The 922,746-nt window shown below is 49.4% G+C and carries 774 protein-coding genes, 26 tRNA genes, 25 rRNA genes, 2 other RNA genes, 8 pseudogenes and 7 riboswitches (2 of these 842 only partly in view); of the genes and pseudogenes, 431 read left to right on the forward strand and 404 right to left on the reverse strand.

From position 1 onward, the window contains the following. Positions 1-950, reverse strand: the 5' end (the start) of a protein-coding gene (locus AC1HDJ_RS00725) for a bifunctional 2',3'-cyclic-nucleotide 2'-phosphodiesterase/3'-nucleotidase (RefSeq protein ID WP_479536440.1). The gene continues 1,030 nt to the left of window position 1, outside the view; only the first 950 of its 1,980 coding nucleotides appear in the window; its start codon is at positions 948-950; the stop codon falls past the left edge of the window. A gap of 293 nt (positions 951-1,243) precedes the next feature. Here AC1HDJ_RS00725 and cysG point away from each other — a divergent pair, with 293 nt between their 5' ends. Genes cysG through cysQ (AC1HDJ_RS00750) form a run of 5 tightly spaced genes read left to right on the forward strand, consistent with a single transcriptional unit; the run spans position 1,244 to position 6,524 of the window. Next, complete coding sequence (gene cysG, locus AC1HDJ_RS00730; protein ID WP_479536442.1) at positions 1,244-2,746, forward strand: siroheme synthase CysG; 1,503 nt, start codon at positions 1,244-1,246, stop codon at positions 2,744-2,746. A gap of 9 nt (positions 2,747-2,755) precedes the next feature. After that, complete coding sequence (gene cysD / locus AC1HDJ_RS00735; RefSeq protein ID WP_479536444.1) at positions 2,756-3,664, forward strand: sulfate adenylyltransferase subunit CysD; 909 nt, start codon at positions 2,756-2,758, stop codon at positions 3,662-3,664. A gap of 11 nt (positions 3,665-3,675) precedes the next feature. Next, on the forward strand, positions 3,676-5,145 hold the full coding sequence (cysN, locus tag AC1HDJ_RS00740) for a sulfate adenylyltransferase subunit CysN (protein ID WP_479536446.1): 1,470 nt from the start codon (positions 3,676-3,678) through the stop codon (positions 5,143-5,145). Then, positions 5,135-5,755 carry an adenylyl-sulfate kinase gene (gene cysC / locus AC1HDJ_RS00745; RefSeq protein WP_479536448.1) on the forward strand — a complete coding sequence of 207 codons (621 nt, stop codon included), beginning with the start codon at positions 5,135-5,137 and terminating at the stop codon, positions 5,753-5,755. Before cysN ends, cysC begins: the two co-directional genes overlap by 11 nt. Before the next feature lie 13 nt (positions 5,756-5,768). Continuing rightward, on the forward strand, positions 5,769-6,524 hold the full coding sequence (gene cysQ, locus AC1HDJ_RS00750; RefSeq protein ID WP_479536450.1) for a 3'(2'),5'-bisphosphate nucleotidase CysQ: 756 nt from the start codon (positions 5,769-5,771) through the stop codon (positions 6,522-6,524). 183 nt (positions 6,525-6,707) lie between these two features. Here the strand turns inward: cysQ (AC1HDJ_RS00750) and AC1HDJ_RS00755 are convergent, their stop codons facing one another. The 8 genes from AC1HDJ_RS00755 to dusA all read right to left on the reverse strand — a co-directional run bounded on the left by AC1HDJ_RS00755 (position 6,708) and on the right by dusA (position 15,531). Beyond that, positions 6,708-7,628: a TIGR03899 family protein gene (locus tag AC1HDJ_RS00755; RefSeq protein ID WP_479536452.1), complete on the reverse strand. Its 921-nt coding sequence runs from the start codon at positions 7,626-7,628 to the stop codon at positions 6,708-6,710. A 581-nt stretch (positions 7,629-8,209) separates the two neighbouring features. Then, positions 8,210-8,953 carry a phosphoadenylyl-sulfate reductase gene (locus AC1HDJ_RS00760; RefSeq protein ID WP_479537174.1) on the reverse strand — a complete coding sequence of 248 codons (744 nt, stop codon included), beginning with the start codon at positions 8,951-8,953 and terminating at the stop codon, positions 8,210-8,212. A gap of 113 nt (positions 8,954-9,066) precedes the next feature. Then, positions 9,067-10,752, reverse strand: a complete 1,686-nt coding sequence (cysI, locus tag AC1HDJ_RS00765) for an assimilatory sulfite reductase (NADPH) hemoprotein subunit (protein WP_479536454.1) — start codon at positions 10,750-10,752, stop codon at positions 9,067-9,069. Continuing rightward, positions 10,752-12,593, reverse strand: coding sequence for an NADPH-dependent assimilatory sulfite reductase flavoprotein subunit (cysJ, locus tag AC1HDJ_RS00770; protein WP_479537176.1), 1,842 nt, complete (start codon positions 12,591-12,593; stop codon positions 10,752-10,754). Before cysJ ends, cysI begins: the two co-directional genes overlap by 1 nt. 151 nt (positions 12,594-12,744) lie before the next feature. Beyond that, the gene (locus tag AC1HDJ_RS00775; RefSeq protein WP_479536456.1) at positions 12,745-13,365 is read right to left on the reverse strand and encodes a TIGR04219 family outer membrane beta-barrel protein; all 621 of its coding nucleotides are present in this window, start codon (positions 13,363-13,365) and stop codon (positions 12,745-12,747) included. Positions 13,366-13,484: 119 nt separating this feature from the next. After that, positions 13,485-13,979 carry a copper chaperone PCu(A)C gene (locus AC1HDJ_RS00780; RefSeq protein ID WP_479536458.1) on the reverse strand — a complete coding sequence of 165 codons (495 nt, stop codon included), beginning with the start codon at positions 13,977-13,979 and terminating at the stop codon, positions 13,485-13,487. Positions 13,980-14,154: 175 nt separating this feature from the next. Beyond that, a complete protein-coding gene (gene pspG / locus AC1HDJ_RS00785) occupies positions 14,155-14,376 on the reverse strand; it encodes an envelope stress response protein PspG (RefSeq protein WP_479536460.1) in 222 nt (73 codons plus the stop codon). Between the two features lie 177 nt (positions 14,377-14,553). Further along, positions 14,554-15,531, reverse strand: a complete 978-nt coding sequence (gene dusA, locus AC1HDJ_RS00790) for a tRNA dihydrouridine(20/20a) synthase DusA (protein WP_479537178.1) — start codon at positions 15,529-15,531, stop codon at positions 14,554-14,556. A 115-nt stretch (positions 15,532-15,646) separates the two neighbouring features. Between dusA and zur the strand changes: the two genes are divergently transcribed. Continuing rightward, the gene (gene zur, locus AC1HDJ_RS00795; protein WP_479536462.1) at positions 15,647-16,105 is read left to right on the forward strand and encodes a zinc uptake transcriptional repressor Zur; all 459 of its coding nucleotides are present in this window, start codon (positions 15,647-15,649) and stop codon (positions 16,103-16,105) included. An 81-nt stretch (positions 16,106-16,186) separates the two neighbouring features. On the opposite strand, the gene pgi is transcribed toward zur, so the two are convergent. Continuing rightward, the gene (gene pgi / locus AC1HDJ_RS00800; RefSeq protein ID WP_479536464.1) at positions 16,187-17,836 is read right to left on the reverse strand and encodes a glucose-6-phosphate isomerase; all 1,650 of its coding nucleotides are present in this window, start codon (positions 17,834-17,836) and stop codon (positions 16,187-16,189) included. 227 nt (positions 17,837-18,063) lie between these two features. Here pgi and AC1HDJ_RS00805 point away from each other — a divergent pair, with 227 nt between their 5' ends. Beyond that, positions 18,064-18,756: an MOSC domain-containing protein gene (locus AC1HDJ_RS00805; protein WP_479536466.1), complete on the forward strand. Its 693-nt coding sequence runs from the start codon at positions 18,064-18,066 to the stop codon at positions 18,754-18,756. Positions 18,757-18,919: 163 nt separating this feature from the next. Here AC1HDJ_RS00805 and alr read toward each other — a convergent pair whose 3' ends face one another. From alr to nsrR, 9 genes are all read right to left on the reverse strand, one after another. Next, a complete protein-coding gene (gene alr / locus AC1HDJ_RS00810; protein ID WP_479536468.1) occupies positions 18,920-20,002 on the reverse strand; it encodes an alanine racemase in 1,083 nt (360 codons plus the stop codon). A 10-nt stretch (positions 20,003-20,012) separates the two neighbouring features. Beyond that, the gene (gene dnaB, locus AC1HDJ_RS00815; RefSeq protein WP_479537945.1) at positions 20,013-21,413 is read right to left on the reverse strand and encodes a replicative DNA helicase; all 1,401 of its coding nucleotides are present in this window, start codon (positions 21,411-21,413) and stop codon (positions 20,013-20,015) included. A 193-nt stretch (positions 21,414-21,606) separates the two neighbouring features. Continuing rightward, complete coding sequence (gene rplI / locus AC1HDJ_RS00820) at positions 21,607-22,059, reverse strand: 50S ribosomal protein L9 (RefSeq protein ID WP_479536472.1); 453 nt, start codon at positions 22,057-22,059, stop codon at positions 21,607-21,609. A 43-nt stretch (positions 22,060-22,102) separates the two neighbouring features. Further along, positions 22,103-22,330, reverse strand: a complete 228-nt coding sequence (gene rpsR / locus AC1HDJ_RS00825; protein ID WP_438622148.1) for a 30S ribosomal protein S18 — start codon at positions 22,328-22,330, stop codon at positions 22,103-22,105. Continuing rightward, entirely contained in the window at positions 22,305-22,652 is a 348-nt protein-coding gene (gene priB, locus AC1HDJ_RS00830; protein ID WP_438622149.1) for a primosomal replication protein N, read from the reverse strand. Before priB ends, rpsR begins: the two co-directional genes overlap by 26 nt. A gap of 8 nt (positions 22,653-22,660) precedes the next feature. Further along, positions 22,661-23,047, reverse strand: coding sequence for a 30S ribosomal protein S6 (gene rpsF, locus AC1HDJ_RS00835; RefSeq protein WP_438622150.1), 387 nt, complete (start codon positions 23,045-23,047; stop codon positions 22,661-22,663). A gap of 317 nt (positions 23,048-23,364) precedes the next feature. Then, positions 23,365-24,099, reverse strand: a complete 735-nt coding sequence (rlmB, locus tag AC1HDJ_RS00840; RefSeq protein ID WP_479536475.1) for a 23S rRNA (guanosine(2251)-2'-O)-methyltransferase RlmB — start codon at positions 24,097-24,099, stop codon at positions 23,365-23,367. A 3-nt stretch (positions 24,100-24,102) separates the two neighbouring features. Continuing rightward, entirely contained in the window at positions 24,103-26,511 is a 2,409-nt protein-coding gene (rnr, locus tag AC1HDJ_RS00845) for a ribonuclease R (RefSeq protein WP_479538087.1), read from the reverse strand. A 39-nt stretch (positions 26,512-26,550) separates the two neighbouring features. After that, a complete protein-coding gene (nsrR, locus tag AC1HDJ_RS00850) occupies positions 26,551-26,979 on the reverse strand; it encodes a nitric oxide-sensing transcriptional repressor NsrR (protein WP_479536477.1) in 429 nt (142 codons plus the stop codon). A gap of 213 nt (positions 26,980-27,192) precedes the next feature. Between nsrR and hmpA the strand changes: the two genes are divergently transcribed. Both hmpA and AC1HDJ_RS00860 read left to right on the forward strand, forming a co-directional pair. Then, entirely contained in the window at positions 27,193-28,383 is a 1,191-nt protein-coding gene (hmpA, locus tag AC1HDJ_RS00855; protein ID WP_479536480.1) for an NO-inducible flavohemoprotein, read from the forward strand. Positions 28,384-28,731: 348 nt separating this feature from the next. Next, a riboswitch (cyclic di-GMP riboswitch) is annotated at positions 28,732-28,858 on the forward strand. A gap of 259 nt (positions 28,859-29,117) precedes the next feature. Continuing rightward, positions 29,118-32,114: a YncE family protein gene (locus AC1HDJ_RS00860; protein ID WP_479536482.1), complete on the forward strand. Its 2,997-nt coding sequence runs from the start codon at positions 29,118-29,120 to the stop codon at positions 32,112-32,114. Between the two features lie 122 nt (positions 32,115-32,236). Here AC1HDJ_RS00860 and AC1HDJ_RS00865 read toward each other — a convergent pair whose 3' ends face one another. From AC1HDJ_RS00865 to tsaE, 9 genes are all read right to left on the reverse strand, one after another. Then, complete coding sequence (locus AC1HDJ_RS00865; protein ID WP_479536484.1) at positions 32,237-32,923, reverse strand: tetratricopeptide repeat protein; 687 nt, start codon at positions 32,921-32,923, stop codon at positions 32,237-32,239. A gap of 89 nt (positions 32,924-33,012) precedes the next feature. Beyond that, on the reverse strand, positions 33,013-33,918 hold the full coding sequence (hflC, locus tag AC1HDJ_RS00870) for a protease modulator HflC (protein ID WP_479536486.1): 906 nt from the start codon (positions 33,916-33,918) through the stop codon (positions 33,013-33,015). 2 nt (positions 33,919-33,920) lie between these two features. Next, positions 33,921-35,117, reverse strand: coding sequence for an FtsH protease activity modulator HflK (gene hflK / locus AC1HDJ_RS00875; RefSeq protein WP_479537180.1), 1,197 nt, complete (start codon positions 35,115-35,117; stop codon positions 33,921-33,923). A 57-nt stretch (positions 35,118-35,174) separates the two neighbouring features. Beyond that, entirely contained in the window at positions 35,175-36,458 is a 1,284-nt protein-coding gene (gene hflX / locus AC1HDJ_RS00880; RefSeq protein WP_479536488.1) for a ribosome rescue GTPase HflX, read from the reverse strand. Positions 36,459-36,481: 23 nt separating this feature from the next. Continuing rightward, positions 36,482-36,775 (reverse strand): RNA chaperone Hfq, encoded by a 294-nt coding sequence (gene hfq, locus AC1HDJ_RS00885; RefSeq protein ID WP_479536490.1) that lies wholly within the window; start codon positions 36,773-36,775, stop codon positions 36,482-36,484. A 94-nt stretch (positions 36,776-36,869) separates the two neighbouring features. Beyond that, the gene (gene miaA / locus AC1HDJ_RS00890) at positions 36,870-37,796 is read right to left on the reverse strand and encodes a tRNA (adenosine(37)-N6)-dimethylallyltransferase MiaA (protein WP_479536492.1); all 927 of its coding nucleotides are present in this window, start codon (positions 37,794-37,796) and stop codon (positions 36,870-36,872) included. After that, positions 37,789-39,870, reverse strand: coding sequence for a DNA mismatch repair endonuclease MutL (gene mutL / locus AC1HDJ_RS00895; RefSeq protein ID WP_479536494.1), 2,082 nt, complete (start codon positions 39,868-39,870; stop codon positions 37,789-37,791). Before mutL ends, miaA begins: the two co-directional genes overlap by 8 nt. A 14-nt stretch (positions 39,871-39,884) precedes the next feature. Continuing rightward, on the reverse strand, positions 39,885-42,047 hold the full coding sequence (locus tag AC1HDJ_RS00900) for a LysM peptidoglycan-binding domain-containing protein (RefSeq protein ID WP_479536496.1): 2,163 nt from the start codon (positions 42,045-42,047) through the stop codon (positions 39,885-39,887). 2 nt (positions 42,048-42,049) lie between these two features. After that, the gene (tsaE, locus tag AC1HDJ_RS00905) at positions 42,050-42,514 is read right to left on the reverse strand and encodes a tRNA (adenosine(37)-N6)-threonylcarbamoyltransferase complex ATPase subunit type 1 TsaE (RefSeq protein WP_479537182.1); all 465 of its coding nucleotides are present in this window, start codon (positions 42,512-42,514) and stop codon (positions 42,050-42,052) included. Positions 42,515-42,764: 250 nt separating this feature from the next. On the opposite strand from tsaE, the gene queG reads away from it, so the two are divergent. Further along, entirely contained in the window at positions 42,765-43,982 is a 1,218-nt protein-coding gene (queG, locus tag AC1HDJ_RS00910) for a tRNA epoxyqueuosine(34) reductase QueG (protein WP_479536498.1), read from the forward strand. A gap of 565 nt (positions 43,983-44,547) precedes the next feature. Here queG and AC1HDJ_RS00915 read toward each other — a convergent pair. The 6 genes from AC1HDJ_RS00915 to orn all read right to left on the reverse strand — a co-directional run bounded on the left by AC1HDJ_RS00915 (position 44,548) and on the right by orn (position 45,832). After that, a tRNA-Gly gene (locus AC1HDJ_RS00915) sits at positions 44,548-44,623 on the reverse strand. 37 nt (positions 44,624-44,660) lie between these two features. Further along, positions 44,661-44,736, reverse strand: a tRNA-Gly gene (locus AC1HDJ_RS00920). Positions 44,737-44,797: 61 nt separating this feature from the next. Next, a tRNA-Gly gene (locus tag AC1HDJ_RS00925) sits at positions 44,798-44,873 on the reverse strand. A 44-nt stretch (positions 44,874-44,917) separates the two neighbouring features. Then, positions 44,918-44,993: transfer RNA gene (locus tag AC1HDJ_RS00930), tRNA-Gly, on the reverse strand. Positions 44,994-45,028: 35 nt separating this feature from the next. Beyond that, positions 45,029-45,104 (reverse strand) — tRNA-Gly (locus AC1HDJ_RS00935). A 182-nt stretch (positions 45,105-45,286) separates the two neighbouring features. After that, positions 45,287-45,832 carry an oligoribonuclease gene (gene orn, locus AC1HDJ_RS00940; protein ID WP_479536500.1) on the reverse strand — a complete coding sequence of 182 codons (546 nt, stop codon included), beginning with the start codon at positions 45,830-45,832 and terminating at the stop codon, positions 45,287-45,289. Between the two features lie 86 nt (positions 45,833-45,918). Here orn and rsgA point away from each other — a divergent pair, with 86 nt between their 5' ends. The 3 genes from rsgA to mscM all read left to right on the forward strand — a co-directional run bounded on the left by rsgA (position 45,919) and on the right by mscM (position 51,514). Continuing rightward, a complete protein-coding gene (gene rsgA / locus AC1HDJ_RS00945; protein WP_479537184.1) occupies positions 45,919-46,962 on the forward strand; it encodes a small ribosomal subunit biogenesis GTPase RsgA in 1,044 nt (347 codons plus the stop codon). A 169-nt stretch (positions 46,963-47,131) separates the two neighbouring features. Then, positions 47,132-48,085, forward strand: a complete 954-nt coding sequence (asd, locus tag AC1HDJ_RS00950) for an archaetidylserine decarboxylase (RefSeq protein ID WP_479536502.1) — start codon at positions 47,132-47,134, stop codon at positions 48,083-48,085. Between the two features lie 105 nt (positions 48,086-48,190). Next, positions 48,191-51,514 (forward strand): miniconductance mechanosensitive channel MscM, encoded by a 3,324-nt coding sequence (mscM, locus tag AC1HDJ_RS00955; protein WP_479536504.1) that lies wholly within the window; start codon positions 48,191-48,193, stop codon positions 51,512-51,514. A gap of 397 nt (positions 51,515-51,911) precedes the next feature. Here the strand turns inward: mscM and epmA are convergent, their stop codons facing one another. Then, complete coding sequence (gene epmA / locus AC1HDJ_RS00960) at positions 51,912-52,886, reverse strand: elongation factor P--(R)-beta-lysine ligase (RefSeq protein WP_479536506.1); 975 nt, start codon at positions 52,884-52,886, stop codon at positions 51,912-51,914. A gap of 388 nt (positions 52,887-53,274) precedes the next feature. On the opposite strand from epmA, the gene frdA reads away from it, so the two are divergent. From frdA to AC1HDJ_RS00985, 5 genes are all read left to right on the forward strand, one after another. Continuing rightward, positions 53,275-55,068 (forward strand): fumarate reductase (quinol) flavoprotein subunit, encoded by a 1,794-nt coding sequence (gene frdA, locus AC1HDJ_RS00965; protein WP_479536508.1) that lies wholly within the window; start codon positions 53,275-53,277, stop codon positions 55,066-55,068. Continuing rightward, positions 55,068-55,802 (forward strand): succinate dehydrogenase/fumarate reductase iron-sulfur subunit, encoded by a 735-nt coding sequence (locus AC1HDJ_RS00970; protein ID WP_438622167.1) that lies wholly within the window; start codon positions 55,068-55,070, stop codon positions 55,800-55,802. Before frdA ends, AC1HDJ_RS00970 begins: the two co-directional genes overlap by 1 nt. A gap of 8 nt (positions 55,803-55,810) precedes the next feature. After that, entirely contained in the window at positions 55,811-56,209 is a 399-nt protein-coding gene (frdC, locus tag AC1HDJ_RS00975) for a fumarate reductase subunit FrdC (RefSeq protein ID WP_479536510.1), read from the forward strand. Between the two features lie 12 nt (positions 56,210-56,221). Continuing rightward, positions 56,222-56,581: a fumarate reductase subunit FrdD gene (frdD, locus tag AC1HDJ_RS00980; RefSeq protein WP_479536512.1), complete on the forward strand. Its 360-nt coding sequence runs from the start codon at positions 56,222-56,224 to the stop codon at positions 56,579-56,581. Between the two features lie 170 nt (positions 56,582-56,751). Then, a complete protein-coding gene (locus AC1HDJ_RS00985) occupies positions 56,752-57,297 on the forward strand; it encodes a lipocalin family protein (RefSeq protein ID WP_479536514.1) in 546 nt (181 codons plus the stop codon). A gap of 112 nt (positions 57,298-57,409) precedes the next feature. Here AC1HDJ_RS00985 and sugE read toward each other — a convergent pair whose 3' ends face one another. Next, positions 57,410-57,724 carry a quaternary ammonium compound efflux SMR transporter SugE gene (sugE, locus tag AC1HDJ_RS00990; RefSeq protein ID WP_479536516.1) on the reverse strand — a complete coding sequence of 105 codons (315 nt, stop codon included), beginning with the start codon at positions 57,722-57,724 and terminating at the stop codon, positions 57,410-57,412. A 226-nt stretch (positions 57,725-57,950) separates the two neighbouring features. Here sugE and AC1HDJ_RS00995 point away from each other — a divergent pair, with 226 nt between their 5' ends. Then, on the forward strand, positions 57,951-58,994 hold the full coding sequence (locus AC1HDJ_RS00995; protein ID WP_479536518.1) for a hypothetical protein: 1,044 nt from the start codon (positions 57,951-57,953) through the stop codon (positions 58,992-58,994). A 118-nt stretch (positions 58,995-59,112) separates the two neighbouring features. Here AC1HDJ_RS00995 and ppnP read toward each other — a convergent pair whose 3' ends face one another. Both ppnP and AC1HDJ_RS01005 read right to left on the reverse strand, forming a co-directional pair. Then, on the reverse strand, positions 59,113-59,394 hold the full coding sequence (ppnP, locus tag AC1HDJ_RS01000; protein ID WP_479536520.1) for a pyrimidine/purine nucleoside phosphorylase: 282 nt from the start codon (positions 59,392-59,394) through the stop codon (positions 59,113-59,115). 149 nt (positions 59,395-59,543) lie between these two features. After that, on the reverse strand, positions 59,544-59,675 hold the full coding sequence (locus AC1HDJ_RS01005; protein ID WP_479536522.1) for an entericidin A/B family lipoprotein: 132 nt from the start codon (positions 59,673-59,675) through the stop codon (positions 59,544-59,546). A 432-nt stretch (positions 59,676-60,107) separates the two neighbouring features. Between AC1HDJ_RS01005 and AC1HDJ_RS01010 the strand changes: the two genes are divergently transcribed. After that, on the forward strand, positions 60,108-60,464 hold the full coding sequence (locus AC1HDJ_RS01010; RefSeq protein WP_479536524.1) for a hypothetical protein: 357 nt from the start codon (positions 60,108-60,110) through the stop codon (positions 60,462-60,464). Between the two features lie 246 nt (positions 60,465-60,710). On the opposite strand, the gene groL is transcribed toward AC1HDJ_RS01010, so the two are convergent. The 3 genes from groL to AC1HDJ_RS01025 all read right to left on the reverse strand — a co-directional run bounded on the left by groL (position 60,711) and on the right by AC1HDJ_RS01025 (position 63,670). After that, positions 60,711-62,360, reverse strand: coding sequence for a chaperonin GroEL (groL, locus tag AC1HDJ_RS01015; RefSeq protein WP_479536526.1), 1,650 nt, complete (start codon positions 62,358-62,360; stop codon positions 60,711-60,713). Positions 62,361-62,423: 63 nt separating this feature from the next. Further along, positions 62,424-62,717, reverse strand: coding sequence for a co-chaperone GroES (locus AC1HDJ_RS01020; RefSeq protein ID WP_438622178.1), 294 nt, complete (start codon positions 62,715-62,717; stop codon positions 62,424-62,426). Positions 62,718-63,013: 296 nt separating this feature from the next. Further along, entirely contained in the window at positions 63,014-63,670 is a 657-nt protein-coding gene (locus AC1HDJ_RS01025; protein WP_479536529.1) for an FxsA family protein, read from the reverse strand. A 288-nt stretch (positions 63,671-63,958) separates the two neighbouring features. On the opposite strand from AC1HDJ_RS01025, the gene aspA reads away from it, so the two are divergent. Together aspA and AC1HDJ_RS01035 are read left to right on the forward strand one after the other, a co-directional pair. Beyond that, positions 63,959-65,392: an aspartate ammonia-lyase gene (gene aspA, locus AC1HDJ_RS01030; RefSeq protein WP_479536531.1), complete on the forward strand. Its 1,434-nt coding sequence runs from the start codon at positions 63,959-63,961 to the stop codon at positions 65,390-65,392. Positions 65,393-65,504: 112 nt separating this feature from the next. Then, on the forward strand, positions 65,505-66,803 hold the full coding sequence (locus AC1HDJ_RS01035; RefSeq protein WP_438622181.1) for an anaerobic C4-dicarboxylate transporter: 1,299 nt from the start codon (positions 65,505-65,507) through the stop codon (positions 66,801-66,803). A 133-nt stretch (positions 66,804-66,936) separates the two neighbouring features. Here AC1HDJ_RS01035 and AC1HDJ_RS01040 read toward each other — a convergent pair whose 3' ends face one another. Next, positions 66,937-68,400: a hypothetical protein gene (locus AC1HDJ_RS01040; protein WP_479536533.1), complete on the reverse strand. Its 1,464-nt coding sequence runs from the start codon at positions 68,398-68,400 to the stop codon at positions 66,937-66,939. Positions 68,401-68,807: 407 nt separating this feature from the next. Between AC1HDJ_RS01040 and cutA the strand changes: the two genes are divergently transcribed. The 8 genes from cutA (at position 68,808) to phaC (ending at position 78,494) form a co-directional block, all read left to right on the forward strand. Then, positions 68,808-69,152 carry a divalent-cation tolerance protein CutA gene (cutA, locus tag AC1HDJ_RS01045; RefSeq protein WP_479536535.1) on the forward strand — a complete coding sequence of 115 codons (345 nt, stop codon included), beginning with the start codon at positions 68,808-68,810 and terminating at the stop codon, positions 69,150-69,152. After that, positions 69,128-70,888 (forward strand): protein-disulfide reductase DsbD, encoded by a 1,761-nt coding sequence (locus tag AC1HDJ_RS01050; protein WP_479536537.1) that lies wholly within the window; start codon positions 69,128-69,130, stop codon positions 70,886-70,888. The genes cutA and AC1HDJ_RS01050 overlap by 25 nt, the downstream gene beginning before the upstream one ends. A 95-nt stretch (positions 70,889-70,983) precedes the next feature. Further along, the gene (locus AC1HDJ_RS01055) at positions 70,984-71,652 is read left to right on the forward strand and encodes a response regulator transcription factor (RefSeq protein WP_479536539.1); all 669 of its coding nucleotides are present in this window, start codon (positions 70,984-70,986) and stop codon (positions 71,650-71,652) included. Between the two features lie 31 nt (positions 71,653-71,683). Further along, positions 71,684-72,301 carry a MarC family protein gene (locus AC1HDJ_RS01060; protein ID WP_479536541.1) on the forward strand — a complete coding sequence of 206 codons (618 nt, stop codon included), beginning with the start codon at positions 71,684-71,686 and terminating at the stop codon, positions 72,299-72,301. A gap of 396 nt (positions 72,302-72,697) precedes the next feature. After that, complete coding sequence (gene purH / locus AC1HDJ_RS01065; protein WP_479536543.1) at positions 72,698-74,305, forward strand: bifunctional phosphoribosylaminoimidazolecarboxamide formyltransferase/IMP cyclohydrolase; 1,608 nt, start codon at positions 72,698-72,700, stop codon at positions 74,303-74,305. Between the two features lie 149 nt (positions 74,306-74,454). Continuing rightward, a complete protein-coding gene (gene purD / locus AC1HDJ_RS01070; RefSeq protein WP_479536545.1) occupies positions 74,455-75,756 on the forward strand; it encodes a phosphoribosylamine--glycine ligase in 1,302 nt (433 codons plus the stop codon). A gap of 457 nt (positions 75,757-76,213) precedes the next feature. Next, the gene (locus AC1HDJ_RS01075; RefSeq protein WP_479536547.1) at positions 76,214-76,570 is read left to right on the forward strand and encodes a phasin family protein; all 357 of its coding nucleotides are present in this window, start codon (positions 76,214-76,216) and stop codon (positions 76,568-76,570) included. Positions 76,571-76,634: 64 nt separating this feature from the next. Next, positions 76,635-78,494, forward strand: coding sequence for a class I poly(R)-hydroxyalkanoic acid synthase (gene phaC, locus AC1HDJ_RS01080; RefSeq protein ID WP_479536549.1), 1,860 nt, complete (start codon positions 76,635-76,637; stop codon positions 78,492-78,494). A gap of 110 nt (positions 78,495-78,604) precedes the next feature. Here phaC and hupA read toward each other — a convergent pair whose 3' ends face one another. The 4 genes from hupA to nudC all read right to left on the reverse strand — a co-directional run bounded on the left by hupA (position 78,605) and on the right by nudC (position 81,834). Beyond that, entirely contained in the window at positions 78,605-78,877 is a 273-nt protein-coding gene (gene hupA / locus AC1HDJ_RS01085; protein WP_438622190.1) for a nucleoid-associated protein HU-alpha, read from the reverse strand. A gap of 211 nt (positions 78,878-79,088) precedes the next feature. After that, positions 79,089-79,694 carry a YjaG family protein gene (locus AC1HDJ_RS01090; RefSeq protein WP_479536552.1) on the reverse strand — a complete coding sequence of 202 codons (606 nt, stop codon included), beginning with the start codon at positions 79,692-79,694 and terminating at the stop codon, positions 79,089-79,091. A 181-nt stretch (positions 79,695-79,875) separates the two neighbouring features. After that, on the reverse strand, positions 79,876-80,940 hold the full coding sequence (gene hemE / locus AC1HDJ_RS01095; protein ID WP_479536554.1) for a uroporphyrinogen decarboxylase: 1,065 nt from the start codon (positions 80,938-80,940) through the stop codon (positions 79,876-79,878). 81 nt (positions 80,941-81,021) lie between these two features. Then, positions 81,022-81,834, reverse strand: coding sequence for an NAD(+) diphosphatase (gene nudC, locus AC1HDJ_RS01100; RefSeq protein WP_479536556.1), 813 nt, complete (start codon positions 81,832-81,834; stop codon positions 81,022-81,024). A gap of 122 nt (positions 81,835-81,956) precedes the next feature. Here nudC and rsd point away from each other — a divergent pair, with 122 nt between their 5' ends. Beyond that, positions 81,957-82,439 carry a sigma D regulator gene (gene rsd, locus AC1HDJ_RS01105; RefSeq protein WP_479536558.1) on the forward strand — a complete coding sequence of 161 codons (483 nt, stop codon included), beginning with the start codon at positions 81,957-81,959 and terminating at the stop codon, positions 82,437-82,439. A 314-nt stretch (positions 82,440-82,753) separates the two neighbouring features. Here rsd and rpoC read toward each other — a convergent pair whose 3' ends face one another. The 13 genes from rpoC to AC1HDJ_RS01170 all read right to left on the reverse strand — a co-directional run bounded on the left by rpoC (position 82,754) and on the right by AC1HDJ_RS01170 (position 96,642). Continuing rightward, a complete protein-coding gene (rpoC, locus tag AC1HDJ_RS01110) occupies positions 82,754-86,971 on the reverse strand; it encodes a DNA-directed RNA polymerase subunit beta' (RefSeq protein WP_479536560.1) in 4,218 nt (1,405 codons plus the stop codon). Between the two features lie 96 nt (positions 86,972-87,067). Continuing rightward, positions 87,068-91,096, reverse strand: coding sequence for a DNA-directed RNA polymerase subunit beta (gene rpoB / locus AC1HDJ_RS01115; protein ID WP_438622196.1), 4,029 nt, complete (start codon positions 91,094-91,096; stop codon positions 87,068-87,070). Between the two features lie 324 nt (positions 91,097-91,420). Then, positions 91,421-91,786, reverse strand: coding sequence for a 50S ribosomal protein L7/L12 (gene rplL / locus AC1HDJ_RS01120; RefSeq protein WP_438622197.1), 366 nt, complete (start codon positions 91,784-91,786; stop codon positions 91,421-91,423). Positions 91,787-91,849: 63 nt separating this feature from the next. Continuing rightward, a complete protein-coding gene (gene rplJ / locus AC1HDJ_RS01125) occupies positions 91,850-92,347 on the reverse strand; it encodes a 50S ribosomal protein L10 (RefSeq protein ID WP_438622198.1) in 498 nt (165 codons plus the stop codon). A 261-nt stretch (positions 92,348-92,608) separates the two neighbouring features. Next, positions 92,609-93,310, reverse strand: coding sequence for a 50S ribosomal protein L1 (gene rplA, locus AC1HDJ_RS01130; RefSeq protein ID WP_438622199.1), 702 nt, complete (start codon positions 93,308-93,310; stop codon positions 92,609-92,611). Positions 93,311-93,314: 4 nt separating this feature from the next. After that, entirely contained in the window at positions 93,315-93,743 is a 429-nt protein-coding gene (gene rplK / locus AC1HDJ_RS01135; protein ID WP_438622200.1) for a 50S ribosomal protein L11, read from the reverse strand. A 115-nt stretch (positions 93,744-93,858) separates the two neighbouring features. Beyond that, the gene (gene nusG / locus AC1HDJ_RS01140) at positions 93,859-94,404 is read right to left on the reverse strand and encodes a transcription termination/antitermination protein NusG (RefSeq protein ID WP_438622201.1); all 546 of its coding nucleotides are present in this window, start codon (positions 94,402-94,404) and stop codon (positions 93,859-93,861) included. A 1-nt stretch (position 94,405) separates the two neighbouring features. Further along, positions 94,406-94,789: a preprotein translocase subunit SecE gene (secE, locus tag AC1HDJ_RS01145; RefSeq protein WP_438622202.1), complete on the reverse strand. Its 384-nt coding sequence runs from the start codon at positions 94,787-94,789 to the stop codon at positions 94,406-94,408. 195 nt (positions 94,790-94,984) lie between these two features. Further along, entirely contained in the window at positions 94,985-96,169 is a 1,185-nt protein-coding gene (gene tuf / locus AC1HDJ_RS01150) for an elongation factor Tu (protein ID WP_479533502.1), read from the reverse strand. A 111-nt stretch (positions 96,170-96,280) separates the two neighbouring features. Next, a tRNA-Thr gene (locus AC1HDJ_RS01155) sits at positions 96,281-96,356 on the reverse strand. A gap of 4 nt (positions 96,357-96,360) precedes the next feature. Further along, positions 96,361-96,435: transfer RNA gene (locus AC1HDJ_RS01160), tRNA-Gly, on the reverse strand. A 33-nt stretch (positions 96,436-96,468) separates the two neighbouring features. After that, positions 96,469-96,553 (reverse strand) — tRNA-Tyr (locus AC1HDJ_RS01165). Between the two features lie 13 nt (positions 96,554-96,566). Beyond that, positions 96,567-96,642: transfer RNA gene (locus AC1HDJ_RS01170), tRNA-Thr, on the reverse strand. A 207-nt stretch (positions 96,643-96,849) separates the two neighbouring features. Between AC1HDJ_RS01170 and coaA the strand changes: the two genes are divergently transcribed. Continuing rightward, on the forward strand, positions 96,850-97,797 hold the full coding sequence (gene coaA, locus AC1HDJ_RS01175) for a type I pantothenate kinase (RefSeq protein ID WP_479536565.1): 948 nt from the start codon (positions 96,850-96,852) through the stop codon (positions 97,795-97,797). Between the two features lie 94 nt (positions 97,798-97,891). Here coaA and AC1HDJ_RS01180 read toward each other — a convergent pair whose 3' ends face one another. The 15 genes from AC1HDJ_RS01180 to gspC all read right to left on the reverse strand — a co-directional run bounded on the left by AC1HDJ_RS01180 (position 97,892) and on the right by gspC (position 112,195). Beyond that, on the reverse strand, positions 97,892-98,842 hold the full coding sequence (locus AC1HDJ_RS01180; protein ID WP_479536567.1) for a patatin-like phospholipase family protein: 951 nt from the start codon (positions 98,840-98,842) through the stop codon (positions 97,892-97,894). Positions 98,843-98,930: 88 nt separating this feature from the next. After that, complete coding sequence (gene cysQ / locus AC1HDJ_RS01185) at positions 98,931-99,740, reverse strand: 3'(2'),5'-bisphosphate nucleotidase CysQ (protein WP_479536569.1); 810 nt, start codon at positions 99,738-99,740, stop codon at positions 98,931-98,933. 12 nt (positions 99,741-99,752) lie between these two features. Further along, positions 99,753-100,337 carry an ADP compounds hydrolase NudE gene (nudE, locus tag AC1HDJ_RS01190; RefSeq protein ID WP_479536571.1) on the reverse strand — a complete coding sequence of 195 codons (585 nt, stop codon included), beginning with the start codon at positions 100,335-100,337 and terminating at the stop codon, positions 99,753-99,755. 227 nt (positions 100,338-100,564) lie between these two features. Continuing rightward, positions 100,565-101,323, reverse strand: coding sequence for a type II secretion system protein N (locus AC1HDJ_RS01195; protein WP_479536573.1), 759 nt, complete (start codon positions 101,321-101,323; stop codon positions 100,565-100,567). Between the two features lie 2 nt (positions 101,324-101,325). Then, entirely contained in the window at positions 101,326-101,808 is a 483-nt protein-coding gene (locus AC1HDJ_RS01200) for a type II secretion system protein M (protein ID WP_479536575.1), read from the reverse strand. After that, positions 101,808-103,133 (reverse strand): type II secretion system protein GspL, encoded by a 1,326-nt coding sequence (gene gspL / locus AC1HDJ_RS01205; protein WP_479536577.1) that lies wholly within the window; start codon positions 103,131-103,133, stop codon positions 101,808-101,810. Before gspL ends, AC1HDJ_RS01200 begins: the two co-directional genes overlap by 1 nt. Next, positions 103,130-104,167 carry a type II secretion system minor pseudopilin GspK gene (gspK, locus tag AC1HDJ_RS01210; protein WP_479536579.1) on the reverse strand — a complete coding sequence of 346 codons (1,038 nt, stop codon included), beginning with the start codon at positions 104,165-104,167 and terminating at the stop codon, positions 103,130-103,132. Before gspK ends, gspL begins: the two co-directional genes overlap by 4 nt. After that, positions 104,167-104,817, reverse strand: a complete 651-nt coding sequence (gene gspJ / locus AC1HDJ_RS01215) for a type II secretion system minor pseudopilin GspJ (RefSeq protein WP_479536581.1) — start codon at positions 104,815-104,817, stop codon at positions 104,167-104,169. Before gspJ ends, gspK begins: the two co-directional genes overlap by 1 nt. Next, positions 104,814-105,194 (reverse strand): type II secretion system minor pseudopilin GspI, encoded by a 381-nt coding sequence (gene gspI, locus AC1HDJ_RS01220; RefSeq protein WP_479536583.1) that lies wholly within the window; start codon positions 105,192-105,194, stop codon positions 104,814-104,816. The genes gspJ and gspI overlap by 4 nt, the downstream gene beginning before the upstream one ends. Further along, complete coding sequence (gspH, locus tag AC1HDJ_RS01225) at positions 105,191-105,784, reverse strand: type II secretion system minor pseudopilin GspH (protein WP_479536585.1); 594 nt, start codon at positions 105,782-105,784, stop codon at positions 105,191-105,193. The genes gspI and gspH overlap by 4 nt, the downstream gene beginning before the upstream one ends. Then, a complete protein-coding gene (gene gspG / locus AC1HDJ_RS01230) occupies positions 105,784-106,254 on the reverse strand; it encodes a type II secretion system major pseudopilin GspG (protein WP_479537186.1) in 471 nt (156 codons plus the stop codon). The genes gspH and gspG overlap by 1 nt, the downstream gene beginning before the upstream one ends. 61 nt (positions 106,255-106,315) lie before the next feature. Next, positions 106,316-107,548 (reverse strand): type II secretion system inner membrane protein GspF, encoded by a 1,233-nt coding sequence (gene gspF, locus AC1HDJ_RS01235; protein ID WP_479536588.1) that lies wholly within the window; start codon positions 107,546-107,548, stop codon positions 106,316-106,318. Continuing rightward, positions 107,548-109,107 (reverse strand): type II secretion system ATPase GspE, encoded by a 1,560-nt coding sequence (gene gspE, locus AC1HDJ_RS01240; RefSeq protein ID WP_479536590.1) that lies wholly within the window; start codon positions 109,105-109,107, stop codon positions 107,548-107,550. Before gspE ends, gspF begins: the two co-directional genes overlap by 1 nt. Further along, positions 109,104-111,179, reverse strand: a complete 2,076-nt coding sequence (gspD, locus tag AC1HDJ_RS01245; RefSeq protein ID WP_479536592.1) for a type II secretion system secretin GspD — start codon at positions 111,177-111,179, stop codon at positions 109,104-109,106. The genes gspE and gspD overlap by 4 nt, the downstream gene beginning before the upstream one ends. Positions 111,180-111,214: 35 nt before the next feature. Then, positions 111,215-112,195: a type II secretion system protein GspC gene (gene gspC, locus AC1HDJ_RS01250; RefSeq protein ID WP_479536594.1), complete on the reverse strand. Its 981-nt coding sequence runs from the start codon at positions 112,193-112,195 to the stop codon at positions 111,215-111,217. Positions 112,196-112,671: 476 nt separating this feature from the next. On the opposite strand from gspC, the gene hslR reads away from it, so the two are divergent. The 3 genes from hslR (at position 112,672) to pckA (ending at position 115,836) form a co-directional block, all read left to right on the forward strand. Beyond that, positions 112,672-113,112 carry a ribosome-associated heat shock protein Hsp15 gene (gene hslR / locus AC1HDJ_RS01255; protein WP_479536596.1) on the forward strand — a complete coding sequence of 147 codons (441 nt, stop codon included), beginning with the start codon at positions 112,672-112,674 and terminating at the stop codon, positions 113,110-113,112. 36 nt (positions 113,113-113,148) lie between these two features. Further along, complete coding sequence (gene hslO / locus AC1HDJ_RS01260) at positions 113,149-114,060, forward strand: Hsp33 family molecular chaperone HslO (RefSeq protein ID WP_479536598.1); 912 nt, start codon at positions 113,149-113,151, stop codon at positions 114,058-114,060. Between the two features lie 147 nt (positions 114,061-114,207). Beyond that, positions 114,208-115,836: a phosphoenolpyruvate carboxykinase (ATP) gene (gene pckA, locus AC1HDJ_RS01265; RefSeq protein WP_479536600.1), complete on the forward strand. Its 1,629-nt coding sequence runs from the start codon at positions 114,208-114,210 to the stop codon at positions 115,834-115,836. A 614-nt stretch (positions 115,837-116,450) separates the two neighbouring features. Here pckA and AC1HDJ_RS01270 read toward each other — a convergent pair. Then, positions 116,451-118,850 (reverse strand): Tex family protein, encoded by a 2,400-nt coding sequence (locus AC1HDJ_RS01270; protein ID WP_479536603.1) that lies wholly within the window; start codon positions 118,848-118,850, stop codon positions 116,451-116,453. 132 nt (positions 118,851-118,982) lie between these two features. Here AC1HDJ_RS01270 and greB point away from each other — a divergent pair, with 132 nt between their 5' ends. The 3 genes from greB to envZ all read left to right on the forward strand — a co-directional run bounded on the left by greB (position 118,983) and on the right by envZ (position 121,905). Continuing rightward, positions 118,983-119,486, forward strand: coding sequence for a transcription elongation factor GreB (gene greB / locus AC1HDJ_RS01275; RefSeq protein WP_479536605.1), 504 nt, complete (start codon positions 118,983-118,985; stop codon positions 119,484-119,486). A 347-nt stretch (positions 119,487-119,833) separates the two neighbouring features. Further along, positions 119,834-120,553, forward strand: a complete 720-nt coding sequence (gene ompR / locus AC1HDJ_RS01280) for an osmolarity response regulator transcription factor OmpR (protein ID WP_479536607.1) — start codon at positions 119,834-119,836, stop codon at positions 120,551-120,553. Further along, a complete protein-coding gene (gene envZ / locus AC1HDJ_RS01285; protein ID WP_479536609.1) occupies positions 120,553-121,905 on the forward strand; it encodes a two-component system sensor histidine kinase EnvZ in 1,353 nt (450 codons plus the stop codon). The genes ompR and envZ overlap by 1 nt, the downstream gene beginning before the upstream one ends. A 108-nt stretch (positions 121,906-122,013) precedes the next feature. Here the strand turns inward: envZ and AC1HDJ_RS01290 are convergent, their stop codons facing one another. Both AC1HDJ_RS01290 and bioH read right to left on the reverse strand, forming a co-directional pair. Beyond that, positions 122,014-122,451 (reverse strand): hypothetical protein, encoded by a 438-nt coding sequence (locus AC1HDJ_RS01290; protein ID WP_479536611.1) that lies wholly within the window; start codon positions 122,449-122,451, stop codon positions 122,014-122,016. Positions 122,452-122,542: 91 nt separating this feature from the next. Beyond that, on the reverse strand, positions 122,543-123,367 hold the full coding sequence (gene bioH, locus AC1HDJ_RS01295; RefSeq protein WP_479536613.1) for a pimeloyl-ACP methyl ester esterase BioH: 825 nt from the start codon (positions 123,365-123,367) through the stop codon (positions 122,543-122,545). A 128-nt stretch (positions 123,368-123,495) separates the two neighbouring features. On the opposite strand from bioH, the gene AC1HDJ_RS01300 reads away from it, so the two are divergent. Both AC1HDJ_RS01300 and nfuA read left to right on the forward strand, forming a co-directional pair. After that, positions 123,496-124,227 carry a DNA utilization protein GntX gene (locus AC1HDJ_RS01300; RefSeq protein ID WP_479536615.1) on the forward strand — a complete coding sequence of 244 codons (732 nt, stop codon included), beginning with the start codon at positions 123,496-123,498 and terminating at the stop codon, positions 124,225-124,227. 98 nt (positions 124,228-124,325) lie between these two features. Further along, positions 124,326-124,901 (forward strand): Fe-S biogenesis protein NfuA, encoded by a 576-nt coding sequence (gene nfuA / locus AC1HDJ_RS01305; RefSeq protein WP_479536617.1) that lies wholly within the window; start codon positions 124,326-124,328, stop codon positions 124,899-124,901. A gap of 153 nt (positions 124,902-125,054) precedes the next feature. Here the strand turns inward: nfuA and dinF are convergent, their stop codons facing one another. The 3 genes from dinF to AC1HDJ_RS01320 all read right to left on the reverse strand — a co-directional run bounded on the left by dinF (position 125,055) and on the right by AC1HDJ_RS01320 (position 127,663). Further along, a complete protein-coding gene (dinF, locus tag AC1HDJ_RS01310) occupies positions 125,055-126,452 on the reverse strand; it encodes an MATE family efflux transporter DinF (RefSeq protein WP_479536619.1) in 1,398 nt (465 codons plus the stop codon). 152 nt (positions 126,453-126,604) lie between these two features. Then, positions 126,605-127,231, reverse strand: a complete 627-nt coding sequence (lexA, locus tag AC1HDJ_RS01315) for a transcriptional repressor LexA (RefSeq protein ID WP_438623812.1) — start codon at positions 127,229-127,231, stop codon at positions 126,605-126,607. Between the two features lie 75 nt (positions 127,232-127,306). Continuing rightward, positions 127,307-127,663 carry a diacylglycerol kinase gene (locus AC1HDJ_RS01320; RefSeq protein WP_479536622.1) on the reverse strand — a complete coding sequence of 119 codons (357 nt, stop codon included), beginning with the start codon at positions 127,661-127,663 and terminating at the stop codon, positions 127,307-127,309. A gap of 134 nt (positions 127,664-127,797) precedes the next feature. Here AC1HDJ_RS01320 and plsB point away from each other — a divergent pair, with 134 nt between their 5' ends. Next, on the forward strand, positions 127,798-130,239 hold the full coding sequence (gene plsB, locus AC1HDJ_RS01325; protein WP_479536624.1) for a glycerol-3-phosphate 1-O-acyltransferase PlsB: 2,442 nt from the start codon (positions 127,798-127,800) through the stop codon (positions 130,237-130,239). Between the two features lie 109 nt (positions 130,240-130,348). Here the strand turns inward: plsB and ubiA are convergent, their stop codons facing one another. Together ubiA and AC1HDJ_RS01335 are read right to left on the reverse strand one after the other, a co-directional pair. Continuing rightward, complete coding sequence (gene ubiA / locus AC1HDJ_RS01330; RefSeq protein WP_479536626.1) at positions 130,349-131,209, reverse strand: 4-hydroxybenzoate octaprenyltransferase; 861 nt, start codon at positions 131,207-131,209, stop codon at positions 130,349-130,351. Positions 131,210-131,224: 15 nt separating this feature from the next. After that, complete coding sequence (locus AC1HDJ_RS01335; RefSeq protein WP_479536628.1) at positions 131,225-131,962, reverse strand: chorismate--pyruvate lyase family protein; 738 nt, start codon at positions 131,960-131,962, stop codon at positions 131,225-131,227. 118 nt (positions 131,963-132,080) lie between these two features. Here AC1HDJ_RS01335 and AC1HDJ_RS01340 point away from each other — a divergent pair, with 118 nt between their 5' ends. Beyond that, a complete protein-coding gene (locus tag AC1HDJ_RS01340; protein WP_479536630.1) occupies positions 132,081-132,515 on the forward strand; it encodes a flagellar basal body-associated FliL family protein in 435 nt (144 codons plus the stop codon). A gap of 148 nt (positions 132,516-132,663) precedes the next feature. Here the strand turns inward: AC1HDJ_RS01340 and glpD are convergent, their stop codons facing one another. From glpD to panM, 3 genes are all read right to left on the reverse strand, one after another. Continuing rightward, the gene (gene glpD, locus AC1HDJ_RS01345) at positions 132,664-134,178 is read right to left on the reverse strand and encodes a glycerol-3-phosphate dehydrogenase (protein WP_479536633.1); all 1,515 of its coding nucleotides are present in this window, start codon (positions 134,176-134,178) and stop codon (positions 132,664-132,666) included. Between the two features lie 178 nt (positions 134,179-134,356). Further along, positions 134,357-135,115, reverse strand: a complete 759-nt coding sequence (locus tag AC1HDJ_RS01350; RefSeq protein WP_438623819.1) for a DeoR/GlpR family transcriptional regulator — start codon at positions 135,113-135,115, stop codon at positions 134,357-134,359. 56 nt (positions 135,116-135,171) lie between these two features. Next, entirely contained in the window at positions 135,172-135,651 is a 480-nt protein-coding gene (panM, locus tag AC1HDJ_RS01355) for an aspartate 1-decarboxylase autocleavage activator PanM (protein ID WP_479536635.1), read from the reverse strand. A gap of 610 nt (positions 135,652-136,261) precedes the next feature. Here panM and AC1HDJ_RS01360 point away from each other — a divergent pair. The 5 genes from AC1HDJ_RS01360 (at position 136,262) to AC1HDJ_RS01380 (ending at position 141,527) form a co-directional block, all read left to right on the forward strand. After that, positions 136,262-137,374 carry a branched-chain amino acid ABC transporter substrate-binding protein gene (locus AC1HDJ_RS01360; RefSeq protein WP_479537188.1) on the forward strand — a complete coding sequence of 371 codons (1,113 nt, stop codon included), beginning with the start codon at positions 136,262-136,264 and terminating at the stop codon, positions 137,372-137,374. A gap of 187 nt (positions 137,375-137,561) precedes the next feature. Further along, positions 137,562-138,482, forward strand: coding sequence for a high-affinity branched-chain amino acid ABC transporter permease LivH (gene livH / locus AC1HDJ_RS01365; RefSeq protein WP_479536638.1), 921 nt, complete (start codon positions 137,562-137,564; stop codon positions 138,480-138,482). Beyond that, positions 138,479-139,834 (forward strand): high-affinity branched-chain amino acid ABC transporter permease LivM, encoded by a 1,356-nt coding sequence (locus AC1HDJ_RS01370; RefSeq protein WP_479536640.1) that lies wholly within the window; start codon positions 138,479-138,481, stop codon positions 139,832-139,834. The genes livH and AC1HDJ_RS01370 overlap by 4 nt, the downstream gene beginning before the upstream one ends. 43 nt (positions 139,835-139,877) lie before the next feature. Beyond that, positions 139,878-140,642 carry a high-affinity branched-chain amino acid ABC transporter ATP-binding protein LivG gene (gene livG, locus AC1HDJ_RS01375; protein ID WP_479536642.1) on the forward strand — a complete coding sequence of 255 codons (765 nt, stop codon included), beginning with the start codon at positions 139,878-139,880 and terminating at the stop codon, positions 140,640-140,642. A 183-nt stretch (positions 140,643-140,825) separates the two neighbouring features. Continuing rightward, positions 140,826-141,527 carry an ATP-binding cassette domain-containing protein gene (locus tag AC1HDJ_RS01380; protein WP_479536644.1) on the forward strand — a complete coding sequence of 234 codons (702 nt, stop codon included), beginning with the start codon at positions 140,826-140,828 and terminating at the stop codon, positions 141,525-141,527. Here AC1HDJ_RS01380 and AC1HDJ_RS01385 read toward each other — a convergent pair. Next, positions 141,524-142,273, reverse strand: a complete 750-nt coding sequence (locus AC1HDJ_RS01385) for a YoaK family protein (protein ID WP_479536646.1) — start codon at positions 142,271-142,273, stop codon at positions 141,524-141,526. The two genes, AC1HDJ_RS01380 and AC1HDJ_RS01385, sit on opposite strands and share 4 nt — an antisense overlap. 319 nt (positions 142,274-142,592) lie before the next feature. On the opposite strand from AC1HDJ_RS01385, the gene glpE reads away from it, so the two are divergent. Both glpE and glpG read left to right on the forward strand, forming a co-directional pair. Further along, positions 142,593-142,916 carry a thiosulfate sulfurtransferase GlpE gene (glpE, locus tag AC1HDJ_RS01390; protein ID WP_479536648.1) on the forward strand — a complete coding sequence of 108 codons (324 nt, stop codon included), beginning with the start codon at positions 142,593-142,595 and terminating at the stop codon, positions 142,914-142,916. Between the two features lie 111 nt (positions 142,917-143,027). Continuing rightward, a complete protein-coding gene (glpG, locus tag AC1HDJ_RS01395) occupies positions 143,028-143,873 on the forward strand; it encodes a rhomboid family intramembrane serine protease GlpG (protein ID WP_479536650.1) in 846 nt (281 codons plus the stop codon). Between the two features lie 147 nt (positions 143,874-144,020). Here the strand turns inward: glpG and rpoH are convergent, their stop codons facing one another. The 4 genes from rpoH to ftsY all read right to left on the reverse strand — a co-directional run bounded on the left by rpoH (position 144,021) and on the right by ftsY (position 148,938). Next, on the reverse strand, positions 144,021-144,869 hold the full coding sequence (gene rpoH / locus AC1HDJ_RS01400) for an RNA polymerase sigma factor RpoH (RefSeq protein ID WP_479537716.1): 849 nt from the start codon (positions 144,867-144,869) through the stop codon (positions 144,021-144,023). A 681-nt stretch (positions 144,870-145,550) separates the two neighbouring features. After that, positions 145,551-146,522, reverse strand: coding sequence for a permease-like cell division protein FtsX (ftsX, locus tag AC1HDJ_RS01405; RefSeq protein ID WP_479536652.1), 972 nt, complete (start codon positions 146,520-146,522; stop codon positions 145,551-145,553). After that, positions 146,515-147,192 (reverse strand): cell division ATP-binding protein FtsE, encoded by a 678-nt coding sequence (gene ftsE, locus AC1HDJ_RS01410; RefSeq protein WP_438623828.1) that lies wholly within the window; start codon positions 147,190-147,192, stop codon positions 146,515-146,517. Before ftsE ends, ftsX begins: the two co-directional genes overlap by 8 nt. A gap of 3 nt (positions 147,193-147,195) precedes the next feature. Then, positions 147,196-148,938, reverse strand: a complete 1,743-nt coding sequence (gene ftsY, locus AC1HDJ_RS01415) for a signal recognition particle-docking protein FtsY (RefSeq protein WP_479536655.1) — start codon at positions 148,936-148,938, stop codon at positions 147,196-147,198. 83 nt (positions 148,939-149,021) lie between these two features. Between ftsY and rsmD the strand changes: the two genes are divergently transcribed. The 6 genes from rsmD (at position 149,022) to crcB (ending at position 155,051) form a co-directional block, all read left to right on the forward strand. Continuing rightward, positions 149,022-149,681 (forward strand): 16S rRNA (guanine(966)-N(2))-methyltransferase, encoded by a 660-nt coding sequence (rsmD, locus tag AC1HDJ_RS01420; protein WP_479536657.1) that lies wholly within the window; start codon positions 149,022-149,024, stop codon positions 149,679-149,681. Positions 149,682-150,057: 376 nt separating this feature from the next. Then, positions 150,058-151,170, forward strand: a complete 1,113-nt coding sequence (gene asd / locus AC1HDJ_RS01425) for an aspartate-semialdehyde dehydrogenase (RefSeq protein ID WP_479537193.1) — start codon at positions 150,058-150,060, stop codon at positions 151,168-151,170. A gap of 515 nt (positions 151,171-151,685) precedes the next feature. Continuing rightward, the gene (locus AC1HDJ_RS01430) at positions 151,686-152,243 is read left to right on the forward strand and encodes a hypothetical protein (RefSeq protein ID WP_479536659.1); all 558 of its coding nucleotides are present in this window, start codon (positions 151,686-151,688) and stop codon (positions 152,241-152,243) included. Positions 152,244-152,332: 89 nt separating this feature from the next. Then, entirely contained in the window at positions 152,333-153,466 is a 1,134-nt protein-coding gene (gene pldB, locus AC1HDJ_RS01435) for a lysophospholipase L2 (RefSeq protein ID WP_479536661.1), read from the forward strand. A gap of 132 nt (positions 153,467-153,598) precedes the next feature. Next, positions 153,599-154,399, forward strand: coding sequence for a sugar/pyridoxal phosphate phosphatase YigL (yigL, locus tag AC1HDJ_RS01440; protein ID WP_479536663.1), 801 nt, complete (start codon positions 153,599-153,601; stop codon positions 154,397-154,399). A gap of 271 nt (positions 154,400-154,670) precedes the next feature. Next, positions 154,671-155,051: a fluoride efflux transporter CrcB gene (crcB, locus tag AC1HDJ_RS01445; protein ID WP_479536665.1), complete on the forward strand. Its 381-nt coding sequence runs from the start codon at positions 154,671-154,673 to the stop codon at positions 155,049-155,051. A 106-nt stretch (positions 155,052-155,157) separates the two neighbouring features. On the opposite strand, the gene glpQ is transcribed toward crcB, so the two are convergent. Then, a complete protein-coding gene (gene glpQ, locus AC1HDJ_RS01450) occupies positions 155,158-156,267 on the reverse strand; it encodes a glycerophosphodiester phosphodiesterase (protein ID WP_479536667.1) in 1,110 nt (369 codons plus the stop codon). A 276-nt stretch (positions 156,268-156,543) separates the two neighbouring features. Beyond that, positions 156,544-157,890 carry a glycerol-3-phosphate transporter gene (gene glpT / locus AC1HDJ_RS01455; protein WP_479536669.1) on the reverse strand — a complete coding sequence of 449 codons (1,347 nt, stop codon included), beginning with the start codon at positions 157,888-157,890 and terminating at the stop codon, positions 156,544-156,546. Positions 157,891-158,553: 663 nt separating this feature from the next. Here glpT and glpA point away from each other — a divergent pair. The 3 genes from glpA to glpC are packed head-to-tail and all read left to right on the forward strand — an operon-like array spanning position 158,554 to position 162,759. Further along, positions 158,554-160,263, forward strand: a complete 1,710-nt coding sequence (glpA, locus tag AC1HDJ_RS01460) for an anaerobic glycerol-3-phosphate dehydrogenase subunit A (RefSeq protein WP_479536671.1) — start codon at positions 158,554-158,556, stop codon at positions 160,261-160,263. Beyond that, positions 160,253-161,560: an anaerobic glycerol-3-phosphate dehydrogenase subunit GlpB gene (gene glpB / locus AC1HDJ_RS01465; RefSeq protein WP_479536673.1), complete on the forward strand. Its 1,308-nt coding sequence runs from the start codon at positions 160,253-160,255 to the stop codon at positions 161,558-161,560. Before glpA ends, glpB begins: the two co-directional genes overlap by 11 nt. Beyond that, on the forward strand, positions 161,557-162,759 hold the full coding sequence (gene glpC / locus AC1HDJ_RS01470; protein WP_479536675.1) for an anaerobic glycerol-3-phosphate dehydrogenase subunit GlpC: 1,203 nt from the start codon (positions 161,557-161,559) through the stop codon (positions 162,757-162,759). The genes glpB and glpC overlap by 4 nt, the downstream gene beginning before the upstream one ends. Before the next feature lie 116 nt (positions 162,760-162,875). On the opposite strand, the gene AC1HDJ_RS01475 is transcribed toward glpC, so the two are convergent. Together AC1HDJ_RS01475 and AC1HDJ_RS01480 are read right to left on the reverse strand one after the other, a co-directional pair. Beyond that, a complete protein-coding gene (locus AC1HDJ_RS01475) occupies positions 162,876-163,544 on the reverse strand; it encodes a 7-cyano-7-deazaguanine/7-aminomethyl-7-deazaguanine transporter (protein ID WP_479536677.1) in 669 nt (222 codons plus the stop codon). Between the two features lie 146 nt (positions 163,545-163,690). Continuing rightward, the gene (locus AC1HDJ_RS01480) at positions 163,691-163,972 is read right to left on the reverse strand and encodes a DUF3630 family protein (RefSeq protein ID WP_479536679.1); all 282 of its coding nucleotides are present in this window, start codon (positions 163,970-163,972) and stop codon (positions 163,691-163,693) included. A 240-nt stretch (positions 163,973-164,212) separates the two neighbouring features. Here AC1HDJ_RS01480 and AC1HDJ_RS01485 point away from each other — a divergent pair, with 240 nt between their 5' ends. Both AC1HDJ_RS01485 and AC1HDJ_RS01490 read left to right on the forward strand, forming a co-directional pair. Further along, a complete protein-coding gene (locus AC1HDJ_RS01485) occupies positions 164,213-165,862 on the forward strand; it encodes a methyl-accepting chemotaxis protein (RefSeq protein WP_479536681.1) in 1,650 nt (549 codons plus the stop codon). Positions 165,863-166,213: 351 nt separating this feature from the next. Further along, a complete protein-coding gene (locus tag AC1HDJ_RS01490; protein WP_479536683.1) occupies positions 166,214-166,903 on the forward strand; it encodes a pirin family protein in 690 nt (229 codons plus the stop codon). Positions 166,904-166,935: 32 nt separating this feature from the next. On the opposite strand, the gene recQ is transcribed toward AC1HDJ_RS01490, so the two are convergent. Continuing rightward, positions 166,936-168,756: an ATP-dependent DNA helicase RecQ gene (recQ, locus tag AC1HDJ_RS01495; protein WP_479536685.1), complete on the reverse strand. Its 1,821-nt coding sequence runs from the start codon at positions 168,754-168,756 to the stop codon at positions 166,936-166,938. A gap of 185 nt (positions 168,757-168,941) precedes the next feature. Continuing rightward, entirely contained in the window at positions 168,942-169,892 is a 951-nt protein-coding gene (pldA, locus tag AC1HDJ_RS01500) for a phospholipase A (RefSeq protein ID WP_479536687.1), read from the reverse strand. Between the two features lie 341 nt (positions 169,893-170,233). Between pldA and AC1HDJ_RS01505 the strand changes: the two genes are divergently transcribed. Then, positions 170,234-170,716: a thioesterase family protein gene (locus AC1HDJ_RS01505; protein WP_479536689.1), complete on the forward strand. Its 483-nt coding sequence runs from the start codon at positions 170,234-170,236 to the stop codon at positions 170,714-170,716. 98 nt (positions 170,717-170,814) lie between these two features. Here AC1HDJ_RS01505 and AC1HDJ_RS01510 read toward each other — a convergent pair whose 3' ends face one another. The 5 genes from AC1HDJ_RS01510 to AC1HDJ_RS01530 form a co-directional block, all read right to left on the reverse strand. Next, complete coding sequence (locus tag AC1HDJ_RS01510) at positions 170,815-172,503, reverse strand: M16 family metallopeptidase (RefSeq protein ID WP_479536691.1); 1,689 nt, start codon at positions 172,501-172,503, stop codon at positions 170,815-170,817. Positions 172,504-172,785: 282 nt separating this feature from the next. Beyond that, complete coding sequence (locus AC1HDJ_RS01515; RefSeq protein ID WP_479536693.1) at positions 172,786-173,463, reverse strand: OmpA family protein; 678 nt, start codon at positions 173,461-173,463, stop codon at positions 172,786-172,788. A gap of 218 nt (positions 173,464-173,681) precedes the next feature. Continuing rightward, positions 173,682-174,785: an FUSC family protein gene (locus AC1HDJ_RS01520; protein ID WP_479536695.1), complete on the reverse strand. Its 1,104-nt coding sequence runs from the start codon at positions 174,783-174,785 to the stop codon at positions 173,682-173,684. A gap of 99 nt (positions 174,786-174,884) precedes the next feature. Beyond that, complete coding sequence (locus tag AC1HDJ_RS01525; RefSeq protein WP_479536697.1) at positions 174,885-176,264, reverse strand: DASS family sodium-coupled anion symporter; 1,380 nt, start codon at positions 176,262-176,264, stop codon at positions 174,885-174,887. A 372-nt stretch (positions 176,265-176,636) separates the two neighbouring features. Further along, a complete protein-coding gene (locus AC1HDJ_RS01530) occupies positions 176,637-177,926 on the reverse strand; it encodes a GGDEF domain-containing protein (RefSeq protein ID WP_479536699.1) in 1,290 nt (429 codons plus the stop codon). Between the two features lie 274 nt (positions 177,927-178,200). On the opposite strand from AC1HDJ_RS01530, the gene gpmM reads away from it, so the two are divergent. From gpmM to AC1HDJ_RS01545, 3 genes are read left to right on the forward strand one after another with little or no spacing between them, the layout of a single operon-like run. Next, entirely contained in the window at positions 178,201-179,745 is a 1,545-nt protein-coding gene (gene gpmM / locus AC1HDJ_RS01535; protein WP_479536702.1) for a 2,3-bisphosphoglycerate-independent phosphoglycerate mutase, read from the forward strand. Positions 179,746-179,752: 7 nt separating this feature from the next. Next, positions 179,753-181,000 (forward strand): murein hydrolase activator EnvC, encoded by a 1,248-nt coding sequence (gene envC, locus AC1HDJ_RS01540; protein WP_479536704.1) that lies wholly within the window; start codon positions 179,753-179,755, stop codon positions 180,998-181,000. A 22-nt stretch (positions 181,001-181,022) separates the two neighbouring features. After that, on the forward strand, positions 181,023-182,249 hold the full coding sequence (locus AC1HDJ_RS01545) for a divergent polysaccharide deacetylase family protein (RefSeq protein WP_479536706.1): 1,227 nt from the start codon (positions 181,023-181,025) through the stop codon (positions 182,247-182,249). Between the two features lie 113 nt (positions 182,250-182,362). On the opposite strand, the gene AC1HDJ_RS01550 is transcribed toward AC1HDJ_RS01545, so the two are convergent. Both AC1HDJ_RS01550 and rpmE read right to left on the reverse strand, forming a co-directional pair. Further along, positions 182,363-183,655 (reverse strand): malic enzyme-like NAD(P)-binding protein, encoded by a 1,293-nt coding sequence (locus AC1HDJ_RS01550; RefSeq protein ID WP_479536708.1) that lies wholly within the window; start codon positions 183,653-183,655, stop codon positions 182,363-182,365. A 221-nt stretch (positions 183,656-183,876) separates the two neighbouring features. After that, positions 183,877-184,089, reverse strand: a complete 213-nt coding sequence (rpmE, locus tag AC1HDJ_RS01555; RefSeq protein ID WP_438623860.1) for a 50S ribosomal protein L31 — start codon at positions 184,087-184,089, stop codon at positions 183,877-183,879. A 250-nt stretch (positions 184,090-184,339) separates the two neighbouring features. Here rpmE and priA point away from each other — a divergent pair, with 250 nt between their 5' ends. The 7 genes from priA (at position 184,340) to rraA (ending at position 192,705) form a co-directional block, all read left to right on the forward strand. Continuing rightward, positions 184,340-186,553 (forward strand): primosomal protein N', encoded by a 2,214-nt coding sequence (gene priA / locus AC1HDJ_RS01560; protein WP_479536710.1) that lies wholly within the window; start codon positions 184,340-184,342, stop codon positions 186,551-186,553. Between the two features lie 197 nt (positions 186,554-186,750). Continuing rightward, on the forward strand, positions 186,751-187,755 hold the full coding sequence (gene cytR / locus AC1HDJ_RS01565) for a DNA-binding transcriptional regulator CytR (RefSeq protein WP_479536712.1): 1,005 nt from the start codon (positions 186,751-186,753) through the stop codon (positions 187,753-187,755). A gap of 307 nt (positions 187,756-188,062) precedes the next feature. After that, positions 188,063-188,944, forward strand: a complete 882-nt coding sequence (ftsN, locus tag AC1HDJ_RS01570) for a cell division protein FtsN (RefSeq protein ID WP_479536714.1) — start codon at positions 188,063-188,065, stop codon at positions 188,942-188,944. An 85-nt stretch (positions 188,945-189,029) separates the two neighbouring features. Beyond that, positions 189,030-189,560, forward strand: coding sequence for an ATP-dependent protease subunit HslV (hslV, locus tag AC1HDJ_RS01575; protein WP_479536716.1), 531 nt, complete (start codon positions 189,030-189,032; stop codon positions 189,558-189,560). A 9-nt stretch (positions 189,561-189,569) separates the two neighbouring features. Next, complete coding sequence (hslU, locus tag AC1HDJ_RS01580; RefSeq protein WP_479536718.1) at positions 189,570-190,904, forward strand: HslU--HslV peptidase ATPase subunit; 1,335 nt, start codon at positions 189,570-189,572, stop codon at positions 190,902-190,904. 283 nt (positions 190,905-191,187) lie between these two features. Further along, entirely contained in the window at positions 191,188-192,090 is a 903-nt protein-coding gene (locus AC1HDJ_RS01585; RefSeq protein ID WP_479536720.1) for a 1,4-dihydroxy-2-naphthoate polyprenyltransferase, read from the forward strand. A 129-nt stretch (positions 192,091-192,219) separates the two neighbouring features. After that, positions 192,220-192,705: a ribonuclease E activity regulator RraA gene (gene rraA, locus AC1HDJ_RS01590; protein WP_479536722.1), complete on the forward strand. Its 486-nt coding sequence runs from the start codon at positions 192,220-192,222 to the stop codon at positions 192,703-192,705. 131 nt (positions 192,706-192,836) lie between these two features. Here rraA and zapB read toward each other — a convergent pair whose 3' ends face one another. Then, the gene (zapB, locus tag AC1HDJ_RS01595; protein ID WP_438623228.1) at positions 192,837-193,076 is read right to left on the reverse strand and encodes a cell division protein ZapB; all 240 of its coding nucleotides are present in this window, start codon (positions 193,074-193,076) and stop codon (positions 192,837-192,839) included. Between the two features lie 514 nt (positions 193,077-193,590). Here zapB and AC1HDJ_RS01600 point away from each other — a divergent pair. After that, on the forward strand, positions 193,591-194,436 hold the full coding sequence (locus tag AC1HDJ_RS01600; RefSeq protein ID WP_479536725.1) for an MIP/aquaporin family protein: 846 nt from the start codon (positions 193,591-193,593) through the stop codon (positions 194,434-194,436). A 150-nt stretch (positions 194,437-194,586) separates the two neighbouring features. Next, entirely contained in the window at positions 194,587-196,086 is a 1,500-nt protein-coding gene (gene glpK, locus AC1HDJ_RS01605) for a glycerol kinase GlpK (RefSeq protein ID WP_479536727.1), read from the forward strand. Positions 196,087-196,229: 143 nt separating this feature from the next. On the opposite strand, the gene pfkA is transcribed toward glpK, so the two are convergent. After that, a complete protein-coding gene (pfkA, locus tag AC1HDJ_RS01610) occupies positions 196,230-197,192 on the reverse strand; it encodes a 6-phosphofructokinase (protein WP_438623231.1) in 963 nt (320 codons plus the stop codon). A 298-nt stretch (positions 197,193-197,490) separates the two neighbouring features. Beyond that, positions 197,491-198,402 (reverse strand): CDF family cation-efflux transporter FieF, encoded by a 912-nt coding sequence (gene fieF / locus AC1HDJ_RS01615; RefSeq protein WP_479537195.1) that lies wholly within the window; start codon positions 198,400-198,402, stop codon positions 197,491-197,493. A gap of 223 nt (positions 198,403-198,625) precedes the next feature. On the opposite strand from fieF, the gene AC1HDJ_RS01620 reads away from it, so the two are divergent. Beyond that, on the forward strand, positions 198,626-199,255 hold the full coding sequence (locus tag AC1HDJ_RS01620; RefSeq protein WP_479536730.1) for a cysteine hydrolase family protein: 630 nt from the start codon (positions 198,626-198,628) through the stop codon (positions 199,253-199,255). Positions 199,256-199,419: 164 nt separating this feature from the next. Here the strand turns inward: AC1HDJ_RS01620 and tpiA are convergent, their stop codons facing one another. Beyond that, on the reverse strand, positions 199,420-200,184 hold the full coding sequence (gene tpiA / locus AC1HDJ_RS01625; protein WP_479536732.1) for a triose-phosphate isomerase: 765 nt from the start codon (positions 200,182-200,184) through the stop codon (positions 199,420-199,422). A gap of 384 nt (positions 200,185-200,568) precedes the next feature. Between tpiA and AC1HDJ_RS01630 the strand changes: the two genes are divergently transcribed. The 5 genes from AC1HDJ_RS01630 to cysE all read left to right on the forward strand — a co-directional run bounded on the left by AC1HDJ_RS01630 (position 200,569) and on the right by cysE (position 204,107). Beyond that, a tRNA-Pro gene (locus AC1HDJ_RS01630) sits at positions 200,569-200,645 on the forward strand. A gap of 522 nt (positions 200,646-201,167) precedes the next feature. Beyond that, complete coding sequence (locus AC1HDJ_RS01635; RefSeq protein ID WP_479536734.1) at positions 201,168-201,602, forward strand: rhodanese-like domain-containing protein; 435 nt, start codon at positions 201,168-201,170, stop codon at positions 201,600-201,602. Positions 201,603-201,731: 129 nt separating this feature from the next. Beyond that, positions 201,732-202,193 (forward strand): protein-export chaperone SecB, encoded by a 462-nt coding sequence (gene secB, locus AC1HDJ_RS01640; RefSeq protein WP_438623236.1) that lies wholly within the window; start codon positions 201,732-201,734, stop codon positions 202,191-202,193. Between the two features lie 48 nt (positions 202,194-202,241). Further along, positions 202,242-203,249 (forward strand): NAD(P)H-dependent glycerol-3-phosphate dehydrogenase, encoded by a 1,008-nt coding sequence (gpsA, locus tag AC1HDJ_RS01645; protein ID WP_479536736.1) that lies wholly within the window; start codon positions 202,242-202,244, stop codon positions 203,247-203,249. 36 nt (positions 203,250-203,285) lie between these two features. Further along, on the forward strand, positions 203,286-204,107 hold the full coding sequence (gene cysE, locus AC1HDJ_RS01650) for a serine O-acetyltransferase (protein WP_438623238.1): 822 nt from the start codon (positions 203,286-203,288) through the stop codon (positions 204,105-204,107). 66 nt (positions 204,108-204,173) lie between these two features. Here the strand turns inward: cysE and trmL are convergent, their stop codons facing one another. From trmL to cpxR, 3 genes are all read right to left on the reverse strand, one after another. Continuing rightward, entirely contained in the window at positions 204,174-204,638 is a 465-nt protein-coding gene (gene trmL / locus AC1HDJ_RS01655; RefSeq protein WP_479537197.1) for a tRNA (uridine(34)/cytosine(34)/5-carboxymethylaminomethyluridine(34)-2'-O)-methyltransferase TrmL, read from the reverse strand. A gap of 136 nt (positions 204,639-204,774) precedes the next feature. Further along, complete coding sequence (gene cpxA, locus AC1HDJ_RS01660) at positions 204,775-206,166, reverse strand: envelope stress sensor histidine kinase CpxA (protein WP_479536739.1); 1,392 nt, start codon at positions 206,164-206,166, stop codon at positions 204,775-204,777. Further along, entirely contained in the window at positions 206,163-206,855 is a 693-nt protein-coding gene (gene cpxR, locus AC1HDJ_RS01665) for an envelope stress response regulator transcription factor CpxR (protein WP_479536741.1), read from the reverse strand. The genes cpxA and cpxR overlap by 4 nt, the downstream gene beginning before the upstream one ends. A 166-nt stretch (positions 206,856-207,021) precedes the next feature. On the opposite strand from cpxR, the gene AC1HDJ_RS01670 reads away from it, so the two are divergent. Both AC1HDJ_RS01670 and glpX read left to right on the forward strand, forming a co-directional pair. Next, positions 207,022-207,546 (forward strand): Spy/CpxP family protein refolding chaperone, encoded by a 525-nt coding sequence (locus tag AC1HDJ_RS01670; protein WP_479536743.1) that lies wholly within the window; start codon positions 207,022-207,024, stop codon positions 207,544-207,546. A 265-nt stretch (positions 207,547-207,811) separates the two neighbouring features. Then, entirely contained in the window at positions 207,812-208,822 is a 1,011-nt protein-coding gene (gene glpX / locus AC1HDJ_RS01675; protein ID WP_479536745.1) for a class II fructose-bisphosphatase, read from the forward strand. A gap of 42 nt (positions 208,823-208,864) precedes the next feature. Here glpX and emrD read toward each other — a convergent pair whose 3' ends face one another. Further along, positions 208,865-210,073, reverse strand: a complete 1,209-nt coding sequence (gene emrD, locus AC1HDJ_RS01680) for a multidrug efflux MFS transporter EmrD (protein WP_479536747.1) — start codon at positions 210,071-210,073, stop codon at positions 208,865-208,867. A gap of 379 nt (positions 210,074-210,452) precedes the next feature. On the opposite strand from emrD, the gene AC1HDJ_RS01685 reads away from it, so the two are divergent. Next, positions 210,453-211,070, forward strand: a complete 618-nt coding sequence (locus AC1HDJ_RS01685) for a helix-turn-helix transcriptional regulator (protein ID WP_479536750.1) — start codon at positions 210,453-210,455, stop codon at positions 211,068-211,070. Positions 211,071-211,127: 57 nt separating this feature from the next. Next, positions 211,128-211,874, forward strand: coding sequence for an FAD-binding oxidoreductase (locus tag AC1HDJ_RS01690; RefSeq protein WP_479536752.1), 747 nt, complete (start codon positions 211,128-211,130; stop codon positions 211,872-211,874). A 149-nt stretch (positions 211,875-212,023) separates the two neighbouring features. Here the strand turns inward: AC1HDJ_RS01690 and AC1HDJ_RS01695 are convergent, their stop codons facing one another. Together AC1HDJ_RS01695 and AC1HDJ_RS01700 are read right to left on the reverse strand one after the other, a co-directional pair. Next, positions 212,024-212,437 carry a DUF805 domain-containing protein gene (locus AC1HDJ_RS01695; RefSeq protein WP_479536754.1) on the reverse strand — a complete coding sequence of 138 codons (414 nt, stop codon included), beginning with the start codon at positions 212,435-212,437 and terminating at the stop codon, positions 212,024-212,026. Positions 212,438-212,562: 125 nt separating this feature from the next. After that, the gene (locus AC1HDJ_RS01700; protein WP_479536756.1) at positions 212,563-212,694 is read right to left on the reverse strand and encodes a hypothetical protein; all 132 of its coding nucleotides are present in this window, start codon (positions 212,692-212,694) and stop codon (positions 212,563-212,565) included. A 33-nt stretch (positions 212,695-212,727) separates the two neighbouring features. On the opposite strand from AC1HDJ_RS01700, the gene gstA reads away from it, so the two are divergent. Then, a complete protein-coding gene (gene gstA / locus AC1HDJ_RS01705; protein ID WP_479536758.1) occupies positions 212,728-213,333 on the forward strand; it encodes a glutathione transferase GstA in 606 nt (201 codons plus the stop codon). Between the two features lie 198 nt (positions 213,334-213,531). On the opposite strand, the gene asnA is transcribed toward gstA, so the two are convergent. After that, a complete protein-coding gene (gene asnA, locus AC1HDJ_RS01710; RefSeq protein ID WP_479536760.1) occupies positions 213,532-214,524 on the reverse strand; it encodes an aspartate--ammonia ligase in 993 nt (330 codons plus the stop codon). Positions 214,525-214,750: 226 nt separating this feature from the next. Here asnA and asnC point away from each other — a divergent pair, with 226 nt between their 5' ends. Further along, a complete protein-coding gene (asnC, locus tag AC1HDJ_RS01715) occupies positions 214,751-215,212 on the forward strand; it encodes a transcriptional regulator AsnC (protein ID WP_479536762.1) in 462 nt (153 codons plus the stop codon). Between the two features lie 47 nt (positions 215,213-215,259). On the opposite strand, the gene AC1HDJ_RS01720 is transcribed toward asnC, so the two are convergent. Beyond that, positions 215,260-216,603: a GGDEF domain-containing protein gene (locus AC1HDJ_RS01720; protein ID WP_479536764.1), complete on the reverse strand. Its 1,344-nt coding sequence runs from the start codon at positions 216,601-216,603 to the stop codon at positions 215,260-215,262. A gap of 447 nt (positions 216,604-217,050) precedes the next feature. On the opposite strand from AC1HDJ_RS01720, the gene AC1HDJ_RS01725 reads away from it, so the two are divergent. Next, a complete protein-coding gene (locus tag AC1HDJ_RS01725; RefSeq protein WP_479536766.1) occupies positions 217,051-217,179 on the forward strand; it encodes a hypothetical protein in 129 nt (42 codons plus the stop codon). Between the two features lie 475 nt (positions 217,180-217,654). On the opposite strand, the gene AC1HDJ_RS01730 is transcribed toward AC1HDJ_RS01725, so the two are convergent. The 3 genes from AC1HDJ_RS01730 to AC1HDJ_RS01740 form a co-directional block, all read right to left on the reverse strand. Further along, the gene (locus tag AC1HDJ_RS01730; RefSeq protein WP_479536768.1) at positions 217,655-221,587 is read right to left on the reverse strand and encodes a DEAD/DEAH box helicase; all 3,933 of its coding nucleotides are present in this window, start codon (positions 221,585-221,587) and stop codon (positions 217,655-217,657) included. A 237-nt stretch (positions 221,588-221,824) separates the two neighbouring features. Further along, positions 221,825-223,264: an N-acetylglucosamine-binding protein GbpA gene (gene gbpA / locus AC1HDJ_RS01735; RefSeq protein WP_479536770.1), complete on the reverse strand. Its 1,440-nt coding sequence runs from the start codon at positions 223,262-223,264 to the stop codon at positions 221,825-221,827. 252 nt (positions 223,265-223,516) lie between these two features. After that, the gene (locus AC1HDJ_RS01740) at positions 223,517-224,188 is read right to left on the reverse strand and encodes an EAL domain-containing protein (protein WP_479536772.1); all 672 of its coding nucleotides are present in this window, start codon (positions 224,186-224,188) and stop codon (positions 223,517-223,519) included. A 1,407-nt stretch (positions 224,189-225,595) separates the two neighbouring features. Here AC1HDJ_RS01740 and potE (AC1HDJ_RS01745) point away from each other — a divergent pair. Beyond that, positions 225,596-226,963, forward strand: a complete 1,368-nt coding sequence (potE, locus tag AC1HDJ_RS01745; RefSeq protein WP_479536774.1) for a putrescine-ornithine antiporter — start codon at positions 225,596-225,598, stop codon at positions 226,961-226,963. Positions 226,964-227,288: 325 nt separating this feature from the next. Here potE (AC1HDJ_RS01745) and aqpZ read toward each other — a convergent pair whose 3' ends face one another. Next, positions 227,289-227,987, reverse strand: coding sequence for an aquaporin Z (gene aqpZ, locus AC1HDJ_RS01750; protein WP_479536776.1), 699 nt, complete (start codon positions 227,985-227,987; stop codon positions 227,289-227,291). Between the two features lie 407 nt (positions 227,988-228,394). Then, positions 228,395-228,502: riboswitch (TPP riboswitch) on the forward strand. An 82-nt stretch (positions 228,503-228,584) separates the two neighbouring features. Between aqpZ and thiD the strand changes: the two genes are divergently transcribed. Together thiD and gorA are read left to right on the forward strand one after the other, a co-directional pair. Next, positions 228,585-229,523 (forward strand): bifunctional hydroxymethylpyrimidine kinase/phosphomethylpyrimidine kinase, encoded by a 939-nt coding sequence (gene thiD, locus AC1HDJ_RS01755; RefSeq protein ID WP_479536778.1) that lies wholly within the window; start codon positions 228,585-228,587, stop codon positions 229,521-229,523. A gap of 327 nt (positions 229,524-229,850) precedes the next feature. After that, positions 229,851-231,203, forward strand: a complete 1,353-nt coding sequence (gene gorA / locus AC1HDJ_RS01760; protein ID WP_479536780.1) for a glutathione-disulfide reductase — start codon at positions 229,851-229,853, stop codon at positions 231,201-231,203. 125 nt (positions 231,204-231,328) lie between these two features. Here the strand turns inward: gorA and pepT are convergent, their stop codons facing one another. Beyond that, entirely contained in the window at positions 231,329-232,576 is a 1,248-nt protein-coding gene (gene pepT / locus AC1HDJ_RS01765; protein WP_479536782.1) for a peptidase T, read from the reverse strand. Between the two features lie 500 nt (positions 232,577-233,076). Here pepT and AC1HDJ_RS01770 point away from each other — a divergent pair, with 500 nt between their 5' ends. After that, entirely contained in the window at positions 233,077-233,664 is a 588-nt protein-coding gene (locus AC1HDJ_RS01770; protein WP_479536784.1) for a hypothetical protein, read from the forward strand. An 81-nt stretch (positions 233,665-233,745) separates the two neighbouring features. On the opposite strand, the gene corA is transcribed toward AC1HDJ_RS01770, so the two are convergent. The 8 genes and pseudogenes from corA to lptM all read right to left on the reverse strand — a co-directional run bounded on the left by corA (position 233,746) and on the right by lptM (position 242,567). Further along, positions 233,746-234,696: a magnesium/cobalt transporter CorA gene (gene corA / locus AC1HDJ_RS01775; RefSeq protein ID WP_438623260.1), complete on the reverse strand. Its 951-nt coding sequence runs from the start codon at positions 234,694-234,696 to the stop codon at positions 233,746-233,748. 549 nt (positions 234,697-235,245) lie between these two features. Continuing rightward, positions 235,246-237,420: a DNA helicase II gene (gene uvrD / locus AC1HDJ_RS01780; RefSeq protein ID WP_479536786.1), complete on the reverse strand. Its 2,175-nt coding sequence runs from the start codon at positions 237,418-237,420 to the stop codon at positions 235,246-235,248. Positions 237,421-237,457: 37 nt separating this feature from the next. After that, complete coding sequence (gene yigB / locus AC1HDJ_RS01785) at positions 237,458-238,174, reverse strand: 5-amino-6-(5-phospho-D-ribitylamino)uracil phosphatase YigB (protein WP_479536788.1); 717 nt, start codon at positions 238,172-238,174, stop codon at positions 237,458-237,460. 276 nt (positions 238,175-238,450) lie between these two features. Beyond that, positions 238,451-239,359 (reverse strand): annotated as a pseudogene (xerC, locus tag AC1HDJ_RS01790) (tyrosine recombinase XerC); the annotation flags it as partial. A gap of 115 nt (positions 239,360-239,474) precedes the next feature. Continuing rightward, positions 239,475-240,206, reverse strand: a complete 732-nt coding sequence (locus AC1HDJ_RS01795) for a DUF484 family protein (protein WP_479536790.1) — start codon at positions 240,204-240,206, stop codon at positions 239,475-239,477. Continuing rightward, complete coding sequence (gene dapF, locus AC1HDJ_RS01800) at positions 240,203-241,027, reverse strand: diaminopimelate epimerase (RefSeq protein ID WP_479536793.1); 825 nt, start codon at positions 241,025-241,027, stop codon at positions 240,203-240,205. The genes AC1HDJ_RS01795 and dapF overlap by 4 nt, the downstream gene beginning before the upstream one ends. 14 nt (positions 241,028-241,041) lie before the next feature. Beyond that, positions 241,042-242,295, reverse strand: a complete 1,254-nt coding sequence (lysA, locus tag AC1HDJ_RS01805; RefSeq protein ID WP_479536795.1) for a diaminopimelate decarboxylase — start codon at positions 242,293-242,295, stop codon at positions 241,042-241,044. An 86-nt stretch (positions 242,296-242,381) separates the two neighbouring features. Continuing rightward, on the reverse strand, positions 242,382-242,567 hold the full coding sequence (gene lptM, locus AC1HDJ_RS01810; RefSeq protein WP_438629334.1) for an LPS translocon maturation chaperone LptM: 186 nt from the start codon (positions 242,565-242,567) through the stop codon (positions 242,382-242,384). Between the two features lie 91 nt (positions 242,568-242,658). Between lptM and cyaY the strand changes: the two genes are divergently transcribed. Continuing rightward, positions 242,659-242,979, forward strand: coding sequence for an iron donor protein CyaY (gene cyaY, locus AC1HDJ_RS01815; RefSeq protein ID WP_479536797.1), 321 nt, complete (start codon positions 242,659-242,661; stop codon positions 242,977-242,979). Positions 242,980-243,152: 173 nt separating this feature from the next. On the opposite strand, the gene AC1HDJ_RS01820 is transcribed toward cyaY, so the two are convergent. Next, positions 243,153-245,726, reverse strand: coding sequence for a class I adenylate cyclase (locus AC1HDJ_RS01820; protein WP_479536799.1), 2,574 nt, complete (start codon positions 245,724-245,726; stop codon positions 243,153-243,155). A gap of 388 nt (positions 245,727-246,114) precedes the next feature. On the opposite strand from AC1HDJ_RS01820, the gene hemC reads away from it, so the two are divergent. From hemC to AC1HDJ_RS01840, 4 genes are read left to right on the forward strand one after another with little or no spacing between them, the layout of a single operon-like run. Beyond that, on the forward strand, positions 246,115-247,083 hold the full coding sequence (gene hemC / locus AC1HDJ_RS01825) for a hydroxymethylbilane synthase (RefSeq protein ID WP_479536801.1): 969 nt from the start codon (positions 246,115-246,117) through the stop codon (positions 247,081-247,083). Further along, positions 247,080-247,823, forward strand: coding sequence for a uroporphyrinogen-III synthase (locus AC1HDJ_RS01830; protein WP_479536803.1), 744 nt, complete (start codon positions 247,080-247,082; stop codon positions 247,821-247,823). The genes hemC and AC1HDJ_RS01830 overlap by 4 nt, the downstream gene beginning before the upstream one ends. Before the next feature lie 17 nt (positions 247,824-247,840). Beyond that, a complete protein-coding gene (hemX, locus tag AC1HDJ_RS01835; RefSeq protein ID WP_479536805.1) occupies positions 247,841-249,076 on the forward strand; it encodes a uroporphyrinogen-III C-methyltransferase in 1,236 nt (411 codons plus the stop codon). Positions 249,077-249,088: 12 nt separating this feature from the next. Next, positions 249,089-250,267 carry a heme biosynthesis HemY N-terminal domain-containing protein gene (locus AC1HDJ_RS01840; protein WP_479536807.1) on the forward strand — a complete coding sequence of 393 codons (1,179 nt, stop codon included), beginning with the start codon at positions 249,089-249,091 and terminating at the stop codon, positions 250,265-250,267. A 229-nt stretch (positions 250,268-250,496) separates the two neighbouring features. Here AC1HDJ_RS01840 and fre read toward each other — a convergent pair whose 3' ends face one another. The 3 genes from fre to udp all read right to left on the reverse strand — a co-directional run bounded on the left by fre (position 250,497) and on the right by udp (position 253,888). Continuing rightward, positions 250,497-251,213: an NAD(P)H-flavin reductase gene (fre, locus tag AC1HDJ_RS01845; RefSeq protein ID WP_479536809.1), complete on the reverse strand. Its 717-nt coding sequence runs from the start codon at positions 251,211-251,213 to the stop codon at positions 250,497-250,499. 134 nt (positions 251,214-251,347) lie between these two features. Continuing rightward, positions 251,348-252,844 carry a 4-hydroxy-3-polyprenylbenzoate decarboxylase gene (gene ubiD, locus AC1HDJ_RS01850; RefSeq protein WP_479536811.1) on the reverse strand — a complete coding sequence of 499 codons (1,497 nt, stop codon included), beginning with the start codon at positions 252,842-252,844 and terminating at the stop codon, positions 251,348-251,350. A gap of 279 nt (positions 252,845-253,123) precedes the next feature. Next, entirely contained in the window at positions 253,124-253,888 is a 765-nt protein-coding gene (udp, locus tag AC1HDJ_RS01855) for a uridine phosphorylase (protein ID WP_479536813.1), read from the reverse strand. Positions 253,889-254,326: 438 nt separating this feature from the next. Between udp and AC1HDJ_RS01860 the strand changes: the two genes are divergently transcribed. The 6 genes from AC1HDJ_RS01860 to AC1HDJ_RS01885 all read left to right on the forward strand — a co-directional run bounded on the left by AC1HDJ_RS01860 (position 254,327) and on the right by AC1HDJ_RS01885 (position 261,346). Next, positions 254,327-255,697, forward strand: coding sequence for a sodium-dependent transporter (locus AC1HDJ_RS01860; RefSeq protein WP_479536816.1), 1,371 nt, complete (start codon positions 254,327-254,329; stop codon positions 255,695-255,697). Between the two features lie 696 nt (positions 255,698-256,393). Next, complete coding sequence (locus AC1HDJ_RS01865) at positions 256,394-256,969, forward strand: hypothetical protein (protein ID WP_479536818.1); 576 nt, start codon at positions 256,394-256,396, stop codon at positions 256,967-256,969. A 22-nt stretch (positions 256,970-256,991) separates the two neighbouring features. Continuing rightward, the gene (locus AC1HDJ_RS01870; RefSeq protein WP_479536820.1) at positions 256,992-258,602 is read left to right on the forward strand and encodes an AMP-binding protein; all 1,611 of its coding nucleotides are present in this window, start codon (positions 256,992-256,994) and stop codon (positions 258,600-258,602) included. 66 nt (positions 258,603-258,668) lie between these two features. After that, positions 258,669-259,928: an aminotransferase class I/II-fold pyridoxal phosphate-dependent enzyme gene (locus AC1HDJ_RS01875; protein ID WP_479536822.1), complete on the forward strand. Its 1,260-nt coding sequence runs from the start codon at positions 258,669-258,671 to the stop codon at positions 259,926-259,928. 2 nt (positions 259,929-259,930) lie between these two features. Continuing rightward, on the forward strand, positions 259,931-260,359 hold the full coding sequence (locus AC1HDJ_RS01880) for a GNAT family N-acetyltransferase (RefSeq protein ID WP_479536824.1): 429 nt from the start codon (positions 259,931-259,933) through the stop codon (positions 260,357-260,359). A gap of 90 nt (positions 260,360-260,449) precedes the next feature. Next, positions 260,450-261,346 (forward strand): DMT family transporter, encoded by an 897-nt coding sequence (locus tag AC1HDJ_RS01885; RefSeq protein WP_479536826.1) that lies wholly within the window; start codon positions 260,450-260,452, stop codon positions 261,344-261,346. Between the two features lie 247 nt (positions 261,347-261,593). Here the strand turns inward: AC1HDJ_RS01885 and rrf (AC1HDJ_RS01890) are convergent. The 4 genes from rrf (AC1HDJ_RS01890) to AC1HDJ_RS01905 all read right to left on the reverse strand — a co-directional run bounded on the left by rrf (AC1HDJ_RS01890) (position 261,594) and on the right by AC1HDJ_RS01905 (position 266,555). Continuing rightward, positions 261,594-261,709, reverse strand: a 5S ribosomal RNA gene (rrf, locus tag AC1HDJ_RS01890). A gap of 142 nt (positions 261,710-261,851) precedes the next feature. Next, positions 261,852-264,758 (reverse strand): 23S ribosomal RNA (locus tag AC1HDJ_RS01895). 127 nt (positions 264,759-264,885) lie between these two features. Next, a tRNA-Glu gene (locus AC1HDJ_RS01900) sits at positions 264,886-264,961 on the reverse strand. A 51-nt stretch (positions 264,962-265,012) separates the two neighbouring features. After that, a 16S ribosomal RNA gene (locus tag AC1HDJ_RS01905) occupies positions 265,013-266,555 on the reverse strand. Positions 266,556-266,979: 424 nt separating this feature from the next. Between AC1HDJ_RS01905 and AC1HDJ_RS01910 the strand changes: the two genes are divergently transcribed. Then, positions 266,980-267,624 carry an isochorismatase family protein gene (locus AC1HDJ_RS01910; protein ID WP_479536828.1) on the forward strand — a complete coding sequence of 215 codons (645 nt, stop codon included), beginning with the start codon at positions 266,980-266,982 and terminating at the stop codon, positions 267,622-267,624. 214 nt (positions 267,625-267,838) lie between these two features. Here the strand turns inward: AC1HDJ_RS01910 and AC1HDJ_RS01915 are convergent. From AC1HDJ_RS01915 to trxA, 18 genes are all read right to left on the reverse strand, one after another. After that, positions 267,839-267,915: transfer RNA gene (locus AC1HDJ_RS01915), tRNA-Pro, on the reverse strand. Between the two features lie 29 nt (positions 267,916-267,944). Continuing rightward, positions 267,945-268,031 (reverse strand) — tRNA-Leu (locus tag AC1HDJ_RS01920). A 63-nt stretch (positions 268,032-268,094) separates the two neighbouring features. Further along, positions 268,095-268,170: transfer RNA gene (locus AC1HDJ_RS01925), tRNA-His, on the reverse strand. Between the two features lie 59 nt (positions 268,171-268,229). Further along, positions 268,230-268,306 (reverse strand) — tRNA-Arg (locus AC1HDJ_RS01930). A gap of 119 nt (positions 268,307-268,425) precedes the next feature. Next, a complete protein-coding gene (gene wecG / locus AC1HDJ_RS01935; protein ID WP_479536830.1) occupies positions 268,426-269,166 on the reverse strand; it encodes a lipopolysaccharide N-acetylmannosaminouronosyltransferase in 741 nt (246 codons plus the stop codon). Positions 269,167-269,168: 2 nt separating this feature from the next. After that, a complete protein-coding gene (wzyE, locus tag AC1HDJ_RS01940) occupies positions 269,169-270,491 on the reverse strand; it encodes an ECA oligosaccharide polymerase (protein WP_479536832.1) in 1,323 nt (440 codons plus the stop codon). After that, a complete protein-coding gene (locus AC1HDJ_RS01945; protein WP_479536834.1) occupies positions 270,488-271,597 on the reverse strand; it encodes a TDP-N-acetylfucosamine:lipid II N-acetylfucosaminyltransferase in 1,110 nt (369 codons plus the stop codon). The genes wzyE and AC1HDJ_RS01945 overlap by 4 nt, the downstream gene beginning before the upstream one ends. Then, a complete protein-coding gene (gene wzxE / locus AC1HDJ_RS01950; protein ID WP_479536836.1) occupies positions 271,594-272,844 on the reverse strand; it encodes a lipid III flippase WzxE in 1,251 nt (416 codons plus the stop codon). Before wzxE ends, AC1HDJ_RS01945 begins: the two co-directional genes overlap by 4 nt. A gap of 2 nt (positions 272,845-272,846) precedes the next feature. Continuing rightward, a complete protein-coding gene (gene rffA / locus AC1HDJ_RS01955; protein ID WP_479536838.1) occupies positions 272,847-273,977 on the reverse strand; it encodes a dTDP-4-amino-4,6-dideoxygalactose transaminase in 1,131 nt (376 codons plus the stop codon). A 5-nt stretch (positions 273,978-273,982) separates the two neighbouring features. Further along, complete coding sequence (rffC, locus tag AC1HDJ_RS01960; protein ID WP_479536840.1) at positions 273,983-274,693, reverse strand: dTDP-4-amino-4,6-dideoxy-D-galactose acyltransferase; 711 nt, start codon at positions 274,691-274,693, stop codon at positions 273,983-273,985. After that, positions 274,671-275,552 carry a glucose-1-phosphate thymidylyltransferase RfbA gene (gene rfbA / locus AC1HDJ_RS01965; protein ID WP_438622730.1) on the reverse strand — a complete coding sequence of 294 codons (882 nt, stop codon included), beginning with the start codon at positions 275,550-275,552 and terminating at the stop codon, positions 274,671-274,673. Before rfbA (AC1HDJ_RS01965) ends, rffC begins: the two co-directional genes overlap by 23 nt. Positions 275,553-275,555: 3 nt before the next feature. Continuing rightward, the gene (gene rffG / locus AC1HDJ_RS01970) at positions 275,556-276,623 is read right to left on the reverse strand and encodes a dTDP-glucose 4,6-dehydratase (RefSeq protein WP_479536843.1); all 1,068 of its coding nucleotides are present in this window, start codon (positions 276,621-276,623) and stop codon (positions 275,556-275,558) included. Then, positions 276,620-277,882: a UDP-N-acetyl-D-mannosamine dehydrogenase gene (gene wecC / locus AC1HDJ_RS01975; protein WP_479536845.1), complete on the reverse strand. Its 1,263-nt coding sequence runs from the start codon at positions 277,880-277,882 to the stop codon at positions 276,620-276,622. Before wecC ends, rffG begins: the two co-directional genes overlap by 4 nt. Next, the gene (gene wecB / locus AC1HDJ_RS01980; protein ID WP_479536847.1) at positions 277,872-279,011 is read right to left on the reverse strand and encodes a non-hydrolyzing UDP-N-acetylglucosamine 2-epimerase; all 1,140 of its coding nucleotides are present in this window, start codon (positions 279,009-279,011) and stop codon (positions 277,872-277,874) included. Before wecB ends, wecC begins: the two co-directional genes overlap by 11 nt. A gap of 89 nt (positions 279,012-279,100) precedes the next feature. Then, the gene (locus AC1HDJ_RS01985; protein WP_479536849.1) at positions 279,101-280,036 is read right to left on the reverse strand and encodes a Wzz/FepE/Etk N-terminal domain-containing protein; all 936 of its coding nucleotides are present in this window, start codon (positions 280,034-280,036) and stop codon (positions 279,101-279,103) included. A gap of 73 nt (positions 280,037-280,109) precedes the next feature. Continuing rightward, complete coding sequence (gene wecA, locus AC1HDJ_RS01990) at positions 280,110-281,186, reverse strand: UDP-N-acetylglucosamine--undecaprenyl-phosphate N-acetylglucosaminephosphotransferase (RefSeq protein ID WP_479537199.1); 1,077 nt, start codon at positions 281,184-281,186, stop codon at positions 280,110-280,112. 325 nt (positions 281,187-281,511) lie between these two features. Continuing rightward, positions 281,512-282,771, reverse strand: a complete 1,260-nt coding sequence (gene rho / locus AC1HDJ_RS01995) for a transcription termination factor Rho (protein ID WP_438622735.1) — start codon at positions 282,769-282,771, stop codon at positions 281,512-281,514. Between the two features lie 222 nt (positions 282,772-282,993). After that, the gene (gene trxA, locus AC1HDJ_RS02000; protein ID WP_479536852.1) at positions 282,994-283,320 is read right to left on the reverse strand and encodes a thioredoxin TrxA; all 327 of its coding nucleotides are present in this window, start codon (positions 283,318-283,320) and stop codon (positions 282,994-282,996) included. A 116-nt stretch (positions 283,321-283,436) separates the two neighbouring features. Between trxA and rhlB the strand changes: the two genes are divergently transcribed. Both rhlB and ppx read left to right on the forward strand, forming a co-directional pair. Beyond that, complete coding sequence (gene rhlB, locus AC1HDJ_RS02005; protein WP_479536854.1) at positions 283,437-284,723, forward strand: ATP-dependent RNA helicase RhlB; 1,287 nt, start codon at positions 283,437-283,439, stop codon at positions 284,721-284,723. Positions 284,724-284,726: 3 nt separating this feature from the next. Then, positions 284,727-286,241 carry an exopolyphosphatase gene (ppx, locus tag AC1HDJ_RS02010; protein ID WP_479536856.1) on the forward strand — a complete coding sequence of 505 codons (1,515 nt, stop codon included), beginning with the start codon at positions 284,727-284,729 and terminating at the stop codon, positions 286,239-286,241. A 188-nt stretch (positions 286,242-286,429) separates the two neighbouring features. Here ppx and hemB read toward each other — a convergent pair whose 3' ends face one another. The 9 genes from hemB to AC1HDJ_RS02055 all read right to left on the reverse strand — a co-directional run bounded on the left by hemB (position 286,430) and on the right by AC1HDJ_RS02055 (position 294,354). Beyond that, positions 286,430-287,449 (reverse strand): porphobilinogen synthase, encoded by a 1,020-nt coding sequence (hemB, locus tag AC1HDJ_RS02015; protein ID WP_479536858.1) that lies wholly within the window; start codon positions 287,447-287,449, stop codon positions 286,430-286,432. 72 nt (positions 287,450-287,521) lie between these two features. Further along, positions 287,522-288,298, reverse strand: coding sequence for a Sec-independent protein translocase subunit TatC (gene tatC, locus AC1HDJ_RS02020; protein ID WP_479536860.1), 777 nt, complete (start codon positions 288,296-288,298; stop codon positions 287,522-287,524). Beyond that, a complete protein-coding gene (gene tatB, locus AC1HDJ_RS02025) occupies positions 288,298-288,888 on the reverse strand; it encodes a Sec-independent protein translocase protein TatB (RefSeq protein WP_479536862.1) in 591 nt (196 codons plus the stop codon). Before tatB ends, tatC begins: the two co-directional genes overlap by 1 nt. A 3-nt stretch (positions 288,889-288,891) precedes the next feature. Then, positions 288,892-289,161 carry a Sec-independent protein translocase subunit TatA gene (gene tatA / locus AC1HDJ_RS02030; protein WP_479536864.1) on the reverse strand — a complete coding sequence of 90 codons (270 nt, stop codon included), beginning with the start codon at positions 289,159-289,161 and terminating at the stop codon, positions 288,892-288,894. A gap of 165 nt (positions 289,162-289,326) precedes the next feature. Continuing rightward, positions 289,327-290,964 carry a ubiquinone biosynthesis regulatory protein kinase UbiB gene (gene ubiB, locus AC1HDJ_RS02035; protein ID WP_479536866.1) on the reverse strand — a complete coding sequence of 546 codons (1,638 nt, stop codon included), beginning with the start codon at positions 290,962-290,964 and terminating at the stop codon, positions 289,327-289,329. After that, positions 290,961-291,566, reverse strand: coding sequence for a ubiquinone biosynthesis accessory factor UbiJ (locus AC1HDJ_RS02040; RefSeq protein WP_479536868.1), 606 nt, complete (start codon positions 291,564-291,566; stop codon positions 290,961-290,963). Before AC1HDJ_RS02040 ends, ubiB begins: the two co-directional genes overlap by 4 nt. 67 nt (positions 291,567-291,633) lie before the next feature. Continuing rightward, positions 291,634-292,389 carry a bifunctional demethylmenaquinone methyltransferase/2-methoxy-6-polyprenyl-1,4-benzoquinol methylase UbiE gene (ubiE, locus tag AC1HDJ_RS02045; protein WP_479536870.1) on the reverse strand — a complete coding sequence of 252 codons (756 nt, stop codon included), beginning with the start codon at positions 292,387-292,389 and terminating at the stop codon, positions 291,634-291,636. 293 nt (positions 292,390-292,682) lie between these two features. Next, a complete protein-coding gene (gene tsrA / locus AC1HDJ_RS02050) occupies positions 292,683-292,958 on the reverse strand; it encodes an H-NS-like global regulator TsrA (protein ID WP_438623217.1) in 276 nt (91 codons plus the stop codon). A 205-nt stretch (positions 292,959-293,163) separates the two neighbouring features. Beyond that, a complete protein-coding gene (locus AC1HDJ_RS02055) occupies positions 293,164-294,354 on the reverse strand; it encodes a multidrug effflux MFS transporter (RefSeq protein WP_479536873.1) in 1,191 nt (396 codons plus the stop codon). A gap of 94 nt (positions 294,355-294,448) precedes the next feature. Here AC1HDJ_RS02055 and AC1HDJ_RS02060 point away from each other — a divergent pair, with 94 nt between their 5' ends. Continuing rightward, a complete protein-coding gene (locus AC1HDJ_RS02060) occupies positions 294,449-295,405 on the forward strand; it encodes a LysR family transcriptional regulator (RefSeq protein WP_479536875.1) in 957 nt (318 codons plus the stop codon). Positions 295,406-295,566: 161 nt separating this feature from the next. Here AC1HDJ_RS02060 and AC1HDJ_RS02065 read toward each other — a convergent pair whose 3' ends face one another. The 21 genes from AC1HDJ_RS02065 to flgB form a co-directional block, all read right to left on the reverse strand. Continuing rightward, positions 295,567-296,949: an OmpA family protein gene (locus AC1HDJ_RS02065; protein WP_479536877.1), complete on the reverse strand. Its 1,383-nt coding sequence runs from the start codon at positions 296,947-296,949 to the stop codon at positions 295,567-295,569. Between the two features lie 2 nt (positions 296,950-296,951). Then, complete coding sequence (gene motA, locus AC1HDJ_RS02070) at positions 296,952-297,806, reverse strand: flagellar motor stator protein MotA (RefSeq protein WP_479536879.1); 855 nt, start codon at positions 297,804-297,806, stop codon at positions 296,952-296,954. A 10-nt stretch (positions 297,807-297,816) separates the two neighbouring features. Further along, the gene (locus AC1HDJ_RS02075; RefSeq protein ID WP_479536881.1) at positions 297,817-298,566 is read right to left on the reverse strand and encodes a FliA/WhiG family RNA polymerase sigma factor; all 750 of its coding nucleotides are present in this window, start codon (positions 298,564-298,566) and stop codon (positions 297,817-297,819) included. A 6-nt stretch (positions 298,567-298,572) separates the two neighbouring features. After that, a complete protein-coding gene (locus AC1HDJ_RS02080) occupies positions 298,573-299,046 on the reverse strand; it encodes a flagellar basal body-associated FliL family protein (protein WP_479536883.1) in 474 nt (157 codons plus the stop codon). A gap of 11 nt (positions 299,047-299,057) precedes the next feature. Next, positions 299,058-300,218, reverse strand: a complete 1,161-nt coding sequence (locus AC1HDJ_RS02085; protein ID WP_479536885.1) for a flagellar hook-length control protein FliK — start codon at positions 300,216-300,218, stop codon at positions 299,058-299,060. Between the two features lie 2 nt (positions 300,219-300,220). Next, a complete protein-coding gene (locus AC1HDJ_RS02090; RefSeq protein WP_479536887.1) occupies positions 300,221-300,523 on the reverse strand; it encodes a hypothetical protein in 303 nt (100 codons plus the stop codon). Beyond that, a complete protein-coding gene (fliS, locus tag AC1HDJ_RS02095; protein WP_479536889.1) occupies positions 300,520-300,915 on the reverse strand; it encodes a flagellar export chaperone FliS in 396 nt (131 codons plus the stop codon). The genes AC1HDJ_RS02090 and fliS overlap by 4 nt, the downstream gene beginning before the upstream one ends. Before the next feature lie 14 nt (positions 300,916-300,929). Then, positions 300,930-302,246: a flagellar filament capping protein FliD gene (gene fliD, locus AC1HDJ_RS02100; RefSeq protein ID WP_479536891.1), complete on the reverse strand. Its 1,317-nt coding sequence runs from the start codon at positions 302,244-302,246 to the stop codon at positions 300,930-300,932. A 219-nt stretch (positions 302,247-302,465) separates the two neighbouring features. Then, the gene (locus tag AC1HDJ_RS02105) at positions 302,466-303,293 is read right to left on the reverse strand and encodes a flagellin N-terminal helical domain-containing protein (RefSeq protein WP_479536893.1); all 828 of its coding nucleotides are present in this window, start codon (positions 303,291-303,293) and stop codon (positions 302,466-302,468) included. Positions 303,294-303,512: 219 nt separating this feature from the next. Further along, positions 303,513-304,562, reverse strand: coding sequence for a hypothetical protein (locus tag AC1HDJ_RS02110; protein ID WP_479536895.1), 1,050 nt, complete (start codon positions 304,560-304,562; stop codon positions 303,513-303,515). 93 nt (positions 304,563-304,655) lie between these two features. Continuing rightward, entirely contained in the window at positions 304,656-305,558 is a 903-nt protein-coding gene (gene flgL, locus AC1HDJ_RS02115) for a flagellar hook-associated protein FlgL (RefSeq protein ID WP_479536897.1), read from the reverse strand. Between the two features lie 13 nt (positions 305,559-305,571). Further along, positions 305,572-306,975, reverse strand: coding sequence for a flagellar hook-associated protein FlgK (flgK, locus tag AC1HDJ_RS02120; protein WP_479536899.1), 1,404 nt, complete (start codon positions 306,973-306,975; stop codon positions 305,572-305,574). A 141-nt stretch (positions 306,976-307,116) separates the two neighbouring features. Continuing rightward, positions 307,117-308,106, reverse strand: a complete 990-nt coding sequence (gene flgJ, locus AC1HDJ_RS02125; RefSeq protein ID WP_479536901.1) for a flagellar assembly peptidoglycan hydrolase FlgJ — start codon at positions 308,104-308,106, stop codon at positions 307,117-307,119. Then, positions 308,103-309,197, reverse strand: coding sequence for a flagellar basal body P-ring protein FlgI (locus tag AC1HDJ_RS02130; protein ID WP_479536903.1), 1,095 nt, complete (start codon positions 309,195-309,197; stop codon positions 308,103-308,105). The genes flgJ and AC1HDJ_RS02130 overlap by 4 nt, the downstream gene beginning before the upstream one ends. Positions 309,198-309,205: 8 nt before the next feature. After that, complete coding sequence (gene flgH / locus AC1HDJ_RS02135) at positions 309,206-309,868, reverse strand: flagellar basal body L-ring protein FlgH (RefSeq protein WP_479536905.1); 663 nt, start codon at positions 309,866-309,868, stop codon at positions 309,206-309,208. Between the two features lie 32 nt (positions 309,869-309,900). Then, complete coding sequence (gene flgG / locus AC1HDJ_RS02140) at positions 309,901-310,686, reverse strand: flagellar basal-body rod protein FlgG (RefSeq protein WP_479536907.1); 786 nt, start codon at positions 310,684-310,686, stop codon at positions 309,901-309,903. An 11-nt stretch (positions 310,687-310,697) separates the two neighbouring features. Further along, on the reverse strand, positions 310,698-311,423 hold the full coding sequence (gene flgF / locus AC1HDJ_RS02145) for a flagellar basal-body rod protein FlgF (RefSeq protein ID WP_479536909.1): 726 nt from the start codon (positions 311,421-311,423) through the stop codon (positions 310,698-310,700). 16 nt (positions 311,424-311,439) lie between these two features. Continuing rightward, positions 311,440-312,615 carry a flagellar hook protein FlgE gene (locus AC1HDJ_RS02150; RefSeq protein ID WP_479536911.1) on the reverse strand — a complete coding sequence of 392 codons (1,176 nt, stop codon included), beginning with the start codon at positions 312,613-312,615 and terminating at the stop codon, positions 311,440-311,442. A 25-nt stretch (positions 312,616-312,640) separates the two neighbouring features. After that, positions 312,641-313,375 (reverse strand): flagellar hook assembly protein FlgD, encoded by a 735-nt coding sequence (locus AC1HDJ_RS02155; protein ID WP_479536913.1) that lies wholly within the window; start codon positions 313,373-313,375, stop codon positions 312,641-312,643. 31 nt (positions 313,376-313,406) lie between these two features. Then, a complete protein-coding gene (flgC, locus tag AC1HDJ_RS02160; protein ID WP_479536915.1) occupies positions 313,407-313,829 on the reverse strand; it encodes a flagellar basal body rod protein FlgC in 423 nt (140 codons plus the stop codon). Positions 313,830-313,840: 11 nt separating this feature from the next. Continuing rightward, the gene (gene flgB / locus AC1HDJ_RS02165; protein WP_479536917.1) at positions 313,841-314,218 is read right to left on the reverse strand and encodes a flagellar basal body rod protein FlgB; all 378 of its coding nucleotides are present in this window, start codon (positions 314,216-314,218) and stop codon (positions 313,841-313,843) included. A gap of 156 nt (positions 314,219-314,374) precedes the next feature. Here flgB and flgA point away from each other — a divergent pair, with 156 nt between their 5' ends. The 3 genes from flgA (at position 314,375) to AC1HDJ_RS02180 (ending at position 316,014) form a co-directional block, all read left to right on the forward strand. Next, complete coding sequence (flgA, locus tag AC1HDJ_RS02170; protein WP_479536919.1) at positions 314,375-315,073, forward strand: flagellar basal body P-ring formation chaperone FlgA; 699 nt, start codon at positions 314,375-314,377, stop codon at positions 315,071-315,073. A 129-nt stretch (positions 315,074-315,202) separates the two neighbouring features. Beyond that, a complete protein-coding gene (gene flgM / locus AC1HDJ_RS02175) occupies positions 315,203-315,577 on the forward strand; it encodes a flagellar biosynthesis anti-sigma factor FlgM (RefSeq protein WP_479536922.1) in 375 nt (124 codons plus the stop codon). Between the two features lie 8 nt (positions 315,578-315,585). Then, positions 315,586-316,014 (forward strand): flagellar protein FlgN, encoded by a 429-nt coding sequence (locus AC1HDJ_RS02180; protein WP_479536924.1) that lies wholly within the window; start codon positions 315,586-315,588, stop codon positions 316,012-316,014. 24 nt (positions 316,015-316,038) lie between these two features. Here AC1HDJ_RS02180 and AC1HDJ_RS02185 read toward each other — a convergent pair whose 3' ends face one another. The 6 genes from AC1HDJ_RS02185 to fliE form a co-directional block, all read right to left on the reverse strand. Then, complete coding sequence (locus AC1HDJ_RS02185; protein WP_479536926.1) at positions 316,039-316,482, reverse strand: flagellar FliJ family protein; 444 nt, start codon at positions 316,480-316,482, stop codon at positions 316,039-316,041. Between the two features lie 90 nt (positions 316,483-316,572). After that, positions 316,573-317,904: a flagellar protein export ATPase FliI gene (gene fliI / locus AC1HDJ_RS02190; protein WP_479536928.1), complete on the reverse strand. Its 1,332-nt coding sequence runs from the start codon at positions 317,902-317,904 to the stop codon at positions 316,573-316,575. Then, positions 317,901-318,656 carry a flagellar assembly protein FliH gene (gene fliH, locus AC1HDJ_RS02195; RefSeq protein WP_479536930.1) on the reverse strand — a complete coding sequence of 252 codons (756 nt, stop codon included), beginning with the start codon at positions 318,654-318,656 and terminating at the stop codon, positions 317,901-317,903. The genes fliI and fliH overlap by 4 nt, the downstream gene beginning before the upstream one ends. A gap of 13 nt (positions 318,657-318,669) precedes the next feature. Continuing rightward, positions 318,670-319,683: a flagellar motor switch protein FliG gene (gene fliG / locus AC1HDJ_RS02200; RefSeq protein ID WP_479536932.1), complete on the reverse strand. Its 1,014-nt coding sequence runs from the start codon at positions 319,681-319,683 to the stop codon at positions 318,670-318,672. Continuing rightward, positions 319,670-321,379, reverse strand: coding sequence for a flagellar basal-body MS-ring/collar protein FliF (gene fliF, locus AC1HDJ_RS02205; protein WP_479536934.1), 1,710 nt, complete (start codon positions 321,377-321,379; stop codon positions 319,670-319,672). The genes fliG and fliF overlap by 14 nt, the downstream gene beginning before the upstream one ends. Before the next feature lie 13 nt (positions 321,380-321,392). Beyond that, entirely contained in the window at positions 321,393-321,740 is a 348-nt protein-coding gene (fliE, locus tag AC1HDJ_RS02210; protein ID WP_479536936.1) for a flagellar hook-basal body complex protein FliE, read from the reverse strand. Between the two features lie 336 nt (positions 321,741-322,076). On the opposite strand from fliE, the gene AC1HDJ_RS02215 reads away from it, so the two are divergent. The 7 genes from AC1HDJ_RS02215 to flhA all read left to right on the forward strand — a co-directional run bounded on the left by AC1HDJ_RS02215 (position 322,077) and on the right by flhA (position 328,488). After that, positions 322,077-322,979: a flagellar motor switch protein FliM gene (locus AC1HDJ_RS02215; RefSeq protein WP_479536938.1), complete on the forward strand. Its 903-nt coding sequence runs from the start codon at positions 322,077-322,079 to the stop codon at positions 322,977-322,979. A 120-nt stretch (positions 322,980-323,099) separates the two neighbouring features. Then, entirely contained in the window at positions 323,100-323,417 is a 318-nt protein-coding gene (gene fliN / locus AC1HDJ_RS02220) for a flagellar motor switch protein FliN (RefSeq protein WP_479537201.1), read from the forward strand. After that, the gene (gene fliP, locus AC1HDJ_RS02225; RefSeq protein WP_479536941.1) at positions 323,417-324,154 is read left to right on the forward strand and encodes a flagellar type III secretion system pore protein FliP; all 738 of its coding nucleotides are present in this window, start codon (positions 323,417-323,419) and stop codon (positions 324,152-324,154) included. The genes fliN and fliP overlap by 1 nt, the downstream gene beginning before the upstream one ends. Before the next feature lie 15 nt (positions 324,155-324,169). Next, on the forward strand, positions 324,170-324,439 hold the full coding sequence (locus AC1HDJ_RS02230; protein WP_479536943.1) for a flagellar biosynthetic protein FliQ: 270 nt from the start codon (positions 324,170-324,172) through the stop codon (positions 324,437-324,439). 24 nt (positions 324,440-324,463) lie between these two features. Further along, the gene (gene fliR, locus AC1HDJ_RS02235) at positions 324,464-325,255 is read left to right on the forward strand and encodes a flagellar biosynthetic protein FliR (RefSeq protein WP_479536946.1); all 792 of its coding nucleotides are present in this window, start codon (positions 324,464-324,466) and stop codon (positions 325,253-325,255) included. After that, complete coding sequence (gene flhB / locus AC1HDJ_RS02240) at positions 325,256-326,371, forward strand: flagellar biosynthesis protein FlhB (RefSeq protein ID WP_479536948.1); 1,116 nt, start codon at positions 325,256-325,258, stop codon at positions 326,369-326,371. An 11-nt stretch (positions 326,372-326,382) separates the two neighbouring features. Then, entirely contained in the window at positions 326,383-328,488 is a 2,106-nt protein-coding gene (gene flhA / locus AC1HDJ_RS02245; RefSeq protein ID WP_479537203.1) for a flagellar biosynthesis protein FlhA, read from the forward strand. 125 nt (positions 328,489-328,613) lie between these two features. Here flhA and thiH read toward each other — a convergent pair whose 3' ends face one another. From thiH to AC1HDJ_RS02315, 14 genes are all read right to left on the reverse strand, one after another. Next, a complete protein-coding gene (thiH, locus tag AC1HDJ_RS02250) occupies positions 328,614-329,744 on the reverse strand; it encodes a 2-iminoacetate synthase ThiH (RefSeq protein WP_479536950.1) in 1,131 nt (376 codons plus the stop codon). Continuing rightward, positions 329,741-330,523, reverse strand: a complete 783-nt coding sequence (locus tag AC1HDJ_RS02255; RefSeq protein ID WP_479536952.1) for a thiazole synthase — start codon at positions 330,521-330,523, stop codon at positions 329,741-329,743. Before AC1HDJ_RS02255 ends, thiH begins: the two co-directional genes overlap by 4 nt. A 16-nt stretch (positions 330,524-330,539) precedes the next feature. After that, entirely contained in the window at positions 330,540-330,797 is a 258-nt protein-coding gene (gene thiS / locus AC1HDJ_RS02260) for a sulfur carrier protein ThiS (RefSeq protein ID WP_479536954.1), read from the reverse strand. Next, a complete protein-coding gene (locus tag AC1HDJ_RS02265) occupies positions 330,794-331,552 on the reverse strand; it encodes a HesA/MoeB/ThiF family protein (RefSeq protein WP_479536956.1) in 759 nt (252 codons plus the stop codon). The genes thiS and AC1HDJ_RS02265 overlap by 4 nt, the downstream gene beginning before the upstream one ends. Then, on the reverse strand, positions 331,539-332,300 hold the full coding sequence (thiE, locus tag AC1HDJ_RS02270) for a thiamine phosphate synthase (protein WP_479537205.1): 762 nt from the start codon (positions 332,298-332,300) through the stop codon (positions 331,539-331,541). The genes AC1HDJ_RS02265 and thiE overlap by 14 nt, the downstream gene beginning before the upstream one ends. A 362-nt stretch (positions 332,301-332,662) precedes the next feature. Continuing rightward, complete coding sequence (gene thiC, locus AC1HDJ_RS02275; RefSeq protein ID WP_479536958.1) at positions 332,663-334,711, reverse strand: phosphomethylpyrimidine synthase ThiC; 2,049 nt, start codon at positions 334,709-334,711, stop codon at positions 332,663-332,665. Between the two features lie 267 nt (positions 334,712-334,978). Beyond that, positions 334,979-335,082, reverse strand: a riboswitch (TPP riboswitch). A 222-nt stretch (positions 335,083-335,304) separates the two neighbouring features. Then, positions 335,305-335,380 (reverse strand) — tRNA-Trp (locus tag AC1HDJ_RS02280). Positions 335,381-335,443: 63 nt separating this feature from the next. Beyond that, positions 335,444-336,699 (reverse strand): IS3 family transposase gene (locus AC1HDJ_RS02285; RefSeq protein WP_479536960.1). Its coding sequence is split into 2 segments (ribosomal slippage): positions 335,444-336,348 and positions 336,348-336,699, totalling 1,257 coding nucleotides; the frame shifts between segments, so codons are not numbered across the junction. A gap of 100 nt (positions 336,700-336,799) precedes the next feature. Then, positions 336,800-336,876, reverse strand: a tRNA-Asp gene (locus AC1HDJ_RS02290). Between the two features lie 45 nt (positions 336,877-336,921). Beyond that, positions 336,922-337,037: ribosomal RNA gene (gene rrf / locus AC1HDJ_RS02295) — 5S ribosomal RNA — on the reverse strand. Positions 337,038-337,171: 134 nt separating this feature from the next. After that, positions 337,172-340,078: ribosomal RNA gene (locus AC1HDJ_RS02300) — 23S ribosomal RNA — on the reverse strand. 192 nt (positions 340,079-340,270) lie between these two features. Further along, positions 340,271-341,813, reverse strand: a 16S ribosomal RNA gene (locus AC1HDJ_RS02305). A 472-nt stretch (positions 341,814-342,285) separates the two neighbouring features. After that, entirely contained in the window at positions 342,286-345,741 is a 3,456-nt protein-coding gene (locus AC1HDJ_RS02310) for a PAS domain-containing hybrid sensor histidine kinase/response regulator (RefSeq protein ID WP_479533021.1), read from the reverse strand. Between the two features lie 83 nt (positions 345,742-345,824). Next, positions 345,825-346,964 carry a 3-phenylpropionate MFS transporter gene (locus AC1HDJ_RS02315; RefSeq protein ID WP_479533023.1) on the reverse strand — a complete coding sequence of 380 codons (1,140 nt, stop codon included), beginning with the start codon at positions 346,962-346,964 and terminating at the stop codon, positions 345,825-345,827. Between the two features lie 196 nt (positions 346,965-347,160). Between AC1HDJ_RS02315 and acs the strand changes: the two genes are divergently transcribed. From acs to AC1HDJ_RS02330, 3 genes are read left to right on the forward strand one after another with little or no spacing between them, the layout of a single operon-like run. Then, on the forward strand, positions 347,161-349,125 hold the full coding sequence (gene acs / locus AC1HDJ_RS02320; protein WP_479533025.1) for an acetate--CoA ligase: 1,965 nt from the start codon (positions 347,161-347,163) through the stop codon (positions 349,123-349,125). A gap of 55 nt (positions 349,126-349,180) precedes the next feature. Further along, positions 349,181-349,492 (forward strand): DUF485 domain-containing protein, encoded by a 312-nt coding sequence (locus AC1HDJ_RS02325; protein ID WP_438623675.1) that lies wholly within the window; start codon positions 349,181-349,183, stop codon positions 349,490-349,492. After that, the gene (locus AC1HDJ_RS02330) at positions 349,489-351,150 is read left to right on the forward strand and encodes a cation acetate symporter (protein ID WP_479533028.1); all 1,662 of its coding nucleotides are present in this window, start codon (positions 349,489-349,491) and stop codon (positions 351,148-351,150) included. The genes AC1HDJ_RS02325 and AC1HDJ_RS02330 overlap by 4 nt, the downstream gene beginning before the upstream one ends. A 462-nt stretch (positions 351,151-351,612) precedes the next feature. Here the strand turns inward: AC1HDJ_RS02330 and rrf (AC1HDJ_RS02335) are convergent. From rrf (AC1HDJ_RS02335) to ssb, 6 genes are all read right to left on the reverse strand, one after another. Continuing rightward, a 5S ribosomal RNA gene (gene rrf / locus AC1HDJ_RS02335) occupies positions 351,613-351,728 on the reverse strand. A 135-nt stretch (positions 351,729-351,863) separates the two neighbouring features. After that, positions 351,864-354,770, reverse strand: a 23S ribosomal RNA gene (locus AC1HDJ_RS02340). 193 nt (positions 354,771-354,963) lie between these two features. Next, a tRNA-Ala gene (locus tag AC1HDJ_RS02345) sits at positions 354,964-355,039 on the reverse strand. Between the two features lie 43 nt (positions 355,040-355,082). Then, positions 355,083-355,159 (reverse strand) — tRNA-Ile (locus AC1HDJ_RS02350). A 71-nt stretch (positions 355,160-355,230) separates the two neighbouring features. Next, positions 355,231-356,773: ribosomal RNA gene (locus tag AC1HDJ_RS02355) — 16S ribosomal RNA — on the reverse strand. 631 nt (positions 356,774-357,404) lie between these two features. Continuing rightward, positions 357,405-357,980, reverse strand: a complete 576-nt coding sequence (gene ssb, locus AC1HDJ_RS02360; RefSeq protein ID WP_479533030.1) for a single-stranded DNA-binding protein — start codon at positions 357,978-357,980, stop codon at positions 357,405-357,407. Positions 357,981-358,222: 242 nt separating this feature from the next. Between ssb and uvrA the strand changes: the two genes are divergently transcribed. Next, on the forward strand, positions 358,223-361,051 hold the full coding sequence (gene uvrA / locus AC1HDJ_RS02365; protein ID WP_479533032.1) for an excinuclease ABC subunit UvrA: 2,829 nt from the start codon (positions 358,223-358,225) through the stop codon (positions 361,049-361,051). Between the two features lie 164 nt (positions 361,052-361,215). Here uvrA and AC1HDJ_RS02370 read toward each other — a convergent pair whose 3' ends face one another. Continuing rightward, on the reverse strand, positions 361,216-362,334 hold the full coding sequence (locus AC1HDJ_RS02370) for a pyridoxal-phosphate-dependent aminotransferase family protein (protein WP_479533033.1): 1,119 nt from the start codon (positions 362,332-362,334) through the stop codon (positions 361,216-361,218). Between the two features lie 168 nt (positions 362,335-362,502). Further along, positions 362,503-362,672, forward strand: a riboswitch (Lysine riboswitch). A 159-nt stretch (positions 362,673-362,831) separates the two neighbouring features. On the opposite strand from AC1HDJ_RS02370, the gene lysC reads away from it, so the two are divergent. Next, complete coding sequence (gene lysC / locus AC1HDJ_RS02375; RefSeq protein WP_479536962.1) at positions 362,832-364,184, forward strand: lysine-sensitive aspartokinase 3; 1,353 nt, start codon at positions 362,832-362,834, stop codon at positions 364,182-364,184. Between the two features lie 60 nt (positions 364,185-364,244). On the opposite strand, the gene metH is transcribed toward lysC, so the two are convergent. Continuing rightward, complete coding sequence (gene metH, locus AC1HDJ_RS02380; protein WP_479533035.1) at positions 364,245-367,937, reverse strand: methionine synthase; 3,693 nt, start codon at positions 367,935-367,937, stop codon at positions 364,245-364,247. Between the two features lie 217 nt (positions 367,938-368,154). On the opposite strand from metH, the gene AC1HDJ_RS02385 reads away from it, so the two are divergent. Beyond that, positions 368,155-369,468 (forward strand): cation:proton antiporter, encoded by a 1,314-nt coding sequence (locus AC1HDJ_RS02385; RefSeq protein WP_479533037.1) that lies wholly within the window; start codon positions 368,155-368,157, stop codon positions 369,466-369,468. 132 nt (positions 369,469-369,600) lie between these two features. On the opposite strand, the gene metA is transcribed toward AC1HDJ_RS02385, so the two are convergent. From metA to pepQ, 8 genes are all read right to left on the reverse strand, one after another. Further along, the gene (gene metA, locus AC1HDJ_RS02390; protein WP_479533039.1) at positions 369,601-370,530 is read right to left on the reverse strand and encodes a homoserine O-succinyltransferase MetA; all 930 of its coding nucleotides are present in this window, start codon (positions 370,528-370,530) and stop codon (positions 369,601-369,603) included. Between the two features lie 189 nt (positions 370,531-370,719). Then, positions 370,720-370,835 (reverse strand): 5S ribosomal RNA (rrf, locus tag AC1HDJ_RS02395). Between the two features lie 136 nt (positions 370,836-370,971). Beyond that, positions 370,972-373,878 (reverse strand): 23S ribosomal RNA (locus tag AC1HDJ_RS02400). 192 nt (positions 373,879-374,070) lie between these two features. Then, a 16S ribosomal RNA gene (locus tag AC1HDJ_RS02405) occupies positions 374,071-375,613 on the reverse strand. Between the two features lie 373 nt (positions 375,614-375,986). After that, a complete protein-coding gene (hemG, locus tag AC1HDJ_RS02410; RefSeq protein ID WP_479533042.1) occupies positions 375,987-376,523 on the reverse strand; it encodes a menaquinone-dependent protoporphyrinogen IX dehydrogenase in 537 nt (178 codons plus the stop codon). A 2-nt stretch (positions 376,524-376,525) separates the two neighbouring features. Continuing rightward, the gene (trkH, locus tag AC1HDJ_RS02415) at positions 376,526-377,980 is read right to left on the reverse strand and encodes a Trk system potassium transporter TrkH (protein WP_479533043.1); all 1,455 of its coding nucleotides are present in this window, start codon (positions 377,978-377,980) and stop codon (positions 376,526-376,528) included. 35 nt (positions 377,981-378,015) lie between these two features. Continuing rightward, entirely contained in the window at positions 378,016-378,630 is a 615-nt protein-coding gene (locus tag AC1HDJ_RS02420) for an IMPACT family protein (RefSeq protein WP_479533045.1), read from the reverse strand. Between the two features lie 36 nt (positions 378,631-378,666). Further along, the gene (gene pepQ / locus AC1HDJ_RS02425) at positions 378,667-379,977 is read right to left on the reverse strand and encodes a Xaa-Pro dipeptidase (protein WP_479533047.1); all 1,311 of its coding nucleotides are present in this window, start codon (positions 379,975-379,977) and stop codon (positions 378,667-378,669) included. A 270-nt stretch (positions 379,978-380,247) separates the two neighbouring features. Here pepQ and fadB point away from each other — a divergent pair, with 270 nt between their 5' ends. Continuing rightward, positions 380,248-382,419 carry a fatty acid oxidation complex subunit alpha FadB gene (fadB, locus tag AC1HDJ_RS02430; RefSeq protein ID WP_479533049.1) on the forward strand — a complete coding sequence of 724 codons (2,172 nt, stop codon included), beginning with the start codon at positions 380,248-380,250 and terminating at the stop codon, positions 382,417-382,419. 13 nt (positions 382,420-382,432) lie between these two features. Next, the gene (fadA, locus tag AC1HDJ_RS02435; protein ID WP_479533051.1) at positions 382,433-383,596 is read left to right on the forward strand and encodes an acetyl-CoA C-acyltransferase FadA; all 1,164 of its coding nucleotides are present in this window, start codon (positions 382,433-382,435) and stop codon (positions 383,594-383,596) included. A gap of 178 nt (positions 383,597-383,774) precedes the next feature. Here fadA and AC1HDJ_RS02440 read toward each other — a convergent pair whose 3' ends face one another. After that, positions 383,775-383,951: a hypothetical protein gene (locus AC1HDJ_RS02440; RefSeq protein WP_479533053.1), complete on the reverse strand. Its 177-nt coding sequence runs from the start codon at positions 383,949-383,951 to the stop codon at positions 383,775-383,777. 228 nt (positions 383,952-384,179) lie between these two features. Between AC1HDJ_RS02440 and tusA the strand changes: the two genes are divergently transcribed. Next, complete coding sequence (gene tusA / locus AC1HDJ_RS02445; RefSeq protein WP_479533055.1) at positions 384,180-384,437, forward strand: sulfurtransferase TusA; 258 nt, start codon at positions 384,180-384,182, stop codon at positions 384,435-384,437. 30 nt (positions 384,438-384,467) lie between these two features. Beyond that, entirely contained in the window at positions 384,468-384,818 is a 351-nt protein-coding gene (locus AC1HDJ_RS02450; protein WP_479533057.1) for a RidA family protein, read from the forward strand. Positions 384,819-384,891: 73 nt separating this feature from the next. Here the strand turns inward: AC1HDJ_RS02450 and AC1HDJ_RS02455 are convergent, their stop codons facing one another. Then, positions 384,892-385,557, reverse strand: a complete 666-nt coding sequence (locus AC1HDJ_RS02455) for an OmpA family lipoprotein (RefSeq protein ID WP_438621813.1) — start codon at positions 385,555-385,557, stop codon at positions 384,892-384,894. 208 nt (positions 385,558-385,765) lie between these two features. Next, a complete protein-coding gene (locus AC1HDJ_RS02460; protein ID WP_479533060.1) occupies positions 385,766-386,314 on the reverse strand; it encodes a TMEM165/GDT1 family protein in 549 nt (182 codons plus the stop codon). 16 nt (positions 386,315-386,330) lie between these two features. Beyond that, positions 386,331-386,533: riboswitch (yybP-ykoY riboswitch) on the reverse strand. A gap of 357 nt (positions 386,534-386,890) precedes the next feature. Here AC1HDJ_RS02460 and glyQ point away from each other — a divergent pair. Continuing rightward, positions 386,891-387,808 carry a glycine--tRNA ligase subunit alpha gene (glyQ, locus tag AC1HDJ_RS02465; protein WP_438621810.1) on the forward strand — a complete coding sequence of 306 codons (918 nt, stop codon included), beginning with the start codon at positions 386,891-386,893 and terminating at the stop codon, positions 387,806-387,808. Between the two features lie 2 nt (positions 387,809-387,810). Then, on the forward strand, positions 387,811-389,880 hold the full coding sequence (gene glyS / locus AC1HDJ_RS02470) for a glycine--tRNA ligase subunit beta (RefSeq protein WP_479533062.1): 2,070 nt from the start codon (positions 387,811-387,813) through the stop codon (positions 389,878-389,880). 215 nt (positions 389,881-390,095) lie between these two features. Here the strand turns inward: glyS and adiA are convergent, their stop codons facing one another. Continuing rightward, positions 390,096-392,363 carry an arginine decarboxylase gene (gene adiA / locus AC1HDJ_RS02475; protein ID WP_479533064.1) on the reverse strand — a complete coding sequence of 756 codons (2,268 nt, stop codon included), beginning with the start codon at positions 392,361-392,363 and terminating at the stop codon, positions 390,096-390,098. 1,261 nt (positions 392,364-393,624) lie between these two features. Between adiA and potE (AC1HDJ_RS02480) the strand changes: the two genes are divergently transcribed. Beyond that, on the forward strand, positions 393,625-394,944 hold the full coding sequence (potE, locus tag AC1HDJ_RS02480) for a putrescine-ornithine antiporter (RefSeq protein ID WP_479533066.1): 1,320 nt from the start codon (positions 393,625-393,627) through the stop codon (positions 394,942-394,944). Between the two features lie 347 nt (positions 394,945-395,291). On the opposite strand, the gene AC1HDJ_RS02485 is transcribed toward potE (AC1HDJ_RS02480), so the two are convergent. From AC1HDJ_RS02485 to rpmH, 17 genes are all read right to left on the reverse strand, one after another. Beyond that, the gene (locus tag AC1HDJ_RS02485; protein WP_438622537.1) at positions 395,292-395,717 is read right to left on the reverse strand and encodes a F0F1 ATP synthase subunit epsilon; all 426 of its coding nucleotides are present in this window, start codon (positions 395,715-395,717) and stop codon (positions 395,292-395,294) included. Positions 395,718-395,738: 21 nt separating this feature from the next. After that, a complete protein-coding gene (atpD, locus tag AC1HDJ_RS02490) occupies positions 395,739-397,115 on the reverse strand; it encodes a F0F1 ATP synthase subunit beta (RefSeq protein WP_479533069.1) in 1,377 nt (458 codons plus the stop codon). Between the two features lie 30 nt (positions 397,116-397,145). After that, the gene (gene atpG / locus AC1HDJ_RS02495) at positions 397,146-398,009 is read right to left on the reverse strand and encodes a F0F1 ATP synthase subunit gamma (protein ID WP_479533071.1); all 864 of its coding nucleotides are present in this window, start codon (positions 398,007-398,009) and stop codon (positions 397,146-397,148) included. Between the two features lie 51 nt (positions 398,010-398,060). Then, complete coding sequence (gene atpA, locus AC1HDJ_RS02500; RefSeq protein ID WP_479533073.1) at positions 398,061-399,602, reverse strand: F0F1 ATP synthase subunit alpha; 1,542 nt, start codon at positions 399,600-399,602, stop codon at positions 398,061-398,063. Between the two features lie 12 nt (positions 399,603-399,614). Then, positions 399,615-400,148 (reverse strand): F0F1 ATP synthase subunit delta, encoded by a 534-nt coding sequence (gene atpH / locus AC1HDJ_RS02505; protein WP_438622541.1) that lies wholly within the window; start codon positions 400,146-400,148, stop codon positions 399,615-399,617. Between the two features lie 16 nt (positions 400,149-400,164). Beyond that, the gene (gene atpF, locus AC1HDJ_RS02510) at positions 400,165-400,635 is read right to left on the reverse strand and encodes a F0F1 ATP synthase subunit B (RefSeq protein WP_479533075.1); all 471 of its coding nucleotides are present in this window, start codon (positions 400,633-400,635) and stop codon (positions 400,165-400,167) included. A gap of 37 nt (positions 400,636-400,672) precedes the next feature. Then, entirely contained in the window at positions 400,673-400,930 is a 258-nt protein-coding gene (gene atpE / locus AC1HDJ_RS02515; RefSeq protein ID WP_010863012.1) for a F0F1 ATP synthase subunit C, read from the reverse strand. Between the two features lie 56 nt (positions 400,931-400,986). Further along, positions 400,987-401,787, reverse strand: a complete 801-nt coding sequence (gene atpB / locus AC1HDJ_RS02520) for a F0F1 ATP synthase subunit A (protein WP_438622543.1) — start codon at positions 401,785-401,787, stop codon at positions 400,987-400,989. A gap of 8 nt (positions 401,788-401,795) precedes the next feature. Next, positions 401,796-402,176, reverse strand: a complete 381-nt coding sequence (locus AC1HDJ_RS02525; protein ID WP_479533078.1) for an ATP synthase subunit I — start codon at positions 402,174-402,176, stop codon at positions 401,796-401,798. Positions 402,177-402,777: 601 nt separating this feature from the next. After that, on the reverse strand, positions 402,778-403,410 hold the full coding sequence (gene rsmG, locus AC1HDJ_RS02530) for a 16S rRNA (guanine(527)-N(7))-methyltransferase RsmG (protein WP_479536964.1): 633 nt from the start codon (positions 403,408-403,410) through the stop codon (positions 402,778-402,780). Between the two features lie 20 nt (positions 403,411-403,430). Continuing rightward, on the reverse strand, positions 403,431-405,320 hold the full coding sequence (gene mnmG, locus AC1HDJ_RS02535) for a tRNA uridine-5-carboxymethylaminomethyl(34) synthesis enzyme MnmG (RefSeq protein WP_479533080.1): 1,890 nt from the start codon (positions 405,318-405,320) through the stop codon (positions 403,431-403,433). A gap of 396 nt (positions 405,321-405,716) precedes the next feature. Beyond that, positions 405,717-406,154 (reverse strand): FMN-binding protein MioC, encoded by a 438-nt coding sequence (mioC, locus tag AC1HDJ_RS02540; protein ID WP_479533082.1) that lies wholly within the window; start codon positions 406,152-406,154, stop codon positions 405,717-405,719. Between the two features lie 401 nt (positions 406,155-406,555). Continuing rightward, positions 406,556-407,962, reverse strand: a complete 1,407-nt coding sequence (gene mnmE / locus AC1HDJ_RS02545; protein WP_479533084.1) for a tRNA uridine-5-carboxymethylaminomethyl(34) synthesis GTPase MnmE — start codon at positions 407,960-407,962, stop codon at positions 406,556-406,558. 64 nt (positions 407,963-408,026) lie between these two features. After that, complete coding sequence (gene yidC, locus AC1HDJ_RS02550; RefSeq protein ID WP_479533086.1) at positions 408,027-409,649, reverse strand: membrane protein insertase YidC; 1,623 nt, start codon at positions 409,647-409,649, stop codon at positions 408,027-408,029. Between the two features lie 2 nt (positions 409,650-409,651). Then, on the reverse strand, positions 409,652-409,909 hold the full coding sequence (gene yidD, locus AC1HDJ_RS02555) for a membrane protein insertion efficiency factor YidD (RefSeq protein ID WP_479533088.1): 258 nt from the start codon (positions 409,907-409,909) through the stop codon (positions 409,652-409,654). Beyond that, the gene (rnpA, locus tag AC1HDJ_RS02560) at positions 409,876-410,232 is read right to left on the reverse strand and encodes a ribonuclease P protein component (RefSeq protein WP_438622550.1); all 357 of its coding nucleotides are present in this window, start codon (positions 410,230-410,232) and stop codon (positions 409,876-409,878) included. Before rnpA ends, yidD begins: the two co-directional genes overlap by 34 nt. A gap of 18 nt (positions 410,233-410,250) precedes the next feature. Then, positions 410,251-410,385 (reverse strand): 50S ribosomal protein L34, encoded by a 135-nt coding sequence (gene rpmH / locus AC1HDJ_RS02565; protein ID WP_438622551.1) that lies wholly within the window; start codon positions 410,383-410,385, stop codon positions 410,251-410,253. A 456-nt stretch (positions 410,386-410,841) separates the two neighbouring features. Here rpmH and dnaA point away from each other — a divergent pair, with 456 nt between their 5' ends. The 7 genes from dnaA to glmS all read left to right on the forward strand — a co-directional run bounded on the left by dnaA (position 410,842) and on the right by glmS (position 421,696). After that, entirely contained in the window at positions 410,842-412,224 is a 1,383-nt protein-coding gene (gene dnaA, locus AC1HDJ_RS02570; RefSeq protein ID WP_479533091.1) for a chromosomal replication initiator protein DnaA, read from the forward strand. 4 nt (positions 412,225-412,228) lie between these two features. Next, positions 412,229-413,329, forward strand: coding sequence for a DNA polymerase III subunit beta (gene dnaN / locus AC1HDJ_RS02575; protein ID WP_479533093.1), 1,101 nt, complete (start codon positions 412,229-412,231; stop codon positions 413,327-413,329). A 36-nt stretch (positions 413,330-413,365) separates the two neighbouring features. Beyond that, positions 413,366-414,442 carry a DNA replication/repair protein RecF gene (gene recF / locus AC1HDJ_RS02580; protein ID WP_479533095.1) on the forward strand — a complete coding sequence of 359 codons (1,077 nt, stop codon included), beginning with the start codon at positions 413,366-413,368 and terminating at the stop codon, positions 414,440-414,442. Between the two features lie 29 nt (positions 414,443-414,471). Next, positions 414,472-416,880: a DNA topoisomerase (ATP-hydrolyzing) subunit B gene (gene gyrB, locus AC1HDJ_RS02585; RefSeq protein WP_479533097.1), complete on the forward strand. Its 2,409-nt coding sequence runs from the start codon at positions 414,472-414,474 to the stop codon at positions 416,878-416,880. A 333-nt stretch (positions 416,881-417,213) separates the two neighbouring features. After that, positions 417,214-418,584, forward strand: coding sequence for a bifunctional UDP-N-acetylglucosamine diphosphorylase/glucosamine-1-phosphate N-acetyltransferase GlmU (gene glmU / locus AC1HDJ_RS02590; protein WP_479533099.1), 1,371 nt, complete (start codon positions 417,214-417,216; stop codon positions 418,582-418,584). Between the two features lie 403 nt (positions 418,585-418,987). Then, positions 418,988-419,764: a DeoR/GlpR family DNA-binding transcription regulator gene (locus AC1HDJ_RS02595; protein WP_479533101.1), complete on the forward strand. Its 777-nt coding sequence runs from the start codon at positions 418,988-418,990 to the stop codon at positions 419,762-419,764. 99 nt (positions 419,765-419,863) lie between these two features. Continuing rightward, positions 419,864-421,696, forward strand: a complete 1,833-nt coding sequence (gene glmS, locus AC1HDJ_RS02600) for a glutamine--fructose-6-phosphate transaminase (isomerizing) (protein WP_479533103.1) — start codon at positions 419,864-419,866, stop codon at positions 421,694-421,696. A 211-nt stretch (positions 421,697-421,907) separates the two neighbouring features. Here glmS and AC1HDJ_RS02605 read toward each other — a convergent pair whose 3' ends face one another. Beyond that, a complete protein-coding gene (locus AC1HDJ_RS02605) occupies positions 421,908-422,495 on the reverse strand; it encodes an NAD(P)H-dependent oxidoreductase (protein WP_479533105.1) in 588 nt (195 codons plus the stop codon). Positions 422,496-422,648: 153 nt separating this feature from the next. Between AC1HDJ_RS02605 and AC1HDJ_RS02610 the strand changes: the two genes are divergently transcribed. Both AC1HDJ_RS02610 and AC1HDJ_RS02615 read left to right on the forward strand, forming a co-directional pair. Then, complete coding sequence (locus AC1HDJ_RS02610; RefSeq protein WP_479533107.1) at positions 422,649-423,548, forward strand: LysR family transcriptional regulator; 900 nt, start codon at positions 422,649-422,651, stop codon at positions 423,546-423,548. 255 nt (positions 423,549-423,803) lie between these two features. Continuing rightward, positions 423,804-424,151, forward strand: a complete 348-nt coding sequence (locus AC1HDJ_RS02615; protein WP_479533109.1) for a hypothetical protein — start codon at positions 423,804-423,806, stop codon at positions 424,149-424,151. Between the two features lie 70 nt (positions 424,152-424,221). Here AC1HDJ_RS02615 and AC1HDJ_RS02620 read toward each other — a convergent pair whose 3' ends face one another. The 3 genes from AC1HDJ_RS02620 to AC1HDJ_RS02630 are packed head-to-tail and all read right to left on the reverse strand — an operon-like array spanning position 424,222 to position 427,429. Further along, positions 424,222-425,754 (reverse strand): DHA2 family efflux MFS transporter permease subunit, encoded by a 1,533-nt coding sequence (locus AC1HDJ_RS02620; RefSeq protein WP_479533111.1) that lies wholly within the window; start codon positions 425,752-425,754, stop codon positions 424,222-424,224. 9 nt (positions 425,755-425,763) lie between these two features. Next, positions 425,764-426,933 carry an EmrA/EmrK family multidrug efflux transporter periplasmic adaptor subunit gene (locus AC1HDJ_RS02625; RefSeq protein ID WP_479533113.1) on the reverse strand — a complete coding sequence of 390 codons (1,170 nt, stop codon included), beginning with the start codon at positions 426,931-426,933 and terminating at the stop codon, positions 425,764-425,766. Between the two features lie 7 nt (positions 426,934-426,940). After that, a complete protein-coding gene (locus AC1HDJ_RS02630; RefSeq protein WP_479533115.1) occupies positions 426,941-427,429 on the reverse strand; it encodes a MarR family transcriptional regulator in 489 nt (162 codons plus the stop codon). 251 nt (positions 427,430-427,680) lie between these two features. Here AC1HDJ_RS02630 and kup point away from each other — a divergent pair, with 251 nt between their 5' ends. The 8 genes from kup to AC1HDJ_RS02670 all read left to right on the forward strand — a co-directional run bounded on the left by kup (position 427,681) and on the right by AC1HDJ_RS02670 (position 436,497). Continuing rightward, positions 427,681-429,549 carry a low affinity potassium transporter Kup gene (gene kup, locus AC1HDJ_RS02635; RefSeq protein ID WP_479533118.1) on the forward strand — a complete coding sequence of 623 codons (1,869 nt, stop codon included), beginning with the start codon at positions 427,681-427,683 and terminating at the stop codon, positions 429,547-429,549. A gap of 53 nt (positions 429,550-429,602) precedes the next feature. Then, positions 429,603-430,340: a metallophosphoesterase family protein gene (locus AC1HDJ_RS02640; RefSeq protein WP_479533119.1), complete on the forward strand. Its 738-nt coding sequence runs from the start codon at positions 429,603-429,605 to the stop codon at positions 430,338-430,340. 198 nt (positions 430,341-430,538) lie between these two features. Then, positions 430,539-430,958 (forward strand): D-ribose pyranase, encoded by a 420-nt coding sequence (rbsD, locus tag AC1HDJ_RS02645; protein ID WP_479533121.1) that lies wholly within the window; start codon positions 430,539-430,541, stop codon positions 430,956-430,958. Between the two features lie 10 nt (positions 430,959-430,968). Next, on the forward strand, positions 430,969-432,474 hold the full coding sequence (rbsA, locus tag AC1HDJ_RS02650; protein WP_479533123.1) for a ribose ABC transporter ATP-binding protein RbsA: 1,506 nt from the start codon (positions 430,969-430,971) through the stop codon (positions 432,472-432,474). An 11-nt stretch (positions 432,475-432,485) separates the two neighbouring features. Continuing rightward, positions 432,486-433,454 (forward strand): ribose ABC transporter permease, encoded by a 969-nt coding sequence (gene rbsC, locus AC1HDJ_RS02655; RefSeq protein WP_479536966.1) that lies wholly within the window; start codon positions 432,486-432,488, stop codon positions 433,452-433,454. A gap of 69 nt (positions 433,455-433,523) precedes the next feature. Next, positions 433,524-434,411, forward strand: a complete 888-nt coding sequence (rbsB, locus tag AC1HDJ_RS02660) for a ribose ABC transporter substrate-binding protein RbsB (RefSeq protein ID WP_479533125.1) — start codon at positions 433,524-433,526, stop codon at positions 434,409-434,411. Between the two features lie 116 nt (positions 434,412-434,527). Then, on the forward strand, positions 434,528-435,481 hold the full coding sequence (rbsK, locus tag AC1HDJ_RS02665; RefSeq protein ID WP_479533127.1) for a ribokinase: 954 nt from the start codon (positions 434,528-434,530) through the stop codon (positions 435,479-435,481). 2 nt (positions 435,482-435,483) lie between these two features. Then, positions 435,484-436,497 carry a substrate-binding domain-containing protein gene (locus AC1HDJ_RS02670; protein WP_479533129.1) on the forward strand — a complete coding sequence of 338 codons (1,014 nt, stop codon included), beginning with the start codon at positions 435,484-435,486 and terminating at the stop codon, positions 436,495-436,497. Between the two features lie 79 nt (positions 436,498-436,576). Here AC1HDJ_RS02670 and bcsC read toward each other — a convergent pair whose 3' ends face one another. The 6 genes from bcsC to bcsR are packed head-to-tail and all read right to left on the reverse strand — an operon-like array spanning position 436,577 to position 447,452. Then, positions 436,577-440,239, reverse strand: a complete 3,663-nt coding sequence (gene bcsC, locus AC1HDJ_RS02675; protein WP_479533131.1) for a cellulose synthase complex outer membrane protein BcsC — start codon at positions 440,237-440,239, stop codon at positions 436,577-436,579. Continuing rightward, positions 440,227-441,363: a cellulose synthase complex periplasmic endoglucanase BcsZ gene (gene bcsZ / locus AC1HDJ_RS02680; RefSeq protein WP_479533133.1), complete on the reverse strand. Its 1,137-nt coding sequence runs from the start codon at positions 441,361-441,363 to the stop codon at positions 440,227-440,229. The genes bcsC and bcsZ overlap by 13 nt, the downstream gene beginning before the upstream one ends. 43 nt (positions 441,364-441,406) lie before the next feature. Beyond that, a complete protein-coding gene (bcsB, locus tag AC1HDJ_RS02685) occupies positions 441,407-443,773 on the reverse strand; it encodes a cellulose biosynthesis cyclic di-GMP-binding regulatory protein BcsB (protein WP_479533135.1) in 2,367 nt (788 codons plus the stop codon). Then, positions 443,770-446,412, reverse strand: a complete 2,643-nt coding sequence (gene bcsA / locus AC1HDJ_RS02690) for a UDP-forming cellulose synthase catalytic subunit (RefSeq protein WP_479533137.1) — start codon at positions 446,410-446,412, stop codon at positions 443,770-443,772. The genes bcsB and bcsA overlap by 4 nt, the downstream gene beginning before the upstream one ends. Continuing rightward, entirely contained in the window at positions 446,412-447,206 is a 795-nt protein-coding gene (bcsQ, locus tag AC1HDJ_RS02695) for a cellulose biosynthesis protein BcsQ (protein WP_479533139.1), read from the reverse strand. The genes bcsA and bcsQ overlap by 1 nt, the downstream gene beginning before the upstream one ends. Before the next feature lie 51 nt (positions 447,207-447,257). Then, entirely contained in the window at positions 447,258-447,452 is a 195-nt protein-coding gene (gene bcsR / locus AC1HDJ_RS02700) for a BcsR/BcsP family cellulose biosynthesis protein (RefSeq protein ID WP_479533141.1), read from the reverse strand. Positions 447,453-447,857: 405 nt separating this feature from the next. Between bcsR and bcsE the strand changes: the two genes are divergently transcribed. The 3 genes from bcsE (at position 447,858) to bcsG (ending at position 451,541) form a co-directional block, all read left to right on the forward strand. Further along, on the forward strand, positions 447,858-449,426 hold the full coding sequence (bcsE, locus tag AC1HDJ_RS02705; protein ID WP_479533143.1) for a cellulose biosynthesis protein BcsE: 1,569 nt from the start codon (positions 447,858-447,860) through the stop codon (positions 449,424-449,426). Next, positions 449,426-449,749 carry a hypothetical protein gene (locus tag AC1HDJ_RS02710; RefSeq protein ID WP_479533145.1) on the forward strand — a complete coding sequence of 108 codons (324 nt, stop codon included), beginning with the start codon at positions 449,426-449,428 and terminating at the stop codon, positions 449,747-449,749. Before bcsE ends, AC1HDJ_RS02710 begins: the two co-directional genes overlap by 1 nt. 85 nt (positions 449,750-449,834) lie before the next feature. Next, the gene (gene bcsG, locus AC1HDJ_RS02715) at positions 449,835-451,541 is read left to right on the forward strand and encodes a cellulose biosynthesis protein BcsG (RefSeq protein WP_479533147.1); all 1,707 of its coding nucleotides are present in this window, start codon (positions 449,835-449,837) and stop codon (positions 451,539-451,541) included. Positions 451,542-451,656: 115 nt separating this feature from the next. Here bcsG and AC1HDJ_RS02720 read toward each other — a convergent pair whose 3' ends face one another. The 5 genes from AC1HDJ_RS02720 to mobA form a co-directional block, all read right to left on the reverse strand. Next, complete coding sequence (locus AC1HDJ_RS02720; RefSeq protein ID WP_479533149.1) at positions 451,657-453,057, reverse strand: DHA2 family efflux MFS transporter permease subunit; 1,401 nt, start codon at positions 453,055-453,057, stop codon at positions 451,657-451,659. 112 nt (positions 453,058-453,169) lie between these two features. Then, on the reverse strand, positions 453,170-454,522 hold the full coding sequence (yegD, locus tag AC1HDJ_RS02725; RefSeq protein ID WP_479533151.1) for a molecular chaperone: 1,353 nt from the start codon (positions 454,520-454,522) through the stop codon (positions 453,170-453,172). 192 nt (positions 454,523-454,714) lie between these two features. Next, on the reverse strand, positions 454,715-455,404 hold the full coding sequence (locus tag AC1HDJ_RS02730) for a FadR/GntR family transcriptional regulator (protein ID WP_479533153.1): 690 nt from the start codon (positions 455,402-455,404) through the stop codon (positions 454,715-454,717). A 154-nt stretch (positions 455,405-455,558) separates the two neighbouring features. Continuing rightward, positions 455,559-456,086, reverse strand: coding sequence for a molybdopterin-guanine dinucleotide biosynthesis protein MobB (gene mobB, locus AC1HDJ_RS02735; RefSeq protein ID WP_479533155.1), 528 nt, complete (start codon positions 456,084-456,086; stop codon positions 455,559-455,561). Continuing rightward, positions 456,083-456,673, reverse strand: coding sequence for a molybdenum cofactor guanylyltransferase MobA (gene mobA / locus AC1HDJ_RS02740; protein ID WP_479533157.1), 591 nt, complete (start codon positions 456,671-456,673; stop codon positions 456,083-456,085). Before mobA ends, mobB begins: the two co-directional genes overlap by 4 nt. Before the next feature lie 259 nt (positions 456,674-456,932). Here mobA and AC1HDJ_RS02745 point away from each other — a divergent pair, with 259 nt between their 5' ends. From AC1HDJ_RS02745 to AC1HDJ_RS02770, 6 genes are all read left to right on the forward strand, one after another. Then, positions 456,933-457,202, forward strand: a complete 270-nt coding sequence (locus AC1HDJ_RS02745) for a YihD family protein (RefSeq protein ID WP_479533159.1) — start codon at positions 456,933-456,935, stop codon at positions 457,200-457,202. A gap of 322 nt (positions 457,203-457,524) precedes the next feature. Further along, entirely contained in the window at positions 457,525-458,958 is a 1,434-nt protein-coding gene (gene ccoG / locus AC1HDJ_RS02750) for a cytochrome c oxidase accessory protein CcoG (protein WP_479533161.1), read from the forward strand. 119 nt (positions 458,959-459,077) lie between these two features. After that, on the forward strand, positions 459,078-460,073 hold the full coding sequence (locus AC1HDJ_RS02755; protein WP_479536968.1) for a serine/threonine protein kinase: 996 nt from the start codon (positions 459,078-459,080) through the stop codon (positions 460,071-460,073). An 84-nt stretch (positions 460,074-460,157) separates the two neighbouring features. Next, positions 460,158-460,796, forward strand: coding sequence for a DsbA family protein (locus AC1HDJ_RS02760; RefSeq protein WP_479533163.1), 639 nt, complete (start codon positions 460,158-460,160; stop codon positions 460,794-460,796). Positions 460,797-461,099: 303 nt separating this feature from the next. Beyond that, on the forward strand, positions 461,100-461,738 hold the full coding sequence (locus AC1HDJ_RS02765; RefSeq protein WP_479533166.1) for a DsbA family protein: 639 nt from the start codon (positions 461,100-461,102) through the stop codon (positions 461,736-461,738). Positions 461,739-461,988: 250 nt separating this feature from the next. Then, a complete protein-coding gene (locus tag AC1HDJ_RS02770; RefSeq protein ID WP_479533168.1) occupies positions 461,989-463,482 on the forward strand; it encodes a PepSY-associated TM helix domain-containing protein in 1,494 nt (497 codons plus the stop codon). Positions 463,483-463,613: 131 nt separating this feature from the next. On the opposite strand, the gene hdfR is transcribed toward AC1HDJ_RS02770, so the two are convergent. Continuing rightward, entirely contained in the window at positions 463,614-464,468 is an 855-nt protein-coding gene (hdfR, locus tag AC1HDJ_RS02775) for an HTH-type transcriptional regulator HdfR (RefSeq protein WP_479533170.1), read from the reverse strand. Positions 464,469-464,591: 123 nt separating this feature from the next. Between hdfR and AC1HDJ_RS02780 the strand changes: the two genes are divergently transcribed. Next, the gene (locus AC1HDJ_RS02780) at positions 464,592-464,930 is read left to right on the forward strand and encodes a MaoP family protein (protein WP_479533172.1); all 339 of its coding nucleotides are present in this window, start codon (positions 464,592-464,594) and stop codon (positions 464,928-464,930) included. Between the two features lie 138 nt (positions 464,931-465,068). Here AC1HDJ_RS02780 and AC1HDJ_RS02785 read toward each other — a convergent pair whose 3' ends face one another. After that, positions 465,069-466,604: a YifB family Mg chelatase-like AAA ATPase gene (locus AC1HDJ_RS02785; protein WP_479533174.1), complete on the reverse strand. Its 1,536-nt coding sequence runs from the start codon at positions 466,602-466,604 to the stop codon at positions 465,069-465,071. Between the two features lie 340 nt (positions 466,605-466,944). Here AC1HDJ_RS02785 and AC1HDJ_RS02790 point away from each other — a divergent pair, with 340 nt between their 5' ends. From AC1HDJ_RS02790 to ilvA, 6 genes and pseudogenes are all read left to right on the forward strand, one after another. After that, the gene (locus AC1HDJ_RS02790) at positions 466,945-467,046 is read left to right on the forward strand and encodes an IlvGEDA operon leader peptide (protein WP_479536970.1); all 102 of its coding nucleotides are present in this window, start codon (positions 466,945-466,947) and stop codon (positions 467,044-467,046) included. A 364-nt stretch (positions 467,047-467,410) separates the two neighbouring features. Next, positions 467,411-469,168, forward strand: a pseudogene (ilvG, locus tag AC1HDJ_RS02795) (acetolactate synthase 2 catalytic subunit); the annotation flags it as partial. A gap of 95 nt (positions 469,169-469,263) precedes the next feature. After that, entirely contained in the window at positions 469,264-469,590 is a 327-nt protein-coding gene (gene ilvM, locus AC1HDJ_RS02800) for an acetolactate synthase 2 small subunit (protein WP_479536972.1), read from the forward strand. 21 nt (positions 469,591-469,611) lie between these two features. Then, positions 469,612-470,538 carry a branched-chain amino acid transaminase gene (locus AC1HDJ_RS02805; protein WP_438641689.1) on the forward strand — a complete coding sequence of 309 codons (927 nt, stop codon included), beginning with the start codon at positions 469,612-469,614 and terminating at the stop codon, positions 470,536-470,538. Positions 470,539-470,624: 86 nt separating this feature from the next. After that, entirely contained in the window at positions 470,625-472,481 is a 1,857-nt protein-coding gene (ilvD, locus tag AC1HDJ_RS02810; RefSeq protein WP_479533177.1) for a dihydroxy-acid dehydratase, read from the forward strand. Continuing rightward, positions 472,481-474,028, forward strand: coding sequence for a threonine ammonia-lyase, biosynthetic (ilvA, locus tag AC1HDJ_RS02815; protein WP_479533179.1), 1,548 nt, complete (start codon positions 472,481-472,483; stop codon positions 474,026-474,028). Before ilvD ends, ilvA begins: the two co-directional genes overlap by 1 nt. A 68-nt stretch (positions 474,029-474,096) precedes the next feature. Here the strand turns inward: ilvA and ilvY are convergent, their stop codons facing one another. Further along, complete coding sequence (gene ilvY / locus AC1HDJ_RS02820; protein WP_479533181.1) at positions 474,097-474,969, reverse strand: HTH-type transcriptional activator IlvY; 873 nt, start codon at positions 474,967-474,969, stop codon at positions 474,097-474,099. A gap of 198 nt (positions 474,970-475,167) precedes the next feature. Between ilvY and ilvC the strand changes: the two genes are divergently transcribed. Continuing rightward, entirely contained in the window at positions 475,168-476,646 is a 1,479-nt protein-coding gene (ilvC, locus tag AC1HDJ_RS02825) for a ketol-acid reductoisomerase (protein WP_479533183.1), read from the forward strand. Positions 476,647-476,856: 210 nt separating this feature from the next. Further along, a riboswitch (FMN riboswitch) is annotated at positions 476,857-477,047 on the forward strand. Between the two features lie 229 nt (positions 477,048-477,276). Next, complete coding sequence (gene ribB / locus AC1HDJ_RS02830) at positions 477,277-477,927, forward strand: 3,4-dihydroxy-2-butanone-4-phosphate synthase (RefSeq protein WP_479533185.1); 651 nt, start codon at positions 477,277-477,279, stop codon at positions 477,925-477,927. A 95-nt stretch (positions 477,928-478,022) separates the two neighbouring features. Here the strand turns inward: ribB and AC1HDJ_RS02835 are convergent, their stop codons facing one another. From AC1HDJ_RS02835 to AC1HDJ_RS02860, 6 genes are all read right to left on the reverse strand, one after another. Then, positions 478,023-480,980: an HD domain-containing phosphohydrolase gene (locus AC1HDJ_RS02835; RefSeq protein ID WP_479533187.1), complete on the reverse strand. Its 2,958-nt coding sequence runs from the start codon at positions 480,978-480,980 to the stop codon at positions 478,023-478,025. A gap of 217 nt (positions 480,981-481,197) precedes the next feature. Next, positions 481,198-481,965: a zinc transporter ZupT gene (gene zupT, locus AC1HDJ_RS02840; RefSeq protein WP_479533189.1), complete on the reverse strand. Its 768-nt coding sequence runs from the start codon at positions 481,963-481,965 to the stop codon at positions 481,198-481,200. A gap of 400 nt (positions 481,966-482,365) precedes the next feature. Next, positions 482,366-482,668 carry a ubiquinone biosynthesis accessory factor UbiK gene (ubiK, locus tag AC1HDJ_RS02845; RefSeq protein WP_479533191.1) on the reverse strand — a complete coding sequence of 101 codons (303 nt, stop codon included), beginning with the start codon at positions 482,666-482,668 and terminating at the stop codon, positions 482,366-482,368. 181 nt (positions 482,669-482,849) lie between these two features. Next, on the reverse strand, positions 482,850-485,987 hold the full coding sequence (locus AC1HDJ_RS02850) for a multidrug efflux RND transporter permease subunit (protein WP_479533193.1): 3,138 nt from the start codon (positions 485,985-485,987) through the stop codon (positions 482,850-482,852). Between the two features lie 12 nt (positions 485,988-485,999). Further along, entirely contained in the window at positions 486,000-487,106 is a 1,107-nt protein-coding gene (locus AC1HDJ_RS02855) for an efflux RND transporter periplasmic adaptor subunit (RefSeq protein WP_479533195.1), read from the reverse strand. 158 nt (positions 487,107-487,264) lie between these two features. After that, the gene (locus AC1HDJ_RS02860; RefSeq protein ID WP_479533197.1) at positions 487,265-487,879 is read right to left on the reverse strand and encodes a TetR/AcrR family transcriptional regulator; all 615 of its coding nucleotides are present in this window, start codon (positions 487,877-487,879) and stop codon (positions 487,265-487,267) included. A gap of 270 nt (positions 487,880-488,149) precedes the next feature. On the opposite strand from AC1HDJ_RS02860, the gene rep reads away from it, so the two are divergent. Beyond that, positions 488,150-490,186 (forward strand): DNA helicase Rep, encoded by a 2,037-nt coding sequence (gene rep, locus AC1HDJ_RS02865; protein WP_479533199.1) that lies wholly within the window; start codon positions 488,150-488,152, stop codon positions 490,184-490,186. A gap of 5 nt (positions 490,187-490,191) precedes the next feature. Here the strand turns inward: rep and rfaH are convergent, their stop codons facing one another. Both rfaH and AC1HDJ_RS02875 read right to left on the reverse strand, forming a co-directional pair. Then, positions 490,192-490,785 (reverse strand): transcription/translation regulatory transformer protein RfaH, encoded by a 594-nt coding sequence (gene rfaH, locus AC1HDJ_RS02870; RefSeq protein ID WP_479533201.1) that lies wholly within the window; start codon positions 490,783-490,785, stop codon positions 490,192-490,194. A 179-nt stretch (positions 490,786-490,964) separates the two neighbouring features. Then, on the reverse strand, positions 490,965-491,348 hold the full coding sequence (locus AC1HDJ_RS02875) for a c-type cytochrome (protein ID WP_479533203.1): 384 nt from the start codon (positions 491,346-491,348) through the stop codon (positions 490,965-490,967). Between the two features lie 594 nt (positions 491,349-491,942). On the opposite strand from AC1HDJ_RS02875, the gene rfbB reads away from it, so the two are divergent. From rfbB to AC1HDJ_RS02970, 19 genes are all read left to right on the forward strand, one after another. Then, positions 491,943-493,031, forward strand: coding sequence for a dTDP-glucose 4,6-dehydratase (gene rfbB / locus AC1HDJ_RS02880; protein WP_479533206.1), 1,089 nt, complete (start codon positions 491,943-491,945; stop codon positions 493,029-493,031). Further along, positions 493,032-493,922, forward strand: a complete 891-nt coding sequence (rfbD, locus tag AC1HDJ_RS02885; RefSeq protein WP_479533208.1) for a dTDP-4-dehydrorhamnose reductase — start codon at positions 493,032-493,034, stop codon at positions 493,920-493,922. Between the two features lie 5 nt (positions 493,923-493,927). Next, positions 493,928-494,806: a glucose-1-phosphate thymidylyltransferase RfbA gene (gene rfbA / locus AC1HDJ_RS02890; RefSeq protein WP_479533210.1), complete on the forward strand. Its 879-nt coding sequence runs from the start codon at positions 493,928-493,930 to the stop codon at positions 494,804-494,806. A gap of 5 nt (positions 494,807-494,811) precedes the next feature. Next, positions 494,812-495,360 (forward strand): dTDP-4-dehydrorhamnose 3,5-epimerase, encoded by a 549-nt coding sequence (rfbC, locus tag AC1HDJ_RS02895; protein WP_479533212.1) that lies wholly within the window; start codon positions 494,812-494,814, stop codon positions 495,358-495,360. A gap of 112 nt (positions 495,361-495,472) precedes the next feature. Continuing rightward, the gene (locus tag AC1HDJ_RS02900) at positions 495,473-496,222 is read left to right on the forward strand and encodes an ABC transporter permease (protein WP_479533214.1); all 750 of its coding nucleotides are present in this window, start codon (positions 495,473-495,475) and stop codon (positions 496,220-496,222) included. Further along, on the forward strand, positions 496,212-497,399 hold the full coding sequence (locus tag AC1HDJ_RS02905; RefSeq protein ID WP_479533216.1) for an ABC transporter ATP-binding protein: 1,188 nt from the start codon (positions 496,212-496,214) through the stop codon (positions 497,397-497,399). Before AC1HDJ_RS02900 ends, AC1HDJ_RS02905 begins: the two co-directional genes overlap by 11 nt. Positions 497,400-497,403: 4 nt before the next feature. Then, positions 497,404-498,768: a class I SAM-dependent methyltransferase gene (locus AC1HDJ_RS02910; RefSeq protein WP_479533218.1), complete on the forward strand. Its 1,365-nt coding sequence runs from the start codon at positions 497,404-497,406 to the stop codon at positions 498,766-498,768. Positions 498,769-498,844: 76 nt separating this feature from the next. After that, positions 498,845-500,761, forward strand: coding sequence for a glycosyltransferase family 2 protein (locus AC1HDJ_RS02915; protein ID WP_479533220.1), 1,917 nt, complete (start codon positions 498,845-498,847; stop codon positions 500,759-500,761). Positions 500,762-500,799: 38 nt separating this feature from the next. Beyond that, entirely contained in the window at positions 500,800-502,224 is a 1,425-nt protein-coding gene (locus tag AC1HDJ_RS02920) for a UbiA family prenyltransferase (RefSeq protein ID WP_479533222.1), read from the forward strand. Continuing rightward, positions 502,221-503,528: an FAD-binding protein gene (locus tag AC1HDJ_RS02925; RefSeq protein WP_479533224.1), complete on the forward strand. Its 1,308-nt coding sequence runs from the start codon at positions 502,221-502,223 to the stop codon at positions 503,526-503,528. The genes AC1HDJ_RS02920 and AC1HDJ_RS02925 overlap by 4 nt, the downstream gene beginning before the upstream one ends. Further along, the gene (locus AC1HDJ_RS02930; protein WP_479533226.1) at positions 503,525-504,265 is read left to right on the forward strand and encodes an SDR family oxidoreductase; all 741 of its coding nucleotides are present in this window, start codon (positions 503,525-503,527) and stop codon (positions 504,263-504,265) included. Before AC1HDJ_RS02925 ends, AC1HDJ_RS02930 begins: the two co-directional genes overlap by 4 nt. A 1-nt stretch (position 504,266) precedes the next feature. Further along, positions 504,267-505,952 carry a hypothetical protein gene (locus AC1HDJ_RS02935; protein WP_479533229.1) on the forward strand — a complete coding sequence of 562 codons (1,686 nt, stop codon included), beginning with the start codon at positions 504,267-504,269 and terminating at the stop codon, positions 505,950-505,952. 491 nt (positions 505,953-506,443) lie between these two features. Next, complete coding sequence (locus tag AC1HDJ_RS02940; RefSeq protein WP_479533231.1) at positions 506,444-507,769, forward strand: hypothetical protein; 1,326 nt, start codon at positions 506,444-506,446, stop codon at positions 507,767-507,769. A 27-nt stretch (positions 507,770-507,796) separates the two neighbouring features. After that, the gene (locus tag AC1HDJ_RS02945) at positions 507,797-508,726 is read left to right on the forward strand and encodes an NAD-dependent epimerase/dehydratase family protein (RefSeq protein WP_479533233.1); all 930 of its coding nucleotides are present in this window, start codon (positions 507,797-507,799) and stop codon (positions 508,724-508,726) included. Beyond that, complete coding sequence (locus AC1HDJ_RS02950; RefSeq protein WP_479533235.1) at positions 508,727-510,016, forward strand: NAD(P)/FAD-dependent oxidoreductase; 1,290 nt, start codon at positions 508,727-508,729, stop codon at positions 510,014-510,016. Continuing rightward, positions 510,017-510,409 (forward strand): GtrA family protein, encoded by a 393-nt coding sequence (locus tag AC1HDJ_RS02955; protein WP_479533237.1) that lies wholly within the window; start codon positions 510,017-510,019, stop codon positions 510,407-510,409. It begins immediately after the preceding gene. A gap of 34 nt (positions 510,410-510,443) precedes the next feature. After that, positions 510,444-511,367 carry a lysylphosphatidylglycerol synthase transmembrane domain-containing protein gene (locus tag AC1HDJ_RS02960; protein WP_479536974.1) on the forward strand — a complete coding sequence of 308 codons (924 nt, stop codon included), beginning with the start codon at positions 510,444-510,446 and terminating at the stop codon, positions 511,365-511,367. Positions 511,368-511,381: 14 nt separating this feature from the next. Beyond that, positions 511,382-512,296: a glycosyltransferase family 2 protein gene (locus tag AC1HDJ_RS02965; protein WP_479533239.1), complete on the forward strand. Its 915-nt coding sequence runs from the start codon at positions 511,382-511,384 to the stop codon at positions 512,294-512,296. Next, positions 512,280-513,419: a glycosyltransferase family 4 protein gene (locus AC1HDJ_RS02970; RefSeq protein WP_479533241.1), complete on the forward strand. Its 1,140-nt coding sequence runs from the start codon at positions 512,280-512,282 to the stop codon at positions 513,417-513,419. The genes AC1HDJ_RS02965 and AC1HDJ_RS02970 overlap by 17 nt, the downstream gene beginning before the upstream one ends. Before the next feature lie 54 nt (positions 513,420-513,473). On the opposite strand, the pseudogene AC1HDJ_RS02975 reads toward AC1HDJ_RS02970, so the two are convergent. After that, positions 513,474-514,145, reverse strand: a pseudogene (locus AC1HDJ_RS02975) (IS1 family transposase). A gap of 70 nt (positions 514,146-514,215) precedes the next feature. Between AC1HDJ_RS02975 and AC1HDJ_RS02980 the strand changes: the two are divergent. The 3 genes from AC1HDJ_RS02980 (at position 514,216) to AC1HDJ_RS02990 (ending at position 517,797) form a co-directional block, all read left to right on the forward strand. Continuing rightward, on the forward strand, positions 514,216-515,193 hold the full coding sequence (locus AC1HDJ_RS02980) for a UDP-glucose 4-epimerase family protein (RefSeq protein WP_479533243.1): 978 nt from the start codon (positions 514,216-514,218) through the stop codon (positions 515,191-515,193). Between the two features lie 8 nt (positions 515,194-515,201). After that, complete coding sequence (locus AC1HDJ_RS02985; protein WP_479533245.1) at positions 515,202-515,753, forward strand: sugar transferase; 552 nt, start codon at positions 515,202-515,204, stop codon at positions 515,751-515,753. Between the two features lie 103 nt (positions 515,754-515,856). Beyond that, positions 515,857-517,797, forward strand: a complete 1,941-nt coding sequence (locus AC1HDJ_RS02990) for a polysaccharide biosynthesis protein (RefSeq protein ID WP_479533247.1) — start codon at positions 515,857-515,859, stop codon at positions 517,795-517,797. Between the two features lie 131 nt (positions 517,798-517,928). Here AC1HDJ_RS02990 and AC1HDJ_RS02995 read toward each other — a convergent pair whose 3' ends face one another. The 3 genes from AC1HDJ_RS02995 to AC1HDJ_RS03005 all read right to left on the reverse strand — a co-directional run bounded on the left by AC1HDJ_RS02995 (position 517,929) and on the right by AC1HDJ_RS03005 (position 521,481). Further along, entirely contained in the window at positions 517,929-518,468 is a 540-nt protein-coding gene (locus AC1HDJ_RS02995) for a DUF3332 domain-containing protein (RefSeq protein WP_479533249.1), read from the reverse strand. Between the two features lie 209 nt (positions 518,469-518,677). Beyond that, a complete protein-coding gene (locus AC1HDJ_RS03000; RefSeq protein WP_479533251.1) occupies positions 518,678-520,243 on the reverse strand; it encodes an EAL domain-containing protein in 1,566 nt (521 codons plus the stop codon). 395 nt (positions 520,244-520,638) lie between these two features. Then, positions 520,639-521,481 carry a 23S rRNA (adenine(2030)-N(6))-methyltransferase RlmJ gene (locus AC1HDJ_RS03005; RefSeq protein ID WP_479533253.1) on the reverse strand — a complete coding sequence of 281 codons (843 nt, stop codon included), beginning with the start codon at positions 521,479-521,481 and terminating at the stop codon, positions 520,639-520,641. Between the two features lie 105 nt (positions 521,482-521,586). Here AC1HDJ_RS03005 and prlC point away from each other — a divergent pair, with 105 nt between their 5' ends. From prlC to AC1HDJ_RS03030, 5 genes are all read left to right on the forward strand, one after another. Further along, positions 521,587-523,668 (forward strand): oligopeptidase A, encoded by a 2,082-nt coding sequence (prlC, locus tag AC1HDJ_RS03010; RefSeq protein WP_479533255.1) that lies wholly within the window; start codon positions 521,587-521,589, stop codon positions 523,666-523,668. 267 nt (positions 523,669-523,935) lie between these two features. Next, positions 523,936-524,691, forward strand: a complete 756-nt coding sequence (gene rsmJ, locus AC1HDJ_RS03015; protein ID WP_479533257.1) for a 16S rRNA (guanine(1516)-N(2))-methyltransferase RsmJ — start codon at positions 523,936-523,938, stop codon at positions 524,689-524,691. A gap of 113 nt (positions 524,692-524,804) precedes the next feature. Continuing rightward, positions 524,805-525,257: an excisionase family DNA-binding protein gene (locus tag AC1HDJ_RS03020; RefSeq protein ID WP_479533259.1), complete on the forward strand. Its 453-nt coding sequence runs from the start codon at positions 524,805-524,807 to the stop codon at positions 525,255-525,257. Beyond that, complete coding sequence (locus AC1HDJ_RS03025; RefSeq protein ID WP_479533261.1) at positions 525,257-525,826, forward strand: PIN domain-containing protein; 570 nt, start codon at positions 525,257-525,259, stop codon at positions 525,824-525,826. The genes AC1HDJ_RS03020 and AC1HDJ_RS03025 overlap by 1 nt, the downstream gene beginning before the upstream one ends. Before the next feature lie 156 nt (positions 525,827-525,982). After that, a complete protein-coding gene (locus tag AC1HDJ_RS03030; protein ID WP_438622631.1) occupies positions 525,983-526,159 on the forward strand; it encodes a hypothetical protein in 177 nt (58 codons plus the stop codon). A 141-nt stretch (positions 526,160-526,300) separates the two neighbouring features. On the opposite strand, the gene uspA is transcribed toward AC1HDJ_RS03030, so the two are convergent. After that, positions 526,301-526,732 (reverse strand): universal stress protein UspA, encoded by a 432-nt coding sequence (gene uspA / locus AC1HDJ_RS03035; protein ID WP_479533263.1) that lies wholly within the window; start codon positions 526,730-526,732, stop codon positions 526,301-526,303. Between the two features lie 491 nt (positions 526,733-527,223). On the opposite strand from uspA, the gene fabG reads away from it, so the two are divergent. From fabG to uspB, 4 genes are all read left to right on the forward strand, one after another. After that, positions 527,224-527,955 carry a 3-oxoacyl-ACP reductase FabG gene (fabG, locus tag AC1HDJ_RS03040; RefSeq protein WP_479533265.1) on the forward strand — a complete coding sequence of 244 codons (732 nt, stop codon included), beginning with the start codon at positions 527,224-527,226 and terminating at the stop codon, positions 527,953-527,955. A gap of 214 nt (positions 527,956-528,169) precedes the next feature. Then, on the forward strand, positions 528,170-529,213 hold the full coding sequence (locus AC1HDJ_RS03045; protein WP_479533268.1) for an extracellular solute-binding protein: 1,044 nt from the start codon (positions 528,170-528,172) through the stop codon (positions 529,211-529,213). 104 nt (positions 529,214-529,317) lie between these two features. Further along, complete coding sequence (ftnA, locus tag AC1HDJ_RS03050; RefSeq protein ID WP_438622636.1) at positions 529,318-529,845, forward strand: non-heme ferritin; 528 nt, start codon at positions 529,318-529,320, stop codon at positions 529,843-529,845. 188 nt (positions 529,846-530,033) lie between these two features. Continuing rightward, a complete protein-coding gene (gene uspB / locus AC1HDJ_RS03055; protein ID WP_479533270.1) occupies positions 530,034-530,387 on the forward strand; it encodes a universal stress protein UspB in 354 nt (117 codons plus the stop codon). 79 nt (positions 530,388-530,466) lie between these two features. On the opposite strand, the gene AC1HDJ_RS03060 is transcribed toward uspB, so the two are convergent. Further along, complete coding sequence (locus tag AC1HDJ_RS03060; protein WP_479533272.1) at positions 530,467-531,948, reverse strand: inorganic phosphate transporter; 1,482 nt, start codon at positions 531,946-531,948, stop codon at positions 530,467-530,469. 677 nt (positions 531,949-532,625) lie between these two features. Here AC1HDJ_RS03060 and AC1HDJ_RS03065 point away from each other — a divergent pair. The 7 genes from AC1HDJ_RS03065 (at position 532,626) to hemN (ending at position 541,384) form a co-directional block, all read left to right on the forward strand. Then, the gene (locus AC1HDJ_RS03065; protein WP_479536976.1) at positions 532,626-533,762 is read left to right on the forward strand and encodes a BaiN/RdsA family NAD(P)/FAD-dependent oxidoreductase; all 1,137 of its coding nucleotides are present in this window, start codon (positions 532,626-532,628) and stop codon (positions 533,760-533,762) included. A gap of 890 nt (positions 533,763-534,652) precedes the next feature. Continuing rightward, on the forward strand, positions 534,653-537,478 hold the full coding sequence (gene polA, locus AC1HDJ_RS03070) for a DNA polymerase I (protein ID WP_479533274.1): 2,826 nt from the start codon (positions 534,653-534,655) through the stop codon (positions 537,476-537,478). A 211-nt stretch (positions 537,479-537,689) separates the two neighbouring features. Then, the gene (gene spfP / locus AC1HDJ_RS03075; protein WP_071892919.1) at positions 537,690-537,737 is read left to right on the forward strand and encodes a small protein SpfP; all 48 of its coding nucleotides are present in this window, start codon (positions 537,690-537,692) and stop codon (positions 537,735-537,737) included. A gap of 325 nt (positions 537,738-538,062) precedes the next feature. Then, on the forward strand, positions 538,063-538,197 hold the full coding sequence (locus AC1HDJ_RS03080) for a hypothetical protein (protein WP_479537914.1): 135 nt from the start codon (positions 538,063-538,065) through the stop codon (positions 538,195-538,197). Between the two features lie 748 nt (positions 538,198-538,945). Further along, on the forward strand, positions 538,946-539,506 hold the full coding sequence (gene yihI, locus AC1HDJ_RS03085) for a Der GTPase-activating protein YihI (protein ID WP_479533276.1): 561 nt from the start codon (positions 538,946-538,948) through the stop codon (positions 539,504-539,506). After that, complete coding sequence (locus AC1HDJ_RS03090; protein WP_479533278.1) at positions 539,506-539,964, forward strand: DUF2489 domain-containing protein; 459 nt, start codon at positions 539,506-539,508, stop codon at positions 539,962-539,964. The genes yihI and AC1HDJ_RS03090 overlap by 1 nt, the downstream gene beginning before the upstream one ends. A 37-nt stretch (positions 539,965-540,001) precedes the next feature. Then, positions 540,002-541,384 carry an oxygen-independent coproporphyrinogen III oxidase gene (hemN, locus tag AC1HDJ_RS03095; RefSeq protein WP_479533280.1) on the forward strand — a complete coding sequence of 461 codons (1,383 nt, stop codon included), beginning with the start codon at positions 540,002-540,004 and terminating at the stop codon, positions 541,382-541,384. An 83-nt stretch (positions 541,385-541,467) separates the two neighbouring features. Here the strand turns inward: hemN and yihA are convergent, their stop codons facing one another. Then, positions 541,468-542,112: a ribosome biogenesis GTP-binding protein YihA/YsxC gene (gene yihA, locus AC1HDJ_RS03100; RefSeq protein ID WP_479533282.1), complete on the reverse strand. Its 645-nt coding sequence runs from the start codon at positions 542,110-542,112 to the stop codon at positions 541,468-541,470. A 170-nt stretch (positions 542,113-542,282) separates the two neighbouring features. On the opposite strand from yihA, the gene AC1HDJ_RS03105 reads away from it, so the two are divergent. Continuing rightward, positions 542,283-542,909: a c-type cytochrome gene (locus tag AC1HDJ_RS03105; RefSeq protein WP_479533284.1), complete on the forward strand. Its 627-nt coding sequence runs from the start codon at positions 542,283-542,285 to the stop codon at positions 542,907-542,909. Positions 542,910-543,063: 154 nt separating this feature from the next. Here AC1HDJ_RS03105 and add read toward each other — a convergent pair whose 3' ends face one another. The 5 genes from add to glnA form a co-directional block, all read right to left on the reverse strand. Next, positions 543,064-544,071, reverse strand: a complete 1,008-nt coding sequence (gene add, locus AC1HDJ_RS03110) for an adenosine deaminase (RefSeq protein WP_479533286.1) — start codon at positions 544,069-544,071, stop codon at positions 543,064-543,066. A gap of 180 nt (positions 544,072-544,251) precedes the next feature. Then, positions 544,252-545,676 carry a nitrogen regulation protein NR(I) gene (gene glnG / locus AC1HDJ_RS03115; protein WP_479533288.1) on the reverse strand — a complete coding sequence of 475 codons (1,425 nt, stop codon included), beginning with the start codon at positions 545,674-545,676 and terminating at the stop codon, positions 544,252-544,254. Between the two features lie 34 nt (positions 545,677-545,710). After that, positions 545,711-546,769: a nitrogen regulation protein NR(II) gene (gene glnL / locus AC1HDJ_RS03120; RefSeq protein WP_479536978.1), complete on the reverse strand. Its 1,059-nt coding sequence runs from the start codon at positions 546,767-546,769 to the stop codon at positions 545,711-545,713. A gap of 221 nt (positions 546,770-546,990) precedes the next feature. After that, the gene (locus AC1HDJ_RS03125; protein ID WP_479533290.1) at positions 546,991-547,587 is read right to left on the reverse strand and encodes a hypothetical protein; all 597 of its coding nucleotides are present in this window, start codon (positions 547,585-547,587) and stop codon (positions 546,991-546,993) included. 244 nt (positions 547,588-547,831) lie between these two features. Further along, complete coding sequence (gene glnA, locus AC1HDJ_RS03130) at positions 547,832-549,241, reverse strand: glutamate--ammonia ligase (protein WP_479533292.1); 1,410 nt, start codon at positions 549,239-549,241, stop codon at positions 547,832-547,834. A 570-nt stretch (positions 549,242-549,811) separates the two neighbouring features. Between glnA and typA the strand changes: the two genes are divergently transcribed. The 5 genes from typA to fabY all read left to right on the forward strand — a co-directional run bounded on the left by typA (position 549,812) and on the right by fabY (position 555,208). Continuing rightward, entirely contained in the window at positions 549,812-551,623 is a 1,812-nt protein-coding gene (gene typA, locus AC1HDJ_RS03135) for a translational GTPase TypA (RefSeq protein WP_479533294.1), read from the forward strand. Positions 551,624-551,855: 232 nt separating this feature from the next. Continuing rightward, positions 551,856-552,740, forward strand: a complete 885-nt coding sequence (locus AC1HDJ_RS03140; RefSeq protein ID WP_479533296.1) for a virulence factor BrkB family protein — start codon at positions 551,856-551,858, stop codon at positions 552,738-552,740. A 47-nt stretch (positions 552,741-552,787) separates the two neighbouring features. Continuing rightward, on the forward strand, positions 552,788-553,747 hold the full coding sequence (gene pip / locus AC1HDJ_RS03145) for a prolyl aminopeptidase (protein ID WP_479533298.1): 960 nt from the start codon (positions 552,788-552,790) through the stop codon (positions 553,745-553,747). Between the two features lie 40 nt (positions 553,748-553,787). Continuing rightward, the gene (dtd, locus tag AC1HDJ_RS03150) at positions 553,788-554,222 is read left to right on the forward strand and encodes a D-aminoacyl-tRNA deacylase (protein WP_479533300.1); all 435 of its coding nucleotides are present in this window, start codon (positions 553,788-553,790) and stop codon (positions 554,220-554,222) included. Between the two features lie 47 nt (positions 554,223-554,269). Next, a complete protein-coding gene (gene fabY / locus AC1HDJ_RS03155; RefSeq protein WP_479533302.1) occupies positions 554,270-555,208 on the forward strand; it encodes a fatty acid biosynthesis protein FabY in 939 nt (312 codons plus the stop codon). Here fabY and AC1HDJ_RS03160 read toward each other — a convergent pair. The 7 genes from AC1HDJ_RS03160 to gmk form a co-directional block, all read right to left on the reverse strand. Then, positions 555,148-557,244: an AsmA family protein gene (locus tag AC1HDJ_RS03160; protein ID WP_479533304.1), complete on the reverse strand. Its 2,097-nt coding sequence runs from the start codon at positions 557,242-557,244 to the stop codon at positions 555,148-555,150. The two genes, fabY and AC1HDJ_RS03160, sit on opposite strands and share 61 nt — an antisense overlap. Positions 557,245-557,367: 123 nt before the next feature. Continuing rightward, positions 557,368-557,607 (reverse strand): hypothetical protein, encoded by a 240-nt coding sequence (locus tag AC1HDJ_RS03165; RefSeq protein WP_479533306.1) that lies wholly within the window; start codon positions 557,605-557,607, stop codon positions 557,368-557,370. Positions 557,608-557,826: 219 nt separating this feature from the next. Continuing rightward, positions 557,827-559,290 carry a uracil-xanthine permease family protein gene (locus tag AC1HDJ_RS03170; protein WP_479533308.1) on the reverse strand — a complete coding sequence of 488 codons (1,464 nt, stop codon included), beginning with the start codon at positions 559,288-559,290 and terminating at the stop codon, positions 557,827-557,829. A gap of 207 nt (positions 559,291-559,497) precedes the next feature. Continuing rightward, complete coding sequence (gene recG / locus AC1HDJ_RS03175) at positions 559,498-561,597, reverse strand: ATP-dependent DNA helicase RecG (RefSeq protein ID WP_479533310.1); 2,100 nt, start codon at positions 561,595-561,597, stop codon at positions 559,498-559,500. Continuing rightward, the gene (gene spoT / locus AC1HDJ_RS03180; RefSeq protein ID WP_479533313.1) at positions 561,597-563,723 is read right to left on the reverse strand and encodes a bifunctional GTP diphosphokinase/guanosine-3',5'-bis pyrophosphate 3'-pyrophosphohydrolase; all 2,127 of its coding nucleotides are present in this window, start codon (positions 563,721-563,723) and stop codon (positions 561,597-561,599) included. Before spoT ends, recG begins: the two co-directional genes overlap by 1 nt. Positions 563,724-563,748: 25 nt before the next feature. After that, positions 563,749-564,024 carry a DNA-directed RNA polymerase subunit omega gene (gene rpoZ / locus AC1HDJ_RS03185; protein ID WP_438622659.1) on the reverse strand — a complete coding sequence of 92 codons (276 nt, stop codon included), beginning with the start codon at positions 564,022-564,024 and terminating at the stop codon, positions 563,749-563,751. Between the two features lie 63 nt (positions 564,025-564,087). Beyond that, positions 564,088-564,711 (reverse strand): guanylate kinase, encoded by a 624-nt coding sequence (gene gmk, locus AC1HDJ_RS03190; RefSeq protein WP_438633845.1) that lies wholly within the window; start codon positions 564,709-564,711, stop codon positions 564,088-564,090. Positions 564,712-565,158: 447 nt separating this feature from the next. On the opposite strand from gmk, the gene AC1HDJ_RS03195 reads away from it, so the two are divergent. The 5 genes from AC1HDJ_RS03195 (at position 565,159) to AC1HDJ_RS03215 (ending at position 570,403) form a co-directional block, all read left to right on the forward strand. Next, positions 565,159-567,612 carry a DMSO/selenate family reductase complex A subunit gene (locus tag AC1HDJ_RS03195; protein WP_479533316.1) on the forward strand — a complete coding sequence of 818 codons (2,454 nt, stop codon included), beginning with the start codon at positions 565,159-565,161 and terminating at the stop codon, positions 567,610-567,612. A 13-nt stretch (positions 567,613-567,625) separates the two neighbouring features. Next, the gene (locus AC1HDJ_RS03200; RefSeq protein ID WP_479533318.1) at positions 567,626-568,243 is read left to right on the forward strand and encodes a DMSO/selenate family reductase complex B subunit; all 618 of its coding nucleotides are present in this window, start codon (positions 567,626-567,628) and stop codon (positions 568,241-568,243) included. Position 568,244: 1 nt separating this feature from the next. Then, positions 568,245-569,039 carry a dimethyl sulfoxide reductase anchor subunit family protein gene (locus tag AC1HDJ_RS03205; RefSeq protein ID WP_479533320.1) on the forward strand — a complete coding sequence of 265 codons (795 nt, stop codon included), beginning with the start codon at positions 568,245-568,247 and terminating at the stop codon, positions 569,037-569,039. 166 nt (positions 569,040-569,205) lie between these two features. Then, positions 569,206-569,793, forward strand: coding sequence for a TorD/DmsD family molecular chaperone (locus AC1HDJ_RS03210; protein ID WP_479533322.1), 588 nt, complete (start codon positions 569,206-569,208; stop codon positions 569,791-569,793). 49 nt (positions 569,794-569,842) lie between these two features. After that, positions 569,843-570,403, forward strand: coding sequence for a 4Fe-4S binding protein (locus AC1HDJ_RS03215; protein WP_479533324.1), 561 nt, complete (start codon positions 569,843-569,845; stop codon positions 570,401-570,403). A 36-nt stretch (positions 570,404-570,439) separates the two neighbouring features. Here AC1HDJ_RS03215 and AC1HDJ_RS03220 read toward each other — a convergent pair whose 3' ends face one another. From AC1HDJ_RS03220 to AC1HDJ_RS03240, 5 genes are all read right to left on the reverse strand, one after another. Then, on the reverse strand, positions 570,440-571,135 hold the full coding sequence (locus tag AC1HDJ_RS03220) for a DUF2931 family protein (RefSeq protein WP_479533326.1): 696 nt from the start codon (positions 571,133-571,135) through the stop codon (positions 570,440-570,442). Next, entirely contained in the window at positions 571,135-573,297 is a 2,163-nt protein-coding gene (locus AC1HDJ_RS03225; RefSeq protein ID WP_479533328.1) for a DUF4123 domain-containing protein, read from the reverse strand. Before AC1HDJ_RS03225 ends, AC1HDJ_RS03220 begins: the two co-directional genes overlap by 1 nt. Further along, complete coding sequence (locus tag AC1HDJ_RS03230; RefSeq protein WP_479533330.1) at positions 573,294-575,354, reverse strand: type VI secretion system Vgr family protein; 2,061 nt, start codon at positions 575,352-575,354, stop codon at positions 573,294-573,296. Before AC1HDJ_RS03230 ends, AC1HDJ_RS03225 begins: the two co-directional genes overlap by 4 nt. A 192-nt stretch (positions 575,355-575,546) precedes the next feature. After that, on the reverse strand, positions 575,547-576,065 hold the full coding sequence (hcp1, locus tag AC1HDJ_RS03235) for a type VI secretion system effector Hcp1 (protein WP_438622667.1): 519 nt from the start codon (positions 576,063-576,065) through the stop codon (positions 575,547-575,549). A gap of 395 nt (positions 576,066-576,460) precedes the next feature. Next, a complete protein-coding gene (locus tag AC1HDJ_RS03240; protein WP_479533333.1) occupies positions 576,461-577,324 on the reverse strand; it encodes a YicC/YloC family endoribonuclease in 864 nt (287 codons plus the stop codon). Positions 577,325-577,492: 168 nt separating this feature from the next. On the opposite strand from AC1HDJ_RS03240, the gene rph reads away from it, so the two are divergent. Beyond that, complete coding sequence (gene rph / locus AC1HDJ_RS03245; RefSeq protein ID WP_438643697.1) at positions 577,493-578,212, forward strand: ribonuclease PH; 720 nt, start codon at positions 577,493-577,495, stop codon at positions 578,210-578,212. 124 nt (positions 578,213-578,336) lie between these two features. Continuing rightward, positions 578,337-578,990, forward strand: coding sequence for an orotate phosphoribosyltransferase (gene pyrE, locus AC1HDJ_RS03250; protein WP_479533335.1), 654 nt, complete (start codon positions 578,337-578,339; stop codon positions 578,988-578,990). Here pyrE and AC1HDJ_RS03255 read toward each other — a convergent pair whose 3' ends face one another. The 4 genes from AC1HDJ_RS03255 to coaBC all read right to left on the reverse strand — a co-directional run bounded on the left by AC1HDJ_RS03255 (position 578,991) and on the right by coaBC (position 582,596). Then, on the reverse strand, positions 578,991-579,926 hold the full coding sequence (locus tag AC1HDJ_RS03255; protein WP_479533337.1) for an urea transporter: 936 nt from the start codon (positions 579,924-579,926) through the stop codon (positions 578,991-578,993). Between the two features lie 246 nt (positions 579,927-580,172). Beyond that, a complete protein-coding gene (slmA, locus tag AC1HDJ_RS03260) occupies positions 580,173-580,763 on the reverse strand; it encodes a nucleoid occlusion factor SlmA (protein WP_438622672.1) in 591 nt (196 codons plus the stop codon). A 128-nt stretch (positions 580,764-580,891) separates the two neighbouring features. After that, positions 580,892-581,350, reverse strand: coding sequence for a dUTP diphosphatase (gene dut / locus AC1HDJ_RS03265; RefSeq protein WP_479536980.1), 459 nt, complete (start codon positions 581,348-581,350; stop codon positions 580,892-580,894). Then, complete coding sequence (gene coaBC / locus AC1HDJ_RS03270) at positions 581,334-582,596, reverse strand: bifunctional phosphopantothenoylcysteine decarboxylase/phosphopantothenate--cysteine ligase CoaBC (protein WP_479533339.1); 1,263 nt, start codon at positions 582,594-582,596, stop codon at positions 581,334-581,336. Before coaBC ends, dut begins: the two co-directional genes overlap by 17 nt. 366 nt (positions 582,597-582,962) lie before the next feature. Between coaBC and radC the strand changes: the two genes are divergently transcribed. The 4 genes from radC to mutM all read left to right on the forward strand — a co-directional run bounded on the left by radC (position 582,963) and on the right by mutM (position 585,425). Beyond that, the gene (radC, locus tag AC1HDJ_RS03275) at positions 582,963-583,637 is read left to right on the forward strand and encodes a RadC family protein (protein WP_479533341.1); all 675 of its coding nucleotides are present in this window, start codon (positions 582,963-582,965) and stop codon (positions 583,635-583,637) included. 392 nt (positions 583,638-584,029) lie between these two features. Beyond that, complete coding sequence (rpmB, locus tag AC1HDJ_RS03280; protein ID WP_479533343.1) at positions 584,030-584,266, forward strand: 50S ribosomal protein L28; 237 nt, start codon at positions 584,030-584,032, stop codon at positions 584,264-584,266. 11 nt (positions 584,267-584,277) lie between these two features. After that, positions 584,278-584,445 (forward strand): 50S ribosomal protein L33, encoded by a 168-nt coding sequence (gene rpmG, locus AC1HDJ_RS03285; RefSeq protein ID WP_029093261.1) that lies wholly within the window; start codon positions 584,278-584,280, stop codon positions 584,443-584,445. Between the two features lie 128 nt (positions 584,446-584,573). Further along, positions 584,574-585,425 carry a bifunctional DNA-formamidopyrimidine glycosylase/DNA-(apurinic or apyrimidinic site) lyase gene (gene mutM, locus AC1HDJ_RS03290; RefSeq protein WP_479533346.1) on the forward strand — a complete coding sequence of 284 codons (852 nt, stop codon included), beginning with the start codon at positions 584,574-584,576 and terminating at the stop codon, positions 585,423-585,425. A 32-nt stretch (positions 585,426-585,457) separates the two neighbouring features. Here the strand turns inward: mutM and coaD are convergent, their stop codons facing one another. Continuing rightward, on the reverse strand, positions 585,458-585,949 hold the full coding sequence (gene coaD, locus AC1HDJ_RS03295) for a pantetheine-phosphate adenylyltransferase (RefSeq protein WP_479533348.1): 492 nt from the start codon (positions 585,947-585,949) through the stop codon (positions 585,458-585,460). 145 nt (positions 585,950-586,094) lie between these two features. Here coaD and AC1HDJ_RS03300 point away from each other — a divergent pair, with 145 nt between their 5' ends. Then, positions 586,095-587,129 carry a glycosyltransferase family 9 protein gene (locus AC1HDJ_RS03300; protein ID WP_479533350.1) on the forward strand — a complete coding sequence of 345 codons (1,035 nt, stop codon included), beginning with the start codon at positions 586,095-586,097 and terminating at the stop codon, positions 587,127-587,129. Here AC1HDJ_RS03300 and AC1HDJ_RS03305 read toward each other — a convergent pair. Together AC1HDJ_RS03305 and AC1HDJ_RS03310 are read right to left on the reverse strand one after the other, a co-directional pair. Next, positions 587,101-587,883, reverse strand: coding sequence for a glycosyltransferase family 2 protein (locus tag AC1HDJ_RS03305; RefSeq protein ID WP_479533352.1), 783 nt, complete (start codon positions 587,881-587,883; stop codon positions 587,101-587,103). The two genes, AC1HDJ_RS03300 and AC1HDJ_RS03305, sit on opposite strands and share 29 nt — an antisense overlap. Then, positions 587,883-588,968 carry a glycosyltransferase family 9 protein gene (locus AC1HDJ_RS03310; RefSeq protein WP_479533354.1) on the reverse strand — a complete coding sequence of 362 codons (1,086 nt, stop codon included), beginning with the start codon at positions 588,966-588,968 and terminating at the stop codon, positions 587,883-587,885. Before AC1HDJ_RS03310 ends, AC1HDJ_RS03305 begins: the two co-directional genes overlap by 1 nt. Before the next feature lie 132 nt (positions 588,969-589,100). Here AC1HDJ_RS03310 and AC1HDJ_RS03315 point away from each other — a divergent pair, with 132 nt between their 5' ends. Beyond that, positions 589,101-589,838 (forward strand): 3-deoxy-D-manno-octulosonic acid kinase, encoded by a 738-nt coding sequence (locus AC1HDJ_RS03315; protein WP_479533356.1) that lies wholly within the window; start codon positions 589,101-589,103, stop codon positions 589,836-589,838. A gap of 46 nt (positions 589,839-589,884) precedes the next feature. Here the strand turns inward: AC1HDJ_RS03315 and waaA are convergent, their stop codons facing one another. Next, entirely contained in the window at positions 589,885-591,153 is a 1,269-nt protein-coding gene (gene waaA / locus AC1HDJ_RS03320; RefSeq protein ID WP_479533358.1) for a lipid IV(A) 3-deoxy-D-manno-octulosonic acid transferase, read from the reverse strand. Positions 591,154-591,256: 103 nt separating this feature from the next. Here waaA and AC1HDJ_RS03325 point away from each other — a divergent pair, with 103 nt between their 5' ends. Next, positions 591,257-592,372, forward strand: a complete 1,116-nt coding sequence (locus AC1HDJ_RS03325; protein WP_479533360.1) for a glycosyltransferase family 9 protein — start codon at positions 591,257-591,259, stop codon at positions 592,370-592,372. Here the strand turns inward: AC1HDJ_RS03325 and waaF are convergent. Further along, the gene (gene waaF / locus AC1HDJ_RS03330; protein WP_479533362.1) at positions 592,347-593,387 is read right to left on the reverse strand and encodes a lipopolysaccharide heptosyltransferase II; all 1,041 of its coding nucleotides are present in this window, start codon (positions 593,385-593,387) and stop codon (positions 592,347-592,349) included. The two genes, AC1HDJ_RS03325 and waaF, sit on opposite strands and share 26 nt — an antisense overlap. A gap of 162 nt (positions 593,388-593,549) precedes the next feature. Here waaF and AC1HDJ_RS03335 point away from each other — a divergent pair, with 162 nt between their 5' ends. After that, the gene (locus tag AC1HDJ_RS03335; RefSeq protein ID WP_479533364.1) at positions 593,550-594,647 is read left to right on the forward strand and encodes a glycosyltransferase family 9 protein; all 1,098 of its coding nucleotides are present in this window, start codon (positions 593,550-593,552) and stop codon (positions 594,645-594,647) included. 14 nt (positions 594,648-594,661) lie between these two features. On the opposite strand, the gene AC1HDJ_RS03340 is transcribed toward AC1HDJ_RS03335, so the two are convergent. Next, positions 594,662-595,681 (reverse strand): glycosyltransferase family 9 protein, encoded by a 1,020-nt coding sequence (locus AC1HDJ_RS03340; protein ID WP_479533366.1) that lies wholly within the window; start codon positions 595,679-595,681, stop codon positions 594,662-594,664. Beyond that, positions 595,678-596,364 (reverse strand): glycosyltransferase family 25 protein, encoded by a 687-nt coding sequence (locus AC1HDJ_RS03345; protein ID WP_479533368.1) that lies wholly within the window; start codon positions 596,362-596,364, stop codon positions 595,678-595,680. Before AC1HDJ_RS03345 ends, AC1HDJ_RS03340 begins: the two co-directional genes overlap by 4 nt. Positions 596,365-596,619: 255 nt before the next feature. Between AC1HDJ_RS03345 and AC1HDJ_RS03350 the strand changes: the two genes are divergently transcribed. From AC1HDJ_RS03350 to AC1HDJ_RS03360, 3 genes are all read left to right on the forward strand, one after another. Continuing rightward, positions 596,620-596,910 (forward strand): hypothetical protein, encoded by a 291-nt coding sequence (locus AC1HDJ_RS03350; RefSeq protein WP_479540335.1) that lies wholly within the window; start codon positions 596,620-596,622, stop codon positions 596,908-596,910. Positions 596,911-597,064: 154 nt separating this feature from the next. Continuing rightward, positions 597,065-597,718, forward strand: a complete 654-nt coding sequence (locus tag AC1HDJ_RS03355; protein WP_479540336.1) for a glycosyltransferase — start codon at positions 597,065-597,067, stop codon at positions 597,716-597,718. Further along, positions 597,715-598,899, forward strand: a complete 1,185-nt coding sequence (locus tag AC1HDJ_RS03360) for an O-antigen ligase family protein (RefSeq protein WP_479533372.1) — start codon at positions 597,715-597,717, stop codon at positions 598,897-598,899. The genes AC1HDJ_RS03355 and AC1HDJ_RS03360 overlap by 4 nt, the downstream gene beginning before the upstream one ends. Positions 598,900-598,911: 12 nt before the next feature. On the opposite strand, the gene AC1HDJ_RS03365 is transcribed toward AC1HDJ_RS03360, so the two are convergent. Together AC1HDJ_RS03365 and rfaD are read right to left on the reverse strand one after the other, a co-directional pair. Further along, entirely contained in the window at positions 598,912-600,687 is a 1,776-nt protein-coding gene (locus AC1HDJ_RS03365; RefSeq protein WP_479533374.1) for a bifunctional glycosyltransferase family 4 protein/polysaccharide deacetylase, read from the reverse strand. A gap of 75 nt (positions 600,688-600,762) precedes the next feature. Then, positions 600,763-601,710: an ADP-glyceromanno-heptose 6-epimerase gene (rfaD, locus tag AC1HDJ_RS03370; RefSeq protein ID WP_479533376.1), complete on the reverse strand. Its 948-nt coding sequence runs from the start codon at positions 601,708-601,710 to the stop codon at positions 600,763-600,765. Positions 601,711-601,833: 123 nt separating this feature from the next. Between rfaD and AC1HDJ_RS03375 the strand changes: the two genes are divergently transcribed. The 3 genes and pseudogenes from AC1HDJ_RS03375 (at position 601,834) to tdh (ending at position 605,025) form a co-directional block, all read left to right on the forward strand. Then, a complete protein-coding gene (locus tag AC1HDJ_RS03375; protein ID WP_479533378.1) occupies positions 601,834-602,481 on the forward strand; it encodes a TetR/AcrR family transcriptional regulator in 648 nt (215 codons plus the stop codon). A 243-nt stretch (positions 602,482-602,724) separates the two neighbouring features. Beyond that, positions 602,725-603,918, forward strand: coding sequence for a glycine C-acetyltransferase (locus AC1HDJ_RS03380; RefSeq protein WP_479533380.1), 1,194 nt, complete (start codon positions 602,725-602,727; stop codon positions 603,916-603,918). 81 nt (positions 603,919-603,999) lie between these two features. Further along, positions 604,000-605,025 (forward strand): annotated as a pseudogene (tdh, locus tag AC1HDJ_RS03385) (L-threonine 3-dehydrogenase). A 154-nt stretch (positions 605,026-605,179) separates the two neighbouring features. On the opposite strand, the gene metJ reads toward tdh, so the two are convergent. Next, positions 605,180-605,497, reverse strand: a complete 318-nt coding sequence (gene metJ, locus AC1HDJ_RS03390; RefSeq protein ID WP_438622693.1) for a met regulon transcriptional regulator MetJ — start codon at positions 605,495-605,497, stop codon at positions 605,180-605,182. A gap of 309 nt (positions 605,498-605,806) precedes the next feature. Here metJ and metB point away from each other — a divergent pair, with 309 nt between their 5' ends. The 3 genes from metB to metF all read left to right on the forward strand — a co-directional run bounded on the left by metB (position 605,807) and on the right by metF (position 610,658). Next, the gene (gene metB / locus AC1HDJ_RS03395) at positions 605,807-606,958 is read left to right on the forward strand and encodes a cystathionine gamma-synthase (protein ID WP_479533383.1); all 1,152 of its coding nucleotides are present in this window, start codon (positions 605,807-605,809) and stop codon (positions 606,956-606,958) included. Between the two features lie 4 nt (positions 606,959-606,962). Beyond that, positions 606,963-609,389, forward strand: coding sequence for a bifunctional aspartate kinase/homoserine dehydrogenase II (locus tag AC1HDJ_RS03400; RefSeq protein ID WP_479533385.1), 2,427 nt, complete (start codon positions 606,963-606,965; stop codon positions 609,387-609,389). 372 nt (positions 609,390-609,761) lie between these two features. Continuing rightward, positions 609,762-610,658: a methylenetetrahydrofolate reductase gene (gene metF, locus AC1HDJ_RS03405; protein ID WP_479533387.1), complete on the forward strand. Its 897-nt coding sequence runs from the start codon at positions 609,762-609,764 to the stop codon at positions 610,656-610,658. 113 nt (positions 610,659-610,771) lie between these two features. Here the strand turns inward: metF and AC1HDJ_RS03410 are convergent, their stop codons facing one another. The 3 genes from AC1HDJ_RS03410 to argE form a co-directional block, all read right to left on the reverse strand. Then, complete coding sequence (locus AC1HDJ_RS03410; protein ID WP_479533389.1) at positions 610,772-611,362, reverse strand: PadR family transcriptional regulator; 591 nt, start codon at positions 611,360-611,362, stop codon at positions 610,772-610,774. A 1,097-nt stretch (positions 611,363-612,459) separates the two neighbouring features. After that, complete coding sequence (gene ppc, locus AC1HDJ_RS03415; RefSeq protein ID WP_479533391.1) at positions 612,460-615,090, reverse strand: phosphoenolpyruvate carboxylase; 2,631 nt, start codon at positions 615,088-615,090, stop codon at positions 612,460-612,462. Between the two features lie 164 nt (positions 615,091-615,254). Continuing rightward, a complete protein-coding gene (gene argE / locus AC1HDJ_RS03420) occupies positions 615,255-616,433 on the reverse strand; it encodes an acetylornithine deacetylase (RefSeq protein WP_479533393.1) in 1,179 nt (392 codons plus the stop codon). A gap of 464 nt (positions 616,434-616,897) precedes the next feature. On the opposite strand from argE, the gene argC reads away from it, so the two are divergent. The 4 genes from argC (at position 616,898) to argH (ending at position 621,496) form a co-directional block, all read left to right on the forward strand. Continuing rightward, positions 616,898-617,902, forward strand: a complete 1,005-nt coding sequence (gene argC, locus AC1HDJ_RS03425; protein WP_479533395.1) for an N-acetyl-gamma-glutamyl-phosphate reductase — start codon at positions 616,898-616,900, stop codon at positions 617,900-617,902. Between the two features lie 27 nt (positions 617,903-617,929). Beyond that, entirely contained in the window at positions 617,930-618,718 is a 789-nt protein-coding gene (argB, locus tag AC1HDJ_RS03430) for an acetylglutamate kinase (RefSeq protein WP_479533397.1), read from the forward strand. A 64-nt stretch (positions 618,719-618,782) separates the two neighbouring features. Next, entirely contained in the window at positions 618,783-619,994 is a 1,212-nt protein-coding gene (locus AC1HDJ_RS03435) for an argininosuccinate synthase (protein WP_479533399.1), read from the forward strand. A 113-nt stretch (positions 619,995-620,107) separates the two neighbouring features. Next, the gene (gene argH / locus AC1HDJ_RS03440; protein WP_479533401.1) at positions 620,108-621,496 is read left to right on the forward strand and encodes an argininosuccinate lyase; all 1,389 of its coding nucleotides are present in this window, start codon (positions 620,108-620,110) and stop codon (positions 621,494-621,496) included. 168 nt (positions 621,497-621,664) lie between these two features. Here argH and AC1HDJ_RS03445 read toward each other — a convergent pair whose 3' ends face one another. The 3 genes from AC1HDJ_RS03445 to AC1HDJ_RS03455 form a co-directional block, all read right to left on the reverse strand. Continuing rightward, positions 621,665-621,958, reverse strand: a complete 294-nt coding sequence (locus tag AC1HDJ_RS03445; RefSeq protein ID WP_438622704.1) for a hypothetical protein — start codon at positions 621,956-621,958, stop codon at positions 621,665-621,667. Positions 621,959-622,141: 183 nt separating this feature from the next. Further along, on the reverse strand, positions 622,142-623,590 hold the full coding sequence (locus tag AC1HDJ_RS03450) for a dihydrolipoyl dehydrogenase (protein ID WP_479533403.1): 1,449 nt from the start codon (positions 623,588-623,590) through the stop codon (positions 622,142-622,144). A 110-nt stretch (positions 623,591-623,700) separates the two neighbouring features. Continuing rightward, positions 623,701-624,432 (reverse strand): glutathione peroxidase, encoded by a 732-nt coding sequence (locus AC1HDJ_RS03455; RefSeq protein WP_479533405.1) that lies wholly within the window; start codon positions 624,430-624,432, stop codon positions 623,701-623,703. A gap of 169 nt (positions 624,433-624,601) precedes the next feature. Between AC1HDJ_RS03455 and oxyR the strand changes: the two genes are divergently transcribed. Continuing rightward, entirely contained in the window at positions 624,602-625,504 is a 903-nt protein-coding gene (gene oxyR / locus AC1HDJ_RS03460; RefSeq protein WP_479533407.1) for a DNA-binding transcriptional regulator OxyR, read from the forward strand. A gap of 36 nt (positions 625,505-625,540) precedes the next feature. Here the strand turns inward: oxyR and sthA are convergent, their stop codons facing one another. Continuing rightward, positions 625,541-626,956: a Si-specific NAD(P)(+) transhydrogenase gene (gene sthA / locus AC1HDJ_RS03465; RefSeq protein ID WP_479533409.1), complete on the reverse strand. Its 1,416-nt coding sequence runs from the start codon at positions 626,954-626,956 to the stop codon at positions 625,541-625,543. Positions 626,957-627,341: 385 nt separating this feature from the next. Here sthA and fabR point away from each other — a divergent pair, with 385 nt between their 5' ends. Next, entirely contained in the window at positions 627,342-627,968 is a 627-nt protein-coding gene (gene fabR, locus AC1HDJ_RS03470) for an HTH-type transcriptional repressor FabR (protein ID WP_479533411.1), read from the forward strand. Positions 627,969-628,189: 221 nt separating this feature from the next. Then, the gene (locus tag AC1HDJ_RS03475; RefSeq protein ID WP_479533413.1) at positions 628,190-628,552 is read left to right on the forward strand and encodes a YijD family membrane protein; all 363 of its coding nucleotides are present in this window, start codon (positions 628,190-628,192) and stop codon (positions 628,550-628,552) included. A 41-nt stretch (positions 628,553-628,593) separates the two neighbouring features. Here the strand turns inward: AC1HDJ_RS03475 and trmA are convergent, their stop codons facing one another. Next, positions 628,594-629,697, reverse strand: coding sequence for a tRNA (uridine(54)-C5)-methyltransferase TrmA (trmA, locus tag AC1HDJ_RS03480; protein ID WP_479533415.1), 1,104 nt, complete (start codon positions 629,695-629,697; stop codon positions 628,594-628,596). Between the two features lie 106 nt (positions 629,698-629,803). Continuing rightward, positions 629,804-630,034: riboswitch (cobalamin riboswitch) on the forward strand. 72 nt (positions 630,035-630,106) lie between these two features. Between trmA and AC1HDJ_RS03485 the strand changes: the two genes are divergently transcribed. The 15 genes from AC1HDJ_RS03485 to birA all read left to right on the forward strand — a co-directional run bounded on the left by AC1HDJ_RS03485 (position 630,107) and on the right by birA (position 646,099). Further along, complete coding sequence (locus AC1HDJ_RS03485) at positions 630,107-631,915, forward strand: TonB-dependent receptor domain-containing protein (RefSeq protein WP_479533417.1); 1,809 nt, start codon at positions 630,107-630,109, stop codon at positions 631,913-631,915. After that, positions 631,905-632,735: a glutamate racemase gene (gene murI, locus AC1HDJ_RS03490; protein ID WP_479533419.1), complete on the forward strand. Its 831-nt coding sequence runs from the start codon at positions 631,905-631,907 to the stop codon at positions 632,733-632,735. Before AC1HDJ_RS03485 ends, murI begins: the two co-directional genes overlap by 11 nt. 357 nt (positions 632,736-633,092) lie before the next feature. After that, a 16S ribosomal RNA gene (locus AC1HDJ_RS03495) occupies positions 633,093-634,635 on the forward strand. Between the two features lie 71 nt (positions 634,636-634,706). Beyond that, positions 634,707-634,783 (forward strand) — tRNA-Ile (locus AC1HDJ_RS03500). 43 nt (positions 634,784-634,826) lie between these two features. Further along, positions 634,827-634,902: transfer RNA gene (locus tag AC1HDJ_RS03505), tRNA-Ala, on the forward strand. 193 nt (positions 634,903-635,095) lie between these two features. Further along, positions 635,096-638,002: ribosomal RNA gene (locus tag AC1HDJ_RS03510) — 23S ribosomal RNA — on the forward strand. Positions 638,003-638,136: 134 nt separating this feature from the next. Continuing rightward, positions 638,137-638,252 (forward strand): 5S ribosomal RNA (gene rrf / locus AC1HDJ_RS03515). Between the two features lie 42 nt (positions 638,253-638,294). After that, a tRNA-Thr gene (locus AC1HDJ_RS03520) sits at positions 638,295-638,370 on the forward strand. 17 nt (positions 638,371-638,387) lie between these two features. After that, positions 638,388-638,503: ribosomal RNA gene (gene rrf / locus AC1HDJ_RS03525) — 5S ribosomal RNA — on the forward strand. A gap of 213 nt (positions 638,504-638,716) precedes the next feature. Continuing rightward, positions 638,717-640,259 (forward strand): 16S ribosomal RNA (locus tag AC1HDJ_RS03530). 51 nt (positions 640,260-640,310) lie between these two features. Further along, a tRNA-Glu gene (locus AC1HDJ_RS03535) sits at positions 640,311-640,386 on the forward strand. A gap of 127 nt (positions 640,387-640,513) precedes the next feature. Then, positions 640,514-643,420 (forward strand): 23S ribosomal RNA (locus tag AC1HDJ_RS03540). Between the two features lie 137 nt (positions 643,421-643,557). After that, positions 643,558-643,673, forward strand: a 5S ribosomal RNA gene (gene rrf / locus AC1HDJ_RS03545). A gap of 420 nt (positions 643,674-644,093) precedes the next feature. Continuing rightward, positions 644,094-645,140 carry a UDP-N-acetylmuramate dehydrogenase gene (gene murB / locus AC1HDJ_RS03550; RefSeq protein WP_479533421.1) on the forward strand — a complete coding sequence of 349 codons (1,047 nt, stop codon included), beginning with the start codon at positions 644,094-644,096 and terminating at the stop codon, positions 645,138-645,140. After that, positions 645,137-646,099 carry a bifunctional biotin--[acetyl-CoA-carboxylase] ligase/biotin operon repressor BirA gene (birA, locus tag AC1HDJ_RS03555; RefSeq protein WP_479533423.1) on the forward strand — a complete coding sequence of 321 codons (963 nt, stop codon included), beginning with the start codon at positions 645,137-645,139 and terminating at the stop codon, positions 646,097-646,099. The genes murB and birA overlap by 4 nt, the downstream gene beginning before the upstream one ends. Positions 646,100-646,209: 110 nt before the next feature. On the opposite strand, the gene mrcA is transcribed toward birA, so the two are convergent. Further along, positions 646,210-648,771, reverse strand: a complete 2,562-nt coding sequence (gene mrcA / locus AC1HDJ_RS03560; protein WP_479533425.1) for a peptidoglycan glycosyltransferase/peptidoglycan DD-transpeptidase MrcA — start codon at positions 648,769-648,771, stop codon at positions 646,210-646,212. Positions 648,772-648,946: 175 nt separating this feature from the next. Between mrcA and pilM the strand changes: the two genes are divergently transcribed. From pilM to AC1HDJ_RS03630, 14 genes are all read left to right on the forward strand, one after another. Then, positions 648,947-649,909 carry a type IV pilus biogenesis protein PilM gene (pilM, locus tag AC1HDJ_RS03565; RefSeq protein ID WP_479533427.1) on the forward strand — a complete coding sequence of 321 codons (963 nt, stop codon included), beginning with the start codon at positions 648,947-648,949 and terminating at the stop codon, positions 649,907-649,909. Beyond that, complete coding sequence (locus AC1HDJ_RS03570; RefSeq protein WP_479533429.1) at positions 649,909-650,478, forward strand: PilN domain-containing protein; 570 nt, start codon at positions 649,909-649,911, stop codon at positions 650,476-650,478. The genes pilM and AC1HDJ_RS03570 overlap by 1 nt, the downstream gene beginning before the upstream one ends. Beyond that, a complete protein-coding gene (locus AC1HDJ_RS03575; RefSeq protein WP_479533431.1) occupies positions 650,475-651,083 on the forward strand; it encodes a type IV pilus inner membrane component PilO in 609 nt (202 codons plus the stop codon). Before AC1HDJ_RS03570 ends, AC1HDJ_RS03575 begins: the two co-directional genes overlap by 4 nt. Then, positions 651,080-651,625, forward strand: coding sequence for a pilus assembly protein PilP (locus tag AC1HDJ_RS03580; RefSeq protein WP_479533433.1), 546 nt, complete (start codon positions 651,080-651,082; stop codon positions 651,623-651,625). Before AC1HDJ_RS03575 ends, AC1HDJ_RS03580 begins: the two co-directional genes overlap by 4 nt. A 28-nt stretch (positions 651,626-651,653) precedes the next feature. Further along, positions 651,654-653,708 (forward strand): type IV pilus secretin PilQ, encoded by a 2,055-nt coding sequence (locus AC1HDJ_RS03585; protein ID WP_479533435.1) that lies wholly within the window; start codon positions 651,654-651,656, stop codon positions 653,706-653,708. A gap of 214 nt (positions 653,709-653,922) precedes the next feature. After that, positions 653,923-654,444: a shikimate kinase AroK gene (gene aroK, locus AC1HDJ_RS03590; RefSeq protein WP_438622877.1), complete on the forward strand. Its 522-nt coding sequence runs from the start codon at positions 653,923-653,925 to the stop codon at positions 654,442-654,444. 35 nt (positions 654,445-654,479) lie between these two features. Next, on the forward strand, positions 654,480-655,565 hold the full coding sequence (gene aroB, locus AC1HDJ_RS03595) for a 3-dehydroquinate synthase (protein ID WP_479533438.1): 1,086 nt from the start codon (positions 654,480-654,482) through the stop codon (positions 655,563-655,565). A gap of 5 nt (positions 655,566-655,570) precedes the next feature. After that, positions 655,571-657,298: an AAA family ATPase gene (locus tag AC1HDJ_RS03600; protein WP_479533440.1), complete on the forward strand. Its 1,728-nt coding sequence runs from the start codon at positions 655,571-655,573 to the stop codon at positions 657,296-657,298. A 72-nt stretch (positions 657,299-657,370) separates the two neighbouring features. After that, positions 657,371-658,210: an adenine-specific DNA-methyltransferase gene (dam, locus tag AC1HDJ_RS03605; RefSeq protein WP_479533442.1), complete on the forward strand. Its 840-nt coding sequence runs from the start codon at positions 657,371-657,373 to the stop codon at positions 658,208-658,210. A 93-nt stretch (positions 658,211-658,303) separates the two neighbouring features. Then, positions 658,304-658,969 carry a ribulose-phosphate 3-epimerase gene (gene rpe / locus AC1HDJ_RS03610; protein ID WP_479533444.1) on the forward strand — a complete coding sequence of 222 codons (666 nt, stop codon included), beginning with the start codon at positions 658,304-658,306 and terminating at the stop codon, positions 658,967-658,969. Next, on the forward strand, positions 658,966-659,652 hold the full coding sequence (locus AC1HDJ_RS03615) for a phosphoglycolate phosphatase (RefSeq protein WP_479533446.1): 687 nt from the start codon (positions 658,966-658,968) through the stop codon (positions 659,650-659,652). Before rpe ends, AC1HDJ_RS03615 begins: the two co-directional genes overlap by 4 nt. Before the next feature lie 146 nt (positions 659,653-659,798). Next, entirely contained in the window at positions 659,799-660,824 is a 1,026-nt protein-coding gene (gene trpS / locus AC1HDJ_RS03620; RefSeq protein ID WP_479533448.1) for a tryptophan--tRNA ligase, read from the forward strand. Between the two features lie 218 nt (positions 660,825-661,042). Further along, on the forward strand, positions 661,043-662,341 hold the full coding sequence (codB, locus tag AC1HDJ_RS03625) for a cytosine permease (protein ID WP_479533450.1): 1,299 nt from the start codon (positions 661,043-661,045) through the stop codon (positions 662,339-662,341). A gap of 140 nt (positions 662,342-662,481) precedes the next feature. Next, positions 662,482-663,753, forward strand: coding sequence for a cytosine deaminase (locus AC1HDJ_RS03630; RefSeq protein ID WP_479533452.1), 1,272 nt, complete (start codon positions 662,482-662,484; stop codon positions 663,751-663,753). A gap of 32 nt (positions 663,754-663,785) precedes the next feature. Here AC1HDJ_RS03630 and AC1HDJ_RS03635 read toward each other — a convergent pair whose 3' ends face one another. After that, positions 663,786-664,085, reverse strand: a complete 300-nt coding sequence (locus AC1HDJ_RS03635; protein WP_479533454.1) for a hypothetical protein — start codon at positions 664,083-664,085, stop codon at positions 663,786-663,788. A 31-nt stretch (positions 664,086-664,116) separates the two neighbouring features. Here AC1HDJ_RS03635 and AC1HDJ_RS03640 point away from each other — a divergent pair, with 31 nt between their 5' ends. The 3 genes from AC1HDJ_RS03640 to AC1HDJ_RS03650 all read left to right on the forward strand — a co-directional run bounded on the left by AC1HDJ_RS03640 (position 664,117) and on the right by AC1HDJ_RS03650 (position 667,733). Further along, positions 664,117-665,748 (forward strand): AAA family ATPase, encoded by a 1,632-nt coding sequence (locus AC1HDJ_RS03640; protein ID WP_479533456.1) that lies wholly within the window; start codon positions 664,117-664,119, stop codon positions 665,746-665,748. After that, positions 665,735-667,198 (forward strand): VWA domain-containing protein, encoded by a 1,464-nt coding sequence (locus AC1HDJ_RS03645; RefSeq protein WP_479533458.1) that lies wholly within the window; start codon positions 665,735-665,737, stop codon positions 667,196-667,198. The genes AC1HDJ_RS03640 and AC1HDJ_RS03645 overlap by 14 nt, the downstream gene beginning before the upstream one ends. Positions 667,199-667,385: 187 nt before the next feature. Then, entirely contained in the window at positions 667,386-667,733 is a 348-nt protein-coding gene (locus AC1HDJ_RS03650) for a YegP family protein (RefSeq protein WP_479533460.1), read from the forward strand. 263 nt (positions 667,734-667,996) lie between these two features. Here the strand turns inward: AC1HDJ_RS03650 and tsgA are convergent, their stop codons facing one another. Then, the gene (gene tsgA, locus AC1HDJ_RS03655; protein ID WP_479533462.1) at positions 667,997-669,175 is read right to left on the reverse strand and encodes an MFS transporter TsgA; all 1,179 of its coding nucleotides are present in this window, start codon (positions 669,173-669,175) and stop codon (positions 667,997-667,999) included. Positions 669,176-669,453: 278 nt separating this feature from the next. Here tsgA and AC1HDJ_RS03660 point away from each other — a divergent pair, with 278 nt between their 5' ends. The 7 genes from AC1HDJ_RS03660 (at position 669,454) to AC1HDJ_RS03690 (ending at position 676,340) form a co-directional block, all read left to right on the forward strand. Then, positions 669,454-669,819, forward strand: coding sequence for a YMGG-like glycine zipper-containing protein (locus AC1HDJ_RS03660; protein ID WP_479533464.1), 366 nt, complete (start codon positions 669,454-669,456; stop codon positions 669,817-669,819). A gap of 61 nt (positions 669,820-669,880) precedes the next feature. Next, a complete protein-coding gene (locus tag AC1HDJ_RS03665; protein WP_479533466.1) occupies positions 669,881-670,204 on the forward strand; it encodes a YmgD family protein in 324 nt (107 codons plus the stop codon). 294 nt (positions 670,205-670,498) lie between these two features. Then, positions 670,499-671,074, forward strand: a complete 576-nt coding sequence (locus AC1HDJ_RS03670; protein ID WP_479533468.1) for an aminodeoxychorismate synthase component II — start codon at positions 670,499-670,501, stop codon at positions 671,072-671,074. Positions 671,075-671,344: 270 nt separating this feature from the next. Beyond that, complete coding sequence (locus AC1HDJ_RS03675; RefSeq protein WP_479536982.1) at positions 671,345-672,619, forward strand: aspartate aminotransferase family protein; 1,275 nt, start codon at positions 671,345-671,347, stop codon at positions 672,617-672,619. A gap of 83 nt (positions 672,620-672,702) precedes the next feature. Then, positions 672,703-673,722, forward strand: a complete 1,020-nt coding sequence (gene astA / locus AC1HDJ_RS03680) for an arginine N-succinyltransferase (protein WP_479533470.1) — start codon at positions 672,703-672,705, stop codon at positions 673,720-673,722. 41 nt (positions 673,723-673,763) lie between these two features. Further along, entirely contained in the window at positions 673,764-675,299 is a 1,536-nt protein-coding gene (gene astD / locus AC1HDJ_RS03685) for a succinylglutamate-semialdehyde dehydrogenase (RefSeq protein WP_479533472.1), read from the forward strand. 51 nt (positions 675,300-675,350) lie between these two features. Next, positions 675,351-676,340: a 2-oxoadipate dioxygenase/decarboxylase family protein gene (locus AC1HDJ_RS03690; protein WP_479533474.1), complete on the forward strand. Its 990-nt coding sequence runs from the start codon at positions 675,351-675,353 to the stop codon at positions 676,338-676,340. A gap of 50 nt (positions 676,341-676,390) precedes the next feature. Here AC1HDJ_RS03690 and AC1HDJ_RS03695 read toward each other — a convergent pair whose 3' ends face one another. From AC1HDJ_RS03695 to AC1HDJ_RS03715, 5 genes are all read right to left on the reverse strand, one after another. Then, positions 676,391-678,445, reverse strand: coding sequence for an FUSC family membrane protein (locus AC1HDJ_RS03695; protein WP_479533476.1), 2,055 nt, complete (start codon positions 678,443-678,445; stop codon positions 676,391-676,393). 104 nt (positions 678,446-678,549) lie between these two features. Next, entirely contained in the window at positions 678,550-679,182 is a 633-nt protein-coding gene (crp, locus tag AC1HDJ_RS03700; RefSeq protein WP_438622897.1) for a cAMP-activated global transcriptional regulator CRP, read from the reverse strand. A 312-nt stretch (positions 679,183-679,494) separates the two neighbouring features. Further along, positions 679,495-680,376 carry a phosphoribulokinase gene (locus AC1HDJ_RS03705; RefSeq protein ID WP_479533479.1) on the reverse strand — a complete coding sequence of 294 codons (882 nt, stop codon included), beginning with the start codon at positions 680,374-680,376 and terminating at the stop codon, positions 679,495-679,497. An 84-nt stretch (positions 680,377-680,460) separates the two neighbouring features. Continuing rightward, positions 680,461-680,688: a YheU family protein gene (locus AC1HDJ_RS03710; RefSeq protein WP_479533481.1), complete on the reverse strand. Its 228-nt coding sequence runs from the start codon at positions 680,686-680,688 to the stop codon at positions 680,461-680,463. A 169-nt stretch (positions 680,689-680,857) separates the two neighbouring features. After that, positions 680,858-682,810, reverse strand: coding sequence for an ABC transporter ATP-binding protein (locus tag AC1HDJ_RS03715; RefSeq protein WP_479533483.1), 1,953 nt, complete (start codon positions 682,808-682,810; stop codon positions 680,858-680,860). Positions 682,811-682,926: 116 nt separating this feature from the next. Between AC1HDJ_RS03715 and kefG the strand changes: the two are divergent. From kefG to slyD, 4 genes and pseudogenes are all read left to right on the forward strand, one after another. After that, positions 682,927-683,475 (forward strand): annotated as a pseudogene (kefG, locus tag AC1HDJ_RS03720) (glutathione-regulated potassium-efflux system ancillary protein KefG); the annotation flags it as partial. A 103-nt stretch (positions 683,476-683,578) separates the two neighbouring features. After that, a complete protein-coding gene (kefB, locus tag AC1HDJ_RS03725; protein ID WP_479533485.1) occupies positions 683,579-685,390 on the forward strand; it encodes a glutathione-regulated potassium-efflux system protein KefB in 1,812 nt (603 codons plus the stop codon). Continuing rightward, entirely contained in the window at positions 685,383-685,583 is a 201-nt protein-coding gene (locus tag AC1HDJ_RS03730; protein WP_438622902.1) for a YheV family putative zinc ribbon protein, read from the forward strand. Before kefB ends, AC1HDJ_RS03730 begins: the two co-directional genes overlap by 8 nt. Before the next feature lie 89 nt (positions 685,584-685,672). Continuing rightward, positions 685,673-686,293 (forward strand): peptidylprolyl isomerase, encoded by a 621-nt coding sequence (slyD, locus tag AC1HDJ_RS03735; protein ID WP_438622903.1) that lies wholly within the window; start codon positions 685,673-685,675, stop codon positions 686,291-686,293. Positions 686,294-686,418: 125 nt separating this feature from the next. Here the strand turns inward: slyD and AC1HDJ_RS03740 are convergent, their stop codons facing one another. Continuing rightward, entirely contained in the window at positions 686,419-686,640 is a 222-nt protein-coding gene (locus AC1HDJ_RS03740) for a SlyX family protein (RefSeq protein WP_438622904.1), read from the reverse strand. 476 nt (positions 686,641-687,116) lie between these two features. Here AC1HDJ_RS03740 and fkpA point away from each other — a divergent pair, with 476 nt between their 5' ends. The 38 genes and pseudogenes from fkpA to AC1HDJ_RS03930 all read left to right on the forward strand — a co-directional run. Next, a complete protein-coding gene (fkpA, locus tag AC1HDJ_RS03745) occupies positions 687,117-687,905 on the forward strand; it encodes an FKBP-type peptidyl-prolyl cis-trans isomerase (RefSeq protein WP_479533489.1) in 789 nt (262 codons plus the stop codon). A gap of 122 nt (positions 687,906-688,027) precedes the next feature. Further along, on the forward strand, positions 688,028-688,750 hold the full coding sequence (locus AC1HDJ_RS03750) for a helix-turn-helix transcriptional regulator (RefSeq protein WP_479536984.1): 723 nt from the start codon (positions 688,028-688,030) through the stop codon (positions 688,748-688,750). A 2-nt stretch (positions 688,751-688,752) separates the two neighbouring features. Continuing rightward, on the forward strand, positions 688,753-689,184 hold the full coding sequence (gene tusD, locus AC1HDJ_RS03755; protein WP_479533491.1) for a sulfurtransferase complex subunit TusD: 432 nt from the start codon (positions 688,753-688,755) through the stop codon (positions 689,182-689,184). 43 nt (positions 689,185-689,227) lie between these two features. Continuing rightward, positions 689,228-689,593, forward strand: coding sequence for a sulfurtransferase complex subunit TusC (gene tusC, locus AC1HDJ_RS03760; RefSeq protein ID WP_479533493.1), 366 nt, complete (start codon positions 689,228-689,230; stop codon positions 689,591-689,593). 189 nt (positions 689,594-689,782) lie between these two features. After that, positions 689,783-690,073, forward strand: coding sequence for a sulfurtransferase complex subunit TusB (tusB, locus tag AC1HDJ_RS03765; RefSeq protein ID WP_479533495.1), 291 nt, complete (start codon positions 689,783-689,785; stop codon positions 690,071-690,073). A 401-nt stretch (positions 690,074-690,474) separates the two neighbouring features. Next, entirely contained in the window at positions 690,475-690,849 is a 375-nt protein-coding gene (rpsL, locus tag AC1HDJ_RS03770) for a 30S ribosomal protein S12 (protein ID WP_010862737.1), read from the forward strand. A gap of 91 nt (positions 690,850-690,940) precedes the next feature. Further along, on the forward strand, positions 690,941-691,411 hold the full coding sequence (gene rpsG / locus AC1HDJ_RS03775; protein ID WP_479533498.1) for a 30S ribosomal protein S7: 471 nt from the start codon (positions 690,941-690,943) through the stop codon (positions 691,409-691,411). 82 nt (positions 691,412-691,493) lie between these two features. Continuing rightward, on the forward strand, positions 691,494-693,608 hold the full coding sequence (gene fusA, locus AC1HDJ_RS03780) for an elongation factor G (protein ID WP_479538093.1): 2,115 nt from the start codon (positions 691,494-691,496) through the stop codon (positions 693,606-693,608). 79 nt (positions 693,609-693,687) lie between these two features. After that, the gene (gene tuf / locus AC1HDJ_RS03785) at positions 693,688-694,872 is read left to right on the forward strand and encodes an elongation factor Tu (protein ID WP_479533502.1); all 1,185 of its coding nucleotides are present in this window, start codon (positions 693,688-693,690) and stop codon (positions 694,870-694,872) included. A gap of 430 nt (positions 694,873-695,302) precedes the next feature. Then, positions 695,303-695,614: a 30S ribosomal protein S10 gene (gene rpsJ, locus AC1HDJ_RS03790; RefSeq protein WP_001181005.1), complete on the forward strand. Its 312-nt coding sequence runs from the start codon at positions 695,303-695,305 to the stop codon at positions 695,612-695,614. Between the two features lie 31 nt (positions 695,615-695,645). Further along, a complete protein-coding gene (gene rplC / locus AC1HDJ_RS03795) occupies positions 695,646-696,275 on the forward strand; it encodes a 50S ribosomal protein L3 (protein ID WP_438623171.1) in 630 nt (209 codons plus the stop codon). 18 nt (positions 696,276-696,293) lie between these two features. Then, entirely contained in the window at positions 696,294-696,899 is a 606-nt protein-coding gene (rplD, locus tag AC1HDJ_RS03800; RefSeq protein ID WP_438623172.1) for a 50S ribosomal protein L4, read from the forward strand. Further along, entirely contained in the window at positions 696,896-697,198 is a 303-nt protein-coding gene (gene rplW / locus AC1HDJ_RS03805; RefSeq protein ID WP_438623173.1) for a 50S ribosomal protein L23, read from the forward strand. Before rplD ends, rplW begins: the two co-directional genes overlap by 4 nt. A 19-nt stretch (positions 697,199-697,217) precedes the next feature. Continuing rightward, positions 697,218-698,036 (forward strand): 50S ribosomal protein L2, encoded by an 819-nt coding sequence (gene rplB / locus AC1HDJ_RS03810; RefSeq protein WP_438623174.1) that lies wholly within the window; start codon positions 697,218-697,220, stop codon positions 698,034-698,036. 24 nt (positions 698,037-698,060) lie between these two features. Beyond that, a complete protein-coding gene (rpsS, locus tag AC1HDJ_RS03815) occupies positions 698,061-698,339 on the forward strand; it encodes a 30S ribosomal protein S19 (RefSeq protein ID WP_438633500.1) in 279 nt (92 codons plus the stop codon). A 10-nt stretch (positions 698,340-698,349) separates the two neighbouring features. Then, positions 698,350-698,682, forward strand: coding sequence for a 50S ribosomal protein L22 (gene rplV, locus AC1HDJ_RS03820; RefSeq protein WP_438623176.1), 333 nt, complete (start codon positions 698,350-698,352; stop codon positions 698,680-698,682). Between the two features lie 17 nt (positions 698,683-698,699). Further along, on the forward strand, positions 698,700-699,401 hold the full coding sequence (gene rpsC, locus AC1HDJ_RS03825; RefSeq protein ID WP_438623177.1) for a 30S ribosomal protein S3: 702 nt from the start codon (positions 698,700-698,702) through the stop codon (positions 699,399-699,401). Between the two features lie 11 nt (positions 699,402-699,412). Further along, positions 699,413-699,823 (forward strand): 50S ribosomal protein L16, encoded by a 411-nt coding sequence (rplP, locus tag AC1HDJ_RS03830; protein ID WP_438623178.1) that lies wholly within the window; start codon positions 699,413-699,415, stop codon positions 699,821-699,823. Continuing rightward, positions 699,823-700,014: a 50S ribosomal protein L29 gene (gene rpmC / locus AC1HDJ_RS03835; RefSeq protein ID WP_438623179.1), complete on the forward strand. Its 192-nt coding sequence runs from the start codon at positions 699,823-699,825 to the stop codon at positions 700,012-700,014. The genes rplP and rpmC overlap by 1 nt, the downstream gene beginning before the upstream one ends. Continuing rightward, on the forward strand, positions 700,014-700,268 hold the full coding sequence (gene rpsQ / locus AC1HDJ_RS03840) for a 30S ribosomal protein S17 (RefSeq protein ID WP_438623180.1): 255 nt from the start codon (positions 700,014-700,016) through the stop codon (positions 700,266-700,268). The genes rpmC and rpsQ overlap by 1 nt, the downstream gene beginning before the upstream one ends. A 193-nt stretch (positions 700,269-700,461) precedes the next feature. Further along, positions 700,462-700,833, forward strand: a complete 372-nt coding sequence (gene rplN, locus AC1HDJ_RS03845) for a 50S ribosomal protein L14 (protein ID WP_438623181.1) — start codon at positions 700,462-700,464, stop codon at positions 700,831-700,833. 11 nt (positions 700,834-700,844) lie between these two features. Then, positions 700,845-701,159: a 50S ribosomal protein L24 gene (gene rplX, locus AC1HDJ_RS03850; protein ID WP_438642543.1), complete on the forward strand. Its 315-nt coding sequence runs from the start codon at positions 700,845-700,847 to the stop codon at positions 701,157-701,159. A 15-nt stretch (positions 701,160-701,174) separates the two neighbouring features. Beyond that, positions 701,175-701,714 carry a 50S ribosomal protein L5 gene (gene rplE / locus AC1HDJ_RS03855; protein ID WP_479533509.1) on the forward strand — a complete coding sequence of 180 codons (540 nt, stop codon included), beginning with the start codon at positions 701,175-701,177 and terminating at the stop codon, positions 701,712-701,714. Positions 701,715-701,728: 14 nt separating this feature from the next. After that, a complete protein-coding gene (rpsN, locus tag AC1HDJ_RS03860) occupies positions 701,729-702,034 on the forward strand; it encodes a 30S ribosomal protein S14 (RefSeq protein WP_438623184.1) in 306 nt (101 codons plus the stop codon). Positions 702,035-702,068: 34 nt separating this feature from the next. Next, entirely contained in the window at positions 702,069-702,461 is a 393-nt protein-coding gene (rpsH, locus tag AC1HDJ_RS03865) for a 30S ribosomal protein S8 (protein ID WP_438623185.1), read from the forward strand. Between the two features lie 16 nt (positions 702,462-702,477). Next, a complete protein-coding gene (gene rplF / locus AC1HDJ_RS03870; protein ID WP_438623186.1) occupies positions 702,478-703,011 on the forward strand; it encodes a 50S ribosomal protein L6 in 534 nt (177 codons plus the stop codon). Positions 703,012-703,020: 9 nt separating this feature from the next. Continuing rightward, entirely contained in the window at positions 703,021-703,374 is a 354-nt protein-coding gene (rplR, locus tag AC1HDJ_RS03875; protein WP_479533512.1) for a 50S ribosomal protein L18, read from the forward strand. Between the two features lie 14 nt (positions 703,375-703,388). Further along, a complete protein-coding gene (rpsE, locus tag AC1HDJ_RS03880; RefSeq protein WP_438623188.1) occupies positions 703,389-703,889 on the forward strand; it encodes a 30S ribosomal protein S5 in 501 nt (166 codons plus the stop codon). A gap of 5 nt (positions 703,890-703,894) precedes the next feature. Then, positions 703,895-704,074: a 50S ribosomal protein L30 gene (gene rpmD / locus AC1HDJ_RS03885; protein WP_438623189.1), complete on the forward strand. Its 180-nt coding sequence runs from the start codon at positions 703,895-703,897 to the stop codon at positions 704,072-704,074. A gap of 3 nt (positions 704,075-704,077) precedes the next feature. Beyond that, positions 704,078-704,512 (forward strand): 50S ribosomal protein L15, encoded by a 435-nt coding sequence (gene rplO / locus AC1HDJ_RS03890; RefSeq protein ID WP_438623190.1) that lies wholly within the window; start codon positions 704,078-704,080, stop codon positions 704,510-704,512. A 7-nt stretch (positions 704,513-704,519) separates the two neighbouring features. Further along, entirely contained in the window at positions 704,520-705,845 is a 1,326-nt protein-coding gene (gene secY, locus AC1HDJ_RS03895; RefSeq protein WP_479533515.1) for a preprotein translocase subunit SecY, read from the forward strand. 34 nt (positions 705,846-705,879) lie between these two features. Further along, on the forward strand, positions 705,880-705,993 hold the full coding sequence (rpmJ, locus tag AC1HDJ_RS03900) for a 50S ribosomal protein L36 (protein WP_010862711.1): 114 nt from the start codon (positions 705,880-705,882) through the stop codon (positions 705,991-705,993). A 145-nt stretch (positions 705,994-706,138) separates the two neighbouring features. Then, positions 706,139-706,495 carry a 30S ribosomal protein S13 gene (gene rpsM, locus AC1HDJ_RS03905; RefSeq protein WP_438623192.1) on the forward strand — a complete coding sequence of 119 codons (357 nt, stop codon included), beginning with the start codon at positions 706,139-706,141 and terminating at the stop codon, positions 706,493-706,495. A gap of 14 nt (positions 706,496-706,509) precedes the next feature. Beyond that, positions 706,510-706,899: a 30S ribosomal protein S11 gene (gene rpsK, locus AC1HDJ_RS03910; RefSeq protein ID WP_479533518.1), complete on the forward strand. Its 390-nt coding sequence runs from the start codon at positions 706,510-706,512 to the stop codon at positions 706,897-706,899. Between the two features lie 34 nt (positions 706,900-706,933). Beyond that, the gene (gene rpsD, locus AC1HDJ_RS03915; RefSeq protein ID WP_479533521.1) at positions 706,934-707,554 is read left to right on the forward strand and encodes a 30S ribosomal protein S4; all 621 of its coding nucleotides are present in this window, start codon (positions 706,934-706,936) and stop codon (positions 707,552-707,554) included. 25 nt (positions 707,555-707,579) lie between these two features. After that, a complete protein-coding gene (locus AC1HDJ_RS03920; RefSeq protein WP_438623195.1) occupies positions 707,580-708,569 on the forward strand; it encodes a DNA-directed RNA polymerase subunit alpha in 990 nt (329 codons plus the stop codon). A 40-nt stretch (positions 708,570-708,609) separates the two neighbouring features. Beyond that, positions 708,610-708,996: a 50S ribosomal protein L17 gene (gene rplQ / locus AC1HDJ_RS03925; protein ID WP_438623196.1), complete on the forward strand. Its 387-nt coding sequence runs from the start codon at positions 708,610-708,612 to the stop codon at positions 708,994-708,996. 121 nt (positions 708,997-709,117) lie between these two features. After that, positions 709,118-709,333: pseudogene (locus AC1HDJ_RS03930) on the forward strand (integrase core domain-containing protein); the annotation flags it as partial. Between the two features lie 142 nt (positions 709,334-709,475). Here AC1HDJ_RS03930 and mscL read toward each other — a convergent pair. The 5 genes from mscL to def all read right to left on the reverse strand — a co-directional run bounded on the left by mscL (position 709,476) and on the right by def (position 714,258). Beyond that, positions 709,476-709,889 (reverse strand): large-conductance mechanosensitive channel protein MscL, encoded by a 414-nt coding sequence (gene mscL / locus AC1HDJ_RS03935; protein WP_479533524.1) that lies wholly within the window; start codon positions 709,887-709,889, stop codon positions 709,476-709,478. Between the two features lie 142 nt (positions 709,890-710,031). Beyond that, positions 710,032-711,408 carry a Trk system potassium transporter TrkA gene (gene trkA / locus AC1HDJ_RS03940; RefSeq protein WP_479533526.1) on the reverse strand — a complete coding sequence of 459 codons (1,377 nt, stop codon included), beginning with the start codon at positions 711,406-711,408 and terminating at the stop codon, positions 710,032-710,034. A gap of 24 nt (positions 711,409-711,432) precedes the next feature. Further along, complete coding sequence (rsmB, locus tag AC1HDJ_RS03945) at positions 711,433-712,722, reverse strand: 16S rRNA (cytosine(967)-C(5))-methyltransferase RsmB (RefSeq protein WP_479533528.1); 1,290 nt, start codon at positions 712,720-712,722, stop codon at positions 711,433-711,435. Positions 712,723-712,785: 63 nt separating this feature from the next. Further along, positions 712,786-713,733 (reverse strand): methionyl-tRNA formyltransferase, encoded by a 948-nt coding sequence (gene fmt, locus AC1HDJ_RS03950; RefSeq protein WP_479533530.1) that lies wholly within the window; start codon positions 713,731-713,733, stop codon positions 712,786-712,788. A gap of 12 nt (positions 713,734-713,745) precedes the next feature. Beyond that, the gene (gene def, locus AC1HDJ_RS03955) at positions 713,746-714,258 is read right to left on the reverse strand and encodes a peptide deformylase (RefSeq protein WP_479533532.1); all 513 of its coding nucleotides are present in this window, start codon (positions 714,256-714,258) and stop codon (positions 713,746-713,748) included. Positions 714,259-714,356: 98 nt separating this feature from the next. Here def and AC1HDJ_RS03960 point away from each other — a divergent pair, with 98 nt between their 5' ends. The 7 genes from AC1HDJ_RS03960 (at position 714,357) to AC1HDJ_RS03990 (ending at position 719,360) form a co-directional block, all read left to right on the forward strand. Next, the gene (locus AC1HDJ_RS03960; RefSeq protein ID WP_479533534.1) at positions 714,357-715,424 is read left to right on the forward strand and encodes a LysM peptidoglycan-binding domain-containing protein; all 1,068 of its coding nucleotides are present in this window, start codon (positions 714,357-714,359) and stop codon (positions 715,422-715,424) included. After that, positions 715,408-716,514 (forward strand): DNA-processing protein DprA, encoded by a 1,107-nt coding sequence (gene dprA / locus AC1HDJ_RS03965; RefSeq protein WP_479536986.1) that lies wholly within the window; start codon positions 715,408-715,410, stop codon positions 716,512-716,514. Before AC1HDJ_RS03960 ends, dprA begins: the two co-directional genes overlap by 17 nt. Continuing rightward, positions 716,507-716,980: a DUF494 family protein gene (locus AC1HDJ_RS03970; protein ID WP_438623203.1), complete on the forward strand. Its 474-nt coding sequence runs from the start codon at positions 716,507-716,509 to the stop codon at positions 716,978-716,980. The genes dprA and AC1HDJ_RS03970 overlap by 8 nt, the downstream gene beginning before the upstream one ends. Continuing rightward, positions 716,981-717,550, forward strand: a complete 570-nt coding sequence (locus AC1HDJ_RS03975; protein ID WP_479533537.1) for a DNA topoisomerase family protein — start codon at positions 716,981-716,983, stop codon at positions 717,548-717,550. 75 nt (positions 717,551-717,625) lie between these two features. Next, entirely contained in the window at positions 717,626-718,198 is a 573-nt protein-coding gene (tsaC, locus tag AC1HDJ_RS03980; RefSeq protein WP_479533539.1) for an L-threonylcarbamoyladenylate synthase type 1 TsaC, read from the forward strand. A gap of 71 nt (positions 718,199-718,269) precedes the next feature. Further along, entirely contained in the window at positions 718,270-719,103 is an 834-nt protein-coding gene (gene aroE, locus AC1HDJ_RS03985; protein WP_479533541.1) for a shikimate dehydrogenase, read from the forward strand. Continuing rightward, positions 719,100-719,360, forward strand: coding sequence for a DUF1488 family protein (locus AC1HDJ_RS03990; RefSeq protein ID WP_479533543.1), 261 nt, complete (start codon positions 719,100-719,102; stop codon positions 719,358-719,360). The genes aroE and AC1HDJ_RS03990 overlap by 4 nt, the downstream gene beginning before the upstream one ends. Before the next feature lie 12 nt (positions 719,361-719,372). Here the strand turns inward: AC1HDJ_RS03990 and AC1HDJ_RS03995 are convergent, their stop codons facing one another. Further along, positions 719,373-719,936: a gamma carbonic anhydrase family protein gene (locus AC1HDJ_RS03995; protein WP_479533545.1), complete on the reverse strand. Its 564-nt coding sequence runs from the start codon at positions 719,934-719,936 to the stop codon at positions 719,373-719,375. A 492-nt stretch (positions 719,937-720,428) separates the two neighbouring features. Here AC1HDJ_RS03995 and AC1HDJ_RS04000 point away from each other — a divergent pair. From AC1HDJ_RS04000 to AC1HDJ_RS04020, 5 genes are all read left to right on the forward strand, one after another. Beyond that, positions 720,429-721,971, forward strand: a 16S ribosomal RNA gene (locus AC1HDJ_RS04000). A gap of 192 nt (positions 721,972-722,163) precedes the next feature. Then, positions 722,164-725,070, forward strand: a 23S ribosomal RNA gene (locus AC1HDJ_RS04005). Positions 725,071-725,205: 135 nt separating this feature from the next. Further along, positions 725,206-725,321 (forward strand): 5S ribosomal RNA (gene rrf, locus AC1HDJ_RS04010). 45 nt (positions 725,322-725,366) lie between these two features. Beyond that, positions 725,367-725,443 (forward strand) — tRNA-Asp (locus AC1HDJ_RS04015). Positions 725,444-725,450: 7 nt separating this feature from the next. Continuing rightward, a tRNA-Trp gene (locus AC1HDJ_RS04020) sits at positions 725,451-725,526 on the forward strand. Between the two features lie 446 nt (positions 725,527-725,972). On the opposite strand, the gene AC1HDJ_RS04025 is transcribed toward AC1HDJ_RS04020, so the two are convergent. Both AC1HDJ_RS04025 and AC1HDJ_RS04030 read right to left on the reverse strand, forming a co-directional pair. Continuing rightward, positions 725,973-726,263 (reverse strand): RnfH family protein, encoded by a 291-nt coding sequence (locus AC1HDJ_RS04025; RefSeq protein WP_479533547.1) that lies wholly within the window; start codon positions 726,261-726,263, stop codon positions 725,973-725,975. Then, positions 726,256-726,690, reverse strand: coding sequence for a type II toxin-antitoxin system RatA family toxin (locus AC1HDJ_RS04030; protein WP_479533549.1), 435 nt, complete (start codon positions 726,688-726,690; stop codon positions 726,256-726,258). The genes AC1HDJ_RS04025 and AC1HDJ_RS04030 overlap by 8 nt, the downstream gene beginning before the upstream one ends. A 146-nt stretch (positions 726,691-726,836) precedes the next feature. On the opposite strand from AC1HDJ_RS04030, the gene smpB reads away from it, so the two are divergent. The 4 genes and pseudogenes from smpB to AC1HDJ_RS04050 all read left to right on the forward strand — a co-directional run. Continuing rightward, complete coding sequence (gene smpB, locus AC1HDJ_RS04035) at positions 726,837-727,322, forward strand: SsrA-binding protein SmpB (RefSeq protein ID WP_479533552.1); 486 nt, start codon at positions 726,837-726,839, stop codon at positions 727,320-727,322. 81 nt (positions 727,323-727,403) lie between these two features. Beyond that, positions 727,404-727,767, forward strand: a transfer-messenger RNA (tmRNA) gene (gene ssrA / locus AC1HDJ_RS04040). Between the two features lie 171 nt (positions 727,768-727,938). Beyond that, positions 727,939-729,195 carry an integrase domain-containing protein gene (locus AC1HDJ_RS04045; protein ID WP_479533554.1) on the forward strand — a complete coding sequence of 419 codons (1,257 nt, stop codon included), beginning with the start codon at positions 727,939-727,941 and terminating at the stop codon, positions 729,193-729,195. 426 nt (positions 729,196-729,621) lie between these two features. Beyond that, positions 729,622-732,222 (forward strand): annotated as a pseudogene (locus tag AC1HDJ_RS04050) (DUF927 domain-containing protein); the annotation flags it as partial. A 486-nt stretch (positions 732,223-732,708) separates the two neighbouring features. On the opposite strand, the gene AC1HDJ_RS04055 reads toward AC1HDJ_RS04050, so the two are convergent. The 6 genes from AC1HDJ_RS04055 to hsdR all read right to left on the reverse strand — a co-directional run bounded on the left by AC1HDJ_RS04055 (position 732,709) and on the right by hsdR (position 740,967). Beyond that, positions 732,709-733,536 carry a hypothetical protein gene (locus tag AC1HDJ_RS04055; RefSeq protein ID WP_479533556.1) on the reverse strand — a complete coding sequence of 276 codons (828 nt, stop codon included), beginning with the start codon at positions 733,534-733,536 and terminating at the stop codon, positions 732,709-732,711. Between the two features lie 393 nt (positions 733,537-733,929). Then, a complete protein-coding gene (locus AC1HDJ_RS04060; RefSeq protein ID WP_479540337.1) occupies positions 733,930-734,409 on the reverse strand; it encodes a hypothetical protein in 480 nt (159 codons plus the stop codon). Then, positions 734,409-735,116: a DUF3800 domain-containing protein gene (locus AC1HDJ_RS04065; RefSeq protein WP_479533560.1), complete on the reverse strand. Its 708-nt coding sequence runs from the start codon at positions 735,114-735,116 to the stop codon at positions 734,409-734,411. The genes AC1HDJ_RS04060 and AC1HDJ_RS04065 overlap by 1 nt, the downstream gene beginning before the upstream one ends. Then, positions 735,116-736,840 (reverse strand): restriction endonuclease subunit S, encoded by a 1,725-nt coding sequence (locus AC1HDJ_RS04070; protein ID WP_479536988.1) that lies wholly within the window; start codon positions 736,838-736,840, stop codon positions 735,116-735,118. Before AC1HDJ_RS04070 ends, AC1HDJ_RS04065 begins: the two co-directional genes overlap by 1 nt. A gap of 8 nt (positions 736,841-736,848) precedes the next feature. Then, positions 736,849-738,378 (reverse strand): N-6 DNA methylase, encoded by a 1,530-nt coding sequence (locus AC1HDJ_RS04075; protein ID WP_479533562.1) that lies wholly within the window; start codon positions 738,376-738,378, stop codon positions 736,849-736,851. 120 nt (positions 738,379-738,498) lie between these two features. After that, the gene (hsdR, locus tag AC1HDJ_RS04080) at positions 738,499-740,967 is read right to left on the reverse strand and encodes an EcoAI/FtnUII family type I restriction enzme subunit R (RefSeq protein ID WP_479533564.1); all 2,469 of its coding nucleotides are present in this window, start codon (positions 740,965-740,967) and stop codon (positions 738,499-738,501) included. Positions 740,968-741,285: 318 nt separating this feature from the next. Between hsdR and AC1HDJ_RS04085 the strand changes: the two genes are divergently transcribed. Beyond that, positions 741,286-741,447 carry an Arm DNA-binding domain-containing protein gene (locus tag AC1HDJ_RS04085; protein WP_479536990.1) on the forward strand — a complete coding sequence of 54 codons (162 nt, stop codon included), beginning with the start codon at positions 741,286-741,288 and terminating at the stop codon, positions 741,445-741,447. Here the strand turns inward: AC1HDJ_RS04085 and AC1HDJ_RS04090 are convergent. The 4 genes from AC1HDJ_RS04090 to nadK all read right to left on the reverse strand — a co-directional run bounded on the left by AC1HDJ_RS04090 (position 741,444) and on the right by nadK (position 744,918). Further along, positions 741,444-741,614 carry a hypothetical protein gene (locus AC1HDJ_RS04090; protein WP_479533566.1) on the reverse strand — a complete coding sequence of 57 codons (171 nt, stop codon included), beginning with the start codon at positions 741,612-741,614 and terminating at the stop codon, positions 741,444-741,446. The genes AC1HDJ_RS04085 and AC1HDJ_RS04090 overlap by 4 nt on opposite strands. A gap of 212 nt (positions 741,615-741,826) precedes the next feature. Then, positions 741,827-742,183 carry an outer membrane protein assembly factor BamE gene (gene bamE, locus AC1HDJ_RS04095; protein ID WP_479533568.1) on the reverse strand — a complete coding sequence of 119 codons (357 nt, stop codon included), beginning with the start codon at positions 742,181-742,183 and terminating at the stop codon, positions 741,827-741,829. A 91-nt stretch (positions 742,184-742,274) separates the two neighbouring features. Continuing rightward, positions 742,275-743,936: a DNA repair protein RecN gene (gene recN / locus AC1HDJ_RS04100; RefSeq protein ID WP_479533570.1), complete on the reverse strand. Its 1,662-nt coding sequence runs from the start codon at positions 743,934-743,936 to the stop codon at positions 742,275-742,277. 100 nt (positions 743,937-744,036) lie between these two features. After that, positions 744,037-744,918 (reverse strand): NAD(+) kinase, encoded by an 882-nt coding sequence (nadK, locus tag AC1HDJ_RS04105; protein WP_479533572.1) that lies wholly within the window; start codon positions 744,916-744,918, stop codon positions 744,037-744,039. Positions 744,919-745,039: 121 nt separating this feature from the next. On the opposite strand from nadK, the gene grpE reads away from it, so the two are divergent. The 12 genes from grpE to fdhD all read left to right on the forward strand — a co-directional run bounded on the left by grpE (position 745,040) and on the right by fdhD (position 760,648). Next, positions 745,040-745,624, forward strand: a complete 585-nt coding sequence (gene grpE, locus AC1HDJ_RS04110; RefSeq protein ID WP_479533574.1) for a nucleotide exchange factor GrpE — start codon at positions 745,040-745,042, stop codon at positions 745,622-745,624. Between the two features lie 977 nt (positions 745,625-746,601). Then, positions 746,602-748,020, forward strand: a complete 1,419-nt coding sequence (locus AC1HDJ_RS04115; protein ID WP_479533576.1) for a sensor histidine kinase — start codon at positions 746,602-746,604, stop codon at positions 748,018-748,020. Between the two features lie 16 nt (positions 748,021-748,036). Then, a complete protein-coding gene (locus AC1HDJ_RS04120) occupies positions 748,037-748,867 on the forward strand; it encodes a hypothetical protein (protein WP_479533578.1) in 831 nt (276 codons plus the stop codon). Further along, positions 748,827-750,170, forward strand: coding sequence for a two-component system response regulator GlrR (gene glrR, locus AC1HDJ_RS04125; RefSeq protein ID WP_438623909.1), 1,344 nt, complete (start codon positions 748,827-748,829; stop codon positions 750,168-750,170). The genes AC1HDJ_RS04120 and glrR overlap by 41 nt, the downstream gene beginning before the upstream one ends. 157 nt (positions 750,171-750,327) lie before the next feature. Next, a complete protein-coding gene (locus AC1HDJ_RS04130; protein WP_479533580.1) occupies positions 750,328-751,965 on the forward strand; it encodes an NAD+ synthase in 1,638 nt (545 codons plus the stop codon). Positions 751,966-751,974: 9 nt separating this feature from the next. Continuing rightward, complete coding sequence (gene glnB, locus AC1HDJ_RS04135) at positions 751,975-752,313, forward strand: nitrogen regulatory protein P-II (RefSeq protein ID WP_438623911.1); 339 nt, start codon at positions 751,975-751,977, stop codon at positions 752,311-752,313. A 233-nt stretch (positions 752,314-752,546) separates the two neighbouring features. Beyond that, the gene (glyA, locus tag AC1HDJ_RS04140; protein WP_479533583.1) at positions 752,547-753,800 is read left to right on the forward strand and encodes a serine hydroxymethyltransferase; all 1,254 of its coding nucleotides are present in this window, start codon (positions 752,547-752,549) and stop codon (positions 753,798-753,800) included. 640 nt (positions 753,801-754,440) lie between these two features. Next, positions 754,441-755,983, forward strand: a 16S ribosomal RNA gene (locus AC1HDJ_RS04145). A gap of 51 nt (positions 755,984-756,034) precedes the next feature. Next, positions 756,035-756,110: transfer RNA gene (locus AC1HDJ_RS04150), tRNA-Glu, on the forward strand. Between the two features lie 127 nt (positions 756,111-756,237). Next, positions 756,238-759,144 (forward strand): 23S ribosomal RNA (locus tag AC1HDJ_RS04155). Between the two features lie 137 nt (positions 759,145-759,281). Next, positions 759,282-759,397, forward strand: a 5S ribosomal RNA gene (gene rrf / locus AC1HDJ_RS04160). A gap of 426 nt (positions 759,398-759,823) precedes the next feature. Beyond that, entirely contained in the window at positions 759,824-760,648 is an 825-nt protein-coding gene (fdhD, locus tag AC1HDJ_RS04165) for a formate dehydrogenase accessory sulfurtransferase FdhD (RefSeq protein ID WP_479533585.1), read from the forward strand. Positions 760,649-760,750: 102 nt separating this feature from the next. Here fdhD and fis read toward each other — a convergent pair whose 3' ends face one another. Together fis and dusB are read right to left on the reverse strand one after the other, a co-directional pair. Beyond that, on the reverse strand, positions 760,751-761,047 hold the full coding sequence (gene fis / locus AC1HDJ_RS04170; RefSeq protein WP_010862690.1) for a DNA-binding transcriptional regulator Fis: 297 nt from the start codon (positions 761,045-761,047) through the stop codon (positions 760,751-760,753). Positions 761,048-761,071: 24 nt separating this feature from the next. Beyond that, positions 761,072-762,037 (reverse strand): tRNA dihydrouridine synthase DusB, encoded by a 966-nt coding sequence (gene dusB, locus AC1HDJ_RS04175; protein ID WP_479536992.1) that lies wholly within the window; start codon positions 762,035-762,037, stop codon positions 761,072-761,074. A gap of 246 nt (positions 762,038-762,283) precedes the next feature. Here dusB and AC1HDJ_RS04180 point away from each other — a divergent pair, with 246 nt between their 5' ends. From AC1HDJ_RS04180 to AC1HDJ_RS04195, 4 genes are read left to right on the forward strand one after another with little or no spacing between them, the layout of a single operon-like run. After that, positions 762,284-763,711, forward strand: coding sequence for a TolC family protein (locus AC1HDJ_RS04180; protein WP_479533588.1), 1,428 nt, complete (start codon positions 762,284-762,286; stop codon positions 763,709-763,711). Between the two features lie 33 nt (positions 763,712-763,744). After that, complete coding sequence (locus tag AC1HDJ_RS04185; protein WP_479533590.1) at positions 763,745-764,728, forward strand: HlyD family secretion protein; 984 nt, start codon at positions 763,745-763,747, stop codon at positions 764,726-764,728. Further along, a complete protein-coding gene (locus AC1HDJ_RS04190) occupies positions 764,725-765,888 on the forward strand; it encodes an ABC transporter permease (protein ID WP_479533592.1) in 1,164 nt (387 codons plus the stop codon). The genes AC1HDJ_RS04185 and AC1HDJ_RS04190 overlap by 4 nt, the downstream gene beginning before the upstream one ends. Then, positions 765,885-767,072 carry an ABC transporter permease gene (locus AC1HDJ_RS04195; protein WP_479533594.1) on the forward strand — a complete coding sequence of 396 codons (1,188 nt, stop codon included), beginning with the start codon at positions 765,885-765,887 and terminating at the stop codon, positions 767,070-767,072. Before AC1HDJ_RS04190 ends, AC1HDJ_RS04195 begins: the two co-directional genes overlap by 4 nt. Positions 767,073-767,246: 174 nt before the next feature. Here AC1HDJ_RS04195 and prmA read toward each other — a convergent pair whose 3' ends face one another. From prmA to acuI, 9 genes are all read right to left on the reverse strand, one after another. Continuing rightward, the gene (prmA, locus tag AC1HDJ_RS04200) at positions 767,247-768,134 is read right to left on the reverse strand and encodes a 50S ribosomal protein L11 methyltransferase (protein ID WP_479533596.1); all 888 of its coding nucleotides are present in this window, start codon (positions 768,132-768,134) and stop codon (positions 767,247-767,249) included. A 208-nt stretch (positions 768,135-768,342) separates the two neighbouring features. After that, the gene (panF, locus tag AC1HDJ_RS04205) at positions 768,343-769,803 is read right to left on the reverse strand and encodes a sodium/pantothenate symporter (RefSeq protein ID WP_479533598.1); all 1,461 of its coding nucleotides are present in this window, start codon (positions 769,801-769,803) and stop codon (positions 768,343-768,345) included. Beyond that, positions 769,793-770,038, reverse strand: a complete 246-nt coding sequence (locus tag AC1HDJ_RS04210) for a YhdT family protein (RefSeq protein ID WP_438622238.1) — start codon at positions 770,036-770,038, stop codon at positions 769,793-769,795. Before AC1HDJ_RS04210 ends, panF begins: the two co-directional genes overlap by 11 nt. 120 nt (positions 770,039-770,158) lie before the next feature. Beyond that, entirely contained in the window at positions 770,159-771,502 is a 1,344-nt protein-coding gene (accC, locus tag AC1HDJ_RS04215) for an acetyl-CoA carboxylase biotin carboxylase subunit (protein ID WP_438622239.1), read from the reverse strand. Positions 771,503-771,514: 12 nt separating this feature from the next. Further along, on the reverse strand, positions 771,515-771,964 hold the full coding sequence (gene accB / locus AC1HDJ_RS04220; protein ID WP_479533600.1) for an acetyl-CoA carboxylase biotin carboxyl carrier protein: 450 nt from the start codon (positions 771,962-771,964) through the stop codon (positions 771,515-771,517). A gap of 27 nt (positions 771,965-771,991) precedes the next feature. Next, positions 771,992-772,435: a type II 3-dehydroquinate dehydratase gene (gene aroQ / locus AC1HDJ_RS04225; RefSeq protein WP_479533602.1), complete on the reverse strand. Its 444-nt coding sequence runs from the start codon at positions 772,433-772,435 to the stop codon at positions 771,992-771,994. Between the two features lie 242 nt (positions 772,436-772,677). Continuing rightward, on the reverse strand, positions 772,678-773,301 hold the full coding sequence (locus AC1HDJ_RS04230; protein WP_479533604.1) for a protein-methionine-sulfoxide reductase heme-binding subunit MsrQ: 624 nt from the start codon (positions 773,299-773,301) through the stop codon (positions 772,678-772,680). Further along, complete coding sequence (msrP, locus tag AC1HDJ_RS04235; protein ID WP_479533607.1) at positions 773,301-774,320, reverse strand: protein-methionine-sulfoxide reductase catalytic subunit MsrP; 1,020 nt, start codon at positions 774,318-774,320, stop codon at positions 773,301-773,303. Before msrP ends, AC1HDJ_RS04230 begins: the two co-directional genes overlap by 1 nt. Positions 774,321-774,802: 482 nt before the next feature. Further along, entirely contained in the window at positions 774,803-775,807 is a 1,005-nt protein-coding gene (acuI, locus tag AC1HDJ_RS04240) for an acrylyl-CoA reductase (NADPH) (protein WP_479533609.1), read from the reverse strand. Between the two features lie 303 nt (positions 775,808-776,110). Here acuI and csrD point away from each other — a divergent pair, with 303 nt between their 5' ends. From csrD to tldD, 9 genes are all read left to right on the forward strand, one after another. Beyond that, positions 776,111-778,048, forward strand: coding sequence for an RNase E specificity factor CsrD (gene csrD, locus AC1HDJ_RS04245; protein ID WP_479533611.1), 1,938 nt, complete (start codon positions 776,111-776,113; stop codon positions 778,046-778,048). Positions 778,049-778,326: 278 nt separating this feature from the next. Next, positions 778,327-779,370, forward strand: coding sequence for a rod shape-determining protein MreB (gene mreB, locus AC1HDJ_RS04250; protein ID WP_438622246.1), 1,044 nt, complete (start codon positions 778,327-778,329; stop codon positions 779,368-779,370). Between the two features lie 62 nt (positions 779,371-779,432). Beyond that, positions 779,433-780,545, forward strand: a complete 1,113-nt coding sequence (gene mreC, locus AC1HDJ_RS04255; RefSeq protein ID WP_479533613.1) for a rod shape-determining protein MreC — start codon at positions 779,433-779,435, stop codon at positions 780,543-780,545. Continuing rightward, positions 780,542-781,030, forward strand: a complete 489-nt coding sequence (gene mreD, locus AC1HDJ_RS04260) for a rod shape-determining protein MreD (RefSeq protein ID WP_479533615.1) — start codon at positions 780,542-780,544, stop codon at positions 781,028-781,030. The genes mreC and mreD overlap by 4 nt, the downstream gene beginning before the upstream one ends. Before the next feature lie 8 nt (positions 781,031-781,038). Beyond that, positions 781,039-781,602 (forward strand): Maf family protein, encoded by a 564-nt coding sequence (locus AC1HDJ_RS04265; protein WP_479533617.1) that lies wholly within the window; start codon positions 781,039-781,041, stop codon positions 781,600-781,602. A 59-nt stretch (positions 781,603-781,661) separates the two neighbouring features. After that, a complete protein-coding gene (gene rng, locus AC1HDJ_RS04270; protein WP_479533619.1) occupies positions 781,662-783,131 on the forward strand; it encodes a ribonuclease G in 1,470 nt (489 codons plus the stop codon). A gap of 11 nt (positions 783,132-783,142) precedes the next feature. After that, the gene (locus AC1HDJ_RS04275) at positions 783,143-787,012 is read left to right on the forward strand and encodes a YhdP family protein (protein WP_479533621.1); all 3,870 of its coding nucleotides are present in this window, start codon (positions 783,143-783,145) and stop codon (positions 787,010-787,012) included. Between the two features lie 5 nt (positions 787,013-787,017). After that, complete coding sequence (locus AC1HDJ_RS04280) at positions 787,018-787,860, forward strand: carbon-nitrogen hydrolase family protein (RefSeq protein WP_479536994.1); 843 nt, start codon at positions 787,018-787,020, stop codon at positions 787,858-787,860. A 32-nt stretch (positions 787,861-787,892) separates the two neighbouring features. After that, positions 787,893-789,338 (forward strand): metalloprotease TldD, encoded by a 1,446-nt coding sequence (tldD, locus tag AC1HDJ_RS04285; RefSeq protein ID WP_479533623.1) that lies wholly within the window; start codon positions 787,893-787,895, stop codon positions 789,336-789,338. A gap of 215 nt (positions 789,339-789,553) precedes the next feature. Here the strand turns inward: tldD and yjgA are convergent, their stop codons facing one another. After that, on the reverse strand, positions 789,554-790,141 hold the full coding sequence (gene yjgA / locus AC1HDJ_RS04290; protein ID WP_479533625.1) for a ribosome biogenesis factor YjgA: 588 nt from the start codon (positions 790,139-790,141) through the stop codon (positions 789,554-789,556). A gap of 122 nt (positions 790,142-790,263) precedes the next feature. Between yjgA and pmbA the strand changes: the two genes are divergently transcribed. The 3 genes from pmbA (at position 790,264) to AC1HDJ_RS04305 (ending at position 792,911) form a co-directional block, all read left to right on the forward strand. Further along, entirely contained in the window at positions 790,264-791,604 is a 1,341-nt protein-coding gene (pmbA, locus tag AC1HDJ_RS04295; protein WP_479533627.1) for a metalloprotease PmbA, read from the forward strand. Between the two features lie 340 nt (positions 791,605-791,944). Continuing rightward, a complete protein-coding gene (locus AC1HDJ_RS04300; RefSeq protein ID WP_479533629.1) occupies positions 791,945-792,379 on the forward strand; it encodes a cytochrome b562 in 435 nt (144 codons plus the stop codon). Between the two features lies 1 nt (position 792,380). Beyond that, positions 792,381-792,911, forward strand: coding sequence for a cytochrome b/b6 domain-containing protein (locus AC1HDJ_RS04305; RefSeq protein ID WP_479533631.1), 531 nt, complete (start codon positions 792,381-792,383; stop codon positions 792,909-792,911). A gap of 306 nt (positions 792,912-793,217) precedes the next feature. On the opposite strand, the gene npr is transcribed toward AC1HDJ_RS04305, so the two are convergent. From npr to AC1HDJ_RS04360, 11 genes are all read right to left on the reverse strand, one after another. Beyond that, on the reverse strand, positions 793,218-793,487 hold the full coding sequence (gene npr, locus AC1HDJ_RS04310; protein ID WP_479533633.1) for a PTS phosphocarrier protein NPr: 270 nt from the start codon (positions 793,485-793,487) through the stop codon (positions 793,218-793,220). Beyond that, positions 793,468-794,340, reverse strand: coding sequence for an RNase adapter RapZ (gene rapZ, locus AC1HDJ_RS04315; RefSeq protein WP_438622259.1), 873 nt, complete (start codon positions 794,338-794,340; stop codon positions 793,468-793,470). The genes npr and rapZ overlap by 20 nt, the downstream gene beginning before the upstream one ends. A 13-nt stretch (positions 794,341-794,353) precedes the next feature. After that, entirely contained in the window at positions 794,354-794,800 is a 447-nt protein-coding gene (ptsN, locus tag AC1HDJ_RS04320; protein WP_479533635.1) for a PTS IIA-like nitrogen regulatory protein PtsN, read from the reverse strand. 2 nt (positions 794,801-794,802) lie between these two features. After that, positions 794,803-795,090: a ribosome hibernation promoting factor gene (gene hpf / locus AC1HDJ_RS04325; RefSeq protein ID WP_479533637.1), complete on the reverse strand. Its 288-nt coding sequence runs from the start codon at positions 795,088-795,090 to the stop codon at positions 794,803-794,805. 25 nt (positions 795,091-795,115) lie between these two features. Further along, complete coding sequence (locus tag AC1HDJ_RS04330; RefSeq protein WP_479533639.1) at positions 795,116-796,618, reverse strand: RNA polymerase factor sigma-54; 1,503 nt, start codon at positions 796,616-796,618, stop codon at positions 795,116-795,118. A 131-nt stretch (positions 796,619-796,749) separates the two neighbouring features. Continuing rightward, positions 796,750-797,475, reverse strand: coding sequence for an LPS export ABC transporter ATP-binding protein (gene lptB, locus AC1HDJ_RS04335; protein WP_479533641.1), 726 nt, complete (start codon positions 797,473-797,475; stop codon positions 796,750-796,752). After that, positions 797,476-798,000, reverse strand: coding sequence for a lipopolysaccharide ABC transporter substrate-binding protein LptA (gene lptA / locus AC1HDJ_RS04340; protein WP_479533643.1), 525 nt, complete (start codon positions 797,998-798,000; stop codon positions 797,476-797,478). Next, complete coding sequence (gene lptC, locus AC1HDJ_RS04345; protein ID WP_479533645.1) at positions 797,981-798,538, reverse strand: LPS export ABC transporter periplasmic protein LptC; 558 nt, start codon at positions 798,536-798,538, stop codon at positions 797,981-797,983. The genes lptA and lptC overlap by 20 nt, the downstream gene beginning before the upstream one ends. Then, the gene (gene kdsC, locus AC1HDJ_RS04350) at positions 798,535-799,086 is read right to left on the reverse strand and encodes a 3-deoxy-manno-octulosonate-8-phosphatase KdsC (RefSeq protein WP_479533647.1); all 552 of its coding nucleotides are present in this window, start codon (positions 799,084-799,086) and stop codon (positions 798,535-798,537) included. The genes lptC and kdsC overlap by 4 nt, the downstream gene beginning before the upstream one ends. Then, the gene (gene kdsD / locus AC1HDJ_RS04355) at positions 799,086-800,060 is read right to left on the reverse strand and encodes an arabinose-5-phosphate isomerase KdsD (protein WP_479533649.1); all 975 of its coding nucleotides are present in this window, start codon (positions 800,058-800,060) and stop codon (positions 799,086-799,088) included. Before kdsD ends, kdsC begins: the two co-directional genes overlap by 1 nt. A 72-nt stretch (positions 800,061-800,132) precedes the next feature. Beyond that, positions 800,133-801,089 carry a calcium/sodium antiporter gene (locus tag AC1HDJ_RS04360; protein WP_479533651.1) on the reverse strand — a complete coding sequence of 319 codons (957 nt, stop codon included), beginning with the start codon at positions 801,087-801,089 and terminating at the stop codon, positions 800,133-800,135. A 304-nt stretch (positions 801,090-801,393) separates the two neighbouring features. On the opposite strand from AC1HDJ_RS04360, the gene mlaF reads away from it, so the two are divergent. Genes mlaF through murA form a run of 7 tightly spaced genes read left to right on the forward strand, consistent with a single transcriptional unit; the run spans position 801,394 to position 806,076 of the window. Continuing rightward, entirely contained in the window at positions 801,394-802,197 is an 804-nt protein-coding gene (mlaF, locus tag AC1HDJ_RS04365; protein WP_438630244.1) for a phospholipid ABC transporter ATP-binding protein MlaF, read from the forward strand. Continuing rightward, positions 802,197-802,979, forward strand: coding sequence for a lipid asymmetry maintenance ABC transporter permease subunit MlaE (gene mlaE / locus AC1HDJ_RS04370; protein WP_479533654.1), 783 nt, complete (start codon positions 802,197-802,199; stop codon positions 802,977-802,979). Before mlaF ends, mlaE begins: the two co-directional genes overlap by 1 nt. Positions 802,980-802,984: 5 nt before the next feature. Beyond that, entirely contained in the window at positions 802,985-803,497 is a 513-nt protein-coding gene (gene mlaD, locus AC1HDJ_RS04375; RefSeq protein WP_479533656.1) for an outer membrane lipid asymmetry maintenance protein MlaD, read from the forward strand. Positions 803,498-803,523: 26 nt separating this feature from the next. After that, positions 803,524-804,150: a phospholipid-binding protein MlaC gene (gene mlaC / locus AC1HDJ_RS04380; protein WP_479533658.1), complete on the forward strand. Its 627-nt coding sequence runs from the start codon at positions 803,524-803,526 to the stop codon at positions 804,148-804,150. Further along, the gene (locus AC1HDJ_RS04385) at positions 804,150-804,491 is read left to right on the forward strand and encodes an STAS domain-containing protein (RefSeq protein ID WP_479533660.1); all 342 of its coding nucleotides are present in this window, start codon (positions 804,150-804,152) and stop codon (positions 804,489-804,491) included. The genes mlaC and AC1HDJ_RS04385 overlap by 1 nt, the downstream gene beginning before the upstream one ends. Positions 804,492-804,536: 45 nt before the next feature. After that, positions 804,537-804,794, forward strand: coding sequence for a BolA family iron metabolism protein IbaG (ibaG, locus tag AC1HDJ_RS04390; protein ID WP_479533662.1), 258 nt, complete (start codon positions 804,537-804,539; stop codon positions 804,792-804,794). A 19-nt stretch (positions 804,795-804,813) separates the two neighbouring features. Next, positions 804,814-806,076 carry a UDP-N-acetylglucosamine 1-carboxyvinyltransferase gene (murA, locus tag AC1HDJ_RS04395; protein WP_479533664.1) on the forward strand — a complete coding sequence of 421 codons (1,263 nt, stop codon included), beginning with the start codon at positions 804,814-804,816 and terminating at the stop codon, positions 806,074-806,076. A 230-nt stretch (positions 806,077-806,306) separates the two neighbouring features. Here the strand turns inward: murA and degS are convergent, their stop codons facing one another. The 3 genes from degS to zapG form a co-directional block, all read right to left on the reverse strand. Continuing rightward, positions 806,307-807,374, reverse strand: coding sequence for an outer membrane-stress sensor serine endopeptidase DegS (degS, locus tag AC1HDJ_RS04400; protein WP_479533666.1), 1,068 nt, complete (start codon positions 807,372-807,374; stop codon positions 806,307-806,309). Between the two features lie 138 nt (positions 807,375-807,512). Continuing rightward, entirely contained in the window at positions 807,513-808,877 is a 1,365-nt protein-coding gene (locus AC1HDJ_RS04405) for a Do family serine endopeptidase (RefSeq protein ID WP_479533668.1), read from the reverse strand. A gap of 133 nt (positions 808,878-809,010) precedes the next feature. Beyond that, positions 809,011-809,400 (reverse strand): Z-ring associated protein ZapG, encoded by a 390-nt coding sequence (gene zapG / locus AC1HDJ_RS04410; protein WP_479533670.1) that lies wholly within the window; start codon positions 809,398-809,400, stop codon positions 809,011-809,013. Between the two features lie 175 nt (positions 809,401-809,575). On the opposite strand from zapG, the gene zapE reads away from it, so the two are divergent. The 8 genes from zapE to sspB all read left to right on the forward strand — a co-directional run bounded on the left by zapE (position 809,576) and on the right by sspB (position 815,867). Next, the gene (gene zapE, locus AC1HDJ_RS04415; protein ID WP_479533672.1) at positions 809,576-810,769 is read left to right on the forward strand and encodes a cell division protein ZapE; all 1,194 of its coding nucleotides are present in this window, start codon (positions 809,576-809,578) and stop codon (positions 810,767-810,769) included. Between the two features lie 206 nt (positions 810,770-810,975). Then, entirely contained in the window at positions 810,976-811,404 is a 429-nt protein-coding gene (rplM, locus tag AC1HDJ_RS04420) for a 50S ribosomal protein L13 (RefSeq protein ID WP_438622280.1), read from the forward strand. Positions 811,405-811,419: 15 nt separating this feature from the next. Beyond that, the gene (gene rpsI, locus AC1HDJ_RS04425; RefSeq protein ID WP_438622281.1) at positions 811,420-811,812 is read left to right on the forward strand and encodes a 30S ribosomal protein S9; all 393 of its coding nucleotides are present in this window, start codon (positions 811,420-811,422) and stop codon (positions 811,810-811,812) included. Positions 811,813-812,080: 268 nt separating this feature from the next. Further along, a complete protein-coding gene (gene petA / locus AC1HDJ_RS04430) occupies positions 812,081-812,677 on the forward strand; it encodes a ubiquinol-cytochrome c reductase iron-sulfur subunit (protein ID WP_438631038.1) in 597 nt (198 codons plus the stop codon). Continuing rightward, entirely contained in the window at positions 812,678-813,892 is a 1,215-nt protein-coding gene (locus AC1HDJ_RS04435) for a cytochrome b (RefSeq protein ID WP_479533676.1), read from the forward strand. Next, positions 813,889-814,638: a cytochrome c1 gene (locus AC1HDJ_RS04440; RefSeq protein ID WP_479533678.1), complete on the forward strand. Its 750-nt coding sequence runs from the start codon at positions 813,889-813,891 to the stop codon at positions 814,636-814,638. The genes AC1HDJ_RS04435 and AC1HDJ_RS04440 overlap by 4 nt, the downstream gene beginning before the upstream one ends. A 99-nt stretch (positions 814,639-814,737) precedes the next feature. Continuing rightward, the gene (sspA, locus tag AC1HDJ_RS04445; protein WP_438622285.1) at positions 814,738-815,379 is read left to right on the forward strand and encodes a stringent starvation protein SspA; all 642 of its coding nucleotides are present in this window, start codon (positions 814,738-814,740) and stop codon (positions 815,377-815,379) included. Between the two features lie 2 nt (positions 815,380-815,381). Further along, positions 815,382-815,867, forward strand: a complete 486-nt coding sequence (gene sspB, locus AC1HDJ_RS04450; protein ID WP_479533680.1) for a ClpXP protease specificity-enhancing factor — start codon at positions 815,382-815,384, stop codon at positions 815,865-815,867. A 238-nt stretch (positions 815,868-816,105) separates the two neighbouring features. Here sspB and dolP read toward each other — a convergent pair whose 3' ends face one another. The 4 genes from dolP to AC1HDJ_RS04470 all read right to left on the reverse strand — a co-directional run bounded on the left by dolP (position 816,106) and on the right by AC1HDJ_RS04470 (position 819,657). Beyond that, on the reverse strand, positions 816,106-816,681 hold the full coding sequence (gene dolP / locus AC1HDJ_RS04455) for a division/outer membrane stress-associated lipid-binding lipoprotein (RefSeq protein ID WP_479533682.1): 576 nt from the start codon (positions 816,679-816,681) through the stop codon (positions 816,106-816,108). Between the two features lie 63 nt (positions 816,682-816,744). Continuing rightward, positions 816,745-817,335 carry a DnaA initiator-associating protein DiaA gene (gene diaA / locus AC1HDJ_RS04460; protein WP_438622288.1) on the reverse strand — a complete coding sequence of 197 codons (591 nt, stop codon included), beginning with the start codon at positions 817,333-817,335 and terminating at the stop codon, positions 816,745-816,747. Positions 817,336-817,343: 8 nt separating this feature from the next. After that, complete coding sequence (locus AC1HDJ_RS04465) at positions 817,344-817,721, reverse strand: YraN family protein (RefSeq protein WP_479533685.1); 378 nt, start codon at positions 817,719-817,721, stop codon at positions 817,344-817,346. Between the two features lie 7 nt (positions 817,722-817,728). Beyond that, on the reverse strand, positions 817,729-819,657 hold the full coding sequence (locus AC1HDJ_RS04470) for a penicillin-binding protein activator (RefSeq protein ID WP_479533687.1): 1,929 nt from the start codon (positions 819,655-819,657) through the stop codon (positions 817,729-817,731). Positions 819,658-819,706: 49 nt separating this feature from the next. Here AC1HDJ_RS04470 and rsmI point away from each other — a divergent pair, with 49 nt between their 5' ends. The 18 genes from rsmI to lpxC all read left to right on the forward strand — a co-directional run bounded on the left by rsmI (position 819,707) and on the right by lpxC (position 839,172). Next, complete coding sequence (gene rsmI, locus AC1HDJ_RS04475; protein ID WP_479533689.1) at positions 819,707-820,573, forward strand: 16S rRNA (cytidine(1402)-2'-O)-methyltransferase; 867 nt, start codon at positions 819,707-819,709, stop codon at positions 820,571-820,573. Positions 820,574-820,630: 57 nt separating this feature from the next. Beyond that, positions 820,631-821,002: RNase P RNA component class A (gene rnpB / locus AC1HDJ_RS04480), an RNA gene on the forward strand. 317 nt (positions 821,003-821,319) lie between these two features. Further along, the gene (gene mraZ, locus AC1HDJ_RS04485; protein WP_479533692.1) at positions 821,320-821,778 is read left to right on the forward strand and encodes a division/cell wall cluster transcriptional repressor MraZ; all 459 of its coding nucleotides are present in this window, start codon (positions 821,320-821,322) and stop codon (positions 821,776-821,778) included. Positions 821,779-821,780: 2 nt separating this feature from the next. After that, positions 821,781-822,722 carry a 16S rRNA (cytosine(1402)-N(4))-methyltransferase RsmH gene (rsmH, locus tag AC1HDJ_RS04490; protein ID WP_479533694.1) on the forward strand — a complete coding sequence of 314 codons (942 nt, stop codon included), beginning with the start codon at positions 821,781-821,783 and terminating at the stop codon, positions 822,720-822,722. Further along, positions 822,719-823,033 (forward strand): cell division protein FtsL, encoded by a 315-nt coding sequence (ftsL, locus tag AC1HDJ_RS04495; RefSeq protein WP_438622294.1) that lies wholly within the window; start codon positions 822,719-822,721, stop codon positions 823,031-823,033. Before rsmH ends, ftsL begins: the two co-directional genes overlap by 4 nt. Further along, entirely contained in the window at positions 823,033-824,793 is a 1,761-nt protein-coding gene (gene ftsI / locus AC1HDJ_RS04500; RefSeq protein WP_479533697.1) for a peptidoglycan glycosyltransferase FtsI, read from the forward strand. The genes ftsL and ftsI overlap by 1 nt, the downstream gene beginning before the upstream one ends. Beyond that, entirely contained in the window at positions 824,780-826,267 is a 1,488-nt protein-coding gene (gene murE, locus AC1HDJ_RS04505) for a UDP-N-acetylmuramoyl-L-alanyl-D-glutamate--2,6-diaminopimelate ligase (RefSeq protein ID WP_479533699.1), read from the forward strand. Before ftsI ends, murE begins: the two co-directional genes overlap by 14 nt. Continuing rightward, positions 826,264-827,652 (forward strand): UDP-N-acetylmuramoyl-tripeptide--D-alanyl-D-alanine ligase, encoded by a 1,389-nt coding sequence (murF, locus tag AC1HDJ_RS04510; protein ID WP_479533701.1) that lies wholly within the window; start codon positions 826,264-826,266, stop codon positions 827,650-827,652. The genes murE and murF overlap by 4 nt, the downstream gene beginning before the upstream one ends. After that, positions 827,646-828,728 carry a phospho-N-acetylmuramoyl-pentapeptide-transferase gene (gene mraY / locus AC1HDJ_RS04515; protein WP_479533703.1) on the forward strand — a complete coding sequence of 361 codons (1,083 nt, stop codon included), beginning with the start codon at positions 827,646-827,648 and terminating at the stop codon, positions 828,726-828,728. Before murF ends, mraY begins: the two co-directional genes overlap by 7 nt. A gap of 9 nt (positions 828,729-828,737) precedes the next feature. Further along, positions 828,738-830,081 carry a UDP-N-acetylmuramoyl-L-alanine--D-glutamate ligase gene (murD, locus tag AC1HDJ_RS04520; protein WP_479533705.1) on the forward strand — a complete coding sequence of 448 codons (1,344 nt, stop codon included), beginning with the start codon at positions 828,738-828,740 and terminating at the stop codon, positions 830,079-830,081. Beyond that, the gene (gene ftsW / locus AC1HDJ_RS04525) at positions 830,078-831,274 is read left to right on the forward strand and encodes a cell division protein FtsW (RefSeq protein WP_479533707.1); all 1,197 of its coding nucleotides are present in this window, start codon (positions 830,078-830,080) and stop codon (positions 831,272-831,274) included. The genes murD and ftsW overlap by 4 nt, the downstream gene beginning before the upstream one ends. Further along, the gene (gene murG / locus AC1HDJ_RS04530) at positions 831,271-832,383 is read left to right on the forward strand and encodes an undecaprenyldiphospho-muramoylpentapeptide beta-N-acetylglucosaminyltransferase (protein ID WP_479533709.1); all 1,113 of its coding nucleotides are present in this window, start codon (positions 831,271-831,273) and stop codon (positions 832,381-832,383) included. Before ftsW ends, murG begins: the two co-directional genes overlap by 4 nt. Then, positions 832,383-833,828, forward strand: a complete 1,446-nt coding sequence (murC, locus tag AC1HDJ_RS04535) for a UDP-N-acetylmuramate--L-alanine ligase (protein WP_479533711.1) — start codon at positions 832,383-832,385, stop codon at positions 833,826-833,828. The genes murG and murC overlap by 1 nt, the downstream gene beginning before the upstream one ends. Before the next feature lie 23 nt (positions 833,829-833,851). Continuing rightward, positions 833,852-834,763, forward strand: coding sequence for a D-alanine--D-alanine ligase (locus AC1HDJ_RS04540; protein WP_479533713.1), 912 nt, complete (start codon positions 833,852-833,854; stop codon positions 834,761-834,763). A 2-nt stretch (positions 834,764-834,765) separates the two neighbouring features. Then, positions 834,766-835,623: a cell division protein FtsQ/DivIB gene (locus AC1HDJ_RS04545; protein ID WP_479533715.1), complete on the forward strand. Its 858-nt coding sequence runs from the start codon at positions 834,766-834,768 to the stop codon at positions 835,621-835,623. 4 nt (positions 835,624-835,627) lie between these two features. Beyond that, positions 835,628-836,884 carry a cell division protein FtsA gene (gene ftsA / locus AC1HDJ_RS04550; RefSeq protein ID WP_438622304.1) on the forward strand — a complete coding sequence of 419 codons (1,257 nt, stop codon included), beginning with the start codon at positions 835,628-835,630 and terminating at the stop codon, positions 836,882-836,884. A gap of 39 nt (positions 836,885-836,923) precedes the next feature. Beyond that, complete coding sequence (ftsZ, locus tag AC1HDJ_RS04555; protein ID WP_438622305.1) at positions 836,924-838,072, forward strand: cell division protein FtsZ; 1,149 nt, start codon at positions 836,924-836,926, stop codon at positions 838,070-838,072. Positions 838,073-838,254: 182 nt separating this feature from the next. Continuing rightward, positions 838,255-839,172 carry a UDP-3-O-acyl-N-acetylglucosamine deacetylase gene (gene lpxC, locus AC1HDJ_RS04560; RefSeq protein ID WP_479533718.1) on the forward strand — a complete coding sequence of 306 codons (918 nt, stop codon included), beginning with the start codon at positions 838,255-838,257 and terminating at the stop codon, positions 839,170-839,172. 153 nt (positions 839,173-839,325) lie between these two features. Here lpxC and AC1HDJ_RS04565 read toward each other — a convergent pair whose 3' ends face one another. Then, entirely contained in the window at positions 839,326-839,835 is a 510-nt protein-coding gene (locus AC1HDJ_RS04565; RefSeq protein WP_479533720.1) for a DUF721 domain-containing protein, read from the reverse strand. Positions 839,836-840,120: 285 nt separating this feature from the next. Between AC1HDJ_RS04565 and AC1HDJ_RS04570 the strand changes: the two genes are divergently transcribed. From AC1HDJ_RS04570 to mutT, 3 genes are all read left to right on the forward strand, one after another. Further along, positions 840,121-840,723: a hypothetical protein gene (locus AC1HDJ_RS04570; RefSeq protein ID WP_479533722.1), complete on the forward strand. Its 603-nt coding sequence runs from the start codon at positions 840,121-840,123 to the stop codon at positions 840,721-840,723. Between the two features lie 117 nt (positions 840,724-840,840). Further along, the gene (gene secA / locus AC1HDJ_RS04575; RefSeq protein ID WP_479533724.1) at positions 840,841-843,561 is read left to right on the forward strand and encodes a preprotein translocase subunit SecA; all 2,721 of its coding nucleotides are present in this window, start codon (positions 840,841-840,843) and stop codon (positions 843,559-843,561) included. A gap of 238 nt (positions 843,562-843,799) precedes the next feature. Then, positions 843,800-844,204 (forward strand): 8-oxo-dGTP diphosphatase MutT, encoded by a 405-nt coding sequence (mutT, locus tag AC1HDJ_RS04580; protein ID WP_479533726.1) that lies wholly within the window; start codon positions 843,800-843,802, stop codon positions 844,202-844,204. A gap of 31 nt (positions 844,205-844,235) precedes the next feature. Here the strand turns inward: mutT and yacG are convergent, their stop codons facing one another. The 8 genes and pseudogenes from yacG to AC1HDJ_RS04620 all read right to left on the reverse strand — a co-directional run bounded on the left by yacG (position 844,236) and on the right by AC1HDJ_RS04620 (position 852,261). Next, positions 844,236-844,427, reverse strand: a complete 192-nt coding sequence (gene yacG / locus AC1HDJ_RS04585; RefSeq protein ID WP_438622312.1) for a DNA gyrase inhibitor YacG — start codon at positions 844,425-844,427, stop codon at positions 844,236-844,238. Between the two features lie 67 nt (positions 844,428-844,494). Then, positions 844,495-845,250, reverse strand: a complete 756-nt coding sequence (gene zapD / locus AC1HDJ_RS04590; protein WP_479533728.1) for a cell division protein ZapD — start codon at positions 845,248-845,250, stop codon at positions 844,495-844,497. A gap of 358 nt (positions 845,251-845,608) precedes the next feature. Beyond that, positions 845,609-846,133 (reverse strand): annotated as a pseudogene (coaE, locus tag AC1HDJ_RS04595) (dephospho-CoA kinase); the annotation flags it as partial. Between the two features lie 61 nt (positions 846,134-846,194). Beyond that, positions 846,195-847,025 (reverse strand): prepilin peptidase, encoded by an 831-nt coding sequence (locus AC1HDJ_RS04600; RefSeq protein WP_479533730.1) that lies wholly within the window; start codon positions 847,023-847,025, stop codon positions 846,195-846,197. Between the two features lie 225 nt (positions 847,026-847,250). Continuing rightward, positions 847,251-849,023 carry a PglL family O-oligosaccharyltransferase gene (locus tag AC1HDJ_RS04605; protein ID WP_479533732.1) on the reverse strand — a complete coding sequence of 591 codons (1,773 nt, stop codon included), beginning with the start codon at positions 849,021-849,023 and terminating at the stop codon, positions 847,251-847,253. A gap of 60 nt (positions 849,024-849,083) precedes the next feature. Further along, positions 849,084-850,319: a type II secretion system F family protein gene (locus tag AC1HDJ_RS04610; protein ID WP_479533734.1), complete on the reverse strand. Its 1,236-nt coding sequence runs from the start codon at positions 850,317-850,319 to the stop codon at positions 849,084-849,086. A gap of 2 nt (positions 850,320-850,321) precedes the next feature. Further along, positions 850,322-851,821: a type IV-A pilus assembly ATPase PilB gene (pilB, locus tag AC1HDJ_RS04615; RefSeq protein WP_479536996.1), complete on the reverse strand. Its 1,500-nt coding sequence runs from the start codon at positions 851,819-851,821 to the stop codon at positions 850,322-850,324. Between the two features lie 41 nt (positions 851,822-851,862). Then, positions 851,863-852,261, reverse strand: a complete 399-nt coding sequence (locus AC1HDJ_RS04620) for a pilin (protein WP_479533736.1) — start codon at positions 852,259-852,261, stop codon at positions 851,863-851,865. A 53-nt stretch (positions 852,262-852,314) separates the two neighbouring features. Here AC1HDJ_RS04620 and AC1HDJ_RS04625 point away from each other — a divergent pair, with 53 nt between their 5' ends. Further along, on the forward strand, positions 852,315-852,761 hold the full coding sequence (locus tag AC1HDJ_RS04625) for a hypothetical protein (RefSeq protein ID WP_479533738.1): 447 nt from the start codon (positions 852,315-852,317) through the stop codon (positions 852,759-852,761). A gap of 124 nt (positions 852,762-852,885) precedes the next feature. On the opposite strand, the gene nadC is transcribed toward AC1HDJ_RS04625, so the two are convergent. Together nadC and AC1HDJ_RS04635 are read right to left on the reverse strand one after the other, a co-directional pair. Beyond that, positions 852,886-853,854: a carboxylating nicotinate-nucleotide diphosphorylase gene (gene nadC, locus AC1HDJ_RS04630; protein WP_479533740.1), complete on the reverse strand. Its 969-nt coding sequence runs from the start codon at positions 853,852-853,854 to the stop codon at positions 852,886-852,888. A 147-nt stretch (positions 853,855-854,001) separates the two neighbouring features. After that, on the reverse strand, positions 854,002-854,367 hold the full coding sequence (locus AC1HDJ_RS04635; RefSeq protein ID WP_479533742.1) for a hypothetical protein: 366 nt from the start codon (positions 854,365-854,367) through the stop codon (positions 854,002-854,004). A gap of 306 nt (positions 854,368-854,673) precedes the next feature. On the opposite strand from AC1HDJ_RS04635, the gene ampD reads away from it, so the two are divergent. The 3 genes from ampD (at position 854,674) to AC1HDJ_RS04650 (ending at position 856,841) form a co-directional block, all read left to right on the forward strand. Next, on the forward strand, positions 854,674-855,255 hold the full coding sequence (gene ampD, locus AC1HDJ_RS04640; RefSeq protein WP_479533744.1) for a 1,6-anhydro-N-acetylmuramyl-L-alanine amidase AmpD: 582 nt from the start codon (positions 854,674-854,676) through the stop codon (positions 855,253-855,255). A gap of 89 nt (positions 855,256-855,344) precedes the next feature. Further along, entirely contained in the window at positions 855,345-856,187 is an 843-nt protein-coding gene (gene ampE / locus AC1HDJ_RS04645) for a beta-lactamase regulator AmpE (RefSeq protein WP_479533746.1), read from the forward strand. Positions 856,188-856,481: 294 nt separating this feature from the next. Further along, positions 856,482-856,841: a hypothetical protein gene (locus AC1HDJ_RS04650; protein ID WP_479533748.1), complete on the forward strand. Its 360-nt coding sequence runs from the start codon at positions 856,482-856,484 to the stop codon at positions 856,839-856,841. A gap of 88 nt (positions 856,842-856,929) precedes the next feature. Here AC1HDJ_RS04650 and AC1HDJ_RS04655 read toward each other — a convergent pair whose 3' ends face one another. Then, positions 856,930-857,838 (reverse strand): LysR family transcriptional regulator, encoded by a 909-nt coding sequence (locus AC1HDJ_RS04655; RefSeq protein ID WP_479533750.1) that lies wholly within the window; start codon positions 857,836-857,838, stop codon positions 856,930-856,932. A gap of 1,084 nt (positions 857,839-858,922) precedes the next feature. Between AC1HDJ_RS04655 and AC1HDJ_RS04660 the strand changes: the two genes are divergently transcribed. Next, on the forward strand, positions 858,923-862,975 hold the full coding sequence (locus tag AC1HDJ_RS04660; RefSeq protein WP_479533753.1) for an inverse autotransporter beta domain-containing protein: 4,053 nt from the start codon (positions 858,923-858,925) through the stop codon (positions 862,973-862,975). A 90-nt stretch (positions 862,976-863,065) separates the two neighbouring features. Here the strand turns inward: AC1HDJ_RS04660 and AC1HDJ_RS04665 are convergent, their stop codons facing one another. Beyond that, entirely contained in the window at positions 863,066-863,392 is a 327-nt protein-coding gene (locus AC1HDJ_RS04665) for a hypothetical protein (protein ID WP_479533754.1), read from the reverse strand. A gap of 468 nt (positions 863,393-863,860) precedes the next feature. On the opposite strand from AC1HDJ_RS04665, the gene pdhR reads away from it, so the two are divergent. From pdhR to lpdA, 4 genes are all read left to right on the forward strand, one after another. Then, positions 863,861-864,625, forward strand: a complete 765-nt coding sequence (gene pdhR / locus AC1HDJ_RS04670; protein WP_479533756.1) for a pyruvate dehydrogenase complex transcriptional repressor PdhR — start codon at positions 863,861-863,863, stop codon at positions 864,623-864,625. Positions 864,626-864,806: 181 nt separating this feature from the next. Continuing rightward, entirely contained in the window at positions 864,807-867,464 is a 2,658-nt protein-coding gene (gene aceE / locus AC1HDJ_RS04675) for a pyruvate dehydrogenase (acetyl-transferring), homodimeric type (RefSeq protein WP_479533758.1), read from the forward strand. A 12-nt stretch (positions 867,465-867,476) separates the two neighbouring features. Continuing rightward, a complete protein-coding gene (aceF, locus tag AC1HDJ_RS04680) occupies positions 867,477-869,351 on the forward strand; it encodes a pyruvate dehydrogenase complex dihydrolipoyllysine-residue acetyltransferase (RefSeq protein ID WP_479533760.1) in 1,875 nt (624 codons plus the stop codon). A 176-nt stretch (positions 869,352-869,527) separates the two neighbouring features. Continuing rightward, complete coding sequence (lpdA, locus tag AC1HDJ_RS04685; RefSeq protein ID WP_479533762.1) at positions 869,528-870,952, forward strand: dihydrolipoyl dehydrogenase; 1,425 nt, start codon at positions 869,528-869,530, stop codon at positions 870,950-870,952. Positions 870,953-871,084: 132 nt separating this feature from the next. Here lpdA and parC read toward each other — a convergent pair whose 3' ends face one another. From parC to nudF, 5 genes are all read right to left on the reverse strand, one after another. Beyond that, positions 871,085-873,379 carry a DNA topoisomerase IV subunit A gene (parC, locus tag AC1HDJ_RS04690; protein ID WP_479533764.1) on the reverse strand — a complete coding sequence of 765 codons (2,295 nt, stop codon included), beginning with the start codon at positions 873,377-873,379 and terminating at the stop codon, positions 871,085-871,087. Between the two features lie 21 nt (positions 873,380-873,400). Continuing rightward, the gene (parE, locus tag AC1HDJ_RS04695) at positions 873,401-875,293 is read right to left on the reverse strand and encodes a DNA topoisomerase IV subunit B (RefSeq protein ID WP_479533766.1); all 1,893 of its coding nucleotides are present in this window, start codon (positions 875,291-875,293) and stop codon (positions 873,401-873,403) included. A gap of 57 nt (positions 875,294-875,350) precedes the next feature. Next, positions 875,351-875,938: an esterase YqiA gene (gene yqiA, locus AC1HDJ_RS04700; protein WP_479533769.1), complete on the reverse strand. Its 588-nt coding sequence runs from the start codon at positions 875,936-875,938 to the stop codon at positions 875,351-875,353. Further along, a complete protein-coding gene (gene cpdA, locus AC1HDJ_RS04705) occupies positions 875,938-876,762 on the reverse strand; it encodes a 3',5'-cyclic-AMP phosphodiesterase (protein ID WP_479533771.1) in 825 nt (274 codons plus the stop codon). The genes yqiA and cpdA overlap by 1 nt, the downstream gene beginning before the upstream one ends. 265 nt (positions 876,763-877,027) lie before the next feature. Then, positions 877,028-877,633: an ADP-ribose diphosphatase gene (gene nudF / locus AC1HDJ_RS04710; protein WP_479536998.1), complete on the reverse strand. Its 606-nt coding sequence runs from the start codon at positions 877,631-877,633 to the stop codon at positions 877,028-877,030. Between the two features lie 263 nt (positions 877,634-877,896). Between nudF and tolC the strand changes: the two genes are divergently transcribed. The 8 genes from tolC (at position 877,897) to hpt (ending at position 889,634) form a co-directional block, all read left to right on the forward strand. Continuing rightward, a complete protein-coding gene (gene tolC, locus AC1HDJ_RS04715) occupies positions 877,897-879,231 on the forward strand; it encodes an outer membrane channel protein TolC (protein ID WP_479533773.1) in 1,335 nt (444 codons plus the stop codon). Between the two features lie 400 nt (positions 879,232-879,631). After that, entirely contained in the window at positions 879,632-882,229 is a 2,598-nt protein-coding gene (gene acnB, locus AC1HDJ_RS04720; RefSeq protein ID WP_479533775.1) for a bifunctional aconitate hydratase 2/2-methylisocitrate dehydratase, read from the forward strand. 209 nt (positions 882,230-882,438) lie between these two features. Beyond that, complete coding sequence (locus AC1HDJ_RS04725) at positions 882,439-882,804, forward strand: YacL family protein (RefSeq protein ID WP_479533777.1); 366 nt, start codon at positions 882,439-882,441, stop codon at positions 882,802-882,804. Between the two features lie 250 nt (positions 882,805-883,054). Continuing rightward, positions 883,055-884,821, forward strand: coding sequence for a multicopper oxidase CueO (cueO, locus tag AC1HDJ_RS04730; RefSeq protein ID WP_479533779.1), 1,767 nt, complete (start codon positions 883,055-883,057; stop codon positions 884,819-884,821). A gap of 210 nt (positions 884,822-885,031) precedes the next feature. Then, positions 885,032-886,051 carry a Fe(3+) ABC transporter substrate-binding protein gene (locus AC1HDJ_RS04735; RefSeq protein WP_438622337.1) on the forward strand — a complete coding sequence of 340 codons (1,020 nt, stop codon included), beginning with the start codon at positions 885,032-885,034 and terminating at the stop codon, positions 886,049-886,051. 218 nt (positions 886,052-886,269) lie between these two features. Continuing rightward, positions 886,270-887,904, forward strand: coding sequence for an ABC transporter permease (locus AC1HDJ_RS04740; RefSeq protein WP_479533782.1), 1,635 nt, complete (start codon positions 886,270-886,272; stop codon positions 887,902-887,904). Position 887,905: 1 nt separating this feature from the next. Continuing rightward, the gene (locus tag AC1HDJ_RS04745) at positions 887,906-888,940 is read left to right on the forward strand and encodes an ABC transporter ATP-binding protein (RefSeq protein ID WP_479533784.1); all 1,035 of its coding nucleotides are present in this window, start codon (positions 887,906-887,908) and stop codon (positions 888,938-888,940) included. Positions 888,941-889,103: 163 nt separating this feature from the next. Then, entirely contained in the window at positions 889,104-889,634 is a 531-nt protein-coding gene (hpt, locus tag AC1HDJ_RS04750; protein ID WP_479533786.1) for a hypoxanthine phosphoribosyltransferase, read from the forward strand. On the opposite strand, the gene can is transcribed toward hpt, so the two are convergent. Then, a complete protein-coding gene (gene can, locus AC1HDJ_RS04755; protein WP_479533788.1) occupies positions 889,635-890,309 on the reverse strand; it encodes a carbonate dehydratase in 675 nt (224 codons plus the stop codon). 141 nt (positions 890,310-890,450) lie between these two features. On the opposite strand from can, the gene AC1HDJ_RS04760 reads away from it, so the two are divergent. Then, positions 890,451-891,377: an ABC transporter ATP-binding protein gene (locus AC1HDJ_RS04760; RefSeq protein ID WP_479533790.1), complete on the forward strand. Its 927-nt coding sequence runs from the start codon at positions 890,451-890,453 to the stop codon at positions 891,375-891,377. After that, positions 891,374-892,144, forward strand: a complete 771-nt coding sequence (locus AC1HDJ_RS04765; protein ID WP_479533792.1) for an ABC transporter permease — start codon at positions 891,374-891,376, stop codon at positions 892,142-892,144. Before AC1HDJ_RS04760 ends, AC1HDJ_RS04765 begins: the two co-directional genes overlap by 4 nt. A gap of 268 nt (positions 892,145-892,412) precedes the next feature. On the opposite strand, the gene AC1HDJ_RS04770 is transcribed toward AC1HDJ_RS04765, so the two are convergent. From AC1HDJ_RS04770 to dksA, 9 genes are all read right to left on the reverse strand, one after another. Then, on the reverse strand, positions 892,413-892,880 hold the full coding sequence (locus tag AC1HDJ_RS04770; protein ID WP_479533794.1) for a hypothetical protein: 468 nt from the start codon (positions 892,878-892,880) through the stop codon (positions 892,413-892,415). An 88-nt stretch (positions 892,881-892,968) separates the two neighbouring features. Beyond that, positions 892,969-893,307, reverse strand: coding sequence for a hypothetical protein (locus tag AC1HDJ_RS04775; protein WP_479533796.1), 339 nt, complete (start codon positions 893,305-893,307; stop codon positions 892,969-892,971). A gap of 443 nt (positions 893,308-893,750) precedes the next feature. Then, entirely contained in the window at positions 893,751-894,131 is a 381-nt protein-coding gene (gene panD, locus AC1HDJ_RS04780; RefSeq protein ID WP_479537000.1) for an aspartate 1-decarboxylase, read from the reverse strand. Between the two features lie 95 nt (positions 894,132-894,226). Beyond that, positions 894,227-895,081, reverse strand: coding sequence for a pantoate--beta-alanine ligase (gene panC, locus AC1HDJ_RS04785; protein WP_479533798.1), 855 nt, complete (start codon positions 895,079-895,081; stop codon positions 894,227-894,229). Between the two features lie 192 nt (positions 895,082-895,273). Continuing rightward, a complete protein-coding gene (gene panB, locus AC1HDJ_RS04790; protein WP_479533800.1) occupies positions 895,274-896,068 on the reverse strand; it encodes a 3-methyl-2-oxobutanoate hydroxymethyltransferase in 795 nt (264 codons plus the stop codon). A 48-nt stretch (positions 896,069-896,116) separates the two neighbouring features. Beyond that, a complete protein-coding gene (gene folK, locus AC1HDJ_RS04795) occupies positions 896,117-896,605 on the reverse strand; it encodes a 2-amino-4-hydroxy-6-hydroxymethyldihydropteridine diphosphokinase (RefSeq protein WP_479533802.1) in 489 nt (162 codons plus the stop codon). After that, positions 896,602-898,035 carry a polynucleotide adenylyltransferase PcnB gene (gene pcnB / locus AC1HDJ_RS04800; protein ID WP_479537002.1) on the reverse strand — a complete coding sequence of 478 codons (1,434 nt, stop codon included), beginning with the start codon at positions 898,033-898,035 and terminating at the stop codon, positions 896,602-896,604. Before pcnB ends, folK (AC1HDJ_RS04795) begins: the two co-directional genes overlap by 4 nt. A gap of 183 nt (positions 898,036-898,218) precedes the next feature. Next, the gene (gene gluQRS / locus AC1HDJ_RS04805) at positions 898,219-899,118 is read right to left on the reverse strand and encodes a tRNA glutamyl-Q(34) synthetase GluQRS (RefSeq protein WP_479533804.1); all 900 of its coding nucleotides are present in this window, start codon (positions 899,116-899,118) and stop codon (positions 898,219-898,221) included. Positions 899,119-899,353: 235 nt separating this feature from the next. Continuing rightward, a complete protein-coding gene (dksA, locus tag AC1HDJ_RS04810) occupies positions 899,354-899,806 on the reverse strand; it encodes an RNA polymerase-binding protein DksA (protein WP_438622349.1) in 453 nt (150 codons plus the stop codon). 816 nt (positions 899,807-900,622) lie between these two features. Between dksA and AC1HDJ_RS04815 the strand changes: the two genes are divergently transcribed. From AC1HDJ_RS04815 to mrcB, 3 genes are all read left to right on the forward strand, one after another. Continuing rightward, entirely contained in the window at positions 900,623-900,793 is a 171-nt protein-coding gene (locus AC1HDJ_RS04815) for a hypothetical protein (RefSeq protein ID WP_479533807.1), read from the forward strand. 298 nt (positions 900,794-901,091) lie between these two features. Continuing rightward, positions 901,092-903,578, forward strand: a complete 2,487-nt coding sequence (gene hrpB / locus AC1HDJ_RS04820; RefSeq protein WP_479533809.1) for an ATP-dependent helicase HrpB — start codon at positions 901,092-901,094, stop codon at positions 903,576-903,578. Continuing rightward, a complete protein-coding gene (gene mrcB, locus AC1HDJ_RS04825) occupies positions 903,578-906,172 on the forward strand; it encodes a bifunctional glycosyl transferase/transpeptidase (protein ID WP_479533811.1) in 2,595 nt (864 codons plus the stop codon). The genes hrpB and mrcB overlap by 1 nt, the downstream gene beginning before the upstream one ends. A 189-nt stretch (positions 906,173-906,361) precedes the next feature. On the opposite strand, the gene hemL is transcribed toward mrcB, so the two are convergent. Beyond that, positions 906,362-907,648, reverse strand: coding sequence for a glutamate-1-semialdehyde 2,1-aminomutase (gene hemL / locus AC1HDJ_RS04830; RefSeq protein ID WP_479533813.1), 1,287 nt, complete (start codon positions 907,646-907,648; stop codon positions 906,362-906,364). A 261-nt stretch (positions 907,649-907,909) separates the two neighbouring features. Between hemL and clcA the strand changes: the two genes are divergently transcribed. The 3 genes from clcA to tyrS all read left to right on the forward strand — a co-directional run bounded on the left by clcA (position 907,910) and on the right by tyrS (position 911,329). Beyond that, positions 907,910-909,382, forward strand: a complete 1,473-nt coding sequence (clcA, locus tag AC1HDJ_RS04835) for a H(+)/Cl(-) exchange transporter ClcA (RefSeq protein ID WP_479533815.1) — start codon at positions 907,910-907,912, stop codon at positions 909,380-909,382. A gap of 157 nt (positions 909,383-909,539) precedes the next feature. Then, a complete protein-coding gene (erpA, locus tag AC1HDJ_RS04840; RefSeq protein ID WP_479533817.1) occupies positions 909,540-909,884 on the forward strand; it encodes an iron-sulfur cluster insertion protein ErpA in 345 nt (114 codons plus the stop codon). Between the two features lie 242 nt (positions 909,885-910,126). Next, entirely contained in the window at positions 910,127-911,329 is a 1,203-nt protein-coding gene (tyrS, locus tag AC1HDJ_RS04845) for a tyrosine--tRNA ligase (protein ID WP_479533819.1), read from the forward strand. Positions 911,330-911,519: 190 nt separating this feature from the next. On the opposite strand, the gene rpoD is transcribed toward tyrS, so the two are convergent. The 3 genes from rpoD to rpsU all read right to left on the reverse strand — a co-directional run bounded on the left by rpoD (position 911,520) and on the right by rpsU (position 915,809). After that, positions 911,520-913,367 (reverse strand): RNA polymerase sigma factor RpoD, encoded by a 1,848-nt coding sequence (gene rpoD / locus AC1HDJ_RS04850; protein WP_479533821.1) that lies wholly within the window; start codon positions 913,365-913,367, stop codon positions 911,520-911,522. 133 nt (positions 913,368-913,500) lie between these two features. After that, positions 913,501-915,249, reverse strand: a complete 1,749-nt coding sequence (dnaG, locus tag AC1HDJ_RS04855) for a DNA primase (protein ID WP_479533823.1) — start codon at positions 915,247-915,249, stop codon at positions 913,501-913,503. Between the two features lie 344 nt (positions 915,250-915,593). Continuing rightward, a complete protein-coding gene (gene rpsU / locus AC1HDJ_RS04860; RefSeq protein ID WP_010862554.1) occupies positions 915,594-915,809 on the reverse strand; it encodes a 30S ribosomal protein S21 in 216 nt (71 codons plus the stop codon). Between the two features lie 184 nt (positions 915,810-915,993). Between rpsU and tsaD the strand changes: the two genes are divergently transcribed. Then, positions 915,994-917,013, forward strand: a complete 1,020-nt coding sequence (gene tsaD, locus AC1HDJ_RS04865) for a tRNA (adenosine(37)-N6)-threonylcarbamoyltransferase complex transferase subunit TsaD (RefSeq protein ID WP_479533825.1) — start codon at positions 915,994-915,996, stop codon at positions 917,011-917,013. Between the two features lie 98 nt (positions 917,014-917,111). On the opposite strand, the gene plsY is transcribed toward tsaD, so the two are convergent. After that, positions 917,112-917,723 carry a glycerol-3-phosphate 1-O-acyltransferase PlsY gene (gene plsY, locus AC1HDJ_RS04870; protein WP_479533827.1) on the reverse strand — a complete coding sequence of 204 codons (612 nt, stop codon included), beginning with the start codon at positions 917,721-917,723 and terminating at the stop codon, positions 917,112-917,114. A gap of 142 nt (positions 917,724-917,865) precedes the next feature. Here plsY and folB point away from each other — a divergent pair, with 142 nt between their 5' ends. Genes folB through bacA form a run of 3 tightly spaced genes read left to right on the forward strand, consistent with a single transcriptional unit; the run spans position 917,866 to position 919,557 of the window. Next, complete coding sequence (folB, locus tag AC1HDJ_RS04875; RefSeq protein ID WP_479537004.1) at positions 917,866-918,222, forward strand: dihydroneopterin aldolase; 357 nt, start codon at positions 917,866-917,868, stop codon at positions 918,220-918,222. After that, positions 918,222-918,698 carry a 2-amino-4-hydroxy-6-hydroxymethyldihydropteridine diphosphokinase gene (folK, locus tag AC1HDJ_RS04880; RefSeq protein WP_479533829.1) on the forward strand — a complete coding sequence of 159 codons (477 nt, stop codon included), beginning with the start codon at positions 918,222-918,224 and terminating at the stop codon, positions 918,696-918,698. The genes folB and folK (AC1HDJ_RS04880) overlap by 1 nt, the downstream gene beginning before the upstream one ends. A 49-nt stretch (positions 918,699-918,747) precedes the next feature. Then, complete coding sequence (bacA, locus tag AC1HDJ_RS04885; protein ID WP_479533831.1) at positions 918,748-919,557, forward strand: undecaprenyl-diphosphate phosphatase; 810 nt, start codon at positions 918,748-918,750, stop codon at positions 919,555-919,557. A gap of 171 nt (positions 919,558-919,728) precedes the next feature. Here the strand turns inward: bacA and AC1HDJ_RS04890 are convergent, their stop codons facing one another. After that, entirely contained in the window at positions 919,729-920,964 is a 1,236-nt protein-coding gene (locus AC1HDJ_RS04890; RefSeq protein ID WP_479533833.1) for a multifunctional CCA addition/repair protein, read from the reverse strand. A gap of 261 nt (positions 920,965-921,225) precedes the next feature. Here AC1HDJ_RS04890 and AC1HDJ_RS04895 point away from each other — a divergent pair, with 261 nt between their 5' ends. After that, positions 921,226-922,746, forward strand: partial view of an ExeA family protein gene (locus AC1HDJ_RS04895; protein ID WP_479533836.1) — the 5' portion only. The gene runs 225 nt beyond the window's last position; the window shows 1,521 of its 1,746 coding nt (coding positions 1-1,521); the start codon lies at positions 921,226-921,228; the stop codon falls past the right edge of the window.

The raw sequence follows: 922,746 nt of genomic DNA on the forward strand, positions 1-922,746 counted from the left end.
GCAACCTGCCATTTACCGCTGTCATTGTTGAGCACAAAATCTACCACACCCAGATGATCGCCCCACTGCCCCGGCATCACCGCAGGCACGCCATTGAGTGTACCTTTTTCTATATTAGCGCCTGGAAGCGCTGCAAACTCTTTACTTGGGAAGATGCCGTGTGAATGGCCGAACATAATTGCATCAATGCCCTTCACCTCAGAGAGGTAATAAACAGAGTTTTCAGCCATCGCTTTATACGGGTCTGATGAAACCCCTGAGTGTGGGATCGCAATCACCAAATCTGCACCTTCGGCCCGCATTTTTGGCACTAACGCTTCGGCAGTCTGCTTAATGTCTTTCACCGTGACTTTACCGTCGAGATTAGCTTTATCCCAAATCAAAATCTGTGGCGGCACAAAACCGATATAGCCGATTTTCAATGTCTGCTTATTGCCTTCATTATCCACCACCTCAGTCTCTTTAATCAGATACTGCTGCAATAACGGTTTTCCGGTTTTGGCATCAAAAACGTTGGCGTTAATGTACGGGAATGCCGCACCTTCCAGCGCATTTTTCAGGTAGTCCAGCCCATAGTTAAACTCATGGTTACCCAGATTTCCCACCTGATAATCAAGCAAATTCATCGCCTTGTAGACTGGATGCACCTCGCCTTTTTTCAGCCCTTTGGCCGCCTGATAATCGCCCATCGGGCTGCCCTGAATCAGATCGCCGTTATCCACCAGCACGCTGTTTTTAGACTCTTTTCGTGCCGCATCAATCAAAGTTGCCGTACGGGTTAAACCAAATTTTTCGGTAGCACGATCTTTGTAATAGTCATAATCCATCATGTTACTGTGCAAATCAGTGGTTTCTAGCACACGTAGGGAAACGGTTGCGGCACTTGCCAGACCTGAGCAGAGCAAACCTGCGGCAATGGCCAGCGCCAGCGGAGTACGGGATAAAGACATAAAAATTCCTCGAACAAACAGTAGGGGTAAGAAATTCCCGACAAGGGTAGCAAATCTGAATGTATAACGAGTTTTTTACGTGACGCTCTGTGAACCTCATCCCGTTTAATTCGTTGCTTTCACTCCACCTATTTACCTGATCGCACAGCCCCTATTTACTGCCAAACATCTATGGCGAAAAAAGCATCGGAATTAGAACAAAACGGAATTTGAAATGCGAATTCAGCATTTATACGTCTATCAATAACGCTCTATAGTGCTTGCCAGAGAGGGAATTACTGCCGAGGGTTGTCATGGAATACTTACCCCTATTTGCCCAGATTAAAGGGCGTTCGGTTTTAGTTGTGGGTGGCGGCAGCGTGGCTGAACGCAAAATAGCCCTGCTACTAAGTGCCCAAGCCAATATTCATATTGTCAGTGCCAGCTTAACCGCCGCACTGCAACAGCACGTTGAACAGCAGCAGTTACAGTGGCTGAGTACTACCTTTAACCCCGCTCAGCTCGACGGCCAGTTTTTGGTGATTGCTGCAACCGATGACAACAGCCTCAATGCTAAAGTCAGTGCCGCCGCAGAGGCGCGCGGTATTTTTGTAAATGTGGTGGATAACAAAGCCCTGTGCTCGTTTATTGTGCCCGCAATTATTGACCGTTCGCCTATTGTGGTGGCCGTATCTTCCGGCGGAGCAGCCCCTGTGCTGGTTCGACTAATTCGTGAAAAACTCGAAGCGACCCTCCCTGCACACCTTGGCACAATGGCAACGCTGGCAGACAAGTGGCGTAGCAAAGTGAAAGCCGCGCTCCCCTCAGTGACGGCCCGCCGGCGTTTTTGGGAAGCCCTGTTTGGTGGCCGCTTCTCTAGCTTGGTGCAAAATGGGCAGCAGACACAGGCAGAAATGACCCTTGAGCAGGCTTTAGCTACTGTCATCAAGCAAACTGCCGCCGAGACACATCACCCTAAACAATCAACTCACCAACAGCCTGTGCATCAACACAGCGCAAATGATGACACTGCCACCGTTAACGCAGGCGAGGTTTTTCTGGTTGGGGCCGGCCCCGGTGATCCCGGCTTACTGACTCTGCGTGCATTGCAGGTTTTACAGCAGGCTGATGTCGTGCTGTACGACTATCTTGTTTCTGACGCTATTTTAGAGCTGATTCGGCGGGATGCAGAGCGCCTGTGTGTCGGCAAAAAAGCCGGTTTTCACTCTGTTCCGCAAGATGAGATCAACGCCACCCTGCTGGCACTGGCACAGGCCGGAAAACGGGTTGTGCGGCTAAAAGGTGGAGACCCGTTTATTTTTGGCCGTGGAGCAGAAGAGCTTGAAGCGCTGATACCCGCCGGTATTCCGTTTCAAGTCATCCCCGGGATCACCGCTGCCGCAGGCGCAACCGCCTATGCCGGTATTCCGCTGACACACCGCGATTATGCGCAAACAGCCATGTTTATTACCGGACACTGCCGCCCCGATGGCGATCAGCTCGACTGGTCAACACTCGCACGTGGCCGCCAGACACTGGCCATTTACATGGGAACGGTTAAAGCAGCCGAGATCCAGCAGCAACTGATCGCGCACGGGCGGGCAGCCTCCACACCGGTTGCCATTATTGCTAAAGGAACACGCCCTGATCAGCAAGTGCTGCGCGGTGAACTGCAACAACTCTCGACACTCGCCCAGCACGCTGACTCTCCGGCATTGATTATTGTCGGGGAAGTTGCAGCACTGGCCGACTCTCTGCACTGGTTTGGTGAACGGCCACACAGCCCACTTTGGCCTTCTGTTGTAAATTTGGTTTAAGGAAATCGCATGGACGTAAAACAACTGACCCATTTACAGCAACTTGAAGCCGAAAGTATCCATATTCTTCGGGAAGTTGCCGCTGAATTTACCAATCCGGTGATGATGTACTCGATCGGTAAAGACTCCTCGGTGATGCTGCATTTGGCCCGTAAAGCCTTCTATCCGGGAAAAATCCCCTTCCCGTTGCTGCATGTTGATACCGGCTGGAAATTCCGCGAAATGTATGAGTTTCGTGATCGCACCGCCAAAGAGTATGGCTTTGAGCTGCTGGTACACCGCAACCCCGACGGGCTGGCCATGAACATCAACCCATTTGTACACGGCAGTGCCAAACATACCGATATCATGAAAACCGAAGGGCTTAAGCAAGCTCTCAACCACTACAAATTTGATGCCGCCTTTGGCGGCGCGCGCCGTGATGAAGAGAAATCACGCGCCAAAGAGCGGATCTACTCATTTCGGGATCAAGCACACCGCTGGGATCCGAAAAATCAGCGCCCTGAGCTGTGGCACAACTATAACGGCCAGATCAACAAAGGTGAGAGTATCCGCGTCTTCCCGTTATCAAACTGGACCGAGCTAGATATCTGGCAATATATCTATCTGGAAGGGATCAATATAGTCCCTCTGTATCTGGCCAAAGAGCGCCCGGTATTAGAGCGCGATGGCATGCTCATGATGATTGATGATGATCGCATCGAATTACAGCCACACGAGCGCATTGAGCAGCGTAAAGTCCGTTTTCGTACACTCGGTTGCTGGCCGCTGACCGGTGCAATTGAATCTGATGCTGACAGCCTGACCGCTATTATCGAAGAGATGCTGTTATCAAGCAGCAGCGAACGGCAGGGGCGGCTGATCGATAAAGATCAGGCCGGATCAATGGAAATGAAAAAGCGTCAGGGATACTTCTAAGGAGCGGCATCATGAATAACTATATCGCACAACAAATTGCCGAACAGGGTGTGGAAGCCTACCTGCTGGCGCAACAACATAAAGGATTACTGCGGTTCTTAACCTGTGGCAGCGTTGACGACGGTAAAAGCACCTTGATCGGGCGTTTACTGCATGATACCCGCCAAATTTATGAAGATCAGCTCAGTTCGCTGCACGCTGATAGCCGCCGTATTGGAACGGCCGGAGAGAAACTCGATCTGGCCCTGTTGGTTGACGGGCTACAGGCCGAACGTGAGCAAGGCATCACCATTGATGTGGCCTACCGCTACTTCTCAACCGATAAACGTAAATTTATCATTGCTGATACCCCCGGCCATGAGCAGTACACCCGCAATATGGCCACCGGCGCATCCACCTGTGATGTAGCGATTTTACTGATCGACGCCCGCAAAGGCATGCTCGACCAAACTCGCCGCCACAGCTTCATTGCGAACTTGCTCGGTATCCGCCACTTTGTGGTTGCCGTTAATAAAATGGATTTAGTTGCTTACAGCGCCGAGATTTTTGCGCAAATCAAACAGGATTATTTGGCGTTTGCCGATCGTTTAAATCCCGAATTGAATATCACCATTTTACCGCTGTCGGCACTTGATGGTGATAACGTGGTACAGCGCACTGAAAACCTTAGCTGGTATCAGGGCCCGGCACTGTTGCAGGTGCTCGAAGAGATTGATGTTGTGCAATCGCGCACCGAGCAGGCTTTGCGCTTTCCGGTGCAGTATGTCAGCCGCCCTGACCGCGATTTTCGTGGTTATGCCGGCACACTGGCCTCAGGCACTGTCGCCGTTGGGCAAAAAATTAAAGTGTTACCCTCTGGGCTGGAGACCCAAGTCAGCCGCATTGTAACTTTTGATGGCGATTTACCCGTTGCCGTACCCGGGCAAGCCATTACGCTGGTGCTGGCCGATGAAATTGATATCAGCCGTGGCGATCTGCTGGTTGCCGCGGGCGATCTGCTACAAACCACCTCGCGCATTCTGGCCGATGTAGTATGGATGACAGAGCAGCCGTTGCTGGTAGGAAAAACCTACGACATCAAGCTGGCCGGAAAGAAAACACAAGCCCGCATCAGTGCGATACTGCACCAAACCGATGTTAATACCCACGCACAACATGCAACTGATGCACTGCCGCTCAATGGAATTGGCCGTGTAGAGATTGAATTTACCGAACCGCTGCCGCTCGATACCTACCGGCAAAGTGCTGAATGTGGCAGCTTTATCTTTATTGATCGCTTGAGCAATGTCACCGTCGGGGCCGGGCTTATCCACCAGCGTTTATCCGCACGTGGCAATACCGAAACCACATCGCAAGCCGATGTAATAGCCCCAAGTCTGCCCTACAGCGCATTTGAACTGGAACTCAATGCGCTGATCCGTAAACAGTATCCACACTGGGGTGCGCGCGATATCAGTACGGATGAATCTTATGCAGAATGATGCCAAAAACAGCATTGCCGACAACATTGTCTGGCATGCTCATCCGGTTGAGCGGGCTGCCCGCGAACAACTTCATCAGCACCGCGCCGCGGTGCTCTGGTTCACCGGATTATCCGGTGCGGGAAAATCGACACTGGCCGGTGCGCTCGAACACGCCCTGTTCCAACGCGGTATCCACACCTATCTGCTTGATGGGGATAACGTCCGCCACGGCTTATGCCGCGATCTGAGCTTTAGTGCGGCAGACCGCCGCGAAAACATTCGGCGGGTCGGTGAAGTCAGTAAACTGATGGTGGATGCAGGGCTGGTTGTACTTACTGCATTTATCTCTCCGCATCGTGATGAGCGCCGTTTGGTGCGTGAATTAGTCGAGCCAGATCAATTTATTGAGGTGTATGTCGATACGCCGCTCACGGAATGTGAACGCCGCGACGTAAAAGGGCTGTACAAAAAGGCGCGCGCGGGTGAAATTCAAGACTTTACGGGCATCGATGCCGTGTACGAAGCCCCACAAAATCCGGAAGTGCATCTTCACAGCAGTCAGCACTCTGTCAGTGAACTGGTCGATACATTACTGGAGGCGCTGAAAACACGTGGCATCATTAGGTAAGAGAGGTACACCTATGTTGCAGGCGTTAGAGAAGATCGCACGCGAAGCGGGAGCCGCCATCATGTCGGCCTATCAACGTGAAGTGACAATCGTACATAAAGCCGATGAGTCACCGTTGACCGAAGCCGATCTGGCTGCACATCACATTATTGTGAACGGGCTGACATCACTCACCGCAGGTATCCCGGTGTTATCGGAAGAGGCCGCTGCACTACCGTGGGAAACCCGCCGCCACTGGACACGATTCTGGCTGGTAGACCCGCTTGACGGCACAAAAGAGTTTATCAAGCGTAACGGTGAGTTTACCGTCAACATCGCGCTAATTGAACAGGGTGTTCCTATCATGGCTGTAGTATACGCCCCTGCACAAGATAAGCTCTATCTGGCCGAGGGTGGCAAGGCATGGCGTATTCATAACGGTCAGCGTGATAGCCTGCAAGTGCAGCAAGCGATGCCTCCAGTAGTGATTGCCAGCCGTTCACACCAAGACCCGCAGCTTAATCGCTATCTCAATGAACTTGGGCCGCACACATTGATGGCGGTCGGATCATCGCTCAAGTTTTGTTTAGTGGCCGAAGGCAGCGCCCAGCTCTATCCGCGCTTTGGTCGTACTATGGCGTGGGATACCGCTGCCGGACACTGCATTGCCCAAGCGGCAGGTGCCATCATTGAAACGCTCGATAACCAGCCTTTGCGTTATAACCAGAGCGAAGATCTGGCCAATCCAGCCTTTATGGTTAGAGTGCCTTGGCAGCGAGGTTGCTGCTAGAGGTTACTGCTAACGGTGCAAACATCACCAAACACATCTGGCGATAGCAGCACAAATATAGCGAAACCAACCTAAATGATACTGACTAGGTAACTTAAAAAGTAGCTTAAATAAGTGACTCAAACGCAACCACGAAAACTCCGCACTCTGTTGCGGAGTTTTTATTACTGCAGTTTATGGCATTCAGGCAGATGCAGTAATGGCTGTCTGACGTACAGACACCGCAACATGTGCACCAAACAACGCGCTGAGCAACTGCACATATTCGGGCAACACATTGCCGGTAAGCAGTTGCGACAACTCCTCACCCACCGGGCTAAACCGGTAGTAGGTTAAGCGGTGTCCAGCTTCTGCGGCAGTCAGGCTAAGATCTGCGCCGGAAAAGTGCAGGTGAAACGGTTTTCCGGCGATTAAGCTGCCCGACTCCAGCTCCCCGCCCAACAGTAGCCCCAGCTCTTGCAGCAACAGCAACGCACTGTAAGGCAGTTTAAATGTGCCCAGATTGAGCTGCTCAGGCAACGCCGCGCGAAAAAGTGCCTTAAGACCATTTTTTGCCGGCCGTAAACCGGTGATTATTCGCTTAGAGGCGCTGTCACTACTAAAACTGCATGACACTGCACAAGCACGCTGAAACAGCCGGGCTTCACGTTGCGTCATATCACGCAAGGTGCGCAGCGCTTTGATTGAAAAGCTACCCGGCTGCACAATTTCCTGTGCCAGAATTCGCCCCCACAACCGCTGCATGGCGCTACCGCGCGTCTCTTGTGCCAACTGTAAAAAGCTGCTGATCCAGTCAGGATCGGCCTCCACAGCCAACGTATCCTGACACAGGCTTGCGCCGATCCGCATAATGCTCTCTAAGTTTGCCTGCCGATCACGCTGCTCTTGCTGCAAGCGCTGCTGTAATCGCTGGGTCAGTGTCAGCGTCTGTTGCGGGTAGATTTTTCCGTCAATATGCCGTGCGGTAGCAATATCAATCGCTCGTTTACGGGCGCTAATCAGGCGCGGATTGGCGCTGTGGATCTCTTCTGTCGCTTTCGCATCAAAGGGTATGCTTCCGGCATCTAAATCATCACTGTCTATTTTTTGATCAGCCCGCGGCATTCCCTGCACTCCTTAAAAAAGCAACCCTGATGAGGATTGCAAAATCGAAAAATTAAACATATTGTTAACTTAATAATTACATGATGGAGGTAAAAAAATGCATATAATCATTAAAAAGCATATATGGGATTTTTTTATCGCCATTGGATATATATGTTCACTGCTATTTTTAGCGCAATATCTGGCAAGATAACGGGCAAAATGACGGCGCTGCCTGCTTGCTGTATCGGCTGAAATGTATTTTTGTAGAGTGATAAACCTATCTCTGCAATTAAATTAAATAGCGCTGTACGTAGCAACCACCATCAAAAATAGGCTAATTCAATATAGACCAGTCAAACAAAAAAATAAAAACAGAGAAAAGAGCCAAAATAAAGGAAAAGGAAAAGGAAAAGGAAAAGGAAAAGGAAAAGGAAAAGGAAAATCAGTGTGTGAATAGAAAAATAGACTGTAAATAAAAAACGATAAAAAAACAGCCGCTAGGGAAAATTTGCCCACAGTGCGCTATTTTCCCTGTTAATACGGCTATTCAATATCACTTAAAACAACACCTAATCTGCGATTAACCCAGTAGGTAATAGTCAGATACCGGAACCTTGATTTTCAGGTTCTTCATGCAAACCACACTCACGTTTCAAGCCAAAAAAACGGGTCTGCTCTTCGCTCATGCCCGGTTCCCATTTCTGAGTAGTATGAGTATCGCCCACCGATAGATAACCTTGCTCACGCAACGGATGATAAGGCAGTTGATGCTCGGTAAGGTACTGATAAATTTGGCGATCACTCCAATCAACAATTGGTAAAAACTTAAATACTCCGCGTTGTACCGCTAAAACCGGCAATGCAGCACGACTGTCTGACTGGCTGTGGCGTAAACCAGAAAACCAAGTTTGCGCTCCCAAACTTTGTAGCGCCCGCTGCATCGGCTCAACTTTATTGAGCTGGTTATATTGAGTTATCCCTTCAACGCCTTGCTCCCACAAACGGCCATAACGCGCCTCTTGCCATGCAGGAGAATGCTCGGCACGAAAGATCTGTAGATTGAGCTGTAGACGCTCGGTGAGCTCATCAATAAAACGGTAGGTTTCGGCAAACAGATAGCCGGTATCAGTCAGAATAACGGGGATCTGCGGTTGCTGAACACTCAGCAAATGCAGACAGACGGCGGCCTGAATACCAAAGCTTGATGAGAGCACATGCTGCGCGGGAAGTTGGGTGAGCGCCCATGTCACCCGTTGCACTGCACTGAGGCTTTGCAATACCTGATTAATCGGCGCTAATTGCTGTTGCTGTGCGGCTTTATCCAGCGTCAGTAGCTCTGACAGCGCAGGTACGCGCAGCGCCGTGGCCGCCAGCGGCAGCGATGAAGAACCCGATGATAAAGAGACCATAATAACCTCAAAGAATACCGCCAACCGGCGGTATCCGGTAGTCAGACTCAGTGGTAAAAATCACGTGCCGGATCTGTCACCGCACGAACAATGCCGCTGCGCAGGGTAAAATCACCAAACGGTTCATTATCAAGGCGTTCGGCTGACCAACGGCCAATCAGCTGATCTAGCTCGCTGAGAATTTCCGCTTCGCTGATGTTTTCACGATACAGCCGCGGAATGCGCTCACCAGTCAGGCTACCGCCCAGATGCAGGTTATAACGGCCAAGTGCTTTGCCCACCAACCCAACCTCTGCCAGCATAGCGCGGCCACACCCGTTCGGGCAGCCTGTTACACGTAAAATCAGGTGTTCATTGGCCAATTGATGCTTTTGCAATAACTGTTCAACATCTGTCACCAAGCCGGGCAAATAACGCTCGGCTTCGGCCATGGCCAATGGGCAGGTTGGCAGTGATACACAGGCCATGGAGTTTTGTCGCAGAGCACTGACGCCATCAGTCAGCAAGCCGTGCTGACGCGCCAACTTTTCAATCTGGGCTTTTTGCTCTAGTGGAACACCGGCAATGATCAGGTTTTGGTTGGCGGTTAAGCGAAAATCACCGCTATGCTGTTGTGCGATTTCCCGTAAGCCGGTTTTCAGTGTTTGTTCGGCCGTATCAATGATACGCCCGTTTTCAATGAACAAGGTGAGATGCCATTTACCATCAATGCCTTCAACCCAGCCAAACCGGTCACCTCGGCCAGTAAAGGCATACGGGCGAATCGGGGCAAACGTGACACCCGAGCGGCGCTCGACTTCGGCTTTGAAGGTATCAACCCCGATACGCTCTAGGGTATATTTGGTTTTTGAAGTGCGACGGTTACTCCGATCACCAAAATCGCGCTGTGTCGTCACCACCGCTTCAGCAATTTTAATCGCATCTTCTTTTGCGATATAACCAAATTCAGTGGCGGTACGCGGGAAGGTAGCCTGATCGCCATGAGTCATGCCCAAACCACCACCAACCAGTACGTTAAAACCCACTAGCTGGCCCTGATCGGCTATCGCAACAAAGTTCAGGTCATTAGCATGCAGATCAACATCATTTTGTGGCGGGATCACCACTGTCATTTTGAACTTACGCGGCAGATAGGTCGCGCCATAAATCGGTTCTTGCTCACCACCGGCTACTTTCTCTTCATCCAGCCAAATCTCGGCATAGCCTTTAGCATTCGGCATAAAGTGATCCGAGAGTGTTTTGGCATACTCATATGCCTGCGCATGCAGCACCGACTCTGCCGGATTTGATGTACACATAACATTCCGGTTAACATCACCGGCAGTGAAAATAGAGTCAATCCCGACTTTATCCAACCCCTGAAAAACCGATTTTAAGTTGGGTTTGAGAATGCCGTGATACTGAAATGTCTGCCGTGTAGTCAGGCGGATGCTGCCGTAGAGCGTCAGATCACTGGCATACTGGTCAATGGCCAGCCACTGCGCAGGTGAGACAACACCTCCGGCAATACGGGCGCGAAACAAAAAGTGGTGGCGCGGCTCTAATTTTTGCTCTGCACGCTCGGCGCGAATATCACGATCATCTTGCTGATACAGGCCGTGAAATTTAATCAGCTGAATACTGTCAGCGGAAAAACCGCCAGTCAGGCCGTCGTTAATCTCTTCTGCGATGTTGCCGCGTAAAAAGTTACTCTGACTTTTAATACGCTCATTATCCGATAATTTCTGGCTCATCAATACACATCCCTTTGATAGCGTTTCGTTTGGCGCAGTTCGCTAAGGTACTCATCAGCCTGTTCGGCAGAGTAGTGGCCATGCTGGGCGATAACCTCAAGGAGGGCACGTTGTACATCGTGTGCCATGCGGTTGGCATCACCACAGATATACAGGTGTGCGCCCTGCTGCAACCACTGCCAGAGCTGTGCGCCCTGCTCGCGAATTTTATCCTGCACGTACACTTTGTGCGCCTGATCGCGCGACCATGCCAGCGATATTTGCGTCACTAATCCTGATTTTACCCATTTTTGCCACTCAACCTGATACAAGAAGTCATCGGTAAAATGTGGGTTACCGAAAAATAACCAGTTTTTCCCTTCCGCACCAGAGGCTTCGCGTTGTTGCATAAAGGCACGGAATGGGGCAATACCGGTTCCCGGACCAATCATGACCACCGGCGTTGCAGGATTATCCGGCAGGCGGAAGTTATCATTCGGTTCAACAAACACTCGCAGAGCATCACCCGCTTGCAGACGATCGGCTAGAAAACCTGATGCCCCACCACTACGGGCCTGTGCATTCTCTTCATAGCGCACCACTCCGACTGTCAGGTGCACTTCATCGCCCACCTCTTCCTGTGCTGAGGCAATAGAGTACAGGCGCGGAGTTAAGCGGCGTAACATACCAATGAGTTGTTCGGCACTCAGCGGGCTAGGTGCTTGTTGTAGCATGGCAATGAGTGAGTGCTGCTGAGCATAGTGGCGCAGTGCAGCTTTATCCCCCGTTAAGATTTGTAGGTGCTCTGCGCCGCTAAAACCGGCATAAGCTTCAACCACTGAAGGGGCATTTTGGGTGATCTCATAGTGATGAATCAGAGCTTCACGCAGTGACAAACCAAGGTGGCTATCAACACTGACCGTTTCACTGCCCTGCAAACTGACATACCCGAGCAGCTCATCCACCAGCAAAGGATCATTGCTAAACCAGACACCGAGTGCATCACCAGCCTGATAGGTTAAGCCACTTTCGCCCAGATCAATTTCAATGTGGCGGACATCTTTTTCAGAGTCGCGGCCGGTAATTTTTTGCTGGGCAGCAAGCTGCACGGTGCACGGTGCATCTTTGCTGTAGTGCTGCTGTTTCTTAAGGGGGGATATAGCAACAGCAGACGTCACCGAGGAAGGCTCTGAGGAGGCTACCGCTAACTGTGGCGCAAGCTCAGCCACTAACGCAGCAGACCACTGGCCCACGGCGGCCTGATAATCAACATCGGCATCTACCCGCGCGAGTAAACGCCGAGCGCCCAAATCGGCAAGGCGCGAGTCAAAGTCTTTACCGGTTTGACAGAATTTTTCGTAGGAGGAATCCCCCAAGCCAAAAACGGCAAACTGGGCCGCAGAGAGATCAGGCGCTTTTTTACCGTACAGGAATTTATGCAGCTCAACGGCCTCTTCCGGCGGCTCACCTTCGCCATAGGTGGCGGCAATGACAATCAGGATTTGCACCTGAGCCAAACTTTTTAATTTTACATCTGCCGCTTTCAGGTAGTTTACCTGCCAGCCTTCGGTTTGCAGCGTATCACGCAAGCTTTCAGCCACGCGTTTGGCATTGCCGGTTTGTGAGGCAGAGATCAGGGTGATTACGGGTGCCAGAGACTGAGTGACCGTGCTGATAGCGGGTGTCTGGCTGCCAAGAGATGTGGTCAGTGTTGCGGTGCTGGCCTGATGACTCAGTGCCCAAAAATAGCCAGATAACCATGCCAGTTGTTGTACGGAGGGGTCACCCAGAGTCTGCTGTAAGCCGCTTAGCTGCGCGGCACTGATTGGCACAGAGGCCGCCAGTAAATCCTTGGCACTCATCATCACGACATTCCTTATGCTAGAGATGTGGCTAGATTACCTACAGTTCTAAATCAAGATAAAGAATGGATAGCAATGTTTAATAACTGAAAGAAATAAGAACGGGCACCGCAGTGCCCGTTGGGGGAGATAATCGAACAGATTGGATCAATTAGAAACCGAACGACAACCCGCCGTACCAGCCGTTGGTGTTCATGTCACTGGCATTGTTGTTATTTTCGTTGAAGTCCATTTTCGCCCACTGATAACCGGCTTTCAGGTTCAGTGCGCCGGCACGCCATGCCAGACCCAGTTGGCCATCGTAGCCCCATGTGTTGTCATAGAGTGGCATGTTCAGCTCTGCGGTAATCGACAACGGAGTGCTTGGAATACGCAGTTCACCGGCGGAATAAGCCAAGAACATCCCTTGCTCAACACTGTGATTACTCACGGTGTTGGTCTGTTGCCGCCAGCCAGCGCCCAGATCGATGTTGATCAGGCCGTTATCTAGCAGCTGGTAGTAGCCAATCATATCCCACTTTTCTTGTTCGATAACCTGACCGTTAGAGCTGCCATCCAGATTCTGGTAGCGGATCATAGCGTTCGGCAACAATGGGATCGGGTGCTCAAGTTGCAGACCGATACGGTAACCGCTGGCATTGTTATCACTAAAACCATGGCCTGCATCGAGTGTTGTACCGGCCAGAAACTCTGTACTTCCTTTAATTGATAACGCATCGGCCATCGCCGGAGACGCAGCAAACAAAACTAACAGCGCTAAGCTCTTTTTCATTATTAATATCCTTTACACAATCATCTAGTAACACTATCACCTGATCCCGCCCTGAAAGAAAAAACACAGCAGACGCTGTGTTGATTGCCAAAGCACCCGAACGGGAACATTCCAAAAAATTAATGCTGATGCTGTTTTGCAGGCGATACAGTTTTCGCCACCGCATCAATCTTGATCTGCTGGCCGTTATCAAACGTCAGCGTCAACGGCACAGTTGTGCCTTCAGGCAGTGCCTGATGCAAATTCAGCAACATAATGTGCAGACCACCTGGCTGTAAGATCACAGTGCCTTTGGCAGGAATCGCAATCTTTGCAACAGCTTGCATGCTCATCACCCCTTGCGCATTAGTGCTGCTTTGATGCATTTCTGTTTTATCGGCCAGTGGTGAGCTAACCGATACCAACTGCTGCTCATCACTTTCCGGATTAAATAAGGTCAGAAAGACGGCCGAGACACTCGCATTGGCAACGGTGGCTCGCGCGTATGGCTGAGCCGCCACAACTGCGGCCTGTACAGCGCTACTCAACAGGCTACTCAATAGTAAGCTGCTAAACAGCACACAACGACAGAATGCACCACCTAGTCGTAACAAGGAGAAAAGCCCTTTTTGCATGATGATATCCTTATCAGTAAGGGTAACAGCCGATAAATCAGGCGCTAACGATACCGATAAACCACCGAATCTTCTAGCGGGTAAAACGGCTAAATTCACGGTAATTTGAATAAATTCCGTACAAAGACAGCCTAATCACAAAAAAATATCTTCGAAAATGCGGTAACAAATAGATTTATCGCAGGTGACGGCGGCCATAATCGGTCTTGGTGCGGATAAACCAGACCACGATAACCGCCACAATCAGCCACGGTAATACTTTAAATGCGACCGCGAGCATACCGGCCAGTAGCATGAGTACAAAACCGGCGACCAGTGCGGCAATCGCACCGAGTAGCGATAATCCGGTCATCAGCAGCACAGCAAAAAAGCCTAAAACAAAAAACAGTTCCAACATGGCTGTATTCCCTTTGATTCAGGCCACTTGCCTGTAAGTTTGGTCAACCTAATGGCTAACGCGATGCTCAAAAATAGCACAAAATCCGAGCGGGGATTATCATAAGCCAATCACCGTATCGGTTCATGCTGCTTTTTACTGAGTTGCTGCTGACGACTCACGGCTAAGTCGGCCAGATTATCCGCGCTGCACCATGTTCAGTGCTGCCTGTAAGACTTCAATGCCCGCACCGGCTTTATGGGCATTTTCACTTAAATGCCGACGCCACTGGCGTGCGCCCGGGATACCCTGAAAAATGCCCAGCATATGTCGGGTGATATGGCCAAGGTATGTGCCCTGACTGAGTTCGCGCTCGATATACGGGTACATCGCCTCAACGGCGGCAATGCCATCAACTACCGGTGCATTAGAGTCAAACAGCTGCTGATCAACCTGTGTCAGCAGTGTCGGGTTTTGATAGGCTTCGCGCCCGACCATCACGCCATCGAGATGTGCAAGGTGGATTTTTGCCTCATCGAGCGTTTTAATTCCGCCGTTAATGGCAATGGTTAGCTGCGGAAAATCACGCTTGAGCTGATAGACACGCTCATAATCCAGTGGTGGGATCTCGCGGTTCTCTTTGGGGCTCAGGCCCGACAACCACGCTTTACGGGCGTGTACAATAAAGGTATCGCACTCGCCTTTTCCAGCCACAGTCTGAATAAAATCGACCAAAAATGGGTAGCTATCTTGATCATCAATTCCGATTCGGGTTTTCACAGTCACCGGAATGGAAACGACATCGCGCATGGCTTTGATGCTATCGGCAACCAGTGTGGCATTCCCCATCAGGCACGCGCCAAACATGCCGTTTTGTACGCGATCTGACGGGCAGCCCACGTTGAGGTTGATCTCATCATAACCGCGCTGTTCGGCCAGTTTCGCGCACTGCGCCAGATCAGCCGGGTTGCTGCCGCCAAGTTGTAATGCCAACGGATGCTCTTCATCGTTATAGGCCAGATAATCGCCTTTTCCATGAATGATCGCACCGGTAGTCACCATTTCAGTGTACAGCAGGGTTTGGCGTGTTAGTTGGCGGTGGAAATGGCGACAGTGGCGGTCGGTCCAGTCGAGCATCGGGGCAACAGAAAAACGTTGGCTTGGGTATTGGGTCATGCTGATCTCCTCATCGGGCGCGCATTCTAACAAACCCGCACCACTTTTCGCTATTTTTTGACCACTCATGCTAAACTCACGGCCTGAAAAGGCTCTTACTCTGCAGAATTTTGGCATGAATCAGCAAGCACTCCAGCGTTTACTTCAAAAAGCACAGATCTTATGCGAGCAGCGCGGCGTACGCCTGACAGCGCAACGTCAACAGGTGTTGCGTTTACTGGCAGAACATGCCGGTGCAATTAGCGCATATGATCTGCTCGATAAATTACGGCACAGCGAACCACAGGCAAAACCCCCAACGGTATATCGGGCGCTCGATTTTCTGCTAGAGCAGGGCTTTGTGCATAAGGTGGAATCGGTCAACAGTTTTGTACTGTGCAGCGGTTTTGAAGAGCATGTGCATCACACACAGCTTTTTATTTGTGATCAGTGCGGTTGTGTTAATGAGTGCCGTACCGAAGCTATCGATCACACGCTAGCGACGGTAGCTGCCGAGATTGGCTTTACCATTAAGCACCGGATTGTTGAGGTACACGGCACGTGTGCCTCGTGCTCTGCATCCCCCGTAAAGTAATATTTTTTAAAAAAAACGGGGCGTTATCGACGCCCCGAGGTCTGTTTTTACGCGGTTTAACACGTTAACAGCAAGGGCTAATTACTGACGCCACTGTTTAAAGCTGTTGATCAGGCCATTAGTTGAGCTGTCATGGCTTTGCACTGCTCGGCTATCTTGCAACTCAGGCAGAATGCGGTTTGCCAGTTGTTTACCCAGCTCTACGCCCCACTGATCAAAACTGAAAATATTCAGCATTGCGCCCTGTGCAAAGATTTTGTGCTCATATAAAGCAATCAGTGCGCCCAGACTGTACGGGGTGATTTCACGCAGTAAGATGGAGTTGGTCGGGCGGTTGCCTTCAAACACTTTGAACGGAACGATATGCTCAACCTCTGCAGCCGTTTTACCGGCCAAGACAAACTCCTCTTCCACTTCGGCGGCGGTTTTACCAAACGCCAGTGCTTCAGTTTGAGCAAAGAAATTCGACATCAATTTTGCATGATGATCGCCCAGCGGGTTATGGCTGTTGGCCGGTGCGATAAAGTCGCACGGGATCAGTTTTGTTCCCTGATGGATCAGCTGATAAAACGCATGCTGACCGTTGGTGCCCGGTTCACCCCAGATAATCGGGCCGGTCTGGTAGTTCACCGGATCACCGTTACGATCCACCGATTTACCATTCGATTCCATATTTCCCTGCTGGAAATAGGCGGCAAAACGGTGCATGTATTGGTCATACGGTAAAATGGCTTCGGTTTCAGCGCCGAAGAAGTTGTTGTACCACAAGCCAATCAGCGCCAGCAGAACCGGTAGGTTGTGCGACAGTTCGGTTTCAGCAAAGTGGCGGTCCATGGCGTGAGCACCGGACAGCAATTGCTCGAAATTATCAAAGCCAACCGACAGGGCAATTGACAGACCAATGGCTGACCAGAGTGAATAGCGCCCACCAACCCAATCCCAAAACTCAAACATATTGGCTGTATCAATACCGAATGCCGCAACTGCGCTGGCATTGGTTGATAACGCGGCAAAGTGTTTGGCAACATGCGCCTGATCACCTGCTGCGGCCAAGAACCATGCACGTGCAGAGAGCGCGTTGGTCATGGTTTCCTGTGTAGTGAAGGTTTTTGAGGCCACCAAAAAGAGTGTGGTTTCAGGGTTGAGGGTTTTGAGTGTTTCAGCAATATGCGTGCCGTCAACGTTAGAGACAAAATGCATATTCAGGTGGTTTTTATACGCTTTCAGCGCTTCGGTAACCATGTAAGGGCCAAGATCCGAACCGCCGATCCCGATATTTACCACATCAGTAATCGCTTTTCCGGTATAGCCTTCCCACTCACCGCCAATCACGCGATCACAAAATGCTTTCATTTTGGCCAGCACGGCGTTGACTTCCGGCATGACATCTCGGCCATCAACCATAATCGGGGTATTGCTGCGGTTGCGCAGTGCAATATGCAGTACCGCACGATCTTCGGTACGGTTAATTTTTTCGCCGCTGAACATTGATTTGATGGATGCAGGCAGATCAGTTTGTTCTGCCAATGCAAAAAGATGCGTCATAGTTGATTGATTAATCAAGTTTTTCGAATAATCTAACAAAAATTGATCTTCAAATTCAGCAGAATACGCGGTAAAACGATCCGCCTGATCGGCGAAAAGATCGCGCAGATGGGTATGACGCATGGTTTGATAGTGCTGTTCTAGCTGTTGCCAGGCCGCCGTTTGGGTCGGATTAATATTCTTCATTCTCATGTGTTCCTATAAATTGATCTGTTTTTAGAAAGCAGTTTTAAATTAAATAACTTAATTAAAGAACAGATTAGGGTTTTCAGGCACCAAATCAGTGCAAAGAAACCTTGTTTTACGGAAGTTTACTACTCTGAGCGTAATCAATAACGACAATGCCACCATAGAGAGATTAAGATCACAGTTTTAATGCTCTCTTCCTTTTAAATCAAGCAGACGAGGAAATCATGAACAGCAGTGAAATGCGCATTTTCCACGGGGCATGTAGTACACAGCTGCATGGTATTCACAGTGCCATCTACAAAAATGAGAGTAACAACGCGCTTTTTTTGAGTGAGCTGGGTTTTGAAGGCGATCAACAAGCCGATACCCGCTACCACGGTGGTACTGAACGCGCACTGCACTACTATCCGGCGGAACACTACGAGTACTGGAAGAGTATTTACCCTGATAATCCCAATTTTGTCCGCGGTGCGTTTGGTGAGAATCTGTCAGGATTTGGGCTGACCGAAGAGAATTGCCATGTCGGTGATCTGTTTCAGTTAGGCGAAGCGGTTGTACAAATCAGCCAGCCGCGCTCGCCCTGCTATAAACTAAACGTGCGTTTTGACGTTGAAAATCTGGCGATGACCATGCAAAACAGTGGCCGTACCGGCTGGTTGTTGCGGGTATTACAGGCAGGTACGGTAAAACCGGATGATACGTTAACACTACTAACCCACGGTGACTGCCCGCTCTCGGTCTATCACATGAACCATATCTTCTATACTGAACCCCTCAACCATGTCGGGCTTGTTGCAATGAATGACTGCCAGCAACTTTCGGTCAGCTGGAAAAATCAGGTGCAGGCGCGTTTGCACAGCGGCATGGTGGAAGACTGGAATAAGCGTCTGTACGGTAAAGCGCTGTGGGCTGAATAATGGTGAGCTGAATAGTCATTGTGAACACAATTGTGGTACACAGAATGTAACTTGAACCTGCTCTTTTGTATGCAGGCAATCATGACTTTACGCAGTCTGCCGATTGCCTGTCGTACAGTGTTATTAAACGGCACAAACGCTATGCCGTTGGCGCAATAATCGGTTAATCACCAACATACTGCATCTGCACCCGAGGGGTGAGTTTGGTCACCAGCTCATAAGCGATTGTTCCGGTATATTGCGCAACTTGCTCACACGGCAAACCTTCGCCCCATAAAATGGCCTCATCGCCGACTTTATCTTGCGTTTCCGGCCCTAGATCAACGGTGACCATATCCATAGATACCCGCCCGACCAGCGGAACAATACGGCCGTTAATCAGCACAGGCGTACCGGTTGCAGCATCACGCGGATAGCCGTCACCATAACCTATCGCCACCACGCCCAAGCGGGTGTCACGCTCACTCACCCAGCAGCCACCATAACCTACCGCTTCACCGGCCTTATGCTCACGTACAGCGATCAGGCTCGATTTCAGCGTCATCGCTGGGCGCAGCCCGTAGCAATCGGCAAACGAGTCATTAAACGGTGAGATACCGTATATAATAATGCCCGGGCGCACCCAGTCTCGGTGTGATTGCGGCCATAACAAAATACCGCCGGATGCGGCGATAGACTGCGCCCCCGGTTTGGTTGCCACAATCGAATCAAAACAGGCCAACTGATCGCGTGTTGTGCTCACTTCTGGCTCATCAGCACGGCTGAAATGGCTCATAAAGCGCACCGGCTGCACCACATTACGGCAAGTCTGCAAGCGCTGATAAAACGCCTCTGCATGCTCGGGGCGTACACCTAAACGGTGCATGCCGGTATCGAGTTTCATCCAGACCGTAATGGGCCTATCCAATACCGCCTGCTCAAGGGCTTCTAATTGCTCGATACTGTGTACTACGGTATCAATATTATTGGCGACCAGTACCGGTAAATCTTCGGCAGAGAAGAACCCTTCCAGCATAAGAATCGGTTTTACAATACCGCCGGAGCGTAAGGCCAGTGCCTCTTCAATGCGCGCGACCCCAAAACAATCGGCCTGTTCTTTGAGTGTGTGCGCTACTTCCACCAAACCATGACCGTAGCCATTGGCTTTAACGACGACGATAATCCGGCTGTCTGGTGCAAAATCCTTAACCCGTTGCAGATTATGTCGCAACGCGATGCGATCAATCACTGCGGTCGCTGCTTTCACGTGTTTGTCCTTAATACTCATCGTCATATGCGGGGCCGGCATAGTTATCAAACCGAGACCACTGTCCTTGGAACGCCAAGCGCACCGAACCTATCGGGCCGTTACGCTGCTTACCGATAATGATCTCGGCAACGCCTTTCTGATCACTATTTTCGTGATATACCTCATCACGATAAATAAACATAATCAAGTCAGCATCTTGCTCGATAGAGCCGGATTCACGCAAATCGGAGTTCACCGGCCGCTTATCGGCACGCTGCTCTAGGCTTCGGTTCAACTGCGACAACGCCACCACCGGCACTTGCAGCTCTTTGGCCAACGCTTTGAGTGAACGCGAGATCTCGGCAATTTCCAGTGTCCGGTTGTCAGACAGTGCCGGAACACGCATCAGTTGCAGGTAGTCGACCATGATCATACTCAGGCCGCCATGCTCACGGAAAATCCGTCGTGCACGGGCGCGCAGTTCGGTCGGTGTTAGCGCAGACGAGTCATCAATGTACATGTTGCGCTTTTCTAGCAACAAGCCCATGGTACTTGAGATCCGCGCCCAATCCTCATCATCGAGCTGACCGGTACGAATGCGGGTTTGATCAACACGGGAAAGTGAAGCCAGAATACGCATCATGATCTGTTCAGCCGGCATCTCAAGGCTGAAAATCAGTACCGGTTTATCCTGCATCATCGCCGCATTTTCACACAGGTTCATCGCGAAGGTGGTTTTACCCATAGATGGGCGCGCCGCCACGATAATCAGATCAGATGACTGCAAGCCGGCCGTTTTTTTATCCAAATCACCAAAACCGGTCGAGACACCGGTAACGCCATCGTGTGGGCGTTGATACAGCTGCTCAATACGCGAGACAGTATCTTCCAAAATGGTCTCGATACTTTTCGGGCCTTCATCTTTGCTGACCCGATTTTCGGCAATCTGGAAGACTTTAGATTCAGCCAGATCGAGTAAATCTTCACTGTTACGGCCCTGCGGATCGTAACCGGCATCGGCAATTTCATGCGCTACCGAAATCATGTCGCGTACCACCGCGCGCTCGCGCACTATCTCGGCATAAGCTGAGATATTGGCCGCGCTGGGGGTATTTTTCGATAATTCAGCTAAATAGGCAAAGCCACCAACATCATCCAAAATACCTTTTACTTCAAGAGATTCAGAGAGAGTAATCAGGTCAATCGGCTTACTGCGCTCTAATAAGCGGTGCATCTCTTCAAAAATCAGACGGTGCGGACGGCTGTAAAAATCACGGGCTACCACTTTTTCGGCCACGTTATCCCAGCGTTCGTTATCCAGCATTAAGCCGCCGAGAACAAACTGTTCAGCTTCTAATGAGTGTGGCGGCAGTTTAATGCCGTCAACCTGCGCATCTCTGCGTGTGGGTTTGGTTTGTTTAACCGCCATAGACATTCACTGCACTTGAGAGTATCACCCTAACGGATGATAGAAATGAGACTGAGCCGGCAAGTATACCTTGTGGCTACACGAGAGAGAATGCGTAATATGGGTTGTTTTAGCTGAAGTTGACTGAAGGGTCTGCAGAAACAAAAAACGCCGACAAAAGTCGGCGTTTTTCTTAAGCAAGAAAGCGAAACAATTATGCTTCAGCTTCTACGCTGATAACTACAGTAGCGAAAACTTCACCGTGCAGTTGGAAGCGAATGTCGTGCTCGCCAGTGGTGCGCAGAGCACCATTGTCCAGACGAACTTCGCTCTTACAAACTTCAACGCCTGCTGCGGTTACGGCATCAGCGATATCGCGAGTACCGATAGAACCGAACAGCTTGCCACCGTCACCCGCTTTAGAGGTGATAGTTACGCGCGCCAGTGCAGTCAGAGTCTCTGCACGTGCTGCGGCTGCAATCAGGGTTTCAGCCAGTTTGGCTTCTAATTCAGCGCGACGAGCTTCGAAGAACTCGATGTTCTTCTTAGTTGCCATCACTGCTTTAGCCTGAGGTACCAGATAGTTACGAGCGTAACCAGCCTTAACGTTTACCTTGTCACCAAGGCTACCCAGGTTTGCAACTTTATCAAGCAGAATAACTTCCATTACCGTGTCCTCTTTAGAGTCTTAAAATACAGACAGCAGCCTATTACTGATGACCATCAGTATACGGCAGCAGAGCTAGGTAACGTGAACGCTTGATAGCGCGTGCCAGCTGACGCTGGTACTTAGCACGAGTACCTGTGATACGGCTAGGAACAATCTTGCCGCTTTCGGTAATGTAGTTCTTCAGAGTGAAGGTATCTTTGTAGTCGATCTCTTGAACGCCTTCCGCTGTAAAACGGCAGAACTTACGACGACGGAAATAACGTGCCATGTGGCTTGTCTCCTGAATCTATAAATTCGATCTGCTCGGCATGCAACACTAATTGATTTAGTCCGTTGCGGGTCTGATGATGGGTAATAAAACCGGTAACCATCAGGTTGCTGCCAACCGCTAATCTGTGAGTATTGGCTTGTGACGCCTGCCCACTGACAACCACGACCATTCGGCACCAGGCTTGTCTGGAAAAACCGGCTTCCTGTTGTTCTGAGCGATGCTCAAGCACAAACTGGCAGTGCGGTATTCCGGCGGGGCTGACTGACCGCTTGGGTATCTTGCACACTGTGCCCGACAACACCAGACGATTAGCTGTCATAGCGATAATTACTCAGCAGCTTCCTCTGCGCTATCGTCAGCACCAGCGAATTCGTCACGACGATCACGACGTTCTTCACGCGCTTTAGCCATTGGTGACGCTTCGGTGACTGCATGCTTAGTACGCATAACCAGGTTACGGATTACAGCGTCGTTGTAGCGGAAGTTAGTTTCCAGCTCGTCAATCACTTCTTGCGTAGCTTCAACGTTCATCAGAACGTAGTGAGCTTTGTGCAATTTGTTGATTGGGTAAGCCAGTTGACGGCGGCCCCAGTCTTCCATACGGTGGATTGTGCCACCTACAGCTTGGATTGAGCCAGTGTAACGCTCGATCATGCCTGGAACCTGTTCGCTTTGGTCAGGATGAACCATAAATACGATTTCGTAATGACGCATCAATTGCTCCTTACGGATTATTCAGCCTCCGATCCGGGTCAGTCGTCAGCCCGCGGAAGCAAGGAACGATTTCAAAGTACGACTGAATTTAAGCCGCCGAAGTGTACTTAACCCCAGCAGGGAATACAAGAATATTCGCGTAAATCGCTGAATTAGACGGCGGCTTATCAGGCGTGCGGAACGGGAAAACTGTAAAGAAACGGCTAACAGTGGCGGTAATAGTTTACACCGCAGTATTTACATCAACGGTATTTACATCCACAGCCAGCCGTATTCGGTGTTACCGGCCAATGAGGGCCGGTAACCGTGAAGCGCTGTTACGCTTTGCGCTGACGCACGGCTTCAAACAGGCAGATGCCGGTTGCTACCGAAACGTTCAGTGAAGAGACAGTACCAGCCATCGGGATGCTAATGAGCTCATCACAATGTTCACGCGTTAGGCGGCGCATACCTTCGCCCTCTGCGCCCATCACCAGTGCCATCGGGCCGTTAAGCTTGCTCTGGTATAGGTCATGGGTAGCTTCACCGGCAGTACCGACCAACCAGATGCCACGCTCTTGCAGCGCACGCATAGTACGTGCCAAGTTAGTCACGCTGATCAGCGGAACATGCTCAGCAGCACCACAGGCCACTTTACGGGCAATCGAGTTCAGCTTGGCTGAGCGGTCACGCGGGGCAATCACGGCGTGTACTCCGGCAGCATCGGCGCTACGTAAACACGCGCCAAGGTTGTGCGGATCGGTGATACCATCGAGGATCAGTAAAAACGGGGTCGTGGTTTTATCCAGCAGATCGCTTAAGTCGTGCTCATCGTACTGCTTACCTTCGGTGACTCGCGCCACAATACCTTGGTGCACCGCACCTTCGGATTTGGCATCAAGCACCTGACGGTTAGCCAGCTGAATGCTCACACCAACGCGGCGCAGCTCATTGAGCAGCGGACGCATACGCTCGTCTTCACGGCCTTTGAGGATAAATACATCGATAAATCGCTCTGGATCTGATTCCAGCAACGATTTGACGGCATGAATGCCGAAAATCACATCACTCATGGATTATTGTTTCTTCTTTCGGTTCGGTTTCTTAGCGCCGCCAGCTTTTGGCTTGTCGGAGCGGTTAATTTTTGGTTTTTTCGGGCCACGACCCTCTGCATCTTTTGGCAGATTAAACACCGGTTTACCGGCATTTGAGCGCCCTGATTTTTTATTGCCGGTACGCTTTTCTCCGCCATTTTTCAGTGCGTTACGGGCTGTTTTTCCCGCACCACGTGGCTGACGATCGGTTTCCAGCAATTCAAAGTCAATTTTACGCTCATCGAGATGAACGGCGCTGACTTTGACTTTCACACCATCGCCTAAACGATAGATGTTGCCCATGTTCTCACCGATCAGGCGCTGACCTACCGCATCAAACTGGTAGTAATCGTTCGCCAGTGAAGAGACATGCACTAAGCCATCAATGAACAGCTCATCAAGCCGGACAAAAAAACCAAAGCCGGTAACAGCCGCAATCACGCCGCGGAACTCTTCGCCGACATGGTCTTGCATGTATTCACACTTGAGCCAGTCAGAGACATCACGCGTTGCATCATCGGCACGGCGCTCGCACATCGAGCAGTGCTCACCAAGCTGATCCATATCGCTGTCGAGATAGTGCCAGCCACCGCTGTTTGTCCAGCGCTCTTTCGATTCACCGGCTTGCTTGGCTAACAGATATTTAATGCCACGATGCAGTGACAGATCCGGATAGCGGCGAATCGGTGAGGTAAAGTGCGAGTAGGCTTCCAACGCCAAACCAAAGTGACCGCGGTTTTCTGGATCATAAATTGCCTGCTTCATCGAGCGCAGCAGCATGGTCTGGATCAGCTCTCGATCGGTACGTTCACTGATATCATCCATCAGTTTAGCGTAATCGGCCGGCTCTGGTTTTAATCCGCCGGTCAAACTTAGGCCTAACTCGCCCAAGAAGCTGCGAAAACCGGTTAGACGCTCTTCACCCGGCAGATCGTGCACGCGGTAAAGTGCCGGTTCTTGGTATTTCTCCATGAAACGGGCTGAAGAGATATTTGCTAAGATCATGCACTCTTCGATGATCTTGTGCGCATCATTGCGAACTAACGGTACAATTCGCTCAATACGGCGATCGGCATTGAAGATAAATTGTGTCTCTTGGGTTTCAAAATCAATCGCGCCGCGCTGCTCACGGTTTTTACGCAGCATTTTGTACAAGCCATACAGCTCTTCAAGATGCGGCACCAGTGGCGCGTAGTGTTCACGCAGCTCTTCATCGCCTTCCAGCATACGCCAGACTTTGTTGTAAGTCAGACGGGCATGAGAGTTCATTACCGCTTCATAGAAGGTGTAGGATGAGAGCTTACCGCGTGGTGAGATGGTCATTTCGCAGACCATACACAGGCGATCAACTTGCGGATTGAGTGAACATAATCCGTTCGAGAGCACTTCCGGCAGCATCGGGATGACTTGTGATGGGAAGTAAACTGATGTACCCCGATTACGGGCTTCGGTATCTAATGCAGTTTTCGGGCGAACATAGTAGCTCACATCGGCGATAGCAACCCATAGCCGCCAACCACCGGAGGCAATTTTTTCGCAATAAACAGCATCGTCAAAGTCACGGGCATCTTCGCCGTCAATGGTGACTAACGGTAGATCACGCAGGTCAATTCGACCGCGTTTAGCCTCTTCCGGCACTTGTTCTTTTAACTTGCTAACCTGCTTTTCAACGGCTTCCGGCCAAGTATGCGGAATATCATGGTTACGCAGGGCAATTTGAATCTCCATGCCCGGTGCCATGTTTTCACCCAGCACTTCGACCACGCGGCCAACGGCATTGATCCGCTTACCCGGGCGCTGAGTCAGCTCGACCACCACAACATGGCCCATGCGCGCACCATTGCTGTCGTCTGGCGGGATCATGATATCTTGGCTAATACGGTTATCATCGGGAACGACAAAGCCGAGCCCCTGATCCATAAAATAGCGGCCAACGATCTGGGCTTTACGCGGTTCGACAACCCGCACGATACGGGCTTCACGACGACCACGACGATCAAGCCCCATCGGTTGGGCTAGGATCACATCACCATGCAGGACTTGACGCATTTGATCGTTAGGCAAGAAAAGATCGTCTTTTTGCCCTTCAACACGCAAGAAACCATAACCATCGCGATGCCCGACCACGGTACCGCGCACCATATCAAGGCGCTCAGGCAGGGCATAACATTGGCGACGGGTGAAAACCAGTTGACCATCACGCTCCATGGCGCGTAGGCGACGACGCAGGCCTTCTAATGATTCTTCATCAGTCAGACCCAGTTCACGGCTCAACTCTTCACGGCTTGCAGGTGCATGGCGCTCGGCAAGGTGAGCCAGTATGAATTCTCGACTCGGGATCGGATGCTCGTATTTCTCGGCTTCTCTTTCCAGATATGGATCCTGCGACATAATAACTGTCCGGTTGAGGAGGGTAACCTCGAGTATACCCTATTCCGGCAAGTGTAACAGCTGACGTAACGGCAAGTTTTGGCTGATTAAATCGGCCAGTGTGTACTTATCCAACTCCGCCAAAAATGCCGCAGCGGCATCTGCCAGAATCTGCTTCAAACGGCAGGCCGGTGTAATGTGGCAAAATTCACTGCTACAGTTCACCAGTTGCATCGGCTCAAGGCCGCGCACCACATCCCCCACACAGATTTGCTCTGCCGGCCTGCCAAGCCGAATACCGCCATTTTTACCGCGCACCGCCTCAACCACCCCCATGTGACCGAGCTGATTGATAATCTTAACCATGTGGTTACGTGAAACACCGTATGCTTGGGTGACTTCACTGATATTTGTCAGTTTTCCTTCCGGTAATAAGGCCATATAAATCAGTGCTCTTAGGCCATAATCAGTAAAACTCGTTAATTGCACTCAAAGCTCTCCACCACGAAAAATACAGGGGCTATATCGATAATCAGGCGACTGCATTGCTCTATTATCGTTGTTTTTGTTCTGCACTGTGCCACAAATTAAGCTGTCAGATAGCGCTTATTTTTAACATTTCTGGTTGACTATAAAGGTGCATTTAATATACAACTTATAACAACAAGATGATAATCCCAATTTAAAGAGTGACAACTGACTATGTTAGATACCCAAACTATCGCCATTGTAAAAGCAACGGCTCCGCTACTGGCAGAGACAGGCCCGAAACTGACCGCACATTTTTATGATCGGATGTTTTCTCATCACCCTGAGCTGCAAGATATTTTTAACATGGCACATCAATCTAGCGGTCGTCAGCGTGAAGCTCTGTTTAATGCGATTGTTGCCTATGCCAATAACATCGAAAATCTGGCAGCCCTGCTGCCCGCAGTAGAAAAAATTGCGCAAAAGCATGCCAGCTTTAATATCCAACCGGCGCAATATCAGATTGTTGGCGAGCATTTGCTGGCCACTATCCGTGAACTGTTTAACCCAGGTCAGGAAGTGTTGGATGCTTGGGGTAAAGCGTATCAGGTGTTGGCTGATGTTTTTATCGGGCGCGAAGCGGCGATTTACCAAGAGCGTTCAACGCAAAACGGCGGCTGGGTCGGCACGCGTGCTTTTACACTGGTTGAGAAACGCCAAGAGAGCGATGTGATCACCAGTTTTGTTTTTGCGCCGGTTGACGGCCAACCTGTTGCTGATTATTTACCGGGCCAATATCTGGCGGTATATCTGCGCCCTGCCTCTTTTGAGTATCGTGAAATTCGCCAGTACTCTTTATCTGACGCGCCAAACGGCAAAACCTACCGCATTGCAGTAAAACGCGAAGAGGGCGGTAAGGTTTCACCGTATCTGCATAACGAAGCGCAAGTGGGTGATGTGGTTGAACTGGCCATGCCGTACGGTGATTTCTTCCTGCAAACCGAGGCGCATACCCCGGTCGCACTGATCTCCGGCGGTGTGGGTTTAACCCCAATGCTGAGTATGTTTAATACGCTGATTCAGCAGCAGCACAGCGCTGATATTCACTGGATCCACGCAGCTGAAAATGGCAAACATCACGCCTTTGCCGCGGATATTAACGCACAAGCAGCACAGCACAGCCATATCAGCCGCCATGTTTGGTATAACCAACCTACCGCGCAGGATCTACCGGGTGAAGATTACCAATATCAGGGTTTAGTTGATCTGCAAGCTCTGCGCAGCACGCTAGATACACGCGATATGCAGTACTACTTCTGTGGCCCGCTAGGCTTTATGCAGCATATTGGCCAAACACTACAAGGCTGGGGTGTTGATGCCAGCCGTATTCACTATGAGTGTTTTGGCCCACACAAAGTGCTTTAATTTTTCCCACTCTACTGCTTACAGCCATCAGAGCACTCATCGAGTGCTCTTTTTTTATCTCTATTTATGTTATGGCATTTTTGTGTAACCGCAAAAATGTGACGCCTTGATTTGAAATAAACGTAACACTATGTATACTTACTTGTGTGTATCGCTAGGTATCAACTGTACAGTGAATAAATCATACATTATTGTTAATCAATACATCGAAACTGTATTTATTACACAAAAGATCATTGTAAAGATAAGCGATGATTTATTGTCTGCTAATTACTGTATGCAGTACACCACACTTACTGATTAACACCACCTCTTCTATTTTTAGGTTTAGTTAATAAGTAACTTAATGATATGAAATGGCAAACTGTACTGAAAAGTCAGGACGCAAAGCTTCCGGTCTTCGGACAAAATACATCGCCTAAATAGAATAGGATAGATAGGTGTGTGTTAAGTCAAAGATAGCGGGGTTACCAAGAGAGATAAGTATGCTGATTACAAACTTTACCTGCCATAAGTATGAAACCCAATGCATTAGTGAATACGTGCGTATCTAACACGCACGTATTCACGCACGCTAACCTTATTAATAGAATCATTCTTACCTATATGAATGGTAGTCCGTTCTATTAATAGGGTTTCATCGATAAAAATAATATTCACCTATTATTCATCCCTTCAAGGTGCATGAAATAGATCTCTATATTTATTACTATTAATTTATGGATGATTATTCTATGAAGCTAAAAACATTACCACTTTTGATGAGTGCATTATTTGTCACCAGCCCTATACATGCAAAAGCCAATATCGTTAATGCAGAGCAACAACACTTTAAAACAACCTATGAAAGCATCTACACGCAAATCAATAATAAACTCGAAGAGATTAGACAGTTAGCATCAAACGAAAATAATATTTTACAAGAGAATGGAAAACGCTACATCAACGTTAATGGCTTGAAATATGAAGTCAATGCTAAAAACTTCCCTATTATTCCTATTCGTCACTGGAGTGATGAATCATACATGCGAAATATGTTTGATTTCATCTCTGATGATTGGGAGTTAACCATGTTCCAAGGCGGAATGGTTGCCGTTAATAAATTATTTGGCAACTATGACTACGGTAATGGCTGCCTTATTGAGTATTTCCCGAAGGGGACGTTAACCAATAATGGATTAGAACATCTAGTAATAGAAACAGCCTCTTGTTCAGTAAATAATTTTGATTCTGAACAACGAGTTTTTGAGAGAGTTAAAAAAATAAAACCAGAACAAGTTAACCTTTCTGAATTTTCAAGCAGTGCAGTTGAAGTGTATAAAGATAAAATTTATGTCAGCCAAGATACCAACCTAGGGTATATAAATGTTTTTGATGCCAACACATTAGAGCTGACTAATACAATTCAGGGTGCAATCCAAAATGGTGCAGTAAGCCCATACAATCGTATTACTGAAATCAGTAAATACAATAATTTCTTATACGTTTCATCATTATCATCAAACCGTGTTGATATTTTTGATATGGATAATAATGATAAATATGTGATGTCATTAGGCAATGGTTCATGGAGCGGACAAGGTGACTTAGTTCTTGTTCATGCACAAGCTGTTGCGGCTAACAATCAGTACATTGCTGTTAAAGATATTTCAGACAAGATATCCATCTATCTACAAGATGAGATTAAAACTGAAAATAGTTTTAATCTCAAAAAACATGCTTATTTGCAATTTGAAAGCCAAAATATTTATGCTTCAAATCAAATGCATATTATTGATGATTACCTAATAGTTAATACATCAAATAAAAATTATTATGTTTATGATCTGAAGAAGGTTGCTGTATCTGCTACTACCGGCGAACGACTACAGCCAGAGAAAATAGTTGCAAATAAAATATCAAAAATTGATTTAAACAACAATACCTTTGCTGTATATACCAATAATAAAATAAGTTATTATGATGCAAAAGATTTTATTGCTAATGACTTTATTTTTGAAAACGAGTTAAACGCTATTTCTGGATTAGATAAAGCAAACACCAACTTCAGAGATTTCAAACAAACTGATGACAAGCTAGTCACTTTAACCAAAGGTGATATCTCGGTTTATAACATCATTAACAATAAAGTTAAATTTTTAAAAGACCAAAAAGAAACTGTTAGCCATATAAAGTTTGATAGCCTGATGCCAACGTCAGTCTCTTATGTCTTGGGTAATAATGAGAGTTTTGAAACACTAACGAATCCAGAACTTCGTTCTGTAAACATCAACTCATTAGTTAAAACTGAAATTCTTGAAAACAATACAGTTCAAATTACTAATTATGCAGCAAAAGAGCTAAAAGATATTAATATTGAGCTTAAAGTTAATGGCATTGATAAGTGGTTTACATTAACCAATATTGATAAAATACCTGCCTACGCACAAATCAATATTTCATTGGATCAACTAGCTAAAAATGGCCGATTGAATAGTGTAAATAATGACGGTGTTTTTGATCTCTATGAGCTATTCAAAAGTGATGTTGATCTCAATGCACTCCTTTCACACCGCTTTAGTTCAGCAACAGATGAGTTCGCCAAAACATTATCACGCCTAAAACCAAGCTGGAAAGTTATTTTTGCAAAAAATAATGATGCTAAATGGGTAAAAATGAATCCCGTTTATGCTCGTGAGTGGTTAGCAATAATGACTAACTTCGCCTATATGGTTTCACAAGATGAATTCAAACATGTTTGGTTTAATTTTGAAAAAATATATGGCTACAATATGAATGGTGCAGCGGGAGCGGTAACCCAGCCTAATGGCTATTTCACACCAGAAGATTACCAATATTATTATGATGGGTTAATGAACCGAGATACTGTAAATCTTGGTGTGACTATTATAGGTGGAGGATTAGGTAATCAGCATATCACTGGTGTTGATACCTGGATGTTCTACACGCACTATTATGGTTCTTGGGGTATTATTGCGCATGAATTCGGGCACGGATTTGACGGTAAAAATACCTATCATCATGAGACTAGCTTTGCTAACGGTTCTAATGGATGGCAGCCATTAATTACCGCACTGGCTAATTATCACATCCGTAAAGGTGACTTACCGTATATGGATGATAATATTACTGCTATCCATAAAGAAGAGAATGCTAAATACCTTGCAGTAAATGTTGATCACAACAAACGTAAACATCGTAGTAATTTGCACATGAACAAACTCGATGAATACTTTATGACATTCTCTGATATGCCACAAGGCTGGTTTAAGCATACGCCAAGCTTCACACCTGAAGCACTGAATAACCAAGAACGAATGATGCTTTCGACATTGACTATCAATGATAAAGCAGAATATGTATGCCGCTTTAACTTTGTTGATGATACTCAGCAAACAACACTACACGGCTATGTTGAGCAAATCGATGATAATCAGTTCCGTTGTACTGGCGGTAAAGATATCAGTTATCGTAAAGCCGATGGTGAAAAAGTTAATTTCCAATCATCGATTAACCAATTTGAGTGGCTCTCTGCCTATAATGAAAAAAATAAGCAAGAACCAATAACAACCTATAATGGCAAAGCATTATGTAGCCTGACCAAGGCTAACTTTTACGGTGTCGGTTTTATAAATGAAAAAAATCAGTGTGTGCAGCAACCTGAAATATACTGGTCTAACGGCGTTCGCTGGATTTTCTCCAGCTCATGGGCTGATTACCGTACCCGTTAATCAAATCTAAAAGAGCAATAACCCTTAACTCTTGGCCTGCTATACAGCAGGCCAATTTATCACTGTACTTTTACTCTATCATCCACGTAACAACATCAAGACATTCACCCAACATTCAGGCATCACCAAAACCCACGCTGTTTGGTGGAACGCTGAATAATATTGCCCGGCATTTTGGCGGCTAGTTTTTGCCGTAAGCTAGCAATCACCTGATGCTGCGCTGTATCTGCAGTAATGCTTTCGGATAACCAGCGATAACTCGCTTCATAATCGAGCGGGCTACCCTGATTGGCCACCAGCATTTGTGCCAGCGCAATCCTGCTCGACACACTGCCTAAACTCGCCCCTTCACGCAGATAGCGTATCGCGCGTTCACTGTCTTGCTGCACAAATTGACCTTGCCGGTAAAACTGCCCTAAGCGTAAAAAGGCGGCAGGAAGTGCCTGCTCCGCGGATTTTTGCAGGTAATACAACCCTAATTCAGGGTTTTGTGGCACACAAACACCCTGAGTGAGCATATCCCCCCACAAAAACTGATACGCCGGATATTCCGCCTGACGCGCACGCAGCTCAATATCTTCAACCAGCTGACACTGATCGGCCTGAACCTGTTGTAAATGCTGCTCACTGACTATTTGCCGCAACAATTTCTCTTGATCATACACTTCAACCGGTGCGCCACCATCAGCCTGCACACTGCAAGCACTCAGCAACAACAGCGGGAACAATACGCCCCGTAAAAATGACACATAACACAACTGCACGGTTAGCCCCTTATACCCTTGGCTGTAGTGCTGTATCGGCGGCACAGCACTGATCTTTACCCATAAAAAAAGGCTCCGAAGAGCCTTTTCTAAATTCAGGATACAAACCTGTCAGTGTGAAATAACCACACTATTTATTTTTGCGCCTGAGGCTGTGCGGCTGGCGTTTTCATGTACTTAAAGAAATCGCTGTCTGGCTTTAACACCAACATATCTTGCTTACCGCGGAAGCTGTTTTCATACGCTTTTAAGCTGCGCATAAAGGCGTAGAACTCTGGATCTTTATTGTAAGCATCAGCATAGATCTTCGCGGCAGTAGCATCACCCTCACCACGCATACTGCGAGCTTTACTCTCCGCCTCTGCCTGCATCACCGTTACACGGCGATCCACATCAGCTTTAAGGATCTCAGCCTGCTCACGGCCCTGCGAACGGTGCTCACGCGCTACCGCATTACGTTCAGCACGCATACGCTGGTAGATAGAGTTAGAGACTTCCGCCGGAAGGTTAATCTGCTTAACCCGCACATCAACCACTTCGATACCCAGATCTGATGCGCTATCAGCGCCGGTATTGAGCGAGTTACGGGCATCATCCATTAGCTCGCCACGCGATCCGGAGACAATATCTTTGATCGTACGGCTACCAATCTCAGATCGCAGACGATCACTGATTTTCCGCTTCAACAAGGCTTCGGCTTGTTGCATGTTGCCGCCACCGGTTGATAAATAGTAACGGCCAAAGTCCTGAATCTTCCACTTTACGTAGGAATCAACAATCAAGTCTTTTTTCTCTGCGGTAACAAAACGATCAGCCTGATCGTCCATGGTCTGTACGCGAGCATCGAGCATTTTTACGCTGTCAAAAAACGGCGCTTTCAGGTGCAGACCCGGGTTATAAACCTGAACTACATCTTGGCTATCACGCTTTACTTTGCCAAAGCGCAGCATAATACCGCGTTCACCTTCAGGCACCACAAACAGTGATGAAGAACCGATCAGTACCGCGACAATCACCGCCGGGATCACAAACTTATTCATGCTTAGAATCTCCCCTGACGATCAAGTCCATTATCTACGCGGCTGTTCTGGCCATCCGTACTGGTCTGGTAAGTACCCGAGTTACGGCCAACATCATTGACTGATGGTAACGTTGTCACTGCCGCAGCAGCGGCAGCAGCCGTTGTTGCATCGGCGTTATTTTTCAGCATTTGATCGGTAGGCAACATCAATAGATTATTCCCGTTGGTATCCACCAGAATTTTATTGCTGTTACCCAGCACTTTTTCCATGGTGTCGAGATACATACGCTCACGGGTGACCTGTGGAGCGGCTTGATATTCAGGCAGCAGCTTGTTAAAGCGGGCAGCATCACCTTCTGATTCAAGGATCACGCGTTGCTTATAAGCTTGTGACTCTTCTTCAACACGCTTTACGTTACCACGCGCTTTCGGTTCAACTTCGCGAGCATAAGCTTCTGCTTCACGGATAAAGCGCTGTTCATCTTCTTGCGCAGCAATCGCATCGTCAAAGGCCTCTTTCACCTCTTCCGGCGGACGGGCAGACTGGAAGTTAACATCCATAATCTGTAGCCCCATGTTGTAAGGCGCTACAATTTGATCCAGTAAAACCCAGGTATCTTGACGAACCTTGGCACGCCCTTTGGTCAGCACATCATCCATTTTTGTGTGACCAATAACGTAACGTAAGGCGCTGTCAGTAGCCTGACGCAGGCTGTCATCCGGATTACGGACACTAAACAGATATTGCGCCGGATCAGACACTTTATACTGCACGTTCATCTCAACGCGCACCACGTTTTCATCTTGAGTCAACATAAAACCAGTCGCCGGAAGCTCGCGTACTGCACCAATATTGACCGGCGTAACCGATTCAATAAAGGTAGGCTTCCAATTCAGGCCAGGTTGAACCACACGGTTAAGTTTACCTAAACGGGTAACCACACCACGCTCGGCTTCCTTAATCGTATAGAAACCACTCACACCCCATACAATGACAACCGCAGCAACTGCTAGGCCAATCAAACGAGGGGAAAATGTCACCCGCTTGTTGTCGCCATTATTGTTTTGATCACCGCCACTCTTTTTCCCGCCACCGAACTTTTTGCCCAGTTTGCGAAAAACATCGTCCAGATCGGGTGGCCCTTGGTCACGTCCGCCACTGCGGTTACTCCAAGGGTCGCGGTCCTGACCGTTATTACCGGGCTGATTCCACGCCATCATCTACTCCATTAACAAAAAAACGTGCCACAGGCACAACAATTCAGGCGAGCAGGCTCACTGAACACTGCTTTCGAGTTCAGCCTCTTGCTTACATAAGCGATGCCAATCTACTGCTGGCATTCGAACCGTTAACCACAAGCTACCATCTTGCTCATCGACACGCTCATCCGTTAACGCATCCATCTGGTAGAAGCGGCTGCGCAATCGCCACAGGCGCGGAGGCAGATGCAGCTGGTGCTGCACAATATCCTGCGCCAAGCGTTCACTGATCGCCTGAAAAACTAACTCCATGCCAGCACCGGTTTGCGCCGATACCCATACATGGGTCGGTACGCCTTCATCGTTGCGGGCTATGCGCGGGGTAACATCCTCTAGCTGATCAATTTTATTCATGATCAGCAATACGGGGATCTCTCCGGCATCAATATCATGTAGCACTTGATTTACCGCATGAATATTCTCATCCATGCGTGGATCTGCTGCGTCGATCACATGCAGCAACAGTGTAGCTTCTTGTGTCTCTTGCAGCGTTGCTTTAAATGCGGAAACCAAATCATGCGGCAAATGGCGGATAAATCCGACCGTATCTGCCAGCACCACGGCGCCAACATCCGTAACATCAATCCGGCGTAAGGTCGGATCGAGTGTCGCAAACAACTGATCAGCGGCATACACACCGGCAGAGGTAATCGTATTAAACAGGCTCGATTTTCCGGCATTAGTGTAACCCACCAGCGATACGGTCGGGATCTCGGCACGATTACGTGCACGACGCCCTTGCTGACGCTGTTTGGCCACTTTATCCAACCGATTGATGATCAAACGGATCCTGTCTTTAATCAGACGGCGGTCAGTTTCCAGTTGTGTTTCACCCGGCCCACGCAGGCCGATCCCGCCTTTTTGCCGCTCAAGGTGTGTCCACCCTCGAACCAGACGCGTGGCAAGATGGCGCAACTGCGCTAATTCAACTTGAAGTTTACCTTCGTGCGTACGAGCACGCTGGGCGAAAATATCGAGAATAAGACCCGTACGGTCAATAACCCGACATTGACAAAGACGCTCAAGATTACGCTCTTGAGCCGAGGATAGGGTGTGATTAAACAGGATAACCGATGCACCGGTTGCTGCAACCGCAGCGGCGATCTCTTCGGCTTTACCTTCGCCGACGAAATATTTGGAGTGCGGCGTACGGCGGCTGCCGGTAATTACCTGCATCGCCGTAACACCCGCAGAGGACACCAGGTTTTCGAACTCCCGGAGATCCTCTACATCCCGATCTTGCGGGAAATTGATGTGCACCAATATTGCCTGTTCACCAGCTTCATAACGATCAAACAAGCTAATGGCTCCTAAAGCTGAAGTTATTCAGCGTCAGTGGAATCTTGCTGAATAGGGGTTGTGCCCGGCTGACCATGTGGTGCGCCAGTATGGCCACTGTTGCTGTGATGCGAAACAGGGCGAGCAGGAACAACAGTAGAAATCGCGTGCTTATAAACCATCTGGCTGACGGTGTTTTTAAGTAGGATAACAAACTGATCAAATGACTCAATTTGACCTTGTAGTTTAATACCGTTAACCAAATAGATAGAAACAGGAACGCGCTCGCGACGCAGTGCGTTCAAGAACGGGTCTTGCAGTGATTGCCCCTTAGCCATTTTATCTTTCCTTATTTGTTTGTTGTTGCAATTATTGATTTAATTAAATTAATAGTGCACATGGGAGCATAGAGGATTGTACACAAACCATCAGTTAACCTCTAATAGCTTTGATGACGATTTGTAACGCATCTTCCGGTTTATCACTATTTAGCCAGGTGATATCACCCCAGCTACGCAACCATGTCATTTGCCGTTTCGCCAGTTGGCGAGTGGCACAAATCCCACGGAACGCCATCTCTTGTGCATCGTAATCACCGCGCAAATATTCCCACATTTGACGATAACCGACACAGCGGATCGAAGGCAGATCCGGGTTAAGATCGCCGCGCTTGAACAGCTTCCCTACTTCTTGTTCAAACCCAGCTTCCAGCATTAGCTGAAAGCGTATGGCAATTTTCTCATGCAGTTGCTCACGCGTTGGCGGGGCAATTGCAAATTGCTGCACTTGATACGGGAGTGTATCCCCCTGAATCTGTGTCAGCTCTGTTAACGTTTTACCTGAAATTGCAAAAACTTCCAATGCCCGGCTCAAACGCTGTGGATCATTTGGATGGATCCGAGCAGCAGAAACCGGATCGATTCGCTGTAAATCAGCGTGCAATGCCTGCCAGCCGCGCATTTGCGCCGCTTTTTCTATCTCGGCCCGTACGTTAAGGTCTGCCGACGGTAACGGTGACAACCCCTCAAGCAGCGCTTTAAAATACAACATTGTGCCACCAACCAGTAATGGGATCTTACCAGCAGCGGTAATTTCAGCCATTTCACGCAGCGCATCGGCCCGAAAATCAGCCGCCGAATACGCCTGTGACGGATCGCGAATATCAATCAAACGGTGTGGCGCTTGCGCCAACTCTGCCGCCGACGGTTTTGCGGTGCCAATGTCCATACCAGTATAGATCAATGCTGAATCTACGCTGATCACTTCAACCGGCAAGTGCTGGCGTAACCGAATGGCCAAGTCGGTTTTACCCGATGCGGTCGGCCCCATTAAAAAGAGTGCTGGAGGTAATTTAGTCATGCTGTAATGCGGTGATGGCCGCCTCAAGTTCCACAGGTTTAATTAATAACGGGCTCTGCTGTCGCAGCTTTTCTGGGCATAACAGCTCCAAATCAGCCAACAATGTAACGGCTTGCGACAGTGTCCAATGTGCCTGCTCTTCCTTGAGTTGACCAACCAACCACTCTACCAATACGGGTATGGTTAACGTTGGGTCAGCCTGTAATTTATTCAATAGTAAGGGGATAATTTGTTGTAAGTTGTGATGCCGCAGCGGTAATGGTACGGCCAGTACGGTGATTTTCTTGCGCTCATTACAACGCAAATCAATACCGAGCTGCTGTAAAAGAGGTTGCTGTTGCTGTGCAGCTTGCAACTGCTCGGCATCTGCTTTCATCATTAACGGGATTAACAGCGGTTGCGCTTTTAACGGCTGACCATTCGGTAATAGCTGTGCCTGTTTACGCCATGCCGCAGCTCGGGGCAATGAAAGCAACCCGATGCCCTGTGCACGCTCAACCAGCAGATACTGCTCAGCCACAATAGCCAAAGCACGCCCGAGCGAGCTTGACGGAGCGCTGTATTGTGCTACCGGATAGGTGCTATCAGAGAGTGCGCGTTCCGTTACCGCGCCCGCTGCTCTTTGGGGGGTGTGAGTTGCCACCGTTTCCGGATCGGTGGACTGCGGCAAGTCTGCCTGCAACAAGCGGGCGTATACAGCAGACTCACGCCGCAGTGTATCAGGGTTTACCTGATGGTTCAGGGGCTTCTGCGGATGGCTGCTGTTTGGCTGGCGGCTAAACAAGCGCTCGACCGCCGGATTAGTGGCCTGATAACTGGCTGCTGCTTCCTGTAATTGCTGCGCGTTTTGCTCACTGCCATGAGAATCAAAAGGGACTCTGTGCGGCTGGCTGGCGCTCGTTTTCCCATCTTGTACCGCCGGTGCAAATTGGCTGCTGCCCGCCGCAATGCGCGGGGTTGCCAATGTCTGTGGCGGGTTTACCGATTGTGTTGAACTCAAAGCGTTATCAGATGATAAATCCGCACCGGATTGATTATCCCCGAAACCATGATGAATAACAGATCCCGCCTCATCAACGGTATGTTGCAGCGCAGTCAGCACCGCCTGATAGATAAAATCATGCACCAAACGGGCCTGATGAAAACGCACTTCATGCTTAGCTGGGTGTACATTAACATCAACCTGATTCGGCGCGAGTGTCAGATAGAGCACAAAGGCCGGATATTCGGCCTCTTGCAGCAGCGTCTGATAAGCCTGACGGATAGCATGATTAATCAGCTTATCGCGCATCATCCGGCCATTGACATAGCTGTAAGCCATATCATTTTGCTGCCTTGAGCCTTGTGCCGAGCAGACCCACCCCGAGATAGTCAACTCAGCATGCTGCCACTCAACGGCTACAGCATGCTGCAAAAAAGCCGGCCCGCAGATCCCCGCCAAACGCCGCTCTTTTTGCTCTTGCGTGGCGGCGGCACGGTACTGGCGAACCATTTTACCGTTATGACGCAGGGTAAAACTCACGTCAAAGCGGGCCAGCGCAATCCGCCGTACCACTTCGTCAATATGGGTAAATTCGGTTTTCTCAGTCCGCAGAAACTTACGGCGAGCGGGGGTATTGTAAAACAGGTCTCGCACTTCAAGGGTCGTACCGACCGGATGCGCGGCCGGTTTTACCGTGACCTGCATATCCCGCCCCTCTGCATAGGCCTGCCATGCTTCTGGCTGATCGGCTGTGCGCGAGGTCATCAGCAAACGTGAGACTGAGCTGATACTGGCCAGCGCTTCACCACGAAAACCGAGGCTGACAATCGCTTCCAGATCGTCGAGTGAGCTAATTTTACTGGTGGCATGGCGGGCCAGCGCCAGTGCTAGATCGGCTTTATTTATGCCACAGCCATCATCACGAATACGGATCAGCTGCGCCCCGCCTTTATCAATATCAATATCGATACGGGTAGCGCCAGCATCCAGACTGTTCTCCACCAGCTCTTTCACCACAGAGGAGGGGCGTTCAACCACTTCCCCTGCCGCGATCTGGTTCGCCAGTTGTGCGGGTAAAATCTGAATTGCCATTGCTGACCTCTGCCTTACTGTTGCGGAATTTTCAACGTTTGCCCGATCATCACCTGATCTGATTTTAGCTTGTTAAATTGGCGTAACCGAGACAATCCGACACCGTATTTTTCCGCAATCATGGAAAGAGACTCCCCAGACTTCACTTTATGCTGGGCTGGGCGTACTTCCGGCTTGGCCGATTCAGCTGTGGTTGTCGACACAACACCATCGAGCGGGATCTTAATTTTCTGGCCAACTTGCACCTGATTGCTGCGCAGATTATTGGCAAACTTCAGGGCGTCTATTGAGATTGAGTAACGGGCCGCAATTTTACCCAGTGAGTCGCCACGCTGTACGGTATAAACCTCGATACTGCCTTTTTTTGCCGTACTGTTTTTTATCGTAGCACTGCTATCACTTTGGGGGGCCGTTTTGGCTACATCGGCAACCGGCGCACCGCCCGCTGCAGGCACTTTCAGTTTCTGCCCAACATTAACCTGATCTCCGGTTAACTGGTTCAGAGAGCGCAGAGTCTGCATGCTGGTGTTATAGCGCTCAGCAATGCGTAACAAATTCTCGCCACGCTTGACCTCATGCCATTGCGTTCCGCCCGTTGCTACAGTAATCGGTTTTTCTGTCACCGGATCAGGCTGACTGATCACTGGAGGTAGCGGCTTACTGTTAACGGTATTGCCGCTCACCGGAACTTTAAGTTTTTGCCCAACCTGAACCTCACCCGAGCGCAGACGGTTCAACTCTTTCATCTCAGCCACCGTGCTACCGTACTGGCTAGCAATTCGAGTCAATGTTTCACCGCGTTTTACCGTATGCGTCTGGGTACGGGAAGTGGTTTTTTGGCTGTTATCGATAACCGGAGTAGACTCAACAATCGGCCCCGGCTGAGCAGGAACATGCTCGGTTTTCTGTACCGGTTTCTCTGCTGTTTTGTTCTCAACGGGCTTTGCCGCAGGTTTTCCCGCCACCGAACTGCTGCTTGAATTCGATTTACCCGCTACAGCACCCGGATTACTGACCCGCAGATTAGGGTGTTGACGGTAATAGGTTCTTATCCCGCGATAAACGGCGGTAGCAATTTTGGTCTGGTGCGCGCTACTGCCAAGCAAACGCTCTTCTGACAAATTAGAGATAAAGCCAGTTTCCACCAACAATGAAGGGATATCGGGCGATCGCAGCACACCTAGACTGGCATGTTCAGGCCGGCGTTTATGTAACGGGGATATTCTGCCCATCTCAGCGAGTACTTTTGATGCCACATCGTAACCTACGCGCTGTGAGTGGCCAAATTGCAAATCCAGCACCGTCTGGCTCAGATAGCGGTCGTTATTGCTACCTGAGAGCACCTCTCCGGCACCGCCCAGCAGTTCAGACTGCTTTTCATGATCTTCTAGCCAGCGGCCCATTTCAGAGTTGGCTCGGCGGTTCGACAGGACCCAGACCGAGGCGCCTTTTGCGCTACGGTTCGGCGCGGCATCGGCGTGGATAGAGATCAACAGTTGTGCATCTTTTTCACGCGCAATATCAGAACGACCACTGACCGAGATAAAATAGTCGCGCTCACGGGTCATCACCGCTTTAAAATTGCTGTCATTGTTCAGCATATCGCGCAGTTTTTGCGCAATCGCCAGTGTGACTTGTTTTTCACGCAGGCCATTTTTACCAACAGCCCCCGGATCTTGCCCGCCGTGACCAGGGTCAATCGCTATCACGATCGGCTCACTGCTACTGCGCGTGCTGCGCGATGTTGAGGTGGTCTGGGTACTGCGTGATGCGGCACTGCTGCCGCCAATTGGCGTGAGTGACAACACCACCTGATAACCACTTCCGCGCTTTTCGGTCACCGCCTTGGCGTTTACCCGCTGTGACAAATCCAGCACAAGCCGCAGTGTACCGCGCTGCGGGGCACTGCTAGTGCGAATGTTCTCCACCAGCTTCCCACGATAACGCTTGGGCAGGCTAACTTTCTGCGTGGTATCGCGTAAATCAACTACCACGCGATCAGGCTGGCTTAAATTAAAATAACCGTACGACGGTTTCCCGCTAAAACTCAGTACCAGCTCATTTTTTGAGCCGGTATCGCGCAGGCTAACATCGGTTAGCGTTGCCGCAAAGACCGGTAACCCACAACACAACAACAGCACACCCAGTAGCAGTTGCCCACGAGATTTAATCCACATCCCTATTCGTCACTCACTCGCGCCAGTAATTGTTGCCCGTTTAGCGTATTAGCCTGCAAAACCGCACTGCGTGCCTCGCCATCATAGTGCAGCGTCACAGTAACATCGGCAGGCGGTAAAAAGCCCTCTCCGCGCTGTGGCCACTCGACTAAGCAGAGTGAACGATCACCAAAATAGTCACGAATTCCCATAAATTCGAGCTCTTCGGGATCAGCCAAACGGTATAGATCAAAATGGCAAACTGTCCACTCAGGCAGCTGATACGGCTCAACTAGCGTATAGGTTGGGCTTTTCACATTGCCCGTGTGCCCCAGTGTTTGCACAAATCCACGGCACAAGGTTGTTTTCCCTGCCCCCAAATCACCATGCAAGTAGATCACTGTAGCACTCACACAACCCTGTGCCAGACGCTTTCCCAGTGCCACTGTGGCAGCTTCATCAGCCAAATGTAACGTTACAGATTTCATCATGATTCATTATTCGTTCTAATTAGAATGACTTAACGACTGATCAATGGGCAGATCATAGCACTGCTGGCAGTAAATATTGAAGTTACGCCAGTAATTACCCGCAATAGCCCGACTTTCCGCTAAAATAACCGAAATAGACTCGGTTAAATACCCGTCGTGTTCAAGAAGTTTACACACTTATGCGTAATGGCAACAATTCCATCACCTAAACCACAATCAAAAACCGGCATATAAAACTGATATTGGCATGATACCACCAACTGAAACACCTGCAGCACAACCCACACCGGCCACGCTGTCAGCAGCGGAACTGGAACAATTAGCCCTGTCAATCAAACAGTGGGGGCTAGAACTTGGCTTTCAGCAGACAGGTATCTGTGATATTGACCTGCAAGAGCATGAGCCGCTGCTGCAACAATGGCTGGATAACCACTATCACGGTGAAATGGGTTGGATGGCCAGCCACGGCATGATGCGGGCTCGCCCCGCCGAATTACACCCCGGAACATTGCGGGTGATCAGCGTGCGTATGAACTACCTGCCAACCCATGCCCGTTTTGCCAACGTACTCAAAGACCCGACTCTTGGCTATGTCAGCCGCTATGCGCTCGGGCGCGACTATCACAAACTGCTGCGCCAGCGTTTAAAGCAGCTGGGGGATAAAATCCAACAGCAAGTCGGGCTGCGTGGTTTTCGCCCGTTTGTTGACTCCGCACCGCTGCTAGAACGCCCACTGGCGGCAAAAGCCGGTATCGGCTGGATTGGTAAGCACTCACTGCTTTTAAACCGTGAAGCGGGATCTTGGTTTTTCCTCGGCGAACTGCTGGTTGATTTAGCCCTGCCGGTTGATCAGCCGCTGAACGCCGAATGTGGCCGCTGCGTTGCCTGTATCACCACCTGCCCGACTGGCGCAATTGTCGAGCCATATGTGGTAGATGCCCGCCGCTGCATTTCATACCTGACTATCGAGGCAGAAGGCGCAATCCCTCTGGCGCTGCGCCCAGCTATTGGCAACCGCATCTACGGCTGTGATGACTGCCAGTTAATCTGCCCGTGGAACCGTTTTTCACAGCTGACCGAAGAGCCTGATTTCAGCCCGCGCGCCCACCTGCATGCGCCACAGTTACTCACGCTTTTTTCGTGGGATGAAACCACGTTTTTAAAACAAACTGAAGGCTCGGCTATCCGCCGTATCGGGCATCGCCGTTGGCTGCGCAATATTGCCGTAGCGCTGGGTAATGCGCCCTATCAGGCCGCTATTTTACAAGCACTGCAACAGCGTTTGGGGGATGATGAGCTGGTCAATGAGCATATTCAGTGGGCTATCGGAGAACAGCAGCGCAAGCAGAACACGTTACAGGCATATTGTGGCGATGCGCCCCTCATTCCAATACAGCAAGACAGTACTGCTCAGCAGCGCAGGCTAGTGCGGGCAATTGAAAAAGGGCTGCCGCGCGATGCGTAAGGGGCTATTTCGTCGCCCGCAATTCGCAACTGAATATTCGCCGCTAAATATCGTCCCGAGTGCTGCGCAATATCCACACTAACCATGTAAACACAAAACAACAAAAGCACGACAGTCAGCGAAACAGATCACTAATTTTGCCGACAACAGTTGACGGCAGGCTAAGCGATTGTTCTTACACTGGGGATATGTGGATAACAATTAGCAGACACGCGAAATCAAGCACAGACCGGAATAAGGCTGCGTTGAATTGAAGCACAGAAAAAGCCCTTGAAAGCCCGTATATTCTGGGGATTTAGCCATAATCAAAGCATAAATCACTGCTTTTTTAGCCGTGTTAAATGTTCTGTTCACTGTGGATAACTCTGTTCACAAGGCACGCAAAGCCGCATCAACAGTGCGATGAGACAGAGAAAATAAACTCAACATCAGCAGTGTAAACGCAGCAGAATATAAACAGACAGTGATCAGTAACGACAAAAAAAGCCCGCTCTGGGCTTATTTCCCTACTCTGCAATAAGCAAAATACGGTGACGATCTAGAGATAGTATATTTATGGTTAGTTTGGAGCGGGAAACGAGACTCGAACTCGCGACCCCGACCTTGGCAAGGTCGTGCTCTACCAACTGAGCTATTCCCGCATAACTAAAACATAAACTCTGCTGTAATACGTAGAATTGGAGCGGGAAACGAGACTCGAACTCGCGACCCCGACCTTGGCAAGGTCGTGCTCTACCAACTGAGCTATTCCCGCTTGTATTACGGCAGCGGCGCATTCTACATCGGTAACACATGGTTGGATAGACATGTGCATTTGGAGCGGGAAACGAGACTCGAACTCGCGACCCCGACCTTGGCAAGGTCGTGCTCTACCAACTGAGCTATTCCCGCATACCTGTAGCATGCTGTTTAACGTCGTGAATATGCGCTGTGCTTGGAGCGGGAAACGAGACTCGAACTCGCGACCCCGACCTTGGCAAGGTCGTGCTCTACCAACTGAGCTATTCCCGCATCGCGGTAAGCATCATATCAAGACGGTGTAAGTTTGGAGCGGGAAACGAGACTCGAACTCGCGACCCCGACCTTGGCAAGGTCGTGCTCTACCAACTGAGCTATTCCCGCATCACATCCCCTATAGGGGCTTACACACGTAACAGCAAAAACCTCACTGCTACGGGCTGCGAATTATACGGAGATTCGCCTTTGGTGCAAGTCTAAAACGAAAAAAACTTGCACTAATTTGTTGGATTGCTGACAAATCATGCAGTTTGTTTACTTTGCCAGCAAGCCGGAAGAATAACAGGTTAAAGCTGAATAAAGTGCTCACGGTAATAGCACAATTCAGCAATAGATTCACGAATATCATCAAGTGCTAAATGGGTGCCCTGCTTTTGAAAACCGGCCAGAATTTCCGGCTTCCAGCGGCGTGCCAGCTCTTTAAGTGTGCTAACATCAAGATAGCGGTAGTGAAAATACTGCTCTAATTCTGGCATATGGCGGTATAAAAAGCGGCGATCTTGGCCAATGCTGTTACCGCAAATGGGTGAGCAACCTGCGGGTACCCACTCGGCTAAAAATGCCAGTGTTTGTGCCTGTGCTTGTGCTTCGGTGCACGTACTGCTGCGCACGCGATCAACCAATCCGCTTGCCGTATGGGTTCGGGTACACCACTCATCCATCTTCGCCAGCACATCGTCAGGCTGATGAATAGCCAGTACCGGCCCTTCAGCAAGAATATTGAGATCTTTATCGGTGACAATGGTAGCAATTTCCAGCACCTTATCGGTATCCGGCTCTAGCCCTGTCATCTCCATATCAATCCAGATTAGATGTTCTTTATTGTTTGTCATCACCACTCCTGCGTTTTTTCTCGCAAACTGCGTGTATGATACAGGGTTTAAACCCTCTGCGTGTAATTACCAACGGGCAAATTACTTTGAGTAAGAAAAAGCTAACTCTCGGCCAACAGCGCCGTGTCAATGCAAACCAGCAACGTCGGCTCAAGCAAAAAGATCGCACTGTCGAGTGGGATGATGCTCTGCTTGGCGAGGCACAAGAGGGCCTCGTGATCAGCCGCTTCGGCATGCATGCCGATATTGAATCAACCGATGGCAGCTTACACCGTTGTAATTTGCGCCGTGCCATCAAAAGTCTGGTCGCCGGTGATCAAGTGGTCTGGCGGCCGGGAAAAGAGCACCTGCAAGGCATCAGCGGTGTGGTTGAAGCGGTACACGAGCGCCACTCGGTGCTAACCCGCCCCGATTTTTACGACGGTGTAAAAGCGGTAGCCGCCAATATCGATCAGATTATTATTGTCTCATCTGTACTGCCTGAGCTCTCTACCGATATCATCGACCGCTATTTAGTGGCCTGTGAGCAGGTCAACATCACGCCTATTATAGTACTAAATAAAGTCGATTTGCTTAGTGATGCCGACCGTATTTGGGTGAACGAAACCCTGCAGCAGTATCAAGATATCGGCTACAAGATTTTGTGGGTCTCTTCCCATACCGGTGAGGGGATGGATCTGCTCAATGCGCAGCTGAGCGGACAGATCAATATTTTTGTCGGCCAGTCAGGGGTGGGAAAATCAAGCCTGATTAACTTCCTGCTGCCAGAGGCCAATGCCAGTACCGGTTTGGTTTCCGACAACTCAGGATTAGGTCAGCACACCACTACTGCAGCTCGGTTATATCATCTGTCGCAAGGCGGAAATCTGATTGATTCACCGGGTATTCGTGAGTTTGGTTTGTGGCACTTAGATTCCGAACAAGTGACCGAGTCTTTTATTGAGTTTCGTGACTATTTAGGTTCGTGCAAATTCCGTGACTGTAAGCATGATAATGACCCCGGCTGCGCGATTCGTGCCGCGGTTGATGCGGGTAAAATTAGTACCGCGCGCTATGACAGTTACCACCGGATCTTGGAAAGCATGCTGTTAGCCCGTGCGCGCCGCCACTTTCCACAACGTGAAAGCTAAGCGCACAACCGAAAAATGCAGGCTGACTGACAAACCCGACTATTACAGGTAAAATGCGCGCCTTTTATATGCCGTCACCGGCACGGTATTGTTGTTAAGGCACGGTACACATGAGTGTCTGGCACAATTTACAGACTCCGGCGTTAAAGGCGCACCAGAGAGGCATGACGTGTTAAACAAAATTAAAATTGCACTACAATATCTGCTGCCAAAACAGCTGCTCACTCAGTGTGCCGGTTGGGCTGCAGAAAAGCAGGCCGGCGTGATGACACGTACTGCCGTCAGCTTGTTTGCCCGCCATTACAATGTGAATATGCAAGAAGCGGTGAACAGCGATCTGGCTTCTTATCCCACATTTAATGCTTTTTTTACCCGCCCACTTAAGCAAAGTGCGCGCCCGATTAATTTTGAACACAACAGCCTCTGCCTGCCTGCTGACGGTATGATTAGCCAACTGGGTGCGCTGCGTGATGACCTGCTGCTGCAAGCAAAAGGCCACTACTATACGTTAGATGCGCTGCTCGGCGGTGAAACCGCACTGGCCAAACAGTTCCGCCACGGTGCGTTTGCTACTACTTACCTTTCTCCGCGTGATTATCACCGTGTACATATGCCGTGTGATGGTGTGCTACGCGAGATGATCTACGTGCCTGGTGAGCTGTTTTCGGTTAACCCGTTGACGGCTGAAAACATTCCAAGCCTGTTCGCCCGTAATGAGCGGGTGATTTGTCTGTTTGATACCGAGTTTGGCCCGATGGCACAAATTCTGGTTGGTGCAACCATTGTCGGCAGCATGGAAACCGTGTGGGAAGGTACGGTAACACCTCCGCGTAAAGGTGAATTGATGCGCTGGAACTACCCGGCCCGCGGTGAAACCGGCGCAGTTGAGTTAACTAAAGGGGCTGAAATGGGCCGCTTTAAACTCGGCTCTACTGTTATCAATATTTTCCCGCAAGACAGCATTATTTTCGACAACGGATTAGAGCATGGTACAGTAACCCGCATGGGTGAAAGCTTTGCTCAGCTTATGCACCCATCTGCACGCACGGTTGCGGTTACATCAGATGAAGAAAAATCAGAATTAAATGATAATAATCAAGGCGATAATACAATAAGCGAGTAAATTTAACCGCGCATTATCGTTTAAAAAGTAACCGACAATACGTGAATAAATAGTGAATACTCAGACCGTCGCTTACGGCGGTCTTTTGTTCTTATGAGGTCGCGCATGTCACGACAACCGCTTACTCGCCTGCCACTTTTTCTGTTCTTTTGCCTGTTTTTTCCCCTGATTGCCATGCGGCCGGCAGTAGCCGATGTGCTGCAATCTGCAGAAAAAATACAACAATCTATTGTAACTATTGAAGCCGGAAATCTGCCGGATAAAAAGTTACTGACTGATAATCTGCAAACTGCGCTGACATGGCTGAAAACCCGTGATGATGCCCAGAAACGGCGCAATGACTATCAATCAACCATTGATAATTATCCGGAGATGACTGCCGAGTTACGGCAGAAATTACTGGCGCTGCAACAGAGCAAAACCCCGCCATTACGCGCTGCAACCTCAGCCGAACTGGAACAACATCTGTTACAGGCCAACAGTAAATTGCTTTCGGCCACACGGGAGTTACAGCAAGAGAGCGAGCAGATTCAATCAATTATTGATTCCCTCAATGATATTCCCACACGGCAAAGCGAAGCGCGTAGCTCACTAGCACAGGCGGAACAACGTTTACAATCTCTGCCGCAAAACAGTACGCCAGCTAACCAGTCGCAAGAGCAGGCATTGCGGGCTGAAGTAGCGGCACGTAAAGCGCAGGTAGACACGCTCGAACTTGAGCAGCTTTCGGCCAACAACCGGTTAGAGCTGGCCCGTTTAGCACAAGAGATCTCGCGGATTGAGCGCGACAGGCTTGATGAGCAGCAGCAAGCCCTGCGTGCAGAGTTTAATGAAATGCGTCAAAAAGAGGCGCGCCAAGCACTCGATCAGAGCAATCAGCTGATTGAGAGCAGTACCGATTTACCGCAGTTTTTATCCGAGCTGGTCAACCAAAACCAGCAGCTGTCACAAGCGCTCAATCAACAAGCCCTGTTTTTAGAGCGAACCGCTGAAGCACAGCGCACCGCACAGGCCAATACTAATCAGGTCAAACTGGCGTTGAGCAGTATCCGTGAGCAAGCTCAGTGGTTGTCGGTATCCAATGCATTGGGCGAGAGTTTACGCTCACAGATCGCTAAACTGCCGAAAATGCCCAAGCCGCAGCAGCTCGATCGCGAAATGGCCGATATCCGCGCCAAACGCATTCAGTATGATGAGATGCAGACCACCGCATTAACCGATGAGCAAAAAGAGAACATCAAAGCCCTGCCAAAAAATCAGCAGCAAATCTGGGATAGTCAGTATCAGATCCAGCATGACTTGCTGACCTCCCTGATCACCGGCACTGATACCAGCATTTTGGAGTTGGCGAAGCTAAAAGTGGCCACCAACCAGCAGATTGATGCACTAAAAGAGATCAAAATTGCCACCAACCGTTATCTGTTCTGGCTGCCTGATCTCAATCCTATCGGCTTTAGTTTTCCGCTGGCCGTACTGAATGATATGCATCAAGTTGTCTCAATGGATGTTCTCGGGCAAATTGCGCAGGGCTTTGTTGAAAGCGTGCAAAGCGAAAGCGTTATCTGGATGATTGCGGCGCTCTGCTTGGTGATTGCCGCCCGCTACAGCCGTAACCGCTACCTCTGCTTTCTTGATATGGCCTCAAGCCGTGTTGGTAAAGTTACGCTCGACTCTTTTGGGCTGACCTTGCGTACCTTAATTTGGTCCACATGGTATGCAATGCCGGTACCGATTTTATTAGCTGCCGTGGGTAACGGCCTGCTCAATGCCTGGGCTTATCCGGCCGCAATCGCCTTTGGCGAAAGCCTGCTCAGCCTCGTACCGGTAATTAGCCTGTTTGTGCTAACCGCCAATTTTGCCCGCGCCAAGGGGCTATTTATCATCCATTTTGGTTGGGACAATCAGCAAGTCAGCCGTGCGATGCGCTATTACGCGGTTTCGCTGACCAGTTTTGTGCCACTGTGGTGCATTTCTGATGCACTCAATTCACTCAATGATCGCCAGTTCAACGATACGCTGGTCAGGCTTGCCTTTATCGGCCTGTGCGTGGTGCTGATGGTGCTAACCGCCAGCTTAAAACGCGCCAAAGTGCCGCTGTACCTGAACGCGCAGGGCTCGGGCCAGAACATGATTAACTACCTGCTGTGGGGTGTAGTGCTGGCAACCCCACCACTGGCGATTTTGTTCACCTGCTTAGGGTATCTCTCAACCTCACGGGTACTGCTGGCTCGGGTGGAAGTCTCTCTCGTCGTCTGGCTATTTTTGCTGTTGGTCTATTACCTCACCCGCCGCTGGATGCTGATCCAACGCCGTCGCATCGCCTTTGATCGTGCCAAGCATCGCCGCTCAGAGATCCTCGCCCAGCGTGCGCGTAACGATGATGACAGTAATACTAACAGCAGCAACGATACGGCACTCGATATGATCGAAGAACCGGTGATTGATCTGGATGTGATCAGCGCCAAATCACTGCAACTGATTCGCTCGATCATCTCACTAGCAGCACTTGGCTCACTGGTGTTGATCTGGTCAGAACTGCATTCGGCGTTTGCATTTTTAGATAATGTGAATTTGTGGAATGTCATCGATATCAGCAACGGGGTCGAAAACATCCAGCCGATTACCCTCGGTTCACTGCTGTTTGCCGGCCTTTCTCTGATGATCACCGCCAAGATTATCCGCAACCTGCCGGCACTGATGGAGCTAGCACTGCTGCAGCATTTAGACCTAACACCGGGCACCGGTTATGCCATCACCACACTCACTAAATATTCGATTATTATTCTGGGGATCATGATCACCGCTTCGATGATCGGCGTTGACTGGGCTAAATTACAATGGCTGGTCGCGGCACTGGGGGTCGGGCTGGGGTTTGGCCTGCAAGAGATCTTTGCCAACTTTATCTCCGGCCTGATTATTTTGTTTGAAAAACCGATCCGAATTGGCGATACCGTCACGATCCGCGATCTCACCGGTACGATCACCAAAATCAACACCCGCGCCACCACCATTGTGGATTGGGATCGCAAAGAGATCATTGTGCCGAACAAGGCCTTTATTACCGAGCAGTTTATCAACTGGTCACTGTCAGACCCGATCACCCGTATTGTATTGCGCATTCCCGCACCGCCTGACGCAGACAGTGAACTGGTTAGCCGCCTGATTGAACAGGCCGCGCGGCATACTACCAATGCACTGGAAACACCGGCACCTGAAGTCTATTTAGTGGATCTGCAACAAGGTATTCCGTTGTATGAAATTCGCCTGTACGCCGCCGAGATGGGGCATCGGATGCCAATTCGCAATGATCTACACAAAAATGTACTGGCCCTGTTCCGTGCACATCAGCTTGAACTGCCATATCCGCCAAGCCAGATCCGAGTTGAAACCATGAAGGCCGCACAAGTATTCAAAACAGGTGGATTGTAATGGTTGGAAACGGCGTATCCCGCTGAAAGGTTAAATGTTGACGGGATTAACCGAAACTCAAAATTGCGCACAAATGCGAATGATAATTTATTGCATTTAAATGCAGTCTGTTTTATGGTGGTAACTATGGTCTATAAGGTAAAAATCTGTAGCGTAAAAGCCTGTAAGGTAAAACCATCATCATCAGCATGACCTCTGAACCGGTTTCAGCAAAACGGCCACCTTGCAGGGTGGCCGTGATCGGTAGGTATATGATCGGTAGATATAACCCGATGACTCAAGATGATTAGATGATTTTGTGAGTACACCGTAATTCAAGTGATGATGAACAACGATAAACCACAATCCACGGCAATAAATCTTGCCACCACCAAAACGGCATACAGCACCTTCGCATTTAAGCAATATCAATCGGGAAGGCAATAACCTCGCTGATATGCTCTGCACCCACTGCAATCATCAGCAAACGCTCCACACCCAATGCCACACCAGAACAATCAGGAATCCCCGCTTCCACTGCCGCCATCAGACGCTCATCAATAGGGTAAGTTGCCAGCCCGCGTGACGCGCGTTTCAGGTTCTCTTGCTCTAAACGCTTGCGTAGCTCATCAATATCGGCCAGTTCATGAAAACCGTCGGCCAGCTCTAATCCCTTAAAATAGAGTTGAAAACGCTCGGCTACCCGGTGATCTTCAGAGCTAATTTGTGCCAGTTCTGCCTGATTGGCCGGAAAGTGATACACAAATGCCGGTTTTTCAGCGCCCAAATTCGGCACTACCGCGTGCTGAAACAGCACATGCAACAGGCAATCGCGATCTTCACAACTGATTTCAGCCACCAGCTCCTGCTGCTGCACTTGTTCTAACAATACGGCTTTATCGGCTGACAACGGGTCAATATTTAAGTGGCGCAAAAATGCCTGCTGATAGGTCAGGCTCTCTGCGGCTTCACAATCCAACACCTGCTGCACCAGATCATCCACTTCATTGATCAGGCGGTACATATCAAAACAGGGGCGATACCACTCTAAAATCGTAAATTCAGGATTATGCTGACGATCTGCATCCTTGTTACGGAAAGATTTGGCCAACTGAAAGATCGGCCCACTGCCAGCAGCCAGCAAACGCTTCATATGATATTCAGGGTTGGTGGTCAGGTAGAGTTTCTGACTTTCACAGGTATCACAGCCCTGATAATCCAGCTGAAAGGGGAATTGATAGACATCCGCTAGCGTGGTTTGGCTCATCGAAGGTGTGTCGACTTCCAGCACACCACGATCAGCAAAAAAACGACGAACATCTGCCAGCATCGCAGCGCGTTTGAGTAAGTTACTCATGGGTGCTGTGGGTTGCCAGCTTACCGATTCGCTCATGATTTCCTCTGATTTACCGATTCAATTGGTGCCGCAGTCTACGCGTGCTCGCCCTGACACACAAATCTGACAGATCATTCCCTTTTAGGGGATGATGCTAAAATGTAAAAATCTGTATTAAAGCGCATAAAAAGTGAAATATTCCACCTTAAATGTAAAAGCAATGGAGTTGTTTCTGCTTTTATGACTTTGTGCGATTTTTTGCGCTTGATCACGAATTCAGATCTTACTACCTCTTAACGGTGAGGAAAGTCTCAAAAGAGGTGACTACATCAAGTTTTGTTACAGATCACGGTTCTACAATAGCACTGCTGAAACCAAGGATTTTTCCCCTTAGTTCTTTTTATTAATCCCGATGACTATTTTGTCAACATTTCGGAGGAATGCTGTGCAGACCTTTACCGCAGACATCGCCATCATTGGTGCGGGTGGCGCGGGCTTGCGTGCCGCTATTGCCGCAGCTGAAGCGAACCCAAATCTTAAGATCGCGTTAGTATCCAAGGTATACCCTATGCGCAGTCACACTGTTGCAGCCGAAGGTGGCTCCGCAGCAGTAGCACTGGATCATGATAGCTACGATAACCACTTCAACGATACTGTATCGGGTGGTGACTGGCTGTGTGAACAAGACGTAGTTGAATACTTCGTTAAGAACTCCCCTAACGAGATGACCCAACTAGAACAGTGGGGTTGTCCGTGGAGCCGTCGTCCGGACGGTTCAGTCAACGTGCGCCGTTTTGGTGGCATGAAGATCGAGCGTACTTGGTTTGCCGCGGATAAATCCGGCTTCCACATGCTGCATACGCTGTTCCAAACCTCGATCAAATATCCGCAAATCCAGCGTTTTGACGAGCACTTCGTTCTAGACCTGCTGGTCGACAACGGCGAGGCCCGTGGTCTGGTTGCTATGAATATGATGGAAGGCACACTGGTTCAGATCCGCGCCAACAGCGTGATCTTGGCAACCGGCGGTGCAGGCCGTGTTTACCGCTACAACACCAATGGCGGCATTGTTACCGGTGATGGTATGGCAATGGCCTATCGCCACGGTGTACCACTGCGTGACATGGAATTCGTTCAGTACCACCCAACCGGTCTGCCAGGCTCAGGTATTCTGATGACCGAAGGCTGCCGTGGTGAAGGCGGTATTCTGGTGAACAAAGATGGCTACCGCTATCTGCAAGACTACGGCATGGGCCCAGAAACACCGGTCGGCCAGCCGAAGAACAAATACATGGAGCTGGGCCCGCGTGACAAAGTTTCACAGGCATTCTGGCACGAGTGGCGCGCAGGCCGCACTATCTCTACACCACTGGGAGATGCGGTACATCTTGACCTGCGTCATCTGGGTGAGAAGTACCTGAACGAGCGTCTGCCGTTTATCTGTGAACTGGCCAAGGCTTATGTCGGTGTCGACCCAGTGAAAGAGCCGATTCCGGTTCGTCCGGCGGTGCACTACACCATGGGCGGTATCGAAACCGATAACCAGTGCGAAACCCGCATCAAGGGCCTGTTCGCCGTGGGTGAGTGTTCATCTGTCGGCCTACACGGTGCTAACCGTTTGGGTTCTAACTCGCTGGCTGAGATCGTGGTATTTGGCCGTTTGGCCGGTGAAAACGCCGTTGCGCGTGCTGCCGAAATGGGCGAAGCCAACGATGCTGCACTGAACGCACAAGTCAAAGACATTGAAAACCGTCTGCACACTGTTCTGAACCAAGAAGGCAATGAGTCTTGGTCGAAGATCCGTGACGAGATGGGTCAGTCAATGGAAGAAGGCTGCGGTATCTATCGTACCGAAGATCTGATGCAAGCCACGGTTGATAAACTGGCAGAGCTGAAAGAACGTATCAAGAAAGTCTCCATTAAAGACCGCTCAAGCGTGTTTAACACTGACTTGCTGTACGCTATCGAAGTGGGTTACAGCTTGGATGTGGCCGATGCCATGGCAAACTCTGCGCTGGCACGTAAAGAGTCTCGTGGTGCGCACCAACGTCTGGATGAAGGCTACACCGAGCGTGATGATGTGAACTTCCTGAAGCACACATTAGCATTCCGCAGTGAAGATGGCGGCGCGCCGCGCTTGGAATACAGCGATGTCTGCATCACAACCTCTCAGCCTGCCAAGCGTGTATATGGCGCAGAAGCTGAAGACCAAGAAAAGCTGAAGAAGGAGCAGGCATAATGGCAAGCCGTACTCTAAAGATGGACGTGATGCGCTACAATCCTGAGCAGGATAACGAGCCATACTTCCAGACTTTTGATGTGCCTTACGACAACGCAACCTCGTTGCTTGATGCGCTAGGCTACATCAAAGACAACTTAGACAGCGACCTGTCTTACCGCTGGTCTTGCCGAATGGCGATTTGCGGCTCATGCGGCATGATGGTTAACAATGTGCCAAAACTGGCCTGTAAGACCTTCCTGCGTGACTATACCGAAGAGGGCATGCGCATTGAAGCGCTGGCCAACTTCCCAGTAGAGCGTGATTTAGTGGTCGATATGACCCACTTTATCGAAAGTCTTGAGTCTATCAAACCGTATGTGATCGGTAACGATCGCAAGGTTTCAGAAGGCCCGAACATCCAGACACCCGCACAAATGGAGAAATATAGCCAATTCTCTATGTGCATCAACTGTGGCCTGTGCTACGCAGCCTGCCCACAGTTTGGTCTGAACCCTGAGTTTGTTGGCCCAGGCGTACTGGCACTGGCACAGCGTTACAACACCGACAGCCGTGACCACGGTCAGGCCGAGCGTATGCCGGTACTGAATGGTAAAAACGGCGTGTGGAGCTGTACGTTTGTTGGATACTGTTCTGAAGTCTGTCCAAAGCACGTTGATCCGGCTGCTGCTATCCAGCAGGGCAAGGTAGAAAGTGCCAAAGACTTCATGATCGCCATGCTGAAGCCACAGTGAGGAATAAAATGAGCACTATGTCGAAGCGTAAACCTTATGTTCGTGGGATGAAAGCGAACTGGTGGCAGAAACTGGGCTTTTACAAGTTCTACATGATCCGTGAAGGCAGCGCTATCCCTACCGTTTGGTTTGGTCTGGTACTGTTATACGGCATGTTCGCCCTGCGTAGCGGTGCAGAAAGCTGGGGAACGTTTGTTGGTTTCCTGCAAAACCCTATCGTACTGGTACTAAACTTGATTGCTCTGGCCATGACCTTGCTGCACACCGCAACTTGGTTCAATCTAGCGCCAAAAGCACAGATGATCATCATTAACGGTGAAAAGCTGGCCGAGTCAAAGATTGTTAAAGCACTGTGGGCAGTGATGATAGCATTCACTGTATTTGCCTTAGCTATCGTACTGATTTAAGGAAGGAATACGATGAAATCATCCATCCCTCAGCGTTCTGACGAACCGATCTTCTGGGGTCTGTTTGGTGCAGGCGGTATGTGGAGCGCTATTGTTTCTCCGGTCATCATTCTGCTGGTTGGCGTTCTGCTGCCACTGGGTATGCTGCCGGCAGATGCCATGAGCTATGAGCGCGTACTGAGCTTTGCACAAAGCATCATTGGTCGCCTGTTCATGCTCGGTATGCTGATCCTGCCTATCTGGTGTGGTATGCACCGTATCCACCACGCAATGCACGATCTGAAAGTGCATGTGCCGGCTGGCAAGCTCGTATTCTACGGCCTGTCTGCAATCTATAGCCTGCTGGCGCTGATTGTGGTTTTCACGCTGTAATCCGGCGAGTGATACAGGCTTTTGAGTCATACGAAACCCTGAGATGCTCTCAGGGTTTTTTTTATCCCTTAAAAATCAGCTCTGTTCATAAAATATAATGTCGCAGCAGGCAGAAATAGACGTAGACTTACCGTTATCTGTCATATTTTCAGCATTACAAGGATGATCTCATGCGAATGACACTACTGCTGGCCGCATTAACCACGCTGCTGCTCGGCGGCTGCACACAAGCCCCCAAAGGCGTAACACCGATCACTGACTTTCAAACCCAGCAATATCTGGGCACTTGGTATGAAATTGCACGGCTAGACCACAGTTTTGAGCGCGGTTTAAGCCATGTGACTGCCAACTATTCACCGCGTGATGACGGGGGAATTAAGGTTATTAACCGTGGCTATGATGTACAAAAGAAGCAGTGGAAGGAGGCTGAAGGCAAGGCATATTTGCTGGATAAAGCCAATGTCGGCTCGTTGAAAGTTTCATTTTTTGGCCCGTTTTACGGCGGATACCACATCATGGCGTTGGATAAAGATTACCAATATGCCCTGATCAGTGGCCCGGATCTCGACTATTTGTGGATCTTATCCCGCACGCCAACACTGAGCCAACCCACACTCAATATGCTGATTAAAACCGCGCAACAAGCTGGATTTGATACGCAAAAGTTGCTCTTCCCGATGCAGCAAAATCGCCCACAAGAGACCACCAGCACATAACAGTATCGCCGGATTATCGTGCTATATGCGCTATCGATACAGGGCAGACAATACTCTGCCCTATCAGTTTACATGCCGCGTCAACACTGAAAGACCGTACAACGCATGCCAATTAGCTCGATAGCTTTAAGCCAAGAATACCCAGCATAATCAGCGCTAAACTGGCTATCCGCAACGCAGATGCCGATTCCCCCAGCAGCACAATGCCAACAATGGCCGTGCCCACCGCACCAATACCTGTCCAGATAGCATAAGCACTGCCGACCGGCAGATGCCGCATTGCCAGCGCCAGCAACACCATACTGCCGGTAATGGTAACGGCAAAAATTACATTCGGTAACGGCTTGGAAAAGCCCTCACTAGCTTTCAATGCCAGCGCCCAACACACTTCCAGTAACCCTGCAATAATCAGGTATACCCACGCCATAATCATAACCTTTGATGGCTGATGGGGTCGTCCCCGCGAACAAAATACGTCGGTCAGGTCGTCCTGATAACGTCAGATAAAAGAGAGCCTGAGCCACTCTATACAAGCGAGCCTTGCCAATCAACCTTGATACTCGCATGGTTAAGCGGGGATGCCCCACAGAGCATGACAATATGCTACCTTAAGACATTATTTGTAACTAAAACTATTGTGGCAGGGGATCTGTATGGCGAACTCGCAAGACCAAGAGGGGCTGATCGTTACGCCCCCGCTATTGCAACAGGCAGTGAGCGACGGTTTACTCACTGACTCCCAGCGCGCAGCGCTATGGCGCTACCTTGAACAGCATGCCGCGTCGGCCAGCCGATTCACCTTCTCGCACGTGCTCTATGTGCTTGGCGGGTTGTTGGCTATCGGCGCAATGACGCTTTTTATGCGCCTAAGCTGGAGTTACTACGGCCCGCTGACCTTCAGCAGTTTATCGGCACTGTATGTTGTCATTGCCGCCCTGATGACGGAATACCTGCACCGCCGCCAGCTCACCACACCGGCAGCACTGTGTGCGGTACTGGTGATGGTGACCGTTCCGATAGTCCTGTACGGCATTCAGGTTCATTTCGGCTGGTGGGATACAAAAATACCGTTACACCACCTGTTCATTGGTTTGATTGATCAGCGCTGGCTGAGTTTGGAGTTGAGCGTCGTACTCAGTGGCACTCTGCTGCTGTGGCGCTACCGATATCCGGTACTGATGCTACCACTGAGCCTTGCCGTATGGGGGATGCTGCTCGATGGCAGCCTAAATCTGCTTGATGGCTGGCAAACACCAGACCATCTTCAGTATAAAGTCTCACTGCTGATCGGGCTGGGTATGCTGTTGCTGGCATTCTGGCTCGATTTTCGTTACCGCCGTAACCCCGATTATGCCGGATGGTGGTACGTCACCGGTATGGCTGTCAGTTGGATCAGCCTAACACTGCTCGACAGCAACAGTGAACTGGGGCGCTTTCTCTATTTTCTGCTGAATTTAGCGGTGATGTTTAGCGGCCCGTGGTTTAACCGCCGTATTTTTACGCTGTTTGGCATGCTCGGTGTCACCGCCTATATCGGCTATCTGGCTTGGTCACTGTTTGCCGGCAGCATGGCCTTCCCTTTTATTTTATGTGGGATTGGTTTGCTGGTGATTATGCTGGGAGTCAAGTGGCAGCGGCATGAAACTGACATTGCCCGCTGGTTGCAGCAACGCTTACCGGCACACTGGCGGCCATAAACGCGTGGCATAACACTAACGGCTATCCGCAGCCAGAAGCTGTGTTATCCAGAAGCTATATTACCGAGATCGACCGAGTAACGGCCGATCTCGGTAAAAAAAGCCCGCCGAATCAAAATCAGCCAAATAAACACAGATAAGCAGAATCTTGCTCAACCACCAGATCAAACGCGCTGTTTCCTGCCACGGCAAATTGCTCACCGGCAGCAAAGGTGGCCCACTCAGTTTCACCGTCTAAACGCACGGTCAGTGCCCCACGGACAACCTGCATTATCTCAGGTGCGCCGGTCGTAAAGCGGTACTCACCGGAGCGCATCACCCCCACAGTGGCGGTTGACTCTCCGTCAGCAAAACCAATTGATTTTACGTTACCGGCAAAATACTCATTAACCTTCAGCATCAACTCTCTCCTTGTTGTTACTCTGCTTGTCTGCCGCAGTCGCAGACCTGCTCTACGGCTACGCCTGCAATATGCCTTGGCGCATATCCGGTGAAATGAGCATACCATGTGTCACAATTGTGTGGCCAGAATGAAACTTTCCTGCCAGTTTAATCTACCGCACGCTGAATAGAGCCGCCCAGCTTTTGCACATCACGGCCAAAGCCTTTGGTGGTTTCACAGCCGCTGGTCAACAGCGCGGCTAGCAAGGGTAACAACACCCATAATCCGCGTAATTTCATCTAATTCCCCTTCTTACCGCTTGGCGATATTCCACTTTTTATTATCGTACAGCCCACTGTTTTTTGTGGTGATCCGCCTGAAAAACAGCAGCCAATATCGTCGGTATTGTGCATGATCTTGCCGCGATTTTTCGAATAAATCCAGCCGATACAGATCAGCGTACAGTCTAAAAACCGTGATCCATTTAACACCTGTACCGATTTTTTACGCCACTGGTTTGCAATCAACCTATAGCTGTGACACCTTATATCGATATCTGAAATTACTGGATATGTATCGCAAAAAATAACGATCAATATGCCATTCATGCACTAATCTAAAACAGGTGCTTACGCACCTGATGGCGTATTGAACCCATGTGTTTTGTCACACATGGCAAGCCATACCCGTATGTTCACGATGAACTGCCGCGAAAGACAAGGATGCTTCATATGCTCGATAACCCCGATATGATCCTGCGCCGGATCCAACATCATCTTTGGCAAACACTCAATCAGGCCACCACGGTTGATGATTTTACCCTGCGCAAACCACGCCATCAGCGCGAAAAACTGCGCCCACGTTTTAGTCTGCCACAAGGGTTTAACAGCCGTAGCCAGCATTTTCGCCCGTATGTTGAAGAGCTGTTGTACGAGGTTGACTCTTTGCATATGCAGTCAGACAGCCCGCTGATTGATGTCAAAATTTCAGCGTTAGCGCATAAAGTTGAGCTGATCCGAAAAGAGATCCGCAGCCAACTCCGCGCGGCAATCGCCAGCACCACCCCAGCCGTAGAGATTAGCCATTAATCACATACAATCTCACGATAATGCGTAGTAAATCGTATACCGTGCGCATTATCTCTCTGGCTTTCTAAACATTTCCGACGATCCGGCAATAAAAAACCCCGCAATGCGGGGTTTTTTTGCTGTTTCGGTATTGGCTGCACAGGTATTACCAGTTTTAATATTACCCAGCACAAAAACGGTCGCGTAATCTGTGACCACACTGCGCCCTGTAGCTCAAAAGCCCAGACTCAGTGCGGTAAACAGAAATTACATCATACCGCCCATTCCACCCATACCGCCCATGCCACCCATACCGGCGCCCATGTCAGCTTTGTCATCTTTTGCCAGATCAGTCACCATGCACTCGGTGGTGATCATCAGACCGGCCACAGATGCTGCGTACTGCAGTGCAGAACGAGTCACTTTAGTTGGGTCAAGAATACCCATCTCCAGCATATCGCCGTACTCTTCGGTAGAAGCGTTATAACCGTAGTTACCTTCGCCGTTCTTCACGTTGTTCGCAATAACAGAACCTTCTTCACCGGCGTTAATCACGATCTGGCGCAAAGGCGCTTCCATCGCACGCAGAGCAACGCGGATACCCACGTTCTGGTCTTCATTCTGGCCACGCAGTGCGGTAATTTTGCTGGCAACACGAACCAGAGCAACACCACCACCGGCAACAACGCCCTCTTCAACAGCAGCACGTGTTGCATGCAGAGCATCTTCAACACGGGCTTTTTTCTCTTTCATTTCAACTTCAGTGGCTGCGCCAACTTTAATCACAGCAACACCGCCAGCCAGTTTCGCTACGCGCTCTTGCAGTTTTTCACGATCATAGTCAGAAGTTGCATCTTCAATTTGCTGACGAATTTGTGCAACACGGCCTTGAATTGCGGCTTCATCACCCACGCCATCAATAATGGTAGTGTTATCTTTAGTGATAACAACACGCTTAGCTTGGCCTAAGTCTTCCAGCGTCGCTTTTTCCAGCTCCATACCAATCTCTTCAGAGATCACAGTACCGTGAGTCAGGGTTGCGATATCCTGCAGCATCGCTTTACGGCGATCACCAAAACCTGGTGCTTTTACTGCCGCAACTTTCACAATGCCACGCATGGTGTTAACCACCAGTGTTGCCAGCGCTTCGCCTTCAACATCTTCAGCAATGATCATCAGTGGTTTGCCAGATTTTGCTACTGCTTCCAGAACCGGCAGCAATTCACGGATGTTAGAGATTTTCTTATCAACCAGCAAAATGAACGGGCTATCTAGCTCAACAGAACCGGTCTCCGGCTTATTGATGAAGTACGGAGACAGGTAGCCGCGATCAAACTGCATACCTTCAACCACATCCAACTCATCTTGCAGGCCAGTGCCGTCTTCTACGGTGATCACGCCTTCTTTACCTACGCGCTCCATCGCTTCTGCAATCAGCGTACCGACAGTTTCATCAGAGTTGGCAGAAATGGTACCCACCTGTGCAATAGCTTTGGTATCGGCGCAAGGTACAGACAGCTTTTTCAGCTCTTCTACTGCAGCAATTACTGCTTTATCAATACCGCGCTTTAGATCCATCGGGTTCATGCCCGCAGCAACCGCTTTCAGGCCTTCGTTAACGATAGATTGTGCCAGTACGGTTGCGGTGGTTGTGCCGTCGCCTGCTGCGTCATTCGCTTTAGAGGCCACTTCTTTCACCATTTGTGCGCCCATGTTCTCGAACTTGTCTTCCAGTTCGATTTCACGTGCCACAGAAACACCATCTTTAGTAATGATCGGTGCACCGAATGATTTATCCAGCACTACGTTACGGCCTTTCGGGCCCAGCGTAACTTTTACTGCATCAGCCAGAACGTTAACACCGCGCAGCATTTTTACGCGCGCATCATTACCAAATTTAACTTCTTTTGCTGCCATGACTCATTATTCCTTTAGACTTTAAAAATAGGGTGAAATTCTACGCAGAGCCGTAAACGGCAACTACGCTTCAACAATCGCCAGAATGTCACTTTCGGACATGATCAGCACTTCTTCGCCGTCAATTTTCTCGCTCTTCACGCCGTAACCATCGTTGAAAATAACGATATCACCTACTTTTACATCCAGCGGTTTCACTTCGCCGTTCTCAAGAATTCGGCCATGACCTACCGCTAAGATTTCACCACGGGTAGATTTACCTGCCGCAGATCCGGTCAATACAATGCCACCTGCAGACTTGGACTCAACTTCTTTACGTTTAATAATTACACGATCATGCAATGGACGAATTTTCATCGAGCTACTCTCCAAATAACAAGCTTTAAGCAGGTATTCCGTACCTGCTCTAGGTTGGTCAATTAGTTAAAGGTGGTGACAGCTTAGCGCTGTCACACTGTGTACTAAGAGATGGGGGTCAGATGGTCAGCTTCAAGGGGAAAGATGAACTTTTTTTTGCCTCATGCGTGATGACAGCTGAAAAAATGACCGGCATCACATATTTTATGCTTATTGTTTGTAACAGCCTCAGCTATCCGCAGACATGGTGTTCAAACACCCCACCATTTAGCGCTGCATCATCACCAGAATAATAGTTATTTATTCTGTGGCGCTCGCGGATTACCACTGTCAGAATCTGGCAAATCAGTAGACCCGTTATCTAAATCATTGACCTGATCGCCCGCCAGAGTCTCCCCGTTTTTTACCTCTGTTTCACCAGTAAGCTGTTCAGTTTCAATTACCGCCGCACGGTGCTCAATTTCAATGATCTGTGGTGATGCGGTTTTTACCGGCTTATCGGCCGACTCAAACTCACCCTCAAAGGTTCGGCTATCATTACGCTGTGCGCCAAACCCAAACGGGCTAAAACCTTGGCTACTGTTTGCGGCAGCAGAAAATACCTGCATGCGGGATAACAGCAACAGCCCGATCCCCTTTTGTACCCAAGGCAACAGCAGAATCAGTGCCACAAAATCGGTTAAAAAGCCGGGGATAATCAGTAAAATACCCGAGATAACCAGCAGGCAACCCTGCAGTAACTCTTGGGCCGGCATTTCGCCCTGAGCAAGTTTACGTTGCACATGGCGCAATGTTTGCACACCTTTACTGCGGATCAGTGAAACACCGAGTACCGAAGCCAGCAATGCCAGCGCTAATGTTGTCCAACCGCCAATTTGATCAGCAACTTGTATAAATAACGTGATCTCAATAAACGGTAAAAACAGAAACAGGAACAAGAAGAAAAGACGCACAATGGTGCTCCTTTGGAGTAAATGTCATCAATAAAGATGGGGGCTCGCGGATCTAGTTTCAAGATAGAGGATTTTTACCCCCCATTACACGTGAGTCAGATCACATTTATTAACTCTAATTAGGTAACATGCAACAAATAGTGATCTAGGTAAATTTTTTCCCTGCGTATAACAATAAGATCGTCGGCACTTTCAGGGAAGAACAGTAATTTTCTCTGCCGTTTTAGATAAAAACGACATACTATATTTTAACAATCTCATTACCCATACATTCAAGGCTTACCTATTATGGCTAACAACATTCGTATCGAAGAAGACCTGCTGGGTACCCGCGAAGTTTCTGCTGATGCTTACTACGGCATCCATACTCTGCGCGCTATCGAAAACTTCAACATCTCTAACACCACTATCTCTGATGTTCCAGAGTTTGTACGCGGCATGGTGATGGTGAAAAAAGCGACTGCACTGGCAAACCAAGAGCTGGGCGCAATTCCTGCTGATGTCGGTGATATGATTGTTAAAGCATGTGATCTGATCCTGACTACCGGTAAGTGCATGGATCAGTTCCCAACTGACGTGTACCAAGGCGGTGCGGGTACATCAGTCAACATGAATACCAACGAAGTCGTTGCAAACGTTGCACTTGAGCTAATGGGTCTGGAGAAAGGCCGTTATGATGTGATCAACCCATGTGATCATGTGAATGCCAGCCAGTCAACTAACGATGCATATCCAACCGGTTTCCGTATTGCTGTTTATAACAGTGTTATGCAACTGATCGAAAAAATCGAGTACCTGAAAACAGGCTTCGATCACAAAGCCACTGAGTTTGCTAAAGTGCTGAAAATGGGCCGCACCCAGCTGCAAGATGCTGTGCCGATGACCCTTGGCCAAGAGTTCCGTGCATTCTCTGTTCTGATGCAAGAAGAAGTGCGTAACCTTAAGCGTACTGCTGAACTGCTGCTGGAAGTTAACTTGGGCGCAACCGCAATCGGTACAGGCGTAAACACGCCAGAAGGTTACTCTGCAACTATTATTGGTCACCTGACCGCAGTAACCGGTTTGCCATGCCTGATCTCTGAAGATCTGATTGAAGCGACCTCTGACTGTGGTGCTTACGTGATGATGCACGGTGCACTCAAGCGTACTGCCGTGAAAATGTCTAAGATCTGTAATGACTTACGTCTGCTCTCTTCTGGCCCGCGTGCGGCACTTAAAGAGATCAATCTGCCAGAACTGCAGGCCGGTTCTTCTATCATGCCAGCAAAAGTAAACCCGGTAATCCCAGAAGTGGTGAACCAAGTTTGCTTTAAAGTGATTGGTAACGACACCACTGTTACTTTCGCTGCCGAAGCCGGTCAGCTACAGCTGAACGTGATGGAGCCGGTGATTGGTCAGGCAATGTTTGAATCCATTTCCATTCTGGCGAACGCCTGTGTGAACCTGCGTGATTTCTGTGTAGACGGCATCACTGCTAACCCTGAGCAGTGCGCAGCTTACGTATTCAACTCTATCGGTATCGTAACGTATCTGAACCCGTTCATTGGCCACCACAACGGTGACATCGTCGGTAAGATCTGTGCTGAAACCGGTAAAGGCGTACGTGAAGTGGTACTTGAGCGTGGTCTGCTGACTGAAGCTCAGCTCGATGACATTTTGTCTGTCGAGAACCTGATGAACCCGCAGTACAAAGCGAAACGCTTCACGGAAGAAAACGCGTAATCAACTCGAACGATGACTAAAGCCGGCTTTTGCCGGCTTTTTCTAGTTCAGTTGGTGTCGTGTTTACATGGAAGGATTTTTTGTTAATCGACACCCCTTGGAGAAAAATAACATGATGTGGATGGAACTTGCCGTTGTCCTTATCGGCATATTTATTGGTGCACGAATTGGTGGTATTGGGATCGGTTTTGCCGGTGGTTTAGGTGTTATCGCGCTGGCGCTGATGGGTGTAAAACCCGGCAATATCCCGTGGGATGTGATCCTGATTATTATGGCCGTTATTTCGGCTATCGCAGCAATGCAAGTGGCTGGCGGTATGGATTATCTGGTCAGTGAAGCAGAGAAAATTCTGCGCAAACACCCAAAACAAATTACGTTTCTCGCACCGCTGGTGACTTATTTTATGACGCTGTTGGCAGGTACTGGCCACACCGCGTTTTCCACCCTACCGGTTATCGCTGAAGTGGCGAAAGAGCAAGGTATTCGCCCGTCTCGCCCACTCTCTATCGCAGTGGTCTCATCACAAATTGCGATTACTGCGTCTCCCGTTTCTGCTGCGGTAGTGTTTTTCTCCGGCATCATGGAACCGCTGGGTGTTAGCTATCTGCAAATTCTGGGTATCTGTATCTCTACCACGCTGCTGGCAGTGATCTTAACCTCATTTGTCACTAACTTCCTCGGCTGCGAACTCAAAGATGACCCGGTTTATCAAGAGCGTTTAGCAAAAGGCCAGATTAAACTGCGTGGCTCACAAGCCATCACGCTGCTGCCAGGTGCTAAACTTTCTGTCGGTCTGTTCCTGCTGGCCATTATTGCGGTTATGGCCTATGCCACTGCCATTTCACCTACCGTTGGTCTGATTGAAAATCCGGTCATGCCGCGTAACGATGCGATCATTGCCTTTATGCTGACCGCCGCTACCGCGATTACTGTGCTGTGCAAAATTGACTCCAGCAAAATTGTCAATGCGGCAACCTTCAAATCCGGTATGTCAGCCTGTATCTGTGTGATGGGCGTAGCGTGGCTGGGTGATACATTTGTATCGGCTCACATTGAAGGCATCAAAGAGACAGCAAGTGCTATTCTGGCACAGTATCCGTGGATGCTAGCTGTTGTGCTGTTCTTTTCTGCTATGTTGCTGTACTCACAAGCCGCAACAGCCAAAGCACTGATCCCTGCTGCACTGATGTTAGGTGTTAGCCCAGTAACCGCAATTGCCTCTTTTGCCGCAGTATCTGCACTGTTTGTACTGCCAACCTACCCAACCCTGCTTGCCGCGGTTGAGATGGACGACACCGGTTCTACCCGTATCGGTAAAGCGGTATTTAACCACCCCTTCATCATCCCAGGCGTATTGTGTATCAGCCTGTCAGTGATGTTTGGTTTTATTATTGGCGGAATGGTTCTGTAATTTCAGAATCCGTTATTTTTAATAACAATTGCTGCTACACAATCAAGCACCTGAAAGGGTGCTTTTTTATTGCGGCAATATAACTTATTAGACATGTGTTTTTGTATAATTATCACTCTCCGCTCCACATTATTTATACAACACACAAGCCTTCAATCATTTCACATAACAACTGATTTTCTTTAACCATTTCTTTTATTTTTAATGATAAATCACAGCAAACACTTTTTGTCAGAAAAAAATCACTCTCTTTTTGATATTTCTGTTTATACCCGCCAATTTCATTCTGTAAACTGTTGATATCGGTATGTAGTTTGTCAAGCCTTACGCCTAACAGATCAACTTTAGATGAACGTATATCATTTTTAAGGTATTGATTATCGCAATAACTCTCAACCAACATTGGGTAAATAGTTTCTTTTATCCAGTCTACCTGCTCATAGAGTTCATTACCTAAAACAGACAGTGTATTTACATGTAAAGCACCATTATTGATATAATTATGATTTCTAATTCTACTCTCAGAGAAATAGTCAAAAACACCATATGAACTTGTAATTAAAGGATTCACCCTGTTACTAATAAATGCAGGGATAACACTATTTAAATGTACTGTCTCACAAAAAACACGTTCATCCGATGATAGAAAAACAGGAAGAGAGTCAATTAACTTACAATTTGTATTTTTGATAAACTGACCGACATTCATCTTATCATTTAAAGTGAAAACTAAAGACATATCATTGTCATGATATCCTAACTGGCCCTGTTGAATAAATTCATCTTTAATGATATCCAACATCTCTTTTTGTATCGGCTTGACTGCGCGGCAAACAGGCTGGCCGTTAACCAGTAATTCAGCACGATAAACTTCAGGTATTACTTGATGTCTAATAAAAGAATAGTCATTACTAAGATAGAACTTTAGTTGGCAACTTGATTTATTTTTCTTATAAAAATCGAGTAAAAAGGAAAAGATTGTATTTAATGGTTCTATATTCGTCTCAGCATAATAGTTGCGAATAGCCACCTTGCTATATTGCTTGCAATACTGCATAGAACCCTCTACTGCACCTTCTTTTTTTTTGTTATATACTCCTACTTGCCATAAAACCAAATTATTAATCTGATATTTCAGTTTTATTGAATGTTCATATAACGAAACCGCCCTTAATTTCCCATCCGCATTAAATATCTTATTGATCCTTTCATGTGTTACTGAATCGTCAGTTACTGTCATTATAAATAATGAATTCCCTTGATAACGGAAATCAAAATCCCCTGTATTATTAGATCGTTTAGTATAAACCAGGTTATAGTTTTCAATGTACTCATGCTTTGTCAACTGCATCAGCGTTAGGTAATTATCCAATTTTTCCAACTGCGTAACATCACTGTCATCGTCTGCATGAATATTTATCTTTTGATAGATATTTTCAAGTTCACTGTATGCAGTTTTATATTTCAGCAACTGGCTGAAATACGAAAAAAACCACTCAGCCCATGATTTTTCTGATAGAGGCCGCTCTCCATTTAATATGCTACTCACCTGATCACACGGTAATTTAACGCCTGATTGTGCCACTATCGTTGTCATTGCATTACCAATAAGAAACTCATGTTAAAAGATACAAAACAATGCCTAAGCAACCTTATTATCCATACTTTTAAAATATAGGATAAACTCTGAAAATATGTTACCAGTAAGAATACTTAGTTTTTAATAATGACAGATAGATAACCACTGAAAATTATTTACTATCAGGTTAACTACTCTTTTTATCCATTTCTATTAGTGCTATATCAATCTTTTAGTACAGATATAGGTCAGTATTACTCGTGTTATCCTACCGTTTCCCCAAGCCACCGCCTGCAGTACAATCAGCCCTTAACGTAGCGTTGTGCACATCGCAAAGGCACATATCCCGTATCGCAATTTGCTTAACGTGATGATACTCATAACCATAACATCACGCTTATTCACCATTTGAAGGGAAATAAAGCATGACAACCTCGGCACAAATAGTGCTCTGCACTGTTCCCAATAATCTGGGTTCTGATGATCAGGGGCAACAGACTGCACGCCATATAGCCCAAACACTGGTCAGCGAACGTTGGGCGGCATGTGTTAACCTGCTACCTGCTATGCAATCAGTGTATCGTTGGCAAGAAAATATCGAAGAGAGCAGCGAAATTCAGCTGCTGATAAAAACCGATCAAAGCCATCTCGATGGCCTGATGCAACGCCTTCGTGAACTGCACCCCTACCAAACGCCAGAAATACTGGTTCTCGATATCGCGCACGGTGACAAGGAGTACCTGACATGGCTCAGCGCCTGTTTACACTGATTTTACTGCTGTCACTTTGCAGCACCGCCAATGCAATCAACCTATTTGCACCGAAAAGTCAGGGGTTTGTACCGGTAGACAGCGCCTTCCCGTTTGATTTCAGTCAGAAAGGCGATCAACTCACGCTCAACTGGCAGGTCAAAGAGGGCTACTACCTCTATCGTCATCAATTTAAAGTCACCGCGCACAATGCAACCTTAGGCGAATTCACCCTACCGACAGGCAAAGCACACCGTGACGAGTTTTTTGGTGAAGTACAGATCTTCACCCAACCGCTGCAATTAACCCTGCCGATTTTGCAGGCAGGCAGTAACGCCACGCTTGATGTCAGCTATCAAGGGTGTGCCAGTGCCGGATTTTGCTATCCACCGGAAACCCGCAGTATCCCGCTACAAGCTGTGCTGGCATCGTCAGCCAAACCCAATCAAACCACACCACCAGCCTCTGTTGAACAACCCGAACAAGAGCGTTTAGCCGACCAATTGGCAACAAACCGCTGGACACCGCTGCTGTTTTTTATCCTCGGTATCGGCATGGCCTTTACACCCTGCGTACTGCCGATGTTCCCCCTGCTCTCAAGCGTGGTGCTTGGCGGAGGCCAGCGGCATTCGCATCGTCGGGCCTTTATTCTCGCTATGGCGTACGTACAGGGCATGGCTCTGACCTACACCCTGCTCGGGCTTGTCGTTGCCGCAGCCGGATTACAATTTCAGGCCGCCCTGCAGCACCCGTACGTACTGGTTGGTTTATCAATACTGTTTGGCCTACTGGCACTGTCAATGTTTGGCCTGTTCAGTCTGCAACTGCCAAGCAGCCTGCAAACCCGCCTCACGCTGCTCAGCGGGCAGCAACAAGGTGGCAATATTCCGGGCGTATTTCTGATGGGCGCAATTGCAGGCCTTATCTGTTCACCCTGCACCACCGCACCGCTGTCCGGCGCACTGCTGTATGTCGCCAACAGTGGCGATCTGCTGACCGGCGCTGTCACCCTCTACCTACTGGCATTCGGCATGGGCTTACCGCTGATTGGCATCGCCCTGTTCGGTAACCGCCTATTGCCAAAAAATGGCGCATGGATGACCCATGTCAAAACCGGATTTGGCTTCCTGCTGCTTGCCATGCCGATTGTTCTGCTCTCACGTTTACTGCCTGAACTCTGGGTCACACGCTTGTGGAGCATACTGGCTGTCAGCGGTGGCGGCTGGCTGCTGTTTATCATCCCCAGCCAGCGCACCGTACAAATATTGCTAAAAGCGGCTGTACTGCTGGCCGTCATTATCGGTGCCAAACCGTTGCAAGAGTGGGTCTATACCCCACAGCAAACCACCGCATCATCGGCATCCGATATCTCGTCAGCAAAAGCAATACCGCCAACCAAACCCTTTATTTTGGTAGATAGCCTACCGGCGCTCCAACAGGCTCTGGCCAACGCCAAAGGTAAACCGGTCATGCTCGATTTTTACGCCGACTGGTGTGTTGCCTGCAAAGAGTTCAGCAAATACACCTTCAGTGATCTGCAAGTACAACAACAGTTTGCGGATATGGTGCTGTTAAAAGCCGATGTCACCGCCAACAACCAAGCTGATAAACAGTTGCTAGAAAGCCTGCGGGTCATGGGGCTACCCACACTGCTGTTTTTTGATCGCGATGGAAACGAAATTCCACAAAGCCGCGTCACCGGATTCATGCCTGCCGTGCCATTTTTATCGCACCTGCAAAACATCACCTCACAGTAACTTTTTTGTCGCGTGCCGCACATTTAGGCACGCGACAATTTGCACTGCAGCATGCGCATTTGCTAACGTAAAAAAAACGTTAATAGAATGATGTTATGGATAATGACTGCACGCTGATAATTGCCGACGACCACCCACTTTTTCGCGCAGCCCTGCTGCAAGCGCTAACCCGCGGCGTGCCACAGGCCACACTACACGAAGCCGACTCACTGGCCGCACTGCTCGATTTACTAGAACACAACCCAGATCCCGACCTACTGCTGCTCGATCTCAAAATGCCCGGCAGTCACGGTTTTCACGGCCTGCAAACCCTACGTCAGCGCTACCCATTACTGCCGATTGTCGTCATCTCCGCCAGTGATGATCCCTGCATTATTCAGCAAATCCGCCACTACGGTGCGCTCGGGTTTATCCCCAAATCAGCACAACTGCCGGTTTTAGTGCATGATATTGAACGTGCGCTGGCCGGAGACAGCATCTTCCCACCAGATCTGGCCACCGATGACAGCACATGGCAACAACACGAACTGCACGCCAATGATCTGCAAACCCGGCTTAGCAGCCTCACCGCCCAACAGCACCGTGTACTGGATATGCTTAATGAGGGTCTACTGAATAAGCAAATCGCCTATGACCTCAATGTCTCCGAAGCTACTATAAAAGCGCACATGACCGCAATATTTCGTAAACTAGGTGTAAAAAACCGCACCCAAGCGGTGATCTTGCTGCAACAAATCGAGCTGAATTCACAAACAGGGTTATAATGGCCGCTTATCAGTAAACAAGGAAGCCTGTATGTTTGAATCACTGATTGTTCAGTTTGTTGTATTGTGGGCCGTGATCGACCCAATCGGATCTATCCCCGTCTACCTGTCAAAAACCTCAGCACTGTCCGCCCAAGACCGCCGCAAAGTGGCCAGCAAAGCCATCTTAGTCTCTACCGGTATCCTGCTGTTTTTCCTGATCGCCGGCCAGTTCTTGCTCGAAGCCATGCAAATCCCGCTCAGCGCCTTTCAAACTGCCGGTGGCTTGGTACTCCTACTGTTTGCACTGACCATGATTTTTGGCGAAGGAAAACCCGATCAAGAGATGCGGATGGATTACGACATCAGTGATCTGGCCGTTTTCCCGATTGCCGTTCCCTCGATAGCCTCACCCGGTGCCATGATGGCCGTCGTCATGCTGACCGACAACCACCGTTACGCCATGGGCGAACAGGCACTCACCGCACTAGTGATGCTCACCGTACTGGTTATCACCTACCTGTTGCTGCGCAGCGCATCTAGCATTCAGAAAGTGATCGGCCGCACCGGCGCTTCTGTTATCAGCCGCGTCATGGGCTTGATACTTGCCGCCGTTGCCGTCAATAACCTCTTGATTGGATTACGGGATTTTTTCGCCCCGCTAAGCTAACCATCCGTTATACAGCTTCCTGTTCGGGCTGCTTGCACTAAGTAGCCCCTATACCCCTAATCACCACATCAAACCGCCTCACGCTAAGTTAAACCAAAGCAATCTGCCTGTTTACTCCCACAGTATGATTCCCTTTGTGCAACCGCACATTTTTACTGTAACGCCCGCTCACTCAACACAACAAAAACTGTTTTGGGATAAAAAAAGATACCCATCACGCAAACGTTTTCGTTAGAATAGAACCATCCCAGCGCACAACAACGAGCAACCTTTACCTAGCAAAAACAGAACATACTGGCAAGGCAATGCCACAGCGATGAGTGCAGGCCGCTTACGCAAACCCGCTACGGTTTGCGTAAGCTACTTTCTGCTCACTCGAAGGGGATGTCATCAACCATGGAACAGCACCGTCCTGTACGCCGAGCACTGCTCAGCGTTTCTGATAAAACCGGCATTGTAGAGTTTGCCCGCGCACTGGCAGCTCGTCACATTGAACTGCTGTCAACCGGCGGAACAGCCCGCTTACTCAGCGATGCCGGATTACCGGTTACCGAAGTCTCTGATTACACCGGTTTTCCTGAAATGATGGACGGTCGGGTCAAAACACTGCATCCCAAAATTCACGGAGGCATTTTAGGCCGCCGCGACCACGACAGCGCCATCATGCAGCAGCACGACATCGCCCCGATAGACATGGTCGTCGTCAACCTCTACCCATTTGCCCAAACCATTGCCCGCGAAAACTGCACACTGGCCGATGCCGTCGAAAATATCGATATCGGTGGGCCAACAATGGTGCGATCAGCGGCAAAAAACCACAATGATGTCGCCATTATCGTCAACAGCCACGATTACGATCGCGTCCTCACCGAAATGGATGCCCAAAACGGCTCACTCAGCCAAACCACTCGTTTTGACTTAGCCATCGCCGCCTTTGAGCACACTGCTGCCTACGACAGCATGATAGCCAACTACTTTGGCAGTTTAGTACCCGCTTATCACCACGCCTTTGGCGAAACCCAACAACAGCCTGAACCGGCTGGCCGCTTCCCGCGTACCCTCAACCTTAACTTCATCAAAAAACAGGACATGCGCTACGGCGAAAACAGCCATCAGGGTGCCGCCTTCTATATTGAAAATACCGTGCCACAAGGATCGGTTGCTGCCGCAACCCAACTGCAAGGCAAAGCCCTCTCTTACAACAATATCGCCGATACCGATGCTGCACTCGAATGCGTCAAAGAGTTTGATGCTCCGGCCTGTGTCATTGTAAAGCACGCCAACCCGTGCGGTGTTGCACTTGGCGGCAACCTGCTAGAAGCCTATAACCGCGCGTTTCGTACCGACCCAACCTCCGCATTTGGCGGCATTATCGCCTTCAACCGCGAGCTCGATGCCGACACCGCACAAGCTATTATCGAACGCCAGTTTGTTGAAGTGATCATCGCCCCAAGCCTGACTGCACAAGCCGCCGTGATCCTCTCAAGCAAACAAAATATACGCGTACTGGTCTGCGGCGAATGGGAAACCCGCCAGCACGATCTCGACATGAAACGCATCAACGGCGGCCTACTGGTACAAGATCGCGATAACGGCAGCGTCACCGCCGCCGATCTGAGCATCGTAAGCACCCGCCAGCCCACTGCTGAAGAGCTGCGCGATGCCCTGTTCTGCTGGAAAGTGGCTAAATATGTCAAATCCAACGCCATCGTCTACGCCAAAGGCGACATGACTATCGGCGTTGGTGCCGGACAAATGAGCCGCGTCTACTCAGCCAAAATCGCCGGCATTAAAGCCGCTGATGAAGGCTTAGAAGTTCAAGGCTGCGTCATGGCATCCGATGCCTTTTTCCCATTCCGTGATGGCATTGATGCGGCAGCACAAGCCGGCGTTACCTGCGTGATCCAACCGGGCGGATCTATCCGTGATGATGAAGTGATCCAGGCCGCCAACGAACACGGCATGGCCATGATCTTCACCCACATGCGCCACTTCCGCCACTGATCCACCACCGTATCTATCCCCTTTTCGGGGGGCTTGCTCCCCGAAAAACAGGTACATAAACCCACACAACACCCGCGCCGTCAGATCCCGAAAATATGGCTGATCGCGCGTAATACCCAATTTATTGCCCATACGCTGGAGTCTCCCGCATGCAGATCCTGATTATCGGTAACGGTGGCCGTGAACATGCACTGGCATGGAAAGCCGTACAATCCCCGCTTGTTACCCGCGTATTTGTCGCCCCCGGCAATGCCGGCACCGCCCTCGAACCGGGCGTAGAAAACGTCGCTATCTCCGCCACCGACATTCACGCACTGGCCGAGTTTGCAAAGCAACAGCAAATTGCACTCACCATCGTCGGCCCCGAAGCCCCGCTGGTGAAAGGCGTAGTAGATCACTTCCGCGCCCACGATCTTCCTATTTTTGGCCCAACACAAGCTGCCGCACAGCTTGAAGGCTCGAAAGCCTTCACCAAAGACTTTTTGGCTCGCCATCAGATCCCAACTGCCGAATACCAAAACTTCACTGAATTAGCCCCAGCGCTAGCCTACATCCGTGAAAAAGGTGCGCCAATTGTCATCAAAGCCGACGGGCTGGCTGCCGGTAAAGGGGTTATTGTGGCCATGACACTGGCCGAAGCCGAAGCCGCCGCGCAAGATATGCTGGCCGGCAATGCCTTTGGCGATGCCGGACACCGCATCGTGGTCGAAGAGTTTTTAGATGGTGAAGAGGCCAGCTTTATTGTCATGGTCGATGGCCAGCATGTGTTGCCGATGGCCACTAGCCAAGATCATAAACGTATCGGGGATAACGACTCCGGCCCGAATACCGGCGGAATGGGGGCGTACTCACCGGCACCCGTGGTCACTGATGCCATTCATCAGCGCGTCATGGAAGAGGTTATTTGGCCAACCGTACGCGGCATGGCCGCAGAAGGTAACATCTACACCGGTTTTCTGTATGCCGGACTGATGATCATGGCTGATGGCACGCCGAAAGTGATTGAGTACAACTGCCGTTTTGGTGATCCAGAAACACAACCCATTATGATGCGCCTGCAATCTGATCTGGTCGCACTCTGTCTGGCTGCCGTCAACGGGAAACTCGATCAATGCCACTCTGAATGGGATCCCCGTCCGGCTCTCGGCGTAGTACTAGCAGCCGGTGGCTATCCGAATGATTACCGTCAGGGCGATGTGATCAGCGGCCTATCTGCCCCCCACTCGGCTGACAGTAAAGTCTTTCATGCTGGCACCACCCTAGACCAAAGCCGCCAACCGGCAACCGTACACACCCAAGGTGGGCGCGTACTCTGTGTTACTGCACTTGGCCACAGCGTCGCGCAGGCACAACAGCTTGCTTATCAGCATGTTCAGCACATTAGCTGGCCGGATATGTACTGCCGTAATGACATCGGCTACCGAGCCATTGCCCGTGAACAAAAGAGCTAGTCTGCAAAAAGTGGCTGTTGAAAATGATACAATAAAAAATCATGTTTTTAGATCGTATCAGCATATGGTTTTATCGCTGTAACAAAAAAAACGTTAACGTAAACGTAAACATTGTCATATTTAAACACCGTGGTCACCGAGTAATCTCCGCTTACCACACACCACAGATTGATGACATCAGATAAAAATCACCCAGTGATACCGGAATAACAACCGGTATCACTTCTTTCCTGAGAACGCACCAGATAACTCCAGTCTACATCGCTAAATTACAACAAGCTTAAAATAACGCTTACGTTAACGTAATGCTTGAAAACAGCCTAATCCATGCCATTATTTTTCAACAAAAGCTTCGTTACTCTGAAATAGAATGCACATATAAATCAAGTTACTGTGTGATGCGAAGCGATTTTCACATCATGAACAGAAGTGCGTTATTCACAAGGAGCTGAAAAATATGAGTACGGAAATTTTTAAAACTTTTGCAGACCAAGCACAGAACTTTTATGCACCGGTATACAAATACAACCAACTGTTCACCAGCAGCCTAGAGCAAATCAACAAGCTGCAACTGTCTGCAGCAAAAACTTACTCAGAGCTGAGCCTTGAGCAGATCAAAGCGGTTAGCGATATCAAAGATCCACAATCTCTGGTTGCGTTTGGCAACAAACAACTGGAAATGGTCAACAAACTCTCTAAACAAATGCTCGACGACACCCAAAAGCTGACCTCAATGAGCGAAGGCTTCAAAAAAGAGCTGGAAACCCTGAGCAAAGATAACTTGGCTAACTTGCAAGTTAACAACGCAAAATAAACCGGCAACTCGACACGCCTGCGGGCGTGTCATTCTTTGATGATGGTGTTACAGGGAGAAAGCCATGGCTTCTGCAAATCAGTTCAACGACGCGCTGGATGCGCTGGCTGATCTGAACCGTAAGCTGGTTGAGCTGTACCTGTCGCGTTCTACGGCTCAAGGCCCGCTCAATCAGGTATTGATGCAGACCAACATGAACGATGCAAATCGCTTCTTTGAGCACGCACTTGAACAGCCTAACTCGCTTTTAGAGCAGCAAATCAAGTGGTGGCAGCAACAACTTCAACTTTCACAACATGCCGTATTGCGCATGTTCGGTCAGCCAAGTGAACCTGTGATTACTCCCGATCGGAGTGATCGCCGCTTTACCTCCGAAGAGTGGCAGCAAAACGTGATGTTTGATTACCTCAAACAGTCCTACCTGCTGACCACAAAAAATGTTCTCGATAGCATCAACCAGCTTGAAACGCTTGATGAAGAGACCCGCAAGCGGCTTGAGTTTTTCACTCGCCAATACTTGTCTGCGGCCTCACCGAGCAACTATTTACTGAGCAATCCTGAGCTATTAAAAGCCACAATCGACGATAACGGCCAAAATCTGGTCAAAGGGATGACCCTGTTCGTTGAGGATATGGAAAAAAGCGCAGACACACTCAATATCCGTATGACGGATCAAAACTCATTCCGGCCGGGCGAAAATATTGCCGTGACTCCGGGTAAAGTTATTTTCCGCAACGCCCTGTTTGAGCTGATTCAATACACCCCAACCACCAGCGAAGTTCTGCAAAGACCGCTGCTGATTGTGCCGCCATTTATCAATAAATACTATATTCTGGATCTGCAAGCCCAGAACTCATTTGTACGCTGGGCCGTTGCACAAGGCCACACCGTATTTATGATGTCATGGGTCAACGCCACACCAGAACATAACCAGATTAACTTTGAAGATTACGTCGTCGATGGCGTGCTAGCAGCGCTTGATGCCATTGAAATCGCTACCGGTGAAAAAGAGGTCAACGGGATAGGTTACTGTATCGGCGGAACGCTGCTCAGTATCACCATGGCCTATCTGGCAACCCGCCGGATGAAGCAACGGATTCGAACCGGTACACTGTTCACCACACTGCTTGATTTTGCTAAACCGGGTGATATCGGCGTGTTCATCAATGAAGAGTCTGTCTCTGCATTGGAAACACAGAACAAAATCAAAGGCTATATGGATGGCCGCCAAATTGCTGCCTCATTTAGTCTGCTGCGTGAAAATTCCCTGTACTGGAACTACTTCGTCGACAATTACCTGAAAGGTAAAAGTCCGATGGCCTTTGATCTTCTGTACTGGAATTGCGATAGCACTAACGTTCCGGGCGCTTGCCACAGCTTCCTGCTGCGCGAATGCTACCTTGAGAACAAACTGATCACCCCAGGTGGCATCTCCATTCGTGGTACTGCCATTGACCTGAGTAAGATCAAACTGCCGCTGTATTTCCTTTCTGCTGCCGAAGATCATATCGCCTTGTGGGATGCGACCTACGATGGCGCAAAAACTATCGGCAAAGATAATAACCACGTGACCTTTGTACTGGGCGAATCCGGCCATATTGCCGGCGTTGTCAATCCGCCGGAAAAAGGGAAATATGGTTATTGGGTCAACAGTGATACCAGCTTCTTCCCAACCGAACATCAGGCATGGCTCAATGCCGCCGAGCATCACAAAGGCTCATGGTGGACACACTGGCAGCAGTGGATTGTCAGCCATATTCCTGAAGGCTCAAAATCGGTTGCCGCCCGTGAACCTGTCGCGCGCGATAACCAACCGCTGCTTGGAGATGCACCGGGTGAATACGTAAAAGTACGTATCAGTGATATTGACACACTCTGGAAAGAGGTTATCAACCCGACGCCTGCCGACATTGACGCAGCTTAACCCATTGCAATGGCGAACACGCTTTGCGTTGTAAGTTAGATTAGCGTTGCAAACAGTAAAAAAAACGGGGTGTCACACGACACCCCGTTTTTTATTACTGCGGTAAGACATTACTTTACTGAATCTTTCAGCGCTTTACCGGCAACAAACGCAGGCACATTAGCTTCTGCGATTTGGATCTCTTTACCCGTTTGCGGGTTACGGCCTGTACGCGCAGCACGGTGGTTCACTTTAAACGTACCGAAACCGACCAGCTGCACCGGATCACCCTCTTTTAGTGATTCAGTGATTGCAGTCAGCGTAGATTCCAATGCTGCTTTTGCCTGTACTTTAGACAGATCCGCTTTCTCTGCAATAGCATCGATCAGTTGAGTCTTGTTCATAGGTTGTCCTTACGTTTTATTTATCACGTTATGAGTAGTCATACAGGTTTATTTAACCCATCCTGATTACTTCGTTATGACAAGGCAGACAATATGCTCACCTTATCAACACTCTCTCGCCCCAGTATCCATTGGGCTGATGCAAATCCACCCAACTGTAGAACAATTCCACACAGATAGGGAAGCTACAAACCTGAAATCCGGCGGTAAATCACGCTTCTCGCGTACCGCCCACAACTTCCAGACCAATATTACTGGTTCCGGCTTCACGCAAATCAGCACGCAGCCCTTTAATCAGCTCGATATCGCGCTCTTCGCACTCAAGCAGCAGACGATAAATCTCCCACTGCACATCCAGCTCGGTCTGAATACTTGGCAGCTCTTTTAGCTCATCTTCCGACATGTCACGATCGGCATCATTCATCGCTAACATCGCCACGGTATTGATTGAAATCTGGCTAATGCTCAACGTGAACTCCAGCTCATCACCGCTCAACGCCGAGTGCAATAAATCACTCAGTGCCACACAAGCATCAATCGCCGGATATACACCGTACATATCAAAATCGTCAGCGGCAGGGATCTGCTCTTCAAACTTCTCTAACTGATTCTCAAAGTTAATCTTCGCACCTTTGACTGTCAGCACTTCCCATGACAAGTCTAAAATCGTGCGATACAGTTGAGGCTGACCAAATCCGGTTGCCAGCGAGAAGGCTTGATAGTTGGGATACATCCGCTCACACAGGCATACCATAAAAGTCTGTAGCTGCCATGGTGCAAATCGTTCTAATCGTTTATGAATTGGATTACGTAACATACCCATACCTCTTGCTGCGTCTGCCGTGGAGTGTAACTGATCTTAGGGAATAACCGATAGGCATATGCGGAGATCACCCCGCAGATTGCTCTGATTTCCAGCAATTTAGGTGATCTGCCGCATCCGATTGCTTAAAGCCTGTACAGGGTGTCACAACGGTATCCCGTTCTGCTTACCCCGTTTAGCGGTGATAAGCAGCAGACAGCTCATGTACCGCTTCAACAAACACACCCGCATGCTCCGGATTAACATCAGGATGAATGCCGTGGCCTAAGTTGAATACGTGGCCGTTACCCTGCCCATACCCCTGTAAGATGGTCGCAACCTCTTCACGGATGCGTGCCGCTGGCGCATATAGCATAGATGGGTCCATGTTGCCTTGCAGCGCAACACGCTGGCCGATCCGTGCACGGGCGTCGGCAATATCGGTTGTCCAATCAATGCCCACGGCATCACAACCGGTATCGGCAATCGCTTCCAACCACTGGCCACCGCCTTTGGTAAAGAGCGTTACCGGAACACGGCGGCCTTCATTTTCACGAATCAAGCCATCCACAATTTTATGCATATACTGTAACGAGAAGTCGCGATAATCACGGCCGGTCAGCGCACCGCCCCAGGTATCAAACACCATTACCGATTGTGCACCCGCTCGGATCTGGGCATTGAGATAACTGATCACACTGTCGGCCAGCTTATCCAGCAGCAAATGCAGTGTCTGCGGCTCGGCATACATCATCTTCTTAATTTTGGTAAATGCCTTACTGCTGCCACCTTCGACCATGTAAGTCGCCAGTGTCCACGGGCTGCCAGAGAAACCAATCAGCGGAACAGCCCCGGCCAAGCCTTTACGAATGGTGCGTACCGCATCCATCACATACCCAAGTTCCATTTCCGGATCAGGGATCCCTATCTTCTCAACATCTGCCCGACAACGAATGGGATGATGAAAACGTGGGCCTTCACCGGTTTCAAAATGCAGGCCTAAGCCCATCGCATCGGGAATGGTCAGAATATCAGAGAACAAAATCGCCGCATCCAGCGCAAAACGGCGTAGCGGTTGCAAAGTCACCTCGCACGCCAGCTCAGGATTTTTGCACAGTGACATAAAATCACCGGCCTCGGCACGGGTTGCACGATACTCAGGAAGATAACGTCCGGCCTGACGCATCATCCATACCGGTGTTACATCTACCGGCTGACGCAGCAGCGCGCGTAAATAGCGATCATTTTTTAACTCGGTCATGCAGTGATCCTCGGTTCATCCGCCAAGTAGAAGTGCCCGATTGTACCACCTCCCCCAACAGGAACGATTCCCTCATAAGGTTTAATCTTGTGCCGATCCCAGCTCTACAGCGTGATCCGCTGCACATAATAATAACGTTTGATCGATCAGCTCACGGGCCACGGTACCGGCTGGCGGTAATAGCGGCAACTGTTCAGCACTAAACCAGTTCGCATCAACCAGCTCGGTAGTATCAATACACAGTTCACCTTCAGCATAATCAGCAAGAAATGCCATCATCAGTGAATTGGGAAACGGCCATGGCTGTGACTTCACATAACGGATATTACAAATGGCAATACCCGCCTCTTCACGCACCTCCCGTTCAACCGCCTGCTCAAGTGTCTCACCAGCCTCTACAAAACCGGCCAATACCGTGTACATATTGCCCTGATGGCGCGGGTGCTGTGCCAATAAAATCTGCCGGTCTTTGCGCACCGCCATAATGACACAAGGCGCAATCACCGGATAATCGCACTGCTGACAGCCCGTGCAGCGCACCGACCACTCACCGGCGGGTTTGCGCATTGGCTGACCACACTGGCCGCAAAAACGGTGTGTACGCAAAAAATGTGTCAGTTGTACCGCTCGCCCGGCCAGTTGAAACAGTTCAACGGGGCTATCTAGTAGGCTACGTACCGAATGCCACTGCGCATCGGGTTTCTCTATCCCGATCACCAGCCAAACTGGGCTCTCCTGCCACGTACCCAGCCGGTAGTGCTGACCAGAGAGTAATCCTAAATCCTCTGCCATACCGTGCGGGATCTGCCCCTCAGGCAGCCACAACTGGCCGTTAAAACAGAGCATCCACCAACTTGCTACCCTACTTGGCTCGTTTTTTCGTTCATCGCACATAAATTGTTCTATTGCACTCCTTGCAGCTACGCAAATTTACTGGCATCTTTTATAACAAGCCTGTCACAATTTCACATTAGACAGGTAAACGTACCACCTTAATGTATCTGCGGAGACAGACCATGCTCACCCCTCTAGAGAGCCACCCTGCGCCCGTCAGGGTTAATGCAAAAATTATTGACCTGTGGCTGGCAGAACGCAAAGCCTTATTGATTGATTACTGCCGTCTTGCCGGTCTACCGCCTTTTCAGCACGAAAAGCAGTGTCTGCCGACTGCAGAATCTGTCTCGTTATTTTGCGCGCGTTTAATCGATTATCTCTCTGCCGGGCACTTTGAGATCTACGATCACATCATCTCAGAAGCCGAAACCTTACCACATAGCAATATCAGTCAGTTACACAGTAAAATTCACCCGTTGCTGAATGAAAATACCCAGCACATCCTTCATTTTAATGATCAATATGCCGAAATCAGTGAGGATGAAGAGAGCTTGTTGGATATCGATCAACATCTTTCTACACTGGGCGAGCAGCTCGAAGCCCGTTTTGCACTCGAAGATAAGCTGATTAAAAGTGTGGTACTCAGTACTGGGCAAAGTTTTTAACAGCACTTTTTGCTGTAAAATTAATGCATTGATTTTAAAGCAATAATAATTAAAAAATGATAATAAATTGGAAGATAACGAGCAGGATATCGGCATGATGGCAGGAAAAGGGATGCCTGAGTGGCAAAAAGCAGAAATTTTTTTACTGGTTGGATTTTCAAGTTACATATAAAAAGGGCATCTCGAAAGATGCCCTTTTTGTTACTGCAATGTTTATCACCGCAATACTGACCAGATTGCTGGCCACAGTGAATCTATTCGGTATGAATTGCCGTATCAGCCTCTTGGCCCATACGGCAATTCATCAGCAATGATTACTCTTCGCTGCTACCGAAAGCACTCAGCAGACCGGCCAAATTAGCCGATGCTTCTTCTGCGCTCACTTGTGGTGCAACCGGTGCATCACCTTTCTGGCGACGACGGGTACGATCTTGATGGTACGCATAACCGGTACCCGCTGGGATCAGACGACCGACGATCACGTTCTCTTTCAGACCGCGCAACTCATCACGCTTACCTGCTACTGCCGCTTCGGTCAGTACGCGGGTAGTTTCCTGGAAGGAAGCCGCAGAGATGAATGACTCAGTTGCCAGAGAAGCCTTGGTGATACCCAACAGCTCGCGCTCAAACGTTACCGGCTCTTTGCCTTGCGCTTCACGCTCACGGTTAGTGATCTTCACGCGGGCAACTTCAGCCTGCTCACCTTCCAAGAATTCGGAATCGTAAGCCTGAGAAATTGTACCCTTACGCAGCATCTGACGGATGATAACTTCGATATGCTTATCGTTAATCTTAACGCCTTGCAGACGGTAAACGTCTTGCACTTCGTTAACGATATAGTTAGTCACCGCATGCACGCCACGCAGACGCAAGATATCGTGTGGCGTTTCTGGACCATCGGAGATCACATCGCCACGCTGTACCAATTCGCCTTCAAATACGTTCAGTTGACGCCACTTAGGAATCATCTCTTCGTAGTGATCAGCACCATCAATCGGTGTAATTACCAGACGACGCTTACCTTTGGTCTCTTTACCGAAGGAAACGATACCGGTAATTTCCGCCAGAATCGCAGGCTCTTTCGGCTTACGCGCTTCGAACAAGTCAGCAACGCGTGGCAGACCACCGGTGATATCTTTAGTACCGCCAGACTCTTGTGGAATACGTGCTAACGCATCACCCGTACCGACCTGAGTACCATCGTCCAACTGAACGATAGCTTTACCCGGCAGGAAGTACTGCGCAGGCATATCAGTGCCAGGAACCAGAATGTCGTTACCGTTCGCATCAACCAGCTTCAGCGCAGGACGCAAGTCTTTACCACCGGCTGTACGCTCTGCAGCGTCCAGAACTACGATGGAAGACAGACCGGTCAGCTCATCGGTCTGACGAGTTACTGTCAGGCCATCAAGCATATCAACAAACTTGATGTAACCGCCCACTTCGGTAATAACCGGCATGGTATGCGGATCCCAGTTTGCGACGGTCTCACCCGCGTTCACATCCATGCCGTCACCTTTAGCCATAGTTGCACCGTAAGGTACTTTATAGCTCTCTTTGGTGCGACCGAACTCGTCGATCACGGTCATTTCAGTGTTACGTGAAGTGATAACCAGCTTCTTATCTGCATTGATAACGAATTTCGCGTTATGCAGCTTCAGGCTACCCTTGTTCTTCACTTGGATGCTGTTCTCGGCTGCCGCACGCGATGCCGCACCACCGATGTGGAACGTACGCATGGTCAGCTGAGTACCTGGCTCACCGATGGACTGTGCAGCGATAACACCGACAGCTTCACCTTTGTTGATCAGGTGTCCACGTGCCAGATCACGGCCGTAGCAGTTCGCACACACACCGAAATCGGTGTTACAGGTAACCACTGAACGAACCAGAATCGTATCAACCGATTTCTCTTCGATCAGATCACAGAGCTTCTCATCCAGCAGTGTATTACGCGGGATTAGGATATCTGCAGTACCTGGCGTCAGAATGTCTTCAGCCGCAACTCGGCCCAACACGCGCTCACGCAGTGGTTCTTTAACATCACCACCTTCGATCAGCGGCGTCATGATCACGCCTTCTAGCGTGCCACAGTCATCTTCGGTGATCACCAAATCTTGCGCTACGTCTACCAGACGACGAGTCAGGTAACCGGAGTTCGCTGTCTTCAGTGCGGTATCCGCCAGACCTTTACGCGCACCGTGTGTAGAGATGAAGTACTGGAGTACGTTCAGGCCTTCACGGAAGTTCGCGGTGATCGGGGTTTCGATGATCGAGCCATCAGGCTTGGCCATCAGACCACGCATACCGGCCAGCTGACGCATCTGCGCAGCAGAACCACGCGCACCGGAGTCGGCCATCATAAATACGCTGTTGAAGGAAGACTGCTTCTCTTCTTCGCCGTTACGATTAATCACGGTTTCAGTTGAGAGGTTTTCCATCATGGCTTTCGATACTTTATCGTTCGCCACAGCCCAGATATCGATAACTTTGTTGTAACGCTCGCCTGCGGTTACCAGACCAGACTGGAACTGCTCTTGAATGTCAGCAACTTCAGATTCTGCATCGGCCAGGATCTTCGCTTTCGCTTCCGGGATAACCATGTCGTCAATACCGACAGAGACACCCGAGCGGGCTGCATATGCAAAACCGGTGTACATGATCTGGTCAGCAAACACTACGGTCGCTTTCAGGCCCAGCACACGGTAGCAAGTGTTCAGCATGCGAGAGATCGCTTTTTTACCCAGCGCTTGGTTAACGATAGAGTAAGGCAGACCTTTCGGTACGATCATCCACAAAATAGCACGGCCAACCGTGGTATCGATCAGGCGAGTAGACACCTCGATCTCACCAGTATCGGTTTTCACATGCTCGGTGATACGCACTTTAACGCGTGCATGCAATTCTGCCTGACCTGAGCGATACAGACGTTCCGCTTCTTTCGGGCCAGTCAGCACCATGCCTTCGCCTTGGGCATTGATCTTGTCGCGGGTCATGTAGTACAGACCCAATACCACGTCCTGAGAAGGCACGATGATTGGCTCACCGGATGCCGGAGACAGGATGTTGTTGGTTGACATCATCAACGCACGCGCTTCCAACTGCGCTTCAAGCGTCAGTGGAACGTGAACCGCCATCTGGTCACCATCGAAGTCGGCGTTATAAGCCGCACACACCAGTGGGTGCAACTGCAGCGCTTTACCTTCGATCAGTACAGGTTCAAAAGCCTGAATACCCAGACGGTGCAACGTTGGTGCACGGTTCAGCAGGATTGGATGTTCACGGATGACTTCATCGAGAATATCCCAAACCACTGCTTCTTCGCGCTCTACCATTTTCTTGGCAGCTTTGATCGTTGTAGCCAGACCACGTGCTTCGAGTTTGCCGTAGATGAATGGCTTGAACAGCTCAAGACCCATTTTCTTCGGCAGACCGCACTGGTGCAGACGCAGGTATGGACCTACGGTGATTACAGAACGACCAGAGTAGTCAACACGCTTACCGAGCAGGTTCTGACGGAAACGACCCTGCTTACCTTTGATCATATCGGCCAAAGATTTCAGTGGGCGCTTGTTAGAACCGGTGATCGCACGACCGCGACGGCCGTTATCCAGCAATGCATCAACCGCTTCTTGCAACATACGCTTTTCGTTACGTACGATGATATCCGGCGCAGCCAGATCCAACAGACGCTTCAAACGGTTGTTACGGTTGATCACACGGCGGTACAGATCGTTCAGGTCAGACGTTGCAAAACGGCCACCATCAAGCGGTACCAACGGACGTAGATCTGGCGGCAGAACTGGCAGAACGGTCAGGATCATCCACTCAGGCTTGTTACCTGACTGAATAAAGGCTTCGAGTAGCTTGATGCGCTTAGTGATCTTTTTACGTTTTGTTTCTGAGTTAGTAACACCCAGCTCTTCACGCAACTGCTCACACTCAACCGGAAGATCCATCGCGCGCAGCAGTGCTTGCACCGCTTCAGCACCCATTTTGGCGTCAAATTCATCACCAAACTCTTCCAGTGCATCTAAATACTGCTCTTCAGTCAGCATTTGACCACGGTCAAGGTTGGTCATACCGCCTTCAACAACCACATAGGATTCGAAGTACAGTACACGCTCAATATCACGCAACGGCATATCTAATAATAGACCGATACGGGATGGCAGCGATTTTAGGAACCAGATATGCGCAGTTGGGCAAGCCAGTTCGATGTGGCCCATACGGTCACGACGAACTTTAGTCTGGGTCACTTCGACGCCACACTTCTCACAAATCACGCCACGATGCTTCAGGCGCTTGTACTTGCCACACAGACACTCGTAATCCTTCACTGGGCCAAAGATACGCGCACAGAATAAACCGTCGCGCTCTGGCTTGAAGGTACGGTAGTTAATGGTTTCCGGCTTTTTCACTTCGCCGAAAGACCAAGAACGGATCATGTCTGGAGACGCAAGACCGATTTTGATGGCATCAAACTCTTCGGTCTTAGTTTGCGCTTTCAGAAACTTTAGTAAGTCTTTCACGGATTGGCTCCCGTCGGAGTTAAACCAGTGGAGCGTGGCGGCGCCACGCTCCTATTTCCTGCTGCGATCTAATGTGAACCGCTATCGATAAGAAAACTATTCGTCTTCTAGTTCGATATTGATACCCAGAGAGCGGATCTCTTTCAACAATACGTTGAACGACTCTGGCATACCCGGTTCCATACGATGATCGCCATCCACGATGTTCTTATACATCTTGGTACGGCCATTCACGTCATCAGACTTAACAGTGAGCATTTCTTGCAGTGTATACGCAGCACCGTATGCTTCTAGCGCCCACACTTCCATCTCACCGAAACGCTGACCACCGAACTGCGCCTTACCACCCAGCGGCTGCTGAGTAACCAAGCTGTACGAACCGGTAGAACGCGCATGCATTTTGTCATCGACTAAGTGGTTCAGTTTCAGCATATACATGTAACCGACGGTTACTGAACGCTCAAACTTCTCCCCTGTACGGCCATCAAACAGTGTGATTTGACCAGAGCGTGGTAAACCACCTAACTCCAGCAAGTCTTTAATTTCAGACTCTTTCGCACCGTCAAATACCGGGGTCGCCAATGGCATACCTTTGCGCAGGTTCTCAGCTAAACGCAATACTTCGTCGTCGCTGAAGGTGTTCATATCGACTTTCTGACGGACATCACTGCCCAGATCGTACGCTTTTTGGATGAATTCACGCAGCTTAGCAACTTCTTGCTGCTGCTTGATCATCGCGTTGATCTTCTCACCAATGCCCTTCGCGGCCATGCCCAGATGCGTTTCCAGAATCTGACCAATGTTCATACGCGATGGAACACCCAGTGGGTTCAGTACGATATCAACCGGCACACCGTGTTCATCGTGTGGCATGTCTTCGATAGGGTTAATCTTAGAGATAACACCCTTGTTACCGTGACGGCCCGCCATCTTATCACCCGGTTGAATCTGACGTTTAACAGCCAGATAAACCTTCACGATCTTCAGCACACCTGGTGCCAAATCATCGCCTTGGGTGATCTTACGACGCTTGCCTTCCAGCTTCTTCTCGAACTCTGCCTTCAGCTCATCGTATTGCTCGCTCAGCTGCTCCAGCTGATGCTGCTTGTCTTCGTCATCCAGAGCCAGATCCAGCCACTTGTCGCGAGACAATTTAGCCAGTTTCTCAGCTTCCAGACCACCGCCAACCAGCAGATCGTGGATACGCGCAAACAAACCTGCTTCGAGGATTTTCAGCTCTTCAGTCAGGTCTTTTTTAACCTGCTTAAGCTGCATCTCTTCGATTTCTAATGCACGCTTGTCTTTATCTACACCATCACGGGTGAAGACTTGAACATCGATAATAGTACCGGATGTTCCGTTTGGTACGCGCAGCGAGGAGTCTTTAACATCCGACGCTTTTTCACCAAAGATTGCACGCAACAGCTTCTCTTCTGGTGTCAGTTGAGTTTCACCTTTTGGTGTTACTTTACCGACCAGAATGTCACCGCCTTTGACTTCAGCACCGATATACACGATACCGGACTCATCGAGCTTAGACAGCGCTGCTTCACCCACGTTAGGGATGTCTGCGGTGATCTCTTCAGATCCTAATTTTGTATCACGCGCTACACATGCCAATTCTTGGATGTGAATCGTAGTGAAACGGTCTTCTTGAACAACACGCTCGGAAACCAAGATGGAGTCTTCGAAGTTGTAACCGTTCCATGGCATAAATGCCACGCGCATATTCTGACCCAGTGCCAGTTCGCCTAAATCAGTAGACGGACCATCAGCCAATACATCACCGCGGTTCACCGGCTCGCCCAGCGCCACACATGGGATCTGGTTGATACAGGTGTTCTGGTTAGAACGGGTGTACTTGGTCAGGTTGTAGATATCAATGCCTGCTTCACCCGGGATGGTCTCGTCTTCGTTAACTTTGATAACGATACGAGAAGCATCAGCGTACTGAATCAGACCGCCACGCTTAGCCACTACGGTAACACCGGAGTCAACGGCAACAGCGCGTTCCATACCTGTACCAACCAGCGGCTTATCAGCACGCAAAGTAGGTACGGCTTGACGTTGCATGTTCGCACCCATCAGGGCGCGGTTAGCATCATCGTGCTCAAGGAATGGGATCAGTGACGCACCGACAGAAACAACCTGTTGGGTTGAAACGTCCATGTAGTCAACTTGATCTTTGCTGAACAAGCTAGATTCGCCTTTACTACGGCAAGTAACCAGTTCTTCTTCAAAACGGCCGTCTTCATCCAGGTTTGAGTTAGCCTGAGCGATAACGTAATTACCCTCTTCAATTGCAGAGAGGTAATGAATTTCGTCGGTCACTACACCATCTTTTACGCGACGGTACGGAGTCTCAAGGAAACCATACTCGTTAGTCTGTGCGTAAACAGACAGGGAGTTAATCAGACCGATGTTTGGACCTTCCGGCGTTTCGATTGGACATACGCGACCATAATGAGTCGGGTGTACGTCTCGCACTTCGAAGCCTGCACGTTCACGTGTCAGACCGCCCGGGCCCAGTGCAGAAATACGACGCTTATGCGTGATCTCTGACAACGGGTTGTTCTGATCCATAAACTGAGACAGCTGAGAAGAGCCAAAGAACTCTTTCACTGCCGCAGAAATTGGTTTGGCGTTAATCAGATCCTGTGGCATCAGGGTATCAAGATCGCCTAAAGACAGACGCTCTTTCACCGCACGCTCAACACGGACTAAACCAACACGGAATTGGTTCTCAGCCATTTCACCGACAGAACGGATACGACGGTTGCCCAGGTGATCGATATCATCGACTTCACCTTTACCGTTACGAATATCAATGAGTTTTTTCATCACTTCAATGATATCGTCGTTGCTCAGTGTACCGGCACCTTCGATCTCGTCACGTAGCAGAGAACGGTTAAACTTCATCCGGCCTACCGCAGACAAGTCATAGCGGTCAGCAGAGAAGAACAGGTTCTCGAACAACGCTTCGGCAGCATCACGTGTTGGCGGCTCACCAGGGCGCATCATGCGGTAGATTTCAACCAGCGCACTCAGACGATCTGTAGTGGAATCAACACGTAATGTCTCAGACATGTACGGACCGTGGTCTAGATCATTGGTGAACAGAACCTCGATACGCTTGTGTCCGCCTTGGCTCAGTTTAGCCAAAGTTTCCAGTGACAACTCCATGTTCGCGCCGCAAATCAGCTCGCCCGTAGAGGTATCAACATAATCTTTTGCAGAGACTTTACCGACAATGTACTCAATAGGTACATCGATACAGGTAATCTCATCTTTTTCTAGCTGACGAATATGGCGAGCCGTAATACGGCGGCCTTTTTCGATATAAACCTTGCCATTCGCTTCGATGTCGAAGGTCGCAGTTTCACCACGCAGACGCTCTGGAACCAGAGTCATCTCTAACTTACCGTGACGAACTTCAAATACGATCTTCTCAAAGAACAGATCAAGGATCTGCTCAGTCGTGTAGCGCAGCGCACGTAAAATAATGGTGGCTGGCAGTTTACGACGACGGTCAATACGAACAAACAAGTTGTCTTTCGGGTCAAACTCGAAATCCAACCAAGAACCACGGTAAGGAATGATACGTGCGTTATACAGCACCTTACCTGAGGAGTGGGTTTTACCCTTATCGCTGTCAAAGAACACACCCGGGCTACGATGCAGCTGGGATACGATAACTCGCTCGGTACCGTTAATAACGAAAGTACCGTTCTCGGTCATGAGCGGAATTTCGCCCATGTAAACTTCTTGCTCTTTGATGTCTTTTACTGTGCCTTCTGGCGCGTCTTTTTCATACAGCGTCATGCGCAGTTTAACACGCAGAGGTGCAGAATAAGTTACGCCGCGGATTTGGCACTCTTTCACATCAAAGACAGGCTCACCGAGACGATAGCTAACGTATTGCAGCTCTGAATTGCCGCTGTAGCTCTGAATCGGGAAAACGGAACGGAACGCCGCTTCCAGACCGTACTGCCCTTCCGGATCTTGCTCGATAAACTTTTGAAACGAGTCAAGCTGGATAGAGAGTAAGTAAGGCACGTCCAACACTTGGGGACGTTTGCCAAAATCCTTACGAATGCGTTTTTTCTCGGTATAGGAGTAAACCATAGGGTTCCTCAGCTCGCTGAATAGTCGACCCATTCTGTCCGTCCTGCTAGGACAGTTCGTGCAACACTATTTTTTTGTGACCGAAGGGCGATTGACCCTTCGCAATACCTGTTTCTATCACGCTTAAATCATTTCATTGTGCTTTACACAGAGCAGCGACTCTGGCGCAGTATATTAAGTCGTCAATAGAAAAAATATTGAGGATCACTTATGGCCAAACAGTGTGAAACACCACAAGCATCCTTTACAGCGCAAAAAGGCTGGTGACTAAAAAGTCACCAGCCATTAGCCTTTGCAAATCAGGCTACGAACTGGAAAGTCCGATTACTTGATTTCAACAGAAGCGCCAGCTGCTTCCAGATCAGCTTTCAGAGCGTCAGCTTCTGCTTTGCTGATACCTTCTTTCAGGTTAGCTGGTGCAGATTCTACCAGGTCTTTAGCTTCTTTCAGGCCCAGACCAGTTGCGCTACGTACTGCTTTGATTACAGCAACTTTGTTTGCGCCGATAGCAGACAGAACTACGTCGAATTCAGTCTTCTCTTCAGCAGCTTCAGCTGGACCTGCAGCAACAGCTACAGCTGCAGCAGCAGAAACGCCGAACTTCTCTTCCATAGCAGAGATCAGTTCAACAACTTCCATTACAGACATTGCTGCAACTGCATCAATGATTTGGTCTTTAGTGATAGACATAACAATTATTTCCTAAAATAAGAAGATGGTTATCTTGCAAACGAAAAGCGAAAGAGGGTGCTATTAAGCAGCTTCTTTTGCATCGCGAATAGCCGCGATAGTGCGAACCAGTTTGCCTGCAGAGGCTTCTTTCATGGTCGCCATCAAGCGTGCAATCGCTTCGTCGTAAGTTGGCAGAGTTGCCAAACGGTCAATGTTGTCCGCTTGAATGAACTCGCCTTCAAAGGCTGCGCCTTTAACTTCGAATTTGGCATTATCTTTAGCAAATGCTTTGAACAGACGAGCTGCAGCGCCCGGATGTTCGTTAGAGAATGCAACCAAAGTTGGACCAACAAACGCATCAGCCATACACTCATAAGAGGTACCAGCTACAGCACGACGCAGCAGAGTGTTACGTACTACACGTACGTACACACCAGCTTCACGGCTGATTTTGCGCAGTTCAGTCATTTTTGCTACAGAAACGCCACGTGCATCAGCGATTACTGCAGACAGCGCACCTTTGGCCACTTCGTTGACTTCAGCAACAATCGCTTGTTTGTCTTGAAGATTCAGTGCCATTGGCTTTTGCTCCTGGATTAGCCGAGCATAATTGCTCGGAACTCACACCACCCAAATACTCGGGCGTAATACACGGCGAGCAGAATCCAGTCAGAAAAAATTCTTTCGGTTCTGTCACCGTCTACGCAGGTTGATCAGATTAAGTGCTTTTCAGCACACCTGCGGTCTTGGACGGAGGCTTGGAAAAGGCCAAGCTCCAACCATAATCAAAGGCGTCAAATTGTATAGAAATCCAACGCCCTTGTAAAGCAGTGCTATTTATTAAACAGCAGCGCTCAGGGTATTCTGATCAAGAGCTACGCCTGCACCCATAGTGGTGGAGATGCTAACTTTCTTGATGAATACGCCTTTTGCAGAAGAAGGCTTCGCTTTCTTCAGTGCAACCAGCAGAGCTTCCAAGTTTTCTTTCAGTTGCTCAGTGGTGAAGTCTACCTTACCGATAGTAGAATGGATGATACCATTCTTGTCGTTACGGTAACGAACCTGACCTGCTTTAGCGTTGTTCACAGCTTCAGCAACGTTCGGGGTTACAGTACCCACTTTCGGGTTAGGCATCAGACCACGTGGGCCCAGGATTTGGCCCAGTTGACCTACAACGCGCATTGCATCAGGAGATGCGATAACTACGTCGAAGTTCATTTCGCCTTTTTTGATCTGGTCAGCCAGATCTTCCATACCTACCAGGTCTGCACCGGCTGCTTTAGCGGCTTCTGCGTTTGCACCTTGGGTGAACACAGCAACGCGAACAGTACGGCCAGTACCGTGTGGCAGTACAGTAGCGCCACGAACGTTTTGGTCTGATTTACGAGCGTCGATACCCAGATTTACTGCAACATCAACACTTTCTACAAATTTAGCAGTTGCCAGCTCTTTCAGTAGAGCAACGGCTTCGTTGATTTCGTACTGTTTAGTAGCATCAACTTTGTCACGGATCACGCGCATGCGCTTGGTCAGCTTAGCCATTGTCTTAGTCCTCTACAACCAGGCCCATGGAACGTGCAGTACCTTCAATGGAGCGCATCATCGCTTCCACATCAGCACCAGTCATGTCCGCCGCTTTAGTTTCGGCGATTTCGCGAACTTGAGCACGTGCAACTTTACCGCACTTCTCTTTGTTCGGCTTGCCAGAACCTGACTTGATACCAGCCGCTTTCTTCAGCAGAACTGCTGCTGGAGGCGTTTTGGTAACGAAAGTGAAAGAACGGTCAGCGTAAACAGTGATAACCACTGGAATCGGCAGGCCTTTTTCCATGCTCTCAGTGCGAGCATTGAATGCCTTACAGAATTCCATGATGTTAACACCTTGTTGACCCAGTGCTGGACCAACTGGTGGAGATGGGTTAGCCATACCCGCTGCAACTTGCAGCTTAACGTAGGCTTGTACTTTCTTAGCCATTAATATTTCCTCAGTTTGGGTTCGAGCGCCTCAGAATTAAGGCTCCCCGATAACAAAAAGGCGCGAAATTGTAGGTCAATTTCACGCCTTTTACAAGCATCAGATTAAAATATGATCACGCTTTTTCAACTTGGCTGAAGTCTAATTCAACCGGTGTTGCACGACCAAAAATAGATACTGATACTTTTAAGCGGCTCTTTTCATAATCCACTTCTTCGACCACACCGTTGAAGTCAGCAAATGGACCATCGCTAACGCGAACCATTTCACCCGGTTCAAACAAGGTTTTCGGACGTGGCTTATCACCCACTTGTTGCAGGCGATTCAAAATGGCATCAGCTTCTTTATCACTGATAGGCGCTGGGCGATCGGATGTACCACCGATGAAACCCATAACGCGTGGGATGCTACGCACTAAGTGCCAGCTTGCATCATCCATCACCATTTGTACTAATACATAGCCAGGGAAGAATTTACGCTCGCTTTTGCGGCGTTGTCCACCACGCATTTCAACGACTTCTTCAGTAGGTACGAGTACCTCACCGAACAGCTCTTCCATGTTATGCAGCTTGATATGCTCACGCAGCGATTGGGCTACGCGGCCCTCAAAACCAGAAAACGCTTGTACAACGTACCAACGTTTTTTAGGAGCTTCAGTCATGTTAGAACCTCAAGCCTGTAATAAATGACACTACGTTGACCAGAATGGTATCTAGCCCCCACAGTGCTAATGACATAACGACAGTAACAGCAGCCACAATCAGGGTTGTATGCAAGGTCTCTTGGCGGGTTGGCCACACGACTTTACGGACTTCCATACGGGATTCGCGGGCGAATTCCAAGAATGTCTTACCCTGGCGAGTAAATGCAGCAATACCCAACGCCGCCGCCACCATCAAAATAATCACCAAAGCGCGGAGCACGACGGCAACATCATTAAACACAGCGTTACCGACTACGGCTGCTGCTAAGATGACAAAAATGCCAACCCATTTAACGATGTTCAAGCTGCTTCCGTTGCCTTGGGTTTCGGTATTCGCATTCATACAACCCACCTGTTACTCTCGAACGAATAGAAATAAATTTGATAGAAACAATTCAACCTCGCAATGCGAGGTCTACAGTAAGGCGTATATTACCCTATATACGCTTATCAACCGAGACTTATTGTAGTCCCTGATTGATAAGCGTAGAAAAAGGGCATCATAAAGATGCCCTTTTTCGGTCTTGAAGGTCAAGACTTAAGCGATGATTTTAGCAACCACGCCCGCACCTACTGTACGGCCACCTTCACGGATAGCGAAGCGCAAGCCTTCGTCCATCGCGATTGGGGCAATCAGGTTTACAACCATTTGAATGTTGTCACCTGGCATTACCATCTCTACGCCTTCTGGCAGTTCGATGGTACCGGTCACGTCAGTTGTACGGAAGTAGAACTGTGGACGGTAGCCTTTGAAGAATGGAGTGTGACGACCACCTTCTTCTTTAGACAGAATATAAACTTCTGCTACGAAGTTGGTGTGTGGCTTGATTGAGCCTGGCTTAGCCAGTACTTGACCACGCTCTACGTCATCACGCTTGGTACCACGCAGAAGAACACCTACGTTCTCACCTGCACGGCCTTCGTCAAGCAGCTTACGGAACATTTCAACGCCGGTACAAGTTGTTTTAGTGGTATCTTTGATACCTACGATTTCAACTTCTTCACCCACTTTAACGATACCGCGCTCTACACGACCGGTTACTACTGTACCACGGCCAGAGATTGAGAATACGTCTTCGATTGGCAGCAGGAATGGCTTGTCGATTGCACGCTCTGGTTGTGGAATGTAGCTGTCCAGATGCTCTGCCAGTTCAACAATTTTCGCTTCCCACTCTGCGTCGCCTTCCAGTGCTTTCAGCGCTGAACCACGAACAACTGGGGTGTCGTCACCTGGGAAATCGTACTGAGACAGAAGCTCACGCACTTCCATTTCTACCAGTTCCAGCAGCTCTTCGTCATCAACCATGTCACACTTGTTCAGGAACACGATGATGTAAGGAACGCCTACTTGACGACCCAGCAGGATGTGCTCACGAGTCTGTGGCATTGGGCCATCAGTTGCAGCAACAACCAGGATCGCGCCGTCCATCTGAGCAGCACCGGTGATCATGTTCTTAACGTAGTCGGCGTGACCTGGGCAGTCAACGTGTGCGTAATGACGGCTTGGAGTGTCATACTCTACGTGAGAAGTGTTGATGGTGATACCACGAGCTTTTTCTTCTGGTGCGTTATCGATTTGATCGAATGCACGAGCTTGGCCACCGTATACTTTTGACAGTACGGTAGTGATTGCTGCAGTTAGGGTAGTTTTACCGTGGTCAACGTGGCCGATAGTACCAACGTTAACGTGCGGTTTAGTACGTTCGAATTTCTCTTTAGACATTGAATAGTCCCTCTAGACGCGGTTATCGGTGGTAATAGTTACCACATCAACCAAGCATGGCTTGTTGAATATAGAACAACGTTAGAATGGGATAGAAGAATTCAGGAAAGATGGTGCTGATACCCAGAGTCGAACTGGGGACCTCACCCTTACCAAGGGTGCGCTCTACCAACTGAGCCATATCAGCACATTGGAGCGGGCAGCGGGAGTCGAACCCGCGTCATCAGCTTGGAAGGCTGAGGTAATAGCCATTATACGATGCCCGCATCCTGAAACTCGGCTACCACATTCTGGTAATTTGGTGGAGGGAGAAGGATTCGAACCTTCGAAGGCTGAGCCGTCAGATTTACAGTCTGATCCCTTTGGCCGCTCGGGAATCCCTCCGGATTCTTTGTTATGGTGCCGACTACCGGAATCGAACTGGTGACCTACTGATTACAAGTCAGTTGCTCTACCTACTGAGCTAAGTCGGCGTACCACAAGTGCTGCGCATTTTATGGGTACTTGAGAGGTGATGCAACTGTTTTATCGCAAAAAAATCCACAAAATGGTTCAACTGCGTAGATTTTGTTCAGGGAATGTGTCTATTACGTTCTATACTATCGCCTTTGCCACAGGCACTATCTGTATTGTTCTCTTTTTTAGCGGTTAAATACGTTTGTTTAACCCCGGATTTGGCTATGACACAAAATCAAAACATTGCTACACCTTTCGTTTCCTTTGATCGACAAGCATGGGCAAATCTCCGTGATTCGATTCCGTTGACCTTAACGGAGTCTGACTTATCACGTTTAAAAGGGATTAATGACGAGCTTTCACTCGATGAGATTGTGGATATTTATTTGCCTCTCTCGCGTTTGCTAAATTTTTATATTCGTTCAAATCTGCGCCGGCAATCAGTGTTAGATCAGTTTTTAGGGCGAGAACGCCAGCGTATACCGTATGTGATAGGTATTGCAGGCAGTGTTGCAGTAGGAAAAAGTACTACGGCTCGGATTTTACAAGCGCTGTTAACCCGCTGGCCAGAGCACCGCAATGTAGAGTTGGTAACAACCGATGGTTTTTTGCATCCTAATAAAGTGCTTAATGAGCGCGATATCATGAAGAAAAAAGGGTTTCCTGAATCTTATGATATGAAAAGTCTGGTGCAATTTATCTCTGAAATTAAATCAGGCAAGCCGAATGTAGCAGCGCCGGTCTACTCACATTTAATTTACGATATTATGCCGGACACCAAAAAAGTGGTTGAACAGCCGGATATATTGTTACTTGAAGGTTTAAACGTGCTGCAAAGTGGGATGGATTACCCACATGATCCGCACCGTGTTTTTGTGTCTGATTTTGTTGATTTCTCTATTTATGTTGATGCGGATACAGCACTCTTAAAAAGCTGGTATATCGAGCGTTTTCTGAAATTCCGCCAAGGTGCATTTTCAAACCCTGACTCCTACTTTCACCATTATGCGCAGCTTCCTGAAACGGATGCGGTAGGCATTGCCAATCAAATTTGGGATGAAATTAACGGTCTGAACTTAGAGCAGAATATTTTGCCGACCAAAGAACGCGCCAGTCTGATTTTAACGAAGGGACCAGCTCATGCCATTGAGCGGGTGTCATTGCGTAAGTGAGCGGGTGTACTTGCATAAGTTGAGTCTATAAGTCGATGGCAAGGGCGCGGTGTAGAGATAAAACTCACCGCTTCCCTGAGTATGTTTTATGTTTTTATTTTGCGTGCGCTTGTAGCCACGGAGCTACGGCAGATAAAAAGTAGCGCCCGCAATGCCGCCCGACCCAGTAGTCGTGATCAAGCTCATTTTGCTTGCTGCCCAGAGTTTTACTGGCTAGGTTGTGTGGCGGATAGATCTCAATAATCCGTAAATTATCCGGCGGATTGAGTAAAAAGTGTTGGGCTTGCTGATAGCTCTGCTCATGGTGTTCGACCATTTTCGCCATATGGTTAAACTTGCTGTGTGACAGCCACTGACTAAACCGGCTGAGCCATTCAGAGGTGTAGTAAGGCTCAGAAGGAACAGTTCGGATCACCACCACGACATCGGCACCACGCCGATAAGCCTCTTCCACCGGTATTGCCGCGCTGACACCGCCATCCCAGTAACGCTCTCCGGCTACATCAACACCATTTCGGTATAAGCCCGGAATGGCGGATGAGGCTTTCATGCTGGCATGCCAGCTATCTGCATGCGCAGGAAAGTAGACCGGTTTGAAGTTGTCATAGCGTGAGGCGCACATCAGAAATTCACGGTTATGCAGGCGCTTTTCTGCACGTTCTAACGCTAATGGGTAGACCTGTGAAACGGAATCCATCAGCCAATCTAAGTTAAGCATGTGCCCGCCGGAGGCAAAGCTCATCGGGCTGAAAAAGCGTTTTTGGGTGGTAAAGCGGGTGATAACATTTCGTGCATAGCCGGTTTGGTTGAGGACGTAGGCGGATGCATTTTGTGCGCCTGCAGAAGTGCCCAGAATCAGACCAAACGGGTAGTATTCATCCCCTAAAAACTCATCTAATACGCCGGCGGTAAAGATGCCGCGCTGACCGCCGCCTTCACACACCAGTGCAAGTTTGTTATAGCGGATGGGATGGGCAATCGACAAAGGCTCAATTCGACCCAAGCTTAACGGCAGACGCTTACCCATAAACAGACCTTCAGACATCAATAAAACGTATCATAGAGTAAGTGAAGTGTAACCGCGAAACGAGAATTCGGTTCATTTCACTTACATCTAATTAGTAAGAATGCGTTTAATGGGTAAGAATAGTTTTCCACGGAAGTGCGGGATCACCCACGCTGATGAAATTCGGGTTTTCCAGCGTTTCACGCAGGTTGTAGCTCAGTGGCTGCAGATAGGTATCTGACAGATGACCACCAGCTTCATGCAAAATACACTGGGTTGCACCAGTATCCCACTCACCGGTAGGCCCTAAGCGCAGGTAACAATCAGCGATACCTTCGGCCACCATACAGCTTTTTAGTGAGCTTGAGCCATGTGGTAGCAGGGTGTAGTGCCAGTCCGAGTTGAGCTGTTCAGCCAGCATAGCTTCCGACTGACGGCGACTGACGGCAATGGTGATCTGCTTTGTCTGCACATCAACTTTACGGGTCTGTAAACGGGTAGTGACTCCGGTGGTATCACGTTTAAAAGCACCACCGCCATGGGTTGCGTAATAGCTGACTTTGCTGATAGGCGCATAAACGACACCAAGCACCGGCTGATTCTGTTCAATCAGGGCTATCATGGTGGTAAATTCACCGCTACCGTAGATAAACTCTTGTGTGCCATCAAGCGGGTCAACCAACCAGTAACGTGACCACTGGCTGCGGATGCTCAGCGGAATATCGCACTCCTCTTCAGAGAGTACGGGGATATCCGGCGTGAGTGCGCGCAGGCGTTCACTGATCAGGGCATGAGCGGCCAAGTCAGCGCTGGTTACCGGCGTATGATCTGATTTTATCTGCTGCTTAAAGTTGCCTTGTTGATAGATATCAGCAATCAACTGACCGGCCTCTTGGGCTATCGCCAATACCGGCGATAACAGCGCCTCAGGTGTCATGGAGTTCTCCGCTTAAGGTTGAGATGCCTGTTCGGCATGGTGTGCGGTCTGGTTATTCAGCCAATCACGTACCATAAACAGTGCTGTCATGGCCCGTGCTTCATTAAATTCAGGCAGTGCTAGCAGTGCGTCAATATCACTTAACGGCCAGCGAATGAGCGTGAGCGGTTCTGGCTCATCGCCTTCGAGCTTGCAGGGGTAGAGATCACGCGCCAACAGCAGTGTCATCCGGCTTGAGAAGTACGCCGGTGACATCATGACCGATTTTAAGACGGTCAGCTGATGAGCACCAAAACCGGCTTCCTCCATCAGTTCACGGTTGGCGGCAGCTAACACGCTCTCTCCGCGATCAACCAGCCCTTTGGGGAATCCGAGTTCATAACCCTCTACACCGACGGCATACTCGCTGATCAGCAGCAAGTCATTATCGATAATCGGGACAATCATCACCGATTCTCGCTGACTAGGGTGCATCCGCTCGTACACGCGCTCAACGCCGTTGCTAAAGCGTAAGTTTACCGATTCAATATGAAACAGGCGTGAACGAGCTGCGGTGGTTACCGAGAGTATGGTGGGTTTATGCAAAATTTTATCCATAGTGCGCCCTGTATTACCCCTGTGCTGATCATGTCGCGGCCCCTGCGACTACGCTAATATGACTCTGCTGATATTATCTTGTGATAGTACTGCTGAGAATGCCGTTTGACCATGTTAACGGCAGAATATGTATACAACGGGCTTTGTGAAGATATATGCCATTTGCATAAATAGCGGTATTCACACCACCCGCTGAACGGCCGAAAAGCTATAGTGACAAGAGCACACTACCACGGCTGTTTGAGTTGTAACGGGTAATTCCCTTGTGCATCCGGTGAGCCAAGCAGTGCAAGCCCTTGTTGGAGCATCGGGGCAAGGTCAGCTTTCGGTTGCAGTGAGCCTTGCAGATCCCAACCTGCGGTGGTCAGATTGGCTTTCGCATCAACCACAAATTGCGGCGATTGGGCTTTCAGGATCGCATGCAAGGTTTGTGGCTTCGGGCAGGAGAGGATTGCTCCCGCCGGTTTGGCTGTAAGCTCATTGCCCATCAACGTTGCACTGGCCTGATTCCATACCACAACGGCTTGCAGCTGTTCGCACCCTGCGGATGTGAACTGTGCTTCGGTGAGGTTCAAATCTATACGGCCACTTAATATCATCGGCAGTATCGGTACAAAGGTATTAACGCTGTTGGCCGGCAAGCTAACCCGCCACTCACGCAGTAGCCAGCCTGACCAAGTGCGGCGCACTTCACCATGACCTGCGATATGCAATTCACTGTTTTGGCCGAGTTTGAGTTCAACGGCCGGTTGCAGTTGCAGCAATGCCAGCCAATTAATCCGCCAACTGACTTCGCCTAAATCCCACTGTTGATAGCGTGTTTGAGCAGCACTGCCTTGCCACCAGTAACCGTTAAGGGTACCCAGTTTAAGCTCTGGTTGGATAACCGCCAGCAGCGGGCGCATCAGGTAAGCCGGAGCGTGCACCATCGCACTGATGCCCACCACGCCGGCCAATAACAGGGTACTTTTCCACACAGTTCGCATGTTTAAGGTTGCTCCAGTTGCAGACGTTCCACTTTCACCATGCCGGATTGTTCGGTAGGAAGCACATCGAGATACACCACTTCGATACCCTGTTCGAGCCGCAATTTCAGTAGCCAACTGAGTAGCTGGTTAAAGGGGAGATCGTCTATCCACAACTGTAGTGATCGCTCTTGCGGTTGCATACGGATCACTTTTAACCCGTTTTGACTGGCACTTAAACTGACTTGTTGCGACAGACTTTGGCTACTACTACCCGCTGGGCTGGTTTTGCCCTGTTGCTGTTGCCAGCTGCGGATGCTGTCCGCCGAGGTTTGTATCTGGGTCAGCAGTTGCTGGTTTTGGCGCAAGCGCAGCGCTTGTTGGGCAATGTTTTGATTTAGAGGTTGCCATATCCCCCAGAAAAAAATACCCAGCAACAAACAGAGCATGCCTGCTTGTAATAGGCGTTTCTCACGTAAGGAGAGCTGTTTCCACCATATCGGCATTAGGGTTTCTCCTTGATAGTGAGCGTACCGACGACTTGACCGGCTTCACGCGATAACTGGCCCTGTTCGACCGAAAACTGGTTACTGAGTGCCGAGCGCAGTTGCTCAAGCTGGGCAAAATCGGCCGCTTTGGCCTGAATGCGTAATGTTTGACGGTCGCGATCGTATTTCATACCCATAAAACGCACTGAGGTTGCGGTATTGGCTTGTTGCTCTTTTGTCACGGTTTCGGCCACTTTACGCAGGCGCGGAATGAGCCCCTGCATCACCGGTTGGCCGCGCATCTGGCGCAAAACGCCGTTGAGCTGTGCACGTAAATTCACCAGCCGCTTTTGCTGCGGGAACAACACCCGATAGGCGTTTTCCGCCTGCAACTGGGCCAGATCGGCCTGACGGGTCAGTTGCCACAGGTGCACACCGCGATCGATAAACACCAAACTGAGCAACACGCAGGCGGCAATAGCCACCGGTTTCCAGCGCTGCCACTGCTGCTGATAGGCGTGCTTCGGGGCAAAATCCCCGGTCAGTAAGTTGGCTTTTTGTGTCACGCCTGCCTGTTGAGCGCCTTGCGCCAACAGTTCCAACGCCGTTTGGCCGTGGGTGGGTGTGGTCACTTCCCACGCCAGTGGCAAGGTGGCCGCTAACGGCAAGAGGGCGTTTGGCAACGGGTTTAGACTCTGTACGTGCAGCCGATGGTCAGAGCCCGTGCTTTTTGCTGTTACCGCAAGCGCAGGTGCTTCTTCTACTTCAGCTATTTCAGCCTTATTTTGGGCCTGATGACTGAGCGCGCTAAACAGTGGCAGTAGCAGGGCCTCTTCGGCAGTAAAACCCAGCCACGGCTGCTGCCTAACCAGCCAGTCATCATGCAGTTGTAATGCGCTGATGGCATGAGTATGCAGCGGAAGTGCCAGCCAGTCGGGCAGCAGACGCTGGGCTTTCAGCCCTGCTGCCGACAGCCACGCCAGCCACTGCTCAATTTTTTTCCGCTGGATAACGGCAACATGCGCATAACTTCCGCTGCGATGCAGCAGGGCAAAGTGCAGATCATCAATATCTTCGGCCAGCTCATCTTCCAACAGTACCGGCAGTAAGTTTTCAGCCTGCTTGGCCGCACCTTTTGGTAGGGTACAGGCGCGAACACTGACCTGATGGCCAGGCACCAGTACCCAAAGTGGGTGCTGATGATAATCACTGAGCTGACTAAGCGCGTCTGTGCCAGTCAGTTCGCCACCAACAAGCTGTTTTTGTTGTTCTTTTGACCACAACAGCCAACTGACATTGCCTGTCGCCTCTGCGGGTAACCGAATAATGAGGACACCGTTCACTCAACTTCTCCTAACTGATGCCGCAGAACATAAAATGAGGACTCTTTTTTACCTTTTGCCAACCCGCTGCGCAGAGTGAGTTCTACCCGCCCTATCTGAGTGCGTGAGGTCAGCAGAAAATAGTGGCTGTTGACCGTCAGCATCGGCGTAACGGCCTGTTTAACTTTATCCTCTAATCCTGCAATTTCAGGCGCATTGAGGAAGGTTTGTACGTCAATCCAGCCATCTCGCGGGCGATCACTGATCAATCGTTGTGCTTGTTCGAGTGAAAGGTAGGGTGTAAACAGTGCTTGCAGCAACAGGGCTTTATCTTCGGTCAGCGTGTTGACGTTGACCTCCAGTTTTTTCTCGGGCAACGCGCACAGATACGGGGCGAGAGCCTGATATGTTGCGGCATCGATGCCGTTCACCGCCCGCAGTTCGCTGACATCGGCCAGCAATGTGTTTGGTGCAAGATACGGAACGGGTAAGCCAAGATAGTGGCTGTCTTCCACGCCGTATTGGGTTTCCACGGTGCTGTTGCTGTCAATAAACTCCCACAGACTGTCGGTGATCACTTCGGCCTGATAGCTGTCAATTGGCTTGTCATCAATTGTGATACCGCCGAGCAGAGCTAAAAACTGTTTTGCCAGCAGCGGCCGCTCAATGCTACCTTCCTGATGTTTTAAACCCGCCATGGCATTGAGATTAAAGCAAGACTGCATGTCGGTTAATTCGGTGGTGATGCTGCCCAGATCAAGCGGAAAAGTCTGCTTTCCAATTGCCCATGGCTGCCCTAAATGAACCCGTTTCTCATCACTTAATGAGGCATTTAATACGCTGATGGCCAGAGCTTCACTGCTCATGGCGTACCAGTAAGCCTGCGTGTAGAGCTGCTGGTTTTCGGCCCGCCGGATCTGCTGCTGCAAACGTACTGTCAGCTGACTGGCCAGCACGGTTAAAATTACCAGTAACATCAGCACCACAACCAGTGCCATACCGGAACGAGGGCGAGTTAGCATTCGGCGAGAGGCCAAAAAGGGAAGAGATCGCATCAGTTGCTGCCCTCTTCGTTATTTTGATCCGGTTGTGCGCTAATACCACTGCCAAGCAGCCAGATTCGCTCAATATCTCCGCGACCGGTCAGCGTTAATGTTAGGCGCATGGCTTGTGGCAGAGTGCTAGCTTCTGTCCAGCCATCTTGCCAACGCTCGCCGTTATAAAAGGCGAATTTCATATTTTCGACATCATTCAAAACCGTACGCACGGTTGGCTCGGTACGGCTCGGGGCATCAACCACCGGCCAAACTAGACGTTGAAGCTGCCGATCTTTTACCCGATATCCAACCCGTAATAGTTGGCTTCTAGGCAACTGCATTTGCGGGTTAACCAGCCCGCCACGTACCACTCGAATACCCATACTGTCAGAACCGAGCAAGCCATTTCCAACCAGCAGCGCCGGTTCAGGGTCGGCAAAGTCACTGCGCACTTGTCTGGCAAGCATCTGCCCCAAATCGCGCTGTAAATATTGCATGCTTTTTTGCAGCTCAATCAGACGGGCGCTATTTTCCCGGCTAATCACATCGGTGCGCCACACGCCGTCAACAACCTGATAAGCACTCATGGTCAAAAAGGCAAAAATGGCGATCGCGACCAATAACTCAAGCAGAGTAAAACCGGATGAGACTCTCATACGCCGCATCATGGGTTCTCTGCCGCACGATCATCACGACTAAAATAGCTGCGCAGTACTGCCGAGGTAGGTGACATGCTAGCCTGCGGGCTGACACTCAGATCAATAGCCTGCAATAGCGGGGTTTCGGTTTTCACCGGTTTACTGCGCCAATACCACATCTGGCCGCCGAGTTCGGTTTGGCCGCGCTGTTCTCGCACTCTTTCGGCTGCGGGCATTAACGCCAGCAACGCTTGCTGATTTTCAGCCACCCAACCGGCAAACAATTTCTCTTCCAGCAGGCTTAAACTGCGAATATGGCCACTGGCTGCCTGCATCACGGCCAAAGCGGCCACCGCAAAAACGGCCAGCGCCACCAGTACTTCCAACAGTGTAAAACCGCGCTTCATTTGCGGCCCTGCTCAGACGGTTCCATTATTTGTAACTCTCCGCTCTCTTCGCCCTCAACAACCCACTGTGAATTATTGTCCGCAGCAAGTTCAGCGGTTTTAAAGCGCAGGGTAAAGGGCAGAGAGTCACCGCCGGCATCGAGCCAAATTTGTGGCGGCTGCTGCTTGTCTTTATCCTGCCCATCATTAAGGGAGGTGCTTTCATCATGCAGGCTCAAGCGCGTACGGCTCAGCTCCAGATCGCTCTCTTGCGTATTTTGCCAGCGGTACTGGCCCAGCGTCAGATCAAGCGTCAGGCCCTGCGGCAGCGTCACTGCGGTGGTAAATTTTTGATCGCGCAGTGGCTGCCACTCTCCCTGTTCTAATTGCATCAATTGATAACCGTTTTTTTCAATACGAATACCGTATAAGCGACCGCCCAGTGTGGCCTCCTCTTGCACCAGCTGCGCCAGTGCCAGAAAGCGCTGCGCCTCCTCTTTGGCCTGATCTTGTTTACTGTCTGGTAGCATCATCATTACGCCACTACCGGTCAGGCCAATCAAAAAGATCACCAGCATCATCTCAAGCAGAGTAAAGCCACGGCGAATCACTATTTTTGGTACTCGTTGATGTTCCAGTTACCGATATCCACCGCACTGCCTTCACCGCCCTCTTGGCCATCAGAGCCTAATGAGTAGATATCGGTGCTGCCTTTTTCGCCCGGGCTAAGATACTGATACTCGTTGCCCCACGGATCTTGTGGCAGACGTTTGATATAGCCACCCTCACGGTAATTACGCGGCTCAGGTGTACCCGATGGTTTGCTAACCAGTGCCTGTAAACCCTGTTCGGTAGTCGGGTAGACGCTGTTATCAAGCTTGTACATATCCAAACTATTCTCCAGCGCGACAATATCGCTGACAACTTTTTGCTGATCGGCTTTCTCTTTGTTTCCCAGCAAATTAGGCACAACCAGACTGGCCAAAATGCCGAGAATAACAATCACCACCATCACTTCAAGCAAGGTAAAACCCTGCTTGGGGGATGTGTGCTGACGGCAAGAAACACGGTTTTTGGGCATAATTTTAATATCTGACATAGTTTAACTCCTGAAAATAGTACGCCGATCACCGGCCTGCGGTTTACATACCGACCATATTGTTAAGCTGCAGCATCGGCTGCAAAATAGAGATCACGATAAACAAAACAATGCCGGCCATACTGACAATCAGCACCGGTTCAAACACACCTAATGCAAGGCTGACTAAAGATTCAAACTCTCGGTCTTGGTTATCTGCAGCCCGTGTCAGCATCTGTTCAAGCTCGCCACTGCGCTCACCAGAGGCGATCATATGCAGCATCATCGGAGGGAACAGTTTGCTTTCATCCAGTGCGGCACGCAGGCTAGTACCTTCACGCACACGCTCTGATGCAGCAATCACCTGCTGCTCAACATAGCGGTTAGACGCGACACTGGCGGCAATTTGCATGCCCTCAAGCAAAGGCACGCTGCTGGATGACAAAATACTGAGCGTCCGGGCAAAACGGGCGGTATTGAGCCCACGGCTGACTTTGCCCACCAAAGGTACGCGTAAAATTCGCTGATCCCAGCGCAAGCGAACTGCCGGCCGCTGTAACAGCCGTTGCCACAACACCGAAATCACCACAAGGGCTATCACGATAAAAAGCCCGTATGCACGAACGCCATCACTGAGGATAATCAGTATCTGGGTCGAGGTGGGCAGTGCCTGCCCTAAATGCTCAAACTGTGAAACCACTTTCGGCACGACCGAGGCCAACAAAATACCGATAACCCCGATTGCAACCACGGTAAGTACCAGTGGATAGAGCATCGCTTGCAGCATTTTGCCTTTCATATGCTGGCGCTGTTCGGTGTAGTCGGCCAGCCGGTTCAGGACCGCATCCAGATGACCTGATTTTTCACCGGCCGCCACCATGGCGCAAAACAGCTCATCAAACACTTTATGGTGCGCGCGCAGGCTGTCGGCCAGCGTATAGCCTTCGAGTACCCGTGAGCGCACCGCAAACATCAGTGTTTTCAGGTGCGGTTTTTCGCACTGTTCACCCACGGCGCGTAAACACTCTTCGAGCGGCATCGAGGCCTGAACCAGCGTGGCTAATTGGCGAGTTATCAGGGCAAGATCGGCGGCACTCGCGCCACGCTGCCAACGTGGGGAAGCGGTTTTCACGCCATCAGAATCAACGGTTTGACGTGATGTGCTTTCGGCTAGCTCGGTTGGTAACAAGCCTTTATCGCGCAACATCTGGCGGGCCTGCCGTGCGGAATCAGCTTCTATCACCCCTTTTTCAGTTTTGCCACTGGCGCTCAGGGCGCGGTATTGATAGGCCGCCATTATCCCTCCCGCGTCACGCGCAACACTTCTTCAAGTGTTGTGATCCCAGCTAAGACTTTGCTCATGCCATTATCACGAATACTTGGGCTGTGCAGACGCGCGTAACGCTCGATCTGCTGCTCTCCAGCATCACTGTGGATCATTTCACGCACTGACTCATCAACAACCAGCAATTCATGGATCCCCGTACGCCCCCGATAGCCTTTCTGATTACACTTCGGGCAACCTTCGGCATGATAAAGCGTGACTGGATTGGTGTGGCTCACGCCGAGCGCTTTGCGCTCCTCATCGGTGGCTTCTGCCGGACGGCGACACTCAGTACATAAGGTGCGTACCAACCGCTGGGCCAGTACGCCTAACAAGCTTGAGGAGATCAAAAATGGCTCAATCCCCATATCGCGCAAACGGGTTACTGCACCCACTGCGGTATTGGTGTGTAGCGTCGAAAGTACTAGGTGGCCGGTTAATGAGGCTTGTACGGCAATTTGCGCGGTCTCTAGATCGCGGATTTCACCGATCATCACCACATCAGGGTCTTGACGCAAAATGGCGCGTAGCCCGCGGGCAAAGGTCATATCTACTTTGCTATTAACCTGCGTCTGCCCAATACCCTCAAGGGTGTACTCAATCGGGTCTTCCACTGTCAGGATGTTACGCTCTTGGCTGTTAAGCTCCTGTAAACCAGCGTATAAGGTGGTACTTTTTCCTGAACCCGTTGGGCCTGTCACCAGTAAAATACCGTGTGGTTTGAAAATCAGTGAGCGAAAAATGGCGCTCATTTGCGGCTGCATACCGAGATGGCTAAGGGTCAAACGCGCCTGATTTTTATCCAGCAAACGCAGTACTACCCGCTCACCGTGGTTCGACGGCATAGTCGAAACCCGAACATCCACCGCCCGACCGCCGAGTAACAGGGCAATACGGCCATCCTGTGGAATGCGCTTTTCAGCAATATCCAGCCGTGCCATAACTTTAATCCGCGAAACCAGCAGGGTGGCCAATTTACGGCTCGGGCGCAGTACTTCACGCAGTACGCCGTCAATCCGAAAACGGATCACCAGCACTTTTTCGAACGTTTCAATATGAATATCAGATGCGCCCTCTTTGATCGCCTCACCGAGCATGGCGTTGATCAACTTGATGATCGGAGCATCATCCTCGCTTTCGAGCAGATCTTCAGTCTGCGGTAGCTCTTCTGCTAGCGTGTAAAAATCGCCATCGGCGCTGATGTCTTCCATTAGCTGGCGCGCCTCGCTCGAATCACGCTGATAAGATTGGGTCAGCCGCTGCTCAAACTCAGCAGGGTCAAGCGCTTGCAAACGAAATATGCTACCAATCACCCGCCGCAGCTCAAGCAGCACTTCAAGGCTCAGCGGTTGTGCATGGTAGACACACACACGCTGAGCAGCATCAGAGAGCCCTTGCCCCTCTGATGCTGACACAGCCGTGGCCAAATCCGCGCGTTGAGGCTCGGATTCGGTATCGAGGATCACCCCGAAGCGGCGAGCAAAACTGAACGGCAAGCGGCGTGATGGCAGTTCAGCGGCCTGCTCACTCATGCCTTGATCCCCCGAGCATTCAGGAATGCTCGCACTTCTGCCGGCAGGTCTGCATCTTTACCGTATTCGGGTAAAATCGGCAGCGGTGTTTGCGGCATCAAGCTCATGCCTTTATCGTCACGATAGAGTTGCTCGGCACGAATATAGTTATATTTACGCTGGGAAACGCCATCGGCCGCCATGCCATCACGCAGGATAGTTGGGCGGATAAAGATCATCAGATTGCGCTTCTCTTTCTTGTTCGAGGTTGATTTAAACAGATGTCCTAAAATCGGAATATCGCCCAGTAACGGTACTTTCGCGACACTTTCACCGCTTTGATCATCAATCAAACCGCCCAGTACGATCAAATCGCCGTCATCGGCCAGCACGGTGGTTTTTAGCTTACGTTCGGCAAACACCACATCAAGGTTGGTTTGGCCTTCCACTTTTGAGACTTCTTGTTCAATGGTCAGCTGAACGGCATTCCCTTCGTTGATCTGCGGAGTCACTTTCAGCATGGTGCCGACTTTTTTACGCTCAACGGTATTAAACGGGTTTTTATTGTCTGAGCCGGTGGTTGAGCCGGTAAGCACCGGTACATCTTGCCCGACCATAAATGAGGCTTCTTGGTTATCGAGCGTGGTGATACTTGGGGTTGAGAGCACGTTTGAGTTTGAGTCAGTTTTAACAGCCTGCACTAAAGCGGCCCAATCGCCTTTAACTATACCCACCGCTGCGCCGCTGTAACTGCTTAACAGCTGGGTTAACGCTGAGATATCACCGGGCTTATCCGGGTTAATGGTGGTTGAGCCGTTATCATTGATAATGGTTGAACCCTGTTCGGGTCTGGCCTGATACAGCGCGCCGGCTAACGAGCCAATCGGGATCTGATTACCGTTGGCAAATTGCACTAAACCGGCATTCTTTGACCCCCACTGCACACCAAAATTGACGTTATTACCTTCGGCTATCTCTACAATCAGTGCTTCGACATGCACCTGTGCACGGCGGACATCCAGCTGGGAAATTACGCTTTGCAAAGACTGCATAATGTCTTGCGGAGCGGTGACCACCAGCGCATTGGTATTTTTATTCGCCGCGATAGAGACTAGCGCATTACCACCCGAACCCGCAGCTGCCTGCCCCTTCTGGGCATCTTTACTGGCTTTTAGTGTGCCGCTGACCTGATTAAGCACTTCCACCAAATCTTCGGCTTTACTGTATTTGAGATAAAACACCCGGCTGTTGCCAGTATTTTCAATTTCAGAATCAAGTTGCCGTACCAAGCGTTTGAGGCTTTCACGTACCGCCGGATCACCGCTGATCACAATGCTGTTAGTTCGCTCATCAGCAACCACTTGTGATTTTAAGGTAGCTGGCTGGTTCTGATCATTGGCTTTGTTCAGGCTATCAACCACCCGCACCATCTCTGAAGCAGATGCGTTACGCAAGGCGACCACTTCTGAGGCTTTGTTACCGGTTAAATCAACCCGATGAATAACCTCCGCCAAGCGGTTAACCACCGAGGCACGCCCAGTCAGCATGATTACATTCGACGGGTCATAGTTGACCACGTTGCCCGAACCTGCGCTGTCAATCAGCTGGCGCAATAATGGCGCAAGTTCCCGTACTGAAACATTACGCACCGGAACAACACGAGTGACCATTTCATCACCTTCAAAGCCCCCCGTACCATTACTGACAACCGGCAACGGCTCTGTTTTTGCATCACGTGATTTGACCACTTTGAGCACGCCGTTATCCATTGGGATTGCCGAATACCCGTTGGCCTGCAACACATTCAAAAACAGCTGGTAATATTGACGCTCGGTTAACAGCTCGGTACTGCGAACGTTAATGCGCCCTTGTATTGATGGGTCGGTAATGATGGTTTTATTTAAATTTCGACCGACCGTATCAATAAAGGTATTGAGATCAGTATCTTTGAAATTTGCCGAAAACTCGTTTGCCCAAGCCACCCCTTGTACCATCAGTAAAGAGGCGACCATTAGCGCTTTTAATGTGGGTTTTACCCGCTTACAGGCAAACCTGAACCGAGCTGAAGATTCGGGTGCGATGTTATTAATCATGGTTTGCCCTTGTATTACGCAAATATCCATCAAATTTAAGGCGTGATCAGAATGTCGTAGCGCATTCCTGCACGCTGTACGGTTAGGGTGATGCTTGGGACCGTCGCCAACTGTTGCATCACTTGCAGCGCTTGCTTATCGTCGGTTAAATCCAGCCCGTTAAGTGCCACTGCAATGTCTTGATCTTTTAAACCAAACGAATCAAACAGACTACGATTAGCCCCCGGTGAAACCCGGTAGCCGACTAATGTTTTCTCTTTACGCACTGGGCTTAAGCGAATGTAGTTCAGAACTTTTTGCGGATCTTGTGCGATTAAAGCGCGTACTTCCGCCAAATCAGCTTTCACGACAGAGCCTTCGGCAACCTCACTGTCAGCGGCGGGTGTATCGGCGACCGAAGCCTCTTGCGCTGGCGTATTGGCAGGCGGGCTGTTGCTGGCAGCGGGTGCTATCAGATTCCCACGTGCTAGGGAAGCAGAAGGCTCGGAAGCGGCCGGCTCACCCGGTAAACGTAAAACCTCATGCTGACCAGCGTTATCGAGCAACACTTGTAAAGGTTCAACCGCCAGCAGAGTGACATTTGAACCATCAATTTTTTCCCCCAGCATATAGCTTTGCTGTTTGCCCTGCGCCTCGATCACCGCAGCACTGCGTGTGGAATCTTGGCTTGGTGCTACCCCGCGCAACACAAAGTTGAGCTTGGTGGGCATAATCACTTTATTGATCGGCTCAGGCGCTGATTTTACGGGGGATAGTGAACCAAACCACTGTTGCTGAAAAACAATGCCAAGATCGGCTTCTGTCAATGAGTTGGCAGAGGGTACGGTTGCCTTTACCCGCGCAATCGGCGGTAGTAATGAAGGCTCAGGAGCTGGCAAGATTAACCAGACCAATTGGCCTATGCTCCATGCACAGGCCAGCCACAAGGCGCGTTGCAGCCAGCGTGCGCAACGTTCTTGCCATTGTGTTTGAGTGCATTGATGCAGCACTGCCAAAAATCGGGCAAACAAAACCACCGTTATTTCCCTATATTCTTAACCCGAAAACATGCTTGGGCCATCATAACTATGCAACGAATAATTAACATCACTGATCGTATTATTTTATTACTTTTATAGGCAGCACTCAGGCTAAACAGCAAGCCGACTGCAAAAGATAATCAGCCATCATTTAATAATGACATAATGGCATAAGACAACAGGGTGACAGATTACTGCAATAGTATGTAATAAATCATTACCCACTGAAATACGTTACAACTTATTTTTTGAATATTTCAATTAAAATCACACAAAAATCACTTGATAAGAAAACTAATTTAGCGTATCTGAAAATAGCATTTCTCAGCAAGATGCCACTTAATTGCTTTCACTATTTTCCACATATTCCCACTACGCCATATGCAATTTGTGCCCTTATTCACAACAGTAGGCTTCCAACCAGAGAAGTGAGATACTTTTCTCATATATAGTGAGTTATAGCAGGGTAGCCAATGCGCGGAAAAAGCCGCCTTGAAAAAGGCACGTTACTGCAAGGGGCTGATAGCCTCCCGGCAATACGGTTAGATAAATGGCTCTGGGCAGCACGCTTTTATAAAACGCGGGCTCTGGCACGTGAAATGGTGGAAGGCGGTAAAGTTCACTATAACGGTCAGCGCAGTAAGCCGAGTAAACTTATTGAACTCGGTGCAACCCTGACTTTGCGGCAAGGAAATGACACGCGTACCGTGATTATCTTGCTGGTTGCAGAACAGCGCCGCAGTGCGGTTGAAGCACAATTGATGTATCAAGAGACCGCAGAGAGCATTCAGCAGCGTGAGCAAGTCAGCCTGGCGCGTAAAATGAATGCGTTATCGATGCCGCATCCTGACCGGCGGCCGGATAAAAAAGAGCGCCGCGATCTGCTCCGTTTTAAATATAACGATGCCGAGTAACCGCTCGCCATCAAAAACGCTAATCGAGAGAACGTTATGCACAATCATGATCATACCTCCCCAAGCTTAAACACACACGACCAACTGCATCGCTATCTGTTTGATAAAGTGTCGGTGCGTGGTGAGATGGTGCGTCTAGCTGAGACTTATCAGCAGATGCTGAATAATCACGACTACCCGTTGCCGGTACAACGGCTGCTCGGTGAGATGCTCGTTGCCACCAGTTTGTTAACCGCAACCTTGAAGTTTGAAGGCACAATCACCGTGCAACTGCAAGGGGATGGCCCACTGCGCTTAGCGGTTATTAACGGCGATCATCAACAAAAACTACGTGGCGTAGCCCGTGTTCAGGGTGATATCAGCGATGAAATGACGCTACGCCAGATGATAGGTCAAGGGCATTTAGTGATAACCATCACCCCGAATCAGGGTGAGCGTTATCAGGGTATTGTTGGGCTAGAAGGCGAAACATTAGCTGAATGCTTAGAAGGCTATTTTGCTCAGTCTGAACAGTTACCAACCCGCCTGTTTTTGTTGACCGGCACCCATCAAGATCAGCCGGTTGCCGGCGGCTTCCTGCTGCAAGTGCTGCCCGATGAGCACGCTAATGGCGATGAGTTCGAGCATTTAAGCCAGCTGACATCCACCATGACCGCCGATGAGATGTTCGGGCTAGAGGCCGAAGAGGTGCTGTATCGCTTGTATCATCAAGAAGAGGTGACCATCTATCCGGCCCAAGCGGTCTGTTTTAGCTGTACCTGTTCACGTGAACGCTCTGGCGCAGCAATTTTGACTGTAGATCCGTTAGAAATAGAGCAGATTCTGTCGGAAAGCGGTGAAATTGATATGCATTGTGACTACTGCCAAGCCCATTACCGATTCGATGCGATAGATATTCAGGCACTTCGAAACGGATCACACACAAATTCATCAAATCAGCTACACTGATCACAAGGCGGGAACATTCCCGCCATTTCTTTGTGTTTCCCTTAAAAATAATAACCAAAGTTTGATGATGCTCGCTGTATCGATTAGGCACATCATTAGTATGGTTATTAGGAACAAGGAATTGTCCAATTACAAAGGAGCTGAAAGATGAGTGTATTAGAGGTAGAAAGCCCAATCGTCTTGGATCTGGCCAGTTACGGAATCAAAGACGTTAACGAGATCATCTACAATCCATCCTACGAACTGTTATTTCAAGAAGAAACCTGCAAAAACCTTTCCGGCTATGAACGTGGCGTTGTGACCAATATGGGCGCAGTGGCTGTTGATACCGGTATTTTTACCGGCCGCTCCCCGAAAGATAAATACATTGTCCGCGATGATACCACCCGTAATACCATCTGGTGGGCTGATCAGGGTAAGGGCAAAAACGATAATAAAGCGATCTCCCCTGAAGTCTGGCACGATCTAAAAGCGCTGGTTACCAAGCAACTTTCGCACAAGCGCCTGTTTGTGGTGGATGCATTCTGTGGTGCAAACCCAGATACCCGCCTGAAAGTGCGTGTGATTACCGAAGTAGCATGGCAAGCACACTTTGTGAAGAATATGTTCATTCGCCCAAGCGCGGAAGAGCTGCAACATTTCACCCCTGATTTTATCGTGATGAATGGCGCAAAATGCACCAATCCTCACTGGAAAGAGCAAGGCCTGAACTCTGAAAACTTTGTGGCATTTAACCTGACCGAGCGCATTCAGCTCATCGGCGGCACATGGTACGGCGGCGAGATGAAAAAAGGGATGTTCTCAGTGATGAACTACCTGCTGCCGCTACAGGGTATTGCCTCTATGCACTGCTCGGCCAACGTTGGTGAAAAAGAGGATGTTGCTGTCTTCTTTGGTCTATCTGGTACCGGTAAAACCACTCTGTCTACCGATCCAAAGCGTCGCTTAATTGGTGATGATGAACACGGTTGGGATGATGACGGTGTCTTCAACTTTGAAGGCGGCTGCTACGCGAAAACGATTAAGCTTTCGGAAGAAGCAGAGCCAGATATTTTCCATGCCATTAAGCGTGATGCGCTGCTGGAAAACGTGACCGTTCGGGCTGATGGTTCAATTGATTTTGATGATGGTTCAAAGACCGAAAATACCCGTGTCTCTTACCCTATCAACCATATTCAAAATATTGTTAAACCGGTATCAAAAGCTGGCCATGCCAATAAGGTCATTTTCCTCACCGCAGATGCGTTTGGTGTGCTGCCTCCGGTCTCGAAGCTGACCCCTGAGCAGACCAAGTATCACTTCCTGTCTGGTTTTACCGCTAAACTGGCCGGTACAGAGCGTGGGATCACCGAGCCAACCCCAACATTCTCTGCCTGTTTTGGCGCAGCCTTCCTAACGCTGCACCCGACACAGTATGCCGAGGTGCTGGTGAAGCGTATGGAAGCGGCCGGTGCTCAGGCCTATCTGGTCAATACTGGCTGGAACGGTACAGGCAAACGGATCTCCATCAAAGATACCCGTGCAATTATTGATGCGATTCTTGATGGTTCAATTGAAGAGATGCCAACAGCCACACTGCCAATTTTCGACCTTGAGATCCCGCTGACATTGCCTGGGGCAGATACCGGTATTCTTGACCCGCGCAATACCTACAGCGAACTGGCACAGTGGGAAGATAAAGCCAAAGATCTGGCGCAACGCTTTATCACCAACTTTGACAAATACACCGATACCCCTGAGGGTGCAGCGCTGGTGCAAGCAGGCCCACAGCTGTAATACGCCGAAAACACATCACGCGGTAAATCCACCGGTGATATTGTTGCATTCGCTATACAAAAGCTAAGCACAGGCCTTATCGGTCTGTGCTTTTTTTATACTTTTTATTCCTCTTTATTCTTCTTTTATTCCTATTTATTCCTGCTGACCGCCATCATGTTCATTTTTAATGAACGCAATATTCATTTTATTCAAATATCATGCATCAAAAGATTGACCTATGGTATGACCATTAACCATTCAGTCAGGCGGTGCAATATGCAAGATTTCATTATTGGCGTGATGCTGGCTGTTCCCTGGGCCTTGCTGTTTATTGTCGCATTCTGGTGTTTTAGCCGGATTGGCGACTGCGATATTAACGATCGCTCATAATTGTTACTGATTACTGATTACTGATTACTGATTACTGATTACTGATTACTGATTACTGATATAGTTGGACAATATCCGCTCACACATCTTTGTGCTGGGCGTTTTTTTTATCCTCCGTGTGATACAAAAAAAGACCAAAACAGCACACAGGGGATAAAAAAAGGGGAGCAACTGCCCCCCGTTATATGTGCGGTTATACGTGATGGTACTGTGATGCACCAAATAGATATGCGCAGTATCCGTTATTTGCTTTTACGCAGTGCTGCTGCGAGCGCATCACCCATCGCGCTGTTACCTTGGCTGCTGTCATTGCGGTTTGTGCTACGGCTTGCGTTTCTACCACCAGCATGACTCCCCTGACCTGCCGGAGTGCGATCAGTACGGTCTGATGGACGAGACATTGTGCTGTTATGCGCCGAATTTACGTTATTCCGCTCAACGCTTGAGCTATTTTTCGCCCCAGCGCTGGCCGATTGATCATCAAGACGCATGCTCAGAGCAATCCGCTTACGCGCAATATCCACTTCCAGCACTTTAACCTTGACGATATCACCGGCTTTCACCACTTTATGTGGATCATCAATAAATTTATCTGACAGCGATGAGATGTGTACCAAGCCATCCTGATGCACACCGATATCAACAAATGCGCCAAAATTGGTCACATTGGTCACTGTGCCTTCTAAAATCAGCCCCGCAGAGAGATCATCGAGGGTTTCCACCCCCTCAGCAAAAGTGGCCGTTTTAAATTCGGGGCGCGGATCGCGGCCGGGTTTTTCCAGCTCTTTTAGGATATCGGTGACCGTCGGTAAACCGAAGCGATCATCGGTAAACTCACTGGCTTTGACACTGCGTAGCAGCTCGCCGTTGCCCATGAGGTCACGCACGGTTTTGCCGGTGGCAGCCAGAATACGCTCAACAACCGGATAGGTTTCCGGATGTACCGTTGAGGCATCCAGCGGGTTTTTACCGTCATTGATGCGTAAAAATCCGGCACACTGCTCAAACGCCTTCGGGCCTAAACGCCCCACTTTCAGCAACTGCTGACGGCTATCGAAACGACCATGCTCATCACGGAAAGCCACCACATTCTGAGCCAGTGTTTTTGACAATCCAGCCACACGAGTCAGCAGCGCAACCGAGGCGGTATTCAGATCAACCCCCACGGCGTTCACACAGTCTTCCACCACGCCATCAAGACGGCGCGCCAGTTGTGACTGGGAAACATCGTGCTGATACTGACCCACCCCGATGGATTTTGGCTCAATTTTGACCAGTTCAGCCAGCGGATCTTGCAGACGACGGGCTATCGAAACCGCACCACGCAGTGAGACATCAAGGTCAGGGAACTCCAGCGCGGCCAGCTCCGAGGCTGAATACACCGAGGCCCCGGCCTCACTGACTGTCACTTTTTGTGCCTGAATATCGGGATACAGACGAAACATCTCGGCAGTAAAACGGTCGGTTTCACGTGATGCCGTGCCGTTGCCGATAGCAATCAGCGCAACCTGATGTTTTTGGCACAGCTGCGCGACCGTATGCAGCGCTTTATCCATCTGTCCGGTATGCGGGTAGACGGTAGCGGTATCAACCAGTTTTCCAGTAGCATCAACCACTGCCACTTTCACGCCGGTACGCAAACCGGGATCCAGCCCCATGGTCGCTTTTGCACCCGCCGGTGCAGCCATTAGCAAGTCACTCATATTACGGGCAAATACGTTAATCGCTTCGGCTTCGGCCTGTTCACGTACCGTGCCCATCAGCTCGGTTTCCATGTGCAGCAAAATTTTGATGCGCCATGCCCAGCTGATGACCGTTTTACGCCAGCTATCGGCCGGTGCGTTGTTCAGCATCACCTGATAATGCTCGGCAATCAGGGTTTCACAATAGCTGCTGCGAATGCTCTCTTCCTGTTCAGGATCGGCATTGAGTGAAAGGTTTAACACCCCCTCATTGCGGCCACGGAACATCGCCAGTGCGCGGTGCGACGGCACTTTTGCAATCGGCTCGTGGTGAGCAAAGTAATCACGAAACTTCGCCCCCTCTTCCTCTTTACCAGCCGCTACAGTTGACACTAATTGGGCATATTTCCACAAATAGGTACGGATTTTCTGCAATAACGGCGCGTCTTCGGCAAAACGTTCCATCAGAATATAGCGCGCGCCATCTAATGCGGCTTTACTGTCGGCAACCCCCTGATCGGCATTGATAAAGGTCGCGGCCAGCGTGTCTGGGTCTTGCTGCGGATTATTCCACAGGCTATCGGCCAGTGGCGCTAACCCAGCTTCAATGGCAATTTGACCGCGCGTGCGGCGTTTTGGCCGATACGGTAGATAGAGATCTTCAAGCTCTGTTTTATTGTCGGTGCTGAGTAACGCCTGTTGCAGCGCCTCGGTTAACTTGCCCTGCTCAGTGATTGATTTCAAAATCGTCTGACGGCGATCTTCCAATTCACGCAGATAAATTAAGCGCGTTTCCAGATTTCGCAGCTGGGTATCATCCAGCCCGCCGGTCGCTTCTTTACGGTAACGGGCAATAAAGGGGACGGTATTGCCCTCATCGAGCAAGTTAATGGCGGCGCTGACCTGATCGGCGCGGGCGGCAATTTCACTGGCAATAACACGGCTAAAATGATTATTCATAGGCTCAATTGGGGTTCATCAGAGAATTTTGAGTGATAACCGACTTTTATACGTTTCTGCGTGGCAAAATACCAGCCATCAGGCAGAAGGATATCTGTGAACGTGAAGCGCATTGAGTAAACCAAGGATAAAATGAGCACAACAAAAGCACACTACATCACCCGTGAAGGCTGGCTGGCTCTGGATAAAGAGCTGAAATATTTGTGGAAAATTGAACGTCCACAGGTAACACAAGCCGTTTCTGAAGCGGCAGCAATGGGCGACCGCTCAGAGAATGCCGAGTACATCTACGGTAAAAAACGCTTACGCGAAATCGACCGCAGAGTACGCTTTTTAAGCAAACGGTTGGATATTCTCAAAATCATTGATCCGAGCCCGCAGCAAGAGGGAAAAGTGTTTTTCGGTGCGTGGGTCACGCTGGAAAACGAACAAGGGATCGAGAGCTGCTACCGTATTGTCGGAGCCGATGAATTTGATCCGGCCAAAAACTGGATCTCGATTAACTCACCCGTCGCCCGCGCCCTGATTGGCAAAGTGGTTGATGATGAAATCGTAATCGAAACCCCTTCCGGCTGTGTCTGCTATCTAGTGCTCGGTATCCGTTATCAGCCGCTTAGCTCGGATAAACCGATGTGATTAAAGTGCCCAGCATCAATAGCGTGATGTTACGGACAAAAATCTAATGCAGTGCGGGATATCCGACACAACTTGTGCAATATTAATACTGTTGCACAGCAACAGCCATCACCGAAAACTGCATGACAAGCATTCACATTACTATAACAACACGTCATCTCAATCGTGTGATTTACGCCTTGTTACCATGCTTATCCCTCGGCTCAGTTTATAGATTAACTTTGTAACAATTTCCTGTGCAGTAGCTCGCGAATGTTGCATACAATAGACTCAATTACGGATGACATGCTCACTGCATCATCCTATTTTCGGTGTAAATGATTTCGCTTTTTTTTGGAGTAATGAACATGCAAGAGAATCACAAAATCCTCGTGGTCGACGATGATATGCGCCTGCGCGCACTGCTAGAGCGCTATCTGACAGAACAAGGCTTTGTGGTTCGCAGCGTTGCTAACGCCGAGCAGATGGACCGTCTGCTGGTGCGTGAAAGCTTCCATTTAATGGTGCTGGATCTGATGTTGCCGGGCGAAGATGGCCTATCAATCTGCCGCCGTCTGCGCAGCCAAGATAACAACATGCCGATCATTATGCTGACGGCAAAAGGCGATGAAATTGATCGTATCGTGGGTCTGGAAGTGGGTGCTGATGACTATCTGCCAAAACCGTTTAACCCACGTGAACTGCTAGCCCGTCTGCGCGCGATTTTACGCCGCCATATCACCGAACTGCCGGGCGCACCTTCACAAGAAGAAGCAATCATTGAATTTGGCCCATTCCGCCTGAATCTGGGTACCCGCGAAATGTTCCGCGGTGATGAAGCTATGCTACTGACCAGCGGTGAGTTCGCCGTACTCAAAGCGCTGATCACCCACCCGCGTGAACCACTATCTCGTGATAAGCTGATGAATCTGGCTCGTGGCCGCGAGTACAGTGCGATGGAGCGTGCAATTGACGTACAGATCTCCCGCCTGCGCCGTATGCTAGAAGAAGATCCGGCACGCCCGCGTTATATTCAAACCGTGTGGGGCTTAGGCTACGTATTTGTTCCGGATGATCACAAAGCATAATGACCAGCTGGCTTCCGCGCAGTACGTTTGCTCGTACCCTGCTCATGATGGTGGTGCTGCTGCTGATTTGCATGCTCACTACCTATATGGCGGTAATGAATTTTGCGATCCGGCCTACCGTATCGCAATTTAATCGCATGATTGCGTATGAAATTAAGCTAGCCGCCAAAATAGACAAACAAGCCTCGCCCAGTGTACGGCAAATTTTGCGCAATGAGCTGGCTTCTGATCTGGATATCCGCCTCTACAGCACGCAAGAGGCACTATTGCTCGGGCTGGCACAAGCTGAACATTATCCGTTTTTAGATCAAGAGTTTACTCGGCTGTTTGGCACTTATGTGGATGTCAGGTTAGAAACCGGCTCTGAGTTTTTTGTACTCTGGCTGCATGACCCGACGGATAAAGACAGTGACCTTTGGTCGCGCATTCCCTTAATCAAACTGCGCCAAGAGGCATTTGCGCCGCTGTTCCGCTATATTTTCGCCATCTTCATGCTCATTCTGGCCGGTGCCTGGGTGTTTATCCGCCTGCAAAACCGCCCGTTAATGGAGCTGGAAAAAGCGGCATTACGGGTTGGCCGCGGTGAGTACCCTGATCAACTGCCGGAACAGGGTGCATCAGAAGTTCGTTCGGTGATTCACTCTTTTAACGTGATGAGCAAAGGCATTAAAGCTCTGGCACAGGATAGAAACCTGATTCTGGCCGGTATCAGCCATGATTTGCGCACCCCACTGACGCGGATCAGGCTAGCAACCGAAATGATGTCGCAAGAAGACAGTTATCTGGCGGAATCCATCAATAAAGATATTGATGAATCCAACGATATTATCGGCCAGTTTATCGATTTTCTGCGCGCGCAAAACGGTGATATGCCAACCGAACAATATGATCTGAATATGCTGGTGAGTGAAGTCGCAACCGCAGAAAGCAACGAAGATCATATGATTAACGTTGAGCTGTTCCACGATGTTTTACTCTGCAATATTCACCCGTTATCAATCAAGCGGGCGATTGCCAACATCATTACCAATGCGATCCGCTACGGAAACGGCATGATCAGTGTCAGCAGCGGTATTGATGATACCGGTTATATTTGGGCACAAGTTGATGACAACGGGCCGGGTATTCCCGATGATCAGATTGAAAATCTGTTCCAGCCGTTTGTTCGGGGTGATGAGGCGCGCGGCAGCAGCGAAGGCTCAGGGTTAGGGCTGGCTATCTTGAAACGCATCATTGATGCGCATCACGGTAAAATCAACCTCAGCCGCAGTGCTACACTCGGCGGGCTGGCTATGCGGATCTCTTTGCCCATCAGCCGTGAAACCGATACTCAGGTTAAATCAGCCTCATAATACGTAGTCTGCAATATACTCTCGTTCTGCCGTGCAATAATACGGCAGAATGTTTTTTGCACGATGAGAATCTCAATCACAATATCCTGTACACCCCATCTTTGCTCATCAGGTTTTAGTACGAAAATCGGCTTTCGGGTGCGGGCGTACTGAGTACCAGTAACGGCAGGCGATCACTTTGCCGTGCAGTGCCATACGGTTATTTACTGCCGTCAATGCATTCGGAAACGGGGGATAATAGCGCGGGCAATCCTCTTTGCTGACCCACTCCCCTTCAATTACCGCCTCGGCAGACGTTGGCAGTAAATCAGGATCCGGCGTGTGTGGCTCTGCGCTCTCCTGCTCTTTTTCATCCTCATCGGTAGTCAGCCAGTCTCGGTCTTGCGGATGCGCATCAACTGCGCGCTTGCCCGGCGAGGCGATAACTTCCTCGGGTTGTACAATTCGCTCACGCACCTGATTATCATGCCGCGCCTGCTCGGTTGACGGATTCACCGAGGTCGGCAGCACCGATACTGCCTGATTGGTGGGGCTGACATTCATCATGTTGGTCTATTTCCCTGAGCAAATAACAGATCACAGCATGAACACAAGAAGCCGCCCGCAACATGGCAGAACAACGCTCACAATAGTGCGTTTATACCCACAGATAACGGTGACAAAATATGTCTATCATCTGGGCACAACGTGCCGGTTCAGCAATAAAAGGGGCGTGTGCGCCTTGGGCAATAATCTCAACGTGTGAGTCTGGCCAGCAGGCATTGACTTGCGCAATCACCTGATGCGGAACCAGCCCGTCTAACCGGCCATAAATACGCAGCGCCGGTAAAGTGAGTGCCGATACACGCTCCCTGAAATCTGTGTCGGCCAACAGATCCAGACCTTTAGCCAGAACTTCGGCAGTAGGGGCAGGAACAGACAGTACCGCCTGTTTCAGATAGCGGGTATCCTGCCGGGCGGTAGCTGTACCCAGTGTTTGCAGTGCCAAAAAACGCTCTACGGTACGGCTAAAATCGTGCTGCAATTGCAGGCGAAATTGGGCCAAGACCTCTGGCTTGATACCCGGCCAGTTATCTTGCATCACAAAACAGGGTGATGAGGCCAGCGTAATTAATCCGGCTATCGCCACACCTTGGCCAGATAATGCCGTTTCCACTGCCAGTGTATCGGCAGCCTGAGCCTGTAAAGCCGCTTCAGTTGCCACCAGCCCACCCAGTGACCACCCGATCCAAACAGCATTGGCCGGTGCTTGCTGTAACAAAATATGTGCCATTTCAGGCAGTGACAGTGCACCATAACCGCTGCTGCGCCCGTAACCGGGTAAATCAACCGTGTGTACCCGATAATGCGAACTTAATTCCGCCACCAGCGGTTGCCATACTTCGGCATTCAGCCCCCAACCGTGTAGCAGCACAATATCGCGTTCACCCTGCCCCTGTTGTTGCCAATACAGTTTGCTCATCCCCTATACTCTTTTGTTGTGATCTTTTTTTGCGATCTTTGGTTAAACAACCGGTTAGCCCCTTGCACGGTAACCTCAAACTTAAAGCGAAAACTAGAGCCAAAACCATATTGATAAGGGATAACCCAATGCCATGGTGGCCGTTACCGCGCTCATTTGCACTGCCGCGCCTGCTACAAGCAGATACACGCAGCCCCTGTTTGGTGTGCCAGCAACCACTCTATCACCGCCAGCACGGTATTTGCAGTGTCTGCAAAAGCCACTTTCCGCTGATAACCTTTCCTTGCCGCCGGTGCGGGATTAGCCGTTCAGGCCCGAATAGCCGCTGTATGTTCTGCCAAACCTCAGCTCCGCCATGGGACAGCCTGACGGCAATTGCCGACTACAGCGAGCCATTTACCTATTTGCTAGCAAAGTTGAAATACCGACAGCAATTTTGGCTGGCCGAAGCGCTGGCCCGCCAGTTGTTGCTGACGCTGCTGGCTGCGCGGCGCGAAAATCCCGCACCGTGGCCAGATCTGATTTTACCGGTACCGCTGCAACGCCAGCGCCAATGGTGGCGCGGATTTAACCAGAGTGAATATCTTGCCCGAGCCTTGTCACACTGGTTGCACATCCCGCTCGATCCTGACGCGCTGATCCGTTATAAGAGTAAACGTGCCCAACATACGCTACGCGCCAGTGAAAGACGGCTCAACCAGCTAAACACTTATTCGGTGACTAAACCGCTGCACGGTTTACGGATTGCGTTGCTCGATGATGTGGTGACGACCGGTTCAACGGTCAGCGTGATAAGCCATGCACTGCGCGAGCAAGGGGCAAGCCACATTCAGATCTGGTGCTTGTGTCGTACCCAGTAACGCAATCAACGTAAATGCGTGAACCCTGTACTACTCAGGCCTGATGAAAGGGTGTATGATGTTTAACCAAGTAAATCAGTCAACTATTGAGACGAGCCATGATCCGCATTTCTGATGCTGCACAAGCCCACTTCAGTAAGCTTTTGGCACAACAGGCCGAAGGCACTAACATCCGCGTTTTTGTTGTTAATCCCGGTACGCCAAATGCCGAGTGCGGTGTTTCCTACTGCCCTGCCGATGCGGTAGAAGATAAGGATACCGAGCTGAAATTTTACAACTTTTCTGCTTATGTCGATATCATGAGCGTGCCTTATCTGGAAGATGCGGACATTGATTTTACCACCGACGCACTCGGCTCACAGCTTACCCTCAAAGCGCCCAACGCAAAAATGCGTAAAGTGGCCGATGATGCACCGCTGGCCGAGCGCGTAGAGTATGCGCTGCAATCACAGGTTAACCCACAGTTAGCCGCACATGGTGGCCGAGTATCTCTGATGGAGATCACCGATGATGGCTATGCTATCGTGCAATTTGGTGGCGGCTGTAACGGCTGTTCAATGATTGATGTCACCCTGAAAGAGGGCATCGAGAAAGAGCTGCTGGCACAATTCCCTGAGCTAAAAGGGGTGAAGGATATTACCGAGCATCAGCGCGGCGATCACTCGTTTTACTAAGCACTCAATATAAGTACTTAATATAACTGCCTAATAACCACAATAGTGGATAGCAGCACAGTAATATTTAACATTGCTACCGCTGTGATAACCGACGCGCAATAGCGCGTCGGTTTTTGGTTTGTATCACCCTTTCCATTTAAGCCTAGCATGTTACTCGCACATTAAACGGGTGCGACGGTAATACTCCAGCGACACCCCGCGCAGAGCTAAAAACACCATGAGTGCCAGCCACAACACGTGATTTTGCCCACGGCCCAGCGTGAAACCAATCACCACCGTCAGTGCATAGCCGCATCCGGCTAGCAGCATGCTGTTACGCATTTCTCGGCCGCGGGTCGCCCCGATAAACAGGCCATCAAGCAAATAGCACCACACACCAATCAGCGGCAATGCCACCAGCCACGGCAGGTAAAGATTAGCCTGCTCTTGCAGTGCGGGAAGATGCGTTAGCAATGCGATAATCTGCTGACCCCACAACGCATAGGCAAATGAAAACAGGGCGGCCAACAGCAATGATTGTCGACAGGCTGCCCGCCATACGGTACGCAGAGTTCGCTGATCGCGCGCGCCGATAGCGTGGCCGGTCAGCGCTTCAATGGCATAGGCAAAACCGTCAAGCGCAAAGGCGGTAAAGGTCAGGAAATTTAGCAACAGTGCATTGGTGGCCACCGTATCACCGCCAATACGGGCACCAAGTACGGTAAAAGAGGCAAAACAGAGCTGTAAAACCAGCGATCGCAGAAAGATATCTCGGTTTAATGACAACAACCGCCCGCTGTTTTTCCGCCATGTGGTTCTATCACCCAGTAATGACCTGATCATACTGTGTGGCTTATCCACCGGATGCAGCCTCACCATCTGCGCCGCACGCACGGTGCGCCACACCAGCCACAACCCCATCAGCAATGTCACATATTCGGCACACACACTGGCAACAGCAACACCACGCACCTGCCAGTCGGCATGCAACACCAGCGCGATATCCAGCACAATGTTAGTGAGGTTTCCGCACACCAGTAGCAAGACCGGTGCTTTCATTTTTTGCATGCCCAACAGCCAGCCCAGCAGTACTAAATTTGCCAAGGTAGCCGGAATAGCCCAAAAGCGGATCTGCAAATAAAGCTCGGCATACTCACGCAGTACACCGGAAACGCCACTGATCGATAACCCCAGCTGGATCAGCGGTTGCTGTAACAGTAACAACAGCAGGCTCAATAACCCACTGAGCAGCAAAGGTTGGCCAAGCGCCTGCAACAGTGTTGCGGTGCTGTTTTGTAGATCGTTATCCTGCGCGCCCTTGGCCTGTGCGGTAATGCCGGTGGTACTCATGCGCAAAAAATTGAACATCATGGTTAAAAAAGCCAGCACCATGCCGCCAACGGCCACCGCCGACAGATACACCGCACTATCAAGATGGCCGATAACTGCGGTATCAACCAACCCCAGCAGCGGAATAGTGATGTTGGAAAAGATCATCGGCAGCGCCAGTTGCCACAAACGCCGGTCAGTCGGCGACCAACAGCGTCGGAACAGAGTTTGCGGCATCATCGGGGGGAGATCTCCTTTTTATCGTTTAATTGTCTTTATGTTTTGGTTACTTTCATCACAGCCATGCCGCGGGGTTTCGCGGTGGCAATAAAAAACCCGCTCATGGCATAACATGGCGGGTTTTAACAGCAACAGGTGCTAGTGTCGGCAGATTACATCCAGTTATTATTACGAATAACCCCAACCGCCAGCCCTTCAATGGTGAGTGATTGGCTGCGCAGATCAATCACTATCGGCGAAAACTCTTCATTTTCCGCATGCAAGAATACCTGATTACCGCGGCGCTCAAGGCGCTTTACAGTTACATCATCATCAACCCGAGCCACCACAACCTGCCCGTTGCGTACCTCTTGGGTTTTATGCACTGCCAGCAGATCACCATCAATAATACCGATATTTTTCATCGACATGCCATTAACCCGCAACAGGAAATCGGCACTCGGCTTAAACAGAGTTGGGTCAACCTGATAGTGCCCTTCAACATGCTGCTGCGCTAAAATAGGCTCTCCGGCAGCTACGCGGCCAATCAGTGGCAAGCCATCATTGGCGGCCTCTTCCGGCTCAACTTCCGCCAGCAAACGAATACCACGTGACGCACCGGCAACAATTTCGATCGCGCCTTTACGTGCCAACGCTTTCAGATGCTCTTCTGCAGCATTCGGTGAACGAAAACCGAGATCACGGGCAATTTCAGCACGGGTTGGCGGCATTCCGGTTTGCACGATGTGATCACGGATCAGATTGTAAACCTGTTGCTGTCTTTCGGTCAGTGGCTTCATCGTCTTATCCTGTTTTTTTATACAGCTATACTGGCAGTATATACAGGAGTTATCGCATTGAACACCCCGTAATCACTATGGCCAGAGAATAATTCCCCAGACCAGTGGTACAAGTGCCAACGCCACAAAAACCGCCGCCGACCCCATATCTTTCGCGCGGCCGGCTAACTCATGGTATTCACTACCAATACGGTCAACTACCGCCTCCACGGCACTGTTGAGCAGCTCGGTAATCAGCACCAATCCGATCACCATAATCATCAACACACGCTCAACGGCCGTAACATCAAAATAGAACGCTAGCGGAAGCATCACCAGTGTTAAAACTAGCTCTTGGCGGAATGCAGCTTCATACCGAAATGCGTGCTGAAAGCCTTGCCATGAGTAGATTGCGGCTTTATATACGCGGGTAAATCCGGTGTTTTTTTGCATGTTACTTCCTCGTTGTTTACATAATCTATGAAGCTGTACGGCCAAACGTTACTATGACTGTGCGGGTGAATCTGATCTTACCAGTTATTTCTGCTATTCTTGCCCGGTTTTGTTGGATGTTGAGGCCCCACACCATGTCTGGTTGGAAGCATATTTATCACAAATTTTTAGATCTGCCGCTGACATTGCTGGTTCGTAGCAAACTGATCCCCGCAGATCCAATTCGCGAGCTGAACATTGATCCGGCACGCCCGATCCTGTACGTCTTGCCTTATCAGTCAGAGACTGACCTATTAACACTGCGCCGCTACTGTTTAGCGCAGCATTTGCCTGATCCGCTGGCCAAGCTCAATATTCATGGCCGACAGTTGCCAAGCTACGTGTTTATTGATGAGCGCCCAACGGTGTTCAAAGACCGTGTGCCAAAGCCGGAGTCTATCACCCTTTTTCACGACTATCTGGATCTGCACCGCGAAGATGCGACGCTGGACGTACAGATGGTGCCCGTGACTGTGTTATGGGGTCGGGCACCCGGCCATGAAGGGCAATTGGTGTTACCCAAATTGCGCCTGCTCAACGGCATTCAAAAGTTGATGGCCGTACTCTGGCTGGGCCGCGACAGTTTTGTGCGCTTCTCTAACTGTGTATCGCTACGTTATATGGCCGATCAACACGGTACTGACCAGATTATCGCGCAAAAATTGGCGCGGGTGGCACGGATGCACTTTTCGCGTCAGCGTTTGGTCGCGGCAGGCCCGCGCCTGCCTGATCGTAAAGCGCTGTTTAACCAGCTGCTGCACTCAAAAGCAATTGAAAAAGCGGTAGCCGATGAAGTCACCGCCACCGGTGTATCTCCGGAAAAAGCGCGCCAAAAAGCCATTGGCATGATGGAAGAGATTGCGGCTAATTTTTCATATGAGCTGGTACGGATTGGTGATCGCTTTTTAGGCTGGTTGTGGAATCGGCTGTATCAGGGGATCAACGTGGGCCATGCCGAACGCGTACGCCAGCTGGCACAAGATGGCCACGAGATTGTGTATGTGCCTTGTCATCGCAGCCATATGGATTACCTGCTACTTTCGTACGTGCTCTATCATCAGGGGTTAGTGCCGCCGCATATTGCCGCCGGTATTAATTTAAACTTCTTTCCTGCTGGGCCAATCTTCCGTCGTGGCGGGGCGTTTTTTATCCGCCGCAGCTTTAAAGGCAATAAGCTGTACTCAACGGTATTTCGTGAATACATGGCCGAGCTGTTTACCCGCGGTTATTCGGTCGAGTATTTTATTGAAGGCGGGCGCTCACGCACCGGCCGTTTGCTTGATCCGAAAACCGGTACATTAAGTATGACCTTACAGGCGATGCTGCGCGGGTTACAACGCCCGATTTCAATTGTGCCGGTCTATATCGGCTATGAGCATGTCATGGAAGTTGGCACATACGCCAATGAACTGCGCGGGGCAGCCAAGCAAAAAGAGAGTGCAGGGCAAATTTTACGCACTCTGCGCAAGCTGCGCAATTTAGGTCAGGGCTATGTGAACTTCGGCGAGCCGATTCCGCTGGTGCCCTACCTGAACCAACATGTGCCCCAGTGGCGTGATGCGATAGATCCGATTGAGCCACAGCGCCCACAGTGGTTATCGCCCACCGTAAACGGTATCGCGCAGCAAATTATGGTACACATCAACAATGCGGCAGCAGCCAATGCGCTGAACCTGACGGCAACAGCGCTGCTCGCTTCCCGCCAGCGGGCACTGACGCGTGATCAATTGCTTGAGCAGCTTGATTGCTACCAGCAACTGCTGCAAAACGTACCCTATTCCGCTGACAGCACAGTACCAACCGATTCCGCCGCTACTCTGCTTGAGCATGTGATGACGCTCGATAAGCTGCAGGTCGAGAAAGATAGTCTGGGCGATATTATGTTGTTAGATCGCAAACAGGCGGTACTGATGACCTATTACCGCAACAACATTCAGCATATGCTGGCATTGCCTTCACTGATTGCCAGTGTGGTGATCTGCCAGCAGAGCATCAGTCTGGCGCAACTGCACACCACAGTGGCCGGTCTGTACCCGCTGATGCAAGCTGAGCTGTTTATGCGCTATACGCCTGAAGAGTTGGCGGGTGTTGTTGATCAACTGGTTGCAGAGTTGGCCCGTCAGGGGTTAATTGTGCAGCATGGTGAGCAGTTATTGCTAAACAATGACCGCATCCGCCCGCTGCAACTGCTGGCCGCTGGTGTGCGTGAAACGCTGCAACGCTACGCCATCACCTTAACACTGCTCAATACCGACACACCGATTAGCCGCGCAGAGCTGGAAAAAGAGAGCCAGATTATTGCGCAGCGCTTGTCGGTACTGCACGGGATCAATGCACCGGAGTTCTTTGATAAAGCAGTGTTTGCCTCTCTGGTCAGCACCCTACAAAGTGTCGGCTGTATTGATGAGAACGATAATGCGGTCACCGAAAAAGTGGTACAACTCAAAGCGCTACTCAGCCCGCAGTTATCACCCGAAATTCGCTTAACGATCTACAGCGCGCTACCCGCTCACCACGGTACACCGTTAGCAGAATAGTGTTGATAGAGATCGTAGAAATACACGAATAAAAAAATGCCCTGATAAGTGTCAGGGCATTTTTTTTATCCAAAAGGAAAGGATAACAACCGGTATAGCAACACAATAATCAATGCAGCAAATAGCTTCCCGCAATACCGATAAACAGCACCATTCCCACATAATTATTATTCAGAAATGCCTGAAAATAGGCGCTACGATCGCGCGCTTTCAATAGCTGTTGCTGGTAAATAAACAGCCCTGCGCTGAGCAAAATTGCACCGTAATAGAGCAGGCCAAGCTGACTCACCATACCCACTAACACCAGCAATACCAACGTCGCCAACTGCAACAGACCAATGATCAGGGTATCAAAACGGCCAAATAAAATGGCTGTCGATTTCACGCCAATCAGCAGATCGTCATCACGGTCAACCATCGCGTACTGGGTATCGTAGGCCACTGTCCAGCAGATATTGGCCAGTAGCAGTAACCAACAACTCGGCGGTAACACGTTAGTCTGAGCGGCGAATGCCATCGGAATTGACCAGCCAAACGCTACCCCCAATACCACTTGTGGCAGGTGGGTAAACCGCTTCATAAACGGGTAGATAAAGGCTAAGGCCAGAGCTGCCAGTGATAATAGAATCGTCAGGGAGTTGAGTGTCAGCACCAGCAGCAGGGCAACAAAAATCAGCCCGACAAACAGCCAGCGGGCCTCTTTAGGTTTAACCAGACCACTGGGCAGCGGGCGTGATGCCGTGCGCTTAACATGCCCGTCAACCTTACGATCAGCATAATCATTGATCACACAACCGGCCGCGCGCATCACTATCACCCCGAGCACAAAGACCAGCAAAATCGGCAGTGTGGGTTGCCCATCGGCTGCCAGCCACAGTGCCCACAAGGTTGGCCAGAGTAACAACAACGTGCCAATGGGGCGATCCATTCGCATCAGACGCCAGTAAGCGCTCAACTTCTCCCTAAACATGAGCCAAACTCCCTATCAATATACAGGCGCAAAAGGTAAAAAAACTTCGGTAACCAGCAGCGATTGTGCAGCCGTAACTAGCTGTGAACGGCGCGCCAGCAAAGGCTTATCATCGGCCAGATTCAGTGTCTGAGCCAGTGGTGGTGGCAAACAAAGGGTGGCTATCTCCAGCGCTTGCCGCTGCAAATTCGGATCAGCAAACAAGGTCTGGCCGATAGGCTCTGCCCCAATATCCGGCAGATGTTGCCACTGCTGTTGCAGCATCTGCTTAGGGATCAACGTGCGGGCAAAAATCCACGGCACACCATCGCAGTAGAGCAGTACATCACGCAGCCAGAGTGTTGCCGCATCATCAGCAATCTGTTGCATTACGCCTTGTTGCTGCACACTTTGCTGCGCCGGTTCTGGCGGCAACGCTGATGACAACACAGAGGGTTGCGATAAAGACGATGACGGTAAAGAAAGCCACTCGCAGGCCGCTAACTGGCTACGACTGACAAACCCTTCGTGGCCGACCCTAACGCGCAGCGTGCTACAAGATGCACGTAAACGCTCGGTCATCGAGCCAAGACTGCACAGCCATTCGGCCTGCAACGCCGTAAGTTTACAGGCGCTCGCGGGCTGCCAATGCGCATCTAAAGGCAGGATATCCCACCTCGGAGAAAAGTCAGTTTCAAGCACACTCATGATGATTTCGTAGGTACTATTTACCGTATTGCGGGCAGTAAAAGGCGATAATCCGATGATCAGCAAACATGTTTCCGTACTGCCTGCTGCATACCTAGGCCGCTGAACTGCCCCGTTAATTTTGTTCATTCTATCAGTTAACGGCCCAATTTCCGTTAACAGATTTACCCAGACAGGTCACGCTATGCTCAAATCTCTTTGCCGTGTTACTACCCTACTGCTGATTTTACTGCCACTGCCTGCTGCTTTTGCTCAGGATGGCAATGACAGTGCAAACACCACAGAAGCGGCCGTATCCCCCTACGAGTATTTACTATTGGGGGATGATATTGTGACAAATTACCAAACCAATGGCCGCCAGCTGGGGTTTTTACGGGTGAGCGTCAGCCTGATGGTGACCAATACCCCCCTGAAAGAGCAAATCGCGCAGCATGAGCCGCAAATAAGAGATGCATTGATCTGGATTTTAAGCGCGCAAAGTGAGCAGCAAGTTCGCTCACAGCAGCAGCGCGAGGCAATCCGCAAGCAATGCCTTGAGGCGGTAAATACCCTGCTGCAAAAAGAGTTGGGGCAAAAGCCGGTACTTGATGTGCTATTTACCACTTATATGTATCAGTAATTAGCTATTTGGGTGGGGAAACAGAGCAGAAAAAATCGAGTGGAAAAATAGTGTTATAAAAGGCAGCAAGGCTCAGCCAAATACTGACTGAGCCTTGCTGCATCCCCCTAAAATCGCCGAAAAGGGCGACTTGAGCGCATTATCTTGTTCAAGCTGTCATCATCGGCGCGTATTCAGCCGATACTGTTGAGCCAGCTAGATAGGCTGCCAGCTCAGCCTGCTCGCTGGCAGTCAAATACATGCCAAGTTTGGTGCGACGCCACAGGATATCCTCGGCGGTCAACGCCCATTCGTGGGTTTGCAGATAGTGCACTTCGGCCTGATAGCAGTCATGGCCAAAATGCTGCCCGAGCGCGGCCAGAGAGTTCGCTCCCGCTAAAATCACGCGGCTGCGGCTGCCGTAGGTATAGGCATAACGGCGCGCCATCGCCTCGGGTAACCACAGATACTGCTGCTGCAAATGCCGCGCATAGCTATCACGATCCATGCCAAAATCACCGCCCGGCAGCACACTTTGCGCTGTCCAGTCTGCGCCCATATTGGCAAAGTAGGGCTGCAATTTGTGCATCGCGGCCTGCCCGAGTTTGCGGTAGGTAGTCAGCTTACCGCCAAATATCGACAGCAACGGCGCGCTGCCCTGCTCATCAGAGAGCTCTAGCGTGTAATCCCGCGTAACTGCCTGTGCTGAGTCTGATTCATCATCACACAACGGGCGGACTCCCGAGTAAGTCCAGACCACATCATCACGTACCAGTTGATGCTTAAAATGCAGATTGTAGACCTTCAGCAGATAGTTGATCTCATCCTCATCAATGCTGACATCACGCGGTGAACCGTGGTATTCAACATCGGTTGTGCCGATAATCGAGAAATCCTGCATCCACGGGATCACAAACACAATCCGCTGATCTTCATTTTGCAGGATATACGCCTGTGGCTCACTGTGTACGCGCGGCACCACAATATGGCTGCCTTTAATCAGGCGGATACCGCGTGGTGAGGCCTCGTGCAGACTCTCATCAAAAAAGGTTTTCACCCACGGGCCGGCGGCATTGACCAGCGCGCGCGCATAATGGGTCTGGCGCTCACCGCTGATGCTGTGTTCGGTTTCTACCCGCCAAAGCGCGTTTTCGCGCATAGCCTGAATCACCTTGGTTCGGGTATGTACTGCACCGCCTTTTTCAACTACCTGCCCCGCATTCAATACCACTAAACGCGCATCATCTACCCAGCAATCTGAGTATTCAAATCCGCGCACCATTTGCGGTTTTAGTACTGAGTTTTCACCAAAACGTAAACCGCGACTTGCCGGCAAGGTAGTACGTTTACCCAGATGATCGTACAAAAACAGCCCGGCACGGATCATCCATGCGGGGCGCAAATGCGGGCGGTGTGGCAGGCGAAAGCGCATCGGAAAGGCGATATGCGGGGCCATTTTCAGCAGCACTTCTCGCTCGGCTAGCGCTTCACCCACCAGCCGAAATTCGTAATGTTCAAGATAACGCAAGCCACCATGAATAAGCTTTGAACTGGCTGATGAGGTGGCACTGGCCAAGTCATCGGCCTCAAACAATGCCACTGATAAACCACGTCCTGCTGCGTCAGCGGCAATGCCCGTGCCGTTGATGCCACCACCTACCACAATCAGATCTTTGATATCCATGCTCGCCCCGAAAATGTTCGTTATCAATCAAAAACGAGTGTAATCGAAAATAATGAAGCTATCCATCTCTTAACAAAAATAAAACATCCCTATAAATAATAGGGTTTTATGGGCAAAAAAAAGCGCCCGATATTCAAGCGCCTCTTTAGACGGTAATATTAGCCGAGCTCACCGGCAATCAACACAGCACCAAATTGACATCACTCGCTTCAATCACTTTCACCAACTGTGGTGGAGGTAGCTGATCGGTAAACAGGTAGTCGACCTTATCGATTCCCCCCAAATTCACCATGGCACTGCGGCCAAATTTGGAGTGGTCTGTCACTAAAATCACACAACGTGAGTTGGCGATAATCGCATTTTTGGTGCGCACTTCGTGATAATCAAACTCCAGCATTGAGCCATCAAGATCAACGCCGGAGATCCCCAAAATACCGAAATCGAGCCGAAACTGAGAGATAAAATCGAGCGTTGCCTCGCCGACAATACCGCCATCGCGGTTACGCACCTCACCACCGGCTAAAATAACGGTGAAATCCTCTTTAGTGGTCAGCAAAGTGGCCACATTTAAGTTATTGGTCACAATACGCAAATCACGGTGCGACAGCAGAGCGTGCGCTACCGCCTCCGGCGTGGTGCCGATATCAATAAACAGCGTTGCGCCATCGGGGATCAGTTCAGCGACCGACTGCGCAATACGCGCCTTTTCTGACGAGCACATGCCTTTGCGATCATGATAGGCGGTATTGACCGAGCTAGAGGGCAACGCTGCTCCACCATGATGTCGGCGGATCACATTGTCAGCAGCCAGATCATTGAGATCGCGCCGAATCGTTTGCGGGCTGACCGAAAAGTGCGCGACCAGATCTTCGGTACTCACGTAACCCTGCTCACGCACCAACTCGACTATCGCTTCATGCCTTAATGTCTGTTTCACGCTCTCTCCCGTTCTCTTATTTATCTTACTGATGCTTGTTGTTTTTATTAATCTTATTAGGAAGTCTGGCTGAAAGAAAAATACGCACCGTGCTGTTGCCAATCGCAGTGCTGCAAAAACAGCCTCAGCGTGGCGAGGTCTTCCCCTGTATTGTCAGACAGGGTCACCTTATCAACGCACGGCAGCGTGATCACCCAACGCTGATATTCCGGCATTAACAGTGGTAACTGCTGCAACAAATAACGGCCAACCCCACGCCGACGCGTTGCCGCGCGAACACACAAATCATGCAGTTCGGCGGTGCCAGGTTGCTGATCTGTATGTTGAGCATTTATCAACTCAAAAGCCGATAAATCAGGCAACGCACGCAATTTCACGCCTGCCAAAATGCGATCATTAAAACGCGCAATCAGCAGCCCGTTACCCGGCTGTATAGCTTGTTGCCACTCTCGGGTCTGATTGTGTGGCCAAAGTTTGGCTAAATCAGCCTGATCGGCAGATGTCAGTTCCGTTAACCGCTCAATAGTGAGTTTCATGCGATGCCTTCCCTATCCCAATCATCTGTTTTACTGTGGTTTTCTGTTGCTAGTTACCACACAAGCTTGCCGAGTTTACCGCAGTTATTAGCCACGGCGTGCCGATAAATTACCGCTTCTCGAAGGCAGATAACAGCTTGTCAAAGATTGTGGATTATCGTGCGTGCTACAACAAAGTTGAACGATGCATCTGTATTCACGCGGTTTGATATGCAATTGAGACAACACAGCTCAATTTAGCAACAGAAAAAACCGCATACCCGATTTTTTTGTTTCCGATAAATATACTGACTATTGGTCTCCTTACTGAAATTAAACTACCGTTTAAATGTCATATTCAGAGTAAAAAACCAGATTAATTGATTCAGTACAGACATATTGAAATCTTATGCTGTGTTAATGGTGGTTTTATGGAGAATAAATTCACTTGTTTCCTGATATAGAGTGATGTTAAAAGGTTGTTTAGTTAAGAATGTTATGGAATGGATGCAAGCAAGTTCGCAATTATGTGTGCAAGCACCACGCCCGACTCTCTTACCAACGTACCGAATGCTGTTCGACGATGCGTATGACCTTCTAGCCAACCAAGACAGGGATAATCATAATGGCGATGCTCACAGGGAAAAAAAGCCGATTGGCAATCGCGTTAGGCAGCGCACTGGTCTTACTTGGCCATGCTCAGGCAGCCGAGATAAAAATTGGGGTAGCAGGCCCACTTTCAGGGTCAGTGGCCCAGTACGGTGACATGCAATTTATCGGCACGCGTATTGCTGTTGAACAAATCAACCAAGCCGGCGGCATCAATGGCGACAAAATTGTGGCTATTGAATACGATGATGCCTGCGATCCAAAACAGGCGGTAGCTGTAGCAAACAAAGTGGTCAATGACGGCGTGAAATATGTTATCGGCCACCTCTGCTCTGCATCAACCCAGCCAGCCTCTGATGTGTATCAGGATGAGGGCGTGCTGATGATTACCCCAGCCTCAACCAGCCCGACGATTACCGAGCAAGGCTACAGCTTAGTGATGCGCACTATCGGTTTAGACTCCGATCAAGGGCCGACTGCCGCCAAATACATTATCAACAATGTCAAACCGCAGCGGGTAGCGGTGGTGCACGACAAGCAGCAATACGGTGAAGGCATCGCCTCAAGTGTAAAAAAATCACTCGAAGCGGCGGGTGTCAGTGTAGTGGCATTTGAAGGCATCACCTCGGGGGATAAAGATTTCTCGGCGCTGATCGCCAAACTGAAAAAAGATCAGGTCGATTTTGTCTACTACGGCGGCTATCACCCTGAATTGGGGCTGATCTTGCGTCAAGCGCGCTCGGCAGGCTTAAAAGCCACCTTTATGGGGCCGGAAGGGGTCGGTAACAAAGAGATCTCATCCATTGCCGGCTCAGCCTCTGAAGGCTTACTGGTCACACTGCCGAAAAAATATGATCAAGACCCGGCCAACCAACCGGTAGTCAACGCGCTGAAAGCGAAAAACCTCGACAGCACCGGCCCGTTTGTCTGGACCAGCTATGCTGCTACCCAAGCCATCGTGGAAGGGATCAAACGTGCAGGCAGTGATGATCCGGAAGCCATTGCCAAAGCACTGCGCGCTGCGCCGGTCAATACCGTGATGGGCCCGTTGCGCTGGAATGCCAAGGGGGATCTGGAAGGGTTTGAGTTCGGGGTGTTTGAGTGGCACGCCGACGGCTCTTCGAGTGTGAAATAAGTTTTCGGGCGGCAATAATACCCTGCCGCCCTTTCCCCCTATTGCTAGGCCCAACCGCACAGCACCACCATAAAGAATAAATATAAATATAAATATAAACCGGTCATTCACAAAAACCGGCCACCTGCACACAACGCAGAGCACATCAAAAGATAATGACCATTTTGGGGATGAGAAGGAATCTTGTATGCCCGAGCACTTTTTCTACTTTCTGCAACAACTGCTCAACGGACTAACTATCGGCAGCACCTATGCACTCATCGCCATCGGCTACACCATGGTGTACGGCATTATTGGTATGATCAACTTTGCCCACGGTGAGGTATACATGATCGGCAGCTATGTGGCGTTTTTAGCCATCGGCCTGCTGATGATGCTGGGTATCGATTCTAGCGTACTACTGATTGGCGGGGCATTTTTGGTGGCCATTGTGATCACCAGTGCCTATGGCTGGAGCATTGAACGGGTGGCCTATCGTCCGGTACGCAGCTCAAAACGGCTGATTGCCCTGATCTCTGCCATCGGCATGTCAATTTTCTTGCAGAACTATGTGCGGCTGGCGCAAGGCTCGCGCGATCTGGCAATTCCCCATCTGGCCGAAGGAGGCTGGCGTTTCGGGCCAGCGGGTGAAACCTCGGTCAGCTATATGCAGGTCACCATCTGGGTTGTCACCTTTATTGCCATGCTGGTGCTGACACTGTTTATCCGCCACTCGCGGATGGGCCGTGCCTGTCGTGCCTGCGCGGAAGACATCAAAATGGCCAATCTGCTGGGAATTAATACCCATCAGGTGATCTCACTAACCTTTGTGATTGGTGCAGCCATGGCGGCAGTAGCCGGTGTATTGCTCGGCACTTACTACGGGGTAGTAAACCCGTATGTCGGCTTTATCGCTGGCCTGAAAGCCTTTACTGCCGCGGTACTCGGCGGCATCGGCAGTATTCCCGGTGCAATGCTTGGCGGGCTGTTACTCGGTATTGTTGAAGCGCTGACTGCCGGTTATATCAGCTCTGAGTACAAAGACATTATGTCGTTTGCCCTACTGATTGGCGTACTGCTGTTTATGCCAACGGGGATCTTAGGCCGGCCAGAGGTGGAAAAAGTATGAATAAGCAGAGCTTCACCCATGCGCTGTTTTGTGCCGGCATGTTAATCGTACTGACCTTTATGCTAATGGGATTACGCCTGACATCTGAAGGGGCAAAACTGGTTGTCAGCGGCGCGTCTGACGGGCATCTTGAGCTGATTTTTGGCGGCGCACTGCTGCTGTTTATGGTGCAATTACTGCGCCCTGCACTCACGCGTGCGGTGCTTGCTGTTACAGCACGCCTACCAGCACAAAATCTCTCGTCATCCACTCGGCTGGCCTTGCCACAACAGATGCAAACACCCGCTGCTAAACGAGCGGTAGCCACATTCGCTGTAGTTGCTGCACTGCTGTTTCCGTTCATCGCCTCACGCGGGGCGGTAGATATTGCCACCTTAACCCTGATTTATGTGATGCTCGGTCTGGGGCTGAATGTGGTGGTCGGGCTGGCGGGGCTGCTGGATCTGGGCTATGTCGGTTTTTATGCGGTTGGCGCGTACACCTACGCCCTGCTGAACAGCTATTTCGGGTTCAGTTTTTGGCAGGCGCTGCCGCTGGCGGGCATGATGGCCGGTCTGTTTGGTTTTCTGCTCGGCTTTCCGGTGCTGCGCCTGCGCGGTGACTATTTAGCGATTGTTACCTTAGGTTTTGGCGAGATTATCCGTATCTTACTGCTCAACCAAACCAGCCTGACCGGTGGGCCAAACGGCATCAGCCAGATCCCCAAGCCCACCCTGTTTGGCCTTGAGTTCAACCGCACCGTTAAAGAGGGCGGCTGGGATACGTTCCACCACTTTTTTGGCCTGCCATACAGCGGCGATAACAAAGTGATTTTCCTGTATCTGATGGCACTGGCGCTGGTCTTTATCACCCTGCTGGTGATCTACCGCCTCCTGCGGATGCCACTAGGCCGAGCGTGGGAAGCGCTGCGTGAAGATGAAATCGCCTGCCGCTCGCTCGGCCTGAACCCGACTATCATCAAACTCACCGCCTTTACCATCGGCGCAACTTTTGCCGGATTTGCCGGCAGCTTTTTCGCCGCACGACAGGGCTTTATCAGCCCCGAATCGTTCACCTTTATCGAGTCGGCCATTATTCTGGCGATTGTAGTGCTCGGCGGGATGGGGTCACAAGTGGGTATTATTTTGGCCGCTATCGTAATGACGGTTCTGCCCGAGCTGGCACGTGAGTTTAATGAGTACCGGATGCTGCTGTTCGGGCTGATGATGGTTCTCATGATGCTATGGCGGCCACAAGGTCTGCTGCCGATGCAACGCCCACACCTGATACTGAAAACACCGGCAGACAAACAGACAGCCAAACACGCCTCTCACCGCACGCCGTCAGCAGCAGCTACGGAGTTGGGCCAATGAATGAACGCACAATCAATCAGCAACATTACCTACGGAGGCCGCCATGTCTGTACTACTACAAGTAAGCAATCTGACGATGCGCTTTGGCGGCCTACTGGCCGTCAACAAGGTGGCATTAGCGGTCAATTCCGGTGAGATTATCTCGGTGATCGGCCCCAACGGGGCGGGAAAAACCACCGTATTCAACTGCCTGACCGGATTTTACCGCCCGAGCGGCGGGCAAATTCTGTTTCAAGGAAAACCAACGCAACATCTGGCCGGTCATCAGATTGCTCGTTTGGGTATCGTTCGCACTTTCCAGCATGTGCGGCTGTTTAAAGAGATGACAGCGGTCGAAAATCTACTGGTTGCCCAGCACCGTCATTTGAATACCAATTTGTTCTCCGGTTTGCTGAAAACCGCCCATTTTCGTCAAGCTGAAGCGCGGGCGCTTGAGCAGGCGGCCTACTGGCTGGAAAAAATCGGCTTGTCAGCACATGCCAACCGTACCGCCGGAAATCTGGCTTACGGACAGCAACGCCTGCTGGAAATTGCCCGCTGTATGGTGACGCAGCCAAAAATTCTGATGCTCGATGAACCGGCAGCCGGCCTGAACCCGAAAGAGACCGAGGCCCTCAACAACCTGATTATGGACTTGCGCGCCAACTACGGCGTTTCGGTACTGCTAATTGAGCATGATATGAAGCTGGTGATGGGCATCTCTGATCGCATTTACGTGGTCAATCAAGGCACGCCACTGGCCAGCGGTACACCCGATCAGATCCGCCAGCACCCTGATGTTATTCGTGCCTATCTCGGTGAGGCATAAGGATCTGTTTTCACTCTATTGGTGGTAAGTAGGTAAGTGGGTATAAAGTGAGTGGGAAGCACGCACGATATGGCTCTGCATCCCCCAAATAAGCTTTATCAAGTTTACGGTTTATAACATTGTAAGCTGCTAAAGAGTCATCTCAGGAAACAGTCAAAATAAGAACGAAAACAGGGAGGTTGTATGCTTGAGCTGCACAATGTCTGCGCCCACTACGGTAAAATTCAGGCGCTACACAATATCAATATGCAAATTGGTCAGGGTGAAATTGTCAGCTTAATTGGTGCCAATGGTGCGGGGAAAACCACCTTACTGGGGGCGATTTGTGGTGATCCACAAGCCAGCAGCGGGCAAATTATTCTGAACGGGCACGATATTACCCACCTGCCAACAGCACAAATTATGCGTAAAGAGGTCGCCATTGTACCGGAAGGGCGACGGGTTTTTTCGCGCCTGACGGTTGAAGAGAACCTTGCGATGGGCGGGTTTTTCACCGAGAAAGCCGAATACCAGCGGATCATGGCACATGTCTACGCGCTGTTTCCTCGCCTGTCAGAGCGCAAAACCCAGCGTGCGGGGACGATGTCGGGCGGAGAGCAGCAGATGCTGGCGATTGGCCGCGCGCTGATGTCGCGCCCGCGCCTGCTATTTTTAGATGAGCCTTCACTCGGCCTTGCCCCGATCATCATCCAGCAAATTTTTAGCATTATTGCCCAGCTGCGTGATGAAGGGATGACCATTTTTCTGGTTGAGCAAAATGCGCATCAGGCTCTTAAGCTGTCAGATCGCGGTTATGTTCTGGAAAACGGTCATCTGGTGCTGGCCGGCAGCGGCGCTGATCTGCTGGCAAATCCGGCGGTGTGTGAGGCGTATTTGGGCGCTTAACGTGGCTCTTGATCGCCGCTCACAGCGGTATCCGTATCAGAACGATGACGGTTTAAGTGAGCAAAAGTGTACTCTTTGTAGCTTAAAAATAGCATCAATGCACAGGGCAGGATCAGTGCTAAAAACTGGTCCTGTTCAAAGCTATAAACGGCGACCGCAATGCCCACAACAAAACTGACTACCGACCAGAACAGGCTCACCAGCAATTTTCGCTCAGCGGCGCGCAGATCATCAGGCTGCTCAGCACGATCAGCAATATACTCGGTCAGGCGGATCGTCAACTGAATCAGGTTGCCGGTTGCGGTAGCCGTACCAATACGATTACGCAGCAGCAAGCGTGAAATGGCGGCATGAATACCCATGGCTACCACCCCGCACAGCGCAGTCAGCCCCAGAAAAAACTCGTTGAGCATGCCCGAGGCATCAAGACGGCTGCCAAATGCCATACAAAGCAGCAACAGCACACTCTCGGCCACATACCAGCGCGCTTTATAGAAAATACTGTGGCGGCTGTTACGGGTAAAACTGTACGCCACCAGCGCCATCGCAAAAATAAAGAAAGCTACGCTAAGCAGCGCAAACGTCAAGGTGATCGGCGCAGCAGAGCCGGCCACAATCAGGTTTTGGATGATGCTGGACATAAACAGACCGCCCAACCCCAGAAAACCTATTGTATCAATAAAACCACCAACCCATGACAGCACCACAGGTTCTAACAAAAAGGGCTCTTTATGGGGGAAATCCATAGAAGTACCTCAATACTCCACATCATCCCGCGGTCTGGATATCACGGTGATGTTATCTACAATACAGAAAGGAAAATAAGCTACCGATAGTATAAAACCGCGCTTTATCACTATCATTGCAGCACGGCAAGGCATCAAACAACTGCGTATATTCAGGCTATCTGCTCGGATAACCATAAACAGTGACTACAGTACCGTTTTTCATATGTGTAGGGGTTAAAACTTGTAATCAAACATGAGAGCCCGCACTGTTTGTCGGGTCTGTTTTTATCTCTTATCCGGTACAATTACCACTTTCCCGCTATCAGGTGTTTAACTCATGGAACAGTTTCAATTTATCTCGGTCAGTGATGCCAAAGCCAAACTCGATCACGGAAAAGCCGTACTGGTTGATATCCGTGATCCACAAAGTTTTCAGGCTAGCCATGCCGCAAATGCCTTTCATCTGACCAATCAGTCACTGGTGGAATTTATGCAGCAGACCGATTTTTCCACGCCAGTGATTGTGATCTGTTATCACGGCAACAGCAGTCAGGGCGCAGCCCAGTACCTGATTAATCAGGGGTTCGATGAAGTGTACAGCCTGAATGGCGGCTTTGAGGCGTGGCAACGTGCGTACCCTGCCGTTGATGAGTCGTCATGAAAAATACGCTGTAGCGGAAAACCGGCAGTAATCACCGCGGGCAGTAGCCGGGTAAACAATGGCAGGGTAAAGTAGTCACCAATATCACGACAACTTTTGTGAGAACCCGCCATGTTGCGTTTGATAAGCCTACCCAACCCGCGCCTTGCGCAAGCCTATATCGATTATATGGCGACCCGACAGGTCGCAGTCAGTATGCAGCCCGAGGCTGACGGCTATGTACTCTATTTGCATGATGAACAGCACACTGAGTTCGCCCAGCAGGCGCTGGCTGATTTTTTACAGCACCCTGATGCCGCCAAATATCAAGATGCCAGTTGGCAGCGGGCAGATACTGCGACAGCCAAACAGTTTCAGTACGGCCATTTTTCCTATTTGCAGGCACTGAAAGTTGGCGCAGGCCCGTTTACACTGGCGATCATGGCGGTCTGTGTGCTGGTCTATGTATTAAGCCTGTTTGTTGGTGAGACCGCGCTGTTTAGCTGGCTGGGTTTTCCGCAAAACGCAGAGCAGAGCTGGCAATTGTGGCGGCTGTTTTCCCACGCCTTTTTGCATTTCTCGATTTTACACATCAGCTTTAACCTGCTCTGGTGGTGGGATCTGGGCGGGCCATTAGAGAAAAAACTCGGCTCACCAAAACTGATCCAACTGTTTTTATTCTCGGCACTGTTTTCTGGGATCGGACAGGCATGGGTGAGCGGTATTTATTTCGGCGGGTTATCTGGCGTAGTGTATGCGTTGGTGGGATATTTACTGATCTGTGGCGAGCGCGCACCCGAGCGTGGTATCGCGATCCCCCGACCATTAGCGGCTTTTATGCTGGTCTGGCTGGTATTTGGTTGGTTTGACTTATTTGGTTTATCAATAGCCAATACCGCACATCTAATCGGCCTCATCACCGGTGCGCTGCTGGCTCTGTGGGATACGCGTAACGCCCAATCGGCCACACACCACTAAGTTACTCTGCGCTAAGTTACTCTGCGCTAAGTTGCTCTGTACTAAGTTGCTCTGCGACAAATACAACACAGGCGCACCCACACGTTTTTATGTGGTGTGCGCCTGTGCACTACGGGGTTAGCTTAACCCTAACCGTGCTGTTCTTTTTTACGCTTCAACCTCAATCGCCCCTTTGAGCTTTTTCAGCGCATTTTTTTCTAACTGGCGGATGCGCTCGGCTGAAACCTGATAGTGATCAGCCAGCTCTTGCAGGGTGGCTTTCGGCTCATCAAGCCAGCGGGCGCGCACAATATGCTGGCTGCGCTCATCAAGCATATTCATAGCTTCTGACAGCTGATCTGCCGCATGAGATTCCCAGTTATCCTCTTCAATGCCATTGGCAAAATCAGACGATTTATCTTCTAAAAACAGTACCGGTGCTTGCGGTGTTTCACGTGCTTCATCTTCCGGCCCTAAATCAAATGCCATATCCTGCGCCGACATGCGGGATTCCATTTCACGGACATCCTCAGCACTCACACCCAGCTCTTTGGCCACCATATCCACTTCATCAAGGTTGAACCAACCTAAACGCTGTTTGGTTTTGCGCAAATTAAAGAATAGCTTACGCTGCGCTTTGGTGGTGGCTACTTTCACGATCCGCCAGTTGCGCAGCACATATTCGTGAATTTCGGCTTTGATCCAGTGCACGGCAAACGAAACCAAGCGTACGCCCACTTCTGGATTAAAACGGCGCACCGCTTTCATCAGGCCAATGTTACCCTCTTGGATCAAATCGGCCTGCGGTAAACCGTATCCGGCATAGTTACGCGCAACATGAATCACAAAGCGCAGATGTGACAAAATCAGCCGTTTAGCTGCATGAATATCACCATGATAATGCAACCGCTCGGCCAGCTCTTTCTCTTCCTCTGCAGTTAGCATTGGGAAAGCATTAGCATTACGGATATAACTTTCCAGACTGCCCTGCGGCACTAAGAAAGTCATGGATTGCATATCTTGTTGCGTCATTAAATCCTCACGTTTTGGTCGTATATCGAAAAAACAGGAGTAACAAAACTGTGGCTAATCTAGCCCAATTTCCTTCAGGGGAAAAGGGCGAATATTAACCAATTGTATCAGGTATGTCTGGGTGATACCGCACAAAATCAGGTAAAGAGCACGATATCAATACGATACCACTTTATTGACTGCCACTGCGCGCAATAGTTCAGTGACAAGCGCACACATAAATCCACATTATGTCTTAATTTATATCGGGTTTATGGAGGAGTTATATTTTATTTATATGAAATAAAAAGAGTAACTCTCACATAAAATAACTATCGCCCTACGTAACAAATAATGTGCTGCAACAGATAATGTACTGCGTATTTTAGCCGACATATTGGCTTAATCTATCTACCCAATCTATTTACCCATGTAGTTACTGTATTCAGTAACTACATGGGTATTGGTTCACTAAAATAGCTTGCCTAATATAGGTTCAGGGATATAAACCAAACAGATTGGCTAAATAAGGCCGAACGGGAAAATACCGCTGGCCATTATCAATAACTCTTTTTATCGCTACAGCAGCACACTCTCAGTGCTATATCACCGCTCCATTAATGCAATGGAGCAGATGCAGATAATTTAATAAAATAGCGAGTGTAATAAAATAGATATCAGCACAAATTAATGGGGCAGAAAATCACGCAAATGACGCGCCGTTGCCAGCCATGCGGCACTCCAGCCAATCATGGTGGAAACTATTAACAGAATCAGCACTTCATCCGTCCTAAAACCATGCAAGGTAAACTGCGTGCCAAACACCTGCATGACCGAATTGACCTGAATTTGCAATCGCCATTCGATAACGGCATTCAGCAGCCATGCCAGCAGGCCACCTGACAGCCCCAGCAGTGCGCCGCCATACAAAAACGGACGCAGGATAAAGCCATCTGTTGCACCAATCAGCTTCATCACCTCAATGCTGTCACGGCGGTTAAAGATATTCAGCCGCACGCTGTTGCCGATAATCAGGAATACCGCGCACAACATCAAGATCGCTAGGATAAGGGCGACCTGTGCCACAAGTTCGGTCAATGCCGTCAACCGGTCAAGCCAGGTATTATCCAGTTTGGCCTCGCTAACCCCCTTCTCCGCAGCCAACACATCGCGCAAGCCGGCCAGTGCTGTGCCGTGTGAAAACTCCCCCTGTGGGCGGACAATGATCACAGCCGGCAGCGGGTTATCGTTTAGCATATCGAGTGCATCACTAAAGCCTGACCACTGGCGAAACTCGTTCAAGCTGTCGCTCCGCGAAAGGTAGGTCAACTTGCTGGCTCCCGGGATGGCGCGAATCGAATCGGCCACTGCCTGTGCTTGCGGGTCAGTCAGTGATTTTTGCAGATACACGGTAATTTCCGGCTCGGGATACCACTGGTCAGCCGCTAATGAGGCATTCTTCCAGCCCAGATAACACACCCCCGGCAGGGTCAATGCGATGGCGATAACAACCACGGTCAGCAGCGTGGCTACCGGCTGCAACAACATATCTTGCAAGCAGTTGTGCCATGCATGCCGCCACTGCTCACGTAATCCGCCGCGGGCACGGGTAGCACGCAGTTTCTCCGGACGGCTCTTTTTACTTGCGCCTTTAGCCACGGTCAGACTCCTTTCTGTGTGCGCTGATCCGCCCCTGCTCAAGGGTCAGTACCGGATATGACTTACTGGCGATCAGTTGGGTATCGTGTGTGGCCATCAATACGGTGACACCCACACGGTTAAACTCTTCAAACAGGCGTAAAATGCTGCCCGACAGCGCATCATCAAGATTACCGGTTGGTTCATCGGCCAGCAGCAGTGCCGGTTTGTTCACCACCGCACGAGCAATGCCCACCCGCTGCTGCTCGCCACCGGAAAGCTGAACGGGCAGGCAGCGGGCTTTATCCAGTAGCCCGACTTTATCAAGTGCCGCGCTGACGCGGCGCTTAATGTCATCGGCGGTGTTACCGGTGATCACCAGCGGTAACGCCACGTTTTCGTACACAGTGCGATCCATCAATAAGCGGTGATCTTGAAAAATCATCCCGATATGGCGGCGTAAAAACGGCACTTCACGGGTTTTTAGCCGTGAGATATCGTGCCCGTCAAACCAGATCTGGCCATCACTTGGCCGCTCAATCCCGCAGATCAGCTTTAATAACGTACTTTTCCCCGCCCCTGAATGGCCGGTTAGAAAGGCCATTTCGCCGGCATGCAGGTGAAAAGAGACCCCCTGCAATGCCTGACGGCCGCCCAGATAGGCTTTGCTGACCTGCTGGAAACGGATCATTTTTTACTCCTCACGGGCAAAAAGTGCCTCAATAAAGTCTTTGGCGTGGAACGGGCGCAAATCGTCAATCCCCTCTCCGACACCGATATAACGAATCGGAATGCTAAACTGATCAGCAATGGCAAAGATCACGCCGCCTTTGGCTGTACCGTCGAGTTTAGTCAGTGTAATACCGGTCAGCCCGACCGCTTCCTGAAACAGCTTGGCCTGGCTGATGGCATTCTGGCCAGTACCGGCATCGAGTGTCAGCATAATTTCGTGCGGGGCATTCTCATCAATCTTTTTCATCACCCGTACGATTTTCTTCAACTCTTCCATTAGGTGGCTCTTGTTTTGCAAACGCCCTGCGGTGTCGGCAATCAGTACATCCACTTTGCGGGCTTTGGCCGCCTGAATGGCGTCATAAATCACCGAGGCAGAATCCGCACCGGTATGCTGGGCAATCACCGGAATTTTGTTGCGCTGACCCCAAACCTGTAGCTGCTCTACGGCGGCGGCACGGAAGGTATCGCCGGCAGCCAGCATTACACTTTTGCCTTCAGCTTGGAACTGGCGCGCCAATTTACCGATGGTCGTGGTTTTACCCACACCGTTAACACCGACCATTAAAATGACATACGGGCTTTGACCTTCCACATTCAGCGGCGCTTCAACCGGTGTGAGGATCTCGGCCATCTCTTCTTTCAAAAGACCGTACAGCGCTTCAGCATCACGAAGCTGCTTACGGCTGGCGTGCTGGGTCAGTTTATCGATGATTTTACTGGTGGTGTTAACACCGACATCGGCAATCAGCAGTTGCTCTTCTAGCTCTTCAAACAGCTCATCATCAATTTTCTTGCCACGAAACAGGCTGAAAAATCCGGTACCAATATTCTGTTTGGTTTTCAGAAGGCTGCGCTTTAAGCGGGCAAAGAACCCCTCTTTCGTCGGGCGATCTTGTACTTCCGGCTGAATGTCATCCTCGTTGAGCGGCTCTTCATCCAACGTTTCAGCGATAACAGAGTTAGCAGTCTCGATAACCTCAGTCTCAATAATCTCGACGACCTCGGCGCTCTCTTCGACCACAATCTGCGCCTGTGGTTCAGAGGCAAGCTCAGAAGCCAGCGCAGCAACAGGTTCTGCATCCTGCAGACATTCCGGTTTTTGTTCTTGTTCTGGCTCGGATTCTTGTTTCTGCTCTGCTGTTAGCTCACGTTCTGGCGCTACGGTTGGTGCACCCGCTAAAACAGGTTCAGCCATTTCAGCAATCGGCTCAGGTTCAACAGCAACCAGCTCAGGCTCAATAGCAGCAATCTCTGCAATATGTTCCACAAGAGGTTCAGCAACAGGCTCTGCATCCTGCAGATATTCTGTTTTTTGTTCTTGTTCCGGCTCGGATTCTTGTTCTGGCTCTGCTGCTAGCTCACGTTCTGGCTCTGAAGTTGGAACAAGCACTAAAACAGGTTCAGCAATTTCAGCCACTGGCTCAGGCTCAGGCTCAGGCTCAGGTTCAACAGCCGTAATCTCTTCGACGTGTTCAATAGGCAGCTCGGCGGCTATTTCCGGCGCAGGGGTATGAGGCTCATCGGCAGGTACAACTGCCGATGGGGAGATTGCATCAATAACCGGTGTGATATCTGTATTTGTCTCGGTATGGCTGGTATCTACCTGCGGCGTTTCTGCTTCAACAGAAGGCACTTCAGGCTCGGCTTCTTTGCGCCCTAACCCCAACCAAGACCAAAATCCACGTTTCTTTTCTTTAGTCATTTCGCAATACGACCCTGCGCAATTAGAATGTCATCTTTAATGAACTGTAGAGTTTACCACTTTCCTTGCGGTCGAAAAATTGTATGGCGAAACGATCTTCGAATATGGCGAAAAAATCGTCCGGTCAAATCCGGATTATCAGCGGTCAATGGCGTGGGCGCAAATTGCCGGTGCCCGACAGCCCCGGTTTACGCCCAACCACCGATCGGGTGCGTGAAACGCTGTTTAACTGGCTAGCTCCGGTACTGCACGGCGCACGCTGCTTAGACTGTTTTGCCGGCAGCGGTGCGCTCGGGCTGGAGGCGCTATCGCGCTATGCTGACCATGTTGTGCTACTGGAATTTGAACGCCACGTGGCAGATACATTGCAAAAAAATGTCCGCGATTTGGGCAGTTCTCGTGCCGAGGTTGTGCATACTGACACACTTAATTATCTGAATAAAAACGGTAAACCCTTTGATGTGGTGTTTATTGACCCCCCGTTTCGGCGCGATATGCTGACCACCTGCTGCCAGTATCTTGAAAATAATCACTGGCTGGCAGCAGGTGCCTACATTTATGTGGAAGCGGAGGTCGATGCCGGTCATCTTGCCATGCCTGAGAGCTGGCGGCTGCACCGCGAAAAAGTTGCCGGACAAGTGGCGTACCGTTTGTATATCCGCAGTGGTGATGAAAATCAGCATGAAACAGGGAGTGAAAGTGAGTCGGATACCACCAATGCAGATATAAACGGGGATGATTAAGCGATCTTTTCATCAGCGTAATACAGTGTTTTATGGCTAATAATGGCGATAAAACAGTCAGAAAAACCGGTCTTATAGCGATTTTTTTGTATTATTCATTGAAGCGCGCAAAATTGCTCTTTCAGGGCTTGCACCTGCGCGCTCAATCAGTAAGGTGAGTAAGAGTAGGGTTAATCGCAATTCACTTATTTCCCATATGAAAAATAGGTTGCGTTAAGTTTCTTACTGATTGATTTATTTTTATTTTTTTATTTTGATTCTCTTAATTTGAGGGTATATCAGCCTCTTTTATTGGCGGGCGTAGATTGCGCACCGATGACGCAAGGTTGGATTTTACACTCAGGCTTTCACTCACTCAGCTTAGGATGAACGCGTGATGAAGAATGTAGGGCTTGTTGGATGGCGTGGCATGGTGGGTTCTGTGCTGATGCAGCGTATGCAGGAAGAGCATGATTTTGCTCAGATTAATCCGATCTTTTTTACAACGTCACAGGCAGGCCAAGCCGCGCCGGTGGTTGCGGGGAAGAGCGGTTTATTGCAAGACGCGTACGATATCGATGCACTAAAAGCACTGGATATTATTATTACCTGTCAGGGCGGCGACTATACCAGCGAGATCTACCCAGCATTACGCGCCAGCGGCTGGCAGGGCTACTGGATTGATGCGGCATCTACACTGCGCATGAACGATGACGCTATAATCATTCTTGACCCAGTCAACCAGCACGTGATCCACCAAGGGCTGGATAGAGGGATCAAAACCTTCGTGGGTGGAAACTGCACCGTCAGCCTGATGCTGATGGCCATCGGTGGGCTGTTTGCCAACAACTTGGTCGAATGGGTATCGGCGGCGACCTATCAGGCCGCTTCCGGTGGCGGAGCGCGCCATATGCGTGAGCTACTGACTCAGATGGGGATGTTGCAGCATGAGGTGGCCGCAGAGTTGGCAGATCCAGCCTCAGCCATTTTAGAGATCGAGCGCAAAGTTACCGCCAAAACCCGCAGTGGTACGCTACCAGTTGATAATTTTGGTGTACCGCTGGCCGGTAGCCTGATCCCATGGATTGATAAGCAGCTCGATAACGGTCAGAGCCGTGAAGAGTGGAAAGGTCAGGCGGAAACCAACAAAATTCTGGGCATTGACGGTAAGCCAATTCCGGTTGATGGCCTGTGCGTTCGGGTCGGGGCGCTGCGCTGCCACAGTCAGGCATTTACCCTGAAATTGAAGCAAGATGTCAGCCTTGAGAGCATTGAGCAAATGCTGGCCACCCATAATGATTGGGTCAGCGTGATCCCCAATCAGCGTGAAATTACTATGCAAGAGCTCACCCCCGCGCGCGTTACTGGCACGCTATCTGTACCAGTCGGCCGCCTGCGCAAGCTGAACATGGGGCCGGAGTATTTGTCGGCCTTCACCGTGGGTGATCAGCTGCTGTGGGGCGCGGCAGAGCCGCTGCGTCGCATGTTGCGGGTATTGCTAACAGCCTGATCCTGTTAGCTTATACGGCCTCATCAATAAATAAATGTATGAATATTTGTCGCGTGTGACTCCTCACGGCATTGTGCGCGGCATATCATCTGCAATTCCCCCAGAACATCAGATAAAAACAGCGTAAGTCAGTGCTCGCGCTGTTTTATCACCTTAAGAGCCTCTTTATTGGGGGATAAAGCTCATCTGTTTGGCAAAAAATCGATCACTCCCTCCCCGATGATTGAAAACATTTTATTAACATCATCAATTTGAGAGCAGGCTAACGTTACGGGCTGTTTCCTCGGTGTATATCCCATGGCTTTGTTACACTCACAAAAGAGGGTGAGCATCATAACGGCTGACTGCGCAATGAAAATCACCGTAAATAACGGTGATAACAGTGATAACGGTTATTCACAATGACAGAGATCTACCGTGATTGACCCTCATTGCGCAATACAGACCTGAATTAATCAGACCTGATAACAACATCATCACCCCGCCTCTGACTCTGAACAATGAGAAATAAACCCATGCAAATACCGTGGCAGGCCGCCGTAACCGCACTGATGCTTTCCAGCCTGAACCTGTTTACACCGGTTTTCGCTGCAAGCCTTGATTTTAAAGGGGCGCTCGCCACCCCCTTTTTTGGTCATGCGCGCGGTACAGCGTTCAGTGCTACGCTGTTCTACGATCAAAATGCCCCCAGTTTTGAAACCACCGAAGAGAAAGATCACTGGCAGCAGGAGAATTACCCGTTTCAGCAGGTCTCTATTGTCATTGACGATCAGCTGTATCAGGTCGGGGCGGTAGAACCGTCGAGTATGGATAACCGTATCCGACTGACGCACTGTGAAGTGGCATCCACCACCTGTGTGTACGATGAGATCAGTGTACACGCCAACGGTGAGGTGAACGGTACGCTGGATGCCCCGCGTATCCAGCTGATTTTACGCGGAAATGCCGGCTGGCTGACCAATGCTCAACTGCCCGATGCCATGAAACTGCGCGAACTGTTAGCCAGTGCCAATCAGGCCAGTATGACGCTGCAATCAAATCTTGCGTCATCCTCATTGCGTATTCAGCGCTGATCAGTGCATCATCTAAGACAGAGAATAAACGCTGACCTTGGCTAGAGATCTTCTGGCAGTGGTCAGCCTTGCTGAGGTGGCAGCCATCCATGATGATACAAACACTCACCACCGCGGCAAAAAAAACCGCGATCCTCGCATACCCTCTTTTTTTTAGCTTATGGTTACTGATGATGAGTGAACCCGTACAGGCAAATCAAACTTCCGGCAAGTTACCGGCAGATTTACTGGCTCGAGAGGCTGATTATCCGGCGTTTATGCAGCAGCAGGTTAGCCCGTTTTGGCAGCAAGGGGTGACATCGTCGATAACCGGAAAAGATAACATTCGCCTGAGCACTATTCGCTTTACCGCGCCGGATCACGATAAGGCGATACTGGTTGTTAATGGCCGCCTAGAGACTTACCTGAAGTATCAGGAGCTGGCCTACGACCTGTTCTTACAGGGCTATGATGTATTTTTGTTTGATCATCGCGGACAGGGGCTGTCAGACCGCTTGTTACCTGATCCACAAAAAGGGTATGTCCAGCATTTTAGCGATTATGTCAGTGATATGAAGACGGTCCGCGATCAGCTGTTCACGCAGGCAGAGCAGATGCGCGGCAAGCCATACCGCCAACGCAATCTACTCGCACACTCAATGGGCGGGGCAATTTCAAGCTTGTATCTGGCGCGCTATCCGCAGGATTTTACTGCCGCCGCACTGTCAGCACCGATGCACGGAATTGTGTTTCCGATGCCGATGTGGCAGGTTAAAACCCTGACTAGCGTAGCCAAATTATTCACCCGCTATGACCAAGGTTACGCGCCAAGCACTGGCCCTTATCAGGCCACACCGTTTGCTGGTAATGACCTAACCCACAGCCAACCGCGCTACCAGTGGTTTCGCGATCTGTACGCCGCACATCCGCAAGTACAACTCGGTGGCCCGACACTGCACTGGATTGGTGAAAGTGTAAAAGGTGCAGAACAGGCCATCGCTCAGGCCAGTGCCATTACGACCCCACTGCTGCTACTGCAAGGCAGTGAAGATACGGTAGTCGATAATCAGGCCCACCGCACATTTTGTCAGGCAATGCAGAGCGCTGAGCATCCGTGTGCTACAGGCACACCGGTAACCATTAGCGGTGCTCACCATGAGTTGCTGTTTGAGCAAGACCCACTGCGGGTAGAAGCATTACAGCGGATACTGAACTTTTTTGCCGCGCAGCCGGTGGCGCATTAATTCGCTGACTGGCAGCGAAAGTTTAGTGAGGCCGATCACCCTATCGAGTGAGAATTTGTCATATCAACAGACAGCCTCACACCAGCGGGTATACTGTAGGCCTCACTTTTTCGGTAACCAGAGTATGTAACTATGTATCGTGTTGTCGCCTCAGATCTGGACGGAACTTTACTGACACCGGATCACCGCGTATCTCCTTTTACTGCGGAAACTTTACATCTGCTGACCGAGCAGGGTGTACGTTTTATTTTTGCTACCGGCCGTCATCATGTTGATGTTGCCCGTATCCGCGATAATCTGGGCATCGATGCCTATATGGTCACCTCAAACGGTGCGCGGGTACACAACACCGCCGGAGAGCTGGTGTTCAAGCACGACTTGCCCGCTGAAATTGCCCGCGATCTAATGCTACTGGCGCACAATAATCCCGATATTATCACCAACCTCTATCAGGGTGATGAGTGGTGCATTGACCGTGATGTTGAGTGGCTGGCTGAGTTTCATGAAGAGACCGGTTTTTGCTGCCGTATTGTGGATATGGCCATGGTTGAAAGCCATCAAGATATCGCCAAAGTATTCTATCTTGGCAAACACGAGCAACTGCTGGCGCTGGAAGCGGCAATTAATGCCCGTTTTGGTGATCGCGTAAATGTTAGCTTTTCACTGCCTGAGTGCCTTGAAGTGATGGCCGGTGGTGTATCAAAAGGCCATGCGTTAGAGCAGATCCTGCCGCTTAAAGGGCTGACTCTGCAAGAGTGTATCGCGTTTGGTGATGGCATGAACGATGTTGAAATGCTGAGCATGGTCGGTAAAGGCTGTGTCATGCAAAATGCACATCAACGCCTGAAAGATACCCTGCCTGCGTGTGAGGTGATCGGTGAAAACAGTGATGAGGCCGTCGCGCACTATCTGCGTAAACTCTTTTTGAGCTAACAGCACTCAGACCACTTTATCTCAAGCGGCCTCTTATTTTTCAGTACCGTTTTTCGGTACAAATTCTCGGCACAAGATGTGCGCGTCCAAAAAAGCTGTTCTGTACTCACAGAGCAGCTTTCCACTGTGCTATTTGTTTTCTCTTTTCTCTGCGACAAAAAGTAACCGTTAAAATACCAATATCCCCTTTTTTTCAGCGATAATCAGGCAATAGCTATTCTGGTCTGTTTTTATTTGTTGTTATCGTATTTTAATTTGGGGGAATCGCCCGGTGTTCAGCTCATTACTGGCTGTCAGTGGCGGCGCTGCAATCGGCGCATCGCTTCGCTGGTGGATTGGAACAAAACTCAATCATCTTTTGCCGCATCTTCCGCCCGGAACACTGCTGGTTAACCTGCTGGGCGGCTTTCTGATCGGGTTAGCCATTGAGATATTTTTGCGCACACCGAATGTCTCGCCGCATCTGCGCCTGTTTATCATCACGGGCTTTCTTGGTGGCTTAACCACCTTTTCAAGTTTCTCAGCAGAGATGATTTCTAGCCTTGAAAAAGGGCAAACCTTATGGGTATTTGGCGGGATCATCATGCATTTAGGGGGCTCATTACTGATGACCTTTGCCGGCATGAGCCTCGTACGCTATTTTTGGCCTTAACTTAAAATCAGCAAACAACAAAAAGCCCAGCACTGCGGCTGGGCTTTGATCTGATTAGTATTTTTAACGTTATGGGTGTCATCACACCGGATTTACCAGTTTGCACTCACTGCTTGGCGGCCTTTTGGTTTTGTAAAAACTTTACCGCAACATCAGGAAAATCGGTAAACACACCGTCAACATCAGCGGTATTGTAGAAAATATCCAGCATATCATTCAGATCTTTTGCGTATGCCGGCACTTTGCCCGGATCTTTGCGGAAGGTGTATGGGTGCACCACCAAGCCGTTTTCATGGGCCTCTTTGACCATAATGGTGGTTTTAATATTGCCCGGAGTCGAACTCTCTTCCACCACCATCGGGTACCACGGGCCAACACCATCGGCATATTTAGCAATTTTGGCCATTGCACCTGGCTTAAACATCCAGTCGTAACTGTAGTTGGTTAATGAGCCATCTTTGTTAATGACCATCGTTTCTTGATCTTCAGTTGGCGTAATCAACTGCACCAGTCTGATATTCATACCCATTTTTGGCAGCAGCTCATCATGCACCCGCTGTAAATCTGGCGCATCAAAACTCTGGAAGAACACTTTATCTCCCTTCTGGGTATATCCGTACTTTTTCAGTGTCTCTAGCACCGCCACCGAAATGTCTTTGCCTTCGGTTTTATGAAACCACGGCGCTTTAGTCTCAACATAAATTCCAACATTATTGCCGGTAGAGTGGTTCATCCCCTGAATCATCTCGATCTCTTCGGCCAGAGTATGAATTCGGAAATCAGAAGCCCACATCGGGAAGCGGTTCGGGAATTTCTGGCTCATCTTGCCATCTTTATCCAGCACAAACTCTTCGGTAAAGCTTAGCTGGCGGATCTCAGGCAAGGTAAAATCTATTGCATAGAAACGGCCGTCTTTACGCGCCCTGTCGGGAAATTTCTTCGCTACATCGGTCACACGGTCAAGGTAGTGGTCATGCAGCACAATCAGCTGATTGTCTTTGGTCATTACCACATCTTGTTCCAGATAATCAGCACCCATCGCATAGGCCATCGCTTTTGCGGGCAAGGTGTGCTCAGGCAAGTAACCGCTCGCGCCACGGTGAGCAACCACAATTTTGCCTTCAGTTTTATCGGCTGTAGCTGCATTTTCAGCCAATGCAAACAACGGTGTAGCTAACAACGTTCCAGTCATAAGTGCCAGCAATGTTTTTTTCATCGTGAATGTGCTCTTAGTTTATGTGCGTTGCAGAGTAGGGTACAAAGGTAATGTGTTATTTTTATTAACAGAGAGATAATTTTTAATATAAAACAATTAATTAGGATTTTATTTATTGTCACTGATGATCAAAACGGGTGATGAAAGGGGCGATAAAAAACAATCGGCTTACCCCGCCCCCTCTGATCTCGCTGGATAATCATGACAGCCTAAGCTGCCATGATTTAATACCAGTGGAAGCGACAATTTCGACAGTAGTAAAACCTGTGGAATCAATTACCCGCGGGCTTTATCTTCCTGCGCTTTATTGTCATGGAACATGGTTAATGCCAGCAAGATCACCGCCATCACACATGAACCTATCAGCAGCATAAAGCCACCATCCCAGCCGAAGTGATCCACGGTGTAACCCACCACAGCATTGGCGGCAACCGATCCACCTAAGTAACCAAACAGACCGGTGAAACCAGCGGCCGTGCCTGCCGCTTTTTTCGGGGCCAGTTCAAGGGCATGTAAACCAATCAGCATCACCGGCCCGTAGATTAAAAAGCCAATCGCAACCAGTGCAGCCATATCTACAGTCGGGTTTCCGGCCGGATTTAACCAGTACACGGTAGTGGCAATGGCAACCAAAATCATAAAGAACACACCGGTTGCACCGCGGTTGCCTTTAAAGACTTTATCCGACATCCAACCACATACCAGCGTGCCCGGAATACCGGCCCACTCGTACAGGAAGTAAGCCCACGAGGATTTATCCACCGAAAAATGTTTTACTTCTTTAAGATAGGTCGGTGCCCAGTCAAGCACGCCGTAGCGCAGCAGATAGACGAATACGTTGGCAAAGGCGATATACCACAGCAGTTTGTTCGGCAGGATATATTTGGTGAAGATCTCTTTTGCCGTCAGCTCTATCTCATTTTTAGCGCTGTAATCTTCCGGATAGTCATTTTTGTACTCTTCAATCGGCGGTAAACCACATGACTGTGGCGTATCGCGCATTGTCAGGTAAGCAAAAATAGCCACGCCTACCGCAGCGGCAGCCGGAACATAGAAAGCAGAGCGCCAATCATTGAACCAACCCATGCCGAGAATAAACAGTGGCCCTATCATGCCGCCGCCCACGTTATGCGCACAGTTCCAGACCGAGACTATCTCGCCGCGCTCTTTTTGCGACCACCAGTGCACCATCGTCCGGCCACACGGCGGCCACCCCATACCCTGCACCCAACCGTTCAAAAACAGCAGCACAAACATGATGGTAATGCTGGAGGTTGCCCACGGCACAAAACCCATAAACAGAAAAATCGCCGCTGACATCAGCAAGCCGGCAGTTAAAAATACTCGGGGATTTGAGCGGTCAGACACCGCACCCATCAAGAACTTAGATAACCCGTAGGCAATCGCCACCCCAGACATCGCAAAACCCAAATCACCGCGCGAAAAGCCCTGTTCAACCAGATATGGCATTGCCAGTGAGAAGTTTTTACGCACCAAGTAGTAACCGGCATAACCAAAGAAAATACCGGCGAAAATTTGCCAACGCATGCGTTTATAGGTGCTGTCAATTTGCGCATCCGGCAAACGAGCACTGTGTGCTGCGGGTTGAAAAAAACGCAACATAATCGGATCCTCGATATGTTTTATGAGTGAGATGAGTGTCTTGTTGTAATAATGAGTGAATCATAATAATTAGCGAAATCGCACGCGATAAAGCCAAGATGCAACAAAAATAGAACAGATCACGATTAAATCTGTTCGAAATCGAACGCAATGATAGTGATAATATGAGCGCAATGGTGTGAGGGAAAACACACTTCGCCCGATCAATAATTAATTTTCCTTTTAAAATAAATCGCTTACCTGCTACTTATCGGTATAACCGCAACACAACACTGCGTAAAAATGCATACTGTTTTGCATTTTATTATCGGTACTCCGGATAGATTCCCTATCCAAAATATGATCTGCTATTCACACAACGCTTACAATTGAGCAATTAACGCACATTTACGTGATAAAAATCACAAATAACCACAAAAACAGTGCGCGATAACTTTCGTTTTTGCGCATTTATGGTTCATATCAAACATTTCATGGCAAAAAGTAGGGATACTCTCTGCCATAAAAGAATATGTCGCGGAAAACACGCGCAACGCAAACCACCGGATAACCAAGTGATAACAGAGTTTTCACGCGGATAACCGGATTGATGCCAAGCGTAGCAGCGATACATCTCTTCCCCTTTATTTGGTGTTCTACCGCTGACCTGTGAGAAGTGTGACCATGATGAACAGCGCAACCCGAATTGAAACCGATGTCGCTATTATTGGCGGCGGTGCAACCGGAGCCGGTGTCGCCCGAGATTGCGCCCTGCGCGGCCTGCGCTGCGTACTGCTTGAGCGTGATGATATTGCCACCGGCGCTACCGGACGCAATCATGGTCTGCTGCACAGCGGCGCACGTTACGCGGTGACCGATGAAGAGTCAGCCCGCGAATGCATCAGCGAGAACAAAATTCTTAAAAAAATTGCCCGCCACTGTGTCGAGCCGACCGGTGGCCTGTTTATTACGCTGCCGGAAGATGATCTCAATTTTCAAGCTGGATTTATCCGCGCCTGCCAGAGTGCCGGTATTGATGCTAATGCGATAACCCCGGCAGAGGCTCGCCGTTTAGAGCCTTCCGTGAACCCTGCGCTGATTGGTGCGGTCACCGTACCTGATGGCACGGTTGACCCGTTTCGCCTGACTGCCGCCAATATGCTAGATGCCCGCGAAAAGGGTACGCAAGTGCTCACTTACTGCGAAGTGGTCGGTTTGATTAGAGAAGGTGCAAAAGTCATTGGGGTACGTGCATTTAATCACCAGACCCATACGGTGGTTGAAGTGTATGCCCCGATTGTGGTGAATGCCGGTGGGATCTGGGGGCAACGGATTGCCGAATATGCCGACCTAACCATTCGGATGCTGCCCGCGAAAGGGGCGCTACTGATCATGGGCCACCGCATCAATAATCAGGTCATCAACCGTTGCCGCAAACCGGCGGATGCCGATATTTTAGTGCCGGGTGATACCATTTCGCTGATCGGTACAACCTCTAGCCGGATCCCGTATGACCGGATTGACGATATGCGGGTAACACCGGAAGAGGTTGATATTTTAATCCGTGAGGGAATTAAGCTGTCACCGATTATGGAGAAAACCCGGATTTTACGCGCCTACGCCGGAGTCCGGCCTCTGGTTGCCAGTGATGATGATCCTTCTGGACGCAACGTCAGCCGCGGTATTGTGCTGCTTGATCATGCCAAGCGCGACGGGCTAGACGGGCTGGTGACCATTACCGGCGGCAAGCTAATGACCTACCGCCTGATGGCCGAGTGGACTACCGATCTGGTGTGCGAAAAACTCAATCATAGCGCGCGCTGCACCACTGCCGAACAACCACTGCCCGGCTCAAACGAGCGTACCGAACAGACGCACGATAAAATTATCAGCCTGCCTGCGCCATTACGTGGTTCAGCGGTGTACCGCCACGGCGACCGCGCGCCGCGCTTTGTCAGTATCAACCGTTACGACAGCTCACTGGTATGTGAGTGCGAAGCGGTCACCGCTGCCGAAGTGCGCTATGCGGTGAACGAGCTTAAAGTAAATAACCTCATTGATCTGCGTCGCCGTACACGGGTCGGCATGGGGCCTTGTCAGGGTGAGCTGTGTGCCTGCCGTGCCGCCGGCGTTATGGCGCGTTTTGGCCAGACCACACCGCAACAATCAACCCAACAATTGCGCGAATTTCTAGAAGAGCGCTGGAAAGGCATTCGGCCAATTGCGTGGGGGGATGCGCTGCGCGAATCAGAATTTACCAACTGGATTTATCAGGGCTTATGCGGGCTTGATGATGTTCCGCCAGTTTCATTAAATACCGTCAATACACAGCAAAACACCACGGCAACCCCTACTACTCAAACCGTTCAACAGGAGAACACCAATGAAATTTGATGTGGCTATCATTGGTGCCGGTTTGGCAGGGCTAACCTGTGGGATCAGACTGGCACAGGCTGGGCAACGCTGTACCATTATCAGCGCAGGGCAGTGCGCGCTGAACTTCTCTTCCGGCTCACTCGATTTGCTCAGCCGCTTACCCAACGGGCACGCCGTAGCAACGCCACTGCAAGCACTTGATCAGCTGGCCACCCAAGCGCCACAGCATCCGTATACCCGTATCGGTTATCAGGCGATTACACAGGCCACCGCACAGTTCAGCCAGATACTGGCCGACAGCGGCATGCCGATGCACGGTTCGGCAACACAGAATCATCTGCGGATGACCCCGCTTGGTAGTTTGCGTAGCACTTGGCTAAGCCCAGAGTCAGTGCCGGTACATCCGTTATCTTCCCACGCAGAGCAAAGTGATGGTTCTGCTGCCACACACAGTAAAATTGCACTGATCGGCATCGAAGGCTTCCATGATTTCCAGCCTGAAATGGCTGCCGCAACACTGCGCGAGCACCCGTTGTACCGCCACTGCGATATCGTTACCGACCACCTAACCTTGCCGCAGCTTGACCTGCTGCGTGCAAATCCCAGTGAGTTTCGCTCAGTCAACATCGCCCGCGTGCTAGAGCAACTGACCGACCTTGCGCCTCTGGCCGCCGAGCTGCAACGGGCTGCGCAACAGGCGAAAACCGTGATTTTACCGGCCGTGCTGGGGCTTGAACAGCACGATCTGCTGGATCGTCTGCAAACACTGACCGGCTTAACACTGCTCGAACTGCCTACCCTGCCGCCATCAGTGCTCGGTATCCGGTTACAACAGGCACTTAAACGCCGCTTTCAACAGCTCGGCGGCCTGCTGATGAACGGCGATCAGGTGCGCAGTGCTACGCTTGAATCCGGCCGAGTGCAAGCACTGTATACCCGAAACCATGAGGATATTCCGGTACAAGCCGATTATGTGGTACTGGCCAGTGGCAGCTTTTTCAGTAACGGTCTCATCGCCGAATTTGGCCATATTCGTGAGCCTATCTTTGGGTTAGATGTGGTTGATACCGGTGAGCGCGCACAATGGAGCAACCCGCAGTTTCTGACCAGTCAGCCATTTTTACAGTTTGGTGCACAGGTTGATAACCAGTTGCGCGCGCGTAAAGCGGGGAAAACCATTGAGAATTTATATGTCATCGGCTCGGTGCTCGGTGGCTATGATCCTATCTATCTTGGCTGCGGTGCCGGCGTATCTGTCACCACCGCACTCACCGTAGCAGAACAGATCCTGCAACGTCAGGAGGCCCACGCATGAGCATCACCCCCGATTCAAGCTTTGAAAGCTGCATAAAATGTACCGCCTGCACCACGTTTTGTCCGGTATCGAAAGTCAACCCACTCTACCCCGGCCCCAAGCAGGCCGGCCCTGACGGTGAGCGCCTACGGCTTAAAAACCCTGATCTGTATGATGAAGCGCTAAAATACTGCACCAACTGCAAACGCTGCGAAGTGGCCTGCCCGTCTGATGTCAAAATTGGTGACATAATTCAGCGCGCCCGTGCCCAGTACAGCCAGAAAAAACCGACACTGCGCGATGCGATTTTAAGCCATACCGATCTGATGGGTTCACTCTCTACCCCCTTTGCCCCCATCATCAACCTAACAACCGGCCTCAAACCGGTACGCAAACTGCTCGACAGTACGCTGAAAGTGGATCACCGCCGTGAACTGCCCAAATATTCACACGGCACATTCCGCAACTGGTATCGCAAACACGCGGCAGAAAATCAGGCCAAGTATGCCGAGCAGGTGGCCTATTTTCACGGCTGCTATGTCAACTACAACCATCCGCAACTGGGTAAAGATCTGATCCGCGTATTCAATGCCATGGGGCTTGGTGTGCAGTTATTGGATAAAGAGAAGTGTTGTGGTGTACCGCTGATCGCCAATGGGTTTACAGAAAAAGCGAAAAAACAGGCCAGCTTCAATGTGAAGCACCTAGAAACCGCCGTGGAGCAAAAAGGGTTGCCGGTTGTGGCCACCTCTTCCACCTGCACCTTCACGCTGCGCGATGAGTACCCGCATATTTTGGGGATAGACAACAGCAAAGTGCGCAGCCACATCGATCTGGTCACCCGTTTTTTATACCGTGAGCTGAGCGCTGGCCGCACCTTACCGCTCAAACACACCCCATTGAAAGTGGCTTACCATACGCCATGCCATATGGAAAAAATGGGCTGGGTTCCGTATACCCTTGATTTACTGCAACGTATTCCGGGGATAGAGCTGATTATGCTCGACTCACAATGCTGTGGCATTGCCGGAACATACGGTTTTAAATCTGAGAATTACGACACGTCACAGGCTATCGGCTCACCGCTGTTCCGCCAGATTGAAGAGAGCGGCGTTGATTTTGTGGTGTCTGACTGTGAAACCTGCAAATGGCAGATTGAAATGTCGACCAGCAAACGCTGCGAACACCCAATCACTGTGCTGGCCCAAGCTCTGGCCTGATAACTTAACTAGCAATTAAGCTAACAGACCAAAACAAAAACGGGCATGCCCTCCGCTGCCCGTTTTTGTTGTTTATCCTGCTGATAATACTGCAGGTTTATACACTGACCACAGCGTTAGTTTTGCTGCACCCACACCGTTTTTTCCGGCGTATGAGTCAGGCGTTTGAGCAGAAAATTGAGCAACACGCCGTATGCCGGAACAAACAGCCCTAAACTGATAATCAGCTTGAAGGTGTAATCTACCAGCGCGATCTCTACCCAATGCTGGGCCATAAATAGATCTGGGCTTTTATAGAAGGCAATAAAGAAGAACGATGCAGTATCACTGATATTACCAAACAGCGTAGAAGCCATCGGCGCTAACCACCACGCCTTCATCTGACGTAAACGGTTAAAAACATTAATATCAAGGATTTGGCCGAGCAGATACGCCATAAAACTGGCAACCGCAATCCGCGCCACAAACAGATTAAATGTTGTCAGTGAAGCCACCCCCTGATAGCTTCCCGCCAAAAACAGCACAGAAACCACATACGAGATCAGTAACGAAGGCAACATCACAGCAAGAATTATTCGGCGCGCCATTGCCGCACCATAAATTCTGACCGTTAAATCAGTGGCTAAAAAGATAAACGGAAACGAGAATGCCCCCCACGTGGTATGAAAACCAAAAATCGTGATCGGCAACTGCACCAGATAGTTACTTGAAGCGATGATAAAAACATGAAACAAAACCAGCCAGACAAGCGCATGGCGCTGCTGGTCGCGGCTAAAGGATAGCATGACACGTCCACCTTTTTGTTAGTTGGGGTGAGGGAACCCAATACCAGAAATTCATCAGCCGCAGCCGGTTTTGTGTATGAAATACAAGCTCAACACCAGCGCAGACTGACCTACCGCGCAGAGTATACTCGCCTGTTGCGCAACTGTCAGCTATTGTCCAGCGCCGCAGCAAAAATCGCCTGCTGAGTCGTCAAAAACCGCAATACTGCCTCACCTTCGCTGCACAGAGCCTCTAGCCAGAGCATCTGGGTATAGTGATCACCGCGCAGCAGCAGCGGCGTACCTTCAAATTCCACCCGCCAAGTGTGCAGATCGGCATCACACTGGCGATCAAACACTTGCAACTCGGCCAACAACAATAACGGCTGCACTTTTTCGGCAAAATTATCAAAATCGAGCCCACGGCAGTAGATGCTTAGAATCGGCACTCTTCTTCACCTCTATCTCTTTTTCTGCACATATACATCCTATTTAGTAAAAAAATGTGATCAATGCTTCATTTTATTGACGCCCAGCCGCTAACAAACACAGTTGTAACCTGCACCACTGCACTTTGCTCCACACTGTTGGGCAAACTATGCGTTATTCCCTGCAGCGTTACCCCTCTTTTATGGTGCTCCTCCGCCTATGCGGTGGTCTTGCAACACATCCAGCAACAAGGTTATTTTATGTTATTACCCAGCTTCACCATTGGTAAAAAACTTACCACAGCGTTTTCGGTACTTTGCTTATTACTGATTGGGATAGGAATATTCTCACTAACCCAGTTCAAGCAAATGAACAACCGATCTATGGATCTGACCAATAGTGTTATTCCTAGTATCCGTACTGCAGCCGCTATCCGACAGACAGTGGCCGATTTTCGCCGCTATGAATTAGGTATGTTTCTCGTGATGAGAGATCCGGCACGTAAAGCACAGTATATACAGGCTCTCGGTGACTTAAGTACCGACATCAATACCACTCTTGATGACTATGCTAAGTTGATCACTGAAGAAGATGAAAAGAAAACATACGCCCAGATTAAAGCCAAATGGATTCAGTACATTAACACCAATCATCAATTATTAAATTTCGCAGAGAGCGAACAAATTGATCAGGCGCATAGCCTGTTGCTCGGTCAGAGCATGACAACTTACATCTCTATGCTTTCTGATGTCACCCAACTGATTGAGCTTAACGAAAAATACGCGATAGCCGCACACGCTACCGCCGAATCAGCCTACTCCTCGGCTAAAATCAATATTACTATCTGCATTGTGCTATCGATTGGCTTAGTCATAGTATTTGCAACCGTACTGACACGCCAGATCCGCGACCCACTGATTTTACTGGTAGATCAGGCACAGCAAATTGCCAATGGATATATTGGACGCAGCGCCTTGTGTGACTACATCGATGCTGGCAAATTATCGAATGATGAAATCGGCCAACTAGCCCACGCTATTCGTAAGATGAAAGAGGGGCTAAGCCAGATGGTCAACGAAATCAGTGCTTCAGTCTCACAGCTTAGTACCGCCGTTGAAGAGGTCAGTGCTATTGCAGAGCAGTCATCGCAAGGTATGCAACAACAGCAAAGTGAAGTGTCACAACTTGCAACGGCGATGAATGAGATGCAATCGACCGTGCAGGAAGTTTCGCGCAACACTACCGATGCGGCAACCGCAGCACATAAAGCGACCGATGCTTCAAACAGCGGCAGTAAAGTGGTGCACAGTTCAATCGGAAGTATTGAGCAAGTTGCACAGGAAATTGAGCGTGCCGGTAATGTGGTGCAACAACTTGAGCAAGACAGTGCCAGCATCAGTGTGGTGCTCGATGTCATTCGTAATATCGCCGACCAGACCAACCTGCTGGCGCTGAATGCGGCCATTGAAGCCGCGCGTGCCGGTGAGCAAGGGCGTGGTTTTGCGGTAGTAGCCGATGAAGTTCGTACACTGGCTCAGCGTACCCAAGACTCAACCGCCGAGATCAATAAAATTATCGATGTGCTGCAATCCCGTGCTGCAGAAGCCGGTCAGGCGATGCAAATCAGCCGCCAACAGATGCAAACCAGTGTTGAGCAGGCGCGCCATGCTGGACAAACCATTGGCCAAATCAACCAATCGGTTATTCAGATCTCGGATATGAACACCCAGATTGCCAGCGCGACAGAGCAACAAAACTCAGTGACTGAAGAGCTAAACCGCAGCATTGTGAATATCCATAACGCCTCTGATGAAGTGGCGCAAGGCGCTAACCAGACCGCACAAGCTTGTGTTGAGTTAAGCCAGCTAGCCGTTTCATTGCAGCAGATGACTAACCGCTTCTCTGTGTAATACGACCCGCCTTTTACGGTACACGGTATTTTTCACGTAATACCCGATAACGGAGCAGATTTTCTGCTCCGTTTTTTTATCGCCTACACCTTTACGCCTCTAGCGCTTTACGCTGCTGTTCCGCATTCAGGTTTGCCGCGTGATGTTCACGTTTCCTGAGCCGTTTTATCGTTAAACGCAACTCTGCTCTGCATCCCTACAGTAAATAAACACTAGCACGCCCCCGAATCGGCACGGTTTACCCGGTAATCATTCGTAAAAATTGATACATTCTGGTGATTTTTTGCCCTTTTTTTCTCTTTTCGAAAGACTACACTGCGTCTATTACATTGAGGATGAGAAGAGGTTTGTATGTTACATCTTCGTCAATCTGATCTGCGCGGGCACGATAATCATGGCTGGTTGCAGACTTGGCACAGTTTTTCGTTTGCTGACTATTTCGACCCCAACTACATGGGATTCTCCGCACTGCGGGTGATCAATGAAGATATTGTCGCGCCGCGCTCAGGCTTTCCGACCCACCCGCACAAAGACATGGAGATTCTGACCTATGTCCGGAAGGGGCGGATTGCACACAAAGACAGCATGGGAAATATCACCGAAGTGCAGGCCGGAGAGTTTCAGATAATGAGTGCCGGCACCGGCATTCGCCACTCGGAATACAACCCAAGCGACAGCACACCACTGCACTTATTTCAGATTTGGATTTTACCGCAACAAAATGGGCTTACACCGCGCTATGCACAGCACAGTTTCGCGCCGCAACAGGGTAAACAGCTAATTTTATCACCCGATGGGCACGGCGGTTCACTGCAGGTTTTTCAGGATATGACGCTATGGCGCTGGACACTAGTAGCACACGAACAGGCCCATTACCGTATCGCCGAACGGCGGCATGTCTGGATACAGCTGATCAATGGCGAAATTGAGGTCAATGGGCAGCGGTTACAGCACAGTGATGGTTTGGCCATCTGGGAAGAGCAGGAATTACAAATCAGTGCGCGCAGCAACAGTGAGTTTTTGCTGTTTGATTTAGCCTGAGATGTTCGGTGAATAACCCTGCCCAAAGGCGGTTATTCACCGTCAATATGATCACGGATCATCGCCAAAAACGGCGAGCCAAAACGGGTAAGCTTACGCTGGCCTACGCCGTTTACCGCCAGCATATCACGCGCGGTAACCGGCATTTGCTCGGCCATCTCTTGCAATGTGGCATCATTAAACACCACATACGGGGGAATGCCCTCTTCATCGGCAATGGATTTGCGCAGTTTACGTAACTTGGCAAACAGCTGTCGATCATAGTGGCTAAGCGCGGTTTTAATGCTGTTTTTCAGTGATGACAGCGACGTACGTGGTTCAGCCAACTGCAGGCTCACTTCACCGCGCAGCAACGGGCGAGCCGCTTCAGTGAGTTGCAAGGCCGAATGCTGCAAGATATTTTGGGTCAAAAACCCCAAATGGATCAGCTGGCGCAACACGCTTACCCAGTGCTCATGGCTCTGATCGCGCCCGACACTGTATACCGATAATTTTTCATGCCCGTGCTCGCGAATGCGTTGATTGAGCGAACCGCGCAACACTTCGACCACATAACCAATACCAAAACGCTGGCCCACCCGGTAGACACACGACAGCGCTTTTTGCGCATCTTGTAAACCATCATACCGTTTAGGGGGATCAAGACAGATATCGCAGTTCCCGCACGGCTGCTGACGGCCCTCACCAAAGTAGTTCAGCAACACCAAACGGCGGCAGGTTTGCGCTTCGGCAAATGCGCCCATCGCGTTCAGTTTATGGGTTTCAACATCACGCACCGGCCCGGGCTCTTTCTCTTCGAGCATTCGGCGCAACCAGACCATATCGGCAGGGTCAAAAAATAGCACCGCTTCTGCTGGCAGGCCATCGCGCCCCGCCCGACCGGTCTCTTGGTAGTAAGACTCAATATTACGCGGGATATCAAAGTGCACGACAAAGCGCACATTTGGCTTATTGATGCCCATGCCAAACGCCACTGTAGCCACCACAATCTGTACATCATCACGCTGGAACGCTTCTTGTACCTGATTGCGCCGTTCGGTTGGCAAACCGGCATGATAGGCCGCCACACTCAGCCCGCGGGTTTTCAAACGCTGGGCGGTATCCTCAACTTTGGTGCGGCTGTTACAGTAGATAATGCCGCTTTTTCCGCGCTGATCCTGCACATAACGCAGTAATTGTTCCGCAGGTTTGAATTTCTCCACCAGCGTGTAGCGGATATTTGGCCGGTCAAAACTGCCCAAATGCAGATAGTGATTGGGGATCGCCAAGTGGCGGACAATGTCTTGCCGGGTGGTTTCATCCGCAGTGGCAGTCAGCGCCATGACCGGTAAATGCGGAAAACGCTGTTTTATCTCGCCCAGGGCGCGGTACTCGGGCCTAAAATCATGCCCCCACTGTGAAATGCAGTGTGCCTCATCCACCGCCAGCATAGAAAGAGGCCAGTCGGCCAAGCGGTTGAGCAGCCCGCCAGCCAGCAGCCGTTCCGGTGAGATATACAGCAGTTTGATGCTGCCGTTTTTGACATCCAGCATCACTTGTTGCTGCTGTTCACGGCTTAAGGTGGAGTTCAGGCAGGCTGCGACAACGCCGTTAGCCCGCAGCTGATCGACCTGATCTTTCATCAGCGAGATCAGCGGAGAGATCACCAGCGTGACACCCGGCAACATCAGTGCCGGAACCTGATAGCAGAGCGATTTCCCGCCGCCAGTAGGCATAATCACTAGGCAATCGTTGCCGCTGAGCACCTGCTCGATAATCACCGCTTGTCCGGGGCGGAAGGCCTGATAGCCGAATACCTCGCGCAAAACATGCGCGGCAGCTGAAGGTTCTAAGGGAAGTTCCGCCAATGACACGCAGTGATCCTCGGGTAAACGATAAAATAACGGGCTAAAGAGCGGCTATTGTAGAAAGAGTGCCGCCGTTTGTCGCTATTTTGTTGCCCGCACAGACTTTGCGGGCTTGGTTGTCAGATTTCCATACGGTACAAATTTAGTGCAATACGCACTCGGCGCGCACTCAACCGTACAAATCAGTGCTGTTACATAATATCGTTCAGCATAAAGCCCATACCAAATGAGGTCTGGCGGAAGTTGTAATCAATCATGGTCTGGCCGTAACCGGTAAATAACTGGGTATAAAAACGAACGCTCGGGGTAATCGGGTAGCTCCAGCCTAACTGCGCACTGCCTTTATCCGAGTTCCAGTTATAGCGCCCTTCAAGGCTGTATACGCTGTCGCCGGCTTTATAGCCCACTTGCATACGGTAGTGCCCCAGATAATCGGTGATATCTGGATTATCATCGTTTTTGCTTGAATCAACCCGCACCCAAGGTTCGAGATCAACCATCCAGTTATTGCGCTGAGCCATCACCCGAGCATAAATACGGTTCCAGCTGCGTGAGGTGTCATGCTTTTCATTTTTCTCATCAAAATAGTCGTAACCACGGCCATTTGACTGGTGCACAAACCCCAGCTCCAGCTCTTTAAAGTGCCACCCCGCCAGCGTGTAGTCAGTGCTCCACGCGGTAAACAGGCGCGGTTCATAATTTGTTTCCAAAAAGGGGGCTGAAATGGCAAAGTTGGTGGCCTGCCAGAGTGATTTTTGGGTATAGGCGGCAGCCAAGACTGAGTTATTCCCGAGAATACCGCGCCAAATTGGGAAGGAAAAACTGAGCTGAAATTTGATGTTGTCTTTACGCAAATCATTGGCATCGTAACCACGGTTTGCATACATCGCTTTATTGATATTGCTGCTGTAAGAGTACAGCACATAGTTGGTATCGTACGGGATCAGTAAAAAAGGCGTGTTATGCTCTTCGAGCAAATTGGCAATACGCCCGGCATAATTGGGCTTTACGCTTTGTGCTTCAACCGGCACTGACGCAGCTTGCGCCTCGCTCTCCGGTGCGGTTTGCGCACCGACTGACTGGCTAACGGCTAATCCAGAGAGCAACACACTTGCACCCACAGCCCAACGGCGACCTAACATATATAACGTCTCCATGTGATAATTTTTCACTGCTGACAATTCACTGCTGACAACCTGACTACGCGCACGGCCTATCACCGCAAAATACTCGGTACAACCCCGCGCTATATGCCCACATCTGCCCACAGTAATACGGATGATCTTGCACATCTTAGCCACGAGGGCTGATGGCGCTGATCGACTGCATGCATCCTACCAAGCAATAGCGGATTCTGTTAGCGCATGCACGTCCTTTTCTGTGAGAAAAAAATACCGCAGTTCCGTGACGGTGATAACATTTTTTTAGGCGCGTTACTTTAAAGTAAAAACACTATTTAAACAATTTGATTACAAGGATGTGTATGCTATCACCCCAGCCCGATCTGATCCTTAGCTCTGCCGATGCACGCGACTTTATCGGCCAGTTATTTATGGAGCAGATGCCGTTTAACCGCTTAATCGGCATGACATTAACGCGCAACGAACCTGATATTGTTGAGGTACAGGTGACAATGCGTGATGAGCTGATAGGTAATGCGCACCACAAAATTTTGCATGGCGGAGTCACGGCGGCCATTTTAGATGTTGTCGGCTGTATTTTGGCGGCAACCTCAGCACTGACACAGGAAGAAGAGCAGACCTTGCAGCAATTGGGCAAACGCCTGACCAAGGTAGGAACGATTGATTTACGGATTGATTATCTGCGCCCTGGGCGCGGCCAGCAGTTAATTGCCACCGGCCACCTGATCCGTGCAGGTAATAAAGTGGCCGTTACCCGCATGGAGCTGCACAATGAAGAGGGAACGCACATTGCGTTTGGTACCGGTACCTATCTGGTCGGTTAACCGCTCAAGACCAAAGTGCACTTACCGATAGTACACTTACCCGTAACTGAGGGCTGAACATTATGTTGAGTTTGCCCCTTTACACTGAATAATGAATCTCAGTGTGGTACGCCAGCCGGCAACGCCGGTTTTGGCAGTGCTGCATCCGGTAAGAAACCGGCCGTGAGCTGGCCCGGCGCATTCAGATAGTGCAAAGTCAAATCACGCAGCATCTGTTCAGAAATCCCCGCCAGTAAGGTCGGCATCTGCATAATATCCTCTACCGGATACCCTGCCAGCCAGTAGACACTCAGCATTTGCGCACTGCGCTGCGGATCTTGCCAAAGACCATCAATTTGTCGTTTTATTTGTTGCCGAGCAGCTTCAATTTCCTGCGTGCTACAGCCATCAATCAACAGAGTATTGAGCTCTTTTTTCAGCACAACTTCCGCATCAACATAATGATCCGGTTGCACTTTCGCCCGAATTTGTAGCATGTTCATCTGCATATCAGAGGCCGGATAGGTCATATCCACTGTAACGCTGGCAGAAATACCCAGCGCAGTACGCAATTGCTGTGCCATGCGCTGTTGCAGGATATATTGCAGCATTTTATGTGCCAAACGGTGCTCTACATCATCAGTCATCGCCGGAACAGAGAGCCGGGTAACCACAACTAACGCTTGATCATCAGGGTTATGGGCATCAATCAGCGGTGCACTTTTTTTCAGTAAAAACGGATAGCCGTTCCAGTAGGGTTTGTCGCCCAAATCAAGACCGCCCAGATAGCGGCCAACCGCCGTTAACGCCTGCTGCGGATCAACATTCCCGACAATCACCAGTTCAGCACCCTGCAGTGCATTACGTAACTGTGTATGCACGGCGTTGAGCTGTTTTAAACTGACATTTTGCAAATCACGCGGTGAGCTAAAGCGTACATACGGGTTATTCGGAAACAGATACTGCTGCAAGTGTGATTGAAACAGCCCTTTTGGTGTCTGCAAATACTGGTTCATAGCACGCGCTTCTTGTGTCTGTATTTCATGCAAAATTTGCTCACTAAAAAGCGGGGCCTCCAGCATTTGGCGGGCAAGTGCCAGCCATGCATCAATGTGGGTCTTATCTACCGAGCCGTTAATACCGTGCTGACTAGCGGTGATTATCGGTTGCAGCTGAATACTGTTCTGCGTGGCAAAACTGTGCAAGGGGTTGCTCTGATATGGATCACGCTGGCGTGGGGAAATACTTGGTGAAGGGCTAACCCACAACGGCAATAATTTTGCGGCCGCCAATAATTCAGGTGGCAGAGATCGCATACCGCCGCGTGCGCGCAGCTGTATATAGACGCGATCTTGTGGCAAATTTTCCCGCTTAATCAGCACAGAAAGGCTGTTACTGAAAGTAGCCTGCGTGATATTCCAGGCCGGAAGTTGCTGCTGCTCTTCAATCGTACCGGTCTGTGCCGGAATGGCCATAATCTGGGCGTGACTTGCTTCTGCTGGCGCTTCAGAAAGTGTAGGTGCTATTTGCCACAATGAGAGGCTCGGTATCAGCGGCTTCGGCGTTTCATTGGGTAAAGAGGATTGATTGGCTGACAACGTAGCCGATAATAATGCAGGTTCAGGTATCAGCTGACGTGGCTGGCTCAGCTCACTGATCACTGGCGCAGCCTCTTGCGTTAGCGAATTCGGTGCATCTGCCGCACTCACTGTGCAGCTCAACAGCAGCATGCTGAACAGCGGTATGCCAAGCAACACCGAGCCACGGCGCAGGCGGTTCGCCCAGCGCGGAGTACATCCTTGCATCATGTTACGTCATCCTGAAAATTTAGCGTAAAGCCGGCTTGTGGCAGACTCTGAAATTATTGCGCATATTGCCACAGAAGCATCGACAATGCCGCACGCTCTAATACTGAACACACGATATACCGTGAATGATCATAGACAGATCACTTGCATACAGATCACCAATATACTGGCTGCTCATATACTGATTGCCAATACACGATGAGTGGTTATCACTACTGATATTGGGTCATCCATACAGGGTTGTTGATATCTGCCTGCTAGAGCCTCTTGCTAAATGGCGTTTCACGGCTCTTGCAGCACAAACTGTACCCGGCGGTTTTGAGATCGGCCTTCGGCACTGCCGTTGCTGGCAACCGGCGCTGACTCACCGGCACTGCGGATAAAACTGAGCTGAGCGGCGGGCGTACTTTGCTGCACCAGTGCCGCGGCAGTAGCCTGTGCACGGCGTAAACCGAGTGCCTGATTATACCCTGCCGCCCCAATACTATCGGTATTGCCGACCAAGCCAACCCGCAAGTCACTTTGCTGCATCACCCGCGCCAAACAATCGAGTACTCTCTGATCTGAAGCCGTAATCTGGCTGCGATTAAACGCAAAATAGACCGGCTGAACGGCCAGCACGTTATACTGATTGCTTGGCAGATAAGACTGGCACTCCGGCGGAACAACCTGCGCGGAGTAAGGGCCTGCTATCGGCATCTGGTATCCACGCGCGATCACCTCTTCCCGCACTGAAACCCTCGGCGTTTGGGCAGATTCGGCCAGATAATGTGGTGTACCGACTGATTCGGTATCGCTATAGAGCACCGGTACATCAGCCAGCGCCGTCATCGAGATCAATACTGTGCCCGCGATTACCGCGCTCAGTAACCGCCCTTTCGGCTGCCACTGTTTTTCGCACCATTTATTCGACATTACGTTATGCTGCGATGCCTTATGTTGCATTGCGTTATGTTGCATAGCGCCCTCCGTTGCTGTTTATTTTTATCCCGCCCGATGAGTGCCTGAGATGCTACAGCGTGAGTGTATTATCGCTATCAGGCCCACGTTCGGCAGGTTAAAACATCGTCTATCTACCTATTATGCGAGTGAATCTGACCGCTGAACAAACTCTATTTGGCATAAAACCAAAGAAATCGGTTACATTTTTCCCACTCGATACTCTGTGGTGAAAACGACTACTTTGCCTGATTTTCTACCGGTGATACCGATTCGGTTTTTGCTATTTTTTCGGCGGTAAATCGCTGGCCTTTTTTGACTTGCGGCTCGGCATCTTGCAATAACTGCTGTAAGCGCGTGAACTGGCGTGCCAGTTCACGGTTTAACCACAGGTAACCAAACGGGCTCAGCGGCAGACGATCATCAGTACGCTCCACAATAAAATCCGGCGGCACAAAAGTTTCAAACATACCGCTGTCAGGCCGGGAGGCCGGTAGACCACGCAGACGGCTAGCCTGAGCATTCATGGCGCGCGCCACCTGCATTTGCTCAGCTTTGAGTTTTGGCAACTCCCAGTGAATATGTGCATCAGAGTAAGATTTATGCGTGCCAACCAGCAACTCAAGGGTGCTGAGCATCAGCCGCAACAAACTTTGGATCTCATTGAGCGTATCTAAAGGAAGAAAATGCTCACGCGATGCCGGCGCCATCAGCGGGCGCATCGAAAGATGACGGGTATAAATAGTTTTGATGGCCTGCTCGCTGTCGAGTGCCTGCAACTGCTCGGCGGAACGGTGCACCTGATACAGTTGTGCCATCGCTTTGAGGTTATCGCTAAGCAGCAACTGCCAGCGGCGAGAGGCGCGTTGCGGCCACAGGCTGCTGAACAAAATCGCCAGCAGAGTGCCAATCAGCACATCTGCCGCACGCCACAAAGCTTCACTCTCTCCATCAACGCCGCCCCAGCCGATCATCGCCAGTGTGATCCCACATAACATCGCCACATATGGGCGTTTTCCAACACCATAATAGCCGCAGGCCGTGGCGACCACACTCATCCAGACCCAGCCTATCCACGGTGAAATTAGCTGCATCTCCAGCGCAATCAGCCCCGCTACTGCGCCAATCAGTGTGCCTAAAATACGGTGCCAGCCCTTTTGCCATACCCCGCCCATATACGGGATATTGCTCATCACCACCAGCAGGGTCACCAGTACCCACGGGCTGTGCCCGAGCGGGGCATAGTGCAGCAAAATCAGGGTTAACAAAAATGCCAGCCCCACCCGTAAGGCGTGATAAACACGGTAGTGGCGAAAAATAAACTCACGATCAACCAAACGCATAACGGTGATGCCATAAAAAAAGACAGAGCCTAAATCTTATCAGGCTCTGCCTTACAATGCAGAGAGCAATACCTTTCGCATCGACAAATCAGTTGAGATTTACATCCACACGAACCACGCGAACAGCGTCACAATACCAACACACATCAGGTTCAACCAGATCCCCACACGGACCATTTCACTTTGCTTGATATGGCCGGTACCAAAGACGATGGCATTCGGTGGCGTGGCAACCGGCAGCATAAAGGCACAAGATGCGCCCATACCAATCACCAGTGTCAGCAGGGCCGATGGCATACCGAGCGCATCAGCAACCGTGGCAAATACTGGCACCAGCAGTGCAGCACTGGCGGTATTTGAAGTGAATTCGGTCAGGAAAATAATAAAAGTGGCAACGGCCAGAATAATGATAAACCAGTGGCTAGCACCAAAAATATCGGCCATGCCGTTGGCCAGTACCACGCTAGCGCCCGACTCTTTAAGTACCGCGCTAAGGGTCAAACCACCGCCGAACAGCATCAGCACACCCCATTCAGTATTTTTCTGGATCTGCCCCCAACTGGCCGTACCGGTTGCACCAATGAGCACCGCGGCACTCAGCGCCACCAGCGAGTCAAACTGCTTCACCCCGCCCAGAGCTGCACTGATCTGGCTGCTGAAAATCCAGCACAGCACCGTCAGCGAAAAAATACCCAGTGTGACGATACGGTGCGGTGTCCAGGCCAGTGTTTCCGTTTTAATCGAAAATGTGTGCTTAAGATTTGGCTTTAACAGCATATACAACAGACCGATCATCAGCGGCATAGTCACCAGCATCACTGGAATACCAAACTTCATCCAACCGGCAAAATCCAGCCCCAATTGCGCGGCAGCAATGGCATTCGGCGGGCTACCAACCAGTGTACCCAACCCGCCAATACTGCAACTGTAAGCGATACCCAGCAGCACAAACACAAAAGTTTTATGATCACGCTCCTGATCGAGCTGGCTCAATACCCCCATCGCCAGTGGCAGCATCATCGCCGCCGTTGCCGTGTTGCTGATCCACATTGACAGCAAGGCCGACACACCAAACAGCATCATTGCCGCCACACCCATTCGGCCGCGAGCAGCCACCAACAACTGATTGGCAATCAGGCGATCAATCCCCTGAATATGCAGTGCCGTGGCCAGCGCAAACCCGCCAAAGAACAGGAAAATAATCGGGTCGGCAAACATTGACAGCGCCTTAGGCGCTTCGAGCAGCCCCAAACCCACTGCCACTATCGGGACCAGTAAGGCAGTCAGCGTGACATGCAGCGCCTCGGTCAGCCACAACACGCCGATAAATACCATCAGCGCCAAACCTTTATTCGCCGCCGGTTCAAACGGTAAAACATTCAGCAGCAAAACAAACAGGGCAATATCGGCGATTAAAATCAGCGGATTACGGCCAAACAGTGCCGATTGGGGCATTTGCGGTAACGAAGCATCACTCATATCAACAGTCCTTATCAGGGATCAATAACACCCCTTGTCACACCAAATATTCAGTCACAACACGGATTGATCTTCATCAATTTAACGCCACGATAACGACTTACTTACAGTGTGGGAATGTGTTTACAGCGCAATAACCTGATGGGATTGAGTTTCTGAGAGCTGAAGCGAGTCGCTTAGCCTGAAAGCAATGCACTTATCAGCATAAATTGCCAATAAGCAGCATGAAATCGTGACAATAATAATTACCGTGGTTAAAAAATCCACAGCATTAAAATAGAGGGGATAAAGACCAAAGAAAAAAAGCTTCGCTGTGAAATGAGCCCGAGTACCTTGTGTACATGTCAGCACCACACATCGGGCTTTAGCCGATTACCCCAACACCACACAATTTCGGCCTGAATGCTTGGCTTTATACAGCGCAATATCGGCACGACTTATGGTCTCGGCCATATTTTCATGTATCACCAGCTCTACTACACCAAATGATACCGTCACACTGATCCCCAGCGGCCACTGGGTAAGCACAAACTCCTGACGCAGCAATTCAGCCTGCTCTTGTGCCTGCTCACGATTAAAATCAGGACAAAGCAACATAAACTCCTCCCCGCCCCAGCGCACCAAGCGGCACCGCGGATTAATCAAGCTGCGACAACGGTGTGCCAGATGCTGTAAAACCTCATCGCCAACCAGATGGCCGTAGGTATCATTAATCCGTTTGAAGTGATCGATATCCAGCAAAATCATCGCCGACGGCTCGGTATGCTCAGTCTGGCGCAGCATCTCAAGCATCAAGGTTCGCGCACCATAACGGTTGAATGCACCGGTCAGCGGATCATATTTAGCCTGATACTCCACCTCTTCATTGCGCAGTTTCAGCATGGTATTCAGATCGGTCAACTGCTGCTGACGCTTGCGCGCGATTTTCAGCTCATGGCGCATCTGCAGCTGCATTCCCAGCAAATAACCGAACGTGCAGAGCACCCAAACCGCAATAATCAGCAGGTAATAGTACTCTTGCTCAATCCACGAACCGTGAAATTCAATGTAGTCAAACACCACATGATGCTCACCTTCCGGCATCAGCTCGCTTGAGGCCAGCTCAATCTGGAAAATCCGGTTAAACTGCGGCAGTGCGTGCATCACCGGTATTTTTTTATCATTCACCCACCAGCTGGCCACCTTAAAAGCACTCAGCGGCACATCCAGAAAATTACTGGTATCACTCGGCCGCACGATCAACTCATTGACCTTGTGCGAAAGCGGATCATCAGCGCGTGAATAGGCCCGGTCATAGTTGCGCAGATAGACCCGCCAAAACTGCGGGCCTACCCCCTCACTGCGAATAGGCATCTGAATACGATTAAAACCCGAAAGATCAAGCCCCTCTTCTGGCGTACTCAGCATCAGTGACACTTCACAATACGGCCAGCGATAGACATTTTTCAGCGTGCAGTACAGGTTAATACGGCCATTATTATCCACACTTACCCGCGCTTCGGTTGCCCCGCCGCGTACTCGATCATCCATCGGCTCGATTAGCTGCACGTTGCTCGCATCCACCCGGATCACCCGCGGAGCGATCACCGGATACACCACAACCGCAGTAACGGTGAAGATTAATAACAGCGTAAAAAGCGTGGCGGCGATGTGCTGACGCATAAAATTAGATATTCTCTGAGGTAGAACCTGAAGCAGGTTGTGCCAAATCTTATGGTGAGAATGGTAACACTTTAGGCGTAAGGTGACACATAATCACCTCACAGTAGCACGGGAATCTAGCATCAATTGTTAAAACAGGATAAAACCTTAACCACGATTCTCTTTGATTCTGTGATATTCAATAGCTGACACGAGTCAGTTATGTAGTAAAATTACCGAACTGATATGCTCAAGTATCACAGCACACTTTTGTATTCTCGACGAGAGGTCTCACATGGCTAACGTGAAGAAACCGATGGTTTTGGTCATCCTTGATGGCTACGGCTACCGCGAAGATAAGCAGGACAACGCAATTTTAAACGCTAATACACCGGTCATGGATAAGCTGTGGGCCGAGTGTCCGCACAGTTTAATCTCCGGCTCAGGTCTGGATGTTGGTCTGCCCGATGGCCAAATGGGTAACTCCGAAGTGGGCCACGTCAATCTAGGCGCTGGCCGTATTGTGTACCAAGATTTGACCCGTTTGGATAAAGAGATCAAAGACGGTGATTTCTTCCACAACCCAGTACTGACTGCTGCAGTTGATAAAGCAGTAGCTGCCGGTAAAGCCGTACACATCATGGGTCTGCTATCACCAGGTGGCGTACACAGCCACGAAGAGCATATTCTGGCAATGATCGATCTGGCCGCCCAGCGTGGCGCAGAAAAAATCTACCTGCACGCATTCCTCGATGGCCGCGATACTCCGCCACGTAGCGCAGAAGACAGCCTGACCCGTGTTGCGCACCACTTTGCAGAACTGGGCAAAGGCCGCGTAGCATCACTGGTTGGCCGCTACTACGCCATGGATCGCGATAACCGCTGGGATCGCGTACAACTGGCCTATGATCTGATGACCCAAGCCAAAGCTGAGTTCCACGCCAGCAATGTGCTCGATGGCCTGCAAGCGGCATATGCCCGCGGTGAAAACGATGAGTTCGTCAAACCTACCGTGCTGCAAGCCGACGGCGAAGCCGCTGCTGATATGAATGACGGCGATGCCCTGATTTTCATGAACTTCCGTGCTGACCGTGCGCGCCAGTTAACCCGCACCTTCATCAATGCTGATTTCAACGGATTTATCCGTGAAAAAGTGGTGAATTTCGGTGATTTCGTGATGCTGACCGAGTATGCGGCCGACATCAAAACAGTGTGTGCTTATCCGCCGGAAAATCTGGTCAATACCATGGGCGAGTGGCTGTCAAAGCACCAGAAAACCCAGCTGCGTATCTCAGAAACCGAAAAATATGCACACGTTACCTTCTTCTATAACGGCGGCGTCGAAGACCCGTTTGCTGGTGAAGACCGTATCCTGATCCAATCTCCGCAAGTAGCAACCTATGACCTGCAACCGGAGATGAGCTCGGCCGAACTGACCGAAAAACTGGTTGGCGCAATCGAAAGCGGTAAATACGATGCCATCATCTGTAACTACCCGAACGGCGACATGGTTGGCCATACCGGTATTTTTGATGCTGCAGTCAAAGCGGTTGAAACGCTGGATCACTGCATTGAGCAAGTGGTTGCTGCCGTACGTAAAGTTGATGGTCAACTGCTGATCACCGCAGACCACGGCAACGCCGAGCTGATGAAAGACCAAACTACCGGACAGCCATTTACCGCCCACACCAACCTGCCCGTGCCGCTGATTTATGTCGGCAAACCGGCAGAAACCGTACACGGCGGCAAGTTGTCTGACCTTGCACCGACCATGCTGAGCATGATGGGTATGGAAATTCCTGCAGAGATGACTGGCAAGCCGCTGTTTATCGTGAAATAATTTTCATATGCAGATAAAAAACGGCGTACTACTTAGAAAACAGCTTGTCGGCACACTCAGTGTCGGCCTGTTGCTGTGGTCGTCGTTCACCCTTGCCGCGCCGAAAACTAAAGAGGCGCTGCAAGGAGTGATGCAAGATATTGCTCAGCAAGAAACCAAAGTTGCCGCGCAAAAAGATCAGCGCGAACAACTGCAACAAGCGCTAAAACAACAAGATCAATCGATTGGCGCAGCCAGCAAAGTGCTAAGGCAGACCGAGCAACAACTTAGCCGTTTACAGCGCGATCTGAGCCATTTATCCGCCTCTATCGCCACGCTAGAAAAAACACAAGCACAGCACCAGCAGCGTTTATCCCAACAGCTTGATGCGGCCTTTCGCATCGGCAAACAGGGGCAACTGCAAGCCATTTTATCTTCGGATGATCCTGCCCGTTCAGAACGCCTACTGCACTACTACCGCGCCATTAATGATGAGCGCCGGGCGGTTATCGATGAACTCAGCGTAAACCGCCATGATCTTCAAGAGCAAAAAAACCAGCTCAGTGCGGCCCAAAAGCAGCAAAAAACCCTGCTAGGTACACAGCAGCAGCAACAGAGCAAACTGCAACAAACTCGCCTTGAGCGTAAGAAAACCCTAAGCGCGCTAGAATCTGATTTAAAACAAAATCAGCAGCAACTGGCCCAGCTAAAACTCAATGAACAACGCCTGCGCGATCAGATAGTTCGGGCCGAGCGGGAAGCCAAACTGCGTGCCGAACGTGAAGCCCGTGAGCTGGCCCGCAAACGCGCTAGCGAAGAGAAACGCACCGGCAAACCGTATGTGCCCAATGCCAACGAGCGTACCCTGATGGCACAAAGCGGCGGCTTAGGCCGGCCAGGTAGCCAGCACCGCTGGCCAGTCAATGGCGCAGTGTTACACCGTTTCGGTGATAGCCAAGAGGGTGAATTACGCTGGAAAGGAATGGTTATCTCTGCCAATGAAGGCAGCGAAGTGCGCGCCATTGCCGACGGCAAAGTGTTGCTGGCCGACTGGCTGCAAGGCTACGGGCTGGTGATGGTGATCGAGCACGGCAAAGGTGACATGAGCCTGTACGGGTACAATCAGACCGTACTGTTTAAACCCGGTGATAACGTCAAGGCCGGACAAGCCATCGCACTGGTGGGTGATAGCGGCGGTCAGGGAGTGCCCAGCCTCTATTTTGAAATCCGTCGGCAGGGTCAGGCGGTAAATCCGCGTCCTTGGCTGGGCGGTTAATACCGTTAACCGAGAATCTCCCATGCTGTTATGCCCGCAACACCCAGCACCACGCCGTTTTTCCCTCGTACGTCTGCTGCGTTTCGCCTTCTCACGATCACGTATCTTGCTGCTAATCGGCCTGTCGCTGTATGCGGCCAACGCCAGCGCCGGAAAACTGGTGATCGTCATTGATGATGTTGGTTATCGCGCCGAAGATCATAAAGTCATGCGTCTGCCGCTGCCGGTCACCGTTGCCGTACTGCCCAGTGCGCCACATGCCACCAACATGGCTAAACAGGCCGCACAGCAAAGGCGTGAAACCATTATTCACCTGCCCATGCAGCCGCGCGGCAACCAGCGGGTTGAGGCTGGCGCTCTGCATACCGGTATGGGTGCAGGTGAAGTTCAGCGTACCCTGCAGCAGGCCATGCGTATCGTGCCGAATGCCATTGGTTTGAATAACCATATGGGCAGTGCCGCCACCTCTGATCCAGCACTGATGAAACTGCTGATGCAGCAGCTAAAAACACAGCAACTGCTTTTTTTGGATAGCCGCACCATTAGCAGCTCGGTGGCCGAGTCTACCGCCCGTGAGCTGGGTGTGCCCGCCCTGCGGCGAACCGTGTTTTTAGATGATGATAACAGCCTTGCACGAGTACAGGCAGAGTTTCAACGTGCGGTTAAAATGGCGCAGAACAAAGGCTGGGCCGTGGCTATCGGCCATCCGCGCCCCAATACCATCAAAGTGTTGCAAGCAGGCCTCGCGAGTTTACCGCGCAATGTCCAGCTCGTGCCGCTCAGCACACTGGTGTATGCAAAATCAAATACATCACTGACACCGCCAGCCCAAAAACCACACAGCGAAAAACCGGCAGGCAACACATCCTCCGGCACAGCAAGCGGCCAAATTGTGACCAAACCAAGCACCTCAAATACAGGCAGCGGACTGCATCAGCCGGGGCCGATCATCGAACCGTCGGCCGATAAATCACCGGCTGGAAAATCGCCTACCGATATCGCCCCTGCCGAGAACAAGCCGCACGATCCTGCGCACGGCAACAGCGAACCAACACCGGCGGTTCCGCCTGCTGAATCAGAACAACGGCCAACACAGGCCACGCCACTCGCCCCAGAGCCAGAGATCACCCTTGAAATTTTAGGGATGAGTGAAAGCCCTGACATCAACCAGCTCGATTTACTGCCGGCCAGCACCTCAAAGCCGCCTTACATCAAACTGCCACTGATGCGTGGTCAGCGCGAAGACTGATGCTCTGGCGATAAAAAACGCCCGGCAAGTCAGTGGCCTGCGGGGCGTTTTAATGTCCGAAGCTCTAAGCCATAAACACTAAGGGCTAGATGCTAAGAGCTAGGCAACCAAAATTACAGATTAACCGGCTCTGTCGCCGTTACGCTTTTGGCCACATCCGCAGCCTGATTCCGTGGCGATTCAACCACATGTCCAGCCACTCCTGACGCAATAGCCGCTGCCGAAACAGCCTGCGGAACACGCTCAAGCAAACGTGGATCCATCGGTTTTGGAATGATGTAATCACGGCCAAACGCCAGCGCGCTAACACCGGCGGCATCCAGCACATCCTGCGGTACCGGCTCTTTTGCCAATTGGCGAATAGCCTCAACCGCAGCCAGTTTCATCTCATCATTAATCGCGCGCGCACGCACATCCAGCGCACCGCGGAACAAGAATGGGAAGCAGAGTACATTGTTAATTTGGTTCGGATAATCAGAGCGACCGGTTGCCATGATCAGATCACTGCGGGTGGCAAACGCCAGTGCCGGTTTAATCTCCGGATCAGGGTTAGCACAAGCAAACACCACCGGATTTTTCGCCATCAGCGCCAACGCTTCGGCAGGCAACAGATCAGGGCCGGAAACACCGATAAAGACATCGGCACCGGTCATCGCATCTTCCAACGTACGCTTGTCGGTTTTATTGGCAAACAGCGCCTTAAATTCGTTCAGATCACTGCGATCAGCGTGGATCACGCCCTTACGATCGAGCATATAGATATTTTCACGTGCCGCACCGCATTTGATCAGCATGTTCATGCAGGCCGTCGCCGCTGCACCCGCGCCTAGACAGACCACTTTGGCCTGCGGCAAGGTTTTGCCCTGAATTTCCAGCGCATTGAGCACACCGGCTGCCGTAACAATTGCCGTACCGTGCTGATCATCGTGGAAAACCGGAATACGGCAGCGCTCAATCAAACGCTGTTCAATCTCAAAACACTCAGGGGCTTTAATATCTTCCAGATTAATGCCGCCAAACGAATCTGCAATATTAGCTACCGTATCAATAAATTGCTCAACCGTATCGTGAGTGACCTCAATATCAACCGCATCAATGCCTGCAAAACGTTTGAATAACAGAGCCTTACCTTCCATAACCGGCTTAGAGGCCAGCGGGCCTAAATTGCCCAAGCCCAAAATTGCCGTGCCGTTTGAAATCACCGCCACTAAATTACCCTTACCGGTATAGCGGTAAGCATTTTCCGGATCACGCGCAATTTCACGTACCGGCTCTGCCACTCCGGGGCTGTAGGCTAGTGCCAGATCATGCGCTGTATCGGCAGGTTTGGTCAGAGCAATGGCAGTTTTTCCCGGAATTGGGTAAGCGTGGTAATCAAGAGCTTGTTGGCGAAAATCGGCAGACATCAGACATTCCTATCGTTATTAGTTTTTGTGTTACTGCACGTAACCGGCGTTGATGATAAGCAATATGAGGGGGGATTCCCAGCCGATACATCTGAAAAAACGTGTCAGCAAGAATATAAATCACTACGGAATGGCAGGTATTGCAGAGCAATATCGCAGGCATAAAAAAAGCACCCAAAGGTGCTTTTTCTGCTTTCGCAATACTGCTGGAGTAAGAAGAATTACTTCTTCGCAGACAGTGCGCCGAAACGCTTGTTGAAACGGTCAACACGGCCGCCGGTAGAAACTTCACGCTGCTTACCAGTGTAGAACGGGTGGCAGTTACCGCACACGTCTAGGTTTACGTCGTGGCCGGTAGAACCGATTTTGATGATGTTACCGCAAGAACAGTTTGCAGTAATTTCTTTGTATTCTGGGTGGATACCTTGCTTCATGGGAAACCTCAGTAAAGGCCGTGTCGCTATCTGGTCAACCTTACCCTGATTTACACGGTAATTTGCCAAACACCACACGAGGATTAATAACACAGTTATAAGGCGCAAAATAATACGGCATTCATCCCCACCTTTCAAGCAGGCTGCCGCCTTTTTCACCACTAATCATACCCTTTTTAATACAAAGGATCGATCTACTCTCTGCTTCCCCTTACACTGTATTCTCTGACCCAACGAGCCGCTTGCCCAAATGACTGAATCTGTAGCCCGAATTGCCCTGCCCGTTCCCCTGCCACGCCTGTTTGATTACCTGCTGCCTGCTGCGCAGATTGCGGGCCAACCGGTATTGCCGGGGATGCGGGTTAAAGTGCCGTTCGGGCGGCGCGAATTAATCGGGGTGATTGACAGCCTGACCGACAGCGCCGAGATCCCGCATGATCAGTGCAAAGCGATCATCGCACTGCTCGATCACGATCCTCTCTGGTCACCACAGATCTGGCGCTTATTGCACTGGGCGGCCGCCTATTATCAGCATCCGCTCGGTGATGTGCTAACCCAAGCCATGCCGGTATTACTGCGTCAAGGCCAGAGCACCGAGCAAGCTGCCGAGCAGTACTGGCAACTGACCGAACCGGGTAAAATCAGCCTGCAAACCCAGTTCAAACGTGCGCCTAAACAGTGGCAAATCATTCAGGCACTGCGTAACGGGCCACTTGATAAAACCGCGCTGCAAGAACAAGGCTGCAGTGATAGCGCATTTAATACCCTAAGGCAAAAAGGGTTTATCGATGTGCAGCTAAAAACCCCACAGCGCCACGACTGGCGGCCCACCTACCGCGCCAGCGAGCAGCGCCCGCGCCTGAATACCGAGCAAGCCACCGCCGTGGCCGCAATCAACAGCCGCAGCGATTTTGCCGTCTGGTTGCTCGAAGGGGTCACAGGTTCAGGCAAGACCGAAGTTTATCTCAGCGTGATAGAGCAGGCGCTGGCACAGGGTAAACAAGCACTGGTGCTGGTTCCCGAGATTGGCCTGACACCGCAAACCATCGCCCGTTTTCGTGAACGTTTTAATGTTCCGGTCGATGTTCTGCACTCAGCACTCAACGATAACCAACGGTTGGCGGTGTGGCGGCGCGCGCGCTCGGGTGAAAGTGCCATTGTAATTGGCACCCGATCAGCCCTGTTTACCCCGCTGGCCCGCCCCGGCGTGCTGGTGATTGATGAAGAGCACGACAGCTCATACAAACAGCAAGAGGGCTGGCGCTACCACGCACGCGATCTGGCGGTTATGCGCGGTTATGAAGAACACATTCCCGTGGTACTAGGCTCAGCCACGCCGGCGCTGGAAAGTTTGCACAACTGTCAGCAAGGAAAATACCACCACCTGCACTTGACCGTGCGGGCCGGAAATGCCAAACCGCCGAAGCAATATGTGCTGGATATGAAAGGCCAGCCGGTACAAGCAGGCCTTTCGGCTGAGTTACTGGTGCGTATGCGTCAACATCTGCAACAGGGCAATCAGGTGATGCTGTTTTTAAACCGGCGCGGATTCTCACCGGCTCTTTTGTGCCATGAGTGCGGCTGGGTTGCCCACTGCCCACGCTGTGAGCGCCCCTATACCTTTCATCAGTTTAGCCGCGATCTGCGCTGTCACCATTGCGATAATCAGTACCCCGTACCGCCACAATGTCCGCAGTGTGGATCAACCCAGCTGATACCAGTGGGTGTGGGAACAGAACAGCTAGAGCACACCCTCGGTGAGCTGATGCCGGAATTTAGCATCACCCGCATTGACCGCGACAGTACCCGCAGGAAAGGCTCACTTGAACAGCATTTAGAGGATATACAGCAAGGGCGCAGCCAGATTTTAATCGGCACCCAAATGCTGGCCAAAGGCCACCACTTCCCCAACGTGACTTTGGTGGCACTGCTCGATGTTGACGGCGCACTGTTCTCGGCCGATTTTCGCGCCGCCGAACGCTTTGCCCAGCTCTACACACAAGTAGCTGGGCGCGCCGGGCGTGCCGGAAAACAGGGTGAAGTGTTGCTGCAAACCCACCAGCCAGAACACCCACTGTTGCAGACATTGCTGACAGAGGGTTATCCAGCCTTCGCCGGTCAGGCACTGCTAGAGCGGCAGGCCGCATGGTTGCCGCCGTTTACCTACCATGTGCTGATTCGGGCAGAAGATAATCAAGGAGACCCAGCTTGCCAGTTGCTAACCCAAATCCGCACTATTTTGGATGCCAGCCCGCTGAAAACCGACGATTTATGGCTACTCGGCCCTGCTCCCTCGCTGCAAAGCAAACGTGCCGGACGCTACCGTTGGCAACTCCTTATCCAGCACCCCTCGCGCAAAGTGCTGCAAAATATTCTGACGTTGGCGCGGCCAGCCTGCGAAATGTTACCGCTAGCACGCAAAGTAAAATGGACACTTGATGTTGATCCTATCGATATGATTTAACGTGCCACATCGATCTTTGCGCTCAAAAAGCGAACTGCATCACGAAAAGAATGTAATTTCCGCAATGAAACGCATTCTTCCTACTGTCACAGCTGTTTACAATATTGTCGTTCAGCAGCATTTTCGTTTGGCTGCGAATTTAGCAGCCTGTTGCTGACAGGGAGAACACAACCCTCAGAAATGTAGGAGAATCGTATATGGCAACAATGAAGGACGTTGCCCAGCTTGCAGGCGTATCGACTGCCACGGTATCCCGTGCGCTGATGAACCCGGATAAGGTTTCAACAGCCACCCGCCAACGTGTCGAAAAAGCCGTGGTCGAGGTTGGCTACTCTCCAAACTCGCTTGCCCGCAATCTGCGCAGAAATGAATCAAAAACGATCGTCGTGATCGTGCCCGACATCAGTGATCCCTTTTTTGCGGATGTGATCCGTGGGATCGAAGAGGCGGCAACCGCACAAGGTTATCTGGTGCTGCTTGGTGATTGCGCACAGCAAAATGCCCGTGAACGCTCGTTTGTGAATCTGGTTTTCACCAAACAAGCCGATGGCATGCTACTGCTCAGCTCAAATCTGCCGTTTGATATCAGCAAACCGGAACAAAAAAACCTGCCACCGATTGTCATGGCCAATGAGTTCTCACCCGAACTTGAGCTGCCGACCGTGCATATCGACAACCTAACCGCCGCATTTGATGCCGTGCACTACCTGACCCAGCTCGGCCACAAGCGCATCGCCTGCGTTGCTGGGCCAAGTAGCATGCCGCTGTGCAGTTACCGAACTCAGGGCTATATTCAGGCGATGCGCCGTGTCGGGATTGCGGTGGAAGACCGTTACATGACCTACGGTAACTTCAGTTTTGATGCCGGCGCACAGGCCGTTTCACAACTGATGGCACAACCTTCGCCCCCAACAGCCATTTTTTGCCACAGTGATGTGATGGCCATTGGTGCGCTACAACAGGCGAAGAAGCTAGGGTTTCGGGTACCACAAGACTTATCGATCATTGGTTTTGACGATATCAAGTTCTCAGAGTATTGCGATCCGCCACTGACCACGGTGTCCCAGCCTCGCTATGAGATTGGCCGCCAGTCAATGGAGTTGCTGCTTGATATGCTCAGAGGCAAAGATATCGGTACCAGCTCACGGCTGCTCGATGCAAAACTGGTAGTTCGCGCCAGTACCGCCCCGCCGCGCCGCTAGTCTGTGGCCAGTTTGTTTGGCAATATCTGGCCAAACATCCGTGTGTTATTGGCCGGCGCGTGCGTCGGTCAAATTCAGCACTGCATTGATATTTTATCCGGACAATAACGGGCAAAATACAGGCGATATACGGGCTAATAATCAGCAATGACAGCGGCGATGAGCAAGAAAAGCCTGAGATGATTGATTTTAATGCATAATTTGATCGATAAATAACCCCCTTTTAGCATCCACAACTGGTCAAATCTGCTTCAGTTAAGTAGGATGTTTATCCTATTCCGTTAAACAGTCAGACTCGATATTCATTGTGGCACAACGAGACTATGTATCCCGCGGCAAACGCGCGGCGGCGGCAAAAGCAAAAGCGCGCCGGAACACAAAAAAAACACCTCGACCGTTGCCCATTATGGCTATCGGCCTTGCTGCTGTACTGATCGCCGGTATTGCGGGGGGAGTCTATTACGTCAAAAACCGTGACACCGATGCGGCACTCAACCTTCAGCAGCAAATTAAGCATAAAAATGGCCTGCCGGTAAAACCCGAAGAGCGCTGGAGCTATATTAAAGAGCTGGAAAATAAAGAGGTGGTGATCAGTGATCCGCATAACCCAATGCAAGATCGCACCGCGCCAACCCAGTTAACCGCAGAGCAGCAAGCCATTCTGACCCAGTTGCAAACCGAGATGCAGCAAGCGCCACAGGCTTTGCCGCGTACAGATCGCAACGGCAATATTGATGGTGAGACTCAAATTACGCAGAACAAGCCGGTCTACACCTCCCCAAACAGCAATAATCAGGGGCAGCCAACTGCAAAAATTGAACAAATTCCCCCTCGCCAAACCACAGCGGTAGCCAAAGAGAGCAAGCCAACACTGGTACAGCCGCCGCCAATTCCGCGCGGATCAGAAACAGCAAGAAGTGAAGCGGTAAAAGTTGAAACCGCCAAAAAAGTGGATGAAAAACCACAAAAATGGCTGGTTCAGTGTGGAGCATACCGCACCAGTTCGCAGGCCGAAGAGGTGCAAGCTACTCTGGCATTTCAAGGCATTGAGGCCAATTTACGTACCAGCAATAGCTGGCACCGTGTGGTTCTTGGCCCTTACAACAGCCGTGCGGCCGCTGACAAGCAGCAAAACCGTTTAAAAAGCAGCGGTATGTCGAGCTGTTTAATTCTTCCGGTTCAGGGTTGAAACTCCTTTCCCAAATCCCCATCTAAGCATTATGTGCCCTGACAATGATCAGGGCTTTGCGTAATTCTCCGATGAGGAACACACAGTGACAACAATCGTAAGTGTGCGCCGTAATGGTAAAGTCGTCATTGGCGGTGACGGACAGGTTTCTCTTGGCAACACTGTAATGAAAGGCAATGCGCGTAAAGTACGCACCTTGTATAACGGCCAAGTGATTGCCGGTTTTGCTGGCGGTACTGCCGATGCATTCACCCTGTTTGAGCGGTTTGAGCGTCAGTTAGAGATGCATCAGGGTAATTTAGTTAAAGCAGCCGTTGAGCTGGCCAAAGATTGGCGCTCTGACCGTGCTCTGCGTAAACTTGAAGCACTGCTGGCCGTTGCGGATGAAAATGCCTCTTTAATCATTACCGGTAACGGTGATGTGGTACAGCCGGAAAATGATCTGATTGCAATTGGCTCTGGTGGCCCGTTTGCCCAGTCTGCCGCACGTGCACTGCTGGAAAATACCGAGCTCTCTGCCCATGATATCGTGGAAAAAGCGCTGACCATTGCCGGTGATATTTGTGTGTATACCAACCAGCACAAAACCATCGAAGAACTTCCAAGCAAAATTTAAGGCCTGACCATGTCTGAAATGACCCCACGTGAAATTGTCCACGAGCTTGACCGTCATATCATCGGTCAGGATAAAGCCAAGCGTTCTGTTGCCATTGCACTGCGTAATCGCTGGCGTCGGATGCAGCTGCCTGAAGCGCTGCGCCATGAAGTGACACCCAAAAATATTCTGATGATCGGCCCAACCGGTGTTGGTAAAACTGAAATTGCCCGCCGTCTGGCAAAACTGGCCAATGCTCCGTTCATCAAAGTGGAAGCGACCAAGTTCACCGAAGTTGGCTATGTTGGTAAAGAAGTTGACTCGATTATCCGCGATCTGACAGATTCAGCCATCAAAATGGTGCGTTTGCAGTCTATCGAAAAGAATCGTGTGCGCGCCGAAGAGCTGGCAGAAGATCGTATTTTAGATGCGCTACTGCCACCACCGCGTGATAACTGGGGTCAGACTGAAAAAACTGACGAACAATCACATACCCGCCAGATTTTCCGTAAAAAACTGCGCGAAGGTCAGCTCGATGATAAAGAGATCGAGATTGAGACTTCGGCAGCCGGCAGTGCCGGTGTTGAAATCATGTCGCCTCCGGGCATGGAAGAGATGACTAACCAGTTGCAATCTATGTTCCAGAATCTGGCCGGTCAGCAAAAGAAAAAACGCAAACTCAAAGTGCCCGAAGCACTCAAAGCGCTGATTGAAGAGGAAGCCGCCAAGCTGGTCAATCCTGAAGAGCTCAAAGAGCAAGCCATTCACGCGGTTGAGCAAAACGGCATTGTCTTTATCGATGAGATAGACAAGATCTGTAAGCGTGGCGAAAGCTCCGGCCCTGATGTTTCACGCGAAGGTGTTCAGCGCGATCTGCTGCCACTCGTCGAAGGCTGCACCGTATCTACCAAGCACGGCATGGTGAATACCGATCACATCCTGTTCATCGCCTCGGGTGCATTTCAGGTTGCCCGCCCGTCTGATCTGCTGCCTGAACTACAAGGCCGCCTGCCGATTCGTGTTGAACTCGATGCCCTGACCAGTGCCGATTTTGAGCGCATTTTGTCAGAGCCAAGTGCCTCACTGACCGAGCAGTATAAAGCACTGCTGGCAACCGAAGGCCTGAATGTTGAATTCACGCCAGAAGGTATCCGCCGCCTAGCTGATGCTGCCTTTACCGTCAACGAGCGCACCGAAAATATTGGTGCACGCCGTCTGCATACCGTGATGGAGCGTCTGTTCGAAGAGGTCTCTTTTGATGCCAGCGAGCGCAGTGGTCAGCTAATCACTGTTGATGCCGATTACGTCAGCAAGTACTTGGCTGATGTGGTGGAAGACGAAGATCTCAGCCGTTTCATTCTGTAATCAGCCAAACGAAACGGTGGCAATCAGGGTGCATCATGCTTTGGCATATCACCCATAATAGGCTTGCCCCGCTTTCCGCTTATCAAAAACAGAGCGTGCTTGCGCTCTGTTTTTCCCTTTCCCGCACAAATTATGCTGTGAATTTAACCAAACAGTCATACCCGCACCCCAGCAAGATGCTGTAAACTACAGCGCTCAAATTTCTCGCACAGACTACTTGCGCTATCGCATGATTTGCTCTGCCGGCCATTTTTTAACCCTTAACTATGTTGAAGCCAAACCCATGAGTGACTCCAAATTTGCTATCTGGTTGGAAGCGACACGTCCGCGCACTTTACCGCTGGCCTTAGCCTCAATTATTACCGGAGCTGCAGTTGCTATGTGGCAAGGACGCTTCCAGGCAACCATTACTGTTCTTGCTCTGCTGACTGCCACATTGCTGCAGATTTTATCGAATCTGGCCAATGACTACGGTGATGCCGTCAAGGGCACCGATAAAGATCGGGTTGGCCCACGCCGCGCCGTACAAAGCGGCCTGATCTCGGCACAAAGCATGAAACGCGCGATGCTGATAACCCTGCTGCTCACCTTGGTCAGCGGCGGTACATTAATTTTGCTGGCCTGCCGTAAACCAGAAGACATTATCGGATTCCTGCTGATGGGCGTAGTCGCGATTATCGCGGCCATTACCTATACCGTGGGTAATAAGCCCTATGGTTACATGGGGTTGGGCGATATTTCCGTACTGACTTTCTTCGGTCTTCTGGGTGTTTGTGGCACTTACTATCTACAAACCGGCACATTTGAGGCGGCCCTACTGCTGCCAGCGCTCGGTTGTGGTTTACTGGCCACCGCAGTACTGAATTTAAACAATCTGCGTGATATCGAAACTGATCGGCTCTGTGGAAAACACACACTGGCCGTACGCATGGGCCCACTGTGGGGCAGACGCTATCACCTGATGCTGATTAGCGGCGCGCTGCTAAGTCTGGCCCTGTATGCCCTATTTACCGTGCAGACACGGGTGATCTGGCTATTTCTGCTGGCCAGCCCGCTGCTGATTAAACATGCCATTGCGGTCTGGCACGAGCCAAATGGTGCGGCACTGCGCCCGTTACTGGAACAAGTGGTCAAAGGGGCACTGCTGACCAATATCCTGTTTGCCATCGGGCTGGTACTTAGCTAAACCAGCCGCTAGCGCTTAGCTAAAACAGTAAAAACTGACTTTCGTTGTATTCCCCCCCCTCTGGTGGTTTTGCAATCACCCCCGGCGGGGTTATACTTTGGGCACACTCAATCACAAAGCTGATATCTTATGAAATATGATACTTCTGAACTGTGCGATATCTATTTAGATCAAGTTGATGTGGTTGAACCTATGTTCTCCAGCTTCGGCGGACGCAGTTCTTTTGGTGGAAAAATCACCACCATCAAGTGCTTTGAAGATAACCAACTGATCAGTGACGTGCTAGATGAAAACGGCCTCGGGCGCGTACTGCTGATTGACGGCGGTGGCTCGGTACGTCGGGCGCTGATTGATGCGGCATTGGCACGCAAAGCTTGTGATAATGAGTGGGAAGGCATCATCGTATACGGTGCAATTCGTCAGATAGATGAGCTTGAAGAGAGTGATATTGGTATTCAGGCGCTCGCGCCGATCCCCGTTGGTGCTGATAACCAAGGGCACGGTGAAGCCGATGTTCCGGTCAATTTTGGTGGTGTCACTTTCCTGCCAGAAGATCATGTCTACGCTGATAGTACCGGTATTATTTTATCGCCAGAGCCGCTCGATATTGAGTAACTTAACAATAACCCGGTGAATATACGCTCAATATTCAGTTTGTGTGATTCCGCGTTATCCCACCCATACTGCGCTGATACTGACTGAACGCCGGATAAAAAAACAGAGCATAAATGCTCTGTTTTTTTGTCTTACACTTCTTCCATCTTGCCAAGCAGAACGCGTAAACGCTCTTGCCAGCCATGATGCTCAGAACGCAGTTGCTCATTTTCACGCAGCAGCGCTTCGTGGGCAGATGCACCCTGTTGAACTTGTTGTGCCAAACCATGGTTCTGATCTTTTAGCTCTTCAATTTCCATCTGCAGCAGCTGGATGGTATCGACAGCTTGTTGAACTTTAGATTCCAGCTTCTCAAATACTTCAAAAGACATATAAATACTCCCTCAATCATCGCATTATCGCGACTGTACGTATTGCCGATTGTACCCCACTGCTCGCTTGTACCACAGCCCTATCCACGCAGCTTTTTACTCTCTTTGCATATATCTTGTGATTATTGGTCTTTATCCCCTGAAACATCAGGTTCGATAATGCGCATTTCGGTCTAAAAAATTGCGCCGGCGCAGTAAACACATAAAAACAACATTACACCATATTGCATTACATTCCACTGAATCTACGTGTCTTGGTCAATACCCGCCTGCTTAATTGATTCAGCTATCAGAAAACGCGTAAAGAGCAGATTTCGCTACTTATTGCTAAATTTTGAGCCTGTTCACTAAAAAATGCGCAAAAAATCAGAAATCTTGACCGATAGCGCACATTCTATCTTTCTCATTTTTCGTATTCGAACTTTAACGTTACATTTACACCACGGGCCAGCTATCTGGTCTAACCAGTTATTTTGCCAATTGCGGATTCCACAATAACAACAGGACTGCAGATATGAGCGCAACTCATCACCCTACGCTTACCGCACAATGTACCGCTGAATTTATCGGAACCGGACTTCTCATCTTCTTTGGCCTCGGCTGTGTGGCTGCAGCTAATTTAGCGGGCGCAACCATGAGCTTGTGGGAGATCAGTATTATCTGGGGGGTTGGTGTGGCGATGGCCATCTACCTAACCGCCGGCGTTTCCGGCGCACACCTTAATCCTGCCGTGACAATTGCCCTGTGGCTGTTTGCCTGTTTTGATCGTAAACGTGTCATTCCGTTTATCGTTGCACAAATTGCGGGTGCCTTTTGTGCCGCCGCGCTGATCTACTTCCTGTACGGAAATCTGTTTGCCAACTTTGAAGCGACTCACAACATCGTACGCGGCAGCGTAGAGAGCCTGCAAACTGCCGGCGTGTTCTCTACCTACCCACATGCGGCCATCAGTGTCGGCCACGCTTTTGTGGTTGAATTGGTGATCACCGCGGTTCTGATGGCACTGATTATGGCACTGACCGATGACGGTAACGGCCTGCCGCGCGGCCCGATGGCCCCGCTGCTGATTGGTTTGGTCATTGCAGTCATTGGCGGCGCAATGGGCCCGCTGACAGGCTTTGCAATGAATCCGGCACGTGATTTTGGCCCGAAACTGCTGGCGTTCCTTGCCGGCTGGGGTGATATAGCCCTAACCGGTGGCCGTGATATCCCGTATTTTATTATCCCAATACTGGCTCCGATTGTCGGCGCATGCTTGGGTGCTGCCGGTTACCGCGCCATGATTGGCCGTAACCTGCCCTGCAACAGCTGCAAAATAACCGATGACGATAATGCGGTGACTAAGATCATTCGTGATTAAGCGCGCATCGCCATACCGAACCCATGTGACTTGCCGTGTCTGCAGCATTTTAAAATACACGGCAGGCCGACAGAATAATCTTCTGAATCATCGCGCATTAGCGCGTAAAATTAAGAATAACTGACCTAGGATAGAACAATGGAGTCGACGATGACTGAAAAAAAATTCATGGTTGCGCTGGATCAAGGCACAACCAGTTCACGTGCGATTGTTCTTGATCACGATGCCAATGTTATCAGTGTTTCACAGCGCGAATTTACCCAGCACTACCCGCAAGCGGGCTGGGTTGAACATGATCCGATGGAAATTTGGGGTACGCAAAGTGCCGTACTGGTCGAAGTGCTGGCAAAAGCCGGTATCACCTCTGATCAAGTAGCCGGTATCGGTATCACCAACCAGCGTGAAACCACCATTGTGTGGGAAAAAGAGACCGGCAAGCCGATTTATAATGCCATTGTCTGGCAATGCCGCCGTACCGCGCCTATCTGTGAAGCGCTGAAAGAGCAGGGGCTGGAAGAGTACATCCGCCACAATACTGGTCTGGTAGTTGACCCCTACTTCTCGGGCACCAAAGTTAAGTGGATTTTGGATCACGTAGAAGGTGCACGTGAGCGTGCTAAGCGTGGAGAGCTGCTGTTTGGTACTGTTGATACTTGGCTGGTCTGGAAGATGACCCAAGGGCGCGCGCACGTTACCGACTACACCAACGCCTCGCGTACCATGATGTTTAACATCCATACGCTAGACTGGGATACCCGCATGCTCGAGGCGTTGGATATTCCGCGCGAAATGCTGCCAGCAGTACGCCCATCATCGGAAATTTACGGCCAAACCAACATTGGTGGTAAAGGTGGTACTCGTATCCCGATTGCTGGTATTGCCGGTGACCAGCAGGCCGCGCTGTTTGGTCAGATGTGCGTACATCCGGGCATGGCAAAAAATACTTACGGAACTGGCTGCTTCTTGCTGATGAACACCGGTAAAGAGGCGGTACGTTCGCACCACGGTTTGCTAACAACCATTGCATGCGGCCCGAAAGGTGAGCCAAACTATGCACTTGAAGGGGCTGTATTTATCGGTGGAGCCTCTATTCAGTGGCTGCGAGATGAGCTGCGCCTGCTGGGTGACTCGTTCGACTCTGAATACTTCGCCACCAAGGTTAAAGACAGCAACGGCGTGTATGTCGTGCCTGCCTTTACCGGTTTGGGCGCTCCCTACTGGGATCCGTACGCCCGTGGTGCGATTTTCGGCCTAACCCGTGGTGCAAACCGTGACCATCTGATCCGCGCCACGCTCGAATCAGTCGCCTATCAAACCCGTGATGTGCTTGATGCGATGCAAGCCGACTCCAGTACCCCGCTGACCGCCCTGCGAGTTGATGGTGGCGCGGTGCAAAACAACTTCCTGATGCAGTTCCAGTCTGACATTCTGGGTACTACCGTTGAACGCCCACAAGTGCGTGAAGTTACCGCACTGGGTGCGGCGTATCTGGCCGGTTTAGCCATTGGTTTTTGGAAAAATCTGGATGAACTGAAGTGCAAAGCGGCCATTGATCGGGTATTTGAACCGACCATGTCTGACGGTGAGCGCGCCCGCCTGTATAAGGGCTGGCAAAAAGCCGTCAGCCGAGCACAGCACTGGGAAGATTAATTTCAGCCGTTACGTTAAAAGTACAGAATATAAGCACAAAAAAGCCACCGCATGCGGTGGCTTTTACTTGAACGGCTTTAACGGCTTTTACTACCGTTATTACATGCGCTAAACAAAACTCACGAATATAGCGGCAATACCAATCAGAACAATTTTTTCGCCGTAGCCAGCCAATCAGCCTTAAATGGACGCTTCATATTCTCGATAGCATCGATAATATCGTGGTGAACCATTTTCTCATTTTGGATACCAACGCAACGGCCACCGTAGCCCTCTTGCAGCAGATCAACGGCATACGCACCCATGCGGGAGGCTAGAATGCGGTCATAAGCTACCGGAGCACCACCGCGCTGAATATGCCCCAAAATAGTGGCACGGGTTTCACGCTGGGTCTCTTTTTCGATAAAACGCGCCAGTTCATTCACATCACACATATGCTCGGTGATGGCAACAATCGCGTGTTTTTTACCCTTACTGATACCGGCACGAATTTCATCCACCAGCTCAGCACGGTTAAATTCAACTTCAGGGATAACGATAAACTCACAACCACCGGCAATCGCCGCGGCCAGAGTCAGATCACCGCAGTGACGGCCCATCACTTCAACAATCGAGATGCGCTGATGCGAAGAGGAGGTATCACGCAAGCGGTCAATTGCTTCGAGTACCGTTTCCAGCGCCGTAAAGTAACCGATTGTATAGTCGGTACCGGCTACGTCATTATCAATCGTGCCCGGCAAGCCGATACACGGGAAGCCCATTTCGGTCAGCTTTTTTGCACCCATGTAAGAGCCGTCACCGCCGATAACCACCAGCGCATCAATACCGTGCTGACGCAAATTCGCGATAGACTCTTCACGCACCTTCTCTTCACGAAACTCTGGAAAACGTGCCGAGCCTAAAAATGTACCACCACGGTTGATGACATCTGAAACACTCTGACGATCCAGCTGACGGATCCGGTTTTGATGCAGACCCAGATAACCATCTTGGATCCCGTACACTTCCAATCCTTCGCCCAATGCTGCACGCACAACACCGCGGATCGCGGCATTCATTCCCGGTGCATCACCACCGCTGGTCAATACGCCAATCTTTTTGATCATGACAACCCTCTGACTCTCGAAAGTTAATGACAGCTAAAGCCACACAGCACAACAGGCATCCCCCAATGTCACTGCCGCTCTGTCATTGTGGCTCAATAACCGGCACGCTACCCTAATTCACGCCCAGTAACGCTAACGGTAATAAAATTAAGTGATGAGTATTACAATTTTGAAAAAAAACTACGTTGACGCTCATCACAGTAACTCATCTCACCGAGCGAGCAGGCAAGATCGCTAAGCTTACTCCATTCAGCTTAGCATTTTATGTCTGAGCGGCGTCAATAGCCTACTTTTACCCCTAAACAGTTTGACCAAGCGCGCTGTTTTTCATCTCTTCGGGCACAGCCGATACCGGATCTTGGTGAATCAACACATCAGCACCGGGAAACATCTGCATCAGATCTTTTTCCAGCCCGTCGGCAATCCGGTGTGCATCCACCAGCGGCAAGGCATCTTGCAGTTCAAGGTGCAGTTGGATAAAGCGAGTAGGCCCTGCGCGGCGGGTACGCAATTGGTGCACCCCCATCACGCCGGCAGTCGAGCGCACTTTTTGTAGGATTTGCTCACGCTCTTCGGCAGGCAGCGCCTGATCCATCAAAGACTGTACCGCCTGATATGCCATGTAAAACGCACTGACCAAGATATAGCAGCCAATCCCTATCGCAAACAGCGCATCGGCTTTGCCCCAGCCCCACCAACTTAAACCCAGCGCCAGTAAAATTGCACCGTTCATCAGCAGATCGCTTTGATAGTGCAGCATGTCAGCCTTAATTGCCTGACTGTCGGTACGGCGCACCACATAGCGCTGAAAAATTAGCAGCAGCAACGTAACTAGCAAGGCAAACAGTGTGACGACAATCCCCAAACCGGGATCATCCATCGGCTGCGGCTTAATCAGGCGCTCTATCCCTTGTAATAGTAGGAAAAATGCCGACCCACAGATAAAGGCACTTTGCGCCAGCGCCGCCAGTGACTCAGCTTTTCCGTGGCCAAAACGGTGATCCTCATCTGGCGGCTGCAGTGAGTAGCGGATCACCAGCAGATTGGTCAATGACGCAGCAATATCCAGCAGTGAATCAACCACCGAGGCAAGTAAGCTAACCGCACCGGTTTTCCACCATGCCACAATTTTTACCAGCAGCAGTAAGGTTGCCACTAAGGTAGAACATAATGCTGCCAGTTTTACCCAGCGGCCATAATCCTGATTCATTGTGCTTACCACTCCTGACTCTGTTTTCATGCGCACCATCTTTTGCATGTCGCCCGTTAACTGATGTCAGTATAACGTTTTCCACGCTCAGCCGCCTATGCCGGCGCTGACGCAAATGTATACAAGATTGTCGAGCCGCTGGCTTGAAAAAAAGCAGCCAGCCGGCGCATACTTTTTCTCTCTCTTTTTCGCAGTATGTACGCACCCTACGCAAGGTAAACTTATGTCAGATTTTCTTATGGGGGATACAGCCGCATTACCTGAAACCGCCCCCAAAGTTGCACTGTTACTGCTTGATTTTATGAATGAAACCCTTGATCCACAGGGAAAGTCAGCCGCGCGCGGTTATACACAATTTGCCCAGCGCCACCACGTATTGCCGAACATTACCACCTTGCTACAGCATGCACGGGCACAGCACTGGCGCATTATCCATGTAAGAGTGGCTTTTTCTGCCGATTACCGTGAGGTCAGCCCACACTCACCGCTGTTTTCTGCGGCAGCAAAATCAGGGGCATTTCAAGATGGCAGTTGGGGTGGCGAGTTCTATCCGGCGTTTGCACCGCAAGCAGGGGAAGAGGTGATCACCAAACACCGAGTCAGCGCATGGTGTGGTACTGATTTAGCGTTACGGCTACGGGCAGCAGGCATCAACGAATTGGTTATGGCCGGTTGTGCCACTGATTTGGTGGTGCAAAGCACAGTACGCGAGGCGCACGATCAGGATTTTATCTGCACGGTGGTCGGTGACTGCTGTATCGCAGCCAGTGATGATGATCAAGAGGCAACCCTGCGGATGCTAGCCAAAGTAGCGCGGGTGCTGACCGTTGACTCTCTTATCGGCATAAAATAGAGCTCATCGGCATAAAAAAATCCGGTGCGTAATAGTACTGCATAGCACTTCATAGTACCGCATAGCACTGCACCGGATTTCTATCCTCAGCTCACCTACGTGAGCCGGCAAACACAGCAAAACCTGCGGGCAGTAAGATCACTGGCTGCCCGCAAGCAATATGATTATGCTTTTGCTTTCGCTGCTGCTTTAACGATAACCGCGAAGGCATCGGCTTTGAGTGAAGCACCGCCAACCAGCGCACCATCGATATCTGGCTGGGTGAACAGTTCAGCAGCATTAGCCGCGTTCACTGAACCGCCGTACTGGATGATCACTTGTTCTGCCACTGCCGCATCATGCTTGGCAATGTGACCACGGATAAACGCGTGAATCGCTTGTGCCTGTGCTGGAGTGGCTGATTTACCCGTACCGATAGCCCAGATAGGTTCATAAGCAATCACCGCACCCATCAGCGCCTGTGCACCTAGCGTAGTCAGTACTGCATCGAGTTGAGTTGCACATACAGCTTCAGTTTCACCGGCTTCATTTTGTGCGTCGGTTTCACCGATACACAGAACCGGAGTGAGGCCGGCTGTTTTCAGTGCAGCAAATTTTTGGGCGATGAAAGCATCGCTCTCATGGTGGTAAGTACGGCGCTCAGAGTGGCCAATAATAATATACTGCGCACCAAACTCTTTGAGCATCTCAGGAGAGATATCACCGGTAAATGCACCTGCCACGTTAACGTCAACATTTTGTGCACCCAATACGATGGCTGAACCTGCTAATGCACTCTGGGCTTCCGCCAGATACATCACCGGAGGGGCAATGGCTACGCCACAACCTTCAACACCGGCCAGTTCTGTGTTCAGACCTGCGATCAGATCTTGCACCATAGCTTTGTTACCGTTCAGCTTCCAGTTACCCATAACTAATGGACGACGCATGCTTGTACTCTCCAGTTCAACGATCTAATCAATAAAACGATCTAATCAATAAGGTGATAATCATTTGCCCGTGCTGTGTACGTAGTGTTTACGCGCAGGCCACGGCTTTTCTCAAACATAATCGGAAAAATATAACAGCTATTTGAATCGATTTATCTGAGAGCCATCATAGATTTTAGGATTGCATGATTTTTTCTGTTGCCTATTTACGAAACTCGCTTACATCTTTGCCGCTACTTTCCAGAAAGACGGTTGTATTTGTGCCGAGAAACAAGCCTCGCCTGCTGATAAATCACACAAATAGGGCAATAAAAACGCAGTCGCACGGCTTTAACTACAAAACAGTTGACGAGTTCGCCGGTGCTGATTAAGATGCGCGTCATTCGGTGAGTAGCGCAGCCCGGTAGCGCAACTGGTTTGGGACCAGTGGGTCGGAGGTTCGAATCCTCTCTCACCGACCATATTAAGAAAAGCCCGCTCTTTGAGCGGGCTTTTTGCATTCTGTCATCCCTGAATATTGAACTGCTTTTACAGTGCCCTCACTTTCTACAGTGCACTTAGCATGCTCGGTTTTTTACATGCGATTCGGCTAACAGGCTAGTTGGCCAAAATGCTGTTCTACCAACATGCTATTGTAGCAAAATAGAATAATGCTCCAGTGTGCCCTGTGCCCGAAGCATTAAGGCTCTCAATCTCTATCCCGCAAAATATAATGCTTTTTCTTTCTGGTTTTTCTTTTTGGCTTTTCCTGTTTGTGCTTTTACGCCTGCTTTGGCAGCGCAGTAGTACACCCGCTGTGTATATTTTAGCCAATGATGGAACAAAACCACACGGTTCTGACTCTGACAACCTGACGACAAGAATCGCTGAGTGCCAATGCGCCCACATATTGCAGTTATCAAAGGGCGGGAAAGCTGTAATTGCAGTTATAGGCAGGTATACTCAGACCTCTTTCACTCATTCACCCTTAATGGCGAAACACTATGCAGCAACAAGTCATGCAATTTATTCAGGGCCACACCGTTCTCAGTGTGGCATGGATTGGGCTATTTGTGGCCGTGATCGTAACCACGTATAAAAGCCGTTTTTCCCCCATTAAAACCGTAGATAATGCACGCGCTACGCAATTGCTGAACCGTGAAAATGCGATAGCGGTCGATATTCGTTCACCCGATGATTACCGCAAAGGCCATATCGTTGATAGCGTAAATATGCTGCCTTCAGCAATTAAAGATAATAATTTAGGTGAGCTGGAAAAACACAAAGCACAACCGGTGATTGTGGTCTGTGCCACCGGAATGACTGCGCGCAGTGCCGCTGAAAACTTGCATAAACTTGGCTTTACGCAAGTTAGCGTGCTGAGCGAAGGGATTTCCGGCTGGTCAGCAGCACACCTGCCACTGGCGCGTGGAAAGTAAGTTATTTGGTTTGCTATTACGCTTTGCTATGGTGTGCCGCACTGTCAGCGTTACAGATGTGCGTAGCGTCAATACCAGCAAAGCATCCTCTCCGTTTTCAAGGAAACGAAACTAGAAGGTATAAGTGTCATGTCTGAACAAAATATGAGTGAAACCCTGTTCCAAATTCAGCGTATCTACACCAAAGATGTCTCTTTTGAAGCGCCAAACTCGCCAACTATTTTCCAAAAAGAGTGGCAGCCGGATGTGAAACTGGATCTGGATACTGCGTCAAATGAGCTAGGTGATAACACCTATGAAGTGGTTCTGCGCCTGACTGTGACTGCAAACGTGGGCGAGCAAGTGGCTTTCCTGTGTGAAATTCAGCAAGCAGGTATCTTCTCTGTTGCCGGCCTTGATGCTTCACAAATGGCGCATTGCCTAGGTGCATACTGCCCGAACATTCTGTTCCCGTATGCACGTGAGTGTGTAACCAGCTTGGTAACGCGCGGTACATTCCCACAGCTGAACTTAGCCCCGGTTAACTTTGATGCACTGTTCATGAACTACTTGCAAGAACAAGCACAGCAAGGCCAAACTGAACAAGCATAATTGCAGCAATACATACTGTTTTGTTGCCGAAATAAAGAAGATAACACCATGATGAAACCAGATGTCGCCATGACAGTGATCGGTGCCGGTTCGTACGGTACGGCTCTCGCCCTCACCCTTGCTCGTAATCACCACCGTGTCATGCTGTGGGGACATAATCCACAGCACATGGCGAGTCTGGTCTCTTCGCGTGAAAACAGTGCCTTTTTGCCGGGTGTTCCCTTCCCGGCGGCACTGGAAATCGAACCTGATTTAGCCACTGCCGTGGCGGCCAGCCGTGATCTGCTGATTGTTGTACCGAGCCATGTGTTTGGTCAGGTGCTGGCCAATATCAAGCCTTACCTGCGCTCTGAGAGCCGGATTGTCTGGGCCACCAAAGGGCTGGAAGCTGATACCGGCCGCCTTTTGGAAGAGGTAGCGCGTGAGGTGCTAGGCGATACCATTCCACTGGCCGTTCTCTCTGGCCCGACATTTGCCAAAGAGATGGCTGCAGGCATGCCAACTGCCATTTCGGTTTCCGCAACCGACCCGCAATTTTCCGCCGATCTGCAAACCCTGTTTCACTGCGGAAAAAGTTTTCGCGTCTACAACAACCCCGACTTTGTCGGTGTGCAACTGGGCGGCGCGGTGAAAAACGTCATAGCCATTGGTGCAGGAATGTCTGACGGTATGGGGTTTGGCGCTAACGCACGCACTGCGCTGATCACCCGTGGTTTGGCCGAGATGAGCCGGTTAGGTGTGGCCCTTGGCGCAGAGGCTGCTACCTTTATGGGCATGGCCGGATTGGGCGATCTGGTGCTGACATGCACCGATAACCAATCGCGTAACCGCCGTTTTGGGCTGATGCTGGGGCAAGGCAACGGTGTGGATGCCGCGCAGCAGAGTATTGGTCAGGTGGTTGAAGGTTACCGTAACACCAAAGAGGTGCACATTTTGGCCCAGCGTCTGGGGGTTGAAATGCCGATTACCGAACAAATTTATCAGGTGCTTTATTGCGGGAAAGATGCGCGTGAAGCGGCTGTTGCGCTGCTGGCACGCGCCAGCAAAAACGAATAATACTTATGTATGTAGGTCATGGTGGAGTCGGTTGGCATGTATAAACCGGAGCTGGATCTGATCTGGCAAGAGATCAAACAAGAAGCGCGGCAACTGGTTGAGGGCGAGCCAATGCTGGCCAGCTTTTTTCACGCCACGATTTTAAAGCACAACCATCTGGGCAATGCGCTCAGCTATATTCTGGCCAATAAACTGGCTACCGCCACCATGCCGGCCATTTCAGTGCGGGAAATCATTGAAGAAGCGCACGAGCACGATTGCGGCATTATCGAAAGTGCCGCGCTGGATATCCGCGCAGTACGTGATCGCGATCCGGCCGTCAGTATGTGTACCACGCCGCTGCTGTATTTGAAGGGCATCCATGCGCTGCAAGGCTATCGGGTGGCAAACTGGCTGTGGCAGCAAAACCGCACTTCACTGGCCATTTATCTGCAAAACCAGATCTCGGTAGTGTTTGCGGTGGATATTCATCCGGCGGCCCGCATAGGCCACGGGATTATGCTCGACCATGCCACCGGTATTGTGATTGGTGAAACGGCGGTGGTCGAAAATGATGTGTCTATCCTGCAGAATGTCACGCTTGGCGGTACGGGCAAAGAGTCGGGCGATCGCCACCCGAAAATCCGTGAAGGGGTGATGATTGGCGCGGGTGCAAAAGTGCTGGGCAATATTGAAGTTGGGCGCGGGGCTAAGATTGGCGCAGGCTCAGTGGTTTTACAAGCTGTGCCGCCGCATACTACGGTAGCTGGCATTCCGGCGCGGATTGTCGGGCGGCCGGGCTGTGCAAAACCCTCGCTTGAGATGGATCAAGATTTTGACCTGCTGCGGCATCACTTCTCGCATGGCGACGGTATTTAACCGCCGCCATCAGGTTATCACTGGTTTACGAAAACCGGCAATTCCTCCCCTCGCAACGCACGTAAATTAGCGTGCGCCCGCATAACCTAACTGCCGCCACGACTCATACACGACAACGGCAACCGTATTCGACAGATTCATGCTGCGGCTCTCTGCACACATAGGTATGCGGATTTTCTGCTGCGGTGGCAGTGCATCTAAAATTTCGGCTGGCAGACCACGGGTTTCCGGGCCAAACAGCAGAAAATCCCCCGCCTGATAGCTAATTTCACTGTGATTTGGCGTGCCTTTGGTGGTCAGGGCAAACAGGCGATCCGGCTGTTCGCTGGCCAGAAAGGCAGCATAATCATGGTGGCGCTTGATAGAGGTAAACTCGTGGTAATCCAGCCCCGCACGACGCAGACGCTTATCATCCCAAGTAAACCCGAGCGGCTCGATCAGGTGCAACCGGTAGCCGGTATTGGCACATAAACGGATAATATTGCCGGTATTGGGCGGGATTTCGGGCTGATACAGAACGATATTCAGCATACTGATGGTTTCACTGATCACTGTTAATGGAATACCGGCAGGATACCCGATCAACTCACGGCGGTAAAATGCACAGAGACGCAGACCGGCGGGTAAACAACCGGTCTGCAAGCAGGTAATCAACCGCCATGTGGTATCAGTCGGCCAGCGGCAGGCTGATGGTAACACGCAATCCACCCTGCGGGCTGGTGCTGGCGCTGATCGTACCGCGATGCTGCCGAATAGCGTTATCAACAATTGCCAGCCCCAGCCCCGTTCCACCCGAGGTGCGGGTACGCGCCTCATCGGTACGGTAAAACGGGCGGAAAATTTTCTCGCGCTCTTCCGGCGGCACGCCTGGCCCATCATCATCAATAAAAATATGTAGCATACGCGGCGCATCACTGCTCATATCACACTGAAAACGCAAGCTGATGGTTTGATACGCGTAGCGCAAGGCATTGCGGATCACGTTCTCAAGCGCGCTTTCGAGCAGGGCACGGTTACCACTTAACGGCCACGGTTGCAGTACATCCTCAATCACCAGTGTTTTACCGCTCTGTTCTGCCTCAAAGGTGGCATCATCAAGCACCGGCTCCCACAGCTCATCAGCGTGCAGTGCCTCGCGTTCCAGATGGCTGTTGAGCTGTAAACGTGATAGAGCCAGCAGATCGCCAATCATGCCATCTAACCGCTGGGCTTCGGTCTCAATCCGTGCCAGCTCACTGCTCTCGCCCTGACGGCGGCGTACCAGTGCAGTCGCCAGTTGCAAACGGGTAAGCGGGGTGCGCAGCTCATGCGAGATATCCGACAATAGACGCTGTTGATTGCCAACCATTTGCTCAAGCACGCTGACCATTTGGTTAAAACTACGCCCGGCAGCACGAAACTCTTTCGAGCCGCGCTCAAGCAGCGGATCAAGGGTTAGCTCGCCACCAGCCACTTTATTCGCCGCCCGTTGCAAACGCCGCGCGGGGCGGGCTAGGCTCCAGGCCAGCCACAGCAAAAACGGGGTGCTACTCAACATGGTGACCGCCAGCAGGGTAATCGGATGATCAAGCAGATAGTTGATCAGCCCCTTGTTCGGATCGGTCGGGTGCGATAGGAACAGGCGATACATCTCCCCGTGGGCAAACACGATAAACGGCCCGATCACCATGCGCTGGTCATACCGTTTTTTGCGCGGATACTGTAAATCTTCCGACAGCGAGACAAAGTTGCTCATGTCGCGCGCCCCCATATGCCCCGAGCCAAGCAGCAGGCCGTCACCACGCTGAATAATCACCCGCACGCGCGAATGCTGGTTACTGTTGAGCGATAACCGAATCTGCCGATCGGTTGCATCAGCAGGCAGAGCTTGCAGTTGCCGCCCCAGCTGATTGGCCATCCGCTGGTAAGAGGCGTTTTCACGCGGCGAAAGTTCGGTGACATTACGGCTATCCCAGCGCGGTAGCATCAGCACCAGCAGCAACACCAATGCCAGCGTAAACCAGAAAATTGCAAATATCCGCGCAGTCAGGCTGTTCAGGGTTGTTAGTAACCCCATCATGCTGCCGCAACCAGCAGGTAACCACGCCCGCGCAGGGTTTTAAACCACGGCTGGCCATCACTACGCTCGGGCAGCTTTTTGCGCAGATTTGACATGTGCATGTCAATCGAACGGTCAAACGGTGAAAGGCGTTTACCCAGAATATCCAGACTCAGGGTTTCCCGTGAAATAATCTCACCGGGGTGCTGAATGAGCAGGTGCAACAGGGTAAATTCCGTACCGGTCAAATCAAGGGCTGCATCCTGATAGCGCACCTCTTGCCGCCCCGGATAGAGGGTTATCTGATCAAATTGTAGGCACTCCTGCCCCTTATCTTCGCTACTACTGACCCGCACAGTTCGGCGCAAAATAGCCCGAATCCGCGCTACCAGTTCACGATCATTAAAGGGCTTGGGCAGGTAGTCATCCGCGCCCAGCTCCAGCCCCAGCACTCTGTCTAGCTCACTGCCGCGCGCAGTCAGCATCAAAACCGGAGTCGTGAAGTTCAAGCGCAGTGCCTTGAGTGTCTCAAGCCCGTTACGTTTGGGCATCATGATATCGAGCAAGATCAGATCGATACTTTCATCCAATACGCTCAGTGCTTGATCGCCATCGTGGGCGATCAATACCGAAAAGCCTTCCATTTCGAGCAGTTCTGAGAGTAAATCGGTTAATTCGTGGTCATCATCCACAAGCAATAGTTTGGTCATACTGTCCCTCCGCCTGACATAAGGTATGCGATCCCCTGCCTGACAGCCATGTTCCTTTACATAGATTTACACCACCTGACACCACTTTGCATTGATGCGCCTACAATTACCCTCATTGATTGAACGGATAACATCCACCCCTGTTAACCAGTAAAAGGAAAAAACCATGCGAGTACTGAATAAAGTGATGATTGCTTCTGTGTTAGCGTTGACATCGGGTCTGGCTATGGCACAAACCACCGCAGTCACCACCTCGGCAGCGGACAACAGCGCACCGGCAGAGAGAACCGGTATGATGCAAAAGCATCACATGAAAAACGGCGATCATAAAAGTATGCGCTGCTCTGGTTTTACCACTAAAGGGCTGAACCTGAGCGAACAGCAGCAAGCACAGTTCAAAACGCTGTGCCAGCAACAAAAACGCGAACCGCGTATGGCCGATGAAATGCGCGCCGAAATGCACAAAATTATGACTGCAGCAAAATTTGATGAAACTGCGGCCCGCAATATGTTCGAGAAGATGAACGCACAGCGTGTTGACAGCCAGGTTGAGCGTGCCCGTACGCATAACCAGATGTATAACCTGCTGACACCAGAGCAACAAGCTAAGGTAAATCAGCGTTATCAGGCTCGCCAGCCGGTTGTCAAACCTGCAATGCCGGCAGCAGCCATTGCACCAACGGCAAACTAAGGTTTTAACTTTTAGCTTCCCGCTAAAATCGATCTTCACACTCCACCCGCTGGCACTGTGTCAGTGGGTGTTTTTGCTTTCATCCCCCCATATTTTTTAAGTGCTTTGCACTTCTTTCCTCTGAATAGGATTTTCCTTTTACGGCTACATTGCTGTTTTAAGGGGGATAGTCGTGATTTTTTAACACGCAAACGCAAACGGTTACGTCTGTTTTGTGCTAGACTCGGCGGCGTTTTTATTCATTCTCTCTTACAGGTTTGCCCTCATGAAACGTGAATTAGCGATCGAGTTTTCCCGTGTAACCGAAGCGGCGGCACTGGCCGGTTATAAATGGCTGGGGCGTGGCGATAAGAATATTGCCGATGATGCTGCGGTTCGCGCGATGCGCATTATGCTCAATCAAGTTGAGATCGCCGGTGAAATCGTGATCGGTGAAGGTGAAATTGATGAAGCGCCGATGCTATATATCGGTGAGAAAGTGGGTACCGGCCAAGGCTGTGCGGTAGATATCGCGGTTGACCCGATTGAAGGCACGCGGATGACTGCTATGGGGCAGGCCAATGCGCTGGCGGTGCTGGCAGTGGGCGAAAAAGGCACATTTTTACGCGCCCCGGATATGTATATGGAAAAACTGGCGGTCGGCCCAGCAGCAAAAGGGGTGATTGATCTTAATTTATCGCTAACGGAAAACCTGACCCGTGTGGCCGAAAAACTGAACAAACCGCTGCATGCGCTGACGGTTATCACGCTGGCCAAACCGCGCCACGACAGCGCCATTGCACAAATGCAGGCAATGGGCGTGAGGGTCTTTGCTATTCCTGATGGGGATGTTGCAGCCTCTATCCTGACTTGTATGCCAGAGAGTGAAGTGGATGTGCTGTACGGTATCGGCGGTGCGCCGGAGGGTGTTATCTCTGCGGCGGTGATCCGCGCGCTTGATGGCGATATGCAGGGCCGTTTGCTAGCACGTCATCATGTAAAAGGTGATAGCGAAGATAACCGTCGGTTAGGTGAAAGTGAGCTGGCTCGCTGCGCAGAGATGGGCATTGAGGCAGATAAAGTGCTGACGCTGTCAGATATGGCGCGTAACGATAACGTTATTTTCTCGGCCACCGGTATCACCAAAGGCGATCTGCTTGAGGGTATTCACCGTCAGGGCAATGTCGCAACCACCGAAACGCTGCTCATTCGCGGTAAATCGCGCACCATTCGCCGCATTAAATCTACCCATTATCTGGATCGTAAAGACCCAGAGATCTGCCAGATTATTCTGTGATAACAAAAACGGCACTCAATAGAGTGCCGTTTTGATTTGTATCTAACCGATACGGCGCGCAGAGAGATCCAATTTTTGCTGGCGCTGACGGTAAACAATCAGCAACCAAAACAAGCCTATCAGCAAGCCCATCACCAACATCAGCAAACCAAGTGTGGTTTGACCATGCATTGGCAAGCTGGCTGAGAGCCATGTGGTGATCCCTGAGCCCATGTTTTGTAATCCGCCAACCAGCGCACCGGCCGAACCTGCTAACAGCGGATAAGGGTTAAGTGCGCCAGTCGTCGCCAGCGGGAACAACATGCCACCGGCAAAAAAGAACATCGCGGCAGGGATCAGCAAGCTATACACGGTAAGAATACCCAGTGCGCCACACGCCCACATACTAAAACCAGCCAACACAGCAGCACTGACACCAATCCACATTAACTGATTGAGAGTAAAACGTTTTTGCGCAGCCAGCCACGAGCCTAAAAATGCCGCCGGTAACGGCAAAATAAACAAGAGGCTGACCATCACTTCGCTCAACCCCAACTCATTGCTCATCAATACGCCCGCGCTGGCCTCAAATACCGCAACACCCGATAAGGCGCACACCATAATCAGCACATAGCCAACAAAATCACCCTGTTGCAATAAGTGCTTATAGCCTTTGAGTAGGCTAGTTGCGTGATGTTTTGCTGCTTCTGGCCGAGTTTCCGGTAGCCAAAGTGCCATCGATATCCAGACAAACGCCCCCAGCCCAAGCAAAAATACAAAACAGGCTCGCCAGCCAAAATGGGCCGATAGCACGCCGCCCAGCACCGGAGCCAATAGCGGGCTGAATATCACCCCCATACTGATCAAGCTGTTGGCACGGCGCAACGGCGCACCATCAAACAAGTCGCGCGGCACGGTACGGATCATCACACCCGCAACCCCGGTTCCCAAGCCTTGAATCGCGCTACTGGCCACGAGTAGATCTAAATTCGGTGCTAAAATGGCTAATAACGTTCCGGCTACAAACACCAGTAAACCGGCCAGCACCACAGGGCGGCGGCCAATACGATCAGAGAGCGGGCCATAAATCAGTTGTGACAGGCCATACGTCAGTAAATAGGCGGCCATCACCGCCTGTACCGCACCAGGGCGAACCATTAATCCGGTTGCAATCTGCGTCATGGCGGGAACATAGATGGTTTGCGTCATCTGCCCAACAGCCACTAACAAAATCAGCAAAAGCAGCATTTTGTTTTCGTTTGTTTTATTCATGTTTAATTGGCTTCAATTCCACTGCACAACGCCACCGCAACCTTAGATTGCAGCGTTAGCAACGCAGAGTTTTATTCTGTGGATTAAGGGAAATAGTAGATAAAAAATGACTGGAAACAGTCATAGGTAATACGATAGCAAAGTGGTGAGCCAGCTCACAACCTTTATACGCTCGGAAGATTACGGCAGGCGTACAAATAACCGATCACGGCTGGAATAAAATATTTACACCGCCCGCAACAAGGCTCAACCGCCCTTGCTGTACGGCCATATTTCCCACAATCATTTCCTACAATAAGTAAACGCATTGCTTTATAAACTGTGCACGGCATAATAAACATTCTATTAACATGGCGGCGAAACCGGAGCAGATCCCATCATGAAAACGGCGGATATTATTCTGCACCGGCTGAAAAGTCAGGGTGCGCTCAGTGCAAAAATGCTCGCCGCAGATCTGGGCATGACCACTATGGGCATTCGCCAGCACATGCAGCTACTTGAGCAGCAACAACTGGTGCAGTTTGACGATCAACGGCTGAAAATCGGCCGCCCGACCCGTTTTTGGTCACTCACTGCGCAAGGGCATGCCACCTTTCCCGATCGCCACGCCGACCTTTCTGCCGGATTACTGATCAACATTCGTAAACTGTATGGCGAACCGATGCTTAGCCAACTGATGAATGAGCGCGAAGAGCAGCTGTATCAGCAGTATCACGGCGCACTCTTGCATGCCCATACGCTGGAAGCGCGCCTGAGCGCACTGGTACGGCTGCGCCAGCACGAGGGGTATATGGCCGAACTGCAACCCTATGACGGCGGATTTTTGCTGATTGAACAGCACTGCCCGATCTGTTCTGCCGCCAGTGCGTGTCAGGCCTTGTGCGCCAGTGAGCTACACTTATTTCAGCGTCTGCTCGGTGAACCTTATCAGGTTGAACGTATCGAACATATTGTTGGCGGAGACCGCCGTTGTGCCTATGCAATTTCAGCCCGCTGATACCACAACGGCCAGCGAGAACGTTTTTCATTCAGCGATACACAGAAGGTATACAGCATGACAGAGTGGGTTCAGGGCAGCGTCAGTAAAATCGAGCATTGGACTGATCGCCTGTTTTCGCTGCACGTCCGCGCAGCGGTTGCACCGTTTAAAGCCGGCCAGTTCGCCAAGCTGGCGCTGGATATTAACGGTGAACGGGTACAGCGCGCATACTCGTATGTAAATGCTCCCGACAGCGATGATCTGATTTTTTATGTCATTCAGGTGCCTGAAGGCAAACTCTCTGGCGCATTACAGCGGCTACAGGTGGGGGATAACGTCTGGCTGACGGTACAGGCCAACGGTTTTTTTGTGCTTGATGAGCTGCCGCCGACCCGTGATTTATGGATGATCGCCACTGGCACGGCCATCGGCCCCTATTTATCGATGTTAGCGCAACCTTCGCAGCTTACGCATATTCGCCACATCCGCTTGATCCATGCCGTGCGTCAGCAGTCAGATCTCAGCTACTGGCCACAGATGCAAGCGCTGGAAGCTGAGTACGCAGGTAAATTACGCTGCCTGAGTGTGGTGAGCCGTGAAGCGAACCCTGACGGACTGGAGGGGCGGATCCCTGCACTATTAACCTCGGGTGCATTAGAGCAAAAAGCAGAGCTGGCTATTGCGGCCGAACACTCACACATTATGCTGTGCGGAAATCCGCAAATGGTGCGCGATACCCAGCAAACGCTGATCAGCAGCTTTAACTTGCAAAAGCATCTGCGCCGTAAACCCGGCCAGATCACTAGTGAGCATTACTGGTAAGTAAAATCAGTACAACAGCCCACGTTATTAGTTCGATACAAATAGGCGGCGCGGTAACAACTCAATACCGAGCCGCACATGATGAGCAAAACATCATACTCTCGAACATAGCATGATCACGAAAACATCACGGTAAAATTGGCATTACACTAACGGCGAAAACGTACCGGTAACGGAACATCGCCATATTGATTACGGTCTGGTTGGCCACGAAACAGCCCGCAATCAAGGGCAAAAATCACCAGCACGAACAGTGGCATAAAGCGAGCTATTGCCCACTGCCACAGCGGCTCAGTTAAATACGGGCCAATCCCCGGAAAAAACACCGGAATAATCAGCAGTGCGGCAAACCAGCCGGGTTTGCCTCTGTCGTGTAGACGCTTAACCAATACCGCCAGCATTGGCCACAGCAGTACAATCACCACCGCACTGACCGCATTGGTGTAGCCATCAAGTAGCCAAGTTGCCAGCATCAGCAGCAGCAGACAAATCCCCATACCCTGCCAAAACCCCTGACGCTGTAACCGACCCCGAAAAGAAAATAACCATGCATAAAGCGACATAAACGCACCCTGTAGCGGCAGATTGATAACGGATATTATCCTGCATCCTTACTGATTACGCAGCAGTAAAATCCTTTTATATGAGGTCTGCACGAGTACTACACCACGTTTTAACCGTTATCCCCTTACAGGTTTAGCTGCATTGTCTTTCCCTCTAGCCGCTGGCGCGTCAGTGGCTTATATTGGTTAACGTTGGATGAGGCAACACGATGCATATCCGCCTGATCCCTTTTGCTGTTGAACAATGATTCCAGCATGGCATGAACTGTTATCCAATAAGGAAATTATCGATGAAACTGTTCTATACTCCGGGCGCTTGTTCCATGTCTCCGCATATCGTACTCAATGAGCTTGGCCTGCCACACAGCATAGAAAAAGTCGACTTGCGTTCGAAAAAAACCGAACATGGCAGTGACTTTTTGGCTATTAACCCAAAAGGGCAAATCCCTACGCTACTGCTCGATGACGGCTCTATACTGACCGAAGGGGTAGCCATTGTGCAGTATCTGGCCGATCAGTGCCCCAACAATACCCTGACACCGCCCGCTGGCAGCCGCGCCCACTACCACCTGCTTGAGAGTCTGAACTACGTGGCCACCGAGCTACACAAAACGTGGGGCAGCCTGTTCAATCCGGCAATGCCGGCCGAGTGGCGTGAAGTGGTATTAACCCGTATTCAAGGGCAACTGGCCTATTTAGATCAGCAGTTTTCCCAGCAAGAGTATGCCACCGGTGCAACCTTCTCGATTGCTGATGCCTATATGTTTACCGTACTCGGCTGGGCAACACCGCTGAAAATTGATTTTGCCCCGTATCCGCATATACAAGCTTATCTTGCCCGCATCAGCGCACGTCCGGCCGTACAGCAAACGCTGAAAGCCGAAGGGCTGATTTAACCAAGGTTAAGTGGCAGAGTACAGACAGAGCCACCACTCGCTGTATCACTAACGATATTGCTAGATATATCGTTGGCTGCAACTAACTTACGCTAACAAAACGCCCCTGAGCGGCCATGCTACTCAGGGGCGTTTTTATACCGAATTTTTATCTCAGCTTCTTATATCGAACGGTTCAAATAGATTTATTATGTAAGATCACAGCAGCCCGCTGATTTCATGCTGCAGCGCGCTCGGCCAGACACCACACTGCACCTGCCCAATATGCGGGCGTTGCAACAACAGCATGGTCAACCGTGATTGCCCGATACCACCGCCAATAGTTTGCGGCATCGCGCCCTGCAACAGGTTCTGATGCCACGCCTGACTCAAGCGCGCCTCATCTCCGGTCAGTGCTAGCTGATGTTGCAGTGCTGCGGCATCCACTCGAATACCCATTGATGACAGCTCAAGCACATCATCAAGCACCGGGTTCCATACCAGAATGTCACCGTTTAAACCGGCTAAGCCTTCAACCCCTGCAGAGCTCCAGTCATCATAATCGGGGGCACGGCAGTCGTGCGCATCACCGTTTGACAGCGCTCCGCCGATACCTATCAGAAACACGGCCCCCAACTCTTTGGCAATCGCTCGCTCGCGCTCTTTAGCGCTAAGCCCTGGATAACGCTGCAACAGTTGCTCACTGTGCATAAACTGGATCTCAGCAGGCAAGAACGGCGTTAACTCATACTCGGCACACACCGCACGTTCGGTCTGCTTAATTGCACGATAAATTTTCTGCACCGTTTGTTGCAGATAGGCAGGTGTACGCTCAGAATCGGGCATTACTCGCTCCCAATCCCACTGGTCAACATACACCGAGTGAATGGCCGACAGCCGATCTTCATCCGGGCGCAGCGCCTTCATGTGGGTGAAGATCCCCTCTCCGACCTGAAAACCGTAACGACCCAGAGTATGGCGCTTCCATTTTGCCAGTGAATGCACCACCTCAAACTGCGCCTGTGGCAGCGTTTTAACCTTCACTTGCACTGCCTGCTCACTGCCCGACAAGTTATCCTGAATGCCATCACCCACTTGGCTCAAAATTGGCCCCTGCACTTCCACAAGATCAAGCTGCTGTGCCAGTTGATCGGAAAAGTAGGTTTTTACAAAGCTAATTTGCTGCTGGCGCTGGATAAACTCTCTGCTCATGATACGGCTCTTCTTCTGTCATTGCCGGCCTGCTGACCAGTCAAAAAAGGGGAATATCGCGCTAACAGAGCCATGCATACCATTTGCTCCTGCGCCTCTCTGTTTTTGATTCTTCAACAAAAGCACCATACAATTCAATATTCATTAATAAAAATAACCATTACGCGCAATTTTCATTAAAAAAATAGCGTAATATTTAATGAATCAATAATTAAAGGCAGTAAAAATGGCTGAAAATTACCGAATCGATAATCTGGATAAATCGATACTGAGCGCATTAATGGATAACGCACGTACCTCATACGCCGAACTGGCCAAGCGCTTTGGCGTCAGTGCCGGCACAATTCATGTACGGGTTGAAAAGATGAAAGAGGCTGGCATTATTGAAGGTACACGGGTACAGGTCAGCGCTAAACGGCTAGGGTATGATGTCTGCTGTTTTATCGGTATTAATCTGAAAAGTGCCAAAGACTACCCCTCGGCACTGGGGAAACTGCGTGAGCTTGATGAGGTGGTCGAGGCCTACTACACCACCGGTAACTACAGTATTTTTATCAAAGTGATGACCCGCTCAATTGATGAATTACAGCATGTGCTGGTTAATAAAATTCAGAATATTGATGAAATTCAGTCAACTGAAACACTGATCTCACTGCAAAACCCAATTTTGCGTGATGTACAGCCGTAAAATAAACCCCATCCGGCAGAGGCTTATAGTCAACCAAAAACGCAGCATTAAAGAATATGAGTCAGTGTGACCTGATTTTTTCCACTGCGTTTAGAAACATACAAACAATCATCGGCAATGGTAAATACCGTATCAAACGGCTGATACCGAGCAATACAACCACCTACCGAGACTGTAATTCGCTTAACCTCTGCCGCTGGAGACATCTGTGCAATGGTGCTGCGGATCAGCTCTGCCCGATGCCGAATAATCTCTTCCCTATCGGTCATCATAACTAACAGGAACTCTTCGCCACCCCAGCGGGCGACCAGATCGGTGTCACGGGTCAGTTTTTGTAGCACTGATGAAATAGACATCAGCACCTGATCACCGACTGCATGCCCATAAAGATCATTTACCTGCTTAAAATCATCGACATCAATCACCAGCACGCTATAACAAGGGGGTAATTTTTTTAAATTATCATGCACATAGTGGCGATTATATAGCCCGGTCAGGCTATCTAAATAAATCTTAGTTCTGAAGGCAAGCAGATGGGAGGCCACCAACACACTCAGGGTAGAAATAACCAGAGCAATCAGTAAATCAGATACAGTTAATAAAGATAAATTACTGTAACTGATATTAAATTGCTGCGGCGAGCAGGGAATATTGTAATGTTCACTCGGGGTTACATCTGATAAATAGAATTTTGTGTCGTTGTCCTTGTTAAAATGGCGGATAAAATCAGGTATAATCGTTGATTTAATATCCGCAATAACTACCGCATCAAGTTTTCCCTTGTTATACAACGGCATAAGAATACTGAATATCGATAACCCAGAATTACTCTCTTGATAATGCTCAGTCAAATGAACAAAACAGCCACGAAAAGCAAATTGGTTATAGTTTTCACCAAATACATCCGCTTTTAAATTTTCACTTTGAAAAACACTTTGTAATGCAGAGTTATGTAGTGGCGAATGGTTATTATATTTCTGTGGAATAACCAGAGCATATTCACGGTTATATTTTACCAATGACAATGTAGATAAAAACCCTTGAGTGACGCCATCAAGGTTATCTTTTATCGCATTGATATCACTAAAAATATCCGGGACAGGTGATGCGGAATTTTTGTTATCAGAAGGCGCAATAAAAGCAATATTTGGAAATTGTTGGCTTTTAGCTTGCGCATCATCGAGTGGGATTTTCGGTGCATTATGGTAAGCCACCGCCATATTGCGCAACTGATAATAACTGTCGAGAAATAAAATATTGATTTCATCGAGCAAGATAGTTTTACGTAGTACATAGCGAGTCTGCGCGTTATTGAATAAAAACAACGTTACTAATACATTAATGAGGATAAATAGGTAGGGTAAACCTAGCTTTCGTTTGTTTTTTCGCATCGACTCATCGTTCAGTAGTTAACTATCAGGTACATTAGGATGGATTTATCCATCGCAGCGATCAACATGACTATCGGGTAAAACACAATGTCATCAACATAACATGCTAAATATAAACTGAAAGAGCCTGCCGCAAATCTTCTACTATCTTAAACTATATCTTGCTAATGATCTCTCCCCGATGCTTATTAATTTCCACCTTTTATATGATAGCCAGGAAACAAAAAACCAACACAGACACTCTGTTGCAACAGGCCAAATCAATTATCGTACATTTTAAAAAAAACATTTGTACAGGTAAAAAAAATCTTTGTGTTAAGACGATCACACTATTGCATAGCTGTATCGTTTCAGCTATTCTAGCTTTAACAGGAAATGAGACATCAGTCACACTACCTGTTGGTGTAAATTAGAATCCAAAACACTGTCACTTCAAGGAGCTTCATCATGACTTTATCTATCATCCGCCAGCGCGCTATTCAGGCTCAAAAGCAACAAGCAGCCATTAATTTAGTGTCTCGTGCCTTCAATAAAGCACGTGCTTACTGGCACATCCGTAACGCACAAAACTTTTAAGTCACAGAGTGTAACTCAACAATTTAGGTATTTATCGTGGCAGTCTTAGCGAAGATATCTTGTGATGGACTAAAACTAACGGTGTAATCGTATCGTCATTATACGGTGTTTAATGTAAACCATATTGCAACAACGTGTTGAATGTGACATCTGTTGCATAATAGATGGCCGTTTGAATAAAATATTTGAATAGAATAAATGTAGCATACGGATGTTTACCCGATCAGGGTAGAAAAGCGGTATGTTCTTATCTCACTACCAAAATTCAGCTTTTTATCTCTTCTTTTTATTTCCTATTCCTATCGTTTTTTATTATCTCTGTTGATTTTCTATCCCTACTAAATCGCCTCTAACACACTCCTCATGCCCTAGGTTTTGAAATCCCTATGCAGTATTTGTTTTTTTGCTGCTGGTGATCACCAGTATTAGCGCCAAACAGTATTCTGGAAAAGTACTGTTTGGCGATGATAAACCGCTACTGTTGCAACAGGTTAAACAGCTGCTCACTGTCAATTTTATCAACGTGTGATTGCCCGCTCAGTACTTTATCGGCAAGTTCACGCTTTTCACTGTGCAGAGCGACAATTTTCTCTTCTATTGTACCTTCAGCCACCAAGCGATATACGGTCACTGGCTGGGTTTGCCCCATGCGGTGCGCACGATCACTGGCCTGATCTTCAACCGCTGGGTTCCACCACGGGTCAAGGTGAATAACGGTGTCAGCCTCGGTTAAGTTCAGCCCAGTACCGCCCGCTTTCAGGCTGATTAAGAACAGCGGGTGATCTCCGGCTTTAAAACTGTTGATAGCTTGCTGGCGGGCGGTGCTAGAGCAACTGCCATCAAGATAGCTGTAGGTTAGTTTGCGCTGATCAAGCTGTTGACGCAGCAGGGTAAGTAGGCCGACAAACTGGCTGAAAATCAGCACTTTATGCTGGCCGCTCAGTGCCTCATCTATCAGCAATAGTGCCTCTTCGAGCTTACTGGCCGGCCCTTGATAATCGGTCATTGACAGGCGCGGGTGGCAACAGATTTGCCGTAAACGAGTGAGACCAGCCAGCAGGGTCATGCTGCCGCGTTGGTTACTGTCATCGCTGAGTTCGGTCAGTGTTTGCTGGCGAGCGGCTTCATACAGCGCCCACTCTTGTTCGGTTAGGCTGACGCTATGAGTAATTTCTGTTTTATCCGGCAGTTCGGTTAATACCTGTTTTTTGGTACGGCGCAGAATAAACGGTGAAACCAGTGCGCGTAGGCGTTGCAGGCTCTCATCATCACGCACGGCAGTTGCATATTGACGGGTAAATTTATTTTTACTGCCGAGTAACCCAGGATTGATGAAGGCAAACAGACTCCACAATTCGGTGAGATCATTTTCAACCGGCGTGCCACTGAGGGCAATACGGGCTTGCGCCTGCAATTTAAACAGTGAACGGGCGCGCTGAGTATTAGCATTTTTAATCTGCTGCGCTTCATCAAGCACCACAGTTGACCAAGCTTTTTCCAGTAACCACTCTTCACAGCGGGCGATCAGGCCATAACTGAGCAGTACAATATCGCTGGCCGCTGCACGGGTAAACATAGCCGCGCGATCGTCCGCCTGTTCGATATTGAGTACATTCAGTTCAGGGGCGAAACGGGCAATTTCGGCACTCCAGTTATGCAGCACTGATTTTGGAGCAACAACCAGTGCAGGGCCGCTATTTTGTCGAAAACGCAGCAGGGTGAGGGCTTGTAGGGTTTTACCCAGCCCCATGTCATCGGCCAGACAAGCACCAAAGCCGTGTTCACTTAAGTGCGCCAACCACTGCGTGCCTTCACGCTGATAGCTGCGCAGCAGGTGCAGCAAGGCTTCCGGCAGTGCGACCGGCTGCTGCCAGCGGGCGGTCAGTGCTTGCCACTGTTCATCACCTTCGAGCGCTTTTTGCCCCAGCAGTTGTTGCAGCGGGAACGCCAGTTGGCTGTTAAAGCTGTGATCATCATTGACCAGATTGCGCAGTGCGGCCAGATGTTGTTGCAGTTGTTCGGTTAACAGCAGGATCTGGCCATCCTCAAGGGTGATGTAGTCGCGTGACTCGCTGCTCAATAGCTGGCGCAGTGAGGCGACCACCACCTTATCAACGGTGATATCCCCTTCGAGGGAAAACCACTCGCTTTGATCGCTGACCCGCAGTTGCAGGTCGGCCACATCCACGGTATGTGCACGCTGACTTTGCTTACGCCACAAGACGTTAACCTTCCGCAGCAGCGGGCTGCGTTGCAATTGTTGCAACAAACCAATGGCAGCACTGCCCTGCCAGCGCCATTGGTATTGCTCCTCTTCCCCGCCGAGCAGTGCCTGCCACGGCTGGGCCTGTTCAAGCTCTTGTGCCAGATCACGCTGATACCAGTGCAGGGTATTTTGTGGATCAACGACCCACTCATCACCTTTTCCAGCCGGTAGCGGATGACGCCAGCTAGCCTGTGGCTGACTGAACAGTTGGATCTCTAATCCATCCCCCAGCCAGTTGAGCCATAGATAGAGTTTCGGCTGCCAGACCGTCAGTTCGATGTTCCCAGGCAGGGCCGGATGCTGGCTGTACCAGGGCTGCTGCGGCCAGCGCTGGATCATTTTTTGCAGCGAAGGCAGTGAGGTAGCCGGCAGTGCGCTCGGCGCGCGACGAAATGATCGTAACAACGGGGCTAGCTGTTGCGGTAGCTGATAGAACTGCCAGATATCGGTAGTGATTGGGCGCAGTGTGCCCGGGTCCATAGCCTGCCGCGGGGCTAAAATGCAGTTGACGCCATCGCTGTCGGGCTGCACTTCAAAGCGGATCAGCGGCTGAATCGGCAGTAAGGTAAGTGCTTCGCCTTCAGGTAAAAATACACGCGGATGCAGGCTAAGTGCCTGTAATAGTGGTTCATCGACCATCACATCCCGATAAAAATAGTGCTCTTGTGGGTTGGTGGCTCGGTAAACTTTCAAGTCATCTTCATCGAGCAAGCGCTCAGCTTCCAGACGCAGATTATAGATGCTAACCAGCCGGCCTTTAGTCCAACCTTTTTTCCCGCGTTTTTGAATTTTAGCCTGCAACTTCTTGGTTTTCGGCTCTAAAATCCAGATCACCCGCTCGCTGTTTTCTTGTGGTAACTCGGCCAGGGCTGCCAGTGATAATTCAGGCTCTGCAGATGGGTTCGGTTGTGCAACATCCGCCGGCGTGATGGTGGTTCGCTTAAAACCATCAGGGAAAAAACGGTTCAGTAACGGGTGGGTCACCGGATCGCCCGCCAGCGCATGAAAGATACCTTGGGTGAGGCTGATCAGCGGTGCACGCGGGGGATAGCGCATAATATGCTGATAAGTAAGCTGATTTTTTAACGCACTACCCAGCTGTTTGCCCTGAACCAGCAAAGCGAGCCCGATCAGCAGGGTATCCCCCCAATCAGGATGCTGTTGTTCGAGCGCCTGAATCTGGGTAAAGGCATCCGTATTGCTGCCAATGTTTACCAGTTGTGCAATCAGGCGCTGTAACCCCTGATTACCCTGTGCTGCCGCCCACTCAATACAGTGGCAAAACAGCTGATAGGATTCATGGCTGTGCTCGGTTGCACGAGGATCACGCGGGTAATGGTGGTCGGTATTGAGTAAGACTGCACCCAGCAGAGTCACAAAGCTCGGTGCTGTGCCACCGATGGCAGGGAAGCCCTGTTGCAGGGTGTGGCGCAGCGCCTTCAGCCCTTCCCGACTCCAGATCGAAAACCAGTGATCAGCGGGCAGCGTGCCGGAGTTGCATAGCTGGGCATCAACCTGCCATGCCTGTCGGGTGATGGTCTCGGGCAGTAAATCGGCAAACCGGTCGGCTTGCTGCCAAAAGTCGGGATCACACTCGCTGCGAATTTGGCTTAACAACGCATGCTGATAGAGGGTAGCGCGCCACTGATGCGGCAGATACGGTAATCCTGCCCACAATAACGGTGAGCCGGCCAGTAAATCTAACCAATAGCTGATCTCTGTAGCAGAACAGCCGAGTATCGGGTTAGCCAATAATGGTATGCATGGCGCGACATTATCATTATCACCGGCATCACCGGTAAGAGTGGCTGGTGATATCGCCCAACAAGCCAGTAGCTGATACAGGCTTGCCATTAGGCTGTCATCTTCGGCAGCTCGCAGCGGTTGCAGCAGTTTTCCGCACTGCCATAACCGCAAAACAACCCAGATACCCGATCCACTGAGCTGATAAGTTGCATCGGTCGGGTGTTGATCGAGCAGCCCGTAATCGAGCAGTTCATCAATAACCGGTTGCACAACTAAAGGGTGCGCTAATGACTGGGTAACCTGAACCCTCTGGCATACTTGCTCCACCGATAAGGTGTAGTGGCTTGTAGCCAGACATAGAAGTTCAATATGTAAAGGGTGAAGTTTCAAAGCCATCAGACATCCTGCGCAACACTAAACAAACATCGTTCAGCATGCCTCAGAGTTGGGGCGATGTTCAAGGAAAAAGAGGGAAAGAATTGCCAGACTTGTTACAAAAAAGGGATTTTTATTCGCAGAGTGGAATAATCGTGGTGAAAGCCCTGTTCTAATAGCAAAACCCCGCGCATTAGCACGGGGTCTGCTTGAGGCGTGAGTATTTAATCACCTTGCCACTATCACCGGAGAAAGCGTTTACTTCTTCTCAATCCAAGCGTCTTGCCAGTTTGCACCCACACCCGGCTCATAATGGGTAGCATTATTGTTCCACTGAACGCAATAACCACTGTATGGGAAAGGTTTACACTCATACACTTTACCGGTTTTTGGTTGCAGTACAGTCGTACCCGCCGTGTAAGTATTTAGTGATTGTGGGAAAGTAAAATCATGCTCGCCTGACGGCTCTTCTGGGCTGGTTGACTCCTCTTCCAGCATAAAGTCAGCACTCTTTTGAATGACTTTCTGATCTTTATTGCTAGCCTTAATCACCAAACGGTGGTGGCCAGCTTGGGCATTGTCGAGTTTCAACTCAACACTACGCACACTGTCTTTCAGATCAAAGGCACTGAACGCCTGCGCCACACCACTGTGGTTGTATACGGTTGCTTGCACGGCCAAATCACCAACTGCACGCACATCAAACGTTACGGTAGTGCTACCGTTAACCAGCTGATAGGTTTCTTGCAAACCGCCCATTTCAATATCAAGTGGCAAGCTGGTTTCCGCTTTAATAATCTGAATTTCAACGCGCTCTACGCCACTATTTTTCTTGGCATACACGGTATTTTGGCCATATACAGGGTTAATTTTATCCTGTGCATCTTTCTGGCCAGCCTGATACAGCGTTTGGCTACGGTTAATAGTTTCAGACAGCGCATACGCCCACTGGTTTTTCTCACCCAACTCGTCTGACTTGATAGTCAGCGTTGTGGCCAGATCATGGCGCTCACCTTGAGCATCAAACGCACGAGCTTTCACTTTATCGCCCGCTTGCAGATTCACGCTTGGGTAAATCGTTCCTACGCTGCTCCACTGAGCATCAGGTGTCTCTTCGCCACCATTGCCGTTTTCATCAAACATTACGTCAATTAGGTTATAGAAGCTGTTGGTCGTATCACCCACTTCCCACACCGCCATAATGACCTGATAACCGCTACGCTCTGGCACGACGATATCGTGGCTGAACTGCTTTGGTGGTTGCTCCATATTACCGCTCAGTACGGTAAACGGTGTTAACTCAAAGGAGTCACGCGTTAGAGGCGCATTTTGATCCCAATTTTGCTTGGTAATATAGTAGCGCCATTCGCGAGTAACGTGGTTAGCGGTAAAATTCCAACTAATTTTTTGCTTACCGCTGCTAATTGGCATTTTTGCCCAACGAGTGCTGGTTTGTGCATCTAATTCGCTAAACTGCACAACACCTGCGCTACCCAATTTGCCGTCTACAGGGCCAGCTAAGGGGAAGCCTGACGGCGCTTCAACGCTCTGTGGCTCCCACTGTACTGAACCGCACTCACTGTTCAGACCCGTTTTGCATGCGTAAGCACGTGACTGAGGTGCATCAACATAGCCATGCGCCCATACATTCGAACTCAGGGTTGCTAATGTTAACAATGCGATTTTTGATAATTTCACGCGTCTACCACTCTCTTAGTCTTATAATAAAAAGCAGATCTTTTTCTGCACCAAATTCATTCAAGCTCTGTGAACATAGCTCCAGAACATAGCCCCAAAACAGAAACCCAGAGCCTGAATATTTACCCCATAAGAGGAATATAAAAACCATGCACGCCAATTAAGCAGACAATTAACCGTTATTATTTATATACCATTTAGATATTATTTACTGACAAGCATTACTCTTTGCAATGTAGCGGCGGCTAATTACTATTTCTTAATATTATAGCGTGAGTACTCATCTGCCATGATATCTGACCATAAAAACCCCTGACCATAATAAGCACCCGATTTACGCGATATTTCACGATCAGAGATCAGTTCAATACCCTCAATAATCACCGAATCTGCAGAATTATGGCAAATCATCACCAGCTTCCTTAACAAATTAGCATTATCACGGTATATCCAAAAAACCTCTTTATCGATTTTAATACCATCCCATGGGATATCATTGAGCAGTTTAAAATTGATGTTATCGCGCCCAAAATCATCGAGCCATAGCTGATGGCCATGCTGTTTTATTTTATTAATTGCTGCCATAAAAAGATCCCGCGGCTCGGGGATATGCTCAATTTCAATAGCCAGTTTAATCTGTGATTCGGCCAGTAATACAGCAACAAACACAGGATCAAGCAAGGCTTCAGCATCTAGATTGATATGGAAAGTACAAGCCTGATTGAATAGACCGCTCACTTTTCTCAATTGTAATAAAAAAATCTCTTTTTTAGTAGATAACGTACAACTATTGAAGAAGTCTTCTATCTTGATATCACTCGGTGAGACAGTTAATACCTCTACCGCATTGAGCTGATGGGTGTTTAAATCAACAATAGGTTGTAACCGTAATGTAAGCCCGACATTGTTGCAGAAAATATTCATATAAAACCACGCTCATATATTTAATATGCATAGATGTTTATACTTATTCCTTCAGCGCTAAATGTATAACTGGCTAGCCACGCGCCACCAATACAAAACAAGAATGCAAATCAATTTAACAACTCACTAATATTATCTATACTAAGCCCATAACTTGATCTAAGTCACATATTATTTCATGCAGCGTATTTGATGCATTCAAAATGTAGCAAAATAAAAAAACACAACATAATGATATATATGGATAAATCAAAACTAAGATCATTTTTTAATCAAAACAATAAAGCACAAATAGCTAACCTAACACTTAGGAAATAAATCTTATAAATCAATTATTTAGTCACACATTAAATCAAAGGAAAGTATTCATAATTATGATATGATTTATATAATAATGATTAATTTATTAATTATCGCTTTTCAACACAACTTATATGTAACATATACTTGTCGGGTGAGAGGCTATTTAAAGTCATCCATACCATACTATGGTAATGAAACGCATTCATTTCACTGCCCCTGATTACCCGCATCTACGCCTACTCTTTTTAGTAGACACTAACACTGGTTTTAGCGTTGTTTTTCACTAGATACTTTTCTTTAAAATCCACATCGCCATTTACACTTTCATTAGATTCCGTATTAAAAATGTGATTACCTTCTCGGTTTACTGATAAGTTTTATTATCCCAGGAAAAATAGATTTCTCTTTACACCAAAAAACATCGTGAAAATAAAATAAGTTCATTAAATCACATCAATAAAATGTAAACCTATTTTTACGGCCAAAACCACATCAACACTAATGCAGCATATAAATATAGATCACTATCACAAAAATGATTTGCGTGTTTTTAATCCACTCTCAATTCATTACAATTCAATCACAATAGTTAGCATTAATAAGAAAGAACCGGAAAATATAAAAATACGCTCAATTACATATAACTTCAAAGATATACATTTAATAACAAATAGAATAGCAGGTAGAAACACATTCACAGACAAACGAGTCAGACTCCATCAGTCTGACATAAATATAAACACATTTAATATCCCTGCATTAATAAAAAACACCTGCTATTAATTGGAAAAGCAACGAAAATAAACACATGGCAACAACCAAAACACAACAAATAAAGCACATCTATTTTTATCGCTGACGCTTTGACATTATCACGCTAAGCAGACAAAAATAATATCACCTAAAAAAATGGCTATGGTTATTCCTATTCCATACAGCGCAAGCAGTACAGGGTTTATATCTTCACCGTATAACTGCATAGACACAGTTTTATCTTTTGTATTTATACGATGAAGATACACAGACGATATTACTTTCAGCGGTTATTCAGACTAAGCATGAAGGTAATGAAGATTAAGTTTATCGAATAAAGAGATAAATTTTATGGCATCTGCAGATGATAACAAAATGGGGCTGATGGGCCTCACGGTATTAGTCACAGTTAATATGATGGGGTCTGGCATTATTATGCTGCCGGCCAACCTTGCCGGCACTGGCGGTATTACCATGCTTTCATGGCTAGTTACCACCGTCGGGGCACTCTGTATTGCGTACACCTACGCCAAATGCGGCATGTTTTGCCACCGTGATGGCGGTATGTCAGCCTATTCACAAGAGGCGCATGGTAAATCATCGTTCTTTATGGCCTCGTACACCTACTACATTTGTCTGGTGATCAGTGCGGTGGCGATTGCCGTTTCAGCGGTCGGCTATATGAAGCCGTTTTTTCCGTGGCTGGCTGAATCAGGAGTCCACAGCTTTTGGGGTGTGGTTGCCGTATTAATTGTGACGATGGTGGCCAACTTCTGGGGGCCTAAGTATACCGGCCGGATCTCAAGTGTTACCGTTTGGGGAATTATCATTCCGGTTGTTGGGTTGTCAATTGTCGGCTGGTTCTGGTTTAAACCTGAATTGTTTGCCGCCGCATGGAACCCGCACGGCGTAACGACCATAAACGGTATATCTTCAGGTATTGCGCTGACATTGTGGGCATTTTTGGGTATTGAAACCGCCGGTGCAAACTCAGGAGCAGTACGTAATCCTGAAAAAACCGTACCACTGGCTGTGATGCTGGCTACCGTGTTTGTGGCTATTGTCTATATCGCCTCAACCTCGGTCATTCAAGGCATAGTGCCAAATGCTGAACTGGCAAAATCCAGTGCGCCTTTCGGGCTAGTATTTAGCATGATGTTTACCCCAATGATCGGCCAGATCATCTGTGCTCTGGCAATTATTGCCTGTATCGGTTCACTGCTGGCCTGGCAGTTCACCAATGCGCAAGTATCATGGGCTGCCGCGCAAATGCGCCTATTCCCAAGCATTTTTGCCAAAATGAACAAGCATAACGCGCCGATTGCCGGCATGCTCATCATGCTAGTGCTTGAGCTTATTTTAGCCACCATGAGCATCTCACCAAACACCGTGCAGCAATTTAACACCCTGCTTAACCTGTCGGTATTTATCAACATGGTGCCGTATGTACTATCACAAACCGGCTTGTTTGTGATGTTGCGTAAAAACCATGTTTCGGGCCATCAGTGGAAAATTGGGGCAGTGGTCGGCGCATTCGCGGCTATCTACAGTATTTACGGTGTGTATGCTTGCGGCCAAGAAGCGGTCTTCTACGGCTCCATTCTGACCCTGTTCGGATACATCTTCTACGGCTTCATTGCCGCCAATGATGTCCCTACCAGCTATAATGTCGCCGAAGAAAAAATGGAGCACGGTTATATCACCTATCCCTTTAAATAACAGCACAACATTTACCGCATGCTGATAACAGAAATAGACATATGGTAAATGTTCATAAACACACAGCCATACAGCAATAGTGAGGCAGTCAATCATGTTGCCTCACCTCTATACCTAAGATTACTTTTTTTTGATGTTGTTTTTGTGCGCTTTAGACTTTGTCACCGCAGTTATTGTGTAACACAATTATCTGTAGCCCGTTAGGCAGCCTTTGCTGCCTTTTTTATTTTCTTTTTTATGAGATGAAATACAAAAATAAAAAATCGCAATATAATATTGCGCTTTTCAGATTAATCTTAGTTATTGATAACCAGCATTCAAATTATTATGCTGACTTCTCACTTAATACAGTACGGTAAATTAAACCACCCACAATACCGCCTAGGGCTGGAATTAAACAGAACAGCCACAACTGATCAATTGCCCATGTGCCCTGAAATAGCGCAACACCGATACTGCGTGCCGGGTTAACCGATGTATTGGTTACCGGAATACTGATTAAGTGAATCAGGGTCAGAGTCAAACCAATCGCCAGCGGCGCAAAGCCTGCCGGTGCACGCTTGTCTGTAACACCATGAATAACAAGAACAAAAAAAGCAGAAAGCACAAACTCAATGGCGATAGCCGCTTGCATTGAGTAGCCTGCCGGTGAGTGTTCACCGTAGCCGTTTGAAGCAAAACCGCTGGTTGTTGCATCAAAACCGGCTTTACCGCTGGCAACAAAATAGAGCACTGCGGCAGCCGCAATACCACCAAGAACTTGGGCAACAATATAAGGAATCACATTTTTTGCCGGGAAACGACCACCTGCACACAGGCCTAATGTAATCGCCGGATTAAAATGCGCGCCGGAAATATGGCCGACTGCATATGCCATCGTGACAACGGTTAAACCAAATGCCAATGCAACACCCAAAAAGCCAATACCCAATCCAGGATATGCAGCTGAAATAACGGCACTACCACAGCCGCCCAGTACAAGCCAGAATGTTCCTAAAAACTCAGCACTTAATGGTTTAAACATATTTACGCTTCCTTCACATTATTTTAGGGGGGCGATTCTAACGCTCTATTTTAGGGATAAACAAGTTATTTTTTATCCCTAAAATAATATGGCATAGCCAAACAACATTTAATTACCGAATTAAATATCTACAAATAACCTAATGCCACAATTTTATTTCCATTTTATGTCGGTTTATTGATGAATAGATGAGATTAGTGAATCTGGCAATAAAACCACCGACTTTGCAATAGAACATTAACATCTATCGTTATGCACTATTTTATAAGTGGCTGATATTTATTTTAATAGTTAACATGTCACGCGTTACATTTTAATTACATTTTCGCGTTTAATATTTACGAACCCACCCATTTCATTAACCTAGCTTTCCGATACACCCTATCCTGCTGGCATGCTAACCTGTTGGTAGTGAGTCGGGGGGCCATCAGGCTGAGATCACGGCTGTTAGCAGCGTGGAACCCGTTGAACCTGATCCAGTTAACACTGGCGTAGGGAACTGACCGGCATACCGCTGACATCAGCCTCAACCACTGCTGTAGCCCTTTGCTGTGCCGCTGCCCCTGCGTACATGTATTCTTAATGAAGGAATGTTGTATGCAACGCTCTACCAATGCCAATACCCCCCCTTTTTTTGCACCCAGCCACGCAGGTTTACCCCGTGCAGAATCAACACAAATACAGCAATCTATTCCTGTGGTACTGACCATTGCCGGATCTGACAGCGGCGGAGGAGCCGGTATTCAGGCTGATATCAAAACCATCAGCACCACCGGCGGCTATGCCTGCTCAGTGATCACCGCCGTCACCGCGCAAAATACCTGTGGGGTACAGGGGGTATATCCGCTTTCTGCACAAGCGGTTAGCCAGCAACTGCACAGTATATTGAGTGATATCCGGGTGCAGGCCGTGAAAATTGGCATGCTGCATAATGTTGATATTATCCACGCTGTAGCCCAGGTATTACGCCAGTACAGGCCCGCGAGCATTGTGCTCGATCCCGTTATGGTTGCCACCAGCGGTGACACACTGTTAACCGACGATGCTGTCAGCGCTCTGCGCAGTGAACTACTGCCGCTTGCCACACTGGTTACCCCCAATCTGCCGGAAGCCGCTGTGCTGCTTGGCCAGCCGATCCCGACCTATATTGAGGATATCGAAGCGCTGCTACCGCAACTGCAACAACAGATAGCCACCCCCACACTGCTCAAGGGCGGGCATATTACCGATTCGGCATCCAGCACCGACTGGCTGCTGACGCCATCAACCGTTCACCGTTTTGATGCCGCAAGGATTAACACCCGCCACACGCACGGCACCGGCTGTACACTCTCAGCGGCGATTGCCTCTTTTCTCGCCCATGATGAACCTTTGATCAGTGCCATTTATCTAGCCAAACAGTATCTGACACAAGCACTGCTGGCCGCTGATAATCTACACATTGGCCACGGGCACGGGCCGGTCGATCATCTGTTTGCCCTGCGCCCGCCGCACAAGGCTCTCGCGGCGGCAGATGCAGCAGTGCAATACGGCTAATAACCGCGGTTGCCGCCACGCTCTGCTATCTAACCGATATTGAATATCAAACGAACAGGCGATTTTGCCCCTTTTTTGCGCTACTCTCAGCATATACAGAGGTAAGCAGCATCGTCATACCGCAGTGAGCAGGCAGACGTACACCGGTTGCTCTGAATGCGCGCATTATTGCTACCGATTATTGTGCAATATCCTGAGACTACGCTGGCAGATATCCCTGATAGGCCGGCACTTATCATGATAGAAAGTCACGATATTTGAGTAACCTTGCCACTGCCGCTAAAATCTCTTGATACCTATTTGGCTTCTGACAACGGATGACAACACATGACAAAACATTATGACTATCTGGCTATTGGCGGCGGCAGCGGCGGTATTGCCTCGATTAACCGTGCAGCCATGTACGGTAAAAAGTGTGCCCTGATTGAAGCCAAAGCGCTGGGCGGAACCTGTGTCAACGTGGGTTGTGTGCCGAAAAAAGTGATGTGGCACGGAGCGCAAATTGCGGAGGCCATGAATCTGTATGCCGCAGATTATGGTTTTGATGTAGATGTAAAACGCTTTAACTTCAGCAAACTGCTAGAGAACCGTGAAGCCTACATTGACCGAATTCATCAATCTTACGAGCGCGTTCTTGGCAACAATAAAGTTGATGTGATCAGCGGGTTTGCGCGTTTTATTGATGCGCACACCGTTGAGGTCAATGGCGAACAGATCACCGCCGATCACATCCTGATCGCGACCGGTGGTTTCCCCACCCGTCCGCCGATTGAAGGCGCTGAGCACGGCATTGACTCTGACGGCTTCTTCGCGCTGACTGAACTGCCAGAGCGTGTGGCGGTAGTAGGCGCAGGTTATATCGCGGTAGAAATTGCCGGAGTGATGCACGCACTTGGCGTGAAAACAGATCTGCTGGTACGCCAGCATGCGCCGCTGCGCAGCTTTGATCCGCTGATTATTGATACACTACTAGAAGTGATGCAAAACGAAGGCCCGACGCTGCACACGCAAGCTGTGCCAAAGCGAGTTGAAAAGCACGCCGACGGCAGCCTGACGCTGCATCTAGAAGATGGCCGCAGCATCACGGTGGATTGCCTGATTTGGGCAATTGGCCGTAAACCGGCCACCAGTAGCATCAACCTTGATGCTACCGGTGTAGAGCTCGATGATCGCGGCTATATCCGCGTAGATATGTACCAAAACACCAATGTTCCCGGCATTTATGCGGTAGGTGATAATACCGGCCGTATTGAGCTTACGCCTGTTGCGGTAGCCGCCGGCCGCCGTTTGTCAGAGCGCCTGTTCAACAACAAACCGAACGAGCACCTCAACTACGATAATGTGCCGACCGTGGTATTCAGCCATCCACCGATTGGTACTGTGGGCCTGACCGAGCCGCAAGCTATCGAGCAGTACGGCGAAGCGAATGTGAAGGTCTACACCTCATCATTTACTGCAATGTACACCGCCGTGACTTCGCACCGTCAGCCGTGCCGGATGAAGCTTGTGTGCGTTGGCGCAGAGCAGAAAGTGGTGGGTATTCACGGAATCGGTTTTGGTATGGATGAGATGCTGCAAGGCTTCGCCGTTGCGCTGAAAATGGGCGCAACCAAGCGTGATTTTGACAACACAGTGGCCATTCACCCAACCGCATCGGAAGAGTTTGTGACCATGCGCTAACGCGCTGAACAGTTATCGATACAATTTTAAAAAACCCCTTGTAAACACAAGGGGTTTTCTTTTTTTATCCCCAATACGGGAATAATCTACTGGATAACCGACGGTTCAATTAGCTTGCTAATCAATCACCTCGCTGGCGCAAAACGCTGCTCAGTGACCCGTACCACTTCAGTGATCACGCGGCTGGCTGCTTTTAATGAGTCAACCGGTAGATACTCATAAATCGAGTGGAAATTGTGCGCACCGGTAAAAATATTCGGGCATGGCAAACCGTTTTGCGACAGCACCGCACCGTCATAACCGCCGCGCATCGGCGTGACTTGCGGTTCAATGCCCTGATTACGATAGGCTTGCTCAACAATCTCAATTGGGAAAGCCGCCTCACCCTGCAAGCTGTTGAAGACATTGGCGTAGCGATCAGATAACGTGCACTCAACCGACCCTTCGCCCCACAATGCACTGCAACTTTGACTTAAGGTCTTTAAGAAGGCCATCCGCTTGGCATAACCATCTGCGGTAAAATCACGCACATCCATCTTCAGCACGGTTTTAGCACTGTTACCCTGCATGGTTTTCACCCAGTAGTAACCTTCGCGCCCTTCGGTATACTCCGGCGCTTCACCGGCGGGTAGCAGCGCAATAAATTTATGTGCCATCAGCAATGAATTCTTTAATTTTCCTTTGGCTGACATTGGGTGGGCAGATTGCCCGGTAAAGATAATTTCGGCATCACCGGCATTCCAGTTCTCGTACACCAGCTCGCCAATACCGCAGCAATCTAAAGTATAGGCGAAGTCAGCACCAAATCCGGCCACATCAAAGGCCTTTGCCCCACGCAGCCCCTGCTCTTCATCCGGCACAAAACCGACTTTCACCGGCCCGTGCTTAATCTGCGGGTTGGCTTGTAAAAATTGCAGCATATCCATAATCGCCGCCAGTGCCGCTTTATCATCCGCACCCAACAAGCTTGTGCCATCGGTTACGATAATATCCTGCCCAACATAGCGTGCCAGTTCAGGAAATTGCGCTTGCCGTAAATGGATATCCTGCGCAGCATTCAGGCAGATATCCCCCCCGCTATAACGCACTATTTGTGCATGGGTATCGGTATTAAGCTCGGCGCTGGTGTCCAGATGACCAAAAAAGGCCACCGTCGGTACGCTGTAGGCAACATTAGCCGGCAATGTAGCGGTGACAATGGCGCTATCGCGTACCTGCACATCAACCAACCCCAGAGCACTCAGCTCCGCACCGAGCTTATCGGCCAATACTTTCTGGTTGGGTGAGGAAGGCATAATGCCTGCCGCCCCTTTCTCACGATCAGTGGTGGTGTTTATTTGGGTATAAGCAATAAAGCGATCAACGATATTCATACGCATCCATCAATTTCAGAAAAAATCGCATACTATTTTTAGCCAGTTATCTGCAATATTTCGGTATTTAATTGAGCAGCTCTGGCAGAAAATATCAGGTAATACCCCCTAGCATGCGGATAAATGCGGCAACTTTCAGTAAAACAGCGCTGAATTTGTGAACTGAATATGTAATGTGACACGAATGCAACCAGCTTGCTACCAAGCTGTACAGCAGTGTGCGCCAAACACATCAACATCTGTGCATAGCAGATACCTATATAGCCTAACGCTCAGTGCGTTGCTATGTGGGGATAGAGCGAAATATTGGGATCGAGCAAAATTAATGCTGCGAACAAGCAAAGTTGCATTCAGTGCAAAAAAAACCATACCATTTGCCATAATAACGATCTCTAGCCATAACCGCATTTCGCACCATCAAGTGCTAAATAGCGCGCGGTTCTCTATCCAATTGCAGTAACCATGTTTATGGTAATGACTAATCAGACGACGAGAGCAACATGACCGATTTCACAGCCCTATTTCCGGCCTGTTTTACCCTGCTAGGTGAGGAAACCTTCACCGACATCCTGACCACTGCCCACCCCAACAGTGCCTGTGCATTGGTTGATGCGCTGCGTGAGTATGATAGCGAGAGCCCGTGGCTAGCTGATCTGGCCGAACTGGAGTGGGCGATTGAAACAGCGCTACAGGCAAAAGAAGCTGCACCGTTTGATCTGATGTCATTAAGCGCACTCAGTGAGGCTGAGTATGCCCATGTGGTCTTTACTCTGACTCCGGGGACAACGCTGTTACAGTCTGATTTTGCCATTACCGAGCTTTACCAGCAGGTGTTAAACCCGCAAATCACGGCCGCCATGCAGAGCCTGACGATTGAGCTCGAACAACCCTGCCAACTGGCGATATTCAAACGCCAGCAGCAGGTTGTGATGCTACCGCTGGATGATTTTGCGCTGGTGCTGCTGGCCCACTTTCAGCAAGGTGGATCACTTGGGCAAGTGCAGGCAATGGATCCGAGCCAGTTACTGCCAGCACTGATTGAGCAGGGGATCGTCTGCGGGTTTACGCTGGACAACGGCGCAGCGTAACGAATATAAAAAAAGACAGCGAGGCTATCGCTGTCTTTTTTACACGGTTGGCGTTACAACTAACTTGTTACAATCCGCCTGTTACAACCAACCTTTACGCTTAAAGTAGAGGTAGGGCGCTAAACCCGCCAGCACCATTAAGATTAAGGCATACGGGTAGCCCAGATCCCATTTCAACTCGGGCATAAACTCAAAGTTCATGCCGTAGCTCGATGCGACCAGTGTTGGCGGTAGGAAGATCACCGACACAACCGAGAAGATCTTAATGATCCGGTTTTGTTCGATATTGATAAAGCCCATCGCCGCATCCATCAGAAAGTTCACTTTCTGAAACAGCGATTCGTTATGCGGCTGCAAAGATTCAATATCGCGCAGTACTTCACGTGCCTGCTCAAGCTCTTGGGCCGGCAAGCGTGCTTTACGCACTAAAAAGCTCAGTGCCCGCTGGGTATCCATCAGACACAAGCGCACTTTCCAACCAGCATCTTCCTGCTCGGCCAATTTTGACAGTGCTTCATCAAAATTTTCGCCCTGTTTTCCTTCCAAAATAACCCGCCCAAGGGCTTCGAGTTCGCTGTAGATATTCTCTATCACATCAGCAAGTTGCTCTATTTTGGTTTCAAACAGATCGAGCAGCAGCTCGTAGGCATTGCCCTCTTGCAGATACTGCGTGCGTGCGCGCATACGGTAGAGCCGGAAGGCCGGCAGTTCACGTTCACGCAGGGTAAACAACCGCCCTTCGCGGATAGTAAACGCCACCGTGGCATTGCTGGCGTAATCTTCGTTATCTTCGTAATAGAAAAAGGAGTGAATATGCAGGCCGTCTTCGTCTTCAAAAAAACGCGCACTAGCCTCGATATCTTCCAATTCTGGGCGAGTTGCCAGACCTTGCCCCAATTCCTGTTGAACCCGTTCACGCTCTTCTTCATCGGGTTCGATTAAATCAACCCACAGGGCTGATGTCAGTTTATCCTGCTCGTCTAGCTCTAAACGCTGCAGACGGCGATCGTCAAGTTTGAATGCGCTCAGCATGTGTCATACCTCCCCTTGCGGTTACGATATGAACAGCGCTTTGAAGCACGGCCAGAAGCACTCGGCTTCTACCAATTCAAAACTGGGCAAATGAGATTTAATCAGAAACGGCGGGCATCAGTGTGGCGCGGTTGCTGACAGGCAAATACTGTCAACACCTAAACAGGAGAGGACAGTTTAGCAGGCAAAAATCTCATTCCAGCATCGACTGGGTGTGTCCAAGGCGGTGTCCTCTCAAATGATAGTGCGCGAATGTTACGCCGGAGTGGAAAAGACTGTCAACCAGCTAGCGGGTTTGAGATGAATAAATTTTGTACCTTTAGCCGAACAGGTTAACTCACAGATCAAGGTGTTGGTGAAAATAACTGCAGTTTTCAGCCCTGTTTATGCTCTTGTAGGCTCAATGGCGCATAATGCTAATTTACTCTGCCAGATTCACTGCGCTTTTTTCCTTACTCGCGGGATATAAAGCCCGCAACAGCAACCCCAAAGACGGTTAATGCTGCGGAGTTCATGCTAGAGGTTTAAGATGTTATGAGCTTACCGCGTTTAGATTTTTTCAAGATTAGCAAACGCGAGCACCAGCCATTTAACCCCTTCGCCTTTAAACGCAACTTGTACGCGCGCGCCTTCATCGCTGCCTTCCATATTGATAATCGTGCCTTCACCAAATTTGCTGTGCCGCACCCGCTGGCCTAGGCTATAACCGCTGCCATTGCCCAGCGCTGCCGAAGCGGAAGGTGCTGAAAAACGGGTTTGAGTCACCGGCCGCGAGATAGTCGCGCGCAGCCGTACCTCTTCAAGGCACTCATTGGGAAGCTCTTTGATAAAGCGAGATGGCCGGTGGAACTGCTCTTTACCATACACCCGCCGCGACTCAGCATAGGTCAGAGTCAGTTTTTGCATGGCACGGGTGATGCCGACATAGGCCAGACGGCGCTCTTCTTCCAAACGGCCGCTCTCTTCGGCTGACTGCTGGCTGGGGAACATGCCCTCTTCAACACCCACAATAAACACATTCAAAAACTCCAGCCCTTTGGCCGAATGCAGTGTCATGAGCTGTACCGCATCATCATAGGCATCGGCCTGACCTTCGCCAGCCTCAAGTGCAGCATGGGTCAAAAAGGCCTGTAACGGGGTCATGTCTTCGGCCTCTTCCGGCAATTCGTATTGCCGTGTTGCCGTAACCAACTCCTCGAGGTTTTCTATCCTCGCTTGCCCTTTTTCGCCTTTTTCCTGTTCATACATGCTCCATAAACCGGAGTTACGGATCACGCGGTCGGTCTGAATGTGTAGCGGCAGATCACAGGTTTCAATTTCCAGTGCGCCGATCAGCTCGACAAAACGCATCAGTGCCGAAGCAGCACGCCCAGCCAGCACTTTATGCTGTAATAAAAACTCAGCCGCCTGCCAGAGTGTTTGCTGATTATCACGCGCAGCATGGCGGATCTGCTCAAGGGTGCGATCACCAATGCCACGGGTTGGGGTGTTAATCACTCGCTCAAACGCGGCATCATCGTTGCGGTTGGCAATCAGGCGCAGGTAAGCGAGTGTATCTTTAATTTCCTGTCGCTCAAAAAAGCGCATCCCGCCATAAATACGGTATGGCATCCCCGCCTGCAACAGCGCCTCTTCAAGTACCCGAGACTGGGCATTGCTGCGGTATAAAATAGCGCAATCTGACAGTGCCGCGCCGTTATCCTGCCAAGCTTTGATCCGGCTGACCACAAAGCGCGATTCATCCAGCTCATTGAATGCGCAGTACAATGAGATGGGTTCGCCGCCCTGTCCGTCAGTCCAAAGGCTTTTTCCCATCCGCTCACTGTTGTTGGCGATCAGGGCATTGGCTGCCGCTAAAATATTGCCTGACGAGCGGTAGTTTTGCTCCAAACGAATGGTATCTGCGCCATTAAAATCGTGTAGGAATTGCTGGATATTCTCAACCCGCGCACCGCGCCAACCGTAGATTGACTGGTCATCATCACCCACGATCATGACATGGTTCTGATTGCCAGCTAGCATTCTGATCCAAGCATATTGAATGCGGTTGGTATCTTGGAACTCATCGACCAAAATATTGGTAAAACGCTGCTGATAGTGCGCCAGAATCGCCGGTTTATGCAGCCAAAGCTCGTGGGCGCGCAGCAACAGTTCGGCAAAATCAACCAGCCCTGCCCGATCGCAGGCTTCCTGATAAGCCTGATAAATTTTCAGCCAAGTTGCTTCGGTCAGGTTGCCGTAAGTTTCAATGTGCGAAGGGCGCAGGCCTTCATCTTTTTTCCCATTGATAAACCACGCCGCTTGGCGGGCCGGCCACTGTTTTTCATCCAAATTCATGGCTTTAATCAGGCGTTTTAGTAACCGCTGCTGATCATCAGAGTCAAGAATTTGGAAATCCTGTGGTAAACCGGCATCCAGATGATGCGCGCGCAACAGGCGGTGGGCGATGCCGTGGAACGTGCCAATCCACATGCCGCCTTGCATTGTGCCGATCAATTGTTCGATACGATGACGCATTTCAGCCGCGGCTTTGTTGGTAAAGGTCACGGCTAAAATGGAGTATGGCGAGCAGTGCTCCACCTGCATCAGCCAGGCAATGCGGTGTACCAGCACACGGGTTTTACCGCTGCCTGCACCGGCTAGCACCAAGAGATTGCGGCGCGGCGCGGCCACCACATCGCGTTGTTTATCATTCAGGCCATCGAGCAGGCGGGATACATCCATCGGGCACTCTTACTGTGTTTTTATACAATGATGGGGATTATAACAGCTCAAGCAGCGAGTCCAACCGGCGGATTTCCAGCGTCGGCAGCGCGCGGCTGTCACGGTCAAGGCGCAATTGGCGCTGTTTATCGTTGATCCAGCACGCCTGCGCTCCGGCATGGATTGCCCCTTGAATATCGGTTTCCAGATGATCGCCAACATGCAGTAAGGCCTGCGGCGTAATATTTAGCTCGGCAGCAGCACGGTGAAACATATCCGGATAGGGTTTTGCTCGGCCAGCCGGACCAGCACGCAGGATCAAGCTAAAATAGGGTGCTAAACCGATCACAGCCGGATCAGCATTACCGTTGGTAATCGCCACCAGCGGCCAGCGCTGAGCGAGTATTTGCAATACTTGATGGGTCTCTGCCGGTACTGCAATTCGGTTACGCAGACGAGCAAAATCGGCCATTCCCTGATAGGCGGCTTGCTGCGCTCGGTCGGCGCTGTATCCACGAATATGCAAAGTCTGGTAAATGGCTTGATGACGCAGCGCCGTCATATCATGGCGCAGCAGCGGCTGCTCGGTAGCCACCTGCTGGCGGATCAGCGCCCACTCGGGCGTACCCAAATCGGCCAGCAGTGTATGTTGCTGCCTAAGCGTCTCGGCCGCATCCTGCTCGCAGGCCAGCATGACCGGTTCGTTGTCATACAGGGTATCATCCAGATCAAAACTGATGGCCGCAATCGGGTGCAAGGGGCGGAAAAATCGCATGTGTGCTCTCCTGTGGGATGCGCGCACGGCAGTGCTTTTCAGTGTCGTGCGCGCATGACGCTAGCGGGATCGCGGCGTCAGGGGTAGCGAATCAGTAAACGCTGACTCTGATACCGTGAATGTGGGTGTGGCACTAACCGATACCGGTTCTGCGGTTTTTTCGGTAGTGAACGCTGACGCCGATTGCTCAACGGGTTCAGGCGCTGTTGGTACTGCCGCATTTAACGCCGGCAGCTCTGACTCGGTGGCTGCTAGCAGACGGTTCAAATCGGCCGGTAAACGGCTACGTTTGGCGCGCGGGTGTGCGGCATCATACACATTGGCCAGATGCTGGAAATCAAGGTGGGTATACACCTGTGTGGTCGAGAGGTTGGCATGTCCGAGCATCTCTTGCACGGCGCGTAAATCACCGCTCGATTCGAGCATATGGGTAGCAAATGAGTGCCGCAGTTTATGCGGATGCACATGGCTGTTCAGCCCCTGCTTGATCCCCCATTCGGCCATCCGTTTTTGTACGCTGCGAGTAGCAATCCGCGTGCCCAAGCGTGAGATAAACAGCGCCTCATCGGTCGGTGATAGCAACGGGCGCAGTGTCAGCCAGCGTTGCAGCCACTCGGCGGCAGTACGGCCAAACGGCACTTGTCGCTCTTTTGCGCCTTTACCGAAGACCCGCACCTGCCCTGACTCAATATCCAGCTCGCGATAGTTCAGCCCGACCAGCTCTGACAGACGCAACCCCGCGCCATACATCAGCTCCATGATAGCGCGATCACGTACGGCTAGCGGATCTTGCTCATCCACATTTAAGAGCTGGGCAACCTCATCCACATCCATATTTTTCGGCAATCGGCCGGGTGGTTTCGGGGCGGGAACGGCGCGCGCTGGGTTGGCATTCAGTATGCCTTGTAGCACCAGATAATCGAGAAAACCACGCAAGACCGACAAACGCAGCCCTATCGAGCGCTCTTGCAACCCCTCACGCTTGGCACGTGCCGAGAGTTGTCGCACCCATGCAGCATCAAGCTGTGCCCAGCTTTGCAACTGCATTGCCTGCATCTGCCCGAGCATGACACGCAGCTGGCGGGTGTAGTTCTCGAGCGTCTTCGGGCTGACCTGCCGCTCTACGCGCAGATACAGCAGAAACTGGCTGATAGGCTCAGCCAGTGCGGGCAAGGTATCACTGATAACCGCGTGATCAGTGTTATTAGCCGCAACAGGGTCTGGTGCTATGCTTTTCTGCTCTGCTCGCGCAGCCACTTTGCGACGAGTGGCACTCGCAGCAAATGTTGAGGTGATACGTTTACTCACGGCGCGCCACCCATTTCGGCATTGCTGATTCGACAATTTGCGCCACATACTGCAACAACTGCGTGCCCATACCGGGCTGAAAATGCTGTGGATCACGGCTGGCAAAAATCAGCAGCCCCAGTTCGGCATGCTGGCCGATTCGCTGCATGGCTACAGAACCAACCCGCACGATATCCGGCAGCAGCAAAAGTTGTTCTGAGGCATTGAGCGGCCCCAGATAGCAGTCATGCGGCCTAAACTGGCCGCCAAAGCGCTGAATGCGCAGCGGCGCAAATTGCTCAGGGCTGAGCGACAGCCCGTGTGCGGTACTCGGCGCGCCGAGTAACCAGCGATCACTGAACAGGTGCACGCGACAGGCCAGTAACCCCAGATGGCGCGTCCACTCGCGCAGGCACTGCATGCCCTCGCTCAGATCGGCGGCCATCAGCAGATCGTGCTGTAACGGCAACAGGCGCAAGAATAGCTGCTCATTAGCCGCCACCAGCGTCTGCTGTTCCCGCTGCTGCTGCTGATACTCGGCAACGGTGTGCCGCAGTTGCAGCAGTTGCCGCTCAATCAGTGATACCGCGCCGTGGCTGTGGTGCGGGATCTGCAGCGTGTTGAGCAAGGGGGCATGGCGGTTAAAAAAATCAGGGTGCTCTGCAAGGTAGCGAGAAATAGACTGCTCGGTGAGCAGATTAATCTCTGGCTCTGGCGCAGAAGGGGGTGGCAGATGATCACTCATAGCTGAATAAACCCATCATAAATATGGGCCGCCGGCCCGGTCATATATAAGGGTTGCCCCACACCTTCCCAGCGGATCTGTAACGAGCCACCGGGTAAATCAACTTGCACCTGATTTTCAAGTAACCCCTGCACGATACCCACGGCAACAGCGGCACACGCGCCGCTGCCACAGGCCTGCGTTTCGCCCGCCCCGCGCTCATAGACCCGTAAACGAATATGCTGCGGGCTAAGTGTCTGCATAAAGCCGACATTCACCCGTTCAGGAAAACGCTCGTGGCTCTCAAGCAGCGGGCCAAGGCTTTCAACCGCGGCGGTATCTACGTTATCCACCTGCAGCACACAGTGCGGATTTCCCATGGATACTGCGCCGTAAAACACGGTCTGCGCGTCAGTGCGCAGAATATAGGTTTTCTCTTCTTTAACCGCTCGGTGCGGGATCTGGCTCGGCTCAAAAATCGGCAGCCCCATGTTGACGGTGATCTGCTCATCATCCTGAATTTTCAAGATCATTTTGCCGACCTGCGTGCTCACACGGATCTCACGTTTATTAATCAGCCCTTTTTGGTACACAAAGGCGGCAAAGCACCGCGCCCCATTGCCACATTGCGCCACTTCGCTGCCATCAGCATTGAAGATACGGTAGTGAAAATCCAAATCTGGATCATACGGCGGTTCAACCACCAGCAGCTGATCAAAACCAACACCCCGATGCCGATCTGCCAAACGGCGGATCAGCTCCGGTGAAAAGAAGACATTTTGCGTCACGGCATCGACTACCATAAAGTCGTTGCCAAGCCCATGCATCTTGGAAAATTGCACGCGATTCTCCATCATCACGGCAGCAGGTGCTCCCCGCGCCATAAATCGCTTAATTGCTCTCGTTCGCGGATCAGATAAGCCTTATCACCATCAACCAGCACTTCAGCCGGACGCACCCGCGAATTATAATTTGAGCTCATACTAAAGCCGTACGCACCGGCAGAACGCACAGCCAGCAAATCGCCGGCAGCAATTGGCAACTCGCGCCCTTTGCCGAGAAAATCACTGGTTTCGCACACCGGCCCAACCACATCATACACTGCACTCGGGCGTACTAATCCGGCATTCACCGGAATGATTTTCATCCACGCCTGATACAGAGCCGGGCGCAGCAGATCATTCATACCCGCATCAACAATCGCAAACTGGCGATCGCCGGCCGCTTTCAGGTATTCAACCTGCGTAACCAATAAACCGGCATTGGCCATGATCACCCGACCCGGTTCAAACACCAGTTCAAGCTGTGGCCGATCAGCAAGCTTACTGAGCAACGCGGCGGCATAATCAGCAGGCGGTGGTGGCGTTTCATCGTTATAACGCACGCCCAAACCGCCGCCGACATCAACATGTTGCAGCACAATGCCATCTTCGGCCAGTGCATCAATCAGGTGCAACAAACGGTCAAGTGCATCCATAAACGGGGCTAGATCGGTCAACTGCGAACCGATATGGCAATCAATCCCCACCACTTTTAGGTGCGGCAGATCACGCGCCAAGCGGTAAATCCGCCGCGCATCTTGGTGATTAATACCAAATTTATTCTCTTTTAGGCCAGTTGAGATATAAGGGTGCGTTTTGGCATCCACATCAGGGTTAACTCGCAACGAAACGGGCGCAAGACACCCTTGCTCACCAGCCACCTGATTTAGACGTTGCAGTTCAGCTTCTGATTCAACATTAAAACAGCGAATGCCCAGCTCAAGCGCCCGAACCATATCCTCACGACTTTTTGCTACGCCGGAAAAGACCACTTTACGGGGATCACCACCGGCGGCCAGCACACGCTCAAGCTCGCCGCGCGAAACAATATCAAACCCCGAGCCTAAACGGGCTAGCAGGTTTAACAGCGCCAAATTGGAGTTGGCCTTTACCGCATAGCAAATCAGGTGCGGGTGCCCCGCCACCGCCTGATCAAAGGCGTGAAAATGGCGCTCTACGGTGGCACGTGAATAGACATACAACGGCGTTGAAAACTGTGCCGCCAGCTCCTCAACAGCAATGCCTTCGGCATATAACTGCTGGTTTCCCTGATAATTGAAGTGATCCAACCTAGCCTTCCTTGATTGATATAATCGTCTAAATGGCCGTCTCTATTGATGTCAGCTTACGTAACACAACATCATTTGATATGGAATTACGCCGCCGGTACTGCCGTATTTTCACTCACAGGCGCAGACTCGGTTGTCGTGTTGGACGCTGGCGCTTTCACCGGTGCACTCGGCTGTGCAGGTGCTGGCATATACAACGGCCCTTTTACGCCACAACCGGCCAGAGTAAACAAAGCACATAATGCTAGCGCACGACAAAGAGAATTTTTCATGGGATCGCCTGTTGTTAACGGTTATAAGTTATTTACGCTTGTAAGATCTCTATAATCGCAGCTCGATCATGAAAAGCAAGAGGACACCGACATGAATGACAGCCAATTCCACCAATATGCCGATCAGGTGTGGCAAACTCTCGAAGAAAAACTCGATGATATTGATACCGATATCGATTATGAAAATCAGGGCGGGGTGATGACGCTGACGTTTGAAGATGGCAGCAAAATCATTCTTAACCGCCAAGAGCCGCTACACCAAATCTGGGTTGCCACCAAGTTTGGCGGTTTCCATTTTGATTTTCGGGATGAAGAGTGGATCTGCAACCGCTCAGCGGCTGAGTTTTGGGAATTTTTATCGCTGGCATGCAGTACCCAGTCGGGCGAAGAGGTCTCGTTGCGCTTGTCTTAATTTTTTATTGGCGGTTTTTCGCTGGCCGTATTTTTATTTACCGTAGTCGGTCAGTATAAGCAGCAAAGCCGTATCACCCGCGATGTGATTTAGAACCATACTGTTCTATTCAGGGCACAGGCGGGTGATCTCTTTACGGTATATTTGCAGATATAGCACCGCTTACAGTGAGCTTAAGCCTGCGACTGATGCAGATTAAACAAAATTTCCGGTGGGAATGTCAGCGCTGGGTCTATTACCGCACCATCTCGTACCGCACCATCACGCAGTTCACCGCTGCGGTAAGGGTCTATCTGGGTACGGCCATCACGCTGCACCACCTGATAAAACTGCGGCAAATTGAAATTGATAATGCTGGCACCCACGGTCAGCTTATCGTGCGAGGCGGCATAGAAGCGGTTCACATCCTGCACCAGCTCGTCTTTATTGCCCTCACAGTTTTGATAGACTTCGATGCGGTTAGCTTCATCTAAAATATAGATGTTGAACCCGCGCTCGCTGTCTTCAAAGAAAAACTGAATTAGCCCTTCACTGGCATAAGCATCAACAATCGGTGGCAAGTGTGGTTCGGCCGTGCCGATCACCAGCGGGAAACCGTGCAGTTTGGTATTTGAGATACAGCCGTAAAAATCGACGCCATTCTCCAGCTTTTGTACCGATACGCCACGGCGCTCAAAGAACAGGCCCCACATCTGGCCGGCAATCCGCAGCGGTTTAAAGCGTTTTGGCTCAGGGCATTCGCTCGATAAACGCAAATCAATACACTCAGCAACCACCTGTGAAACACGGTTACGCAAAATGGCACGCAGATGACGGCTATAGCAAAACACATCCACTGCTTCGGGTAGCGCCGCATCCTGATGCATCTTGCCTAAAATGGTCTTAATGGCATCGAGCAGGCACTCTTCACCGCGAAAATGCAGGGTACGCACCTCATTCCACGAGTTGCGATACAGCAGATCAATGCTGCCGATTAAACTCTGCTGCTGCTGGCCGAAGCTAAATACATCGGTCTGGCTAAAATCAAACCGGACTTCGCTATTGTTAAAATCGGCGGTCGGGTCAACTTCTAGATTGATGATGATGCCCAAGTGCCTGATTTCACACGGGCTATACAGATCTTTTTGGCTCGGCATTGGGCGACGAATCGGGAAATGGCTGCGGATATCTTCCACCAACTGACGCAGCTTCGCGGTATCGCAAGCGCTACCAGAGCCCTGCACATGCAGACGGCTTTGCGGTGTCAGCAGGCCATTAAAATAGCTCCAGGCTACCAGTTTACTCAGGTAGCGGTTGTACTCTAAGTTAGGCCGGCCGGCTATCTCAAAAATCAGCGGGGCTTTGTTATACAGATACCAGCCTTTCGGGTTGGAACGCCCTTCTGGAACTTGAATAAAGGTCAGATCACGCTCTGACAGATCAGGCGAAATCTGCGGGTTAACCAGTGTGACTTTCCCCGGTAAAACCTCAAACGCCGCATACAGTTTACGGGTGAGTACCCCGATATCTTCTGGGCTGGCGCTGACACTGATATTGTGCCGCCGCGCAAAACGGATCAAATTGCGGTAGCTCTGCATCAGCGCTTCAAGCAGCTCATTATGCGCTTCACGCACCTGCTCTATTTTCCAGTTAGCACGATCATCGAGCTTGCGAAGTTTTGCCTCGCTCCAACCCCAATCAGCCACCAGTGTTTGCAGGATCTCGCGCCGCCAGCAGTTGCTGGTTGCCGGTTGCGAGAGCTTTTCGCACACTTTCAGATAAAAGCAGCGGCGTGCCAAATCAAGGCGGGTTTCATCACCCACCGATTGTAAATAGCGAGTTACACGGCCAAGCATCATGCTGTAGGCATCAAGGCCATAGCTGATGATATTGCCCTCGTGCATGCACTGCTTCATCTCTAGCGCCAGCAGCTGTGTTTCTGGGTACTCACAGGAGTACGCTTCCAGCAACAGGCTTTTTAATACGGCTTTGTAAGGGGAATCAATACTTTTGTAGAGCTGCCACAAGCTCGCGCCGTAGTACTCGGCTGCCGACAGCTTGCCAAGGCCGCCCAAATCCAGCCACTCATTGGCGTTCAGCGCACCCTGTGCATACAGTAAAAGCACGTACTCATCGTACTGCTCTTCCATCTCAACGGGCACCATGCTCCACAAAATACGCTTACCCGCCAAGCGTACGGCAGTGCGGTAGAACTCATCAAGCAGTAGCAAGTGCTGCATCGAGCCGCAGTTTTCGGTACTCAGGGTATCGTATTCGTTATGGCGAAAACGGTTTTCATCGATCAGAAAGAAGCTAATATCAACGCCGCGTGAACGTGCCCACTGCTCAAGCAGTAAACATTTATCCAGTAAACGCTGACGCTCATCGCGATCTAGCCATGATTGATGACAGATCCAGATATCCAGATCAGAATCACTGCTTTGGCCGACCGACGAGGTGCTGCCCATTGAATAGATGGCGGTAATCGGAAGTTCGCCGTCTTGCGGCTCTTGGATAGGAACGCCCCAGGCGCGCGAACAGTCGTCAATAAACTGCTGCTGCATTTCATCGGGCGTGAACAGGCAGACACCGCAGGGAACGGTATCATCAAGGTAGCCTGGCATCATAGGGTGATTGTAATTCAGCAAAACCGGCAATAAGCTGTAAACCTGATGAAAAGCAGGCCCCATCGCTGCCAGCGCGCGTTCAACACGCAGCTGATTCATGGCATCCATTCGCCGTTTGAGTGTTTCAATATACAGGTACAATACGCGTTGCCTGACATTTATACCGGAATTCCGGTAACCAACCCACCGACACCATACACATCCGTGTCTTACCCTTGCATTGTACTGTTGCTGCACTATGATGGCGGAAACGTGATCAATTTAACACTTTTCCGCATCACCGTAAAGATAGCAGGGTCTATCTCTACCCCGTATTTGCCTTCTCAGCGTACGATTATCCCCGCTCTTTGTATCGTTGAAAAAACGATTGCTTTCACATTTTTTTTACATCATTTATCGATAAATGCAATCTTTATCACAATTATTACGATTTTTCTCGCTGTAAAGCGCAAAGAGTGCGATCCGATGCGCTGACACCTGAGGGCTGCCAATGGTAGGATTAACCAATCTCAATCATACGGTTAATAGCATGTCTACTCCGCATCTCAGTCTGTCGCGCATTCGCATTGCCACCCGCCAAAGCCCGCTGGCGCTCTGGCAGGCCAATTATGTCAGTGCGCTGTTACGTCAGCATCACCCTGATTTAGAAGTCGAACTGGTGCCGATGGTAACAAAGGGCGATATTATTCTCGATACACCTCTGGCAAAAGTGGGCGGTAAGGGCCTGTTTGTCAAAGAGTTAGAGCTTGCGCTGCTAGAAGATCGCGCCGATATCGCCGTACACTCAATGAAAGATGTACCGGTCGATTTTCCTGCCGGACTGGGTTTGCACTGTATTTGTGAACGCGAAGACCCGCGTGATGCGTTTGTCTCGCATCACTATGCTAATCTTGATGCTCTGCCGCATGGCGCGGTCGTTGGCACATCAAGCTTACGTAGGCAGTGTCAGCTGCGCGCAGCACGCCCCGATTTACAGATAAAAGACTTGCGCGGTAATGTCGGCACCCGTTTGGGCAAATTAGACAACCATGAGTACGATGCCATTATCTTGGCGGCGGCCGGCTTAAAGCGCTTGGGGCTGGAAACGCGAATTCGCGCCTACCTAAGTGTTGAGCAATCACTGCCAGCCGTCGGTCAAGGTGCTGTCGGTATCGAGTGCCGTCAGCACGATGCGCGTGTACAAGCACTGCTTGCGCCGCTAAATCATCCGGAAACCGCACTGCGGGTAGCTGCTGAACGGGCGATGAACACCCGCTTGGAAGGCGGTTGCCAAGTGCCTATCGGCAGTTATGCGCTGCTAGAAGGCAATCAGATCTACCTGCGAGCGCTGGTCGGTGCGCCCGATGGATCTCAGATTATTCGCGGTGATATTCGCGGCCATGCCGATACTGCCGAACAGCTGGGCATTACACTGGCCGAACAGCTACTGACACAGGGTGCTGGCCGTATTCTGGCCGAGGTTTATGGCACATTTGGCCCCGCTGCCACTAACGCATGACAATTTTGGTCACACGACCGGGAGATCCTGGTCAGGCTTTAACCCAAGCACTCTCGGCCAGTGGCCGTGCGGCGATTCATGCGCCGCTTTTTGCCCTCAGTGCTGGGCGCGAGCTAAATACCTTATCGGCCGCGTTAAACCGCCTACAAGCCGGTGACTGGATCATTGCCGTTTCAGGTAATGCTGTGCGCTATGCACAGCAAACCTTGCAGCAGATTGGTGCGTCATGGCCTGCGGTGCAGTATGCTGCGGTAGGCCGAAGCACCGCCCATGCGCTGCAACTGGCTTGTGGTCAGCCGGTGCTGTTTCCGGCACAAGATGAAACCAGTGAGGGTCTGTTGCAGGTGATCACCGCACCGGCCATAGCGGGTCGTCAGGTGCTGATTTTACGCGGTAACGGCGGGCGGCCTTTGCTGGCCGACACCTTCACCACGTGGGGGGCAATGGTTACCCTGCACGAGTGTTATCAGCGGTTACCGATTGAACAGTGCGGTGAACAACTGACCGATATCTGGCAACGGGCCAATGTGAATATCCTGCTGATTACCAGCGGCGAGATATTGCAACAACTGGTTGCCTTAGTACCGAAAACTGAACATGATTGGCTGACATCTTGTCGATTAGTCGTCGTCAGTAAACGCATTGCCGCAATGGCGCAGGCGCTCGGGTGGGCTGAAATTGTGATTTCATCCCATGCCGATAACCTGTCTCTCATTGCCGCAGTTGAACAATTTGAATAACTTGGGATGAACCCTCAATGACGGATCACAAGCCCCAGTCGTCCCCTGCTGCGGATGAACAAGCGACTTCAACGTCAACACCTCATGCTGAATCAGCCGTCACTGCTGACAGCAGCAAGACTGCCGCACCGCAAGCGCCGGCAAAAACCGAAACCACCGCCAAAAGCGGGCAGACCCTCGGCGCTATCGCCATTGCACTGGTGATCGCCTTAGGCGGCGGGTTGTACTACCACGGCCACCAGCAGAACGTAACGCAAAGCGGTGAGCTGGCACAGATGCAGCAGAAGGTCGATACCCTGACTAGTGCCCTGACCGAATCACTGGCTAATCAGAAAAAACTAGCCAGCGAAATGAGCAGTGACATCAACCAAACTCTTGCGCGTGCCAAGCAGACACAGGCCGAACAAGAAGAGCAGATCCAGACCCTACAGCGTCAGCTGACCGAAGTAGCTGGCCGCCGCTCGAATGACTGGCTACTGGCGGAAGCTGACTATCTGGCCAAAAATGCCGGCCGTAAACTGTGGATGGAGCAAGACATCACCTCCGCGGGAGCACTGCTCAAGAGTGCCGACCTGAGTGTGGCTCAGATGAACGATCCTAGCCTGCTGCCGATTCGCCAAGCGCTGGCTGACGACATCTCAACCCTCTCTGGCATCACCAAAATCGATACCGATGGTTTAATTCTTAGCATCACTAGCCTTGCCAATCAGGTCGATAACCTGAAACTGGCCGATACCCAACTGCCACCAGCAGAGGGCGCTACTGATGATCTGGGCTTAAGCCACTCGATTCGTGATTGGAAATCCAACCTGATCAAGAGTTGGGATAGCTTTGTGGATGATTTCATCACCGTTCGCCGCCGCGACGGTGCAGTTGAGCCGCTGCTAGCCCCAAACCAAGACTACTATTTGCGTGAAAACATCCGCCAGCGTCTGCAAATGGCAGCGATGGCCATTCCGCGCCATCAAAACGAGCTGTATAAGCAATCACTGGAAAAAGTCGATACGTGGGTGCGCTCCTACTTTGATATGCAAGATAGCAGCACGCAGGCATTTTTAAATGAAATTGGCAGCCTGAGTGAAGAGTCTATTTATGTCGATCTACCGCAAAGCTTAAAGAGCCAGCCACTGATCGATGATGCCTTGCAAACGCGCGTACGCAACCTGCTGGCACAGCCTTCCGTAGGCCAGACTCCGGTAGCACCTGCCACCAGTGTCCCTGCCGCCGCACCGGCTGCACCGGTACTTAACTAACTGGGAGCCGTTATGACGCGGATATTTATACTGTTAGCCATTATTATCGGCGGCCTGATTATCGGGCCACAATTTGCCGGTCATCAGGGCTATGTTCTGATTGTTGCAGGCCCTTATACGGTTGAGATGAGCCTGACGAGCATGATCATTTTGGTGATTTTAACGCTCGCCGCCCTGTTTATCCTTGATTCTGTACTACGCCGTTTAGTGCGCTTTGGCTCATCCACACAAGGCTGGTTTGCACACCGCAAACGCAATCGCGCCCGCAAACAGACCATTGCCGGCCTGCTCAAGCTGACCGAAGGTGATTACCAGCAGGCTGAGCGCCTGATGGCAAAAAGTGCCGAACATGCCGATCAACCGGTCGTTAACCTGCTGATGGCAGCCGAGGCGGCACAGCAGCGCGGCGATAACCTCAACTGCAACCAGTATCTGCACCGCGCCGCCGAGCTGGCCGGCAGCGATACCCTACCAGTTGATATCACTCGCGTGCGCCTACAACTGGCACAAGGTGAAATCCACGCCGCCCGTCACGGTGTCGATAACCTGCTGGCGGTCGCTCCGCGTCATCCGCAGGTTTTGCGTTTAGCACAGCAGACCTATTCACAGGCCGGTGCACATGCCGCTCTGCTTGATCTGCTGCCACAGCTGACCAAATCTAACCTGTTCAGCGAAGATGAGCTGACGCACATTACCCTTGAGGCTGAAAATGGCCTGATGAGTAAAGCGATGCATGAAAACGGCAGTGAAGGGTTGATGGGCTGGCTGCGCAATCAGCCGCGTAAACGCCGAACTAACCCCGATACACTAGCATTGCTGGCTGGGCATTTGATTGAGTGTGATGATCACTACCATGCACAAGCCGTTATCCTCGACGGGCTGCATAAGCAAGCACACCCAGAGCTGCTGAAAATCATCAGCAAACTGCACCCGAGCGATCCGGCGGCAGTCGAAAAAGTGTTGCTGCACCTGCTGAAAAAACAGCCGGATGATGCTCTAATCAACCGAACTCTTGGCCATATTCAGGTTGCACAGGGTGAGTATCAGCAAGCGGAAGCCTCGCTGAAAAAAGCGCTGGCCGCTGAACCGGTAGCCGGTGATTATGCATTACTTGCCAATGTGATGGATAAGCTCGGCATGGCACAAGATGCCGGTGAAATGCGTCGTAAAGGTCTTGCTACCTTAGAGTAACCCTCTCAAATAGCACTAACCTGCGAATAAAAAAACCGTCCTCACTGTGAACTGAAGACGGTTTTTTTTGCGTAAAATTGCACGATATCATTAGGTACTGCAGTCACATGCTGTAAGCATACAGAGGAATCACACAGCAATCACACGATATACATTAAGCTCTCGCTTATGATGACTGATGCATGACTGATGTAACGTCCAACCTTTACAGTAAGCCCATCACCGCCGGTCAGATAAACGCAAACGCATCACCAAATAAACGCGCCGGATCAGCATCACGCTGCTCGCAGAACAAATCTCGTGCTACTTTCGCCATTTCAAAACGGCCAGCAATGTAGATATCGTGTGCCGCCAGTGATGAGAAATCCTGCATCACCGCGGCTAGCACCGTACCACAGCGCCCTTCCCAGCCCGCCTGCGGCTGCTCAATAACCGGGATCACCTGCACGTTCGGGTGCTGTTCTACCAGCTGATCCAGCTCATCGAGATCATACAGATGTTGCAGCTCACGCCCGCCCCAGTACAAGTGCACCTGACGCTGCGGCTGCTGACGCAGCAAATCGAGCAAAATTGAGCGAACATAGGAAAACCCCGTTCCCCCCGCAATCAAAATCACCGGACGCTCACTGTCAGGCTGATACGCGGCCTCACCAAACGGAATCTCGATCATCAGCGGCTCACCGGCTTTGATCTTATCCATCACCGCCATCGCATAAGGGTTGTGCTCAGACGCACCGATATGTAGCTCAAGTTCATCGGTATTATCCGGTGTCGAGGCGATCGAAAACGGGCGCTTATCACGCTCGCCCATCACTACCATCAAATACTGGCCGGCTAGAAAAGAGACCGGCTTTTCCGGCACAATACGTACGCGATAGACCGTCTCAGTCATCGGTTCAACCAAAGTGACTTTGCACAAAGTCACGTTACAGCCCAACGTTGTCATAACTCTCCCTCAGCCATTCTGATGGCCTGATTTTATTCTGTTTGTTGATATTTTATTTATCGATAGCGATAACCACACGGTAAACCGAGCCGCTATTGGCGGCAAGCAGCCATTGGCCAAAAGCGGCCGGCTGATCACAGCCCGCGCGGCACATGACCACTCGGTAACGGGATAGCCAGCGAATCCCAAATCTCATCAATACGGGCAACCACAGCCGGATCTTTGATAATCGGGCGGCCCCATTCGCGGTCGGTCTCCCCCGCCCATTTATTGGTGGCATCCATTCCCATCTTTGAGCCTAAACCTGAAACCGGCGAGGCAAAATCAAGGTAGTCAATCGGTGTATTCTCGATCAGCAAGGTATCGCGGGCGGGATCCATGCGGGTGGTAATCGCCCAAATCACATCATTCCAGTCGCGCGCATTGACATCGTCATCACACACAATCACAAATTTGGTGTACATAAACTGGCGTAAAAATGACCAGACGCCCATCATGACGCGCTTTGCATGCCCCGGATACTGCTTTTTCATTGTCACCACGGCCATACGGTAAGAGCACCCTTCCGGCGGCAGATAAAAATCAATAATTTCAGGAAATTGCTTTTGCAGCAGCGGGACAAAAACCTCATTGAGGGCCACGCCCAAAATGGCCGGTTCGTCGGGCGGGCGGCCGGTGTAGGTTGAGTGGTAGATAGGATCGCGGCGCATTGTCACTGTGGTCACGGTAAATACCGGAAAGCTATCCACCTCATTATAGTAACCGGTGTGATCGCCATACGGGCCTTCGGGCGCAACTTCACCCGCCTCAATATAGCCCTCAAGCACAATCTCGGCCGATGCCGGCACGTCGAGATCACTCGATAGGCAACCGACAACCTCGGTTTTGGTTCCGCGTAGTAATCCAGCAAACGCATATTCAGAGAGAGTATCGGGGATCGGAGTCACTGCCGCTAAAATAGTGGCCGGATCTGCGCCCAGCGCGACGGCAACCGGAAAACGCTCGCCCGGATGAGCCTGCTGCCACTCCTGAAAATCGAGCGCACCGCCACGATGCGATAACCAGCGCATAATCAGCTTATTTTTACCGATCAGCTGTTGACGATAAATACCCAAATTCTGCCGCTCACGGTGCGGGCCACGGGTTACTGTTAGCCCCCAAGTGACCAGCGGTGCAACATCATCTGGCCAGCAGCGCATGATCGGCAAACGGGTCAAGTCAACCTCGTCACCCTGCCACACCACTTCCTGACAAGGCGCGCCTGATAACCGCTTGGTTGGCATGTTCAGTACTTGACGAAATTTCGGCATTTTATCGAGCAAATCGCGAAAACCTTTCGGTGGCTCGGGCTCTTTCAAAAAGGCCAGCAGCTTACCCACATCACGCAGGGCGGCCACATCATCCTGACCCATTCCCAACGCAACCCGTTGTGGTGTGCCGAATAAGTTGCACAATACCGGCATGCTGTAACCGATCGGGTTTTCAAACAGCAGTGCCGGGCCTCCGGCGCGCAATGTCCGGTCGGCAATTTCGGTCATCTCCAGATCCGGTGATACCGGCTGGGTTATCCGAATCAACAACCCTTGTTGCTCAAGAAGCGCTATAAATTCACGTAAATCTTTATATTTCATCGGAGATCCTTTCAGGCGCGGCTACCAGCATTATAAAGAGTTGTGGCGGTAAAACCGAGTACATAACCCGCATAGGGTGAACAGTACACTTTTTCAGCGTAAGTTTCCTCGTTTCACCTTCCAGCCTTCGCCTTCTTAATCTTTGTCTCTGCTGTGTTTTTGCTCTGCATCCCCCAAACTGGTTTTATCTGTTTCCCTATCCAATATTTTCCCATAAAAAAAACGCGACCCCATAGGATCGCGCTCTTCAATTATGCGTATGCAAAAGTGTGGCGGCAATTATGCCAGCAGCAAACGCGCCGCTTCCACCACAATACCTACCGCATCACTTTCAGTGGCTTTCATGGTCTCAGCATTCGGGATCTCTTGCTGGGTACGGTTGACAATCACACCGGCAACCATACCAGCACGCCAGCCCTGACTTGCACACATGGTCAGTAAGGTGGCCGATTCCATTTCATAGTTCATCACGCCCATGGCCTGCCACTCTTTCATTGAGCCTTGGAAACGGCTGACCACACGGCCTGAAACGGTGTCATAGCGCTCCTGCCCCGGATAGAAGGTATCAGAAGAGGCCGTCACCCCGATGTGGGTTTTCGCGCCGCGCGCTTTTGCCGCCGCAACCAGCGCAGTGGTGCACTCAAAGTCGGCCACCGCAGGGAACTCCATCGGCGCAAAATGCAAGCTTGCACCGTCAAGGCGTACTGAGCCTGTAGTTACCAGCACATCACCTACTGCAATGTGCGGCTGAATTGCGCCGGTTGTGCCTACACGTAAAAAGGTATCCACACCCAGTTGGGCCAGCTCTTCAACAGCAATTGAGGTAGATGGGCCGCCGATACCGGTTGAACAAACCACCACCGGCTTACCGTCAAGCTCACCCAGCCATGAGGTAAATTCACGGTGGCTGGCCAAATGCACTGGATTGGCCATCAGCTGGGCAATTTTTTTTACCCGCTCAGGATCACCCGGAATAATGGCCAGTGTTGCGCCTTTTAAATCACTTTTGGTCAAACCAAGGTGAAATACATCTGACTTTGCCATGCAGTTGCTCCTTTTTACTGAATCGGATAAATAAATAGGGTAAGGAATAAGATAATCAATAAGGTAATGCACAAGCATGTATACAAAAAGAACATGCGCCGATCGAATACCCCGATCTCACACAAACGCTCTGTACTGTAACGAACAATACGTGTGTTATTTGTGATACATGCTAAACATAAAAGAATACGATACAACAAATTACCTTTTTTATGTGATGTATCTTTCATTTATTCAGACATATGCGCCCCTCTTCCTCCCACACATCTGTAACAATATAGGGCGATACACCGATAAATCTGAGAACCACAGAAACTGCTTGGCGATCGATCCAGAGAGTGGAACAATCTTTTCACGCAGTTCGGTGACAAAAAGCAGCATAGCCGATAACCGCACCGACATACCCATAACGAACCAATAACAGGAATGTTCTGATCTATGCGTACTGAGACTCCGACCATAAAAAAACGCGATGGCTTTACTAGCAGCTTTGGCGTTATTGCCGCTACCCTCGGCTCTGCCGTGGGGCTGGGTAATATCTGGAAATTCCCCTATCTGACCGGTGCCAATGGCGGTGCGGGTTTTTTACTGGTCTATTTGCTGGCCACGTTGTTGATTGGCCTACCGGTGATGATTGCCGAGCTGACACTTGGCCGAAAAGCCAAAGCCGATGCCATCACCACCTTTACTAGCCTTGCACCACGCGGCTTTCCCTGGTGGTTGATTGGCCTGTTCGGTGTGACCTGTGCGTTTTTGATCATGGGTTTTTACTCGGAAGTGTCGGCGTGGGTATTTGCGTATATCTTTAAATCCCTCGATGGCTCGCTGCTATCAAGTGATCCAAAAACCACTGGCCAAGCCTTTGCCGCACTGATCAGCAACCCATGGCAATCCCTGCTCTGGCAGTGGCTGGTGCTGGCAATGATCGGTGGTGTACTGATTATCGGGGTATCAAAAGGCATTGAGGCCGTCACCAAAAAGCTGATGCCAGTGCTGTTTGTGCTGCTGATTTTGATTGGTCTGCGCAGCCTGACCCTACCGGGTGCGGCAGAAGGGCTCAGTTTCCTGTTCAAACCCGACTTCTCTAAAATAGACAGCGCAGTCATCCTGACCGCGATGGGGCTGGCTTTTTTCAAGCTCTCTATCGGCATGGGCACTATGCTAACTTACGGTAGCTACTTCCGTGATGATCAGAACATTCCAACCACCGCAGTGCGCGTGATGGCCGCCGATCTGTTTGTCTCTATGCTAGCCGGTATTGCCATTTTCCCGGCCGTATTTAGCTTTGGTTTTACCCCATCTGCGGGGCCAGCACTGCTGTTTATCACCATTCCAGCGGTCTTCTCGCAAATGCCGTTTGGCCATTTACTGATGGTGGTCTTTTTTGTACTTTCCGCCATTGCCGCTACCGGCGCAATGCTCTCCATTCTGGAAGTGCCGGTTTCAGTACTCAGTGAGCGTTTCAAAATCAGCCGTGTTAAATCAGTCATCATTAACGTATTGCTGCTAGCCCTGATCGGCTCAACCTGCGCGCTATCAAATAGCGTACTGGCCGACTTTAAAATTGCCGGCTTCAACATGTTTGATTTGTTTGACGAGCTAAGCTCAAAAGTGCTGATGCCCGCCGGCGGGATCTTACTGTGCCTGTTTGTTGGCTGGGTCTGGGGGAAACAAAATCTTCAACAAGCACTGAGCAATCAAGGCACACTGCACAACCAAACGCTAGTGAACGGCCTGTTCTTTATCGTTCGTTTTGTCTCACCACCACTGATTTTACTGGTCATGCTCAAGGGGTTAAATATCTTTTAAAGGATAAAGAGCAAATAAAACCACCTCCACGAGGTGGTTTTATCATAATAGAGCACTAAGGAATTACATCTCTGGTTATTGAGTTTTTCTCTGGCGCAATCCAATATAATCAGAAAAAAATAACAATAAGGTTATGATCTGATATTTTTAATTTAATTAACGTTACTTACACCGAATTAAAACCTAATATAGGGTTTATTATTCACGCCAATAGCATCAAATAATAAAAACAAGATAAGTTTTTATATCGAAAAATAGAAATAACTCAGCCATACACCCCTTCAATCTTAAACCAAAGTTAAATGAAATAGAGAAATAAATATCCATCTTGATGTATCACATCACTCTCCCCCCACTCTAATTATCTTTGCGCATACTCCCTTACCTATTGAATTATAATAATAATTTTTACGCCCTATATTTTTTTAATCCATAACCCTGATGGTTTTCACCTTTTTTAAAACCTATCCATTCAACTTATCTCGTTCATTTTATATTGTTTACTAATAACTCATTATTGTAAGGTTTAGCTGTACGCAATTAAAAAAACATAAGCACGCTAATATGTTAGATAAATATAGAGTAAGAATACCTGAGATTAACAGCACTAATTAAAACACTTAATTAGTAATTAATAATTTAATTGTGTGAGTTTGAACTTATCAGATTGACTTATTCTATTCATGGAGAGGAATAGTGAAACAAGTTTACGAAAACATGTTAAAGCAAGATAGCACAATGATAGCCAAAGAATATTTGGAGAATGAATTACACTTTATCGAAAAGACTCTTTCTAAGGTTAAAGAAAGATCAACTGTCGTCGTCGTAGGTTGTAACAAAGAAATGTATTCTGATGTCATAAAAAAACATGGATTTTACTATGTAGGCATTGACCCTTATACAAATAATACAACCTCTACCGCTGTCTACAAGATGAAGTTTGAATCATATGCAAAAAAGCGAAGCATCATTCATCAGGAAAGCTGTGTGTTTATTTTTTGGTTTAACGTTCTGAGCCATATTGATATTAGCAAAATCCGTGATTGTTTTTTTGAAGGTGACATTATCATTAATTCCGTGTGGGGAAATAACAAACCTGATCTCTATATCAGGGATAAATACTACTCAACATTTAATGACAACTCCTTACAATATAAAGAAATAATACTATCAGCCAGAAAAACAAAAAGCCTGAACGATATTGGCATTCACTTCCAGTCGATTAGCTCTTACTCACAAAGCCCAAATCATTTTGAAGTAGCATATGTTTAAATACACAGATGAGATTCTCACTATGGATCACTTATTACATCACGCTTTTCACAACCGCGTGAAGGAAATGCCCGCAGCTCCTGCTCTTATCTCTGAACATGGAACTATAACAACCTATAACGAATTAAATAGAATGGCCAATCAATTCAGGCAGGCTATTTCATCAACAAGAGCAACCACATATGCAGGGCAAACATTCATTGGTGTTTTATCAAATGTGAATGCAGGAAGTGTTGCTGCATTATTAGGTATACTGAAAATGGGGAAATCTTATGTTCCTATTGATACCCTTTACTCACCTATTCAGCTTCAGCAAATAATCAAAGAAACCAAAATGGTTACGCTAGTTGCTGATAGGGTCATGGTAGAAAGATATCAACCCTATTTAATGAACTGCACACTGGAAACAATTATCATTTTTGATGAATCAGGCACTCCTGAATTATATACTTTAGAAGCAGGGGAAATGATACCCTGTTCTTATGATATTCATCATAATATCGATTGCCTAGAAACAAAAAACCAGCCGTCAGATAGCCTAGCCTACGTCCTTCATACTTCGGGATCAACAGGAACACCTAAAGGTATCATGCTTAGTCACAGAAACGCATTGACCTTTGTTCGTTGGATGCAAAAAGAATTTCAGTTAACAAAAGACGATAAGGTTATTTCACGAGCACCACTTAAATTCGATCTATCCGTATTTGATATATTCAACACATTAAGTGTTGGCGCTGCCATTATTTATTTCGATTGGAACCTGAGACGTGATAAAAACCTCAAACATAAAGATTATGTAAATTTACTGGAACGGGAAAACGCAACACTATTATACACCACGCCCTCAACATTGATTACTCTTATAGAGAAAGGGGGGCTATTTAATAAAAAAAATAATCTACGTACTATTATGTATGCCGGAGAGCCTTTCCCTATAGCGAAACTTAAAAAACTCTGTGAACTGACTACCGAAACAAAAATTGCAAATATTTATGGGCCAACAGAAACAAATATTATCACATTCCACTGGGTGCAAGAGAGTGATCTACTTAACGACAGTATCCCTCTTGGCTATGAAATCGATGATACAGAAATTCTTATTGTTACTGACAATGGTAACCATATTTGCAAAAGCAATGAAATAGGTGAAATTTGGTGTCGGGGCGGTACGGTAACACTGGGATATCTAAATCAACCTGAACTGACAAAAAAATGCCTCGTGACTAGCCCATTTCATCCCTATCCAACACAATTTTGGAGAACGGGTGATTATGGATATAAAGATGAAAAAGGAGTCATTCACTATAAAGGCAGGCGTGATCATATCTATAAAATCAATGGCTATAGAATTGAAATTGGAGAAATAGAGGAGGCAACAGCTAGGCTTCCACACATTCATGAATCCTGCGTAGTAATAAATAAAAGTGGAGAAAAAAGCTCGATTATATGTCACTACTCTTTAAATGACGGAGCCATTTTTAACCAAGAAAAAGCAGTTGAAATGATGAATGATCATCTACAAGCATACAAAATACCACAACATTTTATTCAGCATGATGAACTGCCTAAAACCTCATCAGGGAAAATTGATCGTGTACTTCTTCAGCATTACACCACGACACCAATTATTTAATAGATGTAACAATAGCGTAGTGAAACACAAATAACTTTATCAAAAAACCAAATCAAGGATGTATCTATGTATTCCGTGCTTAACAAAATGGGCGTTAACATTCAGTCTGGTGTGCGTAAAGATCTTTATCTACTTCTTAATGAAAGTGATCAATATGACGTCAGTATTTCTAGTTCAAAAAACAGGGTCTTTACAGATATAAATGGAAAAGAAATTATTGATTTTGCTTCAGGAAACTACCTAGGTTTTGACAAGAGACAAGAAGATTTATTACCCCAAGCACTTCAAGCCACAATGGATTACGGATTACATACAGGTAGAGCCAGACTTACTGGACATTATCGCATTTGTGCCGAACTAGAAGAGAGACTTGCTCACTTTGTCGGTTCAGAAGACGCTCTAATCACAACAAATACATTTTTAGGCTCTATTGGCATTATCCCAGCACTTATTGAGCATAATGATCTTGTCGTTATGGATAAGTCTGCTCACGCTATTATGTTTCATGGAGCACAACTAGCACGAGATAAAGGTGCAATACTGCAAAGTTATGAACATAATAATTTAAATCAGCTGGAAGATATTTTAAAGAAATACAAGCATGCCCGTCATAAACTAATTTGTCTTGATGGCGTATACAGTATTACCGGAAACTTCCTTGATCTAGCAAACTTACAAATGTTAGCTATAAAATATAACGCAATTCTATTTATTGATGATGCACATGGCTTTGGCATGGTTGGTGCGGAAAAAAATAGTACAAATCCGTATGGAAATGGGTCTGGAATTATTAATCATCTAAATAAATCTTATGAGAATATTCTCTACATTGCCGGAACTGCAAAAAATATGGGTGCCGCCATGGCATTTGCCGCCGTACCTCGTGCACTTAAGCGCACATTACTCGCATTCTCACGACCCCTTGACTATTCTCAACAGCCGATACCTTTTGCATTTGGAATTCTAAACGCAGGTATGGATATTTTGGAAAAAGAAGGCGACAGTATTAAAAAATATGTCCATCAGCTAACACGAGAACTTATTGATGGGTTAGAAAACTGTGGATTTGAAACATACAACAATAATGACTTCCCTATTATCTCTGTTCGTATTCCGAACACTGAGATGCTCATTGAGTTTTCAAAAATATTGTATCGAGAGTACGGTCTTTATGTAACATCATGTCCTTATCCAACGATGCCAAAAGGCGATGAATGCATCAGGATGACAGTGACAGCAAAACATGAATCATCACAGATCCAGCAAGCAATTAAAGCATTCTCTGATTATCGTGAATTATTGCTTAATAATAATGGAAACGTTTAATCATGCTAATCAATTATATTAATAGCATTTCTGCTAAAGACTACAATCAATTACGACAATCCGTAGGCTGGTCCGTTCCGGATGAACTCTCCTCACAGAACGCTCTGGATAATTCATTATACATCTGCTGTGCCACAGTCAATGGAATACCCATTGGGAGTGGTCGAGTTGTCGGAGACGGTGCTCTCGCATTCTGTATTCAGGATGTCATGGTACATCCTGAATTTCAGAGGCGCTTTGGTGTTGGTAAAAATATCATGCAAAATTTGCTTGCGTACATCAAGAGTACCGCAAAACCTCAGTCTGATATTTACTGCATGTCTGCTCAGGGATGCGAAACGTTTTATATGGCTGTAGGTTTTATCAAACGGCCGTCATCTAGTCTTGGTGCTGGCATGGTTTTACCTTTTGATGCACTGAAACACCACTGAAGACAGAATGTAAACTCATAATCAGCACACACATTAAGGTCAGATCAACTCTGACCCTAATGTGATTCAAATAATATCATTGGAACGCACATGCGCCTCTCAATTAATAACCCTCTTCCGGCAGCCCTTTCTCTTGTCACACTAACCCTAATATGGAGTTACAGTTGGATTGTAATGAAACAGGTGACTCAGTACATAGGTGCATTTGACTTTACCGCCCTGAGATGTATTTCTGGAGCCTGTATATTATTTATGATACAGCTTTTACGATGTCACTCTCTTCGCCCTACACCATTTTCCTTCACATTAGCCATTGCGCTATTTCAGTCTTGCGGGATGGTGGGGCTAGCGCAGTGGGCATTAATGAGCGGTGGTGCAGGGCAAACAGCCTTACTAAGTTATACGATGCCCTTCTGGGTGGTGATAATCACCGTTCTTCTATACAAAGATCGCATTGGCTGGTTGCGTGGTATTGCTGTCTTAGCCGCTTCTGCTGGGCTGATATTTATCCTGAAACCATGGGATTTATCTTCCATGAAAGGTATTTTACCGGCGCTCTTTTCTGGTATCAGCTGGGCTATCAGCGTACTCACTACCGAACGTATGTTTATCCGCTATCCTGCTACTGATCTAATCGCATTGACAGCCTGGCAAATGATATATGCCGCGATAATCATGAGTGTTATCGCCTTACTGATACCGCAAGGCCCAATCAACTGGCAACCTCCAGTTATTTTTGCACTGGGCTACAGTGCTGTATTTGCAACAGCACTAGCATGGTGTCTCTGGTTATTTATACTACGGAGTCTGCCAATGAGTACCGCCGGATTAACTACTTTGGGGGTTCCTGTGTGCGGAATATTTTTTTCTTGGTTATTCCTGGATGAGATCCCTGACAAGTCTGAGTGTATTGGAATGTCGCTGGTTGTATTATCACTGGTAATGCTCAGCATCTCCCCTGTCCAGAAAATTGTGGCTTCTGACTAAAAATGGCTGATACTGGTGGTGCTAAGTTTCAGAAACATGGCTGTTTTAATGCTGAAAGTGGTTTCTTGGCCACGATGTTACATAAAGCTACATGGCCGCTGGTAAGTCAATGCTCGAGCCAGACTAAGCAAATCACTCACGTGTGCCCATCAAAAATCCCCAATAAGTTTTAATAAACTTATTTAATAAATAAAGTGCAACAACGCAAAAAGCCCATCCTTTCGGATGGGCTTCTTACTTATTTGATGCCTGGCAGTTCCCTACTCTCGCATGGGGAGACCCCACACTACCATCGGCGCTACGGCGTTTCACTGCTGAGTTCGGCATGGGGTCAGGTGGGACCACCGCGCTATCGCCGCCAGGCAAATTCTTTTAATCTATTTACATAACCGCCAACACAACTGTGCTAGCCATTACGCTAAATCTGAAAACGCACTGATAAATTCTGTTTTTGTTCTCAAAAACACGTCTAATACTTCATCGTCCAACATAACTTTGGCGTTGTATGGTTAAGCCTCACGGGCAATTAGTACAGGTTAGCTCAACGTATCGCTACGCTTACACACCCTGCCTATCTACGTCGTAGTCTCCAACAACCCTTTAGGAGGCTCTAGGCCTCAGGGATGACTCATCTCGGGGCAAGTTTCGCGCTTAGATGCTTTCAGCGCTTATCTCTTCCGTATTTAGCTACCCGGCAATGCCACTGGCGTGACAACCGGAACACCAGAGATACGTCCACTCCGGTCCTCTCGTACTAGGAGCAGCCCCCCTCAATCATCCAACGCCCACGACAGATAGGGACCGAACTGTCTCACGACGTTCTAAACCCAGCTCGCGTACCACTTTAAATGGCGAACAGCCATACCCTTGGGACCAACTTCAGCCCCAGGATGTGATGAGCCGACATCGAGGTGCCAAACACCGCCGTCGATATGAACTCTTGGGCGGTATCAGCCTGTTATCCCCGGAGTACCTTTTATCCGTTGAGCGATGGCCCTTCCATACAGAACCACCGGATCACTATGACCTACTTTCGTATCTGCTCGACCTGTCCGTCTCGCAGTTAAGCTGGCTTATGCCATTGCACTAACCTCCTGATGTCCGACCAGGATTAGCCAACCTTCGTGCTCCTCCGTTACTCTTTAGGAGGAGACCGCCCCAGTCAAACTACCCACCAGACACTGTCCGCATCCCGGATTACGGGACCACGTTAGAACATCAAACATTAAAGGGTGGTATTTCAAGGTCGGCTCCACGCAAACTGGCGTTCACGTTTCAATGCCTCCCACCTATCCTACACATCAAGGCTCAATATTCAGTGTCAAGCTATAGTAAAGGTTCACGGGGTCTTTCCGTCTTGCCGCGGGTACACTGCATCTTCACAGCGATTTCAATTTCACTGAGTCTCGGGTGGAGACAGCCTGGCCATCATTACGCCATTCGTGCAGGTCGGAACTTACCCGACAAGGAATTTCGCTACCTTAGGACCGTTATAGTTACGGCCGCCGTTTACCGGGGCTTCGATCAAGAGCTTCGCTTGCGCTAACCCCATCAATTAACCTTCCGGCACCGGGCAGGCGTCACACCGTATACGTCCACTTTCGTGTTTGCACAGTGCTGTGTTTTTAATAAACAGTTGCAGCCAGCTGGTATCTTCGACTGACTTCAGCTCCATCCGCAAGGGACTTCACCTACCGTCAGCGTGCCTTCTCCCGAAGTTACGGCACCATTTTGCCTAGTTCCTTCACCCGAGTTCTCTCAAGCGCCTGAGTATTCTCTACCTGACCACCTGTGTCGGTTTGGGGTACGATTTCTGGTGACCTGATGCTTAGAGGCTTTTCCTGGAAGCGTAGTATCAGCTACTTCAGCACCGTAGTGCTTCGTCATCACGCCTCAGTGTTATTCAGAAAACCGGATTTACCTAGTCTTCCCACCTTCACGCTTAAACCGGGACAACCGTCGCCCGGATAGCCTAACTTTCTCCGTCCCCCCTTCGCAGTCACCACAAGTACGGGAATATTAACCCGTTTCCCATCGACTACGCTTTTCAGCCTCGCCTTAGGGGTCGACTCACCCTGCTCCGATTAACGTTGAACAGGAACCCTTGGTCTTCCGGCGGGGGAGTTTTTCACTCCCCTTATCGTTACTTATGTCAGCATTCGCACTTCTGATACGTCCAGCATGCCTCACAGCACACCTTCTACCGCTTACAGAACGCTCCCCTACCCAATAACGCCTAAACGTCATTGCCGCAGCTTCGGTGCATGGTTTAGCCCCGTTAAATCTTCCGCGCAGGCCGACTCGACTAGTGAGCTATTACGCTTTCTTTAAATGATGGCTGCTTCTAAGCCAACATCCTAGCTGTCTGAGCCTTCCCACATCGTTTCCCACTTAACCATGACTTTGGGACCTTAGCTGGCGGTCTGGGTTGTTTCCCTCTTCACGACGGACGTTAGCACCCGCCGTGTGTCTCCCGGATAGTACTCTACGGTATTCGGAGTTTGCATGGGGTTGGTAAGTCGGGATGACCCCCTAGCCCAAACAGTGCTCTACCCCCGTAGGTATTCGTCCGAGGCGCTACCTAAATAGCTTTCGGGGAGAACCAGCTATCTCCCGGTTTGATTGGCCTTTCACCCCCAGCCACAAGTCATCCGCTAATTTTTCAACATTAGTCGGTTCGGTCCTCCAGTTAGTGTTACCCAACCTTCAACCTGCCCATGGCTAGATCACCGGGTTTCGGGTCTATACCCTGCAACTAAAGCGCCCTATTAAGACTCGGTTTCCCTACGGCTCCCCTATTCGGTTAACCTTGCTACAGAATATAAGTCGCTGACCCATTATACAAAAGGTACGCAGTCACACCACGAAGGTGCTCCTACTGCTTGTACGTACACGGTTTCAGGTTCTATTTCACTCCCCTCACAGGGGTTCTTTTCGCCTTTCCCTCACGGTACTGGTTCGCTATCGGTCAGTCAGGAGTATTTAGCCTTGGAGGATGGTCCCCCCATCTTCAAACAGGATACCACGTGTCCCGTCTTACTCATCGAGCTCACAACCAGTGCACTTTCATGTACGGGGCTATCACCCTGTATCGCCGGCCTTTCCAGGCCGTTCCATTAACACACTGGCTGATGTTGACTCTGGGCTGCTCCGCGTTCGCTCGCCGCTACTAACGGAATCTCGGTTGATTTCTTTTCCTCGGGGTACTTAGATGTTTCAGTTCTCCCGGTTCGCCTCGTTAAGCTATGTATTCACTTAACGATACCTAAGTTATCTTAGGTGGGTTTCCCCATTCGGACATGGTTGGTTAATAGCGCTTCATCCCAGCTCACCAACCCTTTTCGCAGGGTAGCACGTCCTTCATCGCCTCTGACTGCCAAGGCATCCACCGTGTACGCTTAGTCACTTAACCATACAACCCAAAATTATTTCAGATTGATGAAAGTACTAAACTGGTCATATGCCAGTTTCTCAAGACGCTTGTTCTTAAGAACTTCAGTTATTTATCAGCTTGTTTCCAAATTTTTAAAGAGCAATTGTGGCGTCCCCTAGGGGGTTCGAACCCCTGTTACCGCCGTGAAAGGGCGGTGTCCTAGGCCTCTAGACGAAGGGGACGCAACTTCAAACAATCTGTGTGAGCACTCAGCCAAAGGCTGGTATCGCAGGTAAGGAGGTGATCCAACCGCAGGTTCCCCTACGGTTACCTTGTTACGACTTCACCCCAGTCATGAATCACAAAGTGGTAAGCGCCCCCCCGAAGGTTAAGCTACCTACTTCTTTTGCAACCCACTCCCATGGTGTGACGGGCGGTGTGTACAAGGCCCGGGAACGTATTCACCGTAGCATTCTGATCTACGATTACTAGCGATTCCGACTTCATGGAGTCGAGTTGCAGACTCCAATCCGGACTACGACATACTTTATGGGATTCGCTCACTATCGCTAGCTTGCCGCCCTTTGTATATGCCATTGTAGCACGTGTGTAGCCCTACTCGTAAGGGCCATGATGACTTGACGTCATCCCCACCTTCCTCCGGTTTATCACCGGCAGTCTCCTTTGAGTTCCCGCCATTACGCGCTGGCAACAAAGGATAAGGGTTGCGCTCGTTGCGGGACTTAACCCAACATTTCACAACACGAGCTGACGACAGCCATGCAGCACCTGTCTCAGAGCTCCCGAAGGCACTCCCATATCTCTACAGGATTCTCTGGATGTCAAGAGTAGGTAAGGTTCTTCGCGTTGCATCGAATTAAACCACATGCTCCACCGCTTGTGCGGGCCCCCGTCAATTCATTTGAGTTTTAACCTTGCGGCCGTACTCCCCAGGCGGTCGATTTAACGCGTTAGCTCCGGAAGCCACGCCTCAAGGGCACAACCTCCAAATCGACATCGTTTACAGCGTGGACTACCAGGGTATCTAATCCTGTTTGCTCCCCACGCTTTCGCACCTGAGCGTCAGTCTTTGTCCAGGGGGCCGCCTTCGCCACCGGTATTCCTCCAGATCTCTACGCATTTCACCGCTACACCTGGAATTCTACCCCCCTCTACAAGACTCTAGCTTGCCAGTTTCAAATGCAGTTCCCACGTTGAGCGCGGGGATTTCACATCTGACTTAACAAACCGCCTGCGTGCGCTTTACGCCCAGTAATTCCGATTAACGCTTGCACCCTCCGTATTACCGCGGCTGCTGGCACGGAGTTAGCCGGTGCTTCTTCTGCGAGTAACGTCATAGCAACAGCGTATTAAGCTGCTCCCTTTCCTCCTCGCTGAAAGTGCTTTACAACCCGAAGGCCTTCTTCACACACGCGGCATGGCTGCATCAGGGTTTCCCCCATTGTGCAATATTCCCCACTGCTGCCTCCCGTAGGAGTCTGGACCGTGTCTCAGTTCCAGTGTGACTGGTCATTCTCTCAAACCAGTTAGAGATCGTCGCCTTGGTGAGCCATTACCCCACCAACTAGCTAATCCCACCTGGGTTCATCCGATAGCATGAGGTCCGAAGAGCCCCCACTTTGGTCCGTAGACGTTATGCGGTATTAGCTACAGTTTCCCGTAGTTATCCCCCTCTATCGGGCAGATCCCCAGGCATTACTCACCCGTCCGCCGCTCGTCACCCAAGAAGCAAGCTTCTTTGTGCTACCGCTCGACTTGCATGTGTTAGGCCTGCCGCCAGCGTTCAATCTGAGCCATGATCAAACTCTTCAATTTAAAGTTTGTCGCTCGAAATAACTAGCAAATAAATTGTCAGTCACTCGTTTAACTAAGTATCTTTTGGATAGTCAGCGTCTTCAACGAGTGCCCACACAGATTGTCTGATTAATTTTTTAAAGAGCAGTGCCAGCGCTTTCACGTTGACAGGGCGCGCATTATTCCGCATTTCCCTTTGGCTGTCAAGGTCTGTTTTTCACATTCCTTAAAAGCGTTTTATTCTTTACTGCTTGGCTTTCAGTAGCTTGCGCCGCTGTTGCCGTGTCAGTGGGGTCGCATTATAGGGCGTTTTGAGTTTGGTGCAAGGGATAATCGAGGATAATTTGCATTTTTCTATCTGTTTGATGAAAATCCAATCAAGATGCCCATTTTTGCGAGTTATTTGTGCTGTTTTTACCTTTTTATGGCTTATATAACAGGAGAGATGATGAAAATTGCTACGCTTGAGGTTGATCCACAATGTACGTTTTCACCGTTATGCCCCGCAGAGCTACCGGTACAAGGGGGAGATCAGATTGCCGATGAGCTGAATCGGCAGGCGACGCTAGCAACGTTACGTATTCTGACTAAAGATGCGCACCCGGCCAATGCTGTGTGGGTTGTTCCCCAGCCAGATCAAATGCTACAGCCTTTAGACTACCCAAATGCAGATTTAACTTGGGTAGCGCATGCCGTGCCCGGAACACGCGGTTTTGAAACTATTCCTGGTTTACCGGCTATTACGGAGTACGATTTTGTAGTCTGGAAAGGAATTGAGGCGGATTTGCACCCTTATGGGGCCTGTTATCATGATCTGGGTGAAAAAATGAGTACCGGATTGATTGAATGGCTGCGTGTTAATGAGGTGAAGATTATTTTACTCGGCGGGCTGGCGACCGATTACTGTGTGAAAACTACCGCGCTGCAATTACATAAAACAGGGTTGTTTCAGGTGTGGGTGAATTTAGCGGCATGCCGTGGTATTGCTGCGGGGTCAACACAGGTAGCGTGTGGTGAGATGGAACAGGCTGGAATCCGGCTTTTTGCTAACACGACTCAAATGGCTGATGCGCTACGCGTACTCTCTTGATGCAACAGGCTTGATTGATACCGCCATCGATAGGGTTCGGTTGTGGCGGTTCTTTTTTTATATCCTGATATAGGATTATTTTTATCTCTACATCTCTAGGTATATAGAAAGGATATTTAAAGAAAGATGCTGGGAAAGGAATAAAGGGACATAGCTGAGGTGTGGCTACCGCTAGATAGCAAAAAGCCCGCTCATTGAGCGGGCTCTTCTAAGATGGTCGGTGAGAGAGGATTCGAACCTCCGACCCACTGGTCCCAAACCAGTTGCGCTACCGGGCTGCGCTACTCACCGAAATATCTTTTTATTACGCTAAGAAGTTGTGGTGCGAAGAGAGGGACTTGAACCCTCACGTCCGTTAAGACACTAACACCTGAAGCTAGCGCGTCTACCGATTCCGCCACCTTCGCATATCACTGTACTTCTTTTTGCTCTTTCTCAACACCGCATACTGTATGCCATGCTGTTTAATCTGGGGTGGCTGATGGGGCTCGAACCCACGACAACTGGAATCACAATCCAGGACTCTACCAACTGAGCTACAGCCACCATAGAATCATTTACTACATTTTATATCAGCTGTGTTTCCACAACGTCTGGCACTTAAATGGCGCGCCCGACAGGATTCGAACCTGAGACCTCTGCCTCCGGAGGGCAGCGCTCTATCCAGCTGAGCTACGGGCGCCCAACGCGCCGTTGCGGGGTCGCATATTACGGATTTCACCTACCCCTGTCTAGCCCTTTTCGTGTTTTTTTTCACAAAAAAGGCTGAATGGTCATGTTTTAGCCTAAATTGGGTGAAAATTACAGTTTCCCGCTGAAATGATACGCAACATACTTAAGTAGCTTCACTTGTCGACGCCAGCGTGTAGGTTGTGACAGTAAGCGATAAAGCCACTCAATGCCCAATTTTCGCCACACGGCTGGGGCGCGTTGAACATGGCCGGTAAATACATCGTATGTACCGCCAATTCCCATATACAAAGCATCAGGGTAGTGAGAACGGCAATCACGCATAAACAGCTCTTGTTTAGGCGAACCCATAGCGACAGTTACCAGTTTTGCACCGCTGGCGCGGATTTGCTCAAACAATTCAGGCCGCTGCTCAGCGCTAAAGTAGCCATTTTGACTGCCCACAATATTTACCTTCCACTGCTGGCGCAGTTTCTCTTCGGTTTCACTCAATACGGCTTGTGTTCCGCCTACCAGAAAAACCGGCAGCCCCTGTTTACCCGCCTGCTCCATTAACGCCTCCCACAGTTCACAACCGGGTATGCGCTCTAGGCGGTGGGTATTCGGATATTTACGCTGAATGGAGTTTACAATGCTGACACCATCAGCATATTTATACTCAGCATTCGCCAACAAGGTATTAAGTTCGGGTGACTCTTCGGCTGTCATCACTTTTTCGGCATTAATTGCAATGAGCGTACCGGTTTTCACGGCATTGGGCTCAAGCAAGTAGTCTACACACTGAGACATGTCGCTAAAGCCCCAGATCTCTATCCCACGTAATGTATATTTAGGAATATCAGTCGTCATCATTGTTATTTCGCCTTTATCTGCCGGATCAAGCCGCCACTTTCACACAGCCAGTACAGTAATTTAGCCAATAGCAAGCAGAGCCCGAATATAATCGAGAAAAATACTATCCGTGAGACAAACGAATCAAGCCCTTCACGGACTAAGACGATAATGGTGAAGACATTACCGAAACAGTAAGCTTGTAAAACTGCCGCTTTGTAGCGATTCGTTTCTGTTTTACCAGAACGATACAGCCAATCTAGCCATTTAATTAATAAACCAACTGCAACCGCGCCAAGAGGGATAAATAACACCCCCCCCATAATGACCAGCGAACCTATCAGTGTAGGTGAAATGGCCAATAAACCAGAAAAATACTCTAGAATATCCCATGTAAAATAGTTGGCGGTATTAATAACCAAACTCGGCCTATCAGGCCAGACAGAGGAAGGAATAAAAACATAAAAATCACGGATGATCGGAGCTAGCCCCTGAAAATCAATTTTATGGTAGTTTTCCAGTAACAACGCAAGATTTTGCCATGGCGAGAAAGTATCGCGGGTTAGATATAGGAAGGTATAAAATGCTTCTGACCCTGTCACATCCAAACTATAGCGTTTAAGTGCCAGCCAGAACATACCGACAATGCTACCAACACCGGCCACCAACAACATGCTAAGGGTGATATAACCGCGAATAATGCCGATAAACAAAAACAGGGCAAACGCGATAATAATATTGGCACGGGTGCCGCCGACAATCACGTAGGTCAGTATTCCAAAAGCCACCGTAGAAATTAAAAAGAAAATCCAGCCTTTAGTATCGGGTTTAAGAAAATAGACTACTAGCATAGCGGGAATAAAAAAGTAGAAGAACCGCTTTAATGCAACAGCTGATACTTCCTTTGAAAAGACTTGATTGTAACTTTGCAGTTTAAACAGTAAGAAGCCATTTTGCAGGAAGAAAACACCCACCGTAATGACGGCAACTAACATCAATAAAATCCATGTTAAATTTGCCTCTACACGATTCATACTAAGCCAGTTTCTTTGTGTCGCATGTTTTACTAAGCGTGTTTTATATACGACATAGTAGATCGCATAAAAACAAGTAGATGCCAGCATCGCATACATCAAAAACTCTGGCGGTTCAGTTTGCACATGAAACTGAAATGAGAGTAAACAGGTTAATGGAAAACCGAAATAAAAGGTCAGCAGATAGATCAGGGTAAAAAAGATATTGAAGTTAAAACGCTCACGGCGAAACTCCCGATAACCCAACGTCAGGATCAAGATAAGGGAGGCAACATAAACGACCAGCAGGCCGGAAAAATCCAACAGATTCATGCTTTTTCTCCTGACGAGAGTACCTGCTGCCCAGCGGCCAGCTGTAATGCCTGCTCCCAACCCTGAATATAGTTGGGGTTAAAAAAGCCGATATGCTGACGATCAAGTTCCCCTAATACGCTCTGTACTGTCTGTATCTGGGCAGAACTGATGGTTTCACCGCTAAATAATACCGGCACATGTTGCTCTTGCAGATCCTGTCCAAACGGGTTTTTACGGCTCAGCACAAAGGGAACACCGCTTTGAATCAGTAAGCACAGCGTGCCGATGCCTTGCTGACGCTCAAACAAAAAATAGCCCAGATCGCACTGCGCCAGTAGTTCAAGATAGGTGTTAAACGGGATTTGCTCAGTCAGCAGTGTGACCTGCCCGTTAGGGTAAAGGGTTTCCGCGCAGTGGCGAATTTCACTGATATAAGCCTCATTATTCGCCGGATAGCCTAGTGGGATCTGCACTCGAACCTGCTCGCCAAACTGCAGTTTAATCTCATGCAGTGCGTCAATGTGCCGGTTAGATCGGTCTCCTGAGTTACCAACCAGAATGTTCAGCGGTTCAGCAGGCATCCAGTGACGAACCCCACCCGTCAGAGCTGGATCCATTTTGGTAGGGAAATAGAGCAGTTGTTGCCCCACGTTAGGGTAACGCTGATGGTAGTAGTTTAAATCGCCTCGGGTAGCAAATACGCGCCCGACACGCCCCTGAGCAACTCGCCGCAAACGGTAGAATAACCGAAAACGCCAGTCGGTCGAGTCTTCATATAAATCAGCGCCCCAGATATGCCAACTCACCTGTTTTGGGCGAATAAACCCCACCAGCAGATAGAGCCACAGCAGAATATTAAACTGCCCGTGCAGGATAAAATGTGATTCCGGCTGACTATTAGCTTGCTGACGCAGCACCTGTGCAATCTGCTTTTTACTGGCAAAACAGCGGATATTCAGTTGAGGGAAGCGCTGTGTCAGCGCCGAATCACGGCTGACCACGTAAAACTCACGGGTCAGCTCGGGCGATGATAAACGTGGGCTGAGCACATCATTAAAGAAGCTCAGTACCGTTTGGTTATGGTGTGGGATATCTGATCCCAAAACATGGATTAAGGCTGTCATGCACGCTTTCGATAAATAAGAAAAGCCCCAACACAGAGGCAAAAATAGAGGATGTAAGTCAGCATATAAGCCTGAGCCGCACCCAGCGCGCCATGTATAGGTATGAGGATATAGGCCAATACGCTGAGCAACACAAACTGGCACACTTCCGCCAGTAAGTAGTAACGCAGTGCCGCTTTCGCCACGACCAAATAGCCAAATACATACGCGCCAACTTTAAAGACATCGCCGGTGAGCTGCCATGCAAACAGAGAGCGCATCGGGCGAAACTCTGCAGAAAACAGCAGCCAGATGGCAACATCGCGCAGTAAATAGACCGTCAGGCTGACGGCCGCAACAGCTGGCAACACAAACCGCAGCGAGCGGCCTATCTCGCGCACAATGGCATCTTTATCCTGTAAACGCGACAGCGTAGGCAGCAGATAAACCGAAAATGAAGCAGTGATAAATTGCAGATAGGCATCTGAAATTTTACTCACCCCTTGCCACATGCCTACGGCATCCCAACCATAACGGGCGGCCAGTAAATTTCGCAGCATCACATAAGCGGCAGGCAAAGTGACGGAGGTTATCAGCACCATCACGGTAAATTTCAGCAGATGGCTGGCAAAAAAACGATCCCATGTCGGGCGCAAATAGCCGAGCGGAATGGTTTTTCGTTTCAGCAATACCGTAGCTGCAGGGAGGACGGCAATGGCCGGCACAAGAGCGAGGCCAGCCAATGCCCCAGTATAGCCACCGAGCCAAAAACAGAGGCTGTAGGCCACTACGCCCAGTATGCTGCCACCAATGACTGCCAGCGCATTACCCATCGCATCACGCTGACCTTTGATGATGGCCAAAAATAAGTTGGCATAGGCAATGCCCATCTGAATAAGACCGACCGCCTGTACCACCGCCGTCATTTCACGGTGATCAAACAACAGTTGGCTGATAGGCCCAGCCGCACAAACAAAAATAACGGCCAGTAAAGTAGAAAATAGGGCAACAATGGCGGATGAGGTGCCAAGTAGCGCCCGTAAACGGACGCTGTCGTGTTGATACTCGGCCACATACTTGGTGACGCCATTAAAAATACCCGCACCAGAGAGCACCCCCAGTACGGTCACCATTGTCATAAAGTTACCGGCTTGCCCCACCCCTTGTGGGCCGAACGAGACCGCCAGTAACTTGACCACCAACAGCCCGACACCGATTTTTACCAGTGTAGAGGCGGCAGTCCAAACCGAAGCTTTAGCCAGTGACATAATCAGGCAAAAAAGTTCAGCAACGTTTGAATAACGGTGCGCTGTGTTAAATCATCCATGTTATAGAACAGGGGCAGACGCACTAAACGCTCGCTTTCAGCGGTGGTGAACTGATCTTGACCGTGGAACTGGCCAAATTTCTCTCCGGCAGGGCAAGCATGCAGAGGGATATAGTGGAAAACCGTCATGATTTCAGCCTCTTTCATGAAGCTGATAAAGGCACTACGATCATCCATATCACGCATTTTGATATAGAACATGTGTGCGTTGTGCGCGCAATCAGCCGGACAAGATGGCAGTGTAATACGGCCCGCATCCGCCAATGACTTGAGTGCGCTGTAGTAGGTATTCCATAACACCAAACGGCGCTGGTTGATCTGCTCAGCCGCCTCAAGTTGTGACCATAAATACGCAGCTTGCAGATCAGACATCAGATAGCTTGAACCGATATCCCGCCAAGTGTATTTATCCACTTGCCCACGGAAGAATTGGCTACGATTCGTGCCTTTTTCACGGATAACTTCAGCGCGATCGATCAGTGAAGGGTCATTAATCAGCGTCGCACCGCCCTCACCGCCTGCCGTGTAGTTTTTGGTTTCATGGAAGCTGTAACAACCGATATGGCCAATCGTACCCAGCGCGCGCCCTTTATAGGTCGACATAACACCCTGTGCGGCATCTTCAACCACCCACAGATCGTATTTGGCCGCCAGCGCCATGATGCTGTCCATTTCACAAGCCACACCGGCATAATGAACGGGAACAATCGCTTTGGTTTTCTCGGTTATCGCCGCTTCAATCTTGGTTTCATCAATATTCATGGTGTCAGGGCGCAAATCCACAAACACCACGGTTGCGCCACGCAGTACAAACGCATTTGCAGTAGAGACAAACGTGAAGCTTGGCATAATCACTTCATCGCCCGGCTGGATATCCAGCAAAATTGCAGCCATTTCCAATGATGCGGTGCAAGAAGGAGTCAGTAACACTTTGGCACTGCCAAAATGCTGCTCCATCCACTGCTGACAACGGCGGGTAAATGCGCCATCACCACACAGTTTTCCGCTGCCCATTGCAGCCTGCATATACTCCAATTCCGTGCCGACAACCGGCGGGGCATTAAACGGGATCATGGTTATCACCTGTAAAACCAGTAGGCAGTGTCCACAATGGTGGCACCGCTGCGAATATAAAGACGTAAAGCAGCCAGATTGCCAACTTGTGTTGCGATGCGCAAAGTCTGTATTCCGCGCGCCAAACACCAGTGCTGTGCTGCTAACATCAACTGCTGACCAACGCCACGCCCGCTGCAAGCAGGCATAGCGGCTAAAAGACCAATCCGAGCCTGCTGTTGGCCCAGATCACGCAACGTCACAAACCCTTCGATAACACCCTGTTGCTCTATCACCAAACAGGCATGGTCAAAACTGCCGCGCACACCGTTTTCTACCCAGCGAGCGTAAAAACGGCCACTGTCTTCCGGCTGATACCAAGGCGCACGAAAACGGCTGAGTGCAAAAGCCACCCGCGCCCCCCCTTGTAAGGCCGGAATATCGGCCTCACCGGCCAGCCGGTAGCGTGCACCCGCGGATACGGAATCAGCTAAATCCAGCGCCGGCAGAGGCATGGCTAAATCAACCTCACCTTCCACCAGCCGAAACCCCAGATCGGCAAGCCTATCAGCCAGATCAAGGCGATCTGCGGGGATCTTTGCCTGCGTCACCGCATAAGCGTGCAGAGCGTCGGTGCAAAGCGCAGGTGCCTGTTCAGAGAACTGCAACTTGGCGCTGGGTAAGCCGAAAAACGCCGACTCCCAGTCCAGAAACTCAATATTGGCGTGGACGGACATGAAGCAGTGTCTGCAAATACTGACCGTAACCGGTCTTGCTCAATTGTTGTGCAGTACGGGCGACTTGTTCATCCGTCATCCACCCGTTACGCCACGCAATCTCTTCTAAGCACGCCACTTTAAAACCTTGACGTTTCTCAACCGTTTGGACAAAAGTGCTCGCTTCAATCAGGCTATCGTGAGTACCGGTATCTAGCCATGCAAAACCGCGCCCTAGTAGCTCAACTTTTAGCTCGCCTTGTTGCAGATACATGTCGTTCAGGCTGGTTATCTCAAGCTCACCACGGGCGGAAGGTTTAACCTGCTTGGCCATTTCGACCACTCGGTTATCATAAAAATATAAGCCGGTCACCGCCCAGTTCGATTTGGGTTTCAGCGGTTTTTCTTCCACCGAGAGCGCATTGAAGTTGTCATCAAACTCCACCACACCAAAACGCTCAGGATCCATCACCTGATAACCAAATACGGTAGCTCCATTCGGGCGGGCAGCCACAGCTTTGAGCTTATCGCTGAAATACTGGCCAAAAAAGATGTTATCGCCCAATACCAAACATACGCTGTCATCACCGATAAACTCTTCACCAATGATAAACGCCTGCGCCAGCCCATCAGGGCTAGGCTGTACGGCATAACTCAGTTCAATACCAAAATCCTCACCATTACCCAGCAGACGCTCAAAGGCAGGCAGATCATCCGGTGTTGAGATAATCAAAATTTCGCGAATACCCGCCAGCATTAATACTGATAACGGATAGTAGATCATCGGTTTGTCATAAACCGGCAGCATCTGCTTAGAGACACCACGAGTAATCGGGTACAAACGCGTACCTGATCCGCCCGCCAGAATAATACCTTTCATCGGTTACTCCCCTAGGCCCAAACGCTCACCGGCATACGAGCCATCGAGTACTCGCTGCCACCAGTCAGTATTTGCCAGATACCACTGCACGGTTTTACGCATTCCGCTTTCAAAGGTCTCTTGCGGTAACCAGCCCAGTTCATCGGCAATCTTGCTAGCATCAATCGCGTAACGCAGATCGTGCCCCGGGCGATCTGCCACGTAGGTGATCAGATCGGTATATTTTTCTACACCGGTCGGTTTTTCTGGCACTAACTCTTCCAACAAGGCACACAAGGTCTGTACTACATCAATATTTTTGCGCTCATTGTGGCCGCCAATATTGTAGGTTTCACCGATCTGGCCTTGTGTTGCAACCAGCACCAGTGCGCGGGCATGATCTTCAACATACAGCCAATCTCGCACCTGATTTCCCTGCCCATATACCGGCAAAGGCTTGGCCGCCAGAGCATTCAAAATCATTAGGGGAATCAGTTTTTCAGGGAAGTGGTACGGCCCGTAGTTGTTTGAGCAGTTAGTGATAAGCGTTGGTAAACCATAGGTACGCAGCCACGCGCGCACCAGATGATCACTGGATGCTTTTGAAGCCGAGTACGGGCTGCTTGGCGCATACGGGGTCGTTTCTGTGAACAGATCATCACTGCCGTGCAGATCACCATAGACCTCATCGGTTGAGATATGGTGAAAACGAAACGCCGCTTTATTGGCAGGCTCAAGCGTATTCCAGTAACTTTTGGCCGCTTCGAGCATGTTATATGTGCCGATAATGTTGGTTTCAATAAAAGCTGCAGGGCCATCAATCGAACGATCAACATGGCTTTCTGCTGCCAAATGCATCACCACATCCGGCTGATAGGTGGCAAACACCCGATCAAGCTCACTGCGCTGACAAATATCGACCTGCTCAAAGGTATAACGGGCGTTATCCGCCACCAGCGCCAGTGATTCAAGATTTCCGGCATAGGTCAGCTTATCCAGATTAACGACCTGATAGTCAGTATCCTGAATAATGTGGCGCACCACGGCAGAGCCAATAAAACCGGCACCGCCAGTCACTAAAATTGTTTTCACCGCCAGACTCCTTTGGTATCAACCACCCAAGACTGCGCCACAGAATCGGCGGCAACGGCTTTAAACTGACGGTGATCAACCAGCAATACCAGTACATCAGCATCGGCCAGTGCTTGTTCAGTGCTGATAAGCTCCACCTGACCTTGCAGTTTTTTCGGCAAGGCTTCAACATTCGGCTCAACAGCCAACACACGGCCACTGTGCCACTGTGCAATCAGCTGGGTTATCTCAACCGCTGGGCTTTCGCGCAGATCATCAATATCTGGCTTAAACGCCAGACCCAGACAGGCGATACTGATATCTTGTGCCCGCTTACCGGTCGCGTTCAAGCATTCGGCCACTGCCAGCTTGGTTTTTTCGACCACCCAATGCGGTTTGCCATCGTTTACTTCACGGGCGGCACGGATTAAACGCGCCTCTTGTGGGTTTTGCGCCACAATAAACCACGGGTCAACCGCGATACAGTGGCCACCAACTCCGGGGCCTGGCTGCAAAATATTGACGCGCGGATGGCGGTTCGCCAAGCGGATTAGCTCCCACACGTTAATGTCTTGTTTATCACAGATAACTGACAGCTCATTGGCAAAGGCAATATTCACATCACGGAAGCTGTTTTCAGTCAACTTGCACATTTCGGCAGTCCGTGAGTTAGTGATTACACACTCACCTTGTACAAAGATCTTATACAGGCTGGCTGCGCGCTCAGAGCAGCGCGGAGTCATTCCGCCAATCACCCGATCATTTTGAATCAGCTCAACCATCACCTTGCCCGGCAGTACACGCTCAGGGCAGTAGGCAATGCTGATATCTGCCGCATCACCTGCTTGTGGCGGGAAGCTCAAGTCAGGGCGAGCAGCCATCAGCCACTGCGCCATTTGTTCTGTTGCGGTGACCGGTGAGGTGGACTCTAAAATAACCAGATCGCCTTTTTTCAGCACCGGAGCAATCGAGTTAGCCGCTGCTTCGACATACACCAGATCTGGCTCGTAATCGCCCTTAAACGGGGTAGGTACGGCAATTAAAAAGGCATCAGCCGCTTCCGGCGTGGTACTCGCACGCAAAAACTGCCCTTCGACCGCCTCTTTAACCACGCGGTCTAAATCAGGTTCGACAATGTGGATCTTGCCCTGATTAATGGTATCAACCGCATGCTGGTTAATATCGATACCGATTACTTTTTTCTTCGCAGACGCAAACGCTGCGGCTGTCGGTAGGCCAATATAGCCCAGACCTATCACAGAAATGGTTTCAAAGCTCATGGCGAGTCACCTGATTATTCATTAATGCATCAAGAATTCGTTGGCAGGCATGCCCGTCACCATACGGGTTATGGGCACGACTCATGCGATGGTATTCGTCGTTATCGCTCAGCAGACGTGAGACTTCAGCAACAATAGTCTCTACTTGTGTACCGACCAATCTGACCGTTCCGGCCGCAACCGCTTCAGGGCGCTCGGTGGTATCACGCAAGACTAAAACCGGTTTACCCAGTGAAGGGGCTTCTTCCTGAATACCGCCGGAGTCGGTCAGGATCAGGTAAGCACGGTGCATCAGGTAAACAAACGGCAGGTAGTCTTGTGGATCGATCAAAATCACATTATCGATACCGCTCAAAATACGGTTAACCGGTTCACGCACATTCGGGTTGAGGTGCATCGGGTAGACAATCTGTGCATCAGGGTGCTGACGGGCAATTTGCGCCAGCGCGGTACAGATCCGCTCAAAACCGTCACCAAAACTTTCCCGGCGGTGCCCGGTGACCAGAATCATCTTAGTATCTGCCCGTAAAAACGGATAGCGTGATTCAACACTGTGCAACAGTGCTGGGTCATTTAGCAGCTTATCTCGCACCCAAAACAGCGCATCAATCACGGTATTGCCGGTGACAAATATCTGCGGTTCAGGGATATGTTCTTGGCGTAAATTTTGGTGTGACGTTTCGGTTGGGGCGAAATGGTAGTGTGCCAGATGACCGGTCAGTTTACGGTTACCCTCTTCTGGCCACGGAGAGTAAAGGTTGCCGGTTCGCAGCCCCGCCTCAACATGTCCAACCGGAATTTGGTGGTAAAAGGCCGCTAAACTGGCTGCCATTGTGGTTGTTGTATCACCGTGAACCAGCACTACATCAGGCTGAAACTCATTGAGCACCGGCTTTAAGCCTTCGAGAATACGGCACGTAATCTCGGTTAACCCTTGGCCAGGACGCATGATATTCAGATCAAAATCGGGGGTGATCTCAAACAGCTTCAAGACCTGATCGAGCATCTCACGATGCTGCGCGGTGACACACACCTTCGCCTCAAATGCAGGATGCTCGGCCAAAGCATGAACTAGCGGTGCCATTTTAATGGCTTCAGGACGCGTACCGAAAACGGTCAACACTTTCACAGCAATACTCTTTATTTTGTTGTTTGGTCGCGCTATTTGACTAGCAGCACCTAAAAGTAGGGGGCAATATCATTGCCCCCAGCCCCGGTTTACTGGGCTGAAATACGACGAGCAATCACAATACCTGTTCCCGTCATAGCACCGATAAAGCCCCACAGGATAAATAAGAATACCCGGCGTGGTTTATCGCGCTTAACTGGCTCAACAGGGGTGCGCAAATAGCGGAATGTTTCGATGTTATTATCAAGTTTAGGTGTTATCGCCAAGCCTGCCAGCACCGCTTTATTCTGGGCATAATCCACATCAAAGTTGGCAGCCTGCAAGGTTTCGTTGGCCGTTTCATTTACCGCTTCGCTGTCAGCACGCTTGGCAGCATGGGTGTCAGCCGCAGCTTGCTTGCGCTGATATACCGCTTGTGCGACAGAGGTCTGACGCGCAACCAATGCTTTGACTGACTGCAAACGAGACTGCCAGCGGCCATCAAGGTTGGCGCGCAGAGCCACAATCGCCCGCGCATTTGCAAATGCAATATACTGCTTCAGCAATGTGCTGGCATCAGTGGCATTTTCAGCACTCAGACGAATGCTGTCGTAAGGGCTTTTTTTGTCGTCTTTGCCAGTAAAAATGATGTCGTCAATCAGATCATTGAGCAATTGACCATCAGCACTGGCATTTCCTTCCAAACGTGAGCGGTAATAGTCGGTTTGCAGCCAAAAATCGCGCCGTGTATCGTACGATCCGAGTTGCATACGCAGCTCTTCATACGCTTCATCTTGTACCGGCGGCAAAGTGACACTGGCGGTATCTTGGATATCCAGCCCGCGCAGATATTGCTGCAAAGAAAAATAGTTACCCAGCTGGCTGGTCAGCGGTTTGTCAGTGATTGCATTGGCGCTCCACTCCTGCTTAACCGCATAGGAATAAATCAGTGCCGCAGCCGCAAACAGGGCGGCAACACCAATAATCCATACTTTACCCAGCCACAATGTGCGGACTAATCCTCGGATATCGAGCTCATTATCCATGTTACTGCTCGTCTGTTCTGATACCTGCTTTATCACGGCGCTATAATCCTCAATGGCGCAAAAACCAGTAATCTTAAAAATGTCGTCCAAGCCATACTGTCAGCCGACGACGTACACGGCGAACAAACCGAGTGGCAACCCAAGCCCGGCTGATACAATATCCGTAAACCACAAAGGTCAGTAAAAACGCCAGTAGCATTACCCACTCGGGCCAGCGCATCCACTCACCAAAAATACCAAATCCTGCCAGTAACGCAGCAACACCGGTAATCACCAAAAATGCCTGACCAGAAGAGAAACCGGCACGCATCACCATGTGATGAATGTGCTGGCGATCAGGTGAAAATGGGCTGTGCCCTTTCTTTATCCGGCGATACGTAATGGTGATCATATCCATCAACGGGATCGCAATCACCCACAACGCGGTGACCGGATTGAGCGGGTGGTTCTGCCCTTGCGTACTTTGCAGCAGTAACCAGACCACGGTAAAACCAATCACCGTACTGCCTGCATCCCCCATAAAGACTTTAAATTTACGCCCCCACGGGATCCCCAGATTTAATAAAATATAGGGTAAGGTGGCGGCAATAATCGCAAAACACCACAGTGCCAGAGACCCTTGATTATCGAGTAAAAACAAAATCCCCAATGAACCAAAGGTGACACATGACAAACCACCCAGCAGACCGTCAATACCATCAACCATATTGAAGGCGTTAATGGCCGCCAATACCGCCAGTAACGTTAAGACATACCCCAGCGGGCCGAGCGTTAATTCCCAAGACCCCAGAATATTACCTAGGCTGTTAAGATGCAGCCCACCAATACTCATCATGATGATGGCAATTGCCGCCTGTACACAGGCCCGGATTTTTACGCTGACATCAAAACGATCATCAAGAATGCCGACAATCAATAAAATACCAGCACAAAATAAGTACAGACCCGGCTGGCTTAAATGCGACCAGTGCTGAATAAAGAAAAAAGCCATACCTGAAAATACTGATATACCGCCAACCAATGGAATAAAGCCATTGTGTAATTTGCGGTAATTCGGTTTATCCACCAGCCCAACTTTACGCGCCACTTTGCGCGCAATAAATAACGAGGCCAGTGAGAAAAGAAACACAAAAAGAAGATCACTACCCATCATGAGCACGTCACTGCGAAGAAGGTTCACCATCCATAGCCCTTGAATGAGGTGCTCACCTGCACCCTGTAAACTGGTATTAACGTATCAAGCTAACCTATAACCGAAACAGACTTGGCTGTGCAAGACAGTACCCATAATTACATCTATTACTGTTTGTGCCTGAGATCCGATACGGTCTGTAAATGCTTATCTACTGCCAGTAATCTTAACGCTATTTTTCAAATGAATAAACGCGTCGCCGATCAGCGACAAATTTATTGGCCTGAAAAAACAAAAGCGTCGCTAAATAGCGACGCTTTTAAGGTTATATCCAACAATATGCTTAAGAACGCTTCATCATGTCGAAGAATTCATCGTTGGTTTTGGTCATCGCCAATTTATTGATCAGGAACTCCATTGCATCAATTTCACCCATTGGGTGCAATATTTTGCGTAGGATCCACATTTTTTGCAGCTCTTCTGACGATGTCAGCAGCTCTTCACGGCGCGTACCAGAGCGATTGTAATCAATCGCAGGGAAAACACGCTTTTCGGCAATTTTGCGCGCAAGGTGCAGTTCCATGTTACCTGTACCTTTAAACTCTTCGTAGATCACTTCGTCCATCTTCGAGCCGGTATCAACCAGCGCGGTGGCAATAATGGTCAGGCTACCGCCCTCTTCTACGTTACGAGCCGCACCAAAGAAACGCTTTGGACGATGCAGGGCGTTAGCATCAACACCACCGGTCAACACTTTACCGGATGCCGGAACGACGGTGTTATACGCACGTGCCAGACGGGTAATCGAGTCAAGCAGGATAACCACATCTTTCTTATGTTCAACCAAACGCTTGGCCTTCTCGATCACCATTTCGGCAACCTGTACGTGGCGAGAAGCAGGCTCATCAAAGGTAGATGCCACCACTTCACCGTTTACCAGACGCTGCATCTCGGTCACTTCTTCCGGACGCTCGTCAATCAGCAGCACCATCAGCACACAATCAGGGTGATTTGCCGCAATGCTTTGGGCAATATTTTGCAGCAGCATGGTTTTACCCGCTTTTGGCGGAGCAACAATCAATGCACGCTGACCACAACCGATAGGTGATGCCAAATCAAGCACGCGCGCAGTCAGATCTTCGGTCGAACCGTTACCGCGTTCCATACGTAAACGACGATTAGCATGCAGTGGGGTTAAGTTTTCGAACAGGATCTTGTTGCGGGAGTTTTCTGGGCGGTCAAAGTTAACTTCGTTGACTTTCAGCAGGGCAAAATAGCGTTCACCCTCTTTTGGCGGTCGGATTTTACCTGCAATGGTATCACCGGTGCGTAAGTTGAAGCGACGAATTTGACTTGGAGAAACATAGATATCATCGGGGCCAGCAAGGTAAGAGCAATCAGCAGAACGGAGGAAACCAAACCCGTCTTGCAATATCTCTAGCACACCATCGCCAAAGATATCTTCGCCACTCTTGGCGTGCTGTTTCAAAATAGCAAAGATAATATCCTGCTTACGCATCCGAGCCATGTTTTCGAGGCCCATTGACTCACCAAGCGCTACAAGCTCGGAGACAGGTGTATTTTTCAGTTCGGTAAGATTCATAACGATGGGTTCTTGATAGTGAACTCGGGGATAAGCCAATCACGGGAATACTGGCTAACAGAACAGCCTGTTGGCATAGGCCAGCAATCAGTGGTAATTTAAGAAGAATTAGGTGCGTTTAAGCAGTAACAGTAAACTAGCATCAAATCAGAAATGCGTCTAGCAGTTGGTTAAATAAAATGCAGATTCCAACTGCTAGCCGCTATTTTAACTGAAATTTACTTAAATGTGTGCGTCTAAAAACTCTTTCAGTTGAGTTTTAGAGAGTGCGCCCACTTTCGTGGCTGCCACCGCACCATTTTTGAACAATAGCAGGGTTGGAATACCACGAATACCGTACTTTGGTGCGGTAGCCGCATTTTGATCAATGTTCAGTTTTGCGACTGTGACACGACCTTGGTATTCAGTCGCCACTTCATCCAAAATTGGGGCGATCATTTTGCACGGGCCACACCACTCAGCCCAGAAGTCTACCAGCACAGGGCCAGTGGCATTGATGACATCAGTTTCAAAGCTGCTATCGGTCAGTTGAACAATTTTATCGCTCATCTTTACTCCCAAATATTTATTGCTGTGTTGGTGTAACATTGACCAACCGTTGTTATTGACTTTATTTCAATGGATACGCTTTCGTAAAGCAAGAGTTAGCTGATATTCTACCCGCTATGAGCAAAACACACCTAACTGAACAGAAATTCGCCGATTTCGGGTTGCATCCGGATGTCCTGAGTGCTTTAGCACAACAAGGATTCCAGCACTGCACACCAATACAGGCGCTCGCACTGCCTTATTCTCTGGCAGGACGTGACATCGCCGGTCAAGCGCAAACAGGTACAGGGAAGACCCTCGCCTTTTTAACCTCGACTTTTCATCATCTACTGACTCATCCTGCCGGTGAGCAGCACCAACAGAATCAGCCGCGTGCGCTTATTATGGCACCAACGCGCGAACTGGCGGTGCAGATCCATGCTGATGCGCAGCTACTGGCACAAACCACTGGTTTGCGCCTCGGGTTAGCTTACGGTGGCGACGGCTACGATAAGCAACTCAAAGTACTGGAAGCAGGTGTCGATATTCTGATTGGTACAACCGGTCGAATTATTGACTACCAGAAGCAGAATATTATCAACATGGGTGCAATTCAGGTAATGGTTCTTGATGAAGCCGATCGGATGTTCGATCTTGGCTTTATCAAAGATATCCGTTATTTGCTGCGTCGCATGCCAAAACCGGATCAGCGTCTCAATATGCTGTTCTCGGCAACGCTCTCTTACCGTGTCCGCGAGCTGGCTTTCGAATATATGCATAATGCTGAATATGTCGAAGTAGAGCCAGAGCAGAAAACCGGCCACCGCATTAAAGAAGAGCTATTCTACCCTTCAAATGAAGAAAAAATGCGATTATTGCAGACTCTACTGGAAGAAGAGTGGCCAGATCGCAGTATTATTTTTGCCAACACAAAATATCGCTGTGAACAAATCTGGGGGCATTTAGCCGCTGATGGTCATCGGGTTGGATTACTGACCGGTGATGTAGCACAGAAAAAACGTCTGCGCATTTTAGATGACTTTACCAAAGGTAATCTGGATATTCTGGTTGCCACCGACGTGGCTGCCCGCGGCTTGCATATTCCTCTGGTAACGCATGTCTTTAACTATGACCTGCCAGATGACTGCGAAGATTACGTGCACCGTATTGGCCGTACCGGCCGTGCAGGGGAAAGCGGCCACTCTATCAGCTTTGCCTGTGAAGAGTACGCGCTAAATCTGCCGGGTATCGAGACCTACATCGAGCACAGTATTCCGGTAAGTAAATATGACAGCGAAGCCTTGCTGACCGAACTGCCTGCGCCGTTCCGTTTACAACGCCCGCGCCCGACATCGACAACGCGCCAAAATGGTCATCGTCGCCCCGGCGTTCGTAGCCCACGTAAGCGTAATCCGGCCGAATAACAGATGATAAACTCGGTATCCTCTTGCTATGCGGCAATTGATCTTGGCTCAAACAGCTTTCATATGCTGGTTGTGCGTCAGGTTGCCGGAAATATTCAGACCATTGCCCGCATCAAGCGCAAAGTGCGACTAGCTGCAGGTCTAGATGAGCAAAATAATCTCTCACAAGATGCCATTGAGCGTGGCTGGCAGTGCTTGGCGCTGTTTGCCGAGCGTTTACAGGATATTCCAGCTCAGCATGTGCGGGTCGTCGCCACCGCGGCACTGCGCAGTGCACGTAACGCGGCCGATTTCCTGCACACCGCACAGCGCATTTTAGGCCATCCGATTGAGGTGATTGCCGGAGAAGAGGAGGCTCGCCTGATCTATCAGGGGGTAGCCCACACCACCGGAGGGCCAGATCCCCGCTTGGTGGTGGATATTGGTGGAGCCAGTACCGAACTGATTATCGGCAAAGGGTCACAACCACAAGCCTTGGTTAGCCTGCATATGGGCTGTGTTACTTGGCTTGAGCGATACTTTGCCGATCGGCGTTTGTGTGAACATAACTTTGCCGCCGCCGAACAAGCTGCGCGTGATATTTTACAGCCGATTGTGGCCCAATTTACCTCACTCGGCTGGCAAGCCTGTGTCGGTGCATCGGGCACAGTGCAGGCGCTGCAAGAGATCATGCTGGCACAGGGGATGGATGAGCACATTACGCTGGCCAAACTGCGCCAGTTACGTGCACAGGCGATTCAATGCTACAAGCTAGAAGAGCTGGAAATTGAGGGCTTGACGCTCGATCGTGCGCTGGTTTTCCCAAGTGGTCTGTCGATTTTAATCGCTATTTTTGAAACACTGGCGATTGACGATATGACCCTATCAGGGGGCGCGCTGCGTGAAGGGCTGTTATATGGCATGCTGCATCCGCAACATGCTCAGGCACAAGGTGATATCCGCGGGCACACGATAGCCGCGTTGCAACGTCAGTATCATATTGATACCGAACAGGCGCTGCGGGTACGTAATACCGCATGGCAGCTATTTGATCATGTCGCCGGTGACTGGCATCTAAGTGCTCTTAGCCGTGAACTGCTCGGCTGGGTTTCTATGGTGCACGAGATAGGGTTGGGAATTGATTATAAACGTACGCATGAACATGCGGCGTATCTGCTCTCTAATTCCGCCATTCCCGGTTTTACACCCGCACAACGTAAGCTGCTGGCCGCGCTGCTGTATAATCAGCGTGAACAGCCGGATCTGAGCAAATTAGCGGCACAAAATGCTATTTCGGTGGCCGAAGCGTTAAAGCTATGCCGTTTGCTGCGTTTGGCCATTATTTTGGCCAGCCGCCGCCGTGATGATACGCTGCCACAGGTAACGCTTACCGGCGAAGGTGATCGCCTGCAACTGTGCTTGCCTGAAGGCTGGCTAGAGAGCCACCCACTACGGGCCGAAGATTTAGGGCAAGAGGCAAGGTGGCTGGGTAATCTGCACCTTCCGCTGACGCTTGGCTGCCAGACCGAATCTCCGTAACCGGAATATCATCAAGTTGATGGCTGATTGAGCCTCTACCAGATCTATCAAAATTCGGTGATCAGGTTCTGAAATAAAAAAAGCGGCATATTAGGCCGCTTTTTGTTTTTAGGTGTTCGTTAAATATCGCGTTTTAAGTGCCCCTATTTATCAGGGAATAAAGCAACTTATCGCGGGATAAAACAACCTTATCGCACTGAGGATTCATTGAGCCACTGTGCAACTTGCTTAGCAAAGTAGGTCAGAATACCGTCAGCACCGGCACGCTTAAAGCACAGCAGTGATTCCATAATGCACTCACGCTCTTTGAGCCAGCCGTTCTGAATGGCGGCCATGTGCATGGCGTATTCACCCGACACCTGATAAGCAAAGGTCGGTACACCAAACTCATCTTTAACGCGGCGAACGACATCCAGATACGGCATTCCCGGTTTTACCATGACCATATCCGCACCCTCTTGTAAGTCTTGCGCAACTTCCTGCAAGGCTTCATTGCTGTTGGCCGGATCCATCTGGTAATTTTTCTTATCGCCACCCTTCAGGTTACCCGATGATCCAACCGCATCACGGAACGGGCCGTAGTAACAAGAGGCATATTTTGCCGAGTAGGCCATGATCTGGGTATGGATAAAACCATTGGCTTCGAGTGCTTCACGGATAGCACCGATACGACCATCCATCATATCGCTCGGGGCAACTACGTCAGCACCCGCTTCGGCCTGTGAGAGTGCCTGCTGCACTAAAATCTCGGTGGTGATGTCATTTTGCACATAACCGGTGTCATCAATAATGCCATCTTGCCCGTGGACGGTGAACGGGTCGAGCGCCACATCGGTGATAACCCCTAGCTGTGGGTGGGCCGCTTTCAGTGCACGCACGGTACGCTGTACCAGACCTTGTGGGTTATAGGCTTCTTCGGCCAGTAAGGTCTTCTTCTCTTGCCCCACCACCGGGAATAAGGCAATAGCAGGAACCCCTAATGCCACCAGCTCTGCCGCTTCTTGCAGCAGCAAATCTATCGATAAACGCTCAATACCCGGCATTGAGGGGATCGCTTCGCGGCGGTTATCTCCTTCGAGTACAAATACCGGATAGATCAGATCGTTTACACTCAGCTGATGTTCAGCTACCAAGCGGCGGCTAAAGTCGTGCTTACGTACACGGCGTAAACGACGGCCAGGAAATGAGCCGGGAATATTCAGTGTCATGGTTTGTTCCTCATTAAATCCTATAAAAAAAGCCGTCAAACGACGGCCCTTTTATCTCCGTAAGCAGGGAATTTAGTGCCTTGCTTCGGTATCATCATCTTCGCTATCGCGCTGCATGTCGTCATCAACGGTTTCTCGCACGTAAAAGCGCGAACAGAAAACGCCCAGTTCAAACAGCAGGCACATAGGAATAGCCAGCAGTGTTTGTGAAAACACATCTGGCGGTGTCAGTAGCATGGCAACAACAAATACGGCCACAACGATATAAGGCCGCTTTTTACGCAGATCATCTGCATTGGTAACCCCACTCCAGCAGAGCAGGATAATCGCCACAGGGATCTCAAAGGCCAGCCCAAACGCTAAAAACAGCCCCATCACAAAATCAAGGTAGCTGTTAATATCGGTGGCAATGGTGACACCTTGTGGTGCGGTTTGGGTGAAAAAGCCAAAGATCAGCGGAAATACGATGTAGTAGGCAAACAGCATACCGAGATAAAACAGCGCCGAACTCGAAACCAGCAGCGGAATAATCAGGCGGCGTTCATGTTTGTACAACGCCGGCGCGACAAAAGCCCAGATCTGGTACAAGATCAGCGGAGCGGCAATAAATACCGAGACAATTAATGTCAGCTTGATCGGCGCAATAAAGGGCGATGCCACTTCGGTTGCAATCATACTCGCGCCCTGCGGCATACGCTCAACCAAGGGAGCAGAAACCCACGCGTAAATATCGTTTGAGAACCAAACGAGCGCGGTAAAGATCACTAAAATACTGATAATGGCGCGCAGTAAACGGGTACGCAGCTCAATTAGGTGCGAAATCAGGGGCTGGGTATCATCCACCGACATTATGGTTGCTCCCTTTTGAGGCTCTGTTCTGACGCTAAATACTGCGTAGCCTGTGGGGCTGCCTCCGCAACTGGATCAGGCTGATTTAACCCAGAAGCCGGCAAACCTTCGGCCAGATGAACAGGATGCTGATCATCGGCTTCATGCTCGTCTTCGGCTTGCTCGGCCAGCTCTGCCGGTGACGAGCCTTCCGGATAAACCGAGGTAATCGGCTGTGCAGCAGCTACCGTGGAGTTTTCGGCAGCATTTGCTGCGAATGAGACCTCAGTATTAACCTGTTGGGCACTCTCTGCTGATGGCGCATAAGGGCGCTGCACGGAGTCAGCCGCCTCTTTGAGCTCACGCAGTGAGGCATCAAGCTCAGGAGAGAGATCTTTTAAATTCATCTGCTCTGCTTTTTTGAGGTTATTTTGCATCTCTTGCAATTTAAGCTCTTGGTTTAGCTCATTTTGCACCGATGCGGCCATGGCGCGGATAGTTCTTACCCAATGCGCGACAGTGCGTACGGCAACCGGTAACCGTTCAGGCCCTAAGACAACCAAGCCGATAACGGCAATCAGTACCAGCTCCCAGAAACCGATATCAAACACGGGTTATACCTGCTCTTTATTTTGGCTCTTTTTAGCACTGTCATCAGTGCTGCTGTGTTCGGCTTTGCTCTGATCGACAATGTTCTGTGTAAAATCGGCATCGCCAAGATCATTTTTTTGCTGTGCCTTTGCTGCATCGTCATTGAGTGCTTTTTTAAAGTCACGCACGGCTCCGCCCAGATCGCCGCCGATATTGCGCAGTTTTTTGGTACCAAACAGCAGCACAACAATGACCGCAATGATAAGTAACTGCCAAATACTGATTCCGCCCATGTTATATCCCTCTGAAAGAAATTAGGTTGTCATCATGCCGCAACAAGATGGTTTGCATTAAAAGAGTAACTCAAAAATAGTGACTTAAAAATCGGGTTCAATACGATTATTGAATCGCCCATTTTGCGGCCTACTCTGCCGGATTATCAACATAAAAAAACAGTTTTACGCATCACGCTGCCGCGACCAGCCAATGCCCCAGCACACGATACCGGCCACCAGTAGGCCTATCGGCCACAGGGTGCGGGTACTGACCTGCAAAATCACTGATGACAAGACAAGGGTTGCACCGACAGTCAGTAAATAGCGCGCCTGCGCATCATTTTTCTGCCTAACAGCCAGCTGACCGTTAAGCTTGCGCATCTGTTCACTGAGCAGTTTTTGCTGGCGCAGTGAGTCGTACACCAGATCAGGCAGTTCAGGCAGTTTTTCCGCCCAAAACGGCGCTTTATCTTTTACAGCTTGAATCACGGCCTTAATGCCGATCTGCTCGCGCATCCAGCTTTCTAAAAAGGGTTTGGCGGTACTCCACAAATCAAGCTGGGGATAGAGCTGACGGCCAAGCCCTTCAACATACAGCAGCGTTTTTTGCAGCAGTACCAGCTGCGGCTGTACTTCCATATTAAAACGGCGCGCGGTATTAAACAGGTTCAGCAGCACATGGCCAAAAGAGATCTGATCGAGTGGTTTTTCAAAAATCGGCTCGCAAACGGTTCGGATGGCAAACTCAAACTCTTCAATATTGGTGTCTGCAGGAACCCAACCTGAATCCACATGCAATTCAGCCACTTTGCGGTAGTCACGGTTGAAAAAAGCGATAAAATTACCGGCCAGATAGCGTTTATCTTCACGGTTAAGTGAGCCGACAATGCCGCAGTCAATGCCGATATATTGCGGGTCTTCAGGGTGCTGATAGCTGACAAAAATGTTGCCGGGGTGCATGTCGGCATGGAAAAAGCTGTCGCGAAAAACCTGCGTGAAAAAGACCTGTACACCGCGTTCGGCCAGCAGCTTCATGTTGGTACCGTTGGCGTGCAACGCGCTGATGTCAGAAACTGGAATACCGTAAATGCGCTCCATCACCAACAGGCTTTCACGGCAATAATCAGTATATATTTCGGGAACATACAGCATCGGGCTGCTGGTAAAATTGCGCCGTAGCTGAATGGCATTAGCCGCTTCACGCATCAGGTTCAGCTCATCAAGCAGCGTTTTCTCATACTCGCGAACCACTTCAACGGGGCGCAAACGGCGGCCATCGGGTAAAAGGCGCGGCAGTGTGCGGGCCAAGCGATACATCAGCCTGACATCAGCTTTGATAATCGGCAGGATATCAGGGCGAATCACTTTCAGCACCACCTCTTGCCCGTTCGATTTCAAGCGCGCGGTATGCACTTGTGCGATAGAGGCTGAAGCCAGTGCTATCGGGTTAAAGTCATCAAACAGTGTCTCTAGCGGTACGCCAAGCGCAGCATCAATCTGCTGACGGGCCAGTTGACCATCAAAAGAGGCGACCTGATCTTGCAGCAAGGCCAGCTGATCGGCGATATGCGGCGGGAAAAGATCGCGTCGGGTCGAGAGCATCTGGCCAAACTTGATCCAGACCGGCCCTAAGCTTTGCAAGGCAAGGCGCAAGCGCATACCGAGCGGTTTTTCCGGATGCTGATTTTTGATCCAAAAAATACCTTTACGCGCGATGCGCAGCGGCAGTGTCAACCGCATATCGGGCAGCAGTTCATCTAAGCCGTAGCTTAAAAATACCTGTGTAATACGGTATAAACGGCGAAAATCACTCGGCATCATGGCTGTTTTTCCAAACGGGCTAACCGTTGTTCAATGCCGGCAAGTTGCACTGCCAAGGCATCAACTTGATCAGCAAAATAGGCCACTTCCAGCCCGCCAGGTGCAAGACGCCACTCTTCAGTCAGCACCTGTGCAGCATAGTGTTCGTTACGTTGATGCTGCTGTTGCACCGCCTGTAGCGTGCCACGTAATACACGGCTAACACCGTGCGCGACAATATCACCGGTATACGGTGCAAGCACCGTAGCGGGGTCAAGATCGAGCTGCTCAAACAGGGTTTGCACCGGTTGCAGCAGCTGGATATCACCCTGAATATCGAGTGCCTGTTCACGGATTAAGCGGGTGATCTGGCGGCGATCACGCAGTGCAGATAGGGTCAACAGATCGGTATGAATACGGCAATCCGCTTCACCTTCCCACGCGGCCAAAATATCAACCCGATCAGAGAACACCAGTGCCAAAGGCGCACTAAACTCACGCAACTGCAGCACCAGTACACGCCCTTTTAGCCGTAATAAGGCATTTTTAGCATCAGTATTTTGGCTGATCAGAGCATTAAGCGCCGTTTCTAATACACCAGTTACCAGCGGGAGTAAGGGCATAGTCATCCTTTACGTCACATACATCACAACAAGAGTCGGTTTAGCGGATTACCGTAACAGTAACGAACTAAAATTTATAACCGCGATGCAAAGCCACAATACCACCGGTTAAGTTGTAGTAGCTCACTTGGTCAAAGCCGGCCTGTTCCATCATCTCTTTGAGTGCATCTTGTGCCGGATGCATGCGGATAGATTCAGCCAAATAACGATAGCTTTCGCTGTCATTGGCCACCATTTCACCCACTTTCGGCAAAATATGGAATGAGTAGGTATCGTACACTTTGCCCAGCAGTTCAATGGTGGGTTTTGAGAACTCCAGCACCAGTAAACGGCCACCGGGTTTTAATACCCGAAACATAGAGCGTAGTGCCTGCTCTTTTTCAGTGACGTTACGTAAACCAAAACCAATGGTAATGCAGTCAAAATAGTTATCAGGGAAGGGAAGGGCTTCGGCATTGGCCTGCACATAACTGACATTGCCGACCACGCCCAGATCACGCAGCTTTGCGCGCCCGACTTTCAGCATGGAGTCATTAATATCAGCCAGTACCACCTCGCCGGTTTCACCGACAAGACGTGAGAATTTGGCGGTCAGATCACCGGTACCACCGGCTAAATCTAGCACACGCTGCCCGCGGCGCACGCCACTGCAGTCAATCGTGAAACGTTTCCACAAGCGGTGGATACCGAACGACATGAGATCGTTCATCAAATCGTATTTTGCTGCCACGGAGTGAAAAACATCAGCGACCATTCCGGCCTTCTCTTCCTTGGCGACTGTACGGAAACCAAAATGCGTTGTTTCCTGCGGCTGCTCTGCCATGTCTATTGCCTTTGCCTAAATGTATTTACGCCAGTTTACCCCAAGCGCAGTTCAGCCTCCATATATGAAGATTAATCACGGTTAATTAAGCATATTGCCACTGTACTGCTTGGTGATATGGGATACTGCTCGAGACATTTTTAATAAATGTACACGCGAATTAATACCGCTCCCCCTGCTTTAATACAAGGGTTTTCAAAAAAGCGTTTCAATACACGCCATTTCAATGTAAATAATTTTCAACCTAGATTGCTGGCAATAAATTAACCCGCAACATTAATGACTCGTCAAAATTACTCGCCGAGTAAATCTTGTGGGTCTATCCCTTCTGCGGCCATCGCACGTAAAATTTGCTCTTTACGCTCTTCACGTTTTTCACTGATCACCACTTGTAGCTGATGAACCAGATCGCGCAGCTCTTTAATTTCCACATGACGCGCAGCAGAGCGGATACGCTCAGGGCTTTGTGTGCACAGCTCTTTCAATACCCGACCAAACATCACTTTTTCTGGAGAGTCTTCCAGCTGATTCATGATTTTGGCCATTTCAAATGTAGTAAACGATGACATAGCGCTTCTTCTATACAATTAAGGTGTAGGAATGGAAAATCGCACAATCTACGAAATAGATTGCAGGATTTATTACACGTTGAGTGGCTGTGTAAGTGAACAATACACAGAGTATACCCTGTGAATATAATTTTATGCATTCTGACGAAAAAAAGCCCGCTTGAATAGCGGGCAAAGCCTCATTGTGCTCAGTTTTTTATTTATTTTATTCAGTAATTATTTCAGTAACGCATTTTCTGCAAATTTTTAGGCTGAATAACCAGATCGGTAAAGCCACCACGATCACACTCAGTGCCACCGCTAAACGAGCATCTAGCCCTATTTGCTGGATAATAAATGCGATCAGCGCCGCACCGCCCATCTGAATACATCCCAGCAGTGCAGAAGCCGTGCCCGCGCGGTCGGCAAACGGCATCAATGCCAGTGCCGAGGCCGGGCCAAGCATCAGCGCAAAACCGGTACACAGCAGCGCCATCGGCAACATATAGGCCGCCGCCGATAGCGGCAGAACCTGTGCGGAAAACAGCATCACAAAACCGGCGCTGACAAAAACTGTCAGCCCCAGCAATACGGCACGGCGCTCACCCAGTTTCAGCACTACTTTTGGTGCTAAAAAGAACGCCACAATATTGATTAACGCATTACCACCAAACCAAGCACTAAATTGCAGTTCACTCAGCTGTAACTGGCCCACCAGCACCATTGAGGCGTAAGTGACATAACTGAGAATGCCGGTCATTCCCGCCATACAGATAGCCGCGTAGTGTAAAAAAGTACGCGATTGCAAAATCGGCTGATAACGTGCCCAGTGGTACAAACGGCCACTGTGTACCGTGTTCTGCGGGCGGGTTTCCGGCATAAAACGCCAAGCTACCGCGCCCACTAGCACCGCAAACAGCAGCATAAACGCAAAGCAGGCACGCCAGCCAAACTGAATCGTCAATACCCCACCCAGCGCCGGCGCTAATGCTGGAATAATGCACAACGCACCATTCAGATAAGAGTACATTTTGGCGCTTTCGCGCGCATTAAAGCAGTCGCGCACCGCAGCAAAGGCCACGATAGAGGTGGAACAAGCACCTATCCCCTGACCTATCCGTGAAAGTTGCAACAGCCAATAGTGATCAGATAGCGTACCCAGCAACGCGGCTGCCGCATAGAGACTGATACCGGCCAGCAGCACCGGGCGGCGACCAAAACGATCAGTCAGCGGGCCGATAATAATCTGTCCTACGCCCAAACTGAGTAAAAACAGCCCCAGCGTCGATTGCACCTGCGCCGCGCTCATCTGCAAATCTTGCTGCATCAGCGGCATCGCCGGCAGATAAATATCAATCGCCAGCGGGCTAAACATCACCAGCAGCACCAATAAACCAATTAAGTTACGTGGATTCATATTGCACCTTGTGTTTTTTGCGCTACCCTACCCGACTGCTGATATGAAGTGAAATGGCTTTTTTTCCGATATCATTTTCCTTAATGGAATATCTATGAATCTTGATCGCCTGTCCCGTCTGGATCTTAACCTGCTAGTATGCCTGCATGTTCTGCTCGAAGAGCACAGTGTTTCTCGGGCTGCCCAGCGCCTGCATCTATCACAGTCGGCGGTCAGTAAAGCGCTTGCCCGCCTGCGTGAACAACTTGATGATCCGCTGTTTTTCCGCACCGCACACGGCTTAACCCCAACTTATCATGCCGAACAACTCGCACCGGCACTGGGGAATATCCTGCATGAACTGCACTTATTAACCCGCCCGCCGCAATTTGACCCCGCCAGCAGTGAACGCCACTTCAATATCGTGATGCTAGAAAGCGCTTATCAAACATTGATGCCGCGTTTCATTAACAGCCTGCTGCAAAGCGCGCCGCGCCTGCAACTGCACACCCATTTGTGGAGTGCACTCTCACTGCAAGGGCTTGCCGAAGGGCAGTTTGATCTGGCGTTCACCATTCGCGAACTGTACCCAAGCACAGACCAACAACTAACCCAACTGCCGGCAGGCCTCTGTTTTGAAACATTGCTGACAGACGAGCATGTTTGCCTGCTACGTGCAGAGCATCCGGTGCTGCAACAGCCGTGGGATCTGACACAATATCTGACTATGCAACATGTGCAGGCGCGCTGTGAAGGGCGGGAGTGGTGGTCACTGGATTATCTGCTGGCCAGCCGCGGCTTGCAGCGCAACATGCCTATCAGCGTTCCCGATTTTTTTGGCGCAGTGGCCATCTGTTGTCATACCGATCTGATTTTTACTGTGCCGCGCTGTTTTGCCGACCACGTTACCGCACACTATCCGCTGACTACCCTACCACTTCCACTGCAGCCGCCCACCGTCGCCTACCAAATGCTCTGGCATGAACGGCATGAACAAGATCCCGCACACCGCTGGTTGCGAACCTTTTTGTCAAACCGGCTGACCTTACCGGCCACCGCCGTTACGGCATAGCCGCACAGCAGCAACCTACAAAAGCCAATGCCTGTTGGGGGATGCAAAGCAAAGCTAAAAAAATGACTGCCCCAAACAGTTGAGCAGCCAGCTGAATCAGGTGTGGTTTTTTATCTCTTGATCGTGCTCAAATCGATACCTCAATGCCGCACCACAAAGGTTTAACCGTGTCCGACATTAACCGGTGCCATTACAACTGGCGTTACCAAAGTGGGTTCGATATGACTGGGTTCTGGCACAACTTTTAGTCGCATCGCGGACTCAGCACTGTCCGCCGCCGGTGTTGTATGGTCCGGAGTTAACGTAGCCATGCCGGGCAAAATCGGATCAACCCCGATACGCACCAGATTACCAGCCTGATCGGTCAACAATGGCGGTAAAGCTGCCGCTGATACAGTATTTTGCGCCGCTTTACCACTACGCTGCGCGCTGCGGTTAACGGCAGATGCCGTACTTACCGGAAGCGCGGTACTCGCGCCCCCTGCCGCCGACGGAGGAGTAACACCACTTGTTGGCGCAGCGCTCGGTGTTGTTATCGCCGCGGGTGCAGTGGCTGCTGCCCCTACACCCACTGCCGACGCTTCTGCCGGACGCGGTGCAGCATTAGGCGGCGTTGCGATATGCGGAGGTATAGGTTTGGCATTGGCACGGCCAAAAAGCTGGGCAATTTGTGCCGCAGCCTGTTCAGTCAGTACGGTGATCTCGATCCGCCGATTTTGCCCGCTCATCGGATCTTTAATATTGACCGGCATCTGTTCAGCCATCGCCACCAGTTGCAGAATTTGATCACGTTTCATGCCATTGGCGGTCATCACCCGACGCGCGGTCAACGCGCGCTCAGCAGAGAGATCCCAGTTGGTGTAATCCACGTTATTCGGATAACGGGTATTATCAGTGTGGCCGCTGATCATGATCCGATTCTGGATACTGCCCAGTACCGGTGAGATGTGATCCAAAATACCCTTAAAAAATGGCGTAATTCGAGTGCTACCGCGCTCGAACATATAATGTTCGTTATCATCTTGAATTAGCACCCGCAGCCCCTGCGGTACTACTTCCACCCTCACGTTGTTGGTGGCATCTAGACGAACAGCTACCGTATTCAGGGCTTCGGCCAACACTTCCATTTGCTGCTGAGTAAGATACTTACCCTGTAGTTTGCCTAAATCTTGGTTCTTATGCTGACCTGCCGTTTTGTTCTCCTGAAACAGTGCGCTACCTAGCTTATCATTACCATCAAAATCCGATTTAACTGGGTTTTCCAGTGGCGAAGCCTGTCCACCGAAGTCCACCGGAAACGGGCTATTAGTAATATCAAACACATTATCCATGTTATCGAACACACTGTAAGTGGCCATGTATTGCTGAACTTTCTGTCGTTCATCCTTGGAAGCCACTTCCATCACCCACAGCACCATGAAAAAGGCCATCATGGCGATGGCAAAGTCGGCAAACGCCACTTTCCATGCGCCGCCGTGCCCTTCATCGTGCTCGTCGTGCTGGACTTTCTTGATGATAATGGTGTGGTGTGAGTCTTTAGCCATAATCAGTTCTGCTCGGCAGTCAGCCAGCGTTCCATCTCGAAGAAGCTCGGTTTGTATTCGCTGATCAAAAGTTTACGGCCAGCATCCAGAGCCAGCAGGGTTGGACGGCCTTGCTGCTGTGCCACCAAAATGGCCATGACCATCTTCAGGCCCATTACCTCTTTTTTTACTAGGTTAGCCATCGCCGCAGAAAGCGGGTCAAACACCCCGTAGCTCAGCAATACACCGATAAACGTTCCCACCAGCGCGGCTGCCACTTTGGCGCCGATCAAGGCCAGATTGCCACCGATATTTTGCATGGTCACTACAATACCCAGTACCGCCGCAACGATACCAAAACCCGGCATCGCTTCACCGGTTTTACCCAGCGCTTTAGACGGCCGCAATAGGTCATTCTGGATGGTATGAATTTCAGTCTCGAGCAGCGCTTCTAAATCATGTGGCGCCATTTTACCCATCGCCATTAAACGCAGGTTATCGGTAATAAACGCCAGCAATACCGGCGAAGCTGTGACACTCGGGTATTTGGTAAACAGCGCACTAGAGTCTGGTTTCTCGATATGTTCATCGAGCTTTTTAATGCCGTCTTTACGCACGGTTTCCAAAAGCTCAAACATCAATTCGATAATGGCGCGGTAGTAATTCTGGGTATAGCCCTTTCCCATCAGGGTTTTCAGTTGTCCACCAATCCCCTTGAGTACTGCAATCGGATGCGCCACGACCATAGCGCCCATCGCTGCACCCACAATAATAATCATCTCTGCTGGCTGCCACAGAGCACCCAGATTACCTTTCGCTTCCAGATAGCCCAGAACGACACAGCCAAAAACAATAAAAAAACCAATTATCCGTTGCATATATCCCCCATTAGCCCGGCTGATTCCAGCCGTCTAACAGTCTGTTGAGCTGTTTCAGCGCTTTCTTATGTAACTGGCAGATCCGCGCTTCGGTAAGATCCAACACCAGAGCTATCTCTTTTAGATTCATCTCGTGCTCGTAATACAGACTCAAAATGGTCTGTTCCCGCACCGGTATTTGCTTTAGGGCACAGGATAAATCACGTTTGAAACGGACTGACTGGACTTCATCACTCGGCCAATACAGGCTAAAGTTCTCAAAACCATCCTCCTGTAGACTATCTAGGCTATCCACCTGCTCGGCCTGACAGGCCAGCAGACGCTCGCGCAGCTCTTCATCGCTAATTTGCAACGCTAGAGCCAACTCCTGACGGGTCGGCTTGCGCCCCAACTCCCGACTGAGGCTGCGGATACGGTCTTTAAGCTCATGGCTCTTTTGCCGTATACCACGTGAACGCCAGTCCAGACGGCGCAGTTCATCGAGCATAGCGCCGCGGATCCGCGGGCTGGCCATCACTTCCAGTGGCACATCACCATCCGGATCATAACGGCGGATTTCGCCCAGCAGCGCCAACATGCCAATCTGCTCTAAATCGTCACGGCCAATCACCGCACTGACCTGTGAAGTCAGATGGTAGGCTATTCGCCGCACTAGCGGTGCATGCTGCAGCAATAAGCGTTGCTCGCGGGCCTGATGCCCTAGTTTCTGACTGGCCTGATAGGCGTTTAGCCCATGCGCGTTATCCCCGGCTGTGCACATAGCGAGTTACTGCACCACCAGTTTGGTGATCAGCACCTTATCTACCGCATCTTCACCGGCCATCTTCTGTATGGTGGCACGAATGGCGGTAAGCAATTTTTCTTGCAACACCACCACCGCATCCGGATCAGTCAGCTTGGCAAAGTTTTCATGGCTCAGTTCAGTAACGACGCTATTGCGTACCAGCGGCATAAATTCCTGTACCTGAGTTTCAAAATGACTGTTGTAGGTCATCAACGACAGCTCCAACATCATGTAATGCAGACGGTCTTCCCCTTGCACGCTGATGACGAAACGATCCAGATTGATAAAAATCGGTTTTTTCACCACAGCGACTGTTGCCACTTCCTGAGGTTTCGCCGATACCGGCTTGTTGATGACAAAATGCCAATATCCCCAGCCCCCCCCACCCAGTAGGGCGAGCAGTAACAGCGCAATGATGGCCAGCAAAATGACTTTGGATTTATTTCCTTGCGACATGATGTTCTCTCTTAAACCAAACTGTCGAAGTCTGCACGATGACGTGACAGATTCAGAGCCGGAACACTGCTATGGTCAGCGGCACGGCGGATCACCGAATGACCACTGGCAAAACCGGTATCCTGCTGCGGATGATTCCCATGCTGCGGTTGTCCGCCCGATACTGAGACATCAATCAGGTTCATCTGGCTCTGACTGAAGTCATGCCGCAAACGGTCACTGCTCGCCAACAGGGCCTCTCGGAGTTGCGGATGTGCGGCGGTAAATTGTACGCTCAGTTTATCGCCTTCCATACGCAGGCTAATATCCAGTTTCCCCAGCTCTGGCGGGTCGAGCCGGATCTGGGCATGCTGCAACTTGTTACCGGCTTGCAGATGAATACGCTGGCGCAGCTGTTCAATCAGAGCATCACCCCACTGCGGTTTACTGATATCCACACTTAACGTGGGATTAGGGGTTGCCATATCAGCCGGTGCAGTGGTCGGTTGTCCGACGGTGGTGTCTTTGGCACTGGTGAGGGCATTCAGCCCATGCTGGCTCATGGCAACTACCGGCGCGGTGACGGTTTTATCCGCCAGAGCAGTGACCAGAGCACTAAGTTCGGGGTCGGCTGATAGGCTGCTGTGCGCCATCTCTTGGCTATTAACTTCTAGGTTGTCGGCCAGCGGTGTTAACGGCTGCTCGGCCAACGAAGACTCATACGAAAGATCGGTTGCCGACAGGCGATCGACATTGGCGATCCCCCCTTTAAGCCCGGCCTGCGGTAAATTGGCTAACATGGCACTCAGCTGCGCCGGATCGCCTGTCGCCCCTGCGGGCAGACCAAAGCCAGCCTGTAACGGTAACGGATTGACGGCCTGCTGGGTATGCAGCAGGTAGGCTATTTGCTGGGCCAGCTCGCGGTTCGACGAACTTACCGGTTCCGACTCAGTGCCCGGTTGCGCATGCGATGATTCAGCGCCTGCCGCCGCTTTTTTATCCACCTGACCGGGACGGTTTTTTCCCCCGGTCGGTGCCTCACTTGGGTGCGCGTCATGGCCATTTTTCGGACCATTCAATGACGAGCTAAATCGGTGATCGGTGGCTTTCCCAGGGGCCGGTTGTACGGTGCCGCGGGTGTTACCGGCGCTACCAGTGGTACTGGCCGAAGGCTGTGCTGCTGTCAGTTGCATAGTTATGAGTTCTGTATGTAGGCTTGTAAGCCCTGCTGCTGTGTAGGTTGCTGACAAATTTGCTGCCGGATCTGCGCCTGCTCAACCTGAGCGGCAGCAATCCAATGCGGATAGCGGGTGGCCAGCTGACGCAGGATGTCATGAGCATCGGCAGGGAGCGCCGCTGCTGGAAGCCGAGATAGCCCAGCCTGTAACTTCTGATCCAGTGTCGCTAGTAAGGCAAAATCCTTAGCCTGCACCGCCTGCTCCATAGCCTGATGCAAACGTTGCAGCCCGGTAACCAGACCGGTCACCGTGGCTGTCATTGTCCAGTCACTTTGCTCGGATGCAGAGCTAGCCAGCCTTCACGGATCTCACTGATCAGGCCACTGACTTCATCTACGATCGCCATGCTGTTCTGGGCATTAGCTTCAAACAAACGGCGACCACAATAGTCGTACAACCGGTACAGTTCGGTGGCAACGTCGCCGCCTTTTTCCATATCTAAAATAGCGCTTAGCCCTTGCAGAATATCCAGACACTTGGTGATCATCTGGCCCTTATTCTCGACTTGGCCACGCTCCATAAAACCGCGTGCTCGGGTCAAATTATCCAGCAAACCCTCGAGCAGCATCAGGATTAGCCGGTGTGGGCTCGCCGCGGCAGCCTGCGCTTGTGTTTTTGCCTGTTGGTAGGCGTTAAGTCCGTTATTCATCATTCATTCACTGTCAATTAACTCATCAACATGCCGTACAGCATGTTCTGGGTCTGCTGCATGCCACTGATCATTTTGTCCATATTGGCATAGTACTCGCGCAGAGATTGCTCACGTACTTTCAGCCGAGCATCCAGATCATCGCGCTCTTGGCTAATCTTTTTCTGCTCTTGCTCCAAGCGGTCAATCCGAGTGGTAAAGTTACCGCCAGAGGTTTTGTAATCTTTTAAGCTGGTGGTAATGCTCTGCATTAACCCACTCTTGCCATCAGCGCCAAGAAATACGGTGCCGATACTTTCCGGATCTTCGTTGATGGCTTTGGTCAGCTTCTCGTCATCAATTTCCAACTTGCCTTGGCGATCGGTTTTAATACCGAGCATCGACAAGGTCTTGCCGTCATACACCTGACCCAAACTGTTACGCAGCTGACTCATCATGCCGCGCGTCATGCTGTCTCCGCCTAGAGCGCCCGGCTTCTTGCGTTTTTTACCGTCGGCATCGGTCACATCGGTGGCTTTGGAGTGTTTGTCGATAGTATCGACCAGCTCGTTATAAGCGCTGACGAAGCTTTTTACGGCTTCTTTAGTGCCGTCATTATCTGGCTTGACACTGACCGTGGTTTTCCCAACCTGCTTTGCTTCTACCGAAATACCATCGATAATGTTGTCGAATTTATTATTTTTTGAGCTGAACGTCAGACCACCCATTTCTAATTTTGCATCTTGGGCGGTTTGTAATGTGCTGACTTTGGTCGTTGCCTCTGAGGACGTTACTGTGACAGCCCCCTCTTGGCCGGTATCTTTACCACTCACTACCAGTGAGTATTTATCCCCGTCTTCACGTACTACCGCCGCTTTTACACCCGGATTATTTTTATCACCGTTAATTTGTGCGGCGATATCTTCCAGCGAGCTGCCGGCGGCGACCGTGACATCAAACGCATCTTTACCGTAGCCGATGGTTAATGTTTGATCCTGCGCAGCATTATCATTACCGTCAAACACCACTTTTTCGCGGCCAATCTGGGCCATCTGAGTCACGTTGAACTCATAGTTGCCAGTGGCAGTAGTGCCATTGACGCTGGCCGACAAAATTTTGTCATCTCCGGCAACAACGGTAGTTTTGTTCAGCTCACGGGCGCTATCGAGTTTTTCTGCGGCGGTACGCAGTTTGTTCACAGAGGTTTGTGTTTCACGGTATGCGGCGATCAGTGCCGTATTCTGGCTCTCTTGACGCTGCCACTGAGTTTCTTTGGGCAGGCGCTCGGAGTACAGCTGCGCATAAATCAAATCTTCGATCGGCAGAGTACCGATACCACCAATAGTCATGCCCATAGTCAATCCTCTGTGTCTGGTCTGCCGCGATGCCCACGGCTTACAACTGGCATCGCGTCTACGCGAATATGCAAAAAAAATGCCATCTGGAAAGTTACTGTGTTTTGCCGGTCAAACCCGAACATCCCGCAGGGATGGCCGGCAAAACACAGTAAAAAGGGGCCTTGTGGCCCCTTTTTGTATCTACGTACCGTGGAGCAAGCCCACGGTCATCGGTCATTAACGCAGCAGACCCATGATCATCGATGGGGTCTGGTTGGCTTGAGAAAGCACCGAGATACCCGCTTGCATCATCATATTCTGCTTGGTCATGTTGGCAGATTCTTTGGCAATGTCAGCGTCCATGATGCGGCCTTTCGCCACGCTCACGTTCTCTTCGATGTTAGACAGATTGTTAATGGTGGATTGGAAACGGTTTTGTACCGCACCCAGTTGCGCCATAGCGCTGCCCATTCCGGCAATTGCTGTATCCAGACCAGAAACTACAGCACCGATAGTGCCAGCAGAGCCAGTGATTGCATTACTGGATTTGAATGCTGCAGAGGTATCAACCTTAACGGTGATCTTGTCAGCAGTCTTCATCTCAGCACCCACTTGGAAAGAGATACCGGACTTTAGGCCACCTGCAGAGGCGAACAGAGCCTTACCTGCGAAAGAGGTGGTTTTTTGAATACGCTTCAACTCTGCGTTCAACGCGGTAAACTCTTCATTCAGAGCTGTTTTATCCGCAGTAGTGTTAGTACCGTTAGCTGATTGCAGGGCCAGTTCACGCTGACGCTGCAAAATGTTAGACGCTTCTTTCATCGCGCCTTCTGCCGTTTGTGACAGAGAGATACCATCAGCAGCGTTACGCTGAGCAACAGACAGACCACGGGTCTGAGTTTCCATGCGGTTTGCAATTTGCAGACCGGCAGCATCGTCTTTAGCGCTGTTGATACGCAGACCGGTAGACAGGCGCTGTTGGGAAGTGTTCAGGCTCAGCTGAGTGCCGGTTAAAGAACGCTGTGCTGTCAGGGAAGGCTGGTTAGTATGAACGGATAATGACATGTGATATCTCCTATAATCCTAAAATAGAAACAGGTCTCAAACCTTGTTACTGGTATTAGGCGGAAGAGCACGGGCATTGCTTAAATCTTTTTTAAATAATCTTTTTTAAGACGGGTGGGCTTTAGGCAGTTATTAGGGAAGTGATAGGGAAATAACCTGCTCCGACTGCGCCCTTCCTGAAGGCGTGCGCCGGGCTGATCCGGCGCGCAGGTTCGAGGCTCAGCGGGTGAGCAGTGCCACCACGGTCTGGCGCGACACATCGGCCTGAGCCAGCAGGCTGGATAGTGGCTTATCAGCGATCCTATCGGCTATTCCACCGAGCTCCGCTTCGGGCATCTGGGCATAACGCCCTTGCAGCTGGCGCTCAATCTGCTGCTGATAGCGGGTCAGCTCTTGCAGTGAGCTACGGATCTGCTGCATCAGATGTTCAATATCGGCCAGTGACTGTCGGGTATCTTGGGTTTTACGAAAGCTCAATTTCTCAGCATCAATCATCTGCGGCTGACGTTGCTCTGGCTGCACCTTCACTGGGTTACCGGCCGGAAAAATTTGCCCGTTACCGGTCAGCCAAAACCCTTTTTCAATGTCTTGCCAGTTACCTTTGGCGGCTGAAAACTCCAGATCACCCCACTTGTCGACCTCGGTACGGATCCCACGTGCTGATAAACCACGGCTGAGTTTACGGGCAATGCCGACCATATCGTCATCAGGCTCAATCTGCACTTTGACCTGACGCGGCTTACCACCATCAAAGGCAAATTTTAGCACTTCTGATTGGCTGCGATCCCCTTGCAAACGTAATCCACGAATGGAAAAACGCTGTTGCTGGTTGCGGTTTAAGTGGCGTACAGAGAAATCCGCATTGAACAGCGGTTTGTCATCATAGGTCTGATGCACCTGCTGACTGAGTTGACGCTGCAAGGAGACCAGCTCCTGCGTCATCCGCTGACGACGCCCCTCGGACTGTTTCAAGCTGCGCTGTGCCTGCTGTTTACTTTGTTGCAAGATATCTTCGGCATTGTGCAAGGCCCGTAAGGCAGTCTGGGTTTTGGCCAGTTGGTCATGCGCCTTGGCAGTGATGCCAAGCAGACTACCACGCTGACCGTGGCGTAGGTGCTCGATCTCTTCGTTCGGCGTTCGGGCATCAACAGCCGCACCGGCAGAGGCAGAAACTGCCAAACCCGCTTTTTGCTGACTGACCACCGGTGAGCGATTCAGATCGGTCGTATGCTGAGTACCCAAACGGGTGCTGTTAACTTGGTTAACCAACGTGTGTTCTCTTTATCTGTTTGGTTCTGTGTAATGCGGTCTGCCGCATTCAACGCAGGCCAAAAGACCTGCACATGATGTAATAACGCGATGTTACCTAATGTAGTTAAACAGCGACATATCATTGATTTTTGAGTAGCTTAGCTGGGTTGCCGTCAGCGCCAGCTCATAGCCTTTGAGGCGCGATACTGCCTCTGGAATATCCAGATCCTTGATATCCCCAATCATCTTTTTGTTCATCAGGGTGTTGTCTTCGTGTGCGCCTTCCATGCGCTCGAGTGATTGCATCTGACTACCTAGGCTACCCCAAGCGCTGTTGAGCTGGGTTGAGGTAGAGGTCATCTGGCTATTAACATGTTGCATCTGCTTTTCCAGCTCACTCTGGGGCGTTGCTGGGTCACGCAGTGCCGCGGTCAGATCATCAATGGCTTTAAATACGGTGTCATTCCCGGAGCCAAAAATGGTATCAGCTGTCATATTAACCGGCAACGTCACCCCTTCTGCGGTACTCGAGGTTCGGCGTGCACTATCGCCTTGATAGACATAATCTGGCAGGCTGTATGGCTTATTTTTCAGCTTGTTACCGGCAAATTGGTAATCACCATCTGGGTTTTGGCTGTTTGCTACACTTAGCAGTTCATCACGGATAGACTCCAGCTCGTTCGCCATTGCCTGACGGTCATCCTGCGTCATAGCTCCGTTGCCAAGACCTAGCGTCAGCTCTTTACCACGCAATAAGATATCATTGCCATTACGCATTAGGGCTTCTTGCTGGGTGTACTCGTTCATCACATTTTTGATGTTCTTGCTGTACTGATCGGTGGCACTCTGCTGGTGCTGTAGCAGCATAATCTGCACCGAGCCAATCGGATCATCCGATGGAGTCAGTATTTTGGTCTGCTGCTGCATCTGCATCACGGTGGTGTTGTAGTTGCTGTTAGCAGTCTGCATCCCACCCATCATCATGCTGTTTAGCTGAAAGGTACTCATGCGCATGGTGGTGATTTCCTTAATTGAACATCGCTAAGGTGGTGTCAAACAACTGCTGCGCTGTACTGACAATTTTGGCACTGGATTGATACATCTGGGTATACTGCATCAGATTACCGGCCTCTTCATCTTTGGATACCCCGCAGAGGGATTCCCTATCGTTAAATGCCTGCTGATACAATGAGGTATTCGAGGTCAGCTCGGCCTTGATTTGTGCAGTCTGGATTGCCCAATCACCGCAAATACCGGTATAGGCCTTACTCAGGGTTTTACCATTCAAACCAGACACAGTTACGCCATAAGCAGCTTGATCCGCAGGGGATAAGGTAATCGCCAACGGGGTATCTTTCAGCGCAATCAGCTTAGTCAGGTTATTGCCGTTACCTGGGCCGATATCCACATCATCGCCCAACGCCAGATCGGCAGGGTCTTTAAGCGCCAGTGACAAACGGCTGGCCGCACCTTCGACACTGTCGGCACCGCTGAACATATCCTTACCGCTGAGGTTACCGTTGATGTCGTAACCCTGCTGGTGCACCGCATTGAACTGCTGAGCAAAACCATAAGCCATCACATCCAGCTCTTTTTGCTTTTCGACCAGATCTTGATCACGGAAGGTCATCAGGCCACCGATATTACCGCCAATATTACGCGGCATTGCGAAGGTGGCATCGCCACGTTTGATGCTGATCACGCCATCGCGCGCCATATCTAGCTGACTAGCGGTATTACCGCTAACTAACGGCTGGCCCTGATCCAGGTTGATATCCACCGTACCATCTGGCTTATACTGCACGTTGACATTCAGCTGTTCTGACAGCTGGCTAATCGCCCGATCTCGCGCATCCAATACATCGGTCATAGACTGGCCGCGGGCACCGGCTTCTTTGATCTGCTTGTTCATCTCGGCGATACTGGCCAGCGTCGAATTGGTCTGGCTGATGCTGGAGTCAAGCTGGCTATCGAGCTGCTTGCGCTGACTTTTCAGCTGTGCATCCATATTGTTAAAACGCTGGGTTACCGCATCGGCCTGCGACAAAATAGATTGACGCAGTGCCATATCTTGTGGGTTCACCGCCGCTTCACTGAGTGCTGAATAAAAGCGATCCATACCGACGTTGATGCTAGAGCTGTCCGCAGTCAGGATCTGTTCGGTCTTGCTCATGTAGCGATACTGGGTATTGCTCTGCTGCAACGCTGATGATTGACGCCACAAACTGGTATTCAAAAAGCCATCGGCCAGACGATCAATGCCGGTGACTCCAACACCAGCACCCACGCCACCTGGGCCAACCTGACTGGCCAGACCGATACGCTGGCGGGTATATCCAGGCGTGTTCATGTTCACCAGGTTGTGAGAAGTGGTGCTTAGGCCAGCATTGGCCGCACCCAGACCGGTTAAACCGATATTAATCAGACTCATGACAACGTCCTTACTCAGTGCAAAAACATCCGGCCTACTGGCCGAATGCTAGCAGGCAACAGCCTGCAGGGTTCTGAAAGTAATTAAGCGACCTACCGGGCAAGATGATTAAATTTACCCGCTATACCGAGGATCAATCGGCTATTCCAACATTTGCTGCACTTGCTGCCAAAGCCCTTGTAATTTACGGGCATACTGAGGGTCAGTGGCATAACCGGCTTGTTGTAAATGGTTAAAATAACGTTCTGGATTATCCGTATGCTGCAACGCCTTGGCGTAGCGACGATTACCCTGCAAAAAACGGGCATAATCATCAAACGATTCGGCAAAGCTCCGATATACCCGAAACGGTGATTGCTGATTGACAGTCTGACCGTCGATCACTTCCTCTGCCGATACGGTCACCTGTTCACCCTGCCAGCCAGGGCTGGCCTTGATATTGAACAGGTTATAGCTGCTCTTCTCACCGTGGCGTAATATCCCTTTACCCCAGCCCGTTTCCAGTGCCGCCTGCGCCAGCAATACTGCTGGGCTAGTTCCCAGTGCCCGAGCGGCGCGGATAGCATACGGAAACAGTTTCTTGATGAAGTTCTGTTTTTGCGGATCAGCCATCTGCGCATTCAATGCTGAATCAACAGCTTCGCTCCCAGCCCCTGCACCAAACAAGCGATCTAAGACTGTATCCGGCAGCCACGAGGCATGTAACGGTTTAGCTTGAGTCGGCTTAGCGTGCATGGTTACCGCAAAGCTTTCCGCCGCCCGCGCCGACTCGCTCGCAGTACCTGCTGGTTTATCTGCCGTTTTCGGCAGCGCAGCGCCCAGCTGTTTTACCAGCATCTCGGCGATCCCAATCCGGCTTTTCTTGCTCATCTCCACCGCCAACTGGCCATCGTAAAATGACTGGTAAAAATCTTGCTGGCGGCTGCTGAGTGGGGAGTCAGGATCACGCATTGCACTGCTAGCCTGCCGCATATGCTTGAGTACAGTCTGTAAAAATACCGCTTCAAACTGCTGTGAGACCTGCTGCAAAGCCTGCTGCTGATCGCGGTTGCCCTTGATGTTTTGCAGCTGATGCACATCGTTGTACAGGAACGAGGCTTGCGCCTCGTCTGGGGCAATTTCTATACTCATATCACGATCAGCTCGCCTTCTAGCGCACCGGCCTGTTTGAGTGCCTGTAAGATAGACATCAGATCACTCGGTGTTGCCCCTAAGCTGTTAATAGCGTCTACAATGGTTTTCAGCGAAGTTCCCGCCGGCCAGATAAAGGCTTTACCTCGCTCTTCATTCACGCTGACATCCGATTGTGGTGTCACCACAGTCTTGCCGTTAGACAATGCGTTCGGCTGACTGACTTGAGCGTTCTCAACAATATTCACCGTCAGCGAGCCGTGGCTGACAATCGCCGGACGCACACGGACGTTTTGCCCCATGACGATAGTACCGGTACGAGCATTGAAGATGATCCGCGCTGGGGTCGGGCCTTCGTTAACACTTAGCGTTTCCAGTGCAGCCATAAAACCAACGCGCTGGCTCGGGTCTTGCGGAGCACGCAGTACCACTTTGGTATTGTTCTGGGCATTCGCCACGCCCGGCCCCAACACGCGGTTGATCGCCATTTCGATATTGCGTGCGGTATTGAAGCCCGGCTGTTTCAAGCTCAGTACGATATTAGGATTGCTGAGGAACGAGGATGGAATTTCACGTTCAATCAAAGCACCGTTAGGAATTAACCCAGCAGTCGGAATATTAACGGTGATCCCGCTACCACTGGCGCCTTCGGCATTTAAACCGCCCACGACCAGATTACCCTGCGCCATAGCGTACACCTGCCCATCTACTCCGCGCAGCGGAGTGAGCAGCAGCGTACCGCCGCGCAGACTTTTGGCATCCCCCAATGACGACACCGTAATATCTAATGTCTGGCCTTTAGAGGCCAGCGCCGGCAACGTGGCACTAATGGCCACCGCGGCCACGTTTTTTAATTTTGGATCGGCATTCGGTGGTAACTGCACCCCAAACTGACTCAGCATGTTTTTAATCGACTGCGAGGTAAATTTGGTTTGGCTCTTGTCACCGGTGCCGCTTAAGCCGACCACCAAGCCGTAACCGACCAGCTGGTTTTCTCGGATCCCCTGTACATCCACCATATTCAACAATGGTGCTGCCACCGCGGATACACTGCCAAGCCACAGGCTCAGCAGTAAATAACGCATGCTCATCATCAACCTCAGATTGGGAAGAACGGACTATTAAAGAAGCGGGTCAGCCAGCCAGCGGAGTTGGAGTCTGATAGTGCACCGCGCCCCGAATAGGTGATCCGGGCATCAGCCAGACGCTGGGAAGGCACACGATTCGACCCATCAATATCATCAACGCGTACCAACCCGTTAAGGCGGATATACTCATCACCTTGATTGAGACGCAACCACTTCTCACCGCGCACCCGTAAAATGCCGTTAGGCATCACTTCGTATACCAGTACGGTGATGCTGCCTGATAGTGAGTTTTGCTGGGAACTGGTAGAGTTACCTTTGAAATCACGATCAGCCCCTAACGAGGATGCCGCCTTCGGGTACTCTGTGCCAAATAAGGTGGCCACCCCGACACTGGCATTACTTTCCTTGCCAAAACTGGTACCGGCTCTCTTACTAGAGCTTGTTTGCTCTTGCAATACCACCGTCAACACATCACCGACACGAAACGCGCGCCGATCCTGAAACAGTGCCATGTTGTAATCATTGCTGAACAAACTGCCGTCCTGATCCCGCTCCATGGCTGGTAGTTTCATCGGTGGAGGGGTAAAACTATCTTCACCGGGATAAGGGCCGATGGGCGGGTGCGCACACCCGGCCAGCAACAACAAGGTCATCATTACCAGAACGCGTTTCATGACTGCCTCAATCTTTTTCGTTACAACATTAATTACAGTGACTGGCTGACAAACTTCAGCATCTGATCGGCACTGGATACCACTTTGGCATTCATCTCATACGCGCGCTGGGTGGTGATCATGTTGACCATCTCTTCCACTACGCTGACGTTCGAACCTTCCAGTGAATATTGCTTAAGCTGACCTAAGCCATTTTCTCCGGCAACCCCTTCATTCGGCACGCCGCTAGCACCGGTTTCCTTGAACAGGTTGCTGCCGGCTGCTTCCAGACCACCAGGGTTAGTGAAGTTCACCAGCGAGATCTGACCTAGCTCTTGCGGCTGCGGATCATCGGGGCTGGTATAGGTCACGGTACCGTCCGTTCCCACCGAGAAGCTGGTGGCGTTTTCCGGAATTTCGATATTCGGGCTAAGTGGCAAGCCGTTGGCATTTACCAGCATGCCTTCGGCATTGCGGTGAAACTGACCGTTACGGGTGTACGCCGTAGTGCCATCGGCCATTTCAATCTGGAAAAAACCTTGGCCTTGAATCGACAAATCTGTTGGTACATCAGTTTGCTGGTAAGCGCCGGTTTTCATCAGCTTTTCGGTGCCAACAACCCGTACCCCGTTTCCCAGCATCAGGCCGCCGGGAGTTTCATTTTGCTGATCGGCCATCCCGCCCGGCTGCTTTTTGATCTGATAGAACAGATCTTCAAACGCGGCGCGGTCTTGCTTAAAACCGATGGTGTTCACGTTGGCCAAGTTGTTGGAGATCACCTGCATCTGTACGTCTTGTGCCGCCAGACCGGTTTTACTTACCCATAATGCTGCATTCATTCTGTTATGCCTTACTCACGGATCAGACGATTACCGGCAGTGGTCAGATCCTCTGCGGTTTTCATCATCTTGACCTGAAATTCAAAATTACGTGCCAGTGTCATGTTGCGGATCAGGGCATCGACCGCATTCACGTTGCTGGATTCCAGATAACCACTGGCAACTTGCACTCCGTCATCACTGGCAGCGCTAGAGCCATCACGTAAGCGGAACAAGCCATCTTCGCTTTTGCTGATCGCTTCCGGCGATGGGTTGACCAGCTTGAGCTGGCCAACTTCCTGCATTACGCCGCCATTGGGGGCTACGATCGACAAAGTGCCGTCTTTACCTACACTCAGTTGGCTGTATTCTGGCAGTACAATCGGGCCATCAGTGCCCAGCAATGGGTGGCCGTTCACACTCAACTCACCCGCATCGTTGGTGGAGAAGTTACCAGCTCGGGTATAAGCCTCACCTTGCGGAGTCTCAACAGCAAAAAAACCATCGCCCTGTACCGCCATATCCAGCGGCCGATCGGTGCGTTGCAAGGCGCCGCCGGAGAGATCCGAGCCTAAGGCTTGCTCCCCCACCAGCGCACGTGTCTGATAACCTGCGCCACGCAGCAGCTCAGTCGAGGCCTGCTCTAAATCGGCCCGAAAACCGGAAGTGTTTACGTTGGCCAGATTGTTGGCCTGCACCTGCTGCGACAGCAAAGTGCGGCGCGCGCCAGACAGGGCAGTAAACAGCAATTTATCCATAACTCAGACCCGGCCCTTACAAGGAGTTGAACAAGACTTTGGTCATCTCATTGGCAACCTGAATCGACTTGGCGTTGGCCTGATAGTTACTCTGCGCCCCCATCAATCCGACCATCTCATCGCTGATATTCACGTTAGAGTTTTCATAACGCCCAGTCAGAATGCTGCCCAACTGACCTTCACCGGCCACCCCAGCCATCGCCTGGCCCGAGGCAAACGTTTCGGTCCAACGATTACCACCAGCCGGCTGTAAGCCTTCGTTGTTGGTAAAGCGCGCCAGCTCTAGCTGACCTTGGCTCACTTTTTCACCATTGGTATAACGGGCTATCACAGTGCCATCCGGCTCGAATGACCAGTTGGCAAACTTGCCCGCAGCATAACCGTCAGAGCTAACGGTGTTGATGCTAAAACCACCGCCGTACTGGGTCATTCCACTCATATCCAGTGCCAGTGGCTGGCCGTTAGATAGGGTCAATGAAAGGCTCGCTGGGCTAGGCTTGGTCAGCTTACCGCTGTCATCAAACTCAACAGGGGTCGGGCCGCCAGGCAATAGCTTATTATCCATCGCCACGTGCATTTCCCACTTACCGTCGCCGGTTTTACGGTAGTACTGCGTCACCTGATGCTCGTTGCCCAGCGAGTCGTACGCCTTTACATTACTGGTTGAGTTGTAGGTTGACGGATCGTTGATATCAAATGGCTTGGCGGCATCGATCACTGGTGCACCGGCATCCAGATTCAGCCCCAGTGAACCTTTGGTGCTGGCCTTTGGCGCCTGATCAGCTTGGTCAATGGTGATCGGCTGACCGCCTTTGCCCAGTAGCAAAGAACCATCGGAACTGACCAGATTCAGCATGCTTGGGTTGTTCTTGTCCTGACGAGTATCAAAGATGCCGGCACGGGTATAAAACTTCTGGCCATTATTCTCTACCGCAAAAAAACCATCGCCGTTGATCGCCAAATCGGCATTACGGCCAGTGGTGGTCATACTGCCGGTGGCAAAGCTCTGCCGGATCCCAGATACGGCCACCCCGTTGGCCTGACCGCCGCCAAAAGTGGCGGAATACACATCCTGAAATTCAGTACGAGAGGATTTAAAGCCGGCGGTCGAGCCATTGGCAATGTTGTGGCTGATGGTATCCATCTGCTCACTGGTGGATTTCAGACCGCTCAGGCCGATATTAAAAGACATACAAATTCCTGAATAATCTAGGTGATCAAATGAGAGACAGTGGGAATGGCATCCGTGATGACTTGGCCATCACCGGCGCAGAATCAGACTCGGCAATTTCACGCATGTCATAGATAGACATCTTGCCAAGACCGGCTAGTTCGAGCTGGTTCGGGGTCATGCCATCGGTGCTGATGTGCACAGCCTGCACTTTGGCTGCCAGCAGCATGTTCTGACTCCAGGCATCACTACCGCTTTCAGCCAGGACTTCGAATTTGTATTTACCGGCCCCCAACTTGTCACCGTCGATATCGAATTTCACCAGACCCGCCGGTTGCGGACCCAGTTGTAAGGTATCGACCAGCTTGCCCTCTTCGTCGTACACCGCCACTTTGACGTTATCCGCCGCTTTATCCAGACGTACCCGACCGTCAAGTTTCTGGCCTTCTTTAACGTCCAGTGCGTTGCTGACTTCCATCAACACGCTCTTGCCAATCAGGTTGGTGCTCTGCAGCATCTCCATATTGCTCATACCAATATTGAGATTCATCATGCCCATCTTCACCCCTTCCAGACTTTCAACCGCTGACATCATTCCGAGCTGGGTTAAGTACTGAGTACCGTCCATCGGGTTTAGCGGATTCTGGTTGCGGATCTGGGCCACCATCATGGTCATGAAATCATTCTTGGTGGGGTTAACGCCGTTTTTGCTCACAGCGCCTGATGGCAAAGCATCATCGGTCGATGGCTGGTTCGCCGACTGTACTCGGGCAAGGCTCATGGTGATTCCTTAAGTCAGATAATCCGAAAAGTTACGCTGGGTTACCCAAGCGCAAGATCCCCTGCTGCATGCTGCGCACACGAGACAACACATCCACATTGGTTTCAAAGCTGCGCGATGCGGCCATCATGTCTGCCATCTCTTCGACGATGTTGACGTTGGAGACAAACACATAGCCCTCTTTATCCGCTTGTGGATTTTTCGGCTCATAACGGCGAGTCAGCGGGGATTGGCTCTCTTCGATACCAAGGATATTCACCTTGGCTGTTGCTAGACCACCGTGGGAAGTGTTCCCCATGATGGTGGAAAATACCGGCCGCCGAGCACGGTAACCCTCTGCCGCATTACCGGCAGTTACATCCACGTTCGCCATGTTACTGGCTACGGTGTTGAGTCTTACGGTTTGCGCAGTCATCGCCGAACCGGCAATGTCATAAATATCTCCGAATGACATCGGTCACCTCATTACTGTCCGGTAATTGCTTGCTTTAACCCGCTAAAGGTCATATTCATAAACGTCAGGCTGGTCTGAAAATCCATTGCGTTACGGGCAAACTGAGCCTGCTCAACACCTTGGTCAACGGTGTTACCGTCTTTAGACGGCTGATATGGATTACGGTACATCGCCACATAATTAGGATCAGAGGGCGCGGGATTAGCCTGTGGCCCCGCAGTGGTGGCGTGTTTAATCTGGCGCATCACATCGTTAAAGCTAAGATCGCGCGCCTTATAATTTGGGGTATCGACGTTGGCGAGGTTACCGGCCAGCACCTTGGCCCGTTCGGTACGAAAATCGAGCGTATGCGGGAACACTCCCAGCGCCTTATCAAAACTCAGTGACATGTTTTATCCCCTGCAACAACATGAATAAGCTCTGTCTCTTAGCAATTAACACGCCAATTTTTTAACCATCTGGATTACAATGCGTAAAACCAAGAGCTATTCCCTCGTTGCCATGCACAGAACACGCACCAGAAACTGCGCACCTAAGGAGGCGACATGCCTGCTCTCAGCCGATACCACTCTCTTTTGCTACCCCTGTTGCTTATCAGCTCGTCACTGCGGGCAGCGGATGTGACCCCCGTCGAACAAGTGACACAATTTATCCAACAAGACGTGACCTCTTTTGCAAAAGCACAAAAGAGTCAGCAGTTTGACGTTAAGTTGCGCAACATGCCGGATTTCCCAATTTGCGCCACTCAGCTGCAAATCCAGCGCCTAACTGAAGCCCCACCCGCCGGTAGAGTCAGTTACGACGTGCGCTGCACAACCCCAAAAACCTGGCATGTGAGCGTGAAAGCAGATGTCTCTATCTTCCTGCCGTTGATTTTTGCAAGCCGTAATTTGGAACGTGGGCAAGTGCTAAGTGCCGGCGATCTGAGCGTGAAAACCACTAATATTGCTTTTTTGCGCCAGGCCTATTTCACTGATCCACAAGCCCTGATTGGCCAGAACTTGCGGCGCAATCTACCGGCCGGTCGGCTAATTAACCGTAATATGCTGGCCGAGCCGGAACTCATTAAGCGGGGCGATGAGGTGGTGATCTTGGCGCAAAAAGAAGGAGTAAGAGCCTCGATGAAAGGGATTGCGCTGGAAGGTGGCAGTAAGGGCAAAAAAATCCGTGTCGAAAACACCCTTAGTGGTAAGGAGATTAGAGCCAAAGTCAGTGCAACGGGGCAAGTTATGACTGATTTTTAACCACCAGTGCCAAATTGCGCCGCTGCCGAGATCTAAAAAGAGCCACAGATAAAAAACTGACGAGAAAAAGGGATTACCGGATTTAAGTTAGGCAGCCTGCTGGTCGCCGTATATAATTAAGCAGTCAGAATGTGGCGCACAGTAAAACTCGCCCGTACTGACTTCACTGACGACGTAAAGGTATACAGCACCATGATGCCTACACAGCCTAATGCAAAAGGAGCAACCATGATTGGTAAAGTACAGCGTGACGTGGCAGTCAGTACCGTACAGACTCCGGCCAGCGGCAGCGCCCAAAAAAACCTGGCCACCCGCAGCAAACCGATCGAGTCGGTGGCGTTAAGCCGCGATCTGAAAATGCTGGATCAGGCCCAGCAAACGCCACGGCCAGCCGAAGTAGATCTGGATAAAGTTGCTAAGATGCGTACCTTGCTAGCAGACGGTGGGCTTAGTATCAACACCGATCGTCTGGCCGACAGCCTCTATCAATACTACAAAGGCTAAACGGCATTATGGATCATAAGTCACGGGTCAAAATCTTACTGCAAACACTGGCACAAGATGTGCGCGATTATCAGCATATACTGCCGCTATTACAGCAACAGTATGCACTGATGCAACAGCGGGATAGCCGTGGATTAAGTGATAGCAACGGCCAATTGCAACCGCTACTGCACACGCTACAACAGCGTGCCACCGAGCGTTGTCAGCATTTGCAAGCTATCGGTCTACCCGCTGATGATCAGGGAATACAAGCACTGTTTCGTGCGCTGCCAGATACCTTGAGGGCTTCCGCCCAGCAGCAATGGCAACAACTGCACCAGCTGATCCGTGACTGTCAGCAGCAAAACAACCGTAACGGCAAATTGCTGGCCCAGCAAAAACAGCTGGTAACCCAATTACTGCAACCGGATGCCGGGCTAACCTACGCCCCACGCTAAACCGAGCCCAGACTCGCCGCGTTATTACCGACAGCCCTGCTGACGGCGTAAGAAACGCTGACCAGACAACTCATCCAATACTCGCTGCTCATGCTTGGCTTCACGCTGTAGTTGCTGCTGTTGCAGTTTTTGTAGCAGGATATCGCCCTTTTTCAGGTTCAGATGTTGATGCAACACCCGCTCGCTAGCAGTACGAAGCTCCGCTTCTGCCAGAGCCAACTCTTGTTGTTGTAATTGAGTGATCAGAGAAAGCTGATTGCGAAAACGGCCAATACCTTTAACCAGCAGAGCGCTGGAATCGTTACCGTTGCCCAGTGCGTACTGGGTAGAGACCTGCTGTAACAGTGCCAATCGCTCGGCATGAGCCTGTTGTTGTTGTTGCCAGCTACCCTGTTCAGACTGCAACTGCTCAAAACACTGCTGCTGCTGCTGATACCAGGCGTGCAGTACGCCGTGCTGACGAAACATAACGAAAGACCGCTCCTCGAAAATTCAACATAAACACCCTCCCGCCAAAAAGCCGGTCGGCTGAGACTCAGCACCAGTCAGCTTCGCAGGTTAACGCAGTTGTAATAACTGCTCCGTACTGTCGGTAAGGGTTACTTTTTCCTGCATACCTTGCTGCAGATAAGCACAGATTGCCGGATAGCTGGCAATCGCCGTATCCAGCTGTGGATCTTTCCCCGGCTGGTAACCCCCCAATGCCAGCAGATCTTGCACCTGCCGGTAACGGGAATAGCGCTGTTTGACCAGCTGCGCTTGGCGCAAATGCTCGGCAGAGACAATCTGCGGCATGGCCCGACTGATCGACTGCTCAATATCAATAGCCGGATAATGACCACTTTCTGCCAATGTCCGGTTCAGCACGATATGACCATCCAAAATAGCACGCGCCGCATCGGCAATCGGATCTTGCTGGTCATCGCCCTCTGATAGTACGGTGTAAAAGGCGGTGATTGAGCCTTTACCGTGCGCGCCATTACCCGCACGCTCAACTAATTGCGGCAGCAAGCTGAAAACGGAGGGTGGATAGCCTTTGGTAGCCGGCGGCTCACCCACAGCCAACGCAATCTCGCGCTGTGCTTGAGCATAGCGGGTGAGGGAATCCATCAGCAGCAGTACATCATGGCCCCGATCGCGGAAAAACTCGGCGATACGATGACACAAGACCGAGGCACGCAAACGCAGCAGTGGCGGATCATCGGCCGGTGACGCTATCACCACCGCATTTTTCAGCCCTTCACTGCCCAGCGAATGTTCGATAAATTCGCGCACCTCACGGCCCCGCTCACCGATTAATCCGACGACCGTAATCTCAGCGGTGGTGTTGCGGGTCATCATGCCAAGTAGCACGCTTTTACCCACCCCACTACCCGCGAATAACCCAAGGCGCTGACCCTTACCGACACTCAGCATGCCGTTAATGGCGCGCACCCCAACATCCAGCTGCTCGCTGATTGGTTGGCGAATCAATGGGTTGATGCTTTCGCCTTGTAGGTGAATGCGCTGATCGGTCTGTAGTGGGCCACGGTCATCCAGTGGCTCACCAACCCCATTCAACACCCGACCCAACAAGCCGTAGCCAACGGCAATTTTACTATCACCTTGCAGCGGCAATACCCGGCAACCAGGACGCAAGCCCGAAGTATGACGAATTGGCATCAGAAAAGAAGACTCACGGTCAAAACCGACTACTTCGGCTTCCACCAGTGCGCCGCTGTCGGTCTCAATCATGCAACACTGACCGCTACTGAGACGACAACCCACCGCTTCCAGCGTCAAACCGGTCATGCGAATCAAGCGCCCATAAGTACGCGCAACAGGCAAATCCGGCAGTTGACGGCCCGCCTGCGCTAAGCGACGCGCTAAGGTTTGCTGCGGATTACTCATTCGGCATGTTCAGCTGCCGAGTCGGCCAGCAGAGTATCGTGTACCGCATCCATGCAAGCTTGCAGGCGCTCTTCGCTGTCAACAACAGCCTCTGAATCACGGGTCACCACTCGGCAACTGCCACTTTCCAGCGCACTGTCCATCTCTAGCTGCCATTTATTCACGACATCCGGCAACAACTGCTGCAGACGCTGGCAATCTTGCGGATTGAGGTAAACCGCAATCTGGCCTTCTTGCTCCGGCACTTGAGCCAAGGTCTCTTCAATCAGTGCGACCAGTTGCTGCGGGTGTAAGGTCAACTCACAGCGGATCACCTGTCGGGCAACTTTTTGTACCAGATCGCAGATCATTTCGTTCTGTTCACGCACTTGCTGATGGAACACCTGCTGAATCTGTTGCAACAAAGAATCCGTCGCCATGACCGAATCGGTTAATTGCTGACGGCCCTCTTGTAATCCCTGCTGCTGACCATCTTGGTAACCGGCCTGATAACCTTGTTGACGGCCACCTTCCAATCCTTGCTGCTGGCCTTGTAAAAAGCCTTCGTCGTAGCCTTTTTGCATGCCATCTTGAAAGCCGTTGTTAAACTCTTCCTGATACTGAGCCGCACCGCTGTCGTAGCCGCCATGACTATCATCAGAAAAATCATCAAACTCATCACCGCGTGACCGCTCTTCCACCAACGGCGGAAAACGATATGGTCGGAGCTGACCAGGTTGCGGGCGAAAAATGGCTCCGGGTTTGTCACTCATGGCTGCACTCCGCTTACTCAACCACATTTTCCGCGAACAGCGACAACTCGACTTCGCCGTCGTTAGCCAGCTGACGCAAAGTCTGCATGATCTCGGTTCGGGCTTCTTCCACCGCACTCATGCGTACCGCCCCCTTGGTCTCCATATCTTCACGCAAGTACTGAGCCGCACGTTTCGGCAGGCAGGCAAATACCTTGTTTTGCAAGGTATCCGACGCACCCTTCATCGCCAGAGCCAAACGCTCTTGTGGCACTTCTTCGATCATCCGGCTCAGGGTTGCCTCGCTTTGGCGTTCCAGAATGTCGAACTGGTACATACTCTCTTCGAGCTTCACCATCAGGCTCGGATCCATGTCGCGCAGCGATAGCATTATCTCAGGTGTTCGAGTGCCCATACGGTTGAGAATATCCACGGCCTTTTTAGTGCCGTCGACCTGTGAACTGGTGCGGTGTCCCACTTGTTGCAGGAATTTCTCCAGCAGAACATGCACTTCATCAATCATATCTGGATGGATCTCATCGAGATTGGCCAACCGGTACAGCAGGTCATCATGCGTTTCCGGTGGCAAACGGCTGAGCAACTGACTTGCCATGTCTGGCTCTAGGTAAGCCAGAAACACGGCCTGTAATTGTGGATGCTCACCAGCAATCAGCTCAACCAATTTGGAAGGCTCCAACCACTGAAGACGTTGCAAGCTGCTGCGCAGGGTATCGCCATAAATACTATTAATTAGCGGACGCGCCAAAGAGCGACCGAGAGCCTTATCCAGGGTGCGCTCCAGATAACCGCGCGAAGCGCCGGTGATCCCGGACTCAGCGCGGAAATCGGTGAAAAAACGCAGAAATACCGATTGCGCCTGATCTTTTTTCACACCCGGCAAGCTGGCCATCGCAACGGTCAGACGGCTAACTTCCTCACGACTGAGCTGTTTAAGGATGTTAGCCGCAGCCTCTTCCCCCATGCTCAGCAGCAAAATCGCCGCCTGTTGCAAACCGTCTTGCGGCTGCATTACCTCAGTTTCCGTCATGTTGCTCAACCTTTATCCACTGTTTAACCACCTGCGCAACCCGCTCCGGCTCCTGATTAACCAAGAGCTGGATACGCTCGAGCTGCACTTCCAGACCGGTTTCCGGTGATGGTAGTTCCAGCAGGCTTTCATTCAATGTCAGACTCGGACGTGATACTAGTGCCGTACTGCCCTCGGTATTCTGACTGCCGCTTTCCGACTGTATCTCACCGTCAGTCATATTCTCATCATCCAACCGAGTTGGCAGTGCCGAATCGTTGACCGGCAACGGTTTGGCCAGCTGACGCAGTATCGGACGAACTACCCCGAACAGCACCGCCAATACGACCACCGCCGCCAGTACATAGCGCAGCACATCTACCCAGAACGGATCTTTCCACCATGGTGCAACATCATCACTCAGTGAGTTATCACTTGCCACAAACGGGACGACATGCAAGCTAATCTGATCGCCATCAGCACCACGCAGACCCAAAGCATCTTGTAGCATAGTGGTCATCTGCTCCAACTCTGTCTTGGAATACTGCTCCGGCTTACCATTGATCAGTACCGACACACTCAAGTGCTGTAATTCACCCTGCTGATAACGAATATGACGCTGGGTTTTATCCAGTTGGAAATCTCGGTTCAACTCACTGGTATGATTTACCAGCTCGCTGCTATTAGATGAGTTTCCCTCAGAAGTCGCGGTGGTTTTTTTGTTGTTATTCGCTGGCTTATCTGCTCGTTTATCAGCAGGTTGGTTACTCAGTGCACCGGGTACACCTGCGCTTTGTTCTTTATTACTGCTATCTTCACGGCTGGATTCACGGGTCAACGCCCCTTGCGGGTTATAGAGCTCTTCGGTGGCTTCTTTACGATCAAAGTTCACCTTGGCCGCCACCTGCACCTCAAAATTTCCCATCCCCAATATCGGATCCAGCATACGGGTGGCACGGTCAATGTAGCTGCGCTCCAAGCGGTTTACGTATTCCAGATATTGCGTGTTGGTTTCACTGGCCTGTGTATCAGCATCATTAGTACTCAGCAGGCGGCCGGCCTGATCGACCACTGTGACATTTTCCGGCTTCAGATCGATAACACTGCCAGAGACCAGATTGACTATCGCCCGCACCTGTTCTGACTTCAACGTAACACCCGGTTCTAGAGAAACCGCAATCGAGGCCGATGGCAGCTCTGGATTGCCACGGATAAACAGGGTGCGTTTAGGAATGGCCAGATGCACACGCGCATTGGTAATACCATCGAGCGACATGATGGTACGGGCCAGTTCCCCCTCTAAACCATGCCGGTAACGTGCATCTTCGATAAACTGACTCGTACCAAGGCTATTGTCTTTCTCGAGGATCTCCAAACCGGTTGGTAGCTGCACTTTCACATCAGCCGCCGCCAGCGCCATACGCGCTTTACCCAGTTGATCGCGTGCCACCATCAGCTGGCCATTGTTACCATCGACATAAAAACTAAAACCCTGCTTGTCCAGCACTGACATGACCTGGCTCTGATCAAAGGTTTCGTTACGGCCATACAGTGGGCGATATTCGCTGTTACCCAGCCACAAAGCCAGCACCACAATTCCGGTCACCACCAGCGCTATTACCCCAAGCAGGGCGCTCAGGCGACGGCCTTTTACCTTGGCCAGCATCGCCGACGATGCCGGCAGCTGAGCCCATTTTTTCTGTAATAATTCGGTCACGTCTGGATCTCACTTATACCGGCATTTTCATGACATCGTCATAGGCAGTCATCAGCTTCTGCCGTACCTGCACCAAAGCAGTAAACGACAGGCTGGCTTTCTGGCTGGCGATCATCGCACCAACCAGATCCTGGCTAACGCCGGTATCTACTGCGGTCACCATATCTTTGGCGGTTTTACCCAGATTATCCACCCGGCTTACCGCTTGGGTCATCGCTGCCTGGAAACTCGGCCCCTGTGTACCAGTGGTGGTCAACGGGTTAGCGGCCACTATTTCAGTGCTGCTGCCAACGCTGATTTGTGACTTTACCGCCTCCATCTGGGCCAAGGTGTTCTGTATTCCCGGGGCTGTGTGATACATGACGCTGACTCTCCGACAGTTTTACGTGCTGTTAAAAAAGCAAGTAACGTGCCATTAATTAAGCAGCGTCACACGGCCTCACTGACCGTTCTTTGTCACTTGTCAATCAATACCCACCCAAACACATGAAATCATGTCATCCTTGAGACTTAAGTCAAAAATATGACACTTCAATTACAATTATTTATCACAAATAAGTCGACAGGATGCACATAAAGACGGGAATAGCCTTGTTCAAAAACTGGCAGAGAATTTGCATAAAAGTGACATTACTGATTACAGACTCCGAGTTTTGCGGTCGAGAAGACTCGGTAAGACGTTACCGAGTGAGCAGGAATGAAAACAACCAAACGAAAAATTATCTCTCCCAGCGAACAGGCGCATATCAAATCCTTTGATCTGGCAAACCCAGAACACCGGATTGGTATGCTACAGGCAACCCTTGATACCATTTGCCAACGCTTCGAACGCTCCGCTAAGCAGTTCTTCTTCGGTCTACTGCGCAAGCCGGTGAATTTTCACTTCGAACAGCAAGATACTCTAAAGCTCGGTGAATATTTGGCCTCTATCCCGAAGCCCAACAGCCAGCATGAGTTCCTCGTCGAGCCGCACGATATGTGTGGTCTGATTGCGATGGACAGTAACCTACTGTTTTTCATGGCCGATCTGTTCTTCGGCGGTAAAGGCATCAGCGTGCGCCGAAGCAGCGAAATGAGCGATACCGAGCAGCGCCTCGTTGAGCGGATTTTCCGGCAATTATTGGAATTATTTGATGAGTGCTGGTGCAGCCAGACCAGTTGGTGCAGCCAGATGACCCAACAGCAATCCCTGCACCTGAACAGCAGCATGGCGAATCAACCGCTATTTCAGATTTGCCGCTTCTCCATTCAGGTTGGTGAACATCAGGGTTGGCTAGAGATCGCCCTACCGTTTAACGGGCTGGAGTTCTTACGCACCCCAACAACCGAAGAAGCCAACGTAGAGCTAGATCCGACCCTGCAAGCCAAGGTGGAAGAGCGCCTACAACAAGTATCACTGCGCCTGAAAACTACTCTGTGCGAAAAATCGCTGACCTTGGGTGAAGTGATGGATTTACGGGTCGGTGACGTGATCTCGGTAGATATGCCATCGCAACTCACTGTACGCGCCGGTAATAGCCCGCTGTACAAAGCGCGTATTGCTGAGCGTAACGGTAATCTGGTGCTGCAAGTTGATGACGTGCTCGATACGCCAGTCTGAGCCATTTCACTGCCCGGCCGTAGCCGGGAATACTGATGATGTTCTGTTTTTTGTAACTGCAAGGAATCCCCGATGTCCGAAACCCTGAATGATTTAAATCTGGATCTAAATGATCTCGATATGGGCGATTTGGCCACAGACACACCGGCGACTGCACCGGAGGAAGCCAGCTTCCCGACTGACATGAAATTTATCCGCAACATCCCGGTGAAACTGACGTTGGAAGTTGGCAGCACTGAACTGATGATCGGCGATCTGATGAGTATCGGTCGCGGCACAGTCATCGAGCTAGACAAGCTCAACGGCGAGCCGATGGATGTCAAAGTCAACGGTACTCTGCTCGGCCATGCCGAAGTGGTGATCGTGAATAACAAATATGGCCTACGCCTAACCAACGTAGTGGAAAGTGGCGACATGCTCAAAGGGTTATCCCACTAATGCGCAAGATCGGGTTACTGGTGCTGCTATGCCTGCTGGCACACCCAGCCTTGGCAGCGAACGGAGATATTGGCCTACTGACAGTCACATCGCAGGCCGATGGCGCACAGGAGTACAGCGTCAAGCTGCAGATCTTGCTGCTGATGACAGCACTATCCTTCTTGCCAACCATGCTGCTGATGACCACCAGCTTTACCCGCATCATTATTGTGTTGGCTATTTTGCGTCAGGCGCTCGGCCTGCAGCAAAGCCCGCCCAACCGGATCTTAATAGGAATAGCCCTGACCCTGACCTTGTTCATCATGCGCCCGGAGTTCAATGACATTTATGTTAACGCCTTCGAGCCGTATCAGAACGATACATTGACCTTAAAACAGGCCTTCACTCAGGCGGAAAAACCGTTGCGTAAATTTATGCTGGCGCAAACGCGGGAAAGTGATCTACAGCAGCTGCTAGACATTGCTGGTGAATCACGTGCCACACCGCCAGAGAAAGTGGATTTTCTGATCCTGATGCCCGCCTTTGTACTCAGTGAGCTAAAAACCTCGTTCCAGATTGGCTTTATGATTTTCATCCCGTTTATGATTATCGACATGGTGGTATCGAGCGTGCTGATGGCCATGGGGATGATGATGCTCTCGCCACTGATCATCTCACTGCCTTTCAAGCTGATGATTTTCGTGCTAGTCGACGGCTGGGCGATGACTGTCGGCACTCTCAGTGCCAGTTTCGGCTGATCGAACAGGATATTTATGGATACCACCGCCATCTCCGTTATTTTTAGCCAAGCCCTGACTGTGATCGCGACTATGGTATGCATCTTAGTGTTACCGAGTCTGGTGGTCGGTCTGCTGGTTAGCATTTTTCAGGCGGCAACTCAAATCAACGAACAGACGCTATCATTCTTGCCACGCTTTTTGGTGATGCTAGCGATGATCGGGTTTACCGGCTCGTGGATGCTATCCACCTTGCATGATCTGTTTACCCAAATTTTCCACGACATTCCGACCCTAATCGGCTGATGAACCTCACCGGATGTTGACCTAATGTTAACCTTAAGCGCAGCGGATATTACCGCCTGGATGGGCATACTGTGGTGGCCATTTTTCCGCCTTACCGCCGCCTTTTTGGTGATGCCGCTATTTGGCAACCCGCAAATCCCGACTCAGGTTCGGATCGGGTTAGCGTTTCTGATCAGCGTGGTCGCTGCACCACTCATGCCGCCAATGCCGTTGGTTGACCCGTTCTCACCACTAGCAATTTTCTATGCCTTTCAACAGCTGATAATAGGTGCACTGCTCGGGCTAGTGATTGATATTCTGTTTGCCGTGTTCACCACCTTGGGGCAGCTGGTTTCCATGCAGATGGGCCTTGGCATGGCAATGATGAACGATCCGGTTAACGGCGTAAGCTCAGCGATACTCGGGGTGATGTACCAGATGTATGTCTCATTGCTGTTTTTAGCGTTAAACGGCCATCTGGTCGTGCTAGATATTCTGGTACGCAGCTTTAGTGCTATTCCGGTCGGCAGCATGCTATCAGATACCGTCCTACAGCAGATCATCCACATGTTTGGCTGGATGATAGGCGCTGCACTGCTGCTGGCTCTGCCAGCTATCGCCGCCATGCTGCTGGTCAACCTGACCTTCGGCATCATGACCCGCGCCGCGCCGCAGCTAAACATCTACTCGCTCGGTTTTCCGATGACCTTAATGTGCGGCGTACTGAGTGTTGGTCTAACTCTCTCTAGCGTGCCAGAAAACTTTACCCAGTTTAGCCGGGAAGTACTGAACCTGCTGGGCACCATCTACACCCCGTTACAGGCAGGGACACCATAAATGAGCGGGGATAAGAGCGAAAAGCCCACCGGCCGGCGGCTGGATAATGCACGTAAAGAGGGTAACCTGCCGCGCTCACGTGAACTGGTCACTGCCCTGCTGGTGCTCGGTGGCACCATCACGCTATCGGCATTTAGTGATACCTTAGGCCGCCTGTTAACCGACAGCATGCGCTACAACTTAACCTTAAGTAAGCAAGACGTATTCGACCCACAACTAGCATTCAAACATTTGGGCGAAAGTCTGTCAGCCATGGGCTGGGCGCTGCTCGCACCTCTGGGCTTGCTGATGCTGATAGCCTTAGTGGGTAACCTGCTGCGCGGCGGCTGGAATGTCAGCATAGAATCCCTACAACCCAAATTTTCCAAGCTCAACCCGATCAGCGGCATGGGGCGGATGTTCTCCTCGCAATCGTTAGCTGATCTGGTAAAAAGCGTGCTGAAAACTGCACTAATTTCCCTGACCCTGTGGAGTGTTGTAGGCGAAAAAATCCAGATGCTGCTGAGCCTGCAACACCGTGATATCGGCACGGCCATCACCCTGACCCTCGACCTTATCTGGTCGACAGTGTTGCTGTACGGGCTGGCACTGCTGCTCATTGCCCTAATTGATCTGCCCTATACCCACTGGCAATACATCAAAAAGCTAAAAATGAGCAAGCAGGAAGTCAAAGAAGAGCACAAAAACAGTGACGGAAACCCGCAGATAAAATCGCGCATTCGTAACCTGCAACGCCAGATGGCAATGCGCCGGATGCACAAAGTGATCCCACAGGCAGACGTCATTATCACCAACCCGACCCATTATGCAGTAGCGCTGAAATACGACCAGAACAAGGCCGAAGCGCCGTTTGTACTGGCCAAAGCGGTAGATGCCATGGCGTTACAAATGCAGCAATTGGCCCGCCAGCATAACTGCCCGATAGTGAATGTCCCGCCACTGACCCGGGCAGTGTACTACTCCACCAAAGAGTGGCAGGAGATCCCGGCAGGGCTGTATACCGCTGTAGCCCATATTTTGACCTATGTCTTCCATCTGGAAGAGTACCGACGCGGACGCGGCTCACCGCCACCACCGTTGCCTGATTTAACCATCCCGCCAGAACTGCGCCATTAAGCGGAGACATGATGCGAATTAAACTATCCAACTTCACCCGTTACCTGAGTCAAGGGCAGATCGGTATTCCACTGATGCTGCTGGTACTGCTCGCCATGGTAATTTTACCTATCCCGCCACTGCTGCTGGATATGTTCTTCACCTTCAACATTGTGCTGGCACTGCTGGTACTGCTGGTCAGCGTATACAGCCGGCGGCCGCTGGATTTCTCGGCGTTCCCAACCGTGCTACTGATCGCCACCTTACTGCGTCTGGGCCTCAACGTTGCCTCCACCCGCGTCGTTTTACTCAACGGTCATGAAGGCGGTGACGCTGCCGGTAAAGTGATCCAAGCTTTCGGTGAAGTGGTAATCGGCGGTAACTACGTAGTGGGGATCGTAGTGTTCGTCATCTTAATGATCATCAACTTCGTGGTGGTCACCAAAGGGGGCGAGCGGATCTCCGAAGTCGGTGCGCGCTTTACCCTCGATGCCATGCCGGGCAAACAGATGGCGATTGACGCCGATCTGAACGCCGGTTTAATCGATCACGAACAGGCGCGTAATCGTCGGGAAGATGTGGCGAACGAAGCCGACTTCTATGGCGCGATGGACGGTACCTCCAAGTTTGTGCGCGGCGATGCCGTAGCCGGTATGTTGATTTTGTTCATCAACATTATCGGCGGAGTCAGTATTGGCGTGTTCCAGTACGGCATGCCGTTTGGTAGCGCCTTCCAGACCTATGCTTTGCTGACCATTGGTGATGGCTTAGTCGCCCAAATCCCATCGTTACTGCTCTCCACCGCTGCCGCCATCCTCGTGACCCGAGTCACTGATCAGGACACCTTCTCACAGCAGATCAGCCGCCAGATGTTAGCCTCACCGGTGGTGCTGTTTGTCGTCGCCACCATCATGCTAATCTTGGGATTAGTGCCCGGTATGCCGCACCTTGCATTTTTCGCCTTTGCGGGTGTCATTGCACTGGCCGGCTGGAAGATGCGCCATCACCATGAAGACAACACTACCTCAGAAGATGAACTGCGCCGTGCAGAAGCACTGGTGCAGCCACCGGAGTTCGGCTCAGTACAAGAGATCAATAATGATGATATTCCGGCGGTATACGCCCTCAGCATTGCCGTCGGTTATCGCCTAGTACACCTGATCGATCAACGCCAAGGTGCTGAACTGCTCACCCGACTGACAGGGATCCGCAAAACCTTGTCAGAACAACGCGGTTTTCTGATCCCACAAATCCGAGTTCACGACGATCTCACACTGGCTCCGGATGAGTACCGCATCAGCTTACGTGAAGCGGTATTGATCAATGCCGAACTGGAAGATAACCACCTGCTGGCGATCAACCCAGGCGAAGTGTACGGCAATATTGATGGTATTTTGACTACCGATCCGGCCTACCAGATGGAAGCGGTCTGGATTAATCCAGACAACAAAGACCGCGCAGTCAACTACGGCTATACCGTAGTGGATCACGCCACTATCTTGTCTACTCACGTCAGCAAAATCATCAATGACTATATCGATGAAGTCATGGGGCCAGCCGAGGTACGCCAAATCATCGAACGCCTGCAGGCCAGCGATGCCAAAATGAGCGATGATCTGCAGCAACGTCTTAATCCACAGCAACTATTGCGGGTATTCCGCCAACTGGCAGCCGAAAACGTGTCACTGCGCGATATCGTCACCATCACCAACTCACTGCTAGAGTCAGCCGAGCTGACCAAAGACCCGATCCTGCTGTGCGCCGATATCCGCTGCGCCCTGCGCCGCCCACTACTGCACCAGTTAGTCGGCAACCGTAGCGACATACCGGTAATTACCTTGGCCATCGAACTGGAAAATATCTTGCTCGGCGCCCTAAGCCAAGCCCAACAAGCTGGCCACGTTCAGCTCGATGGCTTTGCGCTAGAGCCGGGTGTGATCGAAAAACTGCAGTACAGCCTGCCACAAGTGGTAGACAACATGCGCATGGCTGGGCATACCCCTTTGTTGATGGTAATGCCTCAACTGCGCCCACTACTGTCACGCTACGCCCGCGTCTGCGCTCCGGGCCTGAGCGTGCTTTCGTTCAATGAAATTCCCGATGACAAAAATGTGTCAGTGGTAGGCAATTTGGGCTAATACCTTTTCATGTAACAACCATCCCGAACCACATCGGGATATTCACTGCATAAAAAAACCGCGGATAACCGCGGTTTTTTTTATTTTGATATCACCAGTCACTCACACCATCATCAATGACTTCATCAGAGTAAATGCTCGCCATCTTTCCATACTGGCTGATAACCGCGCGCCAAAATAGCGGCCGCCACCTCAGCGGTAGTGCGGTTGTCATCAATACTGAACTGCTCTAAACGCACATCCTGTTCAGCATAGCCACCCGGCTGGGTAGATGACTCAGCACTCATCGCCGTGATCCCAAGAGGAAAGACTTGATCACGAAAACGCGCCGACTCACGGGTCGACAGGCTCAACTCAACCTGATCATTGAATAAACGATAGGCACAAATCAGTTGCACCAGCTCACGCTCACTCATCCCCGACTGCTGAGCCCCCTTTCCAGCACAAGGGCGCAAGCGGGGAAAAGAGATAGAGTAGCGGCTGCGCCAATACACCTGCTCCAGCAAGGTCAAATGCTGCGCAACAAAAAAGGCATCGGTACGCCAGTCAGACAAGCCAAACAGTGCACCAAGGCCAATTTTATTGATCCCCGCCCGACCGAGCCGATCCGGTGTCTCCAACCGCCAGTGAAAGTCTCTCTTCTTCCCACGTAGGTGATGCTGAGCATAACTGACCGGATGGTAGGTTTCCTGATACACCAACACCGCATCGAGCCCATGCTCAGCCAGCTCACGGTACTGAGCCTCATCCAGCGGCTGCACCTCCATTGATAAATGGGCAAAATGGGGGCGCAACAGATCCAATGCCTGCACAAAATAGGGCATCCCAACCTTAGTCTCTGCCTCACCGGAAACCAGCAACAGATGCTGATAACCACGGCTGCGAATCGCCTGTCCCTCACGTGCAATTTGTGCTGGATTGAGCGCCATCCGACGGATCGGCAAATTCATCGAAAACCCGCAATAACTGCACTCATTAGCACACAAATTTGAGAGATACAGGGGGATGTATAACTGTACCGCCCGCCCAAATCGCTGCAGTGTTTTCTGCTGTGCTCGCTGCGCCATTTGCTCAAGATAGGGTGCAGCAGCAGGAGAGATCAGTGCCTGAAAATCATCTAAATTAAGCTGGGAACGTGCCAGCGCCCGTTCAACATCAGCCGCCGTTTTGCTATAAAGGCGTAGCCGGATATCATCCCAATCCAGCGCTCTTAGTCTATCTGCCACCGGCGTTAATGATGCAAAAGATGTGCTCATAGCAAAAACCCAGTCAACGGGCTGCTAGCCTGTGCCTGCTGCGATGCCCCCGCCAGCCCAGCCAGATACCCCAGCCTTCCGGCCTGCACCGCCAGCGCAAACGCACGCGCCATCGCCACCGGATCGCGCGCCGCCGCAATAGCCGTATTCACCAATACCGCATCGGCCCCCAACTCCATCGCCTGCGCGGCATGCGCCGGAGAGCCAATACCGGCATCAACCACCACCGGCACCCGCGCCTGTTCGATGATAATCTGCAAAAACTCTGCCGTTTTTAGCCCCTGATTGCTGCCAATTGGCGCACCAAGCGGCATCACGGCCGCACATCCTACCTCCTCCAAGCGCTTACACAGCACCGGATCGGCATGACAATAGGGCAGCACGGTAAACCCCTCGGCCACTAGCGCTTCGGCGGCTTTGAGTGTTTCAATCGGATCGGGCAGTAAATACTTAGGGTCTGGGTGGATCTCTAATTTCAGCCAGTGTGTACCCAGCGCCTCTCGCGCTAAATGGGCGGCTAAAATGGCTTCGCGAGCATCACGCGCACCCGAGGTATTGGGCAACCAGTGCAGTGCAGGTAATGTATGCAGCGCACGTAAAATCGGTTCATCGGGCTGCTGTAAATCCACCCGTTTTAACGCCATCGTCACCAGCTCTGATCCCGATGCAGCCAGCGCCTGCTGCATCACAGTAGCCGAGGCAAACTTACCGCTGCCGGTCAGTAACCGAGAGGTAAACAGCCGATCAGCAATACGCAGCGGATCATCAGCCTTATCCATCTGATTATCCATTCTCTCAACCTCCGGCAATGGCTTGAAAAAGCATGACATCATCGCAATCATGCAACGGCGTGCTGTCCCACTGGCTGCGTGGCACAATCTGGCCGTTCAGTGCCAGCGCACACCCCTGCGGATTTACCGCTATCTGCTGCAACAGCGCACTGATACTCAGCCCTACTGCCACCTGCATTGGCCGATCATTGATTCGAACTGATACCAACACCTGTTCAATCGCCGGCTTACCGCTCGTTTCCCTGTCCTGATAGAGGCTCATTTTGCTGTTGCTCCACACACCACACAGGCCGGATCGGCAACAGGGTGAAGCGTCTGCCACTGCCCTTGCCAAGCGTTAATATTGACTAGCTGCGGCTGTAAATCCGGCGAGCCAGAAGCTTTATCTGCCAGCACAATCCGCAGCGCCTCAAGCGCCTGCCAGCTCCCCAGCATGGTTGCCAACGGGCTGATAACTCCCTGCGTCTGGCAATTTTGCAAGCGGTCTACAGCATCAGGAAACAGACAGTGATAGCAGCCTTGCTGTGGTAAAAAGCTCATCAACAGCCCTTGCCAGCCGGTGACTGCTGCACTAACCAACGGCTTTGCAGCCTGAACACAAGCGGCATTCACCGCTTGGCGCGTCAGCGCGTTATCACTGCAATCGAGCACCAGATCAGCCAGCGGGGTTTCCAACGCCAGAATATCTGCGGTAACCCGCCGTGAGATCGGGCGAATCAGTGCATTCGGCGCAAGCTGATGCAAAAAGGCCACCGCAACAGTCGCTTTATCACGCCCAACATCAGCATCACGGTACAGCAGTTGACGCGGTAAATTTGAATCATCAATCTGATCATCATCAGCCAGCACCAACTGCCCCACTCCGGCAGCCAACAGGGCTTGCGCCGCACTGCACCCCAGCCCACCAACGCCAATTAGTAATACGCGCAACTTTGCCAACCGCTGCTGCCCAGCTTCACCCACTTCGGGCAACATGATCTGGCGGCTGAAACGGATAAATTGCCTATCGGTTAACATTGGCAACCTCCGGATTTTGTACCGCTTGTCGCTCCGGCCTCAATGTAAGCCGTGGTGATGTAGAGCATGATGTAGACCATAGCGCCTGCCAACGAGCTACGGTCGCCGGAAGATCAGAGGCTTGCGTCACCGCCCGCACTACAGCCACGCTACCAACGCCGGTTGCCAATACATCTGTAACATTGCCCAGATCTATCCCACCAATGGCAACGGTTGGATAGTCATGTACCAGTTGCTGATAAGTGGCTAAACGCCCCACCCCTTGCGGCAATGAAGGCATCTGTTTGGTCGTGGTGGGGAAGATATGGCCAAGGGCAATGTAGCTTGGCTGCCAGCGGGATGCGCACAGCAACTCATAGTAACCGTGTGTTGAAATCCCCAAACGCAACCCTGCCTGCGCAATGGCCACCAGATCGGCCTGCAACAGATCCTCCTGCCCTAGATGAACACCATACGCGCCAGCAGCAATAGCCAACTGCCAGTGATCATTAATAAACAACCGCGCCCGATATTGATGGCCCAGAGTTACCGCTTCGGTAATAGTATTTTCAAGTGATTGATCAAGTGATAACACTGCTGATTGCTTGATCCGCAACTGCAGCGTAGTCACCCCCAGCGCCAGCAGTTGCCGCAGCAGCGGCACACTATCAACCACCGGATAAAAACCCAACTTGGTAGTTTCAGCGGGTAAAAAACAGCGGGGGAAATGAGGCGTTAACGGCGCAGAAACGGTGAAATCACTATCAATAATGCACGGAAAATCAGCACGTTGCACCGGCCAAACACACTGCTGCGTATTCGCAAACGCACCGGCAAGCACCAGTGCATCCAACCCGTAAAAACCAAGCTGTGGCATTACAGACAAGGCGGCCAGCAACCAATGTTCACTGCTCTCACTCGGTCGCCAGACAGAAACCTGTTGGCCATCAGGCAAAAAGCCAGAGTCAACCCAGCCTCCCTCTACTGGCTGATTTAATAACGCGCGAGTGGCCGACGCTTCTAGCTGCAACACATGTTCAGACCACACCGCCACATCAAATTCGGTATCAACCAGCCCACGCAGCAAGGCCTGCTGCCAGATCCCGCGCACAATAACTTCAGCGTTCGGTCTCATACCTGCTCCGAACTGGCTGATACTTGCGACACAACATCAGGTATTGCAGGGTGATACAATTCACTGCCAGAAGATCGAAATTGGGCCGACATTTGCTGCATTCCCTGCTCAAGTTCACCTTCAGCAAGAGGCTCTTGTTGTGTGCTTTTTAGAGCATTTAGCTGCAAATTTTCAGCATAATCGCGTACATCTTGCGATATCTTCATCGAGCAAAACTTCGGCCCACACATCGAACAAAAGTGTGCAACCTTGCCCGACTCTTGCGGCAAACTCTCATCATGGAATGCTCGTGCAGTCACCGGATCAAGTGATAAGTTAAACTGATCTTCCCAGCGAAATTCAAAGCGTGCTTTTGATAACGCATTATCACGCAACTGTGCACCCGGGTGTCCTTTTGCCAAATCAGCCGCATGTGCGGCCAATTTGTAAGTAATCAGCCCCGTTTTAACATCCTCTTTATTCGGTAATCCTAAATGCTCTTTCGGTGTGACATAACAGAGCATAGCGCAGCCATACCAGCCAATCATCGCCGCCCCAATACCTGAAGTAATATGGTCATAACCGGGCGCAATATCGGTAGTTAACGGGCCTAAAGTATAAAATGGCGCTTCATCGCAATGCTTTAGCTGCTCTTCCATATTGGCTTTAATCAGCTGCATTGGCACATGCCCCGGCCCTTCAATCATCACCTGCACATCATGTTGCCACGCAATTTTGGTCAGCTCGCCAAGCGTGCGTAATTCGGCAAATTGTGCCTCATCGTTGGCATCATGAATTGAGCCGGGGCGTAAACCATCTCCCAATGAAAGCGACACATCGTACGCCTGACAGATCTGACAAATCTCAGTAAAATGCTGATATAAAAAATTTTCTTTATGGTGGGATAAACACCACTTCGCCATAATCGAACCACCACGCGATACAATACCGGTCAGCCGCTTAGCCGTCATCGGTACATAACGCAGCAACACACCGGCATGAATCGTAAAATAATCCACCCCCTGCTCAGCCTGCTCAATCAAGGTATCGCGCATGACCTCCCAACTCAGATCCTCGGCTATTCCGTTAACTTTCTCTAATGCCTGATAAAGTGGAACCGTGCCAATCGGTACGGGGCTGTTACGTAAAATCCACTCGCGTGTTTCATGGATATAGCGCCCCGTTGACAGATCCATCACCGTATCAGCGCCCCAACGCGTTGCCCATACCAGCTTCTCCACCTCCTCCTCTACCGAAGAGCTGACGGATGAATTACCAATATTGGCGTTTACCTTCACCAGAAAATTTCGCCCGATAATCATTGGCTCAGCTTCGGGGTGGTTAATATTTGCTGGAATAATAGCCCGCCCAGCCGCCACCTCCTGACGAACGAACTCAGGTGTAATCTGCACCGGAAACGGCTGACCATCATGCACACCCGCATGCTGATGCGCCAAATGTGGGTTAGTATTACCTGCGCAAGCCATATTCTCGCGCAGCGCAATATACTCCATCTCAGGCGTGATGATGCCACAACGCGCATAATGCAGCTGAGTCACACAGCGGCCAGATTTTGCCTTACGCACCGCCGGCAATACCGGAAAACGCAAAGCAAAATAGTGCGAATCATCCAACCGCTCACGGGTAAACACAGAACTCACCTCAGGCAATACCTCGGTATCTACACGTTCATCAATCCACGCCGTACGCAAACAAGGTAAGCCAGATTGGATCTGAATATTCGCTTGCTGATCACTGTAATTGCCTGACGAGTCATACACTCTAACTGGCTGATTATCCTGATAAACAGGCTCACTCTTACTGCCCCCCACCAAACTCGGTGCCAGCGCAATCTCACGCATACCTACACGAATATCCGGGCGTGAGCCTTGTAAATACACTTTATGGGAATTGGGATAAGGATAGGCTTGTAGCGTATCAAGAAAGGTCTTTGCCGCCGCCCGACTAGCCTGACGTGTAGGCGCTTGCTGAGCTTGATCAGACGATTTGGCAGAAGAGACAATCACCACGGTACGTGATGAATCAAGAGATGATGTAGAAGACATAGCATTCCTTATTAATCCGTAGATAAGAGATGCTTGTCGAGAGTAGAGCGGTAAACCTCAGTAAATTTTAACCATCACAGCAACCAGCAGATATCAGTAATAACCGATATTCTGTACAGGTAGCTAACGATACTCTTGTGTAATTAATAATAATTAACTTTAAAATCAGTATGATAAATAAAAAATACCCTAGCTTGATGCCGTCTCCCAATAAGGGTGACTCACTAAAGCGTTATCATACACAACAAGATTCAACATATTCTGAGTTGTTTTCCAACCCTTGTTCCCTTCGCAGGTATTAACCTGATCAGGTTCAACGGATCCCGCGTTACAACAGCGGTCTCAGCCAAATGGCACTCCGACAAGAGCCTTGAGTATAACAAGCTTCAGTATGGAAACAAGCGCCGCCTATGTGCAGGATAAAAGATCACTGCTCCATCCTTCTATCCTGTTATCTGTTACCCACTTTACAGTGACGGGTCACAGCTATAAAAAAAGCCTAGCATTGCTGCTAGGCTTTTTTTATGAAATTTTTATCGAATCTGATCTTATACAGAGAACTACTTATAGCGAAAATCAGCATTCTTTCTTTTTGGCAGGGGCGGAGAGACTCGAACTCCCAACATTCGGTTTTGGAGACCGACGCTCTACCAATTGAACTACGCCCCTATAAGAAAAATTATATCAACAATCTGTACGCTATTCAATCTGCCAATTGAGCAAATTGCATGACTAGTCCTGATATAAGTTGACAGTTTTCTGTCTGTAAAATGCCTGATGAACATCATCGGGCGTTTTGTATTTTAGGGCCAGGTGTGGCCGCTCATGGTTATAAATTGCCACGGATTCTTTTACCATTTCCCGGGCTTGCGCTAGGTCTGCAGGACGCGAGAGTAAAAACTCATTTTTCAGGATCCCGTTTATTCGCTCAGCCAGTGCATTCTGGTAGCAGTCATAACCATCGGTCATTGAACAGGTTATCCCGTTTTTCTCATGGACTGACTGATAAAGCGCTGAACAGTATTGCAGCCCTCTGTCAGAGTGATGAACCAGGGGCCCCGTCGTTTTTCTTCGCCTCAGAGCCTGTTTAAACGCTTTTACCACATTTTCTGCTTGCAGGTTTTCCCCGACATGATAACCCATGATTTTTCTGGAGCAAGCATCTGTGACCAGACTCAGATAAGCTGTGCCACTGAGCAGTGGAAGGTACGTAATGTCGGCAACCCAGACCTGCTCTGGCTCAAGGGCGGTAACCTGTCCTGGGCCGGGTTTCAGCAGATTAGGATGCCGGTAAAAGCGATGGTGGCTGTTGGTGGTTTTGTGATACGCCCGTTTCACTGGCACCAGAAGCCGGTATTCATTCAGCAGGTTAAACAGACGGTCTCGTCCTATATTCAGCATGTTATCGGCCTGAGTGTTCAGCAGATAGTGCAGTTTACGCGTGCCGATTCGCGGCTGACGACACCTGACACGGGCAACAAACGCAAGAACCCGGGCATGATGCTCCTGGCGTTTTCTGCGCCTTGTGTTGTCCTGATACCACGCCTGTCTGCTGTGCCCCAGGAACTGGCATGCGCGCGTAACAGTTATTTTTGGGGCCGGACTTTGCGCGAGGACTTGCCGGGCCGCTTTTTTACGACATTTACCCCGTAATCATTTTTCAGGACATTGATAACCGACTCAAAAAACTCAGCTTTCTGGTTCGCCAGCTCAAGCTGTTCTTCAAGTTCCCTGATTCTTTGCTCGGGTGTAAGCGGGATAGTCGTCTGAGCCACAGGCCGTTTCCTCTTCACTAGGTCAGGAAATCCGGGACTCCAGTCAAGCCGGCCATATTTACGCAGCCAGACAAGAACGGTAGAGCGCCCCTGGATACCATACCGCTGCTGGGCCTGTTTATAGGTCATCTCGCCTTTTTCAACCTGCTCAACAACAGCTATTTTAAAGGATAGAGGATAATCACGTTGGGTGCGTTTGAACTCAATCATCATCACGTTCTCCAGATTTAAGTCAGGAACGTGTCAACGCTATTCAGGACGGGTCAGCAGACGAAAAAAAGCCCAGCGATTAAGCTGGGCTTATTTCAATCAGTGGCGGTGTGGACGGGACTCGAACCCGCGACCCCCGGCGTGACAGGCCGGTATTCTAACCAACTGAACTACCACACCACCGATTCTGTTGCTCACCTGCTTGTGCAGATGACTAAATTTGATGCCTGGCAGTTCCCTACTCTCGCATGGGGAGACCCCACACTACCATCGGCGCTACGGCGTTTCACTGCTGAGTTCGGCATGGGGTCAGGTGGGACCACCGCGCTATCGCCGCCAGGCAAATTCTTTTATTCTATTTACATAACCGCCATTTCATGGCCATTACGCTAAATCTGAAAACGCACTGATAAATTCTGTTTTGCTCTCAAAAACATCGTCTGAACTTCATCGTCCAACATAACTTTGGCGTTGTATGGTTAAGCCTCACGGGCAATTAGTACAGGTTAGCTCAACGTATCGCTACGCTTACACACCCTGCCTATCTACGTCGTAGTCTCCAACAACCCTTTAGGAGGCTCTAGGCCTCAGGGATGACTCATCTCGGGGCAAGTTTCGCGCTTAGATGCTTTCAGCGCTTATCTCTTCCGTATTTAGCTACCCGGCAATGCCACTGGCGTGACAACCGGAACACCAGAGATACGTCCACTCCGGTCCTCTCGTACTAGGAGCAGCCCCCCTCAATCATCCAACGCCCACGACAGATAGGGACCGAACTGTCTCACGACGTTCTAAACCCAGCTCGCGTACCACTTTAAATGGCGAACAGCCATACCCTTGGGACCAACTTCAGCCCCAGGATGTGATGAGCCGACATCGAGGTGCCAAACACCGCCGTCGATATGAACTCTTGGGCGGTATCAGCCTGTTATCCCCGGAGTACCTTTTATCCGTTGAGCGATGGCCCTTCCATGCAGAACCACCGGATCACTATGACCTACTTTCGTATCTGCTCGACCTGTCCGTCTCGCAGTTAAGCTGGCTTATGCCATTGCACTAACCTCCTGATGTCCGACCAGGATTAGCCAACCTTCGTGCTCCTCCGTTACTCTTTAGGAGGAGACCGCCCCAGTCAAACTACCCACCAGACACTGTCCGCATCCCGGATTACGGGACCACGTTAGAACATCAAACATTAAAGGGTGGTATTTCAAGGTCGGCTCCACGCAAACTGGCGTTCACGTTTCAATGCCTCCCACCTATCCTACACATCAAGGCTCAATATTCAGTGTCAAGCTATAGTAAAGGTTCACGGGGTCTTTCCGTCTTGCCGCGGGTACACTGCATCTTCACAGCGATTTCAATTTCACTGAGTCTCGGGTGGAGACAGCCTGGCCATCATTACGCCATTCGTGCAGGTCGGAACTTACCCGACAAGGAATTTCGCTACCTTAGGACCGTTATAGTTACGGCCGCCGTTTACCGGGGCTTCGATCAAGAGCTTCGCTTGCGCTAACCCCATCAATTAACCTTCCGGCACCGGGCAGGCGTCACACCGTATACGTCCACTTTCGTGTTTGCACAGTGCTGTGTTTTTAATAAACAGTTGCAGCCAGCTGGTATCTTCGACTGACTTCAGCTCCATCCGCAAGGGACTTCACCTACCGTCAGCGTGCCTTCTCCCGAAGTTACGGCACCATTTTGCCTAGTTCCTTCACCCGAGTTCTCTCAAGCGCCTGAGTATTCTCTACCTGACCACCTGTGTCGGTTTGGGGTACGATTTCTGGTGACCTGATGCTTAGAGGCTTTTCCTGGAAGCGTAGTATCAGCTACTTCAGCACCGTAGTGCTTCGTCATCACGCCTCAGTGTTATGCAGAAAACCGGATTTACCTAGTCTTCCCACCTTCACGCTTAAACCGGGACAACCGTCGCCCGGATAGCCTAACTTTCTCCGTCCCCCCTTCGCAGTCACCACAAGTACGGGAATATTAACCCGTTTCCCATCGACTACGCTTTTCAGCCTCGCCTTAGGGGTCGACTCACCCTGCTCCGATTAACGTTGAACAGGAACCCTTGGTCTTCCGGCGGGGGAGTTTTTCACTCCCCTTATCGTTACTTATGTCAGCATTCGCACTTCTGATACGTCCAGCATGCCTCACAGCACACCTTCTACCGCTTACAGAACGCTCCCCTACCCAATAACACCTAAATGTCATTGCCGCAGCTTCGGTGCATGGTTTAGCCCCGTTAAATCTTCCGCGCAGGCCGACTCGACTAGTGAGCTATTACGCTTTCTTTAAATGATGGCTGCTTCTAAGCCAACATCCTAGCTGTCTGAGCCTTCCCACATCGTTTCCCACTTAACCATGACTTTGGGACCTTAGCTGGCGGTCTGGGTTGTTTCCCTCTTCACGACGGACGTTAGCACCCGCCGTGTGTCTCCCGGATAGTACTCTACGGTATTCGGAGTTTGCATGGGGTTGGTAAGTCGGGATGACCCCCTAGCCCAAACAGTGCTCTACCCCCGTAGGTATTCGTCCGAGGCGCTACCTAAATAGCTTTCGGGGAGAACCAGCTATCTCCCGGTTTGATTGGCCTTTCACCCCCAGCCACAAGTCATCCGCTAATTTTTCAACATTAGTCGGTTCGGTCCTCCAGTTAGTGTTACCCAACCTTCAACCTGCCCATGGCTAGATCACCGGGTTTCGGGTCTATACCCTGCAACTAAATCGCCCAGTTAAGACTCGGTTTCCCTACGGCTCCCCTATTCGGTTAACCTTGCTACAGAATATAAGTCGCTGACCCATTATACAAAAGGTACGCAGTCACACCACGAAGGTGCTCCTACTGCTTGTACGTACACGGTTTCAGGTTCTATTTCACTCCCCTCACAGGGGTTCTTTTCGCCTTTCCCTCACGGTACTGGTTCGCTATCGGTCAGTCAGGAGTATTTAGCCTTGGAGGATGGTCCCCCCATCTTCAAACAGGATACCACGTGTCCCGTCTTACTCATCGAGCTCACAACCAGTGCACTTTCATGTACGGGGCTATCACCCTGTATCGCCGGCCTTTCCAGGCCGTTCCATTAACACACTGGCTGATGTTGACTCTGGGCTGCTCCGCGTTCGCTCGCCGCTACTAACGGAATCTCGGTTGATTTCTTTTCCTCGGGGTACTTAGATGTTTCAGTTCTCCCGGTTCGCCTCGTTAAGCTATGTATTCACTTAACGATACCTAAGTTATCTTAGGTGGGTTTCCCCATTCGGACATGGTTGGTTAATAGCGCTTCATCCCAGCTCACCAACCCTTTTCGCAGGGTAGCACGTCCTTCATCGCCTCTGACTGCCAAGGCATCCACCGTGTACGCTTAGTCACTTAACCATACAACCCAAAATTATTTCAGATTGATGAAAGTACTAAACTGGTCATATGCCAGTTTCTCAAGACGCTTGTTCTTAAGAACTTCAGTTATTTATCAGCTTGTTTCCAAATTTTTAAAGAGCTTTCTCTTCGCTTTCGCAAAGACAAACAAACAATCTGTGTGAGCACTCAGCCAAAGGCTGGTATCGCAGGTAAGGAGGTGATCCAACCGCAGGTTCCCCTACGGTTACCTTGTTACGACTTCACCCCAGTCATGAATCACAAAGTGGTAAGCGCCCCCCCGAAGGTTAAGCTACCTACTTCTTTTGCAACCCACTCCCATGGTGTGACGGGCGGTGTGTACAAGGCCCGGGAACGTATTCACCGTAGCATTCTGATCTACGATTACTAGCGATTCCGACTTCATGGAGTCGAGTTGCAGACTCCAATCCGGACTACGACATACTTTATGGGATTCGCTCACTATCGCTAGCTTGCCGCCCTTTGTATATGCCATTGTAGCACGTGTGTAGCCCTACTCGTAAGGGCCATGATGACTTGACGTCATCCCCACCTTCCTCCGGTTTATCACCGGCAGTCTCCTTTGAGTTCCCGCCATCACGCGCTGGCAACAAAGGATAAGGGTTGCGCTCGTTGCGGGACTTAACCCAACATTTCACAACACGAGCTGACGACAGCCATGCAGCACCTGTCTCAGAGCTCCCGAAGGCACTCCCATATCTCTACAGGATTCTCTGGATGTCAAGAGTAGGTAAGGTTCTTCGCGTTGCATCGAATTAAACCACATGCTCCACCGCTTGTGCGGGCCCCCGTCAATTCATTTGAGTTTTAACCTTGCGGCCGTACTCCCCAGGCGGTCGATTTAACGCGTTAGCTCCGGAAGCCACGCCTCAAGGGCACAACCTCCAAATCGACATCGTTTACAGCGTGGACTACCAGGGTATCTAATCCTGTTTGCTCCCCACGCTTTCGCACCTGAGCGTCAGTCTTTGTCCAGGGGGCCGCCTTCGCCACCGGTATTCCTCCAGATCTCTACGCATTTCACCGCTACACCTGGAATTCTACCCCCCTCTACAAGACTCTAGCTTGCCAGTTTCAAATGCAGTTCCCACGTTGAGCGCGGGGATTTCACATCTGACTTAACAAACCGCCTGCGTGCGCTTTACGCCCAGTAATTCCGATTAACGCTTGCACCCTCCGTATTACCGCGGCTGCTGGCACGGAGTTAGCCGGTGCTTCTTCTGCGAGTAACGTCATAGCAACAGCGTATTAAGCTGCTCCCTTTCCTCCTCGCTGAAAGTGCTTTACAACCCGAAGGCCTTCTTCACACACGCGGCATGGCTGCATCAGGGTTTCCCCCATTGTGCAATATTCCCCACTGCTGCCTCCCGTAGGAGTCTGGACCGTGTCTCAGTTCCAGTGTGACTGGTCATTCTCTCAAACCAGTTAGAGATCGTCGCCTTGGTGAGCCATTACCCCACCAACTAGCTAATCCCACCTGGGTTCATCCGATAGCATGAGGTCCGAAGAGCCCCCACTTTGGTCCGAAGACATTATGCGGTATTAGCTACAGTTTCCCGTAGTTATCCCCCTCTATCGGGCAGATCCCCAGGCATTACTCACCCGTCCGCCGCTCGTCACCCAAGAAGCAAGCTTCTTTGTGCTACCGCTCGACTTGCATGTGTTAGGCCTGCCGCCAGCGTTCAATCTGAGCCATGATCAAACTCTTCAATTTAAAGTTTGTCGCTCGAAATAACTAGCAAATAAATTGTCAGTCACTCGTTTAACTAAGTATCTTTTGGATAGTCAGCGTCTTCAACGAGTGCCCACACAGATTGTCTGATTGATTTTTTAAAGAGCAGCGCCAACGCTTTCACGTTGACAGGGCGCGCATTATTTCGCATTTCCCTTTGGCTGTCAAGGTCTGTTTTTCACATTCCTTAAAAGCGTTTTATTCTTTACTGCTTAGCTTTCAGTGATTTGCATCACAGTTGCCGTGTCAGTGGGGTCGCATTATAGGGCGTTTTGAGTTTGGCACAAGGGGAAATGTGCGTTTTTTTTCTGTTTGCTTAAATGCTGTACGAACAGGAGGAAATAACGGCAATTAAGGAGGGCGAATGGGTCTTTATCCCTAAAAAGTAAGGCTTTTGCTGTTATTTTTGCAGGCTCGTATAAATACGGATATTACTTATATAGGTGAACGATGTTTATAACGCGGTGTGAAGTAGGCTGTGAAGAAGCATTTTTAGCCGTGCCGGTTTGACGGGCTTGGCAAGGAAGTAGGCGGCGTGTTGTTGTACATGCTGTTGGATGTGTGTGGAGCGGTCGGCACTGAGGACGACGATCTTGGCCTGCGGGAGGTGGGTGTTAAGTGTGGTGGTGATGTCTAGACCGCAAATTCCGTCGGCCAGATGGTAGTCGGTGAGAATAATATGGGGTTGCCAGCCATTTTGCAGTTCGTGCAAGGCTTGTGTTTCGGTGGCGACGGTTCTGACTTCACACTCCCAGCGAGTCAGTAGGAGCTGGAGTGCATCTAGGATGTCAGGTTCGTTATCGATACAGAGTATTTTTAGCCCATACAGGTGGTTGCTGTGTGGTGCAGGATCAGTGGGTCGTTGAGTGCTGACAGAGGTATCGGCATGGCTTAAGGGAACGCTGACGCTGAATACTGAGCCTTTACCGAGCTGTGATTCAACAGTAATGGGGTGTTCGAGCATGTTGGCCATACCTTTGGCGATGGCAAGGCCTAACCCGAGACCATTTTCTTTGGCTGTACGCCCGTGATCAAGCCGAGAAAATTCATCAAAGATGATGCCAACCTTATCTTGCGGGATGCCAACACCGTTATCCCAGACTTGCAGGGTCAGTTGGTTGCACTGTCGCCGACAACCGAGCAGTACGCGACCATGCGGGGCGTAGCGAAAGGCGTTAGTGAGGAAGTTTTGCAGTATACGGCGCAGGAGTTTGCGATCACTGTCGACCCACTGGTGGCTTCGGATAACGGTAAGGTGCATATGCTGTGCTTGCGCCAGAACGCCAAACTCGGCGGCTAGATTGTCGAGGATCTCATTAATCGGGAAACGGGTTCGGCGAATATTGAGCTTTCCGCCTTCAATGCGTGACATATCGAGCAAGTCACTAATCAGCTCTTCTGCCGAGGTCATGGCATCTTCAACGCGACAAGCCAGTTCACGAGTCTGGCCTGCGGGCAGCATTTCTAATAAAGAGGCATTAAAGAGCTTGGCGGCGTTGAGCGGCTGCATGAGATCATGGCTGACAGCGGCTAAAAACCGACTTTTGGAATGCGCGGCCTGATGAGCAGTTTGTGTGGCACTGACCAGTTGTTGATTTAGTAAAGTCAGCTCTTGGGTACGCTCTTGTACCCGCGCTTCAAGGGTTTCATTGGCTTCAAGCAGGGCATTTTCAGCTTCAATAAAGGGGGTTATATCGGTGAAGCTCATGACAAATCCACCGCCCGGCATCGGGTTACCTTGAAGTTCAATAACCCGCCCATCGGGCCGCCGACGAGCAGAGCGGTGTGCACTGCCTTGTTGCATGTGTGCTACCCGCCGCCGGACTTGCTCTTCAATGCTGCCTCGGCCACATAACCCCTGCTGTGCGTTATAGCGAATGATCTCTTCAATCGGCCGCCCTACATGGATCAACCCAGCAGGGAAGTTAAACAGTTCAAGATAACGGCGATTCCATGCAACAAGCCGCAGTTGTTTATCAATAACACTCAGCCCTAGATCGATATGCTCAATGGATCCTTGCAGTAAGGTGCGCGAAAAATCAAATAGTTCAGAGGCTTCATCAACAATGGTAGCAACCTCTTCAAGCTGCATATCACGCCCCTGCAAAGCAGAAGAGAGAACCAGACGGGCTGAAGATGCACCAAACACACCAGCTAGTAAGCGCTCACTATGGCGAATAAGCTCAGCAGAGGCAAAGGAATTCGGTGTAAAGACTTGTTGGCGCTGATCGGCAAAGCGCATAAACGCACGGCGTGCGCGAAACTGCCCTAAAAAACGGGCAATTAACGTTTCAAGCTCTTCAAGGGTAACGCGAGTTTGGTACAGAGTATGGGTATCGCTCTCTTGAGTTGGCAGGCCAATAAAGCTGGCAGCTTGTAAGCGCTCACTAATTGATGCGCGGGTCATCAGTGAAACAACAATATAAAGCCCGGCATTAATCACTAAACTTAATAGCGCGCCCCAATCGGCCAGACTCAGTGAGGTGGTCAGTGCCCATGCCGGTGGAGTGATAATACGCAGTAAAATGTTGTTATCAGCCGTACCGGCCAGCAAATTTGTTTGCCCAACCAGCGCCAGTAACCAGAGTAAAAATCCGCTGATTAGCCCGACATACACACCTTTTCGGTTGCCTTGCCGCCAATATAATCCGCCGATCAGGGCCGGTAAAAATTGGGCTACGGCAGATAATGAGAGATAGCCGATATCTGCCAGTGCGGGGATCTGATCAATAGCCAAATAGCAGGCCCACGCCAACAGCAGCAATACGGCGATAGTAATTCGCCGAACATTCAATAATAGGCCGGAAAATTGGTGATAGGTTCGGTGTGAGAAACGCTGCTGACGCAGTAACAGCGGTAAAATCAGATCATTACTGACCATAATCGCCAGTGCAATGCTCGATACTATGACCATGCCCGCCGCCGCTGACGCACCGCCCAAAAAAGCCAGCATACTTAATGAGGGATAACCAAAGGCCAGTGGTAGGTTAATCACATAGGTATCTGGCAGCACTTCAGACGGCAATACTGCCGCACCAATCAGGGCAATGGGGATAACAAACAGGCTCATCAGCAGTAAGTAAAACGGAAATACCCAACGGGCGACATGTAAATCTTGCGGCTGAGAGCTTTCAACAACGGTGGTATGAAATTGACGCGGCAAACAGATCACTGCGCTCATGGCCAATAACAGGTGAATACTGAAGCTGCCGATATGGGTTGGTGTCATCGATATATTATCGGGGATCTGCCAGCTGATTTGCTGCTGGCTGGCCAACCAGACAATGCCGAACCCTACACCGAGAAAAGCCACTAGCTTGACCAGTGATTCAAACGCTATCGCTAAAACCACCCCACGATGATGCTCAGTCGCATCTATATTACGAGTACCAAACAGTATCGCAAAGATACTGAGCCCTACACCCACCAACAGTGCCAGCTGATTATTACTTAAGTGTGCAATCACTATCAGATCGGGAGCCAAAATGGTTAGCCCGGTGCTGATGGCTTTCATCTGCAGAGCAATATAAGGCAGTACACCCGCCACAGAAATCAAGGTAACCAACACGCCAATGGTTTGTGCTTTGCCATAACGGGCAGCAATAAAATCAGCAATCGAGGTAATGTGTTCACGCTTGGCAATTAGGATCATGCGGGCCAGCATCCGCCAGCCAAACAAAAAAACCAACATCGGGCCAAGGTAGATAGGGATAAATGAGAATATGTCGCGACTAGCTTGACCGACCGTGCCAAAAAAAGTCCACGAGGTGCAGTATACGGCAATCGAAAAGCTATAAATGAGCGGACGCCAAGCGGAGCTGCCGCGGTAATATCTATCACCTAGCCAGGCTACTAAAAATAGCAGCCCTAACCACGCGAGTATGACAGGAACAACAATCCATCCTTGCATTGCTTTTGCCTTATCCTTTGGCATTTACCGTATTGTATGCGTAATAACCGCATCCGAAAATGAGATTATTACGCATTAACTCGTTACGCAGTTGTATGTGAAGGGCGCAATAAAATCGCGGGAATCGCCAGTAATGCCATACACCAAAATACGTTGCTGCCTAAATAAGTATATAAATAGCCGGAAACAACCGTCATCACCGCAATACCACCGCCAGTTACCAGTGCCGCATAAATCGCTTGCAGGCGGATAGTGTGGCTCTCTGGTTGTTCACGGATAAACCGAATCGACGCCACATGGCATAGTGCAAAGGTCATCCCGTGCATCAACTGGACGACAATCAGCCCAGGCAGTATCTCCACTTCAGCTAATAATCCCCAGCGAACAAAAACACAAACCGCGCACAGTAATAAAATCCGGCGAATTGACCAACGGCCAAAAAAACGCCCCGAAAAAGCAAATACCGCAATTTCAGCAATCACCCCCACAGACCACAGCATACTGATAACTGCCGTGCTGTATCCTAAGCCCTTCCAATATAAGGTACTAAAAGCATAATAAGCAGCATGAGAACCTTGCAACAAGGTCACGCAAAGCAAAAACTTAACCACATCCGATGATCGCAATACATCGGCGAAACTAACCAACTGCTGCTGTTTAGTCACTTTTTCTGCGGGAAGGATTGTCGGCGTCTGCCACCAACAAAGGTTCATCACCGCCAAACCCACCAATAACCCCCACAGGGCGGCATGATAATCGGTATAACTGATAAGCCAACCAACCAGCGTTGAACCGGTAATAAAAGCAAATGAACCCCATAGCCGGGCACGGCCATAATCCAACCCAATCTGGCGTTGCCAGGTATTTGCCAGTGCATCACCCAGCGGAATCAACGGCCCGTTCATCAGGTTAAACAGCACCATAATGATAAATAGCCACCCGACATATTGCTGACCAACTAAAAAGCCTGCTGCACTGACTAAACTCAATCCACCAAGCAAACGCAGTGCATGAATCAATAATCCAGCATGTTTTACGCGCGGCGTAATAAATAAATTACCAACAAAACGGGCTGTCAGCCCAACACCCAGCAATAGGCCAATATTCTCTGCTGATTGCCCGGTTCCCGATAGCCATAAAGACCAAAAAGGTAAATAAATTCCATACGTTAGGAAATAGGTAAAAAAATACACCCCTAACCATAACGGTGATGACAGTGTCATCTGCGCACTCCTTGCACAAGCCAAAGCGGTACTCTGACAAAGCACCTGTACAGTTGCAACCGATCGCGCTGTTTTTTCTCTACTTTCCAAACTGCATCTACTTAACGTCTCTCATCCCAAAGTCTAATTGTGATCCCCTCCCTTTAAGTTCACATTTTATTAACACCTGAGATTGACCAATGCCAAGGAGAGCCTTATGAGTCATACGAATCTACATCCGGTAATGCCACAATTTTCAGCCAATGCGCTGATCAACCAACAGCAATATCAAGAGATGTATTGCCAGTCAGTGCAAAACCCAGACAATTTCTGGCGTGAACAAGGCAAGATTGTTGACTGGATCCGCCCTTACCAGAGCGTAAAAAATACCTCCTATGATTCTGGGCACGTCAGTATTCGTTGGTTTGAAGACGGTACACTCAATCTTTCTGCTAACTGTATCGACCGCCACCTTGCAACCCGTGGAGATGAAACCGCCATTATCTGGGAAGGGGACAACCCTGCTGAAGATAAAAAAATCACTTATCGACAACTGCATCAGCAAGTGTGCCAATTTGCCAACGCACTTAAAGCACAAGGCGTGCGTAAGGGTGATGTTGTTGCTATTTATATGCCGATGGTTGTAGAAGCAGCAGTTGCTATGTTGGCTTGTGCACGTATTGGTGCTATTCACTCGGTTGTGTTTGGTGGTTTCTCTCCTGAAGCACTTTCAGGACGGATCATAGACTGCAAAGCCAAGATAGTGATCACTGCCGATGAAGGTTTACGGGCAGGAAAGTGCGTACCGTTAAAGAAAAATGTTGATGAATCACTGACTAATCCAGAAGTAAAAACCGTTGAAAAAGTGATCGTCTATCAGCGCACCGGCAATCCGGTTGCATGGCATAGCCACCGCGACTGTTGGTGGCATGAGCTGACTGCTAATGCCTCCACTGACTGCCCACCTGAAGAGATGAACGCAGAAGATCCACTGTTTATTCTTTACACCTCAGGTTCAACCGGAAAACCTAAAGGGGTATTGCATACCACCGGCGGATATCTGGTCTATGCCACCATGACATTCAAATACATTTTTGATTACCACCATGATGATATTTACTGGTGTACCGCCGATGTAGGCTGGGTGACTGGGCACTCCTACCTGCTGTATGGACCATTGGCCAACGGCGCTACTACCTTAATGTTCGAAGGTGTACCTAATTATCCGAACGTTAACAGAATGGCCCAAGTTGTTGATAAACATCAGGTCAGTATCCTGTATACCGCCCCAACTGCAATTCGCGCATTAATGGCAAAAGGCAGTGCTGCCATTGAAGGCACATCGCGCCAAAGCTTGCGCCTACTCGGCTCAGTTGGTGAACCGATCAACCCAGAAGCTTGGGAGTGGTACTACCGCATGATAGGCGATAGCCAGTGCCCGATTGTTGATACCTGGTGGCAAACCGAAACCGGTGGCATTTTAATCACCCCACTGCCAGGAGCAACAGCGCTCAAACCCGGCTCAGCAACCCTACCATTTTTTGGCGTGCAACCGGCTATTGTCGACAATATGGGCAATATTCAAGACGGTGTCTGCGAAGGAAATCTGGTATTGGTTGACGCATGGCCAGGGCAAGCTCGTACTCTGTTTGGCGATCATGAACGCTTCGAACAAACCTATTTCTCAACCTTTAAAGGCATGTACTTTACTGGGGATGGAGCACGCCGTGATGAAGATGGCTACTACTGGATAACCGGCCGTGTTGACGATGTCCTCAATGTTTCCGGCCACCGTCTGGGAACAGCCGAAATAGAATCAGCCTTAGTTTCACATCCGAAAATCGCTGAAGCTGCGGTAGTTGGCGTTCCACATGATATCAAAGGCCAAGCAATCTACGCTTACATCACCCTCAATAGCGGCGAAATAGCCAGCGCAGCCCTGCATGCGGATGTGCGCGATTGGGTACGTAAAGAGATCGGCCCGATTGCCACTCCCGATGTATTGCACTGGACAGACGGTTTACCAAAAACCCGCTCTGGAAAAATAATGCGCCGTATTTTGCGCAAAATTGCTGCCGGAGAAACCAGCAACTTAGGTGATACCTCAACCCTTGCCGATCCAAGTGTTGTTGAACGCTTGATCGAACAGAAAAATCTATTACTCACAGAAGCGGCACAGTAATCCCTAACAATAAAACAAACCGATGTTCACCCTATGTTCAAAAAGGAAGAGCACCATGAACGAAAATGTCTATCAACGGATTGAACGTAATCCGCATTTTCAAGAGTTAGTTCGTAAGCGTCAACGCTTTGCCTGGACACTCTCTTTGATCATGCTGGCCTGCTATTTAGGTTTTATTCTGTTAATTGCCTTTGATCCAGCATGGCTAGGAACACCTATTAGCCCAGACTCAAGCATTACACGCGGCATTCCCGTTGGCGTTGGTATTATTTTTACCGCATTTATCTTAACGGGAATTTATGTTCAACGCGCCAATGGCGAATTTGATCAATTAAACCAAGAAATATTAAATGAGGTGAGCAAATGATACGCCGCAGCCTGCTCGGGATCAGCCTCTATAACCTATTATCACTGACAACAGCACATGCTGAAGCATTAACCGGTGAAGTACAAAAACAGCCGCTTAATCTTTCCGCCATCATCATGTTTCTTATCTTTGTTGGCGCAACATTGTGCATCACCTATTGGGCATCAAAACGTAACCGCTCAACCGCTGATTATTATGCCGCTGGCGGGCGTATCACCGGATTTCAAAATGGCTTAGCCATTGCCGGTGATTACATGTCAGCCGCCTCATTTTTAGGTATTTCGGCACTGGTATATACATCCGGCTACGACGGATTAATTTACTCTATCGGCTTTTTAGTTGGCTGGCCGCTGATTCTGTTTTTAATTGCAGAGCGCCTGCGTAACCTCGGTAAATATACCTTCGCCGATGTCGCCTCTTACCGATTAAAGCAAAAAGATGTGCGGATTTTATCGGCTTGTGGATCATTAGTGGTTGTTTCACTCTATCTGATCGCACAAATGGTAGGAGCCGGTAAACTGATAGAACTGCTATTTGGCCTAAATTACCATGTTGCTGTGATTATGGTGGGGATCTTAATGGTGTTGTACGTACTGTTTGGCGGCATGCTCGCCACAACGTGGGTACAAATCATTAAAGCCGTTATGCTACTTTCTGGCGCAAGCTTTATGGCAATCATGGTATTGAAACACGTAAACTTCGATATCTCTTCACTGTTCAATGAAGCCATTAAAGTTCATCCAAAAAGTACTGCCATCATGAGCCCCGGAGGTTTAGTTTCCGACCCCATCTCTGCAATATCATTAGGCCTCGCCTTAATGTTCGGAACTGCCGGTTTACCACACATTTTAATGCGCTTTTTTACCGTCAGTGATGCCAAAGAAGCCCGCAAGAGTGTCTTTTATGCCACCGGATTTATCGGCTACTTCTATATCCTGACTTTTATTATTGGTTTTGGCGCGATTTTATTAGTCAGCACTAACCCTGCATTTAAAGATGCAGCAGGTAGCCTAATTGGTGGTAATAACATGGCAGCTATTCATTTAGCTGATGCGGTAGGAGGAAGCCTGTTCTTAGGTTTTATCTCTGCGGTTGCCTTTGCCACAATATTGGCCGTTGTAGCAGGGCTAACGTTAGCTGGCGCTTCTGCAGTATCACACGATTTGTATGCCAGCGTAATCTGTAAAGGCAAAGCAAAAGAAGCCGATGAGCTAAAAGTATCTAAACTCACCACGTTGATACTCGGTCTTGTAGCTATTGGCTTAGGTATTTTGTTTGAAAAACAAAATATCGCCTTCATGGTCGGGTTAGCTTTCTCTATCGCAGCAAGCTGTAACTTCCCAGTACTGTTCTTATCCATGTACTGGTCAAAATTAACAACCCGTGGCGCAGTTATCGGTGGCTGGGCAGGATTAATTACCGCCGTAACACTGATGATTTTAGGGCCAACTATTTGGGTGAAAGTGCTCGGTCATGCAGAAGCGATTTTCCCGTACGAGTACCCAGCCCTATTTTCAATGCTGGTTGCATTTGTCGGTGTTTGGTTCTTCTCTATTACCGATAAATCAGCCGCAGCAACGGATGAACGCGCTAAATTCATGCCACAATTTGTTCGTTCACAAACTGGTGTTGGAGCATCGGGTGCTGTGTCTCATTAATACTCTGTATTGCCCAATATTGAAGATAACTAGCTTATCAATATGATTGTTATAACTAATAGCATTCATAACTGATAGGATTCAATTCTATCGATACTCACTAACCCCGTCTTTACGGGGTTTTTTATACATCAAAAACAGAGCCTAAAAGAAAACGCTTTTATGGGATACACAAACCAATCCAGCCCCATCCATACGCCATCAAAAGAACGGCTCAACTACCCATGTCCTAGTTACAGAGGACTACATAGATAGTTTCATAGGTAATTGGTAATTGGTAATTGGTAATTGGTAATTGGTAATTGGACAGTTAGGGCGTTGAGCTACTGATAAGTTCATTATCGTGTGAGCCTCAGCAAATCGCTCATGTGTGCCTGTCCAAAATCCCCAATAAGTTTTAATAAATAAAATACAACAACGCAAAAAGCCCATCCTTTCGGATGGGCTTCTTACTTATTTGATGCCTGGCAGTTCCCTACTCTCGCATGGGGAGACCCCACACTACCATCGGCGCTACGGCGTTTCACTGCTGAGTTCGGCATGGGGTCAGGTGGGACCACCGCGCTATCGCCGCCAGGCAAATTCTTCTATTCTATCTGCATAACCGCCATTTTATGGCCATTACGCTAAATCTGAAAACGCACTGATAAATTCTGTTTTTGTTCTCAAAAACATCGTCTGAACTTCATCGTCCAACATAACTTTGGCGTTGTATGGTTAAGCCTCACGGGCAATTAGTACAGGTTAGCTCAACGTATCGCTACGCTTACACACCCTGCCTATCTACGTCGTAGTCTCCAACAACCCTTTAGGAGGCTCTAGGCCTCAGGGATGACTCATCTCGGGGCAAGTTTCGCGCTTAGATGCTTTCAGCGCTTATCTCTTCCGTATTTAGCTACCCGGCAATGCCACTGGCGTGACAACCGGAACACCAGAGATACGTCCACTCCGGTCCTCTCGTACTAGGAGCAGCCCCCCTCAATCATCCAACGCCCACGACAGATAGGGACCGAACTGTCTCACGACGTTCTAAACCCAGCTCGCGTACCACTTTAAATGGCGAACAGCCATACCCTTGGGACCAACTTCAGCCCCAGGATGTGATGAGCCGACATCGAGGTGCCAAACACCGCCGTCGATATGAACTCTTGGGCGGTATCAGCCTGTTATCCCCGGAGTACCTTTTATCCGTTGAGCGATGGCCCTTCCATACAGAACCACCGGATCACTATGACCTACTTTCGTATCTGCTCGACCTGTCCGTCTCGCAGTTAAGCTGGCTTATGCCATTGCACTAACCTCCTGATGTCCGACCAGGATTAGCCAACCTTCGTGCTCCTCCGTTACTCTTTAGGAGGAGACCGCCCCAGTCAAACTACCCACCAGACACTGTCCGCATCCCAGATTATGGGACCACGTTAGAACATCAAACATTAAAGGGTGGTATTTCAAGGTCGGCTCCACGCAAACTGGCGTTCACGTTTCAATGCCTCCCACCTATCCTACACATCAAGGCTCAATATTCAGTGTCAAGCTATAGTAAAGGTTCACGGGGTCTTTCCGTCTTGCCGCGGGTACACTGCATCTTCACAGCGATTTCAATTTCACTGAGTCTCGGGTGGAGACAGCCTGGCCATCATTACGCCATTCGTGCAGGTCGGAACTTACCCGACAAGGAATTTCGCTACCTTAGGACCGTTATAGTTACGGCCGCCGTTTACCGGGGCTTCGATCAAGAGCTTCGCTTGCGCTAACCCCATCAATTAACCTTCCGGCACCGGGCAGGCGTCACACCGTATACGTCCACTTTCGTGTTTGCACAGTGCTGTGTTTTTAATAAACAGTTGCAGCCAGCTGGTATCTTCGACTGACTTCGGCTCCATCCGCAAGGGATTTCACCTACCGTCAGCGTGCCTTCTCCCGAAGTTACGGCACCATTTTGCCTAGTTCCTTCACCCGAGTTCTCTCAAGCGCCTGAGTATTCTCTACCTGACCACCTGTGTCGGTTTGGGGTACGATTTCTGGTGACCTGATGCTTAGAGGCTTTTCCTGGAAGCGTAGTATCAGCTACTTCAGCACCGTAGTGCTTCGTCATCACGCCTCAGTGTTATACAGAAAACCGGATTTACCTAGTCTTCCCACCTTCACGCTTAAACCGGGACAACCGTCGCCCGGATAGCCTAACTTTCTCCGTCCCCCCTTCGCAGTCACCACAAGTACGGGAATATTAACCCGTTTCCCATCGACTACGCTTTTCAGCCTCGCCTTAGGGGTCGACTCACCCTGCTCCGATTAACGTTGAACAGGAACCCTTGGTCTTCCGGCGGGGGAGTTTTTCACTCCCCTTATCGTTACTTATGTCAGCATTCGCACTTCTGATACGTCCAGCATGCCTCACAGCACACCTTCTACCGCTTACAGAACGCTCCCCTACCCAATAACGCCTAAACGTCATTGCCGCAGCTTCGGTGCATGGTTTAGCCCCGTTAAATCTTCCGCGCAGGCCGACTCGACTAGTGAGCTATTACGCTTTCTTTAAATGATGGCTGCTTCTAAGCCAACATCCTAGCTGTCTGAGCCTTCCCACATCGTTTCCCACTTAACCATGACTTTGGGACCTTAGCTGGCGGTCTGGGTTGTTTCCCTCTTCACGACGGACGTTAGCACCCGCCGTGTGTCTCCCGGATAGTACTCTACGGTATTCGGAGTTTGCATGGGGTTGGTAAGTCGGGATGACCCCCTAGCCCAAACAGTGCTCTACCCCCGTAGGTATTCGTCCGAGGCGCTACCTAAATAGCTTTCGGGGAGAACCAGCTATCTCCCGGTTTGATTGGCCTTTCACCCCCAGCCACAAGTCATCCGCTAATTTTTCAACATTAGTCGGTTCGGTCCTCCAGTTAGTGTTACCCAACCTTCAACCTGCCCATGGCTAGATCACCGGGTTTCGGGTCTATACCCTGCAACTAAAGCGCCCTATTAAGACTCGGTTTCCCTACGGCTCCCCTATTCGGTTAACCTTGCTACAGAATATAAGTCGCTGACCCATTATACAAAAGGTACGCAGTCACACCACGAAGGTGCTCCTACTGCTTGTACGTACACGGTTTCAGGTTCTATTTCACTCCCCTCACAGGGGTTCTTTTCGCCTTTCCCTCACGGTACTGGTTCGCTATCGGTCAGTCAGGAGTATTTAGCCTTGGAGGATGGTCCCCCCATCTTCAAACAGGATACCACGTGTCCCGTCTTACTCATCGAGCTCACAACCAGTGCACTTTCATGTACGGGGCTATCACCCTGTATCGCCGGCCTTTCCAGGCCGTTCCACTAACACACTGGCTGATGTTGACTCTGGGCTGCTCCGCGTTCGCTCGCCGCTACTAACGGAATCTCGGTTGATTTCTTTTCCTCGGGGTACTTAGATGTTTCAGTTCTCCCGGTTCGCCTCGTTAAGCTATGTATTCACTTAACGATACCTAAGTTATCTTAGGTGGGTTTCCCCATTCGGACATGGTTGGTTAATAGCGCTTCATCCCAGCTCACCAACCCTTTTCGCAGGGTAGCACGTCCTTCATCGCCTCTGACTGCCAAGGCATCCACCGTGTACGCTTAGTCACTTAACCATACAACCCAAAATTATTTCAGATTGATGAAAGTACTAAACTGGTCATATGCCAGTTTCTCAAGACGCTTGTTCTTAAGAACTTCAGTTATTTATCAGCTTGTTTCCAAATTTTTAAAGAGCAAGGTAGTTCACAGTGTTCTGCAAATACCATATGGCAAAGTGAACTGTTACGTTCAATTCGCTTTGCGATATGGTGGAGCTATGCGGGATCGAACCGCAGACCTCCTGCGTGCAAGGCAGGCGCTCTCCCAGCTGAGCTATAACCCCATACCGGTGTGACTTATCTTTCCACTTTCCTCTGAAAAGGAAGTGGTGGGTCTGAGTGGACTTGAACCACCGACCTCACCCTTATCAGGGGTGCGCTCTAACCACCTGAGCTACAGACCCAGATAAGTCTCTCTTCTTTCAATTAATCAAACAATCTGTGTGAGCACTCAGCCAAAGGCTGGTATCGCAGGTAAGGAGGTGATCCAACCGCAGGTTCCCCTACGGTTACCTTGTTACGACTTCACCCCAGTCATGAATCACAAAGTGGTAAGCGCCCCCCCGAAGGTTAAGCTACCTACTTCTTTTGCAACCCACTCCCATGGTGTGACGGGCGGTGTGTACAAGGCCCGGGAACGTATTCACCGTAGCATTCTGATCTACGATTACTAGCGATTCCGACTTCATGGAGTCGAGTTGCAGACTCCAATCCGGACTACGACATACTTTATGGGATTCGCTCACTATCGCTAGCTTGCCGCCCTTTGTATATGCCATTGTAGCACGTGTGTAGCCCTACTCGTAAGGGCCATGATGACTTGACGTCATCCCCACCTTCCTCCGGTTTATCACCGGCAGTCTCCTTTGAGTTCCCGCCATTACGCGCTGGCAACAAAGGATAAGGGTTGCGCTCGTTGCGGGACTTAACCCAACATTTCACAACACGAGCTGACGACAGCCATGCAGCACCTGTCTCAGAGCTCCCGAAGGCACTCCCGTATCTCTACAGGATTCTCTGGATGTCAAGAGTAGGTAAGGTTCTTCGCGTTGCATCGAATTAAACCACATGCTCCACCGCTTGTGCGGGCCCCCGTCAATTCATTTGAGTTTTAACCTTGCGGCCGTACTCCCCAGGCGGTCGATTTAACGCGTTAGCTCCGGAAGCCACGCCTCAAGGGCACAACCTCCAAATCGACATCGTTTACAGCGTGGACTACCAGGGTATCTAATCCTGTTTGCTCCCCACGCTTTCGCACCTGAGCGTCAGTCTTTGTCCAGGGGGCCGCCTTCGCCACCGGTATTCCTCCAGATCTCTACGCATTTCACCGCTACACCTGGAATTCTACCCCCCTCTACAAGACTCTAGCTTGCCAGTTTCAAATGCAGTTCCCACGTTGAGCGCGGGGATTTCACATCTGACTTAACAAACCGCCTGCGTGCGCTTTACGCCCAGTAATTCCGATTAACGCTTGCACCCTCCGTATTACCGCGGCTGCTGGCACGGAGTTAGCCGGTGCTTCTTCTGCGAGTAACGTCATAGCAACAGCGTATTAAGCTGCTCCCTTTCCTCCTCGCTGAAAGTGCTTTACAACCCGAAGGCCTTCTTCACACACGCGGCATGGCTGCATCAGGGTTTCCCCCATTGTGCAATATTCCCCACTGCTGCCTCCCGTAGGAGTCTGGACCGTGTCTCAGTTCCAGTGTGACTGGTCATTCTCTCAAACCAGTTAGAGATCGTCGCCTTGGTGAGCCATTACCCCACCAACTAGCTAATCCCACCTGGGTTCATCCGATAGCATGAGGTCCGAAGAGCCCCCACTTTGGTCCGTAGACGTTATGCGGTATTAGCTACAGTTTCCCGTAGTTATCCCCCTCTATCGGGCAGATCCCCAGGCATTACTCACCCGTCCGCCGCTCGTCACCCAAGAAGCAAGCTTCTTTGTGCTACCGCTCGACTTGCATGTGTTAGGCCTGCCGCCAGCGTTCAATCTGAGCCATGATCAAACTCTTCAATTTAAAGTTTGTCGCTCGAAATAACTAGCAAATAAATTGTCAGTCACTCGTTTAACTAAGTATCTTTTGGATAGTCAGCGTCTTCAACGAGTGCCCACACAGATTGTCTGATTAATTTTTTAAAGAGCAGTGCCAGCGCTTTCACGTTGACAGGGCGCGCATTATTCCGCATTTCCCTTTGGCTGTCAAGGTCTGTTTTTCACATTCCTTAAAAGCATTTTATTCTTTTACTGCTTGGCTTTCAGTAGCTTGCGCTGCTGTTGCCGTGTCAGTGGGGTCGCATTATAGGGCGTTTTGAGTTTGGCACAAGGGGAAATGTGCATTTTTTTTCTGTTTGCTTAAATGCTGTACGAACAGGAGGAAATAACGGCAATTAAGGAGGGCGAATGAGGCTTTATCCCTAAAAAGTAAGGCTTGTGCTGTTATTTTTGCTTTTAGGTTCTGATCTTAGGAGTGTCTTATCTATAGAGAGAGGAATATAAAGAGAAGAAAAAGGAGTTTGTGGGCTCGGTTGATGGTCAGTGGGTTGTTGTTTTGCATTATCTGTATAGAACTATATAGATAGAAATATGTAAAAACCGCCTTGAGATTGAACTGCAAGGCGGTTTTTAGGGTAGCAAGGTGCGTGGGTTTATCAGAACGGGATGTCGTCGTCAAAATCCATTGGCGGTTCAGCATTACCAAAACCGGCGTTGTTATTGGCCGGAGCAGGCGCTGCGTTATTGTTGTAATTGTTTTGTGCTGGGGCGTTGCTGTAGCCACCTTGTGGTGCAGCAGATTGCTGTGGCGCAAAGTTTTGGTTTTGCGGTTGCTGTGGTTGACCCCAACCACCTTGCTGTGACTGGCCACTTGGTGCGCCGTTCATGCCACCACGGGTATCAAGCATTTGCAGTTCATCTGCCTGAATTTCGGTGGTGTAACGCTCTTGGCCGCTCTGATCCTGCCATTTACGGGTACGCAGTTTGCCTTCAATGTAAACTTTTGCGCCCTTTTTCAGGTATTCACCGGCAACTTCAGCCAGTCGGCGGTACAGGACAACACGGTGCCATTCGGTAAGCTCTTTTTGCTCGCCGGTGTTCTTATCGCGCCAGCTTTCAGAGGTCGCGATGCTGATGTTGGCAACAGCATTGCCATTCGGCATGTAACGCACTTCAGGGTCTTGCCCTAAATTACCGATCAGTATGACTTTGTTAATGCCACCTCTGGCCATAACTCTCTCCGCTTGGTTGGGTTGTGGTATTGATTCAATTTCTAACCGCTGAGTGTAACACGGTCAACCTGAATGTTGACGAGATTTACCAAAAGAACTTGGGGAAGAGAAAAGATCGGGAAGTCAGTTCGCAGCAGACATGCTTGCACATAGATTCATACGGTGTGAATTACTGGATATCTATTCAGTTTTTTATCTTTTATGCGATACTGAAACCATTCCCGTCTGCCTGAAGTGACTGTATGAATAAGATCGAAGTCAGGGGTGCGCGTACCCATAATCTGAAAAATATCAATCTGATCATTCCGCGTGATAAGTTAATTGTGATCACGGGGCTTTCTGGTTCCGGAAAGTCATCTTTGGCTTTTGATACGCTGTATGCCGAAGGGCAGCGGCGCTATGTCGAGTCACTTTCAGCGTATGCGCGCCAGTTTTTATCGTTAATGGAAAAACCGGATGTTGACCATATCGAGGGGTTATCACCGGCGATTTCTATTGAGCAAAAATCAACCTCTCATAATCCGCGCTCGACCGTTGGGACTATCACTGAGATCCATGACTATTTGCGTTTGCTGTTTGCCCGGGTAGGTGAGCCACGCTGCCCTACGCATGATGCGCCATTAGCGGCGCAGACGGTTAGCCAGATGGTGGACAATGTGCTGAGTCTGCCTGAGGGCAGTAAGCTGATGCTGCTAGCGCCAATTATTAAAGAGCGTAAAGGTGAGCACAGTAAGACGCTAGAGAGCCTAGCGGCCCAAGGGTACATTCGCGCTCGGATTGATGGTGAGGTGTGTGATCTGTCTGATCCGCCAGCGCTTGAGCTGCATAAGAAGCATACGATTGAGGTTGTGGTTGACCGCTTTAAGGTACGGGCTGATTTAGCACAGCGGTTGGCCGAGAGTTTTGAGACGGCGCTGGCGCTGTCAGGCGGTACGGTGACTATTGCGGATATGGATAATCCGCAAACGGCATTGCAGGTGTTCTCTTCTAACTTTGCCTGTCCGCAATGCGGCTACAGTATGCATGAGTTAGAGCCGCGATTGTTTTCGTTTAATAATCCGGCCGGTGCATGCCCAACGTGTGACGGTTTAGGGGTGCAGCAGTATTTTGACCCTGATCGGGTGGTACAAAATCCAGATCTCTCTTTAGCTGGCGGGGCGATTAAAGGGTGGGATCGGCGTAATTTCTACTATTTCCAGATGTTGAAATCATTGGCTGAGCACTATGATTTTGATATTGAAGCGCCGTTTAGTTCGCTATCAGCTCGGGTACAAAAAGCAGTATTGTCGGGCTCTGGCCGTGAGAATATTGAGTTTAAGTACATCAATGATCGTGGAGATACGACGGTACGCCACCACCCTTTTGAAGGGGTGTTGCACAATATGGAACGCCGCTATAAAGAGACGGAGTCAATGGCGGTACGCGAGGAGCTGGCAAAGTATATCAATAACCGCTCGTGCGCCAGTTGCCATGGTTCGCGCTTACGTGAAGAGGCGCGGCATGTGTTTGTGGCAGAAACTACGCTGCCAGATATCACGCAAATGAGTATTGGTGATGCGCTGACGTTCTTCCACCAGCTACAGTTTGTCGGGCAAAAAGCGCAGATTGCGGAAAAGGTGCTAAAAGAGATTCAGGATCGGCTGCTGTTTTTGGTCAATGTGGGCCTGAACTATCTGACACTGGCGCGTTCGGCGGAAACCTTGTCAGGCGGAGAAGCACAGCGGATCCGATTGGCCAGCCAGATTGGTGCAGGGCTGGTCGGGGTGATGTATGTGCTGGATGAGCCTTCTATTGGCTTACATCAGCGGGATAATGAGCGGTTACTGCAAACGCTGGTGCATCTGCGCGATCAGGGAAATACCGTGATCGTTGTTGAGCATGATGAAGATGCGATTTTGGCCGCAGATCATATTATTGATATTGGCCCGGGTGCTGGGGTACACGGGGGTGAGGTGGTTGCCGAGGGAACTGCTGCACAGATTATGGCAAATCCGGCCTCGTTGACTGGCCAATATCTTTCCGGCACTCGGGCAATTGAGATCCCAAAAGTGCGAACACTGGCTGATCCGGCCAAGGTGTTGCGGCTGATTGGGGCGACCGGCAATAATTTGAAGAATGTCACGCTGTCGATTCCAGTTGGGCTGTTTACCTGTGTGACCGGTGTGTCGGGCTCGGGAAAATCCACGCTGATTAACGATACACTGTTTCGTATTGCCCACCGTGCGCTCAATGGTGCTACGGCGGATGAGCCTGCGCCATACCGTGATATTCAGGGGCTGGAGCATTTCGACAAGGTGATCGATATTGACCAAAGCCCGATTGGTCGAACACCGCGTTCAAATCCGGCAACCTATACCGGTATTTTCACACCGATTCGTGAGTTGTTTTCCGGCGTACCGGAATCTCGTACCCGCGGTTACACACCGGGGCGTTTTAGCTTTAACGTGCGGGGTGGCCGCTGTGAGGCATGTCAGGGCGATGGCATGATTAAAGTGGAGATGCACTTTTTGCCTGATGTGTATGTGCCGTGCGATCAGTGCAAAGGTAAACGCTATAACCGTGAAACGCTAGAGATCAAGTACAAGGGCAAGAGCATTCACGAGGTACTGGATATGACCGTTGAAGATGCACGCGCATTTTTTGATGCAGTTCCGGCACTGGCGCGTAAGCTGCAAACACTGATAGATGTTGGGCTGTCATATATTCGATTAGGGCAGTCAGCCACTACGTTGTCAGGCGGTGAGGCGCAGCGGGTGAAGCTGGCACGTGAGTTGTCAAAGCGTGATACCGGTAAAACGCTGTATATTCTGGATGAACCAACCACCGGCCTACATTTTGCTGATATTCAGCAATTACTGACCGTACTGCATAAGCTGCGCGATCACGGCAACAGTATTGTAGTGATTGAGCATAATTTGGATGTCATAAAAACGGCCGACTGGGTGGTCGATTTAGGCCCAGAAGGGGGCAGTGGTGGCGGTGAAATTCTGGTGGCCGGCACACCGGAAACTGTCGCGCAGTCAACCACCTCACACACGGCGCGTTTTTTAAAACCAATATTGCAGCATTAATCATCTATCAGCAGTAATTGACGATAACACCAAAAGGGGCAAACGCCCTTTTTGGTTTGTATCAGATTCGGTTGATATCCAGTAACACACCATCTCCATCAAGCAAGATACGGTTACCGGATATCACAGTTGCGTTATCTACGTTATAAATGAAGGCCGAGCCTCTAACGCAGGACATCCTGCAAAGCCTTGAGACATAGCGCCACATTTTCACGGCGAGCAGCATAGCCCATCAGCCCAATCCGCCACGCTTTTCCGGCCAGTGCACCCAATCCGGCACCTATCTCAAGATTGTATTCGCTGAGTAAACGCGATCGGATCTGTGCATCATCAACACCTGCGGGAATATAAACGGTATTTAACTGCGGCAAACGGTGTGCTTCATCTACCACAAACTGCAACCCTAGCGCCTGTAAACCCTCTTTTAGTTCGGTGTGCATCTGGCGGTGTCTGGCCCACGCATTTTCCAGCCCCTCTTGCTGCAACAGCAACAACGACTCATGCAAGGCATATAGTGTATTCACCGGCGCGGTATGGTGATAACTGCGCTTACTGCCGCCGCTCCAGTATCCCAACACTAAGGTTTGATCTAAAAACCAGCTGGGCACTTTGGTTTTGCGCGCTTGTATTTTTGCTAGCGCACGGGCAGAGAACGACAGCGGCGATAAACCAGGAACACAGGATAAACACTTCTGGCTGCCGGAGTAGACCGCATCAATACCCCATTTATCAACATACAGCGGTACTCCGCCGAGTGAAGTCACCGCATCCACAATCGTCAAACAACCATGCTCACGGGCCAACTGACACAGTGCTTGTGCATCTGAGCACGCGCCGGTTGAGGTTTCGGCATGCACAAAGGCCACGATTTTAATGTCAGGATCAGCTTGCAGCGCGGCGGCCACTTTATCCACCGAAACTGGTGCGCCCCATGCATCATCCACCAGCACCACTTGGCCACCTACCCGCTCAACATTTTCGGCCATTCGTGCGCCAAACACACCATTGCGACATACCAGCACTTTATCGCCTGGCTCAACAATGTTGACAAAACACGCTTCCATGCCCGCCGAACCGGGCGCAGAGACCGCAATGGTAAACGGATTTTCAGTTTGAAACGCGTACTGTAACAGCGCTTTTAGCTCATCCATCATCTGAATAAACAGCGGGTCAAGATGGCCAATAGTTGGCCGCGACAGTGCCTGTAACACTTGTGGGCTAACATCTGACGGGCCAGGGCCCATTAAAATTCGCCGTGGCGGCATAAATGAATGTAAAGGCATCGGAACACTCCTTGTTGGCTAACCAGAAAAATACACACAGTTTAGTATCGGAAGGCTTGGCCATAATCGCAATAATCACATTGATTAACAATTTGATTGACAGCTTAAAAATAAACCGATATTTCTGGTGTCAACCTTGCTTGCCACCGTATATGGATTGAGGGTAAGCAGGCCAGAAGAGGTGCATCATTCAGGTAACGGGTAACAGACGCCGCAGTCAATGAGTATCCGCAAGGGGAGTGTATGCCGAGATTGTGTTGCTGCGGATGCAACATGATCGGCTACGGGGGCTGAATCCTCCGGGCTGTCACCGTTATCGGTGGAGCGCTTCTGGGTGCAGGAATTTTCATCGGTATTTGGGTATCTTACTCCCCGGATTTTTGGCTAAATTCCGTTCGCATTTGCGACTCCCGCTGCTTGCTTTACCCCTTCTCGGTTCTGCGGGCTACGTGCCAAGAACGTAAGGACTATTTTCGAGGTCACGAGGAATTTTCATGATGTCTTATCTGACTGTTGCCAAATTTGGCGGAACGAGTGTCGCCAACCATCCGGCCATGTGCCGCTGTGCCGATATAGTTTTAGATGATCGACAAACTAAAGTTGTCGTGCTTTCTGCCTCGGCAGGTGTCACCAATTTACTGGTCGCGCTAGCCAATGGCTGTGATGCTGACCAACGGGTTGATTACCTCAATGAAGTTCGCCAAATTCAGCACGCCATTTTACGTGATTTAGGTAATCCGCCGGCAACGGTCAACGCCATTCATCATATGCTTGAAAGCATCAGCGCACTGGCAGAGGCGGCCAGCCTTGCGACATCACCCGCACTGACCGATCAGTTAATTAGTCACGGTGAACTGATGTCAACGCTACTGTTTACTGAGCTGCTGACTCAGCGTGGTATCAAGGCGATATGGGTGGATATCCGCAAAGTGCTGCGCACCGACAGCCACTTTGGCCGCGCAACACCGAACATTGCCGAAACTGCACGCCTGAGTGAGCAGCTTATCATGCCGCATCTGGCCGATAGCATTATCATCACCCAAGGGTTTATCGGCGCTGATGCGCACAATAAAACCACCACCCTTGGCCGTGGCGGCAGTGATTACAGTGCAGCACTGCTGGCCGAGGCTCTGCGCGCAGATAGCCTGATTATCTGGACTGATGTTGACGGTATCTACACCACCGATCCGCGGATAGTGCAGCAAGCCACTCGTATTGATGAAATCAGTTTTTCTGAAGCCTCGGAAATGGCCACCTTTGGCGCTAAAATTTTGCATCCAGCCACGCTACTTCCGGCCGTGCGCAGTGATATTCCAGTATTTGTCGGCTCAAGCAAAGATCCAAAAGCCGGTGGCACGTGGGTTACGCGTAATGCCAAACAAAAACCGCTGTTTCGGGCGCTGGCCGTACGCCGCGATCAGATCCTACTGACACTACACAGCCTGAGTATGCTGCATGCGCAGGGTTTTTTAGCCGAAGTCTTCAATATTCTAGCTCAGCACAAAATATCAGTTGATCTGATCACCACCTCGGAAGTCAGTATAGCCCTCACGTTGGATAAAACCGGCTCGGCCTCTTCCGGCGCAAGTTTACTGACCGACTCACTGCTCGAGGCCTTAAGCCAATTGTGCCGTGTGGAGGTAGAACACGATTTAGCACTGGTCGCGCTAATCGGCAATCAGATGAGCCAAACCGCGGGTGCCGGTAAGCAGATTTTTGATGCGCTGAGTAACGTGAATATCCGCATGATCAGTTATGGTGCAAGCGCCCACAATTTATGCCTGTTAACGCGAGGTTCTGATGCCGACCGCGTGGTGCAAATACTGCACCAGCGGTTATTAGAGCAGTGATAGTCGGCATGACCACCGCCTTGCGGGTGCAACAACACAGCACCCGCAGCAAATCTCACCTTAATCTTCCGGATCGTAACCCAAATTAGGCGTCAGCCAGCGTTCTGTTTCCGCCACCGACATACCTTTACGGGCTGCATAGTCCTGGATCTGATCACGCTGTACCTGCGCCACCGCAAAATATTTACTGTCAGGATGACTAAAATACCAGCCCGATACCGAAGCCCCAGGCCACATGGCATAGGATTCCGTTAGACGCATTCCAATACGTTCCTCAACCTGTAACAATGACCAGATAGCGGATTTTTCGGTGTGCTCAGGGCAGGCCGCATAGCCCGGTGCAGGCCTGATCCCCTGATAGTTTTCACGGATCAGCTCATCATTGCTGAGCTGCTCATCAGGCGCATACCCCCAGAAAGATTGGCGCACCTGCTGATGTAAATATTCAGCAAACGCCTCTGCTAACCGATCGGCTATCGCCTTCACCATAATTTTATTGTAATCATCTTGCTTTACATCAAACGCATCAGCCAAATCATGCTCTTCTAGCCCCCCAGTGACGGCAAATGCGCCGTAATAGTCCGCTTTTCCGCTGGATTTTGGTGCGATAAAATCACTCAAACAGTAATTGGGAAACTCGCTTTTTTCGGTCTGCTGGCGCAGATGGTGGCTAACTGCTAGTACTTGTTGACGGCTATCATCGGCATAAATAACCACATCATCATCAATACTGTTAGCAGCAAACAGCCCCATCACACCACGCGGTTGCAAGGTCCGATCTGCGGCCAACTGATCGAGCATTGCGTTGGCATCGTCAAACACATTTTGTGCGGCCTCACCCACCACCTCATCCTGCAAAATCTGCGGATACTTTCCGGCCAAAGACCAGGTCATGAAAAACGGAGTCCAATCAATATATTCGCGCAACGTGCTGATATCTGCAGCCACTTCACGTACACCTAGCTGTTTTGGCACCGGTGGCTGGTAATTTTCCCAATCGATTTTTACCGCATTGGCACGCGCTTGTACCAAAGTAATCGGCGGTGTACGCGGCTTTTTACGGGCAAACTGTGCCCGTACCTGCTCGTATTCACGGCGAGTGCGCGCAACAAAATCCTCTTTTTGTGTTTCAGACAACAGTGCAGAGCAGACCCCGACCGTACGTGAAGCATTTTGTACATAGGTTGTTGGGCCGCTGTAGTTTTGCTCAATTTTTACCGCAGTATGGGCTTTTGAAGTGGTCGCCCCGCCAATCAGTAGCGGCACGGTAAAGCCCTGACGCTGCATCTCTTTGGCAACATGCACCATTTCATCGAGCGAAGGGGTGATTAATCCAGACAGGCCAATAATATCTACATTCTGTTCACGGGCGGTTTTGAGGATTTTCTCACACGAGACCATCACACCTAAATCTATGATTTCATAGTTATTACACTGTAAAACCACCCCGACAATATTCTTGCCGATATCATGCACATCCCCCTTTACGGTCGCCAGTAAGATTTTACCCGCCGAAGACCCCTGCTGTTTTGAGGCTTGAATATAGGGTTCTAAATAGGCCACCGCCTGCTTCATCACCCGCGCAGATTTAACCACCTGCGGCAAAAACATTTTGCCTTCCCCGAACAGATCACCCACTACGTTCATGCCGGCCATTAGTGGGCCTTCAATCACATGCAGTGGTTTTTCAGCCTCTTGCCGGGCCGCTTCAGTATCTTGCTCAATAAACTCGGTGACACCTTTCACCAGCGCATACTCAAGCCGCTTACTCACTGACCAACTGCGCCACTCTGCGGCCTGCTTATCCTCAACTTCCCCATTTTTTGCAGCACGGTATTTTTCCGCCAACGTCAGCAAATTATCGGTACTGTCAGCGCGGCGATTGAGCACCACATCTTCCACCGCATCGCGCAGTTCACGCGGTAAATCATCATAAATAGCCAACTGACCGGCATTTACAATGCCCATATCCATGCCATTACGAATAGCGTAATACAAGAACACCGCATGAATGGCTTCACGCACCGCATCATTGCCACGAAACGAAAACGACACATTCGATACACCGCCGGAGATTAACGCATGCGGCAAATGCTGTTTGATATCGGCGCAAGCCTCAATAAAATCAACCGCATAGTTATTGTGCTCTTCAATACCGGTGGCAATAGCAAAAATGTTCGGGTCAAAAATAATATCTTCAGGTGGAAAGCCAATCTGCTCAGTGAGCAACTGATAAGCACGCTGGCAAATCTCAAATTTACGGGCACGGGTATCGGCTTGTCCGGCTTCATCAAACGCCATCACCACCACCGCCGCACCATAACGGCGCACCAAACGCGCCTGCGCCAGAAATTTCTCCTCGCCCTCTTTCATCGAAATTGAGTTAACAATCCCTTTTCCCTGAACACATTTTAATCCGGCCTCAATCACCTCCCACTTTGACGAATCAATCATCACTGGAACACGGGCAATATCAGGTTCAGAAGCGATCAGATTCAAAAAACGCACCATGGCTTTTTCAGCATCGAGCATGCCTTCATCCATGTTGATATCGATGATCTGGGCTCCGCTCTCAACCTGTTGGCGGGCCACATCTAACGCTTCATCATATTTTTCATCTTTAATCAGGCGCTTAAATTTTGCTGAACCAGTAACATTCGTGCGTTCACCCACATTCACAAAGAGTGTTTTTGGATCAATAGCATAAGGCTCTAAACCCGATAAACGGCAGGCCACCGGCAAAACAGGTAGTGGGCGAGGTGCAAGCCCTTCAACGGCTAAAACCATGGCAGCAATATGGGCGGGCGTTGTACCACAACAGCCCCCCACCATATTCAAAAAACCACTTTGAGCCCATTCACGAATATGCTCAGCCATCTCCGTTGGGCCTAAATCATACTCGCCAAACGCATTTGGCAGGCCAGCATTCGGGTGCGCTGAAACATAACATTCAGAAATTCTTGATAGTTCAGCCACATACTGGCGAAGCTCATCCGGCCCGAGCGCACAGTTAAGCCCAAACGAGAGCGGCTGCACATGGCGCATGGCATTATAAAATGCCTCCGTTGTCTGCCCTGACAGCGTTCGGCCTGACGCATCGGTGATCGTACCCGAAATCATAATCGGTAAACGGTAACCCACCTCATCAAATACTGACTCAACGGCAAATGCGGCCGCTTTTGCATTCAAAGTATCAAAAATGGTTTCGATCATAATCAGATCAACACCGCCTCGTAGCAACGCACGAGTCGCCTCTTGATAGGAGACAACCAATTGATCAAACGAGGTATTACGAAAGCCAGGATCATTAACATCTGGCGAGATAGACGCGGTGCGGTTCGTTGGCCCTAAAACACCGGCCACATACCGTGGTTTCTCTGGAGTTTTGGAACTCCACGCATCGGCAGAGGCCCGTGCTAATTTTGCACCAACATAGTTCATCTCAGCCGCCAGTGATTCCATCTGGTAATCGGCCATCGCAATCGACGTTGAGTTGAAGGTATTGGTCTCTAAAATATCCGCACCGGCCTCAAGATAGGCATCGTGGATGGCTGAAATCACACTCGGATTGGTTAATACCAGCAGATCATTGTTGCCTTTCAGATCACTAGGCCAATCAGCAAACCGTGCTCCGCGATAATCGGCCTCTTGTAACCGATACTGCTGGATCATGGTGCCCATACCACCATCAATAATCAAAATTCGCTTGGCTAACTGCTGTTCTAAGCTGCTTAATACGCGTGGCTCTACCATGATTCCCTCTTGCATTCCTTGCTACGGCTTCACAACATCCTACCATAATTACAACAATTAGAAATCTAGATGGCTAAAGTCACCGAGCTATTTATCCACGTTTAACATTCATATAAAAATAATCCATTACCTAAACCTCATATCATAGGATAATTACCCACAGTAACCGCACCTATAACGAGCAAATTATCTATCGAACACATATTTTGAGGGTTTTATGAGTGTTTATTACACCTTGTGCTTTCTAGCCGCTATCGCGATTATGATTGCCTATTTAAATCAATTCATCAGTAAAGTTCAGACAACTATCGCCATTACTGCGGGCGCGCTACTCTGCTCGTTAATCCTGATTATTGCCGGACATTTTGGCTGGTTTAATCTTGAAAGCATTGCGCAAGGCATTGTAGAAAAGATCGATTTCCAAAACTTCCTACTAAAAGGGATTTTAGGCTTCTTGCTCTTTGCTGGCGCTCTGGGTATAAAACTTCCAGTACTTAAAGACCAAAAGTGGGAAATCACCGTACTGGCGCTCTTTTCAACCCTGTTTTCGACCTTTCTGATCGGGTTTGCCACTTATGGCATCACCCATCTGATTGGTATCAACATGGCATTTATCCACTGTTTGCTGTTTGGTGCATTAATTTCCCCTACCGACCCTATCGCTGTTTTAGCGATCATCAAAAAACTCAATGCACCGCGCCGAGTTTCCATGCAAGTGGAAGGGGAATCGCTGTTTAATGACGGGGTTGGGTTGGTTATTTTTGTCACCATTTTCGCCGTTTCATTTGGCGGGCGCTCGCCAACATTCTTTGATGTTTCTGAAGTATTTTTACACGAAGCACTTGGCGGGATAGTATACGGCTTGGTGATTGGCTATATCGCACACCTGCTGATCTGCGCTACTGATGATGGTAGCCTAGAGCAATTAATTACCCTACTCGTTCCTACTGCTGGCTTTGCGCTAGCTAATATGCTCGGTGTTTCGGGCGCGCTGGCCATGGTTGTTGCCGGTATCATGGTCGGTAACTGGACACGTTATCAGGGGTTTTCCGAGCAAAGTTCCCGTTATATGGACCACTTCTGGGAGATGATCGACCACTTTCTTAATGCGCTGTTGTTCCTGCTGATTGGCCTGTGTTTACTGCTGATCGATTTAACCCCACAAGGTATGTTATTGATGCTGCTGGCTATTCCGGTCTGTCTGCTTGCGCGTTACATCAGCGTTGCTGTACCTTTTATCGCCTTCCGCCGGTTTCGCACTTACAACCCATACACCCTGAAAATATTGACTTGGGGCGGCCTACGCGGTGGTTTGGCTCTTGCCATGGCCCTATCCATTCCGGCAGGAACGGCCTTTGTCGCCGGAACTCACACTGATGTCCGTGATCTCATTTTGGTGATGACCTATGCCGTGGTTCTATTCTCGATTTTAATTCAAGGCTCATCCATTGAGCGTATGATCATTAAATCAAAAAGTGTTGAGCCTTCCAAAAAAGAGCACAAACACCCAAATATAGAACCTCATCACTAAGCAATTGATCGCCACATTCTATGCATTCATTACAAAACTAAGGGCTCTAAGAGCCCTTTTTTTATAAGATATTTATTGTAGGATATCAGCCAAATAACCATTCAGACGCACTAATCCCCTCGGTACTAACCCTTACTCCAGTGTCGGTTTCATCACACGCAAATCATACGGCGTAATTTGGTACACACAGTAATTGAGCCAGTTACTGAACAACAAATGACCATGACTACGCCAGGTCGCCATCGGGCGATTCATCGGATTATTATCAGGAAAGTAATTCACTGGGATCTTTGGCGATAAGCCCTCAGCCAAATCACGCTGATACTCACCCGCCAGAGTCAACGTATCATATTCAGCATGCCCAGTTACAAATACCTGCCGCCGATCATGGCTTGCCAACAGATAAGCCCCTGCCTGCTCAGAGCGGGATAACAGATGTAAATCAGTATATTGACGAATTATTTGCTCAGGAAAATCAGCATAGCGCGAGTGTGGTGCTAAAAAAAACTCATCAAATCCACGTGTTAAAGGCGCGAGTGGATCAAGCACCTCATGCTGATATACACCCGACAACTTCTCTTCACGCGTAATCTTCGGTAATCCAAACAGCACGTTCAACGCAGCCTGAACCGCCCAACAAACAAACAATGTGGATGTAACATGGGTTTTTGACCACTCAATCAATGTTCGAATTTGATCCCAATACGCCACATCAGCAAATTCAACTCGTCCCAGCGGAGCGCCGGTAACAATTAAGCCATCATAATTTTTATCCGCAATCTGGCTAAAACTACGGTAAAACAGATCTAAATGCTCATGCGGTGTGTTATGGCTAGGACGATGATCAATGCGTAGTAGCTCAATATTTAGCTGCAGAGAGGAGTTAGAGAGTAAACGTAAAAACTGGTTTTCTGTCTCAATTTTCTTAGGCATTAAATTGAGGATCAATACATTCAGTGGCCGAATATCTTGATGCACAGCACGCGATTCAGGCATGACAAAGATATTTTCCTGACGTAACACCTGAGCTGCAGGTAACTCATCGGGAATACGGATAGGCATTCAATCGACCTCTCGTTATATCCATATAAACGTTTAGACATCTAGAAATCCATAATAATGCGCTTTTTATTCAAGATCCAGCCAAAAACTGTCCTTTATCCAAATACCCAACTTACCAGCCGACTAAAATCCCCAAACACAACAACGCAAAAAGCCCATCCTTTCGGATGGGCTTTTTACTTATTTGATGCCTGGCAGTTCCCTACTCTCGCATGGGGAGACCCCACACTACCATCGGCGCTACGGCGTTTCACTGCTGAGTTCGGCATGGGGTCAGGTGGGACCACCGCGCTATCGCCGCCAGGCAAATTCTTGTATTCTATTTACATAACCGCCATCTCATGGCCATTACGCTAAATCTGAAAACGCACTGATAAATTCTGTTTTGCTCTCAAAAACATCGTCTCGGACTTTCATCGTCCAACATAACTTTGGCGTTGTATGGTTAAGCCTCACGGGCAATTAGTACAGGTTAGCTCAACGTATCGCTACGCTTACACACCCTGCCTATCTACGTCGTAGTCTCCAACAACCCTTTAGGAGGCTCTAGGCCTCAGGGATGACTCATCTCGGGGCAAGTTTCGCGCTTAGATGCTTTCAGCGCTTATCTCTTCCGTATTTAGCTACCCGGCAATGCCACTGGCGTGACAACCGGAACACCAGAGATACGTCCACTCCGGTCCTCTCGTACTAGGAGCAGCCCCCCTCAATCATCCAACGCCCACGACAGATAGGGACCGAACTGTCTCACGACGTTCTAAACCCAGCTCGCGTACCACTTTAAATGGCGAACAGCCATACCCTTGGGACCAACTTCAGCCCCAGGATGTGATGAGCCGACATCGAGGTGCCAAACACCGCCGTCGATATGAACTCTTGGGCGGTATCAGCCTGTTATCCCCGGAGTACCTTTTATCCGTTGAGCGATGGCCCTTCCATGCAGAACCACCGGATCACTATGACCTACTTTCGTATCTGCTCGACCTGTCCGTCTCGCAGTTAAGCTGGCTTATGCCATTGCACTAACCTCCTGATGTCCGACCAGGATTAGCCAACCTTCGTGCTCCTCCGTTACTCTTTAGGAGGAGACCGCCCCAGTCAAACTACCCACCAGACACTGTCCGCATCCCGGATTACGGGACCACGTTAGAACATCAAACATTAAAGGGTGGTATTTCAAGGTCGGCTCCACGCAAACTGGCGTTCACGTTTCAATGCCTCCCACCTATCCTACACATCAAGGCTCAATATTCAGTGTCAAGCTATAGTAAAGGTTCACGGGGTCTTTCCGTCTTGCCGCGGGTACACTGCATCTTCACAGCGATTTCAATTTCACTGAGTCTCGGGTGGAGACAGCCTGGCCATCATTACGCCATTCGTGCAGGTCGGAACTTACCCGACAAGGAATTTCGCTACCTTAGGACCGTTATAGTTACGGCCGCCGTTTACCGGGGCTTCGATCAAGAGCTTCGCTTGCGCTAACCCCATCAATTAACCTTCCGGCACCGGGCAGGCGTCACACCGTATACGTCCACTTTCGTGTTTGCACAGTGCTGTGTTTTTAATAAACAGTTGCAGCCAGCTGGTATCTTCGACTAACTTCAGCTCCATCCGCAAGGGACTTCACCTACCGTCAGCGTGCCTTCTCCCGAAGTTACGGCACCATTTTGCCTAGTTCCTTCACCCGAGTTCTCTCAAGCGCCTGAGTATTCTCTACCTGACCACCTGTGTCGGTTTGGGGTACGATTTCTGGTGACCTGATGCTTAGAGGCTTTTCCTGGAAGCGTAGTATCAGCTACTTCAGCACCGTAGTGCTTCGTCATCACGCCTCAGTGTTATGCAGAAAACCGGATTTACCTAGTCTTCCCACCTTCACGCTTAAACCGGGACAACCGTCGCCCGGATAGCCTAACTTTCTCCGTCCCCCCTTCGCAGTCACCACAAGTACGGGAATATTAACCCGTTTCCCATCGACTACGCTTTTCAGCCTCGCCTTAGGGGTCGACTCACCCTGCTCCGATTAACGTTGAACAGGAACCCTTGGTCTTCCGGCGGGGGAGTTTTTCACTCCCCTTATCGTTACTTATGTCAGCATTCGCACTTCTGATACGTCCAGCATGCCTCACAGCACACCTTCTACCGCTTACAGAACGCTCCCCTACCCAATAACGCCTAAACGTCATTGCCGCAGCTTCGGTGCATGGTTTAGCCCCGTTAAATCTTCCGCGCAGGCCGACTCGACTAGTGAGCTATTACGCTTTCTTTAAATGATGGCTGCTTCTAAGCCAACATCCTAGCTGTCTGAGCCTTCCCACATCGTTTCCCACTTAACCATGACTTTGGGACCTTAGCTGGCGGTCTGGGTTGTTTCCCTCTTCACGACGGACGTTAGCACCCGCCGTGTGTCTCCCGGATAGTACTCTACGGTATTCGGAGTTTGCATGGGGTTGGTAAGTCGGGATGACCCCCTAGCCCAAACAGTGCTCTACCCCCGTAGGTATTCGTCCGAGGCGCTACCTAAATAGCTTTCGGGGAGAACCAGCTATCTCCCGGTTTGATTGGCCTTTCACCCCCAGCCACAAGTCATCCGCTAATTTTTCAACATTAGTCGGTTCGGTCCTCCAGTTAGTGTTACCCAACCTTCAACCTGCCCATGGCTAGATCACCGGGTTTCGGGTCTATACCCTGCAACTAAAGCGCCCTATTAAGACTCGGTTTCCCTACGGCTCCCCTATTCGGTTAACCTTGCTACAGAATATAAGTCGCTGACCCATTATACAAAAGGTACGCAGTCACACCACGAAGGTGCTCCTACTGCTTGTACGTACACGGTTTCAGGTTCTATTTCACTCCCCTCACAGGGGTTCTTTTCGCCTTTCCCTCACGGTACTGGTTCGCTATCGGTCAGTCAGGAGTATTTAGCCTTGGAGGATGGTCCCCCCATCTTCAAACAGGATACCACGTGTCCCGTCTTACTCATCGAGCTCACAACCAGTGCACTTTCATGTACGGGGCTATCACCCTGTATCGCCGGCCTTTCCAGGCCGTTCCATTAACACACTGGCTGATGTTGACTCTGGGCTGCTCCGCGTTCGCTCGCCGCTACTAACGGAATCTCGGTTGATTTCTTTTCCTCGGGGTACTTAGATGTTTCAGTTCTCCCGGTTCGCCTCGTTAAGCTATGTATTCACTTAACGATACCTAAGTTATCTTAGGTGGGTTTCCCCATTCGGACATGGTTGGTTAATAGCGCTTCATCCCAGCTCACCAACCCTTTTCGCAGGGTAGCACGTCCTTCATCGCCTCTGACTGCCAAGGCATCCACCGTGTACGCTTAGTCACTTAACCATACAACCCAAAATTATTTCAGATTGATGAAAGTACTAAACTGGTCATATGCCAGTTTCTCAAGACGCTTGTTCTTAAGAACTTCAGTTATTTATCAGCTTGTTTCCAAATTTTTAAAGAGCTTTCTCTTCGCTTTCGCAAAGACAAACAAACAATCTGTGTGAGCACTCAGCCAAAGGCTGGTATCGCAGGTAAGGAGGTGATCCAACCGCAGGTTCCCCTACGGTTACCTTGTTACGACTTCACCCCAGTCATGAATCACAAAGTGGTAAGCGCCCCCCCGAAGGTTAAGCTACCTACTTCTTTTGCAACCCACTCCCATGGTGTGACGGGCGGTGTGTACAAGGCCCGGGAACGTATTCACCGTAGCATTCTGATCTACGATTACTAGCGATTCCGACTTCATGGAGTCGAGTTGCAGACTCCAATCCGGACTACGACATACTTTATGGGATTCGCTCACTATCGCTAGCTTGCCGCCCTTTGTATATGCCATTGTAGCACGTGTGTAGCCCTACTCGTAAGGGCCATGATGACTTGACGTCATCCCCACCTTCCTCCGGTTTATCACCGGCAGTCTCCTTTGAGTTCCCGCCATTACGCGCTGGCAACAAAGGATAAGGGTTGCGCTCGTTGCGGGACTTAACCCAACATTTCACAACACGAGCTGACGACAGCCATGCAGCACCTGTCTCAGAGCTCCCGAAGGCACTCCCGCATCTCTGCAGGATTCTCTGGATGTCAAGAGTAGGTAAGGTTCTTCGCGTTGCATCGAATTAAACCACATGCTCCACCGCTTGTGCGGGCCCCCGTCAATTCATTTGAGTTTTAACCTTGCGGCCGTACTCCCCAGGCGGTCGATTTAACGCGTTAGCTCCGGAAGCCACGCCTCAAGGGCACAACCTCCAAATCGACATCGTTTACAGCGTGGACTACCAGGGTATCTAATCCTGTTTGCTCCCCACGCTTTCGCACCTGAGCGTCAGTCTTTGTCCAGGGGGCCGCCTTCGCCACCGGTATTCCTCCAGATCTCTACGCATTTCACCGCTACACCTGGAATTCTACCCCCCTCTACAAGACTCTAGCTTGCCAGTTTCAAATGCAGTTCCCACGTTGAGCGCGGGGATTTCACATCTGACTTAACAAACCGCCTGCGTGCGCTTTACGCCCAGTAATTCCGATTAACGCTTGCACCCTCCGTATTACCGCGGCTGCTGGCACGGAGTTAGCCGGTGCTTCTTCTGCGAGTAACGTCATAGCAACAGCGTATTAAGCTGCTCCCTTTCCTCCTCGCTGAAAGTGCTTTACAACCCGAAGGCCTTCTTCACACACGCGGCATGGCTGCATCAGGGTTTCCCCCATTGTGCAATATTCCCCACTGCTGCCTCCCGTAGGAGTCTGGACCGTGTCTCAGTTCCAGTGTGACTGGTCATTCTCTCAAACCAGTTAGAGATCGTCGCCTTGGTGAGCCATTACCCCACCAACTAGCTAATCCCACCTGGGTTCATCCGATAGCATGAGGTCCGAAGAGCCCCCACTTTGGTCCGTAGACGTTATGCGGTATTAGCTACAGTTTCCCGTAGTTATCCCCCTCTATCGGGCAGATCCCCAGGCATTACTCACCCGTCCGCCGCTCGTCACCCAAGAAGCAAGCTTCTTTGTGCTACCGCTCGACTTGCATGTGTTAGGCCTGCCGCCAGCGTTCAATCTGAGCCATGATCAAACTCTTCAATTTAAAGTTTGTCGCTCGAAATAACTAGCAAATAAATTGTCAGTCACTCGTTTAACTAAGTATCTTTTGGATAGTCAGCGTCTTCAACGAGTGCCCACACAGATTGTCTGATTAATTTTTTAAAGAGCAGTGCCAGCGCTTTCACGTTGACAGGGCGCGCATTATTCCGCATTTCCCTTTGGCTGTCAAGGTCTGTTTTTCACATTCCTTAAAAGCATTTTATTCTTTACTGCTTGGCTTTCAGTGATTTGCATCACAGTTGCCGTGTCAGTGGGGTCGCATTATAGGGCGTTTTGAGTTGGGTGCAAGGGATAATATGAAAAAATAACGCGTTCGCGTTATTTTTAACCACTTCCCGTAAAAAAAGGCTGTTTTGCTATTTTAAGCGTGCTAATTCGCTGAATTGTTGAGCGAATTCTTTCACTTTATCCCAATTAGTGTATTCAATTTCTTTGCTGGTATCAGTTTCACCACCGGTAATGCGCATGATGAGTTGGATCATGATGCGGTCGAACCATTTATAACGTGGGTAGTAGAGTGCGCCGGCAAAAACGGCGGCAAGTTTCGGTTTCCACGGGGAGCGTTGTAGGAACTTCTTTATATAGGCATTGGTTTCTGGTGTATTTTTTCCCTCTTTACGGGCTGTGAGGTTTACACCAAAAAAAGCGCTGGGCCGGGAGTTGAGTGTTTGCTGGTGCTGCCCGATAAATTGTTCGACTGCGGGGTTGAAATGCCCGTAACGGATGGAGGCACCAATTAGAACGGCGCGGTAGTTATCCCATTGCGGTGTGAAGGGTTGCTGTATATCACGCAGCTCTACCGATGCGGGGCTGAGTGTGGCAGCAATATTCGCCATGATGCGCTGGGTTTGTCCGTCAGTACTGGAGTACAGCAGTAACAAGGTATCGGCCATGATCAGTTTTTCCAGAAAGTAGGAGTAAATAGAACCAGTAAGGTGAAGACTTCTAGTCGACCAAATAACATGGCGACAATCAATATCCATTTGGCGCTGGCATTCAAATCGGCAAAGTGCGGGGCAACGAGCCCAAGCCCGGGGCCAAGGTTGTTAAGGCTGGCCACGACGGCGGAAAAGGCGGTGAGTTCATCAACACCGGTGGCGATAACGGCAATCATGCAAACAATAAAGACCAGTGTATAGGCAGAAAAGAACCCCCACACACCTTCTATAATGCGCTCAGGCAGCGCGCGACGGCTGAGTTTGATGGCATATACAGCGTTAGGGTGCACCAGCCGTTTCAGTTCTCGATTCCCTTGTAAGTAAAGAAGCAAAATACGGATAACTTTTAAGCCGCCACCGGTTGATCCGGCACAACCACCTATAAAGGAGGAGAACAGCAGTAAAATTGGCAGGAAAGAGGGCCAGTCAGCAAAGCTGGCAGTAGAAAAACCGGCGGTGGTGCTGATGGAGACCGCTTGAAAGAAGGCGTTATCCAGTGCCAGCCATGCGTTGTCGTATACGTTGCGATCAAATAACACCCAAAAGCAGATCAGGGTTAGGCTGAGCTGTACAAACAGGAAAAAACGGCATTCCGGATCTCGCCAGTAGTGACGCCACGGGGTGCGACTCGTCAGGGCGGAGAAGTGCAGGGCAAAGTTACAACCGGCGATAATCAGGAAAACGGCGGTAATAATGTTGATCAGCGGGCTGTTAAAGTAGCCAATGCTGGCATCGTGGGTAGAGAAGCCGCCAATGGCGATGGTAGCAAAGCTGTGGCTGATGGCATCAAAGACACTCATTCCCGCCCCCCAGAATGCAAGGGCACAAGCGATGGTGAGTGATACATAGATAAACCAGAGTGTTTTGGCTGTTTCCGCGATGCGGGGGCGCATTTTATGATCTTTTTGTGGCCCGGGCATTTCGGCGCGATACAGCTGCATGCCGCCTATCCCTAATAAAGGAAGAATGGCAACGGCAAGGACGATAATCCCCATGCCGCCAAGCCATTGCAGCATTTGCCGATAAAACAGCAGGGCTTTGGGCAGGTTATCTAGACCAACAATGACGGTTGCACCGGTGGTCGTCAGGCCGGAGAAGGATTCAAAGAAGGCATCGGTCAGTGAGATGGGCAGTTCATTGGCAAAAATAAAGGGCAGAGCCCCGACACTGCCAAGCACTGTCCAGAATAAGACGACAATAATGAAGCCATCACGTGATTTAAGATCGTGTTTATCATGGCGATTTGGAAACCACAACAGTGCGCCAATGACCAGTGCAGCAATAAACGTTTTGGTAAACGCGGTGCCTGCGCCATCGCGATAGAGCAGCGCCACCAGTGCCGGAACAAACATGGTGACGGAAAATAGCATGATCAGCATGCCAACAATACGGGTGATAGAGCGAAACTGCATGTAACAGCAATCCTTCGAGCTAAACTAAACGGTGATTATTCAGGCAATGCCTGCAGGATAACGCTACCGCGAGAGCGATCTTTAAGCGTAGCGGAAAAAGCCGCTACGCTCTCAATCGGTAAGGCGAGTGTTAATGTCACCTGTTCGGTAAACTCACTCTCTATTTTTTCACCCTGATAGTCGGGTAGCATATTTTCAATGGTGCTAAGCAGTGTGTAATCACACACCAGACGGTAGTGTTTACGTTCAATTTTCTCTTGCGTTACTAACAGTTTTAGCGCTTGCTGAGGGCCATTGCCGTATGCCCGCACTAGCCCCCCTGTTCCCAACCTTATCCCACCGTAATAGCGCACTACAATGGCGGTGATCTCACCAACGCCGCTGCCGAGTAGACAGCTTAAGATCGGTTTGCCGGCCGTACCGGCAGGCTCTCCGTCATCGGAGAAGCCCAGTTGTTGTGAGTCATGCGGGCTGCCGGCAACAAAGGCCCAGCAGTGATGCCGGGCCTGCGGATGTTCGGCTTTCACTTGATTCACAAATTGCTTGGCCGCATCAACGCCTGCGGTATGTGCCAGCAGGGTGATGAAGCGACTTTTTTTGATCTCCTCTTCAAACACGGTGGTTTGAGTGGGAATAGGGTAATGCGCCATAAAAACGGTGCGCCATCTATAAAAAATAAAATACGGTTAATTGAGTGCCAGATCACGGGTGAGGTTTTCAACACCCTGTTCGGTAATCACGATGTTGTCTTCAATCCGAATTCCCCCAAATGGGCGCAATTGATCAATTTTCGCCCAGTTAAAATTGGCGGCCAGCGGGTGCTGTTTCCATGGTTCGAGCAGTGAGTCAATAAAGTAGAGGCCCGGCTCAATGGTCAGTACCATGCGCGGCTCAAGCTGCCGAGTACAGCGCAAGGCTGGATACTCTGCCGGTGCAACAAGGTGTGTACCCTGCTCATCTTGCATAAATCCGGCAACATCGTGCACTTGCAGACCAAGGAAGTGACCTAAACCGTGTGGCAGGAAGGGGCGGGTGACGCCTTCGGCCATCATGGTGTCTTCGCTCATACGGACAATGTCGTGCTGACGCAGCATTCCGGCGATGCGCTGATGCATCTGAATATGCAGATCAATATAGTGCATGCCCGGCTGAATGCTGGCGATCAGTGCTTGCTGTTGCTGGTGCATATCACTAATCAGGGCAGCAAAATCATTTTGCTCGCGCGCATAGGTGCGGGTGATGTCGGCGGCATAGCCGTTATACGATGCGCCGGCATCGAGTAAAAAGCTGTCTGAACGTGCCGGTGCTTTTTGTGCCAAGCTGGTGTAATGCAGCACAGCACTGTTTTGATTTAGCGCCACGATATTGTTGTACGGCACATCGCTATCGCTCTGACCGGTGGCTGCCAGATACGCAAGGTTTATATCGAACTCGCTCATGTTGGCCATGAAAGCATCGTAGGCAGCACGGTGTCCGGTAACGGCAATTTTCTGCGCTTCCCGCATACAGTGCAGTTCATAATCGGTTTTGAAGGCACGCTGATAGTGAAAGAAGTTCAAAATCGCGGTCGGGTTGATATGCCCAATCCCCATATCGGCCGCTTTTTGCTCGCTGGCACCAATATAGGCTAAGTGGCTGCGCTCTTGTGGCAGATATTGCAGGATATCTTCTGGCTGGCGCAGGGCGATAAGCTCTACTTCTTCTGTCCAGAAGGCGGTTGGCAACGGTTCAACGCTGTGCCAGTAATCTACCGGTGCGTAAAAGAACAGTTGCGGTTTGTTGTCACCGTCAACCAGTAGCCAGCTGTGCGTGACATTGGTCACCGGTACCCACGCTTTAAAGTGCGGGTTAACGCGAAACGGATAAGTGTTGTCATCCAAAAAGGCATAAATGGGTTCGCCAGAGTGGATAAGAAGCCCTCGCAGCTGATGACGCTCCAATACTGTTCGGGTACGTGCTTGCAGTTCTGCAATATGCGCGCGGTAAGCCTGTTCCATAGAATGCCCCTTCGTTATTCATCAATGACTAGACGCTGCATAGTATCACAGCCCCTGAATTTGTGGCCGTTCCTGCATTCACCGCCCTCTTTCCACTAAAAATGCGACCTGAATCGCTTCATGCACTTGTTAAGATAAAATTAAACAAATGTTTTAAATGAGTGTTGAAATGTTGTTAAATTGCCAGCACACTGCTTTACAGAGGACGACGACTCGTCATCAACCACCCTAATACCACCGGATATCACACCGGCTCAGGAGAGTAGAACCATGCTTTATCAAAGCCCAACCCTGACCCTTCGCTGGCTAAGCGAAGGTATTGCTGAGTTGCAGTTTGCCGCACAATCCGGGCCAGTGAATAAATTCGACCGCCATACACTCAATAGTCTCAGTGAGGCGATGGAGATCCTACATTCACTGCCGACCCTACGCGGGCTATTGCTGACCTCGGCAAAAGAGGCATTTATTGTCGGGGCCGATATCACGGAGTTTTTGGGATTATTCACACTGAGTGCGGATGAGCTGCACGGGTGGCTTGATCGTGCCAATGCAATTTTCAATCAGCTAGAAGACCTGCCGGTGCCGACTGTGTGTGCAGTCAACGGGTTTGCGCTGGGCGGTGGGTTTGAGTGCGTGCTGGCAACCGATTTGCGGATTGGCGACAGTAATGCGCGCGTGGGTCTGCCGGAAACAAAACTGGGGATCATGCCCGGCTTTGGCGGTTCAGTGCGCTTGCCGCGCTTAATTGGTGCAGACAGTGCACTTGAGCTTATCACCGCAGGTAAAGAGTTGCGGGCCGAAGAAGCACTGAAAATCGGTATGCTTGATGCGGTAGTTGCACCGGAAAAACTGCATGCCGCGGCGCTGAGTATGCTGCAAGAGGCTATCAGTGGCCGACTCGACTGGCAGGCCAGACGCGCGGTGAAGTTACAGCCGTTACCGCTTAATCGCACCGAAGCTGCGATGAGCTTTAGCACCGCCAAAGCAGTGGTTGCTCAAGTTGCCGGTAAACACTATCCGGCGCCGATGGCTGCGGTGTGTGCGGTAGAAGCGGCAGCCCGCTGTACCCGTGCCGAGGCGCTGCAAATTGAAACCCGCCACTTTATTCCGTTAGCGCACTCTGAAGTAGCTAAATCACTGGTCGGGCTATTTTTAAGCGAACAACAGATCAAAGGGCTGGCCCGCAAAGCAGCCAAATCCGGTAAGCCTACGGAACATGCAGCAGTATTGGGCGCAGGTATTATGGGCGGTGGTATTGCCTATCAGTCGGCGCTGAAAGGCGTTCCGGTACTGATGAAGGATATCAGCGAAAAATCACTTGAGCTGGGCATGAACGAAGCGGCGAAGTTGCTGGATAAGCAGCTTGAGCGTGGAAAAATCAGTGGCCTAAGCATGGCCAAAACGCTGGCATCGATTACGCCGAGCCTGCGTTATGACGGTATTGACCGCAGCGATATTATTGTCGAGGCCGTGGTTGAAAATCCAAAAATCAAACAAGCGGTACTGTGCGAGGTGGAGTCTTTAATCAGTGAAGAGGCCATTTTAGCGTCAAATACCTCGACTATTCCGATTAATACCTTGGCTGCCGCCCTGCAACGCCCGCAAAACTTTTGTGGGATGCACTTTTTTAATCCGGTTCACCGTATGCCGCTGGTTGAAATTATTCGTGGCACAAAAACCTCGGATGACACCATCAACCGAGTGGTGGCGTATGCCGCCAAAATGGGCAAATCCCCGATTGTGGTCAATGACTGCCCGGGATTTTTTGTTAACCGCGTCCTGTTCCCGTATTTTGCCGGATTTAGCCTGCTGCTGCGCGATGGCGCTGATTTCCAGCAAATCGATAAGGTGATGGAAAAACAGTTCGGGTGGCCAATGGGCCCAGCTTATCTGCTCGATGTGGTGGGTATGGATACTGCACACCACGCTCAAGCGGTGATGGCCGCCGGTTTCCCACAGCGCATGAGTAAAGATTATCGGGATGCCGTTGATGTAATGTTTACCGAACAGCGTTTCGGGCAAAAAAGCGGTAAAGGCTTTTACTTATACAGCCAAGATGCCAAGGGTAAACCGAAAAAAGTGGCCGATACGGAAACCAATGCACTGCTGGCTCCAGTGTGCGCACAAAAGTGTGATTTTACCGCTGACCAGATTATCGCCCGACTGATGATCCCAATGATCAATGAGGTGATCCGTTGCTTGGAAGAGGGAATTATCGCCAGCCCTGCCGAAGCGGACATGGCTCTGGTTTATGGTTTAGGTTTCCCTCCGTTCCGTGGCGGGGCATGCCGTTACCTCGACAGCCTCGGTAGTCGCAATTATGTGGCACTGGCCGACTCACTGGCTGAACTCGGTGCGCTGTATCAAGTACCTGCAGGTCTGCGCGAGAAAGCGGCCACCAATGACACTTACTATCCACGCCACAGCCTGCCGCAGGCCTAACGGAGAAAAACTCATGAACAACGTTGTTATTGTTGACTGCCTGCGTACCCCAATGGGCCGTTCAAAAGGCGGGGCATTTCGTCATGTGCGTGCCGAAGATCTCTCGGCACATTTAATGCACAGCCTACTAGCGCGTAATCCGCAGCTAAATCCAAGCAGTATCGAAGATATCTACTGGGGCTGTGTGCAGCAAACGCTGGAACAAGGGTTCAATATTGCCCGTAATGCCGCGCTGCTGGCCGGTATTCCGCATTCCGTTGGGGCGGTTACCGTTAACCGCTTGTGCGGATCATCGATGCAGGCGATTCACGATGCCGCGCGTGCCATCATGGTGGGTGATGGTGAGGTGTTTTTAATTGGCGGCGTTGAGCATATGGGCCATGTTCCGATGTCGCACGGGGTTGATTTCCATCCGGGGCTTTCAAAGTCAGTTGCTAAAGCGGCTGGCATGATGGGGTTAACCGCCGAGATGCTCGGGAAAATTCACGGTATCAGCCGTGAGATGCAAGATGAATTTGCCGCCCGATCACACCAATTGGCGCATCAGGCGACATTAGAAGGGCGCTTTAAGGCGGAGATTGCACCGCTGGCCGGCCACGATGCCGACGGGGTGATGAAGCTGTTCGATTACGATGAGGTTATCCGGCCAGAAACCACGGTCCAATCGCTGGCGGCACTGCGTCCGGCCTTTGATCCGGTTAACGGCACGGTGACGGCCGGTTCATCCTCGGCACTGTCAGACGGCGCTGCAGCGATGCTGATGATGAGCGAAAGCAAGGCCCGTGAGCTAGGCTTGCCGATCCGTGCCCGCGTGAAGGCGATGGCGGTGGCAGGTTGTGATCCCTCAATTATGGGATATGGCCCAGTACCGGCAACCCAAAAGGCGCTACAGCGTGCGAGGCTGCACATCCGTGATATGGGTGTGATTGAGCTAAATGAGGCATTTGCCGCCCAAAGCCTACCATGCGCCAAAGATTTGGGGCTGCTAGAGGTGATGGACGATAAAGTAAACCTAAACGGCGGTGCGATAGCGCTTGGCCATCCGCTCGGGTGCTCGGGGGCACGAATCTCAACGACGCTGATCAATATAATGGAAGCCAAAGATGCGCAATTTGGGCTTGCCACTATGTGTATCGGTTTAGGTCAGGGAATTGCGACGGTATTTGAACGGGTTTAATTTGCCTTAACAGCGTGCGGATATCTCGCCGTTTCTATCCCACCGTCTCTATCCCACAAAAAAACCGCTGTTGATCTGCAATAGCGGTTTTTTATTACCCACTGATTACCCACTATATTTATCAAATAACGGGTTACTCAGATAATGCATAATTCAGGAGATGCGTAGCGCAGCAAATTTACTGAATATTCCAACGACGCACTTGCTCTAATCCCACACCAATAACTGGCAATGCCAACGCCGCAAGTGAGAGCAGTTGAAACTGGTTTTCCACCAGTTGCAGTAAGAGAGTGCAGCCGGCAATAAACCCGAGTGCGCCATACAGAGCCAGCCGATCATGATAGGTAAACATCATCCACGCCCTCTTTTTTACCGTTGGTCACTTTACCCTAGCGGGTATTGCCGTTTATGCAATTGCACAGCTAACAGTTTGCGGATTTTTTTCGATCAACGGTTGGAGAGTGCGAAATTCATCATTAAACTAGTTTGTCTGAACAGGCGGTATACCCGCGCGGTGTGACGACTCCCGCACTATGATGACCGTACACAATGACTGTTAATGATGGCTGTATAAAGAGGCGGTATGACAACCCCAAGCTCCAATGCTGAGCACCCCGATAACACGCTCGATGCCTTAGGTTTACGCTGCCCTGAACCTGTGATGATGGTGCGAAAAACAATCCGTACCATGCAGGCTGGGCAAACACTGCTGATTATTGCTGATGATCCGGCAACAACCCGCGATATTCCTAGCTTTTGCCGTTTTATGGATCACCAGTTATTACAGGCCGATACCGATGTACTGCCGTACCGGTATTTAATCCGTAAGCAAGGCGAATAGACTTTTTTATCACCGAAGGCTGAACAGAGTATGAGTACTATTGAACGTATTGGCACCACCACCCGCTGGTCAGATCTTGTGATCCACAATGGCACTGTGTATGTCGTTGAAGTGCCCTCTACGCTGGATGCTGATATCCACCAGCAGAGCATTGAGGTGCTAAACAGCCTTGAGTTGTTGCTGCAAAAAGCGGGCTCAAGCAAGGCACATATTCTGATGGCGACCATTTACCTGCAAGATATCCAAGATATCGCCGCATTTAATGCGGTGTGGGATCAGTGGCTGCCCAATGGCTGTGCACCAGTACGAGCCTGTGTACAGGCGCGTTTGGCACATGCTGAGTATAAAGTTGAGATCCAGCTAACTGCCGCAACGTGCTAAAAATCTGCCTTTGCACAATAAAAAATGCCGACAAAATATGTCGGCATTTTTTTACTCACTCAAACCGGATAACTTAGTTAATCGGGCTAAGGGTAATCTCTACACGGCGGTTTTGTGCACGGCCGCTTTCGCTGCTGTTTGAGGCAACAGGGCTGTCTGGGCCTGCACCGTAAGTACGCAGACGCGCACCAGAAACACCTTGGGTGATCAGGCTTGATGCAACAGATTGTGCACGACGCTCAGATAGCTGCATGTTGTATGCACGCTTACCGGTGCTGTCGGTATAACCCACCACGTTAACCAGTGTTTTTTCATACTCTTTAAGGATCATCGCCACGCCGCTCAGGGTGTTGATGCCCGCAGGCTTTAAGCTGGTGCTGTTGGTATCAAACGTCACATTGTTTGGCATGTTCAGCACAATGTTGTTACCGTCACGCGTTACGCTCACCCCTGTGCCTTGCAGTTGCTGACGCAACTTCGCTTCTTGCACATCCATGTAGTAACCGATACCGCCACCCAGCGCTGCACCAGCCGCTGCACCAATCAACGCACCTTTACCGCGATCTTTTTTCGAGGAAGAGGCCACACCAATCAGTGCACCCGCAGCCGCTCCCAGTAAAGAACCGGTAGTGCCCTTGGCGGTTTGCTGCTCATTGGTATACGGGTTTACCGTAGTACAACCCGACAACGCAACTGAAATACACAGCGCGCCGATTAAACTCGTTACACGTTTGTTCATATTAAAATACCTAAAAAATCCATTAACCGCGCCAATCATTGCGCAGAACAAAAGCAACACCGACGCCTAAGAATCACGCCCCTGCCTCATCGTGCGTATTGCAGCAATTCACCCCGCATTTCGCAACTTATTTAATGCAAGAAACCCCATCAACATGGTGTTTGACAGGGTTTAGGCATACTCGAGACTTAATTTCTGACTGGGCAGCTTACAAAACCAGCAATGAAGCCAATCCCAAGCCGGCAAAAACCAGTGCCGCAGCGCGGTGTCCCCAAGCTGATTTCATGTACGGGCTTAACCGCTCGCCAAACCACAACATCGGCGCATTCGCCGCCACCATACCCAGCGTTGAACCGATTAAGACCAGTGTAACACTGTCATAACGAGCGCTCAGTAATGTCGTAGCAATCTGGGTTTTATCCCCGATCTCGGCAATAAAAAAGATCACCAGTGAAGTCCAGAACGGGTGCCCACCCTTGACCTCGCCGTTGTCTTTATCAGGAATTAAGATCCAACCGGCCATCAGTAAAAACCCGATGCCCACCACCCAGCGCATAATATCAGGGGTGATATAACTGGCCAGCTCAACCCCAATCCATGCAGCCACAAAGTGGTTCAGCAATGTTGCCGTTACAATAGCAGCAAGAATAGCCCACGGTTTATGGAAACGTGCCACCAGTAATAACGTCAGCAGTTGGGTTCTATCGCCCATTTCAGCCAGCGCCACGGAGGCAAAAGAAGTAGCAATTATCGACACGACATACTCACAAGGGGCGAGGACCAACGTAAACATATGGCATAACGCTGCCCCCGCCCCTGCGGTTACAGTCGTTAGCCATAGGTCTCGTCAACCTCAGTGGAGCGAGGCTGCTGCCGCCATGCCCTTCGGGCAAGCTTGTTGACGACAGCTCTGTATCAAAACGGCGCACTCAAACAAGTACTAAGATACAAAAGACTACTCCCCCATGACAGAAGGAGCTTCATGCGGGGAGATCCTCCCACATGAAAACAGGCGAATTCTACTCACTTCATACAACAGAAACAAGTGTGTAAACTTACCCTGTAATCAGAATATCCGTGTGGTATAGCATTGGTATAATATTGATACTGATAAACCGACTTTCCAATCAAAGCTAGCCACAGATTAATTTAACGTAATACGGTTTTAGCACTGACCCACTCATAACGTTGCATCGCAACTCCTTGGTTGATGTCCAGCCTATCGCACTTTTACCCGCAGCCGGTTTGTTTCCATATCAGTGCTTTCTATATCGGGTGTGCAAACGCTATACTAAACGCCTTTATCCTAACAAGACCGAATTTGCAATCCATTATGCAGAAGTTCGATACTAAAACCTTTCAAGGCCTGATCCTGACACTGCAGGATTACTGGGCACAGCAAGGCTGCACTATCGTGCAACCTTTAGATATGGAAGTGGGCGCCGGTACATCGCATCCGATGACCTGCCTACGCGCACTCGGTCCTGAACCGATTGCCGCCGCTTACGTGCAGCCTTCACGCCGCCCGACCGATGGTCGTTACGGTGAGAACCCGAACCGTCTACAACACTACTACCAGTTTCAGGTCATCATCAAGCCATCACCTGAGAATATTCAAGAGCTCTATTTAGGCTCGCTCAAGGCACTCGGCCTTGATCCTCTGGTGCATGATATCCGCTTTGTAGAAGACAACTGGGAAAACCCGACACTCGGTGCATGGGGTTTGGGCTGGGAAATCTGGCTCAACGGTATGGAAGTCACCCAGTTCACCTACTTCCAGCAAGTTGGCGGCATGGAGTGTAAACCGGTTACCGGTGAAATTACCTACGGTCTAGAGCGCCTCGCTATGTACATTCAGGGCGTAGACAGCGTCTACGATCTGGTCTGGAGCGATGGCCCGCTGGGTAAAACCACCTACGGTGACGTTTTCCACCAGAATGAAGTTGAGCAATCTACCTACAACTTCGAACACGCCGATGTTGATTTCCTGTTCACCTGCTTTGAACAGTATGAGAAAGAAGCACTGCATCTGCTGAATCTGGAAAAACCGCTACCTCTGCCAGCCTATGAGCGCATCCTCAAAGCGGCGCACACCTTCAACCTGCTTGATGCCCGCAAAGCTATTTCAGTGACAGAGCGCCAGCGCTATATCCTGCGCATTCGTACACTGACCAAAGCCGTGGCAGAAGCCTATTACGCATCCCGCGAAGCCCTCGGTTTCCCGATGTGTCACCGTGAAGGGGCGAAATAATCATGAGCCAAGCAACATTTTTAGTTGAAATCGGTACCGAAGAGTTACCACCGAAATCGTTGCGTGCACTGGCACAAGCCTTTGCTGATAACTTCACCGCCGAGCTGGATAAAGCCAACTTAGGCCACGGTACGGTCAGCTGGTTTGCCGCCCCACGCCGTTTAGCTCTGAAAGTGGCTGACCTGCAAAAAGCGCAGCCCGATCAGTCAATTGAAAAACGTGGCCCAGCCATTGCTCAAGCCTTTGATACCGAAGGCCAGCCAACCAAAGCGGCCCAAGGCTGGGCGCGTGGCTGCGGGATCACCGTTGAACAAGCCGAGCGCATGGTCACCGATAAAGGCGAATGGTTATTACACCGCGCCGTTGTCGCCGGCCGCCCAGCTAAAGAACTTTTGTGCGAAATGGTCGCCAGCGCACTGGCCAAGCTGCCAATGCCAAAACCAATGCGCTGGGCAGATAAGAGTATCTCTTTTATCCGCCCTGTTCACACTGTTACCCTACTTTTGGGTGATGAGCTGGTGGCAGGTGAAATTTTAGGCGTAGCCTCTGGCCGCACAGTACGTGGTCACCGCTTCATGGGCGAGGCTCAATTCACGCTGGAAAATGCCGATCAGTACCCGCAAGTGCTCGAAACCCGCGGAAAAGTGATTGCTGATTACCAAACCCGTAAAGCGATGATTTTGGCCGATGCGCAAAAAGCGGCCGCACAACTCGGTGGTATTGCAGATCTCTCTGACAGCCTAGTGGAAGAGGTGACATCACTGGTCGAGTGGCCGGTAGTACTGACCGCCACATTTGAAGAGAAATTCCTTGCCGTTCCGGCTGAAGCACTGGTTTACACCATGAAAGGTGACCAGAAATACTTCCCGGTCTACAGCAAAGAGGGCAAATTACTGCCGCACTTCATTTTTGTGACCAATATTGAATCGAAAGACCCACAACAGATCATCAGTGGTAACGAGAAAGTTGTTCGTCCGCGGCTGTCTGATGCTGAGTTCTTCTTCAAAACTGACCTCAAACATACGCTTGCTGATCGCCTGCCGCGCCTGCAAACCGTGTTGTTCCAGCAACAACTTGGCACGCTGCGCGATAAAACCGATCGTATTGAGCAAATGGCCGGCTTTATCGCCGACCAAATCGGTGCTAACACCGAACATGCCCGCCGTGCCGGTCTGCTGTCAAAGTGCGATCTGATGACCAACATGGTGTTTGAATTTACCGACACCCAAGGTGTGATGGGCATGCACTACGCCCGTCACGATGGTGAAGCTGAAGATGTTGCCGTTGCCTTAAACGAGCAGTATATGCCGCGCTTTGCCGGTGATGCCCTGCCATCGTCTCTGGTTGCCTGTGCTGTTGCGCTGGCCGACAAAATGGATACGCTGGCCGGTATTTTCGGTATCGGACAACATCCAAAAGGCGATAAAGACCCGTTCGCGCTGCGCCGCGCGGCCTTGGGCGCACTGCGGATCATCGTTGAAAAGCAACTGCCACTTGATCTGCAAACACTGACCGAAGAGGCTGTCCGCCTGTACGGAGACAAAATCAGCAACGCCAATACCGTCAACGATGTGGTCGATTTTATGCTTGGCCGTTTCCGTGCGTGGTATCAAGATGAAGGTTTTGGCGTCGATGTGATTCAAGCAGTACTGGCTCGCCGCCCGACCCGTCCGGCAGATTTTGATGCACGGGTAAAAGCGGTATCCCACTTCCGTAGCCTTGATGCAGCCATTGCGCTGGCCGCTGCGAATAAGCGGGTATCCAACATTCTGGCCAAAGTTGATGGCGAACTGCCAAAAGCTATCAATAGCGCACTGCTGACCGAACCGGCTGAAAAAGCACTGGCCGAGCAGGTAATTGCGCTATCAGCTGCACTGCAACCGCTGTTTGCAGAAGGCCGTTATCAGGAGGCCCTGACCGAGCTAGCCGCACTGCGTGAGCCGGTTGATGCATTCTTTGATACCGTGATGGTAATGGCCGATGATACCGCACTGCGTAACAATCGCCTGACCCTGCTCAGCACGCTGCGCAACCTGTTCCTGCAAATTGCGGATATCTCTGTACTGCAATAACGGTTATCGCATCGCGTAAAATAAAACCGAAAGCCCCGTCACGGATACCCTGACGGGGCTTTTTTTTATCCCACACCGTTTGATTGTTTTTCTTCTCTTTTCCCTGCTTATTTTTTACGCTTTTGTATTGGTTTTTTGTTCCTGATTTGGGATAAAAAAAATCCCCAGCACATGGCCGGGGATCGCTTATCTTACGGGTTTACAGTGTGTCTAACTTATTGTTTTACACACATTACGTGGTATACACCGTCTTCTTTCTCAGCACCTTCAGTTTCGTGTTCGAAACCAGGGAAAGTCTCATCCCATGCTTGTAGTGCCTTCATATAACCAATTTGCGGGCTATTTTCGTCACCGAAGTTTTCGCCAGACATCAGCATTGGGATACCTGGTGGATACGGGATAACAGAGTTCGCAGTCGTACGGCCTTTCAGGTTGGTGATAGAGACCATCTCAACATTATCAGTCACCAATTGAGAGAACGCCTGACCTGGCAACATATCAATTTGTGGCAGTGTTGAATACGCTTGGTTCAGTTTCACACTTGGGTTATGGGTTTTTAAGAAACCGATCATCTTATCGCCCAGATCACGCATACCCAAATCACCGTAAACACTTGGCGCTACCGCAACCAAATCTGGCAGCACTTCGGTCAGCGGAGTGTTGGCATCGTAGTGCTTTTTGAACGCCATCAGGCTGTTCATCAACGTCACCCACTTACCTTTAGTCACGCCCATAGAGAACAAGAACATGATTTGGAAGTCAGTAGTACGGGTTGGCACAATACCAATGCTAGACAGGTAAGCTGTAACCAATGCTGCAGGAACGCCAGTTGGTTGCAAAGAACCGTCAATGTTCAGGCCTGGAGCCAAAATGCTGACTTTAACTGGATCAAGCATTACCCAGTCATCTTCCATTTCAGCAAAACCGTGCCACTCTTCACCTGGGCGCAGTTTCCAGCAAGATTGCTCACTGCTCAGCAACTCAACCGGTGCATCTTCAAAGCGGAAAGTCTCGCCGGTACGCGGGTCAGTCACCACTTCTGGGTTCCATGGTTTGAAGAACCAGTCATCACCCTCGTTGCACTCTTTGTGCATACGCGCTACGGCCTGACGGAAATCAACCGCTTCTTCAATCACTTCAGCGATCAGATGCTCGCCTTGCTTACCTTCCATCATCGCCGCGGCAACATCGTTTGATGCAGCAATAGAGTACAGCGGAGAGGTAGTCGCGTGCAGCATATACGCTTGGCTGAACTGCGCTTCTTTAATGTTACGACGGCCTTCACGCATATGAATGAATGAACCCTGAGACAGCGCATTCAACAGTTTATGTGTAGAGTGAGTCGCAAAAATGGTTGGATCATTTTCACTGTGCTCAGACTTATCACCGCGCATTGCGTGATAGCCTTTGTACATTGGGTGGAAATGAGAGTAACCAAACCAAGCTTCATCGTAATGAATACGGTCAACACTCTCACCCAGCAGTTTCTGGATGGTGTCACCGTTATAAATCAGACCATCATAAGTACAGTTAGTCACAACACTGTAAGAAGCTTTCGCCGCCTTATTGGTGATCAAATCGTTTTCAGCAATCTTCTTCTGGATAGAAGCCGCTTGCATTTGCGCTTTCGGGATTGGGCCGATAATGCCGTATGCGTTACGAGTTGGGGTCATATAAACCGGGTTAACACCGGTCAGGATCAGACCCTGTTCGATAGATTTATGGCTGTTACGGTCACACAGAACAGTATCACCTGCCGCACAACATGCTTGCATGATGGTACGGTTAGAACCAGAAGTACCACCTACCAGTGAGTAGCTGCGGTCTGCACCGAATACGCGGGCAACATATTTCTCACTGTCACCGAATGCGCCGGTGTGGTCTAGCATAGAACCTAACGCAGCACGTTCAATACCCATATCGGTACGGAACAGGTTTTCACCGTAGAAATCAAAGAATTTACGGCCAACAGGCGTTTTACAAAAACCGATACCACCTTGGTGGCCTGGCGCTGACCATGAGTACTCTTTAACTTTCGCGTAATCCATCATCGCCGCCATCAAAGGAGGCATGATAGCTTTCTCATAACGCGCTACCGCAGCTTGCAAACGGCCCACGATAAAGTCAGTAGTATCATCTAAAATCAGGAAGGTTTCAGTCACCAGCTCCATCAGCTCAGAGGTCACAGCTTTATTATCACTGTGTGAGCTCACCAGCAGGAATACCGGTGCTTTTTCGTGGCGAATGCGCAGTTGCTTCAAAAAGCTAATAATGTTTTGAGCTTCAGCAGGAACCCACTCAGCCATCACACAATCTACTGCCGCATTTGAGGTTGCGTAGTTAGTTGCATTCTCGTAAGAGTGTGCAAACTGAATCACTTCGCCTTTACTGCTCAGAGAAGAAACAATACGCTCAATCGCCTCTTCTAAAGGAATATTGGTAACAGCGCTGTTTCCTACGATCAGGTATTTTTTATCACACATAGATAAACCCATCATTAAAATGTACGCCACACAGCTTATCGTGTTGTAGATAGCAACAGCTTAAGTTGCTGCGGCAAGATACGGTCATAAACTGCAAATTAAAGTTTTATAATGTATTCAGGTTGAATCAGTCTAAAAAAACAGAGCCAACCAGAATACATTTAAAAACCAATAACAAATGAGGTGGAAATAATCACGCATTAAAAAATTATTAAAAAAGCCAGACGACTCAGTATTTACTTATTGAGCTATTTACTTAATGAAACTGCGAAGATGGAATATTTAAAACGCCCAATTTCAAAACAGCGTTGCCTAACTGATTTAGATATTAAAACTAAAATGTATTTATTGCTATTAACTAGTATTTCAAAACATTACAAAAACAAAAACAGAGAATACTAAAACAAAAACAATACATAACTATTCAAAAAAACCACAAAACCACGAGACAATCAGCACTAACTAGTGAATAATAATAAAATAAACACTCAACATTTACTAAATAACACCATCCATTTATCGAATAACATTATTTCCATAGTCTAAAAACCAGAGCTAACGCAATCTAATGGCCACTTATATTAATTGACGCACATCACATTTAATTAATTTAATTCACCACGGAAACAAACTGAAATAAACTAAAACATCTCAATACGGCAAGCATTAAATGCAAACAACAAGAACAATAAAATCACATTTAACGCAGATTATTCATACATCCAAACATCTGAAACATACCTGGCAATCAATATATACACACAACCAAAAATCCGCCAACTCAATACCCATTAAATTCAATTAGTTATAGAATAAACCTGAAATTATTATGGAAATACAAGGTTACGTATTGCCAACGTTTTTTATTGAACTCAAATTGACGTTTATCTCTAACTGCCATAATGTTTATAGCGTAAAGCTAAGATATAGCGCACTCATTAGTCATTGTATTATTTATTCCATTTCGTTTATGCATAACAAGCATTGGGTAAATAAAATCTATCTGCGGCAGTTATTACATAAGCATACTGGAAATAAAAGTGTATCTGCATACTCACTGTAAGCTAAAGGTAATCCTTATTGATAATGACTACCTTTACAGATTGAAACCTATTTATAGGAAGAAAACCAATCAATACAGATCCAGTAAAACAGAGAAGTGAAGGCAAATATGCTTTTATTTCCAGTTAGCATATAACAATGTCTAATTAATCATATTTTTAAAAATTAAAAGAATAATCCCTTATCGGAGATACAATTCATGGCTACAGAATCGAAAAAAATGGGGCTAATCGGTTTAACCGTATTAGTTGCCGTTAATATGATGGGTTCAGGTATCATCATGTTACCGGCCAGCTTGGCACAAACCGGTGCTATATCGCTGCTTTCATGGGTAGTTACCGCTATTGGTGCAATGTGTATTGCTTATACTTTTGCAAAATGCGGTGCATTTTGTAAGCGTGATGGCGGTATGTCTGCTTATTCTGAAGAAGCACACGGTAAATCTTCATTCTTTATTGCCTCTTACACCTACTATGTTTGCCTGGTAATCAGTGCGGTGGCTATCGCCGTATCTTGCGTAGGTTACCTGAAACCTTTCTTCCCATGGCTTGGCCTGACCCCGATCCACACCTTTGTGGGTGTCGTTGCCATTTTGATTGTGACGATGGTCGCTAACTTTGCCGGCCCGAAAATCACCGGTCAAATCTCTGGCTTTACCGTTTGGGGGATTATCATTCCGGTAGCAGGCCTGTCAATCATTGGCTGGTTCTGGTTTGAACCAAAGATCTTTATGGCCGCATGGAACCCGCATGCAGACAGCACAGTTCATGCCGTATCTTCTGGTATCGCGCTGACTTTGTGGGCATTCTTGGGTATTGAATCTGCGGGTGCAAACTCCGGCGCAGTAGAAAACCCAGAGCGTAACGTACCACTCGCTTGCTTGTTCGGTACTGCATTTGCTGCTGTTGTTTATATTGCATCAACATCAGTTATCCAAGGTATCGTACCTAACGAAATTCTAGCCACATCAGATGCACCGTTCGGCCTAGTCTTCTCTATGATGTTCAGCCCGCTAGTAGGCCAAATTGTTACCGCACTGGCTGTTATCGCCTGTATCGGTTCTCTGCTTGGCTGGCAGTTCACCAACGCCCAAGTATCTAAAGCCGCAGCAGACTCTAAACTGTTCCCGCAAATCTTCAGCAAAATTAATGCTGCAGGTGCACCGGTTGCCGGTATGCTGATTATGCTGGTACTTGAGCTGATCTTAGCGTGTATGACCATCTCTCCAAACCTTATCAGCCAGTTCAACGCACTGTTAAACCTTGCCGTATTCATCAACATGGTACCGTACATCCTCTCGATGACCGGTCTGGAAGTGCTACTGCGTAAAAACAAAGTCAGCAAAAGCCAGTACAAAATCGGTGCAACTGTCGGTACTATCGCGGTGGTTTACAGCATCTACGGTGTTTATGCATGTGGTGCTGATGCAGTATTCGGTGGTTCAATCATCACCCTGTTCGGTTACATCTTCTACGGCTTCATCGCAGCACGTGATGTTCCGGTAAACCAAGTAAAATAAACATCCACTCAGTGAGTGCTACTGGTAATAACAGGTAGCATCCACTAGATAAAAAAGCCTTATCTTAATTAAGATAAGGCTTTTTTTTGCACCAGTGTTGGGCACATCAGCACATCAGCACATCAGCACATCAGCACATCAGCACATCAGCACATCAGCACATCAGCACATCAGCACATCAGCACATCAGCACATCAGCACATCAGCACATCAGCACATCAGCACATCAGCACATCAGCACAAGCAAAACATCTATTAATTTAAAACCAACCATTGCCTGATAAACAGACAAAAAAAAGCGGCTCTGAATCAGAGCCGCTTCATTAACAGTGGGCGTTACTTACAACTTAACGTCTTGCCTTATTGGTCAATTCGATAACTCGTAGTTTTGCCAACGCTTTTGCCAGTTCAGCAGAGGCCTGAGCATAATCGATATCGCCATGAGAGCTCTTAATCAGCTCTTCTGCACGGCGTTTAGCCTCTTGTGCACGAGCCAGATCCAGATCCTCGCCACGAATAGCGGTATCGACCAGAACCGTCACCGAGTTAGGCTGAACTTCAAGCAGACCACCGGAAAGATAAATCACTTCCTCTTTCCCGTGCTGTTTTACTATCCGTACCATACCCGGTTTAATGGCAGTCAGCAGAGGTGTATGGCCGGATAAAATACCCAGCTCACCTTCACTGCCTGTCACTTGAACGGTTTCAACCAGACCCGAGAAAATACGCTTCTCAGCACTGACAACATCCAGCTGAAAGGTTATTGCAGCCATATTGCCCTCCTCAACGAAGCATTAATACTTCTTGGCTTTCTCAACCACTTCGTCGATGCCACCTACCATGTAGAAAGCTTGTTCTGGCAGATGATCAAAATCACCTTCCAAAATGCCTTTAAAGCCACGGATAGTCTCTTGCAGCGGAACATACTTACCCGGAGAACCGGTAAATACTTCAGCTACGAAGAACGGCTGAGACAAGTAACGCTCAATTTTACGCGCACGTGATACGGTCAGCTTGTCGGTTTCAGACAGCTCATCCATACCCAAAATCGCGATAATATCTTTCAGCTCTTTATAACGCTGTAATACCGACTGAACATTACGTGCAACATCATAGTGCTCTTGACCCACAACTAGCGGATCAAGCTGACGTGATGTGGAGTCGAGTGGATCTACCGCTGGGTAAATACCCAGAGATGCGATCTGACGGCTCAGTACCACGGTCGCATCTAAGTGCGCAAACGTTGTTGCCGGAGACGGGTCAGTCAAGTCATCCGCAGGAACGTAAACTGCCTGTACAGATGTGATAGAACCGGTGCGGGTAGAGGTAATACGCTCTTGTAGCACACCCATCTCTTCGGCCAGAGTTGGCTGATAACCTACTGCCGATGGCATACGGCCAAGCAGTGCCGATACTTCGGTTCCTGCCAGGGTATAACGGTAGATGTTATCGATAAACAGCAGAACATCACGGCCTTCATCACGGAATTTTTCCGCCATGGTCAGGCCGGTCAGTGCTACACGCAGGCGGTTGCCTGGTGGCTCGTTCATCTGACCATACACCAGCGATACTTTATCCAGTACGTTGGAGTCTTTCATTTCGTGGTAGAAGTCGTTTCCTTCACGGGTACGCTCACCTACACCAGCAAATACCGAGTAACCTGAGTGCTCAATCGCGATATTACGGATCAGCTCCATCATGTTTACGGTTTTACCTACACCGGCACCACCAAACAAGCCAACCTTACCACCTTTAGCAAACGGGCAGACAAGGTCAATAACCTTGATACCGGTTTCCAGCAGTTCAGTGCTGTTTGCTTGATCTTCATAGCTTGGTGCTTCACGGTGGATAACCCAACGATCTTGCTCGCCGATAGGACCTTTCTGGTCAATCGGGTTGCCCAGCACATCCATGATACGGCCCAGTGTTTCAACCCCAACAGGAACAGTAATCGGTGCGCCAGTATTGGTTGTTTTCAGACCGCGCTTAAGGCCATCAGATGCCCCCATCGCGATACAACGTACAATACCACCGCCCAGTTGTTGCTGAACTTCCAGCACCAACTCAACACCTTCAACTATCAGTGCATCGTAAACCTGAGGTACAGCGTCCTGCGGGAACTCCACGTCCACCACGGCGCCGATGATCTGGACGACGTTTCCAGTAGCCATCTTGAATCCTCTAAAGTAATTCGTTTGCCCTTAAACCGCCGCAGCGCCGGACACAATTTCGCTCAGTTCCTGAGTAATGCTGGTCTGACGGGCTTTGTTATACACCAGTTTCAGATCATCAATCAGGTTACCGGCATTGTCGGTCGCCGCCTTCATGGCCACCATCCGCGCCGCTTGCTCACAAGCGAGGTTTTCTACCACACCCTGATACACCTGCGACTCAATAAAACGCGCAAGCAGTGTATCTAGCAATGGCTTAGGATCAGGCTCATATAAGTAATCCCACTTATGGGTTGGGATCTCTTGTTTTTCCGGTTTAGGTAAGGGCAGAAGCTGATCGATCTTAGGCACTTGCGACATGGTGTTTACAAACTTGTTGTACACCACGTACAACTGATCTAAGCGGCCTTCATCGTAGGCTTGCAACATCACCTTCACAGGCCCAATCAAATCAGACAGGGTAGGTGTATCGCCAAGACCGTTGGTCTGAGCAACGACTTTTGCTCCGGCTGAGCTAAAAAAGCCAGTTGCTTTTGAACCGATAAGTGCAACTTCAACGGCAACGCCCTGATCACTCCACGTTTTCATGCTGCCGAGGGTCTTTTTGAACAGGTTAATGTTCAAACCACCACACAGGCCGCGATCGGTAGAAATAACCAGATAGCCGACACGCTTGATCTCTCGTTGTTCTAGGTACGGATGTTTGTACTCCAGATTACCAAGCGCGATATGACCGATCACCTTACGCATAGTTTCGGCATACGGGCGACTAGCAGCCATGCGTTCTTGCGTTTTACGCATTTTAGACGCAGCCACCATCTCCATAGCCTTGGTGATCTTCTGTGTGCTTTGCACACTAGCGATCTTTGTTCGTATCTCTTTTGCGCTGGCCATCTCTGCCTCTCCGTCATTACGGGGTGGCTGCTCACACAGCCACCCGACAGGTTACCAGGTCTGGGTTGCCTTGAAGGTTTCAAGAATAGACTTAAAGCCATTCTCAATCTCTTCGTTATAAGCACCAGTTTGGTTGATCTGCGTGATGAGCTCAGCATTTTCACGCTGGGCATAGGAAAGCAGAGCCGCTTCGAAATCACCGATCTTATTCAGTTCGACGTCATCGAGATAACCACGCTCAGCAGCAAACAGTACTAAAGCCTGTGCCGCAACTGACATTGGTGCGTACTGCTTTTGCTTGAGCAATTCAGTCACTTTCTGACCGTGTGCCAGTTGTTTACGGGTAGCATCATCCAGATCAGAGGCAAACTGGGCAAATGCGGCCAGTTCACGATACTGTGCCAGAGCGGTACGGATACCACCGGACAGTTTCTTGATAATCTTAGTCTGTGCTGCACCACCCACACGGGATACTGAGATCCCCGGGTTAACCGCAGGGCGGATACCGGCGTTGAACAGGTTAGATTCCAAGAAGATCTGACCATCGGTGATAGAGATCACGTTGGTCGGAACGAATGCAGAAACGTCACCCGCTTGGGTCTCGATAATTGGCAACGCAGTCAGTGAACCAGTCTGGCCTTTTACCGCACCATTGGTAAAGCGCTCAACGTAATCAACGTTAACACGCGCAGCACGCTCAAGCAGACGGGAGTGCAAATAGAATACATCCCCTGGATACGCTTCACGGCCAGGCGGACGGCGCAGCAGCAAAGAGATCTGACGGTAAGCCACAGCTTGCTTAGACAGATCATCATAAACGATCAGTGCATCTTCGCCGCGGTCACGGAAATATTCACCCATTGCGCAACCAGAGTATGGCGCAAGGTATTGCAAAGCCGCTGATTCAGAGGCTGATGCAACCACAACAATGGTATTTGCTAGAGCGCCATGCTCATCAAGTTTGCGTACTACGTTAGCAATGGTCGATGCTTTCTGACCGATAGCTACATACACACACTTAATGCCGGAATCACGCTGATTGATGATCGCATCAATCGCCATCGCGGTTTTACCGGTCTGACGGTCACCGATAATCAGCTCACGCTGACCACGGCCGATAGGGATCATAGCATCAACAGATTTATAGCCGGTTTGTACTGGCTGATCGACCGATTGACGATCGATAACACCTGGCGCGATCATCTCAACAGGTGAGAAACCGTCGTGCTCAAGTGCACCTTTACCGTCAATTGGCTGACCCAGTGTGTTAACCACACGGCCAAGCAAACCACGACCAACCGGAACTTCGAGGATACGGCCGGTACAAGATACTTTCATGCCTTCTGCCAGATCGGCATACGGGCCCATTACTACTGCACCCACAGAGTCGCGCTCGAGGTTCAGTGCAATGGCATAACGACTACCTGGCAGTGCGATCATCTCACCCTGCATCACATCGGCTAGGCCGTGGATGCGAATAATCCCGTCACTGACCGAAACGATAGTCCCTTCGTTGCGAGCGGTGCTCACAACATTGAACTGAGCAATACGTTGCTTGATCAGTTCACTAATTTCGGTGGAATTAAGTTGCATGCTCCAGTCCCCTTAAGACTGCAACGATTCTGTTAAACGGGTGAGGCGTCCGCGAATTGAGCCGTCGATCACCAGATCGCCGGCACGGATCACTATGCCACCCATTACAGAACTCTCAATGTTGCAATTCAGCTTCACTTTGCGTGCCAAACGTTTTTCCATGGCCGTAATAATCTTATCTTGCTGCTCTTGGCTTAACGGCGTAGCAGATGTCACATCGACCTCTACTGTCGCTTCATAAGCGGTTCGCAGTTCAATGAACTGCAACAGAACATCGGATAACACAGCCAATCGTCGATTTTCTGCCATCACCCGAATCAGGTTTTGGCCATACTCATCGAGTTGTTCAGCGCAGATGGCAATCAGTAAATCAGACAGCGCTTCGGGTGCTAAAGCACCGTCTAATAGCGAAGCAATCTCTTCATTACGCGCAACTTCCGCCGCAAACCCCAGCATATCCTGCCAGTGTGTGATGGCATTCTGCTCGACTGCAAAGTCAAACGCTGCTTTGGCGTAGGGACGGGCAACCGTAGTCATTGTAGACATAAGCCCTACCCTCCTTTTACAGTTCAGCGACTAATTTATCGACGATATCGCTGTTTGCAGCTTCATCGACGGAACGTTCGAGGATGCGTTCTGCACCGGCAATCGCCAATACAGCAACCTGCTTACGCAGCTCCTCACGCGCACGCTTACGTTCAGCGTCAATTTCGGCACGGCCTTGCTCAATGATCTTCTGACGTTCAAGGTCAGCTTCATTGCGCGCTTCGTCCAAAATCATTGCTTTACGCTTATTTGCTTGTTCAATAATGGCCGCTGCCTGAACTTTGGCATCTTTAAGTTGATCAGCTGATTTCGCTTTCACCAACTCTAAATCTTTGGTTGCACGATCTGACGCTGCCAGACCATCTGCAATTTTGTTCTGACGCTCTTCAATGGCTGCAATCAATGGCGGCCAAACGAGTTTCATGCAGAACCAGACAAACAAGATAAATGAAATTGCCTGGCCCAGCAGGGTTGCGTTGATATTCACAACAGCACCTCTCTAACAGTTAAGTGGCCGCTGATCATTAACCCTGCAACAGACCCACAAACGGGTTAGCGAAGACGAAGAACAGTGCAATACCGACAGCAATCATGGAGATCGCATCAAGCAGACCAGCAACGATAAACATTTTAACTTGCAGAGCCGGTGCCATTTCAGGCTGACGAGCAGAAGCTTCGAGGAATTTGCCGCCCAAAATAGCAAAGCCGATAGCAGTACCCAGCGCAGCCAGACCGATCATGATAGCAACACCGATGATAGTAATGCTAATTACAGTTTCCATGGTTATCTCCAATTTATGTTTATAAACAGCTAGTTATTAAGGTTAGGGGGTTACTTTTAATGATCTGAATCCGTATGCGCCATGCTCAGGTACACCACGGTCAGCATCATGAAAATAAATGCTTGTAAGGTAATAACCAGAATATGGAAGATGGCCCAGCCTAGCTGCAAGAACGTGGCGATAAAGCCAGAACCTAAGCCTGCGGTGTACATCACTGCAATCAGGATAAAAATTAACTCGCCTGCATACATGTTACCGAACAGACGCAAAGACAATGAAATTGGCTTTGCAATCAGGGTGACCAGTTCCAGAACTAAGTTAAATGGGATCATTAGCGGGTGGTTAAATGGGTGCAGAGTGAGTTCTTTAATGAACCCTTTTGGCCCTTTAACCTTAATGCTATAAAAAATGATAAGGAAGAACACGCCAATGGACAGTGCAAAGGTGGTGTTCAGATCCGTTGTTGGCACAACACGCATATAGGGAATACCCAAATGCTGTGCAGCCACTGGCAGGAAGTCAACCGGGATCAAGTCCATGGTATTCATCAAAAATACCCAGACAAAGATGGTCAGTGCTAATGGTGCTATCGTGTTATTACGGCTTTGAAAGGTGTCTCGGACTGTCTGATCAACAAACTCAACCAGCATCTCAACGGCACACTGCAACTTACCCGGAACACCGGAGGTTGCTTGTACCGCGACACGACGAAAAACCCATAAAAACAGGCAGCCGATAGCAAAACCAAAAAATAGCGTATCTAGATGAAATGTCCAAAAACCCTGCCCCACTGATAAGTTAGTCAGATGGTGCTGAATATAACCGGACGGTGTGAGAGCTTCACCCGATGCAGACATGATGCTTCCTACTCGTTGTTGTTAAAAATTACGGGTGCTAATAGGTTAACTATCAACACGGCCAAATAGGTCAAGCACAAGGGAATGAGTAACACATCCATGTACCTGTAAACGAAAACAAATAGCGCTAATGTTAAACCAATTTTTGCCACTTCACCGACAAAAAAAGAGCGCATAACCAAGCTAGATTGGCGAGCCCCTGAATAGCGAAACACGCACCAGGCAAAAACCGCATTGGGTAAAAGAGTTATCAACCCAGAAGCCAGTGCCGACCATGCCCACGCTCGGCTATACCCGGTAAATGCCAGTGCACACACCAATACCACAGCCGCTTGGCTAAACCACAACTGGCAAGCCAGTTTTCGCCCTTGAGCGGTTAATGATGACATACCACCCTTCTTGCTGACTATTAATCTGTGGTTATTACTGCACACCATCATATACAACAGCGGTTATTGTTACTGAAAATAACGTTAGTATCTAAAATTACCGCTATCGACACTAAAGTAATGGAAATTATACGGAGTCAGTAATGCAATGCAATCAGTTCGCAGCAAAAACAAGTCAAATCATTTACATTTTGTAAACTTTATGCGTCTGTTTTGTATGATGTTTGAGTCGAATTGTAACTAAAATGCCACCCTTCCCGCATTTATTGTTAATGTTTTTAATTTAACCTTACGGATTACCTGCAATTGCAGCATAAACGCGCAACGCTAATATAAACATCAACAAGCCTTGAACCGTAAAATATTGCGTAAAAGATGTTACCAGCTCACAAGATTAATTATTCCATTTTGTTGCTAAGATTAAGGCTATTAAATGTCAGAAATATCGAGCTACTGACAAAATAATGGAATACACGCCTTTATTTTGCGATTTATTTCACAGAATAAAGCCTAAATACGCGTTGCATATTAATTTGCTTAATCGATACAACAAAAATAAATAATAAAAAAGCCCACGTTAAATTTGGTGGGCTTTAGAATACTACTGAGTCTTTTTTTTACCGATCAGCACTAGATGCCTTTCTGCATTGAGTTCAGGAACACAAAGTGGGATCACCGATTTAACATCACACCATGTCGGTAATTCTTCAGTTTCATGCTGCGGGTGTTGCCCTTTTAGTGCATAAAACAGCCCGTTCTCTGCGGCAGGAAGATGCTGACACCAGTGCAGCATATCGTTCAGTGAAGCAAATGCTCGGCTTAACACGCCATCTAGCGGTTGCTCAGGCTGGTACTCTTCAACCCGGCTCTGTACCGCGGTGATATTGGTCAAGCCTAGTTCGTGTTGAACCTGACGAATAAAGCGAATTCGCTTACCCAAGCTATCGAGCAGCACAAAGTGCTTGTCTGGGTTCATGATAGCCAGCGGGATCCCGGGTAAACCGGGACCTGTACCAACATCAATAAAGTGCGTTCCCTGTAAGTGAGGGCTAACAACAATACTGTCCAAAATATGCTTAATCAGCATCTCTTGCGGATCACGTACTGAAGTCAGATTATACGCTTTATTCCATTTATCGAGCAGTTGCACAAAGCTGAGCAACTGCTGTTTTTGCTGTTCAGAAACACTTAACTCTGTTTGTGCCAGCAACTGATTTAATTTTTCAGCTAACATCATGCGTCCTTTAGGATCGTTTACGCGGTTCGACGCAGCAAGCCCTGCTTTTTTAACCAGATCAGCAAAATCGAAATTGCCGCCGGTGTAATGCCGGAAATACGTGAAGCTTGTCCGATACTAGTTGGACGGTGATCATTGAGTTTTGCGATCACTTCATTTGACAGACCGTTAACCTGCTGATAATCAATATCCTCAGGCAGCAACGTATTTTCATTACGCAGTTGCTTGGCAACTTCCTCTTTTTGCCGCGAGATATAACCGTCATATTTAACCTGAATTTCAACCTGCTCTGCAGCTTGTTGATCAGCTAATGGCGGCATAAATGCGCTTAGCTTAGTCAAAGTGACGTAATCCATCTCAGGTCGGCGCAGCAGATCTTCACCGCTAGCTTCACGTGATAGCGGTGCTGACAAGGTTGCATTGACTTCGTCAATTTGCTCAGTTTTTGGGTTTACCCATGTTTGACGCAGACGCTGACGCTCTTGCTCAATGCTTTCCAGTTTTTGGTTAAAACGCGCCCAACGCAGATCATCCACTAGACCAAGCTCACGCCCTTTGGCGGTGAGGCGCAAATCGGCGTTATCTTCACGCAGTAACAAACGGTACTCTGCACGTGAGGTAAACATACGATATGGTTCTTGTGTACCAAGGGTGCAGAGATCATCAACCAATACGCCCATATACGCTTGATCGCGGCGTGGGAACCAACCCTCTTTTTCCTGCGCATACAGACCCGCATTCATGCCTGCCAGTAGGCCTTGTGCTGCCGCTTCTTCGTAACCGGTTGTACCGTTTATCTGACCGGCAAAGAACAGCCCGCGGATCACTTTACTTTCAAGAGTCTGCTTGAGATCGCGAGGATCAAAGAAATCGTACTCGATCGCGTAACCTGGACGGACGATATTGACATTTTCCATACCGTGGATCGAACGTACGATCGCCATTTGTACATCAAACGGTAAGCTTGTTGAGATACCATTTGGGTAGATTTCGTGGCTGGTTAAACCTTCAGGCTCTAAAAAGACCTGATGGCCGTTACGATCGCCAAAACGCATGACTTTGTCTTCAATTGACGGACAGTAACGCGGGCCGATCCCTTCGATGATCCCGGCATACATCGGGCTGCGATCCAAATTTGCACGGATCACATCGTGAGTGCGCTCATTGGTATGCGTGATGTAACAAGGCATCTGTTCAGGATGATCTTCAGCGCGCCCCATGAAGGAGAATACTGGCGCTGTATTATCTCCCCACTGCTGCTGAAGTGCAGAGAAATCAATGGTTCTGGCATCAAGACGTGGTGGTGTACCGGTTTTTAAGCGGTTAACCCGTAAAGGTAATTCACGTAATCGGTGTGACAGGGCGATAGCCGGAGGATCGCCGGCACGGCCACCACTGTAATTTTCAAGCCCGATATGGATCTTGCCATCAAGAAACGTACCGACGGTCAATACCACGGCTTTGGCGCGAAACTTTAAGCCCATCTGGGTTACTGCACCAACAACTTGATCGTTTTCAACGATCAGATCCTCAACGGCTTGCTGGAAGATCTGCAGGTTTGGCTGATTCTCCAGTGCTGTTCGGATAGCTTGACGGTACAGAACACGGTCTGCTTGTGCACGGGTAGCCCGTACTGCTGGGCCTTTACTGGCATTTAAAATACGAAATTGGATACCGGCTTTATCGGTGGCTAGGGCCATCAGGCCGCCAAGAGCATCAAGTTCTTTCACCAGATGCCCTTTACCGATACCGCCTATCGCTGGGTTGCAAGACATGTGCCCCAATGTATCGACATTGTGGGTCAACAGGAGTGTCCGCAATCCCATGCGGGCAGATGCCATCGCGGCTTCGGTTCCGGCGTGTCCGCCACCGATCACGATGATGTCGAAGGGATCTGGGTAAAACATGATCGCCACACCTCGGTTTGTGCGTTAAGAAGATCAACGGGGGGATGATTGTCACAGAGGGTGAATTCTACTGAAGTTTAGCGCTGAGGGAAACTGTGATCTGATCCGTAGTTAAATAAAATAAAGATCTTTTATATAGAGATCCTTTATTGGATCTTTTATTAAGATCGCCAGATCGTGTGGATAAGCGTTAATTGATCAATAAGATCATCTGGTTAGAAAGGATCATTTGCTGTGGAAGATCCGTGATCCTAGCGAGGATAAGCTGGGATCTAAATAGGTGTTTATCCACAGGTGGCGATCTTGGTAAGAGTTATTAATGGAATAACTACCGGTTATACCCCCGTTTGATCCAAGCTTATCCACAGAGTTTCGGTGAAAATAAATAAAAAAAATTTATATCTGAGTTATCCACTGTGGCAGCCAGGCTTCTGCACTCTCTTCGGGGATAACTCCACTGCTGACATCGATCTCAAGCGGTGATCCGATCCGTTGTGCTCCACGCTGTTGTAGAGCATGATCGAGTGTGTGAGCGGCCTGACAGAAGGTATCGTAATCACGGCTACCAAGCCCGATGATCCCGTATTGCAGTGCGCTCAGATCGTTTTGTTGTTCGAGCTGCTGCAAGAAAGGTTGCAAATTATCAGGTAACTCTCCGGCTCCGTGTGTTGAGCAGATCAGCAGCCAGAGCCCGTGTGACGGGACTTCATGCCATTGCGGGCCATGATAAACCTGTGCGGTGATGGATTGCTGTGCAAGTAGTGTTTCAAGATGTTCGGCGACATATTCGGCACCACCAAGGGTACTGCCGGTGATCAGGCTGATGTTTTTCATTGGGGGCTGTGGGTGTCCGTTATTGGGCGAATGCGTTGATTGTACCGCGCGGTGATCGGCTTGCCCAGATCTGACTAAGATCTTGTGGATAAGTGACAAATTGATCGGGATGACGGGTAAAAACAGAATCAGAGGTAGGAGATCGTTTTATCGGTGATCATCGGATCGCTAGGTGATTATTATCGATTCTGAAGACGATCTTCATGTTGAAAGGATCGGGTTTGGTTGCAGATCCTATTTTTTTGTCACCCATATTGCCGGTAAGATGATGGTACAGGGGCCGACATTTTGATGAAAACCGCGAGTATTAGCTGATTTTTGCGTGAAAAAATGCACAAAAAAACGCGTAATCGGGTAATAAATACCCGATTACGCGTATGAGTCGGCAGGATAACTCGTGTTTATTTCCCAATACAGAAGCTGGTAAATATACGCCCAAGCAGATCATCTGAACTGAATTCGCCGGTGATCTCACCAAGTGATTGCTGGGCTAAACGTAGCTCTTCAGCCAGCAGTTCTCCGGCGTTGTAGCCAACCAGTTGTGCTAACCCGAGTTGCAGATGTTGGTCTGCCGTTTCAAGTGCCTGTAGGTGGCGGCGGCGGGCTAAAAAGCCACCTTCCGGTGCGCTTTCAAAGCCCATAGACTGCTTTAAGTGCTGACGCAGTAACTCAACCCCTTCACCGGTGTGGGCTGACAGGCGTTGCAGTGTGTAGCCGGCATGCTCGCTCAGACCGAGTGCTTCACCGGTTAGATCGGCTTTATTGCGAATCACGGTAATCGGGATATTTTCCGGCAAACGGGCCACAAATTCCGGCCAGATGTGCTGTGGTTCAACGGCCTCGGTAGTGGTGCCATCAACCATAAACAGCACCCGATCAGCTTGTGCTATTTCGCTCCATGCCCGCTCAATGCCGATACGTTCAACTTCGTCAGTGGCTTCGCGCAAACCTGCGGTATCAATGATATGCAAAGGCATTCCATCGATATGGATATGCTCACGCAGCACGTCTCGGGTTGTACCGGCGATATCAGTGACGATGGCGGCATCGCGCCCAGCCAGTGCGTTGAGCAGGCTAGATTTTCCGGCATTCGGGCGGCCGGCAATCACCACTTTCATCCCTTCACGCAGTAGGCTGCCTTGGCGTGCTTCTGCCCGAACTTGCTGCAGCTCGGTCATTATGGCATTGAGATCACCGAGCACTTTACCGTCGGAGAGAAAATCTATCTCTTCATCGGGAAAATCAATGGCGGCCTCGACATAAATACGCAGATGGATCAGTGACTCTACCAGCTGGTGAATGTGCTTGGAGAACACCCCTTGCAGCGAATTTACCGCCGAACGGGCGGCTTGTTCTGAGCTGGCATCAATCAGATCGGCTATCGCTTCGGCCTGGGCAAGGTCGAGCTTATCGTTCATAAAGGCACGTTCAGAGAACTCACCCGGACGGGCAACCCGCAGACCTGGGAAGTTGAGAATACGCTTCATCAGCAAATCGAGGATCACCGGCCCGCCGTGGCCTTGCAACTCCAGAACATCTTCACCGGTAAAAGAGTGTGGAGCCTTAAAATACAGGGCAATACCCTGATCGAGCACGGTATCATCAGCATCTTTAAACGGCAGATAGTCGGCATAGCGTGGTTTTGGGCAGCGCCCTAGCACGGCATGGGCTACTGCAACCGCTTGTGGCCCAGAAACGCGCAGAATGCCTACGCCGCCACGTCCGGGCGGTGTGGCTTGGGCAATAATTGTATCTTGGCTGCCTGCGTTGGCGATATCAGCAGATTGGGTGTCATTCAAAGGGGTCATGACGCCTCCTGAAAAAAAGGCGACCGAGAGGCCGCCTATGCTTAAAATTGAGGTCAGTTCGCGCTTATTTTTTATCGCGCGAGTGCAGCCCTTTGTGTTCAAGGCTGCGGTAGATAATTTGTTGCTGGATAATGGTCACACAGTTAGAGACCAACCAGTACAGTACCAGACCTGATGGGAACCACAGGAAGAATACAGTAAACATAACCGGCATAAAGTTCATCACTTTTTGCTGGATAGGGTCGGTTACCGCACTTGGTGATAACTTCTGCAGGAAGAACATCGATACACCCATCAGCAGTGGCAGGATGTAATACGGGTCTGGCGCAGACAGATCGTGGATCCACAAAATAAACGGTGCATGACGCAGCTCTACCGACTCCATCAGCGTCCAGTATAGGGCGATGAAGATTGGCATTTGCAAGATCAGAGGTAAGCAGCCACCCAGCGGGTTAACTTTCTCTTTCTTGTATAGCTCCATCATCTCTTGGCTCATGCGCTGGCGGTCATCGCCCAAACGCTCGCGCATCGCTTGCAGTTTTGGCTGCAACATGCGCATTTTGGCCATTGAGGTGTACTGTGCTTTGGTCAGCGGGTACAAAATTCCTTTCACGATAAAGGTGATCAGAATAATGGCAACGCCCCAGTTACCGACAATACCGTGCAGGAATTGCAGCAGTTGGAACATCGGTTTGGCAATAAACCATAACCAACCGTAATCGATAGTCAGATCAAGGTTAGGGGCCACTTTTTCCATCGCATCTTGCAGTTTTGGACCAATCCACAGCACGCTGTCGAGATCTTTGGTCTGCCCTGCGGCAACTACGGTTTCCGGACCACGAAAGCCCATAAAGCCGATACCGTTACTGTCACGGCTGTACAGTTGATTGGTTTCATCTGCTGGCGGAACCCATGCGGTTGCGAAGTAGTGTTGCATCATAGCAACCCAGCCGCCTTGCGTTGAGATGGCAAGATTTTTCTCTTCCATCTCTTTGAAGCTGTACTTCTTATAACGGGTTTCAGCCGAAGAGTACGCGCCACCTTGGTAGGTTGGCATGGTCAGGCTGCCACCTTTTTCGGTAACAGTTTGCTTCATCTGGCCATACAGCTGTACGGTAACCGGCTTATCGCTCTGGTTGTTGATGCCGTAGTTCACATCAATGGCGTAGCTGTCAGGTTTTAAAACGAAGGTTTTGGTGTAAGTGACCCCGTTTTTAACCACTGTCAGAGGAACACGCAGTTCAGACTGATTTTGGCCCAACGTAAAGCTATCACCCTCAATCTGGTACTGCGCACGGCCAGCGGTCGTATCGATACCATCTGCACCAATTAAACCACTCTGAGCAACATAGATATGCTTGGCAGAGTCATTTAACAATACCAGCGGTTGCGTTGAGTTGAGTGATTCTGGGTATTTTAACAGCTCAGCTTTAACCACATCACCACCTAAGGTGTCGATAGTCAGGCTAAGCACGTTGCTTTGCACAGTAATCAGACGGCCTTGAGTGCTGCTATCAAGGGTTTGCGCGCTGTCAGCATGCGCAGGTACGTCACCTGCTGCTTTCGCTTCAACCTGTTGTGTGACTTCTGCGGCGGGTTGTTGACCGAAGTCAGTATTCCACTGCTGGTACACCAGGAAGGAGACAAAAAGCAGAGCGATGAGAAGGAGGTTACGTTGGGAATCCATCGTCAATGTTCTCTGTTATCGTCAGATTTGGGGGGAACAGGATCGTACCCACCTATGTTCAAAGGGTGGCATTTTAATACGCGTTTGATTGTCAACCAACTACCTTTTACTGCTCCAAACCGGCGCAATGCCTCAATTCCGTAATGTGAACAGGTAGGTTGAAAGCGACAACGGGGGCCTATCAGCGGGCTGATTACCCACTGATAGACTTTGATGAATAATATCATCAACCACGCGAGAGGCGAGAATGGCGACGCCATAATTTACTCAAAAGCTCCGTCAACTCATGGTTACTGAGTTCGCCAATGCCTTTTTTAGCTATCACCACGAAGTCTACCGAAGGCAGTTCATGCTGATTAAGGCGAAAGCTTTCTCGAACCAGACGTTTAATGCGATTGCGATCATGAGCACGTTTTAAATGTTTCTTCGCGACCGTAAGACCAAGACGAGCATGGTCTAGATTGTTCGCACGCGCAAGAATTGTGAGTTGGGGAGAGCCTGCCCGTTGAGGCTGCTGGAAGACGACGCTGAATTGAGCGGGAGTTAACAAACGTAACTCCCGAGGAAAAGCTAGCTTAACCACACTATGTTCAGTGTTCAGTTAAGCTGACAGGCTGGAGCGACCTTTTGCACGACGACGACCCAATACTGCACGACCACCTTTAGTGGCCATACGAGCACGGAAGCCGTGAGCACGGGAACGCTTCAGAACTGACGGTTGGAAAGTGCGTTTCATAGCGATTTCTACCTAAATCTGTATTACTGATCAGTAACGCATTACGTAGTAAATACGTAAGACGGCGAGCGCTTGTTCGGCTGACTTATTCTAACGAATAGGACAGTTTTGAACAAAATGGCGCCTCAAAAGAGGCAGAATTGTAGTGATTGTACAATCCTGAGTCAATCGGCATCTGTTCAATAAACATAAGTTTCGCGCTGGTCGGGAATTATACGCAAGCTATACATAAGTACAAGGATCAGAATGATCCTTCTGCAAACAAAGGGCTTTTAGCCTGATTGGGTGATCATGCTGGGGATCGGATCGCGATTTTTCTGTGGATAACAGAAGATCTTGGCAGGGCTTTAGGCTATGATCATCGGTCCTCAGATCCTGATCTGATTCATGATCGGGGCATCATCGGGTACCCTGTGTTTCCCCTTTTTTATAGGTATTGTTCGAGTGGAGTCCGCCGTGTCATCTTCGCTTTGGCAGCAGTGTCTTGCCCAGTTGCAAGAAGAGCTACAAGCCACCGAATTCAGCATGTGGATCCGTCCTTTACAGGCGGAGCTACGCGACAATACGTTGACGTTATATGCGCCAAACCGTTTTGTATTGGATTGGGTTCGCGATAAGTATTTAAACAGTATTAACCGTTTGCTGAATGATTATTGTGGTACTCAAACCCCTGAGTTGCGTTTTGAAGTGGGCAGTAAGCCCGTTAGTGTAGTGCTTCCTGAGTCTACACCGGTACGCCACCAGCCGGTTTCGGCATCACCTAAGCCTGCGCCATCGCGCAGTTGGGATTCTGCGCCGGTACGGCCAGATATTCAGCACCGTTCGAACGTAAACCCAAAGCACTGCTTTGATAACTTTGTGGAAGGTAAATCAAACCAGCTTGGCCGCGCTGCCGCGCGTCAGGTGGCTGACAACCCCGGTGGGGCGTATAATCCGCTGTTTTTGTATGGCGGCACCGGCCTTGGAAAAACCCACTTGTTGCATGCGGTAGGTAACGGGATTATTGCCCGGAAACCCAATGCCAAAGTGGTGTATATGCACTCTGAGCGGTTTGTGCAGGATATGGTCAAAGCCCTGCAAAATAACGCAATTGAAGAGTTTAAGCGTTATTACCGTTCGGTGGATGCACTGCTGATTGATGATATCCAGTTTTTTGCCAACAAAGAGCGCTCTCAGGAGGAGTTCTTCCATACCTTTAATGCGTTGTTAGAGGGTAATCAGCAGATTATTCTGACCTCTGACCGTTATCCCAAAGAGATTAACGGGGTGGAAGATCGGCTTAAATCGCGTTTTGGCTGGGGTTTAACGGTGGCGATTGAGCCGCCGGAGCTAGAGACGCGGGTGGCGATTTTGATGAAAAAGGCGGATGAAAATAATATCCGTTTGCCTGATGAAGTGGCCTTTTTTATCGCTAAACGCTTGCGCTCGAATGTGCGAGAATTAGAGGGCGCATTGAACCGCGTGATTGCCAATGCCAACTTTACCGGACGGGCGATTACCATTGATTTTGTGCGTGAAGCACTGCGCGATCTTCTGGCATTACAAGAAAAACTGGTCACTATCGACAATATTCAGAAGACTGTCGCCGAGTATTACAAGATTAAAGTGGCAGATCTGTTGTCAAAACGCCGCTCACGATCGGTTGCGCGCCCGCGCCAGATGGCGATGGCGTTGGCCAAAGAGCTAACCAATCACAGTTTACCTGAAATTGGTGATGCGTTTGGTGGGCGAGACCATACCACGGTGCTGCACGCTTGCCGTAAGATCGAGCAGCTGCGTGAAGAGAGCCATGATATCAAAGAAGATTACTCTAACTTAATTCGGACATTGTCATCATAACGCCATGAAATTTATCGTAGAACGTGAACGCCTGCTAAAACCGTTGCAGCAGGTCTGCGGCGCCCTGGGTGGGCGGCCGTCCTTACCGATTTTAGGCAACCTGTTGTTACAGGTGGTGGAAGGCTGCCTGCTGATTACCGGTACTGATCTGGAAGTTGAGATGGTTGTTCGCATCACGTTGCTGGGTGAACAGCAAAATGGTGCGGTGACTGTGCCTGCGCGCAAGTTTCTTGATATTTGCCGTGGTCTGCCTGACGGTGCTGAAATTACCGTGCTGCTGGATGGCGATCGGGCGCTGCTGCGCTCTGGTCGCAGCCGTTTTTCACTTTCGACCCTGCCGGCTGCCGATTTCCCTAATTTGGATGATTGGCAAAGTGAGGTTGAATTTACGCTGCCACAGGCTACGTTGCGCCGCTTGATTGATGCAACTCAGTTTTCAATGGCGCACCAAGATGTGCGTTATTACCTAAACGGTATGCTGTTTGAAACCGAAGGTGAAACGCTGCGTACGGTGGCAACTGACGGCCACCGCTTGGCGGTGTGCAATATGCCTATCGGGCAGGATTTACCGCAGCATTCGGTGATTGTGCCACGTAAAGGGGTACTGGAGCTGGTTCGGCTACTTGATGGCGGTGAGACACCGCTATTATTGAAGATCGGGCGCGGTAATTTACGGGCGATGGTCGGTGATTTTACCTTTACCTCAAAGCTGGTAGATGGCCGTTTTCCAGACTACCGCCGGGTACTGCCGAAAAATCCGGATAAATCATTAGAAGCCGGTTGTGATGAGCTTAAACAAGCCTTTTCACGCGCTGCGATTTTATCCAATGAAAAATTTCGGGGCGTTCGTCTGCACATTGCGCCGGGTTTGCTGAAAATCACCGCGAATAACCCTGAGCAAGAGGAAGCAGAAGAGATCCTCGATGTAGATTATCAGGGGCAGGAGCTTGAGATCGGGTTTAATGTCAGCTACGTGCTGGATGTATTAAATACTCTGAAATGTGATCGTGTTCGCCTACTGTTGAACGATTCGGTATCGAGTGCACAGATTGAAGATTGTGCCAGTGATTCCGCGGCTTATGTCGTGATGCCGATGCGTTTGTAGTGGCCAGCATTGTGACTCGCGGCAGTTTTTTTTAGCATGGCGATTACCCGCCTGTTATTGCAGGATTTTCGTAATATTTCCGATGCGGATTTGACCTTTGACAGCGGATTTAATTTTCTGGTCGGGGCTAACGGCAGCGGGAAAACCAGTGTGCTTGAGGCGATTTATTACCTTGGGCATGCGCGTTCGTTTAAAAGTCAGTTGACCAGCCGTGTTATCCAGCATGAAAAGCCGCACTTTGTGCTGCATGGTCGGGTACAAGATGGTCAGCATACTGCGTCACTGGGGCTACAAAAAACGCGCCAGGGTGATACCACTGTCCGTATTGACGGGCAGGATGGGCATAAGGTGGCAGAATTAGCCCAATTATTGCCAATGCAATTGATCACGCCAGAGGGGTTTACGCTGTTAAATGGTGGCCCGAAGTACCGGCGTGCATTTCTTGATTGGGGGTTATTCCATGATGAAGCCGCTTTTTATCCCGCATGGAGTAATCTTAAACGTCTGCTCAAACAGCGGAATGCCGCGTTAAAATCGGCACGGCGTTATGCAGAGCTACGCCCTTGGGACCGTGAGCTGGTACAATTAGCAGACAGTGTCAGTGCATGGCGTAGTGCGTATGCCGAGGCTATTGCGCTGGAGATCCAGCAGACTTGCGCGCTGTTTTTACCTGAGTTGCCTATTAGCGTCAGTTTTCACCGAGGCTGGGAGAAAGGCGCTGAGTATGCCGCGTTGCTGGAGCGTGATTTTGAGCGCGATCGCGCGCTCACCTATACCGCGGTAGGCCCGCACAAGGCGGATTTTCGTTTTCGTGTGGCGGGTGCGCCGGTAGAAGATGTGTTGTCCCGCGGACAGCTCAAATTGTTGATGTGTGCATTGCGTTTGGCACAAGGGCAATACCTGACCCAACGCAGTGCACGCCAATGTATTTATTTGATTGATGATTTTGCCTCTGAGCTCGACAGTGAACGGCGACAGTTGTTGGCTGACAAACTCAAACAGACCGGGGCGCAAGTATTTGTAAGCGCCATCAGCCCTGAACAGATCAGTGATATGACTGGCGAGCAGGGCAAGATGTTCCGTGTGGAACAGGGCAAAATAAGCGCACAATGACAGTGCAGGATAGAAGGCGAGATATTCTAATGTCGAACACCTATGACTCCTCAAGTATCAAGGTTCTGAAAGGGCTAGACGCCGTACGTAAGCGTCCTGGCATGTATATCGGTGATACCGATGATGGCACCGGTTTGCACCACATGGTGTTCGAAGTGGTGGATAACGCAATCGACGAAGCCCTCGCCGGACACTGTAAAGATATCACCGTGACCATTCATGCGGATAATTCAGTTTCCGTACAAGATGATGGCCGCGGTATTCCGACCGGTATTCACCCTGAAGAGGGCGTCTCTGCGGCGGAAGTGATCATGACCGTGCTGCATGCCGGCGGTAAGTTTGATGATAACTCGTATAAAGTTTCCGGTGGCCTGCACGGTGTGGGTATTTCGGTGGTTAACGCGTTGTCAGATAAATTGGAACTGACGATTCGCCGTGAAGGTAAAGTGCACGAGCAGGTTTACCGTTTAGGTGAACCACAAGCACCACTGGCGGTAGTCGGTGATACTACGGCAACCGGTACGCGTGTCCGTTTCTGGCCAAGCCCAAACACCTTTACCAATATTGAATTTCAGTACGAAATTCTGGCAAAGCGCTTGCGTGAACTCTCATTTTTGAATTCAGGTGTCTCAATTATGCTGCAAGATAAACGCAGTGATAAGAGTGACCACTTCAAATATGAGGGCGGAATTCAGGCTTTTGTTGAGTATCTAAACCGCAATAAAACCCCGATTCACGATAAAGTCTGCTATTTCTCGTCAGAAAAAGACGGGATCGGTGTGGAAGTGGCGTTGCAGTGGAATGATGGTTTCCAAGAGAACCTGTACTGCTTTACCAATAACATTCCACAGCGTGACGGTGGCTCGCATCTGGCAGGATTTCGTGCGGCAATGACCCGTAGCCTGAATGCCTATATCGAGAAAGAGGGTTTTGCGAAAAAGGCCAAAATCAACATGACCGGTGATGACTCGCGTGAAGGGTTAACCGCGGTTGTATCGGTAAAAGTGCCTGATCCTAAGTTCTCTTCCCAGACCAAAGACAAGCTGGTCTCTTCAGAAGTGAAGCCGGCGGTTGAGTCTTTAATGGGTGAAAAGATGCAGGAGTTCCTGCTCGAAAACCCAGCGGATGCGCGGATTGTGGTCGGTAAGATCATTGATGCGGCACGTGCACGTGAAGCGGCACGTAAGGCCCGTGAGATGACGCGCCGTAAAGGTGCGCTCGACTTAGGCGGTTTGCCGGGTAAGCTGGCTGACTGTCAGGAACGAGATCCAGCGCTGTCTGAACTCTACATTGTGGAAGGGGACTCTGCGGGCGGTTCAGCCAAGCAGGGGCGCAACCGTAAAAATCAGGCGATTTTGCCGCTAAAAGGTAAGATCCTGAACGTAGAGAAAGCCCGTTTTGACAAAATGCTCTCTTCCCAAGAGGTGGTCACCCTGATCACTGCTCTGGGTTGCGGCATTGGTCGTGACGAGTACAATCCGGACAAATTGCGTTACCACAGCATTATCATCATGACCGATGCTGATGTGGATGGATCGCACATTCGTACACTGCTGCTGACTTTCTTCTATCGCCAGATGCCGGAAATCATCGAGCGGGGCTATGTCTATATTGCCCAGCCGCCGCTGTATAAGGTGAAAAAAGGCAAGCAAGAGCAGTACATCAAAGATGATGATGCGATGGATCAGTACCAGATTTCACTGGCATTAGACGGTGCGAATCTGTTTGTGAATGAGCATGCACCGGCAATGTCTGGCATGGCGCTGGAGAGTCTGGTGAAAGAGTATAACGCCGTGATCAAACTGATCCGTCGTTTGGCGCGCCGTTACCCTGAAGCGCTGCTCAAAGAGCTGATTTATCATCCGACGCTGGATGAGAGTGCGTTAAATGATCGTGATGTTCTGACCGCATGGGCCGATTCGCTGGTGGCAAAACTGGCGGCGAGTGAAACCTCGGGCAGCAGCTACAGCTTTAGCGTGCGTGAAAACCAAGAGCGCCATCTGTTTGAGGTGGTGGTGACAGTACGTACACACGGTATTGATACTGATTATCTGCTGGACTTTGATTTTATTCATGGCGGCGAATACCACCGTATCTGTACGCTCGGTGAGCAGTTACGTGAGCTGCTGGATGAGACTGCATTTGTTGAGCGTGGCGAACGTCGTCAGCCGGTAGGCAGTTTCGAGCAGGCGCTTGAGTGGCTGGTGAAAGAGTCACGCCGAGGTTTCTCATTGCAGCGTTACAAAGGTCTGGGTGAAATGAACCCTGATCAGCTGTGGGAAACGACGATGGATCCGAACAGCCGCCGTATGTTGCAGGTAACCATTAAAGATGCGATTGCCGCTGATCAGCTGTTTACCACGCTGATGGGTGATGAAGTTGAGCCGCGCCGTGCTTTTATTGAGCTGAACGCGCTGAACGCAAATCTTGATATCTAGTTATCGTATTTAAGGCCTGAGCGCTGATCTTTGAGTGATGATATTTAAGCGCGCTTGCGTATAAAAAAACACCAAAAAAAGAGAGGGAAACCTCTCTTTTTTTATGCCTGCTGTTTTTACCCCTATAAATAATGGCTTTAATTACAAGTTGTTATGAAGGGTGTCGGTGATCGGCGACAGCTTTTCTTTATTTATTATTAGGTTACACTTCAACCCATCATTAAAAAATAGAGTGTATGGCAAGGAAGTGCCACCCGCGTTGTGCTGTCGTTGGCTGCTATCCCCCGTACATCATCTCTGTTTTCCCCTACTTCTTACAAATCAGGTTTCAGCATGACAATTAAACGTTTCAGTGTGGTCATTCTGGCAGCAGGCAAAGGCACGCGGATGCACTCCGACCTGCCAAAAGTATTACATCCGATCGCCGGAAAGCCGATGGTTTCGCACGTTATTGATACTGCCCGTAGTATTGGTGCCGAGAACATTCATCTGATCTACGGCCACGGTGGTGATCAGCTGCAAGCACGTTTGAGCGGCGATGACCTAAACTGGGTGATCCAAGCTGAGCAGCTCGGTACCGGCCATGCAATGCAGCAGGCTGCACCACACTTTGCCGATGATGAAGTGATCCTGATGCTGTACGGTGATGTGCCGCTGATCTCTGCTAACACCTTGAAGCGTTTGTTACAGGCAAAACCGGTTGATGGCATTGGTTTGCTCACCGCAAAATTGGATAACCCGGCCGGTTACGGGCGTATTTTGCGTGAAAACGGTAAGGTTTCCGGCATTATTGAGCATAAAGATGCCAGTGCCGAGCAGCTGAGCATCCGTGAAGTAAACACCGGTATTCTGGTGGCCGATGGTAAAAACCTCAAACACTGGTTAAGCCAGCTCAACAATGATAACGCCAAGGGCGAGTATTACATGACCGACGTGATCGCGATGGCGCACGTTGAGCAGCATGAAATAGTGGCCGTTCATCCTACTCACTTCTATGAAGTTGAGGGTGTCAACAATCGCCAGCAGTTGTCACGTTTAGAGCGTATTTATCAGCGTGAGCAGAGTGATCGCCTGTTGCTTGAAGGGGTTATGCTGCTTGATCCGGAGCGTTTTGACTTGCGTGGTACGCTTGAGTGCGGCCGTGATGTGGTGATCGACACCAACGTTATCCTCGAAGGGCGCGTGGTTTTGGGTAACCGCGTGCGAGTGGGTACCGGTTGTGTGCTCAAAGATTGCGTAATTGGTGATGATACTGACATTAAGCCCTACAGCCTGATTGATGATTCAACGGTAGGGGCTGGTTGTTCTGTCGGCCCTTACGGCCGTTTACGTCCGGGCTCTGTTATGCAAGATGATGCGCATCTTGGCAATTTTGTTGAGATGAAAAAATCAACGCTCGGTAAAGGCTCGAAAGCTAACCACCTGACCTATTTGGGGGATGCGGTGATCGGTGAGCGCGTGAATATCGGGGCGGGGACTATCACCTGTAATTATGATGGTGTGAATAAGTTCCAGACTGTGATCGGTAATGATGTGTTTGTCGGCTCGGATACGCAGCTAGTTGCACCTGTAACGGTAGCTGATGGCGCAACGATTGGCGCGGGTTCAACCGTGACTAAAAATATCGCCGAAAATGAGCTGGTGATCAGCCGTGTGGCTCAGCGCCATATTCAGGGCTGGCAGCGTCCGGTAAAAAAAGCGTAATTTTTCATCAGGATATCCTCAGTGTAAAGCGGCGAGTTTTAGGCTGAGATGTAAGACAATACGATAAGATGTGGTGATAACACATCAATAAAATAGTGCGAAATAGTGACATCAGGGCTGAGTTTTCTCAGCCCTTTTTTTATCGGTATACACTGGCCGGTACTCGTGCTGTCTGCACGGTATGTCTGTTCTATCTTCCTGTTTTATCTGCACATACCAATATTTCCCGTGCTTATGGCTTTATCGTCTAAAAATCCCCCCGTATGTTTTGATCTCTTCTTGTGTTTTTTCTTTTACTTGTGCTGTTGAGCTATGCGGTTTTACAGTTGATCTTTCGTTTCGTAAGAATATAATGCGATTTATATTCCGAAAAATGCTTTATCGAAACTTTTGGTGGCAGTGCATGAGTAAACGCAATACCCAGCAGCGGCGACATACGATTGTTAATTTACTGCGTGAGCAGGGTGAAGTGAGCGTTGATACGCTTGCCCGCCGCTTTGAAACCTCTGAAGTGACCATTCGCAAAGATTTGGCTGAGTTAGAGCGTAACGGTTTGCTGTTACGCCGCTACGGTGGTGCGGTGCTGATCCCTCAGGAGCTGGTGAGCGAGCCGGAAGAGGATAAAGTTTCGTTGCAAAAATTAGCGATAGCGGCGCTGGCTGCAACGCTGATCCGTGATCATAACCGGCTGATTATTGATTCGGGCAGCACTACAACAGCGGTGATCCCGCATTTGGCCGGTTACCGTGGTTTGGTGGTGATGACCAATGCAATGAGTGTGGCGGCAGCTTTGCAGGAACTGGAGATCGAGCCTACTATTTTAATGACCGGCGGAACATGGGATCCGCATTCCGAGTCATTTCAGGGACAGGTGGCTGAACAGGTGTTGCGCTCGTATGACTTTGACCAGCTTTTTGTCGGCGCGGCAGGCATTGACCCTGAGCGCGGCACAACCACCTTTAATGAGCTGCTCGGGTTATCACGGGTGATGGCCGAGGTTGCGCGTGAGGTTATTGTGTTGGCGGAGTCGCACAAGGTTGGGCGCAAAATCCCCAATTTAGAGCTGCCGTGGTCGCAGATCACCTATTTAGTGACCGATCAGGGCATTAACCCAGACATTAGATTACACATTGAACAACAGGGTGTGCAGGTTCTTTGCGCACAAGTGCCGAGCCTATAACGGCCGGCCAGCGCTCATGATTGTTAGCGTTAACCATTGTCAGTGCCGGATGTTGTAGTGATAGACAGGCAGTGATCATTTATCAAGGAATTGAATACGATGTGTGGAATTGTTGGCGCAGTAGCGCAGCGGGATGTTGCAGAGATTTTGCTCGAAGGGTTGCGCCGTTTGGAGTACCGCGGCTATGACTCAGCGGGTGTGGCAGTGGTCAATGCACAAGGTGATCTACAGCGTGTTCGCCGTTTGGGTAAAGTGCAGGTGCTGGCTGAGGCGATTGAGCAGCAGCCGATTGTCGGGGGTACTGGTATTGCGCATACCCGCTGGGCCACGCACGGCGAACCTTCTGAAGCGAACGCCCACCCCCATACGTCTGAATTTATTGCGGTGGTGCATAACGGCATTATCGAAAACTATGAGTCACTGCGCGCGCAACTGCGTGATCGGGGTTATGTGTTTAGTTCACAAACTGATACCGAAGTTATCGCGCATTTAACGCACTGGGAGCTGACCGAGCACGGTGGCAGCCTATTTGCCGCAGTGCAGCGGATGTTGCGCCAGCTCAGTGGTGCATACGGCACTGTGGTGATGGATTGCCGTGATCCGAGCCGCGTGGTGGTGGCACGTTCTGGCAGCCCGCTGGTGATTGGTTTGGGTTTGGGTGAGAACTTTATTGCCTCTGATCAGCTGGCACTGCTACCGGTAACCCGCCGTTTTATCTTTTTGGAAGAGGGGGATGTTGCCGAGGTTACGCGCCGCGAGGTGAATATTGTTGACGTGCAGGGGCAAGCGGTTGAACGTGCGATTATTGAGTCAAGTGTGCAGCATGATGCCGGTGATAAAGGCCAGTTCCGGCACTATATGCAAAAAGAGATTTATGAGCAGCCGGTGGCGATAAAAAATACCCTTGAGGGGCGGATCAGCCACGGGTTAGTAGATTTAAGTGAGCTGGGTGAAGAGGCTGATCGCTTACTTTCAGCGGTACAGCATGTGCAGATTGTGGCCTGTGGCACGTCGTATCATGCCGGTGCTGTGGCGCGTTACTGGTTTGAGAGCATCGCTGGCGTGGCCTGCAATGTGGAGATTGCGTCTGAGTTTCGCTATCGCAAATCGGTGCTGCGCCCCGGCAGTTTGCTGATTACTTTATCTCAGTCGGGCGAAACCGCCGATACTCTTGCGGCGCTGCGTTTATCGAAAGAGTTGGGCTATTTGGGCTCGCTGGCGGTGTGTAATGTGCCGGGCTCGTCATTAGTGCGTGAGTCAGATTTATCGCTGATGACCCGCGCCGGGGCTGAGATTGGTGTGGCCTCGACCAAGGCATTTACTACCCAATTGGCGGCGTTACTGCTGCTGGTGGGGCGAATTGGCCGTTTACATAAGATGAGTGATGCACGCGAGCGTACGCTGGTGCAGGCGTTACAGGCGCTGCCAAGCCGGATTGAGCAGATGTTGTCGCTTGATAAGGTGATCGAAAAGCTGGCGATGGATTTTAACGAGAAGCAACATGCGCTATTTTTAGGGCGTGGTGATCAGTACCCGATTGCGATGGAAGGGGCGCTGAAACTCAAAGAGATCTCTTACATTCATGCTGAAGCTTATGCTGCCGGTGAGCTAAAACACGGCCCGCTGGCGCTGATTGATGCTGATATGCCAGTGATTGTGGTTGCGCCGAACAATGAGCTGCTAGAAAAACTTAAATCGAATATTGAAGAGGTGCGCGCGCGCGGCGGCCAACTGTATGTCTTTACCGCGCAGGATACCGATTTTACTGCCGCCGAGGGGATGAACATTATTCCGCTGCCGCCAGTAGAAGATGATGTTGCGCCGATTTTCTACACCATTCCGCTGCAACTGTTGTCGTACCATGTTGCCGTAAATAAGGGTACAGATGTTGATCAGCCGCGAAACTTGGCTAAGTCGGTAACGGTGGAGTAATTAAGGTTTAATTATTTTCTCATACCGTACCAAGGGTCTTTCCGGTACGGTATGAGGCTATTTTCCTGTCATGTTTACTGTATGATTTTTAACGGTTATCTCCTGCATCTTTCTCTTATCATGCTGTTTTTATTTCTGTATCTGCATGACCATTTCGATACCGCATTTCACTATCACATAGCTTATTAAATAACAGCATCAAATAAGAGTATTAAACCAGAGCATTGATTTTCTGCTGTAGGCGTTCGGCATGGTGATACGCACGAGCGTCTACTGCCTCTTGTGTATGATGCACATTCGGAACATAGGCCATGTTATGGCTATAAACTGGTTTGCGGTAAACCATTTGGGTGAGATAAGCCGTTTGCTCTAGCGGGCGCAGCATTTGTTCAATGCTAAAGTGATTATATCCCAGCGCACTATAAGCTTCTTCAGGCGCACCGACAGTAAATGAGAGGATCAGATCTTTCCCTTTCAGTTTGTCGCCTTTAGAGCCATAGGCAAAGTTAAAGGTAAAGACCTCATCAATCCATTTTTTCAGCAGTGCGGGTATGGAATACCAGTAAAATGGAAATTGCAGTACCACAATATCGGCTGCAAGTAAGGCTTGCTGTTCACGCTCAATATCAATGTTAAAGTCGGGATAGAGGCTATCTAAACGGCGAACCTGAACCTGTACTGTATTTTGTTCTAGTTGTTCGAGGATCAGGCGGTTAGTGTACGAGGTTGCCAGATTCGGATGGCCGGAGATAACCAGCACCTGACGGGCGCGCTGAGTGTGGTGTGTAGATGTTGTCATTGTTCTGCCTCGGCTAATCTGCAGGGAGTGGTGATAGTGTTACCAGAGCAGAGAGCTTAGCGTGAAGCGGGTGTGCGCTGTAGGGGCGTTTGACCCACTTCATTATTAGGTTTTAGCTACTAATAATTAAAATACCGGTAGATAACTATGTTTATGAAGGGTGTTACGGCAAACCAGTTGTGGGTATTTCAAACCATTGTGCAGCAGAGCAGTATTCGCGCGGCGGCGGGTAAGCTAGGCATTGCTCCACCGTCAGTGAGTCAGGCACTGAAGCAACTTGAAACCGTGCTGGGCTTATCACTGTTTACCCGTAATACCCGCCGTATGGAGCTAACCGCTGCCGGATTACAGCTGTATCAACGCACGAAGCCTTTGTTAGCTGAGCTGGCTGATGCGGTCGACAGCTTGCAGGAGCTACGTGATCAGCCAATCGGCCATGTCAGTATTACCCTGCCGCGTTTTGTGTATCAGTTCTTTTTCCGCCCGATCTATGCTGAGTTTTGTTTGCGCTACCCACAGATCCAGCTTGAGATCTCTATCTCGGATGCAACGGTAGATATTCTGCGTCAGGGTATTGATATGGGGATACGGTTTGGTGATCGTTTGGAAGAGGATATGGTAGCCCACCGTTTAACGCCGCCGATGCACGATGCACTGTTTGCAACGGCTGATTACCTAAAGCGCTATGGCACTCCTACAACGCCACAGGCGTTGCGGCAGCATAAATTGGTGCAGTACCGTTTTATTACCTCAAATCAATTTGCGCCGGTGCGCCTGTGGTATGAAGATCAGTCATTGGTGGTGGATATACCGGCCAGCATTGTGGTAAATGATACCGATGCGGTGGTGGATGCCGCACTAAAAGGCCTTGGTGTCGGGCGAATTATGCAGCCAATCGTGGCCGATTTGCTGGCCGAAGGGCGTTTGCAACCGGTGTTGGAGGCCCATTGGCACCCTTATCCTGGGTTGTACGTTTACTTTCCACAGCACAGCCAAAAAACACGACGGGTACGGGTTCTGATTGATTTTTTGTTGGAAAAAAGCGTGCGCTAATTACGGCGCTGCATACTGGGAAGGTAGCTATACCGATTTAAGTAGAAATAAGGTAAGACGGATCTGCCCAACGTTTACATGCCATTTAGTTTTACAAAGTACAAGCATCCCTTCGGTAATGATTTATCCGCCAGAGGGTTGTAAAATCACAGGGTTGTTACTGATGCTTTTTTGTACGAGTAAAGTGTTGTTTAAATTAAGGATAATACATTGATATATAATCATAAATTAACAGCGTTAATGATGGTCTGTATTATGGCTACTCTGGTCAGTGGGTGTGTCAAAACGGGGGCTGAACAAGCGGGAAAACCCCTTAAAGGGAACTCTCCGATTCAGGTTGCTTTCGACTCAATGGGCAATGATTTTCAGGATAGTGTCACTAATTTAAGTGTGATACAGCGTGTTAATAGCGGGGAGTCGCCTGATAAAGCGGTGGTTACTATCGAAGAGTCGGGATTACAAGATGACTCTATTTTCGCCGAAAAAACTATTTTTTCCTTGAGCTACCAAGACGGTAAATGGCAAATAATTAATCGGGTAAAAACGCAACAATGCCGGCCTGAACGAGGTCATCAGAACTTTTCTGAGCAGCCATGCCATTAGATATCGATGTATTAAGATACCCGTTTACTTGTACATCACTGCGTTAAGATTAACGCAGTGATGTACAATTTTAGTGCGCGCCGCTGTTGCCGCCTCCGGCATTAAACGGCGGTTTGGCGAACCAGATCAGCACCAGTAAGCCGATAAACAGTGCTCCACACAGGGTAAAAATGGTGTTGGCCGACAAAATATAACTTTGTTGCGTGATCTGGTTCGCCAGCATGCCGGCCGATTGTTGGGCGCTTAATCCGGCACTTTGCAGCCCGTGCAGGGCCTGCTGCGCCGCTGGATTGTAAGGGTTCACATGCTCAGTTAGGTAATTTTGGTTTACCGCTTCGCCGTTATCCCACAACGTTGTGGTGATGGATGTACCAATAGAACCTGCCAGTGTACGCATAAAATTCGACAAGCTGGTGGCGTTGGCCAGCTGATTGGCCGGTAATCCTGATAGGGTAATGGTTGTCAGCGGCATAAAGAAGCAGGCCACCGCAATACCCTGTACAAACTGCGGCCAGACAATCCACTCAAAGCTGATATCGGTGGTAAACAGCGTTGCGCGCCAGAAAAAGCAGCCGGAATAGACCAGAAAACTGATGCTGACCAGCACCCGCATATCGATTTTATTCGCGTATTTACCGATAAGCGGCGATAAAAATAGCGGAATAAACCCGACCGGTGCCGAAGCCCATCCTGCCCACGATGCGGTATAACCGAGGTTGGTCTGCATCATCAGCGGTAGCAGCACAATCACCCCGAAGTAGATCATATAACCTAGGCTGGTACAGATCACCGCAATGGTAAAGTTGCGGTAGCCAAACAGCGATAAATCGATAACCGGATTATCGTCGGTCAGCTCCCAGATGATGAAAAATGAGAGTGCTACGGCGGCAGTTACGGCCAAGATCAGTATCTCATTGGAGTTAAACCAGCCGAGCTCACGCCCCTGATCGAGCATGATTTGCAGGCTACCTACCCCGATAACCATCAGGCCCAGCCCGACCATATCCATCGGTTTATATTCACGTTCAGTTTCGCGCCCTGCTAGCACTTTACGGGTTAACAACACCACAAAAATGCCGACCGGGACGTTGATAAAGAATATCCATGCCCAGTGGAAATTATCACTGATATAACCGCCAAGCACCGGCCCACAAATCGGGGCGACGATTACCGTCATCGACCAGAGTGCTAGTGCAATAGCCCGTTTTGCTGGCGGATAGTTTGACAGCAGAAGGCTCTGTGACAGCGGGATCATTGGGCCAGAGACTAGCCCTTGCATCACTCGGAAAAAAATCAGCATTTCGAGTGAGGATGAAACGCCGCACAGCCACGAGAACAGGGTGAACAAAATCGTTGAGGCGATAAACAGCTTCACCTCGCCAAAACGTTTGGCAAACCAGCCCGTTAGCGGCAGTGAAATAGCATTGGCTACACCAAATGAGGTGATAACCCATGTGCCCTGTGTGGTTGATGCCCCTAAACTGCCGGAGATCGTCGGAATGGCCACGTTGGCAATTGAGGAGTCAAGCACCTGCATAAAGGTCGCCAGTGACAGCGCCAGCGTTGCCCAGACCAGTGCTTTGCCCTCTAATGGCTTTTGCATACTGGCCTCTTATCCCTGATTTTGGGCAAGGATAGCGGCAATATTCTGCTCTATCGGTGCCATATTGATATCCAGTGCCTGTGTACTGGCGGTGGCGGTTTGTTGCGGTTTTTCTGCCAGCTCTGCACCGGAGTGATCAAGGGTGTTGACGTTGACAGTCATTGACAAGCCAACCCGTAACGGGTGCGTAGTCAGCTCTGTGGCATCAAGCTGAATGCGTACCGGCAGGCGCTGCACCACTTTGATCCAGTTACCGGTTGCATTTTGCGGTGGTAGCAGGGAGAACGCACTGCCCGTACCGGCTGATAAGCCCTGTACCGTGCCGTGATAAACGGTGTTGTCACCGTAAAAATCGGAGATCAGTGTTACTGGCTGCCCGATTCGCATGTTTTGCAGTTGTGTCTCTTTGAAGTTGGCATTTACCCAGACATTTTGCAGCGGGATTACTGCCATCAGCGGGTTACCCGGAGCAATGTAGCTGCCTACTTGTACCGAGCGTTTCGCTACATAACCTTCGCTCGGGCTGACAATGGTGGTGCGTTGCAGATTAATCCACGCCTGCTTCACCCCTTCTACCGCATGTTTTACTGCAGGTTGGGCGGCCAGCGGGGTATTGAGCACCAGTGCCTGAGTGGCATTTAGCTGCTGCTGGGCAGCGGTCAGCTCTGCTTGTGCCTGACGCACGGCATTTTGGGCATGTTGCAAATCTTGCTGCGAAATAGCATCACTGCGGCCAAGTGTGCTGAACCGTTTTAAATCAGACATTGCCTGAGACAAGATCACTGCGCGGGCTTCCACGTTGGCCTGTAACTGGCGGACATCGAGCATCAGTTTGTGGGTATTGCGCACGGTTTCAGCCAATTGTGTTTTCGCCTGTTCCAGCGCCAGCGTTGCATCGGTACTATCGAGCGTAACCAGTGGCTGTCCGGCTAGCACTTTGTCGTTATCGTCGGCAAAAATAGCAGTAACGCTGCCGGTTATCTGGGTATTGATTGGAATGATATTACCGGCCACATATGCATCATCGGTCTGCTGATAGTGGCGCAGCTCCAGATACCAGTAAGCAAAATAGGCGGCGGCGGCCAGAATAAACAGCGCCGATACCGCGAGCATGGCACGTTTACGGATGGTTTTTTTGGCGCTGATCGGCGGCGTGCTTGGCGCTGTCATGGTGTTCATGTCCTTCTTAGATCTGTAACAAAAGTTTGTGGAGTAGATGTTCAAATTGTGCCCGCTCATCGGCGGTGAACGGCGACCAAAGAGCACACAACCGCTCACGCTCTGGCGGCAAAATAGCGTGCATAAAATCAAGCCCCTGCGCGGTTAATGTCAGTTGAAAGCAGCGCCGATCATCGGCTACTAGCTGGCGTGAAATCCATCCGCGCGCTTCCATTTCATCGGCAATGCGTGTTGCGCTGGTGCGTGATGTATTTAGCAGTGTACTCAGATCTGAGGGTTGCAAAGTGTAACCTTCACTGGTGTACAGCAGTATCAGCGCGGTAAAAAGTGAATCATTAATCTGGTACTGCTTGAGTGCTTCATTGTGCTGACTGAGCAACTGGTTGTGCGTGTGTTGCAGTAAACGGCACAGAATAATCGCTTGCCGCGCATCGGAATGGTCTAGCTGCCTTGCGCGTTCTAACAAGGTTTCAATCGGAAGTTTGGGTTTTGGCATGATAGGCAGTAATCTACATACAAAGTTGAGTTTTTATCAGACAAATGCGGCTGATACTGAAAATAGTAACGTCTGAAATTACTTTCTGCAATTTTCCAGTGCCATTATTTGGCCACTAATTCGTTACAAATTACTAAATAGGAAGTGTCGTCAGCGATAACGGCCCTGCGGCAGAGTCTGCTACCATTGCGCAACATAGGCCGGTACAGATTACGGATCATTAAAAAATCAGACAGTGACTGGATTTAACAATGCAAACTGAGCATAAGAAAAACATGCCGGCACTGACGCTGGCCGCCATTGGCGTGGTGTATGGGGATATCGGCACCAGCCCGTTATACACCCTACGGGAGTGTATTTTGTCGATGGCCGGATTGGGCGTTACCCAATCGGTGATCTATGGCTTTCTTTCCACCATTTTCTGGGTGTTGATGCTGGTAGTCTCGGTCAAATATATCTGCTTTGTGATGCGAGCCGATAATGCCGGCGAGGGCGGTATTCTGACGCTGATGTCACTGGCCGGTCGGCGAACTCAGCCGCGGACTACTGCCATTATTTTGGTTCTGGGGCTAATTGGCGCTGGCTTTTTCTACGGTGATGGTATTATCACCCCCGCTATTTCAGTGCTTTCCGCGATGGAAGGATTAGAGCTGATTACTCCGGCATTTGACCCCTATATCCTGCCGATTGGCATTGCCGTATTAACCGGCCTATTTATGATCCAGCGCCACGGCACCAGTTTGGTCGGCAAGGTGTTTGGCCCAGTAATGCTGCTCTGGTTTAGCGTGCTGGCGCTGATGGGGGTTCGCGGAATAGCCATGCATCCGGAAGTGTTACAGGCGCTCGATCCGCGCTGGGCCCTCGATTTTTTCTGGGCGCACAAAATACTGGCCTTTTTTGCACTCGGCTCGGTGGTATTGGCCGTTACTGGTGCAGAAGCCTTGTATGCCGATATGGGGCACTTTGGCACCAAACCTATCCGCTTGGCATGGTTTATTCTGGTGATCCCATCACTGGTGCTGAACTATTTTGGGCAGGGCGCGCTGCTGCTGAGTAATCCAGCCGCAGTGAAAAATCCGTTCTTTATGCTAGCCCCCGAATGGGCGTTGTTTCCGCTAGTGATTTTAGCCACATTCGCCACGGTTATTGCCTCGCAAGCGGTGATTTCTGGCGCATTCTCTCTGACACGACAGGCCGTTCGCCTAGGCTATCTTCCCCCGATGACCATTTTGCACACCTCAGAAGAGGAAGCGGGTCAGATTTATGTTCCACTGGTCAACTGGCTGCTGTTTATTGCCGTGGTGCTGGTGGTGCTGACATTCCGCCACTCGAGCAATCTGGCCTCGGCTTACGGCATTGTGGTAACAGGAACGATGGTGCTCACTTCGATTCTGTTGTCAGTGGTGGCACTGCGTAACTGGCGCTGGCCATTACCGCTGGTGTTGCTGATGCTGACGCTGATGCTAATGATAGACTTGCCGTTGTTTGCCTCAAACCTGATTAAGCTTGAGTCTGGCGGCTGGTTCCCGGTGCTGATTGGCTGCACCATGGTCGGCATTATGATGACATGGAAAAGTGAACGTTTTCATCTGGTTCGCCGTTTATGTGAAAACAACGGCGCACTCGATACGATGATCAATGCGCTGGAAAAGAACCCGCCAACCCGCGTGCCGGGAACGGCTATCTTCTTATCGCGCGCGCCCAATGCCGTGCCGTATGCCCTGCTGCATAACCTAAAGCACAATAAAGTGCTGCATGAGCGCGTGGTATTGATGACCATTCGTACCGAAGATGTGCCGTATGTGGCCGCCGACCAGCACATTGAAATAGAGCCGTTATCACCGAGTTTTGTACGGGTGATCGCCACCTATGGTTTTAAAGAGACCCCTGATGTAGAAGAGGTTTTCCGCCGCTGCTGTATGAAAGGCATGATGTTTAGCCTGATGGATACCTCGTTTTTCTTATCACGGGAAACTCTGATCATGGGGAAACGCTCACTGTTTGGGCAGGTTCGTGGTCTGATTTTCATGTGGCTGAGCAAAAATGCGTTACGTTCTACCGACTTTTTCCATATTCCACCGAATCGAGTGGTAGAGTTAGGGGCACAGGTAGAAATATAATTCTGTTAGGTTACAGTGAAGACCAACAGATAACGCAGACGTGAGGTGAGGAAGTGATTTGGTTTGCAGGCGATCCTCACGGCTCTTTGGCCTACTTATTGCCTTTGGTGCAGGCAGAAAAGCCCGATGCGCTGGTCATTTTGGGTGATTTGGCCTTGCAATCGTCGGCTGATTTGCAGGCGCTGGAAGAGGTCACCGAGGTTTGGTTTATTCCCGGCAACCATGACAGCCTTTCGGTGGCCGCCTATGAAGCGCTGTTCAGTGGCGCGTTTGGCGGGCGCAATCTGCACGGGCGGGTGGTCGAGATTGCCGGAGTGCGGGTTGCCGGTCTAGGTGGCGTGTTTCGCGGCCAGATCTGGATGCCGCCTTACAAGCCGATGTTTTTTGACCCTATCCACTACTGTCAGCATTTAGAGCAGGGCCAGTTATGGCGCGGCGGCCTGCCCCTGCGCCACCGCACCACGCTCTTTCCCTCAGATCTAGAAGGGTTAAGCCAACAGCAGGCTGATATTTTAGTCACCCACGAAGCACCGGCGGCCCATCCGCGCGGTTTTCAGGTGATCGACAACGTTGCACGCTCACTTGGCGTGCGACAACTGTTTCACGGTCATCACCACATTAACCGTGAGTATGATCCAGCCGTAGGTTTTCAGGCTGTTGCGGTGGGTTATCGGGCGGTATGCGATCAGCATTTACGCTGGATAAGCCTGGGTGAAGAGGTTGCTCCGCACCATCAACCGCGGCAATCCCGCAATACTGCAGGTGGTGATGCACCCACTTCCCGTCGCTAATACTCACCGCTGTTTTCATCTGAATGCAGACTTTTACCCTTCTGCTTAACCGATCCGGCTAAAAGTTTTGGCATAAAGTTTATCGTTTGCGTCACATTTTATCTGATCCTGATTGTCGTTTTGCTGCAATGTGTTTTAATAACTGCATATCGAAACGTTTCGATGCCTGTTTTTAGCCTTTTGCTGCGAGTAACGGCCATGAAGAAAAGTTTTCTGTTAAATGCCGAATTATCCCACCTGATTGCCCGCCTTGGGCATACCGATGGCCTGACGTTGTGCGATGCCGGTCTGCCGATTCCCGCTGATCCGCAGCGTATTGATCTGGCGGTTTCAGCCGGCGTGCCCTCGTTTATGCAGGTGATGACGGCCATCACCCATGAAATGCAGGTTGAAGCGGTGCTGATGGCCGAAGAGTTTATCAGCGTCAACCCGCAGCTGCATACGCAAGTGGTCGAGCATTTGACCCAGCTTGGCGTGCAGCAGGGGAATACCATTCGCATTGAGTATGTGCCGCACGAAGCCTTCAAAGCGCGCACCCGCAGCAGCCGTGGTGTGGTGCGCAGTGGTGAGTGTACGGCGTATGCCAACGTGATTTTCTACTCCGGCGTGGTGTTCTGAGGAAACGGTTATGTCTGACACTCTGTTACTGCAGTTAAGTGGTATTGATAAAGCCTTTCCTGGCGTGAAGGCGCTCTCTGGCGCGAGCCTGTCAGTGTATGGCGGCCGCGTGATGGCACTGATGGGCGAAAACGGGGCGGGAAAATCGACCCTGATGAAAGTGTTGACTGGGATCTACCAAAAAGATGCCGGTACGCTGAACTACCTCGGGCAGGCTGCCAGTTTTAGCGGCCCGAAAGCCTCGCAGGAAGCGGGTATCAGCATCATCCACCAAGAACTGAATCTGATCCCGCAGCTGACTATTGCCGAAAATATCTTTTTAGGCCGCGAATTTCTTGGCCGTTTTGGTCAGATAGACTGGCCAACCATGTATGCAAAAGCCGATCAACTGCTGGCGCGGCTGAATGTGCGCCACAGCAGCCGCCAGTTATTGGCCGATCTCTCTATCGGTGAGCAGCAGATGGTTGAAATTGCCAAAGCCATCAGTTTTGAGTCACGCGTGATCATCATGGATGAGCCGACTGATGCGCTGACCGATACCGAAACTGAGGCACTGTTTGCGGTGATCCGCGAACTGAAAGCTGAAGGGCGCGGTATCGTGTATATCTCGCATCGCTTAAAAGAGATCTTTGCCATTTGTGATGATGTCACCGTGCTGCGTGATGGTCAGTTTATCGGCGAATGTACCGTGGCCAGTCTAAATGAAGACCGCCTGATAGAGATGATGGTCGGGCGCAAGCTTGATGAGCAGTACCCGCGCCTGATTCAGCCGTGTGGCCCACTGCGTTTACAAGCTGAAAATATCAGTGGTGCGGGTGTCAGTAATGTCAGTTTCAACCTGTATCAGGGCGAGATCCTCGGAATTTCCGGCCTGATGGGGGCTGGGCGAACCGAGCTAATGAAAGTGCTGTATGGCGCACTGCCACGGCAGCAAGGCACGCTGCAACTCGACGGCAAAACGGTGCAAATCCGCTCACCTGAACAGGGTTTGCAGCAGGGAATTGTCTATATTTCAGAAGATCGTAAAGGTGATGGTCTGGTGCTTGGCATGTCGGTCAAAGAGAACATGACGCTGACAGCACTGAACTATTTCAGCTCGGCATGGGCACTGCGTCAGCGCGAAGAGCAGCAGGCGGTGGGCGATTTTATCCGCTTATTTGCGATTAAAACCCCCAGCATGGAGCAGCCGATTGGCCTACTGTCAGGTGGAAACCAGCAGAAGGTGGCGATTGCGCGCGGGCTGATGACGCGCCCGAAAGTACTGATTTTGGATGAGCCTACCCGTGGGGTGGATGTTGGCGCGAAAAAAGAGATTTATCAGCTAATTAACCAGTTTAAGCGTGACGGACTGAGCATCATCTTGGTCTCTTCCGAAATGCCTGAGGTGCTGGGAATGAGCGATCGTGTATTGGTGATGCACGAAGGGCGGATTAGCGGCGAATTTACCCGCGAAACCGCAACCCAAGAGACGCTGATGGCCGCTGCCGTTGGCAAACCCGCAGGACAAGCAGCATGAGTGTGCAGAGTATGAAAAGCAACGATCCCACCCCGTCGCGTTATATCAGTAAAGCGTGGCTGTTAGAGCAAAAATCCTTAATCGCACTGCTGGTGTTGATTGTGGTGGTCTCTTTCCTTAATCCGAATTTTTTTGCCGTTGATAACCTGCTGAATATTCTGCGCCAGACCTCGGTCAACGCCATTATTGCCGTCGGGATGACGCTGGTGATTTTGACTGCCGGCATTGATCTGTCGGTCGGCTCGGTCTTGGCGTTATGTGGCGCGGTGGCCGCTACGCTAGTGGGGCTAGAGCTGCCGATTTGGGTTGTGATCCCCGCAGCATTAGGGCTTGGCGCACTGCTTGGCGGTGCAACAGGTGTGGTGATAGCCAAAGGTAAAGTGCAGGCGTTTATCGCCACCTTAGTGACCATGACTTTACTGCGCGGCGCTACGCTGGTTTATACCGAAGGCCGACCAGTTAGCACCGGGTTTTCTGACTCTGCCGATGCTTTTGCATGGTTAGGCACAGGCTATCTGTTTGGTATTCCAGTACCGATTTGGCTGATGGCGCTGGTGTTCGCTGGTGCGTGGTACATGCTCAACCATACCCGTATGGGGCGCTATATCTATGCACTTGGTGGCAATGAGTCGGCAACCCGTTTGTCGGGCATCAATGTTGATCGGGTAAAAATTGCGGTCTATGCCCTGTGCGGCATGCTGGCGGCACTGGCTGGTTTGATTGTTACCTCCCGCCTCTCTTCTGCCCAGCCAACTGCGGGTACTGGCTATGAGCTTGATGCAATTGCGGCGGTAGTCTTGGGGGGCACCAGTTTAGCCGGTGGTAAAGGCCGGATTATGGGAACGCTGGTCGGTGCGCTGATTATCGGCTTTTTGAACAACGCGTTGAATCTGTTAGATGTCTCCTCTTATTACCAGATGATAGCAAAAGCTGTGGTGATTTTGCTGGCTGTTCTGGTGGATAACAAAAGCGGTAAATAGTGCTGCAGTACCGCCTGTTTAACCCACGTTTTTACGTTACCTCTGATAATAATGATAAGGAATATAGTGATGAACATCAAAAAGTTAGCAACCTTCGTTTCTGCTGCTGTACTGAGTGCCACCTTGAGCGCGAATGCGCTGGCTGCCGATACCATTGCCATGGTGGTTTCGACACTAAATAACCCCTTTTTTGTGACGATGAAAGAGGGGGCAGAGAAAAAAGCCAAGGCGCTGGGTTACAACATTATTGTGCTCGACTCGCAAAATGACCCGGCAAAAGAGCTGGCGAATGTGGAAGATTTGACCGTGCGTGGCGTGAAAGTATTACTGATTAACCCGACGGATTCAGCCGCTGTCGCTAATGCCGTTGCCATGGCAAACCGCAGCAATATTCCGGTGATCACTCTCGACCGTGGCGCGGAGAAGGGCAAAGTGGTTAGCCACATTGCTTCTGACAACGTAGCAGGCGGCAAAATGGCCGGTGACTTTATCGCACAAAAAGTGGGCAAACAGGCAAAAGTGATTGAATTAGAAGGTATTGCCGGTACATCTGCTGCCCGTGATCGTGGTCAGGGCTTTAAGCAGGCGGTGGCAGAGCATCAGCTTAATTTACTGGCTGCTCAACCGGCAGATTTTGATCGCACCAAGGGCCTGAATGTGATGGAAAACCTGTTAGCGGCTCAGCCAACCGTACAGGCCGTATTTGCACAAAATGATGAAATGGCACTTGGTGCGCTGCGTGCTTTGCAAGCGGCGGGTAAAGAGCAGGTGCTGGTGGTCGGGTTTGATGGCACAGAGGATGGGATCAAAGCCGTATCACGTGGTAAGTTAGGCGCAACTATTGCCCAGCAGCCTGAGCTGATCGGTGAGATTGGGGTGGAAACAGCAGATAAAGTCCTGAAAGGCCAGCCGGTTGATGCAAACATCCCTGTTGCCCTGAAAGTGGTTTCCCAGTAATCCTTGCTGCTGCGGATAGCGTCGTCATCGATTGACTATTCGCAGCACTTTTTCCCCGTCGTCAAATCGTGATAGGTTCAGGCCACGCAGGCACGATCCAACCAGAGAGTCATTGTATGAATAGCCGAAAATTAGTGGTCTTAGGCAGCGTGAATGCCGACCATATTTTGTCAGTAAACCATTTTCCACGTCCGGGCGAAACACTGACTGGCCGCCATTACCAGATTGTGTATGGCGGGAAAGGGGCGAATCAGGCCGTGGCTGCCGGGCGTTTAGGTGCTCAGGTTGGCTTTATTGCCTGTGTGGGCGATGATGACATTGGTCTGCGGATGCGCGAGCAATTTGTGCGTGATGGTATTGATGTGCAGGGTGTCAGCGCTATTCCGGGTATGAATACCGGTGTGGCGATGATCTTTGTCACTGAGCTGGGCGAAAACAGCATAGGTATTGCAGCGGAAGCCAACGCCGCGCTAACCCCCGATCGCCTACAGCCGCATCTACCACTGATTGAAGATGCCGATGCGTTGCTGATGCAACTGGAAACGCCGCTGGAGGCGATTATCAGCGCTGCCCGTTGCGCCAAATCTGCCGGTACTCAGGTGATCTTAAACCCTGCTCCGGCGCGCCCGTTGCCCGATGAGCTGCTGGCGCTGGTGGATATTATCACCCCGAATGAAACCGAAGCGGAGTGCTTAACCGGCATTAAAGTTGACGCTGATGCCGATGCCGCGCGAGCTGCCCAACTGCTGCATGCTAAAGGTATTGCAACTGTGCTGATTACCCTCGGTGCACGCGGTGTTTGGGTTAGCCAACAGGGGCAGGCCGGAGAAGTGATCCCCGGATTTAGGGTACAGGCGTTCGATACCACCGCCGCTGGAGATACCTTTAATGGCGCACTGGTCACTGCGATGCTTGAGCAAAAAACGCTGCCTGAAGCGATCCGCTTTGCCCATGCGGCGGCAGCCATTTCTGTTACCCGTTTTGGCGCGCAGCCCTCAATTCCGTGGCGACATGAAACCGATCATTTTTTATTGCAGCAGCATCCGAATTACCAGCCGGTAGCCGATTAATTATGGCAACCATGAAAGATGTCGCCCGCTTAGCGGGTGTTTCTACCTCTACCGTATCGCATGTAATTAACGATAGCCGCTTTGTCAGCGATGAAATTCGCGCGCGCATCATCAATGCCGTTGAGACGCTCAACTACTCGCCGTCGGCGCTGGCCCGCAGCCTGAAAGTTAACCAAACTCATACTATTGGTATGTTGGTGACGACCAGTAATAACCCGTTTTTTGCCGAAGTGGTGCGTGGCGTGGAGCAGAGCTGCTATGAGCGTGGCTATCAGTTAGTGCTTTGCAATACCGCCGGTGATCCGCAGCGGATGAGCCACAGTCTGGATACGTTGCTGCAAAAGCGGGTTGATGGCATTTTGATGATGTGCAGTGAATCGCACGCCGATATCAGCAGCCTGTTCCGCCGGCATCCGAAAATTCCTCTGGTGATGATGGATTGGGGGCCGTTGGGCGGGCAGGCTGATCTGATCCGTGATAACTCTGAATATGGCGGTTATCTGGCAACCTGCCACTTGCTGGATCAGGGCCATCGACAGATTGCGATTATCACCGGCCCGCTCGATAAACACCCTTCTCAGGGGCGTTTGCAGGGGTACTTACGTGCGCTGAATGAGGCAGGGATTACGCCTGATCCTGCTTACCAAGTTGAGGGCGATTTTGATTTCTCTGGCGGGCTGTGTGGGATGACACAGCTGTTATCGTGTAACCCAAGGCCTACTGCCGTATTTTGTGGTAATGATGTGATGGCGGTGGGGGCGTATCAGGTGCTGCACTACGCCGGATTACAAGTACCGGAAGATATGTCGGTGATGGGGTATGACGATATTGAGCTGGCCCGTTACCTTTCACCGCCGCTGACTAGCGTGCATCAGCCCAAAGAGGATCTTGGGCAGCTGGCGGTTGATGCACTGCTGGCACGCCTGCATGATCGCAACCGTGATCCGGTGGTGATTATGCTTGAGCCAAGTTTGGTCCGGCGTGCCTCGGTCGCCCCACATCAGCCGCTGGCCTGATGCATCCGTTCTGTCTCTGTTTGATTATTTCCCATTCATGATTAACTATTTGGTCATTCATCAATGGGGGTGTTAGCTATCAGTCAAAATCGGCATACGGCGTTAGCGGTTCTGGTGGTAGCAGTAGATCGCCATTCCAGCCATTAAAGCTATAACGTAGATACAATAACCCATGGCTTGGCGTGTAGGTGTCTGATTTTTCAAGATCAAATGCTGCACCGACAAACCAATGCGGTGTTAGGCGGTGCTCGGCCAGCAAGCGTGCCCGATAGCCGATTCCCGGCGTTCCGCCGCTGCTGTAAAACGGTGAGATCGAGGTTTCATCGACAATATTCTGAGCCTGTTGCTGCAGATCTGGTCTAGTCGGGTAATACGCACCACCGTTTGATTTTGGCCATGAGTAGCCGACCGAGGCTTCCATGTGCAAAGACCAGTCTTCCCAGCGCTGGCTGTAGCTGACGGGCAGTGAAACTGAAACGTAGCGTTGTGGGCTGTAGTAACCACCTTGACCGAAGGTGTAGCCACTGAGATCTTTGTCAAATGTCCAGTACATGGCATTCGTGCCGATCCGCAAACGGCGGTGTGGCTCATCAATCAGCCGGTGGTATACGCCGCTCATTAAGCGTAAACGGGTATTGTCTTCTACATTTTGACCGCTCAAAAGATGGTATTGCAGGCTTGACCATACACCGTATGGCCCGCCCTGATCCCAGCTTAACCCCAGTTTTCCGCCAGTAGCACGTACCCCCCCCCAGACTTCGCCGGTATTTGGATCAATCGTTCCAGCGTAGGCGAGTAGTGAGTTGCTCAGTGGCCGACGCGAGAGCACAGCTGACCACCCGAGCTGGCCGATATCACCTTTCGTGCTGATACCACCCACCCAGTCGGTGACTTCAAAACCCAGCGGTGTGGTACCGATATCGGCCTGCCAGCGCTCTCCGCGCCAGCCGACTGCCAGTGCTGTACCCTGCGCCCGCTGGCTGCTGCTGCCAAACTGACAGCGTTTTTCAGGATGGAGCTCGGTCGGGGCACATAATAAGGCGCTGCCAAAGTCTGCCGCATTATCAACATTCAGCAGATCGGCCTTACCGGCATTCATGCTGACCTGATCGGCTCGGAAAAACAGGCGACCATCCTGATAGGGTATCGCCGCTTCTAGCATCAGGTTACCGGCGCTGAGATCTGATGTTCCGGCTGTGCCCTTGCTGCCCCAGCGGTCATATTCGAGCGTAACGGTCGGGTCTTGCTGGCGGTACAAATCCTCGGCATCACTGCGGATGCTGCGTTTTAGCCAGTCATCTTGCGGATTAATCCGTGTCTGGCGGGTGGCATCAAGGTGCTGTTGCTCTGTGACATTCGGTACAGTGTCATCGGTTTTGGTACCGGCTTTCACCGCGCTTGCGGCTTGGGGTTTTACAGCGGTGCTGGCTGGTTGATCAATGGGCTGATCAATCAGCTGTAAGGCGCGTTCAAAATCACGGGTTGCCTGCTGCGGGTTGCCGGTTAAGCGCTCTACCCGCCCTGCATCCCGAAAAAGCAGTGGATCTTTAGTTTCTGCGGTCAGTAATGGGCTCAGCAGTGAGCGGGCTTGTTGCGGATTGCCCAGTTGTACCCATATATTGGCCGCCCGGCGCTGCATATCTGGCGTAACAACGGCTTCACTGTTTTGCTTTTGTGCGGTAGGGGTAGTAGAAGCGGCCTTTAATGTTAGATGTTCGGCGGTGAAGGTGTTTAAAGCTTGCTGTGCGGCCTGTTTATGGCCCTGAGCAACATCAATTTCAATGAGGCTAAGGGTAGCATCGGCATTATTGGGTTCGAGTTTCAATGCCTGCTGATAATAACTGCGTGCCGCTGACCACTGAGCTGCTTGCTGTGCCCAGTCACCGAGTGTCAGTGGAATGGCGGCCCGCTCAGGATAGGTTTTTTGCTGCATCTGTAGATAAGCGATGGCGGTTTTATTTTGCCCACGGTTATACATAGCACGGGCATTATCCATGATACTGCCAAACTCCAGCCGGCTGGCCAGTTCGTGCATTCGGGTATCCCACTGGGTTTCTGGCAATGTTCTTAGACTACTGATGGCCTGTTTTTCCTGCCCCTGTCCGGCTAAAAACAGACTGTAGGCATAACGTAATTCGGGATCGGTTGGTTTTTTAGTTAATTGGGCAGAGAAGGTTTCTGCGGCATTTTGCTGGCCAAGCTGGGCGCGCAATTTAGCTAAATTATAGGCCAGCCAAACATCATCAGGCTGTAAGCGTAGTGCTTGGCTGTATTTGCCTTCTGCGCCGAGCAGTTGCTGCTGGCCGATCATCTGTTCGGCCTCTTTTTGCAATTGTGTAGCTTCAATCCGGTTTAAGTCACTGGCAAAGCTTTTACGTTGCGCTGGCGATAGGGTCGCCAGTAAGCGGCGGGCTTTGGCCGGGTCTTTTTCCAAATACAAATTAACTCGCCCGCGCAGAGCGCTGCTGTTGTCGGGCTGTTGGCGCAGAGCCTGCTGATACAGTTGATCGGCTTTGGCTGTATCGCCCCGTTTGGCGGCAACGCTGGCCAGCCCAATATTGGCGTACGGATCAGTGGGTTCAATCGGCAAGGCTCGGCGGTAAGCATTTTCCGCCTGACTTAGCTGCCCATTCTCAAGGGCTTTATCCCCCAAATTAATCTGCTGCCAGTAACGGGCTGTACTCACTAGCGCCGACCACTTGCTCGCATTATCTGCCGAAGTATTCAGCTTTTGTGCCCGTTCAAACAGATTGATGGCATCAGTGTGTCGCCCTTGTCGCAGGCGTAACCGACCTAGCTCACCAATCAGCTCTGGATCATTGGGGTATCCGCGCAGGGCTTTTTGCAGCTCTTGTTCGATCAGTGCGTAGTTGGTTGAATTGGTGTCTAACTGGCGGTAAGCACGGCTTTTTGCTTGGAATGCTGGATTTTTCAGTAGCGCGGTCAGCTCGGTATACCCGCTTTTAGCCTCTGGGCTAGCGTCGGGATAAAGGCTGAGATAGCGCTGCCAAAGGTCAGCGGTAGACTGCTGTTGTGGCAGCCGTTGCAGTTGGTTATACCAAAGCTGTGAGGCATCATTGCGCTCAATCGGGTTATCAGCCAGCTTGCCAAGCAGGGCAAATGCCGCCGCAGAGTCAGGGGTTTTATCCAGCAATAATCGGGTATATGCCAGTTGCACAGCGCCGTTATTGGGATACAGAGCATTGAGCTGTTGCAGTGCTTGTTGTGCTTGCTCGGTTTGCCCATTTCGGGCGGCGGTATCCCAGTATTCAAGTGCCAGTATTGGGGTCGGGAATACGCCGTGAAACAGATCCTGATACAGTGTTAACGCTTGTTCGTAGCGGCCGGCACGGGCAAATAGGCGGGCCTGTTGCAGTTTAGCTTTTTGCTGTGGCTGCGTCAGGTTGTAGTTTATTTGTGCCGTTTTATAGGCTAGCGAGTCAGGGGCTATCTGTTGTAACTTTGCCAGCGTAGCGGCTGCCGCAGAGAGATTATTTTGCCGCAGATCAAGGCGTAACTGGGCACTTAAGCCATCAGGATTATTCGGTTCAATGCTGAACAGGCGGTGCAGTGAGTCTTGTACCAAATCATCACGAAAGCGCGATTCGCCCAGCTGGATCTGGCTGAGTAACCAATTGACCGGTGAGACCTCAGCAGGTGGCTGTGTGGCACTGACCTGTGGAATGGCCTGACTGAGGCTGACAGCCAATAGCGAATAGATCAGTGGTTTTAATCCTGACATGCGGTACGACCTTGTAAAATCAGCTCACCTTGTGGTGAAAATGAGTAGCGGTTTTCCAGCCAACCCAGCCCGAACAGTGTCAGAGCACTGTTGTAATAAGCATCAGCCGCCAGCGGGTTATCTGCAATTCTCTGGCGCTGTTCGGCCAGTGCTTGGTCTGCTTTTGACTGTTTTAGCAGCGGTAACAGCGCGGCTGAAAAGCCAACCGGCGGGTTTCCGCTGACCTGTAATGATTGTATGTCTATTTTTTCAGGCGGCTGTTGATGCTCATTGACATAGCTGACCATTGGCTGAAAACGGGCAATCAGGGGGGTAAAATCGGGTGCATCGGGGTTTAGCATGCCAACCCACAGATAAACACGAATAGCATCGTAACTGCCAAGCCAAGGTGCATCAGCTTTAGGCTGCCACTGTTGTTGTTTGGTCCAGTTAATCCAGTTCGGTGCAAAACCGTGCGGAGCACTCTCTAGTAGTAGGGTACGTGCCGCTTGGCGAATAGTCGGCCAGCGGCTGCGCGGGTAGCTGGCTGCCAGATTATCGAGGATAAACGGCGGCAGATAGCTTGGGTTGAGTGTCCAGTAATCGGGTTTGATAAACCCCTGATTTCCGGGTAATAACATCGGGCCAAGTTGTGGCAAATCACTGACTTCTTGTTGCAGGATCTTTTGTAACAGCAGGGCCGACTGGCTTTGATAATCACGGATTTTCCATAATCGCCCCGCTTCTTTTAGGCTATAGGCTATCCATAAATCAGAGTCAGAGGCTGAATTAGCATCAAGTATTTGCATGTTGCCCTGATCATCACGCCCCCATAACCAAGCGGGAAGGTTTTCGCTTAAATCACCTTGTGCCAGATGGGTTTCTGTCCAGCGTAATATCTGGCGAAATGCGGTTTTATCTCCAGCAACAAGCGCAAAAAACAGCCCGTAAGATTGCCCTTCCGAGGTGGTTATCTGGCGCGGATCGCTGCGATCAATAATTCGGCCAGATTCATCTAAAAAGCGCTGTTTAAACAGCGCCCAGTCAGGCCATTGGCAGGATGCAGCCTGCAGCACAGGGCTGACCGTCAGCATGACGGTCAGCAGGAGTGTGATCAGGGGCTTGTTCACGGTTATCCCTTTCATGTGATGCGTTACTCTTTCCCTGCTGATTCAAGTTAATGATGACTTAACGGCGGTCATCATCCAAGCGGCGACGGGTAACCCAGCGCAGGGTGTTCCACAGTGCAATCGCCACCAAGACAACCGACAGCGCTGCAACCAGTGCCAGCACCACCGGATAGTGCGACAGGTGATACCACAGCAGCATCCACCACGGTAATTGGCCGACATAGTACATTTCACCGACACGATCACTGTGCAGCTGACCATCTCGGAACACCACCACCGAGCCGTTCATAGCGGCCACTTTGCCAGAGTCATTCAGGCTGTGGGTGATCAGGTCAAAATTGTTTGCATCTGAAGCCATCATCGCAACAACGCTGCGTTGTGTGCCGTACGGTGATTCAAAGCCAACCATAGCAGCAATATTCCCCTCTGATTGTGTGTCAACATGGCTGGCAGCTTGCAGGCTGGGGTTTGGCTCTTGTGATGGTGTTAGTTGCAGATCACTGATCTGGCGCATTGGCTGGTTGAGCCATGCGCGGCTCTGTTTGATTAACCCGCTGTGATCTTTGCTTAGCAGCAGCTCATCTGAAGGTAGTTGGCCAATCAGTAACAGATCTTTATCCGCAGTTTTTGCCTGTTGCCAGTTATCGGTCAGGCTGACATTAATCACCGGATAACCGGTTGATGCGCCCATACGCCCCATCAGGCTAAACAGCAGATCCAGCTCTGCGTTGTCGGGTTTTTCTGGCATTAAGACCAGTGTTTGTGATAAATCGGCCAGACGGGTAAACGGGAAACCTACGTTGGCAAAGGCGCGCAGATCAGGCATCGCGATATAGTGGTGATAACCACTAAAGTCGATGGTTGAGCTGGGTTCGATAGCAGCCTGTACATTGGGAGTAATGTTGGTCACACACGTGCCTTTTGGCCCGCCGTTAACATACGAACCAAACGAGAAATCAAAACGCAGCTGGTTACGAGCACCAATTTTTAGGGCTGGAATCATCACGTTATTGTCGTTGGTGAACATGTTGGTCAGTACCGGTAAACGTACTCGCTCAGAGCTACCGCCTTGTCCGGAATCGCGCAGTAAAAAGGCCTGTACGAACTGATCGTTAATGCTCACATTCAGCCGTGAGCTGTCGGTGGTGACCGGCGGTGTATAACGGTACTGTAAATTGAGCGGAATTCCCGAGCTGCGCCAGGTGAACAGATCTGGCGGTACATTCATATTTAGGGTGATGGGGCTTGGTGTTAGGCCAGAGACCTGCAACTGTTGCGGATACTCCATCAGTTCGCTAAACGGAATCGGGCGGTCGGTACGGATCCAATTTGGCGCATCGTAGGGTTTACGTTTGGCCAGTAAGTCGACCTGATTAATGGTGGTTGATTGCCCGCGCAGCAGGGTATTTCCCAGCGCAATGCCCTGACTGGCGGTCAGCAAATCATCATCATTACGGCCAAGGATCAGCAGCAGCTTAATATACGGGTTATTTGGGTGGCTGATCATCTCAACGGTGGGCGCATCTACCGGCGGATAATCTTTTAAAAAGTCAGGCCGATTGGTGTTGGTAGCGAAGATGATCGCATTACGCTCAGGCAACTGATTAAACAGCACTGGAAATTGCTGCCCACGCCATGCGGCTTTAATCCCGAACCAAGAGGCCAGTGTTGATGCCGCTTTTTGGGTGATCAGTGACGGAGTCTGCTGGAAGACAAACGGTAAGGTTAAGGTGTTGATATCCCGCGGGTCAAAAAACGGCTCAGGGAACATCGCCAGATTATTTTTCAGTGCTAAAGATTGCACCGTTAAATCAAGGGTACTTTTACGGCTGAGATCGGCCCACAGTGCGTTATTCAGCGGATCTTCACAGTCGGCTTCATAGTGACCGATTAACTCAAAGCGCAGTGTATTGAAATCTTTAATGAATTTAGATTCAAGTGGGATGGTTTGATTGATCTCTTTACCCATTTGGCTCTGTTCAATGGCAATGACCTGCATCAGCTCATCATTCATATACACTTTGAGCTGTGACATCACCGGGATCATGGCCGGAGAGGGGGTAAACACCAGATGCAGATTGGCATTGGTGATCACCTGATCACTACGAACACCAAAATCGAGTTTGATGGTTTTTAATGCGTTGCGCAGCTCTAAAACACCAGAAGGTAGCAGCTGATTAAACGTCAGCTGTTCGTTTTTAACCGGTGGTGTATCTGCCGAGCTCATTTCGGTGGTGGTGGTTGAGGCTGCCGGTGTCAGTTGTGGCGCAGTACTGGTTTGTACGCTAGCGGGCATGGCTGCCAGCGGCATGGCCGTTTGTGTCTGAGCCAGATTACCGATTACCGCCTCGGCCTGTACCAGTGCCGGAGTGACCCCGATCAGGGAGAGCGCGATCAACATGATTTTTTTTGATAATTCAGTCATGATTTAGCTTCTTGCTTCGAGTTAACAGGGTCCGCAACTGGGCTCATTGTCGGCGTATGAGGCATAAATGTTCCGATCCATTCGGTGATCCACACAAGGGCATTAATCAGCCAGCGAACAGAAGCCGGAGCTTGTTTGGCCATTTGCTTATAACCACGCAGCCCGACCGCGAAAATATCGCGGATGCTGCGCATTGGTTGATCAACTTGGTAGCTCTCTTGCCACATTGCCCAGGTGTCGGCACGGGCAAAGGTACACTGTACAAAGTGGATATGAGACTGCAAATCCATATGCTCCAGCTGTATTCCCAAAAAAGTATTGCGCTGATTACAGACGCGGGCTTTAAACAAAAACTCTTGTGTGCCGCGTTTGAGCATCAGTTGCACGGTTTCACCGGCATCAAATTTTTGCACCTGCGGCATCTCGATACCCACACCGCCATCAGAGTAATCAACCATGGTACAAGGGTAGGCATGCCCGTTGTTGCGGTAAATCACGGCCGGCAGAGTAATTTGCACGCGGTGCGTGCGCCGTACCTGTTTAACCTCTGAGGCCACAGCTACCGCGCCACCGAGTAGCAGTAGGTTATAAAATGTCCACAACAGGCTGACAAACACGGTGATCATTTCATCACCCGGCCCCCAGATAAAACGGTAACTGGCAAATCCAACCCCGATCAGGTTGAGCATTGCCAGTACTAAAAAGGGGCGCGAAATATCCCAATCAAAATACTGATCATCAATCAGGCCACCTTTGGCGGTGACATTGAACTTCCCTTTACGCGGGTTGATCAGTGCTACTGTGGTTGGCCTTGCAATATACCAAGAGAGTACGGTTTCGTAGATCTCACTCCAGAAAGAGTAGCGGTATTTTCCCTGAATGCGCGAGTTGGTTAAGCTGGCGTGCACCATGTGCGGAACAACGTACAGCAAAATCATGACTGCTGGGGCGTAGATGATATAGGCATGGAAGATTAAAAATGCCAGTGGGGCAGTCAGATACACTAAGCGGGGAACACCCGATAAAAAGTGCAGCATCGCATTGCTGTAACAGATGCGTTGTGCCCATGATAACCCTTTTCCAAACAATGGGTTATCTAGCCGGAATATTTGTACCATGCCGCGTGCCCAGCGGATTCGTTGCCCGACATGCGCCGAGAGGCTTTCGGTAGCCAGCCCTGCGGCCTGCGGGATTCGGATATAGGCAGAGCGGTAGCCGTGGCGGTGCAGCCGCAGCGAGGTATGTGCATCTTCGGTGACGGTTTCTACCGCAAAACCGCCAATCTCTTCTAGCGCTGAGCGGCGGATTACCGCGCATGAGCCGCAGAAAAAGGTGGCATCCCAGGTGTCATTACCGTCTTGCACTAAACCGTAAAACAGGGTGTTTTCATTGGGTGTTTTACGAAAGTTACCCAAGTTGCGCTCAAACGGGTCGGGTGAAAAAAAGTGGTGCGGTGTCTGCATCACCCCGAGTTTGTCATCTTTAACAAACCAACCGAGTGTCATTTGTAGGAATGAGCGGGTGGGAATATGGTCACAGTCAAAAACTGCAATAAATTCGCCGTTGGTGATTTTCATCGCCGCATTTAGGTTACCGGCTTTGGCGTGGAAATTGTTATCCCGAATCAGATAATGCACCCCCACTTCGGCTGCAAAATCAGCTAAATAGCTCCGCTTCCCATCATCCAAAATGTAGATGTTGAGTTTTTCTTGCGGCCAGTCTAAGCCGAGTGCCGCGTATACGGTCGGGCGGATAACCGATAAATCCTCATTATATGTAGGGATATAGATATCAACCGAGGGCCAGTTATCCATATTGGCCGGCAGCGGGTAGGGGGTTCGTTGCAGTGGCCAGATGGTCTGGAAGTAACCCAGCATCAGCACCAGCCATGAGTAAGTTTCGGCGGCCAACAGGCCAAGGCCGAAGAAGAGATCGACGCCATTATCCCAGTTTAAGGTTGCGGTATAGCGCCACCACAGGTAGCGGCAGGAGATAACCACCGAGAGCACGATCATCATCATGCTGGAAAACCGACCGGGAATATTGCGGATCAGCAGCGCCATCACCCACAAGATGATCACAAACGTCAGCTGGGCCAGCAGGCCAAAAGGTTCGGTAATACAGAGCACCGCCAGCAGTAGTGCAATCACCAGATAACTCCAGCGCAGTGCAGCGGTCAGCCAGTTATTGGTTTGGTACCACGGGCCTTTTTCGCTCAGTGAGCGCAACAGCGGTGAGTTGTAGTACTGGAATGTATTGATCTTGTGGTATAGCCGTTGTTTGAGTACTGAAAGATGACCAAACAGCGCAGCTGATAACCCGCTGATTTTTTGTGCAACATTGGTCTTATGGCTATAGGCCCCGCGCAGTAATAACCAAGCGGTTTGTATTAATAAACGCAGCGGATCGGCAAATTGCCGCTTGGGTTGGCGCAGTAATGGGTAGAGTGTCTGTTTGTTCTGGCTCAGCCACTGGCAGGCGGGTGATTCAAGGCGCAATACCGACCATATGAGCAGCCACAGCACCACGCCACACAGAGCAATCGGGCTGCGCCAATGGCGGTGATAACGCTGATAGCGTGCCTGTATGCTGGCAGTAAATTCGGGGGTAAAAACCCAGCCTAATACTGAACCGAACATCAAGACTGCTCCAATAGCGCTTTACACCAAGTTGCTAGTGACAGGAAATCCTGCATGGCCAGCGATCCGGGGGCAGAGCGGGTGATCAACTGTTTTTTTGCTAGTGCTTCACGCAGTGCTTCATCCTGATGAATGGCACTGGGGATCAGCCACTGTCCCAGCGTAGTGTGCCACAGTTGCCAGATATCACGCGAAAGCAAGGTGGCGGTATGATAGCGGTTTACCAGCCAGTAACGTTGCAGTGCTGTACTTTGCGCATCATCCTGATGTGTTTGATTTTGTTGTTTATTTTCATCAGGTTGAGGCATGTTTTGCTGGGTTGGCAAACGGTTTTGCATCAGCGCATGGCAGGCCGGATCAGCTTCTGTCACTTGCAGCCAGATATCTGCCGCCTGTTCAGCTTGTTGGCTGAGAAAGTGCGGATACAAGGGGGTATCAAGGATCACCCAGCTGTTACGCGGTAAGTCTAAACGGGTTAGTGCATTGCTCAGCCAGTCAGCAGGCAGTGAATTGAGCGCCTGAATGTTGTTGATAAGGCCAAAGGGTAATAACTGAAGACCGGCATGTTCGGTGGTAAATGCGGCATGGTGCCAGGGCTGCTCTTGTGTCATCGCATTGGCCCAGCCGGTGGCTTCGCTAAAAGGTAGCCCAAGATGCTGGCCAAGCAGATTATTGGGGCTTAAATCCCACAGCAATACCGGATAGTTTAAGCTCTGAAGTGCGGCTGCCAGCCCTGCGGCGACGGTTGTTGCACCGCATCCTCCGCGAATCCCTTGAATAGCAATCACTGGCATAGCGCATATCCTTTGTGTGGTCGGTTGACGGTGTTTATTCCGGCATTATGCTCAACTTTTTTGTGCTGTTGATGGTTGCGTTATCGCTTCATCAACAGATTCTGCGAGCAGCGGCCAGCGCTGTGTTATCTGTTTGATTGCCTGAATATCTTTTACTTCAAGATACTGCATTTGATTCATACTGTAGCAGTGGATCAGGTTAGCCACATCATCACCGACGACATATTGTTTTGTTATCTTACCCATTGCTCATTCCTCAGATGCTTACGGACTTCCTGTAAATTCAACACCCAAATGCCGCATATGAATGGAACAAGAATAGGTTAACGGTGCGTCGGCAATATATGACAGCTTGGAATAGATCGATTAAATGCCGTCATTGTAAGAATAACGTTAGTTGCAGATTATACATAACCTAAGGTAAATGTAGACTTTATGGAACTGTTAGTCTATTTGTTTTGCATGTGTGTTATGTTTAAAAGTAACGCATTTTTAGCAAAAAAATACAAAATAAGCCCAATGTTTTATTATTATTGATATGAGAGTACAACGCACCGTTATATTTCATTTGTTAAACGGCATTTTTGTGACAAATGATTGTTTAATAAGGTTGTATTGTAGATAAGCCATATGCATTGAGAACTCAATATAATGAATGATACGTTCCAATTAGCCATTGATGGGTTACCTACCAGCTTCACTGAACTGCGTGAAGGCGGTGTGTATTGGGTGACAGCAGATCATCCTTCCATTGCCGAGCTGTTAATTGTCACGTTTTTACAGCGTTTTGAGCCCAATACGCGCTACTATTTTTCCACCGCATTGCCGCTCGGAGAGCCGTATCAGGTGGTGTTAAAAAATGAGCAGCTAGTTGGTGATATATTTCAATTAGAGCAAGATAACCAGGGTAAATGGCTGAGCCGTTTACCGGATGAAATGCGCTGGTTTGGGCTCAAGCGGTTAGACATCATTATTGTGCAGTATCAGGCAGCAGCCTTAGAGAGCAGTGAAGCGGCACGCTTACAAAAAGATGTGCAGGTGCTTTCGCGCTGGGCGGAAGATAAAGCACTAACTGTACTGATGGTGGGCGTAGGGGCAAATGTTCAGCAACAGCGGCAAGGGTTGAATCAGTGTAATCCGTGGTTAGCCGGTTGTGTGCATCTGAGCCGCCAAGCTGAGTTGATTGAGTATGATTTAGCATACTGGCGCAATGTGCTAGGGGTGTCGGCTGGCGTAAGCGTGAAACTCTCTGTTCAGCAAAATCGGCTGGCGCTGCATACATCTGGGAATGATCTGGTACTGGGTTCGTTGGCCGATGAAGATCAAATTTTAGCTATACAGAGTGTGCTGGCCGGAACAATAGCACCTTCCCGTCATTGGAAACTGTTTGTGGATAGACCTTCGCTATTGGCAGCCGCGCGGCAGGCAGTCAATGCTACCGTGATTTTTGCAATTACCGAAACGGCACAAACTGATGGCCTTGCGCGCGATATTTATCAGCTGCGCAGTGAACGCGGTGCGCGATTAAAAATTGTGGTGCGTGAAACGGCAAACTGCCTGCGTAATCTCGATGATAGCCTGTTTTTGTCGGCAGGCGCTAACATGGTGATGCCATTCTCTTGCCATGTGTCACGTTTTATCGGCTTGCTGCAAATGGTACAGGGGGTGATTTTTCCGCATATGCTGCGCCCGAGCATTGATAGCCTGCTCGCCTCTTCACAGCCGCTGCATCTAAAAGGTTACATTCCGGCGCGCGATTTTTATCCGTTATTGCAAGATGAAATTGATCGCAGCTTAACTGCCGAAACGCGCGGATTATTGATTATCTTACAGCCTGCGCCGAGTCTGGGGTTGGTTGATATACTGGCGCAGTGCGAAATGCGCCGTCAGGGTGATGTGATCACCGTGGCTGACGATCAGATTTATGTGTTCTTTTTTGCCTGTCGGCCAAATGATGCAGACCGTGCGCTGCAAAATACGTTTCATCTTCCCATCAATACACTATTTACTGAATCACAAGTTATTAACGGGCAGGATGCACTGCAAACTGAGTTAAAACGCCTGTCGTGGTTGCCAGAACCGAAAGATTATACTGATGATCTGCTGGCGCAACTGGGCGTGCGAGATACCCAGATCCAAGAGCAACAAAAATTGGATATTGCCTCGCTGGAACGCCGTCATGCAGGCGTGACACCTACCGTGCTGCCATTGAAGGTGTGATGATGGATTTACAATCGTTTGGTCAGGTTGTGTTGATCACAGCCATTATTGCGGGCCTGATAGGGTTTTATACCCGTCCGATTTTTGTCTGGGGAAAAAAGAGGGTGTTGCGTGCGCTGATCCGCCCGCAGCATCAAAAACGCATTATGAGAGTGTCACTGGGTAAAATAGAGCGGGTGGCTGAATTTTATCAAAAGCAAAACCCGCAAAAACAGGGTGCGCAAAAACAAGAGCCGCAAAAATCAGATCAACAAAAACCAGATACCCAGAAAAAAGCGGCTGAGAAAAAGGGTGCTGCCCCACAGGAAAATCAGCCAAAATAATAAGATACAGCAATCACACCGCGTAAGGTAATCAACAGGGTAACAGGCCGATCATGACCAATATAATGCACAATAAGGGATTAGTATGAATGACGTGACGCTATCGCCGTTACCTGCTGCTTTACGCCACTGGCGCGGCTTAGGTCTATGGAATTTTTACTTTATCACCAAATTTGCACTGTTCGGATTTGGGCTGATCAATTTTCACCCGCTGTACAATTTGGCGTTGGCTGCTTTTTTACTTTTTCCGCTGCCTCCGGTTTGGTTGCATAGGTTACGGCATCTGCTGGCCATTCCGGCCGGTGTGGCGCTGTATTACTATGATTCATGGCTGCCGCCGTTTAGCCGTTTGATTGCCCAGTCGTCGGCGGTAGAGTCATTTTCTGCCGATTATATGCTGGAGTTGGCCGGCCGCTTTATTAACTGGAACTGGCTGGCCATCGGTCTGGTGATTTTGCTCAGTTACCTGTTTTTGAGCCAGTTCATCCGTTTTTCAGCACTGATTTTTGCTTATCTGCTGTATGTTGCAGTAAGCCCTTACTTACCGATGTTAATTAGCCACTCAGCTAAAGCAGTGGCTGATGATCGTATTGCTCCGCAAACTGCGCTGCGGCCGACAACAACCGCAAATAGTGCTAGTACAGAGACAGACAGTGCGGTTGCATCACAACCACAACTGACCAGTGTGCCGGATGATCAGGTGCTAAACAGTGCGTTGGCTGCATTTTATCAGCAGCAGAGTCAGCAGGTGACCACCTTCTCACCTATCCCGCCGGAAAATACGCCATTTGATGTATTGATCCTCAATATTTGCTCATTGAGCTGGTCAGACATGGAGACCGTTGGGCTGCGTGATCATCCGTTGTGGAATTCGATGGATGTGGTGTTTGATGAGTTTAACTCAGCCTCAACGTACAGCGGGCCGGCGATGATCCGGCTACTGCGCGCTAGTTGCGGGCAGGAGTCAAATGCCGGCTTGTTTAAGCCGGCCGATCCGCGCTGTTATCTGTTTGATAACCTAAAGAAAATCGGTTTTAACGAATCATGGGCAATGAACCATGATGGCCATTTTGGCGATTTTGTTCAGGAAGCGCGCACGCTGGGGAATTTACAAACTACGCCAATGCCGTTTACCGGTTTAACGCCGGCGATGACCTCGTTTGATGGTTCACCTATCTATCGTGATATTTCGGTACTGGATACTTGGTGGAAAAACCGGGTTAAATCGGGTTCTGCGCGCGAGGCGCTGTATTACAACACTATTAGCCTGCACGATGGCAACCGGATGATTAACGCACAAACCGGTAAAACTGCCCGTGCAGATTACAAGCAGAGTCTGCGGACGTTGTTTGATGATTTAAATACTTTCTTGCAGCAGCTTGAGAAGTCTGGTCGCCCTGTGATGGTGGTGATTGTGCCAGAGCACGGGGCTGCACTGAAGGGCGATATGATGCAGATCTCGGGGATGCGCGAGATCCCAAGCCCTTCTATTGTGCATGTGCCGGTGGGGGTGAAGTTTATCAATGCTAAATCAGTGCTGGCAGAGCATCCGATGCACATTACCAAGCCAAGCAGCTATCTGGCGATTTCCCAACTGGTGGCTAGTATGGTAGGGAGCGAGGCTTATTCGCGGGATAATGTCGATCTGGCGGCAATGGTTAATGCACTGCCAGAGACAACACCGGTGGTGGCGGCTAACGAGGGTAGCGTGATGCTGCGCTACAACAACAAAGAGTATTTGAGTTTGGATATGAAGAGCTGGTTGCCGTATCCGGCAACATCACAGTTATAGTATAGCTTATCGATGTTGTCGCTATTGTTGCTGCCAGAAAGCGTTAATAGAGTACTGATCCAACATAACCCTTCTGATCTAGTAGTGCGGCAGTATTGCCGCACTACTGTTTTTGCTACTCATCCACCAACGGATTGCTTTTAGGTGCGTGCATATTGGCCCCGTCATGCGGCTTCATCAGCATAAAGATCACGCCCGATAATAAGGTTATTCCCGCTACTGTTAGGAAGGTGTGGTGAAACGCCAGATTCAGGGTGAACCCCTGCGCTTTATACAGGCTCAGTATTGAGGCGCTGCCGGCTATCCCGAAACTTATTGCCAGTTGTTGGGCCACACTCAGTACCGCGTTACCGCCACTGGCATTGTGTTCAGACAAACCACTGAGTGCGAGGGTGTTCATTGAGGTCAGTTGTATCGACATCAGCATACCAAACATCAGCAGCAGTGGGATCAGTACCCAGATAGGATAGGATGCGCGATAAAGGCCAAATCCGGCGATGCAAGCGGCGGTGAGTACTGTGGTCAGCAGCAGTGTGGTGCGATAGCTCAGCCGTTTTAGCAATTGGGTGATAAAGGGTTTGGATAAAATGGCGGCCACCGCAATCGGAGCCATCATCCAGCCAGAGATTTCGGCACTATAGCCTAGCCCGACTTGTAACATCAGCGGTAATAAAAACGGTATGCCGCCGGTACCTAAGCGTGAAAACATATTGCCGGCAATGCCGATACTGAATGTGCGGATACGAAACAATTTCAGATCAATCAGCGGATTGGGGTAGTGGGTGGCATGCCAGCCATAACTGAGCAGCAGCAAAATACCGCTTCCCAAGGTGGCATACGCAATACCGCGCCCAAGTGAGTGCTCGCCAAACAGCTCCATACCTAGTGTGATCAGCACCAACCCCAGCCCGAAAAAGAGAAATCCGCGCCAGTCTAAACGGTGGGTCGGCATGCGGATATCCGGCATGCAACGCTTTGCATACCAGAGGCCAAGCAGACCGATGGGCAAATTGATCAGAAAAATCCAGTGCCACGAGGTATAGGTCACCAGCCATCCGCCGAGTAACGGGCCAAGCACCGGCCCAACCAGCCCCGGCATGGTGACAAAGTTCAGTACTGGCAGTAGTTGTTCGCGCGGATAGGCGCGGATCAGCGCCAGCCGTGCAACCGGCATCATCATGGCGCCGCCGACACCTTGTAAGATGCGCGAGCCTATCAGCATACCCAGATTGCTTGAAACGGCGCAGCTCAGTGAGCCGAGAATAAACAGTGAAACGGCGGTCAGAAAGACCCGTTTGGTGCCAAAACGATCAGCCATCCAGCCGCTGATGGGGATTAACAGCGCTACGGTCAGGGTGTAACTGATGATGGCCGATTGCATGGCAATCGGTGAACGTTGCAGACTGGCGGCCATGGCAGGCAGCGCGGTGTTTAAGATGGTGGCATCCAGTGTCTGCATGAAAAGTGCCATGGCGGCAATCCATGGCAGACCAGCCATACTGCGTGGCGGTGTCATGCGGTAAACCTCAATTGTCACATGTACCCATCAGGATAAAGCCTGATTGAAGCCCTGATTTTACCTGAAACAGGGCGTCTGGGTAGCTTTTTGCCGTGAAGCTGAGGGCTAATTAACGAAACAAAATATCAGCCCAGCGGGTTAAGCCGGCGGTAACTGAGCCAAAATCATCGCCACCGACCAGCGGGATCCCCGGTAATTGCTGTTGCAATGCGTGGCGTAACAGCGGCGATCGGGCACTGCCGCCGGTGATGTAGATAACATCTGGCTGGCGATTGCTTGTTGCTAAGGCTTCCGAAACCAGCGCCTGAATTTTTTGCAGCGGCTGCTCAATGGCCTGTGCCAGTGCTGTTTCGGTAATCTGATGCTGTAAGCCTGTGCTGATAAAGCTCAGATCAAGCGCGGTTTGTGCTTGCAGGGAAAGGGCGATTTTACTCTCTTCGGCTGCCCGTACTAAGCGATAACCGAGCCGCTGACGGTACACTTTGACCAAGCGAGCAAAGGTTATCGGGTCTTCGGCATCACGCAGCAGGGCTTGTAGTACTTTGCCGTTGGCACTGCCGTAGAAATCGGCTTGTGCGGGAACATTATTAATGGCGATGGCATTCCAGTATGGCAGTGTCGGCAGAGCTGTGCCTTTTTCGGTGTTTCCTCCCATGCCCAGCAGTGGCATCAGTTGATGAAAGGTCAGGGCAATATCCAGATCATTACCACCGACTCGACACCCGCTGTGTCCGAGCAGGCTGTGCTGACGATCAGTTTGCGCGTGCCACTGTGGGCCCATCAGCAGCAATGAGCAGTCGGTTGTTCCCCCGCCGATATCGACAACCAGTACCACCTGCTCTTTTTGCAAGGTGGCCTCAAAATCAAGCCCGGCAGCGACGGGTTCGAATTGAAACTCAATATCCTCAAATCCGGCGCGTTGTGCAGCGCGCAGCAAGATCCCCTGCGCCTGCAGGTTGGCCTCTTCACCACCGGTACCTTGAAAGTTAATCGGGCGACCGATCACCGTTTGGGTGATAGTGCTGTTGAGCTGAGACTCAGCTTGCTGTTTGATGTGGTGCATCATGCCGCAAACCAGATCTTCAAACAGGGCAATCTGCAGGCTTTTTAGCCCGTTTGCGCCCAAAAATGATTTGGGTGATTTTACAAAATAGACTTCATCCGGCTCTTGCATATAGTGTTGCAGCGCATGCAAACCAAAGCGCAGGCAGTCGGTGCTGACCTGAATATCCTCATCACGGTTGGTGTTCATTGCGGTGCGCAGCAGTTGTTGGCTGGCTTTATCGGTAGCTGGAAGTTGCCAGTGGCGGTGCAGGTATTCGCTGACAGCCTCACGGGTAGGGGCGCAGATCATTGACGGGAGGTAGGGCGAGTCTTGCTCTAAGGTCAGCAGTTGTGGCCCGTGAGCTGCCATATGGCCGACAGAACAGTTGGCTGTGCCGTAATCAAATCCGATATACATCTGTAAAATCCCCGTGAGTACGCGGCAAAAGTGGGTGACTTTACCTGAGTGAATGCGTTTCGCCAAGCCAATCGATAGGCGTATGAAAAGTAGGCTACAGGCATAATAAGACCTTGATATCCGATAGATGACCGGATACCAAGGTTGAGCAGCTATCAGCGAGTTATCCGCGAAATAGTGCGGTGAAGAGGGTTAATCCTGATCGTTAATCAGTGACTCTACCGCAGCGGCGGCGGCATCAGGGTCTGAGCGTAAAATCGCATCAATAATCGCCTGATGGCACTCTAAGCGCACCACCGAATCACGGGTGACAGTGCGAAAGTAGACCTGAAACACGGCTTTAAACAGGTTACCAAACGGAGTCAGGAATGGGTTTCCGCTGGAGAAATAGATCATCTGATGGAATTGGGTATCCACCTCAATCCAGCGCTCTTTATCAAACTGTTCGTCAAGGGCGCGCATCTCGCCCATCAGCAGTGACAACTGATGCCGATCTTCTGGTGAGGCGTGCATAGCGGCCATTGAGGCAGCTTTCGGTTCAAGCATTTCACGCATCACATGAAATTCAGCAACCAGTTTTTGTTTATCATCCTGCTCGGCCCACCAAGTCAGTAGGTCTTGATCAAGAAAATTCCAGTTACGGCGCGGCATTACACGGGTACCAATGCGCGGGCGAGGCAATAACATCCCCTTGGCTGCCAGCATTTTTACTGCTTCTCGCACGGCGGTGCGGCTCACGCCGTACATTTCGCCCAGCTCCATTTCGCCCGGTAAAATCGAACCCGGTTCTATTTGGCCGTTTAGCATCTGGCGGCCAATACTCTCTGCCAACTGATACGACAGATTACGCTGAGCCGCTTTTTGATGGTGGTGGTGATTCATGTGTCCTCCCAACCGAATGCGGTGGTGTCATGGTGCAATTATTATGTCGTTATAGGTTTTGCTGTTGTGTTGCAATGCGCGTATCAGCCCATGATCTGGCACACTTTGTTGTATGCTGGCCTATCGAGCACAGTACGCCGATCTGTGATGCAGGTCAGGCGTGCAGCTTCAGCCAGGTTTGAATGAAATCGGCAAATTGCGCTGGTTGATTGATATCCAGTATCGGAACTGAAAGTGTACAAGGCAGTACATCCGGGGTATCCGTACCCAGTGCGATCAGTTGTGAATCGAGCGAGGCTAGCAGGCTAGCCAGCGGTTTTTTTACTGCTTCACGGTACAGCATGATTTTAGGGATCGGCTCATGCTTAAACCCCTCTACCAGTACCAGATCAAGCGTGGCTGAATCGAGCTGATGACACAGCGCAGCCAGTGAAGCCGGTGTGCGCGGTGTTTCAGTCATCAGTGCCCAGCGCTGATCACACACCACGATAGTTTGGTCGGCACCGGCTTTACGCAGCTCAAAGCTGTCTTTACCCGGTGTATCGACATCAACATCATGGTGAGTGTGTTTTATCAGTGCTGGTCGGATGCCTCGCTGACGCAGCAGAGGTAATAGCATTTTGAGCAGCGTGGTCTTGCCGCTGCCGCTATAGCCGACAATACCCAGCATTGGCAGTATCATGTATGGCTCCCTAATAGTGACTCTATCATCATACAATTATCGGGAGTGTTTACATTACAAAAAGCGGCTGCTTGATCAGAGAAATCAACCGTTACGCAATGTTGCTGAGCAAAAAATAGCATAAGCTTGTGCTCATCTCTCTGCAAAAAGTGCTGTAATGTGGGGATCAGCTTGCGGTGCAGCAGTGCAAAAACCGGATGCGTCCGCTCACCGTCTGTCACTATTGCACAGTCGGCAGTGCCAACGGCGTTTAACAAGCGAGTGGCTAAATCATGGGGTAATAGAGGGCTGTCACACGGCACACACACTACCCAATCGGTTTGTGCATGCTGTAATGCGGTGAGCATACCAGCTAGCGGGCCTTGGTATCCGGCCAGAGAGTCAGTATGTACCGGATAACCGCTGCGGCGGTATTCGGTAAGATGTCGGTTGGCATTTATCAGCAGTTGGCTGACTTGTGGCGCTAAACGTTGTGCGACATGCTGATACAGCGGGTTGCCGGCAACAACGATCAATCCTTTGTCTTTTCCTCCCATGCGCCTTGCTTTTCCACCGGCTAAAATCACACCGGTAATCGGCTCTCTCACTGCGGGCTCCTCTGTACTTACTGCTGTTATTCTACGCATAACCAGTATAATTGAAATGTTTTCATACAAAATAATGGTGATAAGCCCATTGCGTAGTACCTAATTCTGTACTGTTGGTCTGTGAAAGAGAAATATCACATACTGATGTTCAGTGCCGCTAAATCTTGCTACCTTTTGCGGCCGATAGTACTAGCCATAAATAAACGATATTTATGGCTAGTATCTGCGCCATTTAATGAGATGTAAGGAGTTTGATAAGATGAAATCTCACCGTGTCAATGAGCTGATTGAACTGTTACACCCGGCATGGCAGAAAGACCCGGATCTGAATCTGATCGCATTTTTGCAAAAATTAGCACAAGAAGCCGGATTTCAGGGCGAGTTGAGCGATCTGACCGACGATATACTGATTTACCACCTGAAAATGCGTGAGTCAGAAAAAACAGCACCGATTCCGGGGCTGGCTAAAGACTATGAAGATGATTTTAAAACCGCCCTGTTACGCGCGCGCGGTATCATCAAAGACTGATTTGTGTGGCAGCGTGTTTGCGTAAAAAACGCCATCCCAAAAAGATAATTTTTGCTCTGTTTTTTTGTTCTTTTGAGATAGAAAAATAGGCAAGGGAAGGGCTGCACAGTAAACACGGGGTTTTCAAGAATAGTTTTTGTGCCGCTGGGGGGATGGCTGCCAGCGGTACTCTGCTTTCTATTTCTATTCCCATTTCTGCTGCGATTATCGATGTCGCGCACATGCTGCTAAAAAGTTAGCAAAATGTTTGTCTGTTTTGGTTTTGCACGCCGTATAATCAAGATTATCAGCTAAATGCCTGTCTGAGCAGGGAGCGCTTTTGATGCGGCCAGATCCCCATATCCATGTAAAAAATATTCCTACTAAACCCGAACCGTTTGACCCGACCCAGCGGGTGTATGTTCGTGCCGTTAGCGGTGCTTATCAACGTTTGCGCCGCAATATGGGCTGGCTGTTGATGCTGCTATTTTTTGGTCTGCCATGGCTGAATTTTCACGGGCAGCAGGCGGTACTGTTTGATTTGGCTCAGCAGCGGTTCACCTTTTTTGGCACCAGTTTATTCCCGCAGGATTTAACTCTGCTGGCGTGGTTGTTGATTATTGCGGCATTTGCGCTGTTTTTTATCACCACCTTTTTGGGGCGGGTGTGGTGCGGTTTTATCTGCCCGCAGACGGTCTGGACCTTTATTTTTATCTGGTTTGAGGCGCGTTTTGAAGGCAGCGCCAATCAGCGGCGTAAATTGGATCAGCGGGCATGGGATCGTGATAAGTTTCTGAGGAAAACCGCCAAACATCTGTGCTGGCTGGCATTTTCGTTGCTCACTGCGCTGGCATTTGTCAGCTATTTTATCCCCGCATCGCAGTTGTTTCGCGAGTTTTTTAGCGGTACAAGCAGTGGTTGGGTGGTGTTTTGGGTGCTGTTTTTTATGCTCTGCACCTACGGGAATGCCGGTTGGATGCGGGCTATTATGTGTACCCATATCTGCCCGTATGCCCGTTTTCAGTCGGCGATGTTTGATCGTGATACTTATATTGTCGGCTACGATGCCGCGCGCGGTGAAACGCGTGGGCCGCGCAGCCGCAAAGCGGATCCGAAAACACTCGGGCTGGGCGATTGTATTGATTGTGCGCTCTGTGTACAGGTGTGTCCGACCGGTATTGATATCCGCCATGGGCTGCAATATGAGTGTATTAACTGTGGTGCCTGTGTGGATGCTTGTGACGATACCATGCAAAAAATGGGCTATGCCACCGGTTTAATCAGCTATACCACTGAGCATAAGCTGGCCGAAAAATCAGCCGAAAATCAGCAGCAGATACGCCCTAAATCACGTTTACTGCGGCCAAAATTACTCGGATACGGCTTAGTACTACTGGTCATGGTGGGGCTGTTTACTGTTAATTTGCTCAGTTTAAGCAGTGTGAATCTTGATGTGCTGCGTGATCGCAATCAGCTCTATCGCATCAATAATGAGGGTGATGTAGAGAACACCTTTATTCTCAAAGTGCAGAATAAGACCCAGCAGAGCGCGCAGTACCGCTTAAATGTGGTTGGTTTGCCAGCGGGTATACAGTGGTACGGCCCGCAGACTATTGACGTTGCGGCGGGGGAGATTTATACCCAACCGGTGAGTGTGGCAATCGCCCCTGAGAGCCTGAGTAAAGCCGTCACCGATATTGTTTTTACTGTCAGCCTTGCCGATGATGCTGACGATATTGAAGCGCGCGCCGAAAGCCGTTTCTTTACCGAGCGTTAATGCTTGCTGAAAACCAGTTGGAAATCAGCGCCGTACTGGGCGGTTACTCGGTGCGGCGTTTTTTGTCATGCCCGACTCTGCTATGCTGCATCAATGAATCCTCATCAGAGCCGATCATTATGACCAGCCACTCCGGCAGTGCTTTTGCTTTTCAGACTCTCTCGCCCGATCTCATTATGGATGCTCTTGAAGCGGTAGGTTTGCGGGTAGACTCCGGTCTGCTGGCACTCAATAGCTATGAAAATCGGGTATATCAATTTTTGGATGAAGATCGCCGTCGCTATGTGGTGAAGTTTTACCGCCCAGGGCGCTGGAGTGAGGCGCAGATCCTCGAAGAGCACCAGTTCGCACAAGAGCTGGCCGATGCCGAAATTCCGGTGGTGGCCGCGCTGGCGTTAAACGGTCAGACACTGCATCGGTATCAGGATTTTCTGTTTGCGGTCTTCCCAAGTGTCGGCGGTCGTCAGTACGAAGTCGACAACCTTGAACAGCTTGAGTGGGTGGGGCGTTTTATGGGGCGTTTGCACCAGCAGGGGCGCAAACAGCGTTTTGCCAAGCGCCCGACCATGGGGCTAGATGAATATCTGTATCAGCCGCGTGATTTTTTGCAGCAGTCAGGGTTTATTCCCGATGGTCTGCGTAAGGTATTTTTCTCTGATCTCAACTTGTTGATCAGCGAGATAGAGCAACGCTGGTATACCGACTGGCAGCCACTGCGTTTGCACGGTGATTGTCATCCGGGCAATATTTTGTGGCGCGATGGCCCGCTGTTTGTTGATTTGGACGATGCTCGTAACGGCCCTGCGATGCAAGATTTATGGATGCTGCTCAATGGCGATCGTAATGAACGGCTAATGCAACTAGATCTGTTGATTGAAAGTTACAGCGAATTTAGTGATTTTACTGCCCGTGAAGTGCAACTGATCGAACCATTACGTGGTCTGAGGATGGTGCATTATATGGCATGGCTGGCACGCCGCTGGGAAGACCCTGCGTTTCCGCGTAGTTTTCCGTGGTTTGCCGAACCGCGCTACTGGGAGCAGCAAATATTGGCCTGTAAAGAGCAAATTGCTGCACTGCGTGAACCGCCACTGCAATTAATGCCGATGTATTGAGAGTAGCGGCGCGGTACGAATTATCCCTATAATGCTGATAAAAATAACTTGTTGTCACTTTAATAATTGAAAGGATTATTTTACATGAAAAAAATTTGGCTTACGTTGGCCTTGCTGGTGCTGGCTACCAATGTCTCTGCGGCGCAGCTTGCTAAGAAGCAGTTTAAAGAGGGAAAAGAGTACACTGCGCTTAATCGTCCAGCCTCAATACAACCGGAGGCAGTTGAGTTCTTCTCATTTTACTGTCCGGCCTGTTTTGCTTTTGAAAGTACCTATCACATTCCGCAAACTGTACGCAGTGAAGTGCCAAGAGACGGCAGTTTCAAGCAGTATCATGTCGATTTTATGGGGCCACTGGCAAAAGATTTGAGCCGCGCATGGGCGGTTGCTAATGTGCTGGGTGTGGAAGAGAAAGTTGCGCCGGTACTGTTTGAAGGCATTCAAAAATCACGCAGCATTAAAACACCGGCGGATATTCGCGCAGTGTTTGAGAAAATCGGGGTGAAGGGTAAGGAGTATGATGCTGCGTTGAACAGCTTTATGGTCAGCTCATTTGTGGCGCAGCAAAGCAAAGCGGCACAAGATTTTCAGGTTGAAGGTGTGCCGGCTTTCTACATTAATGGCAAATTCCGTATTGAAGCTCGCGGAATTGATGCGAAAAGTAATGAAGATTTCACCAAGCAATTTGGTGAAATTGTAAAATTTTTGCTGACCCAAAAATAATTTTTAAGTTGTTAGTGTCGATTGGGGTGAATTTTACCTGAATCGGCCCGATTGACTGTTTGCAGCCTGTGTGTAGCAGGCTGCAGCGGTTTTTGGTGAACGGCTCTCTATCCCCCCTAACGTTTTTTTTGACTATGGAACAGATTGCGCAATTTTACGCAGAGGTTTTGGCTGTTTCATGTTACCCAATCTTTACAAAACTTTATCATTAACGCTATTGCTGGATCAGTAACCCTTGCCTTAAAGTAGCCGCCGATACGATTTAAAAACTATTATTTGAAAATAATGATATCGGGGTTATACATGAAAAAAATAGGAACATTGCTGATAGGCCTGCTGTTAAGCACGCCTCTTTTTGCTGCGTCTGTTATCAAAGATACCTTTACTGATGGCAAGCAGTACACCACCTTTGATAAACCGGCCACCGCAGCACCGCAAGCGCTGGAGTTTTTCTCGTTTTATTGCCCGCACTGCTATGACTTTGAATTCTCATACCATCTTCCGGCACAGATTAAAAAAGCGGTACCGGAAGGCGGTGAGTTTTTGCAGTATCACGTGGATTTTCTTGGCCCATTAGGTAAAGATCTGACCCGTGCTTGGGCTGTGGCTATGGTGATGGGGGTTGAGGCAAAAGTGCAGCCGGTGCTGTTTGAAGGCATTCAAAAGACACAAAGCATTAAAAGCGCTCAGGATATTCGTGCCGCGTTTGAGAGTATTGGTGTCAATGGCACTGAATATGATGCCGCCTTGAACAGCTTTATGGTCAACTCACTGGTTGCCAAGCAAGAGATGGCCGTACAAACCTATGAAATTCGTGGTGTGCCGGCAGTGATCATTAACGGTAAGTACCAGATTAATATGGGTGGAATTGAAGCCAAAGACACGGCTGATTTTACCCAGCAATATGATGGTTTGGTGAAGTTCTTGCTTCAGCAGCGTTAAGTTAAGTAACAGACAGGCCATATTGCAGGCTTGTCTGTTTTCTCTTTGTTCTTAGTGGCATGCGAAAATACGCTATACATCAGCACACCGTGAAATGGATTATTTGGTCTAAAATAATTTTACTGGGATAAAAAAAGAGAAATTATCGCGAAAAAAGAGGCTTTTTGCTGCTTATTTGAGCCGATTGTTGATTTTTGAAGCATGATATACATTCAGGTGAATTTCTACATTCACTTGGATTAGCGCAACAATGTCTGAACGTTCTTCTGCTTTACCGATAACAGAGCGCCGCCAGCAAGCGGCGACTACCCGCAGTTGGTTTGTTCCCCTGTTAATGCGTTTACATTTCTATGTTGGCATGTTTGTTGGCCCTTTTATGCTGGTTGCCGCACTTAGCGGGATCTTATATGCCCTTACCCCGCAAATTGAATCACGCCTGTATGCTGGCTTTTTGTACAACAGCAGTCAGGGTGAGGTGTTGCCGCTACGACAGCAAGTTGAGGCGGCAAAAAAATTCGCACCTGTAGAGGCTCAGTTGTCTGCGGTGCGCCCTTCACCTGCGGAGGGAGACAACACGCGGGTGCTGTTTAATGTCGAGGGGTTAAACCCGTCTGAGCGTTTGGCGGTGTTTGTTGATCCAGTCACGGCGAAAACTCACGGTGCGCTGGTGGCTTACGGTACCAGTGGCGTATTACCGCTGCGTACTTGGATTGATCAGTTGCATGTCAACTTGCAGCTAGGTGATATCGGCCGCTACTACAGTGAGCTGGCCGCTTCTTGGCTATGGGTGGCGGCGTTAGGCGGGTTGCTGTTATGGGCATACCGTCAGCACAAACCGAGCAACCGCGTGGCAGCGACCTCTGCACCATCCACAGCAACATCAGCAGTTTCGGCTGTACCCAAAAAGCGGGGTCTGCGTACTTTACATCAGAAACTGGGGCTGTTTTTGTTACTGGGCTTGCTGTTTTTCTCGGCAACTGGCCTGACATGGTCACGCTGGGCAGGCGATAATATCGGTATTTTACGTCAGCAGTTTGGCTGGACTACGCCATCTCTTTCAACCTCACTTTCTGAGGCAAGCACTTCAGCTACCGCAGTGAATCCGCATGCCGGTCATCATGATCACACTACGGGCTCGGACGATCACATTGAAGTTCCCACACCACAGAATGCTACGCTGTACGATGCGGTATTAGCCGTAGCACGTCAGGCCGGTATTAATGCGGCCAAAGTTGAAATCAAGCAGCCGCCGAAGGCCGATCAGGCATGGAGTGTGGTCGAGCTTGACCGCCACTGGCCGACACAGGCAGATGCTGTTGCTGTTAATCCTGTCACGCTGGCGGTTACCGATCAGGTGCGCTTTGAGCAGTACCCGTTAGCCGCCAAATTAACCCGTTGGGGCATTGATATGCACATGGGGCTGCTGTTTGGTGTGGCCAATGAACTGGCTTTGGTTGTTGTTGCCGTAGGGCTGATGACGATGGTTATTATGGGATACCAAATGTGGTGGCGAGGCCGGCCAACCGGCCGTCAAACTCGAACACTGCGATCACCGTTTGCACTGCTTAGTAAAGCGCCCAAGCTGCCACAGGTCATGATTATTGTCATAACACTGGTTGTGGGTTTTAGTTTGCCGGTGATGGGTGTCAGTTTACTGGCCTTTTTGCTGTATGACTGGCTGCGCTATCTCTGGTTGTGTCAGCGTCAGCGCTCAGATCTTCAGCCTAAAAGAGGCCGGTCTTAACTAAGCAACCGGTAAGAAACCTGAAGATCGGTTATATCCGATCTTCAGGTTCGGATATCTAGGTGTGGGTATTGAGGTTCGGTCTTTAGGCGCAAGTATTTAGGTGCAGGTATTCAGTTACAGATTTTCAGTCATAGAGCTGCGGGTAACAGTGAAAGCAGGCTACGGATCAGCGCATCGTGCGAGCTGTTTTGTGGCCAGATAGCGTACAGGGTCAATGGCAATGGCGGGATCTTGTCAACCGCCGTTAACCCGCGTGAACCGAGCTCTGCGTGCATATTGGCGGGTAAAAATGCACACCCTTTGCTCTGATTCAGTTGATGCAAAACCTGGCGCATCGAATGGCTGTACAGTCGCGGGGGGATATCGGGTGTAAACCATGCACTCTGTTGCTGCATAAAACCGCTGCCCCACTCAATTAAGTGGTAGTGTTCAGCTAAGTAGTTATGTTCAGCATGGTTTTTCTGCGTTTGTGTGGTGCTACAGGCAAACAATTGTAACGAGATCTCTGCGCAAGGCTGCGCGGTAAATTCATCACTGCGCGGCTGATCAAAACTAAAACCCAGATCCACACTCTGCTCAAGCAGTTGGCGCAGTAATGTGCGCGGCGGGCCGTACTCAGTACGCAGCGGCAGCGCCGGATACTGCTGGCTTACCTGATGCAAAAAATCACCCAGCACTGACTCCCAAATACAGGGTGCTGCCATTATCCGTAATGGTGCGATTTGATGCGATTGGCTGACATCTTGCTGAGCTTGTTGCCAAGTTTGCAACAAATTGCTGGCATAGGGCACTAACCGCTCACCAGCCGGTGTTAGCTGAATATTGTTACGATGGCGGTTGAATAGCGTTACGTTTAGTTGTGTTTCTAGCTGGCGAATTCGGAAGCTGACTGCCGATTGGGTCAGAAACAGAGATTCAGCTGCTTTACCGAAGTGGCGGGTTTTACTGACCACGATAAAGGTTTTCAGTAATTCGGTATCCACTGCACATCTCCAAAAAAACTTATCATCACGATTAAAATAATTTGTTTTACATCAGCGTCAAGGCTCAATAATACTCCGCGCCATAGACCCTTCGACCATGATAGTTTAGGAGCTTGTCTCAATATGGCGGAAAGCTTTGTCACAACACGTCGTTTCTTCGATAACAAGCATTATCCGCGTGGTTTCGCCCGTCACGGCGATTTCACCATCAAAGAGGCTCAACTTCTTGAGCAGTTTGGCTGTGCGTTTGATGAGTTAGACTCAGGAAAGCGACAGGCTGCTACTGAAGAAGAGCAGCTCTTTGTGGCAGCGTGCCAGAATGAGCGTCAGCCGGTAACTGATCACGAAAAAGTCTGGATTAAGTACCGTGATCGTACGCGTCGTCCGAAACGTTTTCACACCTTATCCGGCGGTAAACCGCAGGCAGATGCGGTGGAAGACTACACCGACAACGACGAGTAAAACAAGACGAGTAAGACAACAGGAGCCGCTGGCTCCTGTTTTTTTTGGGGGATAACCTCATCGTTAGGTCAATTTTGTATTCAGGTGTGTACACCACATTTTATATTCACAATCAGCATTCATCATCAGCTCTTACAATCAAGCTTGCTGAGTCAGGCGTTGCAAAAGCCGGTCCATTGCGCGGTAACCGAGTGCTTCGGCCAAGTGTACGCGCTGAATTTTATCGTCGGCGGCCAAATCAGCAATAGTACGTGCCACTTTTAAGATCCGGTGATAGGCCCGTACCGACAGGCCCAGCCGGTTGAGTGTCTGCTCAAGAAAATCACTGTCAGCACTGTTGAGCCGACAATCTTGCTCCACTTCACGGCTGCTGAGCATCGCATTGAGCTTGCCGCGCCGCTGTTTTTGCCGTTGCTGCGCTTGTAATACCCGCTCACGGACTTGCTGGCTGCTGTCGCCGCGTTGTGGGTTTTGTGTCAGGCTGCCCTGCGGCAGTAAAGGCACTTCAATTGACAGGTCAAAACGGTCTAAAAACGGGCCGGATAAGCGGCTTAAATAGCGCAACACCTGCTGAGGATTGCTGCGGTTGTGTACCCCTTGATAGTGTCCGGTCGGGCTGGGGTTCATTGCTGCAATCAGTTGAAAGCGGGCCGGAAAACAGACCTTGGCTTGAGCACGTGAAATCACAATCTCCCCTGACTCTAACGGTTCGCGCAGCGCATCGAGCACTTTACGCTCAAACTCTGGCAACTCATCTAAAAACAAAATGCCGTTATGGGATAGCGAAATTTCACCGGGGCGCGGCATACTGCCGCCACCCACCAGTGCCGCGGTTGATGCACTGTGATGCGGGGTGCGAAATGGCCGCTGTTTCCAGTTTCCGCGATGAATATCCTGATGCACTAAACTGCCGATAGCCGCGGTCTCGAGCGCCTCCTGATCGCTCATTACCGGCAGCAGATCACGCAGGCGGCTGGCCAGCATGGTTTTTCCTGTTCCCGGTGGGCCGAGCAACAGCAGATGATGCTGCCCACTGGCCGCAATCTCCAGTGCTCGCTTGGCCTGTTGCTGGCCAATAATATCCTGTAAATCTAGCCCTGATCCGCTCTGATAGCCGTTTACTGCACTCTCTGCATCCTGAGTTTGCGGCATATCGAGCGCCGCCTTACCGTTGAGGTAGTCACACACCGCCTGTAACGAGCAGGCAGAGAGCGGATCGGCATGGGTCACCAGTTGCGCCTGTTCGGCGTTGGTGGTGGCAAGGATTAAACGCCGCTGCACCTGATGTGCCGAGAGTGCGGCGGGGATCACCCCGGTGACCGCGCGTAGCTCACCCGACAGTGCCAACTCCCCGATAAATTCGTGCATTGGCAGCTTATCGGCGGCGATCTGCCCAGAGGCAGCCAAAATCCCCAGTGCTATTGGTAAATCAAAACGGCCACCCTCTTTGGGAAGATCGGCCGGTGCAAGGTTAACGGTTATTCGCCGTGCCGGAAATTCAAACCCACTGTTGAGCAGCGCACTGCGTACCCGATCCCGCGCCTCTTTGACTGAGGTTTCGGCTAACCCGACTAATGTTAACCCCGGTAGGCCCTGACTGAGATGCACCTCAATGGTAACGGCAGGGGCTTGTACGCCAATGCTGGCGCGGCTGTGAATAATGGCCAATGACATAGCAGGTTTCCGACATAAGGAAAAAACGCTGTATCGGCCACATTGAATAAACATGCGGGCTGTATCCGTGGCCGACAGTTCGGTAAAAATCTGCAGTACAAAAAAGTGCAGTAAAACCGGCTTTAGTTTTACCCTTTAAAATCAGTTTGTTATTTGGGATGAATTCAAAAGCGGGAAGATTTTCGCAAAAAAACGTTGTCAAAAAGTAAACAGCTATGGTAACTCTTTTACTGTGTAAAGCATGACCAAAGCATTGAACGCGCTGCGTGGTAACACCCGCCGCACCGGTTCTGGGCATTGAGATAATAAAAACAACACAACAAAAAGAATTCATAACATGATGCTATTCGGCCAAGTTCTGACCCTCATTCTTCTACTCGTGGTGGTGATTATTCACGCTCCATGCGGGGTCGTATTTGGAAAACGAAGGCTGAACAGATAGAGAAGCCGGAAACGAAAAAGCCCCCGCACCGAAAGGTTCGGGGGCTTTTTTATCGGCGTTCACACAAAAATTAACCTTATCAAGGGATGTGAGCCGGATGTTGTTGTACAGGCTTTTAGCTGAAATAGCAGGATCAACAATAGCGGGATTAACGATAGCCACCCACGGTATCACCGGTATAGCAACAGGAGTGCAGCAATGAATCGACCACAACCCGATCGGATGCCAACCGCCCGATCATACCGTTATCCGCCCTGTTCGTTGTGGGCTTTTTGCAGACAGGCGGGGTAACGCTATGACAGACACACACCCGCATGCAGGCATGCCGCAACAGGTGTTGATGCACCTAGACACAGATGTGCCGATGCACGTGAGCACCGATGAGCCGGTTAGCGTGAGTAAAACCGGCGCGCAATGGGTGGTGGAGATGCTGCGTCAGCATGCGGTGACCACGGTATTTGGTTATCCGGGCGGCGCGATTATGCCGGTGTACGATGCCCTGTACGATGGCGGAGTGGAACATCTGCTGTGCCGCCATGAGCAGGGAGCGGCGATGGCCGCGATAGGTTATGCCCGTGCCAGCGGCGGAGTGGGTGTGTGTCTGGCAACGTCTGGGCCGGGGGCAACAAACTTGATCACTGGTTTAGCGGATGCCCTGCTCGACTCGGTTCCGGTGGTGGCGATTACCGGACAAGTGGCACGCCCGTTAATCGGTACGGATGCGTTTCAAGAAATTGATGTACTCGGTATGTCTTTATCCTGCACCAAGCACAGCTTTTTGGTACGTGAGCCCGAAGAGTTGTTGACGGTTCTTACCGAGGCGTTTGCGCTGGCCCAAGAGGGCCGCCCGGGGCCGGTGTTAGTGGACATCCCCAAAGATATTCAGATGATGGCGATTAGTGCCATACGTGGAAATGATACCGAAGCAGGCTTTTTGGGGTCAGATGATGAGCGATTACTGGCAACATCACTGCTGAATGAAGATATCGAGGGTGATCAGACATGGCTGCCGACAGAAACGTTGATGCAATTGCGTAAAGCTCAGCACCTGCTGCAACAGGCACAGCGGCCGATGTTGTATATCGGCGGTGGTGTCGCGCTGGCAAAAGCGACCGAGCATTTACGGGCATTTAGCCACCGCACCGGTATGCCGAGTGTTGCCACGTTAAAAGGGCTGGGAGCGCTCGCACCGGATGATGTCGGTTATCTGGGTATGTTGGGGATGCATGGCACAAAAGCAGCGAATCTGGCAGTACAGCAGTGTGATCTGCTGGTGGTAGTCGGTGCGCGCTTTGATGATCGGGTGACCGGTAAACTCGATACTTTTGCCGCTGGCGCACGGGTCATTCATCTGGATATTGATGCGGCTGAGCTGGGTAAACTGCGCACGCCTGATGCGGCGCTGTGCGGGCATCTGGCACAACTGCTGCCCGCGTTAACCGCTGGGCTGCCTGTATTGCCCGATACCTCCGCATGGCGCGAACAGATTGCTGCGCTGAAAGCCGAGCACGGTTGGCGTTATGATCACCCCGGTGAGCCGATTTATGCCCCGTTGTTGCTGCAACAGTTGTCGGCACGTAAGCCTGCCAACACGGTGGTGACGACCGATGTCGGTCAGCATCAGATGTGGGTGGCGCAGCATATGCAGTTTCAGCAGCCCGAAGATCTGCTGACCTCAGCAGGCCTTGGCACGATGGGTTTTGGCCTACCTGCGGCAATCGGCGCTCAGGTGGCGCGGCCGCAGGATACGGTGATCTGTATCTCAGGTGATGGCTCTTTTATGATGAATATCCAAGAGCTAGGCACGATAAAACGCAAGCGGCTGCCGGTAAAAATTGTGCTGATTGATAACCAGCGTCTTGGTATGGTACGGCAGTGGCAAACCCTGTTTTTTGATGGCCGTTATAGCGAAACCGATTTGTCAGATAACCCTGATTTTCTGGCTCTGGCCGCGGCATTTGGTATTACTGGTCAGCGCATTGAGACAAAAGCACAGGTTATTCCGGCGATTGACGCTCTGCTTGCCAGTGAAGGCCCGTATCTGCTGCATGTCCGTATTGATGAGGCGGAAAATGTCTGGCCGTTAGTGCCGCCGGGGGCTAGCAATGCTGCCATGATTGAGGCGCTGCCGACATTGTTATCGAACCACACGGCAGAAGCCGTGCAGGAAAACAGCACCGGCATGGCCGGTAAACGGCAGGAGGCCGCACAATGACAATGCCGCATGACAGTGATTCTCACACTCCCCGTTACCGCCTGACGATTGAGGCGCGTTTTCGCCCTGAAGTGCTCGAGCGTGTACTCCGTGTAACGCGGCATCGCGGATTTCAGGTCTGTGCCATGAATATGGTGCTGGAAGATGCTACAGATCGTGTCAATATTGAGCTAATAGTATCCAGCCTGCGCCCCGTGCAGCAGCTATTTTTGCAACTGACTAAATTAATTGATGTGGTGAATGTGCATCAGCCGAGCGTAGTACCGCATGTGACGATACCGCCCACGCTGCAAGTTCATACCTTCACCCAACCGCTAATCCGTGCATAGTGCGCGACAAGGATGACGAAAATGACAAAGAAAGCTGATTTTATCTGGTTTAACGGCGAAATGACCGCATGGGCAGAGGCAAAAGTACACGTAATGTCGCATGCACTGCACTATGGCACATCGGTTTTTGAGGGAATTCGCTGCTATGACACCCCACGCGGGCCGGTGGTTTTCCGCCACCGCGAGCATATGCAACGGCTGCTAGACTCTGCCAAAATTTACCGCTTCCCCATTCCCTATTCATTAGAAGGCTTAATGGAAGCCTGCCGTGAAACCCTGCGCGTGAATAAGCTGACCAGTGCGTATATCCGCCCGCTGGCATTTATTGGTGATGTGGGCTTGGGCGTAAACCCTCCTCCGGGTTATCAGTGTGATTTGATCATTGCCGCGTTTCCGTGGGGCGCATATCTGGGCGAAGAGGCCCTGAAAAACGGGGTGGATGCAATGGTTTCTTCATGGAATCGCGTTGCGCCAAACACCATTCCGACCGCTGCAAAAGCTGGGGGGAACTACCTTTCATCTCTGCTGGTGGGCAGTGAAGCACGCCGCCACGGTTATGCCGAAGGTATTGCGCTGGATGTGCGTGGCTATGTCTCTGAAGGGGCGGGTGAAAACCTGTTTGTGATTAAAAATGGCGTGATTTTTACGCCGCCATCAACCTGCGCCTCATTGCCGGGGATCACCCGAGATGCGGTCAGCACACTGGCTAAAGATCTCGGCTATGAGGTGCGCGAAGAGGTGTTGGCTCGTGAAGCTTTGTATCTGGCCGATGAGGTATTTATGACTGGTACGGCGGCAGAGATCACCCCAGTACGCAGCATTGATGGTATTGAAATCGGCGCCGGTTGCCGTGGCCCGATTACCGAGCGGGTACAGCAAGCATTCTTTGGCCTGTTTAACGGTGAAACGCAAGACAAATGGGGCTGGTTAGATCCGGTTAACGCCTAAATTTAGGTTTGTTCGCAACATCGGTGTACCGTGCCGCTCACGGTAACACCAATCGCCACACACAATTGAACACAGGGATGAGAGTCATGGCAAAGTACCGTTCAGCAACCACCACGCACGGGCGTAATATGGCTGGCGCCCGCGCCTTATGGCGGGCGACAGGGATGCAAGAGAGTGATTTTGGGAAACCGATTATTGCGGTTGTGAACTCGTTTACCCAGTTTGTACCCGGCCATGTTCATTTGCGTGATATGGGCGCGCTGGTGGCCACTGAAATTGAAGCGGCCGGTGGTGTGGCAAAAGAGTTCAACACCATTGCCGTGGATGACGGTATTGCCATGGGGCACGGCGGCATGCTGTATTCACTGCCCTCACGCGAGCTGATTGCCGACTCGGTCGAGTACATGGTTAATGCGCATTGTGCCGATGCGATGGTCTGCATCTCGAACTGCGATAAGATCACCCCCGGCATGCTGATGGCCGCATTGCGGCTGAATATTCCGGTGATTTTTGTCTCCGGCGGGCCGATGGAAGCAGGGAAAACCAAGCTCTCGGATCAGATTATCAAGCTTGATCTGGTCGATGCGATGATTCAGGGTGCTGATCCCAAAGTGTCTGACGAGCAAAGCTTGCAAGTCGAACGCTCGGCTTGCCCAACCTGCGGCTCGTGCTCGGGCATGTTTACCGCCAACTCAATGAACTGCCTGACCGAAGCGCTGGGGCTGAGTTTACCGGGCAACGGTTCACTACTGGCAACCCATCTTGATCGTAAACAGCTATTTTTGGAAGCCGGACGCCGGATAGTGGCGCTGACCAAACGCTACTATGAGCAAGATGATCTCAGCGCCCTGCCGCGTAATATCGCCAGCAAAGCTGCCTTTGAAAACGCCATGGTGCTGGATATCGCCATGGGTGGTTCAACCAATACCGTATTGCACCTGCTGGCCGCCGCGCAGGAAGCCGAAATTGATTTCACGATGGCCGATATTGACCGCTTATCACGCCATGTTCCGCACCTGTGTAAAGTTGCGCCAAGCAGCCAGAAATACCACATGGAAGATGTACATCGTGCCGGTGGCGTGCATGGCATTTTAGGCGAACTCGATCGTGCTGAGCTGCTCAACCGTGATGTTCGCAATGTGCTCGGGTTGGATCTCACTGAAACACTGGCGCAGTACGACATTATGCAGACCGAGGATCAGGCGGTGCATACCCGCTACCGCGCCGGCCCTGCGGGCATTCGTACTACCCACGCGTTCTCACAAGAGTGCCGCTGGCCACTGCTCGATCAAGACCGTGAGCACGGCTGTATCCGAGCCATTGCGCATGCTTATAGTCAGGATGGCGGTCTGGCGGTGTTGTCGGGCAATTTGGCAGAAAACGGTAGTATAGTGAAAACCGCCGGTGTGGATGCCGATAACCTGCTGTTCCGCGGCCCTGCGCGCGTTTTTGAGAGCCAAGACAGCGCGGTAGACGCGATTTTGGGTGGAACAGTGCACGCTGGTGATGTAGTGGTGATCCGCTATGAAGGCCCTAAAGGCGGGCCGGGCATGCAAGAGATGCTCTATCCCACCACCTATTTAAAATCAATGGGGCTGGGAAAAGCCTGTGCCCTGATTACCGATGGCCGTTTTTCCGGCGGCACATCGGGCCTGTCGATTGGCCATGTTTCACCGGAAGCGGCCAGTGGCGGCACGATTGCACTGGTGGAAGAGGGCGATTTGATTGCCATTAATATTCCCCAGCGCAGTATGGTGCTGGAGGTAAGTGATGCCGAGCTGAACGCTCGTCGTAGTGCGATGCAGGCGCGCGGCGCACAGGCGTGGAAGCCGCTCGATCGCCAGCGTCCGGTCTCGATGGCGCTACGTGCCTATGCCAGCCTTGCCACCAGCGCTGATCGCGGCGCGGTACGTGATCGCAGCAAACTCGAGGATATGTTCTGATGTCTGACTCAGCGCCCCTTAGCGGGCAACCCTGTGCTGCCGAATATTTACGTGCGGTGCTGCGCGCCCCGGTTTATGAAGTGGCACAGGTCACGCCACTGCAACCGATGAGCAAATTGTCAGCCCGCCTTGGCAATACCGTGCTGGTAAAGCGCGAAGATCGCCAGCCGGTACACAGTTTTAAACTGCGCGGTGCTCACGCCATGATTGCAGGGTTAACGGTAGAGCAAAAAGCGGCGGGTGTAGTGGCCGCTTCTGCTGGCAATCATGCGCAGGGGGTGGCACTGTCTGCCAGCAAACAGGGGGTGAAATCTCTGATTGTGATGCCGCGTACCACCCCTGAGATAAAAGTGGATGCTGTGCGCGGGTTTGGCGGTGAAGTGCTGCTGCACGGCGCAAACTTTGATGAAGCCAAAACCCGAGCCATTGAACTGGCCGAGCAGCAGGGGCTGACGTTTATCCCACCGTTTGATCACCCCGCAGTGATTGCCGGACAAGGCACGTTGGCACTTGAGTTATTACAGCAAGATGCCCACCTCGATCGGATTTTTGTACCGGTTGGCGGCGGCGGTTTGGCCGCTGGTGTGGCGGTGCTGATTAAACAACTGATGCCGCAGATTAAAGTGATTGGTGTTGAGGCGGAAGATTCTGCCTGCCTGCATGCCGCATTGCAGGCCGGTCAGCCGGTTGATCTGGCGCGGGTTGGCATGTTTGCTGATGGCGTAGCGGTAAAGCGCATTGGTGATGAAACCTTCCGGCTGTGTCAGCAATATCTGGATGATGTGATTACCGTTGATACCGATGCAATTTGTGCGGCAGTCAAAGACTTGTTTGAGGATGTGCGGGCGGTGGCCGAACCCTCGGGGGCGCTGGCGCTGGCGGGGCTAAAAAAATATGCCCAGCAGCATCAGTTACAGGGCGAGCGTTTGGCACATGTGCTGTCGGGGGCAAACCTCAATTTTCATGGCCTGCGGTATGTCTCCGAGCGTTGCGAGCTAGGTGAGCAGCGTGAAGCGCTGTTGGCAGTGACTATTCCCGAGCGTAAAGGCAGTTTTTTGCAGTTCTGCCAGCTGCTGGGCGGGCGTTCAGTGACCGAATTTAACTACCGCTATGCTGATCCGGATCGGGCAGCGATTTTTGTCGGAGTGCGGTTAACCCGTGGTCTGGCTGAGCGTGAAGAGATCGTGCAAGAGCTGCGGGCTGGCGGCTATGACACCGTTGATCTTTCCGATGATGAAGTTGCCAAACTGCACGTACGCTATATGGTCGGCGGTCGTCCGGCACAGCCGTTAACCGAGCGGTTGTACAGTGTGGAGTTTCCTGAGTGTCCGGGGGCGCTGATTAAGTTTTTGCAGATGCTCGGTACGCGCTGGAATATCTCACTGTTTCACTATCGCAATCACGGTGCAGATTATGGCCGAGTGCTGACCGCATTTGAGCTGAAACCTGACGATCAGAGCGCGTTTGATCAGCATCTGAACGAGCTAGGCTATGTGGCACACGATGAAACCGATAATCCGGCATTCCGCTATTTTCTTGCTCGTTAGTTTCAGTAGTACAACTCAGCCGCTTACTCTGCAATGGTTCTGGCGGGGTTTTCCCCGCATTATTGCGGTTACAGCATCTGCCAGAATGCGGCAATCAGCGGCTCATGCAGCCGCTTTTTCTGGGTACAGACTCCCAGATCAAGTGGCGCAAAGCCGCTGATCTCCAGCCGCTCTATCCGATCACGTACAGGGCTATTATCGACCACCACCGTCGGCATCGCGGCTACGCCACACCCGAGTGCTACCATTGAGACAATCGCCTCGTGCCCAGAAACTGTCGCATAAATGTGCGGATGTGAGATTTGCTGAGCGCGCAACCACTGCTCAATTCGGCGTCTGGCCGGCCCGTGTTCGGGCAGGATAAACGGGATCTGCGCCCACTCAGGCGGTGTCTGACAGGCCATTTCACGTACCCGACAGGGAATGGTCGGAATAATCAACGCCAGTGCTATCTCCCCTAAAGAGGCAAAAGCTGCAGATGCCGGCAGTGGCTCAGGGCGCGCCGCGATTGCCAGATCGGCTTCATCCCCCAAAACTTTGCTTATTGCATCGGCGGCATCACCAGTGGTCAGCTTAATATCTACTTTCGGGTAGCGGGCGCGAAAACGGTCGAGGATCTGCGGCAGATGGCTGTATGCGGCAGTGACCGAACAGAACAGCCGCAGCTCACCCAGCAGATCATCGGCCTGCGGGTGGACACTGGCGTGCAGTTGTTGCCACTGCTGCAGAGTTTGTTCGGCAAAACTGCGCATTTTTAGCCCGGCATCGGTTAGCGTGACGCTGCGGTTATCCCGCACAAACAGCGGTTGCCCCAGCTCTTCTTCTAAGCGCTGGATCTGGCGGGATAAGGTTGATGGGCTGACATGGCAAGCCTGTGCGCTGCGGCCAAAATGGCAGCTATTGGCAAGGTGTAAAAATAGCTTTAAATCGCGTAAATCCATGCGCGGCCTCGTGGTCAGATTTCCTTCTGATACAGGCAAACTGCGGTGCAGTTCATGTTTCATATCCTGCAATATGGTCTTGTTAATATATCAATTTAAGCAATGCTCGTCTTAGCCTACTATCAAAAAAAGCAGGTTGGAAATAACAGCCTAAACCATCTTCAACGGAATAATTGGTCAGAGTAAAGGGAGCAACACATGACAAACTACTTTAATACCTTGAATTTACGCCAGCAGTTGGCACAGCTGGGCAAGTGTCGTTTTATGCATCGCAGTGAATTTGCCGAAGGCGTCAGCTATCTGCAAGGCAAAAAAGTGGTGATTGTCGGGTGTGGCGCTCAAGGGCTAAATCAGGGCCTGAATATGCGTGATTCAGGGCTGGATGTGGCCTATGCACTGCGTGATGAGGCGATTGTCGAGCAACGTGCATCGTGGAAACAAGCTACCGAGAACGGTTTTACCGTTGGCACGTATGCGCAGTTGATCCCACAGGCAGATTTGGTGGTTAACTTAACGCCAGATAAGCAGCACTCGGCGGTGGTACAGGCAGTGATGCCGCTGATGAAACAAGGCGCAGCACTGGGTTATTCACACGGCTTTAATATTGTCGAAGTGGGCGAGAAAATCCGTGCTGATCTGACTGTAGTGATGGTTGCACCAAAATGTCCGGGCACTGAAGTGCGTGAAGAGTATAAGCGCGGTTTTGGCGTGCCGACCCTGATTGCTGTACATCCAGAAAATGATCCACGTGGCGATGGCTTGGCGATTGCAAAAGCGTGGGCGGCGGCTACGGGTGGTGATCGCGCTGGCGTGCTGGAATCCTCTTTCGTGGCAGAAGTTAAATCTGACTTGATGGGCGAGCAGACTATTTTGTGCGGCATGTTACAGGCCGGTTCACTGATCTGTTTTGATAAGCTGGTGGCCGAAGGTACTGATCCGGCGTATGCCGGAAAGCTGATTCAGTTTGGCTGGGAAACCATCACCGAAGCCTTAAAACAGGGCGGGATCACCCTGATGATGGATCGCCTGTCAAATCCGGCTAAGTTGCGCGCTTTTGAGCTGTCTGAAAGCATGAAGCAGAGCCTACGCCCGCTGTTTGAAAAGCATATGGACGATATTATCTGTGGTGAGTTCTCTGCCGGAATGATGGCGGATTGGGCAGAAGATGATATTAAACTGCTGACATGGCGTGCTGAAACCGGTTTGAGCGCATTTGAAAATTCGCCACAATTTAGCGGGAAAATTGAAGAGCAGACCTATTTTGATCAAGGTACGTTAATGGTTGCCATGGTGAAAGCGGGTGTAGAGCTGGCGTTTGAAACCATGGTGGCATCGGGTATTTATGATGAGTCAGCGTATTATGAATCACTGCATGAGTTGCCGCTGATTGCCAACACCATTGCCCGTAAGCGTTTGTATGAAATGAACGTAGTGATCTCAGATACCGCCGAGTACGGTAACTACCTGTTCGCCAATGCTGCCGTGCCTTTACTGCAAGCAACCTTGCTGCCGCAGTTACGTGCCGGTGATTTGGGGCAAGCCGTTCCGGCCTGTGCGGTAGATAATGCGCGTTTGCGTGATGTGAATGATGCTATTCGCCAGCACCCGATTGAAACTATTGGTCAGACATTGCGTGGCTACATGACAGACATGAAGCGCATTGCAGTAGCTGGTTAATTTTCTGGGATACCAAATTTTTACAGACAAGATTTTGCATACAAGACTTGCGTACAATCTTTTGCATAAAAGACAACCCAGTGTTCGCGCTGGGTTTTTTTATGCTATTTGGCTAGCAGGTGGATGGCAATGGCGAGTTTTCCGTGATCCAGCGCTCTTCTTGTCGGCCAGCAATTGCCGTTGTGCTCGGTTGGCGGTATGCTCAGAGTGTTAAATTCTCAGGGCGGGGTGTAAGTCCCCACCGGCGGTATCTGTAGACAGCACTGGCTGGATTACAGCAGCCCGCGAGCGCTTGTCACGGTAGTGATTGTGATTAACCACATGATTATACCGCGGCAAGGTCAGCAGATCCGGTGAGATGCCGGGGCCGACGGTTATAGTCCGGATAGAAGAGAGTAACGACACTGACGGGTTATTCGGATAAAAATCGCTGGCGGATGTCAGGCTGACTTTTTATCGGGAAACCGTACCCAGCTGTTCGGCTGCCATCGGGTATCGCCTCAGACAGAACGTTGCTGTGCTGCAACGTATCTCTTGTTTGAGCGTAGATTACCTGTTTGTTGCAGTAACTCCTCTTGTTGTGCCCTGATTCTGGTAATCCATTAAAGTGTATTAAGGACGTTTTTTACCATGAATCAGTCACTGCTTAGTGCTTATGGCTCCCCCATTGAACGTGTTGAACGCGGTTTAGCAGCATTGCGTGCCGGTAATGGTGTGTTGGTGTTAGATGATGAAGATCGTGAAAATGAAGGCGATCTGATTTTTTCTGCCGAGACCATTACCCCTGCGCAAATGGCGCTGACTATTCGTCATGGTAGCGGCATTGTGTGCCTGTGCATTACCGAAGAGCGTCGTCAGCGGTTAGAGCTGCCGATGATGGTTGAGGTCAATTCAAGTCAAAATCAGACCGCATTTACGGTGACGATTGAAGCGGCTACCGGCGTGACTACCGGTGTTTCTGCACAAGACCGCGTGACAACTATTCGTGCAGCGATTGCTGATGATGCGCAGCCACAGGATATCCATCGCCCGGGGCATGTATTCCCACTGCGTGCGCACAGTGGTGGCGTATTGGCCCGTCGTGGCCATACTGAAGCGACGATTGATTTGATGCAGTTGTCCGGTTTTAAACCCTACGGTGTGTTATGTGAACTGACCAATGATGACGGGACTATGTCGCGTGCACCTGAGGTGATTGAGTTCGCTAAACAACATGATATGCCGGTGCTAACGATTGAAGATCTGGTGGCTTATCGTTTGGCGCAGCAAATCGAAGCATAATTTTGCCGCGGCACTCACCGCTAAGCTGGCCGCGCAGAACTCACTGCGCGGTCAGTTGTTTTTATACTCTTAATGTTAATGGTATTTTTCGCGAATCAGCTCGGATTCGGCTCTGTTTTTGCCGGTAAAAAACGCACAATATCAACCTCATCAATCTGCTCTGGGCGCATGTAGCGCTCGGCGTAATCTCGCCAGATCCCGCTCTGTAAAAATAGGGTAAACAGCTCGGTATCCAAGTGCTGGCCTTTAACCATTCCAGCCATAATACCCAAGGATTCGGTCAGTGTTTTCCCTTTTTTATAGGGGCGATCAACGGCTGTGAGCGCCTCAAACACATCGGCAATTGCCATCATTCTGGCCGTCAGGCTCATCTGCTCTTTTTTCAGGCGGCAAGGGTAGCCGTTGCCATCAAGACGCTCGTGGTGGCCGCCGGCGATCTCAGGTACGTGCGACATGGTGCGTGGGAATGGCAGCGTTTTGAGCATCACAATGGTTTGGACAATGTGTTCGTTGATCTTATAGCGCTCTTCATCGGTCAGTGTGCCGCGGCGGATTGACAGGTTGTAGATCTCCCCACGGTTATACAGATATTGCGGTTCTTGCATCTGGAAGCCGTGGCCCTCTGGCAGGCGATCACGTGCTTCGCGGTAGAAAATGTGATCTTCGCGGTCGGCCAGCAGATGCTCCCATACCGGCAATGGCGGTTGTTCAACCCGTGCTTTACGCTGTTGCTCTTCGTGCGATAAACCAATTCGATCATCAAGCGTTCGTAACCAGCGGCGTTCGGCAATTTTGTTGATACGTGCCAGACGCTCATCAGACATAAATTCACCGCCGACGTTTGATTCGGCCAGAAACAGAAAATCATCATCGAGTTCGCTGATCTGTTGCTGATATAACGCCTCAGTTTGCTCATTCGGGATGCCACCGAGTTGCTGCTCCAGAGCGCTGATTTTGGCATCACGCTTGAGCACTTCAATGCGCATTCTGATTTCATTGAGGCGGTCGTACATTGTTTCGAGCTTGGTGGCTTTATCCACCACAAACTCAGGGGTGGTGACTTTACCGCAGTCGTGCAGCCAACTGGCGATATGCAGCTCTTCACGCTCTTCATCGCTCAAGGTAAAGTTGGCAAAGGGCCCGCTTTGTGTTTGAACAGCGGCTTCGGCCAGCATTTCGGTAATTTCCGGTACGCGCTGACAGTGGCCGCCGGTGTAGGCACTTTTTGCATCAATTGCGCCGGCCATCAGTTGGATAAAGGCATTCAGTAGATTTTTTTGTTCCTGTAACAGCCGCTGTGTTTCCACCGAAACCGACAAGCTGCCAGCAAGGGCTTCAACCAGTTTGAGTTTGGCCGGTTCAATGGCGGCTTGGCTTGGATTGTGCGGGTTCAGCAGTACCAATAGGCCAATAAGTTGATTGTCTCGGTTACGCATGGCAACCATGACTGCGTCTAAATCCCCTAACTTTTTAGTAAATGCTGACAGTGTTGCGATGGCGCTGTGCTGACTTAGGTGGTGATAAACCACATGCCCTTGCAGTGCTTGTTGCAGGGCTGAGTGGGTGATACTTGGAATGTGAATGGTGGGAACATCTTGCAGCGGTTGTGGCTGGCCTTGCCATTGCCATAGCGCGGGTGTCAGGGTGATGCTATCACGATCGGGTAGGTAGATAATTCCGCCTTCCATATCGACCAGTTGGGTTGTTTCATGCATTAAGCGTGAAAGCAGAGTGGTAAAATCACGCTCTGCGGCCAGCGAATTACCAATGTTCAAAAACTGCTGAATAGTACTGCGCATCTGGCTCATGGTTCGCGCCAGTTCATCAATTTCCAGCACAATCGAGTTGGTAGGCTTAGGCTGTTCAAAATTAAAGCGGCGTATTTGCTCGGCATCTTGTTGCAGTTGACGTAGTGGACTTGAGATTCGGTAAGCTATCCACCAGACAATCGGCAGGGCGGTGAACAGCACCAGTATGGCAATCAGGGTTGATTGATTACGAATTTCAATTGAGCTGGCCAGCAGCACATCAGAGGGTGTGGCGATGGCTAAACGAAAAGTGCCTTGTGAGTTTTTGATCGGCAATACCGAGCCAAACCACATCTGCCCCATACTTTTAAATTCAAGGTTATAGCTATTGGTATACGGCTTTCCTTCAACCTGACGTAATAGTTGGGAAAGTGCAGGATTGGGGAAGGTATCAACGGAAGACATGCTGATTTTACGGTCGGCATCCATACGAAATACTTCACGTGGATCTAAACTGGCAACCACTTTATTTTGCGGGTTAATCAGCGCCATTTTACTGCCGGCCGGCAGTTGTTGCTCTTTAAGCAGATCACTGAAAGTTTTCAGTGAGATATCAATACCAATAACACCTTGGTGATTTTGTGCTTTACGGCTGATGGTGGTGCCGATTTCACGCGATGCAGCAAACACATACATCGGTGCCATTTGCAGCCCCGGTTTTGCCATTGACAGCTTATACCACGGGCGTACACGCGGGTCGTACTGGAAATCAGGCCGATCACTGTTACCTAGCAACTTAAGGTTGTAGTCAAAGTAGAGGTAGTTTTGCCGTACGGTATCGCCTTCATGGTCAACACTTTGCACGACCCATGCCGTGCCCTCCGGTGCATCCCATTCACTGAGTGCATGTTTTGCAACTCGGCGCATCAGGAACATATCGCCGTCGGCATAACCGCAATAAACAGCATTGGCATACGGGCTGCTGAGCAGAATTTCACGCAGGCGTGGCAGTGAGTCAAAACGCTGCTCAAGGGTTGAGAAGGTGGTGATAGGCATAGTGGTCAGCAGATTCACCGCGACGCCGAGCGAGCGACTGTTCAGCTCAAGCTGTGAGGCCGCGTTATCGCCAATATAGCTGTATAGCGCATGCGTATTTTCAATATTGAGCTTATTGGTACGGTAGTAATTAAACCCTATCAGCAATATCCCTATCAGAAATAACAGCAGACTAAATAAGCTGGCTATCTGGATCTGCAGCGGATAGCGCTTGTTACGCCAAGTCAAGGCCATAGTCTTCATTCTCATTATCATCTCTATCGGAAAATACGGTGGGCAGCCACCCTGTTATCTGTGGCTGCCTTATTAGAAAATGTAGTCACGAATTGCGGTTTTCGCTGCAACATTTTACCGATAGGCATGTAATGAGCTGATACGACATCACATATTTTAGTTTTTAAATAATCATTTAGTTTTTAAATAATCAGTTACTGTTGATAAGCCGCTGTAATTGACCTTCTGACCATTACAGCAGGGCTAAGCTGATCCCCATGACAGCCATGCCGCACAGAACGCCGTGGCTTGGGTTGGTTTTCGGATCGATCTCTTTTGCCAGCGGCATCAGCTCATCGACAGACAGCGCTACCATAATGCCGGCTACCACCGCCATAATCATCGCCATGCTAACGGGGCTGAGGCTATCACCAAACACAAAGGCGGCCAGTAACCCGCCGACAATTTCGGCCACTCCTGATAAGCCTGCCCAAAGTAGCGCTTTTTGCTTTGAACCGGTGGCGGCATACACTGGCGCAGCAACCGCCAGCCCTTCAGGAATATTATGAATGGCTACTGCCAGTGCAATGCCAAGGCCCAGCTCAAGGTTGGTGCTGGCGGTCACATAGGTGGCAATGCCTTCGGGAAAGTTGTGCAGGCTGATACCCAAGGTCAGCAAAATAGCCGCGCGCTTAATGTCTTTGGGCGGGCGCGGTGTGCTGGCATCATGGTTGTTGAGCATCAGATCATGGGCGTGATCGTGCGGTAATAAGCGGTCGAGTGCAAAATAGCCAAGTAACCCGACAATAAATGCTCCGTAGCCGGTCAGCGCGCTAACACCGGGGGTCGCCAGTGTTGCCGGTAGCATCTCCATTAATGCGATTAACAGCATAATGCCCGCCGCAAAGCCAAGTGAAAAACTTAAAACGCGGTTTGATGGTTTACGCCCGATAACACCGCCGATTGCACCGATAAAGGTCGCGCTACCGGCCAGAACTGTCAGTATCAGTGCAGTCGACATAATGATATTTCCTTACTATTAATTGATAATAATTCTCAGTTGCATTAATTGTAACGGCTTTTAACGGAAAATAAAGCCCGCATTGCAGATATAATTAATAGGAATTAACAATCAATAATGAAAATAGCATCGTTTTATTTTTATCACATTATCGCAAAACAGTTTTGTAGGGAGATGGTCGGGCAACGCAGTGCCGATAAGCGGTGCCGATAAATAGTGCAGATAAATAGCCAGAGAAATGAAAAAATAGAGATGGCTTAACACCGAGATAAAACAGTTTCGGGGGATACATAGCAAAAGCAGAGTGCTACGGAAAATGAAATTCCCACGCGGAAAATAAAAACAGCGCATACCGACATATTGTCTGCGCTGTTTTAATACTGTAGCCGGATCACTGGCGTTATTCGCTTTTATCGCTCTGATCTTGGCTGAATGGTGCGGTGCTAGCAGATGATTGTGCCGCCAGACGCGCTTCGAGTTCGGCTAAACGCGCTTCGAACTGAACCAGTTTTTCACGGGTACGCAATAGTACCTGAGTTTGCACATCAAACTCTTCACGGCTGACCAAATCTAAGCGGCCTAGCTGGGCTTGCAGTGTTTGGCGGATTTTCTTTTCGGCTTCTTCACCGAACTCACGGATGCCTTTTGGCATGGATTCGTGAACTTGGCGGGCTAGTTGCTCAATTTTTTTTGGATCAATCATCAGGGTTATCCTCCGAAAGGTGCTGTAAGCATTGTACGGCAAGCGCCGCTGATAGGTAATAAAAAAGGCCAGCGACAATGCGCTGGCCTGTGTGAGCAATAACACAGTTACAGAAGGTTAACCCTTACTGTTCACTGTATATGAGCCATTTACTGTTGCTCATGTTTGCTGTTGATCATATTTACTGTGAATCACGGTTTTCACGGTTTTGCAAGATAGCAGCACGGGCTTCATCAGCGCGTTGTAGCTTTTCCAGATCTTTATCTTCCACAAAGACCGGCAGCGGTTTGTGCTGGCTGGCAAGGAAAGTGTAGATAACTGGCAGTACAAATAGGGTAAACAGCGTACCGATAGCCAGACCTGCTACGATAACAATCGCCATACTAAAACGTGCTGCTGCACCTGGCCCTGAGGCATACAGCAGTGGGATTAGACCGGCAATCATCGCCGCAGTGGTCATCAGAATCGGGCGTAGACGCACTTTGGCGGCGGCCATCACGGCATCCATACGGTTACGGCCGTGCATTAGCTGCTCTTCTTTGGCCACTTCACAGATCAAGATACCGTGCTTGGTGATCAAGCCGACCAGGGTGATTAAGCCCACCTGTGAGTAGATGTTCATGGTGGCAAAGCCCCATGCCAGCCCGATCAGCGCACCACAAATAGCCAGCGGTACGGAAACCATGATGACTAACGGGTCGCGCAGTGATTCAAACTGAATTGACAATACCAAGAAGATCACCGCCAGTGCCAAACCGAACGTCCCGAGCAGAGCGTTACCTTCGCTGACAAACTGACGAGATTCACCGGTAAAGTTATAGCTATAACCTTGCGGCAACTTCTCGGCGGCTTGGGCTTCAATCCAGCTAACAGCATCACCCATTGCCACACCCGGCGCTAGAACTGCACTCAGCGTTGCGGAGTTCATCTGGTTGAAGTGTGATAGTGATGGTGGTGCTGACTGAACAGTCATCTTCACAAAGTTGCTTAGCGGCACTGACTTACCGTCAGCGGCACGCACGTACAACTGGTTCAGTAGATCAGGGTTCAGACGATACTTACGCTCAAGCTGCGGGATCACTTCATACGAGCGGCCATACAGGTCAATCCGGTTGACATAGCCATCGGCCAGCATGGTTGAGAGCGTATTACCGATACTCTGCATTGTCACACCGTATGCACCGGCTTTGTCTTTATCGATCTGGATATTGACGGTGGCCGAGTTGAAGTTCAGATCCATTGATGAGTAGACGAACATACCGTTACTCTTGATCTGACCCAACATATCCGTTGCAATTTGGAATAGGCTTTCGAAGCTATTTGGTGTGGTGAGAACAAACTGGAATGGCAGGCCGCTCGATGCACCCGGTAGGGATGGCATCTGGAATGCGGTGACTGACATCGCCGGTAAGTCTTTCACTAAGCCCGTTACCCGGTTGGCCACTTCCTGCTGAGAGGCGGTACGCTCACTCCACGGTTTTAATGTGGCCAGACCAAAGGCCTGATTCGCAGTTGGAATCCCCGAGAAAATCTGTGAGAACTGTACTTCTGGTTGTTCAGACAGGATTTTGTTGATTGGCGCCATGCTCTGCTGGATGTAATCCAAGTTGGCATTTGACGGCGCTGTACCCATCAGAACCACCACGCCGTTATCTTCATTCGGCGCAAGTTCGCTTGGAATGAATTTAAACAGCAGAGGCAGTGACATAAAGACCAGTACCGCAAAGGCAATCACGACAGCACGATGCTGCATAATGGCGTGCATTATGCGGTCGTAACGTTCGGTCAGATTATCCAGCGCCGTGTGTACGGTCAGCTCGAACTTGCTCGGTTTGTCGTGCGCTTTGAGGATATGCGCGCACATCATCGGCGACAGTGTCAGAGCGATAATACCGGAAACCAGTACCGCACCGGCTAGCGTTAGCGCAAACTCTTTGAACAGAGAACCGGTCAGGCCGCCCATCAGGGCAATCGGTGCGTATACCGCGCCGAGTGTCAGGGTCATGGCGATAACCGGAACGGCGATTTCACGCGTACCAATAATTGCCGCGCGGAACGGAGACTCACCCTCTTTGATATGCCGATCGACGTTTTCGAGAACCACGATCGCATCATCGACCACCAGACCGATCGCCAGCACCATCGCGAGCAGTGTCATCAGGTTTAGGGTAAACCCAAAGAACTGCATCATCATCGCCACACCAATCAGCGATAGCGGGATGGTAACAACTGGGATCAGTACCGCACGGAAAGAGCCGAGGAACAGCGTGATCACCACCAGTACAATCACACCCGCCTCGACAATGGTTTTCACCACTTCATCGATAGAGTCATTGATTGCAATAGTCGAGTCATACATCACGTTCATCTGAATCGTGCTTGGCATGTTACGGGTCATGTCCGGTAACAGTTTCAGCACGTTGGCCGCTACGGTGATCGGGTTAGCAGATGGTGCGCCGTTAATTGCCGCAACCACCGCTTCTCGGCCGTTGGCAGAGGCACGGTACAAGTCATGGCTTTTCGCCATAGAGACTTTTGCGATATCGCCTAAACGAATCACCTGACCGCTTTTGTTGCTGCTGATGACCAGATTTTCCATGTCAGAGACATCGTTAACCTGCGTATCGGCATTACCGTTGTAGAACACGAAATCGCCGTTTACCTGACCGGTTGCTGACTGGTAGTTATTGGCGGTCATCACCTGTACTAAATCGGTTGAGGTAATACCAAATGCCGCCATTTTGGCCGGATCAGGCCAGACGCGCATCGCATACTTTTCACCGCCGTACAGGTCAACTTTCGCAACCCCGTCAACGGTAAACAGCATCGGTTTTACTACCCGATCAAGGTAGTCAGCAATCTGGCTGGAGTTCAACTCTTGGCTGGTAAAGCCTAAGTAGAGAATACCTGTACTTGAACCGGTTGAACTGGTAATCGTCGGGTCTTGCGCCTCTTTTGGGATCTGAGAACGCACCGAGTTTACCTTCGCCAGAATATCCGACATCGCGGCATTTGGGTCAGTATTGAGCTTCATGTAAACCGTAATGGTAGAAGAACCCATCAGGCTGCTTGAGGTCATGAAGTCAATGTTATCCGCCTGTGCAATAGCCTGTTCAAGCGGGGTAGTGATAAAGCCCTGAATCAGGTCAGCACTGGCACCGTAGTAACTGGTGCTGACCGTGATCACGGTGTTGGTCATGTCAGGATACTGACGTACCTGCATTTTTAACAAAGCTTGCAGGCCGAGCAATGCGATCAGAAAACTGATCGAAATCGCAAGTACCGGCCGCCGTATAAATATATCGGTAAAGCGCATCATTACACTCCGGTCTTATAGCATCGGTGGCTGTGCTGGCGTGACCAGCGGATCATCATTCACGACATGCACTTTGCTGCCGTTACTCAGACGAACCTGACCTGTAGTAACCAAACGATCGCCGGCTTTTAAGCCCTCAAGCACGTGCACGCTGTCGCCTTTACGATCACCGGCTTTCACCGTGATTTGTTCAGCGCGCAGTACACCCTCTTTCTCTTGCAGGACATACGCAGTTTCACCGTACAGCGTAAAAGTGATTGCTGTTTGTGGGATCACAATCTGATCGGCAAGCGTAGGCAGAATAATCTTCGCCTGTGCAAACATACCAGAACGCAGGCGGCCATCATTGTTTGGAATATCTGCTTGAATTTCAATCAAACCACTTTGTGCAGTTACCGCAGGTTCAATCGCTGTTACTTGACCTTTGAACGGCACTTGTGGGTAAGCATCAACATAAATGTCGATTGGCTGGCCGGTGTGTACGCGCGAGATTTCCGTTTGCGGGATAGTGAAGCGCAGCTTCATCACCGAGACCTCTTCTAAACGCACAATATTAGTACCCGGCTGCAGGTATTGGCCTAAGTTGATATTGCGGATCCCGACAATACCGCTAAATGGTGCGCGGATTTTGTAGTGATCGATAGTCGCCTTCAGGCTCTCAATCTGGGCCAGCAGGGAAGCGTAGTTAGCCTGCGCTTCATCGAGGCTTGATTTAGAGACAAACTTGGTTTTTGACAGCTCTAAATAGCGCTGATAAGTGGCTTTTACCGACGGTAATTTTGCCTGTGCCGCCTGTAAATTGGCTCGCTCAACCTGATCATCAAGCTGAACCAGTACCGTTCCTGCAGTAACTTGATCGCCGGAGTTAAAATTGATCTGTTTTACGATACCGGGGGTTTGTGTTGATACAAACACACCCTGATTTGGCTCGATAAAACCGATCGCTTCAATCGTCGGGATCCAGTTGGTAGCCTTAATGGTCATTTCCGTTACCGGATAATCCGGCTCGGGGCGGTTCGCCAGTGCGTTGGCGATCATATGCTCTTTGAATATGTTAAACCCGATGACGCTGCCAAGAAGGACAACCACCAGCAATAACATCCCTGCGACCCATTTTTTCATCTTGATCTGATGCTCCGTATTAAAAATATCGCTCTGTTAATATGTTCGCGTTCCGTGTGTTTATCCCTTGCTGGGCTGGTTTCACAGACTTATGGTGCGAATACTGATTTATCGGGTTTATGCAATAAAGCACATCTATCCCGCGTATAATCTCTTTATTATCCCTTATCGGGCCGTAAAATAGCGCGCCAGCTGGCCTCAATAGTTTGTTCTATTATCTGCGGGCTGAAAGTGGTGGTATCACCGTGAATACTCATGCGCCGAAAAAGCCCCTGCGCAGTTTCCAAACTTAAAGTAGATAACACCTGCTGCGGCAAATCAATTAACTCACCGCTGGCTACCCCCTCTTCCAGCACTTTAAACCAAACCGCATAACGCTCACGCTGTTCGGCCCATAACGGGCGGCTAAAACCGGGCACGTTATCGTACTGGTATTGGTTATTAATCTGGTTGGGGTTTTCACAACAAAACTGCCATAAATTCAACCACAACTGGCGATAACGGGCATACAAAGGCCCTTCTGTTGCCACATCGGCACAGATCTGATTGGCAATACGGGTACGAATGGCTGCCGCCAGTTGAATCAGCAGGTCGTGTTTATCTTTAAAATGGCAATAGATAGTACCGGCCGCAATACCCGCCTGCTGAGCCACTTTCTGCATAGAAAGACCCTGAAAACCGTGGGTGGCCAAGACAATTTCAGTTGCCGCAAGGATCTGTTCTCGGGTATCGAGCATGGTTAATTCAGATATTCCTGAAGGGTTATCGATCATCACACAGCACAGTGGTTGGTACCCGACTCGGGTAAAATAGCACCAATTCTGAATGAACGTTCAGTTCACATTATTGTAAGCGTTATTTGCGTTTGTGCAAACAAAACCCAATGTTGCCGCATAAAATCACATTACTGCTCAGCACGAATGTTACTCACTGTTTCAGGGATAACCAATCAAACAGGTTATCGATTGGCTTTTTAGCCCGTTTGGGCGCATGAAGTGCTAAAATCAGCGCGGTATTTGGCAGTGAATTTTCGGAGAAGTGGTATGCGTTTAAACCCCCGTCAGCAGGAAGCGGTAGAGAGTGTTAGCGGCCCCTGCCTTGTTTTAGCCGGTGCAGGTTCGGGTAAAACACGGGTGATCACCACCAAAATTGCGCACCTGATCCGCGTTTGTGGTTATCAGGCCCGCCACATTGTTGCCGTAACGTTTACTAACAAAGCCGCGCGTGAAATGAAAGAGCGTGTTAGCCAGACACTCACTCGCCCTGAAACCAAGGGGCTGCTGGTTTCCACCTTTCACTCACTCGGGTTGGAAATTCTAAAACGTGAACACAAAGCCATTGGTCTCAAGAGCGGTTTTTCACTGTTTGATGCTCAAGACCAAATGGCACTGCTCAAAGAGCTGACAGAGACTCAACTTCAGGGGGATAAAGATCTGCTCAGCCAGTTGGTAAACCAAATTTCCAGCTGGAAAAATGATCTGATTTTACCCGAGCGCGCCAAAGTGATTGCGCAAGGTGAGCAAGGTTTTCTGTTCGCCTACTGCTACGAGCAGTACGACAAACAACTGCGCGCCTGTAATGTGCTCGATTTTGATGACCTGATTTTGCTGCCCACACTGCTGCTACGCAACAACCAAGAGGTGCGTGAACGCTGGCAGCAGCGGGTACGCTACCTGTTGGTGGATGAGTATCAAGATACCAACACCAGCCAGTATGAACTGGTGAAGCTCTTGGTGGGAAGCCGCGCCCGTTTTACCGTAGTGGGGGATGATGACCAGTCAATCTACTCATGGCGTGGCGCTCGCCCGCAAAACCTGACTCTGCTGAAACAGGATTTTCCGGCTCTGCAAGTGATTAAACTTGAGCAGAACTACCGATCATCTGAGCGGATCTTAAAATCGGCGAATATTCTGATTGCCAACAACCCGCATGAATTTGAAAAACGGCTGTTCTCTGAACTGGGCTATGGCGAACCGTTACGCGTACTGCAAGCCAACAACGAAGAGCACGAATCAGAGCGGGTGGTCGGTGAGATTATTGCCCACCGTTTCCTGAATAAAACCCAGTACAGTGATTACGCCATTTTATACCGCGGTAACCACCAGTCACGCACACTGGAAAAGTTGCTGATGCAAAACCGCATCCCGTACAAAATCTCGGGTGGCACCTCATTTTTTGCCCGCGCCGAGATAAAAGATATCATGGCGTATCTGCGTCTGCTGACTAACCCTGACGATGACACCGCCTTTTTGCGCGTGGTGAACACCCCGCGCCGCGAGATTGGCCCGGCTACGCTTGAGAAACTCGGCACGTGGGCGCACACCCGCAATAAAAGCTTGTTTGCCGCCAGCTTTGATCTGGGGTTAGAGCAACACCTGCAAGGCCGCGGTTTGGATGCCCTGCGCCAGTTCACCCGCTGGATAGTTGAGATTGGCGATCGCGCCCAGCGTGGCGATCCGGTTGCCGCCCTGCGCGATTTGATCCACGGTATTCACTATGAAGCGTGGCTGAACGAAACCTCACCAAGCCCGAAAGCCGCCGAGATGCGGATGCGTAACGTATCCACCCTGTTTGGCTGGATCACCAATATGCTCGAAGGCGATCAGCACAGCGATAATGAACCGATGACCCTGCCGCAGGTAGTACAACGCCTGACTCTGCGCGATATGCTCGAGCGCGGCGAGAGTGATGAAGATGCCGATCAAGTGCAACTGATGACCCTGCACGCCTCAAAAGGGCTGGAGTTTCCGCATGTGTTTTTAATCGGCATGGAAGAGGGCATTTTGCCGCATCAAAGCAGCATGGATGAGGATAATGTGGATGAAGAGCGCCGGCTGGCCTACGTGGGCATTACCCGCGCGCAGAAAACCCTGACCTTTAGCCTATGCAAAGAGCGCCGCCAGTACGGTGAACTGATCCGCCCCGAGCCAAGCCGCTTTTTACTCGAGTTGCCGCAAGATGATCTGAACTGGGAGCTGCGTAAAGCCCCCGCCAGCGCCGAGCAGCGTATGCAGACCGGCCGCGCCGGTGTAGCCGGATTGCGCGATATGCTGGCAAAAGCGAAAAACAAGCCTGACTAATTATACTAACGGCCTGATTTACGGGTTTGCAGATAACGGGTATTGAGCAGATTCACCAGCAGTAACGAGCGCTTTTCGCCATCTGGCTCAAGGTAGATGGCGGATAACCCCTCTAACCACACTGTTTCTGGGTCAGCAGAATCTGCTGATTTTTTCGCATTTCCTGAACTATCACACGGGTGATAAGGGGGCTTGTGTGGTTTATTCGTGTTGGGCTTTTCAGTACCCGGTATTTGCGCAGGCTTTGTGGTTGAGGCCTGCTCTGCGATGGTATCCACAAAGCCCGGATCAAAGCTGCCATACGAGCGCTCAAGCCCACGGACAACCGCATCGGGCACTTTTGCCAGATCATCACCAAAGCGCACCATCCGCGCCACACCACGGGTGGCATGCACCTTGGTTACACTGAACACATCAGGGTCAAAGTGTACAAATAAGTAGTTGGGAAACAGCGCTTCTTGCTCTTCGCGCCAGTGCCCGCGGCGCAACTTTTTCACGGTCAGTACCGGGCAAAAATGGCGGATAGCCTGCATATCTAAATGCTGCACTGCCCGCGATTGCTGCCCGCGTTTACAATAAAGAAGATACCAAGCGTTCATAAGTGTTTGAGCACATTAAATTAATACCGTATTGGTAACAATTATGTCATAAATAACCGAATGCTAATAAGAGGAATACACTGAAATTCAGCGTACCCCCGCTATAATATGTAATAAGAGTTGTACTCGGCTCTCTGCACCGCCGATTTGTGCCTGCCCACGGCTCTCTGCGTGATAAATTACAGCCCTTGTGTCATATACACGATGGCCGCTTTGATCTCATCATCACTACAGTCGGTACAAGTTCCACGCGGTGGCATCTGGTTTATCCCGTTGATGGCGTGTTTTTGCAGCGTATCAATACCCTGTTTCAGGCGTGGCCCCCAGAATGCGGCATCACGAAACTTCGGCGAACCGAGCACACCTGAACCATGGCAAGCAACACAAGCCCCGTTATACACCTGCTCACCGGTACGCGGGCCGGCAGGCTTGGCCGCTGCCGCTTTATCTTCAAGGTACACGCCGCCCACCGGTTTGATCCGCTCATTAATGGCATCGTGCGACATATCCGCCGCCCACACCGCAGAGGAAAGGCTTACTAGCAGCACTGCAAGGGTCTTCACTGACCGAGTTATCCGTGTCTTCACCGTATTGCTCCCAAGATAAATACGTTTATATGTTTGTGCTTGCTTGTTTTTTGCGCGATATTACCTTGGTTGCTGATCGGTAACGGGTTGCAGAGCCTATGTGCCGGCTGTACAGAACGCGCACTTTGTTGCGCGATTATAAGTTAACTGTAAATAAAATGAAGTGAATAATAATTTGATTTAGTGTCACGTTTATAGCTAAAGTGCGAGGTTCACAGCAGGTTTACAGACTGATACTGACTATTTCAGCGTTGTATTTGGCGCAGCTCGCACATTCCCTTATAATCAGCGCGCAAAATTTTTCGGAATAGATCACACTAATACTGAGTAAATTAAGCGGGATACTGACAAGGGCTGTGACCCAAGGACGAGTATTTTTATGGAAATTTCCTGCGCTTATCAAAAGGTTACACATCATTTCCACATCAAACTCAGCACTTTAGGAGCTGCAACCTAAGGGCGGTAGCGTGTATTTTTCATACAGTGAGTGCTTAACCTCATATCTTGTATTTCACTGTATAAAGCTTAATTCCTTCATCTTTTTACTCAATACATAGAAGTTATCTACTTATGCAAGCTAAAACTATTCTCGTTACTGGCGGCGCTGGCTTCATTGGTTCTGCTGTTATCCGACATATTATTCAAAATACGCAAGACAGTGTTATCAATGTGGATAAGCTTACCTATGCCGGTAATCTTGAGTCATTAGAGTGTATTGCAGAAAGCCCACGTTATGCATTTGAACAGGTTGATATTTGTGACCGAGCTGCACTTGATCGTGTATTTACTGAACATAAACCTGATGCTGTAATGCATTTAGCCGCAGAAAGCCATGTGGACCGTTCAATTACCGGCCCAGCTACATTTATTGAAACCAATATTATTGGCACTTATACATTACTAGAAGCTGCTCGCCAGTATTGGAATGCATTAGATTCAGCGCGTAAGTCTGCATTTCGTTTTCATCATATATCTACTGATGAAGTCTATGGAGACTTACCACACCCAGATGAAATATCTGGCACATTATCTCTATTTACTGAAGAGACAGCCTACGCACCAAGTAGCCCGTATTCAGCCTCAAAGGCTTCGAGTGATCACCTTGTTCGGGCTTGGCTACGCACTTATGGCCTTCCAACAATGATCACTAATTGCTCTAATAACTATGGGCCACACCATTTTCCTGAAAAACTGATCCCATTAGTGATTTTAAATGCACTGGAAAATAAACCGCTGCCTATATATGGCAAAGGCGATCAAATTCGTGACTGGTTATATGTTGATGACCATGCTCGAGCTTTATATAAAGTGGTTACCGAAGGAGAAGTGGGTGAAACCTATAATATCGGTGGCCATAATGAAAAACAAAATTTAGACGTGGTGCATACCATTTGTGATCTGCTTGATGAAATAGTGCCAAAAGCTAACTCTTACCGTGAGCAGATTACTTATGTGGCAGACCGCCCAGGCCATGATCGCCGTTATGCGATTGATGCAACTAAAATGAGTGCAGAGCTAAACTGGCAACCACAAGAAACATTTGAATCGGGCATTCGTAAAACGGTGCAGTGGTATTTAGAAAATACTGTATGGGTGAATAATGTGCGTAGTGGTTCGTATCAAAATTGGATTACACAACAGTACGGAGATCAACGTTAAATGCGGATCTTGCTATTAGGTAAAAATGGGCAAGTTGGCTGGGAGTTACAACGTGCCTTGGCTCCGCTTGGTGATATTATTGCAGTTGATTTTGACTCTACTGATTATTGTGGTGATTTTAGCCAGTCTGACGGTATTGCCGCTACCGTACGCAGTGTAAAGCCTGATGTGATTGTAAATGCTGCAGCGCACACTGCGGTTGATAAAGCGGAAAGTGAAGTTGATTTTGCACGTTTATTAAATGCGACTACGGTTGCTGTATTGGCAAAAGAGGCTGCAGCGCTTGGAGCATGGCTGATTCATTACTCTACCGACTATGTATTTGATGGTAATGGTGATACGCCTTGGCTAGAAACTGATAGTCCAGCACCGCTTAATGTGTATGGTCAAACTAAATTAGAAGGTGAACAGGCGATACAGGCTGTGTGCCATAAACACCTGATTTTTCGTACTAGCTGGGTTTATGCTGCACGTGGCAATAATTTTGCTAAAACCATGCTGCGTTTTGGTAAAGAGCGCACCGCAATGTCAGTGATTAATGACCAATTTGGTGCACCAACCAGTGCTGAGTTACTGGCTGACTGTACAGCTCATGCTATTCGTGTAGCATTTGCTAAACCTGAGGTTGCAGGGTTATATCACCTTATTGCATCAGGCACTACCACGTGGTTTGACTATGCTGAGCTAGTATTTGCAGAAGCACGCAAACAAGGTGTTGAATTGGCGGTTACGCAGTTAAATGCCGTGCCTACCCATGAATTCCCTACACCCGCTAAGCGCCCGCACAATTCACGTTTAAATACCACTCATTTTCAACAGGCCTTTGGGCTGGTACTGCCACAGTGGCAAGACGGTGTAAAACGTATGTTAACTGAAATTTTAGGTAAATAATTAAAATGAACAACCGTAAAGGTATTATTTTAGCCGGTGGATCTGGCACACGTCTTTACCCTGTGACTATGGCTGTGAGTAAGCAACTGTTGCCTATTTATGATAAGCCGATGATCTATTACCCGCTGAGCACTCTGATGCTGGCAGGGATCCGCGATATTCTGATTATCAGTACCCCACAAGATACCCCACGCTTTAAACAACTGCTGGGTGATGGCAGCCAGTGGGGATTAAACTTACAGTATAAAGTTCAACCAAGCCCAGATGGTTTGGCGCAAGCTTTTATTATTGGTGAAGAGTTTATTGGTAATGACCCTTGTGCGCTGGTGCTGGGCGACAATATTTTCTACGGCCACAGCCTGCAAAAGCAGTTGGCCGAAGCGAACCAACAAACATCAGGCGCAACCGTATTTGCTTATCACGTGCATGACCCCGAGCGTTATGGTGTGGTCGAGTTTGATAAAGCTGGTACAGCTATTTCACTGGAAGAAAAACCGGTTGAACCAAAAAGTAATTATGCGGTAACTGGCCTCTATTTTTATGATAACCGCGTTGTCGAGTTGGCAAAAAATTTAAAACCGTCTGCCCGTGGTGAGCTTGAAATTACCGATATTAACCGTTTGTATATGCAGCAAGGTGATCTTTCAGTTGCCATGATGGGGCGCGGTTATGCATGGCTTGATACCGGTACCCATGAAAGCTTGATTGAAGCGAGTAATTTTATTCAAACTATTGAAACTCGGCAAGGATTGAAAGTGGCTTGCCCAGAAGAGATTGCTTACCGCATGAAATTTATTGATGCAGAGCAAGTTAAAATATTGGCTCAACCATTGGCAAAAAATGCGTATGGGCAATACCTGTTAAATATGATTAAAGGCCAATAATAACCATGAATATTATTAAAACTGACATTCCCGATGTGTTAATTATTGAGCCAAAAGTTTTTGGTGATGAGCGAGGCTTCTTTTTTGAAAGTTTTAATCAAAAACAGTTTGAAGAAGTGGTAGGTTATCCCGCGCATTTTGTACAAGATAATCACTCAAAATCAAAAAAAGGGATCTTGCGTGGATTACATTATCAAAAAGAGAATGCGCAAGGTAAATTAGTTCGTGTTGTTCACGGTGAAGTATTTGATGTTGCTGTTGATATAAGAAAAAATTCATCAACATTTGGACAGTGGGTAGGAGTTTATCTTTCTGCAGAGAATAAGCGACAATTATGGATTCCTAAAGGATTTGCGCATGGATTCTATGTGACAAGTGAAGAAGCTGAGTTTGTTTATAAGTGTACCGATTACTATAACCCGAACGCCGAGATTTCTATCGTTTGGAGTGATAGTGAAATTGGAATTGAATGGCCTATTTTGGTCGATTCAGCTCCTAAGTTGTCGGCGAAGGATTCGCAAGGTTTGATTTTTCTCAATGCTCCTTACCTATGAAAATTAATTATGCAATTATGCGTTTGGTATTTTTATGAATAGTAATTCCAATTCTATATCCCCAATGAATATGTTTAACAGTTTATGGAGGTATAGAGGTTTAATAAGTTCGATGGCCTATCGAGAGATTATAGGAAGATATAAAGGTTCAACTATTGGACTGGCATGGTCTTTTTTTAATCCACTATTGATGCTTGCGGTGTATACATTCGTGTTTTCAATAGTATTTAAAGCCAAATGGAATGGCAATTTAGGTGGTGGGCAGGGTGAGTTCGCTGTTATTCTTTTTACTGGGATGATAGTGTTTAATATATTCGCAGAATGTTTCAATCGAGCTCCAACTTTAATACTATCAAATGTGAGCTATGTAAAAAAAATAGTATTTCCTATTGAAGTACTTCCATGGGTTGTTTTAGGTAATGCTATTTTTCATGGTGTAATAAGTCTAATTGTATTGTTTATCGCACAGCTGATTGTTTTTAAAACAATACCATTAACATTTCTATTTTTGCCAATAATAATGATTCCATTTTTTTTGGGGTTGATGGGTGTTTGTTGGGTACTGTCAGCTGTTGGTGTGTACATAAGAGATTTAAGTCAGCTTGTTAGTGTTTTTACATCGGTATTGATGTTTACATCACCGCTATTTTTCCCATTATCTGCTCTACCGAGAAGCCTTCAACCTTTCTTAATGTTAAACCCTCTTGCATATTTTATTGAAGCTTCAAGAATAGTCATTATTTTTGGAGGCTATCCTTCGTGGAGTAGTATAATTGTAGCCTACGCAGTATCTTTGTTAATAGCTTTTATTGGCTTTGCATTTTTCCAAAAAACAAGGAAAGGGTTTGCTGATGTCATCTAATATAGCAATTCAAGTTAAAGATCTGACCAAATCTTATCAGATCTATGCGAACCCCAAACATCGACTTTTGCAAATGTTATTTCGCGGTAAAAGGCAGTACTACAAAGTCTTTTCTGCACTTAATAATGTCACATTTGATGTCGAAAAAGGTGATTCTATAGGGATTCTTGGTCACAACGGAGCGGGGAAGTCCACGCTATTACAGCTATTGACGGGCACTTTAACCCCAACATCAGGGAGTATCAAAACTAATGGTAGAATCGCTGCATTGTTAGAGCTTGGCGCTGGTTTTAACCCTGAATTTACAGGCAAAGAAAACGTCTATATGAATGCGACGATTCTAGGGCTAAGTAAAAAAGAAATTGATGAAAAGTATGATGACATACTAAAGTTTGCTGATGTTGGCGAATTTATTCATCAACCAGTGAAAACTTACTCATCAGGTATGTACGTTCGCCTTGCATTTTCTGTAGCGGTGCATATTGAACCTGAAATTCTTATAATTGATGAAGCATTGGCCGTCGGTGATATTCGCTTTCAGATGAAGTGTTTACAGCATATGGAAGGTATGAAATCGAAAGGGACAACAATTATTTTTGTGTCTCATTCTCCTGAACAAATAAAACGCTTCTGTAATAAGGCCGTGTGGCTAAATCAGGGAAAAGTTAAGGCTCTTGGTTATGCAAATGAAATCTGTGATAAATACCGAGATTACATGGCAATAGGATCAGAACCTAATGAGACTGAAGTTATTATAAAGGATAAAAATGGAGCACTTCCTGCTAGATTAGTTTCTACTAGTTTAGAAAAAACAATATTGAAAGTTGGACAGGATATTAAACTAAAAATTATCTACGAAGTTTTTGATGACATCGTTGATGGTCTACTTATCGGTGCCGCTGTATACAGACCTAACAGGGAATATATTTTTGGAGCCAATACATATTTGGATGGTTTCGAAATTCCAAATACTAAAGGGATACATGAACTAACTTATAAATTGGAAAGCCCTCCACTGTTACCTGCATCTTTTGAATTCGATGTCGGCTTGTTTACAGACAAGAGTATGGTCAATATAGATTATTTTACTGGAGTGGAAAAGTTTGAAGTTGTGGATGAATATAAATCTGAAGGTTTAGTTTATATTAATCACCATTGGAAAATTAATTTACAGTAATAATATGAGTAGATATGGTAGAGAAGTTAATCAAAAAAAAGATTCGCTGTTTTTTGTATCCAATGCTATAAAACCAAATAGTAAAGTTTTGGATTTGGGATGTTGGGAGGGCGCTTTAGGTGATTTTTTAATTAAAAATAAAAATTGTATAGTTGATGGTATTGAATTAAATAAGTTAGTAGCAGGTAAAGCTAGGGAAATATACCGAAATGTTTTCGAATCTGACTTAGAGTTAACTGAGTTTGATGATAATCATGAGAAATATGACTATATAGTTTGTGCAGATGTTTTGGAGCATCTAAGGAATCCAGAGTTCTTATTAGCGAATTTAAGAAAAATCTTGAATGAGTCTGGGGAAGTTATAATATCAATACCAAATATTAGTTACGGTGGTGTAATTGCTGAGATTGTAAACAACCACTTTTATTATAGGCCAACAGGGATATTAGACTCTACTCACTATAGGTTTTTCACTTACGTTACTCTTACAGAAATGATTAATCAATGTGGCTATAATATAAGCAATGTTGATTATGTTGTTGCGCATATGTTTGAAAGCGAATTTGCAAACAACTTTGAAGGGGAAGACAGGTTTAATTTAGCCACCTTGCTTTCTAATGTAGAGAATTCAGGTGTGTATCAATTTGTTGTCACATGTAAACCTAACCACGGAAACCTAATACCGTTTATTCCAAGTCAGCATTCTAAAAACACTTTGCGATTTCGGACTCAAGTATATTGGGCTGATGATCCTCACTGCTTTAGTGAAGAAAGCTCTATAATTTCGTTATCAAAGCTAAATAAAGCTAACAAGCTAACAATAAATATACCACAACAGAAAGATAGTTGTTTTATTCGAGTTGATATCGCGGATTTTTATGGTGCTTTCTCTATAAAAAGTATCATTGTTAGTGATGCTTCTGAAAAAAAATTATATGAATTATCTTCTGAAACATTTGATAGGTGTGACTTTAGAGTAAATGGCGGGGAGCTCTATCTATCAAATGTAAGTGACGAATCGATTGTTTTCTTTAGCGAGAGTAATGATTCAAACATTATCTTATATGTTGATAGCACATCTTTTAAAAAGAGTGGTGATTGGCGTGTTAATATAGATTTTGAATATTTAGACTCAGTTGTTAATTACAGAAGACTAATCGAAGTGAATCTTAAAATTGACAAGATAAATAAAATTAAATGTGAAGTTGAACATGCTTTAGAACTAACAAAAAATGAGTTAATTTGTAAATTAAATGACGCCGATAACTATAAAAAGTCATCGGGGTTAATTCAATGCTCAACTTGGTGGAAATTAACCAAGATAAAAATGATATTCAAAAATCTATTGTGTGGTAACAAGAAAAAATAAAAAATATATTGCGGATGCATTGCAATATTTTTTAATCTTAGATTGAACGCAAAAATAAATTTGGTTGTGATTGGAAATGAATTATTTAAATAAAATTGTGCTATTACCTGGTTTGCTAATCAAATCTATAAAGATAAAAGGTGGTCTAATACGGGCAATCTCGAAGTTTTTTGAGCTATATAAAAAAGGTGGGCTTCAAGGACTTAGAGTTGGTCTAGTAAAAGTCTATTTGCATGGAAAACCTGGTACATTTATCCAAAGTAGTCCCGTCGCTAACTCTGATAGCCATGATAGAAATGATTATCCCTATTGGAATAAAAAGTATAATAGTTTTAGTCTTGAGGAGTATGAAGCACAGAAGGTATCCGCGAATAGTTTTGATAATAAGCCATTAATTTCAATTGTTATGCCTGTATATAACCCTAAGCCGGAGTGGTTAGAGGAGGTTATCAATTCAATAACAGAACAGACTTATCAAAACTGGCAACTTTGTATTGCAGACGATTGTTCGACCGACAGCAGAGTTAAGGAAGTTCTACGTAGCAAGGCAATTTCTGATGCTCGTATTGACGTAGTTTTTAGGGAGAAAAATGGACATATATCTAACGCTTCAAATAGTGCGCTAGAAATTGCAAATGGTAAGTGGATAGCATTGGTTGACCATGATGATTTACTACCTAAGCATGCTCTTTATGAGGTTGTTAAATCAATTAATGAAAATCCACAGGGTAAACTATTTTATTCAGATGAAGACAAGGTGAATGAAGATGGTGTTTACTTTGAACCTTATTTCAAAACTGATTGGAACAGAACCCTATTCTACTCACATAATATGATTTGTCACTTGGGTGTGTATTTAAAAGAAATTGTAGATGATATATCTGGCTTTAGAATTGGTTTAGAAGGTGCTCAAGATTATGACTTGGCCCTTAGATACATTGAGAAGATTGAAGATAACCAAATAATCCATATTCCTAAGGTACTCTACCATTGGCGATCTCATAAGAATAGTACAGCAAGTGCGACTAGCGATGCTAAACCTTACGCTATGGTTGCAGGTGAAAAGGCATTGAATGAACATTTTGTTCGTATTGGGTTAAATGCAAAAGCTGAGTTAACGAATTTTAGTAACTATAGAATTAAATATGGCCTGCCGGACATCGAACCATTAGTTTCTATCATTATTCCAACAAGGAATGGAAAAGATTTGGTTCAGAAATGTATTAATAGCATTGAAACTAAAACGACTTATAGTAATTATGAAATCATTCTTATAGATAATGGTTCCGATGATAAAGAATCTTTGGAGTATTTTAACTATTTAGATGAAAAGAATAATATAAGAGTTGTTAGGGATAATAGTCCTTTCAATTATTCTAAGTTGAATAATAAAGCGGTTAAATTATCGAGTGGTGAGTTTATCTGTTTATTAAATAATGATGTTGAGGTTATCTCTGAAGATTGGTTAACTGAACTTTTGTCTAGAACTACTCTTCCAAATGTTGGGGTTGTTGGAGCTAAACTGTATTATCCAAATGATACTATTCAACATGCTGGTGTTATATTGGGGGTTGGAGGGGTTGCTGGTCATGCCTTCAAATGCTTCCCTAAAAACAACTTGGGATATATGGGGCGCGCAAGTATTGATAGCGAGTATACAGCAGTAACAGCAGCTTGTTTTGTCGTTAAAAAGTCTATATTTGAACAGGTTGGTGGCCTAAATGAAATAGATTTATCTGTAGCTTTTAACGACGTAGATTTTTGTTTGAAAGTGTATAATGCGGGGTACCGAAATATTTTGACGCCGCATGCTGAGCTATACCATCATGAATCAATTACTCGTGGTTACGAAGATACACCCGAGAAGATAGCTCGTTTTGGAAAAGAGGTAGCTTATATGAAATATACTTGGGGAAAACTCTTAGCCAATGATCCAGCATATAATCCTAATTTAAGTTTAGAATGTGAAGATTTTAGCTTGAAGTGGAAGTAGTATTATATATATTTTTGTTTTGTGTCTAGGTAAATATAATGAGTAAAATCAATTATTTAGTTGTTGATTTGGATGGTACATTAATAAAGACAGATATTTTTGTTGAGACCTTGTTAAAGTACCTTAAGTTAAATTTCGCTAATTTTTTTTATTTTGTTAAGTTTTTAATTAAAGGAAAAAGTGTTCTCAAGTACGAAATATCAAAGAAGATAGATATCGATGCATCTTTGCTCCCTTATAACCTAGAAGTTATCGAGTTTATTGAGAAAGAAAAGAGAACAGGTAGTACGGTTGTTTTGGCAACAGCAACCAATGTTAAGTATGCTGAACAAATCTCTGCCTACATCGGTCTTTTTGATGATGTCATTGCAAGTGATTATAACAATAACCTAGCTTCAACAAAGAAGGCAGATGAACTTGCCAAACGCTACGGGGAGCGTGGTTTTGATTATGTTGGTAACTCAAAGGCAGACTTGAAAGTTTGGGCAAGAGCCAAAAATGCGATTGTAGTGAATCCTGATCGAGGGGTGTTAGCTAAAGCCAAGTCTCAAGGTAATGTCACTGAAGTTATTGAGAGTAGGCCGAACTTTGTCAAAACGTTATTAAAAGCACTTCGCATCCATCAATACGCAAAAAATGCGTTAATTTTTGTTCCGCTTGCCGCTTCTCATAAGCTATTCGATATTTCAAATATCACCACAGTGCTGACTGCATTCTGCATGTTTAGTTTGTGTGCTTCTACGGTTTATTTGCTTAATGACCTACTAGACTTAGAAGACGATAGACATCATAAAACAAAATGTCGCCGACCTTTCGCTAGTGGTGCTTTGGATGTACGTATTGGAGTTGTGCTTTGCCCTGCAATTTTGAGTGTTGTCATTATCCTATCACTTCTCTTACTTCCAATTGAGTTTTTTGCTGTCCTCGTCGTCTATTACGTCGCGACACTCCTTTACTCATTTAAATTAAAGAGAATGGTAATGGTTGATGTCATTACGCTTGCCACTCTTTATACCGTGAGAATTGTTGCGGGTTCCGCTGCATTAGGCTTGAAGTTGTCGTTTTGGTTGCTGGCATTCTCTATGTTTATTTTCCTCAGTCTCGCACTCGTTAAACGTTACGCTGAGCTCAGTGAACTTAAACTTTCTGGGAAAAAGAAAGCAAGAGGCAGGGGCTATCATCCATCAGATTTAGCGTTACTTTCTTCACTTGGGGCTTCATCAGGTTATCTTTCTGTGCTTGTTTTAGCACTCTATATTAATGATGAAAATACCGCAGCGCTCTACAACGATCCTATCTACATATGGCTAGCCTGCCCGCTATTGCTTTATTGGATTAGCCGTACTTGGATGATTACTCACCGTGGATATATGCACGATGATCCTGTTGTGTTTGCTTTGAAAGACCGAGTGAGTCAAGTTGTTGGGTGCTTATTTATTCTTGTATTTTGGTTGGCTATATGAAAACAATAAAATCATGGGGACGCTATCCTAATTATCCTCAAACGGTGAAAGCATTCAATTGGATGAAAGATATCGAATCCCAAGTGAACGCTCTTTCTGATAATTTTTTGCCGTTTGGCAACGGCCGCAGCTATGGTGACAGCTGCTTATCCGCCAACGATTTGGCACTAGGTTTAAGAACGCTCAATCGATTTATCTCGGCTGACTGGTCTACCGGTATTGTGAGAGCTGAGGCTGGTGTTTTACTCAGTGAAGTGTTAGATGTTGCCGTTCCGCGCGGATGGTTTTTATCGTCAACACCTGGAACAAAGTTGATTACGCTGGGGGGTGCTACTGCAAATGATGTACATGGTAAGAACCACCATGTCGCAGGTACATTTGGTAAACACGTCAGAAAATTTGCTTTATACCGAACTGATATGGGTTTACTCGAGTGCTCTCCTGAGGAAAATAGTGATCTCTACCATGCAACCATTGCTGGTTTAGGCTTAACCGGCGTTATTTTATGGGTTGAGATACAGTTACGACCGATACAGACAAGCTTGATTGATAGCCAAAACATTAAGTTTTCAAATCTCGATGAATTCTTTGACCTTTCAAGGGAAATTGATAAAGACTTTGACTACACGGTAGCTTGGATTGATTGTGTATCTACAGGCTCTAAGTTAGGTCGTGGAATTTATATGGTCGGTAATCATGCAGAGAAAGGAGCTCTTGAACTTCCTCGCAGTAGTAAACTGATAGTTCCAGTAGATTTGCCATTTTCCATGGTTAACCCATTAACATTAAAAGCATTTAACACGCTTTATTATGGTAAGCAAATCTCTAAACAGGTTGCTAAAACGATTAGCTATGAGCCATTTTTCTATCCACTTGATGCCATACTTGAATGGAATCGGATCTATGGAAAATCTGGTTTTCAACAATATCAGTGTGTGCTACCGGAAGATAATGCACAAGTAGCAATGAAAGAGATATTGACCATAATATCAAGTAAAAAGATGGGGTCATTCCTCGCAGTGCTAAAAAGATGTGGTGATATTGAATCTCCGGGCTTACTTTCATTTCCTATGAAAGGCGCTACCTTAGCGTTAGATTTCCCTCATATAGATGGAAAAACGAACAAATTGTTTGATCAATTAGATACTATCGTAATGCAAGCGGGCGGACGCTTATATCCTGCTAAGGATGCGCATATGAGTGCTGAGTTTTTCCAAAAATCTTATCCTGAATGGGAGACACTGGAAAATATCCGCGATCCCCAAATAATGTCAAGATTCTGGAAAAGAGTAACTGAAAAATGAAAAAAGTAGTTATCATTGGTGCAACATCAGCAATGGCAGCAGCAGTTGCAAAAATATATGCCGATCAAAGTAGTAGGCTCTTTTTAGTTGGGAGAAATACTGAAAAACTGACTTCGATTTTGAATGACCTAAAAGTAAGAGGCGCTGATAAAGTTGGTATGTTTGAGCTGGATATTAATGATATTTCACAACATAAGTCAATGTTAGTTGAAGCGGAACAATGTCTAGAAGGTATCGACATTGTTTTAATTGCGCATGGAACGCTACCCGACCAGAGGCTTTGTGAGCAGAATGTGCCAATAGCGTTGGTAGAGTTCAATACGAATGCTGTGAATACCATCGCATTACTTACAGAAATAGCTAATAGCTTTGAAGAAAAGAAATCTGGCGTTATTGCTGTCATCACTTCAGTAGCTGGAGATAGAGGTAGACCATCAAATTATCTATATGGTTCAGCTAAAGCGGCAGTGAGTACTTTCTTGGAAGGTCTACGAGCTAGAATGTTTAAAGTGGGAGTTCATGTATTAGATATTCGACCAGGATTTGTTGCAACACCTATGACCCAAGATCTCGATTTACCGAAGTTACTAACAGTAGAGCCAGAAATTGTCGCTAATTCTATTGTCAAAGCGATAGGTAAGGAAAAATATATTATTTACACTCCATTTTTTTGGAAGTATATACTATTTGTTATAAAAAACATCCCTAGATGTATTTTTAAGAGAATGAGTCTGTAGAATGTTGTTGTCACGACTTTTAAAAAAGAAAGTGGAAATTTTATTTTTAATACTTGCTGCTTATTTTGTGTTCGCGACTATTTTCGGTGTGGTTGCTAATTACTCACCAGTCCCCTATTGGGATATGTGGAATGGCTATTTAGAGTTTTATTCTAAAATAGTAAATGGTGATTATAGTATATGGCTAGCACAACATAACGAGCATAGGATATTCTTATCTAGAATATTATTCTATATTGATATCAAGTATTTTAATGGAACAATTAAGTTTTTAATAACCAGCAATGTTATTTTACTGTCGCTTATAACATTGACTCTTTGCAAAATGCTTCAGGCTAGTAGAGGAAAGGATCTTTGTTGGAGATATCTACTAATCATTTCGTTTATGTTTTTCTGGTGTCAGCATGAAAATTTAACGTGGGGGTTTCAATCGCAGTTCTTTCTAGCCTATCTTATTCCCCTAGTATCATTTTATTTTTTATTTAAATATGAATTGTCAAGTAAGCGTTTATATTTTTGGCTGTCTATTTCTTTTGGATTCTTATCTATATGGACGATGGCAAATGGTGCATTAGCTATGCCCTTGTTGATTACCCTATCAATTCTTCTAGGTTTGAATAGATGTGATGTGTTTAAAATAATTGTACTGGCTTTGCTTTCATTTATATGTTTCTTTTACAATTATAACTCAATTGAAGTGGCTGGGCACACATCTCTATCTGAGGCTATATCAACTTATCCAGTTGAAATGATGATGTATTTTTTCTCATATATAGGCTCACCATTTCATTACGCATTTATTTATTCAAAGCATGCAATTGCTTTGTCAATTGCATGTGGGATTGTTCTGTGTGTAGTTTCTTTATTGATTGTAATGAATACAATTATAAGAAAAAAATATGACGCTTATTTTTGGATGGTGTTGATTGGCGCACTTTATATATTGGGATCTGCTTTTGTTACTGCGTCTGGACGCGTTACTCTTGGTTTAGAGCAAGCCTTATCAAGTCGGTACACAACACCTGCGTTAGTTCTATGGGGATTATTCTTTATATTTATTTCATCACGGCGTTACGAGTTTGGTGAGAAAGTAAATAACATAATAAAGATGATTCTTCTTTCTTTGATTATATCCATGTCATTTTATCAGTATTCAGCATTTAAAAATCAAGATGATACTGGTTTTAACGCACGACTAGCTGCGTTACAAGTTGCTTTAGGAATAAAAGATGATAATCAGATTCGGTTTACATTTCCATCGGCAGATTGGGCGGCTTCTATTTTTTCAAAAAATGAAGTAAATAAAGTTTCAATTTTTATTCAACATCCATACGTTGATGTAATAAATGATCTTTACTCTTATGAAAGTAAGCTCTCTATTCCTGCAAAGAATGAGTGTGATGGTAACCTAGATTCGACAACATATGTAGATTCGGGTAAGTATTACAGATATGTAGGCTGGGCGTTAAATAAAAAATTTAGTGAGCCACCGCGGTATGGTCTAATATTAAACGATAAAAAAAATCTTATCGGTGCGGTTTTGAATGGTTTTACTCGTGGTGATGTTAGTAATATATATGGTGAGCGCTATAAATCATCAGGGTTCGTAGGTTATACAAAATCAAAAATGCACAATGGATATATATATTTCCCGGATGTCGATTGTACCATTGTAATTAAATATTAGAGTATTAGCGAAGAAATTTATTTATAAGTAAGCTGTGTGCTTTGTTATTTTAAGGATCGCAAGCAGGCAGTACTATGACCATGGTGTTTAAATTGTATATATGTTAAGCATAATATTTACTTGATGTGGTTTACATGCGGCTATAGCAATAGGACGATTATTGTGATGATTAAAGGGTTCAGGGTCTTTGTTAGTTTAATATTGGTTTTAGCAATTATATATATACGAAGGCCTGATCAGATTTTGCATCCTTATATTTGGAACGAAGATGCTATTTTTATATTGAGAGATTTTTTAGATCATGGAATATGGTCAGTTTTCCTGCCTGTTCAAGGATATCTTGTTTTATCATCGAAGCTAATAAATTTTATATCATTTAAGTTGAGCATTAATTATTATCCAGAGATAGCGGCTTATTTATCAGTGGTTTTTATGTTTTTGATATTTATGGCCATATGGAGATCGCCAACCACATTAAAATATAAGTTTCTATGTGCTTTTTTGATTTTTTTCAGCCGTTTAATCCAGAGGCTTTTTCAGTAGCACTATATTCATTTTGGTGGGCTGGGTTGTTATTAATATTGGCTTTGCTCTGGAGCGATAATTCAAAGCTCTTTTGGTTAAGAATTGTATATGTGATATTTGGAGGGCTTTCGTCACCATTAATAGTTGGTTTTATGCCTATTTTTATCCTTAGACTATATTTTAATAAAACCAGAAGAGAGTTATTAATTGTATTCTTAGCAGCTATTATTTGTTTTGTACAGTTGAGTTTTATATTAACTACAGGGGCGGCTAAGAGTCAAGTAGTAAGTTTATATGAACTCGTTTGTGGTTTTGATGTTATTGCAATAAAGTTTTTTAAGAACTATGTTTTTTACTCTTCTAACGATGGTGGAAGTATATTTGGCTTAGGTTTTTTTCTTTTTTTGTGTTGCGGCGTGTTAGCTAGGTGGAAATCGTATAACCTATTAGCTTTAATGTCTGTGCTAATATGTACGATACTAATGTCTATCTATCGAGTCCCTATTTATATGATAGACTCTGTATCTAATGGGCCAAGATATTTCTTTTATCCTTATATTGTCACAACATGGTTAACACTATATATTTCTGGTACTTATCATGGATGGTGGAGGTATATTGGGTTTTCAATTATTGCTTTTGCCTGTGTTAATACTGTCACAAGCGGGGCCTTATCTCGTAGACATGAGCCAATTGATTGGAAAGAGAGTATTTCAAATTGTCTTAATTTCGAAACATATGATTTTCCTGTTCACTACAATGGAAATATTAGTGAGTTATGGGCTTTGAAATTAAATAAACAAGAATGTGCTAATCTTAAGAATATTCCGATACTAAACTTTCAATTGCCTATAAATGATATAAATTATCGATTTGGCACATTTTATGGTGATGAAGTTAAAAGCAATATCGATTTTATAAAGCCTCAGGTTAATGGTTGGCAGAGTGATGCAATATATCCCGGTGGGGTTATAACACCATTTTCCGAACATAAAGTAATCGGCTCATTTATTAATTCTGATTTGTTTATTGGTGCTCAAGATTTGTTTGTTACTGATGATGATTCAGTGAGTATAATATATACCACGGGGCCTAGTGTGCGCGGGCAATATATCGAAGTGTATAAAGTTAATAGCAACAGTAATCAATTGATAAAAAAAATCCCTTTGAGAATGTCGCAGGGTAAATGGTCCTTACTTGATATACATTCTAACATTAATGGTAAGCTGCTATATAGAATAAATGATTCATCAAGTGAATGGGGTGAATGGTCTGCTTATGTCATTAATTAGTTTGTGCATAAAATTTAAAGAGGTTGTATGAAAGTTGTTTTACCCGGTGGCGCTGGTCTAGTTGGCCAAAATTTAGTTGTTAGATTGAAGGCTAAAGGTTTTACAGACTTAGTGGTTCTTGACAAGCATAAATCTAACATAGAGATACTGAAAAGAACGCATCCTGATATTACCGTTGTATACGCAGACTTAGCAGAAGATGGTGACTGGAAGCAGTACTTCGATGGGGCAGATAGCGTTGTTATGCTTCAAGCTCAGATTGGTGCTAAAGAAACAGAATTGTTTGTTAGAAATAATATCACTGCAACTAAGCACGTGCTCGATGCCATAAAAAAACATGATATTAAACACACTGTTCACATCAGCTCATCAGTCGTCGAATCTGTTGCAGATGACGATTATACCAATACCAAAAAAGAGCAAGAGAAAATCGTTCTCGATAGCGGTATTGAGTGTGTCGTACTAAGACCTACTCTTATGTTCGGTTGGTTTGATCGTAAGCATCTAGGCTGGCTATCGCGCTTTATGACTAAGGTACCAGTGTTCCCGATTCCCGGGGATGGTAAATATATGCGTCAGCCGTTGTATGTAGGTGATTTCGCAAACATAATTATTAGTTGTATTGAAAGCCGTCGAGTAGGGGGTGTGTTCAACATTTCTGGCCTAGAGATGGTTGACTATATTGATATCATTCGTGAAATTAAGCGTGCGATTAAATCTAAAACGCTAATCATTAATATACCGTTCAAGCTTTTTTGGGTTTTATTAAAAATATGGGCGATTTTTGATCGTAATCCACCGTTTACCGCTGATCAGCTTGATGCTTTAGTTGCATCTGACGAATTCGAAGTTATAGATTGGGAAGGAGAATTTAATGTAACCGCAACTTGTTTTAAGGATGCGATTCATGAAACGTTCTGTGATCCAGTATATAGCAAAATCGAGTTGGAGTTTTAAGTGAAAAAAAATATTGCTGTTTTAGGTGCTGGGCCTATGGGGCTGACGGTAGCCTACGAACTAGTGAAAAAAGGCCACAGTGTTACTGTCTATGAGGCTGATGATCGCGTTGGTGGCATGACTGCTTCTTTTGACTTTGATGGTTTATCTATTGAACGTTACTACCATTTTATCTGTGCTAATGATCAACCACATTTTGATATGATCAAAGAAATTGGACTGAGTAGTAAGCTAAAGTGGACGAAGACAAAAATGGGATATTACTACCAAGGTGAGCTATTTCCTTGGGGAAATCCAATTGCACTTCTTAAGTTTCCTAAGTTGAGCTTTATCTCCAAACTTCGCTATGGGGCTCATGCATTTCTCTCCACTAAACGATCTAATTGGTCTAAGTTAGATAAAGTTGAAGCATCTGTCTGGATTAAAAAATGGATTGGTGAACAAGCCTATAATGTAATGTGGCGCAGTTTATTTGATCTAAAGTTCTACAATTATGCAAATAATCTTTCTGCGGCTTGGATATGGACTCGCATTAAGCGAATTGGTAATTCCCGTTATAGCATGATGGAAGAGAAATTAGGTTATCTGGAAGGTGGTTCAGAGATCTTACTTATTGCGATGAAGAACAAAATCGAAGATATAGGCGGTATTGTTAAGTTATCTTCACCTGCAGAACAAGTAGTGATTGAAAGTGGCAAAATCTGTGGTGTTAAAGTAAATGGTGAAATTCACCAGCATGATTTCGTGGTAAGTACTATCCCTGCACCATATATCCCTTCTATCATTCCAGACTTACCACAAGTAGAATTAAATAAGTTTAAATCCTTAAAGAATATTGCGGTTGTTTGTTTAATTGTCAAATTGCGCAAAGCGGTAACAGAAAATTTTTGGTTAAATATCAATGATAAACGTATGGATATACCGGGTATTGTTGAATATAGCAACTTGAACCCTTTGGAAGATAACATTGTATATGTTCCTTACTATATGCCAGAAGAACATCCAAAATACGCAGAATCTAACGATGTGTTTATTGGTAAAGTGAAATCATATCTTAAAATGATTAATCCTAAGTTGAACGATAATGATTTTATAGATATTCATGTGAGCAGATACAGATATGCACAGCCGATCTGCGAGCCGGGTTTTCTAGACACTCTACCGCCAGTTGATTTACCTATCGACGGGCTTTATGTCGCGGATACATCATATTACTATCCAGAAGATCGTGGGGTTTCTGAAGGTATTCGTTTTGGTAAAGAGATTGCGAATAAGGTGGATAAAAATTAAATGATTTCTCGCCAGTTTTTGATGTTTTTATGTACTGGTGGTGTGGCGGCAGCTGTCAATTTTGGCAGCTGCATCATTTTAAACCAGGTGATGACTTTTTCTAGTGCTATTATTGTTGCCTATCTGTTTGGTATGTGTACTGCTTTTATATTAGCTAAATTATTTGTTTTTAAAAAGAGTACTCATTCTACACTAAAATCAGCGTTTTACTTCGTCATTGTTAATGGCTTTGCAATATTTCAGACTTGGTCAATTACGCTCGTATTAGCGTACTATGTTCTTCCAGCTATAGGTGTGAGTAATTACGTTGATGAAATGTCTCATTTTGTTGGCGTTGTATTTCCTGTGTTTACGAGCTTTGCTGGTCATAAGTATTTTTCATTTAGGGAGTAATATGTTCAATGCGCGAATCCGTAGTCGAACAGCAATGTTGTTTTTTTTGTTATTGACATCGGTTTACGTTTTTACAGCATTCAAGCTCGATGATAGTTTGGCTCTTGATATGTTAGGTCATCTATCGTTAGAAAATATAATTACAATTATATTTATTTTCTCTTTAAGCCTCTTACTTAGGTATGCTCGATGGATTATATTGATGCGTCACCATCAGGTAAAGCAGAGCTTATTCTCTGGATTGTTGTTTTACATTTCAGGTTTTGCTTATTCTGCCACGCCAGGAAAGGTTGGCGAGTTATCTAGAGTAATCCATTATAATGCGATCGGGGTTCCGTCTTATGTTGTCGTTTCATGCTTTATCATTGAAAGGCTTTTTGATCTTGTTGCAGTTCTTATTTTATCGACAATTATGTTCGCAAATATTGATGGCTTAGAGTTCGTGGCCGCATTGGTTATTTTAATGATTAGTGTTGTGATTTTTTTTGTCTTAAATAAAAATGTAATTAAAGCTCTGTGCAAATTGATGTTTCGGTTTAAATTAAAAAAAACACTAAGGGTGATGCTGTTATTTTATCTCGCAATTAATAGTGTTAGAAATAACTTAAGTTACAAGCGAGGAGTTGTAGTATTTGTTTTGGCTCTGATGGCTTGGAGCATGGTATCTTTAGTTTTTGTGTATACTTGCTGGTTGTTTCACTTGGATATTGAAGTGTCTAATTTATACTCAATTTATCCTGTAGCTATGCTGTCTGGTGCTGTGTCTTTTATTCCGGGTGGTGTAGGTGCTACAGAAGGGGTTATGATTTTACTTTTGAACCAATTTGGTACTCCTGTGGCTGTAGCTACAATGATTGCAATTATAGTTAGAATTTCAACTTTATGGCTTGCTATATTATTAGGTTTTATTTGTACAGTAAAGCTGAGCTTATCTTCAAATTATAAACTTCATGAGTAGCTAGTAAACTCTATTTGGCAGCAAAAAATATGTATCGAAATTTGGCAGCAATTATTGTGACATTTAACCCAGAGATAGATGGGTTGACTCAGTTAATTGATTTAATCCGTGATCAAGTTGGGAGAGTATTCATTATAGATAATGGATCGGAAATCAGTATTCTACCATATATAAATAAGGCGTGTGAATTAATCGAGCTTGATGATAATTTCGGCATTGCAAAGGCTCAAAATATAGGTCTACTTAAAGCCATAAATAACGGTTATACTGATTTTATATTCTTTGATCAGGATAGCATGCCAGAATCAAGCATGATCGAAAAAATGCTCATGATGCGTAAATTAGCTGAAGAGTCAGGCATTAATATAGCTGCAGTTGGGCCATTACATATTGATAAATGTAATGGAAAGGAATGTACATATATTGACACTAGTACTGATAAATTACGTAAAATAACCCCGTCTAAGCTAAAATCTCTTGGGATTAATTTCACTCAGTGTGATTTTCTTATTGCTTCAGGCTGTTTGTTTTCCAAAAAATCGTTAGAATTAGTTGGTTTTATGGAAGATGAACTTTTTATCGATTGTGTTGATATAGAGTGGGGTTATCGGGCATTAGATTTAGGTTTATCTTGTGTTGTTACGTTTGATGCAATAATGCATCATAAAATCGGTGATGACTCTTTACACCTTTTTGGCAGAAACCTAACAACTCACTCTCCTATCCGACATTATTATTTCTATCGAAATTTTTATACTTTACTTAAACGTAGCTATATCCCATCTTGTTGGAAGCGTCATACTTTATTGAAGTCTTCAATTCAGGCTGTTATATTTTCATCATTTTTGCCTCCGAGGTTTGAGCAGTTTAAATATATTGTCAAAGGTGTATTCCACGGGGTGATTGGGAAAAATGGAAAGTTTAAATAAAAAAATTGCTTTTGTTATTAATGTTGATTGGTATTTCAAGTTACATTGGATAGAGAGGGCGGACTACTTTAAGTCATCGGGATATTCAATCCATGTTATCAGTAGTTTTCAAGATGAGAAGATAAAAAATCATTTGTTGTCGCGTGGTTACTATTGTCATGATTTTATAATTAAACGTAAGAGCGTCAATCCTTTTAGAGAATTCACAAGCATTGCTCATTTATATCGACTTATAAAGAAAATTAATCCAGATTTAATTCATAGCGTTACAATTAAGCCAAATATCTATGCGGGCCTTTTAAATTTGGTGCTTATTAATAAGCCGATTGTTTTTGGAATTACAGGTCTTGGGGCTGTTTTTAGTTCGTCAACGTATAAATTCGCCTGTATAAAACACATTATTTCTACATGTTATAAATTAATATCTAATTCTAGAACTCATTTTATTTTTGAGAATGGTGACGATTTTGCTTTGTTTAAAAGATTAGGCGTAATAAAAAATGATAATGGAACTTTAATTAAAGGGGCTGGAATAGATTTAAATCGTTTCAAGCCTACTACCTTATTAGCTACTGATAGTGTCCTGTTTGCCGCACGCTTGTTAGAGGACAAGGGGCTTGCATGTTTAATTGAAGCAAAAAGAATTTTGCAGAAGCAAGGCTATAATTTCAAGCTTAATGTTGCTGGTATCATTGATAATGATGTTTCTAATGCTATACCATTTAGCCAAATCGAGGATTGGGATAGAAATGGTGATATTAATTGGCTTGGTAGCGTTATAGATATGCCAAATTTAATCAATAATAATGCTATTATTTGCTTACCGACTACATATGGTGAAGGTGTGCCAAGAATTTTAATTGAAGCTGCGGCATGTCAGAGGGCTATTGTTGCTACTAATGTTAGTGGTTGTCGGGAAATAGTCAGTCATGGCTATAATGGCTATTTAGTAGAACCAAATAGTCCTGAGTTATTGGCAGGTTATTTAAAATTGTTGCTTGAGGATAATCTTAAGCTAGTAAGTTTTGGTGAAAACGGACGTTATAAAGTAGAGTCTGAGTTTTCACAAGAAATTGTATTTGAGAAAACTCAGAGAGTATATCGTCAGGTTTTAGGGTTATAGCTTGTAGGAGAAGAAATTAAGATTTATGGTTGTATGTCAAAATGGTGATTAACATTAGGCGTAATGCACACATTTGATAAACGTACTAATGACCTTGTCATGTATTCCAGTCGATTTTGAGTACCTCAGTATCTTACGGTTTGGCCGTTTCAGCCTGTTGCGAAAGTTCAGATTTTCACGTTCAATACGTTGTGTGTAAAGTTACCCGTGATGTATTTTTCATTCGGTAAGAGGCCATAAACATTGATATTGTCCGTACACCAGAAAGCTACATTAAAACCTGAAAATAATCCCAGTAACTTACGCAGCGTGTTGCCAAAAGAGTCAGCAATAATACGCTTGAGGCCACCCATATGTACTACAGCCAGTGTTGCTGCTTTCTATTGCTGATAAATGGCCATATTTTATTAACTTTGTAAATGATCTGAATTTACCGATTATCCAGCGGAAAAGAGATTCCTTTTTTCGGTGAGAGTTTTTTAGAGTACGCCAACAGTATTAATGCTGATGTACAATATGCGAGTGGTGTTTCTGGCCCGTTATTATTCATGGCAAGGTTGAAAATTTGAGTATTCACTCACTCCCTATTAGTCGGCAGTGAGTGAATACTCAAGTGAAGGTTTCGGTGGTATGACTGACAGTGATAAAATTAGATTCCCAGCCATATTTTTTCACCGAATCTGTTTGCTTGCAAAATGAGCATTTTACATCAACCTTAGCCGTGATGATCTCTTTGATAAAAAGAAGTCGAGTATCTGATTATACTCCGGATTAAATATGCAACCAAAGATATAATATGATAAAATTAGAAAACAAGATGGTATTAAAAATATTAGTCACCGGAGCATCAGGATTCCTTGGTAGCCGGATACTGGTCTTGGCACATAAGCGAGGTGAGTTACTAGTTGCGCAATCACGTAGTAAACAAAACAGTGCATTTGAGCAAGTGCAGCTTGATATTACAGCTGAAACAGACTGGCGAAAATCTTTAGTGGGTGTTGATTGTGTGATTCATTGTGCTGCTAAAGTACATCAAATGCAGGATAGTGGTATTGATATATTAAGTGAATATAGAGCTGTTAATACAGAGGGAACACTTAATTTAGCTCGTCAAGCTGTAGCCGCCGGAGTTAGTCGCTTTATTTTTCTAAGTTCAATTAAAGTTAACGGCGAAGAAACTAAAAGTCAGGAACCTTTTCGATTTGATGATTGTATACAGCCTGTAGATCCTTATGCGTTGAGTAAATTTGAAGCAGAACAACGATTATTGTCTTTATCAAGGCAGACAGGATTGGAAGTTGTCATTATTCGCCCTCCATTGGTATATGGTGAGGGGGTTAAGGCAAACTTTCTGTCTATGATGAGATGGATGAAAAAATGCATTCCTTTACCTTTTGGGGCAATCAATAATCGAAGAAGTTTAGTTTATGTTGATAATCTTGTTGATCTGATCCTTTTGTGTTGTCGGCATCCCAATGCGGCGGGTAAAGTTTTTTTGGTTTCAGATGATCATGATGTATCGCTAACACAGCTGCTTAAAGAGATAGCTGTCCAGATGCAGATAAAGAGTAGATTAATACCTATACCTCAACCATTGTTGCAAGGTCTATTTTCTATGGTTCGTATGAAAGGTATTAGCCAGCGTTTATGTGGTAACTTAGTATTAGATATTACAGAGACAAAAAAAATATTAGGCTGGCATCCTCCAGTTACGTTTGAACAAGGTATTAAACGTACCGTTGATGACTATTTATTACAGCAGGCTAAACGATAATGCATTCTATGCTAAGAGTATTCGATTTTACTTTTTCTTTATTAGGGTTGTTTTTTTTATGGCCTTTGTTGATTTTAATTTATATCATCGGTTATTTTGATACTGGATCACCTATTTTTTTTCAGCAGCGGGTTGGCCGTGAACAAAACCCCTTTACCTTAATTAAGTTTCGTACTATGCCAGTACATACCGCTTCGGTTGCAACACATTTAGTCAGTGCTGCTGAAATTACCTCTTTAGGTCGGTTTTTACGAAAGACTAAACTTGATGAGTTGCCCCAGTTAATTAATGTAATTAAAGGTGATATGAGCTTGGTTGGCCCTCGCCCATGCTTATTTAATCAGCATGAGTTGATTTTTGAACGTCAATCAAGAGGTGTGTTTGGTGTATTGCCAGGAATCACGGGTTTAGCACAAATCAATAATATTGATATGTCTACCCCAATAAAACTAGCTGAGTTTGATCAGAAAATGATAAAAACAATGAGTTTAAAAAACTATATCGGCTACATTGTTAAAACAGTATTGGGAAATGGAAGTGGTGACAGGATAAAGCCCTGACTTTTTTTAACCGCAAAGGATACTTTAATGTATAGGTAGGTAATAGCTAGTGATTAAAAGTGTGTTTTTTATACTAAATATCTATTGAATGATGAGAAAGATCATGAGTCTCTCGAGTGGTAATTATTTACTTGGTTTTTTAGGTACCCTTTCTCGTACAAGTAAAAGACTTATCTCTGTATGCACTGATAGTATTCTGATTACATTAACCTTTTGGGGGGCATATTGGATTCGGTTAGAAGATGAGTGGCCAATAGATAGCCTGCACCACTGGTTATTATTAGCTGCATTGGTGTTTTTTAGTATTACTATTTTTGCTCGTTTAGGTTTATATCGTGCAGTGCTGCGTTATGTAAGCTTTCGCGTGTTATGGACTATTTTACTTGGGGCCTCGCTTTCTACCAGTTTTTTTGTTGTTACCGCATTTTACTTTAATGTTTTTTTACCTCGAACAGTATCCGTAATTTTTTTAACCTTTTTAGTACTTTCTATTGGTGGTGTTCGTTTATTTTTCCGTGCGTTATTGAATACTACAAAACTAGCACGAGCGCAGGTTATTATTTATGGTGCAGGGTCATCTGGTCGTCAGTTACAAGTTGCGTTATTGCAGGGGAGTGATTTTTATCCTGTTGCGTTTGTAGATGATGATCCGGTTAAGCAAGGTTGCACCATCCAAAACTGTTCAGTATTCCCAAGCACTCAACTGCCAATATTAATTAATCATCATGGTGTCAGTAAAATTCTATTGGCAATGCCGAGTAGTTCTAAACAACGCCGCTTAGAGGTGATTAATAGTCTAGAGGCATTCCCTTGTGAAGTACTTTCTATTCCGGGAATGGTAGATTTAGTTGAAGGCCATGCAAAAATCAGTAATCTAAAAAAAGTATCTATTGATGATTTATTAGGTCGAGACTCTGTAGCACCCAATGCAAAACTTTTAGCAGAGAATATAGCAGGTAAAGCGGTTATGGTTACCGGAGCAGGGGGGTCAATTGGCTCTGAACTATGCCGACAAATTATACGGCAAAAACCTGCTAAGTTAGTACTATTTGAGTTATCTGAATATGCTTTATATGCTATTGAAAAAGAGCTATCAGAACTATGCAATAAAGAAAGGCTTGATATTAAAATAGCCCCGCTATTAGGCTCTGTACAGCGGCAAAACCGTTTACAAGCAGTAATGAAATCTTTTGGCGTGCAAACAGTCTACCATGCTGCGGCATATAAGCATGTGCCATTAGTTGAGCACAATGTGGTAGAAGGTGTACGCAATAATGTGTTTGGTACACTATATTGCGCGCAATCAGCCATTGCTTCCGGTGTAGAAACCTTTGTTCTTATTTCAACAGATAAAGCAGTTCGCCCAACTAATACTATGGGTACAACAAAGCGTTTAGCCGAGTTAGTGTTGCAGGCCTTATCTGCTGAGCAGCCTAAAACCCGCTTTTGTATGGTACGTTTTGGTAATGTGCTGGGTTCATCAGGTTCAGTTGTACCTCTGTTTGAGCGGCAAATTAGCCAAGGTGGGCCAGTTACGCTCACCCACCGCGATATTATCCGTTACTTTATGACGATTCCAGAAGCTTCTCAGCTGGTTATCCAAGCTGGGGCAATGGGTAAAGGAGGCGATGTTTTTGTATTGGATATGGGCGATCCGGTAAAAATTTACGATCTGGCAAAACGGATGATCCGTTTAAGTGGCTTAACCGTCCGTAATGAAAATAACCCAGAGGGCGATATTGCCATTGAGGTGACGGGTTTACGCCCAGGTGAAAAATTGTATGAAGAGCTGCTAATTGGTGATTCAGTAAAGGGTACAACGCACCCACGTATCATGACAGCCAATGAAGTTATGCTGAATTGGGCTGAGCTTTCAGTACTGCTTAAGCAATTAGATGAGGCTTGCCATGATTTTGATCACGAGCGAATTCGGCAATTGCTGTTAAAAGCTCCCGCGGCTTTCCAGCCAACAGATGGTATTTGTGATTTGGTGTGGCAGGCAAAACAAGAGTCTGGTGCATTGAGTAACGTGGTGCATTTGTAATTTACAGCAACACACCGATCGCGTTATCGCCCCACGGCCGGCATGTTCAGTGCTTAATTGCGATAAAATTAAACGCTATGGTGGTGTTCCCTCACCGTGGCCACAGCGTTTAGCGCAGGTGGTGGCGGCGCTTAACTCTGCATCTGTTGCTGGTGATACTGCTGCAGCTCTGCCACGCTAACGCGAGAAATAAACTCATCGTTTAAATAAAAATCCACGTTTTCGTCTACTTTTTTACCGCGCAGTGTATGTTGTGCGCCATTCGTATAGGTGACATGCATATCAAGCGTGTTGTCATCTACCGGCATAATGTTTGCGTGCTTAATCTGGTTATTGGCCAGAGGTGCGCGGGTTAGTGAACGGTCAAGTTTTGGGTTAACCTTGATCACTGCGCCCATTTTCTCATCAACCAATGCAGGTGCGCGTTGGGTGATTGGGTTTTTACCCGTCCAGAACTCAATACTGTTGAAAATAAACAGATCAGCTGTAGCGGTGATGCCGTACACCGGGCTTAACAGTACATACAACCCCGCACGACCATAGCGGTTATCAATGGCGGATAAGTTGGCTTGGGTCAGCATTTTAGATGCGCCCATCTGCCCCATACAACCACTCAATGTAGTCGCAATTAACAGTACGCCGAGGCTTTTGAGCATAAATTGTGTTTTCACGTGTAAATAACCGATTAAAAATGGGGCGGCAATTTTAAAAGAAAACCGTATTCAGGTCGATAAACTGCGTATAAGCCTGCAGTAAAAGCGCACAATTAGATTATAAGCGCGAGTAAAACAACAAAAGATAAACCCGTGTTAGCGGCTAGCTGATCGTTAAGCACCTAAAATGTTAAGCACCTAAAATACAGCGTTGATCTGCTCTCATTTTAGAGGGAAGGCGTGCTTTCCAACCACTCCCCCAACTCCTCAATCTGCATCGGTTTAGCAAACAGAAAACCTTGCAGAGTCTGTACACCTTTCGCTTGCAGATAAGCGGCTTGGTGCTCGCTTTCAACCCCTTCGGCAACAATAGAGATTTGCAGGCGGTGCGCCAGGCTGATAATGCTGTCGAGTACCGCGGTCTCAATGTCAGGGTCATCAATGCTGCGGGTAAAGCGCTTGTCGATTTTCAGATATTGCGGTTTGAGGCGGTGCAGGTAGCTCAAAGAGCAGTGGCCAGTACCAAAATCATCCAGCGCCAGCGTAACGCCACCAATATCGAGCAGTGCACTGAACAGCTTTTGTTGTGGCTGGCCGAAGGAAAGCGGTGAGCTTTCAGTGATCTCAAGCACCAGCTGTATTCTTTCCGGTAAATGCTTGCGCAGTTTACGGGTATGCGCCAGCAGGGCTCGGTTATTAAAGTGATCAGCCGAGATATTGACCGACATCCGAAAGCTGTCTGCTAACCGCTCAATCGGCAGTTGCTGGGCATCTTCTGCGATAAGTTTCATCAGATGATGAGTTAGGCGCGGCATCAGCCGGTGCTGCTCTATCAGCGGAATAAAAATCTCAGGCGAAAGCAGTTCTGTGGCGCTGTAGTGCCAGCGCAGCAGCGCTTCCACCCCGACACAACCGCCAGTGTGGCTATCGATCAGCGGTTGATAGTACATCTGTAGCCGTTGCTGGCGAATTGCCGCACTGAGATCAAAGCTAACATGCTGGCGTAGGCTGTAGAGCCGGAACGCCAGCATCGCACCGCACAGGCCAAGCAGCAGGGCTATCTGTAGCGGTATACCAAGCAGTAACGGCAGCAGTTGTATACCGCTTGGGCCATACAGGTGCAGGCGAAACTCATGGTTCTGATCCTGCCAGCTAAAACGTGGCGGCGGTAGCTTGCCTATCTCCATTAACCGGCCGCTCTCACCTACGGCAGCCATAGAGCCAATCTGCAGTGAAAGGTAATCAACAAACGGCGGGCGCGGTTGCAGCAGCTGATGGGTCAGCGCATAAATATCGTGGATAGAGAGCACGCCCTGATCGGTTTTGCCGGGCGAAAGTTGCCAGTGCACAATCAGCGGGTAGCCCCCCAGCAGATCATAGCTGAACATCAGGCCGTGTGAGTGTTGCAGTAACTGGGGCAAGATAGGGGCAACCACCTGACTCTCATCCTCAAGGCTGGCAGAGGCGCAGTAGATTTTCCCCGCGCGGATCAGCAGATAACTGCGCACCTCGCGATCGCGCGTGGCGGCTTGCTGTAAATCAGTGCGAATGTTGTCACACGGCTGGCCAATCTGCGCACGCAAAGATTGATGCCAGCGTTTGTTAAACAGCCGCTGGCTGAGAATATCATCACTGATTTGGCTTAAGGTCAGTTGCTGCTGCTGACGGGCTTGTTCCTGCAATTGCAAAAAACTACTCAGTAGGGATAACAGCACGCACAGCAAACCGGCCAACAGTGCAATGCTCAGGCGGCGCAGGGTATAGCGTTTATGCAGTGCTGAGTAATAAGCCATGAAACTGAGTCAGTATCCTTAATAATTAACTGCTTTTGCTGTGCAGCTTGCCGGTAAACGGCTGTTTATGAGTCTAACAAATCGGCCCGATAACCTGAACCGCAGGTTATATTCTGTCGAGGCAGCGCCGGTTTTGCCGCAATAGATACCCGCAGCAGTACCGAGTATGCAACGGTTGCAAGCCAATAGCGGTTGATATGCATCAAGGTGAGCTGAAACAGAGTAGTGTTTTTTTACCGGAAGCGGGTAGTGAGATTGTGCGAAGTGGTGAGCGGTACAGTATTGTTGAACAAGATAATATTGTTGTACAAGATAAAGATCAACGGCTGATGGGGGATACACACCAGCCGTTTGCCGTTTTCAGCGTAATGATTCCGGTTCGTTATTCGGTCTTCTTACTCAGGGACAACCCAGTTTACGCTGAAATGGCCGGTGCCTTCTGGTGTCATGGCTTCGGTTATCCACGGCAGCAGGGTTTGCATCTGGCTTTCGAGCTGCCACGGCGGGTTGATCACTATCATGCCGGAAGCTGTCATGCCGCGATGATCGGAATCGGGCTTGATGCCTAACTCAATTTGCATAATTCGGCGGATACCGGTCTCTTCTAGCTGGCGCAGCATACGCTTGATGCTCTGGCGCAACACCACCGGATACCAGATGGCATACACACCGGTGGCAAAACGCTTATGCCCTTCAACAATTGCCTCAACTACGCGCTGATAATCCTCTTTCAGCTCGTAAGGTGGGTCAATCAGCACCAGTGCGCGGCGCTCTTTCGGCGGCAGTTGTGATTTTAGCTGTGGATAACCGTCGGTGCGTTTGGTAGTAGCACGCTCATCACGCGAAAACTCATTGCGCAGCAGCGGAAAATCGCTCGGGTGTAGCTCGGTCAGCAGCATACGATCTTGCGCCCGCAGCAAGTGCTGGGCAATCAGCGGCGAACCCGGGTAGTGGAACAGTTGCGGGCCGCGGTTGACCGCTTTTACCGCCGAAATATACGGGGCCAGCAGCTCAGGAATATCATCACGCTGCCAGATACGCGCAATGCCCTCAAGGTACTCACCGGTTTTGGTGGCATGGTCACTTTTCAGGTAGTAACGGCCCGCACCCGAGTGGGTATCAAGATACAAAAATGGCTTATCTTTCTGCTTGAGCGCTTCAATAATCAGCGATTGAACGCTGTGCTTGAGAACATCGGCATAATTGCCGGCGTGAAAACTGTGTCGATAGCTGAGCATGATAACCTCTCTCTTTGATCGCACATTATGCCTGAGTCACCATTGAATTTCGCCTGTTGTGTCGCCATCTTATAGAGAGATAATTTATTTTAAGGATAACTGACCATGAGCAACCCGCTGCTGAGCTTCAACGGATTACCGCCGTTTTCCCAGATCAAACCGGAGCAGGTTGTTCCGGCGGTCGAGCAGGCCATTACCGAATGCCGCGCTGAAGTTGACCGCGTACTGGCGCACGGCGCGCCTTTTACGTGGGAAAACTTGTGCGAGCCGCTCGCCGAGGTCAATGATCGTCTCAGCCGCTTGTGGTCACCGGTCGGCCATTTGAACTCGGTTAAAAACAGCCCCGAACTGCGCGATGCCTACCAGCAGTGCCTGCCGTTACTGTCAGAATATGGCACGTGGATGGGGCAACATGCCGGCTTATACCAAGCTTATAAAAACCTACACGATAGCGCAGCGTTCAGCCAGCTGACCGGCGCGCAGCGCAAAGCGGTGGAAAATAGCCTGCGTGATTTTGAGCTCTCGGGTATCGCCTTAAACCCTGAACAGCAACAGCGTTACGGGGAAATTATGGCGCGATTATCCGCGCTGTCGAATCAGTTTAGCAACCATGTGCTCGATGCCACCATGGGCTGGAGCAAGCTAGTCACTGATGTTGCTGATCTCAGCGGCATGCCAGAAAGTGCTCTGCTGGCGGCACAGGCTGCAGCCGAGGCCAAACAGCAGCAGGGCTATCTGCTCACGCTCGATATTCCAAGCTACCTGCCGGTGATGACCTATTGCGACAATCGTGCCCTGCGCCAAGAGCTGTATCAGGCTTTCAATACCCGCGCCTCAGATCAGGGCCCGCATGCCGGTCAGTGGGATAACACGCCGCTGATTGAAGAGATCCTCGCCCTGCGCCACGAGCTGGCACAACTGCTTGGCTTCCCGACCTATGCCGATAAATCACTGGCCACCAAAATGGCCGAAAACCCGCAGCAGGTGCTCGACTTTTTAAATAATCTGGCCACCCGCGCCCGCACACAGGGGCAAAAAGAGCTAGCCGAGTTGCAAGATTTTGCCCGCCAGCACTGTCAGGCCGAACAGCTTGATGTGTGGGATGTGGCCTATTACAGCGAAAAACAAAAACAGCACCTGTTCTCGATCAGTGATGAAGAGCTGCGCCCCTATTTTCCAGAAAACCGCGTGATCAGCGGGCTGTTTGAAGTCTTGCAGCGCGTGTTCGGTATTCAGGCCCGTGAACGTGCCACACACACCCGCGATACCGCCGCTAACGCTGCAGAAAACAGCATTGATGTGTGGGATAACAGCGTCCGCTTCTTTGAACTGGTTGATGCACAAGGCCAGTTGCGCGGCAGCTTCTACCTTGACCTGTATGCCCGCGAGCATAAACGTGGCGGCGCATGGATGGATGACTGTATCGGCCGCAACCGCCGTTTAGATGGCACACTGCAAAAACCGGTCGCCTATCTCACCTGTAACTTCAACAAACCGGTCGGCGGCAAACCGGCACTGTTTACCCATGATGAAGTGACCACCCTGTTCCACGAATTTGGCCACGGCATTCACCATATGCTGACCGAAGTGGATACCGGCGCAGTCTCCGGCATTAACGGTGTACCGTGGGATGCCGTTGAGTTGCCGAGCCAGTTTATGGAAAACTGGTGTTGGGAAGCCGAAGCACTGGCCTTTATCTCGGGCCATTACGAGAGCGGTGAACCGTTACCGGCCGATAAACTGCAAAAACTGCTCGATGCAAAAAACTATCAGGCTGCTATGTTTGTGCTGCGTCAGCTTGAATTTGCTCTGTTTGATTTCCGCCTGCACCACGAATACCAGCCCGAACAGGGCGCACGCGTACTCGAGATGCTGTTTGATGTGAAAGATAAAGTTGCAGTTATTGAAGCCCCGCGCTGGCAGCGTTTCCCGCACAGCTTTAGCCATATCTTTGCCGGTGGCTATGCAGCCGGTTACTACAGCTACCTGTGGGCCGAAGTGCTGTCGGCTGATGCTTTTGCTCGTTTTGAGGAAGAGGGCATTTTTAACCCACAAATCGGGCAAGATTTCTTGCACAGCATTCTTGAGCGTGGCGGCTCGGAAGCGCCAATGGCACTGTTTAAGCGTTTTCGTGGTCGTGAACCACAGCTTGATGCCCTGCTACGCCACAAAGGTATTGCCGGTTAAATGTTGCTTGGCTCAATAACCGCAGGTTAAATCTAAAGCAACAACACGTTTTGGCGGGATATAAGCCGATACCGTATACCGCCACAGACTAGGTTTTGATCACAGGCACGCTATAATAGCGTGCTTTTTTTTGGCCTTTTAGTTTTTGGTCTTTTGGTTTTGTTGTGGCGTTGTCAGTGGCTGCCGAATTCGGTGATGCTCTGCCCGCCTATTTATCGCTGATGCAGCCTCCCGCAGGCGCGCCGCGCCGATGTTCAGGAGTCTGCTTTGTACCCAATCCAGCTTATTTGCCAATCCCCCACTGATACCGCGCGGCTGGCCGAACTCGCTGCCCGCTGGCAGCTCGTCAACACCCCGGATGCCCCGTTCGCTCTGGTGCTAACGGAAAACCGCCTTGAGCTACAAAAGTGTGACGAACCCAAACTTGGCGCAATTTACGTCGATTTTGTGGCCGGTACTCAGGCACACCGGCGCAAGTTTGGCGGCGGGCGCGGTGAGGCGGTGGCTAAAGCTATCGGCATCAAAAAAGGCTACCTGCCCGACGTGGTCGATGCCACCGCAGGCTTGGGGCGCGATGGTTTTGTGCTCGCCAGCCTTGGCTGCAAAGTCCGGCTGCTTGAGCGCCATCCGGTGGTGGCCGCCTTGCTCGATGATGGCCTGCAGCGCGCATATGCCGATTCGGAGATCGGTGGCTGGATGCAGCAGCGGATGACACTGCTGCACGCCTCAAGCATTGATGCGCTGCATAACCTCACGCCACCGCCCGATGTGGTATATCTCGACCCTATGTATCCGCACAAAACCAAATCGGCGCTAGTGAAAAAAGAGATGCGGGTGTTTCAGTCATTAGTGGGGGCTGATTTGGATGCCGACTCCCTGCTAGCACCGGCATTGCAACTGGCCACCCGCCGAGTGGTGGTAAAACGCCCTGATTACGCCCCACCGCTCGCTGGGCAAAAAGCCAGTGCCGCCGTGCCGACCAAAAGCCACCGTTTTGATCTGTATGTAAAAAGTGCGATGTAGCCGTGGGTATTAGGCCTTCACCTCTCATCTTTTCGAATATTTCGAAAGTTGACTAAATTTCGAATATTTCGTATAATTTAGCCGATATACTGAGGATTTAAAGAGGGAATGAGATGAATATCACTACGGTGTTACCAAGTGCAGAAGAGATTGCATTAGCAAAATTAGGTAGCCAAGAGCTATCTGCTGTTATCGAAACTAACGGAGAAGCCCAATTAATCAATATTGTTGATAAATTAGGTAAATTTCATGCGGTGACTGTACCAGCTAGTGCACTTAAATTGATGATAGAAGTGCTGACTCAGTTAGGTGAAGGTAACTCAGTGAGTATTACGCCCATTCATGCAGAGTTAACAACTCAAGAGGGGGCTGATATGTTAAATATGTCACGTCCAACATTTATTAAGTTACTCGATGCTGGGGAAATATCATTTAGCAGAACAGGAAATCGCCGTAAAGTTCCGTTTTCTGCTGTTATTGAGTACAAAAATAAACTTGAAAGCCAGAGACTAGAAGCGCTTTCTACCCTGTCTGAATTGGATCAAGAAATGGGTATGGGGTATTAATGGCAACATATACGGTAATTCTTGATGCATGTGTTATGTATCCCGCACCGCTTCGTAGTTATTTAATGTATCTGGCAAATACCGGGTTATTTAGGGCCAGATGGACCGAACAAATCCATGAAGAGTGGATACGTAACCTGTTAAAAAACAATCCTAATCTTGATATCGAAAAAATAGAACGTACCAAAGCACTCATGAATAGCCATGTGCCAGATTGTTTAGTTGAAGGGTATGAACCACTGATTCCTGGCATATTGTTGCCTGATGATGATGACCGACATGTTGTTGCTGCTGCAATCAAAGGGCAAGCGGAGTCTATTATTACGTTTAATATGAAGGATTTCCCTGCCGATAGATTAGAGGCTTTAGGTCTATCAGCAATACACCCTGATGAGTTTCTATGTGACATGTTTGAGTTAAATGCTAGTGCCTGTGTTAAAGCAGCACAACAGCAGCGTAATAGTTTAAAAAAGCCGCCTATGGCAGTGAATGAATTTTTAGCCTGTTTGCAAAAGCAAAAATTACCAAGATTTGTCTCTAAGCTAAAAATGTATGAAATTATTTTATAATAGATTCTGATGTTTGTAGCTTGTGCATACTGTTTGTCGTGATCGCACCTGTACCACAGCAGTCAATCTGCCCACACACCCGATAAGCACTTGCTGATTTTCTCAATTACGGGTATTACTCGTACAAGAAGCAACCCGTTTGCACGATAAATAATAATGAAATCAGAGGGTGTTATGGAGATTCGTCGGCTCTGTAAGTGGGGAAGAGATGAGTACAGTGAGCATTTTAGTTTGCTGTGTGAAATTACCCGTAAACCAAAATTTAGCTGTATTCGCTGCGGGCGTAGTGCGCGTAAAAAACGTTATTTATGTAAGCCACAAAAGCGTGAGTAATCTGTTGTTGAGGTGGTTTAACTCAATTTAACTGAATACAGATTAACTAAATCAAACCCAATATTGCGCCGTCATTGCGCGGCGCAATATGTAAACGCATGATTATCGAATCACCGCCGATCGTCGAATCCGAGTGTATAGTTACTCATCATCGCGCAGCGGGACAATCAGCATATCAATCGGGATATTGTTCATCAGCTGGCGTGCCGATGACATCAGCTTACTCCAGAAATCCTGATGATGGCCGCAGACCAGCAGATCCACATCATACTGCTTGATAGCATCAATCAGTACCTGCCCTAAATCACCGGTGCCGCTCAGGGTTTCGCGGATAGGATAACCGCCGCTCAGTGCCAGTTCACGCAGTGCCGCATGTGTCTCTTCCGTGATCTTCTGCTTCATATCCCCCAAGTTGACATCAATCAGCCCGGTATACAGATCCGAATAGTTGACATCGACATGGATCAACGAAACTTTGGCTGCGTTACGTTTGGCAATACCGATCGCTTTTTTCACCAAGTAGTGGCTTTCCGGTGACAGGTCAACGGCCACTAAAATGTGTTGATAGGCCATGATGATGCTCCTTTTTCATTCATGTATTTGATGACTCTGATGGTAGCACCGGCTTGCGGTGCAAAATGCCTTACCGATCACAGGCTGCTATCGAGTTCGGTACCGAGTTCGCTAACAAAACCGGTTTGCTGCTTGGAGGGTATAACCATTCTGGCAGTGAATGGTGTGATTAAGTGCGGCGCGTTATAACCCTTGTGACAGACTCTTTTACCGAATGAAACGCTGAAAACACGATAAATAAAAAAAATTAAACACTATGTTTTATCTTGTTATGTGGTTATTTAATCGGCATATTGGTTAAAGTGTAGCCTGTCGGTCTGGTTTCTATCCCAGAAATAAACAGATCTTTTGTTTTTCTAATTTGGGTGAAATTTGCCGCGATGGATTTCCGGTGTCATTGATAACGGTATCAAGTGATACACGACAGAACGTGATCAGGCTTACAAACTTATTTATTACGATCAACGCAGAACAGGTGCAGGAGTGATGCAATGAAAAATAAAATCTGTGTAGTAACCGGTGGTGGTCGTGGCATTGGCCGGCAAATTGTGAATACCTTGGCCGATGCAGGTGCAGCAATGGTAATTGCCTGCGACCTTGATCCGGCAGCATTGGAAGAGACTGCCAGCGGGCGGGCCAATGTGCGCGGTTATGTGCTAAATGTGACCGACCGCAGTGCGATTCCGGCATTTATTGAATCGGTGGTCAAAGAGTTCGGCCAGATTGATGTGCTGGTCAATAATGCTGGTGTCACGCGTGATAACCTGATCCAGAAGATGACCGAGCAAGAGTGGGATCTGGTGCTGGATATCAACCTCAAAGGGGTCTTTAACCTGACACAAGCGGTTGCTCCGGTGATGATGGAGCAGGGCAGTGGTGCGGTGGTCAGCCTCTCTTCGGTGGTAGGAATCGACGGTAATATTGGTCAGAGTAACTATGCGGCCAGTAAAGGTGGGGTGATTGCGATGACTAAAACCTGGGCTAAAGAGTTTACCCGCAAGGGGGCGAAGATCAGGGTCAATGCAGTCGCACCGGGCTTTATCCGCACGCCAATGACGGCGGTTGTGCCAGATAAGGTGATTGATTATATGGTCAGTAAAACGCCGCTCGGGCGAATGGGTGAAGCGGATGATATTGCGCAGGCGGTGCTGTTTCTAGTTAGCGATCAGTCGGCCTTTATCACCGGACAGGTATTGCGCGTTGACGGCGGGCTGACGGTTTAACCGTTGGTTTAACGGGAATTTAACCCGATATTGGGTACGAAGACCCTGCCCCAATATCAGGGCCAGACCACAATGCAGTGGCTTGAGTAAACATAATAATAACAATCCGTGTATGATTGCCCCGCATTGCGGGGCTTTTTTTTGCCCGTGCATGCGTGTGAATTTGTGAATGGAAATTGATACCCAGAGGGTATCCTTGGAGGATTGAACCATAATGATAAACAAAGGGTGGGTTTTCGGCCTGATTATCGGCGCATCAGTTGGCTTCAGCACACAGGCTGTTGCGAAAGAGAAATTGTACGTCTATAACTGGACAGATTATATTCCAGCCGCGCTGTTAGAGCAGTTCACTAAAGAGACGGGTATCGATGTTATTTACTCAACCTTTGAGAGTAACGAAGAGATGTACTCGAAACTGAAACTAACGCAAGGGGCCGGGTATGATTTGGTTGTTCCCTCAACGTACTACATCAGCAAAATGGCCCGCGAGGGTATGCTGCAAACGCTGGATCACCGCCAGCTGAAAAATTTTGCTAACCTCGACCCGAGTTTATTATCCCAAGAGTTCGATCCTAAAAATCAGTTTTCAGTACCCTATGTCTGGGGTGCGACCGGCATTGCGGTTAATCGCGCGGAAATTGACCCGACTACAGTGAACAGTTGGCAGGATTTGTGGAAGCCGGCATTTAAAGATCATCTGCTGCTGACGAATGATTCACGTGAAGTTTTCCACATGGCGCTGCTGGTGAAGGGGTTTTCCCCCAATACCACCAATCCAGATGAGATCCGCCAAGCATATGAATTTTTGCGCCAGCTGATGCCAAATGTTCGGGTATTTAACTCTGATGCGCCAGATGTACCCTATCTGCAAGATGAGGTGTCGGTCGGAATGATCTGGAATGGCCCAGCATGGCGTGCTGCGCAAGAGAACCACGATATTCAGTTTATCTACCCCAAAGAGGGGGCGATTTTCTGGATGGACAGCATGGCGATTCCTGCACAAGCTAAAAATCCGCAGGCCGCTTACCAGTTTATCGATTTTTTGTTGCGCCCAGAGAGTGCGGTGGCGATTATAAAAGAGTTAGGTTATTCAGTGCCAAACCGTGCGGCTATTCCGTTACTAGATAAAGCGATGGCCGAGAATACGACCTTGTTCCCGCCAGCAGCGGCGATGCAAAAAGGCCAGTTTCAGCGTGATGTGGGGGATGCCATTACACTGTACGAAACCTACTGGAATCAGTTACGCTCGGGGAAATAAGCGGATATGTTCAGCAGTAACCTGTTTGGGTTGCTGTATTTTAGCGCTGACGATGACAATGTCAGCGTAAGCAGAATTTCTATTCTCAATATCAAGGAGTTTTTATGCTGGCACAAGCCATGATTGATAAATTAAATGAGCAGTTGAATCTGGAATTCTTCTCATCCAACTTGTATCTGCAAATGAGCGCATGGTGTGATCACCACGGGTTTGACGGTGCGGCGCTGTTTTTACGTCAGCACGCAACGGAAGAGATGCAGCATATGCAGCGTTTGTTCAACTATGTCAGCGAAACCGGCGCATTGCCGCTGATTGGTGCTATTGCAGCGCCAGATACCGAGTACCGCTCGCTGTCTGACGTGTTTGATAAAACCTATGAGCATGAGCAGCTGATCACCCGCCAAATCAATGAGCTGGTGCATGTAGCGTTCAGTACACAAGATTACTCTACGTTCAGCTTCCTACAATGGTATGTGGCCGAGCAGCACGAAGAAGAGAAGCTGTTTAAAAGCATTCTGGATAAGATTGAGCTGGTGGGTGAAGATGGCAAAGCATTGTTCTTTATCGATAAAGACCTAAAAGCTTTAGCGCAAACCGGTAATGCCAATGCGGTAGCCAGCAGCGCGGAATAATCTGCGTGACAGCTTGAGCGAAACCGAAGTAAGAAATAGCGCCGTGCAGGATAGATCCCTGACCTGAACTGCGCTATATCTATTTCGTGGCACGATATCTATTTTGCACTAAATGTGTTTGCACTGAATATGGCACCACCAAAATTAACACAGCACACCGTAAACGGAATACGGAAGAGAGTAGGTAGATGGATTTACACCTGATTGTTTGGGTTTTACTGCTGATCAGCGTCGTGAATATTGCGCGCTATATTTCCAGCCTAAAAGTGCTGCTGCTTATTATGCGGGAAAGTGACCCATACCTGTATTTACAGGTTGATGGGCGAGGTTTTTTTCGTGCAACAGGGGTGCTGTCAAAGCAGATCCGGTTGTTTCACTATCTGCGTGAACAGCGTTATGTATCCCACCATGATCCGCTATTTATCGAAAAATGCGCCAAAGTCAGGCAGTTGTTTGTCTTTACCAGCAGCTTATTGTTGCTGATGCTGGCCACACTATTGCTGAGTATTTTCTTGCCGGAAGCGGCGGTATTGGCTGAGTAGTGCTAAAACAACATCGGCAACCCGAGGGCTGCCGATGTTGTAATCGTTCTGATTATCTGATGACGGAAAAAGTGTACGGTCAGAGGATAATGTAGCTTGCGATCCAAAAGAGTGCACAAGAGAGCAGCATCGTGGCCGGTAAGGTGAAAACCCACGCCATGAGAATGCTTTTCACTGTGCCTGATTGCAGGCGGTTTTTGTTGGCTAACATCGATCCCGCAACAGCGGAAGAGAGTACGTGCGTAGTCGATACCGGCATGCCGGTAATACTGGCGATCCCGATAGCAGAGGCCGCAGTGATCTGCGCTGCCATGCCCTGAGAATAGCCCATTCCGCGCTCGCCAATTTTTTCACCCACAGTGACCACAATACGACGCCAGCCGACCAGTGTACCCAGACCCAGTGCCAGTGCGACAGCTACAATCACCCACGTTGGTGCATATTCGGTGGTCTGATTCAGATCGCCACGTAAGGTATTGAGGTTGCTGGAGTCAGACTTCGATAACCCCGGCTGTGATGCCACTTTCTTCGCGGTATCATCAATACACAGGATCAAACGGCGCGTCATCCGGCGTTGCTCGGTATCCAGATCGCTGTAACTGTTTACGCCCTGCAGCAGATCCCCTAGCTTATCCAAAGACTCACGCGTCTGCGCTGGATTGCAGTGGAATTTGCCCTGTGGAATGGCATTATCTTCAGTGCTAACCGGATGGCTGGCAATAAAGGCGTCTAATACCCCCGTGTTGCTGGCATAAATGCTGGCAATGTGTTCTGCCGCATCGGCAGTTTTGGCGATTTCGTACTTGCTGGCATCCATGTTGACCACGAACTGCGACGGTGCGATACCGATCAAAACCAGCATCAGCAAACCAATCCCTTTCTGGCCATCATTCGAACCGTGTGCAAAGCTGACACCAAATGAGGAGAGGATCAGCATAGTACGCGGCCAAAATGGCGGATGCTTCTTTCCATCAAGCAGTTGACGCTCTTCTGGATTAAGATGCATGTGCGATGTTGGGTAGAGCCGTTTTAGCGTTAGCAGCACCACACCGGCAACCGCAAGGCCAACCAGTGGCGAGACGATCAGCGAAAGCATCACATCCAGCGCTTTTTTGAGGTTCACTCCATCACTGATCGAGGTGTGTGTCATCAATGCATTGGCCACGCCGACACCCAAAATCGAACCGATTAAGGTGTGCGAACTTGAGGCCGGTAGCCCCAGATACCATGTGCCAAAATTCCACACAATGGCGGTCAATAGCATTGAGAAGACCATGATCAAGCCATGTGTCGAGCTGATATTGACCAACAGATCAATCGGCAGCAGGTGCACAATGGCATAGGCGACACTCAGTCCTCCTAACAACACCCCGAAGAAATTAAAAAATCCCGACAGTACAACTGCAAGTTGTGCCGGCATTGCTTTGGTGTAGATAACCGTTGCTACCGCATTGGCAGTGTCGTGAAATCCGTTAATAAACTCGTAAGCCAAAACAAATAACAGCGCCAGCCCAAGAAGAATGGCGATATGAGTATCAAGACCGGTAAATATATCAAACATAAAATAAGCCATAAAACCGTCATCAGACTGGCGCATTATCAATATAAATAGCGTCGCTACAAAGCGAAAATTCGAGTTATTTTTAAAAGCGCCGCAAAAAAGGCAGAAATAATTGCACGCTGTTACGCGTAACCTTAAGTGATTGTTGTAATTAACAAATTGATTTATAAGTAAATTAATACTTAATTACATTTATATCTGCTTTTTCAATGAACCCTGCATATAAATCCGTGGTTAAGATTGCATTTTGCGATGATTGTGCCGCTTTATGACACAATTTAGCGTTTTTATGCTTTCTCCTACCTAATTCATATCTTGAAGATTATTTCAATGCGGCCTTTCGCTGTTATGTTGATATTTGTCCTTCATGATTTTTTATTTTCTCTTATCCTGTTTTACGTTATGTCGTGTTTTTCGCTTTATTTTATCTTTTCTGTTTAGAATAGATTTAAGACCCTCTTTTTATTCTGTTTCCCCGAGCTATTGCTTCTTTATTGTTCTTAAGGCGCTGACGATATCTGGTGGTTAGCCGGAAAGCCCATTACAATCCGCCGATGATTTGGTGGCAGCCGGTGAACGTAGGGCTGCGACAACAAGGTGAACTAGAGGCGAGTGTGAAGACTGAATTTGATGTAGTGATTATCGGTGCAGGGGCGGCAGGGTTACTGTGTGCGGCGATGGCTGCCGAGCGCGGGCGGCGCGTGCTGGTGGTGGATAACGGTAAAAAAGCTGGACGTAAAATTCTGATGTCGGGCGGTGGCCGTTGTAATTTCACCAATTTGTATATTGAACCGGCTGCCTATCTGTCTGAAAATCCGCATTTTTGTAAGTCAGCACTCTCACGCTATACCCAGTGGGATTTCATTGCGCTGGTGGCTAAACACAATATTGCCTATCACGAGAAAACCCTCGGTCAGCTGTTTTGCGATGATTCTGCCGAGCAGATCGTGGCTATGTTGTTAGCCGAATGTGCCGAGCACGGCGCACAAATTCGCCTGCGGTGTGATGTCAGTGCGGTTGAGCGGGTTGCTGACAGCGCCGATGCACCGTATCTGGTGCAGACCAGCAGCGGGGCAATTTGTTGCCAGTCGGTGGTGGTGGCCTGTGGCGGGTTATCGATGCCGGGGCTGGGTGCAACCCCGCTCGGTTACCGGATTGCCGAGCAGTTCGCGCTGCCGGTGATCCCCACCCGTGCCGGATTAGTGCCGTTTACGCTGCACAAAGCCGAGCTAGATGCTCAGCAATCACTGGCGGGGATTGCTATTCCGGTCAGCGTAGAGTCACAGCAGGGGGTGGTGTTCCGTGAAAACCTGCTATTTACTCACCGCGGGTTATCGGGTCCGGCGATTTTGCAGATCTCCAGTTACTGGAAAGCCGGGGAAACGGTCAGTGTGAATCTGCTGCCTGATCTTGATTTGCTGGCAGAGCTAGAACAGTTGCGGCAGGCACAGCCAAATCTTAGCCTAAAAAATGCACTGTCGCGCTGGTTACCAAAACGTTTTGTCGAGTGCTGGATTGAGCAGCAGCGGTTGCCAAATCCGGTGTTGTCACAGCTAAGTAATGCGCAAAAAGCGGCGCTGGTCAGTGCGTTGCAGCAGTGGGCTGTGCAGCCAAACAGCACCGAAGGTTACCGTACTGCTGAGGTCACGCTCGGCGGTGTTGATACACGGGTGTTGTCATCGAAAACTATGCAGGCGAACGATATTCCCGGTCTCTATTTTATTGGCGAAGTGGTGGATGTGACCGGTTGGCTGGGAGGATACAACTTCCAATGGGCATGGAGTTCTGCCTACGCTTGTGCTCAGGCGTTATAAATGAGGTATTGATAAGCACAAAAGCACTCGATACTGGACGATGACAGTTGATCACACGATGATAGGAAAGTAGATGATAGACAAGTAAATGCAGGAAGCAGATCGCAGCCTCGTTGTACCCACAGCAGGTTTGCTCAGGTAAATACCTTGTTTGTCACAATTGCAGCAGATTTACCGCTGCTACCGTTTACAATGCTAATGATAATCGTTATCATTAAGTTGTGTTGATGAGGTTGTGACACGACAGCTGCATTAACGCACGACATTGCTCACATATTGCTTCCAAAATGCACTTCGGCCAGCTTAAATCCCATAAGCTGGCCATTTTTTTATCTGTGTCTTTTTCTTTATCCCAACACGGCTAATCTCTTGCGCAATTTCCATACAAATTTTGTCTGGGTAGCCCCTTAATGACAAAAATGGGTGATAAAATCAGCATGCCCTGATTTTGTGTTCTGCGCGCCATCACTTATCTGCTCTGGGCTTGATAAAAGTCAAGGACAAAAACAGTATCCACAGCAGATGATCATATTAAGATCAAGTATTGATCAGCATTAATTTTATTAACTGCATGATTAATAAAGATGTTTATCAGGTTTTTCCTCTAGATCACAATGATGATCACAAAATCGCGTTTTATTGTTCACAAACTTATCCACAGATCAGCAATCATCAAAAAACCGCCTCTAGCCCTTGCTGGTGATCATGGGGTGTGCGGGAATTTTGTACAGAAAGCCGCTTTATTCAGCATATTGCGCTCTGCTGCTGATCTGGCGGGTGATAACCGGTTTTCTGTTGGGAAAGATGAGCAACATGCTGTGCTGTGATTCGCTTCTGTGCGCAGGTGTGGCATCCTTTAGGGCATTGATGACTGACCGGATACCTTTATTATGGCTGAGATTGCGCCCAATCCGTTGATCCTCGTGGATGGATCATCTTACCTCTACCGTGCCTACCATGCTTTTCCACCGCTGACCAATGCACATGGAGAGCCGACCGGTGCAATGTACGGTGTGCTGAACATGCTGAAAAGCCTGTTAAATCAGTATGCACCCAGCCAGATGGCGGTGGTATTCGATGCCAAGGGCAAAACCTTCCGTGACGAGATGTTCGCCGAATATAAGGCTCACCGCCCACCGATGCCCGATGATCTGCGCAGCCAGATAGCGCCGCTGCACGAAATGGTGCAGGCGATGGGGTTGCCGTTGCTGGTCGTCAGCGGAGTGGAAGCGGATGATGTCATTGGTACGCTGGCTACTCAGGCAGCTGCCGACGGGCGTGATGTGCTGATCAGCACCGGTGATAAAGACATGGCGCAGCTGGTGAACCCGCGGATCACCCTGATTAACACCATGAACAATACCGTGTTAGGCCCGCAGGAAGTACAAGAGAAGTACGGTGTTGGCCCCGAGCTGATTATCGATTTTCTGGCACTGATGGGGGATTCCTCCGATAATATTCCAGGCGTTCCGGGTGTAGGCGAAAAGACCGCGCTGGCCCTGCTGAACGGAATCGGCAGTATCAAGCAGATTTACACGCAGCTGGATGCGATCCCAGCGCTCGGTTTTCGTGGGGCAAAAACGCTGCCGGCAAAACTAGAGTTGCACAAAGCCAATGCCGACCTTTCGTACGCACTGGCAACAATCAAAACCGATGTGCCGTTAGAGCAAGATCATCTGTCGCTCGATATTCAGCCTGCCGATACAGACAGCCTGATCCGCCTGTTTGGTCGCTTTGAGTTCAAGCGTTGGCTGGCTGATTTGCTCGACGGTAAAGACATCAGCGCGCCCGTACCGCTGGCGGCTTCTCGCCGTACCGGAACCGGCTCAGGCAGTGAAAACAGTGTTAGCTCATCAGCAGCGGCACAAGCGGCGGTAGCAGGGGTAACGGCGATTACCGTTGATCGCAGTGCGTATGACACCATTCTGACACAGGCGCAGCTTGATCTGTGGTTGCAAAAACTGCAAGCAGCCGATCTGTTTGCCTTTGATACCGAAACCGACGGGCTGGACTATATGACAGCCAATCTGGTCGGTGTCTCTTTTGCCTGCGCAGCAGGTGAAGCGGCCTATCTGCCACTGGCCCATGACTACTTGGATGCGCCAGATCAGCTTGATCTAACCGCTGTGCTGGCACAGCTCAAGCCGCTACTGGAAGATGCGCAGCGGCAGAAAGTTGGGCAAAACCTGAAGTTTGATCAGAGTATTCTGGCGCGTTACGGCATTGAACTGCGCGGTATCGCCTATGACACTATGCTTGAATCTTATGTGCTCAACAGCGTAGCCGGTCGTCATGATATGGATAGCCTTGCCGAACGCCATCTGGCGCACCAGACCATCAGCTTTGAAGAGGTGGCCGGTAAGGGAAAGAATCAGCTAACCTTTAACCAAATTGCCCTTGAGCAGGCCGCGCCGTATGCCGCGGAAGATGCTGATATCACCCTGCGTTTGCATCAGGCACTGTGGCCACAGCTACAGGCCCAGCCGAGTCTGGAAAAGGTTTTTCGTGAGATAGAGATCCCGCTCGTGCCGGTATTGTCACGCATTGAGCGCACTGGCGTATTAATTGAGCCGATGCTGCTCAATCAGCAATCATCTGAGTTGGCACAGCGTTTGGCCGAACTGGAAACGGAAGCGCACACCTTAGCGGGTGAGCCGTTTAATCTGGCTTCACCTAAGCAATTGCAGGCGATTTTGTTCGATAAACTCGGTTTACCGGTGTTGAAAAAAACACCCGGTGGCGCACCATCTACCAATGAAGAGGTGTTGGCGGAATTGGCACTCGATTACCCGTTACCGGCTATTTTGCTTGAGTACCGTGGTCTGGCAAAACTCAAATCAACCTATACCGATAAACTGCCGCAGATGATTAATCCGCAGACTGGCCGTTTGCATACCTCGTATCATCAGGCGGTAACCGCGACCGGCCGTTTATCCTCAACCGACCCGAACTTGCAAAATATTCCGGTACGTAATGAAGAGGGCCGCCGTATCCGGCAGGCGTTTATCGCCGATACCGGCTGTAAAATTGTGGCAGCTGACTATTCGCAAATTGAGTTGCGGATCATGGCGCATCTCTCTGGCGATCAGGGGCTGCTGAAGGCGTTCAGTGAAGGGGTAGATATTCACCGAGCCACTGCTGCCGAGGTGTTTGGGTTAGATCGCGATCAAGTCAGCGCCGATCAGCGTCGCAGCGCCAAAGCAATTAACTTTGGCCTAATCTATGGCATGAGTGCCTTTGGTCTGGCGCGTCAGCTTGGCATTGGCCGTAATGAAGCCCAGCGCTATATGGATCTCTATTTCGAACGTTATCCCGGCGTACTTGATTATATGGAGAGTACGCGCACGCAGGCTACGGCACAGGGGTATGTTGAAACCCTATTTGGCCGCCGCTTACAGTTGCCGGATATTAATGCGCGCAATGGTATCCGCCGCAAGGCCGCTGAGCGAGCTGCAATCAACGCCCCTATGCAGGGTACGGCGGCCGATATCATCAAAAAAGCGATGCTGGCCGTTGATCAGTGGTTGCGTGAAACCCCTGAGCTAGGTGTTCGCTTGCTGATGCAGGTACACGATGAACTGGTGTTTGAAATTCCACAGCAGCATGTTGAGCACTGTACTGCACAAATTAAGCAGATTATGGAGCAGTGTGCCGCGCTGAGTGTGCCGCTGGTGGTGGATGTTGGTGTGGGTGATAACTGGGATCAGGCGCATTAATAGTCATACACATCTATCAGCGGCCAGTGTTGCTGTGTTGAGCAACCATATTGTTGGAGTGAGAAAGTAATTTCATAGTAAAAAATAACTTTCTGATTAATGTTATTTTTTGTGATGAAGTGCAACAAAAAAGTGAAAGTAAACTACAGAAAGCACTTTACCTGCGCCGTTGAATTGCTGTACAGTTTACCACGTAGGGTACAGAGGTAAGATGTTCTATCTTTCAGACCTTTTACTTCACGTAATCGGATTTGGCTGAATTTTTAGCCGCCCCAGTCGTTATGACTGGGGCGTTCTTTTATCCGGAATACTTCAAAATAAAACGCTGTTTTTTTCTCTTTTTTTCCCCTTTTTTGTACTGCTTTTATTTGATACCCGCATTTACCGTCCTAACTGACTTTTCCGGATAACTCTGCTTATTTGCCGTTTTCCGGCCTTGTTATTGTTTTTTCTTCCTGTATTGCGAGTTTTTCACCTTAACTTACTCTTTTAAAAGATAAACAATGATAATTGTGCGATGTGGTTCACTGATTTTCGCGTTTAAATTAGAGTAATTACTTTAATTTAAGGAGAGAGTCGATATAATGAGCAGGCTCTTCTTATTTATCTTAATTGTGCTGTGTTTGCCTTGGTTGTATGCAGGGAAAACAGACAATGACTCTACTGTATTTTCAGGCCAGCGTTTGCTGGCTTTTTTTATGGTTTTTTTCGGCCAGTGATCGGGAAAAACGTCTGTTTTTTAGCGATTTCTACGCTGTTTTTTCTTGTTGTTATTGCCTAAACCGTTATGCAGTAACGGGCGTATATGTTGTTATAAAAAAACAACATTGTCTGACTTATTTATTTCTGCGAAACTAATTATTAATGACAAAGTGAAATGTTAATCCAGCGTTATTTGATAACCCATTGAGCCGATTAAAATTAAAACCTTAGAGCTAGCGCAACTTGTATGATGTAGTGCCTGATCTTGCATAAATATCTTGCGAAACCACGCAGGATCGAAGATCCTAAACTCATAACGATAAAAATCTCCTATTTCTCTCCCGTTGCCCCATCGTACGATGGGGACTTTGTTTCCATCTGCTATTAATCTCTGCATGTAAATGCCCGCCCGTGTTCGCACACTTTTTTGCCAACTTTTTGTGTCAATTTTTTTGTCAATCATCCCTAATATTTCTGCTCTGTTTTGGCACATAAAAGCACAACATAGAGAGCGACCTAGCAATATGTGATACAGAATATAGCCGCAGGATACTGCCACAGCGGTAGGTTATCGGGTGCGCTATACTGGTTGAAAATCGGTTTTTTGGCGGCTAAATGTGCTACAGAGCGGCTATAAATGTGTTAACCGGTGCGATTTTCCCGCTTTTTGTTCATTTGCAGGGCCGAAAGCCTAGAATGTTCTATTTCTGAACGTAAACACTGGCATAATATGGCCTACTGATCCCGCATCACAATGGTGTTGATATGACCCGCGAAAAGAAAACCCGTAAAGCGCCAGGTGGCGTTAAACTTGATTCATCAAAACCGAAAAAAAGCCGTGCTGAACTTGATCAAATGTCACGTGATCAAAAACGTCTGAAAAAGCGTAAAGGTTTGACCTCAGGCGCACGTCAGAATCCAGAAGGGGCTTCACGTCAGGCAGATAAACGTGCGGATAAAGACCCGCGTATCGGCAGTAAAAAGCCGGTGCCACTGATGGTTGAATTTGTAAACCGCCAGCCGAAAAAAGCGGCCGCTGTTAAGCCGGTAGAAAAAGAGACGCTGGCTCCAGAACTTGAACTGGCACAGTTAGAAGCCGATGAGCGTCTGCACCTGTTGTTAGACCGTGTAGATAGCGGTGAAAGCGTCAGCGAAGAAGAGCAAAACTACATCGACAGCAGCCTTGATCGTGTTGATGAGTTGATGCAACTGCTTGGCTTGTCTGATGAAGAAGAGGAAGAATCTGAAACGCCTGCACCGGTAAAAAGCAGTGATCCGGAAGATTTGTGGGAGCGTTTTAACAACAGTGATCCGAAGTCATTCTGATGCTGTGGCAACAGGGATTAGTATTGGCAGCAGTGATGATGCTGCTGCCATTGGCCTTATACGCGGGCTGGTTACTGGGCAAGCTGTGGCAACAGCGGCAAGCACAGCACCATCGGCAACAGCAACGTAATAAGACACTGGCCGACAGTATTCAGACCATCGCATTGGCAATGCAGTCTGGGCAGTGTAATTTATCGGAAGGCGTGTTGCGCCTGCACCCTCTGCTTGAGGCGGTTAATCAGGCAGATACCCCGCAATTATCTACCCATTTTCCGGCAATGCAGGCTCTGTTTGAGGCTGTCGCTGCCATGCCAACACATGAAGCCCGCAAAAATTACAAACGCAATCAAATTATGAAATGGGATCTGGAACGCGAGCTGGCGGAGAGCCGCCTGCAAACAGAGATCGAAGATGAGCTTCCCACTCTGCTTGCGTGGTGTTCTGCATTACCGAAATAAAAGCAGTTTAAGCTGCGGTGAATTGGAAGGAATGAGCATGTCTGTGATCGTGAATAACCCCACCGAGTGGGATCTGGCGTTAATCCAGAAGTATAACTACTCTGGCCCGCGGTATACGTCGTATCCTACGGCGCTTGAATTTCATGAAGGTTATCAAGAGAGCGATTTCAGGCAAGCGGTGGCTCGTTACCCTGAGCGCCCGTTATCACTGTATATCCACATTCCTTTTTGCCACAAGCTCTGCTATTTCTGTGGTTGTAATAAAGTGATCACCCGCCATGTGCACAAGGCAGATCACTACCTTGATGTGCTGGAACAAGAGATTATTCAGCGCGCTGCCCTGTTTACGGATCGTCAGGTTTCACAGATTCACTGGGGCGGCGGCACGCCGACATTTCTGAGCAAAACCCAAGTCAGCCGTTTGATTCATCTGCTGCGTACCCATTTTAATGTGCGTGCCGATGCCGAGATCAGCATTGAACTTGATCCGCGTGAAATTGAGCTAGATATGCTCGATCACCTGCGTGCCGAAGGCTTTAATCGCATGAGCATGGGGGTGCAGGATTTCAACAAAGAAGTTCAGCAGTTGGTTAATCGTGAACAGGATGAAGATTTTATCTTTGCTCTGATTGCCCGCGCCCGCCAGCTTGGGTTTGCCTCAACCAATATTGACTTGATTTACGGCCTGCCAAAGCAGACACCGGAAAGCTTTGCGTTTACCCTGCAAAAGGTCATTGAGTTGAATCCTGATCGCCTGAGTGTGTTTAATTATGCGCACCTGCCTTCACGTTTTCCGGCCCAGCGTAAAATCCGTGATGAAGATTTGCCTGCCCCAGCGCAGAAATTGGCCATCTTGCAAGAGACGATTGAAACGCTCTGTGGGGCGGGTTATCAGTTTATCGGCATGGACCACTTTGCCCGTCCGCAAGATGAGCTGGCCGTTGCCCAGCGTCAGGGCCAGTTGCACCGTAATTTTCAGGGGTACACCACGCAAGCAGAGTGCGATCTGCTCGGCATGGGCGTATCGGCCATCAGCATGATTGGCGATCACTATGCACAAAATCAGCGTGAGCTTAAACACTACTATGCTCAAGTTACCGAACAGGGAAATGCGCTGAATAAAGGCTTGCGGATGAGCGATGAAGACTGCTTGCGCCGCGATGTGATCAAAGCGCTGATCTGTAATTTCCAGCTTTCGTTTGCCGAGATAGAAGCGCAGTACCCGATTGATTTTAAAAAGCACTTTGCAGAAGATTTGGCACTGCTTGCCCCGTTAGCCGCCGATGGGTTAGTGGCTCTGAGCGATGAGGGCATTACCGTGATGCCGCGTGGTCATTTGCTGATCCGCAACATCTGCATGTGTTTTGATACTTACCTGCGTCAGCAGGCGCGTCGTCAGCAGTTCTCGCGGGTGATTTAACAGATAAAAAAATGCCGCCGTGATGCACTTGCATCCGGCGGCATTTTTACGTTATTTAACACTCACAAAAACGCGTGTGAAGATTACTCTTCGTCTGCTGCTGCAAGTTGTGCGTTTAACGCATCAATTTCATGGGTAAACCAGCTATCAAGCTTAATGCGTAGCAGGTCAACACCGAATTTTTTCAGTGATGAGAACGCTTCAACCTGAATATCACCACCAAAAGAGACAACCGCATCACGCACCATTTTTACCTGGTTTTTACGTGCGCCACTGGCCAGTTTGTCGGCTTTGGTCAGCAAAATGAGCACAGGTTTTCCCGCTTCAACGGCCCACTGCACCATTTGCTGATCCAGATCTTTGAGTGGATGACGGATATCCATTAGCACCACTAGACCACGCAAACATTCGCGTTTTTGCAGATATTCACCCAGCGCCCGCTGCCACTTCAGCTTCATCTCTTCAGGCACTTGTGCATAACCGTAACCGGGTAAATCGACTAAACGCGCTTGTTCTGCCACTTCGAACAAGTTGATCAGTTGGGTACGGCCTGGCGTTTTACTGGTACGAGCCAGACTTTTTTGATTGGTTAATGTATTTAGCGCGCTGGATTTTCCGGCGTTTGAGCGGCCAGCAAAGGCAACTTCAATTGCATTATCCATCGGAAGGTGACGGATATCCGGAGCACTGGTGACAAAATGTGTAACATGATAATTAAATTGAGCCACGGAACGATCTCCACCCTAGTCAAATGTGGTGCACTGATTTCTTTTATGTGAAAATGTGTAAAATATCTGTTGTAATAATTCAGGGGCTAGCGTGAAATTATCCCCTTACTGTAACGGACAGGATTATCCGTTATCGGCATAACAACAATCATATAGCTAAATGGAACGCCATGAAAAAATTTGCGCTCGTGATGTCAATGATGCTAGGTGTTAGCGGTATGGCGCAGGCACAGGGAGATGCGGAAGCGGGTAAAAAAATTGCTTCTGCGGCTTGTGTTGCTTGCCACAATGCCGATGGGAATAGCACCATCACTGCCAACCCTAAATTGGCCGGACAACATAACAAATATCTGCTCAAGCAGCTAAAAGAATTCCAGTTAGCTGCGCATACTAATGCTCAGCAGGGGCGTGCTAACCCGATTATGCAGGGGCAAGTAGCCACACTGTCAGAGCAAGATCTGGAAAATTTGGCTGCATGGTTCTCACAGCAGACCTCTGCACCCGCTTATACCCGTAAAGACAGCGTAGAGCTCGGTAAGCAGCTGTATATGGCAGGTGATAAACAACGCGGCATTCCGGCGTGTGTTGCCTGCCATGGTCCACGGGGTAATGGTACCGATCTTTCGGGCTTCCCGAAAATATCGGGCCAACATGCTGATTACATTATCGCACAACTTAACGCGTTTCGTGCCGGACAGCGGCAAAATGACCCAAATAGCATGATGCGTCAGATTGCGGCATCGCTGACAGACAAAGAGATCAGTGCGTTAGCCGGTTATTTGGGTGGTTTACACTGAGTTTTTTGGCGTGATAGTCGGCAGCACGGTGGCCTGTTTACAGGCCACACAGTGAGTATGTTGATGCATTGCTACGTGCTTATATACCGGTTTACTTGTGTTCGTGTTTGCTAATATTTAGGAGCATGAGTACGTTAAGTACCCATCAGATAAATTACATGCTGCGCGCCCGCGCGCTAGCACGCAATGCGGCTTTATCCCCTGCGCTTAAAAAGGCTTGTGTCATACCATTTTCTTGTGCTTGGCGGATTTGTGCTGGTGAAAGGCCTGCTGCTGGTGCTGCAACATTGTATTCGTGGCGAATTTCAATGCCTTCAACGGCCGGATCATCGGTATTTATGCTGGCCAGAATACCGTGTTCCAAAAACGTTTTCAGCGGATGCGTGCTAAGTGCACTGACTGTGGTGGTTTGCACGTTTGAGGTTAGCGCCGACTCAATGCCAATTTGATGTTCGGCCAGATAATTCATCAGTCGCGGGTCTTCAATGGCTTTTACTCCGTGCCCGATACGCTCGGCACCGAGTTCATGAATTGCCTGCCACATACTGGCCGCGCCAGCCGCTTCACCGGCATGTACGGTGACATGCAATCCTGCATCACGCACCTGACGAAAATGCGGAACAAACAGCTCACCGGGCTGGCCAAGTTCATCACCGGCCAGATCAATGGCAACCAGATCCTGATGACAAGCCAGCAGTGCGCCCAGCTCTTGTTGACAAGCTACCGTGCCGAATGTACGGCTCAAAATACCGATTAAGTTAGCCTGTACGGTAAAATCTTTGCGGCCAAGCGCAATACCGTCGGCCACCGCCTCAACCACCCCTTGCAGCGGCAGATTGTGCTTCATCGCCATGTAATACGGCGAAAAACGCAGTTCGGTGTAGTCTAATCCGGCATTGTCGGCATCTTGCATATTTTCATACGCCACGCGGCGGCAAGCATCCAGATCGGCAAGTACTGCAACACCCCAATCGAGCTTTTGCAGGAAGCTGACTAGTGTCGGGGCATTATCGGTAATTCTGACATGGGGTAACAGTGCGCTGAGATTGTCTGCGGGTAGCGCGATACCGTGCTGCTGACCTAATGCCAAGATAGTTTCAGGGCGGATATTGCCATCAAGGTGGCGGTGTAAATCGGTCAACGGTAAATCACGTGCGATCATGCTGCATTCCCCATAATAATATGGTGTGAGAGTATAGGCATCGGGCTGTAAATTACCTAGTTTTGTTGCTTTTTTTATGTGACAAAAATCACATCAAAATATAAAAGTACCATTCTGTTTTAGGCAGTTGGAGTGCGTGCACCGCCAAATTTTGTTTGGCTGTACGTGGCCACTGCTATGTTAGTAATCGGAATCTAGATCAAACTCTTTGAGTTTACGGGTCAGCGTATTACGCCCCCATCCTAGCAGACGTGCGGCTTCCTGCTTATGCCCTTGGGTGTGCTGTAACGCGGTGAGCAGTAAGGTGCGTTCAAACTCAGGCTGCGCATGGGTCAGTAGTGCCTGCTCGCCCTGCTGTAGGCGTTGCATTGCCCAGCGTTGCAGTTGTTGTTGCCACTCAATAGCGTGGCCGGATGCTTGCAGGTCAGGTGCTGGAGCACGCAACTCCTCAGGTAAATCTGCTACCAAGATCTCTTTTCCCGCCGCCATGACGGTTAGGCCTCGGCAGATATTCTCTAGCTGGCGCACATTACCCGGCCAGCGAAAAGCGCCCATGATTTGCAGCGCCGCAGGGTGCAATGTTTTCACCTCTACACCCAGTTCACGGGCCGCCAGCTGCAAAAAATGCTGTGCTAATACCGCAATATCTTGTATTCGTTCACGCAGGGCCGGTAGCAAAATTTTAATCACATTCAGGCGGTGATACAGATCTTCCCGAAACAGCCCTTGCTGCACATGCCGTTCCAGATTCTGGTGGGTGGCAGCAATAATACGTACATCAACGTTAACCGCCTGATGCCCGCCAACCCGGTAAAATTGCCCTTCAGCCAGAACGCGCAGCAGGCGGGTTTGTACATCAACCGGCATATCACCTATCTCATCTAAAAACAGTGTGCCGCCATTGGCCTGCTCAAAGCGCCCCTGACGCACTGTATTGGCACCGGTAAATGCCCCTTTTTCATGCCCGAACAGCTCTGATTCAATCAGATCTTTGGGGATGGCCGCCATATTGAGGGCGATAAATGGCGCACCTGCACGCGGGCTGTGCCTGTGCAGGGCGTGGGCAATCAGCTCTTTGCCGGTGCCCGACTCACCATTAATTAGCACGCTGATAGAGGAGCGCGACAGCCTGCCTATAGCACGAAAGACCTCCTGCATGGCAGGCGCTTCACCAATAATCGCCGGGCTTTGCGGATCGGGGGGCGGGGCAATATCGGGTTGTGTCCGGCGCAGCTCGCGGCTGTGTAAAATGGCCCGTTCGGTTAGATTGACCGCATCATCAATATCAAACGGTTTGGGCAGATAGTCAAACGCGCCGCGCTGATAGGCGCTGACTGCTGCATCTAAATCGGAATGTGCGGTCATAATGATGACCGGAAGGTCAGGCTGTTGCGTGTGCAGTTGGCTGAGCAGTGTCAGGCCGTCGATCCCCGGCATCCGGATGTCAGAGATCAGCACATCAGGGCGGCGAGTGGTGAGGGCGTGCAGCACTTGCTGCGCATCATCGAAGGTTTCACAGCTGATCCCGCTGCCTGAGAGCGCTTTATCCAACACCCAGCGGATGGCACTGTCATCATCTACAACCCAGACGCGTCCTTTACTCATGTTTTGCCTCATCAACCTAGCCTGAATTTACCGATTACTTGCGCAGCGGCAGATACACCGAGAATTCGGTGTGTCCGGGCCAGCTGCTGCACTCTATTTTACCCTGATGCTGATCGATCAAATTGCGCGCAATAGACAGCCCCAGCCCAGTACCGCCCTCACGTCCGCTGACCATCGGGTAAAAGAGCGTATCTTGCAGATGGGCCGGAATACCTGATCCGGTATCAATAATATCGAGCCGCACTACCAGCCGGTAGCGTTCACCGTGCAGCATCTGCTGAAATGCGGTGCGGGTGCGTAGAGTAATGCTGCCAGCCTGCTCACCGAGTGCCTGCAGCGCGTTGCGTACAATATTTAAGATAGCCTGTTCGAGTTGTTCGGCATCATGTTCAAACTCAGGCAGGCTCGGGTCATAGTCACGGATCAGGCGAATTTGTTCCGGTTTTTCTAGCTCGACTAACTGCCGGACTCGCTCAAGCACCACATGCAGGTTTTGTTCCATGCGCACGCCGGGCCGTTGCGGCCCGAGCAGACGATCGACCAAATTTCGTAGCCGATCGGCCTGTGCGATGATTATCTGGGTGTATTCGGTAAGCTCGGGGTTGGGCAGCGCTTTTTCCAGCAGTTGAGCTGCACCGCGTAATCCGCCCAGCGGGTTTTTGATCTCGTGCGCTAGCCCGCGCACCAAATCGCGCGCGGCAATTTGCTGTGCCTGATGCAGCTGCTCTTGGCTGATTTTCCGGTGGGTATCGAGTGGGTGTAGCTCAACCAAAATTGTCGAACTCTCGGGTGTGATCAGCGGTTGGGCAGTCAGGGCCAGCGTGTGGGCACGCCCGTCAATCACCAGCATCACTTCGTTGTCGGTAAAACTTTGCTGGCTGTCGAGCGTGTGCTGCATCAGCGTCAGATCAAGCGAGATATGGCTAAACAGTGATGCCAGCGGTAGGCCATTGAGCTTGCGGGTGCTGTGCGCCAGCAGCTGTTCGGCGGCCAAATTGGCAAACTGAATGGTTAAATCATCATCAAGCAGCAGGACACTGGTTTTAAGATTATTAAGCAGCAGGTGGGAATAGTGCAGCATACCGCGCCTTATCGTAATACGTCCGACAGCAAATAAAGCCAGTGTACACGCACCTTCTAGTAGGCGGATACCCCTTTTGCACCAAAAAAGTGCGCACGGTTATTGGGTGCTATGAACCCACCTTCGGTGCGCGAAAGCCCACGATTACGCGGGTGGTGACATTGTGCGAAAGGTGATACTGAACCACCCGCTATATACTACATGGGCAATGATATCTAACCGATCACCGGCCATTATTTCGGTGCAATCGGCGGATTCAGCGCTTCACGGTTGAGAATGCTGGCACGGTGCAGATAAAGAGTTACCGCTGGTGCGGTGGCCACTACTTGGCCCTTATCAAGCAGCTGTGCGCTGACCTGATGTGATCCACGGTCAATATTTTTCAGCTGTTGTTGGATACTGCGGGTTGGTGAGCCGCTCGGGCTACCATCAAGCAGCAGCTGTACCGTCTGGCTTTCGGTTAATTTTGGTACCACCATCACGGTGACATCAATATCGCCGCTGTTATTGCGCACGGTCTGCTCATCAATTGGCGATAAAATCGCAATCTGGGTGGTTAAGTTGCTGACGGCCTGTGGGCGTGCGCGTGGCACACTGGCTGCGCTGCTGCTGGCTATTGAGGCTCGGTTGGGCAGTTTATCGCTCGGCAGTTTACCGGAGTCATATTTTATCGGCGCACTTGGTGAGATCTCTTTGCAGGTCGCCCCTTTGGTTTTGGTGGTGCTAAAGTGCGTAGTACCACGGGCGTCGGTCCACGAACAGATCAATCGGGCTTCACTGGCCAGCACCGGTGCGCTTAATAGCAGCAATGTCAGACAAAACAGGCGCATGACAAGTTCTCCGCAAATCAAAAAAGGGTGTTTTAGATTACCGCACTTAGTGACTATGCTAAACGCTAAGCCACATAGTGTCATCACTTCCCGCCAGTCACCGCAAGCGTAAAAAAGCCCGCTTGTGAGGCGGGCTGAAAGTTTCCACGGCAACAAAAGGAGTTGTTACACGCATGAGCGGTGAAATTTCCGCCAGTGTTGGGTTTTTCGATAGGCTAAACGTAAGTTTAGCGGCAAGAAAAACTTAAACGCTGTAGTACATTTCAAATTCAACCGGATGCGGCATCATGCGCACACGGTCGATATCCGCGCGTTTCAACTCAATATAAGAATCGATAAATTCGTCGGTAAATACACCACCACGGGTTAAGAACTCGCGGTTTTCGTTCAGAGCCTGCATTGCTTCTTCCAGTGAACCGGCAACAGTTGGGATCTCAGCGGCTTCTTCTGGTGGCAGATCGTACAGGTTCTTGTCCATGGCATCGCCAGGGTGAATTTTGTTGATGATGCCATCAAGGCCAGCCATCAGCTGGGCAGCAAATGCCAAGTATGGGTTAGCTGCTGGATCTGGGAAGCGCACTTCAATACGGCGTGCTTTCGGGCTGGCAACCACCGGAATACGGATAGAAGCCGAGCGGTTACGGGCAGAGTAAGCCAGCATGACCGGTGCTTCATAACCCGGCACCAAACGCTTGTAGGAGTTGGTGGTTGGGTTAGCAAAGGCGTTGATAGCTTTCGCGTGCTTGATGATACCGCCGATGTAGTACAGTGCCATTTCAGACAGGCCAGCATACTTATCACCTGAGAACAGGTTTACGCCATTTTTTGCCAGAGACTGGTGGCAGTGCATACCTGAACCGTTATCACCGAACAGTGGTTTTGGCATGAAAGTTGCGGTTTTATTGTAAGCATGCGCAACGTTGTGAACCACATACTTATAAATTTGGGTTTCATCTGCTTTAATGGTCATGGTGTTGAAGCGGGTTGCCACTTCGTTTTGGCCTGCAGTGGCCACTTCGTGGTGGTGTGCTTCAACCACTAAGCCCATCTCTTCCATCACCAGACACATTGCAGAGCGCAGGTTTTGTGATGAATCAACCGGTGCAACCGGGAAGTAACCGCCTTTGACCGCCGGACGATGGCCTTTGTTGCCGCCTTCGTACTCAGTGCCGGTATTCCATGCCGCTTCGATATCATCAAGCTTAAAGAAAGAGCCGGAAATGCCGGTGCTAAAGCGCACATCATCAAACACAAAGAATTCAGGCTCTGGCCCGAACAGAACCGTGTCAGCAATGCCGGTAGAGCGCAGAAAATCCTCTGCACGCTTAGAGATAGAGCGCGGATCGCGGTCATAGCCTTGCATTGTACCCGGCTCGAGGATGTCGCAACGTACAATCAGCGTGCTGTCATCAGTGAATGGATCCATAACTGCGGTAGTCGGATCAGGCATCAGAACCATGTCTGATTCGTTAATGCCTTTCCAGCCTTCGATAGAAGAGCCATCAAACATTTTGCCTTCTTCAAAGAAGTCAGCATTCACTTGATGTGCTGGAATTGATACGTGCTGTTCCTTGCCCTTGGTGTCAGTAAAGCGCAGATCAACGAATTTCACTTCGTGTTCTTGCAGCAGTGCTAATACGTGTTCAGCTGACATGGTGTAACCTCCGATGTTGTCGCAATCATGGTGTTGTCGTGGATTTTTAGTGTACGCATTCAAATTTGTATGGGTTGCGTACCGCTAATGTATACCTGATTTGTTGCTCATTTATATCTGAAACCTAGGCCGCTTCGTGCCTTCGATATCTACTAAGCGAGAAGCATGCCAACTTTTATGGTTCGTGATATTCCCTGTGAAACAGCAGCATGCCATGTCAAACTGTGGTGTTCAAGCTTGCATTAATGCACTAACATGGTGAATGATTGCACTATTTTGGTGCAAGGAAGGAATTAATATCCTTCTATATTAAGTTGGTTGTATAATTGATCAGCAAAATAAGCAGAGAATTCGTCCAGCATGCCGCAAAGATCATATTGAGATCGATATGTGGCAGCAAAATTGCGATTCTTCTGTAATAATGTTCACACTTTAATTGTGTACCTTGTGAAGTGGCTCACGCCCGCAGGCAGGTAAACTTGCCAGCAATGTTTTGCTGTGATCGGTTTAGTCTTTTGCTCAACCTGTGTACAATAGCCGCTAATTTGTTAACCCCCAGAGACCACATCTGTGATTGAGAATCTGCGTAATATCGCCATCATTGCCCACGTTGACCACGGTAAAACCACCCTGGTTGATAAGCTGCTGCAACAATCCGGCACCCTCGGAGAGCGTAATGACGCGACCGAACGTGTAATGGACTCCAACGATCTGGAAAAAGAGCGTGGAATTACCATTCTGGCTAAAAACACCGCCATCGAGTGGAACGGATACCGCATTAACATCGTTGACACCCCGGGTCACGCCGACTTCGGTGGTGAAGTAGAGCGTGTGATGTCGATGGTAGATTCCGTACTGTTGCTGGTAGATGCAATGGACGGCCCGATGCCACAAACTCGTTTCGTAACCCAAAAAGCGTTTGCTTACGGTTTACGTCCGATCGTGGTTATCAACAAGGTTGACCGCCCAGGTTCACGCCCTGATTGGGTTGTTGATCAGGTATTTGACCTGTTCGTTAACCTGGGTGCGACCGATGAACAACTGGACTTCCCAATTGTTTATGCTTCAGCACTGAACGGTATCGCCGGTCTGGAAACTGACGAAATGGCTGACAACATGACGCCATTGTTCGAAACCATCGTTAAGCACGTACAGCCACCACAAGTTGAGATGGAAGCACCTTTCCAGATGCAAATCTCTCAGCTCGATTACAACAACTATGTTGGTGTTATCGGTATCGGCCGTATCAAGCGTGGTTCTGTGAAGCCGAACCAGCAGATCGTTATTGTTGATAGCGAAGGCAACCGTCGTAACGGTAAAGTCGGTAAAGTTCTGGGCCATATGGGCCTGCAACGTATCGAAGCTGAAGTGTGTGAAGCGGGCGATATCATCGCTATCACCGGTTTAGGCGAGCTGAATATCTCTGATACTCTGTGTGACCCTACTGCCGTTGAAGCACTGCCAGCACTGACTGTTGATGAACCAACCGTTACCATGTTCTTCTGTGTAAACACCTCGCCATTCTGTGGCCGCGAAGGTAAGTTTGTGACTTCACGTCAGATTCTTGACCGTCTGCGTAAAGAGCTGGTACACAACGTTGCACTGCGCGTTGAAGAGACAGAAGATCCAGATGCATTCCGTGTATCAGGCCGTGGTGAATTGCACCTGTCTGTTTTGATCGAAAACATGCGTCGTGAAGGTTACGAGCTGGCGGTATCCCGTCCGAAAGTAATTTTCCGTGATATCGATGGCCGTAAACAAGAGCCATTCGAGCAAGTGACTCTGGACATCGAAGAGCAGAACCAAGGTTCTGTGATGGAAGCGATGGGTCTGCGTAAGGGTGAAATGCGCGACATGATCCCTGATGGCAAGGGCCGTATCCGTTTGGATTACATCATCCCTAGCCGTGGCCTGATCGGTTTCCGTACTGATTTCATGACCATGACTTCTGGTACTGGCCTGCTGTACTCTAGCTTCAGCCACTATGATGACGTGCGTCCGGGCGAAATTGGTCAGCGCATCAACGGTGTTCTGATCTCTAACGGTACTGGTAAAGCACTGGCTTACGCGCTGTACAGTCTGCAAGATCGTGGTCGCCTGTTCTTGGGTCACGGTACTGAAGTTTACGAAGGCCAGATCATCGGTATTCACAGCCGTTCTAATGACCTGACTGTAAACTGTCTGCAAGGTAAGAAGCTGACTAACATGCGTGCTTCTGGTACAGACGAAGCAACAACGCTGGTTAGCCCTATCAAGATGACCCTGGAGCAAGCTCTGGAGTTCATCGATGATGACGAACTGGTAGAAGTAACGCCACAAAGCGTTCGTATTCGTAAGAAACACCTGACTGAAAACGACCGTAAGCGTGCACACCGTAAGTAATCCCTACGGATTAGTTATTGCGTGTTCTGCATCCTAAAATGTAGTTATTATGTTTTGGGTGATGAGAAAGAGGATGCCTACGGGTGTCCTCTTTTTTTTATCTAGACTAAACACGGTAAAGCATGTGATTGACTGCATGGTGTGATTAGATGATGTGATTAGATGGCACTGATGAGTGCATCTGATAACAGCATGTGAACAAATAAAACTGCAACAGATGAGGAAAAGAGCGATGTATAAAGGGTTACAGCCGACCACATGGTGGCAGAATCGGGGCTTTTTCCGTCTATTATTGAGCCGCAGTGGCGAGAGCCGTTTGACGATCACGGCCGGTTATCTTGCCTATGTGACGCTGCTTTCACTGGTTCCTCTGGTGACGGTGATTTTTTCGGTGTTTACTGCTTTTCCGGTCTTTGTTGGGATCACCGATCAGGTAAAACATTTTGTGTTCAGTAATTTTGTACCGGCGACCGGTGATGTGGTACAAAATTATCTCGATCAGTTTGTTTCAAATTCCAGCAACATGAGTGCGGTGGGCATTATTGCGCTGGTGGTGACTTCGTTACTGCTAATTTCTGCGGTAGATAAAGCATTAAATGCTATCTGGCGCAGTAAACACCGTCGTCCGGCGATGGTTTCATTTGCCGTGTACTGGATGATTTTGACGTTAGGCCCGCTGCTGGCGGGGGCCAGTTTAGTGACCAGTTCGTATCTGTTATCGCTTAAATTACTGAGTGATACCGGCATTAATGGGGTGCTGGATAACCTGCTGGTGCTGTTGCCGATGATCTTGTCTGCGCTGTCATTTTGGTTGTTGTACGGTGTAGTACCGACCGAGCGGGTACCAACATGGCATGCGTTCAGTGGTGCGCTGTTTGCGGCGTTGCTGTTTGAGGTAAGTAAAAAAATCTTTACGCTGTATATTGCCTTTTTCCCATCGTATCAGTTGATTTACGGTGCGCTGGCGGTGATCCCTATCTTATTTGTTTGGGTTTATCTGAGCTGGTGTATTGTGTTGTTGGGCGCTGAGGTAACGGCAACATTGGGTGAATGGCAGCTACAAAAGCAGATAGCAGATTCAGACTCAGACCCACAAGCTGGGGCGGGGAACGCGTAACACAAAGTGTGTTCATCACGGTGTTTTCCATGGTATAGGGAGTTGTTATGTTCCATTTGTATCCACCTATTCACCCGTTTGCAAGCGGCTTCATTCGCCGTGGAGAACACCAGATTTATGTTGAGCAGGCTGGTAATCCGCAGGGTATTCCGGTGCTGTTTGTGCACGGTGGCCCTGGGGCGGGTTGCAGTGAACAGAGCCGGCGTTTTTTTGATCCCACCCGTTTTCATATTATTTTATTTGATCAGCGCGGCTGTGGCCGTTCACTGCCGTACGGCAGTTTGCAGGATAATCATCCGCAGGCGCTGATTGATGATATGGAAGCGATTCGTGAATCGCTCGATTTAGCGCAGTGGATGCTGTTTGGCGGGTCATGGGGCAGTACGTTAAGTTTATTGTATGCGATTGCCCACCCGCAGCGTGTTAGTGCGATGGTACTGCGCGGTATTTTCCTTTCCCGCCAACAAGATTTTGATTGGCTCTACAGCCCGCAGGGCGGTGCTAGTCAGGTTTTTCCTGAGCATTACCAGCAGTTTATTGCGCCGCTTGGTGGCGTTACCGATAGTGAGCAGGTGCTGGAAGGTTACTGGCAACGTCTGAGTTCGGATAATGAGTTAGAGCGCAGTGCTGCGGCAAAAAGCTGGGCGTTGTGGGAGGCGCATTTGATGCAACTGTTGCCAGACCCGACAGTGTGGGAGCAGATGAGTAATTTGCAGCATGCCGTAGCGCTGGCACGGTTGGAGTGCCACTATTTTCGCGCGGCGACACGTTTGCCTGAGAATTTTATTGTGCAGAATGCGGCGGTATTGCAGGGAATACCAGTGCGTATTGTGCATGGCCGTTACGATATGATCTGCCCGTTTGAGAATGCGTGGCAGTTGTGTCAGGCCTTGCCACAGGCGGCATTGCAGGTAGTGCCAAATGCCGGCCACAGCAGTATGGAGCCGGGGATCACCGATGGGTTGATTCGCGCACTGCTTGAGCTGACCGAGGCATACCCGTTGTAGTTGCCAATTTGGGTATTTTTAGAAAAAGAGAGTGATTAGGATGATTGGATTGATTCAGCGTGTGCGTGAAGCACGGGTCGAGGTTGACGGGCACGTGGTGGGTGAGATTGGCCACGGGCTGCTGATTTTGCTGGGCGTAGAAAAAGAGGATGATGAGGCGAAAGCGCGTCGTCTGGTTGATCGGGTGTTGGGCTACCGCATTTTTGATGATGCTGATGGCAAGATGAACCTGAATGTACAGCAGGCCGGCGGCAGTGTGCTGGTGGTTTCCCAATTTACGCTGGCAGCCGATACTGGCAAGGGGATGCGCCCGAGCTTCTCATCAGCGGCTTCGCCGCAACAGGCTGAGGCGTTATACGACTATTTCAGTGCTTGTTGCCGTGAAAAAATCAGTACCGCACAGGGGCAGTTTGCTGCTGATATGCAGGTGAGCCTGCAAAATGATGGCCCAGTGACTTTCTGGTTGCAGGTGTAGCCGGTATCCGGCAGATGGTTTCTCTATTGTAAAAGAGGGCGACAAGGATGTATCGCTTAAGTACTCCGCTGACTGAAGAGGCGCTGCAGCGCTATTACCATTTTCGCTGGCAGATGCTACGTGAGCCGTTACGCCAGCCGGTAGGATCAGAGCGCGATGGCTATGATGCTTGTGCGCATCATCAAATGGTGGTGGATGATCAGGATAATCCGGTCGCAATTGGGCGGGTCTATATCAATGCCGATGATGAGGCGGCGATCCGCTTTATGGCGGTAGATGCGAGTTTTCGCGGGCGGGGTTTAGGCACGCTGGTGGCGATGGCGCTAGAGTCGGTTGCCCGCCAAGAGGGGGCGAAGAGGGTGGTATGCAGTGCCCGCGAGGAGGCTGTGCCTTTTTTTATCCAGCTGGGCTATCAGAATCAGGGTGAGATTCAGGCAGGGCTGACAACGCCGGTGCGACACTTTCTGATGATAAAGCCGCTGCCGGATATGGATGCTATCTTACACCGGCCTGACTGGTGTCATCAGTTACAGCAGGCGTGGTATCAGTCGATTCCGATCAGCGAAAAAATGGGGGTGAAGATTGTGCAGTACACCGGACAGCGTTTCGAAACAGCGCTGCCGCTGAATGCGAATTTGAACCCGCATGATTCGGTGTTTGCCGGCAGTCTGTTTTCACTGGCAACGCTAACGGGTTGGGGGCTGATCTGGCTGCTGTTGCGTGAGCGTAATCTGGGCGGTGAGATTATTCTGGTAGATGCACATATTCGTTATCCGCAGGCGGTGCGTAACCGTCCACGAGCGGTGGCGGATCTGAATGATTTAGGCGGCGATCTGGATCGTCTGGCACGCGGACGCAAAGCCCGCGTGCAGATCAAGGTGCGCCTGTTGACCGATGAATCGCAAGGCGCGGTATTTGTCGGGACTTATATGGTACTGCCAGCCGGAACACATTCGGGTACGCCGCTGACTGAGCTGCTGCTCTGATCGGGCCCATGATCCGCTGTTGTATCAGAATCATTAACCGTATTTTGTGCCGTTGCTGATGGCGCAATGCGGGTTAGCGGGGTACGCCAGATACGGGTAAGCCGTTGGCAGTTGATGCGGTTATCGAGCTGCAGTTGCAGACGGTACGGTTCGGCTGTTGGGCTGACCGGCGGTTGTGCCAGCGAATAACTGCCGCTGATCCACCCTTGTAGCTGATCGCCACTAAAGGCGGCATTTTGTACCTGTATCTGCCCCTTTTCTGCCCGCAGATGCAGCTGCAGATTTCTCAGCAAGGTCTGTTGCCCTTCAAGCGTTGACTGCGCAATCCACTGATCGGGTATCGGTGAGCGTTGGGCTTGTGACCACAGGCTCGGGGCATTAATCCCGCGCAGCAGTGCTTGATCGGCGGTCAGTTGTAGCTCTCCGCTAAGCGATTGTCGTGCGCTGTCAGCCGTGAGCAAATTAGCCTGCAAATTGAGGTTCAGGTTGCCGACACCGCGCAGCGGCAGGGTGTGCCAGCCCCACTGTTGTAGGCTGTCGAGCGCTATTTGCTGGCCGCTCAGTTGTAGGCTGGCTGGCCAGTTATCCCGTTGCAGTAGTGTGCCATTTCCTTCCAGTAACCCTTTTCCGGTAAAGGCGCTGAAATCACGCAGAGTCACTGCGCCGTTATCGGCTTGCAGATCAGCGGCGACATTGCGCATATCTACTTTATTGACCGTTGCCGCGCGGGCGCTGGCACGTAAGCTGCCGCGCCACAATCCCCAGCGCTGATGCTGTGCCAGTTGCAGGTTGCTGCCGTTGGCGTTAAGTGCGGTGAACTGAAAAGGCCGCAGTGGGTTTATATCCACCAATAAGTTGTTGTTTAGCTCTAGCTTTAATACGTTGATTTGGCTGAATGCGGCAGGCAGCGGGCGGGTCAGCCACTGTGCCCATGTGGCCGGAATACTGTATTCAATGCCGGTAATGTTGAGTTGATCCCACTGCAACGTTTGGTCGGCAGCGCGCCAACTGCCGTAGCCGTTGATCAGGCCATTTTCAAAGCGGGTACTAAAATCATCAATGGTGATGCCGTCGGCGGTAAAACTCAGGCGCAGCGCTGGTTCACGCAGGTGCAGATTGCCGCGCACTAGATCAAGTGTGTTGATGCTCAGTTGGCCGTCGTGCGATGACCATTTGCCTTGGCCGATTTGCAGGTTACTGAGGCTAAGATCAAGATCGTTGACTGACCAGTCATTGCCCTCTACCCGTGCGCCGACAATATCGGCCCGTTGCAGGGTGATATTGGGCAGAGTGTGCCAGTAGCGAGCCAGCAGCGCGGGCAGGCGGTTATCTTGCAGGCGTAGGCGGGTCAGGCGCAGATCATTGATCTTCCATGCCCCTTGTATGCTGCGTTCGGCGGTGGCGGTGATTTGCCCCTGCAGTGCATCGGCACCAAAATCATCAATGCGCAGTTTTCCCTGCTGCCAGTGGCCTTGTAAAAAGAGGTTATTTAGGGTCAACTCGCCCAGATCAAGTTGGGGGGATGAGAGCTCAAAGCGGGCATTTTCCCCCAAAAAGCTCTGTTGATCTGGGCTGAATGGGGTGATACCACCGTTAACCGGATGGGCGGTTAGCGGCATATCGGCCACACGGCTACTGATAGCCATGTTGTCGAGCTGCAGTTGTTGTGCGGACAAAAACGGGCCGCTCGCCGGTTTTAGCAGGGCGGGCAGGCGCAGTTCACCCTCTTGCAGCAGAATTTTTTGCCAATGCAGCGGGTGCAGTAGAGTGCGTAAATTCAGGGTCAGCGTGACCTGCCGAGCATCGAGCAGTGCGCTGCCTTGCTGGGCTAAGCGCACCTCTGTCAGGCGAATTTGGCGCGGTGACAGCGGGCTGTGTTGAATGCCGGTCAGTGAGAGCTGATACGGTGTGTAGGCTGAAATCCAGCGGCTGACCCGTTCTGCACCCAGTGGCGTTTGCAGCAGTGCATACGCCAGTATGATGGCCAGCAGGAACAGGATCAGCAGTGTGGCCAGAAATTTTGTCAGTATCTTCATAATGGGCAGTTGATGATAAGCCAAGGGGTTATACGCCTGCAGATAACAGGCACGTTTTCTGTCTACTCTTCCGTGTTTGCTCTTTATTGCTGTTGTGTTTTTGGTGATGGCTTTGGCGAGTAATCACTGTGTGCTCAGTTCCGCCTGATGCCGGTTCAGTGGCGACATTCCCGCCTGTGCGTAGGCGCGTGCTAGACGTAAATTGAGCTGCGGTGATCCGCCCGACTGCTGGTATACGTGCTCAAGACAGCGGATCGCTAAGTGTAGCAAGTCTTGCTTGAGCAGCAGATCAGACAAAAACAGGAGCTCTTCCGGTGCGCGCTCTTTGAGTATCTGGTTGAGTAGGGTGAAATTATCGGACATCAATCCTCCGTGAGTGCACCTTGACGTGTGCATGGCTCTTCCGTAAGTCAGGTATGCTGATTTTATCAACAGTCTGCCTGTTTCTGCCGAGAGTTACTAGCCTTGTTGCATGTTGTTGTTGGTTATGCGGGATGGACGCAAATCGCGCTAAAGTTGATTGACTCACCACCAACGGCGGTGAGTCAAAAGTAGTAAGCAAAGGGGAAAGGGTGCGGATTTCTATTGCTGATCTATAGAGCGGGCAGTGAGGGTACTTTTTACGGTCTGAGGCTGTTCAGTGAAACCCTTTTCAGGCAACTCTTGCGGCAGAATTAAATTCAGTGCGATGGCGGTAAAGCCGCCAGCCGCCAAACCGGATGAGAGCACCGAGCGCAGCCAGTCAGGGGCAAATTGCAGGATTTGTGGCTGCTGGGCCACACCTAAGCCCATCGCCAGTGAAATGGCAATGATCAGTACGGCACGGCGGTCGAGCTGTTCACGTGCGATAATCCGTACACCGGCGGCAGCAATGGAGCCAAACATCACAATGGTTGCACCGCCCAGTACGGGCTCTGGAATGCTCAGTACCCAGTTGGCGATGGAAGGGAACAAACCAAGCAGTGCCAACATTGCGGCTACCGCATAACCGACATAGCGGCTGGCAACGCCAGTCATTTGGATCACGCCGTTGTTCTGGCTAAATGTTGAGTTAGGAAAGCTGTTGAAAACACCGGCCAGTGCCGAGTTAATGCCATCAGCCAGCACTCCGCCTTTGATGCGGCGGATGTACACCGGCCCGCTGACCGGTTGTTCAGAGACCTCTGACGTGGCGGTAATATCACCAATCGCCTCGAGCGAGGTGACTAAAAATACCAGCACCAGCGGCAGCAGTAAGCTCCAGTTAACACTCAGACCGTAGTAGAGTGGGGTTGGCAGCATCAGTAGTGGGGCATCGTGCGGAACTGTTGGCAGCATGTTCAATGCCCATGCCACCAGATAACCGGCCCCCATGGCGATCACCAGTGAGGCAACCCGCAAATAGGGGTTGCGCTGGCGGTTAAGCAGCACAATCAGCCCGATAACCACTCCGGCCAGCAGCAGATTTTTCGGGCTACCGAAACTGCCATCACTGAGCGCACCAAAGCCTCCGCCAATCGAGACTAAACCAACCTGAATCAGGGTCAGACCAATTAAGGTCACGACAATGCCCGAAACCAGCGGGGTAATCACTCTTTGTGCTAGATGCAGAATTCGTGATAGCAGCACCTCACTGAATGAGGCCAGAATGATCGTGCCAAATAGCGCCGCCATCATGGTCGGGATATCTGCACCGCCCTGTTTTAATGCCAGCCCTCCGGCAATAATTGGGCCTAAAAAGTTGAAACTGGTACCCTGAATTGAGAGTAAACCCGAGCCCATCGGCCCAACAGTGCGAATAGTCAGAAAAGAGGCTAACCCTGAAACAAACAGTGACATGCTGATGATGCGCTGGGTATCAGCTACCGGCAGCCCAAGAGCCTGACAAATCAGCAATGGCGGCGTGATAACCGCCACAAACATTGCCAGTAAATGCTGACCAGCGGCAAACAGGGTTTGTGGCAACGGCGGGCGATCGTCAAGGCGATAAACCAGATCGGGGTTATGTCGGGCGGCAGGTGCAGGAGTGGTATCGATGTGTTCCGGTTCGATAGCTTGTGAGCTCATGCTAGATTCCAGTGATCATGAAAGTAAGAAAACAGTGTGATGTATGAAGACCACAATGGTGGATTGTGGTGAGTGCATTAACGTAGGTATTGTTGGATATGGCGCGCATTTTAACGTGATCACCACAAAAAGCAAACGTTTGCCTGTGATCTTGGCGAGATTATCGGTTAGAAAATAGGATTACAAAAGCGGAATAACGCGGGAAAATTAGGCGTTGGAGTAGTCGGTACTGTGTGCCAACCAACGGTCAATAATCGCCTGACTGTGTTGCGGATAGTGCTGATGTAGGTAGCGCGCCAGTTTTTGTATATCGGGGATCAGGTGCTGATCGCGCAGCAGATCGGCAATCCGAAAGCTCATCATGCCGGTCTGTTTAGTACCAAGCAGCTCACCCGGCCCGCGAATATCAAGATCGCGCTGGGCGATAATAAAGCCATCGTTGCTGTCGCGCAGCACTGAGAGCCGTTGCTGGGCGGTTTTACTCAGCGGCGTTTTATACAGCAGTACACAGTGTGAGGCGACAGCGCCACGGCCAACCCTCCCACGCAGTTGGTGCAGTTGTGCTAGCCCCAGACGCTCGGGGTTTTCGATAATCATCAGGCTGGCATTGGGTACATCTACCCCGACTTCAATCACGGTGGTGGCGACCAGTAAGTTGAGTGTGCCGGCTTTAAACTCTGCCATCACCGCCTGTTTTTCAGCCGCTTTCATGCGCCCGTGTACCAAACCGATGTGCAGGTGTGGCAGCTGTAAACGCAAGTCAGCGGCAGTCTCTTCTGCTGCCTGTGCTTCGAGCATGTCTGATTCATCAATCAGAGTGCAGACCCAGTATGCCTGCCGCTGCTCATTGTGACAGGCCTCGTTAACGCGGCGGATGATATCCGCCCGGCGTGTATCGGGGATCGCAACGGTAGTTACCGGCGTGCGGCCGGGTGGTAGCTCATCGATTACCGAGGTATCTAGATCTGCGTAGGCCGTCATCGCCAGTGTGCGCGGAATGGGGGTGGCGGTCATGATCAGTTGGTGCGGAGCGTAGCCGTGAATACTGCCCTTTTCCCGCAGCGTCAGCCGCTGGTGCACACCAAAACGGTGCTGCTCATCAATAATAATCAGTGCCAGATCAGAGAACGCAACACTCTGCTGAAACAGCGCATGAGTGCCGATAATCATCGCTACCTCACCCGATGCAATGGCCTGCTCTTGTGCCGCGCGCGCTTTGCCTTTTTGCTTTCCGGCCAGCCAGCCTACCTGAATACCGAGCGGGGTAAACCACTGGCGAAAGGTATTGGCGTGCTGTTCGGCTAGCAGCTCGGTTGGGGCCATCAGCGCCACTTGCTTACCGTGGCTGATGGCACGCAAGGCCGCCAGCGCTGCGACCAGTGTTTTACCCGACCCCACATCACCCTGTACTAGTCGCATCATCGGAAATGGGTTGGCCAGATCAGATTCAATTTCACTGACGACCCGCTGCTGTGCGCCGGTAGGTGAAAACGGCAACGCCTGCAGGAATGCCTGTTTGAGCGGAACTTCCTGATTGTGTGGCAAGATTTCGGGCAATGCGTAAGCAGGATGCGCCTGCGCACAGGTGCGGGCATGCAGCATGCTGAGGTTATGCGCCAGTAACTCTTCTAAAATCAGCCGTTGTTGTGCCGGATGTTTGCCCTGTTCAAGTTCGCTAAGTGCGATATCGGGCGTTGGGCGATGCAGCAGGTGCAAGGCCTGCTGGATGCTGATCTGGCGGTGATTGAGCTGTGAAGGAAGCAGTTCAGGAATGGCCAATTTATCGAGCATGGCCAGCGCCTGATCGGTCAGTTTACGCAAGCTGGCCTGTTTTAAGCCTTCAGTGGTTGGATAGACCGGTGTGAGTGTCTCTTCGGTGACAGCCTGATCGTGCTGCCCGATGGCACGGTACTCGGGGTGAATGATCTCCGGCCCGTGGACACCGGGTTTCACCTCGCCGAATACCTTGATGCGCTTGCCTTCGGTCAGGCCATTTTTCATGGCCGCCGTGAAGTGAAAAAAGCGCAGTGTTAGCGTGCCGGTACCGTCACTGATGCGGCAGGTCAGCATTCGCCGCCGACCCGCGCTGATTTCGGTTCGCAGCACCGCGCCTTCGGCGCTAGCGTGTAAACGCGGTAACAGCTGGGCAATCGGCGTGATGCGGGTACGATCTTCGTAACGCAGCGGCAGGTGAAACAGCAAATCTTGCACGCTATGCAAACCGAGTTTGTTTAAGCGTGCGGCAATACTGCTGCCGACTCCGGACAGTGCCGTTAATGGCTGACTATCAAGCTGCGAGATCCCCATCAGTTACGGTTACGGCTCACCTTGATAACATCCGGCATCACACGAATCTTACGCATAATATTGGCCAGATGTACCCGATCACGGGCGCTCAGGCGAATGAAAATATTGTACAACCGACCATCGCGCTCTTCGGTGGTCAGGTTATAAATATTGGCTTCAGCCGTGGCGATAACGGCGGTTAAATCAGCCAGTGCACCGTGGTGGTTGACCATCTCGACTTTAATTTCGGTGATAAATTCCTGTTCGAGAACGGTTTTATCCCACTCGACTGCCATGAATTTTTCCGGCTCTTTTTGGTAGCCGCGAATATTCCGACAAGACTCATGGTGGATAACCAAGCCTTTGCCGGGGCTGACATGCGCAATAATCGGATCACCCGGAATTGGTCGGCAGCATTTGGCAAAGGTGAGCAAAATACCGTCGGCCCCGCGGATCGGCAGCTTTTTATGCGTGTTTGGTTTTTCGCTACTTTCGGCAACCGGTTGAGGTTCGGTGGCTTTTTGCTGTAACCGGCGCGCAATGACCACGCTCATGGCATTGCCTAAACCGACTTCAGCAAGCAGATCATCGAGCGTATGCAGTTTCAGATCATCGAGCACGCGCTGGGTATTTTCACGGGTAATATCGGCCAGTTTTACGCCACCTAATGCGTGGTTGAGCAGACGACGGCCAAGGATCACCGAGTCATCCCGCTTGAGATTTTTTAGCATCTGGCGGATTTTGGAGCGCGCTTTTGAGCTGACGACAAAGTTGAGCCATGCCGCGTTCGGGCGGGTACCCGGTGCGGTAATAATTTCAACGGTTTGGCCGGAGCTTAGCGCCTGAGAGAGCGGGAACGGCAGGCGATCAACCCGTGAGCCGACACAGGTGTGACCAATATCGGTATGCACGGCGTAGGCAAAATCGACCGGTGTTGAGCCGGCAGGCAGCTCGACAATTCGCCCTTCTGGGGTGAAGACGTAGATCTCATCAGGGAACAGATCAGATTTTACGTTTTCAATAAATTCAAATGAGTTACCGGCACTCTGTTGCAGCTCAAGCAGGCTTTTCATCCAGCGCTGTGCCCGCAGTTGTGCGGTGCTAACGGGTTCGCCCTGTTGCTTGTAAGCCCAGTGTGCGGCAACCCCCATTTCAGCCATTTGATCCATATAATCGGTACGGATCTGCACTTCAACGGGCACGCCGTGCGGCCCGATCATTGAGGTGTGCAGTGACTGATAGCCGTTGGCTTTGGGGATGGCAATATAATCTTTTACCCGACCCGGACGCGGTTTGTACAGGCTGTGCATCTGCCCAAGCACGCGGTAACAACTGTCGACATCTTTGACTATCACGCGAAAGGCGTAGATATCCATAATGCTGTGAAATCGTTGCTCTTTGAGCCGCATTTTGTTGTAGATGGAGTACAGATGTTTTTCGCGTCCGCTGACTTTTGCAGGTAGCCCGACCTCTTTCAGACGACCATCAATTTCAGACAGGATTTTCTGGATCATCTCTTTACGGTTGCCGCGTGCGGATTTTACCACTTCTTTGAGTACACGAAAGCGGTTGGGATATAGCGCTTCAAAGCCAAGCTCTTCAAGCTCAGTTTTCAAGTGATGAATACCAAGGCGGTGTGCTAGCGGGCTGTAAATTTCGAGGGTTTCACGCGCGATACGGCGGCGTTTATCGGGGCGCAGAGAACCGAGTGTGCGCATGTTGTGCGTACGGTCGGCCAGCTTGATCAAGATGACGCGGATGTCTTGCACCATCGCCATGATCATTTTGCGGAAATTCTCGGCTTGCGCCTCTTTTTTATCGCGAAATTTGAGTTTATCGAGTTTTGATACCCCTTCAACCAGCTCGGCCACGCTTTTTCCAAAGCGCTCTTGCAGGTCTTGGTGGGTTATCTCGGTATCTTCAATAACATCATGCAGCAGCGCAGCCATAAGCGTTTCGTGGTCGAGATGCATCTCGCCCAGAATACAGGCCACAGCGACCGGATGGGTGATGTAAGGCTCTCCGCTGGAGCGGGTTTGGCCTTCGTGTGCATCACGCGCGATAATAAACGCCTGCCTGAGGCGTTCGATCTGATCCTCAGGCAGGTAGCGCTGTGCAACTTGGTACAGGCTTTCAAATAAGTACAAGGTCTAGGGCGCACTCAACAGAGAATTAACGACGGCCTTCTGCAATAGCGGCAACCGCTTGCAGTTCTGCTGCTTCTTGCTCTTGCTGCTCCTGACGCGCACGCGCATCAAGGATATCAGCATTGATCAAACCATCTTCGATCTCGCGCAGGGCGATCACGGTGTACTTGTCGTTCTCTTCTGGTACTAAAGGATCTTTACCTTGAGTTTGCATCTGACGCGCACGACGTGCAGCGACCAGTACCAGGTCAAAACGGTTACCAACTTTCTCAACGGCGTCTTGTACGGTTACGCGGGCCATGAATGACTCCAATGGATCCAATAGGGAAAAGACAAATGACTAGAAATAATACTCAATCCGAGCTTACTCTGCCAACAATTTGCTGATCATCGCAGAATGACGCAGGGTTTGTCGCTCCTGCTTTAGGCGTTCAGCGCGAATAATGTTCTTTAAATCAACCAGTGCTTGATCGAAATCGTCATTAATAATTAAGTAATCATACTCATTATAGTGTGACATTTCGCTGACTGCTTTTGCCATGCGTTTGGCAATGACATCACTGCTGTCTTGGCCGCGGCCACACAGGCGGCGCTCTAACTCTTCACGCGAAGGCGGAAGAATAAAGATGCTGCGTGCATGTGGCATCAGCTGGCGCACTTGTGCCGCACCTTGCCAGTCGATATCTAAAAAAACATCAATCCCCTGATTGAGCACTTTCTCAATCGTTGGGCGTGATGTGCCGTAGTAGTTTCCGAACACTTCGGCGTACTCTAAAAATGCACTTTCACCAATCAGCGCGGTAAATTCAGCCACAGTCACAAAGTGGTAGTGTTCGCCGTTGTTTTCACCCGGACGCGGATCGCGGGTGGTATGCGAAACAGAAACCTGCATGTCATAGGTAGGGTGAGTTTTCAGTAATGCATTGATTAAACTAGATTTACCCGCACCGCTGGGTGCAGAGATAATATAGAGTGTACCTTTTGGCATAGTGTTGTTATCCGGTTACTGGCTGTGCGGCTGCCTGTAAATGGGCAAGAGATCATCGTTATGGCTGGGCGTTTTATCTGCGCGATGGCGATCTTGCGAGATAGCGCCTTCGTATCGGTAAAACGGTGCTTTTGTTTTACGGCTGTTTACTACTGGCTGTTTTACCACAGTGAACAGGTAAACGATCATTTTAGCTGATTTTATTTGCGCTGTCGTTAACGGCGGCGCAATGCGTTAGGTAATCTGGTCAGCCATGCGGCGGTGTGGGCGGCGATGCTGCTTTGCATCCCCCAATAAAAAGGTATTTTTGGATAACGAAAATATGTAACTGAATGTTGTGTGTGTAAAACAGAAGTAACAAAGAGTGTGCGTAGCTTGATGGAGATCATGGGCATCTACTACTAAGTAGTTAACACTTGCTTGCATCATAATAATGCGAGCAATGTCATGACCCTTAAAAAATCGATAATTTCGCGCTTGATGAGCCGCCGAACCTTTGTACAGGGGTCTGCGGCAGTCACCGGTGCTGCTGCCGTTGCCAGCGCAATGAGTCTGCCGTTTCGTGCTCAGGCGGCGACCGAAAATTCCCCCGCAGCGGCAACCGCCGCTGATGAAGTAATTCGCTACAGTGCTTGTTTGGTGAACTGCGGCAGCCGTTGCCCATTAAAGGTGCATGTGAAAGACGGTGTGGCGGTTAAAATTTCCCCCGAAGACGGTATTGATGAGGCGGTGTTTGGCCAACATCAGATCCGCCCTTGTCTGCGTGGCCGCTCCGCGCGCTGGCGCACCTATAACCCAGACCGTTTAAAGTACCCAATGTTGCGTGTTGGCAAGCGCGGAGAGGGAAAATTTAAGCGCATTAGTTGGGATGAAGCCACCACGATTGTGGCCAACCAACTTACTCGTGTTATTGAAACGTACGGTAATGAAGCAATTTATTATCAATATGGTTCGGGTACTACGGGGGCCAATTTACAGGGGCGCAATACCTGTAAGCGGTTACTCAGTGCAGCCGGTGGCTTTTTGGATATGCACGGCACGTATTCTGAGTGCCAAATTAACAGTATTCAGCCGTATGTGTTTGGGCAGGCGGGGAATATCTACGGAACAGAGCAGCAAACGCTGTTTTCAGAGATCAAAAATTCTGATCTGGTGGTGATGTTCGGGCAGAATTTGGCCGAAACCCGCATGTCTGGCGGTGGCCAGATTGCTGAGATTTACCATGCAATAGCGCAGAGCAATCCGAGGGTGATTATTATTGATCCGCGCCGCACTGACAGTATTACGGCATTTGATGCTGAGTGGATCCCGATTCGCCCGGGTACGGATGCGGCGTTGGTGGCGGGCATGGTGCATACGTTAATCACTGAAAAGCTGATTGATGAGGCGATGCTGGCCAAATATACCTTGGGTTGGGATGATGCTTCACTGCCGGCATCGGCTGAGCCAAACGGTTCGTATAAATCCTATATTTTGGGATTAGGAGCAGATAAAACCGCGAAAACACCGGCATGGGCCAGTGAGCTGACCGGTATTCCTGCCACAAGAATTAAGCAGTTAGCCCGTGAAATTGCCGGTGCGAATGCTGCGTGGATTTCACAAGGCTGGGGTGTGCAGCGCTCACACAATGGCGAGCATGCTGCACGGGCGATTATGATGCTGCCGGTGCTGACGGGGCAGTTTGGTCGTCCGGGAACTAACATCGGAACATGGGGCGGCAGTGTGACGTATCCTGTTCCGGGCTTGGCGTTAGCAAATCCGGTAAAAGTATCGATTCCGTGCTTTTTGTGGACAGATGCGATTGTGCGCGGCACAGAGATGACGGCGATCCATGATTTTGTGAAAGGCCGTGATCAGCTAAAAACCAACATTAAGTTTTTGTGGAATTACGCCAGTAATGTCACGGCGAATCAGCACTCTGATTTGAATACTACGCAGAAGATTTTACAAGATGAGTCGCTGTGCGAGTTTATTCTGGTGTGGGATAACCACATGACACCGACTGCAAAATTTGCAGATTTGCTGCTGCCGGATGTTTCGACATTAGAGTCAGATGATTTAATCAATAATTCATATCAGTCGGGTGCTTATCACTATGTGGTTCGGTTGCAGCAGGCTATTGAACCGATGTGGGAGAACCGTGCTACCTATGATGTGCTGGCTGAAATTGCCGCTAAAATGGGGCTAAAACAGCAGTTTACGGAAGGGAAAACCTACCAAGACTGGATTAAATCCTCTTACAACAAAATGCGCGAAACCGAGACACATTTGCCACCGTTTGAACAAACTGACGGTATGGGCATTATTGACCGCCGAGTGGCAAAAAGTGAAGAGCACATCGCGTTAAAAGATTTCCGCACTGATCCACTGGCGAACCCGCTCAAAACACCGTCGGGCAAAATTGAGATCTATTCGGCAGCGCTTGATGCACTGGCGAAAACCCGCCCGTTGCCACAAGGTGACAAGATTATTCCGCTGCCTGAGTACTATCCGGCCGTTGAGGGGATACAAGATACCCAAACACTGGCTCAGTACCCGATTCAGTTGATCGGTTTTCATACCAAAGGGCATTGTCATTCGACCTATCCTTCCGTGTTACAACTGCGCGAAGCCGTACCCGATGAATTGTGGATGAATCCGCTGGATGCTGCAGCTCGTGGTCTGGCTTCCGGTGATGTGGCTGAGGTGTACAACAGCCGCGGTAAAATGCGGATGCCGGTGAAGGTGACGGCACGAATTATGCCGGGTGTTGCCGCTGCGCCGGAAGGGGCGTGGTCGGTGACCGATAAGCAGGGCGTGGATGTTGGCGGGTGTATCAACCGTTTAACCTCGTTGCGCCCGACTGCATTGGGCAAAGGCAACCCGCAGCACACCAATCTTGTTGAAATTAAGCCGGTATAAGGGGCGTTAACTCATGACTCAATATGGATTCTATGTCAACTCCGCAAAATGCACCGGCTGTAAAACCTGCCAAGTGAGCTGTAAAGATGAGAAAGATCTGGGTATCGGCCCAAAATTTCGCCGGGTGTATGAGTACGGCGGCGGTAGCTGGGTAAAACAGGGTTCGGCGTGGAAACCGGATGTGTTCAATTACTATCTGTCGATTGCTTGCAACCACTGCTCTGAGCCTACCTGTGTGGCGGGTTGCCCAACGGGGGCGATGCACAAGCGGGCGGAAGATGGTTTGGTGGTGGTGAATCAGGATGTCTGTGTCGGTTGCCGCTATTGCGAGATGCGCTGCCCGTACGGTGCACCACAGTTTGATGCGCAAAAAAAGGTGATGAGCAAGTGTGATGGCTGTTATCAACGGGTTGCGCAAGGGCTGATGCCAGTTTGTGTGGGATCATGCCCGCAGCGGGCGCTCGATTTTGGTGATATTGAGCTGCTGCGCCAGAAGTACGGCACGCAAAATGCGATTGCGCCGTTGCCTGATCCTATGCTGACCAAGCCTAATCTGATTATTAAACCTCATCCTGATGCGCGCCCATCAGGGGATACCACCGGTGCTGTGCAGAATAAGGGAGAGGTTTAAAATGCATGAACTTCCGTTAGTTTTTTTTACCGTATTTGGCCAAACGGCAGCCGGTTTACTGTTGTGCCTGTTTATTAGTGTTGCTTTGGGGCTGACATCAGCAGCACAGGCAGCGCATGCCCGTATTGGTGCACTGGTGTTGTTGGTCATTGGGTCAGCAATTGGTGGTTTGCATATGGGGCAACCACTGCGCGCGCTGAACCTGCTGGCCGGTGCGGTTCGCTCACCGATGAGTAATGAGATTATTTTGAGCGGCTTCTTTTTAGGTGCGGCAGCACTGAGTGTGCTGCTTGACTGGCGCGGTGTGGGGCAACAGCTGTTCGGCAAGCTGGTACATACGGCGGCTGTGCTGCTGGGGCTGATGTTTGTCGGGTCAATTCCGCAGGTGTATCAGCTGGATACTATCAGCGCATGGGCCAGCCCGTATACCTCACTGCATATGTTGCTGACTGTGCTGGCCGCTGGGGGGATCTGTGCAGCGCTGCTCGGTGCTCGCCGTGTGGGGGCGCTGGCTTGCTTGACCGGAGTGGCAGGAACTGTGCTGAGTAAAACCGGCTATATCGGTTTTCTGACCGCGACATCGCCGCTGCTGGCTGCGCAACAACACAGCTGGTGGATGGGGCAGAGTGCGGCGCTGCTGATTGGTGGCGGGATCTGTCTGGTACTGCTGTGCCAGCCCAAAGCTGCACTGACATCGCGTTCAACTCCGCTGTTGGCTGCGGGCGCGCTGATTATGCTTGCGGGCGAACTGGCTGGCCGCATCGCCTTCTATAATCTGTGGGCGATTGGCATGTAAGTATGGGTGAGTAAATGCGGGTAGTCGAGCCTGTATGTAAGTATTGTTATGTAAGTATCGTGATGTAAGTATCGTGATGTAAGTTGTGTGATGCGTATGCCGGGGTAGGTCAGTGCTGCCCCGGTATGGCTCTGCATCCCCCATAAGTTTATTTTTTTCAGGATAGATGATGATTGCTGTGGTTTCCCGCATTTTAGGTGGCTTGCTTTATTACCCGCCTGATTCAGAACAGGCTGCGCCATTGCTGGCTGCGTTGCCAGAGCTTCCGACCCTGTTTAGCTGGCCAGAGCCTGCGCAGATTGGAGCGTGGTGCGCCCAGCTTGCGGTTGCCGAGCCAGATTTGCGCTACCACTTTTCGGTGCTGTTTGAAGGGCAGGGTGAGATGCCAGCACCGCCGTGGGGCTCGGTGTATCAGGATCAGGATAATCTGCTACTGGCAGAGTCAGCACAGCGTTACCGTGCCTTTTTAGCCCAGCAGAATATCTGTTTTGACAGCGGGTTAAATGAGCCGGAAGACCAGATTGGCCTGATGTTACTGGCTCTGGCCTATTTGCTGGAGCAGGGCCATGACAGTGCGGTAATAACACTGCTTGAAGAGCATTTATTGCCGTGGAGCGCGCGTTATGTGCAACGGTTGAGTGCGGCTGAATATGGCCATTTTTACCCGACGCTGGGTAGGGTATTAGGCTGTTTTTTACAGACTTTAACCGCAGAACTGGAGCTGACTCCGCTTAGTGTTCGCCTGCATTGTTAACCCTTGCATACTGTTGAAATATCAAAAGAAGAGTACAACAAAATCTGTTATGAGAGATGCGCGTTACTATCAGGCTTATATGGAGCACCGCACGGTCAGCCGCCGTGGTCTGCTGCGCGGGCTGTTTTCCGGTATCAAGCAGGCTGGTGAACCGCGCGCCGAAATACAGGCTACCGCGTTGCCGGCAAAGGTGATCCGCCCGCCGTATGCGCGTGAGGAAGCCTTGTTTGTGATGTTGTGCTCAACAGAGTGCAATGCCTGTCAGTCGGCTTGCCCTGAGGGGTTGATTCAGTCTGAACAAGGGCTGCCGGTACTTGATTTTACCGCTACATGTTGCAGCCGTTGTCAGCAGTGCGCCAAGGCTTGCCCGAGTGGTGCACTGGCGCTGTTACAACCTCATTCGCCATTGAATATACAGGCTAAACCTGTGTTGCAGCATACCTGCCACAATACCCTCAGCACTTGCCAGCAGTGTGCTGATAGCTGCACGGTTGATGCGCTTATCTGGCAGGCGGGTCTACCGCCACAGATTAACCATCAGCAGTGTGATGGGTGCGGTGCTTGTGCGTTCGCTTGCCATGTGAATGCATTGCAGATGTTGGTCTGCTAGCGTTTTATGCTGTTACTGCTTGGTAGAAGATAAGTATCATCTAATCGGCTCTTGGTCAGTTCTGGGCTGCTTGGCACGATAGGCATCCATGATAGGGGCCCATTGCATACCGAGTGGGATGGGGTGTTGGCGATAGATTTCGTTGTAATCTTTGTCGTATCTGGCCCAAGCATTTTTAAATTGGCTGGAGAGTGGAAATCGTTGATCAAAGGGATCATCCATGACTTCTTTTGCCAACCCTCTGGCTAATAGGATATCTGGTTTGACATAGGCATCTCTGAGTAAAACCTCTACATACCCTCCGGTAGCTAAACCTAGGCCGATCGTTCGACGCGGCTCTTCTCGCCATTGATTACCCACTTTTAAACGATAGTGCTGAGTCATTTGAGTGGCTAAGTTTTTGGGTAGATCTAGCGTAATGCTATAGCGCTTCTTGTCATGAAATGAAATCCATTCAATTTCGACTTGATCAGGTATGGGATGATTGTATAACCCTCGTCCAGCACCTAGACGCCAACGATAGTCTTTTGTTTTTAAAGCATTAGGCCCGACAAAACCGGTCGAGCCATTAGATGAACTATGTATTGGCCTACTTTCGCGATAGAAACAAGCTTTGGTATGCCAAATTTCATCAGCATTTGAGCCTACGGTATAGCGCCAATCTATTGTCTGAGGGGATGATTGACATGCTGTTATTACAGGTAATAACAGCAATAAAAGAAGCCTGTGCATTAATAACCTCCTTGTTGATTGCTTGTGAACTGGCGCACCTCTTTACCGTCCACGGTGTTGGGTGTATTAACTAACCCGGTATCGGCGCTATAGTGCAAATAAGCTAACCGTAGTTTTTGATACAGATTAGAAGGTAGGGTTTGAGCAAGATTAACGACTTCCTTACGGCGTTTTGCTGCATGTACCCACTGCTTGTCGAGTGCAGCGAGATCTACCTCGGGATAGGAAATGGCGCTATTGAACATTAAATCTCGCCGACTTGAATCCCATTCAATAAATGGCACTCCCATATCCCGTGCAGCTTCTACCATCATGTGTAGCGGTATGCGTGAATACTGGCCCTCAACAACCCGATGCAGCACTACATCCACTGTCATTTTCTGCTCTGATGCATCTTTACCTATGGTGGAAAGACGACGAGGACGTACATTTAGATATCCAGATACTGTAGGATTATTATGCGTTTGGAGTAACTTGATGCCCTTAGCCCATCCCTGTTCTGCGCGCATTAGAGCATAGGTTGTGGCAGCACTATATGCTTGCGAATGAGATATTTTGCTGTGAATCGACTCATCGGAGCGAAAAGTGGCGATCACGGTATTTTCGGTAATCACGGGTGACGCATAGTTAGGGTCGCGTAGGCTCCAGCGGCTGTAGTAACCACCACCAATATCGGAGTGAGCACCAGGAATAATCACTTCGGTAAAATTGGCGGGAAGATCGATATTATTATCTTTGATTCGGGTCAGAGCAAAATGTTTACGCCATTCATCGGCAGCGATAATATGTACTACCCGCTCAGCACAATTGGATGTCAGAGTCACATTACGCTTACCCCATACTTTGGAGCTGACTACAGTATCAAGCAGGCCGATAAACTGAAAACGCACATCGGTGTGACTGGCCCAGTTAAAATCAGTTTTGAGCCGGATAGAAGGATCATTGGCTATTGCTGTCACCAGAGGATGATCCGCTTTTTGATCTATACGATTGATAAACTGGCGAGCGGCAGAAGCCCCTCGGCTAAAGCCAAAGACATCAAACTCGATCTTCTGAATATACTCAATACTTGGCAATAAATCATTCAGTTGCTCTTGGAGTGCCTCAACAATACGGAATTTACACACCTCCTCTACACGAGCCTCACTAGACGTATCTCCTTTATCAAATCCTAACCCTATAGTTGTGTCCTCTTGCCCGCGTGTAGTGCCAATTCCATCAACATATACTTTAGTTATCAGTTCATTTTCTGTTGGCAATCGATATAAGTCATAGGCTTTGCCAATGTTGGTGATATCATTTTTCTCGCTATTGTTTAATGTTTTTGGTAATTCCCCGTTGAGACATTGCTCAATCAATTTATCCTGTTCTTGCTGATTATCACATTGAGCAAGAAATGCCTCTATTGAGGTTTTTCCCACTAAATGCATAAAGGTATTATTCCCCGTTCCATCAAAAAATACCCCAATACGCAGAGTACCCAGCTGATAGCCTTTTACCTCAATGACATAAGAGTTATTAGTGATAAAACGGGGTACTTGAGCTTCTCCGGCGTTGTGCCCTTTAGGTAGCGCTTGTTCAGGTTGAGAAAGGCAGAGATCGCCTGTGGTAACTTTACAATGCTCGCGCTTGATGCCGGTGTACCCTGATAATCGGTTAGTGTAGGCAGGAACTTGGCTGGTTTGTCCTTCTTTTAATATTTCGCGCGATTGTGCAGCTTTTAGCCATGATTGCGTCTCTAACTTGACAGTTACAGGCCCAACTGCAAACCCTCGTACCAGTATAGGGCGGTCTGTTAGTGTTACCGTTTTTGGAAAGAGCCGTGGGTCGGCATAACGTAGCCACATCACCTCACCGTCTCGGGCGACTTCAATCAGACTTTGCCAGTGCTGACATACCGTTTCTACCGTTGCATTGCTGGTGACATAAAAACCACTGAGCGGCAAAGCGTTATCAACAAAATCGGCAGAGGGAAAGGGTAACAGCCAAGGGCCTTGCTCTGCGTGATCAGCAAACTCGGTGGTGGCGAACAGCGGGTAGGCATCTTCCCCGCCGGTATCGTAAAAACGTGCGATAGCCGTGGTATCAAGTGTGGCATCAATAATTGCAAATAACTTGCCTTGTAGCAGATTGCGCCATGAATCAAAAGTATCAACAGTCATGCTTTACTCCTTTTAGGAGCTTGTGAGCATGGTTTAACCAGTGGAGCGATTGACTCCATGCTCTTTTGCATCGCCGGTGCTGGGATAGTGGCAGGAGGTAATGTTGGCATGGCCACGTTGCCGGGTAGTGTCGGCATTTGGCCAGACCAACCAGAACCCACACCGGCATGGCCGCCGGAGTTCATCTTGATGGTTGGACCGCTAATGGTGACACCCTCGGCATCAATTTTGACAAAACTTCCGCCGACTTTGACGGTGATCTCTGAACCGGCTTCCAGCACGATTTTGGCACCGGATTTAATGTGCACTTCGTGTCCGGCCTGCATCAGCAGTGATTGCCCGAGTTTCTGATGCATTGTTTTATCCACCGTCAGTGAATAATCAGCCTTGATGTGCTCACGTTTTTCACTGTTAATGGTCAGATGATCACTGGCTTTGATACGGGTGAATCGCGAGTTATCAATATCAGTGTGTTGATCGTGTTTGATGTGCCATGCAGCATCGTGCTGGATCAGTAAGTTCAGATCTTTTTGCCCGTGAAGGTAAATCTCCTCTTGGCCGGCCTGATCGTCAAAACGCAGCTCATTAAAGCCTTGCCCCTGATGGGTTTCCGTGCGCAGCACTGTTCGGGTTTTGTGGGCAGGCAGATCATAAGGCGGGCGGTTGGTGGCGTGATAAGTGCGCCCGGTGACCACAGGCTGGTCGGGGTCACCTTCCAGAAAACTGACAATAACCTCATGGCCCACCCGCGGAACGGTGATCATGCCGTATTGTCCGCCAGCCCAGCCTTGTGATACCCGTATCCAGCATGAACTTTGATCATTGCTTGCGCCGTATCTATCCCACGGGAATTGCAGTTTTACCCGCCCGTGCTCATCGCAGTAAATCTCTTCCCCTTGTGGCCCGACAACGGTGGCAATTTGTGGGCCATCGACTTTCGGTTTATACGGCATTAATGCGCGCCACGGTGTTTGCGCTTTTATCACATGAAAGGTGTTGTAATACACCGTTGGGCCGCTGCCGCCTTCCTCTTCTAACGCTTGCGGCTGTTTACCGGTATGGGTAATGCGCACCACTTGCCAATCAGTATTTAGGTTACGGCTTGGGTGTTCGCTTAAGGTAAATATCAGCCCCGGCATTAACTCAGGCGCATTGGCCTGACCTTCAGCGGTTGCTGCATCAGCACGCAATGCATCAAGACGATAGGCGGTGAAGGCTTGGCCGCTTGGGTTTTGTTTAAATCGACCCGGAAAATCAAAATGCTGATAGTTATTGTTTGGATAGTTATTGTTCGAATAGTTATCGCGCTGATGTTGCAATATTGGGCTTTGTTTGCTGTGTGATAGAGCGTAATTCGGTGTTTTAAAACTGTAATCTTTCAGTGTAACGTCGGCAGTACGAACACTTTCGGCATAGCTAAAACGGCGAACAAAAGGGCCATGCTGTAGGCTTTGATTAGCAGGATTAAAAAACAGATCCGGCCCTTGTTGTAACGCCGTTGTATTGTCAGAAAATACAACGCGGTGTGTATTTTTTTCAAATTCGTGATAATAGAAGATGCCCTCTTCGGCAGCCAGACGCTGAATAAAAGCAAGGTCACTCTCACGATACTGTACACAGTACTCTCGCTGTGCATGCTGATCTTTTAGCGCAAAGGCATAATCAGTAATCCCAGCTTCTTGCAGCAAAATGCTGATAATCTGCTGTGGCGTTTGCTGCTGAAAAATCCGGGCATTGTGGCGTAAAGAGAGCCGCCACAGTGCAGGTTGTACTTGCAGCGAGTAACGGGTACGCCGAAAGCCGGTTTCCCCTTGTGAGAATTGGTTGGCAATGCCACTGATACGGCGTTGCAGAGCACCATTAAACCAAATCAGCAGCTCACAGGGCTTTTCGAGTACTGCTGCAAAATCAATATCGGGCTGTAAACTTGCCAGCTCAAGATTGAGTATAAATAGGCTACTCAGCGCTTCATGCAGTGAAAACTCGGCCACTGCAAATGTGCTTTCCGGCAGTGCGCCAACAGTCAGGGTAAACTGTAGCCCCGTTTGATTAGCCATTCATCTCTCCTTGATGATGCTTTGCCATACTTCCGGCCGTGCCGTTACATCGCAACGTAAAAAGCTCCAGTCGCCAGCAGCGGCCGAAGCGATGTTGTGACAACCGATAGCGGTTGCCCGTAATAACGCATTTCTGAGGCAACATATCCCTATATGCTGGGGGATGAGAGCCACGGTGTTGAATGGATGTGATTAGGCTTCGATAGGTGCACGCCAGTCATCAGCACCGGATGTTCCGGCTACGGTATGTTCCCAGTCAATTTTACGGTAGGCCATTGAGACCTGAATCAGCTGGGTAAAATCAGACTTAATTGGGTCTTGGCAGTGCGGCATCTGGCAGTCAATATCAACGATGGTGGCATCAGTCAGCAAAGTAGAGAAGAAATGTTCTTGCTTGCCTTCTACCGAGGTGCGATACCATTTTAAGGTCACTTTCGGCAGCATTTCGCCTGATGCCAGCGCGTTATACATCAGCGGAACGGCTTTATTGAGCGCCACGGTGAACTGAAATGGTTTGTGGACACGTTGCCCTGCCGGCTGGCCTGATTGTGGATCTGTCGGCACAGTAACAATGTGTTTGAACTCTTGTACCAGCATTTCGTCTTCGTGCCCTTGCACGAAAATATTACCGACCGAGTCAGCCGTAAAAGCACCGGCGGTGATGTTGCCCTGCGTTTTTCCATCGATAGAGATATAACATGGGGTTGGCATGGGTGGTTCTCCTGTTATAAAAGGGGTTCATTCCAACAAGAGAGGGCAACTTTGATGCCAACCTGTAATTTCTTTATAAATCAGGTTGTTATGATTTGTATGGCTTGCTCATGTGGCTTTTTTCAGCAAGAGTTTGCGTAAACAGTGCAGATCAACCTGCAAAAGTTGCGTATACAGTGATATGTGCTAAAAAATGAGCAAAACTCTGCGTGGGTAGGGGGTTGTGTGGTTTTTAAAGTAAGACTGTTTAGAGGATTATGCAGAGGCCTAGTCACCACGTTAGTCACCATTTATCACCAAACTATAGCAACAGCCACCGAACCACATAAAACAAAAATCCCCACAAATGTGAGGATTTTCAATAAGTTTAAAGCAGTACTAAACCGTGTAAAACATCATTCAATATTCTGAATCTGCTCACGCATTTGTTCAATCAGCACTTTCAGTTCAATACCGCTGGCGGTGACCTCTGCATTGATTGATTTTGATGCTAGCGTGTTTGCTTCACGGTTAAACTCTTGCATCATAAAATCTAAACGGCGGCCAACGGCTTCGTTCTTTTTCAAAATGGCGTGTGTCTCTTTGACGTGCGCGCCCAGACGATCGAGCTCTTCGGCCACGTCTAAACGCTGTGCCAGCAAGACCAGCTCTTGTTCAAGGCGGTTGCTGTCAACTTGCACCTGTGCCTCTTCCATTTTGGCGATCAGCTTGTCGCGCTGCCACTGTAAAATCTCTGGCATGTGAAGTTTTACTTTTTCAGCTTGCTCCTGCACGCCCTGCAAACGCTGTTCAATCAGCACTTTCAGTGCAGCACCTTCGCGTTCACGGGCGGCCACAAACTCGTTCATCGCCAGCTCAAAGCCCTGCATCAACTCTGTAGAGATAGCATCTAAGTCTTGCTCGGCGGCGGCAATCACCCCCGGCCAGCGTAGCACTTCCAGCGGGTTAATCTCGCCTTCGCCGCTGGTCTGTTTTACCCACTGAGCCGCAGCTAACAACTGGCGCGCCAGATCTTCATTCACACTCAGCGTACTTTGTGCCGTTGGGTTGGCTTCAAAACGCAGCGCGCATTCAACTTTACCGCGGGTTAAACGGTGACGAATACGCTCACGCAGTACCGGCTCAAGTGAGCGGAACTGCTCGGGTAAGCGCAGGTAAGTCTCGAGATAACGTTGGTTAACTGAACGGATTTCCCAAGCGGCGGTGCCCCAATCGCCCTTAATTTCTTGGCGGGCGAAAGCTGTCATACTACGGATCATGCGCGTGCGTCTCGTAATGAGTATTAATGTGAGACGATTATAACGCAGCTGAGTGTCTCTAGTCAGTGCAATCTCGGGTTGGAATTAGGAATTGTCCGGTGAAATCCGTATAATGCGCGGTCAATTGTTCCCGTAAACCGTGCCTTAATCCCGATCCAGGAGAACGTTATGCGCCCCGCAAACCGATTAGCTTCGCAAGTTCGCCCCATTACGATGACCCGTAATTACACTAAACATGCAGAAGGTTCTGTGTTGGTTGCGTTTGGCGATACCAAGGTGCTGTGTACTGCCACCATTGAAGAGGGCGTACCGCGCTTTTTGAAAGGTAAAGGTCAGGGCTGGATCACCGCAGAATATGGCATGCTGCCGCGCTCAACGCATACCCGTAACCAGCGTGAAGCGGCCAAAGGCAAACAAAGTGGCCGGACGATGGAGATCCAACGCCTGATTGCTCGTGCACTGCGTGCAGCGGTTGATCTAAAAGTGCTGGGCGAATTCACCATCATTCTTGATTGCGATGTGATTCAGGCTGATGGCGGCACGCGTACCGCGTCTATTTCGGGCGCGTGTGTGGCGCTGATGGATGCTATCAATGCGCTGATGGCCAAAGGCACACTGAAAGTGAACCCGATGAAAGGGCGTGTGGCGGCGGTGTCAGTCGGCATTGTGAATGGCGAAGCGCTGTGCGATTTAGAGTATGTGGAAGACTCCGCTGCTGAAACCGATATGAATGTGGTGATGATGGAAGATGGCCGCATGATTGAAGTGCAGGGCACAGCCGAAGGTGAGCCATTCTCGCATGAAGAGTTATTGAGCTTGTTGGCTCTGGCACGTGGCGGTATCGATGAGATCCTCGCGGCGCAGCAAGCGGCATTGCAAAACGGATGAGTGAAAGCGGCATTGAAGCCGCTTTTTTTATATCCCCTGTCAGTATATAACGCTATGGCATGAAATTGCGGGCAGGCTGACAGAGGTGTTTTGGTGGTTGATCATTTTAGAACGGATACAGCAGATGAAAGCATATCAGCGAGAGTTTATTGAATTTGCCTTGAGCAAGCAGGTCCTCAAATTCGGTGAGTTCACCTTAAAATCTGGGCGGCGCAGCCCCTACTTTTTTAACGCCGGCCTGTTTAATACCGGCCGTGATTTGGCGTTGTTGGGGCGCTTTTATGCTGCCGCCTTGGTTGATTCAGGTGTAGAGTTTGATCTGCTGTTTGGCCCTGCATATAAGGGCATTCCGATTGCCACCACTGCGGCGGTTGCGCTGGCAGAGCACCATGACTGTGATGTGCCGTACTGCTTTAACCGTAAAGAGGCCAAAACGCACGGTGAGGGCGGAAACTTGGTCGGCAGCCCGTTGCAGGGCCGGGTGATGCTGGTTGATGATGTGATCACCGCCGGCACGGCAATCCGTGAATCGATGGAGATTATCGCCGCACAACAGGCTACGCTGGCTGGGGTGATGATTGCACTTAACCGCATGGAGCGCGGTAACGGTGAGTTGTCGGCGATTCAGGAAGTTGAGCGTGATTACGGCTGTCAGGTGATCTCTATCATCAATCTGCATGATCTGATCACTTACCTGCAACAGCAGGTAAGCAGCCAGCCTGAACTGGCCGAGCATCTAGCCGCCGTTCAGGCATACCGTGCTGAGTTCGGCGTTTAATTAGGCTTTAGTGGTGTTAATGATCTGCAGTGCTGGCCGCGCCAGCATAAAAATCCCCAAAGTGAGCAGATAAGCCGCCGTTAATGTCGGCAAGCCTAGCGGGGTAAACAGGCGGTTGAGTGCCGCCTGTACAATAACTGTCACAAAGGTGGCTAGCATAGCCAGCCAGATACGCGAATGTGTGGGGGAATAAAATACTCGCCCGATCGCCAGCGCACTCAATACCGGTGAAAAACCGTATAAACCGGTCAGAATAGAGTAGGTATCTGCCCCAAACAGCTGCGCCAGTGTGGTGGCTAACAATGCCCCGCCAAGAGTAGTCAGCGCCATCGCCCGCGAATGTACCGCAAGCCCCGCCAAAATCAGCAGCCCACTGGTGGTATTGTTCAGTAAAAACACCTGTGCAATATTACGAATACTGGCCTGAAACAGCATCCATAAACTGACCGCCCCGTGCGAGCTAGGGATAATGGCGGCATCAAGCACATGCAAATGCACGCCCGATAAATTATAGCCAGCCAACAACAGCATCCAGCTAATCAGCACAAAGGGTGCGGTTGAACCTGGCACGCCCCAGCTGCGGGTCATTGATTCAGCAATCGCACACTCCACAATCGGGCAGAGTATTGCGCCTAAAATCAGCAATACCCACATCAGTGGGGAGGGAATAAAAAAGGTGGTCACCGTGATCCCGACCAAAATACCGTTAAACCCGTGCAGACCCTGATCAATATCGGCTGTTTTTAAGCGCAATAGCTTGGCGGAAAATGTGGCAATGACCAACCCAACTACCGCGCCGATGGCGGTATAGGCTTGCCCGCTGCTGGCGGCGGCATAAAAAATAGCCAGCAGAAAAAAGCTGCCAGTCAGAGGGTTGTCACAAAAAAACACTTGGCCTGCGCCGCGCAGGGCCGCAGAAAAGATCGGTTTTGGCATGATGATCAATCAACACAATAAAGGGAAAGAGGCTGTATTTAGGAAAGTACACAGCCGTCATGCCGACAGGTTCGGCATGCGGTAGGCCCGCAGTCAGATTATTGATGGTTTTGTGCCCGCTGGCGAAGCACAAAGTGTTTCGTAACGTGGCTGGCAGTAAGCAAATGCGACAAGCGGTAAGTTCACCAGAATCAGGCCACAGAGGTGGCCGATCGGGTGCGGTAGGGTGTGGTATGTGCGGTTGTGTTAAAACAGCTCTGCAGTCAGCAGTTGCCAGCGCACATCAAAATCTGTGGTCGGCAGATTACGGAATTCAGAGCGCACAAAGCGCAGCATCAGCCCTTCACAAAATGCCAGCAGTTGCACCGCCAACAGGCTCTCATCATGGCTGAAACCCTTGCCTTCACGCAACTTACGCTCACGCATAACCTGCCGCAGCTGCGCTTCAATGCGCTCAAACAGTTGGTTGATGCGGCTTTGTAGGCGATCTTGTTCAAACATCAGCGCATGGCCGGTCAGAATACGGGTCAGGCCGGGGTTTTTTTCCGCAAAACCAAGCAGTAGCTGAATGATTAAACGCAGACGCAGCAGTGTATCTTTCTCGTCAGTTAAAATCAGGTTAATCCGTGACATCAGGCTGTCTTCAATAAACTCAATTAGCCCCTCGAACATTTTGGCTTTGCTCGGAAAGTGGCGGTATAGCGCCGCTTCTGATACGCCGACCGTGGTAGCTAAACGCGCGGTGGTGATCCGCTGAGACCCTTCGCTCGACTCCAGCATTTGCGCCAGCGCCTGCAGGATCTCTTCCCGACGGTTTTTCTTATTATTTCCTGCCATTACCTACGATTCCCTATAAGGCTAAAAACTGCGTTGTAACCGCAGTTAACATCAACGCGCCAACGTTGTACGCAGTCGGTAGGCGCACAAACGCCTACCGAAATGAGCGGTTCTGAGGCTGTTGAGTCTTATTTACGCCCAGTATGACCAAAACCGCCTTCGCCACGCTCGCTCTGATCAAACTCAGTTACCAGATTAAACGCCGCCTGCACCACAGGCACAAAGACCATTTGTGCCATACGCTCGCCCGGTTCAATCACGAAGGTTTCGTGGCCACGGTTCCAGACAGACACTTTCAGCTCACCCTGATAATCAGAATCAATCAGCCCGACCAAGTTGCCCAGCACCACACCGTGCTTGTGCCCCAGCCCTGAGCGCGGCAGGATCACCGCCGCCAGCGATGCATCAGCAATGTGAATCGCCAAACCGGTTGGCACCAGTACGGTTTGTCCGGCTTCCAGCGTGATTGGCGCATCCAGACAGGCACGCAGATCAAGGCCGGCCGACCCGTCGGTTGCATAGGTTGGCAGCGGGAATTGCTGGCCAATACGGGGGTCGAGAATTTTTAGGTCAATTTTTTTCATCAGAGAGTGCCGCTTGCTTATATGAGTAGAGAGAGAGGATTTCATCGATCAGCTGTTGCCCCAACAGCGCTTTATTGCAGCACGGAAGCGCTTTATCTCCGTGCGGCCAATACAGATGCAACGCATTCTGATCAGCATTAAAGCCCTGCTCTGGCGATGAAACATTATTAGCGCAGATCAGATCCAGATTTTTCCGCGTCAGCTTATCGCGGGCATATTTTTCCACATCTTGGGTTTCTGCTGCAAACCCGACCACAAAAGGTCGGGCAACCGTCAGAGCGGCAACACCCGCCACAATGTCGGGGTTTTTTACCAAGTGCAGCATTATCGCATGATCCGTGCCGTCGGCTGTTTTTTTGATTTTTTCCGGTGCAATTTCTGCTGCGCGGTAATCGGCTACTGCCGCACAGGCGATAAAAATATCGTGCTCCGCCGTGCGCTGCATCACCGCTGCCTGCATTTGCAGCGCCGTTTCAACGTCCACACAGGTCACATTATCGGGGGCTGATAGCGAAACTGGCCCGCTTACCAGAGTGACCAGCGCACCGCGCTTAGCAGCGGCTTGCGCTATTGCGTAGCCCATCTTCCCTGAACTGTGGTTACTGATAAAACGCACCGGGTCAAGCGCTTCTCGCGTTGGGCCCGCGGTAATTAACACCCGCAGCCCTTGCATATCCTGCACAGTATGAGTGGTCGTTGTTTCCCTAAAAAACTGTTGTACTTTTTCGCACAACTCGGCAGGCTCAAGCATTCTTCCCGGCCCTACATCTCCACAAGCTTGTGCCCCGTCGGCAGGCCCCCACAGTAAATAACCGCGCTGCTGTAACCGCTGTAAATTTTCTTGCGTAATTGCTGCCTGATACATCTGCTGATTCATGGCCGGCGCGGCGGCCACCGGCGCTGCCGTTGCTAAGCACAGCGTGGTCAGCAAATCATTGCCCATACCCGCAGTGATCCGTGCCAGCAGATCGGCAGTGGCCGGCGCAAGCAGCACCAAATCAGCCCATTTTGCCAGCTGAATATGGCCCATTGATGACTCTGCGGCCGGATCAAGCAGATCATCGGCCACTGGGTGGCCCGATACTGCCTGTAATGTCAGTGGCGTGATAAACGCTTTCGCTGCTGCCGTCATCACTACTCTGACTTCGGCCCCCTGTTCACGTAGGCGGCGTACCAGCTCAACGCACTTATAGGCCGCTATCCCGCCACTAATACCGAGCAGGATTTGTTTACCGGCTAATTCATTCATTTAGGAAATCAGCTCTTCAGCAGAAACACAGATGCGGCACACTTTATCACACTCTTTTTCCGCTTTTTACCTTCACAATCGCGCCAGCCTGTGCGGTTGGTGCGTGCATACCTGCGGTTCAGGTTTTTACCTAGCCGGTTCAAGGCTATATCAACCGGCCAATACTGACCTTGCGTCCGCGCGCATTGTGGCGGGGGAATCATTAAGTTGCGGCCAGTTTCGCAGCAAAATGGCACAGTGATCGCCGCTGGCGGCAACTTCTCTTACAACTGTTTTTTCTATTGCCCTTTTTTATCTTCCCTCAATAAAAAATCACAAAAATTCTTTTTTGCAGGATACAGAGCACAGTAAGGAGAGCTGCCCGATATGTCGATAAAAGCACTGCCCGCTGCCGAACGGCCGCGTGAAAAATTACTGCAGCAGGGCGCTCAGCGGTTGAGCGATGCCGAGTTACTGGCGATATTTTTGCGCACCGGCATTAAAGGCTGTAATGCCATTGAACTGGCGCAGCGCTTGTTGTCCGAATTTGGATCTTTGCGGGCGCTGCTGGCCGCCAGCCAACATGAGTTTTGTCAGCACCACGGTTTGGGTGAAGCCAAATATGTACAGTTACAGGCCAGTGTTGAAATGTCGCGCCGTTATCTGGCTGAGCGTTTACAGCGCGAAAGCGTACTTACCAGCGCTGATGCCACCAAAGCCTACTTGCAGACCTGCCTGAGTGCGCGTGAAAGAGAGATTTTTTTAGTGCTGTTTTTGGATAACCAACACCGCGTTATCAAACAAGAAGAGATGTTTGCCGGCACATTTAACAGCGCTACCGTACACCCGCGTGAAATAATCAAAACTGCGCTGGCCTGTAATGCCGCCGCCCTTATTTTATCGCATAACCACCCCTCTGGTGTCGCAGAGCCTAGCCGTGCCGACCGCAGTATCACCCAAAATATTCAACAAGCGTGCGGATTGGTGGATATTCGGGTGCTTGATCATATTGTCGTTGGGATAGGTGAAACCGTCTCTTTTGCTGAACGGGGCTGGATTTAGGCCTAAAGCGAGCAGATTTCCACCTTGGGATACTAAAAATTGCACATATTTAGCGCAATTGGTGGTTTTTAAATTTAACTTGCGGCGTGAAAGCTGTATCCTTACGGCCAGCCCCAGTAACGCAACTCCACATGCTGTTATCTCTTGAGTGCCAAGTGCCTAGATTTATCCGCAATGTGGGAGCACCGTTGGTGGTTTTAGATATTTGTCGAGTTATCTAGCCCCTGCGATTTAAGATCCTTTAATTGATCCTAGAGGTGACTGCCTCTTGAGCAATCGCCAGATATCTTGTACAATCCCCGACCTTTGAGAATCACGGGTAAGGCGTGTTACCTGACGAGGTAGCCTTAACCTAACGACGCTCGAGCTGATTTGATTTTTGGAGAATTGACATGTCCCGAGTATGCCAAGTAACTGGCAAGCGTCCGGCAGTCGGTAATAACCGCTCTCATGCGATGAATGCGACCCGTCGTCGCTTCCTGCCGAACCTGCACACTCATCGCTTCTGGGTAGAAGGTGAGAAACGTTTCGTATCCCTGCGTGTTACCACCAAGGGTATGCGAATCATCGACAAGAAGGGTATCGAAGTTGTTCTTTCTGAACTTCGTGCCCGCGGTGAGAAGGTGTAAGGAGCTGACTCATGGCTAAAGGTATTCGTGAAAAGATCAAGCTGGTTTCTTCTGCTGGCACTGGTCACTATTACACAACCACTAAAAACAAGCGCACTAAGCCTGAAAAATTGGAACTGAAGAAATTCGATCCAGTTGTTCGCCAGCACGTGCTGTACAAAGAAGCGAAAATTAAATAATTTTCCTTTCTACGTAAACTTGTTAAAAACCCAGCCTCTTGGCTGGGTTTTTTTATGCGCGGCGTTTAGGTTTTGAGTGAGACTTATGTTTGCTAAGATAACTGCACATTTTTTCTCGGGTGGATATCATGCCAGAGCTTCCAGAAGTTGAAACAAGCCGCCGGGGGATAGAGCCGTACTTACTTGGCGAAACCATTACCAACATGACGGTGCGCCGCCCGGCATTGCGCTGGCCTATCCCACAGGAGATCATCACCTTGCATAATGTGGTGGTCCGCGCCGTCAGACGGCGGGCAAAATACCTGCTCATTGATGTGGCAGGTAAGGGCGATGATGCCGACAACGGGCACCAGACTGGCACGCTGCTGATTCATTTAGGGATGTCGGGCAGCCTGCGTATTGTCGATGCCAGCGTGCCTGTCACCTTGCACGATCATATTGATATGCAGCTGAGCAATGGCAAAATATTACGGTATAACGATCCGCGCCGTTTTGGTTGCTGGCTGTGGCATGCCTCGGCAGAGACGCACCCGTTATTGGCACAGCTCGGCCCCGAGCCACTGACCGACGCATTTAACGCCGACTATTTTTATGCCCGTAGCCAGCAACGTAAAACTGCGATTAAAGCATGGCTGATGGAGAATAAATTTGTTGTCGGGGTCGGCAATATTTATGCCAATGAAGTGCTGTTTCAGTGCGAGATTCACCCGCTAACACCCGCCGGAACGCTGACTTACGCCCAATGCACACAGCTGACCGACAGCATTAAACAGATCTTGGCACGTGCCATTGAGCAGGGCGGCACAACGTTGCGTGATTTCACCCAGCCTGACGGTAAGCCCGGTTATTTTGCCCAGACACTGCACGTGTATGGCCGTGCCGGTGAACCGTGCGACCGCTGTGCAACCCCTATTGAGAGCCTGCGTATCGGGCAGCGGAACAGTTTTTTCTGCCCGAATTGCCAACGGTTGGTAGGATAATGAGCACGCTATTGTCCGTCCGCAGATAGGTTTTACTCTGCTGTGCGGGGGTGTTTTTGCTGCAATGCCGTGAGTACCGAAGCCGGTACAAAGGTTGATACATCGCCCCCATGCAGGGAAACTTCACGCACAATAGTAGAAGAGATACAGGCCCACTGTTCAGTTGGGGTAAGCAGTAATGTCTCTAATTTTGGTGACAAGCGGCGGTTAACATTGGCAAGTTGCTGCTCATAGTCGAAATCATTCACGCCGCGAACACCGCGCAGTAAAATATTCGTCTGTTGTTGATGTGCAAGATCAACCAATAATCCGCTAAAACCAATAACGTCGACGTTATTGAATTCACGAGTACACTCTTTGAGTAGTGCAACGCGCTCAGATAAATCAAACAGTGCTTTTTTGGTTGGATTGGCCGCAACGGCAATAATAACCCGATCAAATAATGCAGCGGCACGGCGGATTAAATCAAGATGCCCGTATGTGACCGGATCAAATGTACCGGGATAAAGTATGCGTCGAACCATGCTGTTGAGTACCTGTAAATATCAAAACGGTGGGTTATCATTAACGGTTAGCCGGTATTCATAGCATAATATGCAGAAAGAGTGCAGCATCAGGGCCGCCTTTTTTGTATCATGCCCACTCTGTTTATTGAGATGAGAGAGTAAAATGAAACGCATTCTGGTTGTGCGGAATGACAAAATTGGTGATTTTATGCTGGCGTGGCCGAGCTTTGCCATGTTGAAAGCGTCACACCCAGATGCACAGATAATTGCTCTTGTTCCTCATTATACCGCACCATTAGCGGCGCTGTGCCCGTGGATTGATCAGGTGATGATTGACCCCGGTCAGCATGCCGATGCCAGCCAGCAAGCACTCTTGCAGCAGGCTATCCGCACAGCGCAGTGTGATGCCGCTATTTGCCTGTATTCGACCAGCCGTATTGCGTGGATGCTATGGCGTGCCGGTATTCCCTACCGTTTAGCACCGGCGACAAAATGGGCGCAGATATTTTTTAATCACCGTGTCCGCCAGCGCCGCTCACGCTCTGAAAAACCCGAATATGCCTATAATCTGGATATCATCCGTTATTTCTTACGTTCGCAGCAGCGGGAAATTGTTGAGCCGAGCGCGCCTTATTTGCGTTTATCTGCAGCGGAAGTCAGCAAGCAGCGTGAACAATTAATTCAGCATTTTGGCCTGAATCCGGCATTAAAATGGGGTTTTATTCATGCAGGAAGTGGCGGGTCTGCACGTAATTTGAGTTTGCAGCAATATGCTGATTTTGCATTTGAAGTACAAAATGCACATAAAATTCAATGGATACTCACTGCTGGGCCAAACGAGCGCGATATTGCCGATGAGCTTGAGCAGCTGATTATACGTGAAGGGGGTGATGTGGTGCTGCTTGATAGTGATGCTGATTTACAACAGTTTGTGCATATATTGGCTTGTGCTGACGTGTTTATTGCCGGATCTACTGGCCCGCTACACATTGCTGGAGCGCTAGATGTGCCGACGGTGGGTTTTTTCCCCAGCCGCCGCTCTGCAACCCCACTACGCTGGCAAACACTCAATACTGGCGGGCGGCATTTAGCCTTTTCTCCGCCAGAAGGTGAGGCATCACAAGACAATATGGCGCTGATTAATACCCGTGATGCGGCTCAAAAAACCATTACTTGGATGAATTCGCTTGGGTTTTAATCCATAAATCTGCGTATTTTACAAACGTAGAGTGCGCAGAAAGCAGTGAGAGCAGCAGCCCTTGCTTTCCATCTAGAAAACCGGCTTTTAAGAGATACATCTTCAAAAAACACCCGATACCGTGCAGCAGACCAGAGGTAATACTGGCCTGCTTACCTGCGCGCTGGCGTTGTTCTGACCATGCGCTTGCATAACCTGCGGATTTAACCAGATAGTGTTCAAGGTCTCGGTAGGTGTAATGCAGTAAATCACCGGATAAAACTACCGTTTTTGCAGCGGCTGGTAGTATGACTTTTTCGTGTACCAAGGCATCATTGTAGGTGGTTAATGTACGCGGGTAGAACCGAACAACATGATCAGGATACCAACCGCAGTGGCGGATAAAGCGCCCAAATACCCAGCTAAGGCGCGAGATTTTGTACAAGGTATTTGGCGCAATCGGCTGTTGTAGCACACGCTGAATATTGGTTTGCAGCTCAGGTGTCATGCGCTCATCGGCATCTAACCACAAAACATAGTCACAGGTGGCATGTGCTTGGGCAATTTGCCGCTGACGGCCAAATCCCGGCCACGGTGTATTGATATAAAATTTATCGGTAAAGTGGCGTGCTACATCTTCAGTACCGTCTTGGCTTCCGCTGTCGAGTACAATAATTTCATCAGCCAACTCGCGTACACTTTCCAAACAGAGCCTTAAGTTTTCAGCCTCGTTTTTCACAATCAAAATAACACTCAGTGTTGCATGCTGGCTCATTATGTATTTCTCGATAGAAGGTATGTACTGACCATATGGTCAAAGGCTGTAATAACCAGTTCGGGGGATAGCAGTGTCATGGCATCAGGGTCTTTTAACCGCGTTCGCCACGCTAATTCATGCAGAGCTTTACCGCTTTGTTGCGTGATGTGGGTTGCATAGTGGCTAACCACTTCATGCTGCCAGCCATAGGGGCCGGTTCGGGCGGGGTTGTGGTGTGCATATAACCCGAGTACTGGCGTTCCGATAGCGGCCGCCATATGAGCTGGGCCGCTGTCAGGTGAACAGACGATATCGGCCTGTTGTAACAGCGCGAGCATCTGCAGCAGTGTTGTTTTCCCTGTTAAGTTATGCAGGCTGTTTGTGGGCATAGCTTGTTCAATAGCACTGGCCAGTTGCATGTCTATACTGCCTGGTCCGCCCGCAAGAATAACGGAAAAACCCTGTTGTAGGGCATGTTTTGCTAGCGCTGTGTATCCTGACACTGTCCAGTTTTTATATATTTTGCTGCTTGCAGGAGCAATAACCAGTAGCGGAGATGCGGTTTTTTGCGTTTTTGCCCATTGAATATCGGTGGGGGATAGCGTGAATTCCCAGTGTGGCGTAAGGTTGGTAACGCCCAATGTTCCAGCAAACTGCATAAAACCATCAAGAACATGGGGTGAATCTGGTGAGGTAACTCTTTGGTTGATAAACCAGTGTTGTTTATCGGCACTGCGAATGGCATCAAACCCTAAACGCAACGGTGCGCGTACCAGCAGGCTGGCAATACTGGCGCGTAGGGCGGTTTGCATGTGCAACAAGGCATCAAAATCTCGCCCACGCAGTGCCCGATAGAGTGCACGGTAGCCCCGCCAGCCCTGTTTTTTATCCAGCACCAGTATTTCTACACCGCCAATTGCCTGCAGCAGCCCTGCTTCAGCTTTACCTACAATCCAGGTTATTTTGGTCTCGGGCCACTGGCGTTGCAGTGCCTGTACGGTGGCAATGGCATTACAGACATCACCAATAGCGGATAGACGCAAAATACACAAAGAGCGGGGCGGCGAAGTAAAAGGCAGTGTAGCGGATGACCGGCCAAACATAGGCTTTCATTCTCATTTCATCATGAATCACTTATTATCGCGGCAACCATTTATCTCGACAACCGCAGATAGCGTAAAATATCGTCGGTAAGTGGTGTCTGCCGTCAACAAACTGAGTGTCACAGGAATTTTATGGCCGAGCTTAAACAGGAACAGCAATACCTTCTTTTTGATGAGCAGTGGTTAGCTGAACCACCGTTAACCTGTTGTGATCCTGAATATTGGCAGCAAGAAGGTAAAGTCATCGGCCATGCAAAAGGAAGAGGGATCTCATGGTTTGTGGCTGGCCAGCACATGGAGATGGTGCTCAGGCACTATTATCGCGGTGGTTTATGGGGTAAATGGGTAAAAGATCGCTATTGGTTTAACGGTTTGGCAAATACGCGCAGTGTCGCCGAGTTTCATTTGTTGCAGTTGCTGCGCCAACAAGGTGTTCCTGTTCCGCGCCCTGTTGCTGCGCGTGTTCAGCGCTGCGGGCTATTTTATCGTGCCGACATTCTGGTTGAGAAAATTATCGGTTCACACGATATGGTGGCTGTACTTAAAGAGGCATCATTACCCGCAGAAGTCTGGCTGCATGTGGGGGCTGTTATCCGTAAAATGCATGATGCAGGAGTTTGTCATACTGATCTTAACGCGCATAACATTTTGCTTGATGCCGAGCAGCAAGCTTGGTTAATTGATTTTGATAAGTGCCAGCAGCGCTCTGGTGATATGTGGAAACGCAGTAATTTAGAACGATTACTGCGCTCGTTACATAAAGAAGCCCGGCGCTGCCAAATCTGCTGGAGTGAAGCCGATTGGCAGCTACTGTTATCAGGCTATCAGGGTTCAGGTAATAACCTTGAAAATAGGGCTGAGCCTGTTTAGTTTAGCGTTTTAGGTTAGCGATTTACCACGCTAACCTTTCAAAACCTCACTTCAGGTAATGTTCAACAGTATTTAGCATGTTATTGACGGCGCCCCGATTTTCCATCACCAGATTTTGGCCCGCCAGCCCCTGTTGTTGGCACAATGTGGGCTGTTGTAATGCCTGAATAACCGCCGAGGCAAGGCTATTTGAGTCTTGGCAGATCTGCGTTGCGCCACAGGCTAATAGGCGCTGGGTAATATCGGTAAAGTTGAAGTAGTGCGGCCCAGTAATGCTTGGAATGCCTACTGCTGCCGGTTCGAGTAGATTATGCCCACCAACAGGCACTAAACTGCCACCAATAAAGGCAATCTGTGCAACAGCAAGTAGCATCAGCAGCTCCCCCATGGTATCCCCTAAATAGATATCCGTAGAGGCGGGTGATGTCTGCATGCTGCGGCGGCTAATCTGCCACCCGCGCTGTTGGCAAAGTGTGGCAACATCGTCAAAACGTTGTGGATGTCGGGGAACTAGAATTAAACGGCTTTCTGGCACGGCTTGGCGTATGCGCGTAAAGGCATCTAACACTTGTTCATCTTCCCCTTTGTGGGTACTGGCCGCTATCCAAATCAGTGCATTGGTTGGGAACTCAGCACGTAATGAGGCGGCATTTTGTGCAATATTTTCTGGCAGAGTCAGATCAAACTTTACCGACCCACTGACACTCAGCTTATTTGCGACAACCCCAAGACGAGCAAAACGCGCTGCATCCTCTTGATACTGGCAAACGAGCTGCGATATCGGTGAGCTCAGCATCTCAAAGAGTGCTGGGATACGACCATAACGCTGACAAGAGCGTTCAGAAAGGCGCGCATTGAGGATCAAAACCGGAATATTGGCTTTTTTTGCGGCGTGCAGTGTATTCGGCCACAGCTCGGTTTCCATAATCAGCAACAGCTGAGGATTGAGTTGATGTATAAACCGCTGGATTGCCCACGGATAATCCAGTGGCATATAACGGTGATGTACCTTATCACCGAGTTTTTCAGCCTGCTCTGCACCCGTACGGGTAGTGGTGGTGAGTATAATTGGGATTGTGGGGTATGCTGTTTTTAATTTTTCAATCAAAGGAATACTGGCGAGCACCTCACCGACAGAGACTGCATGTAACCAAATTGGCTTCAATGTGGTATCGGCAAGAGGTGGTGTAAAACCAAAGTGCTCTTTCCAGCGCTTACCGAAGTGAGCTTTACCCGGCTGAGGGCGATAAAGCATGATGGCTATCACAGGAAAGAACATGATCAGCAACAGAGTGTAGAGAGTACGGTACAACATGCGTTGCCCTTCAATTCGTTATCATTTAAATTCGCCCACAGTATAACCTTCCTTAATGCCATCAGCATGTTTTGTCATGGCGTATTTGACCGCAGAGGAATGCATGAAATTTCTGGTAGTGCAAACCAAAGAGATTGGCGATGTGCTGGTTTCTACCGCATTGTGTAATACCCTCAAAAAGAACTATCCACAGGCTCAAGTGGATTATTTAGTGATGGATTACTGTGCTCCCGTAGCAGAATGTAACCCGTTTATTGATAATTTGATTAAAATAGAGCGGGCACGCCGTAAAGAGTGGCGTTACATGCGAGAGTTACTCATCAGTATTCGTCGCACCGGTTACAATGTGGTGATTAACAGCCAAGGGCAAAATATAGGGCTATTAACCTGTCTTTTTTCTTCCGCGAACATTCGTATTGGGTTTGATTCACTTCCGTGGCGCTTGTTGCATAATCGCGTCGTGCGATTTCGTACCGATACCGAGGATCAAGGTAACAGTAATATGGTTGATGACCGATTTGCGTTGTTAAAACCGCTACAGTTACCTCTAGAGGATCGGTCTTACCATTTATGGCTGACTGATGCTGAGCAACAAGAGGCACATTCACGTTTGCTGACAGCAGGGTTCAGTTTTGAGAGGCCAAGAGTTGTCTTGGGCGTTAACTCAAAAGGGGCTTATAAATGCTGGCCGGTTGACTATTTTGCTGTGGTAGCTCAGTGGCTAATCACCACTTACCATGCGCAGATTTTGATCTACTGCGGCCCCGGTGAAGAAGAGCATAATCGTCAAGTTCGTCAGTTATTGCCAGAGTCATTGCGAGCCGATGTATTCGATCAGATACAAACACGATCTATTCGAGATTTGGCTGCATTGATGAGCCAAATGCATCTTTTTGTCGGGAATGATACTGGGCCACGACATATCTCACAGGCATTGAACATCCCCTCATTGGCCATTACTGCCCCTTCAGGTGATAAGCGAATTGGTTGCCCACTAAATCATCCGCGTTTTCGAGCTATAGATGTAAAAGATGCACTGCAATGGCAGGGGCATGACCTCTCTACACCGGTATGGCAGCAACGACTTGCTGAGCAAAGCCAGCGAGGGGATCAGGAGCAATCTTTATTTCGTGAGCTGACCCCAGAGTTTGTATGCAGTCAGCTAGCGAAATTAATTGATGAGCAGCGAGTATTTATGCCTGCACCGGATGAGCAATAAGCGCGTGTAGTGCATCCAACACTTTTTGTGGCTCTAGCTCTGTCAAACAGCGCAAATGGTTGTAACGGCAGGTTTTTTTAAAACAAGGCCGGCATTCAATATCGGTGTGCAAGGTTTTTACGTGCCGAGCAAGTGGAGGGGTGTAGCGTGGTGAACTTGAGCCATAAAGGGCAACAATTGGGGTATCCACTGCAGCGGCTACATGCATTAAACCGGTATCATTGGTGATAATTGCTTGGCAACTGGCAAGTAAATCAATGGCTTCAGTCAGTGATGTTAAACCACACAAAATAATACATTGCAGTTGGTCATCAGCGGATAACTGATTGCGAATAGCATTTGCAATATCGAGATCTTTGGCTGAGCCAAAGATCCATATCCGCTTGCCTTCGGCAATACAGGTCTGAGCCACATGTGCATAATGCTCGGTTGGCCAGCGTTTTGCTGGGCCAAATTCAGCACCCGGACATAAGCCGATAATTGGCCTATCGGTACTCAATTGTAAACGCGTAATGGCGGTAGCTTTTTGTTCAGGTGTTGAGAGCAGATGTGGCCAGAGTAATGAGTCAATCTCGGCCTGAATATGCTGATCACCTACAGGGTAGGCTAGTGCCGCGTAGCGCTGCACCATAAACGGCAACTGCTTCATATCCTTTCGTAAGTCATTTAGCAGCCCATAGCGCATTTCACCTTTCCAGCCACGACGCTGAGCTATGCCTGCAAAAAGAGGAATAAGAGCTGATTTCGCGGAGTTTGGCAATACGATAGCCTGATCATACTGATGTTTTAGTGCTCGGCCCAGATCCCAGCGGGTTTTGAGATCAAACTGACCATGGCCTAATGGCATAACCAGAGCTTGCCTAACTTCGGGCATTCGCTGTAAGAGTGGCTGACACCATTGCGGTGCTAAAACATCAATATTTGCATCAGGATGTACGGTTTTTAGCGTGCGGTAAAGACTTTGCGACATGACCATGTCGCCGATCCAAGAGGGACCGATGATGAGAATGTTCATGGATAATGAGAATCTCTTATATGCTGATAGGTAAGTCGTGCCGCCGAGTATAGCGGATCTTGAACGCTGACTTTATGGTACAGGCTTATCGCATAATTTGGTATGATACATTAAGCCTATTCAACACTATCAGCTGCCATATACCGGTAGGGATCTCTTATTATGCTGAAAGAAAAACTGACATCGTTAAAATCATCGATTCAGCAGGGTCGTGATCAGATCAGACGAGCATTAGGAAAGCTATTGTTTGATCAGCATAAAATAGATGATGGTGTTGTACGCAATAAACTGGTTTTAGTCCGTTGGGATGCAAAATTGGGTGATGCAATTGTTTCTTCATGGTTTATTCGTGAGGTAAAAGCGTATTATCCTGAAATGGATATTTGTGTTATTACTACTCCACAAATGGCACCATTATTCCGCGATTATTTTTTTGCAGATACTGTGTATGAAATACCTAAAAGAGCAAAATACACACAACTTGCTAAGCTTGCGAAAACTATCGGGTCTGTTGATTACTTAGTGCATTTAAGTAAAACAATGAAAATGAAAGACATCTATTTTATCCGAAAAATGTCTAGCCGATTTATTATTGGTATGGATGATGAGTTAGCTTGCATTAATATTAAAATAGGTAAAAAAAGTAAAGGGATGCACTTTGCAGATAAATTTGAGTTAATTGCTGAGCAAATGGGAATTCAGTCACCAAATAAGCAATATGTAGTACCTTGTATTCATGATGATGAGCAAAAAGTTAATCGCTGGTGGCCCAATGATACACTGCCGATTATCTGTTTTAATCCGTATGGCAGTGGTGGTGCAAGACGATTAAACCCAGATAATATTATAAGTATTACTAATTTAATCCTTGGCTCTTCAGAGGTTTCAGTGTGTTTGCTTTATCCTCCTGATATGGAGTCAACAATAAAAAGCATTGTTTTACAGGTGAGTAATCCGGAGCGAGTACTTATCTCACCTGACTCTCCATCTATAGGAGGCATGATAGCTCAAATCCGGCGTTGCACCGGATTGGTTTCGGTAGACACTGCAACTATACATATTGCAACGGGATTAGGTATCCCGACAGTTGGATTATATAATCCTGATACACAAGTGGGCGATGATAACTTTTCTGAGTGGCATCCGAATAATAATAAATCTTTAGTTGTTTTCTCAGAAAAAACAAAAAATAGCAATGTGAATTCTATTAATCATGAAAAGGTAATTGAGTCGCTTAAAGAAATTCTGAAAAGTGACTAAAAAGTCTTTTATTTTCAATTGGTTAATAGCTGATTTATCGATGATTTTATCTTTTTAATATCAATTGAGTTTATATCATCATCAGTTGAACGTAATTCAATGAATTTCCCATATAATGGAGAAAATTGGTCTCGCCAAGATTCATTGTTTCTTAGTACTAAAAATGGTTTGTGCAATGCTACGGATATATGTTCTATTGATGTATCCGTTGTAACGATTAAGTCAGCGTTTTTTATAATTGATGCTGCATGTAAAATGGTTTTTGGTGAAATATAAAAAACATCATCATTTACTGAGTTGTTTTTTGAAAAAACGTATATTTTCTTGCCTGTTTCTTTTAATGTTAATTTTATTTTTTCGCTAAACTCTACTGATAGAGAGTTACCTTTTTGACTGCCATTTGGAGTGAAAATAATATATCCTCTCTCATCTTTCCATGGGTGATCATGGTTTGCTGGCATATCATATTCAATTTTTTCAAATGATCTGTTTGGTATTATACTCAACATACGCTGGGTAAAATGCAGGTGATTATTTAAGGGTGTATAATATTTTGATACGCACTTATTAAATAAAGGAATAACTCTTTGTTGCTCTTTGTTTTTATTTCTAATTGGCAGTGATGTTAATTTCCCATTAGAAATGAATGCGATTTTGGCTAAAGCAATTTCATCTGCTTCATCAAATAAATTTATGATTAAGTCAAAATGTGCATTTTTTACGTGTAGAATTTTTTGCCACATTTCTATTGAAAATAGTTTTGTATTGAGTGTTATTGCGATGTGATTTTCTATATAATCTAAGTTTTTAGCAATGATTTCATTTCTATCGCTGCAAAGCAATGTTATTTCTGAATCAGGATAGAGCCTGGTTATTTCTTTAAATACAGGCGTAGATAAAATAAAATCACCAATCGCATCATAGGTAATGATCAATATTTTTTTTGGTGTTGGACTTAACTGACTACTTTTGTTTTTAGTGAGATTAAAAATAAACTGAGAAATTAAAGATCGGAAAATATTACTGATTCTCATTGTTTTTCCTTACCTGCTTGTTTTTCTATATGGGTGCCGTAGTTACGTTGTTCAATACTATCAATTTCAGAGGCAAAATCTGCGGGCCATATACAGCAAGGTTCAATACCGTACGCATTTATTCTATTGTGTTGGATGTATCCAGTGAGATAATCTGCTGGCATTCTCACCGGATGTGCGATAGACAATAATTTTTTAGCACCTTGGTTGGTAATTAAATACCCTAAAGCACTTAAAATTGCGCGTTTAGATGATTGTGATGGATAGCGATAGCGTACTAACTTATAAGTTGATGTTATTTTTTTAGATAATGGCCAATGTTTTGCCTTGCCGTGATGTAAGAAGATGATTTCTTTACGAGATGGCGTAATATTTATTATTTGAGTTATTACATGTAAAAAATCATCACAAAACTGAAAGTCATCTTCTAAAATTATGCACTCATCAAGGTTATTTTCAATAATATACTCATAGCATTTTATGTGGCTAAGAGCACAACCAACTTCACCTGCTGTAAGTGGATGGCCACAATGGTTAATGGCTAAATCATTATCATAATTCACTACTGTATTAGTGATGTTAATACCATCAATGAACTCAAAACTGAAACCAAAACGGTTCATTTGTTGAGTCACATGTGGTCTTCTGGATGAATTGACCAAACTAATAACAAGAAAATGCATTTTTTAAAAATTCTAAGTATTTAATCTATTACTAGTTTAGCATGGGTAGTATTTTTTTGCTATATACCTAAGTTTGTCTTTGTGGTTACTTCACTAAATAGATATTTAGTTTATATTTTTTATTTATAAAAGTATTTGTGTATTTTTTCCTTCTGGTTGTAGTTCGTGAAATTTTAAAAATATGATTTAATTATGGATTATATAGACAATCTTGTTATTATATGCCACAGGTGTTTTTTAATGGCTTAAAAATCAATGAAAAAGCTAGTTTTTTTTATAAACTCCCTTGGTATGGGGGGCGCTGAAAAAGTACTTTTGGCATATGTGCGAAGTTTAGTGACTGAGTATGGGTATCAAGTTACAGTTGTCACTAATGAAAACTCAGAGAACTGCTATTTATGTGATGAAATAAAAAAATATGCGGATTATTATTACTTTGAGCATCCTAGGAAGTTTAATATCCCAGTTTTTTCAAAATTATTTTTTTCTTTAATGAACGCGGCATTGCTTTTAAATTTAATAAGAAGCAATGATATTTCTGATTGATTTTCTTGATGGGGATTTTTACAAGAAGATCAGGTTTTTTAATAAGAGAAAAATAACATGGTTACACTCTAGCTTTATTAATTTAAATGAAAGAAAACGGAATATGGCGTATCGTTGCAAATGTTATGATGACATAATAATGATCTGTAATGACATGAGAGATGAAATTAGTGAATTAAACCCAGATTGGCTTGATAATGTGAGTGTGATATATAATCCATTTGATTTTAAATTTATTCATAAGAAATCTCTTGATGATAGTGATGTGTTAGAGAATGAAAGGCTAATAATTTCCTCTGATTTTATTTTAACTGTGTGTCGTCTAGATGAGCAAACAAAAGATGTTACTGGATTACTCAAAGCATATGCATTAGCTTTAAGTAATGGGTTGAAATATAAGCTTGTGATTATTGGTGATGGTGTTGATAAGTCTATTTTAGAGGAAAAGGCAAAAGAGTTAAGTATTTCTGATAAGGTTTTTTTTCTTGGATTAAAAAGTAATCCTTATATTTGGATGCGACATGCTAAAAGTTTTGTTTTCAGCTCTAAAGGTGAAGGTTTTGGGCTTGTTTTAGTTGAGGCATTGTATTTGACTGGCTCTGTTATTTCAACAGATTGCCCTGTTGGCCCGAGTGAGATTTTAGAACGTGGTAATTTGGGTGCACTATATCCGCTTGGTGATTATCATAAATTATCGCAGCTATTACTATCACCGCCAGAAAAAACAAAAAATATAGATTTGTTAAAATATTCAAAAGAGAACTCAGTAAAATCTTTAGTCGGCTTAATTGAGAATCCTACTTCATGAAGTATATTTTATTAATACCGTATGTTTCACTGTTTATGCTAATGCCTATGTTTAACATGGGGGCATACTATCAATCGAAAATAGTGATTGTTTGTGCAATATTAAACTATCTATTTTTATCTCATCGTTATGGATTTAAATACTGTTTGAATAAAAGTAAGTCAGAATGGGTGTTTTTATTCTCTATTTTACTCTATATTATTATTTCTGGTTTATCGTATTTGCTACATGGCGATGACATGGGAACAATAAGAGCTTTTTTACATGCGCTTATTTTTGTTTTCACAATAAAACTTCCTGAAAAAATCAATGACAACCTGATCGCCTCAGTGATCGGTCTGGGTGGGATATTATTAGGCATACCCGCTATGTATGAATACCTTCAAGGGTATAGTCGGGTAGGAGCTTATTTAAATCAGGTTATTTTTGCACAAGTGGCGATTGTTGTATTTTGCATTAGCGTATTTTATCTTTTTAAAAAAAATATCAGTGGTGTGGTACGCGGGGTTGTTTTTCTTGCCACATTAGTTACCTTTTTATGTGTGATTTTTTCTGGAACGCGCGGGGCATGGTTATCGCTACCAATTATATTGATAGGTTTAGTGCTCTCTATTCGTAAAGAAGGCTATTTTAGTCGAAAACATACTGTTATCTCCGCTGTTATTGCAAGTATTGCTCTGGCCTTTACTTATCCAGTAATTGTTGAACGTTACGATCAAGCTGTAAATGATATAAAACTGTACGATAAAAATAACCCTAATTCTTCGGTCGGTGGGCGGTTATATATCTGGGAAGCCTCTTGGTTGATGATAAAACAACATCCTATTGTGGGTGTGGGCACTAATGAATTTAAAGATAAAATAAATTCTTACGTAAATTCAGGTATGATTGAATGGCAATCACAAGATTTACTACATTCACATAATGAATATATTTATGCATTTGCTATTAAAGGGATATTTGGGTTATGTGCTTATTTATTTTTAATTTTAAATCCGTTAATCAGTGGGTGTAAATTTTCATCAACCGATTTTTTTAACAGAATATTACTCTCTACTATTATTGTAGTGTATCTGATATTGGCTGTTTCTGATGTTCCATTAAAGTATTCTGTAAATATTTATATGTATACTTTAGTTGTTTTTTGGCTTATTTCCCGATTATCTCTTAAAAAAGTGTAACAACAAGGCATCTTAAGATGCCTTGTTTGCCTTCCTAAAATTATAATTCCCTTTGATTTTCCGCCAAAAGCCAAAAGTATCTGTGCGTGGGAATATAGCAATGCGCCTAATTTGATATAAATCTTCATGCAGTGCTAGTGGGCCACTATTGGTTGCTACAGCAAAATCAAAGTCTAGTTTTTTGGTGATCTCTTTACTCTCCTCATTATGAATACCATAAGGGTAAGCAAAAGAGGTTAATCTGCTATTAAGTAGAGCTTCAAGTTGTTGCTTGTTTTCGCTAATTTCATACTGTTGATGAGTATAATCAAGCGTATTAAGTTTTGGGTGAGTGAGTGTATGCCCACCAATCTCAATATATCCTGAGTTAGCCAGTTCACTGAGCTCTGACAGTGTCATTAAACTCACTTTTTTCTCAGGATTATTCGAGTTTTCAACATCCCAACGATTAAAGTTTTCACCCGTTACTGCATATACTGTGGCTTTGAAATTATATTTTTTCAGCAAAGGAAGCAGTAACGTTAAGTTATCTTTATATCCATCATCAACTGTGATCATGAAATATTTTTTACCAAATTCAAAACGGCTTATTGTGCCTTTTTCTTTAAGTTCACTGAATGTGAGTGTTTCATAACCCAGTTTTTTTAATAAGCGAAAATGTTTATCCAACATGTCAATGTGCAGATAAGTACCATGTACGCCTTTTTCACTATCATCAGTAATAAAACGGTGATACATAATCACAGGAATTTCATGTTTACGCGTATAAACATACTCACTTTGATAGCGATACTCGAGTTGATCAACCACAGGGTGGATATTATAACTTTCAGCAACAAGACGGCTGACATCTTCATCTGTATATTGTGTTTTAAGTGCTGCACTGATTTCAGTTTTCAAACGGCCAAAATCAATATCTAGATCTTTTGGGCCAATATCGCCAAAATTGCTCTCCATCGCGGCGCGGATATTGTGCGGTGTAATAAGGCCAATAGCATTCGCTTCTCCGACCGCAACGGTTGGGCGGCCCATTAGCAGCGCTTCAATGGCAACTCGACCTGCACCGATAACCACATTACTTTCAGCAATGACTTGCTCAATATCATCTCGGTAACCGGCAAAATTAACTTGTGTAGCAAAACGGGTAAAACGATCGGGCACTTTACTGCCGGTATAAATACGGATATCCCACTGATCTAAATCGAGCACTTCATCCAATAAACGGTAGCATAACTCACCCTTAGGGCCAGTGAGCCGACCAATTATCGTAATCACGGGGCGAGTATGCAACGGCGCGCTGACACGCTGATAGCGCTTAATATCAATACCGTTACGGCCGATACTTACCGCATGTTCAGCCATACCAAGCTCATTAATCAGCTGAGTTGCGACTGCTTCACAAACTGCAATGGCATGGCTGCCCATCGCCAAAAAAGCTTTGCGTGAGGCATGTACCGGCTGGCGGCCATGTACGGTTGTTACCATAGGTGTGCCAGTTAGCTTGCAAGCAATATGGCAACTCCAGCTTGATGCGCGCGAATGTGCATGAACCAACTGGATATTATGCTTACGAATTAAATAGATTAAATAAGCAACATGCCAAAAACGGCGCGGTATGCTTCGCTTATTAAAGCGCAACGAGAAATACTGGCCGATGACCGGCTTGGTCAGTGTATCAGAGACATAGTAAACCGAGTGTCCACGGCGAGTGAGCTCATTTCCTACCGTAGTGGCATACACTTCTGCACCGGTTACTTCTAATTGTGAAAGTGCCATTAAGATATTCATGTCAACTACGCGCCTCTGAGACAGAAAAACGGGCTAAAAAAGCCCGTAAGTTTACTATGTAATAAAGCGTACAAACTACCGCTTATTCAACCATACCATATATTCCGCAACCCCTTCGGCCACGGTTTTAAATGGCGCGGTATAACCGGCTGCACGCACTTTGGTTAAATCAGCTTGCGTGAATGCCTGATAACGGCCTTTTAAATGCTCGGGGAATGGAATGTATTCCACGCTGCCTTGCTGATGATGCGCAATGACTGCATCGGCCACAACCTGAAATGACTCAGCATTACCCGTGCCGCAGTTAAAGATACCGGAAACACCGTTCTCTAAAAACCACAAATTCATGGCAGATACATCACCAACATACACAAAATCACGCTGGAACTGCTCACTACCAGCAAATAATTTCGGGTTCTCACCCTTATTGATTTGGGTATTTAGATGAAATGCCACACTCGCCATGCTGCCTTTATGGCCTTCACGCGGGCCATACACATTGAAATAGCGAAAACCGGTGATCTGCGATAGTGTTTCACCGTGCTGCTTGGCATCTTGCCATAAACGGCGCACGTAGTTATCAAACAGCTGCTTTGAATAACCGTAAACGTTCAACGCACCTTCATATTCACGCTCTTCAATAAAATCGTGATCACGGCCACCGTAGGTTGCGGCAGAAGAGGCATACAGGAACGGGATTTCACGCTCTAAACAAAAATGCAGCAGCTCTTTAGAGTACTCATAGTTGTTTAGCATAACGTACTTGCCATCCCACTCTGTGGTAGCAGAACATGCGCCTTCGTGGAATACTGCCTCAATATCACCGAAATCATCACCCGCCATAATTTGGGCGATAAAATCTTCTTTATCCATATAATCGGCGATATCAAGATCCACTAAATTGACGAATTTTGTCCCGTCTTTCAAGTTATCGACCACCAGAATATCGGTGCGTCCGCTATCATTGAGCGCCTTGATGATGTTGCTGCCGATCATGCCGGCGCCGCCTGTGACGATAATCATGGATCGAATACCTCTTTATAACCTGATAGATAATGCGGCTGATAACGCAGGAGACGGTTTGCCCAGTCAGCGCAGTCAGCTATGATGAACGCAAGCAAAGCCGTGTTAAGGAGTGCTGAGCAGATGAAAACCCGTGATCGCATCATTCACGCCAGCGTAGAGCTGTTCAATGAACGCGGTGAACGTAATGTCACCACCAACCATATAGCGGCTCATCTGGGGATCAGCCCAGGCAACCTGTATTATCATTTTCGCAATAAAGAAGACATTATACACGCCATTTTAAGCGAGTATGCAGCACATTTGGCGCTAGCATTTCAGCCAAAACAGCCATCCGACTTTAGTTTAGATGTACTGATGGGCTACCTTGATGCCATTTTTTATACCATGTGGCGCTACCGTTTTTTCTATGCGAATCTGGCTGATTTACTCAACCGTGACAGCCGTTTACAGCAACAATACCTGACTGCCCAGACCGATCTTGACCAAAAACTGATCGCCATTATGGGGAGTATGCAGGCCAACCATTTACTCGATATATCGGCCGACGCACTGCCCGAATTTGTGCACACAATGAAACTTATTGTTACTTGTTGGATCCCTTATCAGAGCGCACAAGCGCCCGGCAGCCAGATTACCCGTCAGGTTGTCTATCAAGGGGTACTCAGTATGCTCAATTTAATGCGCCCGATGATGACACCGGCGGGTAAAGAGCGGATCGCCCGTCTGACCGAGCACTACCATGCGCAATTGGCCCGCGAACTAAAATAATAGCACATCGTCATATTATTTAGGGAAAGCAGCCACAGAGTGTGTGTTAACGCACAGTTTGTCGGTACCCAATTCTCTTCTATAAAGCAGGCTATCGGTCTGCTTTGCCATTTTTTGATAGATTCCGCTGCACAAGCTCTCAATTCTGGTGTCAAACACTCTGAAAATGGCCGATTCTCAGTAACATAAGCAGCAACTTTGCTGGCTGTTACAGCCATGACCTCATAAGGGAGAGACGCCACAATGTCTGCCGATTTTTATCAACAAATTCGCGATCAAATAACACAAACCCATGCTGACGGGTTGTACAAAGCAGAGCGCATCATCACCACCGCGCAGCAGGCCGATATTGCTGTTGCCAGTGGCCGTGAAGTCGTCAATTTTTGTGCTAATAACTATCTGGGTTTAGCCAACCATCCGGCACTGATTGCGGCAGCCAAAGCGGGCATGGATAGCCACGGTTTCGGTATGGCCTCGGTGCGCTTTATCTGCGGCACGCAAGACAGCCATAAACAGCTTGAAGAACGTTTAGCCCACTTTTTGGGGATGGAAGACAGCATCCTGTACTCCTCGTGCTTTGATGCTAACGGCGGCCTGTTTGAAACGCTACTTGGCAGCGAAGATGCCATTATTTCCGATGCGCTAAACCACGCGTCGATCATTGATGGTGTGCGCCTATCCAAAGCAAAACGCTACCGATATGCCAACAACAATATGGCTGACCTTGAAGCACAACTGCAACAGGCTAAAGCCGACGGTGCGCGCCATATCATGATTGCCACCGATGGCGTGTTTTCGATGGATGGCGTGATTGCTGATCTGAAATCGGTCTGCGATCTGGCTGACTGCTATAACGCACTGGTGATGGTGGATGACTCACACGCAGTGGGCTTTGTTGGCGAAAACGGGCGCGGTACGCACGAGTATTGCGAGGTGATGTCGCGCGTTGACATTATCACCGGCACGCTCGGCAAAGCCTTGGGCGGCGCTTCCGGCGGTTATACCGCGGGGAAAAAAGAGGTGATTGAGTGGCTGCGCCAGCGTTCACGCCCTTATCTGTTCTCAAACTCACTGGCTCCGGCGATTGTCTCAGCCTCAATGACCGTACTCGATTTACTCGAACAGGGCGCAGCTTTGCGCGCACAACTGTGGGAGAACGCCAACTACTTCCGTCAGCAGATGAGTTCGGCCGGTTTTACGCTGGGCGGCGCAGATCACGCGATTATCCCGGTCATGATTGGTGATGCCAAACAAGCGGCTGATTTTGCCGATGCACTGCTGGCCGAAGGTATTTACGTGATTGGCTTTTCATTCCCCGTTGTACCCAAAGGGCAGGCACGTATCCGCACCCAGATCTCGGCTGCGCACACTCGCGCACAGCTTGATCATGCCATTGAAGCTTTTACCCGCGTGGGTAAACAGCTCGGCATTATCTGATGTTAAATACCGAACTCAATCTGGTCGCTTGTGCCGCAGGCAATCAGGTTGGGTTTTGACAAAGTCATGGGGATCATCGCAATGAAAGCACTGGCTAAACTCAAACCGGAAGTCGGCATTTGGATCACCGACGTGCCACAGCCACAGATGGGGCATAATGATCTGCTGATTAAAATCCGCAAAACCGCCATTTGTGGTACAGACGTACATATTTATAACTGGGATGACTGGTCACAACGCACTATTCCCGTGCCGATGGTTGTCGGCCATGAGTATGTCGGTGAAGTGGTGGCAATGGGGCAAGAGGTGCGCGGTTTTCAGGTCGGCGATCGGGTTTCCGGTGAAGGGCATATCACCTGCGGCCATTGCCGTAACTGCCGTGCTGGCCGTACCCATTTATGCCGCAATACCACCGGTGTCGGTGTTAACCGTGATGGCGCATTTGCCGAATATCTGGTGATCCCGGCGTTTAACGCCTTTAAAATTCCCGACAATATCTCTGATGATCTGGCGGCGATTTTTGACCCATTCGGTAACGCGGTGCATACCGCATTATCGTTTGATCTGGTAGGGGAAGATGTGCTGATCACCGGCGCAGGCCCTATCGGGATCATGGCTGCAGCAGTGTGTCGCCATGTGGGTGCTCGCCATGTGGTGATCACGGATGTGAATGAGTACCGCTTGAGTTTGGCCCGGAAAATGGGTGTGACTCGTGCGGTCAATGTGGCACAAGAGAGCCTGAGCGATGTGATGCAGCAACTGGGCATGACCGAAGGGTTTGATGTGGGGTTAGAGATGTCGGGCGTGCCGAGTGCTTTCCAGAGCATGCTCGCTGCCATGAACCATGGCGGTAAAGTGGCCATGTTGGGTATTCCGCCAAGCGATATGGGGATTGACTGGACACAGGTGATCTTCAAGGGGCTGTTGATCAAAGGTATTTATGGCCGTGAGATGTTTGAAACTTGGTACAAAATGGCGGCACTGTTGTAATCAGGCCTCGATCTTAGCCCTATCATTACGCACCGTTATGCGATTGATGATTTTCAGCAGGGCTTTGATGCCATGCGTTCAGGCCAGTCGGGTAAAGTGGTACTAAGCTGGGATTAATGGCTCGGGCGCACGGTGCAGGCTTGTTTTTTCGGGATACAGAGCGTGTGTTCTGTGCTGACTGAGATAACCCAAAGCGCTTAATTGAGATAACAAAAAGCCTAACTGCACGAGCATGTTAGGCTTTTTTATTGGGATGAGTTTTTTACTGGGATTAATACTCCCAGCTATCAGGGTCAATTCCCATTTGGCGCATAATCTCTTTTGCCTCGACCGGGATCTCATCGTGGCGCTCTTTGCCTAGATCGTCATCGGTTGGCAGCGGCTGACCGGTAAATGCGTGCAAAAAGGCTTCACACAGCAGCTCGCTGTTGGTGGCATGACGCAAGTTATTCACTTGGCGACGAGTACGTTCATCAGTCAGAATTTTAAGCACTTTCAGCGGGATAGAGACAGTGATCTTTTTGACTTGCTCACTTTTTTTACCATGTTCCGCATAAGGGCTAATGTATTCGCCATTCCACTTTGCCATAAAACACCTTGCAACGCGTCATCATCACACTGTGTGATGTTCCGTAATCAGATAAGGAAATAAGAATAAGGGTACAATTCTAGCGGTTAATCCGGAAGCTGACAATCTAAACGCAAAGATGTTTAGACATCTAGATGTGTTGACGTCTAGTATGAAATGCCGTTACTCTATTTCCAGCAAAGGCGATATACAAAATCCAATGAGTAAAACTGAAAACCAGAGATGGTAACTAAGAGCGGCTAAACACCAAATGATGAACGGCAGCAGGCTGTTCATCCCCCAATACCGTAGCTAGGGAAAGCGAAGCGTATGACATATAAACAGGCAACCTCGGCCATTCGCAGTGGTTTGAACAATGACGACCAGTTTGGCTGCGTTGTTCCCCCCATTCACCTCTCATCCACCTACAATTTTACCGAATTTAATCAGCCACGGGTACACGATTATTCGCGTCGCGGTAATCCGAGCCGTGATGTGGTGCAACACGCGTTGGCTGAACTTGAAGGCGGTGCTGGCGCGGTGATGACTGCCAGTGGTATGGCGGCAATTCATCTGGTCTGTACCGTTTTCCTGCAATCTGGCGATCTGCTGGTTGCCCCACACGATTGCTACGGCGGCAGCTATCGCTTATTTGATAGCCTGAGTAAGCGCGGCGCATATCGGGTGATTTTTGTTGATCAATCTGATCCGCAGGCATTGGCTGCGGCGCTGGCCGAACAGCCCAAACTGGTGTTAATCGAAACGCCGAATAACCCGCTGCTTAGAGTGGTTGATATTGCCGCCATTACCGAACAGGCCCATCAAGTTGGCGCGAAAGTGGTGGTTGATAACACCTTCATGACACCGCTGTTGCAACAGCCGCTGGCGTTGGGGGCGGATCTGGTGGTGCATTCGTGCACTAAATACCTCAATGGCCATTCCGATGTGGTTGCTGGTTGTGTGATTGCCGCCGATCCGGCACTGGTGACTGAGCTAGCATGGTGGGGTAACAATATCGGGGTTACCGGTTCGGCGTTTGACAGCTATCTGCTGCTGCGCGGCTTGCGAACGCTCGGGCCACGCATGCGGCAGCATCAGGAAAATGCGCTGGCCATTGTCGATTATCTGCGTCAGCAGCCATTAGTGGGGAAGTTATATCACCCTTCACTGCCTGATCATGCCGGCCATGCTATTGCCTGCCGCCAGCAAAAAGGCTTTGGGGCGATGATAAGCTTTGAACTGAACGCCGATGTGGCCAAATTTGTGGCACAATTACAGCTGTTTACACTGGCAGAATCGCTCGGTGGTGTAGAGAGCTTGATTTCACACGCAGCCACCATGACACACGCAGGAATGACCGCCGCCGCGCGTGCAACCGCAGGCATTAGTGAGAATTTACTGCGGATCTCTGTCGGTATTGAAGATGTAGAAGATTTAATTGCTGATCTGGAGCGTGCCTTCCAGACAGTCGCGGAGAGGTAACTTGATGAGCGTACAAAGCGGAGCCAAGATCCGTCAATTGCATAAATTTGGCGGCAGCAGTCTGGCCGACCCAAGCTGTTATCAGCGGGTTGCCAAGATCATGGCCGAGCACAGCCAGCCTGATGATCTGATGGTTGTTTCTGCTGCGGGCAGCACCACTAACCAGCTGATTGCATGGCTCAAATTGGCCTATACCGATCCTCTGGCGGCTCATCAGGCACAGCAAGCGCTGCGCCGCTATCAACTGGGCTTGATTGAATCCTTACTCTGCTCTGAGGTCGTCGCAGAATTAAGCACGCTGTTTTTGGCAGATATCGAGCGGTTAGCACTCTTAATGCAGTCAGATCACAGTGATGTCTTATATGCCGAAGTGGTCGGGCATGGCGAGATTTGGTCAGCCCGCTTGATGGCTGCATATTTACGTCATCAGGATATACCGGCCGTGTGGTTGGATGCCCGCCAGTTTTTGCGGGCTGAACGTGCAGCGCAGCCGCAGGTTGATGAAGGCCGATCATGGCCGCTATTGCAGACTCTGCTGGCACAGCATCCGAATCAGCGCATTGTCGTCACCGGATTTATCTGCCGCAATGATAGCGGTGAAACCGTATTACTGGGGCGTAACGGCTCTGATTACTCCGCCACACAAATTGGTGCGCTGGCCGGTGTTCAGCGGGTGACGATTTGGAGTGATGTTGCCGGTGTCTACAGCGCTGACCCGCGTAAAGTCAGCGATGCCTGCTTGCTGCCCCTATTGCGACTAGATGAAGCGAGCGAGCTAGCACGTTTGGCTGCACCCGTGTTGCATGCCCGTACACTGCAACCGGTCTCTGGCAGTGAGTTAGACCTGCAACTACGCTGTAGCTATCAGCCCGATCAAGGCTCGACCAAAATCGAGCGGGTGCTGGCCAGCGGCACTGGAGCCAAGATTGTCACCGGGCATGATGATGTTTGCCTGATAGAGCTGAGCGTGACGCAAGCTGATCGTTTTAATGCAGTGCGCGAAGAGGCGCTGCGTTTGCTTAACCGCGCACATGTAAAACCGATTGCTAGCTTTGCCCATCTTGATCGCCACTTGTTGCAACTGTGCTATACCGCTGAAGTGGTCAACAGTGCATTTCAACTGCTGCAAGAGGCGACCTTACCGGCTGAGTTACGTTTGCGTGAAGGGCTAGCAATGGTGGCACTGGTAGGCGCGGGGGTGTGCAATAATCCGCTGCACAGCCACCGTTTTTACCAGCAGATTAAAGATCAGCCGGTTGAGTTTGTTTGCCCGTCGGAAGAGGGCATCAGCCTGATGGCCGTGTTGCGTCACGGCCCGACTGCACACCTGATTCAGGGGCTGCATCGTAGTCTGTTTCAAGCCCACAAGCGGGTGGGCTTGGTGCTATTTGGTAAGGGTAATATCGGTTCACGCTGGCTGGAGTTATTTGCGCGTGAACAGCGCAGTTTTTCGGCACGTACTGGGCTTGATTTTGTGCTGGCCGGGGTGGTCGACAGCAGCCGTAGCTGGCTCGATTATCAGGGGCTGGATGCTAGCCGTGCACTGGCCTTTTTCCACGATGAAGCCTCAGAGCACAGCGAGCAACAACTGGCCGAATGGATGAGTCAGCACCCGTTTGATGATCTGGTGGTGCTCGATGTGACGGCCAGCGCTCAGGTTGCTCAGCAGTATTTGCGTTTTGCCGAGCATGGTTTCCATGTTATTAGCGCTAATAAACTGGCCGGTGCTGCCAGCGCCATGCAGTATCGCACCATCCGCGATGCGTTCCAGAAGACGGGCCGCCACTGGCTGTACAACGCCACGGTCGGGGCCGGTTTGCCAATTAACCATACCGTGCGTGATCTGCGCGAAAGTGGTGATAGCATACTGGCGATCAGTGGTATTTTCTCTGGCACACTGTCATGGCTGTTTTTGCAGTACGATGGCAGTCAGCCGTTTACCACACTGGTCGAACAGGCATGGCAACAGGGGCTGACCGAGCCTGATCCGCGTGATGATCTCTCGGGGCAGGATGTCATGCGCAAACTGGTGATTCTGGCACGCGAAGCGGGCTACGATATTGAACCCGAACAGGTGCGGGTTGAGTCACTCGTGCCGAGCGCGCTTGAGCAGGTGTCTCTTGATCACTTCTTTGAGCAGAACCTCAAGCTCAACGAATCGATGGCGCAGCGGGTTGCCGCCGCGCAAGAGGCTGGTTTAGTGCTGCGCTATGTCGCCCGCTTTGATGGCAACGGCAAAGCGCGGGTGGGTATTGAAGCACTGCGCCCTGATCATGCGTTGGCATTTTTACTGCCGTGCGACAATATTTTTGCGATAGAGAGCCGTTGGTATCGTGATAACCCGTTGGTGATCCGCGGGCCGGGTGCTGGGCGCGATGTAACGGCTGGCGCGATCCAGTCAGATCTGAACCGTCTTGCTCAATTGTTATAATAGGGTTATCGCTGATTGCGAGTTGCAATTAACGGCTCTTGTTTGGCAGTTTAGTCTCAATAAAAAAACCAGAACGTCAGTTCTGGTTTTTTTATGCCGAAAAAGTGATAAAAATGATCATTGACAGTCAGCACGAGTTACGTCATCTTAACATCCACTGCTTGCATCTAGACGTCTAAACGTATAGATGTCAAAAATGGATATGATATAAATTTACACGGGTTACTGCTCAGGCTTTTATTCGGACTTTGATTGAGAATCCGAATAAAAGTCTGAGTAAAGGAATAATGCACAGGCCGGATGCCACAGCACAGCTAAACCAAATGCGCGTTGCTGTATGCCATCGGGCTTGTATTAACGGAAGGATCCGCGATGAGTTACCACGCCAACCAACTTGATGCACTTAACCAGAGTGTGGCCGAACTGCACGGTCAGATTAATGTCTCGTTTGAGTTTTTTCCGCCGCGAACCGAAGAGATGGAGGCCACCTTATGGCACTCTATCCAGCGCCTAAGCTCACTACAGCCGAAGTTTGTGTCGGTCACCTATGGCGCAAACTCTGGTGAGCGTGATCGTACCCATTCGATTATCAAAGCGATTAAAGATCAAACCGGTTTGGCTGCTGCGCCGCACTTAACGTGTGTGGATGCCACCGAGCAGGAGCTGCGCTGTATTGCGCGTGATTACTGGAACAACGGTATCCGCCAAATTGTGGCGTTGCGGGGGGATTTGCCGGCCGGACACGGAAAACCGGCCCTGTATGCCAATGATCTGGTCGCGCTGCTCAAAGATGTGGCCGATTTTGATATCTCAGTAGCCGCTTACCCGGAAGTGCATCCTGAGGCGAAAAGTGCGCAAGCTGATCTGTTGCATCTGAAGCGTAAAATAGAGGCGGGTGCGAACCGTGCTATTACCCAGTTCTTTTTTGATGTCGACAGCTATCTGCGCTTTCGTGATCGCTGTGCAGCAATCGGCATTGATGTTGAAATTATCCCCGGTATCTTACCGGTATCCAACTTCAAACAGTTAACCAAATTTGCCACCATGACCAATGTGCGGGTACCGCAATGGATGCACCGCATGTATGCAGGGTTAGATGATGATCCGGCAACCCGAAATTTGGTCGGGGCCAGTATCGCGATGGATATGGTGAAAGTGTTGTCACGTGAAGGGGTGAAAGATTTTCATTTTTACACCCTCAACCGTGCCGAGCTCAGTTATGCCATTTGCCATACCCTTGGTGTACGCCCTGTAGCGCTGGCCAAGTAGTTTGTTTATCGGCATTAAATACCAGCATCAAGCTACACAACGCTGACGGTAAAGCCTGATCGATCAGCGTTGTTGTGCCAAGCCCAAGATGGCAAATTACCCAAGGCGACAACTTAGTAGCAGCTCGCTTCCAGCTCTTTTTCTACACGCGCACGGTTGGCATTCATTTCAAGCTCTGCCAGCAGATTCTGTGCCTCTTCCGCCCAGATTAGCCAAGCCTGCTCTTGTAAGATCCCGCGGCGCAGCGTCAGATAAGTCAGCTTATCTTCCAGACTTAACTGATCGGGTGAGGTAAATTTTTCGCTAGACACTTTCTGATACTGGCGCAGTTGCTCATTGTGCTGCTGCGTTTGCTTAATCAACGCCTGACGAACCGGTGTAATATCATAATGGCTGCATGCCAGCAGACGAACTAGCAGTTCATCACGTAGCGGGCGCTCATCAACCGGCGTACTGAGCCAGTTTTGCAGACAGGTTCGGCCGGAATCGGTAATGCTGTAAACTTTGCGATCCGGTTTCCCTTCTTGAGGGATCAGCTGGCTGAGCACCATGCCCTGATCAGCAAGGCGGCTGAGTTCGCGGTATACCTGTTGGTGGCTGGCCGTCCAGACTAAACCAACCATCCGGCTGAATTCTTTGGTAATGTCATAACCACTCGCGTCCTGACGGCTTAATAATGTCAGAATTACCTGAGAGAGCGCCATAATATCCTCATTTGCTTTTATTGCTTCCCTGTTGCGAATCCGCAACTTACACCATGATAGCTTCCACCCTATCCTTGGTGCGGAAGAAACGGGAACACTCCCGTTGGACTAAAAGTCATATAAATAGTGCCGTAACCACAGACGGTAAATAATGCGTTAACCGCGTGCAGGGTTTTACCTTCACGATGAACGAATTAGATTGAAAAATACTGAGGTATGGGCAGTGGTGATAAGAATGACATACAACCGCGTATTGAGTCTTAGCAATTAGTGTCATATGCATCATTCGTAGCACTTTGTTTTGATCAGTGAGCAGGTTATTCTATATTTATCTATAGACAATATTTTCTATAGCAAAATGAGAAGGTGTCGACAAATTATTATCAGATCACAGGGTAATGGCAAAAAACAGCGTGATTACGCCTGATAGCGCCTCATGTAAAGCGCCAAATAAACGGCACATTGACCGTGTCGCACAAAAAAATAAGGTGCTATTTAAGGGGAAATCGTCATACCATATTATTAAGGTTCACGTTTTTAATCAAAAAAGATAGAGAATAAAAAAAACCATAAAATAAAGTTATTGAGTTTAAACAGTATATTCCAATGCAGTATTTCTATGATGATATGTTTTGGTTCGGCTATTTGTCATTAAATATGATTTAACTTTGCTACTCTATTTCTCTATCCCCGTAATAATTGATCTTCCACAATAAATACAAATTCTACAACACTCCTCCTGTGATTAACAAAATAATGGCTATTTCTATTCCCATAAATTGTTGTGAATGGGGTGTTATTCCAAAAAATAGAAATTAAATAGTGTCTGTACTCTGGTGATCTTCACATCACACATACGCTTGTTGATGGCGGCAGGCCTGTTTTACTTAACAGAATTTTTTATGGGGGATGAAAAGAGAAAATACAGAGCTGAATGTGGGAAAGGGAAAGGAAAGAAAAAAATCCTGATATTACCGCATATTAAATGCCATGATGAGAATCACTAAGGGCACACCAGAGTAACCAGCGCAGTTGTCAGTGCGGTACAGTAAAAAGTACCGCAAAGCCATAACCTGCGCTGGTGTTTGGCTGGCCGGTTAACCGGTGTTACGCATACCGGCGGCAATACCAGCAATGGTCACCATCAGTGCCTGTTCCACCTGCGGATCGGGCTCGGTTAGCTGGCGTGAACGGTGCAATAATTCAGCTTGCAGAACATTGAGCGGGTCAGTATAGACATTGCGCAAACTGATCGACTCTTGTAGCCACGGCTGATCGGCCATGCCATGCCCTTCGTTGGCAATCGCCAGCACCGCTCCGATATCATGCTTTAGCATGCTGCGCAGCTGTGTGCCCAGTGGCCACAAGGTTGTATCCACCAAGCGTTGATCATAATACTCGGTTAACCATAAGTCGGTTTTACTGAACACCATCTCCAGCATACCGATGCGGGTTGAGAAGAATGGCCAATCTCGGCACATCTCTTCGAGTACTGGCTGATTACCCAGATCAATCACCTTTTGCAGCGCATCACCCGCGCCCAACCATGCTGGCAGCATCAGGCGGTTTTGGGTCCAGGCAAAGATCCACGGAATGGCGCGCAAACTTTCGACTCCGCCGTTCGGGCGGCGTTTTGATGGCCGAGAGCCGAGCGGCAATTTCGCCAGCTCACCTTCCGGCGTCGCCGCACGAAAATAGGGCACAAAGTCCGGATTTTCACGCACAATACTGCGGTACACGGCACAAGATGCATCAGACAGCACATCCATGGTATCGCGCCAGCCTTGCTGTGGCTGCGGTGGTGGCAGCAGATTCGCCTGCAATACGGCACTGGTATAGAGTGATAAACTGTTTACTGCAATTTCCGGCAGGCCGAGCTTAAAGCGGATCATCTCGCCTTGCTCGGTGACACGCAGCCCGCCCTTAAGCGAACCCGGTGGTTGTGACAGCAGTGCCGCATGTGCTGGCGCGCCGCCGCGACCAATAGTACCGCCGCGACCGTGGAACAGTGTCAGCTCAATACCGGCCTCTTCACAGGTTTTGATCAGTGCTTCTTGCGCGCGGTACTGTGCCCATGCAGCAGCCATTACACCAGCATCTTTGGCCGAGTCGGAGTAGCCAATCATGACCATCTGGCGGCCCTGAATAAAACCGCGATACCAGCCGATATTCAGCAAGTCGCGGATCACATCATCGGCACGGTTCAGATCATCGAGCGTTTCAAATAGCGGCGCGACCGGCAGATGCTGCTGGCAACCGGCCTCTTTTTGCAGCAGATGTACGGCCAGCACATCAGAAGGCTGGCGTGCCATTGAGATCACATATGAAGCCAGTGCGCCGGCCGGTTGTTCGGCAATCGCGCGGCAGGTTTCGATCACCTCGGCTGTCTCTTCACTCGGCTGCCAGTTGAGCGGCAGCAATGGGCGCTTCGAGGTCAGCTCTTTGACCAAAAATGCCTGTTTATCTGCTTCGCTCCACTGGGCGTAATCACCAAGCCCCAGATAGCGGGTGATCTCGGCCACCGCATCAGAGTGGCGGGTGCTCTCTTGGCGGATATCAAGCTGCACCAGATGAATACCAAAGCAGCGGATCCGGCGCAGTGTATCGAGCAGCAATCCGTCAGCAATAATGGTCATTCCGCTGGCTTTGAGTGACTCATAGCACAGATGCAGCGGTGTCCAGAGCTGCTGGTTGCTATCGATAATATCGACAGGTGTGGCATTTTGCCCTTTCAGGCGCGCATCAAGATATTCGAGCGTGTTTAGCAGTTGCTTGCGCAGTTGTTTGAGCAGCACGCGGTAAGGCTCGGCCACTTCACCCACTAGCGCCTGAATATCTTCACTGCATTCACTCATCGACAGCTCAGAGATCAGCTCATTGATATCACGCAGGAACAGATCGGCAGCTTTCCAGCGGCTCAGCAGCATCGCTTTGCGGGTAATGCTGGCGGTAACAAACGGGTTGCCATCGCGATCACCGCCCATCCATGAGCTAAAGCGAATGGGGGTTGCATCAATCGGTAAGCTGGTGTTCAAAGACTCTTTCAGGCGGCTGTCGAACTCGCGCAAAAACTCCGGAACACCCTGCCACAGGCTGTTTTCAACTACCGCATAGCCCCACTTAGCTTCATCGAGTGGGGTCGGGCGCTCTTTACGGATCTCATCGGTGTACCACGCTTGTGCAATTAACTGCATCAGGCGCTGGTGAATTTTACGCCGCTCTGCGTCCGGCAGATCGTCATGCTCGAGCTTATCGAGGCAGCGGTTAATCTGCACATGCTTGTGGATCAGCGTGCGACGGGTGATTTCAGTAGGGTGCGCGGTTAGCACCAATTCAATAGAGAGTTGGCTAACGGCCTCACGGATCTTCTCTTCGCTGATCCCTTTTTGTTTGAGATTTTCAAACAACGTATCGAAGGTATCTGGGCGGAAAATATGGGCATCGCTGTTACGCGAAATAGTATGGTATTGCTCAGCAATATTGGTCAGATTTAAAAACTGACTGAACGCACGCGCCACCGGCAACAACTCATGGTTGGACAGGTTTTGCAGTGTATCGAGCAGCATCCGGCGGTCATTTTCATTACCCGCACGTGATGATTTGGATAACTTACGGATTGTTTCAACCCGCTCTAACAGAGGCTCACCTCCGGCATCGCGGATTGTCTCCCCCAACAACTTGCCCAGCATACTCACGTTGCTGCGCATGGCGGCATAATGTGCGTTCATGGCTCTCCATCCATTTAGTAAATTTACTACATCCGTTACGCTAAATAGCGTTTCTGCTATCTAGCCATGAACTTAACTGTTCGTCAAATGGCCAATGGCCCTGCTCAACCTTACAAGATTGTGCTAAATCAAAACAAGGTGAAATTAAATAACATTCTGCGGTTTTATCCCCCAATTTGGCTTTGGTGGTGGGCAGAATTTGTGCCACAAAACTCGGTGATTAAACGTGTCAGCAGCAGGGTTGTCGGCAAAATAAAGTCGGTGGAAAGAAACTCATCCGGCTGGTGTGCCTGTTCAATCGAGCCAGGCCCAAGTACCAGTGTCGGGCAGACCGATTGAATAAATGGCGCTTCGGTGCAGTAGTTAACGGTGGCACAAGGCTCGCCCAGCAGTTTCTCTACCACTCGTACAATTTCGGCATCCGGCGGGCACTCATAGCCGGGGATCGGATCATGCAGGGTGTGAATGGATAACCGCCCCGGCCAGCGCTGTTGCACCGGCGCAAGGGCATTGTGCAGCATCTCATCGAGATCACGCAGGGTTAACCCCGGCAGCGGGCGGATATCCATGTGCAATTCGCAGCAGCCACAGATACGGTTGGCGGCATCACCGCCGTGAATATGGCCCAAATTTAAGGTGGGATAGGGAATGGTAAAGCCGGCATGGTGATAGCGTTCGCGCAGCTGGTTGCGCAGCAGCATTAACTGTGTGGTCGCTTCATGCATCAGCTCGATAGCATTTACCCCCCGATCTGGATCACTAGAGTGACCCGACTGCCCCAGAATCCGGATGGCATTCGACAGATGCCCTTTATGCGCGCGGATCGGCTGTAGTGATGTCGGCTCGCCAATCACCGCATAGTCAGGTTTTACCGTGGCGGTGGCGGCAAAGAGCTGCGCTCCGGCCATTGAGGTCTCTTCATCGGCGGTGGCCAGTACGCGCAAAGGCTTGGTCAGCGTGTTGCTATCTAACTGGCGAACCGCTTCAAGAATAAAGGCAAAAAAGCCTTTCATATCCGCCGTACCCAGCCCATAAAAGCGGCCATTCTCTTCAGTTAGGGTGAATGGGTCTTTGGTCCAACGCCCCTCATCAAACGGTACTGTGTCTGTATGTCCGGCCAACAGTAACCCGCCAGGGCCGCTGCCGAGCGTGGCCAGCAGGTTGTATTTATCGCGGGTATTTGGCACGGGCTGTATCTCAACCGTAAAGCCTAAATGCTCAAACCAGCCGGCCAGCAGGTCAATCAGCGCGCGGTTACTTTGGTCGTGCGCCGCATCGGTTGCACTGATCGAGGGGGTTGCGATCAGGCTGCGGTAGGTATCGATAAACTGAGGAAATTTCATACAGAGATTGACAGTCCTTTGATTGAATGGTATCGATATAATAATGCAATTTCAGTGAATAAAAATACACTTAATTTTGTGGGTGATTGAAATAATGACAAGGACTGTTTTGACTGCGTTATCCCCTGCCATACCCCTTCTGCTCCGACGATGAGTCAGCCCATAGTTACGCTTGCCCAACCGGCGGTGTAGCGGGCAACGGCTCAGGTTACACCCGTTGTTATCACATGCGTTAGAACATATCCGTTAACATATATCGCTGTTTTACTGCCGCACTGTTGGGGCTTCTTTTTTAGCACAGTGACTGCAATCATGCGCTGTAGCGCATAGGTTGTGGGTTATGTGCAGTACGGTATTTAACACCACAGTAGTAATGTTTTACCGCGCCAGCGCAGCGGGTGCAAAGAGAGATTGATGTTCTCACGGCTGAAATTTTTTTATTCCCGTAACAGGAAAGGATTCTGATGTTAAAGACCCTGATTATTGGTGCTAGTGGATACACAGGCGCTGAACTGGCCGCGATAGTGGCTCGTCATCCGCAATTAACGTTGGCTGGCCTCTATGTATCGGCGGGTAGCCATGATGCAGGTCGCCTGTTATCTGATTTGCACCCACAATTTAAGGGCGTGCTGGATATTCCGCTACAGCCATTGCATGAGGTCAATCTGCTGGCACAGCAGGCTGATGTCGTGCTTTTGGCTACGGCACATGAAGTGAGCCACGATTTAGCCCCGCAGTTTCTGGAAGCCGGTTGTGTGGTGCTGGATTTATCCGGTGCATTTCGGGTGAACTCTGCTGAATTTTATACCCAGTATTACGGGTTTACCCACCAGCACCCGCAGTGGCTGGATCGCGCCGTTTACGGGCTGGCTGAGTGGCAGGCTGAAGCGATTGCCCATGCCCAACTGATTGCCGTACCGGGCTGTTACCCAACCGCTTCACAACTGGGGCTAAAACCGCTGATTGAAGCGCAGTTACTCGATACTGCTCATTGGCCGGTGATCAATGCTGTCAGCGGTGTTAGCGGTGCTGGGCGTAAAGCCAGTTTAACCAGCAGCCTGTGTGAGGTGAGTCTGCAGCCATACGGGGTGTTTACCCATCGTCATCAACCGGAAATTGCCGCTCACTTAGGCGTACCGGTTATTTTCACCCCACATCTAGGGAATTTTCCACGCGGCATTTTAGCCACCATGACGGCCAAACTGCGTGTTGGGGTAACGGCTGCGCAGATCCAGCAAGCGTATACGGCGGCGTACGCAGCTCAACCGTTGGTGCGTATCTACTCTTCAGGCTGGCCATCGATTCGTGCGGTTGCCGGAACGCCGTATTGTGATATTGGTTTTGCTTTGCAGGGCGAACATGTGATTGTGGTCGCAGCGGAAGACAATTTACTCAAAGGCGCTGCGGCACAAGCCATGCAGTGCCTTAATTTACGTTATGGCTTTGCGCAGACCTGCGCGCTGATTTAACCCGTATCTGTTTGAAGGAGCAAACTTATGACTGCAGCGCTTTCCCGCCCACTGGTCATCAAATTAGGTGGCATACTGCTCGACAGTGATGAAGCACTGGAGAAACTGTTTTCAGCGCTGGTGGCCTATCATCAGCAAAACCCGCGCCCACTGGTTATCGTACACGGCGGTGGTTATCTGGTTGATTCTCTGATGAAAAAACTGGCCTTGCCGGTGATTAAAAAACAGGGTTTGCGGGTTACTCCGGCTGATCAAATTGACATTATCACCGGCGCTCTAGCCGGCACAGCGAATAAAACCTTGCTGGCATGGGCGATAAAAAAACAGATTGCGGCGGTTGGGCTGAGTCTGGCTGATGGCGGGATCACACAAGTGATACAGCGTGATCCCGAGCTGGGCTTTGTCGGGGATGCCACCGCAGGCAACCCGACACTGCTCACCTTGCTGCTCAGTAACGGGTATCTGCCGATTATCAGCTCGATTGGCATTGACGTGCAGGGTCAGCTGATGAATGTGAATGCCGATCAGGCCGCCACTGCGATTGCCGAAACCTTACAGGCCGATTTAGTGATGCTATCTGATGTCAGCGGTATTTTAGACGGGAAAGGCCAGCGGATTGCCCAGCTTCCAAGCAAAAAAGCGCAAGAGCTGATTACGCAAGGGATCATCACTGACGGCATGATAGTTAAAGTTAATGCTGCGTTGGCTGCTGCGCACACATTGGGGCGGCCAGTGGATATTGCCAGTTGGCGTTATCCAGAATTGCTACCGGCACTGTTCAACGGTGAGGCGATCGGCACTCGTATTACGTTGTAAATGCGCCGACTCCATATCAGGCCGACTCAAATAATCAGATCATTTAACGTTTAAGGAAAAACAGATGACGAACACCAATGGCAAGAGCAAAATCGTACTGGCATACTCCGGCGGGCTAGATACCTCGGCAATTATTCCGTGGCTGAAAGAGCATTATGATTGCGAAGTGATCGCATTTGTTGCCGATGTTGGGCAAGAGCGTGAAGATTTGATCGGGATAGAAGAAAAAGCCCTGAAATCAGGTGCTTCAGCCTGTTATATCAAAGATTTACGCGAAGAGTTCGTTAAGCATTACGTCTACCCGACACTGCAAACCGGTGCGCTGTATGAGGGCACTTATCTGCTGGGTACATCAATGGCTCGCCCAATTATTGCCAAAGCGCAGGTTGAGCTGGCGCTGGAGATTGGTGCCGATGCGTTGTCGCATGGCTGTACTGGCAAAGGTAATGATCAGGTGCGTTTTGAAACCACCTTTGCCGCACTTGCTCCACAGTTGAACGTGATTGCCCCGTGGCGGGAGTGGGATCTGCGCTCGCGTGAAGCGCTGCTCGACTATCTGGCCGAGCGCAATATCCCGACCACCGCGTCACTGACCAAAATTTATAGCCGCGATGCCAACGCTTGGCACATCTCCACCGAAGGCGGAGTGCTAGAAAGCACCTGGAATGCGTCGAACCAAGATTGCTGGGTCTGGACAACCGATCCTGAGCAAGCGCCGGAAAAGCCTGAATATGTCACCGTACAGGTGGCCAATGGTGAAGTTGTGGCGGTGGATGGCAAAGCCATGAGCCCTTACCAGTGCTTAACCTACCTGAACGATAAAGGTGCGCCGCACGGTATCGGTCGGGTTGATATTGTCGAAAACCGTCTGGTTGGCATGAAATCACGCGGCTGCTATGAAACACCGGGCGGCACTATCATGGTCACCGCGCTGCGCGCCATTGAGCAACTGGTGCTCAACAAAGATAGCTTCAAGTGGCGCGAACAGCTGGGGCTAGAGATGTCGCATGTGGTCTATGATGGCCGCTGGTTTACCCCGCTGTGTGCCTCGCTGGTGGCGGCTGCACAATCACTGGCTGCCGATGTGAACGGTGAGGTGGTGATCAAGTTGTATAAAGGAAACTGTACCGCCATCCAGAAACGCTCGCCGAATAGCCTGTACTCGGAAGACTACGCCACCTTTGGTGCTGATCAAGTGTATGACCACAGTGATGCCGGTGGATATATCCGCCTGTATTCACTCTCTGCCCGTATTCGCGCACTGAGCCGTCAGTAAACTCTGATTCTCATCGCTGGCTGCACGGTATCGGCAGATATTGCTGATACCGGTGTCGATTTTAGTTTTATCACAATTTAATGATAACAACCCCCGTGATAACAGGAGTAGAGATGGCTCAGGCAGGTGCACTGTGGGGCGGACGGTTCAGCGAAGCAGCCGATCTGCGCTTTAAACAATTTAATGATTCACTGCGGTTTGATTACCGTTTGGCCGAGCAGGATATTGATGGCTCGGTTGCATGGTCACACGCACTGGTCAGCGTGGGAGTGCTGACCGAACGTGAGCAACAACAACTGGAGGCGGCACTGCTGGCGCTCAAACTGCGGGTTCAGGCTGATCCGCAACAGGTCCTGCGTTCTGATGCAGAAGATATCCACAGTTGGGTGGAAGGTGAACTGATTCAGGCGGTCGGCGATTTAGGGAAAAAACTGCACACCGGCCGTAGCCGTAACGATCAGGTCGCCACCGATCTGAAACTGTGGTGCAAACAGCAAACGCTGGTATTACAACAGGCTATCCGCCACTTTCAGCAGGCATTAGTACACACTGCCGAGGCACATCAGCAGGCAGTGATGCCGGGTTACACCCATCTGCAACGCGCCCAACCGGTTACTTTTGCCCACTGGTGTCTGGCCTATTTTGAGATGCTAGAGCGCGATCACTCTCGCCTTAGTGATGCGCTGACTCGCATGAATACCAGCCCGCTCGGTTGCGGCGCGCTGGCAGGCACGGCATATCCGATTGATCGTGATCTACTGGCTAAATCGCTCGGGTTTGCTAGCGCCACGCGCAACAGCCTCGATACCGTTGCCGATCGCGATCATGTGGTTGAGCTGATTTCAGCGGCGGCACTGAGTATGAGCCATCTGTCGCGTTTTGCCGAAGATCTGATTTTCTTCAACAGCGGTGAGGCCGGTTTTGTTGAGCTGGCGGATAAAGTCACATCCGGATCATCGCTGATGCCACAAAAGAAAAACCCTGATGCTCTTGAGCTGATCCGCGGCAAAACTGGGCGGGTCACCGGTGCACTAAGTGGCCTTTTGATCACCCTCAAAGGTTTGCCTTTGGCCTACAACAAAGATATGCAAGAGGATAAAGAGGGGCTGTTTGATGCGCTCGATACTTGGCTGATGTGTCTGGATATGGCCGCGTTAGTCCTTGAAGGCATTCAGGTGCGCACGCAGCGCACGGCAGAGGCCGCGCAGCAAGGGTATTCGAATGCCACTGAGCTGGCCGATTATCTGGTGGCAAAAGGTGTTGCGTTCCGCGAGGCTCACCATATTGTCGGTGAGGTGGTGGTGGCTGCCATTGCTGCTGGAAAAGCACTCGAAGCGTTATCGCTCAGTGAGTTACAGCGGTTTAGTGCGGTGATTGCGGCAGATGTCTATCCGATATTGTCACTGGAGTCTTGTCTGGCCAAACGCAGTGCCAAAGGTGGCGTTGCACCCGAGCAGGTTGCTTTTGCCATTGCGCAGGCAAAACAGCAGTTAGCCGGATAAATCACAGAGCAGAGTCAATGTGTGGCGCATTCGGTGTGGTTAAATTTCGGGATAGTCAAATATTGACCGAAACACCCTGCGCGACAGTGCTGCTGTGGAGGTTGCTACAGCAGCACGCGGTGAATGACAAATCGGTGAGCCTCATAACGGGCAGAGCGGAGCAGAGGTTTACAGCGCGAAAGCCATCTGCGGATCAGCGGCGGTAAACTTCACATGCAGCTTGTTGCTGCGTGGAAACTCGCGCGCGATCACCGGTTTTAAGATCGTACGTAATTGTGAAAAATCACAGTGCAGCGTTTGATCGACAAAACCAAACACACTGATGCGATAGGCATCTGCTGCTGTTTTTTCTACCCAGTAACCGCGATCTTTTTTGAATGAAAAAACACCCAAGCGATCGCCAGTATGAAATGAACGGCTGCGTTGCAAAGAGTAGGTCAATGCGTGAGCGGCGGGGATCATAAGTGTTCTCCTCATCCTGACTTTTTGTCTATTATGACAAACTCATTGCATATCATCCATTCAGAATTATTGACTCTTTCGTTCAGCGTGGCTGAATCGATACCAATTAAAAGGCCACTTCAGCAGTGAAGTGGCCTTTTTTTATCGTTAATAACAGGATATTGCGGGATAAAATATCAGCGCTTACTCACCCGGACAAACCTGACAATGGGCAACCATCTCTGGCCCCAGCTTGAGTTTAGCCTGCAAGTCACGCAGTGCAGTGCGCAGACCCTCTTCGATCACCGGATGATAAAATGGCATATCCAGCATCTGGCCTACTGTCATCTGTTGCTGATGTGCCCAAGCCAGCAGGTGCGCGATGTGCTCAACATTTGGCCCCATCATCTCAGCACCGAGGAAACGCCCCGTTCCCTGCTCGCCATACACATGCAAAATACCCTTGTTGCGCAGCATCACCCGTGAGCGGCCCTGATTTTCAAAAGAGACCTCGCCGGTGGCAAAGCAGCCGCACGAACCGTATTTCTCACTGAGTTCGCGGTGAGTCGAACCAACCATGGCAATTTGCGGATCAGAGAACACCACCGAGATCGCGCTGCGGCGCAAGCCAGCACGGATATCTGGAAAACGGCCAGCATTATCACCAGCAATTTTGGCCTGATCAGCCGCTTCATGCAGCAGAGGAAGTTGGTTGCTGGCATCACCGGCGATAAAAATATGCGGCACACTGGTTTGCAACGTGTAGCGATCAGCCTGCGGAATACCGCGATCATTGACCGCTACCGTGGTGTTTTCCAGCCCAATTTTATCGACATTAGCTCTGCGGCCGGTAGCCGCCAGCACGTAATCGACCAGAATCTCTTGGCTTTGCCCCTGCTTATCCTGATAACGGATAAACACCTGATCACCCTCGCGCTGCATCAGCTCAACCTTGGCATCGGCATCAAGGTAGAACTCATCATTGAGGGTTTTCGCTGCGTAATCACGTACTGCGCTGTCGGTCAGTGGGCCGACCAAGCCGCCCATACCGAACATTACAACCTTTACACCTAAGCGGTGCAGTGCTTGTCCTAGCTCCAGACCAATGACACCTGGGCCAAACACTGCCACTGACTGCGGTAAATCATCCCAGTTAAATACATCATCATTAATGATTAAGCGATCACCGAGTGAGTTCCACGGCGCAGGCCAGCTTGGGCGTGAACCGGTCGCAATCACAATGCGCTTAGCGGTAATCTGAGTGTGTTGATCAACTTGCAACGTATGCTCATCAAGAAAGCGAGCATAACCGAGAATTTTATCTTCGGCCGGAATGCTATCAACGCCCTCCATCACAAAGCCAACAAAGCGATCACGTTCGCGTTTAACGCGATCCATCACTTCACGGCCATTGATCAGCGTTTCGCCTTGTGGATGAACACCAAAACCGGGGGCTTTTTCAATTTGATGTACTGCTTCTGCTGCGGCAATCAGCAGCTTAGACGGCATACAACCTACCCGTGCACAGGTTGTACCAAACGGGCCACCTTCAATCATCACCACACTGTTGGTATGTGCTTTTGCCGCACGATACGCACCTAAACCGGCTGTACCACCACCAATAACTGCAACATCAACCTGTAACTGCTTCATTTGTTTATCCTTACTTTCTGGATTTTGCACATCCAACTTGCAAAAAAAAGGCGGGGAGGGGGCTCCCCGCCAAATGCTTTACGTTGGTTTTCTTATTGATAATGCGAGAGTTATGCGTGCAAATAGGTCTCTAAGTCATCACTGCCGCCAATGTGCTTACCGCCGATAAACACTTGTGGCACGGTAGTGCGGCCGGAAATGGCACGCAGACTGACGGTGGTAGCATCTTTACCCAGAATAATCTCTTCAAATGCAATGTGGCGATCCATCAGCATTTGCTTGGCTTTTGCACAGTACGGGCAGCCAGGTTTGGTGATGATAGAGACTGACTCTTGTACCTGATAATCAGGAGACAGATACTTCAGCATGGTATCTGCATCAGAAACTTTGAACGGATCGCCCGGCTCTTCAGCTTCGATAAACATCTTCTCTACCACGCCGTTACGTACCAGCATGGAGTAACGCCATGAACGTTGACCAAAGCCCAGATCTTCTTTCTCTACCAGCATACCCATGCCGCGAGAGAACTCACCGTTACCATCAGGAATGAAGGTAATACGGTCGGCTTTCTGATCATCTTTCCATGCGTTCATGACGAAAGTATCGTTCACTGACACACACAAAATTGCATCCACACCCAGTTTGGCGAAAACCGGTGCTAGCTCGTTATAACGCGGCAGGTGGCTGGATGAACACGTTGGTGTAAATGCGCCCGGCAGTGAGAATACGATCACTGTTTTATCTTTAAACAGGGTATCTGTGGTCAGATCAACCCACTGATCAGCCTGACGAGTGCGGAACGTAACCTGTGGAACCGCTTGACCTTCATGACTCTTCAACATATTCGTTATCCCTAATTTTATGAATGCAGTGAATTAACAATTCATCGTAATCGTATTTCCTGACGGGCTGTCCGTCATCTCTTGTAACCAATTATGTGATCTGACGATTGATAGTTCTAATCGCTTATCGCTATTCTATCGATAGGTTCTCACTATCAAATGGTGTGTTATGAATATCCGCGACCTTGAATATCTGGTGGCACTGGCCGAACACAAGCATTTTCGCAAAGCAGCGGAAGCCTGTTACGTTAGTCAGCCGACGTTAAGCGGGCAGATCCGTAAGCTAGAAGATGAGTTGGGCGTGATGTTGCTTGAGCGCACTAGCCGTAAAGTGCTGTTCACGGAGTCGGGCATGCGCTTGGTTGATCAGGCGCGTGAAGTGCTGCGGCAGGTCAAAATTCTCAAAGAGATGGCCAGCGTACAGGGTGATGAGATGTCAGGCCCGCTGCACATTGGCGTGATCCCCACCACTGGTCCGTATCTGTTGCCGCACATTATCCCGTTATTGCGCCAGCGTTTTCCGCAGTTAGAAATGTATCTCCACGAGGCACAGACCCATCAGTTACTGGCGCAACTCGATGCCGGTCAGATTGACTGCGCGCTGCTGGCGTTGGTCAAAGAGACTGAACCATTTATCGAGATCCCGCTGTTCGATGAGCCGATGCTGCTGGCCGTATGCAGTGATCACCCGTGGGCCAGCCGGACAGAGATCCGCCTGCCGGAGCTGGCCGGGGAGCACGTACTTATGCTAGAAGACGGGCACTGTCTGCGCGATCAGGCGATGGGCTTTTGCTTTGCCGCCGGAGCCGACGAAGATACCCATTTTCGCGCCACCAGTTTAGAAACACTGCGCAACATGGTCGCCGCCGGTGCGGGGATGACACTGTTGCCGCAGTTGGCCGTGCCGCAACAGCGCACGCGCGATGGCGTGAGTTACCTGCCTTGCCATGATCCGCAGCCGCTGCGCACCATCGGGCTGGTCTACCGGCCAGGCTCTCCGCTCAAAGCGCGCTATGAGCAACTGGCCGAAGCGATTCGCCAGCAGATGCTGCCGTTACTGACTCAGCGCTGATTTTCACCGCCGCAGCGCGCACAATAAAAAAACGGCTTAAAACAATCGGTTTAAGCCGTTCAGTGCCGCCACCCGATATGCCTCAGCCATGGTTGGGTAATTGAAGGTTGTATTGACAAAATACTCTATCGTATTCGCACTGCCACTCTGTTCCATAATTGCTTGCCCGATATGGATAATCTCTGCCGCCCGCTCACCAAAGCAGTGAATGCCCAAAATCGCCTTGGTTTCGCGATGAAACAAAATCTTCAGGCTGCCGACATTCATCCCTGCAATCTGCGCTCTGGCCAGATGTTTGAACTGAGCGCGACCCACCTCATACGGCACATTGAGCGCGGTCAGCTCCTGCTCGGTTTTCCCGACCGAACTTATCTCAGGAATAGTGTAAATACCGGTTGGGATATGCTCAATCAGCTTACTGCGCACACTCTGCTGGGCAATTGCCTGCGCCACAATCCGCCCTTGATCATACGCCGCTGATGCTAGACTCGGATAACCAATCACATCCCCGACCGCATAAATATTCTCTGCGCAGGTTTGGTAATGGTCATTTACCTGCAATTGTCCGCGCATATCGGCAGACAGGCCGATATTCTCGAGTTGCAGTAAATCGGTATTGCCGGTGCGCCCGTTGGCATACAGCAGGCAATCAGCCTTCATTTTTTTACCTGACTTGAGATGCAAGATCACCCCGTGATCAGTGCCCTCTATCTGTGCGCACTCCTCATGGTGGCGGATCACCACCCCACTGTTCCAAAAATGGTATGACAGCGAATCAGAGATCTCCTGATCTAAAAATGACAGCAGACGATCCCGCGTGTTAATCAGATCAACTTTCACCCCCAGCCCGCGAAAAATAGAGGCATATTCACAGCCAATCACCCCAGCGCCATAAATGATCACGTGGCGTGGATCATGCTGGAGCGACAAAATTGAATCGCTGTCATACACACGCGGGTGTGAGAAATCCACCCCTTGCGGGTGATACGGGCGCGATCCGGTGGCAATCACCACATAACGGGCACGCAGCACCGTTTGTGCTTGTTCCGCATCAGTGATAGTCAGCGTATGTGCATCAATAAAATGGGCCGTACCAAAAAAAAGCTGACACTGATTGCGATCATAAAACCCTTTACGCATGCGGGTTTGCTGCCCGATAACATGCTGGGCATGTGCCAGTATTTTGGGAAAGGTACTACGCAGGGTGACGGAATTATCGCAATACAGCGGGTTGTGGTTGAACTCAATAATCCGGCTTACCGCATGGCGCAATGCCTTTGACGGGATAGTACCCCAATGTGTACAACCCCCACCAACACTGGGGTGTCGTTCAACCATAGCAACGCGAAAACCCTGTTTTACCAGCCCCATTGCCGCCCCTTCACCACCGGGGCCTGAGCCAATCACTATTACATCAAAATCGAATTCATTATCAACAGTAGGGGTATGCATGTCAGATCCAGCACGTTATTATTATTCAACACAAATGTAACATTTCACGTTGCCAGCCCCAATCTGATTATCATTAGTGATATAAAAGCGTGATGCAGGCAGCACCTTATCGAGCCGTATTCACCTGCTGAGTGGTTGTAGAAAAATATCGTAGGTGATTACAAATACAAAGCGTCTTTAAAGCAGAAGATTATGCTGGAAGGGGTGATCGAATGCGTAAACGGTATTCGCGTTTTAAACAGTTCGCGTTAGACTGAACAACACAACTGATATGTGATGCTTATTCATCCTCAATACTGGTCGATTATCACAGCATAATTCGGGCTATATTGAGTGTTAAATCGGCATTTAATACACCGTTAACCCAGAGTAGATAGACCAGTATATGGGTGTTCGAGCCGAACAAAAAGAGCGTACACGCCGTGCATTAATTGATGCCGCTTTCAGCCAGCTCAGTGTTGAGCGCAGTTTTTCTAGCCTAAGTTTGCGGGAAGTGGCACGGGAAGCTGGCATAGCCCCTACCTCGTTTTATCGCCATTTCCGCGATATGGACGAGCTTGGGCTTACCATGGTTGATGAAAGTGGCCTGATGCTGCGCCAACTGATGCGGCAGGCTCGCCAGCGTATTGCCACCGGCGGCAGTGTTGTGCGCACCTCAGTAGAAACATTCATGGAGTTTATCTGCGATAACCCCAATGTTTTCCGCCTACTATTGCGTGAGCGCTCTGGCACTTCTGCCGCATTTCGTGCTGCTGTTGCGCGTGAAATTCAGCATTTTATTGCGGAGTTATCTGAGTACATCGTGCAGAACAATAAAATGCCAATGCCTTTTGCCGCCGCACAAGCTGAAGCGATGGTCACACTGGTTTTTACCGCGGGTGCTGATGCGCTGGATATGGATCAACACAGCCGTAATTTGCTGGAAGAGCGGTTAGTGCTGCAATTGCGGATGATCGCAAAAGGTGCATACTGGTATCGTAAAGAGCAGGAAAAACGTGCAATAGCGCAATAATTCCATCTTGTCATGACCGTCATGTATAACGTTTATGCTACAAAGGTTATGCACCGGATTACTGGCAGACAGAACTGAGCCCTAGCTTATGCACTGACAGGTATAATCAGCGTGATCAATATAATAAACGCGATGAACGTACTGAATGCAATTAGCCTATAAAAACATCGTTCAGAAAAGTTAAGACAGAGCCCATTGATAAGTAAAATTAGGAAAGAATAATGAATCAAACCACACAGAGAAAAGAGTTGAAACCACTCCTGTTGGCACTGCTGGTTGGCTTTTGTGGTAATGCGACCGTCGCAACCCTGTTCAATAGCCACGTCACTTTCAGCCTGTTTCCGGTGATTGCACTGGTGCTGTCGGTATACTGCCTGTATCAGCGCTATGTCAGCGCACCACTGCAAAATGATTCTCCGCTGCTGACCGGTCTGAGCTTCATTTTTGGAGTGCTTGCTTACTCGGTTTTTGTCCGCGTTGAGCATCCGGAGATTGGCTCTAATTTTATCCCGCTGATGCTTTGCATGGCTTTGCTATTCTGGATTTTAAGTAAACTGGGTTTACTGAGTAAAAAAAGCGCCTAAAACCAAACAGCCCGCTTGAATGAGCGGGCTGCTGTGTTTATTTATGCTTTGCGTTCAAGCAGCACACCACTTTCCATATGGTGGGTATACGGGAATTGGTCAAATAGCGCTAACTTCTTAATTTCGTGGGTTTCACTTAACACCAGCAAATTGTCGCGCAGTGTTTCAGGGTTGCATGAAATATAAAGAATACGCTCATATCCCTGCACCAGTTTTACCGTGTCGGCATCTAGACCACTGCGTGGTGGATCGACAAAAATGGTATTGCACTGATAACTTTTCAGATCAATACCCTTTAGGCGATTAAACTCACGAACACCGTTCATTGCCTGTGTAAAATCTTCCGCTGACATACGAATAATTTGCACGTTTTCCAGCTTATTCACCGCAATATTATACTGCGCCGATTCAACGGAAGGCTTGGCAATCTCAGTCGCCAGCACGCGGTTAAAATTGCGTGCCAGTGCCAATGAAAAATTACCGTTACCGCAATAGAGCTCTAACAGATCGCCCGTTGCATGTTGCGTGGCATCCACTGCCCAATCCAGCATGTGCATGTTGACCACCGCATTGGGCTGAGTAAAGCTGTTTTCTACTTGGCGATAGATCATCTCTTTGCCTTTCACAAACAAACTTTCATCAACATAATCATGATCTAACATGATTTTTTGCTTGGTTGCGCGGCCAATCAACTGCAGATTAAACCCCTCACAACGCAGTGCATCTCGCAAATGGCGCGCTTCATGCTGCCACTGCTCATCGAGTTTTTTGTGATACAGCAGCGAAACAATTACTTGATTACTTAACGTAGACAGATAATCAATCTGGAACAACTTGTTGCGCAGCAGCGGGTTATGGCGCAGCTGATCCAGCAGCGCCGTCATCAAACGGTTGATCAACTTACTGGCTGCAGGAAACTGATCCACACGAAGCCGCGCTTTTGTCTCTTTATCAAACACAATGTGATAAAGATCTTCACCCTCATGCCAGATTCGAAACTCTGCCCGCATCCGGTAGTGCTGATGTTCCGAGGCAAAAACCTCTGGTGCCGGCGCATCAAACTGCGCCATCAGCGTCTGTAAACGAGCCGTTTTTTCCGCTAACTGGGCATCGTACTGATCAATAGGCAAACTACCAGGGGTCATCACTTTTCTCCGCAAACATCGCTATATAAGAAGGGAATTGTAGGCAAACCGAGAGGGAAGTCCAGCTTATAGAAGGTTTAGCAATCTAGACATCTAAATCGACAGTTAGTAATATACCGTCTCCGGTCTCTACCAAGAGCGAAAAGGGAATCTGGTGAAAATCCAGAACTGACGCGCAGCGGTAAAGGGGAACGAAAGTAACAGGCAGCACACACTGCCGACACTGTTGCTTCTGTATTGCACAATAAATACCAATGTAAATACAGAAGAATGGGAAGTTCGTTACCGTAGGTTCATTGCCCCAAGTCCGAAGACCTGCCGGAAACACGGGTCTGCTGTTATCAGGTACGTCGCGGGATGCGGCCTGCTGACAGTGGCAAATGCTCGATTTGTAAGGCATCGATAATTAATGAATAACACCAATCCAACGCTATTAGCGGGGGCCATTGCGGCTGCCCTTTTTTCGGGAACCACCGTTGCTGAAAACCGCACCACCGAAGATGGCTCACCCATCATCGTCATCACCAGCGCCAACCGCTTTGCCCAGCCAGTATCATCGGTTCTTGCACCGGTAGAAGTGGTTACCCAACAAGAGATGTCTCGTTGGCAGGTCACCTCTGTCACCGAAGCACTGCGTCGTCTGCCGGGAGTTCAGATCTCACAAAGTGGTGGTTTGGGGCAATTGTCGACAGTATTTATTCGCGGTAATGAGTCTCGGCATGTTTTAGTCTTAATTGACGGTATCCGCGTTGCACAGTCAGCCAGTGGTACAGGTTCAGTTGATTTTAATCAGTTACCACTCGCGCTAGTTGAACGTATTGAATATATCCGTGGCCCACGCTCATCAACTTATGGTGCAGATGCGATTGGCGGTGTGATTAATATTATTACCGGAAGGGAAACTGATGGCGGTAATTTACAAGCCTCTGCGGGCAGTCTGCATTACCAAAATTATCAGGGTAGTGTACGTCGAAAGCTTGATGACAATACGACGGTATCAATAGCTGGGCAATTTGCTGATACCCGTGGTTATGATGTTGTAGCGGGTACTAACGAACCTGATCGCGATGGATTTAGAAGCCGTTTTGGGTGGGGATCTATTGAGCATAAATTTTCAGATTCAATAGAGGGTTTTTTGCGTATTCATGGATTTGCAAATCAACGTGAATATGATGGTTCGTCTTCTACATCAAGTAATCAAGGGCGAACGTACTCTCGTCAATATGATTCTGGGCTAAAATTTCAGCAGAATGAGTATTCTAGCCAATTGATCGCAAGCTATCAGAATGTGGATAGTGATACATTTAATAAAAACAATACATCTGCACACGATGAATACAATCAGCGCACGTTACAGTGGATGAATAACTACCAAGTTGGATCAGGTCAAATTGGTGCGGGTGTTGATTGGAATCGGAATCAGGCTTTTATTGGCAGTGCGCCTAAGCAGAGAGATAATACCGGTGTTTACATTACTGCTCAGCAGGTATTAGATAAATGGACTGTGGAAGGTGCTATTCGCCAAGATCATAACCAAGATTATGGTGATAATTTCACATGGCAAAGTGGTCTTGGTTGGCAATTTATTGACAACATGCAAGTGGTACTTTCATATGGAACAGCATTTAAAGCCCCAACATTGAGTCAGCAATATGGTTCACAATACAGTAAACCAAGTCCAAATTTAGAAGCAGAAACGTCAAAAAATTTGGAACTGGCATTAAATGGGCAGATGAATGCTCTGAGTTGGCGTGTCGCCGGTTATCGTAATGATATTGATAACTTAATAACTCAACCCGAATATAAAGGACCGTATGTCAATATCAAAAAGGCACAAATTAAGGGCATTGAGGGACAAGTATCCTACTCTAGCTCTCTAGCTACGCATACCTTATCCGCTGATTATACGAACCCAAGAGATCAGGAAGATAAACTGTTAACTAAGCGAGCTCAGCATACTTACAAATATATGTTGGATTTTGAAGTTATGCGTACACAGTTTAATATTGCATATCAATATATAGGTAAGCGATATGATTGGGATTATAGAGAACTCCCAAGCTACAGCCTGTGGGATCTTGCCGCCTCATATCCTATAACGCAAAGCTTCACCGCCCGTGGTAGAATCGCAAACCTGTTTGATAAAAAGTACGAAACCGCGTACGGCTATCCAGCGGCAGAGCGCGCCTACTACCTGACCTTGAGCTATGATTTCTGACAGAAAAAAACAGCAACCTACAGTCCTCGTCTTTGACTCCGGCGTAGGCGGCCTCTCTATATACCAAGAAATCCGGCAGCGATTGCCGGATTTACACTACCTCTATGCCTTCGATAACGCCTGCTTCCCCTATGGTGAACAACCCGAAACCCTTATTATTGAACGCGTACTCGCCATTGTCAGCGCCATTGCCCGCCAGCACCCGCTCGACATGGTCATCATCGCCTGCAATACCGCCAGCACCATCACACTGCCCGCACTACGAGCCCGTTTTGCCATCCCCATTGTTGGTGTCGTACCCGCCATCAAACCGGCTGCAGAGCGTACCCGCAACGGCATTATTGGCCTGCTCGCCACCCGAGCCACCGTCAAACGCCCCTACACCCATCAACTCATCAGCCAATTTGCCAGCCAGCACCACGTCAAACTGCTCGGCTCAGCCGAACTCGTGCAACTTGCCGAGCAAAAAATGCAAGGGCAGCCCATTGCCCCACACGCCCTGCGCCACATCCTTGCTCCTTGGCTTACCCAAACCTGCGCGCCTGACACCATCGTACTGGCCTGCACCCACTTTCCCCTATTAAAAGAAGAACTGCAGCAAATCCTCCCCCCCCATACACAACTTATAGACTCCGGCAGCGCCGTAGCCAAACGCGTCGAATACCTGCTCACCCAGCAAAACGGCCTATCCACTACCGTAAACAGCACTCAACAGCCAAAAAACCAGAGCTATTGCACTTTATGGGATACACACGCAGAGCAACTACAACCCCTGTTTACCCACGAAAACCTCGGAAAACTGCAAAAACTGGTGCTTTAAACCCCAAATAGACCGATCTTTGAACAAACAGAAAAAAAATGCACATTTCCCCTTGTGCCAAACTCAAAACGCCCTATAATGCGACCCCACTGACACGGCAACTGTGATGCAAATCACTGAAAGCAAAGCAGTAAAGAATAAAATGCTTTTAAGGAATGTGAAAAACAGACCTTGACAGCCAAAGGGAAATGCGGAATAATGCGCGCCCTGTCAACGTGAAAGCGCTGACACTGCTCTTTAAAAAATTAATCAGACAATCTGTGTGGGCACTCGTTGAAGACGCTGACTATCCAAAAGATACTTAGTTAAACGAGTGACTGACAATTTATTTGCTAGTTATTTCGAGCGACAAACTTTAAATTGAAGAGTTTGATCATGGCTCAGATTGAACGCTGGCGGCAGGCCTAACACATGCAAGTCGAGCGGTAGCACAAAGAAGCTTGCTTCTTGGGTGACGAGCGGCGGACGGGTGAGTAATGCCTGGGGATCTGCCCGATAGAGGGGGATAACTACGGGAAACTGTAGCTAATACCGCATAATGTCTACGGACCAAAGTGGGGGCTCTTCGGACCTCATGCTATCGGATGAACCCAGGTGGGATTAGCTAGTTGGTGGGGTAATGGCTCACCAAGGCGACGATCTCTAACTGGTTTGAGAGAATGACCAGTCACACTGGAACTGAGACACGGTCCAGACTCCTACGGGAGGCAGCAGTGGGGAATATTGCACAATGGGGGAAACCCTGATGCAGCCATGCCGCGTGTGTGAAGAAGGCCTTCGGGTTGTAAAGCACTTTCAGCGAGGAGGAAAGGGAGCAGCTTAATACGCTGTTGCTATGACGTTACTCGCAGAAGAAGCACCGGCTAACTCCGTGCCAGCAGCCGCGGTAATACGGAGGGTGCAAGCGTTAATCGGAATTACTGGGCGTAAAGCGCACGCAGGCGGTTTGTTAAGTCAGATGTGAAATCCCCGCGCTCAACGTGGGAACTGCATTTGAAACTGGCAAGCTAGAGTCTTGTAGAGGGGGGTAGAATTCCAGGTGTAGCGGTGAAATGCGTAGAGATCTGGAGGAATACCGGTGGCGAAGGCGGCCCCCTGGACAAAGACTGACGCTCAGGTGCGAAAGCGTGGGGAGCAAACAGGATTAGATACCCTGGTAGTCCACGCTGTAAACGATGTCGATTTGGAGGTTGTGCCCTTGAGGCGTGGCTTCCGGAGCTAACGCGTTAAATCGACCGCCTGGGGAGTACGGCCGCAAGGTTAAAACTCAAATGAATTGACGGGGGCCCGCACAAGCGGTGGAGCATGTGGTTTAATTCGATGCAACGCGAAGAACCTTACCTACTCTTGACATCCAGAGAATCCTGTAGAGATACGGGAGTGCCTTCGGGAGCTCTGAGACAGGTGCTGCATGGCTGTCGTCAGCTCGTGTTGTGAAATGTTGGGTTAAGTCCCGCAACGAGCGCAACCCTTATCCTTTGTTGCCAGCGCGTAATGGCGGGAACTCAAAGGAGACTGCCGGTGATAAACCGGAGGAAGGTGGGGATGACGTCAAGTCATCATGGCCCTTACGAGTAGGGCTACACACGTGCTACAATGGCATATACAAAGGGCGGCAAGCTAGCGATAGTGAGCGAATCCCATAAAGTATGTCGTAGTCCGGATTGGAGTCTGCAACTCGACTCCATGAAGTCGGAATCGCTAGTAATCGTAGATCAGAATGCTACGGTGAATACGTTCCCGGGCCTTGTACACACCGCCCGTCACACCATGGGAGTGGGTTGCAAAAGAAGTAGGTAGCTTAACCTTCGGGGGGGCGCTTACCACTTTGTGATTCATGACTGGGGTGAAGTCGTAACAAGGTAACCGTAGGGGAACCTGCGGTTGGATCACCTCCTTACCTGCGATACCAGCCTTTGGCTGAGTGCTCACACAGATTGTTTGATTAATTGAAAGAAGAGAGACTTATCTGGGTCTGTAGCTCAGGTGGTTAGAGCGCACCCCTGATAAGGGTGAGGTCGGTGGTTCAAGTCCACTCAGACCCACCACTTCCTTTTCAGAGGAAAGTGGAAAGATAAGTCACACCGGTATGGGGTTATAGCTCAGCTGGGAGAGCGCCTGCCTTGCACGCAGGAGGTCTGCGGTTCGATCCCGCATAGCTCCACCATATCGCAAAGCGAATTGAACGTAACAGTTCACTTTGCCATATGGTATTTGCAGAACACTGTGAACTACCTTGCTCTTTAAAAATTTGGAAACAAGCTGATAAATAACTGAAGTTCTTAAGAACAAGCGTCTTGAGAAACTGGCATATGACCAGTTTAGTACTTTCATCAATCTGAAATAATTTTGGGTTGTATGGTTAAGTGACTAAGCGTACACGGTGGATGCCTTGGCAGTCAGAGGCGATGAAGGACGTGCTACCCTGCGAAAAGGGTTGGTGAGCTGGGATGAAGCGCTATTAACCAACCATGTCCGAATGGGGAAACCCACCTAAGATAACTTAGGTATCGTTAAGTGAATACATAGCTTAACGAGGCGAACCGGGAGAACTGAAACATCTAAGTACCCCGAGGAAAAGAAATCAACCGAGATTCCGTTAGTAGCGGCGAGCGAACGCGGAGCAGCCCAGAGTCAACATCAGCCAGTGTATTAATGGAACGGCCTGGAAAGGCCGGCGATACAGGGTGATAGCCCCGTACATGAAAGTGCACTGGTTGTGAGCTCGATGAGTAAGACGGGACACGTGGTATCCTGTTTGAAGATGGGGGGACCATCCTCCAAGGCTAAATACTCCTGACTGACCGATAGCGAACCAGTACCGTGAGGGAAAGGCGAAAAGAACCCCTGTGAGGGGAGTGAAATAGAACCTGAAACCGTGTACGTACAAGCAGTAGGAGCACCTTCGTGGTGTGACTGCGTACCTTTTGTATAATGGGTCAGCGACTTATATTCTGTAGCAAGGTTAACCGAATAGGGGAGCCGTAGGGAAACCGAGTCTTAATAGGGCGCTTTAGTTGCAGGGTATAGACCCGAAACCCGGTGATCTAGCCATGGGCAGGTTGAAGGTTGGGTAACACTAACTGGAGGACCGAACCGACTAATGTTGAAAAATTAGCGGATGACTTGTGGCTGGGGGTGAAAGGCCAATCAAACCGGGAGATAGCTGGTTCTCCCCGAAAGCTATTTAGGTAGCGCCTCGGACGAATACCTACGGGGGTAGAGCACTGTTTGGGCTAGGGGGTCATCCCGACTTACCAACCCCATGCAAACTCCGAATACCGTAGAGTACTATCCGGGAGACACACGGCGGGTGCTAACGTCCGTCGTGAAGAGGGAAACAACCCAGACCGCCAGCTAAGGTCCCAAAGTCATGGTTAAGTGGGAAACGATGTGGGAAGGCTCAGACAGCTAGGATGTTGGCTTAGAAGCAGCCATCATTTAAAGAAAGCGTAATAGCTCACTAGTCGAGTCGGCCTGCGCGGAAGATTTAACGGGGCTAAACCATGCACCGAAGCTGCGGCAATGACGTTTAGGCGTTATTGGGTAGGGGAGCGTTCTGTAAGCGGTAGAAGGTGTGCTGTGAGGCATGCTGGACGTATCAGAAGTGCGAATGCTGACATAAGTAACGATAAGGGGAGTGAAAAACTCCCCCGCCGGAAGACCAAGGGTTCCTGTTCAACGTTAATCGGAGCAGGGTGAGTCGACCCCTAAGGCGAGGCTGAAAAGCGTAGTCGATGGGAAACGGGTTAATATTCCCGTACTTGTGGTGACTGCGAAGGGGGGACGGAGAAAGTTAGGCTATCCGGGCGACGGTTGTCCCGGTTTAAGCGTGAAGGTGGGAAGACTAGGTAAATCCGGTTTTCTGCATAACACTGAGGCGTGATGACGAAGCACTACGGTGCTGAAGTAGCTGATACTACGCTTCCAGGAAAAGCCTCTAAGCATCAGGTCACCAGAAATCGTACCCCAAACCGACACAGGTGGTCAGGTAGAGAATACTCAGGCGCTTGAGAGAACTCGGGTGAAGGAACTAGGCAAAATGGTGCCGTAACTTCGGGAGAAGGCACGCTGACGGTAGGTGAAGTCCCTTGCGGATGGAGCTGAAGTCAGTCGAAGATACCAGCTGGCTGCAACTGTTTATTAAAAACACAGCACTGTGCAAACACGAAAGTGGACGTATACGGTGTGACGCCTGCCCGGTGCCGGAAGGTTAATTGATGGGGTTAGCGCAAGCGAAGCTCTTGATCGAAGCCCCGGTAAACGGCGGCCGTAACTATAACGGTCCTAAGGTAGCGAAATTCCTTGTCGGGTAAGTTCCGACCTGCACGAATGGCGTAATGATGGCCAGGCTGTCTCCACCCGAGACTCAGTGAAATTGAAATCGCTGTGAAGATGCAGTGTACCCGCGGCAAGACGGAAAGACCCCGTGAACCTTTACTATAGCTTGACACTGAATATTGAGCCTTGATGTATAGGATAGGTGGGAGGCATTGAAACGTGAACGCCAGTTTGCGTGGAGCCGACCTTGAAATACCACCCTTTAATGTTTGATGTTCTAACGTGGTCCCGTAATCCGGGATGCGGACAGTGTCTGGTGGGTAGTTTGACTGGGGCGGTCTCCTCCTAAAGAGTAACGGAGGAGCACGAAGGTTGGCTAATCCTGGTCGGACATCAGGAGGTTAGTGCAATGGCATAAGCCAGCTTAACTGCGAGACGGACAGGTCGAGCAGATACGAAAGTAGGTCATAGTGATCCGGTGGTTCTGTATGGAAGGGCCATCGCTCAACGGATAAAAGGTACTCCGGGGATAACAGGCTGATACCGCCCAAGAGTTCATATCGACGGCGGTGTTTGGCACCTCGATGTCGGCTCATCACATCCTGGGGCTGAAGTTGGTCCCAAGGGTATGGCTGTTCGCCATTTAAAGTGGTACGCGAGCTGGGTTTAGAACGTCGTGAGACAGTTCGGTCCCTATCTGTCGTGGGCGTTGGATGATTGAGGGGGGCTGCTCCTAGTACGAGAGGACCGGAGTGGACGTATCTCTGGTGTTCCGGTTGTCACGCCAGTGGCATTGCCGGGTAGCTAAATACGGAAGAGATAAGCGCTGAAAGCATCTAAGCGCGAAACTTGCCCCGAGATGAGTCATCCCTGAGGCCTAGAGCCTCCTAAAGGGTTGTTGGAGACTACGACGTAGATAGGCAGGGTGTGTAAGCGTAGCGATACGTTGAGCTAACCTGTACTAATTGCCCGTGAGGCTTAACCATACAACGCCAAAGTTATGTTGGACGATGAAGTTCAGACGATGTTTTTGAGAGCAAAATAGAATTTATCAGTGCGTTTTCAGATTTAGCGTAATGGCCATAAGATGGCGGTTATGTAAATAGAATACAAGAATTTGCCTGGCGGCGATAGCGCGGTGGTCCCACCTGACCCCATGCCGAACTCAGCAGTGAAACGCCGTAGCGCCGATGGTAGTGTGGGGTCTCCCCATGCGAGAGTAGGGAACTGCCAGGCATCAAATTCTCTTAGATGGTATAAGTTTTAATAAATAAAGTTGCTGATATGGCTCAGTTGGTAGAGCGCACCCTTGGTAAGGGTGAGGTCCCCAGTTCGACTCTGGGTATCAGCACCATTATTTATTAAAATTTTCCCGGCAGCAATAGCACGATGGCCCCACCTGATCCCATGCCGAACTCAGTAGTGAAACGTCGTAGCGCCGATGGTAGTGTAGGGTTTCCCTATGTGAGAGTAGGACACTGCCGGGATTCAAAATTAAAGTGTCACTTTTACATTGACACAATATAGGGAAATGCGAAATAATGCGCGCCCTGTCAACGTGAAAGCGCTGGCGCTGCTCTTTAAAAAATTAATCAGACAATCTGTGTGGGCACTCGTTGAAGACGCTGACTATCCAAAAGATACTTAGTTAAACGAGTGACTGACAATTTATTTGCTAGTTATTTCGAGCGACAAACTTTAAATTGAAGAGTTTGATCATGGCTCAGATTGAACGCTGGCGGCAGGCCTAACACATGCAAGTCGAGCGGTAGCACAAAGAAGCTTGCTTCTTGGGTGACGAGCGGCGGACGGGTGAGTAATGCCTGGGGATCTGCCCGATAGAGGGGGATAACTACGGGAAACTGTAGCTAATACCGCATAATGTCTACGGACCAAAGTGGGGGCTCTTCGGACCTCATGCTATCGGATGAACCCAGGTGGGATTAGCTAGTTGGTGGGGTAATGGCTCACCAAGGCGACGATCTCTAACTGGTTTGAGAGAATGACCAGTCACACTGGAACTGAGACACGGTCCAGACTCCTACGGGAGGCAGCAGTGGGGAATATTGCACAATGGGGGAAACCCTGATGCAGCCATGCCGCGTGTGTGAAGAAGGCCTTCGGGTTGTAAAGCACTTTCAGCGAGGAGGAAAGGGAGCAGCTTAATACGCTGCTGCTATGACGTTACTCGCAGAAGAAGCACCGGCTAACTCCGTGCCAGCAGCCGCGGTAATACGGAGGGTGCAAGCGTTAATCGGAATTACTGGGCGTAAAGCGCACGCAGGCGGTTTGTTAAGTCAGATGTGAAATCCCCGCGCTCAACGTGGGAACTGCATTTGAAACTGGCAAGCTAGAGTCTTGTAGAGGGGGGTAGAATTCCAGGTGTAGCGGTGAAATGCGTAGAGATCTGGAGGAATACCGGTGGCGAAGGCGGCCCCCTGGACAAAGACTGACGCTCAGGTGCGAAAGCGTGGGGAGCAAACAGGATTAGATACCCTGGTAGTCCACGCTGTAAACGATGTCGATTTGGAGGTTGTGCCCTTGAGGCGTGGCTTCCGGAGCTAACGCGTTAAATCGACCGCCTGGGGAGTACGGCCGCAAGGTTAAAACTCAAATGAATTGACGGGGGCCCGCACAAGCGGTGGAGCATGTGGTTTAATTCGATGCAACGCGAAGAACCTTACCTACTCTTGACATCCACAGAACTTTCCAGAGATGGATTGGTGCCTTCGGGAACTGTGAGACAGGTGCTGCATGGCTGTCGTCAGCTCGTGTTGTGAAATGTTGGGTTAAGTCCCGCAACGAGCGCAACCCTTATCCTTTGTTGCCAGCGCGTGATGGCGGGAACTCAAAGGAGACTGCCGGTGATAAACCGGAGGAAGGTGGGGATGACGTCAAGTCATCATGGCCCTTACGAGTAGGGCTACACACGTGCTACAATGGCATATACAAAGGGCGGCAAGCTAGCGATAGTGAGCGAATCCCATAAAGTATGTCGTAGTCCGGATTGGAGTCTGCAACTCGACTCCATGAAGTCGGAATCGCTAGTAATCGTAGATCAGAATGCTACGGTGAATACGTTCCCGGGCCTTGTACACACCGCCCGTCACACCATGGGAGTGGGTTGCAAAAGAAGTAGGTAGCTTAACCTTCGGGGGGGCGCTTACCACTTTGTGATTCATGACTGGGGTGAAGTCGTAACAAGGTAACCGTAGGGGAACCTGCGGTTGGATCACCTCCTTACCTGCGATACCAGCCTTTGGCTGAGTGCTCACACAGATTGTTTGAAGTTGCGTCCCCTTCGTCTAGAGGCCTAGGACACCGCCCTTTCACGGCGGTAACAGGGGTTCGAACCCCCTAGGGGACGCCACAATTGCTCTTTAAAAATTTGGAAACAAGCTGATAAATAACTGAAGTTCTTAAGAACAAGCGTCTTGAGAAACTGGCATATGACCAGTTTAGTGCTTTCATCAATCTGAAATAATTTTGGGTTGTATGGTTAAGTGACTAAGCGTACACGGTGGATGCCTTGGCAGTCAGAGGCGATGAAGGACGTGCTACCCTGCGAAAAGGGTTGGTGAGCTGGGATGAAGCGCTATTAACCAACCATGTCCGAATGGGGAAACCCACCTAAGATAACTTAGGTATCGTTAAGTGAATACATAGCTTAACGAGGCGAACCGGGAGAACTGAAACATCTAAGTACCCCGAGGAAAAGAAATCAACCGAGATTCCGTTAGTAGCGGCGAGCGAACGCGGAGCAGCCCAGAGTCAACATCAGCCAGTGTATTAATGGAACGGCCTGGAAAGGCCGGCGATACAGGGTGATAGCCCCGTACATGAAAGTGCACTGGTTGTGAGCTCGATGAGTAAGACGGGACACGTGGTATCCTGTTTGAAGATGGGGGGACCATCCTCCAAGGCTAAATACTCCTGACTGACCGATAGCGAACCAGTACCGTGAGGGAAAGGCGAAAAGAACCCCTGTGAGGGGAGTGAAATAGAACCTGAAACCGTGTACGTACAAGCAGTAGGAGCACCTTCGTGGTGTGACTGCGTACCTTTTGTATAATGGGTCAGCGACTTATATTCTGTAGCAAGGTTAACCGAATAGGGGAGCCGTAGGGAAACCGAGTCTTAACTGGGCGATTTAGTTGCAGGGTATAGACCCGAAACCCGGTGATCTAGCCATGGGCAGGTTGAAGGTTGGGTAACACTAACTGGAGGACCGAACCGACTAATGTTGAAAAATTAGCGGATGACTTGTGGCTGGGGGTGAAAGGCCAATCAAACCGGGAGATAGCTGGTTCTCCCCGAAAGCTATTTAGGTAGCGCCTCGGACGAATACCTACGGGGGTAGAGCACTGTTTGGGCTAGGGGGTCATCCCGACTTACCAACCCCATGCAAACTCCGAATACCGTAGAGTACTATCCGGGAGACACACGGCGGGTGCTAACGTCCGTCGTGAAGAGGGAAACAACCCAGACCGCCAGCTAAGGTCCCAAAGTCATGGTTAAGTGGGAAACGATGTGGGAAGGCTCAGACAGCTAGGATGTTGGCTTAGAAGCAGCCATCATTTAAAGAAAGCGTAATAGCTCACTAGTCGAGTCGGCCTGCGCGGAAGATTTAACGGGGCTAAACCATGCACCGAAGCTGCGGCAATGACGTTTAGGCGTTATTGGGTAGGGGAGCGTTCTGTAAGCGGTAGAAGGTGTGCTGTGAGGCATGCTGGACGTATCAGAAGTGCGAATGCTGACATAAGTAACGATAAGGGGAGTGAAAAACTCCCCCGCCGGAAGACCAAGGGTTCCTGTTCAACGTTAATCGGAGCAGGGTGAGTCGACCCCTAAGGCGAGGCTGAAAAGCGTAGTCGATGGGAAACGGGTTAATATTCCCGTACTTGTGGTGACTGCGAAGGGGGGACGGAGAAAGTTAGGCTATCCGGGCGACGGTTGTCCCGGTTTAAGCGTGAAGGTGGGAAGACTAGGTAAATCCGGTTTTCTGCATAACACTGAGGCGTGATGACGAAGCACTACGGTGCTGAAGTAGCTGATACTACGCTTCCAGGAAAAGCCTCTAAGCATCAGGTCACCAGAAATCGTACCCCAAACCGACACAGGTGGTCAGGTAGAGAATACTCAGGCGCTTGAGAGAACTCGGGTGAAGGAACTAGGCAAAATGGTGCCGTAACTTCGGGAGAAGGCACGCTGACGGTAGGTGAAGTCCCTTGCGGATGGAGCTGAAGTCAGTCGAAGATACCAGCTGGCTGCAACTGTTTATTAAAAACACAGCACTGTGCAAACACGAAAGTGGACGTATACGGTGTGACGCCTGCCCGGTGCCGGAAGGTTAATTGATGGGGTTAGCGCAAGCGAAGCTCTTGATCGAAGCCCCGGTAAACGGCGGCCGTAACTATAACGGTCCTAAGGTAGCGAAATTCCTTGTCGGGTAAGTTCCGACCTGCACGAATGGCGTAATGATGGCCAGGCTGTCTCCACCCGAGACTCAGTGAAATTGAAATCGCTGTGAAGATGCAGTGTACCCGCGGCAAGACGGAAAGACCCCGTGAACCTTTACTATAGCTTGACACTGAATATTGAGCCTTGATGTGTAGGATAGGTGGGAGGCATTGAAACGTGAACGCCAGTTTGCGTGGAGCCGACCTTGAAATACCACCCTTTAATGTTTGATGTTCTAACGTGGTCCCGTAATCCGGGATGCGGACAGTGTCTGGTGGGTAGTTTGACTGGGGCGGTCTCCTCCTAAAGAGTAACGGAGGAGCACGAAGGTTGGCTAATCCTGGTCGGACATCAGGAGGTTAGTGCAATGGCATAAGCCAGCTTAACTGCGAGACGGACAGGTCGAGCAGATACGAAAGTAGGTCATAGTGATCCGGTGGTTCTGTATGGAAGGGCCATCGCTCAACGGATAAAAGGTACTCCGGGGATAACAGGCTGATACCGCCCAAGAGTTCATATCGACGGCGGTGTTTGGCACCTCGATGTCGGCTCATCACATCCTGGGGCTGAAGTTGGTCCCAAGGGTATGGCTGTTCGCCATTTAAAGTGGTACGCGAGCTGGGTTTAGAACGTCGTGAGACAGTTCGGTCCCTATCTGTCGTGGGCGTTGGATGATTGAGGGGGGCTGCTCCTAGTACGAGAGGACCGGAGTGGACGTATCTCTGGTGTTCCGGTTGTCACGCCAGTGGCATTGCCGGGTAGCTAAATACGGAAGAGATAAGCGCTGAAAGCATCTAAGCGCGAAACTTGCCCCGAGATGAGTCATCCCTGAGGCCTAGAGCCTCCTAAAGGGTTGTTGGAGACTACGACGTAGATAGGCAGGGTGTGTAAGCGTAGCGATACGTTGAGCTAACCTGTACTAATTGCCCGTGAGGCTTAACCATACAACGCCAAAGTTATGTTGGACGATGAAAGTTCGAGACGATGTTTTTGAGAACAAAAACAGAATTTATCAGTGCGTTTTCAGATTTAGCGTAATGGCCATGAAATGGCGGTTATGTAGATAGAATAAAAGAATTTGCCTGGCGGCGATAGCGCGGTGGTCCCACCTGACCCCATGCCGAACTCAGCAGTGAAACGCCGTAGCGCCGATGGTAGTGTGGGGTCTCCCCATGCGAGAGTAGGGAACTGCCAGGCATCAAATAAGTAAGAAGCCCATCCGAAAGGATGGGCTTTTTGCGTTGTTGTATTTTATTTATTAAAACTTATTGGGGATTTTGGACAGGCACGCGTGAGCGATTTGCTGAGGCTCACACGATAATGAACTTATCAGTAGCTCAACGCCCTAACTGTCCAATTATCAATTATCAATTATCAATTATCAATTATCAATTACCTATGAAACTATCTATGTAGCCCTCTGTAACTAGAAAATGGGCAGTTGAGCCGTTCTTTTGATGGCGCATGGATGGGGCTGGATTGGTTTGTGTATCCCACAAAAGCATTTTCTTTTAGGCTCTGTTTTTGATGCATAAAAAACCCCATAAGACGGGGTTAGTTCTTCTGGTTGCGATCACGTAGAATAACCGCATTATTTTCTTCTGAGCCCGATTACGCATGTCATTACCTGAATGGTCTTCACTACAGCCTCATCACACTTTTGGATTACCTGCCAAAGCTCGCTGGATTAAAACTGTGACACAAGTGAGCGATTTGCTGAGTATCACACGATCATCTGCTTATCAGGGGTTACCTTTCTTGGTTTTAGGTGAGGGCAGTAATGTACTGTTTACCGATGATTTTGATGGTGTCGTGATCCTTAATCAGCTTAAGGGTATTGATATTCAAGAGGATGACTCTGCATGGCATCTACACGTTGCGGCAGGCGAGTCATGGCATGAGTTGGTGACATTCACGCTTGAGCAGGGGATTGCTGGGATGGAAAACCTGGCACTGATCCCTGGCTGTTGTGGTTCTGCGCCGATTCAGAATATCGGTGCGTATGGCATTGAATTTGAACAATTATGTGCGTATGTCGATGTGCTTCAGTTAAGCTCAGGTGTTTCACTGCGGTTAAGTAAAGATGAGTGCCAGTTTGGCTATCGTGACAGCATTTTTAAACATCAGTATCAGCACGGTTATGTTATTACCGCGGTAGGTTTACGTTTGCCAAAAGAGTGGCAGCCTATTGCGCATTATGGTGAGTTGGCCAAACTGACAGGCGATGATCTTACCCCGATGGCTATCTTTACGATGGTTTGTGATATGCGCAAAAGAAAACTGCCTGATCCCAAACAGGAAGGTAATGCGGGTAGTTTCTTTAAAAACCCACTCATTAGTACTTCACAGGCAGAAAAGTTACTGGCAGATTTCCCACATGCGCCGCTGTATTTACAACACTCTGGTGAGTATAAAGTGGCAGCAGGATGGCTGATTGATCAATGTGGCTTAAAAGGCTATCAAATTGGTCAGGCTCGTGTTCATCCACATCAGGCCTTAGTCTTGGTTAATATCGGTAATGCCAACGCACAGGATGTTTTGTGCCTTGCTCAGCATGTACGCCAGTCGGTATTTGCCCGTTTTTCAGTCTGGCTCGATCCTGAAGTGCGTTTTATCAGCCGTTCTGGTGAGGTGAATGCCGTGCAGTTACTGGAGTGCATATGAAAAGTACAGATACGCCTTTGCAAATTATACAGTGGCTGGCAGATGGGCAGTTCCACTCAGGCGAGCAACTCGGAAAGCGTTTAGGTATTTCGCGCGCAGCAATTAGCAAACATATTCGAACGTTGCAAGATTGGGGGTTGGATCTCTTTAGTATCCCGGGAAAAGGGTACTGTTTGGCTGAACCTATTGAATTGTTAACTGCTGATGCGATTAGATCTATTACGCCCTCTAGCCAGTTTGAGTTGATCCCTATTATCGGTTCAACCAACCAGTATTTACTCGACAGAATTGGCCAATTTCCTTCCGGTTATGCGTGCATTGCCGAGTATCAGCAGGCTGGACGCGGGCGGCGTGGCCGGCCTTGGGTCTCATTGTTTGGTGCTAATCTCTATTTATCAATGTACTGGCGTTTAGAACAAGGCCCGGCAGCAGCGGTTGGCTTAAGCTTGGCTATTGGCGTGATTGTCGCTGAAGTATTACAGCAGCTAGGGACTGATGCTATTCGGCTAAAATGGCCGAATGATCTCTATCTAAATGATAAAAAAGTAGCCGGTATTTTGGTTGAGTTAACCGGACAAACCGGTGATGCTGCACATATTGTGATGGGAATGGGGATTAATGTCTCGCTTCCAGCTTCAGTTCGCAGCCGTATTGACCAGCCGATTTCGTGTTTAAAAGATGTGTGTCCGACACTTCCGCGTAATCAGCTTGCTGGGCGCTTATTAAAAGCGCTGGAAGAGAATCTTCCGCTGTATGAACAGCAGGGGTTATCGGCATTCTATGAGCGCTGGAATGCGCTGGATAACTTTACCGGCAGACCGGTGCGGTTGTTGATGGGTGATCAGCAAATTGAAGGTGTTGCTTGCGGTATTGACTCACATGGTGCTCTGCGCTTGCGCTTGGCTAGTGGGGAGTTAAAAAGTTTTGTCGGTGGCGAGATCTCACTGCGTCCTCTCTAATAAACCTGCTGTTTCAGCGCTCATCGTAGTGAACAAAATGAAAGGCCGCAGCATAATATTTGCTGCGGCCTTTTTAATTATCAATGCTAAACAAGGTCTTGATAATTAAATCAGAACAACTCTTGCTGAGAGCCCGAGCTATCGATAATGGTCGTTCCTACTTCGTGCGTTGGCTTTTCAGTTGGCTCAGTTCCCGGAATAAAGTACTCAACCCGTGATCGGCCAGAGCCATCGGCTAATTTGCCGGTTCTCATATCAATTGGGATACTTAAAATACCCTCAGGGACTTGCTTAGGTTGCTCGGGGATCCCGCTAAGCGCGGCTTGCATAAATGCGTTCCATGCTGGCTGGGCTGATTTTGCGCCCCCTTCGTAACCTGAAATAACCTGACCACTTAAGTTTGGATTTTGTGTTGATCGACCTAATTCGCGGCGGTGATCGTCAAACCCAACCCATACGGTGGTTACCGTGCTTGGACCGTATCCGGAGTACCACGCATCTTTTGAGTTGTTGGTTGTACCGGTTTTCCCGCCGATATCGTGCCGTTTGAGCAGTTTTGCTGCTCGCCAGCCGGTGCCTTGCCAGCCTGCTCCCGGCTCACCCCAAATAGCTGACTCCAGCCCATCACGAATTAAAAATGCCAGTTGTGTGCTGATCACATGGGGAGCATAACCCTCACTGGTTTCCGTTTGCGTAAGTAGGCTTGTATCAACATGCTCAATTTGTGGCATTGGCACAGCACCATCTTGTGCAGGAAGATCTTCGGTTAATGCATTACCCAGTACTGGCGCTTTTGCTGTTGGGCCGTATACCACCGGGATATTGCAGCTTCCTGTACAGGCAATTAGTGGTTTGGCTTCTTCCAGCAATTTACCGTTTGAATCTTCAATTTTGCTGATGAAATAAGGTGTGATTAGATAGCCACCATTAGCAAAGACCGAGTAACCGCGTGCGATAGACAATGGGGTAAAATCAGCCGCGCCTAGCGCCAAAGACTCATAACGGGAGATATTTGCGGGATTAAAGCCAAAGCGTTCAAGGAAATCGGCCGCAAAATTCACACCAATTGCCCGTAATGCTCGAACCATCATCACGTTTTTTGACAGACCTAACCCTTCACGTAACCGCAGTGGGCCATCATAAACGGCTGGTGAGTTCTTCGGCCGCCAGTTGCTGCCAGCACCCGAATCCCAACGGGTAATCGGTGCATCATTGAGAATGGTAGCCAGAGATAACCCTTTTTCTAACGCCGCGGCGTAGATAAACGGTTTGATGTTGGAGCCGACTTGGCGAATTGACTGCGTTACACGGTTAAATTTACTTTGGTTATAACTAAAACCACCCACCAGTGCTTTTACTGCGCCATTTTCTGGATTAAGCGAAACCAGTGCTGAATTAACATCCGGCACTTGGCCCAGCCACCAGACATCATTGAGTGAGCGAACCCAAATCTGCTCACCGGCATTGAGTACTGTGCGGGCGTTTTTAGGTGATGCACCCTGACGGGTATCGCTGATAAACGGGCGAGCCCACTTAATGCCATCCCAGTTTAGCGTAATGTTCTCACCGTTACCGAGCAGTGCGGTGGCACTCTTGTCTTGTACTGAAGTAACTACAGCTGCCTGAAATGGGCCATACGTTGGTAAATTTTTCAGGCTACTGACAATTTTACTGCTATCCCAGGCCGGCTGGCCATTTTGCCATAGCTGGTTGGCAGGCCCTCGGTAACCGTGGCGCATATCATAACCGATAACATTATCTTGCAACGCATTGTCGGCTGCTGTTTGTACGCTAGAGTCAACCGTGGTGTAGACCTTAAAACCATCAGTATAGGCATCTTCACCGTAGCGGCTGAACATCTCTTGGCGCACCATTTCGGCCAAGTATGGGGCATTTAGCTCAATTTCAGCACCGTGATAACTGGCAATAATCGGTTGTTTAATCGCCTCTTGATACTGGCTTTGAGTGATGTAGTTCTCTTCCCGCATCCGGGAAAGTACCACATTGCGGCGATTTTCTGAGCGGGTCAGTGAATAGAGTGGGTTCAGAGTTGAGGGCGCTTTCGGCAGCCCAGCAATGACCGCCATTTCACTCAGTGTTAGCTGATCAATATCCTTACCAAAGTAAACACGTGCGGCCGCACCGACACCATAGGCGCGGTAGCCTAAGTAAATTTTATTCAGATAGAGGTCGAGAATTTCGTTTTTTGTCAGTAACTGTTCAATGCGCAGCGCCAAAAAAACCTCTTTGACTTTACGCATGATGGTTTTTTCAGGGCTGAGGAAAAAGTTACGAGCTAACTGTTGGGTGATGGTACTTGCACCCTGTTTTGCATGCCCGGCGGTCAAAGAAACCAAGGCAGCTCGCAAAATTCCAATTGGATCAATACCATCATGTTGATAGAAGCGGCTATCTTCTGTTGCAATAAAGGCATTCACCAGTTGTGGTGGAATTTGTTCTAGTGTCAGGGGGATACGGCGCTTCTCCCCAAACTGAGAAATCAGTTTGCCATCGGCACTGTAAACCTGCATAGGGGTTTGCAATCGGACATCACGCAACGTTGCTACATCGGGCAACTGAGGCTTGACGTAAACATATAAGCCGTACACTGAAGCGCCTCCCAGAAGGATGCAACTAAGTGTAACGACAAAAAAATACTTTATGAGCTTCACCTGAGAATTCCCGCGATTAAAGCAGCTAACGGTTCATTAACAATAAGTGCGTAGTATAAAGGCATGGCGTAAAAGGGTAACCCCTTAGCTGTTTTTTTCTTCGCACTTTCGTCAGTTTGCTTAGTTTTTTTTGATCTTTCGTCAGAAGCACATCAATAAGATGTATGGGAGAGTCATGTTTGCACGCTCTGTCAGTGTAGGCTTGGACATTGCCAGTGATGCCGTTCGGGTTGTGTGGTGCCGTTCGCGTCGACAAGGCTGGGAGCTGTTGGGGTGGCATAGTATTGCCCTACCAACCGGCACATTTCAAGGCGACCGTTTAGTGCAACCTGAGCTGCTTAAGGGTGTATTACTTCAGGTGCAAAAAATGCTACCGCGTCGTCTGGCCCGGCTGAGTATTGCACTGCCCGGCTCAGCGGTTATGCAAAAAACCTTAATGGTGGATGCCTTTTTAACCGAACAAGAGCGTTTATTTCGGGTGGAAGCTGAACTTCCGGCCCTATTTCCGCTACCTCCGCATGAATTAGCGTTTGATTTTCGCGCCGAAGGCGTACCTACGGCCAATGGCCGTATTAAGCTCGTTGTTACGGCTGCGCGCCGTGAGCTAATGAATGAGTACCTTTCGATGTTGACACAAGGCGGGTTAACAGCGGATGTGGTGGATATTAGCCCGTTGGCATTAAGGCGTGCCGTTGATCTTGCCCGCAGTGCGCTGCCGGCCGGTATTGAGTTTGGGCAACAACTGTTAGTGCATTTATCATCACGCAACATTTTGGTCTCTTCCGTGCCAGATGCGCCGCTGTTTTTCCGCGATCAACCTTTGAATATCCCACAGCAAGATGATTCAACGCCTTTTATCCCCGAAAACTTACTGCAAGAGCAGTGGCTCAACGAGGTGGCCCGCCAGATTGGCCTGATCCGTCAGATGTATCACTCAACCGGTCGTCAATCCAACGGCCTGCTGGTTAGCGGGAAAATCAATGAAAGTGAAGCACGTTTGTTGAGTGCCCAGCTTTCGATTCCGGTACAGGGCTGGTCACCGTTTGCCGGGCTCTCTTTAACAGTGAGCACGCCACAGCAAGAAGATGCATGGCCGTTTACGTTAGCCTGTGGTTTAGCTGTGTGGGAGGCTAGTTGATGAAAGGCATCAATTTACTGCCGTGGCGAGAGCTGGAACGGCATCAAAAACAACAGTTGTTTTTACGGCAGGTTTCGGCATGGGCCGGTGTCTGGTTTTTGCTATTGGCGGCGGTGTGGCTGAGTATTTCACAGCTCAATGATACTCAGCAAAACCGCTTGGCGCGGCTGCAATCGGAGATCACCACTCTTGATATCAAACTGGCAGAGTTACGGGATATTAAAGCAAAAGAGGAGCTGGTTAATAAGCGGATAGCGGCGGTATCGGCACTGCAGCGTCAGCGCGATCAAGTCACTCGCCTATTTAATTTGTTACCGCTAGTTGTTCCGACCGGTGTGTATATCGACAAAATCACCCTAAATGGTGAGCGGGTTGAAATTACTGGCCGCAGTGAGTCTAACGTACGTCTCTCCTCGATGGTACGGCAGGTTGAATCCTCTTACTGGCTCGATGCGGTATCCATTGACGCGATTGTGGCCAATAAAGATGGCGCCAATTTTGATGAGTTCAAAATGCGTTTTCAGCTGTTATCGGAAATGAAGCAAAAGCTTGGAGAGATCAAAGGATGAGCCAGTGGAGTGAACTCGACCTCGATCAGATAGCCTACTGGCCACGCAAAATGCAGTGGATATTTATCACACTCGTGACAGTTATTGTCTGTGCAGTGGTTGCATGGTTTATCTTGCTGCCTGACTGGCAGGATTATCAGGATGCACAAACTAAAGAGCAAGAGATGCTGCTGCAAATTCGCAGTAAAGCTAATCTGGCCGCACAATTGCCGATTGCCCGTGAGCGGTATCGATTATTGACCAACCAGCTGGCACTGCTTAGCCGCCAGCTGCCTTCGCAAGATGAGCTGGCCTCGTTACTTGATTCTATCACCATGGTGGGAACGCGTAACGGTATGCAATTTGATCGTATCAACTGGATGGCGCCACAGCCACAAGGGCTGTTACAGGCGCTGCCGTTGCAACTAGAGCTAAAAGGTTCTTTCTCAGAGCTGGGGCAGTTTTCAAGTGATATTGCCCTGTTACCGCGCATTATTACCCTCAGTGACCTGACATTAGAGCGCAAGCAAGAAGAGAATCTTGGTTTTTCGGTACGAGCAACAACATTTCGCTTGTTGAGTGCCGATGAGCTCAAAGCACTGCAACCTGCCGAGGTGAAACCATGATGAGCAATCAACAGGGGGTTCGGTGTCTGGCACTACTTAGCATCAGTCTGTTGCTGGCAGGGTGCGGTGACAGTGATCAGCAGGATTTGGATCTTGTATTGCAAGATATCTACAGCGGTGTACCGTTTGAAAAAATGACCCCGCCGAAGGCGCTCGAGCGTACCGGACGTTTGCTGTTTGTTGCTGCGCCGTTGCGTAACCCGTTTATGACACCACAAATGGAAGTGGCAGGCGATCGTGGATTTGACTGCGCACAGCCTAATACAGAGCGCAAGAAAACCGCTTTAGAGCAGTACGGTCTGGAAAAACTTAAATTTCGTGGTGTGATTGGCGATAAAGCCCAGTTGTGGGCCTTGATCGAGACTCCTGATGCAGAGCTTGTCCGCATTGGTACCGGTGATCATATCGGGCTGAATTGGGGCAGCATCAATAAAGTGAGTGCATCAGCAATTGAGCTAAATGAAATGATCAGTGATGGCCGTGGCTGCTGGCAGCAACGGCAAGTCGCGTTGGCGCTGGATACATCGCCTTTTGGTAGCTGATAAGTTACACAGAATATAGGATAAAATAATGATGAAGGGAGCAGTTCTCAGTATCGGGTATTGGCTAATGGCCGGTGCCTGTTTCAGCATCAGCGCTAGCGCATGGGCCGCCACACTCGAAGACATTAAGCTGCGTCAGGAAGGAGACCGCCTAGCGGTAAGCATGGTGTTTGACCAGCCGGTTGCTACCCCCGCGCAGCAGCTAGATATGCTGGCCAATACGCTGGCACTGACATTTTCCGGTGTTGATAAAAGCCGCGTTGGGAATACGGTTCGGGTCAATAACCCGCTGCTGCGTGCTATTGGGGTTAAGCCTGCAAGTAATGGTACTCAACTGGCTTTTGACCTAGGCCGTCAAGCGCCCTATGAGATCAGAGCTGAGGGTAAAAGTTATGTTTTGCTGCTTGGTAAACCGGCCGGTAATGCAGCTCAATCTTTGCAGAATAATCCGGTGCTAAAACCGACGGGCAGTACGCTGCTGTCAATGGATTTTGTGCCGCGCGGTGATGGTCAAGCTGAGCTGAATCTGAGTTTTGTACAGCCGCCGGCTGATCTGGCTATTCGGCAGAGCAGTGGCCGTTTAGTGATTGATTTGCCCCGTACCCAGCTCTCCGGTGACCCGTATAAAATGGATGTCAGCCGTCGGGGTACTGCCGTGAAAAATATCCGCAGTGAGAGTACCGGCCAGAGTACGCGGCTGGTATTGGATCTGAAAGGGCCGGTGGATTACGATCAGCAGCGCATCGGTCAGCAGGTTAAAGTGCAGATCCGGCGGGCCAACTCTGCGCGCGCGCAGACCAGTAATCCGGCGCAATACAGCAAACCTATCTCATTGAATTTCCAAAATGTACCGATTCGTACGGTGCTGCAGGTAATTGCCGATTATAACCAGTTCAACTTGGTAACCACTGACAGCGTACAGGGCGAGATCACCTTGCGTTTGGATAACGTTCCTTGGCAGCAGGCGTTGGATATTATCTTACGTGCCAAAGGGTTAGATAAGCGTATTGATGGCAATGTGTTACTGGTGGCTCCGAGCGATGTCTTAATTGATCGCGAGCGGCGTGAGATGGAAGCCGATGTACAAGTTAATGATCTAAAACCGCTACTTACTGAATATATTGATATTAACTTCGCCAAAGCCTCTGATATTGCAGCAATGTTAACCGCTGCCAATGGTCGGATGCTCTCTAGCCGTGGCTCTGTTTCCGTAGATGAGCGCACCAACACCTTGCTGGTACGTGATATTGATAACGTGCTTGATACCGTTCGCCAGATGGTTGCATCACTGGATAGGCCGGTCAGTCAGGTGCAAATCGAAGCGCGTATTGTGACGATTAACGATGAAAGTTTGGATGAACTTGGCGTTCGTTGGGGCATGCTTGCGCCACAAGGTCAGGGGGATGTAGGGGCATCACTCGAAGGGTTATCTGACTCTACAACGCCGTTAACCACCGAAAATTTTCTGAACGTAAATATGCCTGCTTCGGCAGGTGCTGCCTCTATTGCCTTCCAAATTGCCAAAATTAACGGCAAATTGCTGGATTTAGAGCTGTCAGCGTTAGAGCGTGAAAATAATGTGGAAGTGGTTGCCAGCCCGCGATTACTGACTGCCAATAAAAAGCAGGCCAGCATCAAACAGGGTACTGAACTGCCGTATGAAGTGGCCAGTTCGAGCGGTGCATCGACCATTGAATTTAAAGATGCGGTGCTCGGCTTAGATGTTACACCGCAGATTACGCCTAATGGCCAAATTATTTTAGATCTGAAAGTTAGCCAAAACTCACCAGGTAAAGTATATAAGATAGGGAGAGGAGAGGCAGTTTCAGTGGATAAGCAAGAGGTTGAAACACAAGTTCTGGTTGATGATGGCGAAACAGTTGTACTTGGCGGCGTATTCCAGCACACTACTATCAAAGGTGTAGATAAGGTACCGGTACTGGGTGATATTCCTGTCATGGGGCGTCTATTTAGACGTGATATGGATAAATCTGGCAAACGTGAGTTAGTGATTTTTGTTACGCCACGTGTCGTTCAAGGTAACATGAATCGTCCGGTAAGCACTGATCCTATCAGTGGTTAAACCTCTCTCCTTGATGATTGCTTTCGGAGATTGCAGCCGCAGTTTTCGAAAGCATGCCTTTATGCTGTTGCCAAACTAGCCCCACTCTTGAGATAATTTTCAGTCTGATCTCGTACTACGTTCTTATTGAGGATTCAGGTCATGTCTCGTCGTGGTGTTTTTTTTGACGGGGCGAGGTGTATTTAAACGTTGTTTTAAGCAAAAACCGAAAAACATGGCAGAGAAACGTAATATTTTCCTAATCGGCCCTATGGGTGCCGGTAAAAGTACTATCGGCAGATACCTTGCGCAGATGCTGAATATGGAATTCTTCGACTCCGATCAAGAAATTGAACGTCGTACCGGTGCAGATATTAGCTGGGTATTCGATGTTGAAGGTGAAGAAGGCTTTCGTGTTCGTGAAGAGAAAGTGATCAATGATCTGACTGAAAAGCAGGGCATTGTACTGGCGACTGGGGGTGGTTCTATCCAATCCCGTGAAACCCGTAACCGTCTTTCTGCGCGTGGTGTTGTTGTCTATTTAGAAACCACGATTGAAAAGCAATTAGCGCGGACACAACGCGATAAAAAGCGCCCGCTGTTGCAAGGTGATGTTGAGCCGCGTGAAGTGCTAGTTGATCTAGCGTCTGTACGTAATCCTCAGTACGAGGAAATTGCTGACATTACCATCCGCACCGATGATCAAGGCGCAAAAGTTGTTGCGACACAGATCATTGATATGTTGGAAAAGCAGTAAGTCATCAGGCAATAAACCATCAGGAAAGTTATGCCATGGAAAGGATTACCGTAGAACTCGCGGAGCGTAGCTACCCTATCACGATTCAAGCCGGACTGCTTACGCACCCGGCTTCTTTTCATCCGTTGTCCTCCGGTGACAAGGTGATGGTCGTGACGAATGAGACACTCGCTCCGCTGTACCTGAGCTGCGTCACTTCAACATTAAAAACGTTGGGGTGTCAGGTCGATACGCTGATACTGGCCGACGGTGAGCAATATAAATCACTGACGGTACTGGATCAGGTGTTTTCGGCACTGCTGCAGCACAATCATGGTCGGGATACGACCTTGATTGCGCTGGGAGGAGGAGTGATCGGTGACCTGACAGGCTTTGCCGCTGCCTGCTATCAGCGTGGTGTGGATTTTATTCAAATCCCCACCACACTGTTGGCGCAAGTTGATTCGTCAGTAGGCGGTAAAACAGCGGTGAACCATCCGCTGGGCAAAAATATGATTGGTGCCTTTCATCAGCCCATCTCAGTGATTATTGATATTGAGAGTTTGCAAACCCTGCCGGAGAGAGAGTTTGCAGCCGGGCTGGCGGAAGTGATCAAGTACGGTGTCATTATTGATGCTGCATTTTTTCAGTGGCTTGAGTTGAACCTAGAGCGGGTTCAAGCGCTTGAGCCACAAGCAATAACCTACTGTATTCAGCGCTGCTGTGAGCTTAAAGCTCAAGTTGTAGCCGCTGATGAGACAGAGCAAGGGCAACGCGCATTGCTCAACCTAGGCCACACCTTTGGCCATGCCATTGAGGCTGAAATGGGCTACGGTGTTTGGCTACACGGTGAAGCGGTGGCCGCCGGAATGATGATGGCAGCCCTGACCGCAGTGAGGTTGGGTCAGTGTTCGGCCAGTGATGTTGCACGCTTACGCGCGTTATTATTGCGCGCAAAACTGCCGGTCAGTGGCCCTGCAAATATGCCACCGGAGCGCTATATCCCCCATATGATGCGGGATAAAAAAGTACTGGCCGGCACATTACGGCTGGTGTTGCCACAAGGTATTGGACAAGCCAATGTGGTCAGCGGTACCGAACTGCACCACGTATTGGCAGCAATTGGCGAATGCCGAGGTTAACAGACATGGAACATACGCCTTCCCGTTTTTGGGTTGAGCTTGATTCACAAACTCAGGTGCTTTCACGCACACGTTTTCTGAGCCGCTTTGGTTCGCCTTTTATTCATATTAGTGCTCCGCAGGGTGCCGGAAAAAGCTTTCTGGCCCAGCAGTTACTCGATGAACAAGATGCAGAGCGGGTACGTACGGCGTTATTAGTGGGCCGACAGGGGCAATCTGATGCACTGGTGCGTTCGTTGTTGGTGCACCAGTTGGTGGATAAAGCCGCGTATGATGATGCCATGTTGTTGGCTGATTTTTTACCTGAGTTGGCGCGCGCCGATCGCCGAGATCTGCTGATTATTGTTGATAATGCCGAGTTGCTGTCTGATTCGATGCTGATGGAGTTATGGCATCTGGCTGGTACCAGTAAACAGCCGGATAATCGCCGTTGTGCCGTTATTTTGTTCGCGTCGGCAGAAGGATTGGCTGAGCAAATTAAAGTGCTGCCAGTGCAAGTGGGTGTTGTACCCATGACTATTGATATTCCTTCACTATCACGAGCAGAAGCACTGACATTGCTGAAAGCCGCGTTGGTGCGTGCCGACCGTTCGGCACAAGAGGCGGTGGCGCTGCTCGGAACGGTATTACGCCCAGCGGCAATTTTGGCGAGTGCCGAAAAACCGGCTGTTCCGGCGCTTGATGATGAACCTTTAGCAGTGCCGGTAGCGCGTCGTCATGATGAATCGCGTACGGCTTGGGGCCTGATTTCACTGGGCGTGCTTGTTGCGCTGGCAGTGGCGGCAGGCGGCTGGGTATGGTGGTCTGAACATTCAGCGCCCGCCTCGGCAGGTTTTGTTGCCGGAGATCGTGCACCATCAGTTAGCAGTGATACAGGCAAGGATACCGCTGATCATGCGGGCGCAGTGACACTGCCGCAGGTTGAAGGCACGGCATTAAACCCGATCCCCGATGTTCAGGGGCGCTTGGGCCGTGGTGATGTTGCTCCGATTCAGGCCGATGAAAAATTTCGTCTAAATGAACACAGCACGGTGACGCAGTTATCCGCACCGTCCACCGCCGGTACTACCACGCAAGCCACCATTTTGCCGGAAAGCAGCAAACGTGTGGTATTGCCGGGTAATGTAGTTGATGCTCTGCTGGCTGTTGAAAAAGCTGAAAATACGGCGCAGCCAAATCCAAACAGTGCCGAGAGCCCGAGCGCGACATCGTCTGTGCCGACAGAATTATTGCCAACCGCATTGCCACCGCAGACCCGTGCCGTGGTATCTGATACAGATAAAGCCAAAGCCGCGAAAAACAGTGCCTCTACTGCACATAAAACACCTGCGAAATCAGGGGCTACCAGTGGTAAAAGTGTAAATACGGCAGACAAAAAAGCATCCGTAGCACATCTGCCGACAGCAAAAAACAGTAAGGTGGCTTCTGGTAAAGTGTCGGATAAAACCGAGATTGAGAAAATCTCACCGAAGCATTACACGGTACAATTATCTGGCTCACACTCGTTTAGTGAGGCCTGGAAATTGGTGGAGAAAAGTGGCCGAGCATCTACGCTGACAGTCTACGAGACTCGCCGTAACAATAAACCGTGGTACGTGATTATCACTGGCAATTATGCCAATGTAAGCGCAGCAAAAAAGGCCATCGCGGCCTTACCGGCAGTGCTTAAAAAAGAGCAACCGTGGGTAAAATCATACCGCTTGGTTCAAGCTGAATTGAAACTAGCGCAATAAGACACTGAAGCGGCGCGGTAATCCGAGTACAATGCGCCGCTTTAACGCAGACTATAAGTGGCAAAAAACAGCATGAAGAAGTATCGCGCTTTCCTCAAATGGGCCGGTGGAAAATACAGCCTGGTTGACGAGATCCGCCGCCACTTGCCGTCAGGACAGAGACTGATCGAGCCTTTTGTAGGGGCTGGTTCTGTTTTTTTGAATACTGATTTTGACGAGTATTTGCTGGCCGATATTAATAGCGATCTGATTAATCTCTACAATCTGGTTAAACAGGATGTGGAGCGTTTTATTATTGATGCGCGGGTGCTGTTTACGCCTGAGTACAATAATGCGCTGGCCTACTACGCGTTACGTGAAGAGTTTAATCGCACCGTTGATCCTTATCGCCGCGCGGTGATTTTTTTGTACATGAATCGCCACGGGTTTAATGGTTTATGCCGTTATAACCTGAAAGGGGGGTTCAATGTGCCTTTTGGTTCCTACAAAAAGCCCTATTTTCCGGAAGATGAGTTGCGCTATTTTGCCGAGAAAGCAAAACGTGCCACCTTTGTTTGTGAAAGTTATACCGACACCTTGGCCAGAATCACCCCAACTTGTGTGGTGTATTGTGATCCGCCTTATGCGCCGCTCTCTACCACCGCCAATTTTACCACCTACCACAGTAATGGGTTTTCGCTAGACGATCAGGCAACCTTGGCTGAGCTGGCCGACCGTGCCGCGGCGATTCACCGCATTCCGGTCTTGATCTCCAACCATGATACCGCACTGACCCGCCGTTTATATCAGGGGGCTCAGCTGAATGTGGTACAGGTTAAACGAACAATCAGCCGGAACGGTGGCTCACGTAACAAGGTGGATGAATTATTGGCACTGTTTCTGCCTGCAAAACATAAACGTAATAACAAATAATTTTATAACCCTCAGTTATTGATGGTTCGCCTGAATGGTTGACTGTTGATAACAGACACTGAGTTTCCCTGTATCTTGCTGGAGAGTGACATCATGAAGGATTACGTAATTGCGCCATCGATTTTATCGGCTGATTTTGCCCGCTTGGGGGATGATGTTGCTAAGGTACTTGCGGCAGGTGCTGATGTGGTGCATTTTGATGTGATGGATAACCACTATGTGCCCAACCTAACGATGGGCCCGATGGTTTGTCAGGCACTGCGTGATTACGGAATTACCGCACCGATTGATGTGCACCTGATGGTTAAACCGGTTGACCGGATTATTCCTGATTTTGCCAAAGCAGGTGCTAGCTTTATCACGTTCCACCCAGAGGCCTCTGAGCATATCGACCGGACCTTACAGCTGATTAAAGATCACGGTTGTAAAGCCGGTTTGGTTTTTAATCCGGCAACGCCACTGCACTATCTTGATTATGTGATGGATAAGCTGGATGTAATTTTGCTGATGTCGGTCAATCCGGGTTTTGGCGGGCAGAAGTTTATTCCGGGAACGCTGGATAAACTGCGCGAAGCGCGCCGTCGTATCGATCAAAGTGGCCGTGAGATTCGGTTGGAAATTGATGGCGGCGTAACGGTAGACAACATTCGCCAGATTGCTGATGCTGGTGCTGATATGTTTGTCGCCGGATCCGCCATTTTTAATCAGCCTGACTACCGCGCGGTGATCGAACAGATGCGCGCGGAGCTGGCACGATGAGTTATTTTACCGGCATTCGCGGTATCGCGTTTGATCTTGATGGCACGCTGGTTGATAGCGTACCGGATCTGGCGCTGGCGATAGATTTAATGCTGCAGGATTTACAGTATCCGCATGCCGGTGAAACGCGTGTCCGTGAATGGGTCGGCAATGGCGCAGATTCGCTGGTCAAGCGTGCATTGACTTGGGCGCAAGAGGGTTTTGTGCCTGACGTAGTGAAAGTGCGGGAAGCCCGCGCCCGTTTTGATCAGCACTATGCGACTCACCTGTGTGTCAGCAGTCGCACTTATCCCGGCGTAATGGATACGCTGTTTAGCCTTAAAGAGCAGGGTTTGCCGTTGGCCATTGTAACCAATAAACCGACGGCTTTTGTTGCGCCGCTGCTTAAAGCGTTGAATCTTGATCTCTATTTTGCCCCGACGATTGGTGGCGATGATGTTGCGGTACGCAAACCGCACCCAGCAGGTCTGTATTTGGTATTAGGGACGCTTGGCTTGCGCCCGCATGAACTGCTGGTGGTTGGTGATTCAGAGAATGATATTAAAGCGGCAAAAGCGGCCGGCTGCCCGAGTGTCGGGCTAACATATGGTTATAACTATGATGAGCCGATTGCGCAGAGTGAGCCTGATCTGGTTTTAGATCACTTCTCTGGCTTGTTGGGTGCGCTGGGTATTGTACGCTGATTGCCGTAGGTAGATCTTGCTGACGATGGGTTTTGCAGGTTCTCACTCTTTTTGAGTATCAGCTATTTTTGAACACTTGCCATTTCGGACGCTTATTTTTTGCGCAGAATGCCAAGTGATTATCTACATTTTTAGGAAACGTTGTGATGAGTGAACCCACTGTAAGCAAAAAACCGGTTGTCTTTAGCGGAGTACAGCCGTCTGGTGAACTGAGCATTGGTAACTACATGGGAGCTTTGCGCCAGTGGGTGAAGATGCAAGATGAGTACGAGTGCCTGTTTTGCATCGTTGATTTGCACGCAATTACCGTACGTCAAGATCCGGCTACACTGTATAAAGCAACACTCGATACGCTGGCACTGTATTTGGCTTGTGGTATTGATCCGGCTAAAAGTACTATTTTTGTGCAGTCACACGTACCGGAGCACACCCAGCTGGGTTGGGTACTGAACTGCTATGCCTATTTTGGTGAGCTTAGCCGCATGACACAGTTTAAAGACAAATCATCGCGCTATGCAGAAAACATTACTGCCGGATTGTTTGATTACCCTGCGCTGATGGCTGCCGATATTTTGTTGTATCAGACCGCACAAGTGCCGGTCGGGGAAGACCAAAAGCAGCATCTGGAGCTGACACGTGATGTGGCGCATCGCTTTAATGCGCTGTACGGTGATATTTTCCGTATTCCAGAGCCGTTTATTCCGAAAGTTGGCGCGCGCGTAATGTCTTTGCTTGAGCCGACCAAGAAAATGTCGAAATCTGATGACAACCGTAATAATGTGATTGGTTTGCTTGAAGATCCAAAATCAGTCACTAAAAAGATTAAGCGCGCGATGACTGACTCGGCTGAGCCACCTGTGGTGCGTTATGATGTGGCCGAAAAGCCGGGTGTTTCGAATTTGCTGGATATTTTGTCTGGTGTTACCGGCAAGAGCATTAGCGAGCTGGAAGCTGAGTTTGAAGGGAAAATGTACGGCCATCTGAAAGGCGCCGTGGCGGATGCGGTTTCCGGTATGCTGACAGAGCTGCAACAGCGCTTTGCAACATTTCGTGCTGATGAAGCCTACCTTGAGCAGGTGATGCGTGAAGGCGCAGAAAAAGCCTCAGTGCGTGCACAAGAAACCCTACGCAGCGTTTACCAAGCGGTTGGATTTGTGGCTCGCCCGAAATAAGCGCGGATAAATACCGCGATTTAACGCATTAATATTTAAAAACCACCGCTATGCTGACCTGCTGCGATGGTTTTTTTATGTAATACACTGAGTTAGCGTTATTGTCTGGTTTTTACTGCTATTTGTCTGATGTAAAAACCAAACGAAAACGTTTGCATTTTATCCTTAACGCTATAATATGCGGCAGATTTTTTTGGCCGGATGATGCGGGAGGGGTAATGGCAAGTGATAACAATTACAGTCTGGGGGTCGTTCCTCAGTCGGCGCGTAAAGGGGTCATGTCATTAACATTCGTTATGTTGGGGCTGACCTTTTTTTCTGCCAGTATGTGGACGGGCGGCACGCTCGGCACCGGATTAGCTTTCAACGATTTCTTCCTCGCAGTACTCATCGGTAATCTTCTTCTCGGCATTTATACTTCTTTTCTCGGCTACATCGGTGCAGACACCGGCCTTTCGACTCATCTTCTTGCACGTTACTCATTTGGCATTAAAGGTTCATGGCTGCCTTCGGCGCTGCTTGGAGGTACACAGGTTGGCTGGTTTGGTGTTGGCGTAGCAATGTTTGCCATTCCGGTGGGCAAAGCAACCGGGTGGGATGTGAATCTGCTGATTGTGCTCTCCGGCCTGCTGATGACCGCCACCGTGATGTTCGGTATTTCAGCGCTGATGATCTTGTCGGTCATTGCCGTGCCTGCAATTGCTATTTTGGGCAGTTACTCGGTGTGGCTGGCCGTCAATGGGGCTGGCGGGCTTGCGGCGGTACAGGCAATTGTGCCGACTGAGCCGCTCTCATTTTCCACTGCACTGGCGTTAGTGGTGGGGTCATTTATCAGTGCGGGAAGTTTAACTGCTGATTTTGTCCGCTTCGGGCGCAGTGCAAAATCAGCCGTTTGGATCACCATGATTGCCTTTTTCATCGGCAACACCCTGATGTTTGTATTTGGTGCGGCGGGCGCGGCAGTGCTGGGTAAAGCCGATATTTCGGATGTGATGTTGGCACAGGGCTTGTTAATTCCGGCAATTATTGTGCTGGGGCTTAATATCTGGACTACCAATGACAATGCTCTGTATGCCTCGGGTCTGGGGTTTGCCAATATCACTGGTTGGTCGAGTAAAAAGTTAGCCATTGTTAACGGGCTGATTGGCACGCTGTGCGCACTCTGGCTGTATAACAACTTTGTCGGTTGGCTGACCTTTTTATCGGCGGCCATTCCGCCGATTGGCGGTGTGATTATTACCGATTACCTGTTGCGCCGTAAGCACTATCAGGATTTTGCCAAGGCACATTTCCTGCAGGTGAACTGGGCGGCGATTGCGGCGGTAGCCCTTGGTGTTGCAGCCGGCCATCTGTTGCCGGGTATTGTTCCGGTTAATGCGGTATTGGGCGGTGCACTGAGCTATTTGGTGCTGAACCCGTTAGTCAACCGCCTGCCGCTTGCGTTGCAAAACAGCCTACGTAATACCGTGTGTCATCGTGAAGGTACGCAGACTAAAATCAGTACTCCGGTAAGATAATAGGATATCGGGATAGCGGGTTTAACTCCTACAAACGGTGGCAGGCGGCATTGGCAACAGGCCAGATTGCCACCGTATCTGCTTGTGATAGGCGATTATTCGCTGTAAAAAAACAGAACATCCCTAATTTGAGGCTAACCATGTTTATTCAGAATGCACGTCTCACTGACCGCGAAGGCTTGTGGCAGTTGGCAATTCATCAGCAAAAATTTCAGCATATTGTGCCGATGGAACAGGCAGCGCCGATCCCTGAAGGGGCTGAGGTGATTGATGCTGAAGGCGGATTAGCCTGTGCACCGTTTATCGAACCCCATATTCACTTAGATACTACCCAAACAGCCGGTGTTCCACGCTGGAATGACTCAGGCACGTTGTTTGAGGGAATTGAGTGCTGGGCAGAGCGCAAAGCCTTCCTGACGCATGAAGATGTTAAGCAGCGTGCATGGCAGACACTGAAATGGCAGATAGCCAACGGTATTCAGCATGTGCGTACCCATGTGGATGTCTCTGATCAGCAGCTGACCGCGCTCAAAGCCATGCTGGAAGTAAAACAGGAAGTGGCTGATTGGGTTGATTTGCAAATTGTGGCATTCCCGCAAGAGGGCATTCTCTCTTACCCGAACGGTGAGGCTCTGCTGGAAGAGGCATTGCGTTTGGGGGCTGATGTGGTCGGTGCGATTCCGCACTTTGAGTTTACCCGTGAGTATGGCGTTGAATCACTGCATAAAATGATGACGCTGGCGGCCAAGTATGACCGCTTGGTGGATGTGCACTGCGATGAAATTGATGATGAGCAGTCACGCTTTGTTGAAACGCTGGCGGCACTGGCGCACCGCGAGGGGATGGGCGAGCGGGTGACTGCCAGCCATACCACGGCAATGCATTCGTACAATGGCGCGTATGCTTCACGCTTGTTCCGGTTATTGCGCATATCGGGCATTAACTTTGTTGCCAATCCGCTGGTGAATATTCACCTGCAGGGGCGTTTTGATACTTACCCTAAGCGCCGTGGTGTTACGCGCGTGAAAGAGATGCTCGAGTCGGGTATTAATGTCTGTTTCGGGCATGATGATGTGTTTGACCCTTGGTATCCGCTTGGTACGGCTAATATGTTGCAGGTGCTGCATATGGGCATGCACGTGTGTCAGTTGATGGGCTATGGCCAGCTTAATGATGGCCTGAAACTGATTTCTGACTACAGCGCGCGTACTTTGAATTTGCAAGATTATGGCCTTGAAGTGGGTAAGCGCGGTAGTGTGCTTATTCTTCCGGCCGAAAATGGTTTTGATGCTCTGCGCCGCCAAGTGCCGGTTCGTTATTCGGTGCGTGATGGTAAGGTGATCGCAACAACTCAACCGGCGCAAACACATATTTATCTACCTGAAGCAGAAAAAGTAACATTTTCCCGCTAGTGTGGCTTTTTTCGCCAACTGATCACATCTGATTAACCGAGTACGGTATTTGCGCCAGACAGTGCAGTACTGGCTCGGTTTTTTATTGTGCGGTGAACTTCAAGAATAATGTTAATCGATTTTGGTGATTGTGTTGTATTGTGATTGAGTGTGACAATTTGTATCAAAGCTTGGTGTTCTGAACAATTGACATGGCCTTGCCGTGGCAAGTAAGTTGATGCGCGACGTTGTATTGTGTTGTGAGTCAGGTTATCCCCTAAATATTCTGCTGCTGCACGTTGTAATAGATGGATTCTGCCGTATGTACCACCGATTTTAGGGTGTTGTACCAAATACGGCAGATGCTCAGAGGAAGTGCGCTTAATGTTCTCTTTACAACAAGGCGAACGGTTGAACAGCCGCGTCAGCCGCCTGAATCATCATTTGTGCGAAGGCGTATACGAACGCCAAAATGCCTTTAAACTCAGCTTACTGGCGGCGTTATCCGGCGAGAGTGTTTTTTTACTTGGGCCACCGGGTATTGGTAAAAGCCTGATCGCAAAGCGTTTAATGTATGCGTTCAATGAAGCGAGTACCTTTGAATATCTGATGACCCGCTTTTCGACACCGGAAGAGGTATTTGGCCCGCTCTCTATTTTGGCGCTCAAAGAGCAGGGTTTGTATGTGCGCTTGACCGAAGGCTATCTTCCGGCAGCTCACATTGTTTTTTTGGATGAGATCTGGAAAGCCAGCCCCGCTATCCTAAATACTCTGCTGACTGTATTGAACGAAAAGCTGTTTCGTAACGGCACACAGATGCTTAAGCTGCCGATGCGTTTACTGATCACCGCCTCAAATGAGTTGCCCGATCCGCACGGCGGGCTTGATCCGTTTTATGATCGCATGCTGCTGCGGGTGTATGTGGGTAAAGTGGAGCAGAAAGATAATTTTCGCTCTATGGTGGTGGCAGCTGATGATGTCTACCGTGATCCTGTACCGGCTGATCTGAAAATTTCAGAGCAGGAGTATCTGGCATGGCAGCAGCAGATCCCGCTGGTGAGCCTGCCCGACAGCTGTTTTGAAAAAATCTACTACATTAAAACGCAGCTGGAAGAGAAACAGCAGCAAGACCCAGAGATTGATCTGTATATCTCGGATCGGCGCTGGAAAAAATCTATTCACCTGCTGCGAGCATGTGCGTTTTTTAACGGCCGTGCGCAGATTACCCCGACTGATCTGCTGATTTTGGTTAACTGCCTGTGGCGTGATCTGCCAACCCGTGAATTTGTTCGCACATTGATCAGTGATTATGCGGAAAACATGGCCTATGATCAGCGCGAATTTCGCGAGCAAATCGCTCATCTGCATGATCAAATTGTGCATCAGCTAGCAACCCGTATGGCAGCGGTTCGGCCTTTACTGATCAAAAGCAATGGTCTACGTGGTGAGCGTTATCAGCTGGATCTGAGTCAGGCCGCTGAGTTTCGCCATATGGCACACAAGGGGTTGATTCGCCTGATCCCGCTGGTGGCCGATCCGGTCTTAACCCGTGCCAGCCCAGAACCAGCTTATCAGCTGTTACTTGACCCGACTGAACTACAAAAGCTGCTGGCTAAAGGGCAGGGCACGGTAGCTGTTTTTATCAATACCCAGACCAGTTCGCAGCATGTCAGCTTTGCGCTGGATAGCCAGATGCAGCTAGTCGTGCGTGACAGCGCTAACCACGATGTACCTCTTGGGATCTCCGGTATCTGGCCGGTGAGTGCGCAGACTGAGCAGCAATGGCAAACCGCCTTAACCGCCCTTGAGCAACAACAGCAAATACTCATGCAACGCCTACAGGTGCAGCGCGATCAGTTCCTGAAATCGGTGCCGCACCATTTTGCCGATCAGCTGTTTATTGATCAGATCCAGCAGAGCTTAGATCAGTTACTTAGCGATTTGGCACAGGTGAAAGACGGTATTCAAGGAATAGATACGACCTATCAGCGGATCAAACACCATGCCGGTGCGTGATCCTACCTTGCTCAACGCTGCGCTAAAACATGTCGAGCGGGTGGTTGAACAGGCCGGAAAACAGCTGCTGCAATCGCCCCAGTTACAGGAGCATACAACGCGGCAGCCGTGGTTAAAAGGGCTGTTACAGCGTGAGGCCGATCGCTGGAAAGCACGGATGAGCGTGGTGATTTTGCACCAGAATCTGTCGCAGGCGGCCATTCATACGCTCGGGCTATTTCATAGCTATGAGACGATGGAGATGGGCGAGTTTCTGACTCATCTTGAAGCCTTACGGCTGCAAATCAAAGGTGTTGCCCCGCTTGAAAGCGCGATAAAACCGCTGATTAATGCCTACAAATCACACCGTTCCGAGAAAGAGTTAACCGAGCTGCGCAGCGAGTTTATGGTGCGCTGGGAGCGTTATCTTGATCAGGATGTGCTTGCCGAACAGATTGTCTGGCTGGATAAGGCCCGCGCGGTGCAGCTAGAGGCTCTGTATCAGCGGATGCAGAGTACTGAGCAGCTCACGCAGCTTGTGCCTGCGGGGGATAGCGAGCAGTCAGGCCGACTCTGGGATATGGCCGATGCCACACTCAGCCGCCGAGAGATGACCGAGTTGGCGGCACTGGCTCAGTGGCTGAGCCGCCAATCGGCATTGAAAACCATTGCCGCTGAACTTGGCCGTAAAGCGGCAGAGGCGATGGCTGCGCAGCAACGCCAGCGCACTGCGCCACAACGGGCGGCTCAGAAAGTGCCGCAACCGGAAGAGGTGGCGGGTATTCGTTTTGGCCGTGATCTGGAGCGGTTACTGACCAGTTCGGCAATTATGCTGTCGGTTGATGAGCTTGAGTTTTTGTTCTACAAACAGCTGGCCGAGGGGCAGTTGCTCAGCTATCAGCTCGATGGCAGTGATCAGGTGATCCAGCCACAGCACCGCAGTGCCCAGCAACAGCCACAACCGGCCGGGCTTGAGCGTGGCGGGCCGTTTATTATTTGTGTAGATACATCCGGTTCAATGGCCGGTTATCCGGAGCGCTGCGCAAAAGGGATGTGTCTGGCACTGATGCAGCAGGCTATCGCACAGGGGCGCAGCTGCTATGTGCTGATTTTTTCCACCAATGTAGTCTGTTTTGAGCTAAACGGCGCACAGGGCATGAGCCATGCCAAAGCCTTTTTATCGTACCGTTTTCTGGGCGGAACAGATTTAAATGCCTGTATTGAGCGGGCACTGCTGTTACAAAAAGAGTCGGCCTACCGTAATGCGGATCTGATTGTTCTGTCTGATTTTATCACCAACCGTTTATCTGACTCGCTTATCAGTCAACTTGCTGATGTGCATCAGGCGGGTAACCGCCTGCACGCGATCAGCCTTTCTACGCAGGGAAATCCGAGTGTGATGCAGCACTTTGATTATCAGTGGCAAATTGATGCTTCGCTTTCCGGACGGGTGCTGCAGCGTATTCGTTAATATGCTGGCTGACAGCGGTTACGGCTGAAAATAAATTCTACGGGCTGGCATTTCACGAACTACTTTTATTAGTAGAACCTGTTACGGTTGCGCGGGGAAATATACCGTGCCATCTAAGCGAAAATGGGTCATCGGGGCTGTGTATCCACAGTGGTAGACAAAACAGAAATGAGAATAAGGTTGGAGCATGATCGGGCATTTTGAACTGAAAAAAGCCTCTGACGGGCAGTTCGTGTTTAATTTAAAGGCCAGTAACGGCGAGATTATTCTGAGCAGTGAGCGCTATACATCAAAGGCGGCGGCCCTAAATGGCATTGAATCGGTACAAAAAAATGCGCCGGATGAGGCGCATTTTGAGTTAAAGCATTCTAGCTCAAATAAGCCCTATTTTGTGCTCAAAGCGCGTAATCACCAGATTATCGGTCAGAGCCAGATGTATGCTTCGGAAGCCTCCGCCCAGCACGGTATTCAGTCGGTAATGAAAAACGGGTTGAGCACGGATATCCGTGATTTAACCCTACATGATAAGGGTTAACGGTTTACTCCTGACGGGGGGATCGGTGATTCGTTTATCAATGATTATTTGATGGGTAATTATTGTATCTATTGTATCTATTGTATCTATTGTATCTATTGTATCTATTGTATCAGTGCTTACCTTATCGGTACTTATCGGTACTTATCGGTACTTATCGGTAATTGGTGCGTTATACCGCGATATTCAGGTTATATCGCACCAATTATCGAATTAATCTTCAAGCCATTTTCAATGCGTTTTCAATCAATTAACGCGTCAAATCAGACATGCCCGTGTGTACGGTGCTGGGTAAATGCACCGAGCAACAAGGTAAACACAAATACGGCAAAGTAGAGCCCGTTTGCCACCCAAAGCGCAGTTTTGGTCCCGAACTGGTGAATAATTGGGCTGCTGACCACGAAAGTGAGCATAGTGCCGACTGTGCCGCAGGTCAGAATAAAGTTAACCAACCTTGGCGATGCGGTTTTGGTTTGCTGTGATCCCAGTGTAATCAGTGAGGTGTAAATAGCACTGGAGACAAAACCAAGCGCAATAATTGAGACATGCAGATATTGGGCATGTGTATCGCCGATAAAGGCATACATGGCTGCTGCGGCCAGAATGGTCAGCACCAGCACCAGACGATACAGCTCAAAAGCCCGCACTAACAGACTGAAAATCCACATGCCAATCATGTAAGCCATCCAGAAACTGCCCACGAGCGTACCGGCTTTTTCAACGCTCATCGCAAAACTGTTTTCGACATAATCAGGCAGCCAAGAGATAAAAATCATCTGCCCGAGGATATAGCACAGTGCGGCACAGGCAATCAGATACACACCGGTTCCCCAGCGCTCTGTTGGTGCAGGTTGGCTGTTTTGCTTTTTTTCCAGATGCAGTGGTGGAAATTCAGAGGTCAGCGTCAGAATGAAAATTGCCAGATAAATCACCGCAATCAGTGCATACACCCAATACCATGCACAATGGGTTGCCAAAATATAGCCAGCCGCAACCGGAAAAATCATCCCCGCCATACTGAAAAAAGAGTCAGTAATCAGCAGCATAGAACCACGCTGGCGGCCATGATATAGATGAGCAATTAAGTAAGTGCCGATTGACATAGTAATGCCGCTGACAATACCCAGAACAAACATGCTCAGTGAAAATAACCCTAGCCCGTGGCTGAACATCAGCCCCAACACGCTTAACAGCATCAGCACAAAGCCAAAACTTAACTGCCGTTTGAGGGAGATTATATCGACCAACCACGCATTCAAAAATATCGCGACCAGAATACCGGTATTCAGAAAGGTGAAAGTATTACCCATGTCGGCCAGCGGAATTTGAAAGAAGTCGGCCACCGAGTTCATGACTATCCCTGTAACAACAATCAGGGCGCCGGTCAGGCCAAATGACAGGAAGCTAATCCAGGTTAATCGGATTCGGTTCATTGTGCTCATCGCAAGTTACCGTATTTGGAGTGAGAAAATAAAAGCGCGCAGTCTATGTAAAACGTTTGCGTAGCTTTGTGCGTCAGATCACTAAAGTGTAACTTTAGGTCATACAAAATTGTATGGAAATGTGACCTGCGTAGATATTTTTTCGCTTTTATCGGGGGATAAAAAGGGTAAATGCCACGAAATGTTAAAACATACGCTTACACACCTTGTATTGTGTGCGGCAGTTAAGCAGTGCATTACTGCTCATAGATATCGCATACAAAGTGGGAGAAAAGCGCATGGTAGCCAAATTAGGTGTTCGTGTACCGCGTTTACTGATCGTACTGCTGACATCAGCATCATTACTGACCGCACCTGCGGCATTTTCCGCTAACCGTATGACCAAAGGGGCAATGGTTGGCGCAGCAGTGGGTTTAGTTTCCGGTAACGGCATTAACGGCGTACTCAAAGGCGCGGCGTTAGGTGCAGGAGCAGGTGCGCTGACCGACAAAGGTAGAAAAGGCCGTGATTCACGCAAAGGCGCAAAAGTGGGTGCTGCTGTCGGCGTCGCTGCGGGTCTGCTGTCTGGTAACGGCATTGAAGGCGCAATTAAAGGTGCTGTGGTGGGTGGTGCTAGTGGCGCAATCATCGGGCGCATTAAGTAATTAGCCGCCTGCCTGACCTTTTGTTTTTATACAGATTAATTTGCTTTAACGGGATGAGAAAATGAAAAAGATTGCATTGTTTGCTTTGGCACTGACGGCAACTCCTGCGGTATGGGCTGCTGGTTTACCGGCTGAAATGTACATGACTTGTGCTGATGCCGGTGAGATGGCCAAAGAGAACAGTCAAGATGTAGCCGAGCTGGTTGCTCTGATGGGTAATGCCAGTGTTGAGACCCGTGGTCTGAAGATCGAAAAATCAGCCGACGTTGATGGAAAAGTGATTGCTAACCTGAACGCATTCTGTGCAAAAGATCCACAAATGCTGCTGGTTACGGCAATGGATAACGCCATGCGTGAACTCTCTGGCGAAAAAATCGCAAAATAAGTTACCACGCTAGCGTGTTATCCGGCATTCGGTAGCTGCATTATTGCAAGCCATGCGATTGCAAGCTATGTGCCGTAAAAAGCCGCCCAGTCTGAACCTCCCCCTGTTTTATGGGGTCAGTTCACACTGAGCGGCTTTTTATTTTACGAGCAGGCGAGCATGCTCTCAGATAGTGTTTCCGCAGAGAGCACTCCTTGATATTCCAGCCTGATCTGGGTATAACGCAGCACATATTTTGTCGCTTGCAGGCTTCTGGCTGTATAGCGGTTACGGTTATATTTTCCTGAGTTTTTTATGCTGCTGCTGATCGACAATTACGACTCTTTTACCTATAACCTGTACCAGTATTTTTGTGAACTGGGGGTTGAGGTGTGCGTGCGGCGTAATGATAGCCTGACATTGGCGGATATCGAGCAGCTTGCCCCGCGCTATCTGGTGATATCCCCCGGCCCTTGTACACCCAATGAAGCCGGTATTTCGCTGGCGGCGATCCGCCATTTTGCGGATCGGCTGCCGATCCTCGGTGTTTGTTTGGGCCATCAGGCGATGGCGCAGGCATTTGGTGCTGATGTAGTCAGAGCCAGACAGGTGATGCACGGTAAAGTTTCGGCAATCAGGCATACTGGTCAGGGGGTGTTTGAGGGGCTGAATAATCCGCTGAAAGTCACCCGTTATCACTCGCTGGTGGTTGATCATACCAGCCTACCTGCGGAATTTGAGATCACCGCATGGAGTGAGCACGAAGGCCAGTTTGATGAGATTATGGGCATTCGCCACCGCACACTGCCGTTGCACGGCGTGCAGTTTCATCCGGAAAGTATTCTCAGTGAACAGGGGCATGCACTGCTGGCAAATTTTATTGCCGGATAATTTATTTCTCCATTTATCCATCGCGCGTATCTGGCCTTATTGCATAAACGCGCAGTAAAGCGTGTGCGTACAGGCTGCCACTAGAAGCGCCAATCCATGCCAACTGCTTTTTTATGATAGCGTAGTGCGTAAAAAAGCAGCAACCCCTCGCGCTGGGCAGTTTTTCGCCGCATGTACAAAACCGGAAAACTCGTGTTAACTTATTGTTAACATCTGGTGCAAGGCAGCATCAGTCGGTTTTGCGGAGATCACGCTATGCATGAACATGATATGCATGAACACAGCCAACCCGAACAGGCCTCTGTTCCGTTCAACTCTTTTCCTGCATCGCCTTTGCCGGTGCGTCGCCAGTGTTTTGATCAGGTGATGGTGCCTAACTACGCACCAGCGGCTTTTATTCCGGTTCGTGGCAAAGGCTCGCGGGTGTGGGATCAGCAGGGCCGCGAGTACATCGATTTTACCGGTGGTATTGCGGTAAATGCGCTCGGGCACTGTCATCCTGCATTAGTAGAGACCTTGCAACGTCAGGGGGAAACTCTCTGGCACTTGAGCAATGTATTTACCAACGAACCGGCTCTGCGTTTAGCGCAGCGGCTAGTGACCAACACCTTTGCCGGTAAAGTCTTTTTTGCCAACTCAGGCGCAGAAGCCAATGAGGCCGCGCTGAAACTGGCACGCCGTTATGCTGCTGACCATCACTCCCCGTATAAAACCCAGATTATCGCTTTTCAGCGCGCCTTTCATGGCCGCACTTTTTTTACCGTTTCAGCCGGCGGGCAGCATAAATACTCTGACGGATTTGGCCCCAAACCGGCCGATATCGTGCATGTTCCCTTTAATGATCTCGCTGCCGTGCGCGCGGTGATGAGTAGCCAGACCTGTGCGGTGATTGTTGAACCTGTGCAGGGGGAAGGCGGCATTATTCCGGCCGATCCTGTATTTTTACAGGGCTTGCGGGCTTTGTGTGATCAGCATGATGCCCTGCTTATTTTTGATGAAGTACAAACTGGGGTTGGCCGAAGTGGTCATCTGTATGCCTACATGCACTATGACGTTATCCCCGATATCCTGACCACCGCCAAAGCCCTTGGTGGCGGTTTTCCTATCGGCGCGATGCTGACGACCAGCGAATTTGCCGGCAGTTTGAGTGTGGGTACACACGGCTCAACCTATGGTGGCAACCCGCTGGCCTGCGCAGTTGCTGATACTGTGCTCGGTATTGTTAACACACCTGAGGTGCTAGCTGGCGTGCAGACCCGTGCTGCACTGTTCCGGCAGCATTTAGCCGAGATAAACCAGCAGTATGCACTGTTTTCCGATATCCGCGGGCTAGGGTTACTGATCGGGGCAGAACTGAATGCCGAGTATGCAGGACAGGCGAAAACGTTCCTCAATGCCGCAGCAGAAGAGGGGTTAATGCTGCTGATGGCCGGCCCCGATGTACTGCGCCTTGCACCTTCGTTGCTGATTGAAGAGCAGGATATTGCTTTGGGAATGGCACGTTTGCAGGCGGCAATTTTAAAAGTGGTTGGCCGTACTGACTAATTGCATACGCAGTGTGCTTCGTAATATGCAGTGTGCTTTGTAAATAGTGTGCCCCGTAAATCGTGCAGGATTAAGGAGCATTTATGCTGATTGTCCGCCCTGTTTGTTCAGATGATTTGGCTGCGCTGATGCATTGCGCACAAGCCTCTGGGTTTGGCTTTACCTCGTTACCGGCTGATGAAATACGGTTGTCGGCCCGAATTGCCCATGCCGAACGCTCTTTTGCTGCCGAGCCGACATCCCCCGGTGATTATGATTTTTTATTTGTTGCCCAAGAATCTGATACTGGGCAGATTATCGGTACAACCGCCATTGAATCTTGTGTGGGATTAGAACACCCCTTTTACAGCTACCACCGCGCTAAAGCCGTCCATGTTTCGAAAGAGATCAACGTCTATAAAACTGTTGAAACCCTGACCTTGAGCAATGATTACACGGCTTCGAGTGAGCTGTGCACCCTGTTTTTATTGCCGGAATACCGTAAAGGTTTGTATGGAAAGCTGCTCTCTAAATGCCGTTTACTGTTTATTGCTGAATTTGCTGACTGTTTTGCCGAAACAGTGATCGCCGAAATGCGCGGCGTTTCAGATGAGAGCGGTCATTCGCCCTTTTTTCAGTGGCTACGAACCCATTTTTTTGATATCGATTTTTCAACTGCAGACCGTCTTACTGGCACCGGCAATAAACGCTTTATTGCCGAACTGATGCCGCGCCACCCTATCTACATCAACTTATTGAGCGCAGAGGCGCAGGCAGTGATCGGGCAGGTGCATACCCAGACCCGACCGGCACTGCAATTGCTGCTCGAAGAGGGGTTTCACCACCGTAATTATGTGGATATTTTTGACGCCGGCCCGACCGTTGAGTGCGCAAAAAATGAGATCCGCGCGGTGCGCCAGAGCCGCCGGATGAAATCGAGCATTATCGAAGACAGCACGCACGGCAGTTTGCACCTGATTACCTCAACCCGTTTTGGCCATTTTCGAGCCTGTTTGGGGATGGTGTCGGTGGATGAAGAGCTGCACGAAGCCCATATCAACGCCAGCGTTGCGCATGCACTTGAGATCAGCGATGGCGACCGTATCCGCATTCTGCCGCTGTAGCTTTTAGGCTTTAGGCTTGGCGGCACCATTAAGGAGGCATCATGCCCGTTTCTGCATTGTTTAGCGTATCTGCATTCAGCGTATCAGGCCCCGATTATGCGAAAAGGGCACAATTGCCCTTATTGTGGATTAACGGCCACTGGTTGGCCGGAGAAGGCGAACCCTTGCAGAGCCTCAATCCGGCCACGGCACAAATTATCTGGCAGGGTAAGTCGGCCAGTGCCGCCCAAATTGAGGTGGCACTGTTGGCGGCGCGTCAGGCATTGCCAGCATGGATGGCGCTGACACTGCAACAGAGGATCACGGTGTTGATGCGTTTTACCGAGCTATTGCGCCAACATCAGGAGGCGCTTGCTCTGACCATCACGCAGGAGACCGGTAAACCACTGTGGGAAAGCCGGACAGAAGTCACGGCGATGCAGGGAAAAACTGAGATTGCAATCCGCGCGTATCTTGAGCGTAGCGGCGAGCACGAGTCGGCACTCCCGCAGGGGCGGGCGGTGGTGCGCCATCGGGCACATGGGGTGATGGCGGTATTTGGCCCCTATAATTTTCCCGGCCACCTGCCTAACGGGCACATTATTCCGGCGCTGCTGGCCGGAAATACGGTGGTATTTAAACCCTCGGAGCAGACACCGCTGGTGGCCGCACATGTGGCGGTACTCTGGCAGCAAAGCGGTCTTCCGGCCGGTGTACTGAATCTGGTGCAGGGTGGGCGTGATGTCGGCAAAGCGCTGGCGGCTTCCCCCGAACTCGATGGCCTGTTGTTTACCGGCAGTTCGGCTACCGGATTGCAATTGGCGCGCGAGTCACTGGCATTTCCGCAGCGGATTGTGGCGCTGGAGATGGGCGGCAATAACCCGCTGATTGTACAAAGCGTTAGTGATATGCGGGCTGCGGTACACGATATTGTGCATTCGGCATTTTTATCGGCTGGACAGCGCTGTACCAGCGCCCGCCGGTTACTGTTGCCAGAGGGCGCTGAGGGCGATCAGCTGCTTGCGATATTACTGCGGGTCAGCGAGCAATTAGAGGTGGGAATGCCGCAATCTGATCCGCAACCCTTTATCGGCAGCATGATCAGTGCCGAGGTTGCCGAGCAGTTATGCCGAACCGAACAGCAGTTGCTTGCGCTGGGCGCACGCTCTTTACTGCCACTGCGCCGCTCTGCGTTGGGATCGGCATTTTTGCATCCGGCTATTATCGATGTGTCTGATATACCAGCATTACCAGATGAAGAGTATTTTGGCCCTTTGTTGCAGGTGCAGCGTTACCGTGATTTTAGCCATGCGCTGATGTTGGCAAATCAAACCCGCTACGGGCTTTCAGCCGGATTACTCAGTGATGACGCCGATTTGTATCAGCAGTTTTACTGCCAAATCCGCGCCGGTATTGTGAACTGGAATCGGCCGTTAACTGGCGCGTCGAGTGCCGCGCCGTTTGGCGGATGTGGCGCATCGGGCAACCATCACCCTTCGGCATTTTATGCCGCCGATTATTGTGCTTATCCGGTGGCCTCGATCGAGCAACCGCGGGTGACGCTGCCTACCCAGCTCAGCCCAGGTCTGCATTTATAGCGTTATGCGCTGTTATTGCGTTTTGCCGTTATTGCGTAAGGGGAACCGAGTATGCCAACAGATTCTCATTTTTCTCAGGTATTGCCTGACCCTGATGCCGCGAAAAGTGCGGCCTGTTCGCATAAGTCTCAGTTTCCGCCAGATCTAGCTCTATCCCAGAATAAGGGCTTTGAAAATAGCGGTGTTGATAATCAAAGTGGTGGTAATAAACAGAGCGAAAATACGCGGCATACTGATGACCCGTTAACACAGTGGTTTGCTAGGTTATGGCAAGATTATGTGCAGCATACGCCGAGCGCTCGCCAGATCCACACGCTGCTGGGCGGAGATGAGGCGATTGTTAATGATCATATTGCACTGCGGACGTTTAACCGCCCGAGCGTGGGGCTGGGAGTACAAATTCCGCTGCTAGAGCAGTGGGGCTATCGGGTAGCGGGGCAGTACCAGTTCACGCAAAAACAGCTTGATGCGGTGCACCTTGAGCATGTTGATCCGCGGATACCGAAGATTTTCATGTCAGAGTTACGGGTAGATGGGTTGTCTGCCGCAGCAGTGCGTTTAATTGACCGTTTGATTGATGAGTTGCCAGCGGGGATGTTCGACAGTGCGGCGGCTTTATATGCGGGGCGTATCTGGGGGTTATCTTGGGGTGAGTACCAGAGTTTGCGGGCGGAAAGTGAGTATGCGGGATGGCTGGCCGCGTTGGGTTTTCGTGCTAATCACTTTACGGTGTCGGTTAATCAATTAACGGCGTTTCACAGCCTTGCGGCCTTAAATCAGCAGATAAAAAACAGCGGGATAGTGCTCAATAGCATAGGGGGTGAGATTAAAGGCTCGGCGGATGTGTATCTTGAGCAATCGGCAACGCTGGCCGACCCTGTGGAGGTGGCGTTTAGTGATCAGCGTGCAACTATTCCCGGTTGCTTTTATGAATTCGCACTGCGCTATCGGCAAGCCGATGGTGTGCTGTTTCAGGGGTTTGTTGAGTCATCGGCGGATAAAATTTTTAGTAGTACGAATTTTCGTGGGTCGGGAGCGTAGAAAAAATAGCCCCACTGCTTGGGGCTATGTGTGTTGAGCCATATTGTGTGTTATAGCCCTCGAGAGGTGACGGCTAACCCCGACAGCGCATACATCTCATTGAGATGAGAGATGATCCGATAGAAGTGGTGATCAAGTGCGCTGCGCTCTTCTGGCAGTGGCGGCATTGGAAGGGCTAGCAAACTGCTGTTGGTAATCGGTGTACGGTGAGTGAGTTGTTGCTGGCATGCCTGAATGGCAAACTCAATGGCTGCACGATACTGTTGCAGCGCCTCTTCCGGTAAGTTCGCTCCCTCACGGATCTCGACAGTCATGCTGTTGATATGCTCAACAACCTGCTGGCTGTGTGATTGCCACAGTAAGATCTCCTTCAGATACAAACTGTTATATCCAGGCTCTTGCAGTGCCTGCGTATAGGCGTTGTTCATATCCATTTGCGCCTGATTCATGGTGATACGGGAAAGACTGAGTTCACCCGAGTTCACTGCCTGCCGTTCGAGCATATGAATTAAGCGGTTTACATGCTGCCAGACAGTGCCAAGCAGTGTATCGGCATAGCCAAGTAAGCGGGTACTCTGCCATTGCGGCCACAGCAGCATGGTGCTAAGAAAGGCCAGCACACACCCCAGTAAGGTATCTTCTAGCCGGGCAACCAAGAATGCTGCGCTGTCATGGGTCAGCAGTTGTAGCAGGCAAACCACCATTACGGTCAGTAATACCACCGCCCAGCCATAGTGATTGTGTACTAGCGAAAAGCCAATCAGCGTACCAAAAAACATAAACGCAAGCAGCCAGGCTACCGGAAGGTTGAGCATTAAAACTCCCGTGCCGATCATCAGCCCCAGTAATGTGCCGTATGCCCGATGCTGAATACGCACTTTAGTGGCGTTATAACCGCTTTGCATTACCAGCACAATGGTCAGCAGTACCCAGTAAGCGCGCGGCAGTGAGAGTAGCGCACCGATTTCCGCGCCAATCGCCAGCGTTAGCCCGCTGCGAGCCGCCATTCGCAATGAGGCGGATTGCCAGTTCAGATAGTTGCGAAGTGCGGTAAACAGCGGCGGGCTGGGAATACTCGGACACAGTTCGCGCTGATACAGCGGGCACAGCGCATTGAGGAGTTGCGCGATCCGGCTGAAATGGTAGTGGCAGAATGTCAGTACCTCGCTGTCTGGCGAGGCTTTTTGCAGCGTGGTCAGCTCATCAAGCGTGGCCTGCATGGTAAAAGGTGGAATAGTTTCGCTATACAAAATGGCATCGGCGATTTGGCGCAAGCGTTGCACCATCAGCGCCACATTCCCCAGAATCACCGCATCGGCCTGATAGGTGCGGATCTCCTCTTGTACCCGTGCCGGCTGGTTTAAGCTGCTGGTGATGTGCTCTTGCAGATCAAGCGCGGTCTGGAACAGTTGCAGCATTTGTTGCCCGCCGCGCCAGTTTTGGGCATCGAGCTGCTGCAACATCTGGCTGCTTTGTGACAGAAGCTCCATCAGGGTTTGTTGCTTACTGAGCAGGTGTAGGCTGGCCTGTTCCGGGTTATCGGCGCTGACTAAAATCTGGTATTTGGTATCAAGGTAGTCAGCCAGCGCATTGAAGGTTTTGTGCAGGCTGTCGCGTAGCGGAACAAACTTCCACAGGTGGATCCAGCAAAAGGTGAACAGCCCAAACCAGAGTACGCCGATAAAAAATACACAAGCGGCACTCCAGAACGGGAATACCTTCAGCAGCGCAAGGGTTAAGATCCCGGCAGCTAAGCAAGCTGGCATTAAACGGGTATTTTGGCTGCTAATTTCACGCACCACACCGAACAGCAGTGCCAGCAGTAGTAAGATTAGCGGCTCAGGAACATGCAGAGTGGTGAGTATCCCGACACACAAGCTGGCACCTGAAAAGGTCAGTGCAATGCGCAGTACGCGTTGTAGGTAGTTTTGTTGCGGCGCATCAAGGCCTGCTACTGTGCAGCAGGGTACTGCCATAAACAGTAATAGCCCCAGCTCCATATGATTAAACGCTAAGGCGATTAATACCGGAATGGCAACAATCAGTGTCTGGCGCAGGCCAAAATTAAATTCAGGGTGTAGCAACAGGCGTTTTAGTGATCTCATGAATACTTCTCGGCATAGCGGTTATGCAGGTCGGTAGCCAAAGATCAAAACACAAAAGGCGCTAAAAAGCGCCTTAAAACTGTGGGGGGAAACGTAACCAGTAATTAACGGGTGCCGTAGACCACAATGGTTTTACCGTGTGCAGAGATCAGGTTCTGATCTTCAAGCATTTTCAGAATACGGCCAACGGTTTCACGTGAACAACCGACAATCTGACCAATTTCCTGACGGGTAATTTTAATTTGCATACCATCAGGGTGAGTCATCGCATCAGGCTGTTTTGCCAGATTCAGCAATGTCTGCGCAATACGACCAGTAACATCTAAGAAGGCCAAGTTGCCCACTTTTTGTGAGGTAGTTTGTAGACGAGAGGCCATTTGAGCCGATAAACGCATCAGGATATCAGGGTTAACCTGAATCAACTGGCGGAATTTTTTATATGAAATCTCAGCCACTTCACAGGCTGCTTTTGCACGAACCCATGCAGTACGCTCTTGATCTTCTTCAAAAAGACCCAATTCACCGATGAAGTCACCTTGGTTTAGGTAAGAGAGGATCATCTCTTTACCTTCTTCATCTTTAATCAAAACAGCAACGGAGCCTTTTACAATGTAGTACAGCGTCTCTGCTTTTTCGCCTGCATGGATCAGCGTGCTCTTGGAAGGGTATTTATGAATATGACAATGAGACAAGAACCACTCAAGGGTAGGATCTGTTTGCGGTTTACCAAGAACCATTTCTTTTTCCTCTACATAGTCGCTTGATACGACAGGACTAGCAAAATTCCCTGTGTAACGCAGCCCAACATGTGTGCAGCTTCATTTTTGAGCCCTTCAAGGGTTGTTATCTGAGCATAATAAGGCAAGGGCTCTGCTGCAAGGCTAACTCTAACGCGTTAGCATTCTAGCTTGCTTATTTAATGATGCTTTGATTTTGCCCCAGCCTGTGGCGCACCGCACGTTTTTTGTGTCTATTTCATAATAAAGGCGCTGAATCTTGCATCTATAGTATGAAATTGCTGAATAATTGCCTGCAAATGTGTGCTCATATCACGTTAGCTTATCTGGCGCGCTGCGTTTTTGCAGCAGGGTTTCCACGGCAGGAGTCAAAATTAAATCCATCGCCAGCTCCATTTTTCCGCCGGGCACCACCAGAGTATTCATGCGCGAGATAAACGAGCCTTGGATCATAGTCAGTAAATAGGGGAAATCAATCTGCACAGCGCCCCGAAAATGGATCACCACAAAGCTCTCATCCATACTCGGAATGCTGGTGGCGGAAAATGGGTTTGAGGTATCAACGGTAGGCACGCGCTGAAAGTTAATGTGGGTACGCGAAAATTGCGGGGTGATAAAATTAATATAGTCATCCATTGAGCGCACAATCGAGTGCATCACCGCCTCGCGTGAATGGCCGCGCTGGTTGGTATCGCGCACCAGTTTTTGAATCCACTCTAAATTGACAATGGGTACCATGCCAATCAGCAGGTCAACATGCTGTGCTACATTGTTGTGCTCTGTCACCACACCACCGTGCAGCCCCTCATAAAACAGCAAGTCAGTATTAGCAGGCAGGGCTTGCCAGTCGGTAAACGTACCGGGCAGTTGGTTGTAGGGCACGGCTTCATCAAAGGTGTGCAGGTATTTACGAAACTCACCATCGCCATGCTCGGCATAACGTGAAAAGCAGTTTTCTAGCAGCGGGAAATCATTCGCTTCAGGGCCAAAATAACTGATATGCCGCCCTTGCTCGCGAGCGCGCCGAATTGCAGTATCCATTTCTGGGCGGGTGTAACGGTGGAAGCTGTCGCCCTCAACAAATGCGGCATTTAGTCGCATTTTTTTAAACATTTGGCGGAAGACTAAGCTGGTGGTAGAGGTTCCCGCACCGCTTGAACCGGTCACGGCAATAATTGGGTGAGACACAGACATGGGCACTCCTTGCTGGGTGTCTGAAATATCGATGAGTGAAGCGCAGGTTCGCCCATCGGTCAACCGTTATTCTGCAGTTTTGGCTTACTCAGCATCGCCGTTGAAATCGCGCTTGAGCATAATATTCAGGCTCTCATGCAACTCAGACCACACCAGAACGATAATACCGCTCTCAAGCTGGCGCTGAATCTGGGCGGTTTTTTCGGCCAAAGAGCACTCTTCTGCGCCGTAATCGGTGCCTTCGCGCAAAATAAATGCTTCAATCAGATTATTCAGTGTTTCGGGGTTAATTTGCTGCCAAGGGATAATCATAAGTGTGTTTTGCCTTTTAAAGTGGCTAGCTACTTAATTGGCTAGCGACTTGAGTTGGTCAACTACATGGGCCAACTACGGCACAATAGGGCGTTGTGCCGTAATGGATAAGAGTCAGTTAATGTGCACAGCACTGATGTACATCAGGAGTACACATCAACATTACTTGTTATTCTAAGCTTGAGGCATTATTTAAGGCTTGTGTCAGCACTTCGAGCTCTTCTTGTGCATCCATCCAGCCCATTTCAACATCACCGAGCTCAGACTTGGTTTTGATCTGAGCTGCCAACAGCTCACTAAGCTTGGCTTTCTGGTTGGCATCGTATAGCGCCGAATCACTTAGCTGTGTTTCAATGCTGCTTAGCGCGTCGGTCAGTTTTTCTAGCTGCGTTTCCAGTTGAGTGATTTTTTTACGTAGCGGCTGAGTTTGTTGGCGGAACTCGGCATCGCGCCGTTTTTGATCTTTACGGGCTTGTGCGCTATTGGTCGACTCTTTTTCTGGCGAATCTTCACCACCGCTATTGCCGTTTTGAGCTTCCTGCTGCTCACGGCGCTGCTGATCACTTAACCAGCGTTGATAATCATCCAGATCACCGCGGAACAGCTCGACTTTACCATCGTGCACCAGATACAGATCATCGGTGGTTGAGCGCAACAAGTGCCGATCGTGGGAAACCACCACCATTGCACCTTCAAAGTCGATCAGCGCTTCGGTCAGCGCTTGGCGCATATCCAAATCAAGGTGGTTGGTCGGTTCATCGAGCAGTAACAGATTCGGGCGCTGCCAGACCACCAACGCCAGTACCAAACGGGCTTTTTCACCGCCCGAGAACGGCGCGACCGGATCGGTCACTTTATCCCCGCGAAAACCAAATCCGCCCAGATAATCACGTAATTGCTGTTCGGTTTCGCGCGGTGCAAGGCGGGCAAGATGCACTAATGCGCTCTCTTCCGGATGCAGTGTTTCCAGCTGATGCTGGGCAAAATAACCAAGTTTAATCCCGCGTGATAACTCGATCACGCCATGCAGCGGCTGCATCTCACCAGCTAGCAGCTTAATCAGCGTAGATTTACCCGCCCCGTTGCGCCCGAGCAAACCAATGCGTGAACCGGGCACTAAATTCAGCTTAATCGAACCTAAAATGGTTTTATCGCCGTAACCGGCACTGACTTTTTCCATACTCAGCAGCGGATTTGGCAAACTTTCCGGTTCACGAAAGCTGAAACGGAACGGGTTATCAACGTGCGCCGGTGCTATCAGCTCCATACGCTCAAGCGCTTTCACCCGGCTTTGTGCCTGCTTGGCTTTGGATGCTTTTGCTTTAAACCGGTCAATAAAAGATTGTAGATGTGCCACACGAGTCTGCTGGCTCTCATACATTGATTGCTGCTGTGAAAGCTTGGTCACCCGCTGCACTTCAAATGAGCTGTAATTACCGGTGTACTCGTCAATCCGTTGTTGTTCGATATGCAGAATTTTATCCACAATCGGATCAAGAAAATCGCGGTCATGCGAAATAAGCACCAGTGTACCGCGGTAACTGTTGAGCCACTTCTCCAGCCAGATCACCGCGTCCAAATCCAAGTGGTTGGTCGGTTCATCCAGTAGCAGTAAATCAGAGCGGCACAGCAAAGCTTGTGCCAGATTTAGCCGCATCCGCCAACCACCGGAAAAACTTTTTACCGCCAGCGTAGTTTGTTCTGCCGAAAAGCCCAGCCCGTACAGTAAACTGGCGGCACGGGCACGGATTGACCACGCCCCAATAGCATCAAGCTTGCCATGCAGCTCGGCAATTTTATTGCCGTCGTTCGCTTGATTGGCCATTTCCAGTGATTGTTCAAGTTGACGATACTCACGATCGCCATCTATGACATACTCAATAGCAGGCATATCAAGTGCGGGGGTCTCTTGGTTAACCCAAGCCATCGCCCAGTGGTGTGGTACGGAAATTGCACCAGCATCTGTACTGAGCTCGCCTTTAATCAGGGCGATCAGCGTTGACTTACCGCACCCATTTTTCCCGACAAGGCCCACTTTTTGCCCTGGGTTGATGGTGGCGCTGGCGTTATCCAGCAACATCTGATTGCCGCGGATTAACTGAATATTGGAAAATACAATCATTGCAGGCTGCCTTTGAACACAAAACGGGCCGAAAAACCCGCTAAAAATATGCGCTGCATGGTAACGGAAATTCAGGTCACTGACGACCTTCCGCTGATTTTACGCAGGAGTAATAGATGGCAGAGCGGATAATCCCCCCAGCTCCCCCAAAAGTTTTATTGATTGTGGCACACCCTGAACCACAAGAGTCGGTTGCTAATCAGGCATTGCTTACACAAATTGGTGCGCTTGGTAATGTCACCGTGCATGATTTATATGCAAAATACCCTGATTTCTTTATCGATGTGAAGCAAGAGCAAGCGTTATTGAGGGAATACGAGCTGATCGTCTTTCAGCACCCGCTCTATATGTATAGCTGTCCGGCGCTGCTCAAAGAGTGGATTGATCGCGTGCTGATCAAAGGCTTTGCACATGGTAAGGAAGGCGATGCGCTGATTGGAAAACACTGGTGTTCAGTGATCACCGTTGGCGGGCCTGAGCGTGCTTACTGCCGTACCGGATATAATCGCTATGCTATCGAAGAGATTTTACGCCCGTTTGAACTGACCGCCGCTCTCTGCCGCATGCAGTGGATAGCACCGAAAATTATCTACTGGGCACGCCACCTGCAACCGCATATTTTACAGGCGCAGGTTGAGTTGTATCACCGCTGGCTGGCCAGCCCACCAGAGCTACAACCGGAACGGCCAGATATCGAACATCACGCACGCACACAGCGAACCGCTGATCATACCGCTCCTGCGGCACAGCCGAATACGAGGTCACGTAATGTCTGAAGCCAATACTATGCATGATGTGATTTTGTTCCTGTCAGCCGCCGTGATCGCGGTACCACTGGCGCGCAAAGCCGGAATCGGTGCGGTACTGGGCTACCTGTTGGCCGGTATGGCGATTGGCCCGTGGGGGCTAAAACTGATCAGTGATGTCGATGCCGTGCTGCATTTTTCCGAACTGGGCGTCGTGTTGCTGCTGTTTATTATCGGTCTAGAATTGAACCCCGGAAAACTCTGGCAGATGCGGCGACCTATTTTCGGGCTGGGTTCACTGCAAGTGATGCTGACCGCTGGTTTGCTGATGTTGCTGCTGCTCAAACTTGGGTTTAACTGGCAAAGTGCGCTGATCAGCGGCTTGGGGCTGGCAATGTCCTCGACCGCCATGGGCTTACAGCTGATGCGAGAATACGGCATGACTCGTAACGACGGCGGGCAGTCCGGTTTTGCGATTTTGCTGTTTCAGGATATGGCCGTCGTTCCCGTACTGGCTCTGATCCCGTTGCTTACCGCCGGTGCGGCCGAGACCACCGATTGGTCAGTGATTGCCATTCGCGTGGGCGGTGTTGCCTTACTGCTGCTCGGTGGTAAATTTTTACTCCGCCCACTGTTTCGCCTGATTGCCAACACCGGCGTGCGCGAAGTATTCACCGCCGCCGCCTTACTGGTCGTGCTCGGCACCGCGTTCCTCATGCAGGCTATCGGCCTCTCGATGGCGCTCGGCACATTCATTGCGGGCGTATTACTGGCAGAAAGTGAATACCGGCATGAGCTGGAAATTGCCATTGAACCGTTCAAGGGGCTACTGCTTGGCTTGTTCTTCATCTCGGTCGGCATGGCCGTCAATCTGGGGATTTTGCTGACAGACCCACTGTGGGTTGCTCTGATTGTCACCGCACTGGTCAGCATCAAAGCGGGTGTACTGTTTTTTGTCAGCTACCTGTTTAAACTGCGCCGAACCAGCCGTTTGCAGCTCTCAGTCGTACTTAGTCAGGGCGGTGAGTTTGCCTTCGTTCTGTTCTCTGCCGCCGCCGCCAGTCAGGTGATCAATCAAAATCAGCTGGCGTTGCTACTGGTTAGCGTCAGCTTATCGATGATGACTACACCGCTATTGATGAAACTGATCGACCGCTGGATCAGCGTACAACTCAACAGCCAATTGCAAAGCGAAGAGCAACAGCACGTTGAGGATGATGAACCACAAGTTATCATCGTCGGTTTCGGGCGTTTTGGTCAAATCGTCGGGCGTTTACTGTACGCTAATAAAGTGCGGGTTACCGTACTCGAACGCGATCCAAACCAAGTCTCGTTCTTGCGCCGTTATGGCTACAAAGTCTATTACGGTGATGCCACCCAGCTTGAACTGCTGCGCGCGGCCGGTGCGGAAAAAGCCGAATCGATAGTCATCGCCTCTGACAATGCCGAAGAGAACATGCAGATCGTGCACCTTTGCCAGCAGCACTTCCCGCAACTGCAAATTTTAGCCCGCGCCCGTGGCCGGGTTGAAGCGCATGCGCTACTCAGTGCTGGCGTCACCCTGTTCAGCCGTGAAACTTTCTCAAGCGCACTGGAATTGGGGAAAAAAGCGCTGGTCAGCACCGGTATGCACCCGCACCGTGCTTTTCGTGCCCAACAGCATTTTAAACGGCTCGATATGCACATGCTGCGCGAACTGATGCCAGAACATCAGGCCGATGTTACCGAGATCTCACGGGTGAAAGAAGCCCGGCGTGAACTGGATGATATTTTCGAGCGCGAGATGCAAAATGAGAGCCTACGTTATCAGGGATGGGATACCGACGATGAGTAAGCGCCGCCGCTTCATTGCTGCAGCCGAATGTCCGCAGTGCCACGCTATCGATACCCTCGCACTTTACCTGCAAGATCAGGTTGAAGTGGTCGAATGCGTGCAGTGTGGTCACCGTCAAACACAGGCACAGCAACATATCGAAAAAGAAAAACGGCCAAACGAGCAGGTAATTGGGGTATTTCGCCCCGATTAGTGCATCACAAATTTCCGCCTTGCGCTGATTTCCGCTACAATCAGCGCGCAATTTTAAAATCTTATTTTCTACCAACGGCAGGAGTTGCCATGAAAATCACTAAAAACGCGGTAGTAAGCCTAGCCTACCAAGTGCGTACAGAAGATGGTGTGCTGGTTGATGAATCACCAGTTACCGCACCACTTGATTACCTGCATGGTAACAACAACCTGATCACTGGTCTGGAAAATGCACTGGAAGGCCGTGAAGCAGGCGAAAGCTTTGAAATCAACATCCCTTCTGCTGAAGCCTACGGTGACTACGACGACAATCTGGTACAGCGCGTACCAAAAGATGTGTTCTTAGGCGTAGACGAAATTGAAGTCGGCATGCGTTTTCTGGCAGATACCGATCAAGGCCCAGTACCAGTTGAGATCACCGAAGTTGACGGCGACCATGTTGTTGTTGATGGTAACCATATGCTGGCAGGCCAAGCACTGCACTTTGCTGTTGAAGTTGTTGCCGTACGTGAAGCAACCGCGGAAGAGCTTGAGCACGGCCATGTTCACGGTGAGCACGCTCACGGTGAAGAGGGTGGTTGCTGCGGTGGCCACGGTCACGGTGATAGCGAAGGCGGTTGCTGCGGCGGTCAAGGCCATGATCACGATCATGACCATGCGCACGAGCACGGCCACGGTGGTTGCGGTGGTCACGGCGGCTGCAAGCACTAATCCTTTCGGGCGCATTATGTGTCATGACAGGAAAGCGCAACAAAAACAAAAGGGCGATTTCGCCCTTTTGTTTTAACCTGCATATAGCTTAAAACATATGCAGAAGATACAAAAAGATCATCTTGTTAATAGTGCGGAGGAGGCGTCTCTTCTGACTGAGCCGCAACCGGCGATGCTTCAACTTCACGTAATTTAGTCACAGCAAAACGAACCTGAGTACGCAACTTCTCAATCTCAATTTGCTGCTGCACAATCACCTTATTGAGCTCCTCAATGCTCACTTCCTGAAAAGCCTGACGACTCTCTAATGTCTCTAATCTGGCCAATACAACAGACAGCTCACTCATTGCCAGCTCCTCATCAGTTAATTTCAGTTATTACCACTGCCATTACAGCCTTGTTTACCCGTATTATGAGCGCTGTATAGCTTACCTGCACTAGCTTAACGGATAATCCACCAAATACGATCTGCAGATTAAACCTGATTTACACGGAATTATCTGATTTCCGCATGGTCAAATTGCGTAAGGTTAAATGTAGCCGTGATAAACTAGACAGCAAGTAATGAAAATAGCCGTTATTTATACAAGTCGTTTATATAAAGAAGCCTCACTATTAATGTGTAGCCTCTTTGCAAAATAACTCTCTATAATAGTTACTGTAACGTTATGGTATTGAAGACGTTGTTGTACTGAATTCTCTCTGTTTCATTATTCAGTCACTGTGCAGTCAAAATGAACACGAGTATATTGGCACTACGCCATTCACAATAACTTATGCGCGTAGGTCTATAGCGGGAGATAACCCGCACCATGGAGGAAGAATGAAACCAGCATTTAAAGCATCGTTTTTAGCTATTACTCTTGCGTTATCTTTAGGCAGTGGCGCTATCATGGCTGCTGAACAAGCGAAAGCAAAAACCGAAGTTGTCGCACCAAAATCATCTGCATTTGCAAATGAAAATCAGCAGGCAGCTTATGCCATTGGTGCATCAATGGCCCGTTACATCAGCGCTAATCTTGATGCACAAAAAGAGATGGGCCTGAATCTGAGCCGTGAAGAGGTGATGACAGGTATTCAAGACGCCTTTGCTGGTAAGTCAAAACTCGATGACACCCAAATCCAGCAAACCCTGCAAGCGCTTGATGCTCGTATCGGTAAAATGGCACAAGAAAAATTAGCTAAAGAAGCGACAGCAAACGAAGCTGCTGGCAAAGCATTCCGTGATGCCTTCGCTAAAGAAAAAGGCGTGAAAAGCCTGAAAGATGGCCTGCTATACCTCGTGCAAAAAGAGGGTACTGGCCCAGTACCGAAAGCGACCGATACCGTTGTTGTTCACTATGTCGGTACGCTGATCAACGGCACCAAGTTTGACAGCTCTTACGACCGTAAAGAGCCGGCAACATTCCCGCTGAACCGCGTGATCCCAGGTTGGACAGAAGGCCTGCAACAAGTGAAAGCGGGCGGAAAAATCAAACTGGTTATTCCACCGGCACTGGCATATGGTGAGCAAGGCGCACCAGGCATTCCACCTAACTCAACACTCGTGTTTGAAGTTGAACTGGTTAAAATTGAACAACCAGCAGCAGCACCGGCTCCGGCCACCAAATAAGAACCTTAAAAAGCCGACGTTAAGTCGGCTTTTATTTTCTGCCACCTACCGACCTTTCAGTTATCACTTTCTGTTACAATCTTGGCAAAATAACCGCTAACATCCATGCATGCGAGATGGAAATGTCGAATGAGCTTCTTTGTAACGAACTGCCCACGGAGCACGATTTATTGGATCACCGCCCGTTTACCACACTAGATCATGACATATTGCGCTCTTATGAAGCCGTAGTAGATGGCCTTGCTGCCTTAATTGGCACCCATTGTGAAATAGTGCTGCATTCGCTTGAAGATCTGAATCATTCCGCTGTTCGTATCGCTAATGGTGATATTACCGGCCGAACTATTGGCTCACCGATTACCGATCTTGCACTGCGCATGCTGCACGATATGGAAGATGCCAGCGTTTCACGCGCATACTTCACCCGCGCCAAAGGCGGCGGCGCGCTGATGAAATCGATCACCATCGCCATTCGCAATCGAGATAACCGTGTCATCGGCCTGCTGTGCATCAACATCAACCTTGATGCCCCGTTCTCGCAAGTACTCAAAGCCTTCATGCCCGAAGAGGCACGTGAATCGCCTTCAAATGTCAATTTCGCCAGCTCAGTCGATGAATTAGTCGCACAAACACTCGAATACACCATAGAAGAAGTCAATGCCGACCGTGGCGTATCTAACAACGCTAAAAACCGGCAAATTGTGCTCGCACTCTATGAAAAAGGCATCTTCGATATCAAAGATGCCATCAATCAGGTTGCCGACAGACTGAACATCTCCAAACATACCGTCTACCTTTATATCAGGCAGTTTAAAAACGATGATATTCTGGCGGGAAGCGAATAATCATGAGTGAATCAGTAAATACGCCTTTGCAGCCAAACTGCAGCATACTCACCTATGCATTGCTAGTCACGGGGCCTGCATACGGCACACAAACCGCCAGCAGCGCCTATCAATTTGCTCAAGCTGTGTTGGCGCGCGGCCATACCTTAAGCCAAATCTTCTTTTATCGGGAAGGTGTCACCAATGCCAACGCATTAACCGCACCGGCCAGTGATGAACACCACCTTGTTACGGCTTGGGCCCAACTGTCGGCTCAACATCAGATCCCGCTAAACGTCTGTGTTGCCGCGGCCCTGCGCCGTGGCATCGTCGATGCAGAGCAAGCTAAACAAGAACAACTGGTAAGCTGCAACCTGCATCCGGCGTTTACCCTATCAGGGCTAGGTGAACTTGCACAAGCGGCCCTCACCTATGATCGTATCGTACAGTTTTAACCGTACATCTTACCCATTTGACAACCCACCCCGAGCCGAGTTTATGAGTATCAAACGCATCGCTTTTATCTTTACCCAGCCACCCCATGGCAATGCCGCTGGCCGTGAAGGATTAGATGCCTTACTGGCCACCTCAGCCTACAGTGATAATCTGGGCGTGTTCTTTATCGGTGATGGTGTCTTACAACTGCTGGCCGAACAACAACCTGAAGTCATCTTAGCACGCAACTATATCGCCACCTTTAAACTGCTGCCGTTGTATGACATTGAAAATATCTACGTTAACACTGAAAGCCTGCAACAGCGGGGCATTACACAACAACAACCCTTAATATTGGATGCAGAGCCACTGAGCTATCCTCAATTACAACAAAAACTGACAGAATACGACACCGTACTGACCTTCTAGCATTATAGCCATGTCAGCCTTATTTTGATTTTGGGAAGTTTTATCCCGCATACCCTTTGGTTGTACCGTTATCGCTCTGCATCTTGTTCTTAATGATATAGAGCTGGACATTACCCCAAATGATCATAGCTTAGTCTATATTTACCCCTGATTAGCCTACACTCTTTCGGTTATCCTCAAGGTACTCGCATGCTTTACACAGTTTCCCATTCGCCCTATCAGCAAAATATTCTCCCACTGCTGCAAGAACTGGTATTGGAAAATGATGCCATTTTACTTTGGGCGGATGGTGTTATTACCGGTTTAGCCGGAACGGAAAGTGCGGAACAACTTCTACAAAGTGGTGTCAAAATTTATGCATTGCAGAGTGATTGTCTGGCAAGAGGCATTGCCGCACGTTTACACGCAATGATCGAGCTGATCAGCTATGAAGCATGGGTTCAACTCACTGAACAGCATCCAACACAATATGCTTTTTAACCGTATTCTCATGTAAATACAGCGCCGATCATAACGCCAAAGAGCATTCAAGCAGAGCAAGTGTAGGAAAATGCACCATCACTATAAACAGCACATACTGGCATTAGAGAAGAGCATGTGAAAGAAGCCGCACACAAACGAACAACAATCGCCTCAACATACCATCAACAAAACGATGTATGTTAATTAGCAAATCGTGCGTTAATTGCTGTTAACGCCTACACTCGAGCCAAGCTCAGGGATGACGATCATCAAAAACTGCAGTATACTAATACATTGCCTTGAGTGCATATGTTGTATATTTCTTGACACCCTCAAGGCACGATCCTAGAATGCTGCGTCCCCATACTCTGGGGAGGATTTTTCACGTGTTTACGAAGTAAAACCAGGAGCTATATTTAATGGCAACTATTAACCAGCTGGTACGCAAACCGCGTACCCAGAACGTTGAGAAGAGCAACGTTCCAGCGCTGCAAGCTTGTCCGCAAAAGCGTGGCGTATGTACTCGTGTATATACTACCACTCCAAAGAAGCCAAACTCCGCTCTGCGTAAAGTTTGTCGTGTACGTTTAACTAACGGTTTTGAAGTTACCTCCTACATCGGCGGTGAAGGTCACAACCTGCAAGAGCACTCCGTTGTGTTGATCCGTGGCGGTCGTGTTAAAGACTTGCCAGGTGTGCGTTACCACACCGTTCGCGGCGCACTCGACTGTGCTGGCGTTAAAGACCGTAAGCAATCTCGTTCCAAGTACGGTGTAAAACGTCCTAAGTCTTAATGGTTCTCCGTTAAGTAAGGCCAAACACCCATATACAAATCAAAAACTCTTTGAGTTTTGGATAACCTGAAGTTTTAAACGGAGAATTCCTATGCCACGTCGTCGCGTGATTGGTCAACGTAAAATTCTGCCGGACCCAAAGTTCGGATCTGAGCTGTTGGCTAAATTCATCAACGTTGTGATGGTAGACGGTAAGAAGTCTACTGCTGAAGCAATCGTATACACAGCGCTGGAAATCCTGGCCCAGCGTTCTGGTAAAGATCACCTGGTTGCTTTCGAAACTGCACTGGACAACATCCGTCCAACAGTGGAAGTTAAAGCACGCCGTGTTGGTGGCTCTACTTACCAAGTACCAGTTGAAGTGCGTCCTGTGCGTCGTAACGCACTGGGTATGCGCTGGCTGGTCGATGCCGCTCGTAAGCGCGGTGAAAAATCCATGGCACAGCGCCTAGCGAATGAACTGTCTGATGCTGCAGACAACAAAGGTACTGCAGTTAAGAAACGTGAAGACGTTCACCGCATGGCCGAAGCCAACAAGGCGTTCGCTCACTACCGCTGGTAATACCGAAAAGTGCAGACTCCGTTGGGGTCTGCACTTACTTATTTCCGAACGAAGAACGCCCTAGTTCATAGAGGAAGACATCGTGGCTCGTACTACTCCTATCGAGCGCTACCGTAATATCGGTATTAGTGCTCACATCGACGCCGGTAAAACTACTACCACCGAGCGTATTCTGTTCTATACCGGTGTAAACCACAAAATCGGTGAAGTTCATGACGGCGCAGCCACCATGGACTGGATGGAACAGGAACAAGAGCGTGGTATTACCATCACCTCCGCAGCGACTACTGCATTCTGGTCAGGTATGGCTAAGCAGTATGAACCGCATCGCGTAAACATCATCGACACCCCAGGGCACGTTGACTTCACCATCGAAGTAGAACGTTCTATGCGTGTGTTGGACGGTGCGGTAATGGTTTACTGTGCTGTAGGTGGCGTTCAGCCACAGTCTGAGACTGTATGGCGTCAGGCTAACAAATATAAAGTACCTCGTATCGCGTTCGTTAACAAAATGGACCGTATGGGTGCTAACTTCCTGAAAGTTGTTGGTCAGATCAAAAGCCGTCTGGGCGCGAACCCTGTTCCGCTGCAGCTGGCAATTGGTGCTGAAGATGGCTTCACCGGCGTTATCGACCTGGTGAAAATGAAAGCCATCAACTGGAACGATGCAGACCAGGGCGTTACCTTCGAATACGAAGATATCCCAGCTGACATGCAAGACCTGGCTGATGAATGGCACCAGAACCTGATCGAATCAGCAGCAGAAGCTTCTGAAGAGCTGATGGATAAATACCTGGGTGGTGAAGAACTGACTGAAGAAGAGATCAAAAAAGCTCTGCGTCAGCGCGTTCTGAACAACGAAATCATCCTGGTAACCTGTGGTTCTGCGTTCAAGAACAAAGGTGTTCAGGCGATGCTGGATGTGGTAGTTGACTACCTGCCATCCCCGGTTGACGTTCCTGCGATCAACGGCATGCTGGACGACGGTAAAGATACTCCGGCAGAGCGTCACGCAAGTGACAAAGAGCCATTCGCTGCACTGGCGTTCAAAATTGCTACCGACCCATTCGTGGGTAACCTGACCTTCTTCCGCGTTTACTCTGGTGTGGTTAACTCCGGTGACACCATCCTGAACTCCGTGAAGTCGGCGCGTGAGCGTTTTGGCCGTATCGTACAGATGCACGCTAACAAGCGTGAAGAGATCAAAGAAGTTCGTGCGGGCGATATCGCTGCAGCGATCGGTCTGAAAGACGTGACCACTGGTGACACCCTGTGTGACCCAGCTCACCCAATCATTCTGGAGCGTATGGAATTCCCTGAGCCGGTAATCTCCATCGCAGTTGAGCCAAAAACCAAAGCTGACCAAGAAAAAATGGGTCTGGCTCTGGGCCGTCTGGCGAAAGAAGACCCGTCGTTCCGCGTATGGACTGACGAAGAGTCTGGCCAGACCATCATCGCCGGTATGGGTGAACTGCACCTTGACATCATCGTTGACCGTATGAAGCGTGAATTCAACGTTGAAGCGAACGTGGGTAAACCTCAGGTTGCTTACCGCGAAGCGATTCGTGCGAAAGTTACCGATGTTGAAGGTAAACACGCTAAGCAGTCTGGTGGTCGCGGTCAGTACGGTCACGTTGTGATCGACATGTACCCACTGGAGCCGGGCTCTAACCCTAAAGGTTACGAGTTCATCAACGACATCAAAGGTGGTGTAATTCCTGGCGAATACATCCCTGCCGTTGATAAAGGCATCCAGGAACAGCTGAAAGTGGGCCCTCTGGCTGGCTATCCGGTTGTTGACATGGGTATCCGTCTGCACTTCGGTTCTTACCACGACGTTGACTCCTCTGAACTGGCGTTTAAACTGGCTGCGTCTCTTGCCTTTAAAGAAGGCTTTAAGAGAGCAACCCCAGTTCTGCTTGAACCAATCATGAAGGTTGAAGTAGAAACTCCGGAAGAGAACACCGGTGACGTTATCGGTGACTTGAGCCGTCGTCGCGGTTTGCTGCGTGGTCAGGAATCCGATGTAACTGGCGTTAAGATCCATGCTGAAGTTCCATTGTTTGAAATGTTCGGATATGCAACTCAGCTGCGTTCTCTGACCAAAGGTCGTGCATCATACACTATGGAATTCCTGAAGTATGATGATGCGCCTAACAACGTTGCTCAGGCCGTTATTGAAGCCCGTGGTAAGTAATCCACAGGATTAAAACCCAGGATTAAACCTAAGTCCCGTGCTCTCCCAAGGGGAGAGCACTATAGTAAGGAATATAGCCGTGTCTAAAGAAAAATTTGAACGTACTAAACCGCACGTTAACGTTGGTACTATCGGCCACGTTGACCACGGTAAAACTACTCTGACTGCAGCAATCACTACCGTACTGTCAAAAGTATACGGTGGCCAAGCTCGTGCATTCGATCAAATCGATAACGCACCAGAAGAAAAAGCTCGTGGTATCACCATCAACACTTCTCACGTAGAGTATGACACTCCAAGCCGTCATTACGCACACGTTGACTGCCCAGGTCACGCCGACTACGTTAAGAACATGATCACCGGTGCTGCTCAGATGGACGGCGCGATCCTAGTTGTTGCTGCAACTGATGGCCCAATGCCACAGACTCGTGAGCACATCCTGCTGGGTCGTCAAGTAGGCGTTCCTTACATCATCGTGTTCCTGAACAAGTGTGACATGGTTGATGACGAAGAGCTGCTGGAACTGGTAGAAATGGAAGTGCGTGAGCTTCTGTCTCAGTACGATTTCCCAGGTGACGACACCCCAGTTGTTCGTGGTTCAGCGCTGAAAGCACTGGAAGGCGACGCAGAGTGGGAAGCGAAAATTGTTGAACTGGCAGAGCATCTGGACAGCTACATTCCACAACCAGAGCGTGCAATCGACAAGCCATTCCTGCTGCCAATCGAAGACGTATTCTCAATCTCTGGCCGTGGTACAGTAGTAACCGGTCGTGTAGAGCGCGGTATCGTTAAAGTGGGTGAAGAAGTTGAAATCGTAGGTATCAAAGATACCACTAAAACAACTTGTACCGGCGTTGAAATGTTCCGTAAGCTGCTTGACGAAGGCCGTGCAGGTGAGAACGTAGGTGTTCTTCTGCGTGGTACCAAGCGTGATGACGTAGAGCGTGGTCAAGTACTGGCTAAGCCAGGCTCAATCAAGCCACACACCAACTTCGTAGCAGAAGTTTATATTCTGTCTAAAGAAGAAGGTGGTCGTCACACTCCATTCTTCAAAGGCTACCGTCCACAGTTCTACTTCCGTACAACTGACGTGACCGGTACCATCGAACTGCCAGAAGGCGTAGAGATGGTAATGCCAGGTGACAACATTCAAATGGTTGTAAACCTGATTGCCCCAATCGCGATGGACGAAGGCTTGCGCTTCGCTATCCGTGAAGGTGGCCGTACAGTAGGTGCGGGCGTGGTTGCTAAAATCATCGCTTAAGTCTCTTGTATGACTGATAAAAGGGCGCAATAGCGCCCTTTTGTTACACCCTAGGTAGCATGAGTACTTATTGCTCTTTGGGGGAAATACCGCATCATCATAGGCGTTCACGGCTATTTTCAACTTGAAAATCTGGCCACCAATGAGCACCTGATGTGCGTAATTTTAGCCTGCAAAACAGTGTCAGCAAATTTAGTGTGATCAAAAATCCACCGAGGGGTTGCACTTGGGCTCAGATTGCGTATAATGCGCTGGCTTATCCGATATGGCTAAGCTGAGCTTTTAAAGCTCATTATCGATTTTTGTTTTGATCGATAACACAACGTTCCCGATATGGGGACTACGGAAAAGAAGCGAATCGCACTTCCTCGTAGAAAACGAGTGATAGTGGGGTTTTTATGTGCCTTAAGATTGTTGGAGCTCTGGTCTCATGCAGAACCAAAGAATCCGTATCCGCCTGAAAGCTTTCGATCACCGTTTGATCGATCAGTCAACCGCGGAAATCGTCGAGACTGCTAAGCGCACTGGCGCTCAGGTTCGTGGCCCGATTCCACTGCCGACCCGCAAAGAGCGTTTTACCGTACTGATTTCTCCGCACGTCAACAAAGACGCGCGTGACCAGTACGAAATCCGCACTCACAAGCGCCTGGTCGACATCGTCGAGCCAACTGAAAAAACCGTTGATGCTCTGATGCGTCTAGATCTGGCTGCCGGCGTTGACGTGCAGATCAGCCTGGGCTAATCAGGTCTTCGTACGATAAGAGGTTGATACAATGATTGGTTTAGTCGGACGTAAAGTGGGTATGACCCGCGTCTTCACAGAAGACGGCGTGTCCATCCCAGTTACCGTTATCGAAATCGAAGCCAACCGCGTTACCCAGGTTAAGACCCTGGAAAATGACGGCTACAGCGCGATTCAAGTTACTACTGGTAGCAAAAAAGCAAACCGTGTAACTAAGCCTGAAGCAGGTCATTTTGCTAAAGCTGGCGTAGAAGCTGGCCGCGGTAAGTGGGAGTTCCGTCTGGAAAATGGTGTTGAGTTCACCGTTGGCCAGGAAATTAACGTAGACATCTTCACTGACGTGAAGAAAGTCGACGTTACCGGTTCTTCTAAAGGTAAAGGCTTCGCAGGTGGTGTTAAACGTTGGAACTTCCGCACACAAGATGCGACTCACGGTAACTCTTTGTCACACCGTGTTTTAGGTTCTATCGGTCAAAACCAAACTCCTGGTCGCGTGTTCAAAGGTAAGAAAATGACCGGTCACCTAGGTGACGAACGCGTAACAGTGCAGTCACTGGAAGTTGTACGTGTTGACGCTGAGCGTAATCTGCTGCTGGTTAAAGGCGCAGTACCAGGCGCAACTAATGGCGATCTGATCGTGAAACCGGCAGTTAAGGCGTAACGGCGGAGGAGTATAGGAATGGAATTGGTATTGAAAGACGCGCAAAGCGCGCTGACTGTTTCCGAGACTACCTTCGGTCGTGATTTCAACGAAGCCCTGGTTCACCAGGTTGTTGTTGCTTACGCTGCAGGTGCTCGTCAAGGTACCCGTGCTCAGAAAACTCGTGCTGAAGTTTCTGGCTCAGGCAAAAAACCATGGCGTCAAAAGGGTACAGGTCGTGCTCGTTCTGGTGACATCAAGAGCCCAATCTGGCGCTCTGGTGGAGTGACTTTTGCTGCTAAGCCGCAAGATCACAGCCAGAAAGTAAACAAAAAAATGTACCGTGGTGCGATGAAGAGCATCCTGTCCGAACTAGTTCGTCAGGAACGTCTGATCGTGGTTGAGAGCTTCTCTGTAGAAGCACCAAAAACCAAACTGCTGGCACAAAAGCTGAAAGAGATGGCTCTGGAAGATGTGTTGATCATTACTGCTGAAGTTGATGAGAACCTATTCCTGGCAGCTCGCAACCTGTTTAAGGTTGACGTTCGCGACGTAACTGGCCTCGACCCAGTAAGCCTGATCGCGTTCGATAAGGTTGTAATGACCGCTGACGCTGTTAAGCAAGTTGAGGAGATGCTGGCATGATCCGTGAAGAACGTCTGCTGAAAGTATTGCGTGCTCCGCACATCTCTGAAAAAGCGACTATGGCTGCTGAAACACGTAACACTATCGTGTTTAAAGTAGCAAAAGACGCCACCAAAGCTGAAATTAAAGCCGCTGTAGAACAGCTGTTTGAAGTTGAAGTTAAAGATGTTCGTACTTTGATCCTGAAAGGCAAAGTAAAGCGTCACGGTGCTCGCGTTGGTCGTCGTAGCGACTTGAAGAAAGCTTACGTCACCCTGAAAGAAGGCCAGAATCTGGACTTCGTTGGCGGCGCTGAGTAATTCGGAGGAGTAAAGAACAATGGCTATCGTTAAATGTAAGCCGACATCCCCGGGTCGTCGCCATGTAGTGAAAGTGGTAAACACCGAACTGCACAAGGGTAAACCTTTTGCAGCTCTGTTGGATACCAAGTCTAAGACTGGTGGTCGTAATAACAACGGCCGCATCACTACTCGTCACATCGGTGGTGGTCATAAGCAACATTATCGTCTGGTTGACTTTAAGCGTAACAAAGATGGCATTCCAGCCACTATTGAACGCCTAGAGTACGATCCGAACCGCTCTGCGAATATCGCACTGGTTCTGTATAAAGACGGTGAGCGTCGTTACATTCTGGCTCCAAAAGGCCTGAAAGCTGGCGACCAAATCCAATCTGGTGCTGATGCTGCAATCAAGGTAGGTAACTGCCTGCCAATGCGCAACATCCCAGTTGGTGCTACTGTTCACAACGTAGAAATGAAGCCGGGTAAAGGCGGCCAAATGGCTCGCTCCGCAGGTACTTACGTGCAGCTGATTGCTCGCGATGGTGCTTACGTGACTCTGCGTCTGCGTTCTGGCGAAATGCGCAAAGTTCTGGCTGATTGCCGTGCAACTATCGGTGAAGTTGGTAACTCTGAGCATATGCTGCGTGTACTGGGTAAAGCCGGTGCCGCTCGCTGGCGTGGTATTCGTCCTACCGTTCGCGGTACTGCGATGAACCCAGTAGATCACCCACACGGTGGTGGTGAGGGTCGTAACTTTGGTAAGCACCCAGTAACTCCTTGGGGCGTTCCTACCAAAGGTAAGAAGACTCGCAGCAACAAGCGTACTGATAAATATATCGTACGTCGCCGTAAGTAATTGACACGATTTAGAGGATAAGCCATGCCACGTTCTCTCAAGAAAGGTCCATTTATCGACCTGCACTTGCTGAAGAAGGTAGAGAAAGCGGTGGAAAGCGGGGATAAAAAGCCAATTAAAACTTGGTCCCGTCGTTCAATGATCATTCCTACAATGATCAACTTGACCATCGCGGTCCATAATGGTCGTCAGCACGTTCCAGTTTACGTTTCCGATGAAATGGTCGGTCACAAGCTGGGCGAATTCGCTCCGACTCGTACTTATCGCGGCCACGCTGCCGATAAAAAGGCTAAGAAGCGTTAAGAGGTAAGAGATGGAAGCTATTGCTAAACACCGTTATGCTCGTACTTCCGCGCAGAAAGCTCGTCTGGTAGCTGACTTAGTTCGCGGTAAGAAAGTCGCTCTTGCGCTTGAAGTATTAACTTACAGCAACAAAAAAGCTGCTGATCTGGTTAAGAAAGTGCTGGAGTCTGCCATTGCTAACGCCGAGCACAACGAAGGCGCTGATGTGGATGATCTGAAAATCTCCAAGATCTTCGTAGACGAAGGTCCAAGCATGAAGCGCATCATGCCACGTGCTAAAGGTCGTGCAGATCGCATCCTGAAGCGCACCAGCCACATCACTGTGGTTGTGTCTGATCGCTAAGATTCTGGAGAGTAGCAATGGGTCAGAAAGTACATCCTAATGGTATTCGCCTGGGTATTGTTAAACCTTGGAACTCTACTTGGTACGCGAATACCAAAGATTTCGCTGACAACTTAGATGGCGATTTCAAAGTGCGTCAGTACCTGACAAAGGAACTGGCGAAAGCGTCTGTATCTCGCATTGTTATCGAGCGCCCAGCGAAGAGCATCCGTGTGACTATTCACACTGCTCGTCCTGGTGTTGTTATCGGTAAGAAAGGCGAAGATGTTGAAAAACTGCGTAACGTTGTCGCGAATATCGCGGGCGTTCCAGCTCAAATCAACATTGCTGAAGTTCGCAAGCCTGAACTGGATGCGAAATTGGTTGCAGAAAGCATCACTTCCCAGCTCGAGCGCCGTGTAATGTTCCGTCGTGCTATGAAGCGTGCGGTGCAAAATGCAATGCGTTTGGGTGCTAAAGGCATCAAAGTTGAAGTTAGTGGCCGTCTTGGCGGTGCAGAAATCGCGCGTACTGAATGGTACCGTGAAGGCCGTGTGCCATTGCACACTCTGCGTGCTGACATCGACTATAACACTGCTGAAGCTCACACTACTTACGGCGTAATCGGCGTGAAAGTGTGGATCTTCAAAGGTGAGATCCTGGGCGGTATGGCTGCTGTGCAACAACCGGAAAAACCGGCTGCACAACCTAAAAAGCAGCAGCGCAAAGCTCGTAAGTAAGGAGAATTGTGATGTTGCAACCAAAGCGTACCAAGTTCCGTAAGATGATGAAAGGCCGTAACCGCGGTCTGGCTGCGGGCACTGATGTAAGCTTCGGCACCTTCGGTCTGAAGGCTGTTGGTCGTGGTCGTCTGACTGCTCGTCAAATCGAAGCAGCCCGTCGTGCAATGACTCGTGCTATTAAGCGTCAAGGTAAAATCTGGATTCGTGTGTTCCCAGACAAACCAATCACTGAGAAGCCGCTTGAAGTTCGTATGGGTAAGGGTAAAGGTAACGTTGAGTACTGGGTAGCCCTAATCCAACCTGGTAAGGTTTTGTACGAAATGGATGGCGTTTCTGAAGAGCTGGCTCGTGAAGCATTTAAGCTGGCCGCGGCCAAGCTGCCAATCAAGACCACCTTTGTAACTAAGACGGTGATGTGATGAAAGCACAAGAACTGCGTGAAAAGAGCGTTGAAGAGCTGAACACTGAGCTGCTCAACCTGCTGCGTGAACAGTTCAACCTGCGCATGCAAGCAGCCACCGGTCAGCTGCAGCAGAGTCATCTGCTGAAACAAGTGCGCCGTAATGTCGCGCGTGTTAAAACTGTTCTGACTGAGAAGGCGGGTGTGTAATGACTGATAAAATCCGTACTTTGCAAGGTCGTGTAGTAAGCGACAAGATGGACAAGTCCATCGTTGTAGCAATTGAGCGTATGGTGAAACATCCGATGTACGGTAAGTTCATCAAGCGCACAACTAAGCTGCACGTGCATGACGAGAACAACGAAAGCGGTACTGGCGATCTCGTAGAGATCCGCGAGTGTCGTCCATTGTCAAAGACTAAGTCTTGGACTCTGGTACGCGTTGTAGAAAAAGCTGTACTGTAATCTTTACGATTTTACAGATAGCACAAAGAACTGGGTAAGCGGCCCATGGGGGTCGTTTACTTTTTGTCTACCCATGCTCAGTAAGCGGTGCTATAATGCGTCGCCCTAGTAATGGGAAATCCTGACCCGAGATGGGTCCATGACAGCTCACATATTTAGAGCTGTTAGTAGTTGACTTTAGCGGAGCACTAACATGATCCAAGAACAGACTATGCTGGACGTAGCCGACAACTCCGGTGCGCGCAGCGTAATGTGTATCAAGGTTCTGGGTGGCTCGCACCGTCGCTACGCTGGTGTCGGTGATGTCATCAAGATCACTGTGAAGGAAGCAATTCCTCGCGGTAAGGTCAAAAAAGGTGATGTCCTGAAGGCGGTGGTGGTGCGCACCAAGAAGGGTGTTCGTCGCCAGGACGGATCTGTCGTTCGCTTCGACCGTAACGCTTGCGTTCTGTTGAACAACAACAGTGAGCAGCCTATCGGTACACGTATTTTCGGTCCAGTAACTCGTGAACTGCGTTCTGAAAAGTTCATGAAGATCATTTCTCTGGCACCCGAAGTACTGTAAGGAGCTGAATCATGGCTGCAAAAATCCGTCGTAACGATGAAGTTATCGTGCTGACTGGCAAAGATAAAGGTAAGCGCGGTAAAGTAACCAAGGTTTTGTCTACTGGCAAGCTGGTTGTTGAGGGTATTAACCTGGTTAAAAAACACCAGAAGCCGGTTCCGGCGACAGGTGTTGCAGGTGGCATCGTTGAAAAAGAAGCTGCAATTCAAGCTTCTAACGTTGCACTCTTTAACGCAGCTACCGGCAAGGCTGACCGTGTAGGCTTCCGATTCGAAGAAGGCAAAAAAGTGCGTTTCTTCAAATCTAATGGCGAAACAATTAAGTAATTCTGGAGTAGTACGATGGCGAAACTGCATGATTACTACAAAGAGCAGGTAGTTGCGAAGCTGCAAGAGCAGTTCGGCTACAAATCTGTCATGCAAGTCCCACGAGTCGAAAAGATTACCCTGAACATGGGTGTCGGTGAAGCTCTGGCTGATAAGAAGTTGTTAGATAATGCTGCGGCAGATCTAGCTGCTATTTCTGGCCAGAAGCCACTGATCACTAAAGCTCGCAACTCTGTTGCTGGCTTTAAAATCCGTCAGGGCTATCCAATCGGCTGCAAAGTAACCCTGCGCGGTGAACGTATGTGGGAATTCTTTGAGCGTTTGATCAGCATTGCTGTTCCACGTATCCGTGATTTCCGTGGTTTGAACCCGAAATCATTCGATGGTCGTGGTAACTACAGCATGGGTGTTCGTGAGCAAATCATCTTCCCTGAAATCGACTATGATAAAGTCGATCGTGTACGTGGTATGGATATTACCATTACCACTACTGCGAAGACAGATGATGAAGGCCGTGAACTGCTGGCTGCGTTTGACTTCCCATTCCGTAAGTAAGGTAGGGTTACTATATGGCTAAGGAATCAATGATTGCACGCGAAGCAAAGCGTGCAGAGTTGGTTGAGAAGTTCTTCGCTAAGCGTCAAGAACTGAAGGCAATCATCTCCGATGTAAATGCCTCTGACGAAGATCGTTGGGCTGCTGTGCTTAAACTGCAACAGCTGCCACGTGATTCAAGTCCGATCCGTAAGCGTAACCGTTGTCGCCAAACTGGCCGTCCACACGGTTTCCTGCGTAAATTCGGTCTGAGCCGTATTAAGGTCCGTGAAACCGCTATGCGCGGTGAAATTCCGGGTCTGAAAAAGGCTAGCTGGTAATTTACCACTATTTGAATCACGGGAGTAAAGACAGATGAGCATGCAAGATCCGATCGCGGATATGCTGACCCGTATCCGTAACGGTCAGGCAGCGAAGAAATTTGCGGTCACAATGCCTTCTTCCAAGCTGAAAGTGGCAATTGCCAACGTGCTGAAAGAAGAAGGCTACATCGAAGATTTCAATGTTGTTGGCGACGCTAAGCCAGAACTAGAAGTTACCTTGCGTTATTTCCAAGGTAATTCAGTTGTGGAAAGCATTCAGCGTGTAAGCCGCCCTGGTCTGCGTATCTATAAGAAAAAAGATGTGCTGCCAAAAGTTATGGGTGGTTTAGGTATCGCTGTTATTTCAACGTCTAAAGGTGTGATGACTGACCGAGCTGCGCGTAAAGCGGGCCTTGGCGGTGAGATCATCTGCTACGTAGCCTAATAAAGGGGTAGGAAGAATGTCTCGTGTTGCTAAAGCACCAGTGGTCATTCCTGCCGGCGTAGAGGTGAAACTCAACGATCAGGTTATCATCCTGAAAGGCAAGAATGGCGAGCTGACTCGTACTATTCATCATGGCGTAGAAGTTAACTTTGCTGACAATGCAATCACTTTCGCTCCACGCGAAGGCGTTGCAGGTGCAGACGCGCAGGCTGGTACTGCACGTTCACTGGTTAACAATATGCTGATCGGTGTTACCGAAGGCTTCCAGAAGAAGCTGCAACTGGTAGGTGTTGGTTACCGTGCGGCTCTGAAAGGCAACGCAGTTGCCCTGAGCTTAGGTTACTCACACCCAATTGAGCACCAACTGCCTGCTGGCATCACTGCTGAATGTCCTACTCAGACCGAAATCGTTCTGAAAGGTTCTGACAAGCAGTTGATTGGTCAAGTTGCAGCTGACCTGCGTGCTTACCGCCGTCCTGAGCCTTACAAAGGTAAAGGTGTACGTTACGCTGACGAAGTCGTGCGTATCAAAGAGGCTAAGAAGAAGTAAGGTAACACTATGGATAAGAAAGCAGCTCGTATCCGTCGTGCGACCCGCGCACGTCGCAATATTAAAGAACTGGGTGCGACCCGCCTGGTGGTTCACCGTACTCCGCGTCACATTTACGCACAAGTTATTGCAGCAAATGGTTCAGAAGTTCTGGCCGCTGCATCAACTGTAGAAAAAGTGATTGCTGGGCAAGTGAAGTCTACCGGTAATAAAGATGCCGCAGCCGTTGTCGGTAAAGCTGTTGCTGAACGCGCTCTTGAAAAAGGCGTTAAAGCAGTTGCTTTTGACCGCTCTGGTTTCAAGTATCACGGCCGTGTCCAAGCGTTGGCAGATGCTGCCCGCGAAGCTGGCCTTCAGTTCTAAGGTAGAGGTGTAAGATGGCTAACATCGAAAAACAAGCTGGTGAACTGCAGGAAAAGCTGATCGCGGTAAACCGTGTATCTAAGACCGTTAAAGGTGGTCGTATTTTCTCTTTCACCGCACTAACAGTAGTCGGTGATGGTAACGGCCGCGTTGGTTTTGGTTACGGCAAAGCGCGTGAAGTTCCAGCAGCGATCCAAAAAGCGATGGAACAAGCTCGTCGCAGTCTGGTTAACGTTGCTCTGAACAACGGAACTCTGCAGCATCCAGTTAAGGGTGCTCACACAGGTTCGCGTGTATTCATGCAACCAGCATCTGAAGGTACCGGTATCATTGCTGGCGGTGCTATGCGTGCTGTACTGGAAGTAGCAGGCGTTCATAACGTTCTGTCAAAAGCGTACGGCTCTACTAACCCGATCAACGTGGTACGCGCTACCATCGACGCTCTGGCGAATATGAAGTCTCCTGAGATGGTCGCTGCTAAACGTGGCAAATCCGTTGAAGAAATTCTGGGGTAATGACCATGGCTAAGACTATCAAAGTAACTCAAACTCGTAGCTCTATCGGTCGTCTGCCGAAGCACAAAGCTACTCTGCGTGGTTTGGGTTTGCGTCGTATAAATCATACTGTTGAACTGATCGATACTCCGGCAGTTCGCGGCATGGTTAATCAAGTATCCTACATGATCAAGGTTGAGGAGTAACAGATGCGTTTGAATACTCTTTCTCCGGCTGAAGGCGCTAAGCAATCAGCTAAGCGTGTAGGTCGTGGTATCGGTTCTGGTTTAGGTAAAACTGCCGGCCGTGGTCACAAAGGTCAGAAATCTCGTTCTGGCGGTGGTGTGCGTCGCGGTTTCGAAGGCGGTCAAATGCCTTTGTATCGTCGTTTACCTAAATTTGGTTTTACCTCTATGAAAGCTGCTGTAACAGCCGAAGTTCGTCTGTCAGAGCTAGCTCAAGTAGAAGGCGATCAAATTGATTTGAACGCGCTAAAAGCAGCGAACATCATCACTAAAGATATGGAATTCGCTAAGATTGTTCTGTCTGGTGATGTAACTCGCGCTGTAACCGTTCGTGGCCTTCGTGTCACCAAAGGTGCGCGTGCAGCTATTGAAGCCGCTGGCGGTAAAATCGAGGAATAATTAACAGATGGCTAAACAACCAGGATTTGATTTTCGAGGTGCTCAGGGTGGGCTGACAGAGCTAAAGCGTCGCTTACTGTTTCTGTTAGGTGCGATTATCGTATTCCGCGCTGGCTCCTACGTGCCAATTCCTGGTATTGATGCCTCTGTTCTTGCGACCTTGTTCGAACAGCAGAAGGGCACCATCATCGAGATGTTTAATATGTTCTCCGGTGGTGCTCTTCAGCGTGCGTCTATCTTTGCTTTGGGTATTATGCCGTATATTTCGGCCTCTATTATTGTCCAACTGTTAACTGTAGTTCATCCTGCGTTAGCTGAGTTAAAGAAAGAAGGGGAAGCGGGGCGTCGCAAGATTAGCCACTATACCCGTTATGGCACGTTAGTATTAGGTACATTCCAAGCAATCGGTATAGCAACAGGTTTGCCGAGTATGGTTCCAGGTCTGGTCGATAATCCAGGCTTTGGTTTCTACTTTACAGCTGTTGTGAGCTTAGTTACGGGAACAATGTTCCTTATGTGGCTAGGTGAACAAATTACTGAGCGCGGTATCGGTAACGGTATCTCCATGATTATCTTTGCAGGTATCGTGGCCGGATTGCCTACAGCTATCGGACATACGTTTGAACAGGCGCGTCAAGGCGAACTGCATGTACTTCTGCTGTTGTTGATTGCGGCTATTGTCTTTGCAGTTACGTATTTTGTTGTATTTGTTGAGCGCGGACAGCGTAGAATTGTAGTAAACTACGCCAAGCGTCAGCAAGGTCGTCGAGTATTCGCGGCACAAAGTACACATCTGCCACTGAAAGTGAATATGGCTGGCGTTATTCCTGCTATTTTTGCTTCCAGTATCATCCTTTTCCCCGCTACGCTTGCGCAGTGGTTTGGACAAGGATCTGGTATGACATGGCTGTCTGACATTGCATTAGCGTTGCAACCGGGTCAACCGTTGCATGCTATGTTATATGCAGCTGCAATCATCTTCTTCTGCTTCTTCTATACCGCGTTGGTGTTTAACCCGCGTGAGACAGCAGATAATCTGAAGAAGTCAGGTGCGTTCGTGCCAGGGATCCGTCCGGGTGAACAAACCGCGAAGTACATTGATAAAGTGATGACACGCTTGACATTAGCAGGTGCGTTATATATCACCTTTATCTGCTTGATACCTGAATTTATGATGGTAGCATGGAATGTTAGATTCTACTTCGGTGGCACATCGTTGCTGATCGTTGTTGTTGTCATTATGGATTTTATGGCTCAAGTACAGACCCATCTGATGTCTCATCAGTATGAGTCCGCTCTGAAGAAAGCAAACCTGAAAGGGTATAGCCGTTAATTCAGAGAACCACCAAAGGTTGCGGAGAGTAGAAATGAAAGTTCGTGCTTCCGTTAAGAAGCTGTGCCGTAACTGCAAAATTATCAAGCGCAACGGTGTTGTGCGTGTAATTTGCAGCGAGCCAAAGCATAAACAGCGTCAAGGCTGATTTACTGCATATTTTTCTTGCAAAGTGACGGCCGGCTGGCTAAATTAGCCAGCCGACCTTTTGTGTGAAGTTGGTATGTCATTTGGGTATCCTGAAAACGGGCTTTTCAGACTGGCATCACCATAAATAAAACTTAGGAGTGCATATGGCCCGTATTGCAGGCATTAACATTCCTGATCATAAGCATGCTGTAATCGCATTAACTGCGATCTATGGCGTTGGTAAAACTCGTTCTCAAGCTATTCTAGCTGCAGCGGGTATTACTGAAAGCACTAAGATCAGTGAGTTGTCTGAAGAACAAATCGATAAGCTGCGTGACGAAGTTGCCAAGTACACCGTAGAAGGTGACCTGCGTCGTGAAGTGACCCTTAGCATTAAGCGTCTTATGGACCTTGGCTGCTACCGTGGTCTGCGTCATCGTCGTGGTCTACCAGTTCGCGGTCAGCGTACTAAGACCAACGCGCGTACCCGTAAGGGCCCGCGTAAACCGATCAAAAAATAATCGGGGTTTAGAAAATGGCTAAAGCTCCAATTCGTGCACGTAAGCGTGTAAAAAAGCAAGTTTCTGACGGTGTGGCTCATGTCCATGCGTCTTTCAACAACACCATTGTGACTATTACTGATCGTCAAGGCAATGCTCTTGGTTGGGCTACTGCTGGCGGTTCAGGTTTCCGTGGTTCTCGTAAATCTACTCCATTTGCTGCTCAGGTTGCTGCAGAGCGCTGTGCTGAAATGGTTAAAGATTACGGTCTAAAGAACCTGGAAGTAATGGTCAAGGGCCCAGGCCCAGGTCGTGAGTCTTCCATTCGCGCGTTAAACGCGGCTGGTTTCCGCATCACTAACATTACTGATGTGACTCCGATTCCTCACAACGGTTGTCGTCCGCCGAAGAAACGCCGCGTATAACTCGACGTTTCTATAGGATTGTTGGAGAAAGAAAATGGCAAGATATCTGGGCCCTAAGCTCAAACTGAGCCGTCGTGAAGGTACTGACCTGTTTTTGAAATCAGGTGTACGCGCGATTGACTCTAAGTGTAAAATTGACACCGCTCCAGGTCAACACGGTGCGCGCAAGCCTCGCCTGTCTGACTACGGTGTTCAGTTGCGTGAAAAGCAAAAAGTACGTCGTATTTACGGTGTCTTAGAGCGTCAATTCCGTAACTATTACAAAACCGCAGCTCGCCTCAAGGGTAACACTGGTGCAAACCTGCTGGTACTGTTGGAAGGCCGTTTAGATAACGTAGTTTACCGTATGGGTTTTGGTGCTACTCGCGCTGAAGCACGTCAACTGGTAAGCCACAAAGCGATCATGGTTAACGGTAAAGTCGTTAACGTAGCTTCTTTCCAAGTTTCTGTGAATGATGTTATCAGCATTCGTGAGAAATCTAAAAAGCAGGCTCGTATCAAGGCAGCGATGGAGCTGGCTGAGCAGCGCGAAAAGTCAGTATGGCTGGAAGTAGATGCTGCTAAGATGGAAGGTGTGTTCAAGCGCATTCCTGAGCGCTCCGATCTGTCTGCGGACATTAACGAACACCTGATCGTCGAGCTTTACTCCAAGTAAGGCTTAGCAGCAAAGAGAGGACACAATGCAGGGTTCTGTGACAGAGTTTCTTAAACCGCGCCTGGTAGATATCGAGCAAATCAGTTCGACGCATGCCAAGGTCACCCTTGAACCACTTGAGCGTGGCTTTGGCCATACTCTGGGTAACGCACTGCGCCGCATTCTGCTTTCGTCTATGCCGGGTTGCGCGGTGACTGAGGTTGAAATTGATGGTGTACTGCACGAGTACAGCACCAAAGAAGGTGTACAGGAAGATATCCTGGAGATCTTGCTCAACCTGAAAGGGCTCGCGGTCAAGGTTCAGGGTAAAGATGAAGTCATTCTGACTCTGAATAAATCTGGTATCGGCCCTGTAACCGCAGCCGACATCATCCATGACGGTGATGTTGAGATCGTGAATCCGCAGCATGTAATTTGCCATCTGACTGATGATAACGCAGCAATTAGCATGCGTATCAAGGTTCAGCGTGGTCGTGGTTATGTGCCGGCTTCAGCTCGTATTCATACAGAAGAAGACGAGCGTCCGATCGGTCGTCTACTCGTCGATGCCTGTTTTAGCCCGGTAGAGCGCATTGCATACAATGTTGAAGCTGCCCGTGTAGAACAGCGTACCGATCTGGACAAGCTGGTTATCGAGATGGAAACCAACGGCACAATTGATCCTGAAGAAGCGATCCGTCGTGCCGCGACCGTTCTGGCTGAACAGCTGGAAGCTTTCGTTGACTTACGTGATGTTCGTCAGCCGGAAGTGAAGGAAGAGAAGCCGGAGTTCGATCCGATTCTGCTGCGTCCTGTCGACGATCTGGAATTGACTGTCCGCTCTGCTAACTGCCTTAAGGCAGAAGCTATCCACTACATCGGTGATTTGGTACAGCGTACAGAAGTTGAACTATTGAAGACTCCAAACCTTGGTAAGAAGTCTCTGACTGAAATCAAAGACGTTTTGGCATCTCGTGGTTTGTCTCTGGGTATGCGCCTGGAAAACTGGCCTCCAGCAAGTATTGCTGACGAGTAACCAGATCACAGGTTAAGGTTTTTCTGAGAAGGATAAGGTCATGCGCCATCGTAAGAGTGGTCGTCAACTGAACCGTAACAGCAGCCATCGTCAGGCTATGTTCCGCAACATGGCCAGCTCTCTGGTTCGTCATGAAGTAATTAAGACGACCCTGCCTAAGGCAAAAGAGCTGCGTCGTGTGGTTGAGCCGCTGATCACGCTAGCTAAGATTGACAGTGTTGCTAACCGTCGTCTGGCATTCGCACGTACTCGTGATAACGAGATCGTTGCAAAATTGTTTAATGAACTGGGCCCACGTTTTGTAAATCGTGCTGGCGGATACACTCGTATCCTGAAGTGCGGTTTCCGTGCGGGTGACAAAGCTCCGATGGCTTACATCGAGCTGGTTGACCGTGCTGAGTCTGTTGCAGAAGCAGCAGCTGAGTAATCGCCCCTAATAAAAAAGCCGGGTTTATCCCGGCTTTTTTATATCTTGTGACCCGTCCTGAATAGCGTTGACACGTTCCTGACTTAAATCTGGAGAACGTGATGATGATTGAGTTCAAACGCACCCAAATGCACTGGCTGAGCGAATAAACGGGATCCTGAAAAATGAGTTTTTACTCTCGCGTCCTGCAGACCTAGCGCAAGCCCGGGAAATGGTAAAAGAATCCGTGGCAATTTATAACCATGAGCGGCCACACCTGGCCCTGAAATACAAAACGCCCGATGATGTTCATCAGGCGCTTTACAGACAGAAAACTGTCAACTTATATCAGGACTAGTCATTGCATTTGGTGCTACTACTTTTCTTGTGTTTTTAAATCCCACCTTTATTTTTTTATCCTGTTTTATCCTGTTTTATCCTCTCTAATCTCTAATCTCTAATCTCTAATCTCTAATCTCTAATCTCTAATCTCTAATCTCTTATTTTTGTTGTTGTTTGAGTAAATCTCTGATTTCAATGAGTAGTTTTTCTTGTGTGCTTGGTTCTGCTACTGCTGGTTTTTCTTCTTGTGCATCTTCTTTGCGTTTTAAGCGGTTAAGCGCTTTGATTGCAATAAAAATAGCAAAGGCGACGATGGTAAAATCAAACAGTTGTTGTAAAAACATGCCGTAGTTGAGCATCACGGCGGGAGCACCGCCAGCGGCTTCACGTAAAACGAGATGGAACTGTTTAAAGTCAATACCACCTATCAGTAATCCAAGTGGTGGCATGATGATATCGGCGACGAGCGATGAGACTATTTTACCAAATGCTGCACCGATGATGACACCGACGGCAAGATCAACCACGTTGCCACGCATGGCAAATTCACGAAATTCTTTTAAAAAGCTCATAGTGTTTCCTATCAATTAAGGTGAATATGGGTATTGATAGTATGTGATGCATTGTGTCTTTTTTGTAGTGTTGTTTGTTGTCATGGGTAATAAAAAAGCAGAGATAGCTCTGCTTTTTTAGTTATTGGGGGGGGGAGGAACGTTACAAAAAGAACGGGCTTGGCTGGAACAGGCGTTCAACATCAGGGATGTGTTTTTTGTCAGTCAGGAACATGATGACGTGATCACCCTGCTCAATTGTTGTGTCATCGTGTGCGATAAAGACTTCTTCACCACGGACTACTGCACCAATGGTGGTGCCTGGAGGTAGTCGTATTTCAGACACTGTACGGCCGACAACTTTGGACGTAGTTTCATCACCATGTGCAATGGCTTCAATGGCTTCTGCAGCCCCGCGCCGCAAGGAAGAGACGCTGACGATATCGGCTTTTCTGACGTGAGTAAGTAAGGCTGAAATAGTGGCTTGTTGAGGTGATATGGCGATATCAATAACGCCGCCTTGTACCAAATCCACGTAAGCAGTACGTTGGATAAGTACCATGGCTTTTTTTGCGCCGAGTCTTTTCGCTAACATAGCTGACATTATGTTCGCTTCATCGTCATTGGTGATGGCAATAAAGACATCAATTTGTTCGATGTGCTCTTCGGATAAAAGTTCTTGGTCGGAGGCATCACCACAAAAAACGATGGTGTCGTGTAGCATTTCGGCTAATTCTGCCGCGCGCTCAGGGTTTCGTTCGATAAGTTTTATACTGTAGGTTTGTTCAAGGCTTTTTGCTAATCCAGCTCCTATGTTACCCCCCCCGACAATCATCAGGCGTTTATACGGTTTTTCTAACCGTTGCAATTCACTCATTACGGCACGGATATGGTGCGTGGCGGCAACAAAGAAAACTTCGTCATCAGCTTCTATGATGGTGGTGCCTTGAGGACGAATGGGGTGATCTTGGCGGAAAATAGCGGCAACGCGGGTGTCAATGTGTGGCATGTGTTCACGTAAGGCGGAGAGTGCGTTACCGACCAGTGGCCCGCCATAGTAGGCTTTAACTGCAACTAAACTGACTTTATCCTCTGCAAAATTAACAACTTGCAGTGCACCAGGGTATTCAATCAGTTTACGGATATAGTCAGTAACCAGTTGTTCTGGTGAGATTAAATAGTCAATAGGTACAGCTTCGTTACTAAATAAGCGGCTTTGCTCTTTTATGTATTCGGGGGCGCGGATCCGTGCAATACGGTTTGGAGTATTGAAGAGTGAGTAGGCGACTTGGCACGCAATCATGTTGGTTTCGTCAGAGTTAGTAACGGCAACCAACATATCTGTGTCTTGTGCGCCAGCCTCACGTAATACGCGTGGGTGCGCACCGTGGCCGAGTACAACTCGGAGATCGAATTTATCCTGCAGTTGACGTAAACGTTCAGGATCTTTATCGACTATGGTGATGTCGTTATTTTCACCGACTAAGTTCTCAGCCAATGTACCACCGACTTGACCTGCACCGAGGATAATGATTTTCATGAAGTTTTTTCCATGTCTTTGCGGTTAGATACTTTTCTTCAGTTTGGCATAGAAGAAGCCATCACCACTGAGCGTGTCGGGAAGAAGCTGCCAGTATGGGGCAGTTTCGGTATCCAGATCTATGCGCTGAGCATCAGGTGTACGTTGAAGAAAATCATCAATTTGCAGTGCGTTTTCTTCCGGCAATATTGAGCAGGTTGCGTAAACTAGAGTGCCACCAGGTTTGAGTTGTTGCCAGTTAGCATCAAGAATTTCGCGCTGTAATGCGGTCAAGGTTGCAATATCATCATCACGGCGCAGCCATTTAATGTCAGGATGACGGCGAATTACGCCGGTTGCTGAGCAAGGTGCATCAAGCAAGATCCGGTCAAACTGTTCACCTTGCCACCACGCTTGTGGTGTTCTGCCATCTCCACAAATTAGAGTTGCTTGTTGCTGTAGGCGATTGAGGTTCTCTTGTACCCGATTGAGACGATTTTGTTCGACATCAACGGCAATCACGCGTGCTTGTGGTGCGGCTTCGAGTATGTGAGTGGTTTTTCCGCCCGGTGCGGCGCAAACATCGAGGATCAACTCATGATTTTGTGGCGCAAGCAGATCTACGGCGTGTTGAGCGGAAACATCTTGTACGGTGATCCAGCCAAGATCAAAACCTGGTAGGGCAGTGACAGCGCTAGGCGTGGTCAGGAAAATTGCATCGGCTTGCAGCGGGTGGGCAGTTGCTTCAATTTCTTGTTGCTGCAACAGGGCAAGGTATTGATCTCGGGTGTTGTGCTGGCGGTTTACACGCAGCCACATCGGGGGCTTTTGATTGTTATTGTGTAAAATATCGGCCCATTTTTCTGGATATGCTGCCCGTAAGCGCTTTACAAACCACTGTGGATGTAAGCAATTATCAGCAGTTTTTTGATCGCTGATACGCAATATTTCATCACTTTCACGCTGAAAACGGCGTAGCACACCATTTACTAATCCGCGTAATGCCGGCCGTTTTAAGCTAACAACAGCGTTAACACATTCGCCAACGGCAGCATGAGGGGGAATGCGGGTATAAATTTGTTGATATAGCCCGAGTATCAATAGGTGGTGAACAACCCGCTGTTTGCCGGTGAGTGGTTTATCCATCAACTGTTTTAAACAGCTCTCTAACCGAGGTAAGACGCGTAGTGTACCAAAGCAGAGCTCTTGTAATAAAGCATGGTCGCGTTCAGCAATCTGTTGCTGTGCTTTGGGTAACACGCTGCTAAGAGAAAGCCCGCGATCAAGTACTTGGTGGATCACTTCGGCCGCTGCCGCACGTAAATTTGTTTTCATAGCAACCCAGTCAGAGTCATTAAACGGTGATCAAAAAAAGCCGGCAATGCCGGCTATCGATAATTAGGCGAGGATATTTCCGGGGGTAAACCACTCACGGCGTGAGTTCAGGAGGTCCTGAATGGCCATGGGTTTTTTCCCTGGTGGTTGCAGTGTGATCAGGTTCAGGATGCCGGTGCCGGTAGCCACATAAATACCGTGCTTATCGGCTTGTAATATTGTGCCGGGTTGTGTGTTGTGGGAGGTATTGATGACTTCCACATTCCAGACTTTAATATTTTGATCGGCAACAGAAAAATAACTCATCGGCCATGGATTAAACGCTCTGACACAGCGAGCGAGAAAATCTGCCGGTTGTTGCCAATCAAGTTTGGCCTCTTCCTTGGAGAGTTTTTCTGCATAGGTCACATCAGCCTCATTTTGTACCTGAGGTTGCGCTTTTCCGTCAGCGAGTTGCGTCAAGGTATCCACTAGGGCTTCTGGCCCCATATCGGCTAATTTCTGGTAGAGCGATGCACTGGTCTCGGTTGGTTCTATCGCACAAGAGACTTTGTGCAGCATATCGCCGGTATCAAGGCCGATATCCATTTGCATGATGGTGATCCCCGTGTGGGTATCACCAGCCCAGATAGAACGTTGGATTGGCGCTGCACCACGCCAGCGCGGAAGCAGAGAACCATGCACGTTAATGCAGCCTAAGCGCGGCATATCGAGTACGGCTTGTGGTAAAATTAAGCCATAGGCAACGACCACTAAAATATCAGCATTTAACGCTGCCAGTGGTGTTTGATGCTCTTCTTTACGCAGTGTTGGCGGTTGAAATACTGGAATAGCATGTTGCTGAGCCAGCACTTTTACCGGGCTTGCGGTGAGTTTTTTCCCGCGCCCTGCTGGGCGATCCGGTTGAGTATACACGCCAACAATCTGATGCTGTGAGGCTAATAAAGCCTCAAGGTGGCGCGCAGCAAAGTCAGGTGTACCGGCAAAAACGATCCGTAGTGATTGGCTCAAAACGTAGCTCCGTTAAGACTGTCGACGAGATTGCTTATCCATCTTCTCGATTTTCTGGCGGATACGTTGACGTTTCAGTGGGGATAAATAGTCAACAAACAAAGTGCCTTCGAGGTGATCCATTTCATGTTGGATACAGATGGCGAGCAGATCATCCGCTTCAAGCTCGAAAGGCTGACCTTCGTAATTTAATGCCCGAATTTTAACGTTTTCGGCACGTGCAACGAGTGCGCGTGAACCGGGAACGGAAAGGCAGCCCTCTTCGATACCGGTATCGCCAGATTTTTCGATCAATTCAGGGTTGATTAGAACAAGGCGTTCATTTCTTTCTTCTGAAAGATCAATCACGACAATACGTTGATGAATATTGACCTGCGTAGCAGCAAGCCCAATACCCTCTTCTTCGTACATGGTATCGAACATATCATCAACAATACGTTGAATTTCGGGTGTTACGTCAACGACAGGCGCTGCTTTAGTGCGCAGACGTTCGTCGGGAAAATGTAATACTTGCAATATCGCCATAAGAGTCTTGGAACTGCACCTTGATTTTTAAACCGATAATCAGTCTCATTCTAGACATTTTAACCCTTGATTGACAGCATTTGGTGGTTAACCATTTTATGGAAGGATTAAATGCCGTGAAGTTTCGCTGGCTATATCTATTTTTGTTGTTGCCGTGGCTGAGTATAAGTGCTCCTCAGTTAAAAGATCATTATCCTTCTGAATATATTGTTAAGCGGGGGGATACGCTGTGGGATATCGCTGGGCGGTTTTTAACTCAGCCGTGGCGTTGGCCTGAAATTTGGCAAACGAATCAGCAAATTACCGATCCGCACTGGATCTATCCTGGTGATCACCTGTTTTTACGTTGGATAAACGGCAAGCCGGTGCTGACTAAAGATCCTCGTGTGCAAAGTGCGTATTCCGGCTTAACGCCGGTACCGGTGCTCGATGTGGGCCGTTTACTGACATATGTGAATCAGCAGCAAGTTATTGACCAAAAAGCGTTGTCAGATCTTCCCAGAGTTATTGGTAATAATGATGGTCAGCGCCGTATGACGGGCGGTCGCCCGTTGTATGTTGATGGCCTGCTGATTGCCGGGCAGCGTTATGCGGTATTCCGTGCTCAGTTACCGGTAAAAAATCAGGATAACAAACTGCTCGGGGTCAGAATGTCGAGAGTTGCCACTATTGAAGCAGTTGATAGTGGTGTGGTCAGTGGCGCGCTCGTGATCGGTGATCCGCTGCTTGAGATCATTGCCGGAGATGTTGTATTGCCAGAAGCTGATGCCGAAGCCTATTCAACCAATATGGCTTTACGGGCGGCAACGTTGACACAAGCGAGTGTGTTGGAGAACTCAAATCAAAGTGAGTGGATGACACCCCGCGATATAGTGGTGTTAGATGCGGGTACTGAGCAAGGTGTAAAGGCGGGGGATGTATTTTTGATTCGACACCCTGGTCTGGCAACGGTTTCAACGCGTGAAGGGCGTAAACTTGCGCAGGATGCAAGTGTCGGCCAGCGCTGGGCTGATCGTAAAGATGAGCGTTTGCCGGGTGAGTTTGTTGGGCAACTGGTGGTATTTCAAGTCACCGATAAACTCAGCCTTGGCTTGATTATGTCGTTACAAGAGCCAACTCGGGTTGGTGCTGAGCTTGTTAGCCCTCGCTATGCCGAATCTTCTTGATACTTGGCTGCGCTTATACAGCGTGCCGGGTATGGGCCCGGTGCGCATTCAGCAGCTTCTTTCCCGTTATTCTATTGCTGATTTTCCCCTATTCGATCAGCTTGCATGGCAGAATATTGGTTGGAGTGATAGCCAAATTCAGCACTGGTTCAAACAATCTTTGGCTATTGCTGAAAGTTGTAAGCTCTGGGCTGATAACCCTGACTGCCATATTATTACCTTTGACTCACCGTTTTATCCCTCACTGTTGAAAGAGATTTCAGCACCACCTCCGGTATTGTTTGTGCGGGGGGATCCCGATGTATTAATGCGCCCACAATTGGCAATGGTAGGAAGCCGCCACTGCACGGCTTACGGCCAGCAATGGGCTAGTTATTTTTCCAGTGAGTTTGCTCGTGCCGGTATTGTGGTGACCAGTGGATTAGCATTGGGTATTGATGCGTATTGCCATAAAGCAGTATTGGAAGCGAATGGTTCTACCGTTGCGGTGCTTGGGTCAGGGCTACAGAAGCTCTATCCTGCCCAGCATGCTTCTCTTGCTGCGCGTATTTGCGCGCAAGGCGGGGCAGTGATTTCTGAGTTTTTCCCCCAGCAGGCAGCAAAACCGGAATATTTTCCGCGGCGTAACCGTATTATCAGTGGGTTATCGGTCGGATTATTGGTGGTTGAGGCAACAGAGTCGAGTGGATCGCTGATTTCAGCGCGTTACGCATTAGAGCAGGGGCGCGAGGTTTTTGCATTACCGGGGGCTGTGGGGCACGGAGCGAGTAAAGGGTGTCATCAACTCATCAAGCAAGGGGCTTGGTTGGTGGAAACACCCAGTGATGTTTTAGAACAGCTGAGCAACCTAATTTGTTGGGTAAATGAACAGCAGCAAGAATTAAATGATGATCCCGTAGTTGAGCAATTGCCATTTGCTGAGGTGTTAGCTACCGTAACGGAAGAAGTTACACCTGTAGATGTTGTCGCTGAACGTACCGGTCAGTCTGTTTCTGATGTTTTGGTAAAGTTACTAGAGCTTGAGTTAACGGGCTGGATCACAGCAGTACCTGGCGGCTATGTCCGAATTAGGAGGACAGGCCATGTTTGATGTATTGATGTACTTATTTGAAACCTACGTGCATACCGAACAAGAAATGCGCGTTGATCAGGATATCTTAACTGATGAGCTCTCAAGAGCCGGTTTTCATCAGGATGATATAAATAAAGCCCTTATCTGGTTGGAGAAACTGGCCGAACTGCAAGAGAGTGATATTAAGCCTTATTTGCTGGCTCCTGCACCTAATACCGTACGTATTTATACACAAGAAGAAGAGAATAAAATCTCGTTAACCTGCCGGGGATTTTTACTGTTTCTTGAACAGATCCAAGTGCTCGATTCAGATACCCGAGAAATGGTGATTGATAGGGTCATGGAGATCGAGTCAGACGAGCTGGATTTGGAAGATGTAAAATGGGTTATCCTGATGGTGCTGTTTAATGTTCCCGGACATGAAAGTGCATATGAAAAGATGGAAGAGCTTCTTTTCGACGCTAATGAAGGATTGCAGCACTAAATGACTCGTAAAGATACAGTGTTTCCGGTGAAAGATATCGTAGATTGCTGCCCAGAATGTGGAGCACTCTTGCAAATTAAACAAGGCAAGCGTGGGCTGTTTCTTGGTTGTAGCGCTTATCCTGTGTGCCACTATTTGCAGCCTGTACAGGCACGCGAAAGTGTTATTGTAAAAAGTCTTGATAGCGTGTTATGTGCCGAATGCGGCCAGACAATGGTGTTGCGCCAAGGAAGATTCGGCATGTTTATCAGCTGTTCAGCTTACCCGGTTTGTGAGTACACACAATCTCTGGAAGAACCCGCAGACATGGATATTACTTGCCCGCAGTGTATGAAAGGGCATTTGGTGCAACGGCGATCGCGCTACGGCAAAACATTTTATGGGTGTAATCATTACCCAAACTGCCAGTTTATTATCAATTTTAAACCCGTACAGGGGGAGTGCCAGCAATGTCACTACCCTTTATTGCAAGAGCGAAAAACAGCACAGGGAATAAAGCAGCAATGTGCCAGCAAATGTTGTGCGGCATGGGTTGCCTTGGTGGATGACAAAAATCATACGGCTGACTGAACAGTGCGGTCTATTTTTATGTCATATGTTAAAAAAAGATAATAACCAACTCTTATCACTGATGATTGTGAACTTATGACCGTCAACTCAACAACTGCACTTTCAGAACTTGTTATTGCCCTGCAGCAGGGGCATGTCGTGGCTTATCCTACCGAGGCTGTATTTGGTGTGGGTTGCGATCCTGATAACCCAGAGGCCATTGCGGCACTGCTGGCTTTAAAGCAGCGGCCCGTAGAAAAAGGGCTGATTTTAATTGCCGCAGAATATCGGCAACTGCAACCTTATATAGATGAAACACAATTAACACCTGAGCGTTTAATTGATATTCAGCATACCTGGCCTGGGCCCGTTACGTGGGTTATGCCGGCAAAGCAGGGAGTCTCAACTTGGCTGACCGGTCAATTTAGCTCTATTGCCGTGCGCGTTTCCGCCCACCCTGACGTGCAGCGCCTATGTCAGGCATTTGGTAAACCGATTACCTCTACCAGCGCAAACTTATCTGGCTTGCCGCCTTGTAAAACGGTCGAACAGATTAGATCTCAATTTGCCGCGTCACCGTTGCTATTAATGGAAGGTGTTGTTGGTGGCCGTGAAAACCCCTCAGAGATCCGAGATGCATTAACCGGAAGCGTATTTCGGCAGGGGTAAATGTGCCTATTACGCTTGATTAAAGTGAAAAGTGAACTTCATTTTTGTATTGTGCACACGAAGGAACGGTTATGGATCGTTATGCTGTTATAGGCCACCCGATATCCCACAGTAAATCCCCCATCATCCATCAGCAGTTTGCACAGCAAACACAGCAAAATATGGAGTACTCAGCATTACTTGGGTCGTTAGAGGGTATTGATGATTATTTAACCCAGTTTTTTCTTCAGGGAGGAAAAGGCTGTAATGTTACCGTTCCTTTTAAAGAGGCGGCTTTCTCATTTGCACAAACACTCACTACTAGAGCAGCCCTTGCAGGTGCAGTGAACACATTAAAAATCACTGAGCAGGGGGCTATTATCGGTGACAACACTGATGGAGCAGGCTTAGTTGATGATCTGCAACGCTTGAACTTTCCACTCCATAATGCCCGTATTTTACTGCTTGGTGCAGGTGGCGCTGCGCGTGGTGCATTACACCCTTTGCTTGAACAAAACCCACAAAGCCTGACGATTGCAAACCGCACTTACAGCCGCGCACAAGCACTGCAATTACTTTGCCAGCAGTCAGGTTTTCAGCATGTACAGGCAGCGCATTATCAAGATTTAAATCACAGTGAATTTGATCTCATTATCAATGCCACCGCTAGTGGTTTGAAAGGTGATATTCCGCCACTCGCGTCAGAACTTATAAGTGAAAAAACGGCCTGTTATGACATGTTCTATGCATCAAAGTTGACGCCTTTCCTTTCATGGGCGAAAGCACAAGGTGCTCGACAATATGCAGATGGTTTAGGCATGTTAGTTGCGCAAGCTGCCCATGCATTTATGTACTGGCGTGGCGTTATGCCGCAAATTACTCCCGTTATTCAATACTTACAGCAGCAGAACGGTAATAAGTCATGAATCAAGCTATCTTATTTCCTGAATTAGAAGTCTGGAACAATGAACAGCAGCAAATTGAATTCCCTGCTATTGTTCAAGGAATGCGAATTCAGTGCTGCGTTGGGCTAGATTCACTCTCAGCGTGGGCTAACGCGCCGGTTAGCCCTGAAAATGCATTGCTGATATTTCAACAATATCGTTGGGATATAGAAGAAGGGGCTGAACATGCCATTAACCAACAACAATTTGATGATGAAGGTTATGTGCACATCGAATAAATAATTACCTGATTATGCCTCAAGTCTTTCTGCTAAATACTCATCCTTTAAAAGAACATAATTATCAGCGGAGATTTGTAACATAGCCCGCTCTTCAGCAGTCAGTAACCTAGCTTGGCGCACAGGGTTTCCTAAATAAAGATAACCACTCTCTAAATGTTTGCCGGGCGGAACCAAACCACCGGCACCAATCATCACCTCATCATCAATCTTTGCATCATCAAGAATAATAGCGCCCATCCCAACTAGTACGCGATTACCAATAGTGCAGCCATGTAAAACAGCTTTATGACCAATCGTCACATCCTCGCCAATCATCAGCGGTAAACCTTCCGGTAACCCTACACTTTTACGCGTAACATGCAAAACACTGCCATCTTGAATATTAGAACGTAGACCAATAGAGATATGGTTGACATCACCACGCATGACCACAGTAGGCCAAATGCTCACATCATCAGCTAATACAACATCACCAATAACCACAGCACTACCATCAACCATCACGCGTTGACCCAATGTTGGATAAGTCCCTTTATATGTACGCAGTGCAGCACTATTAAACGTTGCCATCATGCCAGCCTTCTTTTATTTATCAGTTAAAAAGGATAAAAATCTGCATGTCAGTCTAAGACTTACACCTCTAAGCGCAACATTTGCCCCTTAAAAACCATGGAAATGGGGGATTACAGCATGAAATTGATTATAAAATGTCGGTTTCGCTGTAAAAAACAGCACTTGAAATATAAATGTATTTTTACGCTTGCACCAAACTCAAAACTCCCTATAATGCGACCCCACTGACACGGCAACAGCGGCGCAAGCTACTGAAAGCCAAGCAGTAAAGAATAAAACGCTTTTAAGGAATGTGAAAAACAGACCTTGACAGCCAAAGGGAAATGCGGAATAATGCGCGCCCTGTCAACGCGAAAGCGCTGACACTGCTCTTTAAAAAATTAATCAGACAATCTGTGTGGGCACTCGTTGAAGACGCTGACTATCCAAAAGATACTTAGTTAAACGAGTGACTGACAATTTATTTGCTAGTTATTTCGAGCGACAAACTTTAAATTGAAGAGTTTGATCATGGCTCAGATTGAACGCTGGCGGCAGGCCTAACACATGCAAGTCGAGCGGTAGCACAAAGAAGCTTGCTTCTTGGGTGACGAGCGGCGGACGGGTGAGTAATGCCTGGGGATCTGCCCGATAGAGGGGGATAACTACGGGAAACTGTAGCTAATACCGCATAATGTCTACGGACCAAAGTGGGGGCTCTTCGGACCTCATGCTATCGGATGAACCCAGGTGGGATTAGCTAGTTGGTGGGGTAATGGCTCACCAAGGCGACGATCTCTAACTGGTTTGAGAGAATGACCAGTCACACTGGAACTGAGACACGGTCCAGACTCCTACGGGAGGCAGCAGTGGGGAATATTGCACAATGGGGGAAACCCTGATGCAGCCATGCCGCGTGTGTGAAGAAGGCCTTCGGGTTGTAAAGCACTTTCAGCGAGGAGGAAAGGGAGCAGCTTAATACGCTGTTGCTATGACGTTACTCGCAGAAGAAGCACCGGCTAACTCCGTGCCAGCAGCCGCGGTAATACGGAGGGTGCAAGCGTTAATCGGAATTACTGGGCGTAAAGCGCACGCAGGCGGTTTGTTAAGTCAGATGTGAAATCCCCGCGCTCAACGTGGGAACTGCATTTGAAACTGGCAAGCTAGAGTCTTGTAGAGGGGGGTAGAATTCCAGGTGTAGCGGTGAAATGCGTAGAGATCTGGAGGAATACCGGTGGCGAAGGCGGCCCCCTGGACAAAGACTGACGCTCAGGTGCGAAAGCGTGGGGAGCAAACAGGATTAGATACCCTGGTAGTCCACGCTGTAAACGATGTCGATTTGGAGGTTGTGCCCTTGAGGCGTGGCTTCCGGAGCTAACGCGTTAAATCGACCGCCTGGGGAGTACGGCCGCAAGGTTAAAACTCAAATGAATTGACGGGGGCCCGCACAAGCGGTGGAGCATGTGGTTTAATTCGATGCAACGCGAAGAACCTTACCTACTCTTGACATCCACAGAACTTTCCAGAGATGGATTGGTGCCTTCGGGAACTGTGAGACAGGTGCTGCATGGCTGTCGTCAGCTCGTGTTGTGAAATGTTGGGTTAAGTCCCGCAACGAGCGCAACCCTTATCCTTTGTTGCCAGCGCGTAATGGCGGGAACTCAAAGGAGACTGCCGGTGATAAACCGGAGGAAGGTGGGGATGACGTCAAGTCATCATGGCCCTTACGAGTAGGGCTACACACGTGCTACAATGGCATATACAAAGGGCGGCAAGCTAGCGATAGTGAGCGAATCCCATAAAGTATGTCGTAGTCCGGATTGGAGTCTGCAACTCGACTCCATGAAGTCGGAATCGCTAGTAATCGTAGATCAGAATGCTACGGTGAATACGTTCCCGGGCCTTGTACACACCGCCCGTCACACCATGGGAGTGGGTTGCAAAAGAAGTAGGTAGCTTAACCTTCGGGGGGGCGCTTACCACTTTGTGATTCATGACTGGGGTGAAGTCGTAACAAGGTAACCGTAGGGGAACCTGCGGTTGGATCACCTCCTTACCTGCGATACCAGCCTTTGGCTGAGTGCTCACACAGATTGTTTGTTTGTCTTTGCGAAAGCGAAGAGAAAGCTCTTTAAAAATTTGGAAACAAGCTGATAAATAACTGAAGTTCTTAAGAACAAGCGTCTTGAGAAACTGGCATATGACCAGTTTAGTACTTTCATCAATCTGAAATAATTTTGGGTTGTATGGTTAAGTGACTAAGCGTACACGGTGGATGCCTTGGCAGTCAGAGGCGATGAAGGACGTGCTACCCTGCGAAAAGGGTTGGTGAGCTGGGATGAAGCGCTATTAACCAACCATGTCCGAATGGGGAAACCCACCTAAGATAACTTAGGTATCGTTAAGTGAATACATAGCTTAACGAGGCGAACCGGGAGAACTGAAACATCTAAGTACCCCGAGGAAAAGAAATCAACCGAGATTCCGTTAGTAGCGGCGAGCGAACGCGGAGCAGCCCAGAGTCAACATCAGCCAGTGTGTTAGTGGAACGGCCTGGAAAGGCCGGCGATACAGGGTGATAGCCCCGTACATGAAAGTGCACTGGTTGTGAGCTCGATGAGTAAGACGGGACACGTGGTATCCTGTTTGAAGATGGGGGGACCATCCTCCAAGGCTAAATACTCCTGACTGACCGATAGCGAACCAGTACCGTGAGGGAAAGGCGAAAAGAACCCCTGTGAGGGGAGTGAAATAGAACCTGAAACCGTGTACGTACAAGCAGTAGGAGCACCTTCGTGGTGTGACTGCGTACCTTTTGTATAATGGGTCAGCGACTTATATTCTGTAGCAAGGTTAACCGAATAGGGGAGCCGTAGGGAAACCGAGTCTTAATAGGGCGCTTTAGTTGCAGGGTATAGACCCGAAACCCGGTGATCTAGCCATGGGCAGGTTGAAGGTTGGGTAACACTAACTGGAGGACCGAACCGACTAATGTTGAAAAATTAGCGGATGACTTGTGGCTGGGGGTGAAAGGCCAATCAAACCGGGAGATAGCTGGTTCTCCCCGAAAGCTATTTAGGTAGCGCCTCGGACGAATACCTACGGGGGTAGAGCACTGTTTGGGCTAGGGGGTCATCCCGACTTACCAACCCCATGCAAACTCCGAATACCGTAGAGTACTATCCGGGAGACACACGGCGGGTGCTAACGTCCGTCGTGAAGAGGGAAACAACCCAGACCGCCAGCTAAGGTCCCAAAGTCATGGTTAAGTGGGAAACGATGTGGGAAGGCTCAGACAGCTAGGATGTTGGCTTAGAAGCAGCCATCATTTAAAGAAAGCGTAATAGCTCACTAGTCGAGTCGGCCTGCGCGGAAGATTTAACGGGGCTAAACCATGTACCGAAGCTGCGGCAATGACGTTTAGGCGTTATTGGGTAGGGGAGCGTTCTGTAAGCGGTAGAAGGTGTGCTGTGAGGCATGCTGGACGTATCAGAAGTGCGAATGCTGACATAAGTAACGATAAGGGGAGTGAAAAACTCCCCCGCCGGAAGACCAAGGGTTCCTGTTCAACGTTAATCGGAGCAGGGTGAGTCGACCCCTAAGGCGAGGCTGAAAAGCGTAGTCGATGGGAAACGGGTTAATATTCCCGTACTTGTGGTGACTGCGAAGGGGGGACGGAGAAAGTTAGGCTATCCGGGCGACGGTTGTCCCGGTTTAAGCGTGAAGGTGGGAAGACTAGGTAAATCCGGTTTTCTGTATAACACTGAGGCGTGATGACGAAGCACTACGGTGCTGAAGTAGCTGATACTACGCTTCCAGGAAAAGCCTCTAAGCATCAGGTCACCAGAAATCGTACCCCAAACCGACACAGGTGGTCAGGTAGAGAATACTCAGGCGCTTGAGAGAACTCGGGTGAAGGAACTAGGCAAAATGGTGCCGTAACTTCGGGAGAAGGCACGCTGACGGTAGGTGAAATCCCTTGCGGATGGAGCCGAAGTCAGTCGAAGATACCAGCTGGCTGCAACTGTTTATTAAAAACACAGCACTGTGCAAACACGAAAGTGGACGTATACGGTGTGACGCCTGCCCGGTGCCGGAAGGTTAATTGATGGGGTTAGCGCAAGCGAAGCTCTTGATCGAAGCCCCGGTAAACGGCGGCCGTAACTATAACGGTCCTAAGGTAGCGAAATTCCTTGTCGGGTAAGTTCCGACCTGCACGAATGGCGTAATGATGGCCAGGCTGTCTCCACCCGAGACTCAGTGAAATTGAAATCGCTGTGAAGATGCAGTGTACCCGCGGCAAGACGGAAAGACCCCGTGAACCTTTACTATAGCTTGACACTGAATATTGAGCCTTGATGTGTAGGATAGGTGGGAGGCATTGAAACGTGAACGCCAGTTTGCGTGGAGCCGACCTTGAAATACCACCCTTTAATGTTTGATGTTCTAACGTGGTCCCATAATCTGGGATGCGGACAGTGTCTGGTGGGTAGTTTGACTGGGGCGGTCTCCTCCTAAAGAGTAACGGAGGAGCACGAAGGTTGGCTAATCCTGGTCGGACATCAGGAGGTTAGTGCAATGGCATAAGCCAGCTTAACTGCGAGACGGACAGGTCGAGCAGATACGAAAGTAGGTCATAGTGATCCGGTGGTTCTGTATGGAAGGGCCATCGCTCAACGGATAAAAGGTACTCCGGGGATAACAGGCTGATACCGCCCAAGAGTTCATATCGACGGCGGTGTTTGGCACCTCGATGTCGGCTCATCACATCCTGGGGCTGAAGTTGGTCCCAAGGGTATGGCTGTTCGCCATTTAAAGTGGTACGCGAGCTGGGTTTAGAACGTCGTGAGACAGTTCGGTCCCTATCTGTCGTGGGCGTTGGATGATTGAGGGGGGCTGCTCCTAGTACGAGAGGACCGGAGTGGACGTATCTCTGGTGTTCCGGTTGTCACGCCAGTGGCATTGCCGGGTAGCTAAATACGGAAGAGATAAGCGCTGAAAGCATCTAAGCGCGAAACTTGCCCCGAGATGAGTCATCCCTGAGGCCTAGAGCCTCCTAAAGGGTTGTTGGAGACTACGACGTAGATAGGCAGGGTGTGTAAGCGTAGCGATACGTTGAGCTAACCTGTACTAATTGCCCGTGAGGCTTAACCATACAACGCCAAAGTTATGTTGGACGATGAAGTTCAGACGATGTTTTTGAGAACAAAAACAGAATTTATCAGTGCGTTTTCAGATTTAGCGTAATGGCCATAAAATGGCGGTTATGCAGATAGAATAGAAGAATTTGCCTGGCGGCGATAGCGCGGTGGTCCCACCTGACCCCATGCCGAACTCAGCAGTGAAACGCCGTAGCGCCGATGGTAGTGTGGGGTCTCCCCATGCGAGAGTAGGGAACTGCCAGGCATCAAATTTAGTCATCTGCGCAAGCGGGTGAGCAACAGAATCGGTGGTGTGGTAGTTCAGTTGGTTAGAATACCGGCCTGTCACGCCGGGGGTCGCGGGTTCGAGTCCCGTCCACACCGCCACTGATTTAGGGGCGTAGTTCAATTGGTAGAGCGTCGGTCTCCAAAACCGAATGTTGGGAGTTCGAGTCTCTCCGCCCCTGCCAAAACAAAAAATCCAGCAGAGATGCTGGATTTTTTGCGTCGCTTAGTATTTAGCTCCAATAAAATATATTTTTATCTTTAATTATCTATTAACATCCATAAATAGATAAAACCAAATCAGGTTTTTAACTGTTTTCTTTTTTAATAGATTTTATCAAATTACTCTATTCCTATTCCTATTCCTATTCCTATTCCTATTCCTATTCATTTTTATCGTAAAAAATAGTATTTAACAATTATTTGGATTTAAACTCATGAATGTTATTACCGAGTTTATATGCTGCTAGCATATTAGTTATGTAGTGAAATATGCAGTAAGGTATTTGCAATGAAGTGTAGTTTAAGCGACAAAACAAATACAAGAATAGGTAAATAAAGAAAGAGAATCGTGTTGTAGATTATTTGTTTTGCCAGCTATTAATGTTGAAGCGGTTTACCGAGATAAGGTTTATTTTCTCTCTTTGAGTTGTTCAGCCCGTTGTCTGCGCATCTCTTTAGGGTCGACCAGCAGTGGGCGGTAGATCTCTATACGATCACCATTACTGGCGTGGTCAGATAATTTGGCCATTCGGCTATAAATGCCGATACGATTTTTACGCAAATCAATGTCTGGGCATAATTGTAAAATGCCCGATCGTAAAATAATATCTTCAAGTGTGGTTATGGCAGGAACGGTAACAGATAACACTCGTTGCTTGTGAGGCAGAGCATAAACAACTTCAACTTGAATATCAGCCACCGTAGACCTCTTTTGCTCTTAGTGTAAATGATTGCACCATATTACTGGCTAGTTCTTTAAATACCCGCCCGAATGCCATTTCGATCAATGTACTGGTAAATTCAAAATCAAGATGCAGTTCTACTTTGCACGCCTGTTCACCGAGTGGGGTAAAGTGCCAGCCTCCGGTTAATTTACGAAATGGTCCATCTACAAGATTCATTTGAATACGCTGATTGATAAATAGGGTGTTTTTTGTAATAAATGTTTTGCTGATCCCGACTTTTGAAACATCAACGGCAGCTGTCATACTGTTCTGTTCTTGTGACAAAATACGGCTGCCTGTGCATCCCGGCAAGAAGTGGGGATATGCAGCCACGTCATTGACCAGTGTGTACATCTGCTCAGCACTGAATGGAACGAGTGCAGATCGACTGATCTGTGGCATGGTAGTACCTCATAACACTAAAAACGGCCTGATCATAACACTCAATTTCACACTCCTAAAGGCAGAGATGGCCCATTTCCCTTAAAAGGCGGTAGAATACAGGCAGATGATAATGCCTTAGGCACATAAAAATTTAGGGTACGCGAATGACAAAGAAAAATGCGAACAAGAAAGCAGGTTCAGCGACTATTGCACTAAATAAACGTGCTCGCCATGAGTTTTTTATCGAAAATGAAATAGAAGCAGGTTTGTCTTTGCAGGGGTGGGAAGTAAAATCACTGCGATCGGGAAAAGCGAATATCAGTGAAAGTTATGTGCTGTTAAAAGATGGTGAGGCTTATCTGTTTGGTGCAACGTTTAATCCATTATTGGTTGCATCAAGCCATGTCGTCTGTGATCCGACTCGTACACGTAAGTTATTGCTCAAGCAACGTGAGCTCGATACGCTGTATGGCAGTGTAAACCGCGATGGTTATACGGTGATGGCATTAAGCCTGTATTGGAAAGGGCCATGGGTTAAGGTGAAGATTGGCTTGGCAAAAGGTAAAAAGCTGCATGATAAACGAGCAGATATTAAAGATCGTGAATGGAAAGTGGCAAAAGAGCGGATTATGAAGCACGCAGGCCGTTAATTGGTGGTTAAATGGCTGAATTTAACCAATAATAGTTGATGCGAGTAGTAATTTCTCTGGTATACTGATTCTGTAAAACTTGGGGCTGATTTTGGATTCGACGGGATTGGCGAAACCCAAGGTGCATGCCGAGGTGCGGTAGGCCTCGTAAAAAAGCCGCAAAACATAGTCGCAAACGACGAAAACTACGCACTAGCAGCTTAATAACCTGCTTAGAGCCCTCTCTCCCTAGCCTCCTCTCGTAGGACCGGGATCAAGAGAGGTCAAACCAAAACGAGATCGCGTGGAAGCCTTGCCTGGGGCGGAAGCGTTAAACTTAATCAGGATAGTCGTTCAGTGGCGTGTCTGTCCGCAGCTGCTCGGTGAATGTAAAGACTAGACTAAGCATGTAGTACCGACGGTGTAGTAATTTCGGACGCGGGTTCAACTCCCGCCAGCTCCACCAATTTATGTTCCTATGTGAACGAAAAAAACCAGAAACCCGCAGGAATCAACGCCTTGCGGGTTTTTTGTTGTCCGAAGAAGTCCACCATAGTCGCCTAAATCCAAGTGCAGTGGTACCATTATTAGTACCACAAGCTAATTGGTACCAATAACTCGTGGTACCAAATGGAGAATGACTATGGTAAAAGATGCGCTAAGTGATACTCGAATTAAGGCCGCAAAACCTGCAGAAAAAGAATACACGCTGAGCGATGGTGAAGGTTTGCAGCTTAGAGTCACACCAAAAGGCTCCAAGCTGTGGATATTCAAGTATTACCGTCCCCATGATAAAAAACGTACAAATCTTGGGTTTGGCACCTACCCTGAAGTGTCTCTTGCCGTAGCAAGGCAGCTCAAGAAAGAGGCTCGAGCACTACTTGCTCAAGGTATTGATCCTAAACTTCACAAAGAAGAAAAACTCGTCAAAGCTAAAGCCGAAACTGAGGCAGCCCTACATACATTTGAGTTTATGGCGAGTAAATGGCTAGAACTTAAACGTCACAGTGTTACCGAAGACTATGCCAACGATTCTTGGCGGTCTTTAGAGATGTACATCCTTCCCTTCATTGGTACTACCCCTATCAGTGAGATCTGCGCTCCCGACGTTATCGAGTTACTGCGCCCATTAGAAGCCGATGGCAAGCTGGAAACTATTCGCCGCCTCTGTCAGCGCGTAAATGAAGTTCTTGATTACAGTGTGAATCATGGCTTATTGACTGCAAATCCATGTAGCGCCATTCGCAAAGTATTCAAGCAGCCCTCTAAGAAAAACATGCCAACCCTGAAGCCTGATGAACTTCCTCTCTTAATGGCTGATATAGCAAGAGGCCGAATCGATGCGACAACGCGCTGCCAAATTGAATGGAGCCTACATACATTAGTTCGCCCTGGCGAGTCTGCCGGTACACGTTGGGATGAGATCGATTTTGATAATCGGATCTGGAACATTCCGGCAGAACGCATGAAGATGGATAGACCTCATCGTGTACCGCTAACCGAACAAGCCATCGCTTTACTAGAAAGAATGCGCCAAATTAGTGGTCACCGTCCTTTTGTGTTTCCCGGCTATCGCAATCCACTGGGGCATATTCACGATCAAAGTGCAAATGCTGCACTCAAGCGTCTTGGTTATGGTGGCCGTCTTGTTGCTCATGGATTACGTGCACTTGGTAGCACTATTCTTAATGAGCAAGGTTTTAATCCTGATGCAATAGAAGCCGCACTCTCTCATTCTGATGAGAATGAGATCCGTCGAGCCTACAACCGCTCCGACTATTTTGAACAGCGTGTGATTATGATGACTTGGTGGAGTAATCACATAGAGCAAGCTAGCCAAGGGAGTCTTAGCTTGACTAGTGGGTTCATGGCTCTGAATGTCGTCAATAGTTAATCAGTTACCACTTTAGTTACGTGTTATATAAAAGACAAAGTTTCTTATGTAACACGTATCATTACTTTATTCTGTCCAGTACCTCATCTTCATTGATCCAAAGATCCTCATTAATCATGTACGACATCCCCCATATACAATAATCACTATATTTTTCACTATTTATTGTGACCTCTGATGTGTTGCTATTGCCATGACTTCTAATTACAAGCTCCATATATGATTATCACTCTAATCTTGCTAAAAATATTCACTCAGAAACGAGTGAAAGTTATTTCTTTTATAAAATTCAAATCTGTAAGTATTCTGGATACAAAGCACAAATACATGATCACTGGTGGTGTGCTTGAATAAGCATCAAGCTAAAACCACTAACATTTAGTTAGAAACTATAGTGTTAATTTTAGATAACAAAAAGCTAAAGAGGGACATTTTCGCCCATGCCCATTATGTGGTGGCCACGACCGTTTTCGCTTTGATGATAAAGAGGGCCGTGGGACTTGGATCTGCAACCAATGTGGTGCCGGTGATGGTTTGTCGTTAATTAGCAAAGTTCACGGCTCTGCTATAAAAGACGCGGCAAAATTAATTGCATCATTACTTCCAGATCAAAGTACCAATCACGACCAAATAAAACAAAATATTAAAAATCAAAAAATGATCAATAACTATCCTGATGAACAGCTTGAGAAAAAGCGCAAAGACGCAATGACTCGAGCTAATGAAATGCTGAGTGAATCAAGCAGTGATAACAGTTCATCATACATCATTAGTAAAGGGTTAGAGGCTCTCAAGCGCCTTCGCACCACCACAGAATATCGTGTTGGTGGCATCACTTTTCATGTGGGGAGCATTATTGTTCCTCTCATCAACGCATCAGGTGTATGCGTTAACGTTCAATTAATTACTAGCACAGGCGAGAAACGCTATCTTGCTGGTGGACAAAAACAGTCTGCATTTCACTACATCCGAGGGAAGCAACTGTTTTGCATTGTTGAAGGGTACGCCACAGGATTATCCGTACATTTAGCTACGGGAGCCTCCGTATACTGTGCCATGGATTGTGGCAATCTTCTGCCAGTCGCCCAAATTGCACGCAACCAGCACCCTGATGCAACCATTTTGCTATGCGCTGATAATGATGCTAATAACCCTGATAATCCAGGGAAAACCAAAGCAGAATTGGCGGCACAAGCCATTGGTGGTTTAGTGGCTTTACCGCCGATAAACGGCGATTGGAACGACTACCTGCAAGCTTATGGTGTAGAGGCTACGCACTCTGCAATTACGCAGGCCTATGCAGTCATTCCCTGCGAGCCAGAAGAATTACAAGATAATGGCTCATCAGCCGCTTTAAAACCGGATACTCACCAACTACCGGAAGGGTTTGTGATCCGTGGTAATTATCTCTGTAAGCTCGAAATGGTTGGCCGTGGAGAAAATGCGGTTGCTGAATATATCGTAATTTCTAGCCCTATTTCGGTACTTGCAGAAACGAGTAATGCTCGCGGGCAAAGTTATGGCCGATTACTCGAATGGGAAGACAGTTCTGGCCGTATCCGTCATTGGGTAATGCCAATTCGAGCTTTAGTCCCTCGCAATGGTGAAGAGGTTTTCTCTGCCCTTTTGGACTCCGGACTTCCATTTATCGCTCTTGAACATAAACGTAAGCTGATTGCCTACTTGATGGAATCCAAACCAGAAAGAAAAATCACTTGTGTAGAAAAGACCGGCTGGCATGAGCAAGCGTATGTTCTTCCACATAAAGCGATTGGCCCCTATGCAGAGGATGTCATTTTGCAAACACAGGGCTGTGCCAGCAACCGTTTATCCGAAAAAGGGTCTTTGGATGAGTGGAGGCATAATGTTTCAGCTCTGGCGGTGAGTAATTCAAGGCTCTGTTTTGCTCTCTCTTTAGCGTTTGCGGCACCGCTGCTCGCTCTAGTTGGCATGGAAGGCGGCGGGTTTCATCTAAAAGGGGAAAGTACAGACGGTAAAACCACAATCATGAAGGCCGCAGCTAGCGTCTATGGGCATCCTGATAGCTATATCCAAACATGGCGGGCAACTGGAAATGCTATTGAAGGTATTGCCAGCCATCATAATGATGCATTGTTGTGTCTGGATGAGCTCGGAGAAATGGATGGCCGTGAAGCAGGGCAAACAGCTTACATGCTCGCAAACGGCCAAGGGAAAGGGCGTAGTAAACAAGATGGCGAACTCAGAGAGCGTAAAGCATGGCGCTTATTTTACCTTTCCACAGGTGAATTAAGCTTAGAAGATCATGCCACCAGCGCAGGGCAAAAAACACAAGCGGGTATGGAAGTCCGCACCATTCAAATCCCGAGTAACACCGGACATTATGGTGCTTTTGAAACACTTCATGATATGGAGAGTGGACGATCTTTTGCTGATAGTTTGAAAGCCCAAGCTGAACAATATCATGGCGTCGCCTTTACAGCTTTTATCGAACGTCTGACAACGGATCTCGAACAGTTCAAAACAAGCCTTCGTTATGAAGTGAAATCTATCGTTGAACAATTCACTCCTGAAGGTGCGGGCAATCAAGTTGGCCGAGCGATTAATCGTTTTGCTATGGTCGCCGCAGCCGGAGAATTAGCCACTAAGTTAGGTATTACAGGCTGGCCAGAAGGCGAAGCCCTTAGTGCAGCAAAAACTTGCTTGAATGCTTGGTTGGAAGAACGTGGCCATTTGGGTAATAAGGAAGATGCGCCAGCACTTGCACAAATCCGCGCATTTTTCTCTGCTCATCAGCATAGTCGCTGTGCTGATTGGTTCGACCCAAGCCATCGTCCTGCCAATATGGTTGGTTATAGAAAGTCTGATGCAGCAGGCGTTAATTTCTTTCTGACCCCAGTGGGTTGGGCGGAAATCTCAAAAGGATTTGATCCGAAGCGCACTGCACAACTCTGTTTAAAAGCCGGTTATTTAGTGATCGCAAAGGATAAAAAACGCTTACAGCGCCAAGTTCGTTTGCCTAGTATGGGAACTAAACCGTTTTGTTGATGAAGAGGATAACGCAAAAAAACATGCATCATATCTGCTCGAACTGAAACGGCTGCAAGCTAACCTGCACATTTCCCACCACAACTGATCGGCATAGCATAGCGAGCCTGAAAGTGATCACTAAGAGATGATCACCTACCTAACGCCCCTAAAAACTGGTGGTGATCACCTAGAATAAGTGGTTAAACGCTGAATCAATAATCGAACGAAAAATATGCAAATAAACCATAAGTCACTGATTTTATATTAATTTGATCTTTAGTGGTGTTAACAGCAGAGCCCTCAACAAAAACAAAAAACTCAAAAAGCGTAAAGCGGTGATCATCGCATGTGATCACCGATGATTTAGCCAAGGCGGTAGCACTGTTTACTGCGGTGGTTTAACACATCATCCTGCAGTTGATTGACCTGCTTTGGCTGCCATTTGTAGGGGCGCTGCTCAAGCAGCGCCCCGAAAGTTTGAACTGGATAGATTACGACCAATGACTAAAGCGCTTGCTCTACAAGAGCCTCGGCCAGCTGCAGCTGGGTCTGCTGGCTAGTTTGCAGGCGGGATTTCAGTTGATCGCAGAGCGCCATTAACTCATCAACTTTGGCAACAATGCGATGTTGCTCAGCCGGTGGGGGAGTTTCCTGCTCTGACATCACCCCGCAATCCAGGTCCAGCTGCCCTGCGTAGGCAAACAACGGCGCCCATTCAGGCACCACCGGGGCCATGCCAAACAACTCAAACGCCTGCAGCCACTCATCGCGAATGACGCGATCCTGACGGCAGGATTCAAACTCGGAGGCAGTTTGCAGATAGCGGCGCAGTGGCTCCCATTCACGCAAGGTCATCTGGACAAAGCGTTCGGGCAGCTCTGGGCGAATCAGCGGGGCGACAGGGATATTACCAAGCGCAACGTAATAGAGCCGGTCTTCATAGTCATCAAACTCGGCTTCGCTGACCACAGCATTGACCTGTGCCAGCCACTGCTCCCGATACTGGTCACCACCGAACGGGGGCTTCACCTCGATAACCACCAGTGCGTCGTCAAAGTGGAGCAGCACATCGGGCTCGACATAACGGCGATCCTGCAGCGATGCCAGTTTTGGCCACAGCTCCAGCCGTTGAAAGGTGGCCGGGTCTAGCGGATTGTCACCGAGTAGAAAGCGCAGCACGGCCCCCAGAGCACCGTCCGAGAGGTGGGGCAGACGCCCGAAGACGGTGGCGGTCAGCAGATCTTCGCTGCCTTTGAACAGGTCGCGCCAGCGCAGGGATTCCCCTTCCCACTCGATACGGCCAGCCTTGCCATGCAGGATTGCATGCAGCATCGCAACTCCTTGTAATATTGATATTTCAAGCAGGCTCTCACGTAGCTGAAGAGCCTTCGAGATCCTGCTTTAATACCCACTCGACTAACACCCTATCCGTCACAAAATGGGGCAAAAATGTTTGACTGAAAGAGGGCGTATCTTTAAGGTTGCCAGCAACATGACCCCGGCCGCTTGGTTGCTTTGCAACTTACGCCGGGGTTATTTTTTTGAATCTGTCTTTGTGTCGGCATACACGCCTTATTACTTCGCCATACAGCCGGTCGGTTGCTAATCATCGGGGTAACCGTTATACTTTGCGCATCTCATCTACCAGCCTTTGGCGTCAGCGTAGAAGGAGTTACGGCCCCGTTCTCTTCGGAGGGCGCGGCCAGCTTAATTCCCCCCTAGCACTCAATAACTCCCATACCGTTTCCAGCGCTTGTTGTACTTGCGCCGTTCGTGCTCATGTTCGATGAAAAATGCCGTCCACGGCAGGATGTATTCTCCTCGATCATCCAGCACGACTAGGTAGCCTTCCGCTTCAAACCAGATATGGATGCGTTGCTGCTTGCCACGAGGCTCAGCCCACACCTTCAGCTCAGGATCGCTATCATTCTCGATGATGGGTTTGGGCCAGCGGATGCGTTCGCATCGACGTAAATCGGGTTCTCGCTCTGCTTCAACTTCTCCAGTTGAAATCATGTGCCAGAAGGTCGCTGATTTCCCGGCATATTCAGGATGACGTTTCAGACCAAGACGCTTGCCTCTGAACTCGGGTTTGTTGAGTACAAAGTCTTGTTCGAAGGCCGCATAAACAGCAGAGAAAAAACGCCCCCAATCACCGCCAGAGGCGGTCATCAGAATGAGGTCAGGTAGCCATATAGGTTGCATCACCATCCACCCCTGCTGCACCAGACCATCAGATTGAACTTGCTCTCTCGCAGGAGGGTATTGTGTGTCAGCTTGTAACCACTTCGTTGCCGTATTCTTTCAATCAACGCCAGCTTGGCTTGGCTGCTGGTCAACCCTCGATGCAGATAGCTCAGGGCTCCGATCAAAAGATCCGCAACTTGCAGCAACTCGGCTTCATGAGAGTGGATCCGCTGCACCCGATGAATGATTTTCTTCGAGTAGTCATACGTGTTATTGCACAACACATCATGCAACTTACTGATCTTCTCATGCCCCAAGGTATCCTTGATATCGATATAGACTCGATAGCCATTCTGCGGCTCAAAGATCGTCTTCAACATGACGAAATACATTTTGTAGTACCAGTCGTCATGACTCTGCCCAAACACTTCATGATTTAGCTGTGATTTATCCGGGATAACCAGACCACGAAAGTGAAGGTCATCATCATCGAAAAAGTAATCCAGCAGGTCACGATAGAAGGCGAGTTTCGACTGACTAACCTTGGTCCACTTCACCTCGAAATCCGGCGCCAACCCATGCTTTTGCTTGATCTCCCGCAAGCGACGCACGATCTCGTGGCGCTTATCCAGCGGGCACCATACAGCCCCAAGCACCATGGCCGATTGACCATCGTTCTCCAGATGGCAGGACTCATCGCAATAGACATTAAATATGCGGCTCATCAGGCAAGGGCTCCTTCCACCAGCGACTCGGCCAGGGCAAGCTGGGTCTGCTGGCTGGTTTGCAGGCGGGATTTAAGTTGATCGCAGAGGGTCATCAGCTCATGTATTTTTTGCAGTATGAGAACCTGCTCATGATATGGAGGAATCGATACAAGCATGCTTTTCATCAGCGTCCCATTTACATTGGCTTGCCCACATTGCTGCTTGATATGAGGTTCAATCTGAGTTTTCCTAAATAAAGGGCTATTCATACATAATGTCAGATATTCTGGTCTGATATTATGAATGCTACAACGAATACGGATAAGATATGATGCAAATGTATATGTATCATCATCCCCATCAAACATACCTGTTTTACCAACAAGCTCTGCACTATTAGTCCGATTGTATAAAATATCACCTTTTTTAAGATATAAGTTTGGTAGATCATCAATCTTTGGTGGAACGACCTGATGAGAACCTAAAATAACCTTACCATCCTGAATATCCCCCATTTTTAAAACAGGTACACCATCTGATAGTTCGCTGACCGTTTTCTCTGAGCTACCATATTCACAAAATAGAGAGGACTCACTTATTCTTGACCACTCCCACCCCTGTGGCAACTCAAACGGCTTTTCGTCTTCACTAATCGCAGGTAGCGGTTTCTCTTTTTTGATTTTCTTCTCTTTGACCAGTTGGGCTTTTTCGGTGGCGATACGCGCCAGCAGGGCTGAGGCGGGTTCATCGCTCGGGTCTTGCGGCACCAGCTTGCCCATCACCGCCAGTTGCAGGATGGTCTGCTTCAGAGCTTCGATGCTCGCCTCGGTGGTAAAGAGGGTATCGAAGTGCGTGCTTAGTCGCGCCCAGTTTTGCGCCAGTTCATCGGCATCGCTGGAGTCTGTCAGTGTGGCGAGCAGGGTCTCCACCAGCGTCTGATGGGCCGCCAACTGAGATTCACTGCGTTGCTCCAGCTGGTCGCAGAGGGTCATAAGCTCATCCACTTTGGCAACGATGCGTTGTTGTTCTGCGAGTGGTGGAAGTGCAGTATATCCCTCTCTTAAAGCCTTCGTATCTAAATGAGGAATTGCAGCTCCTTTCATTGAGGTGTTTAGCCTTTGGAAGGCTTGTTGAAAAAACAACTTTATATATGCTCGAATATAACGAGGCGTATCAATAACAGCTAATGTTGAGCCAATTACACCATCTTTTCCATCAAGTACTAAACCGCTTCTTGAACCATCACATACAACAATAATATCTTCAGATGTAGATTTCGGACACTTGTCATCATCAGTAAATCTAAGGATGTTATTTCTATCCAATGCTTCTATATCTAAATATGGAAAGCCAATATCTATTTCTGATAGCGTTTTGGGCTTCTTTCCTTTAACTAACGTAAATAGTGCTGGATTTGAGCACCATTCCCACCCCTCCGGCAGTTCAAACGGCTTATCTTCCTCAGCAATTTCCGGTAAGGCCTTGGGCTTTTTAATCTTGCCCTCTTTCACTAGCCGCGCCTTTTCGGCTGAAATCCGTTCCAGCAGGACTGAGGCGGGTTCATCGCTCGGGTCTTGCGGTACCAGTTTGCCGCGCACAGCCAGCTCCAAAATCAGCTCACGCAACTTTTTGATACCGGTGAGTTCCAGCTTGCTGTTGTTACCGCGTCCGGCACTGCTTTTAGGCCGCACGGCCGCAGTCCAGAGAGCCAGATGGTCAGTAATCAGATTTTCTATTTTCAGTGCCGCCATTATGCCTGCTCCCCTTGCTTGGCTTGGGGATCGGCTAACTCGTTGCCTTTACCCAAGGCATCGCCCAGAATGGCTTTTAGCTGGTCACGCAAGTTTTGAATTTCGGCCTGCTCTGTGGCATAGCGTTCCAACAGCTCATCAGGATCGTGGCTTATCTGCTCACTCACATGCGGGTTTTTAATATCGAGGTTAAAGTTGCGCTCGATAATGGTGTCAATGCTGACCTTCCATGCTTGCTCGTTCTCTACCCGAGCAGCAAAGCCGTCTGCCTCATCACCCCACCAATTGATCTCGGCTTCGAACTCCTCGAACTTCATCGGCTTGGTTTTGCTGTAGTTCTTCACGCCTGCCGGATAAGGGTGCTCGTAGAACCAGACATCCTTGGTAGGCTGGCCCTTGGTAAAGAAGAGGATATTGGTCTTGATACCGGTATAAGGGGCAAATACGCCGTTGGGCAGCCGCACTATGGTGTGCAGGTTGCATTCGCTGGTGAGCAGTTGCTTGATCTTGGTTTTAACGCCTTCACCAAACAGGGTGCCATCAGGCAACACCACGGCGGCACGACCGCCCTTGCCACTTTTGCCATTGTTGGCTGGTGCGAGCACTTCGATAATCAGCTGCAGAAATAGATCAGCGGTTTCACGGGTACGCAGATCGGCAGGGAAATTCTGCTCAATACCATCCTCTTCAGTACCGCCAAAAGGAGGGTTGGTAAGAATGACATCAATATCGCTATCCCAGCTCGACAATGGCTTGTCGAGGGTGTTGCCGTGGCGAATTTGCACTGGAACCTCAATGCCGTGCAGCAGCATATTGGTGGTACAAAGAAGATGCGGTAGCTGTTTCTTCTCGACCCCTAAAATTTGTTGTTGCAGGGTCTGATGGTCGGCTGCAGTCTCGACATAGTGCTCTTTCACGTGGTCGAAAGCACAAGCCAGAAAGCCGCCGGTACCACAAGCTGGATCCATGATCCGCTCGCCCAGCTTAGGGTCGATGCGGTTGACCATAAAGCGGGTGACGGCGCGCGGTGTATAAAATTCGCCCGAATTACCGGCGCTTTGCAGATCACGCAAAATCTGCTCGTAAATGTCACCAAACAGATGACGTTCGCTGCTGTCGGTAAAGTCTATCTCGTTGAGTTTGTTGATCACCTGCTTGAGCAGCGTGCCGTTTTTCATGTAGTTGAAGGCATCAGAGAACGCCTCTTTCACCACATAGCCACGAGGGTTGAGGTCGATATTGGCAGGCAGGTTTTTTAAGGCTTCGAACAGATCGTTGTTAACGAAATCGAGTAGGGTATCGCCGGTCATCCCTTCGCTATCGGCCGCCCAGTTACGCCACAAGAAACGCTCGGGAATAGGGCAACGGTAATTGTCCTGCTCAAACTCCAGCTCCTCTTCCTGTGCGTCGAACACTTTCAAAAACAACAGCCAGGAAAGCTGGCCGAGACGCTGGGCATCGCCGTCGATACCGGCGTCTTTACGCATGATGTCCTGAATGGATTTAATGACAGAGCTGATGGATGACATGAAATTCTCTACTTTTTACAAATGTGACGAATACAGCGATGAATACGTCAGGAATATCCAAAAACAAGCGGCCATGATCGCCATGGCCGCACAATAAATGGTTTGATTACAGCGTTAGCGTCAGGCGCTCTGCTGCTCACGATAAATTTCTTGCTCCAGTTCGGTGATAGCTTGCTCGAACTGTTTCGGGCCGCCAAAGCCCTTCTTAGCCAATTCCAGCGGGCGACCCAACTCGGTAAAGGGCGCGACTTTTAGCGCATCCTTGGTCTCAATCTCAGTCACGCCTTGATCGGCATACTTGTCGAGCAAGTTGGTGAGTACATGCTGAGCGGTCTCATTGTACTTGGTGAAATAGTTGCGCTTTTTGACGTTGTCCGCCCGCTCGCGGCGAGTCAGCGGTGGCTGATCGTATACCACATGACAGATAAGATCGAACGGGTCGAGCTCTTTGCCCACCTCTTCTTGCAGCACATCCCACAGCACACCCGCCTGAGCCAGTTCGTCCATGATAGCTTGCTTGCGTTCAGCAGCTTGCCAGCGTCGGGTAAAGGCATCAAGAGTAGCAAATTCCTTGAGTAAGGTCTTTTTGGTGTAATCCTTGAATGATTCGGTCACCAGCTTGCCATCGGCATCGTAATACTGCACTCGCTCGGCAATTACGCTGACAGCCACGCCGTTGACATAATACTTGCTGACTCCTCCTGGCTCAGGGTCACCCCACAGGCCTTCGCCCTGACCGCCGATACCACTTTGCCCCTCGCCATTCCCCGTTGTGTAGCTGCCAGGTTCTTCATTGACCTCAGAGACAAGCGGATCGTCATTATCGCTGGGGTTATCGGTTGGCAGTGGGTCAGTGCCGTCGATAATATCGCTCAAATCATCATCTGGGTCGTTGATGTCTTCCGGATTGACCACCATGACACGCTCTGGCTCGCCATCGAAACGGGCGTCGGCAAACAGCTCGGTGGCCTTTTTGAAATCGAGAATGGTAAACCAGAGCTTACCGTATCTGTCGTCAATACGGGTACCTCGACCAATGATCTGCTTGAACTTGGTCATCGACTGGATGTTTTGATCCAGCACCACCAGCTTGCAGGTTTTGGCATCAACGCCCGTACTCATCAACTCAGAGGTGGTAGCAATCACTGGGTAAGATCTTTTCGGGTTGATGAAGTTGTCGAGCTGAGCCTTACCGAGGTCATCATCGCCGGTGATTTTCATCACATAGCGTTCATCCTTGGCCATTTGATCTGGGTTGAGGTTGACCAACGCACGCCGCATGCGGTCGGCATGGTCAATGTCATTGCAGAACACGATAGTCTTGGCCATCGGATCGGTTTTCTTGAGGTAGTTGGTGATAGTCTCGGCCACCAGTTGAGTACGCTCGTCGATCACCAGAGTGCGGTCGAAGTCCTTTTGGTTATATATACGGTCTTCAATCTGGTTGCCCTGTTTATCTATCTGCCCTTTGGTCGGACGCCATCCCTGCAGATCAACGTCGATATCGACCCGTACCACCTTGTAAGGAGCCAGAAAACCATCTTCTATCCCCTCTTTGAGAGAGTAGGTATAAACCGGATCACCGAAGTAATGAGTACTGGATACGGTTTCGGTCTCTTTGGGGGTGGCGGTAAGACCAATCTGGGTGGCTGATGAGAAGTATTCGAGGATCTCGCGCCAAGCACTGTCTTCAGCGGCACTGCCTCTGTGACACTCGTCCACCACAATAAGATCGAAGAAATCAGGAGATACCTGCTTAAAGGCTTTCTGTGACTCTTCCGGCCCCGTAAGCGCCTGATAGAGAGCTAGGTGGATTTCATAGGCTGGGTCGATAGTGCGTCCGCTGATCTTGGTCATGGCCGAACCAAAGGGCTGAAAGTCATTACTCTTAGTCTGATCCACCAGAATGTTGCGGTCGGCCAGAAATAAGATGCGCTTCTTGGCTCCTGCCTTCCACAAACGCCAGATGATCTGGAATGCGGTGTAGGTCTTACCGGTGCCGGTGGCCATTACTAGCAATACCCGATTCTCATCTTTTGATATGGCTTCTACAGTTTTGTTGATGGCCTGCAGCTGATAGTAGCGAGGGGATTTGCCGCTACCATCCGAGTAGTAGTCTTGGCTGATGACTGGCAACTGAGCTTGAGTGTAGCCTTTCCAAGTGCAGAGTTTGTCCCAAAGCTGGTTTGGGCTTGGGAAGTCCTCTAGCGTAATCTCGGATTCCAACTTAGCTGGATTAGTCTTGTCATGGAATATGAAGCCATCGCCGTTGCTGGCAAATACAAACGGCACATCCAGCAGACGAGCATAATCAAGCCCCTGCTGCATTCCCTTGCCAATCTCATGCTTGTTGGCTTTGGCCTCAATCACCGCCAGTGGCAAGCCTAACTTATGGTAGAGCACGATATCGGCCGACTTGACCATCTTGCGTGCCGCCATTTGGCCACGCACAACCACTTTGCCATCCCGCAGCTTCACCTCTTGGCGGATCTGGGTCAGGTCATCCCAGCCCGCTGTTTTGATGGCAGGTAGCAGGTATTTGGTAATGATGTCGGCTTCGGTGAGGGTTGTCTTGTTTATGGGCGACACCGCGCACTCCTGTTTAAAAGATAACTAGTGGTAATATTCTCATGAATATGGGATGTATGGGAGAGTAATGAATTCAAAGCTTGAGCAGGAACATATCTGCAGCATTTTTTGTACCCGCAACAACATAAAATCAATAACTTAGCGTTTATTAGCATCCATTTAGGTTTTACAGCTTCTTTGAGATCTGGATACATCACAAGGTACACTGACTTTGTGTACCCAGTTTTGATGGACTAATCATGGAAAAAGTAACAACACGACTCAGTGATACACAGATAAAAGCAGCAAAACCTAACTCACCCAATTAAAAAAACACGCATTAATCCCAGTTTAGGCAAGTATCCTGAAGTCTCTCTGGCGAATGCTCGCAAACTAGCTCTCGAAGTTAGAGAGCTTCTGGCCCAAGGAATTGATCCCTTAGAGGCAGCAAAGCTTTTTTGCGTGTGCTCATCATTGATTTGTTTTTGGATCTTTTTCTAATCCACACCAAACGGCTGGTTTGACAGCATATCCGCCTCTTCGAGTTTGTCGATGGTATTGAAAAAGTCGAAGTGCTCGAAAATCTCACGCTCGTTAGGGCTGAACGGCTGAATATAGCTCTCTAGGTTACTTGCTACGCCTGTTTCACCAAGGCGGTTTAAAGACATTAAAGATCCGTGGGATCGTAATCGATCTTGAGTGTCTGGGAATACGAAGACAGGGTCGGTCAGGTGGCGTGTAAGAGTTTATAATCGGTAAAAACAGACAACTAAACTGGTTATGCAGTGTAAAAAAAGGGCAGAAACGTAATAATGCCTTTGCGAATACGCAGGGTAGCGTGATGACAAAGGCATTGAAAATCTACTGTTGATAGCTGAAGTTAACCCGCTTTTTGAGCTAACGCTTCTGGCAATTTCTCTTGATTTTTAATGCTGCTCAGTTGGCCTTGGGTATCAAAGGTTAACACCAGCGTTTGCTGAGTTGGATTCTCATGCCCTTTTTGCTGGCGGAAAACGTAATACCAAGTATCACTTCCGAAAGGATCATTTAGCAGCGGAGTACCAAGCAGGTACAGCACTTGATCTTTGTTCATTCCCTGCCGAAGCTGAGAGACATTTTTTTGCTCTAGATAGTTTCCCTGGTCTACATCAATTCGATAAACCACTTTTTCTACCGTAGAGCATCCGGCGGTGAGCATCACCAGTAAACATGCCGCAGTGAGTGTTTTACAGCGCATAGTCAGTCAGTGTTCCTGTAAACGAATTATTACTGATAATAATCAACACTCGCGCCAAAGTAAAAACAGATGTGTAATCCGTGTGTCTGGATCACGCTGCTAACAGATCACGCGCGTTGGCAAGCGTGTTCTCTGTGATTTGGCTGCCACCGAGTAAACGGGCAAGCTCGTTTAAGCGGTCGTCTTGATTTAGCAGTGCCATGTGGGTTTCTGTCATCTGCCCATCGGTGTATTTACTCACAAAATAGTGGTTATGTCCGCAACCTGCAACTTGTGGTAAGTGTGTGACACACAAAACTTGGGTTGATTCCCCCAATTGCCGTAATAATTTTCCGACAACGGCAGCGGTTGGCCCACTGATACCGACATCCACCTCATCAAAAATGAGGCTTGGTGTATCTACTTTTTTCGCAGTGATCACTTGAACTGCCAGTGAGATACGCGATAACTCACCCCCGGAGGCAACTTTTCCAAGCGGTTGTGCCGGTTGGCCGGGGTTGGTGGTCACGGTAAAATCAATCTGATCAAAGCCAAGCGGGGTTAGGCGTTGCTCATTGCTGTGTATCTCAATGAAAAAACGGCCATTTTCCATGGATAATTCAGCCATGCTTTGGGTAATCAAACGAGCCAGATCATCGGCATACCGTTGTCGGCTTTGGCTTAGCTTTTCTGCCGATTCGAGCATTTGTGCCCAGTATTGGCGTTCACGCTGTTCAAAATGATCGCCATCAACCTCTTGTTCTAATAATAGGGCGAGTTCATTGTGGTATTCAAGGTGTAACGCCGGCAGTTCATCGGGGTGGATATGGTGCTTACGGGCAAGCTGCATGGCTTTGGATATACGTTGTTCAAGATAGAGCAGGCGTTCTGGCTCTAAATCAAGACAATCAAGGTATTGGCGCAGCTCTGTGCACACTTCCTGAATGTGGATGGTCGCTTCATCGAGCATCTGGGTCAATGGTGCAATACGGGTATCAAGCTCTGCGCACTCGCTGACCCGCTGTTGGGCGCGGCGAAGCAAACTTAATACGTTACCTTCATCTGCCTCATCAAGAGCGAGCAAAGACTCTTGGCTGTGTTGAATGAGATCCCCGCTGTTAGATAAGCGCTTGTACTCATCATCAATCTGAGTAAATTCACCTTCCGCCAGACTAAAATCATCAAGCTCTTTGACGTGATATTGCAGCAGTTGTAAGCGGGCTTCACGTTCGAGCTTGTTTTTCTCGAATGCTTTGAGAGCATTTTTTTGCTCGCGCCATAACTGGTAGGCATTACGCATATCGTCTAACAGGCTGTGGTGGCCGGCATAGGCATCGAGCAGAGCAAGTTGATACTCTGATTTAAGCAGCCGTTGGTGAGCATGCTGCCCGTGGATATGAATCAGTTGCTGACCGAGTTCACGCAGTTGTGAGGCTGGTACCGGTGTGCCGTTAATAAAGGCTTTTGAACGCCCGTCAGCACTGATCACGCGCCGTAAAATGCACTCATCACTTTCATCAAGCTGATTGTCTTCCAGCCAGCGGCGGGCGCTCGGGTTGCCTTGCAGCAAGAAGGTCGCAGAGACTTCGGCGCGTTTAGCATCGGTGCGTACCATGGCAGCTTCTGCGCGATCACCCAAGCATAAGCCGAGGGCATCAATCGCAATCGATTTGCCTGCGCCAGTCTCACCGGTGACCGTTGTCATGCCGCGGTGAAAGTCGATTGCCAATTCACGAACAATGGCAAAGTTGGTGATGGTCAGTTGTGCCAGCATCGGTCAGCCTCTGTGTAAACATCCATGCCTGTATATGTGAACAGTATATACTGCTTTTACATACAGTAAAGATTCAGAGGCGGTGTAGGGCGGTATTGATTTAAAATAATTTCTTCGACCAGCCGAGCTTGTTACTCAAAATATTAAAATAATTATAATCTTCTGGATGAATCAACCGCAGTTTATGTGGGCTCTTGCTGATGACAACTTCATCGCCGTGTTGGATAGGCAGGGCTATCTGGCTGTCACAACTGACTTCAAGCGGGCTACTTGTACCTTCAGAAAACCGCAGGCGAATATGGCTGTTACTGTCGATGACCAGTGGCCGCGCCGAGAGTGTATGCGGAAACATAGGTACCAGTGTAATGGCATCAAGATTAGGGGTTAAAATAGGGCCACCGGCTGACAGTGAGTAGGCAGTTGATCCGGTAGGCGTTGAGATAATCAGGCCATCAGAGCGCTGCGCGAAAGCAAAGCGGTTATCGATGTAAACTTCAAATTCGATCATATGCGCCACTTTGCCGGGGTGGATCACCGCTTCATTAATGGCGCTGCTGGCGCGCTTTGGTCGGTCGTCATGAAAAACTTGCGCTTCAAGTAAGAAACGATCTTCGGTGATGTAGTGGCCGGCTAGCACATCGCCCAATTGTGTTTTTACCGTGTCGGGGTCAAGGTCGGTTAAAAAACCCAAATTACCACGGTTAACGCCAATCATCGCAACATCATAGCGCGCCAGTATACGTGCCGCACCGAGCATGTTGCCATCTCCGCCAATCACCACCGCTAAGTCAGCCCGTTGACCGATATCAGCTAAACTGGCACCCGTGACATTCGGGATCTGCAGCTCTTGTGCAATCTGGTGCTCAAGTAAGACATCGTAGCCTTGTGCGGTAAGCCAGTGATACAAGGCTTCATGTGTACTAAGCCCCGTCTGATGACGTGGCCTTCCGACCAGACCGATACAATTAAATCCTTGATTCATGGCATTGCCTTTATCATGCTGCAGTGATGTGATGGATAGAACGGATTTTACCCTTGAATCACCCGCTTTAGCCCCCATAATAAGCTAACTAGCGACCAGAATGCTAAATCGCGGAGACATTATGAACCAACAAGATAATCACACCCAAACTGAAAATACTGAAAACCCACAAGTTGATCTGCCTGAGCAAGAGCTAGAGCAGGTGGTTGATACGCGTGATACGCGGATTGCCGAACTAGAATCTGCCTTGGAAGCGGCAAAAATCAATGAGCGTGATGCTATGCTGCGTGCGCGTGCCGAAGTGGATAACATCCGCCGCCGTACCGAGCAAGATGTTGAAAAAGCGCATAAGTTTGCGCTGGAAAAATTCGCCAACGAGCTGCTGCCGGTGATTGATAGCCTTGAGCGCGCAGTTGAGCTGGCTGACAAGCAAAATCCAGAGCTGACAGCGATGATGGAAGGTGTTGAATTGACGCTGAAATCACTGTACAGCGCAATGAACAAGTTTGGCGTTGAGGCTGTGGGTGAAATTGGCTCTGCGTTTAACCCTGATGTGCATCAGGCAATGGGTATGATTGAGTCTGCTGAGTATCCGGCAAACCATCTGGTGATGGTGATGCAAAAAGGTTATACCTTGAATGGCCGCCTGATCCGCCCGGCGATGGTGATGATATCGCGTGGTAATGCGGTAGATACACAGGCCTAAAAACCGGTTTTTATGTCAGTGATAACGCCTGATTAATCGTATCGGGCGTTTGTTCTTTCCTCTATTCCTATTTCCAGTTTTCTTTTTTTTAAAATGCTTTTTCTTCCTCTCTTACGGCGTTCTCTTCCCTTGCATAAGCTTTATTGGGCTGTTAGGTTTTGCCTAAAATGGCCATTAACGACAAAAGCACACTTCCTTTCATATTGATAAATAAAGGATTTTTTGTTTTTGTCGTAAAAAGCAGACAAAAGCCAATAATGGTGTCGTCAAAAGATGACATTTAAGTATTTGATTTTTAATGATAACTTAATTATTACGCAAGAGTGTTGCGATATGGCGACAGTTCTGCGAAGAAAATCAGGTTATACCGTGATTCAGCACCCTTCCTGTGGCGAAATAAATTATTATTAAAAATAAAGTTCATTTAAAACAATGGCTTAATTTTTATTTTTTAATGTTGGCACAGCAGGTGCATTATCTTTTGTGTAAACGCTCATCCGCCCTCTTATGATAGCCTAGCTTCATAAACTTTAGGATGATGCAGTTACAAGAGTAATGGTGTCTAACGTCCACCTTTTGATGAGAGTGTAAACTTCATCTACCACCGGACGAAACGTTGAGTGAGACACCACCCAACGTACCACTGCGATAAACAAAGATTTATCATCAGGTACGTAATGCGAAGCCGGATACCAGTCGCCTAGTTACGATGAACATCTGTTTTCATCACCCTGTAGGCGTAGATATGATGGTCTGGTATCCCGAGGCCGAGAAGATCGGTCAGGGAATGCCCGGGGGCAACCCCGGTAATCCCGTGTTTATTTTGGTCTGCTATTATATCAGTTTGATGCAATAACTGACTTCCTGCCGCAACTCTTTCCAACAATCTGGCTTTGTTTCTTTCTTATCCCCTGCCTCTCAGGTAGCATTTAACTATCTTAAAATAGTGCCATTCTGATACTGACTACCCAAAATTTATGCGATTTTCCCCACGTTCGTTACGACAACTGGTTTTACTGGCATTTCTTTTGGTATTACTGCCGCTGCTGCTGTTGGCGTATCAGGCGTACCGGGGGCTAGATAACTTAAGTGCCCAAGCCGAACAGCTAAACCGCTCTACACTGGCTGATGCGCGCCGCTCTGAGATGATGAGCAACATTGCGCTAGAGATGGAGCGCAGTTATCGCCAGTACTGTGTATTGGGGGATAAAACATTTGCCAAGCTCTACCAAAATCAGCGCGATCAATACCTGCGCCAGCTGACACTGCATGCCCGCGCACTGCCTGAAAAAGACAATTATGCCCCGCTGCGGGCCAATTTGAGTCAGCTTGCCACGCCACTGTGTAATAACGAAGGGTTAATGCCCGAAGCACTGGTTCTGTTAGAGCAGTTTGCGCATAACAACAGCCAGATGCTAGAGGCGACCCGCAGTGTGATTTATTCGCGCGGGGAAAAACTGCAGCAGACCATCGCCGAGCGCGGGCGCTATTTTGGCTGGCAAGCACTGAGTGTGTTTGTGGTTAGTTTAGTGTTGGTATTGCTATTTACCGGCATGATTATTGGGCCGGTTAAAGCTATTCAGCGTATGATCAATCGCTTGGGTGAGGGAAAGAAACTTTCTGATATCTCAACACTGCGTGGCCCGCGTGAGCTAAAATCAATTGCACAGCAAGTGGTGTGGCTGAGTGAGCGCTTGGCGTGGCTGGAATCTCAACGTCATGAGTTTTTGCAGCATATCTCGCATGAGTTAAAAACCCCGTTGGCCAGTATGCGTGAAGGCACTGATCTGCTAGCTGATGAAATTGCCGGCCCATTGAGCACTTCCCAGCGTGAAATTGTCGGTATTTTAGATACCAGCAGCCGCCATTTGCAGCGCTTGATTGAGCAATTACTTGATTATAACCGCCAGATTGCCAGTACGCCGGTGCAGATAAGTCAGGTTTTTTTGCCCGAATTGTTTGATACGGTGGTGCAGGCCAACAGCCTGCCGGCAAAAGCAAAAAACATGCATACCTACCTTGATTGGCAAGCTGATACCTGTGTCGCCGAACCGATATTACTGGCTCGGGTACTGGATAACCTCTATTCCAATGCGGTGTATTACGGCGGGGAATCCGGTACTATCTGGGTTAAAAGCCGCCAAAAAGATCATCATATTCAAATTGATATTGCCAATACTGGCACCTCAATTCCGAAAGCCGAACGGGAAATGATTTTTGAACCGTTTTACCAAGGCAGTCGCCAGCGTAAAGGGGCGGTAAAGGGAAGTGGTTTAGGATTAAGCATTGCCCGTGATTGCATTCGCCGAATGCAGGGTGAATTGGATTTGGTGCAGAGTGATTATGCGCCAGTATGTTTTCGTATTGAATTACCGTTAAGCCCAGAGCATGTCTGACATAATAAAGAAATGGATGTTACGCGTTGTATTGGTCATTCCGCTGCCATTACTGAGCGCATGTGCAGGAAAGCCGACCGAGGCGCTCGCACGCGTTATGCAGCCGATCACCTCATCGACAGAGGTTGATGATTTTTATCGCCAATCTTGTCAGGCTATCTGGCTGACCAAAAACGGTGTTTCGATCCAGCAAGCGGCTTACTGGTTGCGAGTTGCCGAGTGTGCCGATCAAGTTCCGCTCAAAGATCGGCGCGAATTTGCTGAACATTTTTCCCATGCAACCTGGCATGCCACACTGAAAAAGACTTTATTAGCACTGCGAGCTTCGCCAACGCTGACTGAGCGGCGTAAATCGCTCGATACCCTCAGCCAGTTGCGTGAACAAGTACCGTTTTCTGTGTTGCCACTGGTGCGTATTTGGCGTGAACAACAAGTTATGTTGATAAGCTCAGCTGATGAGCGGATCCGTTTTCAGCGCGAACAAAAACAGCTAGAAAATGACCTTGAACTGGCCACACATCAACAGCGCGAACTCAATCAAAAATTAAAGGATGCAGAGCAAAAACTCTCTCGATTGATGGATATTGAGCGTCAGCTCTCCAGCCGTAAACAGTTACCGGTAAAATCGGTACTGCCAGAGATGAGTGAAGCACTCAAACAGCCAGAGTCTGTTGAGACCAATGCTTCAGATGCCGTCAATACACCTGATTCCGTCAACACTTCTGATAATAGCGCGGTTGAAGAGAAGCCAGCCGAAGATAAACCGGTTGAAAAACTACCGGCCGATGTAAAGGAACCCTTACCCGATGACACAGAGAAAGCCGGCCAACCTGCTGCTGGTGGATGATGACCCCAGCTTACTGCGCCTGCTTGGTATGCGTTTGAGCAGTGAAGGCTTTCAGGTCAGCACCGCCATTAATGGGCAAGAAGCCCTGCGCGTACTTGAGCGCGATAAAATTGAACTGGTGATCAGTGATTTACGGATGGACGAAATGGACGGCATGGCGCTGTTCGGCGAAATCCAAAAGCGTATTCCCGGCATGCCGGTAATCCTGCTCACCGCACACGGCTCTATCCCTGATGCCGTGGCCGCAACCCGTCAGGGCGTATTCAGTTTTCTGACCAAACCGGTCGATAAAGAAGCGCTGTATAAAGCCATTGATGAGGCGTTAGCCCTGCATGCACCGGCCAGCAGCGATGAGCGCTGGCGTGAAAATGTGATCACCCGTAATGCCGGCATGCTGCGCTTGCTTGAACAGGCAAAAATGGTGGCACAATCGGATGTCAGTATTTTAATTAATGGCGCAAGCGGTACCGGTAAAGAGGTGCTGGCACAAGCCATCCACAAAGCCAGCCCGCGCGCACAGCAACCCTTTATTGCCATCAACTGCGGCGCACTGCCAGAGCAACTGTTGGAGTCGGAACTGTTTGGCCATGCCAAAGGCGCATTTACCGGGGCAGTCAGTCAGCGTGAAGGGCTATTTCAGGCAGCAGAAGGCGGCACGCTGTTTTTAGATGAAATCGGTGATATGCCGCTCTCATTGCAAGTTAAATTACTGCGGGTACTGCAAGAGCGCCGGATCAGGCCGCTCGGCAGCAACCGCGATATTGAAATTAACGTGCGTATCCTCTCGGCCACACACCGTGATTTGCAAAAAGAGATGGAGAAGGGCGAGTTTCGTGAAGATCTCTACTATCGCCTGAATGTGGTTAACCTCAAATTGCCGGCGCTCAATGAACGGGCCGATGATATTCCGCAACTGGCTGCCCATATTTTGCGCCATGCGGCCGAGCGCAACAAACCGTTTGTTCGTGCATTTTCCAAAGAGGCCATGAAACTGCTGATGGCCGCTGGCTGGCCGGGGAATGTGCGTCAACTGGTCAACGTTATCGAACAGTGTGTTGCGCTGACTACTGCTCCAGTAATTAATGAAGCCTTGGTGGAACAGGCACTTGAAGGTGAAAATACCGCTCTGCCAACCTTTGCCGATGCGCGTAGCCATTTTGAACTGCATTACCTGCGCAAGCTGTTGCATATCGCTAAAGGTAACGTGACACAAGCGGCGCGTATGGCTGGGCGAAACCGTACCGAATTTTACAAACTGTTGGGCCGACATGAGCTCGACCCTAATGACTTTAAAGATAACTAAAATTTAAAGACAATTAAGCCATCTTTATAACCTGATCTGTCGCCCTGTTAAGTGCATTGTGCACTCTATCTTTAACAGGGAAGACAACCTAAACGCATACCCTGCGGGGGCATCCCGAAGTATGCTTAACCTTTGTTTTTGATTAGCTGGATATGCCATGAATTTAGGGCCTGTCACCAAACAACTGAATATCGCCATCGCACAACTGAATATGCTGGTGGGAGATATTGAAGGCAACGCAGACAAAATCATCCAAACTGCCACTGAACATGCCAATACCGGCGCGGATATGGTGGTATTTCCCGAGCTTGCGCTAACCGGTTATCCGCCGGAAGACCTGTTGCTACGGCCCGATCTCATGCTGCGTGTGCAGGCTGAACTTCAGCGCATCCAGCAGGCGTGTGCACAAACTACCGTACTGATAGGCCACCCGTGGCGTGATGCTGATGCCCTGTATAACGCGCTATCGGTCTACTCCAACGGGCAACTGCTGACCCGCTATTACAAACAGCAACTGCCAAACTATGGCGTGTTTGATGAACAACGCTACTTCCATGCCGGTCATCAGCATGCTGTTATTGATTTTGCCGGTTACCGCATCGGGTTGTTGATCTGTGAAGATCTCTGGTTTGATCAACCGATTGATACACTGCACAGTGCTGGCGCAGAGCTAATTATCTCTATTAACGCCTCACCGTACGATCAAGAAAAACCACAGATTCGCCAGCGTTTACTCGAAGGCCACTGCCGTCGTACCGGATTACCCCTGATTTATCTTAATCAGGTGGGCGGGCAAGATGAACTGGTGTTTGATGGCTGCTCAAAAGTCTTTAACCAGCAAGGGGAAGTGACCCACCATCTGGCTGCGTTTGCAGAGGACAGCGCACAAATTATCATCACCGATAATTACATCCAGCCGATGCTCAATCTACCACAGCCAAGTAGCCTGCTGGCGCAAACCTATCAGGCACTGGTACTGGCTGTACGAGATTACGTCACTAAAAATGCTTTTCATGGCGCGGTACTGGGGTTGTCCGGCGGTATTGATTCTGCGCTGACCTTGGCGATTGCCGCTGATGCATTGGGCGCTGAAAACGTACAAGCTGTGATGATGCCGTTCCGGTATACCGCCGATATCAGCGTAGCCGATGCCAAAGAAGAAGCGGAAATTCTTGGTGTTGAGTTTGATATCATCTCTATCGAACCCATGTTTGATGCCTTTATGAGCCAGCTGGCCCCGTTATTTGCCGGAACAGCGCGTGATACCACCGAAGAGAATCTGCAAGCCCGCTGTCGCGGCGTTATGCTGATGGCCATCTCCAATAAGCGCCGCCGTTTGGTACTGACGACCGGAAACAAAAGTGAAATGGCCGTTGGTTATGCCACCTTATATGGCGATATGGCGGGTGGATTTGATGTGCTCAAAGACGTACCGAAAACACTGGTATTTGCCTTGTCAGCCTATCGTAATACCCTCTCGTATGTGATCCCACAGCGCGTGATTGATCGACCACCATCCGCTGAACTGGCACCCGATCAAGTAGATCAAGATAGCCTGCCACCGTATGACGTGCTCGATGCCCTCTTGCAAGCCTATGTAGAACACGATAAATCCGTTGCAGAGTTAATCGCAATGGGGTTTGATGAAACCATCGTGCGGAAAGTTTTGCGTTTAGTTGACATCAACGAATATAAACGTCGGCAATCAGCGGTCGGCCCGCGCATTACCACACGGAATTTTGGCAAAGATCGGCGTTATCCGATAACGTCAGGGTTTGGACGCAAAAACTGGTAAGGAATCACCATGAAAAAAATCGATGCAATCATCAAACCATTTAAACTCGATGATGTCCGTGAGGCATTGGCCGATGTTGGTATCACCGGAATGACCGTCACCGAAGTCAAAGGCTTTGGACGTCAGAAAGGGCATACCGAACTGTATCGGGGAGCCGAATACATGGTTGATTTCTTGCCAAAAGTCAAAATTGAAATGGTGGTGGCTGACGATATCGTCGATACCTGTGTAGATACCATCATGAAAACAGCCCAAACCGGTAAAATTGGTGACGGCAAAATCTTTGTCTACGATGTTGCGCGCGTTATCCGGATCCGCACCGGTGAGCAAGACGAAGAGGCAATCTAAAGATAACAGCGCGTATCCTTATAAACGGCGTGATCATACGCCGTTTTCTTTTCCCTATTCTGATCACCTCACCAAAATCTCTCGTACAACAAAAACTTGGCAAACGATTGCTTTAAAATTGCGAACAGGGCTATCGATCACACTTTAAAAATATTAAACTGAGCGTAGATAAACGGGTATGCCGTCATTTTCAGCCTATCCCTCGACTTAGCTCAAGTTATCAGGAGATGCAGATGTTAAAACGAGACATGAACATTGCCGACTACGATGCTGACTTATGGCACGCCATGCAGCAGGAAGTTGTGCGTCAGGAAGAGCACATTGAGCTGATTGCGTCAGAGAACTACACCAGCCCGCGCGTTATGCAGGCACAAGGTTCGCAACTGACCAATAAATATGCTGAAGGCTACCCGGGTAAGCGTTATTACGGTGGTTGTGAATACGTAGACATCGTTGAGCAACTGGCCATTGATCGTGCTAAAGCGCTGTTTGGTGCCGATTATGCCAACGTACAACCGCACTCCGGCTCACAAGCCAACTCCGCCGTTTACATGGCACTGCTTAATCCGGGCGATACCGTACTTGGTATGAGCTTGGCACATGGCGGCCACTTAACTCACGGTTCACCGGTTAACTTCTCCGGTAAACTGTACAATATCGTCCCGTACGGTATTGATGAAAATGGCCGCATTGACTACGACGATGTTGCCCGTCAAGCGCAAGAGCATAAACCAAAAATGATTATTGGTGGATTCTCTGCCTACTCACGTTTGGTTGACTGGGCGCGTTTGCGTGAAATCGCTGACAGCATTGGCGCATACCTGTTTGTCGACATGGCCCATGTTGCCGGCCTGATTGCCGCAGGCGCTTATCCAAACCCAGTACCTCACGCACATGTCGTTACCACCACCACCCATAAAACCTTAGCTGGCCCGCGTGGTGGCCTGATCCTCTCTGCTGCTGCAGACGAAGACCTGTACAAAAAGCTCAACTCGGCTGTCTTCCCTGGTGGTCAAGGTGGCCCGCTGATGCATGTGATTGCCGCAAAAGCAGTCGCCTTTAAAGAAGCGATGGAGCCTGAATTTAAAACACTGCAATTCCAGATCGTACGCAATGCACAAGCTATGGTTAGCGTGTTCCAGCAACGTGGTTACAACGTCGTTTCGAACGGCACTGAAAACCATCTCTTCTTGCTGGATCTGATTGACAAAGACATCACCGGTAAAGAAGCTGATGCTGCACTGGGCCGTGCCAACATTACCGTGAATAAAAACAGCGTGCCTAATGATCCGCGCAGCCCGTTTGTGACTTCCGGTATTCGCATCGGCTCACCGGCTATCTCACGTCGCGGCTTTAAAGAAGAAGAAGCCGCACAACTGGCTGGCTGGATGTGTGATGTGCTTGATGACATCAACAACGAAGCGACCATTGAGCGCGTTAAAGGTCAGGTGCTTGATATCTGCGCTCGCTTCCCTGTGTACGCATAACTGATCGTTATATACAGCCATCGCCTATTGCTATTATAGAAAGTACAGAAAGCGAAAAAAGCCCTCTATCTATATAAAGAGTCATCTATATAGAAGAAGCCGCTCAATCAAAGAGCCTCTTTGATGAGTAAGATGGCTTATCTCTGATGTTAGCAAAGGCCACGTAACGAAAAGCCACCCTATAGACTCAATATAGTGGTGGCTTTTTTATGGGTAAAAACAGAGTTATCCACAGGAGTCTTTGTAAATCCTGTGCGTTAATTGTTGGTATCACGTGCTTAACTCAGGCTTCGATTATTTATCATCATTTCAGTGTTTTTTTGTCGAAAAACCACTTGCGCTTTGTCGGCAACTCCCTATAATGCGACCCCACTGACACGGCAACTGTGATGCAAATCACTGAAAGCAAAGCAGTAAAGAATAAAATGCTTTTAAGGAATGTGAAAAACAGACCTTGACAGCCAAAGGGAAATGCGGAATAATGCGCGCCCTGTCAACGTGAAAGCGCTGACACTGCTCTTTAAAAAATTAATCAGACAATCTGTGTGGGCACTCGTTGAAGACGCTGACTATCCAAAAGATACTTAGTTAAACGAGTGACTGACAATTTATTTGCTAGTTATTTCGAGCGACAAACTTTAAATTGAAGAGTTTGATCATGGCTCAGATTGAACGCTGGCGGCAGGCCTAACACATGCAAGTCGAGCGGTAGCACAAAGAAGCTTGCTTCTTGGGTGACGAGCGGCGGACGGGTGAGTAATGCCTGGGGATCTGCCCGATAGAGGGGGATAACTACGGGAAACTGTAGCTAATACCGCATAATGTCTACGGACCAAAGTGGGGGCTCTTCGGACCTCATGCTATCGGATGAACCCAGGTGGGATTAGCTAGTTGGTGGGGTAATGGCTCACCAAGGCGACGATCTCTAACTGGTTTGAGAGAATGACCAGTCACACTGGAACTGAGACACGGTCCAGACTCCTACGGGAGGCAGCAGTGGGGAATATTGCACAATGGGGGAAACCCTGATGCAGCCATGCCGCGTGTGTGAAGAAGGCCTTCGGGTTGTAAAGCACTTTCAGCGAGGAGGAAAGGGAGCAGCTTAATACGCTGTTGCTATGACGTTACTCGCAGAAGAAGCACCGGCTAACTCCGTGCCAGCAGCCGCGGTAATACGGAGGGTGCAAGCGTTAATCGGAATTACTGGGCGTAAAGCGCACGCAGGCGGTTTGTTAAGTCAGATGTGAAATCCCCGCGCTCAACGTGGGAACTGCATTTGAAACTGGCAAGCTAGAGTCTTGTAGAGGGGGGTAGAATTCCAGGTGTAGCGGTGAAATGCGTAGAGATCTGGAGGAATACCGGTGGCGAAGGCGGCCCCCTGGACAAAGACTGACGCTCAGGTGCGAAAGCGTGGGGAGCAAACAGGATTAGATACCCTGGTAGTCCACGCTGTAAACGATGTCGATTTGGAGGTTGTGCCCTTGAGGCGTGGCTTCCGGAGCTAACGCGTTAAATCGACCGCCTGGGGAGTACGGCCGCAAGGTTAAAACTCAAATGAATTGACGGGGGCCCGCACAAGCGGTGGAGCATGTGGTTTAATTCGATGCAACGCGAAGAACCTTACCTACTCTTGACATCCACAGAACTTTCCAGAGATGGATTGGTGCCTTCGGGAACTGTGAGACAGGTGCTGCATGGCTGTCGTCAGCTCGTGTTGTGAAATGTTGGGTTAAGTCCCGCAACGAGCGCAACCCTTATCCTTTGTTGCCAGCGCGTAATGGCGGGAACTCAAAGGAGACTGCCGGTGATAAACCGGAGGAAGGTGGGGATGACGTCAAGTCATCATGGCCCTTACGAGTAGGGCTACACACGTGCTACAATGGCATATACAAAGGGCGGCAAGCTAGCGATAGTGAGCGAATCCCATAAAGTATGTCGTAGTCCGGATTGGAGTCTGCAACTCGACTCCATGAAGTCGGAATCGCTAGTAATCGTAGATCAGAATGCTACGGTGAATACGTTCCCGGGCCTTGTACACACCGCCCGTCACACCATGGGAGTGGGTTGCAAAAGAAGTAGGTAGCTTAACCTTCGGGGGGGCGCTTACCACTTTGTGATTCATGACTGGGGTGAAGTCGTAACAAGGTAACCGTAGGGGAACCTGCGGTTGGATCACCTCCTTACCTGCGATACCAGCCTTTGGCTGAGTGCTCACACAGATTGTTTGAAGTTGCGTCCCCTTCGTCTAGAGGCCTAGGACACCGCCCTTTCACGGCGGTAACAGGGGTTCGAACCCCCTAGGGGACGCCACAATTGCTCTTTAAAAATCTGGAAACAAGCTGATAAATAACTGAAGTTCTTAAGAACAAGCGTCTTGAGAAACTGGCATATGACCAGTTTAGTACTTTCATCAATCTGAAATAATTTTGGGTTGTATGGTTAAGTGACTAAGCGTACACGGTGGATGCCTTGGCAGTCAGAGGCGATGAAGGACGTGCTACCCTGCGAAAAGGGTTGGTGAGCTGGGATGAAGCGCTATTAACCAACCATGTCCGAATGGGGAAACCCACCTAAGATAACTTAGGTATCGTTAAGTGAATACATAGCTTAACGAGGCGAACCGGGAGAACTGAAACATCTAAGTACCCCGAGGAAAAGAAATCAACCGAGATTCCGTTAGTAGCGGCGAGCGAACGCGGAGCAGCCCAGAGTCAACATCAGCCAGTGTGTTAATGGAACGGCCTGGAAAGGCCGGCGATACAGGGTGATAGCCCCGTACATGAAAGTGCACTGGTTGTGAGCTCGATGAGTAAGACGGGACACGTGGTATCCTGTTTGAAGATGGGGGGACCATCCTCCAAGGCTAAATACTCCTGACTGACCGATAGCGAACCAGTACCGTGAGGGAAAGGCGAAAAGAACCCCTGTGAGGGGAGTGAAATAGAACCTGAAACCGTGTACGTACAAGCAGTAGGAGCACCTTCGTGGTGTGACTGCGTACCTTTTGTATAATGGGTCAGCGACTTATATTCTGTAGCAAGGTTAACCGAATAGGGGAGCCGTAGGGAAACCGAGTCTTAATAGGGCGCTTTAGTTGCAGGGTATAGACCCGAAACCCGGTGATCTAGCCATGGGCAGGTTGAAGGTTGGGTAACACTAACTGGAGGACCGAACCGACTAATGTTGAAAAATTAGCGGATGACTTGTGGCTGGGGGTGAAAGGCCAATCAAACCGGGAGATAGCTGGTTCTCCCCGAAAGCTATTTAGGTAGCGCCTCGGACGAATACCTACGGGGGTAGAGCACTGTTTGGGCTAGGGGGTCATCCCGACTTACCAACCCCATGCAAACTCCGAATACCGTAGAGTACTATCCGGGAGACACACGGCGGGTGCTAACGTCCGTCGTGAAGAGGGAAACAACCCAGACCGCCAGCTAAGGTCCCAAAGTCATGGTTAAGTGGGAAACGATGTGGGAAGGCTCAGACAGCTAGGATGTTGGCTTAGAAGCAGCCATCATTTAAAGAAAGCGTAATAGCTCACTAGTCGAGTCGGCCTGCGCGGAAGATTTAACGGGGCTAAACCATGCACCGAAGCTGCGGCAATGACGTTTAGGCGTTATTGGGTAGGGGAGCGTTCTGTAAGCGGTAGAAGGTGTGCTGTGAGGCATGCTGGACGTATCAGAAGTGCGAATGCTGACATAAGTAACGATAAGGGGAGTGAAAAACTCCCCCGCCGGAAGACCAAGGGTTCCTGTTCAACGTTAATCGGAGCAGGGTGAGTCGACCCCTAAGGCGAGGCTGAAAAGCGTAGTCGATGGGAAACGGGTTAATATTCCCGTACTTGTGGTGACTGCGAAGGGGGGACGGAGAAAGTTAGGCTATCCGGGCGACGGTTGTCCCGGTTTAAGCGTGAAGGTGGGAAGACTAGGTAAATCCGGTTTTCTGCATAACACTGAGGCGTGATGACGAAGCACTACGGTGCTGAAGTAGCTGATACTACGCTTCCAGGAAAAGCCTCTAAGCATCAGGTCACCAGAAATCGTACCCCAAACCGACACAGGTGGTCAGGTAGAGAATACTCAGGCGCTTGAGAGAACTCGGGTGAAGGAACTAGGCAAAATGGTGCCGTAACTTCGGGAGAAGGCACGCTGACGGTAGGTGAAGTCCCTTGCGGATGGAGCTGAAGTTAGTCGAAGATACCAGCTGGCTGCAACTGTTTATTAAAAACACAGCACTGTGCAAACACGAAAGTGGACGTATACGGTGTGACGCCTGCCCGGTGCCGGAAGGTTAATTGATGGGGTTAGCGCAAGCGAAGCTCTTGATCGAAGCCCCGGTAAACGGCGGCCGTAACTATAACGGTCCTAAGGTAGCGAAATTCCTTGTCGGGTAAGTTCCGACCTGCACGAATGGCGTAATGATGGCCAGGCTGTCTCCACCCGAGACTCAGTGAAATTGAAATCGCTGTGAAGATGCAGTGTACCCGCGGCAAGACGGAAAGACCCCGTGAACCTTTACTATAGCTTGACACTGAATATTGAGCCTTGATGTGTAGGATAGGTGGGAGGCATTGAAACGTGAACGCCAGTTTGCGTGGAGCCGACCTTGAAATACCACCCTTTAATGTTTGATGTTCTAACGTGGTCCCATAATCTGGGATGCGGACAGTGTCTGGTGGGTAGTTTGACTGGGGCGGTCTCCTCCTAAAGAGTAACGGAGGAGCACGAAGGTTGGCTAATCCTGGTCGGACATCAGGAGGTTAGTGCAATGGCATAAGCCAGCTTAACTGCGAGACGGACAGGTCGAGCAGATACGAAAGTAGGTCATAGTGATCCGGTGGTTCTGCATGGAAGGGCCATCGCTCAACGGATAAAAGGTACTCCGGGGATAACAGGCTGATACCGCCCAAGAGTTCATATCGACGGCGGTGTTTGGCACCTCGATGTCGGCTCATCACATCCTGGGGCTGAAGTTGGTCCCAAGGGTATGGCTGTTCGCCATTTAAAGTGGTACGCGAGCTGGGTTTAGAACGTCGTGAGACAGTTCGGTCCCTATCTGTCGTGGGCGTTGGATGATTGAGGGGGGCTGCTCCTAGTACGAGAGGACCGGAGTGGACGTATCTCTGGTGTTCCGGTTGTCACGCCAGTGGCATTGCCGGGTAGCTAAATACGGAAGAGATAAGCGCTGAAAGCATCTAAGCGCGAAACTTGCCCCGAGATGAGTCATCCCTGAGGCCTAGAGCCTTCTAAAGGGTTGTTGGAGACTACGACGTAGATAGGCAGGGTGTGTAAGCGTAGCGATACGTTGAGCTAACCTGTACTAATTGCCCGTGAGGCTTAACCATACAACGCCAAAGTTATGTTGGACGATGAAAGTCCGAGACGATGTTTTTGAGAACAAAAACAGAATTTATCAGTGCGTTTTCAGATTTAGCGTAATGGCCATGAAATGGCGGTTATGCAGATAGAATAGAAGAATTTGCCTGGCGGCGATAGCGCGGTGGTCCCACCTGACCCCATGCCGAACTCAGCAGTGAAACGCCGTAGCGCCGATGGTAGTGTGGGGTCTCCCCATGCGAGAGTAGGGAACTGCCAGGCATCAAATAAGTAAGAAGCCCATCCGAAAGGATGGGCTTTTTGCGTTATTGTATTTTATTTATTAAAACTTATTGGGGATTTTGGACAGGCACACGTGAGCGATTTGCTGAGGCTCACACGATAATGAACTTATCAGTAGCTCAACGCCCTAACTGTCCAATTACCAATTACCAATTACCAATTACCAATTACCAATTACCAATTACCAATTACCTATGAAACTATCTATGTAGCCCTCTGTAACTAGGACATGGGCAGTTGAGCCGTTCTTTTGATGGCGCATGGATGGGGACGGATGGGGCAGGATTAGTTTGTGTATCCCATAAAAGCGTTTTCTTTTAGGCTCTGTTTTTGATAAAAAAGATATCCGCTGTTTAGCCTAGCCATGCTTGCAACAGCTGATGCATTGATGAGAAGGATTTTACGATGTCTGAATCGGCAGCAGAGGCTCTTTGCCGTGCACATGATATTTCCCGTTTCATATTAAAAACCAGCGCTGGTGCGTGCATAGCGAGCCATAAAACAGATGTAATGTTACCAACCGAAAGGCCGGTTGCATTGGTTTACAACGGTGTTTCGCATGCAGTGATGATGTGCTCGCCGGGCGATCTTGAGGATTTTGCACTAGGTTTTTCGCTGACTGAAGGTATTATTGAGAATGCTTATGATGTGCACGATTATCGTCAGGAAGAGTCGTGTAAAGGTATTGAGTTGCATATTGAGCTCGCTAATCGTTGCCTGAGCCGGCTTAAAACAACAAGACGTATGCTGGCGGGGAGAACGGGTTGTGGGCTCTGTGGTGCTGAGCAGTTGGATCATGTGGTACGTTCGGTCAAACCACTCTCTTTCTCACAGCACTTTAATTTAGGATCACTAGATCGAGTGTTGGATCAATTGAGCGATCGTCAGTTTTTAGGCGCTGTAACCGGGGCAACACATGCCGCGATACATTTGTCGTGCGAGGGTGAAATTCTGGCTATCCGTGAAGATGTTGGCCGGCACATTGCTTTAGATAAGTTGATTGGTCATTTATGTCGGCATAACTGCACCGAGGGCGCGATTTTAGTGACGAGCCGAGCGAGTTACGAGATGGTACAAAAGACGGTTTCAGCAGGCATAGAGACTCTGCTGGCGATGTCTGCGGTGACTGAGATGGCGGTTGAACAGGCACAAAAAGGGAATTTAACGTTATTAGGGTTTTGTCGGCGTGGGCGGGCGGAGTGCTATACATATGCTGAACGGATCAGATGAGGGTTGTGCCGGCGTTGGTGTTCTTTGCTTTAATAAATAAACCCACAAAGCAGGCTTTGTGGGTTTATGCAGTTATTGCATGAAAAGGTTAGAGGAAACCTCTTAGTTCATGCCGTATTTTTTCAATTTCTTGCGCAGAGTACCACGGTTGATACCCATCATGAGTGCGGCGCGGGTTTGGTTACCGCGAGTATACTGCATGACCATGTCGAGCAGAGGCTGCTCAACTTCAGCCAGAACTAACTCGTACAGCTCATTGACGTCTTGGCCGTTTAACTGAGCGAAGTAGTTCTTCAGGGACTGTTTAACGGAGTCACGCAGTGGCTTATGGGTGACCTGATCCTGAGCATTAATGGTAGCAACAGTCAGTACGTCAGAATTAACGCGTTGTTCGAACATGGTTCTTTCAGCTCTTTTTTATTTTTACGCAAGATTCTCAAAATACACATTTAACGCTTCCAGCTGTTCGCTAGCATCCTCTATCACGTTAAATGCACGCCGAAACTGGTCGTCAGGAGCATGTTCTTGTAAATACCAAGAAACATGTTTTCGGGCAATTCGATATCCTTTGCCGTGACCGTAAAAGTCATGCAGTGCACGAATATGCCCGAGAAGTAACTGCTTGACCTCAACGAGTGAGGGAGGCGGTAACACTTCTCCTGTCTCCAGATAATGCTGGATTTCCCGAAAGATCCAGGGTCTTCCCTGAGCGGCACGGCCTATCATCAGCGCATCTGCGCCGGTATAGTCCAATACCTCTCTGGCTTTATGCGGGGTAGTGATATCGCCATTGGCGATCACTGGTATGGAAACCGCGCGTTTAACAGCCCGAATGCTGTCGTACTCAGCGTGGCCCGTAAACAGGCACGCACGAGTGCGGCCATGAATAGCGAGCGCCTGAATACCACAGCGTTCTGCAATTTGGGCTATTTCGACACAGTTGCGATTATCCTGATCCCATCCAGTCCGAATTTTTAGGGTTACTGGAACGTCAACGGCATTAACAACGGCCGTTAAAATTTGTTCAACCAGCGTAGGATGTTGTAAGAGAGCAGAACCTGCTAGCTTACGGTTAATCTTTTTGGCTGGGCAACCCATATTAATATCAATGATCTGAGCACCATACTGCACGTTAGCGCGTGCGGCTCCCGCCATATCGTCAGGATCTGCACCCGCAATTTGTACACTACGAATACCCGGCTCATCAGTATGTACCATACGCAGGCGGGATTTATCAGTATGCCAGACCTCTGGATTTGAGGACATCATCTCTGATACCGCCATGCCAGCCCCCATCTCGTGACAGAGCTGCCGAAATGGTCGGTCAGTAATACCGGCCATAGGCGCTACGATCAATTGATTGTTAAGTTTATAAGGGCCGATACGCATTGACTGAAAGGTAACCACTCTGTGCCTGTAAGGGCGCGTATATTACGCACTTTTTCAGTCAGAGGAAAGGCCAAACTTTGAACACTTGCCGGAACTTTTATAGTCAAGCGATTTTTTCGGTAATCAGGGCTATGCAGCGTACAAAAAACAGGCATACTTTAAAAAAGTGTTTCATTTACGTATTTGCTCTATTCCCAGCTAAATCATTACAATGGAAGACATTACACGATAAGGATCACGATTAGCATGCGGTTAATGCATTGGAAATTTAGGTTGTCAGCTTTTTCACTGGCATTGTTTTTATTACCGGCTTCTGAAACAGTATGGGCTGATCCGGTCAGATTCGATCAGGCATGGCAGACGCTTCAGCAGGTGAATGACGGGTTAAAAGCAGAGATGTCGGCTGCCGATCGTTCACAAAAAATGGCTGAGGCTACGGATGGGCTTAATCTGCCTAAAATTGATTTAACCGGAAGTATTACGCGGTTAAGTGATCCTTTATCGCTCGATCTTAAAGATATGCAGCCTTTTCCTTCTCTGGCTTCAAATCCGCGTATTCAATCGCTTTTAGCGGCGTTAGGTTCTGATCCTAAATTAGGCCCTTTGTTGCAAGGGTTGAAAAATCTGCCAACAGAGACCGATCTTTCCAATCAAACGGTGAAAACAGCAGGTGTTAATGCGCTGTGGGTTATCTATTCAGGTGGCCGTATCAGTGCGGCGCAAACTGCGGCGTATGCGCAAGCGGATGAAGCACGGCAACAGTTTGCCTTAAAGCGTCTGCAAGCCTTTTCTGATTTAACCCGTTTTTACTACGGTGTAACGCTGGCTAAAAACGTGTATCAAACCCGTCAGCAGGTGGCTGCTGCATTGAATCAGCATTTACAGCATGCGATTAAACTTGAACAGCAAGGGCAAATTGCCAAAGTAGAGCGTACATCGGCGCAGGTGGCCTATGATCGTGCGCAGGTTGATGCCGAAAATGCACGTCGTGAGCTGGAAATTGCCCAACTGGTGTTGGATGAGTTGCTGCACAAAGAGGGGGTACAACCGACATCACCGTTGGTTACCCGATTAACGCTGCCGAGCATGCCTGCGTTGGTGAAGACAGCTCTGCAAGCCAATCCGGCGATATCACTGCTTGATGCCAAAGATAAGCAGGCTGAGAGTTTAGAGAAGGCTGAGCGTGGCCGTTATTTGCCAAATGTGGCAGCCGTGGGTAATTACAATCTGTATCACGACGACAGTATTTTAGGTGAGCGAGCACCTGACTGGATGGTCGGGTTGGGTGTCACTATTCCTTTGGTGGATAACAGCGGGCGTAATGATCTGCTGGCTGCGGCGCACATTGCCCGTAAAGAGGTGGGATACCGCCGTGCAGAGTTAGAGCGTCAATTGAAAGTGGGTGTTGAGCAGGCTTACCGTGAGTTGGAGCAGGCGAAGACTGAGTATGATTCGTTACAATCGAGCCAAGTGTTGGCACAAGAGAACTTCCAGCTGCGTAATAAGGCGTTTGAGCAGGGTTTGGCAACATCATTGGATGTGGTAGATGCCAGAATGACGCAATCGGCGATTGATACGCAGCGGTTGGCCGCAAGTTACCGAATGACTACCGCACTATCGAAATTATTGGCTTTGTCGGGGCAACCCGATGCCTTTAACCGCTACCAGCAGTAACTACGCGTCAGGCATATATTTAGGTGAAAACAGATGAATAAGAAGAGTAAATCGATCGCGGCAGTGGTGGGTGCGGGTGTAGTTGTTGCATTAATCATTAGCTATTTTTCGGCATACGATAATGACAGCGCGCTGATGCAGGGGCAAATCGAGGCGCAGCAATATTTTGTTTCTGCCAAAGTACCGGGCCGGATTGAAGCGGTTTTAGTACAAAAGGGGCAACAGGTTAAGCAGGGCGATCCGATGTTTGTGCTTTCAACGCCTGAGCTTGATGCCAAATTGAATCAAGCCAAAGCCGGAGAAGCGGCAGCCGGAGCGATGCGTCAAGAGGTGGATAATGGTGCGCGTAGTCAGCAGATTGCGGCAGCAAAAGATCAGTGGCTAAAAGCGAAAGCTGCGGCCATTTTATCAGAAAAAACCTACCAGCGAATCAATGCACTTTTTCGTGATGGCGTGATGGCAGAACAAAAGCGTGATGAGGCGAAAACGGCATGGCAGGCGGCGAAATATACCGAGCAGGCCGCTTTTCAGCAATATCAGCTGGCGGTAGAGGGCTCACGTAAGGGTGAAAAACTGGCGGCCGCTGAGAAAGAGAAGATGGCCGCTGCTGCTGTTGCCGAAGTGCAGGCCTATCTGAAAGATGCAGAGTTAATGGCATACCATGACGGTATGGTTGATCAGGTTTTACTGCACCCAGGTGAGCTTGCGCCGGCAGGTTTTCCGGTGGTGACTTTGGTTGATCTGAATAATGCATGGGCGCTATTTCAGGTACGGGAAGATAATTTAGCTCAGTTCAAACAAGATGATGTATTTAACGTACGTATTCCGGCACTGAGCAAGGATAAAACCTATCCATTTAAAGTCACCTATATCAGTGTGATGGGTGATTACGCAACATGGCGGACTACCCAGCCTGGCCGTGGCTATGATATGCGTACATTCCAGATTGAGCTGCGTCCGGTTGAGCCAGTTGAAGGGCTTCGCGTCGGGATGACAGTGCTGCTGGAGGCGAAGTGAAACCGGGATTACGAGCAACCGCATGGCGTGAGTGGCAGCGGATCTTGCATGACCGCTGGATCTTTGCGCTGACGGTCTGGCTGCCTCCGCTGTTTTTTGTTTTGATCTGGGCCATTTTTAATTCGGGGATCCCAAAAGATCTTCCGGTGGTGATCCTCGATCAAGATCACAGCCAGTTATCACGTGAGCTGACCCGCCGCTTTGAGGCATCACCGGCACTGCATGTGGCTTATGAAGCCAACAGCCTACGTGAGGGAATGTCACTGGTGCGTAGCGGTAAAGCATATGCACTGATTATGCTGCCTTATCGTCTTGATACGGATGTCAAACTGCACCTTAGCCCCGCGGTGACGGCTTACTACAACAGCCAATATGTGCTGATTGGGAAAGCCGTCAATACCGCGTTGCAGAGTACCATATTGACTATGGCTGCCCAGCAGGGCGTACAGGTTCATCTGGCCACTGGTGAAAATATTTATCAGGCTCTAGGGCAAGCCGTTCCGACACAAAGCCAGTACACCCCGCTGTATAATATTGGCATGAATTATGTGCCATTTTTGGTGACAGCGGTGATTCCCGGGATCTGGCAAATCTTCCTGATCAGTATTGTGATTGCCGCACTGGGTCTGGAGTTTCGCGACAGCAATGGTGCGGCATGGCTACAGTCGGCCAATGGTTGCTTGGGGAAAGCTTTTGCCGGAAAAATGCTGCCGTATGCGCTGATTAGCGTGGTACAAGGTGCGCTATTTTTATGGGGGATTTTTGGCTGGTTACACTGGCCGATTGAGGGCAGTATTCCAGTTATTTTACTGGCGCAGTGGTTGATGATCGGTGCTTATATTGCCATGGGAACACTGCTGTATTGCACCAGTTTTCACTATGGCCGTGCAGCCAGTACTGCGGCAGCCTATTCTGCGCCGGCATTTGCCTTTATGGGCGTGACTTTTCCGGCAGCTAATATGCCGAGTTTTGCACAGTTTTGGTCAGATATTCTGCCGGTATCGCACTACATTCAGGTGCAAATTCAGCAGGTAAATTATGCCGCATCGTGGGCGGTATCATGGCATAGCATGTCTGATTTGCTGTGGTTTTGGCTAGTGATCCCGCTAGCATTGTTACTGCTGCGTGCTCGCTTACGTAAACTGGGGAGTCTGCAATGACATTGGGCCAAATTTGGCGGAAAGAGGTGCGTGCGCTGAGTAAAAACGCGGCCATTTTAATGACTGTTTTTGTCGGGCTGATTTTTTACTCGGTGCTCTATCCGCAGCCCTATTCACATCAGGTGGTTACTAGCATGCCGGTAGCGGTGTGGGATAGTGATCACTCGGCCTTGAGCCGGCAGTTTATTCGTATGGTTGAGGCGACTCCGCAAGTTGAGATCACCCATAATGCAACCTCACAGCAAGAGGCCGATCAGTGGCTGCAAAGTGGTGAGGTGCATGGCTTATTGGTTATCCCACAGCACTTTTCCCGTGATGTATTGATGGGAAAAAGCCCGGTCATTGCCGCTGCCGGTGATGCGAGTTATTTTTTGGTCTATTCATCCATTATCGAAGGGATTGCGCGTGCAGCCGGAACACTCGGCGCGCAGGTTAAAGTGACCAAAGAGCTGATGCAGGGCACGCCTTATCAGGGAACGCTGGGAACTGCATTACCGTTACGGGCGCAAACTGAGGCGCTGTTTAACCCTTCTATTGGCTATATTGCCTATATCGTTCCTGCGGTATTTGTACTGATTTTACATCAGACATTGCTGATTGCGGCCGGCATTCAAACGGCAGAATATAAAGAGCGGACGCTCGGTGGTGAACGCGGGTACTGGCAAACAGTATCACCGTGGAAGCTGTTGTTGGCGCGCGGTCTGGTTTTTGTGCCGTTGTATCTGGTGGCGGCCATGTACTATTTGGGGACATGCTTTGATTACTACAATGTGGTGCGACAAGCGAACCCATGGGTACTGCTGCTGCTTTGTACCTTGCTGTTTTGGACGACCTACTGTTTTGCGGTGATGATTACATTTTTCATGACCCGGCGGGAAACGCCGACCCAAGCGGTACTGATCTCTTCACTGCCGATAGTGTTTACTGCCGGATTTGTCTGGCCGATTATTGCCATTCCTGAGCCGATCATTTGGCTGGCGCGTTTGATCCCCGGTGTGAACGGTATTGAGCTGATGGTGCAATATAACCAGATGGGGGCTTCATTAAGTGAAGCGTCTGAGCCGTTATTGCGTTTAGGTGTACAAGCGGTGGTGTATACCGTTTTGGCAGGGTGGGTGTTGTTGCATAGCCAGCGTTTAGCCGTGAACAAGGTTGTTAGTGTGTCGGCTGAAAAACCGGTTTAACAAACAAATCGGTTTAACCATGAGGTACTGCCGATACAAGATAGACAGTGAACTATCGGTAAACTGTAAACCGCCGGCAAATCATAAACGATTAGCAAAATAAAACCCCATGGCATGATGATTATGCCGTGGGGCTTTTTTATGTTTGATTGGGTGTTATTGGTCTTGTGTTGTTTATTTTGCGCGGGCAATACCGGTAATGCGGCACCACTCTTCACGTTCGGCAATCGGGTCGAGTGCAAACTGAGCGCGGTAAGCATCGGCAACCGATTCAGCTTGTGATTCTAAAATTCCCGACAAACCCAAGTGGCCACCGGCTTTTGGCAGTACGCTGATCAGCGGCGCCAGCTCACGCAGCGGGCCGGCCAGAATATTGGCAACGACAACATCACCTTGCAGATTAGCGGGCTGATCGTGCGGCAAATACAGCTCAAGACGTTCAGACACGCCGTTACGCTGCGCGTTATCACGGCTGGCAGTGATCGCTTGTGGATCAATATCAATACCGATAGCGCGGGCAGCGCCGAGTTTCAGTGCAGCGATAGCCAGAATACCCGAGCCGCAACCGAAATCGATAATGGTTTTGCCTTCGAGATCCAAACCATCAAGCCACTCAAGGCACAGTGCGGTGGTTGGGTGTGTACCGGTACCAAATGCCAGACCCGGATCGAGCATCACGTTCACAGCGTCAGGCTCTGGGATATCGCGCCAGCTTGGGCAAATCCATAAACGGCGGCCAAACTGCATTGGGTGGAAATTATCCATCCATTCACGCTCCCAGTCTTTATCTTCGAGCTGCTCGATTTTATGCGCAAAATCAGCAGGTAAAAGCGGGCTGGTGGTGAGCTGTTGCATGACCTCGGCCATATTCATTTCAGCATCGAACAGCCCCATCACATCGGTATCGCCCCACAGGCGGGTTTCACCGGGGAGCGGCTCAAATACCGGCGTATCGTGGGAATCCATGAAGGTGACAGAGACAGAGCCGCAATCCATCAGCAGATCGCCAATGGCTTCGGCTTGTGCGCCGGTGGTGTTCAGTTTCAGTTGAATCCAAGGCATGGTGAGCACTCTCGGTTGATCCACAGCATGATTGTGTGGATGAAAATTATGTGAATGAAAACGGTGTGAATAACAAATCGTTCTGTAGAGAGAAAACCGTTTAGGTAGCCAGTACAAAGACCGGCTTGTATATCATTTAAGAATAACATGGCTGAGGGATGGCACTCATCTTATCGCCAGTTCGCCAGCCATGTTGTTCGGTTTAACGCTAACTCTCAGCCTGTGCCTGTATGCGCATCTGTTTACGTTGGTGGCATTCGGTCAGTGTGTTTCCGACCACAAAGGCCAGCAGGCCGAAGATCAAGGTTGGCACAATTGCGTGTAGGCCAAGTGGTTTTGCTCCGATCAGATTCATGGCCACATAGCAACCACCGCCAGCGATCATCGAGGTTAGCGCACCGCCGGCATTGGCCCTATCCCAGTACAAACCAAAGACCAGCGGCCATAAGAACACCGCTTGCAGCCCACCAAAGGCGAGCAAATTCAGCCAGATGATCATTTCCGGCGGCTGCCATGCGGCCAAAATTAGCAATACGCCCAAAATCAGGGTACTCAAGGTGGAAAGACGCGAGATCCGCTGCTCATTTTGTTCATCCTGCGGGCGTAAACGCAGATAGAGATCTTTGATCAGTGTGGCGGAAGATTGGATCAGTTGCGCATCAATGGTCGACATAATCGCAGCCATCGGTGCGGCTAAGAAGATCCCCGCGGCAATCGGCGGTAATACTTGAATCATCAGTGTCGGGATCACCTGATCCGGAATGGCCAAATCGGGTAATACTGCCCGCCCGAGAGCGCCGGTTAGGTGCATGCCGAGCATCAGAATACCAACAATGATGGTGCTGACAATCATGCCAAAGTGCAGCGCTTTGCTGTCTTTGTACGCCATGCAGCGCACCGCTGTGTGTGGCAGGCCGATGACACCAAAACAGACCAGTACCCAGAATGAGGCCATAAAGGGGAGATCGAGCATACCGTCAGGGCCGTGTGCACTGATTAAGTCGGGATCAATAGCGCGTAAAGTAGTCACCGCATGGCTGATCCCACCGGCTGCATGGATCACGGCAAACAGCAGGATCACGGTGCCAATCATCATCACGATCCCCTGTAGGGCATCGGTCATCGCGACGGCGCGAAATCCACCAAACATGGTGTACAGGCCGACGGTAACGCCGAAAATCAGCAGGCCATCAAGATAGGGGATCCCCACGGCAGTCTGTAACAGACGCGCACCGCCGATAAACTGTACGGTCATTGCGGCAAAAAATGCGATCAGCATGCTGGCACAGGAGATCCAGACTACGGTTTTATTTTTGTAGCGCGCGTACAGTAAATCGTTCAGGGTCAGGGCATTATATTTACGCGATAAAATGGCAAACTTTTTACCCAATACACCGAGCGATAACCATGCCGCGGGCAGCTGGATCATCGCCAGCAGTACCCAGCCTAACCCGTATTTATAGGCCGCCCCTGGGCCGCCGATAAAAGAGCTCGCGCTGGTGTAGGTAGCCGTGAGGGTCATGGCGAGTAAAAAACCGCCCATAGAGCGATTCCCAACATAATACTCGGTCAGGAAGTTGCCCTTACTGCGCTGAAAGTAGGCATAAATGGCGACGGCAAACACCAAAACAAGATAGCCGACGAGGGGCAGAATAATTTCACTCTTCATCGGAACGCTCCAGCGAAATATCGCGATAAATGTGTTTCACCATTAATCCACACAACAAAATAAAAAACAGCGGCAGCAGCAGGCAGGCCATTTCAAACCAGTGCGGTAAGCCGGTGATGCCCAGTTGGTTGCTTGGCAAATAGGCAAACAGTGACCAACAGACAAGGTAAGCAATGGTAAGCCATAATGCCCAGCGCGCTTCACGGTGAGCTTGTTTGAAGCGATGATCGTGCATGATCCGCAATGTCTCCATCACAGCTAACATTAAAAAAAGGCGGCAATTGTAGCGCAGATTACGAAAGGGATAAAAAAAAAGGCCGGAATGATCTCCGGCCTTGGTATTGGTGAACCTTATTTACTGCAAACCGAGTTTCTTTTCCAGATAGTGGATGTTGGTTCCACCCTGTTGGAAATGCTCGTCGGCCATAATACGTTCTTGCAACCCGATGTTGGTTTTGATCCCATCAATAATGGTTTCAGACAATGCGTTACGCATACGTGAAATGGCGATTTCACGGGTTTCGCCGTAGGTGATCAGCTTACCGATCATGGAGTCATAATACGGCGGTACGGTATAACCGGTGTAAATATGAGATTCCCAGCGTACGCCAAAACCACCCGGAGAGTGGAAGTGGGTAATTTTACCCGGTGAAGGTAAAAAGGTTTCCGGATCTTCTGCGTTGATGCGGCACTCAATGGCGTGGCCGTGAACGTGCACATCAGACTGCTGAATAGAGAGCGGCATACCTGCGGCAATACGTAGTTGCTCTTTAATCAGATCAACACCGGTAATCATTTCAGTCACCGGATGCTCAACCTGAATACGGGTATTCATCTCAATAAAGTAGAATTCGCCGTTTTCGTACAAAAATTCAAACGTTCCTGCGCCACGGTAACCAATCTCGATACAAGCATTGGTACAGCGCTCACCGATATTACGGCGAACTTCTGGCGTGATACCCGGTGCTGGCGCTTCTTCGACCACTTTCTGGTGACGACGCTGCATTGAGCAGTCGCGCTCAGCCAGATAAACCGCATGACCCTGACCATCAGCAAGCACTTGGATTTCGATATGACGCGGGTTTTCCAAGTATTTTTCCATGTAAACCATGTCGTTATTGAAGGCCGCTTTTGCCTCCGCTCGGGTCATGGTAATGGATTGCGCCAGCTCTTTTTCACTGCGAACAACGCGCATGCCGCGACCGCCGCCGCCGCCAGAGGCTTTGACAATGATCGGGTAACCAATGCGTTTGGCGATGGCTTTGTTTTTATCCATATCATCGCCCAGCGGGCCATCAGACCCCGGAACACAAGGTACACCGGCAATTTTCATTGCGCTGATCGCGGAGACTTTATCCCCCATCAGGCGGATGGTTTCTGCACGTGGCCCGATGAAGATGAAGCCTGAGTTTTCCACTTGTTCGGCAAAATCGGCATTTTCTGACAAAAAGCCGTAACCGGGGTGGATGGCTACTGCACCGGTAATTTCAGCTGCCGCAATGATAGCCGGCACATTTAGGTAGCTTTTGGTCGACGGTGGCGGGCCGATGCAGACCGTTTCATCGGCCAGCAAGACATGCTTGAGCTCACGGTCTGCCGTTGAGTGTACGGCAACGGTTTTAATACCGAGCTCTTTACAGGCACGCAAGATCCGCAGCGCAATTTCGCCGCGGTTAGCAATAACAATTTTATCCAACATGGCCACTCCTTGTTATTCGATGATAACCAGAGGCTCATCAAATTCCACTGGTTGACCGTTTTCCACCAGAATCGCTTTTACCACACCGGCTTTGTCGGATTCAATCTGGTTCATCATTTTCATAGCTTCAACGATGCACAACGGATCACCAACGGCAACAGTCTGCCCAATTTCGATGAATGATTTTGCATCAGGGCTTGGCGTGCGGTAGAACGTACCCACCATTGGTGAGCGCACTACGTGGCCAGATACTGCTTCGGCAACGGGTGCTGCTGGCGCAACAACCGGTGCGACAGGCTGTGCAGTAGGTGCTTGCATCGGGTAAGGGGCATAGTGTGCCGCCGGTACTGCCGTGATGTTACGGCTGATGCGTACTGACTCTTCACCTTCTGAAATTTCCAGCTCAGAAATACCTGACTCTTCAACCAGTTCAATCAATTTTTTAATTTTACGAATATCCATTAGCGTGGTTCCGTAGTGTTGTTAATTTTATGACAGACGGCGGATAGCCGCGTGTAACGCAAACTCGTACCCATCAGCGCCTAAACCGCAAATCACACCGACTGCGATATCAGACAAATAAGAGTGATGCCGGAACGGTTCACGTGCATGTACGTTGGACAAGTGGATCTCAATAAATGGGATCGCAACACCGAGCAGTGCATCGCGCAGAGCAACGCTGGTGTGTGTGAATGCCGCCGGATTGATCAGAATAAAGTCTTGCTCACCGAGTGCCTGATGGATCTGCTCTATCAGTGCCGCTTCAGAGTTTGACTGAAAGTGGGTGAGCTGGACATTCGCCTGTGCCGCTATGCCGCTTACGTGTTCGACAATCTGTGCAAGCGTGCGCGAACCGTAGTGCGTAGGCTCCCGTAATCCTAGTAAATTAAGGTTTGGGCCATTTAAGAGCAATATACGACGATGTTGCGCCATTATGCTGACTTCTCCGGCAAACATGCTGTGATAAAACAAAATACGCTGATTTACGTGGATATACCAGATTAGACGTGTAAGTACACGTCTAAGTCGTGAGTAATGTGAACATTATAATGATATCGGCTCAATTGGCAGCAAAATACTGGTCTTATCAGCGAAGATGCTCTGATAATAACTAGAGCTATAACTCTAATTTTGCGCTTTTAGCTTACCTGTCAGTACGCATTTTCGGGGAGAAATTAACGCCTGAGCGTGGCCGGTTTACGCTGCCATGTACGTTTAACTCGCCACAATAGCAGCAGTGCGGCGATCAGTAGGTAGATAACGGGGCGCGGTGAAAGTACTTTGACCGACCATAAATAGTGAATGGGTGCGGCAATGGCCACCAGATATACCCCAAAGTGTAGCTGTTGCCAGCGGCGGCCAAGGCGAATTTGGGATAATCGGTTTGAGGTTATGGCCAGCAGCAGTAATACGAGCCAACTGACTGAACCGAGCACAAGGTAAGGGCGTTTGATGATTTCGCTAGCAAATAACGGTAGATCCCAGCCAAGCTCCAGAGCGCCATAGGCCAGTAAATGCAAACTGGCCCATGCAAAGCACCATAAACCCAGCATTCGGCGTAACCGTAGCAGAAGTGGTGCATGTAACAGAGCGGCTAGCGGTGAAATTAGCAGCGTCAGATAGAGCATCTCCAGCGCTGAACGGCCGATACCGTGCAACAGGCCTTTGACCGGATCAGCCCCCAGTAACCCGTGGCTGAGCTGATAATAGAGCCAGCCGATAACCAGCAGGTTATAGCCATGCAACGCCAGCTTTAGGCCGCTAATCTGCACCGGTTTGAGTTTTAGCCGCCATTCCATCAGAAGTTTTTCCGTAAATCGAGGCCCTGATACAGCCCTTCAACCTGTTCGGCATAACCGTTAAAAGGCAAGGTAGGCTGGCGTTTGATATCCAACAATCCGCCGCTGCCGATCACCCGCTCACTGCCCTGCGACCAGCGTGGGTGATCAACGGCCGGATTGACGTTGGCATAAAAACCATACTCTTGTGGCGCAATTTGACTCCATGTGGTGGGGGGCTGTTTTTCGAGTAACCGGATATGCACAATCGATTTAATACTTTTAAAGCCATATTTCCACGGAACAACCAGCCGGATTGGTGCGCCATTTTGCGGCGGCAACGTTGAACCATACAAACCGACTGCCAGCATGGTCAGCGGGTGCATCGCCTCATCGATCCGCAAGCCTTCTACATAGGGGTAATCAATGTTGCCGCCGATACCGGCATTAGCCTGCCCTGGCATCTGTGCAGGGTCATATAAGGTCTGAAATGCAACATACTTGGCACGGCTGGTGGGTTGTACCGCCCGCAACAGCGCGCCAAGTTCAAAGCCTATCCACGGGATCACCATTGACCACGCTTCGACACAGCGCAGGCGGTAAATTCGCTCTTGTAGTGGGAAGAGCGTCAGCAGATCGTTGCTATCGAATATCCGTGGTTTTTCCACTTCGCCGTCAATTTTCAGCTGCCACGGTGTGGTGACTAGTTGCTGGGCATTGGCCTGCGGTGCGGCCTTATCCAGCCCAAACTCATAGAAATTGTTATAGCCAATGACTTTAGCTTCCGGTGTCAGCGCTAGTGCGCTCTGATACTCGGCAGGTTGGCTAAAGTTTAGTGCCGATCGTGTGGCAGTTGTGGGCGCTGATGCCGGTTTATCCGCGAAAATATCCAGCAAAGAGGCCTGTGCGCTGATTGGCAAGCTTAGCGCGGTGGTGGTGATCCCCAGCGCTTTTAACACATCGCGGCGCGAATAGTAGAGGTGCTCGGGAGTGACATGCTGCTCGGTCAGGTGATCGGGGGCAATACGGCGGATCAGCATAACAAATCTCCGGTTAACGTAAGGGTAAGCCAACAGGTGCGGGCTATGCCAATCAGCAAATACGCACTGTACGTGCGGGTAGTTGCCGTGATGCAGATAAATTAACCGTTTTAATGTGCGAAGGTAAAGTTATTGTAGGCGTTGTTTAGTGATTTTGTTTTAAATAAGTTACCAATAAATAATTAATAAAGCGTATTAATTTTGGAAAGGATACAAACAAAAGAAAAAAGCTTATTCACGGCAGGCAATAACTTTTCCGTGTTGGCTGAAAATTAGAGAAGAGACACGATCAGAGAAATAAACAATAAAAGGGATAAGAGAAAAAAGATAAAAAAAACGGAGGCAAATGGCCTCCGATAAAATCAAACTGACTTAATTGCTGATAATTGTAAATCGTTGCAGATCAGATATCGTTGATATAGCGCAATATATTCTGACAATATTGTATTAATGGCCGATAAATATAAAACAATGTGTTTTTTTTATTGCGGAGTATCGGCCTCCGTATTATTGGCAATATTAACCAACACACGGCCGGTAACCTGATTTGCCAAGAGCCGAGCGGCATATTCAGGCGCTTGTTCAAGCGTAATTTCATGGGCTACCTGCGGGTAAAATGTACGTGGCAGCAGGGTTGCTAAACGATCCCATGCCTCAATGCGCTGTGCATAAGGTGCACTGACAGAATCAACTCCCTGTAAACGCACGTTGCGCAGAATAAACGGCATCACCGAGGTTGGTAAATCAGCGCCACCTGCCAGTCCACAGGCCGCGACGGTTGCACCGTATTGCATTTGTGCCAGCATACTGGCGAGCGTTTGCGAGCCGACCGTATCAATCGCACCTGCCCAGCACTGCTTTTCCAGCGGGCGTGATACCGCACTCAATGTTTCACGCGCAATAACCCGATGTGCGCCGAGCGCTTGCAGGTAAGCGTGGTTATCAGCGCGGCCAGTCACCGCAACTACCTTGTAGCCCAGCAGGCTTAATAGCTGCACTGCCACGCTGCCAACTCCTCCGCTCGCACCGGTAACCAGTATCTCACCCTGCTCAGGTGTGATGCCGCCTTGCTCCAGCGCCATCACACACAGCATTGCGGTCAGCCCGGCAGTGCCGATAATCATGGCATCACGCCCGCTCAGCGCCCTGTGCAAGGGGACAAGCCAGTCGGCGTTAACACGTGCCTGCTCGGCCATCCCGCCAAAGTGCTGCTCGCCAACGCCCCATCCGGTCAGCACCACCTGATCACCTACCTGATAACGTGCATCAGCCGAACTGATCACTGTACCCGCAAAATCAATACCGGGGATCATCGGGAATTGGCGAATAATTTTCCCGCTTCCGGTAATAGCCAGCGCATCTTTATAGTTCAGGGAAGACCATTGAACCTGCACGGTCACTCCCTGTTCAGGTAAGAAGGTACTATCAACCTCAGTGACTGTAGCTTGCGTGCATTGCTGGTGCTGCTCAAGAATAAGGGCTTTCATGCGGAGGACTCTCTTGGTAGGGAAAACAGTGATCACTGTATAATTCAATAACAATGAATGGCAAATTTATGCATAAAAAAGCCTAATTTTGCGAAATTAAAAGAAGTCTCATTTCGGTTGCCGGTAAACCTAGAGAAAAACCGTTATTTACTGCACAATAATAACAATACGGATCGTGCTGTAACGGGGGATGCCCGTTATGTGTTATTCGCTCTCTTTTGATGCAGCTTTACATCTAGCTTGCTAAAAGCGGGCAACGGCCGCAATAACATGCGCCCACACAACTACTATGGAAGAACAAGGATGCGTTTTACCACTCGGTTTGTGGCATTTGTTACCTCATTTGTCGGTTTAGCCGTAGTTGTTATGCTAATTGGCGGCACTATCGGTTTTCGGCAACTGGCCGAAGATCAGATAACCCATCGCTGGCAAACCGTGGTCACGGTCGTGGATCAGAAGACCCACGAGCATGGGCCTGCTGATCTTAAAAACTGGCTGCCGCCAATTTTGCTGGCAGCACAAGTTCGCTCATTGGTCATCACTGACGGAAAAAACGTGGTGTATCAATATGATGGTAAAAATCTCCAGCACCTGCCGAATGATCTGCTGGTGCACTACAGCTACCCTTTGCTGCTTGAACCGGGTTTAACTGTCAATATTACTGCCGCCGATCCGCTGGTGGATTACACCTATTCAATGGTGTCGATGTCATCTATCTCACTGGCTGCGGGGTTGGTGTTGATTGGCCTTATCTTGGGGTTAAACTGGCTGCGCGAACAGCTGATTGGCGCTGAAATACTTGAAGACCGGGCAAGGCTAATTCTTAATAAAGGGATCGAAGATATTCCGCAACGGGATCAGCGTGAATGGCCGCAATCGGCGAGTATTGTCCTCGACAGGCTGATGGTTGAGTTGCAAGATGCCCGTCAAGAGCGTAGCCGTTTCGATACCTTTATTCGCTCGCACACCTTTTTAGATCAGCTTACCGGCGTATCTAACCGCATGTTTTTTGATAATCAGCTCTCGGCCTTATTGGATGAGCCTGACAGTCAGGGCAGTGTGATGGTAGTGCGCTTGGCTGATATTGATGTATTGCGCCAAGATTTGAGCGATAAAGTGGCTGATACCCTGATTCAAGATTTGGTTGCTCAACTTTCTACTTTTGTACTGCGCATTCCGAACGGATTATTAGCCCGTTACTTTGACGGCGATTTTGCCGCTATTTTACCGCAGCAAAATATCAAAGAGGCAGGGCAGTTAGCCGAACAGATGCTAAAAATGGTACAGCAACTGCCTTTACCACACGGCGTGTATGCGGATGCGTTTTTATTTATCGGTATTGTCGGTTTCCATCAGGGTGACATTTTAGAGAACGTGATGGATGAAGCAGAGATGGCCGTGCGTTCAGCCTCTTTGCAGGGAACTAATAGCTGGTTTGCCAGCAGTAAGTCAGCGGCTGATGATCAGCCAAGCCGTGGCTCAGTTCGCTGGCGAACCTTATTGGAAAACGCGCTATCACAGCATGCGCTGCATCCGTTTACCCAAACTATATTTACCCGTGACGGCACGTCAGAACAAGTTGAGTTGTTTGCCCGTATTCGTGATGAGCAGGGAAATTGGCTGCGTTTGGTTGAATTTATGCCAATGGTCAAGCAGTTAGGGTTAGCTGAGCGATTTGATCGTGAAATTATGTTGATGGCTATCCAATTGCTCGCCAAAATACCCGCGCATGAAGGCGTCGCTGTCAGCCTGACAGTTGATGCGTTGCTGCGAAAATCGTTCCAGTATTGGCTGCGTGATCTGCTGATGCAACAACCGAGAGAGATCAGACAACGATTATTTTTGGAACTTGCAGAGGCTGATTTGTGTCAACATATCGACAGATTACGTGTTCCGGCCCGTTTTCTAAAAGGTATGGACTGTAAGCTTGTTATTAACCAAGCAGGTTTAACGGTGGTTAATACGTTTTATATTAAGCTTTTGCAGATTGATATTATTAAATTACACCCAAGTCTGGTGCATAATATTCATCAAAGACCTGAGAACCAGTTATTTGTTCGCAGCTTAATTGGTGCATGTGCAGGAACATCGGCACGATTATACGCCGTGGGTGTACAATCTACACAAGAGTGGGCAAACTTACGTAAGTTGGGTGTTTATGCGGGGCAAGGGCTGTTATTCTCACCGGTTAAACCGGTGGTCGAACGCAGCTTATTACCGTTTCGCCGACATCAGCCCTGACAATGCTGAGTAATCACAATAGTGGTTAGTTACTGCATTGTTATTGAGCGGTTATTAAAATGATGCATGCACATTGCCTAAGTAGCGTTGCTTACATCAGCCGGTACTTGGTACTGGTAGAAATAGTGAAATAGTTAAATAAATATGATTGGTGAGGATGACCGCATTATTCTCATCGGAATTGCGTGATCAGCCCCCTGTAGTCTTGAGCAGCTCAGTGGTGGTTGGTAGAGTAGCCCGAATTTTCCGGGTAGAGTTTTCAGGATTGGCCGTTAGTTATGTTTAAAAAGTTTCGTGGCATGTTTTCTAATGACTTGTCCATTGATTTGGGAACCGCAAACACCCTGATCTATGTGAAAGGACAAGGCATTGTATTGAATGAACCATCGGTGGTTGCGATCCGCCAAGATCGTTCTGGTTCAGCTAAAAGCGTAGCAGCGGTCGGGCATGAGGCCAAACAAATGTTGGGCCGTACGCCTGGCAATATTGCGGCTATCCGTCCGATGAAAGATGGTGTTATTGCAGATTTCTTCGTTACCGAGAAAATGCTGCAACACTTCATCAAGCAAGTGCACAGCAACAGCATGATGCGTCCAAGCCCGCGAGTGCTGGTATGTGTGCCTGTTGGTGCAACCCAAGTTGAGCGTCGTGCTATTCGTGAATCTGCATTAGGTGCTGGTGCGCGTGAAGTCTTCTTGATTGAAGAGCCAATGGCCGCTGCAATTGGTGCCGGTTTACCGGTATCAGAAGCAACCGGATCAATGGTTATCGATATCGGTGGTGGTACCACTGAAGTGGCGGTGATCTCGCTGAATGGTGTGGTGTACTCCTCTTCCGTACGCATTGGTGGTGATCGTTTTGATGAAGCCATTATCAATTATGTGCGTCGTAACTACGGCTCGTTGATTGGTGAAGCAACGGCAGAGCGCATCAAGCATGAAATCGGCTCGGCATATCCGGGTGATGAAGTGCTAGAGATTGAAGTGCGTGGCCGTAATCTGGCAGAAGGTGTACCGCGCAGCTTTACACTGAACTCCAATGAGATCCTCGAAGCGCTGCAAGAGCCGCTGAGTGGTATTGTTTCTGCGGTGATGGTTGCTCTAGAGCAGTGCCCGCCAGAGCTAGCGTCGGATATCTCTGAACGCGGAATGGTGCTGACTGGTGGTGGTGCGTTATTGCGTAATTTAGAGCGTTTGCTGACCGAAGAGACCGGGATTCCGGTTGTGGTAGCAGAAGATCCGCTGACCTGTGTGGCACGCGGTGGCGGTAAAGCGTTAGAAATGATCGATATGCATGGCGGCGATCTGTTTAGCGAAGACTAAGCCGAGTTATCGGGTGGCAAGTGATTTGCCACCCTCTGCATACCGAGGGTTAACACAACATCATGAAACCGATTTTTGGTCGGGGTCCATCCCTACAGTTACGTCTTTTTCTTGCTATTATCGCCTCAATCAGTTTACTGATTATGGATAGCCGCGTGATCACCTTTAGCAGTGTGCGATCCTCATTAGACACGCTGGTCAGCCCGCTTCACTATCTTGCCAATTCGCCACGTCAACTGCTTGATAACCTATCTGAGCGTTTAGAGACGAAAGACCGTCTGATCCTCGAAAATCGTGCATTGCATCAAGAGTTGCAGCGTAAAAACAGTGATCTGCTGATGCTTAGCCAGTTCAAGCATGAAAATAAACGCTTGCGCGAGCTGCTCGGCTCACCACTGCGTAGCGATGAGCGGAAAATGGTCACGCAGGTATTAACCGCCGATACCGATCCTTACAGCCATCAGGTGGTGATCGATAAAGGATCTGATCAGGGCGTGTATATCGGGCAACCGGTGATCAGTGATAAAGGTGTTGTTGGGCAGGTGATCTCAGTTGGTAAGATTTCTAGTCGTGTGTTGCTGATTTCTGATGCGACACATGCGATTCCCGTACAGGTTTTGCGCAACGATATCCGAGTGATTGCCAGCGGTACAGGGCGGCGCGATGAACTGCAACTTGAGCATATTCCAAGCTCTACTGATATCCGTGCCGGAGATATGCTGGTGACATCAGGGCTCGGCGGCCGTTTTCCAGAAGGCTATCCGGTAGGAATTATTAAATCATTTGAAGTTGACAGCCAAAATGCATTTGCCGTGGTGATTGCAACACCAACTGCACAGTTAGAACGTCTGCGTTACCTGTTGTTATTGTGGCCGAACAAGAGCGAAACGACACCGCCGCCAACGGCCGATGATGTCCGGGCGGCCGCGCGTGAACGCTTACCAGATATTTTGCCGCCGTTACCTACTCCGGCAACGGCAACCACTGATGCGCAGCCGATTAACCCAGTTGCCGCTTCGGCTGTGGGGGGGGCGGTAAATCCAGCCGCTACACCGGTTGTAACTCCGGCAGTTTCGCCGGTGAAAAAAACGCCGACACAGAAGAAGCCTGTGGAAAATACCCCATCAGCAACGGGCGCAAAACCAACGTCTTTGGCTCCGAGGAAAGTACAGTGAGTTTTTACCGTGCTCGTGGGCGAATTATTATCGCCTTTTCATTTTTAATTGCGCTGGTGTTGCAGATGATGCCGTGGCCACTGGAGCTTGATGCTCTTCGTCCTTCATGGCTGGCGTTAGTACTGGTCTACTGGGTTGTTGCGTTGCCGCATCGCGTAAATGTAGGCAGTGCATTTGTGGTTGGGCTGTTGTGGGATTTAGCTCAGGGCTCAACGTTGGGTGTGCATGCTTTGGCATTGTCACTGCTGGCCTATGTAGTGGCATTTAATTTTCAGCTACTACGTAATTTGGCGCTATGGCAACAGGCATTGGTGATCTTAATGTTATCCCTTGCCTGTAATTTGATTATTTTTTGGGCTGAGTTTTTGGTGTCGGCCGTACAATTTCGCCCTGAAATGTTATGGGGCAGTGTGGTTAGCGGTATTTTGTGGCCGTGGTTATTTTTACTGCTGCGTAAAGTACGCCGCCAGTGCAGCGTACGATAAGAGGTATTATGATTTACTTAGCATCAGGATCACCGCGCCGGCATGAATTATTGGCACTCTTGGCAGCAGAATTTACAATTTTGCGACCTGATGTTCCTGAAATTTATGACTTTTCTGAATCAGCGCAAGAATATGTGGTACGGTTAGCAAAAGATAAAGCGCTTGCAGGTGTGGCAATGGCTGCTGATGATTATCCGGTCATTGGTGCTGATACCATTGTAGTATTAGAGCAGCAGGTGCTTGAGAAACCGCGCGATAACGTACATGCTGCCACGATGTTACGTGCGTTATCGGGGAAGACACATCAGGTGATGACAGCGGTTGCCGTTGCCAACCGCCAGCAAATAGTTGACTGCTGTGTGGTGACTGATGTGACATTTCGCGCATTAACCGATGCAGAAATTGCGCACTATATTGCGTCAGGCGAACCGGCGGATAAAGCGGGCGCTTATGGCATTCAGGGATTAGGTGGGCGTTTTGTGGCTCACCTGTCAGGCAGTTACCATGCTGTGATGGGCTTACCCTTAATGGAAACCGATCAGTTGCTGGCCCGTTTTGACGTGAAGCGTTAACACTTAACGCCGTCATCATGCGAAACGGGAGCAAACAAGATAAGAGTTGAGGAATTACCATGACGGCTGAGCTATTAATTAACGTTACGCCAAGTGAAACCCGTATCGCGATGATAGAGGGCGGCGTATTACAAGAAGTTCATATTGAACGCGAAGCCAAACGTGGCATTGTCGGCAATATTTATAAAGGGAAAATCAGCCGCGTATTACCCGGTATGCAGGCTGCATTTGTTGATATCGGCCTAGATAAAGCGGCTTTTTTGCACGCTTCCGATATTGTTCCGCATACCGAGTGTGTGGCTGATAACGAGCAAAAGCAGTTTCGGGTTCGTGATATTTCCGAGCTGGTGCGTCAGGGGCAAGATCTGATGGTACAGGTGGTGAAAGACCCACTTGGCACGAAAGGTGCGCGCTTGACTACCGATATTACACTGCCTTCGCGCTATCTGGTTTTCATGCCGGGTGCCAGCCATGTTGGTGTTTCGCAGCGCATTGAAAGTGAAACCGAACGCGATCGCTTAAAATCGATTGTCAGCGCATATTGTGACGATCTGGGCGGGTTTATTATTCGCACTGCCGCTGAAGGTGTGGGTGCCGGTGAGCTGGAACAAGATGCCGCTTTTTTGCGCCGCCTGTGGAGTAAAGTGCTTGAGCGCAAAACCCGCTTGGGCAGCCGTAGTACCCTGTATGGTGAGTTAGCCATTGGCCAGCGTATTTTGCGTGATTTCGTGGGTACTGAGCTTGATCGTATTCGTGTTGATTCCCGTCAAACCTTTGATGTTCTGACTGAGTTTACCCGTGAATATGTGCCGCAGCTGACCGATAAGTTTGAGTTGTATAGCGGTCGTCAGCCGATATTTGATCTGTTTGATATCGAAAATGAGATCCAGCGGGTGCTTGATCGCAAAGTACAGCTCAAGTCAGGCGGCTACCTGATCATTGATCAGACCGAAGCAATGACAACTATTGATATCAACACCGGTGCATTTGTCGGCCATCGTAATCTCGAAGAGACTATCTTCAATACGAATGTTGAGGCAACTCAGGCGATTGCCCGTCAACTGCGCTTGCGCAATTTAGGCGGCATTATCATTATCGATTTTATCGATATGACCTGTGATGATCATCGTCGGCGGGTATTGAGCTCACTAGAGCTAGCTCTGAGTAAAGATCGGGTGAAGACCAATATTAACGGTTTTACCCAGCTTGGTCTGGTTGAGATGACGCGTAAACGCACCCGTGAAAGCTTAGAGCATGTACTGTGCGGTGAATGCCCGACCTGTCAGGGGCGCGGTACAGTGAAAACAGTCGACAGCGTTTGCTATGAGATCTTGCGTGAAATTGTACGCGTTCACCACGCTTATGATGCCGATAAATTTTTGGTATATACCTCAGCCGCTGTCGGAGAGGTGTTGCGTGGCGATGAGTTTCATGCGCTCGCAGAGTTGGAGTTATTCATCGGTAAACAGGTCAAGATCCAGACTGAGCCTTTGTATAATCAAGAACAATTTGATGTCGTCATGATGTGACGGAGCTTGCTGTGAAGCAACGAGCACGATCCACTCTCGGGTTATACACTGTTGCCGGTGTGGTAATCGTATTCGCCTTGTTACTCAGTGCGTTGCGTTTTTCCCTGCCATACATCAATCACTGGCGTGCGCCTATAGTGGCGCACTTACAGCAGGCAAGTAATCTGCCGCTGCAGATTGGCCAGCTTTCGGCTCGCTGGCAAGATGGTGGGCCACAGCTAGTGCTGGATAATATTACCCTTTCTACGCCCACGTTAAATGCCAATGTTGCCCAGATGATGCTGCAATTAAATGTGTGGCAATCACTCTGGAAGCAGCGCTGGCAATTTAATCAACTCACCTTTTCAAATGCCGATATCAACCTGAATGCTACTTTAGATGGCCGCACCTTTGAACAGCGCCAGCCTGCTGACGCGGCGCAACTGAAACGTATCGGTGATCTGGTGTTTGAGCAGTTGACCCGCTTTGATTTGCGTAACAGCCGGTTGGCTTTTTTAAGCCCAAATGGTGAGCGTATCCGTTTGGATGTTGAGCAGTTGCGCTGGTTAAACCGTAACACCCGCCATCAGGCTGAAGGGGTTATTGCGCTGCGCGGTGATGATCACACCTATGGTCGGCTTGATCTGCGGCTTGATTTGTATGATGGGAAGCGCCGACTCGCTCGCGGGCAAGTTTATCTGCAGGGTAAACAGTTAAATATCCAACCATGGCTGACGGAAAAACTCGAAACTGTTACCGGTTTGCGCTCGGCACAGGTCAGCACCTCGGTATGGTTAGATATTGCCGATAACGATCTTCAGCAGGGCGTTATTCAGCTCGATGAAGGTTTGAGCCGTTGGAGTGATGCCTCAGTGCAGCATACGCTGGGTTTTTCGCGTTTACAGATGAATATTCGCCGTGTCGGTGAGGTATTACAGGCACAGATCCCCGATTTGGCACTCAACTCTGATGGCATCCGTTGGCCATTAAGTTCACTCTCATTCTCACTCAGCCCAACACTGTTTACCCTGCAATCGGGTGCGCTTGATCTGGCGCGGATCACACCATTTTTGTCATTTATGTCGATGCTGAGTAAACCGACTGCGCAGGTGTTGCAGCAAATTTCCCCGCGCGGGCAGATAGATCAGGTACAACTGAGTCTGCCTCGGGAAAACGCTACACAGTTCAGCCCCGCACAGATCAGTGGCGATGTGCAGTTTAGCAATCTGGGTTGGCAGCAGTGGGGATCATGGCCGGGGATCAGTGCAGTATCAGGCCGCTGGCGTGGATCGATGGCAAGATCGCAGCTGCAACTCAATACTGAAAAGGCGCAATTTACCTATCCGGAACAGTTTCCCGAACCGATTACATTACTGAACAGTGCGCTAACGCTCGATCTGAAATCAGATACCGAAGGCTGGTCAATCTGGAGTACGCAGACTGACTTGCGGACTCCGTATTTGCAGCTAAACGGTCAATTTCGTCTGAACTGGCCGGATAAACAACCACCGTGGCTGAGTATTTTAGCCGGTATTAACTTAAACCAAGCCGCGCAAGCGTGGCGTTACTATCCGCATGCGTTGATGGGAAAAGCGCTAACTGAGTATTTAACCCCAACGCTAAAAGCGGGGCAGGTTAGCGGTGCTTCACTACTGTGGGCGGGTAATCCGCTGGAATTTCCCTACGAACAAAAAGAGGGCGTGTTTCAGGTAAAAGTACCGGTTCGTCAGGCCACTTTTGAGTTTGACCCGCATTGGCTGCCGCTCACGGATCTTAATTTAGATTTGCTGTTTGAAGATGACCGTTTGTTAATGAGCAGCCGCCATGCACACTTAGGGGCGGCTACGGCGACCAAAATTGAGGCGAGCATAGATCCACTGCACGCCGATTCGGTACTGAACATTGCCGCAAATGTGCAAGGTAATGCGCCGGATGTTCAGCATTACCTGACGGAATCTCCGCTTCGCGATTCTGTGGGTGCTGCGCTGTCAGAGCTTGAACTTACCGGCCCGGTAAAGGGGGAATTCACTCTGGCGATCCCGCTGACCGGTGAAGCGGCTGATGCCAAAGGCCAAGTCTGGTTGCCGGATAATCAATTACGCTTGAAATCACTGGATTTACCACTGAACTCCGTAAAAGGTGATTTCCGGTTTGATAACGGTACACTGACGAGTAGCCCTTTGACGGCTACGTTGTGGCAGCAACCGCTGAACTTAAGTTTTATCACTCAGCAGCAGAATAACCGTTATCAGATAGGCGTTGATTTAGCGGGAAACTGGGCTGCATCAGCATTGAATCTGCCTTATCCTTCTCCGGTGTGGTCAAAACTGGGCGGCCATTTACCGTGGACAGGCAAGGTCAGTGTCACTCTGCCAGAAGGTGGTGGAGCAGATTACCAAGTCAAACTGCAAGGCAGCACCAATCAGGTGCGTAGTGCATTACCGGCCCCGTTTGGCCCTGCGGCATGGCGTAAGGCAAGCTGGCAGGCTGATGCTACCGGCAATTTACAACAGCTGGCCATCAACGCGCGAATGGGTTCACTGGCCGCTTTTCAGGGGGAGTGGCGGCTGGATAAACATGCGGAATTGCGTAAGGCAAAAGTCACGCTCGGTCAGCCACGATCAACCGTAAACCCTGCGATCCGCACAGCACTGGTGGTGAATGTGCCTGAGATAGATGCTGATGGTTGGTTGCGCCTGTTAAATGTCAACCCTCTGAGTTCGGTGGATAAGCGCAAAAGCCTGAGCGCGCAGATACAGCCGCTTCTGCCGGAATATCTGCAAGTTGATGTGGCAACACTCAAACTGGCAGAGCAAAAGTGGGCAGATCTCTCTCTTAATGGGCAACAAAACGGTAAAGGGTATCGGTTAAATGCCTACGGGCAGCAGATCCGCGGGCACGCCATTATCAGTGCGCAAGCGCCGTGGTTACTGAATCTTTCATATTTTTATTTTGATCCTGAACCGATTGATCCTGAATTGAGCGGGAGTAGTACATCGGCAGCTGTTACGGCACAGAGCAGTACATCAGTATCCGATAATGTGGCGCATAAAGCCGCTTCAGCGATCAACTTTAGCCAGTGGCCGGCCGCCCAGTTGCGCTGTAATAACTGCTGGTTAAATCAGCGTTATTTTAAACAGATTCAGGCTGATATCACCCCCTCGGTACAGCAAATTATCCTGTCAAATGGCCTGATTGATACCGGTTTAGGTAAAGTGACACTCAACGGCCGCTGGAAGCGCGGTGCTGCGGGTAAAGAGTCAACTGAGCTGCAGGGGCGCTTACAAACCAACAGCTCTTCTGCCATGCTCGCGGCATGGGGCGTGGCGATCCCTTTGCGTGATACTCCGACCGATATCCGTGTCGACTTGCGTGCCGCAGGTGCGCCGTGGCAACTGGCACTGCCTTCACTTTCGGGCACGGTCGCCGTTAACATGCGTAAGGGGATGATTGCTGATGTTGGCGGCAAAGCTGGGCAAGTGTTGCGTTTAGTCAGCACTGACTCGCTGCTGCGCAAACTAAAACTTGATTTCAGTGATGCTTTCCAAGAGGGCTTTTTCTACGACAAGATAACCGGCAATGCGGTGATTAATCAGGGTATACTGAAAACCGATAACCTGTTGATTGACGGCCTACTGGCCGATATCGCACTGAAAGGGTCAGTCAACCTTGTGCAACGCACCATTAATATGGATGCCCTGATTGCGCCGGAACTCGGTGCCGGGCTTTCTGTTGCTACCGCGTTTGTGGTGAATCCAGTGGCTGGTATTGCGCTGTTCACCGCCTCACAGGTACTGTCGCCGTTGTGGAGCAAAATTTCGTTGTTGCGTTACCACATTGGCGGTAGCGTAGATAATCCGGTCATTAAAGAGACGCAGCGTATAGAAAAAGGAGATTTCTGATGGGAATACGCAAACCGAATATCGCCCTTTTACAATTATGCAGCGGTAATGATGTTCAGCTGAATCTGTTGCAAATTGAGGGGCAGCTAAAACAACTTGATGAGTCCGTAAAACTGGTGGTTCTGCCGGAAAATGCGCTGCTGTTTGCCGATGCCATTGCCTATCGCGGTAACGCAGAGAAGCAGGGGCAAGGCCGTTTACAGCAAACATTGGCGACGCTGGCACAGCGTTACAATAAATGGTTGCTGGTTGGCTCAATGCCGCTGTATCAGGCCGAGCATACCCATCATCTGACCAGCAGCACCTTGCTGTTTGATAACCTTGGCCACATTCAGGCACGGTATGACAAAATCCATCTATTTGATGTAGAAGTTGCCGATCAACAGGGGCATTACAGTGAATCTGACGTGTATCAGCATGGTCAGCAGGTCGTGGTGGTTGATTCACCGGTGGGTAAACTGGGGTTATCTATCTGCTATGATTTACGCTTTCCGGGGCTGTATCAACGCCTGAGGGAGCAAGGTGCCGAGATTTTAGTGATCCCGTCAGCCTTTACTACAGTGACTGGTGAAGCGCACTGGGAAGTATTACTGCGTGCGCGGGCAATTGAAAATCAGTGCTGGGTACTGGCTGCAGCCCAAGTTGGTGGGCACTCACCATCACGACACACTTGGGGTCATAGTATGGTTGTTGACCCGTGGGGGGCTATCGTTGCTGAGCAGCCTGAGCGTGTTGCTCCGTTGCAAGCGTGCGTTGATGTATCCCTGCTGCCGGTATTGCGCCGCCGTATGCCGGTTTATCAGCATAACCGTTTTCAAACCCAATTTCGGGATAGTAAAGATCAATGAAGTATCCCGTAAAAAATTAAAGAGTACATTCAATGAGCCTGAATACCGTCAGTGAGCAGTTACTATCACCTACTGGTCTGGAAATTAAAGATCTCGAATCAACACTAAGCCTGCTGGCGGAGCGTCACATTGACTATGCTGATCTCTATTTTCAGTCGAGCTACCACGAAGCTTGGGTGCTGGAAGACAGCATTATTAAAGATGCGTCGTACAACATTGATAAAGGTGTTGGCGTTCGTGCCGTTAGCGGTGAAAAAACGGGGTTTGCCTATGCCGACCAGATTACGCTAGCCAGTTTGCAGCAAAGTGCGCACGCCGCGCGTGGCATTGCCCAGCAAGCCGGTCGCGGCGCGGTGCAGCGTTTTGTACCGCAAAGCCATAGCGGCATCTACCTGCCGGTCAACCCGCTCGGCAGTTTAAGCCGTGAAGATAAAATAGCACTGCTACATTTGGTGGATAAAGCCGCCCGAGCTGAAGACCCGCGAGTTTGTGAAGTCAGCGCTAGCTTAACTGCAGTGTATGAAGAGGTCTTGGTTGCCGCCACCGACGGCACATTGGCCGCCGATATTCGCCCTCTGGTACGTTTGTCGGTCAGCGTATTGGTTGAACATGATGGCCAGCGCGAGCGTGGCTCCGCAGGCGGTGGTGCGCGTACCGGCTACAGCCACTTTATGGAGCAGGAAAACGGCGAAATGCGCGCAACGGCCTATGCAAAAGAGGCGGTACGTCAGGCGCTGGTCAACTTGCGTGCAACACCTGCGCCGGCCGGTACGATGCCGGTGGTACTTGGCGCTGGCTGGCCGGGTGTTCTGCTGCACGAAGCGGTCGGGCACGGCTTGGAAGGTGATTTTAACCGCAAAGAAGCCTCGGTATTTTCCGGCAGGATTGGTGAGCTGGTGGCATCACCGCTATGTACTATTGTGGATGACGGCACGCTGGCCCACCGCAGAGGATCAGTCAATATTGATGATGAAGGGGTTGCCGGACAGTACAATGTGCTGATTAAAGACGGTATTTTGCAAGGATATATGCAAGATAAGCTCAACGCCCGTTTAATGGGGGTTGCACCAACCGGAAATGGCCGTCGGGAGTCATACGCGCACCTGCCAATGCCACGGATGACCAACACTTACATGCTGGCCGGAGAGCACACCCCCGAGCAGATTATCAGCAGTGTCGAGTACGGTTTGTACGCGCCTAATTTTGGTGGCGGTCAGGTTGATATTACCTCCGGAAAATTTGTCTTCTCAGCTTCTGAAGCTTACCTGATTGAAAATGGGCAGATTACCCGCCCAGTTAAAGGGGCAACACTGGTTGGATCGGGTATTGAAGCGATGCAGCAAGTCTCGATGGTCGGTAATGATTTGAAACTCGATCAGGGTGTCGGCGTCTGTGGTAAAGAGGGGCAAAGCATGCCGGTTGGTGTAGGTCAGCCAACCCTGAAACTTGACTCGATGACCGTTGGTGGTACTGCCTAAGCACTCATCAGGCATTGCAGATTAAGATAAAACAGCGATCTGCACTGATAACACCTACAAAAAGAGCCAGCAGAGTGATCTGCTGGCTCTTTTTTACGGCAACCCGCATCCGGTTGTTGATCTCATCTGCTGCTGACGAGCTTTACGCCAACCGTCAACACTCTACCGGTTGGTAATGACTTACTTTCCACGCACTTTGGGTGCGTTGCTAGATATTAGTAGTCAGTCTCTGCGTCAGTCTCATCGAGATCCGCATTTTCTGGCAAGTCGCGCTGTTCAGCGAGCTCTTTTAAGTACTGGAAAATTTCACGGTAAGCTTTTGGTGGCTTATTTTCAGCGCGCTCTTTCACCGCACTGCGTACGAGGTTACGCAAATGCTGACGATCAGCGTGTGGGAAATCATTCAGTACCAGTTGCAGATCTGCATCACCATTTTCAATCAGGCGGTCGCGAATGTGTTCAAATTTATGGAACAGGGCAATTTGCTGGTTATGGCGGTTCTTCATTTTATCAAGTGCAGTAATGATCGGCTCTACATCACGTGAACGGAGCATCTTACCGATAAATTGAACCTGACGGCGCAACCCTTCTTTCTTGATTTTTTGTGCCAGTTCAATCTCAGCACGCAGCTCATCATCAAGCGGAATGCGGGTGAGTGCCTGACGACCCAGAGAGATAAGCTCCTGTCCCAACACTTTCAGCGCTTCTGCATCACGCTTGATTTCACTTTTACTGACCCAAATGATGTCATCATCATCATCATTTTTTTGCCAATCTTGCTCATTGCCGGGCTGCTTTTTCATGGTTGTACTCGCTACATCAAAGATAATAACCTGATTCTATCAGGTTAGTGCGACGGCTGCGAAATTGCTGAGTATTCCTGATATGCTTACAGACAAATTTTTTAGCATGACAGGCTGGATTTATGGACGCAGTGACTCAGGTAACCAAACAGCGGCAGGAATTGGAAAGCGCGGTTGCCCGCGCCTTAGCATTAGCGGCAAAAGAGAGCGATGCCGCGGAAGTTGCGATCACCAAAACAACAGGTCTTGGTGTCAGCACCCGTTTGGGTGAAGTAGAAAATGTTGAATTTAACAGTGATGGCGCACTGGGTATCACCGTATACCGTAATCAGTGCAAAGGCAGTGCATCAACTACAGATCTGAGCGAGCAAGCCATTCGCCAGACGGTTGCTGCGGCACTTGATATTGCTAAGCATACCTCCCCGGATCCTTACTCTGGCCCAGCCGATAAAGCGCTGATGGCTTTTGAGAGCCCCGATTTGGATCTGTTTCACCCGATGCATATTGATCCGGATATGGCCGCCCGTTATGCGATTGAAGCAGAAAAAACCGCATTGGCGGCCGATCCGCGCATTACCAACAGTGATGGCGCTGCATTCAACAGCCATTATGGTGTGAATGTGTACGGCAACAGCCACGGTTTGTTGCACAGTTATCCGTCGAGCCGCCATTCATTGTCGTGCAGCATGATTGGTGAGCAAAACGGAGAGATGGAGCGCGATTACAGCTACACTATCGCCCGTGATGCAGCGGATCTGATGAGTGCCGAGTGGGTCGGGCAGGATTGTGCACGCCGTACCCTAAGCCGTCTGGGCGCACGCAAAATTGCAACCACCAAAGCGCCGGTAATGTTTTCAGCTGAAGTAGCAACCGGCCTGATAGGCCATATGGTCTCTGCGATCAGCGGGGGCAATTTGTACCGTAAATCCTCATTTTTGCTCGATCATTTGGGGCGTCAGATTTTACCGAGCTGGTTTAACATTGCCGAGCAGCCACATCTGCTAAAAGGGCTAGCCTCGACACCATTTGACAGCGAAGGCGTACGTACTCAGGATTTGCAAATCATTCAAGATGGTGTTTTACAAACATACCTGTTGACCAGTTATGCGGCCCGTAAAATGGGCATGCAGGCCACGGGCCATGCGGGTGGCATTCATAACTGGAAAGTACAGCACAGTGGGCAAAGTTTTAGTCAGCTGTTGCAGCAAATGGGCACTGGTTTACTGGTGACTGAATTGATGGGCCAAGGCGTAAACAGCGTTACCGGAGATTATTCACGCGGTGCGGCCGGTTTCTGGGTTGAAAACGGTGAGATAGCCTATCCGGTATCAGAAATTACCATTGCCGGTAATTTAAAAGATATGTTGGCTAATATTATTGCTGTTGGCAGTGATTATGAGCTGCGGTCTACCATTCAAACGGGCTCTATTTTACTTGATACCATGAAGATTGCCGGTAGTTAATTATTTCTTAATGACGTGGTTTGAGTAAAGCATAAAATAAGAAAGCAAGTTTCTAATAAGTTAGTGGTGGGGTTAAGTAAAGTAGAATAAGTAAATATAACAGTATTAACTGCACCAATTTAGCACTGATACCGCCATATCAGGTTTGGTGAATATAGCCTTACTGCCAGAAAAAACATTACTTTTATTGAATTTAAAACCAGTCAGAGATGGCTGGTTTTTTTCTCTAACAAAATAATTGTGACTTATCGGTGAATGGTTATACTGGAGATGTTTTATTTTTGTTTTTTTTATGTAGTGCATAGGAGCGTGCAAAATGAGTATAACAATGAGAACAACAATGAGAACAACAATAGGTACAACCAAAATGCGTAAAGCCAGTAAATTACTGATGTTAACTCTCGGTGCAGTGTTGTCGCTATCAGCCGTGAGCCTGCCTGCGCATGCTGATGTTGAGTCCTCCATGAAGACCATTGCGCGTAACTACCGTGCAGCCGGAAAAGCCGATACTCCTGAATCCTTGAAAAAAGATCTGCAGGCAATCAAAACGGCAGCATTGCAAGCCAAAGAACAAATGCCGACTAAACCAAAAGGTATCACTGAAAACAGCCATGCTCATCATACCTACATTGAAGGGTTAGATAAGCTACTCGGCCAGACAGATCAGGCTATTGCCTTGGTGGATAATGGCAAAATGAAAGAAGCTAAAGCGATGTTAGATGAGATGAAATTTGCACGTGATCACTATCATAAAGAACTGAAAGTAAAAGATTAATATGCGTGAGCATTGGGATAGTGTTGTGAGAACAACCCACTGGCTGATTGCAGTGGGTTTTATTGCCAACCGTTTTATTAATGAACCGGGTGAATTGGTACATGAGCGTATTGGCTGGTTAATTTTAGCGTTAGTAATAATACGCTTGCTATGGGGGGTTAGTTTTGCTCCTCAGCCAGCACGGTTACGCCAATTTTTACCCAGCTGGCATGGATTACGGCATCACTGGGGTGAAATAAAAACCCGTCAGTTCTCTTCGGCATTAGGCCATAATGCGCTGGGCGCACTTGCGGTTTGGGCGTTCTGGTTTGGCCTAATTCTGATGGTGTTGACCGGTTGGGCACAAAATACCGAATTAGCTGATAACTGGCCAATCAGCACATTACACAGCGGTTTGGCCAATATGTTAACCGTATTGGTTGTCGTACATATTGTCGGTGTCGTGGTGATGTCATTCTTGAGTAAGCGCAATCTTGTTGCGGCGATGTTGCCTGATGTTTCTGGGCCGGATAAAAACATGCTGGATAAATAAGTCATTGCAAACTCACACAAGAATAAAATAGTCTTATGTTTATTCTTGTGTTCTCTTTCTCTTTATCCCAACTGAATTTATTTTGTGATGACATTAATTCCTTTATTTATTCCGATTAATATATTTATTATTTAATGTAAATGATAAGGGTGGTCACTCTGACAATTTGAGTATTAATTACTTTTCTATAATAGAAAGATAAAGCTGAAATAATCTATCAGTCTATTGTTGTAGCGCAGAGTATTTGAATTAAAAAAGGTTAGATGAGTAAGTAATTAAATTAAATTTAAAAGTGATGCATTTGCATCACTCTTCATCAAATCCAGCATTAATCAGCTCAACTACTGCATGTAATGCTTCTGCTGCCTGAGGGCCGTTGGCTTGTACTTCAATGGTTTGCCCTTGTGCTGAAGCCAGCATGATCATTGCCATGATGCTGCTACCCTCAGCCTCTTTGCCATCATCACTGCGCAGCCTGATTTCTGCATCAAAGCTTTGCATCAGCTCAAAAAGTTTCATTGCTGGCCGGGCATGCAGACCCAGCCGGTTTTTAATTTCAACTGTTGTTTTGAGCATCTTTTGGCCGTTTTTCTAATGTTCGGTGGCGCGACTGCACATTTTTACCCCGTGTACGGAAGTAATCAGCCAGTTGCTCGGCAATATATACAGAACGGTGTTTACCACCGGTACAACCAATAGCAACCGTAAGATAGCTGCGATTATTGGTTTCGAGCATTGGTAGCCACTGCTCAAGGTAGCTGCGTGTTTGGTAGATAAAGTTGTGGACTTCAGTATGTCGAGCCAAAAAGGCGGCAACCGGTTTATCTAGCCCGGTCATCGGGCGCAGCTTTGGATCCCAGTGCGGGTTAGGCAAAAAGCGCACATCAAAAACATAGTCAGCATCAATCGGAATACCGTGCTTAAAGCCGAATGACTCAAACACCATAGTCAATTCACGTTCACGCTTGCCAAGCAGCCGTGAACGCAGCATTTCTGCCAACTCGTGCACAGACATCTCAGTGGTATCAATCACCAAATCGGCACGTGAGCGCAATGGCTCTAGCAGCTCATTTTCGGTATCAATCGCACTTTCAAGGGATAAACTCTGGCTAGAGAGCGGATGCAAACGGCGGGTATCACTGTAGCGTCGAATCAGCGCATTGCGGTCAGCATCTAAAAATAGCAGTTGTGGAATAAAGCCTTCGGGCAGGTCGCTCAGCGCTTTATCGAGTTCAGCCGGAGAGTCGGGCAGGTTACGTACATCAATACTGACTGCGGCAGAGGTTTGTCGATTAAGCAGTGTTTTTGCCAATTCAGGTAACAGAGCTACCGGTAAATTATCGACACAGTAAAACCCCATATCTTCAATCGCCCGTAAGGCGACTGATTTTCCTGAGCCTGAACGTCCACTGACGATCATTAACACCATGATCGCGACTCCCTTATTCTGCAATCAAAATCTGATACAGCTCTTCATCGGTTTGAGCTGTTCTTAAGCGCCGGCAAACGGCTTTATCTGACAGTCGTTTTGCCACTGCCGATAAGGTCTCTAAGTGTTCTTTACACTGATCTGCGGGGACTAACAGTGCAAACAGCAGATCAACCGGTTGATTATCAATTGCATCAAATGGAATAGGCTGCTCGCTACGCAAAAAAACCGCAACAGTGGCACTGCCTACTTCTGTTTTTCCGTGTGGAATGGCAATACCGTTTCCAATACCGGTGCTACCCATTTTTTCGCGGGCTAGCATCGCCTCAAACAGTGTTTGAGCCGGAATATTGACGCGTTGCGCTGCCAGCTCACTGATAATTTCCAGTGCGCGTTTTTTGCTGGAGCAATGGACTGCACTTCGCGTACAGTCCAGTGAAAGCACAGTGCTTAGTTGCATAATTACTGCTTGTGTAGTTTATCTTTATGTTTAGTGAGCTGACGGGAAAGCTTATCAATCAGCAGATCAATGGCTGCATACAAAGTCTCATGCTCGGCAGAGGCGTGTAGCTCGCCGGCATTAACATGCAGTGTGGCCTCAGCAATTTGGATATTTTTCTCAACCGTTAAAACCACATATACATTGTTAATATGCTCAAAGAAACGTTCAAGCTTACTGAATTTTGTACCGACATAGTCGCGTAACGCTTCTGTGATTTCTACATTATGACCTGACAGATTAATTTGCATAAGCGTCTTTCCTCATCCTATTGTATCAAACCAAGCGTTTACGCTGATTAGATGGGGGTATCGCAAGTGATTCACGGTATTTGGCGATAGTCCGCCGTGCAACCATGATCCCCTGATCCGCAAGCATTGAGACGATTTTACTGTCGCTCAGCGGTTTTGCGGGGTTTTCTTCTGCAACCATCCGCTTTACAAGTGCACGGATAGCCGTAGAGGAGCACTCGCCGCCGTCATCGGTACTGACGTGGCTGGAAAAAAAATACTTCAGTTCAAAAATGCCGCGCGGGCTGTGTAAAAATTTTTGCGTGGTGACACGAGATATGGTCGATTCGTGCATCTCTACACGTAATGCCACATCAGCAAGCACCATCGGCTTCATGTGTTCATCACCATACTCAAAGAAATCCTGCTGATGTTCAACAATACAGCAAGCCACTTTGAGCAGTGTATCATTTCGGCTCTCTAAGCTTTTAATCAACCACTTCGCATCTTGCAAGTGGGATCGAATAAATTGTGAATCAGCGCTGCTATTTGTTTGGCGCGACATCGCCGCATACTGCGGATTAATCGACAAGCGAGGCATCGCATCACCATTGAGTTCAACATGCCACACACCGGCTATTTTCCTGACGGATACATCAGGAATAACATACTCTGTTTCACGTTGGCACACACTGTGCCCCGGTCGTGGGTCGAGCGTTTGAATTAACGCTATCGCCGCTTTCAGATCATCATCTTTTAGTCGTGTTTCGCGGGTTAACCCCCGAAAATCACGGTTTGCCAGCAGATCAATATGATCGCTGATGATTACCTGTGCCGATTTACGTGCCGGAGTCTGTTTTGGTAGCTGTTTTAGCTGCACCAGTAAACATTCACGCAGATCACGAGCTGCGACACCGAGCGGATCAAAATGTTGTACACGTGTTAGTACTGCCTGTATTTCATCGATCTCAATGCTGCTATCACCAAGGCTTGCGCGGATCTCTTCGAGTGATTGCGTAAGATAACCGGCATCATCTACGGCATCTATCAATGCAATAGCGATGGCATAGTCAATATCACTCATACGTGATAACTGTGCCTGCCAGAGCAGATAATCATGCAGTGTTTCATGAGTCTCACCTTGGTAAAGTGGCGCATCACTGTCTACAGTATGGTTGCCGCTGATGGCCGGTGCACTGTTTGTACTGTAAATATCATCCCATGATGCATCAACCGGCAACTCTTGTGGTATTTGCTGCTGATCGAATGCATCGCGAGAGTCAAAATCGTGCTCAGTATGCTCTTCGTGATGTGCCTGCCCATCTTCACCGGCGTTGAATGCTTCTGACTGAGTATACGTTGACTCCGATATCTCGGGTGACATTTCTTCAATATCATCGGCAAGTTCAAGCAGAGGGTTACTGTCAAGCGCTTGTTGGATCTCTTGCTGTAGCTCAAGCGTTGACAGCTGTAACAGGCGAATGGCCTGTTGTAGCTGGGGTGTCATCGCTAATTGCTGGCTAAGCTTGAGCTGTAAACTTGGCTTCATGTAACCTCAAATATCTGTTACACCTTCAACATGAAGGGAAAATGCAGTATGCATCATTGATGTAAAATCAAAATACAATATGCAATCAACACGTAATCAAATAGAGACTCTGTTGTGCAGATGATAATACGTTATAAACGGAATTGATCACCTAGATATACGCGTTTGACGTGCTCGTCGTCTAAAACCTCTGTAGGTGTCCCATGCGCAATCATATGGCCTTGACTTACGATGTAAGCATGCTCACACACATCAAGGGTTTCACGCACGTTATGGTCGGTAATCAGTACACCTAGACCACTATCACGCAGATGTTCAATGATTTTTTTGATATCAATAACCGAAATGGGGTCAACCCCTGCAAACGGTTCATCAAGCAGGATAAATTTAGGGTTAGCCGCTAAGGCGCGGGCAATTTCCACCCGCCGACGCTCACCACCCGATAAGGCCTGACCTAAGCTGTCGCGAATATGCTGAATATGGAACTCATCAAGCAACTCTTCTGCGCGATCGGTACGGCCTTTATCGTCTAAATCCTGCCGAGTTTCGAGCACAGCCATCAGGTTTTTATAGACACTCAGCCGCCGAAAAATAGAGGCTTCTTGGGGTAAGTAGCCGATCCCTTTGCGAGCGCGTGCGTGCACCGGCAGCAGGCTGATATCTTCGTCGTCAATGCGAATACTGCCGTTATCACGCGCAACTAAACCAACAACCATGTAAAAGGTAGTGGTTTTACCTGCACCGTTCGGGCCGAGCAAGCCAACAATTTCACCGGATTTCACGGTCAGACTGACATCGACCACCACTTTGCGGCCTTTATAACTTTTGGCTAAATTTTCTGCGATCAACGTTGCCATTTAGTTGCTACTTTTCTTGTTGGAGTTATTGAGCTGAGCCGGTTGCAGCACAGTGACAACCCGCTGACCTTTATTACTGAACGCTTCCATTTGTTGTTTTTGCATCAAATAGGTAATGCGGTCGGCCTTCACACTGCTGTCTAGCTGTTTGAGTTCTGCGTTATCAATCAGTTCCACAAAATCAGTACCTAAATCGTAACGCATTTTATCGGCGTAGCCGTCAACCGGTTTGCCGTTATCCTGCATTTGATAAAAGGTGGCCGGTTTGCCGAATGCTTCGATAATCTCTTTGCCTTTTTCATCTTTCGGCCGGATAACAACCACTTTGTTGGCAGTGACTTTGATTGTGCCTTGCGTCAGTACCACATTGCCGGTGAATACCACGGTATTGGTAGCTAGATCGAGAGACTGCTGCTCAGAGTTGATGTTAATCGGTTGATCGGTATCACCTTTAACAGCAAACGCTGGGCGGCTCAACATCACCAGAGTCAAAGCGGCCAGTAAACTACGGTTTTTTAATTTCATAATACGATTTTACCTGCTCTTGAAGTGCTGCCGTTCGATTGCGTAAGTTACCGATCATCTTCAGACCGGTCGAGGTGAAGTTGGCACCGTATAGTTTCACTTCGGTATCTGAGGTTATATCTTGTGTTTTCAGATTGATGGTAGCCTGTGCGGTTTCAAGGCGCTCAAGCTGTGAATCTGGCGTTAGGCTGTTAACTTCAACGTTATTCTTCAGATACAGCATCCGATCTTTGGTTAATACGGCGCTGTCGGCACGCACCATCCAGATGGGAATCCCGGTTTGTGAATAGAGCGTCATCAGGGGTTGGGTAAAATCAGTATCCCCGGTTTCTGCGTAATACTTCACGTTGGTCGAGACCAATTTATAGTGCAGCTTTCCTTCTGGATCATACACTACGGTCAGCATATTGTTGCCCCAAAACGAAGGGTCACCTTTAACCGTACCCAGTGTCGGGGCTACCTGCTCAGAGGTGGCAACAAGCCACCCGACAAGTACAATTGCAATCGCGCCGAGAAACAGACTCAGGCGGACATTCATATGGAGTGCCCCTGTGCGCTTTCAAGTTTACCTTGTGCCAGCAAAATCAGATCGCACAGCTCACGTACCGCGCCGTGCCCACCTTTAAAATTGGTGGTGTAATCAGCCCGAGGCAACAACAGTGGGTGGGCGTCTGCCACACACACTGATAGACCAACCTCTTTCATTACCGGCCAGTCAATCAAGTCATCGCCAATATAGGCAACCTGCTCGGGGCGTAGGCTCAGAGTGCTAATCAGTTCACGAAAGGCGATAATTTTGTCGAGTTGCCCCTGATACAGGTGGGTGATCCCAAGTGTTTTCGCACGGTTGGCAACCAGTTGTGATGAGCGGCCGGTAATGATCCCGACTTCAATATCAGAGGTTAGCAGGCAGCGAATTCCGTAACCATCACGCACATGAAAGGCTTTTAGCTCTTCACCCTGATTTCCCATATAAATTAACCCATCAGATAGCACGCCATCAACATCACAAATCAGCAGCTTAATTTGCGCGGCGCGCTCCAGTACCGAACGATCTACGGCACCGTAACAGGTATCAATTAACATTATACTACTCCGGCTTTTAACAGATCATGCATGTGGATAACCCCTACAAGCACATCATTTTGTGTTACCAATAGGCACGAAACACAACGCTTTTGCATCATATTGAGTGCTTCAACGGCTAATGATTCAGGGTCAATGCGCAGACCACCGCGTGTCATCACGCTCTCGATGGCGATATTATTCAGATCGTGGTGTAAATCGAATACCCGGCGCAGATCGCCGTCGGTAAAAATGCCCTGAATATGCATTATGTCATCACAGATTACTACCATTCCCAGTTTCTTGCGGGAAATTTCCAGCACGGTATCGCGTAAACTGGCAGTGGGCGCGATAAAAGGCAGATCATCGCCGGTGTGCATAATGTCTTTCACTTTCAGCAGCAACTTACGCCCGAGCGCACCACCGGGGTGCGATAGCGCAAAGTCATCAGCGGTAAAACCGCGTGCTTTGAGTAGCGCAATGGCAAGGGCATCACCCATAACTAAGGTTGCGGTTGTGCTTGATGTTGGGGCAAGGCCAAGTGGGCAGGCTTCTTGCGGCACATGAATACACAAGTGAGCATCTGATAGCCGACCCATGGTGCTGTCAGGCTTACTGGTCATGCAGATCAGTGGATTACCAAGGCGTTTGATCACCGGGATCAGGGTTAAAATTTCGTGTGCTTCACCAGAGTTTGAGATAGCCAGAACCACATCATCTTTACTGAGCATCCCTAAATCGCCGTGGCTGGCTTCGCCTGGATGAACAAAAAATGCCGGTGTTCCGGTGCTGGCAAAGGTAGCGGCAATTTTGCGCCCGATGTGGCCTGATTTTCCCATTCCCATGACAACCACTTTGCCACTGCATTCGTAAATTAACTTACAGGCGTGCGCGAAATTGGCGTCAATATACTGATCGAGCTGATCAATACTGTCACGCTCAATAGTCAGAACGTGGCGTCCCCAGTGCTGGAAGTCAAAAGCATTTGGCATCATGGCTCTCGCAAATTAAAAAGAGTTTTCGCAAAAAAATGCGCAGCAACATCACTCTTACGGTGTGTGATTGTCTTATGCCTGCATCTGTTGCAGCAATATTGCCAGATAAGCAATAAAACTGCCCAACAACAGCACGCCGGCAATACGGCCAATACGGTGGCAGCGGCGCAGACACAGTGCCGTCAAAAACAGGCTAGCCCCCATCATAACCATAAAATCACGGCTAAATGCTGCGGGGTCGGTTGCAAAAGGGGAAATTAATGCCGGAATACCTAATACTGTCAAGATGTTAAAGATATTCGAGCCAATGATATTGCCCAGTGCCATATCATCTTCGCCCTTGAGCGCGCCGGTCACTGAGGTTGCTAGCTCCGGTAAACTCGTACCAATGGCGATCACTGTCAGGCCGATAATCAGCTCGCTCATGCCTAATGCATGTGCAATGACAGTGGCGTTATCCACCATCAGTTTTGATGAGAGCGGCAGCACAATCAGACCAACCATCAACCAAAAACTGGCGCGGCCACGGCTGATACCTTCAGGAATATCATCATCATGCTCGGTACTGCCAGTACGTGCTGCGTGGCGGGCAAGGTGCGTCATGTAGAGCATAAACAGCGCAAATACCGCTAATAGGATAAAAGACTCTATCCTGCCTAAATAATTGTTGTACAACAAAATACCGGCCAGCGCAGAAACGCCCAACATAATGGGTAATTCGCGTTTAATAATCGTTGTGTTGACTTTTAGCGGGCAGATTAACGCTACTACACCTAAGATTAACAGGATATTGGCGATATTCGAACCAATTGCATTCCCGACAGCGGTATTGCTGTGTCCACTGAATGCCGCGGTGGCAGAAACTACCATTTCAGGGGCAGAAGTGCCCATGCCGACAATGGTCATACCGATAATCAGTGGCGGAACGTGAAAGCTTTTTGCTAATGCAGCAGCACCGTAAACGAGGCGATCAGCACTCCAGACCAATAAAACTAAACCCAGCACTAATAAAGAAACGGCAAGCCACATTAAGTAAATCCTGTTGTGATAATTTGTGGTTTAATACATCTGCAATGTTGCAGTACAATTTGTAGTCATCACTTTGATGTAGTCATCTTGTTTAATTACAGCATGTAATGATCATCTGTAATAGACATAAAGAGGATTAAGTGATGGCTAAATACCGTATCGGCATGTGGTATTGCGGCTAATTTTGACTGCCGAACAGCAAAAAGTAAAACGGCAACATTCATTCATGGGTGTGTTGAGATATTAGCGTGGAATGCCTATCATGCCCGCGGCCTAATTATCTCGGTTATTTAAAGAGAGCGTGATGACTCATACTCAGACTCACTTGGTAGAAGTCCGCAATATGAGCTTCTCCCGTGGCGATCGGCCGATTTTTGAGGATATTAACCTCAGCGTTCCCCGTGGCAAAATTACTGCCATTATGGGGCCGTCAGGGATCGGAAAAACAACATTATTGCGCTTAATTGGCGGGCAATTACAGCCTACCTCCGGTGAAATATGGTTTGATGGCGATAATATTCCGTCATTGTCGCGCCGTCAGCTGTATGACGTGCGCAAGAAAATGAGCATGCTATTTCAGTCGGGCGCGCTGTTCACTGACTTAAATGTCTTTGAAAATGTGGCATTTGCACTGCGTGAACACAGTCAGCTACCAGAGCCTTTATTGCGGCAAGTTGTATTAATGAAGCTTGAGTCAGTGGGGTTACGTGGTGCTGCTGATTTAATGCCCGCTGAGCTATCAGGCGGCATGGCCCGCCGAGCGGCGCTTGCCCGCGCGATTGCCCTTGATCCTGAACTGATCATGTTTGATGAGCCTTTTGCGGGGCAAGATCCGATCAATATGGGGATCTTGGTGACGCTGATTCGTCAGCTCAATCAATCGCTAGGCTTGAGCTGTATTGTGGTATCGCATGATGTGCCGGAAGTGCTCAGTATTGCAGACTACGCCTATATTGTTGCAGAACAACATGTGATTGCTCACGGCGCACCACAAGCGCTGCGTGAGCATACTGACCCTCGGGTTCGCCAATTTCTCGATGGAAAAGCCGATGGCCCAGTGCCATTTAGTTTTCCCGCTCAGGATTACCGTACGGAGTTATTTGGCTAATGTTACTCGATACGCTGGCTTCATTTGGCCGCAGCGGGCTGCAAACCTGTGCTACCTTCGGGCGGGCAGGAATAATGCTGGCTGGCGCGCTGATTGGGCGGCCACAACCTAGTAAACAGTTCCCATTGCTACTGCGTCAGCTTTACAGCATTGGCGTGCAATCGTTACTGATTATTTTAGTCTCGGGGCTTTTTATTGGAATGGTGCTGGCCTTGCAAGGCTACATCATTCTGGTTGATTTTGGTGCAGAGACAAGCCTTGGGCAGATGGTCGCCTTATCGTTGTTTCGTGAACTCGGGCCGGTAGTCACCGCCTTGCTGTTTGCCGGGCGTGCTGGCTCTGCCATCACCGCAGAGATTGGTTTGATGAAAGCCACCGAACAGCTCTCCAGCCTTGAGATGATGGCGGTAGACCCGTTACGTCGTGTCATTGCTCCGCGCTTTTGGGCCGGTGTCATCAGCATGCCGATTCTCTCGACCATCTTTGTTGCCGTAGGTGTATGGGGTGGTTCTGTGGTGGGTGTTGACTGGAAAGGCATTGACCACGGTAGTTTTTGGTCAGTGATGCAATCTTCAGTCAGCTGGTCGTATGACCTGCTGAATGGCTTTTTAAAAAGCGTGGTCTTTGCCATCACCGTGATGTGGATTGCACTATTTAACGGATACGATGCCGTCCCTACGTCGGCAGGAATTAGTCAGGCTACGACCCGCACTGTTGTGCACTCGTCGTTAGCCGTATTAGCATTAGATTTCGTGCTTACCGCACTGATGTTTGGGAACTGATCTGCATGCAGCAAAATAAACGATTGGAAATATGGGTAGGTATTTTCATGTTAGTGGGTTTAGCCGCTCTGGTTTTTTTAGGGCTAAAAGTTGCTGACATTAAAGCCTTGGGCAGTGAGCCGACATACCGCTTAACCGCCACCTTTGACAATATCGGTAGCCTCAAACCACGCTCACCGGTCAAAATTGGCGGTGTTGTTATCGGTCGGGTAACGGCTATTTCACTCAACACCAGCAGTTATCTGCCCCAAGTGGAACTGAGTATTTTAGCCAAATATAACGATATCCCTGAAACCAGCTCACTGTCGATTCGTACCTCAGGGCTGTTAGGTGAGCAGTATTTATCACTGACGCCGGGTTTCATTGATACCGATACCGCCATTTTGAAAGACGGCGATAAAATAGAAGATACCAAATCTGCCATGGTGCTTGAAGATCTGATTGGTCAGTTCTTGTACAACACCGGTGGCAGTAACAACACAACTGATGCGGCAGAAAGTTCAGCTGGCGCACATTAAAGAGTAACGTTTAGGAGATACCGAATATGTGGAAGCGTTTTATGATGCTGGCTCTGTTGGTTATCGCCCCTTGGGCGCACGCCGCTGACACCAGTAACCCGTATGTATTGATGAACCAAGTGGCAGATCAGCTGTTTACTGATTTGAAAAACAAACAGCCACAAATTAAGCAAAACCCTAATATGCTTAAGGATATTGTGCGTAAAGAGCTGATGCCCTATGTGCATGTGCGTTACGCCGGTTCACTGGTGCTTGGCCGTTATTTCAAAGAAGCGACTGAAGCCCAGCGTACAGAGTACTTTGCCGCGTTTGATCAGTATCTGGTACAAGCCTATGCACAGGCATTAACTCTGTACTCAGGTCAGAATCTGAATATTGAAAAAGAGAAGCCGCTGGGAGACAGCAACATTGTTTCTATCCGCGTTGATGTGCTTGAGCCGGGTAAAACACCAACCCGCCTTGATTTTAAGTGGCGTAAAAACAGCAAAACCGGCGAATGGCAAGCGTATGACATGATTGCCGAAGGCATTAGTATGATCTCTACCAAACAAAACGAGTGGGCCGGTGTACTGCGCTCCGGAGGTATCGATGCACTGACCAAGGTACTCAAAGATTCAGCCGCCGTTCCTATCACATTAAAGCAGAAAAGCTAATGACAGCACGTGTACAATGGCTGCCGGAACAATCAGGTCGTGTTCTCCTCACGGGGGAGCTCGACCGTGATTCTCTACTCGATTTTTGGGCCCAGCGTGATAACCTCATCCCCGCGCAGCAGGCGTGTGAGATTGATCTAAGCCGATTAAAGCGGATTGACTCAGCCGGGTTGGCATTTTTGATGACGCTGTTGGTAGAAGCTAGTGAAAAGGGCAGCACTTGCACACTGGTTAATATACCGAGTGCCCTAGTCACACTGATCGATTTATCGAATCTGACTAAGATTATGTCGCCATATATTCATACGTCTGAGTCTAAAGCAGATAGCCACCTTGTGTAGCGCCAACTATAAAGTAATCGAGCATAAAATAATCGAGAGTAAAATATGGATAACAATGAAATTAAAAACATCCTGATCAGTGCGTTATCTCTCGATGATGCTCACGTGACCGGTGATGGAAGCCATTTTCAGGTTATTGCTGTCAGCGAACAGTTCACAGCAATGAGCCGCGTTAAAAAACAACAAACCGTCTATGCACCTTTGATGGAATATATTGCAGACAATCGCATTCATGCGCTGTCTATAAAAGCATTGACCCCAGACGAATGGCAACGTGAGCGAAAGTTTCTGCTGCCAAGCTAGTTAATCGAGAGCAGGATTAATGGATAAATTTCAAGTAACAGGGCCTACCCGCCTACACGGAGAGGTGAACATCTCCGGTGCGAAAAACGCTGCACTGCCTATCTTATTTGCCGCGCTGTTGGCTGAAGAGCCGGTGGAAATTCAAAATGTCCCACACTTGCGGGATATCGACACCACCATGAAACTGCTGCGCCAGCTTGGTGCAAAAGTGGAACGTAACGGTTCAGTGCACGTTGATGCCCGTGATGTTAACGAATTTTGTGCACCGTACGATCTGGTGAAAACCATGCGCGCCTCTATCTGGGCTCTGGGCCCGTTGGTAGCACGTTTTGGCCGTGGTCAGGTATCACTGCCGGGCGGCTGTGCCATCGGTGCACGCCCTGTTGATTTGCATATCAGCGGCTTACGTCAGCTGGGGGCAGATATCCAGCTCGAAGAGGGCTATGTTAAAGCCTCGGTGAATGGCCGTCTGACCGGCGCACATATCGTAATGGATAAAGTTAGTGTCGGTGCTACGGTTACCATTATGAGTGCCGCAACACTGGCTACCGGTACTACCGTAATTGAAAATGCCGCGCGCGAGCCGGAAATTGTCGATACTGCAGACTTCCTCAATACCCTTGGCGCTAAAATTTCCGGTGCCGGCACTGATCGTATTACCATCGAAGGTGTTGAGCGCTTGGGTGGTGGTGTACATCGGGTTGTGCCTGACCGCATCGAAACTGGTACTTTCCTGATTGCCGCAGCAATCTCCGGAGGCCGTGTTGTTTGCCGTAATGCCAAACCTGAAACGCTCGATGCCGTACTGGCTAAACTGCGTGAAGCAGGCGCTAAAATTGAGACTGGAAAAGACTGGATCAGCATCGATACTGAAGGGAATCGTCTGAAAGCCGTGAATATCCGTACAGCTCCGCATCCAGGGTTCCCAACTGATATGCAAGCGCAGTTTACCTTGCTGAACATGGTTGCAGAGGGGACTGGTGTTATTACCGAAACCATCTTTGAAAACCGTTTTATGCATGTGCCAGAACTGATGCGTATGGGTGCAAGTGCGGAAATTGAAGGCAACACCGTCATCAGTAAAGGCGTGGCGACACTCAGTCATGCTCAGGTGATGGCAACTGATTTACGTGCGTCAGCGAGTTTAGTACTGGCCGGTTGCATTGCCAACGGTGTGACGGAAGTTGACCGTATTTATCATATCGATCGTGGTTATGAGCGTATCGAAGATAAACTGCGTGGTCTGGGTGCAAAAATTGAGCGTGTAAAAGCTGACGCATAATCTGCGCGCTTTTGTACCTTAGAAAATGAAATTAGAAAATGAAAAAGGCCTGTCTGATTTATCCGGCAGGCCTTTTTTATCGCAATGAATATTGATTATCTGTTTTTTTATCGCATCTTTTGATGGCGTATTTTTACCCTAAAGCATATGGCGATCCGATACTGATTCTTTGCGGCAGATCACGGGTACTCACTGACGCTCACTAAGGGTTATTTAGCGCATTGTCAGGCTTAATGAATCGGATATTCACTGACTGTAACCGGAATAGTCATCTCTTTACCATCACGGATCAGCGCAACCTGAATGGTTGAACCTGGGCGGATCTCCGCTACCTGATCCATCACACCTACGGCACTGACCGCTACTTTGCCATCAATCGATGTCACAATATCACGCACCTGCAAACCGGCGATTGCCGCAGGGCTGGTCGGTTCAATTGCGCCGATAATAATGCCTTGTACCCGCTCAAGGTTAAAATGCGGGCTTCTTGCCGGAACAACTTCACGGCCCTGAACCCCGATATAACCACGGATCACCCGCCCATCACGGATCAGCTTATTCATGATTTTACTTGCCAAAGCGACCGGAATGGCAAAACCAATGCCTTCAGCCGCCTCACCGGAGTTGCTCTTATCTAGGCTGAGTGTGTTAATACCCACTAACTCGCCCAAGCTGTTTACCAGCGCACCACCGGAGTTACCACGGTTAATCGATGCATCAGTTTGCAGAAAGTTTTGTCGGCCAAACGTACTCAAACCGATACGTCCGGTGGCACTGATAATGCCCTGTGTAATAGTCTGCCCCAGATTATAGGGGTTACCGATAGCCAGCACGACATCCCCAACACGAGCAGGGCGCTCTGAATTTTGCGGAATTTCCGGCAGGCTGGTTGAGTCAATTTTCAGTACTGCCAGATCAGTCATCGTATCAGAGCCAACTAGCATCGCCTCAAACACTCGGCCATCTTGCAGCGCGACAATAATCTGATCGGCACTGGCAATAACGTGCTGATTCGTCAGAATATAACCACGGGGATCCATAATCACGCCAGACCCCAGATTGCGGATCCCTAGTGTTTGATCTTCACTGGTTTTACCCATACTGCGGTTATAAACATTCACCACAGCAGGTGCGGCACGGCGTACTGCCGAGTTATAACTGATAGGTTGCTCTGTACCGATTGATAAATGTGGTGCAGGCAGCACCATAGAGCTTTTACGTATTTCAGGATAGAGCCAGAGCACCAGCAAGGCAGCCAGTATTCCCAGTACAATCGCTTTAAGTAGCTTTGCAAGCATAATGGCAGTCAGTTGATGTTGTGAAGCGGAAAGAGGAAGTCAGGATACCGTTACGGTACCCTGGCTTGGCAGAGTATGGCAGCATATCAGGCCTGATTGACATGATATACCGCCATAAAACCCCACAGGGTTGCGCTATTAACGCAGCAACACATATAGTGAGGCATCCCCACGCAGAATATTCATCGCAATAACCGGTGGTTTGCTGTCTAGCACTTTGCGCAGTTCACCCAAATTGGCTATTGGCTGACGGTTGATGCCAATGATTACATCACCATTTTGTAAGCCAATCCGCGCGGCAGATGAGCCTTTAGTCACTTTCGTGATCTGTACTCCGTGGTGTTCGCCTTTGCTGTAATTGAGCAGCTCAGCGCCCTCTAAACCTGGATACAGATTTGATGCGTTAGTCTGCACATCATCACTTTGTGCCAAGGTAACATCAGCATCAAGCGGTTTACCATCGCGCAGCAGACCGAGTTTTACGGTTTTACCCGCGCCCATCGTCGCAATCTTGGCGCGCATCTCGGCAAAGCTGGCAACCGGCTGGCCATCCATCATTACAATCACATCACCGGCTTTAATACCGGCTTTTGCGGCGGCTGAATTTGGTACCACCTCACTGACGAATGCCCCTTTCTGCGCATCCAAATTGAATGCTTTGGCCAGATCTGGGTTCATTTCACCGGCTTTAATGCCCAAAATACCGCGGCGCACACCACCAAACTGGATTATCTGATCAACCAAGTTTTTCGCCATGGTGCTTGGAATGGCAAAACCGATCCCTACGTTACCGCCACTCGGTGCTAAAATAGCCGTGTTGATACCAATTAGCTCACCGTTTAAGTTCAGCAGCGCGCCGCCTGAGTTACCTTGGTTTATCGCTGCATCGGTCTGGATAAAGTTTTCAAAGTTCTCCAGATTCAACCCGGTACGGCCCAGTGCAGAGATGATCCCCGAGGTTACGGTTTGCCCCAAACCAAACGGATTACCTACCGCTACGGCAAAATCACCCACCCGTAAACCATCTGAATTGGCCACTTTAATGGCAGTCAGGTCTTTCGGGTTTTCAAGTTGCAACAAGGCAATATCAGATTGCTTGTCTGCACCCAGTAATTTTGCTTTAAACTCACGGCCATCTTTCAGTTGCACACTGATTTTATCTGCCCCATTAATCACATGGTTATTGGTGATGACATAGCCTTTGCCAGCATCAATAATCACACCAGAGCCCAATCCGCGAAACGGGCGCTCGCTCGACTGCTCAGTCGGGAAATCAGGGCCAAAGAAGAACTTAAACTCTTCCGGTAAACGCTGACGCTGTACCTGAGTCCCCTCCACCGAAATACCGACAACAGCAGGAAGCACTTTTTCCAGCATAGGGGCAAGGCTTGGCGTAGCTTGCCCGTTGATCGCCGCAGGAAGCGCTGCAAGCGCCGGAACCGGACTCAAAGATAAGCCTAAACTTAACGTTAAAGCGCTCAGTAATAGCACTGGTTTTTTCATAGCAACACATCCAACAATCAAGAAAACAGAGTTCAGTAAGGAAAAAGCAATACGCCGTTCAAAAAGAACAACTTATCACTAAGACTACTGATGTTTTGCTTAGTTCACTTAGTAACCGACTTCACCAGTGTTTTTAAGCTTGTGGTTTTTTAGGGTTGAATATACCGGTGTGCTGATCAGGGTAATCGCGTGGCATACTAATTGGCGCTTGATCGTTATCCGCTTCGGTTAAGCGATAGCGGAATGGATTATCCTGTTTTGGCAGCTCAGGCAGCAGTTGATTCGAGGTTTTTGCCATATGTTGATACAGCTTACGGTAATCATTGGCCATGTTATCTAACAGCTCTGCACTGTGTGCAAAATGATCGGTTAACTCTTGGCGATACTGTTCCAACTCGTACTTATTTTTTTCGAGTTCAGTCTGTATTTTTTTCTGCTTACGCAGATCTTTTTGCGTAAAACGGGCCAGAATCATACCCAGCGCCAAACCAAGAATGAAAGTAAGCGCACTAATCCAAGTCATAATTACTCCTAGGGAAAACCAAGCTTAATCAGCAAGGTGGCTATCATGCCACTGTCTTTACTGCTGCCACTATACCTGCTCTTGCAGGCTGCGTGATACTATAAGCGTTATCTTTTAGCGTGATAGAAAGCACGTTAAGACTATAACGAATATTTATACAGGAAGTGGTCGAACAATGGACGTGACTCCACCTAGCCAACGTTACCAACAATTGTTGCTTGAGCCGCAATTCAGCCCAGATATTGCTCAGCAGCAAGCGGTACAGGCGTTAGATCGCCTTTTTCTCCAATTAGTTCAACATACCACTACGTCAGCACCGCTGAATACCCTATTTTCCCCACATAATACGCTTTTAAAAACAGAGTCTGAGCAAAAGTGGGGAATAAAATGCTGGATGCGCCCGTTTGCATTTTTGCAGGCCCGTTTTTCGCCCTCGCCGATGCCTTCTGACCCGATACAGGGCGTATACCTGTGGGGGGGGGTTGGCCGTGGAAAAACATGGCTGATGGATCTGTTCTATGATGCCTTACCCGGTGATCGCAAACTACGCATGCATTTTCACCGTTTTATGCACTACGTACACAGTGCATTAAATGAGCAAAAAGGGCGTTCCGATCCGCTTATCCATATTGCGCAGCAACTGAGTGAGCAGTATACCGTTATCTGTTTTGATGAGTTTTTTGTCTCTGATATTACCGATGCTATGTTGCTCGGTGGGTTGTTTGAGGCCTTGTTTGCTCGAGGTGTCGTGCTGGTTGCTACCTCAAATGTGCAGCCAGACGATCTCTACCGAAATGGATTGCAGCGTAGCCGGTTTTTACTGGCGATTGCACTGATCAAACAACATTGTCAGGTGTTGTCGGTCGACAGCGGCATAGATTACCGTTTACGTACACTGCAACAGGCTGAAATTTACCATTGGCCGCTTGATGCGCAGGCTGAACACAATATGCAACACTACTTTTCCCGCCTAAGTACTGAGCAACCTCTGTGTGATCATGCCATTTTAATTAATCAGCGGCAGATTCTGGTTAAGGCCGAATCTGCCGGCGTGCTGATGGTTGGTTTTAACGCATTGTGTGAGCAACCACGTAACGCGGCTGATTTTATTGTACTCTCGCAGCGTTATCACACCGTGTTATTAACGCATGTTTACAGCATGTCAGAAGAGAATAATGATACGGCACGGCGTTTTATTGCCTTAATCGATGAATTTTACGAACGTAAGGTAAAATTAATTATTTCGGCTGAAACCGCGCCAGAACAGCTCTATCAGGGGAGTTTATTGCGTTTTGAGTACCAAAGATGCTTTTCCCGCTTGCAAGAGATGCAGAGCATAGATTATCTTGCGCAGCCTCATTGGTCGTAATTGCAGATGTGATGCAAAAAACAGTCGATTTTATCGGCGGTCTTCACTATAATCTTGCGACCCCACGTTACATTGGTAGTCCCCGCCAATACGGTGCTAGCAAACTCAACTCGAAGGGGTTGTTGTGCTTGGCATGTGAGCGTGAATTTTCATCATTCCCGACGTTAATTCACCGGGTGTAACTTTTTTATTGGGTAAGCTATTTCATGAAAACTTTTGTAGCTAAACCAGAAACCGTTAAGCGCGACTGGTATGTAGTAGACGCAAACGGCAAGACTCTGGGTCGTCTGGCGACCGAGCTGGCTCGTCGTCTGCGCGGCAAGCACAAGGCGGAATACACTCCGCACGTTGATACTGGTGATTACATCATCGTTCTGAACGCAGATAAAGTTGCTGTAACTGGCAACAAGCGTTCTGACAAGATTTATTACCGTCACAGCGGCTATATCGGTGGTATGAAATCTGCCACTTTCGAAGAAATGATCGCCAAGCATCCAGAGCGCGTGATCGAAATCGCTGTTAAGGGCATGCTGCCAAAAGGTCCTCTGGGCCGTGCCATGTTCCGTAAGCTGAAAGTGTACGCTGGTGCTGCACACGATCATGCAGCACAGCAACCACAAGTTCTGGACATCTAATACGGGATCAAGGCAATGGCAGAGAATCAATACTACGGCACTGGCCGTCGCAAAAGCTCTTCCGCGCGCGTCTTTATCAAGCCGGGTAGCGGTAACATCGTAATCAACCAGCGTAGTCTGGATCAGTACTTCGGCCGTCCAACTGCCCGTATGGTAGTTCGTCAGCCGCTGGAACTGGTTGAGATGAGCGAGAAGCTAGACCTGTACATCACCGTTGTTGGTGGTGGTATTTCTGGTCAAGCGGGTGCAATCCGTCACGGTATCACCCGTGCACTGATGCAGTACGACGAGACCCTTCGTCCAGTTCTGCGCGCTGCTGGCTTCGTTACTCGTGACGCTCGTCGCGTGGAACGTAAGAAAGTCGGTCTGCGTAAAGCACGTCGTCGTCCACAGTTCTCCAAGCGTTAATTTGCTACCGCTTCGGCGGTTACAGATTACCTTCAAAAAGCCCAGCTTATGCTGGGCTTTTTTGTTGTTATATATGTTGCAAAAAGGTTTTAATAACTTGTCAAAAAGTGTTGTTTTTCTTATCATTTGCGTGACTTTTGCAATTATGGGGATCTCATGCTACTTGAATGTTAAAACATCAGTGGTTAGCAGGGGGTTCCACGTCAGGAAGCAATAAGACCGCAGGGAAATAACAATAACCAAGCGGGATGCGATGGGAGAGTGAGGGATGAACAATGCGCCTGTAAACAACAGTCGCCGGCGTTTTTTAACTGCCGCAACTGGCGTAGTCGGTGGCGTAGGGGCAGTTTTTGTAGCTGTACCCTTCATCAAATCCTGGAATCCCAGTGCTAAGGCCAAGGCGGCAGGTGCACCGGTTCAGGTCGATATCAGCAAATTAGAAGAAGGGCAGTTGATTCGTGTCGAGTGGCGGGGAAAACCTGTCTGGCTTGTACGTCGAACCAAAGTGGTATTGGATGAACTGGCCACGCACGATGGAAAACTGCGCGATCCACAATCTTCCGAGCCACAACAACCTGAGTATGCGAGTAATCCTTATCGGTCGATTAAGCCCGATATTTTTGTTGCGGTCGGTATTTGTACGCATCTAGGTTGCTCACCGAGTTATGTTCCAGAAAACTTTGGCGTACAAGTTGAAGGCGTGCAGTCAGGCTTTTTATGCCCGTGCCACGGCTCAAAATTTGATATGGCAGGTCGCGTATTTCAGGGCGTTCCTGCACCATTAAATTTGATGATCCCGCCGTATAAATTTGTCGACGACAATACCATTATCATTGGCGTAGATGACAAGGGAGTGGCTGCGTAAATGAATAAATTACTCGACTGGATTAATGCCAGGATCCCCTTAACTGCAACCTACAATAAACATGTTGGCGAGTATCCTGCCCCGAAAAACTTCAATTTTTGGTATTTTTTCGGATCGCTGGCAATGCTTGTGTTGGTGAATCAGATCATTACCGGGATCTGGTTGACGATGAACTACAACCCGTCAGCCGAAGGGGCATTTGCCTCTATCGAATACATCATGCGTGATGTTGAGTACGGCTGGCTGCTGCGTTACATGCACTCTACCGGTGCTTCGTTCTTCTTTATTGTCATTTATATGCACATGTTTCGTGGGCTGATTTACGGTTCATACCAAAAGCCGCGTGAGTTGCTGTGGATTTTCGGCATGCTGCTGTTTCTTGCGCTGATGGCCGAAGCATTTATGGGCTATCTGTTGCCGTGGGGGCAGATGTCATTTTGGGGCGCGCAGGTGATCATTTCACTGTTTGGTGCGATCCCCGGTATCGGTGATGCACTGACATTGTGGATCCGTGGTGATTATGTGATCTCAGGCGTCACACTGAATCGTTTTTTTGCCCTGCACGTGATTGCCGTTCCGTTGGTGTTGGTACTGTTGGTCTTCCTGCATATTGTGGCTCTGCATGAAGTGGGGTCAAACAACCCTGATGGTATTGAGATCAAAAAGAATAAAGATGCTAACGGCTGGCCGAAAGATGCAATTCCGTTCCACCCTTACTACACCGTAAAAGATATTATGGGAGTAGCGGGTTTCCTATTTTTCTTCTGTTATGTGATCTTTTTTAACCCTGAGATGGGCGGCTATTTCCTTGAGCCACCTAACTTTGAAGCGGCAAATGGCTTAAAAACACCGGCACACATTGCACCGGTTTGGTATTTCACCCCATTTTACGCCATTTTGCGTGCCATTCCTGATAAGTTGTTGGGGGTGATCATGATGGGCTTATCGATAGCGGTACTGTTTTTATTACCGTGGGTTGATCGTGGTAAAGTCAAATCAGTGCGTTACCGCAGTGCTTTTCATCGTTGGAATATCGGGTTATTTACCATCAGCTTTATTGCGTTAGGTATTTTAGGCACGTTACCGGCTACACCAACCTACACCCTGTTATCGCAAATTTTTACGGTGTGTTATTTCATGTTCTTTGTTTTGCTGTTTTTCTACAGCAAAAATGAAAAAACCAAGCCTTTGCCAGAAAGGGTGACATTCAAATGAAAAAACTGACGATTGTTTTATTTGCGTTGTTACCTGCACTTTCTATCTCACTGCCTGCTCTGTCATCAGAAAGTGGGGCATTGATAAAAGCGAACAACAATCTGAGTGATAAAGCCTCATTGCAAAATGGAGCTAAGTTATTTATGAATTATTGTGCCGGTTGCCACTCAACCAAGTATCAGCGCTATGAGCGGGTTGCCACCGATTTGGGTATTCCACCAGAGTTGATGACGCAGAACCTGATTTTTGATCCGCGCGCAAAAATTGGGGATCTGATGGAAAACGCGATGCCACAAAAGAGTGCCGCGGCATGGTTTGGTGCGCCGCCGCCAGATTTAACATTGGAAGCGCGGTTGCGTAGCCCTGACTGGATTTATACCTATCTGCACTCTTTTTATGCTGATCCAAGCCGGCCATTTGGGGTGAATAACACGATTTTCCCGAATGTCGGCATGCCACATGTGTTGGAAGAGTTGCAAGGAACGCCTGTAGCGAAAAAAGAGACGCATGAGATTGATGGCCAGCCACACGAAATTGTGGTGGGCACTGAGATTGTGCGTCAGGGGGAGCTGAATGCTGAAGAGTATGATAATGCGGTACGCGATATCACTAATTTCTTGGAGTATTCCGGCGAACCAATGAAAAAAGAGCGTCAGCATATTGGGTATTGGGTGCTCGGGTTTTTAGTGTTCTTTTTCATCATTGCTTACTTGCTGAAAAAGGAATACTGGCGCGACGTACACTAATTATGCGAAACTGATGCCTGTTTTTCGGTTTATCCGACCGGCATGGGGGCTTGAGCCCCCTTTTGCTGTTTGTGTATTTGAGTGAAAGTGGAGGGTTGAATGGCTATCGCAGCTAACAAACGCTCGGTGATGACGCTATTTTCTGGTGCAACCGATATTTATAGTCATCAAGTTCGAATTGTTCTTGCTGAAAAAGGCGTGAGCGTAGAAATTGAACAGGTTGATGCTGAGCATCTGCCAGAAGATTTGCTTGATCTGAATCCGTATAATTCAGTACCAACCCTGGTCGATCGTGAGTTAGTTCTTTATAACGCACGTATCATCATGGAGTATTTGGACGAGCGTTTTCCTCATCCACCACTGATGCCGGTTTATCCTGTAGCACGCGGTCAAAGTCGTCAGATGATGTACCGTATCGAGCAAGACTGGTATACGCTGCTTGAAAAAATTGAGCAGGGCACGCCGGCCGAAGCGGATATGGCACGTAAGCAACTGCGTGAAGAGTTGTTAGCGATTGCTCCGGTTTTTGCTGAATATCCGTTCTTTATGAGCGAAGAGTTCAGCTTGGTCGATTGCTACCTGACTCCGCTGCTGTGGCGTTTGCCGGTGCTGGGCATTGAGCTAAGCGGCCCAGGTTCAAAAGAGATCAAAGCCTACATGACTCGCGTATTTGAGCGTGATGCATTTTTGGCGGCACTGACTGAATCTGAGCGCGAAATTCGCCTGCACGGTAAGGTCTGATTATGGAGTTAACCCAGATGAAACCACGTCGTCCGTATCTGGTTCGGGCCTACTATGAGTGGTTGTTAGATAATAACTTAACTCCGCATTTGGTGGTTGATGCTATGTTGCCTAACGTGCGCGTTCCGATGGAGTTCGTGCGAGATGGTCAGATAGTGCTGAACATAGCGCCGCGTGCCGTGGGGAATCTGGAGTTGGGTGATGATGCCGTAAGGTTTAATGCCCGATTTGGCGGTGTACCACAGCAAGTTGATGTTCCTCTTGCGGCGGTGTTGGCATTGTATGCGCGTGAAAATGGTGCGGGTACTCTGTTTGAACCTGAAGTGGCCTACGATGTGCCAGAAGATGAAATGCTGGACGTCTTGGATGAGTCATCTTCTGTTGAGCCTGCTCTGGCATTAGTTGAAGAGTTGGCTGACGGTGGTGATGGCCCTGATGATGAACCTCCGCGTCCGCGTGCAAAACCTATGTTACGCGTGGTGAAGTAATTTCAGTGGTTCAATACCGCATATGATCAGTATCGTGATGATTATAGTGCGTATACATATGCCATAACGCTATAAAAAGTAAGATAAAAAATGCAGCTAACGCTGCATTTTTTGTTTTTCATTTGAATCTTATCTTTTTAATTTTACCTTCTTAATCTTGCCTTCTGCCGTTACGCTGAGTGGTAAATGTCAGTGTTTCAGTTTAGTGATTTAGGCTGATGTTGAAGGTTGTTTTTGATTAATTGAGGTATTCAAACACTTTCACTACGCGTTTAACACCGGCAACATTTCGTGCTGTGTTGGTTGCTTCTTCCGCTTCTGCCCGTGTTAATTTTCCAATTAAGAATACTTCACCATTTTCGGTGGTCACTTTCACATTGCTGGCTTTCACTTTATCACTGGTGAGCAGTTGTGAGCGAACCTTGGTGGTGATCCAAGTATCATTTGAGATAGTGCCAAAGCTGATAGGTTTGCTGATCCGAATTTCGTTGTAAACGGCAGTTACGCCATTCACACCGGCGGTAATTTGTGCAGCTTGCTTTGACAGTGCTTGAGTGGGCGCTTCACCTACAAGCAGTACCCGACCTTCGTATGCGGTCGCCAAAATGCGGGCCTCTTTGCGGATTTGAGCATCTTTTGCCAGTGCATCGCCGACACGTAATTCAAGGGTTTCATCATCAATTTGCCCGCCCACCGAGCGCGGATCGGTAGCAACTTTTCCGGCAACCGCCGCTGAGCTGACTAAAACGGCACCAATACATCCTTGCAGCATAAAGGCCAGCAGAATAATGCCCAGTTTACGGGTGACACTCATGGTGCTCTCCTTAGATGAGTTAAGTTGTTTCTTGTTATATTAACCCTGTCAGGCAGGGTGGTATTAATTATCCTGATGCGGAAATAAAGTGCGATCAATCAGATCACTTAAACAGTTTAGAGTCAGCATATGCATCTCCTGAATGCGGGATTGCCGGTGTGAGGGAATGCGAATTTCTGCATCCTGTTCACCCAGTAATCCGGCTAAAATGCCGCCGTCATATCCGGTTAGTGCGATGATGGTCATATCACGTGTCACCGCGGCTTCTACTGCTTTTACGATATCCTTACTGTTTCCTTTGGTCGAAATAGCCAACAGGATATCGCCATTTTGCCCTAGTGCGCGCACTTGTTTGGAATACACTTCGGTGTGCAGGTCATCGTTGCCAATTGCGGTCAGCATTATGCTGTCTGCGGTCAGCGCTATTGCTGGTAAACTAGGTCGCTCTGTTTCGTAACGGTTAACCAAACAGGCGGTGAAGTGCTGGGCATTGGCAGCTGATGCTCCGTTCCCACAACATAAAATTTTATTGCCGTTCAGCAGGCTTTGGGCCATGATCATAGCTGCACGCGCAATGGCATCCGGTAGCGCTTCGGCTGCCGCGATTTGTGTCTGGATACTTTCGGTAAAACAGGCTTTAATTTGCTCTAGCATAACGTCTGTCATTGATGTTGTAAGGTGTTGCGATACCAGCTGACTGTGTCATCTGGCCCGTCAATTGCCACAATATCGAAGCGGCAGTATTGTGTATCTATGCTCAATCCGCGCTGATGAAGCCAGACTGCAGCGGTATGATACAAGCGTTGCTGTTTTTTCGCTGTGATACTTTCAACCGCAGAGCCGTAACGGCTCGATCGCCGGTAGCGTACCTCAACAAAAACCCAATCATACTGATCACGCATGATCAGATCCAATTCTCCACCGCGAACCGTTACATTGGCTGCAATAAAACACAACCCATGTTGTTCTAAATGGCGACGCGCCAATTGTTCATAGTGCGCGCCGCGTTCACGTTGTGAGGCTCTGTACGACGTTACCACCGCCTGATTACTGTACTGTTGCCGGTACAGGATCAGTACTTAAACTGTCATACAGCGTATCTGATGGCGGAGTGGCAAGGTCAGTGCCGATAGTGGTTGCTGATACAACCGGAACTAACCCACCATTTTGGTAGCGTAACCAGTTGAGCTGGCGGTTTACGGTGCAGTTTTCACCGGCACTGAGTAAACCGGTTTGCCCGGCATACTGATAACCGTTCACCTGGCGCAGCTCATTCATGTGGTTGGCCAGTGACCATGCATCCATACCCATGGCATACAAGCGTGAGAGTGAATAGTCAGGGTTACGCCAGATCTGGGCAACACGCTGTGCAGCCGGTGAGTTGGCGGTGGTCAGCATTGGAATATCACTGAACTGTACACCATCCATTTCTAAGCGAAAATCAGGGCCATTCCCCGCTTGGTTGCTGCGTGAGCTGGCATACAGTGCTGGGCGCTGGTATCCCGGCATGATTGATGCGTCAACAAACGGTTTTAATAGCGCCAGTTCGTCGGGGGTGGTGACGTAATAAATAGCATCAATCGGACCGTGCGTTGCATCAGCTTGCAGCGAAACACCTAGTGCTTGGCGCATGATGTCGGCTTTCCCTTGATTACGTAGGCTCTGGTTGATTGATTGGCGCAGGGCTACGGTATCACCAAAGTACTGAATGGTTGGCTGTTCGCCGCTCAGGGTTTGCCATTGTCGGCTAAAGGCATTACCGACCCGCTGGCCAAATGGCGAGCTGGGAACAAGAACCAGTGGCGTATGCTGGCCCTGATCCCAAATATGCTGGGCTGCATCGCCAGCTTCATCTTCCGGCGAAAGTGCGTAGTAGCAGACGCTTGGGTTGGCACTCGGAGTTTCCGGTTGGTTGAGGGTTAAAATTGATAAATCAGCCGGTAACTGCATACGCATGAGTTCATCAACCCGGTTTTTCAGTAGCGGGCCAACCAAGGTGCGTACGCCCTCTTGTTCGGCTTGCTGTAACAGGGCTGGAAGAGGTTTGGTGGCGGTATCGTAAACCTGAACACGAATATTAGGGTTACGTGCGCTATCTTCGAGCATACCGGCCATAAAACCCTGACGAATAGCATCGCCTAGTGCCTGATTTTGACCACTAATTGGCAGCAGCAGCCCGATGGCATTCATGCTTGCGGCAGGCAGCGCCAAATACTGGCTCAGCGGTGTCGGCAGGGTCATGGCCGCCGGATGCTTAGGAAAACGTGTTTTCCATTCAGCAATGCTGGCTTTGAGTTGCGGTAGGTTGTAGCGGTTTTCCTGATAGACACGTGCCAGATCCAGCCAGCCAATCAGAATACTCTCTTGCGGGCTGACCACGGCTTGAGAAAGCTGCTCGACAGATGCCTTGGTTAGCAACAGCCAGGTCTGATCGTTGTTTTGCTGCTTTTGTGTGGCATCTGTCAGATATTGATCAAGGGCGATATGATCGCGTACGGCTTCAATAATCTGGTTTTGGCCACTATTTAGGGCAATTTTGGCCCGGTAGTAGCGTGCTTTTTGTGCCGGTGTCAGCATGGCGACATTCAGCGTGGCCAGTCTGGTGGCAGCCGTCGCCGGATCTTTTTGTGCTAGGGCGATATCAGCCCATAGTAGTTGTTGTTCGTGGCGCTGTACATCACTTAGCGGCTCTTGAATGCTGCGCAATTCAGCCGTTGCTTGTGCAATATTGTTCTCTTTTAACAGTGCTTGAACGGCCAGCAATTGCCATGGCGTTTTTTCACTGGCACTGCTGGTGTTGGCCTGTTGCAGATAATAGGCTGATGATGCCAGCAGATCAGAGGATGACGGTGTATTGCCGCTTGAGTGCTGTGGCATTTGGCATGCGGCCAGCATCAAAGTAGCAAAAACAGGTAAAATTATGCGTCTTGCATTGACGCGGGTGCATAAAGAGGCAAGCATGGGGATCCCAATCACGTTTCTTCCTAGAGACGGTTAATCTTAAATCGGCAATGAAGTCTATACAATGAAAGCTACTGAACAATCTTTCATCACCCCAGCAACTTTATACATAGTTCCCACGCCAATTGGTAACTTAGACGATATTACACAACGGGCACTGAAGGTGTTGCAGCAGGTTGATCTGGTTGCCGCTGAAGATACCCGTCATAGTGGATTATTGTTGCAGCATTTTGGCATACAAGCGCGCTTTTTTGCGTTACATGATCATAATGAACAACAAAAAGCAGAGGTTTTAGTTGAGAAGTTGCGGCAAGGCCACAGCATTGCACTGATTTCTGATGCAGGAACGCCGCTGATCAGTGATCCGGGTTTTCATCTGGTGCGTCGCTGCCGTGAAGCGCAGATTTCGGTGATCCCGCTACCAGGCCCGTGTGCAGCCATTGCCGCATTGAGTGCCTCGGGAATTGCCTCTGATCGTTTTTGTTTTGAGGGTTTTTTACCGGCGAAAAGCAAAGGGAGACAAGACGCTCTGCGGGCCATATTAGAAGAGCCGCGCACTCTGATTTTCTACGAATCAACGCACCGTTTGCTTGATAGCTTGCAGGATATGGTCACGGTGCTGGGCGCTGATCGTTATGTAGTCTTGGCCCGTGAATTGACCAAAACGTGGGAAACCATTCATGGTGCTCCGGTTGGTGAGTTATTGGCGTGGGTGCAAGATGATGAAGTGCGTCGTCGTGGTGAGATGGTGCTGGTGGTTGAAGGCGCTAAACCGGCTGAAGATGATGCACTGTCTGCGCTGGTGATCAAAACCTTAAGTTTATTGACACAAGATCTTCCACTGAAGAAAGCCGCTGCACTAACGGCTGAGATCCATGGCGTTAAGAAAAATGCGTTATATCGTTATGGATTAGAACATTTCACTGAGTAGTGGCTTTGTGGTGTATTTCACTGGCACTGTGATCGGTTTCTCTATATAATCCGCCGCGGAGTTAGCTAGACAGTCGCTGCTTCGTGGTCGTCCCTTCGGGGAGACACACGGGGGAGAGGAAAGTCCGGGCTCCATAGGGCAGGGTGCCAGGTAACGCCTGGGAGGCGCAAGCCTACGACTAGTGCAACAGAGAGCAAACCGCCGATGGCCCGCAAGGGATCAGGTAAGGGTGAAAGGGTGCGGTAAGAGCGCACCGCGCGACTGGTAACAGTTCGTGGCACGGTAAACTCCACCCGGAGCAAGACCAAATAGGGGTTCATTGGTGCGGCCCGCATTGAACCCGGGTAGGTTGCTTGAGCCAACGCGCGAGTGTTGGCCTAGAGGAATGACTGTCCACGACAGAACCCGGCTTATCGGCTAATTCCCTCGTTTCAAACAAAAAAGCCACGTTGAAGAACGTGGCTTTTTTGTTATCTACAGTACGCTCAGTCATCCGTATGCTGCCTATTTTTGCAGATTAAGGTCACACCTTGGTCTTGCCATCCACATTTAAAAACAGTGTATTTTTCTGTATTGCTATCCTCAGGTGATACCGAAAAGTCTGAAATACTCGATTTTAGTCGGTTGGCCCGACAATTCATGTTGTTCTTTGCTTGACAAGCTTTTTCCCCCCTCCGTAAACTTGCATTTGTGGGAATTTATGGGTTTTAGTGGTGAATTTTGGGTATTCAGGGGGATGCTAAGTCATGTTTCGTGGTGCCCATACTTTAAATCTGGATAATAAAGGGCGTATGGCCGTCCCCGCGCGTTACCGGACAGCGCTGTTAGAGGCGTGTCAGGGGCAGCTTATTTGTACACTGGATATTCACCACCCATGCTTGCTGTTGTACCCGTTACCTGAGTGGGAACGCATAGAACAGATATTGATGACCTTGTCGAGTATCAACCCAGATGAACGGCGTATTCAGCGTTTGTTGTTGGGGCACGCTACTGAGTGTGAAATAGACAGTGCAGGGCGAATTCTGCTGGCCACTCATTTACGTCTGCATGCAGATTTAGTGAAAGAGATAGTGCTAGTAGGGCAGCTTAATAAATTTGAGATTTGGCGTGCTGATGTTTGGCAGCAACAAATTCAAGATGATATTCAAGCGGAGCGGATGACACCACAGGTGTTGTCGGCCCGATTACAGGATCTGTGTTTATAATTATGTCTGAAAATTACCAGCACGTAACCGTTCTGCTGCATGAAGCAGTAGAGGGTTTAGCGATTCGCCCTGACGGTATCTACATTGATGGTACGTTTGGCCGTGGCGGGCACTCTCGTCTGATTTTGTCAAAATTAGGCCCGGAAGGTCGTCTGATTGCCATTGATCGTGATTTGCGGGCAATTGCCGAAGCACAAACTATTGATGACCCGCGTTTTCAGATTGTTCACGGGCCATTTTCTAATGTGCAGCACTATGTTGATGAGCTGGGTTTAAGCGGCAAAATTGATGGCTTCTTACTCGATCTTGGTGTCTCTTCGCCGCAGTTAGATGAAGCCGAGCGTGGCTTTAGTTTCATGCGTGATGGCCCGCTGGATATGCGTATGGATCAGTCGAGCGGTCAATCTGCGGCAGAATGGCTGATGAAAGCCGAGGCTGATGATATCGCTTGGGTACTCAAAACATTTGGTGAAGAGCGTTTTGCCAAGCGTATTGCGCGTGCCATTGTTGAGCGTAACGCAGAAAACCCGATGACTCGCACCCGTGAACTGGCAGAGTTAATTGCCGTTGCCAGCCCGTTTAAAGAGAAGCACAAGCACCCGGCTACGCGGACGTTCCAAGCTATTCGTATCTATATCAACAGTGAGTTGGAAGAGATTGAGCGTGCGCTAGAGGGCTCGTTGCCGATTTTGGCTGAGGGTGGCCGTTTGTCGGTGATCAGTTTCCATTCACTAGAAGATCGGATTGTAAAACGCTTTATTCGTCGCCAAAGTAAGGGCCCGGAAATTCCGGCCGGTTTGCCTTTGACCGAAGCTCAGTTGGCGCACGGCAAGAAAATGGTTGCCATTGGCAAAGCCATTATGCCGTCGGATGAAGAGGTTGAGCGTAATGCGCGTTCACGCAGTGCGGTACTGCGTTTAGCCGAACGGACAGCTGAAAGATGAGTGTCGAGCGCCATTCGTTAACCTCCATCATCGGCGAAGATTTATGCCGATTCGGTAAATTACCACTTTTGCTGGTGGTGTTGGTGTTTTGTTCTGCGATTGCCGTGGTTCTAAGTACCCACCGTACGCGCCTGCTGATTGTGGAGCGTGAGCATTTGGTACTCGAACGTGATGCGCTGGATATAGAGTGGCGCAACTTAATTCTGGAAGAGAATGCTCTTGGTGAGCACAACCGGGTTGAGCGGCTGTCTGGTGAGAAACTGCAGATGCAGCGTGTATCACCTGCTCAGGAAAAAGTGGTTAAACAGTAATGAGCAAACCAACCCGAACTGCGAAAGTAAAAAAACCGGAAGATACTTCCAGTTTTATCCGTTGGCGTTATTTGCTGGTGGGCGGCGTGATGGGGCTAGCGCTGGTGGGCCTGTTGCTGCGTGCTAGTTGGATCCAGGTGATCAACCCTGATCGCCTGATCCGTGAAGGGGATATGCGCTCGTTACGGGTGCAATCTGTTGCCACGCCGCGCGGTATGATTACCGACAGAGCCGGTCGCCCACTGGCAGTGAGTGTGCCTGTTGATGCAGTATGGGCCGATCCCAAAGAGATCGCTGAAAAGGCTTCGCTGGATAAAACCGAGCGTTGGGCTGCACTAGCAGATGCTTTGGGGATCCCGCTGGATAAGCTGACCTCACGGGTTAAAACCAATCCAACCTCCCGTTTTACCTATCTAGCACGTCAGATTAGCCCTTCGCTGGCCAGTTATGTGCGTGATCTGAAAATTCCCGGAATTTACCTTAAGCAAGAGTCGCGCCGTTTCTATCCGAGCGGAGAAGTTAGCTCGCATATTCTTGGTTTTACCAATATTGATGGTAAAGGCATTGAAGGGGTAGAGAAGAGCTTTGATACTTGGTTAACCGGTGAACCGGGCCAGCGTACGGTACGTAAAGACCGTTTTGGACGCGTGGTTGAGAATATCTCTTCGGTTGAAAGCCGTGCGGCGCATGATTTGTCATTGAGTATTGATGAGCGTTTACAGGCAATGGCCTACCGCGAGTTAAAAAATGCGGTGGCATTTAATAAAGCCGAGTCTGGCTCGATAGTTTTGCTTGATGTGCAGACCGGTGAAGTGTTGGCGATGGCAAACTTGCCCTCCTATAACCCGAATAATCGCGGGCAAATTGATAGTGCGAACTACCGTAATCGGGCCATTACCGATACGTTTGAGCCGGGCTCGACAGTAAAACCGCTGGTGGTATTGACCGCCCTTGATCGCAAAATCGTTAAAGAGTCTGCGGTACTCAATACGATGCCGTTCTATGTGAACGGGCATCGGGTACGGGATACCGTGGTCTACCCTGAACTGACGCTGACAGGTATTTTGCAAAAATCGAGTAACGTCGGGGTTTCTCACCTTGCACTGGCTATGCCGGAAACAGCGCTGCCGGAAACCTACAGCAAATTTGGTTTTGGTCAGCCGACTAATCTGGGGCTGGTGGGTGAGAGCACCGGTATGATGCTGCAAAAAAATCGCTGGGCTGATATTGAGCGCGCCACCTTTTCATTCGGTTATGGCCTGTTGGTGACGCCATTGCAGCTGGCACGTGCCTATGCCACGCTCGGCAGTTTTGGTATTTATCGCCCGCTATCGATCACCAAAGTTGATCCGCCGGTTGAGGGAAACCGTATCTTCTCTGAAGAGGTAACCCGTAAAGTCATTCATATGATGGAGAGCGTGGCGCTGCCCGGTGGTGGTGGTCGACGTGCGGCGGTAGATGGATATCGTATTGCGATTAAAACCGGTACGGCGAAAAAGATTGGCCCGAACGGAAAGTATATCGACAAATATATTGCGTATACCGCAGGTGTTGCACCTGCGAGTAACCCACGTCTGGCATTGGTTGTGGTGATTAACGAACCTCAGGCCGGACAATATTACGGTGGTGCGGTATCAGCACCTATATTCTCTGCCATTATGGGCGGAGCTTTGCGGATCCTCAATATCGCCCCAGACGCTTTGCCTGTGGGCGATGAAGCAGTTATTAACAGGAGTGGTAACGCCCGTGTCAACACATGATCTGCGCACTTTATTAGCGCCGTGGGTGGATAACGCCCCGGCGTGCGCGTTACGGGAGATGACCTTAGACAGCCGCACTGCGGCTGCGGGCGATCTGTTTATTGCAGTAATGGGACATAAGACCGATGGTCGGCGCTATATTCCTCAAGCCATTGCTCAAGGTGTTGCGGCAATAATTGCTGATGCAGAAGGCGAGGCCTCAGACGGTACGGTACGTGAAATTCACGGTGTACCCGTGGTGTATTTAACGCAGTTGAATCACCGTTTGTCTGCGCTGGCGGGGCGTTTTTACCATCAGCCGAGCGAAAAATTAACGCTGGTCGGTATTACCGGTACAAACGGAAAAACGACTACGGCGCAGTTGTTAGCACAGTGGAGTGCTTTGCTCGGTGAGCGCGCGGCGGTGATGGGTACGGTGGGTAACGGGCTGTTGGGGCAGATTACCCCAACCGACAATACCACCGGTTCGGCGGTTGATGTTCAACATACACTCAATGATCTCTGTCAGCAGGGGGCAACTTTTGCTGCGATGGAGGTCTCTTCACACGGATTGGTACAAGATCGCGTGGCAGCCCTGAAATTTGCCGCCGCAGTCTTCACCAACCTGAGCCGTGATCACCTTGATTATCACGGAAATATGGAGAATTACGCCGAAGCTAAATGGCGGCTCTTTCAGAATCATCATGTTGAACAGGCAATTATTAATGCCGATGATGCAGTCGGCCGCCGCTGGTTAACACAGCGTCCTGATGCTGTTGCCGTGAGTATGGCGATACCATTACCACAAGATTGGGCCGGACGCTGGTTACAGGTGACCGCGGTTGATTATCACGATCAAGGCGCACGTATACAGCTTGATTCTAGCTGGGGTGCTTGCGAAATTGAAAGCCGCCTGATGGGCGCATTCAATGTGAGCAACCTGACGCTGGTATTGGCTACCTTACTAGCTCTGGGTTATCCGTTGTCTGATTTAGCACATACGGCATCTGAATTACAGCCAGTCTGTGGTCGGATGGAAGTGTTTAGTGCTCCGGCGCGCCCAACCGTATTGGTAGATTACGCCCATACGCCTGATGCGCTGGAAAAAGCGCTGGAAGCGGCCCGTTTACACTGTCGCGGCCGTTTGTGGTGCGTGTTTGGTTGTGGTGGTGATCGCGATCGCGGCAAGCGCCCGCTGATGGGCGCAATAGCAGAACAACTGGCCGATTGTGTAGTGATCACCGATGATAATCCGCGTACAGAAGAGCCGCAGGCGATTGTGTCGGATATCCTGACCGGTCTGCTTAATCCTGCTAGTGTTCAGATTATCTCTGGCCGCGCAGAAGCGGTGACAACCGTGATCATGAATGCACGGGCTGACGATGTGGTACTGATTGCCGGTAAAGGGCACGAAGATTACCAAATTATCGGTCAGCGTAAGCTTGACTACTCTGATCGTGAAACCGTTGCCCGTTTACTGGGGGTGGTTGCATGATCCCCTTAACGCTTGGCACGCTGGTCGAGGTTGTGGGCGGGCAGTTGTCATCAGGGCTGGCTTCATCCACACAAATTATCGAACAGGTGACGACGGATACCCGTCAGCTTGCCGACGGCGGGTTGTTTATTGCCCTGCGCGGTGAGCGTTTTGACGCGCACGATTTTGCACTGCAAGCGGTTGAGCGTGGCGCACAAACCTTACTGGTTGATCACTACCTCAATGATGAAGCGCTGCAATCTGTACCGCAGTGTGTGGTGGCAGATACCCGTATTGCGCTCGGTTTACTGGCGCAGTGGGTACGCCAGCAGTCACGCGCTCGCGTGGTTGCGATGACCGGCTCTTCCGGCAAAACCACGGTAAAAGAGATGACGGCCGCTATTTTGCGCCAGCGTGGTTCAGTGCTCAGTACCGCCGGTAATTTTAACAACGATATTGGTGTTCCGCTGACCTTGCTGCGCCTGACCTCTGAACATGACTATGCAGTGATCGAGCTTGGTGCTAATCATATTGGCGAAATTGCCTATACCACTGCACTGGTTCAGCCGGAAGTTGCGCTGGTCAATAACGTAATGGCTGCACATCTTGAGGGATTTGGCTCTCTGGCGGGCGTGCATCAGGCGAAAGGTGAAATCTATCAGGGGCTGCCCGAGGGCGGTATCGCCATTGTTAACCTTGATATTACCGATCATCAGGCGTGGCAGCCTCATTTTAGCGGAAAATCAGTCAAAACATGGTCACTGAGCCAGCTGGCCGATTATCGCGCTGAAAACATCTCAACTGAGCAGGGTGTTACCCAGTTTACCCTGTGTTCCCCGCAGGGAGAGATTGCAGTTACCTTGCCTTATCCGGGGCAGCATAATATTGCCAATGCACTGGCCGCAGCAGCGTTGAGCCTGTCGGTGGGCGCAAGTCTTGAGGATGTTGCAGCAGGTTTGCTCTCTTTGCAGCCGGTCAAAGGGCGTTTATTCCCATTACAGGTTACCCCACAATTGTTAGTGATTGATGACACTTACAATGCCAACGTCGGGTCAATGCAGGCGGCAATAAAAGTGTTGTCTCAGCAGTCAGGGATACAGATCTTTGTGGTGGGGGATATGGGCGAATTAGGCCCAGAGAGCCTTGATTGTCATCAGGAAGTGGGTATCAGTGCGTTGCAAGCGGGCTTAACAGAGGTGATGAGTGTCGGTACATTAAGTGCGGCGATTAGCGCGCCTTGTCATGGGCAGCACTTTACCGATAAATCAGCACTTATTGCTGCACTATTGCCACAGATATCCGCACATTTACAGGCAAAAACGGCTGTTACCGTTTTGGTTAAAGGTTCACGCAGCGCTGCAATGGAGCAGGTAGTGCAGGCGTTGCAGGAGACATATTCATGTTAGTTTGGTTAGCCGAGCAGTTAGCACAATATTATACCGGTTTTCACGTTTTCTCTTATTTAACCCTGCGGGCGATTGTTAGCCTGCTAACTGCCCTAGCGATTGCGTTATGGATGGGGCCACACTTAATCGCGTGGCTGCAAAAATTGCAGATTGGTCAGGTTGTCCGTAACGATGGTCCTGAGTCGCACTTTAGCAAACGTGGTACGCCAACTATGGGCGGTATCATGATACTGACATCGATCAGTGTCTCGGTGTTGCTGTGGGCTAACCTGAGCAACCTGTATGTCTGGTGTGTTCTGTTTGTACTGCTAGGCTATGGCGTGGTGGGGTTTGTTGATGACTACCGCAAAGTGGTGCGTAAAAACAGCAAAGGCCTGATTGCTCGTTGGAAATACTTTTGGCAGTCGGTTATTGCCCTGCTGGTTGCCTTTACATTGTTTGCGATAGGTAAAGATACTCCGGCTACCCAGCTGGTTGTACCGTTCTTCAAAGACATCATGCCGCAATTGGGCGTGTTATATATTTTGCTGGCCTATTTTGTGATTGTCGGCACCAGTAACGCGGTGAACTTAACTGATGGGTTAGATGGCTTAGCCATCATGCCTACCGTGTTTGTGGCCGCCGGTTTGGGTCTGGTTGCATGGGCGACCGGTAACGTCAACTTCGCGGAATATCTGCATATTCCCTATATTCGTCACAGCGGTGAGCTGGTGGTTGTGTGTACCGCGATTGTTGGTGCAGGTTTGGGATTCTTGTGGTTTAACACCTATCCAGCACAAGTTTTTATGGGTGATGTCGGCTCATTAGCACTCGGTGGAGCATTAGGAACGATTGCTGTATTACTGCGCCAAGAGTTCCTGCTGTTCATCATGGGTGGTGTGTTTGTGATGGAAACACTGTCAGTTATCCTGCAGGTAGGCTCGTTTAAACTGCGCGGGCAACGCATTTTTCGGATGGCACCTATCCATCATCACTACGAGTTAAAAGGCTGGCCAGAACCGCGCGTGATTGTACGTTTTTGGATAATTTCACTGATGTTAGTCCTCATTGGTCTGGCTACACTGAAAATTCGCTAAGGATTGGCCATGGCACGCTATGCAGACAAAAACATCGTCATTATTGGGCTGGGAGCAACCGGCCTTTCTTGTGTGGATTTCTTTCTTAGCCAGAATGTGATCCCAAAAGTGATTGATACCCGCACTGCACCCGTTGGGCTAGATAAACTTCCGGCTACCGTTGAGGTACATACCGGCGGGTTAAATCAGGCATGGTTACTGGATGCCGATTTGATTGTCGCCAGCCCTGGTATTGCGCTTTCACGTCCTGAATTACAGGCCGCACTGGCCGCAGGGGTGGAGATTATCGGTGATATCGAACTGTTTTGCCGTGAAGCAAAAGCCCCGATCATTGCGATTACCGGTTCAAACGGCAAAAGTACCGTTACCCGTTTGGTCGGTGAAATGGCCGCGAGTGCAGGGTTACGTGTGGGAGTCGGTGGCAATATTGGCATTCCGGCATTATCCCTGCTAGAGAGCCTCTATGATCTGTATGTACTTGAATTATCGAGTTTCCAGCTGGAGACTACCCACAGTTTACAGGCCATTGCTGCTACCGTACTGAATGTGACCGAAGATCACATGGATCGCTATCAGGGTCTAGATGATTACCGTGCCGCAAAACTCTCTATTTATCAGCGTGCAGCACATCTTGTCATCAATTCTGATGATGCGTTAACCGAGCCAGAAGCCCCTGCGGATGGCCCGTTGATAAGCTTTGGAATCACGCAAGGGCAATACCGTTTATCCGAAATTGACGGCACACAGTGGCTTACCACACCGGCTACCGGTGATCTCCTCGCTGCCGAGCGTTCAGAAGCTGTGTTGCCTGTCAGTGAAATGAAACTGGTTGGCCAACACAACTATGCCAACGCGCTTGCTGCACTGGCACTGGCTGATGCCGCAGGCATTGCGCGTACCGGTTCACTGCAGGCTTTGCGTACGTTTGGTGGATTAGAGCATCGTTTTCAGTTAGTGCATGAAGCGCACGGTATTCGCTGGATTAATGACTCTAAAGCCACCAATGTTGGCAGTACCGAAGCGGCGTTACACGGTTTGAAAGTAAGTGGTCGCTTACATTTATTGCTTGGCGGCGATGGAAAAGGTGCTGATTTCAGTACCCTGCAGCCGCTGTTGCAACCGGCTCATATCCAGCTGTACTGTTTTGGCCGTGATGGGCAGCAGCTGGCGGCATTAAAACCGGGGGCCGTGTTGGTTGAAACGCTTGCACAAGCTATGCAACAGATTGCGGGTGTTGTCAGTGCTGGTGACATGGTTTTACTGTCTCCGGCCTGTGCCAGCTTGGATCAGTTTAAAAACTTTGAAGTACGTGGGCAGGAATTTGTGCGTTTAGCACGGGAGCTGGCGCAATGATAGGGGCGGGCATACTGTCACGTATTTCCAATTGGGTGACAGGCGCATGGGAAAACGACGATCCGGGCACCGGATTGTACGATCGCACACTGCTCTGGTTGGCCATTGGCTTGGCACTGATTGGCTTAATTATGGTGACCTCGGCCTCGATGCCGGTTGGTCAACGTTTGGCCGATGATCCTTTCCTCTTCGCTAAGCGGCACTTTTTGTATCTGGCAATTGCATTTTGTTTGGCCATTGCGACGCTACGGATGCCGATGAGCCTGTGGCAACAACTTGGTGTACCGCTGTTGTTGCTCTCTATCCTGATGCTGATTGTTGTACTCGGTGTTGGCAGTTCCGTTAACGGTGCATCGCGCTGGATATCTTTCGGGCCCTTGCGTATTCAGCCAGCAGAGCTGACCAAACTGTCGCTGTTTTGTTATCTAGCTGGTTACTTGGTACGTAAAGGCGATGAAATTCGCGGGAAACGGCTTGGCTTTTTAAAACCGATGGGCGTAATGCTGCTACTAGCCATGCTTTTGCTGGCGCAGCCCGATTTAGGTACGGTGGTTGTACTGTTTGTGACTACCGTCGGTATGCTGTTTCTGGCCGGAGCACCGTTATGGCAGTTTTTAGCCCTGATCAGCATGGGAGCACTGGCTGTTGTGGTACTGATTTTGGCCGAACCTTACCGTGTCAGACGCGTAACCTCTTTTCTTGATCCGTGGCAAGACCCTTACGGCAGTGGTTATCAGCTGAGTCAATCACTGATGGCATTTGGGCGCGGTGATTTTTGGGGGCAGGGGCTTGGCAACTCAATTCAAAAGCTTGAATACCTGCCGGAAGCGCATACTGACTTTGTTTTCTCGATCATTGGCGAAGAACTCGGTTATGTCGGTGTGGTTCTGATCCTGTTAATGGTATTCTTGCTGGCTTTTCGGGCGTTGGCGATTGGTCGTCGGGCGCTGGAAGCTGAATTACGATTTTCTGGGTTTTTAGCCTGTGCAATCGGTATTTGGTTTAGTTTTCAGGCGTTAGTGAATGTCGGCGCTGCCGCAGGTATGCTGCCGACCAAAGGTTTGACCTTACCCTTGATCAGTTACGGGGGATCAAGCCTGCTGATAATGTCGACTGCAATTGTTATTTTGCTGCGCATTGACCATGAAACACGGTTAGCGAAAGCACAAGCTCATGTAAGAGGAAGCCGATGAAGGCAAAACGACTGCTGGTGATGGCAGGAGGCACGGGTGGACACGTTTTCCCCGGCCTTGCCGTAGCACATCAGCTGATGGAACAGGGTTGGCAGGTTCGTTGGTTGGGCACTGCTGATCGTATGGAAGCTGATTTAGTGCCCAAACATGGCATTGAAATCAGCTTCATTCAAATTACCGGTTTGCGTGGCAAAGGCCTGAAAGCCCAGCTTAGCGCACCATTACGCATCTGGCGTGCCATCAAGCAGGCACGCGCAATTATGGCTGAATATCAGCCTGATGTGGTTCTGGGGATGGGCGGATATGTCTCCGGCCCGGGTGGTATTGCTGCATGGCTGTTGGGTATTCCGGTAGTACTGCACGAGCAAAATGCCGTAGCAGGGTTAACCAATCGCTGGCTTTCAAAAATTGCCGCGTGCGTACTGCAGGCTTTTCCCGGTGCATTTGCGCAGGGTGATGTGGTGGGTAATCCGGTACGTACCGATGTACTGGCACTGCCCGCACCTGAAACGCGCTATGCCAACCGGCAGGGTGCGTTGCGCGTGCTGGTGATCGGCGGCAGTCAGGGGGCTCGCGTATTGAACCAAACACTGCCAAAAGCGGCGGCACTGCTGGGGGATAAAATCTGCCTCTGGCATCAGGTTGGGAAAGGTGCGCTTAACAGTACCGTTCAAGACTACCAGCTGGCCGGCGTGATGTGTCAGGTCACTGATAGTGAACATCCACTCACACAGCCGGTTACTGAAAATACGCTGGGTGAGTTTATCGATGACATGGCTGCAGCCTACGCATGGGCTGATGTGGTTATCTGCCGCTCAGGTGCGCTGACTGTTTCTGAAATTGCGGCCGCCGGTTTACCGGCAATTTTTGTCCCATTTCAGCATAAAGATCGTCAGCAATACCTCAATGGCCTCACCTTAGCACAGGCCGGTGCTGCAATGATTATCGAGCAAGATCAACTTACTGCCGAATCTCTGGTACAAAGCTTGCGGGAGTTAGACCGCACGCGACTGATGGATATGGCACAAAAGGCTCGTCGTGTTGCTATCCCTGATGCAACGGAACGGGTTTGTACTGTCATTACGGCGCTGGCTGATAAGAGATCATAATGAATCATATTAATAATCAAAAAATTGCAAAATTGCGCACTATGGTGCCGGAAATGCGCCGTGTCAGCCGGATTCACTTTGTCGGCATCGGTGGTGCAGGCATGGGTGGCATTGCAGAGGTGCTGGCTAATGAAGGCTATCAAATCAGCGGTTCTGATATCGCTGAAAATGCCGTAACGCAGCGTCTGCGTAATTTAGGTGCCGAGATCTTCTTGCAACACAGTGCTGACAACGTGATTGCCGCCAGCGTGGTCGTTGTATCTACTGCCATCAAAAGTGACAATCCCGAAGTGGCAGCAGCCCGTGAAGCACGAATTCCAGTGATCCGCCGTGCTGAGATGCTGGCTGAATTAATGCGTTTTCGTCATGGTGTTGCCATTGCCGGAACGCACGGTAAAACTACCACTACCGCATTGGTTTCCGGTATTTTTGCCGAAGCAGGGCGCGATCCAACCTTTGTTAACGGTGGATTAGTGAAATCGACCGGTACTAACGCACGCTTAGGTGCTAGCCGCTATTTGATTGCCGAAGCCGATGAGAGTGATGCCTCATTTTTACATCTACAGCCGATGGTTGCTGTTGTCACCAACATCGAAGCTGATCACATGGAAACCTATAAGGGTAGTTTTGAGAATCTCAAGCAAACCTTTATTGATTTCCTGCATAACCTGCCGTTCTACGGTTTAGCCGTAATGTGTATTGATGATCCGGTTGTTCGTGAACTGCTACCGCGCATTGGCCGCCATATTGTCACCTATGGTTTTAGCGATGATGCCGACATTAAAATTTGCGAATATAAACAACAGGGTGCACAAGGCCATTTTGTTATTTGCCGTAGTGGATGTGAGGCATTACAGGTTAAATTGAATATGCCTGGCCGCCATAATGCCCTGAATGCAGCGGCCGCCATTGCCGTGGCAACCGAAGATGGCATTGATGATGACGCAATTGTTCGTGCATTAGAGAGTTTTCAGGGAACGGGGCGCCGTTTCGACTGTCTAGGAGAGTTCAGCGTAAACGGTGGCGATGTCATGCTGGTTGATGATTACGGTCATCACCCTAGTGAAGTGGATGTCACGATTAAAGCCGCACGAGCCGGTTGGCCTGAACGCCGCTTAGTCATGATTTTTCAGCCGCACCGTTATACCCGAACCCGTGATTTGTACGAAGATTTCGCCAGCGTTCTTTCACAAGTTGATGTATTACTGATGCTTGATGTTTACGCCGCCGGAGAAAATCTCATAGAAGGGGCCGACAGCCGCTCATTATGCCGTACAATTCGGAGCCGAGGGAATGTTGACCCTATTTTTGTTCCGGATCAGCAGGATTTACCGCAAATTTTAGGACAAATCCTAAAAGGTGGAGATCTGGTACTGGCTCAGGGTGCCGGTGATATCGGCAAAGTCGCCCGGAATTTGGCGAATATGCGCTTACAAGCGCAGTAAGCATTACGCGCAAGAGGATAACCATGACAGAGAAAGTTGCAGTATTACTAGGCGGAACATCGGCAGAGCGTGAAGTCTCATTGAACTCAGGTGCTGCGGTTGTTGAAGGTTTACGTGCCGCAGGTTTTGATGCGCATCCGATTGATACTAAAACCATTTCTGTTGCCACCTTACCGGCACAAGGTTTCAGTAAAGCCTTTATCGCCCTGCACGGTCGCGGCGGTGAAGATGGTAGTATGCAGGGCATGCTCGAACAAATTGGCCTGCCATATACTGGTAGCGGCGTATTGGCCTCAGCGTTGGCCATGGACAAAATGCGTACCAAACTGATCTGGCAAGCATTAGGTTTGCCGGTTGCTGAGTATGAATCTGTCACAAATTCGGGATTGGATAACGATTATCTAGCCACTATAATCGCGCGCCTTGGGTTACCGCTGATGGTAAAGCCCTCTTTAGAAGGCTCTAGCGTTGGAATGAGCAAAGTATCAACGGCTCAAGAGTTGCTTCCAGCACTCGAAAAAGCTTTTGAACACGACACTACCGTCTTGGTAGAGCAGTGGCTCAGCGGCCCTGAGTTTACCGTAGCCATTGTGGGTGATCAGGTATTACCGTCGATCCGTATTCAAGCGGCCGGTGTCTTTTATGATTATCAGGCAAAATACCTGTCAGATGAGACCGGTTATTTCTGCCCAAGTGGTCTGAATGATGCACAAGAAGCTGAGATTGGTGTACTGGCAAAAGCCGCCTATGATGCACTCGGTTGCCGAGGGTGGGGCCGTGTTGATGTGATGATGGATAGCCAAGGGCGCTTTAATTTGCTCGAAGTGAACACCTCACCGGGTATGACCAGCCACAGCTTAGTACCTATGGCGGCGCGTCAGGCGGGTATTGATTTTTCACAATTAGTGGCAAAAGTTATCGGATTGGCAATCTAATTATGGCGCAGGCCTCAATAGTCTCACGATCATCAGAAACAACCGCGAAACGCCGTACCTCGCAACGTACGGTGGCCTCCTTTTTGTGTGGCCTGCTATTTTTTATTGCCGTGGTTGGATATGGAACGAAAGGCGTGTGGTCTGCTGTCGAATGGATGCAAGATAGTGAGCGTTTACCGCTATCGCGGTTGGTCATAGCCGGTGAGCGAAAGTTCACTACGGATGATGATGTCCGCCTAGCTATCCTCTCAATGGGGCCGCTTGGCAGCTTTATTACCCAAGATGTCCACAGTATTCAGCAGCAATTGCAGATGATGCCGTGGATTTCACATGCCTCTGTGCGTAAAGAGTGGCCAGATATTGTCCACCTTGATATTGCAGAGTATGTTCCGGTTGCCCGTTGGAATGATATGCAACTGGTTGACAGTAAAGGTAAATCATTTAATGCGCCAATTGAGCGTATGGCTAATAGCAAATTGCCGTTATTATATGGCCCTGAAGGCTCAGAAAAAGAGGTGCTAGATGCGTGGCAGAGCATGGAAAAGCTTATGCAAGAGAATGGATTTCACCTTACAATGCTGGCATTAAGCCCGCGTCACTCATGGCAAGTCGGGCTCGAAGGGGATATCCGGCTTGAATTGGGGCGCGACAACCGCATGGCACGTTTAAAGCGGTTTATTGACTTGTATCCTTTGTTGCAGCAACAACCGGATAAGCGAATCAGTTATGTCGATTTGCGCTATGACAGTGGTCTTGCCGTGGGTTGGGCACCGGTATTAATTGATCCGCAGCAGCCCATAGAGCAGGCCAGAAAAGCAAATCAGGCCACAATAAATCAAGCGAATACTAAGTCAGGTTAAACAAATGACCAAGGCGACGGACAGAAAACTGGTTGTTGGATTAGAAATCGGTACATTTAAAGTCTCCGCACTCGTAGGGGAAGTACTTCCCGATGGTATGCTAAATATCATTGGTGTTGGCAGTAGTTCATCCCGTGGTATGGATAAAGGCGGAGTGAATGATCTTGAATCTGTCGTTAAATCCGTGCAGCGAGCAGTTGACCAAGCAGAGTTAATGGCCGATTGCCAAATATCATCAGTCTATTTGGCACTATCCGGAAAGCATATTAGCTGCCAGAATGAAATGGGTATTGTGCCTATTTCAGATGAAGAAGTATCACAAGAAGATGTGGATAACGTTATTCACACGGCGAAATCGGTAAAAACAAAAGAAGAGCACCGTATTCTGCATGTTATTCCACAGGAATTTGCCATAGATTACCAAGAGGGAATTAAAAATCCGGTTGGATTATCTGGCGTACGAATGCAGGCGAAAGTGCACTTAATTACTTGTCATAATGATATGGCAAAAAATATAGTCAAAGCCGTCGAGCGTTGTGGATTAAAAGTTGATCAGCTGATTTTTGCTGGTTTGGCATCGAGTGATGCCGTATTAACGGAAGATGAGCGTGAATTAGGTGTCTGTGTGGTTGATATCGGTGGTGGTACCATGGATATTGCCGTCTACACCGGTGGTGCGTTGCGTCATACCAAAGTGATCCCCTATGCGGGCAATGTGGTGACCAGTGATATTGCGTATGCATTTGGTACACCACCAACCGATGCCGAAGCGATTAAAGTGCGTCATGGTTGCGCGATGGGCTCATTAGTCAGCCGTGAAGAGACAGTCGAAGTCCCGAGTGTGGGCGGGCGTCCTCCACGCAGTTTGCAACGTCAAACACTGGCTGAAGTTATCGAACCACGTTATACCGAGTTATTAAACTTGGTTAATGATGAATTGCAGTATCTACAAGAACAGCTGCGGCAGCAGGGCGTGAAACATCATCTTGCGGCTGGCATTGTACTGACCGGCGGTGCATCCCAAATGGAAGGGCTTGCCGAGTGTGCTGAGCGTGTATTTCACACGCAAGTGCGAATTGGCCAACCGTTGAATCTGACGGGGTTAACCGATTATGCACAAGCACCTTATTACTCGACGGTCGTTGGGTTATTGCATTATGGAAAAGAGTCGCAAATGAATGAGGAAGCCGACACTGAAAAACAACGTTCAGTGGGTGGCATGTTAAAACGCCTCAATGGTTGGCTGAAACGGGAATTCTGATTTAGACCTGCTGCGGACAGGCACAAAACGGAGAGGGTTATGTTTGAACCAATGGCAATGATTAACGACGCGGTGATTAAAGTCATCGGCGTTGGTGGCGGCGGCGGTAACGCGGTCGAGCACATGGTGCGCGAAAATATCGAAGGCGTTGAATTTTTTGCCGTTAATACTGATGCACAAGCACTGCGTAAGACCGCTGTGGGTCAGACTATTCAGATTGGCGGTGGGATAACCAAAGGTCTGGGTGCGGGCGCAAACCCAGAAGTGGGTCGTGGTGCTGCCGAAGAAGATCGCGAAGCACTGCGTAATGCACTTGAAGGCTCTGACATGGTCTTTATCGCTGCCGGTATGGGCGGTGGTACAGGTACAGGTGCAGCCCCAGTTGTGGCTGAGCTGGCAAAAGAGTTAGGTATCCTGACCGTTGCTGTTGTCACCAAACCGTTTAGCTTCGAAGGCAAAAAGCGGATGGCATTTGCTGACCAAGGTATCACCGAGCTGTCAAAGCACGTTGATTCATTGATCACCATTCCAAACGATAAACTGCTCAAAGTATTGGGCCGTGGTATCTCTTTGCTTGATGCCTTTGGCGCTGCAAATGATGTACTTAAAGGTGCAGTACAGGGTATTGCTGAGCTGATCACCCGTCCGGGTTTAATGAACGTCGACTTTGCTGATGTGCGTACCGTGATGTCTGAAATGGGTTATGCCATGATGGGCTCCGGTGTTGCAAGTGGTGAAGATCGTGCAGAAGAAGCCGCTGAAATGGCGATTTCAAGCCCGTTGCTCGAAGATATCGATCTGGCTGGTGCACGCGGTGTTCTGGTTAACATCACTGCAGGTTTTGATCTGCGCTTGGATGAGTTTGAAACTGTTGGTAATACTATCCGTGCGTTTGCTTCTGACAATGCGACCGTTGTTATCGGTACATCGTTAGATCCGGAAATGCATGATGAGCTGCGTGTTACTGTTGTTGCAACGGGTATCGGCGTAGAACGTAAGCCTGATATTACGCTGGTGAGCAAGCACGCTCCACAGCAACCGGTGCACGAGCGCTATGCCGCACACCAAATGACGCCGATTCAGCAAGAGCCAAAGCCAGCAAAAGTGGTGAATGAGCCTGCAATTCAGCCAACGAAAGAGCCAGATTATCTTGATATTCCGGCCTTTTTGCGCAAGCAAGCTGATTAATTAAGCAACAATTTGGAATCTCCGTCACTTGTGTTAACATGTCTGACTACGAGATGATTACTTTTTGCTCCATCTCTATCCTAACGTGCTGTTTGCATAAAGGGCAGGCAAAGAGAGTAAAAGTAGGTAACAATTAACGTAGTCAGACAACATAAGTTTGTTACGCAGACGAGATAGACAAGATGATCAAACAACGGACTTTAAAACGTGGTATTGAAGCGACTGGGCTGGGTTTACATACCGGTCGTAAAGTCACTTTAACATTGCGCCCAGCTCCGGCTAATACCGGGGTCATCTATCGTCGCACTGACTTAAATCCTCCGGTTGATTTTCCGGCTGATGCTAAATCCGTGCGTGATACCATGCTCTGCACGTGTTTGGTGAACGATGACGATGTGCGTATCTCTACCGTTGAGCACTTAAATGCAGCGCTGGCGGGTTTGGGAATCGACAACATCATCATAGATGTGGACGCACCTGAAATTCCGATTATGGATGGCAGTGCAAGTCCGTTCGTTTACCTGTTACTCGATGCAGGGATCGAAGAACAAAATGTGGCGAAGAAATTTATCCGCATTAAAGATACGGTACGTGTTGAAGACGGCGATAAGTGGGCAGAATTTGTTCCTTATAACGGCTTTAGAATTGATTTCACTATCGATTTTAACCACCCAGCGATTGATGCAGGTGCGCAGCGTTTCCGTTTAGATTTATCTGCAGATAGCTTTGTCAGCCAAATTAGCCGTGCGCGTACCTTTGGCTTTATGCGTGATATCGAACACCTGCAATCTAAAGGGTTGTGTTTAGGCGGCAGTTTCAACTGCGCTATTGTGTTGGATGATTATCGTGTATTAAACGAAGATGGTCTGCGTTACGACGACGAATTTGTGAAGCATAAAATTCTCGACTCTATTGGTGACCTCTACATGTGCGGTCATAATATTATCGGTGAATTCCGCGCATACAAATCAGGTCATGCCCTGAATAATAAGCTGTTGCAAGCGATGCTGGCAAAGGCGAGTGCGTGGGAATATGTGACTTTCGAAAATGAAGCACAGATGCCACTCAAATTTGCAGCACCTTCACTGGTGTACGCATAAGCATAAACACGTAAAGCTATCAGGTGTGCCTGAGCTAGTGTGTACCGTGTGAATGCAAAATCAGCAATACAGAAAAATAAACAGGATTGTACGTAATTAACTTACGTATGATCCTTTGTTTATATGGGCTGGGTGTTTGTTTTAGTTCGTTTTTCAATCCGTTTTTTTCACATCTGTCTTTTGCTGTGCCAATGCGGCCAGTTTTTGTAGTTTTTCCTTTAATTTAGCCGATACCGAACCGTGGCTGGCTAATATCTGTAAATGTTCTGCGGTTTGCATACTGATTGTTCTTTTGGTCTCTTCTGAATTGCCTGATTTATGCCGAGCTTGTGCGGGATCTCGCAGTGTTGCGTTTGAAATTGCCATTCTGGGATTGATTCGGTGCTCAATAGTCACTAACGTTGGCAGTACTTGCTGGCGTAATGCAGAGAGTAATGCGGGAATTAAGTAACGTAAACGTAACGCAAAGCTGGCATTTGTAATTTCAAGGATTAAAATACTCTGACGGTAGTTGGCAACACGGCAATGCGCATGTAGTTCTGCCGGTAATAAGGCTTTTACTGTTTGGTTAAGTTTTAACAGCGCAATAGCCCGCTGCTGTACATTTTGTAAGTGGGCTTCGGTAAACAGAGAATCCAGCGGTTGTGGGCGATGATCGCGCATAATAATTAATACCGTACAGATTATTTAGCCTGTATGTTGCATTTACGCTAAGTGGGCTAAAAGTGAGTCGCATCTGATGCCACTATGCCACCAGTTGGTAGGTGATGTCATCTTATGTCGAGTGACGTAAAACCGCAGGGATAGAAAGGTTTATCTCTATTCGCTTATTTAGAGGTGTTCTTACAATATCTCTATCTATCTAGAGAATAGAGACAAGGTATTTTTTGTTTTTATCCCCAAACTGGTTATTTTTTGATGATGTACAACATGAGTAATTTATAAAGCATGTCGATTCTGGTTCGTTGTGTACAATTTGGCCGTCGTTACCTGTGGCCGCACCTTTTATTGGGTGTGGTGGCTGCGGGTGTCGGCACGGCAAGTACCGCAATGGATGTACATGCAGATAACTCAACCAGTCAGACATTCAGCCGTTCGGCACAACCACTGTTTTTAAATACCGCAGTTCGTTTACGTAATGAACTGATTGCACCACAGCGGGTGCCGGCTGCCGGTGTTGCGCTGCGGGTGGTTATTACCCAACCTGAGCAGAGTTCACTTTCAGGCTGGAATCCGGTTTCTGGCTTTTTTGCCCGCTTGGCCCGAATTCTTGCGCCGCAGGTTTTGGCTTCTGATACTGAAGTTTCATTTAGCACCGAACAGGGCTATTACAGCGCCAATGCGCTGGTACCAACACCAGAAAGCAGTACTGATATTTTTAAGCCGATTTTTACGGCGGCGATCCCCTCCGATATGGTGCAGCGTTTACCGCTTGAGACTTCAGTCTCGGCGATGTTGCTGCCACCGGTTCCGTTGTTGTTAAGTTACATACCTTGCTTGTGGTTGGCACAAGTGCAGGGCATCCGAGCAGGCCCACAGGCCACAGCATAATCAGAGCCGTTCCTACAACCGGTTTTTGTGCTGTGTTATACCATGTGGGGTGTCTGGTTTTTATTTCGGTTATCCGGAAAAGCCATGGATTGACTTGCTATAAGATGTAATTTAACTATGTTGACGAAAGTACTCACAAAAATTTTTGGTAGCCGTAACGAGCGTACTCTGCGCCGTTTGGGCAAAATTGTTACCCAGATTAATGCCCTTGAAGAGCAGTTTATTGCGCTGTCAGATGATGAGCTGAAAGCAAAAACAGTTGAGTTTCGTGCCCGTTTAGAGCAAGGCGCAGTGCTAGATGATTTGATCCCCGAAACGTTTGCTACCGTACGCGAAGCGAGTAAGCGCGTTTTTGGTATGCGCCATTTTGATGCGCAAATGATCGGCGGCATGGTGCTCAATGGCCGTAATGTGGCTGAAATGCGTACCGGTGAAGGTAAAACGCTGACCGCAACACTGCCGGCCTACCTGAATGCGCTGACCAGCCGTGGTGTTCACGTGATTACCGTGAACGATTACTTGGCCCGTCGAGATGCAGAGACTAACCGCCCGCTGTTTGAGTATTTAGGCCTGAGCGTGGGGATTAACCTGCCGGGTATGCCTGCACCGGCAAAACGTGAAGCGTATGCCGCGGATATTACCTACGGTACAAATAACGAATTCGGTTTTGACTACCTGCGCGACAATATGGCATTTAGCCCGGAAGAGCGGGTACAACGCCCACTGTTCTATGCAGTTGTCGATGAAGTTGACTCCATTTTAATTGATGAAGCACGTACCCCGCTGATTATCTCCGGCCCTGCAGAAGACAGCTCTGAGCTGTATATCCAAGTGAATAAGCTGATCCCTAAGCTGACACAGCAAGAGAAAGAAGACTCTGAAGAGTTTCAGGGCGAAGGTGATTTCAGTGTAGATGAAAAAGCACGTCAGGCTCATTTAACCGAGCGCGGCCAACTGCGCATTGAAGAGCTGTTGATTGGCGCAAAACTGATGAAAGAGGGTGATTCACTGTACTCTCCGGCCAATATTTCACTGTTACATCATGCCAATGCCGCATTGCGTGCGCATGCTCTGTTTGAGCGAGATGTTGATTACATCGTGAAAGACGGTGAAGTGGTTATTGTTGATGAACACACTGGCCGTACCATGCCGGGCCGCCGTTGGTCTGATGGTTTGCATCAGGCTGTTGAGGCCAAAGAGGGGGTTCAAATTCAAAATGAGAACCAGACTCTGGCTTCTATCACCTTCCAGAACTATTTCCGCTTGTATGAAAAGCTGGGCGGGATGACAGGTACAGCCGATACCGAAGCGTTCGAATTCCAGCAAATTTATGGTTTGGATACCGTAGTTATTCCAACCAATCGCCCGATGATCCGTAAAGATATGGCCGATTTAGTCTACATGACCGAAGGCGAGAAATTTAACGCGATCATTGAGGATATTAAGCAGCAGGTGGTAGCAAAGCGCCCAACGCTGGTTGGTACAGTTTCTATTGAAAAATCAGAAGCACTTTCGCAGGCACTGCGTCAGGCAAATATCCCGCATAAAGTTCTGAATGCCAAATTCCATGCTTCTGAAGCGGATATCGTGGCACAAGCCGGTCAACCGGGAGCGGTGACCATTGCGACCAACATGGCAGGCCGTGGTACCGATATTCTGCTCGGCGGTAGCTGGAAAGCGGATGTTGAGGCGATTGAAGCGCCAACCCAAGATCAAATTGATGCGATTAAAGCTGCATGGCAGGTACAGCATGATTTGGTGGTTGAGGCCGGTGGTCTGCACATCATTGGTACTGAGCGTCATGAATCGCGCCGTATTGATAACCAGTTGCGTGGACGTTCAGGCCGTCAGGGGGATCCGGGTTCATCACGCTTCTATCTTTCAATGGAAGATAGCCTGATGCGTATTTTCGCTTCAGATCGCGTGAGCAATATGATGAAAAAACTGGGCATGCAAGAGGGTGAGGCGATTGAGCACCCATGGGTCAGCAAGGCGATTGAAAATGCCCAGCGTAAAGTTGAAGCACGTAACTTTGATATTCGTAAGCAACTGCTTGAGTTCGATGACGTGGCTAACGATCAGCGTAAAGCAATTTACGAGCAGCGCAATGAGTTGCTGGATGCTGATGAAGTGGGTGCAACCATTGATGCGATTCGCGATGATGTTGTTGGTGCGGTAATCGATCAGTATATTCCACCGCAATCACTCGAAGAGATGTGGGATGTTCAGGGTTTGGAAAATCGCCTGCATAATGACTTTGATCTAGCGTTGCCAATTAGCCAGTGGCTAGAAGAGGACAATAACCTACACGAAGAGGTGCTGCGTGAGCGCATTCAGGCGGAAGCCCTGAAACTGTATCGTGAGAAAGAGGATGTTGTTGGTGAGTCAATGATGCGCCATTTTGAAAAAGGCGTGATGCTGCAAACGCTTGATACGCTTTGGAAAGAGCATCTGGCGGCGATGGATCACCTGCGTCAGGGTATTCACTTACGTGGTTATGCACAGAAAAACCCGAAGCAAGAGTACAAGCGTGAATCATTTGAGATGTTCACTGAAATGCTCGAAACCCTAAAACTTGATGTGATCAGCACGCTGAGTAAAGTGCGTGTTCGTATGCCGGAAGAGGTTGAGCAGGTTGATGCACAGCGCCGTGCTGAAGCAGAGCGTATCGCCCAGAAGCAGCAGTACAGCCACAGTGAAAGCGAAAGTACGCTGACTGAAAACAGTGATGGTTCAGGTTCACTGGTGCGTGCTGAGCGCAAAGTTGGCCGTAACGAGCTGTGCCCGTGCGGTTCAGGTAAGAAATACAAGCAGTGCCACGGTGTTTTGCAAGGCTAAATGAACCAGATACCTGCGCTGTAACATATCGCAGGTATTGATTTGGATACGTGATACTGATTGATAGATATTGGGTATTCAATTAGAGAGAAGAAAAGGGGCGATTACGTGAGTAATGCCCCTTTTTTTTATCCAAAGAACTTTTTTTATCCAAATAATAAGTCAGGTTGCAGTTCAGAGCGCTTGCATGTAGGTTGAGCCGTGTGTGCTGATAAGCCGTTTTTTTGAGGAAATAATTGTGAAAAAACAGATGCATGTTGCGGTGGGAATTATCCGCAATGCCGAGCGTGAAATTTTTTTAACCAAGCGTAAACCCGACACTTTTTTGGCCGGTTATTGGGAATTTCCCGGCGGAAAATTTGAGGTCGGAGAGTCGGCACAAGAGGCGCTAGCCCGTGAGTTACATGAAGAGGTGGGTATTGAGGTTATGCAGTCAGTGCCGTTTGATAATGTCAGTGTTGAGTTTGATGACCGTGTGGTGCATTTACACTTCTTTTTGGTTGAAGATTATCAGGGAGAACCGTTCGGGCGTGAAGGCCAGCGCTCGGCGTGGGTTGCTCAGCAAGATCTGATTGCCGAGCGTTTTCCCGAAGCGAATGCGGCAATTGTTCAGACCTTACTGGCTGAAGTTGCCGCCGGCTAACTCAAGATTATATCTGAAAATAGCAGCAAGATTAGTCGTTTTCGCTCCAATCTTCAGCGTTGGAGTGATCTTCAGGCCCCGGAATACGTTTCTCTTCTTCAGCCCATTCACCCAGATCAATTAACTGGCAGCGTTTACAGCAGAAGGGGCGGTAGGGGCTATTTTCGCTCCATTCAACGGCAGTTTGGCAGGTTGGGCAGGGAACATAGAGTGGCTGAGTCATCGGTTTTTCTCTTTTCGGTTGCACGGATATGCTGTAGCGGATATCCGATATTCAATACAGTAAAAATTTAGCAGCAGGCTAGTTCAAACGGCAGATGCTGTGGCACTTCACCGTGCTCACTGTCGAGCGGTAAAAAGCGAATGGCATAGCGGCTTTTGTGCCCGGAAACTTGTGGGTAGACCATACAATCAAGCTGCAGACGAAGACGCAGCATTTCAGCATCGCCGCCATTATCTTGATAAAAACCAGCATTGGCGCTGCACGGGTTAAACATTGCACTCTGGCGGATCAGGTTTAATATCAGACGCAGTGGGTCACGCAAAGTATCGAGGGTCGACATCCAGTGAATGGCTTGCTGCTCTTTTTGCGGATGTGGCAGGTGTAACCACAGGTGTAACGTTGGTAAATCAAAGCTGCAGCTACCGCCAGGAATACTTAAACGCTGACGGATCGGATTAATAAAGCGATCATCACGTAGTGCCTGACCTAAGCGCGGGGCATTAAGTAAATCGGTATAGTGCTGTTTTAATTGGCTACGCAGGCCTTGTAGCAGGCTAAGATCAACCCCTGGAGTATCAAGAAACTGCCCCAGTTTTTGTTGCTGGCGCTCGAGATCTTTGAGCAGATCGGTTCTCACTTCACCACGGTCGAGTACATCAAGCAAGTCGGCAATAGTGCGGAAAAAGACCATAGATTGTGCGGTGTCGGCTAAATGCTGATTATCATCTAATTGTTGCAGCAGATATTCTATGCGTAACCAAGCTCGCATCTTCTCATTCAGGGGTTGTTCAAAAATCACTGAACGGGTTGAGTCATTTGTCATGGGTCTGATTCATTGAGAGTTAGAGAGTCGTTACGCTGAATACTAAGTAATAATCTAGGCAGCGTCTATATCGGCTACCTATTGATTCGCAGATATCCTGTATAACCAGTGTCTTTTGCTGAGACGCTCAAGCCTGTTATTGCCGATGCTGAGCGGCTAGCTCCAGATACTTTTGGTGCAACAGGGCAACCTGAGCAGATAATGAATCTCGGTTTGGTGTTTCTCGGGAAAGAGGATCTGATTGGGTGTAACGGCTATTCCGGATATTACAGTTGCTGTCTTGAGCGCTGTAGTTTTGACTATCAGCGTGTTGCTCATGCTTGTCATGGCGATGAGGGTTGTCATTGTTATGGCAGTCATTATCAATAATATCATCAGCCACGGCTAAGCGTGCGCTGCGCGATGCTTGTGCATTCAGAATTTGCTTAATCTGTTGCTCAGATACCTGATCACGCAGTTGGGTACGCTGGATTTGGGTTTCAGGGCTGACATCAACCACTAATACGCGATCAGCCAAGCCACAGAGGTTATTTTCAACCAGCAGTGGCACAACCCATAGCGCGTAGGGGGAGGTGACTGCCGCTAACTGGCGCTGCATAGTTTGGCTGATTAGTGGGTGCAGTAACTGATTCAGCCACGCCTGTTGCTGTGGATCGGCAAAGATGATTTCGCGCAGCACTGCACGATTTAAGCTGCCATCAGGGAGTTGCACCTGTACGCCAAAATGGGCAACGATGCTGCACAGTGCCGGTGACCCGATCGCGACCACTTCACGCGCCACGATATCGGCATCTACCAAGGTGATGCCGTGCTGGGCAAACAGATTGGCAACGGTCGTTTTGCCGCTGCCGATGCCTCCGGTAATGGCGACAGTGTAGGTCACAAGTTGCTCCATAAATAGGCTAGAGACTATTGGGTGAGCAGTATCTTATCGATTTGATTTGCTATATACCCATCAGCGTAAAATAAGTGCGCACAATATTATCGCCCCACAGTAAGGTAATCCAGCCGCCGAGTGCCAACCACGGGCCAAACGGAATCGCCTGCTGGGTACGGCGCGCGATGACTGCATAGATGAGGCCACTGAATGAGGCCAACATTGCAACCAGCAGCAGTTTTTCGGCACCAACCCATGCACCCAGTGCAGCCAGCAGCACAAAATCACCGCTGCCCATGCCCTCTTTACCGGTCAGCAGCTTAAATACCCAAAACAGACTCCAGAGCGAAAGATAACCGGCCATTGCGCCGGCAAGGGCGCTGTGTAAGTCAATCTGGCTTTCTCCTAGCCATGCCAGCAGTAAGCCGCCCCAGAGCATCGGTTGTGTCAGGCTGTCGGGCAACCAGAGGGTATCGAGATCGATCATACTGGCAACCAGCAGCAGAGCGGCAAGCAGCATCACGGCCAAACTCCACGGTGTAAGCCCCCACAGCAACACCGGCAGTGCAAAGGCAATGGCGGTGATCAGCTCAATCGCGGGGTAGCGGGCACTAATAGGGGCTTGGCAATGTCGGCACTTTCCGCGCAGTAACAGCCATGAGGCCAGCGGTAGGTTATCAAACCAGCGAACCGGCGTTTTACACTGCGGGCAGTGTGAAGCGGGCAGCAACAGATCAAAACGGGGAGCCTCTGGTGTAGGCGGAAGATCACTAAAATGCTCACTGCACTCGGCCCGCCAGCGGCGTTCGAGCATGATCGGGTAGCGGTAGATCACTACATTCAGAAAACTGCCGATCACTAAACCAAACAACGCTGCTAACAGAATGACTCCGTCCACTGGAAACCTTATTTATGATAGCGCGCAAGGCGCGGGAAATTGGGTAATATAAGCAAACTGTTGAGTATTTATATTCATTTTGTGTTTGCTTGATAAGCCTACGTTATACCTAATAATTTTATCGTAAAAGGTAAGGAGCGTCTTGTGCTGTTGCGCTGTTTATTGTTAAACACAAGATCGGTTATTTATTTTTAATATTCCCTATTTTTATTTTCAATACGATCACTATTTTTCAGCGGATGCAGTAGCTATCTGGCTGGGTGGATATTTCGGGTTTGCCAGTTTATTTTTTTGGAAATACTCGGCGGTAAACAAGGTGGCATCATTAGGAAATAGAAAATAGGCTTCGCGCTGGAGTTCAGCTAGCTGTACGGTATTTCCCTGTTCGTGATAAATCATCGCCAAAAAATTATAGTATTCGGTACGCGGGTAGGTGCGCATATCCTCTTTAATCCACTGCTCTACTTTTTTCAGATCTTGCTGATTATCAGTTGCTACGGCAGCGTTGATGGTTTCCACAATCAGGTAAAAATTGAGCCGCCGATACCATGCAATAGGGTTGATGTTGTTGACGACTAATGAGAGATCTTTACGGCCTTGTGTTTCATACCGATACAGGTTGTGGGTGGTATACAAGGTGGTGAGCATAAAAATCAGGGTGAATCCAAACAGTAAATAACCAGAAAGCCGTAAAGCAAAGGTACGGGCAACGGGCAGTGTGCGGTCAGCAGGTTTATCAATGATTGCAATTAATACAACAAACATCAGCCAGTGCGGTACAGAGTGGTAAAAGGGGTATTCGAGCTGGCTGTGTAATGCCAGCGGGATCAGCAGTGCGATTAGTATAGGAGCATATTTTTGCTGATAGCAGGCATAAAAAACAGCCAGAGTAGCCAGCAGTAAGCCGAGTACCGGAATAATCCCGCCCTGCGCGGCAAGTTGTAATATCTCGTTGTGGGCATGCGCCAGCCCTGCTAGCCCAGCATGGTCAAACTGGCCGGCGGCGTAACCTTTGGCGCTGAACCACAAATAAGCTGACTCAAAATTGCCGTATCCCCAGCCTAGCAGTGGTTTTTCTGCCCACAGTTGCAGTGTTTGTGGGTAGGTGTATGCGCGTGGGCTTTCTAGTGACACCCGATCGGCCATCAGCAGGGTAATATCATTCAGCCAGAAATTTTGTGTTAACCCCCACAGTAGACCAATACTGAGGGCGATAAAAAACAGTGCCGCATTTTGTTTATTCTGGTGAGGGTGGTTTTGGCGTAACAGTGTGAACAATATCAGCGGGCTAACCAGTATAAGAGCCAGCCAACCGGTGCGCGAAAGCAATATTACGGTGACAAAGGTGGTCAATGTAATGCTGACTGCCAGCACGGTACGTTGCCAAATTCGAGAAGTCTGCAGCAATAAAAAGGCGGCAATCACTGTGCCGGTGACCATAAAAGAGGCCATCAAATTTGGCTGGAAAAAGATCCCGTAGGGGCGATTGAGGCGGCTGTCATACCCGAAACTGTTGCCTTCGGTCAGCCAGTAATATTGCCAGAGCGCCAGAGAAGCTTGAATGAGTACCCCGCACAGCAGTATCCAAAGTAAATGCTGTTTTTGTTTCGCCGTGAGTTGTAATTGTGTAGCCGCCAGATAGGTTAGATAGCCGCCCCACAAGCCAAATAGGGTGGTCAGCATACGGGTATCGGCTTGCGGGTAGAGTTGTGGCAGGCTGATCAGTATGCAGCTCAGCAGCAACCCTTGTGATAAGCGATTATAAACCAGTTGCTGTCTGCGGCTGATCAGCAGTATGCCATTGAGAATAATAGCGCTGATCACTATCCAGCCAATATTATTAAATGGGATCTGCAACCCTTCGCCGCCAAGATGGTTTTGTACGGTATGCATTCCGCAGAGAAAAAACAGCGCCAGTAGCAAGGCGTGGCAAGCTTGTGCAGGTGTATACGCCGTAAAAAAGTTCTGACTGCGAATTAGCAGGCGTTGAGCAAGCATAATATCATTCCATGATCAGGCTTAAATTCAGGTTTTAGTTTTTAACTTTGGCGCAGAGCATTAACCGATTACGCTACCCATATTGAAAATAGGCAGATACATGGCTACCACCAGTGAACCGACAATGCCGCCAATAATCACCATAATAAAAGGCTCTAATAGGCTGGATAGTGCATCAACCATGTCATCCACTTCTTGCTCATAAATGGTGGCAATTTTATCGAGCATGCCATCAAGTGAGCCTGACTCTTCGCCAATCATCACCATTTGGGTGGTGATCGGTGGGAATAGGTTCTGCTTTTGCATGGCCTGATGAATTGGAATTCCCTGTTCGGCCTCTTTGCGCACCGCTAAAATAGCATTACGGTAGATCAGGTTTCCGGAAGCCCCTGCTGCAGAAACCAAGCCGTTTAGCAGCGGCACGCCGGCGGTAAAGGTGACCGATAAGGTGCGCGAAAAGCGGGCAACACTTGCTTTGTGTAGCATCAGACCAATGACCGGCAACTTGAGCATAAATTTATCCTGCCGAAGGCGCACTTTTTCAGAGCTGCGATACATGCGGCGATAGAGATAAGCTGCCGCCACTATGCCGGCTGCCACAAAGCCGCCTTTTTCCCGCAGTAGTACCGAAAGGTTGAGCACCATTTGGGTAAAGGCCGGCAGTTCAGAGCCAAAGCCGTGATAGAGCTGTTCAAATTGGGGGATAACAAACAACAGCATCAAGACAGATACCCCGATAGCAACCGCCATCACCATACTGGGATAGAACAGGGCTTTTTTTATTTTGGATTTCAGCGCTTCCATTTTTTCGCGATGAGTGGCGATTCTGTCCATCACCAGATCAAGCCGCCCAGTGACTTCACCGGTGCTGACCAGATCACAAAATAGATCATCAAAGATCAGTGGGTGTTTGCGCAGTGATTGCGAAATCGGCGTACCGCTTTCCACATCAGAGGCAATGTTATTGATCAGGCGGCGCATGCAGGGTTTAGCATGGCTTTCACCGATTAAGCGCAGTGCCTGTAACACCGGTACGCCGGCAAATAACATAGTGGAAACTTGGCGGCTGAAAAAGGCAATATCAGCCGGCTTAACCCGATCTTTGAGTTTGGTCAGAACTGATTGCGGGGCTTTTTTGGCCTCGATACGGCTGAAACCTCGGGTCATTAAAATGGCTTTTAACTCATCAATTGAGCTGGCATCAAGCTCACCGGTACACTCCTGACCCTGCCGATTAAAGGCACTCCATTTATACGGATACTGTTTTCTGGCTTTCAGTTGGGTCAGTGTTGTCATGCTTATACTCCGGTGACGCGATCAATTTCTTCAAGTGAGGTCACCCCCTGCAACACGCGGGCATAACCGGCATTGCGCAGTGTCAGCATGCCTTGCTGACAGGCAATTTGAGTAAGTTCAGGGGCGTGAGCGCCGCGTAAAATGGCATCGGTTAGTTGTGGTGACATCGGCATTAGCTCATAAATACCGGTACGCCCTTTATAGCCGCCACTGCAGTGATCACAGCCTTGTAAGTTGGCTTTAAATAGCGTGATGCCTTGCTCTTGATAGGGCGTAAAATCACGCGCTTTCTGCTCGGCAGCCGAAAGAAACAGCTCTTGGCGGCAGTGCGGGCAGAGGCGGCGTGCCAAGCGTTGGGCAATGATCAAATTCACTGATGAGGCGATGTTGTAAGCTGGAACACCCATGTTTGACAGGCGGGTCAGTGTTTCGGCCGCTGAATTGGTGTGCAGGGTCGAGAGCACTAAATGGCCGGTTTGCGCCGCTTTGACTGCTATTTCAGCCGTTTCTAGGTCACGGATTTCGCCCACCATTACCACATCAGGGTCTTGGCGTAAAAATGCCCGTAGGGCACTGGCAAAGGTTAGCCCGGCTCGGGTGTTGATTTGGGTTTGATTTACGCCGCTGAGGTTGATCTCTACCGGATCTTCGGCTGTTGAAATATTCCGTTCAGGCGTATTTAAGCGGGCAAGGCCGGTATACAGGGTCACGGTTTTACCGCTACCGGTTGGGCCGGTGACTAAAATCAGCCCCTGTGGGCGTGCCAGCACGGCTTTATACAGCGCTTTATCGTGTTCGGTAAAGCCAAGTTGGTCAATATCAAGCCGCGCGGCGGAAGAGTCTAGAATACGCAGCACCACTTTTTCACCGAATAGAGTCGGTAGGGTGGATACCCGTAGATCAATCGCTGTGCCTTCACTGAGTTTTAGTTTGATACGGCCATCTTGCGGAATGCGGCGCTCGGCAATATCGAGTTTACTCATGATTTTCAGGCGGGCAGCAAGGCGCTGCGCCAGTTTTTGTGGCGGGCTGGTGATCTCTTGCAATACGCCATCAATTCGAAAACGCACTCGATACAGCTTTTCATACGGCTCGAAATGAATATCTGAGGCTTTTACCCGTACGGCACGGCTGAGCATTTGGTTGATAAAGCGCACAATCGGCGCTTCATCATCTTCATCAGCAATTTCGGTGTTATCCACCGAGTGGGTATCGGCATCAAGCTCATCGAGTTGTTCGAGCGTGCCGGCATCGGCAGCGGTATTAATATCATCCACCCGCTGGCCGGTCAGTTTTTCTATTTGCGCATACAGTTCGGTTTTATCGGCCTGAACTAATTCGATATTTTTGCCGGTAGCAAAACGAAAGGCATCGGCGGCTTTGTAATTATTGGTGTCGAGAATGGAGAGATAAAGCGTATCTTCGTTTTCAAGCAGGGGAAATGCTTTATACTCGATACAGAGAGGATAAATATTGATGTTTTTATTTAATAGAGTATTCATCATTATGAGTATGGCGGGAAGTTAATCCCGCCAATATATTATTAGTTACAGCCTTTTGGTTTGATAACAGCATCTCCACCACTAGTACAGCTCCAAGAACCATTATTATCACGGGTTAAAGTAACGGCTAACCCTTTTGCTTTTGGACTAACATTACTACCATCTAATGTAACTATAATCGTACTTGCAGGAATAGTTAATTCACCATTTGCTGGATTAGTTGCACCAATAGCTGATAAATCAGCAGGCCATGAGCCTTGGCTAACAATATGATCTTCTACATTGGTTTTTAATGACGCAGCGTAAGATAATGCACTGCCAAGTTCCGCTTTAGCAACATAATTCTGATACTGTGGAATAGCAATTGCGGCCAATACGCCAATAACCGCTACCACAATCATCAATTCAATTAGCGTAAAGCCCTGTTTTACCTTATTCATTATTTCTCTCCTAACTATTCTGACCCGTATTCCATTACTGGCGGGTAAATTTTTTGCCGCTGCGCTCAGTATTGCGTGAGCGGGCTTGTGAGTATTTCCAGCCTTCAGCGCTGCCTTGGGGCCAGAATGGTGCGAGTCAAAAAGGTGACTCTCAGGGGTATTTTGCTGCGCGGCGGTTTATTTTGGCACCGTTTCGGCGGGAAGTTGGAATCTGTATCGCAAAGATATATATGATTAAACAGTCGATTTTAAACAAAAAACAGACTTATATGCAGAATGTTGAATTCAGTATGGCGCATAATAAAGGCATTGCAATGGTACGGGATTGTGGCGAAAAACTGTACGCGGTGTCAATAGTTAGGCGATGTTATAAAATACTGCGTTGCTTTCTAAAATACTGTTTATTCCTAACCGTGTATTTCAAAAATGTTGCCAATAAAAAATGCACTTTCCAACGTCGGGTTTTATTAAAAATGGTGGTGCACATAAAATCAACGTAAAGATAAAAGATAACCACGTAGACCGTGGTTATCTTTGAGTAATACAGACAGTGATTTTTTCTTTTTCTTTTTCTCTTTCTCTTTCTCTTTCTCTTTCTCTTTCTCTATTTTCTATCTGCCTGATTTAATAAAAGCGCATTGAGAGATCGAGCGCTTTGATGTGCTTGGTCAGTGCGCCGACCGAGATAAAATCAACACCGGTGGCGGCATAGTCTGGCAGCGTGGCAAGGGTTACATTACCGGAGACTTCAAGCAGCGCACGGCCTGCGGTGAGGGTAACGCCATCGCGCATCATGCTGGTGGTGAAGTTATCAAGCATGATGATGTCGGCCCCCGCCTCAATGGCGTGTTGCAGCTCGGTGAGGCTTTCTACTTCTACTTCAACCGGAACATCGCGCGCCAGTGCATGGGCGTTGGCTACAGCTTGCTGTACGCCACCGGCCGCGATGATGTGGTTCTCTTTGATTAAAAAGGCATCATACAACCCTAAACGGTGATTAACGCCGCCGCCGCACTGTACGGCATATTTTTGTGCGGTGCGCAGCCCCGGCAGGGTTTTGCGGGTATCGAGCAGGCGGGTATGCATGCCTTGCAGTTGATCGGCATAACGGCGGGTGGTTGAGGCCACGCCCGAGAGGGTCTGGATAAAGTTGAGCAGGGTGCGCTCGGCGGTCAGCAGCAGGCGGGCGTTACCCGAGAGTTGCAGCAGACATTGGTTTGGCTCGACGCGATCACCGTCGGCAACCAGCCATTGAATACTGATCGGGTCGGCGTGGCCGACACTGAGTTGGCGACAAACCTCTTCTGCCCACTGTTTTCCGCAAAATACACCTTGCTCGCGGGTGATTATGCGTGCACGCGCTTGTTGTGCGGCGGGCAGCAGTTGTGCGGTGAGATCGTGCTGGGCAAGGGTTGCAGCATCGGTGAGTGTAGTGGTTGCTGGGTGAGCTAATGTGTGATCGCGGGCTGCATGGTGTGCGGGTACGCCGAGATCTTCGCACAGGGCGGCATGCACAGTGGCCGAAATATCGTGCTGTAGCTGGGTTAACAAAGTGGCCTGACGCTGGGCCGAATTGTGTGTGCGATGTGGCATCACTGTTGCTCCGCAGTAAAAGTTATTCCGATGGTAGCTTACTGCGAGACTTTTCGCATCTGTCGGTTGTGTGTGGGGCTGATATTGTTCTTGTTATATTGTTCTTATTATATGTTCTATGCTACCTGTAGGCATAGAACAATAGGTTTAAAGTGTGTTAATGTATTGAATCCTTTCTAGTGTTATTTTTGATATGCAGGTTTGATTGATCGATGCCAAATAAGATGAATTAACTTCATTGGTGGTGCATTTTTTTATTTTATTTTCAATGATGTTTATATCTTTTGCGTTGCCATTAAGCTCGATAAATATTAACTCTTTAATTTTCCCTTCCATGAAAATCCCCCAGTGCGAGCCATTCAATAGGCGAGCGTGTATCTCCTGTGCTAAAACAGATTGACTTAAGGTTAATGCAATTATAGTAATAATTTGATATTTAGAAAATTTCATCAAAGACACCATTGGAAATGAAATTTTTAAGGTTTTCAAATCTTTTTTGATAACTGCCATCATGTTTGTTAACTATTCTAGTTATAGCATTGGATTCATTATGTGTGATTGTTTTGATCTAGGGTGGAAGGTGAGATTGTTGATATTGATGAAGGGATAAAGATCCGCCAATGATTTTATTGTGCATAATTTTAGGTTCACAAAAGTAAATTATTTTTTGCCTGAGCCGCTAGGTGGTTTTGCTCTGGTTGTGCATCCCATAAAAGTACGGTTCTTGCTCTGTTTTTTGGGGCGGTGATGGGCGAGGCTTGCCGTATGAGGGGTTATCCCGCACACTGATATTCTTTAGGTTATCAGAGAGTTGTTGTTATGCCGGTGCTGAGTTTACCTGCAAAGGCTGATTGGCTGAACGGGGCGCGCCGCTGCCCTTCGCCGCACTGTAATGGGCGGGCTGACGGGGAGGTGGTCTCTTTGCTGGTGGTGCACAATATCAGTCTGCCACCGGGTGAGTTTGGTGGGCCGTATATTGATGATCTGTTTTGTGGCCGCTTGCAGCCTGATATTCACTCCTATTTTGCTGATATTTATCAGCTACAGGTGTCGGCGCATTGCTTAATTCGGCGTGATGGCGAGGTGGTGCAGTATGTGCCTTTTAGTCAGCGTGCGTGGCATGCGGGGGTGTCGAGTTTTGAAGGGCGTGCGCAGTGCAATGATTATTCGGTAGGAATAGAGCTGGAGGGTACGGATACGCTGGCCTATACGCCGATACAGTATCAGCAACTGGCACTGATTACACGGCTGTTGCAGCGGCGTTTTCCGGCGATAACCAATGCGCGGATCACAGGACATAGTGATATAGCTCCGGGGCGGAAAACTGACCCTGGTACGGCGTTTGATTGGGCATATTTTACCGATTTTTTGCAGCGGCTGGATAATTTGTTGGCAGAGTAAGTTGCAGTTTATTGGGTGAACTGTGGAGTTGAAAGCATAAACGGCTGTATACAGATGAATATAAAGAAGAGAGTGAGGAGTACCGCGGGATGAAATTATTCAGTTTGTTGCTGATTTTGGCATGGGAGCGGTTGTTTAAAACCGGAGAGCATTGGCAGATTGATCACTGGTTGCACCCGCTGTGGGCGAAGATAGCGCGGCCTTCGCTGGTGAAGAGCACGGCGGTGTGGCTGGCCAGTGTGCTGCTGGTGAGTGCCGGTTTATGGCTGGTGAAGGGGCATTTGTTCGGGCTGGTATCGCTGTTGTGCTGGATAGCGCTGGGGTTACTCTGTATTGGTGCAGGCTATAAGCGGATGCGTTATCGAGCTTATTTGGTGGCGGCTCGGCGCGGTGAAACGGCTGAGGCTCAGGCGCTGGCAGAGAATATTGCGCGTATCCACGGTTTGCCGTGTGGCGATGATGTGGCACGTTTGCAAGCGTTGCAGTCTGCGCTGTTGTGGACGCATTTTCGCTACTATATTGCGCCGGCTTTTTGGTTTGTGGTAGGTGGCCCAGCCATTATGGTGGGCTATGCGGTATTGCGGGCTTACCAAAGCTGGCTGGCCGAGCAAAATAATGCACTGCAGCGAGCACACTCTGGGGTTGATTCGTTGCTAGGCTGGCTTGATTGGCTGCCAGTGCGAATTTGTTCATTGGCGTATGTATTTGCTGGGCATGGGGATAAGGCGTTAGCGGTGTGGGTGATGGCGGTGGCTGATGTGCGTGCGTCGGCCTATCAGGTGCTGGGGCAGGTTACGCGTTTGGCGCTATTGCCGCAGGATAATGATTCATGGGTGGATATGCCACAAGCGGCGGTAACACTGGCTCGTAAAGCGGCAATGCTGCTGGTGGTAGTCGTTTCTGTGCTGACTATTTACGGGTTGTTGGTGTAGTGTATTTACCCTGTTTATCCCGCGTATGCTTTTGAAGTATTTATGCGGGATAAACCAGAGGATAAGTATAAAATGCATGGTTATTTCTGTCTGTGCGATAGTTAAGATAATTTCATTTATCGGGTTTGTATTTTCATTTTTTTAGTTTGTTGTTTGAATGGCTGATTTGTATAGTGGAAGTGATATATATCGCTTTCATTTACTAACGGAATAGACTGAATGTAGCAAATATATTGTCATATAATTATTATTTTATAACTATTATTGAGAATGATTTTGTTTTAAGGTGCATGAATGTCTAATCCTACTCCAAATTATTTGAAGGTTGCTTATTGGATTTACGAAAAAAAGTGTTCTGTGCTTGGCCATGAAATAGCAGAGCATTTTAATTTAAGCAGTAAGCAGCTTAGGCAATATATCAATTATATGGTATCTAATGATGATGTAGTAAGAATAAGAACGACTCGTATGGAGTGTGATCTTACCTCTGCATATTATGTTATTAGCATTACTCAAAAAAGTTTAGATAAAATACAGCAAGATCCAACACTTTCGCGTTTAAATGTGAAAGGAAGAACACAAGTTCAGTGTGAGAAACGAACGCAGAAATTGTGGAGTTTGGCACTGGGTATTCGGCCACGAGCATCTATGTAATTATTTTTTATCGTTGTGAAAAACCAAGTGAGAATATTAGGTGTGCAGTAATATGCATGCCTATTTTTTATTTATAACCACTCGCTAATCATTCGTTAATTATTCTTTGTTGTCTCTCTAGTTCTGCTGCTACAAACTCTTTTAACTCAATGATGAAAGATGTTATTTTTTGAGGTTGACTGAATCTTTGTTTATATACAGCATAGCTAGGAATTTCTATGCTTAATGACTCATCAAATAACATTACCAATGATCCTTGTTTTACTTTGCTATCTATAATTAATTTTGATATCCATATTATCCCACATCCACAAATTGCTGCTTCAATTGCTTGAAATATATCAAAAAACTCTACGTTTTTTGATTGTGTTGTATTTTTAGAAGCTGGAATTTCATAAAAATCGGATATTTTAGGGTTGAATTCATTGTTTACATACAAGATGTTATGTTGGTTTAAATCTTGTAGTGTCTGTGGTACGCCATGTTTTTTAAGATAATTAGGTGAAGCAAAGAAAGAACGTGATAAAACGCCTATTTTTGTCGCTACAAGACTTTCATCCTTTGGCATTATTGATGTAATCAATATATCAGCGCTCATATCATTATTAGTGCTTGATTGTAATTTCAATTTGATATTTGGATGTTTTTTTAAATATAGCGGTATGAAATGTGTGCTGAGTAATGATGCAGTTGCATGTGAAGCTGTAATGGTTATCTTTCCACTATTTTGTCGATAGTTTTCCTCGATAAACTCTTCTAAGTCATTTTTTTTACTTACGATATCATGGCAGTAAGTAATTATTTCTTTTCCTGCATCAGTGAGTAATGTCTGTTTAGTTGAACGTTCAAATAATGGTACATTTAGTGTTTTTTCTAGAGCAGTTATTCGGCGACTAAGTGTCGATAATGGAATTCTTAATTCATCAGCCGCTTTGTTAAAACTAAGCTTTTCAGCCACTTTAGCAAACATTACCATATCTTCAATTTTTAAACGCATTAGAGTCTCCTTCACAGCTTATAGTGTAGCGAGCGATGTAAGTAAAATCATTTTGTTATAGGTATGTTTGTTTCTAAGTATAAAAGCTTTGCTCTCTGCTAAGTATAGCAATGAAATTGCACGATGGCTGACTTTAGGTGACAATCTGGATTGTCTTGTATCTTATTGATAGTGTTTTTATTTTATTCTGGAATGTGTGAGTTGGTATTGAGACTGATGTCTATGTTTTTACTGTGTCTTGATGCGTTGAACTATCAATAATAGTTTGTATACCACTAGCTTTGATGGCTAAAGTTTAGCTAAAAAGATTTTTGGTAAGTCTTATAGCGAAACCGTTGGTATCCTTATGTCGATATACTATTTCGATTTTTCAGTTTAATTCTAGTAGTTCTTTGTTATATAAGATTTTTATATTGGTTAATCGCTCCAATTGATTACTCAGTATTTTTATTGATTTTGTCTAAATAAGTAAGCCTATGCCTGCATGCTATTGCATATTGTTTCTGAATGTAACTAAAAATAATGAAATGGTTGTTTCATTTAATGCAATAAGTGCTGATTTTTCTTGTTGCAATAATTGAAACTTTATTTGCAATGAAAATGCTGTAACAGTTTTTATTCTTGGGTAATAATTCCCTTCAGTGTTTGAGTGAGTATAGTTCCTGTTGCTTTAAATTTCTTAGGGTGACCGTTTGTTATTTTTTTTGCATTTATCCATAATAATCACATTTGCTACGCCTTCTATTTGTATTCATTGTAATTAGTGAATCTCAATTTTTAAAATGGAATTATATTTATTCTCACGCTGGGAATGAACTGGTGATTCATTATGTGTTGATGATGTGGGTTGTTATTTTTTTCGCTTCCTTTGTGGTGAGATTAATTAATTTGCATTTTCTTCGTCTTATTTTAACTTGGGTGTCCTGTTTTTGCTATGAATGATCAATACTCAGAAAGGAAAAAAAGTGTAGTTTCTTTAACTGCGTGGGCTAATATTATAACTCAATCTTTACTGCCGATCTTATTAAGTTTGTCTCCAGTTGTTTATGCATCATTTAATGAAGGTAAGCAAATTACGCAAGCTTTGAGTGTATATTATGTACTTTCAGGCGATACAGCACTCTCTATTGCCAAACAGTTTGGCTTAACACTGGAAGAGTTAAAAAAACTCAACAGTGAGGCTTATAAAGATAAGTCATTAGATTTATTGCTTATTGGCGATAGTTTGTTGGTGCCTGATTTGCGCTTAGGTGAGCGTAAGCCTGCGCACAGCATTGCTGTGAAAATGGAACGAGATACCGAAAAACTGATTGCAGAAGCGGCAACCACATTAGCGACCGGTTCAGTGGGCAGCAGCCTACGCTCGGCAGCCGTTTCACAGGCGAATCAATCTGTTGAAGAGTGGCTAAAACAGTACGGTACAGCCAAGGTTAGCATCAATGTTGATGACGATTTTAATCTGACCGATTCAGAAGCTGATCTGTTATTAAGCCTTAAAGATACCCCTGATACCTTCTCATTTACCCAGCTGGGTTTGCGCCACAAAGAAGATCGCACCACTGTCAATGCCGGTGTGGGTCAGCGCCATTTTAATGCGCAAGATAAAGACATGCTCGGCTACAACCTATTTTTGGATCACGAAATTGAAGCTGGCCACACCCGTATGGGCGTGGGGGCTGAGTATTGGCGTGATTTCCTAAAACTCTCTGCCAACGGTTATATGCGCTTAAGCGGCTGGAAAGCCTCTGACGAACTGGTCGATTACGACGAGCGTGCAGCGAATGGTTTTGATCTGCGTGCCGAAGCTTACTTACCTTCGCATCCACAACTGGGTGGTAAGCTCAAATACGAGCAGTATTTTGGTAATGAAGTGGCGTTGTCAGATGCCGATAATCGCCAAAAAGACCCGTATGCGATGACAGCCGGAGTTAACTACACCCCAATTCCTTTGGTGACCGCCGGTATTGATTACACCAAAGAGAAGGGCAAATCGGGTGATACCCAGTTTAACCTTGAGTTCAACTATCGTTTAGGCGAGAGCTTAGATAAGCAGCTTGATGGCGCTTCAATGGCGGAGTATCGCTCGTTGGCCGGAAGCCGTTATGACTTGGTTGATCGTAACAACAACATCGTACTGGAATATCGTAAACAAGAGCTACTAAAGCTCGATGTGGTTGATGAGTTCAACAGCTGGCCGGAAATTACCGAGCAACAGTTGGTGGTTGATGTTGCCTCAAAATATCCACTTGATCGCATTGAGTGGGAAGGCCGCGAGTTCTTTGCCGCGGGCGGTAAAATTACCCCGTTGTCATCGCGTGCAGCCCAAGGTAATAGCCAGTTTAGAGTGACACTGCCAGCTTATCAGGCCGAAGGCGTGAACCTGTATACCCTGGTTGCGAAGGCGGTTGATAACAAAGGTAACGAATCAAACACTGATAGCACCAATGTAGAAGTGACCATCAATAACACCGCTGCGCCGATTGTAACTGATCTGAAAATGCGCGGTAAGTTGGAAGTGGGCCAAAAGCTAGAAGCAACCTATGTATGGGATGCTAACAGCGGTGAGCGCACTGATAAGTCAAATTACCAGTGGGGCAATAAAGGCGAAACAGCAGAATTAAAGCAGAGCAAAGATATTGAAACCTCGGGCGTGATCCCGGCGATTGAGTTAGTTGCTGCAGATGCTGGTCAAATTAAAGAGGTCTCTATTCAGGCAGAGAATGGCCTGAATGTAGCGGGTAACACGCTGACAGTTGATAGCAGCATGAACAGCGGTGCGGGCAATGAAACCGGTGGCGGTGATGGTAACGGTAATATAATTGACCCTGCGGCAGGCCCTTCAGTGGCTGACCTAAAACTGCGCGGAACACTGGAAGTGGGTGAAACCCTGAGCGCGACCTACAGCTTTAACCCAAATGGCGGTGAAACGACCGATAAGTCGAACTTCATGTGGGGTAACAAAGGTGATACTGCAGGCATGAGTGCCGGTAATGACATCGTGACCACTGGCATTATCCCAGCTATCGATCTGGTTGCCGCGGATGCCGGTCAAATTAAAGAGGTCTCTATTCAGGCAGAGAATGGCCTGAATGTACCGGGTAACACGCTGACAGTTGATAGCAGCATGAACAGCGGTGCGGGCAATGAAACCGGTGGCGGTGATGGTAACGGTAATATAATTGACCCTGCGGCAGGCCCTTCAGTGGCTGACCTAAAACTGCGCGGAACACTGGAAGTGGGTGAAACCCTGAGTGCGACCTACAGCTTTAACCCGAATGGCGGTGAGACTACCGATAAGTCGAACTTCATGTGGGGTAACAAAGGTGATACTGCAGGCATGAGTGCTGGTAATGATATTGTTACCAGCGGCGTTATCCCAGGTCACGCATTGGTTGCCGCGGATGCCGGTCAAATTAAAGAGGTCTCCATTCAGGCAGAGAATGGCCTGAATGTACCGGGTAACACGCTGACAGTTGATAGCAGCATGAACAGCGGTGCGGGCAATGAAACCGGTGGCGGTGATGGTAACGGTAATATAATTGACCCTGCGGCAGGCCCTTCAGTGGCTGACCTAAAACTGCGCGGAACACTGGAAGTGGGTGAAACCCTGAGCGCGACCTACAGCTTTAACCCAAATGGCGGTGAAACGACCGATAAGTCGAACTTCATGTGGGGTAACAAAGGTGATACTGCAGGCATGAGTGCCGGTAATGATATTGTTACCAGCGGCGTTATCCCAGGTCACGCATTGGTTGCCGCGGATGCCGGTCAAATCAAAGAGGTCTCCATTCAGGCAGAGAATGGCCTGAATGTACCGGGTAACACGCTGACAGTTGATAGCAGCATGAACAGCGGTGCGGGCAATGAAACCGGTGGCGGTGATGGCAACGGTAATATAATTGACCCTGCGGCAGGCCCTTCAGTGGCTGACCTAAAACTGCGCGGAACACTGGAAGTGGGTGCAACGCTGAACGCGACCTACACCTTTAACCCGAATGGCGGTGAAACGACCGATAAGTCGAACTTCATGTGGGGTAATAAAGGTGAGACTGCAGGCATGAGTGCTGGTAATGATATTGTCACCAGTGGCGTTATCCCTGATGTACCGTTGGGCTCTGGTGATATTGGTCAAATCAAAGAGGTCTCCATTCAGGCAGAGAATGGCCTGAATGTATCGGGTAACACGCTGACAGTTGACAGCAGTATGAGCAATGCTGCGGGAAATGAGACAACGGAGGGGGTGAATGGTGGAGAAGTTGATCCTGTTGCCGAAATTATCGGGTTGATTGTGCCTGAAGATAATAAATTAGCCGGTGGTATAGAGAGTAATGTCGTTGAGGCAACTGTTCAGGATGCGTTAGGGAATCCGTTATATGATTATCCAGTTATGTTTAGTGTCAATAATGGCGCGGTTATTACCTCTGAGCCTGTGATGACGGATAGTACCGGAAAAGCAACAACAACACTTACGAATACTCTTGGTGGTTCAGTATCAATTACTGCGATAGTTAACGATAGTAGCAAAACCGTAGAGAGTAACTTTAAAGCTGAGTTTACACATGTGATACCTAAAGGCGCTGTATTCTCTGCGAATACAGGTTTTCCTGAGACAGGATATAAGTCAGCGTATTTTTACCTTAAAATTAATGGCACTGATGAATTTAACTCGCTGTACACATGGAGTAGTAGTCATCCTGATGTGGTTTCAGTGGTAAATGGAAAGGTTGAGTTTATTAGTGATATTGATGCGGGAAATGGGGATATAGATATTACTATTACAATGAATGGTGGGGGAAAAACTGTTTATCCTATCCGTTTAAAAAAGTGGTTTATGCATGGCTTGCATGAATCAAAAACACCAAGTGGTGCTGATCAGTACTGTTCAGATTTGGGTTTATCAGTGCCAAGTCATCTTGATATGACCGATGCACCATTTCCTAGCGGTCGCCCTAGTGGAAGAACTGCGAATGGTAAATTGTGGAATGAGTGGGGAGGTTTCTATGCTGGTCATGTCGAGTATTGGGCCAAAGAAACGAGTGGAACAAATAGAATCGCGGTTAATTTAAGTACACTGGGTTCATTAGTTCCTATTGAACAAACACAAAATCGCTTTCTGACCTGCGTTAAAGATATCTAAATAAAGATCTATTTTAGCCCAAGCTATTAAGCTTGGGCTTTTTTATATCCCAAATTAAGTTAGTGAACAGTAAATATGGGATGTAAGACTTTACTCTTTCTCAATAGCATCAGCCACATTGTGATAGGTATTTTTCACACTGTTAGCTTGATGTTTAATGTGATTAGCTGAGTTATGGATAGACTCTTTAGTTTCGTTTAATGATGCTTTTTTATCACTAATGCCCAGAGTGTTATCAATCTCATTTTTAACCACTTTCTTCGGGGTACACTTACCTGAAATACCAATGGTTTTATCAAGAGCTTGATTGCGAACGGCTTTGTGCATATCACAGTTTGCCATTGCAGAGAATGAGGTGAGTGCTAACAGTGAAACAGCGATGCTCGTGTGAAGCAGTTTGGATGATTTCATTTTCATTATAGTACTTCTGTAATTCATTAAATGATTTTATGTTTTGTCTGAATGAAGCTTAGGCACCCCTTGGGTGTACTGGCATAATCACATTCAATACTACTTTAGCTTAACAAAGTTTGTATAGATTTAATACAAGCAGATATGTGGGCTAAGGTGCAGCGTGTCGCTGTATCGCATAGTTATTTTCATAACAGTATTTTAAATTGTAGCTTACTCGATTCAGCCTTGGTGTTTCTGAAAAAACATGCCAAACGTTAAATGGTATGACCAATTAAATTGTTATTTATGTTGTGTGAGCTGAAGCGTTTTTGTTATCAAAGCGAGCAAACTATGATTCAGATCAATTTTCGTCTGGACAATGTTTTTCAGCTCTGGTAATTTTCATCGCATAGTAAAATTGGTATTACCAATTGACAGTCAGCGAAATTGATTTCAACGTAGCAGACAGTTTAACGCGGATGGATGTTCTTGATGGCCTACAGCAAAATTCGTCAGCCCAAACTTTCTGATGTGATTGAGCAGCAGTTAGAGCGCCTGATCCTCGAAGGCACACTCAGCCCCGGGCAGAAACTGCCGCCAGAGCGTGAATTAGCTGTACAGTTTGATGTTTCGCGCCCCTCGTTACGAGAAGCTATCCAGCGTTTAGAAGCTAAAGGTTTATTGCTGCGTCGCCAAGGTGGCGGCACGTTTGTACAGCAACAGCTGTGGCAAAGCTTTAGTGATCCCCTCAGTGCATTATTGTCTACTCACCCTGAATCACAATTTGATCTGCTAGAAACACGGCATGCGCTGGAAGGAATCTCTGCGTACTACGCGGCATTGCGTGGAACGGATGCTGATTTTCAGCGTCTACATGAAAGCCATCAGACTCTGATTGATGCTCAGCAAAAAGATGATCCGGCAGCGGAAGCCGATGCGGTGATGCAGTATTTAGTGGTGGTAACGGAAGCTTCACACAATGTGGTGTTGTTACATTTAGTCCGTTGTTTAGCCCCGCTGTTAGAACAGAATGTAAAACAGAATTTTGAGCTGTTGTATATGCGCCGCGAAAAACTGGCGCAAGTGAGCAGCCACCGTGCTGATGTGATTACCGCGATACTGGCCCGCGCGCCGGAGCAAGCTCGCGAAGCATCACATCGGCATTTGGCATTTATTGAGGAAACTTTGTTGGATCTTAGCCGTGAACATAGCCGTCAAGAGCGGTCTTTACGGCGGTTTCAGCAACGCATGGATTGACTGGTGTGGATGCATTAGTTCAGCGGAAATGATTTAAAAAGCAAGACTATAAATGAGCAATAAATAGGTTACAGAATAAGTAACACACAAACAGACGGTGTTTTTGTGCAGTCATGAACTGACAGAAGAGCATCCAGATTAAGTAAAACTGACCGAACTAAAGAAGATAAGGAAGACCACCATGTCAGACATGATGAGCAATGACGTGGATCCGATCGAAACCAGCGACTGGCTGCAGGCTCTCGAATCGGTAATTCGCGAAGAAGGTGTTGAGCGTGCACAGTTCCTGATCGACCAGATCATGGATAAAGCACGTATGGGTGGCGTAGCGCTGCCAAGCGGTATTAATACTAACTACATCAACACTATTCCAGCTTCTGCTGACCCAGTTTACCCGGGTAATCATAATCTGGAGCGCCGTATTCGTTCCGCGATCCGCTGGAATGCCATCATGACGGTTCTGCACGCATCCAAGAAAGACTTGGATCTGGGCGGCCACATGGCCTCTTTCCAGTCTTCTGCCACCATTTATGATGTGGCATTCAACCACTTCTTCCGTGCACGTAATGCGCAAGATGGCGGTGACTTGGTGTTCTTCCAAGGTCATATCTCTCCGGGGATCTATGCGCGTGCTTTCGTTGAAGGCCGTTTGAGCGAAGATCAACTGAACAACTTCCGTCAGGAAGTGGAAGGCAAGGGTGTTTCTTCTTACCCGCACCCGAAACTGATGCCTGAATTCTGGCAGTTCCCGACCGTATCTATGGGTTTAGGCCCGATCAATGCTATCTATCAGGCACGTTTCCTGAAGTATCTCAATGATCGTGGTTTGAAAAACACCGCCGAGCAGACCGTGTATGCGTTCTTAGGTGATGGTGAGATGGATGAGCCAGAATCTAAAGGTGCGTTGACATTTGCTGCCCGTGAGAAGCTGGACAACCTGTGCTACGTGATCAACTGTAACTTGCAGCGCCTTGATGGCCCGGTTGTGGGTAACGGTAAGATTATTCAAGAGCTAGAAGGTCTGTTCCGTGGCGCTGGCTGGGAAGTGATCAAAGTTATCTGGGGTTCTAAGTGGGATGCCCTGCTGCAGAAAGATACCTCCGGTAAGCTGCTGCAACTGATGAGTGAAACCGTTGACGGTGACTATCAGAACCTGAAATCAAAAGATGGCGCTTATGTGCGCGAGCACTTCTTTAACAAGTATCCGGAAACGGCTGAGCTGGTTAAAGATCTGACTGATGACGAAATCTGGTCACTGAACCGTGGTGGTCATGATCCAGTTAAAGTCTATGCGGCATTCCAAAAAGCCAAAGAGACCAAAGGCAAGCCGGTTGTGATCCTGGCGAAGACCGTAAAAGGTTACGGTATGGGTGATGCAGCGGAAGGCAAGAACATTGCTCACTCCGTGAAGAAACTGGATATGGAGAGCGTGAAGCAGTTCCGTGACCGTTTCAACATCAAGCTATCTGATGATGAAGTGCAGAGCCTGCCATACATCAAGTTCCCAGAAGGTTCAGAAGAGTACAACTACCTGCATGAACGTCGTCAGGCACTGAAAGGGTATGTACCAACGCGTCTGCCGAAATTCACCCAAGAGTTCATCACCCCAGAACTTGAAGAATTCAAGCCGCTGCTGAATGAACAAGCGCGTGAAATTTCAACCACCATGGCGTTTGTACGTGCACTGAACGTACTGCTGAAAGACAAAAATATCGGTAAGCACATTGTGCCAATTATTGCCGATGAAGCCCGTACTTTTGGTATGGAAGGTCTGTTCCGCCAAGTGGGTATTTATAACCCGCAGGGCCAGAACTACACCCCACAAGATCGTGAAGTTGTCTCTTACTACAAAGAAGACAAAGCCGGTCAGGTTCTGCAAGAGGGTATTAACGAGCTAGGCGCAGGGTCTTCATGGCTGGCGGCAGCAACCTCTTACAGCACCAACGATGTGCCAATGATTCCGTTCTACATCTACTACTCCATGTTTGGTTTCCAGCGTATTGGTGACCTGTGCTGGGCAGCTGGCGATCAGCAAGCACGTGGCTTCTTGGTTGGCGGTACAGCGGGCCGTACTACCCTTAACGGTGAAGGTTTGCAGCACGAAGATGGCCACAGCCATATTCAGGCACTGACCATTCCTAACTGTGTCGCATACGACCCAGCCTATGCCTATGAGCTGGCGGTTGTGATGCAAGACGGTGTGCGCCGTATGTATGGTGAGCAGGAGAACGTGTTCTATTACCTGACTACCATGAACGAAAACTACCATCAGCCTGCAATGCCAGAAGGTGCTGAAGAGGGTATCCGTAAGGGTATCTACAAGCTAGAAACCGTTGCCGGTGATAAGGCAAAAGTTCAGTTGATGGGTTCTGGTGCAATCTTGCGTCATGTTCGTGAAGCGGCACAGATTTTGTCTGCCGATTACGGTATCGGCTCTGATGTATACAGCGTGACGTCGTTCACCGAAGCGGCTCGTGAAGGCCAAGATTGTGACCGCTGGAACATGCTGCATCCGGAAGCTAAGCCACGTGTGGCACACATCACTTCTGTGATGAATGATGCACCAACTATCGCTGCAACTGACTACATGAAACTGTTCGCGGAACAAGTTCGTGCATTTGTACCGGCAGATAACTATCGCGTACTGGGCACTGACGGTTTTGGCCGTTCTGATAGCCGCGAAAACCTGCGTCGCCACTTTGAAGTGAATGCGCATTACGTGGTTGTTGCTGCGCTGACCGAGCTGGCCAGCCGTGGTGATATCGCCAAATCTGTTGTAGCTGATGCCATTGCGAAATTTGGTATCGATGCAGATAAAGTTAACCCGCTGTACGCATAAGAGGCACGATTCATGAGCATGGAAATTTTTGTACCGGATATCGGTTCTGATGAAGTTGAAGTTACCGAGATTCTGGTTAATGTCGGCGATAAAGTTGAAGCCGAACAATCATTGATTACTGTTGAAGGCGATAAAGCCTCAATGGAAGTGCCAGCCTCTACCGGCGGTATCGTAAAAGAGATCAAAGTTCAGGTTGGCGGTAAAGTATCTACCGGTTCACTGATCATGATTTTTGAACAAGAGGGTGCGGCTGCCGCACCTGTTGCAGCGCCGGTAGCTACTGCTGCGGCTGCACCGGTTGCCGCCGCACTTAAAGAAGTGTGTGTACCGGATATCGGTGGTGATGAAGTTGAAGTCACCGAGATTATGGTTGCCGTGGGCGATAGCGTGACCGAAGAGCAGTCTCTGCTGACTGTTGAGGGCGATAAAGCCTCAATGGAAGTACCCGCGCCGTTTGCGGGTGTCGTGAAAGAGATCAAAGTGGTTACTGGTGGCAAAGTGTCTACCGGTTCGCTGATTATGATCTTTGAAGTAGCAGGCGCGGCATCTGCTGCTCCAGCGGCTCAGGCGAGCGCACCGGTTGCTGCAGCGCCAGTTGCTGCTGCCGCTAAAGATGTGCATGTACCTGATATCGGTGGTGACGAAGTTGAAGTTACCGAGATCATGGTTGCCGTGGGTGATAGCGTAGAAGCTGAACAGTCACTGATCACCGTGGAAGGCGACAAGGCTTCTATGGAAGTGCCTGCACCGTTTGCTGGCGTGATCAAAGAGATCAAAGTACAAGCTGGCAGCAAAGTGTCTACCGGTTCACTGATCATGGTGTTTGAAGTTGCTGGTGCTGCACCTGCTGCGCCAGCCGCACAGCCAGCACAAGCTGCCCCTGTGGCCGCCGCAGCGCCAGCAGCAAAAGCTGCCGCGCCAGCATCTGCCAGCGAGTTTACTGAAGATGCCGCTTACAGCCACGCAACGCCAGTTGTACGCCGTTTAGCGCGTGAATTTGGCGTGAACTTGGGCAAAGTGAAAGGTTCTGGCCGTAAAGGTCGCATCCTGAAAGAAGACGTACAAGACTACGTGAAGAACGCGCTTAAGCGTTTGGAATCAGGTCAGGCGGCGTCTTCTGCGGCAATGAGCGGTGGTGCAGGCTTGGGTCTGTTGCCGTGGCCGAAAGTTGATTTCAGCAAGTTTGGTGAAGTGGAAGAGGTTGAACTGGGCCGAATCCAGAAGATCTCCGGCGCTAACTTGCACCGTAATTGGGTGATGATCCCGCACGTTACTCAGTGGGATGATGCTGATATCACCGAACTTGAAGTGTTCCGTAAGCAGCAAAATGCCGAGCTTGAGCGTGCAAAAGCTGATCTGAAAGTGACTCCGCTGGTCTTTATCCTGAAGGCTGTTGGTAAAGCACTTGAGATGATGCCACGCTTTAACAGCTCTATTTCTGAAGATGGTCAGAAGCTGACGCTGAAGAAATACATCAACATTGGTGTTGCTGTTGATACACCAAACGGTCTGGTTGTGCCGGTGGTGCGTGATGTGAACAAGAAGAGCATCACTGAGCTGTCGCGCGATCTGATGGAGATCTCGAAGAAAGCCCGTGCTGGCAAGCTGACATCGTCAGACATGCAGGGCGGTTGCTTCACTATCTCTAGCCTTGGCGGTATTGGTGGTACAGCATTTACCCCTATCGTGAATGCGCCGGAAGTGGCTATTCTGGGTGTCTCTAAGTCTGAGATGAAGCCAAAGTGGAACGGCAAAGAGTTCGCACCACGCCTGATGCTGCCACTGTCACTGTCTTATGATCACCGCGTGATCGATGGCGCTGATGGTGCTCGCTTCATCACCTTCTTGAACAATGCCTTGTCTGACATTCGCCGCTTGGTGATGTAAACGATGATCGATTGGCACGGTTACGGCATAAGCTGTGACCGTGCCGACGAATCAGGCATGTCGGATACGAAGCTTGTTTGCGAGTTGTTAACAACCTTGTAAACTTGTGGCGCAAAACCCTACGTGGTGCGCTTCGTACCCGAGTTCAGGGATATAAAGATTATAATGAGGTCATGATGAGTAAAGAAATCAAAGCCCAAGTTGTGGTACTCGGGGCTGGCCCTGCGGGTTACTCAGCCGCATTCCGTTGCGCAGATTTAGGTCTGGATACCGTTATTGTTGAGCGTTACGCCACCCTCGGTGGTGTGTGTTTGAACGTGGGTTGTATCCCATCAAAAGCACTGCTGCACGTAGCAAAAGTGATTGAAGAAGCAAAATCACTGGCTGAACACGGTATCGTGTTTGGTGAGCCAAGCACTGACATCACCAAAATTCGCCTGTGGAAAGAGAAAGTTATCAGCCAACTGACCGGTGGTCTGGCAGGTATGGCGAAAATGCGTAAAGTGCAGGTGGTTAACGGTTTAGGTAAGTTCACCGGCCCGAACAGCATTGCTGTTGAAGGTGCTGATGGTGTAACTACCGTAAACTTTGATAATGCCATTATTGCTGCAGGTTCACGCCCTATTGAACTGCCGTTTATTCCGCATGAAGATCCACGTATTTGGGATTCAACCGATGCGCTGGAGCTTAAAGAAGTACCAGAGCGTTTGTTGGTGATGGGCGGTGGTATTATCGGTCTGGAAATGGGCACGGTATATCATGCTCTAGGTTCAAACATTGACGTTGTTGAAATGTTCGATCAGGTTATTCCTGCTGCGGATAAAGATATCGTTAAGGTGTTTACCAAGAAGATCAGCAAGAAGTTTAACCTGATGCTGGAAACCAAAGTCACTGCAGTAGAAGCCCGTGAAGACGGTATCTACGTGACGATGGAAGGCAAAAAAGCACCGGCTGAACCACAGTGTTACGATGCGGTACTGGTGGCGATTGGCCGCGTACCAAACGGTAAACTGCTTGACGCGGGCAAAGCGGGCGTTGAAGTTGACGAGCGTGGCTTTATCCGTACCGACAAGCAAATGCGCACTAACGTGCCGCATATTCATGCTATCGGTGATATCGTGGGTCAGCCAATGCTGGCACACAAAGGGGTGCACGAAGGCCATGTTGCGGCAGAAGTGATCTCGGGTAAGAAGCACTACTTCGATCCGAAAGTGATCCCATCTATTGCTTATACCGATCCGGAAGTGGCCTGGGTAGGTAAAACTGAGAAAGAGTGTCAGGCTGAAGGTCTGAAGTACGAAACCGCGACCTTCCCGTGGGCAGCGTCTGGCCGTGCTATCGCATCTGACTGCGCTGACGGTATGACTAAACTGATTTTCGACAAAGAGACTCACCGTATTTTAGGTGGCGCGATTGTCGGTACTAACGGCGGCGAGCTGTTGGGTGAAATCGGCTTGGCTATCGAGATGGGTTGTGATGCTGAAGATATCGCATTGACTATCCATGCGCACCCGACTCTGCATGAGTCTGTTGGTCTGGCGGCAGAAGTGTTTGAAGGTTCGATTACTGACCTTCCAAACGCGAAAGCTAAAAAGCGCTGATTAAAAAATCACCGTGATGTTCAGCGCGTAATTATTTGATTATTCGCTGAATTATCGACTGAACATATAAAGCCCCACACAGCGGTTTATCCGTTGGTGGGGCTTTTTTATGTCACTATTGCAGACATGTGGTTAGTCAGCGTTTGCTGTGTCGGTTATATCTTGCGGCAAATTGACCTCAATTTGATCCACTTTTTGCAACCCACGCGGTAACAGTGTTCCTTTACGGCCACGTTCAGCGCGGAATTTACTTAAGTCATCTGGCTTAATGGTCAGCTTGCGCTTGCCTGCATGCAGCGTAACAGATGCCTGTGGCGAGATGATGCTCAGGTGCTGCAACAACTCTTCTCGGGCGGCTGCACGGGCAGCAGGAATGGTGACGATTTTATTGCCTTTGCCTTTTGATAGCTGTGGCAGGTCATTGACCGGGAACAACAGCATCCGGCCTTCTGAGGTGATGGCCATCAGCAGATCATCATCATGATTGACATTCAGCGGTGGCAGAATTTTGGCATTTTCGGGCAGGTTCAGCAGTGCTTTACCGGCGCGATTACGGGCAACCAAATCGGCAAAGGTACAGACAAAACCGTAGCCGGCATCACTGGCCAGCAGCAGTTTTTGGCTCTCTTCTTCCATCAACACCTGTTCAACCACAGCACCGGCCGGCGGCGTGAGTTTTCCGGTTAATGGCTCACCCTGACCACGAGCAGAAGGCAGTGTTTGCGGATCGAGCGCATAACTTCGACCTGTGGAGTCTAAAAATACCACTGGCAGGTTGCTCTTACCGCGGGCAAAACCACGATAGGCATCACCGGCTTTATAGCTCAGGGCTGCGGCATCGACATCGTGCCCTTTTGCACATCGCACCCAGCCCATCTCTGACAGCACCACGGTTACTGGTTCGGCAGGGGTTAGATCACGTTCGGTCAGTGCTTTGGCTTCACCACGCTCAACTAGCGGAGAGCGGCGGTCATCGCCAAAGGTTTCAGCATCGGCCAGCAGCTCTTTTTTCATCAGCGCGTTGAGTTTGTGCTCTGAACCCAGCAGGCCTTCGAGTTGCAGACGCTCTTTTTCTAGATCGTTTTGCTCACCACGGATCTTCATCTCTTCAAGCTTGGCCAGATGGCGCAACTTCAAATCTAAGATTGCATCAGCTTGTGTTTCGCTCAGACCAAAACGCTGGATCAGTATCGGCTTAGGTTCATCCTGTTGGCGGATGATCTCGATTACTTCATCAATATTGATAAATGCGGTGAGCAAGCCTTCAAGGATGTGTAGGCGCTTTAATACTTTTTCTAAACGGTGCTGGATCCGGCGGCGAATGCTGTCGCGGCGAAAGGTCAGCCATTCGCTCAGAATGGTCAGCAAGCCCTTCACTTCCGGACGGCCATTGAGCCCCAGCATGTTGATGTTCACCCGGTAGCTCTTTTCCAGATCGGTCGAGGCGAACAGGTGGTTCATCAGCATCTCTGCATCGATCCGGTTGGATTTTGGCACGATCACTAAACGAGTCGGGTTTTCATGGTCAGACTCATCACGCAGATCGTCAACCAGCGGAAGTTTTTTCGCTCGCATTTGGGCGGCGATCTGCTCAATGACTTTGGCACCGGAGCACTGGTGTGGCAGGGCGGTAATGATGATTTCACCGTCCTCTTTTTTCCACAAGGCGCGCATGCGGATAGAGCCGCGACCGGTTTGGTAGATTTTTTTGATATCACTGCGTGGGGTGATGATCTCAGCTTCAGTTGGATAATCCGGCCCCTGAATATGGGTCAGCAGCGCATCAAGCGTTGCATCAGGGTTATCAATCAGATGGGCCGTGGCGTTGACGATTTCGCGCAAATTATGTGGCGGGATATCGGTGGCCATACCCACGGCGATACCGGTTGTTCCGTTCAGCAGTATGTGCGGCAGGCGTGCAGGTAGCCATTTAGGTTCAGGTAACGTGCCGTCAAAGTTTGGTTGGAAATCAACCGTGCCTAAGCCGAGTTCGCCGAGCAGTACATCGGCAATTTTTGACAGCCGTGACTCGGTATAACGCATGGCCGCAAATGATTTCGGATCATCGGGCGCTCCCCAGTTACCTTGCCCGTCAATCAGCGGGTAGCGGTAAGAGAAGGGTTGGGCCATCAGCACCATCGCTTCATAGCAGGCACTGTCACCGTGCGGGTGATATTTACCCAGCACATCACCGACAGTACGGGCGGATTTTTTAAATTTTGCCGCGGCACTCAACCCTAGTTCCGACATGGAGTAAATAATGCGCCGTTGTACCGGTTTTAGACCGTCACCGATAAACGGCAGGGCGCGATCCATGATCACGTACATGGAGTAGTTCAGATAGGCGCTTTCCGTGAACTGGCGCAGAGTTTGCTGCTCGGTTCCGTCATGATTATTATCGCGCCCATCACGTGGGGTATCAGTCATTACGCTTTCCCATTCAATCTGTTAGGCTTCAAGATCAGCCAGATCGCCTTTACTTTGCAGCCAGTTGCGGCGGTCTTCCGAGCGTTTTTTCGCCAGCAGCATATCCATGATATCGAGCGTTTGCTGCACATCATCAATGGTTAGCTGCACGAGGCGGCGGGTGTTAGGGTCGAGCGTGGTTTCACGCAGTTGTAGCGGGTTCATCTCACCCAGACCTTTAAAACGCTGAACGTTCGGTTTGCCTTTTTTCTTGGCCAGACGATCTAAAATGCTCTCTTTTTCGCTCTCATCAAGGGCGTAAAATACTTCTTTGCCAAGGTCGATGCGGAACAGTGGCGGCATGGCCACATACACGTGGCCCTGTTCAACCAGTGTGCGGAAGTGGCGCATGAACAGTGCACACAGCAAGGTGGCAATGTGCAGGCCGTCGGAGTCGGCATCGGCTAAAATACAGACTTTACCGTAGCGAAGTTGGCTGAGATCATCGCTGTCTGGGTCAATACCAATGGCGACTGAGATATCATGTACTTCTTGTGAGGCCAGCACTTCATCGGAAGAGACTTCCCACGTATTGAGGATCTTTCCGCGTAGCGGCATAACGGCCTGAAATTGGCGATCACGCGCTTGTTTGGTTGAGCCGCCGGCGGAGTCACCTTCCACCAAAAACAGCTCTGTACGGTTGAGATCTTGCGAAGAGCAGTCGGCCAGTTTTCCGGGCAGTGCCGGGCCGCTAGTCAGTTTTTTACGCACCACTTTTTTGGCAGCACGCAGGCGGCGCTGGGCGCTGTTGATAGCCAATTCAGCCAGTTGCTCAGCGTATTGCACATTCTGATTCAGCCATAGGCTGAACGCATCTTTGACAATACCCGAGACAAATGCGGCACTCTGGCGTGAGGAGAGGCGCTCTTTAGTCTGCCCAGCAAATTGCGGATCCTGCATTTTGATCGAGAGCACGTAAGCGCAGCGATCCCAGATATCTTCCGCCGAGAGCTTAACGCCACGCGGCAGCAGGTTACGGAATTCGCAAAATTCACGCATGGCATCAAGCAGCCCTTGGCGCAGGCCGTTGACGTGTGTGCCGCCCTGTGCGGTTGGGATCAGGTTGACATAGCTTTCGCCAATCAGCTCGCCACCTTCAGGCAGCCAGACTACCGCCCAGTCAGTCGCTTCGGTGTCGGAGGATACTGAGCCGGTAAATGGTAACTCCGGCAGGGTAATAAACTCTTTAACGGCATCAATTAAGTAGTCATTTAAGCCGTCTTGATACAACCAGCGCTGCTCGGTGTTGTTCACTTTATCGGTGAACACAATTTCTAGCCCCGGACAAAGCACCGCTTTGGCTTTGAGCAGGTGTGTCAGGCGTGATACCGAGAATTTGGCTGAGTCAAAATAGCTGGCGGTCGGCCAAAAATGGACGCTAGTCCCAGTATTTTTACGCCCGCAGGTGCCGATTACGGTCAGATCTTGAATTTTTTCGCCATCGGCAAAGACAATCGAGTAGATCTGGCCATCACGCTTAACCGTGACTTCAACACGGCTAGAGAGTGCGTTGACAACCGAGATCCCCACACCGTGCAGGCCACCGGAGAACTGATAGTTCTTGTTGGAGAATTTTCCCCCCGCGTGCAGTCGGCATAAGATCAGCTCAACGCCGGAAACACCCTCTTCAGGGTGAATATCTACTGGCATGCCGCGGCCGTTATCAATGACCTCAAGTGATTGATCAGCATGTAAAATAATATCGATGCGGTTTGCATGACCGGCCAGCGCTTCATCGACACTGTTGTCTATTACTTCTTGCCCAAGGTGGTTTGGGCGCGTCGTATCTGTGTACATACCGGGCCGGCGACGAACCGGTTCAAGGCCACTGAGAACTTCAATGGCATCGGCATTGTAATTATTGGTTTGAGTCATGGTATGTATATATTTACAGGTGTTTGGCCATCATGGTCGTCAGAGAACCATGAAATGTCAAGGCGTGGTTAGCCCGAGAAAGGCAATTATGGCAGCGAAGTAACGGGGAAACCCCGTGAAGGCATGATTTCCTTGCGCTTCCACGCTTTGACGGCTGGCGTGGAAATAAGCAACGGCCTGTCGGTAATCGAGCACTTCATCACCCTCTTGTTGTAATAACCAGAGTAACGCGGGAAATGGCAGCGGATCAAGGTGTAGATCGAGCAGTTGTGTCATATGGTGGTGAGTCAGGGTGTAATGCTCACCGGTATAGGGGTTGGTGTTTTCCCCTAAATAGTGTTGTAACAGCTCAAATGGGCGTACGGCCGGATTGATCACCACGGTGCGCAGTTGATAGCGCTGGGAAAGATAGGTGGCATAGTATCCGCCGAGTGATGATCCAATCAGTGCCGGTGTTTCCCCCTGTTGCTGACACTGTTCAATCAGTGCGGAAACCTGACTAATGGCCGCTTGCGGGGCAAAGGGCAGTGCTGGAATGTGCATCTGTACATCGGGGTGGTGTTCTGCCAGATAGTCGTGCAGGGCGACTGCTTTGGCTGAGCCACTTGAGCCATTAAAGCCGTGCAGATAGATCAGCGTGGCCATCAGTAACCTTCCGATTCCATATCAGGGCAAAATTGCTGACCGGGCAGGCGGTGAACTTGAGTTTCGACTGTACCATCGGGTAGCAAATCGAGATAACGCCAGCCGGGCGAGAGCTGATCGAGGGTAAAATTGGTGCAGTGCGCTTTAAACTGGATGCAGGTTGACGGTGTTGCCAGCAGACGGCACTGGCTCCATAGGCAATCCATCTCTTGATGGATGTGGCCGCAGACAATCACTTTTGCTTGCGGGCGGGTGCGGAGAACTTCTTGCAGTGCACCCGCATTGCGCAGACTGTGCTGATCGAGCCACGTACAACCGGAGGGCTGCGGGTGGTGATGTAGCAATATCACGGCGTGCCGTTGCGGATGCTGATCTATTTTTTCTGCTAGCCAGTTGAGCTGATAGTCGTTGAGTTCGCCGTGCGGAACACCAAGAACCTGACTATCGAGCAAAATTAGCTGCCAGTGTTCGCCAAGCAAAACCTGTTTCGACGGTTGAATGCCTTTACGCTGTAAGCCATCGACCATCGCCGGCTGGAAATCATGGTTACCGGGTAGCCATACACAGGGGCGCGCCAAACGGGCAACACCATCGGCAAAATGGTTGTAGGCTTCCAGCGAATGATCTTGTGCCAGATCACCGGTTGCAACAATGAGATCAACAGGGCGCTGTTCGGCCTGAATCTGACTGAGTACCGCATGGTAGCTTTGCAGCGTATTGATCCCGAGCAGTGCCCCCTCTTCTGAGGAGAACAGGTGGGTATCGGTAATTTGCAAAAGTCGAATCCGCTCAGAAGCAACCGGCGGCTGGAACAGGCTTTCCACGTAGTGTCCTTCGTTTTATCTGTTTAAACATTACCGCAGAACGGTATTAATGAAACGTATATCAGTAGATACCGCATTATCCTTATAAATCTTATGGATAGATGCCCAACGTTGGGTCGGCCTGCTCCGTACTGATAACGTTTCACCGCACAATTTTATATGCAGTTTATCTGATAATTTTAAATGTTTCGGGACAATGTTTAATTCAGTGATAGATCCCCAGATTAAAATGTCAAAACTGTTGCATGGCACACATTTCTGTTCTTCAGCTCGCGCACCAGCTTTCGCGCAGGGCCTGCCCGTGTAGTTGCAGCCATTGTAGCGCAATGATTGAGGCTGCATTATCAATCTTACCTTCAGTTACCCACTGATAAGCTTGTGTGCGGCTGACAACATGCACACGAATATCTTCACCCTCTTCGGGCAACCCATGCAGGCCTTTGGCAAGGGTGGCATCAACCTCGCCAACATACAGCTCAAGGCGCTCTGATGTGCCGCCGGGGCTGGCCAGATAGCTCAGCATATGCTGGCAGCGCTGAACCGCAATACCGGCCTCTTCATGCGCTTCGCGCCGAACCACCTGTTCGGGTTGTTCAGTGGGCTCAATAATGCCGGCGATTAGCTCAAGCAGCCACGGGGTTGGGCTGGTATCGAGTGCGGCAATCCGCAATTGCTCAATCAGCACCACTTCATCACGTGTGGGATCATACGCCAGAAGTACCGCCGCATGGCCGCGCTCGAAGATTTCGCGGCTGATGATAGGGCTCATTTGGCCGTTGAACAGGCGGTGACGAAAACGATAGCGTACTAGCGAGAAGAAGCCCTGATAAAGGGTGTCACGTGTGAGCATATCGACATCGGCAGGTGTCATGCAAGCGCTTGAATAATCAGGATTGTTTGAATCAGTCATGCGGGTTTTTTATCCTAAAAATAGGGTGGATCTTTCACTCGGTTAAAGTAACGTGCTGAAATTAAAGGAATACTTTAATTCTTTTTTCTTTCGTTTTGGTATATTTTTAATCAATATGGCACAGAATCCCTATTTCTCTGCAAAGACTTTGGTACACTAGCGCACAATTTTGCGGTGATTGATTGCATCACAACTTAGATAAAATTATCGAACAAGGAATAGCCATGAAAAAGATTCTGCCCATTTTGATCGGGTTGAGCCTCGGTAGTATCGGTTTGACAGCACAGGCTGATTCATTACTGGATATCTATCAGCAAGCAAAAGTGAATGACCCAGTACTGCGTAAAGCTTCTGCCGATCGTGATGGGGTTGTTGAGCAGATCAATCAGGCGCGTTCTACCTTGTTGCCACAATTGAATGCAAATGCCGGTGCCAACTATAACCGTGATACCAGCCGTTCGAGCGAAAGTAACGGTACACTGGCGCAGATCACCCTGACTCAGTCTCTGTATGACCGAGCAAATTGGGTAAAACTGACACAGGCTGAGAAAAAAGGCAGCCAAGCGGATGTTAACTATTCGGCGGCTCAGCAAAACCTGATTTTACGGGTATCGAACGCTTATTTTGGTGTGTTGCGTGCGCAAGACGATCTAACGGTTATTTTGGCCGAGAAAAAGGCCGTTTACCGCCAGTTAGAGCAGACCAAACAGCGCTTTGATGTGGGTTTGGTGGCAATTACTGATGTACAAGATGCGCAAGCACAATACGATCAGGTGATTGCTAGCCAAATTACCGCACAAAATTCGTTGGATAACAGCCTAGAGAACCTGCGTGAAATCACCGGTAATCTGCCAAACCAGATCAATATTCTAGATACCAAGCAGTTCAGTACCCAAAAACCGCTGAAAATTGATCAGCTGATGAAAGAAGCCGATGCGAAAAACTTAAGCCTGATGGCGGCACGTTTGGGCCAAGAGCTGTCACGTGAAAGTATTCGTTTGGCGGAATCTGGCCACTTGCCGACACTGGGTTTACAGGGTTCATTGGGTCTGACTGATACCACTGTCACGCAGGGTGCATCGCCGTCTACTCACGGTGATAATTCATCAGTAGGCATTAACCTTGCGATTCCACTGTATTCGGGTGGCCGCACCAGTTCACAGGTGAAAGAGGCTGAATTTGGCTTTATCAGCTCAAGTGAAGATTTAGAGCGTGTTTACCGTGAAATTCAGAAAAACGTTCGTGCGGCACACAACAATATTGTGGCCTCTATCAGCTCAATTGGTGCGAACGAACAAGCGGTAGTGTCTGCCAAAAGTGCGCTGGATGCGACCGAAGCCGGTTATGAAGTGGGTACTCGTACCATTGTTGATGTGCTGAATAGCACCCGCAGCTTGTATAACGTTAACCGTCAGCTGGCGAATGCGCGTTATGACTACCTGATCAACACCCTGAATCTGCAGGGGGCGATTGGCTTGTTGAGCGAGCAAAATATTCAAACGCTGAACAGCGCGCTGAATACACCATCGCCGATTATTCCTGAAGAGTCAGTGCAGTAATTTGCGCTGTTTATTGGGCGGAGTAACCGTGTAACTGCGTGAACATCAGCGTTACTTAGCCCTATGGTGTGTGAACCTATACAACCAATCGCAAGTTTCTTGCGGTTGGTTTTTTTTCATCTTTTTTATGCTGCTTTCCTCTTAAAAACGGAAAGAGAATACGGGTAACGTTTTTGCAGATGAAGATTTTGTGGCAGTTAGCAGGTTACTGAGAAACAACCAACAACTTCGTAACATTTATTTTAAGTTAAGCCTGAATTCTGCTAGTCTGAAACCCACTTTCATCTGTTCATGGGGCTGACGGATAACGGTCAGCCCATCACGATAAGCAAGACCGGCAACAACACAAGGACAGGGGTGACAGCCCCGGTAATCAGGATAATAAAAAGAGGAACTCGTCGTGCTAGAAGCGTATCGTCAACATGTAGCTGAGCGTGCCGCCGAAGGAGTGGTCGCTAAACCACTGGATGCTGCACAGGCAGCGGCATTAACTGAATTACTCAAATCCCCTCCTGCGGGCGAGGATGCGTTTTTACTCGATCTGCTGGCCAACCGTATTCCACCGGGTGTTGATGAAGCCGCGTATGTGAAAGCCGGTTTTCTGGCTGCAGTTGCTAAGCAAGAGGTTCACTCTCCGATAGTTTCTCCGGCGTATGCCACCGAGCTGCTCGGCACCATGCAGGGCGGTTACAATATCCAGCCGCTGATTGACCTGCTAGATAGCCCAGAGTTAGCCCCAATTGCCGCCAATGCCTTGTCACAAACTCTGCTGATGTTTGATAACTTCTACGATGTGGAAGATAAAGCCCGTAATGGCAACCCGTACGCACAGCAGGTAGTTCAGTCATGGGCTGAGGCCGAGTGGTTTTTATCGCGCGCGCCGGTGGCCGAGAAAATTACGGTGACCGTTTTTAAAGTCACCGGTGAAACTAACACCGATGATCTCTCGCCTGCCCCTGATGCGTGGTCGCGCCCTGATATTCCGCTGCATGCACTGGCCATGCTGAAAAACCCGCGCGAGGGCATTGACCCTGATCAACCGGGCACGGTTGGCCCGATTAAACAGCTTGATGCGCTCAAGCAACAAGGTTTTCCGCTGGCCTATGTGGGTGATGTGGTCGGTACTGGTTCTTCGCGTAAATCGGCCACCAACTCGGTGTTGTGGTTTATGGGGGATGACATCCCGCATGTGCCAAACAAACGTGCCGGTGGTGTCGTTTTAGGTAGCAATATTGCACCGATTTTCTTTAACACCATGGAAGATGCCGGCGCGCTGCCCATTGAGGTGGATGTCAGCCAACTCAAAATGGGTGATGTGATAGACATTTACCCGTATCAAGGGGAAGTGCGCCTGCACAATAATCAGCAGGTTGTTGCCCGTTTTAGCTTGAAAACCGATGTGTTGCTGGATGAAGTGCGTGCCGGTGGGCGTATCCCGCTGATTATTGGCCGTGGTTTAACCAGTAAAGCCCGCGAATCACTGGGGCTGCCAGTCAGTACGGTGTTCCGCCTGCCACAAGCCGTTGCAGATACCGGTAAAGGCTACACCTTAGCGCAAAAAATGGTCGGTAAAGCCTGCGGCGTGAAAGGCGTGCGCCCAGGAACATACTGTGAGCCGAAGATGACCACCGTCGGTTCACAAGATACCACCGGCCCGATGACGCGTGACGAGCTTAAAGACCTTGCTTGTCTGGGCTTCTCGGCTGATTTGACCATGCAGTCATTCTGCCATACTGCCGCCTATCCAAAACCGGTTGACGTGCAGACGCACCATACTCTGCCTGATTTTATTATGAATCGTGGCGGCGTGGCCCTGCGTCCGGGGGATGGCGTTATTCACTCTTGGCTAAACCGCATGCTGCTGCCCGATACTGTCGGTACCGGTGGTGATTCGCACACCCGTTTCCCGATTGGCATCTCATTCCCCGCAGGTTCAGGGCTGGTGGCTTTTGCCGCCGCCACCGGCGTGATGCCACTGGATATGCCGGAATCGGTATTGGTGCGTTTTTCCGGCGAAATGCAACCGGGTATCACTCTGCGTGATCTGGTGCATGCTATTCCTTACTACGCCATTGAGCAGGGTTTGCTGACAGTTGAGAAAAAAGGCAAAAAGAACATCTTCTCTGGCCGGATTTTAGAGATTGAAGGGCTGTCGCAACTGAAAGTGGAACAAGCTTTTGAACTGGCTGATGCCTCGGCTGAACGATCTGCAGCCGGTTGTACCATCCAGCTCGATAAAGAGCCGATTATTGAGTACCTGAACTCCAACATCGTGCTGCTCAAGTGGATGATTGCCGAAGGTTATGGTGATCGCCGCACCTTAGAGCGCCGTATTTTGGGGATGCAGAGCTGGCTGGCTGATCCGCAACTGATGCGCGCTGATGCCGATGCTCAGTACAGTGCAATTATCGAAATCGACTTGAACAAGATTTGTGAACCAATCTTGTGTGCGCCGAATGATCCCGATGATGCACGTCTGCTTTCCGATGTTGCTGGTGGAAAAATTGACGAAGTCTTTATCGGTTCATGCATGACCAACATTGGCCACTTCCGCGCGGCGGGTAAAATGCTGGATAAATTCAAAGGCCAGATCCCGACCCGTTTGTGGATAGCACCGCCAACCAAAATGGATGCCGCTCAGTTAACCGAAGAGGGGTACTACGGTGTGTATGGCCGTTCCGGTGCACGCATTGAGATCCCAGGTTGCTCACTGTGCATGGGAAATCAGGCGCGGGTACATGATGGTGCAACTGTCGTTTCTACCTCTACTCGTAACTTCCCGAACCGCTTAGGTACAGGCGCTAACGTCTATCTGGCCTCTGCGGAGTTAGCCGCGTTGTCAGCGGTACTCGGGCGCTTACCGGATGTCAGTGAATATCTGGCCGCGATGCAAGAAATTGATCTGACAGCAGCAGACACTTACCGTTATCTGAACTTTAATCAATTATCTGATTACACACAAAAAGCCGATAACGTGATTTTCCAAGTGGCATTGTAACGCTAGCGCGATGTGTACTTAACATACTCAGCGGGGAGGAAACTTCCCGCTTTTTTTTTGCCTGTTTGGTGGCATTTTTCGTTGGCCGGTGTCTGGGAAACTGTGCTGTAGGCGCGTGTGATTACGATACGATATACTCTTACAGTAGTGTTTGACCGTATGCCATGTGGTTTGCATGGCCATATCAGCAAGAATTAAAGGGGATACCAATGGATTACGAATTTCGCCGTGACCTAATGGGGGCTGTAAAAGCTCAGTTTTCGATGGGGCATGAGGCTCTGGCCTGCTGGATTAATGATGAAATTGCCGGAAATCTGCCGCTGCTGGCCGATATTTTGTCGGCGATTGATAGCGTACGCGGTTCAGAGCGGCAATGGCAACACACTGGGCGTGAGTTTAGCCTGCTGATGGATGGTGAAGAGGTGATGGTGCGTGCCAATATCATGAGTTTTGAGAGCGATCAGCTTGAAGATGATATGCAATATTATGATGAAGAGAGCCTGAGTTTGTGCGGATTAGAGGATTTTGAACAGGCACTGCTGGCCTATCAACAATTTCTAACCGAAAGAAACTAAATTTGCTCTTTTTGCACAGAAGAGTGAGATATTTTAGTGAAATGTAGCGTCAGTAAACGATACGCCAAATAGTCGAATAAAGAGGCCGTGGCTTACCTCTGATTTCATTGTATTTATCATCTAATAAACTAATAAATACAATGTGTTGCATATTATTCCCATGCGTGATTGCAGTGTGAAAATAACTTGACCTTCCTGTAAGGGGAGGGATTAATCTCTGATTAATATTTCATCAGTCATGGACAGCAGAATGCAACGCAGAGACTTTATTAAATTAACCTCCGCCTTGGGTATCGCGACCGGTTGGTCTAGCAGTGTATGGGGCGCTCTATCTACCTCATTGAGTACCCCTTTGCCTATCCCGCCGTTGCTGGAAGCAGACGAGAGCGGCACAGTAAAATTGAATTTACAAACCGGCAGCATGTATTGGCGCGCAGGTATGGCGACGCCAACATGGGGTATTAACGGTGGTTTTTTAGGGCCGGCGGTAAAATTACAGCAAGGCCAACGTACCGCGTTACAAGTAACCAATAACCTACCAGAAAGTACCACCATCCACTGGCATGGCCTTGAAATCTCAGGTGATCAAGATGGTGGCCCGCACCGGATGATCCGCTCTGGGGATAGCTGGACTGCGCAGCTTGATATCACTCAACCGGCTGCTACCTGCTGGTTTCACCCGCATCCGCACCACGTTACCGGCCGCCATGTTGCTATGGGGTTGGCAGGTTTACTGCTGATTGAAGATGAGCAAAGCCGCCGCCTTGATCTGCCTAAAACATGGGGCGTTGATGATATTCCGGTTATTTTGCAAGACCGCCGCTTAAATGCACGCGGTGAAATTGATTATCAGCTGGATGTGATGACTGCCGCAGTCGGCTGGTTTGGCGACATTATGCTGACTAACGGTGTGGTTTACCCGCAGCACGCTGCACCGCGTGGTTGGGTGCGCTTGCGCCTGCTGAACGGGGCGAATGCCCGCAGTATGCTGCTGGCCTGTAGCGATGAGCGTGATATGCAGGTGATCGCCAGCGATGGCGGTTTTTTGGCCGCACCGGTAGCACTCAAACAGCTGACTATGCTACCCGGAGAGCGTTTTGAAGTTTTGGTGTTTACCGCTGACGGTAAACCGTTTGATCTGATCTCATTACCGGTCGGGCAGATGGGGATGGGCTTAGCACCCTTTGATAAGCCGCTTCCGCTGTTGCAAATTCGCCCAAATGATAAAACCGGCGTTACCACCTTACCGTCGGCACTCGGTACGCTGGCCTCTTTACCAGCGTGGCAAAAATTCCCAGTACAAAAACTGCACCTGAGTATGGATCCGCGCCTTGATCGCGAGGGTATGCAAGCCTTAATGGATCGCTACGGTATGGCCGCGATGGGCAATATGGATCACTCGATGATGATGCAGCATATGTCGCCACCAGACAGCGCAAAAGCGGCCACAACAGGCATGGATCATGCCAGTATGGGGCACTCAACAACCAAGGCTTCCGTAGATAGCAAGGCCGACGACAGTATGGCTGGCATGGATCACAGTATGCATGCGATGCCAAAAAATGAGATGCCGAAAGAGAGCATGCCAAAAAAGAGCATGTCACACGAAGGCATGTCACACGAAAATACCGCCCCAACAGCCAAAGCCGCGGCGGATCAGCCACTTGATCTGATGAATGCTAACCGGATTAACGGGCAAGTATTCTCGATGAGTACTCCGGCTTTCCATGTGCTGCAGGGGCAGTATCAGCGCTGGATCATCTCGGGTGAAGGCGACATGATGATGCATCCGTTCCACATTCACGGCTGCCGTTTTAGGATCCTCAAAGAGAATGGTCAGCCACCGGCCGCGCATCGTCAGGGCTGGAAAGATATCGTCAATGTTGAGGGCGGAGTGAGTGAAGTGTTGGTGCAGTTCAATCATCCGGCCAGTGCTGACCACCCTTATATGGCGCATTGTCATCTGCTTGAGCATGAAGACAGCGGTATGATGCTGTCGTTTACCGTCGGTAAATAACGGCTGTTTTAGCCAATTATGTTACGGATAAAACACTCGGTGCAGACCGAGTGTTTTTTTTATACCTAAAGATATAAATCAGATGACACTTAAATTCAGATCCGTATAATCAATCGTAATGAGAGTAGTTATCACTCGTGTTATCTTGTCGCATGGCGTAGTACCCGATTTTGTGGTGCGAGGCTGGCCTTTATTTAGGGATGGAATTTAATGAAACGTACACTCGGTACTCTGACACTGCTGGCAGCAAGCGTGATTTCAGCCTCGGCATTTGCGGCAAGCAATGAAGTCAATGTTTACTCTTATCGTCAGCCATATCTGATAGAACCTATGCTAAAAGAGTTCACCAAAGAGACCGGTGTTAAAGTCAATATGGTGTATGCCGAGAAGGGGCTGGTTGAGCGTTTAAAGCGTGAAGGTGAACTGAGCCCGGCTGATGTGGTGCTAACTGTTGATATCAGCCGTGTGATGGAAGTGGTGAATGCCGGCCTCGCACAACCGCTCAAAGACCCGATTCTTGAGAAGAATATCCCGGCGCAATATCGTGATTCAGAAGGTCGTTGGTTTGCCCTGACACTGCGTGCCCGCGCGATTTACTCTTCTAAAGATCGTATGGGTGCATTGCCAATAAGCTTTAACTACGCTGATCTGGCCGATCCTAAATACAAAGGTAAAGTGTGCGTTCGCTCAGGCAAGAACTCTTACAACGTATCACTGGTTGCCTCTATGATCGCACATCAAGGCGTTGAGAAAACCCGTGCATGGCTGGAAGGCGTGAAAGCGAATCTGGCGCAAAAACCGCAGGGCGGCGATCGTGATCAAGTCAAAGCGATCAAAGAGGGTGTTTGTGATCTGGCGCTCGGCAACAGCTACTATCTGGGCAAAATGCTCGAAGATCCAAAACAGCACGCATGGGCTGAAGCGGCGGTAATCAACTTCCCGAACCAGCAAACTGACGGTACGCACGTCAATATCAGCGGCGCGGTATTGACCAAGTTTGCACCGAACAAAGAGAACGCCGTAAAACTGATGGAATTCCTCAGTGGTGATACTGCACAGCATATGTATGCGGAAACCAACTTTGAATATCCGGTAAAAGCTGACGTTAAGCCGTCAGAGCTGGTGGCATCATGGGGTACATTTAAAGCCGATACTCTGCCATTGGAAACCATTGCCAATAACTACAATCAGGCTTTAAAACTGATTGATGAAGTGCAGTTTGATCTGTAATTATGCTGTTAGGTAACTGCGCTGGCAGTTACCATTATTTGCTGTTCTCAGGGGGGATTAGACTGTGCTTATACAGTCGTCCTCCTTTTTGCTTTCTTTATATAAGATAAGCGGCATATTGAACCTGATGCCGGGCGCACACTTTTCTTCTGGTTACAGCCAACTGGCAATCAGGGTGTGGTATGTTGCCCCCATTGAATAAGTGATGAAGTTTTACCATGATCAGACAGGTTAACCTTGGTTGGAAACTCAGTAGCTGGATAGCAGGTTTGCTGCTGGTGATGCCAATTGGGGCGATTTTTTATGAAGCCAGCCTGAGTGATCCGGGTGATGTTTTTAGCCATTTGTGGAACAGCGTGCTGACGGTGTATTTGAGTAACTCCGTTTTGCTGGTGTTGGGCACTGTTGCCCTTAGTCTGCTGTTTGGTTTACCCGCTGCATGGCTGATGGCGATGTACCGTTTTCCCGGTCAAAAAGTGTTGCAGTGGGCGCTCTGTCTGCCGCTGGCGCTGCCGGGGTATTTGGTGGCATACCTGTATACCGATTTTCTGGATTTTGCCGGCCCAGTACAATCTACGCTGCGTGCGCTGTTTGGTTGGCAGAGCATGCAGGATTACTGGTTTCCGCCGATCCGTACACTCGGCGGGGCGTGCGTTATCCTCGCGTTTGTGCTGTATCCCTATATTTATTTGATGGCCCGTACGGCACTGATGGAACAATCCTCTTCATTGCTGCAATCGGCACGCCTGTTGCGAGCCTCGCCGTGGCAGGTGTTATGGCGGGTTTGCCTGCCGTTGGCACGCCCTGCGATTGCGGTGGGTGCATCACTGGTTGCGATGGAAACGCTCGGTGATTTTGGTACGGTGGCCTACTTTGCTGTGCCGACATTAACCACGGCAGTGTATGACACGTGGCTGGGGTATGGCGATCTCAGTTCGGCCTCTCGTTTGGCTTCACTGATGTTGCTGGCGGTATTCTTTCTGGTCAGCATTGAGCGTTACAGCCGCCGTCGGCAGCAGGTGTATCAAAAGGGAATGGGGCGTGAAGCCCATGAGCTGACACGCTTAACCGGCTGGCGATCACTGGCCGCACAAACCTACTGCTGGGGTTTGTTACTGCTGGCATTTGGTTTACCGGTTGGCAAATTACTCTACTGGGTTACGCACTATTTTAGCGAATCATGGACCAGTGAATTTCTGATCTACAGCGGCAATAGCCTGCTTGTTTCGCTACTGGCCGCCGGCGTGACGCTGTTGCTGGCGCTGCTGCTCAATTTTTATCGCCGTTTAAGCCAAACACCGCGCAGCGCCGTGCCGATGCGTATGGCATCACTCGGGTATGCCGTACCGGGTACGGTGTTGGCTATCGGTTTGCTGATCCCGCTGACGGCCGCTGATCACGGGCTAAATGGCATGGCTAAATGGGCTGGCTTACCGATGCCGGGGTTGATTTTCAGTGGCTCATTGCTGGCACTGGTGTTTGCCTACAGCGTCCGGTTTTCGGCCATGGCAGTCGGGGGGATTGAGAGCAGCTTGGGTAAAATATCCCCTTCGCTGGATATGGCCAGCCGTACTATGGGCTGTAAACCACTGGCGATGCTGCGGCGGGTACATCTGCCGCTGTTGCGACGCGGTTTATTGACTGCGGGCATGATGGTGTTTATCGAAAGCATGAAAGAGCTAAACGCCTCACTGCTGCTGCGCCCGTTCAACTTTGATACGCTGGCTACCCATGTGTTTACGTTTACCTCTGATGAGCAACTTGAGCTGGCGGCACTGCCGGCTCTGGTTTTAGTGCTGGTGGGGTTGTTGCCCGTGATCTGGCTTAACCTCTCGTTACAGCGGAAATCCTGATATGTATGCATTATCTGTTACCAACCTGACGTGCCGTTATCAGGGAAGAGCGGTACTGGAAAATCTCTCTCTGGATGTGATGGAAAAAGAGATCCTGTGTCTTCTTGGTTCAAGCGGATGCGGTAAAACCACCCTGCTCAAAGCGGTGGCAGGCTTGTTGCCGCTGAGTGATGGCGAAATCGTGATTGGTCAGCAATCAGTGAGCAATAAGGGGCTGAATTTAGCGCCTGAGAAGCGCAATATCGGCATGATTTTTCAGGATTATGCGCTGTTTCCGCACCTGACTGTGGCTCAGAATGTGGCTTTTGGGCTACACGGCCAGCCACGCAGCCAGAGCGATGCCACGGTGCAAGAGATGCTCTCTCTGGTGCGCCTTGACGGGCTTGATGATCGCTTCCCACATGAACTCTCTGGTGGGCAGCAGCAGCGTGTGGCCATTGCGCGTGCACTGGCTTGTGATCCGGCATTGTTGTTACTTGATGAGCCGTTTTCCAACATTGATACCCAAGTGCGCTTTGCAATGATCCAAGAGATTCGGCAGATCCTCAAAGCACGCGGTGTGGCAGCCATTTTTGTTACCCATAGCAAAGAAGAGGCATTTGCGTTTTCTGATCGCATGGCAGTGATGAATGATGGTGTCATTGCACAAATTGGTGAGCCTTCACAGCTGTATCACCAGCCATGCAGCCGTTTTGTGGCCGATTTTCTCGGCACCGCCAATTACCTGAGCGCCCGCGTGCTCGACAAACAACGTGTGGAGACTGTTATCGGCACGTTTTCGTTCCCGCAGCCGCTACCGTTTGCGTTGGAGAGCCAAGTTGACTGGCTATTGCGCCCGCAGCAGATGACATTACGGGCAGATCATAATGGCCTTGCCCAAGTGGTTGAGCGGCAATTTCTCGGCAGCATGAGTTGTTACCATGTTGAGCTGGCAGGGGTGTGCCTGATTATCAACTCTACTACGCACTTAATGCCGGGGCAGCGGGTGACTTTATCGGTGGAGAGTGAGCAACCGGTACTGTTTGCCGCAGATTAAATTTGCCGCTGACTGAATTGACCGCTGAGGCTGATTGAAATCGCGCGAATGGCACATTAAAAGTGTGTTTATCTGCATAACCGCGGCGTAGATTGCGGATACCGAACACACGGCAGCTTGTGGTAAACTTTACCTTCAATTCCCGCCAGAAAACGTGAGAAGTATGGAACATACCGTTGAAGTTTTGATTACTGAACAGGCTGTAAGAAACCGGATTGCTGAGCTGGGTGCGCAAATTACCGCACAATACAGCAACAGTCAGGATCTGGTACTGGTCGGCCTATTGCGTGGTTCATTCATGTTTATGGCTGATCTTGCGCGCGAGATTGACCTGCCACAAGAGGTGGATTTCATGACTGCCTCAAGCTATGGCAATAGCATGAACAGCAACCGTGATGTTCGCATCCTAAAAGATCTGGATGATGATATTAATGGCAAAGATGTGTTGATTGTAGAAGATATCATTGACACTGGGTACACCTTAAGCAAAGTTCGCGAGATTTTGAGCCTGCGTAACCCAAAATCACTGGCGATTTGTACTCTGCTTGATAAGCCTGAGCGCCGTGAAGTGGAAGTGCCGGTTGAGTGGGTAGGTTTTACGATTCCTGATGAGTTTGTTGTAGGTTACGGTATTGATTATGCTCAAAAATACCGCAACCTGCCTTACGTAGGTAAAGTTGTACCGGTAGCGTAATTACGCTTCGCGCGGTGCGAGTTGTTGATGCTGTTGGATAAGCGTTGACATCGCACTGCGATAGTTCATCTCAAGCGTTTCACGGCTGGTTGCGCCGACTTTCAGATCGCGCAGCTTGCCGTCTTGCATACCGTATACCCAGCCATGCACCATGACTTCCTGTCCGCGCTTCCATGCTGACTGGATAACCGTAGAGTTGCCTAAGTTATACACTTGTTCAATAACATTGAGCTCACTGAGAATATCGGCACGCTCTTCATGGGGAATTTTACCCAGCAGGTGGCTATGTTTGTACCAAATATCACGAATATGCAGCAGCCAGTTGTTGATAAGCCCCAGTTCCGGATTATCAATTGCCGCCTGCACCCCACCACAGCTGTAATGCCCACAAATAATGATGTGTTCAACTTGCAGCACATCAACGGCATACTGCACAACAGACAGACAGTTCAGATCAGTGTGGATCACCAAGTTGGCCACATTTCGGTGCACAAACAACTCACCTGGCGCCATACCGGTCAGGCGTTCTGCTGGAACGCGGCTGTCAGAGCAGCCAATCCACAGATAGCGCGGTTTTTGTGTCTGGGCTAAACGCTCAAAGTACGAGGGATCTTCGTGGCTGATATTTTCAGACCAGATCTGGTTGTTTTGAAGTAGTCGTTCAATGTTGTGCATCCGTGGCATCCCTGTTAAGTCAGTGTGGCATGAGTATAATTAGATTCGCTTAATATAAAAGACCAACTGAAAAATACAAACAGTAACTTTTATGGTAAAGCATCAAACTGCAATTAGGATCAAATCAGGAGTAAATAGCCTATGCATGCGCTGGAAATTAAAGGGTTAACAAAACGATATGCTAACGGCGTGCAGGCACTGCGCGGCATTGATCTGACCGTTGAGGCCGGTGATTTTTATGCACTGCTCGGGCCAAACGGTGCGGGCAAATCAACCACCATTGGTATTATTACCTCGTTAGTGAATAAAACTGCCGGCAGTGTGAAGGTCTTTGGCCATGATCTCGATACTGATTTGGTGAATGTGAAACGCCAGCAAGGGCTGGTGCCGCAAGAGTTTAACTTCAACCCGTTTGAAACCGTGCTGCAAATTGTGGTGAATCAGGCCGGTTATTACGGTATTACTCGCCATGATGCACTGATCCGTGCCGAAAAGTATCTCAAACAGCTCGATTTATGGGAAAAACGCGATTCGCGTGCCCGCATGCTCTCTGGTGGTATGAAACGCCGTTTAATGATTGCCCGTGCGTTAATGCACGAACCTAAGCTGTTGATCCTCGATGAGCCTACGGCGGGTGTTGATATTGAACTACGCCGTTCAATGTGGGGCTTTCTTAAAGAGCTCAATGCACAAGGAACGACCATCATTCTGACTACCCACTATCTGGAAGAGGCCGAAATGTTGTGCCGCAATATCGGCATCATTCAGGGCGGTGAGCTGATTGAAAATACCTCAATGAAAAATTTGCTCGGCCAGCTTGAAAACGAAACCTTTATCTTAGATCTTGCCCCGCACAGCCCATTACCCAAACTGAACGGCTATCAAATCAAGATTACTGATACCAATACTATCGAGGTTATTGTAGCGCGTGAACAGGGGTTAAACGGCGTATTTAGCCAGCTGAGTCAGCAGGGCATTCAGGTTTTAAGCATGCGTAACAAAGCCAATCGGCTGGAAGAGCTGTTTGTCACATTAGTAAAAGGCGATCAAAAGGAACTGCAAGCATGATGCGTTTATATTGGGTGGCACTGCAAAGTATCTGGATCAAAGAGATCACCCGTTTTATGCGAATTTGGGTACAAACACTGGTGCCGCCGGTGATCACCATGTCACTCTATTTTGTGATTTTTGGCACCCTGATTGGTTCGCGTATTGGTGATATGCACGGCTTTAGCTATATGCAGTTTATTGTGCCGGGGCTTATCATGATGTCGGTTATCACCAACTCTTATTCGAACGTGGCCGCCTCATTTTTCAGCTCAAAATTCCAGCGAAATGTCGAAGAGCTGCTGGTTGCTCCTGTTCCGACGCACGTGATCATTCTTGGCTACATTGGTGGCGGGGTAGCACGTGGTTTGTGTGTTGGTATTCTGGTGACTATCATTTCACTGTTTTTTGTACAAATAGAGGTACAACACTGGTGGGTCGTGGCAGCAACTGTACTGATGACCTCGGTAGTGTTTGCCTTGGGTGGCCTGATTAACGCAGTTTATGCGCGTACCTTTGATGATATCAGCATTATTCCCACCTTTGTGCTGACACCGCTGACCTATTTAGGTGGCGTGTTCTACTCACTGACTCTGCTACCGCCATTTTGGCAGAGTGTGTCTCGCTTAAACCCAATAGTGTATATGATCAGTGGTTTTCGTGAGGGCTTTCTGGGTATTTCAGATGTCGGTTTGCCGATGACCTTTGGAGTATTAGCACTGTTTGTGGTTGGCTTATACGGTTATGCCTGGTATCTGATCTCACGCGGTATTGGTTTGCGCACCTAGGTGAGTGGCCAATGAAGGCTTGTAGCTAACAAAACCCCATAGCCAACAAAACAAAATAAAAACTGGGGTGGGATAAAAGCAAAAATGCCATTGTCAGCGTAAGTGACAATGGCATTTTTATTTTAAATTCAACGTGATGGATATGAAAAAATAGATCAACTAGCGAAGTATCCTTTAGGTAGGGTACACCTGAATGTCAACTAGATGGTTTGAGTTTAGCTGAACCTATCCGTGTTACAGTTGGCGTTAGTTATCTTTAAATGGTTGGTTATCTTTTAATGAATATGTTTCTTTTTTTTATTTTCTTGCGATTATTTTCCATTGAAAATAAACGAATAATAGCTGTCATGTACAAAAAAACAAATAATGAGATCAACCCTAGCATACAACTGGCATGTAATACCTCAAGTGAAAAGATATAATTGATATCGGTTTTATCTTGATTGATATTCAAGAGAAATCTCAGGGTATTTATTATTGGCAAGATCAATAAACCATATATGAAACCTTTGATGATGGTTGTTATCAAAAGACTTTTTTCTCGGCTTACTCTTATGGTTTCATTTATTGACCATTTGTATATTAGCAAGCACAAAAGTGCAATTAATGCATAAAAAGTAGCTTGGTGTGGTAGCTCGCTAATAAATGAAGCTTGATTATCAAAGTAAAGTATGGCTGTTAAAAATGATAAGGCGTTAATGGTAGCACTTTTCCTTGATATATTTTCTCCTTTCATTGATAACTCATCTCTACTTCTAGTTTAGTTTGGTTTGTTTTTTTGATTGTATTTTTTATCTCTATATTGATTTTTGTAGCTAAGGTTTTTATGCATACGCACTAAAATCATTTTGTTGTTTTGAATGTATTATTAGTGGTTTTCCATTTAACTGATAATACTGATTGTTAGTTTTTTCTTTTTCACTGCTATTTAATTGGCAGGTGTCATGAATTTTACTACGTTGAGTTTTTTGTTCATTTTTACAGTCATAATCTGTTTTGAAATCTCTGTTTTTGGGTTGATTTTTAAAGTTAGTGGGATAGTGGCTACTCGATAATTCTTTTAACTCTGGCTGGTTATTAATATGATTTACGGTTAATAATCCGATAATCGCAATTAATATCATGATTAAGCGCGTTTTCTGGGAAGGGATTTGTGCGTTCATGGTGCTTTAGGTCTCTAATTTTCTCTGATGAGTAGGGGTTAAAGATGACTAAAATAAATTATCTACAGTTTAAACTTATTCAGTTCAAACTGTGTTAATTTTGGTTTGATAAAGAGTGTTGCAGTGTGGCTGAAAAGCTATTTTGCATTAGAGTAAACATTATTAGCAAACATAAAAAATGAAATCAACATTCCATTTTTTGGAATGGTTTTTATTACGGAACTGGCGCAGATTATAAAATAATATAGAGCCTGATAGCGATAAGGCGAAGATGTAAAAATATGCTGAAGTTTTTTAGGTATTTAGGTATTTAGCTTTAGACGTAAGTAATGCTAAAGGGATAGTCTAATGACAATCCCTTTATACCTAGTGATGTAGGTTGAGTGTGATTTCAGTCAAGTTAGGCGCTGTGGTTATTCATAAAATAGATAGCAATGCTACTTTTATGCCATCTGTACCGGAATAGCGCTGGCTTTACGCTGCAGATTATTTTCCCTATCAAAATAGGCTAGCATCGGTTTATGTTGACGTGCCTTTGCATCGTCAATTTGCACATAAGCGCAGATAATCAGCAGATCGCCCGCGCTGGCTTTATGTGCCGCAGCACCGTTGACTGAAATAATTTTTGAACCCGCTTCGGCGGCAATCGCATAGGTCGAGAAACGCTCACCGTTGGTCACATTGTAAATATCAATCGCCTCATATTCCAAAATGCCGGAAGCATCTAGAAAATCCTGATCGATGGCACACGACCCTTCGTAGTGCAGATCTGCCTGCGTTACTGTCACGCGGTGTAGCTTACCTCTGAGCATAGTACGTTGCATAAACTTCAATCCTTTGTACAGCAAACCGAGTTCAATATAGGTCAGGCCCATAAGGGGCATCCGTACCCGTTTTCACTACGCATAATATTCATGAATCAGCGGGTAATGTCTACTACCGTATTATCAATTAAACGCGTTTTTCCCAGCCATGCAGCCATCAGTAATACCGCCTGCTGGCTGCCATTATGCAGCGGTTGCAGGCTGTTGGCATCGCAGATAAACAGCTTATCAGGGATAAAGCCAGCCTGTGTTAGTGCTGCCGAGCCACGCGCGATGATCGCTTCACTTTCGGTAGGAGCATGTTGCAACTCTTGAGCCATCAGCTGCATCACTTTGGCCAGCGTTGGTGCGCTAGCCCGCTCTGTTGCCGTTAGATGGCCGTTGCGTGAACTCAGTGCTAGACCGTCTTCGGCGCGTACGGTGGGAACAGCAACAATCTCAAGATCAAAAGCCAAATCTTGGACTAACTGGCGGATCAGCGCGAGCTGCTGATAGTCTTTTTGGCCAAAACAGGCGATATCCGGCTGTACCAGATTAAACAGCTTACTGACTACGGTAGCGACTCCGCGAAAATGGCCCGGTCGGCACTCACCTTCAAGAATATTTGAGATAGCGGGAACATCAACAATCGCCTGATTATCTAGCCCATTGGGGTAGATAATGTCGGCAGTCGGGGTGAACACCGCATAGACACTGGCGGCTTGCAGATGGGCGCAGTCTTGTTCTAGTGTGCGCGGGTAGTGTGCCAGATCACTGGCATTATCAAATTGCAGCGGGTTGACAAAAATACTGGCGATAACCACATCGGCACGGCGCTGAGCTTCATGCATCAGGGTGAGATGGCCGGGGTGTAAATTGCCCATTGTCGGTACAAATGCGATCCGTTTCCCTTCGGCTTTTAAGCGGCGAATTTCACGGCGCAGCACGGTGGTCGTTTCAATGATTAACATGCGCATTATCCTTAATTTGCCTGATTTTGTTCTTTTGTTCTTTTGTTCTTTTGTTCTGGTTTTTTCTGTTGTGAACCCGATCAGTAAATGCACTGATCTACAGATTACTCAGCATATTCACGGGTATTTTTTATTGGTGTATCGATTGATACATTTACCCGCGCATGTACGCACATAGAATGTACGCACATATCAGCGAAAAGTGTGCTCTTCTGCCGGGAACGTACCTTGTTCCACTTCTGCTACATACTGGCTGATGGCTTGGCGGATATCGCCGGTGGTGGCCAGATAGTTTTTCGAAAACTTTGGCATGTAGTTGGCGGAGATACCGAGGGCATCATGCATCACCAAAATTTGGCCGTCAGTATTCGCGCCCGCACCGATACCAATAACCGGAATAGTCAGGCGGCGGGTAATTTCACTGGCTAGCCCTTCAGGCACACATTCGAGCACCAGCATTTGTGCGCCGGCCTGTTGCAGCAGTAGGGCATCGTGCAAAATCTGCTCTGCACCATCCTCATCGCGCCCCTGCACTTTATATCCGCCAAAGAGGTGTACGGATTGCGGGGTTAAGCCTAAGTGGGCACAGACAGGTACAGCGCGCTCGGTCAGCATGCGAATAGTATCAACTAACCAATTGCCACCTTCGAGTTTGACCATGTTTGCGCCCGCCTGCATCAGCTTGGCGGCATTCAGACAGGCTTGCTCGGGGGTGGCGTAGCTCATAAAGGGCATATCGCCCAGCAGCAGGCACTCAGGCGCACCCTGACGAACACTGCGGGTATGATAGGCAATATCATCAATGGTGACAGGCAGCGTATCGGAGTGCCCTTGCAGCACCATGCCTAGTGAGTCACCAACTAACATCACCGGAACACCTTGTTCGGTGAAGAGTTTGGCAAAGCTGGCATCATAAGCGGTGATTGAAGCGAACTTGCGCCCTTCTTGCTTCCATTTACGCAGGTGGGTAAGTGTTATCTGACTCATGCTGCCTCTTATTTTTGTGGTGATGTTGCGGGAATGGCTGGCGCGGTGCTATGCAGGCTGCCAGCAGATTAAATCATTACGTGCGACCTGTTGCAGATAGTGTTGAAGTGGCGTGCTGTCTGGCAAGATTAGATCAGGGGCGATCTCGGCCAGCGGATACAGTACAAACTCGCGGACGGTCATACCATAATGCGGCACCACTAAACGCGGTTGGTCGATACAGGTGTTGCCGTAAAGCAGAATATCTAGATCCAGTGTGCGCGGCCCCCAGCGCTCAGCCTTCCGTTGCCGCCCGTGCTGTAATTCGATGTGTTGGGTTGCATCGAGCAATTCGAGTGGCGATAAGTGGGTATCGAGTGCGACAACCGCATTGATGTAATCGGGCTGATCTTGTGGCCCCATCGGTTTGCTGCGGTAGAGGCTTGAGCTGGTGATCCAGCGGCTGTTAGGAAGCTGTTTCAGGGCGGCGATAGCCTCACGAGCCTGCGTTACAGGCTCGATCAGGTTACTGCCTATCGCGATATAAACGCGGATCATGCCTGCGGTTTCCGCGGCCCAGTACGGCGACGGCGAAAATGCGGACGGCGCGGACGCTTGGGTTTGCCACTGCTGTCAGTTTCTGGTTCAACATCACGCATCAAGGTTTCGCGTTGGTTACCGTTACTGAGCTGAAAATCGGCCCACCACTGTACCAGCTCTTTTAGATCGCGCCCCTCAAAAGCGGCCCGCATCTCGAGCAGATCAAAACCGGCCCGGAATTTCGGATGTTCGAGTAGGCGGAAGGCTTTTTTCCCCTGACGGCGCGGCAGACGCAGTTGCAGCATCCAGATATCCCGGATCAGCGTGGTCAGGCGGCGTGGAATGGCCAGCGTACGGCACTGCTCATCTAAGATATCGTTCATGGCCACCATGAATGCATCATAGTAAGTCAGCCCGCTCTCTTGGGCGATACCCTGTGCCCGCTCAACTAGCGGATACCACAACATGGCTGCAAACAAGAAGGCTGGATTGACTCGCTTATCTTGATGGATACGATCATCGGTGCTGGTCAGTACTCGCTCAAGCATGTGCTCTAATGGGCTGTCTTCGTGCTCGGTAAAACCGGCCGAAACAACAGGGAACAGTTGCTGGAACAGGTTGTACTGGCGCAACAGTTTGTAGGTTTCAAACCCGTAACCGGCTTGCAGCAGTTTGAGTGACTCTTCAAACAGGCGTGCTTGTGGAATGCTGTTGAGCAGATAGGCCAGATCAGGGATCGGATCGGCGGTTTCGGCGGTCAGTGTCATGTTGAGTTTGACGGCAAAGCGGATCGCCCGCAGCATTCTGACCGGATCTTCACGATAGCGGGTTTCCGGATCACCAATCAAGCGCAGCACGCGGTTGTGCAGATCTTCCATGCCGTTGGCATAGTCACGAATGCTGAAATCGGCAATGTTGTAATACAGGCCGTTGACCGTAAAGTCACGGCGCTGCGCATCTTCATCAATATTGCCGTAGACATTATCGCGCAGCAGCATGCCGCCGTCAGATTGTACCGATTGATTCGCCGGTTTGGTGTTGTCTGTTGGGCTGTCGTCTTCATCGTGACTGTGATGGCCTCGGAAGGTTGCCACTTCAATCACCTCTTCGCCAAACAACACATGGGCTAGCCGGAAACGTCGGCCAACCAGTCGGCAGTTTCGGAACAGGCGACGAACTTGGTCAGGAGTTGCGTTGGTTGAGACATCAAAATCTTTCGGCTGTTTGCCAAGCAGAAGATCGCGCACACCGCCGCCAACCAAATAGGCATCGTAACCCGCTTTGTGCAGGCGATAGAGCACCTTCAGCGCATTTTCACTGATGCCTTGGCGTGAGATCCCGTGTTGATCGCGGGGGATGATGGTCAGTTTTAAATCCTCAACCGCAGGGGCTGCTGTGTCAGTTTGACCCAGTACTTTACGGCAGAAATGGGCTACTCGTGTAAAAATGGTACACCTCACAGTTGTATCGTGTGCAGTACACGCATACAGAAAAACCGCATATTCAGCTCCGTGATTCGGAATGCGGACAAAAAATCGTGGCTAATAATAGCGCAGCCCCCGCCAATTTAGAATGCTCTCGTATGCGTAAGAATATGCTTATGCTGTCGGGGCTGGCAGGTAGCGTGGCTATTATACGCTGTTATACAGGGCATCTTGCGGTAATAACGTATTTTCCTGTGGAATGTTTTGCACGCGCCAGTGGCTAACCGCCCAGCTTAATAGCTGATCAACGGTAGCATCTTGCCAGTTATCCGGCAGTGGTTGCCCTAAAAAGCGCAGTGCCCGTGCCAATGTTTGCATCGGTTGCACGCGGTTAATCGGGGTGGCATGGTTTTGCTTTGAGAGCTTGTTGCCATCGGTATTCATCGCTAATGGTAGGTGGAGAAACTGCGGTACAGAGGCGCCGAGCGCTTGATACAAGGCTATTTGGCGTACGGTAGGCTCAATTAAATCCGCTCCGCGTACAATCTCTGTTACGCCCTGATGAATATCATCAAGCACCACCGCCAGATTGTAGGCGTACAAACCATCACGGCGGAACAAAATAAAATCTTCCTCTGCCAGCGCGTTGGGCACGGTAATCTGGCCGCGCAGCGTATCGGTAAAATGGTAGACCGGTTGCTGCTGACAAAAACGAATAGCACTGTGTTCAGCCAGACAAGCGCGCTGGCGACAGTGGCCATTATAAAACCCGCCCATCTGCTGGATCTGCTTGCGCGTGCAGCGGCAATAGTAAGCCGAGTGCTGCGCTAGCAAGCGATGCAGCGTTTCATCATAGACCGCATGGCGATCAGATTGATATAAAACCTCTCCATCCCAATACAGATGATAGGTTTCCAGTGTACGAAGGATCTGTGCCGAAGCACCGGCTACTTCGCGTGGCGGATCAATATCTTCAATCCGTAGCTTCCATAAACCGTGCTGGCTGCGTGCCTGTAAGTAACTGCCGAGAGCGGCAATTAAAGAGCCAAAATGCAGAGACCCTGAAGGTGAGGGAGCAAAGCGGCCAATATAGGGTTGAGTGTTCATTCCGGTTATTGTGGTGATTAATCAACGTTCATGATGCAGGGCAGTATAACGGTTTGTCTTTCTCTGTGCGGAGAAATCTGTACGGATAATAAAGAGGGCAATAAAAGGAGAGGGTATCTGTGCAGTTTGGAAAGATAAAAGGGAGCAAAGCTCCCTTTTATCGGTGTCTGACTATGCTGTCAGCACTGTTCCCTACAGTGAGGCCATTATCCTATAACAGCGCTCAACCGAGGGATTAGCCGGCCATCTGCTTTTCGCGGATTTCTGCCAGTGTTTTACAGTCGATACACAAATCGGCTGTCGGGCGGGCTTCAAGACGGCGAATACCGATCTCAACACCACACGACTCACAGAAACCGAAGTCATCTTCTTCAATTTTCAGCAGGGTTTTTTCGATCTTTTTAATCAGCTTACGTTCACGGTCACGGTTACGAAGTTCTAAACTGAACTCCTCTTCCTGCGCGGCACGGTCTACCGGATCGGGGAAGTTAGCCGCTTCATCCTGCATATGGGTGACAGTGCGATCAACCTCAACCCTGAGCTGATTACGCCATGCTTCAAGAATCTTTTTGAAATGCGCGAGCTGGGCTGCATTCATGTACTCCTCGCCCGGCTTTTGCTGATAAGGCTCAACCTCTGCGATGGCAAGAATGCCCAGAGACGATTTCCTGATTTGGCCTTCTGGCATGCTGCTTCTCCTAAATACGCGCTACCCACCCCCCGTTAGGGGGTAAAATTAGGCCGCTATAAATAGCAGAACGATACAGGATTGGCAATTTTTCACACCTATGGTGTGAAGATAAGCGCACTTTACCTGCTTATTCCGCCCAAAATAGCGACATTTTAAGCACCTAGTTGGTGGATTAACATGACTTTTAGTAACAAAAAGGCCGTGTTAAACCGAAAGTATAAGTTCTGTGATAGCAGTGCGTGTTCCGCAGTAGGATACCCCAAAACAACCACTAGAATGTCAGCACAGGCTATCGCTCCATGCCCGCATCGCCGGCATGATGCGGCGAACGATACTGCTGACATTCCTGAACGTGAGCACATCGGTACACGGCGGTGCTTACTTCGTGTACACAAACGGCATCGGGAAAGTATCCACATTGATATTGCAGTAAGGTGACAAGCCACCTTTTACTATAGCAGCGTATGCTGATATTACCTCGGTACTCAGCGCTACGCAGTGCATACTTTATGCGTGATCTTGGCCTTAGGCCGATCACGCGCCATCACGTTATTTACCCCGCTTTTCAGCGGCGCAACACCATACCCTATCTGTTGAGCTGATGCATCAGGTCATTACGTTGAAATCATGTTTATGTGTTGAGTTTCATGCTTCCAACCCAGAGTGTTCGGTTTTTTACTTTTTTTGTCAGACTTCTGGCCTGATTTTGTCGGGTGAAATCTTGTGATAAATGGCGCGGTCAGCGTGGCTTTTATAAAGAAAAAGGCCCCATACAAGAGAAAAAAGAGCTAAAAATCAAAATATTGCTTAGGGATGAGCACTATTCTGCGCGCTATTTATCCGCTAGAAAAACAAACAGGCCTATATAAAGGAAGAGAGCAACAGCAGACAGAAGAGGCTAAAAAACCGACAAGGGATATAAAACAGCACAGAGTAATACCGGAATATTTAAAAATGTACGAAGATGAAAAAAAAGATGAATAGGCCGGAATACAGCTTAATCGCTCTGTATCCTGCCCATAACCGGCTTAAAAATAGGCAAACATTCACGCACTAAGCGTCAACTTTTTTCTGAGATAAACGGCTGCGTAAAAAGTCATATCAACAACGATGCTGCACAGAACAGAACAGAAGTACAGGATAGAAGTACAGAACAACCGCACGGTACAAGTCAGCCGGCACTTTGCTACAATACCGTGGCCATTGTCATACGGAAAATATCGCTTTTTCAAGGCGGTAAACTTCCCGACACTATTGATAAAAAAAGAAGCAGAAAATCGCCATGTCTGAAACCTCTCTGCCGATTTGTGCGGTGATCCCGTCACTGCTACAGGCATTACAGCAGCAACCACAGGTTATCTTAAAAGCGCCGCCGGGAGCTGGAAAATCAACGTGGCTGTCGGTTGAGCTGCTGCGCCAGCCATGGCTGACGGGTAAAATTATCCTACTTGAGCCGCGGCGCTTGGCCGCGCGCAGCATTGCCGACAGATTAAGCCAACATCTAGGTGAAACCACCGGCCACACCGTGGGTTACCGTATGCGGGCCGAGAGTCGGGTCAGCGCCCATACCCGTCTAGAAGTGGTCACTGAAGGTGTACTGACCCGCTGGCTGCAACAAGATCCCGAATTGAACGGCATTAGCCTGATCATTTTTGATGAGTTTCATGAGCGCAGTTTGCAGGCAGATTTGGCACTGGCGCTGGCGCTTGAGGTGCAGCGCGAGCTACGTGATGATCTGAAACTGTTGGTGATGTCAGCCACGCTCGATGATCAGCGCCTGCAACAACTGCTACCCGATGCACCCGTTATTGAATCAGCCGGACGCAGCTATCCGGTTGAGGTGCGTTACCAGACAGTTGCGGCGAACACGGGTATCGAAGAGGCCGTGGCCAATACCACCCTGAATGTGCTGGCACAGGCGGCCGGATCGGTACTGGTATTTCTTCCGGGAATGGCCGAAATAGAGCGGGTGGCCCAGCGCCTGCAGGGCCGCCTTGATGCCGATACTGATCTCTGCCCGCTGTATGGCGCACTGAGTTTGTCTGCCCAGCGGCAGGCCGTTGCACCGGCAACCAAAGGGCGACGTAAAGTGGTGTTGGCCACCAATATTGCCGAAACTAGCCTGACTATTGAGGGCATCCGGCTAGTGATCGACAGCGGGATCGAGCGGCAAAGCAGCTTTGATCCACGCAGCGGGATCACCCGATTACAGACCGTGCGGATCTCCCGCTCATCGATGATCCAACGCGCCGGACGCGCAGGGCGAACCGAGGCCGGCATTTGCGTGCGGCTGTACAGCCAAGAGCAGGCCGAGCGAGCACCAGAGCAGACCAGTGCCCAAATTTGTCGCAGCGATCTGAGCAGTGTCTGGCTCGACCTGTTACTCTGGGGGTGCCACGACATCCAGACACTCTCACTGCTCGATATTCCGCCGATTGCTAATCAGCGCGCAGCCAAGCAGCTACTAGAGCAACTCGGTGCGCTTGATGCCGATACACAGCGATTGACGACGTATGGGCGGGCGATGGCCGCATTGGGCTGCGATCCACGTCATGCCGCTATGCTGTTGGAAGGTGTCGCACACAGCCCGTCGGCGGCACGGCAGGCCGCGCTTTGTGTTGCCTTGCTGGAAGACCCGCCACGGCGTGGAGATGATCTACAACGTTTACAGCCTGATTCGCGTGCGCGGCAGCGTGCTGCACAACTGTTGCAGCGTTTGGGTGTTTCCGGTGATGCAAAATCAGTATCGGATTCGGCGCAAAATACCGCGCAGAATGTAGTAGATGATAATCTCACTGCACACCTGCTGGCCACCGGCTACCCTGACCGGATCGGCCAAAATCGGGGTAGCGATGGCCGTTTTCAACTTTCCGGTGGCAACGGCGCACGTTTGGCCGATGATAGCGCCCTGCAAGGTGCGCGCTGGATTATCGCACCTGCGCTGATTATCGGAGCCAATAGCCGGGAAGCACGCATTTTACTGGCCAGTGAAATTGATATTGAGGCTCTGGTACGCCAGAACCCGCAACGGGTACATCAGCGTATGGCGCTGGAGTGGGATGCCGCACGCGGCAGCCTGCGGGCGATCATGCGGCGCAAAATAGGCGCGCTGACACTCAGCGAACAACCGATGAGCCGACCTGAACCGGCATTGATGCAGCAAGCTCTGCTTGATTGGATCCGTGATCAGGGGCTGTCGGTATTGCCATGGAGTGAGGCGGCGGTGCAACTGCGCGAACGGCTGCGCTGCGCACCGGCGTGGCTGCCTGAACTGGCATGGCCGGATGCCTCGGATGAGGGGTTGCTGGCTGAACTTGAACAGTGGTTAGCCCCTTCACTGGCACAGGTGCAGGATGTGCGCGGATTAAAACAGCTTGATCTTCATCAGGCGCTGCGTAATCTGCTCGACTGGTCTTTGCGCCAGCGTCTGGATCAGGCATTACCGGTAACCTATACCGTACCGACCGGATCGGCTATTCCCATTCGTTATGCGCAAGGCGAAGATCCGGTACTGGCGGTACGTTTACAAGAGATGTTTGGTGAGCAAGCTTCACCGCGCATTGCCGAAGGGCGGGTGGCGCTGGTGCTTGAGTTGCTCTCACCGGCTCGCCGACCGTTGCAGATCACCCGTGATCTGAGTACCTTCTGGCTGGGGGCATATAAAGATGTGCAAAAAGAGATGAAAGGGCGTTATCCGAAACATGTGTGGCCGGATGATCCCGCAAACACCGATGCCACGCGTAAAACCAAAAAATACTGGCAGGGATAATGAAATACGACGACAAGGATGACGATCGTACACCTATCGGACGGCGGCACTCGGCTACCGGCGAGCGCCGCTCAGCACGCACATCGGCATCACGCTCTGATGATAATGAGAGGAATGATCCGCCTCTTTCGTTAAACGGTGTCACCCTAATAAACCGTGCAGCAGAAACTGCCATAACAGAAAAACCGCGCATTTCGCGCACTAATCGCAGCAGTAATAGTAACGATACCAACAATGATAATAATGATAACAACGATGAAGAACATGATGATGATGCGGAGTTTGCGCTGATGGCTACTTCGCGCTCATGGAAACGCCGACTGTTCGGTTTGAGTTTGAAACTCGGGTTGATAGGTCTGGTCGCGCTGGCCGGTTGGGGTATCTATCTTGACAGTAAAATCCGTAATCGTATGGATGGGCAAGTCTGGCAACTGCCCGCCTCGGTGTATAGCCGCATTATCACCCTGCAACCGGGTGAGCCATACTCACTGAAAATGATGAGCGAGGCGCTGCAGGGTATGCAGTATCGTCCGGTCAATGCGCTGCGTCGCCCTGGCGATATGGTGGTGGGGAAAAGCAGCATCGATATCTTCCGCCGCCCGTTTGATTTTCCCGATGGCCCTGAGCCGCAGATCCGGCTGCGTCTGAGCTTTCAAAATGATCAGCTAACCAGCATGCGTGATCTGGATAACGGCGAGCAGATGCAGATGCTGCGTATTGATCCGAAACTGATCAGCATGATGCAGTCTCCGCATAACGAGCAGCGGCTGTTCACTCCGCGTGAAGGTTTCCCCGATCTGCTGATTGAGACCCTACTGTTGACCGAAGATCGTGATTTTTATAACCATGATGGCGTCAACCCGTTGGCGATTGGCCGTGCGGTATGGGTCAACCTGCTGGCCGGCCGTACGGTGCAGGGCGGCAGTACCATTACCCAGCAGCTTGCAAAAAATCTGTTTCTGAGCAACCAGCGTTCACTGATCCGGAAAATCCGCGAAGCTTATATGGCAGTGCTGATTGATTACCGTTACAGCAAAGAGCGGATTTTAGAAACCTACTTAAATGAAGTCTATTTAGGGCAAAATGGTAACGATCAGATCCACGGATTTGCGCTGGCCAGCTTGTTCTATTTTGGCCGTCCGGTGAATGAGTTGACCACCGATCAGCAGGCACTGTTGGTCGGTATGGTAAAAGGCCCATCGTACTACAATCCGTGGCGTTATCCTGAGCGGGCTAAAGAGCGCCGCAATGTGATCTTAAAAGTGATGCAAGATCAGCAGGTGATCGATCAGGAGCTGTACGATCTGCTCAGCGCGCGCCCGCTCGGGGTGCAGGCGCGTGGAGAGGTGACTGCTAGCCAGCCCGCCTATATGCAGGTGATGCGGCAAGAGCTGCGACAGGCTTTGGGGGCAAAAGTTGAGAATCTGGCCGGTATGCGGATCTTTACCACGCTCGATCCGGCGGTACAACAGGCGGCGGAGCAGGCGGTTCAGGCTGGCATTCCGGCACTGCTCAGTCAGCATCATCTTAAGCAGCTTGAAACGGCAATGGTAGTGGTTGATCGTTACAGCGGTGAGATCCGCGCTCTGATTGGCGGGGCACAAACCAGTTATGCCGGTTTCAACCGCGCACTACAGGCCCGCCGGCCGATTGGCTCTCTGGTTAAACCGCCGATTTATATGACCGCGCTGATGTCGCCGGATCGCTATCGCCTGAACACTGAGCTGGCCGATAACCCGCTCTCGATTCGGATGCCGAATGGCCAGCTCTGGCAGCCGAAAAACTATGATCGCAAATACCGCGGGCAAGTGACGCTATTAAATGCGCTGGTCAACTCGCTGAACGTACCGACCGTCAATCTGGGCATGGCGATAGGGGTTGAAACTGTCGGCAATATGATCCACAAAATGGGCATTGATCAGCAGTATATTCCGCAGCTGCCAGCCATGTTACTCGGCTCAATTAGCCTGACGCCGGTTGAAGTTACTCAGATTTACCAAACATTATCGAGTGGCGGTCAGCATGTGCCGTTATCCACCCTGCGCAGCGTGCAAGATGAAAATGGTCAGCCACTGTTTGAAAGCCTGCCTGAGGCGCAAACCGTGGTGCCTTCACAGGCGGCGGATCTGGCGTTGTACGGCATGCAGCAAGTGGTGGCTCGCGGTACTGCCCGTTCACTGAACTCGCGTTTTAACGCCGGATTGGCAGGGAAAACGGGTACCACCAATGAGCTGCGCGACAGTTGGTATGTCGGGGTTGACGGCAAAAATGTGGTCACCGTCTGGGTTGGGCGCGATGATAACGGCGAGGCCAAACTCACCGGCGCTAACGGTGCACTGACTTTGTATCGTCGTTATCTCGAAAATTTGCCGCCGATGCCGCTGGTTATTAAAATGCCGCCGGGAATAGCTTGGGTTGGTGTTAGTCCGAGTGGGGCATTTGATTGTGGATCGGCACAGAAATTGCCGGTATGGAGCAGTGATCCCGAGCAGTTCTGTTACCGCCCAGAGCCGGTGTACCAGCCTGCGCCGTCAGAGTCTGCTCATCCTATCGATCAGATGGGGAGCTGGATCCAGAACGTACTTGGCTTATAGCGTTAAACGCGGATTAAAAAAACGTGTTTAGTGCTCTGTTCGTACAGACTATAAATGGCAAACCAGAAGATAAAAAATAAGACAAAAAAGCCGCCACCCTGAGCAGGGCAGCGGCTTTTTTATATTTACGGGATGCCTCTACTTTACGAAATATATTGACGAAAACACCCGTGTTAATCTGGCCTGTGGTTATTGGCCCAGTTTGGCAAAACAGCGCTCTGCGGCTGCAATGGTCTCATCAATGTCAGCCTCTGAATGCGCCAGAGACATAAAACCGGCCTCAAACGCAGAAGGCGCAAGATATTGGCCTTCATCCAGCATCAGGTGGAAGAAGTGCTTAAAGCGCTCTACATCACAGGCCAGCACATCCTGATAACAGGTAACACGCTCAGCATCGGTAAAGAACAAACCGAACATACCACCAACCTGATTGACTACCACCCCGATATTCTGACGCTGCGCCGCGGCACACAAGCCCTTAGCCAAACGCACAGTCAGCGCGTTCAGGCGCGCTTCATTACCCGCTTTCGCCAACTCAGTTAAGCAGGCATAACCGGCTGCCATGGCAATTGGGTTGCCCGACAGCGTACCGGCCTGATACACAGGTCCGGTTGGCGCGATATGCGCCATCACATCACGGCGGCCACCAAATGCGCCGACCGGCATACCGCCACCGATGATTTTACCCAAACAGGTGATATCGGGTGTCACACCGTAGTAGGCTTGCGCACCGCCTAATGCCACCCGAAAACCGGTCATCACCTCATCAATAATCAGCAGCGCGCCAAACTTATCACACAGCGCGCGAAGTCCTGGTAAAAAGCCCTCTTCTGGCGGGATACAGTTCATATTACCGGCTACCGGCTCGATAATAATGCAGGCAATTTCCGTCGGGAACTGCTCGAATGCCATTTGTACCGAGGCCAAATCATTGTAAGTACAGGTCAGCGTGTGCTTAGCAAAATCAGCCGGAACACCTGGTGAGTTGGGTTGGCCCAGCGTCAGCGCGCCCGATCCAGCCTTCACCAGCAGAGAGTCAGCATGACCGTGATAGCAGCCCTCGAACTTGATTATTTTGTCACGATTTGTGTAACCGCGCGCTAAACGGATCGCACTCATGGTAGCCTCTGTACCTGAGCTGACCATCCGAATTAACTCCATCGAAGGCACTAGCTGCGTCACGCGCTCGGCCATGATGACTTCCATTTCGGTCGGCGCACCAAAACTCAACCCGCGCTCGGCAGCGTCGATAACCGCGTGGCGGATAGCTGGGTGATTATGCCCCAGAACCATCGGCCCCCAAGAGCCAACGTAGTCGGTGTACTGCTTGCCCTCTACATCAAACAGATAAGCGCCATCTGCACGCTCAACAAACAGCGGGCTACCGCCAACGCCGTTAAATGCACGAACCGGTGAGTTTACGCCGCCGGGAATGGTTTTTTGGGCCTGAGCAAATAAGGTTTCTGACTTGGTCATACGGAATTCCTGAATATCTGTCACTACACTAAGATCATTATGCTCAGGCAATGACACTAAAAAAAGGGCACATACGCAAGGAGTGTAAAGAGCTCTCATCCCATTGCGTTAACACCAAACGCACACAAATAGACTAAAACAGGGTGGAAAAGCAAAGCAGATATAGTAATCGAAATGATTTAGCGCAGCGATCTGTGTTGCAGATCACGCTACGATTCATACTACAATTTTTATATTTCCCAGATTAGGATTGTTTTTTCTATGAGTGGCTTGATTGACGGTACACCTGCACAGCCCACTGTCAGGCAAGGAAACACAGGCCGGGTTCGCCGCCTGTTAGAACAAGATAAAACCCCGGTAATTGTACTGATACTGTGTGCCTTGGTCGGCTTGTGTGCCGGTGGTGTCGGGGTGGCGTTTAACCACTTTGTTGCTTGGGTGAAGTTTGAGCGTGTTGATGTACTGGCCTCTATCGCCGATTACGACATTCTGGTCTGGATTGGTGTTTTTATTCTTTCCGCTGGGCTTGCCGCCTTTGGTTACTATTTGGTTAACCGGTTTGCGCCGGAAGCCGCTGGTTCGGGTATTCAAGAAATTGAGGGCGCAATGGATGGCCTGCGTCCGGTACGCTGGTGGCGGGTATTGCCAGTGAAGTTTTTTGGCGGATTGGGCACGTTAGGTTCAGGCATGGTGCTCGGGCGTGAAGGGCCAACGGTACAGATGGGCGGCGCGGTAGCACAGATGATTGCCGATATTTTCCGGATGGGAAAAAATCCAGAGATCCGCAATACTCTGCTGGCCGCCGGAGCCGCCGGTGGTTTAACCGCCGCCTTTAACGCGCCATTAGCGGGCGTGTTGTTTGTCATAGAAGAGATGCGCCCGCAATTTCGCTACAGCATGATCTCGATTAAAGGGATTTTTCTGAGTGTCATCATGGCATGCCTGATGGTGCGCTTTTTTACCGGACAAGTGCCTGAGTTACCGCTCGGTGCGCTTGGATTTGTGCCGCTGCATTCACTATGGCTATTTTTAGTGCTGGGAATGTTTTTCGGTGTATTTGGCGTGCTGTTCAACCGCATGGTGTTCTGGTCACAAGATAAATTTGCCGCACTGCATGGCGGGCAACGGCGTAAATTTGTATTAACCGGCGCACTGATTGGCGGAACCTGTGGTTTGCTGGCACTGTTGGTGCCTGAAGTCTCGGGTGACGGTATGTCTTTGGTGATGATTGCTGCAAAAGGCAACTTCACGATTACCGCTCTAATGCTGATTTTTGCCGCACGGGTGATCACTACCCTGATGTGCTTCTGCTCCGGTGCACCGGGCGGTATTTTTGCCCCGAGTCTGGCTATTGGTACGCTGTTTGGTACAGCATTTGGTACATTTGCTAGCATGTTGTTTCCCCAATACCACCTTGAAATTGCAACCTTCTCAATTGCTGGCATGGGCGCACTATTTGCTGCCACCGTACGCGCTCCGCTGACTGGGCTGGTGTTGGTGCTTGAGATGACAGAGAACTACCAGCTAATTTTACCTATGCTCATCACAGTATTGGGTGCAACACTGCTTGCCCAAGCACTGGGTGGCAGGCCGTTGTATAGTGTGCTGCTTGAGCGCACCTTGCAAAAGCAGGCGCAGCAACAGGCATTGCAGCAAGCACAAGAGCAAACACAAGTGCCACAGCCTGCAGCGGAAAATGTTAATGCTGAAGCACCGGTGCAAACCGCAAAATAGTGTCTGCTGCGGGTCGGCATTAGGGTATGATTCCCGAAACTCGGCAATGTATGTGTGCCGATAACGATATAATCACACACAATAATGATGCTCAATACTTGAACGTATTGGTCAGGTATTAGATAATCGGCCCGCTTCTGATTGTGGAGACAGAATAATGAGTGACGTACCAGCCTTGCCCCTGCAGTTTACTGATGCAGCGGCAAATAAAGTGAAGACGCTGATTGCGGAAGAGAATAACCCAAACCTGAAATTACGCGTTTATATCACCGGTGGTGGTTGCAGTGGTTTCCAGTATGGTTTTACGTTTGATGAAGTGGTTAACGATGGTGACATGCTGATTGAAAACAGCGGTGTTGCACTGGTGGTTGACCCAATGAGCCTGCAATATTTGATCGACGGTGAAGTTGATTATATTGATGGTCTGGAAGGATCACGCTTTGTGGTGCAAAATCCGAATGCAAAAAGCACCTGTGGTTGTGGTTCATCGTTCAGTATTTAAACTGAACAGAGTCAGAATGTGGGTGTTTTGCACCAGCCGAAAAGAGAATGCCCCGTTATTATTACGGGGTATTTTTTTGTCTGTGTATCCCTAAAACAGGATAAATCTCTTTTCTGTGAAAATTTGTACTCTACAGGCCGAATAATCCTGCCGATTCCCCTGTGTTCCGGTTTGCCTTGCCTGCTGAATCCAGTAGTATGGAACATTCACAATGACTATTTTTACGTATCTAGGAGACCCGAATGGTGCGTATTGAAGAAGCACTGGCGGTAATTAAGCGCGGTGTGGATGACTTACTGCCGGAAGATGAACTCATCGCCAAGCTGAAAGAAGGGCGACCACTGCGGGTGAAGCTGGGCGCTGATCCGACAGCACCGGATATTCACCTTGGTCATACCGTCATTCTGACCAAGTTGCGTCAGTTCCAAGAGCTGGGCCATGAGGTTATTTTCCTGATTGGTGATTTCACCGGCATGGTCGGTGATCCTTCGGGCAAAAATACCACCCGCCCGCCGTTGACCAAAGATCAGGTGCTGGCGAATGCGGAAACGTATAAAGAGCAGGTGTTTAAAGTTCTTGATCCGGCCAAAACCCGCATTGAGTTTAACTCTAGCTGGTTGGGCGAAATGGGTGCTGAAGGGATGATCCGCCTTGCTGCCCGCCAGACAGTGGCGCGTATGCTCGAACGTGATGATTTTAAAACCCGTTTCCGTGATAACCAGTCAATTGCTATTCACGAGTTTATGTACCCGCTATTGCAGGGCTATGACTCTGTGGCACTCGAAGCGGATGTTGAGCTTGGTGGTACCGATCAGCGCTTCAATCTGCTGATGGGGCGTGAACTGCAAAAAGATTATGGCCAGAAGCCACAAATCGTCATCACCATGCCGCTACTGGTTGGGTTAGATGGCGAAAAGAAAATGTCAAAATCTGCTCACAACTATATCGGGATCAGCGAAGCGCCGACCGAGATGTTCGGTAAAGTGATGTCGATTTCTGATGAGCTGATGTGGGATTGGTACGTGCTGCTCTCTTTCCGCCCACTGGCTGAAATCGAGGATTTCAAAGCGCGCGTAGCGGCCGGTACACTGAACCCGCGTGATGTGAAAGTGTGGCTGGCAAAAGAGATTATTGCCCGTTTCCATTCACAAACCGATGCTGATGCCGCAGAGCAAGAGTTTATCAACCGTTTCCAAAAAGGCGCGATGCCGGAAGATATGCCGGAGCTGACGCTGGAGGCGGGTAGTGAAGGTATTGCGATTGCCAATTTGCTCAAAGAGGCCGAATTGGTGGCATCAACGTCAGAAGCGCTGCGGATGATTAAGCAGGGCGGCGTGAAGATTGATGGCGATAAAGTGGATGATGCCAAGCTTACCCTGAGCGCCGGCAATACTGCCGTGTATCAGGTAGGTAAGCGTAAATTTGCGCGTGTCACCTTGAAATAATCTGCTTGAAACAGCATACCAATAAAAAAGCCCGTCAGATGACGGGCTTTTTTTGACTGCGATGGCGGCATTATTTATAACCTTATACCGCTTTATAACCTTATATCGCCAAGCTAATCATTGATGGCTATCTTATCGATAGATCTATCGATGATCACTGATGACCGACGAAATAATCGACAGTGCCGATTTACTCGTCAAGGAAGCTGCGCAGAACTTCTGAGCGGCTTGGATGACGCAGTTTACGCAGTGCTTTAGCTTCGATCTGACGAATACGCTCACGAGTAACGTCGAACTGTTTGCCGACCTCTTCGAGCGTGTGGTCAGTGTTCATATCGATACCAAAACGCATGCGCAGCACTTTGGCTTCACGTGCAGTCAGGCCTTCTAAGACATCACGGGTGGCATTACGCAGGCTCTCTGAGGTTGCAGAGTCAAGCGGCAGCTCAAGTGTGGTATCTTCAATAAAATCACCTAAATGCGAATCTTCATCATCACCGATAGGTGTTTCCATTGAGATTGGCTCTTTGGCGATTTTCAGCACTTTACGGATCTTATCTTCCGGCATCATCATGCGCTCGGCCAGCTCTTCCGGGCTAGGCTCACGACCCATCTCTTGCAGCATTTGGCGCGAGATACGGTTTAGCTTGTTGATGGTTTCAATCATATGCACAGGAATACGGATGGTACGTGCCTGATCGGCAATCGAGCGAGTAATCGCCTGACGGATCCACCATGTTGCATAGGTTGAGAACTTATAACCACGGCGATATTCAAACTTATCCACCGCTTTCATCAAGCCGATGTTACCTTCTTGAATCAGATCCAAGAACTGCAAGCCACGGTTAGTGTATTTTTTCGCAATCGAAATCACCAAACGTAAGTTTGCTTCAACCATCTCTTTTTTCGCACGGCGGGCTTTCGCTTCACCGATAGACATGCGACGGTTGATGTCTTTTACCTGCTCAATGGTCAGACCTGTCTCTTCTTCGATCTGACGCATTTTTTGCAGACAGCGCTGCACTTCATCACCCACTTCAGTCAGACGCATAGACCAAGGTTTGCCCGCAGCCAGTGCTTTTTCAAACCAAGCGGGGTTGGTTTCATTGCCTGCAAACAGGGTAACAAAGTTCTTTTTCGGCATTTTGCACTGTTCAACACACAGTTTCATGATGATGCGTTCTTGAGTACGAACGCGCTCCATCATTGAACGCATTGAGCCAACCAGATAATCAAACTGCTTTGGAACTAAACGGAACTGTTTGAAAACTTCAGAAAGTTTCTGAATTTCTTCATTGGTTGCAGCATGGTTACGGCCATTGAGCTTGATAGCTTGGCGGGTAACTTCATACTGATCGCGCAGTTCGGTGAACTTTTCACGTGCCAGTTCAGGATCAATTGAGCCATCGTCTTCAGAAGAGTCATCGCTTTCGCTCTCTTCGTCGTCGTCGTCAACGTCTTCGTCGGCTAACTGCTCTTCGGTGAGCTCTGATCCTACATGTGTTGCTGTTGGTGCCATGTCTTCTTCTGCATTCGGGTCAACAAAGCCCGTAATCAGATCGGAAAGACGTGACGTGCCAGCCTCAACACGGTCATATTGCTCTAAAAGATAGGTGATTGCTTCCGGATATTCGGCAACTGAACATTGTACTTGGTTGATACCGTCTTCGATGCGTTTAGCGATACCAATTTCACCCTCACGGGTAAGCAGTTCAACGGTGCCCATTTCGCGCATATACATACGCACAGGGTCAGTCGTACGACCAATCTCGGATTCTACACTCGACAATACCTGCGCAGCGGCTTCGGCTGCATCATCATCAGCGAGGCTCTCTGCCAGCATCAGATCATCGGCATCAGGGGCTTCTTCCAGCACCTGAATACCCATATCGTTGATCATCTGGATAATGTCTTCGATTTGATCGGAGTCGACGATATCTTCCGGCAGATGGTCATTGACCTCAGCATAGGTCAGGTAGCCTTGCTCTTTACCCTTGGTAACAAGAAGCTTAAGCTGTGACTGCGGGTTTTGCTCCATAAGACGATATCCACACTTCAAGGTCTGAAAGAAGAAACTAGTACACGGCGGTATAAACCGCGAATTACGATGGCGTAAAGCACTGTATTAAATAGTGTAAACCATCGATTATAGCATTTGGGCATTTTTTCTACTAGCCATTGCCCGGTTTGGCTGTAGTAATCAGCAGGGCAAGTTCCCTGCGCTCTTCGGCACTTAAGCCGTGTGTGCGGTCTTTCGCGATCAGTTGATTCATACGCTGTTCTACCCCCTGAATATATAGGTGATCAAGCGTATTCATAAACTCATCATCAATGTTCTCGTCACTGATCATATGGTGCCACATGGCCAGCATTTCAAGTTGTTGCCCCTCTTTTGTTCCACGCCAGTGCTCTAACAATTGGCCGGTGGTGATCCCCGGTTGAGCCTGACAGGCCGTAATCAACTGAATAAACAGCGGGAGTCCTGGAATATCAAGCTGTGCTAATCCGCCTAAAGAGGGGACGCATGCAGCAAGTTGAGGGTTTTGAATCAGTAAGCCGATTAAAATGCGCATTGGTGTGCGTTTAATCTGCGGTGCTCGGGCGCTATTTTCACTGTGTAGCTTCGGTAATAACCGCTCTAACTGGCTTTCATCAAGAATGCCCAGCTTTTGCCCTAATGCATTACGCAGATAGAGCCGCAGTGTATTGCCCGGCACTTTGTCTATCAGCGGAATGGCCAGTGTACTCAGTTTAGCACGCCCATCTTGGCTGCTTAGGTCTATTTGTTGCAGCAAACTCTCAAACAAAAAGGCTGACAACGGTGTTGCTTGTTGTACACGCGCCTCAAAAGCGGCCTGACCTTCCTTTCTAACCAGTGTATCAGGATCTTCACCGTCGGGTAGAAACATAAATTTTACCTGCTTCCCATCATTAAGATAGGGCAGGGCTGTTTCAAGCGTGCGCCATGCAGCATCGCGGCCGGCATTATCACCATCATAGCAGCAGATGACGGTATCGGTACTGCGAAATAGCAACTGCACGTGCTCAGCAGTGGTTGATGTGCCTAGTGATGCGACGGCGTAATCAACATTAAACTGGGCCAGTGCCACCACATCCATATACCCTTCGACCACCAATAAGTGCTCAAGTTTCGGGTGGGCTTGCTGGGCTTCGTATAAGCCGTACAGTTCACGGCCTTTATGAAAAATGGCCGTTTCTGGTGAGTTTAGGTATTTAGGCGTGCCCGAACCTAAAATTCGCCCACCAAACCCGACAACCCGCCCGCGGCGGTCGCGGATCGGGAACATCAGGCGTTCGCGAAAGCGATCATAGACTCGGCCGTTATCATTGTGCACCAGCATTCCGGCATCAGAAAGTGCCTGTTGGTGTTCTGCGGAGCCGCCAAATTTGCGTAGCACATTATCCCAGCCCTCTGGCGCAAAGCCGATGCCAAATTTGTGGATAATCTCTGCCGATAGACCACGCTGAACCAGATACTGTTGTACCAGTGTAGCATGCGGTTGGGCGTGCTGTTCCCGATAATAGGTGGCTATCGCCCCCATTAACTCATACAGATTGCGTTTTTCTTTACGATCTTGCGTCGGCTGGCTGCTGCCCATTTCGCGCGGAATATCTAGACCATGCTGTGATGCCAGCTCTTCAATCGCTTCAACAAATTCAAGGCGATCAAAGTCCATTAAAAAACCGATGGCGTTACCGTGCGCACCGCAGCCAAAACAGTGATAAAACTGCTTTTCAGCGCTGACGGTAAAAGAGGGGCTTTTTTCGTTATGAAACGGGCAACAGGCGTGGTAGTTCTTACCCTGCTTCTTGAGTTTGACGCGAGCATCAACCAGATCGACGATATCGGTCCGGGCAAGAAGGTCATCAATGAATGCGCGGGGGATTTGACCTGCCATGACACCTCGTTAATTGGTTAGTCAGACGAAGCAAGTTCACAAACGAGCGAAAGCCGCGCGTTCCTGACGGAATGCACGGCCTGTGCTGCAACAGAAGTCTGTTGGCTTATCCTGTGCTGGTATTACGTAGGCCGAGGCTTTCGTGGCAAATAAAAAAGGGATAAATCCCTTTTTTATTCTGCTAATACAGGATAAATCGTCTTTCCTATGAAACGAAGTAATAGTAAATCGCAGTAAACTGTGATGAGCCGTTACTTTGCCTAAGGAACAGACAAGCCCGAAGGCTGGGCGTACTAAACTAAAAGATTAACAAAAGTTAAAAAATAGTGGAGTACGCAAGTGCATTAGTACAGACGAGTGCGGCGTGCGTTTTCACGAGCCAGCTTCTTCGCGTGACGCTTAACAGCAGATGCTTTAGCGCGCTTACGCTCGGTAGTTGGTTTTTCGTAGAATTCACGACGGCGAACTTCAGACAGGATACCTGCCTTTTCGCATGAACGCTTGAAACGACGAAGAGCTACGTCGAACGGCTCGTTTTCACGTACTTTAATTACTGGCATGTGCCTCTCACCTCAATGGAAATCGGGTTGTACCCGCTGACTATCAAATCGCCAGCTTGACTAAAAATGGTGCGGAATTTTAATCCGAACGCATAGCTATTGTAAAGCGCTACCGCGATCTACTGGCGTGATTTTAATGCGCAGGATAACATAATAGGCTTTCCACGTCAGCTTGAGGCCACTTATGCGTATTCTAGGAATTGAAACTTCCTGTGATGAAACCGGCGTTGCAATTTATGATGATAAGGCCGGCCTGTTGGCTAACCAATTGTATAGCCAGATAAAATTACATGCTGACTATGGTGGTGTTGTGCCGGAGTTGGCATCACGCGATCATGTAAGAAAAACAGTGCCCTTGATTCAAGCTGCGCTCAAAGAGGCCGGATTAACGGCAAAAGATATTGATGGCGTGGCTTATACCGCTGGCCCTGGGTTGGTCGGCGCACTGTTAGTGGGTGCAACCATTGGCCGTTCTTTGGCCATGGCGTGGGATGTTCCGGCGGTGGCGGTACATCACATGGAGGGGCATTTATTGGCGCCAATGTTGGAAGATAACCCGCCAGCGTTCCCGTTTATCGCGCTGTTAGTTTCGGGCGGGCACACCCAGTTGATTCGTGTTGATGGCATTGGCGAGTATACGCTGATGGGCGAATCGATTGATGATGCGGCCGGTGAGGCGTTTGATAAAACTGCCAAACTGATGGGGCTTGATTACCCCGGTGGCCCATTATTGGCAAAACTGGCCGAGCAGGGCACGCCAAAGCGCTTTATTTTCCCGCGTCCGATGACCGATCGTCCGGGGTTGGACTTTAGTTTTTCCGGTTTAAAAACGTTTGCCGCTAATACGATTGCCCGTGAAGGGAGTGATCCACAGACTCGTGCGGATATTGCGCATGCCTTTCAGCAGGCCGTGGTGGATACGTTGGCGATTAAGTGCCGCCGTGCACTCAAAGAGACCGGATTTAAACGCTTGGTGATTGCCGGTGGTGTGAGTGCAAATACCTCTTTACGTACTCAGCTGGGTGAGTTGATGGCTCAGCTCAACGGTGAGGTGTTTTATCCGCGTACCGCATTTTGTACCGATAACGGGGCGATGATCGCCTATGCCGGTATGATGCGGCTGAAAAATAAAGAGTATCAGGATTTGTCTGTCTCTGCGCGCCCACGTTGGCCGATGGAAGAGTTAAAACCGCTGACATTTTAACGGTTGGTGTTCCGGCAATGATGAGCGTGGTGCTGTATTTTGACGGTGAGCCGGGCAGATAACCCCGACTCACCGTTTTTTATGTGCCTATTTTTAGGTTATTCATTGTCAGTGTGTGAGGTGAACTTTCGCCAAAAACGGGGCTCTTGTCCGCGCCATAAACGCTGTAAGTTATCGTGATGCCGCAATAAAATGAGGCACGACAACATGGCAACCGGCAGGGTGAACTCGGGGCGAAACCACCAGACATACAGCGGGGCAAGCAGCGCGGTAAGAATGGCGGCTAGTGATGAGTAGCCGGTGATCAGCGCGGTGAGCAGCCATGTCAGGCTGAGTAATCCGGTGATATCCCAGCTAATAGGAGCAATGGCCCCGAATGCGGTAGCAACCCCTTTACCGCCACGAAAGTGGAAGAAGATAGGGTAGATGTGCCCAAGACAGGCTGCAATGGCAATGAAGCCTAAAATCGGGGGCGGTAATTCCAGCTTGTAAGCGCCCCAAACCGGCAGCCCGCCTTTTAGGACATCGGCAATCAAAACGCCGACTGCCGCAATGCGTCCGCCAATGCGTAGCACGTTGGTGGTACCAGGATTACCTGAGCCGCTTTCCCGCGGGTCGGGCAGGCCAGAAAGGCGACAAATCAGTACGGCGCTGGAGATCGAGCCGAGCAGATATGCCAAGGCGATCATCGCGAACGCGAGTGCACTCATGGTGAAATTCCTGTGTCGAGGAAATATGATCCGATCACTACCGGATTCCAGAGATTGCCTTGATAATACGCAAAACGAGCCTGTTGGGGTATCCGACCTCTCTTTATTTTTGATGACAACCCTTTTTATGGATAACAACGTGATGGATATCGTGTTTATCGAACAACTGAGTGTGATTACCACCATTGGTGCTTATGACTGGGAGCAAACCATCAAGCAAAAGTTGGTATTTGATATTGAAATGGCATGGGATAACCAAGCCGCTGCTCAGCAAGATGATGTACGTTTGTGTTTGGATTATGCCGCAGTGAGTGAGGCGGTAACGCGCTTTGTGCAGCAAGGGAAATTTGCGCTAGTTGAGCGGGTAGCAGAAGATGTGGCTGCGCTAATTTTGACGCAGTTTGGTGTGCGCTGGTTGCGCTTACAGGTACGCAAACCGGGCGCTGTGGTTAATGCACTGAGTGTCGGGGTGACGATTGAGCGCGGAGTGCGTGCGTAATGGTGACGCTGTTTATCGGTATTGGCAGCAATACTGATCGGGAAAGGCATTTACGGGCAGCGGTCAGGGAGTTACAGCAGGCTTTCACACTGGTTGAACTTTCACCGGTTTATGAAGCCAAAGCGGTGGGTATTCACAGTGATAATTACTATAATCTGGTGGCCAAGTGCCAGACAGAACAGGATGTTGTTGCTGTAAGTCAGACATTGCAAGCAATAGAAGATCGCTGGGATCGGCGGGCTAGGAGTGATGTCTGTACGCTGGATCTGGATTTACTGCTATACGGTAGCCTGTGCCGCCAAGATAAGCCGGTACTGCCGCGTACGGATATTTTGCATTGTGCGTTTGTGTTGCAGCCGCTGGCTGATTTAGCGCCGCAGATGCTGCATCCTGAGTGCCAGTTACCGTTTGCAACCTTATGGCAGCAGTTTAGTGTGTCAGATCAGGTGTTATGGCAGATCCCCTTTGTGTGGTGATATGCGTGTTTTTGATGGTTATTTTTTCTTTCGCAGGTAGGCGTTGTTCATGAATGAGTTGTTGATTGCTTTTATCCTCGGTGTGGTTGAGGGGTTAACCGAGTTTTTGCCGGTATCTTCCACCGGACATCTGATTTTAGTCGGCCATTTACTGGGCTTTGAAGGGGCAAAAGCGGCCACTTTTGAGATCATTATTCAGCTAGGTTCAATTCTGGCTGTGGTGGTGGTGTTTTGGCGGCGGATGTTTGGCCTGATTGGTATCCATTTTGGTGAGAAACCAGAGCAGCAGGCTGGCGGGCATTTAACACTGATCCATATTATTTTGGGCATGCTGCCTGCGGTGGTGATTGGTCTGCTGGTTCATGACTGGATTAAAGCTAACCTGTTTGGCCCGCAGACGGTGATGTACGCACTGGTTGTCGGCGGTGTGTTATTGCTGGTGGCGGAGTTTTTTAAGCCAAAAACTACTGCGCATGATCTGGATCAGATCACCTACAAACAGGCATTTGGTATTGGTTTATTTCAGTGTTTAGCTCTGTGGCCTGGCTTTTCGCGTTCAGGTTCAACAATCTCTGGCGGTTTGTTGCTGGGTGTTGGCCGTCAGGCTGCGGCAGAGTATTCGTTTATTCTGGCCGTGCCGATGATGCTAGGGGCGAGCGGGCTGGATCTGCTGAAAAGCTGGAGCATTTTGAGCTTGTCTGATCTGCCGATGTTTGCGGTTGGTTTTATCACCGCATTTGTGGTGGCGATGATTGCAATTAAAACCTTCCTTGCGGCGATTAAGCGGATCTCATTTGTGCCTTTTGCTATCTACCGCTTTATTTTGGCGGCAATGGTGTACTGGGTGGTTGTCGGCTGAGTCAGCTTTTGACGTTATCCCTAAGACGCTAATTTTGTGATCTGTTTTTTATGATCCCAAAAAAGAGATAAAAAAACAGCGGGTTTGATGCCCGCTGTTTTTATTTTAAGCGTTTTTCTTTGTCAGCTATTGGGAGCGTATCGGATGATGACCTTTGCCGAAATGTGCAGTTTACTGGGTGGCCTGATACTGGCGTTTAAAATCGGCAATCGCGGTAATACGTTGCTGGTGTAATTGCTCTTTGATTGCTGCGCCGTGAAAGCCTTGCGCAATAATGGGCTGCACGGCAATGGTGGCTGCCGCCTGATAGGCGGCGCGGACATAATTGGCCTGCGGATAGGGTTTATCGGCAAAACCGGTTCGGCCACAGAAGTCGGCTTCGGTTGCCAATAAGGCAAATTCAAGGCGTTCGGGTTTGCGCCAGATATCAAGTTTATCGAGCATATTCAGCAGGGTTTCAGGGCGCAACTCAAAGGCGGTGTGGATGAGGCCGTGTACCTGCGCCACCAGTATGGCGATATCACGCAGATGATTGGGGATTTTCAGCCGAGTGCAAAATGCCCGAATGAGTGGCACGCCTTTTTCGCCATGCCCGTGATGGCTCGGCCAGCAGTGTGGTGGCGTCAGTGCTTTGCCAAAGTCATGGCACAGGGCGGCAAAGCGCACATCTAGACTTGGGCTTAAACGGGCGGCCTGTTGCAGCGTTAGCATTATGTGCACGCCGCTGTCGATTTCAGGATGCCATTTTTCGGGGGCTGGAACGCCAAATAAAGCATCAAATTCAGGGAACAGGCAAGCGAGCGCGCCGCAATCCCGCAGGGTTTGAAAATAGACCTGTGGGGCTGCGCTGTTCAGGGCTTTTTCGGTCTCTTTCCAGACACGTTCCGGTGTCAGATGGTTTAATTCCCCTCCGGCTACCATAGTGCGCATCAGCTGTTGTGTTTCGGGGGCTATCTGAAAGCCAAAATGGGCAAAACGCGCAGCAAAACGGGCAATGCGCAACACCCGTAGTGGATCTTCGCTGAATGCTGGTGAGATATGGCGCAACAGGCGCTGTTCTAGATCGTGCTGGCCGTTATAGGGGTCAATCAATGTGCCGTCACTGTGCTGCGCGATGGCGTTGATAGTCAGGTCGCGCCGGATCAAATCTTGCTCTAGCGTCACATCAGGGGCGGCATGACAGACAAAACCGGTATAACCTAGACCCTGTTTGCGCTCGGTACGAGCCAGCGCGTACTCTTCGCGGCTTTGCGGATGTAAAAAGACCGGAAAGTCTTTGCCAACCTGCTGATAGCCCTTGGCCAGCATCGCTTCCGGTGTTGAGCCAACCACCACCCAATCCCGCTCGTGAATAGGTAAACCGAGTAATTGATCACGCACTGCACCACCAACTAGATAGACTTGCACCCTGTATCCTTTTTTTTGACTATTTTTGCCAGTATAGCTGATCAGGCTGCAAACAGAATCGGTAGTACTGATACAGTAAACAGAACATAACGGCATTATTTAGTGAAAAACAGACTGGTATGGATGTTCAGCGGTAACATCTACAATACCGCCCGCAGTCAAATATGACACTTCAATGGTGTGTGACTTTCGTACAAAGGTCATGCAAACTGGCTTTCTCTGCGGGCCAACACGTGTCTGCCCACTGTGATTGGAGAATCAATGTATCAAGCTTTTTTCGGGTTAACCGCCACACCGTTTTCAATTGTACCTGATCCGCGTTTTCTGTTTTTAAGTGACAGACATCGTGAAGCGCTGGTGCATTTGTTTTATGGCCTGCGTGATGGCGGCGGCTTCGTGCTGCTGACCGGTGAAGTTGGAACGGGGAAAACCACCGTTTCACGCGCCATGCTCGAAAAAGTGGACAGTCAGTTTCAACTGGCGACGATTCTCAACCCGATGCTGGATGCCCGTGAACTGCTGGCCGTTATTTGCGATGAGCTGGGGCTGAATACTGCACCACCAAAGGGGGGCCCGCAGGCCAGCCTAAAACAGCTTTCGGATACCCTGCATCAGCATCTGCTGCACAATCATGCGCAGGGGCGAAAAACCATTTTATTGATTGATGAAGCCCAGCATTTACAGCCACCGGTACTTGAGCAGCTGCGTCTGCTGACCAACCTTGAGACGAATCAAACAAAGTTATTACAGGTGATTTTGATTGGCCAACCTGAGCTGTTGCAGCGTTTGCAACAACCGGCGCTGCGTCAACTATTACAACGGATCACGGCGCGTTATCACCTGTTGCCACTGAGTTTACCTGAGTTGACTGACTACGTGGCATTTCGCCTGAAAACTGCCGGTTGTGAGCAAGCGCTGTTTAGCCCGGCCGCGTTGCGGGCGCTGCATAAAGCCAGTGGTGGAGTGCCACGGGTCATTAATTTGCTGGCAGATCGCTGTTTGATGCTAGCGTATGCACAGGGTACTGCACAGGTGCAGATGCGTGATGTGCTCAATGCCGATCGCGAAATTCGAGGAGCGCTACCGACCGGTTTTCCTGCCAGTAAAACTGTTGCTGTCCGCTGGGCGACATGGCGCTGGCCGTTGCTAGGGTGTGCTTTGGGCTCACTGCTCACCTACGTGCTTTATTTGGGCGCACTCTTTTTGTGGCAGCCGGCTTGGTTGACGGAGCAAATATCAGCGGCAACGCCAGCAGAACCTGCTGCGCAGGGTGCGACCGACTTGGCGGTAAACGATGCGGCCGTTGCTGAGCCAACCTCCGTACCGTTTACCGCGGTTGCTGAGGAAGCCGCAGTGACAGCAGTATCCCCAAAAAACACGGTTTTACCGCTGTTGGCCGAGCCTTTAAAGCAGACGATGATGTTGGCACGAGAGCCTGAAAGTGCCATGGAAGCGCTCTACCGAGTGTGGGGGTATCAGCTGCAAGATGCGCCGGCTGACTGTGCCGCGGCTGATATCTTGGCACTGCGCTGCTACAAAGGCACCACCACGCTGGCGCGTTTAGAGAGTTTAAATCACCCAGCAATGCTGTTATTGCGCGAAAACAATCAGGCGTACTATGCCGTGTTGTACGCGCTTGAACCGCAAGAAGCCGAGCTGCTGGTGGGCGATAAGCGCTGGCGGGTTAGCCGCAGCTGGCTTGAGCAGCATTGGTTGGGGGAGTTTACTCTGTTATGGCAGCCGCAGGCAGTGGGTACATTTAAAGCTATCCGTCAGGGGGAT

The sequence above is a fragment of the Plesiomonas sp. ISS29 genome (assembly GCF_056522795.1).

Excerpts from the sequence above, each read along its gene's own strand:
- rhlB (WP_479536854.1), top strand. The coding sequence starts at position 283,437 with ATGAGCAAAACACACCTAACTGAACAGAAATTCGCCGATTTCGGGTTG.
- AC1HDJ_RS03240 (WP_479533333.1), bottom strand. The coding sequence starts at position 577,324 with ATGATCCGTAGTATGACAGCTTTCGCCCGCCAAGAAATTAAGGGCGAT.
- AC1HDJ_RS03435 (WP_479533399.1), top strand. The coding sequence starts at position 618,783 with ATGACGAACACCAATGGCAAGAGCAAAATCGTACTGGCATACTCCGGC.
- AC1HDJ_RS02040 (WP_479536868.1), bottom strand. The coding sequence starts at position 291,566 with ATGCCCTTACTCCCGCTGGTAACTGGTGTATTAGAAACGGCGCTTAAT.
- sspA (WP_438622285.1), top strand. The coding sequence starts at position 814,738 with ATGGCTATCGCAGCTAACAAACGCTCGGTGATGACGCTATTTTCTGGT.
- AC1HDJ_RS01685 (WP_479536750.1), top strand. The coding sequence starts at position 210,453 with ATGAAAACGGCGGATATTATTCTGCACCGGCTGAAAAGTCAGGGTGCG.
- panD (WP_479537000.1), bottom strand. The coding sequence starts at position 894,131 with ATGCAACGTACTATGCTCAGAGGTAAGCTACACCGCGTGACAGTAACG.
- groL (WP_479536526.1), bottom strand. The coding sequence starts at position 62,360 with ATGGCAGCAAAAGAAGTTAAATTTGGTAATGATGCGCGCGTAAAAATG.
- AC1HDJ_RS03325 (WP_479533360.1), top strand. The coding sequence starts at position 591,257 with ATGAAATTTCTGGTAGTGCAAACCAAAGAGATTGGCGATGTGCTGGTT.
- AC1HDJ_RS02485 (WP_438622537.1), bottom strand. The coding sequence starts at position 395,717 with ATGGCTGCAATAACCTTTCAGCTGGATGTTGTCAGTGCTGAGAAGCGT.
- rpmJ (WP_010862711.1), top strand. The coding sequence starts at position 705,880 with ATGAAAGTTCGTGCTTCCGTTAAGAAGCTGTGCCGTAACTGCAAAATT.
- nadK (WP_479533572.1), bottom strand. The coding sequence starts at position 744,918 with ATGAATCAAGGATTTAATTGTATCGGTCTGGTCGGAAGGCCACGTCAT.
- AC1HDJ_RS03205 (WP_479533320.1), top strand. The coding sequence starts at position 568,245 with ATGCATGAACTTCCGTTAGTTTTTTTTACCGTATTTGGCCAAACGGCA.
- AC1HDJ_RS02860 (WP_479533197.1), bottom strand. The coding sequence starts at position 487,879 with ATGATCGATAACCCTTCAGGAATATCTGAATTAACCATGCTCGATACC.
- ptsN (WP_479533635.1), bottom strand. The coding sequence starts at position 794,800 with ATGCAACTAAGCACTGTGCTTTCACTGGACTGTACGCGAAGTGCAGTC.
- hflK (WP_479537180.1), bottom strand. The coding sequence starts at position 35,117 with ATGGCGTGGAATCAGCCCGGTAATAACGGTCAGGACCGCGACCCTTGG.
- AC1HDJ_RS01530 (WP_479536699.1), bottom strand. The coding sequence starts at position 177,926 with ATGCGTCAGCACATCGCCGCCACGCTTTTTACGCTGTTATTAATCTTC.
- bcsB (WP_479533135.1), bottom strand. The coding sequence starts at position 443,773 with ATGACTGAATTATCAAAAAAAATCATGTTGATCGCGCTCTCCCTGATC.
- glpC (WP_479536675.1), top strand. The coding sequence starts at position 161,557 with ATGAGCATCACCCCCGATTCAAGCTTTGAAAGCTGCATAAAATGTACC.
- AC1HDJ_RS02075 (WP_479536881.1), bottom strand. The coding sequence starts at position 298,566 with ATGTGCACAGCCGGGGATAACGCGCATGGGCTAAACGCCTATCAGGCC.
- AC1HDJ_RS01475 (WP_479536677.1), bottom strand. The coding sequence starts at position 163,544 with ATGCTATCCTTTAGCCGCGACCAGCAGCGCCATGCGCTTGTCTGGCTG.
- rbsB (WP_479533125.1), top strand. The coding sequence starts at position 433,524 with ATGAACATCAAAAAGTTAGCAACCTTCGTTTCTGCTGCTGTACTGAGT.
- AC1HDJ_RS01525 (WP_479536697.1), bottom strand. The coding sequence starts at position 176,264 with ATGAGTGATGCTTCGTTACCGCAAATGCCCCAATCGGCACTGTTTGGC.
- AC1HDJ_RS03730 (WP_438622902.1), top strand. The coding sequence starts at position 685,383 with ATGAGTAAGCGCCGCCGCTTCATTGCTGCAGCCGAATGTCCGCAGTGC.
- dusB (WP_479536992.1), bottom strand. The coding sequence starts at position 762,037 with ATGCGTATCGGCCCTTATAAACTTAACAATCAATTGATCGTAGCGCCT.
- AC1HDJ_RS04055 (WP_479533556.1), bottom strand. The coding sequence starts at position 733,536 with ATGCTGCATGCAATCCTGCATGGCAAGGCTGGCCGTATCGAGTGGGAA.
- ftnA (WP_438622636.1), top strand. The coding sequence starts at position 529,318 with ATGCTGGCACAAGCCATGATTGATAAATTAAATGAGCAGTTGAATCTG.
- rpsL (WP_010862737.1), top strand. The coding sequence starts at position 690,475 with ATGGCAACTATTAACCAGCTGGTACGCAAACCGCGTACCCAGAACGTT.
- zur (WP_479536462.1), top strand. The coding sequence starts at position 15,647 with ATGAATCAGCAAGCACTCCAGCGTTTACTTCAAAAAGCACAGATCTTA.
- AC1HDJ_RS02055 (WP_479536873.1), bottom strand. The coding sequence starts at position 294,354 with ATGAATCCACGTAACTTAATTGGTTTATTGGTGCTGCTGGTGATGTTT.
- rfbA (WP_438622730.1), bottom strand. The coding sequence starts at position 275,552 with ATGAAAGGTATTATTCTGGCGGGCGGATCAGGTACGCGTTTGTACCCG.
- rpsN (WP_438623184.1), top strand. The coding sequence starts at position 701,729 with ATGGCTAAGGAATCAATGATTGCACGCGAAGCAAAGCGTGCAGAGTTG.
- AC1HDJ_RS04115 (WP_479533576.1), top strand. The coding sequence starts at position 746,602 with ATGCGATTTTCCCCACGTTCGTTACGACAACTGGTTTTACTGGCATTT.
- tusD (WP_479533491.1), top strand. The coding sequence starts at position 688,753 with ATGAGTGAATCAGTAAATACGCCTTTGCAGCCAAACTGCAGCATACTC.
- ftsW (WP_479533707.1), top strand. The coding sequence starts at position 830,078 with ATGATAGGGGCGGGCATACTGTCACGTATTTCCAATTGGGTGACAGGC.
- parE (WP_479533766.1), bottom strand. The coding sequence starts at position 875,293 with ATGACTCAAACCAATAATTACAATGCCGATGCCATTGAAGTTCTCAGT.
- AC1HDJ_RS01020 (WP_438622178.1), bottom strand. The coding sequence starts at position 62,717 with ATGAAAATTCGTCCATTGCATGATCGTGTAATTATTAAACGTAAAGAA.
- rpmD (WP_438623189.1), top strand. The coding sequence starts at position 703,895 with ATGGCTAAGACTATCAAAGTAACTCAAACTCGTAGCTCTATCGGTCGT.
- AC1HDJ_RS03485 (WP_479533417.1), top strand. The coding sequence starts at position 630,107 with ATGAATAACACCAATCCAACGCTATTAGCGGGGGCCATTGCGGCTGCC.
- rpoZ (WP_438622659.1), bottom strand. The coding sequence starts at position 564,024 with ATGGCCCGCGTAACCGTACAAGACGCCGTTGAGAAAGTTGGTAACCGT.
- bcsG (WP_479533147.1), top strand. The coding sequence starts at position 449,835 with ATGAATGACGTGACGCTATCGCCGTTACCTGCTGCTTTACGCCACTGG.
- flgJ (WP_479536901.1), bottom strand. The coding sequence starts at position 308,106 with ATGAGTATAGAAATTGCCCCAGACGAGGCGCAAGCCTCGTTCCTGTAC.
- nudF (WP_479536998.1), bottom strand. The coding sequence starts at position 877,633 with ATGACACCTGCCGATGTCGATATGCTCACACGTGACACCCTTTATCAG.
- mutM (WP_479533346.1), top strand. The coding sequence starts at position 584,574 with ATGCCAGAGCTTCCAGAAGTTGAAACAAGCCGCCGGGGGATAGAGCCG.
- panB (WP_479533800.1), bottom strand. The coding sequence starts at position 896,068 with ATGAGTCAGATAACACTTACCCACCTGCGTAAATGGAAGCAAGAAGGG.
- aspA (WP_479536531.1), top strand. The coding sequence starts at position 63,959 with ATGGCTAACAACATTCGTATCGAAGAAGACCTGCTGGGTACCCGCGAA.
- AC1HDJ_RS02920 (WP_479533222.1), top strand. The coding sequence starts at position 500,800 with ATGAGTAAAATCAATTATTTAGTTGTTGATTTGGATGGTACATTAATA.
- hflC (WP_479536486.1), bottom strand. The coding sequence starts at position 33,918 with ATGAATAAGTTTGTGATCCCGGCGGTGATTGTCGCGGTACTGATCGGT.
- murA (WP_479533664.1), top strand. The coding sequence starts at position 804,814 with ATGGATAAATTTCAAGTAACAGGGCCTACCCGCCTACACGGAGAGGTG.
- metF (WP_479533387.1), top strand. The coding sequence starts at position 609,762 with ATGAGTTACCACGCCAACCAACTTGATGCACTTAACCAGAGTGTGGCC.
- AC1HDJ_RS01730 (WP_479536768.1), bottom strand. The coding sequence starts at position 221,587 with ATGGCTTTGAAACTTCACCCTTTACATATTGAACTTCTATGTCTGGCT.
- murD (WP_479533705.1), top strand. The coding sequence starts at position 828,738 with ATGGCACGCTATGCAGACAAAAACATCGTCATTATTGGGCTGGGAGCA.
- accB (WP_479533600.1), bottom strand. The coding sequence starts at position 771,964 with ATGGATATTCGTAAAATTAAAAAATTGATTGAACTGGTTGAAGAGTCA.
- AC1HDJ_RS03705 (WP_479533479.1), bottom strand. The coding sequence starts at position 680,376 with ATGTCTGTGTCTCACCCAATTATTGCCGTGACCGGTTCAAGCGGTGCG.
- rplR (WP_479533512.1), top strand. The coding sequence starts at position 703,021 with ATGGATAAGAAAGCAGCTCGTATCCGTCGTGCGACCCGCGCACGTCGC.
- AC1HDJ_RS00995 (WP_479536518.1), top strand. The coding sequence starts at position 57,951 with ATGGCGAACTCGCAAGACCAAGAGGGGCTGATCGTTACGCCCCCGCTA.
- aroB (WP_479533438.1), top strand. The coding sequence starts at position 654,480 with ATGGAAAGGATTACCGTAGAACTCGCGGAGCGTAGCTACCCTATCACG.
- AC1HDJ_RS01380 (WP_479536644.1), top strand. The coding sequence starts at position 140,826 with ATGCTTGAGCTGCACAATGTCTGCGCCCACTACGGTAAAATTCAGGCG.
- birA (WP_479533423.1), top strand. The coding sequence starts at position 645,137 with ATGAAAAGTACAGATACGCCTTTGCAAATTATACAGTGGCTGGCAGAT.
- fliE (WP_479536936.1), bottom strand. The coding sequence starts at position 321,740 with ATGTATCACACAGCCCCGGGAATACAGAACACCTTGGCCCAGATGGAG.
- AC1HDJ_RS01200 (WP_479536575.1), bottom strand. The coding sequence starts at position 101,808 with ATGCCGATATGGTGGAAACAGCTCTCCTTACGTGAGAAACGCCTATTA.
- pmbA (WP_479533627.1), top strand. The coding sequence starts at position 790,264 with ATGGACGCAGTGACTCAGGTAACCAAACAGCGGCAGGAATTGGAAAGC.
- AC1HDJ_RS02790 (WP_479536970.1), top strand. The coding sequence starts at position 466,945 with ATGCTATTCGGCCAAGTTCTGACCCTCATTCTTCTACTCGTGGTGGTG.
- cpxR (WP_479536741.1), bottom strand. The coding sequence starts at position 206,855 with ATGACCAAACTATTGCTTGTGGATGATGACCACGAATTAACCGATTTA.
- AC1HDJ_RS04195 (WP_479533594.1), top strand. The coding sequence starts at position 765,885 with ATGACATTGGGCCAAATTTGGCGGAAAGAGGTGCGTGCGCTGAGTAAA.
- AC1HDJ_RS03200 (WP_479533318.1), top strand. The coding sequence starts at position 567,626 with ATGACTCAATATGGATTCTATGTCAACTCCGCAAAATGCACCGGCTGT.
- AC1HDJ_RS03360 (WP_479533372.1), top strand. The coding sequence starts at position 597,715 with ATGAAGTATATTTTATTAATACCGTATGTTTCACTGTTTATGCTAATG.
- rpoB (WP_438622196.1), bottom strand. The coding sequence starts at position 91,096 with ATGGTTTACTCCTATACCGAGAAAAAACGCATTCGTAAGGATTTTGGC.
- hrpB (WP_479533809.1), top strand. The coding sequence starts at position 901,092 with ATGTCTGAAACCTCTCTGCCGATTTGTGCGGTGATCCCGTCACTGCTA.
- AC1HDJ_RS04130 (WP_479533580.1), top strand. The coding sequence starts at position 750,328 with ATGAATTTAGGGCCTGTCACCAAACAACTGAATATCGCCATCGCACAA.
- trmA (WP_479533415.1), bottom strand. The coding sequence starts at position 629,697 with ATGACCCCTGGTAGTTTGCCTATTGATCAGTACGATGCCCAGTTAGCG.
- waaF (WP_479533362.1), bottom strand. The coding sequence starts at position 593,387 with ATGAACATTCTCATCATCGGTCCCTCTTGGATCGGCGACATGGTCATG.
- AC1HDJ_RS03615 (WP_479533446.1), top strand. The coding sequence starts at position 658,966 with ATGAGTTATTTTACCGGCATTCGCGGTATCGCGTTTGATCTTGATGGC.
- rplN (WP_438623181.1), top strand. The coding sequence starts at position 700,462 with ATGATCCAAGAACAGACTATGCTGGACGTAGCCGACAACTCCGGTGCG.
- corA (WP_438623260.1), bottom strand. The coding sequence starts at position 234,696 with ATGCTGAGCGCATTCAAACTTGACGATCGCCGTCTGCAGCGTTTAGAG.
- AC1HDJ_RS02670 (WP_479533129.1), top strand. The coding sequence starts at position 435,484 with ATGGCAACCATGAAAGATGTCGCCCGCTTAGCGGGTGTTTCTACCTCT.
- AC1HDJ_RS02745 (WP_479533159.1), top strand. The coding sequence starts at position 456,933 with ATGAAATCTCACCGTGTCAATGAGCTGATTGAACTGTTACACCCGGCA.
- AC1HDJ_RS00860 (WP_479536482.1), top strand. The coding sequence starts at position 29,118 with ATGAAGCTAAAAACATTACCACTTTTGATGAGTGCATTATTTGTCACC.
- add (WP_479533286.1), bottom strand. The coding sequence starts at position 544,071 with ATGATCGCACGTGATTTACCGTTGACCGATTTACACCGCCACCTTGAT.
- AC1HDJ_RS03715 (WP_479533483.1), bottom strand. The coding sequence starts at position 682,810 with ATGATTGTATTTTCCAATATTCAGTTAATCCGCGGCAATCAGATGTTG.
- prlC (WP_479533255.1), top strand. The coding sequence starts at position 521,587 with ATGAGCAACCCGCTGCTGAGCTTCAACGGATTACCGCCGTTTTCCCAG.
- trpS (WP_479533448.1), top strand. The coding sequence starts at position 659,799 with ATGAGTGAACCCACTGTAAGCAAAAAACCGGTTGTCTTTAGCGGAGTA.
- miaA (WP_479536492.1), bottom strand. The coding sequence starts at position 37,796 with ATGACTAAATTACCTCCAGCACTCTTTTTAATGGGGCCGACCGCATCG.
- AC1HDJ_RS01035 (WP_438622181.1), top strand. The coding sequence starts at position 65,505 with ATGATGTGGATGGAACTTGCCGTTGTCCTTATCGGCATATTTATTGGT.
- rpsF (WP_438622150.1), bottom strand. The coding sequence starts at position 23,047 with ATGCGTCATTACGAAATCGTATTTATGGTTCATCCTGACCAAAGCGAA.
- lexA (WP_438623812.1), bottom strand. The coding sequence starts at position 127,231 with ATGAAGCCACTGACCGAAAGACAGCAACAGGTTTACAATCTGATCCGT.
- trkH (WP_479533043.1), bottom strand. The coding sequence starts at position 377,980 with ATGCAGTTTCGCTCTATCACCCGTATTGTTGGCATGCTGATCATGCTA.
- nadC (WP_479533740.1), bottom strand. The coding sequence starts at position 853,854 with ATGCCACATCGCACACACAATTCGGCCCAGCGTCAGGCCACTTTGTTA.
- zapB (WP_438623228.1), bottom strand. The coding sequence starts at position 193,076 with ATGTCTTTTGAAGTATTTGAGAAGCTGGAATCTAAAGTTCAACAAGCT.
- mlaE (WP_479533654.1), top strand. The coding sequence starts at position 802,197 with ATGTTACTCGATACGCTGGCTTCATTTGGCCGCAGCGGGCTGCAAACC.
- rsmB (WP_479533528.1), bottom strand. The coding sequence starts at position 712,722 with ATGAAAACAAATTTACGTGCGGCAGCGGCCGAAGTGATCCACCAAGTA.
- rpsQ (WP_438623180.1), top strand. The coding sequence starts at position 700,014 with ATGACTGATAAAATCCGTACTTTGCAAGGTCGTGTAGTAAGCGACAAG.
- ampD (WP_479533744.1), top strand. The coding sequence starts at position 854,674 with ATGCCGGTGCTGAGTTTACCTGCAAAGGCTGATTGGCTGAACGGGGCG.
- hslO (WP_479536598.1), top strand. The coding sequence starts at position 113,149 with ATGCACAATCATGATCATACCTCCCCAAGCTTAAACACACACGACCAA.
- AC1HDJ_RS04030 (WP_479533549.1), bottom strand. The coding sequence starts at position 726,690 with ATGCCACAGATCAGTCGATCTGCACTCGTTCCATTCAGTGCTGAGCAG.
- AC1HDJ_RS03400 (WP_479533385.1), top strand. The coding sequence starts at position 606,963 with ATGAGCGTACAAAGCGGAGCCAAGATCCGTCAATTGCATAAATTTGGC.
- uspA (WP_479533263.1), bottom strand. The coding sequence starts at position 526,732 with ATGGCCTATCAACACATTTTAGTGGCCGTTGACCTGTCACCGGAAAGC.
- pspG (WP_479536460.1), bottom strand. The coding sequence starts at position 14,376 with ATGTTGGAACTGTTTTTTGTTTTAGGCTTTTTTGCTGTGCTGCTGATG.
- ftsY (WP_479536655.1), bottom strand. The coding sequence starts at position 148,938 with ATGACTAAAGAAAAGAAACGTGGATTTTGGTCTTGGTTGGGGTTAGGG.
- mraZ (WP_479533692.1), top strand. The coding sequence starts at position 821,320 with ATGTTTCGTGGTGCCCATACTTTAAATCTGGATAATAAAGGGCGTATG.
- AC1HDJ_RS03060 (WP_479533272.1), bottom strand. The coding sequence starts at position 531,948 with ATGTTTGATATATTTACCGGTCTTGATACTCATATCGCCATTCTTCTT.
- mnmE (WP_479533084.1), bottom strand. The coding sequence starts at position 407,962 with ATGACCCCTTTGAATGACACCCAATCTGCTGATATCGCCAACGCAGGC.
- rplB (WP_438623174.1), top strand. The coding sequence starts at position 697,218 with ATGGCTATCGTTAAATGTAAGCCGACATCCCCGGGTCGTCGCCATGTA.
- AC1HDJ_RS04725 (WP_479533777.1), top strand. The coding sequence starts at position 882,439 with ATGGATTACGAATTTCGCCGTGACCTAATGGGGGCTGTAAAAGCTCAG.
- AC1HDJ_RS04775 (WP_479533796.1), bottom strand. The coding sequence starts at position 893,307 with ATGAACGCACAAATCCCTTCCCAGAAAACGCGCTTAATCATGATATTA.
- mlaD (WP_479533656.1), top strand. The coding sequence starts at position 802,985 with ATGCAGCAAAATAAACGATTGGAAATATGGGTAGGTATTTTCATGTTA.
- rfaH (WP_479533201.1), bottom strand. The coding sequence starts at position 490,785 with ATGAACGCTTGGTATCTTCTTTATTGTAAACGCGGGCAGCAATCGCGG.
- atpH (WP_438622541.1), bottom strand. The coding sequence starts at position 400,148 with ATGTCTACAATGACTACGGTTGCCCGTCCCTACGCCAAAGCAGCGTTT.
- AC1HDJ_RS00780 (WP_479536458.1), bottom strand. The coding sequence starts at position 13,979 with ATGCAAAAAGGGCTTTTCTCCTTGTTACGACTAGGTGGTGCATTCTGT.
- rpmH (WP_438622551.1), bottom strand. The coding sequence starts at position 410,385 with ATGAAACGCACTTTCCAACCGTCAGTTCTGAAGCGTTCCCGTGCTCAC.
- uvrA (WP_479533032.1), top strand. The coding sequence starts at position 358,223 with ATGAATAAGATCGAAGTCAGGGGTGCGCGTACCCATAATCTGAAAAAT.
- AC1HDJ_RS04770 (WP_479533794.1), bottom strand. The coding sequence starts at position 892,880 with ATGAAAGGAGAAAATATATCAAGGAAAAGTGCTACCATTAACGCCTTA.
- mscM (WP_479536504.1), top strand. The coding sequence starts at position 48,191 with ATGTCACGACAACCGCTTACTCGCCTGCCACTTTTTCTGTTCTTTTGC.
- livH (WP_479536638.1), top strand. The coding sequence starts at position 137,562 with ATGCCCGAGCACTTTTTCTACTTTCTGCAACAACTGCTCAACGGACTA.
- AC1HDJ_RS02255 (WP_479536952.1), bottom strand. The coding sequence starts at position 330,523 with ATGGATAAGGCTGATGATCCGCTGCGTATTGCTGATCGGCTGTTTACC.
- wecA (WP_479537199.1), bottom strand. The coding sequence starts at position 281,186 with ATGGGTAGTGATCTTCTTTTTGTGTTTCTTTTCTCACTGGCCTCGTTA.
- AC1HDJ_RS03025 (WP_479533261.1), top strand. The coding sequence starts at position 525,257 with ATGGCAACATATACGGTAATTCTTGATGCATGTGTTATGTATCCCGCA.
- mreC (WP_479533613.1), top strand. The coding sequence starts at position 779,433 with ATGAAACCGATTTTTGGTCGGGGTCCATCCCTACAGTTACGTCTTTTT.
- AC1HDJ_RS03585 (WP_479533435.1), top strand. The coding sequence starts at position 651,654 with ATGATGAAGGGAGCAGTTCTCAGTATCGGGTATTGGCTAATGGCCGGT.
- metB (WP_479533383.1), top strand. The coding sequence starts at position 605,807 with ATGACATATAAACAGGCAACCTCGGCCATTCGCAGTGGTTTGAACAAT.
- kdsD (WP_479533649.1), bottom strand. The coding sequence starts at position 800,060 with ATGATGCCAAATGCTTTTGACTTCCAGCACTGGGGACGCCACGTTCTG.
- AC1HDJ_RS02755 (WP_479536968.1), top strand. The coding sequence starts at position 459,078 with ATGACCAGCCACTCCGGCAGTGCTTTTGCTTTTCAGACTCTCTCGCCC.
- mioC (WP_479533082.1), bottom strand. The coding sequence starts at position 406,154 with ATGAAAAACATCAGCCTGATCACCGGCAGTACCCTTGGTGGTGCCGAA.
- AC1HDJ_RS02850 (WP_479533193.1), bottom strand. The coding sequence starts at position 485,987 with ATGATGCGCTTTACCGATATATTTATACGGCGGCCGGTACTTGCGATT.
- fliD (WP_479536891.1), bottom strand. The coding sequence starts at position 302,246 with ATGGGCATGACTATTGGTGGTATCGGTACTCTGCCGATCGAAGATTTG.
- asnA (WP_479536760.1), bottom strand. The coding sequence starts at position 214,524 with ATGAGCAGAGAGTTTATCCAGCGCCAGCAGCAAATTAGCTTTGTAAAA.
- flgL (WP_479536897.1), bottom strand. The coding sequence starts at position 305,558 with ATGCGCATGAGTACCTTTCAGCTAAACAGCATGATGATGGGTGGGATG.
- radC (WP_479533341.1), top strand. The coding sequence starts at position 582,963 with ATGTCGATAAAAGCACTGCCCGCTGCCGAACGGCCGCGTGAAAAATTA.
- AC1HDJ_RS03340 (WP_479533366.1), bottom strand. The coding sequence starts at position 595,681 with ATGAGAATCAGTAATATTTTCCGATCTTTAATTTCTCAGTTTATTTTT.
- nusG (WP_438622201.1), bottom strand. The coding sequence starts at position 94,404 with ATGACTGAAGCTCCTAAAAAACGTTGGTACGTTGTACAAGCGTTTTCT.
- AC1HDJ_RS04305 (WP_479533631.1), top strand. The coding sequence starts at position 792,381 with ATGCGTGAGCATTGGGATAGTGTTGTGAGAACAACCCACTGGCTGATT.
- AC1HDJ_RS02310 (WP_479533021.1), bottom strand. The coding sequence starts at position 345,741 with ATGCAAGGATGGATTGTTGTTCCTGTCATACTCGCGTGGTTAGGGCTG.
- AC1HDJ_RS01040 (WP_479536533.1), bottom strand. The coding sequence starts at position 68,400 with ATGACAACGATAGTGGCACAATCAGGCGTTAAATTACCGTGTGATCAG.
- AC1HDJ_RS01635 (WP_479536734.1), top strand. The coding sequence starts at position 201,168 with ATGCAGCAACAAGTCATGCAATTTATTCAGGGCCACACCGTTCTCAGT.
- rpmG (WP_029093261.1), top strand. The coding sequence starts at position 584,278 with ATGGCTAAAGGTATTCGTGAAAAGATCAAGCTGGTTTCTTCTGCTGGC.
- rplP (WP_438623178.1), top strand. The coding sequence starts at position 699,413 with ATGTTGCAACCAAAGCGTACCAAGTTCCGTAAGATGATGAAAGGCCGT.
- AC1HDJ_RS03365 (WP_479533374.1), bottom strand. The coding sequence starts at position 600,687 with ATGAATATCTTAATGGCACTTTCACAATTAGAAGTAACCGGTGCAGAA.
- AC1HDJ_RS02730 (WP_479533153.1), bottom strand. The coding sequence starts at position 455,404 with ATGAATCACCACCACCATCAAAAAGCGGCTCAGCGTAATCTGTCGTAT.
- argE (WP_479533393.1), bottom strand. The coding sequence starts at position 616,433 with ATGAAATTTCCTCAGTTTATCGATACCTACCGCAGCCTGATCGCAACC.
- astA (WP_479533470.1), top strand. The coding sequence starts at position 672,703 with ATGCTGATTGTCCGCCCTGTTTGTTCAGATGATTTGGCTGCGCTGATG.
- rpsG (WP_479533498.1), top strand. The coding sequence starts at position 690,941 with ATGCCACGTCGTCGCGTGATTGGTCAACGTAAAATTCTGCCGGACCCA.
- rpoD (WP_479533821.1), bottom strand. The coding sequence starts at position 913,367 with ATGGAGCAAAACCCGCAGTCACAGCTTAAGCTTCTTGTTACCAAGGGT.
- AC1HDJ_RS02930 (WP_479533226.1), top strand. The coding sequence starts at position 503,525 with ATGAAAAAAGTAGTTATCATTGGTGCAACATCAGCAATGGCAGCAGCA.
- ftsL (WP_438622294.1), top strand. The coding sequence starts at position 822,719 with ATGAGTGTCGAGCGCCATTCGTTAACCTCCATCATCGGCGAAGATTTA.
- flgC (WP_479536915.1), bottom strand. The coding sequence starts at position 313,829 with ATGTCATTCGGAGATATTTATGACATTGCCGGTTCGGCGATGACTGCG.
- glnA (WP_479533292.1), bottom strand. The coding sequence starts at position 549,241 with ATGTCAGCTGAACACGTATTAGCACTGCTGCAAGAACACGAAGTGAAA.
- AC1HDJ_RS04065 (WP_479533560.1), bottom strand. The coding sequence starts at position 735,116 with ATGAGCCGCATATTTAATGTCTATTGCGATGAGTCCTGCCATCTGGAG.
- gyrB (WP_479533097.1), top strand. The coding sequence starts at position 414,472 with ATGTCGAACACCTATGACTCCTCAAGTATCAAGGTTCTGAAAGGGCTA.
- lptB (WP_479533641.1), bottom strand. The coding sequence starts at position 797,475 with ATGGCAACGTTGATCGCAGAAAATTTAGCCAAAAGTTATAAAGGCCGC.
- AC1HDJ_RS03475 (WP_479533413.1), top strand. The coding sequence starts at position 628,190 with ATGAATCAAACCACACAGAGAAAAGAGTTGAAACCACTCCTGTTGGCA.
- AC1HDJ_RS03335 (WP_479533364.1), top strand. The coding sequence starts at position 593,550 with ATGCTGAAAGAAAAACTGACATCGTTAAAATCATCGATTCAGCAGGGT.
- lysC (WP_479536962.1), top strand. The coding sequence starts at position 362,832 with ATGTCTTATCTGACTGTTGCCAAATTTGGCGGAACGAGTGTCGCCAAC.
- AC1HDJ_RS03710 (WP_479533481.1), bottom strand. The coding sequence starts at position 680,688 with ATGATTATCCCTTGGCAGCAAATTAACCCCGAAACACTGAATAATCTG.
- kup (WP_479533118.1), top strand. The coding sequence starts at position 427,681 with ATGCAAACTGAGCATAAGAAAAACATGCCGGCACTGACGCTGGCCGCC.
- acuI (WP_479533609.1), bottom strand. The coding sequence starts at position 775,807 with ATGAAAGCCCTTATTCTTGAGCAGCACCAGCAATGCACGCAAGCTACA.
- AC1HDJ_RS02090 (WP_479536887.1), bottom strand. The coding sequence starts at position 300,523 with ATGACAGCCACGGTGACCGGTCTGGTTACCGGGCTGCAACGTTTGCAT.
- secY (WP_479533515.1), top strand. The coding sequence starts at position 704,520 with ATGGCTAAACAACCAGGATTTGATTTTCGAGGTGCTCAGGGTGGGCTG.
- AC1HDJ_RS03315 (WP_479533356.1), top strand. The coding sequence starts at position 589,101 with ATGGCCGAGCTTAAACAGGAACAGCAATACCTTCTTTTTGATGAGCAG.
- AC1HDJ_RS02980 (WP_479533243.1), top strand. The coding sequence starts at position 514,216 with ATGATAAAATTAGAAAACAAGATGGTATTAAAAATATTAGTCACCGGA.
- AC1HDJ_RS03665 (WP_479533466.1), top strand. The coding sequence starts at position 669,881 with ATGAAAAAGATTGCATTGTTTGCTTTGGCACTGACGGCAACTCCTGCG.
- AC1HDJ_RS03165 (WP_479533306.1), bottom strand. The coding sequence starts at position 557,607 with ATGTCCGATAATTTCACCCTACTCAACCAGATACTCAAAGAGCGCGCA.
- AC1HDJ_RS01725 (WP_479536766.1), top strand. The coding sequence starts at position 217,051 with ATGACTTTATCTATCATCCGCCAGCGCGCTATTCAGGCTCAAAAGCAA.
- rpsK (WP_479533518.1), top strand. The coding sequence starts at position 706,510 with ATGGCTAAAGCTCCAATTCGTGCACGTAAGCGTGTAAAAAAGCAAGTT.
- gspG (WP_479537186.1), bottom strand. The coding sequence starts at position 106,254 with ATGCCCAAAAACCGTGTTTCTTGCCGTCAGCACACATCCCCCAAGCAG.
- AC1HDJ_RS04185 (WP_479533590.1), top strand. The coding sequence starts at position 763,745 with ATGAATAAGAAGAGTAAATCGATCGCGGCAGTGGTGGGTGCGGGTGTA.
- murF (WP_479533701.1), top strand. The coding sequence starts at position 826,264 with ATGATCCCCTTAACGCTTGGCACGCTGGTCGAGGTTGTGGGCGGGCAG.
- AC1HDJ_RS01690 (WP_479536752.1), top strand. The coding sequence starts at position 211,128 with ATGACAGAGTGGGTTCAGGGCAGCGTCAGTAAAATCGAGCATTGGACT.
- rplF (WP_438623186.1), top strand. The coding sequence starts at position 702,478 with ATGTCTCGTGTTGCTAAAGCACCAGTGGTCATTCCTGCCGGCGTAGAG.
- rbsD (WP_479533121.1), top strand. The coding sequence starts at position 430,539 with ATGAAGAAAAGTTTTCTGTTAAATGCCGAATTATCCCACCTGATTGCC.
- ftsE (WP_438623828.1), bottom strand. The coding sequence starts at position 147,192 with ATGATCCGTTTCCAGCAGGTCAGCAAAGCCTATCTGGGCGGCCGTCAG.
- rfaD (WP_479533376.1), bottom strand. The coding sequence starts at position 601,710 with ATGATTATCGTCACAGGCGGCGCCGGCATGATCGGCAGCAACATCATC.
- cysQ (WP_479536450.1), top strand. The coding sequence starts at position 5,769 with ATGTTGCAGGCGTTAGAGAAGATCGCACGCGAAGCGGGAGCCGCCATC.
- AC1HDJ_RS03255 (WP_479533337.1), bottom strand. The coding sequence starts at position 579,926 with ATGCCAAAACCGATCTTTTCTGCGGCCCTGCGCGGCGCAGGCCAAGTG.
- AC1HDJ_RS02855 (WP_479533195.1), bottom strand. The coding sequence starts at position 487,106 with ATGAAAAAATGGGTCGCAGGGATGTTATTGCTGGTGGTTGTCCTTCTT.
- AC1HDJ_RS00775 (WP_479536456.1), bottom strand. The coding sequence starts at position 13,365 with ATGAAAAAGAGCTTAGCGCTGTTAGTTTTGTTTGCTGCGTCTCCGGCG.
- AC1HDJ_RS01005 (WP_479536522.1), bottom strand. The coding sequence starts at position 59,675 with ATGAAATTACGCGGATTATGGGTGTTGTTACCCTTGCTAGCCGCGCTG.
- hemG (WP_479533042.1), bottom strand. The coding sequence starts at position 376,523 with ATGGCCGATACCTTGTTACTGCTGTACTCCAGTACTGACGGACAAACC.
- AC1HDJ_RS04565 (WP_479533720.1), bottom strand. The coding sequence starts at position 839,835 with ATGCGCGATCATCGCCCACAACCGCTGGATTCTCTGTTTACCGAAGCC.
- AC1HDJ_RS04330 (WP_479533639.1), bottom strand. The coding sequence starts at position 796,618 with ATGAAGCCAAGTTTACAGCTCAAGCTTAGCCAGCAATTAGCGATGACA.
- gspE (WP_479536590.1), bottom strand. The coding sequence starts at position 109,107 with ATGAGTGAGCAGGCCGCTGAACTGCCATCACGCCGCTTGCCGTTCAGT.
- gspF (WP_479536588.1), bottom strand. The coding sequence starts at position 107,548 with ATGGCGGCCTATCAATACCGCGCCCTGAGCGCCAGTGGCAAAACTGAA.
- parC (WP_479533764.1), bottom strand. The coding sequence starts at position 873,379 with ATGACTGATACCCCACGTGATGGGCGCGATAATAATCATGACGGAACC.
- hupA (WP_438622190.1), bottom strand. The coding sequence starts at position 78,877 with ATGAACAAGACTCAACTGATCGATGCTATTGCAGAGAAAGCGGATCTG.
- murI (WP_479533419.1), top strand. The coding sequence starts at position 631,905 with ATGATTTCTGACAGAAAAAAACAGCAACCTACAGTCCTCGTCTTTGAC.
- AC1HDJ_RS02230 (WP_479536943.1), top strand. The coding sequence starts at position 324,170 with ATGGATACCACCGCCATCTCCGTTATTTTTAGCCAAGCCCTGACTGTG.
- cysC (WP_479536448.1), top strand. The coding sequence starts at position 5,135 with ATGCAGAATGATGCCAAAAACAGCATTGCCGACAACATTGTCTGGCAT.
- AC1HDJ_RS04545 (WP_479533715.1), top strand. The coding sequence starts at position 834,766 with ATGGCGCAGGCCTCAATAGTCTCACGATCATCAGAAACAACCGCGAAA.
- AC1HDJ_RS02085 (WP_479536885.1), bottom strand. The coding sequence starts at position 300,218 with ATGCAACTGACAGCAGCACAGCCTTCGGCCAGTACCACTGGTAGCGCC.
- hemN (WP_479533280.1), top strand. The coding sequence starts at position 540,002 with ATGTCTGTGATCGTGAATAACCCCACCGAGTGGGATCTGGCGTTAATC.
- cysD (WP_479536444.1), top strand. The coding sequence starts at position 2,756 with ATGGACGTAAAACAACTGACCCATTTACAGCAACTTGAAGCCGAAAGT.
- ilvM (WP_479536972.1), top strand. The coding sequence starts at position 469,264 with ATGCCGCATGACAGTGATTCTCACACTCCCCGTTACCGCCTGACGATT.
- fkpA (WP_479533489.1), top strand. The coding sequence starts at position 687,117 with ATGAAACCAGCATTTAAAGCATCGTTTTTAGCTATTACTCTTGCGTTA.
- rapZ (WP_438622259.1), bottom strand. The coding sequence starts at position 794,340 with ATGGTGTTAATGATCGTCAGTGGACGTTCAGGCTCAGGAAAATCAGTC.
- glyA (WP_479533583.1), top strand. The coding sequence starts at position 752,547 with ATGTTAAAACGAGACATGAACATTGCCGACTACGATGCTGACTTATGG.
- AC1HDJ_RS01545 (WP_479536706.1), top strand. The coding sequence starts at position 181,023 with ATGCTGTTATGCCCGCAACACCCAGCACCACGCCGTTTTTCCCTCGTA.
- rplE (WP_479533509.1), top strand. The coding sequence starts at position 701,175 with ATGGCGAAACTGCATGATTACTACAAAGAGCAGGTAGTTGCGAAGCTG.
- lptC (WP_479533645.1), bottom strand. The coding sequence starts at position 798,538 with ATGAATGTCCGCCTGAGTCTGTTTCTCGGCGCGATTGCAATTGTACTT.
- polA (WP_479533274.1), top strand. The coding sequence starts at position 534,653 with ATGGCTGAGATTGCGCCCAATCCGTTGATCCTCGTGGATGGATCATCT.
- aroK (WP_438622877.1), top strand. The coding sequence starts at position 653,923 with ATGGCAGAGAAACGTAATATTTTCCTAATCGGCCCTATGGGTGCCGGT.
- mnmG (WP_479533080.1), bottom strand. The coding sequence starts at position 405,320 with ATGTTTTACCCAGATCCCTTCGACATCATCGTGATCGGTGGCGGACAC.
- pip (WP_479533298.1), top strand. The coding sequence starts at position 552,788 with ATGTTCCATTTGTATCCACCTATTCACCCGTTTGCAAGCGGCTTCATT.
- hemB (WP_479536858.1), bottom strand. The coding sequence starts at position 287,449 with ATGACACTGAATATTCCCGGCTCATTTCCTGGCCGTCGTTTACGCCGT.
- ilvC (WP_479533183.1), top strand. The coding sequence starts at position 475,168 with ATGACAAACTACTTTAATACCTTGAATTTACGCCAGCAGTTGGCACAG.
- mscL (WP_479533524.1), bottom strand. The coding sequence starts at position 709,889 with ATGAGCTTTTTAAAAGAATTTCGTGAATTTGCCATGCGTGGCAACGTG.
- AC1HDJ_RS02450 (WP_479533057.1), top strand. The coding sequence starts at position 384,468 with ATGAGTACTATTGAACGTATTGGCACCACCACCCGCTGGTCAGATCTT.
- AC1HDJ_RS03230 (WP_479533330.1), bottom strand. The coding sequence starts at position 575,354 with ATGGCTAATCAAACGGGGCTACAGTTTACCCTGACTGTTGGCGCACTG.
- gstA (WP_479536758.1), top strand. The coding sequence starts at position 212,728 with ATGAAACTGTTCTATACTCCGGGCGCTTGTTCCATGTCTCCGCATATC.
- tsaD (WP_479533825.1), top strand. The coding sequence starts at position 915,994 with ATGCGTATTCTAGGAATTGAAACTTCCTGTGATGAAACCGGCGTTGCA.
- AC1HDJ_RS01875 (WP_479536822.1), top strand. The coding sequence starts at position 258,669 with ATGTATTCCGTGCTTAACAAAATGGGCGTTAACATTCAGTCTGGTGTG.
- AC1HDJ_RS02710 (WP_479533145.1), top strand. The coding sequence starts at position 449,426 with ATGATGGATTTACAATCGTTTGGTCAGGTTGTGTTGATCACAGCCATT.
- wzxE (WP_479536836.1), bottom strand. The coding sequence starts at position 272,844 with ATGTCACTGGCTAAAGCTTCGGTTTGGACTGCCGCCTCTACACTGGTA.
- AC1HDJ_RS01430 (WP_479536659.1), top strand. The coding sequence starts at position 151,686 with ATGCAAATACCGTGGCAGGCCGCCGTAACCGCACTGATGCTTTCCAGC.
- bcsE (WP_479533143.1), top strand. The coding sequence starts at position 447,858 with ATGAATGATACGTTCCAATTAGCCATTGATGGGTTACCTACCAGCTTC.
- ibaG (WP_479533662.1), top strand. The coding sequence starts at position 804,537 with ATGGATAACAATGAAATTAAAAACATCCTGATCAGTGCGTTATCTCTC.
- priA (WP_479536710.1), top strand. The coding sequence starts at position 184,340 with ATGACTGAATCTGTAGCCCGAATTGCCCTGCCCGTTCCCCTGCCACGC.
- secA (WP_479533724.1), top strand. The coding sequence starts at position 840,841 with ATGTTGACGAAAGTACTCACAAAAATTTTTGGTAGCCGTAACGAGCGT.
- wzyE (WP_479536832.1), bottom strand. The coding sequence starts at position 270,491 with ATGAATCTGTTGGATTTTTCCGGCCTGCTGGTCGTTTATGTTGCCTCC.
- fabY (WP_479533302.1), top strand. The coding sequence starts at position 554,270 with ATGTATCGCTTAAGTACTCCGCTGACTGAAGAGGCGCTGCAGCGCTAT.
- glpB (WP_479536673.1), top strand. The coding sequence starts at position 160,253 with ATGAAATTTGATGTGGCTATCATTGGTGCCGGTTTGGCAGGGCTAACC.
- metH (WP_479533035.1), bottom strand. The coding sequence starts at position 367,937 with ATGGTAGAGCCACGCGTATTAAGCAGCTTAGAACAGCAGTTAGCCAAG.
- zapG (WP_479533670.1), bottom strand. The coding sequence starts at position 809,400 with ATGACTTGGATTAGTGCGCTTACTTTCATTCTTGGTTTGGCGCTGGGT.
- mlaC (WP_479533658.1), top strand. The coding sequence starts at position 803,524 with ATGTGGAAGCGTTTTATGATGCTGGCTCTGTTGGTTATCGCCCCTTGG.
- AC1HDJ_RS01490 (WP_479536683.1), top strand. The coding sequence starts at position 166,214 with ATGTTACATCTTCGTCAATCTGATCTGCGCGGGCACGATAATCATGGC.
- AC1HDJ_RS01300 (WP_479536615.1), top strand. The coding sequence starts at position 123,496 with ATGCCATGGTGGCCGTTACCGCGCTCATTTGCACTGCCGCGCCTGCTA.
- fliN (WP_479537201.1), top strand. The coding sequence starts at position 323,100 with ATGGGCGATTTGGCCACAGACACACCGGCGACTGCACCGGAGGAAGCC.
- tusA (WP_479533055.1), top strand. The coding sequence starts at position 384,180 with ATGACAACCCCAAGCTCCAATGCTGAGCACCCCGATAACACGCTCGAT.
- aroQ (WP_479533602.1), bottom strand. The coding sequence starts at position 772,435 with ATGGCGCAACATCGTCGTATATTGCTCTTAAATGGCCCAAACCTTAAT.
- ftsI (WP_479533697.1), top strand. The coding sequence starts at position 823,033 with ATGAGCAAACCAACCCGAACTGCGAAAGTAAAAAAACCGGAAGATACT.
- secE (WP_438622202.1), bottom strand. The coding sequence starts at position 94,789 with ATGAATGCGAATACCGAAACCCAAGGCAACGGAAGCAGCTTGAACATC.
- AC1HDJ_RS03445 (WP_438622704.1), bottom strand. The coding sequence starts at position 621,958 with ATGATCCCCGCCGCTCACGCATTGACCTACTCTTTGCAACGCAGCCGT.
- flhB (WP_479536948.1), top strand. The coding sequence starts at position 325,256 with ATGAGCGGGGATAAGAGCGAAAAGCCCACCGGCCGGCGGCTGGATAAT.
- rng (WP_479533619.1), top strand. The coding sequence starts at position 781,662 with ATGACGGCTGAGCTATTAATTAACGTTACGCCAAGTGAAACCCGTATC.
- cpxA (WP_479536739.1), bottom strand. The coding sequence starts at position 206,166 with ATGATGGGGTTACTAACAACCCTGAACAGCCTGACTGCGCGGATATTT.
- uvrD (WP_479536786.1), bottom strand. The coding sequence starts at position 237,420 with ATGGATGTATCCCGCCTGCTCGATGGCCTGAATGATAAACAACGCGAT.
- motA (WP_479536879.1), bottom strand. The coding sequence starts at position 297,806 with ATGCAACGGATAATTGGTTTTTTTATTGTTTTTGGCTGTGTCGTTCTG.
- AC1HDJ_RS03350 (WP_479540335.1), top strand. The coding sequence starts at position 596,620 with ATGAAAAAGCTAGTTTTTTTTATAAACTCCCTTGGTATGGGGGGCGCT.
- AC1HDJ_RS02155 (WP_479536913.1), bottom strand. The coding sequence starts at position 313,375 with ATGAGCCTTGCCCGAGTACAGTCGGCGAACCAGCCATCGACCGATGAT.
- rplX (WP_438642543.1), top strand. The coding sequence starts at position 700,845 with ATGGCTGCAAAAATCCGTCGTAACGATGAAGTTATCGTGCTGACTGGC.
- tusC (WP_479533493.1), top strand. The coding sequence starts at position 689,228 with ATGAGTATCAAACGCATCGCTTTTATCTTTACCCAGCCACCCCATGGC.
- dolP (WP_479533682.1), bottom strand. The coding sequence starts at position 816,681 with ATGAGTGTCACCCGTAAACTGGGCATTATTCTGCTGGCCTTTATGCTG.
- rplQ (WP_438623196.1), top strand. The coding sequence starts at position 708,610 with ATGCGCCATCGTAAGAGTGGTCGTCAACTGAACCGTAACAGCAGCCAT.
- metJ (WP_438622693.1), bottom strand. The coding sequence starts at position 605,497 with ATGGCAAAGTGGAATGGCGAATACATTAGCCCTTATGCGGAACATGGT.
- AC1HDJ_RS03140 (WP_479533296.1), top strand. The coding sequence starts at position 551,856 with ATGTATAAAGGGTTACAGCCGACCACATGGTGGCAGAATCGGGGCTTT.
- dnaN (WP_479533093.1), top strand. The coding sequence starts at position 412,229 with ATGAAATTTATCGTAGAACGTGAACGCCTGCTAAAACCGTTGCAGCAG.
- AC1HDJ_RS02130 (WP_479536903.1), bottom strand. The coding sequence starts at position 309,197 with ATGAGCATGCGTTATTTACTGCTGAGCCTGTGGCTTGGCAGTGTATCC.
- AC1HDJ_RS04815 (WP_479533807.1), top strand. The coding sequence starts at position 900,623 with ATGAGCACTATTCTGCGCGCTATTTATCCGCTAGAAAAACAAACAGGC.
- AC1HDJ_RS03345 (WP_479533368.1), bottom strand. The coding sequence starts at position 596,364 with ATGCATTTTCTTGTTATTAGTTTGGTCAATTCATCCAGAAGACCACAT.
- glpG (WP_479536650.1), top strand. The coding sequence starts at position 143,028 with ATGTTGCGTTTGATAAGCCTACCCAACCCGCGCCTTGCGCAAGCCTAT.
- AC1HDJ_RS01695 (WP_479536754.1), bottom strand. The coding sequence starts at position 212,437 with ATGTCGCTTTATGCATGGTTATTTTCTTTTCGGGGTCGGTTACAGCGT.
- rplJ (WP_438622198.1), bottom strand. The coding sequence starts at position 92,347 with ATGGCACTGAATCTTCAAGACAAACAAGCGATTGTTGCTGAAGTCAAC.
- wecC (WP_479536845.1), bottom strand. The coding sequence starts at position 277,882 with ATGAGCTTTGAAACCATTTCTGTGATAGGTCTGGGCTATATTGGCCTA.
- fadA (WP_479533051.1), top strand. The coding sequence starts at position 382,433 with ATGAACAACGTTGTTATTGTTGACTGCCTGCGTACCCCAATGGGCCGT.
- flgF (WP_479536909.1), bottom strand. The coding sequence starts at position 311,423 with ATGGATAAATTGCTGTTTACTGCCCTGTCTGGCGCGCGCCGCACTTTG.
- emrD (WP_479536747.1), bottom strand. The coding sequence starts at position 210,073 with ATGAATAAAACAAACGAAAACAAAATGCTGCTTTTGCTGATTTTGTTA.
- AC1HDJ_RS04360 (WP_479533651.1), bottom strand. The coding sequence starts at position 801,089 with ATGTGGCTTGCCGTTTCTTTATTAGTGCTGGGTTTAGTTTTATTGGTC.
- trkA (WP_479533526.1), bottom strand. The coding sequence starts at position 711,408 with ATGAAAATCATTATCCTCGGTGCAGGTCAAGTCGGTGGTACATTGGCT.
- smpB (WP_479533552.1), top strand. The coding sequence starts at position 726,837 with ATGACAAAGAAAAATGCGAACAAGAAAGCAGGTTCAGCGACTATTGCA.
- AC1HDJ_RS03975 (WP_479533537.1), top strand. The coding sequence starts at position 716,981 with ATGACTCGTAAAGATACAGTGTTTCCGGTGAAAGATATCGTAGATTGC.
- lpdA (WP_479533762.1), top strand. The coding sequence starts at position 869,528 with ATGAGTAAAGAAATCAAAGCCCAAGTTGTGGTACTCGGGGCTGGCCCT.
- fis (WP_010862690.1), bottom strand. The coding sequence starts at position 761,047 with ATGTTCGAACAACGCGTTAATTCTGACGTACTGACTGTTGCTACCATT.
- AC1HDJ_RS01090 (WP_479536552.1), bottom strand. The coding sequence starts at position 79,694 with ATGTTACGTAATCCAATTCATAAACGATTAGAACGATTTGCACCATGG.
- AC1HDJ_RS02630 (WP_479533115.1), bottom strand. The coding sequence starts at position 427,429 with ATGCCAAAACCCAAACTTCCGATTGAAACCTTGTTAGAACGCGCAAGG.
- cytR (WP_479536712.1), top strand. The coding sequence starts at position 186,751 with ATGGCAACAATGAAGGACGTTGCCCAGCTTGCAGGCGTATCGACTGCC.
- wecG (WP_479536830.1), bottom strand. The coding sequence starts at position 269,166 with ATGATGACGACTGATATTCCTAAATATACATTACGTGGGATAGAGATC.
- AC1HDJ_RS03570 (WP_479533429.1), top strand. The coding sequence starts at position 649,909 with ATGAAAGGCATCAATTTACTGCCGTGGCGAGAGCTGGAACGGCATCAA.
- folB (WP_479537004.1), top strand. The coding sequence starts at position 917,866 with ATGGATATCGTGTTTATCGAACAACTGAGTGTGATTACCACCATTGGT.
- AC1HDJ_RS04635 (WP_479533742.1), bottom strand. The coding sequence starts at position 854,367 with ATGATGGCAGTTATCAAAAAAGATTTGAAAACCTTAAAAATTTCATTT.
- AC1HDJ_RS01985 (WP_479536849.1), bottom strand. The coding sequence starts at position 280,036 with ATGGATAATGAGCTCGATATCCGAGGATTAGTCCGCACATTGTGGCTG.
- aroE (WP_479533541.1), top strand. The coding sequence starts at position 718,270 with ATGGATCGTTATGCTGTTATAGGCCACCCGATATCCCACAGTAAATCC.
- AC1HDJ_RS02385 (WP_479533037.1), top strand. The coding sequence starts at position 368,155 with ATGAGTGTTTATTACACCTTGTGCTTTCTAGCCGCTATCGCGATTATG.
- ubiD (WP_479536811.1), bottom strand. The coding sequence starts at position 252,844 with ATGAAATATAAAGATTTACGTGAATTTATAGCGCTTCTTGAGCAACAA.
- ilvD (WP_479533177.1), top strand. The coding sequence starts at position 470,625 with ATGGCAAAGTACCGTTCAGCAACCACCACGCACGGGCGTAATATGGCT.
- AC1HDJ_RS02760 (WP_479533163.1), top strand. The coding sequence starts at position 460,158 with ATGAAAAAAATTTGGCTTACGTTGGCCTTGCTGGTGCTGGCTACCAAT.
- kefB (WP_479533485.1), top strand. The coding sequence starts at position 683,579 with ATGTCTGAAGCCAATACTATGCATGATGTGATTTTGTTCCTGTCAGCC.
- AC1HDJ_RS04655 (WP_479533750.1), bottom strand. The coding sequence starts at position 857,838 with ATGCGTTTAAAAATTGAAGATATGGTAATGTTTGCTAAAGTGGCTGAA.
- cysG (WP_479536442.1), top strand. The coding sequence starts at position 1,244 with ATGGAATACTTACCCCTATTTGCCCAGATTAAAGGGCGTTCGGTTTTA.
- atpG (WP_479533071.1), bottom strand. The coding sequence starts at position 398,009 with ATGGCCAGCGCAAAAGAGATACGAACAAAGATCGCTAGTGTGCAAAGC.
- AC1HDJ_RS02440 (WP_479533053.1), bottom strand. The coding sequence starts at position 383,951 with ATGATGTTTACCTATCATGATCGGCTGGCTCTGTATGGCGCACTCGGG.
- dksA (WP_438622349.1), bottom strand. The coding sequence starts at position 899,806 with ATGCCAGAAGGCCAAATCAGGAAATCGTCTCTGGGCATTCTTGCCATC.
- acs (WP_479533025.1), top strand. The coding sequence starts at position 347,161 with ATGAGTCATACGAATCTACATCCGGTAATGCCACAATTTTCAGCCAAT.
- AC1HDJ_RS03600 (WP_479533440.1), top strand. The coding sequence starts at position 655,571 with ATGGAACATACGCCTTCCCGTTTTTGGGTTGAGCTTGATTCACAAACT.
- flgH (WP_479536905.1), bottom strand. The coding sequence starts at position 309,868 with ATGAAACGCGTTCTGGTAATGATGACCTTGTTGTTGCTGGCCGGGTGT.
- zapD (WP_479533728.1), bottom strand. The coding sequence starts at position 845,250 with ATGACAAATGACTCAACCCGTTCAGTGATTTTTGAACAACCCCTGAAT.
- cysQ (WP_479536569.1), bottom strand. The coding sequence starts at position 99,740 with ATGACACCTGAGGCGCTGTTATCGCCGGTATTGGCGATAGCCCAAGAG.
- pilM (WP_479533427.1), top strand. The coding sequence starts at position 648,947 with ATGTTTGCACGCTCTGTCAGTGTAGGCTTGGACATTGCCAGTGATGCC.
- AC1HDJ_RS03000 (WP_479533251.1), bottom strand. The coding sequence starts at position 520,243 with ATGGCTTATTACTCAGCACTGCATAAACGCTATACCCTGCGCCGCCTG.
- rplI (WP_479536472.1), bottom strand. The coding sequence starts at position 22,059 with ATGGAAGTTATTCTGCTTGATAAAGTTGCAAACCTGGGTAGCCTTGGT.
- glyQ (WP_438621810.1), top strand. The coding sequence starts at position 386,891 with ATGCAGAAGTTCGATACTAAAACCTTTCAAGGCCTGATCCTGACACTG.
- AC1HDJ_RS01505 (WP_479536689.1), top strand. The coding sequence starts at position 170,234 with ATGCTATCACCCCAGCCCGATCTGATCCTTAGCTCTGCCGATGCACGC.
- gspK (WP_479536579.1), bottom strand. The coding sequence starts at position 104,167 with ATGCGATCTCTTCCCTTTTTGGCCTCTCGCCGAATGCTAACTCGCCCT.
- waaA (WP_479533358.1), bottom strand. The coding sequence starts at position 591,153 with ATGTTGTACCGTACTCTCTACACTCTGTTGCTGATCATGTTCTTTCCT.
- rph (WP_438643697.1), top strand. The coding sequence starts at position 577,493 with ATGCGCCCCGCAAACCGATTAGCTTCGCAAGTTCGCCCCATTACGATG.
- rplL (WP_438622197.1), bottom strand. The coding sequence starts at position 91,786 with ATGTCTATCACTAAAGACCAAATCATTGATGCAGTTGCAGCAATGTCT.
- flgK (WP_479536899.1), bottom strand. The coding sequence starts at position 306,975 with ATGAGTCTGATTAATATCGGTTTAACCGGTCTGGGTGCGGCCAATGCT.
- AC1HDJ_RS03210 (WP_479533322.1), top strand. The coding sequence starts at position 569,206 with ATGATGATTGCTGTGGTTTCCCGCATTTTAGGTGGCTTGCTTTATTAC.
- ppx (WP_479536856.1), top strand. The coding sequence starts at position 284,727 with ATGATAAACTCGGTATCCTCTTGCTATGCGGCAATTGATCTTGGCTCA.
- atpE (WP_010863012.1), bottom strand. The coding sequence starts at position 400,930 with ATGGAAACTGTAATTAGCATTACTATCATCGGTGTTGCTATCATGATC.
- greB (WP_479536605.1), top strand. The coding sequence starts at position 118,983 with ATGAGCACAACAAAAGCACACTACATCACCCGTGAAGGCTGGCTGGCT.
- secB (WP_438623236.1), top strand. The coding sequence starts at position 201,732 with ATGTCTGAACAAAATATGAGTGAAACCCTGTTCCAAATTCAGCGTATC.
- ccoG (WP_479533161.1), top strand. The coding sequence starts at position 457,525 with ATGCGGCCAGATCCCCATATCCATGTAAAAAATATTCCTACTAAACCC.
- coaA (WP_479536565.1), top strand. The coding sequence starts at position 96,850 with ATGACACAAAATCAAAACATTGCTACACCTTTCGTTTCCTTTGATCGA.
- AC1HDJ_RS03005 (WP_479533253.1), bottom strand. The coding sequence starts at position 521,481 with ATGCTCAGCTATCGACACAGTTTTCACGCCGGCAATTATGCCGATGTT.
- accC (WP_438622239.1), bottom strand. The coding sequence starts at position 771,502 with ATGTTGGATAAAATTGTTATTGCTAACCGCGGCGAAATTGCGCTGCGG.
- rplM (WP_438622280.1), top strand. The coding sequence starts at position 810,976 with ATGAAAACTTTTGTAGCTAAACCAGAAACCGTTAAGCGCGACTGGTAT.
- AC1HDJ_RS02060 (WP_479536875.1), top strand. The coding sequence starts at position 294,449 with ATGAATCTTGATCGCCTGTCCCGTCTGGATCTTAACCTGCTAGTATGC.
- fre (WP_479536809.1), bottom strand. The coding sequence starts at position 251,213 with ATGACAACGTTGGGCTGTAACGTGACTTTGTGCAAAGTCACTTTGGTT.
- AC1HDJ_RS01670 (WP_479536743.1), top strand. The coding sequence starts at position 207,022 with ATGCGAGTACTGAATAAAGTGATGATTGCTTCTGTGTTAGCGTTGACA.
- AC1HDJ_RS03160 (WP_479533304.1), bottom strand. The coding sequence starts at position 557,244 with ATGAAGATACTGACAAAATTTCTGGCCACACTGCTGATCCTGTTCCTG.
- AC1HDJ_RS04385 (WP_479533660.1), top strand. The coding sequence starts at position 804,150 with ATGACAGCACGTGTACAATGGCTGCCGGAACAATCAGGTCGTGTTCTC.
- atpD (WP_479533069.1), bottom strand. The coding sequence starts at position 397,115 with ATGGCTACTGGAAACGTCGTCCAGATCATCGGCGCCGTGGTGGACGTG.
- rffA (WP_479536838.1), bottom strand. The coding sequence starts at position 273,977 with ATGATCCCGTTTAATGCCCCGCCGGTTGTCGGCACGGAATTGGAGTAT.
- bioH (WP_479536613.1), bottom strand. The coding sequence starts at position 123,367 with ATGAGCAAACTGTATTGGCAACAACAGGGGCAGGGTGAACGCGATATT.
- AC1HDJ_RS04230 (WP_479533604.1), bottom strand. The coding sequence starts at position 773,301 with ATGGAATGGCGGCTAAAACTCAAACCGGTGCAGATTAGCGGCCTAAAG.
- rsmI (WP_479533689.1), top strand. The coding sequence starts at position 819,707 with ATGAAAGCTACTGAACAATCTTTCATCACCCCAGCAACTTTATACATA.
- ftsA (WP_438622304.1), top strand. The coding sequence starts at position 835,628 with ATGACCAAGGCGACGGACAGAAAACTGGTTGTTGGATTAGAAATCGGT.
- argC (WP_479533395.1), top strand. The coding sequence starts at position 616,898 with ATGTTAAAGACCCTGATTATTGGTGCTAGTGGATACACAGGCGCTGAA.
- AC1HDJ_RS02960 (WP_479536974.1), top strand. The coding sequence starts at position 510,444 with ATGTTGTTTTTTTTGTTATTGACATCGGTTTACGTTTTTACAGCATTC.
- hslU (WP_479536718.1), top strand. The coding sequence starts at position 189,570 with ATGTCTGAAATGACCCCACGTGAAATTGTCCACGAGCTTGACCGTCAT.
- AC1HDJ_RS03690 (WP_479533474.1), top strand. The coding sequence starts at position 675,351 with ATGCCAACAGATTCTCATTTTTCTCAGGTATTGCCTGACCCTGATGCC.
- AC1HDJ_RS03305 (WP_479533352.1), bottom strand. The coding sequence starts at position 587,883 with ATGAGCCAGCATGCAACACTGAGTGTTATTTTGATTGTGAAAAACGAG.
- hemX (WP_479536805.1), top strand. The coding sequence starts at position 247,841 with ATGACGGATCACAAGCCCCAGTCGTCCCCTGCTGCGGATGAACAAGCG.
- AC1HDJ_RS03960 (WP_479533534.1), top strand. The coding sequence starts at position 714,357 with ATGGAAGGATTAAATGCCGTGAAGTTTCGCTGGCTATATCTATTTTTG.
- bcsZ (WP_479533133.1), bottom strand. The coding sequence starts at position 441,363 with ATGAAAGGGATAACCGTGAACAAGCCCCTGATCACACTCCTGCTGACC.
- AC1HDJ_RS01620 (WP_479536730.1), top strand. The coding sequence starts at position 198,626 with ATGTCAGATTTTCTTATGGGGGATACAGCCGCATTACCTGAAACCGCC.
- AC1HDJ_RS03650 (WP_479533460.1), top strand. The coding sequence starts at position 667,386 with ATGATCGGGCATTTTGAACTGAAAAAAGCCTCTGACGGGCAGTTCGTG.
- gspJ (WP_479536581.1), bottom strand. The coding sequence starts at position 104,817 with ATGATGCGGCGTATGAGAGTCTCATCCGGTTTTACTCTGCTTGAGTTA.
- AC1HDJ_RS04440 (WP_479533678.1), top strand. The coding sequence starts at position 813,889 with ATGAAAAAACTGACGATTGTTTTATTTGCGTTGTTACCTGCACTTTCT.
- lptA (WP_479533643.1), bottom strand. The coding sequence starts at position 798,000 with ATGAAATTAAAAAACCGTAGTTTACTGGCCGCTTTGACTCTGGTGATG.
- aceE (WP_479533758.1), top strand. The coding sequence starts at position 864,807 with ATGTCAGACATGATGAGCAATGACGTGGATCCGATCGAAACCAGCGAC.
- AC1HDJ_RS04745 (WP_479533784.1), top strand. The coding sequence starts at position 887,906 with ATGTATGCATTATCTGTTACCAACCTGACGTGCCGTTATCAGGGAAGA.
- dusA (WP_479537178.1), bottom strand. The coding sequence starts at position 15,531 with ATGACCCAATACCCAAGCCAACGTTTTTCTGTTGCCCCGATGCTCGAC.
- AC1HDJ_RS03995 (WP_479533545.1), bottom strand. The coding sequence starts at position 719,936 with ATGATGGCAACGTTTAATAGTGCTGCACTGCGTACATATAAAGGGACT.
- flgG (WP_479536907.1), bottom strand. The coding sequence starts at position 310,686 with ATGAATGCAGCATTATGGGTAAGTAAAACCGGTCTGGCGGCACAAGAC.
- AC1HDJ_RS03020 (WP_479533259.1), top strand. The coding sequence starts at position 524,805 with ATGAATATCACTACGGTGTTACCAAGTGCAGAAGAGATTGCATTAGCA.
- argB (WP_479533397.1), top strand. The coding sequence starts at position 617,930 with ATGACTGCAGCGCTTTCCCGCCCACTGGTCATCAAATTAGGTGGCATA.
- AC1HDJ_RS02945 (WP_479533233.1), top strand. The coding sequence starts at position 507,797 with ATGAAAGTTGTTTTACCCGGTGGCGCTGGTCTAGTTGGCCAAAATTTA.
- csrD (WP_479533611.1), top strand. The coding sequence starts at position 776,111 with ATGCGTTTTACCACTCGGTTTGTGGCATTTGTTACCTCATTTGTCGGT.
- AC1HDJ_RS03220 (WP_479533326.1), bottom strand. The coding sequence starts at position 571,135 with ATGCACAGGCTTCTTTTATTGCTGTTATTACCTGTAATAACAGCATGT.
- clcA (WP_479533815.1), top strand. The coding sequence starts at position 907,910 with ATGAGTGGCTTGATTGACGGTACACCTGCACAGCCCACTGTCAGGCAA.
- AC1HDJ_RS03630 (WP_479533452.1), top strand. The coding sequence starts at position 662,482 with ATGTTTATTCAGAATGCACGTCTCACTGACCGCGAAGGCTTGTGGCAG.
- ilvA (WP_479533179.1), top strand. The coding sequence starts at position 472,481 with ATGTCTGACTCAGCGCCCCTTAGCGGGCAACCCTGTGCTGCCGAATAT.
- rplK (WP_438622200.1), bottom strand. The coding sequence starts at position 93,743 with ATGGCTAAGAAAGTACAAGCCTACGTTAAGCTGCAAGTTGCAGCGGGT.
- sthA (WP_479533409.1), bottom strand. The coding sequence starts at position 626,956 with ATGCATACCCCTACTGTTGATAATGAATTCGATTTTGATGTAATAGTG.
- AC1HDJ_RS01360 (WP_479537188.1), top strand. The coding sequence starts at position 136,262 with ATGCTCACAGGGAAAAAAAGCCGATTGGCAATCGCGTTAGGCAGCGCA.
- AC1HDJ_RS02610 (WP_479533107.1), top strand. The coding sequence starts at position 422,649 with ATGAAGGGTGTTACGGCAAACCAGTTGTGGGTATTTCAAACCATTGTG.
- AC1HDJ_RS01060 (WP_479536541.1), top strand. The coding sequence starts at position 71,684 with ATGTTTGAATCACTGATTGTTCAGTTTGTTGTATTGTGGGCCGTGATC.
- rraA (WP_479536722.1), top strand. The coding sequence starts at position 192,220 with ATGAAATATGATACTTCTGAACTGTGCGATATCTATTTAGATCAAGTT.
- AC1HDJ_RS04300 (WP_479533629.1), top strand. The coding sequence starts at position 791,945 with ATGAGAACAACAATAGGTACAACCAAAATGCGTAAAGCCAGTAAATTA.
- mlaF (WP_438630244.1), top strand. The coding sequence starts at position 801,394 with ATGACTCATACTCAGACTCACTTGGTAGAAGTCCGCAATATGAGCTTC.
- argH (WP_479533401.1), top strand. The coding sequence starts at position 620,108 with ATGGCTCAGGCAGGTGCACTGTGGGGCGGACGGTTCAGCGAAGCAGCC.
- yigL (WP_479536663.1), top strand. The coding sequence starts at position 153,599 with ATGTATCGTGTTGTCGCCTCAGATCTGGACGGAACTTTACTGACACCG.
- trmL (WP_479537197.1), bottom strand. The coding sequence starts at position 204,638 with ATGCTGAATATCGTTCTGTATCAGCCCGAAATCCCGCCCAATACCGGC.
- glpE (WP_479536648.1), top strand. The coding sequence starts at position 142,593 with ATGGAACAGTTTCAATTTATCTCGGTCAGTGATGCCAAAGCCAAACTC.
- AC1HDJ_RS01885 (WP_479536826.1), top strand. The coding sequence starts at position 260,450 with ATGCGCCTCTCAATTAATAACCCTCTTCCGGCAGCCCTTTCTCTTGTC.
- AC1HDJ_RS04075 (WP_479533562.1), bottom strand. The coding sequence starts at position 738,378 with ATGTCATCCATCAGCTCTGTCATTAAATCCATTCAGGACATCATGCGT.
- fliP (WP_479536941.1), top strand. The coding sequence starts at position 323,417 with ATGCGCAAGATCGGGTTACTGGTGCTGCTATGCCTGCTGGCACACCCA.
- AC1HDJ_RS03675 (WP_479536982.1), top strand. The coding sequence starts at position 671,345 with ATGCATGAACACAGCCAACCCGAACAGGCCTCTGTTCCGTTCAACTCT.
- rlmB (WP_479536475.1), bottom strand. The coding sequence starts at position 24,099 with ATGAGTGATGTGATTTTCGGCATTCATGCCGTCAAATCGTTGCTGGAA.
- epmA (WP_479536506.1), bottom strand. The coding sequence starts at position 52,886 with ATGAGCGAATCGGTAAGCTGGCAACCCACAGCACCCATGAGTAACTTA.
- tolC (WP_479533773.1), top strand. The coding sequence starts at position 877,897 with ATGAAAAAGATTCTGCCCATTTTGATCGGGTTGAGCCTCGGTAGTATC.
- AC1HDJ_RS02970 (WP_479533241.1), top strand. The coding sequence starts at position 512,280 with ATGGAAAGTTTAAATAAAAAAATTGCTTTTGTTATTAATGTTGATTGG.
- tsaE (WP_479537182.1), bottom strand. The coding sequence starts at position 42,514 with ATGAAATCTGTAACGTTACATTTGGCTGATGAAGCTGCCACAGTGGCA.
- pdhR (WP_479533756.1), top strand. The coding sequence starts at position 863,861 with ATGGCCTACAGCAAAATTCGTCAGCCCAAACTTTCTGATGTGATTGAG.
- priB (WP_438622149.1), bottom strand. The coding sequence starts at position 22,652 with ATGACAGCTAATCGTCTGGTGTTGTCGGGCACAGTGTGCAAGATACCC.
- rbsC (WP_479536966.1), top strand. The coding sequence starts at position 432,486 with ATGAAAAGCAACGATCCCACCCCGTCGCGTTATATCAGTAAAGCGTGG.
- rho (WP_438622735.1), bottom strand. The coding sequence starts at position 282,771 with ATGAATCTTACCGAACTGAAAAATACACCTGTCTCCGAGCTTGTAGCG.
- cysI (WP_479536454.1), bottom strand. The coding sequence starts at position 10,752 with ATGAGCCAGAAATTATCGGATAATGAGCGTATTAAAAGTCAGAGTAAC.
- panM (WP_479536635.1), bottom strand. The coding sequence starts at position 135,651 with ATGAAACTCACTATTGAGCGGTTAACGGAACTGACATCTGCCGATCAG.
- thiD (WP_479536778.1), top strand. The coding sequence starts at position 228,585 with ATGCAACGCTCTACCAATGCCAATACCCCCCCTTTTTTTGCACCCAGC.
- AC1HDJ_RS02370 (WP_479533033.1), bottom strand. The coding sequence starts at position 362,334 with ATGCCTTTACATTCATTTATGCCGCCACGGCGAATTTTAATGGGCCCT.
- frdD (WP_479536512.1), top strand. The coding sequence starts at position 56,222 with ATGAAATCATCCATCCCTCAGCGTTCTGACGAACCGATCTTCTGGGGT.
- AC1HDJ_RS02150 (WP_479536911.1), bottom strand. The coding sequence starts at position 312,615 with ATGTCTTTTAATATCGGCCTGAGCGGTCTGAAATCCACCAGTGAGCAG.
- tsgA (WP_479533462.1), bottom strand. The coding sequence starts at position 669,175 with ATGAGCACAATGAACCGAATCCGATTAACCTGGATTAGCTTCCTGTCA.
- AC1HDJ_RS04605 (WP_479533732.1), bottom strand. The coding sequence starts at position 849,023 with ATGCTTGCTCAACGCCTGCTAATTCGCAGTCAGAACTTTTTTACGGCG.
- AC1HDJ_RS00985 (WP_479536514.1), top strand. The coding sequence starts at position 56,752 with ATGCGAATGACACTACTGCTGGCCGCATTAACCACGCTGCTGCTCGGC.
- zapE (WP_479533672.1), top strand. The coding sequence starts at position 809,576 with ATGGACGTGACTCCACCTAGCCAACGTTACCAACAATTGTTGCTTGAG.
- tuf (WP_479533502.1), bottom strand. The coding sequence starts at position 96,169 with ATGTCTAAAGAGAAATTCGAACGTACTAAACCGCACGTTAACGTTGGT.
- rfbD (WP_479533208.1), top strand. The coding sequence starts at position 493,032 with ATGCGGATCTTGCTATTAGGTAAAAATGGGCAAGTTGGCTGGGAGTTA.
- AC1HDJ_RS00805 (WP_479536466.1), top strand. The coding sequence starts at position 18,064 with ATGAACAGCAGTGAAATGCGCATTTTCCACGGGGCATGTAGTACACAG.
- AC1HDJ_RS01055 (WP_479536539.1), top strand. The coding sequence starts at position 70,984 with ATGGATAATGACTGCACGCTGATAATTGCCGACGACCACCCACTTTTT.
- ppc (WP_479533391.1), bottom strand. The coding sequence starts at position 615,090 with ATGAACGCACATTATGCCGCCATGCGCAGCAACGTGAGTATGCTGGGC.
- AC1HDJ_RS02805 (WP_438641689.1), top strand. The coding sequence starts at position 469,612 with ATGACAAAGAAAGCTGATTTTATCTGGTTTAACGGCGAAATGACCGCA.
- grpE (WP_479533574.1), top strand. The coding sequence starts at position 745,040 with ATGAACCAACAAGATAATCACACCCAAACTGAAAATACTGAAAACCCA.
- yigB (WP_479536788.1), bottom strand. The coding sequence starts at position 238,174 with ATGCGATTTTTCCGCCCCTTGCACCCGATTGCGGCCATCAGTTTTGAT.
- AC1HDJ_RS01770 (WP_479536784.1), top strand. The coding sequence starts at position 233,077 with ATGACCGATTTCACAGCCCTATTTCCGGCCTGTTTTACCCTGCTAGGT.
- murC (WP_479533711.1), top strand. The coding sequence starts at position 832,383 with ATGAATCATATTAATAATCAAAAAATTGCAAAATTGCGCACTATGGTG.
- gpsA (WP_479536736.1), top strand. The coding sequence starts at position 202,242 with ATGATGAAACCAGATGTCGCCATGACAGTGATCGGTGCCGGTTCGTAC.
- sugE (WP_479536516.1), bottom strand. The coding sequence starts at position 57,724 with ATGGCGTGGGTATACCTGATTATTGCAGGGTTACTGGAAGTGTGTTGG.
- AC1HDJ_RS04540 (WP_479533713.1), top strand. The coding sequence starts at position 833,852 with ATGACAGAGAAAGTTGCAGTATTACTAGGCGGAACATCGGCAGAGCGT.
- rffC (WP_479536840.1), bottom strand. The coding sequence starts at position 274,693 with ATGTCCGTCCACGCCAATATTGAGTTTCTGGACTGGGAGTCGGCGTTT.
- AC1HDJ_RS01700 (WP_479536756.1), bottom strand. The coding sequence starts at position 212,694 with ATGCTGGAATCATTGTTCAACAGCAAAAGGGATCAGGCGGATATGCAT.
- AC1HDJ_RS04435 (WP_479533676.1), top strand. The coding sequence starts at position 812,678 with ATGAATAAATTACTCGACTGGATTAATGCCAGGATCCCCTTAACTGCA.
- gspD (WP_479536592.1), bottom strand. The coding sequence starts at position 111,179 with ATGATTAATAACATCGCACCCGAATCTTCAGCTCGGTTCAGGTTTGCC.
- AC1HDJ_RS01270 (WP_479536603.1), bottom strand. The coding sequence starts at position 118,850 with ATGAATAATCATTTTAGCCGTGTTATTGCCAGTGAAATTGCCGCCCGC.
- AC1HDJ_RS02770 (WP_479533168.1), top strand. The coding sequence starts at position 461,989 with ATGTCTGAACGTTCTTCTGCTTTACCGATAACAGAGCGCCGCCAGCAA.
- panF (WP_479533598.1), bottom strand. The coding sequence starts at position 769,803 with ATGAAGAGTGAAATTATTCTGCCCCTCGTCGGCTATCTTGTTTTGGTG.
- AC1HDJ_RS02620 (WP_479533111.1), bottom strand. The coding sequence starts at position 425,754 with ATGCAAAAGCCATTAGAGGGCAAAGCACTGGTCTGGGCAACGCTGGCG.
- AC1HDJ_RS01370 (WP_479536640.1), top strand. The coding sequence starts at position 138,479 with ATGAATAAGCAGAGCTTCACCCATGCGCTGTTTTGTGCCGGCATGTTA.
- folK (WP_479533802.1), bottom strand. The coding sequence starts at position 896,605 with ATGATCCGCGTTTATATCGCGATAGGCAGTAACCTGATCGAGCCTGTA.
- AC1HDJ_RS04620 (WP_479533736.1), bottom strand. The coding sequence starts at position 852,261 with ATGAATAAGGTAAAACAGGGCTTTACGCTAATTGAATTGATGATTGTG.
- hpt (WP_479533786.1), top strand. The coding sequence starts at position 889,104 with ATGGAACATACCGTTGAAGTTTTGATTACTGAACAGGCTGTAAGAAAC.
- AC1HDJ_RS00755 (WP_479536452.1), bottom strand. The coding sequence starts at position 7,628 with ATGCCGCGGGCTGATCAAAAAATAGACAGTGATGATTTAGATGCCGGA.
- AC1HDJ_RS02215 (WP_479536938.1), top strand. The coding sequence starts at position 322,077 with ATGAAAACAACCAAACGAAAAATTATCTCTCCCAGCGAACAGGCGCAT.
- astD (WP_479533472.1), top strand. The coding sequence starts at position 673,764 with ATGCCCGTTTCTGCATTGTTTAGCGTATCTGCATTCAGCGTATCAGGC.
- AC1HDJ_RS03455 (WP_479533405.1), bottom strand. The coding sequence starts at position 624,432 with ATGTTGAAGAGTCATGAAGGTCAAGCGGTTCCACAGGTTACGTTCCGC.
- bcsA (WP_479533137.1), bottom strand. The coding sequence starts at position 446,412 with ATGTTCGGTTCAGTATTAGGCTGGGTTTTTACCCCCGAATTTACTGCC.
- AC1HDJ_RS01290 (WP_479536611.1), bottom strand. The coding sequence starts at position 122,451 with ATGATGAATGTCAGCCCCACCAATCAGGCAGTATCGGTGCTGCCGACC.
- gmk (WP_438633845.1), bottom strand. The coding sequence starts at position 564,711 with ATGCCAAAAGGTACACTCTATATTATCTCTGCACCCAGCGGTGCGGGT.
- AC1HDJ_RS04090 (WP_479533566.1), bottom strand. The coding sequence starts at position 741,614 with ATGTCTTTAAACCGCCTTGGTGAAACAGGCGTAGCAAGTAACCTAGAG.
- AC1HDJ_RS01180 (WP_479536567.1), bottom strand. The coding sequence starts at position 98,842 with ATGTCTGAAGGTCTGTTTATGGGTAAGCGTCTGCCGTTAAGCTTGGGT.
- AC1HDJ_RS01585 (WP_479536720.1), top strand. The coding sequence starts at position 191,188 with ATGAGTGACTCCAAATTTGCTATCTGGTTGGAAGCGACACGTCCGCGC.
- pilB (WP_479536996.1), bottom strand. The coding sequence starts at position 851,821 with ATGAATACTCTATTAAATAAAAACATCAATATTTATCCTCTCTGTATC.
- AC1HDJ_RS03355 (WP_479540336.1), top strand. The coding sequence starts at position 597,065 with ATGAGAGATGAAATTAGTGAATTAAACCCAGATTGGCTTGATAATGTG.
- AC1HDJ_RS01385 (WP_479536646.1), bottom strand. The coding sequence starts at position 142,273 with ATGGATTTCCCCCATAAAGAGCCCTTTTTGTTAGAACCTGTGGTGCTG.
- ubiA (WP_479536626.1), bottom strand. The coding sequence starts at position 131,209 with ATGTTTAGGGAGAAGTTGAGCGCTTACTGGCGTCTGATGCGAATGGAT.
- yqiA (WP_479533769.1), bottom strand. The coding sequence starts at position 875,938 with ATGGCCACGCTGATCTATCTGCACGGCTTTAATGGCTCAAGTGGCTCA.
- fdhD (WP_479533585.1), top strand. The coding sequence starts at position 759,824 with ATGTCTGAATCGGCAGCAGAGGCTCTTTGCCGTGCACATGATATTTCC.
- AC1HDJ_RS03310 (WP_479533354.1), bottom strand. The coding sequence starts at position 588,968 with ATGTTTGGCCGGTCATCCGCTACACTGCCTTTTACTTCGCCGCCCCGC.
- rpsS (WP_438633500.1), top strand. The coding sequence starts at position 698,061 with ATGCCACGTTCTCTCAAGAAAGGTCCATTTATCGACCTGCACTTGCTG.
- rpsM (WP_438623192.1), top strand. The coding sequence starts at position 706,139 with ATGGCCCGTATTGCAGGCATTAACATTCCTGATCATAAGCATGCTGTA.
- AC1HDJ_RS02265 (WP_479536956.1), bottom strand. The coding sequence starts at position 331,552 with ATGTTAACCGATAGGCAATTTATCCGTTTCAGCCGCCAGATCATGTTG.
- dinF (WP_479536619.1), bottom strand. The coding sequence starts at position 126,452 with ATGATGCCGCAAACTCTGTTCCGACGCTGTTGGTCGCCGACTGACCGG.
- AC1HDJ_RS02910 (WP_479533218.1), top strand. The coding sequence starts at position 497,404 with ATGAGTAGATATGGTAGAGAAGTTAATCAAAAAAAAGATTCGCTGTTT.
- glmU (WP_479533099.1), top strand. The coding sequence starts at position 417,214 with ATGACAATTAAACGTTTCAGTGTGGTCATTCTGGCAGCAGGCAAAGGC.
- npr (WP_479533633.1), bottom strand. The coding sequence starts at position 793,487 with ATGCTCAAAACAACAGTTGAAATTAAAAACCGGCTGGGTCTGCATGCC.
- rpsE (WP_438623188.1), top strand. The coding sequence starts at position 703,389 with ATGGCTAACATCGAAAAACAAGCTGGTGAACTGCAGGAAAAGCTGATC.
- aceF (WP_479533760.1), top strand. The coding sequence starts at position 867,477 with ATGAGCATGGAAATTTTTGTACCGGATATCGGTTCTGATGAAGTTGAA.
- tldD (WP_479533623.1), top strand. The coding sequence starts at position 787,893 with ATGAGCCTGAATACCGTCAGTGAGCAGTTACTATCACCTACTGGTCTG.
- gspI (WP_479536583.1), bottom strand. The coding sequence starts at position 105,194 with ATGAAGCGCGGTTTTACACTGTTGGAAGTACTGGTGGCGCTGGCCGTT.
- flgM (WP_479536922.1), top strand. The coding sequence starts at position 315,203 with ATGTGGCGCACAGTAAAACTCGCCCGTACTGACTTCACTGACGACGTA.
- rsd (WP_479536558.1), top strand. The coding sequence starts at position 81,957 with ATGCTCACCCCTCTAGAGAGCCACCCTGCGCCCGTCAGGGTTAATGCA.
- mrcB (WP_479533811.1), top strand. The coding sequence starts at position 903,578 with ATGAAATACGACGACAAGGATGACGATCGTACACCTATCGGACGGCGG.
- bcsC (WP_479533131.1), bottom strand. The coding sequence starts at position 440,239 with ATGTCAGGATTAAAACCACTGATCTATTCGCTATTGGCTGTCAGCCTC.
- AC1HDJ_RS02325 (WP_438623675.1), top strand. The coding sequence starts at position 349,181 with ATGAACGAAAATGTCTATCAACGGATTGAACGTAATCCGCATTTTCAA.
- murG (WP_479533709.1), top strand. The coding sequence starts at position 831,271 with ATGAAGGCAAAACGACTGCTGGTGATGGCAGGAGGCACGGGTGGACAC.
- AC1HDJ_RS02835 (WP_479533187.1), bottom strand. The coding sequence starts at position 480,980 with ATGAGAATGAAGACTATGGCCTTGACTTGGCGTAACAAGCGCTATCCG.
- nfuA (WP_479536617.1), top strand. The coding sequence starts at position 124,326 with ATGATCCGCATTTCTGATGCTGCACAAGCCCACTTCAGTAAGCTTTTG.
- AC1HDJ_RS03660 (WP_479533464.1), top strand. The coding sequence starts at position 669,454 with ATGGTAGCCAAATTAGGTGTTCGTGTACCGCGTTTACTGATCGTACTG.
- AC1HDJ_RS00900 (WP_479536496.1), bottom strand. The coding sequence starts at position 42,047 with ATGTGGATTAAATCTCGTGGGCAACTGCTACTGGGTGTGCTGTTGTTG.
- petA (WP_438631038.1), top strand. The coding sequence starts at position 812,081 with ATGAACAATGCGCCTGTAAACAACAGTCGCCGGCGTTTTTTAACTGCC.
- ubiE (WP_479536870.1), bottom strand. The coding sequence starts at position 292,389 with ATGGCAGAGCAGCCGCAGGAAACAACGCATTTTGGTTTCCGTACAGTC.
- AC1HDJ_RS03645 (WP_479533458.1), top strand. The coding sequence starts at position 665,735 with ATGCCGGTGCGTGATCCTACCTTGCTCAACGCTGCGCTAAAACATGTC.
- glpD (WP_479536633.1), bottom strand. The coding sequence starts at position 134,178 with ATGGATATCAAAGATCTGATTGTGGTAGGTGGTGGCATCAACGGCACG.
- pldA (WP_479536687.1), bottom strand. The coding sequence starts at position 169,892 with ATGTTAGGTCGCCGTTGGGCTGTGGGTGCAAGTGTGTTGCTCTCTGGA.
- uspB (WP_479533270.1), top strand. The coding sequence starts at position 530,034 with ATGGATTTACACCTGATTGTTTGGGTTTTACTGCTGATCAGCGTCGTG.
- zupT (WP_479533189.1), bottom strand. The coding sequence starts at position 481,965 with ATGTCGACTGCACTGATACTGACAGTTCTGGCCGGTAGCGCGACCTTT.
- glyS (WP_479533062.1), top strand. The coding sequence starts at position 387,811 with ATGAGCCAAGCAACATTTTTAGTTGAAATCGGTACCGAAGAGTTACCA.
- ssb (WP_479533030.1), bottom strand. The coding sequence starts at position 357,980 with ATGGCCAGAGGTGGCATTAACAAAGTCATACTGATCGGTAATTTAGGG.
- AC1HDJ_RS03125 (WP_479533290.1), bottom strand. The coding sequence starts at position 547,587 with ATGCGCCTGTTTTGTCTGACATTGCTGCTATTAAGCGCACCGGTGCTG.
- AC1HDJ_RS01485 (WP_479536681.1), top strand. The coding sequence starts at position 164,213 with ATGTTATTACCCAGCTTCACCATTGGTAAAAAACTTACCACAGCGTTT.
- diaA (WP_438622288.1), bottom strand. The coding sequence starts at position 817,335 with ATGCTAGAGCAAATTAAAGCCTGTTTTACCGAAAGTATCCAGACACAA.
- fliH (WP_479536930.1), bottom strand. The coding sequence starts at position 318,656 with ATGAGTGACAAACCCGGAGCCATTTTTCGCCCGCAACCTGGTCAGCTC.
- AC1HDJ_RS03970 (WP_438623203.1), top strand. The coding sequence starts at position 716,507 with ATGTTTGATGTATTGATGTACTTATTTGAAACCTACGTGCATACCGAA.
- ubiB (WP_479536866.1), bottom strand. The coding sequence starts at position 290,964 with ATGATGCCGAGTGATTTTCGCCGTTTATACCGTATTACACAGGTATTT.
- can (WP_479533788.1), bottom strand. The coding sequence starts at position 890,309 with ATGCACAACATTGAACGACTACTTCAAAACAACCAGATCTGGTCTGAA.
- AC1HDJ_RS02915 (WP_479533220.1), top strand. The coding sequence starts at position 498,845 with ATGAATTATTTAAATAAAATTGTGCTATTACCTGGTTTGCTAATCAAA.
- AC1HDJ_RS02905 (WP_479533216.1), top strand. The coding sequence starts at position 496,212 with ATGTCATCTAATATAGCAATTCAAGTTAAAGATCTGACCAAATCTTAT.
- AC1HDJ_RS03575 (WP_479533431.1), top strand. The coding sequence starts at position 650,475 with ATGAGCCAGTGGAGTGAACTCGACCTCGATCAGATAGCCTACTGGCCA.
- queG (WP_479536498.1), top strand. The coding sequence starts at position 42,765 with ATGATACCACCAACTGAAACACCTGCAGCACAACCCACACCGGCCACG.
- AC1HDJ_RS02935 (WP_479533229.1), top strand. The coding sequence starts at position 504,267 with ATGTTGTTGTCACGACTTTTAAAAAAGAAAGTGGAAATTTTATTTTTA.
- rnr (WP_479538087.1), bottom strand. The coding sequence starts at position 26,511 with ATGTCGCAGGATCCATATCTGGAAAGAGAAGCCGAGAAATACGAGCAT.
- ftsZ (WP_438622305.1), top strand. The coding sequence starts at position 836,924 with ATGTTTGAACCAATGGCAATGATTAACGACGCGGTGATTAAAGTCATC.
- AC1HDJ_RS01550 (WP_479536708.1), bottom strand. The coding sequence starts at position 183,655 with ATGTCTGCCGATTTTCGCCAACAAGCTCTTGATTACCACGCTTACCCA.
- rfbA (WP_479533210.1), top strand. The coding sequence starts at position 493,928 with ATGAACAACCGTAAAGGTATTATTTTAGCCGGTGGATCTGGCACACGT.
- ampE (WP_479533746.1), top strand. The coding sequence starts at position 855,345 with ATGAAATTATTCAGTTTGTTGCTGATTTTGGCATGGGAGCGGTTGTTT.
- AC1HDJ_RS03195 (WP_479533316.1), top strand. The coding sequence starts at position 565,159 with ATGACCCTTAAAAAATCGATAATTTCGCGCTTGATGAGCCGCCGAACC.
- AC1HDJ_RS02625 (WP_479533113.1), bottom strand. The coding sequence starts at position 426,933 with ATGAACACCATGACAGCGCCAAGCACGCCGCCGATCAGCGCCAAAAAA.
- tpiA (WP_479536732.1), bottom strand. The coding sequence starts at position 200,184 with ATGCGTCGTCCATTAGTTATGGGTAACTGGAAGCTGAACGGTAACAAA.
- thiS (WP_479536954.1), bottom strand. The coding sequence starts at position 330,797 with ATGAGCCTCTATCAGGACAGGGAAACGAGCGGTAAGCCGGCGATTGAA.
- tusB (WP_479533495.1), top strand. The coding sequence starts at position 689,783 with ATGCTTTACACAGTTTCCCATTCGCCCTATCAGCAAAATATTCTCCCA.
- mobB (WP_479533155.1), bottom strand. The coding sequence starts at position 456,086 with ATGATACTGCCAATGCTGGGTATTGTCGGCTATAGCGGCAGCGGCAAG.
- rsmD (WP_479536657.1), top strand. The coding sequence starts at position 149,022 with ATGGCGAAACGATCTTCGAATATGGCGAAAAAATCGTCCGGTCAAATC.
- rep (WP_479533199.1), top strand. The coding sequence starts at position 488,150 with ATGCGTTTAAACCCCCGTCAGCAGGAAGCGGTAGAGAGTGTTAGCGGC.
- fabR (WP_479533411.1), top strand. The coding sequence starts at position 627,342 with ATGGGTGTTCGAGCCGAACAAAAAGAGCGTACACGCCGTGCATTAATT.
- yihI (WP_479533276.1), top strand. The coding sequence starts at position 538,946 with ATGACCCGCGAAAAGAAAACCCGTAAAGCGCCAGGTGGCGTTAAACTT.
- AC1HDJ_RS01050 (WP_479536537.1), top strand. The coding sequence starts at position 69,128 with ATGGCTCAGCGCCTGTTTACACTGATTTTACTGCTGTCACTTTGCAGC.
- glpX (WP_479536745.1), top strand. The coding sequence starts at position 207,812 with ATGAAACGTGAATTAGCGATCGAGTTTTCCCGTGTAACCGAAGCGGCG.
- AC1HDJ_RS01075 (WP_479536547.1), top strand. The coding sequence starts at position 76,214 with ATGAGTACGGAAATTTTTAAAACTTTTGCAGACCAAGCACAGAACTTT.
- AC1HDJ_RS04265 (WP_479533617.1), top strand. The coding sequence starts at position 781,039 with ATGATTTACTTAGCATCAGGATCACCGCGCCGGCATGAATTATTGGCA.
- potE (WP_479533066.1), top strand. The coding sequence starts at position 393,625 with ATGGCTACAGAATCGAAAAAAATGGGGCTAATCGGTTTAACCGTATTA.
- oxyR (WP_479533407.1), top strand. The coding sequence starts at position 624,602 with ATGAATATCCGCGACCTTGAATATCTGGTGGCACTGGCCGAACACAAG.
- AC1HDJ_RS02605 (WP_479533105.1), bottom strand. The coding sequence starts at position 422,495 with ATGACAACATCTACACACCACACTCAGCGCGCCCGTCAGGTGCTGGTT.
- fliR (WP_479536946.1), top strand. The coding sequence starts at position 324,464 with ATGTTAACCTTAAGCGCAGCGGATATTACCGCCTGGATGGGCATACTG.
- gluQRS (WP_479533804.1), bottom strand. The coding sequence starts at position 899,118 with ATGAACACTCAACCCTATATTGGCCGCTTTGCTCCCTCACCTTCAGGG.
- AC1HDJ_RS01740 (WP_479536772.1), bottom strand. The coding sequence starts at position 224,188 with ATGAATATTTTCTGCAACAATGTCGGGCTTACATTACGGTTACAACCT.
- AC1HDJ_RS03065 (WP_479536976.1), top strand. The coding sequence starts at position 532,626 with ATGGCTGCCGAGCGCGGGCGGCGCGTGCTGGTGGTGGATAACGGTAAA.
- AC1HDJ_RS02985 (WP_479533245.1), top strand. The coding sequence starts at position 515,202 with ATGCTAAGAGTATTCGATTTTACTTTTTCTTTATTAGGGTTGTTTTTT.
- AC1HDJ_RS02065 (WP_479536877.1), bottom strand. The coding sequence starts at position 296,949 with ATGGCTAAAGACTCACACCACACCATTATCATCAAGAAAGTCCAGCAC.
- AC1HDJ_RS03380 (WP_479533380.1), top strand. The coding sequence starts at position 602,725 with ATGTCTGCCGATTTTTATCAACAAATTCGCGATCAAATAACACAAACC.
- AC1HDJ_RS04765 (WP_479533792.1), top strand. The coding sequence starts at position 891,374 with ATGATGCGTTTATATTGGGTGGCACTGCAAAGTATCTGGATCAAAGAG.
- panC (WP_479533798.1), bottom strand. The coding sequence starts at position 895,081 with ATGTTAATCATTGAAACGACCACCGTGCTGCGCCGTGAAATTCGCCGC.
- glpA (WP_479536671.1), top strand. The coding sequence starts at position 158,554 with ATGATGAACAGCGCAACCCGAATTGAAACCGATGTCGCTATTATTGGC.
- AC1HDJ_RS01340 (WP_479536630.1), top strand. The coding sequence starts at position 132,081 with ATGCTCAAATCTCTTTGCCGTGTTACTACCCTACTGCTGATTTTACTG.
- AC1HDJ_RS01510 (WP_479536691.1), bottom strand. The coding sequence starts at position 172,503 with ATGATGCAAGGATGTACTCCGCGCTGGGCGAACCGCCTGCGCCGTGGC.
- AC1HDJ_RS03105 (WP_479533284.1), top strand. The coding sequence starts at position 542,283 with ATGAAAAAATTTGCGCTCGTGATGTCAATGATGCTAGGTGTTAGCGGT.
- ubiK (WP_479533191.1), bottom strand. The coding sequence starts at position 482,668 with ATGATTGATCCAAAAAAAATTGAGCAACTAGCCCGCCAAGTTCACGAA.
- AC1HDJ_RS03670 (WP_479533468.1), top strand. The coding sequence starts at position 670,499 with ATGCTGCTGCTGATCGACAATTACGACTCTTTTACCTATAACCTGTAC.
- orn (WP_479536500.1), bottom strand. The coding sequence starts at position 45,832 with ATGACAAACAATAAAGAACATCTAATCTGGATTGATATGGAGATGACA.
- rplW (WP_438623173.1), top strand. The coding sequence starts at position 696,896 with ATGATCCGTGAAGAACGTCTGCTGAAAGTATTGCGTGCTCCGCACATC.
- AC1HDJ_RS02525 (WP_479533078.1), bottom strand. The coding sequence starts at position 402,176 with ATGTCATCATTAACCGCTCAAGGGCGAAAACTGGCTTGCCAGTTGTGG.
- fliS (WP_479536889.1), bottom strand. The coding sequence starts at position 300,915 with ATGATGAATAACGGACTTAACGCCTACCAACAGGCAAAAACACAAGCG.
- livG (WP_479536642.1), top strand. The coding sequence starts at position 139,878 with ATGTCTGTACTACTACAAGTAAGCAATCTGACGATGCGCTTTGGCGGC.
- AC1HDJ_RS02780 (WP_479533172.1), top strand. The coding sequence starts at position 464,592 with ATGGCGGAAAGCTTTGTCACAACACGTCGTTTCTTCGATAACAAGCAT.
- hslR (WP_479536596.1), top strand. The coding sequence starts at position 112,672 with ATGCGCGGAAAAAGCCGCCTTGAAAAAGGCACGTTACTGCAAGGGGCT.
- tatC (WP_479536860.1), bottom strand. The coding sequence starts at position 288,298 with ATGTCGGTGGATGATACCCAGCCCCTGATTTCGCACCTAATTGAGCTG.
- rsmG (WP_479536964.1), bottom strand. The coding sequence starts at position 403,410 with ATGTTAGCTGAAAAATTAAATCAGTTGCTGGCACAAACAGAGTTAAGT.
- hemL (WP_479533813.1), bottom strand. The coding sequence starts at position 907,648 with ATGACCAAGTCAGAAACCTTATTTGCTCAGGCCCAAAAAACCATTCCC.
- bcsQ (WP_479533139.1), bottom strand. The coding sequence starts at position 447,206 with ATGCCAGTGATTGCTATTCAAGGGATTCGCGGAGGATGCGGTGCAACA.
- AC1HDJ_RS01720 (WP_479536764.1), bottom strand. The coding sequence starts at position 216,603 with ATGCGAAAAAACAAACGAAAGCTAGGTTTACCCTACCTATTTATCCTC.
- AC1HDJ_RS02900 (WP_479533214.1), top strand. The coding sequence starts at position 495,473 with ATGGCCTATCGAGAGATTATAGGAAGATATAAAGGTTCAACTATTGGA.
- rpe (WP_479533444.1), top strand. The coding sequence starts at position 658,304 with ATGAAGGATTACGTAATTGCGCCATCGATTTTATCGGCTGATTTTGCC.
- flhA (WP_479537203.1), top strand. The coding sequence starts at position 326,383 with ATGCGAATTAAACTATCCAACTTCACCCGTTACCTGAGTCAAGGGCAG.
- kdsC (WP_479533647.1), bottom strand. The coding sequence starts at position 799,086 with ATGTTAATTGATACCTGTTACGGTGCCGTAGATCGTTCGGTACTGGAG.
- asnC (WP_479536762.1), top strand. The coding sequence starts at position 214,751 with ATGGCTGAAAATTACCGAATCGATAATCTGGATAAATCGATACTGAGC.
- rfbC (WP_479533212.1), top strand. The coding sequence starts at position 494,812 with ATGAATATTATTAAAACTGACATTCCCGATGTGTTAATTATTGAGCCA.
- prmA (WP_479533596.1), bottom strand. The coding sequence starts at position 768,134 with ATGCCTTGGATTCAACTGAAACTGAACACCACCGGCGCACAAGCCGAA.
- yegD (WP_479533151.1), bottom strand. The coding sequence starts at position 454,522 with ATGTATATCGGATTTGATTACGGCACAGCCAACTGTTCTGTCGGCCAT.
- glnB (WP_438623911.1), top strand. The coding sequence starts at position 751,975 with ATGAAAAAAATCGATGCAATCATCAAACCATTTAAACTCGATGATGTC.
- murB (WP_479533421.1), top strand. The coding sequence starts at position 644,094 with ATGTCATTACCTGAATGGTCTTCACTACAGCCTCATCACACTTTTGGA.
- dtd (WP_479533300.1), top strand. The coding sequence starts at position 553,788 with ATGATTGGATTGATTCAGCGTGTGCGTGAAGCACGGGTCGAGGTTGAC.
- thiH (WP_479536950.1), bottom strand. The coding sequence starts at position 329,744 with ATGAGCACATCTTTTGCATCATTAACGCCGGTGGCAGATAGACTAAGA.
- rpsJ (WP_001181005.1), top strand. The coding sequence starts at position 695,303 with ATGCAGAACCAAAGAATCCGTATCCGCCTGAAAGCTTTCGATCACCGT.
- AC1HDJ_RS03450 (WP_479533403.1), bottom strand. The coding sequence starts at position 623,590 with ATGAAGCAGTTACAGGTTGATGTTGCAGTTATTGGTGGTGGTACAGCC.
- nudC (WP_479536556.1), bottom strand. The coding sequence starts at position 81,834 with ATGTGCGATGAACGAAAAAACGAGCCAAGTAGGGTAGCAAGTTGGTGG.
- bcsR (WP_479533141.1), bottom strand. The coding sequence starts at position 447,452 with ATGGGTAAGATAACAAAACAATATGTCGTCGGTGATGATGTGGCTAAC.
- msrP (WP_479533607.1), bottom strand. The coding sequence starts at position 774,320 with ATGCTGATCCGCCGTATTGCCCCCGATCACCTGACCGAGCAGCATGTC.
- AC1HDJ_RS02940 (WP_479533231.1), top strand. The coding sequence starts at position 506,444 with ATGTGCTTTTTTGATTTTTTTCAGCCGTTTAATCCAGAGGCTTTTTCA.
- AC1HDJ_RS01520 (WP_479536695.1), bottom strand. The coding sequence starts at position 174,785 with ATGCGTTTGGTTGATCGTGAGTTTATTTTTCGCCACTACCGTGTTTAT.
- AC1HDJ_RS01795 (WP_479536790.1), bottom strand. The coding sequence starts at position 240,206 with ATGAGTGATCATCTGCCACCCCCTTCTGCGCCAGAGCCAGAGATTAAT.
- AC1HDJ_RS03750 (WP_479536984.1), top strand. The coding sequence starts at position 688,028 with ATGTCGAATGAGCTTCTTTGTAACGAACTGCCCACGGAGCACGATTTA.
- recG (WP_479533310.1), bottom strand. The coding sequence starts at position 561,597 with ATGGGGATCTCGCAGCTTGATAGTCAGCCATTAACGGCACTGTCCGGA.
- AC1HDJ_RS01320 (WP_479536622.1), bottom strand. The coding sequence starts at position 127,663 with ATGCAAAAAAACACCGGATTTACCCGCGTATATAAAGCCGCAATCTAC.
- AC1HDJ_RS03030 (WP_438622631.1), top strand. The coding sequence starts at position 525,983 with ATGAAATCAGAGGGTGTTATGGAGATTCGTCGGCTCTGTAAGTGGGGA.
- rpsH (WP_438623185.1), top strand. The coding sequence starts at position 702,069 with ATGAGCATGCAAGATCCGATCGCGGATATGCTGACCCGTATCCGTAAC.
- AC1HDJ_RS03410 (WP_479533389.1), bottom strand. The coding sequence starts at position 611,362 with ATGGCGCTCTCTCAGGTAATTCTGACATTATTAAGCCGTCAGGACGCG.
- slyD (WP_438622903.1), top strand. The coding sequence starts at position 685,673 with ATGAAAATCACTAAAAACGCGGTAGTAAGCCTAGCCTACCAAGTGCGT.
- pfkA (WP_438623231.1), bottom strand. The coding sequence starts at position 197,192 with ATGATCAAAAAGATTGGCGTATTGACCAGCGGTGGTGATGCACCGGGA.
- rpmE (WP_438623860.1), bottom strand. The coding sequence starts at position 184,089 with ATGAAGCAAGGTATCCACCCAGAATACAAAGAAATTACTGCAAACTGT.
- thiC (WP_479536958.1), bottom strand. The coding sequence starts at position 334,711 with ATGTCTTCTACATCATCTCTTGATTCATCACGTACCGTGGTGATTGTC.
- recF (WP_479533095.1), top strand. The coding sequence starts at position 413,366 with ATGGCGATTACCCGCCTGTTATTGCAGGATTTTCGTAATATTTCCGAT.
- crp (WP_438622897.1), bottom strand. The coding sequence starts at position 679,182 with ATGGTTCTTGGTAAACCGCAAACAGATCCTACCCTTGAGTGGTTCTTG.
- AC1HDJ_RS04405 (WP_479533668.1), bottom strand. The coding sequence starts at position 808,877 with ATGAAAAAACCAGTGCTATTACTGAGCGCTTTAACGTTAAGTTTAGGC.
- AC1HDJ_RS04060 (WP_479540337.1), bottom strand. The coding sequence starts at position 734,409 with ATGCAACCTATATGGCTACCTGACCTCATTCTGATGACCGCCTCTGGC.
- tatA (WP_479536864.1), bottom strand. The coding sequence starts at position 289,161 with ATGGGCGGAATCAGTATTTGGCAGTTACTTATCATTGCGGTCATTGTT.
- AC1HDJ_RS03695 (WP_479533476.1), bottom strand. The coding sequence starts at position 678,445 with ATGAGATCACTAAAACGCCTGTTGCTACACCCTGAATTTAATTTTGGC.
- AC1HDJ_RS01945 (WP_479536834.1), bottom strand. The coding sequence starts at position 271,597 with ATGACAGCCTTAATCCATGTTTTGGGATCAGATATCCCACACCATAAC.
- rpmC (WP_438623179.1), top strand. The coding sequence starts at position 699,823 with ATGAAAGCACAAGAACTGCGTGAAAAGAGCGTTGAAGAGCTGAACACT.
- cyaY (WP_479536797.1), top strand. The coding sequence starts at position 242,659 with ATGAATGACAGCCAATTCCACCAATATGCCGATCAGGTGTGGCAAACT.
- ompR (WP_479536607.1), top strand. The coding sequence starts at position 119,834 with ATGCAAGAGAATCACAAAATCCTCGTGGTCGACGATGATATGCGCCTG.
- bacA (WP_479533831.1), top strand. The coding sequence starts at position 918,748 with ATGAATGAGTTGTTGATTGCTTTTATCCTCGGTGTGGTTGAGGGGTTA.
- fliI (WP_479536928.1), bottom strand. The coding sequence starts at position 317,904 with ATGAGTAATCCGCAGCAAACCTTAGCGCGTCGCTTAGCGCAGGCGGGC.
- phaC (WP_479536549.1), top strand. The coding sequence starts at position 76,635 with ATGGCTTCTGCAAATCAGTTCAACGACGCGCTGGATGCGCTGGCTGAT.
- pepT (WP_479536782.1), bottom strand. The coding sequence starts at position 232,576 with ATGAATATCGTTGATCGCTTTATTGCTTATACCCAAATAAACACCACC.
- hcp1 (WP_438622667.1), bottom strand. The coding sequence starts at position 576,065 with ATGCCAACCCCATGTTATATCTCTATCGATGGAAAAACGCAGGGCAAC.
- yjgA (WP_479533625.1), bottom strand. The coding sequence starts at position 790,141 with ATGAAAAAGCAGCCCGGCAATGAGCAAGATTGGCAAAAAAATGATGAT.
- rplD (WP_438623172.1), top strand. The coding sequence starts at position 696,294 with ATGGAATTGGTATTGAAAGACGCGCAAAGCGCGCTGACTGTTTCCGAG.
- AC1HDJ_RS03990 (WP_479533543.1), top strand. The coding sequence starts at position 719,100 with ATGAATCAAGCTATCTTATTTCCTGAATTAGAAGTCTGGAACAATGAA.
- AC1HDJ_RS03580 (WP_479533433.1), top strand. The coding sequence starts at position 651,080 with ATGATGAGCAATCAACAGGGGGTTCGGTGTCTGGCACTACTTAGCATC.
- nudE (WP_479536571.1), bottom strand. The coding sequence starts at position 100,337 with ATGGATAAAATTTTGCATAAACCCACCATACTCTCGGTAACCACCGCA.
- AC1HDJ_RS04210 (WP_438622238.1), bottom strand. The coding sequence starts at position 770,038 with ATGCACGATCATCGCTTCAAACAAGCTCACCGTGAAGCGCGCTGGGCA.
- AC1HDJ_RS02185 (WP_479536926.1), bottom strand. The coding sequence starts at position 316,482 with ATGTTTCGTCAGCACGGCGTACTGCACGCCTGGTATCAGCAGCAGCAG.
- erpA (WP_479533817.1), top strand. The coding sequence starts at position 909,540 with ATGAGTGACGTACCAGCCTTGCCCCTGCAGTTTACTGATGCAGCGGCA.
- AC1HDJ_RS04180 (WP_479533588.1), top strand. The coding sequence starts at position 762,284 with ATGCGGTTAATGCATTGGAAATTTAGGTTGTCAGCTTTTTCACTGGCA.
- AC1HDJ_RS02315 (WP_479533023.1), bottom strand. The coding sequence starts at position 346,964 with ATGACACTGTCATCACCGTTATGGTTAGGGGTGTATTTTTTTACCTAT.
- AC1HDJ_RS01860 (WP_479536816.1), top strand. The coding sequence starts at position 254,327 with ATGCGTACTGAGACTCCGACCATAAAAAAACGCGATGGCTTTACTAGC.
- AC1HDJ_RS04650 (WP_479533748.1), top strand. The coding sequence starts at position 856,482 with ATGTCTAATCCTACTCCAAATTATTTGAAGGTTGCTTATTGGATTTAC.
- def (WP_479533532.1), bottom strand. The coding sequence starts at position 714,258 with ATGGCGATATTGCAAGTATTACATTTTCCCGACGAACGTCTGCGCACT.
- mreB (WP_438622246.1), top strand. The coding sequence starts at position 778,327 with ATGTTTAAAAAGTTTCGTGGCATGTTTTCTAATGACTTGTCCATTGAT.
- AC1HDJ_RS02990 (WP_479533247.1), top strand. The coding sequence starts at position 515,857 with ATGAGTCTCTCGAGTGGTAATTATTTACTTGGTTTTTTAGGTACCCTT.
- rplC (WP_438623171.1), top strand. The coding sequence starts at position 695,646 with ATGATTGGTTTAGTCGGACGTAAAGTGGGTATGACCCGCGTCTTCACA.
- AC1HDJ_RS01515 (WP_479536693.1), bottom strand. The coding sequence starts at position 173,463 with ATGCAACATAACGCAATGCAACATAAGGCATCGCAGCATAACGTAATG.
- AC1HDJ_RS03300 (WP_479533350.1), top strand. The coding sequence starts at position 586,095 with ATGAAACGCATTCTGGTTGTGCGGAATGACAAAATTGGTGATTTTATG.
- dam (WP_479533442.1), top strand. The coding sequence starts at position 657,371 with ATGAAGAAGTATCGCGCTTTCCTCAAATGGGCCGGTGGAAAATACAGC.
- rpsD (WP_479533521.1), top strand. The coding sequence starts at position 706,934 with ATGGCAAGATATCTGGGCCCTAAGCTCAAACTGAGCCGTCGTGAAGGT.
- rsmH (WP_479533694.1), top strand. The coding sequence starts at position 821,781 with ATGTCTGAAAATTACCAGCACGTAACCGTTCTGCTGCATGAAGCAGTA.
- gorA (WP_479536780.1), top strand. The coding sequence starts at position 229,851 with ATGACAAAACATTATGACTATCTGGCTATTGGCGGCGGCAGCGGCGGT.
- mutL (WP_479536494.1), bottom strand. The coding sequence starts at position 39,870 with ATGGCAATTCAGATTTTACCCGCACAACTGGCGAACCAGATCGCGGCA.
- yidC (WP_479533086.1), bottom strand. The coding sequence starts at position 409,649 with ATGGATTCCCAACGTAACCTCCTTCTCATCGCTCTGCTTTTTGTCTCC.
- ilvY (WP_479533181.1), bottom strand. The coding sequence starts at position 474,969 with ATGGATTTACGCGATTTAAAGCTATTTTTACACCTTGCCAATAGCTGC.
- atpB (WP_438622543.1), bottom strand. The coding sequence starts at position 401,787 with ATGTCTGCATCGGGTGAAGCTCTCACACCGTCCGGTTATATTCAGCAC.
- cysJ (WP_479537176.1), bottom strand. The coding sequence starts at position 12,593 with ATGAGTGCCAAGGATTTACTGGCGGCCTCTGTGCCAATCAGTGCCGCG.
- cutA (WP_479536535.1), top strand. The coding sequence starts at position 68,808 with ATGACAACCTCGGCACAAATAGTGCTCTGCACTGTTCCCAATAATCTG.
- plsB (WP_479536624.1), top strand. The coding sequence starts at position 127,798 with ATGTCTGGTTGGAAGCATATTTATCACAAATTTTTAGATCTGCCGCTG.
- AC1HDJ_RS02925 (WP_479533224.1), top strand. The coding sequence starts at position 502,221 with ATGAAAACAATAAAATCATGGGGACGCTATCCTAATTATCCTCAAACG.
- lptM (WP_438629334.1), bottom strand. The coding sequence starts at position 242,567 with ATGAAAAATTCTCTTTGTCGTGCGCTAGCATTATGTGCTTTGTTTACT.
- AC1HDJ_RS02720 (WP_479533149.1), bottom strand. The coding sequence starts at position 453,057 with ATGACACCGCCACGCAGTATGGCTGGTCTGCCATGGATTGCCGCCATG.
- AC1HDJ_RS01840 (WP_479536807.1), top strand. The coding sequence starts at position 249,089 with ATGACGCGGATATTTATACTGTTAGCCATTATTATCGGCGGCCTGATT.
- AC1HDJ_RS02955 (WP_479533237.1), top strand. The coding sequence starts at position 510,017 with ATGATTTCTCGCCAGTTTTTGATGTTTTTATGTACTGGTGGTGTGGCG.
- AC1HDJ_RS03225 (WP_479533328.1), bottom strand. The coding sequence starts at position 573,297 with ATGACTGTTGATACTTTTGATTCATGGCGCAATCTGCTACAAGGCAAG.
- AC1HDJ_RS02420 (WP_479533045.1), bottom strand. The coding sequence starts at position 378,630 with ATGGCGCATTACCCTATTCCCACTCAAACCACCGTGTTTGAAGAGGAG.
- glrR (WP_438623909.1), top strand. The coding sequence starts at position 748,827 with ATGACACAGAGAAAGCCGGCCAACCTGCTGCTGGTGGATGATGACCCC.
- folK (WP_479533829.1), top strand. The coding sequence starts at position 918,222 with ATGGTGACGCTGTTTATCGGTATTGGCAGCAATACTGATCGGGAAAGG.
- AC1HDJ_RS04665 (WP_479533754.1), bottom strand. The coding sequence starts at position 863,392 with ATGAAAATGAAATCATCCAAACTGCTTCACACGAGCATCGCTGTTTCA.
- AC1HDJ_RS02455 (WP_438621813.1), bottom strand. The coding sequence starts at position 385,557 with ATGAACAAACGTGTAACGAGTTTAATCGGCGCGCTGTGTATTTCAGTT.
- recN (WP_479533570.1), bottom strand. The coding sequence starts at position 743,936 with ATGCTGGCACAACTGACCATCACCAACTTTGCCATTGTTCGTGAATTG.
- AC1HDJ_RS04045 (WP_479533554.1), top strand. The coding sequence starts at position 727,939 with ATGACTATGGTAAAAGATGCGCTAAGTGATACTCGAATTAAGGCCGCA.
- AC1HDJ_RS03640 (WP_479533456.1), top strand. The coding sequence starts at position 664,117 with ATGTTCTCTTTACAACAAGGCGAACGGTTGAACAGCCGCGTCAGCCGC.
- AC1HDJ_RS01880 (WP_479536824.1), top strand. The coding sequence starts at position 259,931 with ATGCTAATCAATTATATTAATAGCATTTCTGCTAAAGACTACAATCAA.
- cueO (WP_479533779.1), top strand. The coding sequence starts at position 883,055 with ATGCAACGCAGAGACTTTATTAAATTAACCTCCGCCTTGGGTATCGCG.
- glnG (WP_479533288.1), bottom strand. The coding sequence starts at position 545,676 with ATGAGTAAAGGACGCGTCTGGGTTGTAGATGATGACAGTGCCATCCGC.
- pyrE (WP_479533335.1), top strand. The coding sequence starts at position 578,337 with ATGAAAGCATATCAGCGAGAGTTTATTGAATTTGCCTTGAGCAAGCAG.
- rpsU (WP_010862554.1), bottom strand. The coding sequence starts at position 915,809 with ATGCCAGTAATTAAAGTACGTGAAAACGAGCCGTTCGACGTAGCTCTT.
- ribB (WP_479533185.1), top strand. The coding sequence starts at position 477,277 with ATGAATCAGTCACTGCTTAGTGCTTATGGCTCCCCCATTGAACGTGTT.
- coaD (WP_479533348.1), bottom strand. The coding sequence starts at position 585,949 with ATGGTTCGACGCATACTTTATCCCGGTACATTTGATCCGGTCACATAC.
- pepQ (WP_479533047.1), bottom strand. The coding sequence starts at position 379,977 with ATGGAACAGGCTTACCGCGCGCATATTGCAGAACTGCAAGCACGTACC.
- AC1HDJ_RS01870 (WP_479536820.1), top strand. The coding sequence starts at position 256,992 with ATGGATCACTTATTACATCACGCTTTTCACAACCGCGTGAAGGAAATG.
- lpxC (WP_479533718.1), top strand. The coding sequence starts at position 838,255 with ATGATCAAACAACGGACTTTAAAACGTGGTATTGAAGCGACTGGGCTG.
- rbsK (WP_479533127.1), top strand. The coding sequence starts at position 434,528 with ATGAATAGCCGAAAATTAGTGGTCTTAGGCAGCGTGAATGCCGACCAT.
- slmA (WP_438622672.1), bottom strand. The coding sequence starts at position 580,763 with ATGGCAGGAAATAATAAGAAAAACCGTCGGGAAGAGATCCTGCAGGCG.
- AC1HDJ_RS02595 (WP_479533101.1), top strand. The coding sequence starts at position 418,988 with ATGAGTAAACGCAATACCCAGCAGCGGCGACATACGATTGTTAATTTA.
- dnaG (WP_479533823.1), bottom strand. The coding sequence starts at position 915,249 with ATGGCAGGTCAAATCCCCCGCGCATTCATTGATGACCTTCTTGCCCGG.
- glpT (WP_479536669.1), bottom strand. The coding sequence starts at position 157,890 with ATGTTGCGTTTTTTTCAACCCGCAGCACACAGTGCTCGTTTGCCGGAT.
- tsaC (WP_479533539.1), top strand. The coding sequence starts at position 717,626 with ATGACCGTCAACTCAACAACTGCACTTTCAGAACTTGTTATTGCCCTG.
- purH (WP_479536543.1), top strand. The coding sequence starts at position 72,698 with ATGGAACAGCACCGTCCTGTACGCCGAGCACTGCTCAGCGTTTCTGAT.
- degS (WP_479533666.1), bottom strand. The coding sequence starts at position 807,374 with ATGCTTGCAAAGCTACTTAAAGCGATTGTACTGGGAATACTGGCTGCC.
- trxA (WP_479536852.1), bottom strand. The coding sequence starts at position 283,320 with ATGAGCGATAAAATTGTTCAACTGACCGATAGCAGCTTTGAAACTGAT.
- AC1HDJ_RS01910 (WP_479536828.1), top strand. The coding sequence starts at position 266,980 with ATGATGAAAATTGCTACGCTTGAGGTTGATCCACAATGTACGTTTTCA.
- glpK (WP_479536727.1), top strand. The coding sequence starts at position 194,587 with ATGACTGAAAAAAAATTCATGGTTGCGCTGGATCAAGGCACAACCAGT.
- potE (WP_479536774.1), top strand. The coding sequence starts at position 225,596 with ATGGCATCTGCAGATGATAACAAAATGGGGCTGATGGGCCTCACGGTA.
- rplO (WP_438623190.1), top strand. The coding sequence starts at position 704,078 with ATGCGTTTGAATACTCTTTCTCCGGCTGAAGGCGCTAAGCAATCAGCT.
- AC1HDJ_RS02615 (WP_479533109.1), top strand. The coding sequence starts at position 423,804 with ATGGCTACTCTGGTCAGTGGGTGTGTCAAAACGGGGGCTGAACAAGCG.
- glmS (WP_479533103.1), top strand. The coding sequence starts at position 419,864 with ATGTGTGGAATTGTTGGCGCAGTAGCGCAGCGGGATGTTGCAGAGATT.
- AC1HDJ_RS04760 (WP_479533790.1), top strand. The coding sequence starts at position 890,451 with ATGCATGCGCTGGAAATTAAAGGGTTAACAAAACGATATGCTAACGGC.
- hmpA (WP_479536480.1), top strand. The coding sequence starts at position 27,193 with ATGTTAGATACCCAAACTATCGCCATTGTAAAAGCAACGGCTCCGCTA.
- dprA (WP_479536986.1), top strand. The coding sequence starts at position 715,408 with ATGCCGAATCTTCTTGATACTTGGCTGCGCTTATACAGCGTGCCGGGT.
- sspB (WP_479533680.1), top strand. The coding sequence starts at position 815,382 with ATGGAGTTAACCCAGATGAAACCACGTCGTCCGTATCTGGTTCGGGCC.
- hemC (WP_479536801.1), top strand. The coding sequence starts at position 246,115 with ATGTCTACTCCGCATCTCAGTCTGTCGCGCATTCGCATTGCCACCCGC.
- ppnP (WP_479536520.1), bottom strand. The coding sequence starts at position 59,394 with ATGCTGAAGGTTAATGAGTATTTTGCCGGTAACGTAAAATCAATTGGT.
- fabG (WP_479533265.1), top strand. The coding sequence starts at position 527,224 with ATGAAAAATAAAATCTGTGTAGTAACCGGTGGTGGTCGTGGCATTGGC.
- adiA (WP_479533064.1), bottom strand. The coding sequence starts at position 392,363 with ATGTGTGATAAAAAATACCTGATCGTAGGAAACAGCGCTGTTACCAAT.
- fieF (WP_479537195.1), bottom strand. The coding sequence starts at position 198,402 with ATGAATCAGGATTATGGCCGCTGGGTAAAACTGGCAGCATTATGTTCT.
- rfbB (WP_479533206.1), top strand. The coding sequence starts at position 491,943 with ATGCAAGCTAAAACTATTCTCGTTACTGGCGGCGCTGGCTTCATTGGT.
- dnaB (WP_479537945.1), bottom strand. The coding sequence starts at position 21,413 with ATGGCGGTTAAACAAACCAAACCCACACGCAGAGATGCGCAGGTTGAC.
- rplV (WP_438623176.1), top strand. The coding sequence starts at position 698,350 with ATGGAAGCTATTGCTAAACACCGTTATGCTCGTACTTCCGCGCAGAAA.
- frdC (WP_479536510.1), top strand. The coding sequence starts at position 55,811 with ATGAGCACTATGTCGAAGCGTAAACCTTATGTTCGTGGGATGAAAGCG.
- flgB (WP_479536917.1), bottom strand. The coding sequence starts at position 314,218 with ATGTCACTGAGTTTTGATAAGGCGCTGGGAGTGTTCCCGCATACGCTC.
- pckA (WP_479536600.1), top strand. The coding sequence starts at position 114,208 with ATGAGTGTATTAGAGGTAGAAAGCCCAATCGTCTTGGATCTGGCCAGT.
- AC1HDJ_RS01010 (WP_479536524.1), top strand. The coding sequence starts at position 60,108 with ATGCTCGATAACCCCGATATGATCCTGCGCCGGATCCAACATCATCTT.
- cysN (WP_479536446.1), top strand. The coding sequence starts at position 3,676 with ATGAATAACTATATCGCACAACAAATTGCCGAACAGGGTGTGGAAGCC.
- atpA (WP_479533073.1), bottom strand. The coding sequence starts at position 399,602 with ATGCAACTTAATTCCACCGAAATTAGTGAACTGATCAAGCAACGTATT.
- yidD (WP_479533088.1), bottom strand. The coding sequence starts at position 409,909 with ATGGCGTCGCCATTCTCGCCTCTCGCGTGGTTGATGATATTATTCATC.
- codB (WP_479533450.1), top strand. The coding sequence starts at position 661,043 with ATGGCAAGTGATAACAATTACAGTCTGGGGGTCGTTCCTCAGTCGGCG.
- AC1HDJ_RS04740 (WP_479533782.1), top strand. The coding sequence starts at position 886,270 with ATGATCAGACAGGTTAACCTTGGTTGGAAACTCAGTAGCTGGATAGCA.
- AC1HDJ_RS04610 (WP_479533734.1), bottom strand. The coding sequence starts at position 850,319 with ATGACAACACTGACCCAACTGAAAGCCAGAAAACAGTATCCGTATAAA.
- rpmB (WP_479533343.1), top strand. The coding sequence starts at position 584,030 with ATGTCCCGAGTATGCCAAGTAACTGGCAAGCGTCCGGCAGTCGGTAAT.
- metA (WP_479533039.1), bottom strand. The coding sequence starts at position 370,530 with ATGCCTATCCGTATTCCCGATGAGTTACCTGCAGCTCAGGTGTTACGT.
- purD (WP_479536545.1), top strand. The coding sequence starts at position 74,455 with ATGCAGATCCTGATTATCGGTAACGGTGGCCGTGAACATGCACTGGCA.
- cysE (WP_438623238.1), top strand. The coding sequence starts at position 203,286 with ATGTATAAACCGGAGCTGGATCTGATCTGGCAAGAGATCAAACAAGAA.
- rplA (WP_438622199.1), bottom strand. The coding sequence starts at position 93,310 with ATGGCTAAGCTGACCAAGCGCATGCGCGTGATCCGTGACAAAGTTGAT.
- AC1HDJ_RS00970 (WP_438622167.1), top strand. The coding sequence starts at position 55,068 with ATGGCAAGCCGTACTCTAAAGATGGACGTGATGCGCTACAATCCTGAG.
- mraY (WP_479533703.1), top strand. The coding sequence starts at position 827,646 with ATGTTAGTTTGGTTAGCCGAGCAGTTAGCACAATATTATACCGGTTTT.
- AC1HDJ_RS02080 (WP_479536883.1), bottom strand. The coding sequence starts at position 299,046 with ATGTCGCAAGGAAATAAATCCAAAGTCATTTTGCTGGCCATCATTGCG.
- AC1HDJ_RS03080 (WP_479537914.1), top strand. The coding sequence starts at position 538,063 with ATGAGCAGGCTCTTCTTATTTATCTTAATTGTGCTGTGTTTGCCTTGG.
- tyrS (WP_479533819.1), top strand. The coding sequence starts at position 910,127 with ATGGTGCGTATTGAAGAAGCACTGGCGGTAATTAAGCGCGGTGTGGAT.
- fadB (WP_479533049.1), top strand. The coding sequence starts at position 380,248 with ATGCTTTATCAAAGCCCAACCCTGACCCTTCGCTGGCTAAGCGAAGGT.
- aqpZ (WP_479536776.1), bottom strand. The coding sequence starts at position 227,987 with ATGTTTAAACCATTAAGTGCTGAGTTTTTAGGAACATTCTGGCTTGTA.
- hemE (WP_479536554.1), bottom strand. The coding sequence starts at position 80,940 with ATGACCGAGTTAAAAAATGATCGCTATTTACGCGCGCTGCTGCGTCAG.
- gpmM (WP_479536702.1), top strand. The coding sequence starts at position 178,201 with ATGGCTAACGTGAAGAAACCGATGGTTTTGGTCATCCTTGATGGCTAC.
- rpsR (WP_438622148.1), bottom strand. The coding sequence starts at position 22,330 with ATGGCACGTTATTTCCGTCGTCGTAAGTTCTGCCGTTTTACAGCGGAA.
- envC (WP_479536704.1), top strand. The coding sequence starts at position 179,753 with ATGCAGATAAAAAACGGCGTACTACTTAGAAAACAGCTTGTCGGCACA.
- AC1HDJ_RS04735 (WP_438622337.1), top strand. The coding sequence starts at position 885,032 with ATGAAACGTACACTCGGTACTCTGACACTGCTGGCAGCAAGCGTGATT.
- hpf (WP_479533637.1), bottom strand. The coding sequence starts at position 795,090 with ATGCAAATTAATCTGTCAGGTCATAATGTAGAAATCACAGAAGCGTTA.
- rpsI (WP_438622281.1), top strand. The coding sequence starts at position 811,420 with ATGGCAGAGAATCAATACTACGGCACTGGCCGTCGCAAAAGCTCTTCC.
- envZ (WP_479536609.1), top strand. The coding sequence starts at position 120,553 with ATGACCAGCTGGCTTCCGCGCAGTACGTTTGCTCGTACCCTGCTCATG.
- AC1HDJ_RS02785 (WP_479533174.1), bottom strand. The coding sequence starts at position 466,604 with ATGTCATTGGCCATTATTCACAGCCGCGCCAGCATTGGCGTACAAGCC.
- udp (WP_479536813.1), bottom strand. The coding sequence starts at position 253,888 with ATGGCAAAGTCAGATGTATTTCACCTTGGTTTGACCAAAAGTGATTTA.
- AC1HDJ_RS03170 (WP_479533308.1), bottom strand. The coding sequence starts at position 559,290 with ATGAGCTCACAAGCTATCGAACCGGAACACATCGATACCACTCCTGCA.
- AC1HDJ_RS03215 (WP_479533324.1), top strand. The coding sequence starts at position 569,843 with ATGAGAGATGCGCGTTACTATCAGGCTTATATGGAGCACCGCACGGTC.
- AC1HDJ_RS03045 (WP_479533268.1), top strand. The coding sequence starts at position 528,170 with ATGATAAACAAAGGGTGGGTTTTCGGCCTGATTATCGGCGCATCAGTT.
- asd (WP_479537193.1), top strand. The coding sequence starts at position 150,058 with ATGAAGAATGTAGGGCTTGTTGGATGGCGTGGCATGGTGGGTTCTGTG.
- AC1HDJ_RS01830 (WP_479536803.1), top strand. The coding sequence starts at position 247,080 with ATGACAATTTTGGTCACACGACCGGGAGATCCTGGTCAGGCTTTAACC.
- rpsC (WP_438623177.1), top strand. The coding sequence starts at position 698,700 with ATGGGTCAGAAAGTACATCCTAATGGTATTCGCCTGGGTATTGTTAAA.
- AC1HDJ_RS02765 (WP_479533166.1), top strand. The coding sequence starts at position 461,100 with ATGAAAAAAATAGGAACATTGCTGATAGGCCTGCTGTTAAGCACGCCT.
- AC1HDJ_RS04570 (WP_479533722.1), top strand. The coding sequence starts at position 840,121 with ATGTCGATTCTGGTTCGTTGTGTACAATTTGGCCGTCGTTACCTGTGG.
- rpoH (WP_479537716.1), bottom strand. The coding sequence starts at position 144,869 with ATGCAATCCATGACTTTCTTAGTGCCGCAGGGCAGTCTGGAAAGTTAT.
- glpQ (WP_479536667.1), bottom strand. The coding sequence starts at position 156,267 with ATGAAAAAAACATTGCTGGCACTTATGACTGGAACGTTGTTAGCTACA.
- fliG (WP_479536932.1), bottom strand. The coding sequence starts at position 319,683 with ATGACGGAAACTGAGGTAATGCAGCCGCAAGACGGTTTGCAACAGGCG.
- tsrA (WP_438623217.1), bottom strand. The coding sequence starts at position 292,958 with ATGTCATCGTTTACTACATTTGAAATGGCCAAAATCATGAATCAGCTG.
- AC1HDJ_RS02180 (WP_479536924.1), top strand. The coding sequence starts at position 315,586 with ATGGATCATAAGTCACGGGTCAAAATCTTACTGCAAACACTGGCACAA.
- plsY (WP_479533827.1), bottom strand. The coding sequence starts at position 917,723 with ATGAGTGCACTCGCGTTCGCGATGATCGCCTTGGCATATCTGCTCGGC.
- AC1HDJ_RS03740 (WP_438622904.1), bottom strand. The coding sequence starts at position 686,640 with ATGAGTGAGCTGTCTGTTGTATTGGCCAGATTAGAGACATTAGAGAGT.
- coaBC (WP_479533339.1), bottom strand. The coding sequence starts at position 582,596 with ATGAATGAATTAGCCGGTAAACAAATCCTGCTCGGTATTAGTGGCGGG.
- AC1HDJ_RS02330 (WP_479533028.1), top strand. The coding sequence starts at position 349,489 with ATGATACGCCGCAGCCTGCTCGGGATCAGCCTCTATAACCTATTATCA.
- bamE (WP_479533568.1), bottom strand. The coding sequence starts at position 742,183 with ATGCGCTGTAAAACACTCACTGCGGCATGTTTACTGGTGATGCTCACC.
- AC1HDJ_RS01600 (WP_479536725.1), top strand. The coding sequence starts at position 193,591 with ATGAGCGCAACTCATCACCCTACGCTTACCGCACAATGTACCGCTGAA.
- AC1HDJ_RS03920 (WP_438623195.1), top strand. The coding sequence starts at position 707,580 with ATGCAGGGTTCTGTGACAGAGTTTCTTAAACCGCGCCTGGTAGATATC.
- AC1HDJ_RS03375 (WP_479533378.1), top strand. The coding sequence starts at position 601,834 with ATGAAAACCCGTGATCGCATCATTCACGCCAGCGTAGAGCTGTTCAAT.
- hfq (WP_479536490.1), bottom strand. The coding sequence starts at position 36,775 with ATGGCTAAGGGGCAATCACTGCAAGACCCGTTCTTGAACGCACTGCGT.
- rbsA (WP_479533123.1), top strand. The coding sequence starts at position 430,969 with ATGTCTGACACTCTGTTACTGCAGTTAAGTGGTATTGATAAAGCCTTT.
- yacG (WP_438622312.1), bottom strand. The coding sequence starts at position 844,427 with ATGACTCAGCCACTCTATGTTCCCTGCCCAACCTGCCAAACTGCCGTT.
- AC1HDJ_RS03090 (WP_479533278.1), top strand. The coding sequence starts at position 539,506 with ATGCTGTGGCAACAGGGATTAGTATTGGCAGCAGTGATGATGCTGCTG.
- AC1HDJ_RS01195 (WP_479536573.1), bottom strand. The coding sequence starts at position 101,323 with ATGCGAACTGTGTGGAAAAGTACCCTGTTATTGGCCGGCGTGGTGGGC.
- AC1HDJ_RS02105 (WP_479536893.1), bottom strand. The coding sequence starts at position 303,293 with ATGTCATTATCCGTTCATACTAACCAGCCTTCCCTGACAGCACAGCGT.
- pgi (WP_479536464.1), bottom strand. The coding sequence starts at position 17,836 with ATGAAGAATATTAATCCGACCCAAACGGCGGCCTGGCAACAGCTAGAA.
- pldB (WP_479536661.1), top strand. The coding sequence starts at position 152,333 with ATGATGATACAAACACTCACCACCGCGGCAAAAAAAACCGCGATCCTC.
- AC1HDJ_RS04120 (WP_479533578.1), top strand. The coding sequence starts at position 748,037 with ATGTTACGCGTTGTATTGGTCATTCCGCTGCCATTACTGAGCGCATGT.
- flgA (WP_479536919.1), top strand. The coding sequence starts at position 314,375 with ATGCCTGCTCTCAGCCGATACCACTCTCTTTTGCTACCCCTGTTGCTT.